This is a genomic window from Candidatus Erwinia haradaeae (assembly GCF_900699015.1).
Taxonomy (GTDB): domain Bacteria; phylum Pseudomonadota; class Gammaproteobacteria; order Enterobacterales; family Enterobacteriaceae; genus Erwinia_E; species Erwinia_E haradaeae_E.
In genome coordinates this window covers 288,357-1,081,117 of sequence record NZ_LR217737.1, presented here as the reverse complement: position 1 = coordinate 1,081,117, position 792,761 = coordinate 288,357, and the positions used below count along the sequence as shown (strand labels likewise).

The following is a 792,761-nucleotide window of genomic DNA, read 5'->3' as shown; positions in this document are numbered from 1 at the left end:
ATCACTAATAATAAGGTAATATCAAAAATTGTAGTTATTTGAATACTATTTAACATAGAATCCAGTGATTGAGTAAAACATATGATAACTTCTTAAATTTAACTTGATGCTTAGATCCAGTGATGATAGAATTTTCTATCTAGACTATTTGATATAGAAAATAGAATCGCTTTCAGTATCTCGCTAAACATTTAAAGAAATCTTAACTAAGAGAAAAGATGTATTTAATAAACACTGGAACATGTCTTTTAAATAAATTACAATACAATTTAATAAAAAATGAGTGCTAATAAACAGATCGACACACTAGTGTACTGTAATAAATAAATTATAATTCAATTTTTATTTATAAAAGTAATTTTTAAATTTAATTACAGGTTGAAATATATCAAAATTTGAATAAGATATTTGATGACATATATTTAAGTTAAAAAATTTATTTAAAAATATTTTATAGTAGACCTAAAGCCTAAAATTATGCGATTGTAAATCAGTATCTAAATCTAAATAGAAAATCTAAATTTCAGTATAATTGAATAAGTATTTTAATGTACAATACACTATTAATAATTTAGTCCTTAAAATATAATTATTAATTACTTGTAAAAAAGAAAATTTTAATATAATCATCTAATTTATTACAAAATAATCTTCTGTTTATACTTTAAAATACGATTAATATAATCTATTGTTCGATGATATTTAAAATAAAGGAAATCTAAACATAAAAAATATGTTCTTATTTTTTATCCTGAACGAATTAATTCTCCAGTGATAAGATCACGTATTTCAGATGGATTATAAAAACCACTAGTTTGACCCATTAATACTGGAATATGATTACCAATTTTTTCTATTACTTCAGATGCAAAACGACATGGAAGTAATCCTGTTAAATTGGCACTTGTTGATACTAATGGCATGTTGCAAAGCTTACACAAAGCAATTACAGTAGGATGTCTACTTATGCGTACTGCAATGGTAGTAAATCTTCCTGTTAACCAAAATGGAGTTGTACGACGAGATGGCACGACCCATGTTACTGGGCTAGGACGTGGTACAAAAATAGAAGATCTTTGATCATTAGATAATTCCTCATCAGCAATCCATGGTAAAAGTTGTTGATAATTTGCAGATACTAAAATTAAACCTTTTTCAATGGATCTATTCTTTAAAGCAAGAAGGCGCGTGACTGCTATTTGACTATTTGGATTACAACCTAATCCAAACACTGATTCAGTAGGATAAGCAACTACCATTGACTGAGATATGTATTTTGCGCATTGCATTAATGAATAGATAATTGGACTCATATGTGCTATACTCCAAGATTAAAATCTAATGAAATAAATAAAAATAAAATTCATTTGTATCCACAAATAAATTTTGAATAAAAATGTAATCCCCATAAAATATTAACTACTAATTAACGAATCATTTGATATGTTCTAAATAAAATAATCAATAATTCAGTATGTAAAAATATTACAGCTTAATATCTTCTGTTATAGTTTATTAAAACTAGTTCTTAATACATCAATATCAAAATACATCATTATTACTAATAATATTAGTATTTATAATCCATTAAATTTTAAAAATTATGAAGGATATTGATATTTATCTAATGATTGTATCCATATTAATTAATCTAGTTATAAACTAGATTAATTAATATGGATACATTAATACATAATACTTTTACTAAAAATATATTATATCTTCATAAGATGAAATTATATGATAATTCGCAACAAAAAAATAAATTTTTGATTTTATCTTATTTAAAAAAGATTTTATTTTAAATTTATATATTAAGATGATTAAGATATATATCTATAATCAAAAAATATTATGAAATATAATTCAATGTTACTGATATATATATAACTAATCTATCAAGTAATCTTTTGAGCCTATGAAAAAATTAATTTTATATTGGAATACATTAACCTCTTGAATTATAATTATAAGTTTCTATTCAAAATTATTTCGTTAATAATATCCTCTCAAATATATCATGTCCTTACAATATAAGAAATATCAACTACTATAAGTAGTTGTAGAACTATCTGTAAAAAAATTACATTAAATAATTTCTATTTTCATTCATAATACAACAATTTTCATTCATATTTAATATTAAAATAGAAATAATTTTATTAAAAATGTAAGGAAATATCCATTTTTAATAAAATTATGACATTATAAATTATATGCTGTAAAAGCATTTAATTTAATATATGATATAATAAATAGAATTTAGTCATTTTCAACATCATTTGATCTTACCATTACACTTTTACTTTATACTCAATGCGTAATCTCATCATTATGATCAAAAAGTAATTCTTCCATTTTTTGATAAGCACTCTCATATCCAGGAAGATTAAAGAGCACCATTAGAACTACCCATTTCAGATCATCTAAATTAAAATCAAGAGTATCTAAAGCCATAATACGCTCAATAATCATTTCACGTGTTTTTAGATTTAAAACCTGAATTTGCTCTAAAAATAAAAGGAATCCTCGGCAATTAACATCTAAACGTTGGCTTTCTTCTTGAGTGTAAATACGCATAGACAGTGGATCAGTAGTTAAAAAAATTGGGGAAATTAATCCATCCTGATAATCTACTAATTTTTCTAACCAGGTCAAAGCATTAAAAATATCTTCACGATGAAATCCTACATCAGATAAATCATTAGTTAACTTATCTTGATCTACTCGCATTTCTGCCTGATTATGAATATAAGTTTCAAATAAATACATTAGTACGTCGAACATCGCATACCCTCCTGAACCAGAAATAGCGGATGGGTATAGCCCTATCGCCATACAGATCGCTCGAAATATTTTTAGAAGTTGTCTTGTCTTTAATTATTAAATTAAAGAGTGCTAATAGATGAATCTATGATACTATATAGTTATTATCGCAGTTTATACGTTATCTAATATAGAGAAAAATGACAAAAATAAGTTGTTCTATTTATTAGTACATTAATGATTGTAATGGTGAGTGTTACATCAAACAATAGTTCAGTATATTTAATCGGTAAAATAATGCTATGAGAAAATTAAAATACATTATCTTAATTTTTAATAGAATTGATATTTATACTATAAATAGCTATCTATCATCATTTTTAATTTAGTACCAGATATCACTATTAAAAGATTGATTAAATTGATTTATTTTTTATTAGACAGATTACTTTATGGCAATATTTATATAAATAATCTATTGTAGAAGTATTATAACTGAATATTATAGATACTACCTATATAGATAACATGAGCTATGTTAACTCAATCTCGCTATACAATAGATGTATTTATAAATTATTATATTAATAGGTTAATTAAAAATATAGATAAGTATCCTATTTGTTTTCAAATAGATTTATGATCTAAAAAGATGTTAAACAAGCTATTTATATAAAACCTATTCTTATGCATGATCTTATCATTAACTATCTTTTAATTTAAATAATTATGAATTTAGAGGACTTAATAAAAATCACTAATCTATGCTAAAAATCTATTAAATATATTATAATATATAACTTAAATTACTAGATAAGGAAAATATTGTTAACTATTCATTTCTGTTATTTATTTATAGATTTATTTAAAATATAAAATATAGAATAAATTTTCTTGATACTAAATGGAATAAGTTTTATATGTAAAAGTGAAAATTTTTTTATTTTAAAAAAATTATTTTTTTTTAAAATAACAATGTTTCTAACATAGTATTTAAGAATAATCGTCCTTTCTGAGTAACTTGCCAAAAATTATCTGTTTCTATTAAATAACCACTCTTAATCCATATCTCAAGTGAGCTTCGAATACCGTTTTCTAACAAACCAGTATGATTTCTGTATTCACTTTTTGGTATTGGTTCGAATAACCTTAATCTATTTACAAAAAACTCGAATGGCTTATCAGAATCAGATACTTCTAAAAGTTTATGTAGATAACAACCAGACATAAATTTATGAGGATGTCTAGTTTTTTCTGTTCGAATAATTGTACCATCTAGTTTAGTAATTTTTCCATGCGCTCCACAACCAATACCAAGATAATCACCAAATCGCCAATAATTTAAATTATGTTTACAATAACTCCCGGATCTAGCATAAGATGAAATTTCATATTGTTCATAACCAGAAGTTAGTAGCAACTTCTTACCTTGTTGAAAAATCTCCCATAAATCATCTTCACTTGGTAACGGTGGCAAAATTATTGAATATAATGTATTTTTTTCAATTGTTAACTGATACCATGAAATATGAGGAGCCTTCAAGTTAATTGCTACTTTTAAATCTTTTAATGCTTCTTTTTTATTTTGATTTGGTAAACCATGCATTAAATCAATATTAAAACTATTCAAACCTAACTCACTTGTTAATACTATCGCTTTGATTGCTTCATTTGAATGATAAGTACGATGAAGGTATCGTAAGCTTTTTTGGTTAAAACTTTGAACTCCAATGGAAATACGATTAACTCCAGATATTTTATAGCCACTTAATCGACTGACTTCTATTGAAGTAGGATTGACTTCCATAGTAATTTCTACTAATGGAGAAACATTAAGACCAATACGTACTCCATCAAGCAACAACTGAATACTTTTACTACTAAATAAACTGGGTGTTCCACCACCAATAAAAATACTCTCTATCTTTCTTTCAGATACTAAAGAGATATCATTTGATAAGTCATTTAATAGATGACGCACATAATCTTCTTCAGGTACTCTTTCTTGTAAAGAGTATGAATTAAAATCACAGTATGGACATTTTTTTATACACCAAGGAATATGAATATATAAACTTAATTTAGGAAGATTAGGCATGCTTGTAATTTTACTATTTTAGTATGGTTAGATTATTTCACCTATTGTAATCGACTATTGTAGTAATCCAAAAAACTAAAATAATCTCTTCAGTGATATTTGTAGTAAATAATTAATCTTGCTTATTAGTAGTATAGATCATGAGACAATACATGAAATTTACTTATATAAGCCAATAAATATTACTATAGTATTCACTATTACTACCACTAAGTTCAAATAAAATTCTATCTTTTTAAGGTTATAACAATGTCATTTCATATGTAAATTACGTCTTACTTACTTAATAAAATTGATAATGTAAATACATGTCCATTATGTTATAAGCATTATTTGATAATAAATCTCATAAGAAAAATTACTTTATCTTTATTATTTTCTTCTTATCTACAGAGACTCAAATAAATAAAAAACTCATTATTATAATACTTTAATATTGTATACAGATCATGATATTATCATGTATTTATAAAATAATAATACCATGATATTTCTAGAGTTTTAGACTATAATTTAATTAATTTTTTCATTTCATCACATTCAAATTTACATTGAAAACCTGTTGTTTATAACAATCTATGAATATAACAATATGTTCATAAATATAGACAAAAATAATAGTGATTATAAAATGTATAACAATGGTTCAAGCATGAATCTAATTTTTAATTTTATTTCTGGACTGGCCATGTTACTTAAAGACGGTGTTTAGTCTGTTAAGCAAGAAATTAGACAATTGGCGTGTTTTAGGACAATTTGTGATGAAAATTAATCATCGTAGTCAAGCATTTGTTCACATGACTGAAGAAGCTATAAGTATTTTACGCTCTTTACTTAAGATTCTACTCAATTACAAAATTTTTATTTTATTCCAGTGGAGCACATAGGGAATTTTCAGAATTTTTTTTACATTTATTAGAACAAAGTAGTAAAAGCAGATTACATTAATGAGGCTATTGATCCAAAAGCGCTATTAAAGAAATACAAAAATATTATGAACCTAATTAATCAATGTAAAAATATTAACATAAATATACTTCGGCATCCTTGTAATGAACAGATAGAAAATATCCGAAAAATCTACTTATATTTATTTTAGTCCCAATAAAACCATTGATTATTTCGCTATACACGAAATATCTAATCTTCCTCAGTATACACTGGTAGCTAAACTCTCATTTACTCTTTTATCAAAACCTTTCAACCTCAGTAGGTATGGTATCTTTATATACTACTGCATAAAAAATATTGGTATTACTGCTCTAACAGTAGTTGTTGTTCGTGAAGATCTTCTAGACTAAACACGGAATAAATTACCATCAATTTTCATTATAAAGTATTAGAAGAGAACAATTCTATGTTTAATAGTTCTCCTACTTTTTCTTAGTATCTTACTAATCTAGTTTTTAAGTAGTTAAAAAAGGGGGAAACTTAAAAAATAGAAAAATAAATCAATTTAACACAAATCTCTTGTATCACATCATTAATAATAGTAATCTGTATTATAATATTATAGTTATAGCCAATCGCTCATATGCAAACAAATCATTTCAACTTTTAGATAAAAGATTGAAGACACTATTTTCTTTCCGAATCATTATCTGCTGGATTGTATACATCACGGGGTTATAAAACTATAGGAGTATTCATGTATTTCTCTATAATGCTATGCTAGTGTTTAGAGTGATAAAATCAGATGATTTTATGTAAAATTTTGAATATAAATATTATGGATATATAATGCTATTTCTTATAAAATTCAAGCTTGTAGATGATATGAAATCATATTTAACATGTTGTTATTTTAACAGACCATCTAAAACTTAATATAATTATATTTCTATAAAATATTATAGATAATTAATTTATATATTTTTTATGAAATACTAACTATAAATATGGTTATTTCATCCTGTGGTCTTGATTACAGTTCATAGACTTTATCATAAAATTAATATTGAAATGAAAAGATCTATGTAGATCCTGTGCTTATAATATGTTACATACTTTTAATCTAAAATAAAGGCAATACACCTTAACAAGATATTTCATACTTAGGTGATCTTGATATGGATATTCATATTTTAATCTTTAATATCTAGTCATAAAAATAAATTATAACTTTGTGTTTATTAAAACTCTATTTCAATCTTATTATTAATCTATATAGTTGATTTTATTTTATCTATTGTATAAAATACTATAGTAGTAATTTACTGGTACTTGTAATTACAATAAATTTTTAAAATTTTTAAAAATTATATTTTTATGATATTCTATTACCATAGAATAATGAATAATAACACATATAATTCAACATATGTAATAACTCACTCTATATAAAATTTTAATTTAGACAAAATATGAAATTAAAAATTATTTGTAACTCTACAGAATATGGTAACAAGACATATTTTGGGTCGATAAAATATCTGAATATCATGAATCATGATGTAAATTATTACAATCATTTTCTTTATATATAGAAGATATCAATCTTACTATAATCACATAATTAACTATCATACTAATTTCATTTTATTTATTATATGTCATCTATTTTCCTCAAAACGTCTTTTATTCTTTAAAAAATAATATTTAAAAAATATTAGTTCATTTGTAATGAAGTAAAGAAAAAATAGAATATAAGATATCTGATCATGATCAACTTTATTAAATATTAAAAATTCTGTAATTGTATTAGAAAGTTTCTTAATGTTTGTGATCAATCTTGATTATAATATCTTAATTAAAAGTAGAAAATAATCTGTAAATAATTGTTTATAAAAAAGAGATAATTAGGTGTCATTAAGAATTCAGATAATTTAGTGAAACGCTTAGCAAGCAATGCTTATAGAAGCAATAGACTATTTGTAATCATTTTGAATAGATATCGATCTTGCTTGGTAAAAAATTTATTTATCATTATCACTAAATATACATCTAAACATAAGATCATTATAATGAAAATTACATTTTCTATTTTTTTAAAAAATTAATAATCTTAAAAATAAAACGCTTCTATAATAAAACTAATCATAAAATAGTGGTGCTGTCTTAAAATACTATATTTATTTATTTAAAATATTATGATAAATATTGCTTTATACAAAATATCATTTTGAAGTTGAATTCATATTCTACACAATCTATCACAATGAATAATTTAATCATCAAAGTTACATATATTCATCCTAATTTCAACATACAATTAGACTAATTTAAGTTTTTTAATGAAGGAGAACACTGGGTGACCAATACGGTACCTGTCATAACCATCGATGGTCCTAGTGCTGCAGGAAAAGGGCAATTATGTCAAGAAATGACCAAAATATTAAAATGGAATTTTCTTGATTCTGGTCTAATTTATCGAGTATTAGCTTTGTTAACATTAGAAAATCAAATTAATCTCAGTGTTGAAGAAGATATTTGTAGAGTTGCCATGCAACTTCAAGTTTTGTTTTATTCTAAAAATGGAAAAGTACAGGTTATACTAGAAGGTAAAGATGTATCCACTAAAATTCGTAATCAAAACATTAGTATAATAGCATCGAAAATTGCTGTATTACCGTGTGTACGAGAAATTTTACTATCATTTCAACGTAAATTTCGTCTACCACCAGGATTAATTACAGATGGTCGTGATATGGGGTCAGTAGTTTTTCCTGATGCATTAATTAAAATTTTTTTAGATGCTAATCTATCCGAACGTGTCAACCGACGTAAGCTACAGTTGCAGAAAAATGGCTTTAGTGTTAATTTTAATAACCTTATAGATCAGATTCAAGAGAGAGATGAGCGCGATCGTCAACGCAGTAGTTCTCCTCTTCTTCTTGCACCTGATGCACTAAGGATTGATTCAACTAATATCCCAATGAAACAAGTACTTGGAATTGCTCTTAATTATGTATACAAAAAACTTTCTTTACTGTAAATCTCAGAAATACTCAGTGAATCTATAAAAATTAGAGAGTACTAAATAATGTATCTCATTCTATGTGATGGACACCATGGATCATGCCACAAAATTCCACCTGTCAGGATGATAGGGGATGTTAAATTTAAGAATCCTGAAGATTATCAATTATGACTGAATCTTTTGCTTTACTGTTTGAAGAGTCTCTAAAAAAAATTGAGACCCGACCTGGCTCTATCGTGCGTGGTGTAGTGTTATCTATTGACAAAGATATTGTTATAGTTGATGCAGGTCTAAAATCTGAATCTACAATCTCTACAGAACAATTTAGGAATGCATCTGGTAGATTAGAAATTCGAGTTGGTGATCAAGTCGATGTTGCTTTAGATGCAGTAGAAGACGGTTTTGGGGAAACCCTGTTGTCCCGTGAAAAAGCTAAACGTTACGAAGCTTGGATTGCTTTAGAAAAAGCTTATGAAGAAGCTGCAACTGTTACTGGTGTAATTAATGGTAAAGTTAAAGGAGGGTTTACAGTTGAACTAGCTGGAATTCGTGCGTTCTTACCAGGTTCCTTAGTGGATGTTCGTCCAGTTCGTGATACAATACACTTAGAAGGTAAAGAACTAGAGTTTAAAGTTATAAAATTAGATCAAAAAAGAAATAATGTTGTAGTATCGCGTCGATCTGTTATTGAATCAGAAAGTAGTGCAGAACGTGATCATCTTCTAACACATTTACAAGAAGGGTTAGAAATACGAGGAATCGTTAAAAATCTTACTGATTATGGTGCATTTGTTGATTTAGGCGGTGTTGACGGATTGCTTCATATCACCGATATGGCCTGGAAACGTGTGAAACATCCTAGTGAAGTTGTTGTTGTTGGTGATGAAATTTTAGTGAAAATTCTTAAGTTTGATCGTGAACGCACTCGTGTTTCATTAGGTTTAAAGCAAATGGGAGAAGATCCATGGGTAGCTATTGCAGTACGTTACCCAGAAGGAACAAAACTCAATGGTCGGGTAACGAATTTAGCCGATTATGGATGTTTTGTGGAAATTGAAGAAGGTGTTGAAGGTCTAGTGCATATTTCAGAAATGGACTGGACTAATAAAAATATCCATCCATCTAAAATTGTTAACGTATCTGATACGGTAGAAGTAATGGTACTCGATATTGATGAAGAGCGTCGACGTATCTCTTTAGGACTCAAGCAATGTCAGCCAAACCCTTGGCAAAAATTTTCTGAAAGTTATAAAAAAGGCGATCGAGTTATAGGAAAAATTAAATCCATCACAGATTTTGGTATTTTTATAGGTTTAGAAGGTGGTATCGATGGCCTAGTTCATTTATCTGATATTTCTTGGAATAATACAGATGAAGAATCTATACGTAATTATAGAAAAGGTGATGATATTGCTACTGTAGTTTTACAAGTTGACGCGGAACGTGAGCGTATCTCTTTAGGTGTTAAACAGTTAATAGAAGATCCATTTAACAGTTATCTTTTATTAAATAAGAAAGGTACTCTTGTTAATGGAACGGTTATGCTTGTAGATGCAAAAGGCGCTACAATAAAATTAGATGATGGTGTAGAAGGGTATCTTCGTATTACTGAAACAACATTAGATCATACAGAAAATTCTGATCCTATATTAAAAGTTGGTGACTATATTACTGCTAAATTTAATGGTGCAGATCGTAAAAATCGTATAGTTAGTTTATCTTCTCGTTCTAAAGATAAAATAGATGAACGAGATTTTATTAATCCTATTCAAAAAGAAAAAGAAGAGAGTAACTTTTCTAATGTGATGGCTGCAGCTTTTAAAGCTGCACAAAGTGAATAATATTAGTTTACGTAGTTCTATTTTAAAATAGAAGGTTGAATTATCACAATTATTCTAATCAATAATTTAACGGAGGATTGTGTGACCAAGACGGAACTGATTGAAAAGTTAGCTGCACAGCAATCGCATATTTCGATACAAATGATTGAGGATGTAATACAAAAGATATTAGAGCAGATGATAGGTATGTTGTCTAAAGGTGAACGTATCGAAATTCGAGGATTTGGTAGCTTCTCTCTACACTATCGTTCATCTCGTATTGGTCGCAATCCTAAAACTGGAGAAAAAGTAAAATTAAAAAGCAAATCTGTACCATATTTCAAACCAGGAAAAGAATTGCGAAATCGAGCTAACTTTAGTGATTAAATAGATCGATAAGATTAAATATTCTTATAGAATAACACTAGGAAACCTGGATTGCACACTTTACTTCTATAATTTAAATAAATGATTACGACTCATATAATATACGTTCTAGTCGATAAGTTGTGTTGAATAGTCCAGGAATCCCAGTCTTACTTTGTATGCAAAATTTCTAAACAACTGATCTTTTAAAAACTAAATAATAATGAATCAGATAAAAAATGTAATATACACGTATAATTTCAATTATATAATACTTTAATTATATTGAGTGAAAGACAACAATAATTAGTATTTAGTCTATTTAGATAAACAATTAATTAGATATATACAATTAAGTTTTAAATTTCTTAAATCTCTGTAATTAAGACTTTTGTAGTATTTTTGAATAGATGATTTGATTGATCAATTTTAAATCTAATTAACTAGATAAACATAGAGTAAAACTAATTTAATTACATCAATTTACCTATCTTACAAAGATATCTAAATGAATGTTTTAATAACCAACAAACTATTTAATATAATTTATGATTTTATTTTCTAGTATTATTCGTGGTTCTTTTGGTCATATATATGGTAACTAATGCTTTAATTATATAAATAGTTTATAATAATTTTGTTAAATACGAATTTAATCAATTAAATTTAATATACTTATTAATCTAAATAATATAACTCATTTTTAATAAAAATATATTTCATCATCAGTGATGAACTATGATATATTTTATTAAATGTCATTTATTGGATGCTAATTTATATTAATATAATACTTATAAAGCACGATTTTTTAATGGTAAAACATTGTTATTTTTAAATAATTTAATAACAAACCTTTAACCTAATACAAAGTAATCATTAAAAAAAATCATAACATGATATAATTATCATGATAATGAAATATAAAATAGATAATGTTATTAAACATCAATCTTTATTTTGATTTTTTACAATAGAATTGTATTCTATTTTAACACATTATAATATTAAAAATTAATAGATTTAAAAATTTGTCTGAAATTTTTAAACTTTATGAATTAATACCAAGATTTACATCTAAATATCTTACTTAGATAAATTATTAACTACATTAAAATAATCGTATCTAATTATTCTATAAAACTTAATGTATAATTAAATTATCTATAGCGCAATATAGCTTTTAGTTATCTGCATTGTTTGGAACAATAAATGATATTGTCTACTATTGACTTAGAACATGCTCTTTTAAATCAGCGTTCTGTATTAATAGCGTATAGTGGTGGGTTAGATTCCAGTATTCTTCTTTATCAATTGGTTCAGCTACGTAAAAAATATACTGATTTGAGACTTCGAGCAGCTTATATTGATCATGGCATACATAATGATTCTAAAAAATGGATAATCCATTGCCAGAATCAATGTACAACTTGGAAAGTTCCTTTAGTGGTTCATAGTGTTCAAGTAAATTCTAAGGGACAAGGAATAGAATCTTCAGCACGTCAAGTACGTTATAATGCTTTATATAAAATGCTATTAACAGGAGAAGTACTACTCACTGGTCATCATCAAGATGACCAGTGTGAAACAGTTTTATTAGCATTAAAACGTGGAAGAGGGCCAGCGGGTATAGCAGGAATGCTCCCTTCAAAGAACCAAAGAGGTAGTTATCACCTTCGACCTCTCCTTACTTATACACGGGAAAAACTAGAAGAATTAGCACATTATCATGGTCTTATTTGGATTGAAGATGATAGTAATCAAGATATCCGCTATGATCGTAATTTTTTGCGTTTAAAAATAATACCATTACTAAATAAAAGGTGGCCTTATTTTTCTAGTACAGTTTCACGTAGTGCAAAATTATGTGGTGAGCAAGAACGTTTATTAGATGAATGTTTATTAGATACATTAAATTCTTTAATAGATTCCTCTAATTCATTAGATTACATACCATTATTAACAATGAGTTCGGTTCGTCGTGCAGCATTATTACGTCGCTGGATTGCTCGTCAATACAACGGTGAGCTTCCATCTTATGATTCATTAAAACGAATATGGAAAGAAGTCGCTATTGCCCGTCCAGATGCAAATCCATCTTTAAAAATTGGGATTAAAGAAATAAGACGTTTCCGTTCTCGGCTATATTTTATGTCACTGAAAAAATCATTAATTAACATTAAGTTATTATGGGAACCACCTTGGAAGCCTTTATCCTTACCTGATGGATTAGGTCAGCTTACTCAGTCTTTAAATGGCATAGCATTACGTTATCCTACTATACATACTATTGTGAATGTACGTTTTTGCGCATATGGATTATTCAAGATTATAGGTCGTTCTAGAAGCCGTTCTTTAAAAAAGATATGGCAAGAACATGAGATTCCACCATGGAATCGTACGCGTACTCCTTTGATTTTTTATGGAGATGTACTTATTGCCGCTCCTGGTATTTTTATCACTTTAGAGGGTGCGCCTGAAATAGATCAAGAACCATGGCATATTGCGTGGGAAACTTCTGTACTAAATAAAAACTGATTGTATCATTTCAAATATAATACTGATTTCATACATCGAGTAAGATAAATATTTGATATAATATTTTCTATTAAAATAATTAAAAATTATATTTAACGATATATTTGTTATACTCATTTATTTTTAATATGAACAATAACTAAAATTTAAGGTATCATAATAAATAGTATTATCTCTAATAACAGATTTGAATTCTTATTCAATTCAATAAAATAATAAAAGTATATTAATTATAGATAATAAAAATGTAAAATTATCTATCATGAAATAATATAAAATATATGAAAAGCATGAATAGCCTATAAAAAGGATAATTATTGTAATAAATAAATATTATTTAGATATTTATTATGGTATTCTATTACTTGTTGAAGTTATCATAATTGATCTTAATATTAACATTTAATTTTAATTAAATAATTAAATATAATAATACTAATTAATCATTAATGAACTCTAAATAAGAATTTAAAATTTTTAATACAGATTAAATCTTTAATCTTAGTTTTATATATTCAATCAATAATAATTGAGTATATAAAATTTTGCAATGAATTTTATTCATTCATTAGAATTACTGTGTTAATTTTATAGAAAAACCTATCATGCTAGATAGATTATTAAAGCAATTTTTATGATATTTAATCATGATATACATTACATAGGTTTTACTTAATCTACTGAATCTTAGTATAGCTATCTATAGGATCTTTACTTTTTATTATAAAACTGATCCTATTTTACAAATTGACAAATCAAGTTTTTATTAGATAACTGAATTTTTGATATTCATGATTTATTGATCATATCATTATCTATAAATATAGATAATGGAGCTTTATTTCTTAAATTCAATATGATTTAAGAATTTTTTATATAATGTAGTTTTGAATTAATAAAATTATATTTGAATTCCATTCATCTTCTGTATTATTCTAGATAAAGAGAAATCATATTATTTACTAGTTAAATTATATTAATTTTGTTTAGACTATCAATTTAAAGAAAATATAAGATAATCATAGAGTAATGACAGTTATTTATGTTATTATAATAACGTATAATTGGAGAAAAGCGCTATATATATTAATTATCAAAATTATTAGATAGTTGTTCATATCAAATACTTGCAAGGCCCCTTAGCTCAGACGGTAAGAGCAGGCGACTCATAATCGCTTGGTCGCTGGTTCAAGTCCAGCAGGGGCCATCAAAAAAAAATTCTATTTCTATTCTAAAAGAATAGAGCTGACAACTTTATTTTAAACTACTATCATAAATAGGATTTCTATAGACTATCTGTAATTATTTGCCAAAATAATTCAATTTATTATAATATTTTTTATTTAAATTATGTTTTTCACTAAAAATCTATGCCTATATATACTTATGATTACAATAGTCAAGATTTTTTATCAATACATCATGAATGTATGAGCAACTATTTTTTGTAACAATTTTAGTTCAACAATGAAGATTGAATCTTTATTCATATAAACATACCATATAAATTCAAATGTAATAGATATGAATGATGCTATCTAGCAAAACTTATATACACTGATTTTAAAGAAGATTATATACATCTACTTATTTCATTTTAATTAAATATTAAAATATAATTCTTTTAATACACTATATATCCTTTAAGATAATTTAATTATGTTGAGAAACAAAATATGTTTAATAATTTAACCAAGAGCTTATCACAAGCCTTAAGAAAAATTAGGGGTTGTAGTAGATTAACTGAAGACAATATTAAAGATACTTTGCGTGAAGTGCGAAAATCATTATTAGAAGCAGATGTTTCACTACCAGTGGTTCGTTTATGTATTAGGCATGTAAAAGAACGTGCTATTAATCAGATAGTAAATAAAAGTCTTACTCCGGGACAAGAATTTATTAAACTAATGAAGCAAGAGCTCACACTTCTAATGGGTGAAAAAAATGAACACCTTAACTTAAAAGTTCAACCTCCAGCAGTCATTATCTTAGTAGGTCAACAAGGTGCTGGCAAAACTACAAGTGTTGGTAAAATTAGTAAATTTCTACATGATAAGTACAAAAAAAAAGTACTTATAGCTTCTTCTGACATCTATCGTCCGGCTGCTATTCAACAATTAGAGACTTTATCTAAACAAATTGGAGTAGATTTTTTTTCATCTCATTCAAGCCAAAATCCTATTGATATTGTAAAATCTGCGGCTCATCAAGCCAAACTACAATTTTATGATGTTCTTATAGTAGATACTGCGGGTTGTTTGCATATTGATGATGTAAAAATGAAAGAGATTAAAACATTACATACAACTATTATGCCAGTAGAAACATTACTAGTAGTTGATGCTATGATGGGACAAGATGCCGCTAATATTGCTCGATCATTTAATGAATCATTACCATTAACTGGTGTAATTCTAACAAAATTAGATGGAGATTCCCGTGGTGGAGCTGCATTATCAATTCGTTATATCACTGGTAAACCTATTAAATTTATAGGTGTTGGAGAAAAGATTGAAGAATTAGAACCTTTTTATCCTGATCGCATTGCTTCACGAATATTAGGAATGGGTGACATATTATCTTTAATCGAAGATATTGAAAATAAAGTAGATAAAGTTGAAGCTGAAAAATTAGCGAAAAAAACTTTAAAAAATAATAATCTAGATTTTAATGATTTTCTTAACCAATTAAAACAATTTAAAAATATAGGTGGCGTATCTGGTTTGCTTAGTAAGCTACCAGTAATAGAAGAAATACCAACTTATATTCAATCACATTTAAACGATATCTCTATAAGTCGCATGGAAGCGATGATTCAATCAATGACATATAAAGAACGTCAATATCCTAACATAATTAAAGGCTCTCGTAAAAGACGTATTGCTTCTGGTTCCGGTATGACAGTACAAGATGTTAATCGATTGCTTAAGCAGTTAAATGATATGCAACAAATGATGAATAAAATAAAGAAAGGAGGTATGGATAAAATGTTTCAAAATATTAAAGATCTCATGTCAACCGGATTTACAAGGCATTAAGAGTATTATTATTAATATTCATTAATCTATATTAAACAATCGTATACATGATGAGAATATTTTTTCTAACATCGAAGTTAACTAACAATATATGCATAATGTGAAAGTAATATATATCGTATATATAACTTAGAAAGTTTTAATATATTGAATATTTATGCATAATTTTATTAACTATAATAGTGATATATAACTTGTTTTACTATTTTAATTAAAAATGATTATTTCTAATCAAGGTTACTTTATGTAAGATTTTTCGTAAAAATAGTTACCATTAGATTTGAATCTAGATTTGAATCATATTTGCAATAAAAATGATTTTTACAAACATTGAATTCTTTTAGGTAAAATTATATTGTCTTTTAGATCTTTTTATAAAAATAACTCTATTACTAAATTAGCATTAAAATTAATTGATTTCTAATGTTAATTTAATCTTTTTTAACATCAATAAATTTTTAATAGATATTAAACTTAATTTCGTGATCTGATGAAGTGTTGATAAAGATGGATGATAGAGAGCTAGTTGCCATTTATATTGATTAGATCGATGAACAGATAGTAACGGTGTAGGGCCAATGATTTGTAACGATGAATTATATATTGGATGTAGCTTAAGAAGTTTATATATCTTTACAAGATAATAATATGCACTTTTGTTATCTTTGTCTTCTACATTCAAAATGACTTGATGGATATATGGTGGAAGTAAAAGATTTTTACGTTCTGCAAGAGTTGTTTTCGCAAAAAAAATATAGTCTTTATTTAATAAAGTTTGAAAAGTAGGGTGTTCTGGATAACAAGTTTGAAATATAATTTCTCCCTTTTTGCTATTATTTTTTAACATCCTAACAATCTGATGATAAAGTTGAGCAAAATATTCTACAGATCGGAAATCAGTAGAAAATAAGATATTATCTACTTCTAGTAAAATTACTAATGTTACATTCGAGAAAAAACATTCTTGTATAATCATTTGTGTACCAACTAAAATATGCGCTTTACTACTATCAGTATTTTTTAATTTTTCTTCTAGTTTACCAGTTAACGGTATTGTATCAGTGTCGATACGTGTTATAGAAATATTAGGAAATAATACTTTTAAATTCAGTTCTAGTTGTTCTGTTCCTATACCAATTGATATAAGAGCTTTAGATCCACAATTAAAACATTTATATGGTATTGGGATACTTCTTTGACAAGAATGGCATTGTAGTTGGTCTATGTTTTTATGTAATGTGTAACTCTGATGACATATCTCACATTGAATAATCAAGTTGCATTCATGACATAATAGAATCGGTGAAAAACCACGACGATTTAAAAACAATAGAATTTGGTTATTTTTATTAAGATGTAATCTCATTCTTTCTATTAGCAACGGTGATAAACCATTTTTTAGATAGAGATTTTTTATATTCACTAACGTTCGTATCACGGAATTAGTATCATATTGAGATTGCCTTAAATTTATTTCATGATATTTTCCTAAATCGACATTATGTAATGTCTTTAGTGACGGTGTGGTAGAGCCCATAATAATAGGTATGTTCTCTTGTTTTGCGCGTAATATAGCAATATCACGAATGTTATAACGTCCACCTTTTTTATTTTGATATGCTACATGGTGTTCGTCATCAAGAATGATGAGTCCAAGTTGATGTAAAGGAGTAAAAATAACTGAATTAGTTCCTATAATGATAGCTGTTTCGCCAGACCTAGATCTTTTCCATGCATTCAATCGTTTTTTATTATTTAATTTAGAATGAAAAATATCAATTGGAACTTTAAACCTTGCTTGACATAATCTAATCATCTTTAATATTAAGTTAATTTGTGGAACTAAGATAAGTATTTGTTTCCCCTTAGACATAATGTTTTCTATCATACAAAGATAGATTGCAGTTTTATCATAGTTTATAGTCCACATAAATAACCAAACAATAAAGTTATTATGTGATTTACAAATAGTTGAGATAGCAATTCTTTGTTCTATATTCATATGTAAGTATACATTATTTATAGAATAATTTTTATGCCAATCTTGTTTTACATGAATAATTTTTTCTAATTTACATAGATCTTTGGAAGCTAGTGATTGAAGGATGTCATTAGTAATCTTATTGTTATTTGTATCATCATTATATAATGGTTTGTAATATAATTTAGTAAGAATTTCATATGTTTTGGTATTATGATTAATATCATCAAAAAACTGTTTACGTCCTTTAGAAGTAATAACCCAGTGGTATAGGGGATGGGATTCTAGTAACTCTCCTTTACGTAGCAATATTGGTAAAGAATAAAATAAAATTTGGCCTAATGAAAGATGGTAATAGTTAGAAATCCAGTTCAAAAGAAGCCATAGATTAGGATGATATAATGATTTAATGTCTAGTACTTGATCTATTTTTTTTAGTTTATGATATGGATAAATGCTACTATTTTTAATAGAGACTACTATGCCAATTTCTTTTCGATTGCCAAAAGGAACACGTACTCGTCCACCAACAACCACATACTTAATATGAATAGGTAACAAATAATCAAAATTACTAGAATAAGGAATAGGTAATGCTACCTGAATTACAGACATTTCTTTAATCCAAAAAATAATAAATTACTATATATTCATCCTAGATTCGTTATTATATGATATAGAGAATAGTATCTATATCGAATTAATTATCATCTGTTTTATTATGAATATAAGTTTTTGATTTATAAACTATTCTTATATAAATAAAATAATCATCAATTCTTTTTATAAAGAATAAAATTTTTATTTTCATTTAAGTTAAGTTTAGAAGTACCGCTTAATCTTATAGATAAGGATGTATTATTTTTTAGAAACACTAATTATAATATATAAAATAGGATTGTTGTTACTTGGTCTTAAATATAATTCTGTTCATAACATCTATTTTGATCTGTTAGATAAAGAGATTACTAAATAATTATATTTAAATATTCAATAAAATACGAGCTGGGTCTTCTAATAAATTTTTTAATGTGTTAAGATAACCAACCGCTTCACGTCCATCGATAAGTCGATGGTCATAAGAAAGAGCAATGTACATCATAGGTAAAATTACTATTTCTCCATTAACTGCTACTGGACGTTCTTTAATTGCGTGCATTCCTAAAATAGCGCTTTGCGGTGGATTAATAAGTGGTGTAGATATTAATGATCCAAAAACCCCACCATTGGTAATAGTAAAAGTACCTCCGGTAAGCTCATTATAGTCAAGTTTATTATCACGTGCTTTTTTTGCTAATTCTTTTACTGTCTTTTCTATATCAGAAAGACTCAAAGTATCAGCATTTCTTAATACTGGAGTAATAACACCTCGTGCTGTAGAGACAGCAATACTAATATCAAAATAGTTATGATACACTACTTCTGAACGATCAATAGATGCATTAATTTCTGGATAATGTTTTAAACTTTCTACTACAGCTTTAATATAAAAGGACATTAACCCTAAACGAACAGAATATGTTTTTTCAAATGATGACCCATATTTTTGACGTAAAGATAAAATGGGTTGTACGTTCATCTCATTAAAGGTAGTCAACATAGCAGTTGTATTTTTTGTATACATTAAACGTTCTGTCATTCTTTTACGAAAATTCGTCATAGGTATACGCTTTTCACTACGATCTTTAAGAGTTAAGCATACAGATTTACTGTCTTCTGGCGCTTCAGAAGAGACAGATAAATAATCAATAGAAGGTTCTTCTGTTTTTTTTCTTGAAAATAGAGAATTGATGTTATTATTTTTTAATATGTCTGATTTTTCCTTATTCTCATTGATAAAACGACGCATCGCAGGACCAAGAGATTTGATTTGTTTTTCATCGATAGATTTTTTTTTATTAGGTTTTAGAACATCTATTTGATTTTGCATTTGAAAAGATTCGGATTGATCATCATCCTGTAAGGAATTAAAGTGCCCTAATATTTGATGAGCTTTAACAGAAGCATCTGTGTTAATTACAATATTTGTTAGAATACCATCATCAACTGCTGGAATTTCGATTATTACTTTATCAGTTTCAATATCAACTAAAATTTCGTCACGCTGTATTCTATCGCCAATTTTTTTATGCCATTTAGAAACAGTCGCATCAGATACAGATTCTGGCAAATCAGGAACGATGATATCTATGCTACTCATGTTATTTCCTTAAAATTATTTAATATCTTAACATTATTCAATAGTCAATGCGTTATTTAATAGATCTTCTTGTTGTTGACGATGTAAGGATATATAACCTACTGCCGGTGCAGCAGAAGATGGTCGTCCAGCATAACGTAAAGTAGCCCCTAATGGTAGAACTGTTTGGTAATGATTTTTAACAAAATACCATGCGCCTTGATTTTTTGGTTCTTCTTGACACCAGATAAAATCATTGATATGGGTATATTCTTGTAATACGGTTTGTAGTGCTTGATAAGGAAATGGGTATAATTGCTCGATACGTAAAATAGCAATATTAGTTTGCTGATTTGTACGTCGTTTCTGTAAAAGGTCGTAGTATACCTTACCTGAACAGAGTATAATGCGTTTTAATGATGGAATAAAGAGTTTATCGATCTCATTAATGACTAATTCGAATTTACCACAGGAAAGATCCTCTAATGAGGAAACAGCTTCTGAGTGACGCAATAAGGATTTAGGTGACATTACTATAAGTGGACGATACAGCTTCGTTAGCATCTGACGTCGTAACATATGATATAGCTGAGAAGGTGTAGATGGAATACATACTTGTATATTGTTTTCAGAACAGAGTTGTAAATAGCGCTCAAGACGAGCGGACGAATGTTCTGGTCCTTGTCCTTCGTAGCCATGAGGAAGAAGCATTACTAAGTTAGACCGACAACCCCATTTTTGTTCGCCACTACTAATAAACTGATCAATAACTACTTGAGCACCATTAGCAAAATCACCAAATTGAGCTTCCCAGATTGTTAAGACATTTGGTGCTGTTATTGAATAGCCATATTCGAATGCTAATACAGCTTCTTCTGAAAGAACGGAATCCCATATATCAAAAGAACCTTGATATTTATTAAGGTTTTTTAAGGGGCAGTATATTGATCCATTAGATTGATTATGAATCATAGCATGACGATGAAAAAAGGTGCCACGTCTAATATCTTCACCAGAAAGGCGGCATGAAATACCAATATCTAGAAGTGTGGCATACGCAAGATTTTCAGCTGCACCCCAATCAAATGGTCTATCTCCACTTGCCATCTCAGCACGATTTTTATAAATTTTGATAATGCGTGAATGCATAGTTATGCCTTCTGGAATTGTGCTGATTTTGGTAGCAAGGCTTTGTAAATGATTCATTGTGATATTGTTTTGTTGTTCTTGACACTGGGTAACATTACTATGAATAATCTTTTGATTAGAAAGGTTGTTTAGTTGATATATTTTTGGTGTTATAGGAACGATGTAATCTCCTTTGTCCAATAAATCACGATTACTCTTAAACATATTCATAGCATCTATCTGTCTAATTACTTTTTCATCACATAGCTGAGAAGCATAGATTTCACGAGTAGTTGGATGATTTTTGATTTTTTGATACATAATAGGTTGAGTGGTGCTTGGCTCATCTGCTTCATTATGACCATGTCGACGGTAACAGACCAGATCAATGAATACATCTCGTTGAAAAAGATAATGAAAATCTAATGCCAGGCGAGTAACAAAGACTACTGCTTCAGGATCATCAGAATTCACATGAAAAATTGGTGCCATAACCATTTTACCAATATCAGTGCAATAGTTTGTTGATCTGGTTTCTTCGGAATTAGACGTGGTAAATCCAATTTGATTATTGATGATAATCCGAATTGCCCCTCCTACTTGGTAACCGGGCACCCTGGACATATTTAAAGTTTCTTGTACTACTCCTTGTCCACTAATAGCTGAATCCCCGTGAATGGTAACTGGTAAAATGTGATGTTTATCTTTATGATTGAGGCGATCTATATGTGCTCGTGTGATTCCCATTACTACTGGATTAACAATCTCTAGATGAGAAGGATTGCATGCTAACGTTAAATGTATGCTTCCACTCTCAGTGTCTATTTCAGAAGAAATACCCATATGATATTTAACATCACCACTACCTTGAAAAACTGGTTCTTTACCTGAAAATTCTTTGAATAAATCTTGTGGTTTTTTTCCAAAAACGTTAATTAAAGTGTTAAGACGCCCGCGGTGTGCCATACCAAATACGATTTCATGTGTTCCTTTTTTTCTAGCATATTGAATTAACACATTGAGCATTGGTATTAGTGAATCTCCGCCTTCAAGTGAGAAGCGTTTTGTACCAGGAAATTGTGAGGCAATGTAACGCTCTAAACCCTCTGCTTTAGTAAGATCACATAGGATCTTCTTTTTTTGTTCTAAAGAAAACATTCTTGGTTGTTTTACTAATTCTAACTGTTTTGTAATCCATTCTCTTTCATTTGCATAGCTAATATGCATAAACTCTATTCCTACAGAACCACAGTAAGTATTTTGTAAAGTAGTATATAGATCACCTAACTTGATTTCACCTATATCGTTAGAAAAGTAATGACTTGTTTTGATTTTATGCTCTAGATCATAAGTACTGAAGTGATAATAGGCTAACTCAAGTTCTGGAATTATTTTTTTTTCATGTAACCCTAATGGGTCCAGATTGGCATTATTATGACCAAATATACGAAATGCATTAATTAGTTTCCAGATTTTTACTAGATAATCAGTTTTTGCATAACTATTTTTAGAGCACTGCAGTCGTAAATCACTTTTTTCTGTATTTAAAATAGATTCTTGCGAGTTAGAATAATTTTCTTCTTGATCAGTATCCGTTCTAGGTATTTGCTCAAACAGAGAACGCCATCTTTTATCTACAGAGTATGGATTGATTAAAAATTCTGCATAAAGGCATTCTATATATGCCTGATTTGCTCCAGTCATCCAAGAGGAGTCTCGCCAGGACTTTATCATGCTATTCTTCATTTGGATTCCTTAAGCATGGTTTATATTTTATTTATATGCATTACATTAATTTAGTTAATTGATTTACTTATTATGTCTTACAATATCAAATACATATGATTGTAAATCATATTGAGTATAAGGTAATTTAATCATATCTTTAATTAGGAGGTTATATTAAAGATAGTTGTATACATAGTTAGAAGTCCATAGATGTGTAGTATAAAAATATCAAGCGTCTCGCTGTAATAGTTTAGATTTAATATGACTAATAGCTGCAGCAGGGTTTAGGCCTTTTGGACATACTTGGACACAATTCATAATGCTATGACATCTAAACGCGCTAAAGGCATCGCTGAGATTATCAAGTCGGTTATTGGTTGCGGTATCTCGACTATCAGTTAGGAATCGATAGGAAGTAAGAAGACTAGCTGGTCCTAAAAATTTATCTGGATTCCACCAAAAAGATGGACAGGCTGTAGAGCAGCATGCACAGAGAATACATTCATATAAACCGTCTATTTGATCACGTTGTTCTGGTGTTTGTAGATGTTCTTTTTCTGGCATTATATTAGAGTCATGACATAAGTAAGGCTTAATTTTTTCATATTGTAAATAAAATTGCTTCATATCCACTACAAGATCTCTAATGATAGGTAAAAGTGGTAATGGCCGGATAATGATATTTTTGTTTTTTCGTGCCAATATTGAGATTGGGGTAATGCAGGCTAGACGATTTTTACCATTAATATTTAATCCATCTGAGCCACAGACTCCTTCACGACAAGAATATCGAAAGGTGAGTGTCGGATCACTCTCCTTAAGAAGCATCAGTGCATCCAAAAGCATAAGGTTTTCATTATCTTTTATTTCTAGAAGATAGTCTTGCATATATGGAGTTATACTTAACTCTGGATGATAACGATAAATAGAAAATTTAAGTACCATTGTCTTATCTCTGATAACTACTACTAGTAGCTACGCACCTGAGGGGAAAAGGGTGAACGCAGTATAGGTTTCATATTTACAGCACGGCGTATCATTTTTTTGTATTTTGGAAGATAAAGGGTATGACATAACCAGTCTTCATCATTACGATCAGGATAGTCAATTCGGCTATGAGCTCCTCGACTTTCAGTACGGTAATTTGCTGCTAATGCAGTTACATAAGCAGTTTCTATTAAGTTATCTAATTCTAGGCATTCAATACGATTAGTATTGAACTCGCTAGAATGATCATCAAGACGGGCAGCATGGAGACGTTTTTGTAAATCCTTAAGTTCTTCTATACCTAGAGCCATAGAGGAGCCTTCTCGGAAAACTGAGAAGTTCCGATGCATACAGGCCTGTAGAGCCTTACGTATTTTTTTTGGATCCTCACCTTTTTTATTATGATTCCAACGCAATAAACGTGATAAAGAAGCTTGAATTTCATTATTACTTGCTTCTAATAAAGGGCCTTGTTTTTGAAACACATCATTGATGTGGAGGCCAATAGCGCGTCCAAATACAACCAAATCTAATAAAGAATTCCCCCCCAAACGATTAGCACCATGTACCGATACACAAGCTACCTCTCCTACTGCGAATAGACCAGGAATGATCACATCTTCTCCTCTTTTATTCACTGTAAGTGCTTGGCCAGATATTGTAGTTGGAATACCCCCCATCATGTAATGACATGTTGGTACAACTGGAATGGGATCCCGGATGGGGTCGACGTGGGCAAATGTCCGGGACATTTCTAAAATTCCAGGTAAACGTGATTGGAGTATTTGTTGACCTAAATGATCTAATTTTAATTTGACATGTGGGCCCAATGAACCATCATATCCTCGGCCTTCGAGAATTTCAATCATGATTGAACGCGCTACTACATCACGTCCTGCAAGATCTTTGGAATTAGGCGCATACCGTTTCATGAAACGTTCACCATTTTTATTTAATAAATAACCACCTTCACCGCGACATGCTTCTGTTATTAAAACTCCTACTCCAGCGATTCCTGTAGGATGAAACTGCCACATCTCCATATCTTGAATTGGAACATCTGCACGTAAAGCCATTCCAATTCCATCGCCAGTATTGATATATGCATTAGTTGTAGACTGGTAGATTCGTCCAGCTCCACCGGTCGCTAGAATTGTTGCACGTGCTTTAAAGTACACTGCAATACCATCTTCAATATTAAATGCGGTACAACCGACAATTGCGCCATGAATATTTTTTACCAGATCTAGTGCATACCACTCAGAAAAGATTGTAGTTTTGCTTTTTAGATTTTGCTGATATAAAGTGTGTAGAAGGGCATGACCAGTGCGATCTGCGGCTGCAGCTGTACGTGCGGCTTGTTCAGAGCCAAAATTTTTAGATTGCCCTCCAAAAGGTCGCTGATAAATACGTCCGTTATCCAAACGAGAAAATGGTAGCCCCATATGCTCAAGTTCTATAATAGCTTCTGGACCAGCTTTGCACATATATTCAATTGCATTCTGATCACCAATATAATCAGAACCTTTGACAGTATCATACATGTGCCATTCCCAATTATCTTGATGTGCGTTATTGAGAGCAACCGTAATTCCTCCTTGAGCAGATACAGTATGGGATCGCGTCGGAAAAACTTTTGATAGTAGTGCACAAGTTTGACCGGATTGAGTGATCTCTAATGCAGCACGCATTCCTGCTCCACCCGCACCGATAACAATAGCGTCAAATTCTCTTACTGGCAATTGCATTACATGCTCCAAACAATCATAGTACCGTATATAGCATATACAAATAAAACTACGACTACTACTAATTGTAGTAGTAGTCGTAGTGAGTATGCGGTAACATAGTCAGTTAATATTTGCCACATCCCAATCCAACCATGCACTAACAAAGACCATAGTGCTAGACAAGTAAAAACCTTCGTCAAAGATGTACTAAAAAAAATATGCCAGGTATTATAGGTAATAGATTCTGATATCACAAGCCATGCAAGTAAGTAGAGTATATAAAGTGCGATTATCAGAGCGGTAGCACGAAGTAATATCCAGTCATGCAAACCATTACGCCCTAAGGCAGAAGCACTGTTTACCATATAACTACTCCAGATAAAATTGCAAGTAGGATTGAAGAACCTAATACAACTTTCGAGGAAATTTTACCTGTTTTTAAGGTTGTACTAATAAGCCCAAAGTCCATTATAAGATGTCGTATCCCTCCGATAAAGTGAAACGAGAGGGTACTAACTAATACCCATGCAATAAATTTAAAATGTAAACTATTTATGATAGTAGATACTTCAAGAAAGTTTTTAGGAGAGGAAAGAGAGAGACCAAGCAACCACAGAAGAATTCCAATGGAGAAAAAGGTGATTACTCCAGAAATTCGATGAAGAATAGATATAATTGCGGTTAATGGGAAACAGATAGTAGAGAAATTTAAGTTTACCGGTCTTTGTTTTTTCACGGTGTTTCCATGCTCTCCTTCATATTTTACTCATACTAACAATGGTATAGACAAACAGACTGGAGGCATGTACATCCATGTCAATATTAGATTTGATTATCTACGGTTTAGTTTTCTGCATATGATACTGGTTTTTTTCCCGAACCTGATTAGATCTACTAACTATGTCAATCTTATAGTTTAATGAGAGTCATATTTGTAGCATATCTATATTATAAAAATTTTGGATAACTATAGATTAAGTGGAAAGAGAATTTAACTTAAAAAGTTTATTTTTTGATTTAAGTTAGTTTAATATGTCTATAGTTTCAATTATGTTAAATCTATAATTTTCGATTCTTAGCACACTGATGCTTTATATATAATCAAAATATGATATCTATATCTAGCTTTAAGATTACTATTATAATAAATTATGAAATAATAGCTAAAATAGTTTATGAGTCAAGAATAATACTGTCTTGATTAGTGAAAATTTTTCTAAATTAAGATATGTTAATATTAGAATAAGATTCTATCTGATCTTTTTCAGAATCTTACTTTGAATAATCCATCTCAATTATGTAAGAGATGCAATGACATGTTTGTCAATTAATATATAGTATTAAAAGATCAGAGATATCTCAAATAAATTAAGAATTAGAGAAATATGGTCATATGTTACGGGTTTTAGATGTAATAGAATATTTTGCTTTTTTACTTTAATTATTTTTAATAATCGTTTGATCATGAAATTATATTGTATATCTAAGTTGATAATAATTTTGCTATAACTGTCTATATTACTGTTCTTTTGTACAAAGAAGATAACTAGAGATGTTAAATTATATCGCATGAGAAAATGATGATTTTCCTAATTATAACGAAATCATTTTTTAATCTTACAGGTTTATGTTTGATAATAAATAATATAGATATTATTTTTACATTTGGATATTAAAGTTATAAGGTGAATAGTGTTAGTAATCAAAATATGTGTATGAATTACTGAGGAGCTGATAGATGGATAAGAAAAAAGCAACGTTGACCGTCGATGGGACAGTTCCTATTGAATTAGATGTATTAAGAGGTTCGTTGGGTCAAAAAGAGTTGGATATTCGTACTCTTGGTGCCCAAGGATACTTTACTTTTGATCCAGGTTTTACCTCTACTGCATCATGTCAATCTAAAATTACTTATATTGATGGTGATCAAGGTGTTTTGCTATACAGGGGTTTTCCTATTGATCAATTAGCATTGAATTCCAATTATTTAGAAGTATGTTATATTCTTCTATATGGTGAAACTCCTAATTTAGATCAATTCTACAAGTTTCAGGGTTCAGTGACTAATCATTTTGTTCTTCATGAACAAATACATCATATATTACGTGGTTTTTGCCGGAATTCTCATCCAATGGCGATGCTCTGCGCGATGACTGGAGCTTTGGCAACAATTTACCATGATTCAATGGATGTTAACAGGAAAACTCATCGTGATTTAACTGCAAAACGTTTATTAGCACAAATGCCAATTATGGCATCTATGTGTTATAGGTATTCGAGAGGGAAGCCTTTTATATATCCACGTAATGATTTTTCATATGCTGGTAATATCCTTTATATGATGTTTTCTAGCCCATCAGATAAATACGTGGTTAATCCTATCTTGGAACGTGCTTTGGACTGCATTCTAATTTTACATGCCGATCATGAGCAAAATGCTTCAACTTCAACAATACGAACAGTTGGTTCATCTGGAGCTAATCCATTTTCCTGTATTGCAGCAGCAGTGGCTTCGCTATGGGGTCCTTCTCATGGTGGTGCAAATGAAGCTTGTCTTTTAATGTTAGAAGAAATTGGTACTGTAGAAAATATTCCTTTATTTTTACAGCGCGCTAAAGATAAAAATGATTCTTTTCGTTTAATGGGTTTTGGTCATAGAGTTTATAAAAATTATGATCCTCGTGCTATGGTTATGCGTGATATATGTCATGAAGTGCTGAACCATTTGGAGGTAAAAAAAGATCTCATGGAGGTAGCAATGAAACTTGAATATCTTGCATTGCATGATTCTTATTTTATTGAACGAAAACTTTATCCAAATGTTGATTTTTATTCAGGAATTATTCTTCAAGCAATGGGTATTCCTTCATCTATGTTTACAGTCATTTTTGCCATAGCGCGTACGGTTGGTTGGATAGCTCATTGGAAAGAGATGCATGATGAAGGTCTTAAAATTGCTCGACCCCGACAATTGTATACTGGATATACAAGACGTAATTTTAACTCTAAAATTAAGTGATAATTCTTTTAAGATAACACCATTTAAAATCATAAATGATTTTAAGTTATTAGTTGGACTATTTTGACTAGATAAACTAATATTGATTTACTTTAATAATATGTTTTAGTGATATAGATGATAAATGTATATGTTCTATTTCTTAATTATTTAAGAAGATACTATCTTCTATTATTGGTTATCTAAGTTTATTAAGTAGTATTATTTTTGAAGCATTAAGGTCATAGGTTAATTGTCAAATACAATTTGATTTATAGAAAAGAAAATTGAGTCTAGACTGATATTATAGATTCATTGAATCTAAATTCATATTATGGTTATAATGTTATATTATTTAATAATATAGTTTAATTTTTTAAGGTAAATATGTTTGATGATGGAATTATTATATTTTAATAAATTATTATCATAATAAATAAAATTTTAAGATTAATTATTTTTCTAACTTAATACTGTAAAAATCGTTTTATATATAGAGAATCTAATTCTATTAGATAATAAGCAGATAGAGTGTTGATACAGTATCTATTTTTTAATTGTTTTTCTTAATAAAACATAAAATATTTTCTATATTATTATTTAGTACGAATTCTGATCTTTAATTTTTTAATTATTATGATTGAGATCATAAAAGATCTTATTTTTTGCAATTAGTAAGAAAAATTACAATCGCGCCTAATTGAATGTAAATTAGTAGATCAACTTCAATGCATTATTAATTAGTTATTTTTTATACTTATTATAAGTAAGTCGAGTACTGTTAAGTTATTTTAACTTAGTGAATATTATTTACTACGAAATCAGAATGTAAAAAGAGCAATCTATTCATAATAGAATAACATATTGCTCAATTTTATTGAAAAACAGGAGATAAGAATATTAGAGAATATTGGATATATGATTTATTATTAATTTTCTTTAAATTCTTGTCTATTAGTTCAATAAACGATCTAGAGGTAGATGGGGTAACATCTTCATATCTAATTATGATGTATGTCAATTCTAAAGAAGTATGGTTTTCTATATGAGAATTATTTATTTTAGGTGGTATTATTTATTTATTGATTTATGTAATCACAATCATAATAAGATCTATAATTTGTAGTTTGAGTAAATTAACAATCATAATTGGTTAATTGTGGTTCGGGTTATTATGAGATTAAATAATTTAATCTAAGATTATATTTATTCGTGGTCATTAGGTCGTGAAGACTTTTATTACATTAGCATTTGGTATTGAATATGATGGCAGTTGTTACTGTGGCTGGCAACGCCAAAATGCAGTTCCTACTGTACAAGAAGCAGTAGAAAGAGCCATTGAAAAAATTGCTGCTCATAAGATTCGTGTAATTTGTGCAGGAAGAACAGATACTGGAGTTCATGCTATTGGGCAGGTCATTCATTTTAAAACTTTTTCTCAGCGCACAGATATGGTTTGGCTTCGTGGTGTAAATGGATGCTTACCTGCAGATATAGTTGTACGATGGGTAAAAAGAGTTCCTGATTTGTTTCATGCTAGATTTAGTGCGTTATCTCGTTGTTATCGCTATATGGTAAATAATCATAACTTACATCGATCTGCAATCTTTAGAAAAAAGATGGCATATATTTACCAGTTTTTAGATGTTGAAAAAATGCAGCGTGCTAGCCACTGTTTATTAGGTGAACATAATTTCACATCATTTCGTGCTGGGCAATGTCAGTCACGCTTTCCTATAAGAAATATAATGCAGTTAAATATTACTCGAGATGATAGGTATGTGATTATTGATATACAGGCTAATTCATTTGTTCATCATATGGTTCGCAATATTGTTGGTAGCTTAATAGAAGTAGGATCTGGTAGAAAACCAGAGTCCTGGATTGCTGATTTGCTTCTAGCAAAAAATCGTACATTAGCAGCCGCAACAGCTTCTGCTCATGGTTTATATTTAGTTTCTGTAGAATATCCTTCTAACTATAAAATACCTAGTCCTTTATTCAATTCTTTAGCTCTTCAGTCTAAAAAAACATTATTTTTGGAAAAATATTTTCATTAAACACTGTATTGATTCTGTTTTTTAGTTTATAAGAGGTAATGGTCTTTATCATAAGCTTTTATAATAATTATAATCTAGATGATAATATCTAGTGAGTTTTATATTAAAATTTTATATGAGATATTATTTATTCTTTTAATAGTTGTAATTATTTTTGTATGTTTTGTATCAGATTATATAAAAGTTAGCGTTTTTTCTTAAAGATAAGAAAAGGTTATTTTCTATAATCAGAAGGACGTATCTATTAAATTTCACTAGTAATTAGATTAAATCTCTATACTATATTTTATAAGATATAAGATTATTTCACTGAAATAATATAATTTATAAGTGAAAGGTGATCTATCAATATATACATATATCATATGTATACATTAGTTATATTTCCATAAAGCTTTGCATTTATTTTTATTAGTATTATCGTATTATTTATGATCATGATAATGATTATAATATGATTCATTATATCAATTTATTTTTTGCAAATTATTTATTATATACTTAAGGATCAAATTCTTCATTGAAGATGATGCAGTGAGTAGGTTGACTTAAAACTAAATCTATCTAATTAAATCTGTAGAGTAGAGAATATTAGTGCTAAATTTTAATATAAATTAAGAGGTTAATATTAGAAAAGATCAATATTTTTATAAAAAATTATCGTTGATGCTTAAGTCTCTCGTTTTATTCAGTGCTATTTTGGATTATGAAATCAATTAAATATAATTTACAGGATATTTTTAATCAGATTACGACAATAGCTCAAAAATGTGGTCGTGATCCTAAAGAGATTACTTTACTTGCAGTAAGTAAAAATCAATCTATAACAGTGGTTAAAGAAGCTATTTCTGCTGGACAAAATTGTTTTGGTGAAAACTATGCACAAGAAGGGGTAGACAAAATTAAAATTTTGGCTAATCCTGATCTTGTATGGCATTTTATTGGAAGAGTTCAATCCAATAAAAGTTGCTTGGTGTCTAAATATTTTGATTGGTGTCATAGTGTTAATTGCCTAGGTCTTGCTAAACGACTAAATCAGCAGAGATCTATTGATAAAGGTCCACTAAATATATTAATTCAGATAAATATTAGCTGTGAAAATACAAAAGCAGGTATCTTATTAGAAGATTTACCAATGTTAGCTAGCCAAATTAATAATTTTCCACACTTGAATCTACGTGGTCTTATGGCTATACCAAAAAAATCAAAGGATGATTACCATCAACGAATAGAATATCAGAGGTTAAAAACAGCATTTGATCAATTAAAAAATAATTATCCTAGTATAGACACCCTTTCATTAGGCATGAGTGGTGATATGGAAACTGCAATTGTATTCGGAAGTACTATACTTCGTATTGGTACGGCTATTTTTGGTCAACGGAACTAGAATGGTATTAAAGATAAACTCTTTAAGAATATAAAAATCACTAAGGAGCTTTATGTTAGCATTGATTTTTTTACTAACTACTGTAATGACTTTGTATATTAAACTGTTGTTACTATATGTCTGGATGCAGTGGACTGGTTGTAACTTTAATAATCCGTTTTTACAGTGTGCAATAAAAATTACTTATCCTATTATAAAGCCGTTTCAACGGATTCTTTCTGTGTTTAGACCAATAGATGTTGCTTCGTTAGTTATTGCTTATATTCTTAGTTTATTGTTAGTTCCAGTTATATTAAGATTATTGAGATTTGAATCTATTTTTTTCTATCTTGCTTTGATTCTTCTTGTTAAATCAGCGGGTTCACTGGTTTTTTGGGTTGTTCTGAGTCGTTCAATCATGAGTTGGATGCATCGTGAAGCAAATTCACTAGACTATATCTTATTGCAGTTAACAGAACCGATAATGGTAAAAATTCGTCGTTTTATACCTATCATTGGTGGTATGGATTTTTCACCAATGCTTATAATTTTAATATTATATACGATATACTTTATTGGTTTGGAATATATTCCTGGATGGACTTTTATTTAAAAAGTTTAATTTTTTATTATTAATGTTTATTTTTGAAAAATAATAATAGCATATGTTTACTATAACATTTATTTTAGATAATTGAATTGTGTTCAGAGTTTTCTATAAAATTTTATAGAATATTTTATTCTTCTTAATAATTTTAATATACTTGATACAAGTGATAATGAAGTTCTCAGCATAGGTGCTATACTTTGTGATTATGTTATATATTCATAGGTCTATTATATAGTTTAGTGATAACGTTAATTTTTTGATTAAGCTATTAGACATCTTATATTTGGAGCATGTGAAAAATCATGTATAGAAATTATTTTTCTATAGTATGAGTTAAGTACGATAAGCTTTAATCAATTTATTATATTAGTATTATAATTAATTGTAATATAATGAATTTTTAGATAGTTATATCTAGCTATACAATTTTTTAAATTATGTTGATTAAAATAATGCTATGATCTGATGAAAAAAAGTATACGCATAGTACTTGAAAAGCTTTGCCCTAATACCATATATAATTTAATATAAAATTTAATGAGATTTATAAGTTATTATTAAATATTTTTCCTTCATTGAATATGTTTTTAAGAAAAGAGATTAACGAATAAAATTAATCCACATATAATTCAATTATTTTAAAATGAGAGCAGATGCAGTTTAATTTTTTTCGTTTTGTTGTTTTTAAAGTTAGTTCTATAATAGAAAATCTATTTTGGTATAAATATTAGTAGAAATAGATAATACTCATGTTATGTATAGTATGAAAATATTGAGGATTATTCGTCTTAAAAGTATCAGGATGAGGTTGACTTGAATTAGAGTTAATTGCATAAAACTAAATAGCTGAATAATAATTGAGATATTAATTGTTAATTTATGGAAAAATATACTGTTTAATAGTCTAAAGAAACATAATATGAGAGCTAGAAAGTCTTAATTATGTTTAAGTAAGTTATATAATTTAATATAAGGGAAATACATCATGGCAGCTAAAGATATTAAGTTTGGTAATGATGCTCGTGTTAAAATGCTATGTGGAGTTAATTTACTTGCTGATGCAGTAAAGGTAACTTTAGGGCCAAAAGGTCGAAATGTGATTTTAGATAAATCTTTTGGTTCACCTAGTATTACTAAAGATGGTGTGTCTGTTGCCCGTGAAATTGAATTAGAAGATAAGTTTGAAAATATGGGTGCTCAGATGGTAAAAGAAGTAGCATCTAAAGCTAATGAAGCTGCTGGTGACGGTACTACTACTGCTACTGTACTAGCACAATCTATAGTTAATGAAGGGTTAAAAGCAATTGCTGCAAGTATGAATCCTATGGATCTTAAAAGGGGTATTGATAAAGCGGTCATTGCAGCAGTAGAAGAATTAAAAAAAATATCTGTACCTTGTTCTGACTTTAAGGGTATTGCTCAAGTAGGAACTATTTCTGCTAATGCTGATACAGCTGTCGGTGATTTAATTGCTAGAGCAATGGAAAAAGTAGGAAAAGAAGGTGTGATTAGTGTTGAAGAAGGAAATGGTCTTCATGATGAGCTAGATGTTGTTGAAGGCATGCAATTTGATCGCGGTTATTTATCACCTTATTTTATTAATAAACCAGAAACTGGTCTAATAGAATTAGAGTCGCCATTAATTTTGCTTGCAGATAAAAAGATTTCTAGCATTAGAGAACTTATACCAATTTTAGAAGAAGTTGCAAAATTAAGTAAATCTCTGTTTATTATTGCTGAAGATGTTGAGGGTGAAGCATTAGCTACTTTAGTTGTTAACTCTATGCGTGGGATAGTAAAAATAGCTGCAGTTAAAGCACCTGGTTTTGGTGATCGCCGTAAGGCTATGTTACAAGATATTGCTATTTTGACTGGCGGGACTGTAATATCAGAAGAGCTAGGTATGGAATTGGAAAAAACTGTATTAGAAGATATGGGTCAAGCCAAGCGTGTTGTTATCAGTAAAGAAACTACAACTATTATTGATGGTCGTGGAAAAACAGAAGTTATTGCTGGTCGTGTAAGTCAAATACGTAAGGAAATCGAAGATACTAAGTCTGATTACGATCGTGAAAAGTTACAAGAGCGTGTTGCAAAATTAGCAGGTGGTGTAGCTGTGGTAAAGGTTGGTGCAGCTACTGAAGTGGAAATGAAAGAGAAAAAAACACGCGTAGAAGATGCGTTAAACGCTACTCGTGCGGCAGTAGATGAAGGTGTAGTGGCTGGAGGGGGTGTAGCATTAGTACGTGTAGCCTCTTGTTTAAGTGATCTCCGAGGTCAGAATGAAGATCAAAATGTTGGTATTAAAGTTGCACTACGTGCTATGGAAGCTCCAATGCGACAGATTATATCGAATGCAGGTGCAGAGGCTTCTGTGGTAACAAATAATGTTAAAGAAGGTAAAGGCAACTACGGTTATAATGCTCAAACTGAAGAATATGGTGATATGATTAACTTTGGTATTCTTGACCCGACTAAAGTAACTCGCTCAGCTTTGCAGTATGCAGCATCTATCGCTGGTTTAATGATTACTACTGAATGCATGATAACTGATCTGCCTAAAAATGATGCACCTGATATCGCCTCTAATGGCGGAATGGGTTCGTCTGGTATGGGTGGTATGATGTAGTTTTGCTTCTAGTTTTGTATTATTCCCCCTCCCTTTTAAATCCTGATATGGATAGGGGGGGTAGATATGTGATTAACGTAGATCTAATTAATATGGCATTGAAGAAGATGATAGATCTACGTTAACAAAAATTAGATTATAAGTGATAATATAATTCTAATAAGAAAAAATGTTAAAAAGAACTTGACTCTACATAAGTTACCTGTATCATGTATTTCTAGTAGCAAGAGAGAAGAGATATTATTTGTACCGTTCTTTAAAAATTGATCAGACAATCTGTGTGGGCACTCGAAGAATAGCTATAAACGCTATTAAAGCGTGAAGAATACCAAGTCTTAAACTATTTAATAGTGTGATATAATTATATTATAATTATACTGTTTATTCTTTAAGCATGCTGTTTTTATTAAAGAAAAATTGAACTTTTAATTGAAGAGTTTGATCATGGCTCAGATTGAACGCTGGCGGCAGGCCTAACACATGCAAGTCGAACGGTACCGGAAAGAAGCTTGCTTCTTTGCCGACGAGTGGCGAACGGGTGAGTAATATCAGGGAAACTGCCTGATGGAGGGGGATAACTATTGGAAACGGTAGCTAATACCGCATAATGTCGTAAGACCAAAGTGGGGGACCTTTTGGCCTCACACCATCGGATGTGCCCAGACGGGATTAGCTTATGGGTGAGGTAATGGCTCACCCAGGCCACGATCCCTAGCTGGTCTGAGAGGATGGCCAGCCACACTGGAACTGAGACACGGTCCAGACTCCTACGGGAGGCAGCAGTGGGGAATATTGCACAATGGGCGAAAGCCTGATGCAGCCATGCCGCGTGTATGAAGAAGGCCTTCGGGTTGTAAAGTACTTTCAGCGGGAAAGAAACGGAAGAGGTTAATACCCTCTAACATTGACGTTACCCGCAGAAGAAGCACCGGCTAACTCCGTGCCAGCAGCCGCGGTAATACGGAGGGTGCGAGCGTTAATCGGAATGACTGGGCGTAAAGGGCACGCAGGCGGATTGCCAAGTCGGATGTGAAAGCCCTGGGCTTAACCTTGGAACTGCATTCGAAACTGGCAGTCTAGAGTTTCGTAGAGGGGGGTAGAATTCTAGGTGTAGCGGTGAAATGCGTAGAGATCTGGAGGAATACCGATGGCGAAGGCGTCCCCCTGGACGAAAACTGACGCTCAGGTGCGAAAGCATGGGGAGCAAACAGGATTAGATACCCTGGTAGTCCATGCCGTAAACAATGTCGACTTGGAGGTTGTTTCCTAGTGGAGTGGCTTCCGGAGCTAACGCGTTAAGTCGACCGCCTGGGGAGTACGGCCGCAAGGTTAAAACTCAAATGAATTGACGGGGGCCCGCACAAGCGGTGGAGCATGTGGTTTAATTCGATGCAACGCGAAGAACCTTACCTAACCTTGACATCCACGGAATTTCGCAGAAATGTGAAAGTGCCTTAGGGAGCCGTGAGACAGGTGCTGCATGGCTGTCGTCAGCTCGTGTTGTGAAATGTTGGGTTAAGTCCCGCAACGAGCGCAACCCTTATCCTTTGTTGCCATCGATTTGGTCGGGAACTCAAAGGAGACTGCCGGTGATAAACTGGAGGAAGGTGGGGATGACGTCAAGTCATCATGGCCCTTATGGTTAGGGCTACACACGTGCTACAATGGCGTATACAAAGAGAAGCGACCTCGCGAGAGCAAGCGGACCTCATAAAGTATGTCGTAGTCCGGATCGGAGTCTGCAACTCGACTCCGTGAAGTCGGAATCGCTAGTAATCGTAGATTAGAATGCTACGGTGAATACGTTCCCGGGCCTTGTACACACCGCCCGTCACACCATGGGAGTGGGTTGCAAAAGAAGTAGGTAGCTTAACTTTCGAGAGGGCGCTTACCACTTTGTGATTCATGACTGGGGTGAAGTCGTAACAAGGTAACCGTAGGGGAACCTGCGGTTGGATCACCTCCTTATATTAATCATAGCATTCCAAGAAGTGCCCACACAGATTGTCTGATTATAGAGTAATTAAGCAAAAACCTTATAGGCTTGTAGCTCAGATGGTTAGAGCACACCCCTGATAAGGGTGAGGTCGGTGGTTCAAGTCCACTCAGGCCTACCAAATTCTTTATTTATTTAACTTGTAAATCTTACAGATTTACAAGTTACAAATTATGAATATTAGTTTATATGAGGTTTTTGTAGAGTATGGTTATACGGGGCTATAGCTCAGATGGAAGAGCGCCTGCTTTGCACGCAGGAGGTCAGCGGTTCGAACCCGCTTAGCTCCACAATAAACCTTGCATAAAAAAGAATTTTATATTATTATTTATAAAGAAGATAAGATAGGATTCTGTTAAGAACAATGCTCTTTAATAATCCGGAACAAGCTGAAAATAAATAGTATACTCCTCAAAAGAGGCTACTGTTTATCTAAAAAAATAAATGAGCGTATCTTAAGAAGATAAATAATAATTAGTATATAGGACGCTTGTGGGTTGTAAGGTTAAGTGAATAAGCGTACATGGTGGATGCCTAGGCAGTCAGAGGCGATGAAGGGCGTGCTAATCTGCGAAAAGCGTCGGGAAGGTGATATGAACCGTAATAGCCGACGATACCCGAATGGGGAAACCCGATGCAATTTTGTTGCATCATCATACTCATGAATAAATAGTGATATGAAGCGAACCGAGGGAACTGAAACATCTAAGTACCTCGAGGAAAAGAAATCAATTGAGATTCCCTTAGTAGTGGCGAGCGAACGGGAGAAGAGCCCAGAATTATTATCATCTTGCGAATTAGTAGAATCGTCTGGAAAGTCGAACAATAAAGGGTGATAGTCCCGTATATAAAAATTCGAAAGAAGTGGATTCTAAAGAGTAGGGCGGGACACGTGATATCCTGTCTGAATATGGGGGGACCATCCTCCAAGGCTAAATACTACTGACTGACCGATAGTGAACTAGTACCGTGAGGGAAAGGTGAAAAGAACCCCGGCGAGGGGAGTGAAATAGAACCTGAAACCGTGTACGTACAAGCAGTGGGAGCACTGATTAGTGTGACCGCGTACCTTTTGTATAATGGGTCAGCGACTTGTATTTTGTAGCAAGGTTAACCGTATAGGGGAGCCGTAGGGAAACCGAGTCTTAACTGGGCGTTAGTTGCAGGATACAGACCCGAAACCCGGTGATCTAGCCACGGGCAGGTTGAAAGTTGGGTAACACTAACTGGAGGACCGAACCGACTAATGTTGAAAAATTAGCGGATGACCTATGGTTAGGGGTGAAAGGCCAATCAAACCGGGAGATAGCTGGTTCTCCCCGAAAGCTATTTAGGTAGCGCCTTGTGAGTTCATCTTCGGGGGTAGAGCACTGTTTTGGTCAGGGGGCCACCCCGGCTTACCAAGCCAATGCAAACTCCGAATACCGGAGAATGTTATCACAGGAGACACACGGCGGGTGCTAACGTCCGTCGTGGAGAGGGAAACAACCCAGACCGCCAGCTAAGGTCCCAAAGTCATGATTAAGTGGGAAACGATGTGAGAAGGCATAGACAGCCAGGATGTTGGCTTAGAAGCAGCCATCATTTAAAGAAAGCGTAACAGCTCACTGGTCGAGTCAGCTTGCGCGGAAGATGTAACGGGGCTAAATCATGCACCGAAGCTGCGGCACTGGACGCATTCTGAAATTATATTATTTTATACTTATCAAAATAATATAATTTCAGAATGCGTCCAGTGGGTAGGGGAGCGTTCTGTAAGTCGTTGAAGGTATTTCGTGAGAAATATTGGAGATATCAGAAGTGCGAATGCTGACATAAGTAACGATAAAGCGGGTGAAATGCCCGCTCGCCGAAAGACTAAGGGTTCCTGCCCAACGTTAATCGAGGCAGGGTGAGTCGACCCCTAAGGCGAGGCCGAAAGGCGTAGTCGATGGACAACGGGTTAATATTCCCGTACTAGCTGTGACTGCGAAGGGGGGACGGAGAAGGCTATATTGGCCGGGGGACGGTTGTCCCGGTTTAAGCGTGTAGATTTGGATTTTAGGCAAATCCTGAGTCCAGCAAGATTGAGACGTGATGACGAGACATTAAGGTGTTAAAGCAATAAACGCCACGCTTCCAGGAAAAGCCTCTAAGCATCAGGTCATGGTTAATCGTACCCCAAACCGACACAGGTGGTCAGGTAGAGTATACCAAGGCGCTTGAGAGAACCCGGGTGAAGGAACTAGGCAAAATGGTGCCGTAACTTCGGGAGAAGGCACGCTGGCTTGCAGGTGAAACGACAAGCTCGAGGAGCTAAAGCCAGTCGAAGATACCAGCTAGCTGCAACTGTTTATTAAAAACACAGCACTGTGCAAACACGTAAGTGGACGTATACGGTGTGACGCCTGCCCGGTGCCGGAAGGTTAATTGATGGGGTTATTCGTAAGAAGAAGCTCTTGATCGAAGCCCCGGTAAACGGCGGCCGTAACTATAACGGTCCTAAGGTAGCGAAATTCCTTGTCGGGTAAGTTCCGACCTGCACGAATGGCGTAATGATGGCTAGGCTGTCTCCACCCGGGACTTAGTGAAATTGAATTCGCTGTGAAGATGCAGTGTACCCACGGCAAGACGGAAAGACCCCGTGAACCTTTACTATAGCTTGACACTGAATACTGAATTTTAATGTGTAGGATAGGTGGGAGGCCTCGAAGCACAGATGCTAGTTTGTGTGGAGCCATTCTTGAAATACCACCCTTTAAGGTTTGCTATTCTCACCCAACGCCGTTAACCGGCGTGGAGACAGTGTCTGGTGGGTAGTTTGACTGGGGCGGTCTCCTCCTAAAGAGTAACGGAGGAGCACAAAGGTTGGCTAATCACGGTCGGAAATCGTGAGGTTAGTGCAATGGCATAAGCTGGCTTGACTGTGAGAGTGACGATTCGAACAGGTGCGAAAGCAGGTCATAATGATCCGGTGGTTCTGAATGGAAGGGCCATCGCTCAACGAATAAAAGGTACTCCGGGGATAACAGGCTGATACCGCCCAAGAGTTCATATCGACGGCGGTGTTTGGCACCTCGATGTCGGCTCATCACATCCCGGGGCTGAAGCAGGTCCCAAGGGTACGGTTGTTCGCCGTTTAAAGTGGTACGCGAGCTGGGTTTAGAACGTCGTGAGACAGTTCGGTCCCTATCTGCCGTGGGCGTTGGAAGATTGAGAGGGGTTGCTCCTAGTACGAGAGGACCGGAGTGAACGTACCACTGGTGTTCGGGTTGTCATGCCAATGGCACTGCCCGGTAGCTAAGTACGGAAAAGATAAGCGCTGAAAGCATCTAAGCGCGAAACTTGCCTCGAGATGAGTCTTCCCTGATCCTTTGAGGGTCCTAAAGGAATGTTGAAGATAACGACGTTGATAGGCCGGGTGTGTAAGCGCAGTGATGCGTTGAGCTAACCGGTACTAATGATCCGTGAGGCTTAACCTTACAACACCAGAAGCGTTCTTTAGATGCGTAAGATTTTAAGAATTCAATAATTCAGCTTGTGAAGGATGTAATATTTCCCGATTAATTAAAGGGAAAGATAAGAAAAATGATAGAATTTGTCTAGCGGCCATAACGCGGTGGCCCCACCTGATCCCATACCGAACTCAGAAGTGAAACGCCGTGGTGCCGATGGTAGTGTGGGGCCTCCCCATGTGAGAGTAGGGAACCGCTAGGCACTCTTTTTTAAGAAAAAAGCCATCATATAAAGATGGCTTTTTTCTTAAAATAAAAAGATTGAATTAATATCAGATTTAATTGAAATTTTAAAATAGAGATAGATTCTATATAGATCTCATGATCTATGGTAGATGTAATAATTATTTCTGTAGAATAGATTGCTATATTGATTTTTAATGACTACTTAATGTCTTTTTATAGACAAGATGTTTTTTATTTATCTAATGACTTAATAACACATTGTACAAGTATATTACGTAAAAATCTAATATTATCTATCATAATTAATCCTATAGTTCGTCCAATGAATAGTGTTAAATAAGGATTCGAAAAGATTCTTACTAATGAGTTAGTAAGAAAAATAGTTGTTTGTCTGTCAATTATTCGTTTGTTTTGGTATTTTTGTAATGTCATATAATCACCGGCTTGTCTTCCTTCTTTCCAGGAATTAATTAAGGTATCAGCTAATATCAGTATATCACGCATACCTAAATTTAATCCTTGACCTGCAATAGGATGAAGAGTTTGTGCAGCATTACTTACTAGTACTAAACGTGGAGCAATAGTATTTACTCTAGTTTTTGATTCTATTGGATAGAAATATCGTTTACCTATTGTTTGTATTTTACCTAATCGCCAGCCGAAAATGTTTTGTAAATAAGTAATAAATTCCTTGTCATTCCAATTAGAGATTGTTTTTATCTCTGTTCGAGAAGTGCACCAAATTAATGAACTAAAACCATCAGAGATTGGTAGTAAAGCTAGTGATCCTTGTTTTGTAAATAGTTCAAATGCTTGTCCGTAATGTAATAATTGAGTAGAAATTTTAGTCACCACTGCGGTTTGCTCGTAAACTATTTTTTTCCATTTTATACCATATAGATCAGCTATATGGGAGGATGTTCCATCAGCAGCAACTAATAAATCGCCTTTAATTTGTTTACCATTATCTAATGTAATTAGAAGATAATCTGTGTATTTTTTAATACAAGTTATTTTATTTGGACAATATAAACTAATGTTTTTTGTTTGTTGTAAATGAAAAAATAACTTTTTTTTAGCTTGATTTAATTCAAAAACTTTCCCCAAGAAGGGAATTCCATGATCTGTGGAATTAAGAGAAAAAAAACCACCAGAACCGCGCTCACCTACATAGACACGAGTGATCGTAGTGGCTATAGGTTCAAGTAATGACCAGATATTTAGAATATTTATTCTATTACAAATTCCGTAAGCTAATGCGATAGTACGTCCATCATCACTTGGACTAAGTAATCTATCTGGTGAAATAGCTTCTACTAATGTGATATCTTGTTTGCCTTGTGTTAGATAGTAAAGAGAAAGAGCTAGCGTTGTACCAGCGATGCCTGCTCCCACGATAATAACGCTCATAATTCCTTCCTGTTTAGCATAAAAGATTCTATTTCATCTATATTTTTTACAGCTATTGAGGTTAGATTTTCATTACCATTACTAGTAATTAAAATAGTGTCTTCAATGCGAACACCAATGCCATGGTACTCTGATGGTGCATGGGAATTACTAGTGATGTATAAACCTGGTTCAATAGTTAAAACCATCCCTGGCTCTAAAATTCGATTTTCATCTTTACTATAATAATCTGAATCATGCACATCTAAACCAATCCAATGACTTAATCTATGCATAAAAAACTGTTTAATAGCTTTATCTCTGATCAGTGCTTGGATATTACCTTTCATAATTTTTAGTTGTACTAATCTGTGTACCAGTAAATTAATTACTTCTTTTGTCACTGTACTAATATTTGTTCCAGGACGATAAAGTGTTAGGGCTAGCATTAGTGCATCTAACACAGCATTATAAATAAAACGTTGTGGTGTATTAAATACTCCATTTACTGGAAATGTTCGGGATATATCTCCTGCGTAACCTTGAAACTCGCATCCAGCATCAATTAGTACTAACTTTCCGTTTTCTATAAGACTGCTATTGTCAGTATAATGTAAAATACAGGAATTCTCTCCTGCAGCAATAATAGTGTTATAAGCAGGCCAACGTGCTCCGTAATGACTAAATTCATATTGAATTTCCCCTTCGATTTGATATTCATACATGCCATTCAATAAGTTTTTGAGAGCACGCATATGACCTAAGGCGCTAATACGTCCTGCTTGTCGTAATAGATTTATCTCTGATGAGGATTTAATCAAACGCAACTCATGTACTAATGGACGCCAGTCAAGCACAAATTTAGGTACAGAAAGATTGTTGTATTGGCCTTGTCGGAGTTTTTCTAATGCAGTAATAAGAATTTGATCAGCAAAATAATATTGTCCTTTTACATGATAAATTGTTTTTAATCCATTTATAAATAGATATAGATGATCGTTTATCTGTTCCCATGGTAAAGCATAATCGACAGCTATTTTTATGCGTGCAGCTTCTTGTCCAATATGATTTTCTCCCCATATGTGAGCGTGTTGATTATAGCTTTGATTAAACAATAAGCTTTTATGATAATTGTTAGAATCTTTTATAAGTCCAAACATTGCTCCTGGTTCGTTAAAACCAGTGAGGTACCAAAAGTCACTATTCTGTCGATAAGGATAGGCACTGTCATTGCTTCGTATCACTATAGGAGCCGAAAAAATTAGGATGATACTAGAAGGTTCCATTTTTTTTAATAAAGCTAAGCGACGACATATAAATTCTTTTTTGGTCACTAAAGATCCTTAAACTAAGTAATATGTATTTTATATTCTTGCATATTTCATCAAATGATCGCGTTAATGTGAACAACTATGTCATTATTTTTTCTATATTTGATAAATATATTGTGTAGTGGTTATAAATAAAGGGAATCAATATGATTTAGTTGTTTTTAATTATTATTTAAAACAATAGATACTGATTGAATTCTAATGCAGTACTTATAATTTTTAGGTTTAATTACATTAAAATGTATATATGAGATATTGAATATGAGTTTTTAATAGATAGAAAATCATCTTATCTATATAATAATCTATATTAGATAAATAGTGAACTTATGGATCTAATTGTCTAATTATAGGGTCGATTTTAACTATGTTCATGAAATTTAAGTATATTTTATCCTTTCTGTTAACATTATACATAATTTAAAAAATATTTTTGAATTAACATGAGAAATAGAACTAACTTTTCTTGATTTATTATTATCTATGAATTAATGATGTTGATAGTATTGATTAAATATTATTTACCTCATATAAGATAAGGTATATAAAGTTACTAGTATTTTAAGTAAATTACATAAATATACGAGATGATATAACATCATTAATATAAGTTGTAATTTTCTAGAATTAAATTTTGTATATTCTTCTAAAGAAGAAGTTCAGAGGTTATTTTTTGATATTTTATTCATCATATTGATTTTAATTTATATGAATTTTATGACAAAATTAGTTAATTTTATTTATGTTGTTCTATGTGTCTTGATTTATTTATTGTGTGATTTATTACTATTCTGTCAGGTGTAATGGGTTGGTTATTTTACTGTTTTTCTTTATGTTTATTCACGTTATTAAAAGTATTTAGATTTCTAATAGCGTTTTTAATATTAACGGGTTATTGTTTTAATTTTTTTAAAATTAAAATTTTACATACATTCAATTATAAAGAAAAGGGTTCCTTTATTTTATATATTATATTATTTTTATATTTATTCTAATACATCAAAATTAATTATATAGGATTACAGAAAGAGGGTTGAATAAAATTATATCATTTAAATAATGTATAGGCTTACAAAGTATTAAGAAATAAACACTAGATTAGTGTGAATATAAAATATTTATGGATAATAGATAGATTAGCTTATTATTATAATTTTGGCTATTTAATAAAATGCAAATCTTATTATTTGCACTATATAGCTCTTCTTATTTAGATAGATTTAGAGTACAAAACTTACGATCTACATATAAGTAGATACAGGGGTCTTATGTTTTGTGACATGGATAGTTATATTCATTTTTTATATAATTTATAGAAGTAATAAATAATAACGGGTACAAATATGAATCAAACTGACGATAGATCCACACAACCAGTAGATCTTTATATTCTTGGTTGTGCATTGCGAGTAAAATGCCCTCATAAAGAGATGGACGCATTAAATTTAGCTGCGGAAGAGTTGTCTCAACGACTTCAAGCTCTAAAACTTCGTACTAAAGTAACTAATACTGAGCAATTAGTGTTAATTACCGCTTTAAATCTTTGTTATGAATTAGCTGAAGAAAAAGTTAAAACCCGTGATTATGCATTACATATGGAAAAGAGGATAAGGAGTTTACAAAAAATTCTTGAACAAGCATTATTTGAACAAGATAGTATTACTTGTGTTAAAAACCCTTCCACTAAATTTGAATAATTTTTATACAGTAGATGTGATCCCTGCTATTTAGTTATTATGTTCTCATTTTCTTTACTTTATATTAGATAGCTATTAAAGTTTTTTATTTTAAAAAAAAGATGAGATATATTGTTTTTTGTCTAAGATATAGATCTGTCTATGTTGATAACTATAGTATAGTATAAATTAAGTAGTGATTAGGATGATATATCCTATTATTATATTCTGTGATGATTCGCATAATAATTTACAATAAAAAGAGATGATTACCTATATGATTAATGATATGAATGCTAATAGAGACTAGATGATATTTGGTTTTATTATTTAAAACTAAATTTGTATAGTAAAAATGGTATTTATGAGGATGTGTAGAATTAGATTTTATGTATTTTATATCTCATTAATTAATGTACTATTATGCAGTAATCTAATGAAACTATATGTATAATATACAGATTGTGATAAAGATCGCTTTTGATAATTGCGTTTTGATTTCAATATTGAGGATATTATGTAGTTCCTTAAATATAATAGATAGGTAGAATAAACGTATAAAATGAATACTGAGTTTTTTATAAAAAGATTATTTTATAATAAAATTATATTTTTGTATTAGTAATAATTTGGTATAAATCTTCATCGCTACATGCGGATCGTAATTGACGAAGAATCATTTTATTTGCTAGACGTTTTGCTACTAAAGATAATGTATATAAGTGTGTTTTACATTGTTCAGATGAAATTAGTATAGCAAATAGTAAATCTACTGGTTGATTATCAATGGAGTTAAAAATAATAGGTTTTTTAAGGTGAATAAAAACACCTACAGATCGTAGTGTTTTTTCTTCAATTTTGCCATGAGGAATCGCAATACCATTACCAATACCTGTACTACCCATTTTTTCTCTGTTTTCCATCGCATCAAAAATAATTTGTTGTGAAAGACATAGTTTTTTAGAAGCCAATTCACTGATAATTTCTAACGCTCTTTGTTTACTATAACAGAGTACATCATTACGTGTACAAGAGATGCTTAATACTGCTCCTAGCTCTAATTTAAAATTGTTATTTATCATAGTTATATTTGTTTCTGTACTTTATAAGGACTAGTTACTTTATATTTCATATTATCTAATAATGCATATAAAGGATTTATATATCAATAAAGTATATTTAATTAAGAAGATCCTTTGTAGAGAATAGTCCTCATTTTAATTAGAAGATTCAACATGATGTTATTTTTACAATACTGTAAACTGAATAATATTTTTCCTTTTCAATTAAATTATAATACTAGTGAGTAGATTAGTTCATTAATGTGTATTAATATCTTGAATTCTTAGTCAGATATATAGTTTTTATCAAGCATACAATTTTTTCTGTAATTAAATTTTTCTCTATACGATCTAAGAAGTTAATATATTAAATGTACCTTACAAAGTAAGGCTCAGTTTTAATTTTTATTTAAGATAAAAATTAATATATTTTTTATATTGTGACACATTATGTATTATAATGTGTATTTCTTGTTCCATAATTAATAGTTTTTGTCATAAAAACTATTTTATTATCATTTTTAGAATAAATATTTTGTTGAAAATGAATATGATTATTATTCGTTGATATCTAATTTATTGTTAAATAACACCACTCTAGTGTAGACGAGTTTCCTTTCAGATCATATTAATATCGTTATATTATTTTTATAATATTAGGTATTTAGTTATCGTTTTTAAAATTTTAATATTTCGTTAAGAGTATAAACAAGTATATCGATTTATATATAAATAATACTGATTTTTATCTAGAAAATAGTATTTAATACTTTCTATACTTATTTAAGTAAGTGTGTATAAAATTTCTCGTTTATTTTATTATTTTTATATATTTGGAGTAGCTCTATTGGAGAATATTAAAATAATGTAATAATATAAATTAATCATGTATTTACTTTAGTAAAGTTTAAAAATATTTCTATATTTTAATTTATCTCTAATAAATAACTGTTTCTATGTTAATCAAGAATATATTAATTATATGATTGAATCATATTAGAGTATAATAACATCTATAAATACTTAATATTATATCAAGTAGTATATAGGATATATACTAAGAGGTAGGTTATTTTTAGTAATAAATGAAAAATTAAATTTTGTTTTTAATGATGCTAAAACTATTTACAGTTTTTAATATTAAGAGAATATTCTATATTAGAATGTTCTATACTTAAAAATACTTTGGAATAAAATTTTTAATTGTTTATTTTTACTAAGAATAATTCTCTCAACTTAAATCATAATAAGAATCAGAACAATTGTTAATTTTAACTTCTTATGATAATTTCGAATATAAAATCTTGTGTGTTGTATTTAGACAATTTTTTAATTCTATAATCTAGTTTTTAATTTTTAAAATTATACAATTATTAATTAGGTCTATTTTATTATCTAGATATAGATATATACGTTGGTCTATGTTCTTGGAAAGAATACATTATTTTTGATTTGTAGTTTTAAGTTTTTAGTTTAGAGAAAACTATAAAAATAGAATAAAACAATATGAAAGTACAGTTTATAAATAAGTTTTTCACTTTATGTATATAATAAGGTCTTTTAATAGGTCTAGTTTTGATGTTATTATCTTTGTATCAGTATCTAGTATTAATTAGAGTCTAAATTCTTTACCTAAGTAAACACGTTGTACCTGTTTATCAGCCATGATCACTTTAGGATTACCAGAGGCAATAACACAGCCTTGACTAACAATATAGGCATGTTCACAAACAGTTAAGGTTTCACGTACATTATGGTCAGTAATCAAGATTCCTAATCCACTACTACGAAGATGTTCAATAATTTTTTTAATGTCTATTACTGAAATAGGATCAATACCAGCAAATGGTTCGTCTAAAAGAATAAATTTTGGATTAGCTGCTAATGCACGAGCAATTTCAACACGGCGACGTTCACCACCAGACAATTTTTGTCCTATGACTTTATGGAGACGTTTGTGAATATGAAATTCATCTAGTAATTCTTTAGCACGATGTGCACATTGATTGTAAGTAAGATCTTTACGAATTTGTAGGATAGCCATCAAGTTATCATAAACACTTAACCTTCTAAAAATAGAAGCTTCCTGAGGAAGATAACCAATACCACGATTGGCTCGTGCATGTAGTGGTAACAAACTAATATCCTCATCATCAATGTAAATACAGCCTCTATCGTGTTTGATAATTCCAATTATCATATAGAATGTTGTTGTTTTACCTGCTCCATTAGGTCCAAGTAGACCAACAATCTCACCAGATTTTACTTGTAAGCTAACATCTTTTACTACCAGATTACCTTTATAGGTTTTCATAAGATTTTTTATAATGAGACTTGCCATAATAGTTAGTCATTATCTTTTTTTATATCTTCTTTCAGGATAAGATGGTCTTTTCGGTGCGAAGGAGTGAATATGGTGGTGACATGTTGTCCTGTATAACTGATAGCATGCATTTCTTTTTTGTTTATAAGATATGTAATACAATTTCCTTGTATGCTGTTTCCAGTTTGCTCAAGATAAGCGTTTCCACTTAACTGTACCTGTTCTTTGTCTATATCGTAGTTGATCTTTTCAGCATGTCCTGTAATAGATTGGCCGTTATCAAGTATTTGATAAAATTTTATTAGTTGTCCATAAGCGTTAATGATAATATTCTGATTTTGTGCTCCTGAGAAGGAGATGGTGGTTTTATCAGCTTTAATTTTTAGATTTCCTTGCGTAATTGTAACGTTACCGCTAGCAATAGCCATGTTATTCTCTATATCCATGATTTGTTTTTCTGAATCAATATGGATTGGTTTACCTAAGTTTGGATTAATACCTGCTTCTGGTTTGTTGCAAGCCAGAAGCAGACTGGTTATTAGGATTTTTTTTATCTGTCTTTTGAGAACTAGTTCCATAAGTAGTACGGACTATGCCTGTAAGCTGAGCTGTTTTGTTTCGTAAATTACCATACATCTTCATGCCTGTAGAGAAAAATCTATGACCAGATAATGTCACTTTTTCTTGAGAAACCCAATCTTGGGTAATTAGGTTGACTTGTGCTTTTTCTGTTTTCAGATGTTTTAATGTTGTCATTTCCGTAAGACTGTCTACTATTACGTTACCGTAAAGGTATAAAATTTTTTCTTTTTCTAATTTGGCTTGATTAGATTTAATAATCCACGCTGGAAGTTTTTTTTCATTATATATAATCATAACTAGATTAGTAAACCAGTTAACTTTATTGTTCGAGTCATAGATGCTCTTATCTGCCATAATCTGGTAAGACAATAGTCCTTGAGGGTTGTATACCAGCGTTTGTGAATGATTGCTAATACTAGTGGGCGTAATAATATTATTAATAAGAATGTTAGTAGTTTCTTGTTGTGCTTTTTCTTTTAAAATTAACCCGATAACCATAATAAAAAATAGTATACATATAAGAGCAATATTTCTTTTAGCATAATCCATCTAGATTGCCATTAAAATCTCTTGATATTTTATTTTGTGCTATTAAAATCAAATCACAAACTTCTCGTATTGCTCCGTTTCCCCCGGTCATTTTTGTTATATAATTAACATGTGGTAGTAACATAGGGTGAGAATTAGAAACTGCTACACTTAATCCTACTTTCATTAGAACTGGTAAATCTATGAGATCATCACCAATATAAGCTACTTGATGTTCATTTAATTTTAGTTTGGTCAAAATTTCATTAAATGGTTTAATTTTATTCGATTGACCTTGATAGATGTAAGAAATACCTAGTGAAGAGCATCGATCTTTGAGTATTTGGTTTTGACTGCCTGTAATAATTGCCACTTCTATTGAACATGTAAGTAAACATTTAATTCCATATCCATCTCTAACGTTAAATCTTTGTATTATATTTCCGTCATTGGTTTGATAGATCCAACCGTCAGACATCACGCCATCTGAATCACAAATTAATAATTGAATATGTTTTGCTTTTCTTAAAATATCCTGGTTGATAGGACCATAACAGGTATTAATAGTAAAATTTGGATCATACATGATTATTATTTCCAACCCATGTTATATAATTTTACAGAATCATAATTAATACTAGCAGTATTATGATGATGGTTTAAGTAATAAATGCAATATAATGATTCGTTAAGCTGGTTAGCTATTATTATTTATCAGTTTTTTTGTATAATTTTAGATACATTGGTATATAGTGACGGTATAACAATCTAAGATTTAAGATTTGTATCTAGATCAAGAACTATATTAGAATATTTAAGTTGATTAATGTCAATTAAGTATAAAATTTATAAATTGATATTAAGATTAAAGGTGGTCACTTAATAATTCAGATACATGAATATTTTATATATCAGAATACATAATACGTCAATTTTTATGAATGATCTAGGACCATAAAGATATTTTTCTTTCTTAAGAAATAAAAATATTTCACTTAACGATTGGAATATTATTAATTATCATTTATTGAATTGAATTCAAGAGGTCACATATATCTTAATATTATTCGTATCTATCATTAATAATAGGAATTATTATGTATTCATATGAATGAACTGCACTATATATAATTAATACAAGTATTCTGCTTTATTTTTCATATATCTATATTATTTTATCTTAATGTTACGAAAATATTTTAATTCATATTGATGAATTTTATTAAAATACATATAATTTATATAATTTTATTTATAAAAAAACTTTGATAAAATCATATGATATTTCTGAATGATTATTTAGTTCATATTTTTTAAAGATAAAAACATAAATTTATTTTGATATTATCAAATCATTTGTCTTGTCTTAAACAGAAAGCAGCTAGTATTAAGAATAATATTCTATAAAAATATATCATATAAGTATTATATTTTTATATTTATGAATTAAAGATTCATCTTTAATTATATAATGGATTACATAATATGTATAAAAAGTTTTTCTTTAAAAGATTTTTTAAATATATCAAATGATTCCAGCTTGATAGATGTCATGCATATGAACTAATCCGATCAGTTTATTATGCTCGGAAATAATGATAGAGGTAATATTGTATTTTTTCATTGTGTCAAGAGCTTCAACTGCTAACGTTCCAGGTCGTATAGATATACCACCTAGCGTCATAAAATGAGAAATATTAGATTGATTAATATCAATATTTTTTTCAAAAATTTTCCGTAAATCAGAATTTGTAAAGATGCCTTCAATTTTTTTTTCATGATTACAAATTATTATGAGACCCATTTTTTTAGATGTCATTTCTAGTATAGCTTCGCGTAAACAGGCGTTAGGATAGATTTGTGGTAAGTCATCACCAGAAAGCATTATATCTTCTACTCGCATAATCAGTTTACGCCCCAGCACTCCGCCAGGATGAGAAAGTGCAAAATCTTCTTGTGTAAAACCTCTAGCTTTTAATAGAGATACTGCTAGAGCATCACCCATAACCAATGCAGCAGTAGTGCTGCTAGTTGGTGCTAGACCTAGTGAACAGGCTTCTTGTGGTACTTTCACACATAAATGTATATGTGCAGAAGAGGCAATTGTGCTTTGTTCATGGCTAGTAATTGCAATTAATGGGATCTGGCGATGTTTTAGTAAAGGAATGAGCGCTAGAATCTCTAAAGATTCTCCAGAATTAGAGATAGCAATCAGAATATCATTCTTACTAATCATACCCAAATCACCATGACTTGCTTCAGCGGGATGTAAAAAAAAAGAAGGAGTACCAGTGCTAGAAAAAGTAGAAGCTATTTTTTTGCCAATATGCCCTGATTTTCCCATTCCCATGATGACCACTTTTCCCCGGCATTGATAAATTAGCTCGCAGCTGTGTGTGAAATTTATGTTGATATATTGATCAAGTTGTTCTAATCCTTCGCGCTCAATTTGTAAAACTTCTTTCCCCGTTTTTTGGAAATCAAAGTTTTTTAATTTAAAGAGATTCACAATGATTCCTCATTCTTTGTAGATATGTTAAAATCGTGATTGCCATAATGGAATTAATAGTATACTAAGGTTATCTATCTTTTAGGGGTGATCTAGATAAGGTGTAGATCTTATGGTTCATTATGTTCAGCTTTAATTAGATCTTATTATTTTTAATGTAGGTAGTGTTAATAGAAAACTATAAATAAGCATTCCTTATGTTAGTAATATTTTTATCGTTTGTTTTCATACTCATTCATAAAAATTGTGGAAGATTTTTCAATATTGATATATCATAATATGAGGTGTATTTTCTGTGTTTCATTTTTTCTATTTCATTTAATCAAGAATCTAATAATAAAAATTAGTCATAGATATGAATAAATAGTATAGGATTTTCATCAAATAATTATTAGGTTTAAGTTTTTAAAGTTTTTTAAGAAAAATTCTATTTTTTATATTTAGTTAGTCTAAAATAAATATATATTAGTGTGCTATTCAATATTTAAAAATAAATTAATGTCTTTAAAATTATTAAATTTTTTAATGGTTTATTATGATGATATATAAAATGAATCCGTGTTTTTAATAAAGTGAGTTTTATAATAATTGTATGTTAATTATTAATCAGAATTTTTATATTATAAATTTTAGTATTAGTTGATATTTTGTACATATATAAATAATCTTGATTTAGATCTACATCTCTAATATGTTATTTTTTATACAGTTTAAAGATAATATAAATATATTATTCGATTTATTTAGTATGGATTTTATAATTATAAACGAGAAGATAGAGGAGATAAAAATTAGATTAATCTTATATTAAGATAGGTTATAATGAAGTATTACGGAAAACTAAGATTAATATAAAATATAGCATTTTAATTTATTTTAATAATGTTACGGTTGGTTTGAAAGTGCTTAAGTATAATCAAATTATGATATGTATTTCATAAATATTTAGTTATGAATAATATATATTATTATATCATAATATATATTATTATTTTTATAAAACCTATCTATTGAAACAGGTGAATAGTATTAATATTGCTATTTATTTTGATAACAGTGAATAGTTTATATTTCTATAATGTTAATCATGTGAATTATAGATAAAAATCTAGATGTAATTTTATTTTTTAGAAATGTGTTTTTGTATTTTTAGCTGATTTTATTTAAGCTGAAATGGAATAAAGAGAATTTATAAAGTATATTTATATCGAAAAATTTTAAACACTTCTTTTATTGATTCAAAATCATCAATATTAATTATATCAATATTAATGTATTGATATATACATTATTATGTTATTGATTGAATCATTTATATATGTGTTTAGTTATACTCAATTCTCTTATACAGACAGTGTTATTTGATCTTATGATCTATATAGTTTTTAATGAGGATTAAGAAAATTTCGTGTCAATGTTTTTTGATTATATAGATTTTATTTTTTTAAAAATAATCTCTATTTTAATAGTAAAATATTATTTGTTTTTATATGATTTGATTATTTATTTTTAAAAATTTTCTTATGTAAATTTTGATTGATTTGATAACTATTGGTTATAGATAAGTCATAAGTTATTCGTATTCTATTTTGATTATTCTCATCTATGAATGTAAGAGAGATAGATTATAAATGAAGTGAAAGTATTTAAGAGAAGTCTGAACATAGTGATAAAATTAAATGTTATATTAAAATACATGTTTGTTGTATGTAATAAAATATTGTCAATATTTTAATATTGATAGAAATATGATTTTTATAATGAAATGTTAATCGAAAGTACATTTATTATTAATTTTATTTATATAAAAATCATGATTTTTTATAAGAAGAATAGACTTGTTAATTTCACTTTATTATTCACTATAATAATGTCTCTTATATTATGTTAGCGAATTTATAGTTATTCTCTTATCATGACTGCAATCATGCATTTAGATGTAATATCAAGATAACTTATAAATAAAGAAAAGAATATTTTTAATTTCTTTAAATAGCTGCTAGTTTAATGTATATGGTATAATAATCATTATATTTAATATTATATTCTAGTGTATTGATTGAATTGAATCTAAATAGAATTTAGAGCATATAAAATTTTTATTTGAATTTTTCATAATACCAGAATAGATCTAGTTTATTCGTATTTTAATATTAGATTCAAATTATTAATATAATGATTCATTTTTTTATCATTAGGGATATTTTATAATTATTTTAATAAGTATATAATTGTTAATTTTCACATTAGATATAGATAAAAATAGAAAGGTGTTTTAGATATAGAACTCTACATATTCTTCTAAATATAAATTTTATTACAGTGTATATAGTATGTTTAATGTACATTGTTAATGTTTTATGTGTAATAAAACTATATAAAATAACAGATCTATATCAAGTAAGATATAGCTCAAGTATATTATGAGTCTAGACTTAGAATTATAGTTAGATTTATAAGATATATTTCTTGTTTTTCTGTACATCACCATCAGATATTAAAGACTGATAGGATTCAATTAACTTTGATGCTTTGTATATTATTAGATTTTGCTGGTGAAATTCACCAATCATACTTTTATCGATAGATAATAGAAGATGGATCCTAAATAAAAATAAGCTTGAGAGTGATATTAATTTTAAAAAGAAATGATCAAATATTAGAAGTTAGAGATTATAGTAGATCTATGATGTTAAACACTTATTTGAATATGAGTGAAAAAAAATTCAAGCATTGTTTAACCGTATAATAATGATATAGCAGCGTTCTTATCTATAAAATTTATTTTTTTATTATCATAAATTCGGCATATAAATTATGAAGTTAGTAGAATTATTGTATCTTGGGCATCAGAAGCATCTGTTTCGTTTATTGGATATACAATTCGCTAGAATTGTGACAAAAAACAAAGATTCTATTTTAATGTTAGCAGCAGCACTTGTGAGTCGTGCTTCTGGAGAAGGAAATGTTTGTCTTCCATTATCACAGATACATCCAGAGTTTTTTTTTATGGATTGAATCAAGACTTGGCTCAAGCTATATGGCACGCTGTTAATATGCCAGAGGATGTGGAATCATTACTATTCATGTATTCAGCAGTAAGTGATGGAAGGAGGTCGTGTCCATTAGTGATACAGAATAAGCGTTTGTATTTACATCGGATGTGGAAGAGTGAGCAATTAGTTCTTAATTTTATAAAGTACCAAAGTTATATTGCTAACTTAGAGGAAAATAAAATCAGTGAGATACTAGATCTTTATTTTGGGTATAACTCATCTGATTGGCAAAAGATTGCGGCTGCAGTCGCAATCACATCTAAAATATCAGTAATTTCTGGTGGGCCAGGGACAGGTAAAACAACTACAGTAGCAAAAATTTTAGCTAGTTTAATCAAGTTGTCATTATTACCACAGCGAATTAAAGTAGCTGCGCCAACTGGTAAGGCAGCATCGAGACTAACAGAAGAACTAGGTTTAGCTCTACGAAATCTAAGATTAGATCTTCATATGTTAGAAAGCTTCCCTTTAGAAGCTACAACACTACATAGTCTTTTAGGGGCTACCATGCATAGTCAATATATGTATTATAATAGTGATAATATGCTTCCTCTAGACGTGTTAGTTGTTGATGAATCTTCTATGATTGATTTATCGATGTTTGATCATATGATTTCTGCTTTACCAAGCAAAGCGCGGGTAATCTTTCTTGGTGATCATAATCAGATATCTTCAGTAGAAGCTGGAACAGTGTTTTCTGACATATGTTACATTAACAATAACAAATATAGCCCAAGTCGTGCTGCACAGCTTTCTCGACTCACTGGTTGTAACGTAATGGCTTGTGAAGATAGCAATGATTCATCAGTAGGAAATATGATTTGCCTTTTACATAAAAACTATCGTTTTAAGATAGAATCTGGGATTGGTCAGTTATCTGAAGCAGTAAATAGTGGTAATATTAGACTAGTCGAGAAAATCTTAAGGGGTAATTTTTGTGATATATGTTTCTGTACAATGAACAGCGATGCTGATTATCGTGATATGTTAAAAATTAGTGTAGAAGGGTATCGTAATTATTTCAAGGTATTAAAGGAAGGAGCAGATCCAGATAAAGTTTTAGATTACTTTAAACGCTTTCAAGTTTTATGTGTTTTACGTGAGGGGGGTTTTGGTGTTTTAGGGCTAAATAAGTCTATTGAGAATATGTTATATCTTGAAGGGTTAATTAATCATGAAATGTTTTTAAATCACTTTTGGTATGATGGTCGTCCAGTTATTATTCTTCGTAATAGCAAAGAACTAAAATTATCTAATGGTGATATTGGTATAGCTATTAAGGATAAAAGAAAACAGTTACGAGTTTGGTTTGTTTTATATAATGGAGATATAGTATCTATCGATCCTGCTAGGTTGCCATTGCATCAGACTGCTTTTGTAATGACAGTACACAGGTCTCAAGGTTCAGAATTTGAGCATGTATTATTGGTTTTGCCTACTAAGTTTATGCCAATTCTTACACGACAACTATTCTATACAGGAATCACTCGTGCTAAGAAGCGCTTAATTATTTATGCTAATCAATCGGTACTGAGGGATATTATAAGAATGAGTATGAATCGTCAGAGCGGTCTAATAGATAGAATTAATTATTAGTACAGTTACGTATAATAATAGATGATAAAAGAGAGAATATCAAAGTTATTCACTATGTATTACGATAGGTTGCAAGTCTGTAGATTGAATTTCATACAACGTTTTTTTAAATAATGATAATTAGTTCAATAGGATAATGTAAATCATACAAGGTAACTTAACATAAGAACTGGTTCTAAATCTTTATTAGTTAGAAAAAATTGATTTTTTACAGTAAATATTACATTTATTAATAATTATATAATATTTTATTTTATTTCTTCATAAGGTTAGTAATTTTTTGATTTTTTTATTCTATTGATCTTGACTGATTAATCTTTTAAGTAGAGAAAATAATATTAGTGAAAGATATAGATCGGAAGAGGCGGATTTTTTATTTTTATTTTTTATCATCATTATGTTATATCTAGAATTTTATGATTATTGTTATATTTTGTGTATTCATCTATCAGATAAATTGGATTGATTTTAGATAGATGTAGATAAAATCATCATAACTTCTAGAGAATTAGATTTTTGATATAAAATATTATATAAAAATTTAATCAGTGTTTAGATTTTGTAGAGAAATAGATAGATTTTTTATAAAAAGGTAGTTAATTTTATTTTTAAAAATTTACACGAAGTAGTTTTTATTATAGGAAGAAGGTATGTATTACAGGTTAGTTCTAATAAATTTTATTCAGATTTGAGTCTTCAGATGTATTAGTTTATATCTGCGTAATATATTCTTTATGATAAAATCTTGTTCTTCTATTCTTCATATGAAATCGATGTGTGTTATATAAATATAGTTTTTATATAATAGTAATTTTGAATTCTATTTTATTTTTATTAGAAGAACATATTGTATATTACGTTTATAAAATTATTTAAATTAAAATAAATAGATTTTTAATTTACTATAGATTATTTATGAAAGATATGTAGTGTAATCTGGGAGTGTATTTTCTTTATAAGAACGTCTTGTTGTAATATGAATATATTTTATGCTAGTAATTTACTATTATTTTTTAGTTTATTTCAGTAAAATAAATAAGGATTTCCATGGTTAATATATTTTATAAATAATTCTAATTCATTTGGATATATCATAAGAGTATGAATTACTATATGAACTTTTTCAGTTGTATAGTGATTTTATTGGTTTTTATAGTAATAGATATGGATGGTAATAGAAATGATTTATAAAACGCATTGCAGTTACGATATGTGATTATGCTTACTATATAAGAAATTAGATAGTTTCAGATTAAGAAATATATTAGTATTTATTCTAATTGCTTGTCTTTTCTATTTATAAAGTGATTAAGGGTTCAAAATTAAGTTTTAGCCAATAAAAATAACTTATATTCGGCTCTTAATATTGTAGGATTGTTTTATTATTTTAATAAACAATAAATAGAGATTTGATATTAATGGTATAATAAATTACTTAGAGTTTTGAACAATGACCCATTAGAATGAAAAGATCAAAGTATAATCTTTGCTTATGAGGTAGAGTTTATGTCTTTCTGAGAGTAATTGAATATTTTTATCATTATTTTCTACATTATATTTTAATGTAAATAGATTATATGATAGTTTGATTCTCGGGAAAAATTGTTTTCTTTAAATTATCTATTAATTTTGTCATGTTTATGTATAAGTTATATCTGAATTCTTCTTTTTTAATTATGAAAAAGAAGAATTCAGATATAATGTTTTTAATTAAAAATTATGAAACAATTAGTCACCCTTATTGTTCCAGTGAATGAACACGTCTTCGAACACGGAACCAACCGAGAGTGAGTACTACTGCTAATAATGGTATAGATGCAATTGTGTAAGTTCCATTTGGATAATCAAAGGCCATCAAACCTAAAACACTTATTAAGAAAATTAGAGTCAACCAAGATGTTATTGGAGATCCAGGAAGCTTAAATTCTATATCCTCTGCTCTACCTTCTTTAATAGCTTGACGTAATCGAATTTGGCAAATAACGATAAAACCCCAAGAGGAAATAATTCCTAGGGTTGCTATATTTAGAACGATTTCGAAGACGCTAGAAGGAACGATATAGTTTAGGTATACACCAATTACATAGACACCAACGGTCATTATAATTCCTATATACGGAACTTGCTGACTACTCATCCTTGACATGCATTTAGGAGCGGACCCTCCCATTGCCATCGAACGTAAAATACGTCCTGTGGCATATAAACCAGAATTTAAACTTGAAAGTGCAGCGCTTAGTACTACTATATTCATAATACTACCAGCATATGGTAGACCTAGTTTAGAGAAGAAAGTTACAAAAGGACTCTGTCCCGCTTGGTAAGCATTCCAAGGAAGTAGTAAAACTAATAGTACTACTGATCCAACATAAAAAAGACCAATACGCCATATGACACGATTGATAGCTTTTGGTAGTATTTTTTGTGGGTCTTTGCATTCACCTGCTGCCGTGCCTACTAGTTCAATTGATGCGAATGCGAATACAACTCCCTGAACTAATACGAGTGCAGGTAGTAAGCCATTTGGGAAAAATCCACCATTATCAGTAATTAGATGAAAACCAGTAGCATTTCCATCTAGAGCGTGCCCACTGCCTAAGAAAATTGATCCTACAATTAAGAATATAACGATAGCTAGTACTTTGACAAGTGCAAACCAAAATTCCATTTCGGCAAACCACTTAACGCCGACCATATTCATTCCTCCAACAATAGCTAGAGCTCCTAGAGCAAATACCCATTGTGGTATATCATTACAAGCACTCCAGTAATGCATATATAATGCAACAGCTGTAATATCAACTATTCCAGTCATAGCCCAGTTTACAAAATACATCCAACCTGCTACATATGAGGCTTTTTCACCTAAGAACTCACGAGCATAAGAAACAAAGCTTCCGCTGGAAGGACGATGTAATACTAATTCACCTAATGCCCTTAAAATAAAGAATGAAAATATACCGCATACCAAATAGACCAATGCTAGTGCTGGTCCAGCTATCTGCAAGCGTGCGCCGGCTCCAAGAAAGAGGCCTGTTCCAATTGCCCCACCAATAGCAATCATCTGAACATGGCGATTGTCCATTGCTTTATGATAACCAGAGTCCTGAGCGTCTAACCAACGTCTTGTTGAAGCGCGTTGTGCTGCGCTCGTTTTGTTATCTGCGTTCATATATAATCCTAGTGGTTCAGTTGACTGATATTGCAGTTACCTGTCCAGGCATTGTTATACCATGCACAGTATCTAGGTAGGATATTAAATATTGATATATTTGATAATTTAACCAAATATTTGACTATTTTATCTATAATCTAATGCATGCTCTATGCCTCTTTGATGATCATGTTGATTACTACGATTATAAAATGTAGTGATCTATTCTAATTTTCTTATTGATAAATGAAAATATAGAATATAAGGTGACGAATAATACTTTTTAGTGTTACTGTAAATTTCTCCATAATACTCTTTCTTTTTTTCCTGTGTCCAGCATAAGAATTATGAATTAAATTGATCTTGTTAAATTGATTAAATCATATTGATTCAAATGGATAATAAAGATAATGAATTAGAATGTTATTAATAACATATATTTAGTCTAGGAAACTAGTTCATGAACAAAGATGTAGATTTCTAAAATTTATTATATTTTTTACTGATACATATTGGTATTTTATATAGAACATAATTTATTTTTATAATTTAAATAATAATGTTTGTTTCTTATTTTATACAGACCTTGTTTAAGAATAAAACATTCTAAATGGATAGGTTTATATTAAAATATCAGCGGGTCGGAAGTCTTCTTGAGACAACTATATTAATTATGATCGATCATAAACTTGATTGAAACCAATATGTTTATATCGCTCTCTAGTTAGTTAATTTTTTTTAAAATTAATCACTAGGGTTTTTGATTTAGTAAAAATTAATGGTTATTTAGATTAAAATTTAAAGGTTAAAATATTGTCTTCATAATTAACGAGTCTAGAGATATAGATATTAATGAATGAATGTATCAATAGTGATTTTCGGAGCTTGTTATGGCTAGACGATCTATTAACTTTAATAGATTAAAATAAAATTTATTTCTTAGAGGTTAAGTATAATCTTTATTAATATTGATGATTTGTTTCCATTCATTATTAGATTGTGTTGTCCTTTCTTGGCACTCCAAGAGATCAAGAATTTTAGTGTTAATAAGACCTTGCTCAATTTCTCGAAGGGCAATCACTGTAGATTTATCATTTCTTTTAGGTACAAAAGGATCTTTACCACCACTTTGTATCTGACGTGCTCGTCGAGCTGCTACTAGAACTAGATCAAATTGATTACCAATTTTTTTTACTGCATTTTGTACGGTTATACGTGCCATAATTATAGGTCTCTAATTTATTGAGAATAAAGTGATTAGCTATTAGTATACTGAGCTAACCTCATTCTGACAATAATTTACTTATTAAAGTATCAGCACGTGATTTTTGACGGTCTAGGCGTAAATTCTCAGATTGAATAATAGCTTTAAGATCTATAAGGGCGTCTTCGAAATTTTGATTGATTATTAGATAATCGTATTCTGTATAATGGCTAATTTCAGTCATAGCCTGGCTCATTCGTTGAGAAATGATAGACGCAGTATCCTGATTTCGGTGATATAATCGACGCTGTAATTCATTTTTTGAAGGGGGTAATATAAAAATACTTTGAGAATTTGGCATTATCTGTCGGATAGCTCTAGCTCCTTGCCAGTCTATATCAAGTAAAAGATTATAACCTTTCTGTAGAATCCTAATGACAGTTTGATTTAAGGTTCCATAGTAGCTACCAAAAACTTTCGCGTATTCTAAAAATTCTTTTTTATTAATCATACTACGAAATTGATGATCTTCAATAAAATAATAATGTTCTCCATCATATTCTCCTGGTCTCATTTTACGTGTAGTATGAGAGATAGATAGTTTTATATTCAATAAAGATTGAATTTTTAAAAGTGATTGAATTAGACTTGATTTACCTGCTCCGCTAGGGGCCGAAATAATAAAAAGTGTACCTTGATTCATTATTTTTTATACGTTAGTGTAAAATTGAAATATTGATTCAATCATTGTCAAATTGTTTTACAAAAATATCATTTTGTAGTGACATGGATCATGTTATACTGATAAATTACATTATAAATAGTATCATATAACATTATGATCCTCCCATAAGAACATTTATATATGCATTACTTTACATTAATGTTTTCTATTTTTTATAGAAAAAAATAGAATTTCGATTACTGAGTATTCTTTATCCATAGATTACAGTTTTTGTTAGTTTATAGGAATAGAGATCTTAGATATGATTTTTAGTGATGTAATAAGAATATTTTATTAAAATAGCATGTATGTCCTTTTTCTACTAATATTTGGTTTTTTATTTATATAAAGATTAAAAATAGATGCGAAAGGTAGTATTTCATCTAGGTCGAAAGTCCAGACTAGCTCAAAATTGTTGATAATGAGGATTGGGTAGTTTTGTCTGTATATAATAAGAGTAAATGTATAGCCTTAATAATGTAAATCAATCAATATTTCTATATAATCTAACTTCACTTTTTATGGCAAAAGCTACTGAATATTATGTAAATTGTAAATGTGTCAGTTTCATTATTTCAAGATTTTTTTATTTAAAAATATCATGCTTATATAGTAAAATTAACTTGACTTGTTCAAAAGTATAAGGTGATTTTTATTTTTATTATATTTCTACTGATTATTGTGTATGGCAGTGTTTATGCTAAGATTAATTAATAAGCATTAAATACAGTATTTACTAACTTAACTACTATCAAATAGTTTTGATAAACAGCTAGCCTTATATAATTTTGTATTCATAGGATCTTATAGGTCTCTAATATAGTTAATCTAATTTGATTGGAAGGTGTGAGAAGGTTAAATAATTTCTCTTATGTTGTAGAAGTTACTTCGTATGGTAGAAGATCAGAAGTTATTTTCGTGGTGATTTATTGTTTGAAACATTGGGAACAGTAGTAAAATTTAGTTGATCTATTTACAATAGATTCGATCGTTTGTTTTTATATTTAAAGAAGAATATACATCATTTTGTTTAAGTATTAAAAATAATGATCTTCTAATGTAGAGTGAATTTTTTTAATATTGATTTCTATTTTTTAGAAAATGAATACAACTTAGGGTATCATTAGAATTAATAATAGCTATATGAACATAACTATTGAATTATCATAGTATAAATTTCTTAATTAATCGTATGATATACTTTAGCTATATATTCTTGTTTTAAAACCTTTTATGATTAAGAATATAATCAGTTTTCGTGGCAGTTTTATAATATTAAATTATATTTACGTATCATGATTATTATAGTTTTATCTCATCTCTTGTTCGTATGATATAGATGTTATAGTATTCAATAATACTATTTTATTAGATATATTATACATTAGTTAATTGAATATACTTGATGTTATATTGATGAGATTTTTATAGATTTTGTAATCTAGATTAATAAAGTTGGTAAAAACTTGTTTAAAATTATTATCTAATTCAATCTTGTTTTTAATGAATAAGATACAATTTCTGGTTTTTTTATTGAAGTTTAATTATATATCAATAAATAACCCCCTATTGTTTAAATACAAATTAGTTTTGCATAATAGCTTACACATTAATTAGGAATGAATTGTTTTATATATATTTCTATTATTTCTATTTCGTTATAGTATTCTATCTTTGAATAAGAATACAAATAATAGTTCCATGATCCCATGGATTTGCAATGGTTTAATAAATTATGGAATTTACTCTTGATAAAGAGTTCATTATTTCTCATCCTTTTGGTAAGTCTATTACACCTAACTTGTTGTTAGATCAATTTTCTTATTTCAATGAATGGGAGGAAAGATACCGATATATAATCTTATTAGGTAACGAACTGCCTAGGTTACCTGATCATATCAAAGATCAGCAACCGTCTTGGATAGGCTGTTCAAATCGTATGTGGTTTGGTCATCAGTTACAAAAAGGTAATAAATTACATTTTTATGGTGATAGTGATGCACGAATTATGCGTGGTTTGATTGCAATTTTATTAACTTGTATTGAAAATCAGAGTCCTAAAGATTTGTGTACGAAGGATATGTCTGTTTTTTTTACACAGCTAAGATTAAAAGATTATTTGACCATAGGTCGTAGTTCTAGTCTAAAGATTTTATCTAACAAGGTTTTAGAGATTGCTCGGAACTATTTAGATAAAGAAGCGATACTAAAATAATATATAATGAATTATATTGGACTTACTTTATATTAGGCTGTTAGAAGTGAGAGTCAAAAATTATATTTCTGAACCTATTAATATCGCGAGGTGTTTACTTATGACCTGATTCTATAATTTACATCATAGTTTATTATATACCATCATAAGTATTTTTTATATATTCTAACTTGATAAGTTTACTAAACTCTCTTAGAAAGTCAGCGGATTGTATAGGAGTTTAGCATGAATAAAGACATTATAACTTCTCTTGTTCATGAGAAGAACAATGAATAATATGTTCTCATGTTATAGAGGTTAAATATGTTTACTGGTCTTATACAGGGTGTTGCAGAAGTATTTTCTGTTGAAAAAAAAATCAATTTGAGCACTTATGTTATTAAAATGCCATTAAATTTGCTGTCAGGTTTAGAAGTTGGTAGTTCGGTGTCTTGTAATGGATGCTGTTTAACAGTTATCGCTATGGAAGATGATAAGATTAGTTTTGATTTGCTCAAAGAGACATTGCGTCTAACTAATTTAAGTTTACTTCAGGTAGGTGAGAAAGTTAATATAGAACGTGCAGCTAGATTTAGTGATGAAATCGGTGGTCATTTAATATCAGGTCATATTCTTATGACTGCGATAATTATTAAAATATGTAGTGTAGATAATTTCTATCAAATATGGTTCAAGATAGAAGATTGTAGTCAGATAAAATATATTTTTTATAAAGGATTTATTGCTATTGATGGAATCAGTCTTACAGTAGGCAAGGTTAGAAAAACAACATTTTGTGCTCATTTAATTCCAGAGACCTTATTACGAACTACATTAGGTCTCAAGCTGCCTGGTCAAAGAGTTAATATTGAAATTGATTTAAATACTAAATCTATTGTTGATACCGTAGAACGGTTTTTAATGTTTCAGCAGAATATAAGGTCGTCTTATTTTAATGAGTAAAAAGTTTTTATAGGTTATATAATTATCTTTTACACCATAAAAGAATCATTAATTATTTTGTTTCTATGATTTGACAATATGTTTTAAAGATTAATGATCACTTATATAGAATAATGGATGGGGAAATCTATATTTATGGAGACAAGATAACAATAAGGTATATATTATGATTTAGATGATTTGTGTATACAAAGAATGTATATTTAGAATATTTTTGATACAAAATAAAACATGGAGTTGATTCATGTTTTCTATTAAAATAAACTTATCATTCTATTTTATGAAAGATTAATATTTAATATTTTCATTATATGTAACTTATTAAGGGATATATGTGATTAATATAACTTTATTCATTATGCTATATATTTTAAATATCTATGTATATAGATATTTACTATATTATATTGTCTTTTGACAGATAGAGAAATTAACAATAATGAGTCCATTATTTTAGATATTTTGGATAAAAATCTAACTAATATTATATATTTTATATATATGAGATTATTATACTTACGTTAATAATTCAGTAGTCAAGATGTTTCTACAATACAGAATATTTAGTATAGGTATACTAAATATAATATATATTGTATATTAAATTATAATATACATTAATTATATATATTTATGTTTAATAGTTTTATATGGTATTGATACGTTAGGATCTACAGTTGTGAAAAATAAAAATCTTGATCAAGATCAGATCTTGATGACTATGATTGAATAGTGCTAATAACAACTGTATCATATTATTTTATAGTGAGCTTATTTACTTGATATTATAGAAGTAATTCCTATACAGCGTGATCTATAGAAGGTCTAGGTATTTTTAGACATTATTTTATTTGAATTAATATAAGAATACTAGAATATATATCTAGGATGCCTACAATTATTAACTTAATTTATTTTGCACTATGTGTATAAAATGATAAGTTGTTCGTTTGAGTAAAATTGATACTAATAAATGCGTATCGTTATTTTAGTCATTTCTTTATAAAGTGAGAAAATTAATAGATTTATCATATTGATTGAGAAATGATATTTATATGTAAGTTAGAAACAGGGTCTCCTATGAATATATATGTACTTTATATTTAATTCATCGCATCTTTTTTATTAATTTTTTTTATTTTCCTTGTTTACTTTGATACAAAGTGATTAGATCAGGACTAATGATTCATTCTGAAGAGAATTTAATACATATATTATATTTAAGTAATGATATATTTTATTATATCTTTGAGCAATATATTGATTTTTTAATTAAAAAAAAAGATATCATATAGTTAATTAAACGGGATTTTAAAAAAGATAAAAAGAGATATAGTTTAGAGCACTTATGGTGATAAAATGGATTAATTTGATTGTTTAATATTTTAATACATTTGAAAGCTTTCATTTTATATATAAATGAGGAAATTAACTTGAAAATGTATTTCATACAATCAAAATTAATCTTAATTTAGTGTATTTATGATCATATGGTTATAATTTTTAGAGTCATTATGATAGATGTTATAATTTATTCTTCCAAATATAAGAGCTATTATTTTATTTCTATAGATAATGATGCTGTTATAGTTAACATATATCATATATAGTGATATAAAATTATAATTTGATTGAATTTAGAGACAGAATTTTATAAAATATTGGAATAATTAGAATTAAAGACTACTTGTTCATGTTTTTTAATTTGGATAACTAATGCATCTATTTGATTGTATTATTCTATATATAATATAGATATTTATTTTTTCAGTCATTTCATAAAATTTTTAAAAAACAATATTCTTCTAGTTATTAACTATATGGAAATTCACGAAAGTATTTTAATGATTTATTTTTGATCTTCAGAATATATAATTATCATTATAATTATAATGATAATTTATTTGAAAATTGTTTAATTTTAAAAAAATTATTAATAAATCATTTTTAATTTGATAATAGTGGTTTTTGATTTTTATTTTTGATTAAAAGATTTTTATAGATCAGTTTATTGTTTATTGTTTTTTAATAAATCAAAGCATATGATGTTTTACATTATTATATTTAGTTATCTTTATTTCAATATGTCGATAGTATCTAATTGACATACTAGTATAGATAGTATACTGGTTATATAAATATAACGTGAATATTTATTCAAATTGATTTAGATTGATGATTGTTAAATTAACTTCAAATATTGATCTACAGATATAAGTTCTAAACTTTACATAATTTATACAAGTATTATATAGTTTTTGTATTTATCGTATTATATATGAAGATTTTAATATTTAAATAAAGATACGTATCATAAAGATAGCAAAGCTATGATGTATAGAAGCATCCCTACTTCAAGATTTAAATTTTTCTTGAGCTCAGGTATATTTTTACTATTTATATAGTAATTAGATTATCTCGATTATGATTAAAACCTACTGATTAGTATATCTCTTTTAAGATAACAATATCTTGAACAATTATGTGATCTAGTGAGTGATGGTGTCTTTTTCTTGGTGATTGCAATTAGAATCTTATGATTTTTTAGAATATAAAGTGGTATCTTAGTCATAATTTTACCAGGCAGGTAAAATTATGTATCATATAGATTGCTTTATATTGAATCCAATAAGCTATAAATAGTTCTAAATGATAATCCTAATATTATTTTTTCTAAATCTATCATTATTGAATCGTGGCATTAATAATAATTAAGATGCGTGAGTTGTTTTTTAAAATTCTCTCATATCAGATTTATGTAGTTAGGTGACATGATGTCTTATCATAAAAAGAAAGTAATTGTCGGAATGTCTGGTGGTGTGGATTCTTCTGTAGCAGCTTTTTTATTAAAGAAAAAAGGTTATCAGGTTGAAGGTTTATTTATGAAGAACTGGGAGGGTGACAATGAGATAGAGCATTGTGAAGCAGCATCTGATTTAGCTGATGCAGAGGTTGTTTGCCAACAACTTGGTATAGATTTGCATACTGTTAATTTTTCTGCTGAATATTGGGATTATGTTTTTCAGCCTTTTTTAGACGAGTATAAATCTGGTTATACGCCAAATCCAGATATTCTTTGTAATCAAAAGATTAAATTTAAAATTTTTCTAGAATTTGCGATAGAGGATTTAGGTGCTGATTATATTGCTACTGGACACTATGTTCGACGTAGAGACAGTAGTGGTTGTGTGGAGCTATTACGTGGTTTAGATAGCAAAAAAGATCAAAGTTATTTTCTTTATACTTTAGGATATAAAGAAATTGTACGAAGTCTTTTCCCGCTTGGGGAATTTTATAAATTTGATGTACGCAACATTGCTTTAAAAATTGGGTTAGCTACAGCGCAGAAAAAAGATTCAACTGGTATTTGTTTTATTGGTAAACGTAATTTTAGCACATTTATTGCACGCTATTTACCAGAACAGCCTGGTAAAATTATTTCTGTATATGGTGATAAGCTCGGTGAGCATCGAGGACTGATGTACTATACATTAGGACAGAGAAAGGGTTTAAGGATTGGTGGAAAAACATTCAGTAATAAGCATCCTTGGTATGTGGTAGATAAAGATATTTCTCAAAATGTTTTAGTTGTTGTACAAGGACACGATGATCCTCATCTCATGTCAGTAGGGATAATAGTTCGAGAGTTACATTGGGTGAATAACAATTTATTAACAACTAAATTTAGGTGTGTTGTAAAAACTCGTTACCAGCAGGAAGATATTCCATGTACTTTGACGCCATTAAATAGTGATCGTATTGTAGTAAATTTTCAATATCCTGTGGCAGCTGTTACACCTGGTCAATCTGGAGTATTTTACCTTAATGATGTATGCATTGGTGGTGGAATTATTGAAAATCGTTTGCCTTTACTTCCATGTTACTGGAGAAATAAGGAGTAACTGTGGAAAAAAAAATTTATAATATTACCATTTCTTTAGCAGGTATCTGTCAAGCTACGCGTTTGGTTCAGCAGTTAGCGCATCATGGTAAATGCTCGACAGAAGCATTACAAACCTCTCTAAATAGTTTGTTAGATTTGCATCCAGTTTCTACATTGTCTGTTTTTGGTAATAAGGAATCTAATATTCAGTGTGGTTTAAAAACTTTAATAGGATTATTAAATGGTAGAATTTATCAGGGTTTAACAAATGAAATTACTCACTATACTATGGGCATTCTAATGCTAGAACGTCAGTTGCAGGTTAGTAAAATAGCATTAAAAGATCTATCTATATGTATTACGGATCTTGCTAAACAATTAGAAAATCATGTTATAGACTCTTCTAAAATAATAAGTATAATCGCAGAAATTTATACTAATATAATTAGACCTCTTGGTCCTCGTATTCAGGTTTCTGGATCTAAAACTATATTGGAAAATATGCATATACAAAATCAAGTTCGTGCAATATTACTTACAGGTATTCGTTCTGCTATGTTATGGAAGCAAGTAGGTGGTAGTCGTTTTCAGTTGCTTTTTTTTAGAAAAAATTTAGTAAAATCAGCAAAAGATATACTCGAATCTATAAATATAGATAATACTTAATATTTTTATCTTGGAGTAAAATAAATGGAATTATCTTCATTAACTGCCGTTTCTCCTATCGATGGTCGATATGGTCATCAGGTAACTCCGTTACGAGTAATTTTTAGTGAATATGCTCTATTAAAGTTTCGTATTGAGGTGGAAGTGCGTTGGTTACAACAACTTTCTTCTTGTTTAGACATTGATGAGGTGCCTGTATTTTCTTCTGAAGAGAATGACTTTCTTGATAGAATTATTAGCTCTTTCAATACTGAAGATGCTATCCGAATTAAGAGAATTGAAAAAACAATTAATCATGATGTAAAAGCAGTAGAATATTTTTTAAAAGAAAAAGTTTCGGCTATTCCTTCTTTGAGCTCTATTTCTGAATTTATTCATTTTTCTTGTACTTCTGAAGACATTAACAATCTTGCATATGCATTAATGTTAAAAACTGCGCGATGTGAAATTATTATTCCATATTGGAAAGAAATTATTAATGTAGTGAAAATGTTATCTATAAAATATCGAGACATTCCGCTTTTAGCGCGGACGCATGGGCAACCTGCTACTACTACCACATTAGGCAAGGAGATGGCTAATGTATGTTATCGATTTCAGCGTCAATTAAGGCAATTAGAAAATATTGAGATTTTAGGTAAAATGAATGGTGCAGTTGGTAATTATAATGCTCATGTGGCTTCGTATCCAAGTGTGAATTGGCGTAAACTCAGTAATGAGTTTGTCTCTTCTCTTGGTATTATCTGGAATCCTTATACTACACAAATTGAACCACATGATTTTATTGCAGAGATGTTACATTGTATAACACGATTTAATACTATTCTGCTGGATTTTAATCGTGATATATGGGGTTATATTTCTCTTAATCATTTCAGTCAGAAGATGATTCCTTCAGAGATTGGATCTTCTACCATGCCTCATAAAATTAATCCTATTGATTTTGAAAAATCTGAAGGGAATTTAGGTCTTGCAAACACTCTGTTAGAGCATCTAGCAAGAAAGTTACCAATTTCACGTTGGCAACGTGACTTGACTGATTCAACTGTATTACGAAATATAGGAGTAGGATTTAGTTATGCTTTAATTGCTTATCAATCAACTCTCCATGGTCTTTCAAAATTAGAAGTAAATCATGATTCCTTATCAGCAGAGCTTGATGGTCATTGGGAGGTATTAGCGGAGCCGATTCAGATGGTGATGCGTCGATATGGTATGAATGGACCTTATGATCAACTGAAAGAGCTCACTCGTGGTAAGAAAGTTAGTGCTAAAGATATAACTGATTTTATTGAAGACTTGGCATTACCTCAAAAAGAAAAAATACGTTTACAAAACATGAGTCCATCAACTTATATAGGTCACTCTGTGAGTATTGTTGATGATTTATAGTTATAGATAAGATCTTATTATAAATAAAAAGTATTACATTTATTTAATTTTTACTTATAAAGGTTGTTCTATATAGTAGGTTTGATAATTGGTAATTGGTATTTTTTATTTTTAGTTTAGATAATTCTTATCTATTATTTTTAGTACTTGATAGTTATTTTATTTAGTGATTTTTTTTAAATTATGGTTTTAGCCTTATTATATAAAGTGGTGATATAATTATAGATTAAAATGATTATGAAAATAATTTGAAAGACCATAATATCCATATCATAATTTTAGATAAAAATTATGATGGATACTAGCTTTTAAATAAACATAGGGGTAATTGTAATCAGTTTGTTATTTTTATATGGTTAAAAGAAATGTTATATTAATGATACGATGAATTCTGGATTAACATATGATTTTGAAGGTAAATAATCTATATTTTTCCCTTGTAAATCAGTCATTTTCGCTCCTGAGGCTACAGCAATTGCATGACCCGCACCTGTATCCCAAATATGAGTAGCTCCTAATCGCGGATAGATTTGTGCTGTTCCTTCAGCTATCATACAGAATTTTAAGGAAGATCCAATCTTAGTGATTCGATGTTTTGTTAGTGTCTTGAGGTAACTATTTAATTTTTTATTATTGTGTGAGCGGCTAATAACTACTATAGGTGGGTTTACATTTTTTACATGGATTTTTATATTCAATCCGTTTTCTTTTTTCCAGGCTTGATTTTTTAGTGCATAATACATTATTTTTAATGCTGGTGCATATATTACACCTAATACGGGTATTCCGGACTCAATAAACGCAATATTGACTGTAAACTCATCATTATGGTTAAGAAATTCTGTGGTCCCATCAAGGGGGTCCACTAACCAGTATTGTTCCCAGTTTTTTCGATATATCCAGGGTATTGACTTTTCTTCAGATAAAATTGGTATTTCAGGGGTTAATATCTTGAGTCCTTCTACGATAATCTTATGTGCTGTAAGATCTGCATTGGTGACCATAGATTGATCAGGTTTTATTTCTATATTTAAGGGTATTAGTCCATTATATACTTTTTCAATAGCACAACCTGCCTGATAGGCTAGACAGCAAATTTTATCTAGCATCTCTGTTGTTTGTATTATTTTTTTTATCTCTGACATAATAAGTCCTGTATTTAGAATTATCTAGTATTTAGTAAACTTGAATAAATGAATAATATGATTGTTATGATGTAGAGTATGGTATAATTATAGTAAATAGTGATGTATATACTAAACTGGTTTACAAGTATGTCTTTATATCAGCTACATATTCATATATGGATATTTTACTTGTAATATTCTTCTATGTGATAGAAGATATGAAGATTTATAAGTTTAGATAATATCAGATTTTTTAGAGTATGGTTGAGATATGATAGAATATCTATAGTTGATTGATTTATATATATGATGGTCTGCTTTATATAAAATTATTAAAGTAGGATTTAAACATAGTTATGTATCTTTCATGTTTCTAAGTTGATTTTTTCTTTATTTTGATTATGCAATCAGATTATTAGATTGTAGAGTGATAATTAGCATAGCGGAGTATAGAATTCATAATATAAATATATGTTATTATAATCTGCAGTGAGATTAATAGGTCTTCAGAAGTAAGATGCTGGTGATATTGTATAGATATCCTGTAGTTTTTTTTATTACTGATTCGTTGAAGATATCTAATATATTATATAATATTTTATATTTTATTTTTTGTTAGTATTGTTAGAATTACAAAAATTACTTTCTGTTTTTTGTAAAAACATATGATATAGTTCATATGCAATAAGAATTTGTAACAATAAATTTTATTACATAATTATAAAATAATTAATTTTATCGTATTTTAAATTAAAAATCTAATTTTTATAGTATATTTTTATTTCTTATTAACTGGAAATTTACGAGTATCTATATCTAAATGACGTTAGAGATACTAAGATATATTTAGTACTTTTTATAAAAAGTTTTAGTATGGTATTATTATATAATACCTTGATCTAATTTAGATTATTTAATTTTTATTAATGACGTTTTTAAGTAAATCTAAATATAGTGTATTACATGTGATTATATTTATATCAAAGCTTAGTTAATTTATATTGTATTTTCATTGGTATTGTATTAGTGAAGTTACTAGAACTATATTAGCATTATTATATTATAATATGACATATTATGTCATATTTTTTGATAAAATTCACTATATAAATGATTGTATTAAATAATAGATTTTATTTATTATTATTTTTATATTAAGATTATTCCATCTTTTTTAAAAAAATAGAGGTTATACAAGTATTTTATTTGTTATTTTTATGAAAGATTATTATCTTAATAATAAAAATGAAATTTTTAAAAAAAATAATAGTAATTATATATATAAAATTTGTATATTTTGATTATAAAACAATTTTTTATATATTTACTTGTAATCAAATAATATATATGAATATAGTATTTTACTGTATTATGAATGAATTGATATATAATTAATATTAATAATGATATTAATATATTAATAAAATAATATTTATTATATGTCAATAAAACTAATTGATATTTCTTATCTAAAATATAGAAAAATTTTTATTATTATAAACTGATATTTTCTTATAATAGTTGTAATAAAATTTATTAAGTTGAATAACTTATGAAATTGACATTATTATTTATAATTTTTTATATTTTGTATGGTTTAGATCATTTATACTAGTTAATTATATTTTATATTTTAATATGGCAAGTTTTTTATATGAACGACGATTCTGATTAATATTCAATATTAAAAACGTTTATTATCTGAAAGTTTAGTAGTTTACTAAAAAGTCAAATAAAGAGTGATCAGTTATTTATAGACAGATGGCAGTAGTTAGGTAGTAGAGAGCTATAGATAATTACTGGTTGAAATAATGGTGATCGTATTAATAAGATAGATAAATATTTGGTTAGAAAAAATCCGCTGATTCCTCCTAGGAATACTCCTGTTATTGCTGCTAGATCAGTTTTAAAAAACATTTCGAATAGGGTTCCTATTATTAATAAACTAAGTAACGGATTTATATAAAAAAGTAAAGCTATAGTGAGTATTCTAGTTTTAGGTAGACCTATTTGAATTCGTTGTTTTGGAAAAAGGTGTGGATTATTGGGTAATGCAATTATATATAAATTTTTAGAAGTATGTTTTTTAAACATAATTTGTTGAAATTTTACACAAGATATACAATCTGTGCAAGATCTATTTCTTTCAACATATAATGTAGTAAGACCATCTTGATACTTTATTACTGTTGCCCATACTGTAATCATGGTTTAGTCTCTAAAATATTTTAATTAGATATGTCATAACTGAGTTGTACAATGGATGTGTATTAGATAGTTTGCATGTTTTTAATTGAATCCATGTTACTTACAATAAACATATTAAGTGTTGGGAAGAGTTTTATTCTACAAAATTTTATTAGTATACTAGAATGAATAATTTATTATAGTAATATACGGTTATTAAATTTATATAAACATCTTATATTAATACTATATTTGATTACATATAGTAATAATGTTTTAAAATTTTGAAATAGAAATATGGATTTTAGATTGGTGTAAAAGAACTACAGAAATAGGATAGAATACATATGAGATTATTTTTAATTGATATGAATCTTAATTAAGATTGTGAAATAATAAGCAAGTCCATTGTATGTATATAGATAATAATACAGTAAAATTAAATAACACTTATTTATTCATATTATATTGATATATATCATAAGTATGTAATAGATCTTATAGGAATAAGTAAGTCAGTATGCCTTTATTTATATAATCGATTTAGAATTATATTCTACTATAGAATATGTTTTTCTGAACAAAGAATGTTAGTTAATTATTTTATATATTAATACAGATTGATAAGATTGTATCTTATACTAAAAGTATAATTCTACTCTTATTTTTTTTATATAGTCATGCAGATTAGATATTTTAATATTTTATTTATAACAATTTAGATGGCTGTATCAACAGATATTGCTAATTTATATAGATAGATTTTATTTTATAAATAAATATATCTATATTTTTTATTTTCTTTTTACGAAAAAAAGATTTACTGTGTAAATAAGAGGTAATAACTTAGTTGATAGAATTAAATATATATTTTTGTCGATCTTTTAAAATTTTTTATGTATTAGATATAAGATATAGATATATTAAATAATACATCATATAATCATGCCTTGATATATGCCTATATAAAGGTATAATTATATATTTTGCTATATATTTAATCTATCAAATCATGTATTTTAAACCTAAATAAAAATTCAATAAAAATTAAATATAATAGATAGTTTATATAGTTTTTCTTTATTCGTAAAGAATGTTAATTTATTTATCTTTTTCGTATAGAAAATATTAATAGATTTTTAATTGGATTGATAGAAATTTGTATAGAACGATTCTAGTACCTAGTTAACATCTTTCTATAAAATATGGAAGTTTTGATATTAATCTGAGATGAAGGGTTACATAATAGGCGTATTTATATATAAATTCAGTATATAGATCCATATATAATTTGTGATTTGGTTAGTATATAAGGGTGTTATCTTAAGATATAATATAAAAAGCCTGTGATATTTATTTATAATAATGTATAATATTTTTTGTAATTTTAGAAGCGATTTAATAGAGATTTATGGGGTTTTTAATTGGTGATTTAATCTGGTATTGAGTTATAGGTTTGTATATTAAAGATAATATTAAATTAATAAATATTGATAGATTAGAGCTGTTTAGATTTTTTTTGAATAAACTATTCTATTATATTTTAATTATCTATTCTAATAATAATAAAAATTATTTATAGATGAGTAATCTAATTATATAGTCTATTGGATCTGATAAGACCTCTAATCTAAAATTAGTTGTACATGTCTCTGAAGACGATGGTTATCGTATTTAGTTAGCATATAATTTGTGAGTATGAATAACTTATAGTTATTAAATTTATTTAGAATATGGTTAGTGTTATCCAGTATAATGCTCCTGAAAGAATAATTGAAATAGGTAGGGTTAATATCCATACAATTACAATATTCCTAATAGTAGGTCCTTGTACTCCTCCTCCATTTACAAGCATGGTTCCAGCTACGGATGAAGAGAGAATATGGGTAGTTGATACAGGCATCCCTGTATAACTAGCTACACCAATAGACATAGCTGCAGTTACTTGCGCAGTAACGCCTTGAGCATATGTCATACCCTTTTTCCCTACTTTTTCACCAATTGTAATTGCAATACGTTGCCAGCCTGCCATAGTACCTAATGATAGGGCTAATGCTACTAATAGTATAATCCAAACAGGAGCGTACTCGACGGTATTAAGGAGGTCATCTTTAAGTTTTTTAAGGAAGATTTTATCCTCATACGTGGTGGTGTCTAAGGTGGATACTATTTTTATATTATCTGAGATGTGCATTAATAGATGTCGTAATGTTCTTCGTTGTTCAAGGTTAAGCATTTGGTAGCTTGTAAGGTTATTGAGGATTTTTTGTGTCTGTTTTATTGAGAATAAAGTATCTGATATATTAGTATCAGTATTAGATAGATAAGTAGAATTTTCTTGTGGTCCTAATGGTAGAGTGGGACTGGGTATTCGTGTAATTTCTTTTAGGGATGGGGTGTGTTGATAATAATATTGTTCGAGATGGTTAACCGCATCTCGGGTACGAATAATTTCATAATCACTTGCATGCATATTGACGACAAAACCAGCAGGGGCGACCCCAATAAGGACTAGCATTATGAGACCAATACCTTTTTGTCCGTCATTAGATCCATGTGAATAACTAACTCCTATCGCTGATAGGATTAGGGCTATTCGAATCCAAAATGGCGGTTTTTGTTTTCCATCTAATCTAGCTAGTTCTATTGGAGTCATGTGAATCTGTTTTTGTCTTGGACTTGTGCTCCAAAATTTTTGTAAAATATACATTAGGCTTCCGGCAATCATTAATCCTAAAAGAGGCGAGATAATCAATGACATTAAAATATTTATTACTTGTGGAATATTAAGTGCATTCAGAATTGATTTTCCAGTTAGCCATGCATTAGTTAGACTAATACCAATAATACCTCCAATTAAAGTGTGCGAGCTAGAAGCTGGTAAACCAAAATACCATGTCCCAAGATTCCAGATAATAGAAGATAATAGCATGGAGCAAAGCATAATTAACCCATGGAATGACCCAACGTTTAGGAGAAGATCAGTAGGAAGAAGATGTATGATAGCATAAGCGACACTTAATCCTCCTAATAGGACACCAAAAAAATTAAATATTCCTGCCATGATAACTGCAAATTGAGAGCTCATTGCACGCGTATAGATAACTGTTGCGACAGCATTAGCTGTGTCATGAAAACCATTTATGGCCTCATAAAATAACACGAATAGAAGAGCTAGCAATAATAGTTCGCTATGAATATCAAGATTTGAAAATAGATCTAGCATAAGGGGTACGCCATATTATGGAAAAATAAACATATTATGTTATCAGAGATCAGTGTTTTTTAAAATTAAAAATATTTATAATTATAAGAAAATCGAATAATAATAGTATATAAATAATATTTATATTGTTTATATAATAAATAAAGTTGGTATCATTATTCTTTTTAAGATAAGTGTTAACTTTAAAGGAGCATATAAGTTTATATTTTTTAATATATTATGTATTATTTCAAGTTTATCCAGAATTTATTCTTTATTATTATATGGATCCATACATATGCAAGTTACAGTCTATCCATATGTCTAATTTTGATGACATGGGATTTTTTGTTTATGGTCTATATTATTACAGTAGTGTAACTTAAATAATAGTAAATTAATATGGTAAATTATAGTAAGTGATGTTGATGAAAAATCGAATTTGTATTATAGAGTATAAACCAATTCATATTTTAATCTTTTGAAATTTTAATTTCATACATCTACAATGTATATTGTCTCATATATAGCGATGTTATATTGTGTATATTTGATATTTTTATTGATTATTAGTGATATTTAGTTATTTTTATTTAATTTACAATATTTGTAATAAAAATAATTTTTTACTGGTCTATTATAGATTATATATGGTTATAGTTTAATTAATGTTAGGAGGTAATTTAACTTTTTTATTTTATTTTAGAATTCATAATAATTTTATTATATAAGACATGAAAAGATATAATCTTGAATGTTTTTATATAGCTTCTCTTTAGAGAAGGAGTTGATGTCTCTAATTTGTGTTTGATTAGTTTCTTTTCTAAAGAAATGAAGATAACATAGTCATATCACTCAAAATTGAAAGCATCTAATTGAATAAGCTATTTAGTTTGATTAACAATTTTAATTAATAAATTATTTTTTCTTAATCTAGAATTGTTGGTAACAGACTTATTGTTAATCTCAAAAGAGTAGAAAAATTTTAGTTGTGTATATTTGTTGCATTGGTTGGATAGGAAGCTATTGATGTTGTTATGGATTAATAATATTTTCTGGATTTATTTTGGATATATGGGAATCTTAATAAGACATAGAGTTTCTAGAAAATCCGGAGATCTACAACTATACTAAAAGATTATGTTAATTTTCTATTTTTATGGAAATCATTCCAATCTTTATTTATATTTAAATATTTTATATTAAATTTTTGCTTAATTGAGCCAAGAAACTTAATAAAATGTATTAAATGTTATATGCAGATAGCGATAAATAATGTTACATCATTGAATTTATTAAGGGTAATTTTATTATTGATTGATAGCTTATGGTCATAAAACAGTTATTAATAAATTTTTATGTTGTAATGATTTGATATATTTCATCATAATTTTTTTTAATAATTTATATTTTATTATTGGAATTATCTGTTAATAGAATAGATAAGAGAAATTTGATTTGGTAGAATTAGATATTATTTATTAAGGTTGTTTACTAGTTGATTGGATTGAATTTGATTATATATCCTCTATATAATATATATTATAGCATATTAGAGTTACTGATTATTATTAATAACCTGTATAGAAAGTAGGAATGATAATATTAATTTTTTCATTATTTACTTTAATAATCACTCAAAGTTTTATCTGATATAATGATCACTTCTAGTTAGAATTATGCTTTGTTTTATTGCATAGGGAAGAAGAATTATTATAGTAATAATAGTTATCTTTATTTTAAGTTAGGATGGAATACATCTTCTGTAAGATTGGTTTGAAATATTAGTATTAAATAGTTCGTAAGTATTGATAGGTGGTAGTTTGTGAGAAGAGGATTGTCTTTATTGATTTAAAGAAAACATTAAAGTGGAGTATGTTTTTAGATTAGAAGATAAGATCATAAAATTGTTTAACGTTATTAACTATTTATGTTTTATTAGTGCTTAAGAAGTAATATAAAAAGAATATAAAATATATTACATAATATGATTATGTGTGTTTATCTTTTGGATAGATTCATTAATAATAATATTAGGTATTCATAGTCGTTTCTGAGATCGATAAAATTTAGATGTTATTTATTATAATAAATTGGAATTTTTCTTTAATTGAAGAGTCAATATTATAGTGAATTATTAAAAGATTATATTACTCTTTCATCATGCAGAGTAGGTATCTAATAATATAATTATTAGTGTAATGGTTTTTTATGAGATTTTTCTATTTCCATGCGAATAGATGAAATTACTTTTTTATAATCCAATTGATTAAATATTGTAGATCCTACGACTAGCATATCTGTTCCTGTACTAGCAATCTCGCATACATTATCGATTTGGATACCTCCATCAACCGCTAGGCAAATGTTATAGCCACTTCGATCAATGAGATTACGTACTTGGTCGAGTTTTTTGAGAGTTCCAGGAATAAATGATTGTCCACTAAATCCTGGATTAACAGACATAAGTAAAATGAGATCGAGTTTATCCATAACATAATGAAGGATTTCAATAGGTGTAGAGGGGTTTAATGCTAACCCAGACTTACAGTCAGATTCTTGAATTAATTGCAGTGTTCTATCAATATGTTTTGATGCTTCTGGGTGAAATGTAATATAGCTAGCACCCGCTATTGCGAAATCAGGTATTAGGCGATCTACTGGTTGAGCCATTAGATGTACATCAATAGGCGCTGTTATTCCATAATTACGTAGATCTCTTACGGTTAGAGGGCCCATTGTAAGATTAGGGACATAATGGTTATCCATTACATCAACATGTATCAAATCACCACCTGCATCTAGGGCTTTAGTCGTATCTTCACCAAGTCGAGCGTGATCTGCGGAAAGAATAGATGGGGCAATTAAACATTTTTTCATTCTTATTCCTCTTATAGGAATGCATGATGTATTATTGAGTTTTTTATATAATTTACAATTTATTTTTTATTTGATTGATTATAAAATTTTTTATTAATTTATATAATTATTTTTCTATTTAATATAGTTTTTATATGTTTTATTACTGTGATTGGATATGGATGAGAAATGTGTAAAATTAGTTTTGATATAAATAACAATCTTTATATCTTTAAGATATTGAAATTTATAGAATAAGTTGAATTAACAGTTCAATATTTAGAGCTAACTGTCAGATTTGATTATTCAAATTACATGGATGATATGATGGTTCTTTTTTTATGCGTCTTGTTTTAGGTAAAACTATAACGATGCAGTAGTTTTTATTTCTAAAACTAGATCTTGCTTTTTTTAGACAGTATTTACATTGATAGTTTTATTTGTATTCCATCGTTAATTAGAGTTATTCATGCATTCAATAGTCAGATTGTTAAAATGATAAAAATAAGAATTAAAAAATAACGAGGTACGATCTGTAGATTTGTATGGATGCATAATCTAATTCTAAATATTAATTTTTCTATTTTCAATAGAAAAATTTAATTTATTAATTAATGTTCATAAGTATATATATATTATTATATATAATATCGTATGTATATCCCTTATAGAATAGAAATGAGTAATATTTTTATTAATGTTGAGATAGATGATTATTTGTATGTTTTTGGTTCTATAATCAAGCATACAATCTTAATCTTTATTTACATGATTGTAGATTATTGGTGATGTATATTTTTGCATACTAGATTTGTATGTAAATCTAGTAGTAGATATGTTGTCTATGATTTTGTAAAAATTAATATGTTACAATGTTAGTATATTAATATAGAGATTTAATATTATTAATCGTTATAGTAATTTAATATTAAAAGGTTTCATGTTTTTATGAAAGATTCTTATTAATTGAAGCTTTAATTTGATTATTAAGTTTATTTGAATTAAATATTCAATATTGAAGAGGTAATATTTTTTTATGTAGATTGTATCTATGGCTTTTTATATTTTTAATTTCTATAAATCAATAATTGAGCTAACAGTGAATAACATTTCTACTTCTACGAAGTTCTTTACTTTTGAATTTGAATCAATTGTTAAGTATGGTTGAATTAAGTAATTTAATTTAGTTCATAAGTTTTCTTTACATTTGAAGATTATTAATATTTTAGTGTTTTTTGAATGACTATTATTATAGATAGATAGAACATTTCTGATATTTGTAGATTATAGTTTGGAATGGTTATACAATAATATATGTAATGTTTGTGAATGGATTTTATGTTTTATATCAGCTTCTTTTTATTGACCATTATAGATATTTTTATTCACTTCGGTGGTTTATTTGTTAAGATATAATGTAGCACTGTGATCAAATGAATAGAGTATTTTCTCTTTAAATTAATAATAGTAACAATCTAATAATTAACATATGTTAGTTATTTATAGCTATATATTTAATATGTATGAAGACTATCTTGGTTTTCTGATTAGAATTATTAGAAGAATATTTTTAATTGCATTTAAAACAAAGAGTAAATTTTGAATGGAAATGTTAGTAATAGTTCTTATGGTGCATACAATTAATTGACTTTAAGTTTTTTGCATTAATTCCTATACAGTGGTTTATGTTTACTTCTTTTCTAAAATGTTAATTATTTTGTGAGCTATTTTCTTTTTAGTTCTAATTGTCAACATAGATATTAGTCTTTATCTATTTATTATAGTATGTTTTATAATGATAAATTATTTATTTGTAGATGATTTGACCTTATTGTGTGTGAAACACGGTTTTTATTGTTAACGATAAAATTATATTTCTTCTTTTAGGTTCATTTTCAGATAGGCAGTAATATAGTGGGGTATAGGTTCTTCTGTATTGTCGGAGTTTTAACAGGATCACCTCTTCTAGTGAAAATTATATTTTTTGTTATAATCTGATTGATATTTTTATTTTGTCATCCTAATTCTTCTTCTTTGAAGATCAAAAGATTTCGCTTGTATTTACAATAATATCGTTCTTAATTTTTTAATTTAAATCAAAACTCTTCTTTATTATAAGATTTTGTTAATCAATAATTCATAGCGCTTTATAGGACAAATAGAATTTGATGGAAAGAGATTACGTTTTTATTATTCTAGCATTATCTAAAATATAGAATAAATAGTTCTTATTATTTTAGATAAGATGCATATTGATAGAGTGTAAGGGATATTGTCTTTAAATTAGATTAATATCTTATCTATACTAATAATTGTTTATATTAACTTTTATTATTGCTTGAAGGTTTAGCGGTTTATGATTAATCATTATCTATTGTGTTTTAAAAATTTTTAATTGATTTTTTAATGTATGAGTTTTTAGTATGTTGAGAATTTCTATTTTAGAAAGAGATTATTTATAGAAGTTGAGAGGATGAGACGGTATTTGGAGGAATCTTAAGTAAAAGATGATATGATAAAATCACTTTAATATATGATTATTAAATCATAACTTCTTTATATCATATAAATAGATTTTAAAATCTAAAAGGTTATTTCTATAGAAGATACAACTCATCTAATATATTGCTTAATTTTTTGTATTTAATAGATATCTTGCTTAATATGGATAATTGTTAGATATCTAGATATGAAACTATCTATGCTATTATTCTTCAGTACAATATCTATATTTTTCTTAATTTATTTGTTAGTGTTTATATTTTATATTTAACAATCTTAAAGATTTTTTTGTGGAAAAGATTAGCATTCGCCCATTAGATAATACCGTTAGTGCGTAGTATTTTTATTTTAGTAGTATCATATCATAATTTAAAGGTGATGATCATTTTTTTTAATTACACATCATTAATAAAAGTAGAATCTATATGTAATATTCTATATTATTAATATTTATAAAAATTGATTTAAGATCGATTGATTGTTATTACATATTTTTTACTTATTACATTCAGATGAATTGTTATGAAAAAAACTAAGATTGTTTGCACTATTGGACCTGCAACTGAATCTCAGGAGATGCTCGCCAAACTTCTAGATGCAGGCATGAATGTTATGCGTCTAAACTTTTCTCATGGAAGTTATCAGGAGCATGCACAACGTATTACTAATTTACGTAATGTCATTAGAGACACTAATTATCGGGCAGCTATTCTTCTTGATACTAAAGGACCTGAGATTCGTACTATGAAATTAGAAAACCATCAGGGTGTTTTTCTAAAATCAGGTCAGATCTTTACTTTTACTACTAATCAGAGGATTAGTGGTAATAATGAGGTTGTTGCGGTTACTTATTCAGGTTTTACCACGGATTTACATATTGGGAATACTGTTTTAGTCGATGATGGATTGATTGGTATGAAAGTTATAGAAATAACGAGTGAGGCTGTCGTTTGTAGGGTATTGAATAGCGGTATTTTAGGTGAGAATAAAGGTATTAATTTACCTGGTATTTCAGTAAAATTACCTGTTCTTGCAGAGAAAGATAAACATGATCTACTTTTTGGATGCGAGCAAGGTGTAGATTTTATTGCTGCTTCTTTTATTCGTAGATCTACGGATGTGATAGAAATTCGTGAATATCTTAAAGAAAATGGTGGTGAAAATATTCAGATTATTTCTAAAATTGAAAATCAGGAAGGTTTGTATAATTTTAACAAAATTCTTCATGAGTCAGATGGTATTATGGTTGCAAGAGGTGATTTAGGAGTTGAAATTCCAGTAGAAGAGGTGATATTTGCTCAGAAAATGATGATTAAAAAGTGCAATGAATCACAAAAAGTTATTATTACTGCAACTCAAATGTTGGATTCAATGACTAAAAATCCTCGTCCAACTCGTGCGGAAGCAGGTGATGTGGCTAACGCTATTTTGGATGGTACGGATGCAGTAATGTTGTCGGGTGAGAGTGCTAAAGGTCAATACCCATTAGAATCTGTTAAGATTATGTCGACAATTTGTGAGCGAACCGATCGTGTGATGCAGAGTCGTATTGATTCGAACAGTGATCAGAAAAAATTACGTATCACAGAAGCAGTGTGTCGTAGTGCTGTTGAAATGGCTGAGAAGCTTACATCTCCGTTAATTGTAGTGGCAACTAAAGGTGGTAAATCTGCTAAAGCTATACGCAAATATTTTCCCAGTGCCACGATATTAGCTTTAACAACTAACAAACAAACAGCAAGACAGCTTTTATTAAGTAAAGGGATTATTACGTTATTAGTGGAAGAAATTGCTTCCACAGATGATTTTTATCGTCTTGGTAAAGAAGCTGCAGCAGGAAGTGGATATGCTCATAAAGGAGACGCTTTAGTCATGGTATCTGGTGCACTAGTAGAAAGTGGAACCACCAATACTTCATCAGTTCATATTTTATCATAAGATTTTTATATATTATGAGTTATTGCATAAATTAAATATGATAGATATATTTTAGATATAACATATGACTTTATTCTATACTTTTCATATTATTTTATCAAAAATTTTAATAAAACTATATAAGATGATGTTAGTAATCATTAGTACAAAATTGATTATTTTCTACGTTTATGTAATAAAATTAAGAATAATTTTATATTATAAAAAGAAACTGAAGATCAGTGTTTAATTCAAAGTATCATCTTTTTATCTAGTTTTCATTCTATAATCACAGATTATTTAAAATATCTATAAGACAATTAAATGCTTGATAACTTTCACTAATAGGATTCATGATTGTGCGTAACACTGATTTGGAAAAGACTGTAAATCAATTATTACATAGTGCATCTTTTAGTGACTATACATTAAATGGCTTGCAGATTGAAGGTCGTAGTGATATTAAAAAAGTTGTTACTGGTGTTACGGCTTGTTATGCATTACTAACTGAAGCAGTGCGTTTAAAGGCAGATGCAGTTTTAGTCCATCATGGTTATTTTTGGAAAAATGACAGACCTGGGATTAATGGTATGCAACGAGATCGAATCAAAATAATTTTGGAAAATGATTTGAATCTTTTTGCATGGCATCTTCCTTTAGATGCTCACCCAAACTTAGGTAATAATGTACAGTTAGCAACCTCTCTAGGTATTAAAATTAAAGGTGAAATCAAATCATTATTACCTTGGGGTGAGCTTGATTCTCCTTTGAGCCCAGAACATCTAAAACGGCGTATTCATATTGCACTTGAGCGTGAACCATTACACTGTTTTAGTGATAATGCAGCTGATCTGATTCGGTCTATTGCTTTATGTAGTGGAGGTGGACAGGGTTTAATTGATGTAGCTGCTTCTTTCGGGGTTGATGCATTTATTACTGGTGAGGCATCTGAGAAGACTACACATAGCGCGAGAGAGCAGGGTTTACATTTTTTTGCTGCAGGGCATCACGCTACTGAGCGTGGGGGGGTGAAAGCATTAGGTCAATGGTTATCTAAAGAGCATTTTCTTGATGTTACTTTTATTGATATTAGCAATCCAGTTTGATATCTATTGATTTTAAAATGTTTAGCTCTAAGATGATTAGATCAGATCTATGAGCAGGTTATATTATATGCGTAGTCTTATGAGATTAGGTCGGACTCTATTTCATATAAGGTCAACAGACCAGCATCTCCTATTCATATAACATGTTAAACTCAGAGATGATTCCTCATGATCCTAAAGATCATATCTTATATTTATTGAGTTGGATGGTAGTTTCATCTAAGATCAAAAATAATTTTTTTATCTTTGACATATTATGTTAAATGCAGGATATAACATGTTCTGTGTAATTGATCAATATTGTATATAAATAAAAATTAGAATTGATTGTTCTACAATATCATTATGATTGTTGGGGTAACTAGTTTGGTGATGATAAATATCATAGTAGTGAGTTGATATGATATTAGTTATATAATCCTATTAATTGCTGATGATTATAACATATTGATGAGTACACTTGTGATTCAGTATCTGTTTTTTGACAGAAAATATTGTCTTTAGGTATTCTACTTGTTATCGATATCATCGTGTATGATATAAGTTCTAATATTAGAAGAATTATGACTAATAATTAGTAGAGATTTTGAGGATAAAAGTTAGTAATTTATTTTTGATAAAAAATGCTATTTTTGGTATAGATCTATGTAGAGAATTAGTATAGATTGATAGGTAAATTGATTGATATAGATTAAGAGAAATGATAATTAGAAGAGTATTTCTTAGTATCTAATGATTATATTAACAATTATATTTGATTTTCTATTACAAAAAGATCTTATAGATTAAGAGTATTAGTTTAAAAAAATATAATAGTTATATTTATTTATAATAGATTCACAAAGGTGAACTTCTATGTGAAATTTATATATTGTCTATATTGAAGCATTTAATCTTTGAAAATATTCATAGTACTTTTAGTAGATTTTATTATCATAGATTAATTGTATGCATCTGTCCAAACAATATAACAAATATCTGAATTTTGTAATATAATTTTAATTTTTTAAAACAAATATCTTATGCTGATTGATATCGTTTTAGCTAAATTAGCTATTATATAATATGAAAAACTATTTGAGGTAACAGGTCCAATATCAGTTTCTCTCTAAAATTTAGATGAATTTAAGAGTGGTATTCAAAATTTTAATTTAAGATTTTGATGAATCAAATTATAGATTTAATATGTAATAACTAGTGCAATTAATCAATTATTGATTTAGTTCAAGTAAATAAGATAATTTATCTTTATAATGATAAATATGACTTCAGTATCTATGGATACTAGCTTATCCATTATTTTACAGTAGATAGATAACGCTGTACATCGTCTATACTATAATTCTTCAGTTTTATGGCATTAAATTTTAATAGAGCTTTGAAGTAGAATTGGTAGCTACTTAAAACCTTTTTCTCGTTTGATAAGATCATATGCTTCTTGAATAGCTTGTGTTTTTTGTTTTGCCATTTCCATCATTTCTGGAGGCAGACCTTTTGCTACTAACTTGTCTGGATGGTGTTCGCTCATTCTTTTACGATATGCTCGTTTTATTATAGTAAAATCATCATTAATTGATACGCCGAGCATAGTACAGGCATCTTTAAGAGTTGGTGATTTTTTATCTGGATGACACTTCTCTTCATAATGTGAATTATTGTCATTGTAATATGTGTGACTAAACTGCTTCCCACTTTCCATCATTTGTATGAATTGTTCAAATTGTGTATAGGATATACCCAGTTCTTCAGCAATCACATATAATATTTCACGTTCATTTGGATGAAGTAATCCATCGGCAAATGCTGCTTGAATCTGGATTTCAAGAAACATTCTAAGTAAATCAAAACGACCAGAGGAGGACATACGTAGCTCACGTAATTTATCGCGAATAGGGTAATCTATTTTTTTTCCTTCGCGGAAAGCTCGTTGTGCTTCTTGTCGGCTATCTCCATGTAACTTCATTCGATCCATAAGATTGGAGGCAATTTCAATATCTTTGTCTGTGACTCGTCCTTTAGATTTTGTGAGGTGCCCCAAAACTTGAAAGGTTGTTTGAAAGAACAACGATTGCCGTTTTTGTTGGTCAAAAGTGGTATATTGATTATCAGGACAGCGAGTTTTATCAAATATATGTCCTATTAGTATACCAATTAGTATACTCCAGAGGCTTGATCCAGATAGCAATCCCCAAAATAATCCTAATATTTTACCCCAGTAGAACATAGACTCCTCATTAGGTCATCGACTTTTTAAGTCTGATAGAAAGATGCATACGTGTTCTCCTAAAGGGTAAGTGATTATGCAAGATATTCATCTAGCGTTATATTTGTATAGCATAAACTATTTTAATATTTTTATTATGACTATATCTAATGATAAAATATTTTAAAAGATGTTATGTAATAGTACGTAAAATTTAAATATATTTATTTATTGATTTACCTATTTATTGATTGAATTAATTTTCTATTTATTTCATTTTTGAACAAGGATATCTTTGATATATAACTAACTAATTTTATATCAAATACTTGATGGTATGTAGAACAAGTTTTTACCTTATATGTTTTTTATTCTTCAGTGTAGACAGCAAGTGATATCTAGTTTTCTAATAAATTAAAGATTGTATTTTCGACATTTGTTTAGCTTAACATTTATCATATGGTCATGGTAGGGTGTCTTAAAGTACATTTAATTATATTTTATTGCTTAATTAAATTAATCCGCTCACTTAAAAAGTTTGATTTTTATATTATAACAACAGTGTGATATGTCATGTTATTTTAATCAATATTTTTATAGGACGTAAATTAAGTATGTATTGCTAGGTAGTACATTTTTTATTAGATCAGTTGATAGAAAAATAGAATAAAGGTATTGTTTTTCATCTTTTTTAGTTAATGTATTTATATAATTATAAAATTTAGTTTTTAATAAAATAAATATATTTTTAGTACACCAAAAAATGAAATTTAGTTTTTTGATCATTAAACTTATGTGATAAAGTTAGATTATCTAATCATTTAAATACAGATAGACATAGTATCTGGATACTAAAATTAGTATGTAGATACTATTTATACATGTTAATAAAGCTCAGCTTATCATAGTACAGTCTAATATTAGATTTTTGGGTATAGGATTCAATCATCTTGATAAAAGGTCTGTTAAATTAAATATTTTTATTATGGTTCACTACAATAAATATAACATTTTGAGATTCTAAGACAGAATAATCTATGTGTATAGAGGTTTAAGTCGATTTAAATAAACTATTGAGTTTGTACTTATGGTTGTAGGCATGTATCAAGAAAAAAGATATTTTTAATATTTAATGAAGAATCATATCCAATTGAGTATAAGACTAATATAGTTATTCTGATAATAGATTTTAGGTAGCTAAATAGATCAGATGAGAAGATTGTATTAATTATTTTTGTGGTAGATTTTAATGAATATTATTAGTAGTGTTCAGTTTTAATTATCTTCTTATATTCTCAAAAGATTTCGTTTTAATTAGCAGGATAGCATTCTATTTAGATTAATAGAATCATTAATATTTACTTTTAATTGGATTATTTATCAGGGATACTCACATTATACTCGAGTCTTAAATGATAAGAATATAATCAGAATAATAGGAATGTTATTATTTTATGAATTTTATAAAAGAGTATGAGAGAAATAGATTTTATTGTATTTAAAGAAAGAGTCACTTCTTATTCGTATACATAATTGATTATCATGAATTTTACCAATGGTTTTTTATATAACAACCATTATAAGGATACTGTTTGATATTTTATATGATAAAAATCAGATTATCTATCTTGGTGGTTTTTCTTATTAATTTCATTCTATTTCATTCTATAGTTTTAGCTGGTGATTCTACATTACAATGTAAGGATGCTTCACCTATTCAAGAAAATCATCTTATAGACGATGAATATTTGAATCAGTTATCAGTAATTATTACATCAGATATGGCTACTGTTAGTTATGAAAAAAACGCTATTTTTAATGGTCATGTGGATATTCATCAGGGACATAGACATCTAAAATCTGATTATGTTCAGTTTAATCGAAGTATGTTAGGACCGACTACAACTCTTATTGATACTATTGATTTATTAGGTCATGTTCAGTATGAGGATGAACAAGTAGTTTTGTCAGGTCCTAGGGCTTGGATAAATTTAAATACTAAAGATGTTAATATGTGGAATAGTTCTTATAAAATTCTTGGACGACAAGAAAGAGGTTTTGCTCGTCAAATACAATTAAGACGAAATAACCAGTATACTATTCTAAAACACGGTATGTTTAGTTCCTGTCCTATTGGAAACCATGGTTGGACTATAGAAGGTTCTAAGATCATTCAGGATCGTGATATGCAAGTATATAAGATTTGGAATGCTCGATTTAAATTAGGACTGATTCCGATTTTGTATAGTCCTTATTTACAGATCCCAATAGGTGATAAGCATCGATCGGGTTTTTTGGTTCCAAAGGGATCTTATAATAAGATTAGTGGTTTTCAGTTTTTATTTCCATATTACTGGAATATAGCTCCCCAAGCAGATGCTACGTTCATGATGCGTTATATCAGTCATCGCGGAATACAATGGCAGAATGAATTTCGATATTTGATTCTAGGATCTGGTCTACTAGAATTCGATTACTTAAAACATGATGACATATATAAATATGGATATGATAAGAACGGTTTTTTTTCTCCTCGATGGTTATTCCATTGGCATCATGCTAATTTTAATACTAATTATTGGAATTTTAAGGCTGAATATACCAAGGTCAGTGATACTGATTACTTTAGAGATTTAGACTCTAAATATGGATCTACGACTAACGGATATCTTACTCAAAGATTTGATTGGAGTTATACAGGAAAAAATTGGAATACAACGTTATCTAGAAAATATTTTCAGATTTTATCCACTAAAAATTATCATGATTTTTATTCCGCTGAGCCGCAGTTAGATTTTCATTATTATTTAGGCAATCCTGGGTTATTTCAGAGTCATTTATATTCCCAGGTTGTCAGATTTACTAATCGCAACCCACAGATGCCAGATGCCATACGTATACATATTGAACCGATGATCAACTGGCCGTACGTAACTGAATGGAATAAACTAAATACTACAGTTAAAATTTTATCTACGTATTATCTACAAAAAAACATACAGTATTATAATTTACAGAGCAAACATATTCATATTTTGAAAAATTCTATTAATCGTATTATACCGCAATTCAGTATTGATGAACAGATTTGTTTTGACCATGACATGGTATTGTTACCAGGTTATACTCAAAGTATTGAGACAAGGATTCAATATCTTTATATTCCGTATCATGATCAAAGATCAATACAAGTTTATGATTCTACACTATTAATTCGGAATTATTATAGCTTATTTCAGGAACGTAAATATAGTGGTCTTGATCGAATTGATGCTGCTAACCAGATAACAACTGGTTTAACTATGCGGATTTTTGATCCTAATTCATATGAACGTTTTAATATTTCTGTAGGGCAAATTTATTCGCTTATTCCAGAATTTCATAGGTTACATAGAGAGAGTGATGACTATCTAGGTACTATAGCGTTAGTAGCAGCTAGTAAAGCTCGGGTGAAAGATCATTTAGTTATATATGGTGGATTATATTATGATACTTATTTAGATAGTGTTTCTCAGGGAGATTTTATATTGGAATGGCGTTCTGATGTTAATCACATGGTACAGATGAGTTATCGATATATTAGTGAAAATTATATAAGTCAAGTCTTACTTGAGAATGAGATAGATCAGTCTCAATATAAGCAGGATATATCTCAAATTGGTATCACTGCTAGTTGGTCGTTTATTAATCAGTGGTCTGTAGTAGGGTCGTGCTATTATAATACAAAGACTCGGTTAATAGTAGATCAGTTGGTCGGAGTAGAATATAGCTCTTGTTGCTATCTGGTGAGATTTGGATATGTACATAATATTAAAGGTTGGATGGAAGGTGCAGGTAAATATGATAATAAAATTATTTTCAATATTGAGCTCCGTGGTCTAAGGCCTAACGATTATCGATTAGATAGCACTCAGATGTTGCGTCAAGGAATTTTACCTTATCAAAGTATTATTTAATATTCTGGTATATTAAATATTAACAATCCGGTAGTTTGAAAATAACAAGTGGAAGGCATATGACTTATTGGAAAGTATTAATTTTTGGTGCAGGTCTTATATCTAGTACTGTATTCTCATCACCTCAGGTGGTAGATCAAATTGTTGCCGTCGTTAATAATAGCGTGGTCTTAAAGAGTGATGTAGATAGCATGATCCAATTTTTTAATAATGAAGCAATTAAGACTGGTAAAAAGCTACCTGAGAACAACGTTCTTTATCATCATGTGTTAGAACAACTAATTATAAACAATATTTTGTTGCAAAAAGCAAAACAACTTGGTTTTCATATTAATGATTCGAAGATAGATGATACTATTTATAAAATAGCGAAGCAACAAAAAATGAATGTTAGTCAATTTATTAGATCGTTATCTGATTCAGGAATTAATTATAATGCTTATTATGAGAGAATTCGAAACAATTTAATGGTATTGGATTTACGGGCCAATGAAGTTAGACGTCGTTTTTCTATTTTACCACAGGAAATTAATTCACTTGCAAGTTATCTAGAGTTACAAAATAATTCTAAGGCTGTATTTAAACTAAGTCATATTTTATTTCCTTTATCAGAACATTTAACACAGAAAGAAGCACTAAGTCGAGAAAGTATAGTTTCTCAGTTAGTTAAGCGGTTAAAAAATGGTTCTCATTTAGATCAATTAATCACAGCTTATTCTTCTGATATGCTGAGTCTTACAGAAGAGGATATGGGATGGAGAACAATAAAAGAACTACCCTCATTATTTTCTACATTTCTAATAAAAGCACACAAAGGTGATGTTATTGGTCCTATTAAATCTGGAATCGGTTGGCATGTTTTGAAAGTTAACGATATACATGGAAATCAGCAAAGAATTTTATCTAAGGAGGTGTATATTAGAGATATTTTTATCAAGTCATCACCAATACTATCTGATGCACAGATTCGAGCTAAATTACTTAAAATTTCTTCTGTAATTAATAATAGTAAGATGTTTCGCCAAGTTACACAAGGTATATCACAAGATTTTCCATCAGAATATAATAGTAGGGATTTAGGTTGGCGCCCAATAGAAGAGTTTGAAGATGTTTTTCAAAATATGTTCGCAGGATTAAAAAATAGTCAGGTTAGTAAACCCATACATTCTGATTCTGGATGGCATATTATACAACTACTAGATAGTCGAGTAGTGGATAGAACTGATATGGCACAAAAAGAACAGGCTTATCAACTATTGCTGGCACGTAAATTACCTATAGCTACATTATCTTGGATGGAAGATGAGCGCGACTCTGCTTATGTTAAGATACATGATCAGAATAATTAGACAGAAGTCATATTTATAGAATAACTACAATGTACTATCATATATAGAAAATATAATGGTGACTTTTGTTTTATCATGTTTCTAGAATATTTTTCTTATTGTAATCGTAAAAAGACAGATAGGTATTTTTTAAAAATGACATATGAGATAATAGATGTTGGATTACAATCTTAAATCAAAGAGTTTTTTTGCATATCATCTATATTAGTTCGTTATGCACTCATTTAGGTTTAATCTATCTCATATTATTGTATTTTGAGTTTTTATTATTAGTTGGCAAATTAATAATGTTAAAAATGCTTTATAATATATCTAAAGATATGAGATAGATCACTAGGTATTTCAATAAAATGGTCATTACTATTTTTAGTGGGCTAATGGAATAGAGGTATGACTTCTACAATAAATATTTTTTCAAAAAAGGAGAGAACTGATTCATATCAATTTTTTAACATAGAAGGTCAATATTATTAAGCTAATTTATTAATTCTAATTAATCTTGAATGTAATATTTTAGTGGTGATAGAATTGATTTCTAGATTGAAATTATATTTATTATATTGAAATTAATGTTATCTTTTCTATAAAAATCAATATCCAATTATATCTTTTAAATATTAATAAATATATGACCAGGATTTTTGACTAGAAAAGTTTTAGTTATTATTGATATAATAATTTTATTAAAAAGAGCAGGACTAATAATATCTTATAAACTAAGTGAATATTTTCAACTAAAAATAAAAGAAATTATTTTTAGTTGACGATTAATACGGGTGGTTAGTCGTATAGATTATGATGTATATATGTATAAAAGTTTAATATGGAAAAAGCAGTGACACTGCTTGACAAGCAATACCTTCACGTCGACCAATACATCCTAGTTTTTCAGAGGTTGTTGCTTTTATATTAATTCTATTTATATTAATAGATAAATCTTCTGAAATATTCATCCGCATGTTTTGAACATATGGCGTCATTATTGGTTCTTGAGCTATTATAGTTATATCAACGTTTCCTACATGATAGGATTTTTGTATAATTTTCTGCATGGTTTCGCGAAGAAGAAATCGACTGCTTATGCCTCGATAAGCATCATCAGTATCTGAAAAGAAATGTCCAATGTCTCCTAATGCTACTGCACCAAGCAGTGAGTCAATGAGAGAATGAAGTAATACGTCTCCGTCGGAGTGAGCGAGCAAACCTTTTTGATATGGAATATGAACGCCACCAATAATCAATGGACTAACACCTCCAAAACCATGTATATCAAAACCGTGACCAATTCTCATTTTATATTCCTAATTTTTTATATCTCTCTGTGATGTAGAGTTCAGCTAGAGCCAGATCTTCTGGTTCTGTTATTTTAAGGTTATCTCGGCGTCCATGAAGAATTTCTGGGTAAAATCCACAGAACTCTAATGCTGTTGCTTCATCGTTTATATTTTTTTTTTCATTTATAACTCGATTCAGGCAAGTTTGTAAAAGTTTTAATGGAAATAGTTGAGGTGTAAAAGCTTGCCATAAGTTGTTTCGTGAGACAGTATGAGAAATATAATTAGCACCGAGGATGGAATATTTTATAGTATCATTTACTGGTGCTGCTAGAATGCCTCCGACCTGACTGTAGGAGGTTAAAGCAAGTAGGCGACATAAGTCTTCAGGATAAAGGCATGGTCGGGCAGCATCATGAATTAATACCCATGGAGTAGAAGGGGCTATCTTTAGAGCTGCTATAACGGAATCAGTACGACTGATACCGCCATAAACTGTAGTAATACGTAAATCTCTAGCTATTGATAAAGAATTAAAGTAAGTATCTTCTGGATGAATGGCCACAATGATCTGTTGAATGTTCGGGTTATTTAGTAACACAATCAAGCTGTGCTCTAGAATTGTTTTTCCGCAGATACGAAGGTATTGCTTCGGGCATACTGATTGCATACGGCGTCCCGTACCTGCTGCAGCAACTATAGCAATGGTTTTAGAGTAAGAGATTAGATGATTCATGAGATACATTTTTACTTGATAATATAATCATTGTAAAGCATTCATATTAATGACACGACATGCTATGATTTTAAGAATATCTAATTAATTTTTGTTACATTGATTGTTCTGTTTATGACAAGAGTGCTCTACCGTGTTACTAACAAGTATTTATTTTATTTTTTAGATACTTGATCTACATTATTATTTTGTTTTTCCATGAGTTGTAGATGATAATGTAAATTCTGAACTTTATAACGTAATTGATCATTTCGTGCTTTGAGTTTGGAGTTGAAAGCTTTCTGTGATTCTAGGTCTGCATTAATTTGTATTAATGCATATATTCCATTCTTTCCAAACCATAGTGAATATTGTAGTTCACTGAGAAGGATTAATAAAATTATAGTAAGTTTGGTCATGTATTTTGTTTGGATCAAATGTTAATCTATTTTATTTTTGTCGGTGTGTGGATTTTTGGCATAATGAGGCTGGAAATATTCCATATATGTTGTATATAGAATTGCATTTATACATTTGATACTAATTTTTAATTAGATAGTATGAGCTTCCAACTTTCTATACATATGGAAGCTCATATTAATTTAAGTCCGAATAATATTACGTATCTTTAATAAATTTAATACTTCATTAGTTAAAAATTTTATTTTTTTTTCACCATCGAGACGTATATCTGGTTTTAATGGTATCTGATACTCAGATTCTATTCCTGTAAAGTTACTTAGAGTTCCAGAGCGCGCTTTCTTATATAAGCCCTTTGGATCTCGTTGTTCGCAAATAGATAGAGGTGTATCTAGAAATATTTCAATAAAACGATCTGGACCAATTAGATCACGTACCATCTCTCTCTCCTTAGTGTAAGGAGAGATAAGTGCAGTAAGTACTATAAGTCCAGCATCAAGCATGAGTTTTGCTACTTCCCCTATTCGACGTATGTTTTCTTTACGGTCATTTATACTAAAACTCAGATCACGACATAATCCATGTCTTAGGTTATCTCCATCAAGTAAATAAGTATGAATGCCTATTTGGTACAATTCTTTTTCTAGAGAACCAGAAACAGTCGATTTACCTGATCCAGATAATCCAGTAAACCACAATACTGCGCTTCGATGATTATGAAGCTGCTCGCGTTCTTTTTGAGTAATGGGATAAGAATGCCACATTAAGTTTTGATTATTCTGTATCATGTTATTCACTTATCATATAGGTCAGAGGCACCCCAATGCGGAAAGTGACGGCGTACTAAAGCATTGAATTCCAACTCAAAATTACTGAATTTCTCTTTATGAGCAGAGATAGCATCTTTCAGAGTATGTCTGATCATACCGGCTCCAACAGTCCCGTTACTTAATCGGTCGATAAATATCATTGCGCCAGTGACTCGATTGTGTTCATAAATATCGATAGGTATCAGTTCATCGAAGATGATATCAATAAGACCAATGGCGTTGAGTGGTAATTCTTTAGAAGTATAGTATGTTAGGTTATTAATATCAATTTGATGATGAATCTTATCAACATATGCTCGTGTTTTTTTACCTGCAATCTTTATATTAAAGATTTGACCTGGTGTTAGTGGTTTTTCTGCCATCCATACGACATCCACAGTTGCACCTCGTGCGGCTATTAATTGTTCATTTTCATCTATTAATAGATCACCACGGCTAATATCAAGTTCATCTTTGAGGACCAAAGTAATAGCTTGATTTTCATTGGCATATTGTAAATCACCATCAAATGTCACGATACGTATGATTTCTGATTTCTTTCCACTAGGCAGTACTTTTATCCGCTGACCTATCTGTATGTTTCCAGAAGCCACTGTTCCAGCGTAACCACGAAAATCAAGATTCGGACGATTTACGTATTGTATCGGAAATCGTATTGGTTTTTCTTCTTTGTTTCTCTTAACATCAATAGTTTCTAAGAGATTAAGTAATGTTGGCCCTTCATACCATGACATTTTTTTATTACTGTAGACTACATTTTCACCTGTAAGAGCAGATAATGGTATAAAGTAAAGATTAATATTATTAGGTAGCTGTTTGGAAAAATTAAGATAGGATTCTTTAATTGTTAAAAATTTATCTTGACTGTAATGCACAAGATCCATTTTATTAATTGTTACAATTAAGTATTTTATACCTAATAGTGTAGTAATCAAGCTATGACGACGAGTTTGATTCAATATGCCTTTACGTGAATCAATAAGAAGGATAGCAAGATCACACGTTGATGCCCCTGTAGCCATGTTTCGTGTGTATTGCTCGTGACCTGGTGTGTCAGCGATAATAAATTTACGCCGATAAGTAGAAAAATATCGATAGGCAACATCAATGGTAATACCTTGTTCGCGTTCAGTTTGTAAACCATCTACTAGTAATGCCAGGTCTAGTTGATCTCCCTGAGTTCCATGGCGTTTGCTGTCACTAGATAATGTAGATAACTGATCTTCATAAATCTGTCTTGTATCATGTAATAATCTACCAATTAGAGTGCTTTTACCATCATCAACGCTACCACAGGTAAGAAATCGGAGCAGGCTTGTGTTTTTCTGTTGTTGTAGCCAGTCTTCTATAATAGAGGATTGGAGATGGTCATGAGGAATAATACTATGCATTATCGCTCCTTAGAAGTAACCTTGTCGTTTTTTATTTTCCATAGAACTTGTTTGATCTTGGTCTATTAATCGTTCTTTGCGTTCACTAGTATTAGAAATTAGCATTTCGGCGATAATTTCAGGAATTGTTTGCGCATTAGATTCTATTGCTCCTGTTAATGGCCAACATCCAAGACTACGAAAACGAATCATTCGTTGTTCAACTTTTTCACCGTCCTGTAAGTCAATGCGATCGTCATCAATCATAATTAGCATGCCATTTCGATTAAGTACTGGACGTATCGCGGATAAATATAGAGGAACAATTTTAATATTTTCTAGAAAAATGTATTGCCAGATATCTAGTTCAGTCCAGTTAGAGAGAGGAAATACTCGAATACTTTCACCTTTATGAATCTGACCATTATAATTATGCCAAAGCTCAGGACGTTGATTTTTTGGATCCCATTGATGTAAGTGATCTCGGAAAGAGTAGATTCGTTCCTTTGCTCGAGATTTTTCTTCATCACGTCTAGCCCCTCCAAAAGCTGCATCAAATCCATATTTATTTAAAGCTTGCTTTAACCCTTCAGTCTTCATGATTTCTGTATGTCGTGTTTTATTGTCTAAAAAGGGGTTGGTACCTACAGCTTCATCTGTTGAATTACGGTGTATTAAGAGTTCTGTATTGACTTCTTTTGCAGTTTGATCACGAAATTGATACATCTCACGGAATTTCCATCCGGTATCTATATGTAGTAATGGAAATGGTATACTACCTGGGTAGAAAGCTTTACATGATAAATAGAGCATAACCGAAGAATCTTTTCCAATAGAATACATCATAACAGGATTAGTAAATTCTGCTGCTACTTCACGGATAATATAAATACTTTCTGCTTCTAGTTGTTGTAAGTGGGTAAGATAACTGGAGTGCATTATTTTTCCTTAATATAACTTAAAATTGGGGTGTTTAATTTATTCGTTTTTATTGTGTTTATACCATGATAATTGGTGGTGTAGTTTGACTACATTTCCAATGATTAGTAATATAGGAGTAGGTATGTGTTGTATCAGTGTTTCAAGTTCTTTCAGTATTCCGATTAGTACTTTTTGATCTTGGCAGGTACCGCGACTAATGACAGCAATAGGTGTTTTTGGGTCTAGACCATTCATGATTAATTGTGAAGAAATCCTCGCTGCTTGAATAGAACCCATATAAATAACTAGTGTTTTATCTGATTGTGTTAGATTTGACCAATCGGTTATAGAATTATCAGAACGCAAGTGTCCAGTAATAAAAAGTACACTGTTGGCATAGTCTCGATGAGTTAACGGAATACCGGTATAGGCAGCAGCTCCTAATGCTGTAGTAACACCAGGCACAACCTGAAAGGGGATACCAGCTTGTGCTGCTGCTTGTAGTTCTTCTCCGCCTCTTCCGAAAATAAAGGGGTCTCCACCTTTTAGCCGTACAACGCGCTTACCTTGTTTTGCTAGTTGCACTAGCAAGGAATTAATTTCTTCCTGGGTTGTGCTATGATTATTTGCGCGTTTACCAACACAAATACGATCTGCATCGCGTCGACTTAAATCTAGAATTTCTTTACTAACTAGATAATCATATAGCAATACATCAGCTGTTTGCATTACCTGTAATGCACGTAAAGTTAACAAACCACTATTACCTGGTCCTGCTCCTACTAGTATAATTTCACCTGATGATATGTTAGCATTATTGAGCTGTTGATCTAGCGTTAATTTTGCTTCATTGAATTGACCCTTTGTGACTTGACTAGCAAATAAACCATTAAAAGCCTTATTCCAGAAATTGCGTCGTTCAGATAATCTGCAGAATCGTGTTTTTACTTTATTACGCCAGTCTCCAGCTATCTTTGCTATTTGTCCTAAATTGGCTGGTAGTACTGCTTCTATTTTTTCACGTATTAATTGTGAAAGAACAGGGGCTGTTCCGCTAGATGAAATAGCTATAATTACTGGGGATCGGTCAATGATAGCAGGGAAAATAAATGAACAGTTTTCTGGTTCATCTACTACATTTACGATGAGATGACGAGAGGTAGCATCTTGATAAATAGAATGATTCAGTTCAGAACTATTAGTGGCAACAATGACTAGAAATACTTTTTCTAGTTGTTGAGATTGGTAAGTTGTAGCAATCCATTCTAATTGATTCTTTTTATGCATAGCGCTGAGCTCTATACATAACTGGTTTGCTACGATTTTTATATAGGCACCAGCTTCATTAAGTAATTTAATTTTTCGTTTTGCTACATTTCCACCACCTACTACTAGTACTGGTTTATTTTTAATATTTAGAAAAATAGGCAGATAATCCACATGTACCTTCATAATTAAATAAAAGAGCAATAAACTATACATGTCAATATAAAGTCTAATTAAATTACTAATTAGAATCAATAGTTACTAAACAGTATAACTTGCGATGAGAGTTTAGAATAAGAAATCTTTAGTATAGGATACTATAAGTATGTATGTATTCAATGTTCTATTATTTTTGATTTTATTTCATATGTGAGATTATGCAATATGTAACATTATTGTGTATATTATAAAAATAATGAGTAGCTCTACTAATACAAGAAGCAACTGAATTAAAGTATAAACTTTTTGTGATAGATTCTGTGCATTAAATTTATTAGGACGTTATCTATCTCTGATAGAGCATCTTTGTAATTGCGTGGAGTGAGCATGCTAATTTTTTTAAGAATAGAAATAATATTATTTATTTTGTCTCTAATCGCAAGAATTGAATTATCTGGATATTTATAGATCGGATCTTATATCGATATATAAGATTAGTAAATCCTTATTTTTTAATGAGGATAAAAAAAAATTTAATTTTGTTGATTGACAAAAAGGTTGACATAATCTTAAGTGTCATTGGATCAAGTGATCAGATTTTATAAACTAAATAGGATATACGCAGTGTCTTCAATAGGATTGTGTTATTAATTAGATTAACACTAATCTTTTCTGGTGCCATGCTATAGATATTTATATATATTGACATATTATCGCAGATAATACTAAGATTAATTCAGAGTGATGAATTAATCTAAATTAATAATCTGTTGTAATGTTTTGGAATGGATTATATAAAAGCATGGGATTGTTCAGGTGATATCAATTAGATCTTTCAATAGACCCATTATAGATTAATTTAATAGAGATATTGTGGATATAATCGAGTTTATCTAATTAGATGTGAACTAGATAAGGTTGATCTATTCGTGTAGACCGCATTCTCGTTTTAAACCAAAGAAACGAGTTTCTTCTTCTTTCATCCCTGGTTCTAACTTTTTCGTACTGTGTACGTCTCCAATTGAGACATAACCCTGTTCCTGCAGGGGGTGGATAGGTAAATGATGTTTTTTGATATATTGGTAAATCATCTGATTAGTCCAGTCTATAATTGGAAGGAATTTATAGATATCTTTTTGAATATCCAGAACAGGAAGTTGTGAGCGATTAACAGATTGATCACGTCGTAGACCGGCAAACCATGTTTTCACTTTTAATTTTTTTAGAGCTTTATTCATTGGTTCTACTTTATTGAGGTTGTTATATCTATTGAGACCATCTAGACCTTTTTCCCATAATTTACCATAGCGTGCTTCTTGCCATGCAGAGCTTTGAGAGCAACGAAATACTTTAAGATTCAGATTCATCTTTGTTGTTAAGTGATCAATAAATCGATAAGTTTCTGGAAATAAATACCCAGTATCTGTAATTACTACTGGAATATCAGGTTGCCTTGTTGTGATTAGATGTAGACTTACGGCGGATTGGATTCCAAAACTTGAGCTTACAATCGCTTGACCAGGTAGATTGGCTAATGCCCATGTTACTCGCTCTTCAGCGGATAACTGTTCTAAATTAGCATTGATATTTGCCAGATCGATTATTTGTTTTCCTTTAGGAAAAGAATTTAATTCAACAAGATTAAGAGTTGTCATTGCTAGTTTCTTTATGTCCAGAAGTCATAGGATGGGTTAATTACTGGTTTGATTATACCAGCTCGGATCGTAAAATCACCAAAACTTTCATCTTGATATCGTTCTGCTGCCCATTGGCAAATAAGTTGATCAAGATTTTTTAGTATTTGATCTACATTAATGTTTTCCAGATATTTTCGTGGAATACGTGTTCCAATACGATTGCCACCAAGGTATAGATTATACCGTCCTGGTGCTTTTCCAATCAAACCAATCTCAGCTAATAACGCTCGACTACACCCGTTAGGGCATCCAGTGACGCGCAAGACAATATACTCATGCCCTACGCTATGAGCACTCATAATCTTTTCTAGAGAAGTTACAAATTCTGGAAGGAATCGTTCTGCTTCCGCCATAGCTAGAGGGCATGTTGGAAATGATACGCATGCCATTGAGTTTATACGTTGGAGGCTAATGTTATCTATGAGATTGTATGATACAGCTAATTTTTGAATGTTTTCTTTTTCTGATTCTGGCACTCCAGCAATAATTAAATTTTGATTTGAAGTTAACCTAAAATCTCCATAATGCATTTTAGCAATTTCTGCTATTCCGCTTTTTATCGGTCGATTAGTATAGTCCAGTATTCGACCATTTTCAATAAATAGTGTTAAATTCCATGTGTTATTAATACCTTTTGTCCAGCCAATAAGGTCACCACGGGTAGTAAATTCATATGGCTGTATGGATTGAAATTGAATATTAGCACGACGCTCAACTTCAGCTTTAAAAACATCAGGACCAACACGATCTATTGTATATTTAGTTTTAGCATTTTTACGATTAGTACGGTTTCCCCAATCTCGTTGTGTTTTTACTATGGCTTCGGCTACATCAATGATTTTATGAAGTGGTATGTAACCAAATTCGCTCGCAGTACGTGCATAAGTTAATTTATTGCCATGTTCGATAGACAGCCCTCCACCAACAAGTACGTTAAAACCGATTAATCTTTTATTTTCAGCAATAGCAACAAAACTCATATCATTTGCATGTAAATCAACGTCATTATTTGGTGGAATGACAATAGCAGTTTTAAATTTACGTGGTAAATAGGTAGATCCGAGAATAGGTTCTGAATCAATAGTAGTGACTTTTTGTTGATCAAGCCAAATTTCTGCATAAGCACGGGTTTGTGGGAGAAGGTGTTCAGATATCTTTTTTGCCCATTGATACGCATCTTGATGTATTATTGATTCAATTGGATTTGAGCTACATAGCACATTGCGGTTCACATCATTTGCAGTAGCCAAGGAATCTAAACCAATATCATGGAGAATCTGATGTACTGATTTTATATGATTTTTTAGAATACCGTGAAATTGAAATGTTTGCCGATTAGTTAAACGGATACTGCCATATAGAGTTTTATCTTTAGCAAAATCGTCGATTGCTAGCCATTGTTTAGGTGTGATTATACCGCCAGGTAAGCGGCAGCGTAACATCATCGCATGTCGAGCATCTAACTTCTGTTCTGTGCGTTCGGCACGGATATCTCGGTCATCTTGTTGATACATCCCATGAAATCGAATGAGGGAAAAGTTATCACCATTAAAACCACCTGTTAAATTATCAGATAGATCTTCAGCAATACTTCCTCGTAAGTAGTTACTTTCTTTTTTAACGCGTTCAGCGTCATCTAATTGGCCATTAATCTTAAGTGGACCCGGATGTTTTTTATTAATCATTAATAAACGTCTCTCTGATAACGGTGTTCGATGCGAAGATTATTTAAAAATTCATCTGCTGTTGTAAGATCCATTTTACCAAATTCTGTGATTACTTTTAATAAAACTTTTTCAACATCTTTAGCCATATGGCTAGCATTACCACAGACATATAGGTATGCGCCATCTTGAATCCAGCGCCATACTTCTTCACCTTTATCATAGATTTTATCTTGGACATAGATTTTCTTTTTTTGATCACGTGACCAAGCTAAGTCAATATGAGTTAAAATACCATTTTTAACATATCTCTGCCATTCAATTTGATATAGAAAATCTTCAGTAAAATGTGGATTACCAAAAAATAGCCAATTCTTTCCAGAGGCTTTTTCGCTATTACGTTTTTGCATAAAAGCCCGAAATGGTGCGATGCCGGTTCCAGGTCCAATCATGATTATTGGTTTATTCGGGTCTACTGGTAATCGAAAATTATTATTTTGTTCAACAAAAATACGTATTTCATCATTTTCATGGAGGCGATCTGCAAGATAGCTAGAGGCACCGCCGGATCGAGCTCGTCCATCTATATTAAATCGTACGACACTCACTGTAATATGCACTTCTTTTTCATTTTCTTCTTGTGCAGAAGAAATTGAGTATAATCGTGGAGAGATTGGACGAAGTATGTTGATCAGTTTTTGAGAATTGAGTTTAACTGGAGTCACTCGAATCATTTCAATGATAGGTGTATTTTTTGCATATTGTTGTAATTTTTCTTGAGTATCCAGTTTAGTCATTAAATGATTATTCTGTGCAAGTTCAGCATATTTTTTAATAATTTGAGTAGTATTGATTGTTAATTCATAGTGTTTTTTTAGTGCTTCTTGGATAGAAATGAGATTGTCATTTACGATTACTTTATCATCGATAGAAAGGCATGTTAGATCCATTAGTTCTTGTACTAATTCTGGGTCATTTTCAAACCACACTCCTAATGAATCGCCTGGTTGATAGCGTAGATTTGATTCTCCTAAGTCCAGCTCAATATGGCGTACATCTTGATTGGAGTTTCTACCAGTGATTTTTTGATTGACTAATAGATGAGCTCTTAATGGTGTATCTTTAGTATATAGGGTGTTATTTATCGAATTGATATTTTTGATATTAGTGTTAGTAACCTGAGAAGTATTACTCGTAATATGTTCTTGTAGTATCTTAACTAATTGAGTACGCCAGGAGCACGCTTGATCACTAAATTCTACATCAGCATCTACTCTATTCAGTAGACGGGTAGCACCCAGTTCCTCTAATCTTCTATCAAAATCCTTACCAGCTTGATTAAATAATTCATAAGAGGTGTCACCTAACCCAAATACGGCAAATGAACAAGTATTCATATTAGGAGCTTTGTTTGACATTAGGAATTTATATAATGCTACTGCTTCTTCCGGAGGTTCACCATTTCCTTGGGTAGATGTGATCAGTACTAATATTTGTTCTTGATTAATTTTTTTAAATTGATAGTCACTAGTATTGATTAGATGAGATTGGAATTTTTCGAGATCTAGTGTTTCATAAAGTTGTTCAGATAAGCGACGGGCATTTCCAGTCTGAGATGCAGATAGGATCGTAATAGTTGGGATGTGTGTTTCTTTTTTTATTGGATATAGTTTGGTTTCTTCTGTTTGATGAATGATGCCCCAGAGATAACCGGCAATCCAGGTTAGATGAGGGAGAGAGCAATCATCTATGATTGAATTTAAGAGATCCAGTTTCTCCGGATTGAGTGGTAACATATTCTTCGCAGGTGCTTGAGTAGTCATGTCATCAAAATTCCAGATTTAAGAGATTTATAGAGAAAAGTAAGATTAAGATCGATCACTTTTAAATAAGACTTTTTTAGTTTATTAAAGTAAATAAAATGTTTAATTTATTTCTTTTTGATTAGATGGTTATCTTGTTGTCATCATTTTATTTTTATTAATAATTTGTATTATTGTAAACATTTATATCTTTGCTAAGTATTTTAGGATAGGACTAAAAATAGCGCTAGTATATATTAGCATGAATTTGAGTAGAATAAATATTTCTTTAATTATATGGGAATATCAATATATAAATTTTATATGTTTATATAAATGAACAATTCAATTCAGTCTTATGATTATTTGGTTTATTTTGTTTTTATAGTTCAAGTGTTATGGTTATTTATATCTACATCGAGGACAAGGGTTAATTTATTTAGTTTAGTATTAAAATACTATTATTTTCATCATATTATTAGCAATCAAGATTCGTTTGTTACAACCTAGATCAAGTAAATCTTTGGTTAGTCTCAATAGGCTAGATATTTATAAATGACTTAATGATTTTTTTTAATTAGCATAGTATTAATGGTAAAATACATGAATAGCTGCTTCTGTTCACTAAAACAAGGGAGTAATAGAGCATATTATATGTATCATTTTTTGTGGTCTTTAGTTTTTTGTCAGATACATCTCTTTATGGAGACTGAAGTATATCTAATCTAGAAATTGTGTTATTATAAAAATATAAACGGGATATATTAAATAATATATTTCTATTCTTAATGGTTTTAGCAAGACTTGAAATTTTATCAGATTTGTATCAATTAATTAAAATTAATAATTTTGAATCAGTCTTTAATATCAATTTCTTTTATAACATGATTGTTTAGAAATTAATCTGTTTATCTGGATTTAAATAGGGAAATTTTAAGATATCTAATTAGAGTAATTAAGAGAATAATAACTCTTAGGTCTTTTCTCTAAATCCCATTCTTTAAGATAATTGTAGATATTGGTTACTAATAAGTAATTTTATTCAGTTAGATTTTTTAGTTTTTTATTGAAAAGGAGTTGTTGTAACTCTTACCATAGAACTTTGGAATCTATATTTTGAAAGGTCTAAATGGTCTTCTAGATCTGATTCATCTAGTATCTGCTAAGGATCAGTCACAGTATACAAATGTATATCTTTTGGAAGATATGCCAATAGGATTAATAATTTTATATTTTTATTAAATTACAATTACAGTGTGATTATGAATGTATTTAGATATGTTAGAAGATTAAATATTTGATTATAACTAGGTTTAATTATGCATAGTATATTTAAAGAGTTTCAGTTTGAAGCTGCACATTATTTACCATATGTTCCTGATGGACATAAATGTGGTCGCTTACATGGGCATTCTTTTATAGTTCGTTTAGAAGTGACTGGTGAACTAAATAGTGATACTGGCTGGGTTATGGATTTTTCTAAGATTGAAAGTCTATTTCAACCCATTTATGATCAGCTAAATCACTCTTGTCTCAATAATATTCCAGGTCTTTCTAATCCAACTAGCGAGTTATTAGTTAAATGGATTTGGACGAAAATAAAACTATCATTACCATTATTAAGTTCAGTTTCAGTGCGAGAGACATGTACTTCTGGATGTATTTATCGTGGTTGAGTTGTCTTAATTGTACTATCTAATATCTATATTGTTATATAATAGGAGTAACTGAACCAGATTTTGAATATATAGATTACTAAGGATCTAGATTATGCATTCTAGAATCAAGAGATAATAATAGAGCTTTATTATCTTTTTTTTAAGAAAATAATTGTAGTAATCTATTTGACTTTATAGTTATAAGACTAAAATTTTTGATAACTTTCATTAATACAATTTATAGACCTAGAGATCTTTTATATAAGATCTCTAGGTCTCAGAGAGGAAAGGCTGCTGACTATTTTGTAAAGATGAGATAAGGAAATTTATATTTATTTGTTAAAATTCTGATCTTTTTATTTTTAATGTTAGGAGAAATTGAGGTATTTTTGTATTTGAGTAGATAGTCGCCAATTTCGAATAATACACGTTTTAATGCATAGTTGGATAGCATTGGTTTGTTGGCTAATTGGTTGTAATAAGATCACGCGTGGTTTTGAATCATTAATAGTTTTGAGATAGAGATCTAATTTTTCTATATCATGTAGATGTGCGACTGGATGTTTGATTTCATCTGCTCTTACTAACGATTTATGAAGCGGTTCATAATTCTTGTTCATATTTATTTTTGGTGATACTGTTACCCATGTGCTGTCTGTACACAAAATAACATGGGTGCCACTTGTTTCTATTTGACAAGAAAAACCTGCGGTTTCTAATGCGTTAGTTAGAGGGATTAGATCATGCAAACAAGGTTCACCACCAGTAATTACAACATGTTTAGCTGTCCACTTATATTTACTGATTGTGTTCAGTATCATCTTTGTGCTCGCTATACACCAAAAATTGGTATTGATTTTTTTTATAAGAACTTGTTCTAGTGATATTTCCCGGTTTAAGAGTGTTTTCCAAGTATATTTAGTGTCGCACCACATGCATCCTATAGGACAGCCTTGAAGACGAATAAATATTGCTGGTACACCAGCATGTAGACCTTCTCCTTGCAAAGTTTGAAATATTGAATTAATTGGATACTGCATTGGATACTCGGCTAATAGAATATAAATAATATGAATTATAGTGTCGATTAATCATTTTAAAATTAAATAGAATATATTGATATTGTTTTAAGAAAAAAGTTATATAAATCTATTTTGATAGAAGCTTTAATATAGACTATGTTAGATATATGATTGTTGACTGATCCATTGTTGAGTGTTTCTATACCTGGCAGAAATAAAGTTAATATTTAATAGATATATTATTAGTTCATAAGACTCATCTTATGATAATCTATTACTTTGATTGAATAATGGATAATTGGTATCCTAAGTTACGATATTGTGTATATCGATCACGTGCTAGCTGTTTTAGCGGTTGTTCAAATGGTACAAAATCTATTATCTCAGAGAACTCAGAAAAAGAATTGATGAGATGTGGCCCTAGATTCATAAGTAAGGTGCGTGATCCAGTAAATCTTTGATTTGGCCATGTGATTTCTATTGGTGCACCGTATGATGGACCCTGTTTAGTTAGATTGTGAGGTATAAAAGAATAAATTGGTTGATTCCACAGAGCTTCATCGATTGTGATAGCCTCTTCTTTGTTTTGACAAAGAATAAGCATTCTTTTTCTTTTTTTCCAATTTGTGTAAGCGAGAAAACATATAAGTTGTTCTTGATAATTTATATCTTGAAATAAATTGATAGGTTGCAATAGGTAAAAAGTTACATGAGTCATTCTAGGATCTTTTATTTTAAAAGTATTCAATTATAATTCAGTGAATTCTTAATATTTCAATAGAATTTAATTTTTTATCTTAAATATATTGATATGAATAATAATCCTATTAAAGGAACTAATTGTTCTTTTTATATTTTAGTTAGTGATTTTATCTTTAAATGGGATCGATTTAATAAAAACTGTGATAGTAGTGCTACTGGTCTTCCAGTGGCTCCTGTATTGTTTTTAGAATCCCAAGCAGTTCCAGCTATATCTAAATGCGCCCAATGATATTTTTTTGTAAAACGAGCTAAAAAACAGGCTGCAGTAATTGCTCCGGCTTCTCCCTCTCCAATATTGGCTATATCTGCAAATTTAGAATCAATCTGTTTTTGGTATGTCTTACTTATTGGTAGGTGCCATACATGATCGTTAGCTTGTTTTGAAGCTGTGATAAGTTCATTAACGAGTGGGTCGTAGTTTGAGAGAAGACCGCTCATATGGTTACCAAGAGCAATTACACAGGCACCGGTTAGAGTTGCGATATCAATTACTATTTCTGGATTAAAACGATTAATATAAGTTAATGCTTCACATAGTATTAAGCGACCCTCTGCGTCAGTATTAAGGACTTCGACGGTTTGCCCGGACATGGTGGTTAGTATATCTCCTGGACGATAGGCTCTGCTGCCTGGCATATTTTCACAACTAGCTAAAACTCCAATGACATTGAGAGGTAGTTTAAGATCAGCTATAATGTTCATTATAGCATATACAGCTGCTGCCCCGCACATATCATATTTCATATGATGCATGTTCTTTCCTGGTTTCAGTGAGACACCGCCACTATCAAAGGTTACGCCTTTGCCAACTAAAACTATGGGGCGAGCGTTTGTATCTAGATGCCCTTTATATTTAATTATTGACATAAGAGATTCATTTTTTGAACCGGATCCTACTGCAAGGTAGGCATTCATGCTTAATGAATCCATTTCTTTTTCATTAATGATATGTGTTGTGATATAATTGTTATAGGTTGTAGCTAATTGGTTAGCGAGTAAGGTAAGATAAGAGCTATTGCAGATATTAGGTGGCATATTACCTAGATCTTTAGCGATTTTAATTCCTTTGGCAATTGCTAGACTATGCTGTATAGCTTCTATGCTGGCAGTCCATTGATTCTGTCCAGAGACGTTAAAGGTGATTTTTCGTAATATAGGTTGTGTTGTAGAGCTCCGCTGTTTAAATTGATTAAAAGAGTATAATGTCTCATGCGCAGATTCTATTAATTGGCGTATGGACCAGTAAACCTTCTCTTCTGAGAGATTTGGTTCGATGAGGAATAGCACTGCTTCCATTGAGCCTGAATCATTTAATTTTGTGATAATTGTATGCATGATTTTTCTATATTTCTGTAGATCCATTTCATTTTGTTTTCCGCATCCAATAAGAAGAATGCGTTTAGAAAGAACATTGGGTACATTATATAAAAGAAGACTTTGTCCAATTTTTCCTTCTAGTGCATCATGACGTAACAAAGAACTAAGATAGCCGTTGCTAATTTTATCTAGGTGTTCAGCTGTTGGTGAAAGTTGACGCGATTCAAATATGGCTATAACAATGGAGGAATTATCGCGTTGTTTTTCAATGCTAGTAATTTTTATATTAAATTCCATGTATTCTCCTAAATTTTTAATATGGAATATTTTAATTATTTTAGTTTTTTCTAAAGATGAAAATAACAAATAGGATGGATGTAAAAATTCTATAATATGATGATGTTATCAAAAATTCTATAGAATATATAAATATAATATAATAAATAGTTTGAATTAAAAGATACAAATAGATTATTTCTTTTTGTATTATAAATGTGAAATTTTTTATTATTTATTTTTACAAGATTATATGTTTACATTTTTGTATTTGAATCTATTTTATATACAGATTTAAAATGTAATTTTACTTAAGACCAGCAGCTTCACGTAGTTCATCTGCTTTCTCAGTTTTTTCCCATGGAAAGTGTTCGCGGCCAAAGTGACCATAAGAAGCAGTTTCGCGATAGATGGGGCGAAGAAGATCTAGCATTTCAATTAAACCATAAGGTCTTAGATCAAAAAACTTACGTATCAGTAAGGTTAACAGTTCGGTATGAATTTTACCAGTTCCAAATGTTTCTACCATAATAGAGGTGGGCTCAGCTATCCCGATAGCATAAGAAATCTGTATTTCACATCGTTCAGCCAGCCCTGCGGCAACGATATTTTTTGCAACGTAGCGTGCTGCATAAGCAGCAGATCTGTCAACTTTTGAAGGATCTTTACCTGAGAAAGCCCCGCCACCATGACGTGCCATACCTCCATAAGTATCAACGATAATTTTACGTCCAGTCAATCCACAATCTCCCATAGGTCCTCCAATTACGAAACGGCCCGTGGGGTTAATATGATATACAATATTATTAGTTGTCCACATAGATGGTAGTACAGGTTTAATAATTTCTTCTATTATTGCTTCTTTAATTTCTTTTTGTGAAATGCATGCTTCATGTTGAGTTGAAAAAACAACTGTATTAATGCCAATAATTTTATTATTTTCATATTGAAATGTAATTTGACTTTTCGCATCTGGACGTAACCATGGTAATCGACCACTTTTTCGTACTTCAGATTGTTGTTTTACTAGTCGGTGAGCATAGGTTATTGGTGCAGGCATAAGTACGTCTGTTTCGTCGGTAGCGTAGCCAAACATTAGACCTTGATCACCTGCTCCCTGTTCTTTGGGGTTTGGGTGATTAATTCCTTGGTTGATATCTGATGATTGTTTACCAATAGCATTAAGGACTGCACAGGAATTAGCGTCAAACCCCATATCAGAATGGATATAACCTATGTCTCGTATGCTCTGTCGTGTTATTTCTTCGATATCTACCCATGCTTTAGTGGATATTTCTCCTCCCACCATAACCATCCCGGTTTTGACATAGGTTTCACAAGCTACTCGCGCTTGAGGATCTTGATCTAAAATAGCATCGAGTATTGCATCTGAAATTTGATCAGCGATTTTATCGGGATGCCCTTCTGATACAGACTCGGATGTGAAAAAGTGTTTAGCCATCTTAATTTGTTACCTTAAGTGCTACATTTTTATCAAGCATATTTTTATAGGCCCATAATTTATATGCTCGGTTATTTAACAATAGTGTAATTTTTTAAAATTAATCATTTTAATACTAAGAGATGCAGATAAGGTCTCTAATTACTAAAGATTACCTAGTAAATATATTTTTTATAAAGCATTCTATTGACTGTGTTTTATTCAGGTCTACATCATGTAAATTTTTTATTGTTTTATATCTTAGTGGTTCTATTTAATAATGTATCATTTAAGTTTACTTTGAAGTGGAGTATGGGTCAAACTATAAAAGCAATGATTTCATTCAGAAAATCAAAGATATTAAATATATCTGATTTGTAAAGATATTTTTAACATTTTGATTGAAGTTAGTTGTACTCCATTTTTTATAATATCTTGATAAGATGAATCTTATATTATTTCGTGGTCTTGATAAGGAAAAGTAGTCTAACAATTTAATACTTAGAATAATAGAATAGGTCTGTATTAAAATGATAACTCTATGTTTTTAATTTATATTAGAGTGATACTTAAGTGATTTTAATGATAGAATCTTTCTTTGTATATTCTAAGTGAGTTATTGTAAGAAGATATGAATATTTTTAAAGATAATGATAGAATATGATTTTATTTTAGAGTATAGAGATTTATTGAGTGAATAATGATTGCTATTTACATAGTCAATGATAGATCAATCGATCAAATCTATCTCTAATTACATAAGATGTTATCTTTAGAAAGATTAGAAGCAATTATAGAATTATCAGAAATATTTAAGCTGGATTGAAGATTTATATAGAAGTTAGGTACTAGCATTGTAAGATCGGAATAATTATTTTAATTTTTATAGTTTTTGTAATTTTTTAAATCGTGGAATTATAAGTATATAGGCACTGATATATAATATCTTATTAAAATTAATCAGAATCTAGTTTTTAAATTAAATAGTCACGATTTTTCAGGTGGATGTGATCCTATTATCTATTATAGATGTTTATCCATGTCATAATAGTTTTTAAATTTCAAGGTTGAGTAAGAGTAACATTGTTATTTCTCATAACAATGATAGAAGAATAATCTTGAAAATGGGAAAAATTATAATAAATTTATTTTTTGTAGTTCTTATGAATTATATATGTTTTTAAATATGAATATGTTGAGCTTTTTGGTTAAATTCATAGATTTTTATATAGAAAAATTTTAGAGAAGAGAGAGTTTGTCAGTATCATTCTATAGATTGCAATCAGCTTGACTTAGTTTTTTTTGGTTAACTTCTAGATAAATATTTTTAATGTTAGATTTATCCTAAAATATAATGTTTATTAGCATTTTTAATATGTTATGAGATTAGTGTTATTATTTTCAGTCCAATGATTACTATTTGTTATAAAGTTTTAAAAACCTTAATTGATTAGACTTTAAGGTTTTTATAATGAGAAAATCTTATGATAAATTTAATAGGTAATTTAATATTTTGTTATTTGAGATAGCGGGTAAGGATGGTAACACTAACTAAATCAGATGATGTTTTAAAAGTGAGACTCGTGATATCAAGTTATTTGATTTTGATATTTATTTTGATTCACATCATGAAGTGATACTGAATCTAAATTATATAAAAGCCTTTATAATGATAATTTGTGAATCAAGAGAGTCTTCATAGTTATTTTTGCTATTTTATGAAGACCCGTGAAGGAAAGAATATGTTATGAAAAATCTCAAAAGGAAAAGACTTAAAATACTAATTAATATTTTTAATGTACATATTAGTCGATTATTTTTTATTTTAATTTTTTTTGGACTTCCTATAGGGCTATATGCGAAAGTAGAAGAAATAGAATTTGTAGATAAAAAGCTAATCTCAAAGCCAATAAATTTACTTCGTTTTGGAGAGATTTATGCTGTCTCTTATGATGGTTCTGTGGTAGGAGGAGATTTATTTGAGGATTCTAATCCTATTAAAGGAGCGGTATGGACTGGAGATAACTGGGAAAAAAGAATTACTTTAGAAGGTTTAGGTTATGACTATGTGAGTGCTTCTGGGGTTTCAGCTAGTTCCAAGGATGGAAAAATAGTAGCAGGTTATTCTGCTTCGGAGAAAAATAGTCGTCATGGAGTAATTTGGTACGGGGATAATTGGAGTTTGAAACATGATGTAGAAAAACCAGGCTCGGATAAAAGGATAGTCTCTGAAGTGTCATCTTTATCTTCTGATGGTAAGATAGCAGCTGGACATTCTAGTTTTAGTTCTGGTCGACTTCATGCAGCTACTTGGTCTGGTGATAACTGGTCTACTTATACAGATTTAGACAAGAATAATCTTAGTTCTTCTGAAGGATCTTCTGTGGTAGCGTTATCTGCTGATGGTAAAATAGCAGGTGGATACACTGTCTTACCGAATAAGGTGATGAATGCAGCTATTTGGTCCGGCGATAACTGGTCCATGAAAACAATATTAGTTCAACCTCAAGATGGTAAAATGCCTATGTCTTCAGTGTTATCCTTATCCTCTGATGGAAAGATAGCATCTGGTTATACTACTACGGGTAATGGCAAGGAACGTGCCACTATTTGGTCTGGTAGTAACTGGACGACTGAAACAGACTTAGGTACTTTAAAAAGTGATAACTCTGGATCATCTAAAGCACGTGCACTGTCTGCTGATGGAAAGATAGCAGCTGGTTCTGCTGTTACAGATAATAACAAGGAGCATGCAGCTATCTGGTCTGGGGATAATTGGAATAATAAAGTTGATTTAGGTACACTTAGTAATAATGATTCTGGATCTTCTGAAATTTTATTATTATCTCCTGATGGAAAGATGGCTGTAGGTGTATCGACTGGTGATGATGATAAAAATCGTACATTTGTTCTTAGGATACCTCGTTTTGTTTTGGATAAAACTTCACCGAGTTTATCATCTATTAAGCCAACGGTAGATAGCATGTCAGATAGTGCTACCTCGTCGTTTATAATTGATCTCATAAATACTCGAGATACTGTTCATCAAATAGTCAATGATACATTTGCATTAATGACATTACAAGAACAAGGTTTAGCTAAACTGCAGAAAGGGTGTGTAGTTTCTAATAATAATTGGTGTTGGTTAATTAATACAGACAATTCTAATTTAATATCTAAAGATATGGTTCCAATAGTAAATTTAGGGTATGGTATAACAGATATCTTATCTTTTGGGGGTGTGATTACTAAATTTTTTCCTCATATACCGCATCATAGTCATACAATTAATGGGAAGAATTTTGGATTTGGGTTCTATGCTGATATTCACACTCCATTTGGTTTGGGAGAACATTATTTTCGTCCTTCTTTTGCATTTATACAGCATGGAATGGAGATGAAGCGTTCTGTTTTATCTCATACTGAGATGGGGAAAGGAAGTAGTCAATTAAATGGGTTTAGCTCTGCTATGGAGTGGGGGGATGGTCGATCAATTTACAATAAAAATATTGCATTTTTTTGGCATGTAGGTTTACGATATGATTATTTATCTCGTTCTGCTTATCAAGAAGATAAGCGATTGAGTTTTCCTGTTAAGTACAACAAGATTAATTATGAAAATCTTAGATCCGATATGGGGGCAGATGTCCGTATTTTAGTTTTCCCATCTCTAACATGGATCTCTGGTATTAAAATTGAGAATATTATAAAAGATAATAATTTAATCTCCAATTCAATGGTAAACACGGTAGGGGTTTTACAGAGTAAAATGGATGTTAAAAAGACGAAACATATCCTCAAAACTGGGATTAGGTACATTTTAAATAAAAACTTTTCTCTATCATTTCTTACTTCATTAAATCAAAAAAATGTAGGAAATAAAACCTGGAAAGTTAATTTAGGTTTAATTGGTAATTTTTAATATTAGAAAAGCACATTATATTATATATAATATTTTAATTAGTTAATTAGATCGATAGATAGATAATCTATAAAGATGTAAGAATAATAAAAAGTTTTTTATTTTATTATTTTCACAATTAAATAAAAAATTATTTTTAGATATATTAAGAATATATATGTAAGATTTTAACAATAGAAAGAGATTGCGGATATATTTTCTATTCTTTTTGTATTATAGTTGATCATATAAATAGCTTCATGTAATCATGATGTATCTTATGATAGTAGATACCGATTTCTCATCGATTTTTACAGGTTAATAGTGATATAGTGAGTTAGTTATTAATATATAAAATATAGATATATTGTATCGTCAAAGTGATCTGATTAATTTAATTATTGGCGAATAGGCCTAAAATTTTGGTTAAAAGAGATTAATAAGATATGAAATAGATACTATATATGCAGAGAAAAGAGAATTTCATGAATCTTATAATATCAGATTGCATCTGATACAATTTTTTTTCTAAGGATATATTATTGATAGTATTCTATAGGTATCCATAACACTTATGATATAGAATATAGAGGGTTATTATATAGTATTAATTATTTAGAATTTTAAAGAGTGAGGTGAGTGGATCATGATTAAAAAAAAAGTATGACTTTGTAAGACCATATCATTCTTAAATGAACAATGCATTTAGTTAGTTTTTATATTAACATATAAGTATAATCTTTGATCTAAAAGATAGATCAACTACATAGAAGGAATAAGAAAGAGATGTATAGTGCAGTTAAATTCGATGATAATATCGATATATTATATCTTAATTTTTTCTATTTTTCAAGAATTCTATTGAAAACGTTTAGTTTTTTTATTACTGAGGATTAAAGGACCTACAGATAGTTATGTTAGAATTATTACATATTTGCTTGTTCAAAGTGCTGAGGTGATTCTGAATAAGCCTGTACAGCTTCTGCTTCCATTCCATCCACCTCATGACGAGACTTTTTCTAGTTTTTGGGTAGGGGATAATCGTTTGTTATTGAGTGTGTTAAAGAGCGTTCTGTACCAGAGCGATAGTAGTTATATTTATTTTTGGTCTAGTAAAAGAGGGGGGCGAAGCCATCTTTTACATGCTTCTTGTGCAGAAGTATCAGAATATGGAGAGGCAGTAGGCTATGTGCCTTTAGATAAGAGAACTTGGTTTATTCCAGAAGTGCTTGATGGAATGGAGCATCTATCTTTAGTTTGCATTGATAATATTGAGTGTATTGCTGGTGATGATTTATGGGAAATGGCGGTGTTTAATTTATATAACCGTATTTTAGAGATCGGAAAAACACGATTATTTATTACTGGAGATTGCCCTCCGCGTCAACTAAATCTTAAGTTAGCAGACCTGTCTTCTCGTTTGGATTGGGGGCAGATTTATAAGCTACAGTCTTTATCAGACGATGATAAATTACAGGCATTAAAAGCGCGTGCTAAGTTACGTGGTTTTGAGTTACCGGAAGATGTTGGTCGTTTTTTATTAAAACGGCTGAATCGAGAAATAGGTACGCTTCTAATAAAGTTGAATGAACTCGATCAAGCATCAATTAGCGCTAAAAGAAAGCTAACTATTCCTTTTGTTAAAGGAGCGTTAGCGCTTTAAGAAGTAGTCGTTCTATATTTTTTATTTTGATGTAAAAATGAGATATTATATACTATACTGGAGTAGTGTTAATGATCCATCGTTATTTTGACCCAGTATTGTAGTTATATTCAGTAAAATCTATCTTTTAGAAGAAATTAAATAATAATAATTCAGGATTATATAGCACTAATTTTCTATAGAAAATCTAGAATATAGATATCATATTAATAAGGCGTAAATCTTTATTTGACTTTAGGTTAGATAGGTAATATATAGATGAATATTGAAAATAATATTTTCATTATTTCTTCTTCATCTGATTATTTATATAAATATGTATGAATTTTTGAAAATTGATTGATGATTCTATGTATACTTGCATATTAACTTCTCTTGATTGTTTAATGTTTATAGTATAAACATCGTTTAGATTATTAGTGTCGATATACAAAAGTGAATAACAATCTTTATATGTAGACTCATAACTTCTCAACTGATTAATCAGATCGATTTTTATAGTAATCTATAATTTTTATTGAATGGCTCTTTAGTTATGTGTTGTGATTACTATAGAGTTTCTTCTTTAATAAAAGAAGAGCTCTTTCTTTGTTAATACTGAATAAATCTGAAATAAAATATAAATTTTGTATGATAGATTTAGTTATGATAGAAATATAATACGAATTATTTATAAGAATATTGATGTTCACTAGGTCTCTTTAGTTTCAGTATGTTTTGGTGTTATTCCAATTTAATAGTATCTATTGATTGGTAGGTTTATTTTATGAGTATAGCATCATGTGCCATGATGTATAGTAACAGTAAAAACAAGATGATAAACTAGATTATCTGAATAGAGAGTGAGTTCGGTATGTCATCTTTACTTGATAGAATACAGAAAAGCATCAGGTATTAAGATTAATATCTTTTGTTGGGCTTATGATTAACTAGAATTGATATTTTAAGGGGCATTTTCATTTGGAACAGTATTTTTTTGTTACTGGGACTGATACAGATATTGGAAAAACCTTAGCCTCTTGTGCACTTCTACAGGCTGCAGATCGTATTGGATATCGTTCTATTGGATATAAACCAGTTGCCTCTGGTTGTATATTGACACCAGATGGGGTTAGGAGTGTAGACGCACTAGCATTAATGGCCAATAGTAATATAGTACTTAGTTATGATCAAGTAAATGCAGTTTCTCTTTTTACTTCTACTGCACCTCATATTGCTTGTCGTATAGAAAGAAAGAATATTGATATTGGTCTTTTATCTCAAGGATTACATGCACTAAGGATGATTGCAGATGTAGTAGTAATTGAGGGAACAGGAGGCTGGTTGACCCCTTTAGGAGCAGAATTTAATTTTTCTGATTGGGTTATTGCTGAACGACTTCCAGTGATTTTAGTGGTTGGTATCAAGCTTGGTGTTATTAATCACTCACTCTTAACAGCTTTAGCTATCCAAAAGGCAGGTTTGCAGTTAGTTGGGTGGATTGCTAATCATCCTTTAAAAGCTATTGAGTTTTCTCGGGAGTATATAATGGATTTAAAAAATCGATTGGACGCTCCATTGTTAGGCACCATCCCATATTTAAATGGATCTGAAAAGAAGGTTCTTGGTCATTACTTAAATTTTTCTTTATTAAAGGATTATGTCTCATTATAGATAATCTTAATTATAAGTAGATAAAACGTACATAATGTCACAATTACTCCTTTTATCGTACTAGATTGTGATGTTTTTCATGAATGAGTATGGATATGGATTATAAAATGTATCCAGGATTTGATATATTATTTTTATAGAAGTTTTTTATAATACAATATTATTTTAAATTATTTATGTTATATTTTGACAATGATAATTCTTTTTTTAAAAAAAAAGATGTTATAAATTTATAAAATAAAGTATGTAATAAATGGTATTATTGAGTCTTGCTCTGTATCGTAATATTGTAGATCATTAATCATGATTCATGATATCACCGTTGATGTATTTATTTTTCTTATTGAAGTATGTTAAGTCTTTGTATATAAAGATTATTTTGATATTCATAGAACGTATGATGAATGTTAATAATTTTAGATTGATTTTTATAAATATAATCATAATATATGACAGGATAGATTGTATATTATTATTTAATCATGTTATAAACTAAGATAATAAAAAATAATGTTGGAGGTAGTTATATAGATTAATTCTGTTTATATTGTAAAATATGTAATATTATATTTTTATATTTTCAAGAAGTTTTATTAGCTGTCCTCATATTAGATATAACAAAGTTATAATCATTTATTTAATTTTATAGTTTGATTGGATTAAAGATACTTACATACTGGCTGATATACTTAATTGTATTAGGATCTAAAATATAATTAGAGATTATATAAATTTTTATTTTATTCTGTTTTGGATATATTTTTATTGATTTTTATTAATAATTTTATTTGGATTGTTAATTTTATATATATAACAGAGTGAATTAGTTTAATAACTAAGTTTTTATGATTTTATTTTTTAATAGATAGATAGTATATGATTGAGGTAATATTTTGTGAGGTATGCTGAGTTAATGTGCTTAGTACAGAGAGATAGATTTGATTTTATATGGAATGTACGTCTTAATATCTCTTATTATGGTCGTATAAAGTATATATATTTAATATCATCGATATTGAATAGTTATTGATTCTAGAAGTTTCGGAAGAGAAGAAGATCTGAATAATATATTCATTGATAGATGTTTTATTTTCAATGTATCATCTTATTTTTATTTGTATCAATAAAATTGAGATAATGATTCTAATCATGATAAATAAAATTATTGATAGATGATTAAAAGATATTTATATCGTCAATCGATAATTTTGTTTTTTTAAAAATTGAGGTATTTATATTTTTCATAAGTATGAGCGAAGATAATATTAATTATATATTAAATTATTCTTATTTTAAGATTGATGCATTATTTTGTATTTTTAAAGATTCTTTATATAAGATATGATTTTTATATGATATGGAATGGTTTATGAAAATCTATCTTTTATATATTTGTTTTTAGAAGAAAAAAATAAAATGATTATATTTTAATTTACGAAAAATAAGATATTACTAATTAATATTATTTGATATATAAATTAGATGTATATCAAATATTAGAAAAAAATAATTATTTAATTCGATAGAAAGATAGAGACATGGATATTGTGCTATATTATAGTTTTTAGTAAATATAAAATTTATATTTATGATAGCCTGCATATAAATGAATAAGCTTTGTTTTATACAGTAAAATAATGTCATTATATGAGTAATAATCTATATGTATTATGTTGTTATTTATATTGTTGAAATGAAAGGAGTTTGTAACTCAAGTAATATAGTTTAGAGAGAGTTTAGCTATGAATTTCAGATAGTGTTGAATTTAGGAAAAATTAATAAAATATATTTAATTTTAATGGTTTTTATTATTTTTTACATGATTCAGTTATTTACAGTTGATTAATCTGAATTATCTGAGTTTTTTATTTAGTTTGTATTAAAATTTTAATTTTTAATAAAATATTTAGAAATCTTGTTAAATTATGAATAATTTCTTTTTTTGCATGAATTCATGATATATATATTTATCTGTATAATAATAGTGTTTTTAACATGAAATAGTGAATTAGATGTTATATGAGTTGGTGGTTTCAATCTTTTATAGTTTTATTTATGATCAAGTAAAGTTTATAATTATAGTTATTGATATATTTGATAGATTCTAAATACAATATACTTCATTTGTGTTTTGTTAGTTCTATTGCTATTCATAAGATGAATAAGAACACCTGTTTATGATAACTGATGGCAAGAGATAGATGATTATATTTTTATATTATAAAGATGAGTAATATAGAGTATTATCTATAAGAATCTATTACTATTTTTTTAGTTAGATACTGATTACTAATCATGTACATCAGATATCTCATGCCTGAGAAGCTGATAATTATCAATTACTACTTTTATTATCAATAGATGAGCGTCTATATAGAAAATTAAGGATTTTGTTTATTAGATAATCGGGTTGGTCTGATACTAATCCACCATCCAAGAAGCCATGTTATCCATCCAGCTGTGACTAGTCCGATGGCAAGAGTCGTCCATTCTGCATATAATAAAAATAAAATAATACTACTAAAAAGTAGTATAGGACTAAGACTAAACCAGTAGTATGATTGTTTTTGTTTAATCTGTTCAACGTATAAGTTTGAAGTTAGTTGGTCTATACGAGATTGTATATTTTTATTCTGTTTTAGGCTTTCATAAAACAGATCTGGTAATTCAGGTAGTTTTGATGCCCAAGTTGGAATTTTATTTTTTAAAGCATTTAGAATCGCAGGGATGCCTATTTGATTTTGAATCCAATCTTCAAGAAATGGTTTAGCTGTTTTCCATAAATCTAGCTGAGGATTAAGTTGTCTACCCAGTCCTTCTACATATAGTAATGTTTTTTGTAAAAGTACTAATTGTGGTTGTATTTCCATGTGAAAAGAGTGTGCTATATTAAATAAGTTAATTAGTATATTTCCAAAAGAAATTTCTATTAAAGGTTTTTTAAAAATAGGTTCACATATACTACGAACAGCAAATTCAAAGTCTTCTATATTAGTATCCAGTGGTACCCATCCTGAATCTATATGTAGTGCGGCGACTTTACGGTAATCACGATTTAAAAAAGCTAGAAAATTTTCTGCTAAGTAACGTTGGTCTTCTTTTTGTAAAGAACCAACAATACCATAATCAATTCCAATATATTGGGGGTTTTCTGGATATGTATAGTTTACAAAGATATTGCCTGGATGCATATCTGCATGGAAAAAACTATCACGAAATACTTGAGTAAAGAAAATATTTACGCCACGTTCAGCCAAAAGATTTAAGTTTACACCATGTTTTATTAACATAACGATATTAGAAATAGGAATACCATAAATACGTTCCATGACAAGAATATTTTTACTGCATAATTCTGGATAGATTTTTGGTACATATAACATCTGGCTGTGATAAAAATTACGACGCATTCGTATAGCGTTATCGGCTTCACGTAACAAGTTTAATTCGTTAAGAAGAGTTTTTTTGTAATTATTCACCACATCTACTAGACGAAGTAAACGGGTAGATGGTAAAAAACGTGGAATCCACAGTGCAATTCGATAAATGAGTTTCAAGTCATCCTGAATAAGAGATAAAATTTTAGGTCGAATAATTTTTATAATTACTTCGCATCCGTTAGTTTTTAATGTCGCAGAATGTACTTGAGCAATAGATGCGGAAGCTAATGGGGTTGTATTAAAGTTGTTAAATTTAGTTTTAATAGGTGCATTTAATGCGGATTCAATTAGGTTCTGAGCCTCTAGTCCATCAAATGGAGTTACATGATCTTGTAATAGTGTTAGTTGTTGAGAGATATCGATTGGTAGCAGGTCGTGACGTGTAGACAGCATTTGACCAAATTTAATCCATATCGGACCTAGTTTTTCTAAAGCTAAACGTAATCTCACGCCTGGTGGTTTACTTAAATGTTGATTAGGTATCCAAAATAGACACTTTCGATAAAATCTTAATAATACAGAAAGATATGTTAAAGGGATCAGCTCATCTAGATTATAATGAAGAAAAATATGAATAATCAGACAGAGACGGCGAAACTCACCATAGGTCATATCTCCTCCAGAAGCATTATTCGAGTTTGAATGGTATTTAATGAATAAATTAGCGTATTTATTTCTTGTATAAACCCAGCGAACTCTAATCGGTTAAGAACTAACCTTGATTCTTCAATTAATATCTCAGGTAGGTATATTTTTTTATATTCTAAATTATGCAATATATTATGGTATGATTGGTAGTTAAGATGTGTGATGATTTTTTTAGTCAGATTGCATAACCATAGTAATATGTATTTTTTTTGATGTTTTTGTATCGAATATATTAAAGAAAAAATAGTTTGGATGATTGTTGTATCACCTTCTACTTCGATTTTTCTATCCTGAATAAGTCTAGTAAGATTATTATAACTGCGTACTTTTAATAACGTAGTATAGTAGATCTTTATCCTACAATTTTCTATTTTTGTCCAATCAGTAAATAAAAATATTTGTTGTACATTAAATAATACAGTTACTGCTTGTCTTATGTTAGACAGGACTATAGATATAGTTGTATTTTTGAGATTTTTTTGAATAGCCTGAGAGGTCTTATTATGATATAGAATTTTCGTTAAAATCTTTTCCAGTATGGCTATCAATATTGTCGCTAATCTCATATTTATCCTTGTTAGTACTTAAAACCGCAATGTAGAGCGACAATTCCTCCTGTTAAGTTTTCATATGTAGTATTTTGAAAACCAATATCCATCATCATTTGTTTTAATTTTTCTTGATTAGGATGCATTTGAATAGATTCTGCGAGATAACGATAACTTTGAGAATCTTGTACTACTATTTTTCCAATGTAAGGAAGAATGTGAAAAATGTATAAATTATATATTTTATTGAGTTTCATGCATGTTGGATGAGAAAACTCTAGAACTAATAGTCGTCCGCCTTTTTTCAGTATTCGCAACATGGATTTTAAAGCTGTATCCATTGAAGTTATATTCCGCAATCCAAATCCAATAGCAATACAGTCAAAAAAATCATCTGGAAATGGCAAAGATTCTGCATCGGTTTGCACATAATATATTTGACTAATAAGGCCTTTGTTACGTAATTTATCACGTCCGATTTTTAACATGGAGCTATTAATATCTGCTAATACAACACAACCAGTTTTTCCCACTAAGTGTGAAAATTGTTCTGTCAGATCTCCTGTTCCACCTGCTAAATCAAGTACGCGTTGCCCCGGCTGGACATGACTATAGTTAATAGCATATCGTTTCCATATACGATGGATACCTAGTGACATTAGATCGTTCATTAAATCATATCTAGCTGCAACAGAATGAAATACATTTTCAACTAAATTAGTTTTTTCTTCTTTAATAACAGAACGAAAACCAAAGTAAGCACTCTGTTTAGATCTATTATTCTGTTTCATGCATTCTCCAATAATTGAAACTTTATTCTAAATATATGCTTCTAGATATAAATATCTGTCTATTAACAATTTTTATATATATTATCGAAGTTTTAATTATATATAGAGGATGTGTTCTTTTAAATCATATTTAAATATTTTCCAGTATCTATGTGTTATCTATGTTTAGTTAATATAGGTATTAGTAAAGATTTCAATTTTTATCTTTTAAATAAAGAATCTGGAGAAAACCTCGGGCTTAGTTCTTATATCATATAATATTTTCTGGAGAAAAATAATCCTATATAGGATCTATTCATCATATAGTGATAGGAAGAAGTATTTTCAATAGAAAATAGATATGGCTTCATGATCTTATGTTAGAATTTTATAACAAGAGTTAATATATTTTTATAATAATATGATACTAAATTAAAAAATCTAAACTTACATAATTAAAAATTAAGATGAGATATTTAGAGTAAAACTCTCTTCTAATAAGATTTATTTTATTTTTTATTTAAATACCTATTAATGATAGGTTGTATTAATCTAAGTTAGACATATGAGTCTAAGTACGTAATGTAGATATCTATTCTATTTTTCATTGATATAAAGTTCTATGGTAGATCATAGAATAGTTTTATCTTTTTATACATATTATTTACTATACAATATATGATTATCTTCATTATTCTGCATTAATCAGTTTTTCTTATTTTTCTAGATTTTTTATAGAGAAATCGTATTAATTTATGATAAAACTTTATTTATATCCTAAGAAGATTGGATTATTCTGAACATATATCATAAGGTATATGTTTAGATTATCTCAGTGGAATTCAATAGATGTCTTTATAATTTTCTAGAAAGGTAATTAGGTTTTATTTTTACATTTTTTGATATTAGAAGATTAATATTAATATTATATATTAAATCAATTTAGATATTTGTATAGGGTACATATATCTTCTTATCATCCGGTATTTTAATTTAAGATATTTAGAATCTTTTTTATTTTTTTTAGAGATTATAAGAAGAGAAATACTGTTATAACTTGTTGGAATGATTTAAATCTAATCTCTTTGGAATCAGAGAAATATAGCTATTAAGTTGATGTGACGTATATGTTAAATATGTATACCTATTCTGTATTAGATGTTAACATAATAATATTGTTAATATATGTAAGTTAGTTAATCTGAGTATCTTTCTTAGTAACATAGCGCATATGCATTTATAGTATTTTATGAGATTTATAGGTACAATTAAAGTATTGAGATTTAGCTCATCTATCTTTTTATAATGATTAGAATCATATAAGATTGCTCTATTATAGTTAGAGTAATAAAAATTTATGTATAAATGATATCATATATCTAGATAAGATTATGGTGTCTAATAAAATATATTGATTTTAATCAATATTATGAGGTCTAGTTTTTTTATTTTTCTTGTTCTTTTATAAGTAATGATTTTTCTATTAGCTCTTTATTAATAGGGCGTTTGATTTCAACACCCATCTGACGAAAAGTTTCAGCTTGGGAAATTAAATTTCCACGTCCTTCTGATAGCTTTTTCATAGCTTGATGATAGCAATGTTGTGCTTTATATAGACTATCCCCTATACCGCACATCTCATCTACAAATAAACGTATTTTGTCATACAGTCGTGTAGCGCGATCTGAAATATTTTCTGCATAACGATTTTGATTTTCATAACGCCATAGATTATTAATAGTGCGTAATGCGACTAAAAGAGTAGTGGGGCTTACTAACATAATATTTTGATTTAAGGCTTCAGTTATGAGTTCTGGTTTTCTGTTAATTGCAAGAAGAAAAGCTGGCTCTATTGGGATGAACATTAAGATATAATCTAGAGAGCGTATACCTGGTAGTATTTGATAATCCTTTTGATGTAAGTTTCTCAGATGCCCTCGAATAGCAACAATATGTTCTTTAATAGCTTTTTCTTGTTCTGTATGATCAACTGCATTGAAATAACGTTCATAGGCTACTAGCGTCATTTTAGCATCGATTACTACATCTCTACTATTAGGTAGATGCACAATAATATCTGGCTGAAAGCGTCCATTATCTTCTGTTTTAATGTTTACTTGAGTGTCGTATTCATGGCCTTCCCTTAAACCAGCAGCATTTAAAATATGACTGAGAACTATTTCTCCCCAGGTTCCTTGGGTTTTTTTATCTCCTTTTAGAGCTCGAGTTAAATTAAGTGTTTCTTCAGTGATCTGTGCATTCAGTTTTTGTAGGTTATGAAGTTCATGAGTTAGAGTATGGAGCTCACGTGATTCTTGGTTTAATCCTTCTTGTACTTGGCGTCGAAGTCCTTCGAGTTGTTCTCGTAATGGTGCTATTAAAGTTTGTAGGTTGTGTTGATTTTTTTCATCAATATAATGTCCCTTATTTTCAAAAATACGATTTGCTATATGTTCCAATTGAACATTGATATATTGTTCGTTTTGTACTAATAGTGTTTGTTTTTCTTCAGAAGTTGCTCGTGTTTCTTCTAGACGGATTGCTAGTTCACGTAGTTCTACTTTTTGGGCGTTATTAATTTCTATCTGACAATTTTTTTCATATCTTAATTGTTTAGTTTCATTTTTCCAGTGTTCAATATTTTCTATTTTTTCTTTAGTTGTTTCTAAGTAACTATACAGTTCATGATATTCTCGTTCTTTTTGTTTTTGAAGTACTAGATACTCATCTAGCTTCTTCTGTAATTGATGGAGTTCGTTATTAGTTAGTTGAGTTTTCTCGATATAAAAAAATTTTTCTTTTTTTGTTCTAGACAAGTTTCGCTTATAATAGATATAAGTCCAGATCCATCCTATGATCGTAGTTGATAAAATAAAGATAAAACGATATGTTGTTATTGTGTTCATCTTCCTATTGATTGTATTGTACGAATAGCTAATATGATTTTGAAATGAATTCAGATATTGATTAGACTAGATAAATAAAGATAATCTGATTCTTAGTTTGGTTACTAAACTAAAAGGGTATGAATGCATTCATATACTGTGTTTTATTATTGATATTGAGAAGATATCAATTTGATTTATTTAAAATTAATAAGATATTAGATTCAGATCTTTGATTCTTTTCTTACTGAAATAAGGTGTTATATATTTTATTATTATTAGTTTAGACTATGATGTTTTATAAAAACATCATATCATTTTTTATTTTTTATCAGATAACTAAAATGGAATTAGTTATAATTTTCTTGTTATTAAAAATTCGAATAATTTTTTATAATTGTATGTAGATAATATTTTGTTTAATGTGTTAATCGATAGTTATAAGGATTTTTTAAAGACTGATTATATTATTAGATAGAACAATGAAGAGCATGTATACTGTATTAGTATAACACATCTTCAATTATATTTAATGTGATTGTTAATATTTCTGTATACTATACTATTTATTTCATCTTTTTGATATATGTACAAAATTTAGATATATATATTATATTATAATATATATATCAGATATAAGTATTCATTTTAATAGTAAATGAAAATTACTTTTTTTTGTTAGATAAGTAGAGTGATTTTAATTTAAAAAAAATTAAATCAATTCTTTTAGAAGTAAATATAAAATATATTGGTTAGTTTTATTTTTCTTATCAATGTATAATAATCGAGTTTATATTTTATTTGGAATTTTAAAACGTTTATTAAATTGATCAATACGACCACCTTTTGCTGCATCACGTTGTTTGCCGGTATAAAATGGATGGCAAGAGTTGCATACGTCAAGATTTAAATCATGACCTAATGTAGATCGAGTTTTAATTTCTTGTCCGCAAGAGCATTTGGCGGTGATTGTGGTATAATTTGGATGTATATCTTTTTTCATAAATATCAAGCTCTATAATACTAAGATTAGTTATATGTTTGTAATTTAAGTTCAATTACTTATTTTATCTTAAAGACATTGAAGTATTTTATCTAAAATCTATTTATCATTAATTAATTACTAGATATTTAATTATTTAAAAAGAACTCTAAGTATATTACTATTACTCTTTGATTGCAATGGATTGTAATAAAACAGTTTTAATATAATTTGATTCAGAAGAAGTTTTTATTAATTTTACAGTTTTTATTTAGATTAGAACAAAGTTTTGATATGGATTAATGAAGATTTAGATGTCATGTTTAGAATTTTTATCAAAAAGATCAGTATTATTGTATAATTTTTATTATCTTTTTTAATTCTTTTGATAACTTAGAGATGTATGTATATTTTAAGTTTATTATAAATACTAAATTTTTAATCCTATTCACTGTTATTTAGATTTAGAAAAAATAAGATATTAAAATTTTTTAAAACAATAAGGTTACTAACTAGTAAGATCATATTTTGATAATCCTTGTCTTAAATGATGTGATGTGAGTAGTAGGCTCATTGTAGAGGAGAGTGTTGGTGTTTATGATTATTTTTTAAGATTGCATAGAAGTTAAACTATCTTGTGAACCAAGATAGAATCTATTTAATGATTCTTCATTTTTACAGAGAATATTATTTTTATACTACTTATAGAGTAGTGACTTGTAGGTGATGTTATCTTAGATGGTTTTGTTTTCTTCTGAAAAGAGTATGAATTCTATAAAAAGGTAATATTGTTACTTAATTGATATTTCATTATATACGATAGTACCGTATTATATCTAGTATATATCGTTGATTGTTGAAGAATTAATATTTTTAATAAAATATTAGTATATATTGATATAATTATAGTGGTATCAATGATTAATCTAGATTATATATTAGTGATAATAAATTAAAAAGATATAATAATAAGGGAGACAATTGTATTTCTTAGTAGAATGAAGAGTAGTAGTTTGTTCAGTAATAAATTTTTTATAGATGATATCTATAATTGTATCATATATTTTATTAAAAATATGGAATTCTTGAATTGAGTGTGATTAATATATTTTATATTAATAATTTAATTTAGAGGAAATTTTCTTTAGTTTCCTATCTTCTTATTATAATCTAAGAATGATTCTGTTAAATATAAGAATTTTTATATAACAGTAAAGTATTGTGTTTAGATATGATGAGAGAGTCTACTTAAAGAGATGACTTAGAATAGTTCTATATGTTTTTCTAATAATTGTATTTTATTTTATTTTAAATAAATATACTTTTTAGTTGTTTGTTATTTTTTATTTAAAAAAGTTGGCATGATCAAGATCAAGTCATCTTAATGGTAGACAATATCTAATAAGATAATTCTATTAATAATAATGAATATATGAGATGGTATGTAAGAACGTGGTTGTTTCTGATAATCTTTTATGAAATGGTATATCTATTTTTATAGATCTTTAATCTTGAATGAAAGGTTAATATCTAAGATTACATAATGTTAATGATAACATATTCTCTTTTTGTAGAGAAGTTAATTTTTCCACAGACTTTATATCTATTTAAAAATATTATATGGATATCATAAATGCAATTACACCACAAGCATTTAAATTCTATTAGAGAACAAGATATTAATATTATTGATAGGGTAAGATTGCTAAAAGTAATTATTGCTACTTCCTTGGGTAATGCTTGTGAGTGGTTTGATTTTGGAGTCTATGGGTTTATGTCTAGCGAGATAGGAGAAGTTTTTTTTCCTATCACTGACCCATCTATTCAAAGAGCTGCTATATTAGCAACTTTTTCAATTCCTTTTTTGATTCGTCCATTTGGTGGGTTAGTATTTGGAGCGTTAGGAGATCGGTATGGTCGTCAAAAAATACTTTCAATAACCATTATAGTTATGTCAGTTAGCACGGCTTGTATTAGTTTTATTCCTTCTTATTCTGTAGTTGGTGTTTGGTCTCCTCTCTTTCTTATATTGTGTAGAATGTTACAAGGTTTTTCAGTAGGGGGAGAATATGCTGGAGCTGCAATTTTTGTTTCTGAATATGCTCCAGATCATAATCGCGGATTTATAGCAAGTTGGTTAGATTTTAGTTCTATTTCTGGTTTTGTGTTAGGGGCTGGAGTAGTGATTGCTATTTCAAGTTTTACTGGTAAAGCCTGTTTTTTAGAATGGGGTTGGCGTATTCCATTTTTCATGGCGATACCTTTAGGCTTGATCGGGCTATATTTGCGTTACAAACTAGATGAGACTCCTATATTTTATAGGTATATCAAAACAATAGAAAAAAATAATTATAAGGATTTGTTGAAGGGGTTAAAGATCTTTTATAAAGAGATTGTAATGAAATATTGGAAAAGTTTTTTAACTTCTATGGGTTTAGTTCTTACAACGAATGTTATATATTATGTTCTTTTAACTTATATGCCAGGATATTTATCGTATCATTTGCATTATGATGAAGATGAGGGATTAATAATAATTAGTTTGGTTATGTTAGTTATGTTGTTTTTACAACCTGTTATTGGATTGATGAGTGATAAAGTTGGTCATCGTCCATTAGTAATAATAGGAAGTATCGCATTATTATGTTTATCTATACCATCTTTTATGTTAATTAATAGCGGAAGAATTAGTGTTGTTTTTTTTGGTTTTCTTGTATTAGCAATCATTCTTAATAGTTTTACTGGTGTTATAGCATCCAGTTTACCGGCGATGTTTCCCACCTCTATACGTTATAGAGCATTGGCTAGTTCTTTTAATATTGCAATGTTAGCAGCTGGTTTAACACCAGCTATGTTATCTTGGTTGGTAGAGGTAACTGGAGATCTCTATGTTCCAGCTTATTGTCTTATGACAGTATCAGTAATTGGTCTTTTTACTGGAATTGTTATGAAAGAAACTGCTAATGTATCTTTGCATAGCGCTGATTTTAAAGGTATTTTTTTATCTGAAGATTCAGATTCTTTAGAGATTTGTGATCATGGGGCAAAAAAGAATGCTAGATAATTTTACTTATAACTTGCATTTTTTAAAAAATATTTATAGATAGAGAATCTAATCTTTATTATCGAGTAAGAAAGAACCTTATTATCATGATAATATATCTTTTATGATTGCAATATCATTTTATTAATTATTGATTTTTTAAAATATTAAATCTCAAGATATTTATCTTAATTTTTTATATTAAAAATTTAACTAAGAATGAACAATTTTAATCTTGATTTATATGCATTGTTTATTCTATATAGATATATATGATTAAATATATAGTGTTTATGCCAAGGAATAAATAGTTTAATTAAATTTGAAATATTGTATGAAATGATTTTTGTTGTTTAAATAAAAATATTATCTTTATATTATTAAATCTATAATGTTGATTTGTGTATATTATGATTATTTTAAGTTTTGAGAAAGGATTTGACTTGTAAGCTTAATCTCATTATCATATTAATGATTGTAATTTGTATTAAATATATTGTTATAAATCTAATTTTAATATATAAGATTTAATATACGGTGAGATGGCCGAGTGGCTAAAGGCACTCCCCTGCTAAGGGAGTATGTGGTTAAAAACTGCATCCGGGGTTCGAATCCCCGTCTCATCGCCACTTTGCATCCATAGCTCAGTTGGATAGAGTACTCGGCTACGAACCGAGCGGTCGGAGGTTCGAATCCTCCTGGATGCACCATTTTATGATAGGTTTTTATTCTTGAAATCAGTGTTAGTTTTCTTTTAAATAATCTAATATTTTTATAGTATATAAAGTGATGTTTATAGTTAATTAAGATGATTGAACAGATATAATTTATGTAGTCGTATATTTATTATATTTGTTGTAAAATCTAAATAGATTAATAATGATGATAGAAATATTCATTTTATTAATGGTAGAAAAGATGAATATTCTAGGTTAGAAATATATTAGGTTAATTTTATCATTGTATTAACTCTTTTATCATATTCTAATAGAATGTCTATTTTCATATATTTATTAATGTGATTTTTTTATTAGCATAGTTGAAATGTAATTTCTTCTGTTTATATAACTGATTGAAGATATATTTTTTATTATAATAATATACAGTAAATACAAATTTATGATATGTATAGGTGATGTTTGATGTGTATTTTAATCGTTTATTTATTGATTTTGATTAGGAATATATATTATTATTAGTATATAATTTTTATATATATAAATGGATATTTAAATTTGTTTTTGATTTTTTAGGAATAGACACAATTATCATGAATGATAAAGATGATTATAAGAGACTTTTTTTAAAGAAGAAGAGAAGAAAGATAAGATAAAGTCAGATAATATTTGATTGAACTAAGGGATTTATTATAGTGCATGTTTATAAATTATGATTTTCTAAAATAGTTAGTAAACGTTCTTTATATTGAGATTCGTATATTAAATAAGTTTTAACTTTATGATAGAATTAGTATTATTTTTTAAAATAAGATTTATAATTTGCATTAAGATAGAGTTTAGTAGGGTTGTGTAATTATGATATGATATAGTTAATTAGATAGAATTAATCTTATTTTATGTTTTTTGTTCTATACTTTTTACTACGAAAAAGTTATTTATTAGGGTGTATTATATAATAATATAGAATTATAAGTGATTAGTACACAGGATTTATAAAATGAATGATGAGAATATTTCTCATTAATAAAATATGGTCAAATGATATCAGAATTAGAAGAGATATTAGAGTATATAATTATATAACTATATGGTGTTATTATCTATTCTGTAATAATTAATATTAATGCAGATTATAAAATAGTTTTTATTATTATAAATGTGGTATAATGATTTTAAAAATATTTAGTTTAACGTTGAAGATATCTTATATTAGAAGATCATGATAGATACTTAATATTTTAAAACTGTAGTGTGATCTACATTGTATAATCTCATTTTTTATTTGTTTATCTTAAGTATGTTTTACTTATACTATCAATCTAGTTTAGAAAAAAAGATTGTTATAGTACAATAATAGTATATTTCAAAAATCTTCTCAATAAAATGTAGCATTTTACATTAGATGCTCATCTTTTCTATAGTTTAATTTTAATTTATAGGATTACATAATTATTAATTATAGATTAAGTCTTAATTGATTTTTTTAACAAAAATAAATTTACAAGATGATGATTTCATGTTACGAGATATATATTTCTAATAGAATCAATAGTAAGATATAAGTTGATTTTTTAAAAATAATACTCTGTTATCATTCTATTTTATATTTTTTAGTGCGTGTATTTTGTTTTGTATAATAAAAAATTTTTATTATTGATTATCAATGAATCAGTAGCATGTTATTTGAAAATATTTCATAAATGATTTTTTAATGAATAAATTATAGTGAGAAAATTTTATTTGAGGTTTGTATATTTTTATTACTAGATCATTGCATATGTATTCTTAGTTAAAATGGTTATTCGTTCGTTGTAAGAACGGCATCTATGATATGTTTAGTTATATGAATATGTTCTTTGATGTAGTGTTTATGATGGATTATTTTAAAAAAAGAATGATCTGATTCAATAGCGTAATTTAGTTAGTATTTACTATAGAGATTCTATTTATTAGAAATATTTTTAATACCTTTGTATTGATTATTATTGTTTAATCTTAATTTTATTAATGATAATTAATATTATTTTATAGATAGTAATTAATTTCTATTAAAATAGAAATATAAGATTAGTGTATTTACAATATATTCAATTATTGATAGTGATGTATTATGGTATTATTTATTCATCTTCAACTGTAGTTGACAGTAGTAATGATCAGTGTTTTTTTATTTTTAGTTAATGCATATTAAACGATCTATTAATGTATTGTCTTGTATTAGATTGGCAACATGAGTTATATGTTTAATAAAATTATGACATAATTTATGAGGATATTTTTATAGACTATGCCAGAAGCTCATATGTTCCCTATTAAATCAGGTTCAACTATTTTAATATTAGATTCTGGAGTAGGCGGTTTATCTATTTATAATAAAATTCGCATATTACTTCCAGATGTACATTATCTTTATTGTTTTGATAATATGGGATTCCCTTATGGTGAAAAAACAGCAGAATTTACTATTGATCGTATTGTATCTATTATTACAGCAATCACTAATAGCTATTCTATAGCTTTAGCTGTGATTGCATGTAATTCAGCTAGTATTGTGACTTTACCTGCTTTACGTGCTCGTTTTTTATTTCCAGTTATTGGAGTAGTTCCTGCAATTAAACCCGCTGTGAAATTAAGTAGAAATAGTATTATAGGTTTATTAGCTACTCGTCGAACAATCGAGTGTTCTTATACACATGACTTAGTATCTCGATTTTCTAGAGAATGTCACATTGAAATGCTAGCTTCTATGGAATTAGTAGATTTAGTTGAAAATAAATTACATGGTTTTCCAGTCTCAATAGAAAAAATTAGAGTCATTTTAGAGCCATTGCTTTCTATGCATAATCTTCCTGATACGATAGTATTAGGATGCACTCATTTTCCTTTTATTACTATGGAATTAAAGCAAGTGTTGCCTAAAGGAACATTATTTATTGACTCGGGAATGGCTATAGCTCGTCGTGCTGCTTGGTTTATAGAGAATGGTTTATCTATACCAATTTCAAGATCTGAGAACATAGCTTTATGTATGAAAAGTACTTTAAAAACTATAAAGTTGGCACCTGTTTTAAGAGGTTTTGGGTTTAATACTCTTAAAATACTAAAACTTTAGAGAGTTAGAGTTATTGTTCATTAACTTGTACTATAATTAGATAATAGTTATTTCTACAGTTTTTTAGATTTTTGATTGTAGTATATTGATATAAAGATAGGAATCTGTTAAAATCAAGTTTTGAACTTCTCATCATTAAAAAATGAGAAAAGTAAGTTTGATTGATTAAACATTAATAATAACTTCATATCAAGTAGTTAATAACTAAGAAGAGATCGATTTTTATTTTATAATTAATATTATTGTATTAAGTAGAAGAAAAGTGTTATGATAAATTTTAAGATCTTATATTGTTTGATTTTTTGGATTACGAGATCAGTGCAATGACATTGTATTATAATATAATTATAACTATAGGGTATATATGTTTAATGAGAAATAAGCATCTTCTATCGATTATAATTTATATGTCTAATTACGATACAGTATGAAGGTTTATTCTTTTATGTTAGTCTATATATTAAAGTGAATAGAGAAAAGTTAGTGTTTTAAACATTAAGAAATTATTTTATTTAAAAATATTTGTTAACTTATAAAGTATATTATAAGTTTATCTATAACATAATAGATTATAAAGATAAGAACTATCATTAATAAAATTAGTATTTTATTGAGAATCATTACTCATTATTAGGATACGATAGAAATCGATTAGGTAGATAAGAATGAAAGCATGTTTCTTACTTATGATAAGATTTTCTATATCTATCTATTAATCGTATAAGGGTTAGGATATTAAATTTTAGTGCTGTGTGGATTGTTCTAACGATAAATCAAGTGGAAATCGATATTAGGTCAATTATAAGTATTGAGTAAAATAATGCAGTTTTAAAAATTTGGTATTGTATAATTTATTTGATCGGATATATCATTTTTCTATTAAAAATAATTTTAATGATTGAATATAGAGAGCAAGTAGATATATTAGAAGTAAATTTAAAATAATTTAAGAATAGTCCCCATCGTCTAGAGGTCCAGGACACTGCCCTTTCACGGCAGTAACAGGGGTTCAAATCCCCTTGGGGACACCAAGGATATTATCAATAGTAAGTTATATTTTTTGATGATGAAGTAAAGACAACTTTATTAGTCTTATAGACTATATTGGAATTGATTATTGTGCCATATTTTTATGAGATAGTTATTCTATTTCTACTTTTTAATAATTTATACAATTAAAAGTCTATGTAGTTTTACTAAATGATAGTAATTTTATAATTTAAATTTCTTTTAATAAAAGAAGATTTTATCTTTAAATCAGATAGATATATGAATGATATTGAATATTATTCAAATTTATTTTTTAGTAAGTTTTTAGTAGTAATTTTTTAGAGAGGTCACTTCAACTTTAATAATGCAAAATAAAATATACATTACATTTATATTGAAAATAATCATGATTATTATTAATTAATAGTTCGTTTTATTCATTATTTTTTTAATTATTTTTTCACATAAGACTGATCAATGCAGTTTTATATACTTTTATTTTTTAAAGTCTTTAGAAACTTTTTTTATATTCTTTATCTAGTTGAGAACTATGATAAATGTTTTGATATATTTTCAAAATATTATTTACAAATTATAGGAAGAATTTGAATATAGAATAATGCTAAAAATTAAGTTATTATAGTATCATTTAAATATATTTTAAATCTCTCATATAATCTTCTAAGGAGAATGTTTCTATTATTACAGATAATAGAAACTATTAATAAGTAATAGTGTAGTTTATAAAATCAGTGTGATATTATTTTTTGTTGATTGAGTATAACAAGATCATGTGTATTATGCATGCATAACATATAAGAAGATTATTAGAAGTAAAATAGATTATACAGGTAGTATTTATGATGTATAGTTATTTTTTATTTTTATAACAAGTGATCTATAACACTCTACGAGTTTTTTATATAGGAGCTAGTATTTATTTATCTAACATATTGTTGATAATAGAGAATACATTTTATTTAAACTTATTAAAGTATATGGATTATTTGATATAGAGTGATTGTTATCTACTTATAATATTTAATATTTAATGAATATATATAATTAAAGTTAGTAGTTTTAATTTTTATTAAAATTAATAAAGATAATATTATTTTTATAATTTAGATTATATTGGTCTGATTATAAAGAGTTGAGATATTATATTAATAATCGTCTTTATATATTTTTGTATTGATAAGTAGATCAATGTCTTGTGTTTTTTATTTTTCTTATTGATGATAAGCTAATATATGTAAAATCAAGACATACATGATAGGTATTTTAATGAAATAGGTTAGAGGTTATTCAGTCTTTATAGAATAAATATTTTCAGGATCTGAAGATTTTGATTGAACATTAATGATTTTTTGTGGTAAAAAGATAAAGTGGATTATATCTATAATTTTAGATAGGATTTATTTTTCTATATATAGTATTATATATGTAGATAAAAAATAATATTGTGCGTCTTTCAGTTTGTATTTCATGAAATGGAAATTCATATGTAATATTTGAATTATTTGATCTTAAATTATAAAGTAGTGAGTAAATTGATTTTGCATCGTGTAGATTAGATGGATTTAATTCAATTAATTTATTATGATATCTTAATAAAATCTAAAAGGGTTTTGGTGTAGTCATTATTGATCATCGAATAAAATTAATATCAAAAATTCTACTTAATTAACATTTAATCCATGACATGGAGATTAAAATTCATATTTATTTAAAATTTCAATAAAATATGTTTATCGAACATAAGGTCTTGATGATAAGCATCTTGTTAGTTAAAGTTTATTTTTTTGTTAGGAAGGTAGAATTGTGCTTCATTAGTTATAGCCTGAAATAGGCTCAAGATCATTGATTAATGAAGGTTTTTAAATTATAGGGGCGTAGTTCAATTGGTAGAGCATCGGTCTCCAAAACCGGTAGTTGGGAGTTCGAATCTCCCCGCCCCTGCCAGATTACGATCTGTGTAATGTAAAGAATAAGCGTGGTTACTATGTTTTTATAGAACAACGTGTCTATAGGATTAATTTGAAATCAAATGGATTACATTTTATATATATTTAATTTGTATTCTTAATTGTTTATAGATATATAAGGATGTCTCAAGAAGAAGAATATGTCTTTTACAATTTAGAATTGTTATCAATTGTTAAACGAAGATTATTTCGTATTTATCATGTGGATATTAATTGATTTATCATAGTAATTTTGAGATGATATAAGAAATATTTCTGTTGAAACTATGGAGTGGTCGTAATTTTTTTATAGAGCTCGATGTTTCGTAAATATCTTGGAGCTACGTCTTCTATTTTAGAACTCACTTTTTCCGATAATATTTGTTTAGCTAGAGGCAAGATGTCTTTTGCGTGTGGCAGTGTGATTTTCGTTTTTATGAGCGTTGGTGAGGAGACTGCTACTAATTCTGATCGATTCATCCATTCTGAACCTACGCAGGTCCATGTTTGACTGAGATTATTTATCCGATTTACTATGGTTTCAATATTTAATATTGCTTCAGTATTCTCTCCTATCCAAGATTCTTGCAGATTTCGTTGATATTCTGCCCAGTAAATTTCACCTATTTTTGCGTTCATTGCAACTAGGATTCGCTGAGCACCTTCTTCTCTCCACGCACGTTCTGCTATAATTTCAAGGGTTGAAATACCTATTAATGGTATATTAGAACCTAATGCTAGACCTTGTGCAATACTTGCTCCAATACGTACACCAGTAAAGTTACCAGGTCCGCGACTAAAAGCGATCGCGTCTATTTTTTTTAAAGTAACTTCTTCATTTTCTAAAATTTTCTTTATTAATGGAAGAATACGTTGCGCATGTTTTCTAAAACAGTGTTCAAAGTAAGAAATCTGATTTTTTTGATTAAGTAGTGCAACTGAACAAGCTTCTGCTGTTGTCTCAAGTGCTAATATGCGCATTCAGATATGACCTCTTCAAGTAAAGCTTGGTTGTTTTTATTATATAGATCGAATAGTTCTACGTTCTAATAGTTGTTTATTAATGGGTTAATTTGATGTAAATCTTGGTATTTGATTAAATATTTATAGAAAATTTTATGAATTATATTCAATTGTATAATAATAGCTATAAAAAGTATGTGATTCATATTAGCATGTGCGGAGTTGTTAGAGTTCTAGTTTAGTCTAGTGTTTATTTAGTAGTATTTTCTTTTTAGAAGAAAAAGACAGAATTATATATTAATAGACTGGTATTTTCATCATATACTGAGAATAAGGATATGTTAAGATCTTTAGAAAATTAGGATTATTCTTTTTCATTTTATTTTTGTATAAGGAATCGGGTATCCAGAGATTACTGTGCTATAAAATACCCTGCCCTAACAGAAAATAATAACCTGCTGGTATCAGAAGTAGCTTTATATTCCTAGGGATGCCGTTTAGAACGACTCGTTCTATTTCAACTAACGCTGGTTACATTATGTATCTAGATCAAAACTTTTCTACTTGGAGAACATTCCATCGGTTATGGCCGATTATTACACCATATAAATTAGGATTAATTGTCGCGTCTATTGCACTAATCCTTAATGCTATGGGTGATACTTTGATGCTGTCACTTTTAAAACCTTTACTTGATGATGGTTTTGGAAAGACAGGTAATAAAGTCTTATTATGGATGCCTATAGTGATCATTGCATTAATGCTATTACGAGGTGTTACAAGTTATGCCTCTAGTTATTGTATTTCATGGGTATCTGGTAATGTGGTTATGAAGATCCGTCGTAGTTTATTTAATCATATGATGGGTATGCCTGTATCATTTTTTGATCAACAGTCTACTGGCGCTCTATTATCTCGTATTACTTACGACTCGGAGCACGTTGCTTCTTCTTCTTCTAGCGCCTTAGTTACTATAGTGCGTGAAGGAGCCTCGATTATTGGACTTTTTATACTTATGTTTTACTATAGCTGGCAATTATCTTTAATTCTAATTGTATTAGCTCCTCTTGTATCACTAGCTATTCGTACTGTATCTAAGCGTTTTCGTATTCTTAGTAAAAATATGCAGAATACGATGGGTCAGGTCACAACAAGTGCGGAGCAAATGCTCAAAGGACATAAAGAAGTATTAATTTTTGGAGGTCAGGATATTGAAAATAAATCTTTTAACCGTGTTAGTAACTGTATGCGTCAACAAGGAATGAAGATGGTTTCCGCCTCTTCTATTTCTGATCCAATTATTCAATTGATTGCTTCACTAGCATTAGCATTTGTTCTTTTTGTTGCTAGCTTCCCTAGTGTAACAGCGACATTGACTGCTGGAACTATTACTGTAGTTTTTTCCTCCATGATGGGGTTAATGAGACCTCTTAAGTCTCTAACAAATGTAAACTCTCACTTTCAGCGCGGCATGGCAGCATGTCAAACGTTGTTTTCTATTCTTGATAGTCAAAAAGAAATAGATCAGGGTAAATATAGTGTAGAGCGTGTTTTGGGTTTAATTGAATTTAGTAACGTCACCTTTAGTTATCCTGGTCGCGAGCGCCCTGCACTAAAGAATATCAGTCTCACTATTCCAGCTGGAAAAACTGTGGCGTTAGTAGGTCGTTCTGGGTCTGGAAAGTCCACAATTGCAAGTTTACTGACTCGTTTTTATGATATTCAGTGTGGGAATATTTTTTTAGATGGTCTTGACTTACGTGAGTATAAACTAGGATCACTTCGTAGTCAGGTGGCGCTAGTATCACAAAATGTTCATTTATTTAATGATACAGTAGCAAATAATATTGCTTATGCTTGTCAAGATAAGTACAGTCGGGATGATATTAAGAGAGCGGCCATAATCGCACATGCAATGGAGTTTATTAGTAAAATGGATCATGGGCTGGATACATTAATTGGAGACAATGGTGTAGTTCTTTCTGGAGGGCAACGTCAGCGGATTGCTATCGCTCGTGCAATGTTGCGTGATTGTCCGATTCTAATTTTAGATGAAGCTACTTCGGCTCTTGATACTGAATCTGAACGCTCTATTCAGTTAGCGCTAGATGAGCTACAAAAAAACCGTACTTCTCTTGTAATTGCGCACCGTCTTTCTAGTATTGAGAATGCTGACGAAATTATTGTCGTTGAAGATGGGGAGATTGTGGAACGCGGTACGCATCATAATTTATTATCTGAACCTGGTGTATATGCGCAACTTTATAAAATGCAATTTGGTTAGTCATATTATTCATTTTGAATATAGTATTTTCGGTTACTTATTATTACCATTAAGCCTAATTTATGGATTAATAACTAATGCTATACGTTTAAGTTATCTTCTTGGTTTGAAAAAAGCATGGCGTTCTTCTGTTCCTGTGGTAGTGGTTGGGAATCTTACTTCTGGTGGCACTGGAAAAACTCCATTAGTTATTTGGTTGGTCTTAGCGTTACAAGATCTAGGTTTTTCTGTGGGTGTTGTTGCACGTGGTTATGGAGGAACGGTGGGATCTAATCCATTGATAGTGGGTCCACATACTACTACAAATGAGGCTGGAGATGAAGCTGTATTAATTTATCAGAGAACTAAAGCGATAGTGGCAGTGTCTCCAATAAGACGAAATGCAGTCAAGGCAGTATTAGTTCATTCTTTGGTAGATGTAATTATTAGTGATGATGGGTTACAGCACTATGCGTTAGCTCGTGATATTGAGATTGTAGTTATTGACGGTGAGCGACGATTTGGTAATGGATGGTGGCTTCCAGCTGGTCCAATGCGTGAGCGAGAGGGTCGATTGCGTAGTGTGACAGCGAAAATAACTAATGGTGGTAGAGTTTTTCCAGGTGAAATAGGTATGTGTTTGCAATCTAATTTAGCTGTGAATTTGTGTTCTGGAGAACGTGTTTCAGTAGTGAAGTTAAACAATGTAGTAGCAATGGCTGGTATTGGATATCCTAAGAGATTTTTCAATAGTCTGAAGAAAAAAGGTGTAAAGCTAATGAAGGAAGTAGAGTTTGTTGATCATCAACGCTATACTGCAAAAATTTTATGCCCTCTAACTTCTAGAGACCAGTCTTTACTCATGACTGAAAAGGATGCAGTTAAAGTACGTAGTTTTGCTCAGGATAATTGGTGGTATTTACCAGTAGATGCTGTTCTGTCGCCATTAGAAGCAAAAAAACTACTGTCTTTAATTATAACATTAATTTAATATTCAGAATAGTATCATAAGTATCTAGATTTTGAAAATATATAATTTCATTAGGTAGAAGCTTATGTGTATATAAAAATAATTCACATTTATTTAAGTGTAGTTTGAGTGTGTGTTATGTTTTAATTTTGTCATATAAAAAGTAATCAGTGTTTGAAATTGTAACTTGTTTATGAAGAAAGATCGGTATGATCAGGATCATATGTTTAGATTAAATTAAATATTACAGTGAATATGATTTACTTATTATTAATCTAGAAGATAGTTTGCTTGTTCTAGGTCACTAAAGGTGATGACCAATATGATTGAAACAAAGAAGGAAGATTAGATAAGGCTTTAATTCTATAATTAGAGCGTGCAAAGCTCATCAGAAAGAGTATTTGATGATTAATTTTCTATTATTTGTATATAATTATCTTATTTTAATAAGAATAAGAGTAAGGGGTAATCTAATTTATAATATTTTATGTTGATTTAAGTATTTCATTTTTTAAGACAAACTTATTTTATTTGATAGACTGTAATTACTTTATAATTTAGATATTTAGTAAATTAGATATTTTTAAGTATAAATGTATTTTAATATACTTATTTATTTACAGTGATCAATCTTTTGTATTTATAGTCAAGAATAAAATAAATACTAGATATTATCTTCAGACATATAAAGAATTATATTAATATTTTTCAATGAATATTAAACTTTATTATGTAGAGATATAAATTTATTAAACTTGATTAAAATAATCACGATTATTTTATAGGTTTATAGATGAGACAATGAAAGTTTAAGTTAAAAGTGGAGGTTTATTTCCTCTCTTTGATAAAATTTTTCTACATTTTGTGATATATTTAAAATAATTAGATTTTTATTTTATCGAGAAACTAGATCTAATATTAATTTTAATTATTTGACAGAAATTATTTGATTTTCGATATACACTGATCATCATAAAACTGAATATGTATAATACTATTTCTTATCGTGTAATAAGTAATAATATTTTGTTTTAAAGATCATGATACAATCATATATATTAAAGAAAGAAGTATTGCAATACGAGTATGAAAAGTTTTATGTAAAAAGTTTACTTGTTTATACTCATAAAAAGTGAGAAGGTGGATGTTGATTATGAAATTTAAATAACTATTTATTTTAAATAAAGAGAAATCAATGTTTTAAAAATATAACTAATGTTAGATTAGATTATTTTAATTTCGTATTTAAGTGATGATAATTAAATTATGTTTGTATTATATGTGTTTAGTTGGATGAGAAGTTTTCTTTTTCAGTAAACAAAATGTTTCAATAAAGATTGATAGACAATATATAATTAAGTTATCATTTTGTAATAATTTTATTTTTATTTATTAAATATCATTTTGTATTTTAATGAAGTTTACTTCTATCTTAATTAGATAGTTGTTTTATAAGATAAAATGATAATTATCAAAAATATTTGATAATCATCTGATTGTTTTAATACATTTCATAATCTATTATTATTCTTTTTTACTATTGACTTTGAATATGATTAAGGATGGATGGTATTACAACTTATTCATATTGTTTGTATAATTTCGATTTTTATTAACGTTATTATATTTGATGCTTAGTTGTTATCTGATTTAGATCAGGATTTTAGATTATATGTCATAAATTTTTTCTTTTTTAATTTATTTTTTATTTTTTATTTTTTATTATTTTTCTTAGAAATTTTTAATATTGTAGTTTTCCATTAAGATCATCTCACTTATATCATGAATTGTATTATTTTCTTAGATTATGTTTAATTCTAATGGAATATTAGTTTTTCATTTGGAAATAAAACTATATATTATATATTAGTGTATTATTATGTTATTAGTTTTATAGAGATGATTATTTGTATCAATTATTTTTATCTTAATATTCACCGATTTGGGAAAAGCATAGGCATCTAAAATGGATCAGTATTAGAATAAAAAGTTTTTATTGATTATTAGTTGGTTTATAAAATAATTTTTACTTTATTTTATTTTTTAATGATACTTAGTTTTACGATTTATTTTTAGATTTAAATTATTAAAAATCATATAATAATAGGATATATATTTTGATTATTGTTAGCTTTATTCTAGAAAATTAGAATTGAATTCTATTAGACATTAAACCTAATAGGTATTCACATATGCTGAACCAATCCAATATTATTTAGAGTTTCGATCAGAGTGTTAAAAATCATGATATTAATCATATTTTGGAGATAAGCGGGGTCGAACCGCTGACCTCTTGCATGCCATGCAAGCGCTCTTCCATCTGAGCTATATCCCCTTTATTTTAATAATTTTGATATTATACATAATTCACATTATTGTGTATATATTGTTTTTCGTCAATTTAATATATTCAATTTTATACAAACTATAATTTTATTAAGAAGATAAGAAGATCAGCTTTTAGGCAGATTTCTTCTTTAATTTATCGACATATTAATTTTTATTGATATGTCTATTATCAATAATTTTTGTTTGTTTAATCAGTTACAATCGTATGCTACATTCTAGACTATGATAAATAAAGGTAATTTTTTAATTAAACCATTAGTAATAATCTTGAATATAATATTATTTTATATTTAATTATATTATAAATCTTATTTTTGAAATCTTATAAAGTTATCTTTATAAAGATAAAGGTTTTTATAACAAGGATCGCATTTTACGCTAGAGTAGCTTAATATATTTAATAATATTGTTTAATAAATTAAGATTCAATTCTTCTATTAGAAAATATAGATTTTTAATCTAACTTATTTTTATGTGTTATTAATTAATAGATTCAATTATAAGGCATAATGTAAGTAAATTGTAAAATAGTTTTAGTTTTTCTATTTAATTTCTATCTAATATAGATAGATAAATTTTGTGCTAGAATAATTTTCTAAAATCTATGTATGTGATTTGTTTGTATGACTATAAAGCTTCACTGTATTCTTGTCATTTTTTAATTATAAAAATATATCATTATATATTATAGGTATTATAAGTTAGAGAATAAACTTGCTTTATGCGAAACAGTCGGATCTTATTTGTATTGATTCTGAGATGAATAAATTCCTAATAGAATATATCTAAGAAATCTTCATTACTAGTAGAGATAAAATATTTATAAATATAACTAAAATAGATTAGAAGATATAAAAATAAACAAAAATAATTTTTTCAAAGTCAAAAAGATAATACAGGTTAGGGTGTAGTAGAAGATAAGATCTGATTACAGATTCTTTTATAAGCGCAAGCTCTGTAAGATAATAGTTTATTATTTGGTTTTTATAGTATGATCATTAGTCTGATTGCAGCTATTTCAGTTAATCGTGTGATTGGGTTGAGGAATAAGATTCCTTGGAATCTTCCAGCTGATCGCAAATGGTTTAAAGTAATGACATTGCATAAACCTATACTTATGGGCCGTAAGACATGGGAGTCTATCGCCCTTCCTTTAGAAGGGCGATTAAATATTGTCATAAGTAGACAACATCTAGATATTGAAGGAGTCCGATCGGTTGTTACTATTGAACAAGCATTGACCCAGGTTAAAACAGAGAAAGAGCTAATGGTCATTGGTGGTGGCAGTATTTATCAACAAATGATACCAAAAGCAGAACGTTTATACCTTACTTATATTGATACAGAAGTAGAAGGAGATATTTATTTTCCGGTCTATAATCTAGAAAAATGGAAGATAATTTTTAGTCAGGTTGTAGACTCTGATAATGATAATCCTTATAGGTTAGTATTTAAGATTCTTGTACGTCGTTAATATATTGTATTGACGAGATATAAGATGTAGTAGTACGAGAATGGATAGTTCTTTAATATATATGTCGATTTACGAATACTTTTATGGAGTGGTTTTATACGATAACAATAATTAATTGTATCATGATAAATAATTTCTTATAAAGGTAATTCATTTGAATTGATACATGATTTTTAAAATATAAATTAATCTTTATTTAATATGTCTAGATTTTTTCTTTTTTAATGAAAAATGATATTGTTATTATTTATACTTATCATTATTTACTTAGTTTTAAGTATTTCTTATCTATTTAATTTCGTATTTGTGATTTGTTTAAAAGTTAATAGTATTTGAATTTATTCGTTTATTTTTCGTTATTGAATTTTATTAGATTTATCTACAAGTCTTATATTGATTTTTAAAAATTAAATTCGTTATTTTTAATAATAACATAATAAGTTATTACAATTCCTGGTAAAGGAGAGGTTTTTAGATATAGGTAATTTATATTTCTATGAAATTTTAATTGAATTATCGGTATATTTAAAAATAGAACATAGACTGCATAATAAAACCTATGTATTGAAATTAGAATGTAAAACTAGTTAGTTGGTTATTTTGAGAATAACTTAATATATATTTTATATAATTGTAAATTATTTATATATTGTGATTCTGTAGTTATAAAAAGATCGATAGTCTTATAGTGAGTTAGGAGGTAGGGTATCTCATGAATCAAAAAGGTAATTATATCATAATTACATTATGATATTAATGTTATGAGAATAGTTTTTCAATTTTCTTGAAAAAAATAATAAATCCTATTTCAGACCAAAAAGGTAGTTGGTTTTTTTACAAACTATGAAAAAGGGATTCTCATGTAAAAATTAGATTTTTTATTATTTCAATAATTTTATTCTATCGCTATTAATAGATTTAATTATTGAATTTTATTCATTAATTTGAAAGGTACGCATTGTAATATATGAATGATTGGATGATCTTTAATATAATGATAAACAAGGATCCATAGATCACTAGTATTTCTATTTTACTTTTATTAGAGCAGACTTTTCTGAGGATGCAGAAAGTAGATTATTAATTTGCTTAATGTTAATACGTTCATATAGGGTTGTAAATGTAGATATTTGATGATTCAGAAGTGGTTTTTCAATGCTAGACCAGGTCAATTTATAATTGAGAAAATCTTCAGATCGTTTAGTGAGTAATGGCATAACCGGTTTAAGGCACGTTATAAGTATGCGAAAAAAATTTATTCCCATTGAACAGATAGCGTGTAGATCAGAAGACTTGTTAGCTTGTTTAGCTAAGATCCATGGAGCCTTGGTGTCAATATAACGATTGGCAATATCAGCTAATTCTATAATTTTACGTATAGCATTGTGAAATTCGTGAGTATGCCAAAAGTGAGCAATATTGTGAGATGTATTAATAAATACTTGATATATTTCTGGATCAGAAGTATATTCCGACAAGGTGTTGTTAAATCGTTGGTTAATAAAAGAAGCGGTACGGGAAGCAAGATTTACAATTTTATTAACTATATCGCTATTAATGCGCTGCATAAAGTCTAAAAGATTTAAATCAAGATCTTCGATACCTGAGGATAGTCGAGAGGCATAGTAATATCGAAGGCTATCGGCATCTAGATATTGCAGCCAGGTACTAGCTTTTATAAGGGTTCCATGCGATTTAGACATTTTTGCACCATTGATTGTGAGATAACCATGTGCAAAGATTTGAGTTGGTAGACGAAAGTTACTTCCTGCAAGCATCGCAGGCCAAAATAAGCTATGAAAATAAATGATATCTTTTCCAATAAAATGATAGAGGTATGTATCGGTATCTTTTTTCCAAAAATCTTCAAAATTAATATTTGGATTCTGATGACAGAGATTTTTAAATGTAGATATATATCCGATAGGAGCATCTAGCCAGACATAAAAATATTTTCCTGGTTCGTTAGGTATTTCAAAACCAAAATATGGTTGATCACGTGATATGTCCCACTGTTTTAATCCAGATTGAAACCATTCTATTAGTTTATTCAATACTTCATCTTGTAGTGTGCCAGAACTAGTCCAACTTTTTAGCAGAGTCGCAAACTGTGGTAAATCAAAAAAAAAGTGTTTAGATTCACGAAGAATAGGTGTTGTACCAGAAAGTACTGATTTTACATCAAGTAATTCGGTTGCTGTATAGATTGATGAGCATACTGTACAATGATCTCCATATTGATTTATTGATTTACAATGAGGACAAGTACCTTGGACAAATCGGTCAGGTAAAAACATTTTAATTTTTTCATCGTAAAGCTGAGAAATAGTACGAGTAACAATAAATCCACGTTCTTTCAAGCGCAAAAAAATCATTTCAGAGAATTCACGATTTTCCTTGCTGTGAGTAGAATCGTAATGGTCGTGGTTAATATAAAAACCAGAAAAATCATCCTTATGCTCTTGATTGAGTTGTTCAATCATTTTTTCTGGTTCTATTCCTATTTCTTTAGCTTTGAGCATGATGGGTGTACCATGTGCATCATCAGCACAAATAAAATACACTTGATTACCTTGTAGTTTTTGGAAACGAACCCAGATATCTGCTTGTATATGTTCAAGCATGTGGCCGAGATGGATCGAACCATTCGCATACGGTAAAGCGCATGTTACTAATATTTTTTTCGAGATTAGGATCATAGTAAGACTTATCATACCTTTTAAAATACCAAGATCTGATAGTAACTGATTATTTCGTCTTCGTAAACTAAACTTCTAATAGAAAAAATAGAGTCTGATTAATAATGCATATTATTTTAGTATAGATTAACAATCTTAGATAATAAGGTTTATTATTTTATTTATATTATTTAATCTGTCTAAGGTGAGCTAATCATTATAACTTTTTAGGTGGTATGTTGGTGAATATTAAAATATATGCTTGGTATTATATATTTCATTTATATTTGAATGATTAATTGGTTGAATCAAATTAATTTAATGTAGTGTTCTATGCATATAGAATATGTTTTGTATATGAAAAGATATATATTATTATTTTTTAATTTATTTTAATCTTAATGTTTTTATTAGGATTTTGATTAAGTTTGTTTTTCACAGACTAAATAGTATATAGACGCTTAGTTTTTAGGTTGTTGTTATGTTCTATGTATTATATATAGCATGTTTTAGCAGATAGGCTAATTATAGTTTTATTAATATCATAATAATATTATTATTAGTAGTAGAATTCTGGATAATTACTGAATATCTAATATATAATAAGCGTTATCTTAGGATGTTACATAAGTTTTTCGTAGTTATCGATTCTTCTTGATTAGATAAGAGAAATGAACAAATCAATTGTATTTAGTGGTGCTCAACCATCAGGTGAGTTAACTATTGGGAATTATATTGGTGCAATATCCCAGTGGGTAAAAATGCAGGATACGCATGAGTGTATTTATTGTATTGTTGATTTACATGCAATAACTGTTCGACAGGATCCTAGTTCTTTACGTAAATTTGTATTGGATACTATAGCACTCTATTTAGCTTGTGGTGTCGATCCTAAGAAAAGTATTATTTTCCTGCAATCACAGGTACCTGCGCATACGCAATTAGGCTGGATTCTTAGTTGTCATTCTTACTTCGGTGAACTGAAGCGTATGACACAGTTTAAGGATAAACTAGTTAGTCATAAAAACAATATTAATGCTGGTTGTTTTAGCTATCCAGTCTTAATGGCAGCAGATATTCTTTTGTATCAGACTAATAAAGTTCCAGTTGGTGAAGATCAAAAACAGCATTTAGAGTTGACTCGTAATCTGGTTTTACGTTTTAATGCGCAATATGGTAATATATTTACATTACCAGAGCCATATATTCTTCAGTCTGGTGGTCGTATTATGTCTTTGTTAGAGCCAACTAAAAAAATGTCTAAATCTGATGATAATCGTAATAACATTATTAGTTTATTGGAAGATAAGCAATCATTATTTACAAAAATTAAAAAATCATTAACTGATAATGAGAGGCCTCCTGTTATTCGTTATGATTTAAAAAAGAAACCAGGTATTTCAAATCTCCTAAATATTTTATCAGTGATAAGTAATACTCCAGTACACGTTTTAGAGATAGAGTTTTCTGGAAAAATGTATAGGGATTTAAAAGATATTGTTTCAGATAGATTGTATGAGGTCTTAATAGAGTTACAGAATTCATACTTTCATTACCGAAATGATGAAGCTTTTCTAGAAAAGGTAATTTTAGAAGGTGCACAAAAGGCGCAGGATAAAGCTTTTAAAACATTACAAAAAGTCTACAGTGCTATTGGTTTAATTTATTGAAAATATTGTATGTGAGTAGACCTGTATGATGTAAATATTATGGTAGATATTTATATTGTTGATGTCAGGAGCCTTTTTATTAATAAAATACTAATTCATATAGTATTATATAAAATTTTTAGAATCTGATAATAGACTAAACTACTACATTTTATCTTTATGAGTAATAGTGGTAACTGAAGATGATATCAGATATTTATAGTTGATAGCTGATCAGATTATTAGGAGATACACGCTGTCTATTAGTTATCGTTAGTCTTGAGATTGTAATGTTGTTTTTATGAATTATTTTTATGTAAATAGACTAAGTGATCATCGAAATAATATAGATGTTTAATAATTAATCAAGTTCTTTATCTAAACATAAAGATAGAAGATCAAAATACAATCTTATAGATGTGTTAATCAATAGATAAGGTTTTTGATAGTATCTACAATATATCAGATGTTCATGTATTAAATATTAGTGTGATCTAACCATTGGGGTATAGACGAATTATTAATTATTTAGTAATAGATAAATAAAATTATTGTTAACGGTGAATAGTTAGGTTGAATTATAATTCAAGTATTGAGGAAACATGGTAAAATAGTTTAGATAAAAAAAGAATTTTTTAGTAGTTATTCAAGAATTTAGTTCCTGGTTAGTTAAAAGATTGACTGGAGAAGATGGTATATTGTGTTAAAATTTAGATGTTAAGTGTTGATTATCCATTATTTTCAGTATTTATAACACAATTTTATGTTTGGAGATTTTATATGTCACAGATTTGTCAAGTTACGGGTAAGCGTCCTATGACAGGGAATAATCGGTCTCATGCAATGAATGCAACAAAGCGACGTTTTTTTCCTAATCTTCATTCTCATCGTTTTTGGGTTCAGAGTGAAAAACGATTTGTTAAACTACGAATATCTGTTCAAGGTATGCGTATCATTGATAAAAAAGGTATTGAGGAAGTGTTAGATGATTTACTTACACATCATCCTAAAATTTAGATAAAGGACTCATTATGGCAAAAGGAATGCGTGAGAAAATTAAATTGACTTCGTCTGCTGGGACTAGTCATTTTTACACAACAACAAAGAGCAAACGGAATCATTTAGATAAACTTATATTACGAAAATTTGATCCAATCATACGTAAGTATGTCATTTATAATGAAAATAAGATTAAATAGTTAATATATTTTTTATAAAGATTGGCTTTAAGATATTTTTAAAGTTTAGTATTAATAAGAATGTTTATTTTCTAATTATTTCGATATGGCAGATGATAATAAAAATCTCGTATATCTTCTTTATAAGAAGAAGTTAGAGTTATGAATAATATAGGGATAGAATAAAATTCTCATGGTAAGATCTAATCTAATATTTGGAATATCCTTTATCTTTCTATATTGAAATGTTTTCCTGATTATTACTTAGAAATACGTTCTATAATTATAATAATTAATATGTAATGGTATTTATAGTATAGATTTTTATAGAATTTTTAATCTTATTTGTATCGAATAAATATAGAGTAATTGAGTAGAATATAAGATGGTGTATATAAGTATTGATAAGATTGCTTAAAATTATGTTATCTATAATTAGATAATTCAGAATATTATACTTATTGATAGGAGAGCTCTTCTTAAATAATAATAATTTTTTGAAATCTTAATGTTTGACTGTTTTATAGATTAAGTAAGTAGTGTCATTATCTGATTGTTTTTATATTATAGAGATTTTTATTTTAGAAAATTCGTATTATAATATTTATTTTTAACCTCAGAAAAGGTTTATAAATGCATGATAAGTAATTCTATTATTACATTAGAGATTAATAATCTCCCGTCTTTTAGACATAAGTTATAACTAAATGACTGATATATTTATAGATTAGGTTTTACCTGTAATACTTTTATATTTATCATTGCTGTTTAATCTTTCTTAACTTTGGATAGAGTGAATCTATTGTTGATAAAAGTGACAGAAAGAATTGATTTTTAGAAGAATAGGCACAATTTTTTCTTGATTTTATTTTATTTTTTTTAATATTTGATATTAATGGAATATATTGTATTTATTTATTTAAATTTTTTATTTAGAGTCATGAATTTTAGTATTATAGCTATAGAGAGTTTTTATGTGATTCTGGTATTTTATGATAGGTATTTTCATAGTATTTGTCTTATCTTGGAAGAGAAGAATATCTTTCTGTTAACTCAATAAATAATTGATTAATTTTTTTGAAATAAATATGCATAGGTATCCCTGGTTATACGATAGTTACTGTAAAATTGTTACACAACATCTCCTTCATCGAGGGCATCATGCTATTCTTATTCAAACAGTACCAGGAATGGCTGTTGATATATTAATTTTATTTATTGCGCGTTGGCTCATGTGTGAAAATCCTTTAGAACTGGACAGTTGTGGAGAATGTCATGCTTGCAGGTTGATGAAAGCTGGAAATCATCCTGATTGGTATCACTTAGAATCTGATAAAAATAAAAATATTATTGGCATAGATGTTATACGAAAATTAATAGAAAAACTGTATCATCATTCTAGATTAAATGGGGCTAAGGTAGTTTTTATAGTAGATATTCAGAAGTTAACAGAGTCTGCTTCTGGTGTGCTATTAAAAACATTAGAAGAACCACCTTTGGATACTTGGTTTTTTTTAATTAACTATCAACCCTCGCTCGTTTTATCTTCATTACGTAGTCGATGTATTTTATGGTATTTATCTCCTCCTAATGAGGAGGAGGGTTTGGCATGGTTAAAAAACCAGAGCTCTGGAGATATTACAAAGTTTAGTACAGTATTACGTTTATCTTCTGGTGCGCCCTTAGTTGCTCTATCATTGTTAAATTTACACGTTTGGGAATCCCGTCTTCAGTTTTGTAATGCTTTGTCAGATATCGTAACTGGTGATTTTTTAAGATTTCTTCCTATATTAAATTATAGTGACGTATTAACTCGAATTTATTGGGTATGTTCTTTTCTTATCGATGCAGGGAAGTGGCATCAAGGTGCAAGAACATGTATTAGTAATCTTGACCAGGAAGAGTTGGTGATGAAGTTATCTAATGTATTAAGCCCCCAGGTTCTGAGTTTAAGTTATCATGCATGGATGATCTGTCGCTCTAGATTATTAAGACTAGATAGTGTTAATGTCGAGTTATTACTAACAGAGCAATTATTACATTGGGAGGTTCTTACAAAAAATCATTGAGTAATCTAAATTTAAAAGAATAGACAATCTGTCAGAAATTGATAGGTTTTTTTAATGTGATTTACATTGGATTACGATCATAGAAGCATGAAAATAGATGTTATTTATAACAGTCTGTTTTTATATGATTGTAGATAAATAATTTTCTATTGATGTAGATGAATTTATTATAGATGAATATGTATAATGTAAGATGGTTTTTATATTCATAAAAAACGTATGTCTGGGTATTGAGAATTAGGTAGAAAAATCTTATTAATCCAGTTATTCTTAAATAGAAACCTAGACTAGTTGATTTGTAAAATTCAATGCATTGCTATTTACATTTCTATCTTAGCATCTAGTTATCCACAATCCTGTTGAAGTATTTTGAATGAAGAATTCTGTGTAGATAGAATAGTATAGTTTTTATGATATCTGAGTATCTCAGTTCTTTAATAACGTTTATATTCAATTGTATGTGATTTATTTAAAAAATGTAGATTGTGTAGACTTATTATATGTATTTGATTGTTTTTTTATTTTATTTTTTCTTTATCATATATATTTTATTGTTCCTAACAATTACGTCATAGTATTTATGTGATAAACAGTTAGTTTTTTAAAAATTAAGCATTATACTGCATGAATTTATAGTAAGAATATTAAGGTGTCTTAAATATAGAATCACAATTTATATTTATAATTATGTTTCTTATTCACGATATAAGATAATAATAATGCAATCCAGTTAGATCTTTATCGTCTAAGAAAATTAGATATTAGAATAAAAATTTTATCGATTGTCTTGCATCTAGCGTTTAGATTAATACAATCATTTAGTATTAAGTAATTTGTTCTAAATTGGAATTTTAATTAAATTTAAATGATTATGATGTTTTTATCAAACTATTTATTTATCTATTTTTATGCTTATGTATAAGGATATACATAATATATTTACGATTAGTTTTGGATCTAGATAGTATAAGTTGGATGGATATTTTTCAATTTTTATTGAATATAGACATTAGTATGATGTGGTGTATTGGAAAATTTATAATTAGTTAATATTCTCTTTTTAATTAATTTTGCAATAGTTAATTTTTGACATGTCTTTATTGTCGAAGATAATGAAAATACATACTGGGTTTCTTGTGATTAATTTTGCAGTAATCTATTCTAGATCTATTTTTTATTGTAGTACAAAAAGAAATACACTATTTTACTTAGATCTATATCGTGATCATAATATGTTTATTACAGTTTATTTGTAGCTTTATAATTAGAGATATGTTTATATATTTCTATAAATTATGATTTTTATTTCTAAAATTAATCTATGTTTTGATCTTTTTTTATTAGTTATATTAATATTTAATCTTAAATTAAAGATTTTGAGTATTAGACTGTAATAAAGATATTATTAATGTAATATATATTTGCATCATAGAATTATATAATATGGAATTTTAGCATTTAAAATGCTTTATAAATAGTCTTTAAATTCGAAGATTTGTTATGATTTTTTTTAAAAATATATTTTATCTAAGATTCAAAATAATAGATTAATAATAATTTGTGTCATTTTATAATGATAGGGCTGCATTCTTTATTAGTACAGGTATTGCTAATATGAGCGCATCCAAGGATTTTAATTTCTATATATAGCAATTATATTTTATGATGGATTTATCAGAGAGATAAATGATTTTAATTTTTGATGCAGTCTGGTTTAAAATGGAGTAGTATCACCTCATTAGTAATAGCCTAAATAGGTATATTTTGGAAAATATAGTTCTTTAGTAGGAAAAGTATTATCTTTATAGATAATGTTTCTAAAAATTTACTACTTTTGTGGTAGATACTGTCTTTATTAAGAGCTGCTTTAGAAGCAATAATAGAAGAAAATTTCTATGTTTTTGATTATGTGTCAGGTGTTCAATTTTAAATCTGTCTATCATATACTTATTTGATTTAGGTATTCTTTATTCTTCATTTTTATTTTTTAATGGTGATGGAAATGAATAAATTTAATATTTGTTTTAAATAAGATTTATTTTATAATTAGGATAAGAGATTATAGCAATCTTATTAGATATGGTAAAAAGATAGAGTATGATATCTGATGTATTGTAAGTTATATAGATTTTTTAATCTTTACATTTGTACTTAATAAGTAAATACAGATAAATATATAGATTTAATAATTTACATTATTATTGCTCTACTTTTTTATAAAAAATTATGTTTTATAAAATTATTTATATTACATAATGTTTTGCATTATCATTATGCATATCTTAATGTTTGTGGTTAAGGTTATGATATTTCTTATAATTTTTAATGAGACAATGTAAAGGCTTTATAATAGTGTTTGATCTTGAAGAGTCAATTTAAATAAGTATATCTTGACGATTGCATTTGATATGTAAATAAGAGATTCTGTATCTTCGTTTTTAAATCATTGATATAATTACTATTTCCATTTGATTAATAGTGCTAGACTAATAGTGAAGAATATGATACTTGGAAGTAATGCTGTTAGGATAGGAGGTATATGATAAATTAAGCTTAATGGTCTAAAGATTTGATTCATGAGGTAGAAGGTGCTACCTATACCACCTCCTATAATTATTTGTTTGGTAATAGATATGTTTTGAAGAGGACCAAATATAAATGATAGTGCCATTATTATCATAACTGTTACTGCAAGTGGTTGGAATATTTTTCCCCACATGTTAAGTTTATATAGATCAGTTATCTGACCGCTTTGTGTTAAATATTCTATATATTTATATAATCTGCTAATTGATAAGGAATCTGGGTCTAGTATGATTAGGTCCAGTCTATCGGGTGTTAACGATGTTTTCCATTCTTCATTTAACATCTGAGTGTGTTTAATTTGATTTATATCAGTAAGATCAGACTGAGAAACTTTTTTTAAAATCCATAACCGTTTATCAAAATTGTATTCTCCAGAGGATGCATAACGTATATTTTTTAGGTTATAATTGCATCCTAAGGTATAGATACTAATACCAAGAAGTTGTTTATTTTTACAGATATGCTCAATAAAGATAAAATCATTACCGTCTTTAGCCCATAACTCTGATTTAGTAGTTAGGATTTTATGATTGATTAGCTTATCAGCTCGATAAGTGCGTGCAGTCGCCTCTCCTTGAGGTGCGATAAATTCACCACCTGCCAGTGTTAATAATATAAGTGGAATTGCGGTTTTAATTACGGATTCAGTAATCTTTATACGTGTAAAACCTGATGCTTGCATGACTACAAGTTCTCTATGTCGAGCAAGAGAACCTAATCCTATTAAAACTCCGAGTAAAGTCGCCATTGGTAAAAATATTTCAATGTCTTTTGGTATACTGAGTAATGTGTATACAAAGGCATTTAGAGCTGTATACTTCCCTTGTCCAGTTTGTCTTAACTGGTCAAAAAATTTAATCATACTTGAGAGTGATACTAGCAAAAATAATGTCGTCATAATCATTTTATACATAGTTTTGCCAATATATTTATCAAGAATACCAAACATATTAGAGCTCTCCTGTGTGAAAGAACCATGAACGACAGCGACGTATTAATAGTGTATCCCATGTATTAAATAGTATGCTCACTATAAAATAGGAGAAATTAATTACCCACATTGATAGTGCAGGGTTTATGCGATTTTGATTTCCTGCTGAATGCATAAAGCTTTGTAGTAAGAAAAAGATCAAGTAAAAAAATATTGCAGTTAATATGGATTTTATTCGGTTTTGTCGAGGATTGGCTATACTAAGTGGAACTGCCATTAATCCCATAACTAATACTGAGAAAACTAGCGTTAAACGCCAGTGGAGTTCACTCTTGTTTACAGAAGAGGTAGATCTAGTAGTCCACAGAGTGTGTAAATTTATTTGATCAATATTATTTTTCTTTATGACTGTTTTGTAATGAGTAAGGATTAATTGATAATTTTTAAAATGGGTAATACGAAAGTCATGTAGAATGGGGGTTCCTTCAAAGTAAGTACCATTAGATAGATTTGTGATACTAGAATTATTATTACGTGTTGATATTTGGCCATCTTTAGCGATAATGATATAAGGTATTGTATTATCTTTTTTTCTTAATTTAGCAAGAAAAATATTTTGTAGATGGTTTTCTGTTTTTTCTTCAATGAATAGAATTGTATGTCCATTTTCAAATGATTGAAATTTTTTAGTAGAAAGATTTATTGCGCTGGGATTAGATCGAGCGTTTTCTAATATTGTGTTTGCGTAGTCAGTGGACCAAGGTACTATCCAGCCATTGTTAAGTATAGCTATTATCATAGTCAATGTAATTAAAATCATTGCAGCTTTTATAAGTATGTCATGTCCTAATCCGCAAGCTTGCATTACCGTAATTTCGCTATCAGTACAAAGTCGTCCAAGAGTGATTAAAATAGATAAAAAGAGACTTAGTGGAAGGATTAGTTGTGCTAGTTTTGGTATGCCTAATCCTAAGACAGTTAAGACTATGTTGATAGGAATCTCGCCTCCTACTACAGAAGAAAGAGTTCTTACTAATTTTTGAAAAAAGAAGATAAGAAGTAAAATCAAAAGAATAATTAGCTGATTCTTGATAGTCTCCCATAATAGGTATCTGATGATAATCACACTGAATACACCTTTAAAATTTTTTAGCAAATTTCTAATATAGTATTTGATGTTGGATGATTGATATTAATTAGCTATAGAATTATAAATATTCTATATTAACTAGACACTTTAGCTAGAAAATATGATTCATAGAACATAATTGTTAATTATGAAGTTATATAGGTTTAAAAAAAGATATATGGCATGTATTATAATTAAACATAGATGAAGGAATACTATTACTTAACCACGATATCAGATAGTTTTATATATAATAGAATTATAAGATCAATGGTTTCATATTCTGGTGATATGAGATAATAAGATTATTATATTTTAAGAATGGTTTATAGTTCAGAATTGACTATAGTAGAGATATTATACAGCTAATTTTCTACTTTATTTATTTTAAATAAAAATATGTATAACTATAAATTAAGTAATTCATGTAGTATTTTGTATTAAAAATTTATTCTCTTAATAAGATAGAAGTAATCACCATTTTTTAGTCAAATGCACTGCCGTTCTAGAGATTAGAGATTTAATAAGTTTTCATATTGTTGTTTTTGAATTATATTTAGATTGTAAGAATCTATGATGTTTGCTTGTAGAAAATTAAAATATACTCAGTGGTGGATATTGAATATAGAGTTTAGGGTTAATATTTTACTATAAGTATGATGTTTTAAAAGATTGCAAATAAATTTTATTAAATGCTATCTTTTAATAATTGAGAGATTATTTTGCTCTTTCATATTATATACCGATATTATTATCATAGCCTTATATCTATATTTTCTTTTTTATATGGAAAAATGAAGAACTAATTCCACCAAGATTGTAAATCTTATCTTGATTTTTGATTAACACCTATATTGTTACCACAGTAATTTGTTCAATAATATGTCTTGCGACTGATGATGAAATAGAAATTGATTGGTATCAATCTAAGGTTTTACAACTTGGCTTTAGTAAAGTATTGTATTATGTTTTTTATTTTTACAGATTTACTGGTTAATTTTTGCATATATCTAAGATCATAAGTGTCATATTTATCTGGTTTGTTGCTCTATTGGTCAAATGATTAGAGATGTTGCTTTATTTTGTTACTTTAATAGCGAGACGTCTTTAATATTTTTATCATTACCTCCATTGTTAATTTTTTAAATTTTTTACAGATTTTAGATCTTATATGAGAAAGAAATTTTATGTGTATAAAGAATTTAAATACTTCAGTGTTCAAGTGCATTTTTGTTAAGAATAGAATTGAATATAATAAATAATTATTAATTTATTCTTTTTCTTTATTTTTTGTGTGTATGCGCTGAAAAATTTCTTCACGATGTACTGCTACATCTTGTGGTGCAGTGACGCCAATTCGTACTTGATTACCTTTAACACCTAGTACAGTCACAGATACTGTTTCGCCAATCATTAGGGTTTCACCCACTCGACGAGTGAGAATAAGCATATTGTTCTCCCAAAAAGATCAAAATATTTAATATAGCGTCGCATATACAAGATTAATTGATGTATTCTCTAATGCTATTTCCTGAACTAGAGATAACGCTTTAAGTTTAAATTTGATATGTTAATAAGGCTCCCTTATTCTCCTTGATTGAATCAAATTCTATTTGATTTTTTATAAAAGAATTGGAATTTTTTAAAAAATCTATAGAAATATTTTTTATATTTGATATTTGAAAGGATATTTATCCTGTATGGTTAAAGGTTTAGATTCCAATATTTCTTGATCTATCACAGATCTGAGTTAACCTGTAACAGGTCTTGATGAATTATATAGCGTGTTGATAATTTTTATTTTTATTAAATAAAAAAATTTAGATAGTAATTAGTATGGTGTTCTGATTTGTTTCTGGATAGAGATCTCTATTAGGTGATATTTTTTAGGTTTTCTGATAACCATTCTTTAATATAAATTAAGGCTTCTGGTAGTGCAGAAGCATTTAGACCTCCTGCTTGAGCTATATGAGCATTCCCACCTCCTTTTCCGTCAATTTTTGGGGCTAGTATGGTTATGATGTCACAAGCTTTGATATAATCTGTAAGATTAGAAGTTACGTTAGTAATTATGGAAACCTTGCCATCAAGGATACTTGCTAAAACGATAATTCCTGATCCAATGTGGTTTTTCAATTTTTTAATTATTATATGCAGTGTTTTAGGTTCAATATTATTTAAAGCATGTACTAAGATCTTTATGTCTTTTATTATGATAAAGTTTTTAACTAGTAGACTGCTTTCTTGGATAGCTTTTTGATTCTCTATTTTGTTTATTTTCTCTTCTAGATTATGTGTATATTGTATGAAGGTATGAATTTTTTCATATATATTATGTCGATTAGCCTTGAAAAGGTGAGCTATATTTAATAGTTGTTTGTTTTCTTTTTGTAGGATTGATAATGCTTTATCTCCGGTCACTGCTTCGATGCGCCGAACTCCTGCCGCTATACTTGATTCAGAGAGTAGGTGAAAGAGACCAATATCACCTGTTCGTTTTGCATGAGTTCCTCCACATAACTCGATAGAACAGTCATTGATTTTTAATACTCGTACATAATCACTATATGTTTCATTAAATAATGCTATGGCTCCAGATTCTTTTGCTGTTTCTAGCTTCATTACATGCGTTTCGATAAGTGCATTTAGTCGAATATTAGAATTAATTATCTCCTCCACTTCATATATCTCTTCTAATGTCATTGCTTGGTAATGAGAAAAATCAAAACGTAAAAAGCAATCATTGATATATGACCCTTTTTGTTCGACATGCTGTCCCAGAACTTGTCGTAACGCTGCTTGTAAAAGATGTGTTCCTGAGTGATTAAGGCAAATGCGTTCTCGTCGTTGTTTATTGACTTTTACTATTACTGTATCACCTATATGCAATTCACCGGTGATTATTTGACCAGTGTGCCCAATAGCTTGAGCATATCTTTGTGTATCATGAATTATAAAATGAGAATTGTTGGTATCATACAGGTTTCCGCTATCACCTATTTGTCCGCCAGATTCTGCATAGCAAGGTGTAGTTTCTAGAACAATTATGCCATGCTTACCATGACTAATGGTTTTTACGGATTCTCCATCAACATTAATAGAAGTAATTACTGTCTGTAATTGTAAATATTCATATCCTTTAAATACAGAGGATTGAGTAATATAAATTACAGATTTATTTTTAGAATGAAAATTACTGGCGTTACGTGCTCGTTGACGTTGTTGTTTCATTGAATATTCGAATCCAATTTTATCAATTTTTACATTTCGTTGTTTGCATATGTTTTCAGTCCATTCTAAAGGAAACCCGAAGGTGTCATATAAACGAAATACAATATCACCTCTTAATGTGTTATCTGAAAGTAGTGCGAGTTCTGTATTTAAAAGAGATACTCCTCTTTCTATATTTTTTGTACACTGCTCTTCTTCAGTGCGAAGCACTTTTTCTATTTTTTTCTTTTTTTGGTTAAAATTATTATCATTTATATCCATAATAGAAATTAAAGGGTCCACAAGCTTAAAGAAAAATGTCTCTTTTGCTCCTAACATTTTTCCATGATGTACTGCGCGTCGAATAAGGCGTCGTAATACATAGGATTGGTTATCATTGGATGGAATGACACCATCTGAAATTAAAAAGGCACAGGAACGGATATGATCTGCGATAACATGTAAGGATTTATTATTTAAGTCTTTTGTTCCTATTATTTCGGCGGCTGATTGGATTAGTTTAGTGAAGACATCAATCTTATAGTTCGAGTGAACATTTTGTAGGACTGCTGTAATTCTTTCTAATCCCATACCAGTATCAACAGATGGGTAAGGTAACGGTATCATAGTACCGTTTAATTGGCGATTAAATTGCATAAAGACAATATTCCAAATTTCTACATAACGATCACCATCTTCATTTAAAGTTCCAGGAGGGCTACCAAAAAGATTTGGTCCATGGTCAAAAAAGATTTCAGAAGAAGGGCCACATGGACCCGTTTTACCCATCGTCCAGAAATTATCGGAAGAATAAGGTTTACCTTGATGATCGCCTATACGAATAATTTGAGTTGGTTGAACACCGATTTCTTTTTTCCAGATATCAAAAGTTTCATTATCAGTTTGATAAACAGTAACCCATAACTTTTCCTTTGGAAGATTAAACCAATGACGGCTAGTTAATAACTCCCAGGCAAAAGCAATAGCTTCGTGTTTGAAGTAATCACCAAAGCTAAAGTTTCCAAGCATTTCAAAAAAAGTGTGATGTCTAGTAGTAAAACCTACTTTTGTTAAGTCATTATGTTTCCCGCCAGCACGTATACAGCGTTGAGAGCTGGTCACTCGAGAATAGATTTGTTTTTCTTTACCAAGAAAAATATCTTTAAACTGATTCATTCCAGCATTAGTAAATAAGATTGTTGAGTCATTTTTTGGAATTAGAGAGCTGCTAGATACAACCTGATGTCCTTTATTCTGGAAGAAATTAAGAAACATTTGGCGAACTTCTGCAGTGCTTGGTTTCATGTTTTTTACCTTCATTATATTAATTCATTTGTTGTAGTTACTTTATCTATTACAATAAAAACATATCATAGAGCCAGTCAATTTTATTATAAAAAAGAAATGAGTTAGTTGGTAAATAACTGATTAAATTTTTATTTTTTTAAATATATGGATTTATTATAGAAATTAGAATTTTTATGTTATATTCATTGTTTTTAGTTTTTTTAGAATTTTGTTGAGCATGCATGTATAAATTTTTATACGAGTAATATAGTTAATTCTGCTTACTTTAAACTAAAAGTGTTATTGTACTATCTTTATTTAAGTTTTTTATATAAATTATGGTATGGATATTTTACAGATTTTTTGAATAAAAAAGAAATGATTGTATAGTTCTAAGCTAATAGTAATGTGAATATTGGTTTGCAGTAGTAAGATTTTGGGATGGCATCATTGATGAGACTAGTTGGATGGATTGTTTAGATAGTAAGTATGGTTTCTGATAGTACAGATCTGAGTTAGAGCGATGAATAATTCTTACATAAGGGTCTAATTTTTTTAAAGTTAGATTTAATCATTAATTATTCAATACAATGCTGTTTGCAACAATCTTCTGATATTCTATATGAATGAGTCATAGCTATATGAGCGTAGTTTGATGAGTATCTATGTTAAGAAATTAATAGGATCTATTTGAAATTTAAGTTCAACTAACTCATCCTATGATAGGTGATAGAATGTTTATATCTTATATAGAAGTAATAACAATTTTTAAGGGGATGAGGTTTTTCTGATGCCAGCGGTATACGGTAATAACCTTAAAACTCTTGGATTATGCTTGGTTCTGAGTTGTATATTATAGACATAGTATAGACAGCCTTCTTGATATGATATAGCTATAAATCAGAGCATATGTTTTGTTAGAGATCTCATTTGATCTAGATAGCTTTCTTTTATATATGGTTTTTATGTTATGATTTTATATATATACAGTTATAGATTTTATTAGACTATTTTTATTAGACTATAAATTAGGTTATTAGTAATAAAAATTTATTAACATAATAATAAATTTTAATGTAATTATTAGTTATGCTGATGCTCTCATTTCATATATTTTTTGTAAATCTGTAGTATTGTATGAAAGAGATTAAGTTATGATTTATGTTTATATTAATTTATATCTTTAATTATTTTTTATATTTATATTTTTATATAAACACAAAGCATATTTGATAGTATCATATACTAGTAATATCTGAATGCTTATTATCTATAATTAATTTAAACAGTAGGTATTCTATTGTGACTATAAATGAATTTTGATATTTAATTTTTTTTATTTATCAAGTATAAGAGATGTTTGTAAGCATTGACTAGAATCAGTCACATCATGAATTAAACATAGTAATTAGATAACTTAATCCTAATCTATAATTTATTAATTTTATTTCTAATAGAAATATTGTTTATTCTTTATAAGAACGCAATATAAGGGTTTTTGTATAGTTAATAAAGATAATTAATTATTAAGATATTTGCTCTAATGTTTCTTATTTTCGTTTAATAAATTTTGATCATTATGTTAAGTGAATTTTTCATACATTACTTTATGTGATCTTGTATAAGATCAGCATGCTCAATTAGAAGAGTCTTTATGTCACATCTATCTTTTTCTCAGGAAGTAGAACGACGACGTACTTTTGCGATTATCTCTCATCCAGATGCTGGTAAAACGACGATGACGGAAAAACTATTGCTTTTTGGGCAGGTTATTCAGATTGCCGGTTCGATCAAAGGCTCTTATTCCAATAGATATGTTAAATCAGACTGGATGAATATGGAGACAGAGCGTGGTATTTCTATTAGTACTTCAGTTATGCAGTTTCCTTATCGTGGGATTTTAATTAATTTACTGGATACTCCGGGTCATGCAGATTTTTCGGAAGATACTTATAGAACATTGACTGCTGTAGACTGTTGTCTTATGTTAATTGATACAGTAAAGGGTGTCGAAGATCGAACTTGTCAATTGATGCATGTTACTCGTTTGCATAGTACTCCTATTTTAACTTTTATGAATAAAATGGATCGCGAGATTCGTGATCCGATTACAGTTATGGATGAAGTGGAAAGTAAGCTAAGACTTATCTGTTCTCCTATTACTTGGCCTATCGGTTTTGGTAAATTTTTTAAGGGTGTTTATCATTTGTATAGAAATGAGATATATTTGTATCAGTCTGGCAGAGGGCATATTATTCAGGAAGTTCGAGTAGTAAAGGGGTTATATAATCCAGAATTAGATTTAGCTATTGGTGAGGTTTTGGCTCAGCAGCTGCGTGAAGAAGTTGAGTTAGTAGAGGGTGCCTCGTCGGTTTTTGATCGAAATCAATTCCTTCGGGGTATTATGACTCCAGTATTTTTTGGTACTGCATTGGGTAACTTTGGTGTTGATCATGTCCTTGACAGTATAGCAGATTGGGGGCCTCCGCCAATGCCTCGTCATAGTAATATACGTACTGTGACCGCGATGGATCATGGTTTTAGTGGATTTATTTTTAAAATACAAGCTAATATGGATCAAAAGCATCGTGATAGAGTAGCATTTATGCGTATAGTTTCTGGAAAATATAAAAAAGGCATTAAATTACATCAGGTTCGTACTGGAAAAGATATTGTTGTTACTTCTGCTCTTACTTTTATGGCTGGTGATCGTTTTCAGGCTACTGAGGCTTATCCAGGAGATATTCTTGGATTGCATAATCACGGTACAATAAAGATTGGAGATACTTTTACACAAGGAGAGAAAATAAAATTTTTTGGGATTCCAAATTTTGCACCAGAACTGTTTCGTCGTATCCGCTTACGTGATCCCTTGAAGCAAAAGCAGCTACTTAAGGGATTAGTTCAGCTTTCTGAGGAGGGTGCGATACAGATATTTAGACCATTAAATAATCATGATTTGATTGTTGGAGCGTTAGGCGTGTTACAGTTTGATGTGGTAGTTTCACGTTTGAAAAATGAATATAATGTAATGGCAGTTTATGAAGACATGAAGATTTCTACTGCGAGATGGGTAAAATGTAGTGATATAAGTAAATTTGAGGAATTTCGAAGTAAAAATGAAGTTTACTTGGCTCTAGATAGTGGTGGAAATCTAACGTATATTGCTCCAACTATGGTCCATTTAAGTATTATTCAAGAGCGATATCCAGAAGTAGTTTTTTTGAAAACATGTGAAAATTAGTTATCAATATAGTGTATTAATTAATCAGAGATTTTATTTTTTATCTGATATATTTATTTGTTTTAAATATTACTAGAGTCCTTCATTGTATTGTTGATATGCAATTTATAGTGTCTTTTATTTGACAATTGAGAATAAAAATATGTTGAACTAAGCACTACTAGTTGAAAGGCAAAGACTAGTATACAATCTTGATATAGTATCTTTCTTTTCATACAAAGTTATACGTATAATCATAATTATCTTGATCATTTATAATTAGTTTTTATATAATTTTAGATATTTATAATGATTTTAATCATATATTTTCTTTATTTTAAAAATTTATTTTAATAAAAACATTATGGTAATGAGAATTATTATTATCATATGTTATTTTATATTTATTCCTTTTATTTGTATTTTAATTATGAACTATATATCTAGTTTTTTATAAAAAAGTTAATTAGATATTATCTAATAGATTATTTGAGATATTTTTATTTATTTTTTATTAATGATAACACTTCTATTATTATAGATAAGATTAGATTTTTTTAAAAAAATGAATTTTTAAGTTAAAAAGTAAATGTTGTAAATTTGATTTTGATCTGTTTTTATATTTTCACATCAAGTATATAAATTTATTTTACATGAGGTAGTTTTATTCATGATTTATTCCGTATGTGTTTATTATTTATGTTTAAATTTATATTTTGAAATATAGCATAATTTTTTGATTCAAAATTAATTTTATTAGATTAGTGTATTAGTTTATTGACTAGATCATGAGGGGTAGAGCTTTATTGGAATGAATAGTTGAGATAGGTAATGGATATAAAATTTATATTGATAAAATCATTTATTTGATCTACATTTCAAGGAAATATAGGGTAGATGTATCTTGGATTTTATGTGAGTTATTATTGGTTTTTATTGATAGAAGTGGTTAGGATTTACTTAATTATAGATTCATTAGTATTTTCTTTTGTAATTTTACTTGAAATATTTAATTAAATTTAGAGTATAGATCAATGATACCAGTTGTAGATATAGTAGAGATTATATCTAGGTCTAGTTAGTTATAATATAAATAAATTGAGTGTAAATAGTGGCTAAAAATTAGATCTTATAGAAGAAAGAAAAGATATTGTTCTTTTTTACTAAAGCAGAAAGTAATTGGTTTAGTTGCAGGCATTGTTATTGAGTATTAATTTATAATTAATCCAGGTAGTCAGATTGATTAATTTATGCATATTCATGATGAATTAAGCTCTATTATGTTAGAATCTTATTATTAAGAGAAAAGCATATAGTTTATTAATTTAATTTATTATTAAAGATTTAAAATTTAATATTATTTAAATCTATAAAAGTTAAGAATATAATTTTTCATTTAACAGTTTAAATAAATTGTATTTATAAAATAGTATTATGACTAGGTGATTGTGTTATTGTATTATCAGAGATAAAACACTGATTTTATCTTGTATTTTTTACTGAAGGGGTTATATATTTTATTTTTATTCATCGATCAATGATGTCAATTGTTTTTAGTTTTGATTAATGTGTAAGTATTACTAAATGTATTAGCGTGAATATTAAATGATTTCTAATTTATAAAAATTAGACAGATAGGTTATTTTTTATGTTGATTAGTTATTTTTTTTGACGTAATAAATTTCTATAGCCTGGGACTAGAGGGCGATAGATTTCTACTCGATCACCATCATGAAGTTTCTGATTTAAATTCACTAGATTTCCAAAAATACCAAATTTATTCTTTTGAAGAATAATGTCTTTTCGAGTAATGAGTATGCCGGATTCAATAATAGATTGTTCTACTGTGCTTCCTTCTGCAAGGGTTAGGTGATAACAATATTGTTTATTCGGTAGCGCATACACGACATCAACCATAATATTGGGGTTCATATATCCTCTTTGCGCGGTGAATAAAGGAGTCGATAATTCTTTGATTCATTTTTTGAAATATATTTTGAAATGTACTATCTATTAATGTACTGGTGAATTTTAAATTTAAACTTAGCCTGACTTGACATGAATCTTCGCTTATTGGCATAAAATACCAGCTACCACTAAATTGAGAAAATGGGCCTTCTACTAACTGAATATGAATGCTCTTATTAGAGATGAGAGCATTTCGGGTAATAATAGTCATTTTTATACCTGCTTTCTCAATGTTTATTGATGCAGTCATGTATGCAGAATTAGAATTTATTATTCGACTACTAATACAACCAGATAGGAACTGTGGATAACATTCGATATCATTTACAAGAAAATACATTTTTTTAGAACTGAACGGTACCAATGATGAACAAATAATATTAGACATATTAATTCCAGTGCTATCTGAGAAAAGAACTACACTTAATTTTAAGCATACATAATTTTAAGTGATCGAATCAACACTTACTTAATAAATATGAGTAAGTATATAGTATGTGTGATCTCAAGTATTCTCAGATAGGATAATTTAATTGATATTACATTATTTTCATGTTGTGTGAGTAAGTGAAGTAATTTTTATAAAGATACTTTATGTTTTATAATTGTTCCTGTTACAAAGCACCTATTAGTAGTATAGAGGAAATGTAATTTCAGTATTGTGGTTTTTAGGTTTACATGGTAGTAACATGATTTTTTCGATAGTACTTAGATAGATAAAAGATTTATCATATTAGATATAATTAATCGTACGTTATTTTTTTATAGTAGCGTATGTAAGTTATATTATTCTAGAATAGCCAGTACTTATTGATCTTTTTACTATATAGTTTCTATGAGGTTATATTTTATTATCAGAAAAAGAAGGATGTGAAATCACGTATAATATTTTGTATTAAAGAATTTTCATTAATAGAAAATATTCAAGATTAGTATGATATAAGATATTATAGAGTGTCTCACTAGTTGTTTCGAAGTGCATTCTATAAAATAACTTTTTCTTTTTTATATAGGACTTAGTATAGATAGGGTTAGGTATTAAGATGATTATTGGTTTATACTCACTAATATGCATTTACTTTATTTAGAAGACAAGATAAAACATATTTATGTTATGTTTTTATTTTTTGATCGCACTGTCTATTGAGAATGAATATATTTATAAGTTTAGTTCTATTTATTTATTCCTCTTGGTTATTTCAATTTTATCTCTAATGGTATTAATCGATAGAAGGATATGTTTTGAAAAGACTTTATTGTAATAGTTAGATCATTTAATCCAGAGCTAATAGTTTAGATTCAACGAATTGGAGATGTTAAGTGGAATTTAAATAATGAAAAAAAGACAGAAGCCAATGCCTACTATAATTTCAACGAACAAGCGTGCTTGTTATAATTATTTCATTAACGAAGTAATGGAAGCTGGCTTGTTATTACATGGATGGGAGGTTAAATCTCTACGTGCAGGTCAAGTGAATATTAATGATAGTTATGTTGAACTTAGTAATGGCGAAGCTTATTTATTTGGGTCTATCTTTCAGCCACTCAGTTTTGTTTCATCGCATATTACATATATTCCCAATCGACGACGTAAGTTGCTTTTAAAGAAAAGTGAATTAGATTTCCTGATACGAAAAGTTAATCATGATGGATTCACAGTGATATCTTTATCAATTTACTGGAAAAGTGCTTGGGCTAAACTGAAGATTGCTGTTGCACAAGGGAAAAAAAAGCATGATAAGCGAAATGACTTGAAAGATCGTGAGTGGAAATTAGATAAAGCGCGTATAGTAAAAAATACTAATTGTGTATTTATCAGGAATTAGTATATGATAGTTGCTTATAAAAGGTAGATATAAGATCAAATATGGGGCTGATTATGGATTTGACAGGATGTGTAAAGCCGGAGGAGCATGCCGAGGGACGGCTGGCCTCGTTAAAAGCCGTGTAAATAGTCGCAAATGATAAAAACTTTGCACCTGTTGCATTAGCAGCTTAATCGGCTTAATAAACTGAAGGTGCCCTCTCTCTCCCTATGCTTTGCTCTTAGAACAGGAGACAAGAGAGGTCAAAATTAAAAGAGATCGCATGGATATCTTGCTTAGGATTGATATGTTAAATTGAATTAAGCTAGTTTTTTATTCGCGTGTCCGTTCGCGGTTAATAAATAAATTTAATAACTGGACTAAGCATGTAGCGCCAATTGCATAGCCGTTCTGGACGCGGGTTCAACTCCCGCCAGCTCCACCAATATTGTATATATAAGACCAATTATAGTAGTCTTATTATTTGTATTAAGCGGAATATAGGTAATTTTTATGGATTTAGTCGTATCATATGTCATATTTGATTAAGAGTTTAGACTGGTGATTTATCGATTTATTTTATCAGCTTATTTCGATTGTTTTTAGTTGCCGGCAGAGTTATATGCAATTGATACGAAATTTTAAGATAAGATTGAAGATGCTAATAGAGTAAGAAGAGCATTGGAGTAAGAAAGAAATCACAGAATAGAATAAAGCTTAATCTATGAGTAATTATCAAGAATGGATGGTAATATACTTTTATATTTTAAATATACTAGCTGTCATGTTGTGATATAATGATTTATAGATTAATTCTATTGTTTATTTTGAGATTATAAATATTATCATGTTAAGAATATTTATTTACAAGTTGATATTAAGAACTTGTATTTAAAAATACATCATTTTTAATAAAACAATTGAGTAACATAGAAAAGAAGGCTATACGCTTCTAAAATTGAGATAAGTTCTTTTTCATAATCATAAGTCAGGTTATATTTAGAGTTAAGCTTAATATTATTAAATAATTGAACACTTATCATTATATAATGTATGATCTTTTTTTAAAAACTAATAATTTGGATATTAAAGTAAATTAGAGAATATTTCTACTATAGAATAGATGTTTTATAAAAATATAAATAGTTTTATTGGTATTTAGTTAGGTTAGAGTTAGAATTATGATAGTACTTTGAAATATATTTCATATATTTATTGTATGTTAATGATGATTGATTTTAATTACTGTGTTTAATTAGAAATAGCTATTGATATAAACACTAATTATCTAAGTTCTTTAACTTGGGAAATAGTATAGTATCATAGGTTTTTAGTATATTAGATAGCATTATCAGAATAATAATATATAGAAATAAAATTTTTATAGATTAAAGTATAAGTCCTTCTGAAATATCTTGGATAATTAAGACAATCATTTTTTATACTAAAATAATTCTTGCTCCAAGTGTATAGTCATTTAGTATATCAATAGTTTGAAGTTTATCTGTATATAAATGATGAAAATTAACATAATTACTTACAGATAGTTCATTTTTGCTTTATGAGATATGGAGATAAAATAATTTTTTTATCATACCAATTATCTCTGTCTATCATATAAGTTATCATAAAGTCGACATTAATACACTGTAAGATAATTACATATAAAATAGATATTTAAATGAAAAAGAATATTGGAAGTAAGTGTCACAACATAATATCTTATAACATAACAACCAACACTGATCTTTCTGGTTTATGCATGAAATATACTGATATTATATGTACAGTAAGAATATATATCATATAAACAGGATATGATTAGAATGACAAAAGCAAAGATGCCGCGAACGGTACTGCATACTATCTCTCCAGATTCGAAAGGATTAATTGCAAAAATCACTAATATTTGTTATTCGAATCAACTTAATATTGTACAAAATAATGAATTTGTTGATAATTACAGCAATTTCTTCTTTATGAGAACAGAGCTAGAAGGCCATGTCGATAATGATAAATTTCTTAGAGATTTAGATTTTGTTTTACCGGTAGGGTCGAATCGTGAATTACGTTCTCTTAAACGTCAACGAATTGTTATTTTAGTTAGTCAAGAAGCTCATTGTTTAGGTGAGCTATTAATAAAAAATCTCTATGCCGAATTAGACATAGATATTGCTGTAGTCATTAGTAATCATGATACGTTGCGTTCATTAGTAGAACGCTTTGATATACCATTTATTTTCTCTAGTCATAGCGGTTTGACGCGTATTGAACATGATAAGAATATCGCAGATAAGATTGATTTTTATTGTCCTGATTATATAGTTTTAGCAAAGTATATGCGTGTATTCACAGCAGATTTTGTACATCGTTATAAAAATAAAATTATCAATATTCATCATTCTTTTTTACCTGCATTTATTGGTGCGCGTCCTTATCATCAGGCATATGATCGCGGGGTAAAAATTATTGGTGCTACAGCACATTATGTAAACGAAAACCTTGATGGAGGAGCTATTATAATTCAGGATGTTATTCCTATTGATCACAGTTATAAACCAGAAGATATGATGAGAGCTGGTCGTGATCTTGAGAAAAGTGTATTGAGTCGCTCATTATATCAAATTGCAACACAACGTGTTTTTATACATGGAAATCGCACAATTTTACTGTGATGAATAAGTAATTTGTGTGATTTGGACATATAAATAGTAATAGTATGTATTGGATTGAGTCTATTGTGTTGTATAGATCAATACTAGAATATTAAATATTAAAATATGTATTCGGTTTGTCATTAAGCTGATTTTGAGAATTTATTTTTTAAAATAAAATGTTAGTGAAGAGGGTTAGAAGGATTAATCAGATGAAATTGGAATTTGGTAAAAAGACTTTGTATTTTAATATGTAAATTTATTGACTCTTTGTTCATATATTCTCTATAATCTATTTGAGAGAATAAGGGTGATTAGCTCAGTTGGTAGAGCACCTCCTTTACACGGAGGGGGTCGGCGGTTCGAGTCCGTCATTACCCACCACAGTTAAACTGGGTCGTTAGCTCAGTCGGTAGAGCAGTTGACTTTTAATCAATTGGTCGCAGGTTCGAATCTTGCACGACCCACCATATTTAAAATATTTAATCATAAATACATCAAGTAATATTATTGAAAATTTTAATTTTTATTAATAAATTAACATAGATAATATAATAAGGATTTGAAGTAATATAGATATTTATTAAAGTTAAATATTATTATAGTTCTTTGTAAGAACTAAGAGAAGGATGTTATTAATAGGTTTGATCTGATATGGACTTGTCTCAATTGTTTTGTGATATCACATATTTCTATTTATAGAACTCTAATGAAGAAATAGATTCATTTATAAAATTATATATATGATATGAATCATATATATCTTGCAATTAAAATTGATTAAATTTATTTTTAATAATGTAAATGGTATAAAAATTAATAATTAAATTAACTATTTTGAATTGCATTTAATATTAATATAAATTATAAAGATATATGAAGATATTTTATGGTCTTCTTAAGAGAGTTTCATTATTCAGTCAATATCTAGTGGTTCTCTAATAAAGGATTAGAGTATATTGTCTATAGTTAAAATGGCAGTAATTTCTATTTTATGTTTTATTCTTACGATAAATTTAGATAATATAAGTGATTACGGTTAGATCTGATCTTTTTATTAGCACTGTTTATTTTGAAAATTAACTGTCGTAGTGAGGAGAAGAAAGAATTTTAATAACTTTCTGATGTAGATAATTAATAATTAATTCGGATTATAGTTTAGATCTAGTTAGAAATACCAGATTTGTTTAATTGTTTATAATATTGTTTTTTTATTTATTCGAACTGAATTTTTTCTGATGAATATATAAGAATTAAGATAGTGAAGTAATTCAATTGACAGAGGATGATCGGATCATTTGAGGTATGGGTAAATAGATATAGAATATTTATTATATCTAAAAGATATATTTATGACGACAGTTTAAAATGGTCGATATGGGATGGATTTAATATGATTTATAGATATAAATTTGATTAGTTATTTCTATAGCTGGTTGAGAACTATGGTTATGCATAGAATACTTGAGAATTAATATATAAAAATTAATGAAAAGATAATTTCTTTCAGCATTAAATAATATAGATTAAAATTAATTATTTTATATAGATAAAATAATATTTACTATAGGATTGGTCAAGTATAGTATAAATAAATAGTATGTGAACTGTATTTTATAAGTGAGACACTTATATGTTTATATTATAGAAATATTCTGATTCTTTTAATATTATGAGTATAATTTGAATTAATAGAGAGGAAATTAATAAGAAGAGTGATTATAGCAATAAATCTGTATTAAATGAATTTAAAATATACATTTTATTCAGTAAAGTATGAGATGGATGATAAGATTAGTATCTTTTCATACATTTTACAAAAAATGTTTATTAATTAATTAAGATAAAGATATCTATTAAGTTATATTATAGTATATAAAGATTGATAATTGAATATTGAACATCGAAGTTGTTTAAAATAAAAGATATCACATGATAAAATAATAACTATATTTGATAGTATCATTGCTTAAAAAAGAAGGATAATGCATCCTGAAATTTTTTTTCAAAAATATGGAAAGTGAATTTTTCTCTAATATAATGTTGTGCATTAAAGCTAAATTGACGATAAGTTTCATCAACCATTAACATTTCTACTGCATTCGCACAATCTATATGTGATAGAAATTTTGGTTTTACTAAAGAATCGGTAAGTGGATTATATACTTCATTGAGATAATTAATTCTTATTCCTGTAATAAATTCATGCTCTTTTACTGATACTGATGGAGTAATTCCTACTCCGCATACATGGTTACTAATTACTTCTGGTTGACCATCAATGAGTGGAAAAATTACTGGGACTCCATGATATAATGATTCTAAGCAAGATAGACCGAATGCTTCTGTGATTGGAGTGCTCATATAGATATCAATTCGTGTAAAAAAATTAGATAATTCGTTTTGAAAAGGAGAAAATATAACGTGCTCGCTTAAATTTAATTTTTGTGTTAAAATTTCTAATTGTTTTTTTTGTGGTCCTTTTCCAATAATCTCCATGGTTACATCATGACCGCGTGATATTAATTCATATAGCGTAAGCAGAGATACGCTGATTCCTTTTAGATGTACTAAACGTGATGCTGTTCCTAGTCTAAGTGGAAAGAGAGACAACTTGTTTTTCATATTTATATTTATCGGATTTTTGATCCCATTATGTACTACTAGATGCTTGCATGGAATCTGAAAACGTAATTCCATAACTCTTTTTGATGCATTTGAAACTGAAATTACACCATCAAGTATTGAAAAAAATTTTATAGTTTTTTTATTAAAAGTAAAACGCCAGGAAGACCCATGATCATAATAGATAATTTTACTATATTTCGGTTTATAATATAGTTTTACTATTAGATCCCAGATAATAATAATTTCAGAGGAGACTTTTGAAATTTTCCATTGAAGCCAAAATTTACGAATAAATTGAGGACAGCGTAAAGGTAGATTATTAAATAGGCGATTGGAGAAAATAATCTTGGTTTTTAAGTTTGATGAAATATCTTTACTAATTTTAGAACCGATACAAATAACTGTATCATTTTTATGGTCGATATTGTTGATATATTGTAAAAACATTCGTTCTACACCACCTATTTTTTCTAAATTAATAATATGAAGTTTTTTCATGTTATTACCTTTTCTAATGCATTTTTCACAATGTTAGTAGTCAGTGTACCCATCTTTTTATCTGATGAACATAATGCAATTTGATTGTAACCATTGATACCAATTAATTTGTGGTTAGTAGGTCCATATAGCGTTATATTTGGTCGGTTCAGGGCACTGGCTAGGTGACTGAGACCAGTGTCAACTGAAACTATAGCACGAGCATTAACCAGTATAGACGCTAATTTTTCTAAAGATAGTTTTGGCAAAATTTCAACATAGTTGAATCCTTGTGCTAATCTTTTTGCACGTTGTCGTTCATGATCTGCTCCCCATGGTAATTTTATGTGAAGACCATTATTATGAATAGAGGTAATTAATTCGCGCCAATTATGTTCTGGCCAATGTTTACTTGTACGGGTTGTTGAATGAAGAAATACTAGATATTGATTAGTATCTTTATTATGACTTTTACTAAAGCAATGACTAATAGAGTAGTCAGCATATGTTGTTGGTAGTAGATAATTAAGGCTCTTAGAAAAGAGAACTCTAATTCGTTGTACGGCATGTTGCTTTTTTTTAATAAGATGACGTTTGTCATAGATAAGGCTAGATAATGACTCTTTGACACTAAGGAAATCACCTCCATGTCGTATTCCTTGTGCCAGTCGAGTAATAAGCCAAGCACTTTTTATTAATCCTTGAGCATCAATAATAACATCATATTTATTTAATTGAAGTTCATTCCTGAATCTCTCTCTTTCTTTTCGTACTTGATAACTAAACCAGTTTTTACGCCAACGACGTATGGCTACTGGAATCACTTTATACACCGCTGGATGCCAGCTAGGAATCTCAGAAAAATCTTCTTCCACTACCCAATCAAAACGCGTATTAGTAAGCATTAACATTGCGTCAGTCAGGGCAGGTAGAGAGTGTATGACATCTCCCATTGAGGAGGTTTTAATAATTAACACTCGCATGTAAAGACCTTTAAATAAGGTTCAGTATTTTTAATTCAGTCATCACTTTTTTCGGAGTAATATCAATAAGACTTTGATGATAACCAGCATGTATATCATTCTTTCTCGTCTTGTATTTATTATCTATTAAATGAATAACCCGTGCCTTCTTAGAAAGAGGGGGGGTAAAACCTGGGCTGCTGGGGCCATATAATGCAACTAATGGTTGATCTAATGCAGCAGTGATATGCATTAATCCAGAATCATTACTAATTGTAGCATGAGAGCAGGATATAAGGATTACAGCTTCTTCTAGACTGGTTTTACCAATAAGATTACGACAATATTTTCGATTTTTTTTCTCAATTCTTTGTAGAATAACTGTTCCAGTGTGCTCTTCATTAGAAGATCCAAGTAATAAAATTTGATAACCAAGATTAATTAAATATTTTGCTAGTTCTGCATAATGATAAAATGGCCAGCATTTAGCCAATCCATAACCTGACCCAGGACATAAACTGATGATTGGTTTTTGGCGCTCTATCTTAAATGTATTGATAGTAGCTATTTTTTCTTTATTATTTACTGTAATTTTAGGTAAATAAAGTGGATTCGGTAAATCGTATATACTCTGTATTTTTGTTTTTTCGTAACCTAATGCTACATAACGGTGTACCATCAGTGGAAAAGCTGTACGGTCTAGTATGCGTAGATCATTTAGTAACCCATAGCGCATTTCCCCACGCCAGCCAGTGCGTTTCGGAATGCATGCTAAGAAAGGAATGAGAGAAGATTTAAATGAACCAGGTAAAATTACAGCTTGATCATAATGTGATAGACGCAACCTCTTGCTGAGGAGCCAGCGCTCATTGAGTCCTAATACACCATGATTTAATGGCATGGTCAGTGCTGTATTCACTTCGGGCATGCGTAATATTAATGGTTTACACCAATTTGGTGCTATTACATCAATAATAGTTGTAGGGTTATTCATTTTTATAGTACGATAGAGGCTGTGTGAAATTATCATATCGCCAATCCAAGAAGGTCCTATAATTAGAATTTTCATTCTCTCGTTTTTTCACTGTGTTTAATAGTAGGATTTAGCCATGTCATGTATTCTAAAATTCCTGTTTTAATGTTTTTCAGTGACCGTGGATATCCTGATTTTCTTAATTTGGTAAGATTTGCTTTTGTAAATTCTTGATAGAATCCTTTAAGATTTTCTGGTAAAGGGATATATTGGATTTCATGTTTTTGATGAAATTCTAGTATAGTTGTAGCTATTTCTTGAAATGAAGTGGCGGTGCCAGACCCACAGTTAAAAATACCAGATACGTTATTTTCCCATAACCAGAGCTTTATTGACACTATATCCTTTACGTAAATAAAATCACGCTTAAAATTATGACTACCTATAAATAATTGAGGATCTTTTCCAGTTTTGATCTGTTGGTCTAGATGGAATATTATGCTAGCCATGCGATTTTTATAAGTTTCGTTTTCTCCATAGACATTAAAGTAACGACAGCCACAGATTTGTGATTCTGCTGTTTTTATAGTTTTACGAACATACTGATCAAAGAGCAGTTTTGAATAGCCATAAATATTTAATGGAGATTCATATTCAGATTCTTCAATGGATGCAGTATGACAGTGTCCATAAACAGCCGCAGAAGAAGCATAAAGAAATGGAATGCGTCGTTGAAGGCACCAGTCCAGAAGATCTTTAGAATACTGATAGTTGTTATCCATCATGTATTTTCCATTCCATTCAGTGGTGTCTGTGCACGCACCTTCATGAAATACAGCTTCAATATTTCTAAAGAAATATTTATTTTGTAGGATAGAGATCCGAAACACTTCTTTATCTATATAATCAGAAATATTGAGATGAGCAATATTAGAAAATTTAATACCCTTTTTAAGGTTATCCACTACTAGTATATCAGTGTAATTTTTTTCATTTAAGGAATGAATAATATTACTTCCAATAAATCCAGCTCCGCCGGTAACAATCACCATGAGTGTCAATCCTTAATAGTAATATTGTACTTATTAGCTGATGTATGGTGTTATATTCTCTTTAGAGAACTAAAGAATATCCACATTTTTTCTTAAAAAAAATTTCTTTTATTTAAAAAAGAATTAGTATAGAAGGATAGGAAAATTCTTAGTTTAAGTTATAGTTATGAATCTATGATTATTAGAAGATAATTGTGTTTATTTTACTGCATTAATAGGTAGATTGAGTTCTCACCACGTTGAATATTCAGTGCTATTACTGCAGGTTTGCTATCAAGGATTTTTCGTAGTTGATCCAAGTTACTAATTGATTGTTGATTAATACCAAGAATAATATCATCCTTTTTAAGACCAATCCTCGCTGCTGCTGAACCTTCTTTTAGGTTATCAATTTTAACTCCTTTAATGCCTTGTGCATTATAATTTTTGAGATCTGCGCCTTCAATGCCACCATATATACTACCAGATTCTACTTTTTCTGTGTTATTTTCTTGTAAAGAAAGAATGACATTTATTGGTGTACCAGAACGTATTAGGCCTAATTGCATTGTTGTTCCTACTGGTAACGAACCTATTTGTGCACGGAAGGCTGCAAAGCTAGAGATTGGTTTATTGTTAATTGATATAATTACATCACCTGCTCGGATTCCAGCTCGTGCTGCTGAAGATTTTGGTAATACTTGACTAATAAACGCGCCTCGTTGAACATTAACTTTAATTGCTTTAGCTAGTTCTGAGTTAAGTTCAATTCCAATAATTCCTAGTTCTCCTCGTTTTACTTGGCCATATGTAACCATTTGAGTGCATAGATTTTTAACCATATTAGATGGAATAGCAAATCCAATTCCGATGTTTCCACCATCTGGTGCAAGAATAGCAGTATTAATTCCAATGAGCTCTCCATTTAAATTCACTAATGCACCACCTGAGTTACCCCGATTAATTGCAGCATCAGTTTGTATAAAGTTTTCATAGTGATCTGTATTAAGTCCGCTTCTACCTAGGGCAGAAATAATACCTGAGGTTACGGTTTCGCCAAGACCATAAGGATTGCCAATGGCAACAGTGTAGTCACCTACACGAATATTTTCTGAGTCAGCAATTTTTATAGCTATTAGGTTTCTCGCTTCTGATATTTGAATTAAAGCAATATCGGAACGAGGGTCTTTACCTATAATTTTTGCATCATATTTTCTCCCATCAATTAGTTGTACTTGAATTTTTGTTGCATTATCAACAACATGATTATTGGTGACTACATATCCTTTTAGAGCATTGATTACTACTCCAGATCCTAGTGCTCTAAATTTTTGTTGTTGTCCATCTGTACTATAATTATCATTTGATGGGCCTCCTGGACATAGTGGTGAACCGAGAAATGGAGAGCCTTCTTGGCAAAATGGTGAAGCACCACCAAAGAAAGGCTGGAATTGTGGAAGTTGTTCTGTCTTACGTAGTATTGTTCCTTCAACATTAATGCTTACTACTGATGGCATCACAGTTTCTAACATAGGAGCTAAACTGTTAGATGGTAGTGAGTTTTGAGGCGGTACAGGGTTTTCTCTAGAGGTTGCAGAAAAAGGTTGCAGAGCCAAGCTTAAGCTCAAAGCTATCGCATTTAAAATTAATATTTTTTTCTTCATCAGCAAGATTCTCAATTCATTCAAGGAAATATCTAATATTGTAGTATTTAAATAAAAAGATTTAAATATTTGTGATTAGTTTCTATTTAAAGAGTTTTCTATATAAAATAAGAAATAAGTTTTATTTTTCTTATAAATAGATATTTATAGATTGATTTTTATAGTTTTGTGTATCTTTGTAGCGTTATATAATATACAGAATATGGATTTAGATTATTAAATTAAATATTATATATCTTATATATAAGAAACTAAGTGAATAACAAGATCTAAATTTATAAAATAAATTGAAGTTAAATAGTTATAAATTGATAGATAGTAGATTCTTTAGTGATTATTATTCTAGTTTTCATGTTTTTCGTCTAAATAATAATTATTACAGTTTTTTATATATATACTATTCTTTTCAGAAAAAATAAGATACTTGTAGTTTTTCTCTTCTTCTTATAGTAAGTGACAGTTTTTAGGTATGATCTAGAGTGTTTTAAGTTACTGTTATTTTTTACTATTTTGTAATTATTTTAAAATCTATATATAGACTGTATCATGATCATGAAGTACAAGATGCTCTTATGTATTTTTTGTATTTTATATAGTTAATATTCATTATGCATTAATTTAGAGATGATAGTATTTTCTGTCTATACGATAGAATTAAGGATTATCTATAGTAGTATAAGTGATAGTATATGTGAAATATAGAATATTATATAGTTTATATATGTGTGCATTATTTTTATCTCTTTAAAAAACCGGATTACTTATAAGGTAATACACTTAATATTAAGTGATTTTATAAGATTAGGTAACTAATTTTTTAATTACTATTGTAATGATTATTGGAATAATTCATCGTATTTGAATAATTATTGATATCATAGATAAATGATTCTATTTTATTAAATAGAACTATTTTATGTTTATATTATTTTATTGTTTTAGATTACTAACATCTTATATCTAATTATATTTTTACAATATTGAGATTTATCATAAGATTTTAATATTTTTTTTAATAGAGCTGCATTGAATATTATTACTCCATAATGGAATGCGCCTAATTATATGGACACTTATGAAACCTAATTAGAGCAACAAAGACGCAATATGATTTATTTATAACAAAGAATTAATTTTATCCCTACAGGAGTTAATATATGCAAAAGACAGCAGTTGTAGTCTTTAGTGGCGGGCAGGATTCAACGGTATGTCTAATACAGGCACTTAGGGAATATCAATTGATTTACTGTTTAACCTTTTATTATGGACAGCGTCATAATCAAGAGATTAATATAGCAAGAAATATTGCTTTAGAATTAGGTGTTCAGTCGCATAAATTTATGGATATTTCAGTTTTTTATCAGCTCTCATCTTCTAGTTTAATAAGTGATTATTCATCAGATGTTGAGGTTGGCATGCATCGAAATGGTTCTATACCTAGTACTTTTGTACCAGGCCGAAACATTCTATTTCTTACGTTAGCTTCAATGTATGCTTATCAGTTACGAACTTCAGTTGTGATTATGGGAGTTTGTGAAACAGACTTTTTAGGTTATCCGGATTGTCGTAATACTTTTATTCTTGCTATGAATCATGCAATATCATTAGGAATGCAAGCGGACATTATTTTTAAAACTCCTTTAATGTGGTTTACTAAAGCGGAAATTTGGGCATTAGCAGATCTTCTTGGGGTATTAGATTTTGTGATTCATGAAACGATTACATGTTATAATGGCATAAAAAGTTATGGATGTAGACAATGTGATTCGTGTTATTTACGAAATAGTGGTTTAAAAGAATATTTAAATAATAAAACTTCTGTAAAAGAAGGTCTATATAACAAAAATCATTTATAATAAATTATCAGTAAGATGGGTAATATCAACATTTGGATTGATCAATATTGCATTAAAAGATTTAATAATTTTTTAAATCCACCTAAAATAGATTAGATAGATTTTCTATGTATATGTGTAGTAAATAGTCATATTCTATTTTCTTTATTTATACAATGACTATAGTTAATTTATTTGTTTATTCTAAATAAAAACAATATATATGATTAATATCAGGAGGGGTTAATTATTTTTTATTAACATTCTTATTGATTTTATTATTGATTTTTTGAAAAATAAATAGAACAAATATATTATAATTTTAATTAATTTTTATTTGTATAATAAACATCTTATTGAAGATTACTATAAGAGAAAACCTAGAATATTCGTATAAAGTGTTAGTGATATAAGATTACATGGGTTCTATATAAAAGGTTATTTAAAAAGTCAGTATATCGATTAGTTTTCATGTAACTAATCAGATTTTAGGTCAGAATTTTTTATTATTTACTTGAGATCTACCTATAAGATTATTAGTCTTTTATCATAGTTTTATCCTTTTTTGAATTCATGAGTATTGTTTTGACGATTCGCGCATTACCTGCTATAAGATTTCCAGAATAAAAATAATCATGTGCTCCATTAAAATCAGTTACTAATCCACCGGCTTCTCGTATTAATAGCTCGCCTGCAGCGAAGTCCAGAGTTTTTAATCCTATTTCACAATAGGCGTCAATTCGTCCGGCTGCTATATAGGCTAGATCTAGTGAAGGTGAACCACTACGACGTACATTGGGGCACTGGGCCCATATTCTATTTACTATTTGAAAATAAGTTTTGTGATTTGGATTATTTATACAAGGAAAGTTTGTTGTAATAATAGCCTTGTTAATTTCTCTGGTAAAACTACCTCTTAATCGGTATCCATTTAATTGAGCACCTTGTCCTCGACTAGCATAAAATAATTCATTACGCATTGGATCATATATTACTGCGATTTCGCTCCGTCCTTTAACTCGAACAGTAACAGAAATACTAAAATGAGGTAGTTTTTTACTGTAATTAATTGTGCTATCTAGAGGATTAATTAGCCACTGTGTGTTTTGGTTTTCTTCTTTTTTGATTGTATCCTCTGTAAGAATTAAGTGTTGTGGATAAGATTTTAGAATGAGCGTAGTCATTTGACATAATACGTCCTTTTTCATGTTATTAGATAAGGTCTGATAATTTGTTTCATGAGTTTCGTGATACCCTGTAATTTCATAGTGCCTGATAATAATGGTTCCAGCCTTTCGAACAGCGCGGATGGCAATGTTGAGCATAGGGTGCATAGGTGCTATAGTCTCGTTAAATATTTAAGAAGAGTGCATTAGATTTTGTATAGAAAGATCAGGTATTAAACTTCTTGATTGGTTAATAACAATACATCACAGTGTTCTGAGTTTTAACATGTTATTATTTTATCATAAACAGAGTGAAATAGTGCCGAGAATAGATAAAAACGGTAGGTAGTTATGAGGATATATAGTATTTCTAATTTTTAGATATCTTGATTAGACTGTTTTTACTATAGAGTTAGAAGGTTATTTAATTAATGTGATTGGTGCAAAGTATGTTTAATTTGATTTTTGATTGAGCTTGTTTGTTTGTTATTTATTTAGTTATAAATCATAAGTCTAAGTGGAATATTTTACTATAAACATAAATATAATAGCATTTTAAATGCTTGTAAATTTATATTTCTGTAATGAGTATTTGTATACTAAACTCATGTGTTGAATGAAATGATTATATTGTTAATTTTTTATTTTTTTTGTTGGTCTTTAAAGAATTAATTTTATTTGATATGGAAAAACAAATATCAGATTCTATATCATAGTTACTATTGTCAAATACAAGGTATAATGTATCATTATTTATAACTTATAATTATGGTACATCAAGATCCCAAAATATAAATTTATGTAGGAGTTGATAATGGATGAAGCAGATTTAGCTCAAAAGCGTGAACAGGATATGATTAAAGCAGCGCTCTCAGCTAGAGAACGTAGCTTGCAAAGCCCTGATGGAAAATGTATCTGGTGTAAGGATGAAATTGTCGTTGTAGGTACAGCATTTTGTTCTGCAGAATGTGGTGATGATTACAACAAGTATCAACGAGAAATGAAACAACGTTTAGGTAGACAATATCAGTAGTATTAGGTAACTCTATTTTAGATTATTTTTATATTATTAAGTATCGAGATGCAAGATAAAGAAGGGGTTTTATGCATCAGGAGTAGATGAATACTAAAATATTAATAGAGTGATTTTTAACGGGATAAGGTTTATTAATTCAGAAATCAAATGTCATTAGAATATGAATAATACATCAGTATTAAGAATTTCTATAGAAAAAATAGATTTTTATCTATAAAAATAGAAGGGATTTGAACAGTAGATCAATATTCAGTTAGACTTATTAATTAATTGCTATATTTGATATTTTGCTTTTTGAGCAGAAGTATATGGCTAACTTAGCATACACACAACTGAGCTATAGCTCAGTTGTGTGTATGCGCATAAGATCTTCTGGCGTATCTATGCTATGATTTGGGTTAATTTTTGCAAGATCGACATGGATTTTCTCCCCATATGATAATGCGCGAAGTTGCTCTAGAGATTCAATCTGTTCTAAGGGACTTTTATGCCAGAGAGCATATTGACGAATAAAGCTAGCGTAATAACTATATATGCCAATGTGTCGTAAAACATGTGTATATATAGAGTATGATTGAGTGGTTAATTGATCATGATAAAATGGGATAGTAGCACGAGAAAAGTAAAGAGCGTAACCATAGAGATCGCATACTACTTTAACTATATTTGGGTTACAAGCTTCCTCTGGAGAGGTGATTGGTGCTGCTAATGTAGCGATACTAGCATTGTATAATGTAATATTATTTGCCACCTGGTCAATTAGTTCAGGTGGTAACATAGGTTGGTCTCCTTGGATATTAACAATAACTGTGTTGTCGGAAAATTGATAGTGTTCGAGTACTTCGGCTATCCTTTCAGTTCCAGAACTATGACTGGAACTAGTCATACATACTTCTCCATCCATAGCCTTAACCACAGATTCTACCGAAGGATGATCAGTGGCAACAATTACCCGTTTTGCATTGGATTTCCATGCTTGTTCAATTACACGTGCTATCATTGGTTTTCCATGTATAGTTAATAACGGTTTTCCAGGAAGGCGAGTGGAATAAAAACGTGCGGGAATGATCACAATAAAATTCATATATCAGTTTCTGATAAGGACAGTATACGAGCTCTGTTTTTTATTAACACAGGTATACCATCTTTAATTGGATACGCTATTTTATCAGATATACAAATTAGTTCTTTCTGATTTTTAGTATAAAATAGTAATTGCCCATGGCAGATTGGGCATGCAATAATTTTAAGTAACTTATGATTCATAGTATATTAAGGGTATATTACTAGTATTATATATATTTTATAAAGTTTGATCATCTAGTTTTTGAAAGATGAAAATATTTTATAATTCGATTCTCGATACAACGTAGTTTGTATAATAATATAATATTATTATTTAATAAATTCTTCTCCAATACAAATATCATTATTTAGAGTTTTGATCATATTGCTAATTGTATTTTGTTCAAATTGACTAAGATTACCGATAGATAGATATTCAATAATGCCATCTCTACCAAAGAGTAGAGGTTGTGAAAAGAAAGTTGCATATGTTGTATTTCCTTCTACATATGCGTATTCGATAATATTTTTCTCTCCTTCTAATCCTCGTATTAAGGATAGAGTAAAGCGTGTAGCAGCTGCACTCATAGCAAGCGTGGCGGATCCTCCGCCTGCTTTTGCCTCTAGAACTGCGTTACCTGCGGTCTGTACTTTTTTAGTAAGATCGACAATCTCTTTTTCACTGAAGCAATAATCTTTAGTAAGTTGAGATAGGAGAGGAAGTATAGTTATACCAGAGTGGCCTCCAATTACCGGAGTATTAATTTTTGTTGGATTTTTTTGTTTTAATTTTGCTATAAATGCATTAGATCGGATGATATCGAGTGTAGTGATGCCAAATAATTTATTTTTATTGTAAACACCAGCTTTTTTTAGAACTGATGCAGCAACAGGAACCATTGAATTAACCGGATTTGTTATAATACCGATTAAGGCATTTGGGCTATATTCAGCAACTTCTTCGATAAGGTGTTGTATTATTTTTGCATTTAACTTAAAGAGATCAGAACGATCCATTCCTGGTTTGCGTGCAAAACCAGCTGAAATTAGAACTATATTGGTATTGCTAAGAGCTTCTTTAGTCTGAGTGCCATCAAATCCTTCTGTCTTTACAGAAGTTGGTATATGGCTTAAGTCTAATGCAATGCCTGGAGTAACAGGGGAGATATCGTAAAGAGAGAGATGTGAGTTGTCCGGTAGTTTCATTTTAAGAAGTAAAGAAAGAGCTTGTCCGATAGATCCTGCTGCACCAAGTACTGTAACTTTCATATTTGACTCCTGATATAATCTTTTTAGGATTGAAGTTATTAGTGAGTTTATATGAGTGCGATCAAAGATCTTGATTATGTCAATAAATTGAATTTCATATGCATCACTAGTTAGTTTTTAAAAATTTCAAAGGATACTATTAATCTAGAAGTTTAGAATTAATTTACTCTTAAAATGATAATTTATGAAATAAATTATTATATAAAACAATCTATTTATATTCAAGTAATATGATAAAAATTCTACGTTAGATTTTATGATTAATTATTTAAGTTTGTAATTTAAGAAGAGTAGTGATTCTATATATTATCATAATGTATAGATGTGTAGAGAGTTATATAAGAAAAAGACTGTTTAATAAGAAATTTTTTATTAATTATCTATCATTTTTATAATATATTTCTTTAAATTTTATAAAAAATTTAGTAATAGTCAAATATTTTAATTCTTATCTATAAAGAGTAATCATTTTATGTTGCATAAGTTGATCTAATAAATATTAGTTGATTCTCCTATACTGTAGAAAATAGTTAGTTATTTTATATTTTATAATGGTTATTTAGAATTTCATTTTTTTAGATTAACTTTTACTATCAATTATTGATTTTATGTTTTTAAAAAGCTAAAAATAGTGAGATAAAATCTAGAATTATCGTTTCATTCTATTTCATGATCCCATCTGAAATAGTGACCAATGAAGTTAATATTAGTTAGTGAATTTACTTTAGTGATTGTTATGGTAAGGATCTTATCTTAGTACTATGGATACAGTATGACTACTTTCTGATGAAGACTTATAGAGTTTGTAACATAGCTAATGGATTACATAGTAACATAATGACGGTAATTAGAAATTATTTTGACCATGAGATACATGGATTTTGATTTTAATCATTTTTGATCTTTAAGAGATTGCTTGCTCTGAAATAATTTTTTCTATCGCAGAGCGAGAGGTTTTTTTATTGTCAATTTTAACATAAACACTTTTTTCTTGAGGAAGTAACAATACATCAAATACACCTTGATGAGAATTAAGGCATTGTTCTAGCTTAATCGTGTTTATAGACGAAGATGTCAGCGTAAATCTCAAACTAGTAAGGTGAGGAGGTTCTCTCATATTCAGAGTCAACAATAGCCATGCCAGAGAAAGAATAGAGCCCAATAGAAAGATGTGATTGATGCTAAAATGACCAAGAAGCCAACCGCTTACACTTCCACCAATTGCTACACCAAGAAATTGACTGGTAGAGTATAATCCCATAGCTGTTCCCTTGTAACCTATGGGGCATTCTTTATTAATCAAGGAGGGTAATATTGCTTCCATCAGGTTAAAACTGATAAAAAATATTTGTAAGCCTATTAATAGTTTCCAGGGAGTGTGACTAGAATGCCATAATAGGATTTCAGATCCCAGCATTAATGCTGTACAAGAAATAACAACTACTTTCATTTTTTGTTTAATTTCAGCATAGAGAATAGAAGGTATTGTGGTGACAAAAGAAATAAATATGGTACATAAGTAAATCTTCCAGTGATCTTTAGTAGGAAAATCTGCTAATGAGAATTCTATAGGTAAACTCATAAAGTTAGACATTAGTAGTATATGTAGAAAGAAGATACTAAGATTTAACTTAATCAAATGTCTATTAGTTATAATAGACCTGATACCGCTTCGTACAGTTATTGCGTCGCGATTCAGTATCTGTATTGATGTTGATGGAACTACAATCAGTGTAATAATAATTCCGAGTATAGAAAATAAAGCGGTAATCGAGAATAATGCGTTGAGGCTTAGTGCGTTAGCGAGAATAGGGCCTATGATGATAGCAATAGCAAAAGTTATGCCAAAACCCATACCAATAAATGTTACCGCTTTAGTATAATTTTGTTCACGAGTAAGATCAGATAATAGAGCCATAATAACAGATGATATTGCACCAGAACCTTGTAATGCACGACCTAGTATAACACCCCATATAGATTCGGTCATTGCAGCTACTAGACTACCAATAGTAAAGAGAAACAATCCTATAATAATTAATGGTTTACGTCCAAATCGATCCGAACAGAGACCAAATGGGATTTGAAAAATTGCTTGAGTGATGCCATATATTCCAATAGCTAATCCAATTAGAGTTTCGTTTGCGTCTTGAATCTGCATTCCATAAGTAGTTAGAATTGGAAGAACCATGCACATACCTAGCATTCGCAAGAAAAATATTGTACTGAGTCCCCAGGTAGCATATAGTTCAATTCTGGTCATTTTATTATCATTCATGACTACCTCCAGGATTTAAATCTTTATTTGATGATTGCAGAGTAACTTTTTAAATATTATTGTAACGTCGTTTAATATTCTAAAATAAAGTGATTTCAATTTGATGTATTGATTGAGGGTAAGTGTTTTTACAAAATTTTAATCAAAATAAGCGGGTAGTTTATAGGGGGTTATTATGTCATATCTATTGATATCATAACGCTAAAAGTACTGATTACTATAAGAGATAAAATAAAAATTTTTCGAGCCCAGATCTGGTCATCAGAAGGCTTGTAACTAGCCAACGCGATACTTAGCCAGCAGATACCTACTATGCTTATTACGATGAGATATTTATATCCAGTATATCCTGCTATGAATAGCATAATAGTGGAAGCAATAAATGCAATAATACAACATATAATATGTTTTTTAGCTTCTATAATGCCTAATTTTACTGGTAATACCGGGATATTAGTTATTTGATAATCTTTTAAATATAAAATAGAAATAGCGTAAGAGTGTGGTATTTGCCAAAAACTAAATATAAATAGCAATATCCATGCTCCAGCATCAAATTGCCCTGATACTGAGCAATAACCTATGAGAGGAGGAGTAGAACCTGAAAGGCTTCCTATTAATGTACCATAGATAGAACGACGTTTCAGATATAGACTATAGACGCCAACGTACACTATAAAGCCTATCATTGCCAATGATGTTGTTAGAAGGTTAGTTTGATAATACAATATTAAAAAACCAGAAACACCTAATATGGATGCGTAGATTAGAATAGTTCGTAAAGAAATTAGACCAGATGGTAAAATTCGATTTTTTGTTCTTTGAGCTTTTTTATCAATATCTCGGTCTATGTAATTGTTATAGACACAACTAGATGCAATTACTAGAATTGAGCCGATGACGGTAAAAAAAAAGTTGTAATAGTCAATGTTATATTTAGAAGCAAATAAAAAACCACCAATTAAGGAAATTAAATTACCAATAATAATTCCTGGTTTTATTAGTTGTAAATAGTGTTTAATCATCTAGAATATCATTCTTAATTATGTACCATATTTTGATTTAAATTCCACATAATCCATAAAGAACCAACAATAATAATGAAGATTATTATTGCCACAAATATACTAGCGATTAAATTCCATCCACCTTCCGCTTCACGGTCTAAGTGGAGGAAGTAGATTAAGTGTACTAAGACTTGGCATACTGCGCATACTAGAACTACAGATAGCCTCATAGTTTCAGTTATCTGATCATTTAAAACTACTAAAAATGGTACCACTGTAAGAATAATTGAGTAAGACAAGCCTGTGATATAAGACCTTATAGTAGCTTTCGAAAAGTTTTTTTTGACCTGCATTGGCGATGGGACCATTATATTTTCCCTATTAAATAGACAATGGTAAATACACATATCCATATTATATCTAGAAAATGCCAGAATAAGCTTAAACACATGATTCGTATAGAATTAGTTGTAGTTAAACCCCGTTGAGCTATTTGAAATATAAGTAAAATCATCCAAATTAATCCAGCGATAACATGTAGGCCGTGTGCTCCAAGTAGCGTAAAAAAAGCAGATAAAAAACCACTAAGATTAGGTCCTATACCTTGATTAATGAGATGTAGTAGTTCATATCCTTCCATTCCAATAAAAGTTAAACCGAAGATAAAAGTAAGCCCGAACCATAATATGACTGCATGTTTTTTATTCTGATTCATTCGAATTAAGGCTAGACCACAAGTGCCAGAACTGAGCAAAAGAAAGCTAGTTTCTAGTAGTACAAATGGTAAATCAAAGAAACACTTACCTGTTGGACCATTTGCGATATTGGTTACCATTACTCCGTAGGTAGCAAATAAAGTAGCGAATACAATGCAATCACTCATCAGGTATAACCAGAATCCAAAGATTTTGTTACTACTTATATTATTTCTGGTAGAAACTGTTTCAGTTGACATGGTGCATACCTGTATTGCTTCTTTTATTAAGATGATGATTTTCAATAGTTATAATATCTTGAATAGGTACATGGTAATCGAGATCTTCATCAAAACTTTTTATAATCCATGATATAAGTGTAGCTAGGAATGATATACAGACTAACCACCAAATATGCCAGATTATAGAAAAACCAAATAAAAGACTGAAGAAAGCCATTATAATTCCAGTGCTACTATTTTTTGGCATATGAATATTAGTATATTGTGGGGTACTTTGGTGCATTGTTGCTTGTTTTTTCATGTGCCAAAAAGCATCACGTTCATTTATTTTAGGTAAAATAGCAAAATTATAGAATGGTGGTGGTGAAGATGTGGACCACTCTAGTGTGCGTCCTCCCCAAGGATCACCAGTTAGATCACGGTTAAATCTTCGGTCACGGATGGTGACATAGAGTTGAATGAATTGGCAGATAATTCCACAAGTAATTAATATGGTTCCTCCAGCTGCAATGACTAGCATAGTATGGAATTGTGGATCGATCTCTTGACTGAGGCGTCGTGTCATACCCATAAATCCTAATGCGTATAGTGGCATAAATGCAGTAAAAAAACCAAGAATCCAAAACCAAAATGCACGAATACCCCATTTTTCATTTAAAAGAACTCCGAATGCTTTAGGGAACCAATATGCTATTCCTGCAAAACATCCAAATACTACACCGCCTATAATCACATTATGAAAGTGGGCAATAAGAAATAAACTGTTATGTAAAACAAAGTCTGCGCCTGGGATAGCGAGAAGAACTCCGCTCATTCCACCTAGTGAAAATGTTACTAAGAAGCCGATAGTCCATAACATGGAAGAATGTAATCGGATTCGTCCTTGATACATGGTAAATAGCCAGTTAAAGATTTTTACACCGGTAGGAATAGCAATAACCATTGTCATTATACCGAAGAAGGCATTCACGTTTGCTCCAGCACCCATAGTGAAAAAATGATGAAGCCAAACAAGAAATGACAGAATGGTTATGACTACTGTTGCTCCAATTAGAGAGGTGTAGCCAAATAAACTTTTATGCGAAAAGGTCGCAACAACTTCTGAGAATACACCAAAGATTGGTAGAACAAGGATGTACACTTCTGGATGACCCCAGATCCAGATTAAATTAACATACATCATCATGTTCCCCCCCATTTCGTTACTAAAGAAATGAAAATCTAGATAACGATCTAAGGTAAGAAGACTGAGAGTAGTTGCAAGAACAGGAAATGAAGCAATAATAAGTATATTGGTGCATAACGAAGTCCAAGTAAATACTGGCATTTTAAGTAGGGTCATGCCATGAGTACGCATCTTTAGGATAGTAACTATGAAGTTGATTCCTGTCAGAGTCGTACCAATACCAGCAAGCTGTAAACTCCATATCCAGTAATCGACTCCTACACCAGGGCTATATTCTGGCCCAGAAAGTGGAGGATAGGCTAGCCAACCTGTTTGTGCAAATTCACCGATACCTAGTGAGAGATTAATCAGTATTGCACCTATAACAGTGAACCAGAAGCTTAAGTTATTTAAGAATGGAAAAGCTACATCGCGAGTGCCAATTTGTAATGGAACAATGATGTTCATTAATCCCACTACAAGTGGCATGGCTACAAAAAAGATCATAATTACACCATGAGCAGTAAAAATCTGATCGTAGTGATGTGGTGGTAAAAATCCAGACTGGCCTGAAGAGGCAAGGACTTGTTGGGCACGCATCATGATGGCATCGGCAAAACCTCGAAGTAGCATCACGAAAGCCATGATAATATACATAATTCCTATTTTTTTATGATCTACAGAAGTGAACCATTCGGACCAAAGATATTTCCATTTATTGCAATATGTAATAGCTCCAACAATACCAATGCCTATAAGAATAATAGTGGCAATAGTTCCCATGATAATAGGTTCATGGAAGGGGATAGAATTGAGAGTTAATTTTCCTAAGATCATGTGATTCCTCGGTTCCTGTTTGGGGAAGGAGTTGTCTGATATATAAATTGTATAAAATAACTTAAAGGATTGATTAATCTTTATAAGATTTCATTAGATATTAGCAATATCATAGTGTTTTATTTTTGTATAGATTATTTTTGATCTGAAATTAGTATTTAATATCATTTGATTTGTTGAGGCTTCCTGTTTGAGTGATGTTTTTTATATTTATAACTGTGGATCTTATTTGTTGGTTTTGTTCTATTTTGGTTGTATTGTTGATTTTAAATTGATCCATTATATTTTTAAATAACTCTGGTTTAACGGTAGAGAAAAAGACTACTGAATAATTGTTATTTAGTTGAGCAAGATGATTAAAATCAGTCATGGTTATTAAAGTTTTAGGAGATTTTTTTACTGTCTTTACCCATTGATCAAAATCTTGTCTGTTCTGAGTAGCAATCGCTTTAAATTTCATGTGCGAGAAGCCATTACCACTGTAATTAGATGAGATTCCATTAAATATTCCTGCTTCGTTTGCAATTAAATTTAGATGAGTTTGCATCCCTGGCATAGCGTACATTTGACTGCCTAGACTTGGAACAAAAAAGGAATTCATTACGGTATGAGAAGTAATTTTGAAGTGTACAGGACAATTAGCTGGAAAAGCAATTTGATTTATGGTAGCAATCCCTTGTTCAGGATAGATAAATAACCACTTCCAGTTGAGTGAAACCACTTCGATTACAATAGATTTAATATCAGGTCTTAAATTTTTTCGAGGTTCTAGTTCATGAGTTGATTTCCATGCAAGAATGCTGAGAAAGATAATTATGAGGATCGGGATAGTCCATACTATGATTTCTACTTTATATGAATGGTCCCAATTTGGGTTATATGGAGCTAGCGTATTGGATTCTCGATATTTCCAGGAAAATAGAATAGCCATATAAATTGCAGGTAATACAACAATCATCATTAAACTAAATGCTGTTAGAATAAGTGAGCGTTGTGCTATTGCGATTTGTCCTTTTGGGTCCATTAATACGCTTTGACAACCATTAAGTAGTATTGGTTGTAATATTAATGATAAAATTGCTATTTTTTTATTATTGATACTGCATTTCATTGAATAACCTCAAATAACAAGGATTTCACAATCATTATAGATGGTTATGAATTTTTATGTGTTGTATTAATCATATTTTGACGTGGAAATATATTCCAGAGTATTAATAATTTATTAATAACTGTGATTAGATGAAATATTATAGTAAAGGTGTCGCTGTTGTAAACTTCTACCTTTTATTGTGATTAGTATTTTGTTTCAAATGGTTAATATACTTTAGTTCAATTAATTGAAGAAACGAGTATAGTATTAAACATGTACAGTAGAACTATTTATATTTATTTAACGTCTTATTCTCATAATTATTATTGGAAGGTTTTTACAGTATCGTCGCCTTATATTAATTGCATTGATCAACATATTATATTTGAGAATTTAAATTGGATAGAGATGCAAACTTTATCTTATAAGCATACGATATAGATCACACTGATAATATGTAATATGAATCCGATTTTTTGAGTTTTCAATATATTTAAGAGAAATAGAGATTAAAAATTAATTATAAATAATCTTAATTACTAATTATAGTTATTAGTATAAAATATTATTGATTGCAATTCAATTGGATACTACTTATACATATTATTTTAAATTTATATGTATTGATCACTAACTAGATAATTAAGGATATTCAGGTAAGTATAATTAGGTTATTCGGGGTGTGATAAGTTTAGGCATTGGAGGTGGATATTGATGGATCTAGTCGTTTATTGAGATTAGATTTTCAAAAGATTTTTTATTTTTTATAAAATAAAAAATAATTTTAATATATGCTATCAATCTATGTTTTATATATCTTCATTATTAGTTTATATGATGGAATTGATTGATTTATTCAGGATGTATGGTTTTCTTATGCAGCATTATCTGAGTTTTAAAGATATTCTAACGCTAGGTATTATGACTCTTGCTTTCTTTTTAGGGGCTGGAAATATAATGTTTCCACCTATGTTAGGTATTCAGTCTGGAGAATATGTTTGGCATGCAGCTTTTGGGTTTCTTATTATGGCTGTTGGTCTCCCATTGCTTGGAGTTATTGCATTAGCAAGAGCTGGAGGAAGTATTGAAGTTCTTAGTGCGCCAATTGGTAAAATTGCAGGGATTATCTTAGCCGCTATTTGTTACCTTATTGTTGGTCCGTTATTTGCTATACCGCGTACATCTAATGTTTCGTTTGAAATAGGATTAGCTTCGTTATTTGGAAATACTAAGTGGTTCTTATTTTGTTATAGTCTATTCTATTTTATTTTAGTTAGTGTTATTTCTCTTTATCCTGCTAAGTTATTGGATATCATTGGTTATATTCTTGCCCCATTAAAAATATTAGCTTTAATTTTTTTATCAATTTCTGCATGTTTATGGCCAGCTGGTAGTATGATGCCTGTTTCCATAGATTATAAGAATCTAGCATTCTCTCATGGTTTATTAAGTGGATATTTAACCATGGATGCTTTAGGTGCACTAGTTTTTAGTTCCGTGATTATTAATGCTGTGCGTTTACGTTCTATTAGTGAAGAAAAATTATTAACTCGTTATACGATAATTGCGGGATGCATTGCCGCGCTTGGTCTTATTGTTATTTATTTAGCTTTGTTTAAAATTGGTTCTGATAGTGCTAATATTTTAGATCATAATATAAATGGTACGGTGATTCTCTATACTTATATTCAACATACTTTTGGTATTATGGGTACTTTGTTTTTATCTATGTTGATTTTTATTTCTTGTTTAGTTACTGCAGTTGGGTTAACTTGTTCTTGTGCAGAATTTTTTCAGAGGTATCTACCTTTCAATTATCAACAGGTGGTATGTATTATTGGTATGCTTTCTTTGTTTTTTTCTAATCTTGGACTTAGTAATTTAATTCATATATCTATTCCTATATTGATCGCAATTTACCCTCCTTGTATAATATTAATTTTATTAAGCTTTACGAACATTTGGTGGAAAAAAAGAAAAAGAGTTTTTATTCCAGTAGTTTTTGTTAGTTTGATTTTTGGTATTTTAGATGGAATAGAAAATTCTAGTTTAAAAATTTTTCTTCCTCTTATAATTCAAGATTTTCCTTTGATTGATCAGAGAATGTTATGGCTTTTACCATCACTTGCAACAATGTTTGTGTTCGGTATTTATGATCGTTTTTCTTCATCATGACTTATAGAGTAATATGAAATAGATTTGTTAGTATTTGATGTTATAAGTTCTAATTTAGAACACCTAACATGTGGAGTAAATGGTTTGTATTATTACATGATATTATGTAATAAATTAGAATATATTTTCATTTTGAATAGGATTAAATAAGTTAATTTTTAAGTAGAATCAGTGTTTTTATAGACAAATCAAATAGAATGATTTTTTATATCATCTATCGTTATTATTATTTTTTGTTATAAGAATGGGCATAATAACTCATTATATTTACATATAAGATATAATTAAAAATAAAAATATAATGGGTATTATGTGAACAGGTAGTCCATCTGAAGATGGAGAGAATAAGTTAGATACTTGATTATTTTATTTTTTTATTTATTAAATTCTGATTATTATCTAAATTTTAATTCTTCTGTTGGAGAAAAGATTTAAGTTGATCTAAGTGGTATAAAGGAACTATAAATGGTAAATTTGTAGCGTTAATCCTATTTAATAGGATCGTGTAATAATAGCTGATTATATTTTATGTTTAACTACAGATTAAAGTGGAATATGATTATTTTAAGAATAGGGATAAATCTAAAATATAGTTATATTTTTAGAAAATGTCTTAGCACTGATTTTATCATAACATATAAATCAGAATGATTATTGCATATGAAGTTTTAGATTAGGGTATAACTTGATAGTTATGCGCTGAATAGCGTAATCATATTTTAGACTGCTCTAAATTAAATATTCTTATTATCTAATGATATCAAAGATGAATCATTAGAAAAACTATCACTACTAAGATCTAGAAAAGTAAAGTCTTTATTTAAGATAAAATTAGTAAAATTATATATCTAGTCTATACAAATTATCTTTATTTAGATTAAATGTTTGTTTTAATGGAAAAAGTAGTCTTGATGCGTATCAGTTAAGATACTAGATAATCCAGCTGCATACTGCCCCTAAGTATTATAAAGTGAAGCGTTTTAAAATAGATAGATGAATCATTGATTATTGTAGGTATTTTGAACTAGAAAATTATATAATTTTAAATAAAATTTATAGTTTTTAGATAGTTATATACTAACATATAGCTTAATTTTTATATTGTTTTTATATTTTTTCTCATTATTATATTTGTTAGATTTTAAATAGGTGTTAGTGTTAATTTTAAGAATGTGAAATAAAAAATTAAATTTATGTCAACATTTTATAGATTAGCTAGAAGAATCTGTAATATTAAATTTTAATTTTTTTATACTTATTTTAGATGGAGTCTATTTCTTCGATTCAGATAATATAAGTATCATGCCTATAAGAAACGGTATTAGCAATAATAGAGAATATGTGCTAAGACTACTACCATTTATAATTCTTTCTAAGGTTAATGCGATTAAAGGGAATACCATAAATACAAGAGATGCTTGAAATGGTTTAATCATTTTTTGAAGTAAAAAATATGCTAGAACTCCTCCTACACCAGCTACTATACCGAGGTAGGCTATAGCTAATAGCGCTTGGGGAGAAAAAATCTTCAAATCGGTTATTTCACTAAGACCAGCTATAGTAAGAATAATTCCGGCTCCTAAGCATGGAAGAGTATTATAACTTAGTACTGAGATACCAATGCAGCGTTTTTTACATAGGACATACATGACAGCATGTATTAGAACTGCTGCAATTAGTGCCAATATACCTCGTAGTTGGGTATCTGTATGATGATAAGTTTCATACCATAAAATTATTATTAATGTGCTTATACTTATCCATAAGCCAAACAATTGTTGTAGTGTTGTTCGTTCATTTAGTACTAATCGAGAGAGCACAAGAATTATAGCAGGCATTATAGAAAAAATAATTGATGCTAAACCAGAGGCAATATATCTTTCTCCATAAATCATTAATGTAAATGGGAGGGCAAAATAAAAGATAGTGACATATAATTGGAAGAGACCTTGACCAGTGGGGAATAAAAGAGGAGCTTGTTTATAACGTGATAGTAATAATAGAAATGGAGTAGCACAAAGAAAGCGTAGCCCGGTGGCAAGGATAGGTGGAACAGAAGAGACAGCAATTTTCATTGCCATCCAGGTGGTACCCCAGGTAAAAGAAACAGTGGTGAATAAACTAATGATCAAGAGGTTCTGAAAAATTTTTCTTCGCATTATATCTCCATTTTTACTAAATTTAGTATATATACTAATCAGATTAACGATATGTTTGGAGAAAAAGTTGCTAAACTCTCAATGCAAAGGTTACCAAAAGGAGAAGATATTGCTACCAATAACGTTGGATAAAAAAGATCGCTTGTTACTAAATATTCTTCAGAAGGATTGCACTCTATCTTTACAGGTTTTAGCAGAGGAAGTTTGTCTTACTACTACTCCTTGCTGGAAAAGATTGAAGAGGTTAGATGATGAAGGTTATATTCGTGGTCGAGTGGCATTATTAAATAGTGATAAGCTTGGTTTGGATCTAACTGCTTTTGTTCTTATAAAAACTCATCAGCATACCTATGATGGGTTTGATCAATTTGTTAGCACAATACATATTATGCCGGAGGTTATGGGGTTTTATCGCATGGCCGGGGAATATGATTATCTTCTACGAGTTCAAGTTGCTGATATGAAAAGTTATGATAGATTTTATAAAAACTTATTACACAGTGTACCTACTTTGTTAGATGTAACTTCGAGTTTTGCGATGGAAGAGATTAAATATACCACTGCTTTACCAGTTTGTCCTTAAAATTAGAGAGGCTTTGGATGAGTCAGGCTGATCATCAGGATTTTTCAGTTAGGCTGTTTAGACAATTAAGTTGGTATTTTTTACGTGAATGGCGCCGTTACCTTGGGGCAGTGCTGCTTCTTCTTACAATTGCTATATTAAAGTTATTGCCACCATCTGTGGTTGGAAAAATAGTAGATGGGGTCAGTCGTGATGGTATAAGTCACGGTAAGGTGCTGATGTGGATCAGTGTCATGCTTATTACAGCTATGATTATTTATTGCTTACACTATTCATGGCGGATACTTTTATTTGGTGCTTCGTATCATTTAGCAGTAGAATTGCGTGAAGGTTTTTATAGGCAGCTTAGCTGTCAACATCCTGAATTTTATTTACGTCGTCGTACTGGTGATTTAATTGCTCGAGCTACCAATGATGTTGACCGTGTAGTCTTTGCAGCTGGTGAGGGTTTTCTTACTTTAGTAGATTCTTTAGTAATGGGAGTCACAGTATTATTTGTGATGAGTTCACAAATTAGTTTAAAATTAACATTATTAGCACTTATGCCGATGCCGATTATGGCGTTAGTTATAAAATGTTATGGTAATCAATTACATCAACGTTTTAAAAATGTACAAGCGGCCTTTTCATCATTAAATGATCAAACACAAGAAAGTCTGAGTAGCATTAGAATGATTAAAGCTTTTGGTTTAGAAGATCATCAGTCAGGTAAGTTTGCTGCTATTGCTAAAGACACAGGAGAGGAAAACTTGCGTGCTGCTCGTATTGATGCTCGTTTTGATCCTACAATTTATATTTCTGTTGCATTGTCAAATTTACTAGCTATTGTTGGTGGAAGCTGGATGGTTTGGCATGGTACAATTACTTTAGGTCAGTTAACTAGTTTTGTAATGTATCTAGGTTTGATGATTTGGCCTATGTTGGCATTAGCATGGATGTTGAATATTGTTGAGCGTGGAAGTGTAGCTTGGAGTCGGATTTTTGCACTGTTATCGGAGGCTCCAGTAGTCGTGGATGGTCAAAACAACTTACCTAAAGAGCGTGGTAAGTTACAAATTATTATAGGTAAATTCTATTATCCAGGATCAGATAAGACTATATTATCGAATCTTAACGCAATGATTCCGCCTGGTCATATGTTAGGTTTGTGTGGTCCAACAGGTTCTGGGAAAAGTACTTTATTAAGTTTAATTCAACGTCATTTTGATATTGATCAAGGGGATATTTTATTTCATGAAATTCCTTTATCTCAAATTCGTCTAGATGCTTGGCGTAGTCGCCTTGCCGTAGCAAGTCAAACTCCTTTTTTATTTTCTGATAGTATCGCAAAGAACATTGCTTTAGGGCGTCCTGCGGCTACTCAACATGAAATTGAGTATGTGGCGAAACTTGCTCATATCCATGAAGATATATTGCGTTTGCCTTGTGGCTATGATACAGAAGTAGGTGAGCGCGGTGTCATGCTTTCGGGGGGGCAAAAACAACGTATCGCCATTGCTCGTGCGCTGCTTCTGAATTCTGAAATCTTAGTTTTAGATGATGCGTTATCTGCTGTAGATAGTCGTACTGAACACAAAATTATGCATAATTTGCGTTATTGGGGAGAAAAGAGAACAGTGATTATTACTGCTCATCGTCTTTCTGTGTTATCTGAAGCTAATGAGATTTTAGTATTGAAGAGTGGGGTGGTAATACAGCGGGGGGATCATCAGAATTTATTGGCTAATAAAGGTTGGTATCGTGAGATGTATCGTTATCAGCAGTTAGAAGATGTATTGGATGGGGATGATATAAAATATGGGGCGTCCGATGACTAATGTAGTCAGGCTTTGGCCAACTATAAAAAGGTTGCTTGCGTATGGTGCTCCATGGTGGAGATCTCTTTGTTTAGCAATTTTAATGTTATGGATTGCTGCTGGAGCAGAAGTTGTAGGTTCCATACTTCTTAGTGTTCTTATTGATCAAATGGCTAAACATTATGTTCCTTTTGGCAGTTTTTCTGGCTTCATAGTTTTAGGTTATCTTTTCTTACAGATACTAGCGGCTTTGCTATACTATTGGCAAGCGTTATGGTTTAATCAGGTGTCGGTGAGAGTTGTACAAGATTTACGAACGAATGTAATGGATGCAGCGTTACGTCAACCCTTAAGTGTTTTTGATTCTCAACCAGTTGGGCAAATTATTTCACGGGTGACCAATGACACGGAAGTCGTACGTGATTTATATGTGACTGTGGTAGCGACAGCATTACGTAGTACTGCATTGGTGGGTACGATGCTTGTAGCCATGTTTAGTCTTAATTGGCGCATGGCAGTAGTAGCAATGACAATTTTCCCCGCTGTATTAATAGTGATGTGTATATATCAGCGTTGTAGCACTCCCATTGTTCGTCGGGTTCGTAGTTATTTAGCTGATATTAATAATGGTTTTAATGAAGTAATTAATGGTATGACTGTTATTCAGCAGTTTAGACAACAAACCCGTTTTGGGAAGCGAATGGGAGAAATTAGTAGTTTACACTATCTATCTCGTATGGAAACCTTGCGTATTGAAGGATTCTTGTTACGGCCGCTTCTTAGTCTTTTTTCTGCATTGATATTGTGTGGATTGATGATGCTTTATGGTTTTTCATCTATAAATACCATTGAGGTTGGCGTATTATATGCTTTTATCAACTATCTTGCACGGTTAAATGAACCATTGATTGAAGTGACTACACAACAATCGGTATTACAGCAAGCTGTGGTTGCAGGTGAAAGAATTTTTGAGTTAATGGATGCACCTAGACAACATTATGGCAAGGATATAGAACCATTACATACCGGAAGAATTGATATTCGTGATCTGACTTTTAGGTATTCTTCTGGTTGTCCAGTGTTAACAGATATTAATGTATCGGTACCGACTCGACATTTTGTAGGATTAGTAGGACACACTGGAAGTGGAAAAAGCACATTAGCAAATCTTTTAATGGGATATTATCCTTTTAATAAGGGCGAAATCTTACTTGATTCTCGACCATTATCTTCCTTGAGTCATTCTGTATTACGTGATAGTGTAGCAATGTTACAGCAAGATCCGGTAGTACTAGCTGATACCTTTTTAGCGAATGTTACTTTAGGCAGACCGATGACTGAGAAGTTGGTCTGGGATATTTTAGAGACTGTACAGTTAGCAAATCTTGCACGATCAATGCCAGAAGGCATTTATACTGATTTAGGAGAACAGGGCAATTCTCTTTCTGTTGGACAAAAACAGTTATTAGCAATAGCAAGAGTATTGGTTACTACGCCGCAGATACTTATCTTAGATGAAGCAACTGCCAATATTGATTCTGGAACTGAACAAGCCATTCAGAAAGCTTTATGTCTTCTTCGTAAAGAGGCGACACTTATTGTGATTGCGCATCGTCTTTCAACAATTACTGAGGCGGATACAATCTTAGTATTACATCGAGGCAAGATAGTAGAGAGTGGTACTCATCAGCAGTTGTTAAAAAAACAGGGTCGTTATTGGCAGATGTATCGATTACAGTTGGCTAGCGAAGAAATTTCAGTGATATAATATCCTGTACGAATATATTTTTAATATTCTTTAACTTGTAAAGTGTTTAATGATTAGAGATAAAATAAGTAGGCAAGCTAATACAAACCAATAATAACTGTATTGATAGAATCAATAGATATAAGTATAAGATTCGATGCCATCTTTTTTTCTATAAGAAGATTTTCAGTTTATTTTTGAATAATTGCATGTATCTCTATCTTGATGTAGAAGAAGATGAAGAGTCAAATAATCTTCATTATTAATATTAGCAAGATGTATAGATATCTCTGATATAGATTATTTGATGTTGAGATATTTGATATTTTTATATTAAAACTCTATAAATAAGAGTTGTAATAACTCATCTGTTGGTGATGATTCTTTTTATCTGGTAAAGTAAGAAAAATATTATACGATTGTATTATTTATATGTATTAAATTTTTGTTCTAATTTTTATTAGATCTCTTGGTTTTGTAGACTACTGTATTCTTCTTACGACTCCTCTTAAATCTTAATTTATTACTGTAAGTATTAGATATTTTTATTTAATTTATGACGTTTTTCTGCCATACATACAGCAGCAGTAAATAAAATAGCTGCAGATGAGTTGAGCGCAGTCTCAGCGGAATCTTGTAATATGCTTATAATAAATCCGATTGCTACTACTTGCATGGCTACTTCATTGGGAATACCGAAGACATGGCATATTACTGGTATTAGTAGTAGTGATCCACTAGCGATGCTAGAAGCGCCGCAAGCACACAAAGATGCTATTAAGCTAAATAGGATAGTAGTTGACAAATCTAGATTAATCCCTAAGGTATGTATAGCGGCTAGTGTTAGTACTGTAATAGTAATGGATGCACCAGGCATGCTGATATTAGCTCCAATTGGGATGGATACAGTATAGGTTTCTGGATTTAAATTTAACTTTTTGGCTAGAATTATATTGACTGGGATATTAGCAGCAGAGCTGCGAGTAAAAAAAGCAGTCATCCCACTTTCTCTGAGACAGGTAAATACCAATGGATACGGATTACAACGTAATATATACCATACTATTAGTGGATTGAATAGTAGAGCAATGAGAAACATGCATCCTAATAGAAGGCTGAGTAAGTCGGCATACTGCTGTAACACTGAAAATCCAGTTAAGGCAAGACTAGAAGCAACTAGTCCACAAATGCCAATTGGTGCAAATTTGATTATTAAATGAACTAGTTGTGTTACTGCAGCTGCTATATCATTAAGCAAAGAACGGGTGGTGTTACTACTGTGACGGAAGGCAAAGCCCAAACTAATACCCCATAAAAGAATACTAATATAATTAGCCTTCATTAATGATTCAATCGGATTGGTCACCATACTCATCAAAAGAGTTCTCAATATTTCTAATGTATTCGATGGTTTGGTTGTAATCGTAGTGTTAGTGGATGGTAGCGTTAAGGTTTGTGGAATAAGATGGCTAGAGATCAATGCAATTATGACTGCGCTAAACGTGCTCAGTAAATAGAGAATGACAATTTTTCGAATATTATTTTTCTGTCCTTCATTATAGTTGGCTACAGATGTAATGGTGAGCACTAATACGAGTAAAGGAGATATAGATTTTAATATATTTACGAATAAGTCTCCAAACACTCCTATTGCCATTGCATAGTTTTTTGAAAACCAAGCTAATATAATACCAAAGATTAAACCAAAAAAAATTTGTATCACTAGACTGTTCTTTATATTCTTGTTATTGTTTTTTATCATAATTTTAAGATCACTGTTTGTAATGTTTGGTCATTTTAAGAACTTGTAATATGTAGTGTCGATGCAAGGAAGTATGAGGATATGCTTATTCTAAAGAGCATATAGACTGATTTTTGTAAAAATGATTGATTGAAAATTGAGTAATTAGGGTTCTGAATGACTAAAATAGTCTCTTGAGTTATGTTTAGTGGATATTTTACTTAAATTAAGATGGTTAACTTAATTAGCATGAGAAATAGCTCTTTTTTGTATAGTTGAAGAAGACTATATAGGGTATTTTATATGATATGTATGCAAGGAATATCCAATACTATTTTATAGTCTTCTTTAATTGATAGGATAGTTATACAGTGGAGATACTTACATAGTCAAAGGATTTTTTGATCATAAGAGATTTTATCTATATATAGAATATTCATACTTGGGTATCAAAAACATATTTCTTATTTTTTATTGATTTTGCTTATAGTTATAAGATTTCTACGTATTGTAGAATGAGATAGTCAATAGATTATTTAATTCTTTTATTTCATTGGGAAAAAAAGTTAGAATCTTAAATAAAAGAATCTATTATGATCTGTAATACATTTTATAAAATATCTATTTGTTGTTCTTAGTATTATTTTTGAAATAATTTGAGTGTGGTTTGATTTTATATATTTCAAATAATGTTACTAAAGATTACTAGTTTATTTTTTATTTTTTCTTTTAATTTTCTTAGTATATAATTAATATGAATTATATAGAAAAATTAATTTGTATTCTTAGTATGAGAATATGAATGACTAGTTGAAATTTTGATTTATTAATCATTAAAATGTTTGGGTTGGTTTGCTTTATCTACTACTATTGATATAGTAGTATAATAGATGATTGTAGTCAAAATATTCCAGGTATTTATTTTTATAAAAAATTTAGATTGTCTTATAAAATCATTAAGTAATATCTCTTATTGAGATATTATTTTTAATTAAAACATCAATGGTTTAAACAAGTAAATTTGTATAACAACATGTTAAAGAGATAGTTACATATATGAGTTAGGGATGTATCAGTATTGAAGCTATTATTTAATAATAAGAAAGTCATGAAAAGAATAGTTTTCTATACTTTTTAGAAGTTACGAATTATTTCTTTATCGAAACACTGGTGAAGGGATTGCATAGTAGATTCTATTGATTACTCAGTTTCTTGGCTAAGAAGTTGGCGATGATGATAAATTGAATTACAGATCATGTAATGGCTTCGTCGTTATAATTGATAATTATGTTTATGGTCGGTTTAATATTATGTTTTAAGGTACATAAAAATCGCTTTATATCCATTATATAATTTATGATTTATGACTTAGATAGTATGAAAATTTTTTTAAAGTAATTAAGTAGAAGTTTTCAAAGAAGAGATCGCTAAAAAATTAGTTGATCTCTTTGATCACGAAAATAGAAATAGTCATTATTTCATTGTATATGTTTAGCAAACTGATTGACTAGGGTTAATAGAGAGTAAAAGTAGTTTTATATCGGTATACTAAAATCTTCATCAATTCATAACAACATCGTTAAATCAAGATCACCGACAAAAAATTATAATTAGAATAGGGTTGGTTAAATTAGGTTAGTTATTAATAAAAAGTGAATTAGAATGGCTATTGAGAATATAAGGATTTTGCGATAATCCGCTAGTAATATCTCTCATATTTTAAATTTATACCAAGTTAAATTCGGATATCATGCTTTTAAATAGAGGGTATTGAATTTCTTCACATATACGATATGTTAATAACTTATTAATCAAGTAATTATTCTCTATTTTAGGATGAGATAGTGGTCTTTTTTATTAGTTTTTTCTTATGTCTTGGATAAAACTACTTCGTTCATCTATTTCTATAGATTTGCATAAATCTCTTCTTTTAGCAACATCTATAACCTCTTAACTAAATTATATTTATATTATTTATCATTAAGAGTTTATGACGATAACAGATATCATAAAATTGTATTTAATAAATATGTTTAGATCATGATTGAATAATACGTAATCTGTGGTTTGAGATAGATGACTGAATAGTGTGGATTTCTCTTTAAATAATTATATTAACTAGATTGTTCAATCTCTCATCATCCTATTTATTGAGTTATTAGATTAATAGTAGAAGTTAGTTTATATTATAAAGTTCAAGCATACTGAATGAAGATAATATTACTATATGTGATATACTTTGTATATAACTTATGAGTATTTTATTTTATTTGATTAATTTTTTCAGAAAGTTTGATTAATTTTTTACAATAATCTTTGAATCGGAAAGTCCATTAAAAATAATTAGTATTATTCCTGTTATATAAAGGAATTAGGTTTAAAAATAGACTGGAATAATAGTTCATATTCAGTTGAAATTTGATATTTTTATTTATTTATAATAGCTGTAGAAAGACTATATATATTTATAATAAAGAATTAGTGATGAGGATGGTAAGTATCTTATATATTAAGAATATCAATTAAATTAATGACCACAAAGGATAGAGTAATTTATATCTATTTGATCTAAATATATATTGGCACAATTTTATTATTTCAGATGTGCTATCCAGTCTTGTATATTTTATATGTAATATGATTACTCAAACATAAAGAGACATAAGAAACTGAGAGTAAAATAGATGTGAGTTATAGAAGTTTTTATCTACTAATCTTAGGGTAGATGTTATTCTATTCTTATTATGTATTAAATTTATATAGCAATCTACTAGATAGAGATGGGCTTTCTTTTAATATAAAGAAGAGGATTACGCATGTCAGATTTAATAGTTTTTATAAAAAGGTTGATTTAGAATAAAAATATAATTAAATAATATTATTATTTATAGTTAACTATGCATACATATCAAATGAGTGATATACAACATAGTTGTATATTCTGATTGTATAAATTGTGAATATATGAAGATTATTTAAATTGCAATATATCTGTATGAAAACTATTTATTTGACATTAATTAGAAATATTGAAAATTTTATATAGATCTATTTTTGATATGTTACAAAGGGCCCCGTCATTTCTGACGGAGCTTATTATAGAGTATTCAGATTTACACTGATTTTACCTTTATGCAATCAATGATGAACTTAAGGTCATATATTAGATTGTGCTAACATTGACTGCAGCTGGACCTTTCTGTCCATCCTGAATTTCAAACTCAACACTCTGGCCTTCGGCGAGAGTTTTGAAGCCGTTACCCTGAATAGCAGAGAAGTGCACAAAAACATCTTTGCTTCCGTCAGAAGGGGTGATAAAACCAAAACCTTTAGACTCATTGAACCACTTAACCTGACCTTTAATCTTTGCCATTTTACACATTCCTTAGAGAGATTATTCGCCCGTGGGCTTTTGACGTTCAGAAAAACCAAAAACATTACTGTATGAGGTGTTAATTAAGGCTTGGCAAGGAAGCGGTATTCAACGTCAACGTCTGAACTCAGATCTTCTTTACTGTCTTTAATTCAAATCTTCTTGACTAAAGAAGCGACTCATAAACAGAGATGTATCTCGTTTTACTAAGATGTTTATCACATATCTGATAATTAATGGCAAGTCATTTTTACAAGATCAGGCTATATCTTCACATCTTTAAATTGTATTGGTATGGCATATCATGTCTACTAGTATATTGATACTATGATGACGAAGCAACCTAATTCTTAGTACGAAAAAGAATCTCAGTTAGGTATCATGATGAATTCGGATGTTTTTATAAAAACGTAGTATGTACAGATTCAGAATGATTATCAGTTTTTAATAATATAAATCATTTAACACACACAGAAAACATATGACGAATGATGATATCATTTTACTAAATTTTATATTGTAATTCAATATGATTTATTTATGAAATTTTTAGTAAGTTTTAAATGTAGATAAAATCATAGAGGACGTAAATTATATAATTACTGACAGTTGAGATTATTTAGAAAATTAGAGAGTTATTTATATTTTTTACAATTACTACAAGCAAAGCACTTTTATTTTATAATGTATCATCAGTTCTGTTTTTACAAACTTGTTTCTTATATCTTATGCATATGTCAGTCTTGATAAGACTATTATTATAGTGACCTTATCTTATTGAACCTTAAATGATCTTATGTAATGATATTTTTATATTTGCAATCTACTTAAATTATTATAATTTTAATTTTATATACGTATGTATGATCTTGTTTATATTTTTAAATTATTTTTTAAATTGATGATGAATTTATTTTTTACAAAATAATATTTCTTTTTAACTTTCATATTTCCCTTTTCAATATTATATAATGTGATAGATCTTTGAATAAAATTAGTACTTAATATTGTTTAGAGATTTATTTTGTTTTGTCTATCAAAGAAAAGCGTATTTGTATTTCATATAAGTCTACTGACATTGTATTATACATTATAATAGATGATCTAAAAGAGTAATTTTATGCATCGACCTTTAACCTTGTTTATTAGTTTACGTTATATGACAGGTCGTGGATCTGGTCGTTTCGGATATTTAGTGACATGGCTCGCTATCATTGGACTTGCGATTGGTGTTACGGTTTTAATAACAGTTTTATCAGTTATGAATGGTTTAGAAGATAAGTTAGAAAAACGAACTCTTGGTTTTATGCCTCAGGCTTTAATTACTAGTAGTTCAGGATCTATTGATCCAAAAAAAGAACCTATCAATAGCTTGCATCTTTTAGGTGTAAATCGTATTGAGCCGTTAACTATCGGTGAAGTGGTTATACAAAGTTCTTGTCATATTGGTGTGGCCACAGTTTTAGGGATTAATCCTAATAAAAGTGACATATTAGAGCCTTTTTTAATTAATGTTCGACAGACAGAATTGCAAGCTGGTAAATATAATTTAATTGTTGGTGAAAAGTTAGCTAAGCAGCTCGGATTGAATCCAGGAGAACAGGTTCGTTTATTAGTGCCAACTATAAGTTATTTAACTCCGTTTGGTTTTATGCCGAGTCAGAGGTTATTTAATGTAATTGGTACTTTTTTTTCTAATAGTGATGCAGATAACTATCAGGTATTAGTTAATCAACAAGATGCTTCACGTCTTATGTTGTATCGGAGAGGTTACATTACCGGATGGCGTCTTTGGTTAAAAAAACCGTTAGAAGTTGAAAAAATTAGTGCCCAATCTCTTCCAGGAGGGTTAGTATGGAAAGACTGGCGTGATCAGAAAGGTGCGTTATTTCAGGCAGTGCATATGGAAAAAAACATAATGGGGTTGCTGTTGAGTTTAATTATCTTAGTATCTGCTTTTAATATTGTAACATCTCTTTTTCTTCTTATTATGGAGAAGAGGAGTGAGGTCGCTATTTTGCAAACTCAGGGTCTTCAACGTAGAAAAATAACTATGATTTTTATCATACAAGGCTCTATAGTTGGATTCGCTGGTTCTTTAATTGGCGCTTTTCTTGGAGTATTTTTGACTACTCAGCTTGGTCACTTAATGGAGATACTTGGAATCTTTATGGATAAAATGGTAACATTGCCTACGGTTATTTCTATATCACAAGTTGTTTTTGTTACATTGAGTGCAAATCTAGTTGCATTTGTTGCAGCACTTCTTCCATCTTTCCGTGCGTCTTCTCTTTCACCCGTGGAGGCGTTACGCTATGAGTAAACAGATTTTATTACAATGTAATAATGTGTCTAAAAGTTATCAAGAAATCAATATACAAACTAATGTTTTGTGTAATGTAACGTTTAATATACGATCTGGTGATATGATTGGGGTGATTGGAAGTTCTGGTTCTGGAAAAAGCACCTTGCTTCATATTTTGGGCGGGCTTGATGATCCTACTTCTGGAGACGTACAATTTGAAGGTCGTTCTTTAAATACTATGTCTTCTGCAGAAAAAGCTGAATTACGTAATCGAAAATTAGGTTTTATTTACCAGTTTCATCACTTGTTAATGGATTTTAGTGCATTAGAAAATGTAGCGATGCCTCTATTGATTTCTAAAATTGATTATGGAAAAGCGCGAATTATAGCAAAAAATATGTTAAATGTTGTTGGTTTGAGAGATCGGGCGGCTTATCGTCCATCTGAGTTATCTGGTGGTGAGCGGCAAAGAGTGGCAATTGCGCGTGCGTTAGTGCATCATCCGCGTCTAGTTTTAGCGGATGAACCGACAGGTAATTTAGATGCAGCTAATACCCATTTAATTTTTGAGTTGTTGACCAAACTCAATCAAGAACATCATACGGCTTTTTTAATCGTGACACATGATTTATATTTAGCGCAACGCTTACAACGACAAATTAAGATGAATGATGGTTATTTCAGAGAGATTAGGAGCGAATTAGGTCAAGGATAATGAAGAAATCTCTATCTTTTTTTCTCGGTATTCGTTTTAGTTATTCTTTTAGACAAGGTAGCATAGTTTCTTTAATTGGGGTTTTATCTATTCTTGGTATTGCCTTAAGTATCTCTGTATTAATTATAAGTCTAAGTGTAATGAATGGTTTTGAGTATGAATTAAATCATCGTATACTCGCTGTAGTTCCACATGGTGAAATAGAATCAGTGAACCAGACATTCTCTACTTGGAGGTCGCTTTTAAATGTGGTCGAAAAAGTTCCTGGTGTAGTGGCAGCAGCACCTTATGTTAATTCTACTGGGTTAATTCAAAACGGAAGAAGGGTACTGGCAGTTCAAATTAAAGGTATCGATGCGCAATTAGAAAGTCGAATTAGTGCAATACCTTTTTATGTACAAGGATTGATGTGGAAACACTTTGTATCTGGTCAAAAGAAAGTCTTGATAGGACAAAGCGCAGCTAATAGCTTGAATATTAAACTGGGTGACTGGATTAGTCTTATGATAACCAAGAGTGGCTCTGATAATAAAATATTACAAAAAAAGAAAGTAGCTCTTCAGGTTGTTGGAATGTTTAATCTTAATGGAATATATGCGAATAATATGGTTTATATTCCACTTATTGATATGCAGAATTTATTAGAAATCGGTGAGAGTATTACTGGGATTGCTATTAGGGTTGATCATCCTTTTCATGCTGAACAGGTGGTTTATCAGGCTGGGAAAAGGACTGGCTTATATGTTGCAATACGAAGCTGGATAAGTACATATGGATATATGTACCATGATATACAGATGATTCGTGGATTACTTTATTTAGCAATGGTTTTAATAATTGGTATTTCTTGTTTTAATATTATGTCTACATTAGTCATAGCGATTAAGGATAAAGGTTCTGATATTGCTATATTACGCACTTTGGGTGCTAAAGATGAGCTCATCTGTTCTATTTTTCTCTGGTATGGATTATTATTAGGTGGTTTAACAGGAAGCATCATTGGAGTCGTGATTGGTATTCTAGTTGTTGTTAATCTTACATCTATTTTTTATATTTTTGAAAAAGTAACTGGATATCATCTCCTTTCAGGAGACATTTATTTTATTGATTTTATTCCATCCAGGCTTGATTGGATTGATGTTATAATTATACTATTGACAGTTGTAGTTCTAAGTCTAGGATCTAGTTGGTATCCAGCTCAAAAAGCTATCCGTCTCTGTCCTGCTAGGGTGCTGTCTGAGAAGTAGAAAAGATCAGACTATGCTATGATGATGATCCTTACAATGGTAATTTTTCTATGAACTAGAGTTCATCACTTTTGTATTACATTATCAAAGTATTTGTACATATTTTGAATGTTTAATATCAAGCAGATATGATGCAATTATAGGAATGGATATTAGTTCGAGTTACTGATAACTAAATGGATTTAAAATTTATACAGAGAGTTTTAGATCATTTTATTATATCTATAGATATAATCAGTTATATTATTGAAAAGTATATTATATTTAGTCTGAGTAGATTTACAGTTCTATATAAAGTTTAAAAATATTTATAATTCTTCAAGAATTCATATTCTAATTAATGTTTCTCAGAATTGTTGGATAATGTTAAATTTTTATTTTGATATTATTCATTAGAATTTACTCAATTTTATTGATTCTAGTTGTTAGATAGTAATTAGAGTATCTAATAAAAAAAAGAAGATCATATTATTCATAGATAGTGAATATTTTATGTTATCTTTTTAAGAATGTAATAAATTTTATATTTAAAGAAACATGTATTTTCGTATAAGATTAGATCTTTATTGGATTAACTTTGTAAAATAAAAAATATTAATTTTTTATTGGATAAAAATTGTTATTTGTACTATCTATAATAGTTAATAAAATTTAAATTTAATTAAAAATATATTATATTTAATATTAACGATGGAATGGCTGTATCCTGAAATATCAGGCTTGGAGAATTGTATGTGGAAAGGGCTTACAATGACTAATAGAGCAGTGAAACAGATTACTCGTTTAGTCAACAAAGATCCTGAGATTAAAGGTATTCAATTAGATATCAAAACTTCTGGTTGTGCTGGTTTAAGTTATAGGATGAATCTAGTTAAAGATTTCTCAGAAAGTGATCTGATTTTTACTTATAATGGTATAAGTTTATTTGTTCCCATTCGTGCTATGCCTTATATTGATGGTACAGAGGTAGATTACGTTCGTATAGGTCTTAATCATATGTTCAAATTTAATAATCCTCAAGCTCAAAATTCCTGTGGTTGTGGTGAGAGCTTTGCTATTGAGTAAGCTTTATGTCTAATAATCATAATAAATCTGACAGTGCTCAAATTTTGAAAAGTAGATATGCGAAATACAAGCAGGGTTTTGTTACTGAATTAAAAACTGAACAGTTGAGTAATGGTATTAATGAAGATATAGTTCGTGCGATTTCAGCTAAACGTAATGAACCTAGATGGATGCTAGACTTTCGTCTTCAAGCATATTCAGCTTGGATAAAAATGAAAGAACCCCATTGGTTAAAAGCACAATATAGTAATTTGGATTATCAAAATTATAGTTATTATTCTGCGCCTTCTTGTGAAGGTTCCGGTCATTCTCATCATTCGAAATTAGATATATCTTTATCTTCTTCCAATAGTGCATCTAATTTCTTAACTAAAGAAGTAGAAGAGGCTTTTAAGAAATTAGGGGTGCCTCTTTATGAAGATCAAGGGGTAGCAGTTGATGCGATTTTTGATTCAGTATCAGTATCAACAACTTATCGTGGTAAGTTGGAAAAACAAGGTATTATATTTTGTTCTTTTAGTGAAGCGATTCACGCCTATCCTGATTTAGTACAAAAGTATCTTGGTAGCGTAGTATCTTTTCGTGACAATTTTTTTGCTTCACTGAATGCAGCTGTAGCGTCTGATGGAACTTTTGTATATCTCCCTAAAGGAGTAAGATGTCCAATGGAGCTCTCCACCTATTTTCGCATTAATTCAGCTACCACTGGTCAGTTTGAACGTACTTTGATTATTGCTGATGAAGGGAGCTCTGTCAGTTATATTGAAGGATGTTCTGCTCCGATTCGCGATTCTTATCAACTTCATGCTGCAGTAGTGGAGGTAATTATTCACCAGAATGCAAGTGTTAAGTATTCTACTGTACAAAACTGGTTTTCTGGCAGAGATGCTACGGGCGGGATTTTAAATTTTGTAACAAAACGTGCATTATGTTCTGGTAAGAATAGCAAAATGTCTTGGACACAGCTAGAAACTGGTTCAGCTGTTACTTGGAAATATCCAAGCGTGATTTTACGTGGTGACAATTCTATTGGTGAATTTTTTTCAGTAGCATTAACTAGTGGCTATCAACAGGCTGATACTGGAACCAAGATGATTCATATTGGTAAAAATACAAAATCAACCATTCTTTCCAAGGGGATTTCAGCGAGTCGAGGTCAAAATACATATCGTGGTTTAGTAAAGGTAATGAGCACTGCTTCTAATGCGCGTAATTTTACCCAATGTGATTCAATGCTTATTGGTTCTTTATGTTCTGCTCATACTTTTCCATGTGTTGAAGTCTGTAATAACACTGCTCACCTTGAGCATGAGGCAACAACCTCACGTATTGGTGAGGATCAATTATTCTATTGCTTGCAACGGGGGATGAGTCAAGATGACGCCATTTCTATGATTGTAAATGGATTTTGTAAAGATGTTTTTTCAGAGTTACCGCTAGAATTTGCAGTGGAAGCCAAGAAGTTGTTAGCGATTAGCCTAGAGCATACTGTGGGTTAATTGGATATAAATGACTATGGTTGATAAGGATATCTTATGTTAAGGATTAAAGATTTACATGTTAGCATTGATAATGAAATGATCTTAGAAGGCTTAAATCTTCACGTAAAACCAGGTGAAGTTCATGCTATTATGGGTCCTAATGGATCAGGAAAAAGTACGATAGCAGCGACTTTATCTGGACGAAAAGATTATAAAGTAACTAGTGGTAGTATTGAATTTAAAGGTAAAAATTTATTAGATTTAGATCCGGATTCCCGTGCTGGAGAGGGTATTTTTATAGCTTTTCAGTATCCGATTGAAATATCAGGAGTAAGTAATCAGTTGTTTCTTCAAACTGCAGTGAACTCTATACGTAAATATCGTAATCAGGCAATATTAGATCGTTTTGAGTTCCAAGATTTTATTCAGGAAAAGATTCGTCTTTTAGAGATGCCTAAAGATTTGCTGAGTCGTTCTGTTAATGTTGGTTTTTCTGGAGGCGAGAAAAAACGTAATGATATTTTACAAATGTTGGTTTTGGAGCCCTGTTTGTGTATTTTAGATGAAACTGATTCTGGGCTTGATATTGACGCGTTAAAAATTGTTTCGAATGGGATTAACAGTTTACGAAATGCCGGACGTTCATTTATTATCATAACACATTATCAACGCATGTTGGATTATATTCAACCATCGATTATACATGTTTTATCTCAAGGGAAAATTATAAAATCAGGAGGTTTCTGGTTAGTAAGTCAACTAGAGGAGCAAGGTTATGGTTGGCTTCTGCAGCAGGAAGAATGATGTAATTACACAGTGGTCAAGTTTATTTAAACATTGTAATAATCAGATTTATAAAGAAAGAAATCTTCACTGGAAGAAGATGCTTCAATTAGGTTTGCCTACGCGCGAACAAGCGATTTGGAAATACACCCCATTAGATCAATTATTTGATAATCAATTTGTTTTTCCGATATCATCTAGATTAGATGCTCACATAATTGAAAAAGAAGCATTTACCATTGATGCAGTGCGTTTAGTTTTTATAGATGGTTGGTTTATATCTGAATTAAGTGACAATGAGCATGATGCATTTTCTATTAAAATATCTCAAGAATTTGAACAGAGGGAAGATTTTTCACCAATAAAATCTGATTTTTTTTTACACTTAACTGAAAGTTTGGCTAGACAAGTTACTTTTATTCATTTAGCAAGTGGTATTGTAGCGAAGCGTCCGCTTTATCTCTTGCATATATCTAGTAGTAGTTCTAACAATACATTATACACTTCTCATTATCGTCATCATTTTCAACAGGATGATAGAAGTGAAGCCACTATTATTGAGCATTATATTAGTCTAGATGAGTCACCACACTTTACTGGCTCGAGATTAACCGTATCTATGGGTAATAATTCTAAATTAATACATTATAATTTTTCATTTGAGGATCGGCATAGTTACCATACATCTCATAATGATCTGAAGATTGGTTCCAAAGTTGATGTACAAAGTCATAGTTTTCTTTTAGGCGCAGGTTTGACTCGTCATCAAACTAGTGTCCAACTAAATGGAGAGCGCTCTAATCTTATTATGAATAGTCTAATGATCCCTATAGATAAAGAAGTATGCGAGAGTCGTTCATTTTTAGAACATCATAAAGGTTATTGTAAGAGTGATCAGCTTCATAAAACTATAGTTTGTGACTGTGCTCGAGCAGTTTTTAATGGTATTATGCACGTATTGAAAGATGCTAGTAAAACGGAAGGTTATATTACTAATAGGAATATGTTACTTGGGTCTTTTGCAGAAGTAAACACGGAACCAAAGTTGGAGATTTATCATGATGATGTTCAATGTGGGCATGGTACGACAACTGGTTCTATAGACAAAGAAAAGGTATTTTATTTACAGTCACGTGGTATTGATATATCTGTTGCCAATCGTATCATTATGTATGCATTTATTTCTGAGTTAACTAGAATGGTTACTAATGATGTTTTAAAAGAAGCCTTAATTCATCGTATTACGAAACGATTCTCTGGTGGTTTGTTATGAATTTTGATTTAACTTCTGTTCGGTCAGAGTTTCCATTATTGTCACGAAAAGTTAAAGGATATCCATTAACTTATCTTGATAGTGCAGCAAGTGCACAAAAACCACGGGCAGTGATTGATGCAGTAAGTCATTTCTATGAATATAGTTATGCTGCTGTCCATCGTGGTATACATACACTTAGTGCTGATGCTACCTCTGAGATGGAGCGTATTCGAGCTCAGGTTGCTTCTTTTATTAATGCTTCCAGTATGGAAGAGATTGTGTTTGTTAAAGGCACAACAGAAGCAATTAATTTAGTTGCGAATAGTTGGGGAGGTAGTAATCTCCAACCTGGTGATAATATTATTATTACTGAAATGGAGCATCACGCTAATATTATTCCTTGGCAGATGGTGGCAAAGCGTTTAGGGGTTGAAGTTCGTTTTATTCCTTTATGTTTTTCAGGAAATTTAGATTTACCACGGTTAATGTCATTAATAAATAAGCGTACTCGCTTGTTAGCAGTTACACATATTTCTAATGTTTTAGGTACTATCAATCCAGTGAAACAATTGATTTCACAAGCTAAGTCTTCTGGGATCATGACTTTAATAGATGGAGCTCAGGCAGTAATGCATACTGCAGTAGATGTGCAGGATTTAAATTGTGATTTTTATGTTTTTTCAGGTCATAAAATTTATGCTCCTTCTGGGATTGGAGTTCTTTATGGGCGCAAGGACGTTCTAAGTTTGATGCCGCCATGGCAAGGCGGGGGGGCAATGATCTCTACGGTTAGCTTAAAAGATGGTTCATTATATTCTGAATCTCCTTGGGTTTTTGAAGCTGGATCACCAAATATTACTGCTATTATTGGTTTAGGAGCCGCTTTAACCTGGGTTATGGGATTAGGTATGAATGTGATTCGTCATCGTGAGACACAGCTAATGCGTTATGCTTTAGATCAGTTATCATTAGTTCCAGATATTGTGATTTATGGGTCTGTGCAATCTTGTGGTATTATTTCGTTTAATCTTGGTAAACATCATGCGTTTGATGTAGGTAGTTTTCTTGATCAGTATGGTATTGCTATACGAACTGGGCATCATTGTGCCATGCCATTAATGCAATATTATCAAGTTTCCTCTATGTGTCGCGCTTCTTTTTGTCTTTATAATAGTGAAGAAGAAGTAGATCGTTTAGTCACTGGGTTAATGCGTATCCATCGTTTATTAGTTTGAGTTTTAGCATGGTCAACTAGTTTTGTTTTACAATAAGCAGTATTTAATTTTAGTAGTAAGGAGCAGCTTGGTGATGAGATGGTCTTATCGAATATAGACAAAAATCTCTCAGTATTTTTAGGAAGATCTATTTAGATGAATAGATAGTTTCAGATCAATATCTTCGTTAATGATATTGACTCCTAGTATAATTCAGCTAATTCTCATTATTTTCGTATAGATAGTGCTATCTATCTATTACCCCCTCAATTATTGCTAGTAATAGAATTTATATTCATTAATTAGATAGAATAATTTAGAAATATTTATTTCATTGGATAATGTAGTTATGTATTTTGTTGATTTTTAGAACATAGACAGATCAATCATGAATGAAACTTATAGATTGTAAAATTTACAATCTGTTTTTATTATTTTTAATCTTTTGAAAATTATTGTGTTAAGCACTTTATATAAGGTGCTGTATTGTGGTTACTATCTCCTGATAAATAGTTAAGGAGTAAAACTTTCTAAATAGAAATATCTATAGCAAGACTATAGTATAGTAAGGTAGATTCCAATTTACTTTTTTATCTTATAGGTATTAGGGTTGGTTGTATTTAACAAGGGAATTACGTATATTTCTAGAATCTTAATAAATATATGGGGTTAGTCATAAGTTAAAACCTGATGTTTATATATATTAAAAAGACATTGATGTATTTTGTTATTAATGTATCGGTACTACTTTTAGTAACTTAATAAAGGTACGTGTAAATTGTTAAAATAGAAAATTAGTTCTATTGTGGAAAGCTATAATATCTACAATATTAAGTTTTCACTGAGAGAGAAGAAAGTTTTAATCATGCAATATAGTATTATTTCTAGTCATTTTTATTCATTAAGAGAACTATGAAAGATAAATATTATAGGTTATATAATGACAAATGTTTAATATTTTATTAATTAAAGAAAATCCAACGTAAATGAATATCATCAGTAAAATGATCAGAGTGAGGATTTTTTAATGCACACTTTACCAGATCGGGAAAAGTTGATATCTAATTTTCATCGTTGTCTTAATCAGGAGGAAAAATATTTATATATTATTGAGTTAGGAACTAGACTTCCGTCATGTATAGATTCTCTTTATACACTAGAGAATAGTGTTCCTGGTTGTCAAAGTCAGGTCTGGATAGACGTTAATCTCGATAAAGATGGCTTAGTGATACTTACAGGGGATAGTGATGCTGCACTAGTGAGGGGGTTAATGGCTATTATTTTTTCATGTTATCAAAATATGACGCCGATAAGTCTCTTAGAGTTTGATGTATCTTCGTGGTTTTCAGATCTTACTCTTACTATACATTTAACACCATCTCGTTCACAGGGATTGCATGCTATGATTTATACAATTAAGAAGAAATTATTTTTGTTAAAAAGCATATAAGCAATGAAAAATTCTTAATAAAAAAATAAAATTTAATATTTTCATGTCACATTAAATGTCTATCTTTTCTAGATACAATGAAAATATTTAATATACTTGACGATTAAACTATAGGATGCGTATTTTAATTATTCTTAATATTTTAAGCATATTAAAGAATACAATTAGAAGTAATATTTAAATATTCCTGATATATATCATATATTTTATGCATATGTATTGTTTTTGATTGTAAAATAGTATTTATTTTTGTTAGTCTATGATGATACTTGTATAGTCAATCTAATTATTGAGGATAGATATCGTTAAATCTGCTTGAGTCTAAAAACGTTTCTATTATTCATCTTTATTGATTGCGCTAATGGTTGTATAAGTTATTGAATTCAAATCACACTTTTAGTAAAGTGATCTAATTATAAGTTGTTTCTATAGCAAATAATATATACTATTTATTTGATCAAGTCAGTTATTTAAGAAAAAAATATTGTTTATTTGTAGATTGGGAAATCATGACAGATATTAAGTACTTGGTTTTTTATATCAAGAATGATATTATGATTACTAATATCATTCAGGATATTAGTAATCCATTCTGCGATTTTTTCCACTTCTTTTTCTCTGAGTCCTCGCCGTGTCACTGCAGCAGATCCGATACGGATACCAGATGTAATTAAAGGGTTTTGAGGATCATTAGGTATGCTATTTTTATTAATAATAATATTAGCTTGGCTTAAGGCTAGTTCTGCTTCTTGTCCAGTCAGTTTTTTATTGATGAGATTCAGAAGGAATAGATGGTTGTCAGTTTTTCCAGAGATCACCTGATAACCGCGATTTAAGAAAATTTCTAGCATTGCTTTAGCATTTTTAGCTACATTTTCTTGGTATATTTTAAATTCAGGCTCCATTGCTTCCTTAAAAGCTACTGCTTTTCCTGCAATAACATGTAACAAAGGTCCTCCTTGTCCTCCAGGAAATACAGCTGAGTTTAGTTTTTTATATAATGAATTATTTCCATTTTTTGCTAAGATAATTCCACCACGAGGGCCTGCTAGAGTTTTATGTGTAGTAGAAGTAACAATGTGAGCATAAGGCAAGGGATTAGGGTAAATACCAGCGGCAATTAAACCGGCAACATGCGCCATATCAATTAAAAGATATGAATCTGTATAATCAGCAATATAACGCATCCTTTCCCAGTCACAGATGCCAGAGTAAGCTGAGAACCCGCCAATAATCATCTTTGGTCTATATCTTTTAGCAAGATCAAATATTTCATGATAATTAATATCGCCGTTCTCGTCTACACCATATGAAATGACATTATACAGTATCCCTGATAAACTTACAGGAGATCCATGACTCAGATGACCCCCATGGTCTAATTTCATACCAAGTATAGTATCACCTTTTTGAAGAAGTGCTGTATAAACAGCAAAGTTTGCCTGAGATCCTGAGTGGGGCTGTACATTGGCATAATCAGCTTTAAATAATTCTTTAGCGCGATCAATGGCTAGTTGTTCAATGATATCAACATATTGACATCCACCATAGTAGCGCTTACCTGGATATCCTTCTGCATATTTATTAGTAAGACAGGATCCTTGTGCTTCCATGACGCGAGGACTAGTATAATTTTCTGAAGCAATAAGATTTAAATTGGTTTCTTGACGGTCTTTTTCTTTCTCCATGGTGAGCCATAATTTTTTATCATAATTAGAAATATTCATATTTTTTTTTAGCATTTTATGTCCTTATTTAATTCAGGTTTGGTATGATTAGATCATAATGTATTTCTATAACATAGAACTAATTTTGCGTATAAATGCATTTTTTAATCATTGTGGATAAGTTATTTTATACATAAGATTTTGTGATATTAGTTAATTGATTAGCTATGGCAGAATTGTTCGTCGTTAAGGATAATTAACAATCATATTAAAGTCTGAGTACTTGAGAGTTTCTATTTTTATGTTAATTTGATTCATTTTGTGTGATATTTTTATTTTGATGCTTTCTTCTAAAATTAGAAGTTTATACAGATTCATCGTAAAGATTTTATAATTAAATATTAGTTTTTAGTGAGTATTACATGAGTATCAATTTGGATAGAAGGCAATAATGTAAAGATATGAAGATGATAGCTTCAATATTATCCTACATAATAATAATTTGCCATGATCAATGATTTTTTAGGAAAAAAAGATTTCATAATTGAGTGCTGTAATATTACAGCAGAATAAAGTATTTTGATGTTAATAGCTATATTATGATGTTTATTAACCTGAAACCCAAGGAATCTACTATAGATTAATATTTAAAATTAAAGTTTTTATATATTCTTGATACAAGATCAAATGTATCATTTATTATAAATTTATAAAGTAGATGAATATCAGATATTAATTATCTTTCTTCTAAAGAAAAACAATCTATTTCTAGCTTATAAGGTTAGTTAAGCTATCAGTATTGGAATGATTGAATATGTTTATATTCATAAAGGTTTTATAGATTATTTTTAAATTTTATGTGATTTTTCTATATATTAATAGCGATATATTAATATATAGAAAACATAATAGGTATGTAAAAATTATTTTAATTTAGGTTTTTATATAATTAATTCTATCTAATTTATTTGATATTGGATTTATTATAATATGTTTTTAGGATCATTAGGTAAGAATGCTATTGATTAAATAAAAAGTTTTTGATTTTATAGAGGAATTGTATATGATCTTCCTGTGTAGATGATTAATGTAAGTCTTGATAGTTTTTAAGAAGATCTTACAATTACTTAGAGTATGTGTGTGATATGTAGATCAATAGGTTATCATTAATCATAAGGTGTAGAAGAATAATTAGAAGTATTTTACAAGAAAATAAGCTTTAATTAAAATTTTAGAGAGTTAGTATATTGTTATTAGTTGATTTTGATCGGTAGTAAGTAGTATTGTTAATTATTTTTACAGGAAGGTTGAATTGGTATGATTACTTAATGTCGCGAGAAAGGTAGAGATATCATATAGATTAGATAATTATAATATTATTTAGTATTTGTATTGATCTATTAGATGTTAACTGTTGTCATTAATCTAATGTAATGTTTTGTTATCTTAGATAATGAGTCTGTTATTTTTATAAAATACTCATATCAATAAAGTTATTTTAATATTATATCGATAATGATGGCTGATATAAGTGTTTGATAATTAAGTAATAAAGATTTAAATAAACAATTTTGTCAGTTCTTAAGCAAGTTATACTTTGTGAATAGATCATATTTTTTATGCAGGTACAGTAATTCTTAGATCTAGTGGTTACTTACTAATAGTACTCTAAAAAAGAGAACGATCCATGCATTATAGTGATACGATTGTAGCGCAAGCAACTGCTGCCGGACATGGTAGTATTGGGATTTTACGTGTTTCTGGTCATCAAGCGGATGAGGTGGCACGACAAGTGCTTGGCATATTGCCGAGACCCCGGTATGCGGAATATCTTCCATTTTTTGATTTAAATGGTGATATCTTAGATCAGGGTATTGCGCTATGGTTTCCTGCTCCACATTCTTTTACGGGTGAAGATGTTTTAGAGCTGCAAGGGCACGGTGGTCCAGTTATTTTAGATCTTCTCTTAAAGCGTGTTTTGTTGCTACCTGGGTTACGTATTGCTAAGCCCGGTGAGTTTTCAGAACGGGCCTTTCTGAATGATAAAATAGATCTTACTCAGGCCGAAGCAATTTCTGATTTAATTAATGCTAGCACAGAACAGGCAGCACGTTCAGCTATGAACTCATTGCAAGGTAGATTTGCGACTCGAGTGAAAGATTTAGTTGAAGTATTAACTAATCTTAGAATGTACGTAGAAACTATGCTTAATTTTCCAGATGAAGAGATTGATGTCTTTTCCGATAGGATAAAAATAGAGCTTGAGAAAGTAATTTCTTATCTAGATTTAGTGCGAAAAGAAGCACATTTGGGTAGCATCCTTCGTGAAGGATTAAAGGTGGTTATTGCTGGAAAGCCTAATGCAGGAAAATCTACTATTTTTAATATACTTGTTGGACGTTCATCTGCTATTGTCACTGATATTGCAGGTACTACGCGCGATGTATTACGTGAGCATGTTAATTTTAATGGTATACCATGTTGTATTATAGATACTGCTGGACTTCATGAGGCTAGTAATGAAATAGAGAAGATCGGTATCGAGCGAGCTTGGAACGAGATTAAACAAGCTGACCATGTGCTATTTGTTTGTGATGCAACTTGTACGAATGATATTAATCCAGAAAAGATCTGGCCAGATCCTGTTCATCTTTTAGATAAGATACCTCCTTTCACTATAGTGCGAAATAAAGTTGATTTAACAAATGAAAAAATAGGAATTTTAGAAAAGGATGGGTATTCAGTTATTTTCCTATCAGCATGTACTCGAGAAGGTATTACTGATCTAAATACTCATTTAAAGCTTAAAATAGGTTCAATGGGTGCAATTGAAGGTGCTTTTCTTGCTAGGCGTCGCCATGTAGAAGCTTTGGCGCTGGCTGACATGTATCTTAAGAATGCTTGCCATCACCTATTCTTAGAGCAGGAGCAGGATTTATTAGCTGAAGACTTACGTTTAGCCCAAGAGGTATTGGGTGAGATTACTGGTTTATTTAGTTCTAATGATTTATTGGATCGTATATTTTCTAGTTTTTGTATTGGTAAGTAAGCAGAAAGTGAGTGAATAATATTCAATTCATCTATCATGACTATATAAACAATAGTCATTGATATGATAGATATTTAGAAAGAAGGCAGTATTAAATATTTAAAAATATTAATAAGGTGTTTCAATATACTTTTAGAGTTAGTATTATTATTAGGTTCTATTTATTAATGGATGATTATTATAAGTTTATATCTATTAGATCAGTGAAGAGGTACTAGGTGAGGAGTTACATATCTATTAAATTTGAGTTTTAGTTTTCTTTAAGTAAATTTTGATCAGATTCTGGTATTTTCATTATTCATTGTGGAGAAGTAGAAGTTTTGATATTGTTATATCATTCCTTTTTATCATCAAAAGAAATCATATTTGCATAATCTTGTAGTGAATTGTAGATTATATAAGTATAACATTAGTGATTGGAGAGAGAGCTAAAGTAAAATCTATGTCTAGTATTAGAGTGATGTATTTCTTATTGGTTGAAAATTTCTTTTGTGTATAGTGTGATTGTATTTGTCAGGATAATTGATTTAAAATTATATTATAGAGGATGTAAAATATTTTATATGACTTTCAGTGTCATAAGAGATTGAATCAGTCGGTATTGGGAGGTGTAATAATGAATCAGATTCCAATGACATTAAGAGGTGTAAACAAACTGCGTCAAGAATTAGAAGAACTAAAAAATATAAAAAGACCTGCAATGATTTCTGCAATTGCTTCTGCTCGTGAGTATGGTGATTTAAAAGAGAATGCGGAATATCATGCTGCTCGTGAAGAGCAAGGCTTCTGTGAAGGGCGTATTCAAGAATTAGAAGCAAAACTTTCACATTCTCAAATTATTGATGTTACAAAAATGGCTTCTAATGCTAATGGACGGGTGATTTTTGGTTCTACGGTTACAGTTCTTAATATAGAAACTAAGCAAGAGTTTACATATTGTATTGTAGGTGATGATGAAGCAGATTTTAAAAAAAAATTAATCTCAGTTAATTCGCCAATGGCGCGTGGATTGATCGGAAAGATGATAGAGGATATTACTCTGATTAAAGCGCCTGGAGGTGATATTGAATATCAAATTGTACGAGTAGAATACCTCTAGTTTTTCTATCTTTAATCATAAGATTAAATCATTATAATGCAGAGTCATAATGATTAATGAATACTATGTAGTCAAGTAAGTGTTTGTTTTACATTCTTCTTATTTGTTCTTTGTTAAGAATCTTGTATAATATCTACAAGATTATATTGAATAGCATATAAATACAAAGGTATTTTAATAAAAATTAAGTCTTATATTACTCAATAAGTAATGTCTTTTCTTTAGACCAAGATTGGTATCTTAATGTATTAAGATTCAGGGTTAGGTCTTACACAAATTTTTATATTTAAAAGACATTAAGAGGATGGTGCCTTGGAGAGTTCTAGTGATACTTTTAATAATTATACATGCATATTTTATTTTTTAAATATCATATTTTTTCATAGAAATCAATCTGTATAATAAGGAATTATTGTATGTTTTTGTAGGTACTTTATGAGAATAAGTGAATATCTGATTTTCATTTGTGTGGTTATATAAAGTATTGATTTATAATCAAAGTATCTTGTTTTCTATATGCATAATAAGTTACATAATTCATAGATGATCTTTAGATAAAAGCACGTTGCTGTATTAATTTGTATTTTTATTGTATGGATTCTATCTATTGTTTATATACTACTTATAGTGTAGATGATTGCTGGATCTATCTAGTTTTTACTAATCTTGAAATAGATTTGGAAGTAATATGAGGGCTAACAAGCGTGCGGCAAGTTCTAATCGGTGGTTTCAAAAACACTTAAGTGATCCATATGTTATTCAAGCGAAAAAACAAGGTTTACGATCACGCTCTTGGTTTAAGTTAGATTCTATACAAAAAACCGATAAATTATTTAGTCATGGCATGACAGTGATTGATTTAGGATCCTATCCAGGAGGATGGTCGCAATATGCATTAAGTAAGATCGGTTCTACTGGTCGTTTAATTGCTTGTGACCTTGTGTTAATGAAACCGATTGTTGGAGTTGATTTTTTACAAGGAGATATTCGAGATCCACTATTGATAGACGCTATTTTAGAACGGATAGGTCTTACTAAGGCTCAGGTAGTGATGTCTGATATGGCTCCTAATTTAACTGGTAACTCTGTTATTGATATTTCACAATCATTATATTTGTGTGAAATTGCATTAGAGGTCTGTTGCAAGGTTTTATCATTTAATGGGAGATTTGTAGTAAAAGCATTTTATGGCGAGGGTTTTGAAGAATATTTACAAGAGATGCATTCTCTATTTACTAGTGTAAAAATTCGTAAACCGAATTCTTCACGTCCTTGTTCTCGTGAGGTTTACATTATTGCTACTGGGCTAATTCTATAATTAGAATCCTAGAAGAGAGATTTTAGAGTATCCTAATTATAGGTATAAGGGATGTATAGAGCGGTACTTAATGTTATTGATTTGTGGCGTGTATAATATGAGGTTAATTACTTGAGCGATATGGCAAAAAACTTAATTCTTTGGCTAGTTATTGTAGTTGTGCTTATGTCGATATTTCAGAGTTTTGGACCTAATGAGTCAAATAATCATCAGGTTGATTATACTACTTTTTTATCAGAAGTAAATCAGGATCAAGTACGTGAAGCACGTATTAGTGGTAGGAAAATTTATGTATTGACAAGCAATAGTCGAAGGTATGTGACTTATCTCCCTATAAGTGATCCAAAGTTATTGGATAATTTATTGGCTAAAAATGTTAAGGTTCTTGGAGATCCGCCTGAAGAACCTAGTCTTTTAACATCGATTTTTATTTCATGGTTTCCGATGTTTCTGCTTATTGGTGTGTGGATTTTCTTTATGCGTCAAATACAGGTTGGTGGTGGAAAGGGAGCGATGTCTTTCGGAAAAAGTAAAGCCCGAATGTTAATTGATGATCAAATTAAAACTACTTTTTCTGATATTGCTGGTTGTGATGAGGCAAAAGAAGAAGTAAGTGAATTAGTTGATTATCTTCGCGAGCCTAGTCGATTTCAACAATTAGGTGGTAAAATTCCAAAAGGTTTACTGATGGTTGGACCTCCAGGTACTGGAAAGACGCTTCTTGCAAAAGCAATTGCTGGTGAAGCTAAAGTACCATTTTTTACTATTTCTGGTTCTGATTTTGTCGAAATGTTTGTTGGTGTTGGTGCCTCTCGTGTCCGTGATATGTTTGAGCAGGCAAAAAAAGCTTCACCATGTATCATTTTTATTGATGAAATTGATGCAGTAGGTCGTCAAAGAGGAGCTGGATTAGGTGGAGGTCATGATGAACGTGAACAAACATTAAATCAAATGTTAGTTGAGATGGATGGTTTTGAAGGTAATGAAGGGATTATTGTAATTGCAGCAACTAATCGTCCTGATGTCTTAGATCCAGCATTATTACGTCCTGGTCGTTTTGATCGACAAGTTGTAGTTGGTTTGCCGGATGTAAGAGGTCGTGAGCAAATTTTAAAAGTGCATATACGGTGTGTACCTATATCAGCTGATGTTGAGATGGGGATTATTGCTCGTAGTACTCCTGGTTTTTCTGGTGCAGATCTTGCTAACTTAGTTAATGAAGCTGCACTTTTTGCCGCTCGCAATAATAAGCAAATAGTATCTATGCTTGAATTTGAAAAAGCCAAGGATAAAATTATGATGGGTGCAGAGCGTCGCTCTATGGTTATGACTGAAGCACAGAAAGCATCCACTGCATATCATGAAGCCGGTCATGCGATTATCGGTCGATTAGTTCCTGAACACGATCCAGTTCATAAAGTTACTATTATTCCTCGAGGCCGAGCTTTAGGTGTAACTTTCTTCCTACCTGAAGGTGATTCAATTAACGCTAGTAGACAAAAACTAGAAAGCCAGATTTCTACTTTATACGGTGGACGTTTAGCAGAAGAGCTTATTTATGGTATTAAAAATGTATCTACAGGTGCGTCTAACGATATTAAAGTAGCAACATCGATTGCTCGTAATATGGTGACACAATGGGGTTTTTCAGAAAAACTCGGTCCCCTTTTATATGCAGAGGAAGAAGGTGAGGTATTCCTTGGACGCTCAGTAGCAAAACCTAAGCATATGTCTGATGAAACTTCGCGCATAATTGATCAAGAGGTTAAAAAGTTAATTGAAACTAATTATCAACGTGCGCGCTCGATTCTTCATGAGAATATTGATATCCTTCATGCTATGAAGGAGGCGTTAATGAAGTATGAGACTATTGATTCATCTCAGATTGAGGATTTAATGGCGCGTCGCACAGTACGTGATCCAGAAGGATGGATGGATCTTGACCAAATCAATAATTTAGATGAGAAGAATAGTATATCAGATGCTCCTACTTTAGAGAATATATCTAATACACCTAGTCTTAATAATACGATTTTAGAAAGGACTAGGGGTAAGTAAATACAATCGTATAGTTATTAGGAATAAGTCTGATAAAGAGTGATCAGTTCAAAGAGTGAGATGGCTCAAAACTGGAGATGATGTATTATGAAGTTATGGGCAAAAGGCGTCATGCTAGATTTAACTTATCCTCATGTGATGGGTATTTTGAATATGACTCCTGATTCTTTTTTTGATGGAGGAAAACATCAAATATTAGATAAGGTACTTACCTACGTTAATAAGATGATTCATTCTGGCGCTACTATTATTGATGTTGGCGGGGAATCCACTCGTCCCTATGCTTTGGGCGTAAGCGTAGAAGAAGAATTAGAACGTGTTATACCGATAATTGAATCTATTTCTCAACGCTTTTCAGTTTGGATCTCAATTAATACATCCAAGCCTGAGGTAATAAGTCAAGCAGCACAAGCTGGTGCGTATATGATTAATGATATCCGTTCTTTAAGGTTGCCAGGTGCACTTGCTATGGCGCAGAAAGTGGGGTTACCTGTTTGCTTAGTCCATATGCGAGGCCAGCCTCATAATATGCAAGACAATCCATATTATCATAATGTCTTGCATGACGTAGAAGCATTTTTTCTAGAACATATTGCTCGTTGTGAAGATATTGGAATTAAAAAAGTTCAATTAGTACTTGATCCTGGTTTTGGTTTTGGTAAAAGTATTATTCATAATTATCAATTATTAGGTAATTTGAAACGATTAAATCATTTTGATGTACCATTGTTAGTGGGTATATCACGCAAGAGTATGGTGCATAAATTATTAGGTATAAGGCCTTTGCATAGTTTAAGCGGAAGTCTAGCTTGTGCCGTTATTGCTGCACTTCAGGGTGCTCATATTTTTCGTGTTCATGATGTAAAAGAAACTATAGAGGCGTTGAAAATTGTTGAAGCTATGCAAGCTATTCATGGTAAGGACATATAAATAGCATGCGTATACGAAAATATTTTGGTACAGATGGAATTCGTGGTAGAGTAGGTCAGTTACCTATTACTCCAGATTTTATATTAAAGTTAGGATGGTCTGTAGGAAAAGTGTTATTACGTAATGACTTGAGACAGATTATTATTGGAAAAGATACGAGAATATCTGGTTATATGTTAGAATCTTCTTTAGGGGCTGGATTATCAGCAGCTGGATTATCGACGGCTTTGACTGGTCCTATTCCAACACCAGCTATAGCCTATTTAACTCGCGCTTGTCGCGCTTCTGCTGGAATTGTTATTTCTGCATCACATAATTTTTTTAATGATAATGGTATTAAGTTTTTTTCGAATGAGGGTAATAAGTTTTCTGATGAAGTAGAATTAGCGATTGAAGATGAAATAGAAAAATCATTTACTTGTGCAGATCCTACGACTTTAGGTCAGACTAGGTATATTCGTGATGCTACTCGTCGATATATTGAGTTTTGTAAAGGTACATTTCCGAGTTATTTAACACTTAAGACATTAAAGATTGTAGTCGATTGTGCCAATGGAGCAACTTATCATATTGCACCTCATGTTTTACGTGATCTTGGTGCCACAGTAATTGCCATTGGTGTGCAGCCTGATGGAATGAATATTAATAAAAATTGCGGTTCTACTGATCTACGTTTACTGCAATCGCGTGTAGTTGAAGAAAACGCTGATGTAGGATTGGCTTATGATGGTGATGGTGACAGAATCATTATGGTTGATCATCTTGGTCATAAAGTTGATGGTGATCAAATTTTATATTTAATTGCTCGTGACGGATTAAATCGAAAGGAGTTAAAGGGCGGTGTAGTTGGAACGATTATGAGTAATATGGGATTGGAGATTGCTCTTAAAGAGTTAGGTATTCCATTTGCTCGGTCTAGCGTTGGTGATCGCTATATACTGGAGATGCTAAGAGAAAAGGGGTGGCGATTAGGGGCAGAAAACTCTGGGCACGTTATTTTGTTAGATAAAACTACTACTGGTGACGGTATCATTGCTAGTTTACAAGTATTGGCTGTCATGTTAAATAATAATAGTACTTTATATGATTTATGTAGTGGTATTAAACTTTTTCCTCAAAAAGTGATTAATGTATGTTGTAATGGGAATCAGAATCCATTAGAATCAATACAAGTTCAAGAACTGAAATATCAAGCAGAATTAAAATTACAAGGTCGTGGACGTGTTCTTTTACGTAAATCTGGTACTGAACCATTAATTCGCATTATGGTCGAAGGAGATAATTTTGATCAAGTAACTATCTTGGCTCAACATATTGCTCATGTGATAAAAACTATAATATAGATTTGATTATTTTATAATTAATTACTATTTGATGAGTATTGGATTAAAGATTGATTGTTTATTATCTAGTTTTTACTAGATATTAAAAATAACGAGATAGATTAAATATCATTTAATTTTTTATTTTGTGTTTGTGTTTTGTAAGATATGGATTACATATTAATATTTTGGATTGTAGTTTGATAAAGTAAAATATATAAAGATTTTTTCTAATTTTTAAAATAATTACCTTGACTTATAAATTAATAATTGTGTATGCTCAATTTCTAAAATGAAAAATCACTGTATTGAAATAGATTTCGAATCTATAAATATCAGTCAAGAGAAAGTAGAATTTTTTATTAGATTATATTAGGAATTTTATTTTTAGATATAGTACTTTTCTTTTAAATGACAATTGTAATATAAATTGGTTTTTTTTGTTATTATTGAATAGGAGTAAAGTTTTTTATTATTTTATTTAAATAAATAAATGTATTTTTTGATTTATCATTTGTATGAAGATTAACAATAATCTATTGTATTAAAGGATAGATAAGTTAAATAATTAGTAATAAAAATTCAATAAAAATAAGATAGTATGTTTATTATCACTACTATAAATACAGTGTAGATTTATCTACTAAAAAGATTAGATATCATTAATGAAGGATATCTTATAAAGATTAGAAATAAGTAGATATTAGTAAATATATTATTTTATTTTTAATCTATATTTAGTAAATTAATATACATGAATAGAGATTCTATGTTGTATATTTTAATATAAAAACAAAAAAAAGTGGGATTATTAATTTTAATTGTAAAGAGATTTGTTAGATTGTGATTTTTAGAGGTAATAAAAGTCAGAATGTTCACTATGTATACAGTTCTTTTGTTTATTTTTATTGTAATAGCAATCGCAATGATTGTTTTAATTTTATTACAGAAGGGATCCGGTATAGGAATGGAAACGTCTTTCAGAACAGGCGCTTCTAGTACCTTTTTTGGTTCTAGTGGCTCAGCAAATTTCTTAACCCGTTATATAATTCCCTTTCTAGCTATTTTATTTTTTTTAATTAGCTTAATCGTAGGCAATATTAATAGTCACTCTACTAAGAGAGATGATAAATGGCAAGAGGCGCTCCGTGTAGAGAACTTCGATCACCAAGATCCCTCTTCACTTCCTTCTATGAAAAAACACGTTCTTCCTTAATGAAGAGTAGGATATTTATTCAATTAGTAAGTAGAAATAGTTTGGTAGGCTGAAAAGCCGGGGTGGTGGAATTGGTAGACACGCTACCTTGAGGTGGTAGTGCCTAAATAGGCTTACGGGTTCAAGTCCCGTCCTCGGTACCATAAAATCTTTTCTTATTAAATTTTACTTGTTTATTTGTTTTGGATGAGTATATAATAAACCGCGGGGTGGAGCAGTTTGGTAGCTCGTCGGGCTCATAACCCGAAGGTCGTTGGTTCAAATCCAACTCCCGCAACCACTTTGATTAACTATTTTGGTGATATAGTTTTATATAAAATATATGGTAGATTATTAACGAATCACTTTTGGACGTTACCGAACTTCTATAAGCGGGTTACAATAGTCCAGTAATAAAAAACCCCGAAATATTTCGGGGTTTTTTATTACTGGACTAAGGGTTGCTGGGCTCTATAGGCCCTTTTTTTACATCTACTGATTGAGTTTAATGTAAAAGTTTTTTATTGGTTTTGAACCTTTACTAATAAAGATTATCTCTATATTGAAGATGGGATGTTATTTTTTAATAAATCAGAATATAGTTTTTATTCTTTCATCTTACTATAATGTTAAGACATATACATTAAGATATTGATGTCCATTTTATAGTAGTTTTATTTGTCTTAACTGAATTATTATGGTTGTAGATTAAAAATAAAGAGGTAATCAGGGACTGCTGTAGCTTTTAAGGATCTTAAATAAATTATTCATATAATGGTGTAGATAATATTGGATACAGTCGAGTCGCGTTTTATGTATTACAGTTCAGAACCCTGGAAGTAGCAGGCTACTCTTTAGTTTTTAAAGACACGATGGTAACTGTTTGCAAGGGTAACGACACAATATGTGCTAATTAACATCTAGCAAGCGAACGCGGTTTCCTACCTTTCGAAGTCTGGATTGAGGCATACTGGGATGAATAAAGAAATCTTAGCTGTTGTAGAAGCGGTCTCTAATGAGAAGTCGCTCCCACGTGAGAAGATTTTTGAAGCGCTAGAGAGTGCGCTGGGAATAGCCACTAAAAAAAAATATGAGCACGACATTGATGTGCGCGTGATAATTGATCGAAAAAGTGGCTACTTTGACACCTTTCGTCGTTGGCGTATCGTTGAAGAAGTTAGTCATCCTACCTGCGAAATTACATTAGAAGCTGCATTATATGATGATAATTCGCTTTCTTTGGGTAAATATGTTGAAGACCAGATTGAATCTGTTACTTTTGACCGTATTACAACTCAGACCGCTAAACAAGTGATTGTACAGAAAATGCGTGAAGCGGAGCGTGCTATGATTATAGATCAGTTTCGTAAACAAGAAGGGAAAATTATTACTAGCATAGTGAAAAAAGTTAGTCGTGATATTATTTCTCTTGAAGTTCGTTCAAACGATAGTTCTAATACTATCGCAGAGGCGGTAATTATCCGTGAAGATATGTTACCTCGTGAAAATTTTCGACCTGGAGATCGTGTTAGAGGAGTATTATATTCTGTACGCCCTGAAATACGTGGAGCTCAGTTATTAGTAAGTCGTTCTCGGCCTGAAATGTTAATTGAATTACTTCGTATTGAAGTTCCTGAGATTGCTGAAGAACTTCTTGAGATTAAAGCTGTGGTTCGTGACCCAGGTTCACGAGCTAAAATCGCAGTAAAAACTAACGATAAGCGCATTGATCCAATTGGTGCATGTGTTGGTATGCGTGGAGCTCGTGTTCAGGCAGTATCTAGTGAGTTGGGTGGCGAGCGTATTGATATTATACTTTGGGACGATAATCCGGCGCAGTTTGTAATTAATGCTATGGCCCCAGCAGACGTAACTTCTATTGTCGTAGATGAGGATGCTCATACAATGGATATTGCTGTAGAGGCTGGAAATTTAGCACAAGCGATTGGTCGTAATGGTCAAAATGTTCGTTTAGCTTCACAGCTGAGCGGATGGGATCTAAACGTAATGAAACTAGAGGATTTACAAGCAAAACATCAGGCTGAAGCTGATCAGGCTGTCAATATTTTTATTAAATATTTAAACACTGATGAGAATGTCTCTATTATGCTTGTGCAAGCTGGTTTTTCTTCTTTAGAAGAGTTAGCGTATGTTCCTCTTAATGAGTTATTAGAAATTCATGGTTTAGATGTTCCTATGGTAAAAGTTTTACGTGATAGAGCTAAAGATGTATTAACTACTCTTGCCCTTGCTAGAGAACAAGGTGTGATTGATATTCAGCCATCTGAAGATTTACTTAATTTAGCAGGATTAGAGAGAGAGTTAGCTTTTAGGCTGGCTAAAAAAGGAGTCCGTACTTTAGAAGACCTTGCGGAACAAGGTATTGATGATTTGTCAGATATTGAGGGTCTAACTGATGAGTTGCAGGCTGGAAAACTAATTATGGCTGCACGTAATATATGTTGGTTCGATGCTGACGCATAATAAATTGTAGCAGGAAGGAGTAGCATGACGAGAGATGTGACTATAAAATCGTTGGCTGTAGAAATTCAGACATCGACAGAACGTCTAGTACAAAAATTTGCTGATGCAGGAATCAAAAAATCTGAAACTGATTTTGTGAATCAGCATGAAAAAGAGGTGTTGCTTGCTCATCTTAACCGTGATCATGCTAGTAGATCTAGCAAGTTGACTCTGCAACGTAAGACGCGTAGCACCTTGAACGTTTTAGGAACTGGAGGTAAAAGGAAATCAGTACAAATTGAGATCCGCAAAAAACGAACTTATACGAATTATTCTTCAACTCACTCAATAAAAAAAGAAGGAGACACGCAAGTACATCATGAATCCAAATTTATTGACAATCACAAAGATAATATTAAATCTCAGTCTCTAGAATTGGATTCAGAGTTGATTAAGAAGATAGAAAATACAAAACATATAAAAAATAATAAATTTAATCGTCAAATAACAGAAAGAAAAGAAGTAAGTACTAAAAACTTTAATACTATTGCGTCTATGTCTCAGACTGATAAAGCTCGTCGTGAAGCGCAAGTGTTGGAATTAAAGCGTAAATCTGAAGAAGAGGCACATCGTAAGATTGAAGAAGAAGCTAAACGTGTTTCAGACGAAGCACGTAAAATGGCAGAAGAAAAAGGTGAAGAGTGGGCAGCAGTTATTAAAGAAATAGAGGATACTTCTGACTATCACGTTACGACCTCCACCCATGCCAGAGCAGCAGAAGATGAGAATGATGCTCAGGTTGAAAATGAACGTCGAAGTCGTTCTGCACGAACTCCTAAAATTCAGGTACGGAAAAAAGGTAATAAACATTCTGAAGCGAAAACTGATCGTGAAGAAGCGCGAGCACAAGTTCGTTATGGTAAAGGTGGGAAACGTAAAACAAGCTCTTTGCAACAAAGTTTTCATAAACCTGTACAGGTAATTAATCGTGATGTAATGATTGGTGAAACTATTACTGTGTCAGAATTAGCCAATAAGATGGCTGTAAAAGGTTCTGAAGTTGTTAAAACTATGATGAAATTGGGTGTTTTAGCAACGATTAATCAGGTTATTGATCAGGAAACTGCACAGTTAGCAGCAGAAGAGATGGGTCATAAAGTAATATTACGACGAGAAAATGAGTTAGAAGCAGCTTTAATGAGTGATCGCGATACTGATGTCGTTTTAATTTCACGTGCCCCCGTTGTGACTATTATGGGCCATGTAGATCACGGTAAAACATCTTTGTTGGATTACATTCGTTCTACTAAAGTTGCTGTCGGAGAAGTGGGAGGTATTACTCAACATATCGGTGCCTACCATGTTGAAACAGTCAATGGTATGATTACCTTTTTAGACACACCAGGGCATGCTGCTTTTACTGCCATGAGAGCGCGTGGAACTAAGGTTACAGATATTGTTATTTTAGTAGTGGCTGCAGACGACGGAGTCATGCCCCAGACTATTGAGGCAATTCAGCATGCTAAAGCAGCTAATGTTCCCGTTGTGGTTGCAGTGAACAAATGCGATAAAGTTGAATCTGATCCAGATCGCATTAAACATGAACTAACTCCATATGGTATTGTTGCGGAAGAGTGGGGTGGTGAGAATATTTTTATTAATCTTTCAGCAAAAACTGGTAGTGGAATTGATGAGTTGTTAAAGGCTATTCTTCTTCAAGCAGAAATGCTAGAACTAACAGCAGCACGTCATGGTATGGCAGGAGGTATAGTAATTGAGTCTTTCTTAGATAAAGGTCGAGGTCCTATTGCCACTATTTTAGTTCGTGAAGGTACGATAAAGAAAGGTGATATTGTTTTATGTGGTCTTGAATATGGACGGATTCGCGCAATGCGTGATGAATTGGGTTGTGAGGTTTTAACGGCAGGCCCATCAATTCCAGTTGAAATTCTAGGTATGTCTGGAGTACCAGTAGCAGGTGATATTGCTACAGTAGTCCGTGACGAGAAGAAAGCTCGTGAAGTTGCATTATATCGTCAAGGTAAATTTCGAGAAATAAAATTAGCTCGCCAACAAAAAGCTAAACTAGAAAAAATGTTTTCTAGTATTAAAGAGGGTGAGATATCTGAAATGAACATTGTGTTAAAAGCTGATGTTCAGGGTTCGGTAGAAGCTATTTCAGATGCACTAATTACCTTATCTACTGCAGAAGTACAAGTTAAAATTATTGGTTCTGGAGTAGGTGGAATTACAGAAACTGATGCTACATTAGCTGCAGCCTCTAATGCAATTTTAATTGGCTTTAATGTACGTGCTGATGCATCAGCACGAAGAATTGTAGATGTAGAAAATATAGATCTTCGTTATTATTCAATTATATACAATCTTATTAATGAAGTAAAATTAGCGATGAATGGAATGTTATCGCCTGAATATAAACAAAAAATTATAGGTTTAGCGGCTGTTCGTGATATTTTTAAGTCCCCTAAGTTTAGTGCTATTGCTGGTTGCATGGTAACTGAAGGTACTATTAAGCGTCATAATCCAATTCGTGTCTTGCGTGATAACGTAGTAATTTATGAAGGTGAATTAGAATCGCTTAGACGATTTAAAGATGATGTAAATGAAGTACGTAATGGGATGGAATGTGGTATTGGTGTAAAAAATTATAATGATGTTCGTGTAGGGGATATTATTGAAGTTTTTGAAATTATTGAAATACAACGCACTATTGATTAACATCGTTGATGGAGAACGTAAGAATTGGGTCGATATTGTAATTTATGACATATAATATTACTGCTTTATCCAGGTTATAAGGTATAAAATGGTTTATAGTCGAGGCTCTATTATGTTAACAATCTATGAAATGGGCCTCTCTAGCTGATTTGATATCTAGAGGTTATTTATATGGAAAAAGAATGCGGTCGTTTACAGCGTATTTCTCAGGAATTACACAGAGAAATTGCTGTTATTCTGCAATCTGAAATTCAAGATCCACGTCTAAATATCATGGTGACTGTTTCTGGTGTTGATGTCTCCCGTGATTTATCTCATGCCAAAGTATTTGTTACATTTCTAAATGAAAAAGAAGATACGAAAATTCAAATTCGTTTGATAGCTTTATCAAGGGCTTCTGGCTATATTCGTGGATTATTGAGTAAAATAATGAAGTTTCGAGTGATACCTCGCTTAACTTTTTATCATGATAATTCTATGATAGAAGGTGAGCGTATGTCTAATTTAATTTCTTCTCTAGTGAGTCGTGATATAAATAGACGAGATTTAGCAGAAAGAAACAAAGAAGAAGGTCATTTAGATCTATGAGAAATCAATCCTATCTTCGGCGCGACGTGCATGGTGTCTTGTTATTAGACAAGCCTTCTGGCCTTTCCTCTAATAGCGCTTTACAAACAGTAAAGCGTTTGTATCATGCCAATCGTGCAGGTCATACTGGTACATTAGACCCGTTAGCTAGTGGCATGCTACCTATTTGTTTAGGGGAGGCAACTAAATTTGCGCGATATTTACTTGATTCCGATAAATATTATCAGGTTATTGCTAAACTTGGACAAAGAACTACTACTTCAGATGTAGAAGGTAGTATCTTAAGTGAACGACCAGTCATATTTACTGATCATATGTTGGAAACATCATTGAATAGTTTTCGTGGTGAAATAGAACAAACTCCTCCAATGTATTCAGCCATAAAATATCAAGGACATAGACTTTATCAATATGCTCGAAAGGGCATACATGTACCACGCAAATCACGTAGGATTATAGTACATAAGTTACATTGTATAAATTATGATGGAGATGAGCTCAAATTAGAGATGCATGTGTCGAAAGGAACATATATTCGAACTATTATTGATGATCTTGGCGAAAAACTTGGCTGTGGTGCACATGTGATCTATTTACGTCGTTTACAGGTTGCACATTATCCGATGGATAAGATGATAACTTTAGATAGTCTTCAAAAAATAAAAGATAAAGCCTTTCTTGCTGGGATCGTATCGAAACATGATTTAGATTCTCTTCTTATGTCAATAGACAGCCCCGCCTACTCATATCCGATTATAAATTTATTACCTATATTAGCTGACCATTTTAAGAAAGGTTGCTCAGTTCGAGTAGTCAACTCTCTATCACCTGGACTAGTGCGTGTAACTGAAGGAAATCAAGATAATTTTCTTGGTATGGCAGAGCTGACTTCTGATGGAAGCATGTTTCCTCGTCGCTTGGTCTCAGTTATTTATGATTCATAATGTAGTATTCAGTACTATAAAAGTAAAGCTATATCACTCTGATATTAGTGATAGAGGGTATAGTATAGTAATTATTTTCTGATAGGTATTAATCTATTATGTTTGATTTTTAATTTAATCACTATGCTTGATCCATATAATTAAATAGAACATTTTTATTGCATTAGTTATAATCATGAGTTCCTAGATTAGAGGATGGATTATTTTTATTAAGGATAAAGTTATAAACTATAAGAGCCTATATTTATAACTTAAATCTAATTGAATACTATTTAATCGTGTATAAAAATAGTATACTACACAGACAGATACCATTATCACAAAGATAGATATTAAAAAACTGAATATTATTGTAGAAAAATTAGAATTCAGTGAGCTTTCTATAAATAAATAAAGTAGTAATGCTATCATATTTTATCTAGATTGTATGTTCTAATTAGTTTATGAAAATATTCAATAGCTGAATTAGAGATCGGCAGTTACATATGTATAGTCATATTAATTGGAGTTATAATTATGTCTCTAAATAAAAAAACAACAGGAAATATTATTTCTGAGTATGGTAATAATGACAAGGATAGCGGTTCTACAGAAGTACAGATAGCATTGCTAACTGCCCAGATTAATCATCTTCAAACTCATTTCTCTGAGCATAAAAAAGATCATCATAGTCGTCGTGGTCTACTTCGAATGGTATCTCAAAGGAGAAAACTTTTGTATTATCTCAAAAGAAAAAAAGTTATATCTTACAATCGGTTAATTATTAAGTTAGGCTTACGCCGTTAGATTGAGATAGACTAGTATCTATCTTTATTATTGCTAAGAGGTTTTATCGCTCTGGATTCAGAAGGGCTAATTATTTTACCTCTGGCAATTGTATAGAATTTAGTTATCATGATGAATTATGAGGATTAGATTAACAATATCTAGTCAAAATAGGCTAGAAACTATATTAAAATAGGCTAGAGACTATAGTTGAGGAACTAATTTTGCTTACTCCGATGGTACAAAAATTTCAGTACGGTCAGCATGCGATCTCTATTGAAACTGGCATGATGGCCCGTCAAGCTACTTCGGCTGTTATGGTTAGTATGGATGAGACAACAGTATTTGTAACCGTGGTGTGTCAGAAAAAGGCAAAACTAGGTCAGTCTTTTTTCCCTCTTACTGTAAATTACCAGGAACGTACATATTCAGCTGGTCGCATTCCGGGTAGCTTTTTCCGTCGTGAGGGTCGACCTAATGAAATTGAAATGCTGACTTCACGTTTAATTGATCGACCGATTCGACCACTCTTTCCGCAAGGATTTTTTAATGAAGTACAAATCATTGCTACTGTTGTTTCTGTAAATCCTCAGGTTAATCCAGATATTGTTGCAATGATTGGAGCTTCTTCTGCTCTAGCTTTATCAGGATTACCATTTCATGGCCCCATTGGCGTTGCACGTGTTGGTTACATTGATCATCAATATGTACTCAATCCAACAAGTGATCAACTAAAAGAAAGTAAACTGGATTTAGTGGTATCTGGTACTGCAGGTGCAGTATTGATGGTTGAATCTCAAGCTGAGATTTTAAGTGAAGAAGAAATGTTAGGTGCAGTTATATTTGGACATAAACAGCAACAGATTGTGATTGATAATATAAATGATTTAGTAGCTGTAGCAGGAAAACCACATTGGGATTGGAAGCCAGAAGTAGTAAATGAATCATTACGTTTACGAATGTCTGAATTATCTGAACTTAAACTTATTGAAGCCTATTCTATTACCCAAAAACAAGAGAGACAATCACAGATTAATGTAATTAAGTCTGAAACTAGTGCCTGTCTTTTAGAGGATGATGAGTTATTAGATGTTGATATAATAAATAGTTTGTTTTATGATTTAGAAAAGAATGTAGTAAGAAGTCGAATCTTACGTGGTGAATCACGTATTGATGGTCGTGATAAAGATATGATTCGTGCGTTAGATATTCGTACTGGTGTTTTACCACGTACTCATGGGTCTGCACTTTTTACGCGTGGTGAAACTCAAGCTCTTGTTACTGCTACACTAGGTACTTCTCGTGATGCACAGAATTTAGATGAGATCATGGGAGAGAGAACTGATAACTTCTTGTTTCATTATAATTTTCCTCCATACTCTGTTGGTGAAATTGGTGTAGTTGGCTCGCCAAAACGTCGTGAAATTGGTCACGGTCGTTTAGCAAAACGAGCCTTAATTTCTGTAATGCCAAAAGATACGATTTTTCCGTATACAGTACGTATAGTGTCTGAAATTACTGAATCAAATGGTTCTTCGTCTATGGCTTCTGTATGTGGTGCATCTTTAGCGTTAATGGATGCGGGGGTTCCAATAAAATCAGCAGTAGCTGGTATTGCAATGGGACTTGTAAAGGATAATGAAAATTTTATTGTACTTTCCGATATCTTAGGTGATGAAGATTATTTAGGTGATATGGATTTCAAAGTTGCTGGAACTCGTAAAGGCATTACTGCATTGCAGATGGATATTAAGATTGCAGGTATTACACCTGAAATCATGCGAATCGCGCTTCATCAAGCTCAGGGTGCGCGTTTTCATATATTAGATGTGATGTCGAAGGCATTAAGTAGTCCACGTTGTAATTTATCACAATTTGCTCCACGTATGCAAACTATTAAAATTAGTGTTGATAAAATAAAAGATGTCATCGGTAAAGGGGGAGCAGTTATACGAGCTTTGACCGAAGAGACTGGTACTACAATCGAAATTGATGATGATGGAACAGTCAAAATTGCAGCTATTAGTAATGAGAAGGTAGAGTATATCCTCAGTAGGATTGCAGCAATTACTGCAGATATCGTAGTTGGTCATATTTATAATGGTAAGGTCATGCGGATTGTAGATTTTGGTGCTTTTGTTGCTATTGCAGGCGGTAAAGAAGGTTTAGTCCATATATCCCAGATAACTGATAAGCGTGTTGAAAAAGTAACAGATCATCTTCAGATGGGACAGAGTATTTTAGTTAAAGTCTTAGAAGTTGATCGACAAGGTCGAATACGTTTAAGTATTAAAGATGCTAGATAATAATCTGAGATTATATGATTTATATCAAGAAAATTTGAAATAATAGTAAATCTAGTATGTTATATTTATGCCCACCCATGATGGTGGGCATAAATATTTAGAGAATAAGTGTAGTTTTTATTTATAGGTGATAGAGTAAAATCATATGATTTTAATGAATTCTGATTTTGTTAGGAGCGGACAAATTGTAGTAAGATTCAATTTAAACTTTTATTTTTATATAAAGAAAAATAATTTCTAATTATTCACTAAGGATATACTCGCACAGCTGTTATATAATAACATACTGTTGTATGATATAGATCATATAGTCATAATATGATATTAAATCATATGATATAATGTAAATATATATCTATCTATTCTTCGTTGAAATATTATCTGAAATAGTCTGAATAAACCACTGATTTATCATCTTTTTAGTGAGAAGAGAATTTGTAGATATTAGTTATGTTTGATTTTAAATAGTGTTCTATGATGTTATAGATGATAGTTTCTCAGGAATAGGATATCGTATTCATCATTCGATAATAATATTCAGAATGAATGCTTCAGGCAGCATACCTGTATATTATGTCTAGCTAATTTTATCTACTATCGCAATTTAGATTATCTAAGTAAATAAGATTAAAAGTACTAATAAAACATTACATATATTGTAATTAAATCAGGAATTAATATAGTAAAGATTATTTCTTGTTTCAATGGATAGCATTATTTTATAAAATATTATTTTTATGATGGATTTTAATATTAAATATTCTATTATTCATCATTTAATCTAGTTAGTATATAAAACATAAAAAGATACTGATTGTTTAGAGCTATCAGATGTTTGTTTTAAAAATAATTTTATCGTCATGATTTTGATCGATAAATTTGAGTGTATTGAAAATAATTAATTGAGCCGGTACACATCTTTTGATGAAAATAATTATAAATTTTCATAATAAGTTATGTAGACTGGCCGATGAAATCTAAGAGGCACATGTACTACATGACTGATATTCAAACTACTTTCTCATCTCTTGGTTTAAAAGAGACTTTGCTTCAATCTCTCAATGCTATGGGCTATATTAGACCATCTCCTATCCAAGTTGAGTGTATTCCTCATCTTTTAGCAGGTAGAGACGTATTAGGGATGGCTCAAACTGGTAGTGGAAAAACCGCAGCTTTCGCATTACCATTAATTCAAAATATCATTTTAACTAGTAAAGAGCCACAAATTTTAGTATTAACTCCTACTCGTGAATTAGCAGTACAGGTTTCAGAAGCAATCATAGAGTTTTCTAAAAATATGAAAGGTTTAAATGTTGTAGCTCTGTATGGTGGGCAGCGTTATGATGTTCAATTACGAGCTTTACGGCATGGACCTCAAGTTGTTGTTGGTACACCTGGTCGTCTTCTTGATCACTTAAAACGTGGTACACTGGATTTATCTAAGCTGCACGGGTTAGTATTAGATGAAGCTGATGAAATGCTTCGTATGGGTTTCATTGAAGATGTTGAAACCATTATGGCTAAAATTCCGGATAATCATCAGACAGCTTTATTCTCTGCAACTATGCCAGATGTAATTCGTCGGATTACTAAGCGTTTTATGAAAAATCCGCAGGAAGTGCGTATTCAGTCGAGTGTAAGCACACGTCCTGATATTAGTCAGAGTTATTGGATTGTTTATGGACGAAAAACAGATGCATTAACTCGTTTTCTAGAGGTAGAAGATTTTGATGCTGTTATTATTTTTGTACGTACTAAGAACGCTACGTTAGAAGTTGCTGAAGCACTTGAGAAAAACGGTTATAATAGTGCTGCACTCAATGGTGATATGAATCAATCACTACGTGAACAGACGTTAGAACGTTTAAAAGATGGTCGTTTAGATATTTTAATTGCTACTGATGTTGCTGCCCGTGGCCTCGATGTTGATCGTATTAGTTTAGTTATTAACTATGATATTCCAATGGATGTAGAATCTTACGTTCATCGTATTGGTCGTACAGGGCGAGCAGGTAGAGCCGGTCGGGCTCTTCTCTTTGTGGAGAATCGGGAACGTCGTTTATTGCGCAATATTGAACGTAATATGAAGTTAAGCATTCCAGAAGTTGAATTACCAAACACGCAACTACTTGGACAGCGTCGATTAGAAAAATTTTCTGAAAAAATTAAAAAACAATTAGAAAGTTGTGATTTAGAAGAGTATCGAGTACTACTTTCTAAAATACAGCCTGCTGATCAAATAGATATTGAGATTTTAGCTGCAGTTTTATTAAAAATTGCTCAGGGTGAGCGCCCTCTTTTAGTTCCTGTAGAACCGATATCTCGTTTTCGTCGTGAATTTAGAGATCGTGAAGATCGTCGAGATAATCGACAAAATCGTGATATTAAGGATGGAGATCGATCTCGGAGAGATCGGCAAGATATTAGAGATATTATGGCTTTATACCGTATTGAAGTTGGTCGAGATGATGGTGTTGAAGTTCGTCATATCGTCGGTGCTATTGTTAATGAAGGTGAAATTAGCAGTCGTTATATTGGTAATATTAAATTATTTTCTAGATATTCGACGATTGAGCTACCAAAAGGTATGTCTAATTCTGTAATCCAGAGTGTTGCTAGAACGGTTATTCTTAACAAGCCTATTAATATGAAGTTTATAGGTGATGTTCGTGCACGTCGAGGTATTGAGCGTCGCTATAGTAGTTTTAATGCTTCTACTTCAAATGAAGGGAATCATTTTAGTCATCAAAATAAAAGTGAACGACGATTAGGTAATTTTAACCGAGATGATAAAAATCGTACTACAAATTCACATCGTGAATTTGGTGGTAGATGTGCGTTGCGTCGGCATGATGCGTAATATTATCTATCTGTTTATATTTTATCATATGGAGTTCAGGCGGTTATAATATATCCGCCTGAAACTGATCACTGATATTTAGTGCGTATTAATATAATCAATGGCAGCTTGAACGGTGGTTATTTTTTCAGCTGCTTCATCCGGTATTTCAGTATTAAACTCTTCTTCTAGGGCCATAACTAATTCAACAGTATCAAGAGAATCTGCACCTAGATCTTCTACAAAAGAAGCAACATTAACTACCTCTTCTTGCTTAACACCAAGTTGTTCGCTAATGATTTTCTTAACACGTTCTTCAATAGTGCTCATATAGTTCAATTTCCTATCAAAACTCGCTTTCGCGATGGTTTTTATAGTGTATAAAATGTTGAAAAAGATGCAACTAAATTCCAGTGGGTTATACTATGATTTTTGTATAGTTCATTTAATGATTAAATCATTAGCATTCCGCCATTGACATTAAGTGTCTCACCAGTAATGTATGAGGCTTCCTCAGACGCTAAAAATGTTACAGCTTTTGCGATATCTTTAACGTGACCAAGACGTCCTATAGGTATTTTTCTCATAATTTCTTCTCGTTGTTTGTTACTAAGAGTGACTGTCATGTCAGTTTCAATAAATCCAGGTGCTACAACGTTTACAGTGATACCACGGGATGCTATTTCACGCGCAAGGGATTTAGTAAAGCCAATTAAACCTGCTTTAGTTGCTGCGTAGTTGGATTGTCCTATGTTTCCTGTATTACCAATTACAGATCCAATAGTAATGATTCTACCATTTCTTTTTTTCATCATAGTCCGTAGAACTGATTTAGATAAACGAAAGATCGAAGTGAGATTTGTGTTAATCACTTCATTCCATTCAGTATCTTTCATACGGATAAGTAGTTTATCACGTGTAATGCCAGCATTGTTAACTAATATATCTATTTCACCAAAGTCATTATGAATTTTTTCTAATGCTGTTTCAATCGAAACTATGTTGTTTACATTCAATATAAAACCTTTACCATGACAACCTAAATATTGACTGATGATATCTGCACCGCTTTGGGTTGTGGCTGTGCCTAATACTTTAGCACCGTGTATTACTAGATCTTCTGTTATAGCGCGACCAATTCCTCTGCTAGCACCGGTTACTATTGCAATTTTACCTTCGAAATTCATTCTATACTTCCCCTCCTTCATCATAATTCGAGCGACTTTTTTAGACTATTGTAATCATTGACTGCAGTTAATGTTAAAGCAGGCTGAATATACTGACTTAATCTAGTCAAAATTTGTCCTGGACCAATTTCTAGTAAAGAACTAACACCTTGTTTTTGAATAAATTTTATGATATTCATCCATTGTACGGGGTGATATAGCTGACGAATTAAAGCGTTACGTATGGCATGAGGGGCAGTCTCAATCACTACGTCAACATTATTTACTACTGGGAATAATGGGGCATGAAAATTTATTTTTTCCAGTGCCATGCTGAATTTTTCTGCTGCTGATTGCATTAGGGCGCAGTGTGAAGGTACGCTAATTGGTAGGGGTAACGTCAGTTTAGCCCCGGCACGTTTACATGCCAGACTTGCACGTTCAACGGCTTCCTTATGTCCGGCAATAACTACCTGATCAGGTGAATTATAGTTGACTGGCGATACAATCTGGTCACAAGAAGATTCTTGACAGGCTTGTATTATAGATAGAGGATCTAGGCCAATAATGACTTGCATTGCACCTGTTCCTTCAGGGTACAGCTTCTTGCATAAGTTTTCCACGTAGCTCTACTAGAGTAATTGCGTCATGGAAATTAATTGCGCCTGCGCAAACTAAAGCACTGTATTCACCTAGACTGTGTCCTGCTAGTAACATGGGCATATTTTTGCTTTTTTCTTTCCAAATCCTAAAAATTGAAAAAGATGCAGTTAAGAGAGCTGGTTGAGTATGGTGTGTTTTGTTTAATTGTATTGATGGTCCTTTTTGTACTAATTTCCATAGATCATAACCAAGTACAGCAGAAGCTTCTGCAAAGGTTTTTTCTACTAGGCTGTAAGTTTGAGCTAAATTGGATAACATGCCTACTTTTTGTGCTCCTTGCCCCGGAAAAACCATTGCAATTTTTTTCATATTCATTCCTGTCCTTTGTGACAAAATTGATAATTAAAATCGAATCAGTGCCGATCCCCAAGTTAGTCCTGCGCCAAAAGCTTCTAATAAAATTAATTGACCATGTTTGATACGATGGTCGCGTACTGCTTCATCTAGAGCTAATGGAATAGAAGCTGCAGAGGTATTACCATGACGATGAAGAGTAATAATGACTTTATTTATATCTAAACCTAGCTTATAGGCAGTAGCAATAATAATGCGCAGATTAGCTTGATGTGGAATGAGCCAGTCTATAGAAGAGAATTGAAGATTATTGGCTTGTAAGGTTTCTTTAACGATATCTGTTAGTTTATTAATAGCAACTTTAAATACTTCATTACCTGTCATGCTGATATAAGCATTGTGATCTGGTTGTGTGTTGTTTCGATTTGGTAATGTTAGTATTTGGCCATAGCGTCCATCTGCATGAAGGTGAGTAGAAATGATTCCCTGCTCTTTTCTGGCGCCCAGCACTACAGCACCTGCTCCATCTCCAAAGAGAATTAATGTACTACGATCGTTAGGATTTAACATACGAGTCAAGATGTCAGATCCAATTACCAACGCATATTTTACTAAATGATTTTTAATATATTGGTCTGCGACGCTTAATGCATAGATAAATCCTGAACAGGCAGCTGCGAGATCAAAAGAAGCAGCATCATTAATTTCTAACATTTTTTGGATGATACAGGCAGAGCTAGGAAAAGCATGACTTGAAGAGGTAGTAGCAACAATAATTAAATTAATTTCATTTTGTCTGATACCGGACATCTCTATGGCACGTCGAGCGGCCTGAAAACCAATAGTTGCTACTGTTTCATCAGGGAGAGCGATATGGCGTTCCTGTATGCCGGTACGAGTTCGAATCCATTCGTCTGATGTATTTATCATTTTTTCCAAATCAGCATTTGTTCGTACTTGTTCTGGTAGATATCTTCCTGTACCGATAATTTTTGTATACATGTGCGGCTAGCCGTTTTTAGATAATAAAGCTTGTACGCACATTGAAATCCTATCGAGAACTCTTTGTTGTACTATCTGCTCAGCTTTTTGAATTGCTGCGATAAATCCGAGATTATTCGCAGAACCATGGCTCTTTACTACTACACCCTGCAAGCCAAGAAGAAGTGCGCCATTATATTTGTCAGGATTTAAATAATGAAATTTATTTACTAAATCTTCGTTGAACCATTTCTTTAGTTGATTGTGGTGACAGCTTTGTTTTTTTTCTTGATTATTGGAATCAAGTAGAAAAAGAAACATTCTTACTATGCCTTCTATGGTTTTTAAAATTATATTTCCTATAAAACCATTACAAATAAGAACATCTGTTTTTCCGGAAAGAAGATCATGACCTTCAACGTAACCGATGAAATTAATTTCTTTAGATGATTGGAGCATAAGTGCTGCATCTTGAATAGAGCTTAATCCTTTTATGGGTTCTTGACCTATGTTAATAAGAGATACACGAGGTTCGTGAATAGTTAAGAGTTCTTCAGCTATGACAGAACCCATGATAGCAAATTGTACTAGTAAGGCGCTTTCTGCAACAATGTTTGCCCCTACATCTAACATTACCGTTTGATTTGCTTTTTGATTGGGTAGAATGGTCATTAACGCTGGACGATCTATTCCATTCAGTGGTTTTAATAAGAGTTTAGCTAGTCCCATGATTGCGCCAGTATTACCTGCGCTGACACATGCATGTGCTCTACCTTTTTTAACTTGCTCTAATGTGATTCGCATAGAACTTCCATGACTAGATCGAATGCATTCAGAGGGTTTTGCATTTTCAGAAATTACTGATTTAGAGGCAACGATTTCTAAACGAGATCGTAAGAATATGTCTTCATTAACTAGTAGTTTTTTAATAATGTCAGGGTTACCAACTAAAATAATATGTAAATATGGATTGAGTAATAATGCCTGAACTGATGCAGGCACAGTTATGCTTGCGCCATAATCTCCGCCCATAACATCTATTGCTAAAGTCAGATTTTTCAAAATAATTTGATAGCTTTTAATTAAGTTACAAGGACCTTTCGGCCTCGATAGTAGCCATCGGAAGTGATATGATGACGACGATGTAGTTCACCAGATAGCTTATCTACGGAGAGTGTTGCTGTGGTTAAGGCGTTATGTGAACGTCGCATCCCTCGTTTAGATCTCGTTGGTTTGTTTTGTTGTACAGCCATCGGTGTCTCTCCTTTTATATTTTCATTCATATTAAAAATATTTTAGCACGTCTACTTTATTAATTATCGTTATGGTTTTTATTAGATTGATTTATCTATGTTTTTAAAAACTGCATAGTATTTAATATGATCTCATTATAATGAGTAGGGTAAGCATGATTTATTCTTCTATGATTAGAGAGTAGTTAATTTGGATTATTTCTAATATAATTTATTGTATCATTACAGTTAGTTCATGTGTTTATATGAAAGCATTTTTATTAAAAATTAGAATACCTATATATTATTAGGTCTTCATTGTACAGATCTAAATAGAGTAATGATAGTATATTATACTAGTAGCTAAACTGCGATATAATAGAGTTTAACTAAGATTAATTCTTGATTTTAAAAGATATAATATATTTTATATCATTATTTATATTTAGTTATAAATTAAAACATACTTCTAATAAGTATAGGATATTGATTAGTTTTTTTATATAAAAGTATTATAAATTATTGATTTTTAAGCAATCATCAAAAAGGGGCAAGCCAAAAGGATATTTTATATATATAGTAAATCATATCTTATTTCACAGTACATCTATGTTTATTTTATCGTTCAATTTTATTTTATTTTAGAAATAAATCTAGAATTCTATTCTAGTTATCTACTTTTGGTATGATTAATTTCAACATTTATGTTTCTAGAAATAAAGATTAGATATTTTAGATTTAATCTTTTTATATAGGATATCATGTTAATAATGTAATAGTGTGAACTGAGGTAGTGAAAAATACAATATTTATTTATTAAATAAAGAAATAGTATATTAACCAAAATGTGTTTCGGGTATGTCCTGGTTATGTGATTTATTACATTCAGAATACCAGAAATCTATGATTTAAATTTGATATTCGTAAAAATATATTTTAATTTATTTATTTTTCGTTTTTATCTATTAGAGGAAAAGTTTTTTAAAATATAAAAATTATTGTTATTTTAGATAAGTTATATCAGTTTTTATATAATAAAGAGAAAAATTTATTAGATTTTAGCAAGATTACTATGATAGATTTTATAGAATTAAAGGGCTATTAATTTACATTAAGTTCGATTATTTAAGTTTTGTATATCAGATTTTTCGTAGAAGAAAAGATGATTAGGATTATATGTATGGTATATTTTATACTGAGTTTTTTATTTTTTAGTTGAAATAAGATTAAGTTTTAAAACATTGGATTCATAATCTACTGATTTGATAGAAAAATATGAGAAAGAGTATTTAGGTCTAGATTTTACTATGTATTAACTATTTTAGGATCCATTTTAGATAAATAAGTTATTCGCTGGTCTAGATCTTATCATATGATTTTACATTATACTTGTTAAGATCAAGAGAATAATACTTGTATTTTATTTGTTGGTTTCATAAGCTATCTTTTTCTTTTATTTAGAATTGTATCTTATTATTTAGATGGAAAAATCAGATTGTTTATCTGAGATTAATCTTGAAGATAGTTTGAGTTACCTTTAAAAATACTGCAGATAGGTAAAATAAAAGAATTTAATAGATTATTCTAATTATAGAATTATGACATTATTAATTTAAAAAAAGTAACTCTAGATTGCAGTTTAAAAAAATATTTTTATAAAAAGATAGATTTTGATATAATCAAATATATATGATGATAATTGTTATTTATTAAAGTCAATTTGTAACATTGATTAGTTAATTATTTTTGTTTTTATTCGATGTATATAGTTTTTAATGAAACGCTTTAATTAAAAAAAATTAGGTTAATTTTTATATTTTTAATGATTTATTTTGTTTCTAGATTGTTTGTGTTTAAAATGAATTGCTTAATACTAGAAGCATCTAAAATATTTTACTCATATTATATTCACCATTAGTATAGATATACTTTAGATGGAGTGTTATTTATAAGTGGAGAGAGGCTTAGTGTAAAACAATTATTAATATTGATTGAAATTTTTATGAGTTCAAAGGAGGTATTTATTGTATAATAAAAAATATGATAATCATTCTTTTTTTATAAATTTTTTTAGTTATACAGATATAAATAGAAGATTGAATAGATGTCTTTAAGATTAAATCCAATTCTTTATGATCTATACTTAGAAATTAATAATAGTCCTATAGTGCGTTAATATGATTAGATTTTTTATAGTTCACGCCTAGATATTGATCAATGAAGTTGATCTTCTATAGGTGACTGTAACTTAAGATCTAGAAGCGAAGCAAGAATAGAGTAAACCTCAGTTTTTAGGATTTTTTTTTGTGTTTGATGTAAAAAATCTTTGAGAATAAGTTCCTCATCACCTATTTCATCTGTATTAATCACTATTGCAAATCTAGCACCTAATTTAATTGCTCTTGCGAAGTGTTTTTTTAGTTTTCCTACACAAAAATTATTCATTAATTTTAATTCAGGCAGTAAATTACGTAATTGTTCAGATAATAACATTCCTAAATGTTGTTTCTCAGGCCCTTTAGTAATTAAATAGACATCGACAATTCGATTTGGTTGTAGTTTTAAGTTACAATGTTGTACTAATAATGCTAATCGCTCTAAACCAATTGCGAAACCAATAGCTGGGGTTGAGTGGCCACCAAGTTCTGTAACCAAATTATCATATCGACCACCAGAACAGATTGTTCCTTGTGCACCCAAACTGTTAGTTGTCCATTCAAATACGGTTCGATTATAATAGTCTAAACCGCGTACTAGACGCTGGTTTATATGGTAGGGAATGCCAGCGATATCTAATTGGTTACATAGACCTAAAAAATGATGATTAGATTCGCTGTCTAGATATTCTCTAAGAGGAGGCAGGTTAATCAATAATTCTTGTATGGCAGGGTTTTTACTGTCTAGAATGCGAAGAGGATTAGAATATATACGATCTTTACAATCTTTATCTAAAATATGAATATTATTTTTTAGTAAAGAAACAAGTATTTTATGATATTGCTTTCGTGTTTCTAATGATCCAATTGAGTTTAACTCCAATCGAATATGATTAGAAATACCCAATGCTTTCCAGCATCTTGCGGTCATTAAAATCAATTCGGCATCAATCTCTGGACCGGATAGTCCGAATGCTTCAACACCGATTTGGTAGAATTGACGATAACGACCTTTCTGTGGTCTTTCATAGCGAAACATTGGTCCCATATACCATAAACGCTGTTCTTGGTGATACAAGATACCGTGTTCAATTCCTGCACGCGCACATCCAGCGGTTCCTTCTGGTCTTAATGTAATGCTATCACCATTACGATCTTGAAAAGTATACATTTCTTTTTCCACTACATCAGTAATGGAACCGATCGCGCGTTCAAATAATGAGGTTTTTTCAACAACTGGAATACGAATTTCACTGAAACCGTAGCTACTGATAACTTGTTTTAATATCTGTTCTATTCTTTGATAGAAAGCAATATCAATTGGAAGGTAGTCTTTCATGCCACGAATTGCTTGAATCTTGTTTTTTTTCACTATCTATACCTTTTATTTTTATAACATATGATTCTATATGTGGTTTATTGAGTTGTTAGAGTTATATATTTGTGTACAATATTTTAATTAGTTGATGTTGATTTTCATTTGTGATAAGTTGACTAGATAAGTATTATTTTATTTCTTAAATATTAAAAATATTAAATATGATTTCTATTTTTTAGGTTTAGTGCTTTAGCACGGATACGCGCTTCTAATTTATCAATTAGAGTTTGATTATTCATTCGTTCATCTAATTGAATCCCGTCTTCATATAAACTGCTACTTTTCCTGTTACCTACTAGAGCGATGGTTGCTTGTTTCGCCTCTCCCGGACCATTAACCATACAGCCTATAATTGCAATATCCATTGGCGTAATGATGTCTTCTAGTCTTTTTTCTAGATCGTTTACTATGCTGATCACATCAAATTCTTGACGTGAGCAGGTTGGGCAGGCAATAAAATTAATACCACGTGAACGAATGTGTAGTGATTTTAAAATATCAAAACCAACTTTCACTTCTTCAATTGGATTAGTTGCTAAAGATATTCGTAGTGTATCACCAATGCCCTCCAAGAGGAGGGAGCCTATTGCGATTGCTGATTTGACTGCTCCAGCTCGTGCTCCACCAGCCTCAGTCAGTCCTAGATGAAGGGGTTGCTTAATTTGTGTAGATAAAAGACGATATGCCTCTATGGCAGTCAAGATGTCAGACGATTTAACACTAACTTTAAACATATCAAAGTTGAGATCATCAAAATAATTAATATTACGTAGAGCTGATTCAACTAAAGCTTGTGCGGTAGAACTACTGTATTTTTTTTGTAAATCTTGTTCTAGTGATCCGCTATTAATTCCAATTCTAATAGGGATGTTATAGTAGCGTGCACATTCTACAACTTTACGAATGCGATGTTTATTACCAATATTTCCTGGATTGATTCGTAGGCAGTCTACTCCATATTGAGCAACTTTTAGAGCAATACGGTAGTCAAAATGAATATCTGCGACTAAAGGAGCAGTAACTTGTTTTTTTATAAGACGAAATGACTCTGCGGCATCCATAGTCGGTATAGATATCCGAACAATATCAGCACCGGCTTTTTCTAGGGATTTAATTTGGGCAATTGATGCTTCAATATTAGTTGTAGGAGTATTCGTCATAGACTGCACAGAAATAGGCATATTATCCCCTACAGGAACATTCCCAACATAAATACGCATTGATTTACGGCGGGGAAGAGATGCTACATTATTCATATTTTTCTCCATTAGTACGAAGGATGAGTTTAGAACTAGAAGTAGAGTGAAAAGAAAAATAGACGAATAAGTTAGTGTAATCTTAACAATTAAATTGTAGTTAACCTTTATCTTTTATTGATAGCAAAAACTCAAAAAGCATATAGCAATAATAGTGTATTTGTTTAGTGAGCTCAGCTATTGTTTAGAATTATATACCATATAGTACTATTTAATACTATCTTGAATAGTAATACTATGGATTAGAATTGATGTTTATGTAGACTGCAGGAATAGAATAGATAGTAATTTTTTAATTGACTTATTAGAGTGAGTTATTTTTATAGATTAAACACAAGATTGGGTGAATGCTTCTCTGAATTTACTATGATTTATAGTAAATTTTTCTGAAATCCATTTAGATTAATCAATCTTATGTCGCTCCATTATTGCAGTCTAAAATGATGTAGGTATTAACTCATAAAAATCATGAATAATTCTCTCCTGTGAAAACTGTATGTGAATTTTTAATAGAGATAAGATGGTCCTGGGTAGTTGTGTAGTTTTTCCACCACCAGATAATAGTTAGAGTCATTATAAAAATCAGAATCAGCCAAGTAACAAGTATTAATAATTTATCTCGTTTTGTTTTCTTTTGTCCTAGAGAGTAGCTTTTCATATTTTCTATTTTTGCATCATTCACTGGTGTTTGTTGTTCCATAAGAGTAATAAGTTCTTCTTCTGGAATTTCAACTAGACGGGCATAAGATCGGATGTAGCCTCGAAGGAAAGTTGATGCGAGTGAAGAAGATACGGTATTATCTTCGATATCTCGAATAATAGATACTCTTAGGCAGAGACGCTCAGCAATATGTTGCTGTGTTAAGCCCATATTTTCACGGGCATTCCGTAGGCGCTCTCCTGTTAAAGTTATATGGTATTTATCTGGAATAGCTTCAATAGTCATGAGAAAAAGATATCGCTGCTGTATCGATAGTGAAAGTTTTTTAAATTTCTTGTAAAATTATATACCAAAATACAATATGCCTTCCAAAGGAAGGAAAATAATCTGTCCAAATATTTTGAAAGAAATAGGACGTTTTTGATAAAAATCTCACAGGAAGTATAAGTTTAAGTATTTGCTTACTACTGGTCCTATTTTCTATTCTGTTTGTTACTCTGGATTAAATTGTAACGTAAAAATTTCTCATTTTATGTATAGATTGTTTATTAGAGATATATAAATTTATATTTTTGTCATTGAAGAGCCATCTAGTATTTTAATTTTGTAATTTATATCATGTTATCATGATACTATATCATATCAGACTAATGCAGAGGGAATAGATTGTTATTATTATAATTGAGTGTATTAGATTGAGTTTTCCTTATTTTCAATAGATTTTTATTTATGTGATGTGTTCATTTATTATACTTAATTATAGTGGTTAAGTATGGTTTTTTTTAGAGATCTTTATACTTTAACTATAGTGTACTGTATATTGTATATTTATTTATTTACAATCTGCATCGAAAAATCTTTTTTTTGATTAAAATGTGGTTATTTCGTATCTGGTATACAATTTTAAAGAAAGTCTAATCATAATTAAGTTAGAAATAGACAATTATAGTTCGGTAGATTGATTTGTATTGTGATACTTTTCTTATGTTGAAGAACAAGATTAGAGATTGCACATAAATTATATTAATACTAAGATTTGTTCTGGAAGATTGATTTATTTTTATAAATAAAAATGATACTAGATAATGTAAGATTTATCATAAGATGATGTTATAGATAGTTTTATATGATTTATATTAGATCATACCTTATTTTATAAAAGGCTAGATGCAGATTGCAGTGTATACATAGTTAGATTGAATAAAAGACGATCTTAGAAACATTATCTCATATTGTTTTTATATTAATTTTTTCATTTATTTTTTTGTTGTACATAATATGTTTATTTCGGTTAATTACATGTCCAGATAATTGTCCGCAGGCTGCATTAATATCATGACCACGAGTTTTACGAATAATTGTAGTAAAACCGTAGTCTATTAATATTTTAGCAAAGCGATCAATGCGGCTATGTGAACTACAATGAAAAGGTGCACCTGGAAAGGAGTTCCAGGGTATCAAGTTAATTTTACATGGTGTATCTCGTAGTAACTCTGCTAGTTGATGTGCGTTATTTTTGCTATCATTAATTTCATTAAGCATAACGTATTCAATAGTTACTCGCCCTTGATTTGCTCGAGATACACTAATATAACGCTTAACTGATGCCAGTATGTCTTCAATATTATATTCTTTATTAATAGGCATGATTGTGTTACGTATTATATTATTTGGAGCATGTAAAGAGATGGCTAATGCAATGTCAAGTTTCTCTATGAGCTTATCAAGAGCTGGAACAATACCAGACGTAGATAAAGTAACGCGTCTTTTAGACAAACCAAAACCAAAATCGTCTAACATAATCTCAATAGCTGGAACAATATTATTTAGGTTAAGTAATGGTTCGCCCATTCCCATCATGACTATGTTAGTAATTAGACGTCGATTAGTAATGGAATATTTTTCAAGGATTTTTGCAGCACGCCATACCTGTCCAATAATTTCAGCAGTTTGTAGGTTACGGTTAAACCCTTGTTGTGCTGTTGAACAGAATTTACATGCTAAAGTGCAACCAATCTGTGAAGATACGCAGAGTGTTGAGCGATCTTTTTCCGGAATATAGACAGTTTCAATTTGTTGTTTACCGATTTCCATAGTCCATTTAATAGTACCGTCTATAGATTTTTGTGTTTTTTTTACTTTTGGCGCACTAATTTTTGCAATAGATTTTAGTTTATTACGGAATGGTTTATTGATGTCAGTCATGTCATCAAAATTATTACATAAGTGATGATAGATCCATTTCATGACTTGTTCAGCATGAAAAGGTTTTTCATTTAAATCAGAAAATAATTCTCGTATTTTTTGACGATTTAGATTTAGTAGATTTATTTTTTCTGGTTGAGAAATAAGCACTTCATCTGAAGATGAAGGGGATGTCATGTTTAGTTCTAACATTAAGTGTTCTCTGGTTGTTTTTTTAACTAAAAGGAATTGAGGATTAAGTGTACATGTAAATATCTTTTTAGTATAATAGCGTTAAATAATTTTATTTTCTGATTTTGTTTTCAATTTTTACGTTATTTTGTTTTTTAAGTTTTCTTTATGCTATTAGAATTATCTACTTGAGTTCTATATGTTATAGAATAGATTAGCTTGGATTTATGATAGATTTTACAATCTTTTTATTACTTGATGAAATTGATTTCTTTATTCAAATTTATACAGTATTGATCATTTTTGAAACAGATACTGTTTTATTTAGAAGCTAAAAAAGTAATATATCTTTTAAGATTACAATTGTTAGTAAGATGGTTTTTCCACGTAATGCGATTCTGATAAGAATCTCATAAAATAATAATTGATTTCAATTAGATCTATGAGATATTGTTAGATTTAATGTGGTGATCAATCTATAAGATTGAAGTTTTTGATTAGAATTATTCATTATAAGTATACTATGATTGTAGTGCTATAGTGCATTCTTAATACAGAATGACATTCTATTTCACCATTAGAAGATATGATGCTATATGTTTGTCTAGGTATTAATACATATCTAAAATGTAGAGTAGCGTTATGAAAGTAGATATGTCAAATGCAAGATGCAATAACCTTTTGACAAATAATTTACTAATTCCTTTCTTTTAAAGAAAGTTTTTTGTAGAGAAAAGAATTAATTTTTAATATTATATATAGGAACTAAAATATTAGCATAGATAGGATATAGTTTCATTTAATGTTCCAATATATAAATAGCTATATGCATAGATAGAGATTATTGTATTAAAGATTTAGTGAGATTATCATTACGATCAGTATTTAAAAATCATTCTAGTAGAGAATGTGATATACGTTATTTTTTATAAACTTTGATGTTTAATCTTTAATGTATAATAAACGATATGATAATTATGATAATAATTTTATTATTATAGTATGATCATTGGCTTCTATATATGGATATTGAGAGTTATAATGTTGATATCCATATTGGAAATAGATTAATCTTATATTTTTAGTCAAATTAGAATTGTATATGAAGATTAATCTAATAATAAATATTATTTTTGAATTTAGGCACTTAATTATCTATATCGAGGATAGATTTCTTCTTTCTTGAAGAAGAAAGCAATTTCACGTTTTGCAGATGTAGCTGAATCAGAGCCATGTGTGGTGTTTTCAGTTAAGCTATTCGAATAATCAGATCGAATAGTTCCTGTAAGAGCCTTAGATGGGTTTGTGTCTCCCATTAAATCGCGATGTCGTTGTATGGCGTGATGTCCTTCTAATATAGAGAGAATAACGGGTCCAGAAGTCATAAATGTAATTAAGTTGCTAAAAAATAATTTTTCAATATGTTCTTTATAGAAGTCTGTAGCTTGTTTTTCGGATAAAAGTTGCATTTTATTAGCAATAATACTGAATCCTGCAGATTCAAATCTATTAAAAATAGCACCAATAATATTTTTTTTTATAGCGTTTGGTTTTATAATAGATAAGGTTTGCTCAATAGTCATATCAACCCTTTAGTTGTTGTATAATAAATTGAAGAAAATTATAGGAATAATGTTTTAACTTAAAGTATTTGATATAATCACTATATCATATTTATTATATTCTTATAGCATGTATCTATTGTTAGATTAGATAGGGATATATGAAATTTTTTCATTAATAGTATTAATTATATTCTAATAATCACATGAATGGAGGGTATTTGGTTACTTTATTTTTTTAAAGTAGCGTTAGTTTTATCGATTTAATAAGCAGCGGTCTTCTATTTAAGAAGAATCTGATCTTGTTTCTTTAATTATTACTTTTAATAAAGTATCCTTTTACTCTATAAAATGTTTAGATGATCATAGTGATGAGTAAAAAAATCATTTTTATAAAACACAGAATAATAAAATGTATAAAAATCATTTATTTAATTATTTAATTGTTTGTATTGAATGCTGTCTGTAATGTGTTTGATAAATATTTTTGGATATTTTTTGCATAATTTTTTATATATATCTTATGGAGTATATTTAATCTGGATTTCTAATAATTTTATCTATTTAAAAAGATAATTAGTAATATATTGATACAAATTTTAGATACAATAAGATTGTTGATATGAAAATAGTGATTTTTTTATTTTTTAAAATGTCAATAGATTGAGAAAATTTTATTAAAAATCTTATTTTTAATAGATCAAAAGAATTATTTTTTATTTTATTTAGAATTAATTAAATGTCAATCAGATTTTTAATTGTTATACCTGCGTCTACGTCGTCCGCATAGTTAATATCAGGTAACCCAAATCCAAATAGGCGTATAAAAGAATTTTGGTATCCAACAAGATCAGTTAATTCATGAAGATTCTCATTAGTGATAGCTTTCCATCGTTTAGAAATAGTGTTTTGAACATCAGGATTTAATTCTTTATAGTCTGTTCGAAATCGACCCGCCTCATCTAAGAGGGGCGAGGAATTGTATAGGTTATCTTTCAAAAGACAGTATGCTTGTTCAATACAGTCTTCATGTGTACCTTTTTCTTTCATGACTTTAAATAAAAGTGATAAATATAATGGCATCATGGGAATAGCGGAGCTTGCTTGAGTGACTACAGCCTTTAGAACTGCAACACGAGCATCACCGTCATGATTAGTCCTAAGAATATTCCGTATATTAAGCGCTCGTTTTTCTAGATCTTTTTTTGCTGCACCGATTGATCCATTCCAGTAAATATCGTGTGTAATCTTTTCGCCAAGATAACTAAAGGCTGTAGTTTTTGCCTCTTTTGATAGCACATTAGCTTCAAGCAAGACATCAATCCATCTTTGCCAGTTTTGTCCTCCCATAACAGTTACTGTGTTATTAATCTCTTCTTGTGATGCAGATTCTAATAAGATATTGAAAATTTTTTCTGTTTTAGTATTTAACGTTCGTGTTATTATAGATTTACCTATGGGTTTCAATACAGCACGACATGTTTGTCCAGTTTTTGGGTGGTTGCAATGTGAAGAAGCGAGACTGTATATGACAAGGTCAACTTTTCCTAGATCTCTTTTAATGACTTCAATAGTTTTCTTTTTCAGGGAATCGGAATAGGCATCGCCGTTAATATTCTTTGCATATAAACCGGATGATATTGCTAGCTCTGTGAATGCAGCAGAGTTGTACCAACCAGCACTTGCTGATTTATTTTTTTCTCCTGAACGTTCAAAAAATACACCTAACGTACTGGCACCATAGCCAAAAGCAGAAGCAATACGGATCGCCAATCCATAACCTGATGAAGCGCCAATGATTAGTACTTTTTTAGGTCCAGATAAAATCGTTCCTTGGTTCTTAACATACTGTATTTGCTTTTCTACATTATATTTACAACCTACTGGATGAGAAGTAACACAAATAAAGCCTCGAGTTCGTGGTTGAATAATCATGTTTACCTCAATAAGATTACTTAAAAATAGTCTTTTTGTATTTCTTCTTTTAAGAAGAGTTATCATGACTTAAATATGCATTTAAAGATGTTCGTAATTTGCTTTGAATTACTAGTTTCATATAAAATTTTTTTGATATAATCTATAATTAGAAGGATTGTATTGAAAAAGTGAGTTAATTAAATAATATAAATTTCTTATATTGTGTATATCGTTACATATTTGTATTATAATTTCTAATTAATTTAAGTATTTGTAGTATGATCACCATATTTAAGATTGAATCTTAATATAATGTATGAGTTTTTTATAAAACATTAATAAATATTGTATCTATGTGATTTATAACAGTTTGGGCTTAGTTATCAGATTTGGATACAGCCATTATAAGATTTATATAAATATATTAGCATTAATTTTTATTATAAATGCATTAAAGCAGAGAACTACGAGATTTGAAAGAAATGTTTTTGAGATTTTTCTAAGTTTTTGTAGAGAAAACAAGTGGTGATTCTCTGATACTTCATAACGATATATCCTATAAGATTGGTCTTGCTTCAAACAATTAAGTAAATACTTCTGAATGCAGTAAGATATAGTGATATATTGAATAATTTTATTATTGATTGAAGAGAGAAAGTTAAGGTACTGATTTCTTTTCTATACTGAAGAAGGATATTGAATTTAAAATATAAAAATTAAATTCAATATATTTGTTGACTTTATAAATTAATAAACCATATTTTGTTATATATATTTTTACATTTTTTATAGAAGCAGAAGATTATTTTTTGTTTATTTTTTAGATATTAAAGGTAGTTTATAAAAATAAAAGTGATTTGGAGTAAGGAATAAGATGATTTAAATGTACTATTTTTTAATAGTAATGTCATTGATTTGTGAAGCTGACTTATAAGCCGGGTTCTGTCGAGGACAGTCATTTATCTAGACTAGCAATCGCTTACTAGCTCAAGCAGCCTACCCGAGTTCTGTACGGGTCGTATTAGTGAACTCCTATTTGGCTTTGCTCCGAGTGGAGTTTACCATGCCGCAATCTGTTGCCAGTCGCGCGGTGTGCTCTTACCACACCTTTTCACCCTTGCCTATAATCCTAATGTTATAACGATTGTCGGCGGTATGCTTTCTGTTGCACTAGTCGTTAGCTTACGCTACCCAGGTGTTACCTGGCACCCTACCCTATGGAGCCCGGACTTTCCTCCCTCTTATTCTTATAAGTTGGATTATAATAAGACGGCGACTGTCTAGTCAGCTTCAAAAGAAGTATATAGGTTTTATAATGAATTGTCATTAATATTGTTATATTAATTTGAATCTATCAAATTAGATTTATATCAAGATATATAGATTTATGGATTAATGCTTTTATGATTTTATTTTAAGAAAGATGGTTATTTAAGATAAATTAGTATTATTTAATGTGTTAGATGTGAGTAGATTTGTTTTTACTAATAAGTTCGTGATGGACTTTGATTTTTCATATCATACTAGATATCGTAATATTATATTTTTATTGTAGATCTATCTAAAGTATTTAAATATATATATATTTTAAAATAAATATAGGTTATATAATTAATTGTATGGTGCTAGCTTTTCATCAGTTGAGGAATAGTCTAAATACATAACATGCGTATTTTACTTTAATTTTAAGTGACTACAGTTTTGCAGTGATTTTACGATTCAGTTTTAAATAATTTAATTGTTTTCTATGAAAAATACATGCAGGATAAGTATGTGATATATTATTGTTCCTTGATAGATAAAAAGTGGCTTAACAGGTTTACTAAGTTTAAAAGTTCTTATACTGATGTTCAGATTTTTATGGTTTTGATAACAGAAATAATTGAATAGATACATATGATTTATTAATGGCAACCCAGTTTAAATTAGAAGAGAAAAAAATATTTAGAATTAGAAACAAGATTCCTGGTTATGATTTGTGTTATATTGAGCTTCTTCTAGATTAACCTTATCTATAAGTTGTTTTTGTAGTGATTTTATTTTGTTCACTATGATCTTAAGTTATCAACCATTATCTATTCCTATTCTTAGATATATCGTATATTACAGGACTAATTAAATGATCGGTATGAGTTATTTTACTTAGAATAACTGTGTTATTTCAGTAAATGACTTTACCTTATAGATATATATTATTATTTTTGAATTTATTTTACGAATAATCAAGCGAATGAAATTTATTTAAATTTAAATTAGAAATATTCTAATCAGACTTATTTGATTATAGATCTGTAGGGTAAAGTGGACTTGAATTTTAATAGAAGAACTGAAAGAGGTATTTAATGAAACGTGCTGTGGTTACTGGCTTGGGAATTATTTCTAGTATTGGCAATAACCAAGAAGAAGTGCTAGCATCCTTACGTACTGGACGTAGTGGGATTACCTTTTCTCAGGAACTGAAAGATTCTGGTATGCGTAGCCATGTCTGGGGAAATATTAAGCTATCTAAAAATGATATCTCAGCGCGTATTGAGCGTAAAATATTGCGTTTTATGAGCGATGCATCTATCTATGCGTTTCTTTCCATGCAAGAAGCTATAAAAGACTCTGGTCTCACTGATAAACAATATCAGAATAATCCCCGCGTCGGATTAGTAGCTGGATCAGGTGGTGGCTCCCCATTTCATCAGGTAGCTAGTGTTGATGGAATGCGAGCGAAGGGTTTACGAGGTGTGGGTCCTTATATGGTTACTAAGGCAATGGCATCTGGTGTTTCAGCATGCTTGGCTACCCCTTTTAAAATTTATGGTGTCAATTATTCTATTAGTTCTGCTTGTGCAACATCAGCGCATTGTATCGGTAATGCTGTAGAGCAGATTCAGTTAGGTAAACAGGATGTTGTATTTGCTGGTGGTGGAGAAGAGTTATGTTGGGAAATGTCTTGTGAATTTGATGCGATGGGTGCATTATCAACTAAATATAATGACTTTCCAGAGAAAGCTTCGCGCACCTATGATCTTAGTCGTGATGGATTTGTGATTGCTGGTGGTGGAGGTATAATAGTAGTGGAAGAATTGGGTCATGCAATAGGAAGAGGAGCCCATATCTATGCTGAAATTGTTGGTTATGGTGCGACTTCTGATGGAGTGGATATGGTAGCCCCTTCAGGAGAGGGGGCTACTCGTTGTATGCGTATGGCTATGCAAGGGATAGATATGCCAATTGATTATCTGAATACTCATGGCACGTCAACGCTAATAGGTGATCTAAAAGAATTATGTGCAATTCGGACTGTTTTTCGAGAACAATATCCGGCAATATCAGCTACAAAGGCTATGACTGGTCATGCGCTTGGTGCAGCAGGTGTACAGGAGGTAATTTATTCGATTTTGATGTTAGAACATGGTTTTGTTGCACCTAGTATTAATATTGATAGATTAGATCCTGCTGCGGATGGGATGGATATTGTAACTGTTCCTTCTAAAAGAGAGCTTAATACTGTTATGTCTAATAGTTTTGGGTTTGGTGGTACGAATGCTACATTAGTGATGAGTAAACGGTTGTAAGTTGTGTACTATTAATAGTAGTTTAGTATTTTTTACTATGCACTTTTATATTTGTTAGGTTTTGAGATTAAGAGAGGTGCATTCTAGTATTTTAAATATTTTGTTTACTATAACAAATTAGACTTGAATGTTAAGATGTGAATAGAGAAAAATGCGAATTTTTTGGATGCATATATATGCTAAGTGTTTTTAAAAAAAATAGAAAATATATATACTAGTATATGGTTAATTATAAGATAATAATTCGTTTATTTTAAAGTGTTATAAATTATATAATAATTCAGATTTGTAGTATAGATGTTTTAATTATTGAATAGACTCAGCATGTATTTATTATAGAAGGAATGTCGATTACTGTATTTTTATAATATTTAATTTTTATATGTATTATTGTTTAAATGGACATTCATTAAGTTAGATGAAAAAGTTAATCGTCTAAGTTTTTTATAGTAAAATATACTAATATTATATTTTTATTTACATAATTTTTTATGATTAGATAGATTCAATATTTAGTGATTATTAGTTTTTATATTTATGTTTATAGTTTATTCCTCGATATTTTTATCTGTTTGTTTTATTTCTTTCTTATAGATTATTATAATTATTGATTATAATAATATAATCTTATTTATATATACTTGATATGTTTTATTATTTTATTTTGAAAAGGAGTATTCGAATGTTGAGGTTATATGATTATTGATAAATTAAAGTGATGTCCAGTGATGATTTTGATTTTGATCTCTATTAATAGTATAGAGTGTAAAATTTAATTCTTCTTTTAACTGATTAAGTGAAAGGATTATTATCAATTTCTAGTAATTATAGATCGTTTAGATATATTTTACTATTTTATAAAAAAATAGTAGTCTTAATATTTTTTGAACTACCTTATTAATTAACAAGGTGTTATTGAATTCCCAACCTTGATCGGTTGTAAATCCATGTATTTTGATGTTATTTAGTAAACTGGATATCTTAATTAAGATTATTAGGATGTGAATACGTTTGGTCTATATAGATCATAGATCTTATAGATTGTAAAAACATGTAGGTCATAGTAAAATTTCTAATTATACTGGATAGATCTGTATATTATCTATTGTGATAAACTAGAGAGCTATAAGTTAGATTTTATTTTTAAATAATAGGATGTATCATTTTGTTCAAGGTATTAGTTATTTCAATAGTGCAGATATTAAATCACCTAACATAAATACCAGCTTGTTATTTTAGTTTTTATTAAAATCAAATTCATGAAAGTGTTGGACATTTAGAGTATAAGAAGATCAATATCAATATATTGATAGTCAATAACAGTAAAAAATTACTATTTGCAGTGAAGAAGTAACATCTAATCTGTTTACTATTTTTTTGAAATAGCATATAATAATTAGGATAATATTTGATTTTTGGATATAGCATCATGCTAGCTTTCTTTCGTATTTTAGGTATTTTAGTTTATTCAATTTTTGTCTGTATTTTTGGTTGCTTCTATTGTCTTTTTAGTCCACGTAATCCATGTCATGTGGCTACTTTTAGTAAATTATTTGGTCAGCTTTCTTATTTTTTTGGATTAACGGTTTGTTTACGAAAACCTCTAGGTTCTGAGTCTTATCCTAATGCAATTTATATATGTAATCATCAAAATAACTTTGATATGATTACTGCAGCTAAGATTTTGCAGGCTAGCACTGTGACTGTTGGAAAATCTAGTTTATTATGGATTCCATTTTTTGGTATTCTTTACTGGTTAAGTGGTAATATTTTGATTAATAGGAAAAATTATACTAAAGCGTATCGGGTAATTACAAAATTAATCACGAAATTTCAAAAACAAAGAATTTCTTTTTGGATGTTTCCAGAAGGCACAAGGAGCCGTGGTCGGGGTCTGCTTCCTTTTAAAATGGGGGCATTTTATTTAGCTAAAGCTGCAGGTGTTCCTATTATTCCAGTAGTAGTATCTAATACTCATGGTAAAATTAAACTGAATCGTTTAAAAAATGGCTTGTCTATTGTTGAAATGTTACCACCGATTGATCCCTGTTGTTTTTCTGATCAACCAGTGCGTGTCTTTGCTAACTATTGTAGAAAGTTAATGAAAAAAAAGTTATATGAATTAAATACTGAAATTGCTTTGCATGAAAGTATTCATAGTCGTTTTAAGTAAATTAATAAAGATAAAGTAGATTGATTTAGAGATTATCATGTATACTATGTTGTTAAATTAATGTACAAATTTAGAATTAGCAGTCATGTACGATCTATTATAATTTTATAGGATAGATAAGTATTTTAACTGTGAAGAAGGTAGTATTTATGCATAATTAGAGATGCTTTCTTTCATTTTTGGTCTATTTTAATATTGTTTTATGATTTACTATATATTTAATATTATACTATTTATCAATAGTAGTGAAAAAAAATATTAGTTTTTAAAAAAAAGATGATTAGAAATAGTGTTTCTGCATCCCGATTAATATATTATTAATATTTTATTCCAGAGGAAGAGCATTGTTATGCTGCCATATCGGCCTATCCGTTGTGCACTTCTTAGTGTTTCTAATAAAGCAGGTATACTTATATTTGCTCAAGATTTATTTCGACGTGGTATTAAGCTGTTGTCAACTGGAGGAACTGCTCGTTTCTTAACTGAAGCTGGGGTAGTTGTTACTGAAATGTCTGATTATACAGGTTTTCCAGAAATAATGGATGGAAGGTTAAAAACTCTACATCCTAAAGTGCATGGTGGTATTTTAGGGAGACGTAATCAGGATTTTCGTATTATGGATCTGTATGGAATGATTCCTATTGATCTGGTTATAGTAAATTTGTATCCGTTTCCTCAATCTATATCCTGTAGTACATGTACATTAGAAGAGGCAATTGATCAGATTGATATCGGCGGTTCGACTATGGTTCGTGCTGCTGCTAAAAATTATAAAGATGTTGCTGTTGTTGTGGACGTTAGTGACTATGCCACTATTAGTGAAGAATTAGATAGAAATGAGAATGCGCTTACACTAAAAACTCGTTGGAATCTAGCAATTAAAGCATTTGAGTATACTGCAGCTTACGATAGTATTATTTCTCATTATTTTAGTGGTATTGAATCCTGTTCTGATAAAAGCGGTGTTAAGTCATGTAAACTCTTTCCTTCTATTTTAAATTTAAATTTTATTAAGAAAGAGGATATTCGATATGGTGAAAATAGCCATCAAGCAGCTGCCTTTTATATAGAAGATGGATTACTCCATCCATCTGTGTCTACTGCAAAGCAGTTACAGGGTAAGCATCTCTCATACAATAATATTGCCGATGCTGATGCAGCGCTAGAGTGTGTAAAGGAATTTGATCTCCCATCTTGCGTGATTGTAAAACATTGCAACCCTTGTGGGGTTGCATCAGCAGACACAATTCTTGATGCATATCAGAACGCTTACAAAACTGATCCATCTTCTGCATTTGGAGGTGTAATTGCTTTCAATCGTGAATTAGATGCAGTGACTGCACAGGATATTATTAGTCGTCAATTTGTAGAAGTTATTATTGCTCCCTCCATTAGCTCTGAGGCAATGCAGCTAACATCTAGTAAAAACTCTTTACGTATACTTCTTTGTGGAAATTGGAAGAAAAGTCAGATGGATGTAGACTTTAAACGTGTAAAAGGAGGTCTTTTAGTTCAATCTAGAGATACAAAAATAGTATCTAAACATGAGCTCCGTGTAGTTAGTAAACGCTTAGCAAGTGATCAGGATATCTTTGATTCTCTTTTTGGTTGGAAAGTATCTAAATTCGTGAAATCTAATGCAATTGTTTACGTGCGTAATAATATGACGCTCGGTATAGGAGCGGGACAAATGAGTCGTGCTTATTCTGCTAAAATTGCTGCCATTAAAGCAGCTGAGGTGGGTTTGAAGTTAGAAGGTTCAATTATGGCCTCCGATGGTTTTATTCCTTTTCGTGATACCATTGATTCTGCTGCCTCTGTTGGAGTGAACTGTGTTATTCAGCCAGGTAATTCAATTCGTGATGACGAAGTGATTTCGGCCGTGGATGAATATAATATGGTAATGATATTTACTAATTTTCGTCATTTTCGACATTGATAGTGGTACGAAACATTTTATCTAAATAGGTGAACTATTGTATTGGTAGTTGATTGATTGTATCTTATTTTAATTTCAATAGATGTGATTGGTATTTGTAGTAGTGTAGTGCATTAAAAGCATAGAAGACTAAGATATATGTTTAAATTTTTTTAAATATAGTATGTTTTACTAGATGACATTATGTCTAATAAATAAATTGTGTAAATATTTACAAAACGATATATCTAAATATTTTATTATAAGGATTGATATAATCAAGGATATTATATATAGATCATATAGATTACGAGATCTGGTCTTCTGATGTAAGAAAGAGAAATTCAATAAATGAGACTAAACATGCATATCTAAAAATATTAATAGTTTGTATATCTAATTTTAGAGTTGATATACTTTATTATCTCTGCATTACTGTAGAGGATAATACGATCATATCGTCATTATGATTTTAAGATAGATTTTATATATTTAGATATATAATACAGTTCAATAATAATATAAATAGCTTGAAGTATTAATGTTGAAAACATAATAGTGAGTTGGTAGATATAGTTTTCGATCAAGTTCGGTATAGATCATACTTATCACATAATATATACATATATTTAGATGTACATATTATTAGTACATTCTATATTGTATTTTTTGTCTAATCAGTTTGTTATTACAAGTTATTGGATATAGATAGAAGATTTTCTGATAGTGGATGATAGGAAGTTAGTTTTTTAGTTGATTCACGCTAGTTGATTCTATTACAGTTTATCTTGGATAGATTCTCATCTTTGATAAGACTAGGTGTAAGGTATTTGATATAAATCTTTTATATATGTAAAATGAGATTTAAATGAAAATTTTAGTAATTGGTAATGGTGGGCGTGAACATGCGTTAGCATGGAAAATTTCGCATTCTAAATTAGTTACTAGTATATTTGTTGCACCAGGTAATGCTGGTACTGCTTTAGAGTCTATGATTAAAAATATAGATATTCCATCAAATGATATAAACCGCTTGTTAGCCTTTGCGTTGTATAAAAAGATTGATTTGACGGTTGTTGGTCCAGAAACCCCTTTAATAAATGGGATAGTTGATAGATTTCGTGGAGCTGGTTTAATAATATTCGGTCCAACTCAATCAGCGGCTTTGTTAGAAGGCTCAAAATCATTTGCTAAAGATTTTTTAGTGCGTCACAATATTCCAACAGCTGAATATCAAACTTTTACTAAAGTTGAACAAGCTCTTATTTATTCTCGTAAAAAAAGTTTTCCAATTGTAATTAAAGCGGATGGTTTAGCGGCAGGAAAGGGGGTGATTATTGCCAGAACAATAGAAGAGACTGAGTCTGCTGTCCGAGGGATGCTGGAAGGTAATTTGTTTCAACGGGTAGAGCGGCGAATTGTGGTAGAAGAATTTATAGACGGTGAAGAACTAAGCTTTATTGTTATGGTGGATGGTGAGCATGTTTTACCTATGGCTACCAGCCAGGACCATAAGAGGGTAGGAGATGGTGATACTGGATTAAATACTGGTGGTATGGGGGCATATTCTCCAATAGAAGTAGTTACTAGTGTTATTCATAAGAAAATCATGAATGAAATTATTTTACCTACTGTACGTGGAATGGCTTATGAGGGTAATGTCTATACTGGGTTCTTATATGTAGGTGTGATGATTAATAAAAATAATCAACTGAAGGTTATAGAATTTAATTGTCGTTTAGGCGATCCGGAGGCGCAGGTTATTTTATTACGTTTGAGATCAGATTTGGTGGATCTTTTTTGTGCGGCTGAACTTGGTCTGTTGCATAAAAAAGAGGTAAAATGGGATCCTCGCCCGTCTTTAGGAGTAGTTCTTGCAGCGAAAGGTTATCCTGGAGAATATGTAAAGGGTGATCAGATTTATGGTTTATCGTTATTAGATAAATTGGATGGTAAAGTATTTCATTCTGGAACGATTCTTTCAGATAAGTTAATTTTGACTCATGGTGGCCGTGTATTATGTGTTACTGCGTTGGGATCAGATATTATTGTAGCAAAAAGAAATGCTTATGAAATTGCACAATTAATTTCTTGGAATGGAAAATTTTTTCGTAATGATATTGGTCATCGTGAGATAAATAGGATATTATTAAAAAATAGATAATAAGATTTTTATGAAAGTAGGTTAATGGTTAGCATGTTAATTGGTTATTGTGTAATCACATTATTTTATTTATATTTTTTTTAAACAATATCGTTAAGATTGTATTTTAATGGATTTAAAAAATAGATGACTGGACTGAAATAAAATTTTTATAGCAATGAAAGGATTTATAAAGGCTTTATAGTTAGTCTTCTAGATTTTTTTATCTAGATTATATTTATTTTGGTATATTTTTTATAAAAACAATAATTATAAATAAAAGTATGGATTTAATATTTTGTATGTTTATAAAATTAATGTTAAAAATGTTTCCATTTATAACTATAGCGTACTATCTATGTATAATGATTGATCAGCTAGATGGTTAGAAATGTGAATGAAATTGTGATAAATCTTATAAATAATAAGCGTGGTTAGATTAGTAAATCTAATTAGAATAAAAATATCGGTACTTAATAAGATTTCATAAATATTTCTTTGATTATTAAAAACTCATACAGGCTTATTGATACTGTATTATGCATTTTAATATAATAATAAGAGTTATTTTCTATTAAAAAGTTAATAAATACGATTAACATTTTACTATGTAATTGATACTATCATAGATAGTAATGTGCGTATAGTTTATTTTGTGACTCTTATATGGTAAGAGTTTGTGAGTTTTTTTATTTAATTAATTGACGTTCATATCTATATATTTTGTCCTACAGTCGGAATATTCCGACCGTAATAAATTTCGCGCATTTCTTTCCATAAGAGATTAGTAATTCGTTGATGTTCTTGTTGTCCTAAATCTTCTAGTTTAGAATTAAATAGATAATGTGTAAGATCAAATTTTTTTAGAAGCATTTTGGTATGAAAAATATTTTCTTGGTATACATTCACATCCATCATATCATGCCTTAATTTCATGTCTTCTGACATAAAATTCTGTATTGAATTGATCTTGTGATCAATAAAATGTTTTACACCATTTATATCACGTGTAAAACCTCGAACACGATAGTCAATTGTCACAATATCTGAATCAAGTTTGTGTATTAAATAATTGAGAGCTTTTAAAGGAGAAATTAGACCACATGTGGATACTTCAATGTCAGCTCGAAAAGTACATAACCCACCTTCAGGATGGCTTTCTGGATAAGTATGTACGCAGATATGGCTTTTATCTAGATGTGCAATCATTGAATGCGATAGTGGACCAGGATTTTCTGATGTATCTACAGTACGCACATCTATTTCTTCTTCACTGATTAGAATGGTGACACTAGCACCTTGTGGTTCATAATCTTGATGCGCAATATTTAGCACATTAGCACCTATGATTGAACAAGTTTCACTGAGAATTTCAGTTAACCTGGTCGCATTATATTGTTCATCAATATAGGCGATATATCCATCGCGTTCTGCTTCTGTATTGGCATAACATATGTCATAGATGCAAAAACTTAAACTTTTAGTTAAATTATTGAATCCATGTAATTTCAACTTTTGCAATGTTATTTTTTTCCTTAAAATGCTTAGCAAGTTTTTAGTGCATTTAAAAAATATTGCGGTAAGGTAAAGCTGCTAGCATGTAGAGCTGGATTGTAATATCGGCAGTTCAGTTCTGTTTGATTATAACGAGTCATTAAGTTTAATGTATTTATTTGACGTAGAATAGGATCATCGCTTGCCCAGGCAAAAGTCATTATACCTCCATAATAGGTAGGTATTGATGCTTGATAGAAACCTACATCATTAAAATAGTGTTGCAATTTTTGATAATTATTTATTGCTTCATTTAGTTGAAAGAAGCAGACACCGCTTTGTGCTACAAATATACCACCTGGATTGAGACATTTATGGCATCCTTGATAAAACTCTGAAGTATACAGACTTTCCCCTGGACCAATCGGGTCAGGACAATCAGAGATAATTACATCAAATCGATCGTAAGTTGTTTGTACAAAATTAACACCATTATCAATAATAATTTTGCATCGTGGATTGTGAAAAGAGCCAGCATGGTGATAAGGTAGGTATTGCTTAGATAATTCAATTACACTAGAATCGATTTCAACCATAGTAATTTGCTCAATATTTTTATGATAGCTTGTTTCGCGAAGCATGGCACCATCTCCACCTCCAATAATTAATACTTTTCGTACATTACCGTGAGCTAGTAAAGGGACATGAGCCATCATTTCATGATAAATAAATTCATCAGATTCAGTAGTTTGCACTATGCCGTCAAGTGCTAGAATTCGGCCTAAAGTTTCATTTTCAAAAATCATTAAATCTTGGTGCTTGGTATGTGTGCGATATAGGATTTGATTGATAGAAAAATATTGTCCAAAATTAGGATGAAGTGTTTCATGCCATATGCTGTTCGTTAACATTCTAAGAAAGTCCTGATTATAATCGTTGGAAAAGTAAATACTATCTTGTAACTATGATTCATAGCGTTAGTTTTGACTTATATATCTAATTTTTAGATGATTCGGGAATCATATAATAAAAAATATCTTTATATTTAAGTTATACTAGTTAATTTATTCATTGTTCCTTATTTTGAATAGGGAGTGTTTTAATAGAATTATTATTAAAAAATATGTTAAAAGCTACTGATTACTTATGAATTAATAAATTTTTAGTAATCTAAATATTTTAAGATATTATTGATATAACCATAAAACGTTAATAGTTTTGTCATAAAGACTGTTTCTATTGGATTGATTAATTAAAAATATTAATTAAAGTGTTGTTTAATTAGTCGTTTTAATTAATGTAGATCTTGTTTTGTTATAATTTTACTATATAACATATCTATTTATGTAATAAATTAAAGAGCGTTGTTATAGATAGACAAATTTTTTAAATATAGTTTTCTATCGTATTTATGCAGGCAGTAGATGAAGTAAATATTATTGCTTGATAGAACAAAATGCAGTATAGACAAGATCTATATATCATAGAAGTAGTATCATATTAGATCTTTTGAAGTCGAGTAACATTATATCTATAACGTTCTTTTGTAATTTAGTATGTATAATTTTATTAATAGTATTAATGTTAACAAATACTATTTCTTATATCAACGAAATGAACGAAGAGAAATAAGATCATAATATGTAAAATATAGATTTTATAAGATATGACATATGAGTCTTAGTTGTTCTATCTGGTGCAGAAAACTAAAGATATTTTAATGTATCGAGTAAAGATTAAATCCTTATCTATCAGATAAATATTTTGTATTTAGTAATACATATAGATATGTTTTTGATAGATCAGATTAGATCGTTACTTTGATTCATTATTAGAATATTTATCTGAAGATGATCAATTAGTTTAAGTTAATTATGATTAATGGATAAGGGTGATTTATTATATTTGTTTTTTCTAGATATCTAAACTTTTATTGTTTCTATGGTGATTTTATCCTTCTTTAAGAAGGAAAATAATAATCTCTTATCTAAAAGTTGATTTATTAGATAAGAAAGCAGGTCGTGCAATGATAGTACGAGTATCCATTCGTACTTCCGTGATTACTACGTTTAGTAGATCGGTTACACGGTAGAGTACTTCACCTTTGACTAAGATGCTACCAGAATCATGTTTACAGATCAGGTCTTCACGGACAGCATAGATTAATACTGAAGGAATAAATGCTATAGCACCATTTTCTTGAAGTCGGATACGCATGCCGCTACGGGAGACGTCAAGTATTTCGGCTGTAAATAATCGATTACTACCAATTTCTCTCTTTAAAAAGAGAGAATATAGCCATTCACTTATATCTCTTCCTGCCATTCGGTTTTTTCGACGACGATCGGATATATTAGTTGCGAGCTCTTCTTTCGGATGAGAACCTGTTTCACCTGTAATTATAGATTTTATTAATCGATGATTAACCATATCGCCATATTTGCGAATAGGGGATGTCCAGGTAGCATAAGCTTCTAAACCTAAACCGCAATGAGGTCCTGGAGTCGTACGAATTTCAGCAAACGATTGGAATCGTCGAATACGGTTTGCAAGGAATGTGTTTGGTTGAGAATCTAATTTACGCTTGAGGTTGCGAAATCCATCAAGGCTAACAATAGTAAGAGGATCTTCGATAATTCCGTGGTGAGATAAGATTTCTGATACTTGATCTGCATTGATTTTATCAAAACCGTAATGAACATTATAGATACCAAATCCAAATTTATTACTGAGTTCCTGAGCGGCGCAGATATTTGCAAGAATCATTGACTCTTCTATAATTCTATGTGCAATGCGTCGATGCTCAGTAATTATGTCTAATATTTCTCCTTTTTTATTGATTACAAAACGGAAATCTGGTTGCTCTTTAAATAAGAGAGCATATGTCTTTCGCCATCTACTACGGGCTAAATAACATCGATGTAGTAGGTCAATCTGGTTAGCTATCTCCTTGTTTTCTGGTTGCCAAGAGCTCGTTCTATTTGTTTCCAACCAATCCGAAACACTGTTATATACTAATCGTGCTCTTGATTTAATCCAAGCAGTAAAAAATTCTATAGATTTAGATGGTGTACCGTCTTCATCGATAGTAACACAACAAACGAGTGCTGGTCGATTCTTCCTGGGTCGTAGAGAGCAGATGTCCTCTGACAACTTCCTGGGTAGCATTGAAATATTAAATCCTGGTAGATAGTTAGTAAAGGATCGTGTAGAAGCAATTTGATCTAGTTTGCTACCGGTTTCTATATACGAAGTTGGATCAGAGATAGCTATAAATAGTTTAAGTCTACCTTGGCCAATATCTTCTATATATAATGCGTCATCCATATCTTCAGTATGAGCATTATCGATGGTGATAAAAGGGATCTCGGTTAGGTCTTTACGTTTTATTTTCTCATTTATCATTTTTGTTGGGATAGGTACATCAGGTGCTTCACGTTCAAGATCATAGCGAGCGAGTGTTACCCACCAGGGTGCTAGATGGTCTTCTGTTGTTGTAATAAACTCTGTCAGTTCAGCATAGAAAACTTCATCACCATTCAGTGGATGGCTTTGTATCTTAGCTACCGTCCAGTCTCCATCCTGGAAGCAATGATTAAGATCATATCTAGGGTTACATGGGATTGCATTTTTTAGCCAAGGATGGTCTGGTATAATGAATAGGCGATTATTTTTTTTCTGTATTCGGCCAACAAAACGTTGGAGACACGGCTCAATGAGTTTTTCAGGACAGGCAATTTCTCGATCCTTATGTGTTTGAATAACTGCGCTAATACGATCACCGTTCATTACTTTTTTCATAAAAGATCGTGGAATAAAGTAACTTTTTTGTGCGCTAATTTCTAAAAATCCAAAGCCTTTTTCAGAACCCTTAACGACCCCCTCTACTCGGGTTAGTTTCGAGTTTAGTTGTTTTTTAAGCTGTACAAGCAGCGGGTTATCTTGGAGCATGATGTTAATAGATTGTTTAGTTTAATGAACATGGATTATTATATTTTTTATACTCTCTTAAGATAAAATATCTCTCTTTAGAGAGATAAAAATTTTTATCTAATTTTTATTGAAAAGAGTTTTAAAATTGATGATACAGTAAAATAAAAAGACTATCTATGTAGAATTTACAAAGGCATTGATCATCAATTGATTACTATTTATGGAGATGTTGTAAAGTAAGAGAAATATATATGAAACTTGATTTTTGTATGATTAAATTGATTTAATATTTATAATAGCATATTTATCATGATAGAGTCCTTAGATTTTTAAGTTATTTATTCATATTAATATGGGTAACTATGTTTTTTGAGTAGGTAATGCTAAAAAATTAGCTTTTAAGCATTAATAAAGAAGATGTTCAATAGATATGATTATTCTAATGACTCAATATTGTTTTAACTAGTACTACTGGAACGATATTTGAGTGATCTTAGGTGTTTTTTAATTAGATTATAGTTAATTGTATTAACTAATATTTTTCTCGCATAGCTTGAAAGCATGTTCCTAGTAATTGATTTATTACATGTTTATATAAACAGAAAAATTATTTTTAGATGTATAACAGAAGATGTACAGTGTGTAATCTCCAAAGGAACACTGTAGTTTTATATTGTTTATAGTTTGGATCTGTATCATATATTTTATAATTTAATTTACTTTTTTATGGATTTTTATAAATGAAAGAGTTATCTGAGTTTATTTTACAACAGTTAGGATGAATGGTATCATACCTAATAGAAAGGTAATATACATTATTGATATTTATCAGATTTAATTTTATACTGTATTGGTATTTATTAATTTTTGATTGATTAGGATATTTTATGATACATTATATGTAATCAAATTTTTCTTTAGTAAAGAAGGGATATTTTATGTAGAATAGGTTCGGTGATTCATGTAGATTAATAATGAGCATTTTCTATGTATGAGGTTAGGAGTTTATATAAATAAAAAAGATTGTATATATAAAAATCGTGTTATAAATTTTTAATATAAAATATGTCATTTATTGTAAAATTTTAGTTATGTTATATATCTAATTGGATAATAATATCTATTACATAGATGTTAATTATTAATTGTTAATCACAAAAAATAAGGGATGTCAAGAAGAAAGTATAACAACTGATTTTCATATTAGAAACTTACTATAATATACTAATGATCATATGACTACAATAGATGCTAGATTAGCTTTTTCGTAGATTTTTTAGGTTTAATATTAATTAACGATAGTTATCCACTATATAAAATAACGTGTTTATTTCTTATTAAGTATGGTCCACTGAATACATAAAGCTATTGCTGATTTTATTATTTTTTCTATATATTCATAAAGATGAATATATATTAAGTAGATTAATTTTTAAATTAAGATTTAAATGTAATTATTTCATACAGTATTTTTATTGTTTTACTATGGTCTCTGTTGGTTTATAAGATATTATGATACTCTATCATTTTAAAGTATAAAATATTATCTAATTTTAAGATAAATCATGTTCTTCAGAAAGAATTTGGTAGAAGTAAAAATATTTTAATAGTATGTATTTATATCTTTTCAGAAAAATTTTTCTTTATTTTTTCTGATATTCATGTTTTTTATAATAAAATAAATAGCTATATCTATAAATATAGATATATGTTCCTTGCCTCTACAGAACAAGGTTAATCTTGATATGAGGCTGACTTATCCGTAAGGAGCTAATTTAATGCGTCATTATGAAATCGTATTTATGGTTCATCCTGATCAGAGTGAACAAGTATCGGGTATGATTGATCGTTATAGTTCTGTCATTACAACATCAAAAGGTAGGATACACCGTCTTGAAGATTGGGGTCGTCGTCAATTAGCTTATCCAATTGATAAGCTTCACAAGGCTCACTATGTTCTTATGAACATAGAAGCTCCAGAAGGAGTTATAGATGAATTGATAAATAGTTTTCGATTTAATGATGCTATTATTCGTAATATGATTATACGTGTTAAACATGCAGTTACTTCACTGTCTCCTATGGCTCGAGTAAAGGAGGATCGACGAGATCGTCAGGAGGATTTTTCTAATGATTTAGTTAGTAATCTTGATGTTATTCATTCTGAATGAAAAATTCGATTTATAAGAGATGCATAGTGAATATTTTCTAGAGTTATAGATTAAGAGTAAGCAGAACTGCTCGTCCATTTGAAAAGTTCAACTATCAACTAGGTATTAAAGATAGTTGAAAATATAAAAGATAGCTATATATAGAAAAATTTGGTAATGGATACTTATTATAATAAGTACTAATAGACATCAGATGACATCCTAGTCTATTGTCATTGACATGTCCTTGAATATTCAGAAATTTTCTATTCTGAAATCAACTTCGAGATAGATTAAGAAAAAAATTATATTTTAATGTTAAAGTATTCAAATATATTAGAGTTTGGAGAGTAGTTATATGGTTCGTTATTTCCGTCGTCGTAAGTTTTGTCGATTTACTGCTGAAGGTGTTCAGGAAATCGATTACAAAGATATTGCTATATTAAAAAATTATATTACTGAAAGTGGGAAGATTGTGCCTAGTCGAATTACTGGTACTCGTTCAAAATATCAGCGGCAACTTGCAAGGGCAATCAAGCGAGCTCGTTATTTATCCTTATTGCCGTATACTGATTGTCATCAGTAATTTAGTATTGATTAGTACACTAAAGAGGATTATTGATATGCAAGTGATTCTACTGGATCGCGTAGAAAATCTTGGTACATTAGGTGATCAGGTTAATGTAAAAGCAGGTTATGCCCGTAATTTTTTAGTCCCAAAGGGGAAAGCTGTGCTAGCTACTAATAAAAATATTGAATTTTTTAAAATTCGTCGTTCAGAGTTAGAATCTAGAGTGCTTGAATCGCTTGCCGTAGCTCAACAGCGAGCTGTGAAAATTAATGAGATAGGTATTGTTACTTTATCAGCTAAATCAGGAAGTGAAGGTAAGTTGTTTGGTTCCATTGGAATTCGTGATATAGCTGCAGCTCTTACGGAAACTGGTATTACAGTTTTAAAAAATGAAGTTCGTTTGCCAAATGGAGTATTACGTACGATTGGAGAACATAAAGTAGATTTTCAACTTCATAGTGAAGTTTTTGCTCATTTAATTATTAATATCGTACCTAGATCTTAATTTATACAGTGTATATTGATATGTGCTTCTAGAGTTACAATCAACATAATGATCTTAATTTCAAATGGTATTTGGTTTATCTTGAAGTATAAAGAGAGATATGATTATGATTTTATATACAAAGTATATAATATGTTTAGTCAAATATGAATCATTCTAAGCTATTATAGAGATTATATAATAATAAGAAAATCTTATTTGTAAGTATAGAAAGAAGCATATAGATACATCGATTTAGATCGTAAAATTGAATTTTATTTTTAAAAGATATTTTGCAAATCAAATATAGTAAATAGGCTAGAAATAGTATAAGTATTTTCTAGTCTATTTACTATATTTGATACATTTTATCTATATAAATAGTTTTTAACTCATTGTGAGCTTAAACATATATTAGTATATAGATACTATATTTTTACTATTTTTACAGTAATTATCTGGACTATTGCAATATATAATATTAGTATTTTTTATTAAAATTTTTATGATTATTCTAGACTTAGAATAATATTCTTCTTTCTTGGCGGAACGGACGGGACTCGAACCCGCGACCCCCTGCGTGACAGGCAGGTATTCTAACCAACTGAACTACCGCTCCTATAATATTTATTATATATAAAATCTACAATAAATATTATTCATATAATATGTTATATTTTAGATGTTGTCAATATTTTATTAAAAGTACATTACCATACTCATATTATTACTAAGTAATGGAACTAATTTTAGTCAGACAACAGGTTATTAATGTTTTATTTATTTTCTTTTTTTTTATTCCATAAACATATTTCTCTTTTGCTTAGTATTTCAAGATATGCTTTATGTGCTATAAGCTCAGCTTTGTTAGCTCGTATAATAGGTAATGAAGAATTTTGTCGTTTAATTAAACATATTTTTTTACTATTGTTTATATTTTCTGGACCTCTTTTTGTAGATAAGGAAAAAGAGGTTTGACCCCCAGTCATATTTAAAAATACTTTTGCCAGTAATTGGGCATCAAAAAGTGCGCCATGTATGATACGTTTGCTATTATCTATATTATAGCGTGCACAGAGTGCATCCAGGGTATTGCGTTTTCCAGGAAATAACTTACGTGCGATAGATAAGGTGTCGATTATTTTACAAATTGTTTCTATTTTAGAAAATTCACGGTGTAGTTTCAAGAACTCATAATTTATAAATCCAAGATCGAATGCGGCATTATGCATTACTAAGACAGCATCATGTATATAGGATAAAAAATCTTCAGAAATCTGTGAAAATATTGGTTTATCTTTTAAGAATTCATTAGAAATACCGTGTATTTTGAATGCTTCTGGATCTATGAGTCGATCGGGTTTAAGATATGTATGGAAATTGTTATTTGTTAAGCGTCTATTTATTATTTCAACAGCTCCAATTTCAACAATACGATGCCCTTCATATGGAAGGCCAATTATATTCATACCAGTAGTTTCAGTATCTAATACAATTTGTCTTATTGTATTTATTTTATTCATAGAAGTTATACATGTTAGATTGAGTATTTTATTTATGATTTTTTATTAGTTAAGGAGTGTAACAGATATGTTTAAAAAAGTAGAAGTTTTTACTGATGGATCATGTTTGGGGAATCCAGGTCCTGGAGGGTATGGTGTAATTGTATATAGTGGGGGGTATAAAAAAACATTTAGTGGGGGTTTTTATCTGACAACTAATAATCGCATGGAAATGATGGCTACAATAATAGCATTAGAATCACTAAGAGAAAGGTCTATAGTTGAATTAAGCACTGATAGCCAATATGTTCAAAAAGGGATTACTAGTTGGATGTATGTTTGGAAACAACGTTCATGGAGAACGGTGAATCATCAAGTAGTTAAAAATATTGATCTTTGGAGACGGTTAGATAGAGTGATTAGTTATCATCATATGACTTGGAAATGGATAAAAGGACATAACGGTCATGCAGACAATGAATCTTGCGATGAACTAGCCCGTTTTGCAGCTTTGAATCCAACTTTAGATGATCTTGGTTATAACTTTGTCACATAGATTTTATGGTAGATAGAACTTATAGAGATGAGTAATTAGTATTTTCTATCTTTTATGACGACTATAATTTTATAATTAAGATCTATGAATTAGTAAGATTGATTCCGTGTGATTAATTTTATTTATGATTATAGTATAATCTTGATTTAGATGATTACTCATTGTTGAGAGAATCCAATCATAATGATGAGGATTATATATTTTATATTAAAATAAGTTTTATGTTGTTGGTTGTTTTTATTATAAGATCCATGTTTATTTCTATAATTTTTTATTATAATTTTGTAATGTATAGTTGTTAAATGAAGAGATGTTACTACAATTTGTATATTGTCTAGGATTAGAAACAGCTATATTCTCTAATTGGAGACTATAGTGGATTACAAGTTTGTAACTACAATATCATAACTTATTTCTGATTAATTAATATTACTACATTGTGTGTATGAGAGTATATGTATGAAAGAATCAGGGTCTACTTTAACTAAGCAATCTATTGACTAGGTATTTTTTAAAAAAATACTTTATAAAATACTATTTTTTTCAGAGAAAAAACTCTTATCATAAAACTGATTGTAGTATGTTAAATATTTTTTGCAAGATGTCTATGATTAAGATCTAGATTTTCAGTGTAACATAGTTAAGATAATATTTTAGGTTTTATGTTATCTATCTTAAAGCCGCTATGGAATAGGGAAGTTATGAAGTTGATTAGCATACCAGTTTTACAAGATAACTATGTTTGGATATTAAGTAATAATAGTGGTCAATGTTTTATCGTTGATCCTGGTGAATCATCTCCTGTATTACAGACTATAAATCAACATAATTTGTTACCAATAGCCATTTTACTAACTCATCATCATAATGACCATACAGATGGAGTGCTTGAAATATTAATGTGCTACCCTAATATTATTGTTTTCGGACCACTAGAGGCAAAAAATAAGGGAGTACATACTATAATAAAAGAAGGAGACCAGATCTATCTATTAGGCCTAAAATTTATAGTTATCGCTACACCAGGTCATACCTTAGGACATGTTTCATATTATAGTTATCCTTATTTATTTTGTGGAGATACGCTTTTTTCTGCTGGATGTGGTAGACTGTTTGATGGTACAGCCAAACAAATGTTTGAGTCATTAAATAAGCTTAACCAATTTCTTGGTAGCACTTTAATATGTAGTGCGCATGAATATACTTTATCTAATTTAATTTTTTCCCATGCTTTGTATCCAACAGATTCTGCGATAAAAAATTATTATTTTAAGATTAAATTTTTGCGAGCAAAACAGATCACTACATTACCTACTAGTTTAGATAAGGAGCGTAAGATTAATATCTTTCTAAGAACTAATGATTATAATCTAAAAAGATTGCTTAATATAGATTTAGTTAAGTCTCCTGAATGGCAGGTGTTTGCAGAATTGCGTAAGAAAAAAGATGATTTTATAGCTATTAATGGATTTTAAGTGATAAATCAATATACTTACATCGTAAAAATGAAAGACACATACCATGCATAATCATAGATGTTCTATAACATATAGAAAAGGATGGTTTTACCTATAATATAAAGCTTGTATATTTAATCTATCAACTTTTTGGAACATAATTTTGATATTGCATTAAGTATATGATTATCTCATCATATTGAGCAAGATAAAGATAGTAAAATCTACGTGAATTTCAATACATTATATTATAGGTCAAGTGTATCCATTAGTATATACTTAATTTTTAATGTTTTTCGTATCAATAATAGTAAAATTATTGGACTATGGTTAGTTTTATAAAGAGAGTTAGAGATTTTAGATTAATGAATGATAGTTAAATTATATATTATACAGAAAATTTTTCTATTAGTTATATGTTTTAGACTGTAGAGCATGAATATTGGTTTTGATGTATTTTATAATTATATATATAATATTTTGATTAATTTATACTAGCCCTGTATTCTATAGTTTAGTAATTCATGTTATATGATAAATGGTGATTTCATTATTAATTGCAGCTGAATGACTATAATTAACATTTTTCTGTAATAACTATATTTTTATTTGGTGTAGATTGAATAAAATAGTTGTTTTTTGGATATAGAATCTTTTTGATAAGTATCATGAAAATATTGGGTCATGTTATAATTGAATTAACTAGAATTCATAGGATTATTGGTATTGAGTAAGATCGAGAATGCCTATTGTTTAAATAGTGTTATTATTATGTTGTTATTATTCACATTATATAATCAGTATTCAATAGGTTTATGTTTTTATAGATTCAATTTTTTAATTTTTATTCTTAATATCTTTTAGAAGACGTGATTGATAATTATTTATCAATCGGATCTGATTTTAGTTTTTGGATGATAAAATTCATTTGTGAAAATTTTTAATTTTATTTAGATTAATGGAGTTAACCTGTTTTTTTATATAAGATCTAACACTATAAGATAAGTGCATTAAAATAAATTATCGTACAATACAGACTGATTGTTTATTTTTTATCTTTTCCGTTAGGAAAAGATTCTATCTTTATTGAGATACCTTCTAAAGGTATTTTTATTACATATTGGAAGCATTAATGATGTATAAGCGTGATACTTTATTTGCATTGCCGCTAGAGAAACTTGGAGACTGGAAATTTGATAAAGAGATTGTGGAAGTATTTCCTGATATGATAGAGCGTTCGATTCCTGGTTATTCTGATTTAATATCTATGATTGGGATATTATCTAGGCATTGTGTGCAAAATAACTCTTTAATTTATGATCTTGGTTGTTCTCTTGGTGCTGCTACATTATCTGTTAAGAAAAATATTCAGGCAATAGGTTGTAAAATTATTGCGGTGGATAATTCGCCATATATGGTTGATCGTTGCCGTCATCATATAAATATTGTTAATTGTAACACTCCAGTTGAAATTATTATGATGGATATTTGCAAGGTATCGATTCATAATGCTTCGTTAGTCTTACTAAACTTCACTTTACAATTTATTCCGATAGAAGATCGTCAGAGGTTGTTAGATTCTATATGGCGAGGAATGAACCTAAAAGGTGTGTTAGTTTTATCTGAAAAGCTTAGTTTTAGTGATAAAGAGATTGAGGCCTTGCTATTAAAGACTCATTATGATTTTAAGAGAGATAATGGTTATAGTGCATTAGAGATCCAACAGAAAAACAGGATGTTAAATAAGGTTATGATAACTGAAAATCTTGAAACTCATAAAAAAAGATTAGATATAGCTGGTTTTGAACATCATAATTTATGGTTTCAATCTATTAATTTTGGTTCTTTATTAGCATTAAAGAGTAATATCAACTGATGGATTTTGGTGGATTTTATTATTTTCTAGCTACGAATAATCTTTCTGATTGGTTAGAGACTTTACCAATAATTTTATCTAATTGGAAAAAACAGGCTAAAGATAAGAATCTTAAAAATTGGGAGAGTATTGTAAAAGCAATTCCTCTTATTGTTCCAGAGTTTTTAGATTTAGTTCATGGTGTTAGAGCTGATAGTAGTAAGATTTCTTTTCGTCAACGACTAAGTATTGAGAAGTTACTACGCCAGTTAATGCCATGGCGTAAAGGTCCATTTACGCTATACGGTATAAACATTGATGCTGAATGGCGATCAGACTGGAAATGGAATAGGTTACTTCCATATATTTCATCCTTATCTGGCCGTATTGTGCTTGATGTAGGCTGTAGTAGTGGTTATTATATGTGGCGAATGGTGGGGGCAGGCGCACATCTGGTAGTGGGTGTTGACCCGATGCCGTTATTTTTATGTCAGTTTGAAGCGATACGTAAGTTATTGGGTGAGGATCAGCGTGCTCACGTTCTACCAATTTCTATTGAAAAATTACCTGCTATGAAGGTATTTAATACAGTATTTTCTATGGGTGTTCTTTATCACCGTCGATCACCTTTAGATCATTTAATTCAACTTAAAAATCAGCTTATTAATGGTGGTGAATTGGTTTTAGAAACTTTAGTAGTAGAGGGTGATGGTCAGAGAGTTCTTATTCCAGAAAATCGCTATGCTCAAATGCGTAATGTTTATTTTATTCCATCTAGTGCAGTACTGAAACAATGGGTAGAGCGTTGTGGTTTTCAGAATGTAAGTATTGTTGATATTTCCGTTGTCAGTGTACATGAACAACGTCATACTAATTGGTCGGGTAATAATTATTTATCTAGATTTCTAGATCCACAAAACCCATCTAGAACAATTGAGGGTTATCCGGCTCCATGCCGAGCAATTTTGACTGCAGTTAAAAAATATTAAATATATTGGATTACATTATAGTTTTAGATTAGATTATTATTCTATATTGAGATGGAAATATTTAATAACTATCAATTGATTTTTTAAAGAAATAACCAGTATATGGATGCTAGTCTGATAGAAGATAATGTTATATATTTTGTTAATTTTTACTTATTTTATTTTTAGTAATAAGTAGTTATATATCATATTTTAACTGATATAATAGGATTTGTAATCAGTTTAGAAAGTATGAAATGGGTATAAAAATAATAGTTTTTTATAATTTTTAAAAAATAATTAAGAGTGATATCTATCTTGTAAATTGTTTTATTGAACAGCATAACTAATAATTTTTAGATTAGTTAATATTAAGTAGAATAGTTCTCATTTCTAATAATACTAGCACAGAGTTACTAAGTGATTAGTTATTATATATAATAATCACTGATCTATTTTTTAATTTAAAAAATAGATGTATTAACCTACTTATTCAATATTGTAATTAGTAATTCAGAATAGTAAAAATACTAATAATATGATAGTGAATGAGAATCAGGAATATCGGTATAGATGATTGTAAAAGTATTATGGAGATAGATCTGTTTAGCATTCAAAACCTAATATATTCTATACTGAATATTATTACTGACTTTTATGATAGTGGTAACATTATATTTTTGAGTATAGTTTATATGGTAGATACTGAATCAGTAATCTGCTTGTATCATCGCTTAACAAGCGTAATGCTGTATTTTCTGGGAGATTATTTCTTAAAATTGCTTGGATCGATATAGTTGATTTACCGATCTGACACGCGGCAAGCACTGTTCCAATGTGACGCCAGTGGTTTCTAATTTTAGTTTCTAATGAATCACCAGCTTCTGGAATTCTTTCAGCTGTTCCGGTTAACCAGTATAATGAACGTTTATTAGCATTGTGAAATTTAGTTCGTGCGATTATTTCTTGCCCTATATAACATCCTTTATTAAAACTAATAGCATGTAATTCTTGTAAATTTGCTTCTTGTGGGAGAAATTGGAAACTAGTGCAACTATCGATAATTGGTAGGCCTGCTTCTATCTCTAGTGCTAGCCATTGGGCGCTATCATATAGTTGTGCTTTAATTTTTAATGTGTTACGTATAATAGCTGCTCTTTCTTTTGTTGTTATTAGTAAAAATCGTTCAGCTGGTTCTCCAAACCATAGTAATATGTTTTCTTCTGATTGTACAACTGGTGATATAGAATTAGGTATATGTTTAAAGATAGTCTCTAATATATATCGAGATTGATCACCAGCTATACCGAGCAAGACAGCGTTCTTATCAGTAATTATGTTTGTTTTGGAAAAAACAGAATAATTTTTCAGTATATTTAATTGTGTCTTAGTCATGTTGCGTCGTGTGATATAGGCTAGCCCATTTCCACGGTGGAATAGGCGGATAGTAGTACAAATTTTCCCTTTCGAATTACAGTGAGCAGTGATAACATGTTGGTTGTCAAGTAGAGTTGTTACATCGATTGTCACTTGACTTTGTAAATAGCTAAGATGATCAGGACCATTAATATCGACTATATTCCACTCATCTAATGATATAAGTGCAAGACGAAGATCTCTAGATGCTAACAATCTCCTAGTATGGAGATTTATCTTTGGCATAATTAAATCCTGTATTAACCAATATATTGTAGTCAAATGTTGACTAGAAATAGTAATATTTCTTTGTCATTAATTTTCCAAAATTATAGATATATATTATATATTTATAATAGTAAGCATATTGCCTCTTTTAATAAAAAGAATATAATTTATAAATGATAGTATAATATTTTTATTAAAAGAGATTTTCAATCGTAATATTTAGTTCATAATTCGATCATATTTATATTTTACTATATGTTGTAATTATTTTTTTGATAGTAATCAAATAAATGAGATTCACAGTCTCTCTTTTTCTGTATAAAATAAGATTTATTTTTTGTGAGTAGTATTATAGACAAATAATTATTATTCATAAGATTATATTCTTTTAAGTTACTTATATTGACAATAGAGGTAATAGAAAATTTACGTAAGCTATTTTGATAGATTGTTTATTTATATAAAATATTTTATATTATAGATGGTTGTAAATGTTCACTTGTTACATTGACTGGGTGATAATTTTTATCATTTAGTCAGTTTTTCTATTATTACTTACAGTAAGACCATGATATTAAAAATATTTTCCTTAAATTTTATTGTAGTTAATATATTTAATAATGTTAAGTTTATATAATATAGTGTATTAACAATGTTTAAAGTTATTAGAAATATTTTCTAAATATATTTTTTATTAGTTATAAGATATTTGTATAATTTGAAGAGGTATTCTACCTTAATGTAGAAGTAAAATTGTGAATTTATTGAATTCTCTAGGTTTAACTAGCTATTGTATTATAGTCTGTCTTTTAGATTCAAATCAAAATAGTCTTGGGAGGTGATTAAATCATAGTTTAATTTATATTTTTGTTTTTTACAAATTAGATAAAAATATATATGTGATCTTTGTATTTGATTTGATCTCGTAGTTTATTACATTTAAATATTACTTAATTCATATTAGATATGCCAGGTAATAAGTTTGTTTATAGATTTTTTTTATCATAGAAATATATTTCTATGACTGACGTATTTTTTAGTGAGTTATTAATTGTTAGTAGAAATATTAATATTTTATTATAGTTCATTAACTGTTAAATTTTCTATTTTATTCTTTAATGGTAACAAGTTATCTTATGATACATAAGGGTTCTTTCCTTCTTTGAATTGAATTCGTACTGGGGTACCGATAATATTTAACGCTTGACGACAATAGTTTGTCAGATATCTTTTATAAGAATCTGGTAAGTTTTTTATCATATTTCCGTGGATTACTATAATTGGTGGGTTGTATCCTCCGGCATGAGCATATTTTAGTTTAATTTGTCGATTACGTATTCGTGGTGGTGGATGTTTATCCGTAGCCATATTTATAATTTTCGTTAACATAGATGCCTGTATACGGCGCATAGAACAGTCATAAGCTTCATTAATAGAAAGGAACAAATTATTTATACCGTTTTGATTGATAGAAGATATGAAGTGAATTCTGGCGAAGTTAAGAAATTTTAGGCGAGATTGAATGGAGTCCTTGACTTCCTTACGGTTTTTCTGTGATATGCAATCCCATTTGTTAACAACCAAAATTAATGAACGTCCATTATAGAGAATTAAGCTTAGAAGTGATAAATCTTGATCAGATATACCTTGGTTTGCATCAAGAACTAATATGGCTACATTAGTCTCTTCAATCGCTTTCAGTGTTTTAATTATTGAATATTTTTCTATCATTCCCTTTATGTTTCTGCGTCTACGTACTCCAGCGGTATCAATTAAGATATATGAGCGGGAGTTACGTTTCATTGGTATATAAATACTATCACGTGTAGTTCCAGGTAGATCAAAGACTATTACTCTCTCTTCTTTAAGAAGACAGTTCGTAAGGGTGGATTTTCCAACATTAGGACGACCGATCATGGCTACTGTAATAGTAGAAGAAGATAAATGTAAATTATCTTTATTGTTTGTTATCTCGTTTTTTGTACCATATACCCAAGGTATTTGAGTTATATATTTAGGATTATTCGGTTCTTGTTCTTGTTGGATGGATTGGTTTTTTTTTGTTAAGGTTAAAGAGTTCGTTAATGGTAGTAGAGTTATCTTGATCAGGTTGGTGATACCGATATTATGAGTTGCGTCAATGGGATAAATTTTTCCTAATCTAAGTGACCAAAATTCTGCCAATACAGCATCTGCGTTAAGACCCATAATCTTATTAGCAATAACAAAAGTAGGTTTGTTGTTACGTATTAACTCTTGAGCGATATTGATATCATCAGGCATTAGTCCAGCACGTGCGTCAACTAGAAAAAAGATTATATCAGACTCGTTAATAGCTAGAAGTCTCTGCTCTTTTATAAGGATTTCTAAGTCGTCTTTGTTCTTATTATCTATACCTCCAGTATCAATACAAATAAATTCGTATCCTTCAATTTGAGCTCGTCCATATTGTCGATCGCGAGTTAATCCGGGAAAATCAGATACTAATGCATCTCGTGTATGAGTCAAACGGTTAAAAAAAGTAGATTTTCCAACATTAGGGCGTCCGATTAATGTAACTATAGGAATCATATTAGAACCTCAGTGCTACATATTTATGTATGAGAACTTTTTAATATTATAAAATTTATTTTTTAAATATACTATATAATTTAATTACTTTAGGATTTTATCTTGAATAAAAAATAAAATAAAAATTTTTATTGATTCAGAGAATGTTAATACTATTAGTGTTTCTTTGAAATTAAAGAAGTTAAGTAGTATCTAATTTCTATGATTGATTGACTGATTAAGAAGTAAGTGAAGTTTATACTTTATTATTATTTCATAATAATATGACATTTACTCAATTGGTGAGTGATAAGAATTATAATGTTAGTCTATATAACTACATATTATTATGATAGTACAGACATTAGTCTATATTTTTAATTAACTATGATTAATGAACGCAAGTAGTTTATAAGTGGTAGTAGTTATGTATATAATTTGTTAACCAATCTAAATTGTATTGATTATGATCAATTATGCTATGAATTAATATATATTCTTAAGTCAATAATTTTTAAAATTTAAAAAGAAATATATTCTATTCTTTATAGAATGATTTGTTTGATTAAATAATTGAAACAACATTATGTTCTAGAACGTTAGTTAATAGGAGTAATTAGTGATGTGTAGAAGTATTTATTTTTTGATATTTTAAGAAAAATAGTGAGACTTTAATGATGTGCAATAACTATAACTTGGTAAACTAGTTTATAGTAAGATATCATCATAATTTTGAGAACAAAATATGATATCTTTTAAGAATTATTGTAATGTTTTAAACAGTTCAGTATATGTTTGAGAATTGAAGTTAAAATCTTGATTTTATGATTACAATTATAGTGTAGTATAATATATAGGAGTTATTCTAGAAAGATGCTACCTATCTTTAAGATAGAAATTGAAATTCTAGTTACTTTTATAGTTATATATTATAGATCTAGCTTTTAATCAATCCATTATTCTCTCAATTTGATCTTATCAATGGTTGAAAGTAATTAAATTGATTAATAACTAAATATAGCAAAACTTAATGAGTAAATTATTTTATTTTTATCGTTTGTATTATAAATCAAATGCATCGAATTTTTTATAGTTTTGATATTTTATAATTATCATGTCTCGCGTTAAAATGTAAATAATATAAAAAGAATAGGTAAATTTTTCTAGATAGTATTCAGAAATATTGGTTTTATATTTTTATATTTTTTATTGTGTTTATTTTAAAGTTTAGGAGAGATAGTATGCTGAGTGTATTGTCAGATTTAGACTAATTAAGATTTGAGTAAGATTATTAAATTTATTTTGTCGTGATATAGTAAGGTTAGTAATACTATAAGCTAATTGACTGTAATTATTATAAAAATTATATTTATATACTAAAACTGATATCAGTTTTAGTAGAAGATTTCTAATAAGCATTAGATTTCAACAATAGATCTATGATAATGATCATATTTTAATTGGTTTTTTAAAGGAGAAAACATGTTGATCAGAGTCAGCTCTTTATATCGTGATACTAGCAACTTTTTGCGGCATCAATGGGTAAATATTATCTTAATGGCATTCCTGATTTCATGTATAACAATATTATTGAATAAGAGTCTCATGCCATCTCTTGATCAGATTCAAGTGATTAATAATAAAGAATTAATTAGTTCTACAAATAATTTAATAGAGATTATTCGTAATATGTCTCCTCAGCAACAACATGTACTTTTTCAAGTTTCTGCAGTTGGAACGTTTTCTTCTTTAGTCGGAAATACTATGTTATTAGGTGGTATGCTTAGTTTGATTTCCATTGCATCTTCTGGAAAAAAGGTCAGTGCACTAATTGCATTAGGCGCTTCTATTCCGAGTCTTGCTCGTCTGTTTTTATTAATCTCTATAATGACATTAAGTATACAACTAGGTTTTATGGTATTAGTGTTTCCAGGGATCTTGTTATCAGTGTTATTTGCGTTAGCTCCAATTATCATCACTACTGATAAAGTAGGGCTCTTTACCTCTATACAGACCAGTAGTCAAATTGGATGGAGTCAGATACGGTTCATAGCACCTTCTGTTATGTTTTGGATGTTATCCAAAATCTTAATTTTGTTATTAGCATCAAAGTTAATAGCTCTTCCTCCAGATATAATTTCAATTATTCTAAATACTTTTAGTAATTTAATTTCTGCTATATTAATAGTATATCTGTTTCGTCTTTATATGTTATTAAATTGAGTTTATCATTTATGATGTGTATAGAAAGTAATTATTATAAAAATTTTTATATTTTCTCTTACGTTGGAAATTTTTATGAAGAAATTATTGGATGTTTGTCCTCTTTTATTTTTTTTTATTTTTTATAATATCTACGATATTTTTTTTGCTTCTATGGCAATGATTGTTGCTTCCGGCTGTTCTTTAGTTCTTCGTTGGTGGTTATACTCTAAAGTAGAAACATTGTCATTAATTACTTTTGCTTTTATTTCTATTTTTGGTGCTTTAACTATTATTATGCACAATCCAGACTATATCCAGTGGAAAGCAACTATTTTATATGCTCTTTTTAGTATAGTTTTTTTATATAGCCATTTTTTTATGAAAGAGACTTTAGTAGAGAGAATGCTAGGTAGAGAAATTAATTTATCAAAATCTGCTTGGAGACATTTAAATATTATCTGGGCAATCTTTTTCGTTTTTTGTAGTCTTGCGAATACGTATAGCATTTTTTATTTTTCTCAAGCAATGTGGGTAACTTTTAAGGTTTTTGGATTAGGAAGCCTTATGTTATTATTTGGATTATGGAATGGATTTTATATTTATCGTATGATAAATAGAAAGAATAACAGTATATTAAAAAGAAATAAGTAAAATTATTTTAGATTATCATATTTTAACTGACAAGAGTATATAATGAATATAGATCTTAGAAAACCACCTGGTGAAATGGTTTTAAGAACCCTAGCTATGCCAGCAGATACCAATGCTAATGGCGATATATTTGGCGGGTGGTTAATGTCACAAATGGATATAGGTGGTGCTATTTTAGCTAAAGAGATAGCGGGAGGACGTGTAGTTACGGTACAGGTTGAAAGCATAACATTCTTAAAGCCTGTCAGAGTAGGTGATGTTGTATCATGTCACGCTTACTGCATAAGAACTGGAAGAAGTTCAATTAGAATTAAAATAGAAGTATGGATCAAGAAAGTTTCTTCAGAACCACTGGGTCGGCACTATTGCACCACTGAAGGTATATTTATTTATGTATCTGTAGATAAAAATGGTAATTCGTGTTCTTTACCGGAAGGAAAGGGCGGATGGGTTCTATCATCGACTTCATAATTTAGATGAGATTTTAGTCTATATAATTAGTTATGTGATGTTTTACAAATTATAAAAAATGGATAGAGTTTTATATATCCAGATAAAGTATATTTTACGAAATAAAAATAGAGAGATGAAGATGTTTATATTAGATATTAATGTCAGAGGTATTGTATATGTGAAGTTGTTAACTGAAATGAAATGAATGTCAGTAAATTAATAGATTATAATTAAGTGAAACTATTAATATGGTTGTAGATAAGTTATTAGATATAAGAAAAAATTAATAATTGTGAATTACGAATATATTGAATTATTGTTTATAACCTTATTGAAGAAATCAATCTTTATTATGTAGCTGTAAGCTACAGTATCTTTATAAATGTATTAACAAAATATTTTATGATTATATTAATCATGATTGGAATAATTATTGATAGAATTAATTTGATACAATCTTATCATATTAATTATTTGTATTTTATATTTTTGTTTTAGTAAAAATACAATATAAATAATTCTACATATACTTGTGGGAGTAGTTGTGACTTGTTTTTATAAAATAAAAATCATCTAAGAATGATATGTAGGATATTTGATCTATAATTTAAAGTTATATATGTGATATATCATAATGTTTATTAGATAGGTTTCTGTTTATGTATTGTCTAATTAATAAAAGAGTAATAAAAAGTTTTAGGTTTTATTTCTGATATGAAAATATCTAGATACATTATATCTTAGTTATAATTTTATTATTAACTTTTCTTAGTATATTTAGATAATTTCTTTTTAATAAGAAAATATATAGATTTTAATTTTAAATATTCTTGTAAATGTAGGAAACTTATTTTTTATCATTCTATTTTATATTTTAGTATAAAAAATTTATAAAAATTCAATGGATATAGCTTGTTAAGTTATACTAGTAAGTCCAGGATGGAGAGTAATTGTCTTGATTTAATTTTATTTTAAAAAATTTTTATATTGTTCTATGTGATAGAAATAATATGGATATATAAGATATTTGATAGAATGCAAAATATGCATTTACCTGAGATGGCGGTAACTTATATGTCGTGAATCTTCAGTAGAAGATAGTAATTATACTAGAATGATAATTGATAATTATTTTGTAACTTGATTAGAACTGAATCTATATTGTTATTTAAATTTATTTGATTAATTTAATAAGAGGTATAATTTTATATATTATTAATTGTAATATTTATATTAAAAGTGGTGACATAGATGGCCCTGCCCTAGGCAGGGATAGTTGTCTTTTTATTTAAAAGATTAGTCTGAGTAATTAATTTAGAGTACAAACTACTTTCTTGATAGAAATATTTTTATTTATGTTATAATGTTTTGATCAGTTAATCATCATTATTTTAATATATATTAGTATTTAGTATATCTAAAATATTTTATTATAGAAATCATGGGTTTTATTATTAGGTGAGACTTATCATATGTTATTGAGATGATTATCAGGGATTTATATTGATCATTATCGAGTATTGAGAATCACATTTTGAATATATGGTTGGTTCATGAAAGTATTATCAAAGATAATAGAAAAGAGTCATATTTTAGAGAAAGCAGTAGAAACAGCGCTTAATTTAGCTGAAGCGCATCGTAGTCTGGCTGAGGTCACTGTCATTCAAAGTAGTGGTATTAGTATTAGTACTAGTTATGGGGTAATAGAAAATATTCAGTTTCATAGCGATACTTCACTGTGGATTACTGCTTACTACCAGCAACATCAGGGAAGCGCTTCTTCTACGGATTTTAGTCAAACAGCGATTAAAAAGACTATGGAAGCAGCATTAGGGTTTGCACAATATACTTCTTTGGATCCTTGTTCAGGAATAGCAGATCATTCTCTTATGGCATTTAATTCTCCAGATTTAGATCTATATTATCCAGAAAACATGAATATTGATTTATATATTAACTTAGCATCAAGTGCGGAGAAGGCAGCTTTACAGATGGATTCTCGAATTACTAAGACTGGAGGTGGAAGCTTTGATAGTCGTATAGGTATTAAAGTTTTTGGTAATAGTCACGGTATGATCCAAAGCTATGGTTTTACTCAGTATGCAGTTTCTAGTTGTGTTATTGCCGAGGCTAACGGAAAAATGGAGCGGGATAATTTTTATTCGATTGCTCGATCAATCAAGGATCTTCAACGACCAGAAGAGATTGGTGCAGAATGTGGTCGTCGCGTGTTATCACGTTTGTCACCTCGCAAGCTGAGAACCATGAAAGTGCCTGTTATCTTTCTTGCAGAAGTAGCAACAGAACTATTTGAACATCTTGCTGTAGCAATTAATGGAAGAAATGTAGATCAGAAATCTACTTTTTTATTAGATGCATTAGGTGAGCAGATTTTTCCTAAATGGCTTAGCATTAAAGAAGATCCTCATATATTGAAAGGTTTAGCATCGGCTCCGTTTGATAATGAAGGTGTGCAAACAAATAAGACTGAGATTGTTACAAATGGTGTTTTACAACAGTGGTTATTAAATAGTTATACAGGTCGTAAGCTTGGATTAGAGAGTAATGGCCATGCTGGTGGCATTTATACTTGGTTTGTATGTGGAAAGAAATACTCCTTTAATAACATTCTTACGCAGTTAGGGACAGGACTATTGGTAACTAAATTTCTAGGCCAGGGGTTTAATAAGATAACTGGAGATTATTCTCGTGGTGTTTCAGGATTTTGGGTAAAACATGGTATAATCCAGTATCCGGTTAGTGAAATTACCATTTCTGGTAATCTAAGGGATATATGGAAGAACATTGTTTCTATGGGTGAGGATATTGAAAAACGTGGAAAGATTCAATGTGGATCTATTTTAATATCTGAAATACAAGTTGCAGGTTATTAATTTTAGATTTAATTGATTGCATAATTTTAGTGATCATTTGTATTAATTATTGAATACTTTAGTATAAATATATCTCGTTTTCTTTTATCTGATAAACTTAGGAGGTTTTTAATGAATCACTCTACTATCTAGATTTTAATTTTTATCTCTGTCTCTATAGAATAAGTTAGGTCTAGATTATCATTGAATTTATTCAATGAACAGGAAATTATAAATAATCTATGTGATGGTAGAGCATTATATTGTATAATTGTACTATTAATTTGATAGATAATTTTAAATAATTACATATTTACTATTTTAACTATATGGCAGGTAATAAAAAATTAGGTAGTAGATCTATTAAGGCATTAATAAATATTTTTCATAAAAAGACTCTTCAGTCTAGAATAAAAAATTAAGATGTGGTTGAGTAAAAACTAAAAATTCATAACAGATATGTATATAGATTTATTGTATTATTATTTATTTGATTTATAGATCAGACTGATTGTTATCGGACTATATTTTATTGTCTAAACAGATAGGTATTATTAGATTAGTTTCATTAGATCAATTGAAATTAGTTATCTAGCAATAGATCAAGATTATATGGATACTATAATGAATATTTATATTTTTTGATTTAACATAATTAGTTTATTACTAATAAATAACGTATAACATTGATATTATTTTAATCTAAAATATATCAATAAAATGATGTATTACAGCATTAGAAATGATTACGTTCTTTTATAAAGATTCGGAGATAGATGATTATTTAATTGTAAGTAGATCAAATAGTTCTTTTTACTTAATGGATTATATAACACCTTTATTCTATATGTTGATGATACATGTAGATGTGCTCTGATTAATATAAGATTGGTTAGTTATATTCTATGTTGAGTTGGGGTAACCACCAGTTCTACTAACATGGACTAATATTATTTCTTATAATTATTATTTAGAAGATTGAATGGACTATTTATCTAATATTTACTTCACTAATGAGTGAAAAGCGCATGATATGAAATTCATAGTGGAAACATCAAAAAAATAAAATCAATCTGTAACTCCATTTCTAAAAATAGAATCTTTTCAATTATATTAATTATTTATTTTGTGAAAGAACTTAATTATTCTGTTTTTTTAAACATTAGTATTAATACAAGTATATTTATAGATAGTTCATTGGATATTTTTAAGAGATGAAAAATGAACTATTCATCGCTTTATATAATAAACTAATTCACTAAATTATTATAGCAGGACAACAGATTACATAATATTCATGTATCTAAATTTAGAGGATTTTAATGAAAAGGATGGTTACTTGGTCCCACTTGTTTGCGCATGAAAAAGAGCAGGGTTATTTTAAGGAGTTAATTGAACGAATTAACTTTTCGCGTAAGGCTGGCAAGATTATTTATCCTGATAAAAATGATATTTTTCATGCTTTTCATTTAACACCATTAAAAGAAGTAAAAGTTGTTATTGTGGGACAGGATCCTTATCATGGTCCTAATCAGGCAAATGGATTATCTTTTTCTGTTCATCCTGGTACAAAGATTCCTCCCTCTCTCTTTAATATATATAGAGAATTAATCAATGATATTCCTAGTTTTTTATCTCCTACACATGGTTACCTAGAAAGTTGGGCAATACAAGGAGTTTTATTACTGAATAGTGTTTTAACTGTTGAAGCTGGTCGTGCTTATTCTCATGCGAACTTTGGTTGGGAAATCTTTACTAATAAAGTTATTTCTGTTATTAATCAACGTGCTACAGGTGTAGTATTTTTCTTATGGGGCTGGTATGCGCAAAGAAAAGCTGTTCTTATTGATCGAAAACGTCATTATGTTTTGTTAGCACCACATCCCTCACCTTTATCTGCATTTCGTGGATTTTTTGGGTGTAAGCATTTTTCTAAAGCCAATCAATGGCTAGATAAACAAGGAAAAAGTATTATAAATTGGATGCTGCTTCTTCTTTTAATATAATATTCTATCGATTAGTTCTTTAAATGCCAAGAACTAGTGAATTATGATGAATGAAGATCTAACCAAAGAATACATTCTTCTTCTTTGGTTAGATTATATACTCTTTACTCATATAAATAAGTAACTATTACAATATTATTACAATAAATAGTCAAATATCTAATTAAACGATTTTTTAAAAATATAAGATTTATTTTTTCTTACCTTTGGAAACAGTAACCATTGCTGGTCGAAGCAAACGACCATTCAGTGTGTAGCCGCGCTGCATGACCATTATGACATAGTTAGCTTCCACCGTTTCAGAGTCCAGCATTGACATGGCTTGATGAACTTCTGGATTAAACGGAACATGAGTTTGACTAATAATTTCTATACCAAATTTATAGATTGTATCTAGTAACGTTTTCATTGTTAGATCAACCCCTTCTATCATAGGTAATAGGACAGGATTGGATTTATCTGCTATTTCTAATGCTCTCTCGAGGTTATCAATGACAGGAAGTAATTCGTTAGCAAATTTTTCTAGAGCAAATTTATGTGCTTTTTCTATATCTACTTTAGTACGGCGGCGGATGTTTTCAATTTCAGCTTGAGCTCGTAGTTTTGTATCACGTAAAGTATTTTTTAACTCGAGTAAATTTCTTTCTAGGATAGCTAAATTTTCAATATTGTCCTTTGTTACTTCTGAGGATGTGATTTGATCTTCTGTTCTTCCCTGTTCTATCTCAATCTTATTTATATCTTTTTCGTTTGTTGTGTTTTTGTCTGGGCTACTCATGAATTTCTCCGTGTTTATACAAATTCATCTCGCTAATGTTCTTATTATGGGGGGTGATTATTGTGGTTGCAAGGGACATATCACTGTCAGACTAGTTTGTTTTATAAGGAATATTAATATAATGAATCGGTTTTTCAGCTGTATTGGAATTATTGGGCATCCACGTCACCCTTCTATGCTAAGTACTTATACTACGCTCTATCGTTGGTTGCTAGAAGAAGGTTATCAAGTTATTATTGAAACCCATATTGCAAATCAGTTACATGCATGTTGTCGTGTTAAAACAGGAACATTATCAGATATTGGTCGTATTGCCGATTTAGCTGTAGTAGTCGGTGGTGATGGAAGCATGTTAAGCGCTGCTCGTAGTCTCGCTCGTTATGATATCAAGGTCATTGGTATTAATCGAGGGAATCTTGGATTTTTAACTGATTTAGATCCGGAAGATGCTCAGTCTCAGTTGGAGAAAGTGCTTGCTGGTCATTTTTATGTTGATAGACGTTTTTTGCTAGAGGCACAGATATGTCATCAATCAGGTCCGCCGTGCATTTCTACTGCAATGAATGAAGTAGTAGTGCATCCTGGAAAAATAGCACATATGATTGAATTTAAAGTCTATATTGATGAAATATTTGCTTTTTCAGAACGTTCTGATGGTTTAATTATTTCAACTCCTACTGGTTCTACTGCTTACGCATTGTCTGCAGGAGGACCTATTTTAATGCCTTCAGTAGATGCGATATCATTAGTACCTATGTTTTCACATACTTTATCAGCTCGTCCGCTAGTAATTCATAATAGAAGTAGTATTTGTCTACGTTTTTCGGACATATGTGGTGATCTTGAAATTAGTTTTGATAGCCAAACTGTTCTTCCTATTAAAAAGGATGACCATATTCTCATTCATCGTAGTGATGATCAGTTAAATTTAATTCATCCGAAAAATTATAATTACTTTAATATTCTTAGTTCCAAGCTTGGGTGGTCAAAAAAATTTTTTTAAATAATTCTAATATAATTAGATATGAATTGTAAATAATGAAAAGTGCTAACTCATTTTTTATCTTTAGTTATTATGCCATATTTTAAAAAATATTAATTATTATTGAATGAGATCATCTTACTTTGTTCTGATGAGCGTGGATTCATTATTTCTTGAAATGATCTAACTATTGTAGTTAATTTAGCTTTTTTAATTACTAATTCAATAGCTTCTTCCTCTAAGGCAGCATTCTGAATATTTTTCAAAAGTGTCGCATTTTTTTTGTATAATGAGATAGTTTTTGATGGATCTTCATGGGAGAAGGCTATTTCTTCGATTAATTTTTGAATATGATCTTCATTAATTGTAATGTCATAAGTATGAATAATACTACTTATAAGTAGACTAACTTGTACATGGCGTCTTGCTTCTTCCTCAAATAGTTCGTGAGGTAATGTAAGCTCTCTTTTTTTATTATCACTGAAACTTTCTGCGGTTTGTTTTTTTAGAATATTAATTGCGCTTTCAAGTAGAACATCGGGTACCTCTATATTATTAGCTTTAATTAACCCACTAATAACCTGTTTCTTAATATAGCTATACACAGCAATTTTTAGTTCACGCTGCATGTTTTTACGCACTTCAATACGTAGTTCTTCTATAGATCCATTTTTTATACCAAGATATTTGATAAAATCAGAAGTTAAATCTGGTAATTTGTGTTTTTCAACTTTTTTGAGTAGAATTTCAAATATTGCATCCTTACCTTTTAGGTTTTCAGTTGTATAATCCTCTGGAAACTTTATTTTAATTTTAAATTTTTCACCGGCTTTGTGACCAATAATATTTTCTTGTAAAGAAAGGATCATTATTTCTGATTCGGTGTACCCTTTTCCTATTGTTAATATGATATTTGAGGCTTGATTACCTTCAAATGGTTGATTATTTATAGAGCCAGTAAAGTCAAGAGTAACACGATTTTCTGTAGTTGCAGGTTCAGTTGTTTCTTCCCAGGTAGCTCTTTGCTTTCGAATTAGATCTAACATTACAGTAACGTCGTCTTCAGTGACTTCAGAAATCGGTTGTTCAATTTCCATACCTTCTAAACCTTGTATTTTAATTTCCGGATATACTTCAAATTCAGCAGAAAAAGTATAGTCTTCACCACAAAGATATTCCCTAGGTATATATTTGGGTTCACCAACTGGGTTGATCTTTTTTTGAGTAATTGCATTGATAAAATAATATTGCATAAGTTCATTTAAAATATTTTGATGAATAGAAGTGCTATAACGTTGTTTTACTAAAAATTTTGGTGCTTTACCTTTACGAAAACCATCAATTTTTATTTTTTTAGCTACGGTATCTAGCTCATGCTGGATTGCTTTTTCAATGACTATTTTATCAATAGTAATAGTGATACGTTTTCCTAGACCCTGGGTTGTTTCAATTGACGTTTTCATTATGTGACCTCAAAAATAATTGATTTGGTTAACTTTAGATGCATCCTGTTACTGTTTACAAGATCAATCTTATAACCAGAGCGCTAGAACTATACTCTTTTTAAACAAATATTGTAAAAACATGATAATATTATAGATGTATGATTATAGCATATCACTACGTTTTGTAGTTAGTTGAGAGTAAATCCTTCTTTAATTGAATTACTTATATTGTGTTACAATTGATGTAATATGACCAATCAAAAATTATATAATATTACATAGTAATGGAAAGGGTATAATATGTAATGTAGGTTATATAATATAGTATCAGAGGATATTATTCTAATGATCTAGATAATATTTAGAATATATTTCTTATATAGAGAAAAAGAAATATAATACAAAGACTTAATATTAAATTAAGTTATAGTATAAGCAGTATATTACTTACAAAATAAGGTAGTAATTATTACAGTGATTGAGATTTATTCTTATATAGTTCTTTTATCAAAAGTGAAGAGTTTCTTTTTAGATTCTCGAATCAGGTAAGGGAATGATTTGTTATCAAAACAATTGATGTATTTATTATTTCTACATGACTATATTAATATATGATGAATAAAAACTATTATATAGTTAAACGTGTAATATATTAAATCAATTAGTGGTAATGATTATATAGATATATGGTAATTGTTTTTTTATATTTTTCTCCTTAATTTAAGGATATAATTATGTCTAAATTATATTCGAGATATATAATATTGATATTTACTTATCTATAACAATAATTGTTTTAACGACAGTATTGTTAATAATATTATTTTTTATTATAAATAGATTATATTGCCATTGTTTTGATACATACAAGATATATTAACAACTTATAATAGATAATATCAAAGATATTTTTAATAATCAAATCCTAAATGATCTATAAAAAACCCCAATTCTGGGGTTTTTATAGATCATTAAGATTAATTAGAAGGATTTTCTGCTATAAATTGAAGACCTTGCACTTCAATCTCTACACGTCGATCTGGTGCTAAGCACGCTATAAGTTCTTTTCTATTTTCTATATGATCACAAGTGTTCATCGATATAGGGTTGGTGTTTCCTGCGCCATGTGAAGAAATCTGATTAGAAGGAATACCTTTAGCAATAAAGTAGTTTACTACAGTTTGAGTCCTTTTTTCAGATAGTTTTTGGTTATACTCTTCAGAACCAATAGAATCTGAATAACCTACTAATGTGATAGAACGGTGTTGAGGATCCATGTTTTGTAGTTGAGTATATATTTGATGTAGTGCTTGTTTTCCTTCTATTGTTAAATCTGCTTGATCAAAATCAAATAATACATCAGACTTTAAAGTACAATGGTTGGCTTCTTTGGTTGGAGCTGATGTAAAAACTTTCATTAGAGATGGCGTGTTTTGACCAAAATGATATGATAAACCAATATTGAGTTGGCTGTTATCAGGACGAGTACCTACAGTTGATGCATCTCCAATATTATTAATCCATTGGTAATCGAGATGTGTTGTCCAATTTTTGGTTAGGGCGTATTCTATTCCCAGTGATGCTACTGGTGATACACCAGTATAATTTGTTCTTTTTTGCTTTTCTTCTAAGTGTTTTTGTTTTGTGTTAGTATGCCATATCATGCTTCCTAATCGGGTATATATATTTATATCATGAGTAATAGGGTAACTTAATTTAGTGGATAGTTGAATTCCTTGTGCTTTAAAAGCACCGTGAGTAATTTTTCCTTTATAAGGCATACGACCTAACCAGTTATAGCCTAAGTCAAATCCAAGATATTGATTCGCTTGATAACCAAAGAATGAAGTAGAACTTAATTGATTTTTGTGGGTCGGACCATCATTATTTTGGTAATTATTACCATAATAACCTGTATCATGGTACTGAGACCAGCCGGATTGTCCACCAATATACCAAGTATCATCCTTAGCGTTGGATTGTGCTATTGTAGAAAAGCTAGCGAGCGCCGCTGTAATTGCGATAGCTGTTTTGTTCATTTTTTTCTCGTTATTATCTATATAAACCATGAACTTGAAGTTGTGTCTTTAGTAAAATTAATTATCAAATCATTTGTCTTTGTTAATCCTCCATAAATATATGCAATATTTCAATTGTTTCTAACTATTAACTAAAGTTTACAACGTACTAAAAAACTTACAAGTGCGTTATTCTATAACTGAATATAAAGATAAGATATCTATTAAGATATGAGTTGGATTCTGTGAATATTTAGAGAATTTATATAGAGATTCACATATGTTAACAGATAATTACTTAATTTTTACTGAAAGAAACTTGAAACAATTTTGTGAATCCTTCATAGAAGTACTATCGAGATTAAATGCTTTTGTCTGTCTAATAATTTTATAAAAGATATTGTGTTAATGTTTATAAGAATTGATTTTTTTCAAAATCAACTAAGTTATATGTTTTATTTTTTTAAAGAAGGTCATTTAGCAAACGACTATGAAATAGTTCTTCTAGTATTAATCCAGATTAATATTATTTTATTATAGTGTAACTTGATCACTATCAAATTATATTATTTTTCTATTCGTACATGGATTTATTTTTAGACAGATGTAGTCTAATATAGCTGTAATATAGCTATAATTATTATTAATATATTGATCATAAGATATTAATATATAGTGTATAGATAGTATTTAAGATTATTATTTTGTTAATATATCGATTGATTTTTTCTAGTCTAGATAATATTGGATTAAATATTTACTTCTTCTTCATCTTAAGAATGAAAGAGTAATGTGTATTCCATATACGTAGTATGTTATATTTATGATGAAAAGTATAAATATAATCAATACTACATAGATTACTGTATTAAGTCTACATAGAGTATTAGAATATACAGAAAATTCTTAGATAAGATTAAGAGAGCTTTGTTATCACGTTCTAAAAAGGAAGAATCAATTTTTATCTTTTAACAATTTATATAAGATATGTTATTTTTTAGTTGACTATGAGTACGTATTTTAAAGTAAATAGATCAAAGATGATGATCATTTTTGAAAATATACCGTAGAAGTAAATAGAGAAAGGACAGTAGTCAGTCTAATCAATAGATTTTTTGACAAGAACGCATAAAAAAATTGTAATATTAGGTATGATATATTTTATAATTAATGATGCATAATCATTTATTGTGATGTGTAGAAAATTTTTTTATTCATAAATATATTTTATAAAGCTGTTTTGGTTTTTTTATTATATTAATTTTGGAAGATGGGTATGTTGAGTGCATTTAGACTAGACAATAATCGTCTAAGCCGACTCGAATTGGAGGATCCTAGTACTAGTGATAGTTTAAGTGAGTCTATTTGGGTCGATTTAATCGAACCAGAAGAAATTCAACGGGCGTATGTACAAAGCGTTTTGGGTCAAGTTTTAGTTACTAGGCCGGAACTAGAAGATATTGAAGCTTCAGCACGTTTCTTTGAGGATAAAGATGGTTTACATATTCATTCATTTTTCTTTTATGCAGATATGGATGATCATGCGGGTAATTCAACAGTAGCCTTTACTATCCGAGAAGGTCGCCTCTATACTTTACGCGAACGAGAATTACCAGCATTTCGTTTGTACCGTATGAGGGCTCGTAATCAAACTTTAATTGATGGTAATGCTTATGAATTATTATTGGATTTATTTGAAACCAAAATTGAACAGTTAGCAGATCAGATTGAAAACATATCGAGCAACTTAGAAAAATTTAGTAGAGTTATTATGGGTGGTAAGCAATCCGATGAATTTGATGAGGCATTATCAGCATTAGCAGGTCAGGAAGATATTGGTTGGAAAGTTCGTCTTTGTCTTATGGACACACAGAGGGCTTTAAATTTCTTAGTAAGAAAGGATCGTTTGCCTGGTAATCAGTTAGAGCAAGCACGTGAGATTTTACGTGATATTGAATCGCTTTTACCACATACAGAGTCATTATTTCAGAAAGTTAATTTCTTACTGCAAGCAGCTATGGGGTTTATAAATATTGAGCAAAGTCGTATAATTAAAATTTTCTCAGTCGTGTCAGTAGTTTTTCTACCTCCTACTCTTGTAGCATCTAGTTATGGGATGAATTTTATGTTCATGCCAGAGTTAAGATGGGCTTTAGGTTATCCAATAGCCATCATAGTTATGATCCTTGCAGGATTGGCGCCTTATGCTTATTTTAAGCGAAAAAACTGGTTGTAAAATTATAGTTTTGATCTTTTATAGAAGCTGGTTGAAATATACGTTTAGATAATTATCATAAATTATCTAATTTATAAGAAATAGTACTTAATAAAAAGTTAAGTAGTAGAGCCCCTAGATTGGGATATAGGGATCCTACAGTTTTGTTGATTTACATACATATAAAATCTAATTGTTATAAAATGAGTTGAATAAGATGTATCAGTTAATTGAAGATTAGATATTAGAGAAGATATAAGATGTTATCTTATTTTTTCTTTATATAGAAAGTCATGGATATATTTTTAATCTGTACTAGAGTAGTATTTTAATGCTGGTGGTTATTCATAATCTTAAGATAGAGATTCTTGTTTGATGAATGAGTCTCAAGTAATGTTATATTAATTTTTTATAAAATTAGGACATAGCATTTATCCTTAATATTATTATTTGTCTATTATAAGTAGATATTAATTCATAAATTAATAATTTATTTCTTAATTATTTAAGAATTTGCATAGCGATATGGAGCTCCTTAGGGATTTTAAATATCATTTTTTCTTCACATCCTACTAGCTCCGTAACATTTACTCCTCCTAATTCAGATAGCCGTTCAATAACTTGTTGAACAAGTATATCTGGTGCAGATGCTCCAGCTGTCACACCAATACAGCTAATATTTTTTATCCATTTCTCATCAATGTCTTCTTTGGAGTCGATTAGATACGAGACTGTTCCTATAGACTTAGCTTGTTCTACTAATCGATTAGAATTAGAGGAGTTTTTGGATCCTACTACCAGAACAAGATCAGTCTTATATGCTAAGTTTCTTACTGCTGTTTGACGGTTAGTTGTAGCATAACAGATATCCTTGTGAGGTGAGTTAGCTATTTTAGGAAAATGCGAACGCAGTTTATTAATGATCTTCTTGCTATCATTAATTGATAAGGTGGTCTGCGTCATAACACACAATTTGTTTTCGTTTTTGACCTGAAGTTTATATATATCTTCTGATTTTTCAATTAGGTATATACCACCAAGTGGATTATGATACTGACCCATAGTTCCTTCGATTTCTGGATGACCAGAATGACCGATTAAAATGGCTTCAGTTCCTGTACGACTGGCACGAACCACCTCTAGGTGAACTTTTGTAACCAAAGGACAAGTTGCATCAAATAGCATAGTTAAATTCCGTTTTATAGCTTGTTGACGTATTATCCTGGATACACCATGAGCAGAGAAGATAAGAATTGATTTTTCTGGAACGTTATCTATTTTATTAACAAAAATTACCCCACGATTTTGAAGATTATTAATTACATAGCGATTATGAACTATTTCATGGTATACAAAAATCGGTGCTCCATATATTTCTAATACACGTTCTACAATGTTAATTGCACGTTTAACTCCAGCACAAAAACCGCGTGGTTTAGCTAATAATATTTTCATGAGTAATTTCTGGAAAATCAGGTTGGATGGGTTCTTCTTGACTAATAACTATCTCATATCTTTTATAAAGATATAATAAAGTATATTTTATTTTTTTATGGTTGGATCAAGATAAGGTATCAGATCAATCTTTTATAAAATATATTTATAGAGTTGACTTTCATCTAATATTAACAATATTGATTTCAATTTTTTCTTTGATAATTATATAAGGTTTATCTATTAACTCGAATTAATAAAATAACGTTAATCTTCTAATTTTTCTATATTAAGAATCCTATTTTGTCTTTTATCGATTCGTTCAATATCAATTGCATTATGATATAATATATAATACTCATATGATACATTTTTATCAGAATTCAGTAGCACTTTTGGTATAAGTTTTCATTGAGATTCAGCATTCAGGGTAGGTAATTAAGCAATTATGGAATCTTTTGTATTTTAGATGATAATACTTAATTGTAATCATGATAAAATCATTAGTTGAGTGATTGATGATCTTCATACTTGATCTCATCTTAATTTTTCATATAATTCCATAATCTTTGATTACATTAATTTAAAATGACTACTATCTTAATTATTAAAGTAATTAGCATAAATAGAAGAAAATACTGAAAAATCCTAATTTCATCTATCGAGGTTCTTACATTAACTTCATGCTATTTATATTAAAACTTCGATTATTTAGATGTTTCTATGAGAGTTAAATGGTAATTTAAAATACTATACTATAGTGCAAGAAAAGTAATGAAATATTTTCATTCTATCAGAATAAAATTGATTTTGGATTGGTCTATTTTTAAGTAAATATGCTTATATATCTATATATTATGTTAGGATGTCTCACAAGAGAGACTGATAAATATCAGTTATTTGATTTTAATCATATAAAGTATGGGTGATGTGTGTATAGGAAACCCATTTTAGATTTTATTAATATACTTTTTTTTTATATTTTTATCGTATAGATGCATTGTTTCTCCAATTACTATAAACATAGTACCAATAAAGATAGAAGAATCTGCAATGTTAAATGTAGCAAAATGCCAGTTATTAATATGAAAATCGATGAAATCTACTACATATCCATAACATATTCGATCATAAAGATTACCTAATGCTCCACCTATAAGTAAAACATAGGCAATCTGATTAATTTTATAATTAATACTAGTTCTATACAGTTTGATCAACAGAATAATCACGATAGTAATCGTCATACCAACCAACAACCAGCGATACCAGCTGTTTTTATGAGAAAACAAGCTAAATGCTAGACCGTAATTATGGGTATAAAAGAAATTAAAATAAGGTATTATAGGTCTTAATTCATACAACATTAAATGTTGTATCACCCATTTTTTACTGGCTATATCGATACTGCTTATGATTAGAATGAAGTATAGCCATTTTAATTTTCTATAGATTAGATTTGAATGAATCATACAAATTTGCGTTTTTCACCATCTCCATCAATATTTTGTATACAACGTCCACAAATATCAGAATATTTTGAATTTATACCAATATCCTGAGTACGATGCCAACATCGTAGACATTTTTTGCCGCTTGCTTTACGTACAACTATTTTTAAGTTTTCAATAATATGGCTTTGGTATGCGTTATAAGGGGCATTATCTAGTTCTAAAACTTCACTACTCGATGCGAGAAAAATAAAGTGAAGTTCATCGTGCAGACGAGTTAATTTATTTGCTAAAGATTGATTTGTATATAATATAATGTTAGTTTCTAATGTGGATCCAATCTCTTGATGAGAACGCGCTTGTTCTATGGCTTTATTCACTTCACCACGTACTTCTAGTATTAAATTCCAGTATTCATTATTCATAGGCTCCTGATCATTTAAATTAAATAATTCTTGAAACCATTCTTCTGTAAATACATATTGTGTTCGTTTACCAGGTAAATGTCTCCACATCTCATCTGCAGTAAAGGATATAATAGGTGCTATCCAACGAACTAACGATTCGGCAATATACCATAATGCGGTCTGACAACTTTGACGTGCAGTACTCTTAGTTTTTGCAGTATATTGACGGTCTTTAATAATATCAAGATAGAACGATCCCATTTCAACAGAACAAAATTGTACTAATCGTTGTATTACCGTATGGAATTGATATGTTTCATAGGAGGCAATGATTTCATTTTGTACTGTGAGTGCACGACCTATGGCCCATCGGTCTATCATGATCATGCTTTGTTCTTTTATTTTATCGGTGTCAGGATTAAAATCTGTAAGATTAGATAATAAAAAACGTGCGGTATTTCGGATGCGACGATAGCTATCAGAAGTACTTTCCAATATTTGATCTGAAATCGCTATTTCTCCAGAATAAGTTGTTGAGGCTATCCATAAACGTAGAATATCTGCACCGAGTCTATCAACAATTCCTTGTGGACTGATTGTATTACCTTTGGATTTTGACATCTTATAGCCCTTGTCGTCTACAGTAAAACCATGAGTTAAGACTTCTCGATAGGGTGCTTTACCCGTTATGGCTGTAGAGATTATTAAAGATGACATGAACCACCCGCGATATTGATCAGAACCTTCTAAATAGAGATTGGGTAAATAGTCTTTCAATTCATTTCTTGATTTGATCACTGAACAACTAGTTGATCCGGAATCAAACCAAACATCTAGAGTATCAGAGACTTTGAGGTAGTTTCCCGCATCTAATGTTAGATAGTCGTGGATCTTTAGATCCCACCATGCTTGGACGCCATATTTTTCTACTAATTTAGCAATTTTTTCGATAATTTCTAATGATTGAGGGTGTAGTTGATTGGTATCTTTATGTACAAATAATGTAAGAGGAACACCCCATGTTCGTTGGCGTGAGATGCACCAGTCAGGACGATTAGTGATCATGGATATTATACGTGCTTTTCCCCATTCCGGCATCCATTTTACGTTGTTTACTTGATCTAGCGATTGGGTTCGTAGTCCTTTTTTGTCCATGCTAATAAACCATTGTGGGGTACAACGGAAGATTATAGGAGTCTTGTGACGCCAACAATGAGGGTAGCTGTGCTCTATTGTATCTAGGTGTAATAGTGCACCTTTCTCACGTAATAGTGTAACAATGATATTGTTAGATTTAAATACATTTTTACCGTCTAGTTTAGGATGAATTGACGGCAGATAACATCCGTCTAGCCCTATGGAATTAGAGATGTTAAGTGCATATTTTTGGCTCACGATATAGTCATCTATACCATGAGCAGGTGCTGTATGTACTAGACCTGTGCCACTATCCAGTGTTACATGTTCACCAAGAATAATAGGAGAAGTATGCGGAAGAAAGGGGTGATGAAATTCTAACATTTCTAATTCTGACCCATAAACTTGACCTAAAACTTTCCATTGTAATAGACCAATTTCTTTCATGCACTTATCAACTCGATCCGAAGCAATTATGAGAGCTCTTTCTCCGATACTGATTAGTTGATAACTGAATTTTGGGTGTACTGATATAGCACGATTAGCTGGAATGGTCCATGGGGTAGTAGTCCAAATTACGATCGAAATTGGACTGATGGTATTGATATTACCAAATACATACTGTACTTTTTTTTTGTCAACAGCATCAAATAGAACCTGAATAGATGGAGAAATTTTATTGAAGTATTCTACCTCTGCTTCTGCTATTGTAGAGCGACAATCTAAGCACCATTGTACTGGTTTAGCCCCCTTATATATATGACCTTTTTGAATCATTTGTCCTAGTGATCGAATAATATTTGCTTCAGTCTTGAAGTCCATAGTTTGATAAGGATGATCCCAGTCAGCTAATATTCCAAGACGTATAAAGTCAGTTTTCTGTTGTTCTATTTGTTTAGAGGCATATTGTCGACATGCAGATCGGAATTCAGATTTGCTTATAGATTGTCCAGTTTTACCAAGCATTTTTTCTACTTGTTGTTCAATTGGAAGACCATGACAATCCCATCCTGGAACATAAGGAGAATCATAACCTGTAAGGTTTTTAGATTTAATAATAATATCTTTTAAAATTTTATTAACTGCATGTCCAATATGGATATTTCCATTTGCATAAGGAGGTCCATCGTGTAAAAAAAATATTTTTTTCCCTTTTTTAGCATTTCTAATAATATTATATAATTTATCATGATACCATCGTTGTAGTATAGATGGTTCTCGTTCAGATAAATTGCCTTTCATAGGGAATTTTGTTTTTGGTAAATTAAGGGTATATTTGTAGTCAATCATTAGATCTTTATGTTCCGTTTATCTGTACCGGGTGAGATTAAATTAATATTTTCTACCTTTGGCTAGTTCGATAGAAAAGATTCTATGGTGTATTAATAATACAGTTTTTAGTAAGTTCTCAGTGAAAGCGACATAATAAATTATATTGTCGTATGTTGTATTGATTGCCACATAGTATTCGATTATTGGATTATAATTATGATCGAAAAGGTTCGTGAATGTTTTCTTGATCAGTGATTCATGATATGTGCTAGATTTATTTTATAACATGTAAACTAGATTGATTCTATATTTTTTGAACAGAATATATGCTATATTAATGCTTTGCGAGATTTTTTATTCTAGTTCTGTGTTAATTTTTTCTACAGTTTTTATTTATGATTTATAACAGATTCTGAAATAAGTATAATAATAAGTATATATAGATACTGCGGCATATATGTTTCCTATAAGTTTCATCTTAATAACATTGTTAATATATGAAATAATTTTTTATTTTTTATTAATACGTAATTAATATATTCAATCATCCAGATAAATTGTTATTAACTTAATTTGAATATCATTTCTCTCAGAGATTTGATGTATGTATAATTTAGAATAGAAGTTTTCTATATTTAGAAGGTAGAAGACAAGAGATCTGTATTTTGTATTGATCTTTGATAGCTAAATACTCTATATTTAATAAATATATTATCTATACTGTTTTTAAATTATTTTAAGTTTTATTTAAAAATATGATTGTATCATGAGATGTACTAAAGCTAGTTTATGTACAGAAAAAATATAAGTTATTGTTTAGATGATTATAATAATTTCTATATTGATTTAATTATAGATGGAGCTCGATATGATGTAATAGAATACAAACGATTCTCTTGATTTAGAGGCTAGTATTATAGTTATAATAGACTAATAAAGTTATGTTCGAATAATTTTTAAAATCTCTTGACACTTTCTATAAAAAGATCATAATTTTATATTCATATTTTCTTATAAAAATTATTAGGAGTGAGGTCTTGGCAAATATCAAGTCAGCCCAAAAACATATTGTAACTTCTGAAAAACGCAGAAAGTATAATTCTAGTTATCGTTCTATGATTCGGACATTTATTAAAAAAGTATATACGGCTATCTCTAGCGGGGATAGAGAAGCGGCTCAAGTTGCATTTCATATCATGCAACCCTTAATTGATCGTTATGCTTCTAAAGGGCTGATTCACAAAAATAAAGCTGCTCGACACAAATCTAACTTAATGTCGAAGATTAATAAAATGTCTACGCACTCATCTATTCATAATTAAGTGTTCTTTAAATAAGAATCTGAAGTTTAATTAATATATTTATTATAAATTTTTAATAGGTTCTATTCATATTTTATTAAGTATTGACTTTAATTTTTAACAGTTGTTAACAGTGTATATATTTAATATTTTTGTTGATTGATAGATTGTGGATTTTATTAATTATTTTAAATAAATTTATATTTGTGATCTTTATCAGAAACTATTCTATATTATAATGACTACTTAAGTAGTATCGAAGATAGATTTATATCTTGTATATAGCATTTTCTAATATATATCTTATACTAAGTGGAATCATCATCTATTGAAGAGTATGAAATTAATCACTAGTATTAATTATTGAATTATTAAAGAATTTTTATTCTTAAAATGTACAATGTTATTGTAAGTTATTTATATTATTTTGCAACAAAAAATTTAATTGTTTAAGTTCTTAGAAAGACGAAATCATTATAAGTATTGGACTAAAAAGTTTATGACAAACTAACTATTTTAATTGGATATTCATTTAATTAAAAATTTTTACTTCTCTTTAAGAAAAGAAAGATTACATCGTAACAATTACTAGATGATTAATTGTTATTATTAAGAATAGTATATGGTTTATGTATTAATTTATTTTGTTAGGGAAAAGAGCATGATGATATCATTAATACTATAAGTTATATAATATCTAGGGATATTTTTATTGAGTATTTTATAGATTATTGCTTAAATATCTTTAAGATTGATATATATAGATGATTGTCATTTTTCATATTATTAATTCTTTATATTAATAATTAAAATAATAAGTATATAGTCATGATGTTTATAGATCAATGGAATCAAAAAATGATACTGAGTGAACTTAATAAAAACGTATCGTATTAATAGATTTACATCCTTTTTCTGATAAGAAAAAGGAAAAATGCTTGTTTAATTATAAATTTTGATTAATTTTATTAATCTAAAGTGGATATGGCTATATTTAATAGTATTTAAATCTATTTTGTTATCGAATTTAATTCGATTATATCGTTTTATCAGGTATTCTCTGTTATAGATTATCAATACTAGTTAATATTTTGACCTTAACATATTTTTCTATTGTAGAATAGACTTATTTTAATCTAGGATCAATAGATGTTATTGAATTTCAATTTATATGTAAAATTATTTTCTTATCTGATCTATGGTTTTTCTTTTCTTTTTAGATTTACTTTTTTCTTGATAAGGTCTAATTTTAGATTTCACTTTTTCTAGATTTAAATTACTAATTTTATTAAATAGTTATCATTGATTCTCTTGAAATTGTTTTATCCAATAACGCTCTATCAGATAAGAAAGATTATTATAGATTTGAGAGATATCAAAATAAGTATTATATCAATTATCAAATGCGTGGTATTTAATGTACGTATTATCTTGTTCGTCTATTCTAATATATGTGAATAGGGTGCTATTTTTTTAGGATATTAAGAATCTGACTTCTCAATATATTTTTTTTCTGTCATCCATTCATTTAGATCTATTTTCTTGCAGTGTTGGCTGCAAAATGGACGCCAAACACTAAGTGTATTCCACATAACATCTTCTCCACAAGATGGACACTTGACTTTATCTACACTTTTCATGATTCTGTCCTTGTTAGTAGTGCACTCTTGGTTAAATAGATTTTTGATTTATTATTATGGACTAGTGTTTAATATAGTTTTGCTTCGATAATCAGTGAGAAATATAAAAAATTTGGATATTTAATATTATGTTTGTACTAAAAAGATTTCAGTAGGAAATTAATATATCTATTACAAGTCGATATGTTTCTTCATATTTGTTTATAAATAAAATTCCTATAAAAGCAGTAAGAATTTTTTAAAAATATAAGTTTTTTTGTTTATATATAATATTTTTATTATAGAATTAAATGTAATAATAATGATTATTATAAGATGCCAGAGAATGCTTGTATTCTACTCAGCGAAGAAGAATGCTTTTGTGAAAGAACATTTTTATTTCTAGATTTTTTATATCAATTTCTATAGATTGACCATAATCATCGTACTATTTAATAGTAGATGTTTGTTTTTATTTTGATATAAAATGATTTTTTGATAGATTATATTGCTATCTATAACAATATAAAAATACTATTAGTAGATAGTAGCTATTTATGTTTGTCAAATAATATTAATTATCAGTATAAATATATGTTATATCAATGCTAGATTTTTAATCTAGTCATATTTAGATACTTTTTATAATCTTGATATAATTTTTAGTAAATATTTGATTTTATGATAATTTATAAAAATTATTTTACAATAACTATGTCCATCTTGATGTTATCATTCAAAACTTGAGTTTTCAGAATAATTATAAGTGTTATATAATGGTTTTGAGAGTCATCAGTTTATCTAATAAAATTAGATAGTAACTAATTTTTTTAATTTTTAGAAGAAAAAACTATATTTTTTTGACAAAAAAGGATTTTCTATAAAAATATACAAGATGAGTCTTGGTATTTTGCGATTCAAAGAATGTACATTGATTGATTATTTTAGTCGTTAATCTTGATAGGAATTTTTTTGAATGATCAAAGATACCTTAAGAATAGTAATATACATATATATATGTATAGGATAATTTGGAGCGGGAAACGAGACTCGAACTCGCGACCCCGACCTTGGCAAGGTCGTGCTCTACCAACTGAGCTATTCCCGCAGTAGATTGGATAGTATTAATCTTATAATATTATTAATTATTAATTATAACAATATTATTTTTCTATACAACCTTTCTTTTATGAATTAAGACTATTAAATTTTAAAATAATGGTCTTATCGTATAGTAGTACTCATTAAAATATTTCTACTTATATGTAGACCTAATTCCTATAGTCTTAAATTAAGGGTTTAGTATGTTAACTATTTATCATTCTAATGATCTAGAGATTTTGAAAAATATTGTTTGTTGCGAAATTGAAAGTAAACCTCTTCTTAATCCACTTTGTTCTGAAGTTCTGGTGGTACAAAGCCGTCAGACAGAAGAGTGGTTACAAATAAAATTAGCTGAAGAGTTTGGTATAGCTGCTAATATTGATTTTTTTTTACCTTCTAGTTTTATTTGGGAGATGTTTTTTCGTATTTTTCCTGGTATTTATAAAACTAGTGCGTTTAATCAATTTAGTATTTGTTGGAAACTAAGGGATATTCTTCCTAAAATTTTATTCAAAAAATCTTTTATTATGTTGCGTCAGTACTTAAGTGACGATCAAGAATATCGAAAGCTATTTCAACTGACAGCGCGTATTGCTCAATTATTTGAACAGTATTCTATACACCAACCTGAGTGGTTAAATTTATGGGAAAATGGAGATATTGTAGAGAGTGGGTTAGGTGAGAATCAGATATGGCAATCTGCACTATGGATGGAATTGGTAAAACATACTAAGCAATTAGGAGAGCCAATCTGGCATAGAGCAGGTTTATATCAGCGTTTTATATCTACATTAAATCAAAGATCATCAGGGATTTTGAATCTTCCTAGCCGTATTTTTGTCTTTGGTGTCTCATCCTTACCTGCCGAGTATCTACAGACTTTAGGTAAGCATACTGATCTTTATCTTTTATGTATAAATCCTTGTCGTTACTATTGGAGTGGTACTCAGGATCAACAAGTTGTTGAAAAAATGAAAAATCACTCTCGGAGTTATTATAAAAATAAAAAACCGATATCACGATTCTGTGATAGTGATGATGTGAATTTTTCACTTACTGATACAAGAAAACAGAAAGTAACTAATCCGCTTTTGGCCTCATGGGGTCAACAGGGAGAAAAACATTTTTTTTTATTAGAAAAGATTGAATCACATAAAGTATCTGCTTTTGTTGATATTGAAGCTACTAGTTTAATCAAGACTTTACAACGTGACATATTAGAGTTAGAGGATCACTCCTTTATTGGTGTGAATAGTAGTTATAGAAGCCATAGCCATGTTAAACGTATCTTAACAGTAGAGGACAGGTCAGTAGAAATTCATCTATGTCACAGTATTAAGCGTGAAGTGGAGGTTTTACAAGATCAGTTATTAAATATGATGGATAAGGATTCATCGTTAACTGTCGGTGATATAATTGTGATGGTTTCTGATATTAATGCTTATGCACCATTTATTAAATCTATTTTTGGAAAAGCATCGCCGGAGCATGCTATGCCATTTACTATTTCTGATTACAGGATGGTCAATCAGACAAATTTATTTTTTCAATCTTTTATGACATTACTTACTCTGCCAGATAGTCGTTTTACTGCTGAAGAGGTGATTTCTTTATTAGAAATTCCTTCGATTGCTAGCCGTTTTTCTATTGATGCAGAGGGGTTAGCTGTTCTTCGTAAGTGGGTAAGTAGATCTGGAGTTCGATGGGGGTTAGATGATGAGGTGTTTGATGATATCCATTTGCCTATCTCTAGTCAGCATACTTGGAATTTTGGTTTAACTCGTATGCTTCTTGGTTATGGAATGCATAGTCAAGCAGGCCCATGGGAAGGAGTTCTTCCTTTTGATGAGTGTTGTGGGTTAATGGCTGAATTAGCAGGTAATCTTTCTGAATTTTTAATGAATTTAATGCGTTGGAAAAAGTTGCTTCATCAGTCATTAGATCTTTCTGGTTGGTTACCTATTTGTCGTCAAATATTAAATGATTTCTTTCTTAAAGATAGAGACAATGAAATTGAATTGGAATTCATTGAACAAAAATGGAGTGAAATTATTAATTATGGTATTGATTCTTTATATCAGAAAGAAGTTCCTTTGTCACGCTTAAGAGAAGAAATAGAATTACAGTTTAACTCGCAAAAAGTTAAGTATGAAGCTAGAGGTGGGACTATTAATTTTTGTGCTTTAGCTTCTATGCGATGTGTTCCTGTTAAGGTAATATGCTTATTGGGAATGAATGATGGTGTGTATCCTCGTACTAGACCTCCATGTAGTATTGATTTAATGCAATCAACTATTAGCACAGAAAATGCTAGTTCTTGCAGTGAAGATCATTATTTATTCCTTGAGATTTTGTGTTCTGTTCGAGAAAAATTATATATTAGTTATATTTTTAGATCCATAGAAGATAATACTTTATGTTATTCATCTATTTTAGTGAGTGAGTTAATAGACTATATTAGTCGAAGTTTTTGCTTATCTGAAGATATAGATAGAGATATTGATATTAGTGCTAAGGCTGTAGTTAAACATCTTCAATATTTACATAGTCGCATGCCATTTGCTCCTGAAAATTTTAATTCTCAGTCTAAGTTTCACAGTTTTTCTTCTGAATGGCTACCTGCTGCTCGTCGTCTAGGTATGAAACATACTCCTTTTATACAAAATCCACTAAAAGAACATAAAATTAATCTTAATTTAAATCAACTTTTAAGTTTTTGGTGTCATCCTGTGCGATCATTTTTTCAATCTCGTCTTGGTGTTCGTTTTAAAATAGAAGAATCTATATTGCTAGATACAGAGCCATTCTTATTAGATGAGCTTAGTTGTTATCAGATGAATAGAAAGTTATTAGATAATCTTATTCATGATAAAAAGATCGACGTTATTTATGAAGAAATGCGGGCATCAGGTATATTACCTTACGGTGTATGGGGTGATCTTTTTTTTAAGGAACAAGAAGTTAAAATGAATGAGGTGGCTAAAAAAGTAAAGTCTCATTATACAAGATCAGAAAACAGAGATATATCGCTGATGGTTGATGGGTTTATGTTGACTGGTTCTTTAACTGAAGTTCAAGTAAATGGGTTATTACGTTGGTCTCCTAGCATTCTTCATTTAGCGCAAGGTTTAAAGTTATGGTTAGAGCATTTGGTTTATTGTGCTACCGGAGGTAGCGGTTTTAGTTTTATCTTTGGATGTAATAATAGTTTTTGGCATTTTTTACCATTATCTATAGACCATGCGTATAAGTATCTATCAGATTATATTCATGGTTATCGATTAGGTATGTGCAGCCCCTTATTACTAACTTCTTCTGGAGGAAGGTGGTTACAAGAATGTTTTGATAAGAAAGCGGATATAGTTAATTATAATGATGTTCTTCAAAAAAAAGCATATAGAACATTGTTACAGTCTTGGCATGGAAATGATCAGATACGTGGAGAGAAAAACGATTTTTATTTACAGCGATTAGTAACATCTCTTGATAAAGAGAGTATTAAGATAATGATAGAGCAGGCAGAACGTTGGTATGCACCTGTATTACAATATAATAAGGTATCATAAAAGAGATGTTAAGTTTATCAAAAATAATAAGGATTCATTACGCATAATCTGTTGTGAGATTTTAAGAATCTAATGATTTATATTTTATGAAATCTGAAAATAAGAGATTGTAATAATATATAGATGTATATTAAATAATATATTTCTATTAAATAGAAATGTATCAAGAAAAGCTTGATCTTTAGATAAATTCAAATCATTACAATAAAAATATTTTTTATTAAATATAATAGTTTGACTTAGATTGCATAGATTATAGTATTTTTTAGTATATAACTATGTTTGTCTTTAGTAGACAATTATGGAATGCAATAATATATTTAGTAAAAATATCAATTCGAGATGTAGTTTTTAAGAATCTTTATCTAGAATGTTTTTCTTGAATCCATTTGATTTTAGATCAAATCTAACTTCATGAATACATATTATATAAAATAAATGGATTAATTATTAAGATAGTTCAAAAGAATATGCTTTGATGTCAATCATTTTACTAGTTAGATCTAATTAGTTTTTGAATAAAAAGTGAATCATTATGGAAATAGTAAGCAAACATCATTAATACGCTGTATGTTATAGATCCAGATGATTATAGTTGATTAAATATCATAATTGGTATTAAATGTTTCTCTCTTTAATTATCTATTATCCTCTTATTTTATACAAAAAATCAAGTAGTTTATGATAGTTTATTGATATAATATCTGAAAGATATAGGTTTTATTTTAGTAAATCGATACAGTCATCTATGTGTGAATCTTTATTACTCTAAACAGATTCTTGCAAGAAAGACTTAATTTTGATATAGGAAAATGTACTTTGATGTATTATTGACTTATAAATATTAAGGTTATGAAATTTTTATTTCATGTTAATGGTTATTTTATTTTTATTTAAGGTTTTCTTTTTTATTTTAACAATTTAATGAATTTTTGATCATTACATATTATATTGGATTATAATTGTGTAATAAATCAGTACGTAGATCTTAGAAGTATTTCGTTTACAGATTGGATTATTATCCTTATATGTTTTAAAGTGATAGTCTTTTCGTTATTATAGTCACTTCAATATTATGCAATTGAAAATATGATTTAAATTCATAATTAAAATTAATATGATTGAAAATAATCATGTTGGATGTAGCCTTGTAATCATACTTTTAAAATTAAATCTTTTAAATCATTTTGTAATACTTTGAGTTATTTGGTGTAGACGAGAATTATGATCTTCTTGATCACATCTAGTTTAAGAATATCACAATGAATAATAATAGTCTAACGTATCAAGGCTTTATCCAGAATAGTAGTGTAATAATTTTAGATCAGGAGTCTATCAAATTTATTAATATTTCTTAGTTTTATAGTAGACATTTTTTAAATGTATTTCCTCTATTAAATAAATCATGATGAATTTTATCTGAATCGAGAGTTGTATGTAATGATTTTTAATTATTAGTACAATGTATATTTCATGTATTTTACATGATATTTGTTTATTATAAATATAACTTATTTAACATAAATATTAAATTCTTTTGGATTGGTTTATTTTTTAGAAAATTTGATTAAACATGGGTATAAATATATTAGTTATCATGCATAATACTAGATTATAATAATAACAGGAGAAATTTGGTATTTACAGTTGTGAGAAATATATAGATGAATATTTTTATTTTTTTTTATTTGTCTAGTGATAAAAAATTTTTATCTAGTATATCATTTGATTCGAGATGAGAAGTATATTGATTTGAAGTACAGAGTTATTAATAGGATTTATTTTGATTTTCTTCATTAATTAATAATGAAGATTAGATTATAAACAAGCTCCGTGAAGATTAAATTTCTTAGAGGACAATTTCTACTAGTATTTTTTGAATTTTTAGTGATATATAGACTATGCTAGTCTATCATAGAAAATATTTTAATGTTTTTGATAATAGTATAGAATACTTGATTAGAATAAAAAACATAAATAAGTACTAATATTCTAAATATAGTAGTGAATTTGAATAAGATCGATGTTTTTTTATAACTTTTACAGTGCAATTAAGTTAACAGTATGTTACATCACTTAGGTTAAGATAATATATATTTTATAGAGTTCTATGCTTATCATCAGTGAGTAAGTAGAGAGTTTATTTTTAACTGTTCTAGATCTGAGGTTAGAGAAATAATTATATGTATAAACATTTTAAAAGGAATGTATATTCATATTTTCTATTACTGAAGTTATGAGTAGACTGTATGCTTGTGTGATTTTGATAACAATCATCAAATTTCTTAATTTTAGATGTTAATATATTATTTTATATTGAAAAAATTTTTTATTATTTTTATTTATAAATAAATTTAAATGACTTCAGAGAAGTTATATTGATACGTTTGATTAGATTTTCATCACTTGGATGAAAAAGATTTATCTAAGATCAGAGTTAGAATGATATCAAACATCTATTTCTTAACCATATTTTTTAAAAAAGATGTAAACTTAAATAGTATAAGTAGTCAAAGGTACCCATCTGTTTATAAGATAAGGATCTTAGTAGGCTATAATATATTTGATTATGTTTAATTGCGTCATCTTATGATACCCATCCATATATTTAATAAAAGAAGAAGGATGTTCACTAATTTGCAAATTTATTTAATACAAAATGAAAGAAATTAAAATTACTAGTTTAACTTTATTAAGTTGATATTAAAGATTGGAATCTTTTCTATTAATTCTGACTTATATGTAAAGATATGAAGTTGTTAAATGTATGTATACATATATCGTGTTATATCTCACGACTGAGGCTAAGCTGTGACCGAAAAACTGCGTAATATCGCTATTATTGCTCATGTAGACCATGGAAAAACTACTTTGGTTGATAAATTACTTTTACAATCTGGTACTTTCAATTCACGCACTGAAGTGACTGAGCGCATAATGGATTCTAATACTTTAGAAAAAGAGCGTGGAATTACTATACTTGCAAAAAATACTGCTATTCAGTGGAATGGATATCATATAAATATTGTAGATACCCCTGGACATGCTGATTTTGGTGGTGAAGTGGAGCGTGTAATGTCGATGGTTGATTCGGTTCTTCTAGTGGTAGATGCAATAGATGGTCCGATGCCGCAAACTCGTTTTGTAACAAAAAAATCTTTTGAATATGGTTTGAGACCAATTGTTGTTATTAATAAAGTAGATCGTCCAGGGTCTAGACCGGACTGGGTTGTAGATCAAATTTTTGATTTATTTGTTAATCTTAATGCAAATGATGATCAACTTGATTTTCCTGTCATCTATACTTCTGCTTTAAACGGTACGGCATCCTTAGATCACAAGAATATGGTAGAAGATATGACTCCATTGTATAGCGCAATTATTAACTATGCTTCTCCACCGAATGTAGAGATAAATGCACCGTTTCAGATGCAGATTTCTCAATTAGATTATAATCATTATGTTGGTGTGATAGGGATTGGCCGTATTCAGCGTGGCAAAGTTAAGTCAAATCAGTTAGTTAGTATTATTAATAGTAAAGGTCAAGTACGTAATAGTAAAGTGAATAAAATTTTTACTTACTTAGGTTTAGACCGTCTTGAAGCAACTTGTGCTGAAGCTGGTGATATAATTGCAATTAGTGGACTTGGTCCACTGTATATTTCTGATACTCTATGTGATCCACATAGTCCAGATGTCTTACCAGCTATTAATGTTGATAAGCCTACTGTAAGTATGTATTTTAATGTTAATACATCGCCTTTCTCTGGGAGAGAAGGAAAGTTTATAACCTCAAGACAGATTCTTAACCGCCTAAATAAAGAGTTACTCTATAATGTAGCATTAAAGGTGGAAGAGACAGAAGATTCTGATGTATTTCTAGTATCTGGTCGTGGTGAACTTCACTTATCTGTATTAATTGAAACTATGCGTCGGGAAGGTTTTGAGCTTGCTGTCTCCCGTCCTAAAGTAATTTTTCGTAAAATTGATGGCCGTATGCAAGAGCCATTTGAGTATGTGATTTTGGATATTCAAGAGTCTAGTCAGGGTGTTGTGATGCAAGCTATAGGAATGCGAAAGGGATCGGTAAAGGATATGGTCTCTGATTCAAAAGGACGAATACGTCTTGATTATCTTATGCCATCTCGTGGTTTAATTGGTTTTCGTACTGAGTTTATGATGATTACTGCTGGTACTGGGGTTCTGCACTCTACCTTTAGTCACTATGACGATGTACTTCCTGTTAAAATTGGACAACGTCAGAATGGTGTTTTAATTTCTAATGGAAAAGGTAAGGCTCTTGCTTTTTCTTTATTTAATTTACAAGATCGTGGTAAGCTGTTTCTTGGTCATGGTTCTGAGGTGTATGAAGGTCAAGTTATTGGTCTTCATTCGCGTTTAAATGATCTGACAGTAAATTGCTTATCTGGCAAAAAACTTACCAATATGCGTGCTTCTGGAACTGATGAAGCACCTATTTTAGTTCCTCCTATTAAAATGACTTTAGAGCAAGCACTTGAATTTATTGATGATGATGAATTAGTTGAAGTCACTCCTCAGTCTGTTCGTATTCGTAAGCGTTATTTAACTGAACATGATCGTAAACGAGCGAATCGGAAGTCGATAGATTCTTAATTTTTTAGTTTTAAAAAATTTAAATTTAGGCTATTTAAAATAAATAGTCTGATTATATTGAAGATTATTATCACACACTGTGGATATATGGACTTAGTTATCTTATTTGTTATGTGGATTTTTTATTTTTTTTATTGATTCAATTTTTATTAATATGGTGTATAGGCTTGTTTTTTGTTTTATAGTCATTCTATGTATGAAATAGGTTATTGTTGAGGCAGAATAAATGATTGATAACTAATAATGTGCTGTTTTATATATTTATTAAATAAATCTATAATTGATTATCAAATAATAAATAATTTTTTCTTTTTTTTATCGTTTAGAGATCTAATTTTTAGATGGTCATTGATAAATAATTTGTATTAGATTTAAATTTCTAGTCTAACAGATTATTGGAATTTGTAGTGTTTATCACTAGTTTTCAGAAAATTAGTATTGAAGTGTAGAGATAGAATTATAACATTGTAAGTGATTATTTTAGTATGAATTTAAAAATCATGAAGTATATTGGTTGTTATCAACGTATATATTTTTTGTTTTTTAGAAAAACATTTAGGTTGCTAAAATACTATATTAGATTTGCCGATATTTTTAATCAATTACTCAAATTTTTTGAAGTATATAAGAAGTGCATATGCAGTGCATATAGTGAATAAGGTTAATCATAGATATCATGTGATGGATTTTATTATTTTTAATAATTGAGAATGGATATATTGGTTTTACATAATCCAACTATGTAAGATAAATACAAAAATATATATTCATTTCTTCTAACGCTATATATTATATAGATAACTCATATTAAATTATAAAAAATTATTGTTTTCTGATCGTTATACTATACTTCTTCATATAGAAGAGGTTTTAATGATAGTAAATTATTTGCTTGATAGCATAAAGATCAAATGGCTAGAATTTTGGTTTATTTTTTATAAAGGATTAAATAATATAAAAAGGCTTATCGTCTTGTTTAATGGAGTTGGTATTAAAATCGAAATAGATCTTGTAAAGATCTTGTAATTTTTAACTTTACTAGATTTAGTTTTTCCTATCTTTATTTAACATGGTTTTTATTTGGATTGTCTTATTTTATATTTAATTTATTTCATATTTTATCAGCAGTGATTATATGAAAACACATTTTTTATATAATATATCGTAATACAGATGTGATATCTTTTAGAAAGGAATGTCATCATCAAAATTAATTAGTGGTTCAGTATTATTTATAATATTTTTTGGTTTTATTTTTTGTGGTATCGAACTAGAAAATCTATTTACATGATTAGATGTACTAATATCATGTTCATTTTGATTTTTCTCTTCCCATTCAGTGCTTTTACTATGGCTGGCCTGAGAGCGCCCTCCTAGCATATGCATAGTTCCTCCTACATTATTTACTACTATTTCAGTTGTATATTTTTCTATACCAGCTTGATCAGTCCATTTCCGTGTCTGTAGAGCGCCTTCAATATATATTTGAGAGCCTTTACGAAGATACTCAGAGGCTACTTCAGCTATTTTCCCAAATAATACCACACGATGCCACTCAGTTTTTTCTTTGATTTCCCCAGTTTGTTTGTCACGCCAGCTATCAGAGGTAGCTAAAGTAATATTTACTACGGCGCTGCCGTTAGGTATATAGCGAATTTCTGGATCCTGTCCTAAATATCCGATTAAAATGACTTTATTAATACCTCTACTAGCCATGTTACTATCTCCAAAGAAGAAGCTTATTTTAAGTAAAAATAAATTATATTATATTAGACTTCTAACATCTATCTTTAGTAGATGTCAAGGCAATTTATTTTTAATAAATTATCGGATTGTTATATATAATTTTAATTCACTTAATAGGGGCTTATGAATTTATTGTAAATATTTGCAATTGAGTGACACCCTAATGTTTAGATATTGCAATTACTTTCTTTTGATTTCAACAATAAAGTATAACTTTATGTATGATTGAGTAAATAATGTATTTAATTTAGAACGAGATATATGATATGTAAGATCTTCATTATTATGAATTAATTAAGATATATATCTTATATTGTACGATCTTGTTGATAAATCTACAGTATCTGGAATAGTTTTTATTTTATAGTGTGTACATAAGAATTTTATATCTATTCTTGATATAATTGAGAATATTTTATAGAATAATAGTATTATTGTTATATACAAGTTTTAGAAATTTGATTCTGTATTCTCTTGAGAGAATATTCTTAATAATGTTTAGTGTAACAATTTCATAGATTAGATTCTACAAGATAGAAGATAAGTGGGAGTTATATATGATGTTGTGTATTAAAATTATTGAGTTATATTGAGTTATTTTTAGCATGATCTTTTCTAATTTTCATTATTAGTATTTTAAGATCCTGTCTGTGATATATGCTTAGAGTAGTAAGCATATATATGAAATTAAAATAATATTGAGTATGAATTCTATATGATAGATAACTCAATTTAGTATAATAATTGTTGATTTATTTCTTTTTTTAGCAAGAGTTCAGTTTTGTTTCATTCAATGTTATCTCTTTAAGTAGTGCATAATCAATTGACATCATTTTGAGTAATTCTGGTTAGAAATAACATAATTTTATTATTTTATATGAATACTAACATAGTAGTACATTTAACATTTTTATGAATCTAAAGGTATAATGATTATTATCATGCTTTAGAGCAATGGACTAAAGAAGTAGAATAATCGCTCTACAATGCGTTTCCAGTAAGCTCGCTGTGACCAGAGTAGTGCATTAACTAGACGTGACTGAGAAATATAGTCGTCTTGTACCCGTGCTAGATCTTTACCACAGCTATTATCATCAATGGCTAGAGTAATTTCAAAATTGAGTGACAGACTACGCATATCAAGATTAACTGTACCAATAAGACTAAGTTGTCCATCGACAAGAATACTTTTGCTATGCAATAACCCTCCCTCAAACTGATAGATTTTTACCCCAGCTTCAAGTAGTTCACTAAAAAATGCCCTGCTTGCCCAGCGGACTAATAGGGAATCATTATGACGTGGAACAACAATCCTTACATCTACGCCACGATAAGATGCAGTACAAATTGCGTGAAGTAAGTGATCACTAGGTACTAAATAGGGAGTAGTCATAATTAGTGTTTTTTGTGCAGAGTAGATTGTAGTTAATAGTGCCTGATGAATCATTTCTTCTGGAAAACCAGGTCCTGAGGCAATAACTAGAATTGTATGGTCATTCTTGTTTTTATACGGAAGTATGGTATTGTGAAGAACAGGAGGGGGCGGAATATGTTTACCTGTTTCAATTTCCCAGTCCCCTGAATAAATAATCCCCATAGCTGTTGCTATAGGGCCTTCCATGCGAGCCATTAGATCCACCCACTGACCAACTCCAGCTTTTTGTTTAAAAAAAAGCGGGTCGACTAAGTTCATGCTTCCAGCATAGGCAATATAATTATCAATTAAGACAACCTTACGGTGCTGACGCAAATCCATACGACGCAAAAAAATACGAAGAAAACTAACTGGAAGTGCTTCTACTACATCTATACCAGCATTACGCATTAGAGTGGGCCAAGTGGTACGGAAAAATGCTACGCTTCCAGCAGAGTCTAGTAATAAACGGCAATGTACACCGCGACGTGCAGCTGCCATCAGTGCTTCTGCAACATCATCAGCTAATCCGCCAGGCTGCCATATATAAAATACCATTTCAATATTATTATGTGCTAGTTGAATATCTTGTACTACAGATCTAAGTGTGGCATCGCTAGTAGTTAGGAGCTCAAATTGATTGCCTTTTACGCCAGCAATTCCTTGGCGTTTTTTACAGAGCTGAAATAATGGTTTTGCGATATGACTGTTTTGTTTATCATAAAAATTTTTGTTAGACTGTAAATTTTTTAACCAGATGGAAGTGGATAGCCATATAGTTCGAGCTCGTTTAGTGCGGATCTTTCCTAGATATAGTTCGCCCATAGAAAGGTAGGCGATAATTCCTAAGAGAGGAAGAATATAAATAATTAATAGCCATGCCATGGCAAAAGGCACGGAGCGACGTTTAATTAAAATTCGTAAAGTAACGCCAGCAATCAAGAACCAGTAACTAAATATTAGTAGCCAATTTGTTATAGTGTAAAAAGTGATCATGAAATATATAGTCCCGTTCAGAGGTCTGTGTTAGATTCATTAAAGAATCAGAACTCGTGATGTAGGCACCTTTAATCATGTTAATCTTGTTATTTTACGTTTCTATTGTTGTGTTTTCTGTTGATACAATTTAGTCTTAATGTAAGAATCCGCTTTTATTATCTCTAATTTTGCTAAATGATTGTTAAATAATGACTATTGTAGATTGAAATAGTTTTATTTTTTTAACTTTCTTTTCATTAGTTCTATGTATGATTCTGAATAGAATTTAACATTGTTATGAAAAATTTTAACTGTTGTGAACTTTATGATTAAGGCTGATTAAATCTAGTTTATTTAAAAATATCGATAATTTCAGTACTTTATTTTTTATTTTACAGAGAGAACATATTTCTATGTAAAACTTTTTGGTTGTTATACCAAAAATTATCACAAGTTTAATCTATACTTTGTTAAAAACTATTTTATATATAACTCCACATAATAAATATGTTATTTTTTAAGTTTTTTAAAAAACAATAATATTTATAATGTACTTACATATATGTTTTTATTTTTTATAAATTTTCAATAACAAGTTGTTATATATAGTATTAGATGTAGTAATTATCTTTTATTTTAACTTGATTTTATTCATAGTTAATGAAATATCTGTATCTTCTTTATATATTGAAGAATTGCGTATATTTATGAATGTTTTATTTATAATATTTCGAATAGTTTTCATAAAAACAAGATATTTCTTTCATTGTTTGAGATAAGTACGATATAATTTATAAGTTCTAGTATAATAAAAATTATTATTTTAGAGATGTCTATTACCTTATGAAAAGGATGATAAATTAGGGTATCTTATGAAAATTATGTTTTCAATAATAATTAGTTAAATTGTTTTAGAATACATCTAGTCAATTCTCTGATAAAAGGATGATCAGTGAAATGTTATTTTATTTTTTTAGTAGTGATTATGATTCTATTGATATTGATATTCCTAAGTATTAATAGGAACCAGGTGATAACTTTAAATTATTTATTAGGTCAGAGTGAATTTAATATCATCATGCTATTTACTATAGCATTTTCTATTGGATTTTTATTGAGTTGGGCTATTTTTGGATTGTTGTGGCTACGTGTTCGTATTTCTTTGCTTCATCTACAATGCAAAGTTATAAGATTACAGAATCAATTAAGACAAGTAGGTTCTAGTATAAGTAAATCAGGCTAATACTTTTAAGGAGTCATTTTAGATATTATTATTTTTTAATGCTTTTCTCTGTTGTTGATACTTAGTTATAAAATCAGAAAGGTTTTAAGATGATAAGAAAGGTACAGCTGTTTAGTGTTGTATTCTCGAATATAATTAAATATTAGATTTTTTCTAATGGATTATTTAGATCAGTTTTTGGATTCTTTTGCATATAGGGTTCAAACGAGGAAGTTCATTGTGCCTATCTATATGATCTTAGATCATTTATGGTATTTTAGGGACAGAATAGATTAAACATTCTATATTTATGAGTTACTAAAGACAATGACTCTATCATTCATTAGTAGTCTTTTTGTTAGCGTGTTATGTGATTTAGTTTTATGTACGAGTTTAGTATATACAAAATATTTATAAGTTTTTAATTATATGAGTTAATCATGATATGTCAGTTTATTAGATACTGTATTTGATATTATTAAATATTTAGAATTTAATGTTTATTGTATAGATAAAATTGAATGATCATAGATATCACATGTTTAATATTATATCATTTTAGATCCATTGAATGGTAATAATTCGTGTTAGAAAGTCTCTTTTTTAACATAAAGAGTTTGGTGTGATTGTTTATGCTAAGAGATTAATTTTATAGCTATATGGATTAACATAGGAGAATTTATATTTATTATCAGTAGTAAAATAATGATAAAGAGGTAAAGAATAGGATAGAATACTGATTAGTGTCTTTTAGAGATCATTGAATTTAATCATTAAAAATTAAATTCAGTATTCGAATTATATGATAAGTTAGCATGTTTTGTTTAAGAAAAGTAAGTTTTATAGTAGAAATTAATTTAGTTAAAGAATGGATAATTAATAAGATTATGGTATAGATAAGAAATGTATTATTTCTCTTTCTGTTTTTTAACCAATCAGGCGCATGTTATGTAATAAGTTAAATTGCATCTTTAAAGAAAGCTAGGTTAATAGGATTAGGTGTGTTTTAGTTCTGTATAATCAAGGATCGAGGATATTAGTGCTGAGTTATGTGATCTTTATTCATAAAAGTAGGTTAGCTTCATTTATTTCGTCGATATTACTTTGCGTATCATATTTAAACTTATATTTAAATATATTTGCAGATTCAATAAGCAGATTTGGTCAATATTTGTTAAAAAGGAAGACAATAAAATAAGATTAATATTATTTCTGATAATCTTTTATACTAGAGATCATAATTTTCTATTAATTTATTTAAATGTTTATATGCTTTGTAAAAAATTATGGTTGTATTTTCTTTAAAATTAAGCAATTAATATGTACATAGGAAAGCTATATTGCGATATAAGGATTATATTTATAATAATATCAAAATGATTGAAGTATAGATTACTTGTGATGTCTTAGATTTTCGATCTATAGATGATTTTTGATTTTCATTCAAAAAGTATATTAATACTGTTATATGCTTGTAAGTATATGTTTGAGTGGTTGAAATAATCATTAATCATTAATGATTATATAGAATCAATTAAGTTTGATTCGACTGGCATAAATCCAAATAGATTATTTATCTATTTTGATAAAAAATATTTTTGTAGATCTTGGGTTAGACATGTTATTGTCATATCCTATATTCAGGATTCCTATAATTATTTGAATTTTTAGGCTTTGTAAGATTAGATTATAATGATAATTATATGGAATATATATATTAGAAATATAGAATATAGTCTTGTATTATAGAAAAATAACTAGGTTGAAAGATAATTAACCATATCTTGATACTTCTTTGTTTACTAGGATTTTGATTTTTTTCAAGATTCATTATCTGTATGATGTGTTATAATTATATATAATACAAAGATATTGATTGTAGAAACAATTTACATGTCTATATAGACAGATATAAGTGATTAGAGACATTTCGATTATAATGAAGTAGAGATAGCTATCTCATAACAATTATTATAAATAGTCTATTTAGTATTTGATTTCTATTAATGATAGATTATATCTATTATGTTCAAATATTTATTTATAATTATTTTTTATAAAATAATTTTTATGAAAATCTATATTGGAGTATAGGAGTAAATGGAGTACATTTTAATTCATCAGTTAGAGATAGATAATTTGGAAAATATATTAGAGAGTGGTGTAGTTCAGCAATTTTCTAATATGCATTAGGGGTATATTATATCTAAGTTGATTGAGTATGAATGATTATTTTATATTATATTTAATAATTTTAATGTAGACACTACCATTTATAATGTGATATATTATACTAATTAAATGAATAGTATCTGACTCAGAATTAAATAAAATAATTGAGGTATACATCTATATTTTTATTCTCTAGACTAGATAATAGGATTATGGATTTAATAAATCAAGTAATAAGGTTTATTTAAAATAAATATTAAGCATTTGATATAGTTTTTTAAAAAAATTAATAGATTATATGATATTTTATAATATTTTTATTAAAATTGTCTTGATCTTTTATGGATATATTATATGGAATATAAAGTATCATTTAGTATAAATATGTTAAATATAATTAAAAATAGCTTGCGTTTTTTAGAAATATAAAGCAGAATATCTCTTATAATAAGAGTGATTAAGAAATCAATGGGAGAGCTGCTTAGCGTACCTACAATGTTAATTTGATAATTCGGTCAGGTCTGGAAGGAAGCAGCCGTAACAAATGATATATGTGTTGGGATATAGCTAATTTAGCTCTCCCATCATTTTTTATTTTTATTATGTAAGAGTTATTCTTCATTGAATTACTATATTATAGTTATTCTTATAATCTTCTGATCTTTATATATAGCAATGCATGTTTCTATTCTTTTAGTAAGGAAAGAGATATAGTTTCTAGTTATAAACCCATCCTATTAGTATAGGTATAGATAGATTATTGTCTTTTTTAAAAGAATAGTAATATAAATCTAGTTGTTATATTCTCTAGTTATTATTAGAATAAAAATATAGACATCATATTTATATAATATGTAATATCATTATATATTTATTGCATATAATAAGGGTAATCTGTTATTTAAAGTATATTTTTTGATTAAAGTTCTATGTCAATATTTTGGAGTATATTATAAATTATAATGTTTTTTACATTTAACTTAAATAGATTATTTATATATTTTTAAGATACAACTTTCTTTTTATATAAGATTTTATTTTCTAATTTAGTGTAAAGATTGCGTGCATGCAATTTCTACTTACATTTATGTAAAACTGGTTTTTTTATTTTTCTATTCTGTTAGCGTATTCCTTGTGAATATACACTGTATCCTCTTTGGAGGAACTATGTCATTTTAGGTTTCATTATTGTTAGAAAGTTGTAAAATATTTATTTTTTATCATACCTAATTAGTATGAGATTGTGATAACGAACTTGATTCTGAACTATCATGTTCTAGTTGTCTTTGACTCATGCTAGATCGTTTGGCTTCTTCATTGAATTTATGGATTTCTATAACCTCTAGTTTTTCTTTTAAAAATTGAGAGTGATATTTTTCAGCTAGGTCTAACCCAGTTTTTTCTAGACCTTTTTCTTTTAAAATATTAAGAAAACGAGCAGAATAAGTTAAATCTGGATTATCAAATGATTTTTTTAGATTTTTACATACTTCTAGGTAAAGAGGTTTAGAATTAGGATTGTCTAGAACTTTTGCGATTATAGTTAGGTCTTTAAGTAGTCTTATCCCTACTTTACGAATTAGGAATTGCTTGTTGTCATGACCTATATTTACTTTTTGTCCAATCTTACGTCCTTCAGTAATTACTGAATTCCAGTTTTTACGTGTATAAACTAATTCAGTGTCATCTAGTTTTGGAGAGTCTGCCATTGCGCACCAAATAAGAAAGAGATCAAGAAAACGTATTTGCTCAGATGTAATTCCAATTGATGAGAATGGGTTGATATCTAATGAGCGTACTTCAACATATTCAATTCCTCTATTCTTCAGAGCGTCAGATGAAATCTCATTTAGTTTTGTCATGCATTTAGGACGTATTGGTATATATAATTCGTTTTCAATTTGCAGTATATTGGTATTTAGTTGTAGAAAGTTACCTTGTTTATCTCTGATTCCCATTGCCATAAATTCTTCTGAAGGCGTTTTTGTTGCGGTTTTTAGACTAGAAATATAGCTTTGAAGGCTGTTAAATTTAATAGATAGTTTTCTTTCGGTTCGATTCGTATAGCCAATATCACTAATACGTAGTGAGGTTGAATATGGCAGTGACAGCATGTCTGGATGGTTAGATTCAAATGGTAACTTAATATTTTTATCTTTAATTAAATAAGTTGGTATCGCTGGTGAAGCACCAAATAGATAAGGAATTACCCATCCTAATCTATAGTAATTACGTATCATATGTAAGTAACCAGTGGAGATGGTTTCTTTTCCATTTTTTATTTTATTTATGTTGTTCCATAAGCACCAGAAAGATGTAGGTAATGAAAAATTATAATGTATCCCTGCAATAATTTGTATTAATGCTCCATATCGATTTTTAAGTCCCTGTCGATATTTGGTTTTCATTCGACCAATGTGTGATGATCCGTATTGTGCAAGTTGTATATTTGAATTAGGACATATTCGGCATGGCATGCTCATTGGCCACATCATTTCGTTATTTAGTTGTCTAGCAACATAACGATGAATATCACGTAAAAATTTAAGTAAATGATTAATATCTTGATCAACTGGTGTAATGAACTCTAATAATGCTTCTGCAAAATCTGTAGTGATCCATTTATGTGTTAAAGGAGAGCCAAGGATTGCTGGATGATTGGTATTTGCAAGGAATCCATTAGGTCTAATGCGTAGAGTCTCTCGTTCAATTCCTCGACTAATTCCTTGGAATGCATGAGGATGAGTATCTAGCCAAGATAAAGCTTGTGATAGGTCTGGGATCACATGTACCTCTAGTGTAAAGATAATGCATTATTTGAAGAATGATATAGATTATTGTCGTCTTGGAAGGTATACGAATTCATGATAAGATTCTATATTTTTTAGAGATATGGTATTAGTATGATTGTATGCTCATTTTAATTTATAGTGAAATAATTAATGGTCTAAGTATGTTTACTATAAATAATATATTGTGCAATTAATGATGTTTATTATTTTAATAAGATTAAATAGATAGATTCAATTTTATTTTTTTAGGTTTATTTAAATTAAGTAATTTAAGAATATTGTCAGATTACATTATTATATTTATTTAAATATCTAGTTTTATGAAACAATAATATTAGTGAATAATCGATTGTTTGTATGATTCAGTCTTTTTATTGTAATAAATTACATGGCAGAAGACTCAGTCAGTTATTTGAACATTGATGAATGAACTAAATTCTATATTAATGTTTTATTTAGATTTTTAAAAAAATATTAGATATGGATGAGAAGTTTATTCTTATCTTTACAATAACCATTGGTTATACATTATTTAAAATAATTTTAATATGAGTTAATTAGATAGTTAATCTGTCTGAGATATTATAGTATAGTTGAAAAAATTGATTTTTGAGAGAGATTTAAGGGTAAGGATAAGAGCTGTTCTTCTTAACAGTATTATCTATATTTTTAATACATCTGCTTATTATATAGAGTGTGTGAATGTTATAATTCAGTAGAATATTAAGAGGTCGTAAATCATTAAGTTGTTTATAGATATGAATTAAGACTCTAGTTGATGTTATTGGTAGATACTCGTTAGTATGATCTAATCGTATTTACTATCATCTTTACATAGATTAATAATTTGTTTTTACTATAGTTGATGTATTTTTGAATAAATTATCTAATTAAAATGTTTAGATAAAAAATATAGAGAATATTATATGGAGTATATTGTATATAGTTAATGGTTATTTTTATTAGATTTTAATCAATATGAATCAAATAGATGAAAGGTTTATTTTAATAATTAATATTGATAATTTATGTAAATAAATATATCTCTTATCTTTTAAAGATTAAAATATTTGAAAATATGATCTGATTGTTTAGATTTAATAATAATTTATTATTTTCAGGGGTTTTTTAGGAAAACTGATTACTATTACATTGTAATATTTTCAAGATCTATTAGTTTAAAACGTTCAGATTGTTTTGGAAAAATAGAATACAAGATTTTATAAAACATATTTATGATTGCATAAGTATTCAATAACGGTTGAATAGTTATCCTTATTATTTTATTTAATTGTCAGGAATAGTGTATTTTTTGGTCTAATAAAGGATGATGAACGCTTGTCAATAAAAAGAAGAACTAATTCTATTATTTGTATTTAGGTCCATAAGTTACTATATTTAAAGTATCATCTAACTAGGAAAAATGTTTTGTGATTCTGTTTAAATTAAAACGAAATAAGTGTCAAGAGCATTTTGCTAGGCTGCCAAAAATTTCGCAGTCTGTAATGGATTTTACTACATTATTTTCACCGGTTGACTTTCGTTATGCTTTATTAGACAGAATTCGTCAGTCTACTAGACGAATTTGTATCGTAGCCCTGTATTTAGAGAATGATGAAAGTGGTCAGTCTATTTTTTCTGCACTGTATAAAGCAAAAAAACAAAAACCTCATTTAGATGTTAGTGTAGTAGTTGATTGGCATCGAGCTCAGCGATGTCGTATTGGCAGTTCTTCTAGTTTTACTAATGCTGATTGGTATTATGAAATAGCTAGTGAACATCCTAATATCTCTATCCCTATTTATGGTGTCCCTGTTAATACCCGAGAAGCACTTGGTGTCTTGCATTTGAAAGGATCGGTTATTGATGATACTGTTTTATATACTGGTGCAAATTTTAATAATATTTATTTACATCAGAATAATCAATACCGACATGATCGTTATCAAATTATTGATAATCGATTATTAGCTAATACAATGTTTAATTGGATAGATACTAATTTATTAAAATCTAAAGCTACGCAGCGATTAGACCAACACTATCGTCCTCGTAGTGCACAGATTAAACATGCAATAAAAAAATTTCGCCAGGATTTAAAAAAATGTCATTATCAGCATATCAATACCGCGACTAGTGATAAGTTATCGGTTACTCCATTGCTTGGGTTAGGGAAGCGGAGTTTATTGAATAAAACTATCTATTATCTTATTGTTTCTGCTGAAAGTCATCTTGTTATGTGTACTCCTTATTTTAATCTTCCGGATATTTTAGTACGAAGCATCATCTATATTTTACGTCATGGTAAGAAAATCGAGATTATTGTTGGAGATAAAACTGCGAATGATTTCTATGTTCCAGACAATCAACCATTTCAGATTATCGGCATCTTACCTTATTTATATGAGGTAAATTTGCGTCGATTTTTAAGTCGTTTGCAATATTATATTTATAGAGGGCAATTAACAGTACGTCTTTGGAAAGATGGTAATAATAGCTATCACTTTAAGGGGCTCTGGGTGGATGAAACATGGATGATGATTACTGGTAATAATTTTAACCCACGTGCATGGTCTTTAGATTTAGAAAACGCAATATTAATTCATGATCCGTTACAACAACTTGCAAATCAACGTTGTCGCGAGTTAAATATAATTCGTAAAAATACTGTATGTGTATATCAAGCTAGTGATTTAGAATGTATTTCTGATTATCCAGATAAAGTACGAAGATTAATTCTTGGAGTTCGCCGTATGCAGATAGATCGACTTCTTCGACGGATTTTATAGATATTGATAGTTTTCATTATAGTTATGTGAGAATATTAATGAATAGTAATTCATTTAGTTTCATAAAATTTGTTATTGCAATGTACTATTTAAACTGAATAGTAAATATTTATAATGATTTGTCTTATTTGTATTTTCATGGTGAAAATGACCTATAAGATTACATAGTGTATATATTATAAGTAAATTTAGATTTTCTAAAAAATAGATAGAATATTTTTTCTTTTTTGTTTTCCAAATGAGTTTTTTGATATATATGGTCATTTTATAGTGAGCATGATTTTTTATTTGCATTAAATGGCTTGAATAGTAAAGAAATCAATCTTCTTCTAGTAGAAGATTGATTTCTTATGGACCATTGTTATTTTTTATTGGAAAATTTAGACTGGATATGAGACACGGAATATTAAAAGAATATAGTTTTGTTATATTTTATTTATTGGATCGTAATTAGATTTTTTAATATATAGATGCCTTTAGTCTAAACAATTGGATTAATTTTAGATTACGTAATGGTAGATATTTATTTTAGGGTGTACATGAATAGCGACTAAAGAGGATTTTTAGTTAATTTATCAATAAGAGATGCAACAAGTTATAAAACGTTTGTTCTGAATTATATAAGATAAGTAATAATTTTATCAGTCTCTATGAAATTGAGTTTATGAAGATCTATATAATGATAAATGGTGTAATATCTTGATTAGGTTATTAATCATAATAGATCCTATTTATTATAGTTGGATGCAAATGGTAAGTATATTGATACTATGTGGTCCTTGGGATGATTGATTACTATAAAATGATGAATAATATTGATTCTAACTAGGCAGGTTAGAGCTGTAATTGACTTTAGATAAAAGATAATAGAAATTTTTTAGTATTTTAATAACGTTTTAGGAATAATTTTCTTTTACTAGTTATATTTATCTAAAGTGAGTGGGTTTTTATAAGTAATTTAAAAAATTGTTGAACAAGCTTACTAACTTTAATGTTGAACATAACTTTATGTATTTTGATATCAGGGTATTTAATTGTGCTATACATACATGATTGTTTAAAGGATCTGATCAAATAAGAACTTAGAGGGGATTTGAATGTGTGTTTAGGAGTATTACAAGAGGGGGTCATGCATAATGAGTGTTTAGATTATATAATGATTAAATTATATTTTTTATTAAGTTGTTTGCATTAATAATGAAATAAATAAAAGGGTCAATAAGACGATGTGTACTAAGTTCTGTTATATTAATTAATTCTGTATGATATTAATATGTTATTTTTATTTTAGTGTTTTCTATTAATTGGATGTTATTTCGCTGAAGGTATTTTATTTTTTAAACAGATTCATTTCTGATTATAATATCAAAGTATGATATTTTTTAATAAAAGGATACTAATATTGTACTCTTATTACGTTTAAAAAAATAACAATTAATTCATATCAGTATAATAAGTTTTTGATACATTGGTATATAATAAAATGGTTTGGTACAGTTCGATGATAATAATTTACTCAAAATAACATATTTTGATTATAGATGTATATATCTAAAGAGTACTAGGGAATATTTTTATTATTCATCATGTTATGATTGTTTTGGTTATTTTTTCGTCTTTTTATGTATTTCAAATTGTAAGTACAAGCAATCAAATGTTTTATATTAATAATAAAATACTATAGCTAATATGATTAGATGGATTGAAATTAATTTATTAATCCAAAAGGTCATATTAATCACTGATATTACTCTTTACCGTTATCTGAATCTATTAAGAATTCTTATTATTTTTTAGGAAAAGATATTCTACCATTGATTTTAACATACCAGTATATTTTCATAATACTCTTAGATCTTCTCTATATTTTTATCCAAATGATATGTGGAACTTTTTCTTTATTAATAATGACTATGAATCTGTCTTGGTTGGTTTGTTGAGATAGAACTAAAGTTTTTATTTTTGTAAAATGTAAGGTTGAAAGTTAAGACAGTGAGTTTTATTGTTAAATTATTCTCAATAGATAAGTAGTTTTCTTTCTAGAACCTATTGTAAAGGAGTGTACATGATGGTGCTATTTTTTTTTATATTAATGTGTAATATGTGCATGCTACAAGGGTGTGTAGCTGCATTGGTTGCGAGTACTGCAGTAGCAGCTCAAGTTATTAATGATCCACGTACTATTGGAGCTCAAGTAGATGATGAAACTTTGGAGTACAGGGTAACTAGGGCGTTATATAAAGATAAACAAATGCAAAAAATGACACATATTGTGGCCACTGCTTATCAGGGAAAGGTTCTTCTCACTGGTCAAGTTGTTGATAAACAGCTAAGACAGCATGCAAAGGAGATTGCTATGGGTGTTAAAGGCATTAATGGAGTGTATAATGAAATTCGTATAAAAAAGATAAGTTTAGATACTAATTCATTTGATTCTTGGATTAGTACTAAAGTGCGATCACAGTTTTTTAGTAATAAAAGGGTTAAATTTTCACATGTAAAGGTTCATACTGAATCTGGTGAGGTATTTCTACTAGGTTTAGTTACTAATGAGGAAGCAAATATATTAGAAAATATTGCAAAACATGTACATGGTGTAAAACATGTGACCAGAGTCTTTACTATTCTAAATTAATGAATTTATTGTAGATTTATTATGTTTTGAATTTTTTTATTTTATCAGTATTCATCTCTCTTTTCTATACTAGAGCATGATTTAATAATGATAGATCGTAGATCTATATGATATACTGATATGAATTTGAATTAATTATACTGATTAAAGTTCATAGATTTAGTTAGTTGGTTGTCTACAGACATTCTGATTACTACCTAAATTAATGTAGATTGTATTTATATATCACAAGATATAGTCATATTGATTATTTTATGATGTTTATATGTAATAAACTTGTTAAAATGTTCTAATGTTATGATTATTTATTACATGGTTGGTTGATGGGGTGTTTAATATACACCTAATGTTGTCTAATAGAATTAGATATGTATTCGAAAATAAAGCTATTTCTCTATAATACTAGAGCTATAATTTATTTTGTTTATATTATAGAAATAGGAGTGATCACTTTTATTAAAATCTAGATGAGTTTATTATTTTAATAAGTTGTACTTTTTATATAAAAGTAGTAATTGTAATGAGTAATTTAATTATATCATATATAGCAGATGTAATACTATAAACACAATATCTAATATTATTTTGTAGTTCAAATTACAGTAAAGATTTTATAAGAATCTTATTATAATTCTTATGTTGAAATATTTTTAATGATTAAGTTTTTGGTTATGTGTCAGTTTTTTGGTGATCTCATTTTTATTAATTATGATATGCTAATTGTAGGAATTCTTGTCGAGTTTGCTGATTAGATTTGAATAAACCTCCTAAAGAAGTTGTTGTAGTTACGCTGGTCTTATCACGAATACCGCGTGCTTTAACACAATAATGTATTGCTTGAATTGATACAGCTACATTACAGGTGTTTAGAAGTATTTGTAATGCAACCATGATTTGCTGAATTAATCTCTCTTGTAGTTGAGGTCGAGAGGAAAAAAAATGCACAATACGATTAATCTTAGATAGACCAATGACGGTATCTTTTGGAATGTAGGATACAGTAGCGTGGCCATCAATGATCATAAAATGATGTTCACAGATACTAGTGAATGCAATATTACGTGTTGTGACTATTTCATCCATGTTGATATTGTTTTTAATTAATGTAATTTTGGGAAAGTTGGAATAATTTAGACCGGAAAAGACTTCATCCATATACATGTTAGCTATACGTTTAGGTGTATCCATGAGGCTATTATTTTGTGTATCAAGTCTCATTGCTTCTAGAATTTTAGTTACATAATGCGTAATCAATTCCTTACGAGTATGATGATTTATGTTAGAACTTGATTCTTGTAATGGAGCTTCAAGTCCGAGTGCTACTAACGCTTGATGTATGAGCTTGGCTTCTGAGCTTACTATCGGCATCTATTATTTTCTCCGGAAATGATATGATTTTTTATAACTAATTTGAATCAGTATTACTCTGATGATATATAGATTGTGTCTATCTAATTTAAAGAAGTCATAGACTATGTGATGTGATTGAAAAATAATTATCATATAAGTAAAGTTATATAGACCTTATTTTGATATATAATAAGTATACAATCCATATAAATTAAGTATTTAAGATACATATAGTTGTATGTGATAAAATTATTATGTTTGAGTAGGTTTATTAAATTTTTAAATATTAGAAAATACAGATACTTACTTCTGAATCTAGAATCGGACTATTATAGAATTGATAAAATCTATCAAATTATTTTATGATTTTGTTATATTTGTAAAGAATATTTTCCGCATTCATTCTATGGTATAATGGTTAGGTAATCGAGAATATATTATATGGATGTTAACAATAAATCACGAATTTATTGGTCATGTCATCGTGGTATGCGAGAACTTGATTTATTGATCATACCTTTTTTCCATTATGAGTTTGATTCTTTAAGTAAACTTGATCAGCAGATATTTATTCGTTTATTACAGAGTGATGATCCAGATTTATTAAATTGGTTAGTGAATAATGGAGTGCCAGAAGATATTGATCTAAAAAGAATAGTCTCTATAATTCAAGAGAGGCATAAGGAACGTGATGCGATCATGATTTAATTGTATTTTATTAAAATAATTGTCTTATTCTCATAGGTTTCGGTATTTATGTTTGCATCAGAGAAGTTTTTCATATTGTAGTGATACCAATCTATACATATCTTGTATTGTCCAGTTTTTTATTTTTGACAGTCTAGTGTAGTTTAATGATGTTATTTATTAGGATGACATGATAAAATATTATTTTATAATATTAGGAAATATCTATAGGTAATTAAGGAGATTTAAAGTTAAATCACTCTATTTTATTTTTTGCTATATGAATTTTTCAATAATCTTTTATTTTATCACTGAACATTAAAGATACTAATTGTAGTATAAGATGAGAAAATTTATAGAATAATACTTTTATATACTTTTGATAAAAATCATGAGAAAGATCTAATCTAACTTGATTAGGTATCATGGTGCTATCTAATAACAGATTTAACTGGTATAGATGTGATTAATAAGTAGCTAAAACATATTCAGCGTGATTTAAGTTCAAAGTTAATTTAATTAAAACGTTCCTATAATAGTGTACATGAAAGATTGTTTATTAAAAGACTAAATGGTTATTATTAAAATAATTTTTATATCACACCGCTGAACTATAAGATATCTTAGGTATATTATTATGATCTCATCATGATAGAATTATATGAGTTAACTTATATATTAAATATTGGATAGTTTATTGATTTTATCAAGCATGGAATAAAAGTGAATCCTTCATAGAATTTTCTAGTAGATTCTTCTGTTATGTTGATATTCTAGTTTAATATATAAAATTTTATATTAATTCAGTTTAAGATACTGATAGATAGCATAATGGCTCATTTATTTAAAGGTAAGATAATATTATATTTAGATTAATTTTTAAAGATAATATTTAAAGTATATTAGTTAATGAGTCATTAGATATGATGGTTATGATGATGATATCAATCTAATTTTTTTACTTATTAGATAAGTATCTAGCTTAAAAGTAAAATTGTATTGATTATGATATAGGTTTTTTAATATTAAGAACTAGTTATTCATTAATATAATGAATACTCTTAATTTTAGTAAGAGTAGTATATATAAGATTGGTTATTTTTTATATATTTGTAGGTATCACTTTATTTAGGATTATAATAATTATATTTTTTTATTTATTTTATGTTGTGCTAGTAACATGATATCTAGCTATATTCTTACACAAAATGACATGATATTTATCACACATTGGATCTTAGTTACAAGACTATTATAGAAAAAATTGCTTTTTGTTAAAATGTTATGAGTGGAAACACTAGAGAATTATGATAAATCATATATTATGTATATCTTTATAGATAATATGATTGAGTATTATTAATTTTATGTGATTAATCAAGATATAAATTTATGTTCCATAAACCATATATCAGTGTTCTGGATATCAAGATTAGATTTATTAGCATTCTAAGTAAAAATAAATTGAAATAGCTAATGATAATTATGTCTATTATAAGATCTATTTTCTTTTTCTAATAAAGGAATTTAAGTTTAATTTAACTGGTATCTTATGAACATATTTTCTCTATGGTTAATAAAACAAAAACGGTACTTTATGTGTACAGTAGAGGTTGTTATAGATATGGTTATAGGTAAAGTTTTAATTGTATTTAAGATATGAGCGTAGGGCTTGATAGAGCACGCTTGTCATATAATATCATCGTATATACCTGTTACATTAGTCTGAGAATAATTTGCTTTATCAAGAACAGTTAGCACAGTTAGCACAGTTAGCACAGTTATCGCAATTATGCCATTGAATATCCCAATCTTACTTACTTTGTGTCGAATAGGTCTTATTCCATTTTTTGTATTTATTTTTTATTTACCATTTCAGTGGGCTCCCTTAGGATGTGCATTTATATTCATTTGTGCATCCATCACTGACTGGTTCGATGGTTTTTTAGCTCGCCGCTGGAAACAAACTACTCGATTTGGTGCTTTTCTTGATCCAGTAGCGGACAAAGTTATTGTCACAATTGCATTAGTATTAATTGTTGAGTATTTTCATACTTGGTTAATTACGCTACCAGCGTTATTAATAATTGCGAGGGAAATTATTGTTTCTGCTTTGCGTGAGTGGATGGCAGGGCGAGGGAAAAGTAATAGTGTGTCAGTTTCATGGATAGGAAAAGTAAAAACTACTACACAAATGTTAGCATTATTTGCATTACTTTGGCGTCCTGATGGTATGGTTGAAAGGGTAGGTGTAGTAGCATTGTATATTTCCACAATGTTAACAGTTTGGTCAATGTTTCAATATTTAAATTCTGCACGTAGTAATTTATGTTAGCGTTAATTAACATGATGAGGATGAAGAAAAATCTGTTTTTATAGAAAATTATATTGACTTTCTTTTTCATTTTAGTTTAATATTTTAAATTAAATAATTTATCTTTTTATCATTGAATTAAGATATTTAACAGTATTCAAAATATGAATGTAAGTTGGTTAATACAACTTATATTATTGTAGTTTTTTTATTTTATTTTACTTGTTATCAATATTGATATTGAATTATTATAGAGTTTTAGATTTATAAGTTAATGATATTAGTGAGAACAAAGGCGCGTTGGCAGAGTGGTTATGCTACGGATTGCAAATCCGTCTACCTCGGTTCGATTCCGGGACGCGCCTCCACTATTTAATTGTAAGCCCGGGTGGTGAAATTGGTAGACACAAGGGATTTAAAATCCCTCGGCTTAGGGCTGTGCGGGTTCAAGTCCCGCTCCGGGTACCATGTTTAGATCATATTAAAATATGACATCTAATTTATGTATTGAGTAGGTGATGTTTTATTTTTAATATATTTTTTATAAATTTTAAATAATATATAAGTATTTCATTGGATTAATGATTTAAAAAATTTTTTATTTCGTAGTGATTATAGCGAGTGAAATTCTAACCTAATGTTAGAAGAAATATAGGATTTTTTATTTCATTTTTAGATTACTTTATTTAAAATATAGTTATTTTTATAGATTATTGATTCTATAGTTATATTAATATCATGTTATAATTTCTTAATAATAACCAAGATTATTTTAGTGTTTTTATTTTTTATTTTGATATTTTTAAAAGGCTTTTTTAAAATTTAGTGTAGCAGTAATTCTCACTAAAGAAGAGAAGAATCTGTCTTGACGGGAAATTTAATTGATCTATATATCTTTGGATTATAGTTCATATGAATAACGGACTCATTAATAATGAGTATATGAGATATTATCGATCTATTCGTTTACTAATATAGATAAAAATATAATTTTAGTGATTAAAATATCGGTATCTTATCTCTGTCTTATTATGAAGGCAGAGTGAATAAAATATTCTTTATCATAAGATGTAAATATGGAAATATATATTTATATGTGTTATTGTTGATATTGTTAATCAAACTTTAATGAATTTTTAATTCTTATTATACTTGATCTATTGTTAGAATGTATTTTTAATTTTTTTATTTAATTATATTAAAAGAAAATAAAATTTTTCTTTTATTTTTCTAATTAGAATAGTTCTTCTAAATAAGGAATATTTAAAATATTGATAATAAATTGCTTATGTAAGATCTAGATAGCTATTAGATATCTTTATTTGTATCTACAAAGAGGTTTTATTGTAAAGTAGAAATTGTGTTATTAAATTTATGTCATAATATGGAATATAGTGTTTAGGGATTTTATTAAGGATAATATCTCATTGAGATAACGATAAATGATATACCAGAAGATATATATGATTGTTGGTGTTTTTAGATAGTTTACGTACTTCTATGAAGTGGAGGTAGGTAGTATATCCATGCCATATTATAGAGTATTTTAAGTGTAAATTACATTATAATATTTTTAGTAATTGTGTATGATCAGTAATATATATATGATATCATATGATATGTGTATCTATATACATATATATAGATAACTTTTTATTTATATGTTATCAAAATCTTTTGCCCGGATAGCTCAGTTGGTAGAGCAGGGGACTGAAAATCCCTGTGTCCTTGGTTCGATTCCAAGTTCGGGCACCATATGTTAGATATTGTCTAACATATTAGACATAGTCTATAATTTTATTATGATCTAATTTTTATACAATATAACCATTAATTTATTTTTGATAAAATCTGGTTATTGATAATTATCTTAATTAGAAGACATAGGTTATGTTAAGAATTTTAATTCTTAATATAAATATTTTACATATCTTAATAGATTTTCTTAATTAAATGTTAATAAGAACATAAAGATGAGTTACAAAAATAGCAAAATGTTGAAATGAAGAATATTTATAATTAGATATGTATTAAGAAAAAATAGAAAGGCTGTTCTTCTTATTTGTAACTTCTTTATTTGAAAATATTATTAAGTATTTTTAATTATATTAATTAATATTTTTTTATTTATTAGTGCTATGTAATAATAGTATTATTAATTTGATTTTTATATGAGTAATTTTATTAAAATAAACTTATTAGTCTTAGTATCAATGATAATCATGTACTAAATTTACGAATTGATTAATGCTATTTAGCATGATAAATAATTTTACATTTCTATATGGACAGGAATTTGTAGATTTAAAGTATTTATTTTTTATTTAAGAGTTAAATAGTTCTGTGTTTAGTAATATCATTATAACATTGCTTACTTCATTAATTCAGTAGTGTACTGTTATCTAATTTTATAATCTATAGATTTTATCAATCAGACTTTTATTCTAAAGGTGTGAAAGAGGATATTTGAAATTAAAAGGACGTAATATGCTCATTATTCATGCTTCAATCCGTGAGAAGTGTGGCAAGAGTTCGAGTCGCCGACTACGTACATCTAATAAATTTCCTGCCATTGTTTATGGTGGTAACATAGTTTCATCTGCTATTGAAATAGTTCAGAAATCTGTCATAAATCTTCAGTTAGAAACTAGATTTTACACAGATGTTCTCTCTCTAGTCATTGATGGTGTAGAAACTAAGGTTAAAGTGAAGGCAATGCAGCGTCATCCATTTAAACCAAAAATACATCATATAGATTTTATACGTGTTGTTTAATTGCTAAATTGAGTATATTTGATATTATACGCTACGTACTTGATAAAAAGTGCATAGAATTTAATCAAAATATTTCAATGTACAAAATTCCTGTCCATATAGAAATGTAAAATTATTTATCATGCTAAATAGCATTAATCAATTCGTAAATTTAGTACATGATTATCATTGATACTAAGACTAATAAGTTTATTTTAATGATTTAATCAATTTGAATCTTGCGTTTCTTCTAGGTTGGTTTTAATTTACCAAAATCATTTTCACTGTTAGTAGTGAATTTAGGTTTTATCATTAGTAAAATGAATGGTCTCCATGTTCATGGTCAGTCATATCATGAGCTCCTTTTAATTCTGGAAATTGCGTAATTAATTCTCTTTCAATACCTTCTTTCATGGTAAAGTTAGCCATGGAGCAACCGTTACAACCTCCTCTAAATTTTAGAACCACATATCCTTCATCGGTTATTTTTATTACTGAAACCCCTCCTCCATGATTCGCTAGTTTTGGGTTAATTTTTGTTTGTAAGAAATATTTTATTTGATCAATCAGTGGAGATTCAGGATTAATTTTAGGTTTTTTAGCATTAGGTGCTTTGAGTGTTAGTTGAGAGACAAGTGAATCAGTAACAAAATCAATTTCAGCATCTTGAAGATATGGGAGACTACTCTCATCAATAAATGCTGAGAATTTAGGAAATGTTAATTGAGTATCGGTTTCTGATATTGTTTCAGGAGGACAATATGAGACACCGCATTCAGCAGTTAGTGTACCTGGATTAATAACAAATATACGAATTTGGGTTCCGTGTTTTTTCTTAGATAAGAGTTGTGAAAAATGCACTTGGGCAGTATCAGTAATAATTATCATAATTGGTACTCAATAGTATATAATACTTATTGTGTTGGTATGATTGTTAATCTATTGTCTGAAATAGACGGAGCGATATTAGAGCTAATTCTATTTCTATAGAATATTTATGGTATTTTAATAGCTTAAAAGTCTATTTATATAGATAGAATGTACGGTATATCTAATTATTTATAATATAGATTAAGATACAATATCTTTTAGTATTTATTATAAGTAGTATTAATAGTAAATCTAATAAGATAATTTAAATGTATATAAATATTTTTCTATTTATATATACTTATTTTATTAAAAATAAGTATATCAATAATCTTACGTTTAGTCTATATAATTAGGCTGAATCCTAATAAATATGTTAATGGATCTGTAAAGTTTTTAATGCATGACAATGGGTAAAGTTGTATAATTTAATGATTTATAATAGATTTTTATACTGCTAATGGATTTGAGTTTATGTAAATTATTAAAGGAAAATTATTTATAGTGAGGATATAAAAATTGTTTTAATATAAATATAAAATATCAAGATAATTTAAGAATCTTATAGATTCTTGGGATATTTAATATTTATAATGCTATGTTTATAGTGAAAATATATTTAATAGTATTATTTAGTGTATTGTGTTTAGACTTAAAAGAGATAAAGTCAGATTATCTATAGTGACTATAATATCAATATGAGTTTTATAGAATAAGTATTCTTATATTTTCAGATTTTTTATTGCAGAGCAAACAGCATTTAGATAGTTTTCTATGCATTTTTTATTTTAAAACACCTAAAATGAGGCAATTCATTTTATAAACAAAGTGGTAATTAATTTTAGTTTCACAATAAGATCTTTAGTTTTGATATTAATAGAATAAGATCTTTATATAGATGTATATTCTATAGAATATAATAAAAAATAAAAGTTTATTTTATTTTTTTCTTTGTTTTTTTTACTCAGCTTATTTAGACAAATGATTACATCTTTTATTTATAGTCAGTTATGGTCGAATAAATATGTAATAATGTTGTCAATAAATATTGAACAAAGATTAAAAACTGATTTTTTACGTAAAATTATTGATTTATTAGTTTTATCAATATTTCTAATAAGAACATGTTTTAGGCTATACAAGATTGGGAAATTGTATTAGATAAGACATCTTATATTAGAAATATTTGAATTAGGTAGTGCGTAGAATCTATAACTACAGGAATACTCTATTATAGGTTTTACTCTATTAAGTAAATCTCTAATACTTAGAAATAGATCTATGGTAATATGTTTTTCATTAGTCAGGTGAAAAGTATAATATCTCTGATATTAGACAGATAAAGTAATAGCTTATTGATACATCTTGTTAGTAATGAATAATTAAAATAATCGATTAATACCATTAAGTGCAGCAACCCGATAGGCTTCCGCCATTGTTGGGTAATTGAATGTTGTGTTAACAAAGTATTCAAGTGTATTGCCACCATTTTTTTGCTCCATGATAGCTTGTCCTATATGGATTATTTCGGCTGCTCGTTCACCAAAGCAGTGAATTCCTAGAATTTCTTTGGTCTCTCTATGAAAAAGTATTTTTAAACTTCCTACGCTCATGCCAATTATTTGTGCACGTGCAAGATGTTTAAACTGTGCTCTTCCTACTTCATAGGGAATTTTCATAGCTGTTAATTTTTGTTCAGTTTGACCAATAGAGCTAATTTCTGGAATAGTATATATTCCGGTTGGAATATCTTTATTTACATTTGATACAATTTCTCCTTTTATCATTGCTTGAGCAGCAAGACGTCCTTGGTCATATGCGGATGAAGCTAGACTGGGATAACCAATAACATCTCCTACTGCGTAGATATGAGGTTGTGCTGTCTGATATAGATGATTGACTTTTAAAATTCCCCGTGCATCCGCTACGAGACCCGCATTGCTTAAAGATAAGGAGTTCGTGTTACCTGATCGACCATTAGCATATAGAAGGCATCCTGCTTTTATTTTTTTCCCTGATTCTAGATGCACAATAACTCCATTAGGTACTCTTTCAATTTTTTTAAGCTCTTCATTAGGTCGAATTACGACTCCATTATTCCAGAGATGATATGAGAGAGAATCGGACATTTCTTGATCTAAGAATTCCAGAAGACGATTACGAGTATTAATTAAATCAACTTTAATAGAGAGTCCTCGAAAAATTGAAGCATACTCACAACCAATTACTCCGGCACCGTAAATAATAACGTGATTAAGATCGTGTTGCAGGTTAAGAATAGAGTCACTATCGTAAATTCGTTGATTAGTAAAGTCAATATCAGGTGGATGATAAGGCCGTGAACCACATGCAAGAACAAATTGTTTAGCTGTCAGTCTTTCTGTACTTCCATCAGGAATTAATATTTCAATTGTATGGTTATCAATAAAATGAGCGCTTCCTTGAAAAATGTCGCAGTGGTTACGTTCATAAAATCCTTGCCGTACATTAGTTTGTTGGTTAATTACATTAACAGTATGATGTAAAATTTCAGAGAAAGAATAACGAAGAAGTTGAGTTTGATCGCTATAGAGAGGATTTTGGTTAAATTCAATAATACGACTTACAGCATGACGAAGTGCTTTTGAAGGAATGGTCCCCCAATGTGTGCAGCCCCCACCAATATTCTGATAGCGTTCAATTACTGCAATATGCGCTCCTTGCTTGACAAGACCCATTGCAGCACCTTCACCACCAGGGCCTGATCCAATAACAATTACATGATAATCATGAGATTTTTTCATACTATAATATCCTAATATTTAATTTTCTTAAAAGAGCTTTTAGCATTGTCTAGATTTTCTTTCATGCTAATTACATACAATGCTCTGGTTGATTAATTTTTTAGTAGATAGTCATATTTATTGTTTTTAGAAGATTTTAATGATGTTTAAGTTTTTTCTATTATACTCCTATATGTTAATATATAGGTATACGTGATTGATTTGAGAAATAAATATGAATAAGACACAGGGTATCTCAGATACTGAACTATTCTTAACTATGTATTGTCTTAATGTATATTCTCATTAATTTAAGTTTATAACATTTTTAGAACTATATAGGAGAGGTTCTTCTTAATTTTATTTTTATATTGGTAAAATAAATATTATTGAGTATAGTCTGATAAATATCAGATTTGTTTATGTTTTATAATGTATATACTATGTATTTTATTTTATTAAAAATAATAAGCATCTTATTATTAGAAGATTTTTAATTTTTGAATTGATCGAACATGAAGAACGATTTTATGTTGATAAGTTATTACAGATTTTTGGGGCGATCTGGTTATACTGCTTAGAGAGGTAGTTAAAATTTTATAAATTTATGATTTAATAATCTATTAATTAGTTATTATAGATCTTGGAATTTGATTCCAGTGTAAAAATAGTAATTATAGTTACTATTATTTTAATACGGATAAGATAGGACGAAGATTACTTGATATTGATTGTGTGAGTTATGTGAAAACTAGAGTAAGTTATGCCAATACAATTATATTAATATATATTATTATTCTTATAACTTTAATTGGTGTAATAGATTATCAGTAAAACTTAAGATTAAAATAACCTAAATACTCAAAATGAGATAAGAAAATGATTTTTAGTATAATTATAAATTGATCAAGGTTATATGTTATTCTTTGTTAGATAAGATTTAATTATCTTCTATATTGAGATATATTGGATATAGTTTATAGAAATATTAATTCTGAATATTTCTATATTTCAGTCGCAAGATTTTTTCTATGTTTTGTATGATCTATTTTTTGCTACATATATTTTATCAGTCTATTTCAATATTTTAGATATTGGTTTAAGTTTTACAATAAAATGATTCTTAATTAAGAGCAGTTCTTTAAATTTAAAATTTTAATTTTTACTAAAAATACGGTGTGATTTTATATAATACTCATTAATAAAAATTATTTTTTCTGATAAACAAAGAAAAATTATTAAATAATATATGTTTTATTTTTACACCTTTTTCTTTAGATTTAAATTAATTACTTATCATCAATGATGTTGTAAATATTTATTTATTGAATAGTCTATTTTTATATAGTTAATGTATTTAAATTAGAAGATGTCGTTGTTTATTATGTTAATATATATAATATTGTTATAAAAGATTAAATCTATTCTATATTAAACAGTATTATATTGTTTAATTTAAATCTATTATCACAGATAAGTATTTTTATATTAGAGAGGATAGGATGTAATGTTAATTGAAGAAAATAATATAATTATCTGATAGATAATTAAATGAAATATTAAGTTTTATAGATAAGATTTATATAAAATAGAAATGATTAATATGTTTAATAATTAATATGTTGAATAATATTATCATATTTAAAATTCAATATTAATGATTATAGAGATTAAATCTATTCTTGATTTAACTTGTAGATTTATAGTTTTTGAATGTTTGATTCTTATAAGAATAAGAATAACTTTTATAATAATATAAATTTATATATTATCTCATAATATATGTTGAGAGATATCATTAAGAATGTTTTATAGACTACAATAATTTTAAGTGCATAAGCTTAGATTAATAATATAATTTTTTAAAAAATTTCAAAAATATATTTGAATAGGATGTTAATTCTATTTCTACGAGAGAGAGGTTATGACACAATCTCTATTCTAGCACCAACTATATTATATAGTATAAGTAAAAATTATACGTTATTCATAAGAATGATATTTTTTAAATTCAGTGTATAAGATAATAATGGATAAGTCAGAATATTTTACTGTTGTATAAAAAAATTTTTTTAAAATAAAGATTTGTTCAAAATTAAAAAATACAATGGAATCTAATTATTATTATTTCGTATGAATAAGTATAATTTATTTCTAGTATGGTATGTAATTAGATTTATTTATAGTATAACTAGTTAATATGACGTATTATTTCAATTTTATTGATCAATAATGGATAGAAGAGCTTTAGCATATCTATTTTATAATAAGTTATACGAGTAATAGATCTGATCCGTTGATCAGATTATTTTAATCTATGATAAAAAATAAGACAATTTTATAAATGATAGCAGAAGTAAATACTTTTTATTTAGATTAGTGTTAATCTCGTTATGGAGAATAATATTCTTTTTTATTCGTTATAAAGTATGGATATTATTATAACTTAGATTCATTAAATAATACTATTTATTATATGCTAGAATTTTGATAATTTAAAAAACTTAATTCAAATCATATAAAGAGAAGAAACAAGATGAGATAAAATGTGTATGATCTTTGAAATAAACTAATATACATGTAGTATGACAATAGATTGTAAAGTAATTATGTTTATCGTAGATTTTATAAGATTGAAGGATTAACACCAGACCTATATTAATGTATTAGAATATTTTATCAAATATAAAAATGTTTTTAATATTTTATTTTATCTATATTATTTAATACCAGCTGTATTATTAAATTTTGATATATCTCATTTAGTTTCTATAACTATAAATGGGTAGGTAGAGCATATCGATTATAATTTAGATATTATTTGAGAGGTGTTAGGTATTTTCTGATAGAATAGGAGCATATAATTAAGATATTTTATAAAATATAAAGATAATATATATGTTGTATTTGATATATTTGGTAATAATTTACTAGATTTATAAGTCAAAGACGTGACCGCGTAAGGATGGTTTATGGCTATTCTTGGTATTGGAATAGATATTGTGGAGATTGTTCGTGTATACAAAGTAATTGCTAGGAAAGGTGATCGTTTAGCACGCCGTATCCTTAGTGAATCTGAATGGATGCAATATCAAGAACATTATAAACCAGAGCGTTTTTTAGCTAAACGCTTAGCTGTTAAAGAAGCAGCATCTAAAGCTTTTGGTACAGGTATGCAAGATTGTATAGCATTTAATCAATTTGAGGTTTGTCATGATAAACTAGGTAAACCATTGTTATATTTTTTAGATAATGCAAAAATAATGGCAAGGAGATTGCTAGTAGAGCATGTTCACCTTACGTTATCTGATGAACGGTATTATACTTGCGCTATAGTTATTTTGGAAAATTAATTTATAGAAGATGAAGACAATGTCTAATGTAGTTAATGTGAATGTGATTCTGTAGATATAGAATTAATAGGGACATATAATTTCATTATACTTTAAAGTAGTGGTATTAGATGTACAATCAATAGTCATTTATTAATAGTTTTTATAAAAAGTTCATCCCATTACAGCATTCAACTATAAAATTTGGATATAATAAGATTATTTTAAATAACTTTTTATTTAGTAAATTTTTTTATTTTATCTGATGGATAATTCATTCAGTATAGTTAATAAGTTATAGTTAACAAGTTATCTGTGAAATTATATTTTTTATTAGTATAAATAGATAGATCAAATGACATAGTTGTATCTATTGTTTTAGATATTAAAAAATAATATATTTATTATCTATTTTATATTTTATCTAATAGTATTAATATACTGATTTTTAAAAATCATATCATATATATGTGATTTAGATATAAAAATAGAGTTAATGTTAGTATTTAGTAAATATTTGTTATTTTACAGAAATTTTCTATATTTTATCATTAATTTGTAGCTACGTATTAAATTATATTTCTATAATTGAGATCAAAACTAATTGAATGGAATTTTGATTTTAGAATAATCCAGGTAAGGTGGTTTTATAAAAATAGGATCTTTATTTTCTATTTTTAGAATCATATTTTATATATATGAGTAACTCATGGAATATCAAATTCGTTACGTTAGGCTAGTCATGATATAATATTATTATAGTATTTATTCGTATACTTACATTTATTTATGTGCACATTAGGTGAGTTAAATATAAAAGGTAGAAGGTATTAACGACGTTTAAAACTGTATTTATTGTATTTAAATTTTGCTTTTCTTCTTTAATATTGAGTTTAATAGTTTATCTATGTTATAAATTGTACATAAAAATTAGATTAATATAGTTGTAGAGATTTTAGTTTGACATAAATCTATTATATGTAGCATATAAGCTAAAGAGTATTAATTTTTATTAGATCTCATTAATACAGATAGAAATATAGTTATTATTATCTTTAATAGTGGTTTATACTCAGTTTTATGATCATTTTATCTTAATTTTATTTTGTAATTGTTAGGACTTAATTAGAAGAATATATTTAGTAGGTAGGATTTAATTGGTTAATTCAAATTTAATTTAGTGGATAACGAAGAATAATCTATAGATATATCTATATCTATAGACTTAGAACTGATACATGGCATTTAATCATGAATGTTTATGTAGGTGTAGAAATAGATTAGTTTTTATTATTTGAATACTTGAGCTATTACTAATTGATTTCCCCATTAGATACAATCTGTATTGTTTCTTTAAGGAATATTAGATAAAGAGCTAACTTATAAATTAGTATCAGAAGGATTGTTTCTAATAAAAAAGATATAAATTAAGATTATAAGAGGATAGCTAGAAAATAGCTAATCATTAGAAAGTGAATAAGATAAATTATGGAAATCAATATATAGGATATTTACATATATTGTTTCTATTTATAAAAACGATATTAGACTAATTTTATTCTTATTTTAATTGATTTACATTTTATCAGCATAATATATATGCACTAGTAAAAATAAATATAGATTACTAACTTAAAGTTAGTGTGTTTATTTATATTAATTTAATTTTTTAAGATAGATATATTATACTAGTTAATATTTTATTGCCTTTATAAACAAAACATTAGTTAGTAAATTTTCTATATATATTTATATGGTTTATAGTATTTATTTTTCTAAGATGTTTTTGTGTGATATGAAGATAATCTGAATATCTTTTATGTGTGTAATATTTACAATAGGTGACTAAGGAGTATAATAAGATTAAAACGAACTATGTTATTTATAAATCTCGTTACTATAATTCTCTATATAAAACATCTTTATTGTAGTTATTCTTGTATATTGATAAGATGAATGTTCCATTAATTTCCTATCGATGTCAGTTTGGATAAATTTTTGGTTATATTTTAGATGATCCATATTTTTTATTAACAATAATTAAAGATAAATAATAGTCTAGTTGACTGTATTTTAGTTTTGATTAGTAACATTTATTTGATAGTGTATTTAATGGTTATATATCAATTAATATCGCAAGGAAGAATTATGTATTCTTTTTTTTAATCTAAGTAAGAAGCAATAGTTAGATATATAAAATATTATAAATATATATAGTATGAATTATAAAACTCATAATGAAGTTCTTATAATAATAAGAAATATGAATCTAATTGAGTTATATTTTTATATATAGTATTCTATTTATCTTATGTTTATAGAGTTGATTATTGTAACTAATTTTATTAAAACGATTTTAATTTAGGTATAGGGTTGTAGTGTTTATTAATAAATAAGATGAATTTATTTGAGTTAGATTTTAAGAAATACAATAGATATTTTATTTCCATCAATATTTCAATAAATATTAAAGTTTAATTAGTATTTTTTGTTTTGGTTTACTCAGTACTTATTTTCTTTATCTAAAAAATATCCATCTTGTATTTTTTATAAAAAATACAAGATTAGGATGACTGAATTCATATATAAGAGAAGTGTATAAAATTTTCTAACTTTTAGTAGGATGATTGATGGTAATGTTTGATTAGTTATGGATTGGATTCTAGTTTTCAGTGTTGTAATCACTTATATTAGTTTTTTTATTAAATATACCAAGTAGAAATAGTGTGATAATTTTTTTAGTGTGACCTAATCTTCATGTTGAAACGAACTAAAAGATATAAAATATTCTATATATAAAAATAACTATTTAACCTATATCATAATTTTGCAAATACCACTAACTAAATATCATGTATTAGATTACTTGAAAATTATGTAAACGGTTCATTGCTTCTAAATAAGTGTGTTTGAACCATAACTCAGTACATACAGTTGCTTCATGGATAACGTCGATAATTTTTTGTTTTTCTTCTTTAAGGGGTGGATCTAATACAAATTTTACTACTTTATTGCGATCACCTGGATGTCCAACACCAATGCTTAGTCGGTGGAAATTGCTTGTTTGACCTAATTTAATATTTATATCTTTTAAACCGTTATGACTACCATAATGTCCATTATTTTTGAATTTAGCGATACCAACAGGGAGGTTAATATCATCATGTGCTACTAATATTTCTTCATTCATAATACGAAAAAATTTTGCCATAGCAAAGACGGATGTACCACTATGATTCATAAAGGTTGTAGGAATCAGAAGTCTTAAGTTTTTATTATCAATGCTAATACGAGAGGTGTAGCCAAAAAATTTTCGGTTTTCTTGTAAGGTTGCATTATAACGTTGAGCTAAAAATTCTACATACCAAGCTCCAGTATTATGCCGTGTACCAGAATAAAGTGCGCCAGGATTAGCAAGACCAACAATTAACTTAATTTGGGAAGTCACTGTCAGGGTTCCTTTTTATTTAAAAATAATATAATCTATATTATTAGTCTGGAATTTTATGAGTTGTATTATATAGAAGAAGTATTCTTAAATTGATAGTCATTTGGATTGAATATTTAGATATTATAGATTATATTATTTTATAGATTTCGTATAATTCCATTTTTTCATGTAATAATTACAATTATTGATAAAAATAAATTTAGATTTATTGAAAACTTATATTTTATTTAAAAAAGACAATATATGGGTTAAAGAAATTTCTTAATATATTTTAAGACTTCAAATAATGATACTGCAAATATTAATTGTTTTTATGAAATAATCTTCTCTTTTTTGTGAAGAGAGCCAAGTGTATATTCCATGTTTTTAATTCTTTTATGAAATCATTTTTAGTTAGAAGGGTGGAAAATTTTTTGTGTTTTAAGTAAAGTGAAGGAATATGTTCTTTATTTTTTCATTTATTTCAATTTTTAAATATAAATAGTTTTATTATATTCAGTTGAATACATTTAAAAGATAGAATTAATTTAATTTTATGTAATTATTTAATATTTTATACATTTATAGTTTAGATTAAAATATGCAAGATTGTTTCAACCATTGAGTTATTGTTTTATTTAATTCATAAGTCACTTTTTGTGGTTTTTGAGTGGCATCAATAATTTTAATTCGTTTATCTTCCAAAGCTAATTTGAGGTATCGGTTTCGAGTTCGAGTAAAAAAACTAAGATTTTCTAGCTCAATGCGATCTAGAAATCCACGGTTACGAGTTCTCTGTAGACTAATCTCAGGGGTTATGTCAAGATATAATGTTAGATCTGGTGAAAAATCACCTAATATTTCCTTTTTAAGATAGTGAATAAAATTATGTTTAATTCTTCGGCCACCCCCTTGATAAGCGTGTGATGAAAGATCATGTCGATCTCCTATCACCCAAGATCCGTTTGCTAATGCTGGTTTAATGACATTTTCTACTAGTTGAATTCGTGCCGCATAGAGCATTAATAATTCAGCAGAATCTGTTATTTTTTCTTTTGATATTCTTTTTTGTTGAATTAATGTTCGTAACTGTTCTGCTATGGGGGTTCCGCCTGGTTCACGCGTATAAATAACGTTTTTAATTCCATGTTGATAAAGTGTAGTTATAATTTTACGACATGCTGTACTTTTTCCTGCTCCCTCTAGACCTTCGATAACAATGAATTTACTATTCATACTATCTCTGAATCTCCTGAATTGATTTTGATCTAGTTGGTGACCTAAATGATAACTATCATTACATTAATATAATTTTTAGGTCAAGATTTATGTTAAATAGTTTTACGTATTTGAAACTAGATTCATTTAGATTTCTTATTATAAGATAATTGTTTACAACTATCATAATAGATACCATCTAATTGCTTTTTGTTATATTCATAATAATTTTGACTTTTATCTATTGTAAATTCAAGTCTTCTTTTATCATGATTAGAAGTAGGATAGTCAGTGTATCTTTATATGTTTAATATATAACTGATTGTCTAGAAATTTATTTATATATACTATTTATTAATATAAGCTATAATCCTTATTATTACAGAGTAAAGGGTACTGTTGCCTTTTGTTATATGCACATGGCATGTACCTAGATACTAGGTACACTATTTTAGTTTTTATAATTATTAAATGGATTTCCTTCAAAGAAAGATCATTGAAAATATTAATAGTGATATATTACTAAGTATTTAAAATTCAATATATAATGCATGGTTAAATATTATCAACAGATTAGTGATTAATTGTAATTTTATATTTTTAATTTATTGGGTATAAGCAAGATATATATTTATATTATTTATGATAAAATTAATTTTTATATGATGACAGTTCTAATATAAGTTAGAATAATGAATTCTGATTTATATCTTATATGTTAGGTATTTGATAAAAGATTTATTAGTTGATTGTCTAAAAACCTATTATTTATTAATTTATAGCGCCATAGTCAACATGATAGAATCACATTCTATCTGTAATACTATAATTATGATAATAGTAGTCTATATTTGTATTCTTAGATACAAGAAAATGGTATGTTTTATGTATATGATAAAGAGATTATTGCGTAATATGTTATATATATTTATCAGAGAGCGATCAATATACGCTATCTTATGAGATTTAGGATAAGAATATCTAGTGTAATTAGGAATATAGAGTGACCATAATATCTAAAGTGGTGTTAGATCATCTATAATTGAATAATAGATTTAATAGTAGAATTGTATAATTGAATTACTCTAAGATAGATATAGATTAAATCTAGATTTTTTAATCACTCTTGTTTGGTATAAAATATATTTGAAATTAACGATTTGATTAATACAATCATTGATTGATAGTCGATTTTATTCTGAAGTGTTTGAATTGTTAATAATGTTTTTATTCTAAAAATATTAGTAAAATAAAGAATAAGGTAAAAGAAGATGAGAGTATTAAGATACTACTCTCTGGGGTAGTCAATTACATTGAGAGATCAAATATTCATCAATTGTTATTTTTAATTCTTGGTAATAGAGTATGAGTAACATTAAATTTAAAGTTGAAGTAGCAATAGTTGGTGGAGGCATGGTCGGTGCAGCATTAGCCTGTGGTCTTACAAAAAATGGTTTTGAGGTTGCACTTCTTGAAAAACAGAAGCCCTTATTATTTGATCCTGATTCTCATCCAAACCTACGTATTTCAGCAATTAATGCTGCTTCAATTAGATTCCTGAGACAGTTAGGAGTATGGAAAGATGTGTTAAGGATGAGATGTGCGCCTTATCGAAGACAAGAAGTTTGGGAGTGTCAAAAAACAAAATTAAGATTTGATTCTAAATTATTAGGATTACCTGAATTAGGATACATGGTGGAAAATCATGTGTTACAATATGCATTGTGGAAACATCTATGGAAAGAGAATATATATCTTTTGTGTCCTGCTTTCTTACAGAGTATGTATCGAGTTAATAATCAATGGGAGTTATTGTTAAATAATGGTGACAAATTACAGGCGCAATTGGTAATAGGAGTAGATGGAGCAGATTCACAGATTTGTAAATTGGCAGGAATTAGAAAGAAAAGTTGGATATATAAGCAGTCTTGTATGCTAATTAGTGTAAATTGTGAGGATCAAGCTGGGGATCTTGCTTGGCAGCAGTTTACTCCACATGGACCTCGTGCTTTTTTGCCATTATTTGGTTGTTGGGCGTCATTAGTATGGTATGATAAACCTGATTGGATTCAACATCTTCAGTCTATGCGTATGCTTGCATTACAACACGAGATTCACAGTAATTTTCCTCTCCAACTTGGAAGAGTTACTCCAGTGTTATCTTCTTCTTTTTTGTTAACACGCAGTTATGTTACACATTATATCTTGCCTGGTCTGGCTTTAGCGGGAGATGCCGCACATACTATACATCCATTAGCTGGACAAGGAGTCAACCTTGGTTATCGTGATGCTATAGCTTTAATTGAGATATTAAGTAAGGCCAAAGTGCAGGCGATTAAATGGTTTGGTAAAGACGTGTTAGAAGCCTATCAATATAAACGACAGAGCGATAATTGGATTATGCAAAATGGGATGGATTTTTTATACCACACTTTTAGTAAGAAATTTATACCATTAAAAGTTTTACGTAATGCAGGACTGCTTATTACTGAAAATTCGATATGGATAAAATATAAGATTTTATCTTATATGTTAGGCATTTAATATTTTATAGATTAATTTACTACTGTTATAATAAATTAATTATATCATAGAGATTAATGTAATCGATAGAGATTGGAGAGATTGATTTTTGCTTTTGAGACATGATTTCCGTACTTTCTGTAATACTTGTTACATAAATATAAAAATACTATAATTTCTGTTGCATCTAGGTTCCGTTTTTTCTAAACTAGGTATTAGTTAATGCCGGCTTAGCTCAGTTGGTAGAGCGACTGACTTGTAATCAGTAGGTCACCAGTTCGATTCCGGTAGCCGGCATCATTCAATCTTTTGGTGGGATTCCCGAGTGGCCAAAGGGAGCAGACTGTAAATCTGTCGTCATCGACTTCGAAGGTTCGAATCCTTCTCCCACCACCATCTTTTAGGTGTGCATTGATAAGTTGGAATAGAAATTATAATTTTTATTAGAAAAACTTATTTGAGAAATAAAAAAGAATTTTAAATAAATATGGTTTTTATTAAAAATTTAAAAAAAAATAATAAGAAGCAGTAAGCATTTGTATTTTATATCTTTTATAAATATAATTTATAGTTAGATTCAAAGGAAGTAAAGAAATGCGGATGTCGTATAATGGTCATTACCTCAGCCTTCCAAGCTGATGATACGGGTTCGATTCCCGTCATTCGCTCCATTCTTGCTGATATAGCTCAGTAGGTAGAGCACACCCTTGGTAAGGGTGAGGCCCCCAGTTCAAATCTGGGTATCAGCATCACTGTTAAATTGTATTAGTCATAATGGACACTGATCTTCTTTATTTATCGTAATAAACTTATTACAATATGTTTGTTATAGTTAAAAAATTGATACTATTCGTTTTATTTATCATTATTTTATTTATTTCAAACTTAAATGATTTTATCATATTAGAATAATATATAACTTAGTTAATCGGAAGAGAATATTTTTTTATTTAATCCTAGAAGGATCCAGGATGTTATCCTTTAGACTAAAAGAGATACCATCATTGATGTAGTCATCTCTTTTAGATTATTTATTAGTATAAATAATTGAATACTATAAGTAAGATTTTTATTTTTTATTGACAACCTTACATTTTGTTTTTCTGATTATACAAAAGCAAGATATAATTCTATTTTAATAGAAAAAGGTTTAATATTCTGCATTAATAGAATATATAGAACTATATATGATTTTAAATAAATTTATTAATTTACTTAGTATAGAAATATTATTGATTTAGCATTATTAAATATTAAAGATATAGGTTTGTGTTGTTATCGCGGTCATCAGAGTAGGTCTCAAATAGGGAGGTTGATAAGTAACGCTCCCCAGAAGACGGTAAGATAACTACGATGTTTTTTTCTTTAAAATCATTTTCTTTTTGTAATTTTAATGCTGCAGCAATAGCAGCTCCAGAAGAAATACCAGCTAAAATACCTTCTTGAAGCATTAAAAGACGCGCGCTAGTAATTGCCTCATCATTCGTAATGGATATGACGCGATCTATAAGATTAAGATCAAGATTCATTGGAACAAAACCAGCACCAATACCTTGAATTTTATGTGGACCAGGTTTTATTTGTTGCCCTTCTAGGGTCTGAGAGATGACGGCAGAGTCAGCTGGTTCTACTGCAACTGAAATGAGATTTTTTATTCCTTGAGTAATCTTAAGGTAACGACTAACTCCAGTTAAAGTACCACCAGTTCCAACGCCTGCAATAAATACATCTATTCGTCCATTAGTGTCTTTCCAGATTTCTGGTCCAGTCGTTTTTTCATGAATTTCTGGATTGGCTGGATTGGTAAATTGTTGTAAAAGAAGGAATTTTTTTGGATCACTGGCAACAATTTCTTCAGCTTTATCAATCGCTCCCTTCATCCCATGAATTCCTGCAGTAAGTACTACATTAGCTCCTAATGCTCTTAAAAGCTTACGGCGCTCAATGCTCATTGAGTCTGGCATTGTTAATGTTAAGCTATATCCGCGAGCCGCTGCTACATAAGCTAAGGCAATACCAGTATTACCGCTAGTGGGTTCAATTAAATTTATTCCCTTTTGAAGTATACCGCGTTTTTCTGCATCCCAAATCATGTTAGCGCCAATACGACATTTTACGCTAAAACTAGGATTTCTAGACTCAATTTTTACTAAAATATGACTATTACCCATTCTGTTTAATTGGATAAGGGGTGTGTTCCCAATAGTAAAAGAGTTATCTTTATAGATTTTACTCATAGTTGTCCTTTAACTGAACGTATGGCAGGATTATTTTATATAAATCTGAATATATCGGTATAATAAAGATAGTATGTATTTTCTATAGTAAATATGATTCTTTAATAAGATAGAGCTCTTCGGATAAATATTCAAGCATCCTTTATTATTATACATGAATTTTATTTTTTTTAAATTTATAGTACATGGATAGTTGTCTTATACAATCATAGCAGTGTTATAAGATTATCTTTGTATTAGAATAGGTATATAAATATTCTCATAGCTTCTATTATCCAATAGAGTTAATAACATCTAGATTCCAGAGCCGGATAATCAATATAGTTAGATTAATGTTATTGAAAAGAATTATTAGTTTCAGGTTCTCTTGAGCGGACACATCAGATACTTGTAACTTATTTAAGATAGAATAGATAGTTAGTTGTCATAGGTCTCTTCGTTTTAATACAAGATTTATAGAATAAAAGATAAAATCTTTTTTGTCTTAAATAATTTATTTCAAGAAACAGTGAATGTATTTGAATATAAATATAATTGTATTGAATATAAGTGAATATTGCTTATTGATTCTTATTTATTTTCGGTATCGGATTTTTTTAAAATGACAAAAATCATATTTATTTAATAGTTTATTTATTTGAAAGTAGAATAATATTATAAATCTGTACTGTATATTAATAATTATTATCTATAAGGTAGCTAATCTAAAGATAATTTGAAGAGCACTCGATTTGTTTTAAAGAATAAAGAAAATATTAGGAAGTAAAAGAAATTATATAATCTTATTATGGTTTCACATGATATAGACTGTTATAATCTTCTTCTGAAGAAGCGTATAGTCTTACTTCATAAGGAGGATAATTTGTTAGACCGTTTAAAATTGATCTTACATCGTTTTGTCCCTAAACAAGTTGTGACTGAATTATTAGGATGGGGAGCAAATAAACATGGTGGATGGCTGACTAAAGCTATAATTAACGCTTTTATTTGGTACTATAAGGTAGACATGGAAGAGGCTAAGTACCCTGACACTTCTAGTTACTTGAGTTTTAATGATTTTTTTATACGCAAATTACGTGATGATTTATATTTAATTGATACTGATTCTAAATTATTATGTTTTCCAGCTCATGGTCGTATTAGTCAGTTAGGTTCTATTCAAGGTGACAAGTTATTTCAAGCTAAAGGTCATACCTATTCGCTTTCAGCTTTGCTAGCAGGTAATCCTCTGATGACATCTTTATTTCAGAATGGAGAATTTCTTACTACTTATTTAGCACCGGGAGATTATCATCGTGTTCATATGCCATGTACAGGTATTTTACGAACGATGATTTATGTCCCTGGTGAGCTTTATTCGCTGAACTCTTTAATGGTAAAACATATACCTAATTTATTTGCACGTAATGAGAGAGTGATTTGTTTTTTTGATACTAATTTTGGGTCTATGGCACAAATTTTAATTGGTGCTTCTATTGTAGGAAGCATTCAAATTAGTTGGTTGGGAGCAATAACACCTCCACGTCAAGGTATTATAAAATATTGGCATTGGCCTGATAATAATAAGAAATCAGATCAAATAGTCTTATTGAAGGGTGAGGAGATGGGTTACTTTAAATTAGGATCTACTGTTATTAATTTATTTCCACCCAGAAGAGTTGAGATAGTTACAAATTTAATACCAGGAAGTCAAACTCGTCTTGGTCAATCAATGGCTAAGGTGATAATAGAAGATAATAAGTCGGAAGATTTTTATAAGCCTATAACGAGATAGACATGTTACGGCTTGTATTGATTCTATTTTTACTAGGTAGTATTCTCTGTCCACTTAATGTTATGGCATTAATTAACATCACTCAAGTTGGATATATGCATGGAGAAGAAAACTACAGAAAAAATAGTAGTAATAAAATCATAATTAGTAATAACCAGTTAGTTATTAAAGTTAGTAGGTTTGATCTATACAAAAAAGCTATAAATTATGTTCAACAGTGGAATAACATAGTTATGTTTTCCCCTTCGATCCATGGCTATCTTCTACAGAAGATTACTACAGATCCTGTAAGTCTCGTGAAAGTATCTGTTGAGATAATCAAAAAGAATAGTAAGCAAAAAATTTTAAAAATTAGTAGTTCAGATCTAGAGGGAAGATGGAAAACAAAGATTAGAAGATATTATATTTGGAATATTCGTGATTATTTATTAAATTTATATACATATAAAATTAAAAAATTTCAAAATATCTATAAAAAAGATTGTGATGTGAAAATATTTTTTTTCTCTCTCTTGAATAAGAGAGCTCAGGGGGGAGGTAAATATATAGAATCTTTCACGAATCGGTTTCGATTCGATTCATCTCAGTTGGACCAAGTACCATATTCTTATTATAATAACTTAGAGCATGTAAGTGCTGAATCCTCTTTTTATAAACTCATTACTCGTAATACAAGAGTAGGAGAGTCATCTGGTCAGCGATATTATGATCGTTATAATTTTGTTCAGTCTGGATTAGCTTTTATCGGAAAAACTGAAAAATATTATAATGATATACCTCGTAGTCTTAGTGCACAGTTAACTTTAAACCATGAGCTTTTATTGGAACTAAAGAAACAACGAAAACGCATGGAAACAGTTCTTGTTCAAAAAACTATTGTTACTCGTCAAGTTATTCAGGCTCGTCAGGTATTGGCTACAATTATTGATCAATCTCAATGGATTAGTATTTCGAATACACTTGGCGAAGCACTCCGATCTCTAGTTTCTCGTCTTCCTAAAATGCCAAAACCCCAACAGTTTGGTACCGAAATGGCTGAATTGCGTGCTAAGCGTTTATATTATCTAGCTCTTTTAGAGAAGAAGGTTTTACTACAAGAGAGAGATCCTCTTATTTTGACTAGTGAACAAAAAAATATATTAACAACTCAATTAAAAATCCAACATAAGATTCTCATGTCTTTAGTAGCTAGCGCTGATGCTCTTTCTCTAGAATTAACTAAATTAAATATCAGCAATACTCATTTAATAGATGCGTTAAAGAGGGTTAAAGATGCTAGTCATCGTTACTTGTTCTGGACTTCTGATATAAGTGCATTAAATTTTAGATACCCGATTGAATTAGTATATGACTTAAGGAGGCTTTTATCATTAGACACCTTCGGTCAGTTAAGCAGGGCGATGATAATGATGTGTACAACTCGGGACACAATAGTTCCACTATTTATAGCTAGTTTATTAGTTGGTCTTAGTGTGAGTTTGCATCGTCATTTTTGTGTTTTTCTTGATTGTGCTTCTAGAAAGGTAGGAAAAGTAACTCAGGATCAGTTTAGCTTAACAATACGAACTGTGTTTTGGTCAATTTTAGTGGCTCTCCCTCTTCCAGTGCTTTTTGCTGCATTAGGGTATGGTTTACAGCATTCTTGGCCATACCCAATTGCCATAGCAATTGGGTATGGTGTAACTGCTAGCGTACCCCTGCTTTGGGGTTTTATGATCTGTAATACTTTTTCTCGAAGCAAGGGTTTGTTTATTGTACATTTTCGCTGGCCTAGAAATCGGGTAGCTCTAGCGATGCGTTTTTATAGATTGTGTATAGGAGTAGTAGTTCCATTGATGATGATGTTGATATCTTTTGAGAATTTATCAGATCGTGAGTTTTCTCCTACTTTAGGTCGTTTTTGTTTTATTCTAATTTGTGGGGCATTAAGTTTGGTTACGGTGAGTCTTAAACACGCTGGTATTCCACTATACCTTGATAAAGATGGAAATAGCAAGAATGTAATGAATAATATTTTATGGAATGTAATGGTTACTATTCCGATTATGGCCGCTATAGCTTCGTGTGTTGGTTATCTTGAAACGTCTAAAGCTTTGTTGGCTAGATTGGAAACCTCTTTGGCTATCTGGTTTTTGCTATTAGTAATGTACTATATTATTCGGAGATGGATGTTAATTCAGAGGCGGCGTATTGCTTTTGATCGCGCGCGTTCTCGTCGCGCAGATATTCTTGCTTACCGTGCACGCAATGAGGAGGAATTAGGCTTCCAACAGAGTGTTTCTGATAATATAGAGGTTGAAGAGCCTCGTATTGATTTAGATGCCATTAGTGCACAATCATTACGTTTAGTGCGTTCTCTTTTAACATTAGTTGCTTTAGTATCTGTTATTTTAATATGGTCAGAAATTCATTCTGCTTTTAGTTTTTTAGAGAATATTCGTCTTTGGGATGTTAGCACCACAATGCAAGGAGTGAAGAAACCGCAACCAATTACTTTGGGGTCAGTAATGAATGCAACTTTAGTATTAATCATTACAGCGCAGTTGGTTCGAAATATGCCAGCCTTATTAGAGTTAGCATTGTTGCAACATCTTAGTTTAACGCCGGGTACAGGGTACGCTATTACAACTTTAACTAAATATTTTATTGTTTTAATTGGCAGTCTAACTGGTTTTACGTTGATCGGAATTGATTGGTCAAAGTTACAGTGGTTAGTGGCTGGGTTAAGTGTAGGACTGGGTTTTGGATTACAAGAAATTTTTGCTAATTTTATATCTGGTTTAATTCTTTTGTTTGAAAAACCAATTCGTATTGGCGATACTGTTACAATACGTGATCTAACAGGTAGTATCACTCGTATTAATACTCGTGCAACTACTATTACTGATTGGGATCATAAAGAGATTATTGTTCCAAATAAGTCATTTCTTACTGAGCAGTTTATTAATTGGTCATTATCAGATTCTATTACCAGGGTAGTGTTAAATATTTCAGTCTCATTGGATGCTAATAGTGAAGTAGTAACTCAGGTTTTATTAAAGGCAGCAAAAGGATGTCGATATGTATTAGAGAATCCATATCCAGAAGCTTTTCTTGTAGATTTACAAAAGGGAGTACAGTTATTTGAATTGCGTATTTATGCAGCTGAAATGAATCATCGTATGTTATTACGTCATGAGATACATCGACGTATTTTATTAGGTTTTCGGGAACTTGGTGTGAAAATACCTTTTCCAATTTTTCAAGTTTGAATAGAATAATATTCGTGTATACGAGATAGTTAATAATTAATGGTAATCTATAATATTGCTTGTTTAGAGAGATGTGAAAATTTAATCTTCATAGAAGGTATTAGATCAATTAGTTAATTATACCAGATGTTTATATATTTATTCAGCAGCGATCTCCTGCAAAGGCAATAACTTCACTTAATTGATTTGCTTTTAGTGCTATCATAACTAAACGGTCTACACCGACTGCAACACCAGAGCAGTCTGGCATTCCTGTTTTCAGTGCATCAAGAAGATACAAATCAATAGGATGTATCGGTAAGTTCATGGCACTGCGCTTTTGATTATCTTTTTTAAAGCGTTTTCGTTGTTCTTTGCTATCGGTTAGTTCATGAAATCCGTTTGCTAATTCAATGCCTTGAAAATAAACCTCAAAACGTTCAGCAACACGGAAATCTTTTGAACTAATTGCTGCAAGGCCAGCTTGATTTGCTGGAAAGTTGTAGATAAAAATCGGTTTTTCTTTTCCAATTTTATCTTCGATTCCGTTTATAAATAAAAGTTGCAAGAGAATATCTCGATTTTTTTCATTTTTTGTGACATTACTTGCTCCGAGTGTTTGTGCTGCTTCAGAGAGATTTTTTTTATTTTCTAATAGAGGATCAATGTTTAAGTAACGTAAAAATACCTCTTGATATGATAGGGATTCAGCGGGTTTACAGCCTAGTATAAACTGTAATAGCTGATCCACCTCATCCATTAAGTTATACATGTCGTATCCAGGTTGATACCATTCTAGAATTGTAAATTCTGGATTGTGATAGCGCCCTATCTCTTCATTCCGAAAACTACGGCTTAACTGATAAATAGCTCCGCTTCCTGATGCTAAAAGACGCTTCATATGGTATTCAGGGCTAGTAGTTAACCATAGACTGAATTTCTTGTTCTGTTTTGTCCAGTTAGGATACATAAAGTGTGTTTGGAATGGTGAGAGATTGATATCAGTTACTGTATATCTGCTCATAGACGGTGTTTCTACTTCTAAAATATTTCGTTTAGAAAAGAAGTATCGGATTTTTTTGATTGTGATTGATCGTTGTATTAAATTATAAAGGGACGCACTTGGACGCCATTTATCTTGATTTTTCATTTTTCTCCTAATTTTCTATATATGATTAATAAAATATTTTTATTATTCCATGGTTTTTTGATTTTAATAAAAGTAGTATCTTATTATTTATTTTTAATAATGTATTTTAAGATTATCTTTCTTTCTCAATAGAAAGTCTATTTTTGTCTATATTATAGTTTCGTTTTCTAAAAATTAGTTTTAGTATTGTTGTAATATGAAGTCTAATCTTAGAAATTTAAGGTAATGTCTTACTAATTAATATCTGATAAAAATCAGATTATTTCACATAGAGTTTTATATTAGTCAATATTTGATAAGATTAAGATAGTTCAGATAGCGCAATAATTAATTATTATATATTGGATGATCAATGTTTTATGTAGTAGATTAAAAGTAATCTGTAATTTTCATTATTCTTTTTTTTCTAGGGATCATAATAGTATTGTGACATAGGATAAACAAAGATAGAGTATTTTATGATATAAAATCTTATTTTATGTTGTATTCTTTCTATCAGTTATCTATTTAAGTACTGTAATGTGTTGTCTTCATAAGATTACTGAATTCTTATTACTAAATTTTAGATTAGAAGGATTTGTGATTTATATTCTTTGTTTTAAAATTGTCTTCATATTATTTAAATAATAAGGTTTTTCTACTCATGATCAGTGTTATAATTATTTATGACTTTTTAAGAATAAATTTGTTATTTTAGTAAGAGAGATAATAATGATTGAATATTTCATAGAATCACAATGAGATATTGCTGTTTTAAGATATTGTGTTTTTTGATTTTTATTTTATAAATAATAATTTGAGTGAATAATTGAATTATCAGAAGTCAATTGGAATATCATTTGAAATTTTTATTTATTTCATAAATATTATTAGTGAAAATAATTATTTTGATTTAAGTCGATTGCTTAATAGTCTATGTATTTTAAGATAAGTTATATTTTAGTATATTTTAGGGATAAAATATAATATTTATTAATTATTGTAATAATTAAGTTGTATTGTAGTAATATAATATTTTTATAGATATTGTGAGATATTGGTTGCAGTTAGTTAGTAATTTAGCTTATGTTGGTAGATTGTACATATAGATATATCATTTCCCTTCTATGAATAATATTTAATCATCTTATCAACTAAAATAGCTTATAAATTTTAATATATTTAATTATTTTAATGACAAGAACTATAGTTATAAAAAATTAGTCTATTTTATTAGATAGAATGGCTGTTCTGTTGATAATTCATGAGATATTATTATTAATTAATGTAAAACAATGGATTCATGTGATATGTTTAGTTCTTTAATAATTATCAACATTTTATTTTAGTTGTTTAAATAGCAATCGTTATATCTTTATGAGTGAATTTTTTCAGAAATTGTAGATATCCAATTTTAATTATTTTGTTATTTTGATATTATTAAATATCTCAGCATATTAAATTGTTAACGACAATATTTTTATATTAATATTATTTTGTATATTTGTAATTTTCTATTAGGTTCTATAATATTGTATATTCAACAAGTTATATGAATTTTTAATTTATATAGAGTAACTTGACTAGTTTTATTATTTTATTACTTTAATATTCTTGGTCTTTTTTAAAGATATAAAATAATCACAGTACTCAGTGAAGTTATTGAGTCTAGATTGGTTTTTATTTTTTATAATTCTTGATTAAAAGGTACACATCTTTAATGGAGAATCTATTTTTAAGGATTAAACTCATGTCTTTTATTCAGAAGAGTTCTCTAGAGGTGGTCTGTAATTGATTCATAATGGTCTTATTATTATTGCTTTTACTATATTTTTATTACATTTTAGTTTTTATAAAAGCTTCTGATACGTTTTTATTAATTCTCTCTAATTCATATTTATAGAGATATTACACCGGATTATTAGTACATGCGATGTAATATAATGCAAGATTTTAAGTTCTTATACTTTGTTTTATTTTTGTGTTTTTTATTTTCTTCTAATGTTTGTGCTGTATCACATTTTCCTTTTTTTAATAGTAAAAGTGAGGCGCATATTACTTTAAGATTTTCTTCTGAACCAATATATACCGTGTTTATGCTACATCAACCCTATCGCGTGATGCTAGATTTGTCTCAAGGTCCTATTTTGTCTACATTACCATCAAGTTTCAATAAAAAACATCTTGTTAAAAGAATACGTTTTCGTTCAGAAAGAAATAATAAAAGAACCCGCTTGGTTATAGATTTAGCTTCCTCCGCTAGTATTAGGGTTTTAACTGGTCATCATAAGTCTTATTATGACCTTGTATTAAGTATTTCTACTTTTGATCGACAGAGGTTTGGATTGATTCGTCATTCCAAATCTTGTATTCATTCTACAATGTATTCACAAAAAGTAAATATTCTACCTTATTCGTCGCCACCTATCTTTGTAAAAATTCCTGGAAATAGAAAGAAACTGACTGGTGGAAAAAATAGTAGTCACCAGGTGGTAGTGGCCATTGATGCAGGGCACGGTGGACAAGATCCTGGTGCTATTGGAAGAGGTGGGTTAAAAGAAAAAAATGTGACTATTGCTATAGCTTACAAGCTTCAAAAACTTTTAAATTCTGATCCAATGTTTAAAGGAGTAATGACTCGTAGTGGTGATTATTTTATTTCTGTATTAGATCGCTCAGATGTAGCGTGTAAGAAAAAGGCTAATTTACTTGTATCTATCCATGCTGATTCTGTACCAAATAGCAGTGTCTCTGGTGCTTCAGTATGGGTACTATCCAACCACCGTATTAAGATTGAAATGGCGAGTCGATTGGAACACAATAAGAATCGTTTTCCAGTACTAGGTGGTACTGAAGGTTTATTAGCTAATGGCCAGGCAGATCCCTCTGTTCGCCAAGCCTTGCTAGACCTCCAATTTGGGCGTGTTCAGAAAGTTGGGTATGATGTAGCAAATAAGATTATTACACAGCTGAAATCTATTAGTTCATTACATAAAAATCAACCAATGTTTGCTAGTCTGGGGGTGCTACGTTCTCCTGAAGTTCCTTCTCTTTTAATTGAAACTGGTTTTATTAGTAATCCATCAGAAGAGAAGTTACTGAAAAGTAGTGATTATCAGAAGAAGCTGACTAAATCTATATATCAAGGATTGCGTAATTATTTTTTATTCAACTTGTCAACTGACAGAAATATAAAGAAACATTGATGACTATTAGCTTGATACAAATAACAATTACTCACAGTCAGTAAAGATTAGGTTTAAAAAAAAGTAATGTGGATTGCAAATATTATTTAGTATATGCAAAATATTTATTTTATATTTCTGGCTATAAACTAGTGCAAGGAATGTAATGCACGGATTAATGTATTGGAAAATAAAAAACTTGATAAAGTAGTTACTTCAATTTGTAACACGACATTTCTTTCAGTAGAAAATATTCATTTTTGCATATAACATTCAGCACTATTAAATAGTATAAATACGATTTATTTACTTGCTATTCGATTGTTAGTTTATAGCTAATATTGAATATTTATAAAATGACATAATTCAGATGTTGATCTTAGAAAGATTATTCTACTTAGATTTTCTTATTAAGAAGTTATTGATTCTACAGACAGTATTTATAGACGTTTTAATTGAAAGAAGTATTTTCAGAATATCAAGGATAAATGTGAAAACTAGGAAATAGATTTTTCTAGCATTATATTTTTCATTATTTTCTTAAATCGTTAGGTAAATATTATTATAAATAGCAAGTTTTATATCGCTATGATATTTATAGAAAATACAAAAATTTAAGAAAGATAGAAGTCTTCTATTAATTAATCTTTATAGGAACAATATTACAATCGATATTGTATCTTTTTCTTAGAGAATATTAGATTAATAGTGAATATTGGTTTATTTTTTATAAATGTATTTTTTGGATAGCAAACGAAATAATTTGCGTTAACAGTTTAATTTTCTTTTTTTATTTTTATCATAGTAGTAGGGTTTGAAGATTTAAATAGATGAAAAGATGTTTTAAATGTATATTTAATAAAATATATTACAAAAATCTATTTAGTAGAGTATTTACTATATTTAAAATAAAATTTTTCTTTTATAAAATCCTTATATCTTAATTAATTTTAGTTATTTTAGATAGTTTTAATTTATTCACTATTAGTAAATTTAAATTAGACATATAATACTATGGTTTTGTTATTCAGTTGTATTATTAATATTTAAGTATATGTTCATATCAGAGAGTGTGCTATGAAAAATTCACATACAAGTTAGATCATATAAAAAGTAGATTGGAGTGTAGTTGTCATTATATTGATAGGAGAGGATACAATCTTTTGGTATTTCTTTTAATAAAAAGAAGAAAACATATACAGATTTATTCTAAAAATGTTAAGATGAATTTTATTGTTATAAATTGGTTAAAAGGTTGTCTAATATTACCATGGTGATTAGTTTTTATTTTTAATAGCGCTTCTATTAGTTTGTTTGACTGGATGATATTGCAAGCCTCTTCTGAAGTTAGTATAATCATTCATGAAATATTTAAATCGAATTAATATGTAAGGTATATATTAACACTCGAAAAATGAGTGCTTTATTATGACTTCTCTACCATTAGCAATTTTTTTAATGGGGCCTACATCGTCTGGAAAAACCAGACTAGCATATTTACTATATCAGGTTTTACCTGTAGAGTTGATTAATGTTGATTCAGCGCTCATTTACCGAGGTATGGATATTGGTACCGCTAAACCATCGAAAATGGAGTTAGGATTTGCACCGTATCATTTATTAGATATTCGTGATCCTAAAGAGGTTTATTCTGTTGCTTCTTTTCGGCATGATGCTTTGACTGCGATGGCTAGAATCACACGACGTGGGCACATCCCTCTTCTTGTTGGGGGAACAATGTTTTATTATAAGGTTTTGTTAGAAGGATTATCATTTTTACCTTCTTCAGATCCAAAAATCCGTCAGTTGATAGAAGAGAGAGCAAATGAAACAGGGTGGTCATTTTTGCATAGTCAGTTAGCAGAGATAGATCCGATATCAGCAAAATGGATTCATATAAAAGATTCTCAGAGAATTTCGCGTGCATTAGAAGTTTTTTTAATTTCTGGTAAGACTTTAACTGAATTACATAAAACTTCAGGGGAAATTTTACAATATAATGTGTTTCAATTTGTTATAGCATCAGTGAGTCGTTTTTTTCTTCATAAAAGTATTGAATGTAGATTTTATCGGATGTTGGAGTTAGGCTTTGAGGATGAGGTAAGATCTTTGTATTCTCGTGGTGATTTACATAGTAAAATGCCATCTATGCGTTGTGTGGGTTATCGTCAAATGTGGTCCTACTTGTCTGGTGATATTAACTATGCCAATATGGTAGAGAAAACTATATATGCTACTCGGCATTTAGCAAAACGACAGATGACTTGGCTTCGTAGTTGGAAAGATGATTTAAATTGGTTAGATAGTGAGAAACCTGATATAGCATATAATAAAATATTGAAGGTTGTAGGGGCTTCAAAAGGGTGATTCTGTAAAAAATAGTACATGAATTGTTCATATTTTCTTAGCGACTATTAATTATAGTGGTTATAAATTTAGAAATAATCAGCCTATTTAAGGAACAGCGAACATGGCTAAGGGGCAATCATTGCAAGATCCGTTCTTAAATGCACTACGCCGAGAACGTGTTCCAGTTTCTATTTATTTAGTAAATGGTATAAAATTATATGGTCAAATTGAGTCATTTGATCAGTTTGTTGTTTTGTTAAAAAATACTGTTAGTCAAATGGTCTATAAACACGCAATTTCTACTGTGGTTCCATCGCGTCAATTTTTACATCATAATCATCATGGAACTTCTAGTAACGTTAACTCTCATCATAGTACCAGTTATCATAGTAGTAATCTGACCGGTATTTCGTATATTGATAAGGATCGTATTCAAACTTGAATATTTAATATAGGCTAGATGATTAGAGGGTTCTTTATCAAAAGAATCGTCAATCATCTATAAACCAAGCCTTTGATATAAAAATATGATTAATTTATTAATAAATTTAATAAATTCTGTTCTTATTTCAGATGGATATAATATAGATAACATTAATCATATATTTGATAAGGGTATAGAAGGTCTCTATTGTAGATTATTTTATAATTAATATTATAATCCATCTCTATCATCTATAGAAATAGATTAAGTAATATTTGATTGTGCAGTGATTTTTTATTTTAAAATGGGATTTTAAGGAAATATTTGTAGATCTATTTCAACTTAATAATATATTTCATTTATATAAACATGAAATGTTTTTAATTTGAGAACAAGATTAATATAATACAAATAGCTATGAGTTCGCTTATCGTTTTGTATCATCGAGGTACAGAGTTTAAGTAGATGCAATGTCTTTAGTTACTCTGAAGTTTCTTATGCATTAGTTATATTATAGAAATATTCCAACATTGAAGATAGGCTAGATTAATAGAAAAAAAGTTAATGTTTCTTCTTGCGTATCTAATTTAGTAGAGATGATTGAAAATAGAAAGTATGTTTATAGAAAAATTTTGATTAATATAGAAAGACTAATTGATATTATTGGTACTTAATTTAATTTGTTGGGAAATAGGGTATAGGTTAAGTTGTAACAATATTAAATATAATATGTCTATCGATTGAAATATAAATAGAAACTATTATTTTAATTTATTTGGATTGTGGTTTTATAATAGAATTATTTTCTGTAAGATTCGTTATAGATTTAAGTGTTATCTTTGATGTATATTATCAATAATACTCTTGTTTAGAAGAGATCCGAATGAGGATTTGATGTGGTAGCGCATTTGTGTTTAATAGAGTTACTATCGCTGATAGTAAAGTGCTGGAATAAAATGTGTTTCGTACATGTGTGTCCCATTGTGGATACTTAGGCATACATAATTGATGGAGTGTAAATATGGCCTGGAACCAGCCTGGATGTGATGGACAGGACCGAGACCCTTGGGGAGGCAGTAAAACTGCCAATGGTAGTTCTTCAAAGAATGAAGGGGCTTCTGATAAACGGTCATCTGATTTTGATGATGTTTTCCGTCAACTGCGTAATAAGATAAGTGGGTTCGGATCAGGAAATGACAAGAATAAGACTAACAATCATGGTCGTCGAAAAACGCCAGGATTGATGGGAAGAACTGAAGGTCTTATTAGCATTATAGTCTTAGGAGTCATAATATTAATCTGGTTTCTTAGTGGGCTTTATACTATCAAGGAAGCTGAGAGAGGAGTAATTACGCGTTTTGGCAAATTTAGTCATCTTGTGACACCAGGATTAAATTGGAAGCCAACTTTTATTGATGAGGTTAAAGCAGTAAATATTAAAGCAGTACGGGAGTTGTCAGCTTCTGGTACTATGCTGACTTCAGACGAAAATGTAGTGCGTGTAGAAATGAATGTACAATATCGGGTTACTAATCCAGAGCGTTATTTATTTTCTGTAAGTGATGCGGATGATAGTTTGCGTCAGGCAACTGATAGTGCTTTGCGAGGTGTAATTGGTCGATTAACTATGGATCGTATTCTAACTGAAGGTAGAACCGTAGTACGAAGCCAAACTCAAAGTGAACTAGAGGAAACTATCAGTGCCTATAACATGGGCATCACTCTTTTAGATGTTAACTTTCAGACAGCGCGGCCACCAGAAGATGTAAAAGCTGCTTTTGATGATGCTATAGCTGCGCGAGAAAATCGTGAACAAGTTGTTCGTGAAGCTGAAGCATATGCTAATGATAGATTACCCCGTGCTCGTGGTGATGCACAAGGAATTTTAGAGCAAGCTCGTGCTTATAAAGCACGTATTACCTTAGAAGCACAGGGAGAGGTAGATAGTTTTGCACGAATCTTACCAGAATATAGATTGGCACCAGATATTACTCGTGAACGTCTTTATATTGAAACCATGGAGCGAATTATGCGTCATAGTCATAAAGTTCTGATTAGTGATAAAGGTCATAATTTGATGGTTTTGCCGATAGATCAGTTAATTAAAAGTCAAATAGTTAGATCGAATGATAGCACTGAAATTAGAAAAGATAGTCATTTAAACAATTTGTCCTCTGATGTTATTAATCGTGGTAAGGGAAATAACAATAAAGATATTATAGAGCAGCGTCGAGCCTATGCTCAACGTGGTCATGCCCTGAATGAAGGGAGAGATTAATGATGCGTAAGATATTTGTCTTTGTATCAGTTATTTTAATAGTGTTCTATACATCAACATTCATAGTAGAAGAAGGTCAGCGCGGTATTATGATGCGTTTTGGTAAGGTCCTACGCAATAATAATAATCAGCCTTTAGTTTATACACCTGGTCTGCATTTTAAAATTCCTTTCCTTGAGTCAGTAAAGTCACTAGATGCACGGATTCAGACTATGGATAATCAGGCAGATCGATTTGTTACTAAAGAGCAAAAAGATCTTATTGTTGATTCCTATATTAAATGGAGCGTAAGTGATTTTAGTCGTTATTATCTTGCGACGGGAGGTGGTGATATTGCCCAGGCCGAAATTTTGCTTAAACGTAAGTTTAGCGATCGCCTTCGTTCTGAAATTGGTCGGTTAGATGTCCAAGAGATTGTGAATGATTTTAGTGGTCGTTTAACGACTGATGTACGTGATTCACTAAATACTGGTAGTGCAGATCAGGATAATCTTGGAGTCATATTACCGATTAACCAAAATAGTATGGCTGAATTGGGCATTCAGGTGATTGATGTCCGCATCAAACAAATTAATTTACCTACAGAAGTTTCTGATGCTATTTATGCTCGAATGAGAGCTGAACGTGAATCTGTCGCTAGAAGTCAGCGTGCAAGAGGAGCAGAAGAAGCTGCTATAGTGAGGGCTCAAGCAGATTATGAAGTTGAACATACTTTAGCAGAGGCTCGACGTGAAGCTTTAATTACTAGAGGAGAAGGGGATGCGGAGGTAGCTCAGTTATTTTCTTCTATTTTTAGTCAGGATCCTGATTTTTACGTTTTTTTGCGTAGTTTACGTGCCTACGATAATAGTTTTAATAGTACAGAAGATATAATTATACTTAATCCAGATAGCAACTTTTTGCGATTTATGCAAAATCCTGTAACCGATCTTGGTCAACATAAGGTTAAATAACCAATCTGATTAAGGGTTAGATTCTTTTTACTCAACTTGTATGTTATGTAGTATCAAATATCATGTAAGTTGAGTATATTTATTATGTGAAAAAACTGGATTTAGATGACCCAACTATCTTGATTTTTTTTAGAGCTTTCTAGTAAAAGCAATACTGTGTCATCTTCGATAGTATCTCCTGCTTAGATACTAGATCATCCAATAAGGTCGATCTAAATTTCATCCGATTTCTTTAGACTATTGAAGGAATATCTTGTGTAGCACCGGATGGTAATCAATTCTATGACGATGATAAGCTTTTATAATTTCGATATTAGCATAAGTATCTACAATTTTTGTATTTTTCTAGTAATTTAGTGCTGGATTAACTCGAATGCTAAAGTTAATAACATATATTCAAGATACCTCTAATACTGCCTCTTTAATCATATTTTGAGTTTTGGTCTCATTCAATAGAGGCAATGACTATGTGTTATAATTTGTCGACATAATTTAAAATTTTTTAGTATTGTATTCGGATGAGTAAAGTCAATTAGAATATCAAAATTATTAAAAATAAGATTTAGATTATCGGTCATTGATACTACTAGATTTCTATACGCAGTTCATTCTCTATCCTCTTTTCTGTAATAAGATAAATCTCTTCGTGCGATTGTATATCCTAGACATATACCATTAGTTTGAGTACTTGTTTTATAAGTTATCAGACTATTCATCCAGATACACCAAAATAGTAACTTGAGTATCTCGATCCATAGAAAATTTACTTAGTCTGATAGCTATTTTACTATATTTTAATATACCTGAACCCTTAAAAAGGGTTCAGGTATTAGATGTATATTAATAAAAAATAATTTTTACAATAATTTAGTAGTAGATTCACCAAGGCTAGAGTTAAGCAATTCGGATAGGTTCGCAGCAGCCTCATCTGCTGTAATCGATTGTTTTTCAATAGATCTTCCGATATCTGATGATGTTCGTCGAGAACGGGATTTGTGATATGCATATCCGGTACCAGCTGGTATTAAACGTCCTACTATAACATTTTCTTTTAATCCGCGTAGTTCGTCATTTTTTCCTGCTACAGACGCTTCAGTTAATACGCGGGTAGTTTCTTGGAAAGACGCCGCAGAGATAAAAGATTCAGTGGCCAGAGAGGCTTTGGTAATACCAAGTAAATTCCGGACATAGGTTGCTGGAATTTTCCCATTAGACTCAAGATGTCGATTAGATATATTGAGGCGTGAAAATTCAACTTGCTCACCAATTAAAAAGTCAGAACTACCTGTACTTTGAATGGTTGCTTTACGGAGCATTTGCCTAATAATTACTTCAATATGTTTGTCGTTAATTTTTACTCCTTGCAAACGATAGACTTCCTGTACTTCATTAGTTATATAACGAGTTACTGCATGTACACCGCGTAAGCGAAGAATATCATGAGGTGACTCAGGTCCATCTGACACTACGTCACCACGTTCTACACGTTCACCTTCGAATACATTTAGTTGTCTCCATTTTGGAATCATTTCTTCATAAGGTTCATTTCCATCGATTGGTGTAATTACAAGTCTTCTTTTCCCTTTAGTTTCTTTTCCGAAGGAAATAATGCCGCTAATTTCAGCTAGGAGAGCTGGTTCTTTTGGTCGGCGCGCCTCAAACAGATCAGCTACACGTGGTAACCCTCCTGTAATGTCTTTGGTGCCCCCAGATTCCTGTGGTACACGAGCTAGGGTGTCACCTGCACTGATCCGCATACCATCTTCTAAATGGACAATGGCTTTACCGGGAAGGAAATATTGAGCAGGCATATCAGAGCCTGGAATCATAACATCCTCGCCATGACTATTAATTATTTTTAAAGCTGGACGTAGATCTTTCCCACCGGAAGTTCGTTCAGAATTATCTAGAATTACTAATGAAGAAAGGCCTGTCAGATCATCTGTTTGACGAGTAATCGTTTGTCCGTCAACCATATCAGTAAAATGAATAAAACCACTAACTTCAGTGATTACTGGCATAGTATGTGGGTCCCAGTTAGCTACTGTTTCGCCTGCTATGACATTTTCTCCGGCACCTTTTAGAATAGTGGCACCATAAGGAATTTTATAGCTTTCTTTAGTCCGTCCGAAGATATCGATTAATTTAAGCTCTGTATTACGTGAAGTAATAACTGTTTTTCCTGACGAGTTAGTTACTGATTTAGCATTTATTAGCTTAAGCTGTCCTTTGTTTTGAATCTGGATACTAGATTCTGCTGCTGCTCGAGATGCAGCTCCACCAATATGGAAGGTTCGCATGGTAAGCTGTGTGCCTGGTTCACCAATAGATTGCGCCGCGATTACGCCAATAGCCTCACCTTTATTTATAATATGTCCCCTTGCGAGATCTCGTCCGTAACAGTGCGCACATACACCAAAATTAGTTTCACAACTCACTACTGATCTAACTTTCAGGCTATCTACTGAGTTTTCTTCTAATAAATCACATTGTTGTTCGTGGAGAAGTGTGTTTCTCGGTAATAGTATTTCCATCGTTCCAGGTATTAAAACGTCTTCTGAAGTTACACGTCCTAGAACTCTTTCTCTCAGGGGTTCTTTTACATCACCGCCTTCAATAACTGGCGTCATCATCACACCAGTATGTGTATTACAGTCATCTTCAGTTACAACTAAGTCTTGTGCTACATCTACTAGTCGTCGTGTGAGATAGCCAGAGTTAGCGGTTTTAAGCGCAGTATCGGCTAAACCTTTTCGTGCTCCATGTGTAGAAATAAAGTATTGAAGTACATTTAATCCTTCACGAAAATTTGCAGTAATAGGTGTTTCAATAATAGATCCATCTGGTTTAGCCATGAGTCCTCTCATACCAGCTAATTGACGAATTTGCGCTGCAGAGCCTCGTGCTCCAGAGTCGGCCATCATAAATATATTATTAAAAGATACTTGTCGTTCTTCTATCCCATGTTTGTTTAGAACAACTTCAGTAGAGAGGTTTTCCATCATAGCTTGAGCAACACGTTCATTAGCTGCAGCCCAGATATCAATTACTTTATTATAACGCTCTCCAGCAGTTACTAAGCCAGACTGAAACTGATTTTGGATCTCTGCTACCTCTGATTCAGCTTGGCTAATAATTTCAATTTTGTTTTCAGGGATTACCATATCGTCGATACCGACTGATGTTCCTGAGCGCGCTGCATAGGCAAACCCGGTATACATAGTTTGATCAGCAAAGATAACGGTCGCCTTAAGTCCTAAGATGCGGTAACAAGTATTTAACATTTTAGAAATAGCTTTTTTACCCAAGACCTGATTGATGATAGAATAAGGAAGACCTTTGGGTACTGTCATCCACAGTATGGCGCGTCCAATCGTAGTGTCGATAATATTAGTTTTAGTAATCCATTCACCTAATTCATTTTTCTCGTTCTCAGTGATACGCACTTTCACATGGGCATGTAGAGAGGCGAGTCCAGCACGATATACACGTTCAGCTTCTTTCGGACTACCGAGAAGCATTCCTTCACCTTTAGCATTAATACAGTCGCGGGTCATGTAATAGAGACCTAACACAACATCTTGAGAGGGAACAATAATGGGTTCTCCGTTCGCAGGAGAGAGAATATTGTTGGTTGACATCATTAGTACTCGAGCCTCAAGCTGAGCTTCCATTGTTAAAGGCACGTGGACTGCCATTTGATCTCCATCAAAATCTGCATTGTATGCTGCACAGACTAATGGATGAAGCTGTATTGCTTTACCTTCTATAAGAACAGGTTCAAAAGCTTGGATGCCTAGACGATGCAGAGTAGGTGCACGGTTTAAAAGAACAGGGTGCTCTCGGATAACTTCATCTAAGATATCCCACACTACTAATTCTTCTCGCTCCACCATTTTTTTAGCTGCTTTAATGGTAGTGGCTAGACCACGTAATTCGAGCTTACCGTATATAAAGGGCTTAAATAATTCTAGTGCCATTTTTTTTGGTAATCCGCACTGGTGTAGATGAAGGTATGGACCTACAGTGATAACTGAACGACCAGAATAGTCAACACGCTTACCTAGTAAGTTTTGACGGAAGCGCCCTTGTTTGCCTTTAATCATATCAGCTAAAGATTTAAGAGGACGTTTGTTAGATCCAGTAATTGCACGGCCTCTTCGACCGTTATCGAGCAATGCATCTACTGCTTCTTGAAGCATTCGTTTTTCATTACGAACAATAATATCTGGTGCTGCTAGATCTAATAATCGTTTTAATCGGTTATTACGATTGATTACGCGACGATATAAATCATTTAAATCTGAGGTTGCGAAACGACCGCCATCTAATGGTACTAAAGGGCGTAAATCAGGTGGTAGAACGGGTAGGACGTTTAAGATCATCCATTCTGGCTTATTACCAGATTGGATAAATGCCTCAAGTAATTTAATACGCTTAGTTATTTTCTTGCGTTTAGTTTCAGAGTTAGTGTCATTCAGTTCTTCACGTATCTGCTCACATTCTTGTTCTAGGTCCATATTTTTTAATATACTTTGGATTGCTTCTGCTCCTATTTGAGCGTTAAATTCATCACCGAATTCTTCTAAAGCATCAAGATACTGTTCCTCAGTCAAAAGTTGGTTCTTATCAAGGCTTGTCATTCCATTTTCAATAACTACATATGATTCAAAATATAACACTCTTTCAATATCACGTAATGGCATATCGAGTAGCAATCCAATGCGGGATGGGAGAGATTTTAGGAACCAAATGTGTGCTGTTGGGGAGGCGAGCTCAATATGCCCCATACGTTCACGTCGGACTTTAGTTTGAGTAACTTCAACTCCACATTTCTCACAGATGACACCACGGTGTTTAAGTCGTTTATATTTACCACATAGACATTCATAGTCTTTTACTGGTCCGAAGATGCGTGCACAAAAAAGTCCATCTCGTTCTGGTTTGAATGTTCTATAGTTGATAGTTTCTGGTTTTTTAACTTCACCGAAAGACCATAAACGTATCATTTCTGGTGATGCCAAGGCAATTTTGATTGCATCAAACTCTTCGGTTTTGGCTTGTGCTTTCAAAAATTTCATTAATTCTTTCACTCATTAGCTCCCATCAGATAAGATTTCGTAGGGGTGTCAGAAGTGACCCAAGATCCCTGTGACCAGTAAAACAGACATTAGTACCTATTCATCATCTTCTAACTCGATATTGATAGCAAGAGAACGAATCTCTTTTAAAAGTACGTTGAAAGATTCTGGCATTCCCGGTTCCATATGATGATGCCCATCGACAATATTTTTGTACATTTTAGTTCGACCGTTAACATCGTCAGATTTAACAGTTAACATTTCTTGTAAAGTATATGAAGCACCGTATGCTTCTAAGGCCCATACTTCCATTTCACCAAAACGTTGTCCCCCAAATTGGGCTTTACCACCTAGAGGCTGCTGGGTGACTAAGCTATAGGAACCTGTTGAGCGAGCATGCATTTTGTCATCAACAAGATGATTGAGCTTTAACATATACATATAGCCTACAGTAACTTTACGCTCAAATTCTTCACCAGTACGGCCATCAAATAAGGTAATTTGACCGGAAGAGGGTAAGCCACCTAGCTTTAATAGTTCTTTGATCTCACTTTCTTGTGCGCCATCAAAAACTGGAGTTGCAATAGGCATGCCGTCTGTAAGATTACTGGCTAGTGATAACACTTCGTTATCACTAAAGGCTTGTAGATCAACTTTTTGTCGAACATGAGTACCGAGGTCATAGGCACGCTGAATAAATTCACGAAGACTAGATAGTTCTTCCTGTTTTTTAAGCAGGAAGCTGATCTTTTGTCCAATTCCTTTTGCTGCCATACCTAAATGGGTTTCAAGAATCTGACCAATATTCATACGTGATGGTACCCCTAGAGGGTTTAGAACAATATCAACTGGAATACCATGTTCGTCATAAGGCATATCTTCTATTGGATTAATCTTAGATATAACACCTTTATTACCATGACGACCAGCCATTTTATCACCCGGTTGAATTTGACGCTTAACCGCTAGATATACTTTAGCGATTTTGAGTATGCCTGGTGCCAAGTCATCACCTTGTGTTATTTTTCGTTTTTTTGTATCGAGTTTATTCTCAAATTCACTTTTGAGTTCATTGTATTGTTCGACCAACTGTTCTAATTGTTTTTGTTTTTCTTCATTTACTAGGTTGACTTCTAACCATCGAGACCGGGGAAGATTTTTAAGTGTTTCTGCTTGAATACCGTTAGAAAGAAGTAGGCCATAAATTCGGTTAAACAGACTTGTTTCAAGAATTTTGACTTGTTCTGATAAATCTTTTTTTGCTTCTTTTAGTTGTAATTCTTCAATTTCTAAAGCTCGTTTGTCTTTTTCGACACCGTCACGTGTAAAAATTTGAACATCAATGACAGTACCTGCAACTCCATTAGGTACTCGTAGAGAGGAGTCTTTTACATCAGAAGCTTTCTCGCCAAAAATGGCTCGCAGGAGTTTTTCTTCTGGTGTGAGTTGAGTTTCTCCTTTTGGAGTTACTTTCCCAACAAGAATGTCGCCGCCTTTCACCTCAGCACCGATATATACAATACCCGATTCATCTAGCTTAGAGAGCGCAGCTTCGCCAACATTTGGAATATCAGCGGTAATTTCTTCTTGACCTAGTTTTGTATCACGTGAAATACAGGATAGTTCTTGGATATGAATAGTGGTAAATCGATCTTCTTGAACAACTCGTTCTGATATTAATATAGAATCTTCGAAATTATATCCATTCCACGGCATAAAAGCGACTCGCATATTCTGACCTAATGCTAACTCACCAAGATCGGTTGCTGGGCCATCTGCCAGAACATCGCCTTGTTTAATATTTTCATTAATCTGAACGCAAGGTCTTTGATTAATACAGGTGTTCTGATTTGATCGTGTATATTTAGTTAGATTATAAATATCGATACCGGCTTCGTTTGGGTGCATTTCATGTTCATTGACTTTTATTACAATGCGTGCTGCATCTACATATTGAACGATACCGCTTCGTTTTGCGACAGCGGTAACACCAGAATCAACAGCTACAGCGCGCTCCATTCCAGTTCCAACTAATGGTTTCTCAGCACGTAGAGTTGGAACTGCTTGGCGTTGCATATTGGCCCCCATTAATGCTCGGTTTGCATCATCATGCTCTAGAAATGGGATTAATGATGCGCCAACAGAAACTACTTGTTGGGTTGAGACATCCATATAGTCAATCTGCGCACGATTAAATAAGCTAGATTCACCTTTGTTTCGGCAGGTGACTAAATCTTCAATAATATGACCTAATTTATTGAGATTGGTATTAGCTTGTGCAATGACATAATGACCTTCTTCAATAGCAGAGAGATAATGGATGTCGTGTGTTACTACTCCATCTTTTACTCGGCGATATGGTGTTTCTAAAAAACCATATTCGTTAGTTTGTGCGTAAACAGATAAGGAGTTAATTAGACCAATATTGGGACCTTCTGGAGTTTCAATGGGACATACGCGACCATAGTGGGTTGGATGAACATCTCTTACCTCAAAACCTGCCCGTTCACGTGTTAGACCCCCGGGACCTAAGGCAGAGATACGGCGTTTATGTGTAATTTCAGAAAGCGGATTGTTCTGATCCATAAATTGAGATAGCTGACTTGAACCGAAAAATTCTCTAACGGCAGCAGAGATTGGTTTAGCGTTGATCATATCTTGAGGCATTAAAGTGTCTAAATCTCCTAGAGATAGACGTTCTTTTACGGCTCGTTCTACACGTACTAGGCCAACACGGAACTGGTTTTCTGCCATTTCTCCAACAGAACGAATGCGACGGTTTCCTAGGTGATCAATATCATCTATTTCGCCGATGCCATTTCGTATACTAATGAGTTTTTTCATTACTTGAATGATGTCATCTTCGCTTAGAACACCAGCGCCTGTGATTTCTCTTCGTTGAAGAGAACGATTAAATTTCATACGACCAACTGTAGAAAGGTCATAGCGTTCTTCAGAAAAGAAGAGATTTTCAAATAGATTTTCAGCTGCCTCGCGAGTAGGCGGTTCACCTGGTCTCATCATACGATAAATCTCAACAAGAGCACTAAGTCGATCGCTAGTTGTATCAATACGTATTACTTCGGAAATATATGGACCATGATCTAAATCATTAGTAAACAATGTTTCGAGTTGTGTGTGATTGGATTGGATCAGTTTATTTATAAGATCTAATGAAAGCTCCATATTGGCTTCGATTAAGAGCTCTCCAGTATCATGATCAATATAGTCTTTTGCGGATACTTTTCCAGAGAGATATTCAATTGGTACTGTGATATGAGAGATAGTGTCTTTTTCTAACTGTCTAATATGTCGTGCGGTAATACGACGACCTTTCTCAACGTATACTGTTCCATTTGCTTGAATATCAAATGATGCTGTTTCACCACGAAGTCGGCCCGGAACAAGCTCCATTTGTAGTTGTTTGTTGCGAATATGGTATATTACTTTTTCAAAAAATAGATCAAGAATTTGTTCGGTCGTGTAATTAAGAGCACGTAAAATGATTGTTGCAGGGAGTTTACGTCGTCGATCGATACGAACAAATAAATTATCTTTTGGATCGAACTCAAAATCTAACCATGAACCGCGATATGGGATAATTCTGGCATTATAAAGAACCTTACCTGATGAATGTGTTTTACCTTTATCGCTATCAAAGAATACTCCAGGACTACGATGTAATTGAGATACAATAACACGTTCTGTTCCATTGATAATAAAGGTTCCGTTATCGGTCATCAAGGGGATTTCCCCCATATAGACTTCTTGTTCTTTAATATCTTTAACGGTTCCTTCTGGGGCTTCTTTCTCGTAGACAACTAAACGTAGTTTTACTCGCAAAGGAGCAAAGAATGTAACACCACGAATCTGACATTCTTTCACATCAAAAATAGGATCACCTAAGAAGTAACTGACATACTGTAGTTCTGCATGAGCACTATAACTTTGGATCGGGAATACTGAGCGGAATGCTGCATCTAGACCATATTGACCTTTTGGATCTCGCTCAATAAATTTTCGGAACGAGTTAAGTTGAATGGAAAGAAGATAGGGAATCCCCAGTACTTCTGGGCGTTTTCCAAAATCTTTTCTAATACGTTTTTTCTCGGTATAGGAGTAAACCATAGGGTTCCTCAGTTTGATGAAAATAGAACCTTTCTGCCCATGTAAAAAGGGGGGGTAGTTATTCCATGTGATTTAAATAAGAATAATATGAATGGTAGATCGATATTGGTCCTACTATATGCTTTCTCTGATGCAATGATTCCATGTTTTTATCTGAATCTGTTGCATCCGAGTCAGAGAAAGATCTTAAGTAAGTCACTAACTCAATAGTGTCCATATTTTGTATCTTCTATAATTTACAAACATGGTTATTCAATCCTTATTAATTATAAGCAGAACTAATATCTTTTAATAAAGATATAGCATTTCCTTAAACTATATTGTTTTATTTTATTTCTACAGTTGCACCAGCTACTTCTAATAACTTCTGTAATGAAGAGGCATCGTCTTTACTAATTCCTTCTTTTAATGTAGCTGGAGAAGACTCAACGAGATCTTTAGCTTCTTTAAGACCTAATCCAGTAGCACTGCGTACTGCTTTGATTACAGCTATCTTATTTGCACCAATAGATTGCAGAATGACATCGAATTCTGTTTTTTCTTCTATATCTTCAACATCAGCAGAGGGGCCTGCTATGGCGTAAGACGTTGCGGATATGCCAAATTTTTCTTCCATAGCAGATATAAGCTCAACTATTTCCATTACAGATAATGCTGCAACCCCTTCAAGAATTTGTTCTTTAGTGATTAACATTTGTATTTTCCTAAAATTTAAGACAGTAGTTTTACGTAAGCAAATAAAAGAAAAGATAAGCTCGTTGATTTAAGAAGTATTAGCTTCTTTTTGGTTGCGTAAAGCAACCAAAGTGCGCAATAGTTTTCCAGCAGAAGCTTCTTTTATCGTGACTATTAATCGTATCATTGCTTCATGGTAAGTAGGTAGATTAGCTAATTGGTCAATTAGATCTGCACTGATTAGCTTGTTTGCAAAGGCTGCATTTTTAATTTGAAAATTAACATTGGTTTTGGTGAACTCCTTAAATAAACGGGCAGCTATGCCAGGATGTTCCATTGAACATGCGATTAAGGTTGGGCCAGTGAATGTTAACTGTAAGCATTCAAATTGAGTATCTTCAACAATGCGGCGCAGTAAAGTGTTACGTATAACACGCATATAAACGTTAGCTTCTCGACCTGATTTACGAAGTTCGTTGATTTTATTGACGCTTATACCGCATGTACTTGCTGTTACCGCAGATAATGCGTTTTTAGCTACGTTCCTGACTTCAGCAACAATTGTTTTTTTTTCTTGAAGATTTAGGGCCATTGTCTGTTGCTCCTGGATTATTCTGAAATTCACAGAGGCTTACTGTTGCTCAATTGCCTGATTATAGGCGGCTGTTTAACTATGGTAATATGAATCCAGTTATAGACGTTAAAACTATTTTGATTTTATTGGTATGTTTGATAATAGATGTTTTAGAAACTAAGTCCCAGCTTCATATGCAACCTTTCTTTTAATTAAGAAAGGAATTTAAAATATAAAATACAAGATTAGACTGATCCCAACCTAATAGGTCTGTTAAGAATGATTTATAAATCTATCGAGATATTGACAAATTTTAATCATAGTTATATTTTAAGAGGCATGCTTAGTGATCAATATTATGTAAACTCGTATTAAGCGGTTGAGTATTTCCATTATTATTAAAGTATTACGAGCCTAGATTCCAGGAAAAATTCTTTGGTAAAGAAAAAAGATTAACTAGTCCAGTTTTTCAGACTGGTTTGGTCTAATGTAACACAGGTTCCCATAGTAGTCGAGAGGCTAATTTTTTTGATAAAGACTCCTTTTGATTGAGGTGGTTTGGATTTTTTAAGAGCATTTAATAGGCATTCTAAATTTGCCTGTAAGTGATTTGCATTAAAATTGATTTTACCAATAGTAGTATGGATGATTCCATTTTTATCGTTACGATAACGAATTTGACCTGATTTAGCATTTTTTACGGCTTCTCTAATGTTATTTGTTATAGTACCGACTTTTAGGTTAGGCATAAGGCCTCGTGGTCCAAGAATATGTCCTAATTGACCAACAATACGCATAGCATCTGGAGATGCAACAACTACATCAAAGTTGATCTCACCTTTTTTGACTTTTTCTGCAAGATCTTCCATTCCTACTAATTCAGCACCTTGTTCTATCGCAGCTTGAGCGTTGGTGTCTTGAGTAAATACAGCTACGCGTACCATACGGCCAGTACCATAAGGTAGTATGGTCGAACCACGAACATTTTGATCAGATTTGCGTGGATCAATACTTAATTTTACTGCTACATCAACACTTTCTATAAATTTAACAACCGCTAGTTCTTTTAGGATAGATAGCGCTTCGTCTATTTCATATAGCTTGGTTGGGTCAATATTTTCAGAAATTTTTCGCATTCGTTTGCTTAGATTAGCCATTTTTAGTCCTCTATGACCAGACCTAGAGAACGAGCAGTTCCTTCAATGGAACGTGTCATTGCTTCAATATTAGATCCCGTCATGTCTTTAGATTTAATCTCAGCTATTTCACGTAATTGGGAACGTGATAACGTGCCGATTTTTTGTTGATTTGGTTTTCCAGAACCAGATGTTACACCAATTGCCTTCTTAAGAAGAATAGCTGAAGGAGGGCTTTTGGTAATAAAAGTAAAGGAACGGTCAGTATAAACAGTAATGACCACTGGAATTGGGAGTCCTTTTTCAAATGAATCTGTTTTTGTATTAAATGCTTTGCAGAATTCCATAATATTTACACCTCTTTGACCAAGGGCTGGACCTACTGGAGGGCTAGGGTTTGCCATACCAGCTGCAACCTGCAGTTTGACAAAGGTCTGTATTTTTTTAGCCATAATAATACCTCAAGTAAGGTGATTGCACTGTTTAGTTAACGGCGCTTTATAGCTGATGCATATCTATTTATATCATAGATAAAAATAAAAGCGCCAAATCACAGAATCATTGTATGCATCTTTCAATCTTTAGATATTCAGATAGATAGTGCTAGAAAGGCGGGATTTTTTTATTTAGTATCATATAATTCATATATAATGACTGATTTTATCACTAATGATAATTGCATATCTAGCTTTCGAAGGAGAAATAATTATCCCTTTTCAACTTGAGCAAAGTCTAGTTCAACTGGCGTGGCACGACCAAAAATAGATACAGATACTGTGAGACGACTTTTTTCATAATCAACTTCTTCCACAACGCCATTAAAATCGGAAAAAGGACCGTCGTTCACACGGACCATTTCACCTGGTTCAAAAAGTGTTTTTGGGCGGGGTTTATCTCCTACCTGTTGTAACAGGTTCATTATTGCATCAGCTTCTTTAAAGCTGATTGGTGCTGGACGGTCTGAAGTGCCCCCAATAAAACCCATAACTCTGGGTACACTACGCACAAGATGCCAACTTGCATCGTTCATAACCATTTGTACTAATACGTATCCAGGAAAAAATTTTCGTTCGCTTTTACGACGTTGACCACGACGGATTTCAACTACTTCTTCGGTTGGAACCATGATGTCGCCAAATAGTATTTCCATTTTATTTAATTTAATATATTCACGTAGAGACTGAGCTACGCGACTTTCGAATCCAGAAAACGCTTGAACTACGTACCAGCGCTTGTTAGGAGCTTCAGACATCTCAAAACCTCAGGCCAGTAATAAATGATATGATGCGAACGAGTAGATTATCAAGTCCCCATAAAATTAATGACATAGCGGCAGTTGCTGCGCTAACAATTAATGTTGTGTTAAATGTCTCTTGACGAGACGGCCAAATAATTTTTCTTATTTCTTTATATGTTTGATTAATATAGACTATGGTTATTTTTCCTTTTTCTGTTAATCGAAAAATTCCCACTGCTATAGTTAGAAGTAGAATAATAGCAAATATGCGCAGAGATACAGTAACGTTAGAAAACCAAACATTTCCTATGATAGCAATCAGAAAAAAAAATATAATACTTAACCATTTTCCGATTTCTAACCAGCGCCTTTTTTTTTGAGCTCTAGTTATACATGTACTCATAATCGAACCTTGAATCATACATTATTACAATTACAAATTAAAGACACATTGATTCTTTATTTTCTAAATTTAGCTAAGGAATCTGAATGTGTATTCATGCTTAAGCGCTATTTTTCTTATTCTTTTCAATTAAATTACAAAATTCTCTTTAACTGAGAGATAATATTTTTATTAGTTATTGTCATGTGTTTTCAAGTAAGATCATTTTTAATTAGAATTCATAATAGTGTAGCTTATTTATAATTGATCTTAAATACTCTTTTATATAATGTTTTAAAATTAATTTAAATACAACATGAATATATAATTATATTTTATTTAAATTGAAATAATTTAGAGATATTGTATTGATTATTTTTTCATGAGATTTGTGTATCTATATCAAAATAAATATGATATCTATCATCAATATTCTAAATTCAGATGTGGTATGATATAAACTATGTAAGTTTAATAAATTTAGTTAAATGTATATGTTAGTCTAAAACTAATTAGTGTAACTATGATTGTATATTATTTAAGGATATTTAGATATACTGAAATTAGAAACTAATTTAGTGATAGTACAGGTTTTTAGCAACTGCAGGACCTATTAGAATAGGTTAATTATCTTTATAATAATAATTTTAATTATACTAGAGTCTATACGAGTTATTAACTAGTTTTAAAAAATAATTTGTGTAATAAAAGACACCATCTTTACTTCATTAGTATTATTCCATAATGCTAAACAGAGCTTCTGTTTTAATTAAATATTTTATGAAATTATTAATTTTCAGATTGTATTGTAGGGAATCTATTTGAACTGACAGTTGACTATGAAAGAAAAATTAAGATAGTAGAATAGATAGTAGTATGAAATTAAAGATGTAGATTAGGTTGAATAGATAGGTTTAGACTACATTTTTTTGAAAAAAGGAATGTAATATTAATTACAGCACATCAGTGATTCTTTATTTTGACATAGTTTACGAAATATTTTTGGAAAAAATGAAGAGATTAACTAGATTAGTTTATTTAGTGTTTTCATAAAAATATTAATACAGTGCTGCATTTTTTTCTTCTTTATGTCAACACTAGAAGATAAAGGTATAGATTATGATTTCAAGTATTTTAGCATCATCAAGTATAGCTTTTGGCAAAGCTCTTCTACTTAAAGAAGAAGAGATTATCATAAACTATGAGAAGATTTCTGTTGAAAGACAAGACAACGAAGTTCAAAGATTTCTTGACGGACGCCAAAAAGCTGTTGAACAACTTAAAAGTATTGCCATTCAAGCTAGAGAAGTTTGTGGGGAAGAGAAAGCAGCAATCTTTGAAGGACACTTGATGCTTTTAGAAGACGAAGAGCTGGAAAAGGACGTATTATTATTAATTAAAGATGAGCTATATACTGCAGATGCAGCTGTGTTTACTGTTATTAGATCTCAGGCAAAATCGTTAGAAGAGCTGGATGATGAATACCTAAAAGAACGTGCAGCTGACGTGCGTGATATTGGAAAGCGTTTACTGAAAAATATTCTTGGTTTACATATTGTAGATCTTAGTGCGATCAATGAGGAAGTCTTATTGGTTGCTCAAGACTTAACTCCATCAGAAACAGCACAGCTGAATTTGAAAAAGGTTTTAGGGTTTATCACTGATGCTGGGGGTCGCACCTCGCATACCTCGATTATGGCTCGTTCACTAGGATTACCAGCTATTGTTGGTGCTGGAAATATAACGAGTCAAGTGAAAAATGATGATTTTTTGATTTTAGATGCGATTAATAATCAAGTTTATATTAATCCTTCTCCGGAAAAAATTGCGGAATTTAAAGCTTTAGCTCATCAATATTCTATTCAAAATAATGAATTAGCTAAACTTAAGAGTCTTCCAGCAATGACTCTTGATGGTCATAAGGTTAAGCTTAGTGCTAATATTGGAAATGGACGTGATATTATAGGGATGGATTGTTGTGGAGCAGAAGGTATAGGTCTTTATCGTACAGAGTTTTTGTTTATGGATAGGGATTCGTTACCGAGTGAAGAGGAGCAATTTCAGGCTTACCAATCTATAGCTAAAGCAGTAGGCGATCAGGGTGTAATTTTACGAACGATGGATATCGGTGGTGATAAAGACTTACCATATATGCACCTTCCACGGGAAGCTAATCCTTGTCTTGGTTGGCGTGCCATTCGTATAGTTATGGATCGTACTGACATTTTACATGCTCAGTTACGTGCTATGTTGCGTGCTTCGGCGTTTGGTACGTTACGTATTATGTTCCCTATGATTATTTCTGTGGAAGAAGTTCGATTTCTAAAAGAACAGATAGATTTTTTAAAAATTCAACTTCGTAAAGAAAGAAGAGATTTTAATAATCGAATTGAAATTGGTATTATGGTAGAAACACCTGCTTCTGCAGTCATTGCTCATCATTTAGTAAAAGAGGTTGATTTTTTTAGCATTGGAACAAATGACTTAACTCAGTATACTTTAGCTGTAGATCGTGGTAATGGTTTGATTTCTCATCTGTATAATCCTTTATCTCCATCTGTTTTAATGTTGATTAAACAGGTGATTGATGCTTCTCATTCTGAAGGAAAATGGACAGGAATGTGTGGTGAATTAGCAGGAGACTTACATGCTACATTGTTGTTATTAGGTATGGGGTTAGATGAATTTAGTATGAGTTCGATTGCGATTCCACCTATTAAAAAACTTGTTCGTAGCGTTAAGTTTCAGGATGTTCAGGTTTTAGCGGAACAAGCCTTAATGCAACCAACAGTAGATGAATTGGTAAAATTAGTGGATCAATTTACTACAGAGCATCATGTATCTTGAAATATAAAATATTAACATTTTCTAAAAAGTTTCAAAGATTTATTTTTCAAGTAGTGGGTAGTTAGTTTGTTATATTATTACCATATGTATTATCATACAGATAGAAGTATATGATGTTTTGAGTTTTTAATTTATAAAATTACGATAGGTATTATAATTTTCTAATATGAAGAATCTAAAAAAGAAAATTGCTGTTATTTGTCAAGATCTAAAAGATAATTATAGAAAATATGAATAATTTGAAGTATTAGGTTATTAAAAACTGAATAATTAATTGATATTATTATTCTGACGTCTATGAGAGTTAACTAATACCAAAATCAAAGAATATTAATTCTATTAGATATAATATAATTTAAGAGGAAAACGTTAAATATTCGTATTAATTGAACATTAGTGATAAGATAGATATTTTATGTATTAAAAGATGAGAGCACTAGTCTTTTAAAACTTATGTAGAATTAATTTTTTAATATCGTATTAGGTTGTTTATCACACTTAAGAACTTCATGCACCTCGCTTATACGGAAAATCTAAAAAAATTAAATCTACTAATTAATCTATTAAAAAATTAAGCCTTGTTAGACAAGTCTTAGAGTAAGAATATAATCAAATATTCTGTTCATGTAGTCCTATATAGAATATGGTCATAGAGATATGTAGTAGAGAAGAGCTCTCTATTCGACGACGAAGTGTACAGCTCTTTCTATTAAATACTGCTCAGTTTTTTGAATGATGGTTAGTCTGGTTATTAAACTAGGTCAGCAATATGCGTGGTTCATCTAATAGATATGGTTTGTGGGATTAGTGACATTAATAATTTAAAGACTTATAATGTAGTTTTCAGTGTGGATATCTTGTATTTTAGAATTAGTAAGAAATAATGTATGAGATTGTGTATATGATCAAAGAATCTAGTTTTGATATTTAGTATGTAATGATCATAAGTAATGATCTACCATTAAAAATGGGTCTGTTATAGAAGATAATATTGGATAGATTCATATATCAGAATTATTGTTTGGCAAACGATAATATCGCATTTAATCTTTTGCGTTAGAAATTCTTCGTGATTAATTTTAGGTGATGAATTTCGAAGGTAATCTATCTATAGTAAATCACCTTATTATTAAATATACTAAAATTTATAGCTATAAAACATTTTTCGAATGTAGGATGCTCTAGGGGTTCTTAGAGATATACTTAGTAAGTATAGACTAAGAATGGCATGCTTTTTGACAATTAATAAGCTGTAGTGTGTATGAACTAGTTATGTGTTAGTGATGTAACTAGCGGTTTATTACTTGTAAATCTTTTTATATGTTTTTTAAAGTGTGTGCTAGAGAATCTTATAGAAACTTTGTACGCAGTAATGTTAATTTTTTCTAAGTAGGCAAGGATGAATTGCAAATAATTGTAGTGTGGTAGCATATTGTAGAACCAACACTAAATTTAGTTCTGTGAAGGTCTTGTTATTATAAGATTTAATTGGTGGAATGAAAGAGGAGGTGGTTTTAAGATGTTTTTCTAATTGAATGAGTTGTACTAATATTTATAGAATACGCATTTTATAATATATAGGGTAGGGTATTCAGTTAGATTAGATTTACAGATTTTAGATAATCTGGTGTTGCTAGATGATGCCAATATACTATAGGAGTACTATTTCGAATATCAGGCTACTTAGTGTTATATCTCTTTTGATTTTCTGGTTGCTATCCTTTCTAATATCTAGAATCCTAGATGGAGCACTTGCCCGTTAATATGGTCTTAAGTTCAGGTCGTTAAAATATGGTTGAAAAGTCGCATCATAAATGCGTCATCATAGGTATTGCAGGCGCATCTGCTTCGGGGAAAAGTCTTATTGCTAGTACATTGTATCATGAAGTTCGAGCTCGTTTTGGTGACGAAAATATTGGTGTAATTCCTGAGGATGCTTATTATAGAGACCAAGGGCATCTTACTATGACTGAGCGCGTTAAAACTAATTATGATCATCCAAATTCTATGGATCATGGTTTGCTTTTACAACATTTACAGATTTTAAAATCAGGGAATGCAATTAACCTTCCGATATACAGTTATGTTGAACATACTCGTACTGGTCAAACTCTTCATATACAACCAAAAAAGGTGATTATTCTTGAAGGTATTCTACTTTTGACTAATATTAAATTAAGAAAAGAAATGAATTTTTCTATTTTTGTCGATACACCTCTTGATATTTGTCTTATGCGTCGCATTCAACGTGATGTAAACCAGCGCGGTCGTTCTATGGATTCGGTTATAGCTCAGTATCAGGAAACAGTACGACCTATGTTTTTGCAATTTATTGAACCTTGTAAGCAATATGCTGATATTATAGTACCACGAGGAGGGAAAAATCGTATTGCAATTGATATTTTAAAAGCAAAAATTAATCAATTTTTTGAATAATTTGAGTTAAAATCCACTAAAAGTGAGTGAATCAATTTATGTGACTATGCTTTTTATTTTGTCTTAAAATCGATGCAGCTTTATTAAAAAATAAAAGATTAATTTTAAAATAGTATAGTTTTACTATATGAATGTATTTTATAACACATTGGAATACATAGCATGTTTTAAACTATGGATCTTTTGTATTCATCACCGTAGATGAAGATGCAAAATAATTTGTCATAAAAGAATTGATTAAAGAGTTATTGAGAATGAAATCAATATTTAATAGATCTATGATTTCAAGTTCTATTGTTTAGATTATATAATCATTTCATTTATCTTTTTGAAATTGTACAAGAATGGTTAATTTAGATCATTGAAATAATAGTATTATAATTATTTTGAATTTTGATATTAAACAGTACTTAATTATATTACATCTGATTTATTTTTTGTGTTTGATCTGAGTTTATAGAATACGTGTTTATATAAATAATGAATGTTTAGGATCTATATTCTAAGAGATTAAATCTTCATTAATAACTTATTTAAGATCGAAAAGATGGTTATTCTAAGATAAATATTAATCTTAGTAGAATTCAGATGTATGGGAAAAACACTGTTAGGGGACCATATCTTTCTGAATCCTTTTGGTTTAAGATTTATGTTATCTTAAATGTATTTTATTTTTCAGATAATCTAAGATCAAAAAATACATGAGGTTTAATCATCTAAGTTAATAAGTCATCTGATTCTTTGTCATTATTTTATATCTTATTAATCTTCTAAAAGAAGACATTTTTATAAATTTTTATATGTAAATGAAAATATAAGATATGAAATACTACATTAAGTCATTGTAATATAGATATTTTTTATAGAATAAGTATATCACTAAGTTTTGATCATTTTAATTATTTAATATTATTATGTTTCACGTAGATTTTCTTAATATAGATTTTGGTTTTGTATAAATAATTTGATAATTAGTTTCTATTGATAATAGATCTAAAATAGTATATTAGGTATATCTATGTCTTGCGTTTTTTATGAATCAAAATAGTTTATGATTAATGTTATTTATGTTATGTCAACTCAGACATATGATTGTTAATATGATACATCGATTGTATTTTATTATATTTTAATATACATAATTTTTTATCATATATGTTATATTGAACTGAGATCATCGTAGTTTTCAGAATATGAAATATGAAAGATTTTTCACTTTATAAGTGATTTTTAAGAGTTGATTGATTTTTTTATTTGTACTAGATCAGATTAGTAGGTGTTTATTAGTCTTCCTTTCATTTTTATTAAAAATTAAAAATCTACAAAAATATTAAAACTATATTTTTATAAGTTTTTCAGAACAAATGTAGGAAAATTTAATATTTTATATCTGTTCTGAGATTTTCATATAAAAATTATTTTTATAATACTAAAATTGGTAGCTTTTATCAATAACAAGGTATGGCCACTTATCTAAGAAATGAGTAATAATAACCTATTATGATAGGTTTATCTAAATTATATATATTAAATAGATTTCAGATTGCCTATGATATAGAGTATAATTTCTTAAATGGTAAGATCTTTATAGATGGTAATTTTTAAGAGATTGTATATGCTATAGAATAGACATATATATTAATATTAATTATAATAATTTTGGGTTGATCAGGACTTAATAGATTTGATTTAGAATACAAATTTTGTATTGCTTGTTGAAAAGTATATAGCAATCAATAAGATAACTGGTTTTTAACCATGATAAATAATAATATCAGTTATCCATCTTATTTTATTAATAAACACATTAACTGGTGTTTTTATGGTTTCTATGTATACGGAATATATTTAATTAATTATTTATAAAAATAATACAGATCTGATATCAAGTTTTGATAACTGATAGTATAAATCATTTTTGATGTAGGAGGTGTGATTTTAATCTTGATGACTGTTTTACTTACTATGAAAATAATTATTTTGATCACTAATATCTCATGATGGATTGTTTAAATATCTCTATTTTTATTTATTTATAAATCTTTAGTTTATAATTATTTCTAATTCATGTTGATGTATAAAATTATTGTATTTTTATGAGTAGCATTATTATGATGATAATCGCTTTATTTTTCATTTGTGGATGGTAATCACTCATCATAAAAAGGTAATCTGTTAATTCTGAAAACCAATCTAGATTATATTATTTGTTTGTTTAGCGTTTTTACATAAAAATATACTCAATTAATAAATTTTAAAATAAGAATTTATACTGTTATTGATACAGAGAGTTATATTATGTTGATAAATCTTTTTCTTTATGCCAGAGATATAAGTCGTAATCTATTTATATGATTTTAATATTAATATAGAAATAAGACTTGTAGAAGTCTATATCTTCAAGAGATATAGACTTATTGCACTATTAAATTGATTGTATTAGTTAATTAGATTAGTATTTTAAATAAGATGATTCAATTCTTATATTGTGATATCTATATTAATTTATAGTTGATTTATTTTGATCTAGAGTGTGAATTTTAATTTTATAATTAAGTCAGTTTTTACATATATCCTATGAAGTTTTTTATTAATGATTTATGTTTATAGGTAGAAAGTCTATAAAGTCAGGTTGTTATCTTTATGAGTCATACTAGTCTTGTGTTATTATTACTAATTTACTTTATAAATACCTTTTTATTTATATATTGGAATTAATGCATCTTTTTTCTATTTTTTAAGCAATAATAATTATTAAAATAACTATTTTCTTACCTAAAGAAGTTATCATATCAATGCATTTGTTTTATGGTTTTTACTTATTCAATTAATACTTATCAATCAATATTACTTAGTTAAGTTATATTATAATATTTTATATTATCAACAAGATTTTAGTTATATTAATATAATTATAATTATTTTTTTGTAAAAAATTAGAATATGCTAAAATATCTATATTGTAATGTAATTTATTAATAACAATTTTATGAATTTTAATATAGTCAATTCATGTAGTATTATTATTTAATTGATTATTCAATTAATAGATTGAGTATTTATATTTTGATTCTCTGAAATCTATATCGTATATTTGAATATTTCATAGTAGAATTAAATGATTGTTATAATGTTCTATATTACTTAATTAATTGTTCCATCTATCATCTATAGTTAGATATATCTTTTAAAATTTTCTTGAATATGAGTTGTTTACTATACATATATTGTTAATTTTTTTAAAACAACTGAATTAGTGATTATAATCATATATTACTTTATTTTAAATATAAAAGTTTTAGTAATTATATCTATATAATTATTTATTTATTCTAATTGAGATAATTATTTTTTGTTATATTACTTAGTTTTTATTTTATGCAATATTTTTTGAATACATCAAGTTATAGTGATTTCAAACAAGATAGTAGAATAGGAAACTTGTCATAGTTTTATTCTAAAATTTATAAAATATGTCTATAAGACAGTAGAACTAAGCAGTTTCTTTTTATATGAAGATTATTAAATTTTATTTAAAAGATTAAAATTATAGTTTAAATTGTTTTTCTTAATATAAGTGGACATTATTTGCATAATAATGGGTATCGTATATACGATATACTATAAATAATAAATAATATATAAAATTAATTTATGTTATAAAAAAATCGATTGAAGATTTCTTTCTCACTAGTATAAATTCAATAATTTACATAGAGTTTATTAAATATTCCTATTTAATTTTATATAAATTTTTTGATAATTATTTACTATTTTAAATAAAATATAATATTTTATCTGGGTAGGATGTATATTGATGAGATACTTAATATATTACATAAGAGTTTTTACTGTATACTGTTTAGTATATTTAATAGTTGAAAGATATAGTAAGGTTATATAAAATTAAATAATATGGTAAGATCACTATAAGTAGTCTCCGCTATTTAAATGGGGTTGAAACTACTTCTAATATAGTTTGTATTATTAATTATAGTGAACACTATATAATGCCTTCTGTAATATTAGTCTAGGAATGATAATAAACATATTAGATTTATTATTATTGTATAAGATTTTTATTTAGAAATATTTATCATTTTTTTCCATATATTTTTAAACCAATGTACCATTTTGTGGTTAGTTATGGTTTTTGTTTTTTTCACTTCTTGGTTTTTCTGGCAAAGAGAGGTTTCCTTTTCAGTCCATATAGGGAGGACGCGCCATGTTTTATTATTATTACATATCCAAGTTCCTGAAAAATTAATATTCATTAATTTAATATGGTTGGGTAGATTTAATTTAAGGGGAATAGGTTCTTGATATTCTAAATAACGTTGGTACAACTGCATTGCACCATTTTCACCGTATAGATAAGTTGGTTGGTTGTTATCACGTCCAATCCATGTAATTGTAACTGCTTTACCATCAATACCTACAAACCAGCTATCTACTAAATTATTTGTGGTACCAGTTTTTCCTGCTAGTTGAGCGTTAGGGTATTTAATACCTAATGTCATTGCTGTCCCGCGTTCGACAACTTGCTGGATTGCATACAATGTTAAATAAGATGCCTGACTTGGTATCGTCTGTTTTGATTGCGGAAAGCTTTGGTAAAGAATATTGCCATCTGCAGAAATTACTGAGCGTAGCGATGATAACGGTGCGCGATTTCCACCACTTGCAATAGTCTGGAATGTTTGCGCTACTTCAAATGGTGTTAAGTTTAGCGCTCCTAGAAGTATAGAAGGAATTGGTTTCAATTGACTGATTGGAGCGCCAAGTCGATCCCACGTGTCTATGATGGATGAAAGACCAAGTTTCATTCCAAGAGTTACTGTAGGAACGTTTAGTGAGTGAGTGAGAGCATCAATGAGCATAACACGATCACTAAAATATCCTGAGTCATTTTTTGGTTTCCAGAGTTTGCCATTTTCTTGTTTTAGAGCTAGTGGTTGATCAGAAATCCATGTATTAAGCCCATATAGATCAGGTTGGCATAAAGCAGTTAAATAAACTGCTGGTTTTGCAAGCGATCCTATTGATCTTCTTGCTTGTAATGCTCGATTATATCCCGCAAATTGTGGATCACTCCCTCCAACCATAGCTCGTATTTCACCGCTAAAACGGTCTACAACTATCATTGCGGTTTCTAGATCTTGTAGACCTTGTCTTTTTCTAAGGAACGCGATTTCTTTTTCTACTGATTTTTCAACTGCATTTTGAGAGACAGGATCAAGTGTAGTAAAGATTTTTACTCCAGATAGATCATAAATATTATTTCCTAGATTGGCCTGTATTTCATGGCGAACCATTTGCATAAATGCTGGTTGTGGGGTGATTACTCCTCCTTTAGGGTGGACACCTAAAGGACGTGAGCTTAATAGTTCATATACCTCTTGATCTATTATGTCTCTATGTTCTAATAAACGTAATAGTAAGTTACGGCGTTCCAATGTAAGTTCCGGATTACGCCAAGGATTATATAGTGAAGCACCCTTAACCATTCCTACTAGAAGTATTTGTTGATCTAGACTTAGTTCATTTACTGGTCGACCAAAATAATATAAACTTGCTATTGGAAAGCCTCGCAGCTGATCGCTTCCAGCTTGGCCTAGATATACTTCATTTAGATATAGTTCTAGGATTCGATCCTTTTTATAGCGTGCTTCTAAAATAATAGCCATATAGGCTTCATTAATCTTACGCCATAGAGAGCGTTGATTAGTTAGAAATAAGTTTTTAACAAGTTGTTGAGTAAGAGTACTCCCTCCTTGCACTGCGTGTCCTGCCATAAGATTTATTAGTAAGGCGCGTCCAATTGAGGTAAAATGTATTCCATAGTGTTGATAGAAGTGACGATCTTCAGTGGTTATTAGAGCTTTAACTAGAAGATCTGGAAATCCTGTTCGTTCTACAAATAAGCGTTGTTCACCGTTTGGTGATTGTAGTAAAGTAATTAAACGTGGATCTAGACGAAAAAATCCAAAAACTCGTCCATTTTCAAAATTTTTAATTTCATTTAAATAGTTATTCTTAAAGTTCAGGAGAACATGTATTTTCATCTCCTTTTTGTCTGGAAAGTTAAAAGGTCGACGAATCATTTCAATACTTTTATCTTTTACAGTAAACTCGCCGGCAGACATAATATTTGTGACTTGGCGATATTGAGTGTTTTCCAAAAGCGTGATAATTTCTTTTTTAGAATAGAGAGCATGTGGATGAAGGGTTGCTATTCGTCCATAAACTGTGGCTGGCAGTTGCCATACTTTTCCATCAATCCGATTTCTAATTTTTCTATCAAGCCAACAGCCATATATAGTTATAATTATTAAAATGATAAAAAACCCATGAATTGTTAATTGTATCCATCTGTTTTTTTTCTTCATATTGAGCATGATTCTTGTACCTGTCATCAAGTTTTATCTCTTTTCTAATCTAGATTTAGAATTATCATTGCTTTTTATTATGATTGTAAAATTATTGTATAATAGTCTGTTTTTTCTTTCAGTCTCTAAGACTTCGCTAATCTTCTTTTTATTGTGTTAAGTTAACTTTTAATCAGCAGAAAATATGGTTGGTCTACATAATAATAGTAAGGGATAAAATAATTACTGATTCCTCATTATAATCTAAAGATTGTTATAGTTATATTCGTGATTAAGCTATTATATGATTTTTCTATTACATATAGATGATATAGATATATAGTAATTTGACGTTAACATATTGTATTAAAGATTTATTGGGTTTATTATCAAGTAAGTGTTCAAGATATCGTTATCTAATCCTGTTTCTATGTTTTTGATAACTTGATTATATTTGCTTCGGAGTTTTTTAATTTTCTTAATGTGATGCAGTTGTTTAGATTTTTGGAGTAAAAGTTAAAGATCTATAAAATATGAAATCAGTTAGGTGTTAGTAATTAGTAAATGGTTATAAAGATTGTAATAATTATATCTGATATGTCTACACTGGTCGTGTTGGATTGATATGATAGTTGGATTGATATGATAATAGTTATCATGAAAGTATAGATTATAATTCCTAGAATAGACATTTATTAATCATAGATCTAGATTATCGTTATTATATATTGATTGATTATTCTTAAGATACTGTTGCTTTGAGTCTATTGATCTGTCTTCTTAGTTTTTCACTGGATAGAAGCAATTGGCTATATGTTCATTATAAGCAAAGTTAGGTTGACATTTTTATAATGTTCGTAAGGTGATTGTTTAATATGACATAGTTCATCATTGGTTATTTCAATTTTTTATTTAAAGGTTATTTAAATCTTTTTATTGGTGGGATAGAAACATTTTAAGTCATGATTTTGTTAAAAGATATAGAATCAGTATTTAGTGTAAGTAAATATATGTTAAAGTTTGTAGTATATCGTTTAGTAGATAAATTAAAATTATCTCTAATAGATAGAATCTTATGTGTTGTATCTATTATTATTTTTTATCTATGATATCTGTATATTATTTTTTGTACATAGCGGTACCATAACTATGATAGTGAATTATTTTATTTTTTGTTAAGTGATCTTTTTGTTTTAACAACATATAATATTTATTATAAGTTTTATTATTTATTGATATATAGATCCATATTGATCTATCAATCAATATTTATATCTCAATTATCTTTATAATATAAATACACTATTCTAATAAATCTTGTTTAATAAAAAATTACATTTCATTTATGAATAAATTATTTTAAGTAATTTTTATAGAAAATAGAAATAAGATCAATTTTATATTTAATTTAATCAATATTAATTTCATATGCAATATTTAAGTGCTTAGATAGTAGCTGATCTGTATAAAAAGGAGACTATTTTATTTTTATAAAAAGATACAATTATATTGTAGTCTTTTATTATTATAATGGTTATTGATCACTTTATTAGAGATAGTATTTATCATATCATCAAGATGATATTATTTATAAGTAAGGATAATTTTAATTAAGTATGTTACTGTAACATAACGTATCCAAAGTGAGTAAATGGCATCCTGTATTCTAATATATACAATAATATTGTATAATAGATTCGATATAAATGGAGATACATTTCTTAAAGATTGGAATCTATAAAATATAGTTATCTATAGATCGTTATTAAAGTATATTGATATTTACGATAAAAATAATTTTAAGATTTTAATAGAACGAGAATAAGATCAATATTCTTTTTTAAAGAAAGTAAGATAGTTAATTTATTTCGAAAAGAGATGTCCTAGTTTTTGGGCTTTAGTATTTAAATAATTTGTATTATTAGGATTACGTCCAACAATTAGAGGTACACGCTCAATAATATCTATACCAGTCTCTTTGAGCATTTTGACTTTTTCTGGATTGTTGGTTAGTAACCGAATTTGATGAACACCAAGAAGTTTCAACATATCTGTACAGATAGTAAAGTCACGCTGATCTGCTTCGAACCCTAATTTATGATTGGCTTCAACTGTGTCATACCCTATATCTTGTAAGGCATAAGCACGTATTTTATTTATAAGACCAATATTTCTCCCTTCTTGCCGATGGTAAAGAAGGATTCCAGAATTTTGTTTAGATATCTGCACTATCGCCTCTTCAAGTTGAAAACCACAGTCACAACGTAAACTAAATAACGCATCTCCGGTAAGGCATTCTGAGTGTATACGGGCTAAAACAGGCTGATCCTTAGAAATATCACCAAATATTAAGGAGATATGATCTCTTTTTGTATCCAGTTCCTCAAAACCAACTATTCGGCAATCTCCAAAGGGAGTAGGTAGATTAGCTTCCGCTACTCGTTGAAGTTTCATTTTAATCCCCATAAAATATAAATATTATGTGGATTTATTAAATAAATGAGATTTTTTGATGTGTATATTTGTTTAATAAACAATTCTGTAACAGAATATAGATATTGTTTAGTCTTCGAAAATACCATTAGATGGTCAGTTATCATATAAATGAGGATGATTGTCCTTATGATAGAGTAATCTTGGTCAATAATATTTAACTTGTAAATAAGTTAAATAGTAAATATTATTTAGTTGTAATAGTTTCTAATTTTTAGAAATTGCTCTATCAATAAATAAGAGATAGCTTACTATTTTTATTTTTATGGAGATTATCAGTACCCCGATCACTATATTCTAAGAAGTTTGATTTATATTATCACCCGTATTATTCATGTCTTATTTTTATAAAGGTTAATAATTGAAGAGTGATAAGTTTTCTTTTTTATGAAAACATTGTAAATCTCTGTATATCTTTAATTTTTTAATATATTTCTATGTGAAGAAAAAAATTTTTTGTCTGCAATGAATTTAATATTTAGTACATAGTTCTTCATTCATTATCGGTACAGTACCATTATATACTAGTCTGATATTCTATTCATTCTTTTACGATGCTATGAATATGATATATAGAATTTTAATGTTTAGTTTTATTTTAAGGATATTAAATAATTTTCTTAATTTATTTTTCTAGTTGAATTAGAAAACATTTAGTTTATCAGACTAATTTTATTATTATTTTAGCGTCATAGAATATATTTATCTTTTAATATATTAAATATTACTCTTAATAGTCGAGGTGTTCGTGTTGTTATAATTATATAATGATCAATTATTAATAATGCTTATTATATTCCATATGCATAATTTTCTTCGTTATATTATATTATTTATAGTTAAAGACACAATTGGATAAATATAAAATAAAAATTTTTATATTAGAATTTTTCTACTATTTAACTTGTCTAGTTTTATTATAAAATATAAATTTTTAACTTTATTTTTTAAAGATCGCTATATTGATAAAATAAATAATATTTCGTAGAAAATGTAAAAACAATATGATATTCTATACTAATTATTTTAATAATGCAATCTGATCTAAATAATGAATAATCTTATTAATGATTAATTTTCGGTATTTGAATGTTCCTAATGAGGATAGGTTAAATATGTTAGATACCTTAAAACGAATAACAATAGGTTCGTCATTACTATTGTTAATGCCTTTATTGGTGATATTATCTGGATGGAAATGGAAACCTACTGATACAGGATGGGGCCATTTATTGATGTTTGGAATTACTGAAAGTATAAACTACCCCTGGATAGTTTGGACAAGTATTATTTTATGTAGTTGGTTTGCTTATTGCATTCGTTGCTCTTGTAAATCGACTATATTTTTTATTTCTATTTTGATTTTATCTTTGCTAGTTGGAGAAGGTATTAAGGATTTTATTAAGGAACAAACGAAGGAGCTACGTCCTTATAGATTATGGATCTTGGAAAACTACGCCACAAAGATGCCTTATACTATTAAAGAAACAGATTTTTTATTGCAAGATAAAGTTTTTAGATCTTCATTAGATCCAAAAAAAGTTCCACTATGGTTGATTGAGCATTGGTCTCATACAAATAGTTTTTCTTTTCCTTCTGGTCATACTATGTTTGCTTCAACGTGGTCTTTAATCGGGATAGGTGTGCTCTGGCCGCGACGTTGTTATTATACTGTATTCATAGTTACAATGTGGGCTTTAGCTGTTATGGGTAGCCGCCTTATTTTTGGAATGCATTGGCCAATTGATCTAATTGTTTCGATTATTTTTAGTGGGGTGTTAGCTACATTGGTTACGATGTTATTTCAAAGGATAAAGACTGTTGATACCATAGATGTTAGTAGAGATAGATTATCATGAATGAATGCTATTATTTCATCTGATTTATATGTTTTATCGACTGGATCTGCTATCAGTCGATAAAATTTCTTGTCTCTAATATTATCATAATTTTTCATAGTTTATTTTATTGAGTCTTAATCGAGTTATCACGATTTAGATTCAAAATCATTGATATCATCCATTTTACAATAGAACCTATATAGGTATTCATGTATTAAGGAATAGATATTGATGTGACGTTATATGATATACATTAATATATATTTTTTATTATTTTTATATAATACTAAATTAATCGTTGATGTTTCTATGCTGTATTGACTTATTTTTATTTTTATCATTTCTGCATTGCATTCAATGTTATTGATTAATAAAATCCATACTATTAGTTAATATTAAGTATATTCTTTGTTTATATAAGTTTTATGTTATGAAAATTAGCAGGAGATGTAATTTTTAACTGAACTATATGATAGATGATCATAGATTACTTAATGTATTATATGAAAATTGATATGTGAATTTGTTAAAATTAACGAAGTGCGCGTATTTATTACACTTAGATCAACTTCCTTTTTTAAAAGAGCAAGTTGATCTTTAAAATGTATAATGTTTATTTTTTAAAATGTAAAAGTATCTGTCACTAAGTAAACCTATACATATTAATTATTAATTATTAAGATAATCTATCTATCATAGAAGCATAAACATACAGGAATGTATAGCATATCATAAAATAATGATAGGATTGGCAATCGGAAATTTAAGAGTGATTATATATATAAGATCGATTTTACGTAGTCTATACGCATATCTTATGGTGATAAGATTGATAATTTTTTAAAATTCTCTTATATCTATATTATAATATTTTATTATGTCTTTCTCTATGGAAGCGAATTATCTGAGTTAATTGAAATATTTCTTTAGATTGAATTTTAAAATTTCTTTCAATTTAACCACTAATTCTATTATATTGGTTTATTGTAATGGATAGGCCACATTATATCACATTGATATCATGTTTCATTTTTTTAGTTAATTTTAATATAGACATTATTACTTATTATATTTATTTATTATTAATTTATCGATCTATAGAATCATTACTAATTACCTGTAAGGTGGAGGTGAAGGAATTTCTTCCACCCATGAGCAAACAAATCGATAAGAGATTGCTAGAACTACTGGTCCAATAAATAAACCAATTACCCCAAAAGATAATAAGCCTCCTATTATACCAAAAAAGATCAGAGTTATTGGGAGATCTGCTCTTTTTTTAATTAAAAAAGGCCTCAAGGTATTATCTACAATGCCTACTAAACAGCTCCAGATTAGCAAAATTGTGCCTCCTGTTGTATCATCTATACAGTATAGCCAAATCACCGCTGGTACTAAAATAATTAGTGGTCCTAATTGGATTAAACACGATAGAATCATTAAAATAGTGAGCATGGAGGAAAAAGGAATACCAGATATACTTAACCCAATACCACCGAGTATTCCTTGTATTAATGCAGTTACTACTACACCTAGGGCTACAGCTCGAATAGCTTGTACGGAAAACATTACAGTTTTATCACCACGATGATATGCTAATCGAAAAATTAAATGACGTATTCCTTGACTAATCTTTTCCCCATGCCAGTAAAGTGGTATAATAAAGAGAAGCATTAATCCTAGATCTATCACAAATTTACCAAGATGACCGGCTTGAGTGAAGACAAAACTAGTAGTACGACCAATATAAGGTTGTATTTGATTAATTAGAATAGCTGAACCACCATCAATTAAATAGTGATAGATTATGTAAAGTTTTTTTCCCACTAATGGCGAATTCTTCAAGAACAATAATTGAGGAAATTGTATATGTCTATGATTGAGCCAATTAATTGCTATTCCAGTATTTTCAATTAAGCTGTTCACTAAAAGTACAAGAGGAATTATAAAAATTAAAATTAATAACAATGTCATTGTAATAACTGCTAATGATCTTTTTCCATATAGAAAACGTTGAATTTTAATCATAAAAGGCCAAGTTGCAATTACTACTATGCTAGCCCAGGTAAATCCAACAAGAAAAGGTTGGAGTATCCATAAACATATTCCAATCATTAGACATATAAATAAAAGTAAAAATATGTTTTCAAACCAATCACAATTATTGTTAATTTTTTTCATAAATTGACTCTAACCGTTAGAGTTATATGATATTAATTTACAATTAAAGAAAGATAAAGTAGTAAATTGTTTCTATATATCATAGTCATATTATAGAGTGATTATTATTTATAGATACAAGTATAAAAATACGATATATATATCGTATTTTATTTAAGATCGATCAAGTATAAATTAATAATTTATTCCGATTTTATGAAGAATTTTTCGTATCTTCAGATGCGAACCAACTGTTTATTGAGCAATTTTAGAGCAAAGTATTAATTGCATGAATGGTATTCTAAGATGAATTAGTATATATATTAATATAGAGTAGTTTAATTGCATAATAGTTTTACATAAATATTTGTTTTCATAACTTAATATGTTTTTCTTGAGTAAGAATTTTTAGTAAAGAAAGTTTCTCTTTATTCAGTTTTTATCCGAATCAGAGTAAAAATGATTCTTCAAGTTATAGCTTGATTATAGTTTGTTGAGAATCTTTCTTATATTAGTAATATAGTCCTCTATACAAGACATTCAGAGGAACACTCTCATATTATAGATATATGTTTATAAAATAATAAAAGCTTTTATGTATAAATATATACGTCTATATAAATAAGAAGGCCATTATCTCTATGGAGGAGTTGTGAAGTTTGTATTAGATGCTACTGATGGATACGCTAGACGTGGTCGTTTAATTTTTGATCGCGGTGTAGTAGATACTCCAGTATTTATGCCTGTCGGTACTTATGGCTCAGTTAAAGGAATAAGTCCAGAAGAATTAAAAAGCACAGGTTCTCAAATGATCATTAGTAATACTTTTCATTTATCGTTGCGTCCAGGAACCGAGATTATTAAAAGGCATGGTGATCTTCATGGTTTTATGAAATGGTATAGTCCTATTCTGACGGATTCAGGTGGATTTCAAGTATTTAGTTTGGGATCTACTAATACTATTAGTGAAGAGGGGGTATTTTTTCGTAATCCAATTAATGGTCATACAGTTTTTCTTGATTCAGAGAGATCAATGGAAATTCAATATGAACTTGGTTCTGACATTGTAATGATTTTTGATGAGTGTATGCCATATCCTTCCGTTTGGACTGATACTGAACATGCAGTGAAAAGATCATTGAGGTGGGCAAAACGAAGTCGTGATCGGTTTGATTCTTTAGGAAATAAAAACTCATTATTTGGTATCATTCAGGGTGGAATTTACACTGATTTACGAGATATGTCAATTCAAGGATTATTGGAAATAGGTTTTGATGGGTACGCTATAGGTGGTTTAGCTGTTGGAGAACCAAAGCAATATATGCACAAGATTTTAAAACATGTTTGTCGACAATTATCACAAGATAAGCCGCGTTATTTGATGGGTATTGGTACACCAGAAGATTTAATAGCAGGTGTTTGTTGTGGTATTGATATGTTTGATTGTGTAATTCCCACACGTAATGCCCGTAATGGATATCTATTTGTTTCAGATGGAATAATAAAAATTCGTAATAAAAAATATAAAGAGGATACAGCATCGCTTGACGATGAATGTAATTGTTATACTTGTCTTCATTATAGCCGTGCTTATTTGCATCACTTGGATCGCTGTAAGGAAATGCTGGGTGCTCGTTTGAATACCATTCATAACTTACATTATTATCAGTGTTTAATGTTAAATTTACGTCAGGCTATTGAACAAGGTGTATTGGATCAATTTGTGAATGCATTTTATAAAAAATCAGTTGTATATAATGAAGATAAATTTTATTTAAATTAAAGAAAATAATAACTGTAATAAAATTAAATGTAGTTTACAGATGCCAGCTATTATACATAAATATTTATTTCATATTTTTATTAGTTTATAAAAAATGATATATTTGTGATGATGGATCGTAAGATCTTTATTGAAAGATATATATTTTAATATTTTACTTTAAGTAAAATACAATATTCAATGATTACGAATAGTTCTATAATTGATGTGTTATCAATATTTATGCAACTAACGTAGTATTTCTATCTATATATATTTTAATTTTATGTGAAATGTTATTGTACTTAATACAAGATTTTATACTAAGATATTCGTATTATCTGTACAGAAGAGATAAAATATACAAAATAATATGTATTGTCCATGTTTGGAAAAGAATTATTTTATTTTCATTACAATAAATGCATCTTGATTTGATAAAGTTTTAAGATTCATAGAAAAAATAATATTATAAAAATAGTTCAGTATATTTTTATCTATATTAAGTTATGGATATATTTTGATTACATAGTTTGTAATTTATGTCTTTGAAAGATGATTCATATTAAGAGCAAGGTAGTAAAGTTTATAGACTAGATAAAATAAATTAACAAAAGTTAATTTTCAAGTATTTCTGATATTTTCTTTTGTATCACAGGATCAATCTAAAAGATATTAAATATTTGTAATATAAAAATGAAGGATAATTATAATTGATCTAATAACTATTACGATGTTAATAGTAATAAAAAGTCCTTTTATATGATAAATAAAGAATAATATATCATATTGACTTGAGAGATGTAAGTAATTATCTAAAGATTTTTAGTATAAGACTAAATATTTTAATTAATATCGTAATCTTGATAGTATAGTAATTATTATTGGTTTAGGATGTATGAAATTAGGTTCATATTCTATAATTCAATTATATTGAGATCTAAAATAGAGAATAAATAATTCAATATAAAATTGCGCTCTATAAGGTTATATAACGTATTTGACCTTAATTAGAGAATATTTATATATAGCTAGTTAGATTATTTATCATAAAAATTTGATTATTTATATTACTATTATAGTCTTTTAGTTAGATAGTGAGAATCATTTAGTAATTTAAGTAGTTATTTTTTATTTTATTTAGAAAACTATTTTTAATATTGTTTTAGAAGAGATTAGATAAAATAAGAAATGGATCTAATTCTTTTAGAGAATAAAACTGTATCTGGTCGGGTAAAGTATAAAAAATAACTGAAATGCACTGAATTTTTTTGTACTTCATGATATAAAAATTTTTAGTCACATATTATTATGTTATTTAAAGGGAACTACTGTGCTGAATCGTTATCCTTTATGGAAATATCTAATTTTATTGATTATATTATTTTTTGGTTGTTTGTATGCATTACCTAATCTTTATGGCGAGGATCCATCTATCCAAATTACTGGTTTACATGGAAGTATTACTAATGAGAATGCATTCGTTCAAATTAAGAATATTCTACAAAAAGATCATATTGAAAGTAAATCTATTACTTGGCAAAATGGTTCTGTTTTAGTGCGTCTTCCTAATACCAGCTTGCAGCTAGAGGCTTGTGAAGCAATTAAAAAATCTATTGGTAAGAACTATATTGTAGCATTAAATCTTGCTCCAGCAACTCCATTTTGGTTATCAGCTTTATGTGCAGAGCCAATGAAGCTCGGTTTAGATCTTCGTGGTGGTATTCATTTTCTCATGGAAGTGAATATAGATAGTTCTTTATCTAAATTACAACAGGAGAATTTTGATAATTTACGCAGTGATTTGCATGAAAAAAAAATTCCTTATCTTGAATTAAGTAAAAGTGACTTATTTAGTTTACAAGTACGTTTTTTAGATCAAAAAACTCGAGATAAAGTAAGAAGAGATATTCTTTCTAATTATCATGATGTAATTATTAAGAACAGTTCTTACAATACTTTAACTGTTGCAGTTAATGACGAAAGCATGCGTTTAGCACGTGAATATGCAATAGAACAGAATATCAATATATTACGTAATCGGATTACTCAATTAGGATTAACAGAAGCTATCATTCAGCGACAGGGTAATTCTTTTATTATTGTAGAGTTACCAGGCATGCAAGATTCTGCACGCGCCAAAGAGATTCTTAGTTCTATGGCAACGCTAGAGTTTCGTTTAGTGGACACTCATAGTGCTGTTGACATTACTTTACCTAAAGATTCAGAAGTTAAATATACAAGAGATGGAAGGGCGTTTGTTCTAAACAAGAGCGTCATCTTGACTGGTGATCATATTATTAATTCTACTACTAGTATTGATGAATATAATCAGACTCAAGTTAACATTTCTTTAGACAGAAAAGGTGGTAATATTATGTCTAGCTTTACTAGAGATCATATTGGTCAAGCGATGGCAACTTTATTTATTGAATATAAGAATAGTGGTAAGAAGGATTCTCGTGGTCACATGATTTTAGAAAAGTGTGATGAGATCATTAATGTGGCTTATATTCAGTCACAGTTGGGGTCTAACTTTCGTATTAGTGGAATTCATAATCAAAAAGAAGCTCACCATCTTGCTCTTTTATTGCGTTCAGGAGTATTTATTGCACCAATACAGATTGTAGAAGAACGTATTATTGGTCCGACTATGGTGGCTAAAAATATTTCTCAGGGATTAAAAGCTTGTTTATGGGGGGTCTTAGTTTCTATTTTATTTATGGTCTTACGATATAAATTATTCGGTTTAGTGGCTACTTTAGCATTGTTAGCAAATCTAGTGTTGATTATTGGGACTATGTCTTTGTTACCTGGAGTAACATTAACAATGCCAGGTATTGCTGGTATTGTTCTAACTTTAGTAGTAGCAGTTGATGCTAATGTACTTATTAATGAGCGCATTAAGGAAGAATTACAGAATGGACGTTCTGTACAGAGGGCAATCCATGAGGGTTATAAAAGGGCGTTTTCTAGTATAATCGACGCAAATATAACTACATTAATTAAGGTAATTGTTTTGTATACAGTAGGTACTGGTTCTATTAAAGGATTTGCAGTGACAACTGCAGTTGGTATAGCTACTTCTATGTTAACTGCTATTATTGGTACCCGTGCTATAATTAATCTTATATATGGTGGAAAACGTATAAATAAGTTATCTATATAAGAAGTAAGGAGAATTAGTGGCACAAGTACGAAGTTCTTTAGATATGCATTGTGGGAAAAAAGTTATTGACTTTATGCGTTGGAATAAAGTGGTATTTCTATGTTCGATAATTTTATTAATAGTCTCAATAAGTATTGTTAGTATTCGTGGATTTAATTGGGGGCTAGATTTTACTGGTGGAACAGTAATTGAGCTAAAACTAGAGAGACCAGTTGATTTGGATTTAGTTCGCTATAATTTGAAGAAGATTGGTTTGGGTCAGCATAAAGTCCAAAATCTAGAGAGCTTATATGACCTTATAATACAAATAGCACCAAAAGAAGATTTTGAAGGAACTACACTGAGTTCTAAAGTAGTAAGTACGATTAATAACTCAATAGGGCAAAACGTTATCGTTACACGTATTGAAGTTATAGGTCCGCGTGTAGGTGAAAACTTACCGCGAGATGCAGGTATAGCGCTTTTCTCAGCTTGGATAGCGATTTTTATTTATATTTCTTATCGTTTTTCTTGGAAACTCTCATTAGGAGTGGTTTTAGCGTTAATACATGATATAGTGATTACTATAGGTCTTTTATCGATTTTTAAAATAGAAATTGACTTAACAATTATAGCTTCTCTTCTATCTGTTATCGGGTACTCTCTTAATGATAAGATTGTAGTTTCAGATCGTATCCGTGAGAATTTTTTTACAATGTTTTCATTTATACCATATTACATCATTAATCTTTCTTTAACACAAACCTTAATTCGGACTATTATTACTTCATTAATTACATTAGTAATGGCTGGGGTTCTGTTTATTTTTGGTGGTTCTTTGTTAAAAGGTTTTTCATTAACAATGATTATCGGTATTATTATTGGTACTATTTCATCAGTTTACGTCTCTTCCTCTTTATCTTTAAAAATAGGATTACAGCGAGAAAATATGTTTCCTCAGATGTTAGATAATAAGAATCAAGATTAATGTTTCATATTGATTTTCTTAGAATTTATTAAGCAATTAGAATCGATGAAATAGTCAAATTGATCTGGATATACGAAAAACCAAAGGGATGGAGTCAATAAAGAAGACCAAAAGTTATACGATCATTACCGCTATAATCTTGAGAGGTTTGAACTTGACAAAACCCATTGCCTTCTAGAATGGTTCGTACATATTCAGCTTGCTTCCATCCATGCTCTATCAGTAACCATCCCCCAGATATTAAATAATATTTTGCTTGTTTAACGATACATTTAATATCAGCTAGACCGTTATCACTAGAAATTAATGCGCTCATTGGTTCGAAACGAATATCCTCTTTTAGTAGATGTTCATCAGATATATTAATATAAGGTGGATTGCTAACAATAATATAAAACTGTCGCTTTCCTATAGTAGAAAACCAGTTTCCAGGTATAAAAGATACATTAGTATATCCTAAACTAATTGCATTTTGTTTTGCTACTTTTATGGCAGCAATACTATTATCAATTCCAAGTACTTGACAATCCTCGCGTTCGCTAGCAATAGCTATTGCTATTGCTCCGCATCCAGTTCCAAGATCTAGGATTGAGCACGCTTTGTTCAAAGGAATTAGAGTTAAAGCTTTTTCTACTAGTATTTCGCTATCTGCTCGAGGAATTAGAACATTAGGTGTGACGTTAAAAGTCATAGACCAAAATTCACGCTCTCCTGTAAGATAAGATATAGGAGTTCCGATAGCACGTTGTTGGAGTAATTTTTTTAGTTTTCTTAAAGAAGGGGTAGTTAGTAAGCTGTCATCAAATGCAATAATCCAGGAACGGGGTTTTTTTATGACCATGGATAAAAGTATTTCAGCATCAAGTTTTGGGCTAGTGCTATTAATAAGTTGCGCCATAGCAGTATCTATCCAGTGACTTATTTTCATGAATCTTGCTCAGAAAGAGAAGCTAGTTGATCTGCTTGATGCTCCTGAATTAGAGGGTCAATTAATACATCTAGTTTACCATCCATGGCTTCATCTAGACGATAGATGCTTAGATGAATACGGTGGTCTGTAATACGTCCTTGTGGAAAATTATAGGTTCGATTACGGTCAGATCGATCACCACTCCCAATGAGATTCCGTCTTTCTGATGATGTTTCTTGGCGACTTCGAGTTTTTTCAGCTTCTCTAATTCTTAAACTGAGTACTGCTAATGCTTTAGCTTTATTTTTATGTTGAGAACGTTCGTCCTGACATTCCACTACTATTCCGCTAGGAATATGAGTAATACGGATTGCTGAATCAGTAGTATTTACATGTTGCCCACCTGCTCCAGAAGATCGAAAAGTATCAATTTTCAGATGAGATGGATTGATAACTGGTAATTCTTTTTTTGGAAGATCAGGCATGACTGCTACGGTACAGGCTGACGTATGGATGCGCCCTTGTGATTCGGTTTCTGGTACACGTTGTACTCTATGACCTCCTGATTCAAATTTAAGTCGGCCATAAGCCCCATGACCAATAATTTTAGCCACTATTTCTTTATATCCACCTAGCTCACCTTCATGGGAGCTCATTATTTCCACAGTCCAGTATTTAGAATCAGCATATCGGCTATACATACGGAATAAGTTACCAGAAAAAATTGCTGCTTCATCACCACCAGTGCCAGCTCGTATTTCTAAATAACAATTTCGTTTATCATTAGGGTCTTTTGGTAACAGAAGATCTTGTAGATGTTGCTCTATGGTTTTGCTAAAAGTTCGTGATATCTGTAACTCTTCTTGTGCTAGTTCATGTAAGTCAGAATCGTCGAGCATTCTTTCAGCATTTCTAATATCTTCCTGACTCTTCTTCCATTGACTAAAACACTGGATAACATTTGTTAACTGAGTATATTCATGTGATAAAATACGGAAACGCTCTTGATTATCAATGATTCTGATATCATCAAGCATCAATTTAACCTCTATATAGCGTTCCTGCAATATTTCTAGTTTAGTGACAATAGAAGGATGCATGTATATTATTTTATCCTTTTAAGGTGATAAAGTATTGTAAGAGAATTAAAGACAAATTTTTTAATAATTGATTCTTTTTTGAAGAACTTACTGTGTGAGAGATTAGTTTTAACTATATTGAAAATTATAACTTTGTAACATATTATAATTTTTTGATCTTTATGTAGTCATGTCTGATAGTGTTCTTGTTATACTAGATTGGATATAAATGAGTTAAGATCTGCTGAGTAAGATACGAATATTTTTTCTTTCAATGCTGAAAGTTTATCAATGTTACTTTAATTTTGACTTGTGATCTAGTCAGTATTATTATCTTTTGTTTATTTTTAAACGGACCCTGTATTTTACTTTCTTCAAGATTGGTTATCTAATATGATTTTAGTTGTTGGAAAGAACGTAATTTTATGTTGGTAGAATTCTTGTGTTTTTTTTGAATGGTAGATCATACTTGTTGTTGACTTCTTGTTTTTAGTAACAATAGTTCAGTCCGATCTGAAATTATATTCTGTTCTGGTTGCATGAGATGATCTTTTAATTTAAATAATTACTTTATATAAAATTATATTAAAAAATATTTTTTACAGCGACATAATACGTTTAGTTGATAGATCAAGAATCCTGATTAGATATTGTTTACTTGGAGGTAAAAATAACCGATTATTTTATTTTTATTTCGTGATATCGATCACCATGACTTATAGCTAATAGTTATTCTATTTATAGTTAGATCGACATCACATAGACAGTGATCTAATTTTAATCTATAGTGATAATTTTATAAATTGATCGTTTTTCTTTTTATAAAGTATAGTATACAGCATTCAGAATCATTATTTATGATACCATTTTGAATTTATTATTTATAATTTCTTGATATGAATTGAGTAGCTATCTTTTTCATGGATTGAATCATATTCAATGCTAATTTTGTATAATTACTTTTATTATCCTAGATTTACTCATAAATCTATACTTTTATTGATTTAAGAGAATCTTCTAGGTATAATTTTATCTTTTACTGATTTTGTATCAGATTACCTTAAAATAGTCAGTGTATGATTTAATCACATATTTTAAAATAAGATAGAATTTGATGATTCATTCATATCTTTCTCTTCATATAGAATTTATTTTTTTAGAAAAAAACTAGTCTGGTAGACTAGAATATTAATTATTTAATAAATATATATTGATTAAGAGTCACATAATATTATTTCTATCTTTTAGTAAATATATTTATTCATTAATATAGATAAATGAACAATCTATTAGGCTAGAAAATTTACTGAAGCTATCAATTGTTTAGAAATGCTTCAGAGAGTAGTAAACATTTTGATGAAGAATAAAATTCAATTACTTGTATATTAAGTATTGTTATAAGGATATATAAAACTAACATATCATCTTTATGATAAGAGATTATAGATCGTTAGAAGAAAGAAGAATTATTTCATAATTTATGCTTAGTATCAAAGGAATTAGATGGTTACATATTATGTAGGGGTGTGACATCATTATGTTTTTACTGAACTATCGTTTTTTTTGGAGTATTTTCTTTCTAGGAAATATGTTATCAGCTTGTTCCTTCCATGAACAAATTCACGAAAATAGATTAACACCAATGCCTCTTCAGTGGAAGCAGAATCAAAAGATTATAAAAAATATAACTCAGTATCAAATTCGTGGTGTATTGTCCTGGTTTTCTGGTAAAAAGAAAGGTTATGCTTATTTTAATTGGTATCAGAAGTTACCTGGTCATTATCGACTTCTATTGACTAATCCATTAGGTTTTACTATTTTTCAAATCAATCAAGAGGATCAATCAACACAATTTATATGTAAACTAAGACATTGTCCTAATGACAGTAATATTGAAGAAGCTCTTTTCAGGATGACAGGCATGAGTTTTCCATTAGAAAATATTCATCAGTGGATTATGGGTTTGCCAGGAAATATTACTACTTTTACAATTGATGAACAATACCATTTACGTCAGCTTAACTTCAGTGAAAACGGTAAAATATGGCGTATTTTATATTTAGCGTATCATAGTGTACCAAGTCTACCTTCGCTACCTTCTAAGATTGAGTTACATCAAGGTAAGCAGTCTATTATTTTATCTATATATAGTTAAAGAATAATAGTAATGATTACATGGCCTTCTCCGGCAAAACTTAATTTATTTCTTTATATTACTGGTCGTCGTCAAGATGGATACCATCATATTCAGACATTATTTCAGTTTCTTGATTATGGGGATACAATATCTATTGAAATTAATCACAGCGGAACACTTCAACTACTAACTCCTGTAGATGGTACTACAGAGGAAAACAATCTTATAATGCGTGCTGCAAAACTCTTACTTATACACGCAGAAATATATGGAACTTTATCTACTAAAGTTGGAGCCACTTTTTCTATAGAAAAGCGCATTCCTATTGGCGGAGGGTTAGGGGGTGGATCATCAAATGCGGCTACGGTGTTAATAGCACTTAACTATTTATGGGGTACTGGGTTTAGCTTAAAATATTTAGCATTTTTAGGCTTGAAACTTGGCGCTGATGTACCAGTTTTTATATGGGGTCTTACATCATTTGCTGAGGGTATTGGTGATCGATTACTACCACTTATACTAGATGAAAAATGGTATATAGTGATTGATCCAAGTGTTGGTATTACCTCTTTTCAGATTTTTAGTGATCCTGATTTACCGAGAGATACGTCTCGTCGTCATATAAAAGATTTATTATTAAATCCTTTTCATAACGACTGTGAAGGCATTGTAAGAAAGCAATATTACGAGGTTGAAAAGGTTATGTCCTGGTTATTGTTGTATTCAACACCACATATGACAGGCACTGGTTCTTGTGTTTTTTCAGAATTTAACACTCAGCAAGCTGCTTTTAATGTATTAGATCGTATGCCAAAGCAGTGGAATGGATTTGTTGCACGTGGTGTGAATGTTTCTCCTTTGCATTCTTTTATGAGTAGTATAGTTGGTTAATTTTATTAGGATGAGTTTTACTATTTTAGTGTAGTTTTAATGATTTTATATTATAAGAAGTAAGTGCAATAAAAAGAATATATTCTAATTTCACATGTTCTCTATATTAAGAGAATTCTCGTATTAGATAACTTTCATTGACATGATTGTAATATCAAAGATATTTTTATTTAAGTTAGGATTTTATAGAAAACTATATCTTTTTTAACTATTATGTTGTTTCGAAATTATCATTTGCTAAGCGTTAACCTCGAGGTTCTACTTGTGTCTAATATGAAGTTATTTGCTGGTAACGCTATCCCAGAGTTAGCACGACGTATTGCTAATCATCTTCATACTAGTCTATGTGACGCTGCAGTCGGTCGTTTTAGCGATGGTGAAGTAAGTGTACAAATTAATGAAAATGTCCGTGGTGGTGATATCTTCATCATTCAGTCTACTTGCGCACCAACTAACGATAATTTAATGGAATTAGTTGTTATGATTGATGCTTTACGTCGTGCTTCTGCTGGTCGTATTACTGCTGTTATTCCTTATTTTGGCTATGCTCGTCAAGATCGTCGCGTTCGTTCTTCTCGCGTCCCTATTACTGCTAAAGTGGTAGCAGATTTTCTTTCTAGTGTTGGTGTAGATCGAGTTTTAACTGTAGATCTTCATGCGGAACAAATTCAGGGTTTTTTTGATGTTCCAGTTGATAATGTTTTTGGAAGTCGAGTGCTTTTAGAAGATATGCTAAAAATTGGATTAGAAAATCCCATCGTTGTTTCTCCAGATATAGGAGGTGTAGTTCGTGCGCGTGCTATCGCTAAATTGCTATATGATACAGATATGGCAATTATTGATAAACGTCGTCCGCGTGCTAATGTATCACAGGTTATGAATATTATTGGTGATGTAGCAGGTCGTGATTGTGTAATAGTTGATGATATGATCGATACTGGTGGCACTTTATGTAAAGCAGCAGAAGCTTTAAAATATCAGGAAGCAAAGCGTGTTTTAGCTTACACTACTCATCCTATTTTTTCGGGTAATGCAGTAAAGAATCTTCAGAATTCAGTAATTGATGAAGTGATAGTCTGTGATACGATTCCTTTACCTATGGCGATTAAAGCTTTACCTACTGTACGAACACTTACTTTATCAGGTATGCTAGCTGAAGCCATTCGTCGTATTAGCAATGAAGAATCCATTTCAGCTATGTTTGAATATTAAATATTACTCCTCTGTACAAGAGGGTGATTCTATATTGTTATTTAGAGATAGAAATAGGAATGATCTATATTCGATATGACTTGAGGTCATTTATATTTCTTCTTCTCTAATAAAAATAGAAATAGATTCTAGTTTATCTAGAATAGTATTTATTTCCAATAATTAATAAAATCTAATACTGTGTGTAAGAGATTGGCTTTTGCAATATTAAAGATATTTTACAATCTTATCTTTTAAGAAAAGGTTTTAAGTTTATCGAGTCATAATAAAATTAATTCTGTTAATTATTGATAGGTTTGCAATAAAAATAAATTATAGAAGTGTTATGAGACTGGGTACTTCAACATAGTCTAACATATGATATAAAAAGAGAGATTATTATAATAATTGAGATAATAAAATTAGAGATAGATACTATCTGTTCTTTATGTTAGAGAATGATATATGGTGAATGAGTATAATCACGAAATACTGATGTTAATATAATAGAAACCATGTAATATCTAATACAGATGGTGAAAGTAGTTAATAATATTGGTTTAATAAATATCATTTTCTTAAATATAATAGATTAAGTTATATAGATTAAATTAAATTACTTTCACCTTTCATCATTTATGAAAATTTTTAGATTACAAAATATTTGATTGTAAACAATAAAAATTAAAAAAAAAAGAATATATTAGGTAATCTCTTCTACTATTCATTAATGATATAAGATCACTGATTAATATATAATAAATACTGGATCCCATATCAGAAATTAAATTGGGTAGGGAATTCTAATGTATACTAGATGCCATAGTGCATGGTATGAATATTTTATATTAGGATCTAATTGAAGAGAATTTTATATATTATTCTAATTTATACTGATCTGTTAAATAAGTGTGGATCTATATAGAGGACAATTAACCTGTTAGTATCATGTAAACATGATTAGTGTACATCAGATCTAGAAGATCTTTCATATATTTTAATATAGATCAATGCTATTGACTATATGATATCATAAGATAATGATTATAGTAAAAAATGTTGAATGCACAGAATATTTAAAAGATAAGTATACTACTAGTTGTATATTAGATAGGAAATAGGCATGTTTTTATTTTTATAAGATAGAATTAATTTATATAATTCATGTAGATAGAAAATTATTCTTTTATTATTAAAATATGGCTATCTAAGTATTGTATTCAAGTTACACAAAATATTTTGTCGGAATTTAAAACAATTAAAAGGTTATTACTGTTATGAATAAGTTATTCATTTGAATTTAATATTGAATATGTATTATAGAATAGTGAGACAGTAAAATATATACCTTATTTAGGTTTAAATCAAGTAGGATGAAATTTTAATTTTATGATCTGAAAATATAATACTTGAATTTATTCTTCTACCGCTAGGAGTTTAATCTTAAAAATCCGTATAGATGGATGCATATTTTCTATGATCTGTAGATTGAATATTATAATATATATTGGATATAAGGTGGATTGATTTTATATAAGAGATCAATACAGTAATAGATTTTTTTTCTTTGTTATTGAGGAATCAATGGAATTGTGATTAATGCGAATTGTTATGCTATCATGATGATATATTTAGATTTAATACTACTATGATTACATATTAGTTCATAATTTTCGATTGTTGAAAGTTAGATTATATTTTCGATAATCTCATGATCTTCTATAAAATATTTATTGATGTTATCAGAAAAGGCATCCTGAATTAAATAAGTTATTTACAGAATGGCTCTGAAAACATTATTTTATAAACGATATCATCATCATTATGCGTATAATTAACTAATAAATAGTATATAAAATTTTGTTATCTTTTTAAAAGGTTTTATAAGAATTAGAATTGGCATTTATAGTTATGGAGTTCTCTGGTCATATAGAGGCTAAAGAAGTTAAGAGGCTATAAAAAAGAAAGAATCGTTAGATTTTTCGGTAACTTAAATCTTACGCTTAGTAAGAAGCATTGGTAGTGTGTTTTATAAAATACTTAATAATAGGCAATGTAATATGTTTTTAGTTGTTACATTCAAGATTTTTACAATACAGAATCTTTATTAATGAGTTCTATAAGTTTGTAGTAGTTATTTTGCATTAAATGCAGAATTTTTTAATGATTTCAACAAATAGATAGATTATAGTAATTTTAAAAAATTAGTTAGGTTGATCTTTATTCAATACAGTCTTTATACAATAGATTTGATGTAACTACGTTTTATATACAATATATAGCTTGTATATATTGTTTTAAGTATTTTTCTTTGAGTGTCTTGTTAAAAACATAAATTTATTATAAATAAATTTAACATATTGCGTGTATATTCTGACACTTCTTTTACAAGAAGTGGTTGGATCACAAATTTTTTGGAATTAAGTAATTAAAATAGATAAATCTAGATTCAGGAGCACTGATTATATATATTTGTTATATATTTTTATTACTTTTCTTATTTTATTGGAGATGAATTAATTGAATTGTTCATTAACTTATCTTTTGATTATATAAATCTTGATGTGCTTTCTATAGATTCTGATAGGAAATACTTTTTATAACTTATCTATATAGATAATATGATTATATAGCATTTAGTTTTATAAATTAGATCAAAATGAATTTTATTTATATATTTTATTTAATATTTGTAATAAAATAGTTATTTTGACTAAAAATTATAAATTCTATTGATCTAATGTGATGATTAGATTGATATTTTAACCCAGGATCACATCCTATCCTTATTATATAATAGCTTATTAGATAAATTTAATGGTACTTCTTTTAGATTAATTCTTGTTTACAGATATTTTGTATTAATATAATATAGAATAAGACTCTTATCTGATGAAATCAGATATAGATTTATAATCTTATAATATAAATATATAGAATTTTGATATAAAATTCTAATGTTTTAAAAAATTATGTTAATATATTTTAATATTTAATATGTTTGTATTATTATGAATACTTTACTTTATTGAATAAAAAAGTAGATTTTTAATCTTTAGATTTGGTATCTGTATATTCTCTATCTATCACATAAGTTGTCTATATTTAATTTTTATGATAAAGTGGAATTATAGAAAATTGACATAATTTAGTTATTGGTCATTGTGCATCAATAATGTATTTAATTTTATCTATTTTAGTAATATCATTTTTTAAAAAATTTAAGTTTTACTTGTTACCTGCATAATCATGTCTTCTTATGAAGATTATATCTGAATATTACTATATTATTCACAACTGTTTCCAATTGATTAGGGCATAGTTTCTTTTTCCACATTGGAGAATTGTATATCTTCCAAATAGCTGATCTGTTTTACAAAAAATATACTCACTATTAATTTGCAGAGACCCATTAATCTTGATTGATTTAGTTATAATTAAATTTCGAGCATGACTGCGAGAAGTAGCTAGATCAGTGTTCACAAGTGCCTGTTTCAAATCTTGGCCAATTTCTAGTTGAGTATTGTTTATTCCATCTTGTGAAAGTTGTTTTAGGTCCTCTTTTGTAAGATCTGCTGCATTTCCTGAGAATAAACTGTTAGTGATACGTTTTGCAGAAAGAAGTCCGTTTTCACCATGAACTAATTTAGTAACTTTATTTGCTAATAAACCTTGCGCAACTGGTGCTCGACTACTATTTTTATCTTCTTCTTCAAGTTTATCAATTTCCTCAATATTCATGCAGGTTAAAAATCTTAGAAAACGATAAACGTCAGAATCAGCTGTATTTAACCAAAACTGATAGAATTTATACGGACTGGTTTTTTTTGGATCAAGCCAAATAGTTCCTTTGGTGGTTTTACCAAATTTACTTCCATCAAATTTAGTAAGAAGTGGTAAAGTTAGACCAAATACTTGATTTTTATTTAGGCGTCGAGTTAAATTAATACCAGAGACAATATTACCCCACTGATCTGATCCACCAATCTGTAATATTACACTGTGACTCTTGTTAAGATAAGAAAAATCATAGCTCTGTAATAGATTATAAGAGAATTCAGTAAATGAAATCCCTTGACTATGTCGATTTAGGCGCTGACTTACTGCGTCTTTGACTAACATCTGATTAATTGAGAAATGTTTTCCAATATCACGTAGGAAATTTAGTGTGTTCATCGAACCAAACCATTCATAGTTATTAGTAGTCATGGCACTATTACTGTTATAGTTAAAATCTAGAAATAACATGAGTTGTAGATTAATCTTTTCTGTCCATCTATTAATAGTTTCTTTAGTATGAAGTGTTCGTTCATCTTCTTTAAAGCTTGGATCACCAATTAATCCAGTTGCACCGCCAAGAAGTACTATTGGTTTATGACCTGCTGTTTGAAAATGCTGTAAACATATTAATGGTATCAGATGTCCTATATGTAGGCTATCAGAAGTTGGATCAAATCCACAATAAAGAGAAATAGCTTTCTTCTCTAATTGTTGTTCTAAAATCTTTTCATGTGTAACTTGTAGAATTAAACCTCTTTTTTTTAATCTCTGAAGTAAGGTGTTATGTGGCATTAAAGAACTCCTTGAAAATTATATTTTAATTGAATGTTTTTAATCAATATATTTACATATTAATATATAAGTTCTTATAAAATATATGTTTATTATAATTTTAGTTCTTATACGAATGAGGATGTAAGTGATGACACAGAGAAAAATGAAGAATTTTAATAAATTAGAATTTTAGTGAGAGTTAATTGCTAATTCATAATAGATAGTATGTAAATAGTACTAATGATTATGAACTTGGTATATATTAACGAGATTATATACAGTTTCTGGTATTTATAAATTACGACTGTTATATTATGCAATTCATTATAGCAGTTTCTTTTATAGATTATTAAATAATTAAAATTCATTGCAAGCTAGTAGATAGGCTCATTAGTTCATATAAGTTTTTATTATCAATACGATATTACTTTTTATTAAGACGAGTTGAATGAATAACTTTTTTCCATCTGTAATAATATACTTATATTCTTACTAGTTTAGTGAGATTCATAAGAAGAATCTAAGTATTGTGATGCATTAAATATATGAGTAGTAACTCAGTATTTCAGAAAAATAATCTAATTCATCATTTTCTTTAGAAGAATTTTATCACTATCTAGTAAAAGTCTAAATTATTTTCATATCCTGCAATGATTATCTAAATTACTCTCATGTTATAGTATATGATATAGTTTAGTACTGAATAATATAGTTTATTTTTTATATTTTATTTATTTTTAAAAATGATATTTATATCAATCAATATCTATATTATATTTTATATATGTACTCAATCTATATAGGATAGATAATATTTTTATTTATTTTTATTAATCTTATCAATTTAACGCTTATGCTTAAATGGTAGCCTTCTTCTTAATATTATGAAAATGACTAGATAACGTTCTACTCGGTTTAATTTTAAAAAGGTTATAATATGAAACATAAAATAGTTAATATTGGTAATATTCAGGTAGCTAATAATTTACCTGCTGTGCTATTTGGTGGTATGAATGTTCTAGAATCACGAGATATCGCGATGAGAGTTTGTGAACATTATATTACTATAACTGAAAAACTTGGTATCCCTTATGTATTTAAGGCTTCTTTTGATAAGGCGAATCGTTCCTCTATTCATTCATATCGTGGTTTAGGTTTTGACAAGAGTATGAAAATTTTTGAGGAAATTAAACAGAGATTTAAGGTTCAAGTTATGACAGATGTGCACGAAGTAAATCAAGTACGACTTGTGTCTCAGGTAGTAGATATACTTCAGTTACCTGCTTTTCTCGCACGTCAAACTGATTTAATCCACTCTATGGCACAAACTGATTCTGTGATTAATATTAAAAAACCTCAATTTATGAGTCCAAGCCAAATGGGGCATATTATCGAAAAGTTTTCTCAAGGAGGTAATGATAAAATTATTCTTTGTGAACGTGGTACGAGTTTTGGCTATGATAACTTAATTACAGATATGTTAGGTTTTAGAGTTATGAAACAGGTATCTAAAAATAGTCCAGTGATTTTTGACGTAACACATGCACTTCAATATCGCAATGCAACTAGTATGAACTCTAGTGGGCGTCGTTCTCAGCTTAGTGAACTGGCTCGAGCCGGTATTGCTGTTGGTATTGCAGGGCTATTTATTGAATCGCATCCTAATCCTTCTTACGCTAAATGTGACGGCTCTTCAGCTCTACCTCTTGATAAGCTTGAACCATTTTTAGTACAGATTAAAGAGATTGATGATTTAGTTAAAAGTTTTTTAGAATTTGATACTGTTGATTAATATTATCGATATTTCTTATATATTCCTCATGGAATTTATTATTTTATATTTAATATTATAGAATATGTATATTCTATTCTACCTTGAATATTTTGTAATTTTATAAAAATAATATAACACAAGTGAGAAGAAGTAGAATCAGTTAGTATGATTTGATTCTTATATGGTATGAATCTGTCGTATGAAATATTATAACATAGTTGTAAGGGGCCTTGTTTAAATAAGGCACCTTTTATCTATTACAAGGGTATTGGATAGAGAGATGTATTTTGAGGTTAGATTGAATAAACTTATGTAAATTAGATTTAAATAAATTTAAGATTTAATTAAGATTCAACGTATTTCATTTGTAAAATTTCCACCATGTGTAATATATTTATATATGTAAAATTGTAGTCTTATAGAGAGTTCTCTTTATTTGCTATCCGGACGAAGAAGTGGAAATAAGATTACGTCACGAATTGTATGTCGGTTTGTAAACAACATGACTAAGCGATCAATTCCGATTCCTAATCCTGCTGTGGGTGGTAATCCATACTCTAGTGCAGTAATATAATCTTCATCATAAAATGATTTTGTACTATATTCTTCTTCATCTTTATGATTCCGCTGCTGTAGAAATCGTTCTTTTTGATCTTCTGAATCATTAAGTTCTGAGAATCCATTTCCGATTTCACGCCCACTAATAAAAAGTTCAAAGCGATCAGTGATTTCTGGGTTAAAATCATTACGACGTGCAAGAGGTGATATTTCTGTTGGATACTCAGTAATAAAAGTAGGTTCAATTAGATTGATTTCTGCTGTTTTTTCAAAAATTTCATTTATTAGTCGTCCTAGACCCCAGAGTGGGTTAATTTGAATTTCTAGTGATTGAGCAATTTCTAATGTTTGATGAAAGTTATCAAGATTCAATAGATTTATTTGAGGATGGTATTGTACAATTGCTTCTTTCATTGTTAGTTTGTGGAAAGGTTTATCAAAGTGTAACGTATGTCTTCCATATAAAATTGTAGTGTTACCTAAAATATCTTTTGATAAAGTATAAAATAGGTTTTCAATAAGTTTCATAAGATCTTTGTAGTCAGCATATGCCATATACAATTCTAGCATTGTAAACTCTGGATTATGCCGTGGTGATAATCCTTCATTACGAAAGCTACGATTAATTTCAAATACACGTTCAAACCCTCCTACGACTAGACGTTTAAGATACAATTCAGGAGCAATACGAAGATACATATCAAGATTTAAAGAATTATGATGCGTAGTAAATGGACGGGCAGAAGCTCCACCCGGGTTGACATGCATCATGGGAGTCTCTACTTCTAAGAAGTCATGATTAATCATAAACTTTCGTATTCCTTCGATAATACGCGAGCGTATTTTAAAAATATTTCGTGTATCTTGGTTAGTAATTAAATCTAGATAACGCTGCCGATAGCAGGTTTCCTGATCAGCTAATCCATGAAATTTATCTGGAAGAGGGCGTACTGCTTTAGTTAGGAGGTTTAGTTCGGTGCAGTGGATTGATAGTTCATTAGTTTGAGTTTTAAACAGCTTACCTTTAGCACCGATAATATCTCCAAGATCCCATTTTTTAAATTGTTTTTCATAAAAACCATGTGGTAAATTCTCACGCGACAGATATAATTGTATACAACCTCCTGAATCTTGTAAGGTTATGAAAGAGGATTTTCCCATAATACGTCGCATCATTATTCGACCAGCAACAGTTACTATTAGATTTAGTGATGCTATTTCTATGTTTGTTTTTTTATCAAACACAGTATGTAGTTCTTCAGAGATATGAAGGCGACGAAAGTTATTTGGGAATGCTATTCCATTTTTTTGTAGAGATAACAGTTTTTCACGACGTAATTTAGTTTCTGCATTTAAATCAAGTTTTTCTCGAGACACTGACTGTTTCGGATTAGACATATGTATTCCTTGTTATAAACCAGCTTTTAAATTTTCTTCAATAAAGAGATCAAGGTGTCCGTCTAATATTTCCTGGGTATTTCGTGTTTCAATATTAGTACGCAAATCTTTAATGCGTGAGTCATCTAGTATATAGGATCGAATTTGGTTTCCCCAGGCAATATCAGATTTATTGCTTTCTTCTATTTTTTGGTCTATCTTTTTCTTTTGTATTTTATATTCATAAAGTTTGGCGCGTAATTGTTTAAATGCTTGATCTTTGTTTTTATGTTGAGATCGATCACTCTGACACTGTACTACAATATTGGTTGGTAAATGCGTAATACGTACTGCTGACTCGGTTTTATTAACATGTTGCCCGCCAGCGCCAGAAGATCGGTATACATCGATACGAAGATCTGAATGATTAATTTCGATATCGAGATTATCATTGATTTCAGGATATATAAAAATAGAGCTAAATGATGTGTGTCGACGTCGACCGGCATCAAAAGGGCTTTTTCGAACTAGTCGATGTACTCCGGTTTCAGTACGAAACCAGCCAAATGCATAATCCCCAATAATCTTAATGGTTGCAGATTTAATACCAGCAATCTCGCCACCAGATTCTTCAATCACTTCGGTCTTAAATCCTTTCATTTCAGCCCATCGTAAGTACATGCGGAGTAGCATTCTGGCCCAATCTTGTGCTTCGGTCCCACCAGAGCCAGCTTGAATATCCATATAGCAATCTGCACTCAGGTGTTCTCCTGAGAATATGCTTAGAAATTCTAGTTCGATAATCTTTTTTTCTAGTTCCTTTAGTTGAGATACAACATCATAGAAAACCTCTTGATTTTTATTTTCAACTGCGAGTTCAAATAAAATAGAAATTTCTTCTATTTCTTGTTGTATTTGATCTAAAATTTTGATTTTTCTTTCTAGAAAAGAGCGTTCTTTTCCTAGTGATTGTGCATAATTGGTTTTTTTCCAAATCCCTAATTGCTCTAATTCAAATCTGACTTCTTGAAGTCGTTCTTTCTTTAAGTTATAGTGCAAGAGCTTTCTAAGTCTAGTGTTGCGTCTGATTAGATCTTGCATATGATTATACATTGGATTAATTTCAAACATAATTTTAGGTCTTATAAGATAATTAAAGGACTTTTTGTAATACAATAGACAAGATACTTTTATCTAGTCAAACTGTAATGAGTGTACATTAATAGCATTTATGTGATAGTAAAGAATACTTTTTTATGTTCACTGAATGACTATCATTACTATATAATCAGGTAATTATTTAAGTAATTCAATAAAGATTGCATTAAATAGGGTATTTGGTTTATTAAGGGTTTAGAATTTTTTTAATTATGGAGATAAAGGTGCGTTATCCATTTATAATGGGAAACTGGAAGCTTAACGGGAATAGAGATACTGTTAATCAGTTAATTTTTGGTTTACGTCAACAATTGAATGGTATTGTAGATTGTGTAGCAGCTATTGCGCCTCCAGTAATCTATCTTGAACAAGCTAAAAGGGCTTTATATGATAGCCCAATTGCACTAGCTGCACAAAATGTTGATGTGCATCTTTCGGGTGCGTTTACTGGTGATATTTCAGCCTATATGCTAAAAGATATTGGAACACAGTATGTCATTATTGGTCATTCTGAGCGCCGGATCTGGCATAAAGAAACTGATGAAATTATTGCAACGAAGTTTTCTGTTTTAAAAAAAATAGGTCTAATTCCAATATTATGTATTGGTGAAACAGCTCAAGAAAAATTAAAAGGTAAAACTAAAGAAATTTGTACTCGTCAAATTGATGCGATTCTTTGTTCACAAGGGGTAGACGCTTTTTATAACGCAGTCATTGCATATGAACCTGTTTGGGCTATAGGGACAGGAATACCTGAGGCGCCTCAACAGGTCCAGAGGCTTCATAAATTTATTCGTGATTATATTATGCAAAAAAATAAAATAATAGCTGATCAGCTTATCATCCAGTATGGTGGTTCAGTAACCAGTCAAAATGCAGAAGAACTATTTTCTCAACCGGATATTGATGGGGCGTTAGTGGGTGGAGCATCTCTTCGATCCGAAGAATTCGCAGAAATTATAAAAATAGCAATACAAAAAAAATCTTGATTGATAAGTTTTATGTAAAAATATGAAATTACACTAGTTTCTACTTTTGTCTATAAGATGAAAGAACAACCCGAATAGTATCTGGTTAATTGATTATATGATTCGTAGTTATGTTGAGTAGAGCTTATATCAGGAGAAGTTAATAATCTAAAAATATAAATTTTTATAGAACATCGATACTTTATTGAGTTTATTAAGAGAATAATAAATTTGAGTTTTATATTAAATAAATATTTTTATTTTTTAATTTTCATAGTTAAAATAGGGGAAAACTTGATTATTTTATCCTGATTATAGATAAGGTGAAAGTACTTATATTAACTTGGATATAGACTGAAGATGTTTTCGGAGTTAGATAGCTCATCTTATCTTGTTTATTAGTAATCATTTGTATTTAACTAAGGTTGAGATATCTCTTTTCTAATATAATAATTAATTTATCAAATCAATACTAATTAGTGTAGATTTTATTCTTTAGTATGATCATTTTTGTAGATCTAACTTTATGTGTATAGTTTATTTTATTGAATTTTATGCTTTTCATACTGAAGATGAAGTTAGAATTAATTGTCTGTATCTTGTTAAATTTAATTATCTACTTGATCGAATATTGAAGTAAGAGTAATCAATTCTGTTCGTTTATCATTTCATAGTGAGGAATATTCATTTTTTACTAAATTCACATAAATCAACTATAATACATGAGTTGCATTTTGGTTGACGTGCCATGCAAGTATGGCGTCCATGAAATACTAAATAATGATGAAAGTGAATTTTAAATAATTCGGGGATATAGTCTAGCAGCAGATTTTCTACTATTCTCACATTGGTTCCCACTGCCAAACCGGTACGGTTACAGACACGAAATACATGCCTGTCTACAGCAATTGTAGAATGACCAAAAACTGTATTAAGAACTAAGTTAGCAGTTTTTCTTCCTACACCAGGTAGTCTTTCTAATTCTTCTCTATTGTCTGGAATATTTCCATTATGCTTTTCAACTATAATCTGGCATGTATCTATAATATTTTTAGCTTTAATATGATATAAGCCAATGGTTTTAATATATTCTTGTAAAGTTTTTAAGCCTAATGTTAGAATGGCATTAGGAGTATTAGCAACTATATAAAGTCTATCTGTAGCTTTTTTTACAGTAAGATCGTTAGATTGAGCTGAAAGAATAATAGAAATAAGATATTCAAAAGGTGAGAGAGAATGTAAAGTAATAATAGGATTTGGAATCCCCTCCTTTATCCTATCTATAATTTGATAGCGCTTGTCTTGATTCAAGTCTTTCCTCGTTTCATTTTAAAAAACTCTTTAAAATTATATTTTTTGTACAATATGGTTTTTATCTTTTTATCAATGAGATGTTTGACTGATAGAAGCATTCCTAGCCCGATAAAGGCTCCTGGTGGAAGCATAGCTAATAGCATGGGCCAATTAAAATTAATCACTTGAATATGAATAATCTTAGCCCATGATCCAAGAAGTTGATCTGCACCATCGAATATAGTGCCATTACTGATAATTTCACGTATTGAGCCTAATAGAACCATGACGCTCGTGGCTCCTAAACCAATAGCCATACCGTCTATTGCTGATAAAATGATATTTTTTTTTGAAGCTATGGCTTCAGCACGGCCAACTACTATACAGTTTGTCACAATTAGTGGAATGAAGATTCCTAATGATTGATACAGATTATAGGCATAAGCCTGAATCAGCATCTCCATAGAACTCACTACTGCTGCGATAATAATCACGTAAATAGGAATACGAATTTCAGTGGTAATCCAGCGACGAGATAAGGAAATTAGGCTATTAGTACAGGTTAACACAAATGTGGTAGCTAAACCAAGACCAAGAGCATTAGTAGCAGTTGATGTTACTGCCAGTAACGGGCATAGGCCAAGAAGCTGAACACAGGCTGAGTTTTTTTTCCATAACCCGTTTATTACGAGACTAGTTATTTTACTCATAAGTATTTCTTGATTAGGTTTATATCTTTTCATTGTTCTGGTTTGGTTGGTTTACAGATCATATTAAGATTACATATTTTAGATTATGCTAAGGATAATATTAGTTTATTTTTATGTATCTAGAATAGATATACTATGAGTATAGAACAAGTGATCTGATTTAGTAACGTTTATTATCTTAATAATTAACGTAAATACAATGATTTTAGAAGAAATTGATAAGAGATAGACCTAAATTTTAAGAATTAAGATTCTTAAAGAATATAAAAATAAGAGATAATAACTATTTAGTATATTTAGGTTCTATGTAGTTATATCTGTCCTATTAGTTCAAAACATGTAGAATATTTTGTTTTATATAGATCAAATAGGTGAATATTATAGATATCTTAAATTAAGTAGATTTATGTAACACTAATACAGTTATTTTCACAATTATAATCATTTATTCTGATTTATGTGACAATATCTTAATTATTTGTAGAAGTACAAAGTAATGATTCATTTTTTAGTTTAATATCTAAGATATTAGATAGAATTGATATTAATAAGTAAATCAAAGAAAGCAGAATTCTCATAAGATTCAGTTAATTAATTTCATCATTTAGTTTTTACTAATTATTATTTTAGTGACATGTTTATTTTTTAGAAATAGCAAATATGGCTAGATTGAATCTTTAATTGGAGAAGACAAGGATAATATATTAGTTTTTAACCTATTCAATTTTTGTAGATTATATATTAGATGATATTAAAATATGTATCAATATGATAATGAATTCATCATGATATTATGTATTAAGTTTAGACTGTGAAGTAAGATAAGTAGATATTCATCTTATAATATTCAGATTAGAAATATAGATAAATGAATAACTGTAGAATAAATTTATTTATTAAGGAGTTTTAGATGACATCTAATATTCTGATTCTATTCAGGATACATTCATAAAATTTCTATTGAATAATAATTAAATTCATATAGTTATTAGTAGTATATTTGTTGATAAAAATATTTTAATTGACAGTTAAGTCTTAATCTAATACTTAATGGATTAAGGTTAAATATATAATACTTCTTTATTGAAGAAATATATTCTGTAAAAAGAAATTAGATATAGCGAGTTCTAAATAGGCATAAAGTTAGAATATTGAAAGACATACTAGTGATCTAGATTATTTTACCCTAGAAATATAGGAATTAGAACGAGTATCTACTTTAATAATTTCACCAATTTGTATAAATAGAGGCACCTTTATACGTGCTCCTGTAGAGAGTATTGCAGTTTTGCTACCAGTACTAGAAGTGTCTCCCTTTAGACTAGGACTAGTATCTATAATTTCTATTTCCACAAATTTTGGTAGGACTAGATGGATTGGTATATCATTCCATAGAGTAATAGTACATGCAATATTTTTAAGTAACCATTTATATTTATCTCCTACGATTTCTTTTTGGATAGAGTATTGCTCAAAGTTTTTTGAATGCATAAAATAAAAGTAAGATTCATCTCTATATAAGTAAGTCAAATTAGTTTCAATAATGTTAGCACTTTCTACTGACTCTATGGCTTTCAATGTCTTCTCTATTCGAGCACCAGAAAGCAATCGTCGCATCTTAACACGGACAAAAGCTTGCCCCTTACCAGGTTTTACAAACTGGCTGGACTCAATAGTATAAGGTTCGCCTTCAAATATTATTTTCAGACCAGGACGAAAGTCATTGCTAAAATAAGTTACCATAAAACCCTCTGTTATTTATAATTTGGACATCTATAAATATGAACAATATTTCAACCTATCAGTCTTGCATTCATGAAGAATGGTTAGATCAATTGGTTGATGTAATTACTGATTATAATGAATTATTACAATTTTTATCATTAAAATATCACCCTTATTTAACTATTAATCATTTCGGAAGTGGTGATTTTCCCTTACGCATTCCTCGTACATTTGCTGAACGTATGCGTAAAGGTGATCCTAAGGATCCCCTTCTTCTACAGGTAATTACCTCAGATCAGGAATATATTGATATACCAGGCTATAATGTGAATCCATTAAATGAACAAAACAGCATAGTACCAGGATTATTACATAAATATCGTAATCGAGTGTTATTTCTAGTAAAAGGAAATTGTGCAGTACATTGTCGTTATTGTTTTAGGCGTTATTTTCCTTATCAGTTAAATAAGGGAAATAAACATAACTGGGAAAAAGCTATACTATATATCCAAGAAGACTTAGATCTAGATGAAGTAATTATATCTGGTGGTGATCCATTAATGGCGAAAGATGATGAATTAGATTGGATAATCACGAAACTTGAGAAAATATCGCATCTTAAGAGGGTGCGTATACACAGTCGCTTACCGGTAGTAATCCCAAAACGTATTACAAAAGTATTGTGTAAACGTTTAGAACATTCACGACTACAAATTCTATTGGTTACTCATATTAACCATATGAAAGAAATTAATGATGATCTTAAATATAGTATGTATATGTTGAAATCTGCTGGGGTGACTTTATTAAATCAAAGTGTTCTACTACGAGAGATCAATGATAGTTCAGTTGTGCTTGCAGAATTAAGTAACGCCTTATTTGATATTGGAATTTTACCTTATTATCTTCATTTGTTAGATAAAGTAAAAGGAACAGCACATTTCTATGTTAGTGATCAACGTGCCTGCGCTATTATCCGTGAATTGCTGACAATGGTTTCGGGTTACATGGTTCCTAGATTAGTTCGAGAAATTGGTGGAGAACCAAGTAAAACACTGATAAATTTACACATGAAACAGGAATAAAAGATATATAGATCATCCTTATCTTTATTCGAGTTCCTATATCAATTTCTTCATTTTTTTAATGTATATTTTATTATTATACGATTAAATACGGATATAGTCATCGATTTCAGGTTAACAAATAAAATAAAAAATAGTAGATTTTTAAATCATGAAAATTATAGCTCTAATAGAGGATCATTTTTTAGTTTTCAGGATTGATATTGTAATTATTTTACATAGCACAACAGAGTTATAATAATGTGAATTATTAGCATATTAGCTTAATATAAAATAATAATGATGATAATAACTAATACATGATATTAATCATTAGTTTTTATATAATTTATTTGATAGGTTATAGTTAAGGTTTCGTAGTTTTTTTGGGACAAAAATATTATTGTTTTTTAAGATCTGATTATAGTTACATCTATAACCTATTTTCATAAATTGTTTTTATCTAGAGTATGGTAGATTATTACAAGAAATGATATAATTATGTTTTTGTTTTTTTTCGATATTTTATTCCACAACCTTCGTATTGGAAGGTCTATAAATTTTTATATGAAGCATATAAAAATTATGTTATTAAACATATATAAAATTATTATTAGGATAAATTATGTATGGTGTTAGATAGTTCCAATTATCTATAAAGGAATTTATAAGATAAAAGATTAGATCTTATATAAATTAATTAGATATATATTAAGCTTATGTTAGTTTATTCGATATTAAGTTTTGAGTTTGTAAGTTATTTTATTCGAACTAAAGTATATACTTAATATATATAATCTTGTTTTTACAAACATAGGAATTAGCTATATATCTACTAAAATAATAAAGATTACTAAATTTAGTACACAATAATGACAATATGTAGTTATAATTATTTAATCATCATTAAAATGAAATGAAGAAAACAGATAGGTAGATAGAGTATTCTACTTCGTCTTATAATAAATTAATTAGATCTTCTATAAGAAGATCTGTTTTTAGTGGTTCCTGTTTGTTTATTTTTAATCAATATCTTCAATAAGAGAAATATAATCATACATAGTTAATATATATCTTTCTTTTTTATAGTCTTGCATATATATGATTCTAAAAATTAGGAAGCATACATTCGTTTAAATTTATCTACCGAGTAGTACGTACTATGTCTACTCAGTAGATCGCTTTTCCTATTTTTAAAGAAACTTAAAACAGTATTACCTTCTATATATTTTTAAGTTTCTTTTATTTTTCAATTATTAGTAGAATTCACTTATAGTCATAATTTTAATATAGCTATCAATATTTTTGTTTTCTTGTGAGAGAAAAACACAAAGATAATAATAGTTGATCTGTTATTTATTGTTTTGTTAAATTTTTATAAAAGAACTAGTAATTATTTTAGTGGTAGTTTCAAGCTAAGCATTTTATATAAGATGACCGTGGCATTGTTTATACCTTTTTCCTGATCCACAAGGGCAGGGATGATTTCGTCCTACTTGATAACTAACTGAAGTAATAGCTAGGTCTTGTTTATTTTGAGAAATATGATCTAATATTTGTGTTTTATTTTTTTCTTTTTTTGTGCTGCTCATTTCTTGGTAGAGAAATCCTTCGTTCCTATTTGTTAATTCTTTTAGAAGAGATATTTGATTGATCCTACTAAGATGACTTACTACTTCATAGTTTAGTGATTCTAACATTGCAGAAAACATGGCAAAAGATTCTCGTTTATATTCTTGTTTTGGATCTTTTTGGGCGTAACCACGCAGGTGGATTCCTTGTCGTAAATATTCTATTGCAGAAAGGTGGTCTTTCCATAAGGAATCTAAAGTTGTTAACATGAGGTTTTTTTCGTAGTTTCGCAAAATTGTTGGACCAAGGTGTTCTTCTGTACAAGAATAGTGTCTTTTAGCTTTGTGAATTATTTTTTTTCTTAAAATCTCGATATCTAGATTATTGTCTGTCTCCAACCAGTCATTGATATTAATAGTGAGGTTGAAGTCATTTGTAAGTTTTTTTTCTAAACCAGAAGTATCCCATATGTCTTCTTCAGATTGTGGTGGAATATATTGATAAAGAATAGTAGTGTAGACTTCTTCTTGCATGTTGATAATAATGTCGGAGATATCAGAGGTATCCAAAAGTTTATTACGTTGCAAGTAAATTACACGTCTTTGATCATTAGCTACATCATCATACTCTAGAAGTTGCTTACGTATATCAAAGTTACGGCTTTCGACCTTCCGCTGTGCATTAGCGATTGCCTTAGTAACCCAAGGATGTTGAATGGATTCTCCAGTACCCATGCCTAGCTTTCTCATCATTTGAGTAACGCGTTCTGAGGCGAAGATCCGCATTAATGAGTCTTCCATTGATAGGTAGAAACGAGAAGACCCCTCATCTCCTTGTCGACCAGAACGGCCACGTAGTTGATTATCAATACGACGCGATTCGTGACGTTCAGTGCCAATAATATGTAGTCCTCCTGACGCTAGTACAGTATTGTGGCGAGCTCTCCATACGGCTTTACTTTCGGAAATTTGTTTCTCGGTAGCTTCTGATAAGACAGGTATCTTATCATTCCATTTTCCACCAAGTACTATATCTGTACCACGGCCTGCCATGTTTGTAGCGATTGTAACTGAGCCAGGTTGACCAGCCTGCGAAATAATTTCAGCTTCATGGGCATGAAATTTAGCATTAAGGACTGTGTGTTGAATACCGGCTTTATTGAGTGCAAGGGATACTATTTCAGATTTTTCAATTGAAATCGTTCCAACTAACACAGGCTGTCCATTTAAAGTTCGTTGACGAATATCTTCAATAATTGCATTAATCTTCTCTGATTCAGTTATATAAACTAAGTCAGGTAAATCTTTTCTTATCATAGGTTTATTAGTGGGTATGACAATTGTATCTAGATTGTAAATAGATCGAAATTCAAATGCTTCAGTATCTGCAGTACCTGTCATACCAGATAGTTTTTTATACAAACGAAAGTAATTTTGAAAGGTAATAGAGGCTAAAGTTTGGTTTTCATTTTGAATAGATACACCTTCTTTAGCTTCTATCGCTTGGTGTAAGCCATCTGACCAGCGGCGTCCTTGCATAGTCCGACCAGTATGTTCATCGACAATAACAATTTCACCATTTTTGATAATATAGTCAATGTCACAAGTAAATAAGGCGTGAGCACGTAGTGCAGCAGTTACATGATGCATAATTATAATATTACTTTGTGAGTAAAGTGACTCTCCTTTTTCTAAAATATTTTCTTCAACCATTAGATTTTCTAGAGTAATAAGTCCTCTCTCAGTAAGATATACTTGTCTAGTTTTTTCATCTACTGAAAAATGCCCTGTTCCTTGAAACCTTTCGGAATCTTCTTTTTCTTGGCGAATTAACTTAGGAATAATGTTATTAATTTTAATATATAGTTCTGAATGATCTTCAGTTGGACCAGAAATAATGAGTGGAGTACGAGCTTCGTCAATAAGAATAGAATCAACTTCGTCAACAATCGCATAATGCAAGGTACGCTGTACTCGATCATCTGGGTTAAAGACCATATTATCCCTCAGATAATCGAATCCATATTCATTATTAGTTCCATAGGTAATATCAGCATTATATGCTTTGCGCTTATCTGCAGCAGGCATGCCCGGTAGATTGCTACCAACGCTTAAACCAAGAAATTCAAATAATGGTCGGTTTTGTTCTGCATCTCGTTGAGCTAAATAATCGTTAACGGTAACAATATGAACTCCTTTTTCTGATAATGCATTAAGATAGGCAGGTAATGTAGCTGTTAATGTTTTACCTTCACCAGTTCTCATTTCTGCAATACAACGATTATTTAAAACTATGCCTCCTAGAATTTGTACATCAAAGTGACGCATGTTTAAAACACGCTTACTAGCTTCTCGAACAGTAGCAAACGCTTCTGGAATTAGATTGTCCAGTTGTTCACCATTTTTTAATCGTAAACGAAATATAGTTGTTTTTTTCTCTAATTCTTTATCAGTTAATTTTATAAAATTTAGTTCTAGATGATTAATTAAGTCTACCATTTTTTTCATACGACGAAGGGTGCGATCATTACTACTACCAAAAAATTTGGTTAATAAGTGTATTAACATAATTGATAATTTCTCAAGAGTGCTTTTAAAGAAAAACATTGAATCCTATTATTGTCATAGATAAATATTTATGATTGATTACTTGAATTAGGACCAGCTCGAATGCTAGAAATACTCATCATTCATAGACCTATAATGTAATTAGAATGAGTAATGACTTAGTTTAATATACTGAATTGTTTTATAAGGATTAGAGCTTAACTGTCTAGGAGTAGTATATTCGTTCTATTTTCTAACGATAGAATCAGTCAATTTAGTTAACTTACTAGCATTATCGCCGCTATTTATTAATACTAATTTTATATCAAAGATACTTGTAAGGTGCTACGATGTTGTAATAAAAAATCTTTTATAAAATAACATATGAGATATTAATCTACTAATAGTACAATTCCGAATAAATAATATTGATTTAATTTTTATTAAGAATTTTAGATATCAGTCACTGATATATCGGAGTTTATTTATGCGTGATAGAGGACCGCAGTTAGTTAAGAATTTTTTTGATCAGTTTGAAAAAAAGAGCATATTACAATATATACAGCAGCGTGCACTTGAGATCAATAAACTGACAACATCCGTTCAGGAGGTTTTACCGGAACATTTACAGTCTTTCTGCCGTGTTGCTAACTTAAGGAATGGTGTTCTAGTCATCGAAATAGCTAACGCTAACGCTTTAATGTCCTTGCGTTATGAGGAATCTAATATTTTATTCAGACTTCGAAAGGAGGTGTTGCCATTATTAATCGCAATTCAAATCAGGATCAATCCATCAATAGCATCTGAATCTCATGAAATAACTATAAAATATAATAGCCATTGCGATTTAGAGAAAAAGAAGCTAAAGGCAAGACATCTGAGTATAGAAAGTGCCAATATTTTACGGAGTATTGCGCAACAAAGCCCAGAAAAATTAAAAAAAACTTTAGAAAGATTGGCTTCTCTTTCTAGCGAAGAAAGTATGCACTTAATTACATCTAATTAATATATTGAGCTTATTCTAGCAGAAGGTTCGAAGATCTAAAAGTCATTGGCAATGCGCTTTCATCTTCAAATGTTGCCCATTCCCAAGATTCTCTGTGGGCTAAGACTGCTCGTAGAAGTTTATTATTCAAAGCGTGTCCAGACTTATAGGCAGTAAAGGCACCAATAATATTATGGCCGCACATATAAAGATCTCCAATAGCATCTAGTATTTTATGACGCACAAATTCATCTTCAAATCGTAGACCGTCTTTATTTAAGACTCGATAGTCATCGACTATTATAGCACAGTCAAAACTACCACCAAGACATAGTCCACGATATTGAAGAGTTTTAATATCTCTCATGAAACCAAAGGTACGTGCACGGCTAATTTGACACGTAAAGGATTCTGTAGAGAAGTCTATACAATAACGTTGTGTGCTAGAATTAATAGCTGGATGATTAAAATCAATTGTAAAATCGAGAGAAAAGCCATGATAAGGAGAGAATTCTGCCCATTTTTCACCTTCTTCTACTCGAACTGGTTGGATGATACGCACAAATTTCTTTGCGCTGCTCAATTCTGTAATTCCTGCATCCATCAATAAATAAATAAAAGGTGCTGCACTACCATCCATAATAGGAATTTCAGGTGCATTTACCTCTACTAAAATATTATCAATGCCTAAACCGGATAGCGCTGCATTTAAATGCTCCACTGTTGAAATTTGAATACCATGTTCATTGACCAAACATGTACATAATATAGTATTACGTACGGATTTTGCATTAGCTTGAAAATCAACTGGGGGAGTTAAATCAGTACGACGATAGATAACCCCAGTGTTCGCTAAAGCACAACGAAGAGTCAGTGTAACTTTTTTGCCGGTATGCAAGCCGACTCCAGTCGTCTGAACAATGCGTTGTAAGGTCCGTTGTTTAATCATATTATTTTCTCGGAAAATAGGAATATGACTTTCAGGATATATCACAAACAAAGAATAGATCTCAAGATATATACTAATGTAACCTATGCTTTCAGTACTCTTGGTTTATCTATTTTCTTAAGAAGGCTGGAATGTCGAGATAGTCCAGTTCTGTATGTGATGTAGAGTTTAGGCCACCTATTTTTTGTGTAGAAGACTGCTGTTCTAATGGTAAACTGGATGAGATGTGTCGCTGATAGTGATGATTTATGAGTGGCTGCATAGTATGTTTATTTGTGGATAAAGTTATATCAGCGCATTTACTCATTCCAATACCTGTAGCCACTACTGTCACACGCAGTTCATTGTTCATTTCTGGATCTAGTGAAGTACCGATTACAACTGTAGCGTTATCTGCAGAAAATGCTCGAATTGTATTTCCTACAGTCTCAAACTCATCTAAACGAAGATCAAAACCAGCAGTAATGTTTACTAGAACGCCGCGTGCACCAGATAGATCGATATCTTCCAATAAAGGACTAGATATTGCCATTGCAGCTGCTTCTTCCGCTCGATTTTCACTACATGATATGCCTGAACCCATCATTGCATATCCCATTTCGGACATAACAGTACGGACATCAGCAAAATCAACATTTATCAAACCAGGTCGAGTAATCAGTTCTGCAATCCCTTGAACAGCTCCCTTTAATACATCATTAGCTGCACTAAATGCATCGAGCAGAGATATACCACGACCTAATACTTTTAACAGTTTATCATTAGGAATAGTGATGAGGGAATCAACATGTTTAGAGAGGTCAGAGATACCTTGTTCGGCGAATGACATTCGTTTTTTCCCTTCAAAATTAAATGGTCTTGTTACTATCGCGACAGTTAAGATACCATGATCTTTTGCTACCTCAGCAACTACTGGGGCTGCACCAGTTCCCGTTCCCCCGCCCATTCCGGCAGCAATAAAGACCATATCTGCTCCCTCTAATGCCTGACGAAGTCCTTCACGATCTTCTTCTGCTGAATTACGACCAACTTCTGGATTAGCTCCTGCTCCTAGACCTTTAGTAATACTATTTCCAATTTGAATGGTTTGACTCACTGTGGTTTTACGTAGAGCCTGAGCATCGGTGTTTACTGCAAAAAATTCAACGCCTTCAATACGTTCACGGATCATATGTTCTACAGCATTACTGCCGCCGCCGCCAATACCAATCACTTTAATGATTGCGTCATTAGTTAATTCTAATGGTTCAAACATAATATCTTCCCATTATATTCTCTCTTTTTAGAGAGAGCCAAACATAGAGAGAGTGATCTCATCAATTAAATAAAATTAAAATTCTTGTTTTATCCATTTATGGATTTTACGGAACCAATTTTTCACTGAAGTTCTTTTTTCCTCATCGTCTCTATTATTCCAATGTGATAATTTTCCATAATGGAGCAAGCCGACTGTTGTGGAATAACTTGTTTCTTTTGCAGATTCCATAAGTCCTGTAATATTTTTTGGATACCCAATACGAACTTGAGTTTGTAATGTTCGTTGAGCACAGACCTCTAGTCCTGATATTTTCGCTGCTCCGCCGGTTAGAACAACACCTGCTGCTAGATCATCTTTTACGCCCTCCTTTCCTAATCCTTTAGTAAATTTCAGCATCTCATTGTTTACAAGATATAGGAGTTCGGTATAACGCGGTTCAATAACTTCTGCTAATGTTTGACGTGGTACATTCCGGGAGGGGCGCCCGTTATGAGTTGCAATTTCAATAGTGTCATCTTTACTGAAAGTAGGTCCAAGAACACATCCTTTTTGTATTTTTAGTGTTTCCGCAGTCGCTTGAGGAGTGCCAAAGATATAAGCTATGTCGTTTGTTACGACGTTTCCTGCATAAGGGATTACTTTGCTATGACGTAATGCGCCTTTAGTATATATAGCTATATCCATAGTACCTCCTCCAATATCTACTATGCAGACACCTAATTCTCGTTCATCTTCAGTTAATACTGCATAACTAGATGCTAGACCAGAAAAAACTAATTGATCCACCTTTAATCCACAGCGTTCTACTACTTTCACAATATTTTTTGCCATATCATTGTGACAGGTTATTAGATGTACTTGCGCTTGCATTCGTACACCAAATAAGCCAATGGGGTTTTTGATGCCTTCCTGGTAATCAATTGCATATTCTTGCGGAATAACATGTAGGATCCGATGTTCATCAGGTACATGAACAGATGTAGCTGTATGCACTACATTATCTATATCATCCTGGATCACCTCTTCATTACAGATTGGTACCATTCCTATTTCATTTTGACATCCAATATGTTTTCCTGATAAAGCAAGGTATACTGAAGAGATATGGCATTCTGCTATACGCTCTGCTTGTTCTATTGCTATTTGAGTGCACTTGACCACTGATTCAAGGTCTTTTACACTACCTTTTTCCATGCCATGAGACGGGCATTCCCCTACTCCAATAATATTAATCATTCCATCAGGAAGAACTTCCCCTACTAAGACAGAAATTTTTACAGTGCCTATCTCAAGACCAACTAACAGTTTTCTATCTATTGACTTAATCATGTTAATTAACCTATATTTTCTTTATTATGTTTGATCATTGTTAGCAGCCTAATTCAGGGAATTATTTTTAAATCTAATTCTGTGATAGAGTAGTTGTATTAGAATACTGATAAATATTATATTCCTTTCTCGTCTCGTGTATTCATTATAGGACATGGGAATAGCTTAACAAGGTTCTTGTGTTTTAGAACATGTTGATGATACGTGGTTTGCTAAATAAATATACTGATCTAGTAAGAAATCCTAGGTCTGATTTACGCTTATAAATATTTGAATGTTACTACCATACAGATAGTGGAACGTTTATGTTTGATAAATAATTTTTTCTACTACTCTTAATAAGAATATATCATTTATAATTATCATGTATTCGCTATACATATTATGTACTGGATTATTCTCTTTTTATTAACATAAAATTATAAGTATAACTTATTATATTTTATCGAAAAATATGAATATATTCAACTAGATAGATGTTTTTATTTATTTACTATTTATTGTTATACGCAAGGCATTAATGTTTAGATGGATTCTTAGTTTTTATTAGATAAAATTGATTATCTAGTATTTTTTAGATAAAATGCTCTTCGTTAAATAGAAGGATATATTTGATAGTTGAATTAGTGGTAGTTAATTACTATTAATGTATAACTAATAAAGAAAGTGATCTTTTAAAGTAAAATCTGTTATGTCAGCATAAAATAGAAATTTAAAAGATTTACTAGATATAAGATAAATTATATCAAAAGATCTTAATGATCAGTCAAAATATAATTTACCATTAAGAATGGTGTGTTAATTTGCTAGGGCTAGAATACGAGTTACCAGAGACGGAAAATTTATTCCTGCTTTTCTTGCTGCAAGAGGAAGCAAGCTATGTTCTGTCATACCTGGAGATGAGTTAATCTCTAGTAGGTAAAACTTTCCCTTATTATCCATAATGATATCTACGCGTCCTGATCCAGTGCATCCTATTGCATTCCATGCTGTGATACTTAATGAATGCAATTCAGTTTCTTTTTTCACGCTTAAACCTGAAGGACACAGGTACTGTGTTTTATTTGACATGTATTTTGAATGATAATCATAATACTCTCTATTTGATTCAATTCGTATTGAGGGAAGTGGATCTTGACCGATTATACCGACGGTATATTCTACACCGATAAGAAATCTTTCAACTAGTACTTTGTTATCGTAACAAAAAGCCTTTACTAAAGCTTTTTTTAACTCTGATTTATTGTTAACACGGGAGCTTCCAACACTAGATCCTTCATGGTTAGGTTTAACGAAAAGGGGAAAACCAAGCTTATCAATTTTAACTATTATTTCTTTGTCAAGTTTATTATTCACTTGGTCTGGGGTTAATAAAACAAAAGGAGGAACGGACAGACCGCATCCTTGCCAAAGATATTTACTTCGTAACTTATCCATGGCGATAGATGAAGCCATTATTCCACTTCCTGTATAAGGCAGTCTTAGATATTCTAATACTCCCTGTATCATTCCATCTTCTCCTCCTCGTCCATGCAACGCAATAAAGACTTTAATAAAACCTTCTTTTTTTAATGTCATTAATGGAACATCACGTATATCTATAGGGTAAGCATTGATCCCGGAATCCTTCAGTCCTTGCAGAACTGCAGTTCCTGATAAAAGGGAGATTCTACGTTCTGAGGAAGTTCCACCTAATAATACTGCTATTTTTTCAGTCATCAGATTTTCTTATATTTATTTATAGGTATAATTTTAGTTTAGCTAGAGTATAGGCAAACACCTCTATATTACCAGCGCCCTGAACTAAAATTAAATCATTTCCAGTTAATTGTGATAAGAGTTTCTCCAGAACGATCTGGTAATCAGAAGTGAAAATTGGATTTACTTTATGACATTCACGAATTGCACAACATAAAGATCGACTGTCAATTCCGCTAATTGGAGGTTCACCAGCAGGATCTATATCTAACATTATAAGAGAATCTACTTGTGAAAGAACTTGCACAAATTCAATATAGAAATCACGAGTGCGAGTATAACGATGCGGTTGAAAAATCATTATAAGATTTTTTTCTGGCCAATTATTTCGTATGGTTTGAATGGTCACGTCAATTTCTGTTGGATGATGACCGTAATCATGAATTAATATTATAGTATCGTTTTTACCACTTTCCTTTTTTAAAAAGGATTCGCCGAGAAATTCAAAGCGACGAGCAGTTCCCTGAAAACTTCGTAATACATTAAGCATGGCTTGATCATCAATACTATCTTCAGTAGCGACTGTAATTGCTGCCGCTGCATTTAGTGCATTGTGATATCCAGGTGTATTCAAGACAACATGCATGAGCGGCATTCCTTGACGAGCGACAGTAAAATGTCCTTGTTGACCGCAATGTGTATAGTTTTGAATACGTACATCTGCATCTTTACTAAAACCATAGGTAGTAATTGGACGATGGATTCTAGGTAGTAAATCACGAATGACCGGGTTATCAAGACATAATATAGCTCTTCCATAAAATGGAATATTATGTAAAAAATTAATAAAAATTTGCTTGAGATTTTCGAAGTCATTTTGATATGTATCCATGTGTTCAGCTTCAATATTGGTAATAATTGCCATGATAGGTTTTAAATATAAAAAAGATGCATCGCTTTCATCTGCTTCGACAATTATATATTGACTTTTTCCTAAACGTGCATGACTTCCAGTTGATTTAACAAGACCGCCGTTTATAAAAGTTGGATCCATACCACCTTCTATATATATATCTGATATCATTGTAGTAGTAGTTGTTTTTCCGTGAGTTCCAGCAACGGCAATGCTATATCGGAAACGCATTAGCTCTGCTAACATCATAGCACGGTTTATAACTGGAATGCCTGCTTGATGCGCTGCACATATCTCTGGGTTATTCTGAGGGATAGCAGTAGATGCAACTACTACATTAGAGTTAATTATATTTTCTTGGCAGTGGTTAAAATAGATAGTTACACCTAAGCCTCTAAGACGTTTGGTCACTATATTTGGCACTAACTCTGATCCACTGATTTTATAGCCTTGATGAGCTAATACTTCAGCAATACCACCCATACCAGAACCACCAATACCGATAAAATGGATATGTTTTATTCTCCCCATTTTAGGTGTATTATAAACTAATTTTACTGGTTGTCGCGTGTTCATTGGGGCCTGTTAGTATTTGACTATGATTATGAAGACCGAAAGATATGTAGTTATAATATTTTAGCGCACTATATCGCTTACGATTTTTGCAACACGTTCTGTTGAATCGAACACTGCCATAGTGTGTACTTTCTCAGCCATTTCTAATAATTTTGGACGATCCCATTTAGAAAGCTGTTCTGCTATAATATCAGCGGTGAAGTGAGATTCTTCATACATTACGGCGCCTCCTGTTTTAGTCACTGATAAAGCATTCCAATATTGTTGGCGATCTTTATGTTGGAACGGTACAAAAATAGCTGGTAGTCCTACAGCCGCTAGCTCGCTGACTGTCATCGCACCAGATCGACAGATCACTATATCGGCCCAAGCATAAGCATTAGCTATATTGTCAATAAATTCTGAAAGTCGGTAATGAGTTTGATTAATCTTCATATAATCATTTTTTACAGCACGTAATTTCCCTTCTCCAACTTGATGCCATAGAGATATTTTATGACCAAGTTTATAAGCTACTTGAGGGATAGTTTGATTTAAAATCTGTGCACCCTGACTTCCACCTATTACTAAGACACGGATTGCCCCTTTTCGTCCTACAAAACGAACAGAAGGCTTGGGTAACGAGATAATATCTATGCGCACTGGGTTTCCTACTACTTCTGCATAATTCCAAGTTCCTGGGAACGCCTGTATAACTTTACTGGTAATTTTGCCAGCCATTTATTGGTTAAACCAGCGATACTGTTTTGTTCATGTAATACTAAAGGCACATTACAGCTCCAGGCTGCTAGCCCTCCTGGGCCAGTTACATATCCACCCATTCCTAATGCTACATCTGGTTGCCATCGTTTTATAATTGCGCATGCTTGACTCCAGGCTTTTATAACATTTAATGGTGCTGATAATAAGGTTTTTATACCTTTACCACGTAGACCGCTAATTTGAATATAATCAATATTAATTCCGTGTTTTTGGACTAAATGTTCTTCCATTTTCCCATTAGCACCAAGCCAATAGATTTGCCAATTTAGTTTTTTTAGATAGCTTGCAACAGCCAGACCAGGGAATATATGGCCGCCAGTTCCACCAGCAATAACCAAGAGTTTTTTTTGATTCATTTATGACCTCCGTATAAATACTTGAGATTTTGCTATACGTGTTTCATGATCGATGCGCAATAAAAATGCTATGGATGTTGACATAATTATCAAACTGGATCCTCCATAGCTAATGAGTGGCAATGTTAACCCTTTTGTTGGCAAGATTCCTATTGCTGCTCCGACGTTAATTAGTGTTTGAAAGCCAAACCATACACCAATAGAACATGCTAAAAACCCTGAAAATTGCTGATTAAGTTTTAGTGCACTTTGACCAATTTTTACTGCACGAAAAGAGATAAAAAATATCATGAATAATACTATCAGTACACCGATATAACCTAGTTCTTCTCCTATAATTGAAAAAATAAAATCAGTGTGTGCTGCTGGTAAATACTCTAATTTTTGTACTGAGTTTCCTAGTCCTTGTCCCCATATATGACCTCGACCGAATGCCATAAGAGATTGTGTAAGTTGATATCCACTTCCAAATGGATCCATCCATGGGTTCCAGACAGAACTAACACGTCGTATTCGATAGGGTTTTTCTAAAATAAGAATAATAACTGTAACAATACTAGGTCCTATAATTAGAAGAAAATGCCATATTTTTGCACCACTAATGAATAGCATTGCTAACGTAATAACAAACATGATTACTATAGTTCCTAAATCTGGTTGGGCAAGCAACAGTGTAGCTAGTATGAGTAATATGCTCATAGGTTTCCAGAAACCCCAGAAGTTATTACGTACTTCATGAATTTTACGTACTAAATAGTTTGAAAGGTAACAGAAAAGGGATAATTTAGAAACTTCTGCTGGTTGTATACCAATGGGGCCTATGATAATCCATCTGGACGCTCCATTTGCTGAACTACCTAAGACTAATACAAGAAATAATAGAATAATTGTAATTAGTAGTATAATATTACTGTATCGTTGCCATACGCTCATAGGAATTCTTAATGTAATATAAGCTACTGTGAACGCTAATAATAAGTAGATCGCATCACGCTTGACAAAAAAGAAAGGATCACCTGATAGGTGGTTCCCAATAGCCATTGATGATGATGTCACCATTACAAATCCTATCGTCACTAAACTAAAAACTAACCATAACAGCGTTCTATCATATAAAAGTGTATCGTGTGTCACGTTTGTGTTTTGGTATATCATCCGGTCTATTAATAATTTAATATTCTTGATTAGAGATCGTATCTTTATAATATGCATTTACTTGTTCGTTGTGCGAGTTTAGTAAATACTAAACCGCGGTGTTCAAAGTTTTTAAATTGGTCCAAGCTAGAGCAGGCTGGAGAAAGTAGGACTACATCACCATTCTTGACTTTCTTAGCGATCTGAATTATTGCTTCATTCATAGTCTGAGTTTTTACTGTTATATCCGGATTTAATTTTGCTAGCTCCTCGCGATCACGACCAAAGCAGTAAACACGAGTATTAGTTGTATGAAGATGGAAAGTTAGCGGTGTAAAGTTAGCTGATTTTCCGTCTCCTCCTAACAGGAGCCATAAGACTCCGGTTCGACGTAATCCCCCTAGAGCGGCGATCGTACTAGCAACATTCGTTGCTTTAGAGTCATTAATCCAACGTACTCCATTGTGCTCATGAACTAGCTGAAAACGATGCGCTAAGCCACTAAAGCTTATTAATACATGTTTACTGTGTTTTCTTGGTAAATTAACAGCATCGGCTAGCGCGAGTGCAGTAAGCGCATTAATATAATTATGTTGACCAAAAAGTTTAAGCTGATCAGTATTAAGTAGGAGTTTTCCCTGTGCTTGTAACCAAGTACCGTTTTTCTGTTTTTTTAAATGGTAATCACCGGTATATACACCTACACTACGATAGTTTTTATTTTTTAACTGTTTCGGCATAGTAAGCGCATCATCAGAATTCACTATACATATTTGAGCATTATTATATATACGTAATTTAGCAGAACGATACTCTTCTATACCTAATGGGTAACGCTCCATGTGGTCTTCAGTAATATTAAGTATAGTAGCAGCAGTGGCTCGTAAACTTGTAGTGGTTTCAAGTTGAAAACTAGAGAGTTCTAACACATAAAGTTGTGCAGGTTTTTTTAATAACATTAAAGCAGGTAATCCAATATTACCACCTGTGCCAACCTTCCATCCCCTATTTCTTGCTATCTTACTCACTAAACAAGTGACGGTGCTTTTTCCATTAGAACCAGTAATCGCAATAATTGGGGTCTTTGTTTCTCGGCAAAAAAGCTCGATATCACCAATAATTTCAATTCCGGCTTTTGCTGCAGCAATTAATGAAGGATGTCTAAGATTTATGCCTGGACTACTAATAATTAGCTCAGAGTCTAATAACCAGTCAGTATTTATGCTTCCAAACCAATAGTGAATATTTTTTGGGATATTGAGTAAATTTGGTGGTGTAATACGCGTATCTATCACACGCGGAAGAACGCCGCGTGAGATAAAAAAATAAATACAAGAAAGACCAGTTACTCCCAACCCAATAATAACAATTTTTTTACCCTGATAATTATTCACCACTATCGTGCCTTTAGGGTTGCTAATCCGATAAACACCAATATTAGTGTTATAATCCAAAAACGTATAATAATACGTGGTTCTGGATATCCTTTTAATTCATAATGATGGTGAATCGGAGCCATCTTAAAAATACGATGACCGCGTAATTTAAAGAAAAGGACTTGAAGAATGACTGACAGAGTTTCTAAAACAAATACCCCTCCCATAATTAGAAGTAAAAACTCTTGTCGTAATAGTATTGAGATTGTACCAAGTGCGCCTCCTAAGGCTAATGATCCTACATCTCCCATAAAAATTTGAGCTGGATAAGTATTAAACCACAAAAAACCTAATCCAGATCCAGTGATTGTAGTGCAGACAATAACCAGTTCTTTAGCATGCTTTATATAGGGGATGTTGAGGTATTCAGAATATTGCACATTGCTAGTTACCCATGCTACCAATGCAAATCCTGCAGAAATAAATACTATTGGCATGATAACTAGACCATCAAGCCCATCTGTTAGATTGACGGCATTACTAGTGCCTACTATAACAAAGTATGCTAGAAGCAAATATAAAACGCCTGATTGTGGTACAATATTTTTAAAAAATGGCAGAACGAGATCCGTTGCAAACGTGTCTTTACCGACAAGACACATAATACTACATAAGGTTAATGCAATCACAGATTGAAAGATATACTTCCAGCGAGGAAGTAGTCCTTGATTGTTAGTATCTTTGACTTTGAGATAATCATCGATAAAACCAACAAAACCGTAACTAATAAGAATATAAATCACAAGAAAAACGTATAGGTTAAATGGATTACTCCAGATTAGAATGGGAGCAATGATGGAAATAAGTATGATAATACCTCCCATTGTTGGGGTGCCGTTTTTTATACAGTGTGATTTTGGTCCATCACTACGTATGACTTGGCGAATCGCTTGTGTCTTTAAGCGAGAGATAATGAATGGTCCTATCAATAAAGCTAAGAAAAAAGAAGTTAGAAAACTAATTATAGCCCGGAAGGTTAGAGAGGATAGAACATTAAAACCAGAATAAAAAGTCGTGAGATATTCTGTTAGGTAAATAAACATACATCTTGTTCCTGTAAAATACGGACAATCTGTTCCATTGACATGCTACGCGATCCTTTTACTAGTATAGTTATTTGGTGATGCAAGATCAATAATTCGCAAGATCGAGCGGCTAGAGTAGTTAGATCACAAAAGTGTTCACCTACGCCACTATTATGAGAAATATGATAACTTAGTGTGCCTATGCTTAATACTTTTTCAATACTGGTAGCGTTTATCATAAATCCTATTTGAGCATGGTATTTATCGGCATTGCTCCCAAGTTCTTTAATGTCACCGACAATAAGAACACGATATCCGGGCATGGTTTTTAAAAAATTTATAGCAGAAATCATAGATCCCATATTGGCATTATAACTATCATCAATTAATAATTTATTTTTATTTAACATGACTGGAAAGAGACGACCCTCTATTCCTTTGAAGTTATTTAATCCATAAGAAATAGCACTTAATGGTGCACCGATAGAGAGTGCTAATGCACTGGAAGCTAGTGCATTAGCAATGTTATGCTCTCCCAATACCTGAAGTATGATTTCTACAGATCCTGCAGGTGAGTGAAGAATAAAACGTGTCCCATGAATACTAGAAATAATATTAGATGAATAAAAATCACTATCTTGTTTTTTATGTAAAGAAAATCTCCAAATATTTTGTTGATGTAATAGTAATTGCCAATTTATCCAGTCGTTACTATCAGAATTAATAATCGCAGTTCCATTAATTGATAGGGCGTTAAAAATTTCTCCTTTCCCTTGAGCAATGCCTTCAATTGTTTCAAAACCTTCTAAATGTGAAACTGAAATATTATTTATTAGTACGCTATCTGGTTGTATTAGATCAGAAGTATAGGTAATCTCACCTTTAGTTTGAGCGCCTAATTCAATAACTGCATATTCATGAATAGGTCTAAGACGTAATAGTGTAATTGGTACTCCAAGTGCATTGTTTAAATTACCATGAGTATATAATGTTTTTCCGCATTGTTGTAGAATAGCCGCTGTCATTTCTTTTACTGATGTTTTTCCAGATGATCCGGTGATAGCAACAATGCGTGCCTTAGACTTCTTACGAAACCATACTGATAAATTTTCTAATGCAATCCGTGTGTCTTTGACAACTAAATGAGGAAATCCTATTGATAAAGGTTTGTTAACTACACAACAGGCGCATCCGGCATTAATAGCATTATGGATAAAATTATGTGCATCGTAATTTTTTCCTTGTAAAGCTATAAATAAACTACCCTTTTTTGCTTTTCGTGTATCAATTGAAATTGACGAAATAGAAATATTTTTACCATATAGTCTACCATTAGTTATTACCGCTATTGTTTGTAAGGTAATAGGCATCATTCTTTCATTCCAATAAGATGAGCAACTGTGTATCGATCAGAATAACTAAAATTTTTAGTACCAATTATCTGATAATTTTCATGACCTTTTCCTGCAAGGAAAATGATGTCTGTGTTTTGTGCTGTTCTAACTGCGTAAGAAATAGCTTCTATGCGATTCATAATTATTTTGGCGCGACTGTTATGAATGAGTCCACTTAATATATCATTGATAATTTTATTAGGGTTTTCTTTACGAGGGTTATCATTAGTAATAATGATTACATCAGATAATTTCTCAGCAATAGCTCCCATTAAGGCTCTTTTATTTTTATCACGATCTCCACCACATCCAAAAATACACCATAGTTTCCCTTTACAGTATAATCTTAATGTTACAAGTGCTTGTTTTAGGGCATCGGGTGTATGGGCATAATCTACTATTATTGTTGGTTTATCCCTTCTTTTAAAGAATTCCATGCGACCGGGTGGAGGCTGTAATTGACTAGCAGTGTTTATTAATTTTTCAAGTGGATATGATAAAGAGAGAAGTGTAGCTAAGGATATTAATAAGTTACTAACATTAAATGAACCTATTAGACAACTCTTAAGGAAACCATTCCCCCAGATAGATTGAAAATGAACATTAACCCCATGTTCATAATATTTAATTTTAGTTGCATTTAACCATTGTTTATGGCTGTTGATCTGATATCTATCATTTATACTGACTGCAACTGCGTTTGGTAATTTTAGAATCCATTTTTTTCCAACTGGATCATCAGTATTAATAATGATTTTTTCAGTTTTATGTTTAGCAAACAGAAGCCATTTAGCATCTTCATAACGCGAAATATCACCATGATAGTCAAGATGCTCATGGCTAAGATTAGTAAACACTGTTGCTGCAAAATTTAGAGCCGATACACGTCCCTGAATCAAACCATGTGAAGAGAGTTCCATAATCACAAGATTTACAGTTTTTTCTAAACAGCTCATCAAGAATCGCTGGATATCTATAGAAGAACTAGTTGTGTTTGTTGCATGTTCTAGTTCTCCGTATAGACCATTTCCATTTGTTCCCATTATAGCGCTTGATTGACCTATTAGTGAAACCCATTGTGCTATTAGATGTGTAATGGTAGTTTTACCATTAGTTCCAGTTACACCAATCACAGGTATTTTGTTACTTGGATCTTGATAGAATCGGCCAGCAAGAAAAGATAGATAATGTGGAAGGTCTTTTAAATAAAGAATCGGAACACCATGTATGTCTCTGATTTTCCCATTGTCTGTTTTAGTATCAGTTTCAGCAATGACTGCGACTGCACCTTGGGAAATAGCTTGAGAAATAAACAAACGGCCATCATGATCATGACCTTTAATGGCTACAAATAGATCACCTGGTTTGATGTTACGGCTATCTAGCTTTATTTCTTTTAATCTGTAATCTGGTGCGTTAGATATCCATGGGCTAAGTAATTCGTTTAAATTATGATTTTTCACTCATTTCTCATTCTTGTTCATTGTTGTTGTTTGTGGATTTGTATCTGGTAGAGCATCTGGTTCGATATTCATAATTTGGAGGACGCTACTCATGATTGCGCTAAAAACTGGGGCTGAAACCGTACCGCCATAATACTTACCAGATCGAGGATCATTGACTACTACAACTAATGCAAAACGAGGCTTACTTGCAGGCGCAACACCTGCAGTATAAGCGATGTATCTTTGAATAAACTTACCGCTTAAGCCTACTTTTTTAACTGTACCCGTTTTAATCGCAACTCGATAACCTTTAATGGCTGCTTTAATGCCCCCTCCTCCTGGTAATGCGACGCTTTCCATCATATGGAGTACTGTTCGTATCAGTGGTTCGGGAAAAATACGTTGTCCCAATACTGGTGGCGTAACTTTTACTATTGATAGTGGTCGATAAATACCATAACTACCAAATGTTGCATATACTCGTGCTAATTGTAATGGTGTTACCATTAGCCCATACCCAAAAGAGAGGGTAGCTCTTTCTAGATCTGACCAGTGATTTTTTTTAGGATAGAGTCCTTTTCTCTCTCCAACTAGACCTAAGTTTGTTGCTTGTCCTAATCCAAATAGTGAATAAGTATTTAGTAGATCATTCACAGGCATGGCAAGAGCTAGTCGTGATACACCAACATTAGATGATTTCTGCAGTATGCCAGTTAACGTTAATTCATTATAGAATGCTACATCTCGAATTTCATGGTGATTTAGGCGAAAAGGAACAGTATTTAAAATACTGTCTTCATTGACAATACCATTTTGAAGAGCGGTAATAATTACCATTGGTTTGACTGTAGATCCTGGTTCAAATACGTCTGTAATCGCACGGTTACGCATCATATCTTTCGTGGTATCATTTAGATTATTTGGATTATATGCTGGGCTGTTAGCCATTGCTAGAACTTCTCCGGTAAGCACATCAAGAAGGACAGCTGTACCGGATTCTGCTTTATTACAGATAACTGCATTAGTAAGTTCGCGATATACTTGGGTTTGAAGACGTTCATCAATACTCAGTATAAGGTTATGTGCATCTTCACCATTGACGGATAAAATATCTTCAATCACTTCTCCACAGCGATCTTTTCGCACTATACGTAACCCAGGGTGACCTGTTAGCCATTTATCAAAACTTTTTTCAACACCTTCAATACCCTGTCCATCAATATTCGTAATACCAATCAGGTGAGATGCAATATTTCCGGCAGGATAATAGCGTCGTGACTCTTCACGAACAAAAATACCTGGTAGTTTTAATTTTTGGATGTATTCGCTAATATCTAGATTAATTTGACGAGCTAAATATACAAAGCGATTATTTGGATTTGCACGGATTAGATCTTCTAATTTATTTATAGGAATAGAAAGTGCATTGGATAATGCTATCCAACGATGATCTGTTTTTATTCCCCCTGCATCGCATAATACTTTGGGGTCAATGAGAATGGCATGGGTTGGAACGCTCACAGCTAGAGGGCGTCCTTCCCGATCACTGATCATTCCACGTGATCTTTGAAGAATTTGTACACGTAGTGATCGCTTATCTCCTTCGTGTACTAATGGATTAAAATTAATAATTTGTAACCACCCAACTCGCAGTAGTAATGTAAGCATACCAAAAAAAATAAAAACATAGAGACAAGAAAAACGCCAGTAAGTAAAGATAATTTGTTTTTTTATTGGCTTAAAGTAATTCTTATATTTTTTTGGCTGATTGCTCATTTATTGCCTGTTGCTTGATTATTGATTAAGAATATTATTGATTTGATCATCTCTTAAATATGAAACATATAGATTAGTAGTATTTTTATAATTCATCTGACAATACATTTCTAACTGTAGTTTGTCAGGCATAAGATCTATTTCTTCAAATTTAATATAGATATATCCAATATACTCTTTATACATACGATGATTAGTAATTTTGAAAATTTAATCATTTTTATTAAAAGAGAAATAATTAGTAGCTTACAGAGTTAAGATTTTTTATCAAAGAAAGATTCTAGATCATAATATGATAGATAGCATGAGATATGGTTATTTAATTAATTATCACTTAATAGATTGTATTAAGATTTAAGTTTTTATGATAAGATTTTAGATCTAAATATACTATAAGTTCTATTTGCTAAAAATATATAGAGATTCAGTTGATATAAATTATTGATTGTAATCTGTATCTGCAGTTATATATATAAATATAATTTATAACTATAATATTTCTTTTAATTGAAGAAAACAATAACCTATTTCACTAGTCAGATATAATTGACTAGTGAAATAGAGATATGTTTTTAAGATATGTAGTATCTATAGAAATAGATTGACTTAACAGAATGTATAAAATTGATTAGACAATTAATATTTAATCAATAAAAATTAAGAATACATAAAAAATTGTAATTATTTCTGAATGAATAAGATTTTTTATTTTTTTAATAAAAACAGAAACTAATTAAAAATTTTTTTAAACTAGAGGGATATTGTTTAGTATGTCTAATACTGTTAATTTTTTATTCATAAAATAGTCAATGATTATGTTAAAAATTGTATTGAGGTCTAATGTACTATGCGATATAGATATTTATTAAAATTGATAAAAATTTTTGTTATCATTATAATCTACTAATGTTTTAAAAAACGTAGAAAATCCAATCTTTGTATTAAATTACTATGTTTTATGTATTGTTTTAATCTATTTTCTAATTTTATTTATAAGATTAATCTATTATTTATAATTGTAAAAACACTATATAGAGAATAAATTATTATAGATTAACTTATCGGCTATTATATATTTTTATCATGTTTATGATATTAAGTAGTTTTGATATTATTTATAAGGACTAATATCAAAAATATTTAATCATATGTAAGATTGATTTTTTATATTTTTATAATTTTTATAGAGTGGTCCTAACTTAGTATTTGGTCATAAAAAAATTGAGAAACAATTCTTAGAATTGTTTCATTGATAAATCATACTCTTTCATTATAGAAATAGAGGGTCTATATGTAATTATTCATGCTTTTTATATTGAATATCTTCTTTAATTAGAGTAAAACTCATTTCGTCTAGTTATAGAAGAAAACTTTATGATGAGTTGGAAGTGATATATTAAAGATAATTAAATCATCTAACGAGGTGATTAAATAAACTTAAATATATTTAAGATTTAAATTTATAAAATAAATATGTAGCTTAATAATATGAATTTTCTAGATTTAGGATGTATATCTATTATTATACTGATAAAATTTAATTTTTTTAATTATCTTCTTCTTAGAAGAAATAAAGACTGATTTAAGATTAAGAAAAAATATTATTATGATGAGATTAATAGTATACAAAGATATTATCTTTTATTATGTTTCTAACATTACAATCTTGTAATTAGTTATTTATTCTCAATAAAAAGCTAATCATAAATTAGTAAGGTCCTACATCTTAAATAACTTATATCGATGTATTTTGTGTATATAGTACGTGATTTGAAAATTATGAAAAGCATTAATGATATTTGACTTAATTATGACTAATATCCGTATATAATTGGGTCATTTGATAAATTAAAAATAAGATTTATTATCTAATTTTCTCACTATATGAACAAAGTATATAAAAAACTTAATTACATTCAGTTACTCCGTTTGTTCGTATAAAAAACTTTGTATAAGATTAATAGTTTTTATTAAATCGTATTTTGTATTTAAAAGATCATTGAGTTATTCATAAAATCAGGTGTGATTAAAACCATAATTTATTCTGAGTATACAATATGTTTTATCTTCTTTATTCTGAATAGACAATGTTAGATATTTATAATTAAAACTATTTTTATAATAAAATAGTTTGTTGTAGATTTTTAATCTTTTTATTCTAAACACATGTTTTTGTTAGACTATTTTAAGTCTACACGAATATTAGGTTTGTTATGTCATATTATTGATATTTCTACTTTTTATTACTCAATTATTATGATTTTGTATTTACGTTGTTAGTTTGTCAGTTGTTTAATATAAATGTTAATACTATATCTAAAGTTACTTGCGGTCCTACCGGAGTATTATAGTATGCTAGTATCATTAATTTATCTGTAACAGCTAGCATGTCTATCAGAACTGTTATAATGATCACTTATGAGGAAGATATAGTAAATTGATGTATATAACTACTAGAATAATTAGTAACAACGTAATCATTAATGATCAAATAAACTACATTAATATTCTAATCGTTAGTGAAGTTATGATAATTGCAGTGATTTCAATTTATTGAATCTTTATATCACCTATCTTAGTTAGATTAGAACTCATAGTTAGAGTTAGTCATGCTCTCTAATTCTATATCAAGAATATTAGTATTAAACTTATATTAATTAACATGATCCATAAATTATTGAACATCATTTTTAGTCAATCACTCAACAGGTATGCAAGCCAGTCAGAATAAGAATTGAAAATAAGACTAACAAGAATTAGTTCTAGTAATAAAGCTTTGTAAATGAGTATTCCTAATAACTTATTTAGTGTTAGATATGAGTAATATACTCTAACTCCACTGGTATAAACGATCATAAATAGGTTACAGAAATTACTGAATAGAAAAGATTCGTGTTGAGTAGTAACGACAAACCCCAAGTAATAAAGCATATACTAAGGTGCTAACCAAGGATAATTCTTGACGCTAAATGATAAAAGAATCAAGAGCATCTTTTATTGGCCTTAATTGAGAACTTTTGTAATCTCTTCTAGAAATAATAATTCAATCATCGAGGTACAATATTTTCTTACATATTATATTATATTTCTACCTATAAATTATAATAATAAATATAATTATAATATCGATCAATTTCTAATTGTTCTGTACTAAGATCACGAATAGAGATCAATTCTGATTATTGTAATATCGTTTGTGATGCAGTAAGAGTACAGATTGAATGATTCAAGAATACACCTTAATTGTTTATCTATACTTAAATGTAAATCATGTGAAAATTTAAATACTAAAATTTAGTTGACGTCAAAGCTAATTGATTAAATCATGTAGATATAACTGAATCATTCACATTAATACCTTAAGTAGGTTCATCAAGAACTAATAGTTGCAGTCAGTTCAATAATGGACATGTTAGAAATGTTCTCTTCCTTGCCTCCTCTAAAGAGATTTTAATGAGAATATGTAATAAGACATTCTTCTGATACGTGTTTCAAAATAAAAAATATCGCTGTATTCCACTACAAGTCGAAATAAGATACAACACTTTATGCTTATAAGGAGAATAAAATTAAGAAGGATCTGTTATGGAATGAATCTTATACAGAGTTTTTTGTAGTATTCTAGAATCTAGAACTGGATCTGATTAATTCTAATACTATAGTATTATAGTATGTTTTCCGGCGCAATTTTGGCCAAATAATGTTATTATCTCATAAATCTAGCTGTACTAATATATTAATCAGTACTGGATGTGCGATAAAATTCACTGAAATTTTGATGACATTAATCTATATAGACATAATATCGAGTATATTTTAATAGTATGTTGCTAACAAGACATTTGATATCAGGATAGAATAAAGTGTTATGCTATATTAACAATTGAGTGTAATTAAAAAAGATAGGATTGTTATTCTCATATTTTTATTGAGTCAAACTGAAGTAGTTATTGGTTTTTCCATAAAATCTATAGGTTTTATTTCTGATTTCATCACTTATAGTATAGTTATAATTAAAATGATTTTACCGAACGATTCGTCAGTTCATGATTATTCACTGAATCTATCAGATGTTAAGCATATAAAGGACGTAGAACTCATTATTTTGTTTTCTACTAAGGTGGAAGAATTAATGACTAATTGTGTTCAAACTGTACACATAGATACAAAAATTGAGATAGATTTATTATCTAATATTTAATCTTTATTACTATAAAGCGCTACTAACAGTTATCGATCATATCTAGATTTCTCTTCTTTGAAAGAAGAAGATGAATCTTATTAAGGATAAAAATAAACACAATGATAGTCAACATAATATATATTTTTTAGCATGACCGGAATTTTATAGAAAAACAACTATTCGGATTCATAAAAATTATTGAAAATTATGCCTATACATTATCATTAATTAGATGCTAATCTTCAGCACTTTGAGTCTTTCATATGTATGAATGACGCACATATCTATAAACCAACTATTCCGATCTAAAGATTAAGGCTACTTTGTTTTGCATAATGAACAGGAATATTTTGAACAATATTACGGTTTTACTTTATTAGGATGTTTGACTGTGAATCCAGAAATTCAACTAGAAGCATAGCGTTTGCATAAGATATGGAGCTCATTGATCGAAAATAAGGTTATATATTTTTTCTGAACTTCAATTTAGGTTAACGGTAGTAAAGACAATTTTTATGGGAACTCCAATATATACAGGTACTTTAGATTTTATGAGTACAGGTGTTTATCTCAGGGAGGGTAACTATGTTTAATTTCGTATTTAGATATCGGACTAGTATATGAATTTTCTCAAAGGAGATTAAAGCAAAGGAAGTCGTACGTGCAGAAAACACTCAACTCTCTTAAGCTAGAGTTTAATAGTTTTTCCTATTTTTACCGCATTATATTAAGTGTACTTGCTGTAGTAAGCCTAATGATTTTTATATGGAATACTTGTACTCATAATGTCATTATAGCAAGCCTTAAAGTTAATTACCCTCACTTCGAGCAAGATGTTTTTAATATTTCTTTTCCTTCAGATAGCGAGCCTATTGATACGGAAAACTTCGTTACAGAAGATGATCCTCCAAAAGATGAATTTGATAATGATATTCCTAGTGAGATTGGAAATCACGACTACATCGTTGCTTCTGGAGATACACTGAGCAGCATATTAAATCAATATGGTATTGAAATGCCAGATATTAGACAGTTAGTAAAAGCTGATCGACATCTATATTCTTTAAAAATCGGACAAAAATTCTCATGGACCTTAAATACTGATAGTCAGTTACAACGTGTAGTTTGGGAGGTGTCTCGCCGAGAAAGCCGTCGGTACGATCGTATACAAGATAAGTTTAAATTATCTGTATTATTAAAAACTGGAACGTGGCAGCGTGATAGGTTAACAGTTGTAGTTAACGGTAGTTTTATTAATAGTGCTAAATTGGCTGGGTTGAGTAATAGTGAAATTAGTGAAGTCATTAAATCTTTACAGTGGCAAATAGATTTTCGAAAACTCCGTGATGGTGATTATTTTAAGGTTTTAACTATGCGCGAAATGCTAGACGGCCAAAGACAACAAAGTGAATTAATTGCAGTTAATTTACGTAGCTCTGGAAAAAATTATTATGCTATTCGTGCTGCTGATGGAAAATTTTATGATCGTCGTGGATCAGGTTTAACTAGTGGTTTCATGCGGTTTCCTACGATTAGACGTTATCGTATTTCATCTCAATTTAATCCACGACGTTCTAATCCAGTGACTGGCCGTATTGCACCACATAAAGGTGTAGATTTTGCTGTACCTATAGGTACACCTATTTTTTCGGTAGGAGATGGTGAGGTGATGGTATCTAAATCTAGTGGTGCGGCCGGGAATTATGTAGCTATACGTCACGGTCGACAATATATGACACGGTATATGCATTTAAAAACTCTTCTTGTAAGGGCAGGAGAGAGAGTTAAGCGTGGTCAGTGTATTGCATTTTCTGGTAATACTGGTCGGTCAACTGGACCTCATGTTCATTTTGAAATCTGGATAAATAATCATGCTGTAAATCCTTTAACCGCTAGACTTCCTTGCATGAGAGGAATAAGTGGTGAAGCGCGTCAAAATTATTTAGATAGAGTAAACGAGGCTCTACTGCAGTTTAATAGTAGATAGTGAAGTATTCTAATAATACTTCATAACATATTTTATTATTTAAGTAATAATGTCATTAACTTTTTACTGTGAAAGATATACTGAATCTTTTCTTCTTTAGATATGGGATAGGAATGAATATGTATTTTTTCGCACTTCAAGTCAATATAATAGTGAAAGTCTATTTAAGAATATATGGTCAAAATTCTAGGTTGTATTTCTTTAAAAATAAGAGTTGTTATATGGTTTGATAGATAAGAGATTTGATATTATTTCAGAGTTACAATAAGCTGATTTTAGTACATTATCTATGTAGATTTACAAGAATTTTATTACAATATTAGTCAAGAATAAATCAGTCATCAATAAAACTTTTCATTATTCCAATTGATATTAAAGTTGTTATTGTATCATCTATTAAATATCTTAAAAAGATTCATAAAGATGATGTATCACAGAAAAAAATTTTTGTCAAATTATCTTAAAAGATTAAATAATAGTATTATGTCACTTAGATTTTTAATATTGTTTCATTGTGCTTTCTAATCAATCATTTTATCTTTATAAAATAAAGTAACGGTCTGTCCATCATAAATATGCTAAATATAATTTTAATTAACTCTATAATTTTGAAATAATTTTATCGAAATGAAATTGATGATATCTATTTATTTTATAAAGTAGACATGCTATAGAATTCTATAAATATAAATAACTATATCGTAATTATGATATTAACGTAATTCTTATAACTAATAGTATTAAGAAGCAGATAAAACACTTTAGATATACTTGATGTAGTGTAAATATAGAATTTAAAATATACTCAAATGATATTAGAGGATGACTTCATTATAGAGTAGATTATCTTTCAGTCTACTTTTAGATTATTTATATGGTGTTTGATAGGAATTAAAGTAATGAAATATATTGGAGCGCACGTTAGTGCATTAGGAGGAGTTGATCGAGCGATCGAGCGCGCGTCGGAGATAGAGGCTACGGCCCTTGCTCTTTTTGTCAAAAATCAGAGAAAATGGTTCACACCCCCTCTTACTACAGAAAAAATTGAATCCTTTCGTTTTATTTGTGAGAAAAAAAAATTTAATCCATCCCAAATTATGCCGCATAGCAGTTACTTAATTAATCTCGGTCATCCTACAAGAGAAGGATTGAAAAAATCACGTGATTCTTTTGTTGATGAAGTTATGCGTTGCCAACAATTAGGCCTTAAATTAATAAATTTTCATCCCGGTAGTCATCTACAACAGATACAGGAAAAAAATTGTTTAGCACGTATTTCTGAATCTATTAATATAGTTCTGGATAGAACGCAAGGGATCACCTTAGTTCTTGAAAACACCGCAGGACAAGGGAGCAACCTTGGATTTGATTTTGAGCATTTAGCAGATATTATTGATGCAGTAGAAGATAAATCACGTGTAGGAGTATGCATTGATACATGTCATGCTTTTTCTGCTGGATATGATTTACGTACTAAAACATCTTGTGTAAAAACCTTTTTAGATTTTGATCGTATTGTTGGGTTACATTATTTACGTGGAATACATCTTAATGACTCAAAAAATGAATTAGGTAGTCGAATTGATCGCCATGAAAGTTTAGGTAAGGGAAAAATTGGTCAAGTTGTTTTTAGTTGGTTGATGCAGGATAGTCGCTTCAATCGGATCCCTATGATCTTAGAAACAGCTAATCCTGCACTTTGGAAAAATGAAATTTCTTGGCTCAAATCAGAACAACAATCAACTGGAAAAAATGAAATATTATAATAATTTATTATCAAAAGATATTTTGATTAATCATCAAATTATTAGTTTTTGATAAAGAATGAGAAGAATTAGGCTGTATTACACTTCACTTCTGGATTCTTTAATTGAGCATAAGAAATACCAGCGATCAATGTGCCAACAATGATGGAAATTATATAACCAAATACAGGAGTAATAGCACCAGGAATTAATAGAACAAATAACCCTCCATGAGGGGCTACTAGTTTAGCGCCAATTGCCATAGAGATCGCCCCTGTCACTGCACCGCCAATAGTACAGCAAGGAAGTACACGCATTGGATCACGTGCAGCAAATGGAATAGCACCTTCTGAAATAAAGCATGTACCGAGTATCAACGCTGCTTTTCCCCATTCACGCTGGCTTTGGCTAAATTTTTTTCTCACTAGTAATGTTGCTAGACCCATCGCAAATGGTGGCACAATCCCGGCTGCCATAATAGCAGCCATTGGCGTGTAAGTTTGTGAACTGAGAAACCCTACACCAAAAGAATATGCTACTTTATTTAGTGGGCCACCAATATCAATACACATCATACCACCCAGGATAGCGCCTAAGACTATAGAATTCGCAGTTCCAAGATTTGCTAAGCTATTAGTAAGAATTAACATGATACTAGCAATAGGTTTTCCTATTACATAGATCATTAGTAATCCTGTAATTAAACTAGATATTAGAGGAAGTAATAAGATTGGTTTTAACGATTCTAAGCTTTTTGGAAGATGACACTTTATATTTACGAATTTTACGGTATAACCAGCAATAAATCCAGCAATAATTCCACCAAGAAAACCAGCATTAATACTAGATGCCAGTACTCCACCTATTAAACCTGGTGCTAACCCAGGACGATCAGAAATTGAAAAGGAAATAAAACCTGCGAGTACTGGAATCATTAGAGCAAGAGCAGCTCCGCTTCCGATTTGCATGAGGGTGGATGTCAATGTACTAAATTGATGAACAATAGTGCTACTAACAGCAAATGATAACGCCGTTATTAATCCACCTGCAACCACTAATGGTAACATATAAGAAATACCAGTAAGCAAGTGACGATATGCTCCAGTGTTTTTGTTATTGGTGTTCTTTGTTATTATTTTCCCACCCAAAGTTTGATATGGTTTGGCTTCTACGATAGCCTTATCTAGTTCTTTTGCTGTATTCTTTAACGCTAAGCTAGTTGAAGTATAATATATAAGTTTTTCAGAGAATTTAGATAAATCGACATCAATATCGGCAGCCACTATCACAAGATCAGCCCGCATTACTTCATCATCTGTAATAATGTTGCCTGCACCTACTGAACCACGTGTCTCGACTTTGATCCACCATCCCCGCTTTTTAGCTTCATTATTTATAGCTTCGGCTGCCATAAATGTATGTGCTATACCAGTTGGGCATGCAGTTACTGCTACGATGCGTTTCGTTTTTATCTTAGATTGAGATAGGTTGACTAATTGAGGTTGAGAGATAGAATATAGCTGAGAATCTGTTTGTGCTTTTAATAGAACTTGATCTGGATTATGCAGTAATTGTGAAATATCTACTGGATAAATTCTTTTACCTTGTAGTTGATTGTCTACTGGATTGACTTGACCAACTATAATTATTCTATCGGCTTCTTCTAACTTATCAATTAGAAGAATACCAGATTGTTCTGCAGCTGCTTTAGTTAGGTTCTTCGCCATGTGGCGTGTAGCTAGTCCTAATGAACAATCCATTATTAGCATGGTTTTCATTTCGTCTCCCCAGCTATCATTGTTTGATATGGATGTAAAACAATACGTTCCATCATTGCATCTAGTTTTTTACGATCAGAGATCTCAAGACTGCTTTGGCTAACGGTTAGCGAAGATAATGCAGTTGCTAAACGAAGAGTGTATTCACTTGAGTAATTCATCAAAAGTCCATAAATCATGCCGCCAACCATAGCATCACCCGCTCCAACAGTACTCACAACATTACAATATGGAGGTTTTGCTATCCATTCTTCTTTCGGATTAACCCACACTGCTCCTTCAGGGCCAAGTGATACTACGACATGATGAATGCCTTGTTTTTGGATGTTTCTAGCACAAGAAACAATATCTTTTATAGTTGACAATTTTTTCCCAACTAAGGTTTCTAATTCACGATGGTTAGGTTTTATTAGCCATGGCTTTGCTTCTAGTCCAGCTAGAAGCGCTTCTTGACTACTATCAAATATAATGAAGGGACAACATCTATTCAACTCTCTCATCCACTGACTAAAAGAAGATAACCTAATTCCTGTTGGCAAGCTACCACTAATACAAAGTATATCAAATTTCTTTAACCAGATAAGTGAGTCACTAGCAAAATCCTCCCATGCTTGTTCTGTTAATGAAAAACCAGAGAAGTTCAAATCAGTAAGAGAACCATTTTTTTCAGTAACTTTAACATTAATACGTGTTCGTCCTTCCACCAATATAAAACGATTAGAAAAATTCATTTTAGTGAAAAGTTTCTGAAATCCATCTTGGTTTTCTTTTCCAAGAAAACCACTAACTGTAACATCAATACTAAAATATTTTAATATTTTAGCAACATTAATCCCCTTTCCAGCTGGATAGAGTCCAGTAGTTTTTAGTAAATTTACTTCACCGCAATGAATTTGATTAGTATATCCAACTAAGTCATAGGCCGGATTAAAAGTAATAGTGGCTATATTTTTATTCATACTGGAATCTCTCCAAGTCCAGAAGAAATAGCTGCTTCTACTGTATTTATAAGTTGCTTAGATTCTGATCCTTTAGCAATAAATCGCAAATGATGGCCTTTTTTTGCACCAAGAGCAACAAGCTTCATTAGACTACGTCCATTAGCTGGTTTTCCGTTACCATCAAGATTGATTACACTTACTTCACAGTTAAATTGCTTGATTATATTCACTAATATAGCTCCTGGACGAGCATGTAACCCATGTTCATTACGAATTACAAACTCTTTTACAACTATTTGTTCTTTATCGGAATGACATGATGACTTATTACTAAGTATAGTTATTATTTGTGCAGCATCTCCATTCCATAACTCTAGTGCTTTCTTTTTCACTAATAGAATGCTAAGGTTATCTAGTATACTTAATGGTTGATCATCAGCCATAGAAATTGTCATTAAAAGTGACACCATTTCTCCATTGAGAGAAAATGCGGAGTCTAATCGACTGATAGCGATAGCACTGATTAGATTACCATTAGGACTATCATTGATCCAAATTCCTTGCCCAAGGTTAAGAGGTTTATTTTTAATAATATAAGAAATAAAAGAAGTATCTATTGCGCCTGCCTCTTGGAGAAGTCCGACATTCAGAGCTTGCAGTGTCATCAGATTTTTGGCATTCACATTAGTGGAAATTAGGGAAGAGTCAAATTTCAATCCAGTAGAAAATTTTGCATTCATAAATATACTGCGTAAAGATTCAGCTGTATGAGGAATTTGTAGTTTTTCTATTAGGCATTCATCACTTAATATATGAGTTAATTTTCTTAATAACAATAAATGTTCATCAGATTTGGCCGCAATACCAATGACCATATATACTATTTGAGATTCTCCCCAATCGACTCCTTTAGGAAAATGAAAGACTTGGACACCGGTTTTTAATACAAGATTGCGAGCATCAATTGTTCCATGAGGAATTGCAACACCATTGCCTAAATAAGTAGACATTTGGTTTTCACGCGCTAACATAGAATCTAAGTACTCAGTACTAACGTTTCCGGCTGCAGTCAGCGCAGCGTTGACTTGGTGAATTGCATCTTTTTTATCACGAGCTAATGCTCCAGCTGTGATGGTATTAAGTGCTAATTGCAACATAGTTTGCCTCGCTGCGAAATTTAAATTTTAAGCTTTTTTAAGAGAAAAATGCAACCAAGACGGTTACCAGTTAGCTATAATACTGTTGGACATGATCAATCTATTTTAATAATCGTATTTTACGACTAAAGTAATGTTATAGCTATTATATCAGATTTTATTGTTCACAACATGTTCTCACACGCCTTTTAATCAAAGGATTTGATTATCAAAGTGTTGTACTTACACTTATATGTTCAAGATTGTATCTGTAATTTGATGAACAATCAGTTTAAATCAAGCATTCTATGAATAACTTATTTTACACCAAAAAGAGATATTAGCGTTTTCTAATAGAATAAATATTCTATAATATTAACTGCAGTCTGATATGATTGATAGTATCCAATGATTTTTAGTAAATAAGATGAATATAATATATTCTAGCATGAGATTACATGATTTTATCTTAAATTTAATATGTTTAATTAGTCTAGAGAGACACTTAAATTAATAATATTCACCTTATGAGTAATATATGGTTTACTTTTAAGTTGTTTAAAATTAATTAAAGTCATTTCGAGATGAATACAAAACTAAGTATGATTAAGTAACATACTGTTATTATGTATTATTTATATTTTTAAGTATGTGTTAAGAAATAAAATATTAATAATATTTAAGTATAATAAATACGATGATTAGTCTTATTTGTTTTCATTAAGTAAAAAGTAAGAAATGTCAATTTATTGGAATTAACATCTAACGTTTTTGCATAAGAATTAGTAGATCATAGATGTGTTAAAACAGTTATATTAGGTGGATATTTCTGGTTTTCTATAAAAAATTTCATTTTTTAGATTGTTAATACAACTAATAATTCTGCTATGAGAATACAGAAGAATGTTGAGCTCTAACCAATGAAATTATAAAACGTTAATGATAATGTTTCAGTATACATCCTATTTGATGTGAATCGAAGCAAAAGTACTTATTTTATTTTCATTTTGATGGTTAATTGTGTTATATTTCTTATTTTTTGATAACATATCAAAAAGATCCAGTGTTATATTGTTGATTCTGAAGAGACCAGGTTATTAATTTAAAAAATATAAGAAAGTTTTAATGAATTCCTGCATATTATTAGGGAGGTTTTTCACTTTTAAACGGTTTTTCTGTTTATAATAAAGTAATTTTCATCTTTTAAATTAAAAATATGGGTTCTGTATTCTGTAAATTTTTTAGTTTGTCACTTAGAAAATGTAGATCAGAGTTTTAATTTGTATACAAACCAGTCTTTATGTTAGTTATTAGGTGTTCTACTTTCTTTTTTATTAGCTAGGGTATTAGGTTATCCAAGTGATCATTATTTGATAAAATCATTATACAGATAATTATTTGGACGATGAAAGGCAAATTCGTATAACAAAGGAATTAAAGTATCATGATTCGAAAAGTTAGAAACTATCTGTATCTGTTTATAATATTAGAATAGTTTTATACAAATAAGATTTTATAAAAGACCCTAGAATATTAGGCAGTTAATATTTTAAATTCTTTATTTAGACGATGAGATTTTATTTTTTTATTAAAATCTATAATAAGTTCTAATTCACATAGATCAATATCATATAAATGATTCTGTGTTCAAGATATTTAAAAAATAATATGACAACAAGATATTAGAAATATTAATCTATATACTAACAAATAGAAAAATCTTGTATTTAACAAATAATTTATAAAAATTTGTATCGTTTGAAACGCTATGAAGTATAGTCAGGAAAATAGTAGTATCACCTTGGTATTAATTATAATGTATAAGTGAAGAGTGAATATTAGATTAATATGTAAGGATAAGATTTTTAGTATATTATTGTGAGGAACTACGATGGTTTTCTATAATTTAGATTACAATATTAATGTTTAGGATATTGTCTATTTTGCAATTTTGATATGAATTTTGATAAACTAAATAAACAATATCTTTAATAAAATATTTTTATTACTTATTAATAATATAGGATTTGTTTCCTTGAAAGCAATTTTGTTTTATATGCTCTAAATATAGTTAAGAACTATAGATATATAATCAATTTGATTTTCTCTACGAAGAAGAAAAAAATTTTTGATTATTACTTTACAATAATTTCAGATAAAATATTATATTTCATGAGAGTATGCATTAGGTATTTTAATCCAAATCATAAACAGGAAGATTTGAAAATAGGATAAAATATTGATTTTTATTTTTCAGAGGTATATTTTACTCAATTAATATAATTAGAATATAATTAATTGTTACTATACAAGGTATTTATATTATATGAGAGAAAGATATGTTATTCGGTTTTATTTAAATATTTACAGTATTTATAATATATTTATCTTAAATTGTTGTTTTTAATTAAATAAAGATAGAGATATTTCTCATTTTTGTTAGAACTTTCATTTTAAGCGAACAGGTAATTATATTTGATGAAAGATATAAATGATGTAATTTAATTACATGGTCAGATTATATCCATGAGTTAACAATTATGATTTTCTTAGACATTTTAGATTCTGATCTAACATTCTATCAGATCATCATACTCAATATTTTCATGCAACTTGAATTTATATCAAGAAACAAGATTATTACCATTACTCAATAGTAGGGAATAGTTAATAATTTTGATGGGTATATATCTATTTCAACAATTTTAGTTAATAAATGTCTTATTTTTGTTTTATTATAGATCCTATCTAGATGCAATGATTTTTTATATAAGATTTCTACCCCTTCTTGATAAGAAAGAAATATAATTCACTCAAATAAAGAAAATTCATAGATGCAATTAATTATTTTTTGAGATCACTAGTTAAGTTAATATATATGTATATTTTAATAGGATATGTATTGATAGCGATCATAGATCTACTCTACAATATAGATTGTTCATATAGTTTTATACTGTAATTAAAGTAATGATATTGATTCTTAACACTCATATAATATATAATTATATTTAGTATGATCTTAGATACAGAGGTATCTAATTAATGTTTTAATATTTAGTTTTCTAATATTCTGTTTTATCATTTAGTGTTGATAGAATTGTAAAATGAGATCTGGTTTATTAGATTGTAATCTGTCTAAAGATAAGCTAGGATAGTGTGAGTATTCTGGAATGATAGATTGGACTGTTTTATTAAATATGTATAAGCATTGAAGTAAACTTAGATGGTTTGAAAGTAATTATAATTTAATTTTTTTGAAATGATCTGGATTTTTATGTTAGTTTTCTTTTTTTAAATTATTTTAAAAATAATGTTCTGTATACAAAAGACTGTTTTGCTATGATTCTAAATTTGCAACTCGCCTGTAAAAATAAGAAGAATTTACCAACAGAATCTGATTTTTATCACTGGTTGACAGTGATGTGTGTGTATTTTCATCCAGAAAAAGAGATCACTATACGCGTGGTAGATATAAAAGAGATGATCTTATTGAACCATAAATTTTGTGGTAAAGATACGTCAACTAATGTTCTTTCCTTCCCGTTCGAAAATATTCCTGGAACAACTTTTCCTTTACTTGGTGACATAATTATTTGTCGACAAGTCGTAGAATTAGAATCCTCCTTGCAATATAAAGCACTGACTGCGCATTGGGCCCACATGACAATTCATGGTGCTCTTCATTTGTTGGGCTATAATCATGTTTCTGAAAATGAAGCCTTAATTATGCAAAGCATAGAGGTTAAATCATTAATGAAACTAGGTTATCCTGATCCTTATATTTCAGAGAAATAAGTTCATATACTAAACCATACACAATATCTTATTAGTAATAACCTTGTATTATAAAAGATTTGATAAACTTTTAACTTTAAAGAAGATGATCAATATCATCAATACTAGGTATGACATTACATCAATTCTTTTTGTGGAACACATTAAATCTAATAAAAATTGTTCTTTACATTAGAGACTATTATCAATCTAATTTCTGGATTTTATATTGATTTTCGGTATATAATATTCAGATTTTTCTCTATTTTGTTTTCATGTAAATAAATATTTTTATCTTTTTATAATCATTAGATGATGATATATGTAATTATATTGAATATAATTCACACATATATATATTGCGCATATGATGTTTTTTCTAAAAAATAATTACTTAAAGTCCTATTTTGTGATTAAGTCTATCTCTAATTACGCATCCTACTTAGATAAAATAAATTCTTTTAATCTAGATAGTTTTATGATTAAAGTAATGATGCTATCTGATATCATATTATAAATATATATCATAATTCTATAAATATAGCGAATAAATTATTTAAATGTACAAGATCAATATTGTTTTTATTAAAAATATAATAGCAATTATTATTGTTAGTGACTAGAGTTTACATTTTTAATTTATTAATCTTATTTTTAAAATACGATATGTTATATATAACATATCGTATTTAATTTAGTTAATAAGATATAGATACTTCTTAATTAATAAGAAGAGTCATGATAGGTGTGATTTTATTTTTATTGAACATATTATTTGTATATATTATAAAATAATATAGGTAGTTTTTGTCAGTTAGACAATGAATTTAGAGTGTACTGCTTTTTATGTGCAATTAGAATTGCATATTCTTCACTGAAATTTTCTTAATCTTGTTCATGTATAAGGTTTAGGTTATATTAACAGTAAAAGTAGTTACTCTAATATGAGATCATGTCCTCTCATTATAGATACCTATCATATTAGAAGAGAATATAAAAGTGATGAATTATGCTTGTTTGATTAAACTATGATAATCAATAAAGAATAAGAGGGTTCTATTTTTTGCTTTAACGAGTTATTCCATAATATATTGAAAATAATGATAGTTTTATCAATAAATATTCTATACTTAAGAATAGAAATTGAATTTATTGGAACGCTTATTGGGTTTTGGAAAAGATATATTCATATTGTTATTGATAAGGGGTTCTAATCTTCTATTTTAGTTTGTTGATGATAATGAACAAGTAAGACTAGATTATGACATAATCTTTTCAGAAGAAAATGCTTCCTAATCTTTTGTTTTTCTACAATTAATTAATTATCAGAATTATAATAGTAGATATTATTTTATTTAAAAAATCAATTTTTTGCGGATCATTTATAAAATTTAAACCCTTAAATTATAGAAGGTAATTTGGTTTTATTTTAAGTGGGACTAGGATATAAGTTAATTACGCGTTATTTAGGAAAAAGTTATTTTAGATTTATCTATATGACCAATTTAATCGATTAATTTAATATTTTATTATTAATTGAAATTTTGAATTATTATGCAAGTTAATCTTAAGAATATAGGAAAGATTGTTCTTAAATTAAAAAGTTATAATATTTCTTATTTTTGTGTAAGTGTGTATGACATCTATCCACTAACTCTAATGTTCGAATCTTGATATAATATTTACCATAAGTTTCGCTGTGAAAGAAATGAGTAGTGATAAGTGATCTAATTATAACGGTGGCTACTTGTTTTTTAAAACAAGATGAACATTCTTCAAGATAGGATATTGTACTTTTTAAGTAGCCGCATCATCTAGTCCATGTATTATAAAGATCCATATAATAATATAAAATGCATCTATATCTCATCGGGAAGCGTTTCATTCACTATGTAATGAATATTGGTTATCACCAACAGTGGGTTCGTTTGTTATTATCATTAACTTCAGGAGCAATGGGTACACTTAGTTTTTCTCCATATAATATTTGGCCTGCTGCTTTAATTTCATTATTTGGCTTACAAATTCTAACACTTAGTCGTACTATTTATCAGGTAAGTGGTATTGGTTTTATATGGGGTGTAGGTTTATTTGGTAGTGGTATTAGCTGGGTTTATACTAGTATCGCTTCTTTTAGCGGTATGCCTTGTCTGATTAATATGCTATTAGTTCTCTTTTTTATTTTTTATTTATCTTTCTACCCGCTTTTATTTACTATAATTCTTAATTTTTTGTGTATGGAGGTCTGTTTTCTGCGTTGTGTCATTGTAGCTCCAGCACTTTGGCAGATTACTGAGTTTTTAAGAGGATCGATTCTAACTGGATTTCCATGGTTACAATTTGGCTATAGTCAAGTTGATGGTCCACTAAAATTTTTAGCCCCAGTTATAGGGGTAGAAGGGATTACTTTTACTCTGATGATTATTACGGGTTTAATTGTACATGCAGTATTTAAGAGGAATGTAATTTCTGTACTAGCGATTACATTATTATTACTAATCCATTGGCCTCTACGTATGTTTTATTGGTTTAAGCCTTTATCACAGCGAGCAGTCAATGTAGCATTAGTACAGGGAAATATTGCACCATCATTGAAAAGAGATACGAAACAGTTAAATCATATATTGAATACTTATACTCAATTAAGTGATCCTTATATAGGGAAGGTACCAATTATTATTTGGCCTGAATCCGCTATTCCTGATCTTGAAGGTAATCAGCAGTCATTTTTGAGCACTTTCGATCATAAATTACAGATGTCAGATACTATCGTAGTCACAGGGATTTTAGATGCTCGATTAAAGGAAGATTCTTATCACATTTATAATTCTATAATTGTTTTTGGTGCTCATCAACCTTATAATTATTTTAGAAGCAGTCGATATCAGAAAAATCATCTAGTTCCGTTTGGGGAATATATTCCATTAGAACATTTTCTTCGTCTTTTTAGATCTTTTGTGAACTTTCCAATCCCTATATCAGGTCATGGTTCATATATTCAACCTCTCCTCAGAGTTGGAAATTACAACTTATCACCTTCTATATGTTATGAAGTTGTTTTGAGACAAAAAATATATGATAATTTTCGTTCAGAAAGTGATTTTTTTATAATATTATCTAATGATGCATGGTTTGGGCAATCTATTGCTCCTTGGCAGCATATTCAAATGGCTCAAATGCGTTCTCTAGAGTTAGGGCGTCCTTCATTATATAGTAGTAATAATGGAGTAACTGCTATTATTGATGCTAATGGAACGATTATTCGCATGATTCCACAGTTTGTCAGTGGAGTCCTCGTGGAAAAAGTAATACCTACGACTGGATTAACACCTTATTCTCGTTTTGGAAATTGGAGTGTCTGGGTTATAACACTGTATTTTCTGATGTTTAGATTGTTTTATGTTTTTTAGTCATAGATAAATTATTTTTTATTTAATTGGTTCAGTGCTATAAATGGTTGGGGTAAGATCATATCTATTATTATTTTTTATTTCAAATTTTAGGTGAAAATGAATATTAGTAATATTCAGGTATAGAATAACTATTTTAATTCAACTCTTTTATTAAGAGGAAGGTTCTATTTTAATGATCATGATTACCTTATCTTGTATAATCATTAAATCATAATTTTTATATCTTTCTTGAAATTTAATTGATCTATGTTTCTATTAAGAGAAAGACTGTTATCTTGATGATTTTTATAAAGAAGACAAATTATTGTTAATTTTCTTATTTATCTGATGGTATCTTTTTGTACTAACAAGTTATTAATATAATGAAATAATAAGAATATATGTATAATTTATTGGTTTGTATAAAAACTTAGCATTAAGGCATGGAATTATGGTGATTCTAAAAATAGATGATAGATATTTTACTTATCTAAATGGAGATAAGATAAGTTTATTGTTGATGTATTTCTCTATCAGAAGAAATAATATCTAATATGAATAATTGATTTTTATAAATATACTAACTTAAATTTATTCATAAGTATTTTTATATAGTAAGAGATTCAAAGAGAAGTCTATTTATCAATAAAATTCAGTGTTTTTCTGAATACTAAAATTGTTCCATAAGCATAAGTTTTACTAGGATGTTAATTATTAATAAAAATGTATAACGAAGAGTCATAAGTTATTATATAAGTACATATAATTTTATATAGATTTATAATACTGATAATAAATATAAAATCTCATTTATTAATTTTTAATTGAATTAACTCTTTATGTAATATCTATAGATATAGAATAATTTTTCGTTTTTCTAAATATTTTACTTTTATTATTTATTAAATAGTGATATTTAATAATAGTTTTTATCAGTTAATATGATTATATTATTTAATAATATAATAAATTATTAATAATTGATCTATATTCTAATTATTAGAATATTTTTAGTATATATATGATTAATGATAATTAGATAAAAGCATCACGGTTATTTAAATTAATCATCATCAATATTCTAATAGTCTATTTTTCTAAAATAGATCATTAATTAAGTATTATACATACTTTAATGTTATGCTTTCTGATAATACTAAATGTAGTTTTTATATTTTTAGATTGATTTATTAATTTTAATAATTTAAAAAATAATTATAAGAAGTAGAATCTTAAATGGAGGATCAAGATTTCTTGATTTTATTGAGTCTTGATGGTCTATATTATTAAGTGGATTGAGAATACATCAAGAATTTTATATAGGATGGAATAAAATTATATAATACAGGATAGCACATATGTGAATTAATAGTAGTTTTCTATTCTTAAAAATTTTGAGAATTATTTTTGTAATCTAGATAAAAAGAATAATATTGACACATTCTTTTTATAATTAAATATTATTAATTTTTTTCTTGTTTATTCTCTTTATTATGAGATTAAATTAGATAGAAAGTATTAGTCTTAGCTTTTTATCTATAGAAAGTATGATTTATGGCATCCTATTCATGAAATGACATAGTTGTGCTTGCAGTATCTGGTTTTTTTATAAACATAATAGTTATGATAGGTATAGATGTTAGTATTGTCAATAAAATTGGATATAAAATATGTCTATTCATGAAATATTAATATTGATTATGTTAATATACCGTAAAATAACTAGAAATCATATGTAATCAAATAAGGGTTATCTAGAACTTATAATTAGTATCTATAATATTAAAGTGCATCTCTAAATAGTTTGCTGATATGTAAAATTAGCTATTTATTTTCCATATAAAAAAATATAAAAATTATTTTATGATTCTTTAATAATGTAAAATAGAAATTTTCTATTGATTTATAAAATAGAATTTTCAAGTTTTATATTAAAATCATATAACTAGTTATTAAATATTTCTTTAATTTTTATGAAGATGAGTAATTAACCAACAGGTATGAGTAGGACGGGAGTGGGAAAAATCTCGTGGTTTTGTCTTAGAACTTAGTTCAGTAGCTTTTAAATTTAAAAGATTTAATCCAGTGATATTCATTTTAAAGTTCTGTTTATTATTAGAAAATATGATAGAACCTCTATAATGAAGTAGACGTTTTAGATGTTTTATAACTTTTATATGATCACGTTGAATATCAAAATGATTGTTCATGCGTTTAGAGTTAGTAAAAGTAGGAGGGTCAATAAAAATGAGATCAAATATTTCTACACTCTCACGCAGCCAATGTAAACAATCAGTCTGAATGAGCCGATGATTATCTCCTAATAATCCATTCAAACGCATATTTCTTTCAGCCCAATTTATATAAGTACGTGATATATCAATAGTAGTAGTACTCAGAGCTCCACCTAGACCAGCATGTACACTAGCGCTTCCTGTATAAGAAAATAGATTAAGAAATTTTTTTCCATTACTCATTTTTCCTAATATTTTTCGTGTGATCCGATTGTCAAGGAATATACCAGTATCTAGATAATCAGTTAAATTAACTAATAACTTTGCATTAAATTCCATAACTTCTAAGAAGTTTCCATTATTATTTAATTTTTGATATTGCTTATTTCTTCCTTTTTGTTTGCTACGAATTTTTAATATTAACTTATGAGGCAATATATGTAATACATCTATAGTTGTTGTGATAACGTCCAATAGACGTTGTTGTGCTTTAGACGGATTAATAATATATGGTGGTGAGTACTCTTGAATCAAAACCCAGTCGCTATAACGATCGATGGTTACTTTGTAATCTGGTAAATCGCAATCATAGATACGGTAACACTCGATCCCTTCATTCTGTGCCCATTTATCTAATTTTTTTATATTCTTACGAAGACGATTAGCATAATCAATAACATATCGACCAGGAAGCAGAAATAAATCTGTTTGTTGTCTAATAATTCCCTCATTCTGTAATATGTAGTTATTCACGTTATTCTCTTAATCTTTTACTTAATATATAAGAAGATATGACTGTATTATTATAATTAAATTATGCTAAAAAAATATGTTTTTGTTATTATAATAATTTGCTATAATAATTGTTTGTTAGATATATACGGTAAAATAAGTAAATTGTTATTACAAATGAAAGTAAGGATTATTAAATATATTTGAGTTAATCTTACGTATATTAAATTAGTGGGTAATGTTAAGCTAACTTACAGAATACTGATACATCACATACACCGATTAATTCTTAAAACCTATCTATTTATAAATTATTATTTTTAATCATAATCATTGACATCATAGGTTCTTTATTATGTTTTATTGTATATCTTTTATTATTTGATATATAATTTGAATTTATGAATCAAAACTATACTACATTTTATTAGATAAATAATGAATTACATCATTAAAAATGATATGTAATAGATTTTAAATCTAACATTACTATTACAAAATACACTGGCATAGTTTCCAGAAATTTAAAGAGATACATTAAGATATTCATGAGTATTGAGTATTCATTACAAGATATTTTCATTAATTTATCCTATTTTTATAAATTACAATAAGATTTTAGTGGTTATGTATTGACATGATATTCACTTATTATTTAATTCTAATTTAAATAGGATTTAAGATATATTGAATTTTAAGGGATGTAATTAGGGCCAAGAAGATGGTACTATATCAAATATATATGGATGCAATTGTGTCCTTAAACAACGATACTGATTCTTATATTTTTGTCATATGATTGCATCATACATGATGAAGATTTTATATTGCTTCATTCCTCCTTATAATTATTTCTTATTTGTATATCTAAGGTTTTAGAATAAAAAAATTTAAATAATCTAAAATTATAGAGTATACAATACAGTAGATCTTAATATAGTATTTAACTTAAAAGAATAGATATAATTAATTTTAGTTCATACTTTTGATGACTTGATAAGTTATGAATCTTCTAATATTTTTATTACACTTTTTAATATGTATTACGTAGAATAGAATTAAATAAGAGAAATGATAGCGAGTTAGTGAATAATTAGAGAGTTAATCAATAAAAATAATTTTTACAAGAGAAGACAATCTATATTAGAATGATTAGATGTTATCGCATAACAGTAACTTGTTGTTTAATATTTTGATATATTTAAAATATAAGTTTTAGATTTCATAAATAAATTATAAAGATATACTACAATATGTGAGTGATACTATTGAATAGAAAATTCAAATTAGATGTCTTTATTTTTCTAATACGAAATTGATATCATTAATTATACATCTAGATCTTATTCAATAATTTTAATTTAATTGAGTAATTCAATAAACCTCTATTATTAGAGGTCGAATGATTAGATCATTTTAGCTGATAATGCTAGACCAGTATTATACATGCATAATACCTATCTAATAGATATGATAATAACATACTGTTATTATCACCATTATTTAAGTAGGTATTAAATAGTCTGGTTTATAAAAAGGTTAATATGATCTTATAGACTTTTACTATATAATTTTTATTTTATATATTAATGTATATAGCTAACCAAAAAGTTTTATTTCTATAATCGTTAGTAATAAAATTCCCTATTGGAATTCAATGAAATTTTTATATATTATGGTTAAATAACCTTTTAAATCTAGATGTACTCAGAATTCAATTCAAATAAATTATTATGTCTTATATATGAAGAGATAGATAAGGAAATATAGTTTTTTATTAAAAATAAAAACTATATTTTAAGTTTTTATATAAAAATTTATTTAGCATCTTTCATATGCATACTGCTATTAGGTAGTAATAATCTTTCTATTTCAATTTTATTAAAGAGTAAAAATACATATTTATATAAATTTAATATAATTTATTTTTATAACTTGATCGGAAATATGATAGAGAATGTGTACTAAAGACATCCAATTTTTAAAAAATATAAAGATTTTACAGTGATATTTTCTATAGATCTATTAACTATAGATAAGTTGATCATCTATTTATTTAGATGAATATTATATTTTAAATAAAAATAATGATTTATATTTTATTATATAAAGATGTATATATTTTATAGTTAGTTATTAGCTAATCATCTTAAGACGCCTTAAGTCTATATGATATCAATATAGATTGATATATATCAAGCTTATATTGACTATTATTTTTAGTAAAAATTGAAATATTTAAATGTGATATTTTGTTTTAAACAGAACAAGTTTTCTTATGTCTAGTCTATGCTCTTTAAGAATTAATTTTTATTGTTTAGTTCATTCCTTTTCATTTGAAATGATTGAACAAAATGGTTTACGCTTTTAGTTATCACTAAAGTAGCGTACTTGCGTGTAGGAAGAATATTATCTATTAAATTACGATAATTGACCGTATACCATATTTTTCGGGCAATTTCCATAGACTCTAGAGTAGATAATTGCGAATAATAGTAAAAATAAGATTGTTGATTGGTAAAAGAACGTTGCCGTAATCTAAGAAAGCGGCTAATATACCATGATTGAAGTAGATCATGTGACGCATCAATATAGATAGAAAAATCTATAAAATCTGATACAGAAACCATATGAGAAATATGTTCATTATTCATTCCTCTTTGTAAGACATTTAGTCCTTCCAGGATTAAAATATCAGGTTTTTGAACTATTTGTTTCTTGCTAGGAATTACATCAGAAATGAGATGAGAATATAATGGTGCTATGATTGGAGAAAAGTCTGATTTTAGATCTAAGACGAATTGAACTAAACGATAGACATCGTAAGATAGAGGAAATCCTTTTTTCGTTATTAAACCTCGGTCGTTAAGTACAGAATTAGGATATAGAAATCCATCAGTGCTGATTAATTCAACGTATTTATATTTTAGATAACCATTTAGTAATATTTGAAATATACGGGCCATGGTACTTTTTCCAGATGCAACACTACCTGTAATGCTAATGACATAAGGAATTGTCTGCTTATGGATATCAAAATTATCTTCGCTTACATTTTGAGATTGTCTCTGCAAACTAATATAAAAACTAATTAAACGAGATAGAGGAAGATATACTTCTATCACCTCTGGAATTGAGATATCTTGATTAATTTTTTTTAATTGAGTAATTGTTTCTTCTGAGAGTTTCATTAAAATTCAGTTATAAAATTCGTCTTATTAGTTATAGTGTAAAATACAAATCAGATCTGATGCACATGAGTTGTCGTTCGTATGGATATTTCTACTAGTAATATTCAGTTTCTATAAAATATCGTTTTATCTCTCCAAATCGAATGCGGTTTCTTGCTATTGTAGTAGACATAAGATGAGAAAACATAAGCTGACACGTAGTTCGCATATATGTAACAATAAAATAAATTAGAGAAAACACTTAATCCTAAAATATTACAAGATTCTCATAGAGAATTAGATAGTTTCATGTTATAAAAAAATTGTGTTATATTGAATAATTATATTCAACATACAATTATTAAATCAATTTTTTTTATTTAATACTCTAGTAGACATAAGATTGAATAGAATCACTTAATATAGTGTGATCTTAATATAATTAAATAACACTATTTCTTAGAACATATTAGCATGGATTCTATCTATATATCTAAAATAGTGATGATATTTACTATATGATACTGTAGTTTTTCTTGTTATCTTAATAAGATAACCTAATAATAATATTATTATAGGATACATTGAATTATTGGAGATAGTTTACATTATTTCTATTTATTACAGAAAAGCGTGATATTTGATTTACTATCTATAGATTTATTACTAATAGCTGTTATAGTTATTCCAAATTTGGATAAAAAGAAAGAGGATTTAATCGTATTATTAATTTTACTTATATAATAATAATTAAATTTTTAAATTTCTTTATACATAGAAAAGATAGATTGTAAATTAATAAAAATTATTGATTATTTTACTGATAATTCACGAGTCAATGAAATTTGATAATATCGAATTATTCGAGAAAGCTGATTAGATCCTTGCTGATTTCAGTAACTGAACGAGAACTGTCAATCGCATGGTATGTTATATTACCCAAGCACTCTTCTTGACGATAGAAATGAATGAGTGGTTTAGTAAGATAATGATATTCCGTCAGACGGTGATGGATGGCTTCTATTCTATCATCCTCACGTATAATTAGTGGTTCTCCAGTAATATCATCTTTTTCAGCTATTTTAGGTGGATAGGACGTAACATGATATATTCGACCCGAAGTTTCATGTATGCGGCGTCCATTCAGTCTATTAATAATTAATTGATCTGGTAAATTAAACTCTAATACTTTATCAATTTTGATACCTATTTCTTTTATGGCAAGAGCTTGCGCTATTGTTCGAGGGAACCCGTCTAATAAGAATCCTTTTGCACAATCTTCTTCTTGAAGACGATTGTTTACCAATTGAATTACTAGTTCATCAGTAACAAGTTTGCCCACACTTAGCAATTTTTTTGCTTGTTGACCTAGCTTTGAATTTACTCTAATGGCTTGACGTAACATTTCTCCTGTCGAGATCTGAGGAATGTGATATTTTTTTACAATTAACTGAGATTGAGTCCCCTTTCCAGTACCCGGGGCTCCAAGTAAGATAATACGCATGAAGCTAATCCTCTTTTTAGTACTGAATAATATTAGTATTTCGCACATCTTATAAACAATTCGTATTTTTTTTAAAAAATAAAATATTTCATTGAGGTATTAAAGTAAAATATATGAATTATATTATTCATCTAATTATTTATATAGCTTATACGAAATTATATCTATTGATTCGATTTATTATTGCTATTTAGATCGATGAGTCATCTCATTAAATTTAGAAAATTAATTTAAAATATCATAATGAATCATATAATACTATTTTATAGTAGACTTAGATCTAAGCGTATAAAACCTTATTGACCATCGTTGTAGTAATTATTTAGAGTTATTTTATTCTTTATCAAGCAGACGACTGTTTTTATGAGTTTTCTTCTCTCGACTATATTTTTATCTAAAAAAGATAATAACTTCTATTGACTAAGCAAGAGAATAATTGTCATTAAATGAATTATTTCTCACTAAAATATAAGTTTTATATAAAATATAATATTATTTAGTACGTACTGTGTATTAAAACTATTAGCTGACTTTATAAGGTATAATTAAATTAATTAATTTTTTACTTTTTCCAAACTTAAAGAGTTAGAGTTAGTATTGATAGCTTTTGGAGAATAAAGTTTTTACTTTTATTTGAAATTTTATTTCTTGATCCAAAAAGGTTTTAATGATATTTTTTATTATTTTTTAGAAAATTTACGACTTGTTTAATGTAATTATTATTTTTAATATTCATGATTTTATCATATCAGATAGATTATTTTTATAAATATTTTTCTATTACTATATCTTATATTGATTAATTTTTTTAATAACTTGACCAACGGTATGAAAGGATCCAAAAACTAAAATGATATCTTTTTGTTTTGCATTTTTGAGTGCATCAAGCCAGGCTAATTCTACTGATGGAAAGGGTTTTGCTTGATCCAGATAAGATGCAAGTTTTTTAGCAGTACTACCATATGGTTCTTCTAATGAAGCGCAGTACCAATAATCTACATTATGAATAAGATAGGATAGTGTACCGGCGATATCTTTATCATTACGCATACCGACCACAGCATGTATCTCTGAATTTTGTTGAATTTTTATAAGTCTTTGTGAGAGATATTGTGCTGCATGAGGGTTATGTGCTACATCAAGAATGACTCGAGGTGCTTCAGATACGATCTGAAATCGACCAGGTAGAGTGGCTTGGTTAAGAGAGTGCTGTATATTGTTTTTATCAATATGGAAAGGAGAACTGCGTAATGCAGCAAGCGCAGTAGCAGCATTTCTTATCGGTATTTCTGGTAATGATAAATGTTCAATACTTCCATTTAAATCATAAAAAACCCAACTATTAGTAGTTGTCCTATATGACCAAGTAGAGTCATACTGATGTAGTATAGCACCTTTTTCTATTGCTGTATCTTTAACAGACTGTGGTAAATAAGGCTCTCCAATTACTGCTAGTTTTCCCTTTCGAAATATCCCAGCCTTCTCGTATCCAATTTTTTCACGGTCTGTTCCAAGAAGCATTGTATGATCAAGAGCAATATTAGTCACTACTGCTACATCTGTATCTATAATATTAGTAGCATCCAGCCGACCTCCTAAACCAACTTCTAGGATTAAGACATCTAGACATGCTTGTTTAAATAACCATAATGCTGATAATGTACCAAACTCAAAATAAGTAAGAGGGATGTTAGAGCGTGCTGATTCAACTTCTGAAAATGCTGATGTATGCTCAATATCCGTTAGCTCTTTTCCCTGAATACGAACGCGTTCAGTATAGTGTACAAGATGTGGGGAATTATACACTCCAACTTTATAACCTCCAGCCAATAACATCGTTTCTAGCGCTCGGCAAGTTGTACCTTTACCATTAGTTCCAGCAACAGTAAAAACAAACGAAGAGGGACTTAATAGGTTTAGTGCTGCCCCGACATGTCTGACACGAGTCAATCCGAGGTCAATGGATTGACTATGGAGATGTTTTAGATAATGCAACCAAGATGCTATAGATGATGTATTCTGAGGAAGGTTATTCATTTTTTTGAGCACGTGAAGTACAGATATATGTTTGCGTAGGTTGTATATTTTTATTTTTAGTAATCTAGTCTGTTAGTCTCTATCTTTCAGTAACGATATATCAACAACTTCCTTTGGTGAAGGAAGGTTCATCATTTTAGATAAAATACTAGCAATTTTACATCGCATTACTGGGCGTCGCAAGATCATATCAATTGCCCCCTTTTCAATAAGAAATTCACTACGTTGAAAGCCAGCTGGTAGTTTTTCACGCACTGTTTGCTCAATAACTCGTGGTCCAGCAAAACCAATTAGTGCATTTGGTTCTGCAATATTGAGATCGCCAAGCATCGCAACACTAGCAGATACTCCTCCCATTGTGGGATCAGTCAGTACTGAGATATACGGTAAGCCTTGTTTTTGCATTTTGGCTAGTGCAGCACTTGTTTTCGCCATCTGCATGAGTGATATGAGTGATTCTTGCATTCGCGCTCCTCCTGAAGCTGAAAAACAGATCATAGGACAATGATCTTTAATAGATTGCTCTACCGCACACACAAAGCGTCCTCCAACTACTGAGCCCATTGAGCCGCCCATAAAGAAAAATTCAAAAGCTGCTGAAACAACTGGTATACCACATAAAGTTCCCTTCATTACTATCAGCGCATCTTTTTCCTTAGTCTCTTTTTGAGCAGTAATTAAACGATCTTTGTATTTTTTAGAATCTCGAAACTTTAGTACATCTCTAGGTTCCATTTCACTACCAAGCTCAAGAAGTGAACCAGAGTCTAAAAAACTGCAAAGACGATCACGACCATGCATACGCATATGATGATCACATTTTGGACATACTTCGAGATTACGTTTGAGTTCGGCGCGATAAAGGACTTGTCCGCAGCTATCACATTTTGTCCATAGTCCTTCGGGGATGCATGCTTTTCGTGATGGGGTGATTCTCCTTTTATTAAAAATACGTTCAATCCAACTCATCGCTAACCTGTGATATTTTGTATAACTGACTTTTTCTCTTATAAAAGAATCAGATTATAGTGTATAAAATAATATTTCGATGTATATATATTTAGAATCGAATCATTGGTAGTCATATCAATGATTCGATTCCATATTTTTGTGAGAACTATGGATTGAACATTGTATGTACTTAATTGCAATATTAATATGTTAACATATATTCGGATATATGTTAAATATCTTGTAGAGAACTATCATTTTTCTTATTATATTTGAACCTAATGCTTTAAGTTCTTCTTAACAGAAGACAAATAAATATTGGTATTTATGATAATTAGCGTATCACTTTTTTATTCTTACTAGTTCAACTATGATAAGCTTCTCGCTTACAAGGATTTTTTTATGTATCAGGATCTTATCCTTTCTGAACTTAATCAAGCAGCAGATACGTTAACTTTTTTTCTAAAAAAGAAAGAAAATATTGAATTAATTCAGAGTGCAGGAGTGTTATTAGCCAATTCCTTTAAATTAGGAGGAAAAGTTCTTTCTTGTGGTAATGGTGGATCGCATTGTGACGCAATGCATTTTGCAGAAGAGCTTACTGGTCGTTATAGAGAGAATCGTCGAGGATATCCTGCAATTGCTATTTCTGATATCGGTCATTTTTCTTGCGTTAGTAATGATTTTGGATATGATTATGTTTTTTCACGTTATATTGAAGCCGTAGGTAAACCAGGAGATGTGTTATTTGGATTGTCTACTTCTGGGTCTTCAGTTAACATGATTGAAGCAGTAAAAGCAGCATATCATCAAAAAATGAAATCAATCATTCTTACAGGAAAAAATAATACTGTAATAAAAAGTATTGCGGATTTAGTAATTTGTGTTTCACATGCTGGCTATGCTGATCGAATTCAGGAAGTGCACATCAAAATTATTCATATTTTAATCTTATTAATTGAACAAGAGATGAAAAGATAAGCATAATTATTTTATATATCAGTATTGATAAAATACAATCTAGTATATACTAGATTAATAATTAACTATATTTTCTTTCTCGAGTATTAACGCAATACTGATATATTTTAATAATAAAGCATCACGGCATAATTGCTGAGAGAGGTCTATAAAATTTTAAAATATTCAATGATCGGTTAAAACCAATATTATTTTAAGGTAGTTCGGGAAATATAAATATATGTTTTATTAGAGTTGATTTGAATATGGTGTTCCAACATGGACAAACAATATATAGTTTTCTCTAGAATGTACTAAATCTTATTGATATAATGTGGACAATATCCACATATAAGACAGGTTTAAAGACAATATTCGAGAGAGAAATGTGATTTTTGATCATAAATAATGATAATTGATAATTAAGAAAATATCTAAAATCTCTCCCACTGTCTAATAATGATCTGACTATCTAATTATTTAATGTTTTTCATATCTTTCTGAGGAAAGAAGTCTGATATTAATGGGTGTTTATTTAATTACTCTTAATTAAACAGGAAAGTTTTTCTGATTATATCAGAGCATCACATATAAAAATGAATTCAAGATCAATATAGATATTTAGATTATTTTTTCCTGCTTTATTATCTATTATCGTGTATTCTATTGTTTTCTTTTATCAAGGAAAAAGTTCATCAAGTGTGATGAATGTGATTTAATTTGAAAATCAAAGTTTAAAAATTGGATTGTTATTTCCATATTATCTATATCAATAAATAATATTTCTAATAATTATATATTAATTTATTAATTAATGTTTGATATTGTGATCATTACATAATCATTATTAAATATAATTATAGTTTAGTGTACATAAAATATATTATTTTCTTAATTATTTAAGGTACTTCTAGATTAGAAATCACTCAATGAAATATTCAAGAATATTATATGCTGAAATACAATATAACTATTTATCGACGTATTATTGAATTAACTTCAAATTATACAAAGCAAACATAACCTCTTTGATTTTTTATTAATATGAGTTGATCTCGTTCTCTAATTAACATAGGATTAAATTAAAAAGATAGAAACTATAAATCAATAAATAAGCATATACATACTTGCTAATTTTGTTGAATCAAACAACTTATATTCATTGAAGTGATGATAACCAAGATAAAATCTTGTAGTGATAAAGTTGAGCTAATAAGTATGTTTATTGTGGATACTATATCTGAGATAAAAATGATACCTGTTAATTTAAGATAAATTAATATTATTTAGTCGATCGTCAATAGATAAAAGAGATCTTTATATTTAGATCTATCATAATCAAAAACATTTATAATTTTAAGATTGTAAATATAAATTAAATAAAGTTTAATATTTATGTATATTATTTTTAAGTTATTTGCCTTAAATCACTGGTATTTATGCTTGAGTAACAAGATCAAAATATACAGCATTTTATCAGAATTAAATGAGAACATCTAGTATGGAGGATAGTACTGTATAGTTTAGGAGAGTTTTTAATTGTACTTGTAAAAGAAACATATAAGTATAGATTTATATCTTCACCTAAAGATAATCTAGTCGCAAATATTAGATATTTTGATATTATTAAACTTTTATATCAGTAAAATCTATTGTATAAGAAACGTTATACACGCTTATTTAGTTTTCTTACATCTATGATACACTTGGATAAGTAAGTCCAATATGTTTATTCAAAGTATATAATTTACTTCATTGATAAAAAATTAATTCGTTTTGGTACAGAAGATTACATAATGAAAACGATTTATGGAAAATATTTGTTGTTATATAAGAACAGAAGAGAATCTAATTAAAATATACTTTGATTAGAATTTATAAGATTAATAATAAAAACTTTTCTTGGATTAAGTGAATCTATCTTGATTATTCAAATAGGTGTTTTTTTGTTCAGATCTTATCTTAATTCACTGAAAGACAGCAATGATTACAACTGATTATCTGCATAAATATTACTATCAATTTTGACACGAATTAATTTAAAATATATTATTTTTTAAAATTTACGATAGTCTTATTCTTTTTATAACCGATTGCTATGATGATTAACTATCAAGGCTGTGTTTAAGTAGTTATTTTTTTTCTTAAAATAGTGCTAGCTCGATTATAGAAGACTAATTTAGAGATGGAGAAAATATTTTTATTTCAACAATTGAAATCTGTTCTATAGATTAATTACAGTATGTAGTTTTAGTGTCTTTTATACAAAAATGAATATCTATATTCAACTGCAATTAAAGTTTAGAGCTTATAAATTATTTTATATCGTATCATTTATAGGATTATATAATCCACTTAATTAGCATATAAGTTTTATGCAATAAAAATTCTTAATCATGATGTTAAGAAATTTATTTATTTATATAAATTTTTGGTTTTAGATGAGTTTTTTAGTTGGTGGAAAGGCTAATTTATCTTGTAGTCCTGCTGTCTATAATAATGTGAAGGGTAGTAAAATACCTGAAATAGATTGTGTTTTTAATACAGTCTGTTTCCATCAAGTTATCTGCTATTAGATAATAAGACCAAGGAGAATTTTGTGTTAGATGAATACCGAAAACATGTTGCAATGCGTGCTGCTAATGGGGTTGTTCCTCAAGCCTTGAATGCCAGACAGACAGTTGCAGTAGTAGAGTTACTCAAATCCCCTCCTAAGGAAGAAGAGGCATATCTGTTAGATTTATTTACTAATCAAGTGCCACCAGGTGTTGATGAAGCAGCGTATATTAAAGCTTCTTTTCTTTTTTCTATTATTAAAGATGAAGCCATTTCACCGTTAGTGACTCCTGAAAAAGCAGTTCAATTATTGGGCACTATGCAGGGTGGTTATAATGTTGATGCGCTGCTCTATGCATTAGATAATAATAAATTAGCTTCTTTTGCTTCCAAAGCCCTGTCTCATACACTATTAATGTTTGATCGATTTTATGATGTTGAAGAAAAAGCGAAAGAAGGTCATGTTTATGCTAAACACGTTATACAATCTTGGGCTGATTCCGAGTGGTTCTTAAGATGCCCGGAAGTACAGGAGAAGATAACTGTCACAGTATTTAAAGTAACTGGTGAAAGTAATACTGATGACTTATCTCCTGCCACGGATGCATGGTCTCGTCCTGATATTCCACTTCATGCACTAACGATGCTCAAATACCCTCGTCCAGGTATTCGACCAGATAAGGCAGGACATATAGGCCCTATAGAACAAATTAAAGTTTTACATAATCAAGGTTTTCCTATAGCTTACGTTGGTGATATCATCGGTACTGGTTCATCACGTAAATCAGCTGCTAATTCATTATTATGGTTGCTTGGAGAAAAGATCCCATATATTCCTAATAAAAAGAGGGGCGGTGTATGTTTAGGCGGGAAGATTGCTCCTATTTTCTTTAATACCATGGAAGATGCAGGCGCCTTACCTATTGAAGTGGATGTTTCAAAAATACATATGGGTGATATAATTGATATTTATCCATATCGTGGTGAAATTCGCGATCATATAACGAATATTATTCTTTCGTGCTTTAAGTTAAAACATAAGGACTTATTAAATGAAGTTCGTGCAGGAGGACGAATTCCATTAATTATTGGTCGTGCTTTGACGAAGAAATCTCAAAAATCGTCATGTATATCAGTTCGAAGCATGATACCACAAAACAAGAAGCCAGTAGTTAAAGAACATGGTTTTTCTTTAGCGCAAAAAATAGTTGGTAGGGCTTGCGGTCTTGAAGGTGTCCTTCCAGGTACTTATTGTGAGCCTACAATTACTTCAGTCGGTTCACAAGATACTACTGGTCCTATGACTCGAGATGAGTTAAAGGATTTAGCCTGTCTTAAATTTTCTGCAGATTTAGTGCTACAATCCTTTTGTCATACTGCAGCATATCCAAAACCTATAGATCTAATAACACACCGTAGCTTGCCTAATTTTATTATAGATCGTGGTGGCATCTCTTTGCATCCAGGCGATGGAATTATCCATAGCTGGCTAAATCGCATGCTTTTACCAGATACAGTAGGGACTGGAGGTGATTCTCATACTCGATTTCCCATTGGACTTTCGTTTCCAGCTGGATCTGGTTTAGTAGCATTTGCTTCTGCGACAGGAGTGATGCCCCTTGATATGCCAGAATCCGTTTTAGTCAATTTTAAAGGAACAATGCAATCGGGTATTACTTTGCGTGATTTGGTACATTCTATTCCATTATATGCAATTAAATCAGGTTTCTTAACACTTGAAAAACAAAATAAACAGAATATCTTTTCAGGTCGAATTCTAGAAATACAAGGGTTATCAGATTTAAAGGTAGAACAGGCTTTTGAGTTTTCAGATTCTTCTGCTGAAAGGTCTTCGGCAGGATGTGTGATTGATCTTAGTCAAGATTCAATTATTGAATATCTTCAATCGAATGTGATATTATTAAAATGGATGATCTCAGAAGGTTATAGAGATAGGCAAGCTATTGAGCGGCGTATCTATCAAATGGAACAATGGTTATTAAATCCTCATCTATTAAAAGCAGATAGCAGCGCTGAATATGCTGCAATAATTAATATCAATCTAGATGAGATCAAGGAGCCTATATTATGTGCACCTAATGATCCGGATAATGTCTGTCTTCTATCTGAAGTTGAAGATACAAAAATTGATGAAGTATTCATTGGTTCCTGTATGACTAATATTAGTCATTTTCGCGTCGCAGCTGAGTTATTAAAACACCGACGACATGATCTTCTACCAACGAGATTATGGATAGCACCACCGACTAAAATGGATGAAGAACAATTAAAACAAGAAGGTTATTATAGCATTTTTGTAAACAGTGGTGCTCGTATGGAAATTCCAGGTTGTTCTTTATGCATGGGAAATCAAGCACGTGTATCGAATAGCTCTACTGTTCTTTCAACTTCTACGAGAAATTTTCCTAATCGTCTTGGTACGAATGCTAAGGTATTTTTGGCATCTGCTGAGGTGTCGGCTATAGCATCATTATTAGGAAGATTACCTAGTTCTATTGAGTATCAGGAATTTATGAAAAAAATAACTGATGTATCTTTAAAAAACTTTAATTATTTAAATTTTAATCAATTATTAAAACATGATAAGAAAAACGTTAAAGTAATTTTCCAAACTAAAGTATAAAATTAGTTTTATCTTATATTTATAAGATAGCTCTTCTTCTCTTTAAACAGGAGAAGAAGAATCGTTTATGCTGTAGCTGCATATAATCTATTTAACAATTATTTAGTTAGTATAATGTAATTGAATAAATCTATCTACTCATCTTTACTATATTTTTAAGAGATAATCTTCTTATTAATTTATATCATAGATAATAATTTTTAAAAGTAGAGTTAAGTATTTAAAAAAATTTTATTATTAAACATTATTGAATAATAATTTATTTCTTAAAGAGCAATGGTATAGATAAACCAATAGAAATATATAATTGTATTATATTGAATATACTATATGCTATATACGTAAACTATATTGTTCTATTTGTTCATACAAATATTTGATATTAGTAAAAACTAGTGATTGTAGATCATAATCTTAGTAGGAAGATCTGATTATTATGAAATTTAAATTTTTATTATAGATAAACAGATAAGATACTCTATAATAAAATATAAATTTTAGTTAATTTTAGTATCGTAATTATATAATTTAAAATTATTGCTAATCTAGTCTGACGATGAGATATTCAGTTGTCTAGTATTTTCACTGACGTGCCAGACGAGAGTCATCTGGGACAAAATCTGTATTGCTTCGCCAAGAGTTAATATCTAGTCCACCACGACGTGTATAGCGCGCATAAACGCTAAGAATTTCTGGTTTACAATAATTCAATAGATCATAGAAAATTCGCTCTACACAATGCTCATGGAATTCATTATGTTGTCGATACGATATTAAGTAACGCAGTAACGCTTCGTGATTTATTTGAGGTCCACGATAGCTGATTTGTATTGTCCCCCAATCAGGTTGTTGCGTGATTAAACAGTTAGATTTTAGCAGGTTACTGGTTAATTTTTCTTCGCTAATACGCTGATCGGTAGAATTTAGTAAATAATCAGCATTTAATGTATACTTATCTATAACTATATCTTGTTTATCGATACATATCCCATCTAAAGATCCAATAGATTGTCCTTCTATATCCTCTAAAGAGGATATTTTCACTCTGGCTACGCCTATTACACATTTATTTAGATCGAGTTCAATGGTTTGACGTACTTGATTGGAGTCTGTAAATTTGGTTTGATTCAAACTATTCAGATATAGTTTTAAACTCTTAGATTCAATTAAGTTTATATTGTTAGAGTTAAATACTACTTCTCCAATAGCAACTTGTGGCAAACCATTTTTATTTAGCCAAGATAATTCATATAATGTCCAAATATCTTCCCCATATAATGGGGCATTGCACACACTTATATTTAACATATCACGATGTAACTTTCTCGGGATGGAGTGTAAGAGTGTAGGATTATAGGTAGCATGATATTGTGTTCTTTTTCCTAATAGGAAGGTATTAATAGAATTAATATTATTGTCCATATCTATAAATTTCATCTCGTCTCAGTATAATAATATTAGTCTTATTTATAGAAGATATTGGTACATTGTTAGCCTACAAAATCTTTATTTTATTATTTTATATTCATTAAAATCTATTTTAGCATCGATATAACAATCTATAGAATTAGTAGTAAATAATTCTAAATTCAAAGATATAAGTAGAAGACAAGTACTTTATAATTTTACTAAAGCTCTTATTTATTAAATAATCATATTTTCCATAACAAATTATTTATACAATTAAGATGAATATATTTTTATTTAACAATATTGTGAATATAGGATAACTGAATACACTTTGTTCTAATCCTAGAAGGAACATGATTTCGTCTTGTTGTAAAACAATTATCGAAAGTAATTATCATCATAAAATATAGAATAATGGATAGATTAGAGAGGTAAATATTATTATATAATGTCATTTCTTTTCTTATAGCTAGGAATAAGAAGTGATCTAAATTATTACTAATCTGGTGAGATGTTCAAGAAAAATGATTGATTTTAATTTTGTAATGTGTATAAACAACTATAGTCATGGTCATTAATTCACATCAGTGTATGTAGTAATGCATCTCCTTAAGACTTCTTAATGCATGAGTATTATTAGGTAATAAGGCAACAGATACAAATTAATATTTATTATCTACAAAAAGACTTTATTGTAAATAAAATTAATTTATATAAATAATTATATTGTAAATTACAAATTATTTATTAATTTATAAATTTATCTGACTATATAGAGTATCTATCGATATTTCATCTATATGTAATCATTATATACTATTTGTATGTAATATGAGTTTGTTATTGTTACTAAATGTAAATAAAAAAATATTGTCTTTAATAAGATGAAATAGATAGAAGGTTCTGATTCTAACTTAACAATAGTTTTCTAATTCTAGTTTGGTTATCGAGTATTTAGGAATAATCAGTAGTTATCGTTTTCTCTTTTTGATAAGTTTTTATCGGTATTTTTAATTTATGATATGCATCATTCATTAAAGGCAGTGCTTTATTTACTGCTTTGGTATTGGGATAATTTCTTAACATACCTTTAACACGATTAATAACTGCTACATAGGCTCTGTGTTTAGAATAAAATTCTGCTACAGATAATTCATATTTTGCTTGGCGCTCTGTTAAATAAGAAACATGATTTCTTGCTTCTGTAGAATAAACACTCTTAGGATAATCTCGAAGGAGTTGTGTAAAATACTTTAAGGCATTCTGAGTGTAGATCAAGTCTCGATCAGAACGATCAATACCAATAAAATCTTGCAATAGATTCTTATCTTGTGTCATATTTATTAGGCCACGCATGTATATGACGTAATCAATATGTTGATGGTCTGGATTTATGCGTATAAAACGATCAATTAGTTCTAGAGCCATAGTGAAATCATTATTTTTATAATATGCATATATTAGATCAAGTTGTGCTTTGTGAACATGTGGACTAGGCGGGTATCGCATACAGAATGTTTCTAATTTTTTAATAATTGATTTTAAATTTCTATTATGAAGCAATTGTTTTGTGTTTTTATAAATATAGATAGGTGGTTTATCATTGTGTTCATCTATAGATCCGGAGCATCCGACTAATAATAAACTTAGCATAGAGGTGGCTACTAGGTGTTTTATTCTGATCATGGTGACTGCTATATCCTCAGATTAGTTGTGATAACTTTACTATTAATCTTTTAATGATAGTGAAATGCTAATTATTTATTATATTATATAGAATTATTGGGATAATCCAATGTAAATAAAGAAGTTATTCATTTATGTCTAATAAAATAGAACTTAATGCAATTGTACCTCAAGTTTCACTTAAAAATCGTTTAGATCAGATCTTGGCAGAATTATTTCCTAAATATTCACGCTCTATTTTAAAACAATGGATTCTTTGTCGAGGTGTTTCTGTTAATGGTAATATTGTCGATCTAGCTAAAACAAAAATGTTTGGTGGTGAAAAAATCTGCATTAATGTAGAAGTAAAAAAGAAAGACCCCTGGAAGGCAAAAGATATCCCCCTTCATGTTGTATATGAAGATCCACATATAATAGTTATTAATAAACAGGAAAACTTAGTAGTGCATCCTGGAGCAGGTCACGATGACGATACAGTATTAAATGCATTGATACACTACTTCCCAGCTATCATAAACGTTCCGAGGGCAGGCATAGTACATCGTTTAGATAAGGACACTACTGGTCTAATGATAGTAGCTAAAACTACTTTTGCACATACTCATCTTGTAAAAGATTTGCAAGATCGGAAAATTATTCGTGAATATGAAGCAATTGTTATGGGTCGCATGATAGCAGGTGGAATAGTTAAGAGTCCAATCGCTCGCCATCCTACTAAACGTACTCATATGGCAATAGACTACTCTGGTAAACCTGCTACCACTTATTATCGTGTTTTAAAAAAATTTCGTGCTCACACTTGGCTTCAATTACAACTTTGTACTGGTCGTATGCATCAAATTAGAGTGCATATGGCACATATTAATTATCCGCTGATAGGTGATCCTGTATATGGTGGTCGCCCACGTCTACCTAAAGCTGCTTCAGAGGCTTTTATTTCTACTCTTCATGCATTTAAGCGTCAGGCATTGCATTCGACCATGCTGTCTATTGATCATCCTGTATTCGGTATTCAGATGAAATGGCATGCACAGTTACCGAAAGATATGGTAAATCTTTTGAATATTTTAGAAATAGATATGAACTGTTATAAAGAGTGATTGAGTTCTTAATAGATACCAGTGTTATTAATAAAAAAACTGTGTCTTATAAGTATCTTTTTAATATTAAATAAAGTATAGTTCTGAACTAATAATTACTATTTTTATAGTGTAGAGTATAGCGATAGAATAATGAATGAGTGTCATATTGCAATGATATAGACTCATGATTTTTTAAGATTACTAATTTGTCTAAAAGATTATGTTGGTTAGATAAAAATATAATAATTGTAGTTGTAATTATTAAGACTATTCTTCTGAATATTACTGTGTTTTATTTAATATATATTCTATAGAGTCAGAAGATAGTGGGATAAATCAAATAAGTATACTTATAGGGTATTGTTATTCAGTGTTCTGTAATCTTTATTACATAGAATCTAAATAATCATTAATATATATTAATGAAGAAATATGTTACATTTAATTTAATAGATATTTATCAAAGTATGTTAAAATTAAAAGATTTGATATTTAGATCTAGTAAGATAAAGAATCATTCCGCTTTTTAAAAGAAGGATAGATACACTATAAATGCTTAATATAAATTATAATAACTCTATTTAACTGTTATTATCTTAAAAGTTTTTAGTTTTTAATTCAAATTGGAATAGGAAATAGATCGTATAAAATAGATTAGATTATAGCTTTGGTATGTTGCCATCTATTTTAGTAGACAATTATGCTTTTATTTAATTCTATAAATAAGAACATTTTTAATACAATCTGGTTTTTTAATAAAAAAGTATTTCTTATACTATTGATTTTTATAGAAAAATTTATCCATTATTCAAATTTTAATTTATATGAAGAGTTAAGTAATTAAAGTTAATCTTATGTTGTAGTTTTTAAATTTTATTAGTACATGTTATTGTTTTTATTATTTTTAGTTTTTGAAGTCATTTGATATATCACGTTCTAAAATAGGAATTCTCTATTATAGAGAAGGATAGGTAAGTATTTAATGTTCATGTGTAAGCATTGTGTATGATAATATTTTAATATCTATTTACTGTTTTATTAATTATCTTTTTAAATATAAGAAGATTCTATTGTTATCTTAAATCTGTTAATATCAAAAATCTATTAAAACTATATTATTACCAAATAACTATTAGGATATTTATAAAATGATAATATGAATTTTCAGTTAAAGATAAGAAATATATGCGTCTTTAGACGATAAAATAAATTAAAATAAAAACACAAATATGGATTATATTATACCAGATATCTCATATTATGAGAATAATTATTCTAAATATAGTTATGAAATGGGATTAGAAAAAAATTCCTTTAGATTTAACAATTATGTTTTAATCGTTTTCTTTAAAAGAATTCTACAATATGATATTCTATATAAATAGATTCTATATAAAATCATCAGAACCTCTATATAAGGTAGATCAGATCTCTCATATATAATATGAGATTATTGTACTGTGATTGTATTTATTTTAGTATATTTACTGTAAAATTTATCTATTTCTATAGTAATAATTTATAGTTCCGATTATTATAAGTTTATAGAAAGTGATAAAACATCGATTGTACTGTTAGTATGGAATATGTTGCTGAAGTTTATTTACACGCTAATCTTATTTATAATCAGATAACTGCTTATGCATACTGGTATTATAGACGCTTAATATTAATCGACTAACCGCAGAGTTATGACTCATAACTATTAAGACTAAATAAAAAATAGTAACTTTAAAAATATGAATGATTATTGCATAGCAATGTTCTCTGAATAAAGAAGTTAAACTCATCGTAGTGTATAATAAAATTAATTAGAATTGATTTATATAAATATAACATAAAGAATAATAAATAGTCTTTCAAAACCAAATAAGAATACAAAGAAACGAGCATCATCTAAATTAAGATAAGAAATATGACTCTATTATTTAAAATCGATGAAATAGTATGTTTATAGTACTCTAGAATTAAATACATGGAATTAGTAATTTTAGTAATAATTTTCATAAAAGCACAATGGTAATAAGATCCTTAACTCCAATATATAAAAAATCAAATAACAATAATTAAGATACAATCCAATTATTGAACTGACAGGTTTTCTATCGTACAATAGTGATTATTCTCCTAATATCTAGTATACTGAATAGCTGAATATATCTACAGTATGGTGATAGGTGATTATATGAATAATAGATTATTAACTAATTAATGGCGCAAGATAGTGCAATCCCAGTACATGCTATCAACAAATTTGAGAATATTATTTTGTAGGTATAAGACAATGACTAATAATAAAAAATTGTGATAGTTAACATCATATCAAGTTCAATTTTTTATTTTGATAACTTTTAGCAAATCATTTAGATCTCAGAATATAAAATAAATAGTTAACATAAACCTAGCTACACTTATATCTATTAAGATTAATCTATATCAATCTTATAAAATCACAACTGATATAAATTCAGTTATATTAATAATGCAAAATAGAAATAGAAACAGAAATATATACATACTGAGCTATTGAATGTTTGTTGAAGTGAATATTATATAAAATTGAGATTATTAGAATTTCTTCTTACATTGATTATAAAAATAAACTTATTAAGTCATAACAATCAATATATTGATTATTACACTTTTTCCCCACAGAATATTTAATGATCTATGAGTATAATCGACATTGAGTATGTTGAATGTTTATACCTTTTACTATTAAAGTTAAGTGTTTATAAATAATTTTAATATTTATTAGGTTTGACTTACTTAGGTAAGAAATTACATATGTAAATCATCTTTTAAATCCATTAATACTTATATTATTAGTGAATTTAGAATATAGAGATGCATGTTATTTTGGAACGGTAATACAATTACTTATTAGTTTATTAGATATAATGAAATCTAAGAGTGACTAATAATAGTGAATGGATTGAGTGTATTAATGAAGTATTTTTAAAATCTGAAAGTTTAGTCAGTAGTTTTTTAAAACAATACAATTAAACATGACAGTATTATGTTATGAAAAATATAGGTTGGAGATCAATGTCTGCCAGCCGTAATGTTTTTATATTATGGAATTTAAATATCTATAATAGGTTATTAAGTAAAATTTATTTACTTTTTATTTAAAGATTAATAAAATTACTTCATTCTTTCTATCATTCTATGAGAAGAATATAATTCTCTTATAATTATATGTTGTATATTCTATATGTAGATTCATTCATTAATATCCTGATATATATATCAGGACTTATACATATAGTATTCTCATAGCTAAAAAAATATGAATGATATTTAATGGATACTAATAAACAACACATACAAATCAGTATTAAAAGTACTAAGATCAATAATCTAAATTTACATTAATCAATAAATTTGAGTATATACAGTGATCGTTAAAATGGTGTAGCATCTTTAAAAAGTCCTACTTTTAAATCGCTTGCAGTGTAAATAACTTGATTGTCTACTAAAACTTCACCATCTGCTATACCCATGATTAGTTTGCGATTAATAATTCGTTTTATATGAATTCTATAAGAAACTGTCTGAGAAATGGTTAGCACTTGTCCTGAAAATTTTACTTCTCCAACTCCTAGAGCACGACCTTTACCTTTTCCTCCTAACCACCCAAGATAAAAACCAACTAGCTGCCACATAGCATCAAGGCCCAAACAACCTGGCATAACTGGGTCACCAATAAAATGACAAGAAAAGAACCATAGATCTGGTCTGATATCTAACTCAGCTTCAACAAATCCTTTGTTGTATTTCCCATTAATTTCCGTAATACTAACTACACGATCCATCATTAACATATTACCAGCTGGTAATGGCGGGCCTTCAGAGCCAAACAATTCACCGCGACTTGAGGCAAGTAAATCTTCTTTAGTATAAAATGAACACTTTTCTAGCATATTCTCGATAAACATTATTGTAATCCAGTATTGGTATTGGTTTGAGATATATATAGTCTTAAATTCATATAATTAATAGTTTAGGAAGCTGTTTATTAAGAGCACGTAGCTGCTGAATAAAAAATTCATGTAATATTAGTTATAATATGATGTAGTCGAAGGAGTATATGTATTCCATTTCGCATTATCCTTTAATATTAATTAGAAATTTCAATATGAAATTGTAGTTTTAATGTTTTATACTAGATCATACTTTTAGTAGATTTTTGATAAAAATAATTATGTTTTTGATGCTAATTTAGTATTTTTTTATTTATCTTGATAAGCATGTTATGTTTATACAAAAAATACTTTGACTAAATAAAATTAATATTTTCATTCAAGCAAGCACATATCACTAGATGCTTACCAACTAGTAACCTTGTTCTTAATCTTAATTTTTAGAATTGTTTAAAAACCTATATCTTCTCCATGATCTAGAATAAAACTATATTAAGTATCTTGCATATTGTTAATTTAAAAGTAATCAATATTTTTCTTTACAAATTGATATTGTTAGAACCGTTTAGTGTACTGATTTTCTTTTCAAATGAGTCATGAATATAATGTTCTATATTTATAAAACTTGCTAAATTCTAATAGTTTATTCTTCTTTATAAGATAAATAGCATGTGCACTTAGTACTGATTATATTTTTACGAAATCCCTTAAAAGATCTCAAAGAACAGATTTTTTATTCAAAATATGATATAATTATGTAGAAATATAGTTATTGATTTCATTATACATCAATATCTTGCGTCTCTTTTCAAGAGAGAAGCGATTAACTAACTAACCTAATTTAGTTTTTATTTTTATTCGTCCTACTTCATATTTATGAAGTATTTTAGTTATACATGATATGTAAATATCGTTTTTATGATAAACAGTGATTTTGTATGTCTATAAAAAAGTTATGTTTGATTTTTTATTTTGTCCACTTAAACCAATGTAGAAGTGATATATGTTGTTTAGTATTACGTTGAGCCACTTTTGCAATACGATTTTTTATTGATCGAATTAAACAAGGCTTATTGTCTTGTTCCCATTCTATACCAGTTAAGAGAAACAGAGCTTCAGTAACATGAGATACTGACCATATAGAGAATTGACCATCTCGTACAGCATTGATAACGTCCTGATGTAATGAAAGATGTTGTATATTAGAAGAAGGAATTATCACTCCCTGACTACCTTTTAGAGTCCTTTGATTACAAAGTCGGAAAAAACCTTCAACTTTTTCATTTACTCTGTCTATGGATTGGACACCGCCTAGCTGGTCCATAGATCCAGTTATTGCAATCATCTGATTGATTGGCTGTAACGCCAATGCGCTTATTAGAACGCACAGTGCGGCCAGTGATGCGCTATCTCCATCAATTTGCTCGTATGATTGCTCAAAAACTAAAGAGGCAGTAAATGGCATAGTACAATCTAATTTTAATTCTGCCATAAGCCATGATTCTAGAATCATTACACCCTTAGCATGTAGACTACCAGCTAGTTCTACCTGACGATCTACATCCGTTAACTCTCCATTCCCAAGATGGGCTATACAACTAATTCGTACAGGTTCACCAAAAACACGGGGATGACCGGGGTATTCTATAACTGATAGACCGTTGATCTGTCCAATTCTTTCACCAGTTGTTTCAATATGAATTTGCTTCTGTAATACATCATGAAGCATTCGCTCTAATAAAAATCCTTCTCTCCATAAACGTATATTTAGGGCATTTTGAAGATCCTTTCCCCTCATTATTGGACCATCACAATATAAAATAGACTCTTGTAACTGATGTCTTATCCACTCTAAATCAAGAGGTAATATCTTGTGATCTCCAGTCCATCGTACAGCTTCTCGAATTAAAACTGGCCAAAAATCAGGAGAAAGAATAGGGAAGGAGAGACTATCTACAACATTTTCTACCCATCGCTTCCAGTTAATAAACGCCATATCGTCTGATAAATAAATATTATCTTCAAATTCAGCATATAATGACATATATGTTAATTCAGGCTCTATAGTCTCAAATTCAGCTAGAGCTTTTTCGCCTCCAACTAACATAAGACGAAAATACATTGGTATTGAAGGGATTTCTATAGGAAGACAGCGGGATTGGTCAGGTGAATACCATTCATATTGCTTATTAACTAGTATTTTTTTTAGACGTCTCCAGATTAATGGTTGTGCCAGTAAAGTCTGAAGAGAGAGAATAAGCACTCCGCCATTAGCGCGATGCACCAATCCTGGTGATAAGGATATTTTAGATTGATGAATACGAACAGATCCAAACAGGGCTTCATGTTCAATCCAACCTGCCTGATAAACACCAGCAGCATTTATAAGATTATTTTGTAGGGACAATAAATTATCTCTATATGGTAAGTATTGCATTTTTTCATAACACCTCCCATGGAAACTAGATGATTTATTCTTGCTTGGATCTAAAATAGAAATTAGCACTTTCTGAAATAAAATAAGGTAGAAAGAACTGTCAGGACTTTTTATTCTGATTAGTGGTATTTGTGCTTGAGTTTTTAAAAAAAGACTAAGTCCATTATAGAGGCGGGCTTGGATAGTATAAAAAACATCTGAGTTTATAACTGTGTTTGTTATAAATAAATGCTCAAAGTGTTTAATATCAGGTTGTAGGGATTGCCACTCTAATAAATAATTATTCAAGTTTATCGTATGCATTTAAATAAAAATTTGATTATATTTTTAAAAATTATATATGATTTATTGAAATTTTGGTATAGATATACTTGATTTAAATCATATCAAAATATCATAATCTTTTCTATAATCTCTGAGTTTCTTTTATATTTAATATCAAGTATGTTTGTACTGATGTTGATCATCAGTGTGAATACAATATTTTTATATAAAAATAACGTATATTATATGATGTGATCATCATATAAATTTTACATACCTTTTATCTTCAAGAGATAGATAAACCAAGAACTAATTTAATTATCTTAAATATCATATCACAGAACTATACACAGAGATAGATACTTGATATGAATACATCATCGTATTACAACAATCTCGTTTTTAACTAACTATTCATTTTCTATATAGAAATCAGTTCTATAATTGTAAAAATTATATTAACTTAACGAAATCTTTCTGATTTATTAACTGTCGATATGTGATATTTTGTATTTCTAAATAATTATAGAAAGATTGATAACAACATCATTATCACTGTAATGATTGAATCAGACTATTAAGTATTAAGCTTGTAAAATTTATTCATCTATATTATGACGAAGCAATCCTAAGCATTTAGGAGATGCGTGGATAGTGCTAATATGTTTTATATTATCCCATTCCGTGAGAGAGTATGCGTTAAGAGATAAGGCATGAATGCTGTTTTTTAATTCTAACGCAAGCACAGAATAAATTGAACGATGTCGTTGAAGGAAAGTTTTTTGATTAAAAAGATTACTGACTATGATCACTTTAAAATGGCTCTCTAATCCTGAATAGGACTGGTGATAATGGCTTTCATCTTTTATTAAAAGATATGAAGGATTAAACGCTGTATATAATTTAGTTTCTATCGTTTTATAAGTCATATTGAGATATCTTTTAGATATAGAAAAAGAAATTGATCGTTCTTGGATATTAGATAAAAGTAGCATACATCTTGATATATTTCGAATAGGTGTTTATTTATATATTTTAAATCAATAGCAGAATAATATCATTATATTACATGAGTACTATTTCGGATAATTAGTAGAATCCTAATATCTATTAGGATCATCTAGCAATCATTTATATTGAGATAGGATGTAGATACATTCTTTTTCTTAGGATTTTTAAGATCCGATCCTAGTATTTTATCATAATAATTAGAGTAACAATATACATTGTTATACGATGAAAAATAGGATCTGATGTTCCAATCTATTTAATTTAAGATTAACACCCTTTCCTAGATACTAGTTTATATAACAATATAAACGATATGATATAATATCATTTCAGATGATTATTATAATTTTTTATTTAAAAAAAGAGCAATTAGTTATGATACTGATAGCTATTTATAGAAGAAAGGTGCATGTTGGTAAAATAGGATCACAATTATCTGATTCTTTTTAATTCACGGTTATTTTATCTGATTAAGTTTTCTTCTCTATATAGTTAACATCTTAAACATAAATTAACATGATGATCAAATAAACTATTCATTCTTTATAATATCTGAGATAGAAGTTGTATCTTAACATTCTTCTGAAATTTTATTTCAAAGTTATTTGCAAACTGATCATTTTTGTAAGAAATAATCATTAGATACAGATACTTTTATAATAATGATTCTATACTATTTTATTGAGTATATTTATATTATTCAATTTTTGAATTCCATGAAAAATTGATACCGTTGTTTTCAAAACTATATAGAACTACATCTTATTTTCATAAATTTCTAAAAAATATTTATATGACCTAATGAATTATACTACTCCACACAATATAATATAAAGTTGTTTATATTAATCTAAGTAGATACTAATCTTTTTTTAAATTGATGAGATCATCGATGAATTCTATAAAAGTGTTAGCATAAATTATAATATATACTTGATCAATAAGTGAATAATAGATCGATTTTCTTTTCTATTTTTATAATAAAAAATAAAATATAATATACTAAGTCTAGTTTTTAGATGCGAGAAAATGAAAAGATTAAAACATATAGATAGACGTACTTGAAGTAAATTATTTGTTTTGGATGATTAAGAGAAGATACTTCTATATGGGCCTCTTATGTCATCTTATATGCGATTATATAATACAATTCTTTATAATATCTCTTAGTCATAGAGATAGAATCTTTTGATGTATTCTAATTTCTGTAATTCTTAGATTTAATAAATATATACACATATATATTGTAGAATACATTTATGCCAAATTGATAGAGAAGTTGTTTTAGATTAAGAATAGAGACTAAATATGCTCTATTAAACATGAATAAAACACCATGTAATATGTAAATATTAATCAATAAAAAGATCGAAATTATACCACACAACTATCGGATAAGTTAGGAACTGACATGATGCTAAAAACACCTATCATTCTTAAACCATTAGTCCTACCGTTATATGGTGAGCGGTTAATCGAGGCGTCAGCAGGAACAGGAAAAACTTTTACTATTGGTTTATTTTATTTACGATTATTGCTTGGTTTGGGAGGAAAATCAGCTTTTAACCGTCAACTATCAATCAAAGAAATTCTAGTAGTAACTTTTACTGAAAATTCGACTGCAGAACTTCGTAGTCGTATTCATTCTAATATACATGAATTACGTATTGCCTGCTTATGTGGTTACAGTCTCAATCCATTGTTTGTAGAATTAATGTCTCAGATTACTAATCTATCTGATGCGGCTTCAACTTTATTAATAGCTGCACAAAATATGTATGAAGCTTCTATCTTTACTATTCATGGTTTTTGTAAACGGATGCTAGATCTTTATTCTTTTGAGATAGGATTATTATTTCAACAGGAACTGGTAGTTGATGAAACCAGAATACACCGGCAAGCAGTAACCGATTTTTGGAGAAGATCTTTTTATCCGTTACCACTATCAGTGATCCATGTAGTACGAAAACTATGGGTAGGACCAGAACAGCTCTTTCAAGAGTTATCACCTTTTTTATCTAAGAACACTCTAATGCCTGATGAATCCTTAGAGTTAGATTCAACGATTGAGCATAGACATCAGCTAATTATTTCGGAGATTAAGGAGCTAAAAAAAGAGTGGCTTTCTGTAGATTATTTATTCGAGTTCATCAAAAAATCTGGGATTGATGCTCGTAGCTATCAAGATAAAAATCTTCGTCGCTGGTTAGAAAAAATTACTGTATGGGCGAAAACTCAGACGATAGATTATGCCTTCCCAAAAGAATTGATATATTTCAATCAGAAGACATTATTAAGTAAAAGCAAAACAGGTCTTTGTCCACATCATCCTATTTTTGAGAGAATTGAAACATTTCTTGAATGTCCTCCCTTTTTATCTTTACGTCAATTTGTTCTTTCTTATGCAAGAAGAAAGGTTGATTTCCTCATAAGGAAAAATAAAGCTATTCATGCACAAATTGGATTTGATGATATTCTAGAAGAATTAGATAAAGCTCTCCATAAGAAGAATGGAGATGTTCTATCTAATATGATCCGGGAACAGTATCCAGCAGTTATCATTGATGAATTTCAAGATACTGACCCAAAACAATATCGTATTTTTCGAACTGTGTATCATAAAAAACCTAATATCGTATTACTACTGATAGGAGATCCTAAACAAGCAATTTACTCCTTTCGAGGTGCGGATATATTGACCTATATGCAGGCGCGTTCCGAAGTAAATGCTTGTTATACATTAGATACAAACTGGCGGTCATCATTAGCCATGACTAAAGCAGTTACCCAGTTGTTTTTACGAAAACACAATCCATTTCTGCTCTGTGAGATACCATTTGTTAGTGTTAAATCTGCATCTCTCAATCATGGTTTGCAATTTAGAATAGAAAATAGAATACAGCCTGCGCTTAAATTTTGTCTTCAACCTGGCGATGGAATAGGAATTGTTCATTATCATCAGTTTATGGCACAGAAATGTGCTGAAGATATTAGGTACTGGATTTATAAAGGAGGACAAGGTCAGATTCTCATTGGCAATCAGCAGAAACAAAGGCCAATAAAAGCCTCAGACATTACAGTATTAGTGCGCAATCGTAGTGAAGCTTCTATAATCGGAGAAGCATTAAATCAACTAATGATTCCATCAGTATACTTATCCAATCAAGATAGCATCTATAGAACGTTAGAAGCTCGGGAAATAGTATATTTTTTAGAGGCAGTGTCAAAACCATGGAAAAACACTGCGATTCTTAGTGCATTGGCTACCAGTCTTTTTAACATGCCTGCAGAAAAAATTGATGAATTAAAAAAGAATGATGTCAGCTGGAATGCCATAGTAGATGAGTTTGAATATTATCATAACCATTGGCGAATCTATGGAATATTTGCGATGCTACATGCATTTATCATAAAACGTCAAATAGCTGAAAATTTATTAGAATCTAATAATGGAGAACGACGTCTCACTAATTTATTACATCTAATCGAAGTCTTACAAGAAGCTTCTATAACAAAACATAGTCAGCATATTTTAATACGATGGTTGGTTCAGAAGTTAGAACAACCTGATAGTAAAGTAAGTAGTCAAAAATTACGTTTAGAACATGATCGGAATTTAGTCAAGATTGTAACTATTCATAAGTCTAAAGGTTTACAATATCCATTAGTATGGTTACCGTTTGCTTCTGATTTTCATAATTCAAAAAACAACTATTCTCATAATTATCAATCTTTTACTAAATCGCTTAGCGAGCCACAAAGTACATCAGGTGGTGTATTAGCAGAGAGAAATAGATTAGCAGAGGATTTGCGTTTACTCTATGTTGCATTAACACGTTCAATATTTCACTGCAGTATTGGAATTGCACCAATATTTAAGGGTAGACGCAAGAAACAAGGGAAAAGCGATCTACATCGTAGTGCAATAGGTTATCTTATTCAAAATGGTATAGCATCTAACGCTTCAGGTCTTCGTTTAGCGCTTCAAGAATTAAAAAACAATCTCATAGAAGTAGATGAGACTTCTCATGTAAGTCATGACAGATTGAAACAATATAAAATTTCTCATACAGAAACCCTTACTTTAAATAGCCGTAAATTATCACGTTCTATACATAATTACTGGCGTATGACGAGTTTTTCTGATCTTCAGAAAAAAAATTATAACACAAAAACTGCAATGATCAACTCTTTATCGTATAGCGATATTAGTTTTGAGAAGACAGAAGAGGAAGCACTAGAAAAACAAACAATAGATTTAGAACTAACATCACATACTTTTCCGCGCGGGGCTACATCAGGAACTTTTCTTCATAAATTATTAGAAAAAGTAGAATTTAATATACCATTAAATGAAAAATGGTTATTACAGCAGCTTCGGTATCAAGGATTAAGTGATCAATGGAAAGAAGTTATATGTGATTGGATACAAAATATTTTACATACTCCTCTAAATCATACAGGAGTTAGTCTTAGTCAACTCTCATGCTCAGTAAGACAAGTAGAATTTCAGTTCTATTTACCAATTTTTAAGTTGATAACAGCTAGGGAGCTAAATCAAGTAATCAATCAAGACCCATTATCCGCGACCTGTCCTCCTCTTTGTTTTAATGAGATAAAAGGAATGTTACAAGGTGCTATCGATTTAGTTTTTTTCTGGGATAATAAATATTATCTAGTAGATTATAAGTCTAATTGGTTAGGAGAGAAGAATACTTCTTACACACAAGAAGCAATGAAGGAAACGATGCAGACGCATCGTTATGATGTACAATATCAGCTGTATGCCTTAGCATTACATCGTCATCTACGTCGTTGTATAAAAAGATATAATTATACACAGCATTTTGGAGGTATTATATATCTTTTCTTACGAGGTCTAGATGGTACTAGAAATAGTTATGGGATCTATCATGCCCATCCGAATTCAAATTTTATGAACGCAATAGATCACCTATTTCTTTATAAGAAGAGGTAACCGAGTGATCTTGAATATTTATCAGATTTAATGATCCTAGTAAATTATGTCTAAAATAAGATAACACTCGCGATTAGATATAATTTTTATTAAGCTAATATAATTAATCTAATAAAAAGATAGTTTTGTTTTTATCCTAACTGTCATTTATTTACTAAATAATTAAATTCTTTTTATTACAATTTATTTTATCTACATCAAGGACATCTATATGAGTGGGTCAATAATTAGCCCAACTAATTTTATTCGTCAGATTATTGAAGAAGATTTAGTAAACCATAAATATGATTTAATACGAACGCGTTTCCCTCCTGAGCCAAATGGATACCTTCATATTGGTCATGCTAAATCAATTTGTTTAAATTTTGGGATTGCAGAAGACTATCAAGGACAATGTAATCTACGTTTTGACGATACAAATCCAATTAAAGAAAATATAGAATTTATTAATGCCATTAAACGTGATGTAAAGTGGCTTGGATTTCAATGGTATGGTAATATTCGATATGCTTCAGATTTTTTTGAAGCACAATATAACTATGCTGTAGAGCTAATCAAGAAAGGTTTAGCATATGTTGATGAGCTATCACCTTCTTTGATACGACAATATCGTGGAACTTTAAAATCAGTAGGAACTAATAGTCCGTATCGATCTCGTAGTGTTGAAGAAAATCTCAGGTTATTTTTTAATATGCGGAAGGGTGAATTTTCTGAAGGAGCTGCTTGTCTGCGTGCAAAAATTGATATGTCTTCTAATTTTATGGTACTACGTGATCCTGTTCTTTACCGAATTAAGTTTGTCGAGCATCACCAAACTAGTAATCAGTGGTGTATTTATCCCATGTATGATTTTGCCCACTGTATTTCTGATGCCCTTGAAGGTATCACGCATTCTCTCTGTACTTTAGAGTTTCAAGATAATCGTCGATTATATGATTGGATTCTAGATAACATTAGCATTTCAAACCACCCGAAACAATATGAGTTTTCACGTTTGAATGTTGAATATACTGTAACATCTAAGCGTCAACTTCACCTCTTAGTCACTAAAAATATTGTGGATGGATGGGATGATCCACGTATGCCAACTATCTCTGGAATGCGTCGTCGTGGATATACGCCAGAATCCATACGGGAATTTTGCCAACGCATTGGTGTTACAAAACAGGATAATCTAGTTGAAATGGGTTCATTAGAATCCTGTGTTCGTGATCATCTAAATGAACACGCGTCACGAGCCATGGCTGTTATTAATCCAATTGTAATTTGCATTACAAATCTTCCTAAAGATTATGAAGAAATTATTTGTATGCAATGTCATCCATATAAACCTTCGATGGGTGTACGAGAAGTGCCTTTTACAAGTGAAATTTATATTGACCGATCCGATTTTTTAGAAAAAAAGATAAAAAATTATAAACGTCTTATTTTAGGAGAGGAAGTACGTTTACGTAATTCCTATATCATTAAGGCTGAAAATATAGAAAAAGATAACAAAGGGAATATTATCTGCTTATATTGCTCATGTGATCTAAAAACTCTCAATCAACATCCAGGTGATGGACGAAAGGTTAAAGGAGTGATACACTGGGTATCAGCTAAATATGCTTTACCTGCAGAATTTCGATTATATGAGCAATTATTTCTTTGTGCTAAACCATGGGAGAAAGACGACCTCCTTATGACTATTAATCCAAATTCTCTTATGATTCAAGATGGGTTTGTTGAACCTAGTTTAAAAACTGCAAAAGCATCTCTTTCTTATCAATTTGAAAGAGAAGGGTATTTTTGTATTGATAGTGCTGACTCTACTCTAAATAAATTAGTATTTAATCGAACTATTAGTTTGCGTAATAATTGGTTAAAAGTTAACAATATCCATTGTACTTAATATATATTATATTTTGAATTCAATAGATGCATTGTGACTTAAATAATTACAGTTATTAATTTGAAATAATTATACTATGTATTTACTTAAGCATTAAGATCAGAATAATATATCAGGTTTGCTGTCTTAATTTTTAGCCTATATAAGATTAGAATACTTATCATGCAGTGGAATATATAATCATGAATATTTCACCATACTATGTGAATTCATGATGTTCTATGATTATATAGATGAGATGAATGATATCTTAAGTTAATGAATGAAATAAGATTGAGATAAAATAAATGTTTGGTTATGCTATCATTAAGGATCCATTTTTACAGGTAAAGACTAATCTTAAGAGTAGGGTAACAAGATAAGAGATGATCCTATTAATTGATTGTATTCTTGTGTATCTTAAGACAGTAACATTATTTTTTTAGTATCATCCTATTTATATTATAGGAGACATAAGATAAGTATGAATCTTATCCCATAAGATGTGATAGACGACTCTGAATGATAACTATAATTGTAGTATCACAAAACTAAAAATTTCTTCTGTAATATTAATGTTATTTTTAATATTGAAGAGTGGAATAATCTGTAATCTAATGGGAGAAAAATTAATTCAATTAAAATATCTAATTAAAAATTGAGTTTTAATTGCTCTTGGTTTATTTATTATTAATCAGATACATAGGCTTGTATTACATTATGATCTATGTCGATTATCTTGTGCTTATTGGAACCTGAATTGAAAACTAATCTTGTAGATCTCCTTGTATTTCCGACTTCTATGACCTATAAGGTTATAGGTACTCCACATATCAATCTTGTGAATCAAGTGATTGAAGTAGTGCAGAGCTATGTTCCTGGAGACTATATCCCAAGAGTTATCTATAGCTACAGAAGAAGTTATTGTTCTATTTCTATTACAATTGTAGTAACGAATATTCAACAGGTAGAGCACTTATATACTGATTTAAGTAAAATACAAAACGTTCGTATGGTTTTTTAACCCTTTAGCGCACAATCTATTGCACGATAAAGAATAATATTGCTTCATATATATAATAGTGGATTCTAATAAATATGATCGTTGAATCTTCAGATGCTCTAATTGTCCGAAGTATGGGATTACGTTCTTGGAAAACTGTAGCAGAGAGTATGTATAAGTTTACTAATGATCGTAAGCCAGAGACGCTAGATGAAGTCTGGTTAGTGGAACACCCTCCAGTATTTACCCAAGGGCAATCAGGAAAAGTTGAGCATATATTAGTACCAGATCAAATTCCAGTTATGCAGAGCGATCGAGGTGGTCAAGTGACCTACCATGGTCCAGGTCAGCAATTAATGTATGTAATGATTAATCTTAAAAGACGAGCAATTACTCCACGTCAATTAGTGAATTTGATGGAAAAAACGATAATTGATACATTATCTTATTTTTCTGTTATTTCCTATTCCAGAGTCGAAGCACCGGGGGTTTATGTAGATAACAAAAAAATTGGTTCGCTGGGATTACGTATACGAAATAGATGTTCATATCATGGTCTTTCACTAAATGTGAATATGGATCTAACTCCATTTCTATATATTAACCCTTGTGGACATCCAGGATTAGAAATGACTCAGTTGCAACAACAAAAACATGACATAACATTAACTGAAGTGCAGCCAGTATTAATATATAACTTTACACGTCAATTATCTATCTCCGAAACATATTGGATTGAAAAAAATGAAACTTGCTCATATATAGAAGAAAAAAGTTAAGGTGATTGGAATATAAAATAGAATATTTTCGATATAAATAAAATTTATTGCATTTATTTTAATAAATATTGTAATCTAAAAAGATATTTTTGTTTGAAATGTTATTTTTTTGTATAAATGCATTATTTTATTCTATAATTTTATAGAATAATTAGATGTTTTTTTAGATTACTTATATCATTAAAATTTTGAATATTTCATAGTCTTATCTTGTTCTATAATACTGAATTAGATTCGGTATTTGATTGAGAAATATTATTTATATTAGTCTTTTGTGATAAGAGAAGAGTCTTACACCACATACCATTTAATTTCAAATTACGATGATAGATTTTTATATGGAAATTTTATTCCATATTGGTTTTATCTTCAAATATTCTATATAAATTAATATGAACCAGTTCATTGTTTAATCTTTTAAATTTTCATAATATTTATATAGAAAAGTATAGTTAACTATATTCTTGTCAAAGAAATCAAGAGATTTTTATATAGTTTTCTCTATATGAATTATATTCAGTAACAACCAAATCCATAAATATAGAGACTATGTTAAATCATATATGATTCATTAATAGCGAGTCTCACAAACGGCGATAATATTTATTATTTTTCTTATTATCATTAATTTTTCTAAGTTTTATCTAAGATCTTATTGACAGACATACATAAAATCATGTTTATATTCTTATGAGTATTAAATTATATTTTTTTATTCAGTGCATGTTAAATTAACCAAGAAGTTATTCAGATTCGATTAACAAGATATTTATTAGATTAGATGTACATGGATCTGATAAAAAATATAATATGTTATTTAAAATAATATCTGTATGCATATGAATTGATTTAATAGATTAAATCTATTATAATTAATATTTAAAAGTATTTATCTTGTTAATTTTAACAGATTTATACATATATATTATATTCACTAGGGATAAAAATGATTCTCATTCATACAATAGAAAGCCCTATGAAAAACAGTGACCAAGAGACAATAACAAACGATAAAGATCATAATGGAATTATAAATTCAACTGGTTTATTACATAAACCAGAGTGGATTAGAATTAAATTCTATTCTGATACTAGTAAAATTAAACGAATCAAATCAATTATACGAAAACAGAATCTTTATTCTGTTTGTGAAGAAGCTGCCTGTCCTAATTTATCAGAGTGTTTTCATCATGGTACAGCTACTTTTATGATTCTTGGTTCTATATGTACTCGTCGTTGTCCATTTTGCAATGTTGGAAAAGGTCGACCTTCTGTTATTGACTGCAATGAACCAAATAACTTAGCTCAAACTATTCACAAACTTAGTTTACGGTATGTAGTAATAACCTCAGTTGATCGTGATGACCTACATGATGGAGGAGCACAGCATTTTTCTAATTGTATTCGTGCTATTCGTGACAAAAATCCATCTATTAAAATTGAAATTTTAGTACCTGATTTTCGAGGGTCTGCAGAAAAGGCACTCAATATATTGACAGCAACTCCACCAGATATTTTTAACCATAACATCGAAAACGTTCCACGGATGTATCATACAGTACGACCTGGGGCAAATTATAATTCCTCGTTAAAATTACTCGAAAATTTTAAGAAAGCAAACCCGGATGTTCCCACTAAATCCGGTTTAATACTTGGGCTAGGTGAAACTAATACTGAGCTGTTTGAAGTTATGAGCCATCTTCGTCAACATGGTGTTACCATGTTGACGATTGGACAATACTTGCAACCAAGTCATCGTCATTTATCTGTTCAGCGTTATGTAAGTCCAGATGAATTTAAAAAAATAAAAAATATAGCTATAAAAATGGGATTTACTCACGCAGCTTGTGGACCATTTGTTCGTTCTTCATACCATGCGGATATGCAGGAACAAGGATTAGAAGTTAAATAAAACAATCTTAAAATATAAGAATTATATGATATTTCTATCTTTTTGTAAGATTAGAACCTAAAGGTAATAATCGTAAAGGTTAGTTTATATAAATAAGGTTTTAATGATTTTTAGAAAAATTAATTGGTTGTTAATAACTGAGAATATATTTAATTTTAGTAGAGATAGAGAAAGAGGAGTGCAATCTATTATTATTTACTATCTATTTCATTTATTTATTAGAATTATTAACTTCATCTAATAATATATTAGATATACAGAAATACATTATTATTGATTATGAAATAGAGAAAAATTCTGATCATATAGACATGAATCTATCTAGTATCTAATATTTTGACTTATAGGATTAATTGTTATCATATTAAATAAATTAGGATTCATTGGACTGCGTATTGTTATAGTTGTTGCTATGATTGATGTTCTATCTGAAATTAAAGAAAATGTATTGTATATTAAAAGTAATAAGCCATAAGGATATATGTATTATAAGTTTATTAAAAGGATTAGACTATTCTTTAGCAATTTATTCACTAGAGTATTGAATAAGAATTAGATTAAAATTAGTAATTTACTTAAACTGAATAAGATTTCGTAAAAATAACAATCAATATTGTTTTACACATGTTATTCTGAAAATAATCTATTTATAATCATTTTATTTTCTAAAACAGTTTAGATTCATTACTAATATACATTTAGTAGCATATTACAAATAGAAAGTAAGTATTGTCAAAAATAAATTTCTAACATTAAATGTTGTATAGAATAAACTAAAGAATAAGTTTCTTATAGTTAATAGAGGCCATATTATAGAGTTCAATCTTTACTAAAACAGAGATTATAAATATGCTCTAAAATAGAGTATAATTATCATTATTATTCATAAAGCAATGAGTCTACGAGACATGGTTAATAGGAATATTTTGATATTATCTTAAGTTTTACTTACATCTAATGAAAACCAATTCAATGCGTCAAAATCTATGCTTGAAAATTACTATTTTAAGTAAAATTATTCATTTATGATGATTTCATCTAACTATAGATTCAGAAAAATATAAAATAGGATTTTATTGGTAACATTAATTTTTATTAAACTATTGTTTAATTAAATTATTATAAATAATGATTCAAGAAATATTTAATATAATAAACAATATCTTAATTGACAATATCATGAATGTTGTTTTGAGTAGAATTCAGATATCTTATCCAAGATGATGATAGCTAATCTTGATATAGGAAGTTGTTTTATCTAATGAAAAACGAAATATTAGTTTGATACTAGATGGTTTATCCTTAAAATGATAAATAGATCAACTTAATTAGATTATATCTTTATATCATATTTATTCATAAATATATTTATCCTAATATTATAATAATGCAATTAGAAATATAATTGCAAGATTTGATATCTATCTAAAAGAAGATAGATCTGTATACTGATTTCAAAAATATCCTCCTGACCATAAAAACTAGTTGACGCATAGATACTAGATGAGCATAATATATCATATAAATATGATAGATAGTAGTTTGTTAAAATAGAATTACTGAAATTATGAAAATTGATATTAAATATTTAATCTAATATTTCAATGCGGGAGTGGCGAAATAGGTAAACGCACCAGATTTAGGTTCTGGCACTTTAAGTTCTACGAGTTCGAGTCTCGTCTCCCGCACCATAAAATTTAGATGATGTAATAAAGTAAGAATGGGGTATCGCCAAGTGGCAAGGCACCGGTTTTTGATACCGGCATTCCCTGGTTCGAATCCAGGTACCCCAGTCATATCCATAAGCGTTACTTTAATAAATATAAAAATCCTTTTGGCTACTTAGCTCAGATGGTTAGAGCACAGCACTCATAATGCTGGGGTCACAGGTTCAATTCCTGTAGTAGCTACCAAGTTCATTGGGGTGTCGCCAAGTGGTAAGGCTCTGGTTTCTGATACCAGTATTCCGGGGTTCGAGTCCCTGCACCCCAGCCAACAGAATAAAATGAAATTTGTGATTATATAGTTAAATTTTTAAAACATATCCATATTAATAGGTTCTTTATTGCTTATAAAATACTTCTATAAGGTACATAATATTTTGTATATTGTATTTCTCTGAATTTTGTCGTGAAAGATTTTAATAAAATTCTGTTTATTAATTATGAGTTCATATTTCTTTATTTCCTCAAAAAACTGTTAGATACATCTCATTGCACCCTTTAGATTCCTTTTTAACTAATATTACCTATTTAATTTTTATATTCAAATCTATGTTTCTTATTATATCTTTCTTTTACAGTATAAAATGGGTCTATTTTATTTTTATAAAGAAAGTTACATCATGTTATGTGTGAATAACTGACTATGATGTTATAAAAGTAAAATCATCTCATTCTCTTAATAAATTAGAGATATACCCTATGGATATATATCAATTTATCCTTTTCTATTACGTAGAAAAGATTTCAATTTGTTACTATAAAATATATGATTAACAATCTATGATTACTATAAATGATTCAGGTGCTATTTTATTTATTAAAATAATAAAGTGTATTTGAAACAATATTCAGATCTATAAAAACATATTAGTCTTAATAAGTATTTTTATAAAATTATCTAGTAATCTAGATTTAGATGTTTATAAATATTGTCAGATTATATCAATATAGTTGGAATCTCCATTAAATAAATATCTAGTAAATTGATAAGATCATCTTTGTAATAGTAGGGACTGGAAATACTGGTTTTAGATAACATAAAAAGAATAGATATATATTTTAGAATCAATGCATTTATTTATATAATGATCTATATAAGATGAAACAGTAATTTACAGTATAATAGAAAATTATGAGAGAGTTATTTAATTAATGTGATGATAAGAATGTATTTAAATACTACATCATATAATATTATTGACTATTTCGACAGAGATTTTTCTTTAAATATTGTATTAATAAAATTACTATATACTTATGAGTATAGTAATCACACTTCAGACCTCTATAACAAAAATAGTAATTTTGGATTATATCAATAAGAACATAGGAGGTGATAGAAAATTTTCTTTTTATTTCAGAGGGTGATAGTTATCTAAATTACGTATTATTTAATATGATATTACATATCTAATAAGCTATAAATCATTATTATGTTATTAGATAATTCAATCTCGATTAGAGATAGTATCCATATAGCGTAGTAGTCATGCTACAAAAAAATTTTTACAACTAATTTAAAATATTCTAATGAATAAATAGAATGATCTTAAATATCGTTATAGATCATGTTAGATAATAAAACAGCAATTCTACTATACCTTATAATATCTTACTCATAACAGTTTTTAAAGAGAACTTTAAAGCAGTCATTATTGTTTTAATAGAAAATATGGATCTATGATTAGCATCAATATGAATATTGATAGAACTTATACTCTTATCAAAGATAAGAGTACCTTATGACCTCTATCATTATTAATATAAATTTTATCTTAATTTATTTTAGTTATCAGATGTGATAAGGATTATACAATGATCGATTGAATTAATATTAGGTATAGTTTATAACTAATATTATTATAAAATAAGATAAAGAATATTTTATTTCTATGAGAAAGAAAAACTACATACATAAGACAAAGTCAAATTCTACTATAGAAAAGATAGATTGAATAAGTTTTTGACGTAATCAATCTATACTGAAATCAACTAATCTTGAGTGTTTTTATGTTGTATTAATACAATGAGGCAAGAAGTTACTAGAGAAAATAATTAATATGTGAATATATTACAATTTTTATATGAAAATACAGAGATTACATAAAACAATACTATAGACAAAATATAGCAAATGAATGACTAAAATATTAATAAGGTCTCTAAGTTACATATCATCTTTTGAGATAGTTTGATAGATGTCTTGATAAATGATTCTATTACGAGATATAAGTAGATAAGATTGAATCTAATTATTCTATCTGATATTAATATTGATAAAATACAAAGATTTACTTATCAGAGAAATTAAATATTATAATAAATTGTACTATATTATTTTCGTTATTAAATATGCTAGCACTCCATCACTACTGCTTCTGATCGTTAGATATCTTAACCATTAGATTAATAAATCTTTATATATCCATCCTAATATCTCATTATATATTTTATGAAGACTTTTCTAAAAGAAAAGTCTAATAATATATATCCAAATATGAAATTATAGATATACAGATCCTGACTCTAAAAAATATTAAAAACAACCTTCAAATAAATATATATGAATTATACCTAAAACTAGTGCTTATTTTCTTACCTATATTTTAGAATTAATGAATGATATGGCAATGTAAACTACAAATCTTATTTTTCGATGATTACTTAAATAATAATTAAGTATTATTCTTTATTCCTCATGACTCAGTGAGTAATTGTAATTAGATTAGCTAAAAACACAAATGAAATAAATACACCATATTAATTAATTCTAAGAAATAATGAAACTATCTAATAGTAGTAGAATTTTTAATAAAAATTGCAAAGTGAATATACGAATATTTATTTTTTTAAGTCTCCTTCGAGGATAAATAAAAAAATTGATTTTAATGAATAGCTGTATTATCTATATACAGAATAGAAAATAGATTTTTTAAAGCTCTTGTAAACCAAGTTTTTTCTCTAAATAATGAATATTAGTACTACCTATTTGGAAATTTTTATCTGACATAATATTCATTTGTAATGTAATATTAGTTTGAATTCCATCAATAATCAACTCAGTTAAAGCATTTTTCATGCGTGAAATAGCTACATCACGATTTTCTCCAAAAGTAATTAATTTTCCGATCATTGAATCATAGTATAGAGGAACATTATAACCAGAATAAACATGTGATTCCCATCGTACTCCAAAACCACCAGGTGCATGAAATCGGGTAATTTTACCAGGACTTGGCATACAGGTGAGTGGGTTTTCAGCATTAATGCGACACTCTACTGCATGACCACGAATAATGACCTCGTCTTCTTTAATTGATAATGGATAACCGGCAGCAATGCATAATTGTTCTTTAATTAAATCAATACCAGTGATCATTTCAGTAACTGGATGCTCAACCTGAATACGAGTGTTCATTTCAATAAAATAAAACTGGCCGTTTTCATAAAGGAATTCAAAAGTACCTGCACCACGATAACCAATATCAATACAGGCTTTTGAACAACGATCTCCAATATAGCGTCGCATTTGTTCAGTAATACCTGGAGCAGGAGCTTCTTCTACTATTTTTTGGTGACGACGTTGCATTGAACAATCTCGTTCTGCTAAATAAATAGCATTACCATAATCATCTGCTAATACCTGAATTTCAATATGACGTGGATTTTCTAAGTATTTTTCCATATATACTGTTTCATTATTGAAGGCTGCCTTGGCTTCTGTTTTAGTTATATTGATTAGCTGTTCTAGGTCTTTATTGGTCCGAACCACACGCATTCCACGTCCACCTCCACCGCCAGAAGCTTTAATCATCACAGGATAGCCAATACGTTCAGCAAAAGCTCTGTTCTCATTCATATTTTCAGTTAATGGTCCATCAGATCCTGGTATTGTAGGGATGCCTGCTTTCTTCATTATTGTAATTGCTGACACCTTATCACCCATCAGTCGAATGGTATCAGCCTTAGGCCCAATAAATATAAATCCTGAACGCTCCATTTGTTCAGCAAAATCCGCATTTTCAGACAAAAAACCATATCCAGGATGAATAGCTACTGCACCAGTAATTTCTGCTGCGGAAATAAGTGCTGGAATATTTAAGTAACTTTTTACTGGTTGAGGTGGACCGATACATACAGTTTCATCTGCTAGAAGAACATGTTTTAAATCCCGATCGACTGTAGAATGTACTGCAACTGTTTTAATGCCTAATTCCTTGCAAGCACGTAAAATACGTAGTGCAATTTCACCACGATTAGCAATGATAATTTTATCCAGCATGGTTGCCCCTCACTATTCGATGATGAACAGTGGTTCATCAAATTCAACAGGCTGACCACTTTCAACTAGAATTACTTTTACGATACCGGCTTTTTCAGATTCAATCTGATTCATCATTTTCATTGCTTCAACAATGCATAAAGTATCGCCAATACTTACTGATTGACCTACTTCTACAAATGGTTTTTCATCAGAACTTGGAGTTCGGTATACAGTCCCCACCATGGGAGATCGGACAATATAGCCACTCATTGTAGAAACAGTAGATGCCTCTAGCATTGCCGTAGATGGAGTAGTTGTTGATGTAGCAAGACTGGACTTCTTAGTTCCCGATTCTTCATTTATCTGTTGTAGAATAGAATCATGGGTATGACGAATTGCACGGCTAATACGAACTGATTCTTCACCATCAAAAATCTCCAGTTCAGCAATACCGGATTCTTCAACTAATTTAATTAATTTCTTAAGTTTACGAATATCCATGAGGTAGTTCCATGCTCAGTTTATTCAGATTTAAACAGATATATGCCTATAATTGGTTATAGAATACAAGTGTTCATGGATCTTAATTCTTTCTTGTAATCTTGTAAGCATAAGTTTTATATAGAAAAAGAGAATATTGTTAACTAAAAAATAGAATTTGTAGTATATTATTACCCTTGTACACCCAAAAATTGTGTTTAGTAATACTATTTATCTCACTTATTCCTTGATGAATATGATTCATATGATAATAAGATAATTATTTATGAAAATTAATCTTACGATATTAGGTGAAAATTAACTTAAACTATAATTATTTATACAGTTCAGTTATATAGAATATTGTTTTGTTACCTCTTTTGAAGATGTATTATATTTTTATCTCTTAATGGATTCATTTATGATAGTTTAGAAACATTCTTCAGAAACATATTAAAAGTATTCTTATATTTTTTATAATTGTCTATGATTTATTTTAAGAACAATACAACATACATGGACGAACATAGTTTGTCACTCTTTCAAGATGAATTTATAATCAAGGTTAAGAAAAAGGTAAATCTTTTCTCTGATACCTATATCAATTATCATAATATTCTGTTGAGCTATTTAACTAGATCTAGGCTTATATAAATCCATAAGATTCATTGATTCTAAAAGACTAGAAGAATTAAAAATTCCATTTAAACACATTTCATTGATCAATTAATATTGATAGATGAATAAACCGGTTATATATTCGAAATATAAATAATACATATATTTTCATAATTATTTATTTTTACTACAATCACAGGCTACAGTGTTAATAACATTCATCTTTACCGTTATAGAACATAATATCTCTAATATTAGAGATAAGAATAAGATTCTAGATAGAGAAATGTTATCAGTTTCATGATGAAAAAATATATTTTTAAACAAAAAATCATGATGAAAATTAAATAACTATTAAGTTATTAAAATATGTATTTATATAAAAATGATTCATTTTATTTCTTTTTTAGATAGAAGATCAGACTTACCTCTAATATAAAAAATAAATAGTAAGATAGAGTGCAGTATTGATCCATAACTAAAACTAGGTGATTAAGTATGTAAAATATTTTAATTAATTCATACAATGATTTTCATCTCTTGTACTATTTAGCCCATTATTTAGAATATACTAAATATACATCAAGAATTGGATCGTTATAGTATAATCCATAACTATATATTGATAATATAGTTATTCAAACTGAATAAAACATAATACACGATCAAATGAGTTTACTTTGAATCATAGGCAATCGTTAAAATTCTAATAGAAATTGAGGTAGAAATTACTTTTTTCATACTTAACATTTCGAGAGACTTAAAATAAAAATGAATCAGTTTTTTTGATAATAAATTTAAGCTATTAATCTTAGATCATTCAAAGTTGTGAATTTATTTATTGGTTTTATTACAGATAAATAATCTATGACATATACTTATAGTTTTTTTTCATTGAAAAGCAAAAAATGATATATAAAACTTCTACATTATTTATATAGGTTATTAATAAACTTGATTCAATTTTGATACATAGTTCTTTTATTTTTATGAGGAATAATAAAATAATCGATGAGCAAAAAATTAGCAGCCTATATATTTTCATTATTTCTAAGTGGTGGAGTAGAAGCGACTACTTTACTAAATAGTTCATATGATGTTTCACGCGAGTTATTTATAGCTTTGAATACCCCTTTTGAGAAGCAATGGGAAAAGACGCATCCTGGTGATACACTAATTATTAAGCAATCTCATGCAGGTTCCTCAAAACAAGCTTTATCTATTTTGCAAGGACTTAAAGCAGATGTCGTGACTTATAATCAAGTTACTGACGTACAGATATTGCATGATAAAGGTCAGTTAATCGCATCTAATTGGAAACAGCGCTTGCCTGATGATAGCTCACCATTCTATTCTACAATGGCATTTTTAGTGCGAAAAGGAAACCCTAAACATATTGAAAATTGGAGTGATTTAGCACGTAGTGATGTAAAATTAATTTTTTCTAATCCTAAAACATCTGGTAACGGACGTTATACTTGGCTAGCTGCTTGGAGTGCAGCGGATCTAATTAATGGACACAATTACTCCAAAATCGAAAAATTTATGACACAGTTACTAAAAAATGTTGAAGTCTTTGATACTGGTGGTCGTGGTGCAACAACAACATTTATTAATAGCGAGATGGGAGACGTGCTAATTAGTTTTGAATCTGAAGTAAATACTATTCGAGACCGTTATCCAGAAAAAGGATATCAGGTGATTCTTCCGTCTGTTAATATTATAGCTCGTTTTCCAGTAACTTGGATTGATAAAAATATAAGACAAAATCATACCGAGAAAGCGGCAAGATCCTATTTAGAATATTTGTATACACCATCTGCTCAAAAAATTATTACTAGTTTTTACTATCGAGTTAATAATCCACAGTTAATGGAAAAAAACAAAAATCGGTTTCCGGAGACCCGCTTTCTGAACATAGAAGAGGTCTTTGGTAGTTGGGATCAAGTGATAAAAACACACTTTGCAAGTGGTGGTGAGCTGGATAAGCTTTTAGCAATGAGGCATCAGTAATTATGTGGGAATTACCAAGCAAACGAGTGCTGCCTGGGTTTGGCATTAGCCTTGGTTGTAGTCTTTTTTTCACCTGTCTAATATTGTTGCTTCCCATTAGTGCCTTATTGATGCAACTTTCAAACATGACTTTAGAAGAATACTGGAATGTAGTGTCCAATCCTCAAGTTTTGACTGCATATAAGGTAACATTAATCTCTGCCGGACTTGCATCTATCTTTAACGCTTTATTTGGAATGTTAATGGCTTGGATTCTCACACGTTATAACTTTCCTGGTCGTAATTTCTTAGATGCTCTTATAGATTTACCATTTGCTCTTCCTACGGCTGTTGCAGGACTTACTTTGACTGAATTATTTTCTATTCATGGTTGGTATGGATATTTACTGTCATATCTTGGGATTAAAGTTTCTTATACTTGGTTGGGTATTTCTGTAGCCATGGCATTCACTAGTCTTCCTTTTGTGGTGCGCACTGTACAACCGGTCTTGGAAGAATTAGGACCAGAATATGAAGAAGCTGCTGAAACGCTTGGTTCTTCTCCAAAGAAAAGTTTTTACCGCGTAGTTCTACCAGAAGTCGGGCCAGCACTTCTGGTAGGAACCGTACTTTCGTTTACCCGTAGTTTAGGGGAATTTGGAGCAGTTATTTTTATAGCGGGTAACATTGCATGGAAAACTGAAGTTACATCTTTGATGATTTTTGTAAGACTACAAGAATATGACTACCCAGCATCTAGTGCTATCGCCTCAGTAATTTTAGTAACTTCACTACTCCTTTTAGCTGCGACAAATATCTTGCAGAACCGCTTTGGAAAACGGATTGGAGGAGATTAATGTCAGAAATTATAAGGACCATAGAAACTAAGGGTTCTTCTGTTTGTCAGGGTTGGAAATGGATCCTGATAGGAACGGGAATGGTTGTTTCTCTATTCTTATTAGCAGTACCGTTAATAGCAATTTTTTTCACTGCCTTCTCTGAAGGATTATATGAAACATTAAGAAATTTGCACGATGCTAATATGCTGCATGCTATTAATTTAACATTGCTAATTGCCGCTATTTCCATACCAGTCAACGTAATATTTGGGACTTTATTGTCTTGGTTAGTCACCCGTTTTTCCTTTCCTGGTCGTCAACTAATATTAACGTTATTTGATATTCCATTTTCTGTTTCACCAGTAGTCGCAGGTTTAATGTATTTACTCTTTTGGGGTATAAATGGCCCAGTGGGAGGATGGCTGGATATTCATAATATTCATCTTATGTTTTCATGGCAAGGCATGGCTCTTGTGACTATTTTTATTACTTGTCCATTCATAGTTCGCGAGTTAGTACCAGTTATGCTCAGTCAGGGTAAGCATGAAGATGAAGCAGCAATACTATTAGGAGCAGATGGTTGGCAGATGTTCTATCATGTAACTTTACCAAACATTAGATGGGCATTGTTATATGGTGTAGTACTAACTACAGCACGAGCTATTGGTGAATTTGGTGCTGTTTCGGTAGTTTCTGGATCAATCCGTGGTGAAACCTATACAATACCATTGCAAGTTGAATTACTATATCAGGATTATAATACTGTTGGGGCATTTAGTGCTGCTGCGCTATTAACTCTAATAGCAATATTAACACTATTATTGAAAAGTTTGTTGCAGTGGAGATTAAAAAATAGATGATCAAATGTGACGGGGAAAAAAATGAGTATCAATATCAGTAATATAAGTAAATTTTTTGGTTGCACACAAGTTCTTAATAATATATCTTTAGATATCTCTTCTGGAGAGCTTGTAGCGTTACTAGGTCCTTCTGGATCTGGAAAAACTACATTGTTACGTATTATTGCTGGACTGGAGAGTCAGAATACAGGTTCTTTAAGTTTTCATGGTCAAGATGTCAGTCAAGTTCACGCTCGTGATCGCCAAGTGGGTTTTGTTTTCCAAAATTATGCGTTATTTCGTCATATGACAGTATTTGATAATATAGCTTTTGGATTAACTGTTCAACCAAAAAGACAACGCCCCTCAGTTAGTTGCATTCGGAAAAAAGTTACAGAACTTTTAGATATGGTGCAATTAGGTCACTTAACACATCGTTTTCCATCTCAGCTTTCAGGTGGACAAAAACAAAGAGTTGCGTTAGCACGTGCACTTGCGGTAGAACCGCAAATTCTATTACTAGATGAACCTTTTGGAGCCTTGGATGCTCAAGTTCGTAAGGAATTACGTCGCTGGTTACGCCAGCTTCACGAAGAAATAAAATTCACTAGTGTATTTGTTACCCATGACCAGGAAGAGGCTATGGAAGTCGCCGATCTTATAGTGGTAATGAGTCAAGGTAATATTGAACAAGTCGGGACACCTGATCAGGTATGGAATAATCCTGAAACTCGCTTTGTTCTAGAATTTTTAGGCGAAGTTAACTGTATTCATGGAAAGATAGATGGCTCTCAGTTACAGGTAGATTCATATTATTGGCCCCTTATTAATGCAACAACTTATCAGGGTGAAGTTGAGCTCTTCTTACGCCCATGGGAAATAGATATTAGTCATTATAAAAGTCTAAAAACCCCTCTACCAACTCGAATATTAGAAATGAGCCCACGGGGACATTACTGGCAGTTAGTATTAGATCCCACAATATGGAGAACTGAACCATTAAGCGTAGTTATGGAAGGTTTAGAGTCTTTACCTAAACGTGGTGACTGCATGTTTGTTGGTTTACAGAATGCACGATTATATCATGGAAACCAAGCTTTATAAATAACCAAATTATTTTCTTATGTATAATAAATATCGATATGTATCAAATTATATGATTCTATAAATATAGGTGATTACTAGATTGACCTAATAGATTAGAATTAGTACTTCTTTTTCTCTAAAGAAGATTTACTATGTTGAATATATACTGTTTTATTAAGTTTCTAGATTAGAAGTTCTTTCTTTGAATTATAGATAAGCTAGCATCTCATTAGATTCGTAAGATTTTAATAAATAGATTACAGATAATACTCTTTATATTGAATATTGGATTAAGAGACATCGTCGAGATAAATCATCTTATTAACATTATTCAAAATTTAAATTATTAGAATATATTACATATGATTGTTTTATTCATAAAAATAAGCATATAAGATATATAAAATGATCCAGAGATCTTTATTCATATAATTGTTATGAATAATTGGAACTAATTAGATTTATATAGAATAATTTTAATTATATATTGCTAATATAAATATCTGATAGGATTAGAATCAACTAGTGACAATGAGTAAATAATAGATATAGAGATCTTAATTTTAATCGGTAAAATAAGATTTATTATTTTCTGTCTTTTTAATTTATATTCATTATATGATAAACATCAATATTAATTAGATAAACTTTATGTAACTTGTTTTTGAAAAAATTAGAGTATCAATAGAAAATAAAATTAGAGTTGAAACTATATGGCTTATTAAATAGAAACTGGATAGAGTAAGGTATAAAATTAGTAGTCAATATAGATCTTTCATTAAAATTTTGATAAAAATAAGTTCCTTAGAAGTAATAAAAATATACATGTAACTTACTTGAACTTTATATAGATATAACAGAATAAAATCTAGATTAATGAAGATTATTTCTTTTTTATAGATAAAAAATTCTAATTCTTTCTCTATAAAAAGGTTAGAATATTTTTAGGAACTTTAAATTAATAGAATGTTATTCTATTATAATAGATAGATAAAATAGAAAAATTTTCTAGTATGATTATCGTAATATATGTTTAATATACTTTTAAAAACTACATATATATAGAACATTAAATTCATACTTATAAAAGTTTGTAACGTAGAACGGAAATCTATTTATTTTTTAACTATCCTTGAGTTAGATTAATTATAATGAATTTTTATGGTCTTTAATCTAGTTATATAAAAAAACTAAATTATTAATCTTATATACTTGATGAAAAATCATTATACTAATTACTTTATTATTTTTTATTTGTGTCTTACTACACAATATTTAGCATTATATATTCTATTGATCTCTAATGGTTAACAAGAATATAACTTTCTTTGTATTTATATGAATGTCTATTCATTATTAGAAGCTATTATTCAACTTCTTATTTTAATATAAAATAGTGGTATAGAATATTATATATAATTACATTAGATTAGGTAACAATCTCTACCTATTGAATCTTGTTTCACAACATAAGTATGAATAACTATATCTCTATCATAGAACTCTAATCCCTATAATCTAAAGGAATATTATTATGCGTACTGAATATTGTGGATCTCTTAATTGTTCATATATAGGAAACAAGGTTACATTATGTGGTTGGGTACATAGTTATCGGAATCTTGGTCGTCTAATTTTTATTGATATGCGTGATTCTCATGGATTAGTGCAAGTATGCTTTGAATTAACTATTCCAGATACTTTTCTTGTAGCTACTAAATTACGTAATGAATTCTGTATTCAGATCAGTGGTCTTGTTCGCGCTCGTAATGAAAAAAATAAAAATAGCAGGATCAGTACCGGTGATATTGAAGTGCTTGCTACTTTCTTGACTATTCTTAACGAATCAGAGGCTTTGCCGTTAAATATTAACGAAGAAAATAGCGAAGCAATACGTTTGAAGTATCGCTATCTCGACTTACGCCGGCCTGATATGGCAAATCGATTAAAAATACGGGCTAAAGTCACTAGTTTTATTCGAAAATTCATGGAAGATTCAGGTTTTATTGATATTGAAACACCAATATTAACTCAATTTACACCAGAAGGAGCTCGTAATTATTTGGTTCCCAGTCGTATTCATTCTGGTAAATTTTATGCCCTACCTCAATCACCACAGTTATTTAAACAAATACTAATGATCTCGGGATTTGATCGTTATTATCAAATTGTCAAATGTTTTCGTGATGAGGATCTTCGTATTGATCGTCAACCTGAATTTACCCAGGTTGACGTAGAAGCCTCATTTATGAATTCCAAACAAATTCGAAGTATAATGGAGCAGTTAGTCCGTTCGTTATGGATTGACATTAAAGCAGTTGATTTAGGTGAGTTCCCGATTATGACTTTTACTGAAGCCTACCAACGATATGGTTCTGATAAACCAGATTTACGCAATCCAATGGAACTAGTAGATATTTCTGATTTACTTAAAACAGTTGAACACCAAATGCTCTCTAGACCTGCGAACGATAAAAAAAGTCGTATAGCAGCCCTGCGTGTTCCAGGCGGATCAAGAATTAGTCGAAAACAAATTAATTCCTATTCCCAATCGCTTCCTATTCACGGCAGAACTGATCTTACTTGGATTAAGTTAACCAAAGATAGCAATAACGATCTAAAAATTATTGGTCCGCTGGTTCCGTTTCTTTCCTCTGAGATTCTTAAAGAAATAATCCAGCGTACAAAAGGAATTTATGGAGATATTATTTTCGTATCTGCAAATACTAAAGAACAAGTTTCTCATATCTTAGGTGCACTACGTCTAAAATTGGGGACTGAGCTAAAGATTACTAATGATACTGTTTGGGCACCTCTGTGGGTAGTTGATTTTCCAATGTTTGAAAGTGATGGGAATGGAGGATTAAGAGCTATGCATCATCCATTTACCGCACCTAAAGATCTATCTCCAGATGAGTTAGAACGAGCTCCGGAAATAGCAATTGCTGATTCATATGATATGATAATCAATGGCTATGAAATATGTGGTGGTTCTGTTCGTATTGATAATTGGAAGATGCAGAAAACAGTATTTGATATACTTGGTATTTCTGTAATAGAGCAGCGACAAAAATTTGGATTCTTTCTGGATGCCTTAAAATTTGGCGCACCTCCACATGCCGGATTGGCTTTTGGACTGGATCGCTTAGTTATGTTATTGACTAATTCAGATAATATACGCGATGTTATAGCATTCCCTAAAACAACTGCAGCATCTTGTTTGATGACTGAAGCTCCGAAAGCGCTCGATATAACGACATTAAGTGAATTGGGATTTGATGGATTATATAAATTACATGATTAAATGTACTAAAAAGTTGAGACAGCTATTTAGCGTATTGCATATTAATACTGATTATATTAATTGAATAGAAGTTCTTTTTATATTTTTATCATGTTTATCAGAACTCTATTTAAAAATACTAAACAGTATGACTTTTTACAAATTAAATGCAATATTGATCGGAATGAAGAATAAATTCTATTATAGAAAACTAAATTTTCATGAGTTTAATTTTTAATGATGTTTATCATAAACTAGTTATGATCTATTACAGGATAGGTAATGTAAACAGAGACCTCATAAAATTGAGATTTTGAAGTATTTTTAATATAAAAATAAAACGCTGTTCTTTTAATTAAAGAAAGATTACTAGAATGAATGTTTCATTTTAATTCTTATGCTAGATAAAATCAATTTAAAATCAGTTTATAGAATAAAAATTATAAAATATGATTTATTATATCATATATAATGACTTATATGATTAGATTTTAATGTTTTGTCTGATTTAAATATAGTCATATAAAAATAAGTAGAATCAATAAGACATTCTTGCTAGATTATAAATTGATAAAAGTATAAAACGATAAAGATTAGATATTCAGTTAAATTGTTTTAACAACAGTCAACGCGTCTATATTTATCAAGCGATTTCTATATATTCATGATTTAGGCGACATTAGATAATAAAAACTATAATTTAGTAAATTGCGTAATAACTCTATTGTAATCGCCTTATATCTATAATACCTCTTCCTTAAGAAGAGGTATGGTTTGCAAAAACAACTTTAATCTGACCTCTTCATAGAGGTGTATAAAATACGTAATTAATTTTTCTAAAGTCATCTTATATAGAATATAAGGTCAAGACTATACACTTGTAATAGTAGATCATACTGAACATAAGTTGCAACATCTTTTCTTGCTATAGAATTTACATATATATATTTTATTTTTTATAATAATCTAGAAGAACTCGGTTGTTCATTGTTCTATCTTCTAAATATAGAATCATAGATTTTTATTATAAGAATTGATAGCGAGATTACTCATTATTTACGTCTCCACTGAGTCCCTTTAATATCATCTTCTAGAAGAATACCTAATTGATTTAGAGAATTTCTAGCGGTATCAGCTCTATCCCAATCTTTTATTTGACGCGCATGACTTCTCATCTGAATAAGTTCTTCAATCTGTAAAAGCAGATCATTATTAAATACAATGTCACTATGTTTTAAAAAGTTTTCAGGTTTTTCTTGTAATAAACCTATGATGCTACCTAATATACGTAGGCGTGTAGCTAAACTATTGGCTTTTATTGGATTTTTTATTTTATTATAATTAATTTCTCTAGCTAGATTAAATAAAACTGCATAGGCCCCAGGAGTATTAAAATCATCCTTCATTAACTGGTGAAATTTTGTCTCAAAAACTAAATCTTCTTTCAAAAATACGTTAGTATCTGTATTACGTAATGCAATATACAGACGCTCTAGAGAAGTGCGTGCTTGATCAAGATTCACTTCATTATAGTGCAACTCACTTCGATAATGTGAAGACATAAGGAAATAGCGTACAGTCTCTGCATTGTAACGCTTTAATATATCACGTATCGTAAGAGAATTACGTAATGATTTGGACATTTTATCACTATTAATAATCATAACGCCAGAGTGCATCCAGTAGTTAACATAAGAAGTATTATATGCACAGGTAGACTGTGCCAGTTCATTTTCGTGATGTGGAAATATGAGGTCTGATCCACCACCATGAATATCAAAATGATCTCCTAAATAGGTGTGATTCATTGCGGAACATTCCACATGCCATCCTGGACGCCCTTGTCCCCACGGAGATGGCCAGCTTGGTTCATTATCTTTAGAACTTTTCCACAACACAAAATCCATTGGATTGTGTTTTATTTTATCGATTAATTTAACTCGTATACCAGCTTGCAGATTCATAGGATTTTGTCGTGATAATAGACCATATTTCGGATCTTTTTGGATAGAAAACATCACGTCGCCATTTTTTGCAAGATAAGCGTATTTTAATATCATCAGTTTATGAACGAGTTCAATAATCTCTTTAATATGATGTGTTACACGTGGTTCATGAGTAGGTGGTAAAATATTTAATATAGAAAAATCCTGATTCATCCTGTTAATCAGATTCTGTGTTAGAGATTTAATATCCATTCCATCTTGAAAGGAGCGTTGAATAATTTTGTCATCAATATCAGTGATATTACGTACATAGTTCAGATCATACCCAATATAACGCAAATAACGTGCTATCATATCAAAAGCTACGAAGGTTCTGGCATGTCCAAGATGACATTCATCATCAACAGTCATACCACATACATACATACTCACTTGACCATTATGTATGGGTTTAAATATCTCTTTTTTACGAGTTAAGGTATTAAAAATCTTTAACATAGAAAGGCCCCATCTTTAACTTATTTTTTATGGAGATGATTAATTTTTATGGAAATAAGTTAAAGAGTATTATTGTAAATAAAAGATGAAAAGGTCACTATTCCTTTTGTCTAAACTATTTATAAAGGTAGTTTGATAATTTAAATCTTATCTTTAAAAATATTTACTTGAATAAATTAAATTATATACTTATCTTTTGATAAGTATGTGCTCTTTTAGTCTAGGAGCATACTTATTCTTCTAACAATGAACTTAAAAAATCTAATTAGTAGACTTAAATGGTATTTTATGAAAATTGTCCTACAAATTACTGATAACATTTATAGACTACTAGATTGTATAGATTACAACATACATTGTATAATAGATCTATTTTATGATATACAATACTTAAATTATTTAAAAATTTCGTTCTCATCTGATTAAAAAATCAGATTAATTAATAGAAATACTAAATTATTAAGAATAATAAATATCTTATAAGAAATTAGATAATAATAGATACTAATATTTCTTAGCTTTATTTCATCTGAACACTCCTTAAAAAGAAAATCCAAACTTAATTTTTAAATGTTAACCATTCAGAGTTTTTAAACAAATTTTATTATAAAAACTAGTAGATAAAGGATGTTTCTTTGAATAATATGTCATACATTGCAGAATACGGTTCTTAAAGAAACATCATAAATAACATGTTAAATGACCCAGTAACTTTTCACTAATAATGTCAAACACTTTATTTATTGCAGATCTTCACTTATGTAATGAAAAACCAGAAATTACTGCTGGATTCTTAAATTTTTTGTATTATGAAGCCAAACATGCTGATGCATTATATATTTTAGGTGATCTATTTGAAGTATGGATTGGTGATGATGACCCTAATCCGCTTCACGCTCAAATTTCTCATGCACTACGTCAATTAACCATTCCATGTAATTTTATTCATGGCAATCGTGATTTATTATTAGGCAAATATTTTGCAAACAGTGCTGGGGTTAATTTAATACCGGAAGAGAAAGTACTAGAACTGTATGGACAGCGTATATTAATTATGCATGGTGATACATTGTGTACTAGAGATATTTTCTATCTTTACTATCGAAAAATCATGAAACAACGCTGGATTCAGAATTTATTTCTTTCTTTACCAATGTGCACTCGTCAAAGTATCGCATTAAAAATACGAACTATTAGTACAAAAACAAATGCTCATAAGGATCTAGAAATCTTAGATGTTAATCCACAGAGGGTAATAGACCTCATGTCTAATTACGATACTCGAGTTTTGATTCACGGCCATACACATCAACCTGCAGTACACGAATTTACTATCAATGGTTCATCTTTCCAGCGTCTTGTTCTTGGAGATTGGGGCAAGAACGGTTCAGTCATTACGGTAAGTACAAATGAGATTCAATTAATTTCTTTCCCTTTATAAAATAATTGATATTCATGTTACACAATAACGTACTAATACCATAATATATGCTTTATTTATAGATATTATAATTAACTTATTTCATAAATCATTTTGTCTCTTCGTTCAGACTAAATAGATTCTCGATGCTTACAGTGATACACTATAGTAATTAGGAGTTAGAATTATATGCGTATACTGTCTACACCCCCTGTCACTCGTATTGCAATTATTATGGGTTCTAAAAATGACTGGTCTACTATGAAGTATGCTGCTGAAATACTAATGCGATTTGATATTCTATTTCACTGCGAAGTAATATCTGCGCACCGCACACCAGATAAATTGGTTATATTTTCTGAGCAAGCCTCAGAAAAAGGTTATCAAGTTATTATTGCAGGAGCAGGTGGAGCTGCACATCTTCCTGGAATGATAGCTTCTCAAACATTAATACCAGTATTAGGTGTACCAATAGAAAATACCGTTCTTAACGGTATGGATAGTCTACTCTCTATATTACAAATGCCATACGGGGTTCCAGTCGGAACGTTGGCAATTGGTAAAGCTGGTGCTGCTAATGCAGCACTACTTGCAGTGCAAATTCTTGCACTTTGCAATACTAGTCTAACCCTTAGCTTGTCGTCTTGGAGAGAAGATGAAAAAAATAGAATACTTAATAATTCAGATCCGCGAAAAGAAACATGAAAAAATTATATGTATTAGGAACAGGTCAACTTGGTCGTATGTTACGTCAGGCTGGGGAGCCATTAGGAATTGCTATTTATCTATTAAGTGCTGATAGTAAAATAGAGATAACAATAGAAAATCGCAGCCTCATTACTGCAGAAATTGAACATTGGCCAGACACACAATTCACTAAAAAACTAGCTGTCAATGATTCTTTTATTAATAGGGATGTATTTCCTATAGTATCAGATCGTCTATTTCAAAAACAGTTTCTTGATCGACTAAATCTCGTAACTGTACCTTGGAAACCTCTATTATCCTCATCTCAATGGGATGAGATTTTTTCTCTGCTTGGAACATTGGTAGTCGTAAAACAACGTACTGGTGGATATGATGGAAAGAGTCAGTGGCGTCTATGCTCTCATTCCCTATCTCTTCTTCCAAATAAATTCTACGATAATGCTATTGTAGAAAAAACTATTAATTTTATCGACGAGATATCTTTAATTGGTGCTCGTGGATATAATGGTAAAATAATTTTTTATCCGCTGACATATAATTTTCATCAAGATGGAATCTTACGAGCAAGCGTAGTCTTAAGAGATGTAAATTCTTTACAGAAAGAATTGGAAGATATGTTGGCATGTATTATGAATCAGTTAAATTATATTGGCATCATGACAATGGAATGCTTTGTAACAAAAAAAGGTATATTCATTAATGAGTTAGCGCCACGTGTACATAACAGTGGACATTGGACTCAGAATGGTGCTTCTATAAATCAATTTGAAATGCATTTGCGAGCTATCCTTGATTTTCCAATGCCTCCTCCAATAATATATATGCCGGCTGTGATGCTTAATTTAATCGGAATTAATATTAATATAGATTGGTTAAATGATCCTATAATACATTTACACTGGTACAATAAAGAGGTTTATAGTCACCGTAAAGTTGGTCATCTAAATGTAGTCAGTGATGATCCAATGAAAATAAGTATAGCATTGAGTCGTCTAGAGAGTATCCTTCCACCAACTTATGCTAAAAGCATAAGTTGGCTACAAAAAAAACTTAGTAGAGATAAGAACTAGATTTTAAAAATAGTAAAATTATAAATTATAATATAGAAATTAATAAAATAATTTAATAGATTCTTTTATTTTAAAAATAAAGTGTTCTTTTCTAATCTAGAAAAGAACAGTACTACTTGATCCTGTTCTGAATGATAGTCAAGATTTTTTTATAAATCTCTATTAGACCAAATGATAATCCATTATAGTCTATAATAATATTATTATATATGTTGTTAAATCAAGATTAAAGTCCTATCTAATACTTTAAACTCTCTTTTTTACTTATTGCTCACCAAATTTTTTAGCTATTTAGTTGATATTTTAGTTAAAAATAACATAATGTAATCCAAATGAATTTAACAAATTTTATTAATAAATTTTATTTTATAAATATTTAATTATTAACTAAATTATTGTTATCTCCAAGATATAAAGTATCTATCAAGATATTAATATAAAAATTAGGATAATTCATTCCATAATAGACCTGAATGAAAAGTGTATTTCATTTTAAATGTAATGTTCTGATTCAGAATACTAACTAGCTTTATGATAAAAATATTCTTCTTAGTATTCATGACAAGAAATTAACTTATAATTTACTATCATTTTAATTAGTTAAAGGATCAATTATCAATAATTAGTAATATAGCGTTATATTATAGGTTATATAAATAATAAATTTTACTAACAAAAGTAGACTGACTGGATATAATAAATCTGTTTTTGTTTTTTTTGGATTTAATTAGGAGATCTCTCTTTTATAATAACATGTTTTATTTAAATGTTTTCACTATAATAATTATCAAACTTTTATTATTATAATCATAAAAGTTTCTGTTATATAAAGAAATAATTTCTTCTATAGTAGACAAGATTAGTCCAGAAGAATTAGTTATCAATCAAATCAAATTTTTAATTTTATAGAATGTATTTTAAGATACTATGAGATAGTAAAAAAAATACAGATATCATAGATCAATTCTAAATCTGATAAATTTTATCTAATTAAATACCTGATGATATGGAAACATGTGGTATTTAGTATAGTTCTTATAAATGTAGGTAACAGATATTTTTCCTATTTTCTAGTGTAGATTAATTCTTGTATCCATATATACTAGATACAATGAGTATATAATCATTATGATTATAAATTTTAATTAAACATCAAGTAATAAAAATATATTTGCATACACCTAGATAAATAATAAAAATTGTTAAACATTATATCTTTAAGTCTGAAATATACATATTAATAATATGATTATAATATGTATGTTAGTATATGTATAATGTGAATGAATAATCTGAATCGTTATTTCTATCTATTAGATAATAGAAATAATCATAGTAATCCTCTACACAAATTTATCAGAACCATGAACTAAATGAATATCGGAGTTTTTAATAATGGATCATATAGCACCTTCTATTTATTTAACTGACGCTGCTGCAAATCGAGTAAAAAAACTGATCTCTGATGAGGAGAACCCTAATCTGAATCTTCGTGTTTATATTATCGGTGGTGGGTGTGGTGGATTTCAGTATGGATTTAACTTGGATGATCAAATTCATGATGGAGATATTACAGTTAAGAATACAGGTGTTGTTTTAGTAATTGATTCTATTAGTTTACAATATCTTTCTGGTGGTTTAGTAGATTACATTGAAGATCTAGAAGGATCTCGTTTTATTTTTAAAAATCCTAATGCTAAGACCACTTGTGGATGTGGATCGTCTTTTAGCATTTGATGAAAAATATTAATAATGATTACTAAATAAGAATCATAAAAATAGTTTACGGCTAGATTAATATTAAGACTTAGATATATAAATGAATGTTCAAACCTTTCATTAAGATTATGAAAGCATAATAACAAGTTTCTCCTGGAGAAATAATGGGGTCTAAAATAGATAGATTGATATTTATATCATCAATTGCTTTCATCATAAAGCAAGAATTTTGAATTACTATATCATCTTCCGTACATAGATCTAATTATATATAATTTTAATGTATGTTCATATATTAATAACGTATATAGGTAATTTTTAACTAAATAAATTCTAAGTTATTTTATATATTAAAAATAAAATTCATTTTATATATTTTATATATTTTAATTTCTTTACTATATGATTCATATTCTCTAATGAGAAGGACGCTATTTTGTAAAAACTGTCCTTATTTATTATATTTGTCTTATTTATCATAGATTCTTAGTATAAAAAATGAAAAAATTTATTAAATAACTAACAATAGACTACTTCTATTAATACTTCTTTAACTAGTTAAATCTTCTTCATCAGATTACTTAGGATAAAATCCAATACGATCAGAATATAGTCTAAGAAAAAAATACTGAAGATAATCTAGGATACTATTATGATAGAGTCTCTCTGAGAGCGAGATTCTTGATCTTAATAGAGCAAGATGAAAATTGAATTCTCATATACTATTATAAAATAATATACGATTAATATCTAATTAGATATATATTCAAATCTTATCTTATCCTTATAATCAATGATTCCTATTTCTAATATAACAAGGTTGGACATCTATCTATATAAAGATGCAATATTACGATAACAACTAATCAAAATTCTATACCATCGTCTATAAATTTAAAAAATATGGAATCTGTAAATAATTGATAATATATAACACAACTATCTAACTAATAGATTTGTTAGAACAGGAATAAAATTAGTACTATGAATAATATTCTTATCTTCTAAGATATGTTTTTATAATACTGACGAAGATTTTTTAAAATAATATTTCTATATATAGAGTCAGACCATGTCACGCTCACCAATCGATTTCAAAGGAAGTAATTTTACGTTTTTAGTACTTTATCTATATGATACTGACCACCAAATCATACGTACAGCAATTGAAAAGAAAATAGATAATGCACCTACTTTTTTAAAAACTGCACCAATTGTTGTGAATATCTCTATGTTAAGTAGCAAAGTAAACTGGCACTATATACAACAATCGATCCTAGAAACAGGATTATGTATTGTTGGTGTCAGTGGATGCAGGGATGAAAAATTAAAGAAGATTATCATTGATTCAGGTCTTCCCATACTTAATGAAAGTGTAATTAATAGTTCTAATAGAAACGTATATCTCTCTCAGAGTCCTCCTGATCAAGTAAAGGAGAAATGTAAAACAAGACTGATTTTCTCTCCAGTTCGCTCTGGTCAAAAAATTTATGCTAAACATACTGATTTAGTTGTCATAAATAGTGTGAGCGAAGGAGCAGAATTGATTGCTGACGGTAATATTCACGTCTATGGTAGTATGCGAGGACGTGCATTGGCAGGAGCGCATGGAGATGAAAATTGTCAAATTTTTTGTACTCACTTGTTAGCAGAACTACTATCTATTGCTGGACAATATTGGATGATCGAACAGATACCTCCTCATTGCTTTGGCAAAGCATCGCGCTTGTATATTGAAAAAGGTATCTTAACTCTACAAAAATTGACTTGATTAATGCCCAAAACCCTTTCTTGATTAAGGAAAGATTATATATGTCACGCATAATCGTTGTTACATCTGGTAAAGGAGGTGTAGGTAAAACTACCTCCAGCGCTTCTATAGCTACTGGTCTAGCTCAAAATGGCAAAAAAATTGTTGTAATTGATTTTGATATTGGACTACGTAATTTAGATTTAGTTATGGGTTGTGAACGTCGTGTTGTCTATGATTTTATCAATGTTATACATGGTGATATCTCTTTGAATCAAGCACTGATTAAAGATAAACACACTAAGAATTTGTTTATTTTACCTGCTTCACAAACTCGTGACAAAGATGTATTAAACCGTAATGGCGTCCAAAAAGTCTTAGATGATCTACATCAAATGGAATTTGAATTCATTATTTGCGATTCACCAGCTGGAATTGAAACAGGAGCGTTGATAGCTCTGTACTTTGCTGATGAAGCTATTGTTACAACTAATCCAGAAATTTCCTCTGTACGCGATTCTGACCGGATACTTGGTATTCTGTCCTCTAAATCTCAGCGTGCAGAGATCTCTACAACACCTGTCAAAGAACATCTACTTTTGACTCGTTATAATCCAGGTCGAGTTAATCGTGGTGATATGTTAAGCATGCAAGACGTCTTAGATATATTACGTATTCCAATTGTTGGAGTTATTCCTGAAGATCAATCTGTTTTACGTGCATCTAATCAGGGTAAACCGGTGATTTTAGATTCTGAATCTAGTGCAGGAAAAGCTTACGTTGATACTGTAGATCGACTACTTGGAAAAGACATTCCATTTCGTTTTATTAAAGAAGAAAAGAAAAGTTTTTTAGCACGTCTATTTAAAGGATAAACAATGCCTCTACTTGATTTCTTTTTATCCCGGAAAAAAAATACAGCACATATAGCTAAGGAGCGTTTACAAATCATTGTAGCAGAACGTAGAGGATCAAACTATGAACCTCATTACTTAGCTCAATTAAAAATAGAACTATTGGAAGTAATCGGTAAGTATTTAAAAATTGATCCAGCAATGTTAAGTGTCAGGTTAGACCAAAAAGATCAGAATATATCTATTCTTGAACTAAATATTACATTTCCTGAGAAAGAAACAGAGACATCTACTAAGTGATCTACCATTGATATAACTCTGCTATATAAGCACACGAACTGATATTGTTATAAATTTTAAAAACCTTTAACATTATTTTTGATATCCATAAATAAAATATTTTGAAGAATGAAAACATCATTTTTATGAAAAGTAGTAGACAGATAGATATCTTGTCCGTAGAATATTAATATGTAAGGATGTTCTGCGCCTGTAGCTCAGACGGATAGAGCGCTGCCCTCCGGAGGCAGAGGTAGCAGGTTCGAATCCTGTCGGGTGCGCCATGTTATTTATTTAAAATATTTAATGGCTTGCCATACACTGCATTAAGCAAAGTTATATATGAGAGGTGCGGTGGCTATAGCTCAGTTGGTAGAGTCCTGGATTGTGATTCCAGTTGTCGTGGGTTCGAGCCCCATTAGCCACCCCAATTAACTGATATACGAAGATGGCGAAATTGGTAGACGCACTAGCTTCAGGTGTTAGCGCCTGAAAAGGCGTGAGGGTTCAAGTCCCTCTCTTCGTACCATATAAAGCTATTGATTTATTTATTAGCATTCGGCGAGTAGCGCAGTTTGGTAGCGCAACTGGTTTGGGACCAGTGGGTCGGAGGTTCAAATCCTCTCTCGCCGACCATTTAATTATAAGTAAAAATAAAATCCCCTCTCAGTTAAAAAGGTTTCCTAGTTTAAATAGGAAAGACGATCAGAGAATAATCATACCGCTGTAAACAAAGAAAAGATATCCTATAATCATTTCTATTTTTAATAGAAAATCTACATCTATGCTATATGTCTAATTTACTCTACACTTACTCTACATCAATATAAATATCAATATACATAGATATAATAGTTGGAGTTGGCAAACCAGTCTAAATAGAGATTTTTTAGTAACTTATTTATGACTATGTTGATAATCTAAGAATTTACTCATAATTATTAATTTCTATTAATTAGATAGGTATCATTTAACTATATGATAATTATACCAATTTATCTATATGATGTAGCATCATACGGTTTTATTTAGAACTTAGTTTATTATTAATGTCTTAATGAGATCTTAAATAGGATTCGGATAAAAGAAATGTATTGCAATAATTAAGAGATCATTTCCTTCTCAGGTCAATCGCAATTATATTCCACATGGATTAGGGATTTGCTATATGAAAATAGGTATTATTGGTGCTATGGAAGCTGAGATTGTTCCATTGCGCAACAAACTTAAAAACAAAAAAAAGATTTTGTTAGTAGGATCTGAAATTTATTCTGGCATGTTAAATAATATAGAGATATTTCTCTTAAAATCAGGAATCGGAAAAGTTGCAGCGACATTAAGTAGCACTTTATTTCTATATCTATACAAACCGGACCTAATAATTAATATAGGATCAGCTGGTGGTCTCGATCCCTTATTAAAAATAGGAGATATTATTATTTCAGATGAAGTAATGTATCATGATGTAGATGTTACTGCATGTGGTTATGCACGAGGTCAAATGATAGGGTGTCCAGTAAGTTTTCAGGCTGATAAGCACTTAATTACTGTGGCACAATTATGTTCAAAACAGCTTAACTTACATTCAGTAAGCGGTTTAATAGTTAGTGGAGACGCATTTATTAATGGCGGTGTTCTACTAAAAAATATTCGCAATATTTTTCCAGGAGCTATTGCAGTAGATATGGAGGCTGCTGCTGTTGGTCACGTTTGCTATCAATTCTCTATTCCTTTTATTGTTATACGCTCTGTTTCTGATATAGCAGATCAAGAATCACCTTGTAGTTTCAACCATTTTCTAGATTTAGCGTCCTCTAACTCATCTTTAATGATAGAATCGTTTCTATATTATTTGATTACTCAAAGTTCATGTTAAATGTATTTTCTATCAGAAGATTATAGTATTTAATTATCATTAATGCGATCTAGTGCTCATTAATATGAAATTAATATTGCACTATAATAAGAAAAACCTCTATATTTCATGTAATCTAGAATAAACCATGAATGATAACATTCTTCTTCTAATATTTTATGTTCTATATTAATATTTCCGAATAATGAAAAATTGTTGTTTTTTATTTACTTTAAGTCTTCGAGTGGATTTTCTTGTCAAAAGTAATTCTCAAATTTAAGTGAAAACATTCAGGTTTATTATAAAATAATGTGTATAAGTTGACTCTATGATATTCAAGGAGTGATTAAGGAAAAATTATGTTTGATATTGGTGTAAATCTAACTAGCTCTCGATTTGCAAAAGATTATTTGGATATTTTAAAGCGTGCACGTTGGGTAGGTGTAACTGGTATAATTATTATTGGGACTAATGTGCACAATAGTAATAAAGCGCTTAGCCTAAGCCAAGAAAACAAAAATTATTGCTGGTCTACTGCTGGAGTGCACCCTCATTATTCCAATAAATGGTCAGAAGATTCTTACAGTACACTTCGTTGTTTAGCTAATAACCCTGAAGTAGTAGCTATTGGTGAATGCGGGTTAGATTTTCATCGTAATTTTTCAGAACCAAAACAACAAATCTATGTGTTTCAATCTCAACTAGAACTAGCAGTAGAACTGAACTTACCAGTTTTTTTGCATTGTCGCAAGGCTCATAATTCTTTTATGTCTATTCTTAAACCTTTTATACCTAAACTAAAGGGAGCTGTACTGCATTGCTTTACTGGAACGGATACAGAATTGCGATCTTGCTTAGATGAAAACTTATTCATTGGCATTACAGGATGGATTTCTGATAAAAATAGAGGAGGAGAGCTTCGTAAGATTATACCTTTAATCCCCTATACAAAATTATTACTCGAAACAGACTCCCCTTGGTTATTACCTCAAGATATACACCCTTTACCACTATCAAAACGTAATGAGCCTAGTTTTTTACCGTATATTCTACAACAAGTAGCATTTTTACGAAAAGAGGATCTCATGGAATTAGATACACAAACCACATTGAATGCCCATAAATTCTTTTCTATTTAGAAAATAATTTTATGAAAACCCTAAAGCCAAAAAAGTAATATTAGTATATCAATAATCTGTCAGCGCATTCCTATCTATATTTTATTTTGTATTTCAATAATTAACAGTTGATAACAATAAAAATTATTACTTAATCTCTCTACTTATGTAATCGAGATATAGTTACTAGAACGTCAAATACATCCATAAAGATCTTCTAACTTAAGGTCTTTCATCTTATTTTATTCATGTAAAATTTTATAATAGATCAATAATCTACAACATAATTTATTTATATCTCATATTCATTGATGAGCAAGATGAATCTTTATACGTCCAGTTGATACATTAAAAGAGTAATATATTTTATGATATTTTAGATTATTTCAAGCATTATTAAAATTTAGTTCTAAAATTACAACAATTTGTGATTCAATTGTAATCTTTCTTAATTGTAATTATTAAATACTGATATGTATAGAATCTATAATGCGCACAGTCATGTTGTAATTGAATAAAAATTCAATATATTTTAATATAAAATATTATTAGCATAATATTTTAATTATAAATTGTACCTTTTTATTATAAAAGATTTGATATTAAAGTGTAAAATACATATTCGCTAAACATTATATTTTATATCTAACATTAGTATTATGTTTGTTTATTCTAGATTATATCACTATGGATTTTATTTCTTGAGTGTAGTTATACGTTTTTACTTTTTTCTACATATATAAATATAATTTTAAACTCTTAAAAAAGATTAGATCTTATCTGTGTATTGATTAATATTATCTATTAATAATGGTGCGTCCGAGCAGATTCGAACCACTGACCCCCACCATGTCAAGGTGGTGCTCTAACCAACTGAGCTACGGACGCATATATATTGATTAGTGTCACTATGTATGGATATATGATTAGGAATTTTCTAGTCTATGTAGAAAAAGCTTGATAATCATTATTATCTTTATCTTTTCTTACTTGCGTGATGAAAAGATTTTAACAGATCCAAATTAACTATCTTTAAACTTTACTCAATCCTATTAATTCTAAACTACATTATATTAAGACTATTTTAATCTTTTATTAGCAATAAAATAAAGCTCACTATATCATAGTATAGGCAAGGTATCTATCTATTATAATAGATAGATAGATTAAAACTTATTATAGTCTCAGAATATAATAAAAATATAAATACTCTCACCATCATATTGGAATTATACATTTTTATACTAATCTAATACTTACTACTTAAATCTAAATTTAGGTGTTATTTCAGAAAATTTTCTTTCAGAATATACTTTATGATAAGTTAAAATCAGAAAAATACACATATTAATTGGTGATAATATGTTATATAATACATCAAAGATGTATTATATTTCATGTTAATTTTTTCATATGATTCTATCATATCTTGATTATCTTAAATAACGACTCGATGAAATAAATCTAAAACTAAAATAATTAAAGAATTATTTTCTGATTACATAAATATTGGGATCGTTTAGTTGTTTTCAGATATATACAGATATACAGCGTACTGATCATTCAGTTCTCTATAAGATATATAATATATTTAATTTTATCAGTGATCTACTGATATAGATCACCTATAATTTTACTATAATAAATAGGTTCTTGATATTATATTATATGACACTAATATAGTTTCATTATATGTAAATTATACATCGATGATTTAAAACTTAATATTTAATGAAGACATGATTATTTCATTTGTAGGATCTATTCAATATGAGAATCATTTAATTATTATAAATAATCACATAAATTAGTAAATATATTTATCATAAATCCATATATGGATATAGAACTAATCTAGTTTATAGTCATTTTATAGATTATGCAATGTGCTATTATGAAAAAATACTATTTTCTCTACAATCAAAAAAGATAAAAAAACTAATTTAATTGTCAAATTATCAGCCAATATCATCAATTTTAGCATCTAGTCATACAACTGTAAATTATACTGATAATTTTCTTATCTTTTAGAATTTAGCATTCCTTTTAACATGTAGTGTTAAATATTTTGAACGGTTTTACCTAGTGAAGCATGACAGTACAATTCTAGAGTAAAATATAAAAGAAAGATAAAAAAGTAACTATATTAAAGTACTTAAAACAGTAATATCATATCGCTAGTACTTATAGTACTAGCCATGATAGCATGAAGCATGCTATTACATACATGAAATGATCAAAATAGTTACTCAAATAGCTCGAACTAATATGTATATTCTATATAGATATTATAAGAATATACTTGGTATACTTTATCCTTGATTAAAATCTGTTGTGAACAATATAAAAACAACATCATTTCTATGATAGGTGCTTATTTATTTAACAGGTATTCTATTTTATTTAAGAATTTTAGTAATTAGAATATATTTAGATTAAAGGATTATCTTGATAGTATGTTTAAAAAATTCCGTGGCATTTTTTCCAACGACCTTTCTATTGATTTGGGCACTGCGAATACTCTTATATATGTGAAAGGACAAGGTATCGTACTTAATGAACCTTCTGTCGTTGCAATTCGGCAAAATCGTGCTGGTACCCCTAAAAGCGTAGCAGCAGTTGGCTATGCTGCAAAACAGATGCTAGGACGTACTCCCAGTAATATTGCTGCTATTCGCCCAATGAAGGATGGTGTAATCGCTGATTTTTTTGTTACTGAAAAGATGTTACAACATTTTATTAAACAAGTACATAGTAATAGCTTTATGCGCCCAAGTCCTCGTGTATTAGTCTGTGTTCCAGTCGGCGCTACACAAGTAGAGCGTCGTGCAATTCGTGAATCTGCTCAAGGTGCTGGGGCTCGTGAAGTCTTCTTAATTGAAGAGCCAATGTCTTCTGCTATTGGAGCAGGCCTCCCAGTCTCTGATGCAACTGGATCTATGGTCATTGATATTGGAGGTGGTACTACTGAAGTTGCAGTAATCTCACTGAATGGTGTGGTGTATTCTTCCTCTGTTCGAATTGGGGGTGATCGTTTTGATGAAGCCATTATTAATTATGTTCGACGAAACTATGGTTCTCTTATTGGTGAAGCTACTGCTGAGCGGATTAAACATGGTATTGGATCTGCTTATCCTTGTGATGAGATACGTGGTATTGAAGTACGAGGAAGAAACTTAGCGGAAGGAGTGCCACGTGCGTTTACATTACATTCTCAAGAAATACTAGAAGCAATACAAGAGCCTTTAACCGGTATCGTTAGTGCTGTAATGGTTGCCTTAGAACAGTGCCCACCTGAATTAGCATCTGATATTTCTGAGCGAGGTATAGTGCTGACTGGTGGTGGCGCTTTGTTACGCAATCTAGATCGTTTATTAATGCAAGAAACTGGTATTCCTGTAGTTATTGCAGAAGACCCACTTACTTGTGTAGCTCGAGGAGGTGGTAAAGCTTTAGAGATGATTGATATACATGGAGGGGATTTATTTAGTGAAGACTAATAATTTTTCTAAAATATTGATTATCTTTATAGGTAAGATTTTTATTATCTAAAATAATGTACAATTTTTTTACCAAAAACAAAAGTAATATGTATAAAAACATACTAATTTTGTAAAAAAAGAATATATAGTTTACATAAGTTCTAATCAACTCAATATTACTAGATACTAGTCTCTAATTAGCTAGAGAGACAATATTGATTGTATTAATCACTATATACACCTATAAAAATAAACGGGTAAGCTATGTCATATATTATCTTGACTGTATTTCATAAAGAATACCTCTCTGTCATCAGTAGATACGTATTAACTAAACAGTCAAGAGGATAAAATTTTAATTTATGAAACCAATATTTAGTAAAGTTGCTTCCATTCGCTTACATCTACTAATGGCAATTATTCTTGGAATTCTCATGATGATTTCTGATAATCAATTTAAAGTATTTTCTTCTATTCGTACATATATGAATACTGCTGTTAGTGCATTTTATTTTCTTGTAAATATGCCTCGTCAAGCATTAGATTATTTATCTCAAATATCAACTTCTCATTATAAATTAGATCTAAAAAATAAAGAACTACAAAATCAGATAATACTAAAGAATAGTGACTTACTTATGTTAAATCACTTTAAGAAAGAAAATGCTTATCTAAGGGCTTTGCTTAGATCTCCACTACACCAAGATGAGAAGAAAATTATAACACAAGTAATTTCATCTATCACTAACCCATATATGAATCAAGTAATTATTGATAAAGGCAGTGAGGACAATGTCTATGAAGGTCAACCTGTTATCAGCGACCAAGGCATAGTTGGACAGATAGTTTTAGTTAGTAAAAATACTAGTCGGGTCCTGTTAATCTGTGATGCATCACATTCATTACCCATTCAGATTTTACGTAATAATCTTCGTGCTATTGCATCTGGAAATGGATGTTCTAAAGAGTTACAACTTGAATATTATCCGGATCACGCTGATATACGTTGTGGAGATATACTAGTTACCTCTGGTCTTGGAGGTCGCTTCCCTGAAGGCTATCCTGTTGCGGTGATTTCTTCTGTTAAAGACGATAGTCATCGTGGTTATTCGATTATTCAGGCACACCCAATAGCCAATTTACAAAACCTGAGATACCTTCTTCTTTTGTGGATTAAAAATCGTTATACAGTAAACCAAGAAATGCCCCATTCAATACGTCACATTTCCGAAGAATGTCAAAAAAAAGAAAATGGCTCTACAGAACTTACCAATCATGAATAATATAACTGAACATCAAGAACAGCAAAGATATTCAGTTGACTGCCAAATAAATAAAGGCATAAAAACTAATATATTCCTAGTTTTGAATACTATATCGACTGATACAGTCTATGAATTCTTTCCGTAGCTGTAGATATGGGGTAATCTGGTTATCCTTCTTAGCTGCATTAATATTGCAAGGCATCCAATGGCCTGAATTATTATCATCATTTCGCCCTTCATGGATATTATTAATCTTAATCTATTGGATATTAATAACGCCTGATCAGATAAATATTAGTACTGCATTTGCAGTAGGTATAGTAACGGATCTTGTTTATGGATCTACCTTAGGTGTGCACTCGTTGGCTTTAAGTGTTATAACTTATCTAGTTTCCCGACAAAACTATAAAATTTTCAACTTACCGATATGGCAACAAGTATTATATGTGATAATATTTTCATGGATAATGGATATGATGGTTTTTGGTTTAGAATTATTAATCATAAATATTACTTTTTGCCCAGAACAATTATGGAATGGAGTAATTAACGGTATGGTTTGGCCATGGATGTTCTTATTAATGCAAAAGATTAATTACCACTTATGTTCTAGTAAAAAAGTTGTATTTTAGTGAAACTGACAGCATCAAATGTTATCACTAATTATCTATACATCACTATTTTAAGTATATAGGTTTTCATGTCTGGTGCATGTAAGAAAAAATTACTTATTTAGCATCATAAAATAACTAAATCATTATTTGTAATCTATTTTGATAGATTAAGAAAAAGTATGTTTATTAAATTGATCTTCCAACTAAAAACGTGGAATAGAATTATCTTTTTCTGATTGTTAAAAGTAAGTAAATGTTGTAGCTTAATCCACTTAAAGTAGAAATAAGTGATACAAATATCATGTACTCGATTGGTAATCACTTAAATTATATGTTCACATTAACAATGATGCATCAATTTCAAATACTTTAATCTGACAGACCTATTTTACGTGTTTTTAAACATTTAGTGCAATAAATTTTTATAAAACTTTTATCTATCTATAAGAACTAATATCAATTTACTTAAAACTATATACCGAAATAGATACTTAGTTATTTCTAATTCAATGTATTAGGAACATATAGTTTCTGTTTAGTTCTAACTAGTTATATCAGTTGAAAATAGAATGAAGAGAGGTACTAGATTTACTTAAATACAATATTAAGATGTTTTCGAAAAAGCTTAGTCATCTTATTTTTCTAGAATCAAGAGTCTTGTCTAAATATATTCCTGTTTCATATCTCTTTTATATTGCAACTCTTCATTTAGAAGACTAGTGAGACAGTTAATCTCATCATATATTTTTGTTTTTGGCGTAATATATGAATATAATGCATGTTGTTCAAACTGTGTTAATACATTACGAATAGCGTTAATAACTAAAGCTGACAAAACATTTCGGTCTACACTAATTCCAATAGACTGAAGATCTATTCCACCATGTTTTATCATAATTTCGTGTGATTGATCATGCATATTGAGATTGATTCCTATACCAACTACTACTTCTATAAATTTACTATTTTGATTTTTTAGTTCTATCAAAACACCAGCCAACTTGCGATTATAAAGATAAATGTCATTTGGCCATTTAACTTTAATATTAGATGCCCCTATTTTTCGTAGGACATTAGCAATCGCGAGACTTATAATCAGACTAAGCCCTGTCGTGGATACTAAGTTATTTTTTAATCGCCAATATATAGATAAATATAGATTAGATCCAAAAGAAGAAAACCATGGTCGGCTTCGCCGACCATACCCCGATCTCTGATGCTCAGCTATACACACATCGCCTACTTGTAATTTAGGAATAGAATTCATCAAGTATTGATTAGTGGAATCAATCACTGGAATAATTGATAAACGGCCTCCTGTAATATCTGATTTAATAATTTTTTCATCTAAAAGATGCATAGAAAATCCTAGGCAATAACCTTGACCTCTAATAGTTAAGATATTGATTCCTATTTCTTTTAAAATTTGGATATAATTATGAATATCTATTAATCTTATTCCCATCTGTTGGATAAGTTCGTTACTTGAATGTAGTTTTCCATCAGATAAAATCTTAATAAACGTCATAGGTATTATAGGATAACTCATGTTATAACCTCTACAGAATCGGTTATTCCTCTGGAAGAGATAAAACATACTTCTGGTTCTAATAAAACATTAAACTTTTCTGCTACACGTTTTCGGACAATACGAGCTAAATTTACAACATCCTCACTACTAGCGGTACCAGTATTAATTAATACTATAGCTTGTTTTTTATGCACCGCAGCTCCTCCAATACGGAGCCCTTTTAAAAGACAATGATCGATAAGTTGACCAGCAGACAATTTTACTTTACCGTCTTTTTGTAAATATTGTGGAATATTCGGATAACGAACAAGCAAATCGGAAGCTAATGAGGTAGTAATTAATGGATTTTTAAAAAAACTCCCAGCATTACCTATTATATTTGGATTTGGAAGTTTTCTACGACGTATCCGACATATAGCGTTAAATACTTGGATGGGTGTCACTGTTTTTGGGTTAAGATAACGTAAATGACTATAAGTAAGGATAGGTTTCCACTTTTTTTTCAATTTAAATCCCACAGCAATAACAACATATTGATCTTTATAAGAATGTTTAAAAATGCTATCTCGATAACCAAAACAACACTCTATAGTGTTAAAACGTCGGTGTTCTCCATCAGACAAAAAGACAACATCTACATATTCACAAACCTGATCTAATTCAAGATCATAAGCTCCAATATTTTGAATTGGCGCAGATCCAACACAACCGGGAATCAGTGCTAAATTTTCTAGACCACCAAGACCTTTATCTAATGTCATTTTTACTAATTTATGCCAATTTTCTCCAGCACCTACATGTAACAACCAGGAATCAGTTGTTTCCACTATATTTATTCCTTTAATTCGATTAATGAGCACTTTCCCATCAAAATTCTGTAAAAATAGTACATTACTACCTTGTCCTAATAATAATATTGGCTCAGTCTTCCAAGTTTTTTTCTGCCAACATTGACAAAAAAGAGCAGCTTTACTTTTAGCTATAACAATATTATTAGCATAAACATCAATACCAAAAGTATGCCATTGTTTTAATGAAAATTGATGATAGGACATATAAAATCCTTTGCAAATTAAATTCACTATCAGTGAATCTTTTCAGAAACAGTATATACTACTGTTAAAATAAAATATTTTATTAAACCTAATATCTTTTTATATAATATTTTATAGAATATTGAGTTCTATCCATTTGTTAGAGAAAATAGATTTTTTTTTAATTATAGAAATGCTCCGATTATTAAGTAGGGTGATTGATAATAACGATTATCTCTTATATTATGAGAGAAGGGAAGTTCGTTCTAGATAGGCTTATATAATATCTAATCAGATAAATGAAAATAAGAATGAGAACTCTAATTATTATTAGTATACAGGTGCATAGATAACTATCATTCAATATATCAATTAAAATATTGATTAAATAACATGAATAAATCAATGGAGTATCTATTACATCAGTGTTTATCCTATTCTGACTAAGGTATTTATATTACTAAAGATGTTGTTTTAGTTTATAATAAGCAAACTATCTAGAAAAACAGGATCTGTTATAGTTCATTACTTATAAACTAGTTGCTGGATGAGATATACCAAATAAAATAAAGAAAACAGAATTATGCTCATATCCTAATTTATTATTATTGTTTTAAAAAATATCTATTTTATTAAAATATATATTTTAAGATAGATGAAAAAGATGATTAAAATCTTTTAATTTTATTTATTTTCTGGTAAATAAAATATAGTATGATATATGACAATATCCCGATTTATTTGTTTATGTAAATTAGAGAGCAGATGAAAAATTTCTTAATGAAATAAGGTTATTATTAATCACTTATGTCCTGTAATTTATTAAAAATAAATGATGATTAGGACTATATAATATTATATACATTTTTTGTAACTGAAAGCACTTTCTTGCAAGAAAATACTGCAATTTCTATAAATAAAAAATAAAAGAAAATATATTTATTTATTTCTATCGAAAATCAATGAAGAACTCCTTAGAATTATGAGTATTTTCTTCAATTTTATACTGAAAAAGTGATATTACTTATGTAATCAAAATCTGTTTAATCTATAATTTAGTATTACAGATCTTCTTAGAAGACTATTGACTAGTAATTAAGAACTAAATTTGCTATTCCACTATATTTAAGAACACTTTGATTCGTATCAATATAGATTACCTAATTATTATCATAAAATTATATAATATTTTAAACTCTTAATGGTATAAGATGTACCTTTTATATTAGAGTAATTTTTAATTTTTTATTAATTTTTTTATAATCAGTGATTCATTTTTACTAAGTTAAATCAGTAAAGAATTACATATAGCCTGGAGTAAAGAATGTGTTCTTTTAGAGAACTTTCTAATGCCATTCGTGCATTAAGTATGGACGCGGTACAAAAAGCACAGTCTGGCCATCCTGGAGCCCCAATGGGCATGGCGGATATAGCAACAGTTTTATGGTGTAAATTTCTTAATCATAATCCAAACAATCCAGTATGGATTAATCGTGATCGTTTTGTTCTCTCGAACGGGCATGCCTCTATGCTGCTCTATAGCCTATTACATCTCAGTGGTTACAATTTATCAATCAGTGACTTAACTAATTTCCGTCAGTTAAATTCCAAAACACCAGGGCATCCAGAATATTCTCATACCGAAGGTGTAGAAACAACTACAGGCCCTCTAGGACAAGGGATTGCCAATGGGGTTGGGATGGCTATTGCAGAGAAAACTCTATCTTCACAATTTAATAGACCTCAACATTCCATAATAGATCATCGAACTTATGTGTTTTTGGGGGATGGATGCATGATGGAGGGGGTCTCCCATGAAGCTTGTTCTTTAGCAGGAACATTAAAGCTAGGAAAATTAATTGCATTCTATGATAAAAATGGTATATCTATTGATGGTGACACTAGTGGATGGTGTACTGATGATACTGCACAACGTTTTGAATCATATAGATGGCATGTAATACGTAATATAGATGGACATAATATTTTTTCAATCGAAAACGCTATTAAAGAAGCAATTAAAGTTAAAAACCAACCTTCATTACTAATATTTAACACTATAATTGGCTTTGGTTCTCCAAACAAAAGTGGTTCAAATCAAGCTCACGGCGGGCCTCTTGGGGACAAAGAGGTCCTGTTAACTCGTCAGAAATTAGGCTGGCACTACGAACCATTTGAGATTCCACAAATGATATATAGACAATGGAATGCTAGGGATATTGGTCAGAAAAAAGAAGAAATATGGAACGAACAATTTAGACACTATGAAAAAAAATTCCCTATCCTTTTTCAGGAACTCAATAGACGCCTCAAAAATGAATTACCGTTAAATTGGGATTCTCAATCACATGCATTGATTCGTAAATTACAATCTAACACAAAAAATATTTCTAGTCGTGCAGCATCACAGAATATTATTGAAGCTTTTGGAAAATACTTGCCAGAGTATTTAGGTGGTTCTGCAGATTTAACGCCAAGTAATCTTACTATGTGGTCTGGATCTAAGCCTATTCATCAAAATCCAGAAGGTAACTATATTCACTTTGGTGCTCGAGAATTTGGTATGAACGCGATCGCTAATGGGATAGCACTGCATGGTGGTTTTTTACCGTATACCGCAACATTTTTAATGTTTGCTGAGTATGCCCGTAACGCCGTACGCATGGCGGCGCTAATGAAAACCAGGCAGATCATGATATATACTCATGATTCTATTGGTTTAGGTGAAGATGGTCCAACACATCAACCAATTGAACAATTATCCAGCTTACGTCTTACACCAAATATGAGTACTTGGAGGCCTTGCGATCAAGTCGAGTGTGCAATTGCGTGGAAATTTGCCGTTGAACGTTACGATGGGCCTACTGCTCTTATTCTTTCTCGTCAAAACCTAACACAACAGCAAAGAACTGATAAACAGTTATCCAATGTTTTTCGTGGTGGATATATTCTCCAAGACTGCGTAGGTGAGCCAAAGTTAATCATAATTTCCACTGGATCTGAAATTGAATTAGCAGTTAATGCGTATCATGTCCTCACTAAGGAAGGGCATAGATTACGTGTAGTTTCTATGCCATCTACTGATGTGTTCGATCAACAAGATGATTCATACCGTGAATCAGTGTTACCAAGTGTCGTGACTGCTCGTGTAGCAATTGAAGCAGGTATAGCTGATTACTGGTTTAAATATGTTGGTCTTAATGGTATTATTATAGCAATGACCCAATTCGGTCAATCTGCTCCATCAGAAAAACTTTTTAAACTATTTGGTTTTACAGTAGAGAACGTAGTAAAAAAGATAAAAAACTTGCTTGATTCCTATGACTCAAATCCAATTCAATAAAGATATTTTTTGTTATTATCTGAGTGATTCTCATTAGCATTAACATCTATATATATTAGCGAATATCCTTTAAGTAGTAAATAGATAGGGTTATTATTAGAAATGACATATAGTAAATAATTAGTATTTTATCTTTTTTTTAAATATGTTTACTAATTAGCTTTTAATTGATTTCAGCAAGAAAAGTAACTTATTTTAAACAACGTATGTATGAAAAAGTTGTAATTGAATTTTACAATATAGAGATGGTTTCAAACCACATAAAAATTACTATTAATATCTAATCTAAGTAATCATAAATACAGATCAATGCTTATCACCTTCGTGGAGTAGATTAAAGAAATTAAGGAATATCATAATGTTTATTCTATCAAAATTTCAAAAAGTTACAATCTACATACCATTTGTAATATTTTTAGATGAAAAAGATCACTTATATTTTAAAGATACAATGAAAAATTTATTGAGAAATATAATTAGTTAAAATCCATTCTCATAACTCAAAATCATTTGTATTTAGCATAGAAAGCTTTATTTATTTATTGAAATATATGTCCTGTATTAGTTTTATAAGAAATTCATACCGATATCAGTCTTATATCTAAACATAATTAGATAAATATATTTTTAAATATAATTGTGCTCCTTAGTGAATAGGTCAAGATAATATCACTATGTATACTTTGCGTGTTTTAAAAAATTTAAAGATGATTTCAATATCATATAATTCAATTATTTTAGTTCTATAGTAATAGTATATAAAATAGTTGCATTATACTCAAATATAGTGAACTGATAAAATATCCATAATAACCGATTTAACTATGATAAAACTAAATAGATATATAATCTGTAATAAGAAAAGATAAGCTATACCAGCTTTATATTTAAAAGCAATATTTGGTCTATTAAGCACTATTTAGGGTTATAAAATATTTAAAAATTAACTTATTACGATAAGTAAGCATAGCTCAACATAGAAATACTTCTCTAATAAAACTGTCTTCACTATAACAACTATCTGAATATTTTTATATTAGATAAATTTCATTTTAAGATTATTACTAATAAATAGGGGGGGAGTGATGCCTATAGCAAGAATGACTGAGCTAAATCTTTTTAGAAAGCGCGTGCTTATTCGCTCTGATCTTAATGTTCCAATTAAAGAAGGACAAATAACATCTTATTCACGCATATTAGCTGCTTTACCAACTATCGAAACAGCCCTTAAAAAGGGGGCTTACGTAATGATAAGCTCGCATATGGGACGCCCAACTGAAGGTGAATACAATGAAGAATTTTCTCTTTTACCTGTAGTGAATTATCTAAAGGAACAGTTAGGTGAACATTACGTTTCTCTCGTAAAAAATTATTTAAACGGTATTAACTTATCTGCTGGGAAAGTTATGGTTCTAGAAAACGTTCGTTTTAATAAAGGAGAAATAGACAATGATATAACTCTTTCTAAAAAATATGCCGCGTTATGTGATATTTTTGTTATGGATGCTTTTGGATCGGCACACCGATCACAAGCCTCTACTCATGGAATCAGTAAATTTGCTGAAGTTGCCTGTGCGGGTCCACTTTTATTAGCTGAGCTGGATGCTTTAGGTAGCGCCATGAAAAACCCATCTCGTCCAATGATCGCCGTGATAGGTGGTTCAAAAATTTCTAGTAAATTTAATATCTTAAATTCACTTGTCAATATTGCTGATACTGTCATTATTGGAGGAGGTATTGCTAATACTTTTATTGCTATTGATAATAGTGTAGGAAATTCACTTTATGAGCCAACTTTCCTCAATCAAGCTAAAAAACTACGTGATACATTCTCCATCCCAGTACCTGTTGATGTTCGTGTTTCCACTCCATATTTGAAAAAAAATGAATCTATTGTTAAACGAGTCTCTGAAATACAAATTAATGAAGAAATTTTAGATATTGGTGATAAAACTGCTCTGTCCATGGCTACAATATTAAAATCAGCGCAAACTATTCTTTGGAATGGTCCCGTTGGTGTATTCGAATTACCTCATTTTCAACAAGGAACGAAAATTATTGCTCAAGCAATTGCAGATAGTAATGCATTTTCTATTGCAGGTGGTGGCGACACACTAGCTGCTATAGATTTATTTGACATCAAAGAAAAAATCTCTTATATATCCACTGGAGGCGGATCCTTTCTAGAATTTATAGAAGGTAAAGATTTACCTGCGGTGACTATACTAAAATCTCGTACATATTATGGATATAATAAACAACAGACATCTTTGTCTTCTAATTAATATTATTAATTCTATTTAACTAATTTCATAAAGCAGGACTACTTAATATGTCTAATATTTTAGATTTTGTCAAACCAGGTGTTATTACTGGTCAAGATGTACAAACAGTATTTAAAATAGCTAAAGAGAATCGATTTGCAATACCAGCTATTAACTGCATTGATACCAATTCTATCAATGCTGTATTGGAAACTGCTTCTAAAGTTCAAGCCCCAGTAATTATTCAATTTTCCTATAATGGATCACGATTTATTGCTGGAAAACAACTTGAGTTAAAACCACCTCACATACCTGCTATTCTTGGAGCTGTATCTGGAGCAAAGCATACACATTTAATGGCAAAATACTATGGTATTCCAGTTATATTACATACCGATCACTGTTCAGAAGAATTATTACCTTGGATTGATGGGCTCTTAGAAGAAGGGGAAAGTTACTTTTTAAAAACTGGAAACCCTTTATTTTCTTCTCATATGATTGATTTATCTTCGGAAACTATAGAAAAGAATATTGAAATTTCTAGCCAATATTTATCACGAATGAAAAAAATTAACATGACGCTAGAAATTGAACTAGGTTGCACTGGAGGGGAAGAAGATGGTATTGATAATAGTCATATGGATATGTCTAAACTTTATACTCGTCCCATCGATGTTAACTATGCTTATACTCTACTTAATCCAATTAGCACAAACTTTACAATTGCAGCTTCTTTTGGCAATGCCCACGGTGTCTATCAACCAGGAAAAATTACATTAAATCCAGTGATTTTACGAGATTCACAAAACTTTGTTATGACAAAACATAACTTATCTCATAATCCATTAAATCTTGTATTTCATGGTGGATCAGGTTCATCATCTGGTGAAATTAAAGAAGCTATTCAGTTTGGTGTTGTTAAAGTAAATATTGATACCGATATGCAATGGGCATCCTGGGATGGTGTTCTTCAATACTATAAAAAGAATAGATGTTCTATGCAAACTCAACTAGGAAACCATTGGGGAAATGATAAACCAAATAAGAAGTTTTATGATCCTAGAGTATGGTTACGCGAATCCCAGGTATCTATGGTAAACCGTCTTGAGTATTATTTCCAACAATTAAATGCTATTAATGTACTTTAGTTTATTTTTATGCTAACCACACAAAATAGTGGTTAGCATATAGTTTAGAACAATTTAAACCTGATTTTTAGGATCAGGCGTATTAGAAGTCTATAGAACCATAATTCTATAGGTAAATAGAATTTGTATCTATAAATTATTTTAAAAAGTAAATTAACTCAATTATTTAGTATTTGCATCCTAATAACTAAACATAATTCAGGATTTAACCCTAATAATAAAGAAATATTACGTATATTTTATACACTGTCAATAAAAAATCGAGTGTACATAGATTGATCTAATAAAAATAGGGATGCAGAAATAAATGAGAATATAAAAAAATATATTAAAAAGATTTCATTATAAAATCGGTAAAACTACTGGTCAAAGTAGGACAGAATTGTATTAAATTAATAGATATATGAATGGATCTAAAATGATATGTGTCTCAGATTTAATTTCATATGGAATAAGATATTTAGAGATTATATTCAATGCTAATTGACAATAGAAATAAGACATTAACAATTAATATTAATTATAATGAGAATTATATTATAAAATATATATAAATCTATTAACTAGACCTTGATTAAAGAAGTAAGAACTATATTTCAATATAAATAATTAAATTTTGATAAGAAATAAATATTTTTATTTCATATATTCAATAAAATATTTAGATATCAACAGATTTCAATAAATTATTATTAAATAGTCTATACTAAATTATTTTTAGTTTCCAATACTTCTTTATGTTTCCATGAATTAAAACAATCCATCAAAAATTAAGTGATAATGAATGATATTAGATATAATCTTTCTCAATTTATAGCAATTAATGAGTAATTATGAAAAATTAAAATTTCATGATATTTAATTTAGCTGTATTTATTCATTAATAAACTAAATATCAATGTAACAAACCAGAAATCACTTTGTCTAGTAATGATTCATATCATCACATAGAATAGTTTAATAAGCTAGAATCATGAGCTATTTAACTGTATATAATTCACTACTTCTGTTATTAACAGAAGTAGATTATGGTATGTTTATTCAACATGCCATAAAAATGCTGGTCTGTATCACTTATATAATCAACCCTTATTAATAGGTGCATATTCAGGAATAAACTTCTATTCATCATTATTTATCATTTTTCTTATCCTCAATAAAGCTTGACTAGTGAATCTCTATTTAATTAGTACATAATCTTTATGTCTATTCCTAATATAGAAAAAAAATTTCGTTGTTTACACTAAATTATTTATTTTCGTAATACATCTAATATTTTACTTGAATTAAAGTAATCAATATTTGAAATACAATAGGTTACTAAATTATACAGACTATGTTCACTAAAGTTTTATTACCATATCAACGCTCTATTTTTTTTCTGACATTTAATAAGTAAGTGAGTAATAACAACTAATTCAGATTCCTCTAAGTTCTTCTTATAACTTTTCATCTTTTACTGATTATTCAAAGAATTAATATAAAATTATTAAACTTTATAACTTAATATTCAGTAATTATTTAAATTTTTTTATAAAATAAAATAATATTTCATCATTATTAATTTTTCTATCTTTATTTGATTATCCTCTGTAGGAATTTGACAGGTGAGAAATAAGTATTCTGATTATCTTAATAATGTCACATTTGATTCTATTTTTCTATTTCAGATTAGTAAAAAGATAATATACATTATTATAATTTGCCATAACCTTTTCAAGACAATCATCTTCATTAATATTGCTTGATTTGAATTTCAGCAGATTAAACCAATGTATATAGCTATGAAAACAACATGGAAATAAAAACTAAAATTAAAGAAATGCATGCTACCTGTCATCGACAGTAACATGGATAAATTAAAGGTAAGTAGAATATTTCTTAGATCTTAAGTTATGAGAGCACACGAGACATGGTAATTACGCTATTTTTATCATAGAAATATTTAAAATGCTCTATCGTTATAACACTATCAATTCTTATAATGAATAGTATTATGATTTATTCTGTAATTATCATTACTAATATTTAATCAGAAAGAAGTATTTAGAATGATGCTATTTTTATAATAAAAACTATGAATCACATGGAATCCACACTCCCCTTCTTTGAAGGGAGATAAAGAGCCTTTAAAACCGCAACCTACCAATCCAATAATTATCATCATTAACATTATAAATCTGATTATTTTTAATATAACGATTGATTGAATCATTTTGAACCTGAATCTAGCAGTCATGACTATAAATTAAATTTATAAGATAATAAGAAGAAGAATCCAGTTTATCTAAAAGAACTAAAAATCTAGAAAATGGATCATATTTATTCAATATCATTCAACAATATGTATATGAATGGAATCTAAAATATACATTACATAATTATCTATTTTTTGAAATAGATGAGAAAATTGGTTTCCTGATTTAAGATATATGTTCTGAATCTTTTAGAATTAGATCCTATCTAAATTTCATCAAATGCAAGATACACATTATCTATTCGCATTATCAGCGCCTTGATAAGGGTATCATATAGTGTTAAATTTCTATAAATATAGTATTGGTGTTCAACTAATAAGCCTTCAATCTTTATATGCGTAGTATTATAGAAATTTTATTATGATTAGTATAAGTTCATCATTAATTACTATTTATTTAAAAAACACGTCTACTAATAATTTCATTATATTTAATTTTAAAAATAAAAATTATTGATAGGATGATGTCATGATATACCTTATTTTAATATTCAAATATATAATTATATTTTGTAATAGATTATATTAGATATTAAAATAGGAAGTAATATAGTTCTCATTATCTTAATTATGTTTCTAACACTTAATAATAAACTAATTAATATTATTAGAATATATCATAATTATATAGTTGTTATTACAGTTATATTGACATATGAAGTGATACTTGATTAATTGTTTGCAACAAATCAAGATGCATAGACTATTATTTATTTTTAAAAAATAAAAATACAAAACAGATAGAAGATTATATATTATATGTAATTTATTCAAGATGATATTTATCAAATTATAATTTTTTTCTAAAAAACATAGATAGATTACATAAATGGTATTTTATTACTGAAGGTAAATGACAGTCTTATAATCTTCTAATTAATATATGTATTCACGAATACATTAATAATTTAATTCATATAAAAATATTCGATATCTAGTTATTAAAATAATCTTTTTTTGCTAGAGACAAAGCATGTATATAAATCAATAGATTTGATCTAAAAATAAAAAAATAAATATAAAAACAATATTTTATTCAATATAATCAATTATTTAAAATAAAAATGATTCATATAGTTTATAAAAAATCTCTATAAAACCTATAACAATCTAACTATTTTATAATAATATTTACAATATAAAAAATATAAAAAATTTAACAAAATACCTATTAAAATATACTGTGATCTGTAAAATATTTTTTATACTCTTATCATAAAATAAATAACTCATCTATTTATTTTAAATAAACAATCAATTAGATCGGATCTCTTTGTATATTGAAATAGATTAAACAACATTCCAAGATTTAAAATTTATAAAAAATACTATTTCAATACTATTGATTGAAATAGTGTCTTAGTAACATAGATTTCATGATTTTCTTGTTTTTAAAAACATCTTTAAAAATAAATTATCAGTCATAAATATTAAATTCTTGATATTTTGATCATACTTAAGTATGAGATATTGATTTCTTTCTTTTTTATAAAGAACAAGCTTATATCTTAACAATTAAAAGTGTGTAATATATAATTATTTTAATCTTTCTGTTAAAGTTAAAATATAGTTATCTTGCTTAGAAATTAATATTTATTTGGTGTAGTGGTCATGGTAAGATCTATTAATATAGCAGTATTTTTTTGATTAAAGGATTCTTATCCATGTATATATTACTTCAGTAATTATTAGATAATTACTTTACGATAAGTGAGAACTGACATATTACTACAAGCAATATGTTAAATATATACCATAAATATAAATTACTATAGCATAGTATATAGTGAATCTATCTAATATTCACTAATACTAGAATTACTATGTATCAAAGATAACTTTTTTATTTCAATCTAACAACCATGTATTTATAATATAACAAAAATATAATCAAACCATATTATAATAATTATATAACCGATAAATAGTAAAGTCTAACATAATAAAATTCTAATTTTTTTCAAGAAATTCTAGAACTTAGTTACCCTTCTCTTAATGCTTTCATACTTAGCATCTAGATATATAAATCTAATTGATTGATGATACTAGATGATTATAACATATAGAGATAATTCGATTTCAAGAACAAAGTAATGATATGTATTTAATACAATCTTTCAAACTGAATTATGAGCATGAATATCATTTATGATCGTTATAATTAATACACTCTGAAAACACTATCAGTATAGAATTACATTCTTTTGCAAAATGAATAAATATATATCGAACTGAGTTTGTTTTACTCTTTCATCGATCCTATAAACTAGATCGATTATATGACATAGTTATAAGAGATTAAGAAACATGGTATTCAATATGTCACGAAAAGTTTTAAGAATTGCTACTAGAAAAAGTCCTCTAGCTTTATGGCAAGCACAGTATGTTATAGATTCTTTGCTCATACATTATCCAGAATTATGTATACAAAAAGTTCCTATCCTAACACGTGGCGATAGTATACTCGATACCTCACTGATAGGGGTTGGTGGTAAAGGTTTGTTTGTAAAAGAATTAGAGCAGGCTATTTTATCAGGTCATGCAGATATAGCAGTGCATTCAATCAAGGATCTACCAATCTACTTTCCCGACGGACTAGGTTTAGTAACTATTTGCGAACGCGAAGATCCTCATGATGCATTTGTTTCAAATCATTATTCATTAGTGGAATTTCTTCCATTTGGGTCGGTTATTGGGACATCTAGTTTGCGGCGCCAATGTCAACTACGTGCTCAACGTCCAGATCTAACTGTTAAATTCCTTCGTGGAAATATCGCAACTCGTCTTGATAAATTGGATAAAGGCACGTATGATGCAATTATTCTAGCTGTTGCTGGACTAAAGAGATTAAACTTAATCTCTCGTATTCAACATATAATACCAGCTGAGGATTTACTGCCTGCCGTTGGTCAAGGTGCGATAGGTATTGAATGTCGTCTTGATGATTTAGAGACCATCCATTTGCTTAAGATATTAAATCATAGTGAGAGTGCAGATCGGATAATTGCAGAGCGTGCTATGAATATCCGTTTATCGGCTCACTGTCACATGCCAATAGGTAGTTATGCCCTTCTAGAAGGGGATAACATATGGCTTCGAGGTCTAGTAGGGTCACTCGATGGAAGTCATATAATACGTAGAGAGCGAAGAGGACCACGAAAACAAGCTGAAAAAATAGGTATTTTGTTAGCCGAAGAACTCTTAGTTCATGGAGCTAAAAATATCCTCTCATCATTTTCTGTAGACAAGATATCTAAATGAGTATTTTAGTTACTCGTCCATCCTTATCAGCTGACGAGCTAGTCAGCCGTCTACGTGATCAAGGACGTAGTGCCTGGTCATTTCCACTTATAGAATTTTCTCCAGGTTCTCAGTTAAATATATTAACGAATAGAATAAAAACATTAAGACAAGGAGACCTCGTATTTATTTTATCTCAAAATGCTGTTCGTTACGCTAATATATGTTTTATGAATGAAAATTTTTTCTGGCCCAAGAAGTTAACTTACTACGCAATAGGACATAGTACAGCATTAGCATTTTATAACATTAGTGGACATCAAGCATTGTGGCCGCACTCACAGGAAACAAGTGAAATACTAATTAAGAATTTAGCTTTAGATAATATTTCTGATAAATATGCTCTAGTTCTGCGTGGTAATGGTGGGAGAAATTTGCTAGAAAATACCTTACGCTACTATGGCGTAAAAGTAGAATGTCTGGAATGTTATCAGCGTCGCGAAAAATCTTATCATGGGGTTACAGAAGCTCAACGTTGGAGAAAAAAAGGCATTACTATATTGGTAGTAACTAGTGGCTCAATGTTAAAACAGTTATATTATCTCTTTTCTGATACAGATAGAAATGAATGGTTATTAAAATGTCGTCTAATCGTTGTCAGTAAACGATTAGCAATCTTAGCACATACTCTTGGATGGATCGATATTAATATTTCCTATAAGGCAGACAATAATTCATTATTACAAACAATTTTATATTTCTCTTAATGATGTTTAATCTATAAACTGTTTAGTTGCACGATATTAGACTCATTTCCTATATATCTTTCAGATATCTATTTGGGTATTGAGAGCTGAATTCATATTATTTCGATTAACTTAAACAGGTCCACTCTGTTCTAGAGTATTATAGAAATATCAAATATCTATTTCATCATCCTATTATTTTCTAGGAATATAAAAATCTTTAAACTAATCATACATAACCACCTTATCCTCCGTAATTATGATCTACACTTACGGGAAAGTGGATACAGCATGTTTTAATCATCTTAAAGATTACTATAATATTTAACATATATCTTATATTTTTAAAAAAAATAAAAATCAAGATCACTTATTCTTATATAGAATTATTTCTTAGGATAATAAATTTCATATGGTATTGTCATAATTTATAATTTAAATATCATAGAGTTAGATAAATTACAGATATTTGAGTTTAATTGTACAACGATAGAAATCTTTCTATAGAATACATTAGTAAAACATACTACTAAAAATTATATGACTTAAGGATATGATCTCATTTATTTATTCAATATTGATAAAGATCACACGTTATTAACACTATAAATTCATTCCTTTATATTTCATTTCAATAAATAATAATTCATTAAACTTAAACACGCAGATTCTAAAGTCAACCTTATCTTTATTACAAAGCTTATTAGACATAATAACAACTATATAATTCCATTCATTAGCAGAAGATGTGATTAAATAGAATACAACTTAAATATCCGACTCTTTTTCTCAATGTTATTCTGCAATACAACTATTAAAGTACATGCTAATAACATTTACTATTTTTCCTGTTCATCCACACTAAACATAGTAAAAATTACTAAAATTAGTACTTGTTAATATAATTCAAAAAATCAGTAAGTAAACTTAGATATATACATTATCTTAAAGAATTTATATGATCCATTCTAATATTTACATCTCATAGAAACTACTAATCACGAACCTACTGTATCTAGAACAATAAATAATACCATCATATCTCCTAGAGTATTTATAACACATTTATATCATGCAATAAATACATTGGATTTTACTGATTTTGTCTAGATTTTGAAATTTATTCTTATTCACTATTAGAGGATTCTAATCCTTATAAAAATAAAAACATACATATTGAATCTTATTATTAAATATATAAGTTCAATATATAAACCCCCTTATAAATCAAGAATCATTAGGTCAGCATTGATATCAATATACAATGATATTTTTGATATAAACTATATTTATTACATCTTGATTCTTAACACAATCAGGATATACTCTAATTAAACTACCTTCAATCACCTAAATAGATCTCTGCAATTAAAGTAAAAAATCTATTTCTATTCATACGATAATATGAGTCTATAATATCCTGTATCTACTAAATAAAATAATAGATAAAGTATAAAAATAAATTTTTTAATTTATTCATAAAACATATAAATATTTATGCATGTTATTTTATAGATTAAAAATATGGAATAGAAATATGATTTTTAAATACCATACTATAATCAATCTTAAGAATCTGTAATATTAACAGAGATATTTGAACTATTCACGCATGTTTCCTCTAGCTTGAACATGAGACACTACCATAAGATAGAGACTATTTATAAAAAGATTATTAAATAAATCTAACTCATAAAGATTCCTAAATTAACACTAAATATAATATGTAGAAACATTTTTAATACAATTTATTGGACTGATATCATAACAAATTTGAAAAGAAATAAGACAAATTAGTTAGAGCTATCATTATGTATGATATCTGACCTATTTCCTTTCTTAATCAAGAATTACCACACGATATGTCAATCGTAACCTGATGTATCGTATTACGATACTATATTATAGCGATAACACTATAGTTTAAATTAAAAGCTATACAGATAATTCACATATCTTTTTTCCATCAACACTAAAATAATGTAAAAAAACAAATGGTGATGATCTACTCAGAGTCACCAATATTAATTAAAATGAAAATACAAAAGATTTTTTGATCTGTATAAAATACGATCAATAATTAGAATTAAGATTCTTTATTGAGAGAACTTAACCAGTACAACTTCCACTGGAAATTCTAGAGAGTAATTGTAGATGTAGCTTATCAGTATTGAAACTCTAAAGGATTATATAGTTATATACCTAATGAATCCCAAATTTTATCTATATGAGCAGTGACAACAGGATCTTTCTTGATAGGCATGCCCCACATTCGTTTAGTTTCACCAGCCCACTTATTGGTCGCGTCTATCCCAATTTTTGATCCTAATCCGGAAACTGGAGAAGAAAAATCAAGATAATCAATTGGCATCTGATCCATCATGACTGTGTCACGTAGTGGATCCACTCGTGTAGTCATCGCCCAAATAACATCCTTCCAGTCCCGAGCATTAATATCATCATCACAGATTATGATAAACTTTGTATACATAAATTGCCGAAGAAACGACCACACTCCCATCATAATAACTTTTGCGTGACCAACATATTTCTTTCTAATAGTTAGAATTGCTAAGCGGTAGGAACATCCTTCTGGTGGAAGATAAAAATCAACAATCTCTGGAAACTGTTTTTGTAAAATAGGTATGAAGACCTCATTAAGTGCTACACCTAAAATCGATGGTTCATCTGGGGGGCGTCCAGTATAGGTAGAATGATATATTGCTGCATGACGTTGAGTGATGTGAGTAACAGTCAAAACAGGGAATTTATCTATTTCATTATAGTAGCCAGTGTGATCACCGTAAGGACCTTCAGATGCCATTTCACCTGGCTCAATATATCCCTCTAAAATAATTTCTGCTCTAGCTGGAACTTCTAAATCATTAGATATAGATTTAACAACTTCAGTATGTGCACCACGTATAAGCCCAGCAAATGAATATTCTGAAAAATTATCTGGAATTGGTACTACCGCTCCAAGTATAGTAGCTGGATCAGCTCCAAGCGCTACAGAAACAGGGAAACGCTTCTCATTATACTTCTGATTCCAATCCTGGAAATCTAATGCACCACTTCGATGAGGTAGCCATCGTATAATAAGCTTATTAGTGCTTATTACTTGCTGCCGATAAATAGCAAGATTTTGTCGTTCTTTATTTGGACCTCGTGTAATGGTTAACCCCCATGTCACTAACGGTGCTATATCGCCAGGCCAGCATCTCATTATTGGAAAACGCATTAAATCAACATCTTTCCCAAACCAAATTTTCTCTTGACAAGGAGCATTACGAAGACGCTTAGTTGTCATATTCAACGCTTGCTTCCAATGTGGAATTTTATTATAAAAATCGCGCAAACCACTGAATGGCTCAGGTTCTTTTAAAAAAGCGATTAAACGACCTACTTCACGCAAAGCTTGAAAATTTTTTTTCCCCATACCCATTGCTACACGATCAAGTGTACCAAATAAATTACATAAAACAGGCATATCATAACCTTTTGGATTTTCAAATAATAGAGCTGGTCCACCGAGTTGTAATACACGATCAGCAACTTCAGTCATTTCAAGATTAGGATCAATTACTTGTTTAATACGTCTTAATTCCCCCTTTTCTTCTAGAAAAGAAAGGAACTCTCGTAGGTCTTTATATTTCATAACTTACCAATTAATATCAAAAGTCATTTACTCATTTATAGTAATAATATTTTAAATAAGGTATAAAATAGATCATTTTATAGTATAGATATAAAAGTAATGATATATCTATTACTAATAATTTAAATAATAAAATTCTAATTTCCTCTAGAAAGACATACGAAAAATATAAAATCATAGTATTAAGAATGTTACTAACCAATTCTCTAGTCTAAAAAATAGAACGAATAGATTATAAGTAATAATTACTAATCTATTTTATAGATAATAATTGAGAAAAATAAATCATAATCCTTACATATATCTCTTTAATATCATATATTATAGTATTACATATGTAATATCTAATTTCTAGTTCTGTAGATAGATTGTAGAATGATTATTCTTACAATAACCGAAAGTGATAATTGTAATGTAATTATAAATCAATAGTCTATTTATTATTCTATTTTCAGTTATTTAGAGCTATATAAAACGTCAGTATGCTTTATGATGTCATCACATCATTTCTTTAATTATCTAATAAATACCTCTGTTCTAACATTCATATATTGCATGGTTTTATATACCAAGAAATAACTTAAAGAATAGTTGGATGCGTGTATACAAAAGAATTCTATTTTTTAAGAAGTTAGCAAGATATTACATATTTCATTTATATTCGTTAAATAATTTTTATCAATAGTTATATAAAATAAATCTACTTATGTTGGTGATATTAAGAAAAAAAGATCGATAAATGAATCACGCTCAGACAATAGGAGTGGATTGAAAAGAAGAAAATAGATTGTATTCAAGATAAAAGGATTAATATATGACAAATCAGACAATTAAATCACTATAATAAATTTAAGTAATGATACTTAAGTATGCTTTGAGCTTATACAATTAAGTCACGCATATCTTTCCATATTTCTTAGTTCTATAAATAACATATAAATTAATATGTTGTATATAATGGAATATCTAAGATCTATCTAAAAAATCTGTATTTAACCCTTGATATCATGTAGATCACAGATCTGAATTTAATATGTATTGATTACTAAAATATACAGTATAAATACTTATTCAGTAAAAATCTCTTGCCATAAATATAGAAGCTAAATACTTTAAATTCGATATAACTATGTAGGAATTAAGATACTCATCTCTTTTTACTCTCTATAAAATACAACATATATAAAGATAAATGCTTTAAACGACATAAAGCTCATCAAACAGAAACAAGGAAGATCCCTATGTCAGAACCCTTATACTATGACTCAGATCCGGCCGAAACAGGTGATTGGGTAGACTCAATAAGATCAGTAATACGTGTAGAAGGAGCTGAGCGTGCGAAATATTTGATTAATCAAGTATTAGAAGTTGCTCATACAAGTGGTATAAAGATACCTCTTCATCAATTAGATAATCGCTATGTAAATTCTATCCCAGTACAAGATGAACCAGAGTATCCCGGAGACATTATTTTAGAGGATAGAATTTGTTCTGCAGTACGCTGGAATGCAATTATAACTGTTTTACGAGCTTCACAAAAAAACTTAGGATTAGGTGGACATATAGCTTCCTTTCAGTCGGCTGCCACTTTATATGAAGTATGCTTTAATCATTTTTTCCGAGCAAGCACTGAAGAAGATGGTGGTGATCTCGTTTATTTTCAGGGTCACTCTTCTCCAGGTGTGTATGCTCGAGCCTTTCTTGAAGGACGCCTTAGTGAACAACAAATGAATAATTTTCGTCAGGAAGTAGCAGGGTGTGGCCTACCTTCTTATCCACACCCTCAACTAATGCCCAGTTTTTGGCAATTTCCAACTGTTTCAATGGGTTTAGGAGCTATAGGCGCTATTTATCAAGCTAAATTTTTAAAATACCTTCTAAATCGTAATCTAAAAGATACATCTAAACAAACAGTTTATGCTTTTCTTGGAGACGGTGAGATGGATGAACCAGAATCTAAGGGAGCCATTACAATAGCAACCAGAGAAAAATTAGATAACTTAATTTTTATCATTAACTGTAATCTTCAACGACTAGACGGTCCAGTCATAGGAAATGGAAAGATAATTAACGAATTGGCAGGGGTTTTTTCTGGGGCAGGATGGAAGGTAATCAAAGTAATCTGGGGCAGTAAATGGGACCCGCTGTTTTATAAAGATACTAGCGATAAACTAGTACAATTAATGAACGAAACTGTGGATGGTGACTACCAAACTTTTAAATCTAAAAATGGATCCTACATACGACAACATTTTTTCGGAAAGCATCCAGAAACATTAAAGATAGTAGAAGATATGACTGACGATGAAATCTGGTCTCTTGATCGAGGAGGTCATGATCCGAAAAAAATGTATGCTGCACTGAAACAAGCAAAAGAAACTCAAGGTCAGCCTGTAGTAATATTAGCTCATACCATTAAAGGTTATGGTATGGGTCCCATCGCTGAAGGTCAAAATATTGCTCACCAAGTAAAACAAATAAGCATAGAGCACCTGCGTGCTATACGTGACCGATTCAATATTCCAATTAATAATGATAAAATTAAAAACTTACCTTATCTAACTCTTGAAAAGAATTCAGATGAATACAATTATCTTCATAATCAACGAATTAAACTAGGTGGATACTTACCAGCACGTAAGGAAGTATTTAATACAACTATTTTAATACCAATATTAGAAAACTTTAACCATCTTTTAACTGAGCAATCTAAAGAAATATCAACTACTCTTGCATTTATACGAACATTAAATCTTTTGTTAAAAACTGATTCAATTAAGGAGAAACTAGTACCAATTATTGCTGACGAAGCGCGTACATTTGGTATGGAAGGTTTATTCCGTCAGATTGGTATATATAACTCAACTGGTCAGCAATATTGTCCACCAGACCGTGAGCAAGTTGCATATTATAAAGAAGAAAAAACAGGTCAAATCCTACAAGAAGGGATAAATGAGCTAGGAGCTGGAGCGTCATGGCTCGCTGCAGCTACATCATATAGTAGCAACAATCTACCTATGATCCCATTTTATATTTATTATTCCATGTTTGGTTTCCAGCGTATTGGTGATCTACTTTGGGCTGCTGGCGACCAGCAAGCACGCGGTTTCCTCATTGGTGGAACTGCAGGTCGAACGACTCTTAATGGAGAAGGGCTCCAACACGGAGATGGTCATAGCCACTTACACGCTCTGACTATTCCTAACTGTATTTCATGGGATCCAGCTTATGCTTATGAGATAGCAGTCATTATACATGACGGACTGACTCGTATGTATGGTGCCAAACAGGAGAACGTTTTTTATTATATCACTACAGGAAATGAAAAGTACCATATGCCAACAATGCCAAAAGGAGCCGAATACGGTATTCGAAAAGGTATCTACAAGATAGAAACTATAAGGGAGGAAAAAGGAGAAATACAACTTTTAGGATCAGGTTCTATCCTACGCCATGTTCGTATAGCAGCAAAAATTTTATCAGAACATTATAAAATTAGTTCAAGCGTATATAGTGTCACCTCATTTACAGAATTGGCTCGAGATGGCCAGAACTGTGAGCGATGGAATATGCTACATCCAATTTCAACACCTCATATACCATACATTACTCAGATTTTAAATGATAGACCAGCTATAGCTGTTACTGACTACATGAAGTTATTCGCTGAACAAGTACGTAACTTTATTCCCTCTAATATTTATCGTGTATTAGGGACTGATGGATTTGGTCTCTCAGATAGCCGGGAGAACCTACGTGATTATTTTGAAATTAGCGCCTATTACATAGTAGTTGCAGCACTTAGTGCACTAGCTGAAAATGGAGATATAAAGAAAAAAGTAGTAGCTGAGGCCATTGAAAAATTTGAAATTAATATTAATAAAATTAACCCGGCTTTGGCGTAAGAGGTAATAGGATATGGATATTAAGATACATGTGCCTGATATTGGAACAGATATCGCAGAAGTTACTGAAATCCTCGTGAAAGTTGGAGACCGAGTTACAATTGATCAATCAATTTTAACTGTTGAAACTGAAAAAACATCTATAGAAATTCCATCACCATGTACAGGAATAGTCCAAGAAATTAAAGTTAAAATTAGTGATCAAGTTAGCCCTGGCATGTTAGTCATGTTTTTTAATGTTGACTATGCACCAGAATTAGATGCATTAGATATAAAACCAAATAAAAAGATTCTATCTTCATCATTAATAACCTCAACCAAAGATGTTCATGCTACTCCTCTCATTCGCCGTTTAGCACGAGAATTAGGCATAGATCTATCTAAAATCCAAGGTAGTGGAAATAAAGAACGGATTTTAAAAGAAGATATAGACTATTATGTAAAGAATATAATGCAGCCTAATGAAGTATTTAAAGAAGACAATAAATTTATTTTGGGACAATTTTCATTACCAAACATTAACTATAATAGTTTTGGTGAAACTGAAGAAATTGAGCTCAGTCGAATCCAAAAACTCTCCGGTAACAACTTGCATCGTAATTGGATAACAATTCCACATGTAACTCATTTTGATAAAACCGATATTACTGAATTAGAGGTATTTCGTAAAAATCAAAATAATTTAATAGCTAAACAAAATATTAATGTGAAAATCACTCCAGTAGTGTTTATTATGAAAGCAATTGCTGTAGCTCTAGAGAAAATGCCATATTTTAATAGTTCACTATCTACGGATAGAAAAAAATTAATTTTAAAAAAATATATCAATATTGGTGTAGCAGTGGAAACAAAGCATGGCTTAATAGTTCCAGTCTTCCAGAAGGTGAAAACAAAAGGTATCCTGCAGTTGGCTCGTGAGTTAACTGAGGTTGCCGATAAAGCTCGTTTAAATAAATTAATTCCAAGCGATATCCATGGAGGTTGCTTTACAATTTCTAGTCTTGGTGGTTTAGGCACTACTTATTTTACACCGATTATTAACGCCCCAGAAGTTGCAATTCTAGGTGTCTCCAAATCTCAAATAGAACCAGTATGGAATGGTAAAAAATTTATACCACGCTTAATGATGCCTATTTCACTTTCTTTTGATCATCGTGTAATTGACGGTGCCGAGGCTGCACGATTTATTACGATAATTAAAAATACTGTAGCTGATATTCGTTATTTAATTATGTAAATAGATTTCTAGTTATAAAATTCTATGGTATGGGTGATGTAGATTAAGAAAAATTTTATATAAATAAACTATAATCAAATATTATAGTAGTCATTAAAAAATAGACTTATCTTATAGATTGTAATAAAGAGGTTCTAATGAGTAAAGAAATTCACACCCAAGTTGTGGTTCTTGGGGCTGGACCAGCAGGTTATTCCGCAGCATTTCGTGCAGCAGATTTAGGTCTTACAACAATTCTTGTTGAGCGTTATAGCAACTTAGGTGGCGTATGTCTTAATGTTGGGTGCATTCCATCAAAAACTTTATTACATATAGCTAAAGTTATAGGAGAATGGGATGCGCTTGCTATGCAAGGCATTGCTATAGGAAAACCACAATTAAACCTAGATAAAATTCGTGAATGGAAAACAAGGATCATCTCTCAGCTTACGAGTGGTCTAGCTAAATTAGCAGAAGCCCGTAAAGTTAATGTAGTACATGGTTTGGGAAAATTTACCAGTACACATGCAATAAAAGTCACTACAGAATCTAATGTAAGTACAATTATCAATTTTGATCATGCGATAATTGCAGCAGGCTCATCTGCTATAAACATACCATTGACTTCATATAAAGATGCACGCATTTGGGATTCTACCGATGCACTTCAACTTAAGGAAATACCAGATCATCTCTTAGTGATAGGAGGTGGGGCTATAGGTCTAGAAATCGGAACAATATATCATGCTTTAGGATCTAAAATTGATGTAATAGAAATATGTGATCAAGTAATACCTAATGTAGATAAAGATATCATTAAAACCTTTACTGGACAAATCTCAAAGAAATTTAACCTGATATTAGAAACCAAAGTCACGAATATAGAAGCAAAAAATGATGGGCTCTACGTTTTTATGACAGGGGGAAAAGCGCCATCTAAGCCACAGCGTTATGATGCTATACTTGTGGCAATTGGACGAAAACCTAACGGAAATTGTTTGGATCTTAATCAGGCTGGAGTAACGGTGAGTAATCGTGGTTTTATTTTAGTCGACAAACAGATGCGTACTAATGTCCCTCATATTTTTGCGATTGGCGACATAGTAGGTCAACCAATGTTAGCACATAAGGGCATACATGAAGGGCATATAGCTGCTGAAGTAATTGCCGGTAAAAAATATTACTTTGATCCAAAAGCAATTCCATCTATTGCTTATACAGATCCAGAGGTTGGTTGGGTAGGAGTGACTGAAAAAGAAGCAAAGGAACAGGGAATATGTTATGAAACTTCTATATTCCCTTGGACAGCCTCAGGTCGAGCTATAGCTTCTAACTGCGGAAATGGCATGACAAAATTAATTTTTGATAAAACCACGCATCGTATTATTGGTGGTGCAGTTGTTGGTGTAAATAGTGGTGAATTATTGGGTGAGATTACTTTAGCAATTGAGATGGGTTGTGATGCAGCAGATATCGCTTTAACTATTCATTCACATCCTACCTTACATGAATCAATTGGTCTTGCTTCTGAAATTTTTGAAGGTAGTATTACTGATTTACTCAATTTAAAAATATAACAAATATATACGATCTTTCACTCTCTCAAAATAGGTATAGATACTTAACTAATCAGTAAGTAAGTCAGAAAGAAAATTAAGTAATTTAATTAAGAGATGACTAATAGAATATGATAATTATAGAAATATATTTTTTAACAATTTAGATGAATATGCATTCTTAAAATATAATTAATTATTCTTGTTATCTTTTTACTACTAGTAAAACTACAATACTCTATCTTCTGAGGCCTCACTTATGAAACGAATTAAACATAATAAATTAATTATTTTAGGCTCTGGACCAGCTGGATATACTTCTGCTATCTATGCAGCACGAGCTAACTTAAATCCAGTGTTAATTACAGGATTCGAACAAGGCGGACAACTATCTACTACGACTGATGTTGAAAATTGGCCAGGTGATCCTGATAATTTAACAGGCCCACTTTTAATGCAGCGTATGCATCAACATGCATTAAAATTTAATACAGAAATAATATTTGACTACATTAATAGCATTGATCTATATCATCGTCCATTTTCTTTAATCGGAGACCAAAATCAGTATACTTCTGATGTATTAATTATTGCCACTGGAGCCTCGGCTCGATATCTTGGTCTTCCTTCAGAGGAAAAATTTAAAGGACGCGGTGTATCTTCTTGCGCAACTTGTGACGGATTCTTTTATCGTAATCAAAAAGTGGCAGTAGTTGGTGGGGGTAATACAGCGGTAGAAGAGGCGCTCTATTTAGCAAATATTGCTTCTGAAGTCCATCTAGTTCACCGTCGAGATAGCTTTCGTGCTGAAAAAATCCTAATGGATCGTTTAAATACAAAAATTAAGAAGGAGAATATTTTCCTGCATACAAACTATAGATTAGCAGAAATCTTAGGAGATGAAAATGGTGTTCATGGCATACGTCTTTGTTCAACTCAAAGTGACACTACCAAAGATATAGTGGTGAAAGGTGTATTTATTGCTATTGGACATAGTCCCAATACCTCTATTTTTAAGAATCAGTTAGAGCTGAAAAATGGCTATATTGTAGTACGATCAGGAAGTAATGGTAATGCTACTCAAACTAGTATCGATGGAGTATTTGCCGCTGGAGATGTAATTGACCATGTTTACCGTCAAGCTATTACCTCTGCAGGAACCGGCTGCATGGCAGCACTTGATGCAGAACGCTATCTTGATGGGCTCACTTCATGATTCATATAGGTATATGAACTATTTAATAGTTAATCTATATAAACTCTAACATACATCAGAGTAATCTCTTTACTGCTCCTTAGCAGATAGAGATCTTTTCATGAACTTAATTGATCCTCTGATATAATGCATTATTCACCTAATTTATGAAATTAATACAAAAGGTCTATATAAATCCAAACAAGAATATTTATTTCAAAATAAATCTGATTTATAGGTATAAGCCTATACATAAACATGTAATTACTATTACATTATTCATAGTAAAAAGGAGAATTAGTAAATATTTATACACCTTATGCTAACCTTTATTACTTCTATCAACTTTTAGTTACTCATTAAATTATACGATAATAAAGTCAGTTAAATCTTATTAACCCTATCATATATAAAATTATAAAATAATTTATAATATCTAGATATATATAATAAACCAAGTGATTAGAGGTAAAGAAATGATCTAGATTAAAATTTTTTGGATAAAAATAGACCAATATCAATATTATTCATCTTTAATATTCAAAGATAGTTTGAAAATACTTCACTTATAAAACACATGAAATAAAATAAATATGTGTGAATAAAAGAATTATGTTGAATAACATATAAAATGGAAAATTTTAAGATAATATTTCATGAGTATCAAACTGTGATCTAATTAAAATCTATCATCTATTGTCTACAATCAAAATATGTTAATAAAGATAAAAATATTAATATTTTAAGATTTAAGAAACGCTAAAAAATAAAAAATAAATATAAAATCATTAATTAGACCAGTCTAGACTAGAATCGATAATAGATTAAATTCCTAAGATCACTAATATCTAAAGGTAATATAGGAACGCCACTGTCTGTATCCGATAATATTTATAAAGCAATATGATTATTATCATAAGAATGAAGTAAATTTTTTCTAATGAATTGATGTAAAATTCAACTTTTAAGGCGATACAATGAATATTCAAAATTTAATTAAATGCAGAGTTAGTAGTGCAATGATCTCGGTAGGTGCTTCAATATATTACGATCCTCAAGTTCGTCGATCAGAACGGACACAATTTGGACATTACCAAGTAAATGGCATTATGGCTTTAGCCAAGAATCTTCATGTATCGCCACGACAATTAGCAAACAAAGTTCTATGTCAATTAAATTTAGATCATTTTACTAACAAAGTTGAAATTGCTGGATCAGGATTTATTAATATTTTTCTTGATCCTCAGTGGCTATCGGAACAAATTGATAATATCTTAGAAGAAGAAAATCTTGGAATCAAGGTGAATAATAAACAGACTATAGTTATAGATTACTCTTCACCAAACGTAGCTAAGGAAATGCATGTCGGTCATCTAAGATCTACAATTATCGGTGATGCCATGGCTCGCACTTTAGAGTTCCTCGGACATAAAGTTATTCGAGCAAATCATATTGGTGATTGGGGCACTCAATTTGGCATGCTTATTGCTTTTTTAGAAGAAAAAACAAATAAAAATCATAAAGATATTCAACTGGCAGATCTAGATATATTTTATCGCAACGCTAGAAAACTCTATGATAATGATCTTAAATTTGCTGAACGCGCTCGTAACTATGTTGTAAAATTACAGAATGGTAATGAATATTGTCGAAGAATATGGCAACAGTTAGTTGATATAACTATGATAGAAAATCAGATCATCTATAATAGAATGAATATAACCCTAACCCATCAAGATATTATGGGAGAAAGTTTCTATAATAATATGATGCCAGATATTGTATCTGATCTTCAGGATCAAGGATTAGCGGTAGAAAATCAAGGAGCGATTGTAGTGTTCTTAGACAAGTATAAGAATGATAACAATGAAGCATCTGGAGTCATTATTCAAAAGAAAGATGGTGGTTATCTCTATACCACAACTGATATTGCTTGTGTAAAATACCGCTATGAAACTCTTAAAGCTCATCGTATTCTGTATTATATTGATTCACGTCAAAATCAGCATCTTTTACAAGCTTGGACGATTGCACGTAAAGCCGGTTATATCCCAGAACATTTACAACTAGAGCATCACATGTTTGGCATGATGCTCGGTCAGGATGGAAAACCTTTTCAAACCCGTCGTGGTCATACTATTAAACTATCTTACTTACTAGATGAAGCTATAGATCGTGCTACTAAAATAGTATCGGATAAAAATCCAGATATGCCTAACAAAGAGATTCAGGAATTAGCCCGTATTATCGGGATTGGTGCATTAAAGTATGCAGATCTCTCAAAAAATCGTATGACTAACTATATATTCGATTGGAATCAGATGCTGTCATTAACAGGAAATACCGCGCTTTATATACAATATGCTTTTACACGTGTTCTATCACTATTCCGTAAAGCACGTATTAATAAAGAAACAGTGTTAAGAGGTTCAACAAATATAGTGCATCATCGTGAAATAGATCTTGCTGTCTGTCTATTACAGTTCGATGAAATAATAAATCAAGTAGCTTCTGATGGAATGCCACATCTTATGTGCTCTTATTTGTATAAGTTAGCAAGTCTTTTTTCTAACTTTTATGAGGAGTGTCCAATTCTTTATGCAAGTGACGAAAAAACTCAACAAAGCCATCTACGTTTAGCTCTACTAACTTCAAGAACCATTAAAACAGGGTTAAGATTATTAGGCATTGATACGGTAGAACACATGTAGATATATTAACAAATCACTAGTAGTAAATTTTATTTAGGCTATTCAACGTACTAAATCTCTTCTTCATACAACATATATAGATAAAGAAAAATTGATCTGATGATCATAAGATCTCATGATAATTAAAGCAGAGCTATATAAAATTAAGAGTTGTTATTAATAATTTAAAGAAGTAATAAAAACCAATGCGTAAAATAAATATAGCTATATAATCGGTTATTTAGTGCATACTCAACTCATATGAAATGTATGAAAATAATTCAACTATATTATAAGTAGAATTATCAGATATTAGTTAGTTTTCTCTTCTCCGTTCAATTACAATGCCAACTTGTTGTGCTTCCAATACCGCACCAGGTTTACTAACTTTAATACGAACCCATTTAGAAGAGTAATTATGAAGCAGCATCATTGCGACTTCTTCTGCTACACGTTCAATTAATGCAAATCTACCTTGACTAACAAAGGTAGTAATCGTTCTAGATACATCAGAATAATTAAGACAATCATTTATATCATCACTTAAAGCTGCTTTACGGTGATCCCATTCCATGTCTACGTTTAATAATAATTTTTGTTTTATAATTTTTTCCCAATCATAAATTCCAATAGTAGTAATAATACTTAGTTGATCAATATATAAAATATCCATACTCCATCTCTCTATGACTATCATGAGTTATTTAATTTATCCTAAACAGGATATTTGTATTATTCAATTAGTTCTAAACCAAATGAGACGATATCTGTTAACTTTAATTAGTATCATTTTTTATACATAGCTTGATATATCTATGTGATCATCATGATTAAAAAATATGCAATAGTTTTTAACTATTTGATTTATCTTAGATCCGCTTAGCATTAACTATATATGCATCTATCAATTATTAAGTATCTATTCAGATCAAAAAATAAAAGTAAAGAAATGATCAAGTGTATCTATAAATCATTATAATGACTGATTCTCCTTCTAGTTGAAACCATTAATATACCTGTTCTAGTTCTTATAGAGCTAACTCTAATCAATCCTATTAATTTTATTTATGTATAATAAATATTCATCTTTAATATGATTTTTCAATAGAAAATACTTATTTATCAATAAAATATATGTATTCCACTATTTGTAGAATATAATTCTATGCACTTTATTACTATATTACTACTCATATCTATTCATATTCCTATTCTTTGAGTAAATAGTGTAATCAATATTTATTGGACATTAAATAAGATTCGATTAACTCTTTTATTTTAATTCAAACCATCTTAGTCATAAGAATGGAATGATGTTACTATAGAAACAAACGAAAATATAATGTTAGATTGAAGGCAAATCCGATAACAACCATTTAGGGTGAACGGTAATACCAAGGTTAGAATCGATTACTGTGCTATTAAAACGAATCATACCTGCATAAGCAATCATGGCACCATTATCAGTGCAAAATTCTGGACGAGCGTAAAAAATCTTTTCCCCACGTTGTTTAATAATCTTATTGATTTTTCTGCGCAATGCACGATTTGCACCAACCCCACCTGCAATCACTAATCGCTTAAAACCAGTCTGATCTAAAGCCCTACAACACTTTATTAATAATGTATCAACTACTGCGTCCTCAAAAGCACAAGCGATATCTGAATATGTTTGTCTACTATTATCATGCTTGCATAGAGTACGGGCTACACAGGTCTTTAGTCCAGAAAAACTAAAATTTAACCCAGGTTTCTTAGTCATTGGACGAGGAAAAATAAAACGATTCTTTACACCATGTTGAGCCATATCAGATAATATCGGTCCACCTGGATAACCTAATCCTAAAAGCTTAGCCGTTTTATCAAATGCCTCTCCTGCTGCATCATCAAGTGACTGTCCCATTAAAGTATATTTACCAAAATCCGTGACAGCTATTAACTGAGTATGACCACCAGAAACCAATAATGCTACAAATGGAAACAATGGTCGATCCTCTTCTAACATAGGAGAAAGAAGATGACCTTCCATATGATGTATAGCGATGGAAGGAACATTCCAAGAAAATGCCAGTGAGCAAGCAATACAGGCCCCTACTAACAAAGAACCAACGAGACCAGGGCCGGCCGTATAAGCGACTGCATTAATATCTTTTCCATTTAAACCTGATTCTTGTAAAGCTGCCTGGATCAATGGCACTATTTTACTCATATGATCACGAGAGGCTAATTCCGGAACTACACCACCATAATGAGAATGTAGTTTTGCTTGACTATAAAGTTGATTGGACAGTAGTCCTAAATCAGAATCATAAATAGCAATACCAGTATCATCACAGGATGTTTCAATACCAAGTACACGCATAAGTTGTTCTCTTTTTATTTTAACGTCAACCATAAAGATCTGATCTATATGGCACAACAAAATTATAGCGAAAATAGCAGGTCTTTTCATTTAATTTTATAGAGCTGCTAAGGCCTTGTTTAGTCTAAAAATTACGTTTATTTAACCTAATATTCATATAAAATATTATCTATAGATAAATCGTTTACTGATAATCAGACTTGTCTATGAGACATATGATACTATATTGTCTTATAATACAACCTATGTTAGAGTCAATTACAACAATTTATTAATATTGTCTTAAAATAAATAACAACTAAATGTTTTGAGGTGAGAAGTACATGCCGGTGATCAAAGTACGTGAAAATGAACCATTCGATATCGCACTACGTCGATTTAAACGCTCTTGTGAAAAAGCAGGAGTATTGGCCGAAGTCCGTCGTCGTGAATTTTATGAAAAACCAACTACTGAGCGTAAACGAGCCCAAGCATCTGCAGTAAAACGTTATGCAAAAAAACTAGTACGTGAAAATATACGTCGCGCGCGTCTTTATTAATTAATTAGAAGATTTATCTGAAAATTTAAAAATAAAATGTATTTTCTAAGCCGTGCTTCTCTTAAAGAAGCACGTATTAGTTCTCTTGAATCATAGAGAAATAATCAAGATAAGATGATAGAGGATGTGTAATGGGCTTATGACAGGGCGGATTCCAGTTTTATTTATTAAAAATTTGTTAGAAAGAACAGATATCGTTAATTTCATTAACTCTCATATTAAACTAAAAAAACTAGGTAAAAACCACCATGCATGCTGCCCTTTTCATAATGACAACACCCCCTCTTTTACTGTAAATCGTGAAAAGCAGTTTTATCACTGCTTTGGTTGTGGAGCTCATGGTAACGTTATCGATTTCCTTATTCATTATGAACATCTCAATTTCACTGAAAGCATTGAGGAATTAGCAAGTATCCATGGTCTAGAAGTTCCACATAATCAAAGCAATAAGACTAAAGAGATTGAAAGTTACCAACGTTCTGATTTATATCAATTAATGAACGAATTAAGAAAATTTTATTATGATTTTTTGGTGACACAACCAGAATCAGAGGCATATAAATATCTTATAGAAAGAGGGGTTAATCATAATATTATTCAGTATTTTTCTATCGGATTTTCCGCACCTGGCTGGAACCAGGTTTTAAAACGTTTTGGGACCACATCCTACAATCGTCAATTATTAATAAATTCAGGTATGTTAATTACTAATAATCAGCAATGGTCTTATGATCGATTTCGAGAACGCATCATGTTCCCTATTAATGATACAAGAGGACGGGTAATTGGATTTGGAGGAAGAGCAATCAAGAATGAAACACCAAAATATCTAAATTCTCCTGAAACAGTGATTTTTCACAAAGGTCGTTATCTATATGGTTTATATGAAGCACTAAGAAATAATCCTGAACCAAAAAAATTATTAGTAGTTGAAGGTTATATGGATGTACTGACACTCACTCAATTTGGTATCTATTATTCAGTTGCATCTCTTGGAACTTCTACTACAACTGCACATATAAATTTGTTATTTCGATTAACTGAGACAGTGATCTGTTGTTATGATGGCGACAAAGCAGGATACGACGCAGCTTGGCGCATGCTAATCATTAGCTTACCGTATATGAACGATGGTCGTTCCCTATATTTTATGTTTCTACCTGATAATGAAGATCCTGACACTTTAGTACGTAAAGAAGGTAAACAGTTATTTGAACAACGTATGGAAAATGCGACTCCTCTCTCCAGATTTTTGCTCAATACACTAATATCAAAAGTAGATTTAAGATTTCCAGAAGGTCGAGCCCGACTTAGTGCTTTAGCATTACCTCTTATTCATCAGATATCAGGAACTGCTTTACGTTTCTATGTACGTCAAGAACTTGGAAATCAACTAGGTTTACTTGATGCAAGTCAATTAGATAAGTCTTTTTTAAAAAAAGAAAAACATCAAGAAACTATTGCAAACCCATCAATCAAACACATTGCAATTCGAATATTAATTAGTCTGTTAATTCACCAACCGAATTTAGTAAAAACAGTTCCAAATCTAGATAAATTAGAGTCATTAGAAATACCTGGTATACTATTATTTATCGATTTAGCTAAAACCTGTTTAAATCATCCTAATTTAAACACAGGTCAATTATTAGAGCTATATCGAGGTACAAAATTTATCGATAACCTTGAAAGCTTAGTAATGTGGAACCACATGATAATAGATGAGCAAGTAGAAACAATGTTTCTTGATTCTCTAACGAACATTTATAATTATGCGTTAGAACGAAAACTAGAAGAGTTGATTGCTCATGATCGTTCCAGTGGACTTAATGATAAGGAGAAGCGCATGCTATGGAAGATAAGCAAAGCTCTAAAAAAATAGTACAGAGACAAAACTTACGATATGATCTTATTTGTTCAATGCATGTTAAAGAGCTATTAATATAAGCAAGAATCATTTCTTAACTCAGTAATATAGCAAGTAATATTTTTATAATAGAATCCAATGGATTTCATTGCACTACATGTTTACTTGCAACTAAAAGTATCATAACGGGTCATGACCATAACCTCAACGACCCATACTGTTATTCTTGGGATCTTAGTCAACCAAGAAATCTAATTAAAGAATTATGGATATCGTCTTATGGAGCAAAATCCGCAGTCACAGCTGAAGCTACTCGTTACTCGTGGTAAGGAGCAAGGCTATCTTACCTATGCTGAGGTCAATGACCATCTGCCGGAAGATATTATCGACTCTGATCAGATCGAAGATATCATCCAGATGATTAATAACATGGGCATTCAAGTTGTAGAGGAAGCGCCTGATGTTGATGAGTTAATGTTAAATGACAATAGTAGTGATGCTGATGAGGATGCTGCTGAAGCAGCCGCTCAAGTATTATCTAGTGTTGAATCTGAAATTGGACGCACTACTGATCCAGTTCGTATGTATATGCGCGAGATGGGTACAGTTGAATTATTAACGCGTGAGGGCGAAATAGATATCGCAAAACGTATTGAAGATGGAATTAATCAAGTACAGTGCTCTGTTGCCGAATATCCTGAAGCGATTACATACTTGTTAGAACAATATGATCGAGTCCAAGCAGGAGAAGCTCGTCTATCTGATTTGATTACTGGTTTCGTTGATCCTAATGTAGAAGAGGATATTTCTGCGACTACCGTTCATATAGGGCATGAACTATCTATAGACAGTCATGAAGATGATGAAGAGGAAGAAACTAGCGATAACGATGTCGATGATGAGAATAGTATCGATGTTGAACTAGCAAGTGAAAAATTTACTGACTTACGTCATCAATATGAAATGACCCGTTCTGTAATTAAAATGAGAACCAGAAATCATATTGAATCTCTCGAAGAAATCCAAAACTTATCAGATGTCTTTAAACAATTCCGTCTTGTACCGAAGCAATTTGATTTATTAGTCAATAGTATGCGTATAATGATGGATCGTGTTCGGACTCAAGAACGCATGATTATTAAGTTATGTGTTGATTTATGTAAAATGCCAAAGAAACATTTTATAACTATGTTTTCTGGACATGAAACAAATGGAATATGGTTTAAAGCCGCCATAGATATGAATAAACGATGGTCAGAAAAACTGAAAGACGTTTCAGATGATGTGGAGCAAAGCCTACAAAAACTGCAGCAAATTGAAGATGAAACTGGGCTTACCATTGAACAAGTAAAAGATATTAACCGTCGCATGTCTATCGGCGAGGCAAAAGCTCGCCGAGCGAAGAAAGAAATGGTAGAAGCAAATCTACGTCTAGTTATATCTATTGCTAAAAAATATACTAATCGTGGGCTACAATTTCTAGATTTAATTCAAGAAGGTAATATTGGTCTTATGAAAGCAGTCGATAAATTTGAATATCGACGTGGTTATAAATTTTCAACTTATGCTACGTGGTGGATTCGACAAGCTATTACTCGTTCTATCGCAGATCAAGCGCGTACTATTCGTATTCCAGTTCATATGATTGAGACTATTAATAAACTCAATCGAATCTCACGACAGATATTACAAGAAATAGGACGAGAACCTACGGCAGAAGAATTAGCTGAACGGCTAATGATCCCAGAAGACAAGATCCGAAAAGTCATGAAAATTGCCAAGGAACCAATCTCGATGGAATCTCCAATTGGAGATGATGAAGATTCACATCTTGGTGATTTTATTGAAGATACTACACTAGAGCTCCCATTAGAATCTGCAACTTCTGAAAGTCTACGTTCAGCGACTCATGAAGTTTTATCTGGTTTAACTGCACGTGAAGCTAAAGTTTTACGGATGCGTTTTGGTATTGATATGAATACTGATCATACCTTAGAAGAAGTTGGAAAACAATTTGATGTTACACGTGAGCGAATCCGACAAATTGAGGCAAAAGCTCTTCGTAAACTACGTCATCCTAGTCGCTCAGAAGTTCTTAAAAGTTTTCTAGATGATTAAATTACTATTTAAAGTAAAGTAAGATGCTCTATTATAGAGACTTATCGATAATATGGTACAAATACTGCTTTCAGTATTTTTTATTTTGTTATACGATTCAAAATAGATAAAGTGATATGTTTATAACTTTATCAATAATAAGTTATCAAGCTTATTACAATAGTATATAATTTATGTCAAATTAAATGATTATAGAACTCTAATTTTTTGCTATAAAAATTGTATGAACTAGTTACTCAGTCTCCGTATTGTTTAATTTATCTATAAATTTATATTTATAGGAGATATTTCAGAATAATATACATATATTTTAGCAGAGTTATATGTTGTAGAGAAGACCATCCGTTAGATATACATGTTGTAGTGCATAATTTAGCACTTCCTCTATACATATTACTAGCTTGATCTCAATATCAGCAATGATATTTTCTGGAATATCTTCAAGATCACGCTTATTTTCATTTGGAATAAGCACTGTTTTAATGCCTCCCCGATGGGCTGCTAAGAGTTTTTCTTTCAATCCACCAATAGGTAAAATTTGCCCTCTCAAGGTAATTTCACCAGTCATAGCAACATCAGCTCGAACTGGGTTGTCAGTAAGACAAGAAACTAGTGCAGTGCACATTGCAATACCTGCACTCGGCCCATCTTTTGGTGTTGCTCCTTCTGGAACATGAACATGAATATCTTGTTTCTCATAAAAATTACTCTTGATTCCTAGTTTTTGTGACCGAGCTCGAACAACTGTTAATGCAGCTTGAATTGATTCCTGCATAACTTCTCCAAGAGAACCTGTGTAAGTTAACTTACCTTGACCCGGAACACACACTGTTTCTATAGTTAATAAATCACCACCTACCTCCGTCCATGCAAGGCCTGTTACTTGTCCTACTCGATCTTGGTTATCAGCACGACCATAATTATAACGTTGTATACCAAGATAATCTTTTAAATTATCAGCATTAATTGAAATATGTTTAATAGATTTTCTCATGAGCAAAGTTTTAACTGCTTTCCTACATAACTTTGACAACTCACGCTCTAGATTACGTACACCAGCTTCACGTGTATAGTAACGAATAATGCTAATGATGGCACTTTCATTAATAGTTAATTCGTTCTCCTTTAAAGCATGCCGTCCCATTTGCTTTTCTAAAAGATGTTTTTTAGCAATATTAAGTTTTTCATCTTCTGTATATCCAGACAAACGAATTACTTCCATTCGATCAAGTAGTGGAGCAGGAATATTCATGGAATTAGATGTTGCAAAAAACATCACATCAGATAAATCATAATCGACTTCTAGATAATGATCATTGAAAGATACATTTTGTTCTGGATCAAGCACTTCCAGAAGCGCGGACGAAGGATCTCCACGCATGTCTGATGACATCTTATCAATTTCATCTAACAAAAATAATGGATTTTTTACTCCTACTTTTGCCATTTTCTGAATTAATTTTCCAGGCATAGATCCAATATACGTACGACGATGTCCTCGAATTTCTGCTTCATCTCGAATTCCTCCCAATGCCATCCTTATATATTTTCTTCCAGTGGCTTTAGCAACAGATTGACCCAAAGAAGTTTTACCTACACCAGGCGGTCCAACTAAACATAGAATCGGTCCTTTTACTTTATTCACTCGATTCTGTACAGCTAAGTATTCAAGAATTCGATCTTTAACACTCTCCAAACCAAAGTGATCTACATCTAAAGTTTCTTGCGCCTTTCTTAGGTCTTTCTTTACCTTGCTACGAGTATGCCATGGAACTTGAATCATCCAGTCAATATATCCACGAACTACCGTTGCTTCTGCTGACATAGGAGACATCATTTTTAATTTTTGCAATTCAGATTCAGTTTTCTCCCTAGCTTCTTTCGGCATTTTAGATCCATCAATCTTGCGCCTTAATGTTTCATGTTCATCAGGAGACTCATCCATCTCACCTAATTCTTTCTGAATCGCTTTCATCTGTTCATTTAGATAGTATTCACGTTGACTTTTTTCCATTTGTTTCTTAACACGAGAACGAATTCGTTTTTCAACCTCTAATAAATCAATCCCTGATTCCATCATAGCCATTAAGTACTCTAAACGTTCACTAACGTCTGACATTTCTAATACTGATTGTTTATCCGCTAACTTTAGAGGCATGTGTGCGGCAACAGTATCTGCTAGACGTGCTGCATCATCAATATTATTGATAGACGTCAATACTTCGGGTGGAATTTTTTTATTCAGCTTAATATATCCTTCAAATTGATTAATCGCAGTTCGTACCAATACTTCTTGTTCACGTTCTTCAATCTTGGGAGAAATAAGATACTCTGCCTTCGCCGTAAAATGATCACCATTATCAGATAATGTTGTTATATGAGCACGCTGCAAACCCTCAACAAGTACTTTTACTGTGCCATCAGGTAACTTTAACATCTGCAAAACAGAAGCAACAGTACCAACTGAAAATAGATCCTGAATACTAGGATTATCTGTCGAAGCCTCCTTTTGTGCAACTAACATGATCTTATTATCATGATCAATAGCAGTTTCAAGACAGCAAATAGACTTTTCTCGACCAACAAATAACGGAATCACCATATGCGGATACACAACCACATCCCGTAAGGGTAGAACAGGGATTTCAATATGATTAATACGCTCAGGATTCATAGAGCTCTCTCTTAGTTTAATTTTAGCCTGAGTAAAGCAGGACTGCAAAAATATAAAAAATAAGGTTTTAATCCAATTGAATCAACAAGTATATAGGTATATTGGGATGAATTTAATAGATTCAACATTAAAGTAAAGAGAAAGGAACTAAGGAGAATTTTTTTCCACCTTCTAGTAAGAATCATTAGTAGTTATAATAAGATTCTGTCTACTATTAATGTAAATGGTATACTATTTTAATAGAATTCGGAATTTATAAAAAATACATCTAATAAACATATTAAATGATCTCTAACAATCACATTTATTACATACATTACTTTTACTATATTATCTAATGATACATAATTAATGATTATATCTATACTTAATTAATAACTCAGTCATACTGACTTTTCAGTGATAACAATCAAAACATTAATCTCAATATATATAAGAGTTGAATTGTTGCTCTATGTGATATCAACCCTCATCTTCCTCTTTCATAGGGTTGTATAGTTTATCTTCTATCATGTTTAATCTAATATTAAACATATTCTCGTAGAATACTCAATTTATCACTTTTGATTTCTACTAACTCTATATCTTCACATTTCTCAGATACAACTATCTGTTAATGGATCTAAATATTCATTGATATAATCATAGATGAATAAATTGATGAATGATCTTGTTATTATATAAATTTATCTTTTATTCTAAAATATTGTTATTATAACTTAATTTTAGATATCTATCAGATATATAATTCATCCTTGTATTTTTTTAATATGATCTGATGTATAAACAACATTACTCTAATAAATTCTTTTCTTGTATAGTCACTAAAATTTTTGATTAGTAAGATGATTCATCATAAGATCCTAGTTTTATTTTAAATAGGCTGACTAATCGAGAATTACATGCATTCAACTTATATTTACTAAAATAAAGTATTCTATACTATATAAATAGTTATGTTAAATTTTGCTTGCCAATGTTACTACTTCGTGAAGAGAATGGCAAAGATATTGATCATTCATTCTCTAATGAGAAGAAAATTATACAAGATACCTATCCAGTATTTTTAAAAACCTCTCAGTAATTCTCATATCTGTTAATTAGGATATGATTAAAATTAAGAAAATCCTTATAAATACACTTACAAACAGTAAACATAAAAAGAACATATAAGAAAAACTAATGTGTTGGTTATGAATAAAGATGTTAAAATTAATTACTGTTTAGGATTGAAAATAAATTATATATTAGTCTCTAAATATACACTCTCTATTGAGAGTTTAAAACTTGACTTATATATTATATTTCTTGTTCATACATTAGAATCTTTTTAACTTTTAATCCAACTCTATTTTTATAGATAATAAAATTAAGCATAACGTTATATATTTAGAATTTTCAATTTGTATACGATCAAGATAATTAAATAAAATATCGACATTACATTATTTTAATAATGATTTTCTACTAGATGTTTTTTGAAACGATCCTACTATCGGGGTCCAGTGAATTCCAATATCATCTACCAATATTCGAATCACTTGACGATTATTTTTTTCATCTAGAAAATTTCGTATTCGGTTAGCAACAACTGTTCCTATACCATCTACTTCTGTCAAGTCATCTATATTAGCCTGAATTAGTGTATCTAAAGTTCCAAAATACGCTACAAGATTATCTGAAGTTGTCTGTCCAATTTGACTAATTCCAAGAGCATACAAGAAGCGAGAAAAAGTAGTTTTTTTCGCTTTCTCCAATTCATTTATCAATTTTTGTGCTGTTATAGGCCCGATATGCTCAATCTCAGTCAACTGGTTGACCTTTAGAAAAAATAAATCAGATAAAGTGGTAACATATTTTTTATCAACTAATTGAGTGATAATTCTTATACCTATTCCACGCACATTCAGTGCTCTTCGTGATACAAAATGTTTTAAAGCCGCTTTAAGTTGGGCGCTACAAACAAGCCCATTTGTACAACGTATTCCTATTTTCCCCTTTAAATACTGCAAAACAGATCCACATGCAGGACAAGAAGTCGGAATAATAACTGACAATCCACTAGAGCTTCTATTAGTTATACTAATAATCTGAGGTATAACATCACCAGATCTACGTACAATAACACTATCCCCAATCTTGAGTCCTAATCTATGCAGTGCGCTAGTGTTATGTAAAGTAGCACTACTGACTATTACTCCAGAAATATGAACTGGATCTAATTTTGCCACTGGAGTAAGAACCCCAGTTCGACCAACTTGGAACTCTATGTCACGAACGATTGTGATTTGCTCTTGCGCTGGAAATTTAAACGCTACTGCCCATCGAGGAGTCCGAGTAATAGAACCTAACTGCTTTTGTAATAATAAATTGTCTATTTTAATTACTATGCCGTCAATCTCATAGTCAAGTAATGGACGGCTAACCTGTATTTGATGATAATATTTTAATATTTCATTTGTAGTAAAGCAAAGACGTGTATATTCACTAACTGGCAACCCCCAATTTTGGAATTGTTGTAAACACTCTATATGGCTAGTGGATACTTTTCCTCCTTCCACTAATCCCAGTCCGTAGCAAATAAAACTAAGTTGACGTTTGATTGTAACACGAGGGTCTGTTTGGCGTAATGATCCAGCGGCAGCATTACGAGGATTAGAAAAAACTTTATGACCACTAAAAAGCGCTTCATCATTCATTTTTTTAAAAGATGAAAGTAACATAAACGCTTCTCCCCGAACTTCGAGCCGATCTGGAATATTCACCCCCTTTAAATCAGATGGGATTGATCTTATCGTTCGTATATTATTAGTAATGTTTTCTCCATTATGGCCATCTCCACGAGTAGAAGCCATCACTAACTTGCCTTGTTCGTATAGTAAACTCACTGCAAGACCATCAAATTTTAATTCACAACAAAATGTTATTGGGTCAGAATTTTGTAACTCATTCTCTATGCGTTTATGAAAAGCTAGATAACTGTGTTTGTCCATAACATTATCTAACGATAACATCGGTACTTCATGATATACCTTTTTTACATCATTTAACGAAATTATAGGGGCACCTACACACTGAGTAGGCGAGTTAACTGTAATAAATTGTGGATATTTGGCTTCCAAACTACGTAGTTCATCTATGAGCTTATCATATTCAAAATCTGGCACTTCTGATTGATCCATTATATGGTATTGGTATTGATAATAACGCAGAAGGATCTGAAGATTAGTAATTTGATCTTTTATGGAATCCATCATGTAACACCATTACTACAAGTAATATCACTATGAATAATATCAAAAAACTAAACTTAGTGATTCAAAATGCCAATAAAAAGATATTATCTAATTTTATGACGTTCACAAAAATTTTTCTTGAGATAATCATTATCTAATTATCTTACTAAGAGCATAATTATCTTGTCATTTCTTTCAAATATTATAAATATCGACATATTTAGTAATAAATTTTTACTATAATTAGTAGTTATTTAGTCAAGAATATAATTATTATATCTTAATTATTAAGAGAAGAACAATCTTTATATAGATCGAACTAATGATATATGATTGTCTATAATTTATCCTAAATAATATTTAATATAATATGGTTTTTATATTAAATTTGCTATAAAGTACTTTCCTATAAATTCAAATTAGATATTCATGATATTGTCTGAAAGAAAGTTGATATATCACATATAGTGAATCTTATACAAACGTATTAAAGTGAGTTTTTTTAAATCATTCATTAAATACTAATTTTCCCTCGTTTATAAAAAACTGACAAATTAAACATCCCTATTCTCACTCAATCACTATCTAATTCTTATTCTAATAATATAGAAATTTATTTCTTATAAAAATAAATGAAGAGATCATCTTAATTAATATTTAATTACATAGTATATTAGGAATCAGGTCAATTTCAGTTTAACATCAGTAATCTTCTTGTCTTTCATAAAGAAATATTATAATATAATAACGATCTTTACAATGAATACACCAATCATTATTAATATACAAAATCGATCTTTTACTCTAATGAAATATTTCAAATATGTATATCTTTCTTTTTATCTATGGTTTATGTTTATCATGAAAGAGTATAGATACAAGATAGCTAATATTAATAACCGATCCTTTTATGTTCATAGAAAATAAAATATTATAATCAGACATAAGAACTACTCTATACTTACAACAGTTATAAAATTATTATAATTACATATTTAACTAAAAATTCGCAAAGCCAAACTAATCTTATACATGTATATCTTTCATTGAATTACATAATTACCTTCTAGTGTTTAACATTACACATTATTTGTTAAAGTTCTCTTTATCATCAACAACCTATAATAATGATAAAATATGACTATTATACTATTAACCTATATATTATAGATATTTTAATTATCAATAAAGTAAATAATAGTACTATATCATTTCCACCCCACTAAAAATTATCTGTATAACACACTAATCTTATAATATTTAGATCTTTCTCTCATATTATCTATATCTCGAAGAGCGAATGAACTAACTTTTAATTATTTTAAAATAATAAAAAATAAGAAGATAAATATTTTATATAGTTTTAGATTTTGATCTGAAATAATCGTTCACACTACAACTTTCTGTATTGTTCATTATTCTTTTAATTAGACTATTACCTAGTCTAAAGGTTCTAATTTTTTCACTTTATCATAAATCGCTTCATTAATCTCAATTAAATTTGTTGATGAAATATACTGATACTATTGGTCTTTTACAATAAATGATCTCTTAGAGAAGAGGAATCAAATAAATAAAATTATGACATAACTTAAGCTAGTAACCAAATTAAGACACGACTGATATTATCAAATCTTCAATATTATTTTAATAATAAAAGTATTTTATCTTATAAAAATGAGTCTATAGATATAAGAAAAATAAAATTATTCACTGGATTATATTCCATCAATACTTAAAATTTAGAGACTATAATCTATTACATTAAATAATGATATAGATCTATGATTTTATGTCATAAAAAGAGATTTGATGATAAAGAATAAATAACATTACTGCTACAGCAGTTTTTAATAAAATTAGTAGACAATTTTAGTAGATACTTGATCAAAGAATACTACAGATAAATAATATAGAATATAATAGTTTATTTAAACTTTACTAAAAAGGGATTACGAGATTGATGGAAGAGCAATATGACCCACAAGAGATAGAATCTCTTGTCCAAAAATATTGGGAAGAAAACAAAACATTTCAAGTGTCTGAAAAAGAAGACAAGGAAAAGTACTACTGTCTCTCCATGCTGCCTTATCCATCTGGTCATCTACATATGGGCCATGTACGTAATTATACTATTGGAGATGTAATTGCACGTTATCAGCGAATGTTAGGTAAAAATGTACTACAACCTATTGGATGGGACGCTTTTGGCTTACCGGCTGAAGGAGCTGCGGTAGAAAATCATACTAAACCATCATCTTGGACTCGCACTAATATTGACTACATGAAAATTCAGATTAAATCACTAGGATTTAGTTATGATTGGAGTCGTGAAATTACTACTTGTCAACCAGAATATTATCGTTGGGAGCAGTGGTTCTTTACTAAGTTATATCAGAAAGGTTTAGTTTATAAAAAAACTGCAAAAGTAAATTGGTGTCCGCATGACATGACAGTATTAGCTAATGAACAAGTTATTAATGGTTCTTGCTGGCGTTGTCACTCTAAAATCGAACTTCAAGACGTTCCACAGTGGTTTATTAAAATAACGAACTATGCTGAAGAGTTACTTAATAATCTCAATCAATTAGATGGTTGGCCAGAACAAGTCAAAACAATGCAGCGAAACTGGATTGGGCGCTCTGAAGGGACTGAAATTAAATTTCATATTTTACATCAAAAAGAAACATTGTGTGTGTATACAACCCGTCTTGATACCTTAATGGGTGTTACCTATCTTGCAGTAGCAGTTAATCATCCTATAGTTAATCAACTGTCTATCAAAAACCCAGCACTTCAAATCTTTGTTTCTAATTGCCAACCAACTAACATGTCTGAGTCTAACTTAGTTAAATTAGAAAAAAAAGGTATGAATACTAATTTATTTGCAGAGCATCCATTAACAGGGAAAAAATTACCCATTTGGGTTGCCAATTATGTCCATACGGAATATGCAACAGGTGCGATTATGGCCGCTCCAGCCCACAACCAAACTGATTGGGAGTTTGCTACGAAATATCATATAAAAATTAAAGCTGTCATCCTTAATTCTAATGGTCAAATTCCTGATTTAAAGAAATCCGCAATGACAGATAAAGGGGTACTCTGTAACTCAGGTGAGTTTAATGAATTATCATTCGATGACGCCACTAAGGCTATACAGAGTCAATTAATCAAAAAAGGTGTTAGCAAAAAAATGGTGAAATACCGTCTACGTGATTGGAGCGTATCACGTCAACGATATTGGGGCACACCAATCCCAATGCTCACGTTGCAAAATGGCACTACGATTCCGGTTCCTGAGGATAAACTTCCTGTTATCTTGCCAGAAGATTTAGTTATGAATGGGCTTGTTAGTCCCATTAAAACAAATTCAAAGTGGGCACAGACTTCTTTTAATGGCCAGCCAGCTCTACGAGAAACTGATACCTTTGATACTTTTATTGAGTCATCTTGGTACTATGCACGTTATACCTGTCCAGGTTATTCCAAAGGAATGTTAGACCCCTCAGCTGCAAACTATTGGTTACCAGTAGATCAATATATAGGCGGAATCGAGCATGCTATCATGCATCTTCTTTATTTTCGTTTTTTCCATAAACTACTTCGTGATGCAGGATTAGTCAGTTCTAATGAACCTGCTAAACGTCTTTTGTGTCAAGGCATGGTTTTATCTGATGCATTCTATCGAACTGGTAATCATGGTGAACATTATTGGATAGAGCCTCATAATGTGATTATTGAACGTGATATTAAAGGACAAGTTACTGCAGCTTTCGATAAGAATGGACAAAAATTAGTCTATGCTGGTATGACTAAAATGTCAAAGTCTAAAAAAAATGGGGTAGATATACAAGTAATGGTAGACCGTTATGGTGCTGATACCATCCGTCTGTTTATAATGTTTGCCGCACCAGTCAACATGCCATTAGAATGGAAAAATTCTGGAGTTGAGGGGGCATATCGTTTTCTCAAACGAGTGTGGAGATTTACTCGAAAACATATTAATCAAGGAAACACCATTCTCCTAAACTGCAATACATTAAATAATCAACAAAAAGCATTACGCCACGTTCTCCATTACACCATTAGTAAGGTATCCGATGATATCGGACGTCGTCAAACATTTAACACAGCAATTTCAGCTATAATGATACTTTTTAATAAGTTAGAAAATGCAGCACAAGATACAGATCAAGATCGGGCCTTAACTCAAGAAGCGTTATTAGTTATAATACGAATGTTGAATCCATTTACCCCACATATCTGTTTTATTTTATGGAAAGAGCTAGGCGGATTTGGAAACATAGATTTCGCTCCATGGCCACAAGCAGAACCAGAAGTGCTAAAAAACAACCACTTAACCATAGTTATTCAAGTAAATAGTAAAATAAGAGGAAGAATTTTCGTCGATTCAGAAGCAACTCAAACGCAAATTCAAGCTCTCGCTATAAAAAACCCCTGTGTAAAAAAATATATTCGTTATTCAACGATCCGAAAAATCATTTATATACCAGGTAAACTACTTAATCTAGTACTTAACTAAGATCAAGAAATTTGATATAATGAACAACTTAAAACTCTCGATACTCTTCATGATCAGTATGACTTGTTTTATCCTGAATGGGTGTGGCTATCATCTTCACCGATCTTTTTCAATACCATCTGCAATGAAGACACTTATAGTACATACGACGGATCCATATAGCCCTCTTGCAATGGAAGTCTATACACAACTTAGGCAATATAACATTGATATTATTGATCAAAACAGCACGCAAACCAATATCCCTTCTTTTCATCTTGGAAAAGAAATTTTGAATCGTAAAACTACTACAACTTTTTACAATGGGAAAACTGCTGAATATTCTATTATAATGAGTGTAAAAGCACATCTGGTAATACCAGATCACGGATTTTATCCTATTGTGTCTCAGGTATCAAGCTCATGTTTTGAGAATCCACAAACCCCCTTAGCTAGAGATTCTGCAGAGAGGATTATAATTGATGATATACGCAAGAAAGTGGTAAACGACCTTATTCATCAGATTTCAATGATTTATCTTGCAACAATAAATTCGACAACAAAGTTAAACCATCAAATTACCTTGGATAATCCAGATCTATCGCTTAATCGAAGATCTGGACCATATCGTCATTCTGACTAATGATTAAAATTTATCCTGATCAGTTGAATCATCAACTAGATAAAAAATTACAAAAATGCTATATCTTGTATGGACAAAATCCTTTGTTTACTCAGGAAGTAAGACTTGCTATCCGTAAAACTGCTGAAAATAACGGCTTTACTGAGCATCTTAACATTGTAGTAGATAATAAGACCGACTGGCAAAGGATTTTCTCTATTTACAAAGAACTAAGTTTATTTTCTAGAAAAAAAACATTGTTTTTAACATTACCAGCACGAGGTCTAAATTCAGTAATACGTACAAAACTTATTACATTAACTAAGCTATTACATAGTCATATTCTCCTAATATTAGAAATTCCAAGTTTAACTAAAATACAGGAAAATGAGATTTGGTATAAAACTATCTGTGAGAATGCGCTATTAGTTATTTGTCAAGGACCAGAACACAAAGCACTACCTTTTTGGATTACTTCTAGAGCAAAAAAACTTAAATTAAAGATAGATTCTAGAGCCAATAAACTATTATGCTACTGTTATGAAGGTAATCTTCTTGCACTGTCTCAAACATTAGACAAATGCGCAATATTATGGCCGAATGGTCAACTTACATCTTTCCATATCAAACAAGTAATCCACAACGCAGCACACTTTACCATATTTGATTGGATTAGCGCTTTATTTTTAGGAAATAGCCAACGTGCACTTCGTGTTCTTCGTCAAATACGAGCCACGGATAGTGAACCACTTATCCTTCTACGAAGCTTACAGCATGATCTTATCTTATTGGTAAATTTAAAACGAAAAATGATTGATACCCCGCTTCCTATTCTATTTAATCAGTATAGCGTATGGAAAAAACGTCGTATTTTATTAGATTACGCTATTCAACGAATGAGTATTACTAAGATAGCCAATATATTTAAATATTTAACACAAATAGAGCTTCTTATAAAAGAAGAACATAACCCATCTATTTGGATAAAACTAGAAATGCTGACATTAATGTTCTCAGAACCTGAATTCCCATTTAATTTTGATGATAATATCTACTTATCATAAGTTAAAATATTGGTTTAGTAGAATCTTTAATCCTATTCATTCGAGCGATCTATAACCAGGAGATGGTAATGACACTTATAACTGATCTAGAAAATCCCTCTATTACCTAATAGGACCTCACTACATCACAGCCCATTAAATACAACATGATTAAAACGTATTGATATAATTAAGTAAAAAAATGGAGAGATCCATTTTATTTAAATGGATGATTCTTAAATAAATTATCGTACTACTTCTTACACTATCAATACATAATCTATGATACGTGAAAAAGAAGTATCTCAACTACTAGAATTTATTATGGGCTAGAATATTTTTCTAACTATACATAGATGACATGAGTGATCTACTCTTTTTTTAAAATGCCATATTTTAGTATCTCACACAATTGGCTACCAAACATATAAAATAGATAAAATGAAGAACTAGATTAAATCTAACCATATAAATATATTCTAAGAATTATTATCTAATGGATCAGGGATGACATTCTAGTAGAAAAACCGTAGGTATTAATACTCTCTACTGATCTGTTTTTGATTCAAGATCGAACCTTATTCAATCAGTATTTTTCCCAGAAGTAGTTAGTAGATATTCATCAACGATGAATATATCGAAGTGCATATACTTAAGGTATATCAAGTTGTGTAATAAATGAGATAGCATTTAATAACAGATTACATATTATTAACATAGAGTAATAGTAAGAAATAAGTATCCCTCAAGAATAAACTAACTATTTTCATTCAATCTTAAGATCGACTGAATACCTTCTTAGAATTCAAAAACTAAAATACTAATAAATTAATCTAAATAAAATAATTGTATTACCACTGAATACTCTTCTTTTTCTTTTTTCTATTTATAGTAGAATTTACATTCTCTAGATTTTAATAAAAGGGAATATAGTATTAATGATTATAATATTTTAGATTAATTTTTATGAAATCTTTATAGTACTAAATACAAAAAAGAATATTGATAGAACTAGGAATATCTACTAATTAGTCTCAATATAGTCCATCTCATTGATCCGTAATCAATTGTTTCTCTATAATTCTTTGATATATAAAACTCAGAATCTTTGAATCAGATTCTTTTATACATTCATTAATTTTGTGAAAAATAGTATATACCGGACCTAATTCCACTAACTCTGCTCCTATCTATGCAATAAATATCCATTAGAAACTCTCCAGTTATTAAAATATTCGGTATTACTCTCGAATAATACTCGACTTCGTTCACTGCTGCATGTAATGGATCCCCTTCTCTACTTAGGAAAAGATCTCTAATAATTTCCCATATAATACTATATTTAAACTGATTCTAATTTACAATGGACTCTAAACGATCCTGAATACTTGGTGCAGTTAGCCAAGTATCAAATCAGAAATTAAACTGTATAAAATAATTATTTCGTATCATATTATTACTGCTGCTTCCTGCTTATATGTTAGTGATCTGCATAAAAGTGGGAGAGAAATCTGAATGACCGATGTCCTATTCTGTACTTATAAACTGATTTAAAACTGGAATTATGCGATGAATCGGATGATTTGAAAAATCTGAATACCCAACATGACTTTGTATAACATGCACATATAGATTTGCCGTAAGAACACCACGGCGACGATTTTTATTACATCACCGATGTTCTGATTACTAGATAGTTCCCCTACTGAGCAATAATCTATATATTCATTACGTTTTATTAATTTTTCTACAATCTTTACTGTTCCATTAAGAGATCTATCTTCTTCATCAGAAGTGATTAAAAATGCTAAACGAGCTCGATGTTGTGAGTAAACTCGTATAAAACACTCTGCAGCACCAATCATTGCTGCAATTGAACCTTTTATATCAACAGCTCCTCGACCGAAGAGCATACCATTTGAGTGGTTGGTTTAAACAGTAATATAACCAGTTTTTCTCTCACCTATTGAGAGAACATTAGCATGACCTGCAAAGACCAGGATTTTACCTACGTCTCGTGAGACCCAAATTAGGTATTTCCAATATTTATTGATTCAATGATAAAATTTATTTCCTATAAGCAAGCTATCAAAATATCTTGACAGACCACTTCTCTTGACTAAGAGAAGGATGCTTATAAGTTATTTAGTTAGATTAATAACCGGACAATGCATAATGATCTGTATTCCTATAGAAAGAATTCATGATATACAAGGTTCCTTTCTTCATCCTAAAGATATTAAAATCCACATTAAATTAAGAATATATGCTGAACATTTAAAAAAATAACTACTAAAATTTAGTATTCAAATATAATTTATGATCAATCCATATCAGATTAAGCATGTGTATCACAGATAGAATTCTCCATCTTATTTATAATTCATTTTTTAGAAAAATTAATTAGAAATAGTTATAAAAATTGTATTGTCAATATTATATGTATAATAGAATTTTAAGAAAAATGAATTTGTTCATTGATGCTTTTATCATAAGAAACAATCAAATAATTTATCCCATACCAATATAGAAATAATCAAAGCAATAAGAATATCTTTAGTATTATGCAATTACTTTCTATCTAAATTATCATTAAATAATCCAGACCTAGATAATTTTTTCTGAATATTATTGCAATATAGTAATGAATACGAAAATGAGATATGATTTATGATTTTCTTATTTCTCCATCAACTTGTTAGTCTTCTTTTATGTAATCAGTGTCCTTTTCAAAGAAGTCTTATTCTAATTCTCTAGTTATCAACTGAAACGATGATCTTGTTATTTATATATTTTAAGTTAATAGAATACATACTATTCTCATAAATAATCTAAAGAACGAAAAGACCGGTTCCTTTAAAAATAACCAGCAATTTATTAATCATAAAATATCTACTATCTTAAATATCTGGAAGGTGTACTATATTTGTATAGCACAATCATATTTTATGTGAATATTAGTTAAACCTCAAACCAAAACCTGCATGATCTCTGTTGTTAATTTTATTTTTTTAAATACAAGAAGAAAATTATTTTGATATATCAATCAACCATATTATAGAAATCCATATCTTAATATCAATATATTTCAATATTAATATATTCAATCGTTCATACTACATATCGAATAAAACCAACTAGGAAGATTAAATAAATACTTCTAATTCTCATCATATAAGTCCAGATCTCATATGAAAAATCTATATGCAGTTACCTCATAGAAGTCCAGATTATATAGTCAAATAGATATGAGACGATTCTTCTATCGAAGAACAACAAAGAAAATATAGATGCTATCAATATACAGCACTAATATAGCTTGACCTAATTTATAATATTCTCTGGAAGAGAATAAGTTACATTTCATCACATTAAATATCTTCACTTTCTTGAAAATTATCTTTTTTACTAAAGTATAAAAAATTATAATTTTATATATCTTGATTTATTCACTCTTAAATATAGTGTTATAACATTTTTGGAAACAAAATACAGCAATCTTATAATTATTTAAATATACTCAAAGAGAGACCTATAACAGAAAGTGATAATTAATTTTTTATTTTTTAAAAATATTATTTTTATCTAATCTTATACTTAAATTTGTTTTACAAAACATGAACATAATTTACCCCTTAACAACACTTAATAGATATAAATTCTTAATTATTGGTAATTCACCTGACACCTTGAATAATCTAGAAAATATTACCTTACTTAATTATATATGATATTTTTATAAAGTGTAACATGTGCTTATAACTTATTAATTTTTATCAAATATAGAAATCACATCATTCTTGCTATATAAAAAATATATAAATCAACAGCCTTAATACTAGGCATCAACTATAAAAGGTGTTTTAAGAAAAAAATTCCATATACTTAGGACTAGTAACAATCTAGTCAAATTAAAATTTCATAACTTGTTCTATTCGCGAAAAGCATTATTTACTTACTGATCCTCTTTATTCTTAAAAAGCTTTTTTATTACATATACTCTATCTATCCATATAAAAAGTTTAGAACAAAGGGTAGACTTTCTCTATTATCAAGTAGATTTTATCTGTATAGTCATTCTGATTTTAGTTCCACTTATACGTGATTATTTAAATACTTAAGAATGAATAATATGTAAAAATTAGATAAATCAAATTTACTATATAATAAAACTATAGGATGTATATCTCTTTTAATTACCGAAGTTATCGAGACATTTCTCATATAAAAATGATCTCATTCATAAAACAATCTTCGTAAATCTCACATATTTTATAATATGAAAAATTGTAGAATAAATATTATATGTTTTATAACATAGACTAATATTAATTATTAAAAGAATTATTAATTTTCTATAACAATTATGTATCCACTAAAATCAAAAATAATTTTTTCATTATCTATTTATATTATAAATCAAGATAATATTTAATAAACTTGCCCTTATTACTAAATATTGCTTTCATATCTATATTATTTGGGTTCCTCTGTTCTTCATTATCTTATGATAGTATTAAGAAGGAATGCTATAGAGTCTACTATTTTTAAAATTACTAATTATTAATATTTTAACTAAATATGTATAGATAATTCTTTATTTGATATAAAAAGATTCTGTTCATTCTAATAGCCATCTAAAATAGATATATTATGTAGTGCACTACATAACTATAGAATTTCTATCTATTTATTTTTAAACATTTTTATGCCGATAAAAAGCTAAGAGAACGTAAAATGAGACTGACAAGTCATGATTACATATAGAAGGTAGGCTACTAACTCACTTCTCTTTAAATTTTATCAAAAATTATCTGATTTATTATCTGTAATACAATAAATATATCAATAGAAATTTCTATCCATAAAAATCTGATTAGATAAATAAAAATATCTGATATAGTTTAAAAAACTATTCAGAAAGATGAATCCCCTTATCCAATTCAATATATAAAATAAATAAAATATAAAGATGATAACATATTAATTTAATTGTCTAATACGCTTGAGACAATTAGTAATATAGTGAGAAAAACAGAAATATCTAAAATATAAGAAATAAAATACTATTCTTGTTCACTCAATTTAAATCTTTTACATGAAAGATAATTAGATAGGAATCAAAAATCTATTGATAAAAACTATCTATAAGGTTATCTTTTTCTAAATATAATAAAGAATATTGGACCGTATAGCTCTGTCCTACACAGACCTACTGTTTCATGTCTGTATGATATTCAATTTAACTATATTTTATAATCAGTTTCTTGTATCTAAACACAACTGCATATTATTTATGTAATCTTATCTTTGGACAATACCTATTAAAAAAGTAAAATTAAAATAATATTTTTCTCAAAATATCATAAATCAGTAATAATTTTATATAAAATAATGAAAACTATACGTTTTTAAGATATAGTAATAAGAAAATTATTATTATATTTCTATAATACTTAAAGATAAAAATCTGCAGATTATTCTAAAGGATAAAATCTATAGAATAGTTCAAAGATGTAATATACACGATATATTATTATTCTATTTCATATAATAAAACTATTAATGAGGTTATCATCTGTATTATGTTATTTAATAATTTATCTTACTGATATAGAGAAGAATAGATGCTATCTACCTTGACAGTTAAACGTTATAATAGAAAACGAAGTTGATATTAAGTTGTGATATATTGACATAATATTAATGCCTTGATTTGTAACGATAAACAAAAATTGACATTCTTAACTGAGTAAGTAATCGTTCCTCACGCAATAATTCTTTATTGATACGATCATATTATATAATAAGAAAATCAGAAAAAAATATTTAGAATATTAACTCTAATATTAAATATTGAAAAACTAAACCAATTTATAATAATATGGTCGCTAAACATGACTGATCTTAGTTAGTAAAAATTCATAGATAGAACAATTCTCGATGCTATATCATTAAATATAGATACTGAGTAGCTATACTGATCTTTAGATAAATATAAAATATAATCCATCGCTATATTAGATATATACAGTATCGCTACTATCTATTAGTTCTTTAAGACTAATAGATAGCTCAACTTTTCCATCTTTTATTAAGAAAAGAAAGAAATAACATCATCATAATATATTCAATAAATATTACTAAACCTTATTCCATTAATAGTACATTTAATCTTGTTGTTCAAACTTAATCGTAGACAGTACTTTTTAAAAAATCTATCTATTCCTTAACACATCCATAATAATTAGAAATATAACTCTAATTTACTAATATCTCAATTTTGTAACTTTACGTTTTTTTAAAGATCTTTTACAGAAAAAATTGTATATAAAAAGAAAATATTATTCTCTAACATAACATTAAATATCCAAATTTTTTTAAAAAACTAATCAAAATAGAATAATTCAACAATGATATTTAATAGAGCATCTCTTAAATCAATATATCTCAATTAAAGAACGATGATTCTAATGTAATATTTTACAATAACCATCATTTTCTATCTCACTATGATTTAATCAAATGGACCATCACTTTTAATAATTAAGGTTATTAATCCATAACAACCCTTCATAATGCAATATTTATAAGATTATTAAAGGGCAATAAGATCATTTAATAAGTAAAACTTATGAAAATTCATCAATAACCTTGATAATAAAATTAAAAATTCTTTGTAATAAAGAAACCACTCATTATCTTATTTTATTAAGTAAAACTAACAAACCCCTATTTTCTTGGTAATTGAAAATCTTTAAACATTTCTTCAATATCATCATTAGTACGTAAAGACATAGCTGTATCTATAATATTTCTTACTAAGTGAGGAGAAAAATTCTGAATAAATTCATACATGTAACCACGAAGAAAAGTGCTACGACGAAAACCAATTTTAGTTGTACTAATAGTAAAAAGATCATCTGCGTTGATTATAACTAAATCAGAATCAGAAATTGGATCTATTGCCATACTAGCAATAACCCCTACACCGAGACCCAATCTAACATAAGTCTTAATCACATCTGCATCAGTTGCAGTCAAGACAATATGAGGGGTTAATCCAGAACGATGAAATGCTATATCAAGTTCCGAGCGACCTGTAAAACCAAATGTATAAGTAACCAATGGATATTCAGCGAGCTCTTCAATGGAAATTGAACGATGCGATGATAATGGATGATCGGATGTAACAATAATAGCACGATTCCAATGGTAACAAGGCAACATAATTAGTTCATCATACAAATGTAAGGCTTCAGTAGCTATAGCAAAATCAGCATTACCTTTACAAACTGCTTCAGCAATCTGGGTTGGAGAGCCTTGATGCATATGCAAAGAAACACCCGGATAACGATCAAGAAATGTTTTTATTGTAGAAGGCAAAGCATAACGTGCTTGAGTATGTGTGGTAGCTACATATAATGTACCCTTATCAGGCCAAGTATATTCACCTGCTACTGATTTAATCGAATCAATTTTAGACATGATATCACGCGCAATACGAATAATATCGAGACCTGCTGGGGTGATTTTAGTCAAATGTTTTCCACTACGGGAAAAAATCTGAATACCTAATTCATCTTCCAACATGCGAACTTGCTTACTGATACCAGGTTGAGAAGTATAAAGTCCTTCAGCTGTTGAAGATATATTTAGATTATGATTAACTACTTCAACAATATAACGTAGTTGCTGCAATTTCATTTTGTGTTCCATCGTGTTTGGAGCCACATACAAAAACTTAAATATTAGTTTAATGAGCTAATTGAACAAACTTTAAATACAATAACAGTACCATATATTTGATATTATATCAAAATTATTAAATTTGTATAGTATCTAATTAGAAAAGAGGTTTTAGATAATGAAAAGACTCAATAAATTAAATATCTTATAGATCATACTTATATTCAATAACCTATATACTATTTGATATTTCTATAATATTATTGATTCATATGCTATAAGCATAGTTCTTAACTATTTTAACTTGGTGATCAAGTTTATCTTAGCGTAACAGAGAATTATAAGTTTTTTGAAGAAAACATGCATGAATCAATTATGATTTTGATCTAAGATACATTTTCACTCTGATTAATTATTGACTAATGTGATTTCTTCTATTATCATATCAATGTTAATTTTATGGTAAATTAACATTTTATATTATTTAAATAAAGTTCAATCTCTAAACTATTATCTACTTTAATATGTTAAAACTATAAATATAATTGCAAATATGATTACTTTGATTAATCACAGTAATCATATTAAACCAAACGCTTTTTTCTACAAGAAAGCGAAGATCATGATTCATGCAATTACCATATAACTTACAAATATAGAATCATCTTAGATGATAAATCCTATTATCTAGAAATTATGTATCCTATGATTTCTGGATTACGTTAATAAATCAGTCACTTTATCTTGTATAAATCTTTATATTCTTATAATAATTACTAATTAATTCTTAAAGCACTTCACATTTCATGAAGTTTGTAGTATACCGTCTTCACTAAGAAATTAGTGTAATCTGAAAAAATAATTGATATTAACCATAATTATTATTATTTTGCCAAATAAGATTTATATCATTCTAATCGATATTTATTGAATTATGATATAGCTTATTAAAATTTAGATAATCAGACTATCACTAAAATAATATTAAAGAAAAACATATATAATTTAAATCTATACCTATAGATTGATGAATGATTTTATTTTAAATTTACACTATAATCTCTTTGCTCATAAACTAAAGAGCAGTTATTTTAAAATCAAGAACTACTAATTCTATTAGTAGTTATGTTTATATGAATTTTATTAAAGAAACCTTGTTGTTAGCAACAATATCACTTTCTAAGTGATAGATCGATTAATATCTATCATTCTAATTCATTACTTCTTTCCACTGACCATCAATAAAATATGCAAACCAACCAGTTTTTTTCCCGTTACGTTCAGTACGAACATACTGTGTTTTATTTTTACGACTAAAACAAACTATAGATTTATTGCCCTCTCTATCTATAGTAGGTGCATTCGCTAAGTAATGCAATGTTTCTGGTAAACGATCTCGATATAGTCTTAATTCTTCAACTTTTGGTGACCTAGTTTCACGTGATTTTGGGAAGGTGTTAGCTGCTAGAAAAATACCAGATGCACTTTGACGCAATACAAAGTAAGCGTCTGAAGTTTGACAACGTAGTTCCGGTAATGGTACTGGATCTGATTTTGGTGGAGCTAGTTTTCCATTTTTCATAACTTTTCGTGTATTTTTGCAATACGCATTCAAACAATCCATATACTTTCCATAACGACCAATTTTCATCGACATTTCCGAACTACATCTTTCACATGATACTAATAATTCTTTATAGCCTTCAATCTGAAACTTACCAGATTGAATTTCATAACCATTACATGCAGGATTCTGACCACATATATAAATTTTATTTTTATCATCAATTAAATAACAATCCATGATTGTATTACACAATATGCAATGTCGTATTGCATGTAGAGTACGATTTTCTTCTTTGTCATGATCTAAATTATTTAATATTATCTTATCTGGAATAAGATTGATGGTCTGTTTACAACGAACGGTAGACGGTAATGTATAGGAAGAACATCCAAGGAAGACCCCAGTGGCTGCAGTACGAATACCCATTTGTCCTCTACAAAGAGGACATTCTATAGATGTAAGAACTATTTTATTGGGCTTCATACCACCTATTTCAGGATCCATTTCTGCTTTCTCTAGATTTTTACTAAAATCTCGAAAGAAATTATCTAAAACCTCCTTCCATTCTATTTTATTATGTGCTACTTGATCTAAACTATCTTCCATATGTGCAGTAAAATTGTAATCCATTAAATCAGTAAAGTGATCTATTAGACGATCAGTAACGATTTCACCTATTTTCTCAGAATAAAAACGACGATTTTCTACTCTAACATATCCGCGTTGTTGAATAGTTGAAATGATCGAAGCATAAGTTGATGGGCGACCGATTCCTCTTTTTTCAAGATCGCGAACTAATAAAGCCTCACTAAATCGAACGGGAGGTTTAGTAAAACGTTGAGTTGGTACAAGATTTTGTAAAATTAAAACACTACCAATACCGATTAGAGGAAAAACTATGTTATTCATGCAGTTTCCTACTACTGGTAGTAATCGTGTCCATCCATCAAAACATAATATGCGCTCTTTTGTTTTAAGTGTAAAATTAGCAGCTTCTACAATTAATGTACGAGTATTATATATTGCAGATATCATTTGACAAGAGACAAATTGACTCCAAATTAACTTATAGAGCTTTTTAGCATCTTCAGGCATACCGTGAAGGTGTGAAAAAAGAATTTCTACATCTGATGGACGAATTGCTTCATGAGCTTCATGTGAACGCTCACCACTATTATATATATGATTTTCTTGTGGTAAATATTGCTCACCAAATTCTGTCTTAATGTAGTTACGCACCATGATTAAAGAATCTTGACTTAAATTAGTTGAATCAGTTCGCATATATGTGATATATCCAGCTTCATAGAGAAATTGAGCCATAACCATGGTGTGATGAACACTGAAACTTAACTGTGTACTAGCAGCTTGCTGAAGTGTTGAAGTTATGAATGGTGCACTAGGATTTCTTATAGCATACTTATCTTCACAAGATGTAACAATGAAATATGCTACTTCTAACATCCCAAGAGCAACATTAATTTGAGATCGATGACTGGGAGAAAATACTTTTTTTAATTGATGAGTAACCTGCATGCGTACATGAACACCTTCTGCAGTAGCTAGTTCAACATATAAAAGCCAATATTCTGTAGGTGAAAAAGATTTGATCTCACGTTCTCGTTCCACAACTAAACGTACTGCTACTGATTGTACTCGGCCAGCAGATAACCCACGCGCAATCTTTTTCCAAAGTACAGGAGATACCATGTAACCTACTATACGATCCATAAATCGACGTGCTTGCTGTGCATACACGCGATTAATGTTCAATACACTTGGATTGTTAAACGCCTGACATATAGAATTTTTAGTAATCTCGTTAAAAACTACACGCTTATAACGTGATTTATCCCCACCAATTACTTCTTGTAAGTGCCAAGCAATAGCTTCACCCTCCCGATCTAGATCAGTTGCAAGATAGATAAGATCAGATTGCTCAGCTAATATTTGAAGTGAAGATACTACTTTTTCTTTTCCAGGCAAGACACGGTAATTAGCTTTCCAGTTATTAAAAGGATCAATGCCCATGCGACTCACTAAAGATTTTTTTATATCTTTTTTATTTTTATTAACGATGTCACTAGAGGAACTGTAAAGATTTTTTTTTTCTCTCTTACTGCTAGTAGGTAGGTCACGAATATGACCAAGACTAGATTTTACCACATAATCTTTTCCAAGGTATTGGTTAATTGTTTTGGCTTTGGCCGGAGATTCAACTATTACTAACATTTTTCTCATAAGTTACCTTACCTAATTAAAACCATATAAAGCACAGTTTGTATCTTTATAAAAGATACTTAATTATATAATTCAGAATAGTTATATTAGATAAGATAATTACAGTCCCATCTAACTGATAAATAGGATTGTAATTATCAATAAATTCGATATAACCTTATGAGACCTCATTCATAGACATCGAGTCTCTCTTGTGCTCATATAAAAAATATCTTTAATTTTTTTATTTAATTAATAATATAGTTATATAACTAATCTTATTAGACAGATATAAAAAGAACTCCGACTACAAAGATATTAATATCATCAATAATTACTGTGTTATAGTACAATAAAAAATTCACACTGAAGAATAAAAAACTATCAGAAAATCGTGTTATATTTAAGGATGATGATCTCATTATCCTCTAATATATTTATATGACTGATCTGTTCTAGATATTATAGATATATAATCGTATCTTAATACCATAAACCACTGTTCTATTAGTAGTTACATCAAATACACCATAATATATGGTTACTATTATCGTGATTCATGAATTCAACTATATATTTAAGAAAAAAAGTTTTATTACTACTGATAGTCCCTCTTTAATTTTAAATAAATAAGGAATAACATTTAGGATGAATATTGCTTCTTCTATGAAGATATTTTTAAAATTCTTTTTTTGCTCTGAATCAAGTAAGAAGAATTTTTCTTTACAAATCAATAAACATCTCTGCATATTTAATTGCAAAATCAAATATATATCTAAATCAGTATCTTTATCATCCCGGTCTGCATATAAGATTAACAATGAAGCTTCTTTAAGAAAAGATTCTATTTTAAATACATGAGATAGATGCTAAATTTTCTCTACATTCTTTTAACCCATTCAACAATGCAGATATATCAAAATTATCATTTGTAAGATTTGAGAGTTATATAGTCAATAATCAATAACTAATAGTTAAATCATTTTTTCAAACATCAATGATTTATAAAAATTAATCACCTAAAAATTATGAAAAGTAAGATTATATTAATTTTTTAATAAAAGTGATATTATCAAATATAATAAAAATTGATTTCCATAAATATGACTAAATGATATTTATTAATCATGTAAATACATAAGATCTTAGAAGATTCTTCCTCTTTGATATATTGTAAATATTGATTATCTAATTCAAATGATTCTTAGGTTATTTTAACTCTCTTCTATATTATTAGGGTTCCTATATATTCAAGAAAATAAAATATTAATTAGTAAATCATCAACATCTATATTAGATCTAGCATTACTAAAAAAGAAATAAAATACTGTACATTGTAATCTTATTACAAATATAAAAACTATATTCCCTTAATATAAATCAAGAAATGATTAACATTATGTAAAAGACTTTGATAATTGACTATAATCTATAATGATGCATAGAATAATGAAAAGCAATTGTTTAAATTTTTCACATTATATTCATAATATAAAATATTAGAAATATCCTCCATGTCATTGTAAACTATATTACGATCACGAGCTTTCGAATAATTAATTAGGAATATGGATTACGAGTGAAATAAATTGATGGAGTTGAAATCTAAATCTCACTATTAAAGATTAAATATCTTATCAATCATTAATAGTCAATCATCATTCAATTTTTGTAATTATAAATCAAATTTATTCTTCTTATTTACTTTCAAAGTATTATATTGTTAAAAACAATATAGATAGGTAATCTAAATTACTCTGTATGTTTCAAAATATCTAATTGAGATGAATAAATTTGTTTCCATAATGCTTTTTTTTCTTCTATGTTCTGATTAAGCTCCTCTAGTATAGAGGAAGAAATATTAATTCCAGTTGATTCTCGAGGAATTTTGATTCCTAAATACCATTTATTATAGCATGCATTCTTCGGTAACATCCTTATCTGGTAAGGAGGTAATGTTTGAACTTGTTGTATATTTAAATTCATAGTTCGCAACACATCCATTAGTAGAGAATTATGTAAGAATATAAATTTATGAGATACAATTACTAATCGTATAGATAAAGGTAATACGAGAGCTATTTCTCCTTTAAAAGGATGATAATGTCGAATTCTATATGGTACAATACCTATATTCTTTAAAATTTTGTCACGGTCGAGAGACATTATCTCCTCCTAATGTCATTATTTTATATATGTTTAACCAATCACATCTATCTTTTAGAAGATATTGCATTCTTATTCTTCTGTAAAGAAGAAGGATAAATTAGTATTGACCGAAACGATATAATAAGATGATATTCTTCTGATAAATATCTACAATCAAGATTACTTGCACATAAGAAATGTAATAAAACACTCTATGATAGTTAGTCTATCTAGAAGAATACTGTGTAATACCTACACAGTTACCCCTATAAGTCTTCTAGGAAGAAGAAGATGCATACCTTAACCAGATCAAGTATTATTTTGTCACGGAATTATAATATATTTACTGCACGTCATGTATTCTTTGCAGGTGATTTACAAGATTCTCTACCTGGTTTCTTAAAAACTGCACAAAGTTATGCACATACCCAACAATATCATCACTGGCAAACTCTAAAACCTTTTTTTAACAAACGGATTTATTATAACTTAATTACTACTACAGAAATGTTAAAATATTGTGATACCTTGGTATATTACTGGACTAAAAATAAACGAGAAGCAAACTTTCAGTTAAAAAATATCCTATCCTTACTCCCAATCGGAAGTGATATTTTCATTGTCGGTGAAAATCGAAGCGGTGTGCGTGGGGCAAAAAAAATGATGCAAAACTACCTCAATCTTAAAAAGATTGATAGTAGATGTCGATGTAGTCTATATCAAGGAACTCTACAACTAAATCCGTCTTTTAATGAAAATTCATTCTGGAATCAATATCAGATCGGCAGTATAATATTAAAAAGTTTCCCTGGAGTATTTGGTTTTAGTGGTCTTGATGCGGGTAGCCAGCTATTAATATCTACCTTCAAGAACAATATGCATGGAAAAGTATTAGATATTGGTTGTGGTACAGGAGTTATTTCTGCTTTTTTATTGAGTATATCACCTCAAGTTGATCTTACATTAACTGATATCCATGCGGCAGCAATTGCCTCTAGCAAAGCTACATTGTTAGCTAACTGTTTTCCAGGAAAAGTGTATTCTAGTAATCTGTACTCTAATGTTTATGACCGTTTTCATATGATTATTTCTAACCCACCTTTTCATTCTGGTCTGAAAACCAACTTAGATATAGCATATAAATTAATTCAAGATGCACCAAAATTTTTATATCGAAATGGAGAACTTAGGATTGTTGCTAATTCTTTCTTACCTTATCCAAAAATTTTAGATGATACTTTTGGTAACCATCAAATTATTGTTAATAATCAATCATTTAAAGTGTATCGTTCTATAAAAATCTAATCATATCACAATGAAAAATCTAGTTGAGAATGTATAAAATAACACTTTTATTTCATATCACTGATGCTCATCTCATCAGTAAGATATTCATCTAATTTATCAGAAATAAATGAATATAGAATTAAAGATTTAACGAAACCTAAGAATAGTAACTTTTTATTAGAACAACTATGACTCTAATTAGGCAACAACTATCATAATAGTTGGTTTAAATGCATGAAGTTTATTATTGTTATGCTAAATCCTTAGTCCAATCTAAATCATGCTAAATCATATAAATTCTTCTTTCCTTATGTCATAATTTTATAGATAAAATAAAAAGTTAGTATCTCTTTCTTTCCAAAGAAGAAAGAAAGAGATACTCTTAATAAGAGTATAATCGTATATCACTAATTCTAGTTAGCTATGAAAGGTTCGACCTGTTATCAACATAATTGATGTTTATTTCAATTAATCAATACAAATGAATTAATATTAAATATATGGATATATATACTAATTAATCTTAAATAATAGTGAGTACATTTATTTTTATAACCGTCACAACCTATTCTCTGTTCGTAAAATACAGTATCTCTTTTTTATCTATCTTTTATGGTATTGCATATTTGATAGACATTAAATTGAATCTATGGGTTTTAACTTTAATGACTGTGATTTATAATAATCAGTAATAAAAGTTGAGAGTAATTTAATTGATTTCCTAAAGTGTCAATTGAATGCATAAAGATTAACTAACTAGAATTAAAATATAAAAATTAGACTCATATATAAATGATAAGTGATTTATTAAATTTTACTGCACAGTATGTGTAATCTTATTACATGTTGAGCCACTAAAAGCAATACACTAACTATAACTATAATTTACTATACTTGTGTAGTAAAGTTTTAATCCCGTCTATCCAGATTAGTTTGGTTTATTATCAAACTGAAAATTATGTAATGTAGATAAGATATGTTGAAGTGATATTATATATTACTATATATTTTTATTTTTAACACATCTTAATATAACAGACAATGATAGAATGATTAGAGAATCATTTATCATACCCAAAGATTAGAAAAACAAATGAATCAAGTTGCATTATAATAAAAATATTAAAAATGAATGATATAAACTTATTAGGATGCATACTTAAAAAAAAATAATGATTATAATCTGTTATCGTTCTAAACAGTTATTTTTAATTATTATAGAACCGAATGATTTCAACTAATTCTCATGAAGTTCAGTATATTGAAATTATAACAAAAACCAGTGATAAGATCTTAGATGCAGACGTATCTTTTATCAATAAAAAATCATGCCTATTTGATAAAATATTGTAAATAATAAAATCCCATCAGATGAATTCATTAATTATTAGAATTATTAATCTTATCAGTCTTCAGTTAATATTGATATATATTAAAAAGGTACTAAAATTATATAAAAATTCTATTTAGATAAATGAAAAACATGTAATAGTAAGTTGTTTATTCTTATTATTTTTCAGTCAATATCCTTAATAAAATTTTAATAATAGTAAATTATAGATGAATAGCTCTAATATAGACAAGACAATAATACTAACTACCTAACCTTTTAAAATAAAAGATTTCTAAGAAAATAGTAAGATCTTAGCGATCTCAGGTTATTGTTAGTTGAATATAATAACCTACGATACTAATCTAATAGTATGATCTAGTTGATACACTATCAAATAAATACTTTGACATCTACATACAAGAATCAATAATAAATATTATATGAAATATAGAATAAAAAGAGCATATTAGCATGTTATGCATTAAAAATATTTAAGATAAAGTGCATCAAAACAGTAAGTTTAGGTAAAATTATAATATCTTGAATGCTTAATCTAGTAGATCATCTAAATATTATACAACACTCTTATAAATAGATAATTCAATAAATTTCGATTATAGATAAAACGATCTTATTTCTTATAAATAAGAAAAATCATTGAATCATAATTGAAATTAAGTATGCTATTTACTAGAAAACAATGTTTACTGAAGTTGGAATCTAAAATTCACTTATTCTTATTATATCTTTAATTTACTATGTAATATAAAATAATTATATAGGTTATAATGTACTATAATCACTAAAAATATTTAAAAGCCTCAATAACAGATAGAAAATACTTGCTACATACATAAATTATACCTGTATACCTTTCCATCTACTAAGACTTAAAATACGACGATGTATGAGCTCATGGTGAACTTCCTTACCTTTGTATCCACTATGTAGGATTTCTTTTATTGACACATTTTTTACTATTCTCCATGCTTGATAAAGATAGTCACTCTGTGAATAAGAGAAGTTGATAAAATTATTTTTTCGACTAAAAAACGCTTCACTAGCCAAAGCTATTTGGTCTATACGAAACGGTTTTCTCCACGCATCAATATTGTTAAAAAAAGATACTAATTCGGAAGGAGAGCAACACTGAATCATATCAACGATATGATGAAATCTTATTATTACCATTGTTAGGTCACGTAATGTATTGGGCGCAGCTAATCGCTTACATAAAGAATTAATCATAAAAATTACTGATAAATCAAGCTTATCATGGCTGATCCATTTAATTTGCCCTAAAGACGATAAAATTAAATCATATATTAACGCAGCAAAGCGCATATCAATATCTTTGCTAAGTTTAGCTATAATCGATAATGCCATTGGGGTATGAAGATGAATCTGTGTTGCGGGTTGGCTATATGTTGTAGAATAAACATTATTTATACTATCTAATTCTGGAAAAAGAACTGTAAGAGCACCACATAACTGAAGTACTTGCAAAAAAACATCAGGATGATCTGTTCGTAAGGCAGCTTCCAATTCCTTCCATATCCTTTCTGGAGGAAGGGAGCAAATTTCACCATTTTTTGACATATTCTGCATTATCTCTAAGGTTTCATCAACAATCTGAAACTTAAGATGTGCGAAAGATGCAGCAAAACGTGCTACACGTAATAAACGTAATGGGTCTTCATGAAAAGAAGAGGAAACATGACGTAATTTTCGATTCTTTAAATCAATAAGCCCACCATATGGGTCATAATATGTACCATTTTGATCTTGAGCAATAGCATTAATAGTAAGGTCGCGGCGAGCTAAATCCTGCTCTAACGTCACATCTGGTGATGTATGGCAAATAAATCCGGTATACCCTTGACCAAGTTTCCGCTCAGTACGAGCTAACGCATACTCTTCACCAGTATCTGGATGAAGAAAAACTGGAAAGTTACGACCCACTTGATGATAGCCTAAATCTATCATTTTCTGAGATGAGCTTCCTACTACAACCCAATCTTTATCTTTTAATGGTAAATCTAGTAATTTATTTCGTACTGCACCACCAACAAGATATATTTTCACAATTAGAATCCAACAGGATTATTATTATCTTAATGTTTAACTAACCTAACCTGACTAAACAAACTCAGACTAATTCTTTTAATTTCACTATTATATTAAAAATGATCTTTAATCTGTATAAAATACTACTAAAATCCTTAAAATTATAGAATATAATTCATATTATTATATTACTAAAATTATATAAATAATATATGATATCGAATAATGTTACAAACTGTTATCCTACAAACTGATCAGATATAAGTGATCGAATTTTCTGGTACTACTAGATATATCATTCATCATTTTTTCTTATATATATTAATTCTTCAAATTTTTATGGATTAATGTTATAAAACATGTTCAAATTTACTAATATAAAGTCAGCATGCCCTTTATGATATATCATATGACATAGTTATTATTGTCATAGATTTAAGATATACAGCTCTGATTATATATCATAAATGATAATTAGTATACGAAGCTAAATTATTCTATTTTAAAAAATAAAAAGTCGTAAAATATAAAAATATCTATATTTAAAATATTAAAATAATAAAATGAAATATTTATGAATAACTTTATCAGAGCCTCTTATTTTGTTCAGGAGAACTAGAAAAATATATAACCATAAGTTATAACCTAATACAATGAAAATAAATATATAAACTTGAGAATTAATCTTAATATTCATTTAACATTAGTTATTACTAATTTTCTCTTCAATATCCTATTGATATAAATCACAATAAAAAGACTCATTCATGAAAAGTATTCTGAATAATTTTTAGAAATTACATGGATTGTTTTTAGTCTTAAAGAAATCGTTAAATCATCTATAAGATGATAGGTATACAATCAATATGGTTTTAGATAATTGTAATCTAAGAACAACTAGCTATAACTATTAAGAAAAAATCTTTTATTTGACTTAATTAGAATACATTATTAAATCATCTCTCTGTTTTTATAAACAACAAGAATAACATCAATAATTATAATCATTATCTACATTATTATTATCATTAGATTATTGGATGACATCAAATATACTATAAGGAATACTGAAGATTAAAACTACAATCATTACTTAAGGATGTATTATTCTAATATCGGGTTGTTCTTTTCATTCATATAGTTCAATTTATTGAATTATGAGTAATATACAAAAAGAACATATCTCATATATAAAGTATTTATAAAATATTCATTGTTAGCATTAAATATTTATTAATTTGATGCTAGTAACTATACTAATTAGTATTAGATAGGCTATAAGTAGATAACATGCTATTTAGATTGACATAAACGAACTCAATCTCTATTTAATTAATATAATTTAAGGTGAACTGAGTGAACATCCTCTCTTTATATGGACTCTTTCTTGCAAAGATCCTCACTGTAGTAGTGTCTATATCAGTATTAGTAGTAATTATCACCAATTTAACTAAACGTAATAATTCATCAACTGGAAAACTACAACTAATTAGATTGGACGAAAAATATACTGAAATACAGAATAAAATGCGTTTAGCAAAAATGACATCTTCACAAAAAAAGATATGGAAAAAAGAGTTGAATAAACAAAAACAGAAAGAAGAAAAAATTAATAAAAAACAAAACCGATCAAAAAATTATCAAAATAAACAAAAACCAACACTATATGTTCTTGATTTTCAAGGAAGCCTAGATGCTAGAGAAGTTTCATCATTACGAAAAGAAATTTCTGCCGTACTTGCTGTAGCCGAAAGGGGCGATGAAGTTCTATTACGTCTTGAGAGTCCAGGTGGTCTAGTACATGGCTATGGTTTAGCCGCATTTCAATTACAGCGTTTACGGAATAAAGATATACCACTGATAGTGTCTATAGATAAAATCGCTACAAGTGGTGGATATATGATGGCCTGTGTAGCTAGTCACATAATTGCTGCTCCATTTTCACTTATTGGTTCTATTGGAGTAGTAGCACAAATCCCTAATTTTAATCGTCTTTTAAAGCGTAATGAAATTGATCTTGAGCTCCATACAGCAGGTAAGTATAAGCGAACATTAACTCTTTTCGGTGAAAATAGTGAGGAAGGACGTGAAAAATTCCGAGAAGATCTAAATCAGACTTATCTTCTATTCAAACAGTTTGTACATGAAATGCGACCAAAATTAGATATAGAAACAGTGTCAAATGGAGCTCATTGGTATGGTACTCAAGCTCTAGAAAAAGGACTTATAGATGAAATTAGCACTAGCGACGATCTTATTATCAATAAAATGACTCAGTATCAAATACTATCAGTATGCTATACTCGGCATCAAAGAGTAATTGATCGTTTAATGAATAAACTCAGTTTTGGTATTAAAAATTTACTGAATTTTTTAACAACCTAGCTATTCTTAAAAATAAAAGATAAAATAATATCTGTTTAGTAAATCAAAGAAAATTATTCTTTTCTATTAGTGATAAAAAAATCAATTTTTCTGTATAATCCTCTTAATAAGAAAGAAAATGAAATGTAAAATTTAAAAAATAATTTATAATTATCTATTAATAAAATATGAATATTTTCTATTAGTTCATAGAAAAACTCATATACTGATGTTATGTACAAAGATGTTATTATTGATATAATGTCTAATTTGATCTTTTATTAGTAAGCTTATTAGTCAAATTCATACTATATGCTATCTCACTTAATTAATATTAAATATTAAGTATATCAATTTATTATAATAGATAATAATGAATGATGATGATTAGTAATATCACTTGAAAAAATCTCCAGGATTAACTAAATTAAAGTTTTTCAATAATAGAACAATATCATAATTGCTATTATATACCTATTAAGAAATAAAATTGCTTGAAGCATATTCTGTATATTTTGTTATTCTATTAAGTTATTTATAATAATATTTATTATATTAGAATTTCTATTCTTAATAGAAGAATATTATTTCTATTTATTTTTCATAATTTAATATTATATTTAATAATAGTGATTATATATGTATAATCAATCTAAAACTAACATATTTATGAAATAATATAGAAAAATATTTATATGTGATCTCTATATTGATCATTATATAGATACAATCTTCTCTCTAATATGTAGTATCAATAGATGAATGATTAAGTTTCGTTTGTATAGACGTAATTTCCTATAGATTTAAATCGAATCATCAAGATTAGATATTAATCTACATGAATACGATCATCCTATTTTTCTATCTCTGATGCGATTTTAATAAAATTTTGACGATAATAGTCTAACTCTGCCACGGATTCATAAATATCATATAACGCATTATGTCTATTATTTTTTCTGAATCCATTTAGAATAGATGGTCTCCATCGAGATGCCAACTCTTTAAGCACACTGATATCTAAAGATCGATAATGAAAATAAGATTCTAAATCTGGCATATATTTCCGCAAAAATCGACGATCTTGTCCAATACTATTACCGCACATAGGTGAACTATGTGGTTGAATTCGTGGTTTTAAAAATTCTATGGTTGCAAGTTCAGCAGAACGTTCATTGAAAAAACTAGTTCGAACTCGTTCTACTAAACCACTATTAGTATGAGTCTTCATATTCCATTCATCCATAGATCTAAGATATTTTTCCTTTTGGTTTATAGCTAGCACCGGCCCTTCAACAATAAAGCTTAAATTATTGTCAGTTAGAAGTGTCGCAATCTCAAGAATACGGTCATTTTCTGGATTTAAACCAGTCATTTCAAGATCAATCCAGATCAGGTGATGAATATTTTCAGTCATAACTTATCCTAATTAACAATGTAATCAATTCTAGATCTCAATTAATATTAGAATATATATAAAAATATATTTTTTTAAGATCAAAATCTAAGATAAATTACAACAAATCTAATTTAGTGAATCACTCACTCTAATTCAGAATTCATATTCTGAACTAATATAGAATTAACATATTAAGATCTATAAAAACACTCGATATATCTATTGTCAGTATATATATCATAGATACCAATTTTACTAATTATTTCTATGTTTTTCTTACTAAACTACCAGTCTGATCTATATAAGATATAGATAAATTAGTTAACAGTATGATCTTTCATTTTAAGTGTACGAAACAGATATAATCCACCTCTATCTATAAAATAGAAATAGATTCATTTAATATACTTGAATTAATGTTACTCATCAGAGATGCAAAACTGTGTTATACACTAGATCAAAATTAATAAAACTTATCATCCAATTTTTTTAAAATTTTATTAATTGTCTAATAAAAAATAGATCACCAGTCTTTTTGCGAGATAATCTAAAATTTTCTATGATCAGAAAGAGCATATTACAGTATTTTAATAACAATAGGATTGATTTTATCATAGCTTAGAATAAGTAGACTCTAATATACAAAATATTTATTTTAATATTTTAAAAAATTAAATAACGTTAATCCTCTTTCCTACCTGTTAGAGCAACCAAAAACTATATTAGTCTAGATGATAAATATCATATCACACTGCAGAACAGGTTATTTTAATATGATAAAAAACTGTATCATCTATTTATTAATTTTAATATTAGAGTTATGATTAAGTTATAAGATTTCAAATCTTATACAATTTTATATTGACATAACTACAATAATTAAATACACAATATTCTATATTTAATGAATGAATATACTTATCTATATAGAAGGAACTATAGCTAAATCATACCTTCATTACACAGGTCTATTTCTCATTCATATCTTCAGTGATTAATTGGACTATAAATATCAAAACGATGTTTTTTAGTCTTTAAAATGTTATCTGTATGCACCCCTGATAAAACTTGAGCATAACGCGGTCGTTTTACTACTACACACTTTTTTGCTAATATTCTAGCAGGATATAAAAGTAAATCTGAATCTGTATCAATACCTATCAAAGACTGTAATATACGCATGTCCTTTTTTACTAAAGCTTTTTTCTTTTTCAAAGGGTACATAGGATCAAGATAAACTACATCCGGTGGAGGAAAAATATTTGATGATACTAACAAACTAGAAATCGGTAAAAGAATCATATTTTTACTCAACCATAATCCTATTGTTTGATGAGAATAGGCACGACGTAGTCCATCATCAAGTAATGCCGCTACAACAGGATTGCGTTCTAGCATACGTACTCGACAGCCAAGTGAAGCTAGCAAAAAAGCGTCACGCCCTAATCCTGCTGTTGCGTCAAGGATATCTGGAAAATAATTATTTTTAATACCTACAGCTCTAGCTATAGCTTCACATTCTCCTCCACCAAATTTACGTCGATATGTCATGCTCTTACAGAAAAAATTGACAAATACACTACCAAGTGAAGGCTGACTCAGGTGGCTGATTTCAAGATGATCAGATTTTATTATCAGTCTTATGGAGCTCGTCTGATCATGAATCAGACCCCAGCGTGTAGATAAAATATACAAGGTATCTCTCTTTTGACTTCCTGATTCATTTAGTAAGCATACACGCACTAATAAAATGCCTCTTGTGAATTTTGTATTGTTATTCCATTCTGATATAGAAATGGATCTATTTGTGGTTTACGACCTCGAAATCGACAAAATAATGCCATAAAATCTTCTGATCCACCACGAGTTAAGATATTATCAAGAAAAGACTCACCGGTTTTACGGTTAAAAATACCTTCTTTTTCAAAACGCGACCAACAATCTGAAGCTAACACAGCTGCCCATAGGTAGCTGTAATACCCCGCCGCATAACCACCGGAAAAGATATGGCTAAATGTATGTGGAAACCGATTCCATTCTAACAAAGGAAAAACAGATATCCGACTATGAACCTCTTGAAAAATATCTAAAATATTTATATCTTTACCTGGGTAACACTCTTCGTGTAAACGAAAATCAAATAATGAAAACTCTATTTGACGCAGCATAGATAGCGCTGCTTGATAATTTTTAGCTTCTAGTATTTTATATATTAAGTCATCAGGTAACGGCTCAAGTGTCTTATAATGTTCAGAAATAATTTTAAGTGATTCTGGATGCCAACACCATTTTTCCATCAACTGACTAGGTAGTTCAATGGCATCCCATGGAACTCCATTGATCCCAGATATTAAAGGTATATCAATTTTTGTTAAAATATGATGAAGAGCATGACCAAACTCATGAAAAAGAGTAATGACTTCATTATGAGTAAAGAGAGCTGGTTGACCGTTCAGCGGTCGATCAAAGTTACAAACTAGATAAGCTACTGGTTTTTGAAGAGATCCATCTGATTTTCGCATTTGGGTAACACATTCATCCATCCAGGCTCCACTTCGCTTATGATCACGTGAATATAGATCAAGAAAAAAGCTACCTCGATAATAATTTTTATCATCAAATAAATCGAAAAATCGAACATCTTTATGATAAATCTCTACATTATGACGCTCTTTAGACGTAATACCAAAAACACGATGTATAATTTCAAACAAACCATAAAGGACACGATATTCAGGAAAATAAGCACGAAGATCCTCACTGTTAAAGTGATATAAATTCTGTTTATATTTTTCACTATAGTAAGCAATATCCCAAGGCTGCAACCTATCAGTTCCGTATATTTTTTTTACAAAATCAGATAATTTTTCTAGTTCTACCTTTGCACTGGACCGAACTCTCTCTGCAAGAGTATTTAAGAAATTAGAAACCTCCATAGGAGTTTGAGCCATTTTAGTTACTAATGACTGAGAAGCATAGGAAGAAAAACCCAATAATTCAGCTAATTCATAACGTAATGTTAATGCTTCCTGCATGACTTCTGTATTATCCCACTTTCCAGCATTAGGTCCTTGATCCGATGCGCGAGTGAAATACACTCGATAAAATTCTTCTCGTAAATATTGTGTATCACAATAAGTTAGAATTGATCGATAACTAGGGTCATCTAATGATAATAACCAACCATTTTTACCTTGATCCTCTGCTCTTTTTTTTGCTAATAAAATCGTACTTTCCGGTATTCCTGAAAGTTCATTTTTATCTATAATTAACTTATTCCATCCTAAAGTAGCATCTAAAACATTATTACTGTACTTGGATGAAAGAATAGATAAACGAATAGTAATCTGTCCATATCGATACTGTATATCTCTCGGAAGGTCAATTGCAGATAGCTTAAAATCACGCAGGGTATTCTTAATCATTTTTTTTTGTTCAAAACTTAAAGTTGTATAAATATTAACTTCATTTTTAATATTACAATATGCTTTATAAAGAGCCTGATTCTGACCAACCCAAGTACTATACTCTTCTACAAGTATTAATATTTTTTCATAAGCCAATCGTAATATAGGGCTATTTTTTACTGAATTTAAGTGACTTACTAACGAAAATAAACAATTTAACTCGTTAGTTACTTCACTTATAGGTTGAACGAAATTATCCCAATAATATGGCTCACCTTGAGTAATTATTCTATTTATTACTAGACGGCACTGATTCAGTTTTTGGGTTATAGCTGGAACCATGTGTTCAGGTTTAATCTTGTAAAAAGGTGGTAGTCTAAAAGAGGAGAGCAAAGGATTTATCATGATTTAGTCCTATAAATATAAGATTGATTTTATTAAACAGTAAGGATAATGTTAGTGTAATAAAATAAACATGTACACAAGCTAGTAAAAATGCGTAATAACTTACTATAAAATAAATAAACAATTATAATTTCATAATCTATTTATATAGGTACTAAATAATATAGACTTAATCTATATGTCACATTCTATAGATTAATATCTATACTATTATTTTATATATGAATTAAATACATTTTATTCTAAAACAAAACATAGTTCATATAAAATACTATATTAAAATTTAATATATTAGAATTAATTTCTAACTAAATTATCTATGCTAATAATAGATTGCTATTTTGACAACATCACATTAACCATGTAAAATATTATTTTTATATTTTTTTAAAACCAATAGGATTAGGCATGGATTACAAGATAATACATTTTATTTTTACATATTGTTATAAAAGTTATTATAAGTTCTAGTAATGAATAAAAATATTTGTTTTAAAAATTTTATCAAAACATCTATATTTCTGTACTCAACCTGGAAAAATAAAATAAATCACATCATATAATCTATATGAAAATTATTACATAATAACATATTTTATATTGACACTTATAAATCATATTGAAATTGCGTTATGGGATAGCACTATAAATCAACGTACTTATGTTATTGATTATAAATATTAATTATAAATCTTATTATTGATTCAAGATAAAAATCAACTTGTATCTTTTTTAACATTTGTAAGTACAAAATAATTATCTTAATCAAATGTATAATTATAGAAATTGATCTACTACATAATTCATAATTTAGAATGATAAGATTACAATTTTCACTTATTATGCTTAATAAAACCTAAATAAATATAAAATACACTTGCATCTCTTATCATTATAAAAGTCATATAATTTTATCTCTAGAAGTAAAGAGCATCCGGATACCTTATTCAGTTAATGAATGATATTCTAAACAAAGCAGCTCTTAGATATTTGTTTAAAAAAATCCTAGTCACGTAGATAAGTCTACTTTTAAAATTAAAGTAAAATATTACCATACTGTATGAAGGAGGACCAATGATTAATTATTACCTTTTCTTCTGATAATCGTTTGTATAATTTGACTGGTAGTGATTCCATCTTCAAAATTTAACACTCTAACAGTACCACCATTATCTAACACTTCTTTACTCCCTGCAATCTCTTCCATTTTAGATTTATAGTCACCACCCTTAACTAGAACATCAGGAAGTATTTTTGAAATAAGTTTCTGTGGCGTATCATTATCAAAACTAATTACCCAATCGATTGCCTCCAATGCACTAAGTACTCGCATACGATTGATAAGAGAATTAACTGGTCGAGTCATACCTTTCAACCGACAAGTAGATAAATCACTATTTACTGCTACTATAAGGCGGTCTCCTAATTGGCGTGCATTAGACAAAAAGGATACATGTCCTGCATGCAGGATATCGAATACACCATTCGTCATGACTATTGTCTCGCCACGTTGACGAGCTTTTCTAACTTCAATAATAAGTTTTACTTCATTAATCATTCTTCCATCTTCCTTAAACCTCATTTGAATAGCGCGGTTAAGCTCAACTGAAGATACAGTTGAGGTACCAATTTTCCCTACCACTACCCCTGCGGCTATATTTGCAAGGAAACAACCTTCTTCTAAGGTGCAACCAGCAGCTATAGCCGTTGCTACTACACCAATAACTGTGTCTCCTGCACCAGTAACATCATAAACCTCTTTTGCTTGAGTTGGCATATAAAAAGGATCTTGATCTGGTTGTAACAATAACATCCCATTTTCTGAACGAGTAATAAGTAATCCAGACAATGCATTTTCTTGCATTAATTTTGTGCCTTTTTGAAGAATATCATCTTCATTTTTGCATTTTCCTACAGCCTTTTCGAATTCATATAAATTTGGTGTAAGTAATGTAGCTCCATAATAACGAGAAAAATCATTACCTTTCGGATCTACTAGAATAGCTACCCCTGAATTGCGCGCTAAACTAATAATAGTTTGAACATTAGCTAATGCACCTTTATCATAATCAGATAGAACAATTGCACCAATATTTGGTAAAAACTTATATATTCGATCATGAATCAGTTCAGAATAGACTCCTTCTAGTTTTTCTTCAAAATCTAAACGAATTAGCTGTTGATTACGTGCTAAAACACGTGTTTTAATAATAGTAGAATAGTTATCAACAGAAATAAAATCATATATTACGTTAACACTATCTAAGGCTGTGCGTAAAGATTTCGCAGCTGCATCATCCCCAATAAAACCAATTAAATAAGATTGCGCGCCTAATGCAACAATATTCATAGCAACGTTAGCAGCACCACCAGGACGGTCTTCTATGTGATTCACTTTTACTACTAACACTGGTGCTTCAGAAGAAGTTTCTGGTGTACGTCCATACCAATACTGATCCAGCAACACATCCCCTACTATTAACACGCCGACACCTGTAAAGCTAGGTAAGGTAACGTTCATTACATGTGCTCCACATTGCGGTATAATTGACTGCACAAACCGATAATATCAATCTAAATATACAAATTAGTCGTTATGTAATCACATTTACTGTATATCTTATCTATATTTAATAATACATGTACTATTCTTCTAGATCTTCTTTGTCTAGATATGAATAGAATATAGGCAACTTTTTTAGAGAGTTTATGAAACGCAGTATTCCAATTTTATTTATAAATATTGCTAATAACAATTTAAATATTTCTTTTTTTATTTTCTTTCTATATGTTTATTAAACACTCTACAAAAAACTAATTAATCAGATAGCTTTAAGTCTACATAGACATAAAAGATATAATATGTGATCCAATATTAGATGGTATTAATTATTTTATACTTACCCTATCGATAGAAGAATCTCTCTTCTATTAACTCCAAGTGATGAATATTTTAATATCGCAATAAAAAGATACTTTAATTAGATATTATTGATATAACTTTCTAATACCTTGTTTCTCTATGAGATACGAATCGATTTTTAATAAAAATATGTAAAAGATTCAAATAAAATTTGTCATGAGAAGAGAGATATATATAATATAAAAAAACACCCTATACCTAAAAGAAGCCATCTGTAGATAGATTGGAATAAAAACCAAAAATATCAATGAATACTATTATTATAGTAATATAGTATAAGATTGTATCTATTATCTTTCTTATAATAGAGCTTATATATAGAAAGACACCAACAATGATTAATATCAATTTTATATCTAAAATAAGCATGAATCTGCTATCGACAGATCCATAAACACCTCTTCTTCTTGTCAGGAAAAGAGGTATTTATGAACTCTTGAATACAGAATTTAAAAAATCACGATGATGTCTGTTTACTCTCTATATAAAAATTACTTAATACTACATTTAATTAGTATATACATATATAAAATAGATATCTGAAGCCTATTATAATATTGTTATAAACATTAGATCATTGTTCCTAAAAAAAGAAAATATTAAATAAAAAGCAATTTTTTATTACAACTAGCATATTTATAATTTGTGAAGCTTATTAATAAGGGAATCTTATAAGGTAAGACTAGCTAATTTGAATTCCAATTCAAAAACACAAGACTATTTTAGAAGAATGATGATGATTACCTTCTTCTGATCAAGACGCTTGATATACCCGAGTCTATATATTTATATATAGATAGTAATAAAAGAAAGATATACTTAAAACCCCCCAAATAATAATACGCATATTATTAATCTGATTATTATAGAATCCAATAGTAATAGCTTACTAAAATCATGAGTATTTTGTCTTTCTTTACATAGAACATATGCTATAGATAGATACACTAAGCAATAGTAAAATAGTCCACTATATTTTTATATTATTTTACCTATACATTATGAAATATCAATTTATAGATTTTTAGTGTAAAAAAGACTTTCACTAAAATTAAATACAAAGAATAAACTATAAGCAATCATCTGTGTAAACATAATATGTGACAATCTTATTTCGTTCTAAATTTACACTAATATTGTAATACAGTGGATTTATAAATAAAGTATATTACTGATAGAGATTTTTTAATCTACCTATCTAAAAACAGAACGACTGTATATTGCTAATCTAATAATACTTAATGAATACTATATTATTAGTCTCTATCCTTGACAGAGGTTTAGGATAGAAGCTATAGCTAATATTGAAATGAATAACTCTCTATTGAATTAGAGACACTTATTAGGTTTTGGAAGACCAGCGATTTTTGTTGCTTGTTTCACTGGTCCTTTGGGGAAGAGACGAAATAAATAACGACTGTTTCCTTTCTCTTCACCATACCTTTTTTTTATTACCTTAACCAACATATGCACTGTTGGAGAAATATTAAATTCTAAATAAAAATTTCGAATCAAATAGATAATCTCCCAATGATCTAGATTAAGGTTAATACCTTCCTCTTTTGCAATTTTTTTTGCAAAATCTTCAGTCCAATTTACTGAAATGACAAGATAACCTTCCTTGTCACGATCTCTCTCTTGATAAAGATCGCTGGTTTGTAATTTACTTTTCTGTGTATCTGGTTCACACATTAAAATTTTTAAAGAATAAATATATTATTTTTATAATAGATTATGACCATAATTTGATTTATATAAAATATTTATACATTATCTGATGCTTTTAGTATCTGATTTTAGTGTCTCTGGCCGACCAACTAATGAAATATAAGCCATAGGAGCGTGATCACTAATGCGGACACCACACTTCCAAATATGAACATAACCACCCGGACGATCGATAAAACGTGGGCCTAGTTTATTGAATAATTTTTTCACAATCTCATTATTACGAGTACGAGAAAAAACTAAGCGACGATTAGCAAGACTATCAGTCTTAGAAAGAGTAATAAGTGGTTCTATAATACGACGTAGTTCTTTCGCTTTCGCTACGGTTGTCTTAATTAATTCATGGAGAACTAACGAAGCGGCAATGTTTTGAAACATTGCCTGCCGGTGACTACTATTTCGATTTAATTGACGCCCAATTTTACGATGGCGCATGACTGAATCCTTTTATAATAAAAATTGAATTTTATACCACATGATTATTAAGCAATGCTGGCGGCCAATTTTCTAAGCGCATTCCCAAAGATAAATTACGAGAAGCTAACACATCTTTAATCTCAGTTAAAGATTTTTTACCAAGATTGGGTGTTTTTAGTAATTCAACTTCAGTCCGTTGTACTAAATCACCAATATAATGAATGGACTCTGCTTTAAGACAATTAGCAGAGCGAACTGTTAATTCCAGATCATCAACTGGTCTTAATAAAATTGGATCAAATTCCGGTTTTTCTTCTTTTACTTCTGGTTGACGGACATCACGTAAATCAACGAATGCTTCTAATTGATCTGCTAAAATAGTAGCAGCTCGACGAATGGCTTCTTCAGGATCAATAGTACCATTCGTTTCCATTTCAATAACTAACTTATCTAAATCAGTCCGCTGATCAACACGAGCCGCTTCAACGTTATAGGCGATGCGTTCTACAGGGCTATAGCAAGCATCAACTAAAAGTCGTCCAAGTGGTCTCTCAGACTCTTCCGAATAAGTACGAGAAGAAGCTGGAACATAACCTCGACCACGTTCTACCTTAATCCTGATAATAATATTAGAATTTTCTGAGGTTAAATGACAAATAACGTGGCTTGGCTCGACAATCTCAACATCAGAATCATGTATAATATCAGATGCAGTTACAGGACCAATACCAGATTTGTGTAAAGTCAAAATTGCTTCGTCTTTTCCATGGATTCTAACTGCTAAACCTTTTAAATTTAGTAGAATATCTAGAATGTCTTCCTGTACGCCCTCTTTAATTGAATATTCATGTAGTACGCCATCAATTTCAACCTCTGTAACTGCGCAACCAGGCATTGATGATAACAAAATACGACGTAGCGCGTTACCAAGAGTATGACCAAAACCACGCTCTAAAGGCTCAAGGGTAACCTTGGCGTGTGTTGCGCTAACTTGCTCAATATCTACTAGACGTGGTTTGAGAAACTCTATCACAGAACCCTGCATTGTATCCTCTCTTTGGTACAGCTCTTTACTTTACTTTGAGTAAAGCTCGACGATCAAGTGCTCATTAATATCTGCAGTAAGATCAGTACGTCCTGGGATGTGCTTAAAAATACCTTCCATCTTACTTACATCTAATTCAATCCAACTTGGTTTTTCACGTTGGCTAGATAACTCTAACGAAGCTTTTAAACGAGATTGTTTTTGAGCTTTTTCACAAATACTAATAATATCGTTTGGTTTGACCTGATAAGAAGCAATATTTACTACTCGTTTGTTTACCATGATTAACTTATGACTAACAAGTTGTCGTGCCTCTGCTCGTGTAGTACTAAAACCTATACGATAGACTACGTTATCAAGACGACTCTCTAAAAGAACTAAAAGCTTTTCGCCAGTATTTCCTTTAAGGCGAGCCGCTTCTTTATAGTAATTACAGAACTGACGCTCTAATATTCCATACATGCGACGTACTTTCTGTTTTTCACGTAGTTGTCCACCATAATCAGATAAACGTGATTTACGCACTCCGTGTTGACCAGGAGCTTGTTGTAGCTTGCATTTTGTGTCGATTGCTCGAACACCAGATTTAAGAAACAAATCTGTACCTTCACGACGGCTCAGCTTTAACGTTGGACCTAAGTATCTTGCCATGTTTGTCTCTAGAATTCCTTAATAAGTGGTTGGTCTTATACACGACGTTTTTTAGGTGGACGACAACCATTATGAGGGATCGGAGTCACATCAGTAATATTTGTAATGCGAAAACCTGCTGCATTCAAAGCACGAATCGTTGATTCTCGCCCTGGACCTGGACCCTTAACCATAACCTCTAAATTCTTAATTCCATAATCTTTTACAACTTCTGCACAATGTTCTGCGGCAACCTGTGCAGCAAATGGGGTAGATTTACGAGACCCCCTAAACCCAGAACCGCCGGCTGTTGCCCAACCTAAAGCATTACCTTGACGATCAGTAATAGTCACAATGGTGTTGTTAAAAGACGCATGAATATGCGCAACACCATCAGATACTTGCTTTCTTAAGCGCTTACGTGCACGAACTAGTGCCTTTGCCATTATTTAATCACTCAGACTATTTTTTGATTGGTTTACGCGGACCTTTGCGGGTACGTGCATTAGTCTTAGTACGCTGTCCGCGGACTGGTAATCCACGTCGATGGCGTAAACCGCGGTAGCACCCAAGATCCATCAGACGTTTAATGCTTAGGGTGACTTCACGACGAAGATCACCTTCAACAACAAATTTGGACACTGCATCACGCAGCATGTCGATGTTCTCTTCGGATAGCTCACTGATCTTAACACTTTCGGTGATCTTCGCTGTTTTACAGATTAACTGTGAACGAGTTCTTCCGATACCGAAAATTGTAGTTAATGCAATTACGGTATGTTGATGATCAGGAATGTTGATGCCTGCTATACGGGCCACTATGCACTCCTATTAATTCACTACAACTAATATATCTCTATCTGAACAGTACTTTTCTAAAGTACCATGATGAGAATGAAAAGAAATTTAAAATATGAACTAGTTAATCTATCCAGCTCCATTCAATTTTGCAAGAAAAATATACGATTAATTAACCTTGTCTCTGTTTATGCTTAGGTTCAGCATTGCAAATTACACGAACAACGCGATTTCTTCGAATAATTTTACAATGACGACATAATTTTTTAACAGAAGTACATACTTTCATTTTTTAATCTCCATTACTGCTTTGATCTTTTAACTAGCCATTATAATCTTTTAAATGAGCTTTTTTTAACACTGATTCATATTGGTTTGACATTAGTAAAGTTTGTAATTGAGCTATAAAATCCATTATAACAATTACAACAATCAGCAATGAAGTGCCACCAAAATAAAATGGTACTTTCATCGCATTCCGTAAAAACTCTGGAATTAAACAAATAAAAGTAATATATAGCGCACCAATCAGAGTTAAGCGAATCATTACTTTATTAATATACTTTGCTGTCTGCTCTCCTGGCCGCACACCAAGTATAAATGCACCACACTTTTTTAAATTATCAGCTGTTTCTCGTGGGTTAAAAACTAGTGCTGTATAAAAAAAAGAGAAAAAAATAATGGCTGCTGTGTAAAGTAACAAATAAAGAGGTTGGTTAGGTTGCAACAAGATAGAAATTTCTGTTAACCAATCCCAACCGGCTCCCCGACCAAACCAAGCAGAAATCGTGGCTGGTAGTAATATCAAACTAGAAGCAAAGATAGCCGGTATAACCCCAGCCATATTCACTTTCAATGGTAAATGTGTTCTATGTTCAGCATATGCACGTCGGCCTTGCTGACGCTGTGCATGATGCACTATAATACGTCGCTGCCCACGTTCAACAAATACAACAAAACCAGTCACAGAAAATACTAATATCACAACCATTAACAATAAAAGAAAGTTGAGTTCGCCTTGCCTTGCTTGTTCAATAGTATCACCAATTGCAGGAGGAAGACCCGCAACAATACCTGCAAAAATAATAATTGAAATACCGTTTCCTATACCTCTCTCGGTAATCTGCTCACCTAACCACATTAAAAACATGGTTCCAGTAACTAAACTTAAAATAGCAGTGATGTAGAAAGAGAGATCTTGGTGTAACACTAATCCTTGCATACCAGGAAGATTAGGTAAGCCAGCAGCTATTCCAACGGACTGAATAATAGCTAGTATTAATGTAGCATAACGGGTATATTGAGCAATCTTACGACGCCCAATTTCCCCTTCTTTTTTAATTTCAGCTAGATATGGATGCACTATACTCATTAAATGAATGATAATTGATGCCGAAATATATGGCATAATCCCTAGTGCAAAAACAGATGCACGATTTAAAGCACCACCAGAAAACATATTAAACATTTCAAGAATAGTGCCACGTTGTTGTTCAAGAAGATTCGAAAGAATGGTGACGTCTAAACCTGGAATTGGAATAAAAGAACCAATACGAAAGACAACCAGAGCTATTAGAACAAATAAAACTCTAGATTTTAGTTCATCAACACTACTTTTTTGACTTAAAAGATCGAATTTTATCTTCTTAGATAACTTCGAGTGATTATTCCTCAATTGTACCGCCAACCTTTTGAATAGCAGACCGTGCACCTTTGGTAACACGTAAACCGCGAATGGATACTGGCTCAGAAATTGGGCCAGACATAATAACTTTTACAAACTTTATTTTTATACCTATAAGTCGAGCTTCTTTTAAAGAATTTAACTCAATTAAATCACCCTTAATTTTAGCTAAATCAGATAAACGGACTTCTGCAGTAATCATTGATTTTCTGGATATAAAACCAAATTTAGGTAGGCGCCGATACAGAGGCATCTGTCCACCTTCAAACCCACGATGAGCCCCCCCACCAGAACGTGATTTTTGTCCTTTATGACCTCGTCCTGCAGTCTTTCCAAGACCAGATCCAATACCCCGCCCAAGACGTTTACGCGTACCTTTAGATCCGTCAGCCGGGGATAGGGTATTTAAGTACATCTTTTAAACCTCTTTTTCTTTTATTGAAATCATATGAGAAATCGCATTTATCATACCACGAATAGATGGTGTGTCATTATGCTCTACAGTCTGATGAATACGACGCAACCCTAATCCAAGTAATGTTGCCTTTTGTTTAGGTAAACAACCGATAGAACTTCGAGTTTGAGTAATCTGAATAGTTTTAGACATAATTAGTATCCCACAATATCTAAAATTGACTTACCACGCTTGCTTGCAACAGCTTCAGGGGACTTCATTTTTATCAGACCATCTAAAGTTGCACGCACTACATTGATTGGATTAGTAGAGCCATAAGTTTTAGCTAAAACATTATGTACACCAGTAACTTCTAGCACCGCGCGCATTGCACCACCTGCAATAATACCAGTGCCTTCTGAAGCAGGCTTCATGAAGACATGTGAACCTGTATGAAACCCTTTTACAGCATGTTGTAATGTCCCGTTATTTAAAGAAACAATGATCATATTACGACGTGCTTTTTCCATTGCTTTCTGAATGGCTGCTGGAACTTCACGTGCTTTGCCATACCCAAAACCCATACGACCATTACCATCCCCAACTACAGTTAATGCTGTGAAAGAAAAAATACGACCGCCTTTAACAGTTTTAGAAACACGATTTACAGAGATTAGTTTTTCCTGCAGTTCACCAACTTGTTTTTCGATGTGTACCATCTTACGCCTCATAGCTTATAACAGTAAACCAGCTTCACGAGCAGAATCCGCTAACACCTGGATACGACCATGGTACTTGAAACCAGATCGATCGAAAGACACACGATCAATGCCTTGTCCAAGAGCTCGTTTAGCAATTATTTTTCCAACCTCTACCGCAGCATCTTTGTTTCCAGTATATATTAATTTTTCACGAATAACTTTTTCTACTGTAGAAGCTGATACCAACACAGCTGATCCACTTGAAGCAATTATTTGTGCATAAATATGACGTGGAGTACGGTGAACAACTAATCGAATAGCACCAAGCGCTTTCAGCTTACACCGAATGCGAGTTGCTCTTCTCAGACGGGCAGATTTTTTATCCATAATATCACCTTACTTCTTCTTGGCTTCTTTACTACGTACAGTTTCATTAACATAACGAATCCCTTTTCCTTTATAAGGTTCAGGGGGACGATAGGCACGAAGATCAGATGCAACCTGCCCTAACAATTGCTTGTCAGCACCTCTTAAGAGAATTTCTGTCTGACTTAAACATTCTGCACTAATACCTTCCGGAAGGATATGTTCAATCAGATGAGATAATCCTAAAGATAAGTTTAATCTATTTTCTTTAAGACTAACACGATAACCTACGCCAACTAGCTGTATTTTTTTAACAAAACCACAGGTTACACCAAGTATCATAGAATTAACTAAGGCACGAGAAGTACCTGCCTGAGCCCAACCATCAAGAAAACCTTTTCGTGGAGAAAAAATTAAAGAACCTTTAGATCTCTTGACTTCTACGGCTTGATGAAGTGTTCGAATTAACTCGTATTTCATACCCTTAATCGAAATAACCTGACCGTTTATTCCTACCTCTATTTCAGTAGGAATTATAATAGGTGCTTTAGCAACACGAGACATCTCCCTCTCCGATTACGCTACATAGCAAATAATTTCGCCGCCGAGACCAAGCTCTCTAGCTATACGATCAGTCACGACACCCTTAGAAGTAGAAACTATAGCGATACCTAGACCAGCCATCACTTTTGGTAATGCATCTTTACGTTTAAAAATTCTTAATCCAGGACGACTAACACGCTGAATATTTTCAACAACAGCCTTTCCTTGAAAATACTTAAGAGTTAGCTCTAATTCTGATCGAGAACTACCTTTAGTCTTGTATTCTGTAATATACCCTTCTTCCTTTAATACCTTAGCAATTGCCACTTTTAATCTAGAACCAGGAATTCTAACAAAAACTTTATTTGCAGACTGTCCATTACGAATACGAGTCAGCATATCAGCGATTGGATCTTGCATACTCATTTACACTTACTCCTATTATATAGGTAATACTACCAACTAGCTTTTTTCAAACCAGGTACTTCACCCCGCATAGCAGCTTCACGCAATTTCATCCGGCTTAATCCGAATTTACCTACATAACCATGTGGTCGGCCAGTTTGGCGACATCGGTTTCGTTGACGAGAAGGGCTAGAATCACGTGGTAAAGTTTGTAACTTTAGCATAGCATTCCATCGGTCTTCAGTTGAAGTATTCAAACCAGAAATAACAGATTTGAGTTCTTCACGTTTTACTCTATACTTGTTAGCTGTTTTAACACGAAGAATCTCGCGTTCTTTTAATGCTTTCTTAGCCATAAGAGTCTACCCCTTATTTACGGAATGGAAAATGAAATGCTTCTAACAACGCCAGGCCTTCATTATCAGATTTTGCAGTAGTAGTGATTGTAATATCCATTCCACGAACACGATCCACTTGATCATAATTAATTTCAGGAAAAATAATCTGCTCACGAACCCCTATACTATAATTTCCATAGCCATCAAAAGACTTAATAGAGAGACCTCGAAAATCACGAATGCGTGGAATAGCAATAGAAATAAGGCGTTCTAAAAATTCCCACATTCGCTCACCACGAAGTGTTACTTTGCAACCAATTGGATAATCCTGACGAATTTTAAAACCTGCAATTGATTTGCGTGCTTTAGTGATCAAGGGCTTTTGACCAGATATTGCTGTTAAATCAGCTACTGCACTATCTAATAGTTTTTTGTCAGAAATAGATTCACCCACACCCATATTTAAAGTAATCTTCTCAACTCGAGGCACTCTCATAGGAGAGCGGTAGTGAAAATCAGTCATAAATTGTTTCACGACTTTCTTCTTATAAAAATCATGCAATTCCGCCATGGTTTACTGCTCCAACTTACTAAATTATTTTACTATTTGACTTAAAAAAACGAACTTTTTTCCTAGCCTCAAACCTAAATCCTATTCGATCTGGCTTACCGGTTTCTAAGTTAAAGAGCGCAACGTTAGAAATATGAATAGGTGCTTCTTTAGTAGCGATTCCACCTGGTTGATTTAAGGATGAAGAAGGTTTCTGGTGTTTTTTAATTAAGTTAATTCCCTCAACAATAACCTTTCCTTCAACTAGAACAGATGTGACTGTTCCTCGTTTTCCTTTCTCTTTTCCAGTTAATACAATCACTGTGTCACCACGTCTGATTTTAGCTGCCATTTATACTCCTTACAGAACTTCTGGTGCTAGAGAAATAATTTTCATAAACCTCTCACAACGCAATTCACGAGTTATAGGACCAAAAATTCGTGTTCCGATAGGCTGTTCACTTTGATTATTTAATATAACACATGCATTACCATCGAAACGAATTACAGAACCATCTGGACGACGAATACCTTTTCTAGTTCGAACAACAACTGCTTTTAATACATCACCTTTTTTAACTTTTCCACGTGGTATTGCTTCCTTAATAGTGATCTTAATAATGTCTCCTATCCCCGCATAACGGCGGCCAGAGCCGCCTAGAACTTTGATACACATAACGCGCCGTGCACCAGAATTATCGGCCACGCTTAGCATAGTCTGTTCTTGGATCATTGTCGTACTCCGCTTAGTTCAATTACTACTTTTAGACTTTCTAAATCCAGTCAGTACACCGCCATTTTTGGACGTAAAAAATATTATAACACTGCTAGTCTTGTATAGATAGAAATAATCAACGGCTCGTCGGAGCCGTTGATCTAAACTTTTTATCATAGAAAACCCTGCTACAAGATTGCTTTTTCGATAACAGAGACCAGAGTCCAAGATTTAGTCTTAGACAATGGACGACATTCACGAATACTAACTATATCACCTATATTACATTCATTCTTCTCATCATGCGCATGTAATTTTGTCGTACGCTTTATAAATTTTCCGTATACTGGGTGTTTCACAAATCGTTCAATGGCTACAACAATAGATTTCTCCATCTTGTTACTCATTACTCTGCCTTGCAAAGTACGGATTTTATCGGTCATCACGTCCCTGCCTTTTGAGTTAATAAAGTCTTAATCCGTGCAATTTTACGACGAACCTGCTTAAAAACATGAGTTTTCTTGCACTGATTAGACCGTGCTTGCATACGCAAGCTAAATTGTTCTTGTAATAATTTACATAGTTGACTATTTAGCTCTTCTACGTTTTTTTTATAGACTTCCATTTCTCTCATTACATCACCGTTTTAGTTATAAAAATGGTTTTAATGGATAATTTAGATGCCGCTAATTTACAGGCCTCCCGAGCTAACTCTTCTGATACACCATTAATTTCATATAACACTTTACCAGGCTGAATAAGGGCCACCCAATACTCTACATTGCCCTTACCTTTCCCCATACGCACCTCTAGTGGTTTCTGAGTAATTGGTTTATCTGGGAACACGCGAATCCAAATTTGACCTTGGCGTTTAACAGCGCGAGTCATAGCGCGACGTGCTGCTTCAATCTGTCGAGCAGTAAGTCGACCACGGTCTATAGCTTTCAAACCAAAAACACCGAAGCTAATATCCGTACCCTGCGCTAGACCACGATTACGGCCTTTGTGCATTTTACGAAATTTAGTACGCTTTGGTTGTAACATCGGTGACTCTCCTTACTTACGACTTTTTCGCTGTTTCTTTTTAGGTTGAGCTACCTTTTCCGGTTGTTCAATTTCAGCCATACCGCCTAAGACCTCACCCTTAAAAATCCAAACTTTAACACCAATGACACCATAAGTTGTATGCGCCTCAGCAATATTATAATCAATATCTGCACGAAGGGTATGAAGAGGAACCCGGCCTTCACGATACCATTCAGTACGTGCAATTTCTGCACCACCTAAACGACCACTAACTTCAACTTTAATGCCCTCAGCACCTAAACGCATTGCATTTTGTACTGCCCGTTTCATAGCTCGCCGAAACATCACTCGACGTTCTAACTGTGAAGCAATACTGTCAGATACTAATTTGGCATCTAATTCTGGTTTACGAACTTCAGAGATATTAATTTGTGCTGGAACACCAGCTATGTCTGCTACTATTTTTCGTAGTTTTTCTACATCTTCTCCCTTCTTACCAATCACAATACCAGGACGAGCTGTATGAATGGTAACACGAATACTCTTAGAGGGCCTCTCAATTACTATACGAGAGATAGATGCTTTATTGAGTGCTTTCATAAGAAATTGACGAACTTTAAAATCACTATCTAAATTATTAGCAAATTCTTTGGTATTCGCGAACCAAGTAGAACTCCAAGGCTTCACAATGCCTAAGCGAATACCATTTGGATGTACTTTCTGACCCATTATTTATCTCCATTGCCTTAGCAGTCAGATACAGCTACAGTAATATGGCTAGTACGCTTCAAGATGCGATCTGCTCGACCTTTAGCACGCGGCATTGTACGTTTCATACTTGGACCTTCATCAACAAAGATTTTAGTGATTTTTAAATTATCAATGTCAACACCATCATTATGTTCAGCATTCGCAATAGCGGATTCTAGAACTTTCTTTACCAATACCGCAGCTTTTTTATTAGTATAAATTAAAACCTCTAAAGCTTTCGATACTTTCTGTCCACGTATAAGGTTTGCAACCAAACGAATCTTCTGTGCAGAAGAACGAGCACGACACTGTCTTGCAATAATTTCCATCCCCCCCCCAATCTCTTAACGCTTTTTAGCTTTTTTATCCGCGGAATGACCACGGTATGTGCGAGTAGGAGAAAATTCACCTAGTTTGTGACCAACCATATCATCAGATATAAAAATAGGAATATGATGACGACCATTATGGACAGCGATAGTCAAACCAACCATCTTAGGAAAGATGGTTGAACGACGTGACCAAGTACGCACTGGTTTCTTTTCTCCAGTAGCCAAAACTTTCTCTACCTTCTGCAGCAAGTGTAGGTCAATAAATGGCCCTTTCTTGAGAGAACGTGGCATTTTTTATCCTCTAAAATTATTTACTACGTCGACGAATGATGAATTTATCAGTCCGCTTGTTACTACGTGTTTTTTTACCCTTTGTCTGTAATCCCCAAGGAGATACGGGGTGTTTTCCAAAATTACGCCCTTCTCCACCCCCGTGCGGATGGTCTACAGGGTTCATTGCTGTACCACGAACAGTAGGACGGACACCTCGCCAACGAGCAGAGCCCGCTTTACCTAGAACACGCAACATATGTGCGCTATTACCCACTTCTCCAAGAGTTGCTCGGCAATCGGATGGAATTTTACGTATCTCACCAGAACGTAAACGCAAGGTTACATAAGAACCTTCTCGTGCAACAATTTGCACATATGTACCGGCTGAACGTGCAATTTGCCCACCCTTACCTGGTTTCATTTCTACATTATGCACAGTAGAACCAACGGGAATATAACGCATTGGTAATGAATTACCAATTTTAATGGCAACATTAATTCCAGACTGAATTTGATCACCAACTTTCATTCCTTGTGGTGCTAAGATATAACGACGAACACCATCTTTATATAAGACTAATGCAATATTTGCAGAGCGATTCGGATCGTATTCAAAACGTTCAATAGTTCCTGGAATACCATCTTTATTTCTTTTGCAGTCAATTAGACGATAAGCCTTCTTATGTCCGCCGCCAATATGACGAGTAGTGATGCGACCAAAATTATTGCGACCACCAGTTTTACTTTTTTTTTCTATTAAAGGAGAAAAAGGCTTGCCTTTATATAGCTCTGGATTCACCACTTTCACTACGTGACGACGTCCCGGAGATGTTGGTTTACATTTAACCAGTGTCATGATTCTTTCCTCAGATCTACTCCACATCACCGAACAAGTCTAGAGTTTGACCTTCTTTCATAGTAACATAAGCTTTTTTCCAGTTACTGCGACGACCAACACGCTGCTTATGACGCTTAGACTTACCTTTGACTAACACAGTATTTACGCCTTCTATTTTCACTGAAAATAATCTCTGCACAGCAGACTTAATTTCTAATTTTGTAGAATCTTTAGAAACTTTAAGAACAATAGTATTCGTTTTTTCCAATACTCTAGACGCTTTCTCAGAGAGATGTGGTGTACGTATAACTTTTAGTAGACGCTCTTCCCACTTCATACGAATATCTCCTCTATTCTTTTAACTGCATCAGCAGTTATTAGAACTTTCTCAAAAGCAATTAGACTCATTGGATTAATATTGTCTATAGTCCGTGCCTCAACTTTATATAGATTTCTAGATGCTAATCGTAAATTTTCTTCTAACATCACAGTAATAATCAATACATCCTCTAGATTCATAGCTTTTAGTTTCTCTAGAAGCATCTTTGTTTTAGCGGATTCTAAAGAAAACTTCTGAAAAATCATTAATCGATCTTGACGTATTAATTCCGATAAAATACTTTTCAGGGCACCACGATACATCTTTCTGTTAATTTTTTGACTATGATCTTGAGGTTTAGCAGCAAAAGCTACACCACCCGATCGCCAGATCGGGCTTTGTAAGGAACCAGCTCGTGCACGACCTGTTCCTTTTTGTCGCCATGGTTTTTTTCCGGATCCAGTGACTTCTGCACGAGTTTTCTGAGAACGAGTTCCCTGACGAGCACCAGCTGTATAAGCAACCAATACTTGATGAATTAATGCTTCGTTAAAATCACAACCAAAGATAGTGTTGGAGACATTGATCACGCTTAATGCGTCTTTCAAGACTAATTCCATATCTATCCCCTTAGGCCTTCACAGCTTCTTTAATAATGAGATCGCTACCAGTAGAGCCAGGTACCGACCCTCTAACCAAAAGAATATTTCGATCATAATCAATACGGACAATCCTTAGGCTCTGAATAGTTACACGTTTATTACCCATCTGACCTGCCATTTTCTTACCTTTAAACACTTTTCCTGGAGTCTGATTTTGACCGATAGAACCTGGAACACGGTGAGACAAGGAATTACCGTGAGTTGCATCCTGAGTTCTAAAATTCCATCTTTTTACTGTACCTGCAAAACCTTTCCCTTTAGATAATCCAGTTACATCGACTTTTTTGATATCAGAAAAAATATCAATATTAATACTCTGTCCCACCTTAAACTCAGAGATATTAGAAACGCTAAATTCCCATAAACCACGACCAGGTGCAACCCCAGACTTAGCAAAGTGCCCTGCATCAGGTTTAGTAATCTGATTAGATTTTTTCACTCCAGTTGTTACCTGGATAGCATTGTACACATCTTTACCAATTTTTTTTATCTGGGTCACACGGTTTTCTTCCAGTTCAATGACCGTAACAGGTATAGAAACACCATCTTCTGTGAAAATACGGGTCATACCTAATTTCTTACCAACTAAACCAATCATCTCTTCCCCTAACTGTTGTAATCAGCTTGTTAACCTAGACTGATTTGCACATCTACACCGGCAGCAAGATCTAATCGCATGAGTGCATCAACCGTTTTCTCAGTGGGCTCAACAATATCGACTAGACGCTTATGCGTACGAATTTCATATTGATCGCGCGCATCTTTATTCACATGAGGAGAGATCAAAATTGTGAAGCGTTCTTTACGAGTCGGCAATGGAATTGGACCACGTACTTGCGCACCAGTTCGTTTAGCAGTCTCTACAATCTCCATTGTTGATCGATCAATTAAACGATGATCAAACGCCTTCAACCGGATTCGGATTCTTTGGTTCTGCATGAGACCAGAACTCCAATTATTTATAAAAGAAAAGAATTAATACTTTCATCTATTACAACTGATAGATGCAAGCAATTTTTGTTAATGCCAATAACTAAAACTAACTATGGTAACAAGTACCAATAAACTAATCTGAAATAGCTATGAATCATAGTCTGTAATCATCATTGAAACATTATATTATATCTGAAAGTAAAGCAACTGTAATATTACTCAACCCCATTCTTCTACTGAAGACCATGGAACTACAGAAAGATAAAAGAGCGCATGCGCTCTTTTATCTTTCTGTAGAGAATATATAGAAAAGCAACAAACATTAAGCAATCACTTTAGAAACAATACCTGCTCCAACAGTACGCCCGCCTTCACGAATTGCAAAACGCAAACCTTCATTCATGGCGATAGGATGAATTAGATTGACAACCATTTTAATATTGTCTCCTGGCATCACCATTTCAACACCCTCTGGTAGTTCGATGGTACCAGTAACATCAGTCGTACGAAAATAGAATTGTGGACGGTATCCTTGAAAGAATGGAGTATGACGGCCCCCTTCTTCTTTAGATAAAATATAAACTTCTGATTCAAATTTAGTATGTGGCTTAATGGTCCCTGGTTTAGACAAAACCTGACCTCTCTGAATATCTTCTCGTTTAATACCTCGAAGTAAAATACCACAATTCTCACCTGCACGACCTTCATCTAAAAGTTTACGAAACATTTCTACACCAGTGCAAATGGATTTAACGGTATCTTTAATGCCAACAATCTCAACTTCTTCACCGACTTTAATGACACCGCTTTCCACACGACCAGTGACAACGGTTCCTCGACCAGATATAGAAAAAACATCTTCAATAGGCATTAAAAATGATTTATCAACAGAACGCTTTGGTTCTGGAATATACTTATCTAAATGCGAAGCTAACTCTAAGATCTTAGCTTCCCACTCCGTATCACCTTCTAGTGCTTTTAATGCAGAGCCGTACACAATAGGTGTCAGATCACCTGGAAAATCATATTGTGATAATAAATCACGAACTTCCATTTCAACTAATTCAAGTAATTCCTCATCATCCACCATATCACACTTATTTAGGAAAACAATAATATAAGGTACTCCAACCTGTCGACCAAGTAAAATATGTTCACGGGTCTGTGGCATTGGGCCATCAGTGGCAGCAACTACTAAAATTGCCCCATCCATCTGGGCCGCGCCAGTGATCATGTTTTTAATATAGTCAGCATGACCTGGACAATCAACATGTGCATAATGTCTAGTTAAAGTATCATATTCAACATGTGAGGTATTAATTGTGATACCACGTGCTTTTTCTTCGGGTGCGTTATCTATCTGATCAAAAGCACGAGCAGTACCGCCATAATTTTTAGCCAATACAGTCGTAATAGCAGCAGTTAAAGTGGTTTTACCATGGTCAACATGCCCAATAGTACCAACATTGACGTGCGTTTTAGAGCGTTCAAATTTTTCTTTAGCCACAGCAATATTCCTTACTTTTTATGCTCACCTGAAAATCAGTAAGCACGGGACTAATTACCTAAACCTAGACATTTATTTACAACGAGCTTCAATAATAGCTTGTGAAATATGGTTAGGTGCTTCAACGTATTTTAAGAATTCCATAGAATACGAAGCTCGACCCTGAGTCTGTGATCGTAGATCAGTGGCATAACCAAACATAGCAGACAGTGGTACTTGAGCGCGCACTGTTTTGCCAGTAGAAGACTCTTCCATACCTTCTATTAAACCTCGTCGACGATTCAAATCACCAATAACGTCTCCCATATACTCTTCTGGGGTATCAATTTCTACCTTCATAACAGGTTCAAGAAGAACAGGCCTTGCTTGACGAAACGCAGATTTAAAAGCTAAAGATGCAGCTATCTTAAACGCTAATTCAGAAGAATCTACATCATGGTATGACCCATAATGTAAACGAACCTTAACATCTACCACAGGGTATCCAGCTAAAGGACCCGATTTCAGCTGTTCCTGGATCCCTTTATCAACTGCTGGAATAAATTCTTTAGGAATTACCCCCCCTACAATATCATTGACAAACTGATAACCAAGTCCACCGGACTCTAGAGGGCTCATATCAATCACCACATGACCAAATTGACCTCGACCACCGGATTGCTTAATATATTTACTTTCAATATTGGTAACCGTTTCACGGATAGTTTCACGATAAGCAACCTGTGGCTTACCAACGTTAGCTGAAACATGGAATTCCCGTTGCATACGATCAACTAAGATCTCTAAATGTAGTTCACCCATACCAGCGATAATCGTCTGTGATGATTCTTCATCTGTCCAGACGCGAAATGAAGGATCTTCTTTTGCTAATCGACCTAAGGCCATTCCCATTTTTTCCTGATCTGCTTTTGTTTTGGGTTCCACTGCTACTGAAATCACTGGCTCAGGAAAATCCATGCGCTCTAAAATAATAATATTATTTATATCACATAAAGTATCACCTGTGGTCACATCTTTCAAACCAATAGCAGCAGCTATATCTCCTGCGTACACCTCTTTGATTTCTTCACGTTTATTAGCATGCATTTGTACAATTCGACCTAATCGTTCACGCTGAGTTTTAATGGGATTCATAACCGTATCACCAGATTTGACTACACCAGAATAGACACGGAAGAAAGTTAAGTTTCCCACAAATGGATCAGTAGCAATTTTAAATGCTAATGCAGAAAAAGGAGCCCTATCATCTGCATTACGAATAGAGGGGCTATTTTTACCGTCATCTAATATTCCATTAATTGCACTAATATCGGTTGGAGCGGGTAAGTATTCAATAACTGCATCGAGCATAGCTTGCACACCTTTATTCTTAAAAGCAGATCCGCAAGTCACTAAAATTACTTCATTCTTCAATACACGTTGCCTTAGGGCACTTTTAATTTCTTTTTCAGTAAAACTTCTACCATTAAGATACTTATCCATTAACTCTTCAGAGGATTCTGCTGCAGACTCAATTAATTTTTGGTGCCATTCTTCAGCAACTTCCTTCATATTCAAAGGGATTTCTTCGTATGAAAAAGTTAAGCCGTGGTCACTGTCATTCCAGTTTATAGCTTTCATCTTTATTAAATCAACTACACCAGTAAACGTATCTTCTTCTCCAATAGCTAGGTGAATTGGAACTGGATTAGCCGCTAAACGCGATTTTATCTGACTTACTACCCTAAGAAAATTAGCCCCCATCCGATCCATTTTATTAATGAACGCAATACGTGGCACTCTATATTTATTAGCTTGCCGCCACACAGTTTCAGATTGTGGCTGCACACCTCCAACAGCACAGTAAACCATGACTACACCATCCAGTACACGCATCGAGCGCTCAACCTCAATAGTAAAATCTACATGCCCTGGAGTATCAATAATATTAATGCGATGTGACTCAAACTGATTAGCCATACCAGACCAAAAAGCAGTAGTAGCTGCGGAGGTAATAGTAATCCCACGCTCCTGTTCCTGAGCCATCCAATCCATTGTAGCTGCGCCATCATGTACTTCACCAATTTTATGGTTTACACCAGTGTAAAACAGGATACGCTCAGTAGTCGTTGTTTTACCAGCATCGATATGTGCACTAATACCAATATTCCGGTAGCGTGTTATAGGTGTAGTACGAGCCATGTGCTTCCTCTGATTCTGGAACATTTTCAGTTAGTTAATCCTAGTGATATATTTATAATATATTTTACTATGGACTAATCATAAATAGATCGCCATTACCATCGGTAATGGGCAAAAGCCTTATTAGCCTCAGCCATACGATGTACATCTTCACGTTTCTTTACTGCTGTACCTCTATTTTCAGAGGCCTCAGAAAGTTCATGTGCTAAACGAAGCGCCATAGATTTATCACTACGCTTTCTCGCAGATTCTACAATCCAACGCATTGCTAATGTATTACGACGCACCGGACGAACTTCAACAGGAACTTGATAAGTAGAACCACCTACACGACGAGATTTAACTTCAACAGTTGGACGCACATTATCTAGAGCTGTTTCAAATATTTCTAACCCATCTTTACTTACTCGACTAGATAATCTATCTAGTGCATGATAAACGATAGTTTCAGCAATAGATTTCTTACCATTTTTCATGAGAATATTAATGAATTTCGCCAAAAGATCAGATCCAAACTTAGGGTCTGGAAGAATTTTACGTTGACTGATGATACGACGACGTGGCATTAGGAATACTCCGTAGTTCATTCAAGACACCCAAAACTCTCATTGGCGTCATGAGAACATTTGAGTTCTTAATATTTTCCTTTACCTCAAAGATAAAGTTAAGTTTTTGGTTTTTTTACACCATATTTAGAACGGGCCTGTTTACAATCTTTAACACCTGAGCAGTCTAGCGCCCCACGAACTGTATGATAACGAACACCAGGCAAATCTTTAACTCGACCGCCACGAATAAGGATTACAGAGTGTTCCTGTAAATTATGGCCTTCACCTCCTATATACGAGGTTACTTCAAAGCCATTAGTTAAGCGAACCCGACATACTTTACGTAAAGCAGAATTCGGTTTTTTAGGTGTAGTCGTATAAACACGAGTACATACACCACGTTTCTGTGGGCAACCTTCTAATGCAGGTACATTACTTTTTACTACTTTTCGAATACGTGGTTTACGAACTAACTGATTAATTGTTGCCATCACATAACCCCTGAACTTTAAATATTATTTTCTTTTTACTTAATTTCTATTTAGATATGAAAAAATTAAATTATGTAGTAAAATAACATTTTAGATTCAAGTTTATACAGAGTCAAGAAATAACCAATATTACTTATTTACCAAAACATCTATTAATATTTACCAGGATATCTGTTGTGGATGTTGTAATGTCAGCGTCACAAAGTCAGTATAACTAATAATTTTAACTTGAGATGAAATGTGACTAATTAAACCACGAGCCAAGAGATCGACTTTTAATGCATACACGTAAGCAGAAGTGTTTATTAACATTAAAAGACTTTTAGTTCCTTCTAATGCAAAAATCACCCCATCCTCAAGCAATAATACATGATCATCCACAGCTATCAAACGTCGTATCGCAGACAGATCGCAACGAAATGGTGATGTTGTTAAGGTATGTAGCATAATATTATGAACTTAAAAAGTAATCAGTCGATGATAATCATTTAACATTATACGAAGTGTCCGTGGAGATAATATATCAGCACCCAATATATTTGAAGTGTTGATAGTTAGACCACGTTCAATTAACGCGGCTGAGCAGATGTAAAATCTTTTTATTTCGTATAAGGAAAGAATACTAAACGTAGAAATATAATCACGTGCTAAAATTAAATGTGGTTTTTGATTAGTAGTTAATTGTAATACGCCATCACTAACAAAAAACAAGGCAATCTTATCACTAAAAGATAATAATGCTAAGATTGAATCTAAACCTTCACGACCAAAGCTAGATCCATGTGGGCCTCGTGTAAAAATAAAAGCAATCGAATTCATTAGAATTGTACCATTCGATCACAACTTAATACTGCTTCAGCTAACGCACCTAAACCCGTTAACTGAAAACCAGAAGCTAGATTAGCCGATGGTAAACCAAAACGCCGTGCTTCTTTTTGATTACAGACTCCTCGACGCAAAGCTGCCGCAATACAAATATTCAATATAACAGCATGTTGTTTAGATAATTCCTGCCAACAACGAGTCAGATCGACTTCATCACTACTTGGACAGTTCAATGCACTTGCGTTTAGTACACCCTCGCAATAAAAAAAGATACTAGTAATGATATGTGATTGCTTTACTAACTCATTAGCAAATAACCAAGCTGTACTAGCACGTTGAGTACCGTAAGCAGGTCCGGTTACCATCAGACAAAAACGCATACGTTATCTTTTATACCTTGCTTATATTCCGAAATATTGTCATAAAATAACGATTGACTTATTTCTATTTTTTGAACATCATTATTGTATTATCTAAATAGATTGAGCTTTATAATAGACAGAATTATATTCAAATGTGTTTATTATTAAAATAACTTTATAATTTTATTGAAATTTAAGTTTTTCAGATTCTTCTTTATAAAGTCTACGAATCCAATGAAATTTAAGTAATTAACCCTATTGAACGTCTATTTTTAAAAAAATATCTAGCAGTTACAATGTCATTTTTAATCTGATTTCTTAGCGCATTTATTGAATTAAAACACTGCTCAGTACGTATTTTATTTAAAATAATAACTTCTATATATCGACCATATATGTCTAAAGAAAAATCAAAAAGATGCACCTCTAACTGCTGAATCCCCAAGTTGAAAGTGGGGCGAATCCCAATATTTGCTATACCAGATAACACCTGGTCATGACAGCCTTGTACATGAACAGCATACACCCCTGTAACAGGTGAAACAGTTCGACATAAGGATATATTAGCAGTAGGAAACCCAATAATTCGACCTAATTCTTCACCATGTACTACTCGACCAGATATACTAAATGGTCGTCCTAACAATCTCTGAGCTAATTCAAAATTATCTTTAGCTAACACACGACGTATTATTGTACTACTAATACGCTCCTTAGAATAAAAAAAAGTTTGAGCACTTATAATACCAAAACCATAACGTATACTTTCTTGCTTTAATAAAGCAAAGTCACCAGATCGATCAACCCCAAATTGAAAATCACTACCAACTACAAGTAACTGTATATTAAGTTTTTTTACTAAAATTTCAGCGATAAAATCTTGTGCACTATAGTCACTAAAATTATGATCAAAACGAATACAGAGAACTAGATCCACACCCGTCTTTTTTAAAAGACGTATCTTTTCATTAAGCCTTGTTAATCGAGCGGGGGAACTTCTGTTGGTAAAAAATTCAATCGGTTGAGGCTCAAACAGCATAACCATGACTGGTAAATTACGATGAAGACCTTCCGAGCACAGCTGTGCTAATAATGCTTGGTGACCACGATGCACACCGTCAAAATTCCCAACAGTCAACACACAACCTTGATGATGTTTTCGAAGATTGTGTATCCCACGTATTAACTGCATAAAATTCTCAAATTATTTTTAGAATATAACAAAAATAATAAAGATATCATCTATCTGATAGACAGAACGCTCGTTTATCAATCTACCTAAAATTAAATATGTTGTTTCACATACATAATGATTCTATATAGAAGATAACTGTTTTCTCTAGACCATCAAGAGAATGTATCTAATATCCTTAATACAGACTATCTCATGAGATAGTCTGTATTAAGGATAAGACCTTAAATTAATAACTAATTTATAATTATATAATTCATTCAATAATAATTTGAATTAAATAAAAACAATCTACAAACTAGTAAAATTACTCAACATAAAAGATCCGCCTTTCATTAAAACTTTTTCGCATTATAAATTCTAAGAATATATGCTTGTCACTTAAATCATCAAAGCTGATTTAAGTTTTTAGATAAATATTTAACAATACCATCAGCAGATGGCTTTATAGCATCTTTTCCTTTTTCCCACTGTGCTGGGCATACTTCCCCATGCATTTCATGGAACTGTAACGCATCCACCATACGCAGCATTTCATCAACATTACGTCCAAATGGTAAATCATTAACAACTTGATGCCGTACCACTCTTTTCTGATCAATAAGAAAAGAGCCACGTAATGCCATACCTGCATCGTGATGCTCAATGCCCCAAGATTTCTGAATTTCACGTTTAATATCAGACACCATTATGTATCGAACTGGACCTATTCCTCCTTTGTTTATCGGAGTGTTGCGCCACGCTCTATGTACAAATACTGAATCAAAAGAAACACCAATTACTTCTACAGAACGCTGTTGAAATTCTAAATATCTCTTATCAAAAGAGATTAATTCCGACGGACATACAAAGGTGAAATCCATGGGCCAAAAAAAAAGAACACAGGTTTTACCAGAAGTAAAGTCTGAAAAGTTAAACCTTTCTATAATGTCACCATTTCCTAGAACAACAGAAGCTGTAAAATCAGGGGCAAAACGACTGACTAATACCATTTTAACTCCAAAATAATGAACATAGAAAATAAATTAAACTATTTTAATCAATATTACGTTTTTATAAATCTAAATTACAAATCGAAAAGTAATTATTAGTAATTATTATCATAAACTACTATACTTTAGATGCTATAAAAATCAAGACCTTCTATAAATTAATTCTTCAAAATATTAAAAAAAATGTAATTTGCAATCAAATCTATTTAAACCTATTAACATAGTATATATTGATCTGCAATCATTATTGAGTTACTTAACATAAGTTATAGTATATTATTGACATAATTTTTATTTATTTAATTAATAACATATTATTGTTTATTTATAGATATTTTCTCAAAATTCAGAGTTTTATAAGAATGAAGCCCATATAGATATATCTATATGATAGTCCTATCATAATTACGAAATAAATATACATCAATTGGTATCCAACCGATTATTAATACAAATAAAAAGATGTATATTAACGCAGATTTTCTTAAATGAAATCTAAAAAAATTATCTATAATAAATAATGTATATTATGGATTACTAGAGTGTAAGACTCGACACTCCAAGACAAGTTGTATTACTTAGCTATAAGTGAACTATCCGTAGAAAATAATTACTGTAATTATCAGTTTATTTCTGTACGTTTAGCATAACATAGACAATCTGATAAGAACGATTATCAAACTTCAGTTATCTTTATTACACTCAATCGACTTATGAGAGGTCAATAGAAGAATAAGACATGCAAAACAACTACTTTAAAAAAAGCAGACATAGTGCTAGCTGATTTTATACGTGAAAAATAAAACGAACTTGAGCAGATGAAAATCCAATTATCGTATTATTGAAGTCACGTCGGGATTAGTAGAAGGTGCATATCATAGTGCAGAAACAGTTATTAGATTTTTGCCAAATATTATAAATAAAAAAACCGATATTCATATTGTGTTTCATGTAAATAGAAGACAAAGGTTACACAGTTTGTAAAACAACTTGTTTCCTTCAATAATTTATGGCGTGCAAATTTTACCGCGAACCTCTAAACTCATTGACCTGGATTACAGGATGAAAAGATTCTCAATATACCATGTGAAATCATTAATCAATATTTACAAGTGAATCGATCCATCCGAGAACAGAGCGCATTATTGAAGAGTAATGTATTGAAACCAAATATAAAAGACCCATTACTATCTTGGGTTAATTTTAAAACATAAATCCTACTTGTTTTTGCCTATAATCTTTCACAGCAAATTACAGCACTTCTATTAACTTAATCTTGAATATTCGATAATTAACAACTGATAAAAATTTTTATAATTAATATTATATTAATATAATATTAAATCACCACATAACTCAATATTTAACAGTCTATATACAATAGAAGATAATAAATTATGATAGTCTGATTTAGATATATTTAGAGTTTTTCATAAGGAAAATAAGCTAAATGATATTATATTTAATAATAATCACCCAAATAATGTGCTATAACTTTTTTATAGAACTGAACTAAATAGAAAAAATGGAAAATAACTCATATCATATATTATTTTTTTACCTATTTAAAATAAAAACCTCACAAATATTAATACCTTTCCATCCAAAATCTTGATATCATCGTTCTCACCTAAGTTAAGATAAAATATAGATATAACAGAAATCACCCTTATCTATATTATAGAAGAATGCATATGATGAACAATCAAAATATTTTACTATTCATTAAGAAGTGAAAATTAGAAAATATTTATGAATGACTGACCATATTGACTAATGATTATTAATATGGAAACTCAAGTAAAAATACTAAATAACACACTTGTTCTATAATCAGTGTGAGAATAATAAATACTAAAGATTAAAAAAATAAATAGTATATTTATAAAATACATAAATAATGATATTTATAATTTTTTAAAAAAATGAACGAAAGATCTAATTCATACATGTATAATTCACAATTGAATAACTACTATTTGACCTTCCTATACACCATGGGCGATATTATAAAACTAATTATGATAGTGCAATAGATATGATAACGATATTGTAATCAGATATTTTAATTATCATTTTAATGACAGGACACACTGTTCTAACTTTATTAATGATTTTAATAGACTATATATTAAATTGATAAAATTAATCTTTCTGATCAAGCAATAGGCTATATCTTTTGCATTATTATGCTTTCGACCTATTACATCGATCGAGCCCAACTTAATCTAATAATTTTCTGTATTTTATAGATAGGATCTGCTCTAAACTTTTAAAATTTTATTCTATCTTTCAAGAATAAATAATCCATGTATATCTTCTTTGTTCCTCTACTGTCATAAACTACTGTAAATCTAAATATAAAAAGAAATCTATTTAGGTAATCTATACACATTTTTTAAATTTAGAATTAATCACGGTAATGAAATTATAATTATTCTTACTTGATTACATGATTCATAATGAATTTGATATCATCATGTGATATATCAAAAACATTTCATCAATTCCGTATAGATTTGCTACATTATAGGTATAATGAATAACTTCAATATAATTAGTATTTTATTCTGCATTATAGATCCTATGTGAATTCTAGCTAAGAAGACTTCATTTTAGATATTATAAATCACTGTAACAATAATTTTATGAAATGATGACTAAACTATTTTAAAATTATTTAAAAATATAATTATATTATAGCATATAACTATACCGTAATTCACATCTGTATTAATAATACAGAAGTATATTATGCTAATAGAAATATTTAAGGAATTTGATAATGCCAAAAATTCGTATTGAAAAAGATTCTATGGGAACTATAGCAATATCTTCAGATCAACTTTGGGGGGCACAAACACAACGTTCATTATCATATTTTTTAATCTCTACAGAAAAAATGCCTCTAGAATTTATATATGCGTTAGCGTTAGTCAAACGTGCTGCAGCTAAAGTTAATGCAGATTTAGGCGCTTTACCTCTTAATATTGCACATGCAGTTATTCAAGCAGCTGATGAAATAATTAGTAATCAACACTGGAATCAATTTCCACTATCAATCTGGCAGACTGGATCTGGAACACAAACTAATATGAATATGAATGAGGTATTAGCTAATCGCGCTAGCGAAATTTTAGGAGGAGAGCGAGGTATATTACGATTAGTGCACCCAAATGATCATGTAAATCATAGTCAGAGTTCTAACGATGTGTTCCCCTCTGCCATGCATATTGCGGCAGTTACAGCCCTATATAAAAAGTTAATTCCATCTATCAAAATGCTCAAAAATACACTCTACCTCAAATCAGTAGACTTTCAAGATATAATTAAAACTGGACGAACGCATTTACAAGATGCTACGCCGTTGACATTAGGGCAAGAATTCTCAGGGTGGGCTGCAATGCTAAAACACAATCTGAATCATATTATCAATAGTATACCTTATCTTTCAGAACTCGCTATAGGAGGGACAGCTGTTGGAAATGGTCTAAATACTCATCCTGAGTATGCTGTAAGTGTTGCTAAGGAGTTATCTTCAATTACTGGTATAAATTTCATAACCGCAGTAAATAAATTTGAAGCTCTAGCAACCTGTGATGCTATAGTCAATTCACATGGAGCACTTAAAGGACTAGCAGTCTCTCTAATGAAGATTAGTAATGATATACGATTACTTGCCTCCGGTCCACGCTGTGGAATTGGTGAAATAATACTTCCTGAAAATGAGCCAGGTAGCTCTATTATGCCAGGTAAAGTTAATCCAACTCAGTGCGAAGCACTAACAATGATTTGCTGTCAAATTATGGGTAATGACGTAGCTATCAGTATAGGAGGAGCATCAGGAAACTTGGAATTAAATGTTTATCGACCTATGATTATTTATAATTTTTTACAGTCTATACGGATTTTATCCGATGGTATCAATAGCTTTAATCAACACTGTGCACAAGGGATTATACCAAATCATACTCGTATTGCACATTTTCTAAATGAATCATTGATGCTTGTCACTGCACTCAATACCCATATTGGATATGATAAGGCAGCAGAGATAGCTAACAAAGCACATAAAGAAGGATTAAAATTAAAAGAAGCTGCGATACAACTTGGATATCTTACCCCCGAAGAATTTGACACCTGGGTTCAACCTCAGAAAATGATTGGTATACAATAATATTGAACAGTTAATTCTCTAAATTTAAGAGACAATCTTTACAAATCAAATATTTATACTATAATCCTGATATTTTTATTCTACTGTTACTGATTTCGCCAGATTTCTTGGTTGATCTACATTGTTTCCTTTGAGTAAAGCTATATGATAGCTAAGTAATTGCAATGGTACAATATAAGAAATTGGTGTCGTAATGTCTTCAACATATGGTAAAGAAATAATACGCATTCTCTCAATGTTAGAACAACCAAATTGAGCGTTAGTAAAAACGTATAATAAACCACCACGAGCACGAACTTCTTCTATATTTGATTTTATTTTTTCTAAAAGCTTATTATCTGGTGCAATAACGATAACTGGCATATTATTATCAATTAATGCAAGAGGTCCGTGCTTTAATTCGCCAGCAGCATATGCTTCCGCATGAATATAAGAGATCTCTTTTAGTTTCAAAGCCCCTTCCATTGCAATTGGATATTGAGCGCCTCTTCCCAGAAATAAAACATTTTCTTTATGAATAAAATCTTTTGCTAAATCAACCATTAATTCATTTTGCAATAACATCTGATTAATTCGATAAGGTAATACCTTAAGAGCATCGACAATGCTCTTTTCAATCTCAGGTTTCATACCTTTCAAATAACTAATTTTTGCTAGTAGCATTAACAGAACAGTCAACTGAGTTGTAAAAGACTTGGTCGATGCAACACCAATTTCTGAACCTGCTTGAGTCATAAGAACTAAATCAGATTCACGTACCAAAGAAGAACTAGGTACATTACAAATCGCTAAAGATCCTAGATAACTCATTTTTTTTGAAAGACGTAGTGCTGCTAGGGTGTCAGCAGTTTCTCCAGACTGAGATAAAGTTATCAAAAAGCTATTATGTCGTACTACAGGTTGTCTATAACGAAATTCAGAAGCAATGTCAACATCACAGGGTACTTGAATGAATGATTCGAACCAGTATTTTGCTACCATACCTGCATTATATGAAGTACCACAAGCTACAATCTGGATATGTTGTAAGTTTTTTAGTAGTATTTCGTTTTCTGAACCTAACTCAGGGAAGTTAATTTTATTATTTCTAAGATGACCTTTTAGCCTCTTTTTAATTACCCTAGGCTGCTCATAAATTTCTTTCTGCATATAATGGTTATAAGCTCCTTTATTTCCTGCATCATGTTGTATGTTAGAGGTAATTTCACAACGATGCACACTATTACCAGAGCGATCAAAAATCATAATACTAGATGATGTAATTTGTGCTACATCACCTTCTTCTAAATAAATTAATCGACGCGTCATTGGTAGTAATGCTATAGGATCTGATCCTATAAAATTTTCATCGATACCACAACCAATAACCAAAGGACTACCCGAACGCGCGGCAATCAACCTATCTGGCATTCGACTATCTAAAATAACCATACCATATGTACCACGAAGACACGGAAGAACACGTTGTACTACTTCTAATAATGAACCACCTTTTTGCCCTTCCCAATGTACTAAATGAGCTACTACTTCTGTATCAGTTTCTGACAAACATGTATAACCCCATACTTTTAACTGTCTATATATAGACTGATAATTCTCAATAATTCCATTATGCACTATACTAATATCAAATGATATATGTGGATGCGCGTTTATTTCTGCCGGTTTTCCATGTGTGGCCCAACGTGTATGCGCAATACCAATACTGCCTGATAAAACAGTATTTTCTACCGCATTAATTAAATTCTGTACTCCTCCAAGACGACGAAGACGAATCAACTCTCCAGTCAGATCCATCACAGCTAAACCAGAAGAATCATAACCCCGATATTGAAGACGTCGCAATCCATCAAGTAAAATTCCTACAATATTACGATACGAAATTGCACCAATAATTCCACACATAAAGATAAGTTTCCTGGCGTGATAGTCAATAAACTCTGAGGGTTATCTTCTGATTAAAATATCCAGTAGATTCGAAATCCTTTCAATAGTCACTAGTCGCTAACACTGGTACTAATATCACTACTACACTATGTTCAATTAAGAAAAATTAATCCATACTTAATTTTTCTTTTTTGGTTTCTTCCAATTAACATCAAATATTTGCTCTTTCCGGTTATATACTAACCCGTTAGAAGGCACATCTCTTATAATGGTGCTACCAGCAGCAACAGTCACACCTGATCCAACATTAACTGGGGCAATAAACTGAGTATCTGAACCAACAAAAACACCATCACCAATAATAGTCTTCGATTTATTTATACCATCATAATTACAAGTAATAGTACCTGCTCCGATATTTACATTAACGCCGATCTCCGCGTCCCCAAGATAACTTAAATGCGCTGATTTAGATCCGGAACCAAGCATTGTATTCTTAATTTCCACAAAACTGCCAACATGGGAACTTGTTCCTAACTTGCTACCTGGGCGTAAATGAGCAAATGGACCAACCCTGGATCGTGGTTCTAATTGAGAACCATCAATGACACTGTAAGGATGAATGATACTATCATCAGAAATTAAGCTATTTTTGATTACACAACCAGTCCCAATTTTTACTCGATTACCAAGTATAACGGTACCCTCAATAATCACATTAGTATCGATTACCACATCACGACCGTGCTTTAATGTACCACGTAAATCAAAACGAGTTAAATCCTGCAGCATACCTCCTTCTACAAGGAATTTTTCTGCTAATTCCACTTGGTAAATACGCTCTAAATTAGCAAGCTGAAGACGGTTATTCACACCAGTAATTTCAGTTATACGTTCTGGGTAGACTGTTTCAATATAACAACCAGAACGATGCGCAAGCGCTATAATATCAGTAATATAGTACTCACCATTTTGTCTATTATAAGGAAGTTGATTTAACCAACGTTTAATCTCTAATCCATTAGCAAGAAAGATACCAGTATTAATTTCATTTATTACTAATTGCTGAGGAGTCGCATCTTTCTGTTCCACAATACCTATAACTTTTCCATTCTGACGGATGATTCGTCCATAACCATATGGATCATCAAGTTTTACTGTTAAAAGAGCTATTCCACCAGATGGTTTGGCTTTCTGTAAACGGTGTAAAGTATCTCTTGAAATTAAGGGGACATCTCCATACAATATTAAAATATCTTCATTATCATGAAAATAAGGAGCAGCTTGCTGTATGGCATGACCAGTTCCTAACTGTTCTCTTTGTAACACCCAATTTAAAGAGTCATCATTAACAACCGTTTTAAGAAGATCACCAGAATATCCATATATCAGATTAATACACCGGGCATTGATTTCTTTAGAAACATCTATTACATACTGAACCATAGGTTTTCCTGCTAGTAAATGTAGTACCTTTGGTAGATCTGAGTACATACGAGTTCCTTTACCAGCAGCAAGAATTACAACACTAATTAAACGATTTTCCATAAACATCCTAACTAATCATTGCATCTAATACATAAAAACGTTCGTCTGTCATCCAAAATAGCATTTTTGGATTTTTATAGTAACTTTAACCACCTAAATTCAATGCTATTATCTCATCTTCTATGAGCGAGTAATTTCTTAATTTAATCATAAATCACTATCGTACACATTCAAGATGCTTTGTGAGGAATGCAGGAAGGAAATATACCTCAATTAAATAATAGAAATACTTATTATAATTTAATTACCTTGAATAATAATAATTCCTTAAATAACAGGCTAGTTCCTAATTACTAGACATTCAATATCACATGTTAAATTTCTAAAAATATACTTAAATCTCTATCTTTAATGTTATGTTAATAACAACGAAAAAATTAGACCTAGTTATATTTAAAAAAATAGAGTTAGTAAGTTTATTATTCTAATGTATTAAGAAAAGAACTGCTTATTATACTATATTATTAGTAGAGTTCTTTTCTAATGAATTATTATAACTACAATTAATTAATCTAATTGATATTACCTAATACAATGTTCTCACAATGACCTGTGATAGCCTATAAAGATACTCTTCATTATAACAACTCTAATAAGCCTATCAATTAAAATTATAGATGTTCATCTATTTATCTTCAATTCATAAATTATGAAATCTTATAAGTTTTTAATTAGAATATTTAGGAATCATCAACCTTCTCATAAAGCATATTATCTTTCTTTTTTTTAAACAACTATAGTAAAATCTATGTTTTATTCCAAACAGTCTTTAATATTTAAAAATAATAGATAATGATGGTTATGTATTATCAACAAGGATATGATATATGTCATTGTTGCAATTTTAATTCCAATAAAACAAAACTCTGATAAATTAATTAACAGAAATGAAATAAAACATTAGAATTAATTTCTTTAATTAAAGAACATGCTATAAAATTGTTGATTTATGTCATTATTAATATTATTCAAAGGTATGTATTCCTCAATACCTAAAATATCACTATACGTGTAGTATACATACTCATTACATACATGATGATTATCAATAAATAATTATATTTCTGTCTCTATATAGATACTGAATCAATAAACTATAATTAACTCTTAATTACTTAGTAAATAAATTTGTTAAGATATCTCATAATTTATCTATGACTAGATCTATGTGATAAAGTCATGATTAAAATCACCTAAATATAATTAATCAGATTCATAGATCCTACTCCATATCAATTATTAAAATATTATCATATTCTAGTATAATTAGTTACAAAATCGAGATGTATAAATAGAAGTATTATTTCTATAAACTTAATATATTAAAATACTTAATATTTTCTTAATAAATAAAAAGTGAATATATCGTCATTTTACAATTTTAGTAAAATACAAATATTTAAATAATATATTAATAATATTAATTATTTTCATATATGAAAAATGAGCTTAAGACATTATTTCATGAATTATTAATACTTTATAATACTAAATATTTTTAAAGATTATAATTTAATATTTCATTATCTCTGATCTGTGTTCAGATATTGGATAGATAAAATTACTTAGAATTATATTTAGTTTAATTATGAGTTTCTGGAACATTATTAAAACTAAAATTATAAAAAAATAAAGACTAAACTTAAGTTAATTATCTTATGTTTTATATTAATATAGAAAATATTTTCTTGTATGGACGACTAGTGATATTTCATTGTAAATTCTTTAAATACCTAAAAGATAACAGTTAGATATATAGGTATTAACTAATAGATACTTATCTATATTTTAAAAATATTGATTTAACTAAAATGATGAATGTTTTATTTTATAAAGGGATAAAAATAAAATCATATTAATCATTAGTTTAATGAAAAGTTAAATGAAAAGATAATAATTGATATTAATCATCTAATATCATTGATCTTACTATAAAGATAGAAAACTAATTTTAATTAAAATAAAATAAAAAACTTCTTTAATGTATTTCTATTGCCACTTCATCTATATATAAAAATAATAAGATTGTATATTCAATCAATAATAGTATTATATCCAATATAAAAATAATTTTTCTATACTTACAAACATCTATAATATCAATATTAATTATGATTAATAGCAGGATAGAATCGTTATTGATTAATAATCAAAGATTACCCATACCGTTACATGATAAAATTTATAAAGGTAATTTAATTATTAATTATATAATTAAATTATATATTAAATCTCTATGGAAATAACTTAAATAAAATCTAAAAAATTGCTGTGAATATAAATCAACCCTTTTACATAAAAATATTGATTAAGTCTTTTCATGCAAAAGACTTAATCAATATTTTTATAAATTCTTTCTTTTTTCTAATTTGATGTATAGATAACATCTATTTATAGAATAGATTCAAGAAATATAAATTACTTTAATTACAGTGAAATATAATTCTGTATATTATACCTATAAAAATTAAAAATACATTTCTATTCATTTAATACGATAAACTCAAATAAAATTAGGTTAAAAACCGAGATAATAATATTATACAGAATATTTAAAATATTACTAGAAGTTTATTCTAGTAGAAAACTAATCATCACACTACTATTCGTATAGTACAAATTGGTTAACAAAAAATAAATATTTGAAAAAATAAAATAATAAGTTCTACTGAAATAAGATATCTATAATATAAGACCCTTATAGATGCTCCAAGAATCAGAAGATATCTATAAATACATCCTACTATCTAAAAAAGCAATTAATTAATAACATTAAAATAAATAATTTTATTACAAATAAATTTCTTGTTTCTATAATATGATGTCATTAATATCTACGGTACATAAATAAATCATGTAAAAAAATAAAATAAAATTTAATAATCTGTATATTATACAAACTCGAAACTCTTTATTTTTCTAATAAAATTATATATGAATGATCTGTTTATCTCGATTCTGGAATCCTTTCATAAAATAAGAATTAACTTTATTTTAATGTAAATTACCAAATAACTTTATATATAGTGAATCTAGAAAGAAAAGATTAATATATAAATCTATACTGAAATTATTTAAAAAATACAAATTTATAATACAATAAAATATAAATTATAAATATTTAGAACCAAGAATAAAAATATGAACGATAATATGCGCTTAATATCTATCTCCAATTATCCCATAATACCTGTAATTTTTTATAAAAATACTAACTTACAAATAACTCAAATATATAAAAAATTTTAACTTATATTGAAAGACCATGATAATATATCACAATAGTTAATTCCATCCATATTTTAAATTCCTTCAATCTTATTGTTTCACTATGCATGAGCATTATCTAATACATATTAATATAATTATAAATACATCCTGATTTGTCTAAGTAAAAATATATACTATATTAGTATATAGTAAATATATATCTTCAGTAAATGTAAATATTGCATATCTATAAAAATTTAATTAAAGTTTATTAAACTAGATATATATTTCAAAGTACAAATTAAGATTCTTTTTTATGATTCCGATCAAAAATAAAAATAGAGTATAAAATACAATATATTAATACAATATTATTCTTAAATATGACCATAGTCTAAATAAAATAAAACTCGTATGCTTCATATACTATGTTAACCATTACTCATATTTTAAAACTAAATAATAAAAAAGATTATGTAGTTAACTACTATAATTTTTTTAAAAAGGTAATAACTAATTTAACTACACAGACTTACTAGTCAAGATAAAATCTGATGCTTTTATTTTGTATATTAAGCAATCTACTTTACTTTATATAAAAGATTATTAAATTAAAAAAACATTAATGATAAATTATAATATAATAATAATTAATTAAATAGATAAAAATAGATTGCAATATAATTTCAAGATAGTTATTTATCAACACTATAATTGTGAAAGTAATCTTCTATTTTTAGACGAAAAGAGATTAAAATTAATTATTATTATTCTGAATAAATTACAGGAATAAATGAGTAAATATAAAATATTTACTAATATCAATATCAATTATATGATATGGTCATCGTATCTATAATGACCACTTAACTCTATGAATCAATCTCTATTGAAGATAGATTCAACTATATTATATAGTATATTTAATTTTTTATTGAATAAAATAAATATATTTTAATATATAAAAATCATTGTTTTACTTTAATAAGTATTATAGATGATTACTAATCTTAAGCCATATATAAGACTATATTTTGTATCTGACTAATATAAATTATCATATATACTATATGATATTAAAATATAGAAAATAAATACAATAATTCAATAATTTAAATCTATTAATTCTAATATATAAAATGTATTTTATCTGAAATCATAAGACATTACTTCTACAATATTCATATTTTACTATCTTGATAGTAAATATCAAATATTTATTTTAATTTATATAATCCTCTTTAGATAGAAAACAAGATCTTTATTAACTAAATTAAAACAACACATTTAAAAAAGAATTCTAATTCTAACTTAATCTCTTCATAATTAAATCTATTAACTTATGGAGTGGAATGTCATTCAATATAAATTGAATATGAATGTTAATTTCATATTACTCAAATTAAATGTTCTAAAATAAAATAAATATTTTGTAATATTACTAACTCTCTTTGTTATCAAGCATAAGCGAGAGAACTCTATTGATTTGTTCAATAACTTACTAAATTAATGATTAAGAATCAGTCAGTATAACTATTATATCTAATTTTAAAAAATGACTTATATATAATGAAAATTAACAATAAGAACTCTTATGTAAAACAGAGTACTAGTTATTGCTATCACTTCTAGACCATACCATAAAGGATGAAATAACTCTATTACAAAATATATTTTTAACAATCATCTCATTACATAATTAATTCACTGAATAAATCTCATTATAATCAATTTAAACATAATTCATTCTCAACATATAAATTCAACTATTGACTATCAACCCAAATATTAATATTATTAATAATAAGTTAAACTTATTAAAATAAGTAAGATTATTTGTATATTCACAACAATCTATTGTAATCAACTGTTATGCATCAGTCATAAACAAGAACTCTATATGTATCATAGTACACATAGCTATTATCATAGCATATAGCATTCACGTTTAATTTATTATTCTGAATCACTTTACTTACTATTGAATCGTGTTATCTTGATATAATTATTCCTATTTAATTTGACAAGCATCTAAAAAATTCTAACAAAAGATTTTTTGAATATTAAATTATTAAGATAAATTCTGGTTTATATAAATATATATAGATTCTAATATCACGATATAATAAAAGTACTATCAAAATATCTATAATCATTCTCATAATTTAGACACCTATCATTTCATTCCAACCATATAAAAGCAATTTGAATTATAAAACTAACAGTTGAATAAACAATGAAACTAGATCGAGTCTTCCATAGATCAAACATCATATTGCTATAATTTTACTTTAAAAAATATGATCAGTCTTATTATGCTAAACAAAGGTAAGTCTTCTTAACCTCGTCTAAACTATTGATAGTATAATATAATAGTTAAGACACACCGTAATCAGGGTATATACTGATGAACATCTATAATTCAATTAGTAATTGAAACTTACCTGGTTAAGATCTAAAGATTTATCTAACTAGTTTTGAATCTCAATAATATGATAAAAAATTCAAAAATCGAAATACTATCAAATAAATTAAGATAGAAGTGATCAATATTAATTATTATAATTTTTTATAATAAAAGTAAAAGTATAAATGATATGTATCGTATACTTATCTTACTATTTACCAGAAATCACTACGTATATTATCAGTTGTAAATAATTATAAAAGAAAATATTAATCGATCACAATCAATACGAGACACCATGAATTAAATGATTATACAATACTCTTATCATATACATTAGAGTATTAATGAAATTCTAAAAATCTATGATCTCAGTTATCATGATTAACAACCATTCATAGACTAAATTTTATTACTATTGAGGTGTCCTATTTTTACCCGAGTTTCTAATTTTTACCGACACGTCCTTGGTCATGAGACATGTTTACTATCTGAAATCTCAAAAGTATATCAAGCGACTACCGTTCACAGCACAAACCATAATATTTTACACAAAAATATTAGTGATAATGCTATGAAAGTCATATATCGCTTAAATAAATCTGGATATGAAGCCTATCTAGTTGGTGGTGGTGTGCGTGACCTACTCCTTAATAAAAAACCAAAAGATTTTGATATTACAACTAACGCGACACCAGATCAAGTACGCATGTTATTTCGTAACTGTCGTTTAGTCGGACGCCGTTTTCGCCTAGCTCATATTATTTTTTCTCATGAAATTATTGAAGTTTCCACATTTCGTGGCCATCATACATCTAAAGAAAAAAACAGAATACATCGTAGTGAAACTCGCTATACACAAAATGGAATGTTATTGCGTGATAATATCTTTGGTTCTATTGAAGACGATGCACAACGCCGAGATCTCACTATTAACAGTCTTTATTATAATCTTTCTGATTGTACAATACGCGATTATAGTGGCGGAATGAGAGATTTAGAACATGGTATCATTCGCATAATTGGAGACCCAGAAACCAGGTATCGAGAAGACCCGGTTCGCATGTTACGCGTGATACGATTTTCGACTAGATTTAATATGAGAATTGACTCTAACACTAAACAACCAATACGACATCTTTCTGAATTATTATATAATATTCCTCCAGCTCGTCTATTTGAAGAAACACTTAAACTTCTTCAATCTGGTTATGGCTATAATACATACTTACAATTATGCAAATACCAGTTATTTCAACCACTTTTCCCAATTATTACGCACTACCTGAGTACACAAGCTAATAATAATATAGAACATATGATTATTTTAATGTTGAAAAAAACTGATATACGCATCCATAATCAAAAACCTGTTAATCCAGAATTTTTATTTGCTACACTTTATTGGTATCCTCATTTACTGATGACACAGAAAATTTCCCAGGAAAAAAGCTGTACCTATTATGATGCTTTTGTAATATCGATGAATGATTTATTAGATCAGGCTAGCCGTTCACTAGCAATTCCAAAACGGATTACTAACTTAGTACGTGATATTTGGAATTTACAATTACGATTATCTATCCGAGATAGTAAACAGACATCTATATTAATAGAACATCCTAGGTTTCGCTCTGCATACCATTTGTTAAAAATGCGTGCTATAGTAGAAGGAAATTATGAGCTAAATAATCTTGCTGCTTGGTGGTCTCAATTTCAAATATCCACTTTATCACAACAACATAATATGATAACAATTCTACGACAAAATCTACTACAAAATTGTCAATCAAACCACCCATGTACATACATACCTTTGTACCCGAAACAAAACTAAAGTAGTTTATGCAAAAAATAAATCGTGTTTACTTATCCCTGGGAAGCAATCTTTCTAATCCTCTTTATCAACTTAGCAGCGCTCTTAATAAAATAAAAAAAATACAAGATTCTCAATTAATTATACAATCACCACTATATTACAGTCTTCCTTATAGTCCTATTAAGCAACCTTATTTTCTTAATATAGCAATAGCTATTGATACTTCGTTAGAATCTGAAACGTTACTAGATCACATACAGTATATTGAAAAAGAACAAGGACGTGTTCGTCAAATTGAACGATGGGGGCCACGTACACTGGATATTGATATCATGCTATTTGGAGAAAAAATAATTAATACACCACGACTAACAGTACCACACTATGATATGAATAATCGTGCTTTTATGCTTATACCTCTTCTGGATATTGCCCCTAATCTTTATCTTCCAAATGGAAAACTATTATCTGAAATAATAGATTCTTTCGATCAAAACACCATGAAAAGTGTAATGAAATCCCCCTTCCTCACATAAAATAAAAAGTATTTCTTTATATGAGACATACGATAAAAATTGATTTTTTACTTATTAAAGAAATTTACTAATACAAATGTTCTACAAATATTGTCTTATAACAAACATCTCACCACTTATCAACATAATAATATAGAAACTATTCGTTCATTATATTTAAAAATCATCAGATGAATATTATACTTTTTTGAAAAAACGACTGAAACAGAAAAGATAAAACTAAAAATTCTATAACTCCTAAATAGAATTATGAATAACTACATTCATATCTCATAATTTATTCATTTTCTCTCTCATCTTACTGTTCTATACATATAAATTTATTACTCTTGTATTATAAAAATAAAAAATAGAAAGATTTTTTCCTGAAATTGTACTCAATTCCTAACTAAATATAATACAATCAAAATTGTACAAAAATAAAATATAGCATAGTACTTTAAACTCTTGAATAAAAAGTTTTTTAAAAATGATGTGTAAAAAATCAAAAATTAAATATCTACCTTGAGAAACAAAAAATCTAAGATATCATCTTTTTAATCTTAAATTAATTATTTTTTAGCAAGCAAAAAATCTACTAAATGAAAATATTGTTGAAGATAAGTCTTTACAGAACTAGAATCTAACTCACTGTTATTAATCACATATTTTCCATGAATCAACATCGTTGGGACCCCTTTTAGACCTATATCTCCTGCAATTTGTTCTTGTTGGACTACTAACAACTTTACTTTATCACTATTCCAAGCTCTATCATATTCTACTGATTTTATCCCAGAAACTTTCATAAAAACATTTTTTAAAGAAGCTGCATCAGTAATAGTATGATCATATAAAATCCCATGAAAAATAGGTAAAATAACCTTATTTTCTAATCCCATAACCATAGCCATCGCCCATACACGCGTTAATATATGACCCATATCCCCACCAAGAGATCTAATGTGATACTTTATGATTTTAACACGAGAAGGAAAGTTTCTTTTTAGAGTATGTCCAATAGGCCAAGATTGTTCAAACTGATAACAATGCGGACAATAAAATGAAAAAAATTCAACTATTTGAGCTTCAATAGGAATAGGCGTATTCAATGTAATATAGTGTTGACCATTTATAAACTCAGAAGCTGAAACGCTTAGTGTCAAACATAGACCCAATAACACTACGCAAATCTTATTCATTTAAAATACCACCTTTTCATAGAAAATATCAAATACAGATATGCTAACCATCCTATAGTTGGTACACTTATACAATGCAAATACTTAAATATACAAGACTCGTTAATTACTAAAAATCATTATTCCAAGTTTATGTTGAACTACATAACTATAAATTAATCTTGTTCTTAAAAATGAAAAATATTTTTGAGATGAAGAGATAATAAGATGACTATCTTATTATCCTATCTATAAAATTCTAATATAAGATATAAATATACACATAAATATAATGCTAAATACAACTATCTATGATTTAGAAAACAATTCTTTTAAGAATGGAACAGAAAATATAAATTATTTTTCTTGTAAAACACGATATTAATATGTAAAATTACTATAATATATAAAACTGGAATTTAAATCAATTACACTGCTGATTCAGTTCATTAAAAAATTTTCCTAAAAAATTAAAAAATACATATCCTATTATCTATTAATTTATGAAACATATGTTCTCATCATCAATTCATAAGTAAATATTTTTATCTAACACCATATTAGATGGTATCTATGATTATACCATACCTAATATAAATTTATTAATTTATCTTTTATGTTATTTTGTAGTTAAAAGAACTATTCTACAGTATTCATTATAAATGAAGTCATAATTAATCTATTTCTCTAAGTGGACTAGATGATCCATCTTCCCAACGAGTAAAAAGATCATTCTTGAGCTTAATGTCAAACTGATCTAAAACACGATTTACTGTTTGATCAATAACACTCATTACATTATGAGGACGATGATAAAATGCAACTATTGGAGGCATAATAATAGCACCTATCTCCGATGCTATAGTCATCATACGAAGATGTCCAAGATGTAGTGGAGTTTCTCGTACACATAAAACTAGACGGCGTTTTTCTTTTAATACTACATCAGCAGAACGAATCATAAGCCCATTATGATAGCTATGTACAATAGCAGATAAGGTTTTTATAGAACAAGGTAATATCACCATACCGCTAGTTTTAAATGATCCAGAAGAGATGCTCGCCGCAATGTCATGAACATCATGCACCACATCGGCCATAGCATGAACATCATTTACTGAATAATCACTTTCAAGCAGTAGTGTTTGATGGGCTGCTTCACTCATAACAAGATGCGTTTCAATATCATTCACATGTTGTAAAATCTGTAAAATTCGTATACCATAAATAATTCCACTTGCACCAGAGATACCCACGATCAATCGCTTCATACCATCTATCCCAACCCTAATTGTATAGAAAAACATCTTACGAACTTTAGTGCTCATTCGGGTCATATTACTGAATATTGATATTGATAAACATAAAATATAATCTAAATATCTTTATAAACAAGAACTTAGATCCTAACTATAAAAAATTAGACCCATTTCTACACCAATAAAATTTCTATATCTATCTAACTAAAACCATACTAAAGCTCTCTTACAAAAATAAAAATCATAATACATATTAATCACATTACTATATAGTTTATTTCATAATAAAAGATTTAATGATCTATTAAATAAAGAACTAAAAAAATAAAATATTATCATACAATTATATCTTGATATAATGAAAATTCAGCATCTCTTCAAAGTAAGAGATAACATCTACTTAACTATATTATAGTATCATTTTTACTCAACAATACACTATGAATATCATCCAGTCATATAAAATAAAAAAGATTTATTAGTACTAGTTTGATTTTATCCACCATCAATTAATATAATAAATAAGAACTATAGACAACTCATAAAAAATATAAAAATTGTATCTTTAAATAGTATTTGACTATGAAGTTTACATTAATAATTAAAGCTCGTTATATATTTCCAAATTCTCTACCTCGCTTATATTTTTTAAATCTCTAGAATAATCAGTACGTGATTCTTCTAAATATGACAAGTATTTCTGATCAACATCCTTAGTTATATAAATACCATTAAATACAGAACATTCAAATGTAGTAATATCTAGATTATCTTCTCGTACTGCATTAATAAGATCTGTAAGATCTTGGAAAATCAATCCATCAGCCCCAATTAAATAACAAATCTCATCTGCATCTCGGCCATGAGCAATTAACTCTGTAACACTGGGAACATCAATCCCATATACGTTTGGAAAACGGATTTCTGGAGCCGCTGATGCTAAATATACCTGATGCGCACCTGCTTCACGCGCCATCTCAATAATTTGTTCAGAAGTAGTTCCACGCACAATAGAATCATCTACTAATAATACATTTTTACCATAGAATTCTGCACGATTTGTATTTAACTTACGTCTGACTGCAGTGCGACGTAAGTTCTGACCTGGCATAATAAAAGTACGTCCTACATAACGGTTTTTTACAAAACCCTGTCGATACGGTTTATCAAGAATACGTGCGATCTCTAAAGCTATGTCACAGGATGTTTCAGGAATAGGAATAACTACATCAATATGGAGATGCCTCCATTCATTTGCGATCTTCATGCCAAGTTTAGTTCCCATACGAACACGAGCACTATATACAGAAATTTTATCGAGACATGAATCTGGACGAGCAAAATATACATACTCAAACAAACATGGAGTACATTGTGGATTATCAGAACACTGATGACTAAACAACTCTCCTGATGTAGTTATATACACTGCTTCTCCAGGTTCTATATCTCTTAGTAATTTAAATCCTAACGCATCCAATGCTACACTCTCAGAAGCTACCATATATTCAACACGTCCATCATCTATCGTACGCTGTCCAATAACTAACAATCGAATTCCATAAGGATCCCTAAAAGCAACTAAACCATGACCAATAATCATCGCAACACAAGCATAAGCACCTTGTACTTTTTTATGAAGCTTAGATACAGCTGAAAAAATATTTTCTTCTTGAAGAGGGTAACATTGAAATGAGTCCAGCTCCTGAGCAAAAATATTAAGAAGAATTTCAGAATCCGAAGTGGTATTAATATGGCGATGACCACTTTGAAATAACACGGTACGTAATGCAATAGCATTAGTAATGTTCCCATTGTGGGCTAATGTAATGCCATACGGAGAATTAACATAAAAAGGTTGAGCCTCAGATGCGCTACATTTGCCAGCTGTTGGGTAACGAACATGACCAATCCCCATATTACCACTCATGCGATTCATATGAGTAATTTGAAATACATCACTCACTAAACCATTTCCTTTTCGCATATGAAAATAATTCATTTCATCGATAGTTACAATACCAGCAGCATCTTGTCCGCGATGTTGAAGCATTGTTAATGCGTCATAAATAGACTGATTAACAGGCATAAATCCAGCGATCCCAACAACACCACACATATTGATATGTCCTCATAATCTGACCTTATGGTACCCATATTTTAATAAAAAATTTCTTGATTTTTTAGATAAGTTATGACTGACTGAGTAATATACTTAAAGTAAGGAATTAGTTGAGATTGCTGCCAATCTGGAAGTTGAGAAAAACTAGTAAAAGCATCGAGAAAAAACAATATAGCAGCAGCAATCAATATACCACGCAACCCGCCAAAAAAAACTCCTAACACCTTATCTACTGCTAAAAAACTAGTTTTAGAAACTAGGCTCCCTATAATAGAGCTAAAAATAGCACCAACAATCAAAATACTTATAAAAAGACACATAATAGCAACACCGTTACGAATTACTTCATTGTCAAAGCCTGTCAACAAAATAGCAAGATGAGAATAATAGCGATTAGTTATTAAAAATGCACAAAACCAAGTGAATAAGGAAATTACTTCCTTAACGAAACCACGCGCTAGGCTAATAAAAGAAGAAAAACTAATAATTGCGATAATGCTATAATCTATCCAGATCATAAATAATTCCAATTACTATATAATATCTAGTGTAAAATTGACATTTCAATCTGAATTTAAATTTACGTCCACTGAAGTATTATACTTTCTGAAAGATCCACTTGTTAATGAATTACCAAACTAATTAACAATTTTATTAAGTAACTAATTAGAATATCTATATACACTATCTATCACATAGATAATATCTAATATTATAATTAAATACATACCCCTTAAGATCATGTAATCATTATGTACCTTTAGTACAACTACATAGCTACCTATCTCTAAATGATCTACCAATTTTTATAAAAATAATAACTATTCAATATCTAAGAATACATATCTAAATTACTAGTAGAGAATATTTAAAACTATTCATCTTACGAGTCAATCATTTAATTCTATTGATATAGAAATATTATAAAATTAATACAATTAATATAATCAGATCTGATTGAGAGAAGTTATAATAGCTCACCTTTATAATAAAGCAACTCTCTAAAACAGCATTCTATAATATAAGCAAAGTAATTAATGAATTGTTTTCAGAAAATAAACTAATCTTAGTATATCACTTCTTAAATAGAGATATCTGACATTCATATTTTCTAGTCTAGAATAGATACTAAATCAAAAATTTTAGTATATATCTTCTATAACTAGATTTTATATGATAAATATCAATGATATAGCCTATTTATTCAGAATAATTAAAACAACCCACTATATATTATAGTGGGATAGGCTATTGACATTCTGTAACTATTGTACGATTTCTTATCAAAATCTTTCTTGATATAAAAAATTCATTTTTATCATATCTATTGACTATCATCATAAAATGATATAATCATTCCGTACTAAATTCTTGATACTATTCACATATTTTTAATAATTGGCATAATATTTCTAAGCAACAACTTTATTACAATAAATAATCGTAATAATGAAATATTATTTCAATGGATCTCGATTTATAAAATATCAATATGAAAGATCTGAGAAAAAATCCGATTAACAGTTTAGTATCAAATCACATCATTATAAAAATGATCACTATGCATATAATTATAGTAATTTAGGAACAAATCCTGTCATACTCTTTTATTAAAGAGCTTCATTCAAATTATTTATAACTATAAGATGAAAATAGAAAAATATGAAATGCATATCATCAGATTCAATAATCTCATTTTAAAGCAATTGAATAATCTATATTTCAAGCATATTAAAATCAATCCTAATTTAATTTCATATAAAAAGCCTAAAATCACTAATAAATTATAGAATACATGCTATCTATATATGATCTGATATTTCATCATGCTTAATATCTTCTAATTCAGATAACCTCTTTTCTAGAATACTCAACCTTTCACGCGTTCTCAATAAAATCTCTGCCTGAGCATCAAACTCTACACGACTAACTAAATCTAATCGAGTCAACTGTGCTTGTAGTGTCTGACGTATTTTTGTTTCAATATCATAACCAAAATCACGAATACTAATTGGCATAGCGTTATGAACTTGCCTAGCTAACATTGCAATTTTTTTTGCATCAATCATTATTCATCTCCTCATAAAACTAAAATAAAATCTAATGTCTATTTCTTTCTTTTAAAAAAAGAAATCATATTTTTCATCAAAAGTTTTTATTAAAAAATAGTTAAATATACATAATTATTTCAATCAGTATAAAAACCCTAATTTTAACTATTAACAGTGAGATACCCTATAATCTGCTAACGTAATCTAATCTTATATACAATCCATCTTGTTTCCTAAACTTAGAGACATTAGTAAATTTTTAAAAAGAAATTTTCATTATATTTTTATGGAAAGTAGTAAATTTACTCATCTCGTAAACTTTTATCTCAAATTAGATAAGAATTAACTCCCTTTTATAAAAAGGCTTTATGATAAAACTCATAACTTTATCGTCTTTTTTCTACTTAATAATAAATTTTATCGATAGAATATAAGATTCTACTATTAAAATAGTGACCATTGTATCAAAATCTTTTTATAAAATACGTAAACAGAGAATTACTTGTTATTATAACCCTAATTAAAAAGATATTTAACCAAATTAATCCAATCTTTTTACGTTATTTAAACAAAAATGATCAAGTAACTAAATATTTTATGTAATATAAATTTTAAACAATATCGATATCTTGTCCTAACCAATCTGTAATTTTTCTCTGAATACCAGCACTATCTAACTCATAATCTATGCGAATTTGCTCCTGATCCCCCTGGGGAATAAATTCATCTGGTAGACCAATATTAAGAACTAATATTTGTCTTCTTTTAGCCATTAATAATTCATTAATACCACTACCAGCACCACCTTTAATTACTCCTTCTTCTAGAGTAACCATTATTTGATGCTCTTCTGCTATCTCCAAGATCAGCTCATTATCTAGGGGTTTTACAAAACGCATGTCAACTAGAGTAGTATTCAAATCTTCTGCAACTACTATAGCCTGAGACAGTAATGCACCAAAATTTAAGATCGCTATTTTTACGCCTCGTCGCTTTACTATTCCTCTACCTAAAGGAAGAGAAGCTAGCGATTCTAAACGTGCCCCAGTTCCGTAACCTCTCGGATAACGTACTACACTCGGTCCACCTTTGTAGTGATAACCAGTATACAACATCTGACGACATTCATTTTCATCACTTGGTGTCATAATAACAATATTAGGAATGCAACGTAAAAAAGCAAGATCAAATACTCCTTGGTGAGTTGGCCCATCTCCTCCTACCACCCCCCCACGATCAATTGCAAATAATACTGATAATTTTTGAATAGCAATATCATGAATAACCTGATCATATGCACGTTGTAAAAAAGTAGAATAAATTGCTACTACTGGATTATAACCGCCAATGGCTAATCCAGCAGCAAAAGTGACTGCATGTTGCTCAGCAATGGCTACATCAAAATACTGATCTGGATATTCACGTGAAAACTTAACCATGCCAGAACCTTCTCGCATAGCTGGTGTAATAGCTATCATCTTATTATCAACAGATGCAGTCTCACTTAACCATTGACCAAAAACTTCAGAGTAACTAAGCAGACCTCCAGTATTTTCAGGCAACAAACCTCTATTTGGATCAAATTTAGGTACTGAATGCCAAGTAATAGGATCATGTTCTGCTGGATAATACCCTTTTCCCTTTTTTGTTATTACATGCAAAAACTGTGGTCCTTTTAAGGACTGCATATTGCGCAAAGTAAGCACAAGTGCCCCTATATCATGACCATCTATAGGGCCAATATAATTAAAACCAAGTTCTTCAAATAAGGTACCAGGGACAAGCATGCCTTTAAGATGTTCTTCCGTTCGCTTAAATAACTCTTTGATTGGAGAAACAGCATTAAACACTTTTTTACTATTTTCACGTATACAGGTATAAGCTTCACCTGATAAAATCGTAGCCAAACGATGATTTAAAGCACCTACGTTTTCAGAAATTGACATCTCATTATCATTCAAAACAACTAAAATATCTACTTTTACCGAACCAGCGTGATTCATAGCCTCGAATGCCATACCGGCGGTAATTGCTCCATCACCAATCAGACATACTGTTTTACGACCTCTTGCCTCTTTAGACGCAGCAACAGCCATACCAAGCCCAGCGCTAATCGAAGTCGATGAATGACCAACACTCAAAACATCAAACTCACTTTCCTCACGCCAAGGAAAAGGATGTAATCCGTTTTTTTGTCGAATTGTACCTATGTTATCACGACGCCCAGTTAAAATCTTATGAGGGTAAGCCTGATGCCCAACATCCCAAACAAGCGAATCAAATGGCGTATTATAGACGTAATGCAAAGCAACTGTTAGTTCTACTACTCCCAACCCAGAAGCTAAATGACCGCTAGAATAACTAACACTTGCTAGCAAATACTCCCTTAGCTCATTACAAAGCAATGGCAGAATACTTTTTGGTCTCAACCGTAATTCTTCTACCGTGCTTGCTAGAGCAAGTGTAGGGTATTTAGAAGGCTCAAAACTCATCATAATCTCATTTAAAGGTTATATATCATGCTCAATTATAAAACACGCTAAACGCTGTAATAAATTTGTATTCAAAGATTTTGCAGAAAGCATTGCTAATTCACCCATAGCTTTTTGATATAGATCTTGTATCTTAATGTTGGTATTCGCCAAACCTGCTAATGATGGATAAGTGCTCTTATTAAAATTTTTATCGGAGTCAAATTTATTTCTAAGAAATTTTCGGTCATTGATAACGTCTAAGATATCATCCTGTATTTGAAAAGCTAAACCAATAGAATTAGCAAATCTATCAAGAATAGGTATAATCTCTAAACCAATATCTCCAGCTGTCAAGGCACCTAGACGAATTGCTGCACGAATTAAAGATCCAGTTTTATGTAGATAGACCCATTCTAATTCCTCTAATGTTACCTTATCACCTCTCATCAATAAATCTAAAGCCTGACCTCCACACATTCCTTTTACACCGCTAGCTCCAGCTAACTCAGAAAGCATAGAAATCCGATTCTCTGGTGTTACTCCAAACATTGGAGACTCACTTAATATAGAAAAAGCAAGAGACTGTAATGCATCACCAGCTAAAATAGCTATATCTTCTCCAAATTTAAGATGGCAAGTTAAATGACCACGACGAGATCTATCATCATCCATGGAAGGTAAATCATCATGAATCAAAGAATATGCATGTATGCATTCAATAGCTGCTGCTGGCACATCAAGAACCACTTCCTCTACATGAAGCATGCTCCCAACAGCATATACTAAAAAAGGACGTAAACGTTTTCCCCCTGATAATACAGCATACTCTATACTTTGTACTAAAGATGTGTGTTTCAATGGAAGTTTTATAATATATTGATGAAGCGCTTCATTTACACGATGATAATATCTATTTAGTAATGAATTGTCACTCATAACTTTGCCTATCTTTCACAATTATTCACTTAAAATTCTTCTTGGACATGATCTTATAATCTAAATTATAGAATAAACCACTGTATCTGAATATACAAACCTTCAAAGCACAATAGTTCTGCTTCTACAAGAAGAACAAAAGAGACATCTAATCAACTTAATTAAACTGACTAATTATTGTATAAAATTTATAAATCTAATGGTCTTGATCAACTTTTAGCAACATACATCCTGACTTTAAGTTACAGTTAACGGAACTATTTTAATATCTTTAAAATAGATAAGATTAAGGTCAGTGAGAATGATATACTCTGAGGAGAAATTTATACAACATGCAAAAACTAATAGATAATCTAATATTTTAAAAAATTCAATATCAACTAAACGGAAATTTTTTCTAAAAACTATGAAAACAAATCGAGCTATGAAATCAATATTTAAGTCTCATTGCTCACTCTATAGTGAATTCTATATGTATTATAAAGGAGATTTCCTTTATGAAAATAAAATTTACTAATTAGTACATAATTGACTTTAAAAAATAAATATAAACAACAGATTCTAAATATAACTATATTAATTGAATAAATAATATCTCCTTTTTCTTGGAAAAATTTAAAATTTTTCTAAATATATTAAAAATTACTTTTGATAGATAGAAGAGAATATTATATTAGAAGATGATAGATAATAATGCATAGCATTAGATAGAAAAACATACTATCAATAACACTTCAGATAATTCTATTAAGTCTAAACAAGAAAATCTATCTATCTAAATTACTAAATAAGTCCGATTATATTACGTTCGATCTTTAAAAAATAAAAAAATATTTATTTACTTTAAAAAAATCAACCTACTAACTATAAAATACATAATTTTTAATAATAAGGTCTATCAAGACAAAGACCACAAATCTTAAGATAGCTCTTTGTAATAAAACAAGCAATTTTTAATAAAGATTAAAATATTCTACTTACAATTGTCTAGATTAACCTTCAAAACATTTGTATTCTAATTACTAGATCTGCATAACAATATAGTTATCTTTTCATTTAGAAATTAAGTAATATTGATAATCAAATTTTACCATATTGTGATACAAGGATTCTTCTGGTAATTCACCTTAAAGACTTATACGCAATCACCTTGATAAAAGATATATAAATAGTAACTTTTTACAGATGAACTATCGTCTTATCCACTAAACTTATTCATCTAATCTGACTCATTGAATTACACTCAATAGATTGTAGAACCGTAAGATTACTTGTTTTAATTAATTTTTAGGAACTTAGTTGAGTAAAATAACATTGATAATGACTAGAAAATTTGCTATATACCTTCTAGGTATCAGTAGATATATATCAATCATTCTTAAACACCTATCTAATAATTAAAATTATAGATATAAATAAAGTGATAAATAACTCATCTTGTTTTCAGAACATAAGAAAGAAATGAATAAACCAGCATTACTTATTACTATTGATACCGAAGGGGATAATCTTTGGCAGAGTCCTAATCGAATTATGACAAAAAATACCTATTTTTTACCTCGATTTCAACAATTATGTGAGAAATATCAATTTAAACCAACCTGGCTTACTAACTACGAAATGATTAAAAATCCTGCATACATTGAATTCTCCAGACATATTATTAGACAAAATAGCGGTGAAATAGGTATGCATTTACATGCGTATAACAATCCACCATTATATGATCTAACAGGAGATGACAAACGATATCAACCTTACCTCATTGAATATCCTGAAGAAATTATGCGAAATAAAATTATATATATAACACACTTATTAGAAGATACTTTACAAATCAAAATTCAGTCCCATCGAGCAGGACGATGGGCATTTAATGTAAAATATGCTCAAATGCTCATAGAACAAGGTTATAAAGTAGATTGCTCAGTAACTCCTCGAGTTAACTGGCAACACACAATGGGGCATCCACAAAGAGAAGGAGGCACTAATTATCAGGATTTTCCTGATGATTCTTATTTTATCGATGAAAATAATATTTCAAAATCTGGTAATTCTACTCTATTAGAAGTACCAGTGACTATTCAATATAAACACACTAGTTTAATCAATCAACTTCAATCAACTTATTATCGGTTACAAGGACAAAAATACAACCCAACGACCCATTGGTTCCGTCCTATTCGTGGAAATCTAAAAAAGATGATAGATGTAGTCAAAACCTCTATGAAAAATGGAAGAGACTATGTCGAATTTATGATGCATTCTTCTGAATTAATGCCAGGAGGAAGCCCAACATTTAAAAATAAATATGATATTGAAGTACTATATAACAATTTAGAACAATTATTTAGCTGGCTACAGCGTTATACGATAAGCATGACTTTATCAGAATATTATTCTAAAAACATAAAATTTTATCCTAAAAATCAAACATAAACCACTTTATAATTTAATTTTTAATAAAAATATAAGATCATAGATTCTATGTTAATGAGATAGAATATAAAACTAATCTCAATAGACGAGATATCTAAAGTTTTCAGTCTATAATAACTATATTTAGTATTATAGATAAGCTATAAGAACAACTAACCCCATAAAAACAAGATAATACTCAAAGTTAACGCCAAGACTTATAAGTATTCATTAGTCCATTAGTTGAGCTATCATGACTTCTAATCTTATTCACATTAGAAAGTTCCGATAGAATACGATTAGCTAGCTTCTTACCTAATTCAACCCCCCACTGATCAAAACTAAAAATATTGAGAATAACTCCTTGTGTAAAAACCTTATGCTCATATAATGCCATCAAAAGACCAAGACTATAAGGGGTAATGCATCGTATAAGAATTGAGTTAGTAGGTCGATTCCCATTTAACTGCTGATAAGAGGTTAGATCTTTAATCAATTTAAAATTTTGTCCAAGATACGGTTTCTCTCTTTCTATCAAATTTACTGATTGACCAAACGCCAAAGCCTCAGTCTGAGCTAAGAAATTAGATATTAGTTTATCATGATGATTACTCAGTTTATTATGTGAAATAACAGGTGCAATGAAATCACATGGCACTAACTTAGTCCCCTGATGCATCAATTGATAAAATGCATGCTGACCATTAGTTCCTATATCACCCCAAATAATAGAACCAGTCTGATAAGAAACAATCTTCCCAGCACGATCCATACACTTTCCATTTGACTCCATATGATTTTGTTGAATATAATTAGAAAAATAGCGCATATAGTGGTCATATGGAAGAATCGCTTCAGTTTCTGAGCCAAAAAAATTATTGTACCAAATACTAATCAAAGCTAGTAATATCGGTAAATTTTTTTCGTCTGATGCATGAAAAAAATGACAATCCATAGCGTACGCGCCACTTAAAAATGTCTCAAAGTTTGCAAATCCAATAGACAAAATTATAGATAAACCAATCGATGACCATACCGAATAACGCCCAGTAACCCAATCCCAAAGCTCAAACATATTCTCACTATCAATACCAAACTTATTCACACCCTTTCTATTAGCAGATAAAGCAACAAAATGTTTTGCTATATCTCTTTCTTTACCTGATCTTAAAAACCATTCACGAACGCGATAGGCATTACTCATAGTTTCCTGCGTAGTAAATGTTTTAGATGCAATCAAAAACAGAGTAGTCTCTGGTTTAAGTATTTTTAATGTTTCAATAATATGAGTACCATCAATATTAGAAAGAAAATGCATCCTAAGATGATTTTTATATGGACTAAGTGCTTCTGTTACCATGCGAGGACCAAGATCAGAGCCACCAATTCCAATATTTACTACATCAGTAATAGACTTACCAGTAAACCCCTTCCATTCACCATTGATAACTCTATTAGAAAATACTTTCATCTTTGCAAGGACGTTATTTACATCAATCATAACATCTTTACCATCAAGTAAGATCGGAGTATTTTTACGGTTACGCAACGCTATGTGTAGAACTGCACGATTTTCAGTACGGTTAATTTTCTTACTAAAAAACATGGAATCAATTGCACCTCGCACGTCAGTTTCTTTAACGAGCATTTGTAGTTTTTCAATTGTTTCTTTAGTAATAATATTTTTTGAAAAATCTAGCAATATCTCCTCCTCAAACTTTATAGAAAAAGAATCAAAACGTTTAGCATCCTGTTTAAAAAGATCAATCATTTTTATATTTTTTATCTGTTGAAAATGTTTTTGTAGATTTTTCCAAGCAGTAGTCTCTATCGGGTTAATATTTTTCATAAAATCTACTATGGTAATTAAGAACATTAGTCTTATATGAGTTTAATACGTTGTTAAATTTAAATTTCTTCTTTAGAATTATAGAACAGAATAAAGATTACATGATAACATTTAGATCATAGTTAGGAAGAGAATAAGAACTATCAATCTTTTTAATTTACTTTTTTATAAATATACAGTACCATCATAAAATGGAGTTCTTTATATCAAAAGATATAAAAATAAACTTATATATTTGATAAACATAGTGTACCCTTCTTATTGACTTTATGCATCTATTCTGCATTTAGATGAGAATTTAGTGATATAAATAATCTAATTAGTTTTTTATCTATTAATGTATACAATAAGTAATATCATGAATATTGTCTTTATCAACTTTATATAAGAGAAATAATCGAATTGAAGATCATTATAATGATGATATCTCAACCTAAAATTATTTCACTACATTATTAAATAATTATACATGTAAACATTTGATAAAAATTACTAACATAAATAATTATTATATAATTTAATATTTTCATCTGCAGTTAGTATTCGTAAGAAAGCGTCCAACTAAATTAAAATTTATTTAAATACACCAACCTTACTTATTATATCAATATAATATAGGAATAAGATAATCAGGCAAAGATTAATCCAAAAAAGCAATTCTAGTCAATCTATAAACATCTGATTAGACAATACCGATAGATGATAAACAATATCTTACTTAATTTTTAGAGATAAAAGAGTTTTCATACACAGTCATGATTATTGTTTCTATGACTTAATGCAGATTATCTCCAATACATTCATGATAATTATTTATGTTATACATCTCTATTTAGATAGATCAAAGATTCTTATTAAGCATCTATAGTGAATAATGACGTATTATTTGTAATCTAATCATAGAGATATTAGTCAAAATTAGCATAACATTATGAGACTCCTACTCTGAAATCTCTATGGTACATTAAAATCATAGGTGTTATTCCTCTTCTTTGTACTAGAACATTCTCAATTCTCCTTGTTAACCATGATTACAATATAAAATAAAATCCAATCACGTTTCATAAAAAATCGATGACTATCTAATAAGATATTATTAAATTTTTATCTTATTTAAATAAATAATTTTATATTAGTACTAATACAATACTACTTACTTTCAGTTGCATTTTATACTCAAATGTTAGCTTCTTCCCTATAATATAAAAAAGTTTAAAAAACACTGGTCCAAATCAGTGAAGATGATATTAATATCACAATATATCATTTTTCTTTTAAACTTTTAGAAATATTAACGCAGATTAATAAAAAACAAGAAGATTTTCCTTCGTGCTAGTAGCTCTATCCTAAAAACATTATAACACTTAATGTTTGATGAAAGAGGTAGCAAGATGAGATTTAATCTTATCATACAACCATCCTAATTATTCTTAATATAAACTTCTTCTTACTTAATTTTCTCATTCTACCTTGTTAAATTGGAATTATTCTCTATTTAATACCTCTAAAAATTCTTGTATAGATACTCATACTGAAGTATTTAAAATACTTATATGATAGGAATAACAATAATAATAATTATTGTAATTACTACAGTACCTATTAATAAAGATATTTGATATAATCTACCAAATTAGTTATAATTAAAATAATCTACGTATTTTATTATTAATAGAAATGGATTTATAGTACATTTTAAAGAAATAACAAACATAGATCATATAAACAAATATCTTATATTAATACCTAATGGTACAATAAGTCTGCAAATAGAATCCAAAAATTATATCTAATGTTTTATAATAACTATATTGTATAGAGTATACTTCAGTGCACTCTATTCTCATCACCTGGTATCTATACTCCGCATAGATATACGCATAATCTATTTTTATAAAAAAGAAATATTACTAGACAATTAGTAAAATAATCTATTTCGTTTTCACCAATTAGTAATATATATTATATATATCATGAGATTTAAATATATAATTTTATCTATTCTGTATCTCTCTTAAATATTTAAAAGATAAAGTTATTGTCATCTATAAAGAAGATCCAATAGCAATAGCAATAGCAATATATATATTGACACCAATTCTCTCATTTCTTCATCCATATGACAAATAATAATATAAGATCTTCTTTATTAATCTAAATTTTATAAAAATATTTTTACTTTATATAAAGTATTCTATTACGTATAGCTTATAGTTTTCCTCTTTTTGTAATTAAGAAGAATATCTTTGAAACGATGAAGATATCTATATCCTCTATTTATAGAAGAACATTATTAGCATTATTCTTATTATTAAACTATGAAAAACACAATATAATAAAGTCTTATATAAAAATTAATAGATCGTTTTTTCTTTTTATATGAATGACATTAATTACATAATAAATATATATCACTTAATGTCTATTAATGTAATTACTTTTTATCATTAAAAAATTATAAGTATTAAAAAATATCTATTATATCCATATCCTATATTTTCTTGATCAAAAATTTTATACATTAAATAGAAAATGTATTATGTCCCCATCCTGGACAATATAACTTTTCCCTTCTAACCTCATTTTACCGGCATCTTTAGCTCCTTTATCACCTTTATAGGATATAAAATCATCAAAAGAAATAACTTGTGCACGTATAAATCCTTTTTCGAAATCAGTATGAATTTTACCGGCAGCCTGTGGCGCTGTAGACCCAACTGGAATAGTCCAAGCCCGAACTTCTTTAATACCAGCTGTAAAATAAGTTTGTAAATTTAGTAGATTATAACCTGCCTGAATAACACGATTTAATCCTGTCTGCTCCATACCTAAAGCAGTCATAAATTCCTGGCGTTCTATATGCTCCATCTGAGCAAGATCCGACTCAACAGTCGCACAAATGGTTACTGCTATTGATTTTTCACTACTCGCAATCTTATATACGGAGTCAAGATACAAATTGTTTGAAGATGCATCCTCATTAACGTTGGCAAGATACATTGTGGGTTTTAAAGTTAAAAAATTTAAAGAACGAATTATAGCTTGGTCTTCAATGCTTATATCTAACAAACGTAACATTCCAATCTGAGACAAATGGGATAAACATTTTTCAAGAATCACTTGCTCTAATTTAGCATGTTCCATTTTATGAGATTTTTTCTTTACTCTTTGAAGAGCGCGTTGGCAGGTATCCAAATCAGAAAGAACTAATTCTGTTTGAATGGTTTCAATATCGTCAACAGGATCTACCTTATTATTTACATGAATAATATTTTCATCTTCAAAACAACGAACAACATGTATAATTGCTTCGGTTTCTCGAATATGATTTAAAAATTTATTTCCAAGGCCTTCTCCTTTCGACGCACCTTGAACTAAACCTGCAATATCTACAAAATTCATACTAGCAGGTAAAATACGTTGTGGTTGTACCACTTCAGCTAATTGACTAAGCCGTAAATCAACTAAGGGGACTACTCTACTATGAGCCTCGATAGTACAAAAAGGAAAATTATTTGCTTCAATACCAGCTCTAGTTAACGCATTAAATACAGTAGATTTTCCAACATTTGGCATGCCAATAATACCACATTTCAAACCCATATTTAACCTTATTATTTAACTACTCTAATATAAAATAACGATATATAAATAATATCGAATAACAAAGAATCTGTCATACCATCTATAATATTCATGTTTTTATGAAAAAATTAATACTAAAAAATATTTGATTGTAGAATATAATTCTATATATCAGTATGAATTTTATATAAAAACACTAAAAAATTATAAAACTATCAAGTCAATTGTACACTCTATAAATCATTATTTTAATAAAGAACCAACTCTTAAGATGTTTAAATTTTTTATAAAAAATAAATTTTTATAATCAAGCAAGCATCTATATGCTTAAATATCTGAATCACTTAAAGATAACGCTATAGCATGTCTCTTTAAATAAAAGATGCCTAATGTATTACATACACGTAATAAGAATTTTTCTTAAAAAACTATAATATTAAATTAATTTAACATTATATATTACTATGATTTATTCATCAAGATATAGCTAACCCATACATATAAAAATGAAGTAAGTAAAACTATGATATAAAGGGGTTATGTTTTAGTATAAAAATGATCTATGATTTTAAATAACCACAAAAACCTTATCTAAAAGCATGAATTCTTAATTAAAGATGAATTAAACCTCCAATACAATTACTTATAAATAGTAGATAAAATGGAGTAAATAATAAATATTGAACATATTATTTTATTTCTTAATTAAGATCATTATTTGAGATATCACAATCATCTGATAAACCATTTTTCAACAAGCACTCTTAGAGATGCTCAAATAACACCGTAATAAATTCAGATTAATTATAGAAAAATAAGATAAAATCACTTAAAATATCTAATAATAATTGATACATCATATTACCGTATTTCCATGAGAAATAGATAGCAATTTCTTTCTTTTGTTAGATTATTTTAACTTATTAAATTCTTTAACTATAGAAAACCAATAAAAATAATGCATAAGATCCAGTTTTTATTTAATTCAATAAATTTGTGTCTATTAAGATCTAGTTTCACAAACATTCTATAACTTATGCGTATTTCTTAAAGAACCTATTTAGTTCACCAAGATATATATCTTCCTCTTTGTTATTTAGGATCCGCATTTATAAATTAAAGAATTTAATTACATCACTCATATATATTAAAATCTAAATATAGTTAAATACATCATATCAGGATTGATATTGAAAGAACTTCTTTATAATAATTTTCTCCTATATTAAAGAAGTTAATACAAAAATTAATAATATTTAATTAGAATCTAATAGTAATCACATATGCTATATAGAACAATACATAGTAAAAATAATGAATATTATTAGGTTTCTTTAATATAATGAACCTCCTTATTCTTTAGCCAATCTCTTTATTTTTCCATAATAATGGAAGAATAAAATGTAAATCATATAAACAATAAAAACTACGCATCGCCTAAAATACTCAATAAATCTAAAATAAATGCTCCACATTCTATATAACTTAATTTATGCATATAAATAATCTTTATAAATTATTCAAGTATATAAAATATCGTAATATACTTAAAAATATCAATCCATATTCATGATACTTATAAGTTTTTAGATAACATTTTTCTATGTGTATGAATTGACATCACAATACCAAAACCAGCCATTAAAGAAATCAACGAAGAACCACCATAACTTACCATAGGCAATGGTACGCCCACCACTGGTAAAAGACCACTAACCATTCCGATATTAATAAATACATAGACAAAAAAAATTAATATATTTCCACCAGCCATAATGCGACCAAAAGTTGTTTGAGCATTAGAAGCAATAATTAATCCACGCAAAATAAGTAAGACATATAATAAAAGAAGGAATAAAACTCCTAATAATCCTAATTCTTCAGCTAATACAGAAAAAATAAAATCAGTATGACGCTCAGGTAAGAATTCTAATTGAGACTGAGTACCATGTAGCCACCCTTTTCCTGGGAATCCACCAGATCCAATAGCGATCTTTGATTGAATAATATGATAACCAGAACCTAAGGGATCATTTTCAGGAAATAGAAACATAATAACCCTATTTCTCTGATATTCATGCATTAAACAAAACCATAAAATCGGAACAAAGGCTACAATACTTAATACTGACATTATGATTACAGTCCAGCTTATGCCTGATAAAAATAATACTAATAGCCCTGATCCAGTAATAAGAATAGAAGTACCTAAGTCAGGTTGCAAAAAAACTAATAGAGCTGGAATCAAAATAACTATCAACGTAATAATAATGTTAATCACCCTTGGAGGGCAAATATCACGATTAATAAAACGTGCCGTCATTAACGGCACAGTAATTTTAGCTATTTCAGATGGCTGAAAACGTATTATTCCTAGATCCAACCAACGTTGGGCACCTTGACTACTCTGGCCAAATAGGCTCACTAAAATTAGTAGTATAATAGAGATTATATACAAAAAGGGAGCCCAGTTTTCATAAACACGGGGTGAAATTTGAGCCATGGTAATCATTACACATACACCAACTGCAATCTGAGTAATCTTTCGTTCCATCATACCTACATTCTGACCACTAGCACTCCACATTACCAACAGACTGAACACCAAAAGTAAAGAAAGTATACAAGATAGAATTGGATCAAGATGCATGTAATTCCAGATTTTTTTCCATGAATCCCTGTTTATCATAATTAATCATTGATCCTCATCATCTAATCGACAGGAATCTGAAGTAGGAATCTTTACTTGATGATGACAAAACATAATATAATCTAAGATTTTTCGCGTTATTTTACCAACTTCTGATCCTGCCCCTCCATTCTCTAAAATAATAGCAACAGCTATACGTGGTTTTGTATATGGTGCGTACGCAGTCATGATTTTGTGATCACGAAGATGCTCAGTTAATCTAGCAGCATTATAAATTTCCGTTGATTTAAGACCAAATACCTGTGCTGTACCAGATTTAGCAGCAATTTGATATGGAGCATCTGCAAAATGCTTATACGCAGTACCATGAATCTGATTAGCTACATTATACATGCCTTCTTTTACTATTCTCCAATATTCGCTATCTACGTAAACCATCTTATTACTTGATAAATTACGCCATAGCACTGCATGTTCTCCTTGAACTACCTCCATTAATAAATGAGGTATTTTAATTACTCCATCGTTAATAAGAATCATTAAAGCCTTATTCATTTGAATAGGTGTAGCAGCCCAATAACCCTGTCCAATACCAATTGAAATAGTATCTCCAGGATACCAAGGACTATTAAAACGCGTAGTTTTCCATTCACGGGTAGGCATAATGCCAGGAGATTCTTCTTGCAAATCAATCCCGGTAAGAGCACCATAACCAAACTTCTTCATCCATTCACTGAGGCGATTAATTCCCATCTCATATGCAATTTGATAAAAAAAAGTATCAGAAGATTCTTCTATAGATTTAATAATATCAAGATTTCCATGACCTGAATGCTTCCAATCACGAAAACGCTTATCTGTACCAGGTAACTGCCACCAACCAGGATCAAATAAAGTAGTATATCGTGCAATAACTCCCACACTAAGGGCAGAAATTGCAATATAAGGTTTTACTGTTGAAGCCGGTGGATAAGACCCTTGTATCACCCGATTAATTAAAGGATGATCTTCGTCATTAAGTAATAGACTATATTTTTGATTCGACATGCCTTGTACAAAAAGATTTGGATTATAACTAGGCGTCGATACCATAGCAAGAACCTCTCCGTTACTAGGATCAGTAACCACTACCGCTGCGCGGCTACCTACTAGCAACGTTGTAATATATTTTTGTAATTTTAGGTCAATAGTTAAATGAATATCACAGCCAGCTTGTGGTTCTTTTGCATATAGCTGACGAATCACTCGTCCACGATTATTAACTTCAACTTCTTCATATCCCGATGTACCATGTAACACATCTTCATAATAACGTTCAATACCAAGTTTACCAATACTATGAGTTGCTGCATAATTAGACCATGCACCTTCTTTTTCAAGACGCTTGATATCACGATGATTAATTCTTGATACATATCCAAGAACATGAGTAAGAATAGAACCATAAGGATAAAATCGCTGCTGACAACCTACGATTACTACACCATTAAACTTGTACTGATTAACTGCAAATCTAGCAATCTGAACTTCAGTAAGATTAGTTTTAAGTACGATCGAGGAAAAATTCCGTGAACGTTGTTTATCTTTATAAAAGATATTAAGATCTTCGTGAGTCAAATCAAAAATCGGTTTTAATTGAGATAGGGTTAAGGATAGATTATCCACCTTTTCTGGAACTATCTCTAGTTGATAAATAGTTCTATTACAAGCAAGTAAGACACCGTTACGATCACAAATAAGACCTCTTCTTGGAGCAACTGGAACCAATTTAATACGGTTAGCATTTGAAAGAGTAGTATATTCTCTATAACGAATAACTTGAAGAAGATAAAGATTACTAACCAATATAACTGACAGAAGTAAAACACATAAAAAAGCAATGAACTCACGGCGTACAAACAATTGATGTTCGGAAGTATAGTCACGAAAGAAGTTGCTTTTCAATTTATTTCACTGCTTCTGTCTGTTCACTTAACCTTGTATATTACAAAAATATGAAAGATGATTTTTAGTAGTTTACTTCTGTGGATACACTTTCTATTAAATCAGTTTTATCCTAATAAAAAACAACACTTTCAACTTTATATCGATATGATCGTATCAAAATAAATTAAACCCTCATAACTACTCATTCTTAGAATGATATTCTCTCTCCACAGATAATCCAATTATAGGATTTATATCAGTTACTTTTGATTTTAAATATCATATCTTGACTCTTCACGTCACCTTCTATCTAAAAATAAATATTAATCTATATAACACTATCTTATATTCATAAATATATTTCTTATATATAACTATGTTTGCCAAACTAATTAGAGTCTTCTTTAAGAAAGAATATGGAAACCCATGTCGCATTAATGCGAATGAATATTATATTGGATTCTTATACTCTACTAGAGACTAGAAGTAATAATCAATCTTTTCTCTCAATAGATTGATATACTCATAAATACAATATGTATATCTTTATTTAGATATTATGAAGATACTTAATATCAGAGGAATCTAGAATCACCTAACTTTCAACTACTATCTGAAGTTAGCTCGAAACAATAAGAAACATCCATCTAATCTTCTCTCGGTTAGATATAAAAATAACATTTAAAATAACATATGGAAACATAACAAAATAAGACTGTGTAATTAAGGTATTTTTATAGAATCAATTTATTGAAGAAACCAAATTCCACCTAGATAGAATATAATCATCTTCAATATACAATGATTTTCAAAAATAATCTAACATATATAACAATTATTTAAATAATTAATCCATGATTTATATATAAGAAGAGAATTATAAGAACAACTAATATTATTATAATAATAATGCTGATTTTAATTATTAAAAAATTCTATTTATTAATCGTTAGTCATTATTTTTAAATTAACTGAATTCTTACTACATTAATATAAGATTTATTAAATAATATTTATATTCTTATTCAATATTGTACCCATTTAGCTATAATATCTATAGCTACATCAATTATAAACAAAACACTATAAAGATATATACCTATTTAAAACAACAATACATGTAACGATGGTAATTGTATACGACATGCACTACATGAATACAAAATACACTCTGCATAGTATGATTGAATAATAAATTTTCGTTCTGTCAGTAATACTTTATTTACCTTATATCATAATTATTTAATTTAAACACACTGATCAAAATAGTATTCACTAACAAATAACTAAATGTTAACCATTACAATCTAAAGACGTATCTAATTACTTTTCTTATGATATTAATAATAATCAAATAAGAGATGAGGTTTTTAAAAAAAAGCATTCAAAAACATCATTTTATAAATAACAAAAACTGTAACAAATTAACTACTAAATAAATTAAAACTTTATATTTTATAAAAACAACTTTATACAACAACCCCTTCAACACAGTTTCTACTGTAGAAAATATAATTTATATCTAAAATTAGAAATGTTTAATTACACAGATTACAACGAATAAAGACAAAAACAGAGTTTCTAATTAAAAATAAATACCTGCACATATTTTCTAAATGATGATTCGATGTATATCTAGATAATTACATAATACTAAAAATAATTGATAAAACTTTTCATAGAACAATCTAATCAGCTATAAAATAACTCAATATCTATCAAACTCTTCCTTGAATACAGAATAATTCTTATAGATCATATCAAATCTAGATAATAATATGACACAGTTAAAATATCTTAAGATGGATTACTAGATTTTCGATAAAGATTATTAGATAAAATTATATTTTTATGATACGTACTATGTAATACATATACTATACGATACTGCTCATAGCACTGCAAAAAACAGATCTAAGATGTCTCATATACTACAAATACTAAAGAAAATTCAGCAATATCATATCATATCTGCATTATGATCACTTAGATATATAATGATATAAATAAGATTTTTTGCTGTTAAGTAGAATAAAAATGAGGAGCAAATGTGCCACAAATTTATATCTATTACCTATCTTTCTTACTAATCAGTATACATACTACACCTGTCCAAGCAGCAACCATCGATGTTCATGTACTTGGATTATCTGGAGATCTAAAAAAAAATGTTGAAGCACACTTATCAGTAATTAAAAATCAAAAACTAACTATAAATAATCGATTTTATTCCCGTATTCAAAAAATAGTAACAAAAGCTACAAAAGTCTTTGGCTATTATGAACCAAAGATTCAAATAAACCTTTATAAATCTAAAAAAAATAGAAAAGAACCTTTACTTGTAATTACAGTTACACTAGGAGAACCAGTGATAATTACTGACATTAGAGTAAAAATACAAGGTGATGCACAAAAAGATCATGATTACCGTAATTTAATCGCTGACAGACAACCTAAATTAGGCGCCATATTAAATCATTGGCAATATGAAAATTTTAAAAAATCTTTAAATAATCTTGCTTTAGAAAAAGGATATTTTAATGCTAATTACTATAAAAACCAACTAAAAGTATCAGTACAAAAACATCAGGCTTTCTGGGATATAGACTACAATAGTGGACCACGTTATCATTTTGGTAAAATAACTTTTACTGGATCACAGCTCCGAAAGGAATATTTATACAATTTAAGGCCCTTTAAAGAAGGATCTTACTATACCTCAAATCAAATGGTAGAGTTGACCCGTCGATTATCAGAAACTGGCTGGTTTAATTCCGTAATTGTTATACCAGAATTTAATACATCCAATCTCGGTGCATTTTTACAATTACACGGAATGCTCAGAGAATGTACTGAAAGCACCTTTACAACTGGTATTGGCTCATCTAGAAAGATTGGGATACATATAAGCACTATATGGAAAAAAAATCTAATCAATGATCGAGGACATAGTTTTAAAGCTATTTCTAATATCTCTTCGCCTGAATATGAACTAATATTTACCTATAAAATACCAATCCTTGAAAACCCACTAGACAAGTATTACTTATTTCAAGGTAGTCTGCAACGTATGAGTTGGAACAATACTAAGACAGATGCTTCCATCTTAACAATATCACGATACTGGAAGAATCCCAGCGGTTGGAAAAAAGCAATCAATTTACGATGGAGATTAGAGCACTTTACTCAAGATGAAATCACTAATAGAACTATGTTTATTTACCCAGGTATTAGTATTGATCGTACTCGATCATACGGAGGACTAATGCCAACACATGGTTATTCGCAACATTATTCAATTGATTTTTCAGATGTATCCTGGGGATCCTATATCGATTTTATAGTATTTAAAATAGAGAATTCATGGATTAGCACTCTTAAAGAAAAAAATCGTTTTATTGTACACACAGATTTGGGTTGGATTCAAACGCATCATTTTGAAAAAATTCCACCAGATATGCGTTTCTTTGCCGGAGGGAAACATAGTATACGTGGTTATAAATATAAAGGACTATCTCCACGTGATCATAATGGAAAAGTAATCGGTGCTTCAAAAATTATAATAGGTTCACTAGAACATCAGTATAATCTTCATGGAAGATGGTGGATTGCAGATTTTATAGATATAGGTGAAGTAATTCAAGATATTAAACAAAAAAATATTAAAATAAGTATTGGTTTCGGTATACGTTGGAAATCCCCTCTAGGACCGATCAAACTTGATATTGCACGGCCAGTAAATGATAAAAGAAGTCATAGTATCCAACTATACATTGGATTTGGTCCTGAGCTATGAAATTATGGAAACAAGGACTTATTTACATACTAATCTTAATTTTAATTCTATTTATTTTTATAATATTTTTAATAAACACGAACAGTGGAACCCATCTAACCCTCTCTATAGCAAAATACTGCCTTCCTAATCTCACCATCCAGACAATTAATGGTAGTTTCAATAACCTAACCCTAACCAATATTCACTATATAACATCAACTATAGAAGTTAATCTAGACGAACTTCATCTAGAACTACCCCTTACCTCTCTTCTTCATAGAAGATTATATTTCAATAATTTAACAATAAAAAATGTAAAAATAGTAGCAAAAAAGACATCTACATGCTTTAGATCAAATTCTTATTTACAAAAAATAGATCACAAAACTAAAATAAAATACATCAAGTCACTTATTTTGAATCGACTAAATCTTTATAATATTAATTTAGTTATTAATAATACTGCTATGTTATTGACAAGTTTTACCGGAGGTGTGATCTGGCAAGATAATAAATTGACACTTACACCAGCTTATATTGATGGTTTGACAATCATTCTACCAGAAATAAAAAAACAAATATCTAATCACGAAAAAAAAGAGCAACAAATCAAGAATATAAAAAAATTTTTTCTATCATTCAGTAATATATCTCAATCAATGTTGAATAAACCTATTTTACCATATTTACCAGAATTATCCCTACCTGTTAATATAGATATAGTACAACTAATCTCTAAGAAGATAGAGATTACTGGAGCATATAATATTTCTATAAATTATCTTCTTATACAAGTTCAAAGCAAATCTAAGCAGCTCTATCTAAAACAATTAAAAATTGATTCTTCTTATGGTTCATTAACCTCTGAAGGCAAAATTAATCTAATTGATACCTGGCCACTACGATTCATACTTAACGGTAATCTAACTACATCTACTTTGAAAAATCAAAAAATTAAAATAATTATAGATGGTAATTTATATCGCTCAATTAAACTAATGCTCAATTTATCTGGACCAATACCAATACTTATTAATTTAAATATTCAACCCTCTATTGTTGGCTTACCTTTTTATATGACATTGGAAAGCCCTAAGATCTATTGGCCAATAGCTAATATTCAGAAAGTACAAGCTAATGAGGTGAATTTAGTTTTTAGAGGTAAGATAGTTGATTATACTGTTGAACTACAAACATCTTTGGTAGGAAATCATATTCCACCAATCTTACTAAGTCTGCGAGGAAGAGGAAATAATCAACAATTTATTTTAAATCAATTACATTTAATCACCCTAGAAGGGGTGATAAATTTAACAGGATGGATGAATTGGAATAAGACTATTAGCTGGCATAGTCACTTAACCTTATCTGGAATTAATATACCTTATCAATATCCTAAATTAAAAAGCAAAGTAATGGGCACCGTGACCACTAGTGGTTATCTTCATAATAATAGCTGGAAGATAAGATTAATGGATCTAAACCTAAACCTCAAAGGTCAGATACTAGATCAACCATTAATAATACATGGTTCTCTCTCTATTCATAAACCCAACTTCTGGAATGTTCACAATGTACAGCTTATGTTTGGTAAGAATGAAATTAACCTTCATGGATTTCTGTCTGAACAGTTACATCTTGATTTAAAGATTGATGGAAGACATCTAAATAACACCTTACCTGGACTCAGTGGTAGCGTATGGGGATCTTTTCGCGCTAGAGGCAACCTAGAAAAACCAAAATTATTTACAAAAATCACCGCTAAAGATCTTCAATGGGATAAAATCTATATTGGCCATCTAGACATTGATAGCATACTAACAAGAAACAATATAATTCAAGGAAATTGTAATATCCTTCTAGAGAGGATCAAAAAAAATAATATTTTGATTCATTTACTTCAATTAAAAGTTAAAGGAACATCTACAGAACATCAACTAAATCTTAACTTACAAGCTCAACCATTTTCTTGGAATATTGCAATCCATGGATCTTTTGACCTATTAGAAAAAACTTGGAGAGGAGTTGTAAAAGATAATTTTCTTTCCACCCCGTCAGAGGTATGGAACTTAACACGATCTATTACAATTAACTATTTTTATAAAACAAACACATTAAATCTAGTTCCTGACTGTTGGAATAGATTAAAATCTAAGTTATTCATACCAACAATAGTTCAAAATAAACCATCGGTCTATACCAACATAGATATTAATCATTTTAATTTATCAATACTTAATGCATTTATAAAAAATAAGACCAAACTAATAGGAGAAATAAATGGTTCCATATCCTTAATATGGAATATAAATACAGGATTTCAAGCAGGTAAGCTTATACTACAAGGACAAAAAATTCAAATTCATCATCAAGTACACATAAAAAATACATTGACTATCCTCGATAAAATGACTGTTGAAGCTGAATTAAAAAACAACTGTACACATCTTCAATGGTTAATTGAACTTACTAATCATGCAAATATAAAGGGCGATATTCATATTTCTAATCTCAATGGACAACAAAAACTATCTGGTATATTCAATACTAATCACTTATCAATAGAAGTATTAAATACAATACTCAACATAGATGAAAACATATGTGGAATCGTAAATACAAATCTTCACTTAAGTGGTAACTTACATTCTCCACAAATATTTGGTGATCTAAAACTAAAAAACATAAACCTAGATAGCCGAGATATGCCTATTCAAATACAAACAGCCAATATAGCAATATTCTTTAATGGTAATAAATCTTCTATTGAAGGAATAATTCAGACTACAAAAGGCGACATTATTGTTAATGGGCACTCTACTTGGAATAATCTAAGTAATTGGTATACGTATATCACAGTAAAAGGGGAAAAAATCCGCGTAATAGTGCCACCAACTCTACATATGGATATTTCTCCACAATTAGTTTTTGAAAAAACACCTAATCTAATGACTTTGATGGGTCATATAAATATACCATGGGCACATATATTGATTCAAAACAAACCAAGAGATACTATCAACACATCTTCTGATGAAATACTTTTAGATAACAATCTTCAACCCTTGAAACCCAAATTAATCAATATCCCTATTACCAGTAATATCACAATTCATCTTGGAAAAAATGTGACCCTTACTGCCTATGGATTACAAGCCTTTCTTAATGGTGATTTAAAAATACTAAAAGATGACCATAGCACTAGTCTCACGGGTCAAATTGATATCCCATCTGGACGATTCTATGCATACACTCAAGATTTAACCATACGAAAAGGAATGTTACAATTTTCTAAATTACTAGATCAACCTTATTTATATATTGAAGCAATTCGTAGTCCAAAAACAACCAAAGATAACATAACAGTCGGGGTACGAGTAACTGGCCTAGCAAGCGACCCTAAGATAGAGGTATTTTCTGAACCAAAACAAACGCAGCAAGAAACTATATCCTATCTATTACATGGACAACAATTAAGCACTCTAAATAGTGAGAATAAATCACTAACTTCAGTTTTAGTAGGGTTAGGACTAGCTCAAAGTGAGAAAATTATAAATCAAATTGGACGGACCTTAAAAATAAACCATCTTGCATTAAATACCATGGGAATAGGTAATAAACAAAAAATAGAAGTAAGTGCTAATATACTGCCTAATCTAGAGATAAAATATGGTATTGGAATATTTGATCCATTATCAATATTCACAGTTCGTTACCATCTCATGCCTAAACTTTATATAGAAGCAGTGGCCAGTATGGACCAAGATATAGGTATGCTATATCAGTTTAATCTTCAAACTGAAGATTATAATCAAAACATCAATCCTTACTAATTCATCTGATAACTTTCTCTAAAAACTTATTGAATATATATTAAATATTCATGTAGTCTAATTTCTTTATTTATTTTTATTAATTAATTCATCTTTAAAAGATTCAAGATGACATAAATACATTGAAATAATTGAAATATATGATAGATTTGATGATCTATATTATATCATCTTTGACGATGTTTGAATATGTAAGGTTTACACTAATTAGTTAGTCTATCTAGTAAACTATTAAACATACTAGTATAACATCTCATGTTTATTTAAAACTCTTTTCTAAATCATTAAATTTAATTCATCTAAAATAGTCTTAATACAAATAAAAAATTTTTACTCTATCTTAAATATATATCTAGAAATATAAATGATTCATTAAAAATATAGAATTATTACTTTATAGATTTAAATAAAGAGAAAATAAAAAATAAAAAATAAAAAATTAAAATCAGATATCTATTTTATGTGTGTAACTTTTTTAAAAAAAAGATGATTTATCAATCCTAATATTTTATCTTTGATAACTGAATGATGATTAATATAAGAATTTCAATAAAAAATTTTATTAGAACTAATAATTAACAGATTGAATCAATCAAATTAGCTGGTCTCTGATAAAAAAGAGATCTCATGAGAAAAGCAGATCCAGTGAATTCAATATAATTTTTTCAAAAATCACAAAATTCTTTTAGATAATTAAACTCTGTACTATGTAATACATTTAAAAATAAAAAATAGAAACACTGTTTCTTTTATTATTATACGATAAAGAATTACTCTCTCCATACTAAATTAATATGCACGAATAATATTCGTATATGACTCAATTTATTAGTAGATATTTCTTTGAATATGATAAAAATTTCGATTATTCTAATCTCCATATCAACTTCAATAGACTACATTATTACTAATTGATTATTTAATATTAATAAAATCAATACCATAAAAGATAAGAAGGATTCTAAAAATTTTTTACGAATCATATCATCACATGATGATATGATTCGATTACATCTACATAGATATGAAGATTGCAAGCTTCACCTTGTTAATCTAATTACACTGTGAGACTATAAATATCAAACAATAAATGAATTCAAGAAGATCGATAATAAATGTATTACATTAAATAAAAAACATTATTAAACTCATCAAAAAATTCTATAAAATAGAATTATATTCTAACGTCAATATTTTTATTGTATATATTAAAAAATATACACTCTAATTGATTTAAGTTTATATAAAGAAAAACTCCAGTCATTGCAGGTTTTTTATTTTATTAAACTGTTGCCAACATAAACTCAAAGTTTTTTGATAATCTATGTTAAACTGTATGACCTAATGATATTGAATATCTTATTGTACTCTCATTTTCTTTTTAAGATATTAAACAAACTCATTGATTGTTTCTTATATGTTGTTCAAAACATCTTTTTATATAATATTAGGAAATCCGTTATTTTAAAACCTATTATCCATACAAAGGTTTACTTGCTATTTTACATTACTTAAGATCTAATCTAGTTGTTTAATAAATTGATAACTGTAGATATGTATCTTCTGATCTAGTTAGTTTTCTTTCTTTTTCATGATAAAATCTTGTAATAGAATATCATTTCTATCGGACAACTTTGTGGTCTAGAATTGAAGTGTAAAACTAATTGAATACTCTACATATTAGATAGCTCACAAATATTGTTCTATAACAATATGTTTACTCGGTCATAATCAAATATTATTTTCTAACTTCAGTTCTTCTGTAACTGAATAATACTCCATTAGTGTAATAACACTATGACTAAATTTGAATGACTTTATCTATCATAAAGTTTTTATGCGAAATTCCTTTTAAGAAATATCTTCTATTGCTTGCGATTTTCTTTTATATTAAGAATCTTCTAGATAACACTAATAAGTCTTATACTTTCCTTGTAACTTTATAATTAAATCCAATTAACTTAAGTATAATTCAGATTTGAATTATTATATAACTCAAATGTTTTGATAATACAATTATAGAACTATATCTGCATCATAAATTATAAAATCATTCTCTAGAATGACTATGCTCTGTGAACTAGAACATTCTATCCTGTTCTACAAAATATTATAAGAATTTATATAGATCATGAAATTATGAAATAATTTTTAGAAAAGTATTAATAAAGATAGAAAAAACAGAGATATCATCTGAAGATTAGTAAATAATTCATTAATCTCCATAAATTGCAATTACCTCAAATCAACATACTTAAGTACTTTTATATACAATTGGTCAAATTATAAAGCAATCATTTTTAAATATCTATTTCCCAGAACTACTAATGCTTCTTGGTATAATCAAAAGTATAGAGTAAAAGAAATCATTCACTATTATAAGTAATTTTATACGCTTATTCTTATTTAAAAAAAGAAAGTCATATTCTTAATAAATATAAAATAATTGTTCTCTTCATACCTTAATAACACTCATCTGTCTACATTACTCCTTATCATAGATCACATATAAAACCCGAAAGACATCTATCAAAATATCAATCTATGTATACTACTTCTATCGATTATGTGTTATAATAACGACCTCTTGATTTCCCCTATAAATTAAGTCTACTGCTATTACAGTACTACCCCTACATCAGGAATTCGTTTCTTTGACATCTCAATTTCTCCTAATGCGATAAGTCTTCGCCTACACTGTACTAATCACGATATATCAAGTTTTTATCCTACTACTAACCATGCTAATATAAACAAAATATCGATTCCTTATCTGAAGCAAGATTTAGAATGAATCATGTATACAGCTCGAACTATTCATAAAATATAAATAATAAATGCCGTTCATTATATGCTCTAGCAATCCATAAACATTAGCAATCTCATAGAGTTAAAGAGAGAAATAGTACAATATTTAGTAAAATAAAAATGATGTGCGTTAATCAAAACGTTAGAGATATTAGTAAAAAAGTTAGCAAATAGTGTTGTACTCTCATACTTAACACTTAAACTCTTGATAAAATGTAATCAGTAATGGTTTTTAATTTTTAAAGTAATATATTAAACGGAAGTATTTACTAAGAGTTTTTACCGAATATATACATTATTAATAATCTATTTTATCAACATACATGGTGTTATCTCTCGGTTATTTTTTATTTGCCAAAAGTTGAAGACAAGTTTTAACTGATATAGAAGATGATAAAGATAACATAATAAATAAAGTTATGTTATATAGAAATATAGATCATTTAAGATTATTCTCTCTACCCTTTCGGATAAAATGGTAAATTAAAAATATTCTTTATGATTGTAGGCATAAAACAGGACATTTATTGAATCTTAGTCATAAAACTCCTTAATATGATTATCAAGTCATACAGAGGTATTTATTAAAAATAAAAATAATTTTTCCAGATTTGACCATCTTTGCTAAAAGATAATAAAAATTATCCAATAGTAACGCAGAGCATATAAAAAATAACCTCTAGATAATACTAGAAAAATCTCTCTATTAGTCAGCCATTAATCTTTATTTTATTAATACAAACCTCGAATTAAGATCAGTTAAAAAATTGTTATATAAAATATAAAAAGATATAACAATATTTAAAGTTATGAATTTTATTCAATACATTTAATTGCAATATTTTATTGAAAAAACTAAATATTTTATAATAAGTTATCTAGTATATTGAGATGATCTAACCTAAAATTAAAGATCCAGTATTATAATTCAAGATTTACATAGATAAGATGTTCATTACTAAATCATTATGCAACTATCATAGAAATTTAAATATAAAATATATTTTTTTCTAAGGAAGGAAAGTCGATATGTCGTGTTAATAAAAAACTCAATATACAAGATAAATCATTATTTTATATCTCTTGACTCAGTCATATCAGTGTCTATAAATATAATTTTCGCCTTCCGTGGCACCAATCATAATTAGTAACAACAAATCCGACTTTCTTAACTTATAATATTATAACAACTAATATTATTACTACCTAATAACCTAAATTAAAGATTGATTATCCATACTTATTAAACATAAATAATAATCACCCTATTATAATTGTTAATTATGTAGTAATATTTCATATCTGTAAAAATGATCTCCATAATAAAATGGTCAAATTTCCTACAATACACTCTTATTAATTATTATGAATATATAAAAATGTTTTTTCTTTCCTGCGGTCACCATACCAGGCAATATGAATCCTATCTATCAGTCAAATAAGATGATTTATTAAAGGGATATGATATTTTTTTTGACAAATTTTAATTCTTATATAAGATGAATTCGTAAATAAATTAATCACTCATGGATCTTTTATTTTATGTGAATATTTTTAAGATATTATCAATCACTTCTTTCTATATATTCAATATATAAATTTTCTTCTATATAGAGAGAAGAAGACTAATCAGCTGTTAATAAAACATATTATATGAATCCTTCCTTTAAGATTTTTATAATACAGAAACAAGATAAGTAGATAATCTAAGTATTTAAGAAAATTGTGTATTGGCATTATTCTAGTTATGTGAAATACTAAGATAATAATAATAGGATATAAACTTAATATAAGTTAATAATAAACCTATTATAGTGTATATTGTTTATTATATTCTTGTACATTTATTTTTACTTGATGATTTTAAATAAAAAATAAAAAAATCATAAATAAATAAATCTAAACATATTTATTAGAAATATATAAAAATTGATATGTATTTAGTCACTTTACAATAAGGTATTTACCTAGAGGATTTGATGTCTAAAGAAGATAACATTGAGATGCAAGGAGTTGTATTAGAGACGCTACCGAACACGATGTTTCGCATTGAATTAGAAAATGGTCATATAGTTACAGCGCATATCTCAGGTAAAATGCGAAAAAATTATATTCGTATACTCACAGGTGATAAAGTTACTGTGGAGATAACTCCCTACGACCTTAGCAAAGGTAGAGTCATATTTCGAAGCCGATAAAATATAAACAAAACCTTAAGCGATTTTTCATATTATAGCTCTAATCAAAGAAACAGGAATACTCTAAATTCATTTCAGATAATAAAACAAAAGTGAATTATCTCTAGTACTAAATAACATAAGGATGTTTATCCTATACACAGATCGCTGTTGATCTAGCATTTTTAAAAATATTCTATTAAAAATTAATGTGTATTCTTATATCTATCAAACCACTTTAATTTTGATAATATTGTATATTGAACTAAAATTAAGAAGACAAGAGCATGTAACTCAAAAAAAATAATCTCTTATAGTAGAATAATCGATTTGCCAAACTAACAGAATTAGTCGCCATTCTTATAAGAGTATAAAATATAAAATAATCAGTTATATAATTAATGATTTTTAAATTTGAAAATACTTAATAATAATATATATGACCTGAAACATCTTAATATTATAACTAGCACATACTTATTTTCATTGAATATCGTAAAATACGAATAAAATAAAATTGCAATATAATCTAGATATTAAACTTACAATAACAGAAGAATCTTTCTGATTTAAAAATAAGAGATCAAATCCAAGCTCTAGTGAATTTGTACTTCCACAGATCTATTTTACAAGCAGATCCTTATATGAAAACAAAATTAAATAGCTATCTTCATATAGAGGTTAAAACCAACCATCAAGACAAATAATTTTCTTTCATTTAAGTTAGAATAATTTTATTTTTTATATATAAACATTATCCATCTAGATAGATAATGTTTTAAAAAAGGCCAGTAATGATAAACAAACTAGAGATTTCACTAGAATCATTGTTCAATAATATATCATTAACTTAATTAATAAAAAATTTTCAACACAGATTCAAGATAGCTATATAAAAGGAATCTATAGTTATATCAAAAACTATTATAATAATTCAGTAACAAATTAATCCTGATTTTGGTTCTCAACAGAGAAAATAAATCTAAAAATCATAGAAAATATTTATGAAAACATTAAAATAGATGATTCAATCTGTTTTTCACAAATGATTAGACATCACCCTAAGACTATCAATAAAGAAACACTTTAAGTTATTCACTATGTGAATATGCTGCTAGATAGTGGAAAATACATATTGCCGAAAAAATAAACAATAAATGTATTACTTGTGATTGAGTGAAAAAACAATACTACTTTCTTTTTCTATATACGAAAATCAAATTATGGGTAATACAGAAAGTTACTACTATAATAAAATACCTATGAAATTTTCTAATCATGATACTACATACTTTAAGAAAGATACTTCCGTATCATAATCGCCAGGAATAGTACGATATAGGCATATATTACCAATAATACTATACTAATGCCATCTTATATTAACTGGAGCACATATATCAATAAAGGTATAGTTATAGATACACGGGCTACTGTTGGATCTGGCGCATAAATTGCTAAAATGTGCACTGATCCGGTGGTATGGGTATCGGTGGGGTATTAGAACAAGAGTAAACTCATTCAACTGTTATTGAAGATAACTGTTTTATTGGAGCACAATCTTAAATCGTAGAAGGGAGGTTATTATAGAAGAAAATTCTATAATTTCAATGGGGCTATATTTTAGAAGAGCACTAAGATTTATGATCGTTCCAGTGGTCTAGTCTATTTGTACGCCTATTTGCAGAATCAAGAGTATTAGTAGAAAATATTTCCTCTAAATATGGGAGGTATAGCATCTCTTACGCAATAATCATAAAATAAGTAGACTACAAAACCCTTTTAAAAAGAAGCACTTATTTAATACTACGTAATATTAATTAATCATACTTTTGATGTCAAGATTATACCCTGCCTTATTGAAGACAGATACTTTATCTAATATATGATTATAGTAACTACTATACGCTCTATTAACATAAAATATAAATCTTTTATAAACCTAAATACTAATCATAATACAAAAATAACTATTTAAACTACCTAAAAGTGTAGGTTATAAAAAGATAATATAAAATGGTTCAAATCTCTTTATCCACTACAGAATACAATTCTAATAGTCACTTGATAATGTAGACTCTATAGAGATATATTATCCAATACTAGATACCATTTAATTTATAAAATATAAAAATATTTCAATCTACACTTAAATCTATATATTATAAAATAATTAGTATAGTTATATAATGATCAAATCAAGCAACATGAATTAAAAAACGTTTAAAGATCATGGAAATCAGTCATGTTGAATTAAATTTTAATCTTCAATCAATATAACATTTTTATCAAATAATAAAAAATATATTATTATGAATTAATCTAATATTCTCACTAATATAAAAGTTATACAAGATAAAATAAAAAAAAATGATAATACAAAATACATCAAATAATCATAGATTATCGTAATATATAGAAAAACCTTGTACTATATTCAATATAAAAATATTTCATGCACCATTGATACTTGAATATTTATATTCATAGAGGTATATACAATACAGAACTCTGTTTAAAATAAATAAAATTATCTATAAATATAATATAGCCATAGTATCGCACGAAATATAATGTAAAATTTTATAAAATTACGAATATAATCAATAAAGTTTAAGAATTCTTCTAAACACGTAATAATTTATAATATACAACTATAATATTTACTATATCCTAAATATCATATATTCTTTTTACTTATACTTAAAAAGTATAATTATCCTATATAAAATGAATTCAATCAAATAAAAATATCTGATCTATTTAATCATCCACTTCTTAAATACAATTTTATTTCCTATTAATCACCCCTGATTCTTCTAATCTTTGCCCCAAGCGCTATTAATTTATCCTCAATCATCTCGTAACCACGATCTATATGATAAATTTGATCTACAAGAGTCGTACCTTCGGCAATACATCCAGCAAGAACAAGACTTACAGAAACACGAAGATCAGTCGCCATCACATGAGCACCTAAAAGCTTAGTTACACCATGACAAATTAACATATTTTTCTTAATTTCAGCTTGTACACCCATGCGTATTAGTTCTGGTACATGCATAAATCGATTTTCAAAAATCGTCTCAGTAATTATTCCAGATCCTTCAGCCACGAAATTAAGAAGACTAAACTGCGCTTGTAGATCAGTAGGAAAACCAGGATGAGGAGCAGTAGACAGATTCACTGCTTTTGGACGCTGACCATGCATATTTAAACTTATCCAATTACTACCTTTTTCAATATCAGCTCCAGTTTCATGTAATTTATCTAAAACTGTCTTTAATGTATCAGGCTGTACTGCCCGACAAATAATCTTACCTCCAGAAATCGCTCCTGCCACCAGGAAGGTTCCAGTTTCAATCCGATCAGGAATTATCTGATATATACCCCCCCCTAACCTTCTAACACCTATAATAGTGATACGATTACTTCCTGCTCCTTGAATTCGTGCGCCCAACATGTTAAGAAAATTAGCAGTATCAACAATTTCTGGTTCACGTGCGGCATTATCAATAATAGTAATACCAATAGCTAGTGTTGCTGCACTCATTATAGTTACAGTCGCACCAACACTAACCTGAGTCATAATAACATGATTCCCTTGAAGACGACCATGAACAGAAGCTTTAACACATCCTCCCTCCACCTTTATTTTAGCTCCTAATTTTTTAAGTCCCATAAGATGAAGATTAACTGGTCTAGCTCCAATCGCACAACCTCCAGGAAGTGATACCTGTCCTTGACCAAATCGCGCAACTAAAGGTCCCAAAACCCAAATTGAAGCGCGCATAGTACTTCCTAACTCATAAGAAGCAGAGTACATATTAACTTGACTCGCATCTACGCGTAGATAACCATTTTTTTTAGTCTTTACACCAAGCTCCCTCAGAATCTGTATCGTTGTATCTATATCTTTCAAATTTGGAACATTATAAATTTCAATAGGATCTTCAGCAAGTAAAGAAACGAATAAAATCGGTAATGCAGAATTTTTAGCACCAGAAATAATAACTTCACCATTTAATTGGGTAGGACCTTGTATGCAGAATTTATCCATTACCACTACTCTCTGGTTGTTCAATAACCAGTTAATGTAATATACGTGACTGACTAAATATTATTAAATGCAATATAAAAGATTAAAAAATCAATAGATTTTTATTTATACTAAGTTACACCACTCTTCAGGGGTATAGGTTTGAATAGAAACAGAATGAATATTACTATTAGTAATATAACTCGTAAGTGTTTGATACACTACTTGCTGCTTCTTGACACGACTCATACCACTAAACAGATCACCAATTGCGATTACCTGAAAATGACTTCCATTATTAGTAACATGGGCTTCTTTTAATGCTAAAGCAGTTACTAACTGATCCCTTATTTCACTATTTTCTATAATAAGACTCATTTTCTATCCCATCAATCACACTCATATCTTATTCTAATTTTGTTCATTTTTTAAAAAAAATTTTATAATATATAAAAATATAAATCAAGATCTAGTAGAAAAACCACATGCACTTTGCAATCAAGTAAAAAATCAAATAAAATAATTCTATTTAAATCTATCTATATTATAGCAGATAAATATAATTTATATTTTTCCTTATTCCAAAACTGGGTAATCAATAATAGTCTTCTGTCTAGTCCTTAATTAAAAAAATACAATTAAGATACTAAAATAAAAATTTTAAATCCTTTCTAATAGACAGACATTAATTTATGAATAAATGAAATTTCATATCATTATCTACCACTAAAACTTACTCATTTTTCTAATCAAAAGAATAAATTTATTAATGTAAGATTATTACTATCCTACAACTGATAATAGTGGAATATATAAGATACTTCTGTTATACGTATTAATATCTTTTATTAATTTTAAAAAACCAGTAACATTCACTGTCTACTACACAATAGAAACCTACCTTTATAACTTTTAAGGTACTTATTATAATTTTATAAATACAATTGAAAATATCTTTATGTTCTTGTAGTTATAAATATGTAAAAATTACATATCTCCATACTGCATATTTTTTAAATAATATAGTAAAATATTAAATAGATATAAAAATTCAATAAAAGTCTTATTTTGTAGCAAAAGAGAATAAAACAACCATCTGTTTCATAGAACATTAAAATATTGCTATTAGTGGAGAGTAATATGCTCAAACTTGGGTTAGTCATGGATCCAATAACTTCAATTAATGTTAATAAAGACTCCAGCTTTGCCATGTTGCGCGAAGCTCAAAAACGTTGCTATGAAATCCATTATATGGAAATCTCTGATCTATACCTAGACAACGACGAAGGACGAGCACGAACTCGAATGCTAAAAATTAATCATAATTATCCCTTTTTTACCTTTAGTCAAGAAAAAGATATTCAACTATCGAGCCTTAACGTCATATTGATGCGAAAAAACCCCCCTTTGGATGCTGAATTTATCTACGCTACCTATATTCTTGAGCGTGCGGAAAAACAAGGTACATTAATTATTAATAGACCACAGAGTTTACGTGATTATAATGAAAAATTATTTACTACATGGTTTTCTGGTTTGATTCCAGATACATTAGTCACCCAAAATTCTGACCAAATACGTAAGTTCTGGAAAAAACATAAACATATAATACTTAAGCCTTTAGACGGGATGGGTGGTGCCTCTATTTTTTATATCAAGCCAAAAGATCCTAACATATCAGTAATTATTGAAACTATTACTCATAATAACACTCGCTTTTGTATAGCACAAGCTTACTTACCAGCTATAAAAGATGGTGATAAACGCATTATTATAGTAGATGGAAAACCAGTACCATATTGCTTAGCACGTATTCCACAACCCGGTGAAACAAGAGGAAACCTTGCTGCTGGAGCGTATAGTGAAATACGTAATCTGTCTTCAGAAGACTGGACAATCATCGATAGAATTACTCCCACCCTGAATCAAAAGGGGCTTATTTTTGTTGGATTAGACATAATAGGTGATAAACTAACTGAAATTAATATTACAAGTCCAACTTGTATTTGTGAAATTGAAGCTGCATGCCCAATCTCTATTACTGGTATGCTAATGGATTCTATCGAAAAAAATACTTACTGACTTGCTGTATAGCATAATCTAATCTCACAACATAAAACCCTTTATATCATGCCAATCTAATCATCTTAGGCATGACTAAACTATAGAAAATTTAGTATGAATTTACAGCATAATTTCTTAATTGCCATGCCAGCGCTTCAGAACCCCTTTTTTAAACGGGCAGTAGTCTATATTTTTGAGCATAATTCTGACGGAGCTATGGGTCTTATCATTAATAAACCAATTGATAATTTTATAGTTGACGACATGTTAAAAAAACTAAAAATTGACCCGATTCCACATGAAGAAAATACAAAAAAAATAGATACACCAGTATTTGCAGGTGGGCCTTTGGCTGAAGATCGAGGTTTTATTTTACATTCAGCACAAAAAATTTTTTCTTCTAGTATTCGAGTATCCGAAAACACAGTAATGACTACATCTCGCGACGTACTTGAAACACTCGGTACTTCTGAACAACCAAAAGATATATTAGTAGCTCTCGGTTGTTGTGCTTGGGGGAAAGGCCCTCTTGAACAAGAACTAATGAATAATGCTTGGCTGACTACTAAAGCAAACAATCACGTCCTCTTCCATACACCCATATCAGAGCGATGGCGTGAAGCAGCAAAAAATATTGGTGTAGATATTTATAATATTGTTAGTGAAGCGGGTCATGCATGATCATCTATCAAACTTTATTGTCATTCGATTTTGGTATGCGACATATTGGGGTTGCTAGCGGACAAAATGTAACCGGAACAGCATATCCATTAAACACTATCACTGCGAAGAATGGCACACCAGACTGGAATAAAGTTAACATTCTTCTAGAAGAATGGAAACCAGATCGTATAATAGTAGGACTGCCACTAAATATGGATGGCAGTGAGCAGATGATAACAATATACACGCGAAAATTTTCTCACTGCCTTTATCTCCGTTACAATATACCAATTAGTTTGCAAGATGAGCGTTTAACCACTAAAGAAGCACGTGCAAAATTATTTGATCGTGAAGGATTTAAAGCCTTTCGTAAAAGAAATATTGACTCAATAGCCGCGGCAATCATATTAGAAAGTTGGTTAGAACAGGATTATGCATTATCATAAAATAGAAGAATTATTGCTATATTCATAGTTATAAATCACTACATGAAATCAACTTCATTATTATATAGTGATCTTTATATCGATTAAGATCCAACAGCAATTAATATTAAAATAATATTAAAATAAATCATTACAGAATTACAACAATATAAAAATTTTTATCTAGTAAACAATCCTTTCCCACTTCGTAGTGCCTCAATACGCTTATCTAATGGAGGATGTGACATAAATAATTCACTGATCCATTTGGATTTTCCATTAATACACAATGCCATAATACTACTAGCCTCTTCTGGTTCATAGCTAGTTTTTAAGCGTTGTAATGCAGAAATCATTTTTTCACGTCCAGCTAAATGAGCAGCACCAGCATCAGCATGAAATTCTCTATAACGAGAGAACCACATTGTAATCATACTTGCAAGAATACCAAATACTAATTCAAGCACTGTAGAAGCTATAAAATAGACTATAGGATGACCATTGCTACTCTCATCCCCTTCACGATCTTCAGACATAAAACTCGCTACAATCTGAGCTAAAATTCGTGATATGAATATTACAAATGTATTTACTACACCTTGTATTAATGTCATTGTGATCATGTCACCATTAGCTATATGACTAATTTCATGAGCCAATACCGCTTCCGCTTCGTCACGAGTCATATTTTCTAAAAGACCAGTAGATACTGCCACTAATGAGGAATTACGCCGTGCTCCAGTGGCAAAAGCATTCATATCTAGAGCATGGTATACTGCAACTTCTGGCATGGAAATACCCACTTCTTTAGAGTGTAAACCAATAGTCTCTAATAACCAGCGTTCTGTTTCATTAGCTGCTTGTTTAATAACCTCACCACCAACTGAACGAAGAGCAATCCATTTAGACATTAGCAGTGAAATAAATGACCCACCAAAACCAAAGAGACCTGCCATAATCATCAAACCTATCATACTACTTGATTTAACACCTGTGACACTGAGAATTAAACCAAAAACTAGCATGACTCCAAGATTAGTGAGAAGAAACAGAGCAATACGTATCATAATATCTATCTTCCTGAATTGTTTAGTATGTGACCACTGTTATTCAAAAAATTTTCTTTAATTGAGAAGACTAATTGTATTCAGATCCTAAAATCTTTCTCTTCACTATGAATAAAAGATTATTAATTAACAATAATCTAATCTAGAGGATTCCTTTTGTTCTATAAAAATTACAATTTTTGATAAAAATAACTATCCTCCTGATTTAAATAATTTAGCTTTATGAGCTTCATAAGATTAATCAGAAATCATTACTCTAGATTTGATCATTATATGATAGTAAATTACATGATCTTTTGTTAGCTCAATAAAATAATTATTTTATTTGACTCTACTAGTTTAATAAACAGTTATCTATTAAATCAATATCTCTCTTGTTTGGAGTCTAAGTCTATTACGCTTTATCATACCTTAAAGTAATAGAAATATAAATGAAAGACCAGTATTTAATAGAAAATTTTCTTACTAGATACTCTTTATTAAAGATAAAATAAGTTTATGTCTATGAAATAGAAAGATAATATAATTATAATTAAATGTATTATCATAGTCTTTACTTTTTAAAAACATTCAAAAGTAACTCAAATACTACTTATATGTTAATAACAAAATTATAACTAATCCATTCATCATAGACTGAATATAATTTCATAACTTAATAGCTTAAGAACAAACCAAATATTTCATAAATATGCAATGATATTCTATTCTTGTCTAATTTGTATTAGAGTAACTCTAGAATAACAATTCTATAATTATATAATTATGAATATCATCACCAAATTACATATGAATCTAAAAAAGAAATATTAGATAGTGTACTCAGACATGTTCTAATTTATCTTAATTTCAAGTATAGCTATAATTATTAGAATCTCAATACAGAAATTACTTCATAAATTATATAAAAATATAAACTATATCTAGCTTGATTAACACGCTATAGAATAATATTTTATTAATTATCAATTATAATTAGATTTAAAATAGACAAACTTAAAACTTTTCTTTATAAAGAAAAAAGAAAATAGTAGACAATCATATAATTCTAATGCTCATAGAACTTGTGGTTACCAAAGATATATAAAAAAGATTCTAATAATCTAGATCAAATAATACTTATTTTATAATTAAAATTTATTATAATAATTCATAAAAATATAAGATTATACAATCTAGAATGATTAGGTAGTAAATACATATCGGAATATCTAATAATTCACTACTTATTAAACCAATATTCTTAAAAAATAACAACTAACTTCCTTAATCACAAGATAACCAATATTGATCTCAATTATTTGTGATTTAAATAAAATTAATCAAATAAAAATATAGACTCAAAGATTAAAATCTGAAATCAAATTAACCACTATAATTAAGATTATTTTCCTACTATGCTATGATATCAAGTAAATTTTTAGATTAAATAATAATATAATTCATATTATTAACGAAATTTTTAATACCATATAAAATCCTTTCCTTCTATTCTGTATCAAATTACTTAGCAACGTATACTAACTTACTAAGATTTCTAATACTTAATCTAGAATAGATTTTTTTACAAGATTGTGCATAAGTCTACATAATCGTTATACATCAAATATTCGACTAAAATATAGATATTATAAATATTCTACTAGATATCACATCAAACTAATATATTCTATAACAAAAATAGAAGTTTTCACTACTGAATCCATAGTCGCCTTATAACCAATAAAACCTATTTTAATATTATTAAAATTATATAAAATATAACAATAACAACTATAATAAAGATTATTATATTTAGATATTACTGAATCTGATATAATTCTCTGTTCTTAGAAAGAAATAGGAATTTGAATATACTTACTTATCTCATAAGTATATTTATAAAAATATGTAAAATATCACAATACAAACTTTACTTTAAATGATAAAAATAACCTATTATATCTTTCTATAAAAATCTAATCTATTTCTATAAATATTTCAATCATCGTTCAAGTCAATAAAATTCTAATATATATCCATTTAATCATTCATTAATTTAATATTTAATTATAATATAAAATTAACTAAATTTAACTTCTTTCATCTTACCAAGATCATAAAATTATCAAATAATTAAACCTCATTAACTTAAAACTTTAAACATAAAGATAATCTTAATAATTAATAATAAAATATTTATTTTTATTAAAAATAAAATAAATAAATAGATAATACTATTTGTATATCCAACAAATATATTTTATATAAAATTTATATTACCATTATTGATAGTAATCTACAATAGCTTGTTATCTACACAATAACATCAGATAATCTAATCTGTCCTAAACAGATTACTTTGTATAAATTAAAAGAAACATCTATATCAGAACTAAGTTTATGGTAATAACCATAAATGAACTTTTAATTTATTACGTACTATTTAAGATAGATGATAAATTCTGTGACTATTTTATTATAACAAGAAATTAATTTTCTATGAAATCTATAAAAAATCCTTAGATCATATTGACCAAGTAATTTATTAATGATGCCATATACTAAAATATGATATTGTAATAATATATTAATATTCTTTATAATTAGCTACTTTGATCCTCTCCTATGAAAAGAGAACTTATTTTTGTTTGTTGTACGATATAGGAGTAATAACGCTGAACACATAATGGGTATTCAATTTCAGGAATTAAATGAAGTAAATGAAGTAATGGAAAAATCTGAAAATCATTAAAAGACAGTTCTCCATTAATTGCATTAGAATAGATTATTAATGAACCAAGCTTATATAAATCATAGTTAATATCTTGAATGAAAACTAAACGATTTTTCTTAAGATCAGAAAACTTACCATAAGTACTCTCCTTTTTATTAATAAAATATTTACGTGCCTCCAAAGTAGAAAATTCAGAAAATAATGGTGTTGATAAATACGGCATAAGAAGTTTATAGACATAACTATTGACATTCTGAAACCAAGTAGTCACTGATAATCTAGGAATACCTATAATACAAGATTTATTATCCAACGAATCAATGTATGAAATAATATCAAGACTCTCTGACATATAACTTCCATCTTGTTTCATTAAAATTGGAACTATTTTCTTTCCAATCATATACTTTGGTGTATATTCATCATTATTCATTAAAACTATTAAATCAACAGGAATATTTTTTATTCCAAAAATCATACGAACTCTAATGCAAAACGGGCAATGTTCATATATATATAACTTCAATGCAATCTCCTTATCAAGCGATGATGCAATAGGGTGTTTATTAACCCCATTTTATAATATTAGAGATTTAGGGAAAAGAGACTTATGATAGACCAGTAGTAATATAGAAGATTTTACATCTTTAAATAAGGTGGTATCCATGTAATTATAGTTATAGTTATATGGATAATAAACGACATGAGAGAACTTCCTTTCTGCTAGAAATAATCGATCATATTTAGATAGAAGTACCTCTAATATTAGAGGACGATTTATTTTTTAACTTCTATGTGATTAGAAATTGATCTCGATATACAATACTAGAAACATGTAATTATTTACCCCTATACTCATATAGTAAAAAAATATAAAATAGAGATTCAATTAAATTAAACAAGACATCACTTATAAAGTATTATAAGTGACTATTACTAATTCCATACTATTGATTATCTAAATTAGCATTTATAAAATATCTAAAAAAATAAAAAAGATGCTATAATCATAGAAAAACTATCTACTAGACTAACTATCTCTGTGAATTAAAATAAATTAATATTGATTATCAATCCTAATATATACATAAAGAGTCTTTTAGATTCTACACAAATGATTGAATCAAATAATATAAAGATCAGTTAAATCTTAATCATATATTGTAGATTAAAAAATCTAATCAACTTCTATTCCTACATAACAGAATATATCTTGACCATAAAACTATTCACATTCTATTTTTAATTTCATTAAGGAGCAGATTATGTCTATGTAGAATCATCACATAGTTATATTAAAGAAAATAAAAAATTAGATACCAACCCCCTTCAAGATTTATAAATATTGCTAATAAAATTACTAAAGACTTTAAATTAATAAAAAAAATTGGAGACATCTCAGAAATAGTGCTCTTCTTTCATATGTAAAAATAATATTTCCATATTAGATAACTATTTGAAATAAATCTACTTAATGTTAGAAACCGTTGAATAGCTATTTATGATCATTTGAACAATTATTCACTTAATTCAATAAAAGTTTTTTCAACGGTTTCTTGTAAATTTATTTCAGAAGAAATCTGCTGAACCCATCGATCAACACGATCTGTAGTTAAATCTGATTGCCTATCCTCATCAATAACCAAACCAATAAAGTAATTATTATCAATCATCCCTTTAGATGCCTCAAATACATATCCTTGACTAGGCCAAGAACCTATCATTATCGCAGAATTTGAAACAACAATATCTCGTATCACTCCCATTGCATCACAAAAATATTCAGAATAATCTAGTTGATCTCCACAACCAAATAAACCAACTATTTTACCAGTAAAATCAATTTTAGATAACGTTGGAAAAAAATCATCCCAGTCACACTGTGGTTCACCATAATACCAAGTAGGAATTCCTAATAATAAAATATTAAAACTCTCTAAATCTTCTTTGCTACTTCCTGCAATATCAAAAACCTGTGCAATCTCTGTACCAAGACGCTCTTGAATCATATGTGCAACATTTTCTGTATTACCTGTATCACTACCAAAAAAAATACCGACTAAAGCCATAACTTTATCAACCTCTAAAAACTTAATTATATAATATTTACTAAAATTCTAATACATTATATGAAAGATACCACATACACTATAAAAAATATATATTATCTGTCTTTATAGTAAAGTATATCAATGTGCGTTAAATATTATAGTATTTATTCTAGTATTTAAATTTTTACGCTTATCTGATATATCTTGAATCCTATGATGTACTCCTCACAATCGCACATCACATTCATCACTATAATTCTTTTTTATATTTTGTATATGAAAAGTGTAAGCCATGATTATAAAAATAATTAAATGTAGAATACACCTCGTGTCTATCTTAATAATAGATGGCATGCTAAATAGTTATGTCGTCTAATGTTTAATTAAGCCACATCAGAATGACAATAATTAATATTACCTAATTAACACAATATACTATTTGATAAAAAATAATTAAGTATGATGTACTTACAATTACATCCTATTATGACTTGAATACTTATCAGGATCACCCCTAAACAAATACTAAGATGTTAAAGAACAAGGCTATTTTATCTATTTCAAAATATTATGTTATAAGATCTAAAATAGCATTTTATCAATAATACCTATTTGTACCTATCGTCATTAATTTTATATCGATCCATTTTATAAATTTACAATATTATATGAATATAACCTAATATATATAAAAATAAAAGTATAAAAACGAATAATTACTTATTATATAATCAATTACACTTATTAATTTGATTGTACTCAGAATATTTATATGAATCCTTAATACGAATCTATTATTCGTAGATAGCTGATTTTTATAAAAACCATCATTACATCCTATACTAAAATTACATACAACCTTAAAAATTGTTTACTCTCTATCAGTATTATTATCAATAATACTTAATGATTATAATATATCAAATTAAATAAATTCTAACTATTAAGAGAATGTAATAAATTAGAATCTTTCTAATAATTAAATCTACAATCATACATCTAATAGAGATGTATGATTAACGACAACTTTGTCTAATCCTAGGCTGATTAATAATATAATCTTTATTAAGATAAAATAATATTTTTCTATTCATCAATTTTATAAAAAATCAAATACATATTTATTCTATAGATTTAATTAAATCTAAGTTAATCTCAATAAAACCTAATATAGAAATTCTAACAATCTTTATTTTTTATATATCGGTAGATTACAATTACAACGTAAACCATAATAAAATCCCGGTCGTAAAAGTAACTTTCTAACAGCTATTATAAAACTTCGAGAACAGTGTACTATGATGTGCTACTAATTTAATCGCTATATTGAGTAGTTTTACCTTAGGTATGAAATAGCTCAATCTCGTTTTAATGTAAAAAAAAGATTAATAGGCTTCGAAAATACAAGTATAATATAACAAATTTAAAAAAATCAAAATTAGAATAAAAGAATCAGTTTTTACTTAAAGTGCTAACACAAAGAAAATCATAGTGAGAAATAGCTTTTTACACTATATAATTAGATCTTCAGAATTATAAAGTGACTTTTAATAAGTTCGTTCATATGAACTTACACAAACTTTTAAAAAGAATTCATTGCAATAAATTCAGTAAAACTATATTTATTTCATAATAATACTCATCTAGATATGATTATCAAGAAATAAACTGAACATGTAATAAATTCGAACTAATTTATTGAAGACCTACAAACTAATGTATATGAGTGCTTACTGAAGAAAGATTTAACTAGAAGACGATATTATAATTACTAGAACGTATCAAACAGAAAAATTTCCTCTTTACTATCTTAAGAGTCACCATCTGTACTGTTTTTGAAAACAACGACAAATACTAAATCTATTAAATAAAAACGTAACAATCAACATTAACTGTTATCTTCTTAAATTATCTTAACTAAGTTGGTGACTATCTAACAATTAATGCAGAAGTGACTTCTAATAAATGATTTAGATTAACCAGTACACTCATCAATCCTAACAGAAAAGTCTCCTACATTATTACTTCACGCCACAGAGAACTAACACAAATAGACAACTTGCTATGTCAACTATGAGCTTTAACATAGTTAAAATTGCAGAAATTATCGCGTAACCAATTCAGATCATTTTAAAAAAGAAGATTTGAAAAATAATAAAAATCATCATTCATTAACCTGAATGATTCCATTTTTTAACTTGTTTTCCTATTTTGTCCACATAAATACTAAATATACCGTTATTGCTACAATGAGGCTCAATGATAATCAGTGATATTATTATTACGATAAAAACTACCCATTACTTATAAATTTATAAGAATCAATGATAATAATATAGTTAATTATTTTTATATCTTATTATCTCATCATGGATTGGCTGCATCCTCTCAGACATAACGTGATTACTAGCATCAAAAGTATATTTATGATATAAATTTGATTTACTAATTTTAAATTAAATTAACATACTCTTTATGTATAAAATAACACTGATCTATCAATGTTATGATTACACACTTATCAACACTATGTAAATAGTAATCTTATTTTAAAAAAAGTAATAATAATCAATAGAATAAAAAATTTTATCCAGTCTAACCTAAAGCATTATACACCTTATAATTATCCATTAAGTTTATTGATAGAAAATCTTCATTGTTCCTATATTTTTAATATAAATACGATAAAACAACTAACTCTTCTATACTCATAATTGATTATTATTCTTTTATGAACCATAAAATCATCAGTTATATCTATATTCTATATTTTCGTTATAAAATATAGAATATTAACATATAAAACTTGTTTAATAAAAAAGATCCGATTTAACTAAATACAATAGAAAAAATTAAAATTATCAACAATTTTAAATATTTAAAAATTACAATAACTAGTTCTATTAATCTATAATAAATTCATCTAATGAATCTTCAAGAATAAGTCAAATATTCTATAGTTTCAGTGATCTATACAAGCATTATTTTATGGTTATGATTTATTATCTTAGTTAATAAATCATCCATAAACATCGATCTATACAATCCTTTAATATAACAATCTGATCACACTATAACTAAAAATATATATAGAGTAATTTTAATCAATGATTCTTGCAATTCAAATCTTCTTATATAAAGAGAAATCAATATCTCTATTCTAAATAAAAAGAACTTGAATCAATAAATAATATAAAAACCATTAAAAATATGTAATTACTCACACTTACTAAAACAAAACACTACACTTAGGTAATTATTTATAGAATGTAAAAACCCTTATCACACTATTTACATGACACTACCTTATTCAAACAGATTCTAACAAATTAAAGTGTAAAAATTAACAAGCAGAACTATATTACATGTTACATAATAGATAAAGCAACTCTATATCTCCCTCGACTCCCTAATTCACTGTCTTGTAGATACCAATTTACTGAAGCTTTCAACTTTCAATCTAAGACCGCATAACTTCTATTATTTTATCAAGACTTGAGATACATCAATAAAAAATATTAACATAGCGTATTTTTAAAATAATGGTGGTGAGAGAGGGATTCGAACCCTCGATACGTTACCATATACACGCTTTCCAGGCGTGCTCCTTCAGCCACTCGGACACCTCACCGATGTAGATAGTCCTTAAACATCTAATTATTAGATTATATAGAATAATAAACAAAAAAAATCAAGTTTTATTATATTTTTAACAACCAGTTATCTTATTAATAATAGATATAAAATTGAATCAAGAGTGCTTGTTTAGTAACTAAAAACAGTATAAAGAATCCTTAACATATCTACTTTTTAGAAAATTAATTCTAAACTATAAAAAACTTAATAGACATATAAAAATTGTATATAAAGTGAATACCCAGCTACTATAATCATCTTACCATACTAAATATATAATCATGACTCCATCTTATATAAAAATATATATTAAACTATATAAATCTCATCATATACAATATAATTAGATTTAGAATACAAATTTAAAAGTTAAATAAGAATCAGTAAAAAAATAGAAAATAAAATATTTATCTACTTACATAGATAATGAGACTACTAAACTATTAATGCCTTTATCAAGATAATAGATACTAAAATATGTTATATACAACCATTTCTATTATAAAAAATTATATCCTTATTCACAAATAAGATAGATTGCAAGATTGATCTCTAATAACCACTAGACTTATTATCTATATCATATTAAAATCTTATTTTATTTAATTAATTCATTTAGTTTATTAAATATCAGAGTAAAAATATTACTAACAGTAGAATGAATTAGTTAATCTGAATTGTAAATAAGATGCTTTATTATGCAAATAAATCATGCATAAAATATTGCCTTACTATATTTAGTATAACTAAGATTATTTTATATACCCATATAGAATTAAACTTTTCGTAATTAAATCAAACCTATATTATTGATTAATATAAAACATTTAAATACATTAATTCCTATTATATCACTATATAAATCTATATTTATAGTCAAAACTAGCTTGTTTGTAAAACAAACAAAATGATTAAAAATAATTAATAAACAAAAAATAAAAAATTTTTAAAATAAAATAACACAGCATACTATCCTAGTAACTATTGTCACCACTTAGTGGTGACATAAAACATTGTAATCTTCTAGTTCCTATATAGAGAAATTCTTTTATTAACTGTATTGTATAATTTATTATACTTGCTAAGTAAATCATAATCATATTAATCTACTTTTTTATCCTACTGATAAGATATTATGCATATAATATCTTGATATCTTTTTATTTCTTTAAAGATACAAACAAAGACTTATTTTATATTACAAAAAATTAAATTATTAACATCTTAAAAATTACTATATACTAATCAGGAATCAATATAAGAAAATAACTCTAAACTATTATAGTTCTATTCTATATAAAAAATATAGTTATATTCCGATATTGTCCTTATATATTTAATATTATAAGATATAATCTTATATTATAGACTATAAAAATACTTCAATAGTATTACATACCTGTAATCTAATTAATTATGTAATAAAATTTCTACTCAAAATACCCATATATTATTCACCCTATCCGGAATAAAGTGACTGATTGAGGCCTATAAAACATATCAAAAATCAAATTTATAAGAAAAGTAAACGTTGATTATTTTTATACATATTATAAATAATATTAAGATATCAATATCTCTTTGTTATAGATTTTATCTATATAATTTTTAATTTTAAAGAATTCCATCTCTTTATCTCGAGAAAGAAAACTACCAATAAATTATATATTTCACAGGTCCTCCTGCTTTAACTGATTCATTCATCTATATATAAAATATAGGATAGAATTTGATTCTATGTTCATAATATCCCTACCATGACATCAAAAATAATTGATAAACTTATACTATAAGAACTAAGAATAAATATAAATACAATATTAGTTATATTAATAATCACTATAAATATATCATACAATGATAAACATATCCTAAATCAAAATAAGACATCGAAGCAATAAAACTTAATAATCAACTTTAGATTTACGACTCTTTACGTTTTAATTAAATAAAAAATAAACAAACAGTGTAGCTTTTATTCTTAACTAAAAGATTAATAAATATCAAATTACAGCATTAACAATATTATTAAATTTAAATAATGCAATGATCCTAAATGTATTGACAGATCTGATTATATCACCAACATTAACTCTACAGGATGTTTATAAGATTAGCATATTTTAAATAAGGAAATAGATATTTAATAATTATTAAAAATAATCCTAAAATACGCAATCTATCCTAGATGTATAATATTTAATATTTTGATCAAATAGACTATATAGATACTATATTATTACGCATCTGTTCAATCAAGTTGCTAATCCATTGAATCCGTACTATACGTTCTGACAAATCATAGACAAACCTAATACGCTTGGATCCATCTAGAAACCAACACTGAGGCTCTTTCTGTAACAGACCTAGCAACCAGGTAGCATTAATCTTATTATTTTCATTAAACTCAATTAATCCTCCCGTTTCATGAGCTTCTATCTTCTTCACGCCAATAATTTGTGACGATAACCTCAAAGAAGCAGTATCTAGAAGAGCATGAGCTGGATCTGGCATTAATCCAAAACGATGGATTAACTCTGTCTTAATAGCATTTAATGTACTATAATTTTTTGCACTAGCAATCCTCTTATAAAACTCTAAACGAGTATTAACATCAGGAATAAAAGAATCTGGAAGAAAAGAAGGTATCTTAAGATCAATATTAATTTGACTACTAGTGAGATCTTCTAAGGTAGGTTCACGACCAGATTTTAAAGAATCAACAGCATGTTCTAATAACTCCATATATAGTGAAAAACCAATACTATCTATCTGGCCACTCTGCCCTTCACCAAGTAATTCACCAGCTCCGCGAATTTCAAGATCATGGGTAGCTAAAGACAAACCAACACCTAGATCTTCTAAAGAAGAAATTGCCTCTAAACGTTTCTGTGCATTAATAGTCATTACTTTAGGATGTGGTGTCAATAGCCAAGCATAAGCTTGATGATGTGAACGCCCAACACGCCCTCTTAATTGATGAAGTTGAGCAAGCCCAAACCGATCAGCACCTTCAATGATTATTGTGTTAGCTGTAGGTATATCTATACCAGTTTCAATAATCGTAGTACAAACTAATACATTAAATCGCTGATGATAAAAATCATTCATAACCCGCTCCAGTTCACGTTCATTCATTTGACCATGACCAAGAGCGATACGTGCTGTTGGCACTAACTCAGAAAGTTCTTTTGTTACTTTCTCAATATTTTCCACGTCATTATAGAGATAATAAACCTGTCCACCACGAAGTATTTCACGTAAAATAGCTTCTCCAATAATTTTCTGATCATATTGACGAACGAAAGTTTTAACTGCTAAACGACGTGCTGGTGGAGTAGAAATAATTGATAAATCACGCATGCCATGCACGGCCATATTCAAAGTACGTGGAATAGGCGTAGCTGTTAAAGTAAGAATATCAACATCTGTACGCATTACTTTAATACGTTCTTTATGACGAACACCAAAACGATGTTCCTCATCTACAACAAGTAAACCAAGATCATACCATTTTATCTTGTTTTGTAGTAGTTGATGAGTGCCAATCAGTATGTCTACCTTACCCTCTCTTGTCTCCTTTAATACTTGATCTCGTTCCCTATCGGTTCGAAATCGCGACAACATCTTAATACATACCGGCCAATTAGCAAATCGATCTCGAAAATTATCATAATGCTGCTGAGCAAGGAGAGTAGTTGGCACCAAAACCGCTACCTGCTTATGATTGAAAACTGCTAAGAAAGCAGCACGCATAGCAACTTCTGTTTTTCCAAAACCAACATCACCACATATAAGACGATCCATAGTTAACGGTTGAGACATGTCACTAAGAACTGCATTAATTGCTTTTTTTTGATCAGAAGTCACTTTAAATGGAAAACTTTCACAAAACAACTGATATTGTTTTTTATCATGTTTAAAAGCAAAACCATTTTTGGCTGCACGCTGAGCATAAATATCCAGTAATTCGGCTGCAGCATCACGCACTTTTTTAGAAACTTTCTTTCTAGCTCGCAACCAAGTGGAACCACCTAACCTATGTAGTGGAGCAGTTTCATAAGAACTACCCGTATAGCGGCTAATAAGATGCAATGACGGCATAGGGATATACAGTTTAGCATTTTCAGCATATGCTAACATAAGATAATCTGCTTGAATTCCACCTGTCTCTAAAGTAGAAAGACCGAGATATCGTCCAACACCATGTTCTATATGTACTACCGGTTGACCAGGAGATAGATCTGAAAAATGTGGTATCAAAATATCAGCGTTTATTGCCTTACGACGATCTTGACCAGTATAGCCAACAAAATCATCTAGTAAATCATTTTCACAGATTAATGCACGTTGTCGTCGATGATCAATACAACCTTTCTCACTGGAGCCAATTAATAAATAACACCCACAACCTTGAGCCTGAGATAATTGATAAATAATATCTGCTTGAATATTAATACGTACTAGTAACTCCTGTAAAACCTCTCTACGCCCTTCGTTTTCTACTGAGAAAATTACTGAACCACGAAAAGATTCTAAAAATCTTCGTAAACCATCTAAAGGCTGTTGAGCTTTAGGTCTCACTGATAAATCTGGCAATGATGAATATTCTAAATTAATCTGAGTTCTAGTCTCTTTTAGAGGTTTATATTGGAGTTCTATGCGAGGCCATTTTTGTAATTCGGATAACAATTCACTACTACACAACCATAAATACTTAGGAGCTAATAAAGGACGCATAACGTCAACCCGACGATTTTCATATCTCCTATTAATATCAGACCAAAAATCATCACTACTTTTTTCTAGTTGACCAGATATAACTAAAAGTGCATTAGATGGTAAATAACTAAAAAATTCAGGCAAAGGATCTTCAAAAAATAATGGCTGCCAATACTCAATCCCAGCAGGTAAAGTTCCTTTTTTAACTTGCTGATAAATGTGATCAGGCTCAAATCGGACATCAAAATGCTTACGCCACTGCCTTAAAAAAAGATCAATAACATCTTTATGAGTTGGAAATTCATGAGCAGGCAATAAATTAAGTGCAGTGATTCCTTTCTTCATGCATTTATGATCACTATCTAAAACATATATATCATGAATCTGATCATCTAAAAAAACAATACGATAAGTCTGATCCTTTCCCATAGGAAATATATCTAAAAATGTATCATAATTAGAAAAATCACCATGCTCTACAATATGGTGAACACTACGATAACCAGATTTCTTAAGATGTAACCGCAATTGCATACGAGAAATTTTAAGCCCTTTTTTTACACAGAGTGCTGAAATACATAAGAAATGATGTGGACATACACGCTGCATTAAAGTGTGTACTGATAAAATTAGAATACCACTTTTGAACATCGGTAAATTATATAGAGTAGTCAGTCTAGCAGATATAGTCGCCTGATCTGGAGAGAATCGATCAAATGGTAGTGTTTCCCAATCTGGAAAGCGATTTACTGGTTGATTAGTAAACTGTTTAACTTCCTCCTGAAGACGTCTAGCATGTTTTATATCCTGGGTAATTAATATCACCAGACCGTGATGGCGCTCAGCTATTTCAGCACATTCAATAGCATAGGCAGAACCGGTTAATTGGCCCAGCTTCCGTTGGTCACCTTTTCTAGAAGGTAGGTCATAGCAGTAGAGTTCTGGCATAATCAATTAAAGGTTTCATGGAAAATAGAATAGATAAGTATATATGACACGGTCATATATATATAATCTCACTAAATATAATTAAGTGAGAGCCAATAGTAGTGTAAATAAATATAATTACGTTTAGAATTAATTATTTCATTCAATCCTTATCATCATTTAAATATAAAACTCTCGAAAATAACCATTCAAACCTAACCAATATCAATTCAATCAATAATCCTTATCATCAAATAATCTTGTACTATTTAAAATTATCAAAAGTAATTAAGATACTTCATGTAAACATACCACTCCTCCTCCTATATCTATCAACATCTTCGATAGAAATTAAATTCAATAAAACCAAATATATTGTAAAATATTTTTCTAAAATACTTTATAATGGCATATAAAATTATCTCTACTTTTTTTGATCAAGTATTTTATACACAAATAAAATAAAAAATATATGTAAAATCTATCAATACAATAAAAATAGAAATACTATGTGCCTAAAATACTGAACTTTAAAAGAAATAATATGATAAAAATCAGAACAACATTCTTTTTCTCTTTTTGAGAGATAGATACAATGTTTTGAAATAATTTCATCTTCAATATATTCATATTTTATTTTTACATCAATATTATAAAAAAATTATTTAGAACTTATTTCAAATATAAATTTTTAACGATATATATTAAGTTTTTAATTTTTGAGCAAATATTTTTCTGTACCATAACACTTAGATACTGACTGATCAGATGTCTCCGATTTACAGATATATCTAAAAATATCAATATGTCTAAATTTATATTTTACTACTTATCTCTTTAAAAATAACATATTAACGCTTATAGTAAGTTTTTTCACAATACATACTTTTAAGAATACTCCAACTAAAATTTTCTTATCGACAGCTCAGAGCCTTTTGAATAATACTACATTCTGTTGTAGATAGAACTAAAATATTATGCTTAAACAATTTGTCCCTAATTAAAGAACTAATTCTTCATCTTTATTGCTGTATAACTTATAGGCTCATCTATATTATATTTTGATAATGCATTCTCTTCAAGAATCAGATTCCTCCATTCAATATCCAGGGCATCACATTCTAAAATCAGTCGCTCACGTTGTGTAACGATTAAACGTGTTTTATATGCAGTTATAACTACAAGAAAAGCAGATATTATGACTGCAATTAGAAAAAATATTGGAATCTTGCTATAACGTACAAGATCCATCGCAATAATTTTCGTCAAACTACATTGTTTAGCACTAGTCATAAACTTATACGCTCTGCTAAGCGTAGAATAGCACTACGTGCGCGTGGATTTTTTACAATCTCTATTTTACTTGGTTTGATTTTACCTAATTCCTGCAAAGAGAGATGACCTAAATACCTAATTCGGTCCTCTGATATGGGTAACCGAAAAGGAACTTTGCATCCACGACTATGCTCACGTATAAATCGTTTAACTAGACGATCTTCTAGAGAATGAAAAGTAATAATTGATAGACGTCCTCCTATTTTAAGGATTTTTAATATTCCTTTTAACGCCTGCTCTATCTCTTCCAACTCATTATTAACCCAAATTCTAATTGCCTGAAAACTGCGTGTTGCTGGATGTTTACGCATAGATCTAGATGGCATAACAGAATAAATAAGATTAGCTAGTTCTCTTGTCCTTGTCATCGGAGAAGTACGATTTCTATTTATAATAGAATGGGCAATGCGCCACGCAAAACGCTCCTCTCCAAAAGTTTTAAGTACATAATAAATCTCTCTTTCTTTGGCATTCATTAACTTTTTAGCTGCTGACTGCCCAGAAACTGGATTCATCCTCATATCTAACGGGCCATCTTTCATAAAAGAAAAACCTCGAAGAGGATTATCAACTTGTAATGATGACATGCCAAGATCTAGAATAATACCATCAATTTTTCTTGTCAATCGACGTTCTGAAACATACTTTTCTATCATTGAAAACTGACCATTAATTATCGTAAAACGTGAATCAGTAATTTTAGATGCAATGCTGACTGCCTGCGGGTCTCGATCAATAGCATATAAGCATCCCTCTTGACCAAGTCTATCTAAAATTAGACGTGAATGGCCCCCACATCCAAAAGTCCCATCAATATAAATACCGTCTGATCTAACATTTAGACCATTTACTGCCTCTTCTAATAAGACTGGTATATGCTGTAAGGTATGCGACATAACTCTTATCTTTGATTTTATAATACTAAAATGAATCTCGATAGATAACTAATCGATATTTATTACCCGTTCTCTATAAGAGAATTGAATATTAAGTCTATAATTCTATTACTAAATATCATTTAATCTCTAAAAAGTTAGCTCTTGACTTCTTTAATATATTTTTCAATATTTAAAATCTCACCTTAAAACACCATCTATATTAATCAAATAATATCTATGATTTCAAGTATTAAAACCTTCATAAAATAATCTATCATAGAATCCTATTCTCTAAAAATAAAATATTTCATTCTAAAATATATAGTTTATATGAAAGCATAGAAGATATAAAATACGTCAATAAAATCAATCAAAACTTAACCTACTACAAAGATTAAATAAAAAAATAAAAGACATAAAATCTTGATTGAATTATAAAATAAATATCCTATTAGGATGATAAACATATGTTCAGATCTATTTTATCAATACTATAAAAAGTTCTATTACATTTCTACTTATTATATGTAGATTGTGTCAATCTTCTAATAAGACAGCTAATCATTTTTCTTAACATACCTGATCATAAGATAGTGATATCTAAACATATCATCAAACAATTATAAACTCTAATAAAACTAATGATACGAAGATCAATAGAAAGAAATATTAAAAATAATAACAGGTAATATAAAAACTACAAAAACAGAAATAATGTATATCTTAATCTAGTTATAATAAATCCCTTTATAACATATCTTTAAAAATCATAAACACCTCAAACACTAACATGCATCCTAATATAGCGCTATCTTAAGATAAGATTCAACACGAATTCAATTCTACTATTAAAAAAATATATAGATATGTTATATTCAACAAACTTTTCTATACTAAGTATAGTTAAAATATAAATATTTAGAAATCAACCTATATATCAAATAAATAACCTGTCCTATAATAAATCAAATAATCTTCATGAGATTAATCATAATAAAAACTTAGCATAAAAAACTATTTACAGCTATACAAAAATTTTAAATCTCATTTTTTCTAAAAAATTATATACTAATATTCATATATGATATTTTATCATAAAAATATCTGCTATAAAATGAATCTTTCATCAAAGAAAACAATCTTATAAAATAATATAAATTAATAAATTACATTATTCATAGGCAGGATGATTATTAAAGTATAAGAAAGAGATAGAATATTCTTAATGATAAATACTGTAAAAAAATAAAATATTTAGATAAGAGCATTCCTATCATGCAAGATATAACCTAAATCATGATAATCAAATTAATATTTTTAACATCTATAAAAACAGTAAAATGATGCATCCATTTTTAGATGAAATAACCTATATTAAGGTCTAGTAGTTGACTAGATAAGATCCAATACAAATTAAGTGTAAAGTTAGAATAGAAAATAGAATTTTCATTCTATTTTATGATCTTGTCAAATTAAAGTATACCAACCAACTCTCTTTTTTACAAAACATGACTAACGTTACTACTATGTACGCAATAGATCTAACAAGATGATATTTAAGACTAAATAATCACTCAACATAGAATATATAATAAATAAACATCTTTAACTCACTGGAATAGTAAATGAAAGTTACAATCTTTGGTGTTGGTTATGTCGGGCTTGTTCAAGCTGCAGTCCTAGCTGAAGTAGGACACAATGTATTATGTATCGATATTAACGCTACAAAGATTGAAAATCTAAAAAAAGGGATTCTTCCTATTTTTGAGCCAGGCTTATCTACACTTATAATAAAAAACTTCAAAGAAGGACGATTATATTTTTCTACTCAAGCAAAAAAAGGTGTAAGTCACGGTCTTATTCAATTGATTACCGTTGGTACTCCATCAAACTTAGATGGCTCTACAGACTTGCATCCTGTAAATTCTGTAGCACATACTATTTCAAAATATATGGAAGACTATAAAGTAATTCTGAACAAATCTACTGTTCCAGTCGGCACTACTGAGAACATACGCAAAATCATGATAAAAACAATTAAAGAACGTGGCATTACATTAAATTTTGACGTAGCTTTTAATCCCGAATTTCTCAAAGAGGGGTCAGCTGTCACAGACTGCATGAATCCAGAACGGATTATTATTGGAACCGATAATAAGGTAATACTTACACTCATCAATGAACTTTATTCCCCATTTATCAATAATGAAAATATTATTATCCTTATGGATATAAGAAGTGCTGAGCTTACAAAATATACAGCTAATTGCATGTTAGCAACTAAAATTAGTTTTATAAATGAAATCTCTAATCTAGCAGAACGCCTTGGCGCTGATATTGAGTATGTACGACAAGGAATTGGTTCTGATTCACGAATTGGGTATTCATTTATTCAACCTGGCTGTGGTTACGGAGGCTCATGCTTTCCAAAAGATATTAAATCCTTAATAAGAAACTCTAAAAAAGTTGGCTATCACCCTCGTTTACTTCAAGCTGTAGCAGATATTAATATTTCTCAAAAATATAAATTACCAAATCTAGTCAAACAACATTTTGGCCATGCTATTTATGGAAAAACTTTTGCCGTATGGGGGTTATCATTTAAACCCAACACCAATGATATACGTGAAGCGCCAAGCAGGGTACTATTAGAAGCCTTATGGAATGCTGGGGCTACTATACAAGCATTTGACCCAGCATCAATGGATGAAATACAACAGATTTATGGATTCCGAGATGACCTAAAGCTTATGAAAACTAAAGAATTAGCACTCTACGATGCAGATGGACTCATTATTTGTACCGAATGGGATAATTTTCAAAAACCTAATTTTGATCTAATTAAAAAAAAGCTAAAAACACCTGTAATTTTTGATGGCCGCAACCTCTATAATCCAGAAACAATTCAACAACAGGGTTTTATTTATTACGGAATTGGTAGAGGCTCATCTATAACAATAGATACTAAATAAAATCATCCGAAAAGATGCATGTTACTTTTAATAAATTATTGCATTACAATTAGATATAACCGTAAGTCACTTCATTGTATAAATTTAAATCATCTTCTTTTTTAAAAGTGAATAGTTTGACTAAATTTTTATACACTAGAACAGCCTCCTACGATCAGTTTATCTATCTTAATAGTTGGTTGACCTACACCAACAGGAAGATTTTGTCCATCTTTACTACACACCGCAATCCCTTCATCTAAATTCAAATCATTTCCAACCATTGAAACTGCCTGCATAACTTCAATACCAGAACCAATCAGTGTAGCACCTTTAACCGCTTGCTTGATTACTCCATTTTTAATCAAATAAGCCTCTGAAGTAGAAAAAGAAAATTCTCCAGAAGTAATATCTACTTGCCCCCCATGGAAATTAGGTGCATATAAACCATAGTCAACACTTTCAATAATTTCTTGAGGAGTATAATTCCCAGCTAACATATAAGTATTAGTCATACGCGGTATAGGAAGACAAGAGTATGACTCACGACGACCATTACCAGTTGACTCCATACCCATTAAGCGTGCATTTAGCTTATCGTGCATATATCCTTTCAGTAAACCTTTTTCAATTAACGTAGTATATTGTCCTGGAACGCCTTCATCATCAACAGATAGAGAACCTCGACAACCATACTTAGTCCCATCGTCTACTACCGTACAAAATTCAGATGCTACTTGATGTCCTATTTTACCACTAAAAACAGATGTACCAAGACGGTTAAAATCACCTTCTAAACCGTGTCCAACTGCTTCATGAAGCAAAATACCAGGCCATCCTGCCCCTAAAACAACAGGAATCGATCCAGCAGGAGCTTCTATCGCATATAAATTTACTAATGCTATACGCACTGCTTCTCGTGCCCAAGCCTCTGCACGACCTTCATTATTTATATGATCTAAAAAAAACTGATATCCAAACCGTCCGCCGCCACCACTAGAACCCATTTCTCGTTTTCCACGATCTTCAACTTGAACGTTGATTGATAAGAGCACTAAAGGACGAATATCATCTACTAACGTTCCATCTGTGGCTGCAATTAATACCTGTTCATATACACCTGTAAGGCTAGCAGTAACTTCTTGAACACGCTTATCAGTAGATCGAGCAATATTGTCCACCTGATGCAACAATAAAACCTTTTCATCACGCGTCAAACTATTCAACGGATCGATCCCTGCATATCGTATAGGAAATACCTGTTTTCTAAAAATACAAGATTGTCCATCTCCTTTCTCAGAGACAATATTTCGTGCTACCTTAGCACTTTGTTTTAAAGCATTGAATGTAATTTGATCAGCATAGGCAAATCCAGTTTTTCCACCGCTAACAGCTCGTACTCCTACACCCTTCTCTAAACCATAAAACCCATCTTTAATAATCCGATCTTCCAAAACCCAGGATTCCTGGTATCTGGATTGAAAATAAAGATCACCATAATCCATCTTTCTATCAAAAAGATAACTAAGAATAGAGGTGAGATCATTGAAACTTAAGTTGTGCTCAGAAAGAAGTTGGTCATTTACCAAATGAACATTCATAAATACTCGCTTTAATATAGAAATATTAATTATATTAATGTTAATTATAGTGAAAGGTAGATTAGAGTGATCTTTCTAAGAATACAACAAATAAATACATAATTCTGACTATATCAAGTATACTATATATTTTGTGTTATTTTCTAAAAATCTGTGATAAGCACTACTAATAAATGCAATCAATACCATGATTCGGATATAAAATAAGAGATATTTTAATATTTAAAACCAATTAATACATATAAATTTTATTTCTATTTATAAGAATAAAGTATACCAATCTATTTAAGATGATCGATCTGCAATTCATTCTAACTAATTATTAGTAGTGAGCACCATAACCCATTAATCTCTCATAACGACGATCTAATAATTGTTTTATACTGAGGATATTTAAATCATCTAAATCAACTAAGATCTGATCTTTGATTGCAGAACTAATCTGTAACAAGTCTCTATGTGCTCCTCCTAGTGGCTCAGGAATAACAGTATCAATAAGATTTAACTCTTTTAAACGAGAAGCAACAATAACCATTACTTCAGCAGCTATCGGCGCCTTATCTACGTTCTTCCACAAAATAGATGCGCAACCTTCAGGGGAAATAACAGCATATGTACTATATTGCAACATATTAACTTTATCACCAACACCAATAGCTAAAGCCCCCCCAGAACCTCCTTCACCAATCACCGTACAAATAACTGGTACAGCAAGACTAGACATCTTTCTTAGATTACAAGCAATAGCTTCTGCTTGGCCGCGTTCCTCAGCTCCTACACCAGGGTATGCACCTGGTGTGTCAATAAAAGTAATAATTGGCATCTTAAAGCGTTCAGCCATCTCCATTAAACGTAGAGCTTTGCGGTAACCCTCAGGTGCTGGCATACCAAAATTACGACGTATTTTTTCTTTAGTAGTACGTCCTTTTTGATGACCGATCACCATAACAGGGCGTCCAGACAAACGAGCAATACCACCAACAATAGCTTTATCATCAGCATAAGCACGATCTCCTGCTAATTCATCAAAATCAGTAAATACAGTATGCATGTAATCTAATGTATACGGACGTAGTGGATGACGCGCCAACTGTGCAATCTGCCAAGCCCCTAGATTAGAAAAAATCTTTCGTGTCATCTCAAAACTTTGATTACGTAAACGCTGAAGCTCTACATCTAAATGTATATTTTCTTGCGTATCATTACAGGCAATAAGCTTGAGAGAATCAATTTTTGCCTCAAGTTCTATAAGAGGCTGTTCAAAATCTGGGTAATGAAGACTCATAGTAATCCTGTTTTAGTCAAACTCTAGTTCTACCTGTTCTACTCCTACCCATAAGCGAAGATCATTTAATAAATCATCACTAAGTGAGACATTCCAATTGTTACCTAAAGAGACTTTCACTCGCGCATCTTTTTTTTCGCAATATAAATGAATAGGCGTCTTCCCTGGCCGATATGGCGCTAATAGATGATTAAGATTATCTACGAGGTCATCATTCATTTGCTTATCAGTTAACAAAATCGCAAGTCCACGTGTGTATTTTGTACGAGCTGTATTAAGATCCATGATATCCCTAGCCATCATTTTAATTTTACCGTTAAAATTGTCCACTTCAACTTGCCCGCTAACAATTAATATCCGATCTTTCTCTAAAAACTTCTTAAATTTATCTAAAATATCTATAAATACAATTACGTCTAACCGGCCTGAAGAGTCATCAAGCGTGCAGATACCCATACGACTTCCACGTTTTGTTACTATGAAGCGAATTGCCACTACTAAACCAGCAACAGTAACTATTCTTCCATCTGTCGTTAACTTTATATCTTTTAAACATTTTTCGCTAATATAATGCTGAATTTCTTGTAAATATTGATTAATTGGATGACTAGTTAAATAAAGACCTAAAACCTCTCGCTCACCTTCCAGTTGAATTTGTTCCGACCATGGCTGTATATCTAGCGATGATATTTGAACCTGATTGGGCCTTTCTATATGCACTCCGAACATATCAGATTGCCCTATAGAATCTGCCATAGAGCTCTGATGAGCGGCTTTTAATGCATCTGGTAAGGCACTCATCAACGCAGCTCTATGTAAACCTAAACAATCACAGGCACCAGATAAGATTAGTTTTTCTAAAACCCGTCGGTTAATCTTCCTGGTCTTAATACGTAAGCAAAATGCAAATAATTCATGGAAAGAACCCTCTTGATTACGTACCGTTATAATTTCTTCTATTGTACCTTCACCTATACCCTTGATTGCCCCCATACCATACACAATTTTACCTTGAGAATTGACATGAAAATAATAAAAACCAGTATTAATATCTGGTGGAAGAACATGCAGACCTAACCTCCAACACTCATTTACTAAGAGTACTATCTTGTCTGTATTATCTATATCAGCATTCATTACTGCCGCCATGAACTCAGCTGGATAATGCGCCTTCAGCCATAACGTCTGATATGAAACCAAAGCATAAGCTGCAGAATGTGACTTATTGAAACCATATCCTGCAAATTTTTCTACTAAATTAAAAATTTTAATAGCTAATACACCATCTATACCATTCGCTTGAGCACCTGCTTCAAATCCACCACGCTGACGGGCCATTTCATCTGGATTCTTTTTCCCCATAGCTCTACGGAGCATATCAGCATCACCTAAACTATATCCAGCCAAAACTTGAGCTATCTGCATTACCTGCTCCTGATACAGGATAATACCATATGTTGATTCAAGAACAGGTTTTAATAATTCATGCTGCCACTGTACATCTGGATAAGAAATCTTTTCTAAACCATGCTTACGATTAATAAAATTATCAACCATTCCAGACTGTAAAGGTCCAGGACGAAACAAAGCAACCAATGCAATAATATCTTCAAAACAGTCAGGCTTTAATCGTTTAATCAAATCCTTCATACCATACGATTCTAATTGGAAAACAGCAGTAGTCTCTGCCTGTCTTAACATGTCAAAACTTTTGTAATCATTAAGATCAATAGCAGAAATATCAATAGGCGGATCATGTTTTGTTACACGATATGCATTAATCATTACCAATGCCGAATCAATAATAGTTAGTGTACGTAGACCAAGAAAATCAAACTTAACCAATCCAGTATATTCTACATCATTTTTATCAAACTGAGTGACTGGATGATGGCCATATTCGTCACAATATAATGGAGAAAAATCAGTGATTTTTGTAGGTGAAATTACCACACCACCCGCATGCTTTCCAGCACTACGTGTAACACCTTCCAGTTTTTTTGCCATATCAATAAGCAATTTCACCTCCTCATCCGACTCATAAAGAGCTGATAAGTTAGGAGAGAACCTAAAAGCTTTTTCTAGTGTCATTCCAGGATCAGTTGGCACCATTTTTGAGATTCGATCAACAAAAATATAAGGATGACCAAGGACACGCCCTACATCACGAATAACTGCTTTCGCAGCCATTGTGCCGAAAGTGATAATCTGTGAAACCGATTGACGACCATAAAGCTCTGCTACATGGTCAATTACTAAATCTCGTTTTTCCATACAAAAATCAACATCAAAATCAGGCATTGAAACACGTTCTGGGTTAAGAAATCGCTCAAATAATAAGTTAAACTCTAATGGATCTAAATCAGTAATTTTTAGCGAATAAGCCACTAAAGAACCTGCACCCGATCCTCGGCCAGGACCAACAGGAACACCATTATCCTTAGACCATTTAATAAACTCCATAACAATAAGAAAATAACCAGGAAAACCCATCTGATTAATTATCTTTAATTCAATATTCAACCTCTGGTCATATTGAAGCCGACTATGAGCACGTACTTTATGTTCTGGAAAAAGGACATGTAATCTTTCTTCTAATCCTTCTCTAGATTTTAGAACAAGAAAATCTTCTGTTGTCATTGATCCTGTTGGAAACTTTGGTAAAAAATATGTACCAAGTTGAATGGTTACATTACAACGACGAGCAATTTCCACGCTATTTTCTAATGCTTCTGGAATATCTGAAAATAGCATGCACATCTCCTGCTCACTACGTAGATATTGTTGAGAACTATATAAACGAGGTCTCTTCTGATTTTCTAAAGTGAAGCCATTTTGAATAGCTACACGAATTTCATGAGCCTCAAAATCTAACTGAGAAAGAAAACAGACCTCATTTGTAGCAACTACAGGAATACCTGTCTCTATTGATAACTCTACTGCAGAATGTAAATACGCTTCCTCGTTAATTCTCCCAGTTCTAATTAATTCCAGATAATAACAGTTAGGAAAATACGTCTGATAAAAATTAATCGATGCTTGAACTTGTCTTTGATTTCCACGTAATAACATTTGACCAATCTCACCCTGAAGCCCACCAGAAAGCAAAAGTATGCCTTCCCGATGCTCCAGAAGCCAATCACGTTCGATAGTTGGACCTTGATCTCCATAACCACGCAAATAAGCACGCGAAATAAGCAATGTAAGGTTTTGATAACCCTGATTATTAGAAGCTAGTATAGTAATTTGCGTAAGCTTATTACCCATTAAGTCACTGCTCATTTTAAAATCAGCGCCAATTATTGGCTTAACACCTTGTTTATGAGCAGCATTATAAAACTTAATAAGACCAAAAAAATTAGTAAAATCTGTAATTCCAAGAGCAGGCATGCCTAATTTCGCTACAAAATCTACTAGTGCTCCCGTTTTAACTAACCCATCAACCATAGAGTAGTCACTATGGACCCGTAAATGAATAAAACGAGGTTCAGGCATCTTTGTTCCAATTTAAAAGTAAAAACATTATAGAAAAATTACAAATATCTTAGATAGCCTTGCAATATTGTTATTCTTTGGGTTATCACGATAAGATGTAGAAAAAGAATGTAAGAAGAAGTTTCAATATCCTTCCAACTTTCTCCGATGTAACATATATCAACTTTGTCTATTTTAAGGTAGGTAAAGACTATATTTGCTTTTAGAAGCCACTAGATGCGAAAATTTAGTCTATAAATTAGATTAAGACTTAAGTTATTAGGATCATACTACTAGATAGATTGCATCTATCACTGAAATAATAAACTTATAGGTGATCTATACACCTTTTTTAAAAATAATTAAATTGATCTAGATTGGAAATGAATTATATGTTTATTGAGAAACATTCTGCTATCTCTTGCTTTAATATATAAAACAACTTGAACTAGAAATTATACATAGGACGAAATTATTACTTTTCTACTAATAAAAAAATAAAAATTAAACTACAAATCTATAATTACTAATTAATAGTATAGCTAATTTATATCTATCTAAACATCAATAATCAATTATTTATTTGCATAACTCTAGTACTGCTATTGCTGCCTTTTCATGAGAATTCTGTCGAATTTGATGATGTAGCTTAATAAAAGTATCTAATAAGGTAGGACATATATTCCTTTTCATAAGAAAAGGATCCAACGCAGCTGCTAACTGTGGTGGATGGCACCTCTTTTGCAAGAACTCTGGAACCAAAGTAGAATTAGATAATAAATTAGGAAGAGAAATATAGCTAGTCTTTACTAAACGTTTAGCTAACCAAAAAGTAATAGGTTTCATACGGTAGCTTACTACCATTGGGCATTTTGCTAACATGCATTCTAACGTAGCCGTTCCCGAAGCTAACAATGCAACATCACTGGCTTGCATTACTTGAGGACCTTTACCATCCAAAAAATGCACTGGTAAGTTAGGCGCCACTCGATTCTTTATCCTATCAAATTGCAAACGGCGTTGTGAGTTAACTATAGGTATAATAATCTTAAGATGAGGATATTTGTCCTGCAAAATAACTGCTGTTTTTAGAAAATCTGAACTCAACATCTCCACTTCAGAACTACGACTACCTGGTAATAAAGCTAAACATAAAGAATCTGAATCAATACCAAGTTCATGTCGTATAGAGAACTTATCTGGATTAATTGGCATTAAATCAGCCATAGCATGTCCAATAAAACGACAAGAAACATTCCAACGATCATAAAAAGCTTTTTCAAATGGGAATAACGCTAAAACAAGATCAGTAACACGACTAATAGTAAGAATGCGTTTTGGTCTCCAAGCCCACAACGATGGGCTAACATAGTGAACAGTACGAATACCATGCTTCTTTAAGCAACCTTCCAATGTTAAGTTAAAATCAGGCGAATCAATACCAATAAACACATCGGGTTTCAAAAGAATAAGACGATACGCTAAATCACGTCGAATATATAATAAACGACGTAAACGCCCTACAATTTCAACTAATCCCATAACTGCTAATTCTTCCATGTCATACCATGCGCAACATCCTTCAGACTTCATTAAAGGCCCAGCTACACCTATAAAACGTGCATCAGAATGTTTTTTTTTATCGCTCGAATCAACCCTGCACCGAGCATGTCACCAGAAACCTCTCCAGCAACAAGAGCAATTGTTAAAGAATTATTTGACATATCTTAACGAATTAAACCTCTAGTAGATCGGGCAAAAAAATCATAGAACGGTTGAACCTCTGGATGTAAATGTGCAATACGAGCAATCTCTGGCTTAACTGTATCCAATGTCTTGCCACTGCGATAAAGAATCTTATACGCAGCACGAATAGCCTGCAATGCCTCTATACTAAACCCATGACGCTTTAACCCAACTAAATTGATGCCAAAAGGCCTAGCGTGATTACCCTGTGCAATAACATAAGGAGGAACATCCTGAGTTACACCAGAACATCCACCCACCATAACATAAGAGCCAATAATGCAAAATTGATGTACTGCTGTCATACCGCCAATGATGGCAAAATCATCTACACTCACATGCCCAGCTAATGTTGCATTATTAGCTAAAATACAATGGTTTCCAATGACACAGTCATGCGCAATATGTGCATTTACCATAAGAAGATTATCATCACCAATACGTGTTACCCCATTTGATTGTGTTGTTCCACGATGAATGGTCACGCTTTCACGAATATGATTACGATCGCCAATTTCCACCCTAGTCGGCTCACCAGTATATTTTTGATCCTGATTGACTTCACCTACTGAAGTAAATGACCATAAAGTATTATTCTTTCCAATACAGGTATGGCCATTAACCACGACATGCGATTTTATCACAGTTCCCTCCCCGATAGTAACGTGAGAACCAATAATACAAAAAGGATCAATCTGAACGCCTGCACCAATCACTGCTCCTGCCTCAATAATTGCAGTAGGATGAATAACCGCGGTAGAATCAATCACCAATTAGACCTCCCGGCTTCGGGCGCACATCATTGTTGCTTCGCAGACAATTTTACCATCTACAGTAGCCCAACCTTTAAAACGTGTTAATCCACGACGTGTTTTTTCAAAAGTCACCTCCATGATCATTTGATCACCAGGTACAACAGGTCGCTTAAATCGTGCTTCATTAATACCAGCAAAATAATAAAGTTCCCCTGGCTCTAATTTACCAACACTTTTAAACGCAAGAATCCCAGTAGCTTGAGCCATAGCCTCAAGAATTAAGACACCTGGAAAAATAGGCTTACCAGGAAAATGCCCTTGAAAAAATGGTTCATTAACTGATACATTCTTAACCGCTCGGAGATATTTGTTTTTTTCAAAATCAATAACTCGATCAACTAGTAAAAAAGGATAACAATGTGGTAATAGTTCAATAATCTCTTCAATTTTTAGAGTATGAGCTTTAGTATTCAAAATACTCTTCCTGTCCTTAAAAATCTTATGGCTTCAATAAAACGATTTTTAATAATTTATGTTTCCTTAGGTCGGAAATGATGTCTAAATCTAATACTTCTATATTCTTTGAATATCTGTTTATAAACAATGGATCATATTCATTATGATATTTTTACTTTTTAATGAGATTCTTTTCGATGATTTTTAAACGTTTTCTTATATCCTCAATATTCATTATTAACACTGTAGTTTTGCGCCAAATCTTGTTCGACTGAATAGGAATACCAGAAGAATATATTCCAGGCTCAGTAATAGATCTCATCACCATACTCATCCCTGTTACTGTAACTTTGTCACAGATCTCTATATGACCATTAATCACGCTAGCGCCACCAATCATACAGTAACTGCCAATTTTAAGACTACCAGCCATAACTACACCACCAGCTATAGCAGTATTGTTTCCAATAATTACATTATGTGCGATCTGACACTGATTATCTATGACGACATCATTTCCAATATAAGTATTATCTAAAGCACCACGATCAATAGTCGTGCAAGCACCTATCTCCACATGATGTCCAATAATGACTCCACCTAACTGCGGAATCTTAACCCAATCAGCACCATCCTGTGCATACCCAAAACCATCGGAGCCTATTACAGAACCTGAGTGAATAAGGCAATTAGAACCAATCTCAACTGCATGATAAATAGAAACATTTGCCCACAATCGAGTACCTTCGCCAATACGAGTCTGTTCCCCTATAAAACAACCTGCGCCAATTACAACATGATCTTCGAGCACTACATCAGACTCAATCACTGTATTAGCACCAATTGAGATATTTTTACCAAGTTGGACCGTATTATTAATTACAGCGCTTGGTGCAATTCCTATAGCCGATTTTGGCGTACTATCAAAAAATTGCGCCATGCGTGCGTATGTTAAATAAGGATTCTTAACTACAAGCGAAGACCCATGAAAAAATCTAAGATCTAATGAGGTTAACACAACCGCTGAAGCCTGACATACCAAAAGCTTCTTGCGATAACGCCTACTTGAAAGGAATGTGACCTGACCGGTTTTAGCTGATTCTATAGAAGCAATCCCATAGATCTTAATATCACCATCACCATGCAATTCTGCATCCAACTGCTGGGCTAATTCAGCCAGTCGAATTGAAAACATAAACTATTGTACCTGTTTTAAAACATCATCAGTGATGTCTTTAGATTGAGCAACATAAGCAATAGCATTCTGATCAAATACAATATCATATCCTTGACTACGAGCAATTTTCTTCACAGCGTTTTGGATCCTTTCTAAAATTTTATTTCTCTCTTCTATTTGGCGTCGACGATTGTCCTGATCAAATACTTGAACTTTATTTGAAAAAGACTCTCTCTGTTGTATCACCTCTTGTTCCATGCTAATACGCTCACTGGGCTTCATAGTAAATCCATCACGCTGAAGACGACGTATTTTAGTTTGTAGGTCATGTTCCATCCCTTGCAATTCTGTAGTACGCTCTTTAAATTCATTCTCTAATTTCTGCGCAGAAGCAGCACGTTCTGGTAGCTGTTGAAAAATACTCGACATGTTTACTACGGCAATTTTATCAGAAGCTTCAGCTATTGCGCATGTAGATAAGAATAAACTAAAACCTGCAATATAAAAAAACTGTTTCACTATTAAACTCCTTTAAACTTTCACCATTATTAGATTAACAACTAATACTAATATTAATATTATGTACATTTACTGATTTATGAACTACCATATTCACTTAGAAATACAATGTCTAATCTATACGCAATATACATGTTGATTTACCAGATTTTTCCAATGTGGAACTGAAATTGCTCAATCTTATCACCAGGATATTTTTTCAAAGGATGAGAATAAGAAAATATTAGAGGACCAATAGGGGATACCCATTGCACCGAAAGACCAGCTGAAACACGTAAATTACCAGGTTGACTATAATCAGGAATATGAACTAAATTTGTATCTGCAATACTTACCCAATGAGTATCCCAGAGAGCTCCTGCATCAATAAATAAAGAAGTACGAATAGAATTATCATATTTTACACTAATAAATGGAGTTGGTGTAATCAATTCAGCACTGACAACAGCCATAACGTTTCCACCAACCGAATCATCAGAATTACAGATCCCAGCTGGATGACTTATAGAGCACTTAGAAGAACTAGTATTATAATAAACCGCCTTAGGTCCAATGGTATTAGAACGAAAACCACGTACTGTACTTAGACCACCAGCATAAAAATTCTCATAAAAAGGCAATTCTTTATTACCAATTCCATCTCCATATCCAAGGCGACTACGCCCTAAAAACACCCAGCTTCTAGACTGATTAATTGGAACATATTGTTGTAAATCTAGCGTTAATTTATAAAAAGAATTATCTGAACCTGGTATTGTTATTTTTCCATTTAAGTTTATATTATGACCAGTTGTAGGAAAGGTACTATGGTTAGTAGTCTTATAGATCCATCCATAGTTAAAGGCTATATCATCTATAGAAAAAGCTGCATCAGAAGACACAGAAGCATTCTGACCAACAGAACGAAGATAACGCCACATAGAAACCTGTGGTTTCATATGAGACAACGCATGATGCTGATACCCTAAGCCAATACGAAGCGTACTGGATTCACTCATAGGTAAACCTAATGTGTTATCTAACCCATAGTTCTTATTTGTATAATCTGATAAATCAGCATCATCAGCCTTAAAGTCATTGTAAAATATACGACTACTGAGGCTAATACCAGAAACTGTAAAATAAGGATCAGTCAAGGCAAATGAAGCATAAGTCAAGTAATCATTTTTTGTACTATTAAAAGAGATTGTATTTCCAGTACCTAACCAGTTATCCTGAGTTATGCCAGCCTGAAAGCTCACTCCACTTTCTGTTCCATAACCAAGACCTAAATTAATAGTCCCGGTATTTTGTTCTTTCACCTCATAAACAACATCAACTTGATCCAATGATCCAGGCACTGGATCGATATGAACAGTTACTGTTGTAAAATAACCAAGACGAAATAAACGTTCTCTTCCTTGATCAATCAGGTCTCTACCAAACCAAGTCCCCTCCATTTGTCGTATTTCACGTCTTAATACTGCATCTTTAGAATTATAATTCCCTGCAAAACGTACTTGATGTATATAGTAACGACGCCCTTTATCTAGATTAAAAGATAGATCAACAGTATTCTTGGCATCATTAATATCTAATTTAGGTTCTACAAGTGGATAGGCATAACCGTTTTTACCCAAAATTTTCTTTATTCTTTCTTCTATTTGAGTAACTTTCCTCCCATCATAAAACTCATTAGATTTCACTCTTGTTAGCGCTTTAATATCTGAAGAATACCCTTCTAAATCATGACTTATTGTAATCCCAGATAATGTATATTTCTGACCTTCAGTAATATCAATAGTAATATAAATATTTTTTTTATCTGGCGTTATACTAAGTCGAGCAGAATTGATATTAAACCTAGCGTAGCCACGATCTAAATAAAAATTCCGTAAACTATCTAAATCTGCAGAGAGCTTTTGAGCCTGGTATTTACCATCACTCATAATATTCCACCAGGCTCCTTTCTCATGCAATGTAAAATTTGCGATTAACTGATTAGTACTGAATGCTTGATTACCAACTATATTTATCTGTTTAATCTTTGCTGGGATACCTTCAGAAAAAACTATCCTTAAATCTACACGGTTAAATGGTAACGGAATAACTAACACTTTTACTGTTGCGCTATATCGACCAATATTACAGTAAAAATTTTCTAATCCTTTTTCAATAGACGTGGTTACAGATCGATCAAGAGTCTCACCAACGCGTACACCAAAAGAATCAAGGCTCTGTTTTAACATTGCTTCCTGCACTACTTTATTCCCATAAAAAGTAATGCTAGAAATCGTAGGACGCTCTTTAAGACGGATAATAAGTCTGTTACCATCACGTAAAATATGGACATCATCAAAGTAACCAGTAGAAAAAAGCGCACGAATTGTATTTCCTAAATCTACATTAGAAACAGTATCATCTACATGGACAGGCATGCTACGTAATACTGCTGCAACTGAAACTCGCTGTAGCCCATCAAAAGAAATATTCTTAATTACAAATTTATCTGCACCATATACAGTAGCGCTGCTCATTAGCAACGAAGCTATAAGAAAATGTTTCATCTCTATCCTTTAATAGATACCGCCAGTTTAATGCTCATTGCTCATTTACCGGTCAATAAATCAGAAATGTGAAAAATCATTGAAGATAGCTAGTCCCATTAATATTATGAGTATAATCAAACTAATACGATAACTGAATGCCTGCATATACTCAGACAGCGGCTGACCTTTTATTTTTTCAATTAATAAGCATAAAAGATGTCCGCCATCTAAACCTAAGAGCGGTAACAGATTGATCACCCCAAGGTTTATGCTAATCCGCGAAAGAAATATTAGATAATATCTAAAACCATACTCTACTGACTTTCCTGCACTCTGCGCAATCGAAATGGGACCACTAAGATGATTCAGGCTTATCTCACCGATAATCAGTTTACTTAACATGTTTACCGTAAACTGAATCAACTGCCAAGTTTTCAAGACTGCTTTACTAAGTGCAATAAATGGCTGATAACAGTATGTTGTTCTATACTGATCAGACACGAGTCTTACATGAGGAACAAGTCCGGCAAATCCTTGATTATTGTTATGAAGATCAATGTCTGGCACTAATACTACATGCACATGTTTACCCGCCCTCTCTACCCCAATGTTTATCGCTTTATTTGGACTATCACGTATAATCGCAGAAAAATGATTCCATGTAGTCTCAAGTTTACCAGAAACTGTAACAATTTTATCACCCATCCGCAAACCTGCACGACTCGCTGCAGAATTCCTCTTTACCTGATCTAATACTAATTCAATATGCGGCCTAGGTCCTTCTATTCCTAGTGATTGTAGTAAATCCTTTTTATCTAAATTATCTTTCCAAGGACGCAAGTTAATAATTTTTTCACTATTTTTTTTACTTCCTGGTACAGTCACACCAATACGAACATAATCATTACCAATCTTTTTTAGAAACGCTATCCGTACAGAATCCCAATCAGGCGTATCCATTCCATCAATAGACTTTATTTCCATTCCTGCATTAATTTTCGCTTCTGAAGCAGGCGAATTAATTATGATTCTATTAATCACTGGTCGAATAGTAGGCATTCCAATAATAAATACTATCCAGTAAATTAAAATAGAAAAAATAAAATTAGATAAAGGACCGGCCATAACAATAGCCATCCGTTGTAATACAGTTTTTTTATTAAAAGCCTGACAAGAAAGTGAGCAAGCAACGCCAGTTGAACGTACATTCAACATTTTAACATAACCACCCAGAGGAATGAGCGCAAGTATATACTCTGTACCCTTTTTATCTATATAACGCCATAGTGTTTTTCCAAAACCAATTGAAAAGCGCTCTACCTTAACTCCACAGAAACGTGCTGTGAAAAAATGCCCACATTCATGCGCGGCAATTAAAACTCCTACTGAAAAAATAAAAACGATACAACTTAAGAGTGCGCTCAGCATCATATATTCCTAGAATACCCCTACCAATAATAACTGTAAACTTGCAAAAATTGGAATAGCAGCCGTTAAACTATCAATACGGTCAAGAACACCACCATGGCCCGGAATGAGATTACTACTATCTTTTATCCCTGCTGCACGTTTAAACATACTTTCTGTTAAATCACCAAAAATAGATATTAAAACAGCTGACAGAGAACAAACGAAAAGGGAAGAAAATGAAATCCGAAATGGTATAAATAAATACAAAAAATAAAAAACACAACCTGCAGTTAATAAACCACCAAACAAACCTTCCCATGTTTTACCTACTGAGACTCTTGGTAATAATTTATGTTTTCCAAACATTTTACCACATAAATAAGCACCGGAATCCATTCCCCAAATAAGCAACATTAAATAAAGAATTAACCAGGAACCAGCATGATGATCTACTACATAGTTATACTGTCTTAAAAACAGCATACCGCAAAAAAAGGGAAGGAGAGTTAGTACACCAAAAATTAAACGTAATAAATATGAGGTAGGCCAAAATAACGCTGAAGAAGGATAGAATAACACTAGAAGTGTAGCGATAGTCCACCAAATAAGAGAGACTTGCAGAATATTAATCAAATTAAACCAAGATAATATCCATTCTAATTCGAACATTAAAGATAATGTATATATAAATATAATCAAACCAAACAAAAGCGTCATACTAACTCTTTTTTTGAAAGAGACTATCCCTGATAACGCTGTCCACTCCCATGCAGCTAACATACTGATCACGATCATAATAACAGCAAACCAGGGTAGTGAACATAAAAACAAGCCTGCGATAACAATAGGAATTAATATACACGAAGTAATTAAGCGCAATTTTAACACAACAACCTCGGCTTGCCAACATAGGAAAATTTAAATACTAGTTCCACCAAAACGTCGTTCTCGTTGCGCAAATGCATTTAGTGCACCCTCAAATACATATTCATCAAAATCTGGCCATAAAGTATCCGTAAACCAGAATTCCGAATAAGCAACCTGCCATAACAGAAAATTACTAATTCGATACTCTCCTCCAGTCCTAATTACTAAATCTACAGGTGCTATCTTATGTAAACACAGATGAGAAGATAAAGTCTCTTCTTCAATTTGCTCTGGTTGAATAAGCCCATCCTTGACTTGCCCTGCTATTTTTCTCACTCCATGAACAATATCCCAGCGACCACCATAATTCGCAGCAATATTCAGTCTTAATCCTTGATTACTCTTAGTCTGTTCTTCAGCACTATAAATAGAATCTTGCAAACGTCTACTGAAACGACTAATATCACCAATAATTTTTAAACAAACATTATTTTTATGCAGACTATTTATTTCACTTTCTATTACTACAATAAAAAGATCTAATAAATCCATCACCTCTTTTTTTGGTCGATTCCAATTTTCTCTACTAAAAGCGTATAATGTTAATGCATCTAAATAGTGATTCACAGAAAAACTTACAGCTCGACGAACGGATTCTATTCCCGCTTTATGACCAGAAATACGGCTCTTACCTTGATTCTTCGCCCAACGACCATTTCCATCCATAATAATCGCTACATGCCGAGGCTGGATTCCCTGATTTTTACGAATTTGAACTTCTTTTTCAGACGACATTACACGTAATGATTCCCTTAACTCAGAAATGAATAAATTATAAAATTTCTCACTCCGTTAGAATTTAATACCTGCGATTGTATAGGCTGAATCTGTTTTACTACGTTTTAGATCTAACTGCTGTCGTTAGAGTGACTATATCATCTCTCTTTATCACTCACAATTAACCATACAAGGAAATTATAGCAGATCACTTTAAGGAAAAATGTTGCAGCAGTTCTCTGGATATAGCACGAGCTTCAACATCAATAGCAAGAACATCTTCAATGCTTTCTGGTTCACTACAGAAAAAATAATCCAAAACCATACTATTTAACCTAGCTATATCAGTAAAATAAATTCTTGATTCTAAAAATGCTTCTACTGCAATCTCATTAGACGCATTGAGTATCGTGGTGCTTGCTTGACCAGCTAGACTGGCCTCCATGGCCAGTTTTAAACAGGGATAACGTAAATAATCCGGTTCCGAAAAGGTTATAGCTGAAATATTCTGGAAGTTAAGAGAAGCAGCGCCTGATTGAATACGGTATGGCCAACCCATTGCATAAGCAATAGGTACACGCATATCCGGAGAGCTCATCTGTGCAATAACACTGCCATCGCAATAGCGCACCATAGAATGGATTACAGATTGCGGATGGAGAATAACTTCAATCTGAGAGAAAGAAAGATCAAACAACCACTTGGCTGCAATGTATTCCAACCCTTTATTCATCATAGTAGCTGAGTCAACTGAAATCTTCTGCCCCATTATCCAGTTTGGGTGCAAACAAGCTTGATCTGGTGTAATCTGATCTAATTTAGATAACGGTGTCTGACTGAACGGACCGCCAGAACCTGTAAGAATAATACCTTCAACACCATACTTATCTTTAGAAGAAGAACTAAGATTCTTCTGCAAATAATGAGGTAAACTCTGAAAAATAGCATTATGTTCACTATCAATCGGTAGAAGTTGAGTAGAAGAAGCACTCACTGCTTCTAGTAAAAAACGACCACCACTCACTAATGACTCTTTATTTGCTAATAAAACCTGTTTCCCTGCCTGAATAGCAGAAAGAGTAGGCAATAAACCCGCTACACCTACAATAGAAACCATCACTTGATCAACATCATCTAGAGCAGCAATTTCACAGACAGCTTTCTCTCCACCTAGCACCTTAGTAGAAATATTAAAATTAATTAACTTTTTATGAAGTTCATTTGCAGCCAATTCATCTGACATAACAACAAAATCAGGACGAAATTCATAACACTGTTCTGCTATCATATTAACATTTCGATCAGCGACAAGAGCTCTAACAACAAAAAGATTTGGATTTGCCCGCACTACAGATAAAGTGCTTCTTCCAATTGATCCAGTGGAACCAAGGATGGTTAATTTCTTCATTTTATTACTCAAAAACATAAAAATTCGGTAATCTAAAATATGTAAAAAAACTAATTAGGTGTAGTGAAAAACTATCAATATTAATAATAAAATACTAAAGTATTGATATTAGTGATCGTTATCACATCAATAATGGGTAATAAAATATTAAAAATCTAATAACTCTTTTTCCTTTTCTACCACGATTAAATCAATTTTCTTAATAAAAATACCGATTGTTTTCTGTATAACATCTTGTGTGTGACGAATGTTTTCTTCATTCATCTTTTTATCTTTCATCAATAGTTTTAATTTATCATTAACATCACGTCGTATATTACGTAAAGCGATACGCCCCTTCTCAGCTTCACTCCGCACCAATTTAATTAATTTATAACGACGCTCTTCAGTTAATATTGGAAGTGGAACACGTATATCCCCACCCTCTGAAGCTGGGTTGAGACCAAGATCAGAAGTTATAATAGCTTTCTCAACTGAAGGAGTAACTGAACGATCAAATAAATTAATTTTTAAAGTACGAGAATTTTCTACAGTCACACTAGCTAACTTAGACAAGGGAGTTAAAGACCCATAATAATCAATCATGAGGCCATCTAAAAGACATGGTGAAGCACGACCAGTACGAATCTTTCGAATTTGACTGATAAAGACTTCTACGCATTTTTCCATACGTATTTCTGTATCTTTTTTAATATCGTTAATCAAATTATAGCCCTTAAATTCTATTCAAATTTCTTAGAAACTTCTAGAAAATTTAGAAAATTTTAATATACAGCATTTGTGAACATTTATTCCTAAAATATACATACTGATTTTATCAGTAGAAAAATCTTAATTCGTAATCAACGTTCCTTCTTTGTCACCCAGAAGAATACGACGAAGAGCACCTATTTTATTGATATTAAATATACAAATAGGCAGTGAATGATCTCGAGCTAAAGTAAAAGCTGCTAAGTCCATAACTGTTAGCTCTTTCTTTAACACCTCAGAGTAAGAAAGCCTCTCATACAAAACTGCATCCGAATGATTCATCGGATCAGAAGAATAAACACCATCTACTTTGGTCGCTTTTAGTACTACATCTGCCTCAATTTCAATACCACGTAAACAAGCAGCAGAATCAGTAGTAAAAAATGGATTACCGGTACCAGAAGAAAAAACTAGAACTCGATTATTATACAACAATCGAATAGCTTTAGCCCAACTATAACTATCACATAATCCATTTAGAGGAATAGAAGACATAAGAGAAGCCTCTACATGCGCATGATTTAAAGCATCATACATAGCTAAACCATTTATTACTGTTGCCAACATGCCCATGTGATCAGCAACTACAGGACTCATACCATCCTTCACTAAACTAGAACCCCGAAAGAGATTTCCTCCACCAACTACTATACCTACCTGAACACCTAATTCGACTAATTCTTTTACTTCCATTACAATTCTTTTAAGAAAAATGATATCAATACCATAAACTTCAGAACCTTTTAACGCTTCTCCACTAATTTTAAGAAGTATGCGTTTATATATAAGTTTTATATTAGTAATCATGCTTATTCCCCTAGATGGTATCTGCAGTAAAATATCACTGATTTTCTTGACATCATCTTAAGAGTGTTTTTATTATGTTTAAACATCGGATATTATTGAAATATAGATTGCAGTTATTAGCCAACCCTCAATACTGATTAAAGTATTGAGGTAATCTACTTAGAATTTAATCTGATATTAGAATATCTTATTTTTTATCTAATAGCATTACCGATTTTAAATCGTACAAAATCAATAACAGATGCATTTTTTTCTTTTAAACACTGACCTACAGTTTTGCTTTGATCGAAAATAAAAGGCTGACCAGTAAGTGATATCCTATCCGCAAATTTCTTCATACGACCTTCTATTATTTTTTCAGCAATGTCTTTTGATTTGCCAGCTTGCATAGCAATACCTAATTGAATTTGACTTTCATTCTTTATCACCTCCGTAGATATATCCTCTGGCCTTATATATTCAGGTTGACTTGCTGCAATATGCATCGCTATGTGTTTAGAAAATTCTGTATCAGACGATATAGTAGAAACAATCACTCCAATACGCGCATGATGTAAATAAGAATTTAATGATGGACCTTCTATAACAGCTATACGACGAATATGAATGTTCTCACCTATCGTCGAAATAAGTTCTATTCGCTCTTCTTCAAACTTAGATCTTAATACCATAAGATCATTGATCTTATCAATAAAAGCAGCGTTAATTACTCTATTAACAAATAACTGGAAACCAGAATGTTTAGTGACAAAATCAGTTTCGCAATTAACTTCAATCATTACACCATAATTACTTTCAATTTTAATTTGAATCATACCTTCTGAAACAATATTACCTATTTTTTTTGCTGCCTTAATAGCTCCAGATGTACGCATATTTTTAATTGCTAATTCAATATTACCAGAAGATACAGTTAACGCTTTCTTGCAGTCAAGAATTCCTGCACTGGTTCGTTCACGTAATTCTTTGACTAGAGAAGCTGTAATCTCTACCATGATTTTATCCTCAGTTGACTAATCTCTATGGTAATCACATCCAATATAGATTAGCCATAAGATTATAGTTTTTAAGATCTATTTCCACTTGACAAATTATCTATCAACCATCTACCTAATACTTACAGCAGCTAGATTTTTGCAATACCATATCTTAATGGTTTTATCTTAAAATATAATCAAGATTTAACATGGTAAATTTGCTGTCTGAGTTACCATACTATTTTCTACTAATTGTGGTGAAGTGTTTTGAAAAGACCCCTCACAAACTGTATTCTCAACTATATTTAGATAAAGACTAACAGCACGGATTGCATCATCATTACCTGGAATAATAAAATCGACACCATCTGGATTTGAATTAGTATCAACAATCGCAAATACCGGAATTCCTAAATTATTGGCTTCTTTTATAGCAATCTCCTCATGATAGGCATCGATAACAAAAAGGGCATCTGGTAAACCACCCATTTCTTTAATTCCACCTAAACTATTCTCAAGCTTAGCTAGTTTTCCGGTACGAATTAAAACTTCTTTCTTTGTCAATTTATCAAACGTACCATCTTGAGACTGAATTTCTAAATCTTTTAGATGTTTAATCGATTGTCTAACAGTTTTCCAATTAGTCAACATGCCGCCAAGCCAGCGGTGATTAACAAAAAACTGATTACAATTAATAGCATGTTCCTTAACTGCAACACTCGCAGCACGTTTGGTTCCAACAAAAAGAATTTTTCCTTTACGAGAAGATATCTTTCTTAATTCAGATAGCGCCTCATGAAACATAGGAACAGTTTTCTCAAGATTGATGATATGTACTTTATTGCGGGATCCAAAAATAAATGGCTTCATTTTTGGATTCCAGTAACGCGTTTGATGGCCAAAATGAACACCAGCTTGCAGCATTTCGTGCATGGAAATAGTTACCATGATTACCTCTATAATATAATTGTTTAGAGTCAAGCTATTAGATATTTCATACTGTCAATGCCTTATCTCTTATGAAATAAGAATAAAATATTTTAATATTGAGTAATATATATACTACAAATATAGTCTTTTTATATACTAAAATTGTATAAATCATTGTCAGGATCACTAATACAACTAGTTCATACCATAATCATTCATGAATATAAATTATTGAATTCTATTGTATCTAACAACAAATTATATACATCAAGTATCTTCTTCTAATATCATTCATATCTATCATTACATCTAAGTCAAAAATAAAATTCTCATTAATGACACATCTATTTTTCTCCTTTCAAGATAATCTGGACAAGATTTCAATACATATCTCAATTTTTTCTTCAAATAATTAACTCCATAGTTGACCAAATATCCTGTTAATTCAGGTTTTTATCTGGGTCATGTAAAATTACAAAAACACGAAAAATACATTATACGTATAAAAAATCAAACCGATAGGTTAATAATACGAAAAACGAAAGATTATATTTGTTTCTTCTTAAATTAGCATCTTAATTCCTTTTCATCATCCAACATGAAGAAAGAACTTGTAATTTTCTTGATCTCTAAATCCTATCTTTTATTTTAATTCAACTAATCCATTACATTTAAGAAATACCAATCTTTAAACCTTGTCCCTTTATCATTCTAATTCTTAAATCTATCAACATTAGACTCAATCACATAAACCCATCATTTTTTACTAACTGAACCACTAGTATATAGATTGAAAATCATAGTTGAATTAATACTCCATTAAGTTTGTAGACACCGCATAAACTTAAACTAATCATCTAGATCTTTTAGCATTTTAAAATCACATTAGATCTTATAAAATAAATATAGATTATCTTTAGATAGCAACCAACATCCTAATATAAACTACCAATGAACACAGTGTAATAATATATTGAAATAGACCTATTACTTTAAAAAATCGCTTAAAAATTTGTTATCATCAGGCAGTTACTGTGATCATAGTTCTATAGTATTAATAAGACTCAACCGTAAGCAATATTTTTAATTAAACTATATTGTTGGATAATGTTATATAGTTAAGTATTTTAAAAAAACATCCGAACACACGGAAACAATTAAGAACCAATATAAAATTATGTATTTTGAAAACATAGAAATACATATATGAATTAATATAAAAATATGATTTATCAATCAATTTTAGGTTTACGTCCAAAAAAAATAAAGTATAGAATCAGTACGAATACCAACTATTTCTTCTGTATTAAATTAGTTGTATTTCTCTCTAATTAGAGATTTTCTAATACTTGCTCATAAAATTCTTATACTTGTTAATACAACAATAATTATCAACTTGGAAAAAGAAATGAATATTCCAATCAAAACTAATGAAGAAATAAGAAAAATGAGAATAGCTGGCTCTCTAGCAGCTGAAGTACTTGAAATGATTCAACCGTATGTTATCCAAGATATTAGTACTGGTGAACTAGATTCTATTTGTCACGATTATATTGTGAACAAACAGCATGCTATTGCCGCCTGCTTAGGGTATTGTGGTTTTCCAAAATCTGTATGTATCTCAGTCAATGACGTTGTTTGTCATGGTATCCCAAGTTCAGATAAAATATTACAAAATGGCGATATTGTTAATATTGATGTTACAGTACTTAAAGATGATTACCATGCAGATACCTCTACCATGTTTATAGTAGGTGACTCAACTACCAAGGCACACCATCTATGTAATATCACACAAACAAGTCTCTACCATGCAATTCAACTAGTCAGACCAGGAGTTCGCTTACAAACCTTAGGACATCACATTCAAAAATTTGTTGAGAAAAATGGATTCTCAGTAGTACGTGAATATTGTGGTCATGGTATTGGAAAAAGCTTTCATGAAGCGCCTCAAGTTCTACATTACAATGCTAATGATAGAGGGGTGGTCCTACAACCAGGTATGGTGTTCACCATTGAGCCTATGGTGAATGTCGGTAGCTCTCGAATTCGCATTATGCAAGATGGTTGGACAGTAAAAACTCATGACTGTAGTTTATCAGCACAATACGAACATACAATTTTAGTAACTCAACATGGATCTGAGATCTTAACCCTTCGTCAAAATGAATCTGTACCACTACTTGAAATAAATGATTAATGTATTTTTACATCAATAAGACTTAATTACACTACAAGAGATCACCTAGTAGTTATCCTATTAATCTCTATCTAATTATAGATACAAAGTAGAGGTTTCAATAAATCTCGCTATAACAAAGATTAAGACTGTTTCTCTTACATATTAAGGAGAAACAGAATCTTATGTACTCAATAATAGATACTATGCAATCCTAACTTTAAATCAAAGAATTAAAATATCATTATAAAATAGATTATAGCTTTCTATATGAAATTAAATATATTCTTTAATAACTTCTATATAAACCAAATAATCGATAAGACAGTTATAAAAATCACTATTTCCTCAATATCCAATCTATTAGATAGGTATCTATTTAAGATATTAAATCTTACTATATGTTTATTCTATATACTATCATATATAGATAGTATATTTTTATATAAAAACACAAAATCATATCCGAAAAAACGCTTATCTAACAAAAACACTAATATGAGTATATAGCTTTCTTATCCATAAAAAATTATTAAATTTTTATACATTTTATGTAAACAAATAGAAAGATGCAATAAAAATATGAATTATAAAACAAATGATTTTTAATCATCAAATAATCTATAAAATTAAAATGTTAAATAAATTGATCTTTTTTAAAAAATGAAAGCATAATATATAACATATTATTAAGATATATTTTATTATCATCATAATAATTAATTGTTTAATTAATTACTAAGAACTTCATAAAACTAATCCTCTCTATAAATACAAGAACTTATAAATAAATATTTATTACAGAAAAAATCCTAATAAATACGACAAGTCAATAAGCATATTGTATACAAATTTAATGTTATAATATATATAAGAACAGATAATAGATTCGAATCTACATAGCTTAAATAACGATAGGCTTTAATATTAAAGTAGATCTATTAAAAATAATCTAAACAAACTAATATTTAAAGAACTAAATTTTCTTTTTAATACCAATCTGAATAGTGATAGATATATACTCAACTAAAAATAATAATATAAATAATCATAATTCCTCTAAAGTATTAGATAGAGGAGTGCATTAGTCTAATAAAAATAACCATTTTAATCTCATTATCTATAAGATTTACCATGAATCTCTTAAAGATACGATTAGATTTTAAATGAATTTAATTATCTCTAAAAAATAGGAAACAGCACTTATAATATTTTATTATAAATCATAACAATATTATTGCTAACTTTTGAAAAATAAAAATGTATTTTTCAACAAAGCTGTCTATATCTTTATATATATTTTGATTCTATAAATCTCTATCATCCTTATATAGCTAAAATTAGTAAACAATATTCTTTCCTATATTAAACATAGGAACCAAGTAATATAAATATAACTACCTTGAATCTAAAATATACTATAAATTCAAGAAAATCAAAAATGACAAGTATGAAGCAGCTATATTAATTCTACTAAAGACCACAGTAAATCTATATAACATTCATTATGAATCACACCCTTTAACTCTATAATAAAAAGTTAAAATAAATTATTTTATATAAAATAATATTAAGAATCATTAATCGATAGTAACTGGACAAGAACCTGACCAAATAATTTCACCTGTTTTTACTAAAATTAACTGCATATTTAAATATATAGAACCTCTCTCTTTCTCTATACTACTGGATAGTAGATACTGTGCTCGAACATAACGCGCTAATCCCATTACTTTACTCATTTCAAAAAAATTATCTTCAGAGGATATCTTTAAAATTTTCTTTGTTAATGTTATTTGTTGAGGTGTAACTACAGTAAAAAAACTATTTTTTTTTATGCTTTCTTTTATTACCATTGTTACTATAGTAGTTTCTAAGTTTACATCTGTAAAGTTTTGTGCGTTCGCTATTAATAATATATTATCCGCTCTAATACCATCAATTTTTAATATTTTATTAACTAAATTTGATATAATAGGAGACCATTCTATAACCGTATTCCTTCTAGAAGGAATACTCTGGTAATCCACCAAGGATGACTGTAGTAATGAAACATTTATGCACCTAGACTGACTGTGGGTACTACAACTATTTAATATAAAAATGCACACAAAAAAATTTAAACACTGCACTCTTTTCCAATTCATATAGCTGTTCCTTAATAAAAAAGATATACAATGGTATTTTTATTATTAAAAAACTAAGCTAACATAAGTCATACCTAAAAAAATAATATTTAATTTCTATTTCTTATAGAAATTAAATTGACTAAAAATTTAAATTAATTTTTAAAATTTTCAGTACTTTTTTAAAAATAAAGAAAATGTTACATATTTCTCAAAAAATCAAAAATCATTACGATACATGATAAAAAAATCTGAACACCGCTAATAATAATGTAAATATTGTCAATACTATTGATAGAAGTTACTCCTAATACGTAAATTATATTAGTATATTTAATATACTTATTATTAATTATTATTATTTCTTCTTTTATAGATTATACTAATAATCTAAATATCAATAATTTTACAAGTTTTTATACAAATCTATGAGTTGTTAATCATTGCATCATACAAGCTGAGTGCCTTTCGTGATCTAGATCAATAGTTTTCAACTTTATTAAAAATATATTAAAGAATCATAAGAATTCCAAGTTCTTAATAAAGAATCTAACTATATGTTAGATATCTTGACATTATATTTCTCTAATATGAGATATTTATGTATCATCTTTAAGTAAATAATTAATTTATATTACTTTCCACATAAAAAGATAGAATCTAAATTTATAATTAATAAACCTGAAATCAAGACAATGATATTATATATATCATTGTTACTATAATCTCTTATCTAGAAAAATATATTAAAAAAATAAAAGTCTCTATTTATAATAATAATAGTTCTCATAGCTAGTAGAATTTAAATATATTACTGATTATAATCAATTAGATTAATAAGAATTAAAATTACTATTTTATAAAAATAAAACGACATTGATCTTTCAATCGTAATTACGCAATGATTTTTATACTACATTTATTATGAATATAATTAATATTTTTATTTTTATATATCCATAACGTCTGATTCTAATTAGAATATTTATCTAATATAATTACCAATAAATTGTAATTACTCAAATAAGATGATTATACGATATGATTATCCACAGTAAATATCTCTCTAATGAGATTTATAACATTTATTCAACTTAATTCATATTATATGATGTTTTATAAAAAGAATTAGGTTAATGATATAAAATCCATTAATTAACACGTGAATCTAATCAGATATTACTGATCTAAGATAAAAAATATTAATCCATTAAAACAACCTAACTCAAGATAAATAAAATAATATAGGCAAGCATGAGTAATGCTTAACTATCCTCACTTCTACTCTAATAAAGTCTTTTATTAAAAATATGATCATATTTTATTAATAAATATTATCTTTACAGATATATATATATTCTTTAATATACAGACAATCATAGTATTGCAATAATATAAAAATTCTTTAAAAGAACTAAAAACATAATACTATTACTGAATACAATGAACGTAATATAATAAAATTATGACCTGATTAAAAAATATGTAGTTTATCCAAACCCTTTTTACTTATTCTAATAATCAAAGAAATAAAAAATCAGTACATTTATAAATTAATAAGACTAACTACAGATTTCATTAAACAAGGTCAATAATCTTGTATATTCTCAAAATCACAAAAATATTAAAGTAAGTATAAAAATAAAATTAATCTTTTTAAGATTCTCATTTATTCTTAATAACAATACAGATAACTTATCTTATAAAAATTTAACATCAAAGTTATCTATATAATTTTCGACTCAAATGAAAAACTAAAATAAAATGATTGCAATAGCTAGTTAAATCAATATAATAACTATTGTATTGATTTAATAATAAAAATTAGTAAAGGGTGTTATCCATATAATAAAATGAACTAATCATTAGCACTTTTTCTTTTTTTTAGAAGAAGGTCCTCTAATTTTATTCAATATATTTCTTTACTCTACATTATTAACTAGTTAATAATCATAAATCAAATATCATTATAAAATATTACTAAGTAAATAACAATTTACCAATTTTTTTATTTTTTCTATAAAATATCTTAATAGATAAATCTACTAATAAATAAAATATTAATAATATTATTAATTAATAATTCACATTATAGCTTTTCTGCTGATTTAGAAAACCTCAACTTTTTTTGATAAAAAATAATACCCAATAATCCAGACATTAGACCAATATTAGTCTATATTTAACTTATTAGGATCAAAAGATTATATAATCAGACCAGTACCGCTACTGAATCAGTGATACTACCTATCTTAAATCAATATAGCTTAACTTATATAAAACCTCAAGTTTAATAATCAAACAATCCCTATTTACTAATAGGTGACAATTATTAATAAGAAATTTTATAGTAAAAGTGTTGTGATTAATCAATCATTTATCGTTAACTAAATATATCTAAAAAATAAAATTATAGAAATTATTTATACACAATATAGAATATTAAAATAAAATACATCCTTTTCAGTTATCTCTATTTTTTATAAAAATCTTCAATAACTATCTATAAAAGTTTTTATAGATTAGAAGAGGAAATATAATGCATGTCAACTATAATTTGATATTATAAATGAACAATAATGTTGAGTTAATATGAAATATTACCTACGTACTATCTATAATTTAATCAATAACAATCAGCTTTGTATCTAAAAATCAATATTTATATAGTGTTATTATACAAATAGATTAATCTAGTTTCACTAGATTATAGAATCCATATCATTATACTAATAATTATTAACAGTATAAATGTAATGACTCTTCTTAATTACTATAACATCTATAACTACTATTATCATATCTATACTATTAAAATATAGATCAGACTATGTTTAAGAGTAAATATAAAATAACCTTAATTATATAGATAAACATATAATATGATAACGTTGCAAAAATCTAAATAATAATTGTAACATCTTTATTGCTATTATTTGTTAATTACTTCTATATTGTCACTATAAAACAACAATTAGATTAGAAAATAATGAATCTAAATCAAGTACCAGCTATTTTTTTGATCGAGATGGAACAATTAATATCGATCACGGATACATCTCAGGAACAGAACATTTTGAGTTTATTGATGGCGCTATTGAAGCTATGCATGAACTAATAACGATGGGGTTTATTCTAGTTCTAATAACTAATCAATCCGGTATTGGTCGAGGTATATTTAGCCAAGATCAATTTATACAATTAACACGCTGGATGTCTTCTTTTTTAGAAAGAAACCATATTCATTTAGCAGGTGTCTATTTCTGTCCTCATCACCCTCATGCGCTAATAAAACAATTACGTAAATCATGCGATTGCCGAAAACCCAAACCAGGCATGTTTTTTGCTGCTCAAAAAAAACTACATATTAATATGTTACATTCCTATATGGTAGGAGATAAAATCGAAGATATGCAAGCAGCAAAATCTGCTGGAGTTGGAACAAAGGTTCTACTTCGCAGCACAAATCTAATCAATATAACAAAAGATAAAATGATCGCAGACTGGATTCTAAATGGTCTAAGAGATTTGCCTTCACGTATTAAACAGACTAAAAAATCTATTTAATTCTATCAAAATAAAATCATCCGTAATAATCCGATTCTTAAAATAATTACCTTGTAATAAGCTACATTACTAGTACAAAATACTTAATATCTTATATATTACACCAATAATATTGGTATATTATATCAGTCATCCGAATAGAAATAACTTTACATATGTAATATTGTATATTAAAAAATATAATCAATAGATATACTCTATATAACAGTGCTATTGATATATCCAATATTGAAAATAATAACACATACTGAATGATCTCTATCATTTTATTTTTGCTTCATATTATCAAGTGAATATTACTGATATTATGTTAACGACCTTGATATTAAAAATTTTATTTTTGTAGTATTTTATACTAATAATAAATATCATCTATACAAGATACTCTATAATCAAGATGAATGCCTATATACTTATACTCTCACTCTTATATATGGTATTGATACTATTTTATTTATAATCATTTGATGAATTTTTATAAAAATAATTAAAACTATTTAAATTATAAAATATCTATTATACCATAATATATGATCAAGCATCATATTGTTTATTTTTACAATTACATTGTAATATATAATATCTTAAAAACAGAAAAATAATATTAGATTATCAAGATCTATTATAATATGAATTATCATATAATGAATAGCATGATAAAGTCATGCAACTCTAATATATCTATAAAAAATTAATTTATAAAAAAAATACTACTAAGAAAATAGTAATACACTCCTTTCAGGATAGAATCCTATACTATGACACTCATAAAAACAGACTGTTCTAATATAAATGATACCAATCAAGCTACATAAATACATAAAATATTTATATTTCTATGGAATTTAAATGATATAATAGCTATTGATACTTTATCAAATTATTATCTATTTAAACTTATTTATTTTACAAAAAATAGATCTAGATATATACATTAAGATGTATTAAATGACCCAGAATAGTTAGCATCAGTTCTGATTCAGAGAATGAAAGACAAACATCTTTATTATCTAGTTTATGCAGTTTTTTTATACTTCCCAGTACGTCAGACAACACCATCGCTATTAAACCAACCAGATGGAAGGTTAAAAATGCTTATGACATTGATATACTAAAAGAAACGAATACCATGATTACCTGTCAACGTAAAGCATATAAAAAAATATGTATCTCTGTATCAGAAAATCTAACTAGAAAGGTTGATAAATTAATTCTTCCTCTTCTCTGCCTATGAAAAAGAAATAATACTAATATTTAATCCAGTAAACTACAACATTATCTATAATAACCTTATCTTGATATCACAACCTTTGTGGAAGTAACTTTACTATAAATTTCATATTGATCTCGCTAGAAGGTTTCTTTTCTAATGATTTAATAGAATGGGCATCCATGGCTAAATATCAAGCAGCTTCTATCGCTAGCTCCAATCATCTGCATAAATCATTTATTCAGATAGGATTCTTATATAAGGAGATTGCAGTATCAATATACAACCCATCCTCTTTTATTTTTAAGATTACACACAAAATTACAAGCATTGCGGTTAATAATATCCCTATAAATAATTTTAGAATACTACTAGAAATAAACTTAACCCTATAGGTCAATGTGCACTAGTATGTAAGCTAAAAATATGAAAATGAAAAATCAACTTTAAACTAAAAGATCTTAAAACTAAATATACTATACAATAGGTGTATATAGATACGTATTAGTTCATTACGATTTCATAATCAAACATTTACTTTAAAACTAAAAAAAGACATACCAATATAAGATATTAAACAATAATTAGCCGAACATAACTAGTGAGTCAAGGTTATGACCAATGATCAGAAATCACCCTAAATGCACTAACCATCAGAAATGATCTCTAGTACATAATACATATCGGTTGGTCATTTACGTGCACTACATGCGGGTCCAAAATAGCTAGCATTCTTTACTGTTGAGACTAGTTGTAATAGGGTGATACCGAGCGACTACGACACATGTTACGGATTCTGATATAACAGACTATATTAGAATGATTTTCTTTCAAAAATAAATACTTAAAAACGAGATTTTATTCTACATATTATTTTATTATATATAGAATATCATTGAATGAATAAACTATTAAATTATATATCTCTATCTAGATTAGATGATACTTTCATATGTAAATGATATATACAAAGATTTAACTATGATAATCTTTCTTACTTATGCCTGCTAATATTTCCATAGACTTTAATGGAAAAATTAAAAGATGTTATTAATAAATATGTTTATACATCATAAATATAGAGATAATCAGTCTAATCCAGTTAGACTGGTTTTAAATACCACCATCATATAGTAAATACTTAGCATTGATAAGATATCAAATTAAATCTATTTCAAGATAAAATTTAATGTATAGTGATAAAAGTTCTTTTCATTTATTCTTATTATATGCTCCACCATAGTATTGACTACAAAACAATCTAACTACTACTTATCTTATAAGCTCAATACAATACATATTATTTTAAAAAATTCACATAAAACAGATTTTAACATCAATAATCCTATTAATATCATATGTTCTATATCAAGATATACAATAACTCAATAATCTATGACAATATAAAATATCGAAATAGATAAAATAAATGATAATAAAGAAAAAAGAATACTGAACTCTAGAATAAAAATTACTTATCTATCTTGCTTCTATCCTATAACGTCCTTAGTATGCATTTTAATAGTCCATACTGAATAAAAAACACTTGATTCAATATCTCTATAGAATCTAAGATTATTCAAATATCTATATGTTATTTACGGAATCAATCAACTCTGCTTTATTAAATTATTATTAACAGGATCAGCATGATAGATATAAAACTCCTGCGTCATCAACCATACTTAGTTTCTAAAAAATTAGCACGAAGAGGTTACACTCTAGATGTTCAAAAACTTATCCAATACGAAGAAAAACGTAAAATATTACAAATTAAGACAGAAAAACTTCAAAAAGAACGCAATACCCAATCTCAATATATTGGACAAGCAAAGTTACATGGAAACGATGTTAGTCAATTCTGTCAAAAGATGAATCTAGTATCCATGCAGATTGAGATAACTAAAAAAGAACTCGATGATATCCTTATAGAAATTCATAACATATTAATTTCAATTCCTAATATCCCTTCTGATATGGTACCAATTGGAAAAGATAGCAATAGCAATAAGGAAATAAAACGCTGGGGCCAACCAAGGAAGTTTAATTTTCCTGTACGCGACCATGTCCAATTAGGTGAATTATCTAACGGTCTAGATTTTGATGCTGCAGTAAAATTAACTGGTTCACGTTTTATTGTAATGAAAGGTCAAGTAGCCCTTATGCATCGTGCTCTAAGTCAATTTATGCTGAATCTTCATACTCAAAAACATGGTTATCAAGAACTATATGTTCCTTATCTTATTAATGAAACCAGTCTAATTGGTACTGGTCAATTACCAAAATTTAGTTCAGATTTATTCCATATTTTACCCTTTAATATGAAAAACACTGGAAACAACTATGCACTCATTCCAACATCTGAAGTCTCAATAACCAATCTTATACGTGATGAAATTATAGACGGAGAAGATCTTCCATTAAAAATGACTGCACATACACCCTGCTTCCGATCTGAGGCAGGTTCCTATGGTCGTGATACACGCGGATTACTTCGTATGCATCAATTTGATAAAGTAGAAATAGTACAGGTTACTCGTCCAGAAGATTCCATGAATGCACTAGATGAATTAGTCCAACACGCTGAAAAAGTACTACAGCTACTAAATCTTCCATATCGTACTGTACTATTATGTACTGGAGATATGAGCTTTAGTTCACATAAAACTTATGATTTAGAAGTATGGATACCTTCTCAATCAACTTATCGCGAAATATCTTCATGTTCAAATATGGGAGATTTTCAATCCCGTCGTATTAAAGCACGCTATCGATATAAAGGACAAAAACAAACAAAATTAGTGCATACCCTCAATGGGTCTGGATTAGCAGTAGGGCGAACTTTAATGGCTGTGATAGAAAATTATCAACAAGAAGATGGTAGAATCGAAGTACCAATAGCGCTTCGCCCTTATATGCATGGTTTATCAATTATAGGCTAACACATAGATGAATAATTAAAAATCATCTAAATAATATAAAATCATACATATTTTTTAAATACATTATATTTATTACCAATAAAATAATTGATCTCAATAAATAGATAGAGGATTGAATTGTAAACTAAAAGAATATTTTACTAGAAAAATACATTGAATTACATAAAGACCTAAAATATATAAATAGATATATAATAAAATATATGTATATTATTTATATAATAAATAGAGTCGAAATAAAAAATTAATAATTAACAAAATAAATCTACATTCACATAAATTATTTTGATAAAAATACCAGTTCTAATATGTTTATCTAATGAATAAAAATATTAGACTATATGATAATCATCAATAAAAAAATAAAATATCTGCTATTATCTAGTGCTTATTTCGTACTAACTCTTTGTATTATTCAAACTAAATCATGTAAAATCTAATATTTTCTCATGATTTTCAAAAAAATAAATATTTAAGAATATTAATATCTCCTTAACTTGACATAAAATGTATATCAATTATAAATTTTTACATAATAACACAAATAATGATATAAAATATCATATTGGCAATAAAGTGTAGAAAATAGATAGAGTTCTTATAAAAAGAAATACTTCATGTATAAAGAAATTAATGATTATTATTATAACTCCCTTTTTAGTCTCAATAACTACTAGACCTACTACGCCAACTTTACAATTATAACAATAAATAATAAGTTGACATCTATTCTAAATCATTGTTGATAAAATGATCAAATCCTTGGATAGGCATATCAACTAGCTTGTTATGATCAAAAATAGTTAAACCTTCGCTTTTCGGCATAATTTTACCAATACAAGTATATGCTACCCCGCATTTTTTCATCTTAGCATCCAAATCTAATCGGTTTTTATCGGATATAGTAAAACATAACTCATAATCTTCTCCACCACTAAGAGCCCATTTCAAAGCCTTCCAATATGGAAAATGACCTCGAACCTCAGATGAAAGAGGTAAGGCATTCAAGTCAAGGCGAGCACCACAAGAACTAGCCTTAAGGATCTGACTCAGATCCGAAAGTAGACCGTCTGAAAGATCAATAGCAGAACTAGCTAAATATCGTAATAGTTTTCCCTGTAAGACTCGAGGAATAGGTCTTAAATGTCGTTTAATCAGTATATCTTGAATAATTGAATTATTAATTGACACTTTATTGTTTAATAACAATAAACCCGCCATACTATCACCTAACGTACCTGTGACATAAATCCAATCACCAATACATGCCCCGCTACGCCTAAGTGCGCTTCCATGAGGAACTGTTCCATAAATACCTAACGTTATACTTAAAGGACCTCGTGTTGTATTACCACCAATTAACTGTATATTATAAGAAGCTAAACCATCAAAAAAAGCATCACTAAAAACCTGTAACCACTGATCATTTACATACGGTAATGTTATTGATAATGTTAACCATGTAGGATCTGCACCTGTTGCAGCTAAATCGCTCAAGTTCACAGCTAATGCTTTATAAGCAAGATCACCAGGATTAATATCCTGAAGAAAATGAACACCTTCTACTAATGTATCAGTACTAATAGCTAAGCTATGATTCTCTGAAACATTAACCAATGCACAATCGTCTCCTATACCTTGTTCTACATCTTTTTTAGTATAGACAGCCCGATCAAAATAACGTAAAATTAATTGAGATTCATTAGTACCCATTTTCAACCTCCGAAATTTAAAATGAGACTAACTATGGAAATCAATAAAGATTATATAAAACTCTTACGAATATGTAAAGAAGCCTTATCTAATACTCCATTAATAAATTTATGACTATCTTGTGCACCAAATACTTTTGCTAGTTCTATGCCTTCATTGATAGCCACTTTATAAGGAACATCCGAACGATTATATAACTCAAATAATGCAATACGTAAGATAGCTTTTTCTACTAACCCTAAATCAGCTAAGTCACGAGATAAATGTGGCTCTATCAACCTATCTAGCTGAGTATCATGCATAACAATACCATTAATTAAATCACGAAAATAAATAATATCAATTTCTTTAATATTTTGTTCTTCCAGCACCTGGTATTCAATTTCTGAGATATGATTATGAGAAACTTGCCAAGCATAAAGCGCCTGAACAGCGCATTCTCGGGCACGACGTCGAGCAGAAGGATTCACTGAACGCTCTCTCCTAGATCAAGTCTTAATAGATTGTAATATATTAATCATTTCGAGAACCGTGATAGCAGCCTCGACACCTTTGTTTCCTTCTTTCATGCCAGCACGCTCTATAGCCTGTTCAATATTATCTGTTGTAAGAACACCAAAAGAAACAGGAATCTCACTACTCATTGCTACATGAGCTAATCCTGAACTAACTGTACTAGCTATAAACTCAAAATGAGAAGTACTACCCCTGATAACAGTTCCAAGTGCTATAATTGCATCATATTTTCCAGATTTAGCTAATATTTTAGCGACTAGTGGAAGTTCATAAGCGCCAGGAACCCAAACTACAGTTATATAATCGTCTGGAACTTGACCAATACGTTTTAATACATCAATAGCACCACTCAAAAGACAATCATTAATAAAATTATTAAACCGAGCAATAACTAAAACAATACGAGCACTTGGAGTAATAATAGCAGCTTCAATAAGATTCATGATCTTTCTTCCAAGGTTAATATTATATATGAAAATACAATTAGTATGTCATACTACTCACAAAAATGATTCAGTTTGAGTAGTAACAGTATGTGGCGTCAAAATTAGTTTGACATCAGGACCAACCTGACAAATATCAGTAAAATCAAAACCAGGAGCATCTTGTAATCTCTGTAGTGGATATATCTCACATAAACTACGTCCAGTCGAACCTATTAGTTTAGGAGCGAGATAAATAATTAATTCATCTACCAACTTTTCATTTAATAACGTACCAGCAAATTTTGCTCCAGCCTCTACTAAAATTACATTAATTTGTTTGGCTCCTAATTCTAAAAACATAGAATATAAATCAAGACGATCATCATGATATAATACATCTAACTGCTTGACATTACTTGGCCATTCTAGCTTATTATATATAGTTCGTACTAACCAGGTTTCTCCAGGTTCGTTAATAATTCGATACTTAGGGCTAATACGATTTTTATTATCAATAATTATACGAACTGGTTGTTTAAACATATCTAATGGATAAACTTCTATATTAGCACTATCTAGTTCCTGATGGCGGACAGTTAATGCTGGATTATCCATTATGATAGTAGTACTAGTGCTAAGAATTGCTGAACTTTGCGCCCGTAAATTTTGCACATCAAGCCTTGATTCCCTGGATGTTATCCACTTACTTTCTCCATTTGACACTGCTGTTCTTCCATCCAGTGACACCCCTAATTTTAATTGTATCCAAGGCAAACCTCTACGCATGCGCTTAAGAAAACCACGATTTATTTTTTCTGCTTCGGGTGCCATTAGTCCTTCAGAAACATGCAAGCCTGCCTGTCTCAATCGATATATTCCATGTCCTGATATTTTAGGATTTGGGTCTTTCATAGCCACAACTACCCGAGTTATCCCAGAAGAAATAAGCGCATCAGAGCATGGCGGAGTACAACCATGATAAGTACATGGCTCAAGAGTTATATAAGCAGTAGCTCCTTTCGATTTTTCACCAGCCATAATGAGCGCATGAGCTTCCGCATGTAGACCACCTCTGTACTGATGATAACCTTCTCCAACAATAGAATTGTTACGCACTAATACACATCCAACATTGGGGTTTGGCGCAGTAGTAAACCGACCGCGATAAGCTAGCTCTAAAGCACGAGCCATATAAACCTTGTCACTCATAATATTAATCCTAAATCTAGATCATTTGTTAAAAATTAATAGAAATATCTCCATCTAAAAATGCAATTAGATTATATAAATTTAGATTTATGTATAAATATTATAGTTTTATCTATAACTCACCCCCTATAATTAAACTAAAGAATAGACTTGTATCTAACTTATAAAGCTAGCCATAAATATTAAGTATGGTTTATGCTATTACCACTAAGTTTACGAACTTATAAATAAATATCTTTAATAAATTTTCTATAAAAGAAAATTTATTAAATCCTTTAATCTAAATTATTTTAACCATCTATCACTACTTGAAGTGTATAAATACTAGTATTGTTGAGCATCAATAATATGATTAAGAATACTAATATGATTAATGAAGAATCCATCTATCATCTGATTTAAATATATTACTTGATACTCTAATAGAAAAGAACATTAGATTCTTGTAATCTGTCTTATATTTTTAGTAAAAAATAAAGTTAACTTTCTTGATAAAGATCAAATAAAATCAACAATTGATATAATCACTCTGATCATATCAGAGATATATCATGTTTTTATCAAAAAATATTACTGTATTTTTAGAAATATATTTGAATGCATATAAAATTTTCAGTAATTTTAATCACGCGGTTATCTAAGAATATCCAGCTAAAATATTATAAGATAATATATTTTTAAACTAATCTTATACTAATTTTAAAAAAATTGTACCCGAATGATATCAATAAAACCTATATTTTCTAACATAGAATCTATTGAATAAAAGTAGAGTACATATTATATAAACTTATACAATCTGATTATAATTGTCTCTAATCCATAAGCATTACTATAAAATTTGTTATCTTACAAAATTTATCAAGAGAAATAAAATAGATTAAACAGTAAAGATTATGACTATTCTTTATTAAAGAAGCAAAGTGTTAAATTTAGTTGAATGCTATAAATTAAAATAACAACCTAACAAAAATTATAAAAAATTTTCCATAATGACCTACATCTCTATCTTCTATAATGTTAAGAATTCAAATAGTATCACTCATTAATAAGAATTAAGTACCATAATATATTAGGATATGATCAGTATATAATCATATGATATACTCTTAATTAACTTACAGTAAGAACTGATGTTCCATCACTATAAAGACAAGTATCTCATATTCACTAAAATATTTAATAAAATAATCTAGAAACCGATCTCTAATAAAATCGATCTCAATCAATCAACCATATTTCATATGAAAATTAGTAATCATAGAAATTACTATATCTATTTTTATGAATAATCTAACACTCAAATTTATCGATTATTATTGAATCAGATTATCTGACTTTCATCATTCATATAAAATCTGATCCGCATAGATCAAGATCTGTCAACTCTTTATACATAAAAATACATACTATTTAATTATCTTTTGGTCTAGTCATTACAAAGATTTTTTGGAAAAATTATCAAAAATCACGAATAAAATGCTAAGCTTATAATAAAGTATATATCTACCCTAACATAGGACAACAGTCTCTTCCTAATAAGAGATTACGAATATTTTAATATCATTAAAATACAGTTATTGAAGCTTATCACATAAATATAACGATAATATTAAAGATAATTAAATGAATATAAAATAAATAATATACTTAAAACTCTGATAAAAAACTAAACTTTGATTTCTATGCACATCTCTTTCTGAATAGATTAAATCCTGTCTTAAAAGACTATTAAAGATAGTATCTTCAACTCTTTATATTTTCGACGAAAAGACAATATATCATTTGAAGAAATTTTTACTAGTTATTGCCTTTATTCAATAAGTACAATTAGATATTTTTATAATGTGTCAGCTTATAAAACCTTGTTATTAAGCTTCAATATACTCATATAAACTATATCAAAAAAGCTAGATCACAATACTCTATTTTATATTGTTATAATAATTCTGATACCATGCAATAAAATGTGCCACACCCACTTCTACTGCAGTATGAGATACAGAACCAAGAACTTGAACTAATGAACTAATATCAGCATGTGTTCGAAGCATATCACCAGCCTGCATCGGCAACATATTCTTATCTGCTACCCGCCCTAATGCTTTTTCTAAAGCATGAATATAAGCAATCAAACTTATAGGTTTACTATTACCAATATTATAAATCTGATAAGGCACAGATCTATGAGAAATATCATCTTCTCTTTTAGTCACTACATCTTTGCGTTTATCTGGAATAATATTTTGTAAAGAAATAACAACACCAACTAAGTCATCAATATACGTAAAGTCACGCTGCATATTACCATAATTATAGACATTTATTTTTTCACCAGAAAGCATGGCTCTTGTAAACTTAAATAATGCCATATCCGGACGACCCCACGGTCCATATACAGTAAAAAATCGAAGACCAGTCGTAGGGACCCCATATAAATAAGAATAACTATGAGACATTAATTCATTAGATTTTTTAGTAACAGCATAAAAAGAAATCGGCTGAGTCGTATCATCATCTATTAAATATGGCATATTGTTATTAAGACCATATACTGAGCTAGACGAAGCATAAAGAAGGTGCTCTATTTTATTGTGACGACAACCTTCTAAAATATTTAGATATCCTAAAATATTAGAATTAGCGTATGAAAAAGGATCATTCAAAGACTTACGAACACCTGCGTAAGCAGCAAGATGTATAACACGCTGAAAATAATAATAGCGAAATAAATCCACTATTTCTTCTCGATTCACTATATCACATTTAATAAAAGTAAAGTTATCTTCCTTGCTAATAATGGATAATCGATCTAGTTTTAACATCATATCATTATGATAATTATTTAAATTATCGATACCAATAACCTCATGGCCTGCCTTTAAAAGGGATTGAGTAACATGCATCCCAATAAATCCAGCTACACCTGTAACCAAAAATCTCATGCTATCCCCATTTATTCTGAGTATTTAAACATATAATTTAACACCTCACTTTACAAAATTCTTAAATGAACTCTGAGTCTGTTATATATCTGATAAATTTTATAGTAAATCTTTCTAGAATTTATTCATATCCCCCTTGGTATAAGACAGCGAATATCACTATCAATGCTTTACTACATTCTCAATAATAATCCGTATATTTTCATCCACTAAATTAGAGAATAACTGATAAGCCTGTCTAGCTCTTTCTTGATTAGGACAACTTAAGTCCCTCATATATCCTTGATTGCGTAACGTTAATACTAAAGAACTAAAAACTACCTGATCAAAATACTCTAAAAGATTAATACCAGATAAAACAGATAAACGCTGTGCTATCATTTGACTCTGTTTTTTTAATACTCTACGGTCAATAATCGAAGAAATACTAAGAAGATAAAAGATGATAGTATAACGCTGTAAAATTATGCGACTTCCTTCCGATAAAATCTGTAAAGTATGAAAATTATCTGGATTTAATCTAAAACCACTGTCTTCTTCTATCAATAAACCCTGTTGCTCCATTTCAATAATTAACATCTCTAGAACTTTAGAAATATCATTAGTATCCCATCGCAAAAACAATTCATTTTTAATAAAAGGATAAATCACATATATTTGTTGAACAAGATCAAAATAGCTAACTACTCTATTAGTCATAAAAATAGACGCAATTAGTGATGGTATTACTAATATATGAGAAATATTATTCCGATAATAAGTAGCTAATATTGCTTGTTTAGGTTTTAGAATGATTACATCATCTATACTATCTTGAAATATATCAAATTTATCCATACTTAACGCATCATCCAATAATTCTTTAGATGTCATTGTTGGCAAAATTAACTCAGAGGAATAAGGAATGTTTCGTAATAAGCTTATATAACAATCAAGTTGTATAATTAACTGTTGACGAGATAAGGAATGAGTACGTGAAGCTAATAAAGCAGTTGAACATAGATTCATTGTATTCACTACTACAGCGTTGTTGATTCGTATCATAATTTGCTGTGCAATATTATCAACTATTTCTGTTAACCAGATAGGTCGTTGAGATTCTAGTGCATTAATATCATTTCGCCAATCTGGAATGCGCTCAGTTAAATAATCTTCTAATACAAATGGATCGCCAAAATTTATATAACTTTGACCAAGATTTCTTAAACAACATAACGCTCGTAAAATTGATATAACCCCCTCTGTTTTTTTAGTCGTGCCACGTAATTCATTAGCGTAAGTTTTAGATTCTACAATATGTTCATAACCAATGTAGATCGGTATAAAAACAATTGGACGATAGCCGCTACGAAGCATAGCCTGTATTGTTATAGATAAGATACCAGTTTTTGGAGTTAGTAAATAACCAGTACGTGAACGTCCTCCTTCAATAAAATATTCTACTGAAGCCCCAGAGGTAAAAAGATTAATTAAGTACTGACGAAAGACCGTAGCATAAAGCTTATTTCCCCTAAAAGTGCGGCGAATAAAAAATGCACCTAAATGCCTAAAAAGAGAACCCACTGGCCAGAAATTAAGGTTAATACCAGCAGCAATATAGGGTGGAACCAATCCCTGATTATAAAGAACATAAGAAAGAAGCAGATAATCTATATGGCTACGATGACAAGGGACATAGACAATCTCATTCCCAGCTTGTGATAAATATCGCACCCTCTCAACTCCATTAATATTGATACTTTTATAGAGTCGTTTCCATGTCCATCTCATCACTGGAGCTGTAAAATAAAGAACTATATTAGATGGATTAGAAGCAATTTCTTCCATAATATCTACAGCGTTCTTTTTTGCTTGCTCTTTGGAAATTTGCTTGCTGTAGGCCTCGTCTTCTATAGCTTTTTTAATTACTCTTGATTTCAATAATTGATTAAATAAATTCTTACGAACTGGTAAATCCGGACCTACTACGGCTAGTCTCTGACGGAAAAAATACATGCGAATCACTCTAATAAGTCCCTTAGACACTCTCTGTTCTTCTTGATGATCCATAGTAAAATCACGTAACGAATCTAACCGCGAAAAACAAATAAAGCTGTTTCGACCTAAAAAGAGTACAATTAAAAATTTATGTATACTATTTAAAATTACACGAACATACGTGTTATTATGATTCTTCTTTTCATACGCTAAAGAGCGACCAAATATGATAGAAACAAACACAACTTGAATATCAAGCCCACTGTATTTACGTTGTAACTTGAGAATGTGATGGAAAAGATTAACTACATCTAAAAACTGAAAGACATCAGGAAAAATTCTTTTTTTTTATGAATAAATACAACATGTGGAATTTTCTTATCATCAATCTCCCATGTTCCTAGTGGATCAGGAAGATTTTTCTTTCGACACTGCGCTTGCAATGTAAAGAGATCAACCTCTGATTCATTAGATAAAACGTATATCACTGGCTGAGATATACTAATCCCCAACTCAAATATTGGATTATCTGGAATGACTGTGCTGTTTACTAAAATTCTGATAAAAAATGTCCATAATTTATAGTATAAATTACGCCAATCCAACATAAATTATACACAACCTCTTTAAAAAAATTAAAAAACTATCATAATAGGTTAATCAAATATGACGTTTTTATTAAAAAACCTAATCATGACTATCGTTATATATTCATTAAGTATCTTATTATTACTAACCACACATACTAATCAAAAAACTGTAATAAATTAGAATTATATTGAATAACATCAATATCCTATAATTATATTTCCTTAACATGTTTATTGCTCTTAATAATTGAAATAATTCAACACCCTATTTATATCATCTCAGTAAGATTTGCTACCACTAAACAGGTTATAAAAATATAGATAATGATTTACTCAATAAAAACTATCCTCTTTTTTTTAAAAAAGAAAAATTTTTTATGTTTTTATAAATTAATATTAACATGCCCTGTACTTCACTCATAGCTTAATCATCCTATTATAGATTACTACTTTAATCTTCTATCTATGGTACTACTTAATCAAGTATATATAATATATCTCTATCTGTGCTTCCATATAATCTAGAATAAATCATTATATAATAATTAGAAATTATAATGAATTAATCATAATCCAGTTACAGTATGAAATATAAATATTAAAATTTAGATTTTATTCTAATAAATCGCATAAGAACTACTTTATATCCACTTTAATATCAAAAACACATCTGTAATCTATCAACAGAGACATTATGTCCAATCTCACTAAATGTTCTCTTTTATATAAAACAATTACAATACATAGAAAATTAATATTGTTCTCATCAAATCATATAACTCTGACATCAATCATAAGATTAATGAAAGGTTAAATAATCTGTATACGGATGTATATATTTTATTAAAAATAAAAAATCAAGTAGTCATTTTATTACTTTATAAAAAAGTAAAACACATCATGTGATATAAATATCATGATCCTAAGTAAAAACAGATTATCTACTAACGTAATATACAATAATGCCCTTCTTCCGAAAACTAGATATAATATGTTAAACACTTAAGCAAATACTACAAACAAACTAATAAATAGCTTGATCTATATAAAATTGTTCTACTTATCTTCACGATCTCCAATAAAATCCGATAACATTATAGTAAGATTATGTTTTAACATTGCTTCTAGAAAAAATCAAATCTATAAACATGCCTTTTAACCCCAATTCTATAAAAAAACGCGCTCTTAATCTATTATGATAGTGAGGATAAAAAAATCTATCATTATAACAACTTTATTAGGTATAGATCCTAACATGAATGAAGTTTTTAATGTAGTTATCTCTCATCTATCTCATTTATAGATAAAACAAGAAACATCATATGAAAAAGAATAATAGCTTATCTCAATAGAGATAACCCTAAGTAAAGAATTATATCTCTTACAACATGATCATTCGGTAAAGCGCTTAGTATAATCATCAATAGACCATGATCTAAAAAAATAAATATAATCTATCTGCTTAAAAATTAATAGATTTTCTTTAAACATAGAATGAAAACGATACGCTTATCTATAAATCTGAAAAAATTTTTCTTATATCAATCTAATGATTGAATCAAAAACACGAAAATTAATTTTTACCCTTCCTTTGGTAATAAAAGACAAATTTATGTCCTAAATACAGGCAATATCAAAGCAATCCTTCACATTAGTATTAGAAAAAAATTCTAAATTAATAAAAACTTATCATACATAAAAATATAAATAAAAAAATCAATTCAACCTGTTATATTTTAAACACCGTAGACAAATCACAATAAACAACTTCTTCAGTTTTTATATTACAACATAAATCTCAATCAACAAGAAATTAACATCTTGATGATGATATAAATTATCACTTATACAACATATTAACTTAAATACCATTCCTGTAAGGAGATAATAACCTATGCTATTAGTCACTGTATTATATACATTAATTTTATTGATTTATATAAACAATCTGATAATTTAATTCAAATTTATTCAGTTCATACTGAATTAAATAAAATTAAAACTCCATAATAGGAAAGAATAATATTTGTTTTTATTCGGTAAGCGTTCTTTTCAAGAACCAATCATATAATATAAACCATATAAACTAGAATTATTATAAAAATAACTAACCAACTAAAAACTAGGTTTAAATTTTTTCTGATAAAACAAAAGTAAATTTAGTAAAATCATCATTAGTACAAATGATTTATCATATAAATAATAAGAAATAGACAATATATTGTTTAAGATTATATACAAAATAACTAATTCTCATAAATAATAAATAACATCAACAATCGATAAATAATACTGGAAATAATCTCAGTATTATTCTATATAACATATAGAGCTAGAATAACTAAACACTATAATATCTAACCGTTTTAATACATAAAACATTAGTTTCTAAGAATGAATACACTTTATTCATAGAAATATAAATTATCTAATTATTTCATCTTTATTAACTCTCCTGATAAAGAGATGCGGAAAATATTTTGACAAAAAAATAGTAAAGGATCATCCATTTTACTATCACTATAACCAATTTTAATTATTAAAGGTTTACCAAGTTGCAACTCTAGTTGCAAAACTTTTTGATATCCAACACAACGAATTAACAATACTCTACCTCCACAAGATCTCACCATCTGACTAGCCAGAAGTTTAACTCTAGGTAGAAAATACGAATCACCATAAACCATCTCTACTAGATGAAGCGGTGAGCCGGTAATTAACCAAACCTCAGTATCTACAGCAGAAAGATGATCTATGAGATGTTGTCGTACTTTCGGAAAAGGTGTGAGATGTTGTCTAAACCAATTAGAAAATTCCTCTTCTCTTTTTGACAGACTTAACTCACTATGCCCAAATGTAATAGACCAAAGTAGTAGACTGGTTGACCATCGTGATGAGTAACCTTGTACTAATAAAACTAATCCAATTATCGGTAAAGTAAAAATTAGCAAAAATAGGTTATATGGATAACATCGTAGTAACCATAATACAAAAGAACAAAACATATCCTCTCGATGTAAAGTGCCATCAAGATCAAAAAAGATCACGCACTTTCCGTATCGACTCGTCACTATCCTTAAATCCCTTTTGGTTTTTATTCAAAAAGAACTAATAATGAAAGATAATAGATACCAAATTCTTACAGAAAATGACCATATATAAAACATTATTATGCAAATCTAAACTATCTCATAAACTATTAACAATATGCAATGAATCAATTATCATCGTAGTTATATGGAATTTCTCTTATAGAATGTTTTATTTATCACAATTAGTCTTTGTATTCATTCACTCTTCCATCAACAATAAGATGGAACCATTAGAATCCAGTTCACCAATCATTTTTTGAAGAAATCATATGTATTTTACATACTCATAAAATTTTTTATAAAATATGTATTAGATGACGATATTAATTATCATGACTTTTAGTAAATCTATATGAAGACTAAAATTACATTTTCTATAGAATACAATATCTTTCTAACTTTTTAGAGAAAGGCAATGATTATAAATAGCCTCTTTAATTAACTTTTGCAACTCACCATTCTCAAACATCTCTACCATAATATCAGAACCTCCATGTAATTCACCACTAATCCATAACTGAGGAAAAGTTGGCCAATTAGCATACTTTGGCATTTCAGAACGAATATCCGGATTTTTGAGTATATCAATATATGCAAAACGCTCTCCGCATGCCTCCAAAATCTGTACAGCCTGAGCCGAAAAACCACAACTTGGTAATCTAGGAGAACCTTTCATATATAAAAGAATAGGATTCTCAGCGATCTGTCGCTGAATTTTTTCAACAACACTCATTACTTTCCTCCTTAATACACTAGATCTTGATAATGGTTGAACACTCCATATTTAATCTTTGTATACTCTAATAAGTTCATAATAGGTTCTATATATATTCCATATGACACATTTAGATTTTATACGTAGAATCACTGAAATTATTCAATAATGATATTATATCTACCAAATTATTATGACAACATCTAATCCTTATAGCAAACCAAATGTTACATGATAAACACTCTACTTACTATAATTAAGTATATAAACTATATTATTCTATAGATATATTCCAAAATAAGATCATCATAACTACGTAAGACAAAGTCAATATACTGATACTATTAAATTAAAAAACGCTTAACCTAATCGACAACCTATAACAATTATAATTATAATAAAATATATATTAACCTTATGTCTATCTCCTAAAAACCAATCAAGTTTCAAGTAAGTTAAAAAGAGCAAGTTCTATGTCTCATTATAATCAAAAAAAAATCAAAGCAGTGATCCCAGTTGCTGGCTTAGGCACACGAATGCTACCTGCTACAAAAGCGATCCCAAAAGAAATGTTGCCATTAGTTGATAAACCACTGATTCAGTATATCATAAACGAGTGTGTTTCCTCTGGTATCAATGATATCGTACTCATTACAAATGCATCTAAAGTTTCTATCGAAAATCATTTCGATACTAATTCAGAATTAATAACTATTCTAGAAAAACAGATTCAAAAACAACTAATAGAAGAAATCCACTCTATTTGTCCTAAATATGTTAACATTATCCAAATTCGCCAAAGACTAATTAAAGGACTTGGACATGCTGTAAGTTGTGCTTGGCCAGTCATTGGATACAATCCAGTAGTAGTAATCCTACCCGATGTTATCCTCAATCAATATCAATCAGACTTATCAAAAGATAATCTAGCAAATATGATTCAACAATTTAAGAAAACAGGATATAGTCAAATCATGGTCGAACGAATGACTGACGTCACGTCCTATGGTGTAGTCGACTGTCAAGGCGTTCAATTATATCCAGGTGATAGAACCTGTATAGTTGATATAGTAGAAAAACCCACATCAGACCAAGCACCATCAAATCTTATAGTAGTAGGCCGTTACGTTCTATCTAAAGAAATCTGGCCTTTATTGTCTAAAACACCCATAGGCTCTCATAATGAAATTCAACTTACTGATACACTATCAATGCTAATAGAAAAAGAGACAGTGGAAGCATATCATTTAAAAGGAAATAGCTATGATTGCGGAAATAAACTAGGTTACATGAAGGCTTTTGTCGAGTATGGAATACATCATCAAACACTTGGCAATGATTTTAGAACTTGGTTAAAGAACACCATAGATATCATTAATTAATAAAATTATACTAAATATAGTAAGATCATTAGAATGTTAATTCTATTAAATATAGATACTATAATTTTTAATGACTGTACAAATATAAATTTTAATCAAACTACTATGAATATGTAATTTTATATTGTACTTAAATATTGTCTATGACAATATCAGTCTTCTGAATTCAATATACCCTACAAAAAATGAGACTCGGAAAACTATGTCAACAATTATTAAATCACTATAACATAACTAGTTTAATTATAGCTGTTACTGATGATACAGAATCATCCTGATAAAAAATAAATATTTGTAATTATTATGGATGCGTTAAAATACTCTATTAAACCTATTTATAGCATAAAAATCTATAATTTTATTGTAAGTAATTATCATATAGAATGTGTTTTGTAAAATTTAATAAACAAAAAATTTTTATAATACATTATTATTATAGCATAGCTGATTCTCTTTCATCTAAAACTAGTAATAACATCTATTGATATCTTCACATTTCGTGCATGTGTTATCTTGAAAGATATTCTTACCGACTATCTAATATCTATATTTAAAACATTTTTATTCATAAATATTATTTAAAATAATCAAGTAATGATAATTAAGTTATTTAATAATTTTATTGGTATAACGTTTCTCAAATTAAAAATCAGTTACTATCTACATAATATCCATGCTCTGAAATTAATAACTATCTTATCAATCATTTTGGCATTATTAATGAAGAATTATTAAAAATATTTCTAACCATCTGACATACTTCTTGTTCTATTTGTCTACGATGCCCCTCTCCAATAAAACTTTCACAGTAAATTTTATAAGCATCTTCAGTACCAGATGAGCGCAAAACGAACCAACCATTTTTGGTCATCACTTTAACCCCACCAATGTCCTCACCATTTCCAGGTGCAACTCTTATTCTATTAGTAATTATATCACCTGCCAAGATATTAGATTCCATCTTATCAGGTAATAACTCTGATAAAAAGAATTTTTGTATTGATGTAGCAGGAACTTGTAAACAATTATAACTAAATTTACCAAAACGATTAACTATCTCATTATAATATTGTCGTGGATTTTTACCTGTCACTGCGGTAATTTCTGCTGCTAATAAACACATAATAATACCGTCTTTATCAGTGGACCAAGGTTGTCCATCAAAACACAAAAATGAGCCACCCGAACTTTCTTCACCACAAAAACCCAAACTACCGTTAGATAAACCATCTACAAACCACTTAAATCCCACCGGCACTTCTACAAGATGACGATTGAGATCGTAAACTATGCGATCTATCAAACTACTAGACACTACCGTTTTTCCTACAGCTACCCCCTTATCCCATAATGGCCGGTGCTGAAATAAATAATGAATTGCGACTGCAAGATATTGATTAGGACTCATTAGCCCATCAGAAGTAATAATACAATGACGGTCATAATCTGGGTCATTAGAAAATAATAGATCAAACTGATTACGCAATGATAACACACCTTCCATAGCAAATTTTGATGAGCAATCCATACGAATTACTCCATCGTAATCAAGATGCATAAAGCGAAACGTCTGATCAATGGAATCATTAATAATAGTTAAATTAATCTGGTAAAAATCTGCAATATACTGCCAATATTCAATACCAGAGCCACCCAAAGGGTCAACACCAATCTTTAAATTTGCTTTCTGGATTGACGGTATATCAATAATCTTTGACAAGCCTTCTATATAAGATTGGAGTATATCCGTTTCCTTTATATAACCACTTACCAATACCTGATCAAAGGTCAGACTGCGTACTTCTTTTAATTGATTCTGAATAAGGGAATTAGAACGGGCTTCTAATATTTTTGTAAATTTACTACTAGCTGGACCACCATGCGGTAAATTATATTTAATTCCACCATCTCCTGGTGGGTTATGAGAAGGAGTGATAATGATCCCATCAGCTTGCAAACCACCCTGTTTATTATGCTCAATGATAGCATGAGAGATCGCAGGTGTAGGGGTATAGCCATTTCCCTTTTGTAAAATTATACCTATACCATTAGCAGTGAGAACCTGTAATACTGAATACATTGCTGGCTCTGAAAGAGCATGTGTATCCTTTCCTACGTAAATAGGTCCAGTTATACCTTGTTTGTTACGCTCTTCAGCAATAGCCTGTGTAATAGCTAAAATATGCGTCTCATTAAAACTATACCGCATAGCACCACCTCGATGACCCGAAGTTCCAAATTTCACTGAATGATCAACATTACCTATTTGAGGATGACATAGATAGTACTGAGAAATTAATTGTGCAATATTAATGAGATCACTCTGTCTGGCTGGTTGACCAGCTCGAAAACTATAACCCATTTCACACTACCCCAAGTATTGAAAAAATAGAGACATCAAATAAACTTATATAACCTTAATTTATTAATATTTACTATTTTCCTTCCGACTAAAAGATAATAATTAAAAATAATACACATAAAATAAACTCTGGTTTTATTTAAAAAACATATGTTATTTAAACTCTAATCTTTAACAATCTCTTATCATACTACACGTCAAACTCATATAGAGAACAAATCTGCATTGGTAATATTTCATATCTTCACAAAGAATTAAGATTTTAATCTTAAAGATATAATAAACAATTAGAAGAAAACCAAGATGTCTATATAACTATGGTTATCAATATAAATAGATATCATATTGAATAAAATTTATTTCTATCTTCCTTGTGATATTCTTATAGAAATATCAGGAATATTCATTCTATTGCATATACCAATATACTATATGAAAGACAATAAAATATAATCTCCTACCAAGATTATTGTAACGCATCCAATCTCTTAACTAATTCATCTGATTAAAATTAGATTTGTTATGTATTAATATAGTTCCAACTTCAACTGAACGTTTAGACTTGAAATAAATCAATAAACATCAAATTATCTATGAATATCATATTCATTTAAACTACTATTGATAGTAATCTAACTTTCTTCTAGGTAGAAAGTTATAATTTTAAAAAACAGTATATAATATTTACCAAACATATAGTAAATACATTAATATCTTTAGACCAAATGAAACAATTCAATTCTCTTTTTCTGTATACCTAATCAATAAACAATATGGAATCAACAAGTTATCCAATTTTTAGCTAGTCTTCCTTTCTTTATTCCAAACCTGATCAAATCTAGAAGATACTGCTAGACTTATCTATATCAAACTGACTTATACCTTGCTATACCATTTTATATGTAGTAAATAATAAAATTTAGAAAAATGAAAATAAATGTAAATTATTAATAATTTTGACTCTATCTGCATTACAAATCATCTATCATATTTTATCTAACTTTCAGTAATTATAAAAGCTAATAGACATAATCTTATTAACAATCAAAAAAGAATGTTTTCTTCTATAATTAAAAAAGAGCCTTGTTAATATGATTGAATGAACGATACTATAATAATCAATATAAACTAATAATAAAATAGATAAACAAGTATCTTCTAATACCAAGTCTGATCTATATTTATCGCAAAATAAACAAAAAGCGAATGTAATCTTAAATCACAATAAATTACTAAATTAATAAAAAGATATAGGATTTAACATCACAAATAATATCGCTGTATGATCTATAACTAATCTAAAATTTCATAATTCCCTATCAATAATTCCCAAGGAATAACTAAAATAATTACATCTATAAAATTATAATGATATTTATAGAAGATTTTATACCTTAACTTCTGTTGATACTCTGATAAATAAACCTTCTAAAACACGATAATTTCTTCAACACTTTTATCATCAAAAAACAACTTATATCACGCTAATTATACATTAATTATCATCTATCCCTTACAAAGTAAATAGAAAATGAATATGTTATGATTTTGTATCATAAGTAAATATCATCTCAATAAATACTCTATCTCAGTATTTATAGAGTAGTATAATAATTGCATCTATTGCTCTTATAATTAAATTTATATCAATCAACATAAAATATATTACAATCAATAAAAATTTATCTTCTTTACTTCCCTTAAATCTTTTTTATATTGACAATAATATTGAAGGAACTGTCTATAAATAGATATTCTAACAATAGAATTTATTATATAATTTTAAAAACTATATTGAATCTATGCTAATGAACACTGATTACTTCTACCTCATGCACTAAATAATATTGTATGTTATTCTTTTAAGAGAAAAATAATATTTTATATACTATAATTTTTATTTTTTCTCCTATATTATCTAAATATCCATCAAAATTACGAGGATTACCTCATTAATTAGATACCTCCAATTAATTAGATACCTCCTATCTTGCATAACCGCACTTAAACTGAAATAGAAAAATTTATTTAGAAAACTGATCTTTTTATCAGAATCTATTTTCTAGATATAGACAATAACTTATATATGACCAATATAATACATCATATTTTCCTCACGTCAAACCAATACCGTGGTAACTTGGATTAATTAACTTACGAAGAATCTTGTTGAGAAATTTAATTAATCTACCTAATCTAAAACCTATTAATTCTACAAAAAAAGCGGTATCTTAATATTACCCTTATGAAACCAATACTAAACTCCATAACTGATATGACCCTTATGAAACAGATACGATTAGCAATCGTTCGACAACAATATCGCTTTGATGGCGGCGCAGAAAATTTTATTTCTAGTATACTAGCAGCTTCAGAACTTCAAATACTAGATCTGCATTTTATTACACGACAATGGCCAAAAAAATATCTAACAAACTGGAATTTTCATCTATGTAATCCAATAAAATTAGGACGTGTTAGCCGAGAGCGAGATTTTGCAAAAGCTGCTTACAAGCTTTGGAAGAAAGAACAGATTAATCTGATTCAGAGCCATGAGCGAATTGCTGGATGTCATATATATCGTGCAGGAGATGGTGTACATCAGATCTGGTTGGAACAATGGTGTCGCATACTACCTAAGTGGAAGCAAAAGATGCTATTCAATAGTCGATACCATAATTATATAATGAAAACTGAACAGAAAATGTATCAAGCACCAGAACTAAAAGCAGTAATTTGTAATACAAAAATGATCAAACAAGAGATTATTGAAAGATTTGATGTCAATAGTGATAAAATTCACGTTATCTATAATGCGATTGACACCAGACGATTTATTCCAGCTAACGAACAACAACAAGCCAGCATTCGACGAAAACTCCATCTTCCATGCCAAGCTTATATACTTATTTATGTTGGTTCTGGTTATGAACGTAAAGGACTCAAAACTACAATCCATGCAGTAGCAATGACAAACTACTATCTTATTGTTGTGGGAAAAGATAAAAAAGAAAAAAAATACAAAATGATAGCTAATGAGCTTGGCTGCGCGAACCGAATTCTTTTTGCTGGAGCACAACTTGATACATGCCAATGGTATCAAGCTTCAGACGGGCTAATTCTTCCATCTCTATACGACCCTGGACCGAATGTTATTCTTGAAGCAATGGCGTGTGGTTTACCAATTATTACATCAACTACTTGTGGTGGTAACGAATTTGTAGAATCTGGTAAAACTGGCTATATTTGTGATGCACTCGACGTTCCTGCAATCAGAGATGCAATTATGGAACTATCACGATGGAGATGCAATAGCCATATAAGAAACCATACACGAGAAAAAGCTATGTCACTCTCTTCTAGTCGACTCGCTCAACAACTTATATCTCTTTATCAGATAGTGATGAATTAACTTATGCGAATCTTAATGATTATTGATGGTCTGCCAGGTGGCGGAGCAGAGAAGGTTGTTCTTACCCTATGTCAAGGAATGCAAATACTCGGACACGAAATTAGCTTATTGTCATTACGGAATGTCTGTCATTATCCGATTCCTGTAGGAATCGGATATGAAGTTTTAGGAAATATCAATAGGTCTTTATCTTGGCTAAGATTATTAACCAAATCTCAACAACAATCACATCAACTCAAGAAAATTATTCAACAAAAAGAAACAAAAGAAGGTCAGTTCGACCTAATTTTTTCCCATTTACACCAAACTGACCGTATAGTTACTCGTGCTAATCTGCTGTCTGAAAAAAACATATGGTACTGTGTACATAGTATATTATCTGCATCCTATCTCGAACAACGACATACCATTAGTCGCTGGATTAAAAAAACAAAAATTATAAAAATTTACCAAGGAAAAAATATCCTATCAGTCTCTAAATCTGTCGAAGAAGATTTAATATTAAATTTATCTATTCTACCAAATCAACGAGCTATAATTAACAATCCATTTAAGATTAACTATATCCTTAATCAAGCTAATCAACATTGCCGTTTACCACAAAAACCATATTTAATACATGTTGGCCGCTTTCATCCTAATAAGCGTCATGATCGATTACTTGAAGCTTATGCACAATCAAATATACCAGCCGTACTAGTTCTAGTAGGCACTGGAAATAAAAAACAAATTAATAAGATTAGAACACTCATAGAACAAATGAGTCTTTCAGAAAAAATCATACTAACTGGATTTCAGAGCAACCCTTACCCTCTAATTAAGAATGCAGCTATGCTTATTCTTAGTTCAGATAGTGAAGGATTCGGCAATGTTCTTGTAGAAGCGTTAATATGCGGTACACCTGTTGTAAGCACACGGTGTCCTGGAGGACCAGAAGAAATTTTAAAAGATGCTGGAGTAGATAGAGCGCTAGCCGACTTAAACGCTGACTCTCTAGCAAAAAAAATGATAGAAACCTACCTTTCTCCACCACCTCCACTGAATCTACAAAAATTAATACAATATGATTTTCTTCCTATTTGTAAAAAATATTTAAATTTAGCAAAACTTAAATAATAAATATATATAATATATACCAAAATACACGATAATGTTATTAAATATCTTGATATTCCATCCTGAATAATATATTTTACTCTAATTCTAATTATCAGTCTAATTATAGCTATAAAATTATTTCTTCCTAGATTATTTTAGTCTAATAGACACAATCTTTTTGATCACTTACACCATTCAACTTATGATCACTAATATTATAAATAATAATACCATCAAATTTTAGTATACAAATTAAAAATTAATATATCTATAAATAAATACATTATCCTATTCCATTCTTCTTGACAATATTCAGATTAATTACTCCAATCACTTCTCAATATCATTGTATTCAGGAATTTAACAAACTTCTGGTCTAAGTAAATAAAAAAAATAATATTGAATTATACAAATAAAATAAGATCTTTATAATATACACATTCAAGCTCTATATTACATACATACAGAATTGCTTGTTAAACAAGGTTATACCAAGATCTATTCAATTCAACTGAAATTATTAATGAACTCCTGAGCAATTATTTTGTAATCATCAGATAAGAGATACACTATAAAATACACCTAATTTAAAATGATCCATACAAACACTTAAAATGATAATTTTATATAAAATATTGCAATTTATATACTACATACAATACCAAGAAATAAAACTAATCCAACCCAATTATTATTAAGAAAAGCTCGAAAACAATCCTGTGGATGGCGATCTGCTATCAATTTGTGTTGATAAATAAATAACAAGGATGCAATAAAAATACTGTAATAAAAACTCCAAGCTAAATTAAGTTGCCATCCAATTAATATAAATATGATTAATGATAAGAATTGTAAAAACCCAATCATCAATTTATCATAATGATTAAATAAAATTGCCGAAGATTTTACACCAATTTTTAAGTCATCAGAACGATCAACCATCGCATATTGCGTGTCGTAAGCCACCACCCAAAAAATATTTGCTAAAAATAATAACCAGCAAGCTTTAGGTAAACTTTGACTAACCGCCTCCCAAGCCATAGGAATAGGCCAACTAAAAGCTACTCCTAGCACTACCTGTGGAAGATGGGTATAACGTTTCATAAATGGATAGATTAAAGTTAAGAATAAACCAATAAACGATAAAAAAATCGTTGTCTTATTCATAGTTAAAACCAAAAAACAAGATAACAAAATAAAAAATAAAAAAAATATTTTTGCCTCTTTTTTTGATATTAATCCATGAGGGATCGGACGTTTACATGTACGTTTAATATAGCCATCAATCTTCCAATCAGCAAGATCATTCACTATACATCCAGCAGAACGCATAAAAAATACACCTAATACAAAGACAAATAATACTTCAAAAGATGGAGTGGACATCTCCGATAACCATAAGGCCCATAAAGTAGGCCAAAGAAGAAGCAATAATCCAGCAGGCTTATCACCACGAATCAAGCTATAGTAAACCACTAACTTACTTATATTATAAACGTAGATCAAAAATAAAATACCTATCCCTAATAAATCCTATTTCATAGGATATGGATCCTAAAAAAATAGTAAAGTATATACATTCTGGTTAAAAACATTAGAAATATATAACAACTGTTATATAAGTCGCTTGAAAATTATATAATCAAATTTTATTTATAAATAAATTTCAGTAATATAAAAAATAGAAGACAACACTATTTTTATATATGAATCATTCATAAATTCACATACTAAAGAATTAAATAAAATTTTATCTCTTTTTGATTACTCAATGAGTATCATAAAAAATATATAAAATATTTACTTATACGTATTTCTTAAATATCAATTATTTAAAATACAGCCTTCCTTATAAAAATAAAACAGGATTTTATCAGACTCTATAAATATTCAAAAATAGACAATCTGTCCTATTTATATAGGAATTTAAAATTTTATTCCAACAATATTATAATATAATAATTATAACAAGATCAAATCTATCCCCCTCTATAATAAGATTAACTCGGATCTTGAAATACCTGAGTTAGACCCCAAATAATACTCATCTAGATGTTCAATTTCATAATTACTTACATTAAAAAGAAAACTCTAATAGAAGATTTCTAATATCATCAACATCTCTTCATATAATTATACAATAATTAATACCCAGAGTAAAATTAGGAGACAGCGATGTTACATAGTAATACACGTGCATACATTACAGATTGTATGACTTTAATACCAATGGTCGTTGAAAAAACTTCTCAAGGAGAACGTTCATACGATATTTATTCACGCCTTCTGAAAGAGCGCATTATATTTCTTACTGGACAAATTGAAGACTACATGGCCAATTTAATTGTAGCACAAATTCTATTCTTGGAAGCCGATAATCCAGAAAAAGATATTCATCTTTATATCAACTCTCCTGGAGGTGTAATTACTGCTGGTATGTCCATTTATGATACGATGCAGTTTGTGAAACCAGATATTAGAACTATTTGCATAGGACAAGCATGTTCTATGGGAGCATTTATACTAACATCTGGCACAAAAGGTAAGCGTTACTGTTTGAAAAATTCACGGATGATGATCCATCAACCCATAGGTGGATTTCAAGGACAAGCTTCTGATATTGATATTCATGCACGTGAAATTATCAAAACAAAAAAGATAATAAATCAATTGATGGCAAAACACACTGGTCAAACTATTGAAACTATTGAGAATGACACCAATCGAGATCGATTCCTATCCTCTCAAGAATCAGTTGAATACGGTTTAGTCGATGCTATTCTGTCTCAACGAAGATAATAAATTCGATTATTATAAATATAATATGTATCTATATTTCAGTACAATAAATACATCAAGATCTCACTACATGCTTCTTACTTTAAAATAAATAAAAAAATTATAAAAAGAGAAAGAACGATGACCACTAACAACCAAAACGGTTCAGATAGAACACTCTATTGCTCCTTTTGCGGAAAAAGCCAGTATACAGTACGCCGACTAATTGCAGGAGAATCAGTATATGTCTGTGATGAATGTATTAATTTATGCAATGATATTATACATAACGACAATAAGATAGATCAGCCAACAGCTAGCCCATCTAATTTATTACCTACTCCACATAAAATTCGTACCCATCTCGATAACTATGTTATTGGACAAGATAAAACTAAAAAAATACTTGCAGTAGCTCTATATAACCACTATAAACGTCTTCGTCATGATGGTGAACTAAGCCACATTGAACTAGGGAAGAGCAATATTCTTCTAATTGGCCCAACAGGTAGTGGTAAAACATTATTAGCAGAAACTATGGCGCGCTTACTTGATGTACCTTTTGTAATAGCAGATGCTACTACACTAACTGAGGCAGGCTATGTTGGTGAAGATGTAGAAAATGTTATTCAAAAGCTTCTTCAAAAATGTGATTTTAACGTACAGAAAGCTCAACATGGAATTATATATATTGATGAAATTGATAAAATTTCACGTAAATTAGATAATCCATCAATTACCCGTGATGTATCTGGTGAAGGCGTTCAACAGGCATTACTTAAGCTAATTGAAGGAACTATTGCATCAGTACCACGACAAGGCGGTCGTAAACATCCACAACAAGAATTCTTAAACGTAGACACTTCTAAGATCCTTTTTATTTGTGGGGGTGCTTTTGCAGGGCTAGAAAAAGTGATAACCAGAAGAGTGGATACTGGAATTGGAATTGGTTTTAACGCGCTAGTTACAGGGCAATCAGAAAGAATACCGGAAGATAAACTTATAGCACAGGTGGAGCCAGAAGATCTGATTAAGTTTGGGTTAATTCCAGAGTTTATTGGTCGTCTTCCAATAATAGCAACACTGCACAACCTTAATGAAGAAGCGTTAGTCGCTATTCTTAAAGAGCCTAAAAATGCACTAACTAAACAGTATCAAGTATTATTTAATATGGAAAAAGTCAAACTAGAATTCTTAGAAGAAGCTCTCTGGTCTATTGCACGGAAGGCAATACAAAGAAAAACTGGAGCAAGAGGACTCCGTTCAATAGTAGAAAACGTATTATTGAATATTATGTATGACTTGCCATCTATGAATAATATTGAAAAAGTTATTATCGACGAATCAGTAGTGGATGGAAAACAAGAACCTCTTCTCATTTATAGCGAAGAATCAAAGAAGATATCTCTAAAAAGAAAACAAGATTCATAATGGACAAGTTATTGATCCCGATTTTGATCAAAATAGATCAGAGATATATAAATATCGAAAAATATTCTTAAAATATAATATATTATCAAAAACGATCAAGCTTACTAATCTAAAAAATTAAGTAATATCATCTATCTAAATAAGAGATGATTTGATTTTAATTCAAAATACAAGAGCTTGATATTAGTTCTTCCTTAATGACATTAAAATATATTAAATCATGTATTTTCTCATTCTCTTCCAAACAACAATATTTAAATAAATCATCATACGATTCTTGTTATTTTTTTTAAAAATCGACTAAATTTATACCTAAATACATTCTAATCAAATTTACTTATATATAATATCGGAATTTTTCTATTCATCTTTTTATCTCTGTAACATAGCATTATCTTTCACATTGCTATCTCACCTCCTACAAAATAACTAATAAGCTTGATTAATAAATATTAAAAATCGAATATAAGATTAATCAATGCTGCTAGCCTAAATATTACTACTTCATCATCTTTTTATTAGGTGAAAAGAAGAATTAAAAAGTAAAAACAAAATCATACAATAATAAGAATAGCATAACTCCATTATCAGTCAATATAATTCCTAAAACCATCACTAATGGTGGTCAAATTGAGACCTAAATTAATTAAGCAACATATAAAATAACTAATAACAATTGTGATACAACTGTACTATAGTGGTTATTGGAATGAACTTAGAATTACTAAATCTAATTCAGATTATTAATACATAGATAAGTATTCATATCTTGTAGTGGAGCTAATATAACTAATGAGTATTCTAACGTCTCTTATTCAAGCCTTGTGGAAACAGGATTACGTGATTCTCGCGGACCCTACTCTTATTTGGACTCTTTATTTAGTATTATTTTTAATTCTATTTTTAGAAAATGGATTACTTCCAACATCTTTTTTACCAGGTGACAGCTTGCTAATTCTTGTCGGAATATTAATAGCCGAAGGAGCAATTAATTGCATAGTCATATTATTTATCCTTACTACTGCTGCTAGCCTTGGCTGTTGGGTTAGTTATCTTCAAGGTAAATGGCTAGGCAATACTTACACAGTACAAAGATGGTTATCATATCTTCCAATGAAGTATCATCAAAAATCTAAAAATATTTTCCATCAATATGGATTGTCTGCATTATTTTTTGGACGTTTTATTGCATTTGTACGTACTATTCTTCCTATTCTAGCCGGATTATCTGGATTAAGTCATTTACGTTTTCAATTCTTCAATTGGATTAGTTCATTTCTTTGGGTATTAATTCTTATTATGATAGGATTTATATTTGGAAAAACACCAATATTTCATAGCTATTCCAATCAGCTACTATGTGTAATGATGCTAATACCTTTAGCACTAATGTTATGCGGTTTGATTAGTTATATATATCTTTTTTTTAGAAAAAAACTGTCTAATTATAAGAAAATATAATGGAAGTATATCTCTTATAAATACATAGAAAATACTAATGAATTTTTCATACTTCATTATTACCCTACAATTCATAGTTTTTCTTAAAATTAATAAGATTATTAATGATCTATAAAAATTAGAAAGATATAAACTATTATAAATACACTAATTATAATAAAAATTTCATCTTTCGCTAGTAAACTATCTTATACCCTATAATAATAGATTATATATTTAATTTGGTTGATTATATATCAATCAATATATAAATATAATCTTATTCTGGATGTGATAAAATTTTTATCAAATATACAGTATAATCTTACATATTATCAATTGTAGTTCAGTAGTTCTATGAAATAGGGTACCACATCACTAATTTTTATAATATTTTTTTCATGTGAATAACGGCATTGATACTCAACTTCTGCATTCCGAATATGACGCTCACTGATAACTATAAAATGCGGCACACCGATTAACTCCATATCAGAAAACATCACACCTAAACTCTCTTTCCTATCATCAAGAACAACATCAAATCCTAAAGAAACTAACTGGTTATATATATCCTCAGCTATATTTTTAATACAATCTAGTTTCTGCATATTCATCGGTAGGATTGCTATCTGAAAAGGAGATAAAGCTGCTGGCCATATAATTCCTCGTTCATCATGACTCTGTTCAATTGTCGCGGCTATCAAACGGCTAATACCAATTCCATAACAACCCATGCTAACTATTTTACGTTGCCTATCTTTATCTTGTACTAATAGATCTAAAGTCCGTGAATATTTTTCACCTAATTGAAAAATATGACCTACTTCAATTCCACGTTGAATAAAAATAGTACCTTTTCCATCAGGACTTATATCCCCCTCCTCCACATTACGAATATCCTCAATACGTGGTATTGGTAGATCCCGCTCCCAATTAATACCACTAAAGTGCCATCCATCAACATTAGCACCTATGATAAAATCACTCATTAGTAAAACAGATCGATCAGCAATAATAGGTATTTTAATACCAATTGGACCTAATGACCGAGAACTAACATTTAATTTTTCACGCAGTTCCGTCTCGTTTGCAAAACTCAATGGTTTAAAAACAATATCAATATTTTCGGCTTTAATAATATTTAATTCATGATCTCCTCGAATCAAAAGAGCAACTAATTCAGAACCACTGTTGTTATTAGATTTTACTACAATTGTTTTGACTATATTTTTAAGTGGAATATCAAATTGTGTAACAAGATCAATAATATTTGTAACTGCTGGTGTTTCAAAATCAGATTTTATTTTAGTAGAAGAATTACGATTCTTCAGAGGTGATACTGCTTCAGCAATTTCGATATTAGCTGCATACTCTGACTCAGTAGATAACGCAATACTATTATCGCCACTTTCAGCTAATACGTGGAACTCATGAGAGATCTGACCTCCAATATTCCCAGAATCTGCCTGTACAACACAAAAATTCAGACCCATTCTTTTAAAGATATGACTATAAGCATGATACATAGCAAAATAAGTTTGCTGAAGAGAGCTCTGGGTTTCATGAAATGAATAACCATCTTTCATTAAAAATTCACGTGATCGCATAACTCCAAACCGAGGGCGCATTTCATCACGAAATTTAGCTTGAATTTGAAATAAATTTAACGGTAATTGTTTATATGAAACCAGTTCATAACGTATTAAATCTGCTATAACTTCCTCATTGGTTGGCCCAAGAACAAAAGAACGATTATTCCGATCAACAAATCGCAGTAATTCTAAGCCATACTGCTCCCAACGTCCGCTTTCTTTCCATAAATCAGCCGGCTGTACGATAGGCATGGAAATTTCTAATGCCCCAACACGGTTCATCTCTTCACGGATAATATTTTTAGCTTTTTTTAAGACACGCAAACCAGTAGGTAGCCAAGTATATAATCCCGATGCTAATTTCCGAATCATTCCGGAACGCAACATTAAATTATGACTAAGCGATTCAGCATCAGAAGGTTCATTTCTAAGAGTACAAAGAAGATATTGAGTAGTACGCATAAATTGTTTATTTATTATAAATAATCAAGACCAAAGAAATACAAATATACTAACATTATATAATTATAATGAAAAGATTCTATAACATTAATCTTTAGAAATATACCAAAATCTTTTTATTGAAAAATTAATCATAAATATTACTGGACTGATCTAGCACATAGATATGAATTCAATATGTAAAAATAATAAAAAAGATTATCAATCAATTCATATTAAACCCCTTCTTACCTTGCACTTAAAAAAATAAAAATATTAAAAACTAACTAATACTTTATAATATCACATATGATATATTCAATATTGATATCAAAAATATATTATAATAAGCATCCTGTAACTATATGATATTGTAATTAGTATAATATGACTTCCTCTTCCCTAACTTAAAAGAAAAATCTTAAATTTAAAAACATCTATCCTTTTGTCTTAGATATAAATAAGATGTTATAAAAATAACAATTAAAAATCAAACAAAATAACCTTTTCTCTAAAGGAATTGCTTATAATTAGTCTAACATGATCTTAATAGAGATAAATCACTAACTTTTCGTTCTTTATCTAAAAATTATGATAAAAGATCATAAAATATGTATAATAAAATTTTATAACCATTTTCTCTAGATAGAGAGATGCTAAATCTCCTCAAAAATATAATAAAATTATATATCTATAATTTTATTAGATCTATCTTTATTATGAAAGACATTATTAAAAGATATTATCGAATTTAATGTTTAAACTTATATCGATATAATATAACCAATACTTATATAGATTTTTATTTAAACGACAATCAATACTTAATAATAACATAATTTAGTCATTAAAATTATCTATAATCTTTAAATTTACATCGACTTATTTATCTAATATTTCAGATAAGATTACTCTACCTTTGATCATCGATTGTCACATCAGAAGGAAAAATAAATTTAAATTTATCAGTATCAACTAATACATTTTTTTGATTATTAAAATCATAACTACTATACATCCCGTCCTCCTCAATACTGCTAAACCAATTAATCATACCAGATTTTGTTACTTCAATAGAAAACTTGATTAAATCTTTTTCACTCCTCTTAGGATCAAGAAAGAAATGATCATCTTTTTGTACAATATTATATTTTTTCCAATCAACATTACGATTCCGTGCAATCAGAATAAATGGAGTGTAATTGAGAGCATTTTGTATACGATAAATAACAACTTGCTTAATTAATGGATGATAGAAAAATATTTCTTGACCATCTGAAATTACAATATTTTCGTCTGGAATAAATATATGCCAGTAAAATTTATTGGGTC

General features: G+C 29.6%; 437 protein-coding genes, 31 tRNA genes, 3 rRNA genes, 3 other RNA genes and 12 pseudogenes (1 of these 486 only partly in view). 217 read left to right on the top strand and 269 right to left on the bottom strand.

Annotated features, from left to right (window positions below):
• Positions 1-746 precede the first annotated feature (746 nt).
• The 3 genes from tsaC to hemW all read right to left on the bottom strand — a co-directional run bounded on the left by tsaC (position 747) and on the right by hemW (position 4,864).
• Positions 747-1,313, bottom strand: coding sequence for an L-threonylcarbamoyladenylate synthase type 1 TsaC (tsaC, locus tag ERCIPICE3303_RS03240; RefSeq protein ID WP_157991260.1), 567 nt, complete (start codon positions 1,311-1,313; stop codon positions 747-749).
• A gap of 1,000 nt (positions 1,314-2,313) precedes the next feature.
• Positions 2,314-2,787: a DUF494 family protein gene (locus ERCIPICE3303_RS03235; protein ID WP_157991325.1), complete on the bottom strand. Its 474-nt coding sequence runs from the start codon at positions 2,785-2,787 to the stop codon at positions 2,314-2,316.
• Between the two features lie 943 nt (positions 2,788-3,730).
• A complete protein-coding gene (gene hemW / locus ERCIPICE3303_RS03230; RefSeq protein ID WP_157991259.1) occupies positions 3,731-4,864 on the bottom strand; it encodes a radical SAM family heme chaperone HemW in 1,134 nt (377 codons plus the stop codon).
• A gap of 758 nt (positions 4,865-5,622) precedes the next feature.
• Here hemW and ERCIPICE3303_RS03345 point away from each other — a divergent pair.
• The 7 genes from ERCIPICE3303_RS03345 to ffh all read left to right on the top strand — a co-directional run bounded on the left by ERCIPICE3303_RS03345 (position 5,623) and on the right by ffh (position 16,545).
• The gene (locus ERCIPICE3303_RS03345) at positions 5,623-5,751 is read left to right on the top strand and encodes a hypothetical protein (RefSeq protein WP_269775623.1); all 129 of its coding nucleotides are present in this window, start codon (positions 5,623-5,625) and stop codon (positions 5,749-5,751) included.
• A gap of 2,363 nt (positions 5,752-8,114) precedes the next feature.
• A complete protein-coding gene (gene cmk / locus ERCIPICE3303_RS03225) occupies positions 8,115-8,798 on the top strand; it encodes a (d)CMP kinase (RefSeq protein ID WP_157991258.1) in 684 nt (227 codons plus the stop codon).
• A gap of 152 nt (positions 8,799-8,950) precedes the next feature.
• Complete coding sequence (gene rpsA / locus ERCIPICE3303_RS03220) at positions 8,951-10,624, top strand: 30S ribosomal protein S1 (protein ID WP_157991257.1); 1,674 nt, start codon at positions 8,951-8,953, stop codon at positions 10,622-10,624.
• Between the two features lie 81 nt (positions 10,625-10,705).
• Positions 10,706-10,990: an integration host factor subunit beta gene (gene ihfB, locus ERCIPICE3303_RS03215; protein WP_157991256.1), complete on the top strand. Its 285-nt coding sequence runs from the start codon at positions 10,706-10,708 to the stop codon at positions 10,988-10,990.
• Between the two features lie 1,197 nt (positions 10,991-12,187).
• Entirely contained in the window at positions 12,188-13,507 is a 1,320-nt protein-coding gene (gene tilS / locus ERCIPICE3303_RS03210; RefSeq protein WP_157991324.1) for a tRNA lysidine(34) synthetase TilS, read from the top strand.
• A gap of 1,133 nt (positions 13,508-14,640) precedes the next feature.
• Positions 14,641-14,714, top strand: a tRNA-Ile gene (locus ERCIPICE3303_RS03205).
• A 469-nt stretch (positions 14,715-15,183) separates the two neighbouring features.
• Positions 15,184-16,545: a signal recognition particle protein gene (ffh, locus tag ERCIPICE3303_RS03200; RefSeq protein ID WP_157991255.1), complete on the top strand. Its 1,362-nt coding sequence runs from the start codon at positions 15,184-15,186 to the stop codon at positions 16,543-16,545.
• 409 nt (positions 16,546-16,954) lie between these two features.
• Here the strand turns inward: ffh and priA are convergent, their stop codons facing one another.
• The 7 genes from priA to sdhC form a co-directional block, all read right to left on the bottom strand.
• Complete coding sequence (gene priA, locus ERCIPICE3303_RS03195; protein ID WP_157991254.1) at positions 16,955-19,141, bottom strand: replication restart helicase PriA; 2,187 nt, start codon at positions 19,139-19,141, stop codon at positions 16,955-16,957.
• A 367-nt stretch (positions 19,142-19,508) separates the two neighbouring features.
• Positions 19,509-20,726 (bottom strand): dihydrolipoyllysine-residue succinyltransferase, encoded by a 1,218-nt coding sequence (gene sucB, locus ERCIPICE3303_RS03190; protein ID WP_157991253.1) that lies wholly within the window; start codon positions 20,724-20,726, stop codon positions 19,509-19,511.
• A 33-nt stretch (positions 20,727-20,759) separates the two neighbouring features.
• A complete protein-coding gene (locus ERCIPICE3303_RS03185; protein WP_157991252.1) occupies positions 20,760-23,579 on the bottom strand; it encodes a 2-oxoglutarate dehydrogenase E1 component in 2,820 nt (939 codons plus the stop codon).
• 210 nt (positions 23,580-23,789) lie between these two features.
• Entirely contained in the window at positions 23,790-24,506 is a 717-nt protein-coding gene (locus tag ERCIPICE3303_RS03180; RefSeq protein ID WP_157991251.1) for a succinate dehydrogenase iron-sulfur subunit, read from the bottom strand.
• 23 nt (positions 24,507-24,529) lie between these two features.
• A complete protein-coding gene (sdhA, locus tag ERCIPICE3303_RS03175; protein ID WP_157991250.1) occupies positions 24,530-26,296 on the bottom strand; it encodes a succinate dehydrogenase flavoprotein subunit in 1,767 nt (588 codons plus the stop codon).
• Positions 26,296-26,643: a succinate dehydrogenase, hydrophobic membrane anchor protein gene (sdhD, locus tag ERCIPICE3303_RS03170; protein ID WP_157991249.1), complete on the bottom strand. Its 348-nt coding sequence runs from the start codon at positions 26,641-26,643 to the stop codon at positions 26,296-26,298. The genes sdhA and sdhD overlap by 1 nt, the downstream gene beginning before the upstream one ends.
• On the bottom strand, positions 26,637-27,014 hold the full coding sequence (gene sdhC / locus ERCIPICE3303_RS03165; RefSeq protein ID WP_157991248.1) for a succinate dehydrogenase, cytochrome b556 subunit: 378 nt from the start codon (positions 27,012-27,014) through the stop codon (positions 26,637-26,639). The genes sdhD and sdhC overlap by 7 nt, the downstream gene beginning before the upstream one ends.
• A gap of 1,002 nt (positions 27,015-28,016) precedes the next feature.
• Here sdhC and ERCIPICE3303_RS03160 point away from each other — a divergent pair.
• From ERCIPICE3303_RS03160 to rrf, 10 genes are all read left to right on the top strand, one after another.
• Positions 28,017-29,297, top strand: coding sequence for a citrate synthase (locus ERCIPICE3303_RS03160; protein ID WP_157991247.1), 1,281 nt, complete (start codon positions 28,017-28,019; stop codon positions 29,295-29,297).
• A gap of 1,205 nt (positions 29,298-30,502) precedes the next feature.
• Positions 30,503-31,336, top strand: a complete 834-nt coding sequence (gene truA / locus ERCIPICE3303_RS03155) for a tRNA pseudouridine(38-40) synthase TruA (protein ID WP_157991246.1) — start codon at positions 30,503-30,505, stop codon at positions 31,334-31,336.
• 706 nt (positions 31,337-32,042) lie between these two features.
• Positions 32,043-32,726, top strand: a complete 684-nt coding sequence (locus tag ERCIPICE3303_RS03150) for a YggS family pyridoxal phosphate-dependent enzyme (protein WP_157991245.1) — start codon at positions 32,043-32,045, stop codon at positions 32,724-32,726.
• A gap of 52 nt (positions 32,727-32,778) precedes the next feature.
• Complete coding sequence (locus tag ERCIPICE3303_RS03145; RefSeq protein ID WP_157991244.1) at positions 32,779-33,318, top strand: YggT family protein; 540 nt, start codon at positions 32,779-32,781, stop codon at positions 33,316-33,318.
• Between the two features lie 982 nt (positions 33,319-34,300).
• The gene (groL, locus tag ERCIPICE3303_RS03140) at positions 34,301-35,944 is read left to right on the top strand and encodes a chaperonin GroEL (protein ID WP_157991243.1); all 1,644 of its coding nucleotides are present in this window, start codon (positions 34,301-34,303) and stop codon (positions 35,942-35,944) included.
• Between the two features lie 426 nt (positions 35,945-36,370).
• Positions 36,371-37,912 (top strand): 16S ribosomal RNA (locus ERCIPICE3303_RS03135).
• 72 nt (positions 37,913-37,984) lie between these two features.
• Positions 37,985-38,061, top strand: a tRNA-Ile gene (locus ERCIPICE3303_RS03130).
• Positions 38,062-38,157: 96 nt separating this feature from the next.
• Positions 38,158-38,230 (top strand) — tRNA-Ala (locus ERCIPICE3303_RS03125).
• A gap of 213 nt (positions 38,231-38,443) precedes the next feature.
• Positions 38,444-41,401: ribosomal RNA gene (locus ERCIPICE3303_RS03120) — 23S ribosomal RNA — on the top strand.
• Between the two features lie 119 nt (positions 41,402-41,520).
• Positions 41,521-41,636, top strand: a 5S ribosomal RNA gene (rrf, locus tag ERCIPICE3303_RS03115).
• The 16S, 23S and 5S rRNA genes sit together here with 2 tRNA genes alongside, the layout of an rRNA operon.
• A 215-nt stretch (positions 41,637-41,851) precedes the next feature.
• On the opposite strand, the gene ubiH is transcribed toward rrf, so the two are convergent.
• Positions 41,852-43,030, bottom strand: coding sequence for a 2-octaprenyl-6-methoxyphenyl hydroxylase (gene ubiH / locus ERCIPICE3303_RS03110; protein ID WP_157991242.1), 1,179 nt, complete (start codon positions 43,028-43,030; stop codon positions 41,852-41,854).
• Positions 43,027-44,343, bottom strand: a complete 1,317-nt coding sequence (pepP, locus tag ERCIPICE3303_RS03105; protein ID WP_157991241.1) for a Xaa-Pro aminopeptidase — start codon at positions 44,341-44,343, stop codon at positions 43,027-43,029. The genes ubiH and pepP overlap by 4 nt, the downstream gene beginning before the upstream one ends.
• 1,340 nt (positions 44,344-45,683) lie before the next feature.
• On the opposite strand from pepP, the gene zapA reads away from it, so the two are divergent.
• Positions 45,684-46,037 (top strand): cell division protein ZapA, encoded by a 354-nt coding sequence (gene zapA, locus ERCIPICE3303_RS03100; protein WP_157991240.1) that lies wholly within the window; start codon positions 45,684-45,686, stop codon positions 46,035-46,037.
• A 584-nt stretch (positions 46,038-46,621) separates the two neighbouring features.
• On the opposite strand, the gene ptsN is transcribed toward zapA, so the two are convergent.
• The 6 genes from ptsN to kdsD all read right to left on the bottom strand — a co-directional run bounded on the left by ptsN (position 46,622) and on the right by kdsD (position 53,022).
• Positions 46,622-47,098: a PTS IIA-like nitrogen regulatory protein PtsN gene (ptsN, locus tag ERCIPICE3303_RS03095; RefSeq protein WP_157991239.1), complete on the bottom strand. Its 477-nt coding sequence runs from the start codon at positions 47,096-47,098 to the stop codon at positions 46,622-46,624.
• A gap of 1,591 nt (positions 47,099-48,689) precedes the next feature.
• Positions 48,690-49,418 carry an LPS export ABC transporter ATP-binding protein gene (gene lptB, locus ERCIPICE3303_RS03090; protein WP_157991238.1) on the bottom strand — a complete coding sequence of 243 codons (729 nt, stop codon included), beginning with the start codon at positions 49,416-49,418 and terminating at the stop codon, positions 48,690-48,692.
• Between the two features lie 5 nt (positions 49,419-49,423).
• Positions 49,424-49,978, bottom strand: a complete 555-nt coding sequence (gene lptA, locus ERCIPICE3303_RS03085; RefSeq protein WP_157991237.1) for a lipopolysaccharide transport periplasmic protein LptA — start codon at positions 49,976-49,978, stop codon at positions 49,424-49,426.
• Complete coding sequence (gene lptC / locus ERCIPICE3303_RS03080; RefSeq protein WP_157991236.1) at positions 49,893-50,531, bottom strand: LPS export ABC transporter periplasmic protein LptC; 639 nt, start codon at positions 50,529-50,531, stop codon at positions 49,893-49,895. Before lptC ends, lptA begins: the two co-directional genes overlap by 86 nt.
• The gene (gene kdsC, locus ERCIPICE3303_RS03075) at positions 50,518-51,096 is read right to left on the bottom strand and encodes a 3-deoxy-manno-octulosonate-8-phosphatase KdsC (protein ID WP_157991235.1); all 579 of its coding nucleotides are present in this window, start codon (positions 51,094-51,096) and stop codon (positions 50,518-50,520) included. Before kdsC ends, lptC begins: the two co-directional genes overlap by 14 nt.
• Before the next feature lie 939 nt (positions 51,097-52,035).
• Positions 52,036-53,022 carry an arabinose-5-phosphate isomerase KdsD gene (gene kdsD, locus ERCIPICE3303_RS03070; protein WP_157991323.1) on the bottom strand — a complete coding sequence of 329 codons (987 nt, stop codon included), beginning with the start codon at positions 53,020-53,022 and terminating at the stop codon, positions 52,036-52,038.
• 2,814 nt (positions 53,023-55,836) lie between these two features.
• Here kdsD and recD point away from each other — a divergent pair.
• Positions 55,837-57,671 (top strand): annotated as a pseudogene (gene recD, locus ERCIPICE3303_RS03065) (exodeoxyribonuclease V subunit alpha).
• Between the two features lie 1,738 nt (positions 57,672-59,409).
• Here recD and ansP read toward each other — a convergent pair.
• From ansP to gmk, 3 genes are all read right to left on the bottom strand, one after another.
• A complete protein-coding gene (gene ansP, locus ERCIPICE3303_RS03060; RefSeq protein WP_157991234.1) occupies positions 59,410-60,843 on the bottom strand; it encodes an L-asparagine permease in 1,434 nt (477 codons plus the stop codon).
• Positions 60,844-61,771: 928 nt separating this feature from the next.
• Entirely contained in the window at positions 61,772-62,047 is a 276-nt protein-coding gene (gene rpoZ / locus ERCIPICE3303_RS03055; protein WP_157991233.1) for a DNA-directed RNA polymerase subunit omega, read from the bottom strand.
• A 61-nt stretch (positions 62,048-62,108) separates the two neighbouring features.
• Positions 62,109-62,732 carry a guanylate kinase gene (gene gmk / locus ERCIPICE3303_RS03050; protein WP_157991232.1) on the bottom strand — a complete coding sequence of 208 codons (624 nt, stop codon included), beginning with the start codon at positions 62,730-62,732 and terminating at the stop codon, positions 62,109-62,111.
• A gap of 1,756 nt (positions 62,733-64,488) precedes the next feature.
• Here gmk and csdE point away from each other — a divergent pair.
• The 5 genes from csdE to purB all read left to right on the top strand — a co-directional run bounded on the left by csdE (position 64,489) and on the right by purB (position 71,851).
• Positions 64,489-64,968: a cysteine desulfurase sulfur acceptor subunit CsdE gene (gene csdE / locus ERCIPICE3303_RS03045; protein ID WP_157991231.1), complete on the top strand. Its 480-nt coding sequence runs from the start codon at positions 64,489-64,491 to the stop codon at positions 64,966-64,968.
• Positions 64,969-65,271: 303 nt separating this feature from the next.
• Positions 65,272-65,910, top strand: a complete 639-nt coding sequence (locus ERCIPICE3303_RS03040) for a riboflavin synthase subunit alpha (RefSeq protein ID WP_157991230.1) — start codon at positions 65,272-65,274, stop codon at positions 65,908-65,910.
• Positions 65,911-68,684: 2,774 nt separating this feature from the next.
• On the top strand, positions 68,685-69,812 hold the full coding sequence (gene mnmA / locus ERCIPICE3303_RS03035) for a tRNA 2-thiouridine(34) synthase MnmA (RefSeq protein WP_157991229.1): 1,128 nt from the start codon (positions 68,685-68,687) through the stop codon (positions 69,810-69,812).
• Positions 69,813-69,814: 2 nt separating this feature from the next.
• Positions 69,815-70,459 (top strand): high frequency lysogenization protein HflD, encoded by a 645-nt coding sequence (gene hflD, locus ERCIPICE3303_RS03030; protein WP_157991228.1) that lies wholly within the window; start codon positions 69,815-69,817, stop codon positions 70,457-70,459.
• A 24-nt stretch (positions 70,460-70,483) separates the two neighbouring features.
• Positions 70,484-71,851 carry an adenylosuccinate lyase gene (purB, locus tag ERCIPICE3303_RS03025; RefSeq protein ID WP_157991227.1) on the top strand — a complete coding sequence of 456 codons (1,368 nt, stop codon included), beginning with the start codon at positions 70,484-70,486 and terminating at the stop codon, positions 71,849-71,851.
• 368 nt (positions 71,852-72,219) lie between these two features.
• On the opposite strand, the gene cysQ is transcribed toward purB, so the two are convergent.
• The 4 genes from cysQ to rpe all read right to left on the bottom strand — a co-directional run bounded on the left by cysQ (position 72,220) and on the right by rpe (position 81,250).
• Entirely contained in the window at positions 72,220-72,960 is a 741-nt protein-coding gene (gene cysQ, locus ERCIPICE3303_RS03020; RefSeq protein WP_157991322.1) for a 3'(2'),5'-bisphosphate nucleotidase CysQ, read from the bottom strand.
• A gap of 1,761 nt (positions 72,961-74,721) precedes the next feature.
• Positions 74,722-75,186 carry a SoxR reducing system RseC family protein gene (locus tag ERCIPICE3303_RS03015; protein WP_157991226.1) on the bottom strand — a complete coding sequence of 155 codons (465 nt, stop codon included), beginning with the start codon at positions 75,184-75,186 and terminating at the stop codon, positions 74,722-74,724.
• Between the two features lie 1,705 nt (positions 75,187-76,891).
• A complete protein-coding gene (pitA, locus tag ERCIPICE3303_RS03010) occupies positions 76,892-78,391 on the bottom strand; it encodes an inorganic phosphate transporter PitA (RefSeq protein WP_157991225.1) in 1,500 nt (499 codons plus the stop codon).
• A 2,172-nt stretch (positions 78,392-80,563) separates the two neighbouring features.
• Complete coding sequence (gene rpe / locus ERCIPICE3303_RS03005; protein WP_157991224.1) at positions 80,564-81,250, bottom strand: ribulose-phosphate 3-epimerase; 687 nt, start codon at positions 81,248-81,250, stop codon at positions 80,564-80,566.
• A 3,003-nt stretch (positions 81,251-84,253) separates the two neighbouring features.
• On the opposite strand from rpe, the gene pykF reads away from it, so the two are divergent.
• Positions 84,254-85,669, top strand: a complete 1,416-nt coding sequence (pykF, locus tag ERCIPICE3303_RS03000; protein ID WP_157991223.1) for a pyruvate kinase PykF — start codon at positions 84,254-84,256, stop codon at positions 85,667-85,669.
• 338 nt (positions 85,670-86,007) lie between these two features.
• On the top strand, positions 86,008-86,754 hold the full coding sequence (locus tag ERCIPICE3303_RS02995; protein WP_157991222.1) for a Nif3-like dinuclear metal center hexameric protein: 747 nt from the start codon (positions 86,008-86,010) through the stop codon (positions 86,752-86,754).
• A gap of 1,396 nt (positions 86,755-88,150) precedes the next feature.
• Here the strand turns inward: ERCIPICE3303_RS02995 and djlA are convergent.
• Positions 88,151-88,978, bottom strand: a complete 828-nt coding sequence (gene djlA, locus ERCIPICE3303_RS02990; RefSeq protein WP_157991221.1) for a co-chaperone DjlA — start codon at positions 88,976-88,978, stop codon at positions 88,151-88,153.
• 1,610 nt (positions 88,979-90,588) lie between these two features.
• Between djlA and lptD the strand changes: the two genes are divergently transcribed.
• Both lptD and surA read left to right on the top strand, forming a co-directional pair.
• The gene (lptD, locus tag ERCIPICE3303_RS02985) at positions 90,589-92,913 is read left to right on the top strand and encodes an LPS assembly protein LptD (RefSeq protein ID WP_157991220.1); all 2,325 of its coding nucleotides are present in this window, start codon (positions 90,589-90,591) and stop codon (positions 92,911-92,913) included.
• 59 nt (positions 92,914-92,972) lie between these two features.
• The gene (gene surA / locus ERCIPICE3303_RS02980; RefSeq protein ID WP_157991219.1) at positions 92,973-94,262 is read left to right on the top strand and encodes a peptidylprolyl isomerase SurA; all 1,290 of its coding nucleotides are present in this window, start codon (positions 92,973-92,975) and stop codon (positions 94,260-94,262) included.
• Between the two features lie 818 nt (positions 94,263-95,080).
• On the opposite strand, the gene ispF is transcribed toward surA, so the two are convergent.
• From ispF to cysJ, 10 genes are all read right to left on the bottom strand, one after another.
• Positions 95,081-95,554 (bottom strand): 2-C-methyl-D-erythritol 2,4-cyclodiphosphate synthase, encoded by a 474-nt coding sequence (gene ispF / locus ERCIPICE3303_RS02975; RefSeq protein WP_157991218.1) that lies wholly within the window; start codon positions 95,552-95,554, stop codon positions 95,081-95,083.
• Position 95,555: 1 nt separating this feature from the next.
• The gene (gene ispD / locus ERCIPICE3303_RS02970) at positions 95,556-96,272 is read right to left on the bottom strand and encodes a 2-C-methyl-D-erythritol 4-phosphate cytidylyltransferase (RefSeq protein WP_157991217.1); all 717 of its coding nucleotides are present in this window, start codon (positions 96,270-96,272) and stop codon (positions 95,556-95,558) included.
• A gap of 155 nt (positions 96,273-96,427) precedes the next feature.
• Positions 96,428-96,670 (bottom strand): septum formation initiator family protein, encoded by a 243-nt coding sequence (locus tag ERCIPICE3303_RS02965; RefSeq protein ID WP_157991216.1) that lies wholly within the window; start codon positions 96,668-96,670, stop codon positions 96,428-96,430.
• Positions 96,671-96,853: 183 nt separating this feature from the next.
• Positions 96,854-97,459, bottom strand: coding sequence for an adenylyl-sulfate kinase (cysC, locus tag ERCIPICE3303_RS02960; protein WP_157991215.1), 606 nt, complete (start codon positions 97,457-97,459; stop codon positions 96,854-96,856).
• A gap of 5 nt (positions 97,460-97,464) precedes the next feature.
• Complete coding sequence (gene cysN / locus ERCIPICE3303_RS02955; protein ID WP_157991214.1) at positions 97,465-98,892, bottom strand: sulfate adenylyltransferase subunit CysN; 1,428 nt, start codon at positions 98,890-98,892, stop codon at positions 97,465-97,467.
• A gap of 9 nt (positions 98,893-98,901) precedes the next feature.
• The gene (gene cysD, locus ERCIPICE3303_RS02950; protein WP_157991213.1) at positions 98,902-99,810 is read right to left on the bottom strand and encodes a sulfate adenylyltransferase subunit CysD; all 909 of its coding nucleotides are present in this window, start codon (positions 99,808-99,810) and stop codon (positions 98,902-98,904) included.
• Between the two features lie 39 nt (positions 99,811-99,849).
• Positions 99,850-101,232 carry a siroheme synthase CysG gene (gene cysG, locus ERCIPICE3303_RS02945; RefSeq protein ID WP_157991212.1) on the bottom strand — a complete coding sequence of 461 codons (1,383 nt, stop codon included), beginning with the start codon at positions 101,230-101,232 and terminating at the stop codon, positions 99,850-99,852.
• 908 nt (positions 101,233-102,140) lie between these two features.
• Entirely contained in the window at positions 102,141-102,872 is a 732-nt protein-coding gene (locus tag ERCIPICE3303_RS02940; protein ID WP_157991211.1) for a phosphoadenylyl-sulfate reductase, read from the bottom strand.
• Positions 102,873-102,883: 11 nt separating this feature from the next.
• Positions 102,884-104,599 carry an assimilatory sulfite reductase (NADPH) hemoprotein subunit gene (gene cysI, locus ERCIPICE3303_RS02935; protein ID WP_157991210.1) on the bottom strand — a complete coding sequence of 572 codons (1,716 nt, stop codon included), beginning with the start codon at positions 104,597-104,599 and terminating at the stop codon, positions 102,884-102,886.
• Complete coding sequence (gene cysJ, locus ERCIPICE3303_RS02930; RefSeq protein ID WP_157991209.1) at positions 104,599-106,401, bottom strand: NADPH-dependent assimilatory sulfite reductase flavoprotein subunit; 1,803 nt, start codon at positions 106,399-106,401, stop codon at positions 104,599-104,601. The genes cysI and cysJ overlap by 1 nt, the downstream gene beginning before the upstream one ends.
• A 1,298-nt stretch (positions 106,402-107,699) precedes the next feature.
• Here cysJ and queD point away from each other — a divergent pair.
• Positions 107,700-108,056 carry a 6-carboxytetrahydropterin synthase QueD gene (queD, locus tag ERCIPICE3303_RS02925; RefSeq protein ID WP_416046614.1) on the top strand — a complete coding sequence of 119 codons (357 nt, stop codon included), beginning with the start codon at positions 107,700-107,702 and terminating at the stop codon, positions 108,054-108,056.
• A gap of 350 nt (positions 108,057-108,406) precedes the next feature.
• Here the strand turns inward: queD and queE are convergent, their stop codons facing one another.
• The 4 genes from queE to metK form a co-directional block, all read right to left on the bottom strand.
• On the bottom strand, positions 108,407-109,078 hold the full coding sequence (queE, locus tag ERCIPICE3303_RS02920) for a 7-carboxy-7-deazaguanine synthase QueE (protein ID WP_157991208.1): 672 nt from the start codon (positions 109,076-109,078) through the stop codon (positions 108,407-108,409).
• Between the two features lie 256 nt (positions 109,079-109,334).
• A complete protein-coding gene (locus ERCIPICE3303_RS02915; RefSeq protein ID WP_157991207.1) occupies positions 109,335-109,778 on the bottom strand; it encodes a DNA polymerase III subunit chi in 444 nt (147 codons plus the stop codon).
• A 131-nt stretch (positions 109,779-109,909) separates the two neighbouring features.
• Entirely contained in the window at positions 109,910-111,436 is a 1,527-nt protein-coding gene (locus ERCIPICE3303_RS02910) for a leucyl aminopeptidase (protein WP_157991206.1), read from the bottom strand.
• A 286-nt stretch (positions 111,437-111,722) separates the two neighbouring features.
• On the bottom strand, positions 111,723-112,877 hold the full coding sequence (metK, locus tag ERCIPICE3303_RS02905; protein WP_157991205.1) for a methionine adenosyltransferase: 1,155 nt from the start codon (positions 112,875-112,877) through the stop codon (positions 111,723-111,725).
• A gap of 1,726 nt (positions 112,878-114,603) precedes the next feature.
• Here metK and ERCIPICE3303_RS03340 point away from each other — a divergent pair.
• The 3 genes from ERCIPICE3303_RS03340 to bioD all read left to right on the top strand — a co-directional run bounded on the left by ERCIPICE3303_RS03340 (position 114,604) and on the right by bioD (position 120,073).
• The gene (locus tag ERCIPICE3303_RS03340; RefSeq protein ID WP_232515415.1) at positions 114,604-116,778 is read left to right on the top strand and encodes a hypothetical protein; all 2,175 of its coding nucleotides are present in this window, start codon (positions 114,604-114,606) and stop codon (positions 116,776-116,778) included.
• 934 nt (positions 116,779-117,712) lie between these two features.
• On the top strand, positions 117,713-118,420 hold the full coding sequence (gene hda / locus ERCIPICE3303_RS02895; protein ID WP_157991319.1) for a DnaA inactivator Hda: 708 nt from the start codon (positions 117,713-117,715) through the stop codon (positions 118,418-118,420).
• A gap of 960 nt (positions 118,421-119,380) precedes the next feature.
• Complete coding sequence (gene bioD / locus ERCIPICE3303_RS02890) at positions 119,381-120,073, top strand: dethiobiotin synthase (RefSeq protein ID WP_157991204.1); 693 nt, start codon at positions 119,381-119,383, stop codon at positions 120,071-120,073.
• A 2,381-nt stretch (positions 120,074-122,454) separates the two neighbouring features.
• Here bioD and ubiB read toward each other — a convergent pair.
• The 5 genes from ubiB to rpmE all read right to left on the bottom strand — a co-directional run bounded on the left by ubiB (position 122,455) and on the right by rpmE (position 129,367).
• Entirely contained in the window at positions 122,455-124,125 is a 1,671-nt protein-coding gene (gene ubiB, locus ERCIPICE3303_RS02885; RefSeq protein ID WP_157991203.1) for a ubiquinone biosynthesis regulatory protein kinase UbiB, read from the bottom strand.
• A complete protein-coding gene (locus ERCIPICE3303_RS02880; protein ID WP_157991202.1) occupies positions 124,122-124,727 on the bottom strand; it encodes an SCP2 sterol-binding domain-containing protein in 606 nt (201 codons plus the stop codon). The genes ubiB and ERCIPICE3303_RS02880 overlap by 4 nt, the downstream gene beginning before the upstream one ends.
• Positions 124,728-124,738: 11 nt before the next feature.
• Positions 124,739-125,500, bottom strand: coding sequence for a bifunctional demethylmenaquinone methyltransferase/2-methoxy-6-polyprenyl-1,4-benzoquinol methylase UbiE (gene ubiE, locus ERCIPICE3303_RS02875; RefSeq protein WP_157991201.1), 762 nt, complete (start codon positions 125,498-125,500; stop codon positions 124,739-124,741).
• Between the two features lie 1,424 nt (positions 125,501-126,924).
• The gene (gene rmuC, locus ERCIPICE3303_RS02870; RefSeq protein ID WP_157991200.1) at positions 126,925-128,385 is read right to left on the bottom strand and encodes a DNA recombination protein RmuC; all 1,461 of its coding nucleotides are present in this window, start codon (positions 128,383-128,385) and stop codon (positions 126,925-126,927) included.
• 769 nt (positions 128,386-129,154) lie between these two features.
• Entirely contained in the window at positions 129,155-129,367 is a 213-nt protein-coding gene (gene rpmE, locus ERCIPICE3303_RS02865) for a 50S ribosomal protein L31 (RefSeq protein WP_157991199.1), read from the bottom strand.
• 1,612 nt (positions 129,368-130,979) lie between these two features.
• Between rpmE and proP the strand changes: the two genes are divergently transcribed.
• From proP to ERCIPICE3303_RS02835, 6 genes are all read left to right on the top strand, one after another.
• Positions 130,980-132,410 (top strand): glycine betaine/L-proline transporter ProP, encoded by a 1,431-nt coding sequence (proP, locus tag ERCIPICE3303_RS02860; protein WP_157991198.1) that lies wholly within the window; start codon positions 130,980-130,982, stop codon positions 132,408-132,410.
• 515 nt (positions 132,411-132,925) lie between these two features.
• Positions 132,926-133,018, top strand: a tRNA-Ser gene (locus ERCIPICE3303_RS02855).
• Positions 133,019-133,022: 4 nt separating this feature from the next.
• Positions 133,023-133,099, top strand: a tRNA-Arg gene (locus ERCIPICE3303_RS02850).
• A gap of 2,257 nt (positions 133,100-135,356) precedes the next feature.
• Positions 135,357-136,181 carry a glutamate racemase gene (gene murI / locus ERCIPICE3303_RS02845; RefSeq protein WP_157991197.1) on the top strand — a complete coding sequence of 275 codons (825 nt, stop codon included), beginning with the start codon at positions 135,357-135,359 and terminating at the stop codon, positions 136,179-136,181.
• 955 nt (positions 136,182-137,136) lie between these two features.
• Positions 137,137-137,212: transfer RNA gene (locus tag ERCIPICE3303_RS02840), tRNA-Glu, on the top strand.
• A gap of 1,848 nt (positions 137,213-139,060) precedes the next feature.
• Positions 139,061-139,136 (top strand) — tRNA-Trp (locus ERCIPICE3303_RS02835).
• A 287-nt stretch (positions 139,137-139,423) separates the two neighbouring features.
• Here the strand turns inward: ERCIPICE3303_RS02835 and tsaB are convergent.
• Positions 139,424-140,119 carry a tRNA (adenosine(37)-N6)-threonylcarbamoyltransferase complex dimerization subunit type 1 TsaB gene (tsaB, locus tag ERCIPICE3303_RS02830; protein ID WP_157991196.1) on the bottom strand — a complete coding sequence of 232 codons (696 nt, stop codon included), beginning with the start codon at positions 140,117-140,119 and terminating at the stop codon, positions 139,424-139,426.
• Between the two features lie 520 nt (positions 140,120-140,639).
• On the opposite strand from tsaB, the gene msbA reads away from it, so the two are divergent.
• Both msbA and lpxK read left to right on the top strand, forming a co-directional pair.
• The gene (gene msbA / locus ERCIPICE3303_RS02825; RefSeq protein WP_157991318.1) at positions 140,640-142,385 is read left to right on the top strand and encodes a lipid A ABC transporter ATP-binding protein/permease MsbA; all 1,746 of its coding nucleotides are present in this window, start codon (positions 140,640-140,642) and stop codon (positions 142,383-142,385) included.
• Positions 142,354-143,355 (top strand): tetraacyldisaccharide 4'-kinase, encoded by a 1,002-nt coding sequence (gene lpxK, locus ERCIPICE3303_RS02820; RefSeq protein WP_157991195.1) that lies wholly within the window; start codon positions 142,354-142,356, stop codon positions 143,353-143,355. Before msbA ends, lpxK begins: the two co-directional genes overlap by 32 nt.
• Positions 143,356-145,596: 2,241 nt before the next feature.
• On the opposite strand, the gene ERCIPICE3303_RS02815 is transcribed toward lpxK, so the two are convergent.
• A tRNA-Ala gene (locus ERCIPICE3303_RS02815) sits at positions 145,597-145,669 on the bottom strand.
• A gap of 1,008 nt (positions 145,670-146,677) precedes the next feature.
• On the opposite strand from ERCIPICE3303_RS02815, the gene folA reads away from it, so the two are divergent.
• Positions 146,678-147,157 (top strand): type 3 dihydrofolate reductase, encoded by a 480-nt coding sequence (gene folA / locus ERCIPICE3303_RS02810; protein ID WP_157991317.1) that lies wholly within the window; start codon positions 146,678-146,680, stop codon positions 147,155-147,157.
• 1,052 nt (positions 147,158-148,209) lie between these two features.
• Here folA and metG read toward each other — a convergent pair.
• A pseudogene (metG, locus tag ERCIPICE3303_RS02805) lies at positions 148,210-149,856 on the bottom strand (methionine--tRNA ligase); the annotation flags it as partial.
• A 650-nt stretch (positions 149,857-150,506) separates the two neighbouring features.
• On the opposite strand from metG, the gene trpS reads away from it, so the two are divergent.
• The 4 genes from trpS to ERCIPICE3303_RS02785 all read left to right on the top strand — a co-directional run bounded on the left by trpS (position 150,507) and on the right by ERCIPICE3303_RS02785 (position 154,731).
• Positions 150,507-151,505, top strand: coding sequence for a tryptophan--tRNA ligase (gene trpS, locus ERCIPICE3303_RS02800; RefSeq protein WP_157991193.1), 999 nt, complete (start codon positions 150,507-150,509; stop codon positions 151,503-151,505).
• A gap of 759 nt (positions 151,506-152,264) precedes the next feature.
• Positions 152,265-152,501, top strand: coding sequence for a 50S ribosomal protein L28 (gene rpmB / locus ERCIPICE3303_RS02795; RefSeq protein WP_157991192.1), 237 nt, complete (start codon positions 152,265-152,267; stop codon positions 152,499-152,501).
• A 14-nt stretch (positions 152,502-152,515) separates the two neighbouring features.
• On the top strand, positions 152,516-152,683 hold the full coding sequence (rpmG, locus tag ERCIPICE3303_RS02790) for a 50S ribosomal protein L33 (protein WP_157991191.1): 168 nt from the start codon (positions 152,516-152,518) through the stop codon (positions 152,681-152,683).
• 1,067 nt (positions 152,684-153,750) lie between these two features.
• Positions 153,751-154,731: a DNA polymerase III subunit delta' C-terminal domain-containing protein gene (locus tag ERCIPICE3303_RS02785; protein WP_157991190.1), complete on the top strand. Its 981-nt coding sequence runs from the start codon at positions 153,751-153,753 to the stop codon at positions 154,729-154,731.
• 2,458 nt (positions 154,732-157,189) lie between these two features.
• Here ERCIPICE3303_RS02785 and lptG read toward each other — a convergent pair.
• From lptG to alaS, 4 genes are all read right to left on the bottom strand, one after another.
• Entirely contained in the window at positions 157,190-158,266 is a 1,077-nt protein-coding gene (gene lptG / locus ERCIPICE3303_RS02780; RefSeq protein WP_157991189.1) for an LPS export ABC transporter permease LptG, read from the bottom strand.
• 1 nt (position 158,267) lies between these two features.
• Positions 158,268-159,374 carry an LPS export ABC transporter permease LptF gene (gene lptF, locus ERCIPICE3303_RS02775; protein ID WP_157991188.1) on the bottom strand — a complete coding sequence of 369 codons (1,107 nt, stop codon included), beginning with the start codon at positions 159,372-159,374 and terminating at the stop codon, positions 158,268-158,270.
• 1,273 nt (positions 159,375-160,647) lie between these two features.
• Positions 160,648-160,827 (bottom strand): carbon storage regulator CsrA, encoded by a 180-nt coding sequence (gene csrA, locus ERCIPICE3303_RS02770; RefSeq protein ID WP_157991187.1) that lies wholly within the window; start codon positions 160,825-160,827, stop codon positions 160,648-160,650.
• A 422-nt stretch (positions 160,828-161,249) separates the two neighbouring features.
• Positions 161,250-163,892 (bottom strand): alanine--tRNA ligase, encoded by a 2,643-nt coding sequence (alaS, locus tag ERCIPICE3303_RS02765; RefSeq protein WP_157991186.1) that lies wholly within the window; start codon positions 163,890-163,892, stop codon positions 161,250-161,252.
• A gap of 1,636 nt (positions 163,893-165,528) precedes the next feature.
• Between alaS and prfC the strand changes: the two genes are divergently transcribed.
• Positions 165,529-167,118 carry a peptide chain release factor 3 gene (prfC, locus tag ERCIPICE3303_RS02760; RefSeq protein ID WP_157991185.1) on the top strand — a complete coding sequence of 530 codons (1,590 nt, stop codon included), beginning with the start codon at positions 165,529-165,531 and terminating at the stop codon, positions 167,116-167,118.
• A 1,638-nt stretch (positions 167,119-168,756) separates the two neighbouring features.
• Here prfC and ERCIPICE3303_RS02755 read toward each other — a convergent pair.
• Positions 168,757-169,029 carry an RnfH family protein gene (locus ERCIPICE3303_RS02755; RefSeq protein WP_157991184.1) on the bottom strand — a complete coding sequence of 91 codons (273 nt, stop codon included), beginning with the start codon at positions 169,027-169,029 and terminating at the stop codon, positions 168,757-168,759.
• Positions 169,007-169,453, bottom strand: coding sequence for an SRPBCC family protein (locus tag ERCIPICE3303_RS02750; RefSeq protein WP_157991183.1), 447 nt, complete (start codon positions 169,451-169,453; stop codon positions 169,007-169,009). The genes ERCIPICE3303_RS02755 and ERCIPICE3303_RS02750 overlap by 23 nt, the downstream gene beginning before the upstream one ends.
• Positions 169,454-170,399: 946 nt before the next feature.
• Between ERCIPICE3303_RS02750 and smpB the strand changes: the two genes are divergently transcribed.
• The 5 genes from smpB (at position 170,400) to ERCIPICE3303_RS02725 (ending at position 173,994) form a co-directional block, all read left to right on the top strand.
• Complete coding sequence (gene smpB, locus ERCIPICE3303_RS02745) at positions 170,400-170,891, top strand: SsrA-binding protein SmpB (RefSeq protein ID WP_157991182.1); 492 nt, start codon at positions 170,400-170,402, stop codon at positions 170,889-170,891.
• A gap of 43 nt (positions 170,892-170,934) precedes the next feature.
• Positions 170,935-171,315, top strand: a transfer-messenger RNA (tmRNA) gene (gene ssrA / locus ERCIPICE3303_RS02740).
• Positions 171,316-172,711: 1,396 nt separating this feature from the next.
• Positions 172,712-173,545, top strand: coding sequence for a formyltetrahydrofolate deformylase (gene purU, locus ERCIPICE3303_RS02735; RefSeq protein ID WP_174234529.1), 834 nt, complete (start codon positions 172,712-172,714; stop codon positions 173,543-173,545).
• A 287-nt stretch (positions 173,546-173,832) separates the two neighbouring features.
• A tRNA-Val gene (locus ERCIPICE3303_RS02730) sits at positions 173,833-173,908 on the top strand.
• Between the two features lie 10 nt (positions 173,909-173,918).
• A tRNA-Lys gene (locus ERCIPICE3303_RS02725) sits at positions 173,919-173,994 on the top strand.
• A gap of 1,492 nt (positions 173,995-175,486) precedes the next feature.
• On the opposite strand, the gene ERCIPICE3303_RS02720 is transcribed toward ERCIPICE3303_RS02725, so the two are convergent.
• The 5 genes from ERCIPICE3303_RS02720 to degP all read right to left on the bottom strand — a co-directional run bounded on the left by ERCIPICE3303_RS02720 (position 175,487) and on the right by degP (position 181,259).
• Positions 175,487-176,650 (bottom strand): glycosyltransferase, encoded by a 1,164-nt coding sequence (locus tag ERCIPICE3303_RS02720; protein ID WP_157991180.1) that lies wholly within the window; start codon positions 176,648-176,650, stop codon positions 175,487-175,489.
• Positions 176,647-177,612: a lipopolysaccharide heptosyltransferase RfaC gene (gene rfaC / locus ERCIPICE3303_RS02715; RefSeq protein ID WP_157991179.1), complete on the bottom strand. Its 966-nt coding sequence runs from the start codon at positions 177,610-177,612 to the stop codon at positions 176,647-176,649. Before rfaC ends, ERCIPICE3303_RS02720 begins: the two co-directional genes overlap by 4 nt.
• 10 nt (positions 177,613-177,622) lie before the next feature.
• Positions 177,623-178,660, bottom strand: coding sequence for a lipopolysaccharide heptosyltransferase II (gene waaF / locus ERCIPICE3303_RS02710; protein ID WP_157991178.1), 1,038 nt, complete (start codon positions 178,658-178,660; stop codon positions 177,623-177,625).
• Positions 178,657-179,616 (bottom strand): ADP-glyceromanno-heptose 6-epimerase, encoded by a 960-nt coding sequence (gene rfaD, locus ERCIPICE3303_RS02705; protein ID WP_157991177.1) that lies wholly within the window; start codon positions 179,614-179,616, stop codon positions 178,657-178,659. Before rfaD ends, waaF begins: the two co-directional genes overlap by 4 nt.
• A 203-nt stretch (positions 179,617-179,819) precedes the next feature.
• Positions 179,820-181,259: a serine endoprotease DegP gene (degP, locus tag ERCIPICE3303_RS02700; RefSeq protein WP_157991176.1), complete on the bottom strand. Its 1,440-nt coding sequence runs from the start codon at positions 181,257-181,259 to the stop codon at positions 179,820-179,822.
• A gap of 1,157 nt (positions 181,260-182,416) precedes the next feature.
• Between degP and queC the strand changes: the two genes are divergently transcribed.
• On the top strand, positions 182,417-183,115 hold the full coding sequence (gene queC / locus ERCIPICE3303_RS02695) for a 7-cyano-7-deazaguanine synthase QueC (protein WP_157991175.1): 699 nt from the start codon (positions 182,417-182,419) through the stop codon (positions 183,113-183,115).
• Between the two features lie 515 nt (positions 183,116-183,630).
• On the opposite strand, the gene ERCIPICE3303_RS02690 is transcribed toward queC, so the two are convergent.
• Positions 183,631-184,428 (bottom strand): inositol monophosphatase family protein, encoded by a 798-nt coding sequence (locus ERCIPICE3303_RS02690; protein WP_157991174.1) that lies wholly within the window; start codon positions 184,426-184,428, stop codon positions 183,631-183,633.
• A 646-nt stretch (positions 184,429-185,074) separates the two neighbouring features.
• Here ERCIPICE3303_RS02690 and ERCIPICE3303_RS02685 point away from each other — a divergent pair.
• Entirely contained in the window at positions 185,075-185,293 is a 219-nt protein-coding gene (locus ERCIPICE3303_RS02685) for a hypothetical protein (RefSeq protein WP_157991173.1), read from the top strand.
• Positions 185,294-185,633: 340 nt separating this feature from the next.
• Here ERCIPICE3303_RS02685 and kdsB read toward each other — a convergent pair whose 3' ends face one another.
• From kdsB to cyoA, 9 genes are all read right to left on the bottom strand, one after another.
• Positions 185,634-186,380, bottom strand: coding sequence for a 3-deoxy-manno-octulosonate cytidylyltransferase (gene kdsB, locus ERCIPICE3303_RS02680; RefSeq protein ID WP_157991172.1), 747 nt, complete (start codon positions 186,378-186,380; stop codon positions 185,634-185,636).
• The gene (locus ERCIPICE3303_RS02675) at positions 186,377-186,562 is read right to left on the bottom strand and encodes a Trm112 family protein (RefSeq protein WP_157991171.1); all 186 of its coding nucleotides are present in this window, start codon (positions 186,560-186,562) and stop codon (positions 186,377-186,379) included. Before ERCIPICE3303_RS02675 ends, kdsB begins: the two co-directional genes overlap by 4 nt.
• Positions 186,563-186,691: 129 nt before the next feature.
• The gene (gene mdh / locus ERCIPICE3303_RS02670; protein WP_157991170.1) at positions 186,692-187,630 is read right to left on the bottom strand and encodes a malate dehydrogenase; all 939 of its coding nucleotides are present in this window, start codon (positions 187,628-187,630) and stop codon (positions 186,692-186,694) included.
• A gap of 904 nt (positions 187,631-188,534) precedes the next feature.
• Positions 188,535-189,908 carry an MFS transporter gene (locus tag ERCIPICE3303_RS02665; protein WP_157991169.1) on the bottom strand — a complete coding sequence of 458 codons (1,374 nt, stop codon included), beginning with the start codon at positions 189,906-189,908 and terminating at the stop codon, positions 188,535-188,537.
• 173 nt (positions 189,909-190,081) lie between these two features.
• The gene (gene cyoE, locus ERCIPICE3303_RS02660) at positions 190,082-190,933 is read right to left on the bottom strand and encodes a heme o synthase (protein ID WP_157991168.1); all 852 of its coding nucleotides are present in this window, start codon (positions 190,931-190,933) and stop codon (positions 190,082-190,084) included.
• A 14-nt stretch (positions 190,934-190,947) separates the two neighbouring features.
• Positions 190,948-191,283 carry a cytochrome o ubiquinol oxidase subunit IV gene (gene cyoD / locus ERCIPICE3303_RS02655; protein WP_232515414.1) on the bottom strand — a complete coding sequence of 112 codons (336 nt, stop codon included), beginning with the start codon at positions 191,281-191,283 and terminating at the stop codon, positions 190,948-190,950.
• Positions 191,283-191,870, bottom strand: coding sequence for a cytochrome o ubiquinol oxidase subunit III (cyoC, locus tag ERCIPICE3303_RS02650; RefSeq protein ID WP_157991167.1), 588 nt, complete (start codon positions 191,868-191,870; stop codon positions 191,283-191,285). The genes cyoD and cyoC overlap by 1 nt, the downstream gene beginning before the upstream one ends.
• On the bottom strand, positions 191,860-193,851 hold the full coding sequence (gene cyoB / locus ERCIPICE3303_RS02645; RefSeq protein ID WP_157991315.1) for a cytochrome o ubiquinol oxidase subunit I: 1,992 nt from the start codon (positions 193,849-193,851) through the stop codon (positions 191,860-191,862). Before cyoB ends, cyoC begins: the two co-directional genes overlap by 11 nt.
• A 154-nt stretch (positions 193,852-194,005) precedes the next feature.
• Positions 194,006-194,965, bottom strand: coding sequence for a ubiquinol oxidase subunit II (cyoA, locus tag ERCIPICE3303_RS02640; protein WP_157991166.1), 960 nt, complete (start codon positions 194,963-194,965; stop codon positions 194,006-194,008).
• Between the two features lie 858 nt (positions 194,966-195,823).
• On the opposite strand from cyoA, the gene brnQ reads away from it, so the two are divergent.
• Complete coding sequence (brnQ, locus tag ERCIPICE3303_RS02635; RefSeq protein WP_157991165.1) at positions 195,824-197,122, top strand: branched-chain amino acid transport system II carrier protein; 1,299 nt, start codon at positions 195,824-195,826, stop codon at positions 197,120-197,122.
• A 1,271-nt stretch (positions 197,123-198,393) separates the two neighbouring features.
• On the opposite strand, the gene ERCIPICE3303_RS02630 is transcribed toward brnQ, so the two are convergent.
• Complete coding sequence (locus tag ERCIPICE3303_RS02630; RefSeq protein ID WP_157991164.1) at positions 198,394-199,281, bottom strand: DMT family transporter; 888 nt, start codon at positions 199,279-199,281, stop codon at positions 198,394-198,396.
• Positions 199,282-199,390: 109 nt separating this feature from the next.
• Between ERCIPICE3303_RS02630 and ERCIPICE3303_RS02625 the strand changes: the two genes are divergently transcribed.
• From ERCIPICE3303_RS02625 to ERCIPICE3303_RS02615, 3 genes are read left to right on the top strand one after another with little or no spacing between them, the layout of a single operon-like run.
• Complete coding sequence (locus ERCIPICE3303_RS02625; protein WP_157991314.1) at positions 199,391-199,864, top strand: Lrp/AsnC family transcriptional regulator; 474 nt, start codon at positions 199,391-199,393, stop codon at positions 199,862-199,864.
• Positions 199,865-199,881: 17 nt separating this feature from the next.
• On the top strand, positions 199,882-201,681 hold the full coding sequence (locus ERCIPICE3303_RS02620; RefSeq protein WP_157991163.1) for a SmdA family multidrug ABC transporter permease/ATP-binding protein: 1,800 nt from the start codon (positions 199,882-199,884) through the stop codon (positions 201,679-201,681).
• The gene (locus ERCIPICE3303_RS02615) at positions 201,674-203,428 is read left to right on the top strand and encodes a SmdB family multidrug efflux ABC transporter permease/ATP-binding protein (RefSeq protein WP_157991313.1); all 1,755 of its coding nucleotides are present in this window, start codon (positions 201,674-201,676) and stop codon (positions 203,426-203,428) included. Before ERCIPICE3303_RS02620 ends, ERCIPICE3303_RS02615 begins: the two co-directional genes overlap by 8 nt.
• Positions 203,429-203,942: 514 nt before the next feature.
• Here the strand turns inward: ERCIPICE3303_RS02615 and sstT are convergent.
• From sstT to ERCIPICE3303_RS03360, 3 genes are all read right to left on the bottom strand, one after another.
• The gene (sstT, locus tag ERCIPICE3303_RS02610; protein ID WP_157991162.1) at positions 203,943-205,169 is read right to left on the bottom strand and encodes a serine/threonine transporter SstT; all 1,227 of its coding nucleotides are present in this window, start codon (positions 205,167-205,169) and stop codon (positions 203,943-203,945) included.
• Positions 205,170-208,311: 3,142 nt separating this feature from the next.
• Entirely contained in the window at positions 208,312-208,521 is a 210-nt protein-coding gene (gene cspE, locus ERCIPICE3303_RS02605; protein ID WP_157991161.1) for a transcription antiterminator/RNA stability regulator CspE, read from the bottom strand.
• Positions 208,522-208,604: 83 nt separating this feature from the next.
• The gene (locus ERCIPICE3303_RS03360) at positions 208,605-208,652 is read right to left on the bottom strand and encodes a hypothetical protein (protein ID WP_416046617.1); all 48 of its coding nucleotides are present in this window, start codon (positions 208,650-208,652) and stop codon (positions 208,605-208,607) included.
• Positions 208,653-209,641: 989 nt separating this feature from the next.
• On the opposite strand from ERCIPICE3303_RS03360, the gene lolC reads away from it, so the two are divergent.
• The 9 genes from lolC (at position 209,642) to sufE (ending at position 220,036) form a co-directional block, all read left to right on the top strand.
• Positions 209,642-210,844, top strand: coding sequence for a lipoprotein-releasing ABC transporter permease subunit LolC (gene lolC, locus ERCIPICE3303_RS02595; protein WP_157991160.1), 1,203 nt, complete (start codon positions 209,642-209,644; stop codon positions 210,842-210,844).
• Complete coding sequence (gene lolD / locus ERCIPICE3303_RS02590; RefSeq protein ID WP_157991159.1) at positions 210,837-211,541, top strand: lipoprotein-releasing ABC transporter ATP-binding protein LolD; 705 nt, start codon at positions 210,837-210,839, stop codon at positions 211,539-211,541. Before lolC ends, lolD begins: the two co-directional genes overlap by 8 nt.
• Positions 211,541-212,788 (top strand): lipoprotein-releasing ABC transporter permease subunit LolE, encoded by a 1,248-nt coding sequence (gene lolE, locus ERCIPICE3303_RS02585; RefSeq protein WP_157991158.1) that lies wholly within the window; start codon positions 211,541-211,543, stop codon positions 212,786-212,788. Before lolD ends, lolE begins: the two co-directional genes overlap by 1 nt.
• Positions 212,789-213,478: 690 nt before the next feature.
• Positions 213,479-213,853 carry a Fe-S cluster assembly scaffold SufA gene (gene sufA / locus ERCIPICE3303_RS02580; protein WP_157991157.1) on the top strand — a complete coding sequence of 125 codons (375 nt, stop codon included), beginning with the start codon at positions 213,479-213,481 and terminating at the stop codon, positions 213,851-213,853.
• Positions 213,854-213,858: 5 nt separating this feature from the next.
• A complete protein-coding gene (gene sufB / locus ERCIPICE3303_RS02575) occupies positions 213,859-215,352 on the top strand; it encodes a Fe-S cluster assembly protein SufB (protein WP_157991156.1) in 1,494 nt (497 codons plus the stop codon).
• A 36-nt stretch (positions 215,353-215,388) separates the two neighbouring features.
• A complete protein-coding gene (sufC, locus tag ERCIPICE3303_RS02570; protein WP_157991155.1) occupies positions 215,389-216,138 on the top strand; it encodes a Fe-S cluster assembly ATPase SufC in 750 nt (249 codons plus the stop codon).
• Positions 216,110-217,390 (top strand): Fe-S cluster assembly protein SufD, encoded by a 1,281-nt coding sequence (sufD, locus tag ERCIPICE3303_RS02565; protein ID WP_157991154.1) that lies wholly within the window; start codon positions 216,110-216,112, stop codon positions 217,388-217,390. Before sufC ends, sufD begins: the two co-directional genes overlap by 29 nt.
• On the top strand, positions 217,387-218,607 hold the full coding sequence (gene sufS / locus ERCIPICE3303_RS02560; RefSeq protein ID WP_157991153.1) for a cysteine desulfurase SufS: 1,221 nt from the start codon (positions 217,387-217,389) through the stop codon (positions 218,605-218,607). Before sufD ends, sufS begins: the two co-directional genes overlap by 4 nt.
• A gap of 1,006 nt (positions 218,608-219,613) precedes the next feature.
• Complete coding sequence (gene sufE, locus ERCIPICE3303_RS02555) at positions 219,614-220,036, top strand: cysteine desulfuration protein SufE (protein ID WP_157991152.1); 423 nt, start codon at positions 219,614-219,616, stop codon at positions 220,034-220,036.
• A gap of 488 nt (positions 220,037-220,524) precedes the next feature.
• Here the strand turns inward: sufE and glyA are convergent, their stop codons facing one another.
• Entirely contained in the window at positions 220,525-221,778 is a 1,254-nt protein-coding gene (gene glyA, locus ERCIPICE3303_RS02550; RefSeq protein WP_157991151.1) for a serine hydroxymethyltransferase, read from the bottom strand.
• A 1,612-nt stretch (positions 221,779-223,390) separates the two neighbouring features.
• On the opposite strand from glyA, the gene mnmE reads away from it, so the two are divergent.
• The 17 genes and pseudogenes from mnmE (at position 223,391) to ERCIPICE3303_RS02470 (ending at position 245,339) form a co-directional block, all read left to right on the top strand.
• On the top strand, positions 223,391-224,752 hold the full coding sequence (mnmE, locus tag ERCIPICE3303_RS02545) for a tRNA uridine-5-carboxymethylaminomethyl(34) synthesis GTPase MnmE (protein WP_157991150.1): 1,362 nt from the start codon (positions 223,391-223,393) through the stop codon (positions 224,750-224,752).
• A gap of 616 nt (positions 224,753-225,368) precedes the next feature.
• Complete coding sequence (gene greA, locus ERCIPICE3303_RS02540) at positions 225,369-225,851, top strand: transcription elongation factor GreA (protein ID WP_157991149.1); 483 nt, start codon at positions 225,369-225,371, stop codon at positions 225,849-225,851.
• 688 nt (positions 225,852-226,539) lie between these two features.
• On the top strand, positions 226,540-227,169 hold the full coding sequence (rlmE, locus tag ERCIPICE3303_RS02535) for a 23S rRNA (uridine(2552)-2'-O)-methyltransferase RlmE (RefSeq protein ID WP_157991148.1): 630 nt from the start codon (positions 226,540-226,542) through the stop codon (positions 227,167-227,169).
• A gap of 120 nt (positions 227,170-227,289) precedes the next feature.
• On the top strand, positions 227,290-229,227 hold the full coding sequence (gene ftsH / locus ERCIPICE3303_RS02530) for an ATP-dependent zinc metalloprotease FtsH (RefSeq protein ID WP_157991311.1): 1,938 nt from the start codon (positions 227,290-227,292) through the stop codon (positions 229,225-229,227).
• Between the two features lie 87 nt (positions 229,228-229,314).
• Positions 229,315-230,157 carry a dihydropteroate synthase gene (gene folP / locus ERCIPICE3303_RS02525; RefSeq protein ID WP_157991147.1) on the top strand — a complete coding sequence of 281 codons (843 nt, stop codon included), beginning with the start codon at positions 229,315-229,317 and terminating at the stop codon, positions 230,155-230,157.
• A gap of 5 nt (positions 230,158-230,162) precedes the next feature.
• Positions 230,163-231,500, top strand: a complete 1,338-nt coding sequence (glmM, locus tag ERCIPICE3303_RS02520; RefSeq protein ID WP_157991146.1) for a phosphoglucosamine mutase — start codon at positions 230,163-230,165, stop codon at positions 231,498-231,500.
• Between the two features lie 850 nt (positions 231,501-232,350).
• The gene (secG, locus tag ERCIPICE3303_RS02515; RefSeq protein ID WP_157991145.1) at positions 232,351-232,695 is read left to right on the top strand and encodes a preprotein translocase subunit SecG; all 345 of its coding nucleotides are present in this window, start codon (positions 232,351-232,353) and stop codon (positions 232,693-232,695) included.
• A gap of 56 nt (positions 232,696-232,751) precedes the next feature.
• Positions 232,752-232,838: transfer RNA gene (locus ERCIPICE3303_RS02510), tRNA-Leu, on the top strand.
• Positions 232,839-232,898: 60 nt separating this feature from the next.
• Positions 232,899-232,975, top strand: a tRNA-Met gene (locus tag ERCIPICE3303_RS02505).
• Between the two features lie 674 nt (positions 232,976-233,649).
• The gene (gene nusA, locus ERCIPICE3303_RS02500) at positions 233,650-235,158 is read left to right on the top strand and encodes a transcription termination factor NusA (protein WP_157991144.1); all 1,509 of its coding nucleotides are present in this window, start codon (positions 233,650-233,652) and stop codon (positions 235,156-235,158) included.
• 24 nt (positions 235,159-235,182) lie between these two features.
• Positions 235,183-235,465, top strand: a pseudogene (locus tag ERCIPICE3303_RS03355) (IF-2-associated domain-containing protein); the annotation flags it as partial.
• A 233-nt stretch (positions 235,466-235,698) separates the two neighbouring features.
• A pseudogene (infB, locus tag ERCIPICE3303_RS02495) lies at positions 235,699-237,876 on the top strand (translation initiation factor IF-2); the annotation flags it as partial.
• A gap of 171 nt (positions 237,877-238,047) precedes the next feature.
• On the top strand, positions 238,048-238,464 hold the full coding sequence (rbfA, locus tag ERCIPICE3303_RS02490) for a 30S ribosome-binding factor RbfA (RefSeq protein ID WP_157991142.1): 417 nt from the start codon (positions 238,048-238,050) through the stop codon (positions 238,462-238,464).
• Positions 238,461-239,408, top strand: coding sequence for a tRNA pseudouridine(55) synthase TruB (gene truB, locus ERCIPICE3303_RS02485; protein ID WP_157991141.1), 948 nt, complete (start codon positions 238,461-238,463; stop codon positions 239,406-239,408). The genes rbfA and truB overlap by 4 nt, the downstream gene beginning before the upstream one ends.
• Before the next feature lie 516 nt (positions 239,409-239,924).
• Positions 239,925-240,194 (top strand): 30S ribosomal protein S15, encoded by a 270-nt coding sequence (rpsO, locus tag ERCIPICE3303_RS02480; RefSeq protein WP_157991140.1) that lies wholly within the window; start codon positions 239,925-239,927, stop codon positions 240,192-240,194.
• A gap of 203 nt (positions 240,195-240,397) precedes the next feature.
• A complete protein-coding gene (gene pnp, locus ERCIPICE3303_RS02475) occupies positions 240,398-242,479 on the top strand; it encodes a polyribonucleotide nucleotidyltransferase (protein ID WP_157991139.1) in 2,082 nt (693 codons plus the stop codon).
• Between the two features lie 997 nt (positions 242,480-243,476).
• Positions 243,477-245,339, top strand: a complete 1,863-nt coding sequence (locus ERCIPICE3303_RS02470) for a DEAD/DEAH family ATP-dependent RNA helicase (RefSeq protein WP_157991138.1) — start codon at positions 243,477-243,479, stop codon at positions 245,337-245,339.
• A gap of 78 nt (positions 245,340-245,417) precedes the next feature.
• Here the strand turns inward: ERCIPICE3303_RS02470 and acpP are convergent, their stop codons facing one another.
• From acpP to rnpB, 13 genes and pseudogenes are all read right to left on the bottom strand, one after another.
• Positions 245,418-245,648 carry an acyl carrier protein gene (gene acpP / locus ERCIPICE3303_RS02465; protein ID WP_157991137.1) on the bottom strand — a complete coding sequence of 77 codons (231 nt, stop codon included), beginning with the start codon at positions 245,646-245,648 and terminating at the stop codon, positions 245,418-245,420.
• A 122-nt stretch (positions 245,649-245,770) separates the two neighbouring features.
• Positions 245,771-246,505 carry a 3-oxoacyl-ACP reductase FabG gene (gene fabG / locus ERCIPICE3303_RS02460; protein ID WP_157991136.1) on the bottom strand — a complete coding sequence of 245 codons (735 nt, stop codon included), beginning with the start codon at positions 246,503-246,505 and terminating at the stop codon, positions 245,771-245,773.
• 20 nt (positions 246,506-246,525) lie between these two features.
• A pseudogene (gene fabD, locus ERCIPICE3303_RS02455) lies at positions 246,526-247,456 on the bottom strand (ACP S-malonyltransferase).
• Between the two features lie 33 nt (positions 247,457-247,489).
• Positions 247,490-248,443: a beta-ketoacyl-ACP synthase III gene (locus ERCIPICE3303_RS02450; RefSeq protein ID WP_157991135.1), complete on the bottom strand. Its 954-nt coding sequence runs from the start codon at positions 248,441-248,443 to the stop codon at positions 247,490-247,492.
• 6 nt (positions 248,444-248,449) lie between these two features.
• The gene (gene plsX / locus ERCIPICE3303_RS02445; protein WP_157991134.1) at positions 248,450-249,484 is read right to left on the bottom strand and encodes a phosphate acyltransferase PlsX; all 1,035 of its coding nucleotides are present in this window, start codon (positions 249,482-249,484) and stop codon (positions 248,450-248,452) included.
• Positions 249,485-249,504: 20 nt separating this feature from the next.
• On the bottom strand, positions 249,505-249,675 hold the full coding sequence (gene rpmF / locus ERCIPICE3303_RS02440; RefSeq protein WP_157991310.1) for a 50S ribosomal protein L32: 171 nt from the start codon (positions 249,673-249,675) through the stop codon (positions 249,505-249,507).
• A 2,193-nt stretch (positions 249,676-251,868) separates the two neighbouring features.
• Positions 251,869-253,182 (bottom strand): histidine--tRNA ligase, encoded by a 1,314-nt coding sequence (gene hisS, locus ERCIPICE3303_RS02435; RefSeq protein WP_157991133.1) that lies wholly within the window; start codon positions 253,180-253,182, stop codon positions 251,869-251,871.
• 161 nt (positions 253,183-253,343) lie between these two features.
• Positions 253,344-254,444 carry a flavodoxin-dependent (E)-4-hydroxy-3-methylbut-2-enyl-diphosphate synthase gene (gene ispG, locus ERCIPICE3303_RS02430; RefSeq protein ID WP_157991132.1) on the bottom strand — a complete coding sequence of 367 codons (1,101 nt, stop codon included), beginning with the start codon at positions 254,442-254,444 and terminating at the stop codon, positions 253,344-253,346.
• Between the two features lie 466 nt (positions 254,445-254,910).
• A complete protein-coding gene (gene rodZ, locus ERCIPICE3303_RS02425) occupies positions 254,911-255,390 on the bottom strand; it encodes a cytoskeleton protein RodZ (protein WP_157991131.1) in 480 nt (159 codons plus the stop codon).
• 942 nt (positions 255,391-256,332) lie between these two features.
• Entirely contained in the window at positions 256,333-257,502 is a 1,170-nt protein-coding gene (rlmN, locus tag ERCIPICE3303_RS02420; RefSeq protein ID WP_157991130.1) for a dual-specificity RNA methyltransferase RlmN, read from the bottom strand.
• 1,130 nt (positions 257,503-258,632) lie between these two features.
• Positions 258,633-259,064, bottom strand: a complete 432-nt coding sequence (gene ndk, locus ERCIPICE3303_RS02415) for a nucleoside-diphosphate kinase (protein ID WP_157991129.1) — start codon at positions 259,062-259,064, stop codon at positions 258,633-258,635.
• Between the two features lie 714 nt (positions 259,065-259,778).
• The gene (fabV, locus tag ERCIPICE3303_RS02410) at positions 259,779-260,978 is read right to left on the bottom strand and encodes an enoyl-ACP reductase FabV (RefSeq protein WP_157991128.1); all 1,200 of its coding nucleotides are present in this window, start codon (positions 260,976-260,978) and stop codon (positions 259,779-259,781) included.
• An 897-nt stretch (positions 260,979-261,875) separates the two neighbouring features.
• An RNA gene (gene rnpB / locus ERCIPICE3303_RS02405) (RNase P RNA component class A) lies at positions 261,876-262,252 on the bottom strand.
• A gap of 1,050 nt (positions 262,253-263,302) precedes the next feature.
• On the opposite strand from rnpB, the gene fabB reads away from it, so the two are divergent.
• The 4 genes from fabB (at position 263,303) to purD (ending at position 270,781) form a co-directional block, all read left to right on the top strand.
• Positions 263,303-264,526: a beta-ketoacyl-ACP synthase I gene (gene fabB / locus ERCIPICE3303_RS02400; RefSeq protein WP_157991127.1), complete on the top strand. Its 1,224-nt coding sequence runs from the start codon at positions 263,303-263,305 to the stop codon at positions 264,524-264,526.
• Positions 264,527-265,955: 1,429 nt separating this feature from the next.
• Positions 265,956-266,699 carry a 1-acylglycerol-3-phosphate O-acyltransferase gene (locus ERCIPICE3303_RS02395; RefSeq protein WP_157991126.1) on the top strand — a complete coding sequence of 248 codons (744 nt, stop codon included), beginning with the start codon at positions 265,956-265,958 and terminating at the stop codon, positions 266,697-266,699.
• Between the two features lie 349 nt (positions 266,700-267,048).
• Positions 267,049-268,638, top strand: coding sequence for a bifunctional phosphoribosylaminoimidazolecarboxamide formyltransferase/IMP cyclohydrolase (gene purH, locus ERCIPICE3303_RS02390; RefSeq protein ID WP_157991125.1), 1,590 nt, complete (start codon positions 267,049-267,051; stop codon positions 268,636-268,638).
• 847 nt (positions 268,639-269,485) lie between these two features.
• Positions 269,486-270,781, top strand: a complete 1,296-nt coding sequence (gene purD, locus ERCIPICE3303_RS02385) for a phosphoribosylamine--glycine ligase (RefSeq protein ID WP_157991124.1) — start codon at positions 269,486-269,488, stop codon at positions 270,779-270,781.
• A 693-nt stretch (positions 270,782-271,474) separates the two neighbouring features.
• Here purD and speD read toward each other — a convergent pair.
• The 3 genes from speD to ERCIPICE3303_RS02370 all read right to left on the bottom strand — a co-directional run bounded on the left by speD (position 271,475) and on the right by ERCIPICE3303_RS02370 (position 276,205).
• Complete coding sequence (gene speD, locus ERCIPICE3303_RS02380) at positions 271,475-272,281, bottom strand: adenosylmethionine decarboxylase (protein ID WP_157991123.1); 807 nt, start codon at positions 272,279-272,281, stop codon at positions 271,475-271,477.
• Between the two features lie 23 nt (positions 272,282-272,304).
• On the bottom strand, positions 272,305-273,165 hold the full coding sequence (gene speE / locus ERCIPICE3303_RS02375; protein ID WP_157991122.1) for a polyamine aminopropyltransferase: 861 nt from the start codon (positions 273,163-273,165) through the stop codon (positions 272,305-272,307).
• 1,072 nt (positions 273,166-274,237) lie between these two features.
• Positions 274,238-276,205 (bottom strand): exoribonuclease II, encoded by a 1,968-nt coding sequence (locus ERCIPICE3303_RS02370; protein ID WP_157991121.1) that lies wholly within the window; start codon positions 276,203-276,205, stop codon positions 274,238-274,240.
• A 1,760-nt stretch (positions 276,206-277,965) separates the two neighbouring features.
• On the opposite strand from ERCIPICE3303_RS02370, the gene rpsF reads away from it, so the two are divergent.
• From rpsF to rplI, 3 genes are all read left to right on the top strand, one after another.
• Entirely contained in the window at positions 277,966-278,358 is a 393-nt protein-coding gene (gene rpsF, locus ERCIPICE3303_RS02365) for a 30S ribosomal protein S6 (RefSeq protein ID WP_157991120.1), read from the top strand.
• A 337-nt stretch (positions 278,359-278,695) separates the two neighbouring features.
• Complete coding sequence (gene rpsR, locus ERCIPICE3303_RS02360; protein ID WP_157991119.1) at positions 278,696-278,923, top strand: 30S ribosomal protein S18; 228 nt, start codon at positions 278,696-278,698, stop codon at positions 278,921-278,923.
• A gap of 37 nt (positions 278,924-278,960) precedes the next feature.
• Positions 278,961-279,413, top strand: a complete 453-nt coding sequence (rplI, locus tag ERCIPICE3303_RS02355) for a 50S ribosomal protein L9 (RefSeq protein WP_157991118.1) — start codon at positions 278,961-278,963, stop codon at positions 279,411-279,413.
• Positions 279,414-279,934: 521 nt separating this feature from the next.
• Here rplI and ERCIPICE3303_RS02350 read toward each other — a convergent pair.
• A tRNA-Asp gene (locus ERCIPICE3303_RS02350) sits at positions 279,935-280,011 on the bottom strand.
• 157 nt (positions 280,012-280,168) lie between these two features.
• Positions 280,169-280,915: a DNA polymerase III subunit epsilon gene (dnaQ, locus tag ERCIPICE3303_RS02345; RefSeq protein WP_157991117.1), complete on the bottom strand. Its 747-nt coding sequence runs from the start codon at positions 280,913-280,915 to the stop codon at positions 280,169-280,171.
• 67 nt (positions 280,916-280,982) lie between these two features.
• Between dnaQ and rnhA the strand changes: the two genes are divergently transcribed.
• The 4 genes from rnhA to cmoB all read left to right on the top strand — a co-directional run bounded on the left by rnhA (position 280,983) and on the right by cmoB (position 285,751).
• Positions 280,983-281,450 carry a ribonuclease HI gene (gene rnhA, locus ERCIPICE3303_RS02340; protein WP_157991116.1) on the top strand — a complete coding sequence of 156 codons (468 nt, stop codon included), beginning with the start codon at positions 280,983-280,985 and terminating at the stop codon, positions 281,448-281,450.
• 701 nt (positions 281,451-282,151) lie between these two features.
• Entirely contained in the window at positions 282,152-282,925 is a 774-nt protein-coding gene (gene gloB / locus ERCIPICE3303_RS02335) for a hydroxyacylglutathione hydrolase (RefSeq protein ID WP_157991115.1), read from the top strand.
• A gap of 1,117 nt (positions 282,926-284,042) precedes the next feature.
• Entirely contained in the window at positions 284,043-284,783 is a 741-nt protein-coding gene (cmoA, locus tag ERCIPICE3303_RS02330) for a carboxy-S-adenosyl-L-methionine synthase CmoA (protein WP_157991114.1), read from the top strand.
• Complete coding sequence (cmoB, locus tag ERCIPICE3303_RS02325) at positions 284,780-285,751, top strand: tRNA 5-methoxyuridine(34)/uridine 5-oxyacetic acid(34) synthase CmoB (protein WP_157991309.1); 972 nt, start codon at positions 284,780-284,782, stop codon at positions 285,749-285,751. The genes cmoA and cmoB overlap by 4 nt, the downstream gene beginning before the upstream one ends.
• 651 nt (positions 285,752-286,402) lie before the next feature.
• Here the strand turns inward: cmoB and ygfZ are convergent.
• Positions 286,403-287,392: a tRNA-modifying protein YgfZ gene (gene ygfZ / locus ERCIPICE3303_RS02320; protein WP_157991113.1), complete on the bottom strand. Its 990-nt coding sequence runs from the start codon at positions 287,390-287,392 to the stop codon at positions 286,403-286,405.
• A 1,116-nt stretch (positions 287,393-288,508) separates the two neighbouring features.
• The gene (gene der, locus ERCIPICE3303_RS02315; RefSeq protein ID WP_157991112.1) at positions 288,509-289,945 is read right to left on the bottom strand and encodes a ribosome biogenesis GTPase Der; all 1,437 of its coding nucleotides are present in this window, start codon (positions 289,943-289,945) and stop codon (positions 288,509-288,511) included.
• Positions 289,946-291,406: 1,461 nt separating this feature from the next.
• Between der and ERCIPICE3303_RS02310 the strand changes: the two genes are divergently transcribed.
• The 5 genes from ERCIPICE3303_RS02310 to ung all read left to right on the top strand — a co-directional run bounded on the left by ERCIPICE3303_RS02310 (position 291,407) and on the right by ung (position 298,112).
• Entirely contained in the window at positions 291,407-292,147 is a 741-nt protein-coding gene (locus ERCIPICE3303_RS02310) for a YciC family protein (RefSeq protein WP_157991111.1), read from the top strand.
• Between the two features lie 75 nt (positions 292,148-292,222).
• A complete protein-coding gene (locus ERCIPICE3303_RS02305; protein ID WP_157991110.1) occupies positions 292,223-292,780 on the top strand; it encodes a septation protein A in 558 nt (185 codons plus the stop codon).
• Between the two features lie 42 nt (positions 292,781-292,822).
• Positions 292,823-293,251: an acyl-CoA thioester hydrolase YciA gene (gene yciA / locus ERCIPICE3303_RS02300; protein ID WP_157991109.1), complete on the top strand. Its 429-nt coding sequence runs from the start codon at positions 292,823-292,825 to the stop codon at positions 293,249-293,251.
• A gap of 1,535 nt (positions 293,252-294,786) precedes the next feature.
• Positions 294,787-296,127 (top strand): metalloprotease PmbA, encoded by a 1,341-nt coding sequence (gene pmbA, locus ERCIPICE3303_RS02295; protein ID WP_157991108.1) that lies wholly within the window; start codon positions 294,787-294,789, stop codon positions 296,125-296,127.
• A gap of 1,301 nt (positions 296,128-297,428) precedes the next feature.
• Positions 297,429-298,112: a uracil-DNA glycosylase gene (gene ung, locus ERCIPICE3303_RS02290; RefSeq protein WP_157991107.1), complete on the top strand. Its 684-nt coding sequence runs from the start codon at positions 297,429-297,431 to the stop codon at positions 298,110-298,112.
• Positions 298,113-298,302: 190 nt separating this feature from the next.
• Here ung and grpE read toward each other — a convergent pair whose 3' ends face one another.
• A complete protein-coding gene (grpE, locus tag ERCIPICE3303_RS02285) occupies positions 298,303-298,890 on the bottom strand; it encodes a nucleotide exchange factor GrpE (protein WP_157991106.1) in 588 nt (195 codons plus the stop codon).
• 121 nt (positions 298,891-299,011) lie between these two features.
• Between grpE and nadK the strand changes: the two genes are divergently transcribed.
• The gene (gene nadK / locus ERCIPICE3303_RS02280) at positions 299,012-299,893 is read left to right on the top strand and encodes an NAD(+) kinase (RefSeq protein ID WP_157991308.1); all 882 of its coding nucleotides are present in this window, start codon (positions 299,012-299,014) and stop codon (positions 299,891-299,893) included.
• A gap of 92 nt (positions 299,894-299,985) precedes the next feature.
• Here nadK and tig read toward each other — a convergent pair whose 3' ends face one another.
• On the bottom strand, positions 299,986-301,335 hold the full coding sequence (tig, locus tag ERCIPICE3303_RS02275) for a trigger factor (RefSeq protein ID WP_157991105.1): 1,350 nt from the start codon (positions 301,333-301,335) through the stop codon (positions 299,986-299,988).
• Between the two features lie 959 nt (positions 301,336-302,294).
• The gene (gene ompA / locus ERCIPICE3303_RS02270; protein ID WP_157991104.1) at positions 302,295-303,356 is read right to left on the bottom strand and encodes a porin OmpA; all 1,062 of its coding nucleotides are present in this window, start codon (positions 303,354-303,356) and stop codon (positions 302,295-302,297) included.
• Between the two features lie 1,255 nt (positions 303,357-304,611).
• Between ompA and corA the strand changes: the two genes are divergently transcribed.
• Entirely contained in the window at positions 304,612-305,571 is a 960-nt protein-coding gene (corA, locus tag ERCIPICE3303_RS02265) for a magnesium/cobalt transporter CorA (protein WP_157991103.1), read from the top strand.
• A gap of 480 nt (positions 305,572-306,051) precedes the next feature.
• On the opposite strand, the gene ispH is transcribed toward corA, so the two are convergent.
• The 3 genes from ispH to ileS all read right to left on the bottom strand — a co-directional run bounded on the left by ispH (position 306,052) and on the right by ileS (position 311,269).
• The gene (gene ispH / locus ERCIPICE3303_RS02260; RefSeq protein ID WP_157991102.1) at positions 306,052-307,005 is read right to left on the bottom strand and encodes a 4-hydroxy-3-methylbut-2-enyl diphosphate reductase; all 954 of its coding nucleotides are present in this window, start codon (positions 307,003-307,005) and stop codon (positions 306,052-306,054) included.
• A 929-nt stretch (positions 307,006-307,934) separates the two neighbouring features.
• On the bottom strand, positions 307,935-308,456 hold the full coding sequence (lspA, locus tag ERCIPICE3303_RS02255; RefSeq protein ID WP_157991101.1) for a signal peptidase II: 522 nt from the start codon (positions 308,454-308,456) through the stop codon (positions 307,935-307,937).
• Entirely contained in the window at positions 308,453-311,269 is a 2,817-nt protein-coding gene (gene ileS, locus ERCIPICE3303_RS02250) for an isoleucine--tRNA ligase (RefSeq protein ID WP_157991100.1), read from the bottom strand. The genes lspA and ileS overlap by 4 nt, the downstream gene beginning before the upstream one ends.
• Positions 311,270-312,288: 1,019 nt before the next feature.
• Here ileS and rpsT point away from each other — a divergent pair.
• A complete protein-coding gene (rpsT, locus tag ERCIPICE3303_RS02245; RefSeq protein ID WP_157991099.1) occupies positions 312,289-312,573 on the top strand; it encodes a 30S ribosomal protein S20 in 285 nt (94 codons plus the stop codon).
• A 1,460-nt stretch (positions 312,574-314,033) separates the two neighbouring features.
• Here the strand turns inward: rpsT and ERCIPICE3303_RS02240 are convergent.
• Both ERCIPICE3303_RS02240 and ERCIPICE3303_RS02235 read right to left on the bottom strand, forming a co-directional pair.
• Positions 314,034-314,192, bottom strand: coding sequence for a DNA gyrase inhibitor YacG (locus ERCIPICE3303_RS02240; protein ID WP_157991098.1), 159 nt, complete (start codon positions 314,190-314,192; stop codon positions 314,034-314,036).
• A 1,011-nt stretch (positions 314,193-315,203) separates the two neighbouring features.
• A tRNA-Gly gene (locus ERCIPICE3303_RS02235) sits at positions 315,204-315,279 on the bottom strand.
• Positions 315,280-315,475: 196 nt separating this feature from the next.
• On the opposite strand from ERCIPICE3303_RS02235, the gene recC reads away from it, so the two are divergent.
• Together recC and typA are read left to right on the top strand one after the other, a co-directional pair.
• The gene (gene recC / locus ERCIPICE3303_RS02230; protein WP_157991097.1) at positions 315,476-318,841 is read left to right on the top strand and encodes an exodeoxyribonuclease V subunit gamma; all 3,366 of its coding nucleotides are present in this window, start codon (positions 315,476-315,478) and stop codon (positions 318,839-318,841) included.
• A gap of 2,811 nt (positions 318,842-321,652) precedes the next feature.
• Positions 321,653-323,476, top strand: a complete 1,824-nt coding sequence (gene typA / locus ERCIPICE3303_RS02225) for a translational GTPase TypA (protein ID WP_157991096.1) — start codon at positions 321,653-321,655, stop codon at positions 323,474-323,476.
• Positions 323,477-324,661: 1,185 nt separating this feature from the next.
• On the opposite strand, the gene ERCIPICE3303_RS02220 is transcribed toward typA, so the two are convergent.
• Both ERCIPICE3303_RS02220 and cls read right to left on the bottom strand, forming a co-directional pair.
• On the bottom strand, positions 324,662-325,192 hold the full coding sequence (locus ERCIPICE3303_RS02220) for a single-stranded DNA-binding protein (RefSeq protein WP_157991095.1): 531 nt from the start codon (positions 325,190-325,192) through the stop codon (positions 324,662-324,664).
• Between the two features lie 976 nt (positions 325,193-326,168).
• Complete coding sequence (cls, locus tag ERCIPICE3303_RS02215; RefSeq protein WP_157991094.1) at positions 326,169-327,632, bottom strand: cardiolipin synthase; 1,464 nt, start codon at positions 327,630-327,632, stop codon at positions 326,169-326,171.
• Positions 327,633-328,644: 1,012 nt separating this feature from the next.
• Here cls and ERCIPICE3303_RS02210 point away from each other — a divergent pair.
• On the top strand, positions 328,645-328,857 hold the full coding sequence (locus ERCIPICE3303_RS02210) for a lipopolysaccharide assembly protein LapA domain-containing protein (RefSeq protein ID WP_416046613.1): 213 nt from the start codon (positions 328,645-328,647) through the stop codon (positions 328,855-328,857).
• A gap of 2,630 nt (positions 328,858-331,487) precedes the next feature.
• Positions 331,488-331,584, top strand: an RNA gene (gene ffs / locus ERCIPICE3303_RS02205) — signal recognition particle sRNA small type.
• 650 nt (positions 331,585-332,234) lie between these two features.
• On the opposite strand, the gene gshA is transcribed toward ffs, so the two are convergent.
• Positions 332,235-333,794 (bottom strand): glutamate--cysteine ligase, encoded by a 1,560-nt coding sequence (gene gshA / locus ERCIPICE3303_RS02200; RefSeq protein WP_157991092.1) that lies wholly within the window; start codon positions 333,792-333,794, stop codon positions 332,235-332,237.
• A gap of 1,439 nt (positions 333,795-335,233) precedes the next feature.
• On the opposite strand from gshA, the gene pssA reads away from it, so the two are divergent.
• Together pssA and dolP are read left to right on the top strand one after the other, a co-directional pair.
• Positions 335,234-336,589: a CDP-diacylglycerol--serine O-phosphatidyltransferase gene (gene pssA / locus ERCIPICE3303_RS02195; RefSeq protein WP_157991307.1), complete on the top strand. Its 1,356-nt coding sequence runs from the start codon at positions 335,234-335,236 to the stop codon at positions 336,587-336,589.
• A 2,065-nt stretch (positions 336,590-338,654) separates the two neighbouring features.
• On the top strand, positions 338,655-339,224 hold the full coding sequence (dolP, locus tag ERCIPICE3303_RS02190) for a division/outer membrane stress-associated lipid-binding lipoprotein (protein ID WP_157991091.1): 570 nt from the start codon (positions 338,655-338,657) through the stop codon (positions 339,222-339,224).
• A gap of 702 nt (positions 339,225-339,926) precedes the next feature.
• Here dolP and folE read toward each other — a convergent pair.
• A complete protein-coding gene (gene folE / locus ERCIPICE3303_RS02185) occupies positions 339,927-340,592 on the bottom strand; it encodes a GTP cyclohydrolase I FolE (RefSeq protein WP_157991090.1) in 666 nt (221 codons plus the stop codon).
• Between the two features lie 423 nt (positions 340,593-341,015).
• On the opposite strand from folE, the gene sdhE reads away from it, so the two are divergent.
• The 6 genes from sdhE to rplY all read left to right on the top strand — a co-directional run bounded on the left by sdhE (position 341,016) and on the right by rplY (position 346,350).
• On the top strand, positions 341,016-341,282 hold the full coding sequence (sdhE, locus tag ERCIPICE3303_RS02180) for an FAD assembly factor SdhE (RefSeq protein ID WP_157991089.1): 267 nt from the start codon (positions 341,016-341,018) through the stop codon (positions 341,280-341,282).
• Between the two features lie 1,771 nt (positions 341,283-343,053).
• Complete coding sequence (gene pgsA, locus ERCIPICE3303_RS02175) at positions 343,054-343,596, top strand: CDP-diacylglycerol--glycerol-3-phosphate 3-phosphatidyltransferase (RefSeq protein WP_157991088.1); 543 nt, start codon at positions 343,054-343,056, stop codon at positions 343,594-343,596.
• Positions 343,597-343,869: 273 nt separating this feature from the next.
• Positions 343,870-343,943, top strand: a tRNA-Cys gene (locus ERCIPICE3303_RS02170).
• A 14-nt stretch (positions 343,944-343,957) separates the two neighbouring features.
• Positions 343,958-344,043 (top strand) — tRNA-Leu (locus ERCIPICE3303_RS02165).
• Positions 344,044-345,254: 1,211 nt separating this feature from the next.
• Positions 345,255-345,330: transfer RNA gene (locus ERCIPICE3303_RS02160), tRNA-Phe, on the top strand.
• A 732-nt stretch (positions 345,331-346,062) separates the two neighbouring features.
• Entirely contained in the window at positions 346,063-346,350 is a 288-nt protein-coding gene (gene rplY, locus ERCIPICE3303_RS02155; protein ID WP_157991306.1) for a 50S ribosomal protein L25, read from the top strand.
• Positions 346,351-346,641: 291 nt separating this feature from the next.
• Here rplY and nfuA read toward each other — a convergent pair whose 3' ends face one another.
• Together nfuA and sthA are read right to left on the bottom strand one after the other, a co-directional pair.
• Positions 346,642-347,217, bottom strand: coding sequence for a Fe-S biogenesis protein NfuA (gene nfuA / locus ERCIPICE3303_RS02150; RefSeq protein ID WP_157991087.1), 576 nt, complete (start codon positions 347,215-347,217; stop codon positions 346,642-346,644).
• A 1,364-nt stretch (positions 347,218-348,581) separates the two neighbouring features.
• Complete coding sequence (sthA, locus tag ERCIPICE3303_RS02145) at positions 348,582-349,982, bottom strand: Si-specific NAD(P)(+) transhydrogenase (protein WP_157991086.1); 1,401 nt, start codon at positions 349,980-349,982, stop codon at positions 348,582-348,584.
• 2,951 nt (positions 349,983-352,933) lie between these two features.
• Here sthA and acpS point away from each other — a divergent pair.
• Positions 352,934-353,314: a holo-ACP synthase gene (gene acpS / locus ERCIPICE3303_RS02140; protein ID WP_157991085.1), complete on the top strand. Its 381-nt coding sequence runs from the start codon at positions 352,934-352,936 to the stop codon at positions 353,312-353,314.
• A gap of 2,836 nt (positions 353,315-356,150) precedes the next feature.
• On the opposite strand, the gene pth is transcribed toward acpS, so the two are convergent.
• Together pth and tmk are read right to left on the bottom strand one after the other, a co-directional pair.
• Complete coding sequence (pth, locus tag ERCIPICE3303_RS02135; RefSeq protein WP_157991084.1) at positions 356,151-356,741, bottom strand: aminoacyl-tRNA hydrolase; 591 nt, start codon at positions 356,739-356,741, stop codon at positions 356,151-356,153.
• Positions 356,742-357,317: 576 nt separating this feature from the next.
• The gene (gene tmk, locus ERCIPICE3303_RS02130; protein WP_157991083.1) at positions 357,318-357,959 is read right to left on the bottom strand and encodes a dTMP kinase; all 642 of its coding nucleotides are present in this window, start codon (positions 357,957-357,959) and stop codon (positions 357,318-357,320) included.
• 1,347 nt (positions 357,960-359,306) lie between these two features.
• On the opposite strand from tmk, the gene ERCIPICE3303_RS02125 reads away from it, so the two are divergent.
• The 5 genes from ERCIPICE3303_RS02125 to ERCIPICE3303_RS02105 all read left to right on the top strand — a co-directional run bounded on the left by ERCIPICE3303_RS02125 (position 359,307) and on the right by ERCIPICE3303_RS02105 (position 361,213).
• Entirely contained in the window at positions 359,307-360,485 is a 1,179-nt protein-coding gene (locus ERCIPICE3303_RS02125; protein WP_157991082.1) for an FAD-dependent monooxygenase, read from the top strand.
• 203 nt (positions 360,486-360,688) lie between these two features.
• Positions 360,689-360,761, top strand: a tRNA-Thr gene (locus tag ERCIPICE3303_RS02120).
• 14 nt (positions 360,762-360,775) lie between these two features.
• Positions 360,776-360,860, top strand: a tRNA-Tyr gene (locus ERCIPICE3303_RS02115).
• A gap of 200 nt (positions 360,861-361,060) precedes the next feature.
• A tRNA-Gly gene (locus ERCIPICE3303_RS02110) sits at positions 361,061-361,135 on the top strand.
• Between the two features lie 5 nt (positions 361,136-361,140).
• Positions 361,141-361,213 (top strand) — tRNA-Thr (locus tag ERCIPICE3303_RS02105).
• A gap of 504 nt (positions 361,214-361,717) precedes the next feature.
• Here the strand turns inward: ERCIPICE3303_RS02105 and cysK are convergent.
• Entirely contained in the window at positions 361,718-362,701 is a 984-nt protein-coding gene (cysK, locus tag ERCIPICE3303_RS02100; protein WP_157991081.1) for a cysteine synthase A, read from the bottom strand.
• An 862-nt stretch (positions 362,702-363,563) separates the two neighbouring features.
• Here cysK and asd point away from each other — a divergent pair.
• Positions 363,564-364,475: an archaetidylserine decarboxylase gene (gene asd, locus ERCIPICE3303_RS02095; protein ID WP_157991080.1), complete on the top strand. Its 912-nt coding sequence runs from the start codon at positions 363,564-363,566 to the stop codon at positions 364,473-364,475.
• Positions 364,476-364,477: 2 nt separating this feature from the next.
• Positions 364,478-367,723: pseudogene (gene mscM / locus ERCIPICE3303_RS02090) on the top strand (miniconductance mechanosensitive channel MscM); the annotation flags it as partial.
• Between the two features lie 145 nt (positions 367,724-367,868).
• Here mscM and epmA read toward each other — a convergent pair.
• Positions 367,869-368,855: an elongation factor P--(R)-beta-lysine ligase gene (gene epmA / locus ERCIPICE3303_RS02085; RefSeq protein WP_157991078.1), complete on the bottom strand. Its 987-nt coding sequence runs from the start codon at positions 368,853-368,855 to the stop codon at positions 367,869-367,871.
• A gap of 1,907 nt (positions 368,856-370,762) precedes the next feature.
• Here epmA and ERCIPICE3303_RS02080 point away from each other — a divergent pair.
• From ERCIPICE3303_RS02080 to hfq, 3 genes are all read left to right on the top strand, one after another.
• Positions 370,763-372,040, top strand: a complete 1,278-nt coding sequence (locus tag ERCIPICE3303_RS02080) for an N-acetylmuramoyl-L-alanine amidase (RefSeq protein ID WP_157991077.1) — start codon at positions 370,763-370,765, stop codon at positions 372,038-372,040.
• Between the two features lie 1,407 nt (positions 372,041-373,447).
• On the top strand, positions 373,448-374,386 hold the full coding sequence (miaA, locus tag ERCIPICE3303_RS02075) for a tRNA (adenosine(37)-N6)-dimethylallyltransferase MiaA (protein WP_157991076.1): 939 nt from the start codon (positions 373,448-373,450) through the stop codon (positions 374,384-374,386).
• Between the two features lie 103 nt (positions 374,387-374,489).
• A complete protein-coding gene (hfq, locus tag ERCIPICE3303_RS02070) occupies positions 374,490-374,810 on the top strand; it encodes an RNA chaperone Hfq (RefSeq protein WP_157991075.1) in 321 nt (106 codons plus the stop codon).
• Positions 374,811-375,644: 834 nt separating this feature from the next.
• Here the strand turns inward: hfq and ERCIPICE3303_RS02065 are convergent.
• On the bottom strand, positions 375,645-375,791 hold the full coding sequence (locus tag ERCIPICE3303_RS02065) for a hypothetical protein (protein ID WP_157991074.1): 147 nt from the start codon (positions 375,789-375,791) through the stop codon (positions 375,645-375,647).
• A 22-nt stretch (positions 375,792-375,813) separates the two neighbouring features.
• Here ERCIPICE3303_RS02065 and hflK point away from each other — a divergent pair, with 22 nt between their 5' ends.
• Both hflK and hflC read left to right on the top strand, forming a co-directional pair.
• Entirely contained in the window at positions 375,814-377,070 is a 1,257-nt protein-coding gene (gene hflK / locus ERCIPICE3303_RS02060; protein WP_157991073.1) for an FtsH protease activity modulator HflK, read from the top strand.
• A 2-nt stretch (positions 377,071-377,072) separates the two neighbouring features.
• A complete protein-coding gene (hflC, locus tag ERCIPICE3303_RS02055; RefSeq protein ID WP_416046612.1) occupies positions 377,073-378,023 on the top strand; it encodes a protease modulator HflC in 951 nt (316 codons plus the stop codon).
• A gap of 449 nt (positions 378,024-378,472) precedes the next feature.
• Here the strand turns inward: hflC and ERCIPICE3303_RS03350 are convergent.
• The 9 genes and pseudogenes from ERCIPICE3303_RS03350 to secE all read right to left on the bottom strand — a co-directional run.
• A pseudogene (locus ERCIPICE3303_RS03350) lies at positions 378,473-378,604 on the bottom strand (hypothetical protein); the annotation flags it as partial.
• Positions 378,605-378,880: 276 nt separating this feature from the next.
• On the bottom strand, positions 378,881-383,116 hold the full coding sequence (gene rpoC, locus ERCIPICE3303_RS02045) for a DNA-directed RNA polymerase subunit beta' (RefSeq protein ID WP_157991070.1): 4,236 nt from the start codon (positions 383,114-383,116) through the stop codon (positions 378,881-378,883).
• 84 nt (positions 383,117-383,200) lie between these two features.
• Positions 383,201-387,232 carry a DNA-directed RNA polymerase subunit beta gene (gene rpoB, locus ERCIPICE3303_RS02040; RefSeq protein WP_157991069.1) on the bottom strand — a complete coding sequence of 1,344 codons (4,032 nt, stop codon included), beginning with the start codon at positions 387,230-387,232 and terminating at the stop codon, positions 383,201-383,203.
• A 325-nt stretch (positions 387,233-387,557) separates the two neighbouring features.
• On the bottom strand, positions 387,558-387,926 hold the full coding sequence (rplL, locus tag ERCIPICE3303_RS02035; protein ID WP_157991068.1) for a 50S ribosomal protein L7/L12: 369 nt from the start codon (positions 387,924-387,926) through the stop codon (positions 387,558-387,560).
• Between the two features lie 69 nt (positions 387,927-387,995).
• Positions 387,996-388,499, bottom strand: coding sequence for a 50S ribosomal protein L10 (rplJ, locus tag ERCIPICE3303_RS02030; RefSeq protein ID WP_157991067.1), 504 nt, complete (start codon positions 388,497-388,499; stop codon positions 387,996-387,998).
• Between the two features lie 434 nt (positions 388,500-388,933).
• Positions 388,934-389,638: a 50S ribosomal protein L1 gene (rplA, locus tag ERCIPICE3303_RS02025; RefSeq protein WP_157991066.1), complete on the bottom strand. Its 705-nt coding sequence runs from the start codon at positions 389,636-389,638 to the stop codon at positions 388,934-388,936.
• A gap of 2 nt (positions 389,639-389,640) precedes the next feature.
• Positions 389,641-390,069 (bottom strand): 50S ribosomal protein L11, encoded by a 429-nt coding sequence (gene rplK / locus ERCIPICE3303_RS02020; protein ID WP_157991065.1) that lies wholly within the window; start codon positions 390,067-390,069, stop codon positions 389,641-389,643.
• Between the two features lie 254 nt (positions 390,070-390,323).
• A complete protein-coding gene (gene nusG / locus ERCIPICE3303_RS02015; protein ID WP_157991064.1) occupies positions 390,324-390,869 on the bottom strand; it encodes a transcription termination/antitermination protein NusG in 546 nt (181 codons plus the stop codon).
• Position 390,870: 1 nt separating this feature from the next.
• A complete protein-coding gene (secE, locus tag ERCIPICE3303_RS02010; protein ID WP_157991063.1) occupies positions 390,871-391,257 on the bottom strand; it encodes a preprotein translocase subunit SecE in 387 nt (128 codons plus the stop codon).
• Positions 391,258-392,355: 1,098 nt separating this feature from the next.
• Between secE and ptsI the strand changes: the two genes are divergently transcribed.
• Both ptsI and udk read left to right on the top strand, forming a co-directional pair.
• Entirely contained in the window at positions 392,356-394,083 is a 1,728-nt protein-coding gene (gene ptsI, locus ERCIPICE3303_RS02005) for a phosphoenolpyruvate-protein phosphotransferase PtsI (protein WP_157991062.1), read from the top strand.
• 1,791 nt (positions 394,084-395,874) lie between these two features.
• The gene (gene udk, locus ERCIPICE3303_RS02000) at positions 395,875-396,519 is read left to right on the top strand and encodes a uridine kinase (RefSeq protein WP_157991061.1); all 645 of its coding nucleotides are present in this window, start codon (positions 395,875-395,877) and stop codon (positions 396,517-396,519) included.
• A gap of 4,079 nt (positions 396,520-400,598) precedes the next feature.
• On the opposite strand, the pseudogene mrcB reads toward udk, so the two are convergent.
• Positions 400,599-402,899: pseudogene (gene mrcB / locus ERCIPICE3303_RS01995) on the bottom strand (bifunctional glycosyl transferase/transpeptidase); the annotation flags it as partial.
• Positions 402,900-404,750: 1,851 nt separating this feature from the next.
• Positions 404,751-405,341: a GTP cyclohydrolase II gene (gene ribA / locus ERCIPICE3303_RS01990; RefSeq protein WP_157991059.1), complete on the bottom strand. Its 591-nt coding sequence runs from the start codon at positions 405,339-405,341 to the stop codon at positions 404,751-404,753.
• 1,154 nt (positions 405,342-406,495) lie between these two features.
• Between ribA and ERCIPICE3303_RS01985 the strand changes: the two genes are divergently transcribed.
• The gene (locus tag ERCIPICE3303_RS01985) at positions 406,496-407,239 is read left to right on the top strand and encodes a phosphatase PAP2 family protein (protein WP_157991058.1); all 744 of its coding nucleotides are present in this window, start codon (positions 406,496-406,498) and stop codon (positions 407,237-407,239) included.
• Positions 407,240-408,334: 1,095 nt separating this feature from the next.
• Here ERCIPICE3303_RS01985 and ydiK read toward each other — a convergent pair.
• Positions 408,335-409,402: an AI-2E family transporter YdiK gene (ydiK, locus tag ERCIPICE3303_RS01980; protein ID WP_157991057.1), complete on the bottom strand. Its 1,068-nt coding sequence runs from the start codon at positions 409,400-409,402 to the stop codon at positions 408,335-408,337.
• Between the two features lie 631 nt (positions 409,403-410,033).
• Here ydiK and tgt point away from each other — a divergent pair.
• The 3 genes from tgt (at position 410,034) to secF (ending at position 415,279) form a co-directional block, all read left to right on the top strand.
• On the top strand, positions 410,034-411,164 hold the full coding sequence (gene tgt, locus ERCIPICE3303_RS01975) for a tRNA guanosine(34) transglycosylase Tgt (RefSeq protein WP_157991056.1): 1,131 nt from the start codon (positions 410,034-410,036) through the stop codon (positions 411,162-411,164).
• A 1,312-nt stretch (positions 411,165-412,476) separates the two neighbouring features.
• A complete protein-coding gene (secD, locus tag ERCIPICE3303_RS01970) occupies positions 412,477-414,312 on the top strand; it encodes a protein translocase subunit SecD (protein ID WP_157991055.1) in 1,836 nt (611 codons plus the stop codon).
• A 16-nt stretch (positions 414,313-414,328) separates the two neighbouring features.
• On the top strand, positions 414,329-415,279 hold the full coding sequence (secF, locus tag ERCIPICE3303_RS01965; RefSeq protein ID WP_416046611.1) for a protein translocase subunit SecF: 951 nt from the start codon (positions 414,329-414,331) through the stop codon (positions 415,277-415,279).
• A gap of 94 nt (positions 415,280-415,373) precedes the next feature.
• On the opposite strand, the gene prmC is transcribed toward secF, so the two are convergent.
• Together prmC and prfA are read right to left on the bottom strand one after the other, a co-directional pair.
• Positions 415,374-416,207 (bottom strand): peptide chain release factor N(5)-glutamine methyltransferase, encoded by an 834-nt coding sequence (gene prmC, locus ERCIPICE3303_RS01960; RefSeq protein ID WP_157991054.1) that lies wholly within the window; start codon positions 416,205-416,207, stop codon positions 415,374-415,376.
• Entirely contained in the window at positions 416,204-417,289 is a 1,086-nt protein-coding gene (prfA, locus tag ERCIPICE3303_RS01955; RefSeq protein ID WP_157991053.1) for a peptide chain release factor 1, read from the bottom strand. The genes prmC and prfA overlap by 4 nt, the downstream gene beginning before the upstream one ends.
• A 1,516-nt stretch (positions 417,290-418,805) precedes the next feature.
• On the opposite strand from prfA, the gene lolB reads away from it, so the two are divergent.
• The 3 genes from lolB (at position 418,806) to ERCIPICE3303_RS01940 (ending at position 421,508) form a co-directional block, all read left to right on the top strand.
• Complete coding sequence (lolB, locus tag ERCIPICE3303_RS01950; protein ID WP_157991052.1) at positions 418,806-419,423, top strand: lipoprotein insertase outer membrane protein LolB; 618 nt, start codon at positions 418,806-418,808, stop codon at positions 419,421-419,423.
• 12 nt (positions 419,424-419,435) lie between these two features.
• Positions 419,436-420,296 (top strand): 4-(cytidine 5'-diphospho)-2-C-methyl-D-erythritol kinase, encoded by an 861-nt coding sequence (gene ispE, locus ERCIPICE3303_RS01945; RefSeq protein ID WP_157991051.1) that lies wholly within the window; start codon positions 419,436-419,438, stop codon positions 420,294-420,296.
• A gap of 264 nt (positions 420,297-420,560) precedes the next feature.
• Complete coding sequence (locus ERCIPICE3303_RS01940; protein WP_157991050.1) at positions 420,561-421,508, top strand: ribose-phosphate pyrophosphokinase; 948 nt, start codon at positions 420,561-420,563, stop codon at positions 421,506-421,508.
• 3,270 nt (positions 421,509-424,778) lie between these two features.
• On the opposite strand, the gene tyrS is transcribed toward ERCIPICE3303_RS01940, so the two are convergent.
• Positions 424,779-426,059, bottom strand: a complete 1,281-nt coding sequence (tyrS, locus tag ERCIPICE3303_RS01935) for a tyrosine--tRNA ligase (RefSeq protein WP_157991049.1) — start codon at positions 426,057-426,059, stop codon at positions 424,779-424,781.
• Between the two features lie 919 nt (positions 426,060-426,978).
• Here tyrS and kdsA point away from each other — a divergent pair.
• Entirely contained in the window at positions 426,979-427,833 is an 855-nt protein-coding gene (kdsA, locus tag ERCIPICE3303_RS01930) for a 3-deoxy-8-phosphooctulonate synthase (RefSeq protein ID WP_157991048.1), read from the top strand.
• Positions 427,834-428,247: 414 nt separating this feature from the next.
• Here kdsA and lysS read toward each other — a convergent pair whose 3' ends face one another.
• Both lysS and prfB read right to left on the bottom strand, forming a co-directional pair.
• Positions 428,248-429,771 (bottom strand): lysine--tRNA ligase, encoded by a 1,524-nt coding sequence (gene lysS / locus ERCIPICE3303_RS01925; protein ID WP_157991047.1) that lies wholly within the window; start codon positions 429,769-429,771, stop codon positions 428,248-428,250.
• Positions 429,772-429,783: 12 nt separating this feature from the next.
• A complete protein-coding gene (prfB, locus tag ERCIPICE3303_RS01920; RefSeq protein ID WP_157991046.1) occupies positions 429,784-430,881 on the bottom strand; it encodes a peptide chain release factor 2 in 1,098 nt (365 codons plus the stop codon).
• Between the two features lie 251 nt (positions 430,882-431,132).
• Between prfB and tpiA the strand changes: the two genes are divergently transcribed.
• Positions 431,133-431,897 carry a triose-phosphate isomerase gene (gene tpiA / locus ERCIPICE3303_RS01915; protein ID WP_157991045.1) on the top strand — a complete coding sequence of 255 codons (765 nt, stop codon included), beginning with the start codon at positions 431,133-431,135 and terminating at the stop codon, positions 431,895-431,897.
• Between the two features lie 663 nt (positions 431,898-432,560).
• Here tpiA and nth read toward each other — a convergent pair.
• From nth to efp, 3 genes are all read right to left on the bottom strand, one after another.
• A complete protein-coding gene (gene nth / locus ERCIPICE3303_RS01910; RefSeq protein WP_157991044.1) occupies positions 432,561-433,187 on the bottom strand; it encodes an endonuclease III in 627 nt (208 codons plus the stop codon).
• A complete protein-coding gene (locus ERCIPICE3303_RS01905; protein WP_157991043.1) occupies positions 433,184-433,879 on the bottom strand; it encodes an electron transport complex subunit E in 696 nt (231 codons plus the stop codon). The genes nth and ERCIPICE3303_RS01905 overlap by 4 nt, the downstream gene beginning before the upstream one ends.
• A 1,176-nt stretch (positions 433,880-435,055) precedes the next feature.
• A complete protein-coding gene (gene efp / locus ERCIPICE3303_RS01900; RefSeq protein WP_157991042.1) occupies positions 435,056-435,622 on the bottom strand; it encodes an elongation factor P in 567 nt (188 codons plus the stop codon).
• A 38-nt stretch (positions 435,623-435,660) separates the two neighbouring features.
• On the opposite strand from efp, the gene epmB reads away from it, so the two are divergent.
• A complete protein-coding gene (gene epmB / locus ERCIPICE3303_RS01895) occupies positions 435,661-436,689 on the top strand; it encodes an EF-P beta-lysylation protein EpmB (RefSeq protein ID WP_157991041.1) in 1,029 nt (342 codons plus the stop codon).
• Between the two features lie 1,403 nt (positions 436,690-438,092).
• On the opposite strand, the gene secA is transcribed toward epmB, so the two are convergent.
• A complete protein-coding gene (secA, locus tag ERCIPICE3303_RS01890; RefSeq protein ID WP_157991040.1) occupies positions 438,093-440,807 on the bottom strand; it encodes a preprotein translocase subunit SecA in 2,715 nt (904 codons plus the stop codon).
• 466 nt (positions 440,808-441,273) lie between these two features.
• Between secA and ERCIPICE3303_RS01885 the strand changes: the two genes are divergently transcribed.
• Entirely contained in the window at positions 441,274-441,792 is a 519-nt protein-coding gene (locus ERCIPICE3303_RS01885; RefSeq protein ID WP_157991039.1) for a DUF721 domain-containing protein, read from the top strand.
• A 10-nt stretch (positions 441,793-441,802) separates the two neighbouring features.
• Here the strand turns inward: ERCIPICE3303_RS01885 and lpxC are convergent, their stop codons facing one another.
• From lpxC to ftsI, 12 genes and pseudogenes are all read right to left on the bottom strand, one after another.
• A complete protein-coding gene (lpxC, locus tag ERCIPICE3303_RS01880; RefSeq protein ID WP_157991038.1) occupies positions 441,803-442,720 on the bottom strand; it encodes a UDP-3-O-acyl-N-acetylglucosamine deacetylase in 918 nt (305 codons plus the stop codon).
• A 109-nt stretch (positions 442,721-442,829) separates the two neighbouring features.
• Positions 442,830-443,975, bottom strand: a complete 1,146-nt coding sequence (ftsZ, locus tag ERCIPICE3303_RS01875) for a cell division protein FtsZ (RefSeq protein ID WP_157991037.1) — start codon at positions 443,973-443,975, stop codon at positions 442,830-442,832.
• A 75-nt stretch (positions 443,976-444,050) separates the two neighbouring features.
• Positions 444,051-445,307: a cell division protein FtsA gene (gene ftsA, locus ERCIPICE3303_RS01870; RefSeq protein WP_157991036.1), complete on the bottom strand. Its 1,257-nt coding sequence runs from the start codon at positions 445,305-445,307 to the stop codon at positions 444,051-444,053.
• A gap of 798 nt (positions 445,308-446,105) precedes the next feature.
• Positions 446,106-447,026 carry a D-alanine--D-alanine ligase gene (locus tag ERCIPICE3303_RS01865; RefSeq protein WP_157991035.1) on the bottom strand — a complete coding sequence of 307 codons (921 nt, stop codon included), beginning with the start codon at positions 447,024-447,026 and terminating at the stop codon, positions 446,106-446,108.
• 19 nt (positions 447,027-447,045) lie between these two features.
• Entirely contained in the window at positions 447,046-448,494 is a 1,449-nt protein-coding gene (murC, locus tag ERCIPICE3303_RS01860; protein ID WP_157991034.1) for a UDP-N-acetylmuramate--L-alanine ligase, read from the bottom strand.
• Positions 448,495-448,554: 60 nt separating this feature from the next.
• Positions 448,555-449,612 (bottom strand): annotated as a pseudogene (gene murG, locus ERCIPICE3303_RS01855) (undecaprenyldiphospho-muramoylpentapeptide beta-N-acetylglucosaminyltransferase).
• Positions 449,613-450,824, bottom strand: a complete 1,212-nt coding sequence (gene ftsW / locus ERCIPICE3303_RS01850; RefSeq protein WP_157991033.1) for a cell division protein FtsW — start codon at positions 450,822-450,824, stop codon at positions 449,613-449,615. It lies immediately after the preceding pseudogene.
• Positions 450,812-452,140, bottom strand: a complete 1,329-nt coding sequence (gene murD, locus ERCIPICE3303_RS01845) for a UDP-N-acetylmuramoyl-L-alanine--D-glutamate ligase (protein WP_157991304.1) — start codon at positions 452,138-452,140, stop codon at positions 450,812-450,814. The genes ftsW and murD overlap by 13 nt, the downstream gene beginning before the upstream one ends.
• A gap of 2 nt (positions 452,141-452,142) precedes the next feature.
• Positions 452,143-453,225: a phospho-N-acetylmuramoyl-pentapeptide-transferase gene (gene mraY / locus ERCIPICE3303_RS01840; RefSeq protein ID WP_157991032.1), complete on the bottom strand. Its 1,083-nt coding sequence runs from the start codon at positions 453,223-453,225 to the stop codon at positions 452,143-452,145.
• Entirely contained in the window at positions 453,210-454,580 is a 1,371-nt protein-coding gene (gene murF / locus ERCIPICE3303_RS01835; protein WP_157991031.1) for a UDP-N-acetylmuramoyl-tripeptide--D-alanyl-D-alanine ligase, read from the bottom strand. The genes mraY and murF overlap by 16 nt, the downstream gene beginning before the upstream one ends.
• A complete protein-coding gene (gene murE, locus ERCIPICE3303_RS01830) occupies positions 454,577-456,064 on the bottom strand; it encodes a UDP-N-acetylmuramoyl-L-alanyl-D-glutamate--2,6-diaminopimelate ligase (protein WP_157991030.1) in 1,488 nt (495 codons plus the stop codon). Before murE ends, murF begins: the two co-directional genes overlap by 4 nt.
• Positions 456,065-457,822, bottom strand: a complete 1,758-nt coding sequence (gene ftsI / locus ERCIPICE3303_RS01825; RefSeq protein WP_157991029.1) for a peptidoglycan glycosyltransferase FtsI — start codon at positions 457,820-457,822, stop codon at positions 456,065-456,067. It lies immediately after the preceding gene.
• Between the two features lie 4,018 nt (positions 457,823-461,840).
• Here ftsI and ERCIPICE3303_RS01820 point away from each other — a divergent pair.
• The 3 genes from ERCIPICE3303_RS01820 to nfo all read left to right on the top strand — a co-directional run bounded on the left by ERCIPICE3303_RS01820 (position 461,841) and on the right by nfo (position 465,758).
• A complete protein-coding gene (locus ERCIPICE3303_RS01820) occupies positions 461,841-462,023 on the top strand; it encodes a hypothetical protein (RefSeq protein WP_157991028.1) in 183 nt (60 codons plus the stop codon).
• A gap of 643 nt (positions 462,024-462,666) precedes the next feature.
• On the top strand, positions 462,667-463,992 hold the full coding sequence (gene mepM / locus ERCIPICE3303_RS01815) for a murein DD-endopeptidase MepM (RefSeq protein ID WP_157991027.1): 1,326 nt from the start codon (positions 462,667-462,669) through the stop codon (positions 463,990-463,992).
• An 899-nt stretch (positions 463,993-464,891) separates the two neighbouring features.
• Positions 464,892-465,758 carry a deoxyribonuclease IV gene (gene nfo, locus ERCIPICE3303_RS01810; RefSeq protein ID WP_157991026.1) on the top strand — a complete coding sequence of 289 codons (867 nt, stop codon included), beginning with the start codon at positions 464,892-464,894 and terminating at the stop codon, positions 465,756-465,758.
• A gap of 68 nt (positions 465,759-465,826) precedes the next feature.
• On the opposite strand, the gene fruA is transcribed toward nfo, so the two are convergent.
• The 3 genes from fruA to fruB are packed head-to-tail and all read right to left on the bottom strand — an operon-like array spanning position 465,827 to position 469,613.
• Positions 465,827-467,515: a PTS fructose transporter subunit IIBC gene (fruA, locus tag ERCIPICE3303_RS01805; RefSeq protein WP_157991025.1), complete on the bottom strand. Its 1,689-nt coding sequence runs from the start codon at positions 467,513-467,515 to the stop codon at positions 465,827-465,829.
• Complete coding sequence (fruK, locus tag ERCIPICE3303_RS01800; protein ID WP_157991024.1) at positions 467,512-468,474, bottom strand: 1-phosphofructokinase; 963 nt, start codon at positions 468,472-468,474, stop codon at positions 467,512-467,514. Before fruK ends, fruA begins: the two co-directional genes overlap by 4 nt.
• On the bottom strand, positions 468,471-469,613 hold the full coding sequence (fruB, locus tag ERCIPICE3303_RS01795; protein ID WP_157991023.1) for a fused PTS fructose transporter subunit IIA/HPr protein: 1,143 nt from the start codon (positions 469,611-469,613) through the stop codon (positions 468,471-468,473). The genes fruK and fruB overlap by 4 nt, the downstream gene beginning before the upstream one ends.
• 3,321 nt (positions 469,614-472,934) lie before the next feature.
• Here fruB and ybeY point away from each other — a divergent pair.
• Together ybeY and lnt are read left to right on the top strand one after the other, a co-directional pair.
• Complete coding sequence (ybeY, locus tag ERCIPICE3303_RS01790; RefSeq protein ID WP_157991022.1) at positions 472,935-473,390, top strand: rRNA maturation RNase YbeY; 456 nt, start codon at positions 472,935-472,937, stop codon at positions 473,388-473,390.
• A 1,832-nt stretch (positions 473,391-475,222) separates the two neighbouring features.
• Entirely contained in the window at positions 475,223-476,779 is a 1,557-nt protein-coding gene (lnt, locus tag ERCIPICE3303_RS01785; protein WP_232515412.1) for an apolipoprotein N-acyltransferase, read from the top strand.
• Positions 476,780-478,725: 1,946 nt separating this feature from the next.
• On the opposite strand, the pseudogene rlmKL reads toward lnt, so the two are convergent.
• The 5 genes and pseudogenes from rlmKL to accD all read right to left on the bottom strand — a co-directional run.
• Positions 478,726-479,682: pseudogene (gene rlmKL, locus ERCIPICE3303_RS01780) on the bottom strand (bifunctional 23S rRNA (guanine(2069)-N(7))-methyltransferase RlmK/23S rRNA (guanine(2445)-N(2))-methyltransferase RlmL); the annotation flags it as partial.
• Positions 479,683-482,030: 2,348 nt separating this feature from the next.
• Positions 482,031-482,918 carry a type I pantothenate kinase gene (gene coaA, locus ERCIPICE3303_RS01775; protein WP_157991020.1) on the bottom strand — a complete coding sequence of 296 codons (888 nt, stop codon included), beginning with the start codon at positions 482,916-482,918 and terminating at the stop codon, positions 482,031-482,033.
• A gap of 838 nt (positions 482,919-483,756) precedes the next feature.
• Positions 483,757-484,401: an adenylate kinase gene (gene adk / locus ERCIPICE3303_RS01770; RefSeq protein ID WP_157991019.1), complete on the bottom strand. Its 645-nt coding sequence runs from the start codon at positions 484,399-484,401 to the stop codon at positions 483,757-483,759.
• Positions 484,402-485,184: 783 nt separating this feature from the next.
• Positions 485,185-486,438, bottom strand: coding sequence for a bifunctional tetrahydrofolate synthase/dihydrofolate synthase (gene folC, locus ERCIPICE3303_RS01765; RefSeq protein ID WP_157991302.1), 1,254 nt, complete (start codon positions 486,436-486,438; stop codon positions 485,185-485,187).
• 72 nt (positions 486,439-486,510) lie between these two features.
• Complete coding sequence (accD, locus tag ERCIPICE3303_RS01760; RefSeq protein ID WP_157991018.1) at positions 486,511-487,407, bottom strand: acetyl-CoA carboxylase, carboxyltransferase subunit beta; 897 nt, start codon at positions 487,405-487,407, stop codon at positions 486,511-486,513.
• A gap of 384 nt (positions 487,408-487,791) precedes the next feature.
• Between accD and lpcA the strand changes: the two genes are divergently transcribed.
• Both lpcA and acnB read left to right on the top strand, forming a co-directional pair.
• Positions 487,792-488,370, top strand: coding sequence for a D-sedoheptulose 7-phosphate isomerase (gene lpcA / locus ERCIPICE3303_RS01755; RefSeq protein WP_157991017.1), 579 nt, complete (start codon positions 487,792-487,794; stop codon positions 488,368-488,370).
• 2,578 nt (positions 488,371-490,948) lie between these two features.
• Positions 490,949-493,549, top strand: a complete 2,601-nt coding sequence (gene acnB / locus ERCIPICE3303_RS01750; RefSeq protein ID WP_157991016.1) for a bifunctional aconitate hydratase 2/2-methylisocitrate dehydratase — start codon at positions 490,949-490,951, stop codon at positions 493,547-493,549.
• A 582-nt stretch (positions 493,550-494,131) separates the two neighbouring features.
• On the opposite strand, the gene queF is transcribed toward acnB, so the two are convergent.
• Both queF and bamD read right to left on the bottom strand, forming a co-directional pair.
• Positions 494,132-494,986 (bottom strand): NADPH-dependent 7-cyano-7-deazaguanine reductase QueF, encoded by an 855-nt coding sequence (gene queF, locus ERCIPICE3303_RS01745; protein WP_416046610.1) that lies wholly within the window; start codon positions 494,984-494,986, stop codon positions 494,132-494,134.
• A gap of 927 nt (positions 494,987-495,913) precedes the next feature.
• Entirely contained in the window at positions 495,914-496,645 is a 732-nt protein-coding gene (bamD, locus tag ERCIPICE3303_RS01740; RefSeq protein WP_157991015.1) for an outer membrane protein assembly factor BamD, read from the bottom strand.
• A gap of 134 nt (positions 496,646-496,779) precedes the next feature.
• Here bamD and rluD point away from each other — a divergent pair, with 134 nt between their 5' ends.
• Positions 496,780-497,745 (top strand): 23S rRNA pseudouridine(1911/1915/1917) synthase RluD, encoded by a 966-nt coding sequence (gene rluD / locus ERCIPICE3303_RS01735; protein ID WP_157991014.1) that lies wholly within the window; start codon positions 496,780-496,782, stop codon positions 497,743-497,745.
• Between the two features lie 3,389 nt (positions 497,746-501,134).
• On the opposite strand, the gene fabA is transcribed toward rluD, so the two are convergent.
• The 3 genes from fabA to ERCIPICE3303_RS01720 all read right to left on the bottom strand — a co-directional run bounded on the left by fabA (position 501,135) and on the right by ERCIPICE3303_RS01720 (position 505,283).
• Positions 501,135-501,653 carry a bifunctional 3-hydroxydecanoyl-ACP dehydratase/trans-2-decenoyl-ACP isomerase gene (gene fabA, locus ERCIPICE3303_RS01730; protein ID WP_157991300.1) on the bottom strand — a complete coding sequence of 173 codons (519 nt, stop codon included), beginning with the start codon at positions 501,651-501,653 and terminating at the stop codon, positions 501,135-501,137.
• 967 nt (positions 501,654-502,620) lie between these two features.
• Positions 502,621-504,378: an AAA family ATPase gene (locus tag ERCIPICE3303_RS01725; RefSeq protein WP_157991299.1), complete on the bottom strand. Its 1,758-nt coding sequence runs from the start codon at positions 504,376-504,378 to the stop codon at positions 502,621-502,623.
• 575 nt (positions 504,379-504,953) lie between these two features.
• Entirely contained in the window at positions 504,954-505,283 is a 330-nt protein-coding gene (locus ERCIPICE3303_RS01720) for a BolA/IbaG family iron-sulfur metabolism protein (protein WP_157991013.1), read from the bottom strand.
• Positions 505,284-506,776: 1,493 nt separating this feature from the next.
• On the opposite strand from ERCIPICE3303_RS01720, the gene recB reads away from it, so the two are divergent.
• The 9 genes from recB (at position 506,777) to ERCIPICE3303_RS01675 (ending at position 517,902) form a co-directional block, all read left to right on the top strand.
• Positions 506,777-510,343 (top strand): exodeoxyribonuclease V subunit beta, encoded by a 3,567-nt coding sequence (recB, locus tag ERCIPICE3303_RS01715; protein WP_157991012.1) that lies wholly within the window; start codon positions 506,777-506,779, stop codon positions 510,341-510,343.
• 211 nt (positions 510,344-510,554) lie between these two features.
• A complete protein-coding gene (glnS, locus tag ERCIPICE3303_RS01710) occupies positions 510,555-512,234 on the top strand; it encodes a glutamine--tRNA ligase (RefSeq protein WP_157991011.1) in 1,680 nt (559 codons plus the stop codon).
• Positions 512,235-512,973: 739 nt separating this feature from the next.
• Positions 512,974-513,237, top strand: a complete 264-nt coding sequence (ybeD, locus tag ERCIPICE3303_RS01705; RefSeq protein WP_157991010.1) for a DUF493 family protein YbeD — start codon at positions 512,974-512,976, stop codon at positions 513,235-513,237.
• 74 nt (positions 513,238-513,311) lie between these two features.
• Positions 513,312-513,995, top strand: a complete 684-nt coding sequence (lipB, locus tag ERCIPICE3303_RS01700; protein WP_157991009.1) for a lipoyl(octanoyl) transferase LipB — start codon at positions 513,312-513,314, stop codon at positions 513,993-513,995.
• A 946-nt stretch (positions 513,996-514,941) separates the two neighbouring features.
• Complete coding sequence (gene lipA / locus ERCIPICE3303_RS01695; protein WP_157991008.1) at positions 514,942-515,907, top strand: lipoyl synthase; 966 nt, start codon at positions 514,942-514,944, stop codon at positions 515,905-515,907.
• Between the two features lie 1,606 nt (positions 515,908-517,513).
• Positions 517,514-517,598, top strand: a tRNA-Leu gene (locus tag ERCIPICE3303_RS01690).
• Between the two features lie 30 nt (positions 517,599-517,628).
• Positions 517,629-517,700, top strand: a tRNA-Gln gene (locus tag ERCIPICE3303_RS01685).
• A 43-nt stretch (positions 517,701-517,743) separates the two neighbouring features.
• Positions 517,744-517,820, top strand: a tRNA-Met gene (locus ERCIPICE3303_RS01680).
• A gap of 7 nt (positions 517,821-517,827) precedes the next feature.
• Positions 517,828-517,902, top strand: a tRNA-Gln gene (locus ERCIPICE3303_RS01675).
• Positions 517,903-520,563: 2,661 nt separating this feature from the next.
• Here the strand turns inward: ERCIPICE3303_RS01675 and accC are convergent.
• Both accC and accB read right to left on the bottom strand, forming a co-directional pair.
• Positions 520,564-521,913, bottom strand: coding sequence for an acetyl-CoA carboxylase biotin carboxylase subunit (gene accC / locus ERCIPICE3303_RS01670; RefSeq protein ID WP_157991007.1), 1,350 nt, complete (start codon positions 521,911-521,913; stop codon positions 520,564-520,566).
• Positions 521,914-521,925: 12 nt separating this feature from the next.
• Entirely contained in the window at positions 521,926-522,396 is a 471-nt protein-coding gene (gene accB, locus ERCIPICE3303_RS01665) for an acetyl-CoA carboxylase biotin carboxyl carrier protein (RefSeq protein ID WP_157991006.1), read from the bottom strand.
• A gap of 1,608 nt (positions 522,397-524,004) precedes the next feature.
• On the opposite strand from accB, the gene cysP reads away from it, so the two are divergent.
• The 5 genes from cysP to aspS all read left to right on the top strand — a co-directional run bounded on the left by cysP (position 524,005) and on the right by aspS (position 531,053).
• Positions 524,005-525,006: a thiosulfate ABC transporter substrate-binding protein CysP gene (cysP, locus tag ERCIPICE3303_RS01660; RefSeq protein ID WP_157991005.1), complete on the top strand. Its 1,002-nt coding sequence runs from the start codon at positions 524,005-524,007 to the stop codon at positions 525,004-525,006.
• Between the two features lie 2 nt (positions 525,007-525,008).
• Complete coding sequence (gene cysT / locus ERCIPICE3303_RS01655) at positions 525,009-525,842, top strand: sulfate/thiosulfate ABC transporter permease CysT (protein WP_157991004.1); 834 nt, start codon at positions 525,009-525,011, stop codon at positions 525,840-525,842.
• The gene (cysW, locus tag ERCIPICE3303_RS01650) at positions 525,842-526,684 is read left to right on the top strand and encodes a sulfate/thiosulfate ABC transporter permease CysW (RefSeq protein ID WP_157991003.1); all 843 of its coding nucleotides are present in this window, start codon (positions 525,842-525,844) and stop codon (positions 526,682-526,684) included. Before cysT ends, cysW begins: the two co-directional genes overlap by 1 nt.
• A gap of 21 nt (positions 526,685-526,705) precedes the next feature.
• On the top strand, positions 526,706-527,767 hold the full coding sequence (gene cysA / locus ERCIPICE3303_RS01645; RefSeq protein WP_157991002.1) for a sulfate/thiosulfate ABC transporter ATP-binding protein CysA: 1,062 nt from the start codon (positions 526,706-526,708) through the stop codon (positions 527,765-527,767).
• A gap of 1,516 nt (positions 527,768-529,283) precedes the next feature.
• Entirely contained in the window at positions 529,284-531,053 is a 1,770-nt protein-coding gene (gene aspS / locus ERCIPICE3303_RS01640) for an aspartate--tRNA ligase (RefSeq protein WP_157991001.1), read from the top strand.
• Between the two features lie 1,031 nt (positions 531,054-532,084).
• Here the strand turns inward: aspS and cysS are convergent.
• Positions 532,085-533,476 (bottom strand): cysteine--tRNA ligase, encoded by a 1,392-nt coding sequence (cysS, locus tag ERCIPICE3303_RS01635; protein ID WP_157991000.1) that lies wholly within the window; start codon positions 533,474-533,476, stop codon positions 532,085-532,087.
• 724 nt (positions 533,477-534,200) lie between these two features.
• On the opposite strand from cysS, the gene ERCIPICE3303_RS01630 reads away from it, so the two are divergent.
• From ERCIPICE3303_RS01630 to ERCIPICE3303_RS01570, 13 genes are all read left to right on the top strand, one after another.
• The gene (locus tag ERCIPICE3303_RS01630; RefSeq protein WP_157990999.1) at positions 534,201-534,917 is read left to right on the top strand and encodes a UDP-2,3-diacylglucosamine diphosphatase; all 717 of its coding nucleotides are present in this window, start codon (positions 534,201-534,203) and stop codon (positions 534,915-534,917) included.
• 168 nt (positions 534,918-535,085) lie between these two features.
• On the top strand, positions 535,086-535,601 hold the full coding sequence (purE, locus tag ERCIPICE3303_RS01625) for a 5-(carboxyamino)imidazole ribonucleotide mutase (protein ID WP_157990998.1): 516 nt from the start codon (positions 535,086-535,088) through the stop codon (positions 535,599-535,601).
• A complete protein-coding gene (gene purK, locus ERCIPICE3303_RS01620; RefSeq protein WP_157990997.1) occupies positions 535,598-536,674 on the top strand; it encodes a 5-(carboxyamino)imidazole ribonucleotide synthase in 1,077 nt (358 codons plus the stop codon). Before purE ends, purK begins: the two co-directional genes overlap by 4 nt.
• Positions 536,675-538,069: 1,395 nt before the next feature.
• Positions 538,070-538,411, top strand: a complete 342-nt coding sequence (gene erpA / locus ERCIPICE3303_RS01615; RefSeq protein WP_157990996.1) for an iron-sulfur cluster insertion protein ErpA — start codon at positions 538,070-538,072, stop codon at positions 538,409-538,411.
• Positions 538,412-539,465: 1,054 nt separating this feature from the next.
• Positions 539,466-540,164 (top strand): septum site-determining protein MinC, encoded by a 699-nt coding sequence (gene minC, locus ERCIPICE3303_RS01610; protein ID WP_157990995.1) that lies wholly within the window; start codon positions 539,466-539,468, stop codon positions 540,162-540,164.
• Between the two features lie 41 nt (positions 540,165-540,205).
• A complete protein-coding gene (gene minD / locus ERCIPICE3303_RS01605) occupies positions 540,206-541,018 on the top strand; it encodes a septum site-determining protein MinD (RefSeq protein WP_157990994.1) in 813 nt (270 codons plus the stop codon).
• A gap of 3 nt (positions 541,019-541,021) precedes the next feature.
• On the top strand, positions 541,022-541,297 hold the full coding sequence (minE, locus tag ERCIPICE3303_RS01600; RefSeq protein WP_157990993.1) for a cell division topological specificity factor MinE: 276 nt from the start codon (positions 541,022-541,024) through the stop codon (positions 541,295-541,297).
• A gap of 186 nt (positions 541,298-541,483) precedes the next feature.
• Positions 541,484-541,560: transfer RNA gene (locus ERCIPICE3303_RS01595), tRNA-Arg, on the top strand.
• Between the two features lie 70 nt (positions 541,561-541,630).
• A tRNA-His gene (locus ERCIPICE3303_RS01590) sits at positions 541,631-541,706 on the top strand.
• Between the two features lie 12 nt (positions 541,707-541,718).
• A tRNA-Leu gene (locus ERCIPICE3303_RS01585) sits at positions 541,719-541,805 on the top strand.
• A 30-nt stretch (positions 541,806-541,835) separates the two neighbouring features.
• Positions 541,836-541,912: transfer RNA gene (locus ERCIPICE3303_RS01580), tRNA-Pro, on the top strand.
• A 532-nt stretch (positions 541,913-542,444) separates the two neighbouring features.
• The gene (gene mtnN, locus ERCIPICE3303_RS01575) at positions 542,445-543,152 is read left to right on the top strand and encodes a 5'-methylthioadenosine/S-adenosylhomocysteine nucleosidase (RefSeq protein ID WP_157990992.1); all 708 of its coding nucleotides are present in this window, start codon (positions 542,445-542,447) and stop codon (positions 543,150-543,152) included.
• Between the two features lie 338 nt (positions 543,153-543,490).
• Positions 543,491-544,270 (top strand): TatD family hydrolase, encoded by a 780-nt coding sequence (locus ERCIPICE3303_RS01570; RefSeq protein ID WP_157990991.1) that lies wholly within the window; start codon positions 543,491-543,493, stop codon positions 544,268-544,270.
• Between the two features lie 790 nt (positions 544,271-545,060).
• On the opposite strand, the gene ERCIPICE3303_RS01565 is transcribed toward ERCIPICE3303_RS01570, so the two are convergent.
• Positions 545,061-545,137 (bottom strand) — tRNA-Val (locus tag ERCIPICE3303_RS01565).
• A 1,568-nt stretch (positions 545,138-546,705) separates the two neighbouring features.
• Here ERCIPICE3303_RS01565 and ERCIPICE3303_RS01560 point away from each other — a divergent pair.
• From ERCIPICE3303_RS01560 to mreD, 3 genes are all read left to right on the top strand, one after another.
• Positions 546,706-547,749 (top strand): rod shape-determining protein, encoded by a 1,044-nt coding sequence (locus ERCIPICE3303_RS01560; protein WP_157990990.1) that lies wholly within the window; start codon positions 546,706-546,708, stop codon positions 547,747-547,749.
• Positions 547,750-548,093: 344 nt separating this feature from the next.
• A complete protein-coding gene (gene mreC / locus ERCIPICE3303_RS01555) occupies positions 548,094-549,014 on the top strand; it encodes a rod shape-determining protein MreC (protein WP_157990989.1) in 921 nt (306 codons plus the stop codon).
• A 110-nt stretch (positions 549,015-549,124) separates the two neighbouring features.
• Positions 549,125-549,628: a rod shape-determining protein MreD gene (mreD, locus tag ERCIPICE3303_RS01550; RefSeq protein ID WP_157990988.1), complete on the top strand. Its 504-nt coding sequence runs from the start codon at positions 549,125-549,127 to the stop codon at positions 549,626-549,628.
• 643 nt (positions 549,629-550,271) lie between these two features.
• Here the strand turns inward: mreD and ERCIPICE3303_RS01545 are convergent.
• Complete coding sequence (locus ERCIPICE3303_RS01545; RefSeq protein ID WP_157990987.1) at positions 550,272-551,159, bottom strand: biotin--[acetyl-CoA-carboxylase] ligase; 888 nt, start codon at positions 551,157-551,159, stop codon at positions 550,272-550,274.
• Entirely contained in the window at positions 551,156-552,196 is a 1,041-nt protein-coding gene (gene murB, locus ERCIPICE3303_RS01540; protein ID WP_157990986.1) for a UDP-N-acetylmuramate dehydrogenase, read from the bottom strand. Before murB ends, ERCIPICE3303_RS01545 begins: the two co-directional genes overlap by 4 nt.
• Positions 552,197-553,499: 1,303 nt before the next feature.
• On the opposite strand from murB, the gene tkt reads away from it, so the two are divergent.
• The 5 genes from tkt to hemD all read left to right on the top strand — a co-directional run bounded on the left by tkt (position 553,500) and on the right by hemD (position 565,194).
• Positions 553,500-555,518 (top strand): transketolase, encoded by a 2,019-nt coding sequence (tkt, locus tag ERCIPICE3303_RS01535; RefSeq protein ID WP_157990985.1) that lies wholly within the window; start codon positions 553,500-553,502, stop codon positions 555,516-555,518.
• A 1,085-nt stretch (positions 555,519-556,603) separates the two neighbouring features.
• Positions 556,604-557,803: a phosphoglycerate kinase gene (locus ERCIPICE3303_RS01530; protein WP_157991298.1), complete on the top strand. Its 1,200-nt coding sequence runs from the start codon at positions 556,604-556,606 to the stop codon at positions 557,801-557,803.
• 47 nt (positions 557,804-557,850) lie between these two features.
• A complete protein-coding gene (gene fbaA, locus ERCIPICE3303_RS01525; RefSeq protein WP_157990984.1) occupies positions 557,851-558,930 on the top strand; it encodes a class II fructose-bisphosphate aldolase in 1,080 nt (359 codons plus the stop codon).
• A 4,576-nt stretch (positions 558,931-563,506) separates the two neighbouring features.
• Positions 563,507-564,448, top strand: a complete 942-nt coding sequence (hemC, locus tag ERCIPICE3303_RS01520; protein ID WP_157990983.1) for a hydroxymethylbilane synthase — start codon at positions 563,507-563,509, stop codon at positions 564,446-564,448.
• Positions 564,445-565,194, top strand: coding sequence for a uroporphyrinogen-III synthase (hemD, locus tag ERCIPICE3303_RS01515; protein WP_157990982.1), 750 nt, complete (start codon positions 564,445-564,447; stop codon positions 565,192-565,194). The genes hemC and hemD overlap by 4 nt, the downstream gene beginning before the upstream one ends.
• Positions 565,195-567,367: 2,173 nt before the next feature.
• Here the strand turns inward: hemD and ubiD are convergent.
• Positions 567,368-568,831 carry a 4-hydroxy-3-polyprenylbenzoate decarboxylase gene (gene ubiD, locus ERCIPICE3303_RS01510; protein ID WP_157990981.1) on the bottom strand — a complete coding sequence of 488 codons (1,464 nt, stop codon included), beginning with the start codon at positions 568,829-568,831 and terminating at the stop codon, positions 567,368-567,370.
• A gap of 1,241 nt (positions 568,832-570,072) precedes the next feature.
• Between ubiD and aceE the strand changes: the two genes are divergently transcribed.
• The 5 genes from aceE (at position 570,073) to argS (ending at position 579,414) form a co-directional block, all read left to right on the top strand.
• Complete coding sequence (gene aceE, locus ERCIPICE3303_RS01505; RefSeq protein WP_157990980.1) at positions 570,073-572,736, top strand: pyruvate dehydrogenase (acetyl-transferring), homodimeric type; 2,664 nt, start codon at positions 570,073-570,075, stop codon at positions 572,734-572,736.
• A gap of 13 nt (positions 572,737-572,749) precedes the next feature.
• Positions 572,750-573,973, top strand: a complete 1,224-nt coding sequence (locus tag ERCIPICE3303_RS01500; protein ID WP_157990979.1) for a 2-oxo acid dehydrogenase subunit E2 — start codon at positions 572,750-572,752, stop codon at positions 573,971-573,973.
• 137 nt (positions 573,974-574,110) lie between these two features.
• Entirely contained in the window at positions 574,111-575,529 is a 1,419-nt protein-coding gene (lpdA, locus tag ERCIPICE3303_RS01495) for a dihydrolipoyl dehydrogenase (RefSeq protein ID WP_157990978.1), read from the top strand.
• A 238-nt stretch (positions 575,530-575,767) separates the two neighbouring features.
• On the top strand, positions 575,768-576,724 hold the full coding sequence (gene trxB, locus ERCIPICE3303_RS01490; RefSeq protein ID WP_157990977.1) for a thioredoxin-disulfide reductase: 957 nt from the start codon (positions 575,768-575,770) through the stop codon (positions 576,722-576,724).
• Positions 576,725-577,680: 956 nt separating this feature from the next.
• The gene (gene argS / locus ERCIPICE3303_RS01485) at positions 577,681-579,414 is read left to right on the top strand and encodes an arginine--tRNA ligase (RefSeq protein WP_157990976.1); all 1,734 of its coding nucleotides are present in this window, start codon (positions 577,681-577,683) and stop codon (positions 579,412-579,414) included.
• A 295-nt stretch (positions 579,415-579,709) separates the two neighbouring features.
• Here argS and folB read toward each other — a convergent pair whose 3' ends face one another.
• Together folB and tsaD are read right to left on the bottom strand one after the other, a co-directional pair.
• Positions 579,710-580,066 (bottom strand): dihydroneopterin aldolase, encoded by a 357-nt coding sequence (gene folB, locus ERCIPICE3303_RS01480; protein ID WP_157990975.1) that lies wholly within the window; start codon positions 580,064-580,066, stop codon positions 579,710-579,712.
• 672 nt (positions 580,067-580,738) lie between these two features.
• A complete protein-coding gene (gene tsaD, locus ERCIPICE3303_RS01475) occupies positions 580,739-581,755 on the bottom strand; it encodes a tRNA (adenosine(37)-N6)-threonylcarbamoyltransferase complex transferase subunit TsaD (protein WP_157991297.1) in 1,017 nt (338 codons plus the stop codon).
• A 323-nt stretch (positions 581,756-582,078) separates the two neighbouring features.
• On the opposite strand from tsaD, the gene rpsU reads away from it, so the two are divergent.
• The 3 genes from rpsU (at position 582,079) to rpoD (ending at position 586,279) form a co-directional block, all read left to right on the top strand.
• Complete coding sequence (rpsU, locus tag ERCIPICE3303_RS01470) at positions 582,079-582,294, top strand: 30S ribosomal protein S21 (protein ID WP_157990974.1); 216 nt, start codon at positions 582,079-582,081, stop codon at positions 582,292-582,294.
• A 139-nt stretch (positions 582,295-582,433) separates the two neighbouring features.
• Positions 582,434-584,176: a DNA primase gene (dnaG, locus tag ERCIPICE3303_RS01465; protein ID WP_157991296.1), complete on the top strand. Its 1,743-nt coding sequence runs from the start codon at positions 582,434-582,436 to the stop codon at positions 584,174-584,176.
• Positions 584,177-584,440: 264 nt separating this feature from the next.
• Positions 584,441-586,279: an RNA polymerase sigma factor RpoD gene (gene rpoD, locus ERCIPICE3303_RS01460; protein WP_157990973.1), complete on the top strand. Its 1,839-nt coding sequence runs from the start codon at positions 584,441-584,443 to the stop codon at positions 586,277-586,279.
• A gap of 319 nt (positions 586,280-586,598) precedes the next feature.
• Here the strand turns inward: rpoD and lon are convergent, their stop codons facing one another.
• The gene (gene lon, locus ERCIPICE3303_RS01455; protein WP_157990972.1) at positions 586,599-588,953 is read right to left on the bottom strand and encodes an endopeptidase La; all 2,355 of its coding nucleotides are present in this window, start codon (positions 588,951-588,953) and stop codon (positions 586,599-586,601) included.
• A gap of 1,445 nt (positions 588,954-590,398) precedes the next feature.
• Positions 590,399-592,207 (bottom strand): NAD-dependent DNA ligase LigA, encoded by a 1,809-nt coding sequence (gene ligA / locus ERCIPICE3303_RS01450; RefSeq protein ID WP_157990971.1) that lies wholly within the window; start codon positions 592,205-592,207, stop codon positions 590,399-590,401.
• A gap of 1,945 nt (positions 592,208-594,152) precedes the next feature.
• Here ligA and leuS point away from each other — a divergent pair.
• Genes leuS through holA form a run of 3 tightly spaced genes read left to right on the top strand, consistent with a single transcriptional unit; the run spans position 594,153 to position 598,400 of the window.
• The gene (gene leuS / locus ERCIPICE3303_RS01445; RefSeq protein ID WP_157991295.1) at positions 594,153-596,735 is read left to right on the top strand and encodes a leucine--tRNA ligase; all 2,583 of its coding nucleotides are present in this window, start codon (positions 594,153-594,155) and stop codon (positions 596,733-596,735) included.
• 58 nt (positions 596,736-596,793) lie between these two features.
• Positions 596,794-597,357 carry an LPS assembly lipoprotein LptE gene (gene lptE, locus ERCIPICE3303_RS01440; protein WP_157990970.1) on the top strand — a complete coding sequence of 188 codons (564 nt, stop codon included), beginning with the start codon at positions 596,794-596,796 and terminating at the stop codon, positions 597,355-597,357.
• Positions 597,357-598,400, top strand: a complete 1,044-nt coding sequence (holA, locus tag ERCIPICE3303_RS01435) for a DNA polymerase III subunit delta (RefSeq protein ID WP_157990969.1) — start codon at positions 597,357-597,359, stop codon at positions 598,398-598,400. The genes lptE and holA overlap by 1 nt, the downstream gene beginning before the upstream one ends.
• Before the next feature lie 1,541 nt (positions 598,401-599,941).
• Here holA and ERCIPICE3303_RS03335 read toward each other — a convergent pair.
• The 4 genes from ERCIPICE3303_RS03335 to ERCIPICE3303_RS01415 all read right to left on the bottom strand — a co-directional run bounded on the left by ERCIPICE3303_RS03335 (position 599,942) and on the right by ERCIPICE3303_RS01415 (position 612,021).
• A complete protein-coding gene (locus tag ERCIPICE3303_RS03335; RefSeq protein ID WP_232515411.1) occupies positions 599,942-600,292 on the bottom strand; it encodes a M20/M25/M40 family metallo-hydrolase in 351 nt (116 codons plus the stop codon).
• A 4,819-nt stretch (positions 600,293-605,111) separates the two neighbouring features.
• Positions 605,112-606,086 carry an HTH-type transcriptional regulator CysB gene (gene cysB / locus ERCIPICE3303_RS01425; RefSeq protein ID WP_157990968.1) on the bottom strand — a complete coding sequence of 325 codons (975 nt, stop codon included), beginning with the start codon at positions 606,084-606,086 and terminating at the stop codon, positions 605,112-605,114.
• Positions 606,087-607,278: 1,192 nt separating this feature from the next.
• Positions 607,279-609,876 (bottom strand): type I DNA topoisomerase, encoded by a 2,598-nt coding sequence (topA, locus tag ERCIPICE3303_RS01420; protein WP_157990967.1) that lies wholly within the window; start codon positions 609,874-609,876, stop codon positions 607,279-607,281.
• Between the two features lie 1,731 nt (positions 609,877-611,607).
• The gene (locus ERCIPICE3303_RS01415) at positions 611,608-612,021 is read right to left on the bottom strand and encodes a DNA polymerase III subunit psi (RefSeq protein ID WP_157990966.1); all 414 of its coding nucleotides are present in this window, start codon (positions 612,019-612,021) and stop codon (positions 611,608-611,610) included.
• Positions 612,022-612,294: 273 nt separating this feature from the next.
• Here ERCIPICE3303_RS01415 and rsmC point away from each other — a divergent pair, with 273 nt between their 5' ends.
• On the top strand, positions 612,295-613,308 hold the full coding sequence (gene rsmC, locus ERCIPICE3303_RS01410; RefSeq protein ID WP_157990965.1) for a 16S rRNA (guanine(1207)-N(2))-methyltransferase RsmC: 1,014 nt from the start codon (positions 612,295-612,297) through the stop codon (positions 613,306-613,308).
• Positions 613,309-615,481: 2,173 nt separating this feature from the next.
• On the opposite strand, the gene ERCIPICE3303_RS01405 is transcribed toward rsmC, so the two are convergent.
• Complete coding sequence (locus tag ERCIPICE3303_RS01405; protein WP_157990964.1) at positions 615,482-616,708, bottom strand: multifunctional CCA addition/repair protein; 1,227 nt, start codon at positions 616,706-616,708, stop codon at positions 615,482-615,484.
• Positions 616,709-618,046: 1,338 nt separating this feature from the next.
• On the opposite strand from ERCIPICE3303_RS01405, the gene sohB reads away from it, so the two are divergent.
• Positions 618,047-619,075 (top strand): protease SohB, encoded by a 1,029-nt coding sequence (sohB, locus tag ERCIPICE3303_RS01400; protein WP_157990963.1) that lies wholly within the window; start codon positions 618,047-618,049, stop codon positions 619,073-619,075.
• A gap of 832 nt (positions 619,076-619,907) precedes the next feature.
• Here the strand turns inward: sohB and orn are convergent.
• From orn to ERCIPICE3303_RS01190, 42 genes are all read right to left on the bottom strand, one after another.
• Positions 619,908-620,471: an oligoribonuclease gene (gene orn / locus ERCIPICE3303_RS01395; protein WP_157990962.1), complete on the bottom strand. Its 564-nt coding sequence runs from the start codon at positions 620,469-620,471 to the stop codon at positions 619,908-619,910.
• Between the two features lie 969 nt (positions 620,472-621,440).
• Positions 621,441-622,196, bottom strand: a complete 756-nt coding sequence (locus ERCIPICE3303_RS01390) for a class I SAM-dependent methyltransferase (RefSeq protein WP_157990961.1) — start codon at positions 622,194-622,196, stop codon at positions 621,441-621,443.
• Positions 622,196-624,265: an oligopeptidase A gene (prlC, locus tag ERCIPICE3303_RS01385; RefSeq protein ID WP_157990960.1), complete on the bottom strand. Its 2,070-nt coding sequence runs from the start codon at positions 624,263-624,265 to the stop codon at positions 622,196-622,198. The genes ERCIPICE3303_RS01390 and prlC overlap by 1 nt, the downstream gene beginning before the upstream one ends.
• A 1,078-nt stretch (positions 624,266-625,343) precedes the next feature.
• Positions 625,344-626,786 carry a bifunctional D-glycero-beta-D-manno-heptose-7-phosphate kinase/D-glycero-beta-D-manno-heptose 1-phosphate adenylyltransferase HldE gene (gene hldE / locus ERCIPICE3303_RS01380; protein WP_157991294.1) on the bottom strand — a complete coding sequence of 481 codons (1,443 nt, stop codon included), beginning with the start codon at positions 626,784-626,786 and terminating at the stop codon, positions 625,344-625,346.
• Positions 626,787-628,517: 1,731 nt separating this feature from the next.
• Positions 628,518-628,880, bottom strand: a complete 363-nt coding sequence (locus tag ERCIPICE3303_RS01375) for a TusE/DsrC/DsvC family sulfur relay protein (protein ID WP_157990959.1) — start codon at positions 628,878-628,880, stop codon at positions 628,518-628,520.
• A 78-nt stretch (positions 628,881-628,958) separates the two neighbouring features.
• Entirely contained in the window at positions 628,959-629,351 is a 393-nt protein-coding gene (gene rplQ, locus ERCIPICE3303_RS01370) for a 50S ribosomal protein L17 (protein ID WP_157990958.1), read from the bottom strand.
• Between the two features lie 31 nt (positions 629,352-629,382).
• Positions 629,383-630,378 carry a DNA-directed RNA polymerase subunit alpha gene (locus tag ERCIPICE3303_RS01365; protein ID WP_157990957.1) on the bottom strand — a complete coding sequence of 332 codons (996 nt, stop codon included), beginning with the start codon at positions 630,376-630,378 and terminating at the stop codon, positions 629,383-629,385.
• 30 nt (positions 630,379-630,408) lie between these two features.
• Entirely contained in the window at positions 630,409-631,029 is a 621-nt protein-coding gene (gene rpsD / locus ERCIPICE3303_RS01360; protein ID WP_157990956.1) for a 30S ribosomal protein S4, read from the bottom strand.
• Positions 631,030-631,064: 35 nt separating this feature from the next.
• Positions 631,065-631,454: a 30S ribosomal protein S11 gene (gene rpsK, locus ERCIPICE3303_RS01355; RefSeq protein WP_157990955.1), complete on the bottom strand. Its 390-nt coding sequence runs from the start codon at positions 631,452-631,454 to the stop codon at positions 631,065-631,067.
• A gap of 16 nt (positions 631,455-631,470) precedes the next feature.
• Positions 631,471-631,827 carry a 30S ribosomal protein S13 gene (gene rpsM / locus ERCIPICE3303_RS01350; RefSeq protein ID WP_157990954.1) on the bottom strand — a complete coding sequence of 119 codons (357 nt, stop codon included), beginning with the start codon at positions 631,825-631,827 and terminating at the stop codon, positions 631,471-631,473.
• A gap of 151 nt (positions 631,828-631,978) precedes the next feature.
• On the bottom strand, positions 631,979-632,095 hold the full coding sequence (gene rpmJ / locus ERCIPICE3303_RS01345; RefSeq protein ID WP_157990953.1) for a 50S ribosomal protein L36: 117 nt from the start codon (positions 632,093-632,095) through the stop codon (positions 631,979-631,981).
• A 33-nt stretch (positions 632,096-632,128) separates the two neighbouring features.
• Entirely contained in the window at positions 632,129-633,448 is a 1,320-nt protein-coding gene (secY, locus tag ERCIPICE3303_RS01340; RefSeq protein ID WP_157991293.1) for a preprotein translocase subunit SecY, read from the bottom strand.
• A 22-nt stretch (positions 633,449-633,470) separates the two neighbouring features.
• A complete protein-coding gene (gene rplO / locus ERCIPICE3303_RS01335) occupies positions 633,471-633,905 on the bottom strand; it encodes a 50S ribosomal protein L15 (protein WP_157990952.1) in 435 nt (144 codons plus the stop codon).
• A gap of 3 nt (positions 633,906-633,908) precedes the next feature.
• Positions 633,909-634,097, bottom strand: coding sequence for a 50S ribosomal protein L30 (rpmD, locus tag ERCIPICE3303_RS01330; RefSeq protein ID WP_157990951.1), 189 nt, complete (start codon positions 634,095-634,097; stop codon positions 633,909-633,911).
• Positions 634,098-634,099: 2 nt separating this feature from the next.
• Positions 634,100-634,603 (bottom strand): 30S ribosomal protein S5, encoded by a 504-nt coding sequence (gene rpsE, locus ERCIPICE3303_RS01325; RefSeq protein WP_157991292.1) that lies wholly within the window; start codon positions 634,601-634,603, stop codon positions 634,100-634,102.
• Positions 634,604-634,618: 15 nt separating this feature from the next.
• Complete coding sequence (rplR, locus tag ERCIPICE3303_RS01320; RefSeq protein ID WP_157990950.1) at positions 634,619-634,972, bottom strand: 50S ribosomal protein L18; 354 nt, start codon at positions 634,970-634,972, stop codon at positions 634,619-634,621.
• Positions 634,973-634,981: 9 nt separating this feature from the next.
• Positions 634,982-635,515 carry a 50S ribosomal protein L6 gene (rplF, locus tag ERCIPICE3303_RS01315; RefSeq protein WP_157990949.1) on the bottom strand — a complete coding sequence of 178 codons (534 nt, stop codon included), beginning with the start codon at positions 635,513-635,515 and terminating at the stop codon, positions 634,982-634,984.
• A gap of 12 nt (positions 635,516-635,527) precedes the next feature.
• The gene (rpsH, locus tag ERCIPICE3303_RS01310; protein ID WP_157990948.1) at positions 635,528-635,920 is read right to left on the bottom strand and encodes a 30S ribosomal protein S8; all 393 of its coding nucleotides are present in this window, start codon (positions 635,918-635,920) and stop codon (positions 635,528-635,530) included.
• Between the two features lie 29 nt (positions 635,921-635,949).
• Positions 635,950-636,255 carry a 30S ribosomal protein S14 gene (gene rpsN / locus ERCIPICE3303_RS01305; protein WP_157990947.1) on the bottom strand — a complete coding sequence of 102 codons (306 nt, stop codon included), beginning with the start codon at positions 636,253-636,255 and terminating at the stop codon, positions 635,950-635,952.
• A 13-nt stretch (positions 636,256-636,268) separates the two neighbouring features.
• Positions 636,269-636,808, bottom strand: a complete 540-nt coding sequence (gene rplE / locus ERCIPICE3303_RS01300) for a 50S ribosomal protein L5 (RefSeq protein ID WP_157990946.1) — start codon at positions 636,806-636,808, stop codon at positions 636,269-636,271.
• A 19-nt stretch (positions 636,809-636,827) separates the two neighbouring features.
• A complete protein-coding gene (gene rplX, locus ERCIPICE3303_RS01295; RefSeq protein WP_157990945.1) occupies positions 636,828-637,139 on the bottom strand; it encodes a 50S ribosomal protein L24 in 312 nt (103 codons plus the stop codon).
• A gap of 9 nt (positions 637,140-637,148) precedes the next feature.
• Complete coding sequence (gene rplN / locus ERCIPICE3303_RS01290; protein ID WP_157990944.1) at positions 637,149-637,520, bottom strand: 50S ribosomal protein L14; 372 nt, start codon at positions 637,518-637,520, stop codon at positions 637,149-637,151.
• 170 nt (positions 637,521-637,690) lie between these two features.
• Positions 637,691-637,945, bottom strand: a complete 255-nt coding sequence (rpsQ, locus tag ERCIPICE3303_RS01285) for a 30S ribosomal protein S17 (RefSeq protein ID WP_157990943.1) — start codon at positions 637,943-637,945, stop codon at positions 637,691-637,693.
• Entirely contained in the window at positions 637,945-638,136 is a 192-nt protein-coding gene (rpmC, locus tag ERCIPICE3303_RS01280) for a 50S ribosomal protein L29 (protein ID WP_157990942.1), read from the bottom strand. Before rpmC ends, rpsQ begins: the two co-directional genes overlap by 1 nt.
• Entirely contained in the window at positions 638,136-638,546 is a 411-nt protein-coding gene (gene rplP, locus ERCIPICE3303_RS01275; RefSeq protein ID WP_157990941.1) for a 50S ribosomal protein L16, read from the bottom strand. The genes rpmC and rplP overlap by 1 nt, the downstream gene beginning before the upstream one ends.
• A 12-nt stretch (positions 638,547-638,558) precedes the next feature.
• Positions 638,559-639,257, bottom strand: a complete 699-nt coding sequence (gene rpsC / locus ERCIPICE3303_RS01270) for a 30S ribosomal protein S3 (protein ID WP_157990940.1) — start codon at positions 639,255-639,257, stop codon at positions 638,559-638,561.
• Positions 639,258-639,274: 17 nt separating this feature from the next.
• On the bottom strand, positions 639,275-639,607 hold the full coding sequence (gene rplV / locus ERCIPICE3303_RS01265) for a 50S ribosomal protein L22 (RefSeq protein ID WP_157990939.1): 333 nt from the start codon (positions 639,605-639,607) through the stop codon (positions 639,275-639,277).
• Positions 639,608-639,622: 15 nt separating this feature from the next.
• Positions 639,623-639,901 (bottom strand): 30S ribosomal protein S19, encoded by a 279-nt coding sequence (gene rpsS, locus ERCIPICE3303_RS01260; RefSeq protein WP_157990938.1) that lies wholly within the window; start codon positions 639,899-639,901, stop codon positions 639,623-639,625.
• 16 nt (positions 639,902-639,917) lie between these two features.
• Positions 639,918-640,739, bottom strand: coding sequence for a 50S ribosomal protein L2 (gene rplB, locus ERCIPICE3303_RS01255; protein WP_157990937.1), 822 nt, complete (start codon positions 640,737-640,739; stop codon positions 639,918-639,920).
• Positions 640,740-640,755: 16 nt separating this feature from the next.
• Entirely contained in the window at positions 640,756-641,058 is a 303-nt protein-coding gene (rplW, locus tag ERCIPICE3303_RS01250) for a 50S ribosomal protein L23 (protein ID WP_157990936.1), read from the bottom strand.
• Positions 641,055-641,660: a 50S ribosomal protein L4 gene (rplD, locus tag ERCIPICE3303_RS01245; RefSeq protein ID WP_157990935.1), complete on the bottom strand. Its 606-nt coding sequence runs from the start codon at positions 641,658-641,660 to the stop codon at positions 641,055-641,057. Before rplD ends, rplW begins: the two co-directional genes overlap by 4 nt.
• Before the next feature lie 10 nt (positions 641,661-641,670).
• On the bottom strand, positions 641,671-642,300 hold the full coding sequence (rplC, locus tag ERCIPICE3303_RS01240) for a 50S ribosomal protein L3 (protein ID WP_157990934.1): 630 nt from the start codon (positions 642,298-642,300) through the stop codon (positions 641,671-641,673).
• Positions 642,301-642,329: 29 nt separating this feature from the next.
• Positions 642,330-642,641, bottom strand: coding sequence for a 30S ribosomal protein S10 (gene rpsJ / locus ERCIPICE3303_RS01235; protein WP_157990933.1), 312 nt, complete (start codon positions 642,639-642,641; stop codon positions 642,330-642,332).
• Positions 642,642-642,957: 316 nt separating this feature from the next.
• Entirely contained in the window at positions 642,958-644,142 is a 1,185-nt protein-coding gene (tuf, locus tag ERCIPICE3303_RS01230) for an elongation factor Tu (RefSeq protein WP_157990932.1), read from the bottom strand.
• Between the two features lie 72 nt (positions 644,143-644,214).
• Positions 644,215-646,323, bottom strand: a complete 2,109-nt coding sequence (gene fusA / locus ERCIPICE3303_RS01225; protein WP_157991291.1) for an elongation factor G — start codon at positions 646,321-646,323, stop codon at positions 644,215-644,217.
• Between the two features lie 95 nt (positions 646,324-646,418).
• Positions 646,419-646,889, bottom strand: coding sequence for a 30S ribosomal protein S7 (gene rpsG, locus ERCIPICE3303_RS01220; RefSeq protein WP_157990931.1), 471 nt, complete (start codon positions 646,887-646,889; stop codon positions 646,419-646,421).
• Between the two features lie 98 nt (positions 646,890-646,987).
• The gene (gene rpsL, locus ERCIPICE3303_RS01215; protein WP_157990930.1) at positions 646,988-647,362 is read right to left on the bottom strand and encodes a 30S ribosomal protein S12; all 375 of its coding nucleotides are present in this window, start codon (positions 647,360-647,362) and stop codon (positions 646,988-646,990) included.
• Positions 647,363-647,521: 159 nt separating this feature from the next.
• Entirely contained in the window at positions 647,522-647,809 is a 288-nt protein-coding gene (gene tusB, locus ERCIPICE3303_RS01210) for a sulfurtransferase complex subunit TusB (protein ID WP_157990929.1), read from the bottom strand.
• 12 nt (positions 647,810-647,821) lie between these two features.
• Positions 647,822-648,181 carry a sulfurtransferase complex subunit TusC gene (gene tusC, locus ERCIPICE3303_RS01205; RefSeq protein WP_157990928.1) on the bottom strand — a complete coding sequence of 120 codons (360 nt, stop codon included), beginning with the start codon at positions 648,179-648,181 and terminating at the stop codon, positions 647,822-647,824.
• Positions 648,181-648,567 (bottom strand): sulfurtransferase complex subunit TusD, encoded by a 387-nt coding sequence (gene tusD / locus ERCIPICE3303_RS01200; RefSeq protein ID WP_157990927.1) that lies wholly within the window; start codon positions 648,565-648,567, stop codon positions 648,181-648,183. The genes tusC and tusD overlap by 1 nt, the downstream gene beginning before the upstream one ends.
• Before the next feature lie 223 nt (positions 648,568-648,790).
• Positions 648,791-649,741, bottom strand: a complete 951-nt coding sequence (gene ribF, locus ERCIPICE3303_RS01195; RefSeq protein ID WP_157990926.1) for a bifunctional riboflavin kinase/FAD synthetase — start codon at positions 649,739-649,741, stop codon at positions 648,791-648,793.
• Positions 649,742-650,130: 389 nt separating this feature from the next.
• Positions 650,131-650,733: a peroxiredoxin C gene (locus tag ERCIPICE3303_RS01190; RefSeq protein WP_157990925.1), complete on the bottom strand. Its 603-nt coding sequence runs from the start codon at positions 650,731-650,733 to the stop codon at positions 650,131-650,133.
• Positions 650,734-653,518: 2,785 nt separating this feature from the next.
• On the opposite strand from ERCIPICE3303_RS01190, the gene fumC reads away from it, so the two are divergent.
• On the top strand, positions 653,519-654,910 hold the full coding sequence (gene fumC / locus ERCIPICE3303_RS01185; RefSeq protein ID WP_157990924.1) for a class II fumarate hydratase: 1,392 nt from the start codon (positions 653,519-653,521) through the stop codon (positions 654,908-654,910).
• Between the two features lie 75 nt (positions 654,911-654,985).
• On the opposite strand, the gene glmS is transcribed toward fumC, so the two are convergent.
• Both glmS and glmU read right to left on the bottom strand, forming a co-directional pair.
• Positions 654,986-656,815 carry a glutamine--fructose-6-phosphate transaminase (isomerizing) gene (glmS, locus tag ERCIPICE3303_RS01180; protein WP_157990923.1) on the bottom strand — a complete coding sequence of 610 codons (1,830 nt, stop codon included), beginning with the start codon at positions 656,813-656,815 and terminating at the stop codon, positions 654,986-654,988.
• Positions 656,816-656,974: 159 nt separating this feature from the next.
• Positions 656,975-658,345, bottom strand: a complete 1,371-nt coding sequence (gene glmU / locus ERCIPICE3303_RS01175) for a bifunctional UDP-N-acetylglucosamine diphosphorylase/glucosamine-1-phosphate N-acetyltransferase GlmU (RefSeq protein WP_157990922.1) — start codon at positions 658,343-658,345, stop codon at positions 656,975-656,977.
• 6,047 nt (positions 658,346-664,392) lie between these two features.
• Here glmU and pcnB point away from each other — a divergent pair.
• Positions 664,393-665,799, top strand: coding sequence for a polynucleotide adenylyltransferase PcnB (gene pcnB, locus ERCIPICE3303_RS01170; protein WP_416046616.1), 1,407 nt, complete (start codon positions 664,393-664,395; stop codon positions 665,797-665,799).
• A 17-nt stretch (positions 665,800-665,816) separates the two neighbouring features.
• Positions 665,817-666,317 (top strand): 2-amino-4-hydroxy-6-hydroxymethyldihydropteridine diphosphokinase, encoded by a 501-nt coding sequence (gene folK / locus ERCIPICE3303_RS01165; RefSeq protein ID WP_157991289.1) that lies wholly within the window; start codon positions 665,817-665,819, stop codon positions 666,315-666,317.
• A 551-nt stretch (positions 666,318-666,868) separates the two neighbouring features.
• Here the strand turns inward: folK and ERCIPICE3303_RS01160 are convergent.
• From ERCIPICE3303_RS01160 to ispA, 7 genes are all read right to left on the bottom strand, one after another.
• The gene (locus ERCIPICE3303_RS01160) at positions 666,869-667,498 is read right to left on the bottom strand and encodes a DsbA family protein (protein WP_157990921.1); all 630 of its coding nucleotides are present in this window, start codon (positions 667,496-667,498) and stop codon (positions 666,869-666,871) included.
• A gap of 653 nt (positions 667,499-668,151) precedes the next feature.
• Positions 668,152-668,748 carry a UbiX family flavin prenyltransferase gene (locus tag ERCIPICE3303_RS01155; protein ID WP_157991288.1) on the bottom strand — a complete coding sequence of 199 codons (597 nt, stop codon included), beginning with the start codon at positions 668,746-668,748 and terminating at the stop codon, positions 668,152-668,154.
• A gap of 589 nt (positions 668,749-669,337) precedes the next feature.
• The gene (purF, locus tag ERCIPICE3303_RS01150; protein ID WP_157990920.1) at positions 669,338-670,855 is read right to left on the bottom strand and encodes an amidophosphoribosyltransferase; all 1,518 of its coding nucleotides are present in this window, start codon (positions 670,853-670,855) and stop codon (positions 669,338-669,340) included.
• Between the two features lie 41 nt (positions 670,856-670,896).
• A complete protein-coding gene (locus tag ERCIPICE3303_RS01145; protein WP_157990919.1) occupies positions 670,897-671,376 on the bottom strand; it encodes a CvpA family protein in 480 nt (159 codons plus the stop codon).
• Between the two features lie 1,284 nt (positions 671,377-672,660).
• Positions 672,661-672,927, bottom strand: coding sequence for a ubiquinone biosynthesis accessory factor UbiK (ubiK, locus tag ERCIPICE3303_RS01140; RefSeq protein WP_157990918.1), 267 nt, complete (start codon positions 672,925-672,927; stop codon positions 672,661-672,663).
• 593 nt (positions 672,928-673,520) lie between these two features.
• Positions 673,521-675,401, bottom strand: a complete 1,881-nt coding sequence (gene dxs / locus ERCIPICE3303_RS01135) for a 1-deoxy-D-xylulose-5-phosphate synthase (RefSeq protein WP_157990917.1) — start codon at positions 675,399-675,401, stop codon at positions 673,521-673,523.
• Positions 675,402-675,419: 18 nt separating this feature from the next.
• The gene (gene ispA / locus ERCIPICE3303_RS01130; protein WP_157990916.1) at positions 675,420-676,319 is read right to left on the bottom strand and encodes a (2E,6E)-farnesyl diphosphate synthase; all 900 of its coding nucleotides are present in this window, start codon (positions 676,317-676,319) and stop codon (positions 675,420-675,422) included.
• A 1,461-nt stretch (positions 676,320-677,780) separates the two neighbouring features.
• On the opposite strand from ispA, the gene ERCIPICE3303_RS01125 reads away from it, so the two are divergent.
• Entirely contained in the window at positions 677,781-678,758 is a 978-nt protein-coding gene (locus tag ERCIPICE3303_RS01125; RefSeq protein WP_157990915.1) for a polysaccharide deacetylase family protein, read from the top strand.
• Positions 678,759-678,942: 184 nt separating this feature from the next.
• On the opposite strand, the gene pgi is transcribed toward ERCIPICE3303_RS01125, so the two are convergent.
• From pgi to mrdA, 4 genes are all read right to left on the bottom strand, one after another.
• The gene (gene pgi, locus ERCIPICE3303_RS01120; protein WP_157990914.1) at positions 678,943-680,586 is read right to left on the bottom strand and encodes a glucose-6-phosphate isomerase; all 1,644 of its coding nucleotides are present in this window, start codon (positions 680,584-680,586) and stop codon (positions 678,943-678,945) included.
• Positions 680,587-683,100: 2,514 nt separating this feature from the next.
• Entirely contained in the window at positions 683,101-684,189 is a 1,089-nt protein-coding gene (ychF, locus tag ERCIPICE3303_RS01115) for a redox-regulated ATPase YchF (RefSeq protein ID WP_157990913.1), read from the bottom strand.
• 1,558 nt (positions 684,190-685,747) lie between these two features.
• Positions 685,748-686,860, bottom strand: coding sequence for a peptidoglycan glycosyltransferase MrdB (gene mrdB, locus ERCIPICE3303_RS01110; RefSeq protein ID WP_157990912.1), 1,113 nt, complete (start codon positions 686,858-686,860; stop codon positions 685,748-685,750).
• A gap of 6 nt (positions 686,861-686,866) precedes the next feature.
• On the bottom strand, positions 686,867-688,765 hold the full coding sequence (gene mrdA, locus ERCIPICE3303_RS01105; protein WP_157990911.1) for a peptidoglycan DD-transpeptidase MrdA: 1,899 nt from the start codon (positions 688,763-688,765) through the stop codon (positions 686,867-686,869).
• Positions 688,766-690,797: 2,032 nt separating this feature from the next.
• Here mrdA and tamA point away from each other — a divergent pair.
• From tamA to infA, 3 genes are all read left to right on the top strand, one after another.
• Positions 690,798-692,543 (top strand): autotransporter assembly complex protein TamA, encoded by a 1,746-nt coding sequence (gene tamA / locus ERCIPICE3303_RS01100; protein ID WP_157990910.1) that lies wholly within the window; start codon positions 690,798-690,800, stop codon positions 692,541-692,543.
• Entirely contained in the window at positions 692,540-696,358 is a 3,819-nt protein-coding gene (tamB, locus tag ERCIPICE3303_RS01095; RefSeq protein WP_157990909.1) for an autotransporter assembly complex protein TamB, read from the top strand. The genes tamA and tamB overlap by 4 nt, the downstream gene beginning before the upstream one ends.
• Before the next feature lie 4,787 nt (positions 696,359-701,145).
• A complete protein-coding gene (gene infA, locus ERCIPICE3303_RS01090; RefSeq protein ID WP_157990908.1) occupies positions 701,146-701,364 on the top strand; it encodes a translation initiation factor IF-1 in 219 nt (72 codons plus the stop codon).
• A 2,779-nt stretch (positions 701,365-704,143) separates the two neighbouring features.
• Here infA and murA read toward each other — a convergent pair.
• Positions 704,144-705,403: a UDP-N-acetylglucosamine 1-carboxyvinyltransferase gene (murA, locus tag ERCIPICE3303_RS01085; RefSeq protein WP_157990907.1), complete on the bottom strand. Its 1,260-nt coding sequence runs from the start codon at positions 705,401-705,403 to the stop codon at positions 704,144-704,146.
• Between the two features lie 105 nt (positions 705,404-705,508).
• Positions 705,509-705,748, bottom strand: coding sequence for a BolA family protein (locus ERCIPICE3303_RS01080; protein WP_157991287.1), 240 nt, complete (start codon positions 705,746-705,748; stop codon positions 705,509-705,511).
• A gap of 774 nt (positions 705,749-706,522) precedes the next feature.
• On the opposite strand from ERCIPICE3303_RS01080, the gene gshB reads away from it, so the two are divergent.
• The 3 genes from gshB to ruvX all read left to right on the top strand — a co-directional run bounded on the left by gshB (position 706,523) and on the right by ruvX (position 708,555).
• The gene (gene gshB, locus ERCIPICE3303_RS01075; RefSeq protein ID WP_157990906.1) at positions 706,523-707,464 is read left to right on the top strand and encodes a glutathione synthase; all 942 of its coding nucleotides are present in this window, start codon (positions 706,523-706,525) and stop codon (positions 707,462-707,464) included.
• Positions 707,465-707,560: 96 nt separating this feature from the next.
• Positions 707,561-708,127 (top strand): YqgE/AlgH family protein, encoded by a 567-nt coding sequence (locus ERCIPICE3303_RS01070; RefSeq protein WP_157990905.1) that lies wholly within the window; start codon positions 707,561-707,563, stop codon positions 708,125-708,127.
• The gene (gene ruvX / locus ERCIPICE3303_RS01065) at positions 708,124-708,555 is read left to right on the top strand and encodes a Holliday junction resolvase RuvX (protein ID WP_157990904.1); all 432 of its coding nucleotides are present in this window, start codon (positions 708,124-708,126) and stop codon (positions 708,553-708,555) included. The genes ERCIPICE3303_RS01070 and ruvX overlap by 4 nt, the downstream gene beginning before the upstream one ends.
• 158 nt (positions 708,556-708,713) lie before the next feature.
• Here ruvX and htpX read toward each other — a convergent pair whose 3' ends face one another.
• The 7 genes from htpX to rsmH all read right to left on the bottom strand — a co-directional run bounded on the left by htpX (position 708,714) and on the right by rsmH (position 725,884).
• Positions 708,714-709,601, bottom strand: a complete 888-nt coding sequence (htpX, locus tag ERCIPICE3303_RS01060; RefSeq protein ID WP_157990903.1) for a protease HtpX — start codon at positions 709,599-709,601, stop codon at positions 708,714-708,716.
• Between the two features lie 2,585 nt (positions 709,602-712,186).
• The gene (grxB, locus tag ERCIPICE3303_RS01055; protein WP_157990902.1) at positions 712,187-712,843 is read right to left on the bottom strand and encodes a glutaredoxin 2; all 657 of its coding nucleotides are present in this window, start codon (positions 712,841-712,843) and stop codon (positions 712,187-712,189) included.
• A 991-nt stretch (positions 712,844-713,834) separates the two neighbouring features.
• Positions 713,835-714,386, bottom strand: coding sequence for a flavodoxin FldA (fldA, locus tag ERCIPICE3303_RS01050; RefSeq protein WP_157990901.1), 552 nt, complete (start codon positions 714,384-714,386; stop codon positions 713,835-713,837).
• 3,525 nt (positions 714,387-717,911) lie between these two features.
• A tRNA-Ser gene (locus ERCIPICE3303_RS01045) sits at positions 717,912-717,999 on the bottom strand.
• Between the two features lie 2,225 nt (positions 718,000-720,224).
• A complete protein-coding gene (mfd, locus tag ERCIPICE3303_RS01040; RefSeq protein WP_157990900.1) occupies positions 720,225-723,674 on the bottom strand; it encodes a transcription-repair coupling factor in 3,450 nt (1,149 codons plus the stop codon).
• A 987-nt stretch (positions 723,675-724,661) separates the two neighbouring features.
• Entirely contained in the window at positions 724,662-724,946 is a 285-nt protein-coding gene (gene ftsL / locus ERCIPICE3303_RS01035; protein ID WP_157990899.1) for a cell division protein FtsL, read from the bottom strand.
• Positions 724,943-725,884 (bottom strand): 16S rRNA (cytosine(1402)-N(4))-methyltransferase RsmH, encoded by a 942-nt coding sequence (gene rsmH / locus ERCIPICE3303_RS01030; protein ID WP_157990898.1) that lies wholly within the window; start codon positions 725,882-725,884, stop codon positions 724,943-724,945. The genes ftsL and rsmH overlap by 4 nt, the downstream gene beginning before the upstream one ends.
• A 1,607-nt stretch (positions 725,885-727,491) precedes the next feature.
• Between rsmH and ERCIPICE3303_RS01025 the strand changes: the two genes are divergently transcribed.
• Positions 727,492-728,838 carry a UDP-glucose dehydrogenase family protein gene (locus ERCIPICE3303_RS01025; protein ID WP_157990897.1) on the top strand — a complete coding sequence of 449 codons (1,347 nt, stop codon included), beginning with the start codon at positions 727,492-727,494 and terminating at the stop codon, positions 728,836-728,838.
• 128 nt (positions 728,839-728,966) lie between these two features.
• Here ERCIPICE3303_RS01025 and tldD read toward each other — a convergent pair whose 3' ends face one another.
• From tldD to rpsB, 17 genes and pseudogenes are all read right to left on the bottom strand, one after another.
• Positions 728,967-730,418, bottom strand: coding sequence for a metalloprotease TldD (gene tldD, locus ERCIPICE3303_RS01020; protein WP_157990896.1), 1,452 nt, complete (start codon positions 730,416-730,418; stop codon positions 728,967-728,969).
• A 322-nt stretch (positions 730,419-730,740) separates the two neighbouring features.
• Positions 730,741-731,703: an acetyl-CoA carboxylase carboxyl transferase subunit alpha gene (accA, locus tag ERCIPICE3303_RS01015; protein ID WP_157990895.1), complete on the bottom strand. Its 963-nt coding sequence runs from the start codon at positions 731,701-731,703 to the stop codon at positions 730,741-730,743.
• A gap of 12 nt (positions 731,704-731,715) precedes the next feature.
• On the bottom strand, positions 731,716-735,198 hold the full coding sequence (gene dnaE, locus ERCIPICE3303_RS01010) for a DNA polymerase III subunit alpha (RefSeq protein WP_157990894.1): 3,483 nt from the start codon (positions 735,196-735,198) through the stop codon (positions 731,716-731,718).
• A 558-nt stretch (positions 735,199-735,756) separates the two neighbouring features.
• Positions 735,757-736,901, bottom strand: a pseudogene (lpxB, locus tag ERCIPICE3303_RS01005) (lipid-A-disaccharide synthase).
• Positions 736,902-736,904: 3 nt separating this feature from the next.
• Positions 736,905-737,693 carry an acyl-ACP--UDP-N-acetylglucosamine O-acyltransferase gene (gene lpxA, locus ERCIPICE3303_RS01000; RefSeq protein ID WP_157990893.1) on the bottom strand — a complete coding sequence of 263 codons (789 nt, stop codon included), beginning with the start codon at positions 737,691-737,693 and terminating at the stop codon, positions 736,905-736,907.
• Between the two features lie 3 nt (positions 737,694-737,696).
• Positions 737,697-738,152 carry a 3-hydroxyacyl-ACP dehydratase FabZ gene (fabZ, locus tag ERCIPICE3303_RS00995; RefSeq protein ID WP_157990892.1) on the bottom strand — a complete coding sequence of 152 codons (456 nt, stop codon included), beginning with the start codon at positions 738,150-738,152 and terminating at the stop codon, positions 737,697-737,699.
• Between the two features lie 154 nt (positions 738,153-738,306).
• Positions 738,307-739,329 (bottom strand): UDP-3-O-(3-hydroxymyristoyl)glucosamine N-acyltransferase, encoded by a 1,023-nt coding sequence (gene lpxD / locus ERCIPICE3303_RS00990; RefSeq protein ID WP_157990891.1) that lies wholly within the window; start codon positions 739,327-739,329, stop codon positions 738,307-738,309.
• Between the two features lie 3 nt (positions 739,330-739,332).
• Positions 739,333-739,830 carry a molecular chaperone Skp gene (skp, locus tag ERCIPICE3303_RS00985; RefSeq protein WP_157990890.1) on the bottom strand — a complete coding sequence of 166 codons (498 nt, stop codon included), beginning with the start codon at positions 739,828-739,830 and terminating at the stop codon, positions 739,333-739,335.
• Positions 739,831-739,970: 140 nt separating this feature from the next.
• Positions 739,971-742,382 (bottom strand): outer membrane protein assembly factor BamA, encoded by a 2,412-nt coding sequence (gene bamA / locus ERCIPICE3303_RS00980; RefSeq protein WP_157991286.1) that lies wholly within the window; start codon positions 742,380-742,382, stop codon positions 739,971-739,973.
• 54 nt (positions 742,383-742,436) lie between these two features.
• Entirely contained in the window at positions 742,437-743,786 is a 1,350-nt protein-coding gene (gene rseP, locus ERCIPICE3303_RS00975; protein ID WP_157990889.1) for a sigma E protease regulator RseP, read from the bottom strand.
• Between the two features lie 9 nt (positions 743,787-743,795).
• Positions 743,796-744,656, bottom strand: coding sequence for a phosphatidate cytidylyltransferase (locus ERCIPICE3303_RS00970; RefSeq protein WP_157990888.1), 861 nt, complete (start codon positions 744,654-744,656; stop codon positions 743,796-743,798).
• A gap of 30 nt (positions 744,657-744,686) precedes the next feature.
• Positions 744,687-745,430 (bottom strand): polyprenyl diphosphate synthase, encoded by a 744-nt coding sequence (gene uppS, locus ERCIPICE3303_RS00965; protein ID WP_157990887.1) that lies wholly within the window; start codon positions 745,428-745,430, stop codon positions 744,687-744,689.
• Between the two features lie 190 nt (positions 745,431-745,620).
• A complete protein-coding gene (gene ispC, locus ERCIPICE3303_RS00960) occupies positions 745,621-746,820 on the bottom strand; it encodes a 1-deoxy-D-xylulose-5-phosphate reductoisomerase (protein ID WP_157990886.1) in 1,200 nt (399 codons plus the stop codon).
• A 147-nt stretch (positions 746,821-746,967) separates the two neighbouring features.
• Positions 746,968-747,525 (bottom strand): ribosome recycling factor, encoded by a 558-nt coding sequence (gene frr / locus ERCIPICE3303_RS00955; RefSeq protein WP_157990885.1) that lies wholly within the window; start codon positions 747,523-747,525, stop codon positions 746,968-746,970.
• Between the two features lie 126 nt (positions 747,526-747,651).
• Positions 747,652-748,377 (bottom strand): UMP kinase, encoded by a 726-nt coding sequence (pyrH, locus tag ERCIPICE3303_RS00950; protein ID WP_157990884.1) that lies wholly within the window; start codon positions 748,375-748,377, stop codon positions 747,652-747,654.
• A gap of 194 nt (positions 748,378-748,571) precedes the next feature.
• Entirely contained in the window at positions 748,572-749,372 is an 801-nt protein-coding gene (gene tsf / locus ERCIPICE3303_RS00945; RefSeq protein ID WP_157990883.1) for a translation elongation factor Ts, read from the bottom strand.
• A gap of 186 nt (positions 749,373-749,558) precedes the next feature.
• Entirely contained in the window at positions 749,559-750,302 is a 744-nt protein-coding gene (gene rpsB / locus ERCIPICE3303_RS00940) for a 30S ribosomal protein S2 (protein ID WP_157990882.1), read from the bottom strand.
• A gap of 1,390 nt (positions 750,303-751,692) precedes the next feature.
• Between rpsB and map the strand changes: the two genes are divergently transcribed.
• Complete coding sequence (gene map, locus ERCIPICE3303_RS00935; protein WP_157990881.1) at positions 751,693-752,484, top strand: type I methionyl aminopeptidase; 792 nt, start codon at positions 751,693-751,695, stop codon at positions 752,482-752,484.
• A 1,559-nt stretch (positions 752,485-754,043) separates the two neighbouring features.
• Here map and ERCIPICE3303_RS00930 read toward each other — a convergent pair.
• Positions 754,044-754,493: a hypothetical protein gene (locus ERCIPICE3303_RS00930; protein ID WP_157990880.1), complete on the bottom strand. Its 450-nt coding sequence runs from the start codon at positions 754,491-754,493 to the stop codon at positions 754,044-754,046.
• A gap of 3,069 nt (positions 754,494-757,562) precedes the next feature.
• On the opposite strand from ERCIPICE3303_RS00930, the gene gmhB reads away from it, so the two are divergent.
• The 3 genes from gmhB (at position 757,563) to serS (ending at position 762,308) form a co-directional block, all read left to right on the top strand.
• Complete coding sequence (gene gmhB / locus ERCIPICE3303_RS00925; RefSeq protein ID WP_157991285.1) at positions 757,563-758,156, top strand: D-glycero-beta-D-manno-heptose 1,7-bisphosphate 7-phosphatase; 594 nt, start codon at positions 757,563-757,565, stop codon at positions 758,154-758,156.
• A 1,392-nt stretch (positions 758,157-759,548) separates the two neighbouring features.
• Entirely contained in the window at positions 759,549-759,761 is a 213-nt protein-coding gene (locus ERCIPICE3303_RS00920; RefSeq protein WP_157990879.1) for a hypothetical protein, read from the top strand.
• 1,254 nt (positions 759,762-761,015) lie between these two features.
• Positions 761,016-762,308, top strand: a complete 1,293-nt coding sequence (gene serS / locus ERCIPICE3303_RS00915; RefSeq protein WP_157990878.1) for a serine--tRNA ligase — start codon at positions 761,016-761,018, stop codon at positions 762,306-762,308.
• A 726-nt stretch (positions 762,309-763,034) separates the two neighbouring features.
• On the opposite strand, the gene thiL is transcribed toward serS, so the two are convergent.
• From thiL to grxD, 8 genes and pseudogenes are all read right to left on the bottom strand, one after another.
• A complete protein-coding gene (thiL, locus tag ERCIPICE3303_RS00910) occupies positions 763,035-764,021 on the bottom strand; it encodes a thiamine-phosphate kinase (protein WP_157990877.1) in 987 nt (328 codons plus the stop codon).
• Between the two features lie 50 nt (positions 764,022-764,071).
• Positions 764,072-764,491, bottom strand: coding sequence for a transcription antitermination factor NusB (nusB, locus tag ERCIPICE3303_RS00905; protein WP_157990876.1), 420 nt, complete (start codon positions 764,489-764,491; stop codon positions 764,072-764,074).
• 18 nt (positions 764,492-764,509) lie between these two features.
• Positions 764,510-764,980, bottom strand: a complete 471-nt coding sequence (gene ribH, locus ERCIPICE3303_RS00900; RefSeq protein ID WP_157990875.1) for a 6,7-dimethyl-8-ribityllumazine synthase — start codon at positions 764,978-764,980, stop codon at positions 764,510-764,512.
• 57 nt (positions 764,981-765,037) lie between these two features.
• Positions 765,038-766,171, bottom strand: a complete 1,134-nt coding sequence (ribD, locus tag ERCIPICE3303_RS00895) for a bifunctional diaminohydroxyphosphoribosylaminopyrimidine deaminase/5-amino-6-(5-phosphoribosylamino)uracil reductase RibD (RefSeq protein ID WP_157990874.1) — start codon at positions 766,169-766,171, stop codon at positions 765,038-765,040.
• Between the two features lie 1,925 nt (positions 766,172-768,096).
• A complete protein-coding gene (locus ERCIPICE3303_RS00890; protein WP_157990873.1) occupies positions 768,097-769,116 on the bottom strand; it encodes an NAD-dependent epimerase/dehydratase family protein in 1,020 nt (339 codons plus the stop codon).
• Between the two features lie 162 nt (positions 769,117-769,278).
• A pseudogene (gene plsB, locus ERCIPICE3303_RS00885) lies at positions 769,279-771,701 on the bottom strand (glycerol-3-phosphate 1-O-acyltransferase PlsB).
• A gap of 2,414 nt (positions 771,702-774,115) precedes the next feature.
• Complete coding sequence (locus tag ERCIPICE3303_RS00880) at positions 774,116-774,754, bottom strand: haloacid dehalogenase-like hydrolase (RefSeq protein ID WP_157990872.1); 639 nt, start codon at positions 774,752-774,754, stop codon at positions 774,116-774,118.
• A 415-nt stretch (positions 774,755-775,169) separates the two neighbouring features.
• On the bottom strand, positions 775,170-775,508 hold the full coding sequence (gene grxD, locus ERCIPICE3303_RS00875; RefSeq protein WP_157990871.1) for a Grx4 family monothiol glutaredoxin: 339 nt from the start codon (positions 775,506-775,508) through the stop codon (positions 775,170-775,172).
• Between the two features lie 455 nt (positions 775,509-775,963).
• On the opposite strand from grxD, the gene galU reads away from it, so the two are divergent.
• Complete coding sequence (galU, locus tag ERCIPICE3303_RS00870; protein ID WP_157990870.1) at positions 775,964-776,872, top strand: UTP--glucose-1-phosphate uridylyltransferase GalU; 909 nt, start codon at positions 775,964-775,966, stop codon at positions 776,870-776,872.
• A 703-nt stretch (positions 776,873-777,575) separates the two neighbouring features.
• Here galU and pgm read toward each other — a convergent pair.
• Positions 777,576-779,234 (bottom strand): phosphoglucomutase (alpha-D-glucose-1,6-bisphosphate-dependent), encoded by a 1,659-nt coding sequence (pgm, locus tag ERCIPICE3303_RS00865; RefSeq protein WP_157990869.1) that lies wholly within the window; start codon positions 779,232-779,234, stop codon positions 777,576-777,578.
• A gap of 2,284 nt (positions 779,235-781,518) precedes the next feature.
• Here pgm and ERCIPICE3303_RS00860 point away from each other — a divergent pair.
• Together ERCIPICE3303_RS00860 and ERCIPICE3303_RS00855 are read left to right on the top strand one after the other, a co-directional pair.
• Positions 781,519-782,646 carry a glycosyltransferase family 4 protein gene (locus ERCIPICE3303_RS00860; protein ID WP_157990868.1) on the top strand — a complete coding sequence of 376 codons (1,128 nt, stop codon included), beginning with the start codon at positions 781,519-781,521 and terminating at the stop codon, positions 782,644-782,646.
• Positions 782,647-782,649: 3 nt separating this feature from the next.
• Positions 782,650-783,762 carry a glycosyltransferase gene (locus ERCIPICE3303_RS00855; RefSeq protein ID WP_157990867.1) on the top strand — a complete coding sequence of 371 codons (1,113 nt, stop codon included), beginning with the start codon at positions 782,650-782,652 and terminating at the stop codon, positions 783,760-783,762.
• Positions 783,763-784,386: 624 nt separating this feature from the next.
• Here the strand turns inward: ERCIPICE3303_RS00855 and ubiA are convergent.
• Positions 784,387-785,232, bottom strand: a complete 846-nt coding sequence (gene ubiA, locus ERCIPICE3303_RS00850; protein ID WP_157991284.1) for a 4-hydroxybenzoate octaprenyltransferase — start codon at positions 785,230-785,232, stop codon at positions 784,387-784,389.
• Positions 785,233-785,919: 687 nt separating this feature from the next.
• Between ubiA and clpP the strand changes: the two genes are divergently transcribed.
• From clpP to ERCIPICE3303_RS00835, 3 genes are all read left to right on the top strand, one after another.
• Entirely contained in the window at positions 785,920-786,543 is a 624-nt protein-coding gene (gene clpP, locus ERCIPICE3303_RS00845; RefSeq protein WP_157990866.1) for an ATP-dependent Clp endopeptidase proteolytic subunit ClpP, read from the top strand.
• Between the two features lie 120 nt (positions 786,544-786,663).
• Positions 786,664-787,953, top strand: coding sequence for an ATP-dependent protease ATP-binding subunit ClpX (gene clpX, locus ERCIPICE3303_RS00840; protein WP_157990865.1), 1,290 nt, complete (start codon positions 786,664-786,666; stop codon positions 787,951-787,953).
• 792 nt (positions 787,954-788,745) lie between these two features.
• On the top strand, positions 788,746-789,414 hold the full coding sequence (locus ERCIPICE3303_RS00835) for a DedA family protein (RefSeq protein WP_157990864.1): 669 nt from the start codon (positions 788,746-788,748) through the stop codon (positions 789,412-789,414).
• Between the two features lie 314 nt (positions 789,415-789,728).
• Here the strand turns inward: ERCIPICE3303_RS00835 and ERCIPICE3303_RS00830 are convergent, their stop codons facing one another.
• Both ERCIPICE3303_RS00830 and lolA read right to left on the bottom strand, forming a co-directional pair.
• On the bottom strand, positions 789,729-791,450 hold the full coding sequence (locus tag ERCIPICE3303_RS00830; RefSeq protein ID WP_157990863.1) for a proline--tRNA ligase: 1,722 nt from the start codon (positions 791,448-791,450) through the stop codon (positions 789,729-789,731).
• Between the two features lie 892 nt (positions 791,451-792,342).
• On the bottom strand, positions 792,343-792,761 hold the 3' portion of the coding sequence (gene lolA, locus ERCIPICE3303_RS00825; protein WP_269775622.1) for an outer membrane lipoprotein periplasmic chaperone LolA. The gene runs 190 nt beyond the window's last position; 419 of the gene's 609 nt are visible here — the last part of the coding sequence; its start codon lies beyond the right edge, outside the window — the gene reads right to left on this strand; the stop codon is at positions 792,343-792,345.

What these genes read in the sequence shown, in the direction of transcription:
- tsaC (WP_157991260.1), bottom strand. Translation starts at nt 1,313, where the DNA reads ATGAGTCCAATTATCTATTCATTAATGCAATGCGCAAAATACATATCT.
- ERCIPICE3303_RS03235 (WP_157991325.1), bottom strand. Translation starts at nt 2,787, where the DNA reads ATGTTCGACGTACTAATGTATTTATTTGAAACTTATATTCATAATCAG.
- hemW (WP_157991259.1), bottom strand. Translation starts at nt 4,864, where the DNA reads ATGCCTAATCTTCCTAAATTAAGTTTATATATTCATATTCCTTGGTGT.
- rpsA (WP_157991257.1), top strand. Translation starts at nt 8,951, where the DNA reads ATGACTGAATCTTTTGCTTTACTGTTTGAAGAGTCTCTAAAAAAAATT.
- ffh (WP_157991255.1), top strand. Translation starts at nt 15,184, where the DNA reads ATGTTTAATAATTTAACCAAGAGCTTATCACAAGCCTTAAGAAAAATT.
- priA (WP_157991254.1), bottom strand. Translation starts at nt 19,141, where the DNA reads ATGTCTGTAATTCAGGTAGCATTACCTATTCCTTATTCTAGTAATTTT.
- sucB (WP_157991253.1), bottom strand. Translation starts at nt 20,726, where the DNA reads ATGAGTAGCATAGATATCATCGTTCCTGATTTGCCAGAATCTGTATCT.
- ERCIPICE3303_RS03185 (WP_157991252.1), bottom strand. Translation starts at nt 23,579, where the DNA reads ATGAAGAATAGCATGATAAAGTCCTGGCGAGACTCCTCTTGGATGACT.
- ERCIPICE3303_RS03180 (WP_157991251.1), bottom strand. Translation starts at nt 24,506, where the DNA reads ATGGTACTTAAATTTTCTATTTATCGTTATCATCCAGAGTTAAGTATA.
- sdhA (WP_157991250.1), bottom strand. Translation starts at nt 26,296, where the DNA reads ATGCAATTGCCAGTAAGAGAATTTGACGCTATTGTTATCGGTGCGGGT.
- sdhD (WP_157991249.1), bottom strand. Translation starts at nt 26,643, where the DNA reads ATGGTAAACAGTGCTTCTGCCTTAGGGCGTAATGGTTTGCATGACTGG.
- ERCIPICE3303_RS03160 (WP_157991247.1), top strand. Translation starts at nt 28,017, where the DNA reads ATGGATAAGAAAAAAGCAACGTTGACCGTCGATGGGACAGTTCCTATT.
- ERCIPICE3303_RS03150 (WP_157991245.1), top strand. Translation starts at nt 32,043, where the DNA reads ATGAAATCAATTAAATATAATTTACAGGATATTTTTAATCAGATTACG.
- ERCIPICE3303_RS03145 (WP_157991244.1), top strand. Translation starts at nt 32,779, where the DNA reads ATGTTAGCATTGATTTTTTTACTAACTACTGTAATGACTTTGTATATT.
- groL (WP_157991243.1), top strand. Translation starts at nt 34,301, where the DNA reads ATGGCAGCTAAAGATATTAAGTTTGGTAATGATGCTCGTGTTAAAATG.
- ubiH (WP_157991242.1), bottom strand. Translation starts at nt 43,030, where the DNA reads ATGAGCGTTATTATCGTGGGAGCAGGCATCGCTGGTACAACGCTAGCT.
- zapA (WP_157991240.1), top strand. Translation starts at nt 45,684, where the DNA reads ATGAATCAAACTGACGATAGATCCACACAACCAGTAGATCTTTATATT.
- ptsN (WP_157991239.1), bottom strand. Translation starts at nt 47,098, where the DNA reads ATGATAAATAACAATTTTAAATTAGAGCTAGGAGCAGTATTAAGCATC.
- lptB (WP_157991238.1), bottom strand. Translation starts at nt 49,418, where the DNA reads ATGGCAAGTCTCATTATAAAAAATCTTATGAAAACCTATAAAGGTAAT.
- lptA (WP_157991237.1), bottom strand. Translation starts at nt 49,978, where the DNA reads ATGGAACTAGTTCTCAAAAGACAGATAAAAAAAATCCTAATAACCAGT.
- lptC (WP_157991236.1), bottom strand. Translation starts at nt 50,531, where the DNA reads ATGGATTATGCTAAAAGAAATATTGCTCTTATATGTATACTATTTTTT.
- kdsC (WP_157991235.1), bottom strand. Translation starts at nt 51,096, where the DNA reads ATGTATGATCCAAATTTTACTATTAATACCTGTTATGGTCCTATCAAC.
- ansP (WP_157991234.1), bottom strand. Translation starts at nt 60,843, where the DNA reads ATGAACGCAGATAACAAAACGAGCGCAGCACAACGCGCTTCAACAAGA.
- rpoZ (WP_157991233.1), bottom strand. Translation starts at nt 62,047, where the DNA reads ATGGCACGTATAACCGTACAAAATGCAGTAAAAAAAATTGGTAATCAA.
- gmk (WP_157991232.1), bottom strand. Translation starts at nt 62,732, where the DNA reads ATGAATCAAGGTACACTTTTTATTATTTCGGCCCCTAGCGGAGCAGGT.
- csdE (WP_157991231.1), top strand. Translation starts at nt 64,489, where the DNA reads ATGGAATTTACTCTTGATAAAGAGTTCATTATTTCTCATCCTTTTGGT.
- ERCIPICE3303_RS03040 (WP_157991230.1), top strand. Translation starts at nt 65,272, where the DNA reads ATGTTTACTGGTCTTATACAGGGTGTTGCAGAAGTATTTTCTGTTGAA.
- mnmA (WP_157991229.1), top strand. Translation starts at nt 68,685, where the DNA reads ATGTCTTATCATAAAAAGAAAGTAATTGTCGGAATGTCTGGTGGTGTG.
- purB (WP_157991227.1), top strand. Translation starts at nt 70,484, where the DNA reads ATGGAATTATCTTCATTAACTGCCGTTTCTCCTATCGATGGTCGATAT.
- cysQ (WP_157991322.1), bottom strand. Translation starts at nt 72,960, where the DNA reads ATGCTAGATAAAATTTGCTGTCTAGCCTATCAGGCAGGTTGTGCTATT.
- ERCIPICE3303_RS03015 (WP_157991226.1), bottom strand. Translation starts at nt 75,186, where the DNA reads ATGATTACAGTATGGGCAACAGTAATAAAGTATCAAGATGGTCTTACT.
- pitA (WP_157991225.1), bottom strand. Translation starts at nt 78,391, where the DNA reads ATGCTAGATCTATTTTCAAATCTTGATATTCATAGCGAACTATTATTG.
- rpe (WP_157991224.1), bottom strand. Translation starts at nt 81,250, where the DNA reads ATGAAAAAATGTTTAATTGCCCCATCTATTCTTTCCGCAGATCACGCT.
- pykF (WP_157991223.1), top strand. Translation starts at nt 84,254, where the DNA reads ATGAAAAAAACTAAGATTGTTTGCACTATTGGACCTGCAACTGAATCT.
- djlA (WP_157991221.1), bottom strand. Translation starts at nt 88,978, where the DNA reads ATGTTCTACTGGGGTAAAATATTAGGATTATTTTGGGGATTGCTATCT.
- surA (WP_157991219.1), top strand. Translation starts at nt 92,973, where the DNA reads ATGACTTATTGGAAAGTATTAATTTTTGGTGCAGGTCTTATATCTAGT.
- ispF (WP_157991218.1), bottom strand. Translation starts at nt 95,554, where the DNA reads ATGAGAATTGGTCACGGTTTTGATATACATGGTTTTGGAGGTGTTAGT.
- ispD (WP_157991217.1), bottom strand. Translation starts at nt 96,272, where the DNA reads ATGAATCATCTAATCTCTTACTCTAAAACCATTGCTATAGTTGCTGCA.
- ERCIPICE3303_RS02965 (WP_157991216.1), bottom strand. Translation starts at nt 96,670, where the DNA reads ATGACCAAACTTACTATAATTTTATTAATCCTTCTCAGTGAACTACAA.
- cysC (WP_157991215.1), bottom strand. Translation starts at nt 97,459, where the DNA reads ATGATACAGAATAATCAAAACTTAATGTGGCATTCTTATCCCATTACT.
- cysN (WP_157991214.1), bottom strand. Translation starts at nt 98,892, where the DNA reads ATGCATAGTATTATTCCTCATGACCATCTCCAATCCTCTATTATAGAA.
- cysD (WP_157991213.1), bottom strand. Translation starts at nt 99,810, where the DNA reads ATGCACTCCAGTTATCTTACCCACTTACAACAACTAGAAGCAGAAAGT.
- ERCIPICE3303_RS02940 (WP_157991211.1), bottom strand. Translation starts at nt 102,872, where the DNA reads ATGACAACTCTTAATCTTGTTGAATTAAATTCTTTTCCTAAAGGAAAA.
- cysI (WP_157991210.1), bottom strand. Translation starts at nt 104,599, where the DNA reads ATGATTAATAAAAAACATCCGGGTCCACTTAAGATTAATGGCCAATTA.
- cysJ (WP_157991209.1), bottom strand. Translation starts at nt 106,401, where the DNA reads ATGACTACTCAAGCACCTGCGAAGAATATGTTACCACTCAATCCGGAG.
- queD (WP_416046614.1), top strand. Translation starts at nt 107,700, where the DNA reads ATGCATAGTATATTTAAAGAGTTTCAGTTTGAAGCTGCACATTATTTA.
- queE (WP_157991208.1), bottom strand. Translation starts at nt 109,078, where the DNA reads ATGCAGTATCCAATTAATTCAATATTTCAAACTTTGCAAGGAGAAGGT.
- ERCIPICE3303_RS02915 (WP_157991207.1), bottom strand. Translation starts at nt 109,778, where the DNA reads ATGACTCATGTAACTTTTTACCTATTGCAACCTATCAATTTATTTCAA.
- ERCIPICE3303_RS02910 (WP_157991206.1), bottom strand. Translation starts at nt 111,436, where the DNA reads ATGGAATTTAATATAAAAATTACTAGCATTGAAAAACAACGCGATAAT.
- metK (WP_157991205.1), bottom strand. Translation starts at nt 112,877, where the DNA reads ATGGCTAAACACTTTTTCACATCCGAGTCTGTATCAGAAGGGCATCCC.
- ERCIPICE3303_RS03340 (WP_232515415.1), top strand. Translation starts at nt 114,604, where the DNA reads ATGAAAAATCTCAAAAGGAAAAGACTTAAAATACTAATTAATATTTTT.
- ubiB (WP_157991203.1), bottom strand. Translation starts at nt 124,125, where the DNA reads ATGACCTATGGTGAGTTTCGCCGTCTCTGTCTGATTATTCATATTTTT.
- ERCIPICE3303_RS02880 (WP_157991202.1), bottom strand. Translation starts at nt 124,727, where the DNA reads ATGAGATTAGCGACAATATTGATAGCCATACTGGAAAAGATTTTAACG.
- ubiE (WP_157991201.1), bottom strand. Translation starts at nt 125,500, where the DNA reads ATGAAACAGAATAATAGATCTAAACAGAGTGCTTACTTTGGTTTTCGT.
- rmuC (WP_157991200.1), bottom strand. Translation starts at nt 128,385, where the DNA reads ATGAACACAATAACAACATATCGTTTTATCTTTATTTTATCAACTACG.
- rpmE (WP_157991199.1), bottom strand. Translation starts at nt 129,367, where the DNA reads ATGAAAAAAGATATACATCCAAATTATACCACAATCACCGCCAAATGC.
- proP (WP_157991198.1), top strand. Translation starts at nt 130,980, where the DNA reads ATGCAATTACACCACAAGCATTTAAATTCTATTAGAGAACAAGATATT.
- murI (WP_157991197.1), top strand. Translation starts at nt 135,357, where the DNA reads ATGCCAGAAGCTCATATGTTCCCTATTAAATCAGGTTCAACTATTTTA.
- tsaB (WP_157991196.1), bottom strand. Translation starts at nt 140,119, where the DNA reads ATGCGCATATTAGCACTTGAGACAACAGCAGAAGCTTGTTCAGTTGCA.
- msbA (WP_157991318.1), top strand. Translation starts at nt 140,640, where the DNA reads ATGTATCTAGATCAAAACTTTTCTACTTGGAGAACATTCCATCGGTTA.
- lpxK (WP_157991195.1), top strand. Translation starts at nt 142,354, where the DNA reads ATGCGCAACTTTATAAAATGCAATTTGGTTAGTCATATTATTCATTTT.
- trpS (WP_157991193.1), top strand. Translation starts at nt 150,507, where the DNA reads ATGAACAAATCAATTGTATTTAGTGGTGCTCAACCATCAGGTGAGTTA.
- rpmB (WP_157991192.1), top strand. Translation starts at nt 152,265, where the DNA reads ATGTCACAGATTTGTCAAGTTACGGGTAAGCGTCCTATGACAGGGAAT.
- rpmG (WP_157991191.1), top strand. Translation starts at nt 152,516, where the DNA reads ATGGCAAAAGGAATGCGTGAGAAAATTAAATTGACTTCGTCTGCTGGG.
- ERCIPICE3303_RS02785 (WP_157991190.1), top strand. Translation starts at nt 153,751, where the DNA reads ATGCATAGGTATCCCTGGTTATACGATAGTTACTGTAAAATTGTTACA.
- lptG (WP_157991189.1), bottom strand. Translation starts at nt 158,266, where the DNA reads ATGTTTGGTATTCTTGATAAATATATTGGCAAAACTATGTATAAAATG.
- csrA (WP_157991187.1), bottom strand. Translation starts at nt 160,827, where the DNA reads ATGCTTATTCTCACTCGTCGAGTGGGTGAAACCCTAATGATTGGCGAA.
- alaS (WP_157991186.1), bottom strand. Translation starts at nt 163,892, where the DNA reads ATGAAACCAAGCACTGCAGAAGTTCGCCAAATGTTTCTTAATTTCTTC.
- prfC (WP_157991185.1), top strand. Translation starts at nt 165,529, where the DNA reads ATGTCACATCTATCTTTTTCTCAGGAAGTAGAACGACGACGTACTTTT.
- ERCIPICE3303_RS02755 (WP_157991184.1), bottom strand. Translation starts at nt 169,029, where the DNA reads ATGAACCCCAATATTATGGTTGATGTCGTGTATGCGCTACCGAATAAA.
- ERCIPICE3303_RS02750 (WP_157991183.1), bottom strand. Translation starts at nt 169,453, where the DNA reads ATGTCTAATATTATTTGTTCATCATTGGTACCGTTCAGTTCTAAAAAA.
- smpB (WP_157991182.1), top strand. Translation starts at nt 170,400, where the DNA reads ATGAAAAAAAGACAGAAGCCAATGCCTACTATAATTTCAACGAACAAG.
- purU (WP_174234529.1), top strand. Translation starts at nt 172,712, where the DNA reads ATGCCGCGAACGGTACTGCATACTATCTCTCCAGATTCGAAAGGATTA.
- ERCIPICE3303_RS02720 (WP_157991180.1), bottom strand. Translation starts at nt 176,650, where the DNA reads ATGAAAAAACTTCATATTATTAATTTAGAAAAAATAGGTGGTGTAGAA.
- rfaC (WP_157991179.1), bottom strand. Translation starts at nt 177,612, where the DNA reads ATGCGAGTGTTAATTATTAAAACCTCCTCAATGGGAGATGTCATACAC.
- waaF (WP_157991178.1), bottom strand. Translation starts at nt 178,660, where the DNA reads ATGAAAATTCTAATTATAGGACCTTCTTGGATTGGCGATATGATAATT.
- rfaD (WP_157991177.1), bottom strand. Translation starts at nt 179,616, where the DNA reads ATGGTGATTGTTACCGGCGGAGCTGGATTTATTGGAAGTAATATTATT.
- degP (WP_157991176.1), bottom strand. Translation starts at nt 181,259, where the DNA reads ATGAAGAAAAAAATATTAATTTTAAATGCGATAGCTTTGAGCTTAAGC.
- queC (WP_157991175.1), top strand. Translation starts at nt 182,417, where the DNA reads ATGCAAAAGACAGCAGTTGTAGTCTTTAGTGGCGGGCAGGATTCAACG.
- ERCIPICE3303_RS02690 (WP_157991174.1), bottom strand. Translation starts at nt 184,428, where the DNA reads ATGCACCCTATGCTCAACATTGCCATCCGCGCTGTTCGAAAGGCTGGA.
- ERCIPICE3303_RS02685 (WP_157991173.1), top strand. Translation starts at nt 185,075, where the DNA reads ATGGATGAAGCAGATTTAGCTCAAAAGCGTGAACAGGATATGATTAAA.
- kdsB (WP_157991172.1), bottom strand. Translation starts at nt 186,380, where the DNA reads ATGAATTTTATTGTGATCATTCCCGCACGTTTTTATTCCACTCGCCTT.
- ERCIPICE3303_RS02675 (WP_157991171.1), bottom strand. Translation starts at nt 186,562, where the DNA reads ATGAATCATAAGTTACTTAAAATTATTGCATGCCCAATCTGCCATGGG.
- mdh (WP_157991170.1), bottom strand. Translation starts at nt 187,630, where the DNA reads ATGAAAGTTACAGTACTTGGTGCAGCAGGATCTATCGGACAAGCTCTT.
- ERCIPICE3303_RS02665 (WP_157991169.1), bottom strand. Translation starts at nt 189,908, where the DNA reads ATGAATGATAATAAAATGACCAGAATTGAACTATATGCTACCTGGGGA.
- cyoE (WP_157991168.1), bottom strand. Translation starts at nt 190,933, where the DNA reads ATGATTAAACACTATTTACAACTAATAAAACCAGGAATTATTATTGGT.
- cyoD (WP_232515414.1), bottom strand. Translation starts at nt 191,283, where the DNA reads ATGGTCCCATCGCCAATGCAGGTCAAAAAAAACTTTTCGAAAGCTACT.
- cyoC (WP_157991167.1), bottom strand. Translation starts at nt 191,870, where the DNA reads ATGTCAACTGAAACAGTTTCTACCAGAAATAATATAAGTAGTAACAAA.
- cyoA (WP_157991166.1), bottom strand. Translation starts at nt 194,965, where the DNA reads ATGAAATGCAGTATCAATAATAAAAAAATAGCAATTTTATCATTAATA.
- brnQ (WP_157991165.1), top strand. Translation starts at nt 195,824, where the DNA reads ATGCAGCATTATCTGAGTTTTAAAGATATTCTAACGCTAGGTATTATG.
- ERCIPICE3303_RS02630 (WP_157991164.1), bottom strand. Translation starts at nt 199,281, where the DNA reads ATGCGAAGAAAAATTTTTCAGAACCTCTTGATCATTAGTTTATTCACC.
- ERCIPICE3303_RS02620 (WP_157991163.1), top strand. Translation starts at nt 199,882, where the DNA reads ATGAGTCAGGCTGATCATCAGGATTTTTCAGTTAGGCTGTTTAGACAA.
- ERCIPICE3303_RS02615 (WP_157991313.1), top strand. Translation starts at nt 201,674, where the DNA reads ATGACTAATGTAGTCAGGCTTTGGCCAACTATAAAAAGGTTGCTTGCG.
- sstT (WP_157991162.1), bottom strand. Translation starts at nt 205,169, where the DNA reads ATGATAAAAAACAATAACAAGAATATAAAGAACAGTCTAGTGATACAA.
- cspE (WP_157991161.1), bottom strand. Translation starts at nt 208,521, where the DNA reads ATGGCAAAGATTAAAGGTCAGGTTAAGTGGTTCAATGAGTCTAAAGGT.
- lolC (WP_157991160.1), top strand. Translation starts at nt 209,642, where the DNA reads ATGCATCGACCTTTAACCTTGTTTATTAGTTTACGTTATATGACAGGT.
- lolD (WP_157991159.1), top strand. Translation starts at nt 210,837, where the DNA reads ATGAGTAAACAGATTTTATTACAATGTAATAATGTGTCTAAAAGTTAT.
- lolE (WP_157991158.1), top strand. Translation starts at nt 211,541, where the DNA reads ATGAAGAAATCTCTATCTTTTTTTCTCGGTATTCGTTTTAGTTATTCT.
- sufA (WP_157991157.1), top strand. Translation starts at nt 213,479, where the DNA reads ATGGAATGGCTGTATCCTGAAATATCAGGCTTGGAGAATTGTATGTGG.
- sufB (WP_157991156.1), top strand. Translation starts at nt 213,859, where the DNA reads ATGTCTAATAATCATAATAAATCTGACAGTGCTCAAATTTTGAAAAGT.
- sufC (WP_157991155.1), top strand. Translation starts at nt 215,389, where the DNA reads ATGTTAAGGATTAAAGATTTACATGTTAGCATTGATAATGAAATGATC.
- sufD (WP_157991154.1), top strand. Translation starts at nt 216,110, where the DNA reads ATGGTTGGCTTCTGCAGCAGGAAGAATGATGTAATTACACAGTGGTCA.
- sufS (WP_157991153.1), top strand. Translation starts at nt 217,387, where the DNA reads ATGAATTTTGATTTAACTTCTGTTCGGTCAGAGTTTCCATTATTGTCA.
- sufE (WP_157991152.1), top strand. Translation starts at nt 219,614, where the DNA reads ATGCACACTTTACCAGATCGGGAAAAGTTGATATCTAATTTTCATCGT.
- glyA (WP_157991151.1), bottom strand. Translation starts at nt 221,778, where the DNA reads ATGCTAAAAAAAAATATGAATATTTCTAATTATGATAAAAAATTATGG.
- mnmE (WP_157991150.1), top strand. Translation starts at nt 223,391, where the DNA reads ATGCATTATAGTGATACGATTGTAGCGCAAGCAACTGCTGCCGGACAT.
- greA (WP_157991149.1), top strand. Translation starts at nt 225,369, where the DNA reads ATGAATCAGATTCCAATGACATTAAGAGGTGTAAACAAACTGCGTCAA.
- rlmE (WP_157991148.1), top strand. Translation starts at nt 226,540, where the DNA reads ATGAGGGCTAACAAGCGTGCGGCAAGTTCTAATCGGTGGTTTCAAAAA.
- ftsH (WP_157991311.1), top strand. Translation starts at nt 227,290, where the DNA reads ATGGCAAAAAACTTAATTCTTTGGCTAGTTATTGTAGTTGTGCTTATG.
- folP (WP_157991147.1), top strand. Translation starts at nt 229,315, where the DNA reads ATGAAGTTATGGGCAAAAGGCGTCATGCTAGATTTAACTTATCCTCAT.
- glmM (WP_157991146.1), top strand. Translation starts at nt 230,163, where the DNA reads ATGCGTATACGAAAATATTTTGGTACAGATGGAATTCGTGGTAGAGTA.
- secG (WP_157991145.1), top strand. Translation starts at nt 232,351, where the DNA reads ATGTTCACTATGTATACAGTTCTTTTGTTTATTTTTATTGTAATAGCA.
- nusA (WP_157991144.1), top strand. Translation starts at nt 233,650, where the DNA reads ATGAATAAAGAAATCTTAGCTGTTGTAGAAGCGGTCTCTAATGAGAAG.
- rbfA (WP_157991142.1), top strand. Translation starts at nt 238,048, where the DNA reads ATGGAAAAAGAATGCGGTCGTTTACAGCGTATTTCTCAGGAATTACAC.
- truB (WP_157991141.1), top strand. Translation starts at nt 238,461, where the DNA reads ATGAGAAATCAATCCTATCTTCGGCGCGACGTGCATGGTGTCTTGTTA.
- rpsO (WP_157991140.1), top strand. Translation starts at nt 239,925, where the DNA reads ATGTCTCTAAATAAAAAAACAACAGGAAATATTATTTCTGAGTATGGT.
- ERCIPICE3303_RS02470 (WP_157991138.1), top strand. Translation starts at nt 243,477, where the DNA reads ATGACTGATATTCAAACTACTTTCTCATCTCTTGGTTTAAAAGAGACT.
- acpP (WP_157991137.1), bottom strand. Translation starts at nt 245,648, where the DNA reads ATGAGCACTATTGAAGAACGTGTTAAGAAAATCATTAGCGAACAACTT.
- fabG (WP_157991136.1), bottom strand. Translation starts at nt 246,505, where the DNA reads ATGAATTTCGAAGGTAAAATTGCAATAGTAACCGGTGCTAGCAGAGGA.
- ERCIPICE3303_RS02450 (WP_157991135.1), bottom strand. Translation starts at nt 248,443, where the DNA reads ATGTATACAAAAATTATCGGTACAGGAAGATATCTACCAGAACAAGTA.
- rpmF (WP_157991310.1), bottom strand. Translation starts at nt 249,675, where the DNA reads ATGGCTGTACAACAAAACAAACCAACGAGATCTAAACGAGGGATGCGA.
- ispG (WP_157991132.1), bottom strand. Translation starts at nt 254,444, where the DNA reads ATGAATAATGTAGCATCTCTTCCCCGCCGTAAATCAATGCGTATTTAT.
- rodZ (WP_157991131.1), bottom strand. Translation starts at nt 255,390, where the DNA reads ATGACTATTGAAGCTATTCCAGATAAATACCATATAACTTTAACAGGA.
- rlmN (WP_157991130.1), bottom strand. Translation starts at nt 257,502, where the DNA reads ATGTTAGAACTAAACATGACATCCCCTTCATCTTCAGATGAAGTGCTT.
- ndk (WP_157991129.1), bottom strand. Translation starts at nt 259,064, where the DNA reads ATGACTATTGAGCAAACCTTATCTATTATAAAACCAAACGCTATAAAA.
- fabV (WP_157991128.1), bottom strand. Translation starts at nt 260,978, where the DNA reads ATGATTATTCAACCACGAACTCGAGGCTTTATTTGTGTTACTTCTCAT.
- fabB (WP_157991127.1), top strand. Translation starts at nt 263,303, where the DNA reads ATGAAACGTGCTGTGGTTACTGGCTTGGGAATTATTTCTAGTATTGGC.
- ERCIPICE3303_RS02395 (WP_157991126.1), top strand. Translation starts at nt 265,956, where the DNA reads ATGCTAGCTTTCTTTCGTATTTTAGGTATTTTAGTTTATTCAATTTTT.
- purH (WP_157991125.1), top strand. Translation starts at nt 267,049, where the DNA reads ATGCTGCCATATCGGCCTATCCGTTGTGCACTTCTTAGTGTTTCTAAT.
- purD (WP_157991124.1), top strand. Translation starts at nt 269,486, where the DNA reads ATGAAAATTTTAGTAATTGGTAATGGTGGGCGTGAACATGCGTTAGCA.
- speE (WP_157991122.1), bottom strand. Translation starts at nt 273,165, where the DNA reads ATGTTAACGAACAGCATATGGCATGAAACACTTCATCCTAATTTTGGA.
- ERCIPICE3303_RS02370 (WP_157991121.1), bottom strand. Translation starts at nt 276,205, where the DNA reads ATGCTCCAAGATAACCCGCTGCTTGTACAGCTTAAAAAACAACTAAAC.
- rpsF (WP_157991120.1), top strand. Translation starts at nt 277,966, where the DNA reads ATGCGTCATTATGAAATCGTATTTATGGTTCATCCTGATCAGAGTGAA.
- rpsR (WP_157991119.1), top strand. Translation starts at nt 278,696, where the DNA reads ATGGTTCGTTATTTCCGTCGTCGTAAGTTTTGTCGATTTACTGCTGAA.
- rplI (WP_157991118.1), top strand. Translation starts at nt 278,961, where the DNA reads ATGCAAGTGATTCTACTGGATCGCGTAGAAAATCTTGGTACATTAGGT.
- dnaQ (WP_157991117.1), bottom strand. Translation starts at nt 280,915, where the DNA reads ATGAATAAAATAAATACAATAAGACAAATTGTATTAGATACTGAAACT.
- rnhA (WP_157991116.1), top strand. Translation starts at nt 280,983, where the DNA reads ATGTTTAAAAAAGTAGAAGTTTTTACTGATGGATCATGTTTGGGGAAT.
- gloB (WP_157991115.1), top strand. Translation starts at nt 282,152, where the DNA reads ATGAAGTTGATTAGCATACCAGTTTTACAAGATAACTATGTTTGGATA.
- cmoA (WP_157991114.1), top strand. Translation starts at nt 284,043, where the DNA reads ATGTATAAGCGTGATACTTTATTTGCATTGCCGCTAGAGAAACTTGGA.
- ygfZ (WP_157991113.1), bottom strand. Translation starts at nt 287,392, where the DNA reads ATGCCAAAGATAAATCTCCATACTAGGAGATTGTTAGCATCTAGAGAT.
- der (WP_157991112.1), bottom strand. Translation starts at nt 289,945, where the DNA reads ATGATTCCTATAGTTACATTAATCGGACGCCCTAATGTTGGAAAATCT.
- ERCIPICE3303_RS02310 (WP_157991111.1), top strand. Translation starts at nt 291,407, where the DNA reads ATGTTGATCAGAGTCAGCTCTTTATATCGTGATACTAGCAACTTTTTG.
- ERCIPICE3303_RS02305 (WP_157991110.1), top strand. Translation starts at nt 292,223, where the DNA reads ATGAAGAAATTATTGGATGTTTGTCCTCTTTTATTTTTTTTTATTTTT.
- yciA (WP_157991109.1), top strand. Translation starts at nt 292,823, where the DNA reads ATGAATATAGATCTTAGAAAACCACCTGGTGAAATGGTTTTAAGAACC.
- pmbA (WP_157991108.1), top strand. Translation starts at nt 294,787, where the DNA reads ATGAAAGTATTATCAAAGATAATAGAAAAGAGTCATATTTTAGAGAAA.
- ung (WP_157991107.1), top strand. Translation starts at nt 297,429, where the DNA reads ATGAAAAGGATGGTTACTTGGTCCCACTTGTTTGCGCATGAAAAAGAG.
- grpE (WP_157991106.1), bottom strand. Translation starts at nt 298,890, where the DNA reads ATGAGTAGCCCAGACAAAAACACAACAAACGAAAAAGATATAAATAAG.
- nadK (WP_157991308.1), top strand. Translation starts at nt 299,012, where the DNA reads ATGAATCGGTTTTTCAGCTGTATTGGAATTATTGGGCATCCACGTCAC.
- tig (WP_157991105.1), bottom strand. Translation starts at nt 301,335, where the DNA reads ATGAAAACGTCAATTGAAACAACCCAGGGTCTAGGAAAACGTATCACT.
- ompA (WP_157991104.1), bottom strand. Translation starts at nt 303,356, where the DNA reads ATGAACAAAACAGCTATCGCAATTACAGCGGCGCTCGCTAGCTTTTCT.
- corA (WP_157991103.1), top strand. Translation starts at nt 304,612, where the DNA reads ATGTTGAGTGCATTTAGACTAGACAATAATCGTCTAAGCCGACTCGAA.
- ispH (WP_157991102.1), bottom strand. Translation starts at nt 307,005, where the DNA reads ATGAAAATATTATTAGCTAAACCACGCGGTTTTTGTGCTGGAGTTAAA.
- lspA (WP_157991101.1), bottom strand. Translation starts at nt 308,456, where the DNA reads ATGATTCATTCAAATCTAATCTATAGAAAATTAAAATGGCTATACTTC.
- ileS (WP_157991100.1), bottom strand. Translation starts at nt 311,269, where the DNA reads ATGATTGACTACAAATATACCCTTAATTTACCAAAAACAAAATTCCCT.
- ERCIPICE3303_RS02240 (WP_157991098.1), bottom strand. Translation starts at nt 314,192, where the DNA reads ATGAAAAGTGTAGATAAAGTCAAGTGTCCATCTTGTGGAGAAGATGTT.
- recC (WP_157991097.1), top strand. Translation starts at nt 315,476, where the DNA reads ATGTTAACTATTTATCATTCTAATGATCTAGAGATTTTGAAAAATATT.
- ERCIPICE3303_RS02220 (WP_157991095.1), bottom strand. Translation starts at nt 325,192, where the DNA reads ATGGCTAGTAGAGGTATTAATAAAGTCATTTTAATCGGATATTTAGGA.
- cls (WP_157991094.1), bottom strand. Translation starts at nt 327,632, where the DNA reads ATGATCACTTTTTACACTATAACAAATTGGCTACTAATATTTAGTTAC.
- dolP (WP_157991091.1), top strand. Translation starts at nt 338,655, where the DNA reads ATGATGGTGCTATTTTTTTTTATATTAATGTGTAATATGTGCATGCTA.
- folE (WP_157991090.1), bottom strand. Translation starts at nt 340,592, where the DNA reads ATGCCGATAGTAAGCTCAGAAGCCAAGCTCATACATCAAGCGTTAGTA.
- sdhE (WP_157991089.1), top strand. Translation starts at nt 341,016, where the DNA reads ATGGATGTTAACAATAAATCACGAATTTATTGGTCATGTCATCGTGGT.
- pgsA (WP_157991088.1), top strand. Translation starts at nt 343,054, where the DNA reads ATGCCATTGAATATCCCAATCTTACTTACTTTGTGTCGAATAGGTCTT.
- rplY (WP_157991306.1), top strand. Translation starts at nt 346,063, where the DNA reads ATGCTCATTATTCATGCTTCAATCCGTGAGAAGTGTGGCAAGAGTTCG.
- nfuA (WP_157991087.1), bottom strand. Translation starts at nt 347,217, where the DNA reads ATGATAATTATTACTGATACTGCCCAAGTGCATTTTTCACAACTCTTA.
- sthA (WP_157991086.1), bottom strand. Translation starts at nt 349,982, where the DNA reads ATGAAAAAATCTCATGATTATCATGTAATTGTTATTGGATCAGGCCCT.
- acpS (WP_157991085.1), top strand. Translation starts at nt 352,934, where the DNA reads ATGGCTATTCTTGGTATTGGAATAGATATTGTGGAGATTGTTCGTGTA.
- tmk (WP_157991083.1), bottom strand. Translation starts at nt 357,959, where the DNA reads ATGAATAGTAAATTCATTGTTATCGAAGGTCTAGAGGGAGCAGGAAAA.
- ERCIPICE3303_RS02125 (WP_157991082.1), top strand. Translation starts at nt 359,307, where the DNA reads ATGAGTAACATTAAATTTAAAGTTGAAGTAGCAATAGTTGGTGGAGGC.
- cysK (WP_157991081.1), bottom strand. Translation starts at nt 362,701, where the DNA reads ATGAGTAAAATCTATAAAGATAACTCTTTTACTATTGGGAACACACCC.
- epmA (WP_157991078.1), bottom strand. Translation starts at nt 368,855, where the DNA reads ATGAAAAATCAAGATAAATGGCGTCCAAGTGCGTCCCTTTATAATTTA.
- ERCIPICE3303_RS02080 (WP_157991077.1), top strand. Translation starts at nt 370,763, where the DNA reads ATGCGATGTAATATAATGCAAGATTTTAAGTTCTTATACTTTGTTTTA.
- miaA (WP_157991076.1), top strand. Translation starts at nt 373,448, where the DNA reads ATGACTTCTCTACCATTAGCAATTTTTTTAATGGGGCCTACATCGTCT.
- hfq (WP_157991075.1), top strand. Translation starts at nt 374,490, where the DNA reads ATGGCTAAGGGGCAATCATTGCAAGATCCGTTCTTAAATGCACTACGC.
- ERCIPICE3303_RS02065 (WP_157991074.1), bottom strand. Translation starts at nt 375,791, where the DNA reads ATGCCTAAGTATCCACAATGGGACACACATGTACGAAACACATTTTAT.
- hflK (WP_157991073.1), top strand. Translation starts at nt 375,814, where the DNA reads ATGGCCTGGAACCAGCCTGGATGTGATGGACAGGACCGAGACCCTTGG.
- hflC (WP_416046612.1), top strand. Translation starts at nt 377,073, where the DNA reads ATGCGTAAGATATTTGTCTTTGTATCAGTTATTTTAATAGTGTTCTAT.
- rpoB (WP_157991069.1), bottom strand. Translation starts at nt 387,232, where the DNA reads ATGGTTTACTCCTATACCGAGAAAAAACGTATTAGAAAAGATTTTGGA.
- rplL (WP_157991068.1), bottom strand. Translation starts at nt 387,926, where the DNA reads ATGTTAATCACTAAAGAACAAATTCTTGAAGGGGTTGCAGCATTATCT.
- rplJ (WP_157991067.1), bottom strand. Translation starts at nt 388,499, where the DNA reads ATGGCCCTAAATCTTCAAGAAAAAAAAACAATTGTTGCTGAAGTCAGG.
- rplA (WP_157991066.1), bottom strand. Translation starts at nt 389,638, where the DNA reads ATGGCTAATCTAAGCAAACGAATGCGAAAAATTTCTGAAAATATTGAC.
- rplK (WP_157991065.1), bottom strand. Translation starts at nt 390,069, where the DNA reads ATGGCTAAAAAAATACAGACCTTTGTCAAACTGCAGGTTGCAGCTGGT.
- nusG (WP_157991064.1), bottom strand. Translation starts at nt 390,869, where the DNA reads ATGTCTGAAGCTCCTAACAAGCGCTGGTACGTAGTTCAAGCGTTTTCT.
- secE (WP_157991063.1), bottom strand. Translation starts at nt 391,257, where the DNA reads ATGAGTACATGTATAACTAGAGCTCAAAAAAAAAGGCGCTGGTTAGAA.
- ptsI (WP_157991062.1), top strand. Translation starts at nt 392,356, where the DNA reads ATGATTTCAAGTATTTTAGCATCATCAAGTATAGCTTTTGGCAAAGCT.
- udk (WP_157991061.1), top strand. Translation starts at nt 395,875, where the DNA reads ATGGTTGAAAAGTCGCATCATAAATGCGTCATCATAGGTATTGCAGGC.
- ribA (WP_157991059.1), bottom strand. Translation starts at nt 405,341, where the DNA reads ATGAAACTTCAACGAGTAGCGGAAGCTAATCTACCTACTCCCTTTGGA.
- ERCIPICE3303_RS01985 (WP_157991058.1), top strand. Translation starts at nt 406,496, where the DNA reads ATGTTAGATACCTTAAAACGAATAACAATAGGTTCGTCATTACTATTG.
- ydiK (WP_157991057.1), bottom strand. Translation starts at nt 409,402, where the DNA reads ATGAAAAAAATTAACAATAATTGTGATTGGTTTGAAAACATATTTTTA.
- prmC (WP_157991054.1), bottom strand. Translation starts at nt 416,207, where the DNA reads ATGAAAATAAGTCACTGGATAGATACTGCTATGGCGCAACTTATTAAT.
- prfA (WP_157991053.1), bottom strand. Translation starts at nt 417,289, where the DNA reads ATGCATCCTTCTATTGTCACTAAACTAGAAATATTGCAGGAACGCTAT.
- lolB (WP_157991052.1), top strand. Translation starts at nt 418,806, where the DNA reads ATGTTTTTACTGAACTATCGTTTTTTTTGGAGTATTTTCTTTCTAGGA.
- ispE (WP_157991051.1), top strand. Translation starts at nt 419,436, where the DNA reads ATGATTACATGGCCTTCTCCGGCAAAACTTAATTTATTTCTTTATATT.
- tyrS (WP_157991049.1), bottom strand. Translation starts at nt 426,059, where the DNA reads ATGCCACATAACACCTTACTTCAGAGATTAAAAAAAAGAGGTTTAATT.
- kdsA (WP_157991048.1), top strand. Translation starts at nt 426,979, where the DNA reads ATGAAACATAAAATAGTTAATATTGGTAATATTCAGGTAGCTAATAAT.
- lysS (WP_157991047.1), bottom strand. Translation starts at nt 429,771, where the DNA reads ATGTCTAATCCGAAACAGTCAGTGTCTCGAGAAAAACTTGATTTAAAT.
- prfB (WP_157991046.1), bottom strand. Translation starts at nt 430,881, where the DNA reads ATGTTTGAAATTAATCCAATGTATAATCATATGCAAGATCTAATCAGA.
- ERCIPICE3303_RS01905 (WP_157991043.1), bottom strand. Translation starts at nt 433,879, where the DNA reads ATGAGTAAAATAACTAGTCTCGTAATAAACGGGTTATGGAAAAAAAAC.
- efp (WP_157991042.1), bottom strand. Translation starts at nt 435,622, where the DNA reads ATGGTAACTTATTTTAGCAATGACTTTCGTCCTGGTCTGAAAATAATA.
- epmB (WP_157991041.1), top strand. Translation starts at nt 435,661, where the DNA reads ATGAACAATATTTCAACCTATCAGTCTTGCATTCATGAAGAATGGTTA.
- secA (WP_157991040.1), bottom strand. Translation starts at nt 440,807, where the DNA reads ATGTTAATACACTTATTAACCAAATTTTTTGGTAGTAGTAATGATCGC.
- ERCIPICE3303_RS01885 (WP_157991039.1), top strand. Translation starts at nt 441,274, where the DNA reads ATGCGTGATAGAGGACCGCAGTTAGTTAAGAATTTTTTTGATCAGTTT.
- lpxC (WP_157991038.1), bottom strand. Translation starts at nt 442,720, where the DNA reads ATGATTAAACAACGGACCTTACAACGCATTGTTCAGACGACTGGAGTC.
- ftsZ (WP_157991037.1), bottom strand. Translation starts at nt 443,975, where the DNA reads ATGTTTGAACCATTAGAATTAACTAATGACGCAATCATTAAAGTGATT.
- ftsA (WP_157991036.1), bottom strand. Translation starts at nt 445,307, where the DNA reads ATGATTAAGTCAATAGATAGAAAACTGTTAGTTGGTCTTGAGATAGGC.
- ERCIPICE3303_RS01865 (WP_157991035.1), bottom strand. Translation starts at nt 447,026, where the DNA reads ATGACTGAAAAAATAGCAGTATTATTAGGTGGAACTTCCTCAGAACGT.
- murC (WP_157991034.1), bottom strand. Translation starts at nt 448,494, where the DNA reads ATGAACACGCGACAACCAGTAAAATTAGTTTATAATACACCTAAAATG.
- ftsW (WP_157991033.1), bottom strand. Translation starts at nt 450,824, where the DNA reads ATGCATATTATAAAGATACGATCTCTAATCAAGAATATTAAATTATTA.
- mraY (WP_157991032.1), bottom strand. Translation starts at nt 453,225, where the DNA reads ATGTTTATTTACCTAACAGAATATCTCACGACTTTTTATTCTGGTTTT.
- murF (WP_157991031.1), bottom strand. Translation starts at nt 454,580, where the DNA reads ATGATGCCTATTACCTTACAAACAATAGCGGTAATAACTAATGGTAGA.
- ftsI (WP_157991029.1), bottom strand. Translation starts at nt 457,822, where the DNA reads ATGAGCAATCAGCCAAAAAAATATAAGAATTACTTTAAGCCAATAAAA.
- ERCIPICE3303_RS01820 (WP_157991028.1), top strand. Translation starts at nt 461,841, where the DNA reads ATGATTTTACCGAACGATTCGTCAGTTCATGATTATTCACTGAATCTA.
- nfo (WP_157991026.1), top strand. Translation starts at nt 464,892, where the DNA reads ATGAAATATATTGGAGCGCACGTTAGTGCATTAGGAGGAGTTGATCGA.
- fruA (WP_157991025.1), bottom strand. Translation starts at nt 467,515, where the DNA reads ATGAAAACCATGCTAATAATGGATTGTTCATTAGGACTAGCTACACGC.
- fruK (WP_157991024.1), bottom strand. Translation starts at nt 468,474, where the DNA reads ATGAATAAAAATATAGCCACTATTACTTTTAATCCGGCCTATGACTTA.
- fruB (WP_157991023.1), bottom strand. Translation starts at nt 469,613, where the DNA reads ATGTTGCAATTAGCACTTAATACCATCACAGCTGGAGCATTAGCTCGT.
- ybeY (WP_157991022.1), top strand. Translation starts at nt 472,935, where the DNA reads ATGATTCTAAATTTGCAACTCGCCTGTAAAAATAAGAAGAATTTACCA.
- lnt (WP_232515412.1), top strand. Translation starts at nt 475,223, where the DNA reads ATGCATCTATATCTCATCGGGAAGCGTTTCATTCACTATGTAATGAAT.
- coaA (WP_157991020.1), bottom strand. Translation starts at nt 482,918, where the DNA reads ATGAAACTCTCAGAAGAAACAATTACTCAATTAAAAAAAATTAATCAA.
- adk (WP_157991019.1), bottom strand. Translation starts at nt 484,401, where the DNA reads ATGCGTATTATCTTACTTGGAGCCCCGGGTACTGGAAAGGGGACTCAA.
- folC (WP_157991302.1), bottom strand. Translation starts at nt 486,438, where the DNA reads ATGAATAACCTTCCTCAGAATACATCATCTATAGCATCTTGGTTGCAT.
- accD (WP_157991018.1), bottom strand. Translation starts at nt 487,407, where the DNA reads ATGAGTTGGATTGAACGTATTTTTAATAAAAGGAGAATCACCCCATCA.
- lpcA (WP_157991017.1), top strand. Translation starts at nt 487,792, where the DNA reads ATGTATCAGGATCTTATCCTTTCTGAACTTAATCAAGCAGCAGATACG.
- queF (WP_416046610.1), bottom strand. Translation starts at nt 494,986, where the DNA reads ATGAAATTTATAGATATGGACAATAATATTAATTCTATTAATACCTTC.
- bamD (WP_157991015.1), bottom strand. Translation starts at nt 496,645, where the DNA reads ATGATCAGAATAAAACACCTAGTAGCCACCTCTATGCTAAGTTTATTA.
- rluD (WP_157991014.1), top strand. Translation starts at nt 496,780, where the DNA reads ATGTCTAATAAAATAGAACTTAATGCAATTGTACCTCAAGTTTCACTT.
- fabA (WP_157991300.1), bottom strand. Translation starts at nt 501,653, where the DNA reads ATGCTAGAAAAGTGTTCATTTTATACTAAAGAAGATTTACTTGCCTCA.
- ERCIPICE3303_RS01720 (WP_157991013.1), bottom strand. Translation starts at nt 505,283, where the DNA reads ATGACTTATAAAACGATAGAAACTAAATTATATACAGCGTTTAATCCT.
- recB (WP_157991012.1), top strand. Translation starts at nt 506,777, where the DNA reads ATGATGCTAAAAACACCTATCATTCTTAAACCATTAGTCCTACCGTTA.
- glnS (WP_157991011.1), top strand. Translation starts at nt 510,555, where the DNA reads ATGAGTGGGTCAATAATTAGCCCAACTAATTTTATTCGTCAGATTATT.
- lipB (WP_157991009.1), top strand. Translation starts at nt 513,312, where the DNA reads ATGATCGTTGAATCTTCAGATGCTCTAATTGTCCGAAGTATGGGATTA.
- lipA (WP_157991008.1), top strand. Translation starts at nt 514,942, where the DNA reads ATGATTCTCATTCATACAATAGAAAGCCCTATGAAAAACAGTGACCAA.
- accC (WP_157991007.1), bottom strand. Translation starts at nt 521,913, where the DNA reads ATGCTGGATAAAATTATCATTGCTAATCGTGGTGAAATTGCACTACGT.
- accB (WP_157991006.1), bottom strand. Translation starts at nt 522,396, where the DNA reads ATGGATATTCGTAAACTTAAGAAATTAATTAAATTAGTTGAAGAATCC.
- cysP (WP_157991005.1), top strand. Translation starts at nt 524,005, where the DNA reads ATGAGCAAAAAATTAGCAGCCTATATATTTTCATTATTTCTAAGTGGT.
- cysT (WP_157991004.1), top strand. Translation starts at nt 525,009, where the DNA reads ATGTGGGAATTACCAAGCAAACGAGTGCTGCCTGGGTTTGGCATTAGC.
- cysW (WP_157991003.1), top strand. Translation starts at nt 525,842, where the DNA reads ATGTCAGAAATTATAAGGACCATAGAAACTAAGGGTTCTTCTGTTTGT.
- cysA (WP_157991002.1), top strand. Translation starts at nt 526,706, where the DNA reads ATGAGTATCAATATCAGTAATATAAGTAAATTTTTTGGTTGCACACAA.
- aspS (WP_157991001.1), top strand. Translation starts at nt 529,284, where the DNA reads ATGCGTACTGAATATTGTGGATCTCTTAATTGTTCATATATAGGAAAC.
- cysS (WP_157991000.1), bottom strand. Translation starts at nt 533,476, where the DNA reads ATGTTAAAGATTTTTAATACCTTAACTCGTAAAAAAGAGATATTTAAA.
- ERCIPICE3303_RS01630 (WP_157990999.1), top strand. Translation starts at nt 534,201, where the DNA reads ATGTCAAACACTTTATTTATTGCAGATCTTCACTTATGTAATGAAAAA.
- purE (WP_157990998.1), top strand. Translation starts at nt 535,086, where the DNA reads ATGCGTATACTGTCTACACCCCCTGTCACTCGTATTGCAATTATTATG.
- purK (WP_157990997.1), top strand. Translation starts at nt 535,598, where the DNA reads ATGAAAAAATTATATGTATTAGGAACAGGTCAACTTGGTCGTATGTTA.
- erpA (WP_157990996.1), top strand. Translation starts at nt 538,070, where the DNA reads ATGGATCATATAGCACCTTCTATTTATTTAACTGACGCTGCTGCAAAT.
- minC (WP_157990995.1), top strand. Translation starts at nt 539,466, where the DNA reads ATGTCACGCTCACCAATCGATTTCAAAGGAAGTAATTTTACGTTTTTA.
- minD (WP_157990994.1), top strand. Translation starts at nt 540,206, where the DNA reads ATGTCACGCATAATCGTTGTTACATCTGGTAAAGGAGGTGTAGGTAAA.
- minE (WP_157990993.1), top strand. Translation starts at nt 541,022, where the DNA reads ATGCCTCTACTTGATTTCTTTTTATCCCGGAAAAAAAATACAGCACAT.
- mtnN (WP_157990992.1), top strand. Translation starts at nt 542,445, where the DNA reads ATGAAAATAGGTATTATTGGTGCTATGGAAGCTGAGATTGTTCCATTG.
- ERCIPICE3303_RS01570 (WP_157990991.1), top strand. Translation starts at nt 543,491, where the DNA reads ATGTTTGATATTGGTGTAAATCTAACTAGCTCTCGATTTGCAAAAGAT.
- ERCIPICE3303_RS01560 (WP_157990990.1), top strand. Translation starts at nt 546,706, where the DNA reads ATGTTTAAAAAATTCCGTGGCATTTTTTCCAACGACCTTTCTATTGAT.
- mreC (WP_157990989.1), top strand. Translation starts at nt 548,094, where the DNA reads ATGAAACCAATATTTAGTAAAGTTGCTTCCATTCGCTTACATCTACTA.
- mreD (WP_157990988.1), top strand. Translation starts at nt 549,125, where the DNA reads ATGAATTCTTTCCGTAGCTGTAGATATGGGGTAATCTGGTTATCCTTC.
- ERCIPICE3303_RS01545 (WP_157990987.1), bottom strand. Translation starts at nt 551,159, where the DNA reads ATGAGTTATCCTATAATACCTATGACGTTTATTAAGATTTTATCTGAT.
- murB (WP_157990986.1), bottom strand. Translation starts at nt 552,196, where the DNA reads ATGTCCTATCATCAATTTTCATTAAAACAATGGCATACTTTTGGTATT.
- tkt (WP_157990985.1), top strand. Translation starts at nt 553,500, where the DNA reads ATGTGTTCTTTTAGAGAACTTTCTAATGCCATTCGTGCATTAAGTATG.
- ERCIPICE3303_RS01530 (WP_157991298.1), top strand. Translation starts at nt 556,604, where the DNA reads ATGCCTATAGCAAGAATGACTGAGCTAAATCTTTTTAGAAAGCGCGTG.
- fbaA (WP_157990984.1), top strand. Translation starts at nt 557,851, where the DNA reads ATGTCTAATATTTTAGATTTTGTCAAACCAGGTGTTATTACTGGTCAA.
- hemC (WP_157990983.1), top strand. Translation starts at nt 563,507, where the DNA reads ATGTCACGAAAAGTTTTAAGAATTGCTACTAGAAAAAGTCCTCTAGCT.
- hemD (WP_157990982.1), top strand. Translation starts at nt 564,445, where the DNA reads ATGAGTATTTTAGTTACTCGTCCATCCTTATCAGCTGACGAGCTAGTC.
- ubiD (WP_157990981.1), bottom strand. Translation starts at nt 568,831, where the DNA reads ATGAAATATAAAGACCTACGAGAGTTCCTTTCTTTTCTAGAAGAAAAG.
- aceE (WP_157990980.1), top strand. Translation starts at nt 570,073, where the DNA reads ATGTCAGAACCCTTATACTATGACTCAGATCCGGCCGAAACAGGTGAT.
- ERCIPICE3303_RS01500 (WP_157990979.1), top strand. Translation starts at nt 572,750, where the DNA reads ATGGATATTAAGATACATGTGCCTGATATTGGAACAGATATCGCAGAA.
- lpdA (WP_157990978.1), top strand. Translation starts at nt 574,111, where the DNA reads ATGAGTAAAGAAATTCACACCCAAGTTGTGGTTCTTGGGGCTGGACCA.
- trxB (WP_157990977.1), top strand. Translation starts at nt 575,768, where the DNA reads ATGAAACGAATTAAACATAATAAATTAATTATTTTAGGCTCTGGACCA.
- argS (WP_157990976.1), top strand. Translation starts at nt 577,681, where the DNA reads ATGAATATTCAAAATTTAATTAAATGCAGAGTTAGTAGTGCAATGATC.
- folB (WP_157990975.1), bottom strand. Translation starts at nt 580,066, where the DNA reads ATGGATATTTTATATATTGATCAACTAAGTATTATTACTACTATTGGA.
- tsaD (WP_157991297.1), bottom strand. Translation starts at nt 581,755, where the DNA reads ATGCGTGTACTTGGTATTGAAACATCCTGTGATGATACTGGTATTGCT.
- rpsU (WP_157990974.1), top strand. Translation starts at nt 582,079, where the DNA reads ATGCCGGTGATCAAAGTACGTGAAAATGAACCATTCGATATCGCACTA.
- dnaG (WP_157991296.1), top strand. Translation starts at nt 582,434, where the DNA reads ATGACAGGGCGGATTCCAGTTTTATTTATTAAAAATTTGTTAGAAAGA.
- rpoD (WP_157990973.1), top strand. Translation starts at nt 584,441, where the DNA reads ATGGAGCAAAATCCGCAGTCACAGCTGAAGCTACTCGTTACTCGTGGT.
- lon (WP_157990972.1), bottom strand. Translation starts at nt 588,953, where the DNA reads ATGAATCCTGAGCGTATTAATCATATTGAAATCCCTGTTCTACCCTTA.
- ligA (WP_157990971.1), bottom strand. Translation starts at nt 592,207, where the DNA reads ATGGATTCCATAAAAGATCAAATTACTAATCTTCAGATCCTTCTGCGT.
- leuS (WP_157991295.1), top strand. Translation starts at nt 594,153, where the DNA reads ATGGAAGAGCAATATGACCCACAAGAGATAGAATCTCTTGTCCAAAAA.
- lptE (WP_157990970.1), top strand. Translation starts at nt 596,794, where the DNA reads ATGACTTGTTTTATCCTGAATGGGTGTGGCTATCATCTTCACCGATCT.
- holA (WP_157990969.1), top strand. Translation starts at nt 597,357, where the DNA reads ATGATTAAAATTTATCCTGATCAGTTGAATCATCAACTAGATAAAAAA.
- ERCIPICE3303_RS03335 (WP_232515411.1), bottom strand. Translation starts at nt 600,292, where the DNA reads ATGCTCTTCGGTCGAGGAGCTGTTGATATAAAAGGTTCAATTGCAGCA.
- cysB (WP_157990968.1), bottom strand. Translation starts at nt 606,086, where the DNA reads ATGAAATTGCAGCAACTACGTTATATTGTTGAAGTAGTTAATCATAAT.
- topA (WP_157990967.1), bottom strand. Translation starts at nt 609,876, where the DNA reads ATGAGAAAAATGTTAGTAATAGTTGAATCTCCGGCCAAAGCCAAAACA.
- ERCIPICE3303_RS01415 (WP_157990966.1), bottom strand. Translation starts at nt 612,021, where the DNA reads ATGTCTCTCGACCGTGACAAAATTTTAAAGAATATAGGTATTGTACCA.
- rsmC (WP_157990965.1), top strand. Translation starts at nt 612,295, where the DNA reads ATGCATACCTTAACCAGATCAAGTATTATTTTGTCACGGAATTATAAT.
- orn (WP_157990962.1), bottom strand. Translation starts at nt 620,471, where the DNA reads ATGACTGAAAATATTCATCACCTGATCTGGATTGATCTTGAAATGACT.
- prlC (WP_157990960.1), bottom strand. Translation starts at nt 624,265, where the DNA reads ATGATAAATCCTTTGCTCTCCTCTTTTAGACTACCACCTTTTTACAAG.
- hldE (WP_157991294.1), bottom strand. Translation starts at nt 626,786, where the DNA reads ATGAACGTTACCTTACCTAGCTTTACAGGTGTCGGCGTGTTAATAGTA.
- ERCIPICE3303_RS01375 (WP_157990959.1), bottom strand. Translation starts at nt 628,880, where the DNA reads ATGTGTGAACCAGATACACAGAAAAGTAAATTACAAACCAGCGATCTT.
- rplQ (WP_157990958.1), bottom strand. Translation starts at nt 629,351, where the DNA reads ATGCGCCATCGTAAAATTGGGCGTCAATTAAATCGAAATAGTAGTCAC.
- ERCIPICE3303_RS01365 (WP_157990957.1), bottom strand. Translation starts at nt 630,378, where the DNA reads ATGCAGGGTTCTGTGATAGAGTTTCTCAAACCACGTCTAGTAGATATT.
- rpsD (WP_157990956.1), bottom strand. Translation starts at nt 631,029, where the DNA reads ATGGCAAGATACTTAGGTCCAACGTTAAAGCTGAGCCGTCGTGAAGGT.
- rpsK (WP_157990955.1), bottom strand. Translation starts at nt 631,454, where the DNA reads ATGGCAAAGGCACTAGTTCGTGCACGTAAGCGCTTAAGAAAGCAAGTA.
- rpmJ (WP_157990953.1), bottom strand. Translation starts at nt 632,095, where the DNA reads ATGAAAGTATGTACTTCTGTTAAAAAATTATGTCGTCATTGTAAAATT.
- rplO (WP_157990952.1), bottom strand. Translation starts at nt 633,905, where the DNA reads ATGTACTTAAATACCCTATCCCCGGCTGACGGATCTAAAGGTACGCGT.
- rpmD (WP_157990951.1), bottom strand. Translation starts at nt 634,097, where the DNA reads ATGTCTAAAACTATTCAGATTACTCAAACTCGAAGTTCTATCGGTTGT.
- rpsE (WP_157991292.1), bottom strand. Translation starts at nt 634,603, where the DNA reads ATGGTACACATCGAAAAACAAGTTGGTGAACTGCAGGAAAAACTAATC.
- rplR (WP_157990950.1), bottom strand. Translation starts at nt 634,972, where the DNA reads ATGGATAAAAAATCTGCCCGTCTGAGAAGAGCAACTCGCATTCGGTGT.
- rplF (WP_157990949.1), bottom strand. Translation starts at nt 635,515, where the DNA reads ATGTCTCGTGTTGCTAAAGCACCTATTATAATTCCTACTGAAATAGAG.
- rpsH (WP_157990948.1), bottom strand. Translation starts at nt 635,920, where the DNA reads ATGAGTATGCAAGATCCAATCGCTGATATGCTGACTCGTATTCGTAAT.
- rpsN (WP_157990947.1), bottom strand. Translation starts at nt 636,255, where the DNA reads ATGGCTAAGAAAGCATTAAAAGAACGCGAGATTCTTCGTGTTAAAACA.
- rplE (WP_157990946.1), bottom strand. Translation starts at nt 636,808, where the DNA reads ATGGCGGAATTGCATGATTTTTATAAGAAGAAAGTCGTGAAACAATTT.
- rplX (WP_157990945.1), bottom strand. Translation starts at nt 637,139, where the DNA reads ATGGCAGCTAAAATCAGACGTGGTGACACAGTGATTGTATTAACTGGA.
- rplN (WP_157990944.1), bottom strand. Translation starts at nt 637,520, where the DNA reads ATGATCCAAGAACAGACTATGCTAAGCGTGGCCGATAATTCTGGTGCA.
- rpsQ (WP_157990943.1), bottom strand. Translation starts at nt 637,945, where the DNA reads ATGACCGATAAAATCCGTACTTTGCAAGGCAGAGTAATGAGTAACAAG.
- rpmC (WP_157990942.1), bottom strand. Translation starts at nt 638,136, where the DNA reads ATGAGAGAAATGGAAGTCTATAAAAAAAACGTAGAAGAGCTAAATAGT.
- rplP (WP_157990941.1), bottom strand. Translation starts at nt 638,546, where the DNA reads ATGTTACAACCAAAGCGTACTAAATTTCGTAAAATGCACAAAGGCCGT.
- rpsC (WP_157990940.1), bottom strand. Translation starts at nt 639,257, where the DNA reads ATGGGTCAGAAAGTACATCCAAATGGTATTCGCTTAGGCATTGTGAAG.
- rplV (WP_157990939.1), bottom strand. Translation starts at nt 639,607, where the DNA reads ATGGAAATTATTGCAAGACAGTGTCGTGCTCGTTCTTCTGCACAGAAG.
- rpsS (WP_157990938.1), bottom strand. Translation starts at nt 639,901, where the DNA reads ATGCCACGTTCTCTCAAGAAAGGGCCATTTATTGACCTACACTTGCTG.
- rplB (WP_157990937.1), bottom strand. Translation starts at nt 640,739, where the DNA reads ATGACACTGGTTAAATGTAAACCAACATCTCCGGGACGTCGTCACGTA.
- rplW (WP_157990936.1), bottom strand. Translation starts at nt 641,058, where the DNA reads ATGAAGTGGGAAGAGCGTCTACTAAAAGTTATACGTACACCACATCTC.
- rplD (WP_157990935.1), bottom strand. Translation starts at nt 641,660, where the DNA reads ATGGAATTAGTCTTGAAAGACGCATTAAGCGTGATCAATGTCTCCAAC.
- rplC (WP_157990934.1), bottom strand. Translation starts at nt 642,300, where the DNA reads ATGATTGGTTTAGTTGGTAAGAAATTAGGTATGACCCGTATTTTCACA.
- rpsJ (WP_157990933.1), bottom strand. Translation starts at nt 642,641, where the DNA reads ATGCAGAACCAAAGAATCCGAATCCGGTTGAAGGCGTTTGATCATCGT.
- fusA (WP_157991291.1), bottom strand. Translation starts at nt 646,323, where the DNA reads ATGGCTCGTACTACACCTATAACACGCTACCGGAATATTGGTATTAGT.
- rpsG (WP_157990931.1), bottom strand. Translation starts at nt 646,889, where the DNA reads ATGCCACGTCGTCGTATCATCAGTCAACGTAAAATTCTTCCAGACCCT.
- rpsL (WP_157990930.1), bottom strand. Translation starts at nt 647,362, where the DNA reads ATGGCAACAATTAATCAGTTAGTTCGTAAACCACGTATTCGAAAAGTA.
- tusB (WP_157990929.1), bottom strand. Translation starts at nt 647,809, where the DNA reads ATGCTACATACCTTAACAACATCACCATTTCGTTGCGATCTGTCTGCG.
- tusC (WP_157990928.1), bottom strand. Translation starts at nt 648,181, where the DNA reads ATGAATTCGATTGCTTTTATTTTTACACGAGGCCCACATGGATCTAGC.
- tusD (WP_157990927.1), bottom strand. Translation starts at nt 648,567, where the DNA reads ATGCGTTTTTGTCTGATGGTAACCGGACCTGCTTACGGTACTCAACGT.
- ribF (WP_157990926.1), bottom strand. Translation starts at nt 649,741, where the DNA reads ATGCAGTTAATACGTGGGATACACAATCTTCGAAAACATCATCAAGGT.
- ERCIPICE3303_RS01190 (WP_157990925.1), bottom strand. Translation starts at nt 650,733, where the DNA reads ATGGTATTAGTCAGTCGTTTTGCCCCTGATTTTACAGCTTCTGTTGTT.
- fumC (WP_157990924.1), top strand. Translation starts at nt 653,519, where the DNA reads ATGCCAAAAATTCGTATTGAAAAAGATTCTATGGGAACTATAGCAATA.
- glmS (WP_157990923.1), bottom strand. Translation starts at nt 656,815, where the DNA reads ATGTGTGGAATTATTGGTGCAATTTCGTATCGTAATATTGTAGGAATT.
- glmU (WP_157990922.1), bottom strand. Translation starts at nt 658,345, where the DNA reads ATGGAAAATCGTTTAATTAGTGTTGTAATTCTTGCTGCTGGTAAAGGA.
- ERCIPICE3303_RS01160 (WP_157990921.1), bottom strand. Translation starts at nt 667,498, where the DNA reads ATGAATAAGATTTGCGTAGTGTTATTGGGTCTATGTTTGACACTAAGC.
- ERCIPICE3303_RS01155 (WP_157991288.1), bottom strand. Translation starts at nt 668,748, where the DNA reads ATGAAGCGATTGATCGTGGGTATCTCTGGTGCAAGTGGAATTATTTAT.
- purF (WP_157990920.1), bottom strand. Translation starts at nt 670,855, where the DNA reads ATGTGTGGTGTTGTTGGGATCGCTGGATTTATGCCTGTTAATCAGTCT.
- ERCIPICE3303_RS01145 (WP_157990919.1), bottom strand. Translation starts at nt 671,376, where the DNA reads ATGATCTGGATAGATTATAGCATTATCGCAATTATTAGTTTTTCTTCT.
- ubiK (WP_157990918.1), bottom strand. Translation starts at nt 672,927, where the DNA reads ATGATTGATGCAAAAAAAATTGCAATGTTAGCTAGGCAAGTTCATAAC.
- dxs (WP_157990917.1), bottom strand. Translation starts at nt 675,401, where the DNA reads ATGAGTTTTGAGCCTTCTAAATACCCTACACTTGCTCTAGCAAGCACG.
- ispA (WP_157990916.1), bottom strand. Translation starts at nt 676,319, where the DNA reads ATGAGTGACAATTCATTACTAAATAGATATTATCATCGTGTAAATGAA.
- ERCIPICE3303_RS01125 (WP_157990915.1), top strand. Translation starts at nt 677,781, where the DNA reads ATGAATAAACCAGCATTACTTATTACTATTGATACCGAAGGGGATAAT.
- pgi (WP_157990914.1), bottom strand. Translation starts at nt 680,586, where the DNA reads ATGAAAAATATTAACCCGATAGAGACTACTGCTTGGAAAAATCTACAA.
- ychF (WP_157990913.1), bottom strand. Translation starts at nt 684,189, where the DNA reads ATGGGTTTGAAATGTGGTATTATTGGCATGCCAAATGTTGGAAAATCT.
- mrdB (WP_157990912.1), bottom strand. Translation starts at nt 686,860, where the DNA reads ATGATAAACAGGGATTCATGGAAAAAAATCTGGAATTACATGCATCTT.
- tamB (WP_157990909.1), top strand. Translation starts at nt 692,540, where the DNA reads ATGAAATTATGGAAACAAGGACTTATTTACATACTAATCTTAATTTTA.
- infA (WP_157990908.1), top strand. Translation starts at nt 701,146, where the DNA reads ATGTCTAAAGAAGATAACATTGAGATGCAAGGAGTTGTATTAGAGACG.
- murA (WP_157990907.1), bottom strand. Translation starts at nt 705,403, where the DNA reads ATGGATAAATTCTGCATACAAGGTCCTACCCAATTAAATGGTGAAGTT.
- gshB (WP_157990906.1), top strand. Translation starts at nt 706,523, where the DNA reads ATGCTCAAACTTGGGTTAGTCATGGATCCAATAACTTCAATTAATGTT.
- ERCIPICE3303_RS01070 (WP_157990905.1), top strand. Translation starts at nt 707,561, where the DNA reads ATGAATTTACAGCATAATTTCTTAATTGCCATGCCAGCGCTTCAGAAC.
- ruvX (WP_157990904.1), top strand. Translation starts at nt 708,124, where the DNA reads ATGATCATCTATCAAACTTTATTGTCATTCGATTTTGGTATGCGACAT.
- htpX (WP_157990903.1), bottom strand. Translation starts at nt 709,601, where the DNA reads ATGATACGTATTGCTCTGTTTCTTCTCACTAATCTTGGAGTCATGCTA.
- fldA (WP_157990901.1), bottom strand. Translation starts at nt 714,386, where the DNA reads ATGGCTTTAGTCGGTATTTTTTTTGGTAGTGATACAGGTAATACAGAA.
- mfd (WP_157990900.1), bottom strand. Translation starts at nt 723,674, where the DNA reads ATGCCAGAACTCTACTGCTATGACCTACCTTCTAGAAAAGGTGACCAA.
- ftsL (WP_157990899.1), bottom strand. Translation starts at nt 724,946, where the DNA reads ATGACTAGTGCTAAACAATGTAGTTTGACGAAAATTATTGCGATGGAT.
- rsmH (WP_157990898.1), bottom strand. Translation starts at nt 725,884, where the DNA reads ATGTCGCATACCTTACAGCATATACCAGTCTTATTAGAAGAGGCAGTA.
- ERCIPICE3303_RS01025 (WP_157990897.1), top strand. Translation starts at nt 727,492, where the DNA reads ATGAAAGTTACAATCTTTGGTGTTGGTTATGTCGGGCTTGTTCAAGCT.
- tldD (WP_157990896.1), bottom strand. Translation starts at nt 730,418, where the DNA reads ATGAATGTTCATTTGGTAAATGACCAACTTCTTTCTGAGCACAACTTA.
- accA (WP_157990895.1), bottom strand. Translation starts at nt 731,703, where the DNA reads ATGAGTCTTCATTACCCAGATTTTGAACAGCCTCTTATAGAACTTGAG.
- dnaE (WP_157990894.1), bottom strand. Translation starts at nt 735,198, where the DNA reads ATGCCTGAACCTCGTTTTATTCATTTACGGGTCCATAGTGACTACTCT.
- lpxD (WP_157990891.1), bottom strand. Translation starts at nt 739,329, where the DNA reads ATGTTTTCAATTCGACTGGCTGAATTAGCCCAGCAGTTGGATGCAGAA.
- rseP (WP_157990889.1), bottom strand. Translation starts at nt 743,786, where the DNA reads ATGCTGAGCGCACTCTTAAGTTGTATCGTTTTTATTTTTTCAGTAGGA.
- uppS (WP_157990887.1), bottom strand. Translation starts at nt 745,430, where the DNA reads ATGTCGTCTGAAAAAGAAGTTCAAATTCGTAAAAATCAGGGAATCCAG.
- ispC (WP_157990886.1), bottom strand. Translation starts at nt 746,820, where the DNA reads ATGAAGAAATTAACCATCCTTGGTTCCACTGGATCAATTGGAAGAAGC.
- pyrH (WP_157990884.1), bottom strand. Translation starts at nt 748,377, where the DNA reads ATGATTACTAATATAAAACTTATATATAAACGCATACTTCTTAAAATT.
- tsf (WP_157990883.1), bottom strand. Translation starts at nt 749,372, where the DNA reads ATGGTAGAGATTACAGCTTCTCTAGTCAAAGAATTACGTGAACGAACC.
- rpsB (WP_157990882.1), bottom strand. Translation starts at nt 750,302, where the DNA reads ATGGTAACTATTTCCATGCACGAAATGCTGCAAGCTGGTGTTCATTTT.
- map (WP_157990881.1), top strand. Translation starts at nt 751,693, where the DNA reads ATGAATATTCCAATCAAAACTAATGAAGAAATAAGAAAAATGAGAATA.
- ERCIPICE3303_RS00920 (WP_157990879.1), top strand. Translation starts at nt 759,549, where the DNA reads ATGGCTAAATATCAAGCAGCTTCTATCGCTAGCTCCAATCATCTGCAT.
- serS (WP_157990878.1), top strand. Translation starts at nt 761,016, where the DNA reads ATGATAGATATAAAACTCCTGCGTCATCAACCATACTTAGTTTCTAAA.
- thiL (WP_157990877.1), bottom strand. Translation starts at nt 764,021, where the DNA reads ATGGGTACTAATGAATCTCAATTAATTTTACGTTATTTTGATCGGGCT.
- ribH (WP_157990875.1), bottom strand. Translation starts at nt 764,980, where the DNA reads ATGAATCTTATTGAAGCTGCTATTATTACTCCAAGTGCTCGTATTGTT.
- ribD (WP_157990874.1), bottom strand. Translation starts at nt 766,171, where the DNA reads ATGAGTGACAAGGTTTATATGGCTCGTGCTTTAGAGCTAGCTTATCGC.
- ERCIPICE3303_RS00890 (WP_157990873.1), bottom strand. Translation starts at nt 769,116, where the DNA reads ATGAGATTTTTGGTTACAGGTGTAGCTGGATTTATTGGGATGCATGTT.
- grxD (WP_157990871.1), bottom strand. Translation starts at nt 775,508, where the DNA reads ATGAGTGTTGTTGAAAAAATTCAGCGACAGATCGCTGAGAATCCTATT.
- galU (WP_157990870.1), top strand. Translation starts at nt 775,964, where the DNA reads ATGTCTCATTATAATCAAAAAAAAATCAAAGCAGTGATCCCAGTTGCT.
- pgm (WP_157990869.1), bottom strand. Translation starts at nt 779,234, where the DNA reads ATGGGTTATAGTTTTCGAGCTGGTCAACCAGCCAGACAGAGTGATCTC.
- ERCIPICE3303_RS00860 (WP_157990868.1), top strand. Translation starts at nt 781,519, where the DNA reads ATGAAACAGATACGATTAGCAATCGTTCGACAACAATATCGCTTTGAT.
- ERCIPICE3303_RS00855 (WP_157990867.1), top strand. Translation starts at nt 782,650, where the DNA reads ATGCGAATCTTAATGATTATTGATGGTCTGCCAGGTGGCGGAGCAGAG.
- clpP (WP_157990866.1), top strand. Translation starts at nt 785,920, where the DNA reads ATGTTACATAGTAATACACGTGCATACATTACAGATTGTATGACTTTA.
- clpX (WP_157990865.1), top strand. Translation starts at nt 786,664, where the DNA reads ATGACCACTAACAACCAAAACGGTTCAGATAGAACACTCTATTGCTCC.
- ERCIPICE3303_RS00835 (WP_157990864.1), top strand. Translation starts at nt 788,746, where the DNA reads ATGAGTATTCTAACGTCTCTTATTCAAGCCTTGTGGAAACAGGATTAC.
- ERCIPICE3303_RS00830 (WP_157990863.1), bottom strand. Translation starts at nt 791,450, where the DNA reads ATGCGTACTACTCAATATCTTCTTTGTACTCTTAGAAATGAACCTTCT.